This is a genomic window from Rhodococcus sp. IEGM1428 (assembly GCF_050321865.1).
Classification (GTDB): domain Bacteria; phylum Actinomycetota; class Actinomycetes; order Mycobacteriales; family Mycobacteriaceae; genus Rhodococcoides.
The window spans coordinates 1-730,537 of sequence record NZ_JBNQFW010000003.1 but is presented as its reverse complement, the minus strand read 5'-3'; the positions used below and the strand labels follow the sequence as shown (position 1 = coordinate 730,537).

Here is a 730,537-nt window from a genome sequence, read left to right as displayed (position 1 = left end):
GCGCTACCAAGGACAACTCCACCGCCCCGCAGCCTAGAATCGTGTCCCACATGTATCGAGACACCCGTGTCCCACATGCATCAAGACAGCACACGTAGCAGGCTACGAGTTTCTATGCACGTGCGCCGGAGGCGCTCACGATCCACGCGTACTCGAAAGCCGCTTCCTTCCACTTCTCGTAGCGTCCGCTCACTCCCCCGTGTCCGGCGCTCATTTCGGTCTTGAGCAGCAGATCCGAGTCCCCCGTCTTCGTGGCACGCAGGGCCGCAACCCATTTGGCGGGTTCGACGTAGAGGACGCGGGTGTCGTTGATGGACGTGATCGCCAGGATCGACGGGTAGTCCTTGGCCTCGACGTTCTCGTAGGGACTGTACGACTTCATGTATTCGTACACCTCCTTGTCCGCCAACGGGTTTCCCCACTCGTCCCATTCGATGACCGTCAGCGGCAGTGACGGGTCGAGGATGGAGGTGAGCGGATCGACGAACGGAACGTTGGCGAGGATGCCGTTGAACAGCTCGGGTGCCAGGTTGGCCACCGCACCCATCAACAGTCCACCTGCGCTACCGCCGTCGGCGACCAGATACTTCGGTGAGGTGCGGCCGGTATCGATGAGATGCTGTGCGGCAGCGACGAAGTCAGTGAAGGTGTTCTTCTTCTTCAGCGTCTTGCCGTCGTCGTACCAGTGGCGACCCATCTCGCCGCCGCCGCGCACGTGTGCGACGACGAACACGATGCCGCGGTCGAGCAGAGACAACCTCGCCACCGAGAACGACGGGTCCATCGACGCCTCGTAGGATCCGTAGCCGTACAGCAACGTGGGAGCCGGGCCCTCGGGGACGTCCTTGCGAGCGATGACCGACAGCGGAATCTGCGTTCCGTCCGCCGCGGTGACCCAATCTCTGTGCTGCACATAGTCACCGGCATCGAACTTGCCGAGAACCGGCTGCGATTTGCGGAGCAGCAATTCACCACTGGCGATGTCGAGGTCGTAGACCTGACCGGGGGTGATGAACGAGGTGTAGACCATCCGCAGCAGCGGCTGGTCCCACTCGGGGTTCGAGCCGGCTCCGACCGAATAGAGCTCCTCGTCGAACTCGAGCTCGCGGTATTCGCCGTATCCCTCGTCGGTCAGCGGCCAGATCGCCATGCGGGTCAACGCTTCTCGCCGGTAGGTGAAGATCAGGTGGCCGGCGAAGGCGTCGATGTCCTCGACTCGGACGTCGCCCTGATGCGGAACCAGAATGCGCTGATCGAGCGGGTCGGAGACCGGGGCCTCGGCGAGCAGGAAGTTCTCGGCCTTCTCCCCCTCGGTGCCCCAGCCGTTGACCGAACCGTTGTGGGTGATGAGGAAGCGATCCTCACCGGCCACGACGGCGTGTTCGATGCTGTACTCGATGCCGTCCGTGCGCGGCAGTACGACGCGGAACTCGCCCTCGGGATCGGTGGATTCCAGGACGAGGCACTCGGAGGTGATCTTGGAACCGACCCAGATCATCAGATACTTTTCGCTACGGGTGGAACCGAAACCTACCCAGTAGCTTTCGTCGGGCTCGTGGAAGACCTTGACGTCCTCGGTCTTACCGAGGGTGTGTCGCCACACGGTGTCGGGACGCCAGGATTCGTCGACCGTCAGGTAGAACACGTGCGTGGCGTCGGCGGTCCAGGTGGCTCCCGGCGCGACGTTCTCGATGGTGTCGGCCAGCAGTTCTCCGGTTTCGAGGTTCTTGAAACGCAGCGTGTACCGCTCGTCGCCCTCGGTATCGGTCGAGTACGCCAACAGCGTGCCGTCGAGGCTGATCGAGAACGCACCGAGGGAGAAGAAGTCATGCCCCTCCGCCTCGACGTTGGCGTCGAGCAGGACCTGCTCACCGGGAACGTCCACGTCGGACGACAGCGTCGGCGGTGTCCAGTCGTCGGGCGAGTCGACGGGGCAACGGCATTGGAGGCCGTACGACTTTCCCTCGACGGTGCGCGAGTAGTACCACCACTGGCCCATGCGCGTCGGGACGGACAGGTCGGTCTCCTGGGTTCGCGATTTGATCTCGTCGAAGATCTTGCCGCGGAGTGATTCCAGTCCGGCCGTCTGCTGCTCGGTGTAGGCGTTCTCGGCTTCGAGGTAGGCGATCACCTCGGGGTCTTCCTTGGCGCGCAACCACTCGTAATTGTCGATGAACGTGTCACCGTGATGGGTGCGCTCCAGCGGCACCTTCTTGGCAATGGGAGGGATGATCGTCATGGCGTGACCCAATCGTCGAAGTTCAGGCCCGAGATACGCTCGTAGGCCTCGATGTAGCGGCTGCGTGTCGCGGCGACGATGTCGTCCGGCAACGGTGGTGGCGGGGTATCGGACTTGCGGTCCCACCCGGATTCACCGGTCAACCAGTCGCGGACGAACTGCTTGTCGAAGCTCGGCTGGACGCGACCTTCCTGGTACGAATCGGCGGGCCAGTACCGTGAGGAGTCGGGAGTGAGCACCTCGTCGGCGAGCACGAGATTGCCGTCGGCGTCGGTACCGAACTCGAACTTGGTGTCCGCGAGAATGATTCCGCGTTCCAGAGCGAAGTTTGCTGCGCGCGAGTAGATCTCGATGGTGTCCTCGCGCAATTTGAAGGCAAGTTCGGCACCGACCTGCTCGACGGCCTGGTCGAAGGTGATGTTCTCGTCGTGATCGCCGAGTACCGCTTTTGCGGCGGGAGTGAAGATCACCTCGTCGAGTTTGCTCGATTCGATCAGGCCGGGCGGCAGCTCGACTCCGCAGACCGCTCCGGTGGCCTTGTAATCGGCCAGACCGGAGCCGGTGAGGTAGCCGCGAGCGACGCATTCGATCGGCACCATGTTCAGCTTCTTCACCACCAGGGCGCGGCCGAGCAGTTCGGCGGGAATGCGCTCGTCTCGCGGGTCGCCTGCCAGATGGTTCACGCCGCCGAGTTCTTCGAAGAAGAAGACGCTCATCGCCGTCAGCACCCGTCCCTTGTCCGGGATCGGGGTGTCGAGGATGTGGTCGTACGCAGAGATGCGGTCGCTCGCGACGAGCAGCAGATGCGCGTCGTCGATGGTGTAAAGATCGCGGACCTTGCCGCCGGCCAGATGCTCGTAGCTACTCAATGATGGTCGCACGGTGTTCAACACTATCTGGGCCGGTGCCGCCGCGTCGGCAGGCAGGGATCACAATGAGTAGCAATGGCAACGACCGAATCGACCCCGGACATCGGATTCCGCTCCGAACGCGGACCGATATTGATCGCGCTCATGCTCAGCTCGTCGCTGGTAGCGCTGGACGCGACGATCATCGCCACTGCGGTGCTCACCATCGTCGGCGACCTCGGCGGGTTCGCGCAGTTCCCGTGGTTGTTCTCGATCTACCTGCTGGCACAGGCAGTCTCGGTGCCGCTCTACGGCAAATTGTCCGATCTGTTCGGGCGCAAGAAGATCATGGTGTTCGGCATCGCGGTGTTCTGCCTGGGCTCGATTCTGTGCGGCCTGGCGTGGAGCATGCCTGCTCTGATTGCATTCCGCGCGATTCAGGGACTCGGCGCGGGTGCCGTCCAGCCGATGTCCATCACCATCGCAGGCGACATTTACACGCTGCCCGAGCGCGCCAAGGTGCAGGGCTACCTGGCCAGCGTGTGGGCGATCTCGTCGGTGCTCGGCCCCGCCCTCGGTGGCGTCTTCTCCGAGTATCTGTCGTGGCGGTGGATCTTCTTCGTCAACATTCCTCTGTGCGCGGTGGCGGCGTTCATGTTGCTGCGCAAATTCGAGGAGGGTGCCGTCGAACGCGCCAAGCCGAAGATCGATTACCTCGGTGCAGCTCTGCTCACCGTCGGCGCGACAATGGTGCTCCTCGGCCTACTCGAAGGCGGCCAGTCCTGGGCCTGGGGTTCGCCGATCAGCATCGCGATCTTCGTCGTGGGCTTCCTACTGCTGGCGGTGTTCGCGTGGGTCGAGTCCCGCGCCGAGGAGCCGATCCTGCCGCTGTGGGTGTTCACCCGGCGGGTGCTGGTGGTCAGCAGCTTCATCTCGTTGCTCGTCGGCGCATTGATCCTGGGACTGACGTCCTACGTCCCGACCTTCGTACAGGGCGTGTTCGGCACCGGAGCCATCGTCGCAGGCTTCTCGCTGTCCACACTGACTCTCGGTTGGCCGATCGCCGCATCCCAGTCCGGTCGGGTGTACCTCCGTTTCGGCTTCCGAACCACCGCGGTCGTCGGCGGCTCGATCGGCGTCGTCGGGGCGGCACTGACAACGCTGCTCGACGCCGAGTCGCAGATCTGGCATGTCGCGGCGATGTGCTTCGTCATCGGCCTCGGCATGGGGTTGATCGCGAGCCCCACGTTGATCGCAGCACAGTCGAGCGTCGATTGGGCCGAACGCGGCGTCGTCACCTCCACCAACATGTTCGCCCGCTCCCTCGGTAGCGCGGTCGGCGTCGCGGTGTTCGGGGCGATCGTCAACGCGCGAGTGTCCGGGGATCCCGAACCCGAACAACTGTCCGACGCCATCCATCTGGTCTTCATCGGAGTGTTGGTCGCCGCCGTCCTGATGACCGTCGCGGCTGTGCTGATGCCGAAGCGTGCGGCAAAGTAGCGTTCTCTGCATGTCCATCATTCATCGCGCCTCGCTCGTTCCCTCGAAGCTGGACGCGATTGCGGCCTGGATTCCGACGCAGGAGTGGGCAGCTCAAAGGGATATCACCGGCCTCGAGGCCGTCGGCGCATATCGTTTCGACGATCCGGCCGGAGAGGTCGGCGTCGAAACCCATCTCGTGCGGACGCCGTCGGGCACGGTGTTTCAGGTACCCCTGACCTATCGCAGTGCACCCCTGGCCTGCGCCGACGCGTATCTCGTCGCCACGATGGAACATTCGATACTGGGCACGCGTTGGGTCTACGACGGCGTCGGAGACCCGGTGTACGTGACAGTGACCACCGCGGCCATCGTCGACGGTGCTGAACAGGCGGAACTGGTGGTGCACTCGCCCGACGGTTCTCGAACGGTACGTGAATCCACTACGCGGGTCCGGGGTACCGGTGGGCACCCGTCGACGTCACCGCGCCTGTATGTCCGACGGGTGATCGACACTACTGCCACCGAGCTGCCGCACTTGTTCGGTACCTGGCCCGGCCAACAGGATCCGATCCCGCTCGTGGAACTGACTCCCTGAGCAGAACTCGTCCGGGTGATTGAACTACCACCCGCCCGGGCATGCCCGACCCATGACTTCTCGTGTGCTCGTCACCGGTGCCAGCATCGCCGGACCCACCGTGGCCTTCTGGCTCGACAAGGCCGGTTACGACGTCACCGTCGTCGAACGCGCTCCGCACTTGCGGCTCGGCGGCCAGAACATCGATGTTCGCGGATCGGGCCGCGAGGTGCTGCGGCGGATGGGCATGGACGCGACATTGCTCGCCAACGGCACCACCGAGAAGGGCACCCGATTCGTCGACGACAACGATGCCACCATCGCCGCTTTCCCGGCCGGCGACGGCTCCCACGACGGACCGACGGCGGAGTTGGAGATTCTGCGCGGCGAGTTCGCTCGGATCCTCGTCGAATCCGCCGGTCCGCGAACCGAATACCGGTACGGTGATCGTGTCGTCGGCGTGGTTCAGGATGCCGACGGCGTGGACGTCACGTTCGCGTCGTCGTCCGTGGAGAGGTTCGATCTCGTCCTGTTCGCAGACGGAGTTCGTTCCAGCAGTAGAGAACTGGTGTTCCCTGCCGAAGCTGAGACCACGCCGGTCGGCCTGTACACCGCCTACGGGGTGTTGCCGAAGGGACCGAGCGACGACGGCTGGTGGCGTTGGTGCAATGCCCCCGGATCCAGAGTCGCCAATCTTCGCCCGGACAACCTCGGCACGACGCGTTTCAGCCTGTCCTGGGTGTCCGACGACGGCGGGTACGAAGGCGCGTCCACCGAGCAGGTGATTGCCGCCTTACGGGCGAAGTTCGCCGACGTCGGCTGGGAAGTGCCCAGAATCCTGAATTCGCTGGGACCGGATTCGGAGCTCTACGTCGACTACCTCGCGCAGGTGAAGGCTCCACGCTGGTCGGACGGCAGAATCGGGGTGCTCGGCGACGCCGCCTGGTGCGCAACACCGCTGAGCGGCATGGGCACCACATTGTCGGTCACCGGTGCCTACGTCCTCGCCGGCGAACTCGCCCGGGCCGAGGACCATCGCGCCGGCTTCGAGGCCTTCGAGGCACGCATGCGGCCGTTCGTCGAGCAGGCTCAGAAGCTTCCGCCCGGCGTGCCTCGCGTTGCGCATCCGAAAACCGCTGCGGGAGTAGCCGCGTTCCGCGGGGTACTTCGTCTCGCCGGATCGAAACCCGTGCAAGCGGTCACCAGCAGATTCCTCGGTCCCGACGCGGCGACGCTGGAGTTGCCGAACTACGTATTCCGGAGTTAGAGCCCGACCCGCTCGAGCAGCGCATCGAATGCCTCACTGGCTTCCTGCTCGGTGCGGCCGGATTCGATGACGCCGTTGTACACCGCCAGCGCTTCCTCCTGGTACTGCTTGTACTTCTCGAGCCACTTCTCGGAATCTGCTCGCCAGTATCCGATGATGTCGAAATGCGCTATGTCGTAGCCCAATTCCTTTCGGAAATACTTACGCACCCGACGCGAGGACGACGCCTCTCCGGCGAACCACACGTAGCCGCGTCCCTCGGGTAACGGGTACGCCAACGCGGCGTCGTCGAGAACGCTTGCACTGTCTCCGTTTCCGGAACCGATACGCCAATCGAACGTGACGTCGGCCGGGGTTTCGAAGGATTGGATGTCGCCGCGCTCGAGCACCTCGACGATGGCGTGCGCCTGCGCTCCGGCCGGCAACTGTTCGACGAGCCGGCCGAGGGCAGGCAAACCGGTCATGTCGGCGACCAGCAGCAGCCATTCGACGTCGGCGGGAGGTGAGTACCACGATCGCGGACGCGTGAACAGCACCGTCTGCCCAGGGGCGGCCTGCTGCGCCCAGGTTGCCGCGACGCCGCCCTCGTGCGCGAAGAAGTCGACGGTCAATTCACCGCGCGCCTCGTCGAGGCGGCGGATGGTGTAGTTGCGGCCCTCCGGTGGGTTCTCCAGACCGTGGAACCACCACAGGCCGTCGACCTCGGTCATCGGCGGCGGCTTTATCTCCCCCGCCCGAGGAAAATAGACGCCGACACATTCGTCGGGTACCCCGAGGGTGCGGTAGGAAGCGACATGCTCGCCGCCGAACGTCACGCGCACCATGTGCACCGTGAGCTGTTCCACCGAAACCACGTCGGCGTAGTAGAAGCCACGCGATCCTTCACTCATCTTCGTCCTCGATACATATCTCGTCGTTTTCTCGAGAGAACCTTCAGGCTAGCTCGGCGGCCGTTGTGTTCGATTCTAAACTAAGCCTTGCCTAGCTTGTGACCGACCACCTTGGGAATCACCAACGGAGTGTGTGATTCCGGATCGTCGATGATGCGGCACGGCAGCCCGAACACCGACTCGACCAACTCTGCGGTGACGATCTCCGCAGGCAGACCTTGGGTGACCACGGCCCCCTCTTTCATCGCGATGATGTGATCGGCGTACCGGCACGCATGGTTGAGGTCGTGCAGCACCGCGACCAGAGTATTGCCGTTCTCGCGGGGCAGTGTGGCCAACAAGTCGAGAAGCTCGATCTGGTGGGCGATGTCGAGAAACGTCGTCGGCTCGTCCAAGAGCAACAGCGGTGTCTGTTGCGCGAGAACCATTGCCACCCACACTCGTTGCTGCTGACCACCGGACAGTTCGTCGACCGGCCGGGCCGACAGCGACGCCACGCCGGTGGCGTCCATGGCCTGGACCACCGCACCCTCGTCAGCCGTCGACCACTGCCGGATCAGCTTCTGATGCGGATACCGTCCTCGCGCAACGAGATCGGCCACCGAGATACCGTCGGGGGCGATCGAGGTCTGGGGCAACAGGCCCAGGCGTCGAGCCACATCCTTCGCCGGGTACGACGAAATGAGCTTGCCGTCCAGCAGAACGGCTCCGAGGGAGGGCTTCAGCAGCCGCGAGAGCGCCCGCAGCAGCGTCGATTTACCGCAGGCGTTGGGCCCGACGATGACGGTGAACTTGCCGTCGGGAATCGCAACGGTCAAGTTCTCGATGATCAGGCTCTTGTCGTACCCGACCGTGATCGCGTCTGCGTGCAACCGAGACTCGGTCATCGCTTGCTCCCTGTCATTGCTTTCTCCCTTCGCGAGCGAGCAACCACACGAAATATGCGCCTCCGACCGACACGGTCACGACACCGACCGGCAGCTGAGTCGGGGCGAAGACGCGCTGTGCGACAACGTCACTGACCACCAGAAGCAGCGCCCCCATACAGGCCGCGGGTACCATCGCCAGGGCCGATGTTCCGGTGAGCCTGCGCGCGAGTTGGGGCGCAGCGAGCGCGACGAACGAGATGGGTCCCGCGGCCGCAGTGACCAGTGCGATCAACGCGACGCCCAGAAAAACCAGCATCAGACGCGTCGGTTCGGCGCGCACTCCGAGCGCTCGTGCCGCGTCGTCCCCCATCTCCAACATCGGCAGCCGACGTGACAGCACTGCCAGGCACGGGGCGATGACGGCCATCACCACCAGTGCAGGCACCACCTGCGCCCACCCCAGTCCGTTGAGACTGCCCGCGCCCCAGACGGCGGCCGCGATCGCGTCGTCCAGATCGGCCTTCACGACCGACCAGGTGTTGATCGAGGCCAACATCGCGCTGACGCCGATCCCGACGATGATCAGCCGAAAGCCCTGCACCCCGCGCTTGTAGGCAAGCAGATACACCGCCGCGGCCGTGGCCAGTCCGCCCACGAGCGCCCCCGCTCCGGTCTGGTAGTAGCCGCCACCGAGAGTGAGGATGACGACGAGCGCGCCGGTGTACGCGCCGGTGGCGAATCCGATGATGTCCGGGCTACCCAACGGATTGCGCGTCAACGATTGAAAGACCGCACCGGATACACCGAGGGCGGCCCCGAACAGGAAAGCCAGGAGCACCCGAGGAAACCGCCACTCCATCACGATGATCTCGGTGATGCGCGACGAGTCGCCGAACACCGCGGCGAGCACCTCGTTCGGCGGAATGTAGAAGTCACCCGTGCCGACCGCAACGACGGCGACCGCGACGGTCACCAGCAGCAGTGCAGCGCAGACCGCCACCGTTCGGATGTCGATTCGGCCGTCCACCCGATCACGCAGTCGAACGATCCACAGTCGCCGTCCGAAGTCCACGTTGCCGCGCTGTACCTGAGTCACAGTCCGCTCGCCTTCTTCCGGCGGACCAACACGATCAGTACCGGAGCGCCGACGAACGCGGTGACTATCCCCACCTGGAGCTCACCCGGCCGAATCACGATGCGCCCCACCACGTCGGAGAGCAGCAGGAGTCCCGGTGCCGCGAATACCGTGTAGATCAGAATCCAGCGCTGATCCGGCCCGACGAACCACCGCACCATGTGCGGGATCATCAGTCCGACGAAAGCGATGGGCCCGGCCGCCGCGGTCGCGGCACCGGCGAGCAGAGTCACCGCGACGACACCGATGATGCGCGTACGAATCACTCGTGCCCCCAACGACTGCGCCAGATCGTCACCGAGGGCGATCGCGTTGAGCGGGCGCGCGACGAGGGCAGCCAGGAACAGCCCGAGTGCGATGAACGGACCGGTTGCCGTAGTGATGTCCAGGCCGCGTCCGGCCAATGATCCCGCGCTCCAGAACCGCATCCTGTCGAAGGCGTCCGGGTCGAGGAGCAGCATGCCCGAGGTGATGCCGCCCAGTACCGCACCGAGCGCAATTCCGGACAGCGTCAGGCGAATCGGCGTTGCGCCCGCTCGCCCCATCGAGCCCAGCGCGTACACCGCGACCGCAGCGAGCGCGGCACCGGCGAACGCGAACCAGAGGTAGGAGTCGATACCGGTGAAGCCCAGCACGCCGACTGCGATCGCAACGAAGAACGCCGCTCCGGCGTTGACACCCAGGATGCCCGGGTCGGCCAGAGGATTTCGCGTCATCGCCTGAATCAGTGCACCGGCAACCCCGAGCGCGGCTCCGACGAGAAGCCCGAGAACCGTTCTCGGAAGCCGTAGTTCGCGGACGATCACGGAGTCGGCCGACCCGTCGGGGAAGAACAGGCCGTGCCATACCGAACCGAGGGGGATGTACTCGGTACCCACCGCGATACTCACCAGGCACAGCGCGGTGAGAACGCCGATGACGACGAACAACCCCGCGGCCCGCCGCGCATTGGTGCGAGCGAGACCGACGACTTCGGCCGGAACGTCTCGCTGTTCCGGCTCGTCGCCCACGCTCGTCCGCACCCGATTCACACCACCGTTCGCACCCTCGTGCTCACGGCGGACTTCACGATCTCACCGCTGCGAACAGCGATGTTGGACAGCAACGACGAGGTCAGACCGTGCGTGTGCTCGGTCCCGCCCTGCAGATAGATCGACCCCGCGCTCGGTTCACGCATGACGAGCCGATAGTCCCGCGTCACGCGCGGACCGCGACTGTCGAACTCGACGCCGTCGAACAGTGGACCGAGGATCTCGGGGAGATCGAGGGACGTGAAGCCGGTGGCATAGACGACAGCGTCGCACAGTACGTCCTCGGTCAGCCCGGTAGGGCCGTGCTCGACGGCAGCCCGGACGCCGGACGGCTCCTCGACGGCGTCGACCAATCGAGATGCTCCGTGCACGAACAGCCGGCGCTCCCCGCTGACTCGTTCGGCGTACTCGCGCGCGTACAGCTCTTCGATCAGCGGTAGATCGACCGCGGAATAGTTCGTGCCGCGGTGATAGTGCAGCAGCTGGTCACGCAGCGTGTGCGACGACGAATAGAAGTCGTCGACGGCCGTCGGATCGAAGATGCGATTGGCGTAGGGGCTGTCGTCGGCCGGGCTGTACCCGTACTTGCGGAGCACCGCGTGCACCGAGGAATCGCGGTAGGTCGAGTGCAGGTAGTCCACCACCTCGGCAGCGCTCTGCCCGGCACCGACGACGACGAACGTGCGATGCGTCCGCGACGGCAGTCGGTCCAAGTGCCCGAGCAGGTCGTGATTGTGGAATTGCCGCGCCGACGCGGACACCCCGTCGGGCAGGGTCGCGGTCAAACCGCCGGCCAGCACGATGTTTCGGCCGCGCACGGTGCCGCTTCGTCGGCCCTCGGTGCGGACGCCGAAACCGTCACCGGTGTCGACGATATCGACCGCTCGGGTGCCGTAGTGCACGGTTGCGTCGACCTTGCCCGCGGCCCAGGTCAGGTAGTCGTGGAACTCGAGCCGGCTAGGGAAGAACGTCTGCAGATTGATGAAGTGGTTGAGTCGGCCTTGCTCGGACAGGTAGGCCAGGAACGTGTACTCGCTGCTGGCGTTGCGCTGGGTGGCCAGGTCCTTGAGGAACGAGATCTGCATCGTCGTCCCCGGCAACAGCATTCCGGGATGCCAGGCGAACTCGTCCTTGGACTCGATGAAGCACGAGGTCAGCCGCTCGGTCGGCGCGCACGTTCGGTTGTGTTCTTCGATTGCGATGGCCAGACCGAGATTGGACGGACCGAATCCGACTCCGACGATGTCGTAGTTCTCGTGCGACGTCATCGAACGCTCGCCCCCGACATCTGATCGAGTGCGCCCGGAACCGGCTCGGACGGATCGACTCCGAGGGCCACGATCTCGTTGGCAGAGTCGACGTGCACCACCGAGGGACTGTGCGCCGACAGCTCCGAATCTTCCACCTGCCGGAACGACATGATGATCACCAGGTCGCCCGGGGAAACCAGATGCGCTGCGGCACCGTTGATTCCGATGACGCCGGAACCGGGGTGTCCTTCGATCACATATGTCACCAGGCGCGCGCCGTTGGTGATGTCGACAACGTGGACCTGCTCGCCCTCGATCAGATCGGCGGCGTGCATCAGAGTGGAGTCGATGGTGATCGAGCCGACGTAGTGCAGATCGGCATGAGTGACTGTGGCGCGGTGGATCTTTCCACCCAACATGGTGCGATGCATCAGGCGTCTTCCTCCTTCTTGCGGACGAGATATGGGGCAACGCTGGCGAGCTTCTCGCAGGTTTCGTCGAATTCGCGATCGGGTGTCGACTGGCCGACGATTCCGGCGCCTGCACGCAACCATGCCGATCCGCGTTGCTCGTAGACTGCTCGAAGTACCAGCGCCGCTTCGAGTTCCCCTGAGGACGATGCCCTCACGACGGCACCCGAGTACAGACCGCGGGGCGGGTCGTCGAGCCTCCCGATTGCCTCGATGGCCTCCCGTTTGGGAATTCCCGACGCCGTGACAGCCGGGAACAGCGCCCCGAAGGCGTCCCAGCAGGACAGGTCCTCACGCAGGTGTGCACGCACGGTCGAGGCGAGGTGTTGGACGCTTCCACGCTCGCGCACGCTCATGAAGTCCGAGACCGCGGTCGACCCAGGGCGCGCAATGGATTCGAGCTCCTCGAACGAGGTACGAACGGACACAGCGTGTTCGGTGATCTCCTTGGGATCCTGCTCGAGATCGGTCTTCGCTGCGGAGTCGGCCTCGAAGCCGAGACCGAAGGCCCGCGTGCCCGCCAGCGGTTCGGTGGTGACCACGCCGTGCGCGTCGACGGAGGCCACCAACTCCGGGCTGAAGCCGGCTGCGCGCAGGTCGCCCAGGTGCAGTAGGAACGAGCGAGCCGGGGTGTTCGCCGCCCGCCCGGCCCGGTAGGTGCCCGGCATGTCCAGATCGAACGGAATGCGCACCGTGCGAGAGAGAATCACTTTGGCGTAGTCGCCGCGGTGAATTTCCGTGACGGCCTGTTGTACCCGAGCGCGATAGTCGTCGAGATCTCCGCCGACATCGAGCGAATGCACTGTCGGCGGCTCCTCGGCGGAGGCGTCTGCGAGTACGGCCAGCACCGCAGCGCGGTCCTCCTCGCTCCCGGTCACCTCGACGTCGTCGTGGTCGGCACCGAATCGGACCTCGACGCGGGGCACGACCAGATGGCCGAGCACCTCGTCTGAGTCGCTGGAGCCAGTCACACCGTGCAGGTGGGCCGCGAACCCGAATCCGACGAATCCGTACGCATTCCAGGATTCTCGGGTCAGACCGTCGCAGGCCTCCCGCAGCGCCGTCGACGGACTACCGGACCACCGACGCACCGTCGGCTCGCCGCTCCCCCACGTGGTCGTGACGACATCCGGTTGAAGGACGATGCGAGCGACCACGCCGCCCGCGAACACCCAGCGCCCTCTGTCCTCGTACACGACGTACTCGTCGAACAAGCCGGACTCGGCCAACGTGACCACCGTCTGCAGACCGTGCTGCAGAATGGTGGTCTCGGCCGTGCCCGACGCCGTCTCTTCGACAACGGTCATTGTGTGTGCACTCCTGACGGTGATTCGGTCCTGGACCGCGCATCGCGCGCAACCGACATGCCCTGGGCATTGCTGCGCGCCTTCGATAGGCAACGCTAACCTAACTAGCTCTGGCGCACAACGGCTTCGGGCGCACGCTGCAGATCGAGGACCGCGATACCCCAGCCGACGAGACGAGATGCGGTCACCACCAGGCCTGCTGCGGTTGCCACCGACTCGAACTCGGCTCTGGTTCGCACTCCACTGCCATGCATACAGAGCATCAACAGATCGAACTCGGCCTGATCCTCGTTGATCGCGCCGTCGTCCGACAGACGTTCCACCACAATCAGTTTCCCGCTCTCGGACAGGCCTGCCGCCGCGCTCGCCAGCAGCAACGTCAGATCGTCGTCGCGGTAGTGGCCGGTGACCTCGAGCAACAGATAGGCGTCGAACCCACCCGTCTCGTTCGTTCGCGGTGCAGACATGACACTCTGCGCGCTCTCGGTCACCCGCCGCTGTAGCTCCGGCCACTTCTGCAGATCTCGTCGGACGAGGTCGAGTTCACTGGGCAATCCGAGAACGGTCGCCGACATCGCGTCGTGGCCCGTCAGGATCGAGCCGAGCACCACCCCGGATGCGGCACCGGTCACCGCCAACGTGGACACGCCGTCGAACGAATAGTCCTGGACCAGAGCAGGACCCAGGAACGCTGCCTCGTCGGCGATGTGGTTGTGGTGCAATTCCGTCAGCCGAGGCGAGCCGGCGAGGTCCTCGCTCAACGTCTTGCCGGTCAGCAGGCTCGCGCTGGCAGCGCCGGTGCGCAGACTCTCGACGAGTCCGGTGATCGACAATTCCACTCGCGCCTCGATGCCGTCGAAATCCAGCCAGTGCGAAATCCAGTCGTCACCGAGCATGGCTTCACCGATATCGGCGAGAATCACACCGCCGTCCGAATCCTCGGTGAGCACGTCGACAGACCGCAGGTAGCGGACGAATTTCGCCAGGGCCCGCGCATCGGTGCCGGTAGCCGTGGCCAGTTCGTCGACGGTGCGTATGCCGCGGGAGACATGCAACGGGATACGCAACGTGTTGGCGGCCCTGATAGCAAAGGGGGAGAACATCTCCGCTCGTTCGGCGAGCCTGTCGAACGGTTCGGATTCGCGGGCGTTCAGATCGGGAACTTCCGGATCGTCCGCGCGGGTGAGAACCTCTGCGCGACGCCAGTAGCCGGTGACCTCGACCATCTCCGGCGGCATCGCCCGATCCTCGCGCAGGTATCGCCTGATGCCTTTGAGCGCTGTGGATTCGCCTGCTACCCAGGCGAACACAGTTCCCTCCCACCAAGGCGCATTGCGCACGGCTGTTTCCAGCAGGTCTCCGGTGCCTGCACCCGCGCCGTTGCGGTGGACCCAGGTGATCTCGGCGTCGGCGGCCGTCGGCAGCGGTAGTTCTCGCTCGGGGTCGGCCACCTCGACGAACACCCGGATTCGCTCGCCTGCGTCGGCTTCGTCGAGGTAGCGAGCAACAGCAGGCAACGCGGTCTCGTCGCCGACGAGCAAAACCCAATCTACGTCGGCGGGTGCGTGACCCGAGCGCACCGGACCCAGCAGTGGGATGGAATCGCCCACGGCGCAGCGACGCCCCCACGTCGACGCGATTCCGGTGTCGTGAGTGACGAAATCGAGAGTCACTTCGGCAGTCTCGGCATCGACGCTGCGCACGGTGTAGTTGCGGGTCAGTGGCCGCGGTTCCCGCGGCCACTCCACCGTGCGCTCGTGTTGCACCGGTAGAGCCATCGTGCCGTTGTCGTCGAGCGGGAAGAACAAGCGGACGAAGTCGTCGAACCCCTCGCTACGCAGCGCCGGAAAGTCGAAGCCGTCTCGCGAGAATTCCCGCAGCTGCGGCCCACCCAACACGATCCTGCGCATTCCCGAACTGAGTTGCTGCGTGTCGATCACGGTGGCCGTTCGGATGACTTCGGGAAAGACGACCTGAAGTCGATGAGACCTTGCCACTGTGAAACACGCTCCTTCGCGAAAATGCAGATGTGTGGTGCGTCGGGTGGGCCTGCGCTCGGATCAGCCCTGGACGTTCTCGGCGGCGGTGTTCAGCGCCGACGCCACGTCATCGAGGATGTACGGAATCGTCAGCACCGTCAGGCCGCCGAACGCAAAGTTCTTGTCCGCACTGAGGTTTTCGGTGGATGCGGTACGACCCTGCGCCAGCACTGGCTGCGAGGCCACAGCGGGTTCGGCCAGGAAGCCGGCGAGCGATTCTTTGTCGTAGGCGACGACGAACAGCACATCCGACTTCAGCAAAGAGGCCTGCTCGAGGCTGAGCTCGAAGTACACGGCATCGGGATCCTTGGTCGGGTCGACCTCCTGGATGGTGGGCTCGTTGACCAGTCCGAGCTGTTCGAGGAACTCGACGCGCACGTCGTCGTCCTTGCTGACGGCGAACGTGCCGGGAGCGTTGGGCAGCGCGATGGTGACCGTCTTGCCCTGCAGCGCCGGATACTTCGCGGCCGCGTCGGAGATGGAACCTTCGACGCCGGACACCAGATCGGCAGCCTCTTTGTCCTTGCCGAGCGCCTTGCCCGCGATGGTCAGCTGGTCCTCCCAGGAGGTCGTCCACTGCTCGTCCGGGTACGCGACGACCGGTGCGATGTCGGAGAGCTTGTCGAACTCTTCCTGGGTCAATCCCGAGTACGGGGCGAAGATCAGATCGGGGGCGGCGGCAGCGAACTGCTCGACCGGGACCGCTCCGGTTCCGTCACCGGTCAGCAGCGTTGGGGTCTCGCCACCCAGGTCGGCGAGCGCTTTCGCGTCCCACGGCAAGATGCCGCGGTCGTCCGCTCCGTACTGTGCGCCGTCGAACGTCGGCATGGCGACGGGCACGACTCCGAGGGCGAGAACGGCGTCCTGGTTGGACCAACCCCAGGTGGCGATGCGCGTCGGAGCCTCGGGGATCGTCGCGGATCCGAGTGCGGAATCGATGGTGACCGGAAATGCAGATTCCGACGCGGCGGTGGTGGACTCGGTTGCAGGCGCTTCCTCGGTACTGCTGCAGCCGGCGGCGGCGATGGTGAGCCCTCCGGCGAGCGCAATCGACGCGGCGCTCCTCATCCACTTCGTACGAACCTTCATCGTTGCTCGGCACCTCTCGACTCGACCACGCACTGCTGCGTCCCGCACCCGACCGGGTGAGGCGACTGACAAGGTAGCACTTATGAGGTAACCCTTGCCTCACTAGGCGCATCGGAAGCGAGAATTCGGCACGCTGCAGACACCGTGTCGTGCCACAGCGTCGCGAGCTTCTCGACGCCGTCGAGCGCCTCCTCGGGCCAGGTCATCGTCACCCCCAGTACCGACGAGCCGTGCTCGTCGTGGATGTAACTGTCCACGATCAGGGCATAGCTGCAGGGTGTCGCCACACCGGGGGTCGAGTCGAGACTGCTACGCAACCGGCTGGCACCGAACGGGCCGCCGGTCGACGCGTCGAAACGACCGAGGTAGTTGAATTCGATTGCTGCATCGGGAGTTCTACGCAGCACTTCTTCGGCATCGCCGCCCATCCACCGCAGCATTCCGTAGGTGGATCCATCCCCCGGCACGGACTCCCTCGACGCCCTGGCCGATTCCGCCAATTGACGCAGAACAACCTCCGCGGCAGCGGGATTCGTCTCGTGCGCGATCAGTGTGCGGTGATCCCCACCCTGCGCGGTGATGCGCAGCGGGAACACTGCCGTGAGCCAGCCGACCACCGACGAACCATCCACCCGATCCGACGCGACCCCCGTCCGTCCGTGGCCTTCGACGTCCACCAGGAACGACTGCGTCGTCGTGATCTCACTGTCGATCCACTCCGCCGTCGCAGCAGCGAATGTGGCCAACAACAGGTGTTCGACAGAGACGCCGAGGCGAACTGTGGCGGCCGACAACAGGTGCGCGCTCTCGTCCCCCCGCAGCGCGAAGTCGACGGTGCGCACACGGGCACCTGTATCGACCGCCGGGTCGAGCGGACGCATCAGGGGAATCGATGTCGCTCCGTCACCGACGCTCGACCAGTAGTCGAGATCGGCGAGAACCCGAGGTGCGGTTGTGAGAGCGAGCACCTCGTGCGCCCACTGCCGCATCGACGGACCGATCGGGCTTCGCTCGCTTGCTGTCTGCTTCCACAGTGCTTTCCACTGCGCGACCAGATCGGGCAACAGGATCCGCCAGCTCACCCCGTCGACGACGAGGTGGTGCAGCGTGATCAGCAGCTCTCCGGACGATTGGGGCTCGGTTCGGTGTCGCAGCCACACGATGTCGACCATCCTCGCGTCGGCCGGGTTCAATCGGGTACGCGCAGCTCGTGATTCGACACCGACACGGTCGGCCAGCTCGGACTCGGTCAGTCCGTCGACATCGACAATGCGTATCCACGGACGCACATCGGCACCGTCCGGCAGCACCGTGAAGATCGACTCGGCACCGTGGTGGCGTTCGAAGCACGAGTTCAGAATCGGATGCCGGTCGGTCAACAGCGAGACCAGCTCCGTCAGCGAGTCTTCGGTGAGCGACGCCGGAGCCTCCAGCAACACCGCCTGCGAGATCTCGTCGATGGGCCCGTCGAGTGCGTCCATCCACCGCACTATGGGTGTCAACGGCACGATTCCGTACGGATCGATCGTGACGACCTCGGGCTGCGACCCTGTCGAAAAAACCTCTCCTGCGATACTTTCCGGTGTCCGAAGTGACACGATGTGCCGCGGCGACACCGTGAGGCCTGCCGACCGGAGCCTCGCGGCCAGCTCCATCGCCATGATGCTGTCACCGCCCAGGTCGAAGAAGTCGTCGTCGGCACCGACCTCGGTCACGTGCAACACCGCGGCTACGGCCGCGGCGATCTGCCGCTCCGCATCGGTATTCGGGGGACGACCGGAGCGCGCCGCGAGCTCGGGTTCGGGCAATGCAGAAACATCGAGCTTTCCGTTCGGCAGGACGGGAAACGCATCGAGCACGGTCAGCGACGCCGGCACCATGTACGACGGCAGCAGACCGCGCAGGCGGGCACGAACGACATTGGGATCCAGCGAATTTCCTTGTTCTGCCACCACATAGCCGGCGAGCACGGCATTGCCGTTCTCGGCTCCTCGCACCGCCACCCGCGCGTCGGCCACGGCGTCGAACTCGCGCAGCCGGACCTCCACCTCGCCCACTTCGACGCGGTGACCGCGAATTTTCACCTGATCGTCCGAACGGCCCCCGTACCGCAGTGTGCCGTTCTCGGTCCACGCGACGAGATCCCCGGTCCGGTACAGCCGCGAGCCGCCTGCCGCGAAGGGGTCAGCAACGAATCGGTGTGCCGTGCGCCCCGGCGCATTCCGGTATCCCCGCACGACGCCGGGACCGGCGAGGTAGAGCTCGCCGAACACGCCCGGCGGCACCAGTCGAAGACTTCTGTCCAGCACATAGGCCTGCATGTTGGTCACCGGCCGGCCTATCACCGGATCACTCGACAGTTCGGTGGAGGTATACACCGCATCGACCGTCGCTTCGGTCGGCCCGTAGAAGTTGTACGCGACAAGGGTCTTCTTGCTACGCAACCGATTCCACAGCTCGGCGGACACCGCTTCTCCCCCGACCCCGACCGTCGAGAGCGAGTCGATCGAACCCGATCTCATCATCTGCTCGAGCAACGACGGCACGACCTCGATGAAGTCTGCCGACAGCGCAGTCAACCGTGCAGTCAGTTCCACCGGGTCGAGAACTGTCTCGGGATCGATCAAATGCACTGTGTGGCCGCCGAACAGCCACAGCTGCGGCTGCCAGGACGCGTCGAAGGCCATCGACCACGCGTGCGCCACGTTCAGAGTCGACTTACCCGCGCGTCGGGCAGCCGGCTCGTGCACGTTCTCGCGATGCGAGTGGTACAGGTTCGTCAGGCCACGGTGTGGCACCAGAACGCCCTTGGGCACCCCTGTCGTGCCCGAGGTGTAGATCGAATACACGGGGTGGTCGGGATGCAACGGTGCCCGCCGTTCGGCATCGGTGATGCCTACCGAATCGATGGACGAAGCAGCAAGCGATGCAACGGAATCCGTGGTCACCGTGACCACCGGCTGTGCGTCGTCGAGTATCTGGCTGGTGCGGTCGGCCGGCCAGTTCGGATCGATGGGCAGATATGCGGCCCCGGACTTCATCACGCCGAGGATCGCCGCCATCGTGATCACCGTGCGCGGGGCCACGACGGCCACGAGGTCCTCGGCACCCACGCCTGCACCGATGAGCCAGCGTGCGGTTCTGTTGGACACGCAGTCCAACTCGGCGAACGTCAATGCCGTGGTGGCGTCCTGAACGGCGATCGCATCGGGCTGCAGTGCCACCTGTTCGGCAAAGAGTCCGACCAACGTCTCGGCCGGATAGGTGCGCGCGATGCCGGCCTGCTCGGCGGTGAGCCGGTACGCCGTTGCCTCGTCCACGAGGGGCACCGACGCAATGAGTGGATCCCCCGCCTCGGCAAACGTCCGAAGCACTGCCGTCATGGCCGACGCCACCGCCCGAGCACGCTCGACCGATACTGCGTCGCTTCGATATTCCACCACCAACCGCAGTTCCTCGCCCGGAAACACCGTCAACGTCAACGGGTAGTGCGTCACCGTGTGGAACCCGGCGACCGATACCGAGAAGTCCTCGGTATCGACACCCGAGGTATCGGCGGCAGCGAAGTTCTCGAACACCACGAGGGTGTCGAACAGCGTTCCCCCTCCGAGAGCCTTCTGGATGTCTGCGAGACCGACGTGATGATGTGCGGCCACGGCGACGGAGAAAGCCCGGAGGTCCGCGAGAACCGACGACACGGTGGCGTCGGGCCCGATGTCGACGCGCACCGGGATGGTGTTGATGAACAACCCGACCATGTCGCCGACGCGGTCCAGGTCGGTCGGGCGTCCCGACACAATGGATCCGAACACCACCGATCCGGAATCGGTGAATGCCGAGAGCACCACGGCCCATGCCGCATTGATCAATTCGCTCGCCGTCACCGACCGACGACGAGCGGAGGCTGCCAGGCGGGCAGAGGCGTGCACATCCCACCGCATCTCGATCTCTCGCGCCTCGGATCGCTCCACGGACGGCGACGCGGTCGGGGCCAGGATTGTCGGCACAACGCCGGCACCGAGCGCTCGACGCCACACATCGATGGACGAGCCGTCCCGCCGAGACAGCCATCGAAGATAGTCGTCGAACGACGCCGGAGCCGGTAGATCCCGGCCACGGTAGAGCATGAACAACTCGGTGCCGACGGTCCCCATGGACCAACCGTCGACAAGAAGGTGATGCACGGTCAGCACCACCCGATGCAGCCGTTCTCCGCAGTCCAGCAGGAGAACTCGCGCCAGGGGGCCGTGCTCGATGTCGAAGGTACGTCGATCCTCGTCGATCAGAGCGCGCGCCGAGGGCGAATCCGGATCGTCGACCGTGTGCCTGCGCACATGCACTCGTTCCGTATCGCGGACCGCGACGGTCCCGGAATTCAGGGTGAGAAAACGTGAGCGCAGAGCCGGGTGGCGCTCGGACAATGCGTCGAACGCGTCTTCGAGTCTTCCGAGGTGCAGCTCGCCTCGTACTTCGAACTCGGTGGCGATGACGTAGATTTCCTCGAGTCCGTCTCCTGCAGCGACCGACTGGAATGCCAGCCCTTCCTGCAGCGGAGTTGCCGGACGTGCGAGCTCGGGATCGATACCGAGTGCGCGCAACTCGGTCAGGTCTCGTACGTCCAGTAGCGGCGCAGCGGTCTCGGGTTCTGTTGCAGTGCTGTCGGTTACGGCGCATCTGGCTCGTTCGACCAGTCCAGCAACTGTGCGGCACTCGAAGACGTCGGCGGTCGTGATGACCAATCCGGCACCCCGTGCGTGATGAACCATGGTGATGGCGGTGATGCTGTCGCCGCCCAGCGCGAAGAAGTCGTCGTCGACCCCGATCGACTCGGCACCCGCACGAGTCGCATCGGCGTACAGGTCGACGAGGCAACGCTCGTCGTCAGTGGCGGCTGCTCGTGACCGGCTCGGTCCGTTCTCGGGAATCCCGCACTGCGTCAGCGTCACCAGGTCCGTCTTGCCGTTGGGAGTACTCGGTAACCGGTCGATCGCCACCCAGAACGCCGGCACCAAATACTCGGGCACCCGGCGCCGCAGGACGCCGCGTAGTGCGGCGGCATCGACATCGCCGGGGGTCACGTAAGCAACGAGCACGGTTGCGCCCGCGTCGTCAGGCACCGCGACCACGGCGCACGCATCCACGGATTCGATATCGGCAGTGAGGTTTTCGATCTCCCCCAGCTCGACGCGATGGCCCCGGACCTTGACCTGCCGGTCGGCACGTCCGAGGAATTCGAGTGCACCGTCGTCGAGAATGCGGGCGCGGTCACCGGTGCGGTACATCCTGCCGCCGTCCCCGCCCGGGTCTGCGACGAACCGTGCGGCGGTCTCGGCCGGTTTACCGAAATATCCGCGGGCGAGCTGCACGCCCGAGACGTACAGTGCACCTCCGATCCCTGTTCTCAGCGGACGCAGTCGGTCGTCGAGCACGCCGAGGACCGTGTTGTCCACCGCCGTTCCGATGACGGCCGGGTCGCCTACGACCCTGTGCACGGCAACGTCGCCCGCCACCTCGGAGGAACCGTAGGAGTTGTGCACCGACGCTTCGGGGGTGGCGCGTCCGATCGCATCGATCGTGTTGCTGGTCAACGGCTCTCCGCTGAGGATCCAATTGGTGACCGAACCGCATTCCTGCGGCGCGGTCGTCGACAATGCTGCAGCGAGTGACCCGACGGCGGTGATCTGCTCTGCCCCGGATCGAGCGAGGAGCTCGACCAACGCACTCGCATCGGCATACTCGTGATCCTGCGCCATCACAAGGCGTTGACCCGCGAAAATTCCGGTCAGCAGTTCGGTTGCTCCGTCGATGAACGACAGCGAGCTCTTGGCAACCCGGCTCGTGGGACCGCCCCAAAGCAGTGCCGCCCAGTGCAGACGATTGGCCAGCGCGCTTCTGGTTCCCAGCACTCCCTTGGGCGTACCGGTCGAACCCGACGTGTACACCAGATAGGCCCCGCACTCGCCCGGGATGCTCCGAGCGAAGGGTTCTTCCACCACCTCGGTAGCCGAGCTCGAATCGATTCTCGTCGCGGTCTCGAGAGCGGTCAGCGCGGTAGGGGTGGCGTCGTCGACCAACAGAATGTCGTGGCGGGAATCTGCGAGCACGTAGTCGATGCGCTCACTCGGGTAGCGAATGTCGATGGGGACGAAGACCGCACCCACGTCGATGGTCGCCAGCAGTGCGGCCACCATATCGACGCCCCTGCCGAGAGCGATAGCGACGCGGCTCTCGGTCCCGACACCCCGGCTGCGTAGCCGGGTCGACACCTCGGCCACCCGGGATCGAAGGTCGGTGTAGGTGATCGCGTCCCCGCCGACCGTCAACGCGATGTCCTCGCTCGACTGCGCAAACCTGTCCGCAAGGGCCGTCTCCAGCGTCGACACCTGCCCAGACGCTCCAACGCTGCACCCCTGGCCGTCGGGGGCCGAGAGGAGCTGCGGCACATCGACGTCCGGACGGCTTGTCATCCGGTCGAGCATCTCGACGAAAGTCTCGGCGCACAACGTGGCCGATCGATGATCGACGGCTGCGTCGTCGTGCAGCACGAAAGCCCACAGAGCAGGGTCAGGACCGACGATCAGAGCCATCGGGAAACTCATCTGAGCGCCCAGTACCGTGACCCCATCGACGGCCGCACCCGCTTCGGAGGGCAGTGTCGGGTAGTTCTGATACACGACGATCGTGTCGAACAGCTCACCGCCGCCGACGGTTCCGGCGATCTCGGACAGTCCCAGAAATCGGTGCTCCTCCAGGTCGAGGTGATCTGCCTGCAGGCGATCGACCACATCGGCGACGGACCCGCTCGAACCGAATCGAATCCGAACGGGCACGGTGTTGAGCAACAGACCGACCATCGCATCCGCGCCGTCGAGATCGAACGGCCTCAGGGATGCCGCCATTCCGAACGCCACGTCGCCTGCTCCGGTCCGAGCCGCGAGCATCGACGCCCAGGCAACCTGCACCACCACGTTCATCGTCGCACCGCGGCTGCGCGCATAGTTCTCCACGCGTCGGGCCAGCGCCTCGTCGATGTCGAGATCGATGCGCGAGCACGAATTCGACTGCGGCGCAGCACCGGCGATCAACGTGGGGTGCTCGAAGCGGTCGAGGTGATCCGCCCAGTGTGCCCTGGCCGCGTTGCGGTCCTGACCTGCCGTCCAGGCAAGGTAATTGCGGTAGTCGGGAGCGGGGGCCAGTGCAGCCGACTCCCCCGATGTGTAGAGGGCGATCAACTCACGAACGAAGATGGCCTCCGACCATCCGTCCATCAGGGCGTGATGGTAGGTGATCAGCACCCGCGGCGACCGAGGATCGGTGGAGTACGCGAAGCGGATCAACGGCCCGTCGAAGAACGAGAATCCGGCGGACCTGTCGCGGCCGAGATGATCGTTCCAGTCATCTTCGACAGCTGTCAGTTCCGGTGTCGATGCGCGCGGAACCACCCACACCAGATCACCGTTGCGGCGTTGACGCAGTAACGCCTTGATGTTCGGATGGCGCTCGAGTAAGTGCTCGAGAGCTCGAGTGAGGCGGTCGACTCGAACCGGGGCGGTCAGGTCCACCACCGTCTGCGAGAGATACGGATCCTGTTTCGCTGCAGCAAGACTCGACTGCAGATACATACCGACCTGCAGCGCTGTGAGCGGCAGAACCGCAGCGATCTTGGATTGCGGCGATGCCGCGGTCTCGGCCGTCGTGTTCGTCACTCACATACTGCTTTCGAATTCGTCGAGCTCGTCCTGGGACAGATCCACGCTGGCCGCTTCGGCAGATACCGCAGGTCGGGCAGTGTCCTCGGTGACGAGCTCTGCCCCGAACATCCGCACCGTTCGCTTGCGCATCACCTCACGTGGTGCCAGCGGTATCGAGGCCTTGCGCGCCCGCGACGCCACGGCGAGTGAGGTGATGCTGTCGCCGCCGAGGGCAAAGAAATCGTCGTCGATACCCACCCGGCCGACCCCGAGAACCGCCTCGACGATCTCGCACAGCATCGTCTCCACCGGAGTGCGCGGCGGCACGAACGTACCGCCTCCTGCCGCATCGACAGCCGGGAGAGCCCGTACATCGAGCTTGCCGTTGATGGTCATCGGAATACGCTCCAACGCAGCGAACAACGTGGGAACCATGTACTCCGGCAACACTGCCGCCAGCTCGTCCCGGATCGATCCGAACAACTCGGAACGGTCCTCGGACGCTACGCCGTCTGTGGGGACCACGTACGCCGCGAGCGCGCGAGTACCCGCGCCGATCTCCACCGCCCGAACCACCGCGCCCGCAACCGCATCGCAGTTCGCTACTGCCCGTTCGACTTCTGCTGTTTCGACTCGATACCCACGGATCTTCACCTGGTCGTCGGCACGGCCGAGATAGTCGAACAGGCCGTCGGGCCTGATCCGAACCAGATCGCCGGTGCGGTACATCCGCTCACCCGGTGCCCACGGATCTGCGACGAATCTGGTTGCCGTCTGGCCGTATCGGTGTAGATAGCCGCGGGCCAGACCCACACCGGACAAGTGCAGCTCACCCACGGATCCCACCGGAACGGGTCGCAGCCACTGGTCCAGAACGTATGCGCGAGTACCGAGGATCGGCCCACCGATCGACGGACTGTTGCTCTGCCGCGTGCCGGCACCGAGCGCGTTGATGGTGTACTCGGTGGGGCCGTACAGGTTGTATCCGACGTCTCCCAGTTGCTGCCACAACGAATCGGGAACTGCCTCCCCGCCGAGGAGAACCAGCGGAATACGATGCCCGTCGTGCTCGTTCAGCAGTCCCAGATCCAGCAGATGCCCTGCATACGTGGGCGTCACGTTCACCACGTCGATCAGGTTCTGCTCGCAGTATCGCGCCAATGCCTCACCGTCGCGGCGCAATTCCTCATCACAGACATGCACCTCGTGGCCTTCGACGAGCCACAGCAACTCCTCCCATGACATGTCGAAGGAGAACGAGACGGTGTGCGCGATCCGCAGTGTTCGATCCCCGGCCGCGGCGATGGTGGGGACGAAGATCTCGTCTCGGTGGTTGATCTGCATGTTCGTCAATCCCCGATATGGGGTGACGACGCCTTTGGGCGTGCCGGTCGAGCCCGAGGTGTAGATGACGTAAGCCGGGTGCTCGAGGCGACCGGGTGTACCGGGTGCGAACGGACCGCAGGCGAACTGCGAGGGGTCGACGCGGATCGACAATTCCGTGACCACCGAAGGATCGTCGACGATCATCACGACGGCGTCGGTCGTCAGTTCACGCGACTGCGTTTCGGTGGTCGTCACCAGGATCGCTGGCTTCGCATCGGCCAACATGACGTCGAGTCGATCGTTCGGGTAGTCCAGTTCGAGGGGGAGGTAGGCCGAGCCGGTGCGCAGTACCGCGAACAACGCCACGACCATCTCTATCGAGCGTGGAAGCGCGAGGGCGACGATACGCTCCGGGCCTGCACCGCGGCGCAGCAGAGCAACCGCACACGCACTGACTTGAGAGTCCAGTTCTCCGAACGTCACTCGTTCGTCTCCGAACACCAGCGCCGTCCTCTCGGGGACGGCCGCGGCGCGGTCGGCGAGCAACTCGGCGATCGTGGAATCGCGCAGCCGCTCGAACCTGTCGCCGAAACCGTTGTCTGCAATGCTCGCCGACTCGGAGGCCGGTGCTGGCCACCGTGAGATCGGTAGATCGGATTGCTCGGCAACGGTATTCACGGCGTGCTCGAACGAATCGAGCAGGTAGTTCGCCCGCCCGTCGTCCACCGACGTCGGCAGGTAGGTCACCGACAGGTTCAGTTCCGTCCCGGGGTCGACGGCAATCGACACCGGGAACTCCGAGCCGTCGACGGTCGAGATGTGCCGCACCTGCCGCTTCGGCGCGCCGGCCGCATCGGCTGCGGGACCGGCTGCGTTGCGCAGCACCAGCAGGGTGTCGAACAGCGCACCCGCACCGATCGCCTTCTGGATACCGCCGAGGCCGAGCGTGTCGTGCGGCATCAGATCCAGTCGCTGATCCTGCACCCGCGCAGCGATGTTCGCGGCTGTGTCCGATCCCTGCGCCGTGACTCGAATCGGCACGGTGCTGATGAACGCTCCGATCGCGCGCTCGGATCCGGGCACCTCCATCGGGCGGCCCGCGACGGCGGTGCCGAAGACCACGTCGGATCGACCGGATACGCGCATCAGCACGCTTGCCCAGGCGGCAGCGAGCACCGTGAACAGTGTCGAGCCCGACTCGCGGGCAATGGAGTCGAGCCGGCCCGATGCCGCCGCCGAGAGCCTGCGTTCGATTCGCCGAGGAGGCTCGTCCTCGCCCTCGGCCGCGCCGGCCACGAGTGTTGGGGTGTCGACATCAGCGAACCAGCGTTGCCATGCCTGCTCGGATTCGGAGCGGTCGCGAGAGATCAACCAGCGCAGATACTCCCGATAGCCGTGATCGACGTGCGTGTCTGCGCCGTCGTGCAGCTCGAGAACACGAGAGACCAGCAACGCCGAGGATCCGCCGTCGAAACAGCCGAACCAGTAGGTCGTCAGGAGACGGTCGACGCCGCCGGGGAGGTGCACAAGAGTCAGCCTGAACAGTGGGGGTGCGTCGATGTCGAATGCCCGGTCACGGTCGCCTGCGAGTACCCGGTTCCACGCCGCGTCCACCTCGTTCGCGGAGCAGCCACCCAGGTCGATCACCGTCAGTGGTGCCTCGACGGACGACAAGACAACCTGGACCGGTGCCTCGCCCTCAGGGGTGACGAACGCAGTGCGCAGCGCCGCGGTGGTGTCGACCACCGATTGCAGAGCGTGCCTTACCTTGTCGCCGTCCAGAACCCGATCGACCTCGACGACGGTCCGAACGGTGTAGAGCCCGGCGGCGTGTGCGTCGACGCCGACCTGATAGACCAACCCGAGCTGCAGCGCAGACAGCGCCCACACATCGTCGATGGGTCCGAATCGTGCTTTCAGCACGTCGAATTCGGACAATTCGAGGTTCGCGAGAGGACCGCGCTCGACCTCGGCGGTCTCACCGCCCCTGGCGCGCCGCAGCCGATCCTGCAGCAGTCGACGCTTGACGTCGTCGAGATCCACCGGGTTCATCGGCTCGCCTGCCGCTCGGTGGACTGCCGGACGAGCAATGCCTTGTCCACTTTTCCGATTGCGGTGACCGGAAGCGACGTTCGTGCCACCACCCGGTCGGGTAGCTTGAACCCGGCGCAGCCTGCGTCGGTCAGGAATGCCCGCACCTCGGCAACGGTCGGAACGCTGTCGTTCCGAGCGCTGCCGTTCGGCACGATCACCGCGCAGATGCTCTCGCCCACAGCGGGATCGGGTACGCCTATCACCGCTACTCGGGCCACTCCGTGGTGTGTGAGCAACAGATCCTCCAGCTCGTCCGCCGCGACGTTCTCACCGTTTCGGGTGATGACGTCCTTGATCCGACCGGTGACGACCAGGTGTCCCGACGGCAACGCGCGAACCTGGTCTCCGCTGCGGTAGAAGCCGTCGGGGGTGATGGCCGTCGTATTGTGCTCTGCCGCAGCGTAGTACCCGTTGATGGTGTACGGACCGCGGGTGAGCAGCTCGCCTACGTCGCCTGCCGGGACGTCGTTCCCGTCGGCGTCGACGATTCTGATCTCGTCGAACTCGGACAACGGACGCCCTTGGGTGCCGATCACCACGTCCGGTCCGTCGCCTGCCCGCGTGTAGTTCAACAGCCCCTCGGCCATCCCGAACACCTGCTGCAACCGGCACCCGAGGGCCGGCTCGACCAGCTTGGCGACCTCGGGCGTCAATTTCGCGCCACCGACCTGCAACAACCGCAGACTGGACAAGTTCGCCTCCTCCCATTCGGTGGCCTCACACCACAGATGCGTCAACGTCGGCACGAGGGCGGTCACCGTGACTCGGTACTTCTCTATCAGCGCGAAGACCTGATCGGGGCTGGCGCTGCGGGAGAACACCACCGTCGCGCCGACGCCGAGCGCACCGAGCAGACCCGGACACGCCAGTGGAAAGTTGTGGGCGGCGGGGAGAACGGCGAGATACACGTCCTCGGCCGTCAATTCACAGACATCGGCGCTCGCCCGTGCGTTGAACTCGTAGTCGTTGTGGGTACGCGGAATCAACTTCGGCAGACCGGTCGTTCCGCCGGATACCAACAGCACTGCGACATCCGCGGCGGACGTACGTGGAAACTCCCGTGGCGTACCGACGACGGCAGCCAACGGACTGTGCGACCCGCTCGAACCATCGACGAAGACGTCCCGAATGCTCGGAACCGACTCCACTGTCTCGTCGGCGAGCGCTCGGTAGTCGAAATTTCCGTCCCGCTCCGCGATCACGTACGCGACGGCCTTCGATGTGGCTGCAAGATGAACGATTTCGCGGCGTCTGTGTGCGGGGAGAGTGAGCACGGGAATCGCGCCGCACTCGAGCAACGCGAACAACACAACTGCGAACGACACCGAATTGGGTAGTTGCACCACCACCCGATCACCCGGCTCGATACCGCGGTCGGCGAACCCTGCTGCGGTCGCACGTACACGCGAATACAGCTCGTCGTACGTCAGCTCCTCACTTTCGTCGACGACCGCGCGACGAGAGCCGAACCGGTGTGCCCATGACTCGAATACTTCGGGGAGCGTTGTTCCGCGCCACAGTCCGGCGTCGAGGTATGTCTCGGAACGGCCCGAGTCGAACGGTACGAAGTCGGCATCGTTCTCGATGACAGTGTGCACTGTGGGTTCCCGATCGTGGAAGGAGTAAGTGGTGTCGAGTCAGGGCGTGTGCTGCTGATCGAGGGCCGCCAGCAGTTGGTCCTCGGACATGGATTCGATCGACACGTAGATCTCTGCCGTCGCCTCGAGCAGCTCGTTACCGCCTGCCGCGACGATCATCGACTCCGCCAGCCCCGATACCGTCGGGGCAGCGAACAGCATCCTCACCGTGACGTACGTGATGTCGAAGGCCGCGCGGGTTCGGGCGACGATCGTGGTCGCGAGGACGGAGTCGCCGCCCAGCGCGAACAGGGTGTCGGTGACCCCTATCTCGTCGACACCGAGCACCGTCTGCCAGATCGAGGCGAGTGCGCGCTCGAGGTGGGTTCTGGGGGCCACTCGCGCCTGCACCCGCTCGGTATCGCCTGCAGCGCGGCACTGTTCGACGATGGCCGAGGAATCGATCTTGCCGTTCACGGTGAGCGGCAAGGCTCGCAGTGCCACTGTACGTTCCGGCACCATGTGTGCAGGCAGACGCTCGGCAGCCCTGGCGATGATGCCCGCAACGGTCTCGTCCGGGTCAGCGTCGCGATCGGTGAGCACCACTGCTGCCATCACCACTGCAGCTCCGACCCGGTCGACGACCGCTGCGGCAGAGGCGACTTCGGCGTCGTCGCCCAGGACGGACTCGATCTCGCCGAGCTCGATGCGGAATCCGTTGATCTTGATCTGATTGTCCACGCGGCCAACGAATTCGACCATGGACCCGGTCTCGACCATCGGGCCCGTGCCGTAGCGAACCAGATCACCGGTGCGGTACCAGCGGTAACCATCGGCGTCGACGAACCGCTCGTTCGTACGCTCGGGATCGCCCAGGTAGCCGTCGGCGAGACCCACGCCCGCGACCCACAGCTCACCGGGTACCCAGTCCGGCACCTGGTGCCCGCGCGCATCGACCACCCGAAGCGCCATGGACCCGAGCGCCACACCGAACGGGACTGTGCGCCAGTTCGGATCGACGTCCACGACCTCACAGATGCTGTTGTGGATCGCGGTTTCCGTAGCGCCACCGAGTCCGGCGAACCGACATCCAGGAACCGCAGCCGTCAGCCGACGGTAGAGGTCGATACCCACCTTGTCGCCGCCGAGCATGACGACCTCGAGCGAATCGCCGAGATCCTCACCGGTGGACAGGATCATGTCCAGCAGCGGCGGTACGCAGCTGATCACCGTGACTCGGTGCGCACGGATGAGAGTGGCCCAGCGCTGCGGATCCTTGCGCTCGTGTTCCTCGATGAGCACGGCCGTACCGCCGGCCGCGAACACCGAGAACAGGTCGAAGGTGCACAGGTCGAAGTCCAACTCGGACAGGCACAACGGACGGTAGCCCTCGTCCAGCTCGAATCGTCCGATCAGGTCGCTGATCGTGTTCATCGCGGCACGATGCGAGACCACGACACCCTTCGGTTCGCCTGTCGAACCGGACGTGAAGATCATGTACGCGGGAGCGGTGTCGGGTCCGAGATGCGGTGCGGGCAGAGGCTCCCCGAGGACGGCGTCGAGAATGGTCATTCCGCAGGCGCCACTCCCGGCCACAGCGAGACCGTTGTCACGCGATCCCCCGATCGTCACCGCGAAGCCGGCTTTTCCAGCGATCAGCGCAGCCCGACTCGCCGGTTGGTCGACGCCGATCGGCACGTACACCCCACCTGCGGCAAGCACACCGAGAACTGCGGTGACCTGGTCGGGCCCCTTCGGCAGCGTCACCCCTACGGTGTCCCCCACTGCAACCCCGCGATCTGTCAGTGTCGCAGCCACTCTCAGCGCACGGTCGCACAATTCGCCGTAGGTCATCGACTCGTTCTCGCCCCACTCGAGAGCGATCGCGTCCGGTCTTCTGGCCGCCCGGTCGAAGAAGGCGCGGTGCAGGGTGTCGGTCCCAGCTGCCGGCACCGCATCCGTGCGCGGGACATCGGTGGCCGGGGTCCGCAAGAGAAGTTGACGCGGCGGAGCCAGCTGGCCCACCGCCTTCCTCCAGACGGCATCCTCGTCGACGAGGCCGCGAACGAGCGACTCGAAGGCGTCGAACATCGCCTCGGGAACCCCTGGCAGGAATTCGTTCTCGCGAATGTCCCAATTGACCAGCACGCCGCCGTCGAGCTCGGTGATCTGTGCGTCCAGAACCACCTGCGGTCCCTGCGACATGATCCACACCGGGTCCCCGAACACCTCCCGCGCACGGCCGTCGAACAGCTCGCCCAATCCGAGCGCACTGGTGAAGACGACGGGCGCGAGTACCGGTTCCCCTCGGCGACGACCGAGGTCGCGAAGTACCTCCACTCCGGAGTAGTCGACGTGCGAGGCGTCCTCGTGCAAGCGTGCCCGCAGCTGCCGGGACCGCTCCGCGAACGAAAGGTCCTCGCTCAGATCGACATCCAACATGACCGAGGACGAGAAGTCGCCGATCAGTTCGCCGACGGCCGGGTGCGTCGGGGCACGGTCGAACATCGGAACGTTGAGCAGGAATCGCTGTTCACGTGACCACGCCCCGACCACCTCGGCGAAGGCCGCTGCCACCGCGACCGCCGGGGTGACGCCGTGCGCACGAGCCTGCGACTGCAACTGCGAATACGCATGCGAGTCGAGATGGAACGCCCGTCGTGTTGCCACGGGTGAGCCTGAATCACGTTCGAGCAGAGGCAGAGTGGGCGCTCCGGGTAGAGAATCGAGTCGGTCGGACCAGTACTTTTCGGCCTGCTCCCGAGCGTTGCGGCGATCGTCCGGTCGGTCGGTGAGGTAGCGCTCGTAGCTGTAGTCGATGCTGGGGAGTGCCCGACCGTCGTATGCCTGCGCCAGATCTGCGACCAGAATGCGAAAGCTGACGGCGTCGCCTGCGATCATGTCCATGTCGAGATGCAGACGAGTTCGACCGTCCGGCAGCAGCGACAGGTCTGCCGAGAACACCTCTCCCGCTTCGATATCGAGCATGTGGTGGGTCAATCGTTGTCGAGTTCGTTCCAGTTCGGCTGCTGCGTCGTCCGCGCTCCGCAGATCGTGGACCGTCAACCCTCGCCACCCCGGGGTGGACTCGATCACTTGCTGTCCGTTGTCAGTGATCCGAGCCCGCAGCATGTCGTGCCTGCGGGCCACGGCGTCGAGCGCGTTGCGCAGTCGATCGGGATCGACCCCTTCGCCGTCGAACTCGGTGTACAGATGCGGCGCGACGCCGCCGAACCGCTGCTCTGCGCTGCGGCCGATCCAGTAGGCATGCTGAAGCACGGCGAGGTCGAAGCTGCCGGTGTCGAGCCGGTTCGACTCCGACGTGCGGGCCGTGGGCACGGGTACAGGTTCGATTGCTGCACCGACCAGTTCGGACCAGGCCGAGATTGTGGGCCGCGCAGCAAGATCGGCGAATGTCACGGCCCTACCCTGTTTGCGGAATCTGCCGACCAACCGCATCAGCACGATCGATTCCAGTCCCAACTCGAACAGATTCGCCTCGAGCGACACAGCCTCGAGCTCGGTGCCGATCAGTTCTGCGACCTGCGCCCGCAGTTCTTCGGTCCCGATTCCGTGCGGATCCATCCGGTGTGTCCCTTCGATCGGCTGCACTCTGCGTCGTACTGGGCGTGACCAGGAGTTTCGCCACCTGACGTCCATAAGGAAAGGCTACCCTCGCTTAGTCGACCCTGAGGAGGCTAACATCTGTCGGCACGGAGAAGTGGACGGCACCTGCGCCACCGCACGCGGCTTCTGGCCGACAGACCAAGACGAAAGCGACACATGATCTCTCAGCGAATACGCAGCACCGGCCGGTTCGGGTCCCGCCCACGTGTCTTGACCGGGAGCATTGCCGTCCTCGTCTTTTTCACTGCGGCAGCATGCAGCAGTGACCCGGAAGACCGCGGCGCACAGATCGTCGACCTGAACGCGAACCCTGCCGCGTGCAGCGAGAACGACCGCGTCGATGCTGTCGACCGGGCGTCCGGACCGTTCACGTACACCGACGGCCGCGGACGGACCATTTCGCTCGATTCACAACCGACCAAGATCATCGCCGACGAGGAATCCGCCGCAGCGCTGATGTCGTACGGAATCAAGCCCATCGCCATCTGGTCCACCACTCCGATGAGCACCAGCCCCATTCTGAGTTGCTCCGATCTGACCGGCATCGAATCGGTCGGCGAGAGCTGGGGCACATTCGATTTCGAGAAAGCCGCCAGCCTCGAACCGGATCTTGTCATCGGTGAGTTCAACCCACGATTCGGTCAATTCGGCAAGCTGACCACCACGGCCGACTCGTCCAAGGCCGACACGATCGATCAGCTCGCTCCGACTCTCGGGGTCACCTTGGACACGACATCGACCGCGAAGACCATCGAGAACTACGCCGGACTCGCGTCCTCGCTCGGCGTCGACCTCGACACCCCGCAGCTGGCAGACATCAAGGCCGACTACGACGCTGCCGTCGACAACTTCAAAAAGGTTGCCTCCGAACGCCAGGACCTCACCGGAGTCGGAGTCTGGCCCCTCGATGTCGCGTACGTCCTCGATCCGTCTGCGGATCCGGACTTCAGCGACTACGAAAGCTGGGGCTTGAAGATGTACACCCCCGACGGCACCGACGACGGATACTGGAAGAAGGTGTCCTGGGAGAACGTGTCGAGTGGCGATGTCGATGTCGCATTCGTCTACCACGACGTTGCCAACGCAGCGGATGTGAAGCTTGCCGACATTCCGAGCCGCTACCCCGGTTTCGACACCATCGCCGCCGTCGACAAGCAACAGATGGTGCTGTGGGACTACGGCGCCAACAAGAGCTACAGCCGCTACACCAACACGATCGACGTCTACGCGGACGCACTGTCCAAGGCACAGAAGGTCACTGCCGAGTAGTCGTATCGGGCACGGGACCATCGGCGCACATCTGCCGGTGGTCCCGTTCCGTCCGGGCGTGATCACTACAGGGCAGCTGCGATCTCGGCCGCCAGTCGGTCGAGTTCGGATCGCTGCGGCGACGACGGGCGAGCACGGAGGCCGAAGCCGTCGCCGATCATGCGCGGGATGACGTGCAGGTGCACATGGAAGATTTCCTGGCCTGCCACCGTGCCGTCGGCGAGGAACAGGTTGACGCCGGCGACACGTGGATTGCTCGCGCGCACAGCGGCGGCCACTTTCTGCCCCACGACGAACAGGTGGGCGCCGACTTCCGGCGGCAACTCCGCCAGGGTCCGGAACTGCTCCCGGGGCACCACGAGTACGTGCCCGCTGGTGAGCGGCCGAATGTCCATGAACGCGACCACTGTCTCGTCCTCGTGGACGCGAGAGGACTCGGCCGTCCCGGCGATGATCTCGGCGAAAATTGTGTATGGGTTCACAGTTAACGACTCTAGGTTGCTCAGCCCCCATCGATCTCTGCCCTGGGGAACGGCGTCAGTTTGGTGTCGTCGACAAGGCTGCGATGAAAGGAATTCAGCACGGTTGTCGGGCGGATGTGACGATCGACGAATGCTTCGATTGCCGGCGACATGCCCTCGGGCCGCACTCCCCCGATCCAGCTCTGCGGTAAGGCATCGCGTTCGCGTTCACTGAATTTGTCTGCGATCAGGGTTCGGAGCAGCTGACCGGCCGTGTAGACACGGTCGTACGACAGGTGTCGGTAGAGAAACGTGGACTCGTGCGTGGACAGTTCGAAGGTCGAGCTCGAGGCGAGTCCGAAATCTGCAAAATAGAGTTGTCGCCCGTCGGTCAGGATGTTGGCGAAGTGGGCATCGAAATGCACGAAACCGTGCGCACTCGTGAATTCGGTGGTCCGCGCGAGTGCGTTCTCGGCCCACAGGTAGAGCGCATCGCCGTCGGAACCGTTGCGCTGCTGGGCAATCCAGTCACCCAAAGTGTGCGGTATGTGTTCGAGGCACACCACCACACTGTGCTTGCAGGTGCCGATGGCCTCCAACCGACTCCGTATTGCGGGCGACCCCTCCCAGTAGGTCACCGCGCGTTCCAAGCCCCCGAACTCGTCGACGAATCCTTCGGGGGCCGAGTCCGGGAGAATGCGCCAGTGGTACATCAACGGGAATCCAGGAAATTCCCCGTCGAGCACCCACTCGGTGGTCATCGTGTGAGCGGCGAGTTCGCGCCAGGCACCGAAACCAGATGACCCCACCCCGTACTGATAGAACGTCGGGAGCCCGAAAAGGTTCGCAGTCGAGAACCTGTTCTGCGGCATCATCTCGAAGTCGGTCAGCGGGATTCGTTTGACGAAGACCCGGTCGCCGTCGACGTCCATCTCCATCGAGCGACCGCCGATTCCTGTTCCGAGCGGAGTAGCCGTCGCCACCGCCCGAGCAAGTTCTCGGTCGCTCATCGACGACAGGAGTGCGCTCGCAGCCGTGTGGCGGGCACGACGCTCGGCATGTTGTGCATCCATCGGCCGGCTCCTCACTGCCTGCATCGGGCGCGCTCGACCCTACGTGGACGACATGACTGAGGCTGCAGGCGTTCGGTAACCCGACTACTGTTTGCCGATGGGTATCGGCGGGGTTCTTTTCGACATCGACGGCGTCCTGGTGACGTCGTGGCAGGCGGTGCCCGGGGCCGCGGAGACGTTGAAGTTTCTCGACAGCAGGGACATCGCCCGTGCGTTCTTGACCAATACGACATCGAAGACGCGTGAGCAGATCGCCGTTGCGTTGCGCGATGTCGGGCTGGACGTCCATTCCGACGAGATCGTCACGGCCGCGTCGCTCACCGCGGATCATCTACGCGAGAACTATCCGGACGCGCGGGTGGTGCTGATCAACAACGGTGAGATCGCCGGCGACATGCCGGGAATCGAATTCGTCGACGAGACGTCCGAGGATCCCGACGTCGTGGTTGTCGGCGGTGCCGGGCCGGAGTTCACCCACGAACGTCTCAGTCGCGTCTACGACTGGCTGTGCCGCGGCATACCCGTCGTCGCGATGCATCGGTCGTTGATGTGGAGCACGGGAGCCGGTCTGCGCATCGACACCGGCATGTATCTGGCCGGAATGGAACAAGCGTCGGGCCATACCGCGAAGGCCATCGGGAAGCCGGCTCCGCTGGGCTTCCGGACGGCATCCGACCGGATGGGCGTCGACCCGGACGATGTCGTGATGGTCGGCGACGACCTGGACAACGACGTTCTCGCCGCCCAGGTCGTCGGCATGACGGGGGTGCTGGTGCGCACCGGGAAGTTCCGTCAGGATGTGCTGGACCGCCGCATCACGGACGAGTTCGCGATGGAGCCCGACCACGTGATCGACTCCGTCGCCGACCTCCCCGACGTCCTGTCCTGACTAGAGAATCGGCGACGGGCTGTAGGACGCTCCGGCAGGGGATTTCGCGATCAGCCGCTCCACGGCCGAGACGACAGCACTGACCTGGGCGTCGGCTGCACCGATGAAGGCTGTCTTGTCTGCCAGTGCAGCATCGAGGGCAGCGCGGTCCAATGGGAGTCGATCGTCAGCGGCGAGGCGGTCGAGCAGGTCGGGTTCCTGCCCCTGCTCGCGCATTGCCAGTGCGACGGCGACGGCGTGTTCCTTGATCGCCTCGTGCGCGGTCTCGCGGCCGACGCCCGCGCGCACGGCGGCCATGAGCACCTTCGTCGTCGCGAGGAACGGCAGGTATCGGTCGAGTTCCTTGGCGATGACGGCCGGGTAGGCACCGAATTCGTCGAGCACCGTCAGGAAGGTCTCGATGAGACCGTCGATGGCGAAGAAAGCGTCGGGCAGGGCGACGCGGCGCACGACCGAACAGAAGACGTCACCCTCGTTCCACTGCGCGCCGGCGAGCTCGGCGGCCATCGATCCGTAGCCGCGCAGTACCACCTGCAGGCCGTTGACGCGCTCGCACGAGCGCGTGTTCATCTTGTGCGGCATCGCCGACGAGCCGACCTGCCCCGGCTGGAACCCCTCGGTCACGAGTTCGTGGCCTGCCATCAGTCGGACGGTATGCGCGAACGACGACGGCCCGGCACCGATCTGGACCAACGCGGAGACGACCTCGTGATCGAGCGAGCGGGGATAGACCTGGCCGACGCTGGTGAGCGTGTGCCGGAAACCGAGGTGATCGGCCACGATGCGCTCGAGTGCGACGAGCTTGGCGGAATCGCCGCCGAAGAGATCGAGCATGTCCTGCGAGGTGCCCATCGGGCCCTTGATCCCGCGCAGTGGGTAGCGAGCGATCAGTTCCTGAACCCGGGCCAGTGCCAGCAACAGCTCGTCGGCTGCGGAGGCGAAACGCTTGCCCAAAGTCGTGGCCTGAGCCGCAACATTGTGACTGCGACCGGCCATGACGAGCGAGGAGTACTCGGCAGCGCGTTCGGCCAGCCGCTTGGCAACCGCGACGCCGTGCGCGTGCACGTGTTCGAGCGAACGGAGGATCTGCAGCTGCTCGACGTTCTCGGTGAGGTCGCGACTGGTGAGTCCCTTGTGGATGTGCTCATGGCCGGCGAGGGCGTTGAACTCCTCGATTCGAGCCTTGACGTCGTGCCGGGTGACCCGCTCGCGCTCGGCGATCGACGCGAGATCCACCTGGTCCACGACGGCTTCGTAGTCGGCGATCGCAGCGTTGGGTACGTCGACTCCGAGGGAGGATTGCGCGCGCAGCACGGCGATCCACAACTGGCGTTCCAGGGCGATCTTGTGCTCCGGCGACCACAGCTCCACCAGTTCGGGACTCGCGTAACGGGTGGCCAGGACATTCGGGATGCTCACGAGCGTCCAGCTTACGTGGCGCAGTTGTCGGTCTCGGATGAGGTCGGACTCGGATTCGGCCGTCGGACCGAGCATCGAGACCATCGCCGCGGAGTGGAATAACCGCAGCGTGTTCCGAGGTTGGAGCCGACGTGAGCCGAACAGTGAAGGTCGACATCTGGTCCGACATCGCATGCCCGTGGTGCTTCGTCGGCAAGCGCCGCTTCGAGGCAGGCGCTGCGGCGTTCACCGCCGGGGGCGGAACGCTCGAGGTGGAGTTCCACTCGTTCGAGCTGGCACCCGACACACCGGTCGACTTCGACGGCAGCGAGGTCGACTTTCTCGTCTCGCACAAAGGCATGCCGGCCGCCCAGGTCACGCAGATGTTGGGGCAGATGACCGAGCTGGCCGCAGGCGAGGGGCTCGCGTACGACTTCGACGCCCTGCAGCACACCAACACCGTCAAGGCGCACGAGCTTCTGCACTTCGCCAAGTCGAAGGGCAAGCAGGTCGAGATGAAGGAACGGCTTCTGGCGGCCTACTTCGAGGAGGGCCGCCACGTCGGCCGAACCGATGACCTCGCCGACCTGGCCACGGAGGTCGGCCTCGACCGCGACGAGGTGGTCGAGGCGCTGAAATCCGAGGAGTTCCTGCCAGCAGTGCGCGCGGACAAGGAGCAGGCCATCGCGTACGGAATCAGCGGTGTGCCGTTCTTCGTGATCGACGGACGGCTCGGTGTCTCGGGCGCGCAGGAACCGTCGGTGTTCGCCGAGGTCCTGCAGAAGGCCGCTGCCGGCTCATGAGCAGTCCTTTGGAGATCATCGGCGACGACCACGGCCCCGTCTGCGAGGGCGGCGTGTGCGAGGTACTGCCAATCCACGACGCAGACCCTGACGAGACCGACTAGCAGTCAATCGGCCGGCACCTGTTCCGCCGGTGCCACGATGTCGATGACGGCCAACAGCATGCTTCGCGCCATTTCACGAGGATCGGGGTCCACTTCACTGAGCGCGCCCACCACTGCTCCGTCGACCACCGCCACGAGTCGTCGTAGCTGCTCTTCCTGCACGGTTCGGCCCGATCTACGCAGCACGTCGGTGAGCAGGTCGTCGATCTGGGCGCGCAGCCGCAGTTGCACTTCCCGCAGTTCGGGATGCCGGGCCGACGCGATGAAGCGCTCGTATCGTGCGATCAGTTGCTCGTGGCCGTCCTGTGGCCCGATGAGCAGGTCGACGATGAGGTCGACCGTCGATTCCATTTCGTTCGAGCACTTGCCCTCGTCCTCGATGCGACCGCGCATGACGTCGATCTCGCGGGTTCCGACGACGTCGACTGCCGCAGCAACAAGGTCTCCGAGGGACTCGAAATAGTAGGTGGTCGACGCCAGCGGAAGCCCGGCTCGCGCGGCCACGGATCGGTGCCGAACCAGGTCGAAGCCACCCTCGACGAGGAGGTCCGCAGCGGCCGACGCCAATGCCTGGCGGCGGCGCACCCCCTTCGGAGTCGCACCCGACACCTTGTGTTGCGACTCGGTCGGACCTGCGGACATTCAAGTCATCGTGCCAGCTCGAGGCCGTTCGTCGGACTGCTTTCGAGCTATGGAATTGTCGTTACTCGTGGCACACAGAACGATCGACCTCCGCTCCGACACCATCACCCGGCCCGATTCGGTCATGCGAAAAGCCATGGCAGACGCCGAAGTGGGCGACGACGTCCTCGATCACGACCCCACGATGGCGGCACTGGAAGAGGCCGTCGCAGGCATGCTCGGATTCGAGTCGGCACTGTGGGTCCCGTCCGGGTCGATGGGCAACATCATTGCGCTGATGCTGCATCTGCAGCGCGGCGATCGGTTCCTGGCCCCCGAACACGCGCACGTGCTGGGATCCGAGCTCGGCACCGCAGCGTGGTTGGCAGGCGGGATGCCGAACGCCCTCCCCCACGACGCAGGCCCCGGCCGTCCCCTCGCGTCGACCGTTCGCGCCGAGGCCGGTGGCGCAGGGCCGTACTTCGCGCTGCGGACCACGCTGCTCTCGCTCGAGAACACTCACAACTTCGCCGGCGGTGCCGTGTTCGGACCGGACGAGTGGTCCGAACTCGTCGGTGCCGCACGTGATTCGGGTCTGAAAATTCACCTGGACGGTGCGCGACTGTGGAATGCCGCTGTGGCCCTCGATGTTCCGATAGCGTCGTTGGCTGCAGGCGCCGACACGGTGCAGGTGTGCCTGAGCAAGGGCCTCGGAGCGCCCGTCGGCTCGATGTTGGTCTCCGACGCGGCGCGAATCCACGAGGCCCGACGCGTCCGAAAGATGTTGGGCGGCGGGGTTCGTCAGGGTGGCGTTCTGGCTGCGGCAGGGCTCGTTGCGCTGGATCGAATCGGTGATCTGGCCGAGGATCACGCCAACGCGGCGACCCTCGCCCGCGGACTGCGGGAGCGCGGCTGGGATGTGCCGGAACCGGAAACCAATATCGTGCTGGCCACCGTCGAAGATCCGGCGCAGAAGGTGACCGAGCTCGCCGGCCTGGGTATCGCCGCTGTGACCGTCGCAGGCAAGGTGCGCTTCGTGACGCATCGCGACGTCGACTCCGCAGACATCGACGAGGTGCTGGAGCGGCTGCGCCGCATGTGAGCGCAGCGCTTTCCTGTCGTTCCGCAGGCTCCACTCCTGCCTCGTAGCCTGCTACGAGGAAACGCTCACATGCGACGTAGTCGCTCCAACGCTTCTTGGACGTCCGCGGTGGTGCCTGCGAACGAGAATCGCACGGTGTGATTGCCGCGGACGGTATCGAAATCCACGCCCGGTGCCAGCGCAACCCCGGTCTCGGAAAGGACTCGCGCACACCAGCTCCGCGAGTCGTCGGTGAGGTGTGCGATATCGGCGTACACGTAGAAGGCACCGTCGGCCGGTGCGAGATCGGTGATGCCCAGGGCCGGCACACCGTCGAGCAGAATTCGGCGATTGACGGCGTAGCGCTCGACGTGCGAATCCAGCTCGATACGAGATTCCTCGGTGAACGCCGCAATGGCCGCAACCTGCGAGATCGCCGGCGGGCAGACCGTCATGTTCGACGCCAATCGTTCGACGGCCCTGCGCAATCGGGCCGGAAGCAGCATCCAGCCCAACCGCCAACCCGTCATCGAGAAGTACTTCGATACCGATCCGATCGCGACGGACTCCTTCGATGTCTCCCACGCGCTGGACGTGTGCGCATTGCCGTAGGAGATGCCGTGGTAGATCTCGTCCGAGATCAGCAGCGTTCCGTGCTCGTCGCACCAGCGCGCAATCGCGGCCAGCTCATCCGCGTCGATGATCGTGCCGGTGGGATTGGCTGGGCTCGCGATGATCAGCCCGGCAGGCGGCTCGGGCAGTTCCTCGAGCATCGCGACGGTCGGTTGGAACCGCGTCTCTTCGACGCAGTCCAGTTCGACAACCCGGCAGCCCAACGCCGCCAACGTGTTTCGATAGGCCGGATAACCGGGCCTGGCCATGACGACGGCATCCCCCGCATCGAACGCAGCGAGGAACAGCAACGTGAATGCGCCCGACGACCCGGTGGTGATCACCACGTCGTCGGCGTCGACCGTGATGTCGTACCGCGCACTGTGGTACTCGGCGATTGCCCGGCGCAGCGGCAGAATCCCGAGCGTCTCGGTGTACCCGAGCAGATGCGCGTCCAGGGCCTCCCGGGTGGCGCGCAACACGGGCCCGGGTGCCCGGGTGGACGGCTGACCTGCAGCGAGCGAGAGAACATCACCGTGAGTACGTGCCCGCTCGGCTGCTGCTGCGAACACATCCATCACATGAAACGGCTCAACCTTCGATCGCTGCGATTCACTGTGCATTCGATCGACACTACTGATCCCGGGACGCTCGGCGCAGGTGCGGTGAGTGTCCACTATTTCGTCCCTGGCACGGGATCGCGAGTGCGACGGCGAATTGTGGACACTCAGGTCAGTGCCTTCCGGCGACGCCGCACTGTGTCGACGATCTGCCGCACCACATAGTCCAAGTCGGTCAGCACCATCGCCGCCGAATAGCGCAACACCAGCCATCCGTCGAGTTGCAGTGCATTCTGGCGCACGCGGTCGTTGGTGAACATACCTGGCGCACTGTGGAATTCACGTCCATCGATTTCGACGATCACCCGTGCGCGGCGGTCCATCAGATCCGCGTAGTAGGGCCCTACCTCCGCGTTGATCTCGAGAAAAAAGCCCGCCGCCGTGAGCGCCCGGGCCACCATGCGTTCCGGTTCGGACAGTGTGCGCGGACAACACAGTCGCAGCTGCCTTCTCACTTCGGTGATGCCGGCCATCCCGGCCGACTTCTCGCATTGCCTCGCCACCCCGCGCCAGCTCACCGCGCGGCTCAGTGCGGAGTCGAAGAACTGTTCCAGCTCCGGCCGGGGCAGCAACACAGCGACGTCGACGATGGACTGCTCGATGGTCACCACCGGCAGACCGTCCGCGAAGCTCGACTCGGCGAGACTGCGCCGGTACGCCCGCAGCCACTTCGGACCGCGTGTTCTCGACGCGCGAGGCATTGTGATGTCCACGTGATCGGGTTCGTGCTCCAACAGGTTCCACCACCACGCCGCAGTGAGATGGCTGAGCACTGCGTGCGGTTGCCAGAGCGTGGCGGCGACGCAACGGTCACGGTACGTCGATTCGCCGGTGCAGTAGATGCTCGGAAGCAGCCGGGTCAGTGTGCCGACTCTCGTCCGATATGCGATTGCGCCCTCGCTGACGCCGGTGTCCAGCAGCTGCTGCCTCGTGTAAACCCCCATGGACTACAGCCTGGCGTCGGAAATCCACGTGTGGGTGAGCGATTCGAGAAATGTGGATAACGCTGCTAACTGTGGACAACTGACGTGAGTGTCCACTATTTCGGCCGGCACACGGGAAAGCGTGTGGTAGGCGAAATTGTGGACACTCAGCGCACCTACAGCGTGATGCGACCCTCCACTGCAGCCAGTCCGATGTCGGTGCGGAAGTGACTGCCCGGCAAGCGGATTCCCGCGATTCGGGAGTATGCGTCGTCTCGGGCGGCGGTGAGGTCGAATCCGGTGCCGACCACGCTCAACACGCGTCCGCCCGCAGAGACCACAACTCCGTCCTTGATCGCAGTGCCTGCGTGCAGGACGCCAGCGCCGTCGGAGCCGAGGATCTCGTCACCGATCCGGGGGCGACCGGGATAGTTCTCGGCGGCGATGACGACGGTGACGGCTGCTCCGTCCTTCCAGCGCAGCGGCGGCAGCGACGCGAGAGTGCCGGTTGCCGTCGCGTTCAGCACCTCACCGAGAGGTGAATCGAGCAGCGCCAGCACCGCCTGGGTCTCGGGATCACCGAAGCGGCAGTTGAATTCGACGACGGCCGGGCCGTCGGCTCCCATCGCCAGGCCGGCGTACAGCAGGCCGGAGAACGGCACGCCGCGCTTCACCATCTCGGCGGCAACGGGTTTCACCACATCGCGCACGATCTGCTCCACCGCGCCCTCGGGCAACCACGGCAACGGGGTGTACGCACCCATGCCGCCGGTGTTGGGCCCGGTGTCTCCGTCGCCGACGCGCTTGTGGTCCTGCGCGGGCAGCAGCGGCACCACGCTCTCGCCGTCGACGAGGCAGAAGAGGGAGACCTCGGGTCCGTCGAGGAACGATTCCAGCAGCACCGGGTGACCGTTCTCGAGGAGCTCGGCAGCGTGATCGCGGGCGATGAGGCGATCGGTGGTGACGACGACGCCTTTGCCCGCGGCCAGACCGTCGTCCTTGACCACCCAGTGCGGACCGAATCGGTCGAGAGCAGCGTCCAGCAAAGCAGGTGAGTCGACTATTTCGCTGTGCGCGGTGCGGACACCGGCTGCTGCCATCACGTCCTTGGCGAACGCCTTGGACCCCTCGATACGCGCGGCGTCGGCGGAGGGGCCGAACGCGGCGATGCCTGCCTCGCGGAGCGCGTCCGCGACCCCGAGAACCAAGGGCACCTCGGGTCCGATGACCACGAGATCGGCGTCGAGTTTCTTCGCCAGCGCGGTCACCGCCTCGCCGGAGGCCACATCGACCGCGTGCTGCTCGGCGAGCTTCGCGGTGCCTGCGTTGCCGGGAGCCACGAAGAGCTTCTCGACCGACGGATCGGCCTTCAACGCAAGTAGGAGGGCGTGCTCACGAGCACCGGAACCTATGACTAGTACGCGCACAGTGCATCAGACTATCTGCTCGACGCGAAAGCGCCCCGCACCTGTCAGGGTGCGGGGCTCTTTCGTGATGGTTCGGTGTTACTGCGTCAGGTCGTAGAACGTCACGTTGTCGACCGTGGTCGCGGTGAAGTTCTCGGTGACCCACGCCGAGATCTCGGCCGAGGTACCCGAGGCCATTCCCGGCATACCGCCGCCTCCGATGAAGTAGTGGATCTGTCCATCGGCGACGTACTGCTGGAACTGGGCGAGAGTCGGCGAGGGGTCGGTGCCGTTGAATCCGCCGACGGGCATGACCGGATCCTCGGTGGCCAGTTGATAGCCGGCCGCGGTGTTGGCTCCGATGGCCGCTGCCACCCAGGTGTACGAGTCGGCGTCCTGCTCGAGCATCTCGGTGATCGCCGCGGTCGGTGCACTGCCTTCGAGCAGACCACCCATACCGCCGCCCATGCCGCGGGCCGTGCCACCCATCTCCGAACCACCGTCGGCACCGGGCAACTGCCCGGCCTGACCCGGGAATCCCGCCGGCAACTGCATCCCGACCGGCAACTGCATCCCACCGGGCAGACCACCCTGCCCTCGGCGACCCTCACCCATTCCGCCGAATCCGCGCATACCGGTGTTCGGACCGGCCGAGACGATGGCTCCGGTATGCGGAGTGTTGACGGTATCGACCGCGTAGGCCGTCGGACCGGCAAGTCCGGCGAACATCACCGCCAGGATCGACGCCGCCGCCAGCCTGCCTCGGGTCAGCGCGGGAACGAGCAGCGCCACGGCCGCAAGAATTCCGACGACGAGAATCGCCCACTTCAGCCACGGCACGAAACTCTCACTGCGACTGAGCAACACCCATGCCATCGCCACGGTCGACGCCACCGCGACGGCCATCGCGACGCGTACCCAGTACGTATCGCGTCGCCGCCACAGCAGGACGCTGCCGATGCCGATCAGCGCGGCAACGGCGGGTGCGAGCGCAACGGTGTAGTACGCGTGGAGGATTCCGGCCATGAAGCTGAACGTCAGCCCGGTGACGAGCAGCCAGGAACCCCAGACGATCAGCGACGCACGTTGCCCGTCGGTTCGAGGTGTTGTGCCGCGCAACACGAGTCCCACAACCAGCAGAATCAGCGCAGCCGGGATGAGCCAGGCGATCTGGCCACCCTGGGAGGCGTCGAACATGCGGAAGATGCCGGTTTCTCCCCAGATTCCGCCGGGCATGCCCCCGGCCATGTCGCCGCCCATACCGCCGCGGCCGGGGGTGACACTTCCGGTCTCGTCACCACTGAGGCGACCGAATCCGTTGTAGCCGAGCGTGAGTTCGAGGATCGAATTGTTCTGCGAACCGCCGACCCACGGCCGGGACGACGCCGGCCAGAATTCCACGATCAGAATCCACCATCCGGCCGAGACGATCATCGCGCCCAGTGCACCGAACAGTTGCAGCAATCGGGTGAGGAACTTCGGCGGCCCGGCGATCAGGTAGGTCAACGCCAGCGGCGGCACGACAAGCATCACCTGGAGCTGCTTGGTGAGAAAGCCGAATCCGACGAACATGCCGGTGATCAACAGCCACTTGGTCTTTCCGGTCTCGACGCCTCGCAGCAGCGCCCAGACCGATGCGATCATCAGCAGCACGAGCAGTGCGTCGGGATTGTTGAAACGGAACATCAGTGCGGCAACCGGGGTCACGGCCAGCACCAAGCCGGCGAGCAGACCGGCCGCTCCGCCGAAGCGTCTCTTGACGGTGGCGCGGAGCAGTGCCACCGAGGCGACCCCGAGGAGAGCCTGCGGCACCAGCATCGCCCACGTGTTGAGCCCGAAGATGCGCACCGACAACGACATCAACCACAGCGACATCGGCGGCTTGTCGACGGTGATCGAGTTCGCGGCGTCGGAGGACCCGAAGAAGAAGGCCTTCCACGACACCGAACCCGCCTGAATCGCGGCCGAATAGAAGGAGTTGGCCCAACCCGAGGCACCGAGTCCCCAAATATAGGCGACGCCGGTGCCGAAGAGCAGTGCCACCAGCCCGATCAGTTCCCATCGCGGGGTGGCCGCGGGGGCGGACGATTCGGCCGCGGACGGCCGCTCGATCGTCGTCGTCACAGGCTCTTCTCCGAACGCACGGACTCCGAGCCTGCGTCCAACGAGCTACGGAAGACCCACCGCAGTGCGACGAATCGGCACACCGTGGCAACGAGATTGGCGACGATCAGGACGGCGAGTTCGACGTGCCGTGACACATCGGGAACCCAGGCGTGCAGCACCGCAAGCGATCCGCTGGTGACGAGGAGGGCGAAGCCGAAGATCGCCAGTCCTTGCAGTTGATGCTTGCCCGCACCGTCCGATCCGCGGACCCCGAAGGTGAACGCACGGTTGGCCGCAGTGTTGAGCACCGCGGTGATCAGCAGCCCGAAGAAGTTCGCTGCCTGTGCGCCGATCAACGAGTGCAGCATGAGGTACAGCAGTGCATAGGCGACGGTACTGGCAACGCCGATGATGCCGAATCTCACCATCTGGCTGATCATTCCGTGCGGTACACCGGGCACGAGCGGCTCCCGTCCCAGGCTTCTACGTAGTTCGGCGACAGGCAGTACTCCGGTGGCAAGGGCGCGGCCGACGCGCCAGCACCCCTGCAGGTCCTTGACGGCGGTGTCGACGATGTTGACGCTGCTGTTGGGGTCGTCGACCCAGTCGACCGGCACCTCGTGAATACGCAGGCCCACTTTTTCTGCGATGACCAGCAATTCGGTGTCGAAGAACCAGCCGGTGTCTTCGACCAGCGGGAGCAACTTTCGCGCGACATCGGTACGCATGGCCTTGAAGCCGCACTGCGCGTCCGAGAAGCGCGCGCGCAGCGAGGTGCGCAGAATGAGATTGTAACTGCGCGAGATGAATTCACGCTTGGCTCCGCGGACCACCCGAGACGATCGGTTCAGCCGTGACCCGATGGCGAGGTCCGAGTGACCGGACATCAGTGGTGCGATGAGCGGCATCAGGGCGTTGAGGTCGGTCGAGAGATCGACGTCCATGTAGGCCACGACATCGGCGTCCGAAGCCAGCCACACGGCTTTGAGTGCCCGGCCGCGTCCCTTCTCGTCCAGATGATGAACCTGGACACCGTCGATCTCGTCGGCGAGTCGATGCGCGACGGTGAGCGTTCCGTCGGTGCTGGCATTGTCGGCGATCGTGATCGAGGACCGGAACGGGATTCGGTCCTCGAGGTGCTCGTGCAGACGACGAATGCACTGTTCGAGATCGGCTTCTTCGTTGTAGACCGGAATGACCACCTCGAGAGTGGCAGTGGCGTTCGAGCCGGGCCGCTGGCCTGCTGCTCGTGCGAGGGAATTCGTTGTCATGTGGACCAGAATCGAGCCCGGACCTTGCATCGCCCTGCGATGGACCTGGCAATTGGCTGGGAGATGCAGGAGCGGAGCTCTACCCACCCGAACCCGGTAGTGCATCCTGTTCCCATGGCTTCCATTTTCAGCAAGATCATCGCCGGCGAGATTCCTGGACGTTTCGTCTGGCAGGACGACGACGTGGTTGCGTTTCTGACGATCGCGCCGCTCACGCAGGGCCACACATTGGTGGTTCCGCGTGCGGAGATCGACCAGTGGCAGGACGTCGACGGTGCCACGTTCGGCAAGATCACGGCCGTCGCGCAGATCATCGGCCAGGCCGTCAAGACGGCGTTCGACGCACCTCGCGCGGGTCTGCTGATCGCCGGACTGGAGGTACCGCACCTGCATCTGCACGTGTTTCCGGCCTACGAGATGGGCAACTTCGACATCTCGAGTGCCGATCCCAATCCCTCCGCGGAGTCCCAGGACGAGGCCGCAGCCAAGCTCCGAGCAGCGTTACGCCACCTCGGGCATGAAGCTCACGTCCCGAACTGACGCGTAGCGCTCAACGCAGCGGCACCAACAGTCGTCGACGCGTCCGCAGCTGCATCGACACCTCGTCCGATCGGGTGTCGGGGTCGTAGCCGGGGCCGACGTCGGTGTCGATGTCGTGTGGCCCGGGTGCAACTCCGCATTCGGGACACGTTCCCAGTGGTCCGAGGTCGGTGCCGCAGGGCGCGTGCAGAAATCGTCGACGCCTCCCTGCGGGTTTCGCGGTCTGTTCCTCACCCCAGTAGCTCAGGGCGAAGACGGCAGGCCACAGTCGCTCGAGGGCGGCCGTCGGGACGTAGTCGTCGTGTCCGCCTTCGAGGGCTCGGGCTTGCCGTTCGAGCAGCCCCGCGTCGACCAGCGCGCCGAGGCGTTGGGCGAGAACCGCCTTGGAAATGTCGAGGTGGACCTGGAAATCGCCGAAGCGTCGGACGCCGAAGAAACAGTCGCGCACGATGAGCATGGTCCAGCGCTCGCCGACCAGTTCCAGAGCACGGGCCAGGGAACAGTCCTGGCGGGCGTAGTCGATTCCGAGTGCCATGGGGCAATCGTACAGTCTGTTGACCGAACCAAGTTGGGCGTTTACAGTTCGATCACCAGACCAAAAGGACGACAATGACCGACAGTGCACTTTCGCCCACCGGCACGACGAACAGCACCCGAGCACTCTCCATCGCAGCCCTCGGCACCCTGCTGACCCTGATGGCGTTCACCGCCCCGCTTGCGACGATCAACAGCACCGCGGCAGATCTGATGTCCGACGCAGCGGGGCGTACCTGGATCCTCAGCTCGATGAGCATCGGTCTTGCCGCCGCACTGCTCACCACCGGGACCATCGCCGACGACTTCGGCCGTCGCCGCACCTTCGCACTCGGGGCCGCGGTATTGGCCGTCGGCACGCTGATCAGTGCCGTGTCTCCGAACACGTTGATCTTCGTTCTGGCACGCATTCTTCAAGGCCTCGGCGGTGCCGCGGTCATCGCATCGAGCCTGGGCATCATCGCCCACACACACCCCGCCGGCCCCGTGCGCGCCAAAGCGAGCGGAGTCTGGGGCGCGAGCGTCGGTGCAGGCATTGCACTCGGCCCGTTGCTGGCCGCCCTACTCGATCGCTGGGCGAGCTGGCGCGAGGCCTACGTGGTTCTCGCCGTCGCCACAGTCGCACTCGCCGTCGCCGCGCACCTACTCGTCGAAGAATCCAGGTCCGACGCCCCGCGCGGGCTCGATCCGGTCGGCGCGCTGCTGTTGGCAACCGGCATAGCCTCGTTGCTGGCCGCGTTGGTGGAGGGCAGGCAGGGCTGGACCGCCGTCACTCCCATCGTTCTCTTCGTCCTCGCCGCACTACTGCTGGCCGCCTTCACGTTCCTCGAATTACGCAGTGCGACGGCGATGCTGGATCTCACCCTCTTCCGGCACCCGCCCTTTCTCGCAGCGACGGTCGCGGCACTCGCCACCGGCGGCGGAATCATCGCTCTGATGTCGTACATGCCCGGATTCGTCGGCACCGCACTGGGAATCGATGCTCTCGGGGCGGCCCTGCTGCTGTTCGGGTGGTCCGGCACGTCGGTAGTCACCGCTCTGTTGGCCCGCAGGCTCCCCGCATCGGTGAGCGGTCGGACACAACTCGCGGCCGGCTTGGTGGGCGTAGCGATAGGAATGGTGATGGTGTCGGGGTTGTCGGACAACGCATCCTGGCCCCGATTGCTTCCCGGACTGCTCGTAGCGGGTATTGCCAGCGGGGTGCTCAATGCCGCTCTCGGTCGCGAGGCGGTGGCAAGCGTCCCCGCCGGCCGCGGCGGAATGGGCAGCGGAGCCAACAACACCGCGCGCTACGTCGGATCCGCAGTCGGCGTCACCGTGGTTGCGGTGGTGGCTGTTCCGGCCGGGAGTGGAGCCCGCGGAATGACCCAATCGATAAGCAATCACAGCGCAGCGGCATTGACGACGGGCTGGAACACAGCAGCGTTGGTGACTGCCGCGATTTCGGTTCTCGGGGCCGTGGTGGTGGCGTTCTCACGCACCCGGCGCTGACGAGTACTCCTGCTCCGGCCTCCCGGTCGACCCGTAGCGCAGCTGCATCCGCAACCGTCCTTTGGAGACCAGGGTGGCCAGATAGCGCTGCGCGGTCGCTCGCGAAATCCCGATTGCGGCCGCAACTTCGCCGGCCGACATCGGCTCGGCCGTACCGCGCACCGCGTCGAGCACCAGATCACGGGTGACCGACTGCGACGTCGGCAGCGGTGCCGCAGCACGAGGGCGCAGGGCGTCGAGTCCTCCGTCGATGTCCGCCTGAGTCAGTTCTTCCGAACGATCCAGCGCCCCGCGGTAATTCAAATATCCGGTGAGCCGGTCGACCAGCGCCGACCGCGGAAACGGTTTGATCAGATACGTCCACGCGCCCGCGGTCATGGCCGATCTGACTGTCTGCTGATCCGCCGCGGCCGACAGCACCACCGCGTCACACGGGAGTTCACGAACCAGGTCGATACCGGACCCGTCCGGCAGATAGACGTCCACGAGAGCGAGGTCGAACGACTGTGCCGTCAGCAGCTCACGCGCTTGGGCGATACTGGTGGCCACCGCGGCCACCTCGTAGTTGTCGAGCGAATTCACCAGTGCCGCATGCAGATCTGCAACCCTGAAGTCGTCGTCGACGACGAGAACTCTCATTGTGTCTCTTCCTGAATCAGTAGTGCGTCGGCAATCGTGGCGATGAACACCGCGCCCCCACGGTCGTTGTCTGCCGTGATCTGCCCACCGATATCGGCCAATGTCACATCGCCGCCACGGGTACGCGCGATCTGTCTGCTCAATGCCAGTCCCACACCTCGACCACCGGGGGTATCCGCCGTCGATTTGGTCGAGACGCCCTCGACGAACACCTGCTCGGGTGTCAACGAGACTCCGTCACCCGAATCGACGACCACGATATGCAGGGTCGAATCTTCCTGCACCAGTTCTACTTCCACCTCGGCGGGTCGACGTGCCCCGAGCCGGGCCGCGTCGATCGCATTGTCGATCAGATTGCCGAGCACGGTGGTGACATCCACCGGTCCGACCAGTTCGCCGCCGACCCAGGTGTTCTCCCCCAGCACCAGGCGCACACCACTCTCGCGGGCGTGCGCGGCCTTCGCGGTGAGGAACGAACGCAGATACGCATCGGACACGGCATCTATTCCCTCGACTGCTTCCGATCTCGGTCCAACGCCCAGAATCTCGTCGATGTACTCGGACGCGCGGTCCGGATGGCCCTCGTGCAGCAGTCCACTGACCAGATGCATTCGGTTCGCGAACTCGTGCCGCTGCGCGCGCAGCACGGCAGACATCGACTGCACCGCGTCGAGCTGACGGGTCAGCGCCTGCACATCGGTTCGGTCGCGCACGGTCAGCACCGTACCGAGATCTCGATTGTCGCGCAGCACCTTTCGAGCAGCCGCGATCACCACGACCTCGTTCACGGCCGCCAGTACCGGTTCCGCCGTCGGCGATTCGATGACCTCGAGCAATCTGGGCGTCAGGCCGATGTCCTCGACACGCATCCCGGGCTTGCCGTCGATCGAGAGCAGCGTGCGCGCCTCGTCGTTGACCACCGTGACGACACCGTCGGGGTCGATGGCCACCACGCCTTCGCCGATGCCGTGCAGCACCGCCTCCTGCTCGCGTACGAGCTCGGCCAGTTCTTCGGGTTCGAGCCCGAGGGTCAGCCGCTTCCATCTGCGCGCCAACAGAATCGAGCCGAGCACACCCAACAGGAGCACTGCCCCGGTCACCAACGCACCGTTGATCAGATCCTTCACCAGTTCGGTCCGCACGGCCGTCGTGGAGATGCCGACACTGACTTCGCCGATCACCACGTCACTCGAACCGAGTGCCAGCACAGGAACTTTGGCGCGAACGGAGTCACCCAGCGTGCCGCGCTCCTGCTCGACCACCTCATTGCCGGCCAAAGCACCCGACGGATCGGTGCTCACCCGTTGCCCCAGGACGGTCGGATCGGGGTGCGCCAGGCGCAGGCCCCGGTCGTCGGTGATCACCACGAACAGCGCATCGGTGCGTTCCCGAGCACTTTCGCCTGCCCGTTGCAGCGCGCCGCCGGCCAACACCCCGGCCGGCGCAGCATCGGTACCTGCGGTGTCCGCAGCCGAGAACTGCTCGACAAGCGAGCGGACTTCCGGATCCGAGGCCACTGTCCGCGCGACCGCGAGTGCCCGCTCGCCGTACTCCTCACTCGCCTGCTCACCGCTGCTGATCGCGAACACCCCGAAGGCCACTGCCAGCGCCACCGCAACCAACGCGGCCTGCAGCAACAGCACTTGAGTCCTCAATCGCACGTGCCAAGGCTAGAGCGCCAGCTGCTCGAGCACAATGCGCAAAAGGCTCTTTACGTTGCTTGCGCGGGTAGTGCGCACAACAGCGAACATGTGATGCCGGTTACGTAACTTCAGTCACAACACGTAGTCCAACCGGACCCACCTCACACATCTCGAGAAGGAGTGCACGATGTTGGTGATACTCGGCTTCCTCATGGTAGCCGCCTTCATGTTCTTGATCTTGACCAAGAGAGCCACGCCCGTCGTCGCGCTCACCCTCGTTCCCGTCATCTTCGGCCTGCTGGCCGGTGCGGGACTCGGCATCGGTGACATGATCACCGACGGCATCAAGTCTCTGGCCCCCACCGCGGCCCTGCTGTTCTTCGCGATCATCTTCTTCGGAATCATGATCGACGTCGGACTGTTCGACCCACTGGTGCGCGGCATCCTGCGTGTCGTGCGCAACGACCCGATGAAACTCGTTGTCGGAACAGCCATTCTGGCCATGGTCGTCTCACTCGACGGTGACGGCTCGACGACCTTCATCATCGTCACGTCCGCACTGCTGCCGCTCTACCTCAAACTCGGTGTCAGCCCGGTCATCCTGACGGTCGTCGCCGGCCTCGCCAACGGCACGATGAACATCATCCCGTGGGGCGGACCGACGGTTCGTGCTGCATCCGCTCTGGGCATCTCGCCGTCCGACGTGTTCGTTCCGATGGTTCCGTCGATGATCGTCGGCCTGATCATCGTGCTGCTCTTCGCCGTTCACCTCGGCATCATGGAGCGTCGACGCATCGGCAAGCTGATCTACGAACCCGAACTTGTTGCCTCGGGCGGCGGCAGAAGCGTCCGCAAGGGCGGTAAGGGCGGAAACGGATCGGGCACCGGCGGTTCGGACGGCTCCGGCGAATCGGGTCAGTTCTTCGACGGCCTCGACCCCAATCGCGACACGTTGCGCCCGAAGTTGCTCTGGTTCAACGCTGCTCTGACGGTCGTTCTCCTGGTCATCCTGGTCATGGACATTCTTCCCATCCCGGTGCTGTTCATGATCGCTGCCTCGATCGCGCTGACGGTCAACTTCCCCAAGGTCAAGGAGCAGGGCGACGCGATCGCACGGCATTCGTCCTCCATCGTCTCCGTGGTCGCCATGGTGCTCGCCGCGGCAATCCTCACCGGCGTCTTCCAGGGCACCGGCATGGTCGAGGCCATGGCCGAGTGGCTGCTCAACGTCATCCCGTCCGGCATGGGCCCGTACCTGGCCGTCATCACCGGAATCCTGAGCATCCCGCTGACGTTCTTCATGACCAACGACGCCTTCTACTTCGGTATCCTGCCGGTCCTCACCGAGACCGCGAGCAAGTACGGGATCGACCCGGTCGAGATGGCACGTGCCTCGATCACCGGCCAGCCCGTCCACCTGCAGAGTCCGCTGGTTCCGGCCATCCTGCTGCTGGTCACCCTCGCCGGAGTGTCGTTGGCCGATCACCACAAGAAGGTGCTGTGGCGAGCGGTGGTCGTCTCCCTCGCCATGCTGGCCGTCGGCATCGTTCTCGGCCAGATCCCCTTCGGCTGATCCTCCACCCCACCTTCCTGAAGGAGAAACCGTCATGACTGTTGGCGTACTGCACAACAATTCACCCGAAGGCCGCGCAGCGCTCGCGGCCGCAGTTCGAGAAGCGCGCATCCGGGAGACGGACCTCGTCGTCCTGCATGCACTGTCGGGATCGGCCGAGCCGTCCGCCGAGGCAGCCGAAACTGCTGCGGTCTCCACCGCAGTGGACACGGCCCTCACCGACATCGAGAACGCCGACTCCGTGTCCTGGACCGTGGCAGTGGGCAGGCCCGATCCCGACGCCGTCAACACCCTGCTGACACTGGTGGAAGAGCAGAAGTCCGAGATCCTGGTGGTCGGTTCCCGCCACCGCTCGGCGGTCGGAAAGTTCCTGATGGGACAGACGATTCAGCGTCTGCTGCTCGAGATCCCCGTTCCGGTTCTGCTGGTCAAGTCCGGAGCGTGAGAGCTCCATACCGCGTGACCCGGCCACTCGCGTGTTGAAAGTACTCGGTCACAGCCTCCGATGGATCGGCCTCGCGGCCGTATCCGTCGGGGGCTGGGCCCTTTTCGAAGCCTTGGGCCTGACGGCACCGTCGCTGTTCGCCGCTCTCGTCGTCGCGGTGATCTTCGCTCTGACCGGCCTGGGCCCTGCTGCGGTGCCCCGGCCCGCGTCCATGGCAGCGCAGGGCACGCTGGCGGTGACCATCGGCCTGATGCTCGACACCGACACGCTCGGGGCGTTGGGCGAGAACTGGATTCCTGCCGTTCTCGTCGGCGCGGGGACGCTCGTCGTCAGCGCCGGCTGCGGCGCACTGCTGGCATTGCACCGCGACGTCGACCCCGTCACCGGGGCGCTGTCCCTGATTGCTGGTGGTGCAACGGGTCTGGTGTCCATTGCCCGCGAACTCGGCGGTGACGAGCGGATCGTCGCCGTGGTCCAAGTACCTCCGCGTCGCACTCGTGGTCGTCACGATGCCCCTGATCGTCACCTTCGCCTTCCATACCGACACCGACGGCGGGGCAGGCGCCCAGGAACAGTCGACGACCACGTGGTTCGTCGGCACGGCCTTTCTGATCGGTGCCGTCGTCATCGGCATCGTGCTCGCGCGGTTGATCCGCCTGCCCGCGCCCGCCACCCTGGGGCCACTGATCGTCGCGGGTGCCTGCGAACTACTCGGGTGGCCCGTCGACATCTCCGTGCCCGCCGTGCTGCTGCCGGTGGCATTCATCGTCATCGGATGGCAAGCGGGCCTTGCCTTCACCGTCGCGAGCCTGCGCGCCATCGGACGGATCTTTCCGTGGGCTGCACTGCTGGTCGTGTCGATCGGGGTTGTCTGCGCACTCTTCGGCTGGGCGCTGTCCGCGATCACCGGAGTCAGCATGCTGACCGGTTATCTCGCGACCACACCCGGCGGTCTGGCGGCGGTGCTCGCCGTGTCTGCGACCACCGGGTCGGATGTCACCTTCGTCGCGTGCGTACAGGTGATCCGCCTGGTGTCGATGCTCGTTGCTGCGCCACTCGCTGCCGCGGCATATACCAAGCTCGCCCAGCGCAAGAAGGCGCGATCGAACGAGGAGCCATCTTGCGAGGATGACGAATCAGCCTGTCGGCCTCGGTAATTCGACGCGAAAGCTCGCGCCCGTTCCGGGAGTGCTCCGCACCGAGACGGTACCGTTGTGCGCCGCCACCAATGCCGCGACGATCGACAGTCCGAGCCCGCTGCCGCCGCTCTCGCGCGTCCGCGACGAGTCGGCTCGATAGAAGCGTTCGAAGACGTGCGCGGCCTCGTCCTCGGCCAGACCGGGCCCGGTGTCCTCGACCTCGAGTAGTACCGACGACCGAGTCGTCCCCACGCACACGGTGATCGACGCCGATTCGGGGGTGTGGCGCACCGCGTTTCCGACGAGGTTCGCGAGCACCTGACGCAGCCGTGCGTCGTCGCCGTCGACCTCGGGTATTCCCGGCCCCGCCAACACCTTCAGCGAGATGTCCCGCGCGGGAGATACCGCCTTGGCGTCGTGCACGGCATCGGCTGCGATGGTCAATACGTCCACGCGGCGCATGTCGAGGGGCCGCTGGGCGTCGAGGCGGGCGAGCATCAACAGGTCCTCGACGAGCAGGCCCATGCGCGCCGACTCACCTTCGATTCGCGTCATCAGCAACGAGATGTCGCTCATCGCGCCCTGCCGGTACAGCTCGGCGAACCCCCGAATCGTCGTCAGCGGAGTGCGCAACTCGTGGCTGGCATCGGCGACGAATCGGCGCATCCGGTCCTCGGACGCACGCGCCGCCTCCTCCGAGGCCGCGGTCGCCGCGAAGGCGCGCTGAATCTGCGAGAGCATCCCGTTCAGGGCGGCCGACAATCGGCCCACCTCGGTCTTCTCACTCCACTCGGGGACCCGGCGATGCAGGTCTCCTGCGGCGATGGCGGCGGCAGTCGTCTCCACCTCACGCAGTGGACGAAGGCTGCGCCGCACCACAAAATAGGCGATCACGGCGAGAGCCAGCAACACGGCCGCACCGATGTAGAACTGGAGCGCCACAAGCCTGCTGACGGTCTGCTGGTTGGCGCTGAGCGACATTCCCACGGTGGTGGAACCCTCGCTGTTGGTCACCGTGATCACCCGCCACTCCTTCGACGGGTCGCCCTCGGAACCGACGGTCTCCGGGGTTGCCGACGGCGCACCCGAGAGGTCCGGAACACTTTCGGCCACATCGTTGATCGGGCCGCGAACGGTGCCGTCGTTGGCCACGGAGCGAACGAAGAAGTTCGACGGTGGGCGACCGGGATTCGGCTCGTCCACGGGAGGCAGCGGGCGAGCGTCGGGTTGCGCCCAACCACGGGACGCTTCGACCAGTTGGCTGTCCAGGCGACGCATCAGCGACGTCTCGAGCGACGAGGTCACCGCCACACCCGACGCCAGCAGACCCAGTCCGACCAGGAGCAGCAACGCTGCGACCAGAGTGAAGCGCAGCGGCAGATTCCGAATGCGAGCTCGAATGCCGGTCACCGCGGCTGGCGCATGACGTAGCCGACTCCCCGCAGTGTGTGGATCAAGCGGGTGTCTCCGGTGTCGACCTTGCGACGCAGATACGACACGTACGACTCCACCACTCCCACTTCACCACCGAAGTCGTAGTGCCACACGTGATCGAGAATCCGCGGCTTGCTGAGGACAGTTCCCGCGTTGACCATGAAGTACCGCAACAGCGTGAACTCGGTGGGCGAGAGGGATACCGGTTCCCCCGCCTTCCACACCTCGTGGGTGTCGTCGTCGAGTTCGATGTCTGCGAACGCAACTCGCGACGGCTGCGCATCCTCGCTCTTGCCCGACCGGCGCAGGATCACCCGAAGTCGTGCCACGACCTCCTCGAGCGAGAACGGCTTGGTGACGTAGTCGTCCGCACCGAGGGTCAGCCCGGTCACCTTGTCGTCCACCGAATCGCGTGCCGTCAAGAACAGCGCGGGCGCATCGATTCCGTCGGCGCGCAGTCGGCGCAACAGACCGAACCCGTCCATGCCGGGCATCATCACGTCGAGAACGAGAGCCTCGGGCCGAAAGTTGCGCGCCTTGTCGAGGGCCTCGGGGCCGGACGACGCCGTCGCCACCTCGAATCCCTGAAACCTCAGACTGACCGACAGCAGTTCGACGATGGTCGGTTCGTCGTCGACGATCAGTACTCGGGCCTCGGGTGTCTCGCTCACGGTGTCCATCTTTGCGCGAGATGCTGCTCGTTCGCTGGACTCTCGCTGTGAGGTTCCTGTGAGCGGACGTGCGCACGCCGGCACCGACCGACATTTCGTGGCCATCACCCGCCAGAATTGGTACGATCGTACAAGTCACTTCCGACAATCGGACGAGCGCACCGTACCCGAACAGCGACAAGACGGTGCAAGGAGTGATTTCTCATGGCTTGGCTCATTCTCGTCGTCTCCGGTGTTCTCGAAGCGATCTGGGCAACCGCGCTCGGCAAGTCCGAGGGCTTCACCAAACTCGGACCGTCCGCCGTCTTCGGGGTCGCGGTGGTGCTCAGCATGATCGGTCTCGCAATCGCGATGCGGTCGTTGCCCACCGGAACCGCCTACGCCGTCTGGGTGGGAATCGGTGCCACCCTCACCGTCACCTACGCCATGATCACCGGCGAAGAAGCTGCATCACTGCTCAAGGTCGCGCTTCTGGTCGGCATCGTCGGATGTGTCGTGGGACTGAAGGTTCTTCACTGATTTTCCGAGCTACGAGCAGTTACAGTAAAACGATGAACTGGGTGTCAGCGATCACACTGCCTGCGCGCGCCGGAATTGCCATTGCCGAACAGGCGATCGGCGTCGCCGAGGTCGCGCTGGCAACCACCCGAATGGCGCTGGCCACCGGCGCGTCCGGCACCGCAGGAGTGGCCTCGCTCGCCAATCCGCGCGGCGGCACGATGCAACTGCTCGCCCAGCTCGGTCAGCTCACCTCCGACGACCGCGCCCTGGGCAATGCCCTCAAGGAAGGCGGGCCACTCGATCGCCTGCTCGCCCAGGGTGGCGTCGTCGATCGCCTCACGTCCGAGGACGGCACCCTCGAGCGCCTGTTGTCTCCGGGCGGACCCGTCGAACGCATTCTCGCTCCCGGCGGACCCCTGGATCGCCTGCTGGCCGAGGACGGGCCCCTCGAACGATTGCTGGCCGAAGGTGGTTTGCTCGACCGCATCACCGCCACCAACGGTCCGCTCGAACGACTGACGGCCACGGACGGTCCCCTCGAGGTGCTCACACGTCAGGACGGCCTGATCGAACGCGCCATTGCCGAAGACGGCATCCTCGAGACGCTGCTCGCCGAGGACGGTCCGATCGAGAGATTGACGGCCAAGGGCGGCCCACTCGACCAACTGGTCAAGCTCTCCGAGACATTGACGTCCGTGGCTCCCAACATCGAGCGCATGAGCATCTCGATCGATATCCTCCAGGATTCCGTCGAGATCCTGTCGGCGGCGGTGCACCCGCTCGGCGAGCTCGTCGGCCGGTTGCCGGGGCGTTGGCTCAAGAGCGGTAAGCAGTCGGTACACGAACTGCACTGACCTGTTCGACGGGTCCTCCCGCAGTTCTTCGAGGCATCGGATGTTAGCGCTCACACCGCACACGAGGGTGCAAAAAAGAAATCTTTGACAATGCCGATGTTATCGCTCACACTTTCGTTTTGATGTGATGCGAACCACACGGGACCACCCGACGGCCTCCGCTTCACGGTCTACCTCACAACACAGGGAGAAACGATGAAGTTTCGAAAGCTATCCATGGCTACGGCCGCGGTGGCCCTCACCCTCACGCTCGGTGCGTGCGGATCGAGTACCAAGACCGCAGACGAGGCTCCGGCCGAGGGCGGCAGCACCGCAGGTGCGTTGATCGGCGTCACCATGCCGACGAAGTCCTCCGCTCGCTGGATCGCCGACGGCGACAACCTCAAGAGCGCACTCGAAGGTCAGGGCTACAAAGTCGATCTGCAGTACGCCGAGAACGACATTCCCACTCAGGTGAATCAGATCGAGAACCAGATCACCCAGGGCGCAAAGCTTCTCATCGTGGCCTCCGTGGACGGCACTGCCATCACCACCCAGCTGCAAGAAGCCAAGGACAACGGCATCGGCGTCATCGCCTACGACCGCCTCATTCGTAACTCGCCCAATGTCGACTACTACGCGACGTTCGACAACTACAAGGTCGGCGTCGATCAGGCCACGTCGCTTCTCGTCGGTCTCGGTCTGAAGAACGAGGACGGCACCGACAAGGCCGACGCGCCCGCAGGCCCGTTGAACATCGAGGTCTTCGCCGGGTCGCCGGACGACAACAACGCCACCTTCTTCTTCGACGGTGCCATGGAAACCCTGAAGCCGTACCTGGACAAGGGAACTCTGAAGATCGGCAGTGGCGAGTCCGATTTCGAGACGGCTGCGACACTGCGCTGGGATCCGGCCACCGCCCAGAAGCGTATGGAGGACCTGCTCACCAAGACGTACTCCTCGGGCCAGAAGGTTCAGGGCGTGCTCTCGCCGTACGACGGCCTGTCCATCGGCATCCTCTCCGCACTCAAGAGCAACGGATACGGCACGGCAGGTCAGCCTTACCCGATCGTCACCGGGCAGGACGCCGAGGTGCCGTCCGTGAAGTCCATCATCGCCGACGAGCAGTACTCCACGATCTACAAGGACACCCGCCAACTGGCCGAGGTCACGATCCAGATGGCTCAGGCAATGCTCAACGGCCAGACTCCCGAGACCAACAACACCACCGATTACGACAACGGCGACAAGGTCGTTCCCGCGTACCTGCTGCAGCCCGAGATCGTCTACAAGGACAACTACGAGAAGCTGCTCGTCGAGGGCGGCTACTACACCGAGGATCAGTTGAAGTGAGTTCGGCGATGACGAGCCCGATTTTGGAGATGCGCGGCATCACCAAGACCTTTCCCGGCGTCAAGGCGCTGCAGGATGTTACTCTCTCGGTGAATCGCGGCGAAATCCACGCGATCTGCGGTGAGAACGGAGCAGGCAAGTCGACGCTCATGAAGGTGTTGTCGGGTGTGTACCCACACGACACGTTCGACGGCGACATCGTGTTCGACGGTCGGGCGTGCGAGTTTTCCGACATCCGAAGCAGCGAAGCCGAGGGCATCGTCATCATCCACCAGGAACTCGCACTGAGTCCGCATCTCTCGATAGCCGAGAACATCTTTCTCGGAAACGAGCGGTCGAAGCGCGGGTTCATCGACTGGAACCGAACCAATTCCGAGGCCGCAGCCCTACTGAAGAGGGTAGGGCTGCGGGAGAACCCCGTCAGTGTCGTGAGCGACCTCGGTGTCGGAAAGCAGCAGCTCGTCGAGATCGCCAAGGCATTGTCCAAGGACGTGACCCTGCTGATTCTCGACGAACCCACTGCGGCACTGAACGATTCCGATTCGGCTCATCTCCTCGACCTTCTCCGTGGTCTCCGAGACGAGGGCATCACGTGCGTGATCATCTCGCACAAGCTCAACGAGATCGCGGCCGTTGCCGACCGAACCACGATCATCCGTGACGGCCGGACCATCAAGACGCTGGATATGCGAGACCCGGATGTCACCGAGGATCGCATCATCTCGCTCATGGTCGGCCGCGATCTCGAGCACCGGTTTCCCCCTCACGAATCGACTGTGGGAGAGGAAGTTCTGCGCATCGAGGACTGGACCGTACACAGTCCGACCCAGCAGGGCCGAACCGTCGTCGACAAGGCGAACCTCACGCTGCGGCGAGGTGAGATCGTCGGTCTTGCCGGGTTGATGGGTGCCGGCCGCACCGAGTTGGCCATGAGCGTCTTCGGCCGGAGCTACGGTATCGACATCTCTGGTCGGCTGTACAAGTCGGGCAAGGAAATACACGTCAAGTCGGTCAACGATGCCATCCGTCACGGCATCGCCTACGCCACCGAGGACCGAAAACGGTACGGCCTCAATCTGATCGACGACATCAAACGCAACATTTCCACCGCGGCACTGGACAAACTGGTGACGGGAGGCTTCGTCGACGACAACCAGGAGTTCAAGGTCGCCGAGGGCTTCCGTAAGAGCATGAACATCAAGGCACCGAACGTCTCCGCCGTGGTCGGCAAACTCTCCGGTGGTAATCAGCAGAAAGTCGTGCTGAGCAAATGGATCTTCAGCGATCCGGACGTGCTCATTCTCGACGAGCCGACGCGAGGAATCGACGTCGGCGCAAAATTCGAAATCTATTCGATCATCAACGATCTCGCCGATGCCGGCAAGGCGGTGCTGGTGATCTCCTCCGAGCTCCCCGAACTGCTCGGGCTGTGCGATCGGATCTACGCACTGTCCGCAGGCCACATCACCGGTGAGGTCACTCGCGAGGACGCGACCCAGGAATCGCTCATGCATCTCATGACCCGTGGAACAGGAGTACTTCGATGAATCAGTTGTCGACCGTGCGGGGGTTGCTCACGCGCAACCTTCGCCAGAGCGGAATCTTCATCGCCTTCGCGCTGATCATCGTGCTGTTCACCGTGCTGACGGGCGGTCAGCTTCTGGTGCCGCAGAACATCAGCAACATGGTGGTGCAGAATTCGTACATTCTCATTCTGGCCATCGGCATGGTGGTGATCATCATCGCCGGCCATATCGACCTGTCCGTCGGATCGGTCGTTGCGGCCACCGGTGCCATCGCCGGTGTCCTCATGGTTCAACAGAACGTGCCGTGGCCACTGGCGGTGGTGATCACGTTGATCGTCGGCGGCTTGATCGGTGCCTGGCAGGGCTATTGGGTCGCATATTTCGGCATTCCTGCGTTCATCGTCACCCTCGCAGGCATGCTCGTCTTCCGCGCGGTCACTCTCATCGTTCTCGGCAACCAGGGCATCGGGCCGTTCCCCGGACCGGTGCGCACACTGTCCAACGGCTTCCTGCCCGGCTTCATGGGCAATGTGGGACTCGGACCCTTGGGTGGAGCAGATATCTTCACATTGCTCGTCGCGATTCTCGCGGTCGCCGGAATCGTGTTCAGCCAGTGGCGTTCTCGAACAGGCCGGCAGAAGTACGGCCAGACCGTGGACGCGATGCCGCTGTTCCTGATCAAGATGGCGTTCGCCGCCGCCCTGGTGCTGGCCATCGCAATCCAGTTGGCCCGCTTCAAGAACCTGCCCTACGTACTCATCCTCCTGGCCGTGCTGGTAATGGGGTACTCCACCCTCGCAGGCAAGACGGTCTTCGGTCGGCACGTCTACGCCATCGGCGGAAACATCCATGCCGCGTCCCTGTCCGGTATCAAGGTCAAGCCGGTGACGTTCTGGATTTTCGTCAACATGGGTGTCCTCTCGGCTCTGGCCGGAATCATCTTCGCCGGACGCCTCAACCAGGCCGGTCCCACTGCGGGCAACGGCTTCGAGCTCGACGCCATCGCGGCGGCGTTCATCGGTGGCGCAGCCGTCCAAGGCGGCGTCGGCCGCATCGTCGGCGCGCTGACCGGTGGACTCATCATCGCCGTGATCAACAGTGGAATGTCGCTCATCGGTTCGCCCAGCGAGCGGGTACAGCTGGTCAAGGGTCTGGTACTTCTCGCCGCCGTGGCCTTCGACATCTGGACCAAGCGCCGGGCGGCCAGCGGTAAGGGCAACAAGGGTGACTTGGCCAAGTCACCCACCAGTTATCTGGGCGTACCCGTGCCGGCCGAGATGTTCTCCCCCGGCCAACCGGGGGAGACCGCACCGCCGACGTCAGCGTCGATGACGAAGACGACGTGATCGGCACGCTCTCGAGCGGTGCGGGACCGGACGTGCTGTGATTGTCCTCCACGACGCCAGAGGAGCTGCGACAAGATGACACCGACCCGCGGACCGGCCATGACCGATGTCGCCCGGCTCGCCGGGGTGTCTCATCAGACCGTCTCTCGCGTCATCAACGGTCACCCCAACGTGACCGAGGCGACGAAAACACGGGTGCAACAAGCGATCACAGAGCTCGGGTATCGCCCCAACACCGCCGCTCGCGCGTTGGTCACCGGGCGAAGCAGCACCATCGGAATAGTCGGAACCGGTAACGCTCTCTACGGTCCGGTATCGACGCTCTACAGCGTCGAATCCGCAGCAAGACAGGCGGGCTACTCCGTCGTGGTCGGCGTTCCCACGTCGTTCGACGAGTCGGCGATCATCACCTGTGTGCGCCGGTTGCAGAAGCAGGGAGTGGACGGCGTCGTCGTCATTGCACCACTGCGAACCGATGGCGGCGACATCGCCGATCTGGCCCGTGAACTTCCACTGGTGGCCGTCGAAGGTTCTCCCGCAGGCGATCTGGCAGTGGTCTCGGTCGATCAGATTGCCGGGGCGCGGGCGGCCACCGCACATCTGCTCGGCCTCGGGCACAGTGCGGTCTGGCACGTTGCCGGACCGCTCGGGTGGTACGAGGCCGCCGACCGCGTGACCGGATGGCGGCTGGCCCACGAGGATGCGGGCATCGAACCGCCTCCCACCCTCAGCGGCGATTGGACTGCGAAATCGGGTTTCTCCGCCGGAAGCGATCTGGCCCGAACCGCAGGCGTGACAGCTGTGTTCGCGGGCAACGACTCCATGGCCCTCGGAATACTTCGTGCGCTCGAAGTACAGGGCAAACGAGTACCGCAGGACGTCAGCGTGATCGGATTCGACGACGTTCCCGACGCGGAATTCTTCTCCCCTCCGCTGACGACGATCCGCCAGGAATTCAGCGAGGTGGGCGTCCGAAGCGTCGAAATCCTGCTGAACCAGATCGATACCGGGAACCGAAGCACCCGACGCTCGAGCATCGAGCCGAGCCTGGTGATCAGGTCCAGCACCGGTCCCCCACGTGCATGAAACTTCGTAGCCTGCTACGAATTTCTATGCACGTGGGCCGCAGGCCCTCTCACATACGGAGCTGCATTTCCACCAACAGGCGCGCATCGGAATCGGTCAGATCGAGTTCCAGGATCTGCTCGACGCGGCGAATGCGGTAGCGCAGGGTATTCGGGTGGACATGCAAGCGATCGGCCGCGGACCGAACGTCACCGAAGCACGTCAGGTACGTCTCGAGGCTCTCGCGCATCCGGGAGTCGTTGGATGCGTCGTATCGGTCGAGCTCGGCAATACGCGGGTCACGGAGTTGTTCGTGATTGCCGATCAGTTCGAGAATTTCTCCCAGCAGTACCGAAGTTCTCGATTCCTCCAGCGTGGTGACGCGAACCTCGCCGGTGGTGCCGTCGAGCACCCGATCCACCTCGAATCTGGCGACGGCCACCGCTTCGAGGTCGGCGATCGGGGCCGCCACCGCCGCGCGCAATGCCAGCGAGGTTCGCCTCTCGATTCGCCCCACGGCATCGGCGGCCCACCCCGAAATCCCCGTGCCCGACGCCACCCCGGGAAACAGTGCGTAGATTCTCTCGCCGATGGTGGTGACCAGAGAATCGCGTCGAAACGCGCTGGCGTGCAACCTGATCGCTGGTGCCAGTGCGCCGATGTCGAATTCTCCGCACGACGCGAATCCGACGACCGCCGACGATCCGGTGGCAGGGATCGACAGCGCAGATGCCAGCGACGGCACGTCCACTCCGCCGCCTCTGGCCCCGAGCAGTCGTTGGATCTGCAGGGTCTCGTTGGTCGGGGCGTTCGCGATGCGGGTGATCAAGCGAGCCGCGACGGCCGAGGCACCCCGGAGCACCCCGTCGGCCTCGTCGGCGAGCGGAATGGCACCCTCCTGTACCCAGATCGTTCCGAGGGTTGTTGGGCTACCGGATATTCGGCGTATTCCCACGGCGAGGCGTCGTCGAATTCCGAGTTCGTGATCGGCGGGTACGTCGATGACGTCGTCGGTGCGCCGGAGACGATCGAACACGCCGCGCTCATGCAGCCCGCGCAGGTAGTCGGCCGGGCCTTCGCGCCCGAGGATCGACAGCGTTCTCAACTCGTCGGCCGCGTCGTCCGATGCCGAGTACGCCAACACGTGTGAGCGCTCGTCTTCGATACTCACCATGCCCTTCGTCAGCGACGCCACCGTCTGCGCGAGTTCGTACAGATCGGTATCGGCTCCGAAGGTCCCGTCGTCCGGACTGTGCGTCCGCACCTGGTCGAGAACTCCTCGGGTCATCGACAACAGCAGTTCCCAGCGCGTCTGTCGGTGTACGGCAACCAAGGCGATACCGGTCTCCCGCGCACCATGGGTAAGGGCAGCCGAGTCGGCCACCTTGGTCAACACCGCACGCGGTCTGTCGGCCGCGGCGCGCAGAGCAAGATCGTCGAACCACCGCACCACGTCGGCCTCGGTCACCCCCACCAGCAGCGTCAGATCAGCGGACGCCCCCGGCGGCAGACGCAGGTCGTCGGCGTCGAGCAACGCAACGGACTCGACGGTCATGTCGATCCCTGCGGGCGCGACCACGAGTTCGACGACAGCGCTGTGCAGAGATGTCAATAGCGATCGCAGCGAAACGGCATTGGCCATACGGACAAGTAGACCACAGATTCTTTGGCCGATGAGCTGATTGATCGGTCCCCGAATCGGACTTCAATGGCCATCACACAGCGACGAGAAGGAGCAGCTATGGACGCCGTCACATCAGTTCCCACCCCCATCAACGAGCCGGTCAACACCTACGCGCCGGGGAGCGCCGAACGTGCCCGACTGCGGACACGCCTGACCGAGCTCCGAACCTCGCCCGTCGAGATCAAGCAGGTCATCGGCGGGGTTCACCGCGTCGCCGACGGCGCTGTCGAGAATGTCGTCGAGCCGCACCGGCACTCGTCGATCATCGGCAGCTTCGCCGGTGCCGGCCATCAGGATGTTCGCGACGCCATCGATGCCGCGAGTGCCGCAGCCCCGATGTGGCGCGATCTCCCGTTCGACGAGCGCGCCGCCGTGTTCCTTCGAGCAGCCGATCTACTGTCCGGTCCCTGGCGCGAAAAGATTGCTGCCGCAACGATGCTCGGGCAGTCCAAGTCGGCGTATCAGGCCGAGATCGACGCGCCGTGCGAGCTGATCGACTTCTGGCGGTTCAACGTCGCGTTCGCTCGACAGATTCTCGCCGATCAGCCGGTCTCGGCCCCGGGAGTGTGGAATCGCGTCGAGTACCGCCCACTCGAGGGGTTCGTCTACGCGATCACCCCGTTCAACTTCACCGCCATTGCCGGCAACCTGCCCACCGCGCCTGCACTGATGGGCAATACCGTGCTGTGGAAGCCCTCCCCCACCCAGGCCGTCGCCGCGTATCTGACGCTGCAGCTCCTCGAAGCAGCCGGTCTGCCACCGGGCGTGATCAACCTGGTCCTCGGCGACGGACCGATGGTGTCCGAGGTGGCCCTGGCCGATCCACGATTGGCGGGCATCCACTTCACCGGGTCCACCGCAACCTTCCAGACGCTGTGGCGCGAGGTGGGCACCAACATCTCGAACTATCACTCGTACCCCAGGCTGGTCGGCGAGACCGGCGGCAAGGACTTCATCGTCGCGCACAGCTCCGCCGATCCGGAAGTGTTGACCACGGCCATGATTCGTGGCGCATTCGATTTCCAGGGACAGAAGTGCTCGGCAGCGTCTCGCGCCTTCGTTCCGAAATCGTTGTGGGCTTCGATGGGTGAGACGTTCATCGAACAGGTATCGGCGCTGAAGTACGGCGACGTGACCGATCTGTCGAACTACGGCGGAGCCGTCATCGACCGAAAGGCGTTCGACCGCAACGCAGCTGCACTCGATCGAGCGAAATCCGTGCCCAGCCTGACCATTGCCGCCGGCGGAACGTGCGACGATTCCGAGGGCTACTTCGTCTCTCCCACCGTTCTCCTCGGCGACGACCCGACCGACGAGGCCTTCACCACCGAGTACTTCGGGCCTATCCTGGCCGTGCACGTCTACGACGACAGTAAGCCCGACGCCTACGCCGACACACTGTGCGCCGTCGACAACGGATCCAAGTACGCGCTGACCGGTGCGGTCATCGCCACCGACCGCACTGCCGTCGAACAGGCCCATGCCGCACTACGATTCGCAGCCGGAAACTTCTACGTCAACGACAAGCCGACCGGCGCAGTGGTGGGCCAGCAACCGTTCGGCGGAGCCCGCGCGTCGGGAACGAACGACAAAGCCGGCTCGCCGCAGAATCTGCTCCGCTGGACCTCGGCCCGCACCGTGAAGGAAACGTTCGTCCCGCCGACCACCCACGGCTACCCGCATCAGGAAGGCGAGGGCACGCGATGACTACCCTGCTGAACAATCCCCTCCGGCCGGCGCTGCTGGCGGCCGCTCGATCGCCCAAACTGCAGGCGACGGTGACGCGAATGCGTGCCACTCGCGCTCTCGTCGACCGCTTCGTGGCGGGGGAATCGGAGCCCGCGGCCGTCACCGCTGTCGACGCCCTGCTGGACTCGGGTCGGTTCGTGTCCGTGGACTATCTCGGTGAGGACACCACCGACCGAGATCGGGCGAGCGCCACCGTCGAGTCGTATCTGTCTCTGATAGAGCGCTTTTCGTCCCGGAGGAGCAACACCAACGCGCTGGAGGTCTCACTCAAGCTCTCGGCTCTCGGTCAGGGAATCGATCGGACCCTGGCGCTGGAGAACGCCAGGACGATCTGCACGGCTGCCGCTGCGGCCGGGGTATGGGTGACGGTCGATGCCGAGGACCACACGACCACCGATTCGACACTGTCGATCGTGCGTGAGCTCCGCGTCGACTTTCCCGATCTGGGCACGGTGCTGCAGGCGTACCTGAGGCGAACCGAAGCGGACTGCGCGGAATTGTCCGGACCGAGATCACGGATACGACTCTGCAAGGGGGCGTACAACGAACCGTCGTCGGTAGCGTTTCAAGGTGCACGGGAGGTGTCCGACTCGTACCTCCGGTGCCTGAAGATCCTGATGGACGGCCGCGGCTATCCCATGGTCGCCTCGCACGACCCGGAGATGATCGAGGCTGCCGAATCATTCGCGTCGGCCGCGGGCAGGTCGTCCGAGGACTTCGAGTTCCAGATGCTCTACGGCATCCGCGATCAGGAGCAACGGCGGCTCGTCGACGCCGATCGACACGTTCGGGTGTACGTGCCGTACGGAGAGCAGTGGTACGGCTACTTCATGCGCAGGTTGGCCGAGCGCCCGGCCAACCTGATGTTCTTCGCGCGATCGTTGATCTCGCGCAAGTAGAGGGTTCACCGAAGTACTCGATCGCCTCCAACGTGGATTAGGTTGCGCGACATCGGGGCATCCCGACGTCATGGCAAACTACAGAGTTATCGATCCGCACGGAACCGTCGTCGACACCAAGGACATTTCCAGTTCCGAGGATGCGCATGCCTGGTTCAAGGACAGCCGCGCAGACAACGAAGAGCTGGGCTGGCGACTGGAAGTGGAGCACGACGGCGAGTGGGCGTTCTTCAGCGACTCCGAAGGAACCAAAGACTAGTTCGTTTGGGCTGAAACACATTCGGACGATCCTGCGCCTCGGCTGAGCCGTCGAGCAGGATCGTCCGTTCTGTGAATCGAGGTTGGGGCCGGAACGAACAGTGGGCAGCCCCTGTACAGGAGCTGCCCACCTCTTGTCGCGGCGATTATCGCCGGAGTACTTCTAGTCGCTCGAAGGACGAGACGTCGGGACAGTGGCCTCGAGGTCTGCGACCTGGAGCAAACGCGAGACCGAACGTCCTGCGACGACCGACCATGATGCGCCGATGCCGGCCGTGTAATCGCGGACCGCATCGAAAACTGTGAGACCTGCGATGCCGAAGAACTCGACATCGGACAGGTCGAGGGTGACGTGCCGTTTGCTGGACACGCGGCTGCAGACGAAATCGGAGAACATCGGCGCGCTGCGCATGTCGATGTCGCCGTGGACGGCGACGACGAGTGAGCCGTCGGGGCCGTCGTGCGCGGTGAAGATTGCTCCGGTTGCTGCGACGGACACGGACTTCTCCGCGACAGTCACCGGGGTGGTTCGAACTTTGTTGCCTGAAGATTCAACACTCATGGCAGATCCCATCGATCGGTCGAACTGAGGGGGAAACCGATTGACGCAGCGGGAGCAGAATAATGCCTGACCCGGACGCCGACTTCGCTGCGTTTCCCCGTGACCGGCTGTTAGCTCAACCTCGGCCAACCTTACGGCACTCGCAGGCTCGGAGTCCAGCATCGGCTCGAGCAGGCCGCCCACCAGCGGTTCGAACATCGCACCCGGGCACGCGCCCTACGCTCGACTGCTGTTACCCAGGTCGGCGTGGTGTTCACGCATGGCACCGATGAGCGATTCGAACACCCGATGCGCGGCGGCCAGATCGGCATCGGGAAGGTCTGCCAGTGCGGCGCTGGTCCGCATTCCGAGGGGTCCGAAGAAGCCGCGAGCGACCTCCATCCCGTGCTCGTCGTACCGCAGAATCACTTTGCGTCTGTCCGATGCATCCGATTCGCGTCGTATGTGACCCGAAGCGATCATGCGCTCGACGAGGTAGGTCATGGCCGCAGACGAGAGCCCCAACATCGTGCCGAGTTCACCGGCAGTGAGCGGTGCGCCCTCCACGTCCGCGACCATCACATGCAGCAGGGCACGAAAGTCGTTGGGCCGCAGGCTGTGTAGGGCTCCGAAAACCTGACCGATCTGCTCGGAGACCGAAGAAAGCGCTCGGAGATCCGCAGATATTGCGGATTCGAGGTGGTTTCGGTCGGTCATGTCGGTGGTAACTCCTTCGCTGCGGTCACCGTCAGACTACTGCCCGCAACAGATTCAGTTGCTTAATATCTAAGTAAATGAGATTGTTTTGAGCGTGGACCGCACACGAACCGAGAACAACGCCGCGTGGGATCGCATCGCCGCGGCGGTGACGCACCGTCGATCATGGGCAATTGCGCTCGCGATCTTCATTCTTTCGGCCGCCGTGATGGGGCTCGTCGGAAGCAACGATTCGGCCGGTCAGTCACCGAATTCGCTGCCGACCTCTGCCGAGTCCTACCAGGTGGACCAGCTTCTGGCCGAGTTTCCGGCCTCCGACACCGCCCCCGTGATCCTGGTTCTGAGCCGGACCGACGGCACAGACCTGACCCCGGCCGACATCGAGGCCGCTGCGGCCGCACAGACCCGACTGCTCGCCGTCGACCGCTCGGTGCCCGACGAGTCGGGACCCCCTCCGATCGTGGCACCCGACGGCAAGGCTGCGATCGCTCTCGTCCAGGTCGATTCCGAGCTGTCGGGCTTCACACTGAACGAACTGATCACCGAGCTGCGATCCGCCGCGACCGACGGCCTCCCACCGGACCTGCGCGCTCAGGTCACCGGCGGCCCCGCTTTCGGTGCCGACATTGCGAACTCGTTCTCCGGAGCCAACTTCACACTGCTCGCCGTCACCGCGCTCGTGGTGGCCGTCCTTCTGATCGTCACGTACCGGTCACCGATTCTGTGGTTGGTGCCGCTGCTGGTCATCGGTTTCGCAGACCGGTTCGCCACTACCGTCGGCACTGCCCTGGCCGAGGTCACCGGCCTCTCGTTCGACGGTTCGACCTCGGGAATCACCAGCGTGCTGGTGTTCGGTGCCGGAACGAACTATGCGCTGCTGTTGATCTCTCGCTACCGCGAGGAATTGCGTCGCGAGTCCGACCACCGCCTCGCCCTTCGTCAGGCCGTCCGGCAGGCCGGGCCCGCCATCATCGCCAGCAATGCCACCGTCGTGCTGGCACTGCTGACTTTGCTCCTCGCAATCCTGCCCAGCACCCGCAGCCTGGGAGCGCTGGCCGCAGCCGGACTCGTCGTCGCAGCGGTGTTCGTCCTGTTCGTGCTGCCGCCACTGCTGGCACTGTGCGGCCCGAAGCTGTTCTGGCCGTTCGTCCCCAAGCAATCGGATCGAGACACCACCACCGAAGGCGTGTGGCATTCGATCGCAGCAGGTGTCTCGCGACGGCCGGTGGCAACGGCCTCGGTCACCATCGTCGCGCTACTGGCGTGTTGTGCGGCACTGTTCGGCACTCAGATCGGCCTCTCGCAGACCGAGCAGTTCCGTGTCACCGCCGAATCCGTCGAAGGCTTCGATACTCTCTCGCAACACTTTCCGGCCGGTTCGGCCGATCCGACGACGATTCTCGCGCCCACCTCGAGCATCGATGAGGTCATCGGCATCGTGGAGGGCACTGATGGAATCGTCTCGGTCGATCGCGTCGCAGATTCCGGTACCGGACTGACCCGCCTGTCGGTGGTCACCGATGCGGCTCCCGCGTCCGAAAATTCCTTCACCGTGATCGAAAGCCTCCGCTCCGCACTCGCCGGAGTGGACGACGCTCGAGTAGGTGGCAGCGACGCCAAGGCACTCGACACCACCGACGCCGCAGCTCGTGACCGTCTCGTGGTCATCCCCGCGATCCTCGCGGTGGTGCTCGCCGTACTTCTGATACTTCTTCGAGCGGTTGTCGCACCGCTGATCCTGGTCGCGACAACGGTATTGAGTGCAGTGGCCGCCATCGGTATCGGTAGCTGGGTGAGCCTGCACATCTTCGGGTTCCCCGCGCTCGACGACAACACCCCGCTGTTCGCGTTCCTGTTCCTCGTTGCCCTGGGAGTGGACTACACGATCTTCCTCGTCACGCGTACCCGCGAGGAAACGCCGCGGCACGGTACAAGGGCTGCCATCGTACGGGCAGTGTCGGCCACCGGTGGTGTCATCACCAGCGCGGGAATCGTTCTGGCAGCGGTCTTCTGCGTACTCGGCGTCCTGCCGCTCATCACACTCACCCAATTGGGCATCATCGTCGGTCTCGGCATTCTGCTCGATACCTTCGTGGTGCGCACCGTCGTCATCCCCGCCCTGTTCACCCTCATCGGCCCGAGAATCTGGTGGCCGAACAGAATCGATTCCAGCGAGATCGCAACCACAACCGCAACACAAGGAGCGAATTGATGAATATCCGTACCGCACTGGGCCGCACCGCAATTGCCGGAGTAGTGGCCGCAGGTGCCCTGCTCGCCGCGGCCCCGGCGCAGGCACAACCGGTCGGCCCTCTGGGATCGGTCGGCCTCGAGCCACTGGCACCGATCCCGTCACTCGATGTCGAGCGTTACCTGGGCACCTGGAACCAGGTTGCCGCGGTGCCGCAGCCGTTCAACCTGATCTGCGCCCGCGACACCCAGGCGAACTACCAGATGATCGACGAATCCAACATTCGCGTCGAGAACACCTGCACCACCTGGACGGGCCAGGAAAACCGCATCGTCGGCAACGCGCGGGTCAACGACACGGTCACCAAAGCCCAACTGCACGTGAGCTTCCCGGGAGTTCCCACGCAGGAAAGCCAGGAAGGGCCGACCAACTACATCGTGGCCTACATCGCCGACGACTACTCGTGGGCATTCGTCGGAAGCCCCACCCGCACGTCCGGATTCGTGCTCAAGCGCACGCCCGACGTCAGCGTCGATCAGTTCCGCGAGATCCGCAGCGTCGTCGAATCGCTGGGGTACGACTCGAACTTCATCACCACGACGCCCACCCCGGGCGGCGCAACCACGATTCAGCAGCTCTCGACCGTGTAGTGCGGCGGAGCCGCAGTCAGCTCGCGGACAGGATCGAGATAGCGAAGATCAAGCTGTCTCCCGGCTCGATTCCTGCCTGCGGCTGGCCGCTCGGGTAACCGTCGGCCGACGTGACCGCCACGGCGACCGTCGAGCCGACGGTCTGCCCGGCGATTGCCTTCTGGAAGCCCGCCACCACACCGTTCAGCGGGAAATCGATCGGTGCGCCGCTCGCGAAGCTGCTGTCGAAGATCTCCCCGTCGCGTCCGTTGACACCCGTGTAGCAGACCGACACCGAGGCGTCGTCCGCAATGACCGGACCGTCACCGACCGTCAGTGTCTTCACCTGTGTCTCGGCGACGCTGAACGGGGCCTCGACCGTGACCGCCGGTGCCGCGGTGTCCGTGGATCCGACGACGGCGATGCTGCCGGTATCCCCGGCAAGCGTCCACTCGGGGGTTGCGGCCGAATCGGGGGCTGCCGTGGGGCAGGTGCCGGCCGATGCGGCCTCGGCCGAGGCGGACGTAGAGGCGGACGTCGTCGTCGCGGGGGACGAGCTGTCCGTATCCGAACTGCATGCACCCGTCAGGAGAACGAGCGATGCGGAGGCGGCCAGGAACAGGGTGCGGGTCTTCGTCTGATTCACCGCGCCAACGCTACAAGTAGCGGCGCAGTCCCTGGCACACCCGTCACACTGCGGCGCGAAGCACCTCGGCCACCGGAGTGGATGCCCGACCGATCAGGGCCTGCATATCACCGGAGTCGGTATCGAGTTCGCCTCGCGAGATGCCGGCGTCGGCACTGGCGAGCATGGTCGCCACGAAATCGGGCAGACCGGCACCCTCGAGAATTGCGGCGTACTCGGACTCCGGCACATCCTTGTAGACCACCGGCTTGCCGGAAACATCACCGATGACGGCGGCCAGATCGGCGTAGGTCAGACGCTCGTCGCCGCCGAGCTCGTAGATCTTGCCGCCTTGATCGTCGTGGGTCAGCACGGCGGCAGCAGCTTCGGCATAGTCCGCGCGCGATGCTGCCGCGATCTTGCCGTTCCCCGCTGCGCCGAGCAGAACCCCACCCTCGACGGTCTGGGCGAGCGAGCCGAGGTAGTTCTCCCAGTACCAACCGTTGCGCAGGAAGACCGCGGGGATCGCGGATGCGGTGAGTCGCTCCTCGGTCGCCTTGTGTTCGGGTGCCAGGCTCACTCCTGACGTGTCGGCGGCGAGCAAGCTGGTGTACGCGATCAGGCTCACCCCGGCCGCCTCTGCGGCGTCGATCACGTTGTTGTGCTGCGCGATTCGCTGCCCAACCTCGGATCCCGAGATCAGCAGCACCTTGTCCACGCCTGCGAATGCAGATGTCAGGGCGGCAGTGTCGCTGTAGTCGGCAACCCGAACGACGACGCCGCGTTCGGCCAGCTGCGCGGCCTTGTCTGCGTTACGGACGACGGCAACGATGTCGCCGGGTGCGACGCCGCGTGTGATGAGTGCGTCGACGACGAGTCCGCCGAGGTTGCCCGTTGCTCCGGTTACTGCTGTGGTCATGCCGACTCCTGCGTGTCTCGGGGTTGAGGTTTCAAGTTCCACCTCATCATGCACTTACTTTTAGTGCAGTGCAACTGCGATGGTAATCACTGATGTTTCGGCATGCGCTAGCATTGCCATATGCCCGATGCCGCCGACTCCCTCGAAGCGTCCGTCTTCGCGCGGGACTGCGCGTCGCGACAGACCCTGCAGAACGCCACGAGCAGGTGGGGAGTCCTGGCCCTGGCGGCACTCACCGAAGGCGACTATCGCTTCAACGCATTGCGCCGACGCGTCGACGGCGTCAGTGAACGCATGCTGTCGCAGACCCTGCAGACGCTCGAGCGTGACGGCCTCGTGGTGCGGACGGTGCTCGAGACCATCCCACCCAAGGTGGAGTACAGCCTCACCCCGCTGGGGCGCGACGTCGGCACCCGCTTGAGCGACCTCATCGAACTCATCGAGGGCAACATGCCGCTCGTTCTCGAATCACGCACCCAGCACGACGCTCGCTGATCAGCTGGGCGGAGTCACCAAGCACCACTCGTTGCCCTCGGGGTCGAGGAGCACCTGAAAGGATCCGGCCGCGTCGGAGTGCCGGTCGCCGAGCACTGTCGCGCCCAGCGCTACCGCCTGCTCGACGGCCCTGTCGATACTGGGTACGTCGACGTCGAGATGAAGCCGGTTCTTGCCGGACTTGCCCTCGGGAACTCGCTGAAACGCCAGCCGAGTGAACCCTGGGACATCGACGAAGTGCCACGAGTCGTCGCGCATGGCAGGCCGACCACCGAGTATGTCGGCCCAGAACTGTGCCAGCAACGCCGGCTCCGTGCAGTCGAAAACGACCTCGTCGATGCGTCCGATCATGAGGCAATCGTAGGTACAGACCGCGCTGCACGTCGCGTTATCTCGGCGTTATCCTACCGAGACGTTTTCGAGATGTCGACGAACCCGCACCGCGCTCGGACGGGTCGAGACTCGACGTCAGGGAGTCGGGTCCCAGCAACACCGGCCCAGCGACCATAACGCTCGGCGCACCGGTGCCGACGCATCGATCTCGGGAGGCATTCACCATGTTCCACACCAAGAGAATTCTCGGCGGAGCGGCAGCATTCGGATTCGCCTGCACCTTCGCAGCCCTGGTGCCCGGCACGGCATCGGCAGCGCCGGTCGCCTGCACCACAGCGCCCGGAGGTGCCGACATCGCTGCGCTCGTCGGAGAATCGCAGTGCGACAGCTCCGCAGACGGTGCCAGTGCGGCCGCAGGATTCGGCCTCGAGGGCTGGGGCTCGGCGGAGGCAGTGAACAATGCGGCGGCTCTGGCACTCGGTCTGAACGGCGGAACTGCCGTCAGCAACGGCAGTTTCGGCGGCGCGCCTGCGGCGATCGCCTTCGGCCCAGGGGCGGTCGCGCAGAACACCGCCGCCGGTCTCGGACTCTCCATCGCAGTGGCCGCACCGGGCTCGACCATCACGCTCACCCCCGAGGGCGCAGTGTGCAACGGTGCCGGAATCGCGGGCAGCTTCACCACGCTTCAGGGCTGCATCGGCTGACCCGTTCCGAGCAACGCACGCGAGTAGGCGATATGGATGCCACCGAAGGCCCGGTCATCTACAGTCTCAATGACCTACAAGTCTCGGTATGCGAGTCGGCAACGACCCGCTGAACAAGGAGTTCGACGGCAATGATGTCCTACCTGCTCTACGACGTGCTGCTCCCCCAACTCGGCCACGACGTCGCGTCGTACTGGGCACACCTGCTGGTCGTCGCCCCGGTCTGATTCGCTCGGACACGACGTATGGACAAGTCGTCCCCGATCGGCCGTGTAGGCCGGTCGGGGATGACTCGTTCGAATGCCGGAGTCGAATCAGACGGGTTCGGGCAGAAGCCGCGTCAGCACATCGGACAGCGTCACCACGCCGATCGTCCGCGCGGTGTCACCCACCCCGACCGAAGCATCCACCACCAGCGCCAGATGGTGCCGGGTCTCGCGCATCGACGCGAGCGCCACGTACACCGGAGTGGTGGATTCCAGGGTGTACGCCGGACGCGTGATCTCGGCCAGATTCTCGGGGTTGGTCAACGTGTCCCGCACGTGTACAACACCTTTCACCACGTCCTCGTCGCTGACGAGGATGCGCAGATGTCCACTGATCCGGGACGCCTCCCGCACGTCGTCGATCGAGGCCGACGACGACACCGAGGTCGGCGTGCCGCTCCCGGCAACCAGATCGCCGACGGTGAGATCCTGCAGTTCCAACGCCCCCGAAATCTGAGCCTGGTAGCTGGCGTCGAGTGCACCGACGTTGACCGAGTGCTCGACGAGCTGGCGGAGATCGTCTGCGTTCTGCCCGGACCCCACCTGGTCGGCCGGCTCCACGCCGACCTTGCGCAGGCACCAGTTGGCCATGTTGTTCAAAATCGTGAGCACCGGCCGAGTGACGAACATGAATCCACGCATGGGAAGCGCGAGCATCGTGGCCGACTTCTCCGGATGCGCGATGGCCCACGACTTGGGGGCCATCTCGCCGACGACCAAGTGCAGGAACGTGACGACGATCAGCGCGAGGACGAATCCCAGCACGTCGGCGAACCAATACGGCAGGCCGATGCCCTCGAAAAGCGGTGTGAGCCAGTAGTGCACCGCCGGTTTGGTCGTTGCACCGAGGGCGAGGGTGCACACAGTGATACCGAGCTGCGATCCGGCGAGCAGCACCGTCAGCTCCGAGGAACTGCGGAGCGCGGCCCGAGCGGATCGCGAGTTCGGTGCAGCATCTTCGAGGCGATGCCGCTTGGCCGCGAGTAGAGCGAACTCGACCGCGACGAAGAAGGCGCTCGCAGCGATCAGACCGATGGTGACGGCCAGAAAGACCCAGAGGTTGCTCATCGGTGTGCTCCTGCAATGTCGGACTCGGCCGAATTCTCGTCGTGCTCGGTTGCCCGCTCGTCGATGGTGAGGGTCAGTACTGACGGCACGTGACTGTCGATCTCCTGCACCTCGATCGTGACGAAACGAATCGGCGTCTCGTCGTCGTTGGCCAGATCTGCGTTGTCCGGCGGGAGATCCACCTCGATCCGGGTACCGACGTCGGGCAGCGAACCATGATGCGCGATGGCGAATCCGGCGATGGTTTCGTAGTCACCGTCGGGCAGATCCACCCCGATCGCGCGTTCTACCTCGTCGATGTGCACCTCCCCCGCCATCGTCCAGCTACCGTCGTCAGCGCTGACCGGGCTCGGGTCGAGCACGCCGTCGTCGTGCTCGTCGGTGATTTCACCGACGAGTTCCTCGGCCAGGTCCTCGATGGTGATGACGCCGGTGAGGCCGCCGTATTCGTCGATGACACAGGCCAATTGGTTCCGAGTTGCCCGCAGCTCGCGCATCGCGTCGGGCAGGCTCTGCAGTTCGGGCAGAATCAGTGCATCGCGGGTGAGTCCGGAGATCGGCGTCGAATCGGGCTCGACGGAGGCCAGCACGTCGTGCAGGTGCACGACGCCGACGATTCCGTCGTCCTCGTCGAGCACCGGATACCGGGAATGCTCCTGTCCCATCAGCGCTTTCACCTCACCGAGGGTGTCGGTGTCGCGCACGGTTGCAGCTCGTGAACGCGGAATCATCGCATGTTCGACGGTGCGCGTCGGGAAGTCGAGAATGCGATCCAGAAGAGTCGACAGTTCCTCGGGCAGGTCGCCGGTTTCGCGGGAATCCGAGACGATGTGCTCGAGGTCGCGCGGATTCGCCGAATGCTCCACGTCGTGCACGGGTTCGATCTTGAGCGCCTTGAGCAGCAGATTCGACGACTGATCGAAGATGGTGATCAACCAGCCGAAGAGCTTGAGGTAGATGGTCGTCGAGAGCGAGAGCCAGCGAGCCACCGGCTCCGGGCGGGCGATGGCGAAGTTCTTCGGGAACAGTTCGCCGAAGAGCATCTGCACGAACGTCGCGAAGGTGATCGCCAGAACTGCACCCAGTCCGACACCGACTGCCGTCGGAACACCGACGCCGCCCAGTATCGCGCCGAACGACTGACCGATCAGCGGTTCGGCGACGTAGCCGACCAGCAGGCCGGTGACGGTGATGCCCAGCTGCGCACCCGAGAGCATGAACGACGTGCGCTTGGTGACGGTCAACGTACGAGCTGCGACGGCGTCACCGGCCTCGGCACGCGCCTTGAGCCGGGACCGGTCGACGGTCATGTACGCGAATTCCTGAGCTACGAAGTAGCCGGTTGCGACGGTGATGAGAAAAACGACGAGCAGGCCGAGCAGAAGAGTGAGCAGAACGCTCATTCGCCGGACACCGCCTCGCACGTAGTAGCTGTGGTGCGGGGAGCCGTGTCCGGCCCGGGTTTATCGCTGTCCATGATTCCTCGGGGTGGTGTGTGTGAAGTTTGTCCGATACTACCGGGTCACGGCGCCTTCACGACGAGGACGGGAACCGGGCAGTCCAGCAACACTCGCTGCACGGTGCTTCCCATCAAGAACTTGCCGACTGCGGATCGGCGCTTGGAGCCGATGACGACCATGCCCGCACCGACGTCGGCCACGAGATCGACCAGTGCACCGGCCGGGTCGCCGCCGTCCGGCTCGACGCGCACGGTCGTCGCTGCTCCCGGCAGCGTCCGCTCCACCTCGGCCTGCGCCGCGCTTCGGTCCTCCGCCGACACGGAATCGCGATCCACCACGGACAACACGATCAGCTGGGCCTGACGGAGCTCGGCCTCGGCGGCACCACGTCGCAGCGCCTCCTGCCCCTCGGGGGTGTTGCTCATCGCCACTGCCACTGCACTTGCTACCGCTGTGTTCGCTGAAGACACGGTCTCTCCCGTTGCTCGAAATCACCGAGGATCGTCCTCGACATTGTGAACTGGACTAATCGGACAAACTGTATCTAACCTGACGCTGTGACACACCACACGAAAGGTCTCTGATGGCGATACCGCCCACGTTGCTTCGAACAGTCGGTGCCCTGGCGGTGGTGGGAGCGGTGACCGTGGCGGGTGTCGACGCCGCTCGCAGTGCCAGCGGCTCCGATGCCCGAGCCAAACTGACACTGATCGCTCCGGCTGCTGCGGGCGGCGGCTGGGATCTGGTCGCCCGCGAGTCGCAGCAAGCGCTGCGCAGCGACGGCATCGTCAACAACGCCCAGGTCGTCAACGTCCCCGGTGCAGGCGGCACCATCGGTCTGAGCCAACTCGAGAACCTCAGCGGTCAGCCCACCACCGTCATGATCACCGGCACCGTGATGCTGGGTGGTATCGCGATCAACAACTCCGAGACCACCCTCGCCGACACCGTTCCGATCGCCAAACTCGCCGAGGACTTCGAGGTGTTCGTCGTCCCGAAGGACTCGCCGATCCAGAATCTCGAGGACATGATCGAGGCCTGGCGAGCGAACCCCGGTGGCCTGCCGATCGGCGGCGGGTCGCTCGGCGGCATCGACCACATCGTGGCGGGCCAATTGGCCCAGGAAGCCGACATCGATCCGGCCGCAATCAATTACATCGCCTACTCCGGCGGCGGCGAGGTCCTGACGTCGCTGCTGTCGAACACCGTCGGCGTCGCGGTCAGCGGGTTCAACGACTTCCGCGACCAGATCGAGGCAGGCAACGTGCGTGCACTCGCCGTGGCCGCACCCGAGCCGCTCGAGGGATTCGATGTGGACACGTTCATCGAACAGGGCTACAACGTCGATCTCGTCAACTGGCGCGGAATCGTTGCGCCCCCGGGAATCTCGGACGAGGACCGACAGACGCTCGTCGACATCGTCACCGAGATGGTCGAGACCGAGCAGTGGGCAACGGCCGTCGAACGCAACCGGTGGAAGGAATCGGTCGTGACGGGAGACGAGTTCGGAGAGTTCCTCGACGTCGAACAGGCACGCATCACCGGAATTCTCGAAGAGTTGGGGCTGGTATGACAACAACAACGACCACCGACACCGGCACGTCCCGGTCTTTCTGGACCGGGCGCAGCGGATTGATCGTTCCGGTGCTCCTCGTCGCACTGGGACTGTTCCTGGTCTACGGAACCGTCACGATGCAGGTTCCGCCGACCGCCACTTCACCTGGCCCGCAGGTCTTTCCGGCCATCGTCGCCGGCGGCTGCTTCGTGGTGGCGCTGTTGATCACCATCCAACTGATGGTCAAGCCCGACGTGATCGACCGCGGAGTCGACGCCGACGGTAAGCCGCACACCGGCACCGTGAGCAATTGGCGCACCCTGTCGATCACCGTCGGATCGGTGGCCTTGTTCATCGCCCTGCTCGACCCGCTCGGCTGGGTTCTCGCCGGAGCGTTGCTGTTCTGGGGCGTCTCGATCGGGTTGGGTGGTCGCCGTTACGTGTTCGACGCGGCAGTCGCGCTGCTGGTCTCGAGCACCGTCCAGATCGTATTCTCCGCGGGCCTCGGCCTGACCTTGCCCGGCGGCGTTCTCGCCCAGATCTTCTGACGGAGCTGAATTTCCGATGGATTCATTGAGTAATCTTCTCGACGGGTTCGGCACCGCGCTGACTCCGATGAACCTGGTGTGGGTGTTCGTCGGCGCGTTGCTCGGCACCGCTGTGGGCGTGCTGCCCGGTCTCGGCTCTGCCATGGCGGTGGCCCTGCTGCTGCCGGTCACCTTCACTCTCGACCCCACCGCTGCCCTGATCATGTTCGCCGGAGTGTACTTCGGCGGCCTGTTCGGCGATTCCATCTCGGGCATCCTGATGAACACCCCCGGCAACAGCACCGCCATCGCCGGTACGTTCGAGGGACATCGAATGGCCAAGAACGGCCGCGCCCCACAGGCTTTGGCGACTTCGGCCATCGCGTCGTTCATCGGTGGCATGATCGCCACCACCCTGGTCGTGTTCTTCGCCCCGACGCTTGCGGCGCTGGCGACCAACTTCGGACCCGCCGAATATCTCGCACTCGCGGTGTTCGCGTTCATCGCCACCTCGGCGGTGGTCTCGGATTCCGCCCTCAAAGGTCTGACCGCCCTGCTCATCGGCCTCACCCTCGCGGTGATCGGTATCGACGGACCCTCGGGCGCTTCACGATTCACCTTCGAGGTGCCGGCCCTGTTCGACGGCATCCACATCGTCGTCATCACCGTGGCGATGCTCGCCCTCGGCGAGGTCATCCACATCGCGTCGAAGATCGGGCGGCCCGAGGATCGGTCGTTGATCAAGTCGCAGGGACGACCGTGGCTGAGCAGGGCGGAGTTCCGCGAAGCACTCCCGGCCTGGCTACGCGGGACGGCATTCGGTGTGCCGTTCGGCGTCATACCAGCGGGCGGTGCCGAGGTGCCGAGCTTCCTGGCCTACGGCACCGAGCGTCGACTCGATCGCAAACGCGAGAAGCCGATGTTCGGCAAAGGCGCCATTCGTGGCGTGGCAGGACCCGAGGCGGCCGGAAACTCCACGGCCGGAACGGCCATGGGCGCATTGCTGGCGTTGGGTCTACCGACGTCCGCCACAGCGGCGATCATGCTCGCAGCGTTCCAGCAGTACGGTATGCAACCCGGACCGCTCCTGTTCGAGCGCAGCGGCGACATCGTCTGGGCCCTGCTGGCCAGCCTCTTCCTGGCGATGATCGTGTTGCTGATCCTCAACCTGCCGTTCGCACCGTTGTGGGCCCAGCTGCTGAAGATCCCGAAGAACTACCTCTACGCCGGCATCTCGGTGTTCGCCGCCCTCGGCGTCTACGCGTCCAGTGCGTCGATCGTGGACCTGATGTTCATGCTCGGGCTCGGCATCGTCGGATTCATGATGCGGCGCTACGAGATTCCACTCGCACCGGTGCTGATCGCCGTGATCCTCGGCCCGCTTGCCGAGGAATCGCTTCGACGCGCGCTGGCCGTCAGCGAGGGCGACCCGTCGATCCTCGTCAGCAGCGGCATCACCATCGTGCTCTACGCACTGATGATCATCGCCGTGGTGTTCTCGATCGTCAGCAAGATCAGGGCCCGCAAGACCGCGGACTTCTAGTGCGCTCCGCGCAGTGGTGCGGCTCTGTTCTCGGGTCGTTCCGCAGGCTCCACTCCTGCGAGCCCCAGGGGCACTCAACCGCACCACTGCGCATCGGGTCGTTCCGCAGGCTCCACTCCTGCCGCTAGGCAGTGAAAGCCGGGTAATCCGTGTAGCCCTTGGCACCATCGGTGTAGAAGGTGCTCTGATCGGGCTCGTTCAGCGGTAGGTCCTCGCGCCAGCGGTAGGCGAGGTCGGGGTTGGCGATCGCCGGACGGCCGACGACGATGGCGTCGCCGATTCCGTTGTCCAGGAGCGAGAGCGCCTCGTCGCGGCTGGTGATCTCACCGAAACCGCTGTTGACCAGCACGGATCCGCCGAACGCCTGCCGCAGATCCTGAACCAGCTCACCGGCCGGATCCTTGTGCAGCACGCTGAGATACGCCAGACCCAACGGTGCGATTCGGTCCACCAACGCGCGGTAGGTGGCACGCACGTCGTCGGCGTCCGTCTCGAGGGCATCCTGAATGTTGTGCTCGGGTGAGATACGAATTCCAACCTTGCCGGCTCCCAGAGCGGCGACCACTGCCTCGACCACCTCGGCCACGAACCGCGCCCGGTTCTCCGGTGAGCCGCCGTATGCGTCGTCCCGCTGGTTCGAGGCGGGCGAGAGGAATTCGTGGAGCAGGTAACCGTTGGCGCCGTGAATCTCGACACCGTCCATCCCGGCGGCAATCGCGTTCTTCGACGCCTGGACGAAATCGGCAATCACCGAGGGCAGCTCGTCCTCGCGTAGCGCACGCGGGGTGGGGTACGCCTTCTTGCCCTCGTACGTGTGAGTCTCTCCCTCGATCGCCACAGCGCTGGGCCCGACGACCTCGCGGCCACCCGTCGTCGCCTCGTGGGTCACCCGACCGGCATGCATCACCTGAGCGACGATCAGTCCGCCGTCGGCGTGCACTGCGTCGGCAACGTTGCGCCAACCCTCGATCTGCTCGTCCGTCACCAGACCGGGCTGACCTGGGAAGCCCTGGCCCGCGTGGCTCGGGTAGGTGCCTTCACTGACGATGAGACCCAGGGATGCGCGTTGCTTGTAGTGCTCGACCACCAGCGGGCCCGGCACGCCGCCCTTCCCGGAGCGCACCCGCGTCAGCGGAGCCATCACCAACCGGTTGTCGAGCTTCAGGTCACCGAGCGCCAACGGGGAAAACAACTTCATGGATCTCTCTCCTCACGAGTGCGTGCACAGTCTTTGCCACTGCTCACTCCGAACCCGAAAGATCCACCGAGCTATTCCGCCTCGAGATATTGCTCACCCCGAAAACAACAGTGGTGTGGCTGAGTGCCACACACGGCACTCAGCCACACCACTGCTTATCCGGTCGTTCCGCAGGCTCAACTCCTGCCCCATCCGGTCGTTCCGCAGGCTCCACTCCTGCGTTGCGCACTCAGAGGATGTACAGCATCTCCTGATACGTCGGCAGCGGCCAGAGATCGTCGGCCACCATTGCCTCGAGTGTGTCCGACGCAGAACGGACGGCAGCCATGGCGGGCAGCAGTTCGTCCTTCGCATGCACGGCCTCGGCCAGAGCTTCGCCACCCGGGTCGGCTTCCAGCGCGCCCTTCAATGTCGCCAACGCTGCGCGCAGCTCCGACAGTGGAGCCGAGACTGCTTGCAGCGCAGTCATGTCCACGTCGTCGACGCCTGCACCCTTGAGAGCGCTGACGTTCTGCGCCAGTTCGGTCTGGTAGCGCACCGCTGCGGGCAGGATGGACGTCTGGCCCATTTCCAGCGTCAACCGCGCTTCGACGAACACTGTCAACGCGTACTGCTCGAGCCCGATCTCATAGCGCGAGTGCATCTCTCGGTGATTGAACACCTTGTACTTCTCGAACAGTTCCATTGCCGACTCGGAGATCAACTCCGGCAGTGCGTCGAGGGTGGTACGCAGATTCGGTAGTCCGCGTGCTTCGGCCTCGACCTGCCAGTTGTCCGAGTAACCATCGCCGTTGAACACCACAGCCCCGTGTTCGGTGATGATCTCCGTCAGCAGGTTCTGCACGGCGGTGTCGAAGTCGGTGCCGTCGGCGACGGCAGTTTCGAGGTTGGTCGCCATGTAGTCCAGCGCCTCGGCCATGATCGTGTTGATCGTGACCATCGGACCGTTGACGGTCTGCATCGAGCCGGGCGCGCGGAACTCGAACCTGTTGCCGGTGAACGCGAACGGGCTCGTCCGGTTGCGGTCGCCGGGATCGGTGGGCAGCACGGGCAGGGTGTCGGCACCGATCATCATGGTGCCCTTGCCCTTCGAGGACGTGGCTGCACCCTTGGCGATCTGATCGAACACGTCTGCCAGCTGATCACCGAGGAAGATCGAGATGATCGCGGGCGGAGCCTCGTTGGCCCCGAGACGGTGATCGTTGGTCGCCGACGCCACCGAGGCGCGCAGCAGACCACCGTACTTGTGTACCGCGCGAATGACGGCGGCGCAGAAGACCAGGAACTGCGCGTTGTCGTGCGGATTGTCGCCGGGAACGAGCAGTGATCCGAGCTCGGAGTTGCCGAGCGAGAAGTTGACGTGCTTGCCCGAGCCGTTGACGCCCTCGAACGGCTTCTCGTGGAACAGACACTCCATACCGTGCTTCTTGGCGATCGTCTTGAACGTCGTCATCAACAGCTGCTGGTGATCGGCTGCGATGTTGCCGCGCTCGAACATCGGCGCGATCTCGAACTGTCCGGGGGCGACTTCGTTGTGCCGAGTCTTGGCCGGGATACCGAGCTTGAACAGCTCACGCTCGGTGTCCATCATGAAGCCGAGTACGCGCTCGGGGATGGCTCCGAAGTAGTGGTCGTCGAATTCCTGGCCCTTGGGCGGCTTCGATCCGAACAGGGTGCGACCCGCATTGAGCAGGTCGGGACGGGCCAGGAAGAAGTGCCGGTCTACGAGGAAGTACTCCTGCTCAGGACCACAGAACGAGACGATGTTCTCGATGTTCTCGTGTCCGAACAGCTTCAGGATGCGCTCGGCATGTCCGCCCATCGCCTGCTGCGAACGCAACAACGGCGTCTTGTGGTCGAGGGCCTCACCGGTCATCGAGACGAACACCGTCGGGATGCACAGGGTGTTGCCGTTCGGGTTCTCGAGGACGTACGCCGGGCTGGTGACGTCCCAGCCGGTGTACCCACGAGCCTCGAACGTATTGCGCAGACCGCCGTTGGGGAAGCTCGACGCGTCGGGCTCGCCCTGGATCAGCGTCTTGCCTGCGAATTCGGCGAGTGCGCTGCCGTCGCCGACCGGGTCGAAGAAGCTGTCGTGCTTCTCGGCCGTCAACCCGGTGAGCGGGTAGAAGACGTGCGCGTAATGCGTCGCACCCTTCTCCAGGGCCCAGTCCTTCATCGCCGACGCCACGGCGTCGGCGACCATCGGATCGAGCTTCTTGCCCTTGTCGATCGTCGCCATCACGGACTTGAAGACCGATTTGGGCAGACGCTTCTGCATCACGACCTTGCTGAAGACGTTCTCACCGAAGATCTCGCCCGGCTTCTCGTCTCCGACGAAGCTGACCGCAGGCGGCACATACGCCTCGACGTCTTTGATCGCCTGCAGGCGTACGGTATTTCCACTCATGGCTACCCCTTGACAAGGTGCTGCTCCACAGCTGGATTTTGCGGAGTCCGACCCGGCGACTGTACGAATGGGACGTGGCGGTCGTGTTTCGTCGTTGTGTCCACTGCGATGCAAAACCGACGGGGAGGCCAAAAACGGCGATCGGAGTTTCTTTCCACGCAGACGGGGGTAACTCCGTAGCCAGCATGAACAACTGAAAGGCGTGTTCCATGACCGACGAGTTGACCGTCCGGCGCGTGATCGACGCTCCCCCCGCCTCCGTGTTCACTGCGCTCGCCAATCCCGAGGTCCAGGCCGCGGTCGACGGCTCGGAGATGCTGCGCGGCGCGATCGACCCGACGCCTCTGCGCGCGGTGGGCGACACCTTCGCGATGGATATGTACCAGCCGGAACTGGGCGAGTACGTCATGGAGAACACCTTGTTCGTGTTCGAGCAGGACCGACGCATCGGTTGGATTCCCAATCGCCAGGGCATGGAACCTCGTGGCACGCGGTGGTCCTGGGAACTCGAGGAGGTCGCCGACGACCGGACAGCGCTGACGCAGGTGTACGACTGGTCGCGCGTCACCGACCCGGAATTCCGCAAGATGGCCGGATTTCCGCGGGTGACCGAGGACCAGATCGTCGGCACCATGCGCCGGCTTGCCGACCACCTCGGCGTCCCGCTCGAAGACTGATCCCCAACGACAGGAAAGAACTCTCATGGTCGACGTCACCCGCACCTTCACCGCCGCTGTTCCGATCGAGAAGGCGGCCGCATTTCTTCGCGACTTTTCCAATGCGCCGTCGTGGGATCCCGGAACCCAGAGCTGCACGCAGATTTCGGACGGACCGGTCGCCGTCGGAACGCAGTGGCACAACGTCTCGAAGCTGTTCGGTATCACCACGGAGTTGACCTACACCTTGGTCACGGACGAGCCTGATCACATCGTGCTCGAAGGCGAGAACAAGACGGCCACCAGCGTCGACGACATCACGCTGACGGCAGAAGGTGACCGATCGACTCGGATCGACTACCACGCGCAGGTCGAGTTCAACGGTGCCGCAAAGGTTGCCGGTCCGTTCCTGAAGGCGGGTTTCGAAGCGAAAGTCGCGCCGGACACCGTAGAGAAGATGACCGAGGCGCTCGAGCGGCTGAGCTGACGGTTTACTTGCGCGCGACGATCGTGAAGTTGTCGGCCGAGCTCGTCTCGGTACCGGCCGCCACGATCGAACCGTCGTCGGCGAAGATCTCCACGATCGTGAACCCGGCACCCGTCACCAGCGACCGCACGTCCGACAAGGTGGTGAAGTGCATGAACGGCGCGAAATCGTGTGCGGCAAGCGGAGCGATGGCCCAGGATCCTCGATCGTCGACGCGGGATCTGGCCGACCACCAATTACGAACGCTGCGAACAACACCGGCAGGATCCAGCAGCCTCCGCCCGATTGCCGTCACTGCCCGTTTCGGTGAGAAACTGAAACGCTGTGTGGGCCTGCTCAGTTGAAACGGCTTCTCGCCGAACGACGGTCCGTTGCGGTTGAGGGTGGAGAACACCAACACTCCTGGATCGGCCAGTAGGCGACAGAATTCTGCGAGTACCCGGCCCCGCTCCTGGTGGGTGACGGTGTCTATTCCGTTGTTGCTGAACACGATCAGGCCGAACTCGCCGTCCGCGAAAGCAGTCAGACTGCGCGCATCGGCCACGTGCGCCTGCAGGTCCGGGAAATTCCGACGAAACGCATCGATCATATTGGGCGCGTAGTCGATCGCCACATAACGATCGCTCACGAGTCGGAGCAGAGCCGTGGTTCGCCCACTGCCGACACCGACGTCGAGCACCGGTGCTCCGCGCGCAACCGAGGCCGCAGCAACCAGCGCTGCTGCTTCCCCACGGTCGAGAAATCCATCGGTGGGGCCGGCGTACTCCACGTAGGCCGCGGCCACCCGAGCACTGTCGAACACATCCCGGTTGTGGTCTGTGGACACGCCGATCACCTCTTCTTCCCTGACCGCTGCCACATGCGTCTCGCCCCTGGGATCAGACGGTACCGGCGAACCCTGAGTTACGCCTGAGGTGGCACAGCTATGGCCTTCTCCCCGGCTGTGTGTGCATCATCGACGTATGACAAATTTGTACGACGCGTGGCCGGAACTTCCGATCGAGAGCTGGTCCGACACTCGCGACACGGTGCATCTATGGACCCAGATCGTCGGCAAGACCCGCATGGCACTGTCGCCGGCACTCAACCATTGGTGGGGAGTCGCGCTGTACGTCGATGCATCCGGACTGACGACATCGCTGATCCCACTGGGCGACCGCGGGCTCGAAATTCGTTTCGATTTCCTCGCCCACCGGTTGGTACTGGCCACCACCGATGGTCAGAGCCGGACCATGAAGCTCGAACCACGAAGCGTCGCAGACTTCTTCGCCGAATACACCGACCTGCTCACGCAACTCGGGGTCGACGCGACGATCGTGGGAAAGCCTGTCGAACTGCCGCACGCCACCCCGTTCGCGGAGGACGTCGAACACGCCTCCTACGACTCGGCCGCGATGGAGAGGTTCTGGCGTGCCCTCGTCAGCGCACATCGCGTGTTCTCCGAGTTTCGCGCCGACTTTCGCGGCAAGTCCAGCCCAGTCCATTTCTTCTGGGGCGCTTTCGATCTCGCCGTCACGCGCTTCTCGGGTAGGTCTGCCCCGCAGCATCCCGGTGGTGTTCCCAACTGCCCGGACTGGGTGATGCACGAGGCCTACAGCGACGAGGTCTCGAGCGCCGGCTTCTGGCCGGGCGGGGCAGCGGAGGGCGCGTTCTACGCCTACGCCTACCCGAATCCGGCCGGCTACGACAGTCATCCGGCCGTCACTGCTCCCGCGTACTTCGATCGCGATCTCGGCGAGTACGTCCTCCCCTACGAGGCCGTACGCACCGCCGACGACCCCGATGCGCTGCTGCTCGCCTTCCTCGACAGCACCTACCGCGCCGCCGTCGAGACTGCCCACTGGCAGTAGCTCGGAGAGAGGTGGTCTCCGCCCCCCCATCCGGGGGTATTCGGCGGGTGACCCGGATCACTACCGTTCGTCGCATTCGGTATCGCACATTCGCCCGATACCCGACAAAACGGAGGAACCATGACCGCTGTCTCGCCCGGAGATCCGGGCGTCTCCACGCCGACCGAACCGGCGGTGCAGACCAAGACCAGTGTTCGACGGGTCGCCGTCGCCAGTGGAATCGGTACGACGATCGAGTTCTACGACTTCTTCATCTATGGAACTGCTGCCGCATTGGTTTTCCCGACCATCTTCTTCCCAGCGCTCGGCAACACGGCCGGTACCGTGGCCTCGTTCGCGACGTTCGCAGTCGCATTCATCGCCAGGCCCGTCGGTGCCGTGCTGTTCGGACACTTCGGCGACCGCATCGGTCGCAAGAAGACGTTGATCTCGACGCTGCTGCTGATGGGAGTATCCACGTTCGCCATCGGCCTGCTGCCCGGTGCCGAAACGATCGGCGTGGCTGCTCCGATCATCTTGGTGCTGCTCCGGTTCGGGCAAGGGTTTGCCGTCGGCGGTGAATGGGCCGGCGCGACATTGCTCACGGCCGAGTACGCACCGCCGGGTAAGCGCGGCTTCTATGCGATGTTCCCCCAGCTGGGACCATCGGCCGCCTTCATCTTCTCGAGCGCGACGTTCCTGGCGACGGGACTGCTACTGGGCGATACCAACGAGACGTTTCTGAACTACGGTTGGCGAATCCCGTTCCTGCTCAGCGCCGTTCTGGTACTCATCGGCCTCTACATGCGGTTGGCCATCGAGGAGACCCCGGTCTTTCGGGCCAACAAGCTCGCCGAGGAGCAAGCTCCGGCGACCTCGACACCGACCAAGCTGCCGATCTTCGACGCGTGGCGTATCCAGAAGCGCGAAATCATCACCGCCGCGGGTGCATTGGCGTCACTCTTCGCCTTCTTCTACATGGGGACCGCGTACCTGACGAGCTACGGCACCAAGACCCTCGGGTTCGACCGTCCGTTCGTGTTGGTCACCGGGATAGGCGCTGCGGTGATATTCGGAGTCGCGATCGCGCTCTCGGCGACCTACTCCGATCGCGTCGGGCGGCGGCGAGTGATCATGGCGGCGTGCATCGTCGCGGTGCCGTGGTCGATAGCGCTGTTCCCGTTGCTCGACACGGGCTCACCGGAAGCTTTCGTGATCGGTATGTGCGTGACGCTCGCGATCTTCGGCGTTGCATACGGACCGACCGGCGCACTCCTCCCGGAACTGTTCCAGACTCGATTCCGTTATACCGGAGCAGGTTTGGGCTACAACCTCGCCGGAGTTCTCGGTGGCGCGATTCCACCGATGCTTGCCGCACCGCTCACGGCCGCGTTCGGCAGCATCTCGATCGGCGTGATGCTGGCTCTGCTGTCGGTGCTGAGTCTGGTCTGCACCAAGAGATTGCTCGAGACCAAGGATGTCGACATGGCGTGAGGGCCCACAACCCGACCCCCGACATCGAAGAACCGCGGCCACCCGGTAATAGGGTGGCCGCGGTTCTTGTCGGCTCTCTACGGACGAAACTCAGTCGTCGCCACGGGGCGGCGGCTGAACATCGACGCCGCCGGAGTTGTGCTCCGGTCCCGCCGCGGGATGCTCTGCCGGCACGCGACCGCGAGTCTTGGCGGCCTCGCTGTCCTTGGTGGCACCCTCGGCGAACTTCCGACGCCAGCTCTCCTCGGGACGGTAGGGGCCCGGCTTCGGCCGAACCTTGCCGCCCGGGAACGCCAGCCTTGCGATGGTCCGCTGGACCATGCCCCATTGCTGGAAGAACGGTCCGGTGTTGTACGGCAGCTCGTAACGCTCGCAGATGTCCTTGATCTTGGGCGCGACGTCCGAGTACCGGGTGCTGGGCATATCCGGGTACAGGTGGTGTTCCACCTGGTAGCTCAGGTTGCCGCTCATCAGGTGGAACAGTGGTCCGCCGTCGATGTTCGCGGCTCCGACCAACTGACGGACGTACCATCCGCCGCGGGTCTCGTTCTCGACCTCTTCCTGGCTGAAGGTGTAGGCCTGATCCGGGAAGTGACCGCAGAAGATGATTGCGTTCGACCAGACGTTGCGGATGATGTTGGCGGTGAAGTTGGCGGCCACCGTCGACAGGAACGTGCTCTCGACACCGCTGAGCCGGCTGTCCAGCAGCGCCGCGGTCCTACGATTCTTGCCGAATCGAGCCGACCCACGCAGCTTGGACGCCAGCCGAGACCTCTTGCTCTCCGGCACACGACCGCCCGACGCCAGCTGTGCCAACGCGAATGCACCTGCGCTGATCAGCGGCCAGCCCACGTAGTCCTTGACGAACTGCTTGCGTGCCTTGACGCCGATGCCCTTGAGGTCCTCGACGAGTTCCTTGACCGGCTTCTCACCGCGGCGAATCGCCTCGATGTCGAGGTCGTGCAGCGCGACGCCCCACTCGAAGAAGGCCATCAGCAGAACGTTGTAGAACGGCTGTGCCAGGTAGACGGGACTCCACTTCTGACGTGGGTCGATACGCATGATCTCGTAACCGAGATCCTTGTCCTTGCCACGAATGTTCGTGTACGTGTGGTGCACGTAGTTGTGCGAGTGCTTCCACGAGTTGGCGGTGGACGCGGTATCCCAATCCCAGACGGACGAGTGGATTTCCGGATCGTTCATCCAGTCCCACTGGCCGTGCATGACGTTGTGGCCGATCTCCATGTTCTCGAGGATCTTTGCGATTCCGAGGCATGCGGTACCGGCCAGCCACGCGGGCTTGCTGGTGGAACCGAGCAACAGCACGCGGCCGGCGACCAGCAGCTGACGCTGAGCTGCGATCACCGAGGTGATGTACTTCCGGTCCTTGTCACCGAGGCTGGCGTACACCTCGTCGTGAATGGCGTCGAACTCCTTGGCGAGTTCGGCGATCGTCTCGTCACTGAGGTGCGCCAGCGGGTTCACCGGCCCGTCGGTGTCGGTGACGCGCCTGGTGGTTTCGTCGATAGACATACATTCCCCTGTTCGAATGGAAGATCAGAGTTCGATTTCGATGTCGCCCTCAGCAGTGTTGACACAGATACGAACCGCTTGCCCCGTAGGTTCGGAGATATCCCCGTTACGTAGGTCACGTAAACGCCCCTTTTTCAGGGTACCTACGCACGTGTGGCAGATGCCGATTCGGCAGCCGAACGTCAGATCCAGTCCGGCTTCCTCACCTGCGGCGAGAATCGTTGTGGCACCGTCGCATTCGACGTCCTTCTTGCTGTTGAGGAACTTGACGGTGCCGCCCTCACCAGCGTCGTCTCCGCCGCCGATGACCGGCTGGAAACTTTCGTAATGGAATCGGTCCGACTCTCCTTGGTCTTTCCAATACGAGCGCAGATCGTCCAGATGTTCGCCCGGACCGGAGCAGAACGACTCCCGCTCACGCCAATCCGGGACCAGTTCGTCCAGTTCCGACGCCTTCATCCGACCTTCGTCGCTGGTGATGCGCAGCTTCACCGTCAGCCCGTCGTGCTTGGCTTCCAATTCCTCCAGCGTGTCCGCGAACATCAACTGTTCACGGTTGTGCACCGAGTGCACCACAACCACGTCACGGACCTGGTCGTGATGATCGAGGGCGCGCAGCATGCTGATGATCGGCGTGATGCCACTGCCTGCGCTGATGAACACCATCTTGTCCGGAACCGGACTCGGCAGGGTGAATTCACCCTCCACCTCGCTGAGGCGCACGATATCGCCGGTCCTGATGGTGCCCACCAGATACGGCGACACCGTGCCCGACGGCACCAGCTTGGGGCTGACGCTGACGAGACCGTCGACAGGGTCGGGATCGGACGTCAGCGAATACGCCCGCCAGTGGTACCGACCGTCGATCAGTACTCCGAGTCGGACGTACTGCCCGGGTGTGTGGCCCTGCCACTCGAAACCCGGACGGATGTACACCGAGACGGCCTCCGACCCCTCGGGAACCACCCGCTCGACCTTCCCCCGAAGTTCGCGAGTGGTCCACAACGGATTGATCATCGACAGGTAGTCGTCAGGCCGGAGCGGATTGAACAACGATCGGACTGCGCGCAGCATCGTCCGTCTTACAAAAGAAACCTGGGGCTTGGCCCCCCGTTCAGCCATACTCAACGGTAACTCCGAGAAGCTCGCCGTGCGTACGAATCGCGCAGACTCGAATCAGACTGCTACACAAAGTGAACAGAACACGGAGTCACCGCCGGTCAGCGCGCTCGCGAGACTCGATCACCGAGAGCGGCGCTCACTTTGCCGTACCAGCCGAGCGGACGAGCCGGGCCTCGTGTCGGGACGTCCGCGAGCAAGGCCTCGGCCGTTTCCTCTGCGTCGATCTTGTTGTCGCCGATGCCGCCCGTGGCACCCCGTTTGGCCCATCCGACCACATAGCTGCCCGGAACGGGTGTGCCGTCGGCAGCGGTGATCCGTCCGCCGTCGTTGCGAATGGTGCCGGTGATGTCGTCGAACGGGACGCCCGGCGACGGAGTTCCGCGATAACCGATCGCGAGCAGAACCAACTCCGTCGACAGAGTGACCGCGTGTTCACCCACCCCCACCTCGATGGACTCCACCGAGCCGTTTCCGTGCAGGGCGGATGGTGCCCGCCCGAACGCGAAGACGATGCGACGCCCTACGTTGTTTCTGGGTCGTTCCGCAGGCTCCACTCCTGGACGCGAGCCGAGATCGACGCGCTCGGCCCCGGCCAGCGCCGACGCCGAGGCAGACAGCGGCAATCGATCGATAGCCTCGACAATTCCGTCCGGTCCTGCCACCACGACGTCGACGTCCGGTCGATCGACCAACGCCTTGCACTCGGAACGCGTGAAGGCCGCGAACTCGGGGCCACGGCGCGCGAGAACAACGACCTCGGTGACGCGGTGTCGACGCAGTTCGGCCAATGCATGCGGGGCGATCTCGGTACCGTCGAGCCGGTCGGGGTCTGCGGTGAGGATGCGCGCGGCATCGAGTGCGACGTTCCCGTTTCCGATGACGGTCACCCGCTCGACGCCGGTGAGGTCGATCGCGTCGGCAGGGACGTCGGGATGCCCGGTGTACCAGCCGACCAGGGTGCGTGCGCTGACGGAATTGTCGAGATCGATACCGGGAATGTCGAGCGCTCGGTCCTTGTCGGCACCGACGGCATAGACGACGGAGTCGAACTTTCGAGCCAACTCCACGTGATCGACATCCTTACCGACCTCGACGCCGAGCTTCATCGTGACCCGAGGATGCGCGAAGATCCCCCGGAAGTGCTCGCTGATGCGTCGGGTGCCGAGGTGATCGGGAGCGACGCCGTAGCGCGCGAGACCACCCGCGGTGTGCAATCGGTCGTAGAACGTGATCCTGGTGCCCGGCACCCGCAACAGGGCTTGCGCCGTGTAGCAGGCGGCCGGTCCCGTCCCGACGATGGCGATGCTGACCGGCGGCAGTTCGTTGACCGTCGACACCGGAAACTTGGGCTCACCCCACTCCGCTACGGCAGGCTTGTCGCGGTAATAATCGGCATTGATGTCCGCGTAGATCTGCTGATCCGGCGTCAATCGGGACACGCGCGTGATCGCGTCCACCGGGCACGCGTCGGCGCAGGCCCCGCAGTCGATGCACGAGCGCGGATCGATGTAGAGCAGCTCGGTCTTGCCGAAATCCGGCTCGTCGGGCGTGGGATGAATGCAGTTGACCGGGCACACCGACAGGCAGGATGCGTCGTTGCAACAGTTCTGCGTGATCGCGAACGGCATGGGTTTCTCAGATGTCCTTCACGGCCTCGAAAAGAGTGGTCAGAGCATGTGCAGACGACGGTAGATCATCTCGGCCGGCTTGGTGACCAAACCGCAGTCGAGGAGAAACGCCATCAGGTGCTCGCTCGAGGTGCGCATCATCGTGTGGTGATGAGCGTTGTTCTTCGCTTCTTTCACGGCGCGGTCGACGTCGAGGCCCGCTGCTGCGTAGACCTCCTTGTTGACCATGTTGGACACGATCAGGCGCGCGGCGATCGCGACGACGAGCGCGCTGGCCTTGCGGCGGGCCGGGCTCTTTCCGGCGATATCTTCGCGCATCTGTGCGCGTGCGAACGTCATGTGTCGCGATTCTTCGACGACGTGGATCTTGCTGGTGGTGCGAACGAGCGGCAACACGTTCTCGCCGCGCATCCAGTCGCGCTGCATGACGTCGAGAACCTCTTCGGCGACGAGAATGCCGCCGTAGGCCACCTCGGCCGATGCAAGAGCCTTGAAGCCACGACCGAGCTCGATGCTCGATCGACGCGGCAGGTAGGCCTTGATGCCCATCTTCTGGCAGGCGCGGGCGAACATGATCGAGTGACGGCATTCGTCGGCGATCTCGGTGAGCGCGAACTGGAAGTCCGAGTTCGACGAGTCCTTGCAGTACTGGTCGCGCAGAACCATCTGCTGCAGGATCATCTCGAACCAGATGCCGGTGCTCATGATCGAGCAGACCTCGTGGCGAGTGAGCGTGATGCGCTGTTCCTCGCTCATCTCGTCCCACAACTTCGTGCCGTAGAGGGTGCTCCACTCCGGGTTGAGGCCGTAGAGGGAGGGATCGAGATCGGCCTCCCAGTCGACCTCCTCGGCCGGGTCGTACGAGAGTTGGGCGGCTGAATCGAGCAAACGCGCCGAAACATCCTCGGGCTCGAGAACGTCGTTCCTGGAGAGTGTGCTGGTCATCGCCGTCGTTCCTTTCATCGTCGAACAGGAGTGGTTAGCTGTTACGGAGATTACCAGGTACTTGCCGACACAGATAGTCGCTCGGGCAAAATCTCTCCGATTCTTTTTCCGGCCCCTAGAGTTCGAGCGACCACAGAACGGAGATTCACCGGTGACCGCAGCTCTACGCGCCGCCCTCGACCGCACCCCGATGCGGCTCTACGCAGCAGGCATGGTCTCGGCCAACGCCATCGGCGCAGTCATCGTGTTCGTGCTGGCCCGCTTCATCCTGCCGCTGCCGGTCGGCTCCGAGGAGATCCTGTCCGATCGCAACTACCTGGCGTTCTTCGTGTATCTGCCGGTCGCGATCGGCATCGGGATCGTGCTCGGACTCCGCGTCGCGAGGCCGCTCGTTCTGTGGCTGCACACCGGCGGTACGCCGTCGGAGGACACCGCGATCGCCATCGTGCGACTGCCGCTGCGTCAGCTCGGTGTCCACGTTCTGCTGTGGGCCCTCGGCGTCGCCGTGTTCGTAGCGGTCAATGCGTCGGCAGGCGCAGCGTTGTCGATCATCGTCGCCATCGCCGTCAGCTTCGGCGGGTTGGCGACCTGCTCGTTGGGCTACCTGGTTGCCGAAAGAACGCTCAGGCCGGTCACCGCCGCGGTGATGGACGTCAGCGAAGTCACCGACACGGTCGCGCTCGGGGTGAAGCTGCGTGTCGTCCTCATCTGGGTACTGAGCACGGCCATCCCCGTCCTCGGTCTCGGTCTCATCGGGCTCGGCAGACTGATCGACACCGTTATCCCACCCGAGGTCGACCTGTCTCCCGCGATGGTGTCGCTGTCCGCGGTCGCCCTGGTCGTCGGATTCGGCGGCATGTTTCTGGTCGGACGCTCCGTATCGGACCCGCTACAGCAGGTCAGCTCCGCCATGCAACGCGTCGAAGCCGGGGCGACGGACACCCGCGTCGACGTCTACGACGCGTCCGAGATCGGCCGCTTGCAGAACGGGTTCAACAAGATGGTGGTCGGTCTCGACGAGCGCGAGCGACTGCGTTCTCTGTTCGGCAGACACGTGGGCCACGATGTGGCGCAGCGGGCATTGGCGAGTGCTCCGCGCCTCGGTGGCGAGAACCGGACGGTCGCCGTACTGTTCATCGACCTGGTGGGTTCGACGGCGATGGCCGAGCGAGAGTCCGCGGAGGCAGTGGTCGATATTCTCAATCGGTTCTTCGCAGTGGTGGTCGAGCACGGCGAACGTAACGGCGGCTTCGTCAACAAGTTCGAGGGCGATGCCGCATTGCTGATCTTCGGCGCTCCGGTCGATCACCCCGATCCCGCCACGGCGGCACTGCGCACCGCACGCACCCTGGCCGTCGCCCTTGCCTCCGACGGCGGCTTCGAAATCGGCATCGGCGTGACGTACGGGCCGGTCATCGCAGGCAACATCGGAGCGGAATCCCGCTTCGAGTACACCGTCATCGGTGACACCGTGAATCAGGCGGCCCGGCTCACCGATCTCGCGAAGGACGACCCGAACACCGATGTGCTCACGTCGTCGGTCGTGCTCGATCACGCAACCGCGGGTGAGAGGGAGCACTGGACAACAGGTGAGTCCGTGACGCTGCGTGGACGCTCCACACCTACGGTATTGGCCGCACCCGTCCATCGACACGGACCGCCCACCACACCGTAGAAATTCGAAGGTTTCCCGTTCGGTGCCGATGGGGCATACCCCCCGAACCAACTCACCCATCGCGCATGCCGAGACATTGACTGGTACAACGTCTCTCGCTCCGAAAGGCACCCATGTCCGCAATTCTGTTCGGTTCGATCAGCACGCTCGTCGACACGTCCGAACTGCAACGTCGCTCGTTCAACGAGGCCTTCGCAGCCCACGATCTGAACTGGAACTGGTCCCGTGAGGACTACCGTTCCATGCTCGGGTCGAACGGTGGTGCCGACCGGATCAGCGAATACGCGTCCGATACGGGCACCGAGGTCGACGCGGCCGCAGTGCACGCCACCAAATCGGAGATCTTCCAACGGTTGATCAGCGAATCCGACGTGAAAACGCGTCCCGGCGTTGCCGATACGATCGACTCCGCCAAGGCGAACGGCATCAAGGTGGGCTTCGTGACCACCACGTCCCGCGACAACATCGATGCATTACTGGCGGCCCTGAGCCCGGAGCTCACCGCCGACTCGTTCGACGTCATCGTCGACGCATCCTCGGTGGACGCAGGAAAGCCCGATCCCGCGTCCTACGATTTTGCTTTGAAGACGTTGGGCGAGAACGCATCCGACAGTGTGGCCATCGAGGACAACGCCGGCGGCGCGGCGGCAGCGGCAGCCGCAGGCATCACGTGCGTCGCATTCCCGAACGAGAACACTGCAGGCACCGAGTTCGGCTCGGCCACCGACACCGTCGATGCACTCGATCCCGAGCGCGTGCGCGCTCTGATCTCAGCCTGACCCTTCATCCACCCCAGGAGTAATTGTGAGCAATCTTCAGGCCCAGGTCGTTGCCGGAGACAGGTCGTTTCGCGTCGAGGGATACGAGCGCATCGAGTACGACCTGATCTACGTCGACGGTGTCTTCGCCCTCGAGAACACCGAATTGGCCGACAGCTACCGTCCGTACGGACGCGCTCTGATGGTCGTCGACGAGTCGGTTCACGAGATCTACGGGGACCGAATCCGCGCGTACTTCGATCATCACGACATCGCATTGACGGTAGTCCCGGTACAGATCAGGGAAACCGCGAAGTCGCTGGAGACCTTCGAGCGCATCGTCGGTGAATTCGACGCTTTCGGCCTGGTCCGCACCGAGCCGGTCCTGGTGGTCGGTGGTGGATTGACGACGGACGTAGCAGGTTTCGCGTGCGCCAGCTACCGACGGAACACCCCGTACATCCGCATTCCCACCACGTTGATCGGCCTGATCGACGCGAGCGTGTCGATCAAGGTGGCCGTGAACTACGGCAAGCACAAGAACCGACTCGGTGCGTACCACGCATCGCAGAAGGTGCTGCTCGACTTCTCGTTCCTCGGCACGCTGCCCGAGGACCAGGTGCGCAACGGGATGGCAGAGCTGATCAAGATCTCCGTCGTCGGAAACCTGGAAATCTTCGAGATGCTGGAGCAGTACGGCCCGGAACTGCTACGCACTCGCTTCGGCCACCTCGACGGGACACCCGAATTACGTTCCGTGGCAGATCGATTGACGTACTCGGCCATTGCGACGATGCTCGAGCTCGAGGCTCCCAACCTGCACGAGATCGACCTCGATCGCGTCATCGCCTTCGGCCACACGTGGAGCCCGACGCTCGAGCTGACGCCGCCCGCTCCGTTCTTTCACGGTCATGCCATCAATATCGATATGGCTCTGTCGACGACCGTCGCCGAACAGCGAGGCCATCTGTCCAGTGCCGACCGTGATCGAGTGTTGGGCGTCATGAGCAGCATCGGACTGGCGCTCGACAGTCCCTACCTGACACCCGAGTTGCTCTCGGAGGCAACGGCATCGATCCTCAAGACCCGTGACGGAATTCTGCGCGCCGCAGTACCCGACCCGATCGGCACCTGCCGTTTCCTCAACGACCTGGATGCGAACGAGCTGGCCGATGTGCTGACCTTGCACAAGAAGATCTGCCTCGACTTTCCACGCGCCGGCGAAGGCCTCGACATGTTCACTGCACCGACGCCGTGACTGCGCAGCCGCGACCGGTCACCCCGACGACAATTCTGGCGCGCGAACTCGGCGAGATTGCCGCACTACTCGACGCCGGGGTGACCGACGAGCTGACCACCCGTGTGCATCGGGCCCGCGATCTCGCGGCGGGACTCGACCCGTATCTCGACACCTGCACCACCTCCGAATCTGCGGCTCTGGCTTCGTTGGCGTCGCGGACCCGCTCTGCGGACTGGAGATCACGTGACGTGGTCTCCGGTTCCGGGCCCCTGGAGATGGAAATGCTCTCCGGCCATGTGGAGGGACGCTTCCTGGCGTTCCTCGTACACATGACCCGGGCGACGCGGGTGCTCGAGATCGGCATGTTCACCGGTTACTCGGCGTTGGCGATGGCCGAGGCGCTGCCCGCAGGCGGCGAGGTCGTCGCCTGCGAGGTGGATCCGTACGTGGCCGAGTTCGCGCAGTCCTGCTTCGCGGAATCGACTGCAGGATCTGCCATCACGGTGCAGGTGGGGCCTGCGCTCGACACCCTGCGCGGGCTCGACGGGTCGTTCGACCTGGTGTTCATCGACGCCGACAAGACCGGATACCGCGGGTACGTGGAGTATCTGCTCGAGAGCGATCTGCTCTCCGACGGTGCCGTGATCGCCGTCGACAACACCCTGTTGCAGGGTCAGCCCTACGCTGCGCAGCCGAGCGAGAACGGCCGGGCCATCGCCGAATTCAACGACTACGTCGCCGACGACCCTCGCGTTGAACAGGTTCTGATTCCTCTGCGCGACGGCGTGACACTGATCCGGCGCACATGATCCGCACCGTTGCAGCACTGATAGGCCTCACGGCCACCCTTCCCCTCGATCTTGCGGTGGTGGGGGTGGCCGCGCTGCGCGGTACCCGGCCCTCCACCCATCGAACCCGTTCACCCAGAACGATTCTGATCAGCGGCGGAAAGATGACCAAGGCCCTGCAACTCGCCCGGTCCTTTCATCTCGCCGGGCATCGGGTGATCCTGGTGGAGTCGTCGAAGTACCGCTGGACCGGACATCGTTTTTCCCGCTCTGTCGACCGCTTCCATTGCATTCCCGATCCGGGTGATCCGGGATACGCGCAGGCCCTGCTGGACATCGTTCGCCGCGAGGGGGTCGACGTCTTCGTGCCCGTCGCAAGCCCGGCCGCGAGCATTCACGACGCGGACGCACGTACGCTCCTCGATGCGCACTGCGAGGTGATCCACGGCGACGCGGACATCGTGCGAATGGTGGACGACAAGTCCAGATTCTCCGAGCACGCAGCGTCATTGGGACTGCGTGTTCCCGACTTCCGACGCATCACCGACCCCGCCCAGATCGACGAGTTCGAGTTTGCGCCGGGTCGTGAGTACATCCTCAAGCGAATCTCGTACAACCCGGTCGGCCGAATGGATCTGACGCGGTTGTCGGCGCATACGCCCGAGCGCAACTCCTCGTTCGCCCGGAGCCTGCACATCACCGAGGACGACCCGTGGATCCTGCAGGAATTCATCGCCGGACAGGAGTACTGCACACACGGCACTGTGCGCGAAGGTCGCCTTCAGGTGTACGGCTGCTGCGTGTCGTCTGCCTTCCAGGTCAACTACGAGATGATCGACAAGCCCGAAATCCTCAGCTGGGTAAACACATTCGTCTCCTCGCTCGATACCACCGGGCAGCTGTCGTTCGACTTCATCGAGTCCGCTGCCGATGGCCGGGTCTACGCCATCGAATGCAACCCGCGCACCCACTCGGCCATCACGATGTTCTACGACCACCCCGATCTGGCCGCGGCGTACCTCGACGACGATCGTCCGATGATCGTGCCGCGTCCGACGGCCCGGCCGACGTACTGGATCTACCACGAGCTGTGGCGTCTGCTCACCGAAGGCAATCGAGTGTCCCGGCTCCGCACCATCTTTCGGGGCAAGGACGCAATCCTGACCGGCTGGGATCCGCTGCCGTACCTGCTGGTGCATCACCTACAGATTCCATCCCTGCTGTTGCGTAATCTCGCGGCGCGCCGCGGCTGGTCTCGCATCGACTTCAACATCGGCAAGCTCGTGGAGAACGGAGGCGACTGATGGCACTGTCGGTCCTGGTACTCGTCGGATCCTCGGTGGACGAGTTCCACTGCGATCTGTCTCGGGTGTACGCGGGGGGCTTCCTTGACGCGCTCGGAGGCGATCCCGCATACCGACTCGAGGTGGCTTTCGTCTCCCCGGGTGGGCTGTGGAGCTTTCCCGGCGGGATCGACTCCGCCAGTGTGGCTGCGGCACCGCAGATGTCCCTGGCTCAGGCAGTGGACGTCATGTCTGCGTGGCACTTCGACGTCATGGTGCCGCAGATGTTCTGCCTGCCCGGCATGACGACCTACCGCAGCCTGTTCGATCTGATGGATGTCCCGTACGTGGGCAACACCGCGGACGTCATGGCCATGACGGCGGACAAAGCGCTGGCCCGTGCCGTCGTCGCTGCTGCCGGAGTCGCCGTCCCGGCCGGCGTGGTGGTACGCAGTGGCGGCACAGTCGATCTCGAATTACCCGTCGTCGTCAAGCCTGTCGACTCGGACAACTCGATGGGAGTCACGCTCGTCGAGGACGACGACTCTCTGGCACCCGCGATCCACGACGCGCTGGCGTATTCGTCTGCCGCACTGGTGGAATCGTATATCCCGCTCGGACGGGAGGTTCGCTGCGGCATCATCGCGGTGGACGGCGAGCTGGTGTGTCTTCCCCTGGAGGAGTACGCCGTCGACTCCGTGCGCACGAGCGCCGACAAGTTGGATCGGACCGCGGACGGAGATCTGTTCCTGGTCGCGAAACAGGAGACCAAGGCGTGGATAGTCGACACCTCGGATCCGATCACCGAGAAGGTCTGGGCGGCAGCACGATCGTGCTATCGGTCGCTCGGCTGCCGGCACTACGGACTGTTCGATTTCCGCATCGATCCCGACGGAGAACCCTGGTTCCTCGAAGCCGGTCTCTACTGCTCGTACTCACCCTCGAGTGTGCTTGCGGTGATGGCCGCGGCAGCGGACATCACGATCGACCGCCTGTTCGCGCACTCGCTCCGGGAACTGTCGGTGAAGGAGTTGGCATCATGACGTTGGGAATGGAAATTCGCAGTCTGGATCTGGACTCGGCCTCGGTCGACGACATGCGAACGCAGCTGGCCGAATACGGTGTACTGATCCTGCGTGACCAACCGATGGACGACCGACGCTTCATCGAGTTCCTTCGCCGGTTCGGTGATCTCATGTTCACCGAGGGTGAGACTCCGGTCCCGGGATTTCCCGACCTGAACGTCGTCAGCAACATCGGCCGCACCACCCCGCCGAAGTCGACGTTCCACGTCGATACGACGTACGTGCCGAATCCTCCCGCGTACACGGCATTACGAGCTGTGTGCGTACCGACAGTCGGCGGCAGCACCCAGTTCAGCGACCAGTACTCGGCGTACGACACGCTTCCTGCGGCAGTGAAAGAGAACCTGGCGGGGCGTACGGTGACGCATCGGGTGACCGGGGTGGCGTCGGACAGCGATTCCTCTGCCGAGCATCCTTTGTTCGCAGTCCATCCGGTGTCCGGCCGCACTGCACTCGCGCTCTCGGCACCCGCCCGATGCGTCGCGATCAGCGGAATGAACTCCGAGGACACGCGCGAGACCATCCGGTACCTGTTCGAGCACTCCACTCGCGCAGACAACGTGGTGCAGCACGCGTGGGCTCCTGGCGATCTGGTGATGTGGGACAACCGATGTGTGATGCATAGGGCCGACCACAGCGGGGTGGTCGGAAACAGGGTGATGCACCGCGGAATGATCGCGAATGCGGAGAACACGTCGGTTATGTGACCGACGACTCAAAGAGTTGCTGGTTCGCCCCCCGCCCGGAGAATCGAGTCATGACTTCCCCTCTGTCGATCAGCCGCGAAACAGCCGTCGGCGCCGAAGCTCGCCTGTCCTGGATTCTTTCCGGACTCGCGGGGATGGTGGGCGCAGTGGCGTTCTTGCACTCCGCCGGTTATTTCGTGACCTTCATGACCGGCAACACCGAACGCGCCGTCGTCGGCCACTTCGGACACCCGGAGGGCAAAGAGGTTGCGCCAGGCGCTTCGCCGTGGGCTGCACTGGCCCTGATGGGGTCGTTTCTCGCGGGCGTGGTGATCTCGTCGATCTGCAGGCGGCGCTACTGGTCGAACCATCCGCACGGGGCCACTGTGTTGACCACCATCGCACTCGCCGCAGCCGGGACGATCGATATCGCCATCTCCGGTTGGTCGTCTGCAAACGTGAACTTCTACCCGATTCTGTTGGTGGCCTTCGCACTCGGCGCGCTCAATACCGCATTCACGAAGAAGGAAGAGACGTACATTCCGCTCAGCTACGTCACCGGAACGTTGGTCAAACTCGGCCAAGGTATCGAGCGACATCTGTTCGGGGGCGGGACGCACTACGACTGGCTCTGCTACACAGCCCTTCTCGGGTCGTTCGCACTGGGCGGGGTGGTCGGCGCATTCATCGGCGTCGTCATCACCGGACCGCAGGTACTGCTTCTCACCGCACTGATCAGCTTCGGCGCGACGATCTTCACGTTCACCCACACCGAGCGAAAGTCACTGCTGGGCTGATGACGCGTGCGGCGCTATTCCGCGATCAGCGGTGACGATCCGACGATCGTTCTCAGCATCTGCTCCACCAGCGACCGGGGCAGTCGTGATCCGATGAGCACCTGGCGCTGAATCAAGCCCTCGATCATCACGACGAGTGTCTCGGCTTCCGCCTGCGGGTCCTCGGAGTCCAGTGACGCAACGATCCACTGGGCGAACGTGACGAATGCGCCGCGCTGAGTATCGAACAACTCGCGCACCTCGCGATCGTGCTGAGCCTCGCCGAGCATGATGGCTCGCGCAATCACCCGCTTTGCGGCGTCGCCCGTCGTCATTGCTTGGATGAAATCCACGATTCGGGTCACCACAACGTCCACGGTCAGTGGTTTGACGTCGACCAGACTGCCGAACGTAGCCCCGGCAATCTCGAAGTCGCGGGCGAACAGTTGCCCCAGCGCCAAGTGCAGCAATCGACTTCTGGTGGGCGCGTGATAGTTCACCGAGCCCGGGCCGAGGCCTGCTGCTTCGTCCACCGCCCGATGCGTCAGCCCACGAAAGCCTTTGGTGGCCAGCACGTCGATCGCCGCTGTTGCGATCTCGTCGCGCCGCCGCACTCTGGATGCGTCGTCCTTGGGAGTGGCAGGACTCATACCGGGCAGTGTACTGACTGGTCGTTGACATGCCCTGAGCCCACGACCTACTCTCAACAAACGTTGAGCATGGGGGGGAAATGAACAGGAAACCGACACGGCGCCAGGTCGTCGTGGGTGCCGCAGCAGCGGTGACCGCAACCGTCCTGGGGTCTGCTTCGAAGGCGGCCGCAGCACCGACGCTGGGGTCTGCAGACGAATGCGGAGAGCGTTACCGGGGCTATCGAGACACCGACCGAGACCGGCCGTACGCCCACTACATGGCAGAGCACACGACTCCGGCACCGACCGCGGTGGCCGATACCTACGCAGGCCCCCCGCTCTCACCCGACGCGGTACCCGGATTCGACTCGATCACAAACGATCTCGCCTCCACCGGATACTCCAGGGTCGAGACCGGATACGGGCAGAGAGCCGACGGGGTGACGTTCGTGGCGGTACGCACCGTGATGCCTCGGGTGACAGCGGCGATGTGGGACTGGTGGTTCGGATGGCATTCCACCGAAGCTGCCCGTTACAAGCTGTGGCATCCCGATGCCCACCTGTACGCCGCTCTTGCAGAGGATCGGACGGCACTCGACATACCCGACAAGGCCAAGTACGTCGGCAACACGACCTTCGTGGACGAGTACGTCGGGCCGAAACTGCAGCAACTGGGCATCGGCTTTCGTGATCCGATCGCGCACGGCTTCGACGTTCCCTCGGATCAGACGATCGTCTTCGGTCGAGTGGGAAGCTCCATCGCACCGGTGGACCTGGGGTGGCTGGCCCATCAGGTCAGACCCGTCGACGGTGGTGCAGAGATGCGCAGCCGCTTGCACCTGAACCTGCGCGGGTTGCACGTACCGAACGTGAAGCAGGCTGCGTGCGCCGTCCGCCGGGGAGCGTCGGTGGATCCGACCGACCTCGTGCTCGGGCTCGATCTCGCCCGAGATCTGATGCTGCACTGCGGACAGGAGATGAACCACCTCGCCGGCTTCCTGCCCGAGTTGTACGCCGAGTTCGGGAGCTAGTGCCCCAGAAACACCTTCGCCAGCACGATCAGTGCCGCAACCGCTGCGGTGGCCAGCCCACCGAGAAATGCACGGAAGGTCAACCGGTTGCCGCGAATTCGTTCGGTGACCATCTGGATCGTGGCGATGCGCACCACTATGACACCACCGGCCAGCAGTTCCGACCACTGCGCAGGGAGCACCGACAACCAGCCGAGCGCCAGCATCAGCGCGGGGACGGTGCCGGAACTCAGGATGGGGACGGCATCGCGAAGCTCCTCGAAAGCCTTGAACTTGCGTTGCTCGTCGGTGGCGTCTCCGTGCGCCTCCGGTATTTGACTACCGGCCACGAAATCGGCGAACACGTGCGCCAGAAACGTCGTGCCTGCCGTCGCCAGCACCACCACCGCAGCTGTTCCGTGCTCGATCGAGCCGGGCGTCGATGCCACGACGGCCGCGAGGATGAGAATGTTTCCGTAGACGTAGGCGGACAGCCGTGCTGCTGCACGTGCGGGCGGCAGCGGACCGCCCGCACGGGTGACCAACCGGCGATACAACCGGGTTCTGCGAATACGGGTCTCGGCGTCGGTCATACCCCGAATCGTTGCACGGCTCCTGCGATCACTCGACAGGAACGCCCAGCCGTCCGGCCTGGTAGTCCTCGAAGGCCTGAACCACTTCGGACTTGGTGTTCATGACGAACGGGCCCGCCATGGCAACGGGTTCCCGAATCGGCTTGCCACCGAGAACGAACACCTCCAGCGACTCCCCCACTGCTGACGCGGAAATCTCGATGGTGTCGCCGCGGCCGAACAACGCCGTCTGCCCCATCCGGATCGGGCGCTTCTCCGCACCGACGGTGCCCTCGCCCGCGAGCACATAGACCAGAGCGTTGAAATCCTTGTTCCAGGGTAGGGTCAGCTGCGCCCCGGGAGCTATCGTGCTGTGCGAGAGCGCAATCGGAGTGTAGGTCGAGCCCGGACCCTGCATACCGGCGATCTCACCGGCGATGACGCGAACGAGCGCACCGCCGTCGGGACTCGACGCCAACGCCACCTTGCTACCGGTGATGTCCTGATAGCGCGGGTGCGCCATCTTGTTCTCCCGCGGCAGATTGACCCAGAGCTGAACACCGTGAAACAGCCCGCCCGACAGCACCAGATGCTCGGGCGGGGCCTCGATGTGCAGAATTCCCCCACCTGCCGTCATCCACTGGGTGTCGCCGCCGCTGATGATGCCGCCACCACCGTGAGAGTCCTTGTGCTCCATGATGCCGTCGATCATGTACGTGACGGTCTCGAATCCGCGGTGCGGATGCCACGGCGTGCCCTTCGGTTCACCGGGCGCGTAGTTCACCTCGCCCATCTGATCCATGTGGATGAACGGGTCGAGGGACGACATGTCCAGTCCGGCAAACGCGCGGCGGACCGGAAAACCCTCGCCTTCGTACCCCGTCGGAGCCGTCGTGACGGACCGGACCGGCCGGGGTACGGCGGTGGCGTCGGGCATGGGTATGCGGGGCAACGCGAGGATATTGTCGACCGTCACTGCGGGCATGGCTTCCCTTTCGGCAGGGTAGTTGACTCTGCAACTACTAATCGAGCTCAACCTACCGGTGCCCGACGGTATTCCCGCCGTCAGCCCTGCTGGTCGGCCAGCCACTGCCGAATCTCGTCGGTGGGCTGCTCGACGATGTCGTCGAATTCCGAGTGCTTGCCCACGAACGCCTCCACCAAGGGACAGATCGGGACGATGCGCTTGGCGTCGGCCCGGGTGGCGTCGAGTGCCTGCTGCAGGAGAATCGTTGCCAGACCACGCCCGCCGTACGCCGCGTCGACCTCGGTGTGGAAGAAGATGCGTCGCGCATCCTCGTCGTCGACGAACTCGGTGAAGCCGACCTGTGTGCCGTCGACCGAGACGGTGAAACGATCTGCTTGCTGGGTGATTTCGACCTGCACACCCGTTTTGTCGACCGTCATGTCGGGCTCCTCGCTTCGCCAGGCGCACACCGCGCCGAATCATCGTCGATCATTCTCGTCGAAATTGCAGCCGTTCGAAGAACTCGACCGTACGGATCACGGCTCACCTCGAAGGTCGGGTTCGTCGCCTCGAATCGGCTCGGTCTCGAGCATCGCCAGATCACCGAGCAGTTCCGATGCCGCAATCACCGACAATTCGAGTCCGCCGTGAAAGACGTGGACGATCTTCTGTTCGCCCCACATTCTCGGATTCGACACATTGAAGCCGGGAAACGCCATGATCACCGCCGTCGTGGAATCCAGACGCTTGTTCAGCGAGATCTGGGCACCCTTGTCTTGCGGATCCTCACGCTTCCATCCTCTTTCACCCAGCGCGAGCAGCTGATCGGTAGTCGTCTTGCGACCCTCGAGTGCTGCCATCTCGGCGGCGACATCCGTCCTGAAGACCTCCCGTCGGACCTGCTCGAAAGGCTGCTCCGGCATGAAGGTCCAGCTGCCGAGCGAGTCGCCCATCGTTGCCGGGTGGGCCACGACAACAAGATCGCCGTCTGCGACCTCGATATCGCGGCCGTCCGGGCCCACGGGGCGACGCAGCTCGGAAAATCGGAAGTATCGTCCGTCCGTCGTCGACCACACCAGAGCACTGCACAGATGCCAGGTCAACGGATGCCCGACGAGATGGGTCCGAACCTGCGACAGGGTCCAGCGCCGCTGGTTCACCATGGCTTTCTCGAACCGAGAAACGAGTTCGGTGCGCACCCCCTCGAGATCCTTCCTCAGGTCGGTGTACCGACGGTATTCCTCGCGCGCACCGTCGGAATCGGTGCGGCCGGGCCGCGGTACCCGGTCTCGGACCTTACCGTCGTTGTCTTCGACCACTATTCGAAGCTCGTGATCGAACGTGAGGGTGAAGGTTCGGTCTCCGTAATCGAAGGTCGTCGTACCGTCCGCGTCGAGCCCCAAGTTCGGCACCAATCGATCGGCAAGTTCGAGAGGCGTCAGATTCAGCTCGTCGGCGATTCGGTGAATCAGTTTGTCGGCCTTGGCGCGAAGAGCAGGAAACCGGAGCGACTGCGAGATCGACCACAGGTGTCCGAGCGCGGCGTCGCTCCCGATCATGGCGAGGGCCTCGAGTCCCATCGCCGCGCGTCGGTGCGCCGACTGAAGCGGCCAGGTCCTGATCAGCGGGGTCAATTGCCGCGCAGTGTCGTCGTCACCCACTATCCCGAGGGCGTCGAGAGTCCAGCTCTGCGCTTCCGGAGCGCCCGCCCGCAACCACCTCTCGAACATGTCCCAGACGAACTTCGCGAGTTCGGGATGGCCGACGAGTTCACGAACGATATCAACGCCGGCGTACACCTCGTCCATTCGTGACAGCGAGAACATGGTGCAGATCGTGCGGATCGCGTCGGACGGCAGCTGTGCGCGCTCTCCCTGCAACGTCAACGGGGGGAGCAACGCCGGGTCCAGCCAGTCCGGGATTACCGGAATATGCCGCGGCAGGGCCTGAAGTGGATCTGCGACGACGATATCTACTATCGCCGCACCAGCCGGCTCCCCGTACGACCGTCCGGCAGCGACCACGGCGTCTCGATGTCCGCGTCGCGCAAGAGTGCACAGTGCGCGTCGGGCAAGGGTTCGGCTCGGTCCGGTACGGCCGAGAGCAAGAGGAACCAGATCCGATGCTGCACTGTCGATGTGGCGATCGAACCATTCGAACGCGACCGGTCTGAGCGACTTCTTGCCGAGCCATTCGAGCATTGTCGTAGTCAGTTGTCCCCCGACGACGGGCAGCAACACCTGCGCCTGACCGGCCGGTGCAGCGAGGACGGCACGAAGCACGAAATCGAGTGCATCGCCTTCGAATCGGGCCAACAGTCGGCCCAACGAGATGGCACCTCGATACGCGTAACGCGGCGTCGGGGCGTACGACAGCACCGGACGCAGCAGATGCTCCGGAGCGTACGAGATCTCGTGCAACGACCAGAAACCTGTGCCTCGACCGAACGCGGCGACCACCTCCGGCCAATCCCGGCGCCCGAGATAGGGCACATAGACGTCGATGGCCTCGGCCCACTGTCGCTGCTCGTCTCCCCGCCATGCCACACGCAGCGGCGCTGGGGGGGCTTTCGAGACGAAATACCTGCTCTCGGACGTCTCCGCGATCCATGGATTCGGCGCGGTCGAGCCACGGTGGATCACGTAGCAGCGCAGGGACATCCGACGATTCGAGCGTTGTTCCGGATACTCGCTTGCGAGTCGCGGACTCCGGATGAACGTGCTCCAGATCCCGGCGCAGCCGCTCGGCATCCGGCCCGGAGGCGTCGGCCAGCAACCGCGCGGCTCGCTCGGGCGATCGTGCTATCGCCTCGATCACGGCGGGCTCGATGTACTTGCTACCCAGCCGAGACACCAAGTGCTCGAATCCCGAGTCCGTGTCTATCTCACCGAGAATCCCGGCACACCATTTCTTGTGCTGGGCAGACAGGTTGCCCTCGAACAACTCGGCTACGAAGGGCTCGACACCCGGTCCGATATTCGCACACAGTGCGTATACGAAGTTCATGCTCATCCCGGTGGACCAGATCGCATGATCTCGCGTTTCTTCGAGCGCGAGAATTTTCTCGACCGAATCGACCGAGTCGACGCTGGCCAAGAGGTAATAGCAGTAGCTTCGGTAGTAGCGGTGGACGGTCTGCGACCGCGCGATGTCCGCAGCAACCCACTCGTGCTGGGTAGGGAACAGGAACGACGTCAACAGATTGCACCCGATTCGCGCGCCACGCTGCGGTGCGAGCCTGTCCACCGCGTTCGCATAGTCGTCGGCGGGGAGGGCAGCCAACGCCGTGCGCACCCTGCTCGCCGAATCTCCGAACACGACATTGCGAAGGTCGTCGGGATCTCGCACGCCGAGTGAGTGCCGGGTACGCGATCGATCCGGTACGAGTTCGCGGGTCACCAACTCCACGCCTACAGCCTCGGCGAGCATCTCCGCAGCGAATACCGCGCCGAAGCGACCGATGACGAAGTCCACGAATGGAACTCGCATCTTGTGGTCCGGCTGATCGGTGACGACTGTAAGAGTCACAGCAGCACCGGTAGGGGTCACACCGGTGCCCGAGAACCGTCCGTCGACGAAGGCGTGCGCGGCCGCCGACAGCTCCGAATTCGACTCGGGATGGTCGACTGTTTCGCCAAAACGTCCGGCGGTTCGAACAAGCAGGTCGTCGATAGCGGCTTCCTTCGCAGCCACCGCTGTGACTGCCGCCTTCGCGCTGGCTCTCGGCCGGGTGGATCGAGGTTGCGGACTCCGCCCGTGGAACGCCTCGCCGCGTCGCCACCACAAAGCGGGGACCTGCCATCCGGTCTGTCGCGCACTCACCCGACGACCATAGAACAGAGCGCCTACGCCGGCGGGAAAGTCGGGAGGCTGATTCCGACACGATGTCGTCGCATAAGCCCAGTTCAACACCGCTCGGAATTGCCGACCAGCACCTCTGTACGGTGGAGCGAAGGACCTCGACCGATGAATCATCTAGGGAAAGGAACTTCATGGCTCAGCCAGACAGGCTGGAGAAAGACCCGAACAAGGGTTTCGTGGCCCTGCTGGGGTGGAGTTTGGCCGCGGTGGAAGCACTGGACAAGTTCGATCGGCGCTACGTCGTCGTCGCCCCGGAGTGGGCCGAGGCGTACTGCACCGAGCACGACATTCCGTACCTACCGTGGAACTTCGAGAGACTCAACGATCGCTCGCTCGAGATCGCCGAGACGCTGCAGAGCGAAGGCGTGGACGTCGCGATCCCCCTCTACGAGGAGACGGTCGAGTGGGCCGGTGCCATCAACTCGGTGCTGTTGGGTAACCCTCGACTGTTCGGTCAAGCCATGCTGCTGCGCGACAAGGCGCTGATGAAGCGTCGGGCACAGCTCGGTGGCATTCGCGTCGGCATCTTCGAGGAAGCACACGACCGCGAGGACGTCATCCGATTCCTCCGCCGAGTCAATCAGACACTGCTCAAGCTCGACGGCGACCCGAACGACCCCATTCACCTCAAGGCGTTCGACAAGGCAGGATGCCTGGGCCACCGCGTTATTCGCACTCCCGACGAGGTCGACTCCATCCCGGACGAAGAGTTTCCGGTGCTGATGGAATCCCACCTCGACGGGTGGGAGTTCGCCGTCGAGGCCTGGATTCACAACGGCAAGATCAAGTTTCTCAACATCTCCGAGTACGTCACGCTCGGTTACTCCGTATTCGTTCCTGCGACACCGGAGTTGGAGAAGTACCGCGAGCAGATCACCGTGCAGATCGAGAAGCTGATCAAGGCCTTCGACATCGAGTTCGGATTCATTCATCCCGAGTACTTCGTGACCAGCGACGGCGAGATGTACTTCGGTGAGGTTGCCTATCGCCCACCGGGTTTCAAGGTTTTCGAGCTACTGGAGCGGGCGTACGGCTTCAACGCCTACCAGGGCTTGGCGCTGGCGTTCGACCCGAAGACCACCGAAGAGGAGATCGACGCCTTCTTCCCGCGCGAGGTCGTCGATGCGACCGGCGTCGCCGGATGCTTCGGCGTCTATCCACGACGACGCGTCGTCAGCCATCTGGAAATTCCGGAGGAGACGTCCGGGCACGACTACTACGAGACCAACGATCTGTCGGCACCCGTCGAGGAAACCGTCACCAAGAGAACAGCGTTCGGCACCCACTGGGGACTGCTGTACTTCTTCGGCGAAGATACCTATGTCATGCGTGACTTGCTGAAACATCAGGAAGAACTGGACTTCTACGTGTGAGGCAACAACTCGGGGACGACACCAACCCTCCGTCGCAGACGATGCACGAGCCGGCACCGACGAACGCGACTACCGCTATGGACAGAGCGCTGGCATCACGGTTGGCCCAACTCGACCATGCGGTGCATGCCTTGGCCGATGCACCCGAGTTTAGTAAGAACACCAAGGTGCGGCGGGTTCTCGATGCGCTGCATCGAGTTCTGTTGCAGTCCGGTGGTTGTCATGCAATTCGTGAGCGCGCCGAGGTGCTCGAGAATGCGGGGCTCTTCGCGGGCACCGATTGGGCGCAGCCGGACATTCTCGTTCCAGGATTCGTGGGGCCCAGCCTGCGCAGCGGCAACGACGACACCTTTGTGCTCGAGGCGACCAGCGAACTGCGGATGGTCGCGATCGTTGCGGGCGAGTACGAGCATGCTGCGGTCACCGCCGAGGATGCCCGTCGGTTCCTTTCTCAGGTCCTCGCGGTCAATCTCGACGTTCTGTTCACACCCCCGTCCGAGTCGGAGCGAGTTCGCCTCGGTCGCACCGCGCATCTGATCCGTGATCTGTTCGGGTACGTGGCCGGGCAGATCGGCTACGACAGCGTGCTCGACGAGTTGGTCGACGAAATCTGGCGGATCCTGCGGCAGCGCCCGATTCAGGTGGACACCATCAAGGACATGGTCACCCGCATCGCGATCTATCGCGACGACCCGACCGTCGACCTCGGCACCTCCGGGCAGGGTTTGGACCGGTTGATCACGGCCCTGTTCGGCACCACCGATGCGTGCCGAGAGGATCCGGGCGTGGAGGTGTACCGGTCGCGGCTCGAGGCGATGGACGTCGAAGCGCTGCAGTTCGAGGCCCGCGGATTCGCGCGAGCGATGCACGACACCGGACTCGTCTCGCCGTACCACGCGACGCTGACGCAGTACCTCACCGATCACTACTCGTACGTTCTCCCCGAGGCGTTGGGCCTGTCCGATACCGGTCGCACGTGTCTGACGCGCTATCCGGAACTGGTCCATCGTCTCGTCGAGGAGACGGTGTACCCCGAGACCGCGCAGTGCCTCTACGGATTGGCATTGCTGCTCGATCGCGGAATTCTGCATCAACCGCCGATCGTGCCGTCGTTGTGGCGGCAGATGTCGCTGAAACTCGCACCCGCAGTGCAGGACAAGCTGAACACCACGTTCGGGCCGGTCCCGGCACCGGAGTCCCGCTTGCTGGGTGGACTGTTGTCGATGCTCGGGCAGCCGCTCGGCGTGGGCCAAGGCGACAATCCGACGTGCCAGTCGGCGCGGGCATTGTCGATGTGGGCCTACAACGATCCCGACTACCTCCTACAGATGGTGGTGTGGGCGGCGCGTGACGAGGAGATCGTCATGCACTTCGAGGGGCAATCGATCTCGTCGACCGAGAGCGTCAGTGGAGTCGCCACATCGGACCCGGTGGATCTCGATCCGGTGTCACTGCTGCTGGTTCCGCATCTCGATCGCATCTACGCCGAGATGGTCAGGCGCTGCGCCGATCGTCCCGGCGATCCGCACCGCTGGGTCAACCCGGAGTTCCACGGGTGGTGGTCGGCTCGCGAGTTCCACATCGACGTCGACGTGGCCACCGGAAATATCGTCGACCTCGACGCATTCCTGCGGCAGTTCTACGCGGCATATCACCCCGAGTACAACGGGCATCAGCCGCTGATTCATCCGCAGCCCGCCGGTGTGGCCGTAACCGACAGTGCTGCACGGTATGTGGGGTGGCACGCCATCACCATCCTGCGCGTGACCACCGACCCCGACGGCGTCATGCGGGTCTATTTCTTCAACCCGAACAACGACAGCGGGCAGGACTGGGGAGACGGCGTCGTGGTGGGAACGGCGGGCAACGGCGAACGCGCAGGCGAAGGTTCGCTGCCGTTCGACCAGTTCGCCTCACGCTTGTACATCTTCCATACCGATCCGCTCGAGAACGGCGAACCGGAGAGAATCCCCGCCGAGGACATCGATCGGATACGCGGCTACATCGAACGAAGTTGGGGCGCCGAACGATCGGTACCCCAGGCCTGAGAATTGCGCTGCGCCATCGAGATCCGCAAACGCGCGCGCGTTTGCCAAACGCGCGCGAAACAGGCCGCGCATCCGCGCGCACTTGACGAATGCGCGCGCGTTTGCGCCTCGTGGTCGCTCAGTTCTTCTTGTCGAGCGACTCCGGCTTGTGTACTGCGTCCTTGCCCGACTTGTCGCTCTCGACCCGGTATTGAGGTTCGTCCTTCGAGGCCTTCACGGTTCTGCCTGCGGCTTCGGTCTCGGAGGTGATCTTCTCCACCACCGTTCCCTCGGTAGTGGTTCCGTGGGTCTGCCATTCGACCTTGTCGCCCTTGTGGAAGTCGTCTTTCGCCATTTTCGGGTGGTCCCTTCGTCGGTGATGTCCATCGACGCGTACCCGCGGAAGTCTCGGCGCAATCACCTGGTTCCCAGAGCCGGCGCCAGCGTGGTGAACCAGGCTTCGCGTAGCTGATCCTCGAACAGCGGCCAGGTGTGTGCACCCTCGTCGCGCATGGAGACCGTGGCCGGCACATCGGCCCGGCGCAGTGCGTCGACGAAGATGGACGTGCAGTAGTTCACCATCGCCTCGACCGCCATTCCACCGAACGGTGGAATCGCACCCTCGGGGATCCGGTCCACCGGTCCGGGAAGTCCGCGAGACGAGCTGACGTACACCGCCGTTCCGCGCAGTCGTTCGACGTTGAGCGACGGATCGTGGTCGCGCCAGCCCTGGCTTCCCGGCAGCCCCCACATGTTGAACGGGTTGTTGAGCCCGCCGGCGATCATCGCCGAGATACCCGTGGTGGCAAGCGGATTCGACGGTGCCGGGCAGCCACTGAACGACGCGGCGGCGTCGAACACATCCGGGGCCTGGATCGCCAGATCCAGTGCGGGCCCACCGCTCATCGACAGTCCTGCCACACCGCGTCGACCGTTGGATCCATAGGCGGCGTCGACGGCTGCGGGCAGTTCGCGAGTCAGGTAGGTCTGCCACATGTTGCTGCCCAGTACCGGATCGGTTGTCTGCCAATCGGTATAGAAGCTGAAGCGACCTCCGATGGGCGCGACGACCGTGACGTTCTTGTCGAGAAAGAACTGTTCGACGCCGGAGTTGTTGAGCCAACCCACACCGTCTTCGTTGCCGAGTGCACCGTTGAGCAGGATCAGGCTCGGGGCAGGTCCGCCCTCCGGCGAATGCAGAATCTCGTTGGAGACGACGCGATTCATGGACGGGGAGAACACGTTCAGCACCGCACGGGTGGCCGACACCTGATGGATCCCGACGGCTCCGGCCGCCGCGTCGGCCGATCCCGAGTTGCCCGGCAGGGCCTGGGCCGACGTTCCGGTCAGCAGCATCGATCCCAGCACGGCGGCCGTCACCACCGCGGCGGATCGAGTTCGTTTCTTTCTCTTCAGTCCCATTGGCAACATCAGCACCATACGAGGGTCGCACGGATTCCGCTTTCTACCGCTAACGATCAGATTACGAAACCGATCGGTTCGTACGCTTGCTCGACGCCGTCACGGAGTCACAGCACGGATCCGTGCGGCCTGCAGAGTCAGATGGTTACGCTCGGCCAGCGAGGGAGCCGACTGCGCTGCGCGGGCGTACAACTGCGCGGCCTGCGTGAGGTCTCCCGCCTTCTCGTGCAGATGCGCGGCCGCCGCTGTGTGCCTCGGGACCGTGGAATCGACCTCGGCCAGGGCCGCGAGCCCGGCGGCGGGTCCGTCGGCTTCCCCGACGGCCACCGCGCGGTTGAGCTGCACGACGGGGCTGTCGGTGAGGGCGAGCAACTCGTCGTACCACTCGACGATCTGCACCCAGTCGGTCTCCTCCACCCGCATCGCGTCGGCGTGCAGGGCAGCGATCGCCGCCTGGGCCTGGAACTCACCCAACCGATCTCGGGCCAGCGCCGTCTGCAGAATCTGCACGCCCTCGGCGATCAGTGCTGTGTCCCAACGGGATCGGTCCTGTTCGGCCAAAGGTACGAGTTGACCGTCGGATCCGGTTCGCGCCGAACGGCGCGCGTGGTGCAGCACCATCAGCGCCAGCAGACCCGCCGTTTCCTCGTCGTCGGACAGCGTCGACAGCTGCCGAGTCAACCGGATGGCCTCCGCCGCGAGGTCGACATCTCCGGTGTACCCCTCGTTGAACACGAGATACAACACCCGTCGTACCGTGCTCAGGTCGCCCGGCGCATCGAATCGCACATCACGCACCGCACGTTTTGCTCGGCTGATCCGCTGCGCCATGGTCTTCTCCGGCACCAGATACGCCTGCGCGATCTGCCGTGTCGTCAGACCGCCGACGGCGCGCAGGGTCAGTGCCACCGCTGCCGCCGGAGTCAGCGCAGGATGCGCACACAGGAAGAACAACTGCAGTGTGTCGTCGACGCCCCCCACGCTCTCCGGTTCCGGCTGTGCCGCAAGGCGATCTTCCCGGTCTCGACGCGCCTTCTCCGAGCGCTGTCCATCGAGAAATTTTCGCCAGGCGACGGTGACGAGCCAGCCCTTCGGGTCGGTCGGCGCGTCACCTGTCCCGGTCGAGAGTGCCCACGTCGAGGTCGCCTGCACCAACGCCTCCTGCACGGCGTCCTCGGCCGACGCGAAGTCCGCTCCGCGGTGGACGAGGACGCCGATCACCGCGGGCGTCAGTGCCCGCAGCACTCCAGGATCCATGATGATCGTCAGTCGGCGATCGTGGGAGGAGCCTCCATGAACGGACGCAGCTCGAGCCACTCGTCGATCGGCTTCCCACCGGCACCGGGCGCTGCCGACAGCTGGCCGGCCAGCTCGAGCGCGCGATCGTAGGAGTCGACGTCGATCACCATCCAGCCTGCGATGAGGTCCTTGGTCTCCGCGAACGGACCGTCGGTGACCGGAGGTTTCCCTTCGCCGTCCGAGCGCACCCACGTTCCCTCGGGGGCCAGAGCCTGCGCGTCGACGAACTCGCCGGTCTTCTCGAGCTCGGCAGCGAAATCTCGCATGAACTGAATGTGGGCGTGCACTTCGGCCGGGGTCCACCGGTCCATCGGGATCCAGTCGGCAGGCTCGGGGGCTCCGCGGTAATGCTTGAGCATGAGGTACTTGGCCATGATGTCTCCTAGCGTCGGATGCAGCCATTCTTTCTGCATTCGACCCTGGGACGTAACCGGTCCGCAGAATTCGACATGTTCGAGAAGGAATTTTCTCAGCGCATCGTGCGACCTGCCGAGCCGAGCATTTGCGTAGCCTCGACCACTCTCGCCGCCATCGCCGTCTCGGCCGGCTTGCCCCACGATCTGGGGTCGTAGGCCTTCTTGTTGCCGTACTCGCCGTCGACCTTGAGGACCTGGTCGTACTTGCTCAACATGTGCCCTGCGATGGATCGGGTGAAGGCGTATTGGGTGTCGGTGTCGATGTTCATCTTGATCACCCCGCTCGCCACCGCGGAGGCGATGTCTTCGGCACTGGATCCCGATCCACCGTGGAACACCAGATCGAACGGGTTGTCCTTACCGGTCTCGGCTCCGACGACGGCCTGGATCTCGGCGAGAATCTCTGGGCGGAGGTGCACCGAGTCAGGGTTGTAGACGCCGTGCACATTGCCGAAGGTCAGGGCCGTCATGTATCGACCGCGCTCCCCTGCGCCGAGCGCGGCGATCGTGGCCCGAGCATCGTCGACAGTCGAGTACAACTGTTCGTTGATCTCGTGTGAGACGCCGTCCTCTTCGCCGCCGATGACGCCCACTTCGATTTCGAGGATCGTGTTGGCCTGCACCGACAGATCGAGCAATTCTCGAGCGACACGCAGGTTTTCGTCGAGCGGCACCGCCGAACCGTCCCACATGTGCGATTGGTACAGCGGGTCGAGTCCGCGTCCGCGTCGGTCGATGGCGTCGGCGAGCAGTGGCCGCACCCAGTCGTCCAGATTCTCGGCGGGGCAGTGATCGGTGTGCAGCGCGACCGAGATCGAATAGTGTTGCGCCACTTCGTGGGCGTACTGGGCGAGCGCCTTGGAACCGGCGAAACGGTTCTGAACGGCGTTGCCGGAGAGGTACAGCGCGGTGCCGACCGACACCTGGATGATGCCGTCGCTCTCGGCCTCGGCGAAGCCCTGCAGCGCTGCATTGAGCGTCTGCGAGCCGGTGACATTGATCGACGGGTAGGCGAACCCGCCCTCCTTCGCACGGTCGAGCATGGCCGCGTACTGATCCGGACTGGCAATGGGCATGAGCTGTCCTATCTATCGGGTGCGGCCGGTGTTCCGGCCGAGGTTTCGGCGCAGCCGCAGGAATTGCGATGGTTGAACGTGGTCGGCACTCGGATCGACCGAGGCTTCTCGTCCCGCCCCTCGATTCGATTGAGCAACAGGTCGGCTGCGGTTCTTCCTATCGTCTGTACGTCCTGAGCTGCGGCTGTCAGACGAGGCTCGAACAGATCGGACCATTCGAAATCGTCATAGCATACGAACGCAAGATCGTGCGGAATCGACAAGCCAAGGGCACGAACGGCTTTGAGTGAACCGATCGTCATCGAGTTGTTCATCGACACCAGTGCCGTCGGCCGGTGGGGACTCGACATCAGCTCGCGCACAGTGGCCTCGGCCACCTCCACGTTCGACCGACCGTCGAGGATCAGGCCAGGATCCAGTTCGATGCCCCGATCGGCAAGCGCACGAGCATAACCGTCGAATCGCTCTGTGGTGGAGGAGATTCCTTCGATTCCGCGGACGATCGCGATGCGACGATGGCCGGCATCGAGGAGGTGGGCGGTGAGCTCGTAGGCCGAGGAGTCGTTCTCCGGTCCCACCTGATCGCATGGAAGATCGAGCATCCGGTCGATCAACACCAGAGGGGTACCACTACGCACGATCTCCGGAATGGTCGTCGACTCCGATCCTGCTGCGGGAGCGAGGATCATCCCGTCGACCTGACGGTCCAGCAGGGAATCGGTCACTCGCCGCTCGGACAACGGCTCGTCGTGGGAATCACCGAGAATCAACACGTATCCGGCCTCGGACAGTCGTTGCTCGACGGCGTGTACGAGGCTGCCGAAATAGGGATTGGTCAAGGCGGCGATCGAGAGCCCTACAGTATTGGTCCGACCCGCGGCGAGTGAGCGGGCAACGACGTTGCGTCGGTAGCCGATCTCGACAATTGCCGCGTCGACGCGTTGGCGGGTGGTCGGGTTGACGTTACGGGTGCCGTTGAGAACATGCGAGACAGTCGACACCGACACTCCGGCGATGCGGGCGACATCGTCCATCGTGGGCACGTCAATCGGCCCAGCACTGTCTGGTCCGCGAAACCGTCATGTCAGACGCAGGATTCGATCGGCGCGTACTGCGGTCGACCCGATCAGTTCCGCATTGCGTTCGTCCGAGCCCAGCGCCCAGAACTCTGCATCCTCGTGCGATTTTCCGTATGCCTCGTGCCGAGCTACCAGGCGCTCGTGCCGAACCCGTGTGTGCGGAGCCAGAAACCAGACCTCGTCGATCATCGACCGCGCAGCAGGCCACGCGTCGGACTCCATCAGCAGATAGTTGCCTTCGGTGACCACCAACGGAACAGTCGACGGGACCGGAATGGCCGACCCGATCGACTCCTCGATCTCGCGCCTGAACCTCGGTGCGTACACGATGGGGTCGCCGGGTCGCTGGTCGTGAATCGCCGCGATCAGTCGCGCGTATCCACCGTCGTCGAACGTGTCGTGTGCACCTTTGCGGTCGAGCCGGCCCAGGTCGATCAACACCTCGTTGGCCAGGTGGAACCCGTCCATCGGAACCAGTACCGCGCGCTCCGGCCCGAGCGCATCGACGAGTTGCTGCGCTACGGTGGACTTTCCGGCACCGGGCGCGCCGGTCAGGCCGAGTATGTGCCGTTCTCCGGCGACGGCGAGTCGCCCGGCCAGCTCCACGAGCTCTCCGAGTGTCGCTCTCTGTACGTCCTGATCAGTGCTCACCGTTGTCGCTTTCGAGTCCGTCGGTAGTGAAGTGTGTCAGCGGAAGTTCGTGTAGCCATGCTCGGGGGCCGACCATCGAACAGCGCAGTGCCGCAACGCGAGCCGACCTGTCGATGTGCTCGGCCAGAGAGCCCGACTGCGTCGAGTAGTAGGCATAGGCGCCGTGGAAAGCATCTCCGGCACCCACGGTGTCGACCGCTGTCACCGGCTCCACATCGACCGAGCCGGACGACCCCTCGGTCCACCATTCGACGGGCTCGCTGCCGTGGGTGGTGACGACGGTATCCACGCCCGCTCCGACGAGTGCCGCTGCAGTGGTAGCCGTGTCGGAGGTGCCGGGGGTGCGAAAGTCCGCCGAGCACACCATGTCCGTGGCATGCGGGATCAGCTCGCTCATCACCGGCTTCCACCGGCCGGCGTCGACGACCAGGGTGGTAACCCGCGCCGCCGCATGTTCCGCGGCGGCGCGGGCGATCAGGGGGTGATGCCCGTCGACGAGGACGACATCGGCACCGGCCACTACCGTCTCGAGATCCTCGGGCGGTGGAACTTCGGAATGCACGGCGTCCGCCGAGACGACCGACCGGTCGCCGGTCGACTCGATCACCGTCACGGCCGAGACGGGCACCGACCTGCTGGTGCCGAGTGCCGCGTCGAGCACGCGGACGCCGAACGCAGCCAGATCGGCTTTGACCAGCTCGGCCACCGGGTCGTCGCCGAGTGCGGTGACGAGCACGGCCGTGCCGCCGAGCGCGGCGAAGGTGACGGCCGCGTTGGCGGCCGGCCCTCCTGCCGCGACGAACTGCGCACTGGACGTGATCTTTTCGTTCGGTGCCGGAGCGGCCGACACTCGATGGATGACGTCGAGTGTGGCCAGTCCGACGAAAACTCCTACTGGAGCTTCCCTTTCAGACGCCTGCGCGTTCATCGTCGGTCGGCTCCTCCGCACCGGTCATCAGCGCAACGACCTCGGACATGGTGCGATTCTTCGGATCGACGACGCCGGCGCGCTTGCCGAGGCGGTGAATGTGAATCCGATCGGCAACCTCGAACACGTGCGGCATGTCGTGACTGATGAGCACCACCGGTATGCCGCGGTCACGAATGGTTCGGATCAGATCGATCACCATGCCCGATTCCCGCACGCCGAGCGCGGCCGTCGGCTCGTCCATGATGATCACTCCGCGTCCGAACGCTGCTGCCCGGGCAACTGCCACGCCCTGACGCTGACCACCGGAAAGGGTCTCGACTGCCTGATTGACCGACTTGATACCGATCTTCAGATCCTGCAGATGCTTCGACGACTCTTCCCGCATCCTCGGCATGTCCAGACGCCGAAAGAGGCTGCCGCTGATGCCCTTACGCTTGATCTCGCGTCCCAGATAGACGTTCGAGGCGATGTCGAGCGCCGGAATGACGGCCAGGTCCTGATAGACCGTCTCGATGCCGGCCGCTCGCGCGTCACGCGTGTTCTTGAACGACACCGGCGATCCGTTCATCAGAATCTCACCCGAATCCGGAATGACAGCTCCGGCCAAAGCTTTGATGAGACTGGATTTTCCGGCACCGTTGTCGCCGATCACCGCCAACACCTCGCCGGCCCTTAGCTCGAAATCTGCACCGTTGATGGCCGTCACGCTGCCGTAGGTCTTGACCAGACCACGCGCTTCCAGAGCGAGGGGGGCATTCACTGTGACCTCCTACGTGCGAATTGATCGACGGCCACCGCGACGATGACGAGAATGCCGGTCGCGACGTTCTGGTACAGGCTGTCGACGCCGGCCTGGGTGAGCCCGTTGCGCAGCACACCGACGATCAGAGTTCCGATGAGAGTCCCGATGACGGTGCCGCGGCCACCGAACAGGCTGGTTCCACCGATGACAACCGCGGTGATCGTTTCGAGGTTGGCGTTCTGATAGGCGTTCGGATCGGCGTTGGGGATCCGTCCGAGCGCTGCCCATGCCGCGATCGCTGCGATGACACCGGTCACGATGTAGACCGAGAACAGCACACGTCCGGACTTGATGCCGGAGCGGTCCGAGGCCTGCGGGCTACCGCCGACTGCGTAAATGTGCCTACCCCAGGAGGTTTGGGACAACGCGTACCACATCACTGCGTACACCAGCAGCATCACCACTACGCCGTAGGTGGTGGAGAAGCTGCCGATCTTGAACGACGTCCCCAACAGGGTCAGCGGCCCGCTGGGTACCTGGTAGGTCTCGGAGCCGGCCAGTAGCCTCGTGGCCGCTTGGATTGCCGTGAACGTGCCGAGCGTGACGATGAACGGCGGCAGTCTGAGTACGGTCACCAACCCGCCGTTGATCGCGCCGAACGCGACACAGACTGCAAGCGTTGATCCCAGCGCCACGATCGGGCCGTCGGCACCTGCGGTCTGCGCCATGACGATGGTGCCCATCACGGCCACTGCACCGATCGACAGATCGATACCGGACGTGAGGATGATCAGGGTCTGGCCGACGGCGAGAATGCCGACGACCACAGACTGCTGCAGAATCAGAGAGACGTTCTGCGGGTTGAGGAACGAGCTCGAAATCGAGCTGAACACGATGATGGCAATGACGAGTGCAGCCAGTGGCCCGAGCAGCGGTTCACGCAGGATCGTGCCCACGTTGAACCGGCTCGGTGCCTTGGGAGGCGCAGCGGTATCGGTACTCACGAATCAGATCCCTGTGTTCGCCGGTACGTCGCGATCAGCCCCAGCAATTCGCTTCGCCCCACGCGGTGTCCTGGGATTCGATGCCGGCTACCGGCTTGTCGGTGACGAGCTGCGAACCGGTGTCGTTGAATCCACTGGGCTTGGTGCCGTCCTGAGCGAACTTCACGACCGCGTCGACGCCCTGCTCGGCCATCTTCGCCGGGAACTGCAGCACCGTTGCGCCGATGATGCCGGACTTGACGTTCGCGATGCCGGTGCAACTACCGTCGATGGAGCCGATGGTGATCTGATCGGCGCGGCCGGCGGACTGAATTGCCTGGTACGCACCAGCCGCGGCGGGCTCGTTGATCGTGTAGAGCGCGTTGACGCCGGGCGCACGCTGCAGCAGGTTCTCCATGGCGGTCTGCGCCTTGGTCTGGTCGCCGTTGGTGTTCTCCTGGCCGACGATCTCCGACGAGCCGTCGGTCAGGCCCATTCCTTCGAGGAAGCCGTCGTGACGGAACGTATCGACAGTGCCGCCTGCGGTGCCGTCGAGCATGATGACCTGGGGTGCAGTGGTTCCGAGCGTGCCCTTGACCCATTCGCCCTGGCTGACGCCTGCCGCCTTGTTGTCGGTCGCGAACGTGGCGTCCACCGCGTCCTCGGGGTCGGTGGCAGTGTCGAGGGCGATGACGACGACGCCGGCGTCACGAGCCTTCTTGATCGCGTCCAGCACTCCGGTCGAGGAGTTCGGGGTGATCAGAATTCCCTTCACGCCCTGTCCCACCAGGTTCTCGATGGCTGCGACCTGTCCTTCGTTGTCACCGTCGAATGCACCGGCCAGAGCCACCAACTCGGCTCCGCTGGAATCCGCCTTCGCCTGTGCGGCCTCGCGCAGCTTCACGAAGTACGGGTTGGAATCCGTCTTGGTGATGAGCCCGACCTTGACGCTGTCCGAGTCCGAGCTGCTGCAGGCGGTCAGGCCCAAGACCAGCGAACCGGCCATGAGCGCGGTGCCGATCGTCAGCGCAGACTTCCGACGGTTATTGAACATGTGGACTCCCTTGTCCCCTAGCCACGCGGTCGCGTCGCTCGATTGCAGGAGCTTAAGGCGCATACAAGCGCTTGCGCATGCGCTTTCGCGAAACAAACTAGGAGTCTTTTCCGACCGACCGGCTGACCGGTTCGTGACGGGGGTCACTCGTCACCGCCTCGGATCGCGCAGTCCAGTTTCGCCCGCCCTGGGTCCACGCAAACGCGCGCGCGTTTGCCGAACGCGCGCAGAGTCGTGTGGCGAGACCGCGCGCACCTGACGAATGCGCGCGCGTTTGCGGAATCGATCGATCGGAGCCCGCTCAGCGCGCGAGTGCGTTCCAGAAGTCGCAGTGATGCTCGGCATCGGCGTCGATCACCGCGATGTCGTCGGAGACGAACTGCAACACTGGGGTGGCAGTGTCCGTGGTGCGCGGCCAGGACGGTGCGCCGTCCGCAGTAGGGGTCCCGGTGTGCGCGAACGAGGTGAAGTACTCGATCATCGTGTGCGCCAGATCCTGCTGCGCCGGAGTTTTCAACAGATTCTCGCCGCCGAGGTCGAACAGGTATGGCATGTCGGTCGCATGCGCGGCGTCCTGCGAGACTCCCGACGCACCGACTCCGTTGACGTCGACCGTGTCGGTATCGGCGAATTCGTACGAGTACACCGGCGCATTCGTTCCCAGCGCGCGGTTGTTTCGGTAGGTGGGACAGGACCATCCAGCGTCGGTGGTGGCCGCTGCCCACGCGAGCGCAGCGGATGAATAGTTCTGCATTGGATACAGATCGGCGACGCGGGCAGCGTTCGACCCGAAGGCATCGAACAGCAACTTCGGGTAGGTGTCGGCGGTGATCGAGGTCGGGTCTGCCAGTACCGCACCACCCACGAATGATCTCTGCTCGGCCGCGGTACCGCCCGACAAGACGGGAATCGGTAGTGCACCGCCGCTTTCGACTACGGTTCGCGGATCCTCGGGCAGCAGTTCGGTACCGAAGGCGACGTCGAAGCCGAAGTTCTCCCCCTTGGCTACGAGTGCGTCGACGGGCAATGCACGCAAGCACGCCAACGCATCCGCGCCTGTGCACCCCAGTTGCTGCGCAACGTCCGAACCGACCGCCTCGTTGACTGCGAGCGGGATAAACGGACGCTGCGGCGGGACACCGGGAAAGACGGCATCCGCGGGGAAGTCCAGAGCGCACGATCCCGACATGATTGCTGCCTTGTCCACCAAGCCCTCCGCGGCAGGAGACGTCAGTAGAGCGCACGAGGACATGCCGCCCGCCGACTGTCCGAACACGGTGATACTGCTCGGATCACCGCCGAAAGCGGCTGCGTTGTCGTTCACCCAACGCAACGATTCGATCTGATCGGCCAGTCCGAAGTTGCCCGACCCGGCCAACCCCGGGAGCCCGAAATAGCCCAGCATTCCGAGGCGGTAATTGACGGTCACGACGATCACGTTGCCCTCGCTCGCCATTCGCTGGGGGTCGTAGGCGGAACCCGAGCCGGTAGTGAAGCCGCCGCCGTGCCACCACACCATCACGGGAAGTGGATCGTCCGACCGCTTCAGCGGAGTGGTGACATTGAGGAACAGACAATCCTCGCCCGAGGACGATGTAACACCCGGTAGGCCGGCAGCCTGCGGGCACTGAGAGCCAGGTGCGGTGGCGTCGACATCGGCATTGGATTCCGGAAGCGGTTGCGTCGAAGACCATCTCAGATCGCCGACCGGCGGCTCGGCATACCGTATTCCGAGAAACTGCCGGGTACTCTCGGTGGCCAGACCGTGCACCGTGGCCGTGGTCGTACCGACATCCAGAGGGGCATCATCGGATTCGACAGACGTCGATGCGCACCCCGCAATCATCAGAACAACGACGACGAGGGCAGTCGTGAACTTCTTCATCGGTCATCCGATCGTGTTGCAGCGTCGAATGTTCGGCGCAGTTCGTTCGCGAGCGTCGCCGCATCGTCGCCGGCAGCTACTCGCCACACTGCCGCGTCGAGAGCGGCGCGAATCGTCATGGTCATGATGCGCGCATCGAAGGATCGGTACTGACCACTCCGCTGCCCAGCCTCGAGCAGCGTGTGCACTTCGAGCATCTCGGCTCCGTGCTCGGAACGTTCGCTGCGCGCGGGGGCAGCAGCGAAGATGGCCGACAGTGCCTTCATGTGCAGAGGGTAGGCAGCGTAGAACATGATGCTTCCACTGACGAACTCCAGCAACGCTTCTCGACTCGAACCTGCCGCGCGAACGAGAGGACCGACTTCCTGTTCACCGAGCGCGTAGACGAGCTGGACAACACCATCGAGGAGTTCCTCGCGGGTACCGAAATGGTAGGAGATGACGCCGCGGCTGATTCCGGCACGCTCGGCGATGCGCACGAACGACGCCTTCTCCACCCCCGCTTCCGCGATGACGTCGACAGCGCATTCGATCAGCTGTTCGCGACGGGCGTTCTGAATGAACGTGGGTTCGGGGCGGTCCGCCTTGGGCGATGGCATGAACCGAACTCTAGCACTGCTGCACAATTTTTCCCAGGCATGTCAGACGTTCAGTGGTGCCGCCAGTGTCCACAATTTTCATCCGAACACGGGATCACGCTCGCGAACCCGAATAGTGGACGCTCAGGTCACTTACTCGGCGATTCCTCTCCCGGTACCGAATCCGGCTCGTCGTAGGTGACCGTGATGTCCTGGAATCCCTTGTTGCGCTGCGCTTCTGCCTGGCCGGTGTAGGAGTTCCTATCCCCTTCGGTGAGTTCGACGTTGTCGGTGAAGGGCGTCAACAACGCCCGGGGGTGCAGGTGATCGACTCGCACAGCATTGATTTCGATGCACAGCACGATCAGCACCGATGCGACGTACAGGAAGCCGAGCAGACCGAGGACGATCGCGAAGATTCCGTTACTGGCACTGGCATTGCCGACGACGTAGCGAATGTAGATTCCGCCGAAAGATTGCAGCGCCTGCCAGATCACTGCGGCGATCGCTGCACCGGGGAGCACCTCGCGAACACTCAGTGCACGCGCGGTGCCGATGCGAAACGCCGCCGTGAAGACCACGACGTTGACTATCACCGCACCGATCAGCGCCAACGCACCGCCCGCGAATCCGAACACACCCGAGGACGCGACTCCGTTGAGAACGGTCAATCCGATGATCGCCGTGCCGACGGTGCTCAGGAGTAACAGCCCGCGCAGGCGGCCCTTGATCGGATCGGGTTGCTCGTTTCGGGGCACCGACCACGCGGTGTTCATCGCGTACTGGGCAGCCAGGGAGACTCCGAGTCCGCCGTATAGCGACCCGACGACGCCGATGACGATGGCGGTGGTTCCGCCGCTCAGGCGATCGGGTTGACCGAGTTGGTCACCGATCACGGGGATTTGGCTCATCGCCGAATCGATGATTCGGGTCTGCAGTTCCGGATCGCCGGCCAGCACGATCCCCAACACCGTGGTGAACAGCAGCAGTAGCGGAAACAGCGAGAGGAACGAGTAGTACGCGATCAGAGCCGCGAGGTAGCCGCCTCGGTCGTCGAGAAACTTGTACAGCACTGCCAGCGGAAAACCCGCCGACGGGTGTTTGCGCTGATAACTGTCCACTTTCGCGACCATCATCGGACGAATGTATCCACAGCCGACGTCGCGGAAACGTCGACGGCACGTGTGACCTAGATCTCTTCACGCGCACGTGCGCTTCGGACGGCAGCACTCGACTAAGTAACCAGTACCAACCCAGGACGAGGAAAGGAACTCACATGAGCTTCATCGACAAGGCCAAGAACGCAGCAGAAGACGCCATCGGCAAGGCCAAGGAAGTTGTGGGCGACGCCACGAACAACAAGGACCTCGAGGCCGAGGGCAAGAAGGATCAGGGTTCGGCAGGCGTGAAGAAGGTCGGCGAGAACATCAAGGACACCTTCAAGTAAGTCTTTCCGCAGAGGGGACCGTCGATCGCACGATCGACGGTCCCCTCTGCTGTGCACCCGTATAAAATGCACAGAACCGGCTGTAGCGGCCGGAAGGGCGTCCAGCAGACGGCGCATGTTCATGGATCTGTCCGGTGAACGACGGCAGAGGTCCCATGCGAGAGGACAGTGTGAATGTCGCAACAGTCGACCGATAGGCACCCTGCCAGTACGTCCCATGCATCGTCGCTCGCCGAATTCGCGCGATCTCTACGCGATACCCGTCGTTCGATGCCCGAGACGATCAGCGAAATTCTGCGTACTGCGATTCGGCTCATCCCAGGAGCGACCGTCGGTTGCGTCACGACGGTGAGCAAGGGTGAGCGAACCGTCGTGGCGTCCACTGATCCTGTTGCCGAGGAGCTGTGTCGACTCCAGTACGAGCTCGACGAGGGCCCGATTCCCACCGAGGTCCGTCATTTCGACGTCGTCGTGTCCGACGACCTCACGTCCGAACCGCGATGGCCGGAATTCGCTGTCCTTGCCGTCGGCGAAGGTTTCAAGTCACTGGCCGCATTTCAGCTCTACAGCAACGCCGATGACCTCGGCGCACTGGTTTTCTACAGCGACGAGCCCGGGGCCTTCGACGCCGATGCCGTCGAGATCGGCGAAGCCCTGGCAGCGCATGCCGCCATCGCGATGCTGAGCGCCCGCGACAATGAGCAGTTCCGCACAGGCTTGGCCAGCCGCGACCTGATCGGTCAGGCCAAGGGGATGATCATGGAGCGATACGACCTCGACGCGGTCCAGGCGTTCGAGTTGCTCGCGAAGCTGTCGCAGCAACAGAATCAACCCTTGCGCACGGTGGCTCAGGACCTGGTGAACACCGATCACCCGACCAACTCGACCTTCTGACCTGCCCCCAGGTTTCGATTTCCGCGCACGAGGAAGCCTGTGGGTGGTACCGGCTCACAACACGCGGTATCCGCGGGCGGTTATGTCGTTGAGCCAACAGCGCTCGACCGCCCGTCGCTAATGCTCCGGTTGGCATCTCGGACACCACCATGTTCGACGCCGATCGGAGTTACCGGGAACCTCCGCGACCGCGCGAACGAGCGTCCCACATCGCAGGCACGGTTTGCCTGCTCGTCCGGCAACCCAGTGCGAGCGGCCCTTTCGAGTGTCCCCGGTGGTGACCTGCATCGCTCCCGGCACCGTCGCGGAGTGACGCATCGCCCGCTCGAGCAGCGAGACCAATTTCTCGGCATCCACGTCACTCGACCGAGTCCACGGCCACACTCCGCGTAGGAAACACAGTTCGTTCGCCCATAGATTGCCGGGCCCTGCTATCACCTTCTGATCGAGCAGAGTCGCGATGATCGGCCGATCCATCTGAGCGATCACGTTGGCCACCGCCGTGTCGGTATCGAACGTCGGCTGCAGCGGATCCGGACCCAGATGCGCAACCAGGGCATTCATGTCGGGTGTGAAGCCGTAGTCCACCACCGGCAACAGAATTCCGTAGGCGGTAGGCCCATCGACCACGGCCAATTGCACTCGAACGTCCGGACGCACACGCTGGGGAATCGATCGACCGGCCCGCACCACCGTCCACGAACCGCTCATCCGCAGATGTGTATGCAGCGTTGTGCCACCATCGAAATCGGTGAACAGATGCTTCCCATGGGTTCGATGCGCGACGACGGTTCGCCCGGCCAGATTCTCCACCGCATGTGCCGGCACGTTCAATCTGCCGGCCCGTAAGGTGGTGCCGTCCAAGGCTCGACGCAATCTCGCGGCCAGCGCGAACACGGTGTCACCTTCGGGCATGCCTGTGGTGTATCCCTACTTCCGGATATGCAATCCCGCGCTCCGCTAGGGCGTAACCGAGGATCGCAGGATGCCCGACGGCGTCGGCCGCAACACCGATGCGAGATCCGTCAACGGAACCGGAGCCTCGACGAGGGCTTCCCACGGATACTTCGCGCCGGTGTCGTGCAGGAACGCAACGGCCTGATCGAGATGCCGCGGTTCGTAGTTGTGGACGCCGGTGACCGTCAGCCAGTGTCGGACCACCGTTTCGGGATCGACGGTGATCGGTGGACCCGGCGCGACGGAACCGGCGAGCACCAGGCGGCCGCCGACATCGAGTCTGGCCAGCGCAGCCTGTACAGCGGGCGACGAACCGGAGAAGTCGATGGCCACATCTGTCGGTGCACCATCGTCCTCGCAGGCTCCGAATTCACGGGCTCTGTCCTGCCGTTCGGGGTCTCGATCGAGCACGCGGACCGTCGCACCTCGCTCGGTGGCCGCTGCCGCAGCAGTGATGCCCAGCATTCCGGCACCGACGATCAGTACCCTTCTGCTGTCGAGAGCACCCGCCGCCTCGAGAGCCGCCATGACGGTGGCAGTCGCACACGCAGCCGGTGCGGCGACGGCGTCGGGCATGGTCTCGGGAACACGAGCCACAGCGGTGCCGCGGGGAAGCACGATGTGCTGGGCGTAGGAGCCACTGAGAACCCATGCCCCTTCGGCAGATTCGTGCCCTACCTTGCGCACGGCCGAGCATTTGGCCGTGAACCCTCTGTCACATCGGCTGCACCGGCCGCACGGCACGGTGACCGACCACACGATTCGATCACCCACCTCCGCAGGGGATGTCACATCGCCGACGTTTACCACGTGGCCGACGGCCTCGTGCCCGAGTACCGACGGGCACGCACCGGTCCGGCGTCCCGACACCGTGTGCAGATCGCTCCCGCACACCGACGCAAGATCGATGCGGACCAGCAGGTCACCCGATTCGAGAGTGGGAATCTCGATGTCCCACAGATCGATCCCACTCCCCGTCCATACGGCGGCCTGTGTCAGACCAACAGTGACCTGATCCATCCGGAGATCCTTTCCACGATGTACACGACGACGAAGATGACGAGAACGATCGCACCGGCGACGTCGAAGTTCAGAGTACGAATCGACTCGAAGAGCAGGAAGCCGATACCGCCGGCACCGACGATCCCCAGGATGGTGGAGGTACGGATGTTCACGTCGAGCAGATACAGACTCGATCCGACCATCGACGGAATGGACTGTGGAACAACAGCACTCAATGTCCGATTCCACCAACCGCCACCGACCGACGCGACGGCCTCGAGGGGCCCGGGATCGATCTCCTCGATCGCGTCGGCGACGAGCTTGCCGAGGAACCCGACGGATCCGATGGCCAGTGCGCAGGTTCCCGCTACCGGACCCAGTCCGAGTGCCGCGACGAACACGACCGCAAGAATCAGCTCGGGAACAGCCCGCACCAACAGAATCCAGGACCGCGCGCACCAATACACCACGGGATGTGGAGTTGCGTTGCGCGCGGCCAGGACTCCGATGGGTATCGACAACACGATCCCGATTGCGGTGGCCACAACACCGATGGCGATGGTCTGGACGGCGGCGTCGAGCAGGTCCGATCCCAGGGACGAGAAGTCCGGTGGGACCATTCTTCCGAACACCTCGACCGACGGCCCGATCCACGTCAGCAGCGACCGCGGATCCAATTCGAGCACCACGAACGACGACACCACCGCGACGACGAGCACCGCCGACGCTCCGATCCGCATCAGTCGATCGCGCTGCGGACCGGCCGCGGACGGAACCAGCAGCATGCGGCGAAGAGCCATGGCCGCCAACTCCATTGCCGCGATGATCACCAGGATCACCAGCACGATTCCGAGAGCACGCGGGTAGATCAAACCACGCAGGGCGTCCTGCAGTGCGAAGCCGATACCGCCTGCCCCGACGAAGCCGAGGACCACCGACATGCGTAGGTTGATGTCAATCCGGTAGACGAACGCTCCGATCCAGGCCGGAACGACCTGCGGTACAACCGCATTGATCATCTCTCGAAAGTAGCCCGCCCCGGCGGCGCGCAGTGCCTCGCGCGGTCCCACGTCGGTCTCCTCGATGGCATCGGCGAACAGTTTGCCGAGCATGCCGATCGAGTGCAGCGCGAGGGCGAGGATGCCGGGCAGCACCCCGATTCCCAGTGCTCTGACGAACAGCACCGCGAACAGCAGGTCCGGCATCGCCCGGCAGAAGGTGATGATCGCACGAGCGACACTGTGCAGCATCGGATGCGGCGAGGTGTTCCGCGCGGCGAGAAAGGCCAACGGAACCGAGACGATCGCCGCGAGCACGGTGCCGAGCACCGCCATGAGCAATGTTTCGACGGCAAGTGAGACGATCCGGCCGGTGTCGTCGACGCGAGGCGGCAGCATCCGCTCGACAAGGTTGCCGACGTCGTCGAGGCCGTCGAGCAAGGTGGTGGGCGCGAAGTCGATGTACCCCGCCGAGAGCACTGTGACAACGAGCGCGACGACGCCCAGCGCCGGGAACAGCCATCGACGTCGCCGCGGATCGTTCTGTACTGCAGCGTTCGTGGGCTTCGGTTCGAAGGTGACGGTCACGTCGGTGCCACCGCAGAGATGTTCCCGGCGTCGGGGGCAATCCGCTGATAGATCGGCATGATGTCCCCGCGCTCGAGACCTGCTGCCGGGCGATCGAGCACCACCCGACCGTCTCGGAGACCCACGAGTCGGTGCGCCCAACCGAGCGCGAGATCGACCTGATGCAGGGTGCACACCACCGTCAGTTTCTCCTCGCTGCACACTCGCTGCAACAGGTCCATGACCACGCCCGCGTTCTCGGGGTCGAGGGAGGCAACGGGTTCGTCCGCGAGCACGATCCGCGGTCGCTGCATCAGAGTGCGTGCGATCGCCACCCGTTGCTGCTGTCCACCGGACAGGGTGTCGGCGCGGCGTTCCGCGAAGTCCGCCAATCCGACTCGGTCGAGACAGGCCCGAGCCTCTTCTCGCATCACCTTCGGGTAGGTGAGTGCTCCGTAGCGCGGAATCGACAGGCGGCCGATGCCTCCCACGAGTACGTTCTCGAGGCAACTCAACCGACCGACGAGATTGAAGTGTTGAAAGATGAAGCCGACATCTCGGCGTAGCTCGCGCACCCGGCGGCGGTTGGCCAGATCGACTCGAATGTCGAGTGCGGTGACACTGCCCGAGGTGATGGGATGCAGACCGTTGATGCATCGCAGTAGCGTCGACTTGCCGGAGCCCGAAAGCCCGAGCAGCACCAGCATTTCACTGCGGTGCACATCGAGGTTGACGTCCGCAAGCGCGGTGGTCGACCCGAACGTCTTGGTGACGTTGCGGACGCTGACGACCACGTCGGCCCTGTCCAAGGAAGTGGACATCGTCAGCCCTTGCACTTCTCGGAGCCGGTGATCTCGCAGACGTTGCGCACACCGTCGTAGTCGCTGTCCTGTGCCGGTACGACGCCCCAGGCATCCTCGTCGGTGATGCGGCATTCTTCGGCGCAGATGCCGTCGGCGACGAAGGCATCCGAGTTCATGCCTTCGCTGAACACGTCCTGAAGTTTCGCGATGGCGTCGGCACCCAGATCGTCGTTGGCGGCGAAGAGCGAACCGGCGATCGTATCGGACTTCCAGACGGTCTTCAGCTCGCCGGGTGCAATCTCGCCGTTGTCGATCATCGTCCGGTCGACCATGGTGTCGAACGCGAATCCGGCGTCGCAATCGCCCGCCCTCACAGCAAGTACCGATGCATCGTGCCCGCCGGCATAGATCGGGGTCATGGCGGCCGAGATGTCGGTCTCCGAACCTGAGGCGATCACGTTGTCCTCGATCAATCCTGCTGTCGGATAGAGGAATCCGGATGTCGAACTAGGGTCGACGAAGCAGACATTCTTGCCTGCGTAATCGGCAAGACCGTTCACCGATGCATTGTCGGACCGGGCGATCCCGTAGGACTGATAGCCGGGCTTGCCACCCTCGTCCTGGACGACGGCTCCCAGCGGCGTCATCTCGGCCCCGTTGATGCCGGCTACGACATAGGCGAACGGGCCGAAGAATGCGATGTCGACGTTGCCTGCGATGAGGCCCTCGACCACACCGGCGTAATCGGAGGCCTGGATGAACTCGACCTTCGCACCGGTCTCCTTCTCCAACCGTGTGATCACCGGATCGTAGCTGGCCTTCAGATCGGTCGAATTCTCGGCGGGAATCGCAGCGAGCGTGATGGTTTCGGGAAACCCTTGCTCGGTGGTGGCTCCGTCGGACGAACCGGAGCACCCGGCAGCGACGAGAGCTGCAGCAGACAGTACGGCCGCGGCGGTCACGGCACGACGGCGAGAGGTGGTGTTCATGGCAATAATTTCCGTTCGGTGAGGTTGGGTCGAGTGAGTGTTCACGGCAGAACGATGGGGGGAAGATCGGCGACGCTCTCGAGCACGTGGGTCGCGCCCGCCTCGCGCAGAAGGTCCTCGGAGTGAGCTCCGCTGAGCACACCGACGAGAACGGATGCGCCGGCGCGGCGACCGGACAAGATGTCGCTCGAGGTGTCGCCGACGACGGCGACGGCAGCGATGTCACTGACCTCGGCGCGCAACGCAGCAAACAGGACGAGATCGGGGTGCGGCCGGCCACGACCGGCATCACCGGGCGCGAGGAAGGCGTCGGGCAGGTCCTGCCAGCCGAGTGTGTCGATGATGCGCTTCTGTGTCGGTGCCGAGAACCCTGTTGTCAGCACGACACTGATGCCGGATTCACGAAGCTTCGTGATGGCCTGGGCTGCACCCGGAACGGGCGCGATGCCGTCGTCGATGCGGGCGTCGTAGGCAGACTCGAATTCCCGGTTGGCGGCCTGGGCGCGATCCTCGGATCCGAACAATGCCCGGAACACCTCGATCTTCGACTGCCCCATGGTTTCGAGTACGTAGCGTCGGGCGTCGTCACGTTCGGGTCCGTCTGTCGCGAGTCCGACGGCCGTCGCCGCGGCGTCGAATGCATCGAGTACGAGGCCGTCGTCGGTGACGGTCGTTCCTGCCATGTCGAGGACGACGAGTTCGATGTCGATGCTGGTGTTCGAGGTGGTGGAGTTCGGCATGGAGAAGAGACTGCCGTTTGGTATAGACCATTGCGTGGAACTCGGATGAACGACTCGTGAACGTCGCGCAACAATTAGGTCTAGACCAATTGATGCTATGGTCGGATCATGGTTGTGACCACCGAACCCCGGGTGCTCAAGCACCAGATCGTGCGCGGAAGTCTCGATGCGATGCTCGACGGCATGTCCGCAGGCGACGCTTTCCCTTCGGAACGTGATCTCGCCGATCGGTACGACGTCTCCCGCGAGACGCTGCGCCAGGCCATCCGAGAACTGTTGGTAGCCGGTCGAATCGAGCGTCGTGGTCGCGCGACGGTGGTGGCCGAGCCCAAGGTCGTACTGCCGCTCGCCATCGGCTCGTACACCGAGGCAGCGCGCGAGAAGGGCATGAGCGCAACCCGAATCCTGGTGGGCTGGGATACGTTCCGCGCCGACGACGCCCTGGCGGATCTGCTCGGAATCGACGTCGGTGCAGAGGTGGTGCAACTCGAGCGCGTCTTCACCACCGGCGACGTCCGAGTAGGCCTGGAAACGACTCGCATTCCCGCGTACCGAATTCCGGGGCTGCAGGGCAGCTTCGATCACCGAACGTCTCTGTATGCCGAATTACGCACGCGTGGAATCACGTTCGGACGGGTCGTCGATACCATCGAAACCGTCCTTCCCGACGCCCGAGAAGCCGCGCTCCTCACCGTAGACACGAGGACACCGATGTTCCTGCTCGGCCGCGTCTCCTACGACACCGACGGCATTCCCATCGAGCACAGACGTTCGCTCTATCGCGGAGACCGGATGACCTTCACCGCTGTCATGGATGCCTGAGATGACCACGAAATACGACGTTGTGATCGTCGGGGCCGGGATCGTCGGCCTCGCCCACGCGTACCACGCTCACCGACGTGGCCTGACCGTAGCAGTGGTCGATCATGCAGACCGGGTCGCGGGGGCGTCGGTACAGAACTTCGGACACGCCTGCATCACAGCGCAATCCGGTTACGCGCTCGAGTACGCCAGGGCCGGTCGCAGTCACTGGCTCGAGCTGGCCCGCACAGCAGGCTTCTGGGCTGCGGAATCTGGGACGCACTGCATCGCTCGCCACGAGGACGAGCTCGCAGTACTCGAGCAGTTCGCCGAGCTGCGCGGCCCCGACCACACGGTGTTGTTGGACCGACGCGAGGTGCTGGACCGGCTCCCGATTGCCGACACCGATGTGGTGGGTGGCCTGTACATGCCGACCGACGTGCAGGTGGACCCGCGTGCCGCCGCACCGGCCATCGCTCGCTGGCTCGCCGACTGCGGGGTGGACTTCCACTGGCGTACCGCTGCAACGTCGTTCGCTCCGGGCGTCGTCCACACTTCGCGCGGCGACCTGCACGCAGGCACCACGTTCGTCACCGTCAACCACGACATCGATCGACTGTTCCCCGAGTATGCGGAACGCGGCGGACTGGTGCGATGCCGTCTGCACATGATGCGAGCGACCCTCCCTGTGCGCGCACCACTCCCCTCGCCGCTGTTCACCGGTTGGTCGCTGCTCCGATACTCGGGCTTCGAAAACCTTCCCGCCGTCGCAGACGTCGCCGCCCGCCTGCAGGCCGACCACCCCGACTACGTCGAACTCGATCTGCACCAGATGTACACCCCGCAGCCCGATGGGTCGATTCTGTTGGGTGACACACATGTTCGCGAGATCACCACGTCCCCGTTTCAAAGCGAGGAAGGGTTCGAGGTGCTGCTCACCGAAGCGAAGTCACTGTTCGGAGTCGACCGCGTCGACGTCACCGAACGGTGGCAGGGCACGTACTGCTCGGCATCGGGTTCGGAGTTTCTGCTCGAAGAACCCGTCGATCGCGTGCACATCGTCACCGTCACCACCGGCATAGGAATGACCACCAGCATGGGCCTGGCGCTGTCGAGCGTCGACAACGCGCTGACGCCGGTCCAGCGCCCGGAATCCCGTTCTCGGCTCACCGCGCACAACTGAGCACATCTTCGTGTCAAGATGTAGTCATGCCGCCCGTCGTCCGTCCGTACCGAGGCGTCGCCGCCGACGAACGCCGACGTGAACGGCGTGAGAAGTTACTCGAGGCGTGCCTCGACGCGGTAGCGGAGTCCGGTGTCTCCACCGTCACGGTCGACGACATCTGCGCCCGTGCCGGCCTTTCCAAGCGCTACTTCTACGAGAGCTTCGGAGATCGCGACGCCATTCTCGTCTCCGCCCTCGACGACGTGATCGATGCCGTGGGAACCGCGCTGAACGAGCTCGAGCAGAAACATGGATCGGCGGAGGACCGCGTCGCGCAGACCGCCGCGGCCCTGGTACGCGCTCTCACCGCCGATCCACGGGCCTCCCTGCTGTACACCGCGGCATCGGCCAACCCCGCACTCGACGCCCGACGCCGACAGATGGTCGACAGGTTCACCCCGCTACTGATGCGAGAAGTACTCGACGCAGATCCCGGAGACCCACGCGCCGAAGCAGCCACCGTACTGATGGTCGCCGGCACGACCGAACTTCTCGACCGGTGGCTGCGCGGCACTCTGACATTCACCGAAGCCGAGTTCGTCGACACGTTGACCGCACTCGGCGTCGCCCTGGCGACAGCGTTCTGAAGCACAGGGCTCGCACCTGGTTGTTCACGATCGAACGCCATCGTCGGAATCCCGCGAATCGGCGACGATCGTGAACACTCAGGTGCGTCAGGCGGGTTCACTTTCATGTTGGGAGGCAGCGGAGTTGGCGGCTCTGGTCCGCGCGCGATGTACCGAGCCGAGTACGACGTCGACCACCAGGAAGGCCACCAGACTCAGCCCGAGGAGCGGGACGAACCAGCCGACCCCGATTGCGACGACCGCCAGTACGACGATGGACATCGGTGAGATGCGGCGAATACCGCCACGCAACGGCGGCCGTCCAGCGGTGAGACCGGTCGCTATGGTGGGGCGGCGTTTCCACCACATCATGTAGCCGCGGACGATGACCGATGCCAGTGCGAGCGCAAGGGCAAGCAGGGCAAGCTGATTGGCCACGCCGAACAGCGTCCCCATGTGCAACTGAATGCCCCACGCCGACAGCTTGGCCGCGAGGGGCCAGTCAGAGAAGTACTGGGTGTCGATCACCGTGCCGGTGCTGCCGTCGATCGAGATGGAGTTGTTCGACATCACCCAGGGCTGACGGGTTTCGGCGACGACGAACGCCACGTCGTCCGACGCCGGGATCGATGCCTCCACCGCTCCGTCGATTCCGTTGGCCTTCGCGGTGTCGAGAACCGAATCGATACGCCCGACGTTGTTGTCGGCCGTCGACGCGTCGGCCGACATGTCCATCGAATGACCACTGTGACCCGAGTGATCCCCCGTCGTCGCCGCGTCGGAGGAACCGATGGTCGTGGTGATGGCCGGGGTGGTCCAGCTCAGCGCCGTGCGTAGGTCGGTGACGTTCTCCCCCGCGTAGGTGGACCACGTGAGTCCGGTGGCGGAGAGGAAGATCAGACCGACGGCTATCCAGATCCCGGCTACGCCATGCCAGTTCAAGGACCTGTTGCGGCCCTTCGACTTACGATCGAAGGTGAGCAATCTTGCCTTGTCGCGGTTGCGTCGATAGCGCTCGAACCACAGGTAGAGGCCGCCGAGCGCGATCACCCACAACCACGACGCCGCGAGTTCGCTGTAGAGGCGACCCGGCTCTCCCAGGTGCAGATGGCGATGCAGTTCGGAGATCCAGGTGCGCACGGGTAAGGCGTTGGAGGAGCCGTAGACCGTCAGTTCGCCCACGGACGTCGCGGTCGCGGGATCGACGAAGACGGCCAGGCGCTTCGATTCACCGAGGGTGGGGTCGGTGAACAGCACGCGGGTGGTGTCGCCGGCCTCGGCGGCGGGGCGCACGGCGGCGACGGTGAGGTCGGGTCGTTCGGCTTGCGCTGCTCGGATCTGATCCGACACCGGAACGGCCGGGCCGGTGGCGTCGACGTGCAGGTAGTCCCGATACATCAGTTGTTCGATTGTCGGTGCGACGGCGTACAGCCCGCCGCTGATGGTGGCGATCAGGATGAACGGTGCGATGAGGATGCCCGCGTAGAAGTGCAGACGCAGGATCAGCGGACGCCAACTACGAGGGCTGTTCGGACGGGTGGGCGGGGAAGGATCGGCGACGCGTTCCATTTCCGGTGTGGACACGAGGACTCGTTTCGTGAAGGCATGAGTGGGCGCGCAGATATGCGCGAGGTGGCATCGCACGACGGATCGAGCCGTGCGCAGACGGCGTGAATCCACGACAGTGCGAGGTACAGGATCGAATGCGGCAACAACCCAATCACCCGACGCCTGACACGCAGGGCGGGTGACAATTTCGGGTTGCGCTCAGGCAGTACGAGCCGGTGGTCCGCGGTTCCCGCAGCCCGAGAGGTCGAGCAAAAGCGTCGATCCCGGGATCCGATACACCGGGAGCGGTGTGGCGATGCGATTGTCGTCGATGACGAGCGCTGCCAGTAGAGGTAAGGCTCTGCGGAGTGAAGTGACTGCACGCCGGATTCCGTGCTCGGCTCCGCGAATGGCGAGAGCGCCGACCAGGACAGCGACGGCGTGCGCGGCGAGCATCGGCGGGGTGAGCATCGAACCGTGATGGTGACCGTCGACGGCGGTGAGCAACAGATGCCCGATCGCCTGAGCCGTGGCCAGCACGACCAGGAGTTGCGTCCGCGGTGCCACCGCAGTCGGTACCGCCGACGCCGCGCAACCGACCGCCGCGCAGACGAGCACCAGCAGCACAACTGCCGCATCGGACGGGAACATCCCACCACCGAACGTGTGCGCAGTGGCTGTGACCAGCGCGGACAGAGTGCCCACGGATGCCCCGCGCAAGGGCGCGAATTCATCCGTGGCAGACATGGATGGGATCCTACTATCGACTACACCGCGTAGTACTCATGAGTTGCTCCAAACGCGCGGCCGAATCGCACTGTGCGATCAACCGAGCTTCGCCTGCGTGGACCGAAGCATCACGTCACCAGATGTTCGATCAACCACTGCACCGTCGCCTGACGAACTGCGTCGGCGTGATCGGTGAACAGCTCGAAATGCGATTCTGGATAGGACACGTATTCGACGCTCTCGACGTCGGCGAGTGCCTTACGCACTCTCGTGGGCGGAGTGATGGTGTCGGATTCCGCCAGAACCGCCAGGACCGGCACGGCGAGACGGCCCGCGGCCTTACGAGTCGACCACCGCAACATCGCCGGTAGCGAGGCAACGGTCACCTCGTTGCGGTAGTTCTCCGCGCCGCGCGCCATGCCTTCTGCCCATTCGTACGCTCCGTCCGAGTTCATCGCGGCAACCTCGCCCGGCCGTCCCGCAGCAGGGATGGTCAGACCCGGCCTACGGATCAGTCGACGAAGTGCGTCTCGCACAATGACCGGCGCGAGCTCCAGATTGCCCGTAGGAGTGAGGCAAATGAAGGGGATGATCGCTGCTACCGCCTTCACTCGTGGGTCCGCGGCGGCGACGGCGATTGCGTGCCCTCCGGACATACTCGTTCCCCACACCCCGATTCTTTCGGAATCGATGCGTGGGTCGGCGATCAGCACATCGAGCGCAGCGTGGAAAGCACGAAGTTGCTGGGGCAGATCGATGTGCTGCCGCATGGGCCCGGCGCTCGCTCCGAACCCGGGGTAGTCGAATGCGAGCGAGGCGACGCCGCCTGCAGCGAGTTCTCGACTGTAGTCTGGAATCAGCATTTCTTTGACTCCGGCAAATCCCGGGGCGGTGAACACTGCTGGCCAGAGCTCGACGCTCTCACCCGCGGGCAAGGTCAGCACGGCGGACACCTCGGTGCCGTCCACCTCGAACGTCATCTGCTCATCGGTCATCTCGCGCCCCTCGATCATGATCCCCCGCCGACCTCGGCGGCACGCTTACCTGCCTCGAACCCCGGCGTGTGGACGGTACTCGATCAAGGCCACAGTGCGGTCCATTCCAGCAGAACGATGGCCACAATCTCACATCCGAGCAATCGGTATGTTTACGATTGGTTATCCTGATCTTCGGTACTCGAACTTTTGAGTACTCCAGCGCCGATGCAGAGTGGAGACGCATAGTGGAGAGCTCGGACGAGGCACAGGCGCGGGTGTTTGCCGACATGCTGGTTGCCGAGATCGCGTCGACCTCGACTCGCGTGGAGGAGTCCGAGCACTGTGCCCGCAAAGCGTCCCGGGTCGGAGATTCCCGCAGTCAGGTGTGGCACAGCGAGGAAGCGCACACCCAGAGGCGGGCCCTGTACGAGTTGCATCGCCAGCTCGATGCGTTGCGTAACCGGTTCCCCATCATGAACGCGCCGACGACGCAGTAGACGCGGCCCGATTCACACTCCCATCCAGCCTGCCGCGTCAGGCCTTACCGACAATTGCGACGATCAACTCGGACAGCTCCCCGACCGCTTCCTCGGGAGTGAGCGAGCCCGAAACTGCCGCGTGTGACAATGCGTCCGCAGCACCGAAGATCGCGGTGATCGCGGGCGTCGAAATACTACCGCTTCCGAACGGCTCGAGAATAGCTCGGCAACGATCGGAGTACGCCCTCTCGGCAGCGCGCTTGACCTGTTCGAGTTCGGGTGAACCTTCCAGCGCGGCAAGCACTCCTGTCAGTTCACGCCCCTGAGCCAACGTGCAGCCCACGTACGAATTGGCAATAGCGCTCGCGCGTCCGTCCAACGTCGCGGGCGCTGTGTCGAGAGAAGCCTCGAGCATTGCTGCCTGTCGGTCGTCGAATTCCGTGAACAACGCAGCCAAGAGCTCCGCACGTGATCCGAAATGGCTGTACACCACCGGCTTTGCGACGCCGGCGTGTTCGGCGAGCCGGCCCAGCGTCAGGGCGTCGGCCCCCTCTGCCCGGACGAGAGCCCACGAGACCTCGACCAGTTGGTCGTACCTGTCCGATCGGGACAGTCTCGTACGTGCCATCGCGGACCTCCTTGCGCTATATACGAATAGTAACCTACTCTTGGTACATAGCCGTTGCCCCAACGAAAGGACCAGCCATGACCGCTCTTGTCGTAGTCTCCCATTCCGATCCCGACTCTCTCACCCACTCCGTCGCCAGATCCATTTCGGACGCGATCCGCACCACTGGCGGAGCTGTCGAGACGGCCGACCTCGCGGCGGAGAACTTCGACCCCCGCTTTGCCATCGCCGATCAGAACCTGTTCCGCGGCAACGGCACCACCCCCGCTGACGTCATCGCCGAACAGGAACGAATCGACCGGGCCGACCATCTGATTCTCGCCTTCCCGATGTACTGGTGGTCGATGCCCGCCCTGCTGAAAGGGTGGATCGATCGGGTCTTCGTCAGCGGATGGGCGTACGAGTACAACCCGGGAGTCGAGCTCGTCAAGAAGCTGGACCGACTCACCGTCCACCTGGTAGTTATCGCTGGCGACGACGCCGAGAGCTTCGAACGCCATCGCGTGCACGACGCGTTCCGCACGCAGATCGAGCGCGGCATCGTCGAATACTGCGGGGCGACAGTCGGATCGACAACATTTGTGTACGAGTCGGATTCCCGAACTCGCGAGGACCTCGGTGTCGAAATCAGCGAGGTCGGCATTGCCATGGCCGCGCGCGTGCAGGATCAGAGCCCGAGCGTCGACACCCGTCGCACACCCGCCCTGGTCGACTCGAATTCACATGCAGGGGTGTAGAAATCGCGTCGGGTAGTCGACTCCCACTCAGTCGAATCGCGCTGCCACCGCGGCGAGGTCGGCCACCGACCCATCGGAGATCGTGCGGATGTGTTCGGTGATCGAGTCGATGGGCCAGTTCCACCAGGCGATGTCCAGCAGAGTCCGAATCTCGTACGCTGTGAACCGTTCTCGGAGCACGCGGGCGGGGTTGCCACCGACGACGGCGTAGTCCGGAACATCCTTGGTGACAACGGCTTCGGTGGAGATCACTGCCCCGTTCCCGATCCGCACCCCCGGCATCACCGTGACGTTGCCGCCGATCCAGACGTCGTTGCCCACCACGGTGTCTCCCCGCGACGGCAGATCGGACACCAAATCCGAGTGCTCGGCCCAGGCACCACCCATGATGGGAAAGGGATACGTGGATACACCGCTCATTCGGTGGTTCGCCCCGTTCATGATGAACGTGACTCCGGTGGCCAAGGCGCAGAACTTCCCGATCACCAATCGATCGGGTCCGTAGTGATGCAGCACGTTTCGGGTCGCGAATTGCTCGGCGAATTCCGGATCGTCGTAGTACGTGTACTCGCCGATGTCGATGAGCGGGCTGGACACCAGCGGTTTCAACAGCACCACCCGCGGCTGCCCGGGAATGGGGTGCAGATTCGATGCGTCAGGAGCGGTCATGCTCCGACACTAGCCACGCATCGACCGGTCAGGCGGGAGTCAGCCGGAAGATCGGAAACCGTCGCCCTTCGGCTGTCTCGACGTACTTCGCGAAGCCCTCGGACGCGTCCAAGAATTTCTGCCAGTTCGCGTCCCACTCGTCGTCTGGGATTTCCGACACGGTCACGGCGACGGTCTCGACGGCACCGTCTCCGGGAATCTCGACGTCGATGGCGGGGTGTGCACGCAGATTGTGCACCCAGGCAGGATGTTTGGGCGAGCCCGCGGCCGACCCGACGATCAGCCAGCTTCCGTCTTCCGGGATCGCCATCAAGGGGTTCAACCGAACCTCGCCGCTCTTGGCACCGATGGAGTGCAGAACGACGAGCGCATCGCCGAAGCCCGCCGTGGACACATGCCCGCCGTTGCTGCGGAACTCGTCGATGATCATCTGGTTGAAGTCGGCCATACGACGAGTATGCCGCGCATCACGCTGTTCAGGACCCGATTCCATCGACGATTTCCGTCGATGCAAGCCAAAGGTTAGCCTGTGCTCATACGCATCTCGCTGCGTACCGCCGTCGGGCAATCCCCGGCGGCTCGTTGCTGTCTGAAACCGAAGGACATCTTCACGTGCTCAACGTTCGTCGCCGCGCCGGGACCCTCGCCGCCACGGTTGCCATGGTCGGATCACTCGTCGCCTGCGGGGCATCCGAAGAGGTGCCCGACGCGATCTCCGACACCACTGCGGGTGGGACGTCCTATCCACTGACGATCGAGAACTGTGGGGAGTCGGTGACCTTCGCCTCCGCCCCACAACGGGTGGTGTCACTCGATCAGAATTCCACCGAAATTCTTCTCTCGCTCGGCGTGCAGGATCGGATGGTCGGCACCGCTTCCTGGACAGATCCTGTGCGGGAGAATTTGGCCGAGGCGAACGCCGGGGTCCCCCGACTCGCCGACAACGCGCCCACCTACGAAGTCGTTCTCGACACCGAACCCGATTTCGTCACCGCATCGTTCGGACGTCATTTCGAGCAGGGCGGCGTTGCAGAACGCTCACGGTTCAGCGAAACCGGTGCAGCAACCTATCTTTCACCGACGGACTGCGACGCCGGTCGCAGCGTCAACGGCGGCAACACTCGCACGACACCGCTGACCATGGATTCGCTCTACCAGGAGATCACCGAACTCGCGGCGATCTTCGACGTCAACGAACGCGGTGTCGAATTCGTCGGAGAACTGAAGAACCGCATGGCCGACGCCACCACTCGGACTGCGAATGCCGATGTGTCCGCGGCGTTTTGGTTCGCAGACACCAAGAGCCCGTACATCGCAGGTGGACGGGGATCGGCAGATCTGCTCGCACGCACGGTCGGTATGTCGAACGTGTTCGCCGATACCGACGACGACTGGCCTGCCGTCGGCTGGGAAACCATGGTGGATCGGGATCCGACGGTGCTCGTACTCGGCGACCTCGCACGCAACCGTTTTCCCGGTGACCTGCTAGCGGACAAGATCGCTTTCCTCGAGTCCGACCCCGTCACCAGCACGATGGCCGCCGTCCGCGACAAGCGCTACATCTCACTGCACGGTGCGGAGATGAACCCGTCGATCCGGGCCGTCGACGGCATCGAAAAGGTGTCGGCTGGACTGCGCGACCTGGGACTGTCGTCCTGATCACCACCGCTGTCCGCCGCCCTGCAGCCGATCGCTCGCCCGCCTCCCGTCATCTGTGGCGGTGGGTTCTGGCGGCGGTCGCTGGAATCGCACTGTGTGTGGTGTCGGTTCTCGTCGCCATCACGCTCGGTCCGGCGAATATTTCGCTGGTCAACGTTCGCGATGTGGTGCTGAACCATCTCGGCGTCACCGATGTGCCGGTCAAGGTGTCGAAGAACGCGATCATTTGGGAGGAGCGGCTCCCACGAGCACTAGTCGCCGCGGCCAGTGGCGTCGGGCTCGGGATCTGCGGCGTCATCATGCAATCGCTACTCCGCAATCCGCTGGCGGATCCGTTCGTGCTCGGAGTCTCGTCTGGTGCCTCGACGGGTGCCGTTGTGGTCGGCGTTCTCGGCGTGGGCGGGGCCGCCCTCGGCCTGTCCGGCGGGGCGTTCATCGGCGCACTCGTCGCGTTCGGCCTGGTGCTGTTCCTCGCCCGCATGTCCGGCAGCGGAAACGACCGCGTCATCCTCGCCGGTGTCGCGACCACTCAATTGTTCTCGGCGCTCACATCTTTCGTGATCTTCGCGTTCGCGGACTCCGACGAGACCCGCGGCGTGATGTTCTGGCTCCTCGGATCGTTCGAAGGAGTGCGATGGAACGACGTCGTGCTGTGTGTGACCGTGGCCGCCATCGGAGCAGTGGTGTGCTGCTACTACGCGTATGTGCTCGACGCGTTCGCGTTCGGTGACTCCGTCGCGTCCTCGCTCGGCTTCGATGTCGCGAAAGTGCGCATGGCGCTGCTCGTCGGTACCGCCCTGATCACCGCGACGTTGGTCAGCGTCGCCGGCGCGATCGGATTCGTCGGGCTGATCCTCCCGCACGCCGCGCGACTACTCGTGGGACCCAACCACAGTCGACTCGTACCGGCGACAGCAATCATCGGTGCCGTCTTCATGGTGTGGGTCGACGCCGTGTCCCGAGTCGCGTTCGCTCCTACCCCACTTCCGGTAGGAGTCGGAACGGCATTGGTCGGCGTCCCCGCCTTCATCGCGATCATGGCTCGCAGGAGAGGAATTCGATGACACTCCATGCGTCGAACGTGTCGTGGAAGCGCGGCGGAGTCCTGGTGGTCGACGGCGTGACCGTGCATCCACGGCCCGAACGAATGGTAGGCCTGTTGGGCCCCAACGGTTCCGGCAAGTCCTCGCTGCTGCATCTGCTGTCCGGGGCCGCGACACCCACCTCGGGTGTCGTCGAGCTCGACGGTGCCGAACTCGGTTCGCTCAAACGCAAACACATCGCCCGCGCCGTCGCGGTTGTCGGTCAGCACGCCCACACCGACATCGACGTGACGGTTCGTGACGTCGTGCGACTCGGCCGAATTCCGCACCGCGGACCGTTCGGTGGAAGCGACCTGGACGACGACGCAGTGGACGATGCGTTGGCGCAGACCGGGCTCAGCGACAAGGCAGATCGATTGTGGCGCACTTTGTCCGGCGGCGAACAGCAGCGGGCGCACATCGCCCGGGCTCTCGCGCAGCAGCCCCGCGAGATGTTGCTGGACGAGCCCACAAACCACCTCGACATCCGTCACCAGCTCGAGCTGCTGGCGCTTGTTGCGCGCCTGCCGATCACCAGCATCGTCGCCCTCCACGACCTGAACCTGGCAGCGATGTTCTGCGACGAGGTGCTGGTACTCAAAGACGGGAAAGTGGTCGCAGGCGGTACACCTGCGGACGTGCTGACCGAGGACTTGATCGCCGCGGTCTACGAGGTGCGAGCGAGGGTGTCGGTCGACGACGGGCGAGTCCACATCCGATTCGACGCGGCGGCACGGCCCGAGGTTGTTCGTCGCTAACCTTGAACCATGAGTGGATCCTCGAACGACCCCGCAGTCGCGACCACGAACCTGCCTTCGTTCGGGTTCGAGACCACGTTGGCCGACGAGGTTCCCGGCGTCACGGTGCCGTGGCAGGGCACCCACGCACCGGACCCGCGGGTGCTGATCCTCAACGATGGCCTGGCCCGGTCACTCGCGCTCGACCCAGAGTCGCTGCGCACTCCGAACGGGGCAGGCGTGCTGTCCGGGTCGATTCCGCCGTCCGAGGTTGCCACCGTGGCGATGGCCTACGCGGGTCACCAGTTCGGCAATTTCCAGCCCCTGCTGGGCGACGGTCGAGCGCTGCTACTCGGTGAGCTTCGCGACGATCGGGGCCATCGAGTCGATCTGCATCTCAAAGGGTCCGGCGCCACACCGTTTTCGCGTGGCGGTGACGGGCGCGCGGTAGTGGGAGCGATGCTGCGCGAATACCTGATCAGCGAGGCCATGCACGCACTGAACATTCCCACCACGCGTGCACTCGCCGTCGTCACGACCGGTGAGCAGGTACTGCGAGAAGGAGGACCGCAACCCGGCGCGGTGCTCGCCAGGGTCGCGTCGAGCCATCTGCGGGTGGGCACCTTCGAGTTCGCCGCCCGACGGGAAGGACTCGCGCAAACCCTCGCGGACTACGCGATCGCCCGCCACTACCCTGCCTTCGTCGATCTTCCGGCCGAGGATCGCTACCTCGCCTTCTTCGAAGCCGTCGTGGACGCTCAGGCGTCCCTCGTAGCCCAGTGGATGTCGGTCGGATTCCTTCACGGTGTCATGAACACCGACAACACGACGATTTCCGGCGAGACCATCGACTACGGGCCGTGCGCCTTTCTGGACGCCTACGATCCGGCGACGGTGTTCAGCTCCATCGACCACGGCGGACGCTACGCCTACGGCAACCAACCCGCGGTTCTCGGTTGGAATCTGGCCCGATTCGGCGAAACTCTGCTGCCACTGGTGAATTCGATGCCGGACACCGCCATCACCGCTCTCACCGCGATCCTGGACACGTACGGGGATCGCTACCGACAGCACTACTCAGCCGCGATGGCCCTCAAGCTCGGCCTGGCCGACGATGGCGTGGACGCGGCATTCGTGGACGACCTGCACCGGTTGCTCACCGATCACCGTGCCGACTGGACCCTGACTTTCCGCGCCCTCGCCGAGAACCTGCGCGGGAACACGGCTCCGTTCGACTCCCTCGTTCCACCCGACGCGTCCGCGAACTGGCTCGAGCGTTGGCGCACAGCGGTTTCGGCACGGGAACAGAACTTGTCATCTGTCGCCGACGGCATGGATCGCGTCAACCCGGCATACATTCCCCGCAACCATCTGGTCGACGCTGCCCTGAATTCCGCGACCGAGGGCGATCTCGAACCCTTCGAGCGCCTGCTCGACGTCGTCACGTCGCCGTTCGATCGACGCGACGACCGGTCGGACTACGCCCTGCCTGCACCCGAGAACTTCAGCGCCGGATTCCAAACCTTCTGCGGGACCTGACTTCCTGGGTAATCGGATGTCGCTGCGGCGGCTCCATGAATTCGATCGTCTCTCCGTGTGGACCGACCGCGTACATCACGCGGGTGCCCACCTTTGCCCCGCCGGCAATAGGTTGAGGAGTTCCCTGCGCCGTCCACCCGAAGTCCGCGATTCGCGTCAGGACCGCGTCGATGTTGTCGACCTCGAAGGCAAGATGGGCGAAACCAGGATCGTGGGGTCGAGAGGATCCCGGCTCTCCCTGGACGTTGCGATATTCCAGCAGTTCGATCGTCTGACCCGCAACGGATACCACCGCCATCCGGACTGCAGCCCCGTGCGCTCCGGTGACCTCTCCGAGAAACTCTCCACCCATCTCACCGGTGCGTTCGAGGACCGCGCCGAGACCATCGATCCAGAACCGAAGGGCGTCATCGAGGGAACCGACGGCGAAGCCCACGTGGTCGGAACGAAGGATTCTGAACGACATGCCAGGAGCCTACGCCTGGCATGTTCACGAGTTGCGCTTCTGTTCGGCTCTGATCAGTCCGCCGCCGACGATCAACCGCTGGATCTCACTTGTCCCCTCGTACAGCCGCAGCAGTCGTACGTCCCGGTAGATGCGTTCGACCGGAACGTCACGCATGTATCCGGCACCGCCGTGAATCTGGACCGCGAGATCAGCTACCTTGCCGACCATTTCGGTACAGAACAGCTTCACCGCAGACGGAGCGATACGCCGGTCGGTCTCCAGCACCCACGCCCGCGCAGCCTCACGAACCATCGCCCGGCCCGCCATGACTCCCACCTGTTGATCGGCGATCATGGCCTGCACCAGCTGGAAGTTTCCGATCGGCTCACCGCCCTGAGTGGACGCCGCGGCATACGACACCGATTCGTCCAGCGCGCGCTGCGCCTGACCGACAGCCAGCGCAGCAATATGCACCCGCCCCCGCGCCAGAGACGTCATCGCCGCCTTGTACCCGATGTCGCCGTTCGCCCCGACCAACGCGTCGGCCTCGACCCGGACATCGGTGAAGTTCACATCAGCGGTTCCGGAGCCCTGCTGCCCCATCTTCGCGTCCTTGACGCCCACCTCGATTCCCGCGGTGTCGGTGGGAACCAGGAATACCGCAATACCGTTGCCGCGCTCGGGTTTCGGGTCCAGTTTGGCGAACACGACGAACATGTTCGCGATCGGCGCATTGGTGATGTATCGCTTGCTGCCGTTGATGACCCACCCAGTGCCATCGACTTTCGCCGTCGTCTTCAGGCCCGCCGGATTGGATCCGGCCCCGTCCTCGGTCAGCGCGAAGGAGGCGACGATGTCGCCGGTTGCCATGCCGGGCAACCATTTCGCCTTCTGCTCCTCGGTACCGAAGCCCACGAGCACCTGCCCGGCGATCCCGTTGTTGGTACCGAACATCGACCGCAGCGACAACGAGGTGTAACCGAGCTCCATCGCGAACTCGACGTCCTGAATCAGATTGAGACCGAGCCCGCCCCATTCCTGCGGAAGCGCGTAGCCGAACAGGCCCATCTCCGCAGCCTGCTTCCGCAGGTCCTCCGGAATCGAATCGGTGTTCATGATCTCGAGTTCACGCGGCACGACACGCGACCGCACGAACTGCGAGATCTGCTTCAACACGTCCGCGAAGACGTCATCCGGTACATCGGGGTTCAGCGTGTCCATAGGACCACTATCGAGTAAGGCGACACCTCAGTCCACTAGTCGATAGGAACGTCCTGTTCGACGAGGCGTAGTCCCTCACGTCGGCGGAGTCGCCGGACGTTGGCGGCTCCGGCACCGGGTAGGTCCTTCGCGGGATCGTTGGCCGAAACAAGTGCAGGACTTCTATCTCGCCGACATCGGTGTCGATCTCATCCGCTCCCCCAAGCTGTCCATGGTGTGCACCGCGCCCGAGGAGTACAGCTCGTCGATCTCGACTGCGTACTTCTCCGAGATCGGCTTGCGCCGCAGCTTCAGTGTCGGAGTGAGCTCGTCACCGCCCGCCTCCCAGACCGAATCCAGTATGCGGTGGCGTTTGATCTGCTCCACTCGCGAAAGAGTGTCGTTGGCCGCTGCGATCCCCTCGGCCACCACCGTCCGAATCCGTTCGTCCCCGGCCAGAGAATCGGCTGACGCGTCGTCGATCCCGAGGCGAGTGGCCAGCGCAACGGCGGCGTCGGGATCCAAGGTCACCAGAGCCACGTTGAACGGTCTCGCATCGCCGATGACGGCGACCGTTGCGATCAGCGGACACGCGGCCTTCACTGCGTTCTCGATGTTCGCCGGCGACATGTTCTTGCCCGCAGCGTTGATGAGAATTTCCTTCTTACGATCGACGATGCGTACGTACCCGTCGGCGTCGACGGTTGCGATGTCACCGGTCCGAACCCATCCGTCACCGTCGATGGCCGCCATGGTCAGTTCCGGCGCATGCCGGTAGCCACCGAAACAGACCGGCCCTCGAACGAGAAGCTCACCGTCCTCGGCCACCGAAATCTCGTTACCTGGAAACACTCGTCCGACCGTGCCGAGCCGAATGGCTCCCGGCGGGTTCATCGTGCCGATCCCGGTGGTCTCCGTCATTCCCCACACCTCGAGGACGGTGATGCCTATGGCCAGGAAGAACTCGAGGGTGGCGGGTGATATCGGGGCAGAACCACAGATCGACGCACGCGCCTGATCCAGGCCGATGGCGGCACGCAGCTGGGACAACACCTGACTGTCCAACGTGCGCCACTCTGCGGCATCCTCGGCGGACAGCTCGGGGCCGCCGAGCTGAGCACGCGAGCGCCGACGCCCCAATTCGATTGCACGACGCGTTGTTTCCCGAACACTGTCGTCCGATATCGCATCGACCTTGGCTTCGAGGGCCGCGCGGAACTTCTCCCACACCCGCGGAACCGCGAACCACACTGTGGGCCGCGTGTCGATCAACGCAGGCAGAATCGACTTGGCGTCCTCGACGTACGTGACCTGCATGCCGAGGATCGCCATCCAGTACAGACTCGACACCCGGTCTGCGATGTGCGCCGCGGGCATGAACGAGGTGATTCGGTCGCCGAATACGATCGGCATCACCTCGTTCAGACCGTGAGCCGCAGCCAGGACGTTCGCGTGTGAGATCTCCACGGCTTTGGGATCTCCAGTAGTGCCCGAGGTGTAGACGAGCGTGAGCGTGTCATCCGGTCTCGAGGCTCTCCAACTGCTGTCGAAATCGAACGAAGCGGACTGCTTCGCTTCCAGCTCCTCGAAGGTCAGGTCAGCGCCCTCAACGTGGCCGTCCATCGACACGACGTGATCGAGCGGAGCTCCGCTGGCCACGACCGTGGACACCATTGCGCTATCGCACAACATGATTCGGGCATCGGAATGCCCGAGCACGTACGCGAGCTGCGCAGGCGAGGAGGTGTTGTAGACCGACAGCGTCGTGGCACCCACATGCATGATGGCAGTGTCCGCGAGTGCAAACTCGGGCCGATTGCGCATCATCAGTGCGACGACGTCACCCCGGCGCACACCGAGAGCATGCAGCCCCGAGGCCACAGCGCGTACCCGCGAGTCGTACTGGGCCCACGTCACCGCAACAGCGCCGCCCGGAGTACGGAACGCCACCGCATCGGGATCGACCATCCTTGTCCGCTGAAACGCCTCGCACACCGTCAGCGGCAAGCCGATACCATTGCTGCTCAACGGTTTTCTCCTGTCGGACGGATGCTGCGTGCGACGGCCTTGCGGTGGCCGAGCGTCGGAATGTCCAGCGGCTTGGGATGACGCGTTCCGAAGTGATCGGACCAGGATCGATGGGGCCGGTGCGGCCGCGCACCCTGTAAAGCGAGGTAAGCACCGATCGCCGGCGGCACGACACGTCGATAGGCCCGGGACGGGTCGGGCAATCGATGTACCGCACGAAGATCCTCGGTCAACACCGACAGCAGAATGCCGTCGGCGAAGCGTTTCGTGTAACCGGGAAACCACCGCTCCTGCCAATCGAGGAACAGTTGATCGACGATCTTGCGTGCCCCGTCGGTGTGCTCGTAGCGGGCCTCGTAGTCGAAGGTCCAGCGCAAGAACCCTTCCCGCGTCTGCGGAACGTCGAGTCCCATGTATTCGCCGACCTGACGCCAGAAGTGAAAGCGCGCCTCGCGCTCGTTGTCGGTGAAGACGTTCAACCCGAGGTGTTCGACGATTCGATCCGGCTCGAAAGCCAGCGATCCCAGCGTGTACAGCTTGTCGTCGTCGGTGATGCCGAATCGTGAGTGGATCTGCTCCATCCGGTCGATGAACGATCGGCCGTATTCGCTCGAGTGACCTTGATGGAGCATCTCTCCGAAGAAGAGCAGCGTGTCGTCGTTGCGTCTGCGCACGTCGTGCATCATGTCCCCGGTACCGGTTCGGTAGAGAATTCGCGCGATCGACGGAATCGCCACCTGCCGGGCGAAGGCGACTGTGTATGCGGCATGAGCGAAAACGGCATCCCCGTAACGGACTTCGAGGCTCAGATGGGTGGCTTCCTCGTTTCCGACAACCGGGTCGAGTTCCTCGATCCGGCGGCCGACCGCCCGGCCCGTCACCCACTTCCGAGACATCAGTGCTGCGCTCGACGCCATGACTTTTCCTCCGCATTCCGTCATCGGCACCAAACAGGAACGGCACCGTTCTCAGTTCACCATCAACTAGGAACGCCTCCGTGTCAATATGTAGCCGAAGATTGGAGTTCGGGCTCCACATGGCCGAATACCGGCGGCGGCTTGCCGAGGAACTCGAACCGGCACTCCGTGAACGCCTTCTCGCCTACTCGACGCGACCTGCCCTGAGCCCACGTCGCATCGGCGAATGGAGGGCTCAGGATTCCGTGGCGAGGTCTCGATCATCGAGGAACACCGGTGACCGTTCGTGGCACGTTCGAGTTGACCCAGGCGCGCCTCCCGCACCTCGTCGACTCACCGAACCCCCACATTCTCACGGCGGCGTGAAAAATCTCCTCGGAGGCAAGATCAACGGACGAACACTGATCGACGTCTACGTCCTTGTCGAATCCGGGATCACCGATCTCGGCCCGTACGGCGGGGAAGAACCTCTCTCTCTCGACATCTTCGTCGATCCCATCGCGTGACATCCATTGCCCCGCTGCTGAATCAGCTCCCCAGATTCGGATATCCGACGCCGATCGGCGTCCGATATCCCAGAGCGAGGAGCCGATCCGATGATGTCGGGCAGGATCACGAGATCACGGGTGTGTGGTGCGGACTTTCTACGGACGGCCGCATGAGGCCCGGATGATCCGAACCACGAACGGCCGCAACAAAAGCGATCGGTCGATCGAGGTGCACGAGGTGACCCGCGCCGTGGACGACGACACTGTCGATATCGGGCTTTCGACGCACCACGCGGTCGTGGAGTCGATCGATCCAGCTCCCGCTTTCGCCGCAGAGCCCGTAGCCAGGTTCGGCTCCGACACAGCGCACGATCAGTGGGCACCCCAACACTTTCGCACTCATTGTCCTGCTCGAAGCGGCTGGACGTAGGCCGTGTTAGCGGCCACAGTGGAGTGGTGGATACATCCCCTCGCACGCCGGGCACACGCACGTATTCCGACATGGTCGCCTTGGGCAGCTCGTTCGCTGCCGGACCCGGAATCGAACCGGTGGTCGACGACAAGGCGATGCGGTCCGGGAGAAACTACGCACACCTCGTCGCCGAGGACCTGGGTGCCGCGCTCACGGATGCGACGGTGTCGGGTGCCACCACGGCCACGATCCTCGAGAAGAAGCAACGAGTCTCCACGACACGGTTCGCGCCACAGATCGACGCAGTCCGAACCTCCACCGATCTCGTGACGATCACCGTCGGTGGAAACGATCTGGGCTATCTCGGCGCGCTGCTCGGGTGCGCTGCGGCGAACCGGGTAGCTCACCGCTGGTACGGCCGTCCGGCGGGATGGTTGATCCGAAAGGTGCTGTCCAAGAAGGACATCACCGACGTTCTCGTATCGGACACCACCGACTCCGTCGTCAGGATCATCGACGAGGTACGACGGCGTGCACCACACGCGCGGGTTGTCATCGTCGACTACGTCCCGATCGTCGACGACACTACCGTTCCCAGCGACACCGTTCCTCTCACCGCCGAGGAGATTGCGTTCGCCCGCAACGTCTCGGCGACGTTGTCGGACATCTACCTCGCCGCCGGAGCGAAGACCGGGGCAGAGATCGTGTCCGCGTCGTCCTTCGAGTCCGGCCACGGTACCGGTGCCGCACAACCCTGGGTTCACGGCTTCCGACCCAACGGACTTCTCGCCGGGTCGTTCCATCCGACAGCAGAAGGTATGCGCGCTGCAGCAGATCTGGTGTTGGAACTTCTCCGACGCAGCGACGGGACCGGAAACGGATCGAGCTAGGAACCAGAAAAGACGGGCCGAACGACAGACGGCCGAGTTCCGCAGCACGCCAGGTCTACTCGGTCCATCGATAGTCGAGGAACTTCCCGTCGAACGTCACCACGACACGATCTCCGTCATCGTGCGGGCGACGTTCGATGTTCATCGTGAAGTTGATGGCACTCATGATGCCGTCGCCGAACTCCTCCGCGATCAGTTCTTTGAGCGCCGGGCCGTACACCTCCAGCGCCTCGTGGAATCGGTAGACCGTGGGGTCCGAGGAGATATCGAGCGACCCGCGATAGGGGGCAAGGGTCAGCTCGAACAACGAGCCTTCGGGCATGTTCAACTTCTCTGCGAGAACATCGGCCTGAGCGACGCTCAGCGGATGCTGGCCGTACAGTGCCGACACCGTCCATGCCACCGGCATGTCGATGGCCTCGGCCAAGCCGGCCCAACTGAATCCGGCACGTGCGCGTGCAAGTCGAATCTCCTTGATCAAAGGCTTGTCTTCGAAACCGGTCACGAGTTCTCTCCTACGTAGTCGTTCTGCACGCTCGGCCTCTCGAGACCACGCGCCTGGCTGCCCGACGTCCCAGTCTCAGCCGAGAACTTCTGGCACGCAACATGTGGTCTCGATATCTCCGGCGCTGTCCGATGTGTGTCGAGCCGCATCGAGACTTCGGTCGACATGCATGCTGGTATCCATATCCGTGGATCTTGTGCACCTTCACCGCTCGGACACAACGAAAGTACTGACGACATGACGCAACTCGGTCTCGGCCTTGCCGCACTCGGACGCCCCGAGTACCTGACGGTGGGGCACTCGGCTTCGATAGAGGGACGTTTCGATCCGGCCGCCCTCGAGCAGCTGTGCCACGCGGTACTGGACGCCGCATGGGACCGCGGAGTTCGACACTTCGACGTCGCGCGCTCCTACGGGTTGGCCGAACGGTTCCTCGGCAGCTGGTTGTCTCGACAGCCGAATCGGCGTGCCGACCTCGTGATCGGCTCCAAGTGGGGATACGCCTACGTTGCCGATTTCCAGCAGGGAGCCGAGATTCATGAGGTGAAGGAACACTCGGTTGCCCGTTTGGCAGAGCAGTGGCCGCAGACCCTCCACGAACTCGGCGGTGCGCCCGACCATTACTTGATCCACAGCGTCACCCCGGACAGCCCTGCTTTGAGCGACGGTGCACTGCTCGACGAGCTGCGGGCCGTGGCCGACAGCGGTACCCGAATCGGCATCAGCACGAGCGGGCCACACCAAGCCGACGTCGTTCACGCAGCGCTCGAGACAGGGGTCTTCAGCTCGGTGCAGTCGACGTGGAACCCACTCGAGCCGTCTGCCGGTCCCGCACTGGCACGCGCACACGACGCCGGCTGGTTCGTCGTCGTCAAAGAAGCAATGGCCAATGGCCGACTCGTGGCCGAAGATTCAGCACTCGGCCGGGTCACGGATTCGGCCGGCATCGGCCGCGATGCACTCGCGCTGGCGATCGCACTCGCGCAACCGTGGGCCGATGTGGTGCTGTCCGGCGCGGCCACCGTTACCCAACTCGAGCAGAATGTTGCCGCACTCTCCGTCGACCGCGAGCTGATCGTGGCGGCCGGCCTGAACAGCGCAGAGAATCCAGAGCGCTACTGGAACAACCGTTCTCACCTACCGTGGACGTGACCGCCGATTCCACCATGCTGCGTTGCCGGGCATGCTCGGGTCGATCTGGCGGGCCCTCTCATCGACGCGTCGCGGCGAACACGTCGACCGGATGTGGCACCCGGGGCCTGCCATCGGAACCGGGCACCGAAACCGCATCCAGGTAGGCCCGTACCGGCCCGCGCAGATCTGGCGTCAGCCGGGCCTGTACGGAGAAGTCGAGCACCTCGTCGCTCGCGGAAGAGAGGTCGATCTGCGCGTCCAGAGCGACCACGTCGTCGAGAAAGATCCCGGCGTCGACGAAGGCACTCTCGACGTCTGCGCTGAACCACTGTCGGTGGCCCTGCAGCGGCGGGGCGAGAACGCCGACCAACGCGTTGAGTGCAGCCGTCGGCGCAATGGCCACCCAGAGCTCGCCGCCGGGTCGCAGCAAGCCGAGCGCGGCACGCAGCGTCGCGCCCAGGTCGGGGACGTAATACATCGAGTGCACGAACATCACGACATCGAAGGTTTCGGCCACCGCGGAGTCACCGAACGACGCGACGTACGCGTCGGAGCTGAGCTCGTCCGCCTCGAGCGCGGACATTGTGGCGGAGAAGCGCTCCGCGCTTCCGACCCAGGGGTCGACGCCGACGTACCGCACCGGTCGGCCGGGTACCCCCTGTATCAGCCCCGCGGCGAGCCGGGCGTCCAGCGAGCCGTCACCGCACCCCACCGACAGCACCGAGACCGGTCCGTCCCCGATCGCTGCCAGCCGGTCGGCGAAGTGCTCGGCGATCAGGCCGCGCTGGTCGGAGAGGCGCTCGAAGGCGGCATGCTCGCGTGCGTAGGACTCGGGCTCGAGGCCGGCCAAGGCCGGAGCACCACGCCGTGCCGCTCGCACACCGTCCAGAAGGACGGCCGCGATGTCGGTCGGAAGATTCAGAGCTATGTTGGACGTCACAGTGAGTCCATCATGACGCACCCACCCGGTGCTTTGCGGTCGGCTTCCAGAAGGAGTGGCATGAGCAGCGGAGATACAGCCGAACGCAGTCTCGAGCATTGGAGCGAAGCCGGTCGCACGGGTATGGAGGCGTTCTATGCCCTGGCCACCGAGGACTACCACCAGCTGGCCCTGGCCGCCGACTGGCCCGCACTGCTCGCCGCCCACGCGCACGACGGCTGGTCGCTGCTCGACGTAGCCTGCGGCAGCGGCAAGTTCCCGACCGCATTGCGCCGATACACCGATCTGTCCGCGGTACCCGAGGTGGCCTACGACCTGCTCGACCCGTCTGCGTTCTCTGTCGCCGAGGCGCGTGGGGCGCTCGGTGCGCCGTTCGTGGCTCGACACGACCTGGTGATGACGCTGCAGGACCTGCCCGCCGACCACACCGGCTACGACGTCGTATGGGCCACCCACGCCCTCTACGCACTTCCTCCGGCCGAGCTCGACGCCGCCGCCGAGCGGTTCATGGCTGCGCTGGCCCCCGGCGGTCTCGGACTCGTCGCGCAAGCCACCGAAGCGTCCCACTACATCGCGTTCTACGACGCCTTCCGCGCAGGCGTCCGCGAAGCGACGCCGTACACAACGGCCGAGCAGGTGCGCGACGCGCTGATACGCGCCGGTGCGGACGTGCGCGACCAACGCGTCACCTACACAACCTCGACATCCGATCGCCTTGTCGCCGAGGGCTTTCTGCAGCGCTGCGCCTTCGACGACTCCGTGTCACTGGAGGAGATGGAGGCGGCACCGGTGTTGGGTGACTACCTTGCCTCCTGTCGCGACGCGTCCGGTGCCTACACCTTTTCGCACGAGGCGGCCCTGTTGTGGCTATGAACGAACCTGTTGTGGCTCTGAACCCGATGACCAATGAGCTTCTCCCAGAACAGAATCGCGACGGAGGTATCGATCAGGACTGGGCAGGTGACGATCAGGACTGGTGGGACTGGTACGTCACGCTGGCCGCCAACGACACGATGCCGACCGAGCTGGTCGACGGTCCCGGTCTACCGGACGTCGAGGCGGCGACGGACGCGCAGGTCGAACGTGAGCTTGCCGAGCCGTACAACCTCGACCCTGCTGCCGTCGAGTCCTTCGCGCGAGAAGCCTTCGTGCGGCTGCCCGCTGTATTCTCGCCGGCCGTCGTACGTCGCCTGGCGGAGCGCCTCGAGGAGCTGCTGCGAGCCGAGCACGGCGACGACGTCGCAGGCCGATTCACCGCGCTGGAACAGATGTGGCTCCATGACGACCTGATGCGCGCCGTGGCGCTGTCTCCCCGAATCGGGGGCGTGGCAGCGGCTTTGCTCGACGAACCGGCCGTCCGGCTCTATCACGACAACGCGCTGTCCAAGGAACCCGGTTGCGGACGCACACCGTGGCACCACGACGCGGAGCATTTTCCGCTGCAGACCACCCAGGCGGTCACTGCATGGATGCCGATGTCGGCGATCCCCGGCCGAATGGGTCCGCTGTCGTTCGCTCGCGGCCGAAAGGTACTGGACGAGGTTGCGGACTTGGAGTTCGACAAGGTCGGCACGTCGTACGACGAGGCCGTCGCGCAGCGCTTCGTCGAGCGTGACGTCGCGGTGCAGTCGGAGCCGTTCGCAGTGGGCGACGTGTCGTTTCATTCCGCGCTGTGCTTCCACACCGCGGGGCCCAACCTCACCACGCAGCCCCGCCGAGCGCTGGCCACCACCTACTTCGCCGACGGGGCTCGAGTCGTGGAGTCGCCGACGCTGATCAGCGGAACGTGGCGCGAATTCCTTCCCGGTGTCGAGCCCGGCGGCCTCGCGGCCTCCGAACTGAACCCTGTGGTCGGCCGCCGAGACTGAGCCGACGGTACTCGCGCCGAGACCCGGTCGTGCCCACCCCTATCGGCGCGTCACAGCGCCGGAGTCCGCGAACCGATCGACGAACGATACGCACCTCCCAGAATCACCGGAATGCAACAGGAACAACCGATCTCACTCAGCGTGGACATGTTGTCGGCACACACCCGGGCGGACAACCGAAGCGGGCCAACAATTCAGGACGACAGTCGGGCTCGCAGGTGAGCGAAGTGTGCAGTCCAGGTCAGAGCTTCTCGGCGAGTACATCGAGGTAGCTTATTTCGGGCGGCGAGGCGAAGAGTTCGTCCGCCCGTTCGCCGAGAGCCTGGCCGACCGGTCCGTTGAGATGCGTTTCACGGGCGGCGTCGTCCGGGAAAGCATCGACGATGCCGAACGTCGATGGGCCGAACCGTACCGCCAACCAGGGTCGAGTGCCGGGCTCCTGTTCGACGAGCGGTTGGGCCGACCGGAGAAACTCCTCGACTGCATCTTCCTTGCCGGGCTTGGCTTCGAGTCGGACCAGCAGTGCCTTGGTGACCATGACGATTCTCCTGTTCGAGGTGGTGGACACGGCCAAGCATCACACCTCGGACCGGCAAAGGGAAGGGCCTGCAGTCCGCGCGCAAGAGCGAATTTGGTTTTACCCCTGGTAATCTCGCAGCCGAGAGAGGAGACTCGACCGGTAGAGGGAATAGACACGCCAGGTGCAGCGCCGGCCGAATTTCGGTCACGTCGCGAAACATGTTGATGTGCCAACGTTTTGGGTTACCGGTCAGTTCAGCGTGCTGCTGCGAACTGCCCACACCGCGTATCGGCTCGAACATCACGATCTGTTTGCACGGATACAAATGTATCGAACGCCCGACACTCGCCGACGACGACAGTCGCGACCAAGGATTCATGCGGTCGACCTCCGTTGCACGGTGAATAATGCTGTCTAACAGCCACATTCGCTCTCATTCAATTATTTTGCGCTGCGGGTGCGTCGGCCACCTTCTCGACCTGCATTTCCCAACAGGCGTGCCGATCTCGACTCGTACCAGCCAGTACAACCACCTCACTACGAAGTCTTCGCCGATGTCGGGGTAACGGACGACGCTGTCCACATGCTCACCGGCCGGACCGATCGAAAGGAACGAGTCATGGCGACTGCTGTGGGTATAGACCTGGGCACCACCAACTCCGTCATCGCCAGCTGGCAAGGCGGCGAGCCGGTGGTGATCTCCAATATCGAGGGAGCGCGGACGACGCCGTCGGTGGTGGCCTTCACCGAGAGCGGAGAACGGCTGGTGGGTCAGCTTGCCCGACGGCAGGCGATCTTGAATCCGAAGGGCACGATCTACTCGGCGAAACGCTTCATCGGACGCCACTACGACGAGATCTCCGATGAGGCAAGAGCGGTCAGCTTCGACATCGTGTCCGGTGACAGCGGCGAGGCCCGAATCGATGTGCGGGGCAAGAAGTATGCACCGGAGGAGATCAGTGCCCTCGTACTGCGCAAGCTCGTCGACGACGCGAGCAAGTTTCTCGGCGAGAAGGTCAAGGAAGCGGTCATCACAGTTCCGGCGTACTTCAACGACGCGCAGCGCAACGCCACCAAGGACGCCGGCCGCATCGCGGGCCTCGAAGTCCTGCGGATCATCAACGAGCCGACCGCTGCGGCGCTGGCGTACGGCATGGACAAGCAGGTCCACGAAACCGTACTGGTCTTCGACCTCGGCGGCGGCACCTTCGATGTGAGCTTGCTCGACGTCGGCGAGGGTGTCGTCGAGGTTCGGTCGACGGCCGGCGACTCTCACCTGGGCGGGGACGACTTCGATCGACGCCTGGTGGACTACCTCGCCGACGACTTCCAGCAGGTGGAGAACATCGATCTGCGCAAGGACGCACAGGCGTTGCAGCGCCTTTTCGAGGCCGCAGAGAAGGCCAAGGTCGAGTTGTCCTCGGTGACCCAGGCCCAGGTCAACCTGCCGTTCGTCACCGCCGATTCGGACGGTCCCAAGCACCTCACGACCACCGTCATGCGATCGAAGTTCGAGGATCTGACGGCGGATCTCGTGGAGCGCTGCCTCGACCCGGTGAAGCAGGCAATGAGTGATGCCAAGGTCACCGCCAACGACATAGACGAAGTGATTCTGGTAGGTGGTTCGACGCGCATCCCGGCGGTGCAAGCCCTGGTTCGCCGGCTCACCGGCGGCAAGGACCCCCACATGGGCGTCAATCCGGACGAAGTCGTGGCTCTCGGCGCGGCGGTTCAAGCCGGCGTGCTCAAAGGCGAGGTCTCCGACGTGCTGCTGCTCGACGTCACCCCGTTGTCTCTCGGCGTCGAGACACAGGGCGGGGTGATGACCAAGATCATCGAGCGCAACACGACCATCCCGGCCCGCCGCAGCGAAGTGTTCTCCACCGCGGAGGACGAGCAGTCCGCCGTGGATGTCGTTGTGCTGCAGGGCGAACGCGAGCGGGCCGCCGACAACCGTTCGCTCGGACGTTTCCGTCTGGAAGACATCCGGCCCGCACCGCGCGGCGACGCCCAGGTCGAGGTCACGTTCGATATCGACGCCAACGGCATCCTCAATGTCACGGCCAGGGACAAGGACACCGGCAAGGAACAGAGCATCACGATCAGTGAGCAGAGCAATCTGGACCCGAGCGAGGTCGAACGCATGCTGGCCGAGGCCGAACGGAATCGGGGCGAGGACGAGGCGCTGCGCAAAGCTGTCGACGCGCGCAACGAACTCGATTCCGTTGCGTATCAGGTGGAACGGCGACTCGCCGAACTCGGCGACAGCGCGCCACCGCACGACAGGGCACGGGCCGAGATGCTGATCGCCGATGCCAGAAAGGCCGTGAAGGACGGCGCTTCGCCTGCAGATGTACAACCACTCGCCTCCGAGCTCCAACAGCTCCTCTACGGGCTCGTGCCGGTACAGGACGGCGGTGACGGACGTCAGGTCGGTGGTGCGGACGCGGCCTCGACCGATGACGACGACGTGATCGACGCCGAATTCGATCGAAGTTGAGGCACGAGATGGAAAGGGCTGCAGATCATTCGACACCCGAACCAGCGGCCGACGTCACGGAAGGAGATCGAACCGAGACGGTACCGCATCACGCCGCCACGAGTGCCGAGGAGGCTCGACTCGACGACCGCTGGCGCAGAGCCCTTGCCGATCTGGACAACTTGCGCAAGCGGTATGCCAAGGACCTGGAGCGAGAACGGGCCGCGGAGGTGACGAGGGTGTCCGCGGCGTGGCTGCCGGTACTGGACAATCTGGAACTTGCGTTGGCACATGCGGACAGCGATTCGCAGACCGTTGTCGACGGCGTCAAGGCGATCCGCGATCAGGCGGTGCAGGTGCTGTCACGGTTCGGTTTCGAGCGTCACGACGAGGTCGGAGTTCCGTTCTCCCCACAATTGCACGAAGTGGTCAGCGTGGTGGTCCGGCCCGACCTTCCGTCCGGGACCGTGATCGACGTCGTCCGTCCGGGTTACGGAGAGGCCGGACGGCAACTGCGGCCGGCGTCGGTGGTCGTCAGCCACCCCGAGGGGTGAGCACCGATGGCGCGTGACCACTACGAATCGCTCGGAGTCCCGCGGGGTGCGACCACCGACGAGATCCAGCAGGCCTACCGCAAGCTGGCTCGCAAGTATCACCCCGACGTGAACAAGGACCCCACTGCGGAAGACACGTTCAAGGAGATGAACGAGGCATACCAGGTGTTGTCCGACCCGGACACCCGGAAACGCTACGACCGGTTCGGTGCCGACTTTCGGCGTGTCCCCGAGGATTACGACGAACGGACCCGCACCAACTCGAGTGGGTACGGCGGTGGCGGGAACAGCGGCGGAGGATACGACCGCGGGAGCAGACGCGTGCACTTCGGTTCCGGTGGCGACGGTGGCGTCGATCTCGACGACCTCTTCGGGCAAATGTTCGGCGGCGGTGGCGGGTACGGGCCGATTCCCGGTGCCGATCAGGAAGCGGAACTGGCCTTGACGGTCGAGGAGGCGTACCGGGGCGGCACACGCACGCTCGGACTGGACGGACGGCAGTACGACGTCGACATTCCGGCCGGGGTCGTGGACGGCCAGCGAATTCGGTTGGCCGGGCAAGGCGGACGGAGCAACGGCGGCGCGCCGCCAGGGGATCTGTACCTCGTGGTACGGATCGAGCCACATTCCCGGTTCCGAGTACAGGGCCGAGACATTCACGTTGACCTCCCGGTATCGCCATGGGAGGCGGTCCTCGGGGCGACCGTCGCCGTTCCCACCCCGGGTGGCGAGGCGAAAGTCAAAGTGGCTCCGGGCTCGTCGACTGGAAGGAAGCTGCGACTGCGCGGCGAAGGAATGCCGAATCCACGTGGCACCAACGGCAACCTGTACGCCGAGATCAAGGTGATGGTGCCGTCGAAACCGACAGCACGCGAACGCGCACTGTTCGAGCAGTTGGCCGCAGAATCGAACTTCGATCCGAGGACAAGGATATGAGCGACCCGAACCCGGTGGTCCGGTACGTACTGGTTCGACGCACCGAATTGTCGACCGACGCCTTCGCCGAACGTACGGGGCTGCATCCGGAGCTTGCACGGAAGCTCGTGGCCCTCGGTCTGCTCGACGCCGACCGCGTCGTAGGTGGCGAAATGTTCTTCGCGCCAACCGAAGTGGCCCATGCTGCCCGCATTCGACGACTGCGGACCGGTCTCGGCCTGAACTACTCGGCAATTGGGCTCGTGCTCGACCTGCTGGAACGAATCGAGACACTCGAAGTATCTTCCCGCAGAAGGAGGACAACCACATGGACATCAGCAACCTGACCGAGAAGTCGCGCGAAGCGCTGCAGGAGGCCCAGAGCCTTGCGACCAGAATGGGTCACACCGAGGTCGACGGAGAGCACCTACTGCTCGCGTTGGTCGGTCAGCAGGATGGGTTGGTGCCCCGATTGCTCGAGCAGGCCGGTGCCGAGGTCGATGCCCTGCAATCCGATCTGGAACGTGAACTCTCGCGAAGGCCCAAGGTCAGCGGACCCGGTGCCGGGACCGGTCAGGTGGCGATCACCCGACGCTTGTCCGTGCTCCTCGACGCCGCCGAGCGAGAGGCGAAGCGGCTCAAGGATTCCTACGTGTCGGTGGAGCATCTCCTGATGGGCCTCGCCGAAGAGGGTTCGGCCACTGCGGCAGGGCGAGTACTCGCCCGTCATGGAATCACCAGGGACTCCTTCCTCACAGCGCTGACGAAGGTGCGCGGCAATCAACGCGTCACCTCGGCCAGCCCGGAAGGTGCGTACGACGCGCTGGAGAAGTACGGACGCGACCTGGTCGCCGAGGGGCGGGCGGGCAAACTCGATCCGGTGATCGGACGAGACGCCGAAATCCGCAGGGTCACGCAGATCCTGAGCCGCAAGACCAAGAACAATCCGGTTCTGATCGGCGACCCCGGCGTCGGGAAGACCGCGATCGTCGAGGGCCTTGCCCAGCGGATCGTCCGCGGCGACGTTCCGGAAGGCCTGCGCGACAGAACGATCTTCTCACTCGACATGGGTTCCCTGGTGGCCGGCGCGAAGTACCGCGGGGAATTCGAGGAGCGTCTGCAGGCGGTGCTGGCCGAGGTGAAGGCAGCCGACGGGCGGATTCTGTTGTTCGTCGACGAATTGCATACCGTGGTCGGTGCGGGATCAGTGGGCGGTGAGGGGTCTCTCGACGCCGGCAACATGCTCAAGCCGATGCTCGCCCGAGGCGAGCTGCACATGATCGGTGCCACCACGCTCGACGAGTATCGCAAGCACATCGAATCCGATGCGGCACTGGAGCGACGGTTCCAGACCGTCCTCGTCGACGAGCCGAGCGCCGAGGATGCCATCTCGATCCTGCGCGGACTCCGCGAACGCCTCGAGGTGTTTCACGGCGTCAAGATTCAGGACGGCGCTCTCGTCGCTGCCGTCACCCTCTCGCACCGCTACATCACCGACCGCTTTCTCCCGGACAAGGCCATCGATCTGGTCGACGAGGCGTGCGCTCGGTTGCGCACCGAAATCGATTCGATGCCGGCCGAACTCGACGAACTCACCCGGAAGGTGACCCGGCTCGAGATCGAAGATGCCGCGCTGTCCAAAGAGACCGACAGCGCGAGCAAGGCACGTCTCGACGAGCTGCGCAAGGAGCTGGCCGACCTGCGGGCCGAGGCCGATGCCCGGCACGCTCAGTGGGAGGCGGAGCGACAGGCGATCCGCCGGGTGCAAGAGCTACGGAGCGAGCTCGAGCGCTTGCGCCACGAGGCCGAGGAGGCGGAGCGCGCCTACGAGCTCAATCGGGCCGCCGAGTTGCGCTACGGCGAGATCGTCGAGCTCGAACGCAGGCTCGAGTCGGCAGAGGAGCAGCTGGTCACCAGACAAGGCCGGAGCCCGCTGTTGCGCGAAGTGGTCACCGAGGACGAGATCGCCGAAATCGTGGCTGCGTGGACTTCGATCCCGGTCGCCCGACTGCAGGAAGGCGAGCGACAGAAGTTGTTGCAGCTCGACGAGATTCTGCACGAGAGGGTCGTCGGTCAGGACGAGGCGGTGCAGCTGGTCGCGGACGCGGTGATCCGGGCGAGGTCCGGCATCCGTGATCCACGCCGGCCGATCGGGTCGTTCATCTTTCTGGGCCCGACGGGCGTGGGAAAGACCGAGCTCGCAAAAACATTGGCCGGTGCTCTCTTCGACAGCGAAGACAACATGGTGCGCCTGGACATGAGCGAGTACCAGGAGCGGCACACGGTGAGCCGGCTCATCGGGGCACCTCCCGGATACGTGGGGTACGACGAGGGCGGACAGCTCACCGAGGCGGTGCGCCGAAAGCCGTACTCGGTAGTGCTTTTCGACGAGATCGAGAAGGCGCACGCAGATGTGTTCAATACCCTGCTACAGGTGCTCGACGACGGGCGGATCACCGATTCACAAGGCAGGCAGGTCGATTTCAGGAACACGGTGATCATCATGACCTCCAACATCGGTTCCCAGCATCTTCTCGAAGGAGTCACACCCGACGGCGAGATCGAGCCGAACGCCCGCGAGCGGGTTCTCGCGGAACTGCGTGGGCATTTCCGTCCCGAGTTCCTCAACCGGGTCGACGACATCGTGCTGTTCACCCCACTCACCCTGCCCCAGATCGAGCACATCGTCGGGTTGCAGCTCGCCGATCTTCGAAACCGGTTGTCGGAGCGCAGGATCGATCTGGACATCACCCCGGACGCGCGCAGGCTCGTCGCCGAACGCGGATTCGACCCGGTCTACGGTGCACGGCCATTGCGTCGGTACATCGCCCACGAGGTCGAGACCAAGATCGGTCGCGCGCTACTGCGAGGGGACATCGAACCAGGCGGCACCATCGCCGTCACGGTGGTCGACGGAGAACTCGTCGTCGCGTATGCGGAACCCGCCGTCGCGGCGGCCTGAGAGGAGATGTCGCCATGGAATCGGACAAGGTGAAGTGCGCGCACTGCGGCAAGGTCAACAGGGTGCCTGCCGCAGCGGACGGGACACCCCGGTGCGGGAACTGCCACGAGCCGCTGCCGTGGATCGCCGCAGCACGGGACGAGGACTTCGCGGAGATCGCCGAACACCCCTCGGTGCCCGTACTCGTCGATCTCTGGGCGACCTGGTGCGGACCGTGCCGCATGGTCAGCCCGGCGCTCGAACAGCTCGCCGGAGAACGCGCGGGCCGGATCAAGCTGGTCAAGGTCGACGTGGATGCCGCACCCCTGACGTCCGAACGATTCACCGTCAGGGCCGTGCCGACCCTGCTGGTGATGGATCGGGGTGAGGTCCTCGCTCGGCAGGCCGGTGCAGCCCCGGTACCCCAGCTACGCGCATGGCTCGATCGAGCGCTTTCGGAGAATGCGGGCAAGGAGGCGACATCATGACTTTCGTGCCAGTGGACCCGCACGTCGATGCAATCCGGTCCGTGGTGCCCAGAACCCCGCAGGGCTGCGAAGAATGCCTCCGTCTCGGGACCCCGTGGGTGCACCTGAGGCTGTGCCTGACATGCGGGCACGTCGGGTGTTGCGACTCCTCGCCGGGCAAACACGCGAGCGCGCACGCACATGTCGTCGGCCATCCGATCGTTCGGTCGATGGAGCCCGGAGAAACTTGGAGGTGGTGTTATGTCGACCGAAATCTCGTCTGAGGACGCCGGTCCAGCCGTCGTCGACGAGACCACGGACGAGCAGGGCGCGTTCCCGCGGCTGACGGACGATCAGGTCGCAGTGCTCGAGGTCGGTGGCACACGTCGATCGGTTCGTACCGGAGAAGTGCTGATACGCGAGGGTGCGCCCAGCAACGACTTCTTCGTCGTTCTGTCCGGCAAGGTCGCCGTTCTCGACGAGGGTGACCGGGACGGTGAACGTCGGATACTTCGCGTGCACGGACCCGGCCGCTTCTTGGGTGAGCTCGGACTGCTCGAAGGTCAGGTGGCGTTCTACACCGCCGAAGCGATCGAAGACGGCGAGCTGCTCGTCACTCCCGCCGAGCGGGTGCGCGAACTGGTTGCCCATGATCCAGTGCTGAGCGATCTGATCCTGCGGGCTTACCTGCTGCGTCGGCACCTGCTGATCGGGCTCGGCTCGGGGTTCCGGATCATCGGGTCCTGCTATTCACCGGACACGTTGCGGCTTCGAGAGTTCGCAATGCGAAATCGATTGCCTCACAAATGGATCGATCTGGAGCGGGACGAGCGGGCGGAGCAGCTGTTGCGCAGCCTGGACATCGCCCCCGAAGACGTTCCCGTCGTCATCTGGCACGGCGAGAAGGTACTGCGCAATCCGACGAACACAGAGCTCGCACGCATCGTCGGACTCTCCGTGCCGAACGCGGCCCAGGACGTGTTCGATCTCGTCGTCGTGGGTGCAGGACCGGCCGGACTGGCCGCATCCGTATACGGAGCGTCGGACGGGTTGAACACGGTGACACTGGAGACGATCGCCGCAGGGGGACAGGCCAGCACCTCCTCCCGAATCGAGAACTATCTGGGATTCCCGGCCGGAATCTCCGGATCCGAATTGGCCGAGCGGGCTGTGATCCAGGCCGACAAGTTCGGTGCCCGCATCCTGGTCTCGGCAGAGGTGACCGGATTGACGTCCGAAGCCGGGTACCACGTGCTCCGGCTCTCTGACGGCGGCACGGTTCGCGGCCGGTCCATCGTGCTCGCCACCGGCGCGCGGTACCGCAAGTTGACCGTTCCCGGTATCGCGGAACTGGAAGGCACGAGTGTGTACTACGCCGCCACTCATCAGGAAGCCCGCATGTGCGGGACCGATCCGGTAGCCATCGTCGGCGGCGGCAACTCCGCAGGCCAGGCGACAGTGTTTCTCGCCGAACATGTTTCGGACGTCCACTTGCTCATCCGCAATGACGATCTCGGAAAGAGCATGTCCCGTTACCTGGTCGACCAGATCGAACACCACCCGCACGTGACCGTGCATCGCCACACCGAGGTTCGCGCGGTCCGCGGCAAGAAATACCTCGACGAAGTCGTGGTCGAGAACAACCGCACGGGCGAACAGGACACGATCAGGGCGCACGCCCTGTTCGTGTTCATCGGAGCGACGCCTTACACGGGGTGGCTTGCCGACGCCATCGCACTCGACGAACACGGGTTCGTCGTCACCGGTACAGACGCAGCTCTCGCTCGTGGAGACGGTGCCCTGCAGATCGGAGCAGCGCTGTGCGGGACGCTCGAAACGAGCCGACCCGGCCTGTTCGCCGCGGGCGACGTCCGCAGCGGCTCGGTGAAGCGAGTCGCATCCGCAGTCGGTGAAGGAGCGATGTCGGTACGCCAGGTCCACGAGTATTTCGAGCGACGGTGACGTGGGAAAACCGGAGCCATCCCAGCCCTGACGGATCCAGTGGACACACGTACACTGAAAAGAGTGGGGAAGAGAACTCAGCGCACACAGGAGTTGGGTGAACTCGCAGAAATCGCGCTTCGCGAGCTGGCGTCGGCCGCGGGTGGTGTTCGCGCAGTTCACTCGGCTATTGCACGACGCACATTTGCCGCCGTGAAACTCGGCGTCGGGCCGGCTGTCTTACCGACACAGCTGATGCACGACGCGATCGCCGCCGGCACCTACGCGACCATCACAGCCGCCTGCACCCGCGCAGCCACAACAGTCGGTGCGCTGACCGGCAGTTCCGACGTGACCGGCGACGAGGTCACCGAGGACGATTCGCGGCCGTCGCCGTCGCACACCACCCGCGGCGCTCAGACCATCGCTGTCCTGCACGGTCTCATCGGTGACGACATGGAGCGCAGTTCCCGGGTCCTTGCCTACCCGCTGTCGATACGTGTCGACGGACGCCCGGTAGTTCCGAAGTACCGTGCTCTGGCCACGGCGTTTCCCGACGCCGGAGCGCACCTCGTGGTGTTCCTGCACGGGCTCGTGGAGACCGAATCGGCATGGCGGCTAGGTGGGCGACCCACGTACGGGGAGCGCCTGGACTCAGAAGCCGGAACAACCTCGATCTTTCTGCGCTACAACACGGGTCGTCGAATTGCCACCAACGGTGCCGACCTGTCGGACCTGCTCGAACAGCTCGTGCCGGCCTGGCCCGTCAGGGTTCACCGCATCACCCTGGTCGGTCATTCCATGGGCGGGCTGGTCTCGCGCAGCGCCGCACACCACGCTGCGGAAAACGGCCGCCGGTGGGTGGAGCTGTTGACGGACGTATTCACCCTGGGGACACCACATCTGGGTGCGCCGCTTGCGCGCGGCGTTCACGTCGCCACAGCAGCGCTGGCACTCACGCCCGAGACCCGTCCGTTCGCGAACCTGTTGGCGCGTCGAAGCGCCGGAGTCCGCGACCTGATTCACGGAGCGATCACCGAAGACGAGGGACATGCCAGCTACGCCGACGGATTCGACGTCGGAGCAGCCATGGACATCTCGGTTCCGGACGGGGTGCGGCATCATCACGCGTCCGCCGTCGTCACCGGAAACCCGCGACACCCCGTCGGGATATTCGTGGGCGACGGCCTCGTCCGCACCGACAGCGCCGGAGGTCGGAACAAGCTGCGTGACATAGGACTTCGGCCGGACGATGGTCTGGCGATCAACAGCGCACACCATTTCACGCTCCTCAACGACCAGAGGGTGTACGGCTGGATGCGACGCGCACTGGCATATCGATAGCCGCAGCCAAGCTTGCCACCGCGGCGCAACTCGAGCAGAATGTTGCCGCGCTTTCGATCGACCGCGGCAAACGCCGTGGACGTGATGCACTTCGGCGGCGACTGCACCCTCGCTGTTTCCGGCACTGCGGTGGACAAAATCGCGGGGAGGTCCTGGACACTGCACGACCTGATCGGCACTGCCCCACTCGAAGAACTCGGCCCCTACAATCGTCCGTTATGCGTAGGTTTTTCGGTGCCCTGACCGCGGTTGTCGTCGTATCTCTGTTGGGTTGCTCGTCGAGCGAGTCACCCGACCCCGTGCCACCGACGGGCGCGAACACGTCTGCCGAGTTCCCGGTCACGATCGAGGGGGCACTCGGTACGTCCGTGGTCGGCTCGGAGCCCACCCGTGTGGTCGCGCTGTCGTGGACCGACGCCGACATTCTGCTGTCGCTGGGAGTGACGCCGGTGGCCACCGCCCGAGCAACCGCCGCGTCGGGGTTCCAACCGTGGGCCGAGGCCGAGCTGGGCGATCAAGATGCCCCAGCGTTCCTCCAAGGAGCCAATGCCGACCTGTCGATCGAAGACGTGCTCGCCTACGAGCCAGACCTGATCGTCGGGACGAAGGCATTCGGACTCGACACCCGCTACGAACAGCTGTCGGCGATAGCGCCTGTTGTGCACTACGACAGCACACCCTCGGCAGAAACGTGGCAGGACGCCACCAGGTCGATCGCGGCCGCGCTCGGGCGCAGCGACGACGGTGAACGGGTTATCGCGGAGACCGACTCGACGATCTCCGCTGCGGCAGAGGCCAACCCCGAGCTGTCCGGTAAGACGTTCACGTTCTTCGTCGGTCCCACCAACGGCAGTGTCTACGTGGTCAATTCGACCGACGACGCCGGTGCACAATTTCTCGACTCTCTCGGTATGCGGCCCACCGACTACGCGACCGGGTTGCCGACCAGCTCCATTCCGGGGCGAGCGCAGATCACCTACGAGTACCTGGCGGACAACGACGCCGATCTCGTGATCGCGACGGGGCAACCCGCCGATCTCGACGCTTTCCGAACGCTCCCGGGTATTGCATCCCTGTCCGCAGTCGCGCGCGGGAATTACGTTCCACTCTCTCCGACCGAGGCTCAGTCGATCGCATTCCCATCGCCACTCAGCCTCGAGTGGGCGACCGACAACATCGTGCCGAAGTTCTGACACATTTCCCTCGACGAAACCCTGAAACCGACAGAACCCCCGATTCCATGACGCGAATTGGTCCATTGGTACACACTCGATAGGAACAGGGTCGGTCGAGGGACGGAGTCGTATGGTCGGCACCCCACACTCGCCGTTCGGCGGGGAACCACTCGTCTCGAACATGGCACCGCACGCGGCGTCCATCGGGATCACCCGCTTTCATATCGGCACGCCATACCTGGAGTGGGATGCGCGCGCAGCCGCGATATTCGACGTCGGTCACGACGATCGGCCCGCCCTCGATATCTGGCGCAGCCGCGTACATCCGGACGATACCGCTGTGCTCCGAACCCTCTACGGTGATGCGCGCGCGTCCATTGGGGCAGAGTGCATCTATCGGATCATCGATCGAGGCAGCAACATTCGGCACATACTCACCCGGAGTGTGTCCATCGAACATGCCCCCGACGGTTCGCCATCGGTGCTCACCGGGGTCGTCTCGCTTGTCGAGCCACCGACGGGACTGCACGTAGACCTCATGCCGGACGTGCGGTGGAGTCGGATCCTCGATTGTGTCTCGCTCGGATTCGCCATCGTCGACGAAGCGATGGTGCTGCGGTACATCAACAATCAGACCGAGCGCCATCTGGGCGTCAGCCGAACGGAGGTGGTCGGACGGCACATCCACGAGGCGCTACCAGAGACGGAAGGCTCCTACTTCGACGATCTGCATCGCGACGCGATCGCCACTCGCGGCGAGGTCACCAGGGTAGTCCGAGCCCTCTTCCTTCCCGACAGAACACTCGAGGTGACCGCGAACTATGTGGACGGGGTCGTCGCGATCAGCTTCCGAGACGTCACCGATTTTGCGGCTACAACCAGCAGTCTGCTCGAGGCGTATCGCGAACTCCTGGTCAAGTCGCGGGTGGACGATCTCACCGGCGTGCTCAATCGCGCCGCCTTGCTCGAACGAATCGAGCGAACAACTGCGGAGACAGCTGCTCCAGCGGCAGTGATGTTCATCGATCTCGATGACTTCAAGGCCATCAACGATACGTACGGCCACTTGGTTGGAGACGAGGTTCTGCGCACAACAGCCGCGCGGCTGGTTGCGATCTGCGACTCCGGCACCGTGTTCGGAAGAATCGGCGGAGACGAGTTCGTCGCGGCCATCTTCGACGACACCTTGCTCGGTCGAACTCGATCCGCCGCGGACATCGAGCGCGAGATGGTCATCGCGACGTCCCCGCCGATCGATGTCGTCGACGGACATGTCTCGGTGTCGATCAGCATCGGCGTCGCGCACAACACTGGAGCCAGCACCCTCGAAGAGATGCTGACTCAGGCCGACACCGCTCTGTACAAGGCCAAACAGTCGGCCGCTTCGAATCGGACCGACAGAGCGCCCTGGTCACCGTAACTTCGATCAGGCTCCAATCAACGTTCTACCCGAGCACCGAGGTCAACTCGGGTCGTTTGGCCGTCCGACTGTCGCCCGAGGAACGTCTACGGACTCGGCGCGTCAACCACGGCGCGAGAAACATTCCGGCCCAGGTGAGGTCGGCACGAACTCGTGAGAACAGGTGCGGGCGTGCGAGTGGTGCCAGAGGACGATTCCATGCGTCCGTGGCACCCGGCAGATCCAGTGCGTAGGCGGCAGCCGCGGCGAGCCGTGCATGCCCGGTCTCGTTCAGATGCAGACGGTCCCAGCTCCACAGCCGCGGGTCCGAGGCAACATCGTGCCTCTCGAGGTCGATGAACACGACTCCGAATTCCTCTGCAGCCCTAGGAATCTCGACGTTCAGCTCGGTCATACGCTTCGCAATGACCGCCCGACCGGGGACCGGGTGAGCGAGACGAGGAAACGTCATGGTGACGACGGCGCAGTCGGCGGACCGCAGCGCGCCGAACATCGCGCCTAGTTCACCTGCCACGGTGCGGGCATCGAAACTCGGCCGCAAGATGTCGTTGACGCCGGCAGCAACGGACGCGACGGTCGGTCTCATCGCCAATGCAGCGGGCAACTGCTCGGCTCTGACCTGCGCGGCTTTGCGACCACGCACCGCGAGGTTGGCATAGGCAACCCCGTTTTCGCTCTCGGCCATGTGCTCGGCGAGCCGATCGGCCCAGCCACGAAAGCCCGTTTCCTCGTCGCCATCGTTCAGCCCCTCCGTCTGGCTGTCGCCGAGGGCGACGTAACGCAACTGGTCCATTTCGTTCACCACATCCACCGCCCTTTCATCGAGCGTCAATGTACAACAAGTTGACTATTAGAGCGTCCCACGGCATGAGCGACGGGTACTGTGCCGGATCATGTCGCTACGTGATGCCGTGCTCGCTGCGCTGGTCGACGGGGAGCTGTCGGGCTACGACCTGTCCAAGGCGTTCGATGCCACCGTCGCCAACTTCTGGACTGCCACTCCCCAACAGCTCTACCGCGAGCTCGATCGAATGGATCGAGACGACGTGATCGCGGCAAGGCTGGTCGAGCAGGACGGTCGCCCCAACAAGAAACTGTTCAGCCTGACCGACAAGGGTCGAGAATCGCTGCGCCAGGTCAGTCACAGGCGATCGAAACTTCCAGCTATTCGCGACGAGCACCTGGTCGCCGTCCACGCACTGGAGGCCGGCGACCTCGAGCCCATGACCGCCGCGATCCGTGAACGAATGCAGCTCTCGCGCGACAAGCTGGCCCGGTACGACAGGATGGCGCACCGCCTGCTCGACGGACGCACCGAGACCGACTTCCTGGCAACCGCTGATCGCATCGGCCCCTACCTCACCCTGATGCGAGGACGGATGTTCGAGGAGGAGTCACTCCGCTGGGGTGCCCGCGTCCTCGAAGTACTCGACGCCCGCGCTGGACTCGGATGAGGGCGGCAAAACCTCTATGATAGTCGCGAAGTTGTGTATGGTTCGCGGACAACAATCGGATCGTGGGCCGTCCCGGTCCTGGCCTCACTGAAGGAGATGACGCGTGCAACTGTTCCGAGAAGCCGTCGAGGCGAACGACCACGACGCCATGGCATCCGCCCTTGCTGAACACGTCGTCTTCAGCTCACCGGTTGCCTTCAAGCCATACCACGGCAAGCAGACAACCGCGCCGATACTGCGCGCCGTCACACGCGTGTTCCGCGACTTCCACTACGTCCGAACCGTCGACGACGTCGGCGGCCGCGACCACGTCATGTTCTTCGAGGCCCGCATCGACGACGTGACCGTGCACGGCTGCGACATCCTCCACCTCGATTCCGACGGCCTGATCGACGACTTCACCGTGATGGTCCGTCCACTGTCGGCGGCACAGGCACTCTCCCGCGCCATGGCCACGGAATTCGCCGCCGAGATGGCCCCGATCACTCCCACGGACGAGACCGGCTGACGCAGGCCCAGGTCGCGTCCTGAGATCTGGGTTCGACAGTCCGGATCTGTGCCCTGCTGCTGTAATCTACTTTTCGGCGAGACCCAGTGCAGCTGAGAGATATTCACGCGAATCTCGAAACGTCTGCGCCACGCCGCGTCCCGCGACGGCTCCGTACCGACTGATCTGATCGTCATCGAGAAGGTCGAGCACAGTGGTGGAATCGGCGTGCATCCAACCGCCGTCTCGCACCAGTTCGTGGGCGCGTTTGCCCTGCAGGGCTGCAATTCCCTCGACCCTGATTCCCTTCGGATCGGTCGAAACTGCGATGTAGTAAGCCTTCTTGCCGGGGTAACCGGCCTTGACCTTCGAGCGCAACCGCAAGACGGCGTCGACCGCGTCATCGACGGCAGAAGACTGCTCGTCGGAGCCCGATTCGGCGGCAGAGACGCGTGCAATCTCAGCATCCAGTCCAGCAAGCAAAGTGGCGAGGTACTCGAGATCGCTCATCAACTCATGATGCCCTACGACGGCGGACTCTCGAACCAGACCCGATGACGTCGCCGGCCAATGCACTCAGCTTGGGGAGCCAGCCGATACCGATCCCCAGATCGACGCCCCTAACCGAGATCGACACCTCGCAGGCAGGGCGGGGATTACTACGACGGGAGTCGATTCGACCGAATCGAGTGCATCGACTCCTCACCTTCGGATACCTGACTCCGATCGGCGTCGGGTATTCCAAACCGGGGAGCTGATCCACAGAGGCGCGGGCAGAGAAAACTCCGATCCCCAGCAGCGGGATCGGAGCGGTAGAGCCTCCTAACGGGATTGAACCGTTGACCGCTCGCTTACAAGTATGTTGCGAGACAACCAGATACGTCCGCATGGAACCACCACATCCACCCTGAACTGCGTCGATCGTCCAGGCGGGACCATCCGAATCCACCGGCGTCAGTACCGGCATGTGACACGCTCGTGACACCGAGACCTGCTCCGAAAGTCCGGGGGACGATAGTAAATCCTCCCGAACACGCACCAACTTGGAGCGCCCTCCGACGCCCGGACCACCGCTGGCGAGCCACGAAACACCCACGATCAGCCTGGAAGACAACCCGAGTGCACAGTCTTACGCAGTCCATACACCCCGACCCGCCCAGCGGGACCGCCTAGGACCGAGCGGACCTATGCAATCGCTTCGATGACGAGCGGGGAGGTCTAGCCGCGAAGCGGGCGGCTGGGCATATCGGCACGGTCACGGTGTCGGTCCTTTCATTTGTACGGCAGATTCACAGGGGTCAGGTCCGACTTCTCGATCGGATGGATCACACCACCCGCGGCGCCCCTTCCCTGCTGCCAGACATGCGCCAGACGACCTCCGAGTACGACCAGCCCTCCCTGCACGACGACGGCTACGGCGACGGCGACGACCACTCCCATCGAATTTCGATACAGCTATTTTTCAGCTATCATTGTTCACGCTGGCGTCGACCACGCAGACGGCGTCGGCTGCACCGGGTGCGGAGGAGCTCACCCCCGAGGGCTCGAGTCTCACACCCGGTGCATCTGCACTCGAATATCCTTCGGCAGAGCAAGAGACACGCATCAGGGAACCCTCATTGCATTGCCTGTAGCCTGCATTATCAGTAGCCGCCCTCGCCCATCGTAGCCACCAGAGTAGTTGGCACCCGAGTACCAACTCACATGCTTCGAATTTCGTAGCAAATATTCAGCATCCCAAAATCGAGGCCAGCAACGGGGCATCCCTCGGCACCCCCAGTGCCGACCCTGCGTCAGTCGCTCTCGGCCTCCCCGACCTCGAGATCACCGTCATCAACGAACACCAGCACACCGGACGCGAGCGCGATCGCCCAACGATGCGGATGCGCCCAAGTACGGCCGAGCCCCTTTCCGAGGCCCGAAAATTCCGCGTAGTCCTCGACGATGGTCCCGCTGACGAGGACCTTGTCGCGACGCACCTGGACGATGTCACCGACTTTGACCTCAACCTTTGTGTTACCTCGCGTATCAGACATGTGGGTATTCAAGCAGATCCACTTTCGCACCGCCACGGAGCGCATCTCGATGCCGCGCTTCGCGACGCAACTGCTGGACCGAATCACATTGTGTGGCAATGCCTCGCCGGCGAAGGACCCTTTCGGGCAACGCGAGGCACAGACGACGAGACCTGCACACACGCGACGGTCACAATCGCCGCGGATCACTCACCGGGTAGCCGCGTACCTGAGGAGACGTCTGTGCAGATCGGGTTCCAGGTCGAATGCGGACTTACGAGTCAAGATGCGGTGCAAGCGTGCTCGGAACTCGTCGACGGACAGGCCGAAGCACAGCAGAATCTCCGAGGCGTCCGCGCCACCGTAAGGCTCCCACTTGCGGGCGAAATCCAGGACAACGGCGTCCTCGGTTTGTCGTGGCATCATCGGGTCGACCTTCGATCGAGGGATATTGGCACATACAGCTAACATCAAGCTATCATTGAAACTAATCCTGCCGTCCAACTACCCCTGCAAACGAAGACCCCTGCTTCACGTCACACCGAGACCAATCGGAAGCACGAATAGCGCTCGCATCCAACCACTGTCAATGCTATGGACAATCCCGACACTCGATGGTTCTGCCGCCGCTCCACCATTCTCGCGGACATCCGTCACACATACATCGACCCGACTCCACCATCAGCAACCATGCAGCAAAGCAACGGACGGTCCAAACTGCGGCCTGTACACAGTCCCGTTCCACTCGAGCCGAGAACGATCACGGCAGTCCGCGAATCGGGGACCTGAAACTCCAGACTCTCCGACCGCCTGCGACCAACTTTATTAGCTACAATGTTGCTGAGTGAGCCTCAGGGTACGTACCAAGCCCCAAGATTGGAACAAAGACTGATCTTTACGCTCGTCAAGTGCTGTTTTAGTAGAGAAATCGGCACTCATCGACAGTAACGAAATCATAGCTGCACCGATATGCGGGGAGTGAGACAAGTGCCCAGCACGCTACGACCCACAGTTCATTTTCGGGAGGGTGGGCGGTGGATACTGCTGTCGGTGCTCGCTTTGTTGACCGTCGCGAACGGTGTCGGACTCACGTCGGTGGGGTTTGCAGGCGACGGTCGACATGCCACTGAGGGCACCTTCTGGTGGTTCTTTGCGGCCCTACTGGTCGCAGTCTTCGGGTTGGCATCGCTGGCTGTACCGAACGCCAGCGATGCCCGTCATTCGATCGCGCTTTTGTGTGCAGTCTCGCTGCCGCCGTGCACCCTCGTCGCGCAAGGACTTGCAATGCTGCAGATGTGGGGCCTTGTGTCGATCCTGTTCCTGGCCATCTACATTCGCGTCTTCTACCAGGCCCGAACTGCCCGACTTCTCGTCTGCGCGCTGGCCACGATGGCTATAACGTCGGCGGTCCTCTCCCCCACACCCTCACCGCTGGTATGGATCGGTTTCTATCTCGTGAGTGTGTCCGTGGCTGCCGAAGTCTTCGGCGCGATGGGAGCGACTCTGATCGATGGGGCATTACGCGACCCTTTGACCGGTGCGCTCAATCGAGCAGGTGCGGCTCATGCCGCCACCCATCTTCTCGCGCACAGCAGGAAGCGCGGCGAGAATCTGGTCGTCATCGCGCTCGATGTCGACGACTTCAAGGCGGTCAACGACTGCCACGGGCATGCGGAAGGCGATCGCATCCTCGTCGAGCTGGCACGGTCATGGATGGCCTCGCTGGCACCTTCGGACGTCTTGGTTCGCTTGGGCGGTGACGAATTTGCCGTCCTGACAACCGGTCGCAGTCGCTCCGAAGCAGAGGCACTCGCATCCTCGCTGGTCGGTGGCCAGCACGTCGAAGTGTCCTACGGAGTGGCTACGGCCGAGCCCGATACGGACCCGTTCGGAACTTTGATCTCGACTGCTGATTCAGAGCTTTACTGCAACAAACGCTTTCGACGCAACTTCCCGGACCTGGCCGGTGACACCGGCGAAACCTGTGCCACCGCTGATCCCCCGATCACCATCTGAAGTACCGAGTGTGGGAACGATGAATCGATGGACGTGGTGAACATTCGAGCAACAGAAACGTTCTTGAATTTCGCACTTCGCTGGGACCGACTCGGCGGTGCGGATGAAGAGACGATAAAGGAGACATTCGGAATTTCCGCGCACGAGTTCCGTCGCCGGCTGCGCCTGGCGCTCACGCTGCCCGATAGTCCGACCCTCTCTGCCGAGGAGCGACGACGTCTGGTGCGGTCGGTCTGTCGCGACGGCTGACGGTGGAGACATCCGAGTCGGCAATAGCATCACTCTGCCCTCCACGGTAGGACAATCCGGGGTAGGAGAGTGACTTCCGCCCCGCGAGGCGCGAACTGTCGGTCTCGAAAAGGTAACATCGTGACTCGGAGCTATCGGTCGGTTATCCCGAGGCTCACACCACCACCGAGGAGGGCTTGGGCAGTGCCGACGCAGGGGTCTTTCGCAGAACGTCTGAACAAACTGTTCGGATCGGTACATCCTGCGGGACGTAAGCCGTACACCAATGCCGATGTTGCCGAAGCCCTAGCGGCTGCAGGTCACTCGATCTCGAAGCCCTACATCTCCCAATTGAGATCCGGTCATCGAACCAATCCCTCGAACGAGACCGTCGCCGCGCTTGCGCGCTTCTTCAAAGTCAAGCCCGACTACTTCTTCGATCCCGTCTACGAGGCAACGGTGGATCGTGATCTCGAAGTGCTCTCGCAACTTCAGGGCTACGGCTTACGACGACTGTCCCAACGGGCGTTCGACCTGTCCGAGGAATCACAGAACCTGTTGGCCGCAATGGCGGAGAAGCTGAGAGCAAGCGAGGGATTGCCCGCAGTTCCGCCGGACGGCTCCGCCTGATTTCTCGTTCGACGAATTCTGTGTCAGCGCCCGAATTCGAAGGCGATCATCGTCACCCACCGAGCAAGTGAAACGCCGCTCGGCACGGCGATCCAGTGGCCGCCCATGATTGGGTCCGAAAGCGGATCCCGAACCGTCTGGGCTACACGCCCGGCGCGGGCACCGGAATCTGCTGGCGCCGCGACTCCATCGTCGAATTGCCCGGCACCGACCTGAAGGTACAACGCGTCCATGATCTCCGAGACGTGGTCCGATGCGCGTAACACCGTTGGTGCCCCCGACCGTTTTTCACCCAGTACTTCCGGGAACCTACGCGTGAGGGTGCGATGAAGGTTGTTGATGCGCCACAAAAGGATCCGCGCGCGAACCCAGCTCGTCGCGAGAACCCACACCGCGGCCGCAGCCATCAGCAACGCACCTGCAGTGAGAATGGAGTGTCGGGGGGTGGATCCGAAGACGACAGATACGGCGACGAAGCCCGGTGCACAGAAGCCGATACAGAACAGAGCGACAGCACGGCCCAACGGCGTTCGGTCGACCATTCCGACACCTGTGACGATGATCAGGGGCAGCGTGAGAAGGACGAAGGTCCACGCGACAGTGGGAAACGCGACGGAGGCGATACCGGCAGCCACCCCCGTGCACACGACCGCTGCGATCGCCCGACGCCGTTGTACCGCATCAAGCGTCGGCCGAGTAGTCAGGGTGATAGCCGCGGACGCTGCGGCGACGCCGATCCAACACAGACCGATCACGATCGGCACATCGACATATGGCTCCAGAAGCCGCGCAACGTCATCGACGAGCAGCGTCTGTGCCAACGCGAGGAAGCCGACGGCGAGCACGATGGACACGCGCACGGTACTGGCGCTTCGCACCACAGCTCGGCCGATGCGCGCACCGACTGCGATCCACACCAACAACGCTGCTAGCCAGTCCATGTCACCCCAGGGCCTGATCGAAACGCAGTACCGACAGCGGTGTACCGCGGGTATTCATACGCCGCAGGCGCTGCAGCAGTTGACCGGCAAAAGTCTCGGCCTCCCATTCGGCCAACTCGTCCGCCCCGTCCACGACCGTGGACGCCAAGCTGCGCTCGCTGAGCATGAAGGCGATCAGTTCCTCACTGACGACATGCAACGACCGCTCTACCGGCGTGCCCTCGTGCCGAAACACGATGTGTCCGAGCTCGTGTGCCAGCGTCCGTTCGTAGTTCGGTAAATCCGGGGCCAGAACTATGACGTCATGGTCGGGGTATGCACGTCGTTGTCCACACACACCTGGAGGCAACGCGGCCATCTCGACTTCGATCGACCGGCCTCGCTCTTCGGCGACGGCGGCGACGATATCCTCCAGGTCGAATTCGGTCGTGGCAGCAGCAATATCGAACACGACATCGACTGCGGCAGACACGCGGCGGTGCGATCGGATCATGGGAAGAACTCTGAACGTGCGGCCGACCGTCGCGCCTCGGTGGCACGAGCACCGCGAAGGGTGATAACGCCTGCCCCTGCCCCCGCCAAGGTGAGCCCTGCGACACCACCGACGACCGACAGAGGAGCTACCGAATCGAGATCGCTCGACGCGGAATACAACTCGGCATCCTGATCCCCGTCATCGGGTCCGCCGCCGCCGTCGATCGATCCCGGCCTCGGAGACGGAGAAGTAGTGGTTTCGGTCGATAGGAGACGGGGTCCCGGCGCCTCGTCTGCACGAGGCATGGGTGAGTTCGTAGCGGCAACGTCGGAGGTCGAAGTCTCCGCGGACCGCGGATCAGGCGAGGGCATCGTCGGCTCGACGACCGCGGGCACCGAGTCGGGGGGAGCAAGACGCGGCTCACCATCGACAAGCGGTGGCTCGACGTCGGCGGTCTTCCGCGGGTCGTCCGATGCCGGCTCCGAGGTGCCGGTCGCCGTGGCCGGCTCCACAGTGGTCGCCGTGGTCGGCTCGACAGTGGTCGTCGTCGGCTCGACAGTGGTCGTGGTCGGCTCGACAGTGGTCGTGGTCGGCTCGACAGTGGTCGTGGTCGGCTCGACAGTGGTCGTCGTCGGCTCCACAGTGGTCGTCGTCGGCTCCACAGTGGTCGTCGTCGGCTCCACAGTGGTCGTCGTCGGCTCCACAGTGGTCGTCGTCGGCTCCACAGTGGTCGCCGTGGTCGGCTCGACAGTGGTCGTGGTCGGCTCGACAGTGGTCGTCGTCGGCTCCACAGTGGTCGTCGTCGGTGCTGAGCCCCCACATGCTCCTGGCCGTCCGATGCATATTTCGATGGTGCTCGCCGCCGACGTCTGACCTGCCACAGCCATGGCGAAGACACCCGAGGTCAGGGCCGCACAGCACATCGCCAGGCCAACTTTTCGTCCCACCGAGGTCATGGCAAGCACCGACCCCATGCGGAGGTGGACCACGTGCCGATCTCGTTTACGCAGTACATGACCCCTCCATAAAATTGGTGGTAATTGAACCGAGATGTGACATCCGGCAATACAAAATGTGTCGCTGCTCGAAAATGTCGCGTTACTCGTCAGTGCTGTGATTCCAAACACCAACGCGCCCGAAATTCCTTCTCCCGGCAGGAATCCGAATCAGCAGCACTGCGCTGCAACATGATTCGGTGACGTGCAGTAGGCCCACTGCACGTGGCGCAGGCTGTCGACACATCGAACCAGAACGCGCAACGAGCGAGCATCGGAGGCTCGATTCGCGCAAACGCCGTGGGTCGATCGGGCCCGATCGCAAGCACCCGCGCCGCAGACTTACATGTTCAGTAGCAATTGTTCCACACGAATCAGCCCCTCAGAGGCCCCTCTAATGTGCGACAGACCACAACCCAGCTCGAGGGCTTGTCACACCCGGCAAGTCGCACCCCTCCGGAATCTAGTTACTTTCTAGCACCGATGGGCACTGAGACGTAAGACACTGCAGAACGGGACCGCACCGCGAGACAAGCGGGGATTCGCCTCTGATGCTGCCGCTTTACCGGTTCCCGGTAGAGACCGAAGGGGTGCGGTCCGTGAAATGGAGCAAATATCGACCGTCTCTTGAGGTTGCTGAAAGTTAGCCATTGTGTCTGAATACAGGGACCAAGCCGGTTTCCCGGGTTGGTTTCAATCTCTTCGATTCAGGAGCTCACATGAAGCGTTCGATCAAAACCGTCATCGGTGCCGCCGCCGTAGCAATCACAGCAGCAACTATTGCGTCGCCGCTCGCTTCGGCAGCACCTGCGACAACGACCGGACCCACGACGCAGGCCGCGCCGACCGGAAACGGCGTCTGGGCACCGAGCCATGACGAAGCTCTGGCACTGATTCCGGTGTGCAGCGGACCGACCGCAACCTTCAGTTGGTTGAACACGAATTTCAGAGACCACGGGAACGACATCAAGGCCACGATCAAGCGCAACACGGCTCTCGCCACGTCCATCCTCACGTTCTCCGCCTCCCCGTATCAGGTGCTCGAGGGATTGTTCGTCGACGTCCTGCAAGCACCCGTGTACGCCGTCAACGATGTTGCCTTCCACCAGCCCGCGACGGTGAAGGACATCATCACCTTCTGCTCCTCCACCCGGAAATGAGCCCGAAGCACTCGCGCCGAGCGACCGATAGCACTTTCGATCGCCGGTCTTTTCTCACTGGCACCGCCGCCGTGACGGGTCTACTGTTCGCCGGCTTCTCCGCGCCGGTACGGGCAGAGACCGTGCTTCCCGGCTTCCCCGCAGGACTGTCCCTGCGCAAGGCGCAGTTTCGCAATTGGGACGGTGTCATCCTCACCGAGGACCTGTGGACAGTAGCTATAAACTCGGCCGACGCTGCAGTGAAGGTAGCTGAGTGGGCTCGGATCAACTCGTATACGGTTCGCCCACATGGTTTCCGGCACAATTGGTCACCGTTGGTCGTCGATTCGGGTACGCCCTCGTCGGCGCGAGTGCTTCTTCTGGACATGACGGCCTTGAAATCGATGGCGATGGTGGACGACACCGTTGTCGACGTCGAGGCCGGCGCCTCCATGCAGGACCTACTCGCCTATCTCCATATACACGGTCGCGCAGTGCTTTCCGCACCGGCTCCGGGAGACGTGACCGTCGGAGGAGTCCTCGCGGTGGGTGGGCACGGCAGCGCCGTCGCTTCCACCGCCGAACAAGGTAACCGGTCGTTGCCGTTCGGTTCGATAAGCGACCTCGTCGAAACTGTCTCGGCCGTCGTATTCGACAGTCGCACCGGCACATACGCCGAAAAGAGCTTCACCCGTTCCGATCCCGAATGTTCCTCTTTGCTGGTGCACTTGGGACGCGCGTTGGTCACCCGAGTGCGTCTGTCCACAGTGCCGACACACAACCTGCGGTGTCGGACCTTCACGGACATCCCGACTCGGGAACTGTTCGCAGCACCCAACGCAGCAGGCCCGCGGTCGCTGGCCGCGATGCTCGACGACGCAGGTCGAGTCGGGATCATCTGGTACACCTTCACCGATCGACCATGGATTCAACAGTGGTCCATCTCTTCCACTCGGCCGGCCGAATCACGCCAGACCACAGGCCCATTCAATTTTCCCTTCGCCGACAACCTGCCCGATCCGATTCCGCAGATACTCGGCCGGATCATCGAAGGCCATACCGAACTCGCACCGGCATTCGGGAACGCCGTCATCGCTGCTACCGATGCAGGCCTGACCCTGACGGGTGCTCGCGACATGTGGGGTCCAGCAAAAGATTTCATTCACTTCGTCAGACCCACAACGCTACGCGTCACAGCGGCCAGCCATGCGGTGATCACCCGTCGAGACAATGTCCAGCATGTTGTTCACGAGTTCACCGAAGTGATCAGCACGATGCTTGACGAGTACGCCGCACGCGGCGAATACCCAATCAACAGCTGTGTGGAAATCAGGGTTACCGGGTTGGATTCTAGATACCCAGACGACAAAGCTCCCGCCCTGTCCCCCGCTACGCCCGTGCCCGGACGCACCGACTTCGATACAGCGGTGTGGCTCGACACGCTGACTTTGCCGGGCACCCCTGGGCAGGCGGACTTCTACGCCGATCTCGAGCAGCGCTTCTTTCGGTCTTTTCCAGCCGAACTCGGAATTGTTAGACCCGAATGGGCGAAGCGGTGGGGCCACGGAGACGGAGGTGCCTGGACCGACCCCAACGCGCTTCGCCACGAGATCCCTGACGTGTATCCGCAGTGGTCGACTGCGGCCAAAACCTTGGCCGATCTCGACCCGCACAACCTGTTCACCACGTCGCTCACCCGCCGGTTGGGTCTCTGAACTCGAACGTCCGGACCCGAGCGCCACATCACGTCCCATCGATCCGCGATGGGCGACTTCACAAGGAGAAGAACATGTTCAATCCCCTCACCACCACCCTGACTCTCGCTGGCGGCCTCGGAGCCCTCGTGATCGGTGTCATTCCCTACGCGATCAAGGGTCTGTTCTTCTGATCGGTTCGTAATCCGAGAGATCGGGCTGCACGATGATCGTTTCCCTCCCCGGACCTGATCATCGTGCAGTCCGCTTCCTCGTGCTCGACGACACGGTGCCAGCGACCACAACACCCCAACGAAAGGCAGCGATGATCCAGACAGGCGCACAGAACTCGTGCTTGGCCGACTTCATGGATGCCCACGGAATGCGAGACAGCACCGACTTGCTACCGCATCTGGCCGACCGCGGAGTCCATCTGAGCGAACCTCAGGTGCGCAGACTCGTCGCGCAGCGTCCGATGCTCGTGTCCCTGAAAGTGTTGACCGCACTGTGCGACATCTTCGGGTGTTCTCCTGTCGACTTCGCTGCACCCCCCGTGCGTGGTGACAGCTGCGCAAATCCCCTGTTGCAGGAAGCCAACGTCGTCGACATCAACAACATTCTCGACATTCGGCGCAGCATGGCCGATTCCTGATTGAGTCACCACGATCGAATGTGGAGCATCAGCACAGTTCCGTAGAAGTTCAGCAAAGCCTGCGCACCGTAGTTCGGAGTTCGTGATCGGGCCGAAGACGCCCATCGTCGCCTACACCGGGACCTACTATCCGGAACAACTGCACGGCAGTATCTTTCGCATCATCCCCACCGAGATGTCGAGTGCGAGAACAACCTGTCGTTCGCGAACATGGACTTCGAGTGCTTCGCCAATCGAATTGCCCAGAGAACGAAGCCAATTCATCGGGGTTCACCGCTGCTCCCCAACCGATCGCGCAACCGCATCAACGTCATTCGCATCTTCTGAGCCTCAGCGATCTCCCCCAGAACATCTGCGTCGCAACGTCTGTACAACTGCAGCACTGCAGGCCACACCGCATCCCTCGACGTCACCGAGCCTAGGGCGCTTCACCAGATCCAACACCGCCTGCTCCGCAGTAGCCACCAGCACCGCTCCCAACTCGGTATCGATGCGCTCCGCATCCAGACGTGCCGTGTCGCGCACGACGAACCGAACCACCGCCTGCCGATCCGCCAACCGAATCGGATCGTGGCGCGTCGGCACAGCCACCACAGCCGTCGCCAACGCCCGCGGAATCACGCCATGCGACCGGACCGCGCTGACACCCATCACGACGGCATCGTCGGCGCTGTAGGCCGCAACCGCGATACCTGTCGCCGCAGCCTCGAATCCAGGCATCCACTCGGTCCCAACCCGATCGTCTGGCACCGCCACGAAGAAGCCCGTCGCCACCCGATGCATCAGACCCAAGTCCGTCAGCCTCGAAAGCTCAGCGCGCGGGTGTGCGTAGACATCGGCCGCCGAGGCGGCTCGCACCGTCCGCATCGGAAGCGGAGCGAACTCCGGAGCTAACCCGGCCTGACGGCGTCGAACATCGCTTGTCGTCACAGACACCTCCATCAAGTGTCGAATACGTATGCTCCAGGCCTACAAAACCGACACTGCAATCCGGTCCGGCAACCTCCCGCCCAGTCCGTACGCATCCACCTACATCCACACGAATGCTCACCGATGAGTTAGCAACGAGTTGTGACATTCTGTGACACCGAACGCCGGATCGAGCCGCCGAACCGGCAAATCCCCAGGTCACAAACGACACATAAACCCAGGTGGACGAACCGGGCTCACCCAAGAAACGACCGGCCGAGATAGGCCAAAAAACGACGACCCCAACCGTTTTCGCTGGTCAGAGCCGTCCGAAAGAGCCTCCTAACGGGATTGAACCGTTGACCGCTCGCTTACAAGGCGAGTGCTCTACCGCTGAGCTAAGGAGGCAGTGAAGCGAGCCCAGCATATCCGTTCATCGGACGCTCAGTGTCAACAGGTACCTTGTCGGTGGATCACCCCAGCAACGTGTAAAGACGGTCATGACTTTCCTGCAAGACCTGACGGCTTCGCTGAGCCGTCTCACCGGTGAGCGTCGGGCCACCATCGATACGCCGACCGCAGCGCCGTCACCGCTACGCCCGATCGATCTGACCGACGATGCGTCGGTCGCGGAGGTTCTGGACCTCGCGGTTCGCGTCGGCGAGGTGTTGTTGGCCTCGGGTACTTCGGCGGTGGATACGGCGACGCAGGTGCAGTTCATCGCGGCGACGTACGGCCTCGCGCGGTGCGATGTCGACGTCACGTACAACTCGATCACTCTGAGCGCACATCGCGGCCCGACGCGTCCTCCGGCGTCGACGATGCGCATCGTGCATTACCGATCGATGGACTTCACGCGTCTGGCCGAGGTGGACCGGCTCATTCGCGCGGTCCGCGTCAAGATGGTCCCGCCCAGCGTGGCTCTCGACCGGCTCGACGACATCACCAAGGCCCCACACCCCTACAACCGCTGGATCGCGACCCTCGCCTGGTCCGGCATGGCCGCGGCCATCAGTGTGCTGCTCGGCGGTGGCCCCCTGGTGGCTGTGGTCAGCTTCCTGACGACGATGGTGATCGACCGCATCGGACGCGTCCTGAACCGCGCAGGCCTGCCGTTCTTCTTTCAGCAGGTGGTCGGCGGCTTCGTGGCCGCGACACCGGCGATCACGCTCTACAACTTTCAGGACCAGCTGAATATCAGCATTTCGCCGTCGCAGATCATCGCGGCCGGTGTGGTCGTGTTGCTGTCGGGTCTCTCGCTCGTCGGCTCGGTGCAAGACGCGATCACCGGTGCCCCGATCACGGCGTCGGCGAGGTTCTTCGAGGTGTTGATGATGACCGGCGGCATCATCGCCGGTGTAGCGACGTCGCTGCGGATTGCGGCGTTGATCGGTAGCGATCTGCCTCAGATCAGCAATCTGGCACCGCCGGACATCCTGCAGGTCCCCACGAAGGTGCTCGCAGGCGCGGCAGCGTCGTTGTTCTATGCCCTTGCCTGCTACGCCGAACGGCGTGCGTTGACGGCTGCCTTCATGGGCGGTTTCGCAGGCTCTCTCGTCTACCTGCTGTCGCAGACGCTCAACGTGGGTCCGATCATCGCCTCGGCAATCGCCGCTGTAGTCGTCGGATTCGCCGGCGGTCTGCTGGCCCGTCGTGCGCTCATTCCGCCGTTGATCGTTGCCGTTGCCGGCATCACGCCATTGCTGCCGGGTCTCTCTCTGTACCGCGGCCTGTACGCAATCCTGAACGACCAACTATTGCTGGGAATCAGCTCACTGTTCGCGGCGTTCGGCGTCGGTTGCGGCCTGGCCGCCGGCGTGACCCTGGGTGAGTGGGGTGCCCGCACCCTGCGCCGGCCGCGCATCCTGGCGCGCACCGAGGAACTACTGCGCCCGACGCTTCGCCGCAAAGAAGAACCGCGCCGACCGACGGTTCGTCGGCGGCGCGGCACGGGTACTTCGTAACGCGAAGATCAGGCCTCGGCGCTGGGGGTTCCCTCGGCAGAGGCGCGTGCAGCAGCGTCGGCTTCCATGGCCTCACGCAGGCTGCGCGGACGCATATCGGTCCAATTCTTCTCGACGTACTCCAAGCACGCAGCGCGGGTGTCTTCACCGAAGACGACACGCCATCCCTGAGGGACCTCGGAGAACGTCGGCCACAGCGAATGCTGGTCTTCGTCGTTGACCAGCACGAAGAAGCGTCCGTCTTCGTCATCGAACGGGTTGGTACTCATCTCGCCTCACTCGTCGCGAACGTTTGTTTGGTAAGTCTGCACCGTGAGGTGCCACACGACCCTAGCAACGCAGGTCGGGCTGTGGTGCCGTCAGGCCTTCAGAAAGCCGAGCAATTCCGCGTTGACTGCCTCGGGGCGCTCGAGATATCCGTAATGGCCGGCATCTGCGATTTCGACGTACCGGGCACCTGGAATGGCATCCGCCAGCTCCTTGCCCAGGTAGGCGGGGATCATCCGATCGTCGGCGAACCCCACCGACAGGCACGGCACCGAGACCCCCCGGTAAGCCGAAGTTCGATCGAAATCATCCTCCATCCCCAGCTGGGCGCGCACCCCAGCCGAGGGCGAGGATGCCGAGAACTCGAACAGATCCAGCCAGTCGCGGGCACTGCGCCCGTCCCGCAACGTCGCAGGCGACAGGTTCATCACCGCCGTCACCGCCGCCGAGTACGTGCCGGGGAGCTCGACCCGCTTGTCGTAGAGGGCCCGCTCACCGTGGGCGAGGGTCTTCTGAAACTCGTCCACTCTGGCGTGACCGGCGAGGAACACGGCCTTGCGCACCAGATCAGGCCTGGCCAGGGCCAGTTCCTGCGCAACGCGTGAACCCATCGACGTTCCGACGACGAAAGCCTTCTCCTCGCCGTTGCGGACGAGTTCGATCAGGCCCGCGGTATCGGCGACCATGGATTCGATCGTGATGCCGTGAGTGCTCTCCGACGACGGCGCGATGCCGCGATTGTCGAACGTGCACACCCGATACCCCGCTGCTGTGAGAGCCGGCACCTGATGCAGCTCCCACACGCGGCCGGGGCTACCGGTACCCATAACGAGAACCACCAGGTCTCCACTGCCTTTGACCTGGTAATTGATGTCGATGCCGTTGATCTTGGCGATAGGCATAGGTCTCCTCACTGCTGATGCGTTCGTCGGCGATCGTATCGTTCGGGACCGACACGGGGTTACTCGTACAGTCAGTGGGTACCTGCAGTTACATGACTGACGAGAACGTAGCGGGCGAAGCACGCAAGGGATTGCTCGACGGAATCAAGGGCAAAGCCAAAGAGGTCGTCGGCGCGGTGACCGGCAACGACTCGTTGACTGCAGAAGGTCAGTTGCAGGCCGCCCAAGCGCGCGAGCGCAAGGAGGCCCACGCCACCGAGCGGGTAGCGGAGGCTCAGGCCACCGATGCCGCCGAGGAATTGGCCGACGTGCGCACAGCTGCCGAGAGTCGCAGGGAGGCCGCGGAGGAAAATGCCGCGGTGACCGAGGCGCAGGCAGATCGAGTTCGCGAGACTCAGGTGCTCGCAGCCGAACAGAACAAGCGTGAGGCCGTGGCACAGGAGCGCGCAGCCGCGGAGGTCGACGCCACCGCCGAGCAGATCGAAGCCGACGAGGACAGGCGCATCGAGCAGGCCGCTGCGGACTCCGACGAGATGGTGGCCGCGCAGAAGCACCAAGAGGCACTTCGTCAGGCCGAGGCCGATCGCAAGAAGGCCGAAGAGCTCCGCAACCAAGCCTGAACCACTACCGCAAACAGGAGTTTCGTTTCATGAGTGTCCTAGCCATACCGATGACCATTCTTCGTATTCAGTACAAGATCGCTCGAATTCCGTTGCAACTCATCGAGACCAACGTGGTCGAGAAGATGAATGCAGAATCGCCCGCCCGCCTGGTGTACGAGCACACATTCGGATCACTGGACCGCGCCGTCGGAAACCTGTTGGGCGACAAGAGCCTTGCGGATCGCGGCGAAACGTTGGTCGACAGCACCGAGAACCGAGCAGAGGCAGCTCGGTTGGACGCCGAGGCCCGCGCCAAGAAGGCCGCTGCGGACGACGAGCTGAAGGTGGCTCGCGAGACTGCTGAGAAGGATCGCCGAGCCGCCGACGCCGCTGCCCAGGAAGCAGCACGTGACGCGCGCCAGGAAGCCGAGCAGCGGAAGCGTGAAGCTGCTGAGGATGCCGAGCGCAAGGCTGCTGCAGAAAAGAAGAAGGCAGACGAGCAGGCCGCTGCCACCGCAAAGGCCGCCGAGGACCGCAAGAAGGCTCAGCAGGCCCAGGTCGACAAGCAGGAGAAGCTGGCTGCAGCACCGTCCGAGGCGGAATTGGCCGAAGCTGCAAAGCGTTCCGACGAGGCCGCCGCCAAGAAGGACGAGGCGGAGCGCATCGAGAAGCTGTTCATCGCGGAGAAGAACAAGGACTGACCATCCTGATTCACTCGAATTGAGCTGATGGTCAACTTCTTCCAGCCCCGCACCGTGTTCTCGGTGCGGGGCTGGATTGTTTGTATGGGCTTATGTGATGTGGGGGGCCGGCTCGGGCGTGGGACTTTCGGGGTTCTCGATACGGGTCGACGGTCGCCGGCGGTACGAACCAGGGGTGATTGTCGGTGCCGATGAACACTTCCCAGTCACTGTGGTGGATGAGTCGGTGGTGGAATCCGCACAGTAGGACGAGGTTGTTCATGTCGGTGGGTCCACCATCGGTCCAGTGCCAGATGTGGTGACCTTCGGTCCAGGCGGCGGGTTTGCCGCAGCCGGGGAAGGCGCAGCCGTGGTCGCGGGCGGTGAGGGCGCGTTTCTGTTTTGCGGTGACAGTGCGGGCGGTGCGGGCGAGGTTGATCGGGGAGCCGTTCTCGTCCATGACGATGGCGGTGAGGATGCAGTCGCAGGCCAGTTGGCGGGACATCTCGCGGGAGAGTGGTCCCATCCAGGGCAGCCATCCGACGGTGGTGCCGTCGCCGAACAAGTCGCGATAGGCGCCACGATCGGCGGCCGGTCCGGTAGCACTGTCGCGACCGTCGCCGCTGCCACCGGCGCAATCACCGCCACCGCCGCTGCCGCTGCCGCCAGTGCCGTCGCCACCGCCGCTGCAGTCGGGTTCGTTTGCGGTGCTTCTGTTCTCGTTGCCGTCTACGTCTGTGCCTGCGCCTGCGCCTGCGCCTGCGCCTGCTGCAGTGTTGCGGAGGTCGGTGAGATCTTTCAGGCTGATGTGCAGGTTGAGGTGCGGGCGGTCACCGCCTTCGGTGGGGCGGTCTTTCGTTGCGAGGTAGTGGTCGAGTATCTGTCCGAATGCGTCGGCTCTGCGTTTGGCGGGGCTGCGTTCGTCTTGGGTGCCGTCGGCGGCGGGGCGGGGTTCGGTCAGGGGTGAGAGTGCAGTGAGCAGTTTTTCTCCGGTGACAGCGTCGAAGTCGGCTTTGAGCACCAATCGCCCGTTGAGGGTGGTGGAGGCGAAGAGTTCGTTGCGGTCGGTGTCCTCGGGGGGTGGTTTGTTGCCACCGTAGGTGTCTTTCAGTTTGGTGATGGCTTCGCGGATCCGGTCGGTGCGTGCGCCGGGTCCGGTGGCGGCGGTGATCATGGCTTTGCGCGCGATATCGCGACCCTCTTGCGGGAGGTTCTTGGGTGGGGTTTCGGCGAAGGCGAGGATCAAAGCAGCGTGGTCGACGGACACGACACCGATGTTGACGGCGTCGGCGATGTCGGGGAAGTTCTTCAGTCCGCGGGCGAGGGCGACGATCTTGGTCGCTTTGCTGGGGTGAGCAGGGTGGTGGAGGTGAGCCAGCCGGCGGGCCCGGGGAATCCGAGTTTCTCGCGACTCACGCGGGTGTCGATTTCGGCGACAAGGGCGATCCGTCGGGCTTCCATCAACTGCATTTGGTGGGAGACATCAGCAGCGTCGGCGAGGAGCTCGGCCTCGCTCAGTTGCCAGATCTCCGTTGCCATGGAGGAATTGTATCGAATGCGTGTTCGATACACAATGATGGTGCAATCGAAAACTATTGTCCTGCATAAGGATTCGGGAGGACAAACCTGTCGGTGAGCTGTGCTAGGCGGGTCAGCCGCCGACCCTGAACGTCGCGCGGTACGCACTGGGCGAAACACCTAGCTCCGCAGCAAGCTGGTTTCTCAACGATGTGGCGGTGCCGAATCCAGTGTCGTGCGCGATGCGTTCGATGGTCAGGTCTGTGTTCTCGAGTAACTCTCGCGCTCGCTGCACCCGCTGCGCCACGATCCAACGGGCCGGGGAGACACCGACCTCGGCCATGAATCGGCGGGAGAACGTCCGAACACTCATCGACTGCCGTCGCGCCAGGTCCTCCACCGACAGTGGCGCACCCAAATTACGCAGCGCCCACTCCTGCGCGTCCGCCGTCGATGTGCCGTGCGTCCGCGGTACCGGGGTGTCGATGTACTGCGATTGACCGCCGCTGCGATGGGGTGGCACGACGGTTCCTCGGGCCACCCGATTGGCCACCGCCGCACCGAAATCCTGACGAATCATGTGCAGACACAGATCGATTCCCGACGCCTCCCCTGCGGCCGTCAGTATGTTGCCGTCCTCGGTATAGAGCACGTTCGGATCGAGCAGAACCGTCGGATACAGCTCGGCGAATCGGGAGGCCGACTTCCAGTGCGTGGTAGCCCGTTTGCCGTCGAGCAGCCCGGCCGCGGCGAGAACGAACGCACCTGTGCAAATGGACGCCAATCTCTGATTCGTCACCACACGGAACAGGGACGAGACTGCTGCGACGTCGGTCTCATAGTCGGCGTCGGAGGCGGGAACGATCACGGTATCGGCCTCGGCCACGGCGTCGAGCCCGCGTTCGACGAGTATCCGGACATCCGAGTCGGTCCTGACAGGGCCCGCTGAGTCGGTACAGGTGATCACCTCGTACAGCGCATCGCCGGCGTCGGAGACCGCCTGCCCGAACAGGCGATGCACGATGCCCAATTCCATGGCGAGGAGGCCGTCGCGCACGTAGACAGCAATGCGATGCGTCATGGCCGGATCCTTCCACGTGCGATTTCGTCGTGCGCGTTTTGCGTAGGCCTGGATACGCAAAACGCGCACGAGGGAGCGCAGCGACGGGCATGGCCGAAATCTTGCACATGTTGTCATCTATGCCACTGTTGTCCGCAGGCCCACTACCTCAGGATCGAGTGCATGAACATCCTGTGGGTCTACGCCCATCCCGAAGCCCGCTCACTGAACGGCTCTCTGCGCGACGCAGCACTGAAGCAACTCCGCACCGACGGCCATACCGTCGAGCAGTCGGATCTGTATGCAATGCAGTGGAATCCGGTGGTCACCGCTGAGGACTACGCCCACGATCCGACCGAGCGATTCCAGGTGGCGACCGCATCCAGCACAGCCCTCGCAGCCGGCACCCTCGCCCCGGAGATCGTCGCCGAGCAACAGAAGCTACTGCGTGCCGACGCCGTTGTACTGCAGTTTCCGCTGTGGTGGTTCTCGATGCCCGCGATCATGAAGGGCTGGGTGGATCGCGTGTTCGTCGAGGGCTTCGGCTACGGCATCAGGACATCCGACGGCAGCACCCGGCGCTACGGCGACGGAATGCTCGCCGGAAAGCGTGCGATGGTCGTGGTCAGCATGGGCGGCAGCGAACATACGGTCTCCCCACGCGGTATCAACGGCGACCTGGACGAGATGCTGTACCCGATTCAGCACGGCATCCTGTTCTATACCGGCATGTCCGTATTGCCCCCGATGCTCGTGGCGAGCGCCGACCGGATGGCCGAGTCCGATTACGCCGCAGCGGAATCGGAACTCCTCCAGCGAGTGAAGAGTCTGCACACCGAAGAGACCATCCCCTACCGCACCCAGAACGGCGGCGACTACGACCGGCGATTCGTGCTGCGCGCCGACGTCGAGGCCGGGGACACCGGCATCCGAGTACACACCATCAGTTGATCAACCGAGAATGCGAGCGAGAAACGCACTGATGTTGTCTTCGACTGCAGCGGTACGGGTCTCGACATCGAAGTCTTCCTTGAACTGCCGACCCAACGCCGGGGTCTTCTTCTTTCGCGCATACAGCGAGCACGCGAGGTCCGAGCAGATGTAGGTACCCACCGTATTGCCACGCCTGCCGGATTCTCCGGCCTTCGCAGCAGCCATCAACGAGACTCCGCCGTTGGCGTGTGTGGTGAGGCAGATGCTGCACATCTGCGCCGTGCGCGGCCCTCCGGGCTTGTAGCGCAACGCGATTCCGCGCGGAGCGTCCCCGGAAGGCACGACGATGTAGCTTCGTCCGGCGAGCTTGGGATCCACCCAACCGAAGAAGTCGAGATCGTCCCACGGTACTGCGTCGAAAGCCTCGGGAAGGGTGACCCGCTTGGCGTCGCCCTTGGACGAATTGACGAACGACGACCTGATGTCGCGTTCGGAGATCGGTTCCATATCACTGCCTCCAGTGCTGTAAGAGTGTGTCGATTCCGTCGAGGATGCGTGTCCACGACTGCTGCGAGTCCGGTGCACTGTGAGCGAACGAGCCGGCCGCGTCGAGGCTGGCATAGCCGTGAAAGACACTGCCGAGCAATCGAACTGCATGAACCTGATCCTCTTCGCCCAGGTCGTACCCCCGGAGGATCGCCTTCATCATCGCCGAATGACGCACTCCCGCACTCGCAAGAGCGGTCTCGTGATCGAGCGGAAACTGCGTCGCCGCATAGCGACCGGGATGCTCACGCGAATAGTCGAGATACGCGTTCGCGACGGCCACCAACGCGTCTTTGCCCGCCCGGCCCGCGAGAGCCTCCGACACCCGGTCGGCCAGTTCATCCAACGCCAGCAGCGCGATGCCGACATTCAACTCGTGCGAGTTCTTCAGATGCGAATACAGACTCGCCACCTTGACGTCGAAGCGTCGCGCCAACTCGCTGGCAGTGACGCGATCGAAGCCGACCTCGTCGGCCAGATCCGCTCCTGCTGCCACGATGCGCTGCGCGGTCAATCCTGCGCGTGCCATGCCGGTCTCCTCCTCTGTTGAAGAAGACCGTAGCCGAAACTAATACCTATAGGCAAATAGCTAAATCAATCAGCGGCCCTGCCACGCCTCCCACAACTGTGCGTACCGTCCACCGGCCGCGACCAGCTCCTCGTGCGGACCCTGCTCCAGGATTTTTCCGTGTTCGAGCACCACTACGCGGTCGGCCGCAGCGGCCTGAGTCAGGCGATGCGCGACGATCAACGTACTGCGACCCTTCGTCGCGGCTTCGGCGGCAGCTTCGAGTTCTCGCGCACCGGAACTGCCGGCTTCCGCGGTGGCCTCGTCCAACACCGCGACGGCCGGGTCGGCGAGAACCAAACGCGCCAAGGCCAATTGCTGCGATTGTGCCGCGGTCAACTGGTGCCCGCCCTCGCCGACGGCGGTATCGAGTCCGTCTTCGAGCGCCTCGACCCACCCCCACGCTCCGACGGTCCGCAACGCGGCTTCGACGTCGGCGCGTTCTGCATCCGGCGCAGCCAACCGCACGTCGTCGATCAACCGGCCGGCGAAGACGTGCACTTCCTGACTGACGATTGCGACGTGACGGCGTAAGCCCTCACTGCCCAGCGCGTCCAGCGTTGCGCCGCCGACGCGAACCGACCCGGACGTCGACGCGATCGAGCCGGCCGCGATGGCCGCGATCGTCGATTTGCCGGCACCGGTGGACCCCACGAGCGCCACCGTCTCACCCGCAGCGACGCGCAGGTTCACTCCGTGCAACACATCGTGACCCTCCTCGTACGCGTGCCGTAGATCGGTGACGTCCAGGGTGGCATCGGCGGGCACGGAACCGTCGCCCACCGGCCGTTCGTCGGGAATGTCGACGACACCGACCAGCCGGGCCAACGATGCACCGGCAGACTGGATGTCGTCGAACGTGAACAGCAACGTACCGATCGGATTGAACAGGCGATGGAACAGCAAGGCTGCGGCCGTCGTCTCGCCGACGGTGACATAATCACCTCGTACGAGCAGGAAACCGGCCAGCAGGATCACCGACAGTCCCACGCATTCGGCACGGTTGCTGCGCGAACCGAAGCGGGTGAAGAGTCGAAAGACCTCGAGGCCGATGTCTCGGGCCTTGGCCGACGACCGGTCGATGTCACTCAGATGGGCAGACTCGAGTCCGTACGCGCGCACCGTCTTTGCGCCCTGCATGCTGCTGACGAACGACTGCGCACGCTCGCCCATCGCGACGCGTTCGGCCGCGTACAGCGGAGCCGACCGCGGCAGGTACCACCGCAGCGCCAGCACGTACATCGGCAATGCCACCAGTCCGGCGAGGCCGAGACGCCAGTCGATTCCGAGCATCGTGACCATGCTCAGGCACACGAGCAGGAATGCTCCGACGAGCTGCGGGATCACTTCACCGATCGACTTGGCCATCACTGCGACGTCGTCGCCCACGCGAGAGAGCAAGTCGCCCTTGCCTACTCGTTCCAACGTCGCCACCGGCAGATGCAGGGCGCGACGAACGACGGCTTCGCGCAGCGAGGCCAGGATTCCCTCGCCGAGGGTGCTGATCAGATAGCCGCTGAATCCGGTGACGATTCCGCCGATCACCGCAGCTACCGAGATCACCACGACGACGCCGATGATCGTCGACGTGTCGGCTCCGTCCCGGACGCGGTCGACCAGCACACCGAGCACGTACACCGGCACCAGCGACATCCCTGCTGCAATCGCGCCGAGGAGCAGCGTCACCGCCGTTCGCGCCTTGCGCAGTCGCAGCTGTTCCAGCAGCCACTTCCCGGACCGTGCCCCGGTCGCGATCGGAAGTAGTTCGGGGGTCGTCATCGCAGCACCGTGTCCTTGTACTGCGCGTCCGAGGACGCGAGATCGTGGTGCGTTCCCTCGGCGACGACGCATCCGCCGTCGACGACGAGAACGCGATGGGTCACCGACAACAGCGCAGGACTGGTGGTGATGAGGATCGTCGTCTGCGCCGTGCTACCTGCGTGCCGCAGCTCGGCGACACCGCGGGCTATGGCGTGTTCGGTGACGGCGTCGACGGCCGTCGTGGGGTCGTGCAGCACCAGCACCGGGGCATCGACCGACAGCGCCCGGGCCAAGGCGACTCGCTGACGTTGCCCGCCGGACAGGCTCGCTCCGCGGTCGGTGACGGCGTGGTCGAGGCCGGCTTCGTGAAGTTCGACGACGTCGGTGGCCGCGGATGCCTGCAGCACTCGGTCGAGCTCGGCCTCGGGCCGCTCACGCCCGGCGGTGACGTTGCTACGCACGGTGCCGGCGAAGAGGTCGGTCAGGTGCGGCTCGACGAGAACGGTCTCACGAGCGCGTCGGAGATCGATCCGGCCCGCCGGGATCCCGCCGATGCGTACCGTTCCGGTGTAATCGGACTCGGAGATCTGGCCGGACAGCAGTGCGGCGATCGCTTCGCCGTCCTGCGGCCGATAGGCCACCACTCCGAGCAACTCACCTGGTGCCGCCCGGAATGCGAGGCCGTCGAGCGATCGGAACCGAACGTCGTCGACGGTCAGTTCGGTACCGACCGGAACCGCGGACTCCGACTGCGGTAGAACGTGTTCCGCACCGAGTACCAGGGCGAGCCGATCGGCCGATCCACGCACCATGGCCAACACACCGGGGATCCTGGACAACCCGGTGAGAGGTTCGATGACGAATTGCGAGAGTCCGATGACGGTGATCAACTCACCGACCGAAATCCTGCCCTGCAACGCGAACCAGCCTGCGGTCCCGGCAATTCCGACGGCGAGCAGCGCGTTGACCGCCGCGGCGAGGCCCTGATAGACGTTGTTGGCGCGGGCCAGTTTCAGCGTCGCTGCCAATGCCGTTCTGCTCGACGTCACGAACCGCTGCGTTGCAGCGTTCTCGGCACCGATACCGCGCAGGGGCCGCACTCCGCTGACCAGATCGGTGGCCATCCCCGATACCCCGGCGATCTCGGCCTGCTGTGCGGTGGCCGCACGAGTGAGCAACGGGGCGAGACGCTGGAGCGCAATCAGAATCACCGGAGTTCCGATCACGACGGCCAGGCCGAGAGGAATGTCGATGATCAGCAATGCCACCGCCGACGCCACCACCGCGACGGCCGATGAGAAGACCCGGGCGATCAGATCGAGGATCCACGACTCCTTCTCGGCATCGGACGTCGACACCGTCAGCAGCTCCCCCGACGACAGCTCGGTCCGCAGTCCGCGGGGATCGAGGACGCGTCCGGCAACCTCGATACGCACCAGGTACGCCTCCCGCTCGATCGCGACGACGATGATGCGAGCACCGATGCGCCACGCGTACGACAGCGTGACGAACAGGGCCGCGAGCCCGATCAGCGAGACGATCATCGCCGTGACGTCACCGGTGTCGATGGCCCGCGAGACGATGAGACCGATGGCCACCGGGACCATCGTTTCGCACAGTTGATGTACCCCGAACAGCATCGACGAGCCGATCAAGCGAGCACGATGGCGTCTTACCGTGCGGCGCAGAATCGCGGAGCCGGTGGCCGGAGGAGGGCCCTCCACCACCGTTCGAGTAAGGAGGAGCGGCACAGAATCGGTCATTTGTTGCAGCCTAAGGGATCGGGAACTGGCGATGGGGTGCCACATTTACATAGAGTCGTGGCCAGGAACACCACGTAAGTCCAGTAGAGAGTACGGAGAACACCATGCCTGCCAAGACCTCCACCGACAACGACATCGCCGACGAAGACATCGTCCCACTCGAGTACGAGACGGCCAGCCAGGCTCAGCGCGTCGTCGCCGCCTACGCGACCGATGCCGACGAATGCCGCATGTTGTTGTCGATGCTGGGTATAGACCCCGTAGCGAAGACCGACTGACAGGTTTTCGCAGGGCTGTTTTCCCCAGAGATCTACAAGCGGATTGGACAGTTGTGGCTGACGCCTCGCAGGGTTCGGATTTTGTCGTCGTAGCCAACAGGTTGCCCGTCGATCTGGAAAAGCTTCCGGACGGAAGCACGCGATGGAAGCGAAGCCCCGGCGGGTTGGTTACCGCCCTCGAGCCGATCCTGCGCGCCAACAAGGGTGCCTGGGTGGGATGGGTCGGCGTGTCCGACGTCGACGTCGAGCCGTTCGTCGAGGACGACCTGCAGCTGCGACCGGTCCCGATCAGCGAGAAGGAGTACACCCAGTACTACGAGGGGTTCTCCAACGCCACCCTGTGGCCGCTCTACCACGACGTCATCGTCAAACCGGAGTACGACCGCGACTGGTGGAACGCCTACGTCGAGGTCAATCGCCGCTTTGCCGAAAAGACGTCCGAGGCGGCGGCACAGGGCGCGACGGTCTGGATCCAGGACTACCAGCTCCAGCTCGTCCCGAAGATGCTGCGCATGCTGCGCCCCGATCTGACCATCGGGTTCTTCCTGCACATCCCGTTTCCGCCGATCGAGCTGTTCATGCAGATGCCGTGGCGCACCGAGATCGTCGAAGGACTCCTCGGTGCCGACCTCATCGGGTTCCATCTGTCCGGCGGCGCACAGAACTTCCTCTACCTTGCCCGACGCCTCGCCGGGGGAACCACCTCTCGCGGAACCGTCGGAGTGCGGTCCAAGCTCGGCGTCGTGCAGGTCGGCTTCCGCACCGTGCGTGTCGGGGCCTTCCCGATCTCGATCGACTCGGGCGACCTCGACACCAAATCTCGCTCCAAGGCCGTCCGCGATCGCGCGAAGCAACTCCGCAAGGATCTGGGAAACCCGAAGCGCATCATGCTCGGCGTCGATCGCCTGGACTACACCAAGGGAATCGACGTCCGGCTCAACGCTTTCCGCGAGTTGCTCGAAGAGGGCCGCGTCGACCCCGCCGAGAACGTCATCGTGCAGTTGGCCACGCCCAGCCGTGAGCGCGTCGAAAGTTACGTCGCGATGCGCGGCGAGATCGAGCAGCAGGTGGGCCGCATCAACGGCGAGTACGGCCAGGTGGGTCATCCGGTGGTGCACTACCTGCACCGGCCGATCCCCCGCGACGATCTGCTGGCCTACTTCGTCGCCGCCGACGTCATGCTGGTCACCCCGTTGCGCGACGGCATGAATCTCGTTGCCAAGGAGTACGTGGCCTGCCGCAGCGATCTCGGAGGCGCGCTCGTGCTCAGCGAATTCACCGGTGCCGCAGCAGAACTGCGACAGGCGTACCTGTGCAATCCACACGACCTGGACAGCGTGAAGGACGCCATCATCGGCGCGCTCGAACAGGAACCCGAGGCAGGAAAGCGCCATATGCGTGCCATGCGTCGGCAGGTGCTCGCGCACGACGTCGACCGCTGGGCCCGCTCCTTCCTGACCGCACTCGCCCAACCTGCGGAGGGCTCGAACCCCACGCAGCGATAAATCGCTTTCCTTCCGACCGTCGACGGCTGTAACTTTGCCGTCGACGGTTTCTTTTCATGTATCGAGTTCATGCGTTTTCACGTGAGGAGGTGGGCATCGTGGCCACCCGGACGACAGCACCCCCGAACCCTCGTTCCTCCTCCCCGAAGGATCTCGCATGTCTCCACTCGACCATTACGGTCTCGATCAGCACTGGCTGACCGAATTCGAAAACCATTCTAGAAACACAATTCTCGCCCGCGTCGTACGCGTCGACCGCGGTGAGTTCGACGCCGTCACCGACAGCGGCATCGTCCGATGCACCGGCAGCAGTACCTGCACCGGGGATTGGGTGACACTGGACGAGAACTCGTTCCGGCTGAGCGCCATCCTCCCCCGCCGGACGGCCATCGAACGCGCCTCCGCCGGATCCGCCTCCGAGGCACAGGTTCTGGGAGCCAACGTCGATACCGTCGTGGTCACCGTCGCGTCGGACACGGCCCTCGACCTCGGTCGCGTCGAGCGCTACATCACCCTCGCCTGGGGCAGCGGCGGCGTCCCCGTTCTCGCGATCACCAAGAACGACAGCGGCAGCGTCGACGAGGAACGAATACTGGCAGCCGCACCGGGTGTCGCCGTCTGCAGCACGAGTGCTGTGTCGTCCGGCGGAATCGACTCACTGACAGGACATCTGCGAGGCACGGTCGCACTGATCGGGCCGTCGGGATCCGGCAAGTCGACGCTCGGAAACGCTCTTCTGGGTGGCTCGGCTTTCGCGACCGGTGCCACCCGCGACGCCGACGGCAAAGGCAGGCACACAACGGTGCATCGGGAGTTGGTGCCGATTCCGGCGTCCGGCCTCGTTCTGCTGGATACCCCGGGTCTGCGGTCGGTGGGGATCCAGGGATCGGAAGATGCTGTGGCGAGTGCCTTTTCCGACATCGAAGAGCTGGCCGCACTGTGCCGGTTCGGTGACTGTGCGCACGAACACGAGCCCGGATGCGCAGTGCTTGCCGCCGTCGACGCGGGCGAGCTCACCGGACGCAGACTCGGCAACTACCGAAAGCTGCTGCGGGAGAACGCCTGGGCCACCTCGAGGCACGATGCCCGAGCTCGCAGCGAGAAGCTGCGCGAGTACAAGCAGATCTCGAAGTCACTACGTCGGAAATACGCCGCCGACGGTAGAGGGAGGTAGGTCAACTCTCGTCGAACAGTGAGGGACTGTCGGTCTCCGCCTCGGCCTGCCGAGCCGAACCTTCACTGCTCGACGCCTTGCGTACCACCTCGACCGTGGTGGTGCGCACCGACAACCGATGCCCGTCGTGGTGTTCGAGCAACGCCAGACCCTGACGAATCTCGAGCACCTTCCACGGGCCGGCGTGTCCGGACGCCTGAACCAGGTCGCCTGGTGCGATCTCGGAAGCCACTGTTGTTCTCCATTCGGCGAGCGATCGGGTTCGAGCAAGTCTGTGACACACACCCTATCGGGCACGCACATGAGCACACTCACTTGCTCGGTGAACAAATTAGGAGTAGTCATGTAATAGTTATAGATATACAAGCATTATCGCGGAGGTGAACGTGGCCGAGTTGACTCGACGACACCGGTATCTCGTGCTCGGCATCTGCTGCCTGAGCCTGTTTCTCGTCAGCACCGACAACACGATCGTCAACGTTGCACTGCCGTCGATGCGCACCGACCTGAACGCATCGGTATCGGGCCTCCAGTGGATCATCGACGCATACACGCTGGTCGTCGCCTCGCTGCTGATGCTCGGCGGCTCGATGGCCGACAAGTTCGGACGCAAGCGTTTCTTCCTGATCGGCACCGGAACGTTCGTGGTCGGGTCCCTGCTGTGCAGCATTGCACCGTCACTGGGCTGGCTCGTCGCCTTCCGCATGCTGCAGGCCGTCGGCGGTTCGATGATGAATCCCGTCGCGATGTCGATCATCACCAATACCTTCACAGACCCGAAAGAGCGTGCCGGGGCCATCGGAATGTGGGGCGCTGTCGTCGGGATCTCGATGTCGGCGGGCCCCGCGCTCGGCGGCATCCTCGTCACCGGAGCCGGCTGGCAATCGATTTTCTGGATCAACGTTCCGGTCGGCATCTTCGCACTGGCGATGACGGTGAAGTTCGTCCCCGAATCCAAAGCCGAGCACGCGAGAAAGTTCGACCCGGCCGGTCAATTCCTCATCTTCGCGTTTCTCGCCTCGCTGGTGTTCACCATCATCGAAGGGCCGGCGAAGGGCTGGGGATCGCCGCTGATCGTGCTCACCGGTGCCATTGCAGTGGGTTCCCTCGTCGGCCTGCTGGTGGTCGAGTCGCGCATCGAGGAACCCCTGATCCAACTGAGGTTCTTCCGTAGCGCACCGTTCAGCGGAGCGACGGTGATCGCCGTGTGCGCGTTCGCTTCCCTGGGCGGATTTCTGTTCCTCAACACCCTGTACCTGCAGGACGTGCGCGGTTATTCCCCGCTGCATGCCGGTCTCTACACTCTGCCGATGGCCTTGATGACGCTGATCTTCGCGCCGATCTCCGGCCGCATCGTCGGCACCCTGGGTGCGCGCATTCCGCTGCTCGTTGCCGGAATCGGATTCGTGGCCTCGGCGCTGATGCTCACCCGACTGACTCCCACGACATCGTTCGCGTGGCTGGCGGTTGCCTACGTGATCTTCGGAATATCCTTCGGCATGGTCAATGCTCCGATCACCAATACCGCGGTGTCCGGAATGCCGCGCAGCCAGGCCGGAGTTGCGTCCGCCATCGCGTCGACCAGTAGGCAGGTGGGTCAGTCGCTCGGCGTGGCCGTCGTCGGCTCCATCGTCACCGCGAGCATCGTCGGTGAGATCTCCGACGGTTTCACCGCCGCCGCCGTGCCCGCGTGGTTCGTCATCGCAGGCGCAGGCGTGGTCGTCACCGTGCTCGCCTTGGTCACCACCGGCCGGTGGGCCCGCTCGACCGCCGAGAACATCGGCCGTCCGGTACTCGTATGACCGCCGACGCAGCACATGTCTGGCGCGAGATGCGCTCACTGATGCTAGAGAAACACGACACCCGACGGGCCGTCGCCGACGCCACCGGCATGAGCTTTCTGCGCGCCAAACTGCTCACCAAATTGCTCGCAGGTGATCGGACGGTGACCGAGCTGGCCGAGATTCTTGCGTCCGATGCGCCGTACGTCTCTCTCAACGTTCGCGAACTCGAGAAGCGAGAATTGGTGGTGCGCACCGAAGATCCCGACGATCGCCGACGCCGCATCATCGGGCTCACCGATTCCGGCCGTCGCCTTGCCGAGAAAGCCAGAACAATCGCCGACGCCCCGCCGCCGGAATTCACGACGGTATCCGCGGCGGATCTCGCACATCTGCGACGGATTCTGCAGCTGCCCTGATCTCTTGAGACAGCGCTTCAGCGGCGGATGGTCTCGGGCGGGGTACCGGCCTCGACCAGGGCGCGCACGGTCGCCGCTTCCATTCCCGGGGATCCGCACACCAGAATTTGGCTGTCCAGGAATGGCCCCTGGGTGGCGACGACGTCGGCCATACTGCCTTCCCAACAATGCTCGGGCTCGAAGAACGCGGTGGTGGAACCGATTTCGTCACGGATGCGGTCGTTCCATCGATCCGGAGCCCACGGCTCGTTCAGTTGATCGACGACGGGAACGACGGTCAACCACCGCAATTGTGACGCCATCAACCACAGCATGTCCCCGGCATACAGGTCGCGAGGCGATTTTCCGCCGACGAACAGCGTGACGTTGGGTGGCTGCTCGGCGCGCGTGAGATCGAGCAGAATTGCCCGCAACGGAGCGAGGCCGGTGCCGCCCGCGATCATCACGACGTCGCGACCCGAGTCATCGACGTGCAGACCGCCTTTCGGATCGCTGATCTGCCAGACGTCCCCTGGCCGCGTCTCGTTGACGATCGACCCGCTCACCCATCCAGCGGGAACGGCCCGGACGTGAAATTCCAGTTTGCCGTCGAGCGAGGGCGGCAGCGCGGGTGAGTATCGCCGCGTCAGAGCTGAGTTCTGGGGAACTGTCACCGATACCGACTGGCCTGCTGTGAACGGAACCACATCGCCCTCGAGTCTGATGACCGCGAGGTCGTTCCGAAGGCGGTGATACTGAACGACCGTCGAACTCCACGCCTGCATGCCGACCAGGATAGGGGTCGGGGGCGGCTGTCTCGCAAACGCGAGTGAGGTTCGGCACCGCTGCCCCGCTCGACGTCGCAAACGCGCGCGCGTTTGCGAGGACCTGAGCCCGCAAAGAGGCAGCGAACCTAGCGCTGGTGCTTCGGCTTCCAGACCACCAGGGCGTTGCGTTGAATCGGCACCAGGTCGCGGCGATAACTTGCGTGCACGGCTGCCAGCTCCTGAGCCAGTTCGCTGATGCGCGACTGCAGAGCCTCGACCTGATTGGTGAGCTCGATGATGCGTTTGATGCCGGCGAGATTGACGCCCTCGTCCTGCGAGAGTCGCTGCACTTCACGGAGCAGAGCGACGTCACGCGGGGAGTAGCGTCGCCCGCCGCCGGTGGTGCGGTGCGGGGTGACCAGTCCGAGCCTGTCGTAGGTGCGCAGCGTCTGCGCGTGCATACCGGCCAGCTGTGCCGCGACGGAGATCACGAAAATCTGCGCGTCGGGATCAGCTTGTGCTCCACCGCTTTTCGGGGAACCGCCCTCGGGAGGGACCGACATCACACACCTGCCCACCCGGCCCGCGGGTCGAATCCGCTGGCCTTCTCGGCTTCCAGATAGTTCTTCAGAGCGTCGGTAGCAGCATCGTCCAGTTTCTGCGGGACGGCAACTTTGACGGTCACCATCAGGTCGCCGGTACCGGACTTCTTCGGGATACCGCGTCCACGCACCCGCAGCACTCGGCCGTCGACGGTTCCCGGTGGCACCTTCACGCCGACGCGTCCCTCGAGGGTGGGCACCGACAGCGTCGTACCGAGCACCAGTTCGCCGTAGCTCACCGGGACGGTCACCGTCAGATCGTCGTTGTTGCGGCCGAACACCTTGTCGGGCTTGACCCGTACGGTCACGAACAAGTCGCCTGATGGTGCTCCGCGCAGACCCGCTTCGCCCTGACCGGCGAGCCGGACCTTCTGTCCGTCGCTGATGCCGGCCGGTACCCGCACGGTGATGGTGCGGGTGCGGTTCTGCACTCCGGTTCCACGGCAGTCGACGCACGGGTCGTCGATGATGGACCCGCTTCCACGGCAGTCGTCGCACGGCTCACTGAAGCCGAACGCGCCTTGGTTTCTGTTGACGACGCCTTGGCCGTTGCATTTGGGGCACACGCGCGGGCTGGTTCCGGGCTTCGCGCCGCTGCCGTGGCAGGTGGTGCACGAGGACGGGCTGGTCAACTTCAAGGGGACCGTAACGCCCTGAGCCGCTTCACGGAACTGCAGCGAGGTCTCGGTCTCGACGTCGCTGCCGCGTCGGGGCCGGTTGCTCTGCGGGCGCTGTTGCGCGCCACCGCGATTGAACAGACCACCGAAGAGGTCGCCGATTCCGCCGTCGCCGCCACCCTGACCGAAGATGTCGCCGACGTCGAAGGTCTGGCCGCCACCGCCGAATCCGCCTGCGCCGGGCGAGAATCCACCGCCGCCGCGGCTACCGAACCCGCCCGAGGCGAACAGCCGTCGTGCTTCGTCGTATTCCTTGCGCTTGGCCGGGTCGGCGAGCACGGCGTGCGCCTCGCTGACCGCCTTGAACTTGTTCTCGGCCGAGGCGTTGCCGGGATTGGCATCGGGATGGTTGTCCCGGGCCAACTTTCGGTACGCCTTCTTGATCTCTTCTGCAGTCGCGCTGGAGGAAACGCCCAGCTCCTTGTAGAAGTCCTTCTCGATCCACTCCCGCTGGCTCACCGGGCGTTTCCTCCTCTCGCGCTACTTCTGTTTACTGCTCGTCGGACGCAGGTGCATCCGATTCTTGTGTTGCCGTGTCCTGACCAGCGCTGTCCACCACTCCGACCATCGCGGTCCGCAGAACGCGTTCGCCGAGCTTGTAGCCCGGACGCATCAACGTCCCGACGACGGGACTGCTGCCGTCGCCCTCGTGGGAGACGGCCTCGTGAATGGCCGGGTCGAAGGCGTCGCCCTCGGCTCCGAAGGTGGTCAGGCCGATGTTCGAGAACACCCCTGCCAACTTGTCTGCCACTGCTTTGAGCGGTCCGGTTTCGAGATCGCCGTGCTGGCGAGCTCGCTCGAGGTCGTCGAGAACCGGGAGAAGCTGCGAGACGACGGACGCCTTCGCGTTCTCCGCTCCGGTCTGCTTCTCTCGGTCGGTGCGACGCCGGTAGTTGGCGTACTCCGCCGACACGCGCTGCAGATCTGCGGTGAGTTCGGCGACCTGCGTGTCACGCGGGTCTTCCACGACGTCACCGTCGACGGTCCCTTCGTCCACCGAGTCGGGCTGGGGCGCAGCCCCGGTGCCCACGAGGGGCTCCGGAACTGCGTCACCTTCCCGTACTTCACCGGTCTCGGGATCGATCTTTCGCTTGTCCACGAAAGTGACCGGTTCTTGCTCGGTGTTCTCCGACGTCACTTCTTGTCCGTGTCGTCGGCGGGCTCGTCGACAACCTCTGCGTCGACAACACCGTCGTCAGCGGCCTGCGCGCCACCCTCTGCGCCGCCCTGCTCCTTGGCCTGAGCCTCGTAGATGGCGGTGCCGAGAGCCTGCGACTCGGTCGAGAGCTTCTCCACGGCGGTCTTGACTGCCGAGATGTCGCTGCCCGCGAGCGCCGTCTTGGCGTCGGCGATAGCGGTTTCGACGCGTCCCTTGAGCTCGGCGTCGACCTTGTCCTCGTTGTCCTTGACGAACTTCTCCGTCTGGTGGACGAGGGACTCGGCCTGGTTGCGAACCTCGGCCTCTTCGCGACGAGCCTTGTCCTCGTCTGCGTGAGCTTCCGCGTCGGCGACCATGCGGTCGATCTCTTCCTTGGACAAGCCGGAGCCGTCCTGGATCTTGATCGTGTTTTCCTTGCCGGTGCCCTTGTCCTTGGCCGTGACGTGCACGATGCCGTTGGCGTCGATGTCGAAGGTGACCTCGATCTGCGGGACGCCACGAGGAGCCGGGGGCAGCTCGGTCAGCTCGAAGGAGCCGAGGAGCTTGTTGTGCGATGCGATCTCGCGCTCACCCTGGAAGACCTGGATCTGCACCGAGGGCTGATTGTCGTCAGCGGTGGTGAAGGTCTCGGAACGCTTCGTCGGGATGGTGGTGTTGCGCTCGATGAGCTTGGTCATCACGCCACCCTTGGTCTCGATGCCGAGGGACAGCGGCGTGACGTCGAGGAGCAGAACGTCCTTGACCTCACCCTTGAGCACACCGGCCTGCAATGCAGCACCGACGGCCACGACCTCGTCCGGGTTGACGCCCTTGTTGGGCTCGCGTCCACCGGAGAGTTCCTTGACCAGCTCGGAGACGGCGGGCATACGCGTCGAACCACCGACGAGCACAACGTGGTCGATGTCCTTGACGGCGATGCCGGAGTCCTTGACCACTGCCTGGAACGGCGCGCGAGTGCGGTCGAGCAGGTCGGAGGTGATCTTCTGGAACTCCGAGCGGCTGAGCTGCTCGTCGAGGAAGAGCGGGTTCTTGTCGCCGTCGACCGTGATGTACGGGAGGTTGATCGAGGTGCTCTGCCCGGAGGACAGTTCGATCTTCGCCTTCTCGGCGGCCTCACGCAGACGCTGCAGCGCCATCTTGTCCTTGGTCAGATCGATGCCGTTCTGAGCCTTGAACTTGTCGACGAGCCAGGTCACGATGCGCTCATCCCAGTCGTCGCCACCGAGGTGGTTGTCGCCGGACGTCGCACGAACCTCGACGACGCCGTCGCCGATTTCCAGCAGCGAGACGTCGAACGTGCCGCCACCGAGGTCGAACACGAGAATGGTCTGCTCGCTGTCGCCCTTGTCCAGGCCGTATGCGAGAGCTGCCGCGGTGGGCTCGTTGACGATGCGCAGGACGTTGAGGCCGGCGATCTGGCCGGCTTCCTTCGTGGCCTGACGCTGTGCGTCCTCGAAGTACGCGGGAACGGTAATGACCGCGTCGGTGATTTCCTCACCCAGGTAAGCCTCGGCGTCGCGCTTCAGCTTCTGCAGCGTGCGCGCGGAGATCTCCTGAGGGGTGTACTTCTTGCCGTCGATCTCCACGGTCCAGTCCGTGCCGACGTGGCGCTTCACGGAACGAATCGTGCGATCGACGTTGGTGACCGCCTGGTTCTTCGCGGGCTGGCCGACCAACACTTCACCGTTCTTGGCGAAAGCGACGATCGACGGGGTGGTGCGTGATCCCTCGGAGTTGGCGACGACAACCGGTTCGCCGCCCTCGAGGACGGACACGACCGAGTTGGTGGTCCCGAGGTCGATACCGACCGCACGAGCCATAATGTTTCCTCCTGTTGTTGCGTGGATTCAGTCCCTGGGTGAGCGAACTCCGCTCAAGTTTGCACAACGCGATCTATCGCGTCAACTTCCAACTTGAGCCTCATCCACTCAAGGCTGCTGACCTGCACAACGGAGGGTGTGGCGAATTTGTTCCCAGGGGAGCGGCTGCGCCGCATGTGCACGGGAGTGGAGCCTGCGAAACGACCCAGGTGAGCGGAAACTCGACCCCTGCTACGAGGTTCTGCGCACATGGGGCGAAGCCCCTCCACAGCAGTACGCCGCGACGATCAGCGGGGATCGTCGCGGCGCAGCGGGGAGAAAGTAGGGCGGAAGGAATTACTCGGCAGGCTCCTCGGCCGGCGCGGGGATGCAGCTGTGACTGAGCAGCCCGGCCGTGATGTTGTTCATGAAGTCGGCGTCGAGAGCGCTCGCGAAAGCCGCGGCACCGGCGGGACGAGCGACCCACTCACGATCGACGGACGGCACGGTGTACGTCGCCGACTCGCCTGCCTTGATGGTCGTCTCGGTGTTCTGACCCTGGACGCCCGGCAGTGCGCCGTAGTTGACGTTGACGTTCGAGGCGTCGTCCGCGCCGACGTTGTCGACCTTCACCTGCAATGCCACGACGCCACCCTCGGGGGCGTCCTTCACCGTGGTGTCGCAGACCGCGGACATGGCGACCACCAGGTCGGGGCTTTCGAGCACGACCGAGCCGAGCGGGCCCACCGGCTCTTCCGGTTCGGCCGAGGCCATGGGCACGAGGACGACCGCACCGATGCCGGCGGCCAGGGCGGCCGTCGAGGCCAGGATCGATGTGCGGGCAAGACGTCGCATGGACAACTCCTGTAGCTGAGGGGATGTGACCCGTGAGTCTGATGTGACTGGAGGGGCAGTTGGTACTTGACTCACTATGGCCTATCGGAATCAGACATTCCACACCAGGCGGTCTCGATTCGATGACGTTCGCATATCGAAGGAAACGCGCCCCGCCGAATGACATTCGTGTAGCTCGGCGTAGGTTTCACCGGTCGACCGGCAAGGTTTCGCCCGTCGAGGATCAGGGGAACCACAACCCTGCGGATCGGCCGCGCCCTACGTAGGGTTGAAGAAAAGCGAGGCTACGGAGGCACATGGATCCCGAAGTGCAGCACGAACCGAGCGAGATCACCTACGACGAGAAGTTCTACCCGGCTCGGCCGAAACCACTTCGCCCCTCGGTGCGCCGCGCCAACCGGAGCAACAGTCCCACTCCCGACAGCGAACCGGTTGCGTCGAACCCGGAGTACGTGGACTGGCTCACCGAACAGTCGATGCTGCGGGACGCCAAGCTGATTGCCGAGCAGCTCTCGGGCAAGGGCAGCATGTGGCAGAACCCGTATGCCGATCCCGATCCTCGCGCCGCCGTCGAGCGCGCACCGGTGTGGTTCACCGCTTACCCCATCTCGGTGATCAACGCTCCGCAGACGAGCTTTCTGAGCACTCTCGGCGACGAGAAACTGTGGCAGGCATTCTCCGAAATCGGTGTCACTGCAGTGCATACCGGCCCCGTCAAGGTGGCAGGCGGCATCCACGGCTGGCGACCGACCCCCTCGGTCGACGGCCACTTCGACCGCATCGGCATGCAGATCGACCCCGCATTCGGATCGGAAGAAGAGTTCCGACGCCTGTGCGTGGTGGCCTCGGCATACGACGGCATCGTCATCGACGACATCGTGCCCGGACACACCGGCAAGGGTGCAGACTTCCGGCTCGCCGAGATGGCCGTGGCCGATTACCCCGGCATCTATCACATGGTGGAGATCGAACCACAGGACTGGCACCTGCTGCCCCGAGTGCGCGCCGGAGCCGATTCGCAGAACATCGACGCCGAGGCCGAGGCCAATCTTGCTCGCGCCGGCTACATCATCGGCCAGCTGCAGCGAGTGATCTTCTACGAGCTCGGCGTGAAGGAAACCAACTGGAGCGCAACACCTCCCGTCGTCGGCATCGATGGCATCGAACGCCGCTGGGTGTACCTGCACTACTTCAAGGCCGGTCAGCCGTCGATCAACTGGCTCGACCCCTCTTTCGCCGGCATGCGACTGGTGATCGGTGACGCCTGCCACTCCATCGCCGACCTCGGCGCAGGCGCACTGCGCTTGGACGCCAACGGTTTTCTCGGCGTCGAGCGTCGAGCAGAAGGCCCGGGCTGGTCCGAGGGCCATCCCCTGTCCGAGGCCGCCAACCACCTGATCGCCAGCGTGGTGCGCAAGATGGGCGGGTTCACCTTCCAGGAGTTGAACCTCACGATCGACGACATCAAGGCCATGGGTACCAACGGTGCCGACCTGTCGTACGACTTCATCAACCGCCCCGCCTATCAGCATGCGCTGGTCATGGGGAACACCGAATTCCTTAGGCTCACCATGACTTTGGCGCGTGATCATGGCGTCGACACGGCATCTCTTGTGCACGCGCTGCAGAACCACGACGAGATGACGTTCGAGCTCATCCACTTCGCCACCCTGCATGCGGAGGACGAATTCTCTTACGGCGGCGAGACGGTCAAGGGCTGCGACCTGGGCGATCGCATTCGCGGCGAACTGACCGATCGGCTCACCGGACGCTGGGCACCGTACAACCGGACGTTCACCACCAACGGAATCGCCTGCACCACAGCAAGTGTCATCACCGCATCGCTCGGTATCCGTGATCTCGACCGAATGGACGAGGCCGACATCGAGACGGTCAAGCGTGCCCACCTGCTGTTGGCGATGTACAACGCGTGGCAGCCGGGCGTGTTCGCCCTGTCGGGCTGGGATCTGCTGGGCATCCTGCCCATCGATGCCGCAGAGGTCGACGATCTCATTCGAGAAGGCGACACCCGGTGGATCAACCGCGGCGCTCACGATCTGATGGGATATTTCCCCGAAGCCGTTCGCTCGGAGTCCGGCATTCCGCGCGGACGCAGCCTCTACGGCTCACTTCCCGAGCAGCTGGCCGACCCTCAGTCGTTCGCCCGCCAACTGGCGCGAATCATCGAGCTGCGCAAGCGGTTCGGTATCGCCACCGCCCAGCAGATCGACATTCCTACGGTCTCGCACAAGGGCTTGCTGGTGATGGTGCACGAACTCAGCCAGGGGACCATCCAGGCCACTGTGCTCAACTTCTCGTCCGAGGAGATCAGCGCAACCATTCAGTCCAAGCACCTGGTGCCCGGCACGTGCGCCATCGACGTGTACGACGACAACGAGATTGCAACGGTGGACGAGCTGAACAGCTTCCCGATGACACTGCGTCCGTACGAGGGCGTGGCGGTGGTGCTGCGCTGAGCGGAATCTCGCTCAGCTAGGGGGCGTCGGTCGGCGCGCCGAGGTTCTCGATCAAGTTCAACTGGGTCCCGTCCGGATCCACGAGAAACCCGACGCGTTGCCCCCAATGCTGAAGCCGCACAGGAGCTAGTCGAGGGCTACCGGACGGCCTCTCCACGACACCCGCAGCCTTGATCTTGCGATACAGCTCATCGACATCGTCCACACGGATACTGCACATGAACGAGCTGTCTTCGGGCTCGAGATCAGGAAACCGGAAGAACTCCAACCGAAGTGCGCCACGGCCGATAATCAGCCAACCATCGTCTCGGTAAGCCAGCTCGAACCCGAAACTGCCGTAGAACGCGAGCGTGTCATCGAAGTCGCGAGATGGCAGGTTCGGTACGGCATGGTCGGTCACGGCAGCCAAGCCTACGACCTCTCGGTCTACTTCGCAGCGGCCTTGCCGGTGCCTGTGCAGTTCCCCCGATAGACTGCTGCATCGTGGCCGAAGAACCTAACGATCCGACAGCGCACAGGCCCCGGCCTGCGCGTCCGCAACCGCCGCGGCCGGATGTAGTCGTCGAGCCTCTTCGGCCACGGCAGGAGCCCACTCACTCGGTTCTTCCGAAGATTGCGACCGGACTGTGGGTAGCGACGGCCGCAATCATCCTGCTGTTGGCGGCGGTCATCGCACTCAATTGGGAGTCCGTGCTGTCCGGTGTGGGAAATGCAGTCTCGCAGCAGGACTCGACGGCGAGTGCGGCCGACGTCCGCAGCACGGCCTCGGCCACGCTGTTGTCCAGCGGTGCTGCATCGGCGGTACTCGTTTTGCTCGGATTCGTCGCGCTGAACCTGCTGCGCGGCGCGGCCACGTCGTCCAAGGTCCTGATGGGCGCAGTCGGGATCTTGACCATCGGTACGGCCGTCACGTTCTCGACCTTCGTCTCCGACGCCCCCGCGCTGCTCGGCGGTGTTCTACAGTGGGGACCGTTCGTCGTCGCAGCAGCGGCAGCCGCTGCCACCGCTGTCGCGCTACTCCCCCGGCGGTCCTCAGCCCGAAAAGACACAGCCCGATAAGACTAGGCCCATAAGACTCAGGCCAGTGACGCGAGTATCCCCTCGGCGCTGCGCGCGGCGAGGGCGCACGAGCCAGAGGTGAACTGATCCAGCAGCGGGTGCTCGGACAACCCCCGCCATTTGTGTACTGCCGCCAACGCGACCTCGCGTTGCTGGGCGCGACCGGCATCGGCCGGCAGATTCAGGCGTTCGGTGGCGGAGATGCCGAACCCGCCGATGACGCGCTGCAGGTCCAGCAGGGCACCGTCCGGGAGTTTCGGTGTGGTGGAGCGTAATCGGCCGAGCAGGCGCAGTTCGGCAAAACCGTGCACGTCCGCCAGCATCCGCCCGGCCTCGGTACGCAGAGCATGGGATTCCGGCCGGAACTCCAGAATTCGCTGCAGTGCAACCAGAGCGGAGTGCAGTTTCAGTTGATCGGCCCGCTGACCGAACTGCACGTCGATCACCGAGCGCAGTTCGCTCAAGCCACTGCGTTCGACCAGATCGGCTGCAAGCGTCGGCGAATCGCGCACCCCCAGCCGAATCAGAGTGACCGCCATCCGAATTCCGAACAAACCGAAGCGGTCCACGATGCTGGCCCGCAGCGCCGCGTCGACGGGCAGCGTGCTCTCGGGTCGCACGAAGCGATCGGCCGAGAGCATCGCCAGCTGCAGATCCTCTGTCGGCACCGTCGCCAACGTCTCGAACGCAGCGAACTCGTTCTGCCGCAACGTTTCCGCACCGAGTGCGAGCAGACCCGCAACCGGGACCACCGCCTGGCACAAACCGGTGGCCTCGAGCTCGGACGCGAACCTCGCGGCGACCTCCTTGGCCGACATCATCGCGTCCATCCGTCCCGAGCCGACCTCGTCGGCCCGCGAGACCACCCCGATCACGCCGAGTGGCCCCGAATCACCGCCCACGTGCGCGCCGATCTGCCCGAGAAACGACACGTCCGACGCGTTGAGCGTGCGCAGCAGGTAGACGACGGCGTCGGCACCGGACGACGAGTTCTCGGGAGTGAGCATCGCGAGCGTGCGCGCCGAGACATCGCGCGAGAGCGACGACGTGCCCGGGGTGTCGATGATCGTCGTCTGTGCCAAAGTGCTGGCGGGCCATTCCACGTCCAGGCGATCGACCTGCGCGGCCGTCAACGACCCCAGATCGAAGGTCAGTCGGCCGTCCCGCCGCTGCACCGGCACGTTCGCCGCACGATCGCCGTCGTACCAGGCCGTGACAGCGGGCGTGACGCCGTTGCGATACCACGTGACGACCTTGGTGCATTCGGTGGCGTCGGTCGGAGCAATGTCTTGCCCCACAAGCGAATTCAGCAGTGTGGATTTGCCTGCCTTGAGCGATCCCGCCAACGCCACCCGCAGCGGCTCGTCCAGGCGGTACAGACATTCGTCGAGCATCCACGAGGCTTCGGCGTCCCCCGCGTACGTCGATCGAGCAGCCGAGATCAGATCACGTGCCCGGTTCAGAGCCGTCACGCTCATACCGCGGTGTCCTTGACGAGAGCGATTGCCCGAGTGTTCAAATCGGCTGCCACTCGCAGGTCCTGCTCCAGCTGAGCAATGCGGGCGGCGCGGTCCGTGTTGTCGGCCGCGGCAGCTTCCTGCGCCGAGCGCAGGGACTCGTTCAGCGACCGCAGAGTCTGTTCGGCGATCGAGGTGAAGTGATCGCGCAGTACCCGCTGGATCTGTCGCAGCCGGTCCTTCGACTCCTTGCCGACCTGAAAGCTGACGTCGTCGGTGAAGCGCCGGATCGCCATCTTGGCCTCGGAACGACGTGCCTTGACGCGGTTTTCCTTGTCCTCCTTGTAGGCCTTCGTGCCCAGCAGAACACCCGCGCCGATCGAGATCGGGTTGAGCAGACTCAACCCGACGAATGTGGTGATCAGACCGAACATGAGGACACCGCCGTAGGAGCCACGCATTCCCACGAGAACCTTCTGCGTGATACCGACACGACCGGATTCCAGCTCGGCCAACGACGAGACGGGTTCGAGAACGTTGTCCAGATCGCCGAGATCGAGATCCGGCAGCGCCGCCGCCCCGGAGGACGCGAAGTGCTCGGCCACCAACTCCGAGAGCCACAATGCACGCTCGTGTGCCCACACGAAGTTGTCGCCCACCGACGCGGCGATCTGCTCCTCGAGCCACTCGCCCAGTTGCGGCCAATCCTTGCCCGGATCCCCCTCGTCGACGGTCTCTTCCGCCTCCCGGGTGACGCGGCGCAACCGGTCGCGTAGATCGTGATCGATATCGGACGCCAGATCGGCAATGCCGTCACCGAGCGTCTGCTGCCATTGCGACGAGCGCTTGTGCAGTTCTTCGGCAGCGGATTTGGCCCGCTGCAGACCGGCGACGGCCGCGGCCGCCCGCTCCGGATCCTTCAGCGCCGCAAGCTCACTACCGAACGAGAGCGACAGGTGCTCGGTGACCGAGCGAACGTCGAGTGAGACCGACGCGCGAGCCAGTACGTCCGCGCGGGCCACCACGTCGTCGCGCAGAAACGCGTAGAGCTGCTGAAAACCGGACTCGGCGTTGAGCTCCTCGTCGTTCAAACGCAGTGCGTGAGAGCGCAACAGAGACGACACCGGGAGCATCTGCACCTCGAGGCCGCCGCGATCGAGGTGCCCGCGATTGGCCTCGACGATCTGCCGCCAGTGCGGGTACAGATCGATCTTGGTGATCAGCACGGCTACGGCCGGGCACAAACCTTGCACCTGCCGGAGAAAGGACAGTTCGGGCTCGGTGAATTCGCGGGAGGCGTCGGACACGACGAGCACTGCGTCGGCGGACGGAATGAGTCCCAATGTTCCTGCAGCGTGCGGATTTCCGTGCCCACCGACACCCGGTGTATCGACCAGCACCAGACCGTCGGCGAGCAGCGGACTCGGCACTCCGATGTCCAGCCGCAACACTTCACGACCCTGAGCTCGGGGACTCGCCGGGGTGACGGTCGTGACTTCTTCGGCCGGCACGTCGACGCGGATGGGCTCACTACCCGGATCTGCGAGAACGAGCTGCGCGGAGAAACTCTCGGCGTTGGACACCACTGTCGGGATGGCCGTGGTCTCGTCGTCGCCGACCGAGCACACCGTCAAATTGAGCAGCGAATTCACGAACTGACTCTTGCCCTGCTTGAGCGGTCCGACCACGATGATGCGTCGTCGTGGATCCAGGACTCTCGACCGCGCCGCCTCGACTCGATCCACCAGGTCGGATCTTCCCGCCGATGTCGCCACCGCCGCGGTGCGATTCAACAGCTCGGCCAGCTCCGTTGTGTGCCCGTCCATATCTCGCTTCACAACCCGTTCTCGTCGACGTCCCCGGACAGAACTCTAGCGACGACACGGCCCCGAGTGTGACGAACACACTCGGGGCCGTGCACTGGTGTCGCTGACCGAATCAGGGGTGCAGCGGATCGATGTCGTGATCGACCGTCACTGCGTGGCCGAGAGAATCGGCTGCCGAGTCCACCGAGCCGTGCAGGCTGCCATCGCTGAACAGACTCGAATCGCTCTCGGCCTGTCCGAAGACGTTGGAGTCGACGCTCGACCAGCCCGTGCCGGACGCGGTTGCGCCGCCGTCGAAGGAGCTGGAGTGCTCGAACGATCCCGACGCTGCACCGTTCGTGGCCGAGGAAAGGCTGCCGCCTGCATTCGCCAGTCCCTCCGCACCGGATTCCAGACCACCGGTGACGCTGCCCGCTGCCTGTCCACCGATGTCGGCAGCGGAATCAAACCCGCCGCCCACGGATGCCGCAGCGTCGGCACCAGCATCCAAACCCGTACCCACTCCTGCACTCACGGTGGAGGCGATGCCTCCACCGAGCGAAGCACCGGCGTCGAGTCCGCCGCCGACGTTCGACGCGATCTCGCCGCCCACCGATGTTCCCGCGTCGACCACTCCGCCTGCCGCACCTTCGAGGCCGCCGGCGACGGATCCTGCCGTATTCGCAGCTCCTTCGATGCCTGCGCCTGCGGATGCTGCCGCGTCGATTCCGGTGCTGATGCCACCGGTCACAGCTCCCTCGAGGCCTGCGCCTGCGGATGCTGCCGCATCGATTCCGGTGCTGATGCCACCGGTCACAGCTCCTTCGAGTCCGGCTCCGGCCTGAGCCGCAGCGTCGACGCTGCCGGAAACACCGCCGGCAACCCCGCCTGCCAGACCGCCACCGAGGCTGCCGAGTCCGGCGAGGCCACCCGACAAGCCGGCTCCCGCGTCGCCCAGGCCGGCAAGTCCGCCGGTCAGGCCCGCACCGGCATTCCCGACGGCTGCGAGGCCACCGGTGACATCCGCACCCACGTTTCCGACGGCTCCGAGGCCGCCGGTCACATCTGCGCCGACCTGGCCGAGTCCGGCCAGACCGCCGGTCAGGCCCGCGCCCACTCCGCCGAGTCCGGCGAGCCCGCCGGTCAGGCCGGCACCCACGCCGCCCACTCCGGCCAGACCGCCCGACAGATCTGCGCCGACTCCGCCCACTCCGGCGAGTGCTGCGTCGACGGTTCCCGTGAGATCGGCTCCGGCGGCTACTGCTGTGTCGATCGCTCCGGACAGTCCTGCGCTCAGGTCGGCTCCGGCACCGAGTACGGCTCCGAGATCGAGGGCTGCGCCGGTGTCGAGCACTGTGTCGAGTGCGGTGCCGAGCTGAGCTCCGGCGGTGCCGCCGACGCCGAATGCGGCCCCGAGGAGGCCCTCGAGGTTTCCGGCGACTCCACCTTCGATGCCGCCCGTGACACCACCTGCGATGCCTCCGCCTGCGCCGATGACTCCTTCCAGTGCGGTGTCGAGGGCCGCGGTCAGGCCGCCGATCGCGCTGGTGTCGAGGTCCAGTGCCGTTCCGAGTGCACCGCCGACGACCGCGCCGACGCTGCCGCCCGCGGCCACCAATGCGTCGAGGTCGAGGTCTGCGAGCGCACCGGCGTCGAGGACGGCTCCGAGTGCGGTTCCGATGGATCCCGCGATGGCACCGTCTGCTGCGAACAGCCCACCGAGGCTGGCACCGACGCCACCGGCGATGTCGCCGACCAGTGCGCCACCGGCACCGAGTGCTCCGTCCAGGGCTGCACCGACATCGGTCGTGAGATCTGCGCCGACGGTGCCGAGGCCTGCCAGTGCGCCGCCGAGGCCCGCGGTCAGAGCGGCACCGAGGTCACCTGCGATGTCGAGGCCGGCTCCGGCACCGAGGACGGCGTCGAAGACGCCACCGAGCGCCGTGCCGAGCTCGGCTCCGACGGTTCCGCCGACTCCGAAGATCGCGCCGAGCGCGCCGCTCAGTCCACCCTGGATGTCGGCCAGCGCGCCGAGGTCGACGGCACCGGTTGCGCCGAGGGCGGCGTCGAGGGCGGCCTGCAGTTGTGCGGTGATGTCGCCGCCGATCGCTCCCCCGATGCCCGCGCCCGCTCCGAGAAGACCGGTCAACGCAGCGCCGAGACCGACGGTTCCGCCGAGCAGACCGTCGAGGTCCAGATCCAGACCTCCACCGACACCGCCGCCGATGCCTGCACCTGCGCCGATCAAGGCGTCGAGGGCACCACCGAATGCAGCGCCGAGCTCCACGCCGATCTGGCCACCGACCGCCAGCGCGGCGGCGAGGGCTGCCTGCAGTGATGCGGCGATCTCACCGGTCACATCGATTCCGCCGGTCAGGCTGCCGCCTGCAGCGAGTCCGCCGCCGGCGACTGCGCCCGCAGCCAGTCCGAGCCCGGCCGACAATCCGCCGCCGAGGCTCGCGCCTCCGGCGAGTGCGCCCTCGAGGCCGGCCGATCCGCCTGCACCCAAGATGGCCGACAGCTGGCTGCCCGCTCCGGCGAACAGGCCCGACTCGGCGACCAGGGGTGCCACGGCGACGATGTCTGCGTGGGTCACGTCGCCGAGGCCGGCAGCGGCCAGCGTCGTCTCGGGGTTGGCGCAGTAGGCCGCTGCAGCCTGGTCGTCGCGCAGCAGGCTGAGAATGAAATCGAGTACGGCGTTGGTAGCCATCTGGGTCTCCTTGACGAGTGGTACTTCGTGGTTGATCACAAAGCTATGCATCGGAGAGCCCCCGCCCAACGGGGCCGATCCCCCTACTACCCCGGGGGTCGCCAGGGGGCTGTCGTTAGGGGATCTGGGCGCTTTAGGGGATTTCACTCGTTTCGCGCTCTAACCTGCTGTGAGACGTAACGAACAACGAACGCATTCCGACAGTGCGAGTGACGGCAGTACCACTGACGGCTGGGGCGAGATGAAGGCGGCGACACCACTATGAACGGCAAGAGTGCAGCCTGCGGAACGACAGGGACAGGGCTCGGCATACGTATCGGTTCGGTGACAGCGGCTGCTGCACTCGACACCGACCCCGTGACCTCGGTGGTCAAGCGTTCGGCACTCGATCTTCGTCCCGGTGCGGCCCCGAGCCTGGCCGAGCTGTGGGACCGATCGGCCCGCCACCTGATCAGCGGATTCGCCGACCGAGTGGGCGACCCGGTGGAACTCATCGACGACGACGGCCGCAGTCACCGCGCCGAGGATCTGTACGCCACAGCCGCTCGCGCACTCGTGGCCGAGGTGTCCGCCGGAGCCGATTCCGCCCCGACGGTCGTTGTCACCCACCCCACCCGCTGGACGGCGTACACAGCCGAGGCCCTCGGCGAGGCATTGGACCGCGCCGGCCTGGCCGATGTCACACTGGTACCCGAGTCCGTTGCCACGATGCGCTGGCTCGAGGTGACCCGCGGAACACAGTCCGACGGCCTCGCCGTGATCTACGACCTGGGTGCCAGCGCCCTCGACGTGACCCTGATCCGGACCGGTACCGACGCCGGAGTCGTCGGCAGTGGCGTCCATTCGCAGGAATTCGGCGGTGCGCAGTTCGATCACGCGATCATGCAGTACGTCCTCGATACCGTCTCGGGAAGTCAGTCGTTCGAGTTCGATCCGTTCGACCCCGACACCGTGGGTGCGCTGGTGGAATTGCGCTCCCGGTGTGGCCAGGCCAAGGAACAACTCTCCTACGACACGTCCACCTCGCTCACGGTCGACCTACCCGGCCTGCACACCGAGGTTCGCCTGGTGCGCTCCGAGATCGAAGAGCTGGTACGCACATCGCTGCTGGCGTCGGTCGGGGTCGTTCGGGACGCCGTGGCTGCCGCAGGACTCGAGGTCACCGACATCGACCAGGTGGTGCTCGTCGGCGGCAGCTCGGCCATCCCCCTCGTTGCCGAACTCATCTCGTCCGAACTGCGCGCCCCCGTCGTAGCCGGACCTCGTCCGGAACTGACCGTCGCGATCGGGGCCGCGATTCTCGGAAGCGACATCGCCGACGCCACCGCCGCAGAAGACGCAGCGTCCCTGGCTGCGGTCCCCACGGCCTCCGTGGCTACCGCTGCCGCCGCTCCGATGCCGCGCCCCACCCCGAGACCGGCACCGACGCCTACCGCCGTCGAATCCGACGCAGGCATGTCGGGCCGTAAGAAGGCCGGCCTCGTCGCCGGATCCGTTGTCGTCCTCGCGCTTCTCGCCGGCGGAGGCCTGTCGGTGGGTACAGCGTTGACCTCCGACAACACCGCCCCGGCCGAGTCCAACGCCGAGATCTCGAGCACCCAAACACCGGGAACCACCTCAGCTGTCGCGGACGCATCGACGACGACCACCGGCGAGAACGGCTCTGCTGCAGTCGGATCCGAGGGTGCTCCCACCACGGTCGTCAACGCCGACGGCACAGTGACGCAGATCGATCCGGCCACCGGAGCTCCCGTCGCCGGATCCCCGGCCACCGCCGCGGCCACTGCCGACAACGGCGCAGCAACCGTGCCGACCATCCCATCGGTCGCGGCCCCGACGGTGCCCAACTACCAACCACCTGCCGTGCAGGTGCCGAACGTGCAGGTTCCCAGCTACCAGCCACCTACGTACCAGGGCCCCACTCTCGGTGATGTCGGCCAAGGTGTGGGTCAGGGCCTCGGCGGCGTCGTGGGCGGAGTCGGTGACGGGCTCGGCGGTGCGGTCGGTGGCGTCGGCGACGGGCTCGGCGGAGTCGTCGGCGGCCTGACCGGCCGCTGAGTCGACCGTGATCAGCATCCGACCATCCCTCGTCGGCGTCGAACGCGCCGATCGTTTCGTTCGTGATGCCCTCGACATCACTGGTTTTCATGTTGTCGTCGGAGTGAACGGGTCCGGTCGTTCCGCTGTTCTCGACGCGATCGCGGCGTCGGTGGATCCGCATTCGGGCAGCATCGCCGATGCACCGTCCGGCTCGACGGTTCTCGTCGACGACGCGCATCTGCTGTCGGAGCAGAGGTTGGACGAGATCGCTGCGGCGGCGACTCGCTCGGATATCACGCTGGTCGTGGCGACGGCTCCGCGCGAGTTCGACTCTCGCATCGAGAAGTTGATAGCGTCGGCCGGTTCCGGTCGACTGACTCTGGTTCCGCTGGACAAGACGTCGATCGCCGCACGAGCAGCCGCCACTGCACGGCCCATCTCTGCGGCACTGGCCAATGCGATCGCGAAGTCCACCGGGGGAATTCTTGCCGCCGTCGACGCCGCTCTTGCCGCGCTCGGCGCAGAACTTTCCGACCCGGCTCCCCTGAGAGTGGTTTCCGAAGCCGTTGCTGCACAGCATCGTCGGATGTTGCTCGACACCGCCGACGACACTCGGGCACTGCTGCTCGCGGCTCGATTCGGTATCGCTCCCGAGCCCGCGACGGCCGCGCAGCTCGTCGCGCGCTCGAACGAGGTCGAATCTGTCGTCGACCACGCCTGCAGCTCCGGCTTGATCGACTCCACCGGCGCATTGGTTCCGGCCGCCGAGGTTCCCTTGACCGAGCTGATCGGCGATCGGCGCTGCGGCGTCCTGCTCCATTCCGTCGCCGACGTCGCAGCCCGATCCCACCTGCTCGATGCCACCGCCGCGCGTGCGCTGGCGCAGCGCGGCGTCGTTCACGCAGGTCTGGCCGATTTTCTTGTACAGCACGCAGATTCGGCGTCTGTCGAGACTGCAGGCGCGCTGTACGACGCCGCTGTCGATGCCGGTTTCGATCCGGCGGCGCTCGCCGCCCGGCGGGCCGAGGTCGCGGCCGCCGCCGGCGATCTGGACGAGGCTGGGCGCTACGCCGATGTGATCCTCGACAGCGCCGCCGTCTGCGACTCCTCGGATCTGCGGACAGCGGTTCGAGTTTCGGCCTCGATTGCCGCGCAGCGCGGAATGCTCTCCCGCAGCGCGCAATTGTTCATCTGGCTCGGCGAGGATCGACTCGGGCCCGATGGGGTGTGGGCCGCTCTGTCCGCTGCCGCAGCCGGTGATCGCGGCGGCGCGGACCGGTCGATGACCGCCGTGTCCGCGCTTGCGCCGACGTCGAGCACTGCATCCGGCACCTTCCTGGTGGCCGGTGTCCTCGGGTCCATCGATTCTCGCAGTGCAGCCGAGTCGAGCGCGGCCGCACACTCGTTGATGCGCGCAATGTCGTTGACCGGCAACGTCTCCGATCGTTCGTGTGCCACCGACACCGCCGCGGCCGTCGCGGCCCTTCATGCAGTGCACTGCGGCGACCTCGCTCGCGTCGATTCCATCCTGGCGCGGGCGCTGCCGGAGCGGCGTCCAGGATCCGAGGCACACACCCGACTGATCCTCCTGGGGGCTTGGGCGTCGATGCTGCGGGGCGATGCAGCCGAGGCGAGCTCTGCGCTCGATGCACTCCGGATTCCATTGTCCCACATGCGCAATCAACTCTTCCTGCACGCGATCAGGGTAGGCCTGGCACGCAGATCGGGTGACGCAGGATCGCTGATGACGGCATGGACCGGTGCACAGAACGTCATCGCCGAATACTCCGCAGATCTGTTCGCACTGCTACCTCTGGGCGAATTACTCTTGGCTGCAACCCGACTCGGCCAGGTCGACCGCGTCGAACATCTTGTGGGGCAGGCCTCCGATCTGCTCGCATCGCTCGGAGATCCGCCCGTCTGGGCGTCGGCGCTGCACTGGTATCAGGTGCAGGCGGCCATCGTGGCGCAGACTCCCGACGCGCTGGTGCCGCACGCCAAGGCTCTCGCGGCAGCCGCTCCCACCCACCCCTACAGCGCCGCCCTCGCCGCGGCCGGTCGCGCCTGGCTCGGCGTGTTGCAGGGCAGGCCCGATCCGACCGAGGTGGAGAATTCGGCACGAACGCTGACCGCGTTCGGACTGCCCTGGGACGGAGCCCGATTGGCCAGCGAGGCGGCGCTGACCGTCAGCGATACCGCGACCGCAACCGCACTGCTGCACATCGCCAGGTCGCTGCGTCAAACCGGATCGCAGCCGCCCAACTCGCACCGACGCGACAGTTCGGGAACCACGCCGACACCGACGGGTTCGCTGAGCGAACGCGAGGCCGAGGTCGCCGAGTTGCTCGTGCTCGGAGTCACGTACCGCGAGGTGGGCAGCCGCCTCTACATCTCCCCGAAGACCGTCGAACATCATGTGGCTCGAATACGGCGCAGGCTCGGGGCGGAGTCTCGTTCGGAGCTCATCTCGATGCTGCGGGCCATGGGATACGGAGGCTCCACCAGCGCAGCGAGCGGCACTGTAACTGTGTGAGGGCCCGAAGCGACATAACGACCGACCACCGGTAACCGATCAGAACAGGCAGCAACCCCCATGACCGAGCAGCCCGGCAGTGTGAGGATCGGCACGCCGGACGTCGGCCTCTATCTGGACGACGAACGCGCCGTCGCCGCGGTGTCGCATCCCATTGCGCCCGGCCCGTCGCTGCACCTGGCGTCGCTGCACTCGACCGTGCTCAACACTTATCCAGACGGCACCGTCTCGCTCGGTGACGCACCCGACGAGAAGTCGGAGGCGTACACACACTTCCTCGACTCTCTCGCCGACGGCGTCGGCGTCACCGGCAGCAAGGGCACCGTCTTTCCGGCCGAGCAGCTGACGTCGATGGCCCTGTTGTGCCTGCTCACCGAGGTGGCGTCGTCAATCGATCTGCAACCCGGCGACCTCGCCGCGGCCGCCACCTACCCGGCCCGCTGGACGGCCGATCAGGTCTTCGGATTGCGTTCGGCGATGAATGCGCACGGCCTCGCGCACGTGTCGCTGGTGGCCGAAGCGGAGGCGCTCGCTGTGTGGAATGCGTCGGTACGAGCGACCCTCGAGAGCATGGACACAGCGGTCGCCGCGGCGCGCGGTGCTGCGATTCTGGCCTCGGAATTCCCCGTCGACGCTGTGACCGAACGGATCGCGGTGCTGTCCCCCACACGATCCGACCGTCGCCCTCTGTTCGCGGCGGCGGCGTTCGCCTCGGCGTTGATCGTCGGCGCGTCCCTGATAGCGCTGCAACTGGGGACCTCCACCGACACGACGGTGCCCACCATCGGCAACGCCCAGCTGATACCGCCGACGACGTCGTCCGGGACCGGAGCCGGTGGCCCGATCGATTTCCCGACCGTCGTCGTGGAGCCGGCCGCCGAGATCGCCCCGGTCGCACCTCTTCCGCTGGAAACTACCGAAGACACGCGCCCGGCCGAAACCTCCGAGAACCCTCGAAGCAAGCCGGATCCGACCGAGATCGACACCCGCCCGGCGCTCGAAGCGCCCGGGACCAGAGACCGCGAAGAACCGCGTGAGACCACCGATCCGGTCGAACCCGAACCGGAGGTCCCGGTCGAGGGACCGGGCGACGACACCGGCGAGACGACCGAACCGGAGTCGACAGACACACAACCCGTGACCGAGCAGGCACGTGACGCAGCGACAGAGGGAACTCGATGAGCGGTGCGGGGCATCTCGGAATCACCGTCGGCAACACCAGGTCGGTGGCGGTCCACCGCGTCCGCGCCGACGACGAGCCGACGGTCGTCGTAGTACCGACAACTCTGAGATTCGACGAGGACGGCCGCGCCCATCTCGGCGAACCCGCCGACACAGCGCCCTTCACCCGGTTCGTCGACCTGGTCGGTCAGCAGGAGGACCTCGAACCCGACGCCGCCGCGTACCGCGCCGAGGACCTGATGGCCAACGCGGCCAATTGCCTCGTCACCATGATGTCCTCGGCAACCGAGTCGGCGGACGCACCCGTGACGACCATGACCTACCCGACGCGATGGCCGCGCGAGAGCGTAGCGCTGCTGCGTGATGCCCTCGATCACGCCGGCCTCACCGCAATCGCACTGGTGCCCGACGCGAAGGCCGCCAGCACCTTCGCGCAGCGCAACCCCGGCACGGCCGCCACGGTGATAGACATCGGTGCCACCGGCACCGACATCTCGACGTATCCCGGAGGCGGAACGGTTCGCACCACCGCCGTCAGCGGAGACGTGTTCACCGACGCACTGTTCGATCACGTGGTGACCGATCGCGAGCACATCGATCTGTCCGACGCCGCAGTCCTGGCCGCCCTCACCGGCGTCGTTGCCTCCTGCGAGGCAGCCAAACATGCGCTCAGCACGGACGAGCAGGCCACCATCTCGGTCGATCTGCCGGGCCTGTCGCAGACCACGACCGTGACGCGAGCCGAGTTCGCAAACCTGGTCGCGCCTTCGGTCCGCACCCTCGACGTGCCGCAGACCGGCACCGTGGTGCTCACCGGAGGCAGCGCCGAACTGGAGTCGGTGACGGCGGAGATTGCCGAACGGACGTCGGGCCGGCTGGTTGTCGAGCCACTCGCAGCGCCCCGAGGCGCACTGCTGCTGGCCGAGGTCGACGATGTCGACGGCAATTCTCTCGTCACCGGTGCCGCGCCGATCGTCACCCGCAACGACGGCACCGATTCGCTCGACACCGACGCCATTCCTGTTGTCCCGCCGGAGAAGTCCCTCGCCTTCTCCGAGGCCCTACCGGCGGTGGCACCGATGTTCGAGCCCTCGGAGTTCCGGTCCCACCCGGTCGAACCGGCCGAGGAGAACGCGTCGAACACCGGTGACGTGCCGGCTGTTCTTGCCCCGGCTGGCGCGTCGACCGAGGCGAAGAAGGAACGCAGCGAACAGTCGCGCACCATCACCACCGTCATTGCCGGTGCTGCGGCAGGCGTGGTGATCGTGCTGGCAATCGCGGCAGTCAGCGGCGTGTTCGGCAGTTCGCCGGCCCCGACGCCCCCGGCCGTCACCGACGCGGGCTCGCCGGTCGTCACCTCGACCCGCACGCCGTCGACCACTACCGTCACTCCCGCTCCAGCCGTCGTCGTGCCGGAGGAGGTCGACGAACCGACCTACGAGCCGTACACCCCGCCCCAACCCACACCGCTGCCTGCGCCGCCGCCGGCACCGATCCCCACGCCGCCGCCCGTAGTCGCCACCACCGTCCCGGTGCCGACCACGACCCCGGTGACGACAACCCCGGCCGCGACGACCACAACGGCAGCTACTACTACGACTGCAACAACACCGACATCTTCCGATACTGATACCCCCTGACCTGCGCAAACACTGGTTCAGCGGCTCATGCCCTAGGGTGGGGCGCTGATACCAAGCACCCGATGAAGGGATTTCATGCGTAACACCGGGGCTCTGCGTACTGCAGTGCTGTGCTCGACGGCTTTCGTTCTGTTCGCTTCGTTCTCCGGTACAGCGGCCGCCGAGCCCGTTGTCCAATCTCCCGCCGATCGGCTTCCCGCAGAGCTCGTCGAGGCTGTGCAGCGCGATCTGAAGATCTCCCCGCAGGAGTATCTCGATCGAGCCGCTCGTGCGCAGGAATTGTCCGCCTACGCATCGGACTTCCGCGCCAGCCGCCCCGCCGATTTCGCCGGCGCATGGATCGGACCCGACGGCAACGCCGTCGTCGCCGTCACCTCCCCCGCTGCAGCACAGGCAGTGGCCAAGGACGGATACGCCACAGCTCAGTCGCCGGTGTCGGCGGACGGGCTCGAGAAATCGCTCGCAGACCTCAACGGGTGGATCGCCGGCCTCCCCCGTGAGATCTCCGAGCAGATCAACGGAACGGCCATCGACTTCATCGACAACCAGGTCGTCATCGACCTGGTGAACAGCCCGATCGGTAGCGCGCTCAACCTGCCGACGCTGCTGGCCAACATCAAGGTCATCCTCTCCCCCGGCGGAAACAAGCCGGTCGACCCGACTCCCATGGGCGGCGACACCTATGTCACCAGCACCGGGCCCATCGCCGACGCTCCGACCACCGACATCAGCATCTGTTCGTTCGGATTCAACGCCGTCGACAAGTCCGGCAAAGCCGTCAATTTGACTGCCGGACACTGCAATCCGAACAAGGCTACCGGAGCCGGCGGCGCACCGGTGTACCTGCCCGATCCGGCGGACATTGCGCGGAGCACCCAGATCGGGTCGTTCGATCGGTCGAGCCTGGGCGCACAGGACGGCCTCGACTGGTCGGTGATCGCCCTGAACGACAGCGGCATTGCGTCCGGTCTCGACCGTCCCACCGTCCGCGGAGCCAACGGCAGCACCGTCACGATCACCGGAACCGCAGCACCCGTGATCGGAGCGCCGGTCTGCAAGTCCGGTCAGTCCTCGTCGTTCACGTGTGGCGTTGTTGCCGCCGACCGCGTCGAGACACAGCTCTACATGGAGGACGGCACCTCCCGCACGGTTCGTGGATTCGCCAGTACCGCGTGCACTCTGGCGGGCGACAGTGGCGGTGCCATCGTGACGGGAACACTCGCGCTCGGAATCACCAGCGGATCCAACAGCGGTGGCGCGCCCGATTGCAACGAGGCGAATCTGGCGTTGGCGCAGTACGGCGGCACCGCGAGCCTGGGCATTCCCATCGATCAGGTCGTCGACGCAACCGAAGCGACTCTGCGAACCGAATGAGCAGGTAGGTCGGCAGCTGCCCACCCCCTATAGTCAGTGAACGGCATCACATCGTGGATGCCTCGGGGGAGGGGTTCGATGCGTCGCCGTGCGCTGGGGTTGTCGATGGTTGCTGTGTCGTGCGTGGTGGCAATGGCAGTGTTCGCTCCTGTCGCCGCTGCCGCGCCGGCGGTAGGTGCAGATCCGGTCCTGCCACCCGAGCTGGCCGACGCCGTGGCCCGCGACCTCGGGCTCGATCCGCAACAGTTCCTCGACCGAGCCGACGCGGCTCGCCGGTTGGCGGAGTTCGCCTCCGCCGTCGGTTCCGAGGCTGTCACGGGTACCTGGCTCGATGCGGACGGTCGGCCTGTCGTCGCGGTCGCGGACGGCCCCACCTACGCCGAGGTGGCCGACGCCGCATCGGCCAACGGATTCGTAACGGTCGCGCCCGGGATAGAGATCCCGCAGGGAGTGCGCGACGCCGTCGACCCGCTGCTGGAGCTGCTTCCCTTCGACCTCGCGCCCACTGCCGGTCCGATTCGCGCCAGTTCCTATCTCGGCGGAGACAGCTTCCTCGCGGGCACCCCGGCCGGCCTCGGTCTGCGTTGCTCACTCGGATTCAATGCCGTCGACCCGACGCGTGGTTCGGTCAACATCACTGCGGGCCATTGCGATCCGGGCGCAGCCGACACCGGTTCCGCAGCGTCGACAGGCGCGTATCCGATGTACGGGAGCCTCGTCGGATCGAAGTTCGGCTCGTTCTATCGAACCAGCCAGTCCCACAACGATTACGCCTTGATCGACATCGACGACGCCAACGTCGGAGAATTCGAGAGCAATGCGGTGCGAGTGCCCGGCTCGGGACCGCTGCACGTCACCGGAACGGTGAATCCCATCGTGGGTGCACCGGTCTGCAAGTCCGGTTCCAGAACCGGATTCAGTTGCGGCACAATCCTGTCCACGGGCCGCAGCGTCGCCATGGGTGAGGCCGTCATGGACCGTAGCTTCTCAACTTCCATCTGCGCCCTCCGCGGCGACAGCGGTGGACCGATCGTCAGCGGCACCCTCGCCGTCGGCATCGCCAGCGCATCGAACGTGGGCGATCAACCGTCCTGCGAAATCGCGATGGTGTTCAGCATGCTGCAGGGCCAGCGACCCGAACTGTTCGCCACCCCCATCAACGATGTGTTGGCCGAGAACCCCGGTCTGACGGTTCGCACGTCGTAGCCGGCACGCGCTTCGAACGACGCAGGGCCCGCACTCTCGACGAGTGCGGGCCCTGCGTGAAGCTGGAGGCTACTTGGCCCACACAGTGGTGCCGGGTGCCGCATTCAGCGTGTTGATCAAGTCGATGCCCGCGACGACCAGAGTGGGTCCACCGGCGGTAATCGTGCCGATGATTCCACCAACTCCTGCTCCAGTCACCAATCCCGGAAGGCATCCCGCCGGAAGTGTGACTACACAACCGATTGCCGCACCGATCGCCGTTCCGGTCAAACCACCGATGGCGGTTGCAATACCGAGCTGCGAGGAGAAGTTCTGCTGTGCCGCGAGGTTTTCCTCGGGCGACGCGACGGTCGTGGCACCGATGCTGCGCGAGTTCGCCGAAGCCTTGGTGAAGTCGAGGTTCGGGATCAGGCGCAGGGTCTTGCCGTTGTCGTCCACGTTCTGCTCGTACGGGAAGTTCAGTCCACCCAGGTTGAACGACAGCGGGAGGGTGACGAGGGTCTTGTCGGCGGCGTCGAGGACGTCGACCGTCTTGCCGTCGTCGGCAACCTTGAAGACGCCCGCATCGATCGTGGTGACGATGGTGCGGTCTTCGAGCTCCACGGAGTAGTTCGTATCGGGGGTCGTGCTGGACTCGGGTTGCGCGTACGCAGTTCCGCTGGCCAGACCCATAGCTGTTGCTACGAGGGCCGAAGTGACGACCAGTTTGCTGAGTTTCATGTGGAGTTCTGTTCCGTTTCTGTGCAGGGAGTGCTTGGCAGTACCGCTAGGCAACCGTCAAACGCAAAGTCACCCCGATGACCCTTTTGCGACTTTTGGTGCGACCGAAGTGTAGCGCACGAATCGTACCGTTCGTTGTCCTTTTGCAACTGCTCCGACACCTAGCAGTTACCAACTGTCACAAACATTTTCGATTTCCGGTGCACACGGGGCCGTGGGGCCTCACCATGTCCCGAAAAATGTCGTTCGATCGGCCGAATACATCCCAGAAAGGAACGACGGCCCCACAGGCAATCGGGCCCACCGTAGCAACGATTCCGGCAGCGCAACGGGCAGGTTAGGACTGCCTTCTAGACAGCACCCGAGAGGCCTGCGCATAACGTGACCTACGAGACAACCTACTGACGAGTTCAGCCCGCCCGTCGGATGGCCTCACTTCGATGCCCACCAGCGTCGCTCGCCAGGACGATGCTAAGTTACCCATCAGTACAGTTATGTAGCTACCGACGAGTAACATTGGCTGTCATACAGTTCGACGGGCTTGAACCAGCGGTAGCTGTCCCAGCTGCCACCCCACAGCGAAAGGCCACGACATGAACGCCCTGACGATCACGTTGGGCACAGTCGGTGCTCTGCTCAGCCTCGTGTGTTGGTACGCCTTCATTCGTGGGGCCCTGCGCATGTTCAACATCGTGAGGCTGGGTCAGCCGGCACCCGACCGTTGGCGACCGATCGTCCCCCGCTTCAAGCAGATGATCATCGAGTTCGCCGCCCACACCAAGATGGTCAAGTTCCGTACCGTCGGCTGGGCGCACTGGCTGGTGATGATCGGCTTCATGGTCGGGTCCGTGTTCTGGTTCGAGGCCTACGGACAGACGTTCAACCCCGAGTTCCACTGGCCCATCGTCGGCGACACCGCGATCTACCACCTGATGGACGAGATTCTCGGGCTCGGCACGGTTATCGGCATCACCACGCTGATCATCATTCGCCAGCTCAACCACCCGCGGAAGCCCGAGCGTCAGTCGCGCTTCGCCGGCTCCGGGTTCAAGGCCGCCTACTTCGTCGAGGCCGTCGTGCTCATCGAGGGCCTGGGCATGGTGTTCGTCAAGGCGGGCAAGATCGCCACCTACGGACACTCGAACCCGTACACCGACTTCTTCACGATGCGCCTCGCCGAGCTGCTGCCGGCCAACTCCAACATGGTCTCGATCTTTGCGCTGATCAAGCTGATGTCCGGCATGATCTGGCTCTACATCGTGGGCACCCGCATCAACTGGGGCGTCGCGTGGCACCGCTTCACCGCGTTCCCGAACATCTACTTCAAGCGCATGGACGACGGCACCGTCGCCCTCGGACCGGCCAAGCCGATGATGTCCGGCGGCAAGGTCCTGGAAATGGAAGAGGCCGATCCCGACGTCGACGCGTTCGGCGCAGGCAAGATCGAGGACTTCAGCTGGAAGGGCTGGCTCGACTTCACCACGTGCACCGAGTGCGGCCGTTGCCAGTCGCAGTGCCCCGCGTGGAACACCGGCAAGCCCCTCTCCCCCAAGCTGCTGATCATGTCGCTGCGCGACCACAGCCACGCCAAGGCCCCGTACCTGCTGGCCGGCGGCAAGAAGGACATGGCCGGTGACGAGGTCGGACTCGTCGACTCCGAGGGCAACGTCGATCAGGCCAAGCTCGACGCCATCCCGCAAGCCGCCCGTGACGAAGCCGATCGCAAGCTCGTCGCCGACGCCATCGAGGGCGGCATCATCGATCCCGAGGTGCTGTGGAGCTGCACCACCTGTGGTGCCTGCGTCGAGCAGTGCCCGGTGGACATCGAGCACGTCGACCACATCATCGACATGCGCCGCTACCAGGTGCTCATCGAATCGGAGTTCCCGTCCGAGCTCGCAGGTCTGTTCAAGAACCTCGAGAACAAGGGCAACCCGTGGGGCCAGAACTCCAAGGACCGTCTCAACTGGATCAACGAGATGGACTTCGACATCCCGGTCTTCGGCCAGGACGCCGATTCGTTCCAGGACTACGAGTACCTCTTCTGGGTCGGCTGCGCCGGTGCCTACGAGGACCGCGCGAAGAAGACCACGAAGGCCGTCGCCGAGCTGCTCGCCACCGCAGGTGTGAAGTTCATGGTGCTCGGTGCCGATGAGACCTGCACCGGCGACTCCGCTCGCCGTGCGGGCAACGAGTTCCTGTTCCAGCAGCTCGCGATGCAGAACATCGAGACACTGAACAACGTGTTCGACGGCGTCGAGCAGACCAAGCGCAAGATCGTCGTCACCTGCGCCCACTGCTTCAACGCACTCGGCAACGAGTACCCGCAGGTCGGCGGCGACTACGACGTGGTGCACCACACGCAGCTGCTCAACCGCCTGGTGCGCCAGAAGAAGCTGATCCCGGTGGCCTCGGTCAGCCAGGACATCACGTATCACGATCCGTGCTACCTCGGCCGTCACAACAAGGTGTACGACGCTCCGCGTGAGCTCATGGCCGCGTCTGGCTCCAACCTCAAGGAGATGCCGCGTCACGGTGAGCGGTCCATGTGCTGTGGTGCCGGTGGCGCTCGCATGTGGATGGAAGAGAATATCGGCAAGCGCATCAACATCGACCGGGTCGACGAGGCACTCGCCACCAACCCCAAGAAGATCGCCACAGGTTGCCCGTTCTGCCGCGTGATGCTCACCGACGGTGTCACTGCCCGGCAGGAAGGCGGCGCGCACGAGGGCGTCGAGGTTGTCGATGTCGCGCAGCTGATGCTCGAGTCGATCACCCGCGTCGAGTCCTCGGTGTTGGCCGAGAACATCAAGGTCATCCCCCGCGAGCGCACCCCTCAGGAGGAGCTGGACACCGAGAACGCTGCCGAGGTCGAAGAGGCCGAGCGCATCGCACCCGTCGAGGAGCCTGCGGAAGCGAAGTCCGCTCCGGCAGCTCCGGCTCCGAAGGCCGGCGGCGGATTGAAGATGAAGGGTCTGGCCAAGGCACCAGGGGCGAAGGCACCCGGTTCCGCTGCCAAGACCGACACCGCCGAGCCTGACACCGAAGGGGCCGCTCCCGCCGACGCTGCTCCGAAGTCGAAGGGTCTCGGAATGGCCGGAGGCAAGGCACCCGGTGGCAAGGGTCTGCAGATGAAGGGCAAGGCTCCCGGTGCGAAGGCGTCGGCACCTGCACCTGCCGACGCTCCCGCGGCGTCCGACGCACCCGCCACAGCCGAGGCTTCCGAGTCGACCCCCACCGTCAAGCCCAAGGGCCTGGCCGTGAAGTCGGGCTTCAAGAAGCCGGGAGCCAAGGCACCGGGCAAGCCCGCCGAGGCTGCACCGGCGGCTACAGCTGCCCCCGAGGCCGCGAGCGAAGCCGCGGAATCAGGTGCTGTGGCAAGCGAATCCAAGCCGACCGTCCAGCCGAAGGGCCTGGCCGTGAAGTCCGGATTCAAGAAGCCGGGAGCCAAGACCGCGAGTGCCCCTGCGGCGAAAGCTCCGGCTGCCGAGGCACCTGCTGCTGAGGCATCGGCTTCCGAGGCACCAGCTGCTGAGGCCGCGACCTCGGAAGCACCCGCTGCCGCAGAGCCTGCTGCAACGAATTCCGCTGCAACAGAATCCAAGCCGACCGTCCAGCCCAAGGGCCTGGCCGTGAAGTCCGGATTCAAGAAGCCAGGCGCACGGACACCGGGTGCGGCGGCCGCTGCACCTGCCGCGCCGGAGAAGGCAGAGCCCCACAAGGCCGAGCCGACGCCGGAAGCCGAGGCACCGAAGGCAGAAGCAGCTGAAGCGTCGGCGACGGAAGCACCGGCCGCCGAGGCACCGAGGGCAGAGGCGTCGGACACCGAGTCCGATGCGACGTCCACCGGTTCGGATGATCGGACTCCACCCAAGCCGAAGGCCGGTGGACTCGGATTCGCTCCGGGGGCAAAGGTTCCGGGCCGCCGGAAGTAACGCCTCGACAGTCGCACAGCCGTCGAAAAACTGCACCCCCGCACTCGCGTGCGGGGGTGCAGTTGTCTGATCTGGTCCACAACCGTGATGAGGACCATGCTCGCCGAACCGCCGCGCTCTAGCGATTGGATCCGAAGCGGCGAGCCGCCAGCCTCTTCCGTCGATACAAGTCACCGTCTGCGTCCAAAAGCAGTTGGGCAAAAGTGTCCGGAACCGGTGGGCCGGTAGCTATTCCATAACCGATCGGAGTCGAACTTCTGCCGGCGAGCTCGGCGGCCAAATGCTCTGCATCAGCACCGATACCTCGCAGTACGGCGACGAATTCGCCTCTACTGATCCGCGCCAGCACCGCACTCGAAGGCAGGGCAGCACTCCAGACTTCGGTCAGCCGGCGAAGCGCACGATCACTCGTCACCTGTTCGTCGCCGGTGCCGGCGTGCTCGAGTTCGATCACGATAGCGGTGATCTGCTCGTCGCGCTCCTGTGCACGATCGATCAGCTCGGCTGCCGCGGCGACGGCACCGGTGCGATTCCACACCGAGGTCAGCGGGTCGCGTAGCACCCCGAAGAGAAGGGACGCCACGAGCGAGCCATAGATCTCGGCCGAGGCGAAAATGCATGCTGCCCAGAGGAAGTACCACAAGACCGGCGGGTTTGCAGGCGAGAGCGCCAGCACCAGGACGGCCGACAGTGCGATCGTCGCGCACACCAACCGTGCAGTGAATGCCACCGAGCACACACCGCGCACATACATAGCGATGAACATCAACGGGATCAGGGTCCACAGCAACGCAACCAGATGTTCGTGGAACAGGGCCGCACTCAACGGGGCACCGACAGCACACCCCAACGCGAAGGAATGCTGCCAAACCCGGACGCGACGCACAGACAGAGCGAATACTCCAGCTGCGCTCGCGCACATCGCAATCACGTCACCGGAGGCCGATAGCGAGTAGGAATCGAACACAACGGCTACGAACGTGGAACTGGCATAGAAGACGAACAGAACTGCAAGCAGTGGAAACAGAATGCGACGATAGCCGCTCACGAAGCTCTTGGCGCGCGTCTTGTTTCCGTATATGTTCGTCGTCCACTCCGGTCGAATACTCACAGTCACCAGTGTCCCAGCCGACTACAGAGTTCTCGCTCAGCGGCGGTATTACCCCATCGGCTTCACCCCCTAATTCACCCCGGCAGGGTGCGTTTCACCTTCGGGTTCACAACGATGTTGTCACTACGCAGTGATCTGTCACTGTTCAATAAGGGGTATGAGTTACTGGAGTGACAGAAGGGCCGAGCCTGATACCGCTACCCGCTCGCCGACGCGACGCCGCGGAGTTCTGGGTACCGCAGCCGTGGGAATTACGGTGGCCGTGACGGTAGTTTTCGGCGGCATTGCGCACGCTCAGAGCACCGACCTCGCAGCCGAAATAGACGTCGCCACCGATACCTTGAGGATCAATCTTGCGCCCGGAGAACCGTGGCCGAGTCCGAGTCTGTCGATCTTGTTCTCTCCCGGCATATCTGCAGGTGACGCGTCGAGCATCTGCCTCGACGCGTGGAACGTCGAAACGGTGGCCCTGACATCCCATGACCCCGACACCGGTACGAGCGAGAGCGATCTGGAATCCCAACGGTTCACGTGCCAAGTCGATGATGCCGCGCAGAACGACTCCCTGACCATGGAGGTACCTATCGTGGTCACGGAAGCTGCCGCGCTGCGACCGATGTCCGCCACGGTGGGCATCGAGTCCGCAGCGATGCTCCTGGAGACGACCGCGTTGCCCACCACCACTTCGGAATTCGTCGACGCGGTCTGCGACCCGAACGGGCTGACCGTGAACGGCTCCGAGGAGAAAGAAGCCAGTGACGCTCCGGCGAACGGGATTGTCGCCGGATACGTGGAACATGATCCAGCGAGCACGGCGCAGCCGGTACAACTCGTCGGGGTCGACTCATGCAACCAATGGATTTCACGCTCGGTGGCCCCCACCGGCGACGGAATGTTCTCCTTCTCCGGGCTTTTACCCGGCAAATACGCCCTCGGAATCCGGGGCTCGAAGCTGACCACCGCGGTTTCGTTGACCAGGGACCGTGCGCGCGTCTTCGGCATCACGCTGTGACGCCTCGGTAATCCCGTACGTTCCTCTGCCACAATCAGATTGTGAGTTCCGCCATGTCTGTCACCAACACCGATCTCCCGTTCGACATCCAACGCCGCGGGTACTCTCCCGACCAGGTGAAGGACTATCTTCATCGCTTGCACTTACGGTTCGAGCGAAACGTCGAGGCAATCGATCGTCAACAACAGCACATCGACAAGATCGAGGCCGAACTCGGCTCGGCCAGAAAGCAGTTGGCGTCGGTCAGCGAAGAACGCGATCGTGTCACAAGGAAATTCGGGGAAATGACGGCCGCGGCTGCTGAGCACCGCCGAGCAGCGGACGCCGCGCGTGAGGGACTCGCCGCCGCGTCGGCCGTAACACCGCCCGGGGAACAGATCAGTACGCGCCTGCAACAGATTCTAGCTCTCGCCGAGGAGGAAGCGAACCGAATCACCGAGGAGGCAGGCAATGCACTGCGCCTCGCCAACATCGAGGCAGACACGATCCGACGCGAAGCGGAGCAGGCCGCGACCGACGCACGAGCCGACGCGGAAGCCGATGTGCGCGAAATCTATTCGGACAGAAACGACATCATCACGGAACTTCTGAACACCAGCGAGCGTCTGCGTGAACTACTCGACCGAGCGGACATCCCCGATTTCGAGGAAGCCGTCGATTCCGTCGAAGCCCTGGATTCCGCGAAAGCCCTCGACTCCGGGAAAGACACGACACCCGACGAGGAGGACCGACCCGCTGGCGACTGACGCGTGGGCGATCACTCGAGTAGGCCGATCTCCCGCGCTGCGGACAACGCCTCGTCGCGAGTGTGCGCCCCCAGCTTCTTGTACGCAGAGCGCAATTGGCTTTTGACGGTGTTCGTCGACACGAACAGGTCCTTGGCGATGCGCGTGTGCCCCTGCCCGGCAGCGAGCGCCACGAGCACTATTCCCTCTCGCTCGGTCAGCTCCACGTAGCGAACCGATTCGGGGAACACCGAACCCGATCCACTCGAACAGACCCGCCGGAAGGACGTTGAGCGACCTGGAACCAACGACGTCAGGGCTTCGACATCCCTGCTCGCCAGGTAGGTCAAGCTGCGGGGAAGCTCGAGATGATCGATCAGAGTGATCGCACGGGTCCACGCGGCCGCTGCCGTTCGGAGTTCGCCGAGGTGTAGTGCGCTCGATGCCTCGATCAAGAGCGAATCGATCAACAGACGTGGACTGACGTCGGCCGACTGAGACAGTGAACGACTCAGCGACACCGCTTGCGAATCCCTTCCGGTCAGACTGTAGACACGAGCACGCAGGATCATCGCCCAGTCTTCGTCTCCAGCCCGCCCCGCGGCGGCGTCTGCTTGATTGCCCAGACCACACGCGAGTAGCAGTTCGATTTCGCTGGTGAGCAACAATCGTGTCGCCAAACCTGCGGGCTGTACGCTTCGGACATTGTTGGCCTTGGCACGGCGAAGCTGATCGAGGGCCAGTGCCGGTCGTGTGTTGAGGAGTTCGAATCCCGCTCGCACGTGGGCGATCACAGGCCACATCTCGGAACGCTCACTGAGCGTGTTCAGCTGCTCGACGATCCACCTGGCGTAGTCCAGATCGAGCGAATCGAGCGCCCCGAGACCCCGAGCTGCGAGACCGGCCGTACGCACGATTGGCTCCAGCCAGGAATCCGGAAGCCCCTGCTGCACTTTACGTTCCAGCCACTGATTGGCCCGCGCATGCTCCCCGATCAGCGCCCAGTTCAATGCTGAGGTGCCCGCCGAACCGCGTGCCACGAAACTCAGTTCGTCGACGCTGGACCCGCGATATGCCACCGCAGCCTCGATGCCGGACTCTTGCAGGCTTCCAGCAAGTTGATGACTCACGCTCCACTGGTAATGCAACAGTGCCACCGAATCGATCTGGACTTCGGGGGAGGTGTCGTGCATGAATCTGCGCAGTATTGCGAGCCTCCGACACAGCTCAGCCGATCCGGTGAAGTCCCCAGCCAGGCGTATCAATACGGCATGTACGGTTCCCGCCAGCAATGCCTCGGACCCCTGCGGCGACGACGCAAGCGCGCGCAGTGCATCCATCGTGGCAGGGATCAGCGATTCGGAGGTGGTGGATGCCGAGTCGGCACCGGTCAGCAGTTGTCTCGCCGCCAGCATCGCTGGACGTGCCGAGATGCGACTGCCAGGGATTGCGACGAGCGCTGCCCTGAACATCGAGACATCCTGGCTCAGCAGCGTGATCCAGTGCGAGTCGATGATGTCGATGACCAGTGGCCATTCCTGCGCCTGCACGGCGTGTAGAAGTGCATCGCGCTGATGGCCGTGGTCACGATGCCAGCGCGCGACGAAGATCAAACGCGGAGTTGGATCGTGTCCCTCGTCGCGCTGACGTTTGAGGATGGCCTCCCGCAACGCCGGCGGGAACAGCCATCTGCCCGGCCGGGTCGTGTTTCTGTCGACCAGAAGAAGCCCATGGTCGACGAGCTCGGCAACGGCCTGGTCGGTGCCCGCCCGACCGGTCAGCGCCCGAGCTAGTTCCGAGTCCACCGACTCGGCCGCAGCGATGGCGTCGATGAACTCGTGCAGGTGTCGAATTGCGTCGTCGCGGTAGATCCGTGCTTCGACATACACGTCCAAGGATCTCGACACGGTCCTGAGGTAGTGATCGCCGCGAGGTGCCGTAGGAAGCAGATTACGAAAAGCCGCCGTCGCATATTTCATCAAGCCGGGAAGGCCCGAGGTTACCGTGCGTGCAATCTCGGCGTCCCCGTGACTGTGCGCGATGTTCCGCTCGGACAACGCCTGCTCGGCGTCCTCCGTGGTGAACAGCAGATCCTGTTCGCCGATGACCTCGTGCGAAAACCGCAGAGACGCAATCGTGTCGAGCCAACGTCTGTCCGTCGTGAGTAGCACGATGTCGACGTGCTGACAGAGGTCCAGTAGTTGCTCGACCTCGCCCTCGAGGACCCCCGTCGTACCGGCGGAATCTCCAACGTCCTCGATGACGAGCACGATCGGCCGGTCCATTCGGTTGAGCAGTACGATCGTCGATTCGAAGGAACTGTACGTCCCGCCGGTGTCCTCGCGTGACACCCCGGCGACGAAGCCACGCATGTACAGCTGGCGGATCAGCTGGGACCACGGATCGGACCCGACGATGGAAGCGCTGCGGGACGGCACCCGCAGGGCCGTCCGAGCGCGGTCCGAATTCGATCTGGTCCAGGCATCGACCAAGGGAGACTTCCCGAAACCGACGGGAGCGCACACCAGGTGGAGCCGGACCGGGACGTCCAACCAGGAAAGCAGCTGGTGCCGCCCGTGGACGGCACCATCACCTGCAGGTCGCCCCGAACTCCGAGTGGACATCATGGTGTGTGGGACTGCCTTTTCAGAGTCTCGATGTGCCCGCGTAATTAAAATATCAAGCATTTCTATCCTGAAGCAGCGCGCGAACAAAGCCGGGACCACACGAGACACCCGAATTCACCATCGCATTCACCCACCCCGCACGTCATCACCCCGACGTTCACCCTCGACGCTCTCCGTGAGCGCGCTCGGTCGGTGGTTGGCTTCGGACCAACCGACGGTGAAGGGCACCCCCATGAAAACGTGTATCGGAATATCGACGTGCTGCGACAGTGCACTCCGAGGTGTGTTGATCGACGCAGACGTTCCCACGGCCGAACCCCTCGACAGACTGACGATCCCACGCCACACGCCCGACGACGACACCGTCGACGCGCTCGTCGACGCGCTCGTCGACGCCCTGCACAGTCGCGCCGAGTCGGAGGGCATCGAGGTCTTGGCAGTGGCAGTGGCGTCATCAGGGTGGTCGAACCGCAGTGTGCCGAAGACGGCACGAAGCGACGGAATCGACGTCCAGTCGGTCCGCACGGGCAAAGCTCTCGCCGCCTACCTTGCAACGCACGAGCTCTTACCGCACGCGCATCACCACATCGTGGTGGAATCGAACGACACCGGGTGCACAGCGCTCCTGATCGAGTCGTCGATCTCGCTGATGCTCGGTAAGGCACGCATGCCGAGCTCGGGACCGACCGTGTCCCAGTTGAGTTCCGCGATCCGGCAACTCTGCGCTCACAGCGACGTCGATGGTGTCGAATACATCGTGGCGTCGAACATGCCGACAGGGACAGTCCCGGTGGTGACGGCAGTGGCCGCTCGCGAGTCGTCTGAGCTGATCCTGCTCGACGACGCGATCGACGACCACCATGCAGTCGGTGCAGCGCTCTACGCAGCCACGCGTCCGCGGCACAACAACACCAGGCTCACGAAGAACATCGGCCCTGTGAACGTCGGGCCCGGAGCCGCCGAGCGCCTGTCCGGAATCGGTATGCCCCGCCGGCTTGCACTCGCGTGGGGCGCGGCCGTCGCGGCCCTGGTAGCAATCGGTGTTGTTGCGGCACTGGCGGGTGCCCAGGGCCAACGGACGTCGGTTCGCGCTCCCGCGACGTCACCGACGTCGGAAAACTGCGTTTCGTATCGAGTCGACAGTTCAGCTATCGCGAACCGTCGATCCGATCCCGATCGGTCGCCACCCTCGACACCGGCGGTACTGCCGAGCCTCGATGTCCAATCGACCGGATCCTGCTGAAGAGCGGCTACATCACTCCGCAATGCTGGACGAATCGGGCATCGTGGGTATGGTCGGAATCGCACGGCGTACCCGACGAGTAGGAGCAGGCATGACCGACGACGCGGACAAGCTGTTTCACCGCTACGACGAGTGGTGGACAACGCTGTCACCCGACGACCGAGCTCACGTCGAGAAGTGTTGCGAATCGGGCCGCACCGACGAGCGACTCTGCGCACTGATCCTCGAGAACGACGGCCCGTCGAAGGCTGCGTTCGAGGCAGGTAGCAAGTTGTCCGTGGGCAACAGCAAGTACTGCGCCATCCCCAGCGCGCTGCTCGAGTTTCTCGAGGCGAAGCGCGCACACCCGCCCCTCAGCTAGGGGGACGCCACAGCTCCAGCTCGGGGATTCCGGGCGGCGTGAATCCCATGACCTGGCCGTAGAAGGACAGTTCGGACTCTCGCGCGTTCACCTGGGTTTCAAGTTTGCGGAATCCGTGCGATTCGCCGGCGTAGGCCAGGTAGGCGTGCGGAATTCCCTTCTGCACCATGGCGTCTCGGAATCGTTCGGCCTGTGACGGTGGCACGATTGGATCGTCCAGTCCTTGCAGCAACAGCACCGGGCACGAGAGTCCGTCGACGTTGTTCACCGGCGCGCGGGTGCGGTACAGGTCGATGGCCTCGGGCAAGGGTCCGATGAGGCCGTCGATGTAGCGCGATTCGAAGTCGTGGGTCTCGGCGACGAACAGTTCGAGCTCGGCGACACCGAAATATGAAGCCCCACACGCGAATACATCCGAAGACGTCAGTGCCGCCAACACCGTCCAACCGCCTGCGGAGCCACCTTCGATGGCCAACCGGCGCGGGTCGGCGAGGCCGCTGTCGGCGAGCCCCTGCACGGCGGCGATGGTGTCTTCCACGTCGACGACGCCCCACTGTCCACGTAGTCGGTTGCGGTATTCGCGGCCGTACCCGCTCGACCCGCCGTAGTTCACGTCGACGACGCCGATGCCGCGGCTGGTGAAGTACGCGAACAGCGGGTTCAGTGCGGGTGCCACGTGAGCCGTCGGGCCACCGTGTACGAACGCGACGTACGGCGGGAGTTCGCCGTCCAGGCCCTCGTAGTCGGGGTTGCGAGGCGCATAGGCGATGGCGTGCACCTCACGATTCGGTCCATGGAACGTCACCTGACGCCCCTCCGGCAGATACGCAGCGTCGGGGACGGACTCGAAACCCGAACGCACAGGTGTGAGTTCACGGGTTCCGAGATCGAGTGCGAACAGCCCGCTCGCCACCTGCGCGCCACCGCCCTTGATCAACACGGTCGATCCACGGCTCCCACCGAGACCTACCGACGTCACACCCTCGAGCGCGATGTCGTCCAGAGTGCCGGATGCAGGGTCGAGCACGGCGAGGGTGTCGGTACCGACGGTCCGCACGGTCAGCAGCTTTCCGTCGCCCAGCACCTCGTACCAACTCGATCCGAGTCGCCACAGCGGGGCTCCGAAGTCGGCGTCGAGCGTCACCAGCGGGCTGAGCGAACCGTCGAGCGTGACCGAATACAGGTTCCACCAACCACTTCGGTCGCTGACGACATACAACCGTTCGTCGTCTATCCACTCCGGCTGCATCACCGACTCCTCGGTCGAACCCAGCAGCACCGTCCAGGACGACGGATCGGCCAGCGAAGCCACGCGCAGTTCCGTTCCGTCCCAGGGCATTTGCGGATGGTTCCACGCTATCCAAGCGATGCGGGTGCCGTCGGGCGACAAGCGCGGGAACGCAAGGAAGTCCGAGCCCGCCACCAACGAGCGCACCCCGCCGCCGCTCAGGTCGATCGCCACGATGTCTCGCGATACCGCACCGGCGTCGTGCATCTCGCGGACTGCGATGACGTCGTGACCGACCACCGACAGTTCGGCGTACCGGATGCTCGACGCCACAGCCGGTTTCGGAGTCAGCGGCACGGGTGCCCCGCCTGGGGTGAGTCGGTAGACACGTTGATCGGAGAACTCGGCGAACACCAGGTCCCCATCTGCTGTCGCAGTCCATGCCCCACCGCCGTATTCGTGGACTCGGGTGCGGGCGTTGAATGGTGCGGGCAGAATCGGCTGCACTTCTCCGTCGACGTGGCGACAGATCGCCGTCCGCCCTTGTTCGGCAGGTCGCAATTCCGACCACCAGATCTCGTCGCCGACGTAGCGACCGCCCTCGACGGGGTGGCCCGCGGACGACAGGTCCGCTGCAGTGATGGGCGAAGGCCAGGATCCGAAGGCGAGTGCAGTCACGAGCTCCACCCTAGTGAACTGACGTGGCCGTAACGCGTTGTTCACGAGCCCTTCAACAGTGACCCGGATGATGGAGGACAAGCAGCAATAGGGGGAACACCATGCGCCGGACCACTACCCAATCGGTGGACCACGAGATTCTGACATTCGGCCGAACCTGGCAGGGATACGGCGGCGGCAGCGACGAGGACATCTACGTCGCATTCGGCGTCGACGGGCGCACCTATTTCCAGCGCTTGCGTCGAATTCTCGATTCGCCGGTGGCCGGGGATCTGTCGCCGGACGAGCGGTCCGCGATTCTCGACATCTGCCGGACCAGACTGACCTGACCCACCGTCACACCGGCGTCAACAGTTCCGGGCTGTTGTTCTTCACGCTGTTCACTGCGGTACTCACCTCGTAGGGCGCGAGCCGGGGTTCCGGGATGGCAGCCAACATGTCCTGTACCGCCCCCAGATCGGTCACGGTGGGATCGAGCCAGCTCGCGCGGAGATCCGGTGGGAGCACGACCGGCGAGCGATCGTGAATGTGGCCGAGTGCATCGGCTGCCGGCGAGGTGAGCACCGTGACCGACCAGACCCACCTGTCCTCGTCGTCTTCTGCCTTGGTGGGATCTCGCCACAGTTCGTACAGGCCTGCCATCGCGAGCACGCCTTCCGTATGCAGGAAGTACGGCACCTTTCCCCCGTCGCGCTTCTCCCACTCGTAGTACCCGTCGGCGGGCACGATGCAGCGTCGACGGCTCGCGGCTTTCTTGAACGAGGGCTTCTCGGTGATGGTCTCCGACCTGGCGTTGATCAACCGAGAACCGATTTTCGCGTCCTTCGCCCACGAGGGGATCAGACCCCAGCGCACCGAACGCAGTTGCCGCACGGCGTCGGACTCCGGTTCGTCCTTGTGGGCGCGTTCGAGCACTGTCCGCACCGTCTGCGTCGGGGCGACGTTGTACGACGGCGGCACCTCCTCGCCCACTGTTTCGGCGATGTCGAACACCGCCTGCAGGTCGCTGTCACTCCGGGTACTGGCATACCGTCCGCACATGTGTCGATTGTTCCACTCGCCACCGACAACCCGGCCGAAACAACCTCTCGCGAAACAACCGCCCGAAACAACCTTGTGGAACCCGGCACCGCTCGCCTGGCACGATATGACGGGTGACCACTCCACAGATCAACTCCCAGCCGCGTTACCGCACGTTGCAGCAGTCGACCAAGCTGCAGAACGTGCTGTACGAGATCCGTGGACCGGTACACGCCCATGCCGCCCGACTCGAAGCCGAGGGGCACCGCATCCTCAAGCTGAACATCGGTAATCCGGCTCCGTTCGGCTTCGAAGCTCCCGATGTGATCGTGCGAGACATGATCGCCGCACTGCCCGTCGCCCAGGGCTACTCGGAGTCGAAGGGCATTCTGTCGGCGCGACGTGCCATCGTCACGCGCTACGAGCTCGAACCGGGCTTCCCCGAGCTCGACGTCGACGACATCTACCTCGGCAACGGGGTGTCCGAGCTCATCACGATGACGATGCAGGCGTTGCTCGACGACGGTGACGAGGTGCTGATCCCGGCCCCGGACTACCCGCTGTGGACGGCGATGACGACGCTGTCCGGTGGCAAGGCCGTGCACTACATGTGCGACGAGGAGAACGGGTGGAATCCCGATCTGGCCGACATCGAGTCGAAGATCACTCCGAAGACCGTCGCGCTGCTGGTGATCAACCCCAACAATCCGACCGGCGCGGTGTACTCGAAGGAAGTTCTGCAGGGCATCGTCGATCTGGCGCGCAAGCACCAGCTGCTGTTGCTCGCGGACGAGATCTACGACCGGATTCTCTACGACGACGCACAGCACACCTCGCTGGCGAGCCTGGCTCCCGATCTGCTGTGCCTGACCTACAACGGTCTGTCCAAGGCGTATCGCGTGGCCGGTTACCGCGCGGGGTGGCTTGCGATCACCGGGCCGAAGAAGCACGCAGCGGGGTTCATCGAGGGAATCGACCTTCTCGCGTCGACGCGACTGTGCCCCAATGTGCCTGCGCAGCATGCCATTCAGGTCGCACTCGGTGGTTACCAGAGCATCGAGGATCTGATCCTGCCCGGCGGACGCCTGCTCGAGCAGCGCGACGTCGCATGGGAGAAGCTCAACGCAATTCATGGCGTCTCGTGCGTCAAGCCGCGGGGAGCGCTGTACGCGTTTCCGCGACTCGATCCCGAGGTGCACGAAATCTACGACGACGAAAAGCTGGTGCAGGATCTGTTGCTACAGGAGAAAATCCTCGTGGTTCAGGGCACCGGCTTCAACTGGCCCGGCCACGATCACGTGCGCATTGTGACTCTGCCCTGGGCGCGAGATCTGGCCGTAGCGATCGAAAGGTTCGGCAACTTTCTCGCTTCCTACAAGCAGTGACGTCGAAAGTTACGCGCAAGTAGTTGAAAGTGACGCAAGAAACTTGGGTGGGAGCGCGCCCCGCGGCCGAATGATCTGTAGATTGGCGGACGGCACTTCGGTGCCCGCGAGCCCTGGTCGTCCCCTCCCCCCCCGGGGCGGTCAGGTGGTGGCGGGGGACGCCCCCCCTGCTCCCCGCCACCGAGCTCCTCGCATCGGCCACCGAGGTGGCCCCGTACTAGCCTTGCAGCGTGGAACCACACGGCAATCATCCCGACGGCACCAGGCCGGGCCTCGACTCCCATGTAGGCCACGGGCACGGACACAGCGACAGTCCGGTGCCGCTCGGCCCGGTAGCCGCCAAGGTCGTCGTCGGGCTGCTCGTGGTGATCGGCATAGCCGTCATCGCCGGTGCATTCGCGCTGTGGCCCAGCAAACAGAACATCGACATCCCACTGCCGTTCCAGACCTCGGGCGGAGGTGCGGTGTCCACCGAGGCGGGCACCATCACGTCGCAGAGCATCGGGCCCTGCGGGAGTCCCGACGCAGGCAGAGCGTTCACGGGCAACCCGACGCCTGCGGTCAACGACTCGTACGAATGTCAGCGCAGCATCGTCGACATCACATCGGGCCAGGACGCGGGCAAGCGGACGGTGCTCGAGATCGCGCCGGGTCCCGGCCAACCGACGCTGAGCGCCGGTGAGGACATCCGACTGGTTCTGCAGTCAGATCCTTCCGGTGGAATCCGGTACTCCTTCAACGACTATTCCCGCGGACTTCCGCTCGGGTTGATCGTCGGCGTGTTCGCCGTGGTCATCTGCGTCGTTGCCCGATGGCGGGGATTCCGCGCGCTGGTCGGCCTACTCATCGCGTTCGCCGTACTGGTGGTGTTCATGCTGCCGGCTCTGCTCGACGGCGCACCCGCCATTCCCGTCGCTCTTGTCGCCGGTGCGGTGATCCTCTACGCCGTGCTGTATCTGGCGCACGGGGTGAATCTGCGCACCAGCTCGGCGCTACTGGGCACACTGACCTCGATGGGCCTGGCCGCAGTCCTGTCGTACGTCGCGATTCGGATGACGCACCTGACCGGGTTGTCGGAGGAACAGAACACCGCGGTGCAGACGTACATCGGTACCGTCAGTGTCACGGGGCTGCTGTTGGCCGGCTTCATCATCGGCTCGCTCGGTGTGCTCAACGATGTGACGATCACTCAGGCCTCGGCGGCCTTCGAGCTGGCGTCGGTGGACGAGACCGCGTCGCGGCGCGAGATCTTCACCGCCGCGATGCGGGTGGGGCGCGATCACATCGCCAGTACCGTCTACACCCTCGTACTCGCCTACGCCGGTGGCGCGCTGCCGCTGCTGTTGCTCTTCAGCGTCGCCGACCGGTCGATCCAGGACGTGTTGACCGGCGACGCCGTGTCGATCGAAATAGTCAGATCCTCCGTGGGCGGTGTAGCCCTCGCACTGTCGGTGCCCCTCACCACCGCGATCGCCGTGCTGCTGGCCCGGCCGATCACCTCGTCCAAAAAAGGCGCGTCGTCGTCGCGGACGCCCAAGCCCGCTCGATCGCGGGGTTCGGGTCGTCACAGCGCTTAGAGCGGCTTCGCCGCATGTGACCGAAACATCGACCCCTGCTACGAGTTTCCGCTCACGTGCGGCGGAGCCGCTCCTCAGGCAAATGCAGCTGCGACGGTCTCCGACAACAGTGCACCGTTGTGCGTACTCAGTCCTGCCTTCAGACCCGCGTCTGCCTCGCAGGCAGCTTCCCAGCCCTTGTCGGCGAGTGCGACGACGTACGGCAGGGTGGCGTTGGTGAGCGCGTAGGTCGACGTGCGCGGAACGGCTCCGGGCATGTTGGCGACGCAGTAGAACACCGACTCGTGCACCTTGTACGTGGGATCGGCGTGGGTGGTGGCGTGCGAATCCTCGAAGCAACCGCCCTGATCGATGGCGATGTCGACCAGAACCGAACCCGGCTTCATACGCTGAACCAGGCTGTTGGATACCAGCTTCGGAGCTTTGGCTCCGGGCACCAGCACCGCACCGATGACGAGATCCGCGGCGAGAACGGCCTGTTCGAGTTCGTACGCATTCGACACCAGAGTCTTGACGGCACCGCGGTACTGATCGTCGATGGCACGCAGCGCCTTCACATCGAGATCGAGAACGGTGACGTCGGCGTGCATTCCGAAAGCGATTGCGGTGGCATTCTTTCCGGACACACCGGCTCCGATGACGACGACATTGGCGGGACGTACTCCGGGCACTCCGCCCATGAGAACTCCACGTCCTCCTTCGCTGGACATCAGGTGGTAGGCACCGGCCTGCGGCGCGAGGCGTCCGGCAACTTCACTCATCGGCGCGAGCAGCGGCAGCGAACCGTCTGCGGCAGTGACCGTTTCGTAGGCAATGGCCGTGGTACCCGAATCCAGTAGCGCATCGGTGCAGGCCTTCGACGCCGCGAGATGCAGGTAGGTGAACAGCACCTGTCCCTTGCGCAGGCGTGAATACTCTTCGGCGATAGGTTCTTTGACCTTCAGCAGCAGCTCGGCTGTTTCCCAGACCTCGGCGGCATCGGTGAGGATCTGTGCACCGGCGGCTTTGTAGTCGGTGTCGGTGAACGACGATCCGGCTCCTGCCTCGGTTTCGATGATCACTTCGTGTCCTCGCGAGACCAGTTCGTGCAGGCCTGCCGGGGTGATGGCCACCCGGTATTCGTGGTTCTTGATCTCGCGTGGAATTCCGATCTTCATGGCGGCCTCCTCGGTGGTGGGTGACGTGAAGCCGTGGCTCCATTCGTGTAGGCCAACTATGAATTATCTACGGAATACCCGCAACGGAAGTGAACATAATTCTGTATGCTCCTGGAATGGTGGGCAATAGTTCGTTCGAGACGGGCGGCACGGGGTCCCAGCCGAACGATGTTCGGCCCATCCCGTTGGACCGGATCGATCACATCCTGCTCGACGAACTCCGCCGCGACGCCCGTACCCCCAACAACGCACTCGCTGCCGCGGCCGGTGTGGCTCCGTCCACCGCACTGGCCCGGGTTCGTGCCCTCGTCGAACGCGGTGTCATCCGCGGCTTTCACGCAGACATCGATCCCGAGGCCCTCGGCCAAGGTATCCAGGCCATGATTTCGGTACGGCTCCAAGCAGATGCTCGACGGCGGATCAGCGAATTCGGATCGAAGATCGCCTCCCGAAAAGAGACGCTGAACATCTACTTCATTGCCGGTGCCGACGACTTCCTCGTGCACGTGGCAACCGTCGACACCGCCACGCTCCGCGATTTCGTCGTCGAGAATCTCAGCGCCGACCCTGCCGTCGCCGCTACCGAGACGATCCTGATCTTCGAACACATCAGACCGCGAAACACTCACGGAGAGAGGTGAATCGGGTCAGGGAGCGGCCGGAGCGATCGGCGGGAAGCCGGGCAGCGTGAAGTCCGGGAAGCCCGGAATCAGCGGCGGCGGCTGTTGCGTCGTCGGGGGGATGGACTCGACCGGCGGCGGCGGTGCGGGCTCGGCCGTGGTGGTCGTCGTCGGTTCCGGCGTCCACGGCTCCTGGTAGACCTCGGTCTCCGACGGCTCGGTGGTCGGTTCGACGGTGGTTTCCGGCGCGGGAGGCGGCAACACGGGAGCAGGTGTCTCCGACGTGGGCGCAACCGTCGTGACGGCCGGAGCCTGAGTTTGAGTGCGGCTCACCGAGGTGTCGACCACCTGCGGGGTGTTCTGATGGGTGAGCATGAACCCGGATACGCCTACCACTGCGGCGAGGCCGAGCGCGAGCACACCACCGGTGCGAAGCCTGCGCCGAGCGCGGGTTCGATCGTCCTCACCGTCGTCGTCGTCGTAGTCGGCATCGAGCCAGTAGATGTTCTTCAGCTGGAACGGAACCGGCCTACCGTCGTCGTCGACCGTCGCCTCGGTATCGACCTGCTTATCGGGTGCCTGCGTAACACTGTGCGCTACAGCAGTTTCGGCCACCTCCAAGTCGTCGACCGAGTCATCGACCGCGTCCTCGACGGTGCTCTCCCCGGCATTCGTGCTCAACGCAACGACCTCCCCGTCGACCCGCGCCCCCTGCACGTGGTCGTCGAAAACATCATCCGCTACCGCCGGTGACGACTCCGGCTCCACAGCAAGAGAATTGGGAGAATCGACAAAGGAATCGGTGAATCTCGAGGATTCGAACCCACCGACCGTACTCGTGGGGTCGACCGCGTCGGCGATCGTGGTGTCGACCGGGGCCGACGCAACCCAGGGACGCGCGGGAACCGGACGGGTTGCGATCGGAGCCGGAGCAGGCACCGGCGGTGCGGCGTGCATCGATTCGGTGCGAGCCGGAATCGGTCGGACCGGCGCTGCCGGCGGCGGAGTAGGTTGCGGGGGCCGTGGGCGCGCCACCCGCGACTGCGGCGGACGCGGCGGTGCCGGTCGGTGCTGCGGAACCGGCGCAGATGTGAGGGCCGAGTCGACGCGAGTCGCGGGGTCGATCCCATCCGAGGGTTGCGGTACCACCTGCCGGTTCGCGTCGGGGCTCCGTCGCGGATCGGTTCGAGTGCGCGAGTGAGGTCGCGCGGCCAGAGCCGCACCGCGCGCTGCGACGGTCTCGGGCTCGGTCGGCACGATCGACGGCAGTTCCAGCAGCGGCCCGACGCGATTCTGCACGATCGGCATGCGTGCGCCTCCACCGATCAGCACGACGGCGTCGATGGGCACGTTTGCGCCGATCAACACTCCGCGCGCAAATTCGATGGCTTCGTCGAGCAGGTCGGTGATCAACAGCTCGAAGTTCTCGCGCGAGAGCAGAATCATTCCGCTCGCATCGGGCAGGCACACCGCATCCTGGGTGGACAGGCGTTCCTTGGCGATTCGGCAGCGCTTCTCGAACAGTGCGATGTCGGGGTCCGTCGTCTTCTTGCCGAGACGCTGGAGCTGGTTGTTGCGTACGTAGGCGTCGAGCAGGTCGCCGCTGTACTCACCCGATCGCTGCGAGGCGGTGACGGTCCGCTGCACCAGGTCTACGACGCTGACCGTCAGTCCGGAACTGCCGAGATCGAACAACGCGACCGATCTGTGGTCACGGGCCTCGCCGGTTGCGGCGAGGTACTCGACGACGGCTTCCACCTCGTGCACCAGGTGGTAGTTGTGCAGGTGCGCACCGGCGAGCGCGGCATGCAACGCATCGGCCTGCCGAGGGTCGCGGTAGGCGACACCGGTGGCGAGTTCGGGCTCGGTTTCGACGGCCGCACCGATCGACTCGGCGGCCAGATGCGGGAGGTCGCCGCCCACGCTGTCGATCAGTTCGTTGCGGAAGAACAGTGGCCGCTCGATGTCGGTGACCAGGCCGGAAGCGTCGGCGACGGGAGCCTGGAACTGCTCGGCTCGGGGCTGCGCCGTGCGCACAGCCCGGGTCCCCATGGACACCCCAAGCAGCACAGTCACAGTTGTCGGCCTCACTTCGTTCGGCAGTTACGGCGGACGCGGTACACCTCGTCCAGAGCGCCAGGCTACCGCCTCGACCGAAACTACGGGGTGCGCGCCCCAGAGCAGCCACGACAGGACAGGTCTCGCTCCCCGTTCCAGCCACCCGTTCCCGCCCCGCGGTCTATTCCGGCAGTTCCGAACCGATATCCGGTCGGTAGAGCTCGCCGTCGTAGGTGAAAGCTCGCTCGTACAGATCTGCGTCCGACAGGCGAACCGGTCCCTGGACGGGCAGCTCGGCCGGCCCGGGAGCTGCATCTTCGGCCGGTCCGGCCGCGTCGGCGAGCGCGGCAGCGAAGCCGGCATCGACCGGAATCTGCTCGTCGATGAGCGGAGTGGGTGCCGGAGTGTTTCCTCGGGTGAACACCAGACCTGCCACCGCGACGATCACCAGGGCTACCGCCGCCAGCACGGATGCGTCGCGCACCGACCATCTCGTCGTGCGCCGCGCCGGCTGGGTGACGACATCGGGTTCGAGAACCTCAGGCTCTTCGACCGCAGGCTCTACAACCGCGGGCCCGATCACCGAAGAGTCGGCTGCAGCAGCGTCGAAGACGGTCGACGTGATCGCCAGTTCTTCGGTGGCGAGCTGATCGACGGTCAGGCCGTCGACCATCCACTCGTCGACCGCGCCGAAATCCGTGGTCCCGGGCGCATCGAGAAGCTCCGACGCGTCGTCCGGCACGGTGATGATTCCCACATCCGCGTCCAGAACATCGGCATCGAGAACACCTGCCTCGAGAACACCGGCATCCGGAACATCGGTGTCGACGACGGCTCCGAGAACGGGCCTCTCGTCGAGCGCTGCGCCCTTGGCGATGGCCATTGCCGGCGCGTCGGGCACATGGACCGGGACATTCCATTTGTCTTCGATGATGGTGCGCACCGCGGGAATGGCTGCGCCGCCGCCGATGAGCAGTACCGCGTCGGGAGCCTGCTTGGACGCCCAGTCCAGGGCGTCGGACACGAGTGGGGTGATCTCGCGCTCGAATTCCTTGCGGCTGAGCAACATCGGGCCGCGGTTCGGTGCCCGGACACCCGCCGACGAGCTGACGAGTTCCTTGAGTTCACGGAAGAAGGCTTGGTATTCCTCGTCGCCCTCCGGGCCGACCGGTGCAGGCAGGATGCCCTTGGCCATCACGATGCCCCGGACCACCTCGTCGAAGCGATCGCCGCTGATGTCGACGGTGCGTGCGGTCCACTCGATGTAGTCGCCTGCGACGTCGAGTGCGGTGGCCGACAGCCCCTTCTTGCCCAGGTCCACCACCAGCACGTAGTCCTTGTCGGCCAGTTCCGGAACCGTGCGCGCATAGGCCATCAGGGCCTGAGATTCCTCGACCATGCGGGCCTTGGGGACCGTTCGGTCGCCCAGAGTGTCGAGAAGGGCCGTGACGGCCGCGGTATCCCACCCGGCGAGCACGATGTCCTCGAACGGGCCGTGGTCGACGAGCTTGCCGGGCAGCAGGTCGTGTGCGCCCGCTGCGTCGATGGAGTCTTCGACGCGGCGCCCGTCCGCGATGTACGCGATGCGCACGGCACCGGTACCGACGGACACCCCGCAGACTCCACTCATCGACCAGACAGTCCTTTGCACATTGCGATTCGGCGCCCGATCCGGCGCCCTCACGAGCCCCCGCTCCACTCGAAGTGTACGGCGGTCCGAAGGACCGATGCGGGCATCGAACTAACGCTACTAAACAATCTAGGATATTGTTTGGGAGGGTCTGGGGAGACTTTGGGTCGAAAAGGCGCGCAGCCAGCGGACCTGGAGACGACTACGAGGCCGTCCGGTCTCGTGGTTAACGCGATCGGTGGAGGTTTTCGATGCAGACGCTCAATGCTCAGGACGTGGTTCGGGTGCGAACTGTTCTGGAGAAATTCGGAAAGCTGCCGGTCCCCGTGGAGGGCATCGACGAAGCCGCCGATCTGTACGACAGCGGCCTGACCTCGCACGCGAGCGTCAACGTGATGATCGCCCTCGAGGACGAGTTCGACGTCGAATTTCCCGACACCATGCTGCAGAAGTCGACCTTCGGCAGCATCAACGCCATCGCCGCGGCCATCGCCCAGCTGACGGACTGAAGCCATGACCACCGTCTACGAGAGCTCGATCGACCAGTCGATGACCGACGTGCTGGCCGTTCTGCGGACCTATGCCGACGACGTCGATCGCGATGCCCGATTCCCCACCGAATCGGTGGATGCGCTGCGCGACGCCGGGCTGCTCGGTGTCGGGATTCCGCGCGAGTTCGGCGGTGGCGGGGCAACCCTGACAGACATCGCCCGCATCTCGCGTGCCCTGGGCTCCGAGTGCGCATCGACGGCGATGATCTTCGTCATGCACCAGTCGCAGGTGCTCAGCATCGTGCGCCACGGCAAGTCCGACGCCATGGCAGACCTGCAGCGACGAATTGTGACCGATCGCATCCTGGTGGCCTCTGCCACTACCGAGATCAACATCGGCGGCGATGTCCGATCGAGCAGTTGTGCGGTGGAGTACGACGGTGAGCGGATCACCCTGAGCAAGAACGCACCTGTCATCTCGTACGGCGAGTACGCACAGATCGTGCTGGCGACGGCGCGACGCAGCGTCGACAGCCCGCCGAGCGACCAGGTCCTCGTGGTGTGCGAGAAGCCCGATGTGACGCTCGAGAAGACCGGCACCTGGGACACCCTCGGATTCCGCGGCACCTGCAGTCCCGGCTTCATGCTCGCCGCGCGCACGACGACGTCGAACATTCTGGGCGACAATTACGGCGACATCTCCGCGCAGACCATGCTTCCGGTGGCACACGTGCTGTGGGGCTCGGCCTGGCTCGGTATAGCCGACGCCGCCGTGACCAAGGCGCGCAAGTCCGTACAGAAGGCCGCGCGCAAGACACCGGGAACACCGCCGCCGAGCGCACTGCGTCTGGCGGAGTTGATGGTGGTTCACGAGCAGCTGGTGGACACGGTGTTCGGCGCAGCTGCGAAGTTCGAGGCCGTCGCAGACAGTCCGGCCGAGCTCGGAGCCATCGGTTTTGCGCTCAAGATCAACAATGTCAAGGTCACCGCGTCGACGCTCGTCATCGACATCGTCGGCAAAGCCCTGCAGATCTGCGGCATCTCGGGCTACCGACAGGACGGCGAGCTCAGCATCGGCCGGCACCTCCGAGATGCGCACGGGTCCGCAATCATGGTGAGCAACGAGCGCATTCTCGGCCACAACTCGCAGCTCTCCCTCGTCTACAAGGGAAAATGATGACAACCACACAGTCTGCACCGGAGACCGAACTCAGCGAACTCGACTCCGCCCGAGCAGCTTTCCGCGCCGAACTCATCGACGCGGGCCTGTTGGTGCCCAGCTCGATTCCCGGATTGTACGGGCGCAGCGGCGAATTCGAGGACATCATCGAATTCATCGATTCTCGCGTCGTCGCGGCCGGGGCCACCGAGCACGGCTATCGGGCCAAGCGATTCCGCTTCGCTCCGGTCTTCCCCCGAGAGGCCTTCGAGCGCACCGATTACATCGCGTCGTTCCCCAATCTCACCGGTGCCATCAATACGTTCGAGGGGGACAACAAGGAGCACGCAGCGTTGTTGGCGGAGAGATCCGACGGCAAGGACTGGGATCACTTTCTGCATTCCGCCGGAACCATGTTGGTCTCGGCGGCCTGCCACCCGTCGTACTCGATGCTCACCGGAACACTGCCGGCCGACGGTGCCCTGATGGACATCTACGGCTTCTGCTTCCGGCACGAGCCTGCGGTCGATCCGGCTCGGATGCAAGCATTTCGGATGCACGAGTTCGTCCGCGTCGGCACCCCCGACGAGGCGATCGAGCACCGCGAACGCTGGGTGCCGCGTGGCTTGCAGGTGCTGGCAGATCTGGGGCTCGAAGCCGAGGCGGTCATCGCCAACGATCCGTTCTTCGGTCGAGCCGGACGCATGCTCGCGGCAAACCAGCGCAACGAGAACCTCAAGACCGAACTGGTCGTCAAGCTCTACGGAGACCTGGACGACGGCACCGCGGTCGTCTCGTGCAACTGCCACCGCGATCACTTCGGCCACACCTTCGACATCTCCACCGTCGACGGCGAACCGGCTCACAGTGCATGCGTCGGGTTCGGTATGGAACGCATCGCGCTGGCGATGCTCCGCAACCACGGGCTCGATCGCTCCGCGTGGCCGGCTGCACTGCGCCCCTGATCGATTCCGCTTCACCCGTGTACGCAGAAGGACCATTTGAAGTGAACAGTTCCCGCACCGCTCCTCGGCGCATCGGCTCCGTTCCCGCCGAGTCCTCCTCGCGTACCCAGGGCGGCAAGTACCCGACGTGGTTCGGCCCGTCCGATTCACCACTGTTCGGTACCGTCCACGTGCCGTCCGACGGTCGGGCTCGCGGAGGCGTCGTCCTGTGCCCGCCGCTCGGCAAGGAGCAAGTGGACTCGTACCGGGGCATGACTCTGCTGGCGCAGAAGCTCTGTGCGCAGGGACTTCTGGTGTTGCGATTCGACTACCGCGGCACCGGAGATTCGTGGGGAGATCAGGACGGGCCCGGCGCGGTCGGCCACTGGCAGCGCAGCGTCGTCGAGGCCGTTTCCTACGTACGCAGTTGCGGTGTGGGCGAGGTCGGGCTGGTGGGCCTCCGCATGGGTGCACTCCTGGCCTGTTCTGTCGCCACCGAGTGTGGGCCACTGACCGCGTTGACGCTGTGGGATCCGGTCGTCCGCGGACGGTCGTATCTGCACGAGCAGCGCGCACTGTATTCGGTGAGCGTCACCACCGATTCCGACGCCGATCCCCGTGTGTCGATCATCGGCGCTGTGCTGCATCCCGATTCGGTCGCAGACTTCTCCGCACTCGACGCCGCGAAGACGTCGACCGACGCACCGGTACTGGTCGCCACCCGCGCCGAGCGAGGCGACTCGAAGCCGGTACGCCGACTGGTCGACGCACTCTCGGCCGACGAGCACACGCTGACCGGTCACGACGACTTTCTCGAGCCGAGCGACTTCGAGGTCATCATCCCGGCCGCGGACATCGCCACTCTCGCCACCTGGACGGCGTCGAAGTTCCCGAGCCGACCCGCCTACGACGTCGAGGTGCTGCTTCGAACGCGATCACTGGTCGATGGAATCCACGAGAGCATCGAATTCCTCGGTGCGCAGGAGCTTTTCGCGATTCGTTCCAGTTCGGATCGATGCCTACCCGGTGGGCCGACGGTGGTGTTCTACCCCACCGCGAACGAGCACCGCGTCGGTCCGGTGCGGATGTGGGTGGAATTGGCCCGGCTTCTCCCCTGGTTCGGAGTCTCCACGGTGCGCTTCGATCGGCGTGGCACCGGCGAGTCCGGTGCCGTCACCGACGGGGAGGTGACTCGGCTCTACAGTTCCGAAGGAAACGAGGACGCCCTCACCGCCGTCCAGCAGTCGGGTACCTCACCCGACAATGTGCTGGTGTCCGGAATGTGCTCGGGGTCATGGTATTCCAGCTTTGCAGCCCGAGAGATGGGAGTGCGGTCGGCAGTACTTCTCAACACGCTGGACTGGACCACCCGTCGACTCGAGTTCGTCAAACGCTCCTCGATGCACACCGAGGAGACAGGACTGCGGGCGCGCGTACTCGATCGACTGCACCACTGGGGTGTCGCGACCAAGAATGCATTGCAGCCGCGGATTCCCTATGCCCTCTGGATCTGGCTCGGACGGCGCGGACTGATTCAGGTTCCCGAGATCTCGTTGCGCCTTCTCAGCGATCGGGGCGTGCGGACGCAGGTACTGCTCTCTCCCTCCGACGCCACCTGGTTCGAGACCAACCGGGGGCCGGAAGGTATGCGCCGGTTGCAGCGTCGAGCATCCGTCCCCACTGTCACGTCTTTCGAGTCCGGTGATCATTCGCTCTACGGCCGCGATCTGCGAGAGAACGTGAGAGCCGAACTGATCGCGGCCACCTCCGCTGCGTTCGACATCGAGATCTCCGCGCCGTCGCCGCCTGTAGCAGTGGGGCGGGTCCGGCTGTGAAGCACCGCGCTCCCAGGATCGCGCCACCCAAACACGATCAGCTCGAACAACTTCGGTGGTATCCGGTCGAACCTGCGCGGTTCGACATGGGTTTGATGAACAGTCCGACGATGCCGGTTCCGACCGTGCCACGTCACACTTCGGTCCGCGTGTTGGATACGAACCCCGATCACCTCGCCGCAGCCGACGTGAAGTCGGTACCCGCATCGGGACCGGGTTCGAAGGCGTCCGATCGCAACCTCGCGCTCAATTCGCTGGCACTGATGCTCTCGACGGCCATCACCGGGGCGCTCGGATTGCTGTTCTGGGCTGCGGCCGGCCGCCTCTATCCCGTGGCAGAGGTCGGCAGCGCGTCTGCCGTCATCACGTCCGCGGTGATGCTCTCGACGCTCTCCAACCTGAGCCTCGGTTCTATGTACGAGCGATTCCTTCCGGTCTCGGGCCGGTTGGCGAAATCGTTCATCGTGCGCGGTTATCTCACCGTCACGGCGTTCGCATTCGTGCTCGGCGGCGGCTTCCTCCTGGTTGCTCCCAGGGACGAGATGTTCACCAACACCGCCGAAATCGTGACGTTCCCGTTCTTCGTCGCGGTGCTCGCGGTGTTCGCGCTCCAAGATCAGACCTCGTCCGGTCTCGGTGTCGCACGCTGGGCTGCCGGCAAGAACGTCTTCCACGCCGTCCTGAAGTTCATCCTGCTGTTGGCGCTCTTCACCACCGAGCGCAGTACCTCGATCATCTCTGCGTGGGCGGTCCCCGCGATCGTGGCATCGATCTTCGTTTTGCGCGCCATCATGAAGAACGTGCGCACCGAACAGCGGTACGCCGGCAAGCCGGATCTGCCGCCCAGACGCGAAATGTGGGCCTACTTCGGCTCGGCCTACGGCATCACCGCTCTCGGTTCGCTCGCTCCACTGCTCGTGCCGATGATCGTCGTCGCCACCCTCGGAGCCGAGCAGAACGCATACTTCTCCCTCACCTGGTCGATCGTGAGCGCCCTCTACATTCTGATCAGTGTTCTGATCGGGCCGTACGTCGCCGAGGTCGCCGCACATCCCGAACAGTTCCACCGCCTGACCAAACGGTTCATGACTCTCGTGTGCATCGTTGCTGTCGGAGGGTCGATCTTCCTGGCCTTCATCGCACCGTTCGGCCTCGGCTTGATCGGCCAGGGTTACCGCGACCAGGGCACCATCATCGTGCAGCTCGCCGCGCTCACCATTCCGCTCTCGGTGGTCGGTTCCCTCTACGACGGTTTGGCTCGGGTCCGCCGACGCATGCGATTGGCCGTGATCGTGCAGGTCGTGGCCACCTCGCTCATCATCGGCGGATCGATCGGGCTGTCGTCGTCGATGGGCATCGCGGCCGTGGGCTGGGCCTACCTCGCTGCCGAGGCATTCGGCGCGCTCGTGCTGATCGTGCCGTTGATTCGGTGGATCCGTGAGCTGTCGGCAGGCAGCAACGGCCAGTCCGGCAACGATGCAGGATCGTCCGGCCATCCCGGTCCACGCGGGCCGATCGACGATCGTGACGGCGGCTCCCCCCGCGAGAGTCGACGGGAACCCCGACACGGTGAAACAGGACTTCGCGGACCTCGTCACAGCGAGCCACAGGACGCACCGCGGCAGCACGACGAACCGTCGCCGCGTCGCATTCCGGTGCACGCTCAACACAGGACGGCGCCATGACCCAGATCTATCGAGCAAGTTCGTTGGACATGCTTCGGTCCGATTCACGAATCGTGACCGTGCTGGGGCCTGCGGATTTCGGCGATCTCGCACGTGTGCAGAGCCGCGTGCTCGCGTTGGCGTCCATCGGTCCGGCAACTCGACTGGGTCTGCGTGCCCAACAGTCGTCGGCAGCATGGACTTTCGAGCCGGATCGGGTTGTCGAGCACATCACCGAGGCACCGTCCGTGGATCACGAACAGTTGGCGAAGCAGTTGACCGAGTTCGCGCATGAGTCCGCTGCCGAGGTTCCCGTTCGGATCCGGCTGGCCGGTCGATACCTGTTTCTCGATCTCAATCACGGCCTCGGCGACGCTCTGTTGCCGGTAGACCTGTTCGCCTACTTGGCCGACGCCACCCCGAACGCTTCGCCTCCGGCCTGGGCCGGCAGTACAGTGGAGGGGCATCCTTTACGAAAGGCACTGCTGCACTGGGCTGTTCGCAATCCGCGGAAGGTTCTCGACACGATCTACGGCCGCGTTCGTCCCGGCATGAAGCAGGAATCGACCGAGGTATCCAGCACCGCATCGCCGACGGAATGTGTGCCCTGGACACCGTCCGCCGCGGTCGCCGTTGCCGTGACGCCGGCGGGCACCACCACCGCGATTCGTCGGTGGCGAGAATCCCATCTGCCCGGTGCGAGTGTCAGTGCCGTGATGTGCGCGGCCGTGTCCACGGCCTTCGTGCGTACGTCGTTTTCTGTCGCTCGATCCGCAGGGTTTCTCTTCGACTGCCGCCGCTACCTCCCGCCGTCGACCACGGTGCTCGGCAATTTCGCCGCCGGGATCGGTTTTACCGACATCGATCCCGCCTCGCCCGGTGAGGTGAACGACGCGTTGTCCGGTGCCATCGACAAGGGCCGTCCGATCGCGTCCGCGACGATCAGCACGATCAAGTACAAACGCGAGCACCGAGCTGTCTCCGGTGTGTTCGACGACCGCGTTCCGGTGCGGCCGAACGTCGAGCTCATGTTCTCGGATGTCGGTAGAGTCAGGCAGCTGGAGCCGGTTTCCTGGATTGCCGAACCTGCCGACCGAGCGTTCTTCGTGATCGCGGCTCCCGGTAGACCGGAGTCGGTGATGATCACGATGGAGACCATCGATTCGGTCGTGTTCGTCTCGGCATCGTTCCACGACAATGTTTTCGACAGTCAGACCGTGCAAGCAGCACTCGATCTCGTGGCAGCCGACCCCCTCGCCTTGCTCGCCCCTCAGGAGAAGACCGCATGACCACCGAAGCGAAATCCGAAGCGAACGCCGCGACGGCGCGGGCCGAGCCCACCGCAGCAGCGAAACGATCGCGCTTCGTTGCCCATGTCGCTCGGTGGGCAGGTCTGTCGGTGGTGCAGTTCGTCCTTGTCGAGTACATCGTCTCGGCCACGTGGCGTGGGCTCTACAGCTACCGGAACAATTACATCAGCGAACTCGGAATCCCCTTCTGCGGTCCTGTCGGCGATTGGCCGTGCAGCCAGCTCTACGTCCTGCTGAACGCCTCGATGGTGCTGTTCGGTGTGGCGATCGCGGCCGTGGGCGGATCGTGGTACATCGTTCGCCGGATCGATGGCAGGGCAGCCTCGTTCTTCGTTGTTGCCGGTGCGGGTGCGATCACGGCCGGCGTCGTCAACCAGGGCGTGAACTACCCGATCCACTCGTTCGGTGCCACCGTGTTCTTCATCTTCGGGAACTTCGGCCTCGTCGTCGCCGGTGGGCACCGGAGTCTGCGACGAACGATCCGCATCGTGGTCACTGCGCTGGGTGCCGTCGGTCTGGCCGGGTACTTCGCCTATATGGGTGGTCACGAATTCGGACTCGGCATCGGGTCCATGGAACGCGTCGCCACTTACTCCCTTCTGGTGGGCGTCCTGGTCCTCTCGGTCTCGCAGTTCAACGCGACGCGAGTGCCGAAAACCCTCGACGAGTCCGCGTGAGCCGTCACTCCGCATCGGGCGGGGAGTCCGGCACAGGGACCGTCGAGGTCTCGCGGCTCCCCGGCTCCGGTCTGCTCGTCGAGCGTCCGCGCCGCCGTTGGCCGTCGGTGCTGGCATTTCTCGTCGTGCTGGGTCTGGTCGTCACCGGCACCGTGTACGGAATTGCGCATCGCTCGGACGGATCCGAGTCCGATGGTCGATCCACTGCCGAGGGCGGCGTCGACGCCACCTCCACGACATCGGCGTCGAACACTGAGGCAGCCAAGCCCGGATACACCGTCTACGACGATTTCTCGGGAACGGCGGGCGACGCGTTGGCGGACGACCGATGGAGCCACGACGTCGGTCGGACCGGTTGGGGAAACAACGAGAAGCAGGACTACACCGATTCGACCGAGAACTCCTCCCTCGACGGCCAGGGCCACATGGTCATCAACGCCATGCGCAACGGTGACGGCTACACCTCGGCCCGAGTGACCACCAAGGACAAGTTCGAGTTCACCTACGGCCGCGTCGAGGCTCGGATCGAGATGCCTGCCGGAGCCGGACTGCACCCGGCGTTCTGGATGCTCGGTACCGATCTGGACTCCGTCGGCTGGCCCCTCTCCGGCGAAATCGACATCATGGAGACCCTGAACCAGGCAGACCAGTACCACACCGGAATCCATGCGCCCCAGCCAAATTCGCTCACCAGCCAGAAAGTGGACGCAGGCGGAATTCCACCGGAGCCGCTGTCGGAGGGCTTCCACACCTACTGGGTCGAACGCTCACCCGGCCGCGTGACTACCGGCATCGACGACACCACCTTGGCCACCGTCACCCCGGCCGACCTCGTCGGCGGAGACGACTACTGGGTTTTCGACAAGCCGTTCTTCCTGCTCTTCAACGTCGCCGTGGCCGGCGACTGGCCCGGGCCAACCGACAATTCGACGCCGTTCCCGGCGACCATGGCCGTCGACTGGGTGCGGTATCGCACCGATTGAGACCGCAGTACCTGCCCTATGTGTGTCACCCGAAAGGATCCCCTCCCGTGTTACCTCCCGCGCTCCCCAGACTCCAGTCTCCCGAATGGGACGGTGCCGTGTGGATCGGTGACATCGACCTGGAGCAGGAACTCCCGGATTCTCTCGCCCTCGACGATTCCGACGGCTACCGGCGTGCCCGGTTGTTGATCCGACGCGGACTGGACCCGCTCGGCTTCGTCGAACTCGATGTCGTCGACGGCGCGGTCGCGGCAGAAGACGCGCGACGAGCGGCCATGTCGCTCGCGCAGGTTCCGATGCCCGAGGCTCTGCCGGAACCCGGCCGGTCCCTGCCCCCGATCACTGTGGTGATCTGCACCCGGGATCGGGTCGATCACCTGAAGGGCGCGCTCGCATCGGTGTCCGCTCTGGAATACCCGGATTTCGAGGTGGTCGTCGTCGACAACGCCTCTCCGACCGATGCGACGCAGCAGTACGTCCACGGTCTGAGCGACAAGCGCATTCGCGTCGTATCCGAACCGACGGCAGGGCTGTCGAGGGCGAGGAACACGGGTTTGCGTGCGGCGCGGAACACCATCGTCGCGTTCACCGACGACGATGTCGCGGTGGATGCGAAGTGGTTGCAGAGCATCGCGCGCGGTTTCGCACGAGCCGACCGGGTGACCTGCGTGTCCGGGATCGTGCCGAGCGGGGAGATCAGAACCCAGGCGCAGGCGTACTTCGACCGCCGCGTCGGGTGGGCGAGTTCGGTCACGCCTCGGGTCTACGACCTGAAGAACCCCCCAGCCGATGTACCGCTGTTTCCGTTCCAGGTCGGCATGTACGGAACCGGGGCCAATTTCGCCGTGGACCGCGATCGAATGTTCGATCTGGGAGGATTCGACGAGGCGTTGGGAGTCGGCTCCCCGACCAACGGCGGTGAGGACCTCGACATGTTCTTTCGAGTACTGATGGCGGGCGACAAGCTGGTGTACGAGCCGGCGGCCATCGTGTGGCACCGGCACCGCGCCGACTCGGAGGCCTTGGCGGTGCAGGCCCGCGGTTACGGCCTCGGCCTCGGTGCCTGGCTGTACACCGTCGCCACGAACCGCAGATCTGCGACGCTCGCCGCCACGGTGGCGCTCCGCCGGCTCGGCAGCGCAATTCGGTTGTCGGCCAAGATGAGCAAGGTCGCGTCGCCTCCTGACGATCTCGCTGCCGACCTACCCGATGGCATCGGCCGAATGGAATTGCTGTCCATCGCCAAGGGCCCCGCGGCCATTCGGCGCAGCAGGCGCGAAGGTCGCGAGCGCACTCCGTTGGCGGGGGTGAGCCGTGAGCCGGTCCTCGACTGATTCCGGCCACCGGCCCCTCGGGGACCTGCGGCACAAGCTGTTCGTCCCGTCCGACTGGACCCTCGAATGGCCGGTCGGCACAACCGATACCGCGGCAGGCACGACGCGACGCGCGGGTAGTCGACTGCGCTACGCCGACATCGCCGTTCTGGCAGCGGGGTCCGGTCTGGCCTCGATGATCGCGCTGCCCACGCTCGTTCGCGTCGTGCTGCTCACGGTCCTGTTGTTCTTCGGGCCGGGTGCGGCAATTCTGTCGTGGGTTCGCATCCCTCGCACCGCGGTTCCGGCTGCGCTGCCGATTCTGAGCATCTCGGTGGTGACACTGATGGTGTCGGCGGCGATGTGGGGATACCGCTGGTCGCCCCGGATGTGGACGTTGTGGCTGTGTCTGGCCCTGATCGGCTCGTCGGTGCTGTGGTACCGCAAGCACGGTCGTCCCGACCTGCCCGAGTGGATCGCGCGCACACGTGCGGTCGTCTCACCGTCGTCCCGCGCCGCGGCCATCGCGTCGACCAAGTTCGTGCTGACCGACCGAGACACCCTGCGCCGCAACGTTGCCGGTCTGATTCTCGCATTGGCCTTCTTTCTGTGGCTGCCGATGCTGCCCGGTCTCGAACGAGCGACGTACTCGCAGTTCGGGTTGCTGACCGCCGGCACCGGCCCGGGGCTCGTGCTGTGCATGGTCCTGATCATCGCGGCGTTCCTGATCGCACTGCGGCGGAATCAGCTGCGCACCATGATGGTCGCGATCGGTCTGGCCATCGTGGTGCAACGATTCACCGTCACGCTGATCACGTCTGCGCCGATCTACGACTGGACGTACAAGCACGTCGCCGTCACCGAGTTCGTCCTCGACATGAACCGGCTGGCCCCGAGCGGGGTGGACATCTATAGCGAGTGGCCGAGCTTCTTCCTCGTCTCGGCGTGGTTCCAGCACGTCACCGGCTACGACACACTGTCGCTGGCGCACGTGTTCGCGCCGATGATCCACGTGGTGCTCGCCGCGTGCATCTACGGTCTGGCCCGAGTCATGAAGTTCACCGAGCGGGCCGCCGTCACCGCCGCGATGCTCGCCGAGGTCATCAACTGGGTGGGCCAGGACTATTACTCCCCGCAGGCCTGGGCGCTGCTGCTCGCCGTCGGCTTCCTGGCGCTGCTGATGTCCTCGCCGCTGACCCGATCCGCGGCGTTCCTGTCGATCGTTCCGTTCGCAGCGCTGGTGCCGACGCATCAGTTGACTCCGTACTGGTTGATGGCCGTCACCGGTGTACTGCTGGTGACCCGACGAGCCAAGCCGTGGTGGCTGATGATTCCGCTCGGCGTCATCCTGCTGGGGTATCTGTATCCACGGTTGCCGATCGTGGCACCGTACGGGCTCTTCCAGGGGTTCGACCCGGTTCAGAACGCGGCCAGCAACGTCCAGGAAGAGGGCGTGCTGGGCAAACAGATCACGTCCCTGGTCTGCCGGGCATTGTCCGGCGGGGTGTTCGGCCTCGCGTTCGTCTCGGCGATCTACGCCTGGCGCACCAAGAAGACGTTCTGGGCCCCGATGGTGATGGCATTCGGTTCGATCATGCTGCTCGCCGGGCAGAGCTACGGCGGCGAGGCGATCTTCCGGGTGTACCTCTATGCGATCCCCGGATGCGTTCTGTTGATCACGCCGATGTTTCTCGCCCTGTTCGACCGTCAGCCGTCCCAGGACCGGCCGTCGCGGGCCCGCAGGCTCACCGCCCGTACCTCGGTCGCGGTCGCCACAGCCGGCGCGATCGGTTCGGCTGTCCTCGGCCTGCAGGCGTACTTCGGACTGTGGCCGATCGTGCTCGAGCATCGTGATCAGATCGACGATGCCCGAGCGGTGGCCGCGCAGTCACCCTCCGGCACCGCCGTCACGATGCTCTATTCCTCGGGCTACCCGGCTCGATCGACATCGGACTACGGCCGTCTGACCGAGGCCAACGACTACTGGGACGTTCCTCTGTACGCTCTCGGCCCCGAGTACATGCAGGGGTTCCCGACGCCGGAGAAGCTCGGCCAGATCGATTACAACGCGTCGGTCAGCGAAACACCGACGTACATGGTGTTGACTCGGCAGTCGCTGGAAGCGATGCACTACTACGGGTTCGTTCCCGACGACGCCGTGAACCGTTTCCGGCAGTGGTTGCGGACCAACTCGGCGTGGTCGGTTCGGTACCAGGATGCCGACACGATCGTCTACCAGTACCGATCTCGGTAACCGGATCACAAACTATGACGAGCGTCTCCAAACAATCTTCCAGTTGGTTTGTTTGCGGCTTGACAATCTCGTCGCATCTTTTAAGCTTGCTATCAGTCAATGGAAACAGGTTCTAACGCTTCACAACAAGCGTCAAGACACTGTCTGTGGATGCGGCGGGGGTCGTTTCACGGAGCTCGGAGACATCTGCCCATCGCACTCGACCCCTGTGGAATGGATATGTTGAATCGTCAGAATCCCCGCGTCAGTGTCGTCATCCCGACGCTCAACGAGGCCGCGAACCTTCGCCATGTCCTCCCCCTGCTCTCCCATGACTACGAGCTCGTGCTCGTCGACGGTGGATCCGTCGACGGCACCATCGATGCCGCTCGCGAGATCCGCGGAGACATCCGCATCATCAAGCAGACTCGCAAAGGTAAGGGCAATGCGCTCGCCTGTGGCTTCGAGGCTGCCACCGGGGACATCATCGTCATGTTCGACGCCGACGGTTCGGCCGATGCTGCCGAGATCCCGCGCTTCGTCGAGGCCCTGATCGCCGGCGCAGACTTCGCCAAGGGCAGCCGGTTCTGCGAGGGTGGCGGCAGCCACGACATCACGCCGCTGCGTCGCGCCGGCAACGGCGGCCTGCACCTGGTGGCGAACACGCTGTTCGGAACCCGCTTCTCCGATCTCTGCTACGGCTACAACGCCTTCTGGCGCGACCTGGTGCCGGTGCTGGATCTGCCCGTCGTCGATCAGCCCGGAGCCGAGGGCATGATGCTCTGGGGCGACGGATTCGAGATCGAGACCATCATCAACTGCCGCTTCGCCGAGGCTTCCGTTCGTATCGAAGAGGTGCCGAGCGTCGAGCTGGCCCGGATCTACGGCCAGAGCAACCTGCGCACCTTCTCCGACGGCTTCCGAGTACTGCGCACACTGATGACCGAGCGCATGCGAGCTCGCCGCATCAAGCGCAAGTCCATCGTTCGTCCGTTGCGTGAGTCGATCGACGCTCGTACCGACATGGACCTCGAGTTCGAGGCCCTGGAGTCCTACAACGAGGTTCTCGAACTGCGCGAGAGGACGGCGTGAGTCTGCCGACTTCCTCGGTCGTCATCTGCGCGTACACGTTGGCTCGGTGGTCCGAACTTCGGACCGCCGTGCGTGCCGTCCTCGATCAGGCCGTACCGGCCGACGAGTTGATCGTCGTCATCGATCACAACGCACAGCTGGCCGAGCGCGCACGCGAGGAGTTCTTGCCGCTGCACAACACCGTGAACGTGGTGGAGAACAACCACCCGCGCGGCTTGTCCGGTGCGCGCAACACCTCTCTGGATCTCGCTACCGGTGACATTGTCGTCTTCTTGGACGACGACGCGTCACCGCGCACCACAGAATGGCTCGGAGCCATTCTGTCCCATTACTCGGACGATGCCGTGTACGCCGTTGGGGGCTCTGCATACCCGGTATGGCCGGACAAACGTCCGGCCTTCTTACCGGCCGAGGTAGTGGGTGAACCCGGCGAACTCGATTGGGTCGTCGGGTGCACCTACCGCGGACAGCCAACGGAAACCGCTCAGGTCCGCAACCTCATGGGCGCGAACATGTCGTTCCGCCGCGAACCGGTCGTCGCACTCGGTGGGTTCGTCTCCGGCATCGGCCGAATCGGTCGAGTTCCGCTCGGTTGCGAGGAAACGGAACTGTGCATCCGTCTGCGGCAGACGCATCCCGATGCACAGATCGTGTTCGATCCCTCGATCGTCGTCGATCACACGGTCAGCGCAGACCGCACTCGTCCGCGCTACCTCATCACTCGCAGCTACGCCGAGGGCGTCTCGAAGGCAGCTATCGCCCGCTTGATCGGGGCCGAGGACGCCCTGTCCTCGGAGCGCGCCTACACCGCCAAGATCCTGCCTCGCGCAGTCGGTCGCGAAACCAGTGCCGCTGCCCGCGGTAATCCGGTGCGCGCCTGGGGTGCCATGGCCGTGGTGGCAAGCGTCGGGGCGGCCGGAATCGGCTATGCCCGAGGCAAACTCAGCACGAGCCGCTAGCGGCACGTGCGCGGAACCTCGTAACCCACTACGAGTTTCTGCTCACGACCGAGGCCCGCTCCACGGAATTTAGCGCCCGGATGTGTCCACGGGGCGCGCCATCACCGACAAGAGTCACGGTGCGGGGTTCGTTCGGTGCCAGGTGGAACCACGAGTCGGACACCTGGAAATTCTCGATGTCGACACAGACGTACTGCGCCGCCCACTCGGATCTGACCGTCAATTCCCATGTTCCGGAATGTGTCTCGGTCACCTCGGCGGACAACCCCACAGTGTTCTGACGGGCCTGCGGGCCGACGAGGACGGTGGTTCGCGTCACCTCCACCCCACTGGCGTCAAGGAATGCGGCGGTGACGGCGGAGTAGGTTCGACGGCCGAAGCGGTAAGCATGATTGACGTCGGTGAACGTGCCGACGATGGAGTCCACCGTCAGCGCCACCGAGGAATTCGTGCCCACCTTCACCGACTGCTCGAATTCGTGACTGCCCCGAGACGCGTGCAGCACCACTCGTACCGTGCCCGTGCGCGCCGGGCCGTCGTTGACCACTTCCACCGAGTAACCGTCGAGTCCGTTGTCGGACAACAGTAGAGCTATAGGCGCGCTGGCCCGCGCCAAGGCGTAGAAGGGCGCTTTCGGTACACCGGCGCTATCGACTATGCCCCAGCCGGCACCGGGAACCGTATCCCGCAACGTGAGCACCAGGGCACCGGCGCACCCAGAGGATGCCCGACGCCAGTGGCCGAATGCTTCGGTGAACGCTTCGACCGTCGCGGCTCTGCCGTAGTCGAGGTACAGTTCGGCGTCGTCCCGGCGAATCAGATGCGGATCGACGCCGAAGATGCTGCGTACGTAGTGATCTCGCACATCCTCGAAATCCCAGGACGAGCCGCGATCGCGTGGAACGGCGGCTTTCCATTCCGGGTGGTGGCCGGCCACTGCGGCGGACCCGAAGAACCTCTCCACCGACGCTCGCTCCGGAGGAACGGCAAAAGCCAGACACTCTGCCGCGAAACGTACACCGGCGGTGCGGATATCGGACAACGGACGCAGGTAGCCGCCGACCCCGAAGTAGTGGGCGATACCGTCACCCACATGTGTGTGCAATTCTCCCTGCACACCGGACGGGCTCGATGTCACATACGCCACCGCGGGCAGGCGATCGGCCAGAAAGTCAGGAACAACGCTGTCCAGCATGTCCATTCGCTGATCGTCGGCGGCAAGCCCCAGCATCGTCGGTTGCTGCTGCGTCTCGCTTCCTCCACTGACGACCATCAGGGCGGGGTTCGCAGACACGGTATCGGCCAACGCATCGAGCTCACGGGCGACCGACGCCGTGAAAGTCTCGTCGGTGGGCAGATCGACGGTGCCGAACATGACGTCCTGCCACACCATGATGCCCAGTTCTGCACACAGCGACCAGAATTCGGGCTGCTCGTACACCAGGGTGCCGACCACCCGCACCATGTTCAGACCCGCGGATCGGAGCTGTTCGAGCGCGGCACGCAGTTCGGCCTCCGAGGACCACAACCGCACCGGATTCAGCGGCGTCCACGTTCCACCTCGGCAGAACACGTCCGCTCCGTTGACCACGAGTTGCGCGCCGCCCGCGGTGCGGTCCAGCTCCACCGTACGAAACCCGACAACCCCCATGCGATGAACGGTGCCGTCGATCTCGAGAGCCACCCGGTACGTTCGCGGTCGGCCGTGCGTGTGCGGCCACCAGAGTTCGACATCCGGCAACGTCAGAGTCGAATCGATGTGCTCGACCGTGCCGAGCTCGACTGTATGAACCGAAGACATGGTGTCGTAGATCATGATTCGAGCGTCTCGTGGCGAATCCACCTGGGCGCGCAGCACTACGATGCCGTCGGTACCGGACACAGCTGTAGACAGTTCGCTGCGACGAACATCGGGAATCGGCGTCATCGACACCGGACGCCATGGTCCGACGGCGATCGGAAGGGGCCCGTACACGGGTGCCCGGCCGAGCATCGTCGTGCGCTCGTGCCGAAGCCCTTGCGCTGCAATCAACGACGATCGCCATCGCCCTCGTGGACGTCGGGACTTCAGCTGCGCAGCAAGCGATTCGACGTGCAGGGCAATACGAACTGTGGGGCCGCATTCGGTCAGATCGACGATCTCGGGAACGAACATCGACGTCACCGTTCGACGGTGGTTGCCGTCGATCCAGATCTGGGCACGAGTTGCGATGCCGCCGAACGTCACTCGCACCCCACGGTGGTCGGCGGTGGAGACCTCCGCGACGAACCACCAGTCGTGATCGTCCGGGTTCACTCCGGAAAGCGACGCGCCGAGAACCGACGCCACCGTTCCTGGCACCTCCGCATCGATCCACTCGAGATCGGCGGGTAGATCACCGGGGTCGAGAACCGAGCCGGCGTCGGTTCTGGCCAGCTGCCACCGAGCGCCGTCGAGCAGATCGATCACGTGCCCACGGCGTCTGCAACGAGATCCATGGCTGCCGCCCAGTTCTTGCTCATCTCGATCAGCGGCTCGTCGAGCACGACGTCCCGGCCACGTGCCGCGCGTGCCATTCGAAATTGCACGGCCTTGGCACCGGAGGCGGCATCGCGGAAAAGTGGTGCTGCCGCGGCAGCACCGGGCGCGCCGCGGCCGTCGAGGTATTCCACGTAATTCGCCGCGAGCTCCGCGGTGGCTCCGAATTGGCGGAGCAGTCCGAACGACCACAGGTGGAATGCGTCGGGCCCGGCGGTTTGGACGAGCGGAATGTCGGCCACGATGCGCCGGGCAAGCGCATCGACCGGGTTTCCCTGTGCCCGCCGTGCCAGGTGCGCGCGAGCGACGTCGAGGTCTCGATCACCGAATCCGGCATCGAGTACCGCAGAGTCCACGCGGATCTGCTCGACGTAGGGCAGCAACACCTCGGCGTGCGGTTCGGGAGCGAGGTTGAATATCCCGTCGAAGTCGGCCCCGGTGAGATCGAAGTACCCGCGATTGTGGAAGTACCCCATCACCTTGTCCTCGCGGTTGACGAGGTTCGGCACGATGGTGGTCTTGGTGTGCTGGTTTCGGTAGCTGGTGCCTGCGGTGTCGGGCAGCCAGAAGCCGTCGACTTCGACGGTGACGTGGATGCCGTCGTCCAGACCCTCGACCACGTGCTCGAGCACGGGCCGCCACACGTTCATCTCGGCCACGTCGATGCCGTACAGGGTGCGCAGGTCCTCGGGCATGATCTTCACGAAGTCCCATTGCCTGCCGTCGCACCCGGCACTGAGCACGAACGCCAGAGCGGGAGTGGGATCCGCGCCGAGAGAGTGCAGAACCTCGATCCAGAGATCGACGTAACAGTTGGTTTCGGTCCAGATGCGGTCGTGATTGTGAATCGGGTGCGGTCGGTACGTGATGGGGTCCAGCTCGAGGACCCGTAATCCGGTTCCGAGCCTGTCCAGCACTGCATCGTTCGACATGAAGCCTCTCCTACCGGATCGAATGTCGGACGGTCCCCGAGCCGCATTTGTCCGTATTGCCTGTATCCAGGCCCCTAATCCTATCGACTGGATTTATTATTCGCACAGGATCGGACGGTAAGATTGTTTTTGCCCGGCGAACTATTTTCTGGGCCACCATCTCGACAGAACCGGTATCGGACCCCGAAAACGAGGGCAGTCACACAGCGAACAGTCGGTTCCACGCCGGTAATGCCGGTGCGCAGCTTGTTCGTGATGGCACTTGCATATCGGCTCTGAGCTGGGCACATGCCGAGTGTAGACAACACCAGACACATCCATGCCCAACTCGGGCACGCAACAGGAGGTACCGCGGCGATGCGCCGTTTCGTTCGCACCGCAGCGCAGGTCGTCGGCTGGGCTCTGGTCGCCGTGACCCTCGGAATGTTCGTCATCCGGCAAGTTGGAGTGACCGAGATCTCGTTTGTGGCGCTGGTAGTCGGAGCTCCGTATCTGGGCGTGGCCTCCCTCGCCGCAGTGATCCTCTTCGCCGCTGCCCGCGCCCGCGTCGGGTCGGCAGTCGCTGTGCTGCTCACCATCGCTGTCGTCGGAGTGCAGGTGCCGATGTTCCTGGCCGACGGGCCGGACAACTCCGGCCCCGAGCTGTCCCTGTTGACCGTCAACGTCGCGCACGGGGACGCCGACGCTGCAGCCATCGTCGACGCCGTCCGTGACCACGATGTCGACATCCTCGCCGTCCAGGAACTGACGCCCGAGGAAGTGACCGATCTGCAGGCGGCGGGTATCGACGAACTTCTCCCGTTCTCCTTCACCGCGGCTCTGCCGGTGGCCGACGGCACCGGCCTGTGGAGCCGCACCCCGCTGACCGAGGGCACCCGACTCGACAACTTCGGCTTCGTCCCGGTACAGGCACGAACCACCGTCGACGGGCAGGATCTGACTCTCGTCTCGTTCCATGCGATGTCGCCGGCCACGCCCAGGCACACCGCCGAATGGGATGCCGACCTGGCCAGGATGCGGTCGATCATGGAGACCTACCAGGACACCGCAATCGTTGCCGGAGACTTCAACGCCACCAACGACCACCGGCAGTTCCGAACGTTGGCGTCGTCTCCGTTCTCCGACGCGGCCGACGCAGCGGGCGCGGGACTGTTCCGCACGTTCCCCTCGGAGCGCCCACTGGCGCGCCTGGACCATGTCGTGACGAGCGAGACCGTACGGGCTCTGTCGGTCCAGCCGCTCGCGATCCCCGAAAGCGATCACCTGGCGGTTCTCGCCGAACTTCAGCTGCCCTGAACCGGGCCGAAGCCGAAGGTGGGCTAGAAGCGCGGCAACTGGATGACCGGTGGCGGCGGCAACTGGATCTGCGGCAGCTGAATCTGCGGAAGGCCCGGGATCAGCGGTGCCGGGGCGGGGGCGGGTGCGGGTGCAGCCGGCGGATCGTATTCCGGCTCGGAATACGTGCGCGCCGGAGCCTGCGCGGCCTCGGTCGTGGGCGGCACCGTGGTAGTGGTGGGTGGCGCAGTGGTGGGCGGAACCGTTGTTCTCGGCGTGGTGGGCACCGCCGTGATCGGAGCGGTCGTTTCCGCTGGAGCGCTCGTCGGCTGTGTCGAACCACCGCCGTACCCGAGAGACAAGCCGAGCGCGGCAACGGCAACAAGACCGCCCGCGACGAGCACCGCGCCGCGGACCTTGCGCTTGGAGTCGGCCGGCTTGTCGGTCGCGGGATCGGGGCTCAACCAATCCGGAGCTCCGGACAACGATGCGGGCTCGGACGACGACTGCCGAACGCCCGGGGCCGGAGTGGGCTGACGCGGCGCGTCGGCAACCGGAGTCGCCAGCAGTGCCGCTCCGCGGGCAGCGACGGATTCCGGATCTGCGGGGGTGATGACAGGAAGGCCGATCCACGCGCTGAGGATCGACTCCACCAGCGGAATACGCGCTCCGCCACCGATGAGGACAAGAGCGTCGACGTGCTTGGGTGACCGCCCGATGACGTCGCGCACCAACCGCGCCGAGTACTCGATCGGAACGGTGACCAGCGACTCGAACGCCTCGCGAGAGATCAGAATGACGCCGCCGTCACCGGGCAGGCACACCGCGCCACTGGTCGACAGCTGCTCCTTGGCCACGCGGCAACGCGCGGTGAACTGGCTCAGTTCCTGATTGTCGGCAATGTCGACGCCTTGCTTGGCGAGCTGGTTGTCCGAGATGAGCCGATCGAAGTCGTCCCCACTGATGTCGATGGTGCGCTCGGCGAGCAGCACCTGGCCGGTGCCGCGGTCGATGACGCTGATCGTCAACCCGGAGCTACCGAGGTCGTAGAGCCCGATCGTGCCGAAGTGGCCCAGTTCGCCCGATGCCTCCAGATACTGCAACGCGGCACGCGCCTCGGGCACCAGCCGGTAGTTGTACAGCCGCTGGCTCGCCATCGCCTGCTGGATCTCACCGAACTGCTGCTGGTCGCGGTACGCCACTCCGGTTGCCTGTACGGGGCTGCCGTCTCCCGATTGCGACAGCACTACCCCGATCGACTCGGCCGCCAACTCCTCGGCGCGATCCCAGTAGGCGTCGACGGTGTCGTGGTGAAAACCCAGACGACCCGAATTCTGCGGGCGCGCGTCAGGGCGAGCCATGCGCACCGCACTGGCTCCCACCGACACACCGAGAACTTCGGTCATTACCCGCCTCTTGTCGATTTCCCCGTGAACACACGCCGAGACCCGATGTCACGAACCAGTCTCGATCCCCCCGAAGGCACACTGTAGCGCGTCCCGCGACTGCGCCCCAGTGGACGCGACATCTCGCGTCGACCACACCATTACAGTTGCCGCATGCGCGTTCTGTTCGTCTGCACCGGGAACATCTGCCGATCTCCGACGGCCGAGCGACTCGCTGCCGCATTCGCCCACGAAGGCGGCTTCGACGTGACCGCGAGCAGCGCCGGAACCCAGGGTTTGACCGGTCACGCCATGGACCCGACGGCCGCGATGGTGCTCACTCAGCTCGGCGGCGATCCGGACGGTTTTGTTGCCCGACGCCTCACCCCGGCGATCGCTGCCGACGCAGACCTGGTCCTGACGATGACGTCCGCCCATCGCGACGCCGTTCTGGCCCTCGCACCGCGGCAGATGCGTCGGACATTCACCCTCCTCGAAGCATCCGGCCTCGCCGCTGCGTCGGGTGCACAGACGATTGCGGCTCTCGCGGATGCGCGGGCAGTACATCGGGTCGACACTCTGGACATCGGAGATCCGTACCGCCGCGAGCCCTCGGAGTACGAGCTGGCCGGAGAACTGATCGCGGAGGCGTTGCCCGCCGTGCTGCGGTTGATGCCGCAATGAACGTCCATCCCTCACCGCTTCGCTCGCTGAGGTAACGTTCTCGCATCATTGCCGACCATCCGGGTTCGGCCACGGCGTTAGGGTCTGTGCATGCGCGACAAGGTCATCGCGTTGGCAGCAGTGGCAAGCGCGGGAGTGGCCATCGCCGTCGGATTGACCATCGGTGCTCTGGGCGGTGCGTTCGACGACACGAATCAGACGGTGCGTCCACCCGCGCTGAAGTCGGACAACCTGAGCTCGGTCGTGTCGTCGCCGAGCTCGACCATCGTCGTCGTGCCTCCGTCCCCCACGTGGCAGGTCGCGGTGCCCACCACCGCTCGTCCCACGACGACCACTCCGGATCGTTCCGAGACGACGACGCGGAGCTCGCGTCGCACGACCGGTGCCGACCGAACGACCACCACGTCCGAGGACGAGTCGGACGACGAGACCACCACCACGGAATCCGGTTCCGGACGCTAGCCGGTCAACTCGGGGTCGGCAGCGCGGTGGCGTCGCCGATTCGCAACGCAGCCACCAGTTCTCGGTACAGCGAATCGGTATTCATCAGTTCCTCGTGAGTGCCGCGAGCGCGGACCACTCCGTCCTCCATCACCAGGATCGTGTCGGCATCGAGCACGGTGGACAGCCGGTGCGCGATGGTGACGACGGCGGCTTCCGACGCAATGGCTCGAATCACCTCGTGGATGGCCGCCTCGGTGCGACCGTCGACCTGTGCCGTTGCCTCGTCCAGCAGAAGAATCTCGGGCCGACGAACGATGGCTCGTGCCAACGCGATTCGCTGACGCTGACCGCCGGAGACGGTCGAGCCGATCAGATCGGTGTCCAACCCGTCGTCCAGCGCACGAATGGTCGAATCCAGGTGCACCGACTCGAGCGCCGCCCAGATGTCGGCCTCGCTGGCCTCGGGATGACTGAACAGCAGATTGTCTCGGATCGAACCGGGGATCACCGGGGTCTCCTGCTCCACGTAGGACAATCGGGATCGCACCTCGTCGATGGTCAAGTTGTCGTAGGGCGTGCCACCGAGCCGAATCTCACCGCTCTCGGGCGTGAGGAAACGCAGGATCAACGAGAACACGCTCGTCTTGCCTGCACCGGACGGGCCCACGATCGCCGTGTGTCCACGTGCCGGCACCTCGAGGTCGATGCCGTGCACGGCAGGCTCTCGACCGGGTGCGTATCGTGCTGTGACGCTGCGGAATTCGAGGGCGGGTGCAACCGAGTCGGTTCTCGTCGAGTTCGCGGCGCCTTCCACGCCCACCTCGGTCACCAGATCGTCTATCTGGCGGATACGCGCAGCCGCCGCCATTCCGGCCTGCAGCGCGGTGATGTTGGTGGCCAGGGTCTGGACCGGGCCCATCACTTGAAATGCGTACAGCAGGAACGCAATCAGACTCGACACCGCGAGCGCTCCGGTGCTGACTCGATAGCCGCCGAGACCGAGGATCCCGATGATGGCCAGTTGAACACCGCCACCGGCGAACGTCCACGCCAGTGCCGAGATCTTCACCGCTCGCACGCTGTGCTGAGCCGACGTGCGCGCCTCGGAGATCACCCGCTCCGATTCGCGGGTCTCGGCCCTGCTCGACTTGACGGTGCGGATCGCCCGCAAGGTGCCGTCCAGAATTCCGCCCAACCGACCCACTGCTTCCTGAGACTGACGCTGCGCCACGGCAATCGGCGGCATCAGACGCGAGAACAGAACCGCGATCGCGATAATGGCTGTCGCGATCGCACCGAGCAGAACCAGGTCGAGAACTGCCATCAGAATCAGTGCGCCCACCAAGCCCACCACACTGTTCACGATGCCCACCAACGCATTCGACGCCGCCTCACGCAGCAAAACGGTGTCGGAGGTGACTCTGGTGACGAGCTCGCCGGTGGGCCGCGTGCCGAGACTGCCGACAGTGGCTCCGAAGTACTTTCGGACGATGGACTTGCGGGCGTCGAGAACGATACGTTCGGCCAGCACTCCCAGGACGATCCACTGGAAGTACAGCACCACCGACCCCACTACGAGCAAACCCACGAGCAGCAGAATCGGCCCGATCAGCGAGGCATCGGTGCCGAGGCCGTCGAGCACTCCCTTCGCGACCATCGGCGTAGCCAGGGCGGCACCCGTTCCGACGAGACCGAGGGTCATTCCGAGCGCAAGGGTGCGGCTGTGCGGTCGAACGAACTGCCACAGCACACGAAGGTTGGGGAGAGTTATCTTCTTCTTCTCCGCTGTAGCGATCTGCATGTCGACCATGCCACCAGTGTGCCGGAGGAATCAGGTGCTACGGATCGCATCCCAGATCATGTGAACCGTCGTGCCGTTCTGATCCGAGGTGACCGCCGCACTGTCGGCCAGTGCTCGCATCAGCGGGACGCCACGCCCGCGATTGGGATCGGAGTTGTGCGACGCCCAACCCCCGCGGTCGACCACCTTCACGTCGATCCGACCGTCCGCCACCCACAGCACGCGGATATCGAGAGTCCCACGATCGGCATGATCCCGGTACGCGTGCTCGACGCTGTTCGCTATCGCCTCGTACGTTGCCAACACCACGTCGTAAGCCCGATCCGGATCGACGCCCACGCTGTCCAACCACTCACCGAGCTCACGACGAATAGCCGACGCTCGATCAGCGTCGGCAGGCTCGCCGGTGAACAGCAGTTCTTTCATTCGCGTGCCTGCCGTCGAGATCGAACTGTCGGAACGTGAGTCGTCACCTCCGGAGAGTGTCGCCATCATGAGTCCCGTCTACCCAAAAGTTCAGGATCTACCCTTACGAAGTGCAACGAAAGCTTCGTCAACCGTTGCATAGATTCCGAAGACCTCGTCCAGACCGACCAGGGTGAGTGGACGACCGGTGGCCGGACCCTCTGCGACCACCGCAAACCCGGCCTCGCTGCCGAGTTGCTGATGGGTGGACGCCAACAGCGACATTCCTGCGGACGCGAGAAATCCCACGTTGCTGAGATCGATCACCACCGCCGTCGGCGACTTCTCGAGCACGAGAGCAACCGACTCGGACAAGTCGGGAGCGGTCACCAGATCCAGTTCACCGGACACGGCCAGAACCACGTCCTGATCACGCCATTCCACGATCACATCGAAGTGCTGGGGCCCGAGGCCCATGTCGTCCACAGTCACACGGCGACTTTACCCTGGTCCGCCCTCGCCGACTTTCTTACGATCGGCCGAGTTGCTCGACTCCCATTAGGCTCGCTTCGGTGATCGAGGGACTGCAGGGAACGGACCGCCGTCGATCGATCGGTGAGTACCTCGCGGTCACTGTCGGCGGTGTAGTGGGTGCGGCGATGCGGTACGAGGTGTGGACGTGGCGCTTCACGCCGCGATGGCTGTTGATGAGCACGTTCGGCGTCGATGTGTTCGGCTGCCTCGTGGTCGGAGCCGCCCTGGGTTATCTGTCGGGACGATCGGCCCCCGTTGCCCGCGCCGGAGTGTTCGGGCTGGCATGCGGGTTCACCACCTTCAGCCTGTATGCGCTCCAGGCGGTGACGCACCGCGGTGCCTGGAACTCGGTGGTGTACCTCGTGTTCACTCCCGTGATCGCATTGATCGCCATGGCCATCGGCGCGGCTGTAACAAGACCGACCGCAAAACCGGGCAGCCGATGACGACCATCGTCCTCGTGGCAGTCGGGGGCGGACTGGCAGCACTCCTCCAATTCGTGTTCGCGTTCGCGATCACGTCTCGCCGCCGGTTGTCCGCGCTCAATCTGACGGCATGTGCAGCGCTGGGGCTCGTGTTCGCAATCGATCCACCGGACGCTCTCAGGTCTGTGGTCGGTATCGGCTTCCTGGCCTCGGTGGCTCCGATGGCGGCACTGGCATCGGTCACGATCGGACTCGCCCGACAGCGGCGGTATCGGAGCGCGGCAACCTTTTTCGCCGCCAATGTCGTGGGCGGTATCGCTGCGGCGATGTTCGGATTCCTGGCCTGGAAGTCGGGCGTCACGCTCTACTACAAGATCGTCTGAGCCCCACCGGGGTCAGTCGCTCGCCGAGTCCTGGCACGACCCCTGCACGCCGGCCTTGACGAACCCTGCAATTTGGTAGAGGTACGTGAACTCCCACTCGACGAGGGAGAAGTCGTAAGCGCGTGGCGTCGGACGCATCGTGACGGTGCCGTCGAAGCACTGGTCGAAGATGTACCGGGCGCGGGGCAGGTGGTAGCGCCAGGTGACGACGATGACGTGGTTCCACCCGCGCTCGCGGGCGAGCTCCTCGGTGAACATCGCCTCTCCGCGCGTGGTCGACGGAGTCGGCGGAATACACAACACCTCGAACTCGGCAGTGGACGCCGCGCAGGCCTTCTTCATGGTGGGGTCGCTGGATCCGTACGGGTCGGAGAGCACCACCGTCTTCGCCAGACCCTGCTGGGCAAGAGAAATGCCGTAGGCCTCGCGGCCGTCGTGCTCGCCGCCGAGTACCACGATGGCATCCGCGGTGGTCAGCGGATCGACGCGGGCTTTGGTGAACGCGACGTATCCGCCGACGCCCACCAGCGACACCAATACAACCGGGATCGCGAAGGCGAGAAGCAGCAACAAGCGTCCACGGAACACCTCACCAGGTTAGGGAAGGTGTTCCGTGTACGCGCGGTCAGAGACTCGAATCACTCACTCGGCTGCGGGACGGTGACGTTGCAATCGGTGACCTCGGGGTTGACGCCGAAGTAGTTGAGCGGTCCCGCGACAACGGTCAGAGCGATCGTGCCCGCGCCTGCGCAGTTGTCGGGTGCGCTCTCGAAATCTCCACGCTGGTACGACGCGAATGCGCCGATGATCAGCCAGACGAGAACGATCAACGTTACGAACCTCATGGTGCCCCCTTAGGCGGTCAGCCGCCGTTCGGCTGTCGAGAGTTACGTATGTCCGATTGTCGCAGTCTTCAAACCGCAGTCATTCGTTCTGTCTGGACAGCGTCTGCGACAGATAGTCGCTCAATGCCTGTTCCTGGACGCGATCGAGGGCGCGAGCCAGCTCTGCCTGCGCAGATTTCATCGCCAGGCTGCGCATCTTCTCGAACATCTCGGTCGTCTCGGCCACCTCTCCGGACTTGGGAAGCCAACCCGGACCGTGTCTCGCGGCCAGATGGTCGGTCACGCTCCCCACCATCGACTCCGCGATGGCGTTCATCTTCGACGCGGTCCGCTCGTGCTGGTCCAGCAGCTGTTCGAGGGTGAAGCCGTACTGGCTCAGATCGACGAACACCTCGAGGAGAGTGGGGTCGAGGATCTCGGCCTGATCCCCGTCGATCCTGATCAGTTTCGCGTCGATAAGTCGGGCAACGATGTCGTTGTTGTCCTCACCGAGAAACTGCGCAATCAGTTCGACGGGAATGATCGTGGTCTCGGCCGACGACCACTTACGAGTCACGATTTCCTGCAGGCCCAGGATCTCTTCCAGGTCCTTGCCCTGCTCCCAGCCGGCGAGAAAATCGGCAATGTGCGCCGAGGTGAAACCCCGCTGGAGCAGCGAGTCGATGACCTTGAGCCGCGTCAGGTGATCGTCACCGTAGATACCGACTCGTCCTCGGAGCGTGGGCGGCGGCAGGAGGCCCCGCTCTTGGTACGCCCGCACGTTGCGAGTGGTCGTCTTGGCCTCTCGAGCCAAGTCGTCGATTCGATATTCCACCGAGCTCCCTACCTCCGCCGCGCGTCGACTCACAGGATATACGTCGACCACGCGGCGGAAGGAACTTCCGAATCGGAGCCCGAACGTCATCGCAGCGACAAGCGTGCTCGCGAGCGATTCAGGAGTGGGCGACGGCCCGTGCCTGTTCCCGCGGCAGGTCGACGCGGCGCGGAACCATGGTGAAGTCGCCCTGTTCGACACCTTTGAGTTGGTTGACGTACTGGGTGGCGAAACCGGGGAACATGGTGGCGTTGAAGCCGTCCTCGGTGAGATACCAACTGCTGCAACCGGAATTCCAGGTCGTCTTGGCCAGTTTGCGCTGCATGTCCTCGTTGTAGGCATCCTGGACGTCCTGTCGCACATCGGCGCTGTGCAGATTTCCCTCGAGCACCAGGGAGATCGCCTCGACGATGTAGTCGATCTGAGCCTCCATGTACACCAGTGCCGAGCTGTGTCCCGGACCGGAATTCGGACCGAAGGTGAAATACATGTTCGGGTAACCCGAGACCGCAATACTCTTGTACGCCTTGGCCCCTGCGCTCCATTCGTCGGCCAGCACGCGGCTGTCGCGCCCGGTGATCGGTATGGGCGTCCCGGTGTTGGACACGTCGAATCCGGTGGCGAACACGATGGCGTCGAACTGATGCTCGATGCCTTCCACGGTTCGAATTCCCTTGGGCGAGAGCGTTGCAATCGGCCAGGTCACCAACGTGCAGTTCGGCTTCTGCAGTGCCGGGTAGTAGTCGCTGGTCATCAGCAGTCGCTTGCAGCCGGCTCGGAACCGGGGTGTCAGCTGCCGCCGCAGCCACGGATCGCGAACCTGAGAACGCAGATGGGCGCGACCGACCAGTTCGACGATGCGCGTCAACGGGGTCTTCCACACGACACCGAGGGCAACGGACTCGTGGCCCCAGAACCACAGCGCACGCGCCAGGGTCTGCGTCTGCGGGTAACGCGCATAACGACGCTTTGTGCCGGCCTGCGTCTTTCGATTGACTCGGGGCAGCGTCCAACCCGGGGTACGTTGGAAGACCTTGACCGTATCGGCGATCTTCACCAGTTCGGGAACGATCTGCACAGCGCTTGCCCCGGTTCCGACGACGGCGACCTTCTTACCCTCGAAGTCGTAGTCGTGATCCCAGCGAGCACTGTGAATCTTGTGCCCCTCGTAGGTGTCGATGCCGCGAATGTTCGGCAGGCTGGCGTTGGCGAGCGGACCCGACGCCATCACCACCGTGCGCGCCCGAACATCGGCGTGCCCGTCGATGCTCAGGTGCCAATGCCCGGAGGCCTCGTTCCAGATGATGTCGACGACGTTGTGACCGAATCGAATACGCGATTCGATGTCGAACTCGCCGACCATCGTGTGGATGTATTCGAGAATCTCACCGCTACCGGAGTAGGTGTGCGACCAGTTGGGATTGGGCGCGAAACTGTACGAGTACAACCTGGACGGTATGTCGCAGGCTGCGCCAGGATAGGTGTTGTCGCGCCAGGTTCCGCCGACTGCGCTGCCGCGTTCGAGGATGGCGAACTTCTCGATTCCACTGTTGCGCAGGCGGATAGCGGTACCGATTCCAGCGAATCCTGCACCGACGATCACGGCGTCGAGTACGCCTTCGCGCACGTCGAACTCGCTCATGCGACGGGCTCGTAGGTCAGTTCCTTGGCCCAGGTGGGCTCGGAATTGAGAGTCTTGGTCGGGTACCGGCGAGTGAGCTTCACCAGGCCGTCCGCAAGGCGGTGGTATGGATGCTTGCGGTTGATCACAATGCTGCCGTGCCACTGCACGATTCGATACATCGGCACGCGCAGCGCCTCCGGGCTTCGCTGCCCCACACTGCGGAATCGCTTCATCGCGGTGTACAGGCGCTCCTCGTCGACACCCATCTCCACGATGTTGTCACGCATCTTGTTCAGCAGCGGGATGTACCGCAGTGTGCCGACGATGAGGGCCGGGTTCATCCAGGCACCGACAGTGTCGACAAGGATCTTGCGCATCCGGGAATGGCCGAGCAGCTCGATCACAGCGAAATCGACGGCGAGATGGCGTGATTCGTCGGAGTTGATCTTCTTGAACACGGCCTGACACACCGGGTCGTCGATCTCGTCCATGATGAACTTCACCAGCGCACCGTCCAACGCGACCTCGAGCATCGGAATGACGGTGCCCAGTACGGCCAGGGACAGCCCGTCCGAGTGCTTGTCCAGCCAGTCGATCACGAGCTTGACGTTGATGTTCGGCTCGGGCATCTGATCGCCGTCGAGCATTCCCCAGCGCCGCATGAGAGCGAGCTCGGCGTTGGCGTGCTTCTGCTCCTCGGCGTGGAAGTAACGATAGATCTCTGCCAGCGTCTCGTTCGGAGCCTTGAGCGCCATCGCTGCGAATCCGCGAGCACCCACGTTCTCGATCCACATCAGATCGGACATGAAGGGCTTGAGCTTGGCGTGCAGTTCGGGGCTGATGGTCTCGGCTCCCGGGCCGTCCCAATCGATGTCGGCCAACGCCCACTGACGGTCCTTGATCTTGGTCAACATGTCTTCGAAATCCATTGCCATGTCAGGCTCCTGAGGTTGTCGAGGTGAGGGATTCGTTCTTCGCCGGCTCCTGCTCGGCGGGCATCACACGATTGAGCAGTCCGAGAAAACGCACATACACGGCGGGCAGCAGTCTCTTGAATCGCCAGACGGCTTTCGCGTCGAACTGGGGCACGACGTAGAGCCGACCCCGGTCGAAGGCGTCGAGCGTTCGGGCGGCGATCTTGTCCGGCGAGCGTCCGGTCCAGCGCATCGCGAACTCGGCCAGCCGGGACGAACTCGCCGTGATCCGGCCGTCGACGGCAACGTTGGTCTTGACGAAGGTGGGGCACAGAACCGACACCCGCACACCGGTACCCGACAGTTCCGCCGCCATCGTTTCCGACAGGCTCATCACTGCGGCCTTGCCGACGTTGTACGGACCCATCAGCGGTGCTGCAGCAAAGCCGGCAGCGGAGGCGACGTTGATGATTCCGCCCTCACCTGCAGCTCGAAGCGCAGGAGTGAACGCCTCACAGCCGTGGATCACGCCCCACAGGTTGATCCCCAGTGCCCAGTTCCAGTCCTCGAAGCCGATGTCTCCGACGGCCTTTCCGCCGATGCCGACGCCTGCGTTGTTGATGAGCACCGTGGTGGGTCCGTCGAATTCGATGCCGGCACGCAGCGCCAGTTCCTCGACGTTCTCGCGGATCGACACATCGCACTCGACGGCATATCCGGTGGCCCCGAGTGCGTTCACCATCGCGACGGTCTCCTGCGCCGGCGGCAACGAGATGTCGGCGCACATGACGGCTCCTCCGCGCCGAGCCAGCTCGAGTGCGAACGCACGGCCGATGCCGCTTCCTGCACCGGTCACTACCGCTCTCGACCCGTACGAGGGTTTTCCGGCCTTGGTTCTCATCAGCTCACCTGTTCCTTCGAATCATTTTGTACAACTTGACTGTCGAGCGCATGGGCGATGAACTGGGCGGCATGCCCGAGCGCATGCTCGGCCTCGGGTATCAACCTCGGGAGAGCTTGGAACACGTGCATCTGATCGGGCCAGATCTCGAGTTCGCTTCGTCCGCCGGCCGCGTCGATCATGGTGTGCAGGTGCCGCGCATCGCCCCGCAACATCTCGGCTCCACCCACCTGGATCAGGGTGGGTGGCAGTTCGCGCACCAGTGCGAGATCCAGCCGGAGACGCGGGAGATTCGCATCGTGGCCGTCGGTGTAGAGCGCCACGAGTCCTCGCGCTGCCATCGCCGAAATCATCGGGTCCTTGCGCGTGCGCTCCATCCGCGCCGAGAGCTCGAAGTCGAGGTCGATCAACGGCGAGAACAGCACCATAGCTCCGGGTTGTGGCGTCCCGGTTCGGTCGTTCTCGATGATCAGGTCGGCAGCCAGGTGTCCGCCGGCGGAGTCCCCGGCGAGGACGATGTTCGCTGCGTCGTACCCCTGGCCCCGTAGCCAGCGGTACGCGGCTTCGAGGTCGTCGGCCGCGGCAGGAAAGGGATGCTCGGGGGCCAGGCGGTAGTCCACCGTGAACACCGGCAGGCCCGTGGAACTGGACAATCTTGCGGTCAGACCGCGATGCGTACGCGCCGAGCAGATGACATATGCGCTGCCGTGGATGTAGAGAATCACGCGCGGCTCCGGAGTCAGTCCGGGCGCACGCACCCACTCGCCACGAACCGGGCCTTCCGCCACGAGGTCCACCGTCGTTCCCTTCGGAACCGGACCGAACAGGTTCATCGAGGTAGCGACCAGGCGTCGGGAGAACTCGATGCCGCCGCGGGACGTCGGAAGCAGGTTCGTCATCGGACGCAGAGTCAGCCGAGTCATCAAGGCAGCCAGACGAGTTCGTCGAGACCCGGCGCTGAATGCGCCGCGAGGCAGGTGGTCGGCGTCGTTGGTCGGAGTCACGTCATCACTGTCACCCGCTATTCGCCATTTGTCAATGGCCTATTAATTAGTGGCGGAGTATGTAACAGTGAAGACCGACACCGAAAGCGCAAGGGAGCGAGCACACGTGACGATGTTCAGGAGCGGACCATCGGCGGACCTCGATCCGTCTGCCATCGGTTCCGAGGACAGGATCTTCGAGTTGGAGATCGCCGAGGTGACCTGTGAAAACGAGGATGCGATCTCTCTCGGTTTCGCGGTTCCCGAGCACCGGGAAGACCAGTTTCGGTACGAGCCGGGGCAATTTCTCACCTTGGAGATCCCGTGCACCGACGGTGGCTCGGTAGCCCGTTGCTACTCCTTCTCCAGTTCCCCGGTCCGCGACCAGCTTCCTACCGTGACAGTCAAGCGCATCCAGGGCGGGCTGGCATCACACTGGTTGCACAACAACGCTGTTCGCGGGATGCGCCTCAGGGCACTGAAGCCGTCGGGCCTGTTCGGACCCGAGAGCTGGGACGCGGATTTTGTCCTCATGGCCGCCGGCAGCGGGATCACCCCGATCATATCGATCATCAAAACTGCCCTGTTCCGGCACGACAATCGGATCACCCTCGTCTACGCCAATCAGAACCGCGACTCGGTGATCTTCGGGGAGCAACTGACCGAACTACAGTCCCGCTTTCCCGATCGTCTCGAGGTGCACCACTGGTACACCTCGGATTCGGGGCTACCCACCGCTGCCGGACTGGCCTCGATGGATACGACAGTTCCGGCCGAATGCGAGGCCTTCCTGTGCGGCCCTGCGCAGTACATGAACGTCGCCGAGGAGTGGCTCACCCGCACCGGCACGACGGCGCGCAGAACACATCGAGAGGTGTTCTCCTCCTTCGACTCCAACCCGTTTCGCACCGCCGACACTGCGTCGCCTCACGAGACGGATGCGAACTCCGTCACCGCTCAGGTCGAAATCGACGGAATGGAGACCGAGTTCGCCTGGAATGCGGACACCAAGTTGCTCGACCGACTTCTCGAGTTGGGTCTCGACCCGCCGTACGTGTGCCGCGAAGGAACCTGCGGCGGTTGCGCGTATACCCTCACCGAGGGCACCGTGACCATGCTCGCGAACGAGACTCTCGACGAGCACGAACTCCAGCACGGCGTCCGATTGGCCTGCCAGTCCGTGCCCGATTCCACGAGCGTTCGCGCGGTGTTCGAACGCTGATGCTTCAGGAGGGCGCTCAGCCGTCGAGCGTCAACGAGTGAGGCTTCGAGGCAAAAGTCGCAGCCGATCCCGCGGCGCGCGCTATCCCCGCGATTCCGCCCCAGACCATCATGGTGAGGTAGTCGACGAGTTCGTCGGCCGTCATCGTTCTATCGAAGATCCACCAGTGTGACGCCAACCGGACCGCACCGATCATGGCGAACGCGATGGGCATCGAGCCGGCCGTGGAGAAATCGCGCTCTCGAAATCTCTCGGCGATGACCGTCGCCAGCAAGTCTGCGATCAGCTCCTCCGCCGCAGTGATGATGTCCTGATTGCCGCTGACTGCACTGTTGGCGTGGACGTAGATGTAGATATCGGGATCGGTGGCCACCGTCGTGACGTAGGCACAGATCACTGCGCGAGTGAGTTGGTACTCGTCGAGGTCCTCGGAGATCGCGTCCTGGATCCGAGGCACCAGTGCAGTCTCGACGTATCGAGCCATCGCAGCGTCGGCGAGACCCTTCTTGTCGGTGAAGTGTTTGTACAGAACGGTTTTCGAGACACCGTTCGCCGAGGCGATGGCATCCATACCCACGTCGTGTCCGTGCTCACGAATGGCTGCCAGGGTGCGATCGAGCAATTCACGCCGCCGGGTGATTCTGTGGTCGCGCCACCGGTGGCTTCGTCCGTCGACCTTGACCGCCACGCTCATGCCGACTGCGATACCGCTCGTGATCCCCGCAGCAGAATCGACGCAACCAGCTCGGGATCGTCCGACATCGGCACGTGCCCGAGACCCGGGTACGTCGTCACTTCGGCCTGCGGAAAGGTTCGACGCACCAGCGGTGCCTGATACACCGGCAGAACCAAGTCACGACGCCCCCACGCGACGGTGACGGGAACGGTCTCGTCGACCGGAATACTGAACCGCGGCACCGCATTTCCGGCCGCATCGATCGCGCGGTTGGTGGTGATGCTGAGCGCGTCGATCGTGGCCGTCTTCGCCGGAACTCGCCACGGCTTGGCGTAGAACACACCGTTGGCGACAGTGCGTCCGACGACCGAACGCATGATTGCGGGCGCGATGGGGCTGATGATTCGAGACAAGGCCCGCAGCAAACGAAACACCAGCAGCGCCCGCGTCTGATCCCAGTGGCCGCGGAAGAAGCCGGCCGGCGAGAGCGCTGTGGCCGAGGCAACCGACCCACGGGCGGCCAGTTCGAGTGCAAAGTACCCACCCAGCGAATTTCCGGCTACGTGTGGCTTCTCGCCGTCCACGGCCACGTGCTCGAGAAAGCGCTCCAGTTCGGCCACGATCCATGGACCGAGATCGAATGCCTCGGTGGGGAGTTCCGGTGAATCGCCGTGGCCGGGAAGATCCACCGTCACCACTCGCCGGTGCCGCGCCAGTGTCTCGATGACACTGTCCCACGCGTGTTGCCGGTGCACGATGCCGTGGATCAGCACCAGAGTGGGCCCCTCACCGCGGATGGTGTGCGCCAGTGCGGGACCGTCGATCTCGAAAGTCATTGCGATCCAATCTCTTCTCGTCTACCCGGTCCGAACGTCCACCGATGCGGGATCGGCCACCGTCGCAGGCACGGTTCGCCCGAACGTCATCGATTCCGTCAGGTCGTCGAACCGCGCGTCGATTCTGTCGAGAATATAGTTCTGCCGCACCGACCAGGGCCGTTCGGTCCCGGATTTCGGTAGCTCGTTGAGAGAGCGGGTGACGTATCCCGACGCGAGATCGACGACCGGCCGGGATTCCACCGGCTTGCCTGCCCGGTCCGGAATCGCATGGGTATATCCGTGAGAGCGCATGTACACGAGCAGTTTTGCCACTGCCTTGGCCGTCATGTCGGCCTTGAGCGTCCACGATGCATTCGTGTACCCGATGCACCAGGCAACGTTGGGCACGTCTTCGAGCATGTGGCCCTTGTAGACGAACTTGTCGTGCGCCTCGAACGGCTTTCCGTCCAGAGAGAGCTCGATGCCGCCGAATGCCTGCAGTTTCAAGCCCGTTGCGGTGACGATGATGTCGGCGGGGATCTCGTCACCCGATTCCAGTGCGATGCCGTCAGCGGTCACCCTGGCGATCCGGTCGGTCACCACGGTCGCTCGGCCGGAGCGAATGGACTTGAAGAGGTCGCCGTCCGGCACGACAGACAACCGCTGGTCCCACGGGGCATATGTCGGGTCGAAGTGCTTGTCGACGTCGTATCCCCGCGGTAGCTGCGCCTTCGTCATCGCCCGGAACACCCTGCGGGCCGTCTTCGGTGCGCGTCGGCACAGTTGATACGAGCCGACCATCAACAGTGCGTTTCGCCATCGCAACGCACTGTGCGCAAGCTCGTCCGGCAGTACGCGCCGAGTGATCGTGGTGAACGGATCGGTCATCGGTAGTGATGCGATATAGGTCGGTGAACGCTGCAGCATCGTCACCGACGCGGCGTCGGCCGCGAGCGAAGGCACCAATGTGATTGCGGTTGCACCGCTCCCGATCACGACGACCCTCTTGCCGGAGTGGTCGAGCCCTTCCGGCCATTGCTGGGGATGCACCACCTGCCCGGTGAACTCGTCGAGCCCGGGAAGGTCGGGGGTGTACCCACCCGAGTAGTCGAAGTATCCGGTGCACAGGAAGACGAATCGACTGCGGTAGGTCGTGGGAACGCCGTTCGTCAGGGCGTCGACCGTCCACAGGTCCGTCGACGAATCCCAGTTCGCGGCCGTGACCATGGTCGAGAAGTGTGTGTGCTCGTCGATACCGTTGGCGTAGGCGGTATCGACGATGTAGTTGCGGATGTCCTCGCCATGAGCGAGCAGAGTGTCCCCCTGCCACGGCGTATGCGGGAACGAGAACGTGAAGATGTCGCTGTCCGAACGAATTCCGGGATATCGGAACAGATCCCAGGTACCGCCTGCCCGCTCACGACCCTCGAGGATCGCGTAGCTGAGCTCGGGTGCCATCTGCTGCAGTCGATACGCGGCGCCGACGCCCGATATGCCGGCACCGATGATGAGGACGTCCATGAAGTTGTCGACAGAACTGTCGACCTCTGGCCATCGACCTGCATTTGTCGTCACGTCACGCCTCGCTGTCTCCCCGAGCACCTTCGCGATTAGACCGATCGAGCAAACAATCGCGACCTACATCACACAATGTGCCATTGACGAATGGCTATGTCAATGGCACCGTTCACAACACCCGAAGACAGGAACTCTCATGAATCACATGCCCTCCGTCAGAAGTGGAGCTCGCGGAACGACCCGTGGGCTCATCCGATGCGCCGCCATCGCACTCGGGACCAGTGCCCGATGACTCCTGTGGTGGTCGGGGTCGCAGGAGTCATCGCCCTGATCTTGCTCACCTCGCGCGGCTCCGGTTTGGACTTCGACCGACGTTCGGTCTCGATGGCCTACGCGTCGGGCACAGCGCGCGCGTCCCGCCGAACGCACTGGCTCCGCTCGAGGACATAGGCGTCTGTCGGCTACCCGAGATGCCCGCGGGACATAGGGGCGACGTCGGCCTCGAGCCTGCCCGCCGATAGTGACCCGAAACACGCCCCGTCGGACGTATGTTTCGGAGCGTCGATTTCGACTCATACCTATCGGCGTCGTCCGCGACGCCCCCAACTCCGGGTTTGCCGGAGATGACCTACACGAAAGAGGTACGCACCGATGGCCGACTTCATCGACAAGGCTCAGCACAAGGCAGAGGAACTGGCCGGGACTGCGAAGGAGAAGGTCGGCGAGGCCACCGGTGACGACAGCCTCCGCGCCGAGGGTGCAACGGATCAGGCCAAGGCCAACACCCACCAGGCCGCGGACTCCGTGTCCGACGCAGCCGAGAACATTGCCGACACCGCTGCCGATGCCGCCAAGGAGGCCAAGCACGCAGCCTCCGATGCGGCCGACAAGGCCGCCGACGTGGCAGAGGATGTCAAGAACACCGTCAAGGACAAGGTTCAGAACGTCGATGTCGACGACGTGAAGGAGAAGGCCTCCCAGGTCGCCGACAAGGCAGCCGACAAGGCCTCCGCCGTCGCAGACGACGTGAAGAACACGGTTCGCAACATCGACAGCGACGATGTGGCCCAGGCCGCGAAGGTCGGCACTCCGGTCATCGCCGCCATCGCAGCGGCAGCCGGAGCCGTCGCGTTCGTGCTCATTCGTCGCCGTAACCGCCGCCGCAGCGCCGCGCACCTGTTCGTTCCGTCGAAGCGCACCACTCGCAAGCTTGCCAAGAAGGCACGCAAGCACAGCTTCTGAAGGTGATTGCACGAAAGCCCCGCCTCGTGTTCGAGGCGGGGCTTTTGCGGCTCTAGAGCGGCTTGAGCGCCCGGCTGGGCACCCAATGCGTGACAGTTTCACTGCGATCGCGTGACATCAGCTCGTACGTGACTCGGCCCAGCCAGTCGCCGTCCACGGTGATCGACCATTCGACCAGATCGCCCGGCACCACGCGTCGAACATCGAATCCTTCGGGGTTGAACTTCGACGCGTGGTGTGGTGGTAGTGGGTAGAGAATGTTCAGGTCGATCCATACCTTCAGCGGTGGTCGGAGCAGCTTGAAGGGGCGCACGGCGGACGCCGGTCGAGGTTGCGCGCGCCGTGCCATCGTTCGATCATACGTTCGATTACCCACCTCGATCCACACACCCGGCAAACGAACAACGGCCCCTCGCACATGATGCGCGAGGGGCCGTTGACGTGTTCTACGGAGATCAGATACCGAGCGATCCCGCCAGGAACGGCCAGGACTTGTGCAGGTCGTCCTGCCAGTAGCCCCAGGAGTGGTTGCCGACCGGACGGAAGTCGACGGTGGCCGGAATTCCGAGCTGGTCGAGACGCTTCGCCAGGTTCGACGTGCAGAAGTTGGTGGCCACCTCGATACCGCCGCCGACGATGACCTGGTTGGCGAGAGTCGCCGGGTCGTTGTTCAAACGCGGGTTCGCATAGGTGTCGTTCGGAATACCGGGCAGGCCGCTGCCGGTGCTCATGTAGATCTGCGTGCCGCGGAGCTTCTCTGCGTTGAGCAGCGGGTCGTTCTCGCGCCACACGGGGCCGTCGAGCGGTCCCCACATGTTCTCGACGTTGCCGCCGCCGTACGTCTCGACGACGAGCTTGACGAACTGCTGTCCGATCGGGTCCGAGGTCTGTGCGCAACCGCTGTATGCCGCGACGCCGGTGAACTTGCCCGGGTACTTGATCGCGATATTGAGGACCGAGGTACCCGTCATGGACAGCGCTGCGAGCGACTGGCGACCGTTGGTGTCGAACTGAGCATCGATCAGCGGGGGAAGCTCTTCACCGAGGAAGGTGCTCCACTTGTTGCTGCCGAGCTTCGGATCGTCCTGCAGCCAATCGGTGTAGTACGACCACTTCCCCTTCTGCGGAGTCACGATCCAGGCGTTCTTGTCGGAGAGGAAAGCCTCGGCGTCGGTCTGCGACTGCCACGAAGCGGCATCCTCGCCGCCACCTGCACCGTTGAGCAGGTACAGCACCGGACGCGACACGCTCTCGTCGGCAGGCCGCTGCACCGTGACGGGAATGGTGCGGTTCATCGACGCGGAGAACACCTGCAACTGCACCTGGCGGTTGTCGAGAGTGCTCACCGACTCGATCCGGGATCCGTTGCTCGACTGGGTCGTCGAAGCGGGCAACTCGTCCGCGGACGCGACGGGCGTCATCAGCGCGGTCGGAAGAATCGCCACTGCGAGGGCGACGGCCGTAGCCGAACCGATTCGCCGGAAGCCGTGTCGTCGAGATCGTGGCACGCTGTTTCACCTTTTCGTCGAGTTACACCGGTCGAGTTTCTACATCGGCCGAAGATGAGGTGACGTTACCTCGAGCAAACGTGCCGAGCGTTATGGACCGGACGAATCCGAGACGCGATCGTGATGCTCGCGCTCGACCCTCGAACCGAGGACGAGACACACCAGGATGACGATCACCGCCACGACAACGCCGACGGGAAGTGGCGATTTCAACCAGACAATGGGCGGCACATAGTCGTCGGATGTCCCGTCCACCCAACCGAACACCCGCGGCGGCACGGGTGCCGACACCGAGAACAGCGTCAGCACGAACGGCACGAGCGGACCGATAGTCGACGCCACTACCCGCGTCGCTCGTGCCGATCCGATGAGCAATCCGACAGCGACGGGGTGCAGCACGCAATAGAACACAGTCCCAACGGCATTGATCGAGTCGTCTCCGATCGGCAGTAGACCGGCGGCCGTCACGACGGCCAGCAGACCACACGCGGCTAGGGTGAGGTCGCGTCGCAGGCCCACTCCCATCGCTCCGACGAACAACACCGCGGCCACGACGAATATCCACCACGACGCATCGCCCCACCCGAGCGCATTGACTCCTGATGCCGCTATCGCCAAGCCCGACATCATGTATCGACCGTCGCGGCCACCGAGGTCGAACGCGACACCGTATGCCACCAAGACGACGATGGCGACGGCGAACATCCACGTGGCCGCCGTCGACGTCGTATTGCCCAGATAGATGTAGACCACCAGACAGACGAATCCCAGCACGAGAGCGGCTACTGCGTCGGAGGTTTCGAATCGGCCCACGGATGCCCGCCGGACGGCAACGAGCAGCACGACAGTGGTTGCGAGAAGGAGGAGTAGCGGGACCGTGGATCCCACCAGATACGGTCCCGGCAGTACGTCCATCCATCGACCCTCTCGCGGTCCGCGTAGCTGGGAGATCGCGCTGTAGAACAACATCGAGCCCAGCAGTCCTCCAGCGATACCGCCCGACGGGAGCCTGCGTCCACCGGCGATGAATCCGCAGATGCCGACCAGAGCGCCGGCACCGAGCGCATTGGTCGTCACCGCTTGATTGGCCGCGATCGGCACGAAGGACGGCAGTGCCACCAGCAGCAAGCCAAGAACTGTTGCTAAGGCAGCGGATATCCGGGGGCGACGGCGATGGACCATCACGAGCACGAGCACCGCCGTCAGAACAGTGAGAGAACCTGCCCACTGCGCGGTGACGAACGCTCCGTACCACTTCCCCGTCGACTCAATGTGGAACACATCCTGGCCGAGCGATTCGCGAATCGAATATCCGGCCACGAATCCGCCGATGGCCGTGGCCACTACGGGCAAAACGCGATCCGCTGCAATCACGCGTTCAATCTAGAGGGCTTCCCAATCGACAGCCATCTGTGGTCTATTCAACGCGAACCCAACGTCAGGAGTGCGCCCATGTTTCGTCGTATCGCCGTCACGGTTGCTGTCGTGGCAGGTGCCGCCGCACTCGGAGTCGGTACCGCCAACGCCGACGAGTGGCCCACTCCGCCGCCGTATCCGAGCCCGACGGCTCCGCAGGACGTCGCCGGAGTGTTCCTCACGCCTCAGGACCCGGACTACTGGAATCCCTTCGTCAGCGAGAATCGACTGACCTCGCCCTACGGCAACAGCACCCGCATCGTGTGCACCGGATTCCACGGGGTGCTGCTCGAATGCTGGCAGGCCGATTCGAACGGCAACCCGCACAAGCTGATTCAGTTGAACATGGACTACCCGGGTTCGACGGGCCACCTGCTCCCCGGCGGCGGCCCAGGGCACTTCGTCTACCCCGGCTTCATCCCCGGCATCGGCTGACCCGGTCGACGCCAGCAGCAACTGACGTCAGTGTCCACTATTCGCGCCCGAAAGCGGGATTCCGTGTGAGGGTGCAAATAGTGGACGCTCAGGTCAGTTGTACGGCTTGCGCGCCGTTGCCGGGTCGCCGTAGGTGATGGCGCGTTCGCGTCGGGTTCCGGTGGCCAGGGTTGCGGCCCAGTTGATCAGCGTCCCGACGCGATTGCGGTTGCCGGCCAAGAACGCGATGTGGATGACGCCCCACGATACCCAGCCCAGGAATCCCGACATCTTCAGCGGCCCGGCCTGCACCAGTGCGTGTCCGCGCGCGATGTAGGCCGCGGTACCGAGGTCTCGATACTTGAAATCCGAACGCGCAGCACCGGATACGTCGGCCGCGATCGCCGCACCCGCAGCTTTACCGCCCTGCATCGCCACTTCTGCCACTCCGGCGAGCTTGTTCAGCGACATGATGTCTCCGACGACGAAGACGTTGCGGTGTCCCGGGATCGACAGGTCGGGCTGCACGGCGATACGTCCCGATCGGTCCTGCTCCACGCCCATCGCGTCGGCGAGTTGCTTCACGAACGGAACAGCTTCCACGCCTGCGGTCCACAGCACTGTGTGCGTGTCGTAGCGAGTGACCGTCTTCGGTTCGGCCTTGGCCGTCACTTCGACGTCGGTGGCCGTGACATCAGTGACGTGAACCCCGAGATGGGTTTCCACTCCGACGGTGTCGAGGGTGCGCTGCGCCTTCTTCGTCAACGAGTCGGGAAACGATTCGAGTACGCGGTCGCCGCCGTGAAAGAGGAGCACGCGAGCTTCCGACGGGTGAATCGAATCGAACTCCTTCGCCAACGCCCTGCTGGCGAGTTCCCGTATCTGGCCTGCAAGTTCGACGCCCGTCGGGCCTCCCCCGGCGACGGCGAAGGTGAGCCACGGCCGACGCTCCTCGGCGGTGGGCAGGGATTCGGCCATCTCGAAGGCGGAGATCAACTTTCGGCGAATCGCGAGGGCGTCGTCCAGGGTCTTCATGCCCGGTGCCCACTGCACGTATTCGTCGTGGCCGTGATAGGCCTGCTGCATTCCGACGGCGACGACGAGGTATTCGTAGGGCAGATCGAAGGTCGACCCGTCGAATCGACTGGCCGTCACCACTCCGCCGTCGCCGACGGCGGTAACGGACGTCGCTTCACCCAGTGCCACATACACGTTCTTCTGTTTGCGCAGCAGGTGACGTAGTGGGCTGGCGATCGAGCCCTCGGACACCAGACCGGTGGCGCACTGGTAGAGCAACGGCTGAAAGACGTGGGAGGTACCCCGCTCGAGCACGGTGACATCGACGTCCTCGTTGCGCAGACGTCGCGCAGCGTGAAGTCCGCCGAATCCGCCGCCGAGCACCAAAACCCGTGGACGTGCCATCTGAACGTGCTCCCTCGAACCGACCTGCGGAGATGGATTCCCCGAGTGTCGAGCGTACTCGCGGCCACGCCCGCCGAAGGCAGGGACTTCCGCTGCCATCGGAGGGACCTCCGCCTCTGGCTGCGATGGGTCCGATCCAGCCATGCTCGAGGCGTATCGGCACACGACAGTCAACGGACGGGAACACATCATGAATGCATCGAGCCGAGTCGTCGTCGGAGTCGACGGATCTGCCACATCGCTCGACGCGGTCCGCTGGGCAACACGCGAGGCGGTTCGACGCCACGCCCCGCTCGAGTTGGTCACGTCGTCACTGTTCGCACCGGGAACCTACGGCGATGCCATCAGCCTCCGCATCGGCGCGTTCGCAGATCCGGATGTCGAGGCCAAGCGGGTACTGACCGCCGCGGTCGACGTTGCGCACAAGACCGCGGCAGGCAATTCGCTGATTCTCGACACTCGTCTCGAACATGGCTCGGCTGCAGGTAATCTGACGCACTTCGACGTCGCGCCGACGCTGATCGTCGTCGGTTCGAGGGGACTCGGCGAGTTCACCGGTGGCCTGATCGGGTCGGTCGGTACCGCCGTCGTGTCGCACGCGGCATGCCCCGTTGCAGTGATCAAGTCGAACATCGTCAGCGACGGCCCGGTCGTCGTGGGTGTGGATTGCACGTCCAACAGCCAGCCCGCCATCGGGTTCGCGTTGCGGGAAGCGTCGATGCGAGGCGTCGACCTCGTTGCCGTGCATGCCTGGAGCGATCTCGAGCTCGGGAGTGTTCTGACGCGCGACGAGGAGGGGCCATGGGCCGATTCCGAACTCGCGGAGAAGACATCACTGGCCGAAAGCCTGGCCGGGTGGTCGGTGGACTACCCCGACGTCACCATCCACCGCGTGGTGGTTCGAGACAGGCCCGTTCGCGAACTGGTCCGCGCGTCCGAGAATGCGCAGCTGATCGTGGTCGGTAGCCGTGGCCGGGGCGGATTCGCCTCGATGCTGCTCGGATCGACCTCGCGCGCGGTGCTGCATTCGGTCGATGTTCCCGTCGTCGTCGTACCCACGAACCGATGAGCGCGCCCGCCACCGAAACCACCTACAGCTCCTACGAACTCGACGCGGACCTACGCTACTGGGCGGCGGCGACTACCTCAGGGGTTCCTCTCGGTGGTGCGCCGCTAGTTTCGGTACCTTCATCGAGAACGCTACGAGCGCACACCCACTCGACACAGCGGTGGGAGGTCATCGAAAGAGGTGACGAACGGCTGCACCCGTCAGGGCAGCGGCACCGACCAGCTCACTTCGGTGCCTCGGCCCGAAGCCCCTGGGCCTATCGTCATCGATCCACCGCATTCGACGGCCCGCGCCCCGAGGTTGGACAGCCCACTCGAGGTGGTGTCCTCGGGCATTCCGATGCCGTTGTCCGACACGACGATATGCAAGTCGTCCCCGACCGACAGGGTGACTGTCACCGTGTCGCAGTGCGCATGATGGACCACGTTGCTCACCGTCTCACGGACGACGGCAACGGCATGATCGGCGAGCTTGGTGTCGATGACCGACAGTGGCCCGAACATCCGCACGACGGCACGGATATCGACGTTCTCGGTGAGTTCGAGGACCGCGCTGTTTATACGCTGCCGCAACCGTGTTGCCGAGTGTGATGTGCTCTGCAAGTCGAAGATCGTCGTGCGGATGTCCTGCACCGTGTCCTGCAGATCGTCGATCGTTCGCGACAATCGCTGCCTGATGTCCTCGGATTCGGCGCGCTGCAGGGTGCTCTGTAAAGCCAAGCCGGCAGCGAAGATTCGTTGAATCACGTGGTCGTGCAGGTCGCGGGCGATGCGGTCACGGTCGGACAGCACTTCGAGTTCGTGCATCCGACGGGTGGCGTCGGCCATCTGCATCACCAACGCGGCCTGGTTCGCGAAGTTCGAGACCATGTCGAGCTGGGTATCGTCGAACAGACCTTTGCCTTCCTTGCGGAGCACCACCAGAACGCCGCTGACTCCGTCGGACACGCGAAACGGTGAAATCAGTGCGGGACCGAAGACAGCGTCCACACCGCTCACCTCGTATTCGAGGCGTCCCTTTCTCAATGCTGTTCTGCGTCGAAACGCCACTCCCGTACTCGACCCCTCGATCGGAATGACAGCACCCACCATTCGATCCGCTCCGGCTCCTTCGCTGACCGTCACGACGAGTTCGGTGACATCCTCGAACGGTTGGTCGGTGTCCTCGGGAACCGCAATGAACGCCGCATCGGAACCGGTCAGGTGCAAAGCCTTTCGAGACACCATCTGCAACACTTCGTCGAGATCGGTCCCGGCGAGGAGTTCGGTGCCGATGTCCCGAGTTGCTTCCATCCATGCCTGGCGTGTGCGTGAGTCCTCGTACAGCCGGGAATTCTCGATGGCGATGCCGGCGGCGGACGCCAACGCCTTGGTGACGACCTCGTCGTCCTCGGTGAACTGCTTGCCGTCCTTCTTCTCGGTGAGATAGAGATTGCCGAATATCTCGTCACGAACCCGAATCGGCACGCCGAGAAAGGTTTTCATCGGAGGATGGTTCGGCGGGAATCCCACCGACTCCGGGTGCGCACTGAGATCGTCCAGGCGCAACACGTTCGGCCGGTCGACGAGCAGTCCCAGCACCCCGCGGCCGGTGGGGAGCGGGCCGATCGCGACGCGGGTGTCCTCGTCCATACCGTGGTTGATGAACGCACTCAACCCGTGGCCTTCGCCCCGTACACCGAGGGCGCCGTATCGAGCGTCGACGAGTTCGACAGCCGATTCCACGATCGAGCGCAACGTCACCTCCAGATCGAGGCCGGAGGTGATGACGAGCATGGCGTCGAGCAGTCCGTCGGCTTGAACTCGGGCATCGGCGATCCGGCCGATCCGGTCCTGCACCTCGGCGAGCAGTTCCCCGAGTCGCAACTGCGGCAACGAGGATCCGGCATTGCCGTGGCGGTCATCCATCTCGCGACCCCGGTTGGCCGGTCACCGGAGCTACATCGGCAAGTTTGGACGCGTACACCGCAGCCTGGGTGCGTCGCTCCATCCCGAGTTTGGCGAGCAGCCGCGAGACGTAGTTCTTCACCGTCTTCTCCGCCAGGAACATTCGGGCGGCGATCTGCCTGTTGGTGAGGCCTTCTCCCAGGAGGTCCAGGAGTGTTCGTTCCTGGCTGGTCAGATGGTCGACCGGACCTGGGGTGGCCGTTCCGGCCCGCAGTTTGTCCATCAGGGCCGCTGCCGCGCGATTGTCGAGCAGCGACCGACCGGAACCGACGTCCTTGATCGCTCGGGTCAGTTCCATGCCGGTGATGTCCTTGACGACGTAGCCGCTCGCACCCGCGAGTATCGCGTCGAGCATGGCTTGGTCCTCGGTGAACGAGGTGAGCATCATGGTCTTGAGGTTCGGCAGACGATCGAGAAGTTCGCGGCACAGTTCGATGCCGTTGCCGTCGGGCAGTCGCACGTCGAGCACGGCAACGTCCGGCTGCAGGGCCGGAATACGAGCCAGGGCCTGAGCGCAACTGCCCGCCTCACCGATGACCTCGAGGTCGGGATCGGAATCGATCAGGTCGATCAGACCGCGTCGCACGATCTCGTGATCGTCTACCAAGAACACCGTGACCACCGCGGCACCTCTCAACTGCGTCCACAATGGACGCCTCGACCTCCGAGCCTACGGGTCGCGCGCAAGGGCAACCGGACCTTTCGTCACCGAAACAATGGACCAAAGTCCTCTGTGTCGGTGTTGTTCTCCTGCGGCGCCTGAGGGTGCGCGGGGCGTCTGATGGTTGTTCCGACACCACGACCGAGGAGGTCACTCGATGGGTTCATTCCCGACCGTCGTCGGAGTCGACGGATCAGCTGCAGCCCTGGATGCAGTGCGCTGGGCTGTGCTCGACGCACGGTTACACCTGTCCGACGTGCTACTGGTCTCGGCGATTTCGCTGCCAAAGGCTCTGACAGGGGTAGGAATTCTGCCCGAACCCGTTGTGCAGCAATCGAGATCGGAGATCAGGAGTATTCTGGACGAGGCCGTGGAACTCGCGACTCGCGAGAGCACGACGGTAAGCGTCGACACCGTCTCGTCCGAGAATCCTGCAGTTGCCACGCTTCTCGATCTGTCGGCTACCGCCCGCATGGTGGTCATCGCCACCCGGGGCATCGGCGGGGCCGAACAACGATCACTCGGGTCCATCGGTTTTGCCGTCACCACCCATGCTCGATGCGCTGTCACGGTCGTGCGTGGCTGGTCGGGCGACGGCGTGGACGCGACACACCCGGTGGTCGTCGGCGTGGACGGAACGAAGGCGAGCGCGGCCGCGGTGGCGCTGGCATTCGATGAGGCCTCAGCGCGGTCGGCTCCGCTCACGGCGGTGCACAGCTGGTCCGACGCGGATCTGTCGGTCGGGTTTCCGATTCGAGGATTGGAATGGCCGGAAAATCGGCCTGCTGCCGACGGCCAACTGGCCCGAATGCTCGAGCCACACACCCGTCGATATCCGACGGTGCAGGTGAGAACCGTGGTGGTCAAAGACCGCCCGGTGCATGCACTGCTCGATCACGCGCAGGGCGCTCAACTGGTTGTCGTGGGTAGTCACGGCCGCGGCGGCTACGCCGAGATGATGCTCGGGTCGACCAGCCGGTCGTTGCTGGCACGCGCGCATTGTCCGGTCACCGTCGTCCCGTCGCCCGGTCGCCGACTCGCGCGAATCACCGGCTCCGGATACCTCTATGGGAGCCTTCGCTAGCCGAAAGACCCAGGGAGCAGAGGCTTTCGCCTCTGGTACTCGTCGACGACCTGGACCACACTCGGCACCATGGACAGTGCGGCACACTCTCGATCGAAGACCTGCGAGCAATGAACCTGTGGAGAAGACACCCGGGAGTCCGAACCGGTGACGCACTGACCACCGGCGAACGAGCAGCGGACTACGTTCGGAACGGAATGGGCTCCTGGCCCTTCGTCTTCCTGTTTCTCGGTGTGATGGCGCTGTGGGCCGCCTACAACCAGAACGACGGATTCGACCCGTACCCCTTCATCCTGCTCAACCTGTTCCTCTCGATGATCGCAGGACTTCAGGGCGCAATCCTGTTGATCTCGGCGAAACGCGCGGATTCGGTGAGCAGTGAGGTTGCGGTACACACACTTTCGAACACCGCCCTCCTGCAGGACATGATCGAGGCAAATACCGTCCTCACCGAATCGGTGGCGCAGCTGGCCGCGGAGATACATACGCACGTTTGCCCGTCGGCACACCGTCCCGGCACAGGCACAACCCCGCCGGTCGCGGTCTCTGCTTCCGCATACTCGCAGTCCACAGCCCACGACGGATCGGGACCTTGTGCTCTTGCGCGGCCGCCGCTCCGAGTCGCAGACTCATAGTCGTCGAGATACACATCGGGCCGGACTAGGTGGCGGACATGATCGCAGAACTCGTGCACCGGTGGTGGCGGAGAAGTCCGTGGATCTCCAGTCCGCTGTTGCGGCTTTCCGACAGGATCGAACGGACGGCGGTGTCCGTCGGGGTCGCAATACTCCTGTTGCTCATTCCCGTGACAGCGACAGTCGGTTCGGTGACCTACAGCGCCCTGTCGCTGCGGTCGCAACAGCAACGCGCCCAGAATGTTCGAGTCGATGCCCATGTCATCGACGCCATGAAGTCCGCTCGGTCCGATACCGACGGCGTCACCACTGTGGCCGGTACCGCAACCGTCCAGTGGAGCGCGCCGGATGGCTCCCTGCGCTCGGGCTCGACCGACGTGCCCTCGGCCGTACGACTCGGTGACACGACTCCGATCTGGCTTGATGCAAACGGGGATCTCGTGCGTGCCCCCGGCACAGCGGCCGGGGCCGTCGTAATCGGTGCCGCCACGGCCGTGTTCGTCTGGTTTCTCGGTGCCGTCGTCATCGGCGGCCTCGTCTTTCTCATCACGCGTGCCGGTGACCGTTCCCGTATGCGGCACTGGGACAGGGACTGGCAACACTTCTTGCAGGCTCGTGACCATCCTTCGCGCTAGTGGTGTCGATCGTCCACCCAGACCCCAGCCTGACGTCGGCGCGGTCGCATGACCTTCGAGACGCTTGCCCTGTGTGCCGCGGTGGGATTGTTCGGCCCACTACTGGCGCTGCCGCGCGGGCTTCGGATACCCGTCGTCATCGGAGAACTCGCGGCCGGAATTGCCATCGGCCACACGGGCTTCGGCGTCATCGATCCGAGTGAACAGACACTCAGTTTCCTGGCGCAGGTGGGGTTTGCGCTCGTCATGTTCGTGGCCGGCAGCCACGTTCCCATTCGCGACCCGCGACTACGGGTCGGCCTCCGGGTAGGCGCTGCGCGGGCTGTGGCCGTCGGGCTGCTGGCCACCGCACTCGGCTGGGCCGTCTCCGCCGCATTCGATCCACCACACCTGGGTCTCTACGCGGTACTGATGGCATCGTCCTCGGCCGCGGTCATCATGCCGATCGTCGAGTCCAGCAAGACGGCCACACCCGGGCTGATGTCCCTTCTGCCTCAGATCGCGCTTGCCGACGCAGTCTGCATCGTCGCGCTGCCCCTCGTGATCGATCCACCGCTCGCCGTTCCCGCCGCGCTCGGATCGGCGGCGGTCATCGCAGCTGCCTGCCTGATCTTCGTTGTCCTGCGCCACTTCGACATCACGGGACTGCGCCGCCGAATCCAACACGTCTCTGCCCAGCGCAAGCTCGCGCTCGAATTGCGCCTCAACCTGGTTCTGTTGTTCGGCCTGGCGGCCCTTGCGGTCCACACTCACACGTCGGTGATGCTCGCCGGCTTCTGTTTCGGTCTGGCCGTCGCTGCAATCGGAGAACCGAGACGTCTGACGAAACAACTGTTCGCCATCACCGAAGGTTTTCTGGGGCCACTGTATTTCGTCTGGCTCGGAGCATCCCTCGATCTGCGTGCCCTGGGCAGTCATCCGGGCATGATCGTGCTGGGGCTCGCATTGGGAGGCGGTGCCGTGGCAGTGCACGTTGCCATGCGCCTGACCGGCCAACCTGCCGGACTGGGGATACTCGCGGCAGCCCAACTCGGCGTTCCTGTTTCGGCAGTGACACTCGGAGCGGAAAGCGGCGTCCTGGCTCCCGGTGAGGGCCCGGCCATCGTGCTCGGAGCCCTGGTGACCATCGCGGCAGCGGCCGCCGCATCTCGGCTGGCCGCTCGTCGTACTGCGTGACCCTGCGGGCCTGAGGGCGGCGCAAGGCATTTGAGTGTTTCGAGTTACCCGAGGTGGGGAATGTGGGTCGTGGAACGATCGGCACGACGCGAAACGGATCACCACGATGACAGATGACCAGGTCTGGCGCCTCAAGGGTGCGTGCATCGACGACATGGATGCCTACGACTCGCAGCAACTTCCCCGCCACGGACGCAAACGCGCAGAAAAGGCGTGGCGACTGTGCGCCGATTGCCCGGTGTTGCGTAACTGCGCCGAGCAAACGGCGCGAGATATCGAGTCGGGTCGCATTCCGGTCGGCGTTGTCGTCGCCGGGGCCGCGTACCACGACAATGCGAGCAACGGTCGCCGGACCGACGCGTACCGCACTCTCGAGTTCTTGATCGGTCGACCGCTGTCCAACCCTGCCGCCTGATCACCCAATCGGTCGATAACACTGCGGTCACGAAAAGCTACGAACTCGGTAACGCCAACAGCTCTGTTCGACGCGAATTCGGTGTGTCTTCTCGTCCCTGACCTGCGTCGCAGCAAGTTGCGCAACAATGCTTCCATGACCGCAGCGCACGCAACCCACTTCGGGCTGCCGAACGATGTTCAGAGGGCACTCTCGCAGCGGGCACCCATCGAACAGGCAAAAGGAATGCTGATGGCGATGCATCGCATTTCTGCCGATGCGGCATTTTCGATGCTGGTCGACAAGTCGCAGGACAGCAATCGCAAGCTTCGCGATATCGCGCAGGAATTGGTGGACAGGGCCTCGACAGAACGGTCGTAGCTGAGTCGACCCCGTACGCTGCTTTTTTCAACGTACGGGGCCTGAGCAATGCGGCAGTCCGGACTACTTCATCACCTGCTGACCGGTATGCCCTGCCGTGGCTGCCCGAAACATCCCTTCCGGCACCGCCATCACGGGTATGTCAGAAACGCGCGAGAATCGCACGCGCACAACGGACTACGGTCGCTCGGTCGTACGACATCACGTAGTCGAATTCACGGTCTGCGTCGGCTTCACCACGGTGCAGGTCGATTGCAGCGAGCACTCCGCAGAAGTGTGGTCCGAGCACCACCACGTTCCACTCCTCGACGAGCGAGTCCGTCGGATCGAGAGGTGCATGCACGATGCCACCCTCTTGCACGTATCCCATCCCCACCCCGTAGACGCCGGCATACGAGATCTGCTCGGCCATCGACACCCAGCGTGCACGGCTGGTGGGGGTGAAGTGTTCGGCCCTCTGAAAAGTGCCGAGTACCAACGTTTCCGGTCCAGCGGACGCAGCCTGCATCTCGAGCGACGTGCTCATCGCGACCAACAGGCGCTTGGTGCTTCGCGTGGCGTTCTTTCCTGCGGATGCGATGGCGTACGGCGATTCCAACGCTGTCGCCGGAGTGCTCCACGTCGGGAACGGAGGCATCACCTCGGCGGCGTCGGCCGGAAGCTCTTCGGTCGACTGCGCGGCCGGGTACAGCTCGCCCACCCCGTACGTCGCACCGAGTCCGAGTGCGCGGCTCCGATGCAGCGCCGTATCGACGCCGCTGGCGACGACAACCGCTCCCGTTCGTTCCACCTGAGCAGACACGGCGTGGGCGGTTCGCGCGGTGGACAGGTCGGGACGTGTGGACACCATCGTTCCCGCGAGGATGATCACGTCCGGTTCGATGAGCGGCAGGAGCGTCATCGACTGTGGCCGACGACCGACATCGTCGACGGCGACGACCTTGCCGTCGCGCCGGGCCTTGTCGATTGCCGCGAGAGTACGAGCCGGGCTGTCCACGAGCGCCGCTTCGGTGACGACGACGATGTCGCGGCGGAGTTGCTCCTCGGTGGCGGAGTCGATGGCGGCGAGCGAATCGACATCCATCGAGACGAGCATCGGAAGTCGCACCGACTGCTCGAGTCGAGCGACCCCCCAGGCCAGGGCGTCGAGCTCACGCTTGGCATCCATGGCCCTGGCAGCGCGCTTGAGTGCCTCGGCGGAGGCAAGTGGACCGTTCTCGGGCCCACGCAGCTGCACTTCGATCGCTGCGAGCGCGCCGTTGTCCAGCCGACAGACCGGGGCGAAATACGGCTGCACCGTCAACTCTCCCGTGTCCGTGTCGACTGCGGATCCTGCTTCGGCCAGCGCGAACGTCACAGCACAGTTTGACACGAAAAATCGACCCCCGTCCGGCGGGGGTGGATCCGTGTTTCAAACCTGACTTTCATCAGTTTCTTTTCGCTCTCACGATCGTGGATGACGGAGGTGTCGTGGACGACGTCGCGACTATCTCGTTTGGGTAACTTTGCATAACGTTCCGATAACGGACGCTGCGCCCGGTGGTCATGCCGCCCCGGACTCGTCAACGACAGGAAACCGGGCCGAAAACCCATGACGGAGTGGACTTTCGAAGTTCGAACCCAGTTTCATTACTATGGCGTACAACAAACGTACCGACCGTATTGTGACTTGTCACAGAGTTGAAATGAAACAATTCCGACATACGTTTCGTCGCCCTAACGTCCCTCCTGGCTACCGGAGCTCCGGTGCCACCGGCCGCCCCGAGAGGGCTCCGGAGCCGCTTCTGGACTTGGAGGATCGATCGATGACGCTCAACCCGCCGACCCGCTCTCGTACACTCGCCGCCGTATTCGCCGCCGTTGCCATCACCGGAGCGACGGTCGGTGCCGCCAGCGCCGGTGCCGCCACCATCTCGCCTGCCGGCACCGCCTTCACTGCACCCGGAACAATCGTCGTGAGCACACCGGCCTCGTTCGGAGTTCCGGTGAGTTGCTCCATCAACCTCATCGGTACCACCAGCGCCGACGGCTCCTCGGCATCGATCACCGACGCCAAGATCAGCGGTTCCAATCGTCTGTGCAACCTGCCGCAGCTCAAGAACCTGCCCTGGACACTCACCCCCACCAGCGCCACCACCGGCGAAGTGTCCAACGTGGGCTTCTCGCTGGTCGGGTACAACTGCGGACCGGCCACCCTGGCCGGTTCGTTCGACAACATGACCAACACTCTGACGTCGACCAACCAGCCGATGTCCGGTAACTGCACGGTCAACAGCCTGTCGGTCCAGCCGAATCCGGCCTTCACCCTGTCCTGACGCTCGACCTCGTCCGAAAAACCTATGACTGAAGGAAAACCACGTGAAGATCCGCAACAAGACCGTCGTCACAATGGCGGCACTGGCATCGTCCGTCGCACTGGCAACGATGGTGGCCGCCCCGGCCAACGCCGCCGACACGCTTCCCATCACCTTCCAGGCAGACACGACGACGGTCATCGCCAAGACCGGTCAGCCGGTGGTGTTCCCGACCACCGACCTGGTCACCGACGTAGACCTGGTCGGCGGCACCGTCACCGGCTCGCTCGCCCTCCCGCAAGCATCCGCCAACCTGAAACTCGGCCCGGCAACGCTGGCGAAGTTCACCATCTCCATCGTCGACGCGACCCCGGTGTCCGGCACCCTCGTCCAGGGCGGACCCGCCGAGGCACCCACTTTGGATCTCGATGTTCAGCAGAGCTTCAAGATCCGAATCGATTCGGTGAAGCCGCTGGGTATCGACACCGGATCGGCAGGGTCGGCCTCGCTCGATCTGATCCCCGCGGGTGCCAATTGCGTCACCGCCGAAACCACCGCCAACCTCACCGGTTCGCTCGATGCCATCGATCTGATCCAGAACAACCAGACCGACTCACATGTCAAGGGCACCTACACGATTCCGCAGTTCCAGAACTGTGGCGCGTTCACCTCGGTGCTCAACGCCATCATCGCCGGCCCCGGCAACACCCTCGACGTGCACCTGACCAACCCGGTCTTCGACGTCGGCACGCAGTCCGCGATCGCAGCCGAGGTTGCCCGCTAGAGTTAACAGCAGACACTCGCGGCGTCGATCGGTTCCGGATTCGGAATCGGTCGGCGCCGTCACTGCCGTTCGTCCACGGCTCCACTCGGCAGTGAATCGTCCACGTACAGCGCGACGCGATCGCCGCCCAGCCTTTTCGCCTGGTACATCGCCTGATCGGCACGGCTCAGCAGATCGTTGATGTCGGCCTCGATGTTCCGCGCCTCGGCAACCGCCTCCGCGACGCCCAACGAAGCGGTCAGCGGAGATCGATCCGTCTTGTCACACAGTCGGATTCGCAGCAATTCGGATCGTTCGATCACCGAATCGCGGTCGTCCACGCAGACGACCGCGAACTCTTCGCCACCGAGTCGAACGGTGATCGCAGGCGCGGGGAAGGCCTCGAGAATTCGGGTCGCGGTCGTTCGTATGACGGAATCTCCGTGCTCGTGCCCGTACCTGTCGTTGACTGCTTTGAAATTGTCGATGTCGATCACCACGGCGACCACGGATGTGTCCGAACCGGATCGAAACTCCAGGTTTCCGATCGCCGCATCGAATCCCCGCCGATTCCGCATTCCCGTGAGGGGGTCGTAGAACGCGCCGGTGGCGTCGCGGCGCAGCAGCATGAGGAACGAGTGGCAGATCAGAGGGGCCGAGAACATCACCAGGATCAGCATGATCAGGTAAAGGTTGGTCTGCAGACGCTGCTCCCGGCCGTCCATCAGGGCAGAGACGTACAGTGCGGCCGTAGTCACCAGCGCGAACACGTGATGTGTGGTGAACAGTTTCGGGCCGTGAAATCCCACGACGTAGCTGCCCATGACGGTGAACAAAGCCGCCATGGGCAGCGTCTCCGACGGCCCGTCCACGCTGAGCAGAACCGCGGCGAGCACGATATCGGCGTACAGCACGAATGCGATCGACATCTGCCATCTCGGCCAGCCGCCGATCAACCAGGCCGAACCCACCGGAAATGTCGTGATCACGGTGAACCACAGGGCCCAACGACCGAGAGTGCTGTCTCCGAGCCCCGGAATGGTCAGGGCGATCGCGGCGGCGGTGCCGTACAGCCAGCAGAAGAATCCGATGAGAACTCTGGTGATGGACAGTGCGCGTTGCGACCGCGCGTACGCGACGTTCCACCCGTAGTCGACCGGGAGCGACCACCATTGACGAAGACTGTTCACTGTGAAGAGCGGCTTTCCTCGTATCCCGACCTGGATCGACAAGTCAACCACAGACGAAACCACCTGGTCTGCGAAGTCGTGAACTTCCCGACGCAGGGGCTAACCGCGCATACCGTCGGCCAACTCGAGCACCCGGCCCGCGTACGTGACCACAAACGCGTCGAGCGCTTGCTGGGACAGTTCGGGGCACCCGGCTCTCCGGAAGAAGTGCTCGAGATCCACCAGCCGATCCCCCAGTCCGACGCGCCGATGATCCAACGCCTCGAGCTCGATGACCACCGCCTCGAGTTCCTTCGCTTTGCGCATTACGTCGTCCATCGGATCACCGTCCACTTCACGGGAGCTGTGCACAGATTGGGCGGCGGAGCCGGGCTTCCCTCCCAGCTCCGCCGACCGCAACACTACGCTTGATCGAACACGTGTGCGAATCGATTCGAGGTGACGGTTTTGTACCACGCATCCTGTGCACAATCCGAGAAGGTGGCCTACAGTCTGTGACATGCTCCAGATGAGGGGTCCGAACGGGGTTCGACCGCCAGGCTCGACGCATCCAATCTACGTGGCGCTCTTAGCGATCCTCACGATTGCTGTGGTCGTTCTGGTCATCCTGGCAATCCATGAGGGCCGCCTCTGATAGCGGACTTCGTTGTTCGCTATCGACGCCCTTCGGCGGGATCCCGCGTCCGACGGACGATCCTGAACACTCGGGTCCGTCACTCCGGCGTCATCACCACCCGCGCGCCCGGGTCCGCAGCGAGCACCGCCGTTCCCGATGCCGGGTTGCGATCACGAGCAGTCAGGGAAATCCACCTCGGTCGGTACCGGAACCGATTGCGGCTGAACCGGTGCCGAGGCCTTGCCGTCGACGTTCGGTTCGACGAGGTTGTACTCGATGGTCTTGGTACTACCCGGTTCGATGACGACCGGAACGTAGAACACCGGGTGGCCGCGTTCGGCGGCGGTCAGCAAGAACAGCGGCGTGCCGTTGATCGTCGCGTTCGTCAACGTTGCACCCTGAGTTGCGTACAGCGCTACCACCGAGCGGTTGGTTCCCGGCGGCCCGTCGTATCGAGTCGAATCGTTTTGTCTGCCTGCGATATACGTGGTGTAGTCCTGCAGGGGCGCATTGTTGGTGAGCTCGGCGACCACGTGGGTGGTCCGCGTCGCGCCGTCACAGGTCTGCGCGGAGTAGGTGACCTTGCGCTGCAAGTAGTAGTCCAGCTTGCCGCCCGCACCGTTGTTCACCACCAGTGCGGCGTACGGGTCGGGGCTGTCCGGTACTTCGTGGCCGATCTTGGTGGGACCCAGAATCGATTGCAGTGCCGCGTCCGCGCTCCATACGGCGATGTGGCCTTCGCCGGCGGCTTTTCCGAGTGCTTCGAGAAGAGCGCGCGGCGACGCGATGTTGCCCTGCATCTTCGCGACGACCCTGGCGGCGATGTCCTGGAGATACGCCTTGCGTGCGGAGTTGTCGTTCTCGAAGCGAAAGTAGGCGTCGGACTGCGTGACTCGTACGACGTTGGATCCATCGATCACTTCACCGTCGCTCATCGTGATCGGACCGACGACGTCGAGGATGTACCCGAGCGCAACCGGGTCGGTTGCCAGCGCCCCGTCGACACGCTCGCCGGTCTCCTGCTGCCACATCGACTGCCAGATCTGCCCGGCGTACGGGAAGTGCGGGCTGACGTTGCTGTTCTGCCAATTCTGTGTCGGTTGGAAGCGAGTCTCGTAGGCATCGAAGAAGTCCGGACCGAGATCGATCGGGTCGTAGGGAATCCGGAGTTCGGCATTGCTGGCGAGCGAATCGACCGTCACCGCGCCGTCGACGGCACGCACGATCCCGAATCCGCCGATCAGTCCGCCGGTTCCTCGGGACTCCGACAGTGTCTGAAAAGCCATGAAGTAACTGCGCGGGCCGTCCGCCCCGAGCATCGCCGGGAGTACCTTGGCCACGATGTCGGTGTTCGCCAACAGAGAGTTCAGCTCGTGCGTCCGATCCTGCAGCCGAGTCCGAGCGTCGGAGATTTGCGCGCTGAATGCCGGTTCCCCGATCGCCTGCGACTGCACATCGAGCTCGGCGGCCGCGGCGGCGGCCCGAGACAACGCCGGCGAGGCGTCGCGCAGAGCACCGATGTCGATAGCCCCGTCGGGTCCGCGCAGCTGACTCGGGTCGAGAGCGGTGCCCACCGCGACCGCCGGCGTCAGTACGTCGACTGTCAGACCGTTGACGACGTCGGCAATTCGAGAAACAACGTCCAGCGGTTGCCCCACATAGGGAATTGCCGCAGCAGCAGTCCAGATCAGTGAGTCGGTGGCGTCCTTCGCGCGGGTCGAGGTCCGCACCGCATCGTCGACGGAGTCCTCGGCCTTGCTTGTATCTCCTGACAGCAGTGCAGTTTTCGCTGCCTGGGCGTATTCGTTGGCCTGGTTCAAATTGGTGTACGCGGCGTTGACTGTGTATGCCAACCACGCACCGAACCCGAGAGCGACGACGACCAGCGGGCCGAAGCCCCCGAGGATGCGTCGACTCGTCCTCTTGGGCCGTCGGTGCCTGCTGCGCCCGCGAGAGCTACGGCTGTCACCGTGCGGGTCATCGTTGTCATTGCTCATGGCGCGGTGGCGGTCTCCCTGTCTCGCGGCCAAGAGTACAAACGAGTCCCCCTCACCGCGACTCGACTCCTGGGCAGGCTGCGCCGGTATCGCACCGGCGCAGCCCCCGTCGTCAGGAACCGAGGAAAGCGCTCACTGCTGTGCTGCCGCTCTCGGCGCTTCCGCTGCCGATGAGCCCGAGGATGACGTCGACGATGATCTTGGCGATGAATGCGTCCATAGCTACTCCTGTTGTGAAGTACCCCCGACGGGATACAGACGGACCTACGAATGTCATGGCCGACTGTTGCCGGCCACAACGAATCGGAAGGTAGCAGCTGGATCTGACCGAAAAGTGTCGCTGTGGGCGTGGCCACACCCACATCAGCTGTTTGTACAAATTTCGAGATTTGTCCATCAGACTGACAAATTCGGTGTATTGTCCAATCCATAGTGATCGGACTTACACGAGGAGTGACGATGACCGCATCGAACATCGACGACCAGGCACAGACGCCGGTCGACGAGTGGCACGACCGCAAGCGACATCTCTGGCTCATGGGCCTGATTCCGCCCACGGCAGTGTTCCTGGCCACCGGTCTGGTGTGGGCCTTCAACCAGCTCGGCTGGAATGCGGTGGCCCCGGTCTGGTGGTGGATCGGCGCGCTGCTCGTCTATGGATTGCTCCCGATTCTCGACCGCTTCTTCGGTCCCGACGGCGACAATCCACCCGACGAGGTGATGAAGGCGCTCGAGGAAGACAAGTACTACCGCTACTGCACCTATGCCTACATTCCGTTCCAGCTCGCGAGCCTGGTGTTCGCCTGCTACCTCTGGTCCACCGACAACCTCTCGTGGCTCGGCATCGACGGCGGATTGGGGCTGCTCTCGAAGATCGGCCTGGCCATCAGCATCGGCGTCATGGGCGGTGTGGGCATCAACACCGCTCACGAACTCGGGCACAAGAAGGACGAGCTCGAGCGCTGGCTGTCGAAAATCACTCTGGCACAGACGTTCTACGGCCACTTCTACATCGAACACAATCGCGGCCACCATGTTCGCGTCGCCACTCCCGAGGATCCGGCGAGCTCGAAGTTCGGTGAGAGCTTCTGGGCCTTCCTCCCCCGTAGCGTGTGGGGAAGTCTGCGGTCGTCCTGGGAGCTCGAGAAGACTCGCATGGAGCGTCTGGGCAAGAGCACGTGGAGTATTCACAACGATGTGCTCAACGCCTGGCTGATGTCCGTCGTCCTCTACGCAGTTCTCGTTGCCGTGTTCGGTCCGATCGTGCTGCCGTTCTTGGTCATTCAAGCAATCTATGGCTTCTCACTGCTGGAGACGGTCAACTACCTCGAACACTACGGCTTGCAGCGTCAGAAGAAGGACAACGGCCGATACGAACGATGCACCCCCGAGCACAGCTGGAACTCCGATCACATCGTGACCAACATCTTCCTGTATCACCTTCAGCGACACAGTGATCACCACGCCAACCCCACTCGGCGTTACCAGACGCTGCGCAGCATGGACGGAGCACCCAACTTGCCGAGCGGTTACGCGAGCATGATCTCTCTGGCCTATTTCCCACCCGTGTGGCGCAAGGTGATGGACCACCGCGTTCTCGATCACTACGACGGCGACATCACCCGCGTCAACATCCAGCCGTCCAAGCGGGAGAAGATCCTAGCTGCCTACGGAGCGAAGTGATGGCTGCCTTCGAGTGCCCGGTGTGCGAGTTCGTGTACGACGAGTCCAACGGCGCACCGCGTGAGGGCTTTCCGGCCGGCACCGCATGGTCCGAGGTACCGGACGACTGGCCGTGCCCCGACTGTGGTGTTCGCGAGAAAATCGACTTCAGGAGTATGGCATGAAGCTCTACCGCTGCGTTCAGTGTGGATTCGAGTACGACGAAGAACTGGGCTGGCCCGAGGACGGTATCGAGCCAGGCACGCGCTGGGACGATATTCCCGACGACTGGTCGTGCCCCGATTGTGGCGCCGCCAAGGCCGATTTCGAGATGGTCGAGGTCGAGCGCGGGTGAATACTCGGCAACCCGGCCGCGTCGTGATCGTCGGCACCGGTGCCACCGGGTACACCGCCGCCAAAGTGCTACGCGCCGAGGGTTTCACCGGGTCCGTCACGCTGATCGGCAACGAACAGGAGGCTACCTACCGTCGTCCGGCGGTCTCCAAGGAGCTGCTGCTGGGTACCAAGTCGGTCGATCAGGTTCAGCTGGGTGCCGCCATCGACGGTGTCGACGTTCGCACCGGCGTCACGGCTACCGCGGTCACCGATTCGGCCGTGCAACTGGACGACGGCGATCAGGTCCCGTACGACGCCCTGCTGCTGGCAACGGGTTCTCGGGCACGGCAACTCGATCGGCTGGGTTCGGGTCACGTGTTCACGCTCCGCAGCGCCGCCGACGTCGCCCCGCTGCACGCCGACATTCTCCGAACGGGATCACTGCTGGTGATCGGTGGTGGCCTGATCGGGTGCGAGGCGGCGGCAGCGGCCCGGTCACTCGGTGCCGAGGTCACGGTGTTGGAGGCCGCCTCGACTCCGCTGAGCCGGATCGCACCGGCCGCGATCTCGCGGATGTATCGAGACCTGCACGGCGACAACGGCATAACGATGCACACCGACGTCTCCGTGACCGAGCTGGAGAAGCTGCCCGACGGCACGCTCCGTGCCACCGCTCCGGACGGACGCTCATGGGCCGCCGGCACAGTGCTGGTGTCCGTCGGCTCCGTCGCCAACATCGAGCTCGGGGCGGATATGGGCCTCGAGACCGCGTCGGGAATCTTGGTGGATGCCGAGATGAGAACATCAGCGGCCGGCATATACGCGGCAGGTGACGTCGCCGAGGTACCCAACACGATCCTCGGCGGCACCTATCGGAGCGAGCACTGGAACGGGGCCGTCGATCAAGCGACCCGGGCCGCCCGGTCCATCCTCGGTCTCGACGTCGGCGATCTCGACGTTCCGTGGGGGTGGTCCACTCAACACGGCCTCAACCTGCAGTTCGCGGGGTGGACCGGTGCCGACGACGAGTACGTCGTGGTGCGCGGGTCCATCGAGGACCGCCGCTTCACCGCCTGTGCGCTGCGGGACGGGAAGCTCGTCGGGGCCATCGGCGTCGGCTTCCCGAAGGACATCAGGCAGGTCAGAGCCTCCATCGCGAGCGGAGACCCCATCGATCGGGAACTCCTCGGAGAAGAATGGCTGGACCGGCCGCATGCGGTCGTTCGATAGAGTCGTGTTCATGCCCGCAGCCGAACAGACGTCGACCCCCGGTCGATACCGTGAAGCCGCGTCCACTCTTGCGCGCGACACCGCGCTCGATGCGCTGCGTGAGTTGCTGCACGAGCGCAACTGGCGCAACGTGACGATGAGTCACATCGCCAAGGCTGCCGGCCTGAGCAGACAGAGCCTGTACAACGAGTTCGGTTCACGGCGCGGCGTCGCACAGGGGTACGCCATCAGATTGACGGACATTTTCGTCGACCTGTGCGACACCGCGCTGTACGAGCATCCCGACGATGCCGGCGCTGCCCTGCGCCAGGGTTTCTCGTCGTTCTTCCAGCTGAGTGCGCTGGATCCCCTCGTGCGATCACTGCACGGTGGCGACGCCCCCGAGGATCTGCTCCGCCTGATCACCACCGACAATGCCGTACTGATCGAGCGCGCGGGAGACCGACTCGCAAACACCTTCCAACGCGGCTGGGTAGGCGCGAGCCCACGGCAGGCAGACGTCATCAGCAGGGCAATCGTGCGTCTGGCATTGAGCTATATCCCCGAGCCCCCGCACGATATTGCTGCTGCAGCAGATGATTTCGCGCTGCTGCTGACTCCGTTCGTCGACTCGATCACTGCCGGTCGGTCGGTCGAACACTGACGCGTCAGGACTCGCCTACAGGTGCGAGCACGATGTCGAAGTCGGCCCTGGCCCACGTTCTGTCACCGACATCGCGACCGTCCGGAGTCGCTGTTCCCGACGGCTGCTCGACGAAGTCCTTGATCAGGGACTCTTTGACTCCGAACACGGTGTCGCTGTTCAGCAGGTCGTCGCCGCTGACGAAGATGTGCGTCACCAGCGTGCGCATTCCCGGTGCCGTCACCATGAAGTGCAGGTGCGATGCCCGCATCGGCGAGCGACCGGTCGCAGTGAGCATTCGTCCGACCGGCCCGTCGTGCGGAATCGGATACGGAGTCGGAGTCAGCGCCCAGAATCGATAGTGCCCGTCGTCGTCGCTGTAGAGATGCGCTCGACCGCCGACACGCGCGTCGTCGTACTGAACGTCGTAGAACCCGTCCTCGTCGGCTTCCCAGATTTCGATGCGTGCACCGGGAATCGGCGTGCCGGCGGTGTCTCGCACGGTTCCCTCGACCCAGCACGGTTGTCCTGCAGCACCTCCCGATGCATCACCACCGTTCTCGATATGCGGTGCGTCGTCGACGAAGAACGGACCGAACACGGTCGCTTCGGTCGCGTCCTCGTAGGCGGGGTTGTTGACGTTGATGGTCTGCATCGATGCCCCGAGGACGTCGGAGAGCAGAATGAACTCCTGCCGGCGGTCGTCGGTGATGTGACCGGTCTCGGTCAGAAATCCGATGGCGGCGTTCCACTCCGCTTCGGTCAATCGCACATCGCGAATGAATCCGTGCAGGTGTTGCACCAGCGAGGTCATCACCTGCTTCAACCGAGGGTCGGTGCAGTCGTCGAACGATCGAAGTACGTTCTCCACCAACCGCTCTTCGACGGCATCCTGTGCTTGTCCGGTCATGGTCTGCTCGGTCATGGTCTCTCTCACTGTCCGATCTCGGTCGGCGGGTCGCCGGCCCACGCTGCGTGCAGAATGGCTGTGGCGGCCTCACGGGTGACGGGCCGCGGGTTTCCGTACGACCTGCTCGTCACGTCCTCGACGATTCGGTCGATGTCCGTCTCCTTCATACCCAGTTCGGCCAGAGAACGTGGCGCTCCGAGTCTGCGACAGAGGTCCCACAGCCGCATTGCCGGGTCCCCGGAACCGGGAAGCGCACGCGAGAGCGCGGTCACTGCGCTGGGTGCAGCCGACTGATTGAAGGCCAACACGTGCGGCAACACCACCGTGTGGGTCGGAGCGTGCGGCAGGTTCAAGGTGCCGCCGAGCGAGTGACACAGCTTGTGGTGCAACGACATCGTGGTGGCACCGAGAGTGGCACCACACAACCAGGCACCGTAGAGCGCGTCGCTGCGCGCTTGCGGATCGAGGTGGTCTGCCACGATCGCCGGTAGCGCCGACGCGAGAGCGCGCACACCGTCCTCGGCCATCAGTGCAACGATCGGGCTGATGTCGGGTGCATACAGCGCTTCGACGGCGTGCGCCACGGCGTTGATTCCACTCGTGACGGAGATGTCGACCGGCAGGCCGGTCGTCAGCTCGGGGTCGTAGACGACGCTGCGTGGCAGCACCCTGATGTCGCGACCGGTTTCCTTGCGCCCGTCGGTCGTCAGACCCCACACCGGGGTCATCTCCGAACCGGCGTACGTGGTGGGAACGGCCACGATCGGGAGTCCGTGTACGAGGGCGATGGCCTTGCCGAGGCCGATCGAGGAGCCGCCGCCGACGGTGATGCAGCCGTCGGCCCCGAGGGAAAGGGCCTCGGCGCTGGATCTTTTCGCCACCTCCGACGGCACGTGCATCACGGCGTCGGCCCGCACCCCCACGCATCGGTCTCCGAGCATCGAGGCTATGCGTTCGGCTGTGCCTTTCTGGCTCGGCGAGCACAGAACCAGTACGCGCCGCAGGCCGAGGTGGTCGAGCTCGTCGGCCAGAGCCGACAGCGAACCCGCGCCGAATCGCACCCGCATCGGGTTCGCGTCATAGGCGAAATCGTAGGTCATCGCGACAGGACCGCGGTCAAGGCCTGCCGCAGGGCGTTCTCGGGGTCTGCTACGAGTTCATCTGCGCGCCAGCAGATGTGCTTGTCCGGACGTACCAACAGCGCACCGCTCTCGGTCACCTCACGCAGGCGAGACCAGTCGAAGTACAGGTCGGTGACGTCACGTCCGGGCCCGATCACAACCACCTCGACGGGCACACCCAGTTCGTGACCGATCTTGTCGGCCGCCGACTCCCAATCCGATCCGGCTACTCCCGTGATGAGCGTGAAGCGGTCGTAGGGCGCGAGATCCATCATCGCGAACTTGTGCATGTTGTTGCCCACCCAGGCGTGCGGCAGGTGCGATCCCGGCACGGTGGAGACCTGGTAGTACAGGTCCGGGTCTCGTACCGCCTCGGGCAGAACCCCGTCGGGCACAACGGCCGAGGACGTGTAGAACTGGCCCAATTCGACTCCGTGAGCGTTGAACTCGTAGTTCTTGATCTCCATCGCCTTCACCAGCGCGGCCCGCTTCGCCGCGCCCGCAGGCGTGTTGGCCTTACGCTCTTCGATGCGTTCGACCATCTCCTCCTCGGTCTTGGCGTCGGTGACCCCGAGGGCGTGGAACAGGTCTGCGAACTCACGACCGGACTGGTTGGCACGCTTGACGATTCGCTCGGCCACCGGGGCGCGTTCGGCGGAGTAGGTATCGAGCAACGCTTCGCCTGCCTGGCCCTTCAGCACTGCGGCGATCTTCCACGCGAGATTGTAGGAGTCCTGGATCGAGGTGTTCGAGCCGAGCCCGTTGCTCGGCGGATGCCGATGGATGGCGTCACCCGCACAGAACACCCGGCCCTTCTGCAGATGCGTGGCGTACATTTCGTTGTTGCCCCACAACGATGTTCCGGTGATCTCGACGTCGAGGTCCGGCATGCCCAGCAGGCTGCGAACGATCTCGACGGCGGCGGCCTCGTTCACCACCGGCGGTGGCTGTGCGATGTCGAATCCCCAGACCACGAGCCACTCGTTCCACGGCCGGACCATGCGAACCAACCCGGCACCGATGCCACCGACGTTGGATCCGGGCTGAATCACCCAGTACAGCACCGACGGTCGGTGTCCGACGTACTCGGCGATGTCGGCCTTGAAGGTGATGTTCATCGACCCGGCGATGTCCATCGCGCCCTCGAGCGGAAGGTCGATGTCCGCGGCCACCTTGGAGCGCGCTCCGTCCGCGCCGATCAGGTACTTGGCACGGATCGTGTAGCGATGTCCGGTGAGTCGATCGACCACCGAGACACTGACCCCGTCGGCGTCCTGCACATGTGAGAGGTATTCGGTGGAGAACTGGGCCTGAGTTCCCCGCATCGTCGCGTTCTTCACCAGGATGGGCTCGAGGTACGTCTGAGGAATGTCGACGGTCAGGCACGGTGATGCGAGCTGGTAGTCCGCTTCGCGGTCCGCCCCGGTACCCCATGTGCGGATACGGCCGATCTCCTCGCCCGTGATCGAGGTGCAGAACACGGTGTCGCCGACGAGCCCGTGCTCGGTGGCGTCGGCGAGCACCTGGTCTGCGATACCGACATCTCGGAAGACCTCCATGGTTCGCTGGTTGGTGATGTGAGCGCGCGGAGTGTTCGCCGTCCAGCGGTACTTGGTGATCATGATGTTGGGGATTCCGAGAGTGGACAGCAGCAATGCCGCGGATCCACCGGCGGGCCCCGAGCCGACGATGAGAACATCGGTCTCGACCACCGAGGAATCGGGCAACTCTGTGGCCTTCTGGCCGTCGTCGAACACCGGCATGGAAACACCCTTCGTCGTGCCCGACTCTCGTCACGGGCTCTACGATCGAGTGTCCTGCATCACTCTGCGGTGTTGTCATCAATCGTGCCGAGCTCGGCGCAAACCGACACACATGGCCGATTTCGTGAGTGTCACCCCGCCGATCGCATGATCACCGCGTCGCGTCGGACATCGGTTGCACGGTGGCCGAATCTGGCCACGAACGATTTCGAGAAGTATGTGGCGGACGAGAACCCGCACGATCGAGCGATGTCGGCAATGGTCACCGACGCATCGAGGGGTGCGGTGAGCTGCGCGTGGGCACGTGCGAGCCGCCGCTCGAGGATGTACTTGGGCACGCTGATGCCGTCGTCGGCGAACACCCGCGACAGGTGCCGGGCACTGATCCCTACTGCGCGTGCCACCTGTGCGGCAGACAGCGATGCGTCGGGCAGGCTTTGCTCGATGAACGAACGCGCCGCCGCTCGATGCGCCGAGTTCAGGTTCGCGCGGGCACCGGTGGTCAGCACCGAGACGAGTTCGAGGATCGCGTGCTCATCCGGCGAAGCCGCGTCGCGACCGGTTGCTCTTCCCACTTGCCGAGCGAGCGCCGCCGCGTACACATTGCCGCTCGGAGAGAAGTCGAACATCGTGGGGCCCACGAGAGACGCCGCACCCGAAACGTCCGCGAACAGCGAGCGGGGCATCTTCACCACCAGCTCCTCCAGTCCGTGGGAGAAGCCCCGCATGAAGGCTGTGTCGGCGTCGAGCAACAACCCTTGACCCGGCCCGACAGCACGAATGCCGCCCTCCGAGTAGAAGAATGCATCTCCCACGAGGCTGAAGTACAGCATGACGGAGTCCGACGGGTGTCGCCGAATCAACTCCGCGTCTCGTTCCACCACGTGCGAAGTTCCGACGACCCGCGCCAGGTCCATCGATTCGAGCCGAAGGTTCGTTCCGGTCGCTTCGAGCTGCTTCACCTCCAGCATGCGGCAGCGCAGCCCGATCAGAACGTCCGCATTGTGCCCCTCCCAGCGTTCGATCCGTTCCTCGAGCGGCAGATCGAGGGTGGAGAATTCGACGGGAGCAGGCATGGATTCGATTGTCCTCCGCGACCCCGGATTGCGTCTGCGATCCGTGGACAACTACATCAGTCTGCCTGCACCCGACTGCGCGGAGGCCCCGTGGGGGCACTTCTCCCACCGTCGCGCAATGCGACCACAGTCCACCCTGCTCCGATGACAGATAGGGCCACAACAGCTCCAATTGCGATCATGAGACAACAATGGACTGGTTTTGGGCCGAATATTGCAGTCCAGTGTGCAAGAGTGGCCTGTATGGATCCTTTCGACGCAACGGCGATCTCGGCCCCGGAGTTGGCAGCGCGCATCGGCCCGTCGACGCTGCGGAACAGATCCGGCGGTCCGCTCTACCTCGAGATCGCCGACGAGTTGCGGCGGTTGATCGAGAACGGCGAGGTGTCGGCTCAGACGCGGTTGCCCGCCGAGCGGGCTCTGTCGATCAGTCTCGATGTCAGTCGGGTCACGGTCGCGTCGGCCTACAAGCATCTTCGCGAGGGCGGGTGGATCAGTGCCCAACGCGGGTCGGGCACCTACGTTTCGCCTACCGGTTCGCTGCCGTCGTGGGGTTCGCTCGCGGGCGATCGGGAGACTGCGAACCTGGAGTTCGTCAACGCGTCCCCCTCTGCGTCGCCCATGCTGTCCGATGCGTACGGCGTTGCGGCGGAGAAGATTCGAGACCGTTTCACCTTGGGCGGCTATGCTCCGTCCGGTCTGTTCGAGCTCCGCGAATCCATTGCCGCGTACTACCGAGGGCGAGGGGTCCCGACCACCGCCGACAACATTCTCGTCACCGCCGGTGCCACCGACGCCATTCATGCAGTGCTGGCAACGTTCACAGAGCCCGGTGCCCGAGTGTTGGTCGAGCATCCGACGTATCCGGGTGTCGTCGAGCTCGTTCATTCGCTCGGCGGCCGATGCATCCCGGTACCCATCGACCCGGACGACACCGACGAATTCGTGGCATCAGCAGATCGGGCCGCTCGACAGAGCGCTCCCACGTTGGCGTATTTCATGCCCGACTTCTCCAATCCATCCGGTGCGCGACTCCCCCTCCGCACCCGCCGGCAGCTGTCCGCCACCATGCACCGCCACGCAATACTGACCATCGTCGACGAGGTAGCAGCGGACCTGTCCCTCGACGGGTCGCCCGACATCGAACCTTTCGGGGCGGCAACCCCGGATGTTGCGACGGTGACGATCGGGTCGACGAGCAAGACGGTGTGGGGAGGGCTGCGAGTCGGCTGGGTTCGAGCCGAAGCAGGCCTGTTGGCGAGAATCGCCGCAACCTATGCGCGACGCCAACTTTCGGTGTCCGTCATCGATCAGCTGGCTGCGGTCGAGTTGATGGGCAAGTACGACGAGGTTCGTCGGGTGCGCGCGGAGGCTTCGAGAGTTGCTCGTGACCACACCGTCGCATTGATGCGTGATCATCTGCCGGACTGGCACTTTCGAGTACCGGACGGAGGCCTGGCATTGTGGTGTTCCCTACCCGACGGCATCCGATCGAGTGCACTCGTCGCCGAAGCCCACTCTCACGGTGTGCTGCTGGCACCCGGACTACGATTCGGAACCGGATACGCCTTCGACGATCATCAGCGTATTCCGTTCACTCGCTCACTTCCCGACATCACTTCGGCTGTAGAAATTCTCGCTGGCCTGTCCTCGGGGATCGGCCCGGCGGCGGCCGTCGCGTCGAGCACGCCTGCTGCGGTAGTGTGAGCCCGTTGGCCCCCGCAAACGCGCGCGCGTTTGCGAAACGCTCGCGTATTGGTCACCTGTTCGCCAGCGGAATCGCGCGCACCTGACGAGTGCGCGCGCGTTTGTGACGCCGACACCCAACCACCGATGACCGACGAGTCAGCGCACCGACTTCTTCTCGTAGATTGCCATCGACCAGACGTATCCCGTCGCTGTGATCACCGCGCACCAGGCAAGTGCCAGTGGCAGATTCGTACCCAGCAGCTCCCCCGTCATCAGTCCACGCAGGGTTTCGACGAACGACGTGAACGGTTGGTAGTCGGCGAACCATCGCAGCCCCGACGGCATCGTGTCGGTCGGAACAAATCCGCTTCCCAGGAACGGCAGCAGCAGCAACAGCATCGGAAGATTGCTCGCGGTTTCCACCGACTTCGACGCCATACCCATCGCCACCGCGAGCCAACTGATCGCGAAGGCGATGAGCAGCACCATTCCCAGAATCGAGACCCATTGCAGAGGATTGGCATTCGGTCGAAAGCCGACGGCAATTCCCACTGCCAGCACAACCACCACTCCGAGAACGGCCTGCACCGTGTTGCCGAGTACGTGGCCTGCCAGAACCGCTGCACGCGAGATCGCCATCGTCCGGAACCGCGCGGTGATGCCCTCCGTCATATCCATGGCAACGGTGGTCGCCATTCCACCGGCGGTACCGGCAATCGTCATGGCGAGGATGCCCGGCATCACGTACGGCAGGTATGCAGACCGTCCGGCGTCTGGGTCCACACCGGGCAAACCTGCGCCCAGGGTTCCGCCGAATACGAAGACGAACAACATCAGGAACACCACTGGCGCGCCGATGACGAACATCGTCAAGCCCGGATATCGCCGAATGTGCAGAAGACTGCGGCGGAGCATGGTGATCGAATCACTCATCGCGAATGTCGTTGCAGTTGTCATGATTCGACCTTGCTGTCGGTCCGGCCGGTCAATGCCATGAACACGTCATCGAGGTCCGGAGTGTGGATACTGAGGTCGTCGGCCGCAACGCCTGCCGCATCCAGCCGGCTCAACACGGCCTGCAGGGTGCGGACGCTTCCGTCGGTCGGTACCGACAACGCCAGACCGTCGGCGTCGACGACCGCATCGCCGAATGCGCGGGTTGCGTCGTCGAGCGTCAGGATGTCGGCGAAGCGCAGTCGAATGTGACCGCCGGGCATGCGGCGTTTCAGCTCGTCCGGGGTACCGTCGGCGACGATCCGGCCGCCGTCGAGAACCGCGATACGGTCAGCGAGTTCGTCTGCCTCGTCGAGGTATTGAGTGGTGAGCAGCACGGTGGTGCCGTCGGCGACGAGTGATCGCACGATATCCCACATGGTGCGTCGGCTGCGGGGGTCGAGGCCGGTGGTCGGCTCGTCGAGGAAGATGACGCGCGGTGGGGCGACGAGGGTCATGGCAAGATCGAGACGTCGCCGCATGCCACCCGAGTACGTGGACAACGGCTTTCGAGCGGCCTCGACCAGATCGAACTGCTCGAGCAGGTCTGCGACACGTGGCTTCGATCGCTTAGGTCCCAGATGCCGGAGTCTGGCCATCAGCATCAGATTTTCCTCGCCGGTCAAGAGGTTGTCTACCGCCGAGAACTGACCGGTGAGACCGATTGCTGCACGAACGCCCTCGGGATTGCCGACGACGTCACAGCCTGCGACTGTTGCCGAACCACCATCCGGCCCAACGAGAGTGGACAGGATATGGACGGTCGTGGTCTTGCCTGCCCCGTTGGACCCGAGCAGCGCGGTGACGGTGCCGGCGTCGACGGTGAGGTCGACACCGTCGAGTACACATTTGTCGCCGTAGGACTTTCGCAGACCACGGGCGTGAATTGCGGGTGTTTTCATGTCCGGTCCTTGTCTGTCAGCTGTGCTGTGCATGCCGGACGGCAATGTCGCCGTATCGCGTTCGAGCGCGAATCGATACGCTCTCTTCTGTCTCGTCGGGTGCGCCTTCGGGCGTGAGTTCGTTGCGAACGTGTCCGTCCTTCGACGACAGATCGAGCCACGCGGGCACACCGCGCCGCACACCGACGGTAACCTGGCCGTATCCGCTCTCAACTTGGATTGCGCCACCGGTTACTTCGTGGAGAGTGATGCTGCCGTACGCGGTCTTCGCGCTCACTCCGCCTAGCGACTTCTCGACATCGAGATCGCCGTAGGACAGCTTGGCATCGAGTTCGGTGCCAGATTCCCGCACCATGATCGAGCCGTGCGACGCCTTGAGCACTGCATCACCGACGACCGTTCCGAGTCGAATCTGGCCGTGGTCCGCGGTGATATCGATATTGCCCAGTGCCGTACCCACGGTCGCGTTACCGTGCCCGGCGCGCACCCACAGGTCCTCTGCCGAATCCAATTCGACCGGACCCATCGAACTCTTGATGCGCACGGCAGCGAGATCGCCCACGGTGCGTAAGCTGCCGACTGCAATCTCCGCAGTGAGTCGAGACGCCTGCGGCACTTCGACTTTCACCTCCACGGACTCTGTCGGACCGAAGAAGCTGATGCGCGCCTTGGGACCGATGACGGTGAGGCGCTCGCCGTCGAAGTCGACCTTGGTGTTCTCGGCCCCCTTACGATCGACGGCTTTGGACGGGTTGGTGGGAGTGACGGTCACGACGGTGTCGGTGCGTTCTGTCGCAACGACGTCGATGCTCCCGACCTGCAGATCGATGGCCAGGTCGATCGGCGTCGGAGTAGCGAATTCGGGCATGGCGATGCCTCCTATGGGCATGGTTGTGACACTCTGCTCGGCGCAGAGTTACTGAAAAGCTTTGCTGGAGCCGACGATCAGCGCGCCCAGCCGGCGAAGTTGTCCCCGGTACGAACCGTTCGTTGCGCGGCACGGCGTTGTTTGGGTTGAAGAGCGGTGGCGACGGCTCGCACCAACCAGGTGTTCACCGACATACCGTCCGACGCCGCGGCCTCGTCCACTCGCGATTTGAGCGCGTCCGGCAGTCGAAGAGTGGTGCGGGATGTGCTCGTGTCGTCCAGTTCGATGCTGGGAGGGGTTTGTTCGTCGTCTTCCGGTTCCGAGACAGGTGCCGCCACGACGAATTCGATCTCACGTCCGCGGAGCCTGATGTCCACGGAACCAGGGGCAAGGTCGCGGCTGATGTCTCCTACCGCGGCCGACAGCACGTCGAGCATCACCAGACGCGTCGCCGCATCCATGCCGTCGACGAGTCGTTCAGCAGCGACACGAGTGTTCTCGTCTCCGGTTGCTGCCGACTCGACCAACCGACGTTGCAGGTCGTTGACGTACTGCCCAAGTTCCATGCATCAAGAGTGACACCACAATGGTGTCACGTCAAGCCCTAGTGGTGTCATGATGGGCTCGCACCGCTGCCTGTAGCGCTCTCCCGGCAGGCAACGCGTGGCATCAGGGCCGAAGGGACTGGACGATTGCCGTGATGCGCCGCTCACGGGTGTCGTCACGTTTCGCGTCGGCCACGGAGCGTGCGTGTTCTTTTCGTGTCGACGGTGCCAGCGCATCGAACGCTGCTCGGACGGCGGGATCCGCGTCCAGAGCTGTGGCCAGCGCCGGCGGTACCTCGATCACCTGCGGCTGGTCGTCCAATTCGATCGTCACGTCGACGGTGTCGCCGGCCTCTACGCCGAGTGTGGCGCGAACGCTCTTGTTCAGTCCGAGCAGATTTTCGCCTCCCATCCGCCCGATCCGACCGCGCACAGTTTGTCCACCGATCGTGAACCGGACCGGCGGAGTCTTGGTGGAGCCGAGGGACGCAACCTGTTCGTCACTGAGCACTATTGCTGCTGCAGAGCCCCGTGATTCGAGGACCGTAGACACACGCAGAACCGTTGCTGCCATGCGGACAGGCTATCCGTCGCGGGTGCGCTCAGTGTCCACAATTCGCGTCGACAGGCGGGATTCCGTCACCGGCCTCAAATTGTGGACAGTCAGCGCACCTGGCCGACGGCAGTCAGGCTTCGGCTTCTACGATTCGCTTGATTGCCGCCAGGGTGCGCGGGATGCCGTCGAGAGCGGCTCGGCTACGAGTGTCGATTTCCTGCTGCGCGTCGTCGCCGAACTTGCGGTGAAAGTGGGCGATGCCGCCGGGCAGAAAGTTCCAGTTCTCGGTCAGCCGTGTGCCACCGTCCACGGGCTCGAGCGTGTAGCCCCAGCGGACGAAGTTGTCGCCCACCACCCAAGCGAACTCGCGGCCGGGTTCGGCCGCCGCCACTGTCGAGACCGTTTCCCAGGTGCGACCCGGCACCACATTGCGGCCGGTGAACGTAGATCCGACGCCACCGCCACCGGGCTCGTTCCACCAGCACTCCTGGCAGATCGGGCTCCATTCACCCGTACGGGTGACGTCGGAGACGACGGCGTACACGTCGTCGACCGACGCAGCGACGGTGATGGATTCGGAGAACTCGAGTGCAGTCATCTCACCATTGTCCCTCCGCGGCCGACGCAGCTGTGAGCAGAGTCGCTGCCCACAGCAGAACACCTGGTGTGCAACCGAATTCGGATTCACACTCGACTCATGAGCGAATCGCCTCGAATGTTCCCGCCCGAACTCCGCAACCAACTCCTACGACACCGAGTCCTGGTACTCGACGGCCCCCTCGACGACGACAACGGCACCGTCCTCACCACTCACCTGCTGACGTTGGCCGCCGAGAATTCCTCGGCCGACATCGCCCTGTGGATTCACTCTCCAGGCGGATCGGTTCCCGCGATGCTCGCCATCCGCGATGTGATGCGCCTCGTCCCGTGCGACGTCTCGACCCTCGCGCTCGGATTGGCCTGCAGCGCTGGTCAATTCCTGCTGTCGTCGGGCACGCTAGGAAAGCGGTACGCCCTGCCGCATTCACGGATCCTCATGCACCAGGGCTCGGCGGGCATCGGAGGGTCGGCCGTCGAAGTGGAGGTGCAGGCCAACGATCTGCGTCATACCCGAGATACGGTGCTCGGCCTGATCGCCGACGACACGGGACAAACACGTGAGCAGATCTTCGACGACTCTCTGCACGATCGCTGGTTCACTGCGGAGGCTGCCCGTGAGTACGGGTTCGTCGATGCGATCGTCGACTCGTTCGATCAGGTCATGCCTGCGCGACGGGTGTCCTTCGGAATGGAGCTGGCACGATGAGCACGTACACGATTCCAAATGTGATCACGCGAGATTCGCGCGGAGAACGCGTCGTCGACGTGTATTCGCACTTGCTCAGTGAGCGCATCGTCTACCTCGGTACCGGAATCGATGCAGGTGTCGCGAACGCGATGATCGCGCAACTTCTTCACTTGGAGGCCGACTCTCCCGATCGGGAGATTTCGATGTACATCAACTGCGAGGGCGGTGACACGGCCGCCATGCTGGCCGTCTACGACACCATGCAGTTCATCGGATCACCTGTTGCCACAACATGTGTGGGCCAAGCCGTTGCAGCTGGTGCAGTACTCCTCGCCGCCGGGGCACCAGGGCGACGCTCTGCGCTGACCCACAGTCGGGTGGTGTTGCATCAACCTGCGGCGCAGGGACGCGGCACCATTCCCGACCTGATTCTGGCTGCAGACGAGGTGGTCCGAGTCCGGGCCGAGATGGAATCGATCCTTGCCAAACACACGGGACGCGACGTCGAGAAGCTTCGCCATGACACCGACCGCGATCTGGTGTTGACGGCATCTGCCGCCCGCGAGTACGGCGTCGTCGACCAGGTTCTCGAGGGGCGTCAGGCAGCCATCAACGTCGCATCTCCTCGCGACAGGTCGTGATGCGCTAGGCGTGAGATGTCCGCCATCGAAGTGCCCAACGCACCGACGACGGCCGCAAGGATTTCGCTCGACGGGTCCTTGCGGCCACGTTCGACCTCCGACAAGTACTGCGGCGCAATGCCTGCGCGGGCTGCGGTCTCGGCAAGAGTGTCGCCGCGGGCGTGCCTGCGCTCGCGTAGCCTCCGGCCGACCACTTCACGCCACAAGGGTTCCACTGCGCGTGCTGCTCGGCGCTCATCGATTCGTATGACCTCGCCCATGATCGGAGCCTAGGCCTCGATTCCATGAGGTGTCGGGGATTCTGCTCAGAGCAGAGAACCCGGTTTCACGAATGTCTTCGCAAAGCGCTTCTGCCAGGGCGTCTCGACTGCTCGACGCGCGTAGTTGTGTCGAACGTAGTCGACGGCTGCACTGCCGGGCATACCGTCGAGCGCGACGAGGCACGCGAGCGCTGTGCCAGTTCTCCCCACCCCACCGGTGCACGCGATCTCGACCCTCTCGGTTGCGCAGCGGCGCAGTACTTCTCGCAGTACAACCCCGAGTTCCTTCGAGTCGGACGGAAGCCAGAAGTCGGGCCAACGAACCCATCGGCTGTCCCAATCGAATCCACCAGGATCCCGGCCCTGCAGGTAGACCCCGAGATCCGGCCGTGGGCCGCCGGGCATCGGATCGCGCAAGGCGCGTCCACGAACGAGATTGCCCGACGGCAACTGGAGCACGCCCGCACTACGTGCATCCCACACTCAGCTCGTCCTCTCGCAGCATCCCAGTTCCTTACATACTGCATCGCTCGGCCTCGAAGGGGAAGGGATAGCAGCAGGGGCATACTCGGACGATGCACCCATTCCTCGAGCACCGTGAGCGTGTGTTGACCGGTAGCTGGACCCCACTGGACGGAGCCCGAGTCACATCGTCGACCTTGCCCGAACCGTGGCTGAGTGCGTTGGAACGACTCGGCCATGACCTGCAGGTGCGTCAATACGGTTTGCGCATCGAGCACATCGAATGGGCAGCCATGTACGACCCCGATGGGGGTGCGGTGTGGCTCGAGAGTGCCGTCACCGTGGAGGGGAGCGATCCAGGTGGCCTCGGCGGCAATGGTTACGGTGCGCAGGTCGACGCCAACGTCGACGAGGCGCTGGTGTCCATGGCAGATTTGGTTCAACTGCAAGTGGCCGAAGCGCACACCGCCTGGCCGTGGGGTGACGGGGGCGGATTCATGAGCCCTCGTCTCGCCGACGGCGTCGCGGTGTGGATCGACCGAACTGGAAGTTCGACACCGATCGGCACTCTCGCAGAACCGCACTAGCTGTCCGGGTATCGGCCTACCCGGAGGCCACTGACCTCAGCGTCCACTATTCGGCTCCGGAAGCGAATTTCCGTCGCTGGATGCGAATTGTGGGCGCTGAGGTCAGTCGATCCAGACACGTATCCGCATACAGAAGGATTCTCGTGGCGTGGACAGTTGGGGTACCGTTGCCGAATATCCATCCACGCACAACTCCTCGGCCCGCCTCCGATATGGCGCACACAGTGAAACTTTCGAACGAAAGGGCCACGACCCTTTCCTCTCGGTGAACCCCCACAGGCCGCGTACGGTGCGGACCGATGGTTGGGCACTCCAATATCTGGCGCAGTGGCGTCGACGAGTTGAGTATCTCGAAGAACGCGTCGATGGAAGACACAGGTCAACGCGCGACAATCGGGTGCCGATCTTGGCCGGGTTCACCGGCTGCCCCGCATGCGACGCCCACTTCTATGGCGATGGACCGCGCGATGCGTTGGAACGACTCATGCGACGCGACGGGCGTCGTGCCCACCGATTACGCGCGGCGGTAGCTCGATTGGATCAGCGGTACCGCGACGTGACCGTCGAGATCGACCGGTCCGGATCGATGCCGTGGTGGGAACGTCGAGCACCGTGGGTGTGACTACCCACCCGGCTTGGTCCACTCGATTGTGTGCCGAAACCCTATGCGGTGTCGCATGGTCGCGCCCGGGAGCCGCTTCTTCACTATGTGACCGATCTCGTCGAAGCTCAACACCGGGTCCTTCACCGGGAACGGTGGCGGCGGCGCGGTCACCGGGCTGGGCCACGGTCGGTGCAGAAATCCGATCAACGGATTGGTGACGATCGAGACCGCATCCCACAGCAGATCTTCCGCGCTTCGTGGCGGCGCGAGCCCGACGATGAGTGCGCGTCCGCCCGGCGCGAGAATTCGTTCGACATGGCGTAATGCGTCGTCCATGTCGAGGTGATGCAGGACGGCGACCATGGTCACAAGATCGATCGAATCGTCTGCCCAGGAGTCGAGTTGGCTGTCTGTGATCGACACATTGTTCAGATCGGCAGAGGTGATCTCTGCGATTCGGCGCATCTCCGAATCGCGGTCGGCCCCCGCGACCTGATCGAAATGGGGAGCCAACGCACGCACCAGTCCGCCTCGTCCACAGCCCATGTCGACTGCACGGCTACGTCGATCCGGCAGGTTCGCCAGAATCCAACTGTGAAAGTAGTCGTTGTGACTCCATGGATGTCGCTCGTTCAGCTCGCGAACCCACTGGGCCCCTCTACCTCCGATAAGGGACGTCCCCATTCGTCTCAGCACCACGGAACCCAGTATCCACGAGGCGCGGCAACTCCACCTCGGAGAACGGTGTCAACCCAACCATGTGTCCAAGGCTTGTTCCACGAGTGATGGAGCTTCCAGCGGCGCCAGGTGCCCCACACCCGGAAGAGCGACCACAGCCGATCGACCTGGCAACAGCTGCCGCAGTTGATATGCCTGGTCGACTGGAATCCAGGGGTCTTGTTGACCCCATCCGATGGACGTGTCGCAGTAGACCGAATCAGGAGGACTGAGCTTCCAACACCACCGCGAGTCTCTTCAGGTCTTCGGCGACCATGTCGAGATCGCGTTCGAACTCTTTGTCGCTGAGCTCGATCTGGCGGACCGTGAACAGAATCTCCGCGCCGTTCGGATGGCTCAATACTCGAACGGGATTGTTCACTACGGTCCCCGACGGCAACGTGACGTCATGATCGAGGACGCCGAGGTCGTTGTGAGGCACGAAGCGTACTGTCACCCGCCCCATCGGCGATTCAGCAATAAGTCGATCGCCGTCGATGGTCACGGGACTGTTCGCCAGTCCTGCTGCCCATCTGGGTAAGTTCGCGGGATTGGCGGCGAATTCGTACACCTCCTCGGGTGTGCGCCCTATGACTCGACTGACGTGTCGACTTGCTACAACGAGTTCTGGATTCATAGCAGCGACCCTACGACGACGGGCCGCGACGTTCTGCCGGAAATCGGACCTGTGCCGAAGTCGTGAGTGCACGAACCCAGCCACACACGTGTGACTTGAACATGTTCAAACTGCGGTCTATGGTCAAATTTGAACACGTTCAGAAATGAGGCGAATCGATGGCTCGCACGTCCGACACTCGCGACAAGGTGGTCGAGGTAGCTCTTCGCCTGTTTCGCGAGGAGGGATTTCAAGCAACCACCATGCGTCGCATTGCCGACGAAGCGGGCATCTCACTGGGTAATGCCTACTACTACTTCGCCGGCAAGGATGAGCTCGTCAACGAGTTGTACATGGTGATTCAACGCGATCATCGCGAGCGCGCGCTCAGCGTTCTCGTCGACGGCGGATCGCTCTCCGAAAATCTTGCCGCCGTATTGCATTCCGGCCTGGACGTGATGGAGCCCTATCACGCGTTCGGTGGATCCTTCCTGCACTTGGCGCTGCCGACGAGCACGAGTTCCAGCCCCTTCTCGGAGGAATCGTCCGACGCCAGATCCATGGCCATCGATCTCATGCGAATCACCCTGAACGCCTCGAAACAAAAGGTTCCGGCGCCACTGAAAGACGCTCTCCCGACACTGCTCTGGATGATCTACATGGGAGTCACTCTGCACTGGGTGACCGACTCCTCGGACAACCAGCGACGCACGCGCGTACTGGTCGACGGGCTAGTGCCCGTCGTATCCAAGGCCGTACGCCTTGCTCGCCTTCCCGTGGCGCGGGGGTTGGTCACCGACGTGGCAGGTCTCCTGAAACGAATGACCTCTTCGGAAGGGTTGGACCAGTGAACGATTCACCGTCGACTGTCGTCATCTGCGGTGCCTCCGGCTACATCGGCCGGTATCTGCGTCGCAACTACGAAGAACGCGATATCCAAGTCGAGACCATCGGGCGCGGAACATCCAGCGATGCAACGTGGTCCGACCACCGCAGCATTGTCGAGGTTCTCGATGGTGCCGATCTGGTCATCAATCTCGCAGGCCGCTCGGTGAGCTGTCGCTACAACAAGCGAAACGCAGACGAGATCATGTCGTCGCGCATCCAGACGACGGGCCAACTCGGCCGTGCCCTGGCCGACGTCAAGACCGCACCCGAGTTGTGGGTCAACGCCAGTACCGGAACCATCTATCGCGATTCCCGTGATCGGCCGATGGACGAACTGTCGGGTGAGCTGGGGTCGGGTTTCTCGGTCGAGGTCGCCCGTGCCTGGGAGCGTGAATTGTTCGACGCCGATGTGGCCATTCGGAAAGTAGCGCTTCGCATGTCGATCGTGTTGGGTGCAGGCGGAGGAGCTATCAATCCGATCATCGACCTGGCACGAGTCGGACTCGGCGGCACGATGGGCGACGGCGGTCAGATGTTCAGCTGGGTGCACGTCGCAGACGTTGCACAGGTTCTCGATCATCTCTACGACAACCGCGGAATTTCCGGCCCCGTCAACGTCGCCACTCCGTTTCCGGTGACCAACACAGAGCTGATGCATCAGGTCCGGAATGCACTGGGCCGCAGTCACGGTCTACCGACACCGGCATGGCTGCTTCAGTTCGGTGCACGGGTGATTCGCACCGAGGCCGAACTGGTCCTGAAGAGTCGCTGGGTGGATCCACAAGTGTTGACAGACACAGGTTTCGAGTTTCGATATCCGAGGCTGGACGACGCGCTGGCGAACATCGCGTCCGAGACGCCCCGAGGGTTGCTCCCCGTCGCCCTGGGATGACGGGGAGCTCCTCGATCTCTACACCAGCGACGCCGACAACCCGCCGTCCAGGATGTAGTGGCTTCCGGTGATCCACGTCGCCCGGTCGGATGCGAGGAACAATGTCACCTCGGCGATGTCCTCCGGTGTTCCCAGTCGTCCCTGCTTCGCTGCCACCAGGTCTCCGAACGGGATCTGGGTCGCAGCCTCGAAGTCCGGGACCAAGCGATCGACCATTGCGGTGTCGGCAAATCCGGGACACACGGCGTTCACGCGTACTCCCGATGCTCGCATCTCGATGGCCGCGACACGGGTGAGCTGAATGACCGCAGCCTTTGTGGCGCAGTAGGAACCGAGCAACGCTGTTCCGCCGACGCCGGCCAGCGACGCAATGTTGACGATGTTCCCCTTCGATTCGATCAGCGCGCCGATCGCGGCCTTCATCACCAAGAATGTGCCCTTGACGTTGACGGCGTAGATCTTGTCGAAGCTTTCCGTCGACTGCTGCAGCAGCGGTGACGATACTTCGATGCCGGCGTTGTTGATGACGATGTCGAGTCCACCCAGAATCTCGACGGCCTGTGCCACTGCGCTCTGTACCTGACCCTCGTCGGATACGTCGCAGTTGGCGATGCCTGCAGCTCCGATCTCCTCGGCCGTCTTCGCTGCTGCACCTTCGTCGATGTCGCTGACGACAACGCGTGCGCCGCGCTCGATGAACATTGTGGAGATGGCTTTTCCGATGCCGGCTCCGGATCCGGTGACGAACACTCGCTTGCCCTCGAACTCGGTCATGGTGTGCTTCCCTTCGATAGTGAGTGAGACATGGTGCTGCGCACTTCGGTCTTGAGGATCTTTCCCACTTTCGAGCGGGGAAGGTCGGTCCATATCTGAATCTGTTTGGGTGTCTTGATGCTTCCGATCTTCGCCTTCACATGGGCGATCAGCTCCTCGTCGGATGCATTCCGGCCAGGACGCAGAAGTACTGCGGCGGTGACGCGTTCGCCCCACTTGTCGTCGGGCAGCCCGACGACGGCGCATTCCTTCACCGCCGGATGCGACAGCAGAGCCTGTTCCACCTCGGCCGAGTAGACGTTGAACCCGCCCGTGATGATCATGTCCTTGGCACGATCGACGACGTACAAATAGCCGTCGTCGTCGAGATACCCGATGTCGCCGGTGTGGTGCCAGCCGTGTGCACCGACTTCGGCTGTCGCGTCCGGATTCTCGTGATAGCCCTGCATCACGAGGGGACCGCGAACGACGATCTCACCGCGCTCGCCGCGTTCGACCAGTCCACCGTCATCGTTCATGATCGCCACCGTTGTCAGGGGCGTCGGTTTGCCTGCCGAGCTGAGTCGTTCGATGGCGATGGAACCGTCGCTACGGAAATGGTCGGCCGGAGCAAGAGTGGCGATCATGTTCGGTGCCTCGGTCTGCCCGAAGAGCTGTCCGAGGACCGGGCCGATACGGGTCAGCGCCTCTTCCAGTCGAGTCGGCGACATCGGCGCGGCCCCGTACCAGAGGCACCGCAGCGACGACAGGTCGGTGATGTCCAGATCCGGATGATCGAGCACACCGTAGATCACCGTCGGCGGAAGAAACGCGTGGGTGATTCCGTGTTGCTCGATGAGGGAGAGGAACTTTCCGACGTCCGGAGCGACCATGACAACGACGTGTCCACCGAGACTGAGGATGGGGAACGTCAGTACTCCGGCAGAGTGCGTCAGTGGGGCGAGAGCCAGGTACCGAGGCCGGTCGCCGAAGGGGTAGCTCATGAGTGCGGTTGCCGTGGAGGTCATCATGTTCTCCTCGGTCAGTCTCACTCCCTTGGGTTTTCCGGTCGTGCCACCCGTGCCTGCGATCATGCACAGGCCGTCCGCCGGTCGTCTCTCGTCAACAGAATCGGAGCCGTGTTCGACGAGCCATCGCTCGTAGGAGAGTGCTCCCGGCACGTCGCCGTCCAGACAGACGAGCCATTCCAACCGAGGGAGCTGGTCGCGAATGCGACCGACCAGGTCTGCAAAGGCTTTCTGGAAGAACAGGAATCGACAACCGAACAGATCGAACAGTTGCCGATTCTCGTCGGCTTCGTTGCGTGGGTTGATCGGGCACCACACTGCCCCTGCTCGCGAGATCGCAAACACGCAGGTCAGCGCCAGCGGGTCGTTGGCGGAGAGCACCGCGACCCGATCGCCGGCTTCGATTCCGTTGTGCTGCAACGCAGCGGCGATGGTCACCGTGTCGTCGTACACCTGGCCGTAGTTTCGAGTGGAGTCACCGATGGTGAGACAGGGTGCATCTCGGCCCAGCGACACCCCTTTGTCGAGGTAGTCGGACAACCGCATCGGACCGATCCTCAGCTGTGCGCGGTGACGATGGGCTCGAGCACCAGTCCGAAGGCGCGGAGCACACCGAGCAGTTCCCGATGCCCGAATGCCTGGCAGCTGGACGCGAAGCCCACCTTCTTCGGCGGTCCCTGCAGCAGATGCGCCGCAGCGAAGGCGTTGAGCAGTGCGGTCTGCTTGTAGTTGCAGTTGCCGTGAATCACCGTGTGCACGCGCCCGAGGGGTCCCGACGCGTACACCGAGTCGAGTGAGGTGTTGATGCGCGGATTCTCGCGGGGAGGTGTATCACTTCGTACCGAGGCAGAGACCGTGTCGATGATCTGGTACTTCTCTGCATCCGATTTGCCCTCCATCTGAGCCATTGCGGCGGAGATGATTTGGGGTACCGCCAGCATGAGGGGCTTGTTGATCACGCCGCCGAGGGCGCGAGCGTTCGCTACTCGAGGGTCGTTCTTGAACCACACCGGATGGGATGTCCCGCCCCACGGAAGCGCCAGGCCCAGGTCGTGCTGGCCGGGCACCACTACCTGCATGACTCCGTCGTCCGGCCACTCCACGTACTCGTTCTGCTCGAGGTAGTAGGCCTTGGAGAACGCGGCGTTCGTGAGAATCGTGTTGGTCGACGCGACCGTCGGATGTCCTTTCCAGAACACCTCGATGTCGAGGGTGTCCAGACCCGGTGTCTCGAGGCAGATGTTCGCGGCGATCTCACCAATGCTGTACATCTGCGCCAAACCTGGCGTGAGCACCAGGTTTCGGGAGGCGAACTCGGCACCGTATTTGGTTTCGGCGTCGATCATCCAGTCCTGCTCACCGGTGGTGTCGGTGTAGTGCGCCCCGATCTCGAGGCAGGCCTGGGCCACCTCGTGACCGAATCGTGAGAACGGCCCGACCGTGTTGAGGACGATCTCGGCCCCACGAAATGCCTCGGCCAGGGCCGCGGCCGTGTGTTCGACCTCGACGACGTCGTGTTCGACGGTCTCGATACCGGGCACCGCGTCGAGAATGCCTTTGACGCGGCCTTCGTCGCGTCCGGCGGCGAGGAACGGAATGTTGTACTCGCGCAAGTACTCACAGATGAGTCGGCCGGTATATCCCGATGCACCGTAGACGACGACGCGCTTGTCCGTTGGCATGGAAAGTCCTCTCGTGGACGGCCCGTCCGCACGGCGGACCGAGTTGGGTGTCGAGTTCGAGCACCGGAGGGGACGCATCTGCATCCACCGTTTCCGGCATGTGCTGTGGGTCACAGTAAGCTAGAATTTGAACAGACGTCAAGCTTTTTCTTGACAACTGTCCAGGGCAGGCGAAATGCAGTGGTTCGCGAATTCGCCGTCGGGCATACACTGGGAGACCTACGCGCGGAAAGGACCCGGACCATGACACAGACGGTCGATCCGCGCGCGCGTATCGAAGAGCGCGCTCGCAACAAGTTCGAGTCCAAACGAACCGAACTGGCGCAGGCGACGCTGCACACGCTGGCCGAACTGGGTTATGCGCGCACCTCACTCCGCGAGATCGCGCAGAATTCCGAGTTCTCGCACGGCGTCCTGCACTATTACTTCACCGACAAACTCGACCTCATCACGCACGCAGTTCGCCAGTACGAGGCCATCTGTGTCACCCGCTATGACGAGGTGGTGGCCAACGCGGTCGACGCCACGGGCCTCTATGCGGACTTCGAGGCCAAGTACTTCGCCACTCTCGCTGCGGACGCCGGCATCCATCGACTCTGGTACGACCTGCGGAATCAAGCCCTGTTCGACGACTCGTTCCGTTCCGAGGTGCTCGAGATCGAAGAGCGTCGGGTGGACATGATCTGGCGCGTGGTTGCTCGCTACTGCGACCTTCGCGGAACCACGCCTTCGCTCGATCGGGCGTCGGCGTACGTCCTCCTCGACGGCATCTTTCAGCGGGCCCTTCTGCACCACCTCGCAGGAAAGCCTGCCGAGATCGCCGCCGCGCGAGCACAATTACGCGCCGCTTTCGCGATGGTGGATTGCTCGACGCCTCAGTAGGTCCCCGGGCGGGTCCCCGTGTAGATGCCCGGCACTCGAAAGCGTAGAGGTGCCTCCTCGTATTCTTCGAGCGCGTGTGCCGTCCATCCCACGATTCGGGCGAGTGCGAACACCATCTCCGGCGTATCCGCCCTGAGTCCGTAGGCAAGGGCGAACGTAGCGAGAGCAAAGTCCGAATTGGGAAAAGTATCGAACCGATCGCTCACCTCGTCGATGACGACATCCGCGGCAGCGATCACCGAGCAATCGGCACCGTGTGCGGGATCTCGGAGCAACCGAAGCAGTTCCTCGGCACGTGGATCTCGGTCGGTGTAGACGACGTGACCGAACCCTGAGATACGCGTTCCGGACCTCAATTGTGTTGCGAGAGCCGCTACCGGATCATCGATCGCCGTCGCCAAGAACCTGTACACGGGGTCGGCAGCAGACCCGTGCAGGGGGCCGTCGATGCACCCGAGACCTGCCGCGAGAACCGAATACAGATTGGCCCGGGTGCTCGCGGCTACCCGCACTCCGAGGGTCGAGGCCGCCAGACCGTGATCGGCCATCAACACCAGCGCTGCCTGCAGCGGGACTCGTCCACGTGGATCCGATCCATCGGACTTCACTGCGGCCCATACGGATTCCGTCACCGATACTTCCGGGGATTGCCCGCCGAGGGCCGCGCCCACCGTGGCCAGGAGCTGACCCGCTTCGCGCACCACGGAGGTGGAGCCGATATCGAATCGCAGCGGGCGGTAGGTGGCCGCTACATCGACGGCGATGCGTATCCGATCGATCGAGCGGCAGTCCGGTGCCATCGACGCCAGTGCTTGTCGACATCGTTGCACCACTGCGGAATCGGCTCGAAATTGCACGTCTTCCAGCAGCTCACCTGTCCAGACGAAGTGTGCAACCGACTCGAACGAAAGAGAACTGAGTTGAACGGCATCACGCCCCCGGTAGTACAGATGCCCGTCGTCGATCAGTGTGGTCTGGGTCCGAATACGTTCCACTGCACCGATATCGGTTCGACGGGCTGTGTCGCGACCGGCGAGCGCTTCCACCTCGTCGACGTCGAACACACTCCCCCGCACCCCGGGCAGTCGAGTGCTGGTCAGCAGCCCGCGGCTGACATAGGCGTACACCGTCTCAGGCTTGACGCCCAATCGCGCTGCGGCCTGGGCCGTGGTGAGCAGATTTCGGCCGTCGTTCGACGTCATGCTCGTCCTTCGTATTGACTGGATCAACATTGACAACAATCAACAGTAACGCGGATCGTAGGAGTTGACCAGGACAAAGGAGATCAGACATGACCGTTCTCGAAGCCCCACGCGGGCTGCACAACGTCGTCGTCACCACCACCTCGATCGGAGACGTGCGAGGTGACGAGGGGTTTTATCACTACCGCCAGTACTCGGCCATCGACCTGGCTGTGACAGGCACGTTCGAAGATGCCTGGTTCCTGATGGTCGAAGGCCGGTTGCCGAGCGAGACCGAGCGCGCCGAGTTCCTGCACGCGGTGGCACCTCTGCGAGTGCTGCCGGACGACGTCGCTACCGCCGTGAGAACGGTCGCGCAATCAGGACCCGTGCAGCCTCTCCTGGCGTTGCGGACGGTGCTGTCCGGTCTGGCGGGCGCGGTACCGCTGTACGAGTCGTCGGAGGCGGACAAGCGGACCACGGCTCTACGCCTGTGCGCGATGACGCCGACCATTTTGGCTGCCGTGCACAGGATTCGGTCCGGCGAGCAACCCGTCGAGCCGCGCGAAGAGCTGACGACGGCGCAGAACTGGCTGCTCACGATCACCGGAAATGTGCCCGACGCCGACCGTGCCCGAGCCGTCGACCGCTACCTCACTGCCACGATCGATCACGGATTCAACGCCTCGACGTTCACCGCACGAGTTGTCGCGTCGACAGGCTCGGACATCGCGTCCGCGGTGTGCGCAGCGATCGGGGCGTTCGCCGGTCCATTACACGGAGGCGCGCCGGATCGCGCCCTCGACGGGCTCGACGAGATTGCCGACATCGAATCCGCCGACGCGTGGGCACGCTCGAAAATCACGGCAGGCGAACGAATCATGGGATTCGGCCACCCGGTGTATCGAACCGATGACCCCCGATCGGTGATGCTGCGCGAGACTGCGCAGGAGATGGGCGGAGAGCTCATCGACAAGGCTGTGCAGGTCGAGAAGGTCATCGCCGCTGCGCTCGCAGATCTGAAGCCGGATCGAAAGCTGTACGCCAATGTGGAGTACTACGCCGGCGTTGTGATGGAACTGTGCGGAATTCCGCGATCGATGTTCACCCCCACGTTCGCGTGCAGCCGCATGGTCGGGTGGTGCGCCAACATCGTCGAACAGTCGCACGACAGCAAGATCATTCGCCCAATCGCCCGCTACGACGGTCCAGTGCCTTCGGCAAGGGTGCGGATAGGTGCCGCCCAGGGCACTTAACCGTGCCACTGCGGCGAAGCCGCACCGAGGTGTGCCATGATGGAAAACGCGCCTCGGTGCGCAGCGGCGGTGGGGCTCGCCGTAACCGAACCTCGGTCTTCGGACCGACAACAGTCCCTGTCTCGGCAGTCGCATGTCCGCAGATAGGGAGAAGTTCGATGAACGAATTCGACGAGATGCAGAGCGGTACCTCCGCCGACCGATCCATGCCGGTAGACCCCGACAGCCCGGGTTCGTCACGCCCACTGCACCTCCAACCACAAGCGATCGCGGCGGTAGCTCTCGGCGGCGTGGTGGGTACCGGTATTCGCTACAGCGCGGAGTCCGCGTACCCGGCCGTCGCCGGCTCGTTCCCGTTCACCACTCTCGTCATCAACCTCACCGGTGCGTTCATCCTCGGAATGCTGCTGGAGCGCCTCGCACTGTCCGGCCCCGACCAGGGATGGCGACGCCGAATCCGGCTGTGCATCGGCACCGGGGTGCTCGGCTCGTACACCACGTACAGCTCGTTCGCCCTCGAGACCGTGGAGCTGATACGAGATCATCGTGTGGTCGCTGCCGCGGTGTACATGACCGTCAGCCTGGTCATCGGAACGTTCGCGGCCGGAGCGGGCATCGTTCTCGCGCAACGGTGCACCCGGGCGGAGGAGAAGCGATGATTGCGCTGTGGGTCGTTCTCGCCGGAAGTGCAGGGGCAGTGAGCAGATTCGTGCTCGACGGCGTCATCCGATCACGGTGGAAAACCGAATTTCCCTACGCCACAGTGCTGATCAACGTCACCGGATCAGCTGTGCTCGGCGTCGTGGCGGGGTTGGTGGCGTTTCGCTCGGCTCCGGAACAGGTCCAGGCAATAGTCGGCGTCGGATTCTGTGGTGGCTACACCACTTTCAGCACCGCGAGTGTGGAGACCGTGCGCCTCCTCGAACGGCGGCGTTACGGCCTCGCGGCTTACAACGCTATCGGTACGGCACTCACTACCACCGCGGTAGTCGGCGTGGCCATGGTCGCGACGGCGTACATGTGATGACGGGTCGTTCGCTTTCCGCGTCCGATCACGCAGTGCACAAGGAGCGATGACATGGCGCAGTACTGGAGCACCTTCCAGACAGCGGACGCCGACGGTGAGATTCCCGATGGTCTGCCCGCCGGGCGATACGTTGCGGTCATTCCGAATGGACATGGCGCGCTGACTGCGTGGGTCGCCGGACCCAGACGGTGCTACCGAACTCCGTACCCCGCGGCCGCGCACCCTCCTATCAGGGTGACTCGCGGTCATCCCGGCAGAACGCCGACGGAAGTGTGGTTCGAGCCATACACCGAAGTCGACTTGAAGGAGGAGAACGACGACATCAATTCCTACCTGGCCGAGGCCGGTGTCCGCTTGCGACCCCATGGATACCGTTGGCACGTATTGGTTCCCGAACACATCGAGGACGGTGAGGCGCTGGAAAGCGCATTGCGTGAGAAGAACAAATACGTCGATCCAATGGAGGTGTACGCGGCCATCAAGGAGCTGTACGAAATGGTGCAGAAGGGGATACCCCCGGCTCTGTCACACTACGACCATGAGTAGCGACGGCGACAAGCACAACCGTGTGCAGAGACGACCGGCGAGCTTCCGGCGTGAGTCGGCGGTGTGGTTTCCGATCTCGCTGACTTTTGCACTCACCGTGACCTTCATCGATGTCGATCTTCGAGCGATCGTGTCGAATCCAGCCGTGGTTCTCTTCGGCGCGGTCTTCGTTGTTCTGTCCCTCATCCCGGGAGCGATCGTGAGCTTCTTCGCGATTGCCGCAACAAGAGTTGCCGATCGAATGACGAGGGAAGCGCACTCGATGGAAAACAAACACTCGGTTGCTTCCCTTCACGGCACCGTGGCCGCGCTCGTGTCCGGCCTTCTCACATGGTGTTGGCTGCTGTTGAACGACTCGAACGCTGATACAGCATCAGTCATCATCGCCGTAGCTATTGTCGTGTTGGTCGCGGCGATTTCCGCCGCTCGCGGTTTGATAGCGAGACGATCGAGTTTCTGATCATCTGCAGCAAGCCCCAACCATCGGCGGGACGGTCACAAGGTCTTGACCTTCTCCAACGGGTAGCCGCCGATTACTACGACGACGAAGACGTACGCTGCCAGCCCGGCCAACTCCCACGTCGTCCTGTCGCGATGCAGGTCTGAGAACAGCCATACCAGGGGAGCCAGAAGCAGAATGGCGGCGACGATGCCACAGATTGCGAACAGCTTGTTAGCCGCGGCGCGCAGGTGCGGCGAAGTTTTCACTCGATCCGGTACGTTGCGGCCGTAGAAGTCGGGATGCAGTGCCTTTCCTCGCAACCCGACTGACGAGGCGTAGCTGAACGCAACGACGCCCGCGATCAGCCCGAGCGCAAGGGCGGTATTCACAACTACCCCGCTGCCGGTGCTCGACAGGACAACGTGAACGACCGGTAGATCCGAACGGTGTTCACGCACGCCCACCCCGCGACTATCGGGGCCAAGATCCCGAGCCATGGGATGACACCGGTGAACGCAAGAGCGAGGACCGAGAAGGCGATCGCAGTCGCCCCGAACGAATCGACCTTTCGCCCAGGGGACGAACCTGGGGTTGCCACTATCCCGGGAAACCTCGAGGAGGCGGCGAGCATCGACACCGCCGACACGCACGCAGCGAGACCTGCAACAACCATGAACGAGAAGACGAGTGCCCCGCCCAACCCGATTTCGGCCCAGTTCATCCGAGGCTCGAATATTCCGTGCACAAGTGATGTGATCACAGTGCTCGAAGCGTAAAAGCCCAAGTACAGCAGCACAATCGGACCCGCAAGCCTTGCCGTATCCCGATTACCCATACCGAACGGTATCAAATCCTAGCAATCAATTGGATCGCAACGGCCGTCACTACCGCGGTGACCGGCTCGGTCAGGGTACGGACTGCCTACATTCCTCCGCGAACGGTCCGCACGTATTCTCGCAAACCGTCCAGATAGGGCTGTACATCATCGATTTCGTTCAGATGGACGGAGTGCACCGGGTAGTTTCGACCTTCTAGGAAGAGTGCCACATCGTCGACCACGCCTGCGGCCCACCATCGATCAACTCCACCCCACTGCGTGAATTCGCTACTCACTCCATCGGCAAGAATCGACACGGCGTCTCCTGGAGCGTCCTCGACTGCCTGGTGCAGATTCTCATAGTCGGGCTCCCCCGGTGAGATCCCGGTAGCGCGTTCGATAGCACGAACCACCTCCCGACGAGGATCTCCGACCACGGTGTTGATCTGCACAGACACGTCGCCGTGAGCAGTGCCGTGCACGAGTCCGGCGGACGACAACCGGTCGTCCACCCACTCCCAGTCCCCGATCATGATCGGTCCGACCCACTCTTTCAGCCCGAACACGCGCACCTGCCGAGCTCCCGAAAGAACACGGCCCTCGATCCGGTTCATCTGTTCCCAGAATTCCTCCGGGGACAGTCGACCTGACACTTGCATTGTGTGCCTTCCTCAGTTCGAGAGCATGGCCTCCGTTGTAACCACTGTCGCGAATTCACCATGCAGGTTTGTTGCCGTGATTACCGACAATGTCGCGGCAGGCACGGTGGTTCCATCGAGTGCGACGCGATCGAACGTGTGGGTCGCGTCGATGACGAAATAGGTGTCATAGCCGAGGTTGCCCGCCATCCGTGCGGTTGTCTCGCAGCAGTGATTGGTGGTGATACCGCAGATCACCACCTGATCGATGCCTTCATTGCGAAGCCAGGCGTCCAGATCCGGCGTGCCGTAGAAGCTCGAGTTGACTCGCTTGCTGACCAACAGATCCGGCGTCCCGTCGATGATCTCTTTGAAGGCATGCCCCGCACCCGCCGGCGACAGCGGCGACTGTGGGTTGTCGGAGTCGTGTCGAACGAACACGGTCGGCCACGACTCCGCCCTCCACTTGCGCACGAGTGCAGCAATATTGCTCTCACACGACGGGTTGTCCCGCGGGCCCCAAAACTCCGAATCGTCGAATCCGGCCTGCACGTCGACGACGATCAGCGCGGGCTTTTCGAGTGATATCGATGGGACCTTCATGCTGTCCACACTAGCCGCCAACAGCCTCGGAGACCATGGTGCCGGGTGGCCCCTTACCCACCCTCGTTTTCGTTCGATCAGCACACGGTAGTGCGTTGTGTTATGTGCGCCGTACTCCGTGAATTGTACTGAGCTGCACTGTGATCGGGCAATGCCCGTGACGCCGCTCATCACGCAGGAGAAGGGCCGGAAAACCGCCGGCCACGGCACGTGCTCGCCTCGAACGAAAACTACCTACTACCCGGCATGTGCTGCGCTATTCGATCAGGTCGAACTCCCAGTTGACGCGTTGGATCTCCAGGTCCACCAACCGAATCCGTTGGGCGATATCGTCTGCAGCAGAGCGCAATTCGGCAACCGGAAGAGCTGCAACGTAGACCAACTCCGATCGCAGTTGACGCGGGCCGTACCTGCGCTCCTGATCACGTCCCGACGCCGCGTCCGCCGCGGCGGAGATCGCCCTGTGCCGCATACGCAGCACGTCGCGGGACGCGAGCGCATCGGTGATGGTTCCGTCCCGCATCGTCGCGGTGCTGTTGGTCCGGTTGATCCTGCGGATGAGTACTTCGAGCCGATCGAGCGCAGATCCGTACTCCAACAACAGAATCGAAGCATCCTCGGCCGGTGATTCACCGTCCTGGTGGCGGGCATTCGCCAGAATCCGAATCTTCAGATGTTCGGAGCGCTTGATCAGTTCCCCTCGTTCAGCGAGGGCCTCGGCAAGCTTCATGATCTGCACCTCGGTGTACTGGAACCGGAGGTGGGATGACTACGGGCGCTCATGCGCCTTTCGACGTGTCGAATGTGTTCATAGAACAACAAGTACCACAGTTCGCCGCGATACGGAAGGTCCTGTGCGAGTGGCCGATCGCCGCACCTTCACCGAAGGTCCAGGAGAAGCTTTTTCAACAAGTCTGCAAGTTGGCTGCGCTCATCCGGATTCAATGACCTGAGCAGAGCTTCCTCGTTGGCCACGTGCGCGGGCAGCGCGGCATCCACTGCGGCAACTCCGTCCGGCGTCAATTGCACGATGACCACCCGACGGTTGGTGGGATCGATTTCTCGCTCGATCAGCCCTTTGTCGGTCAGCCGGTTCAGACGGTGCGTAACAGCGCCCGACGTCACCATCGCGCTGTCCAACAACTGTCCGACGGTAAGGCGATGCGGAGCCCCAGCGCGTCGGAGCGTCGCAATCAGGTCGAATTCACCTGGCTGCAAACCGAATTCGATCAACACAGCCTGCGTGCGCTTGTCCAGAACGGACGCTGCTCGGCTGATGCGGCCGATAACGGCCATAGGGCTGACATCCACATCGGGCCGCTCGGCCCGCCATTGCTCGACTATCCGGTCCACTGCGTCGAGTGCCTCGTTCGCCATCGACCAACCACCCTTCAAAACTTCAGCGCTCAATTGTTTGGCATTCTGCCACGGCAGTTCTACCGTTCAACACTAGATAGTTGAGCGTTAATATGTTGAACGACACGGTCCCGGAGATGAGCCAACAATGCGGACACCTCGCACGCAGACACAACCAACCGATGGTCGACGCCTCCCGCGTGACATCGCGCCCTCGACTCTCGGATTGACGGCCGCTGCCGCGCTCGCTCCCATCCTCTGGGGCACGACCTATCTGGTGACCACCGAACTTCTTCCTCCGGATCGGCCGATGACGGCCAGCGTCCTGCGTGCGGTGCCCGCCGGACTACTTCTACTGCTCGTCGCGCCAGGCATACCCAGCAAGGGTTGGCGACTGAAGACCGCAACCCTCGGCGTATTGAACATCGGCGTGTTCTTTCCGATGCTGTTCGTGGCGGCCTACCGACTACCCGGAGGGGTCGCCGCAGTCGTCGGGTCTGCGCAACCACTCATCATCATCGCGATATCCACGGGGTTCGGCTGGGGCCGCACACGCCCCGTGCAGATCGGATGGGCCCTCGTCGCCGTCGCCGGGGTCGCACTGACGGCCACATCGGGCACAATCCGACTCGACGCAATCGGTCTCGCCGCTGCAGTAGTCGGAACGGTCAGCATGGCCACCGGCGTCACTTTCACGAGACGCTGGGGCGTGCCACCCGACACCAACCCGCTCAATTCCACTGCGTGGCAATTACTCGTCGGCGGCATTGTCATTTCTCCGTTGATTCCGATCGTCGACGACGGTCCATGGGCAATCGATACCGAGGCTGTAGTCGGCTATGCCTGGCTCGCAGTGATAGGCGGCGCCTTGGCCTATTCACTGTGGTTTCGCGGTGCCCGCGCTCTTCCTCCCGCCAACGTCACGCTCCTCGGCGTGCTGAGCCCTCTGACTGCGGCAGTCGTCGGATGGATCGCACTGGGACAGAACATGACCGGACTTCAATGTCTGGGGTTCGGTATCGCACTCATCGGTTCGATAGCCGGGCAGTTCGTGCGACACGGACCCGAAGCCGATTCGGCTGGCAAGAAACACGGCTCATCGAACCATTCTCGATACCAACGGAATTCCTTGTTCACGTCCAGAAACAAGTAGCTCATCTGGATCGCGGCGTCGATTCAGGGACTGGACCCGGTGCGTTGTGAGGACTGCTCCATAAAACGACCGGTCAGTCCGTGTCGCGTCCCTGGTCACAGCCACAACGTTCTATCGTGTCTCTCATGACGTCGTCCAGCTACATGCCGTTACGAACCGAAACTGGATCGGGTACGCATGCTGGGCAAGAGTCGTTCATCGAAGGCACACGCACACAGTCCGTTCCGATTCAACCTGGACAGACCACGCCGAATCGCTTCGATCCTCGATGGCTGGCGGGATCGACCCTTGCAGCGTGCATCGCCATCGCAGCACATGCGTACTTCCTGGGATGGAAAGTGCCGTTCGGCCTCTTCGGCAATGGAATAGACACCATCGTCTACCGACACGGTGGCGAGGTGGTCGTGAATGGTCAGCCGCTGTACGAGTTCGCACTGTTCGATGTCGGATTGCCCTTCACCTACCCGCCGTTCGCGGCATTGGTCTTCACCCCGCTCGCGCTGCTCACCGTGACGACTGCCGTGACACTGCTGCAGGCGATCAATGTGCTGCTGGTCTACGCGACGGTAGTCCTGAGCTGGCGGGCGCTCGGATATCGAAGCGTCGGAATGTATCTCGTCAGCGCGCCGATGGCGATCGCGTTCACGTGGCTCGAGCCCGTGCGCATGACCATCTGGCTCGGGCAGGTCAACCTGCTGCTGCTCGTGTTGGTTCTGTTCGATCTCAGCCGAGGCGAGGGCAGTCGACTCCGCGGTGTCGGTGTGGGAATTGCTGTGGGGCTCAAGCTGACTCCCGCGTTCTTCGTCCTCTATCTGCTGGCCGTCAGACAGTGGCGTACGGCGCTCACCGCGGGTGCCGCCTTCATGGTCACCGTCGCAGCAGGATTTCTGATCATCCCTTCCGATTCGTGGAAGTTCTGGACCGCGACGATGGTCGACTCCGAACGGATCGGCGCACTCGCGTCACCGGCGAATCAGTCGATTCACGGAGCTCTGGCTCGACTGTGGCCGGGTCACACACCGCCGTTCATGGTCTGGTTTGTCATTGCTGCCGCCGTTGCCTTCCTCGCTCTCTGGACAGCTGCACGCGCGCACAAAGCAGGTAAGACGTTGCTGGCATTGGTGATCTGCGGCCTCGCGACGCCGATGGTGTCTCCATTCGCATGGGGTCACCACTGGGTGTGGTGCATACCGTTGGCCATCGTCGCCATCGACTACGCCATTCGCCGTCGCACCTGGTGGAGCTGGCTGGCACCGGTAGCGGTCACCGCACCCATGATCGCCTGGTACTTCACCGACTACCGCGGCATCAAGGCAATCGGAATCTTCATGTTCGAGGGATCCGCTGCATTCGAGGCCGCGGTTCAATTCACCTACCCAGCAGTATTTCTCGCAACCATCGTCGTCACCCTGCTCTCATCGTTTCGCCGTGCAGCAGCACGATGAGTAGGTGCCCAGTACCGAAGCGATGCTGAGTAGCCTGAGGTATGCGTAGATCTGCTCGGGCGATTCTGGTTGCCGCGCTGTGCGGACTGCTGACATCATGTGGCCACATTCTGCCTTTCGCCGAGCCCGACACCGAGTCCTACCGGCCGCCCACCGCCGGCACTACGCGGACGCCGGACTGTATGGCCAAGAACATCGTCACCGCACTGAGCGGCTCTGGGTCGTGGAATCCGAACATCACCGTCGACGCCCCCACCCCGGGATTCCCGCCGCGATACTTCGAACCGGTCGAGGTACTCAGATGCGAGCGGGCGCTCAGTGCCGACAACGTTCTGACGTTGGATTCGGTGCGTCTCCGCGGGGACGTCGACGCCGCGATGGGCGCGTTTGCAGTCCCCTCGAAACGTTTCGCGAGCGGCATCACAGCGAGCTGTGCATACGAGGTCCGAGCACCCGCCGGACTGTGGTTCGTCGACGCATCGGGTCGAGCGTTTCGCCCTGCCTGGCCTGCCGAACCGTGTGGACTCCAAGACGAACCCATGCATGCGTTGAACGAACTCGACGAAGTCTCTCGAACCGTCTACTCCACGGGTTACGACTACGACTACGCAACCGTGTGTGCCGGCCCAGCAACGACGACGGAATTCTACGACACCTCGGACAGTGACGTTTCCAGTGCTGTCGAACGTCAACGGGCCGGTGAAATTATGCTGCCGCCGGCGTTGGTGGCACCCATAGCCGACGTCGGCTTCCTGCAGATCTGCACGTACGCGGGATCCGAAGACACGGGCACCTCACCTGCCGGAGACGAAACGGCTATGGGAACGTCCTTCACCCTCGACCGACCGGACAGCATCGAACTGCTCGGCTACATCGCCGACGCACCAGTTGCGCAGCCGTGCTCGACTCCAGCGACGCGGTTTGCCTTCACCGACCTTCGTCGCCCCGACGGTTCCGGAACTGCTCGAATCACAGTCGAGTTGGACGGGTGTCGACGCGTCGCAGGATTGGGGATTCTTCGGGAGTTACCGATATCAGCACAAGACATCCTCACTGGAGATCGGCAATGACGTGAACCGATCGTGGAGGGGCACGCTTGCATTGCTGATCCTCCTCACTGCCTCGTGCAGCTCTTTCGAGCCCGGCAAGCCCATGTCCATGGACGAGGACAACGCGTCGAACAAGGTCGACGAGATTGCTTTCACGATTCCCGATGGCTTCGAGTTCGCTGAGGGCGTCGTATTCGCGGAGTTCGTGGGCCACCCCGCGTGGTCGGCGCGATTCGACGCATCGACAGAACTGGAGGGGCCGGCCGTCACTGCGGCCAACCCGTCGTATCCCCCGTTGTCACCGGTCTCGTGCGGTGCCCCAACGAGGACCAGCTGGACCTCACTGGGCTTCACCTGCGAAGCCGAGATGATGTCCACGTCGCGCCCAGCACCGAGATCGGGGGACCCCGTCTCTGTCACGTTCACCAGAGGTGCGGGCGGGTCGTCTCTGTTCATCTACTGCGAAGGGCACTGACCCATGTCCGACGACTGATCGGGTGCATATGACCGCGCTCACCGCGGTCGGATGCACCCGATCAACGCCCTGCCCAGGGAACGCCCTCTACTTCAGATGCCTATCGAAGAATCGGTTTCCATCGTCGCCCTCGAAATGTGGGACTCCGGTATGCCCACCCATGTTGGCGTGCAACGTCTTTTCTGCGGAGCCGAAGGCATCGAACAAATCCAACGCCATCTGCCTGTCGTTTCCTTCGTCGTCCCATTGCAGAAGAACCTGCAGCGGAATGCTCACCTGCTTCGCCTCGTCGAACGAGGCGCGGGGTACATAGCTACCGGCGAACAGCAGCGCAGCCGCGATGCGTGGCTCAACGGCGGCGAGTCGAACACCGATGGCCATCACACCTCCCGAATAGCCGACAGGTCCAATAACTTCCGGAACAGTGAGCAACGAATCGAGAGCAACCTGCAACTCAGGGACCGCCTTCTCGACCAGCGGAAGGACGAGTCGATCGATGATGTCGTCGGTGACCGGTTCGCCGGCTCCGACTGCTCGGCGCAGATCTGCTCGAGCCTGCTCGGCGACGACAGATCGCGGACGCATCCCGCTACCCGGTAGTTCGAGGGTTGCTGCGGCGTAACCTGCGGTCACCGCGTGTCGCGCCCGTGCGGCAAGACGCGAATACATCATATCGAGACCACCGGGATGGCCGACGAGAATCAAAGGTGTTGGAACAGTGTGGAATACCGGAGTCCACAGGACCCCGGGAATGTCGCCGAGCGTGAACTTGCGTTCGAGAACGTGATCATCGAGACGTTGTTCGGACGTGAAGTGCATGGTCGTGCCTTTCGGGAGAGCTGATCAACGGCGCTCCCGGACCGACCTGCTGTCAGATCGTGTCACTCCGAAGGAGCACCCATGTCGGTACTGCGTTCACGGTTACCGCCTCCTTCGTCTCGTACGTCGCACAGAAGGTAGCAGGGGGACAACGCACTCGGCCAGCGATTACTTTTCGGCCCGAGCCCGTGCTCTTCCACTGTCGAATTCACGATTCTCCCGCTACGATCCTCGATACAACAGACCGGATGGTCTCGAGCGTGGAGGATCGAATGCCGTACGTCGGTTTGCTGGTGATGCTGCTGTGGGTGTTCTGCCTGATCGACGTGATCACTGCCGATGACGGCGGGGTCCGGTATCTCCCCAAGATCGTCTGGCTACTGCTCGTGGTGTTTCTACCGTTTGCAGGATCGCTGGCCTGGCTGTTCGCGGGACGCCCGGTTGGGGGTGGAATCTGGGGAGGTCCAGGCGGCGGCTCCGGCTACCGGAGGGCAACCAACTCCGAGTTCCCGGAATACGAGACGCGGCCCGGCCGACAAGCTGCGCAGAACCCTGAAGCCGACGCCGAGTTTCTGCGTCGCTGCCGAGAACGGGCCGAAGAACAGCGTCGCATCGAGCGTGAGCGTCGCAACCGCGATCTCGGGTTCTGAGCCGTTTCCACACCCCACCCGAGCGATCAGCGAGTGTGAGGGGTCCGCAACCCGTCGAGAACGATTTCCAGTAGATGGCGCGCACGCTGGTCCCATTCACCGGCGTCGAGACGGGTGAGATACCCGATCAGCAGGATGACGTCGCGCGCGTCGACGTCGGGTCGGATGGACCTGTCGGCCTGACCGGCGTCGAGCAAGGCCGTGACCGCATCACCGATCGGCCCTAGACTGTGCGCCGACAAGCCCTGCCACACAGCATCTTCGACGGCAGCCAAGACCCCACGCTTGATCTCGGCATACTCGGCGACGCGGGCAAACCACAGACGAAGCGCGTCGATCGGCGGGTGGTCGGCAAGTAGACCCGGGGCGGCCGCGACCAACTGCTCGACGTCACTCCGATAGACCTCCGACAGCAATGCCTCTCGGGTGGGGAAGTGTCGATACAACGTTCCTTGCCCCACGCCCGCACTCTTGGCGACCGCATTGAGCTTGAAATCGTCGGACTCGGCAATGATCTTTCGGGCCGCCGCGATGAGCCGCGATCGATTGTCGACCGCGTCGGCGCGACGTACTTCCTCGCTGTTCACGAAACTCCATCCCCTAAGTGGACACCTGTCCGGTACGCTTGAGGGCAAGCGGACACGTGTCCACTTTAACCGAAAGGCCTCGACATGGGCGATCTCAGCGACAAGGTAGTAGCCATCACCGGCGCAAGCAGCGGCATCGGGGAAGCAACCGCACGACTGTTGGCCGAGCGCGGTGCTGCGGTGGTGCTCGGTGCCCGACGAACCGACCGGCTGAGCAACATCGTCGAGGACATTCGTGCACGCGGAGGACGCGCGAGCATGCTGGCGGTCGATGTTGTCCGCCGTGAAGATCTCGTCGGTCTCGTCGAACACAGTGTCGCCACGTTCGGCCGTCTCGATGTATTGGTCAGCAACGCCGGGGTGGCCAGAACCAGCCCGATGGCCGATCTCGATGTCGACGGGTGGACCACCATGATCGATGTGAACCTACGAGGAGTCCTGCATGGGATTGCCGCGGCACTACCCACCTTCCGCAAGCAGGGTAGTGGGCACCTGGTGACGACCATTTCGACGTCGGGTCTGAAAATTGTTCCGACCCAGGCGGTGTATGCGGGAACCAAGAATGCCGTCCGCACGCTCCTCGAAGGACTCCGGCAGGAGTCGACGGACGGGGTTCTGCGCACCACATCAATCTCACCCGGGTATGTCCGAACCGAATTGGCCGATCATATCGACGACGCCGAAGTCCGAGACCAGATCCACCGCAACATGTCCGAGTTCGCGATCGCTCCGGACGCCGTCGCCCGGGCCATCGCCTTTGCGATCGAACAACCGCAGGATGTCGAGATCGGCGACATCACTGTGCGACCCACGGTTCAGAACTGAAGTCGGGCCAGCTGGTCTCGCTCAGTGTTGCTGAATCGACGGCGAATCGATGGTTCCCCAGCGCGAGGGTGGCAACACGATCAGACGCGCCTTTCCGATGACATCGTCGGCCGGAACGGAGCCACCCAGTTCATCCCTGGCATGAGCTCTGGAATCTGCTGAGCCGCTTCGATTGTCGCCCATCACCCAGAGATTGCCAGACGGTACGGTCACCGGGCCGAAGCAGCGACCGGATTGCGGCGTGGTCTCGCACGTGAGCGTGTTCGCGACGAACGGGAAGTCCATGACGACGTACGGCTCGTCGAGTGGCTGACCGTCTACTTCGACGCGACCCTGGGAGTCGCAACACTGGACGGTTTGCCCGCCGGTTGCGATGACTCGTTTGACCAGATCGTTCTCGTCGGGCGCGACCAGTCCGGCCCACGAACCCGCGTCTTGCAATGCCTTGGCGATCGGGTTGGTCGATCGCGTCGAGGTGTAGCCGACGTTCCACGACGACGTCGGTGCCTTGAACACCACCACATCACCGGGCTGCGGATCACCGAAGAGAAAGATGATCTTGTCCACCCCGATTCGATCACCTGTACACCCCGGACACCCATGCAGGGTGGGCTCCATGGACTGGGACGGGATCGAGTACACCCGACCGACGAACGTTTGCAACAAGACACTCAGCACCAGCGCGACGACGACGAGTACGGCTGTCTCACGCAACCAGGGCGGGGCTTTACGTCGCTGACTGTCGGGTGCTTTCGTCATCCTGGAAGTCTAAAGCCCTCCGTCGCGTATCGTACCGAGCATGCTGTTTGTCGGTCTTCTGGTCGCTGTGCTCGGTGCGGCGATGATGACGGTCGCGACCAAGCAACTGGCGCACGCGAACGAAGGCCACTACTTGCCGGTGATCATCGGCAAATTCGCGGTTGCATCTCCTGTGAACGTCACAGCTCTTCGGGTGCGAGCGCAAGCCGTCGTCGTAGTCGCTACGTTGATAGTCCTCGAAACGACGTGGGATTACACTGCGCCCTGGCCGTCGATCATGGCCACCTGTGCGACCTTCGTTGTGCCAGTTGCAGTTCCAGTCATCGTCATCACCTCCGGACACAACAGTCGTCTACCGAATTCGCGTCGCCACACCTCGTGAGCACCTCGGTCGCACCAAAAGGAGAACAACCTCGATGAAGTGGTTCGTGTCGGCCCGCAGTGCCGAGACCATCAGCAGCACCATTCGTATTGGGGAATCAGCAGATTGGGACGAGGCCGTAGCGCAGGCGATACAAACCGGCCGCGAACTGACGCACGCGGACGACGGCACTCAGCTCGGCCCCGCAAGGAACTATCGAATCGGCGACGGCGAGGGGGTGTCGATCGCCGACGGCAGCCCTACTGCGAGCGAAGATGATCTACGACGACGAATACAGCAGCAAACCGAGTACGACGCCGGAGTCGTGAACCCCGCACCGCATCAACCCGCGTCCCCCACTCAGTCGGGGTCCGTCGCGGAACAATGGGACCGAATCTTCCAGTGGCTCAGAGGCAACCTCGCGTCCGTCTCGATCGCCGGTGCCACAGACGAACAGATTCAGGACGCAATGCGCTCAACCGGCGGCCTGTGGCCCGAGGAATTGACGTCGTTCTTCCGTCTGGTCAATGGCTTCCCCCGCGAAAACTGGGTTTCGATCTTTCCTATGCACGAGCTGTTCGATGTCGACCGCACCGTCAGCGAACGTCAGCTCGAGCTCGACATCTGGGGTGAGATCGACGCCGAGATGGGTGCCGAACCTCAGGTCGGGACGTCAGCTGGACAGTACGTCGGAACCTACTTGCCTGAATTCATTCCGTTCGCTGGAGCAGACGGCTACCTGCTGTTCGTCGACGCTCGGAGGGGCCCTCTCCATGGCTGCGTCACAGAGTTCCAGAAGGTCGACGCCGACGGCGCAGGCCCCAAGTGGCCATCGTTGAGCGCGATGTTGACGGACTTGGCCGATAGCCTCGAGACCGGCACAGCCTTCGATGGACATACTCATTTCGTTGTCGACGGCCAATTGCGTTGGCAATAAGCAGTGGTGGCACGACAATCGGTACATACTGAGCGGATGAGAAGCGCCGGAGTGTCTGCTATCGCTCTCGTGATGATGGTCTGTGCCTGCGCGCCTGCCGAAGTCGATGAACCCCGAGTTCCGGTGGCCTCGGTTCGTTCGACCCAGTTCTCCCCTCCCCCTCCACCGGTCACCGACACTGTTCCCACCGCACAGCAACTGACCGATCTTCTCGCCGCAAGCCTGAATTACGGTATACGGGAGGATGATCGGGCCCGCCTGTTCGACGGACCCGTCGAACACAACGTGTCACTCGCACGCGCATGGGGTGCCCAACCCGATCCACAACACATCGAATTCACGACGGTCGAACCCGCCGGTCCGGACGCCGTCCACGCGAGCGGGCAAGGGCATCTGGGAAGTATAGAGCCCTATCCGGTCGGTCCGATTCCCTTCGTCCGTTGGGAAAACGAATGGAAGGTTTCCCGCACTTTCGCTTGCGGATTCGTGGGCGCTTTCGACGGCCCCGACGCGTGCGCGTGAGTCGGAGTACCCGGCCCCGCGTCTATCGCTCACCCTCGAGATCGAGAACATTCCAGTCGCTCAGATCCCGACGCATCTGTCGATCGTGGGTGGAGACAACCACCGCCGCGTCGGTTGCGTGCAATGCCTGGGTCAATTCGTCCACCAAAGCGATGGACAGGTGATTCGTCGGCTCGTCGAGCAACAGGACGTGTGGGCGGCGAGCCAGTGCGAGCGCCAGATCGAGTCGACGCTGTTGACCCATCGAGAGCTCCCCGATTCGCTTGTTCGCCTCCCTCGATCGCAACAGACCGAGCGAAGACAACGAGACCGTCATGCCGGTACAGGACCGGAAGTACTGCCCTGCTGAACATTCTGGAGGCAGTGCGGACTCCTGCCGCAGCAGCACTACTCGCGCAGTACGAGAAGCCCGAACCTGCCCAGCCGTCGGATCCAGCTCACCCGCCAGCACGGACAGCAGTGTGGACTTCCCCGACCCGTTGGGGCCGGTCACCACCTGCTTGCCGCCCGCCTTCAGGTTCAACGCCACCGGCCCATTCAGCCGACCATCGACTGCGACATCATCCGCAATCAACAGGGAAGAACCGGATGCTGCAGCGATCTGCGGAAACCTCAACCGCTGCGGGGGTTCCGGAACGGGCAGCAGCTGAGATTTCAAATCTTGCTGCCGGCGTTGCACGTTCCGGACGAGACCCCCGGCGCGGGTGGCACGTTGATGCTTGTTCGTGCCCTTGTCGGGTCTCCAACTGCCGACGAGCCTGTTCTGCGCCTTGCTCAGATCCTCGCGCAGTCTCGCCGTCTCCGCCAACTGCTGTCGATGCTCCTGCTCCCACCTGACCAGCTCGGCAGCGCGCCCGGCGCGATAGCTGTCGTATCCGTCGCCGTAGATGCGTGGCCGGCCGTCCGGCGTCGGGTCGAGGTCCAGAATATGTTGCGCTACATCGGAGATCAGCGCACGGTCGTGGCTGACCACTACGACGCCGCCTGTACGAGCTCGAAGTCGGTCTGTCAGATAGTCGAGACCCGCTCGGTCGAGGTGATTGGTCGGCTCGTCGAGCAGCAAGAAATCATGATTCCCTCCGAGTAGGCACGCCAGTCTAACCCGATAACGTTGTCCAACAGAGAGTTCGGTCAGTAGCCGAGATCTCTCGCTCACTGCGCCGAGGCCATCGAGAGCGATATCCACCCGCCGCTCGGCGTCCCACGCATCGAGAGACTCGACTCGCTGCAATGCTGTGGAGTACCTCTGCTCGGCTCCTCCGACGCCAGTAGCGAGTTCCTCCGCGGCGGCATCGAGATTCGTCAAAGCCACAATCGAATCGGCGACGGATTCTCGAAGCACCTCGCCCACTGTTCGTTCATCGGTGGTCACCATTTCCTGCTCGGCCACTCCGACAGTTCCGACGCATGACGTGTAGCCGGAATCCGGCGTCAGCCTTTCGGCCAGGACGTTCAGGAGGGTTGACTTGCCGCGTCCGTTCTCGCCCACTATCGCCCACCGCGATGCGGCAGTCACCGCGATGTCGACACCGCTCAATACAGTCGATCCGCCAAAGGCGACAGTGATGTTCGAGGCAACGAGTTGAGCGTCGGAGCGCGCAGAAACAGCTGTTGAATGTTGCATTTGATCTCCAAAGAGCAGGCGCACCAATGTAAGTGCGAGCGAGTTGACGGGGCTGGACCACGACGGTCCGAGAACGACGGCACCGACCGACGCCGGCATCCCGGCGCTCGGTGGTGCTTACGTAGTCCGTCACTCGAAGATCAAATGCATGCCCCGACGGTAGCAAGCAGCGTCGCTGGCCTGCCACCCGTTTCCGGAAGCGAGTCGATGAAGCTATCGAATCGAGTGGAGAATTCAGGCTTGCGAGCTGAAAGTCCGGTTGCCTTTCGACACCCGGAGGTCACGCCTCAGTGCGATGGCCTCATGTCACCGAAGTGACCGGTTCGCCAGACGACACGGAGGTGCAGTGTCGAAATCCGCCAACCATTGGAAGTCCGGTCGAGGGCCGCGGTCACCACACCTCCCGCAGTGAATGCGCGATCGTCGAGCTTGCCCTTCGGTCGATCCTTCCAGATATGTATGGCCACCAAGTTCGCTCGAAACTGGGCACGATATTCATCGATCGTGATGGTGTGACCGGTGACGAGGTGCTGGGTGGCCTCGAACCGTGAGAAGTTGTGTGTGTGCGTCCGCCCGATCTTTTCGGGACCGATGGTGGTGGTGTCGTCCGGCCGAACGATCCGGCCATCGTCACCGAAAATACGACGGAGATGCTCGGCGTCGAGCTCACGATCGTCGAGACTACGAAAGTACTCGTTGACAACAGCCAGCACTTCCTGACTGTCCGACCACCGATTCGGTTCAGCCTCACCCTGCATTCCAAAAGTGTGCCTCGTGGAGATCCCGCTCGCAACGGGTACTACCGATCGAGTTGGGTGCATCTGACCGCGCTTAGCGCGGTCAGATGCACCCGATTTCATTCGGGGACTTCAGGATTCGAGCGATAGGTCCCGTCGAGTCGACTTCTGATGCGGCGGATGGCCCTCCAGCCCGCGGGTGTCGCGACCGTACTCACGATCGCTCCGAAAACGATGCCCTGCGACAGTGCCGACCAACACCAGAACTGTCTCCGAACAGCGGCCACTTGTACACAACGCCCAGTATTACCAGGAAGATCACCGCGCGCATTGCGTCCCCGTCTCTCAGTCGAATCGGACAAAGTCGACCGCTCGGTATGTTGTTACGGTACCGACTGCACCACAGAAGGATCGACGTGTCGAACCAGCGAACGTTTCGCGAGTACGTGATGACCGGCCCGATGAGCAAGAAGGGCGGGGCTACTCGCAGCGACTACATCAACGCTCTCGCATTGGTTCCCGCGGCGGCGGTCGGATTTCTCCTGGCTCGACTGGTAGCGAGTTTCGGATCGATTCCCCTCGACATCGCGGTCGGATGCATGGGCGGCGCGATCACCGGAGTTCTGTACCTCTATCTTGCGTATCGGGTCGACTGCCAGCGAACCTAGGTCGCCTCGACATCTGCACCGGCGTAGTCACCCGGCGCGAGTACGTAGGCGAACAAGTAGCTGACGGCCCCCAGCACTGCCAGCGCGATCAGCAATATCGGGAAGCCCGAGCCCCCGGACGATGCGGCTACTGCCCAGGCGAACAGTGTTGCGACCAGCAACACCACCGATGCCGCAGAGCACAGACCGAATCGATGACGCCATCGGTTGCGACTGCGAGGTGGCCAGAACACCGCGGTCCGCATCGCATAGCGCCCGCCGGCAACCGCGACGAGTCCGACCGGAACCCCGAAGAGCCCGCCGATGATGACGAAAGGTGTGAGATTCCACCACCGGCCGTCGACGATCACCGGCAGCATCATCACTGCGGCTGTACATGCGCCGCTTACGGCGGCCACACACAGCTCCTTCGCGATCCATTCCATGTGCTGACTCAAACATATGACGGACGGCCTTACCGTTCCAGAGCGGCACCGGCCTCTTAGGTGGCCGAAGCGGCATAGCCATCGACCGATCTAGACTCGCCTCGTGAATCCAGACGGCGAATCTTCGGGCGGCATCATTGCTCAGACGTTGCGTGAGGAGATTCTGTCCGGTCGTCGCGTCGGCGGTGAGCGGCTGGTCGAGGAGTCGATTGCCAAGGCTTTCGGCGTCTCTCGGGTACCGGTGCGAGAAGCGCTCGCCCAGCTCCAGGCCGAAGGTTTCGTCACGATCGTTCGCTATAGAGGTGCGACGGTCTCGACAACGCTGCACAAGGAGAACAAAGAACTCCTCGAAGTTCGGCACGGGCTGGAGGTGTTGGCCGCCCAGCTCGCCGCCAAGAACAGGGGCGGCTCGGTGGCGGACGAACTCACCGCAGTAGTCGAGCAGGCCCGGGCGCAGTCCCCCACCGCGGAGACGACCCGACCGTTTCACGACCTGGTCGCTATCGCGGCAGGCAACGATCAACTGCGCGAGATGCTGGCCGGGGTCAATCGCCGGGTGGCCTGGGGTCTCGGCCACGATCCGGGCGCGTCCGTCCACGATCACGCGGCCCTGGCCGCGGCAATCCTCAACGGTTCGCCCGTACAAGCCGGTTTCCTGATGGACGAACACCTCCGGCGCGACGAGGCCGACGCCCCACGCCAGGCCTGAACCGTCGGGTCGTATACTATTTGAGGGATATATCCAGTCCTTAACATGTTCGTAGCGGGAGATAACTGAAATGACACACTTTTTGTATACAAATTAGGCAGTCGTTTCGGAGAGTTACGAGAGGCGACTCACCGGAAAACATCCGTTGCCGGTGCCTGCCAGCCCGCTGGAGCACACCATGTCTGCCTCTACCTCGGAATCCGTCCCACCTACCCCCATCCCCCCGACCGAACCCACACCGCCACCCGCATCAGGACTGACCAATGCGCTCGATCGCATCGGCTTCACCCGAGTGCAAGGTGCAGTGATCCTGCTACTGATGGCCGGTCTGTTCTTCGACAGCCTGGAGCAGAACTCGACCGGCGCGATGGGACCGCTCATCAAGGAATCTCTCGGAATCGGTAACGCCCAATTGACACTCATCAACACAGCCACCGTGATCGGCGGTCTCGTGGGACGCCTCGTCGGCGGATACATCGCAGACCGCTGGGGTCGCCGAACTGCGCTGAGCCTCAACCTTCTCGTCTACACGCTCGGTGGCCTGATCAGCGCAGCGGCCGTGAGCTACGAGATGTTGCTCGCCAGCCGCTTCATCGTCGGCATCGGCCTCGGCGGCGAATTCACTGTCGGCTTGGCCATTCTCGCCGAACTCGTTGCAACCCGACACCGCGGCTCATTGCTGGCGACGCTCAACATCTCGTCCGGCGGCATCGGCAACATCGCCTCCTTCGGCTTCTTCATGCTGGTACTCGGCCCACTCGGTGGCATGCTCGGAGGCGACGACACCTCGTGGCGCTGGACCTACGTCATCCTCGCGTTGCCGGCAGTCTTGGTGGTCTTCTTCCGTCGCTATCTGCCCGAGTCTCCTCGGTTCCTGATGTCCAAGGGCAGGGTCGACGAGGCCAATCGCAGCCTGACTCGGCTGGCCAGCGGCTCCATCTCCGGCCTCCGAAACCCCGGACCGACAAAGCAATTCGTCACTGCCGAGGACATTCTGCCCAGCACCGAGAAGACGTCCTACGCCGAGGTCTTCAAGGGACAGAACTTGCGCCGCACAGCCGCCGTCGGAGCCGCGTCGTGGATGTCCTTCGGTGCTCAGGTCACGCTGCTGTTCCTGATGCCCATCCTGTTGGTCTCCCGCGGTTATTCCCTCACCGACTCACTGTTGTTCACGATGATCATGAACATCGGCAGCCTGTTCGGTGCCTGCGCAGCATGCTATTTGGCCGGACGCGTCCGTCGACGCCCCACCGTCATGACCGCTGCGACTCTCGGTTGCATCTCCGCCATCGCCTTCGCAACCCTGGCGAACAGCGTTGCCACCATCTTGATCCTCGGCGCAATCTTCCAGTTCTTCACGATGATGCTCAACACGATGCTCTCGGTATGGACACCCGAACTGTTCCCCACGTCCATCCGCGGCATGGGCACCTCGGTGGTCAACGGAATCGGCAATGTCGCGGGAGCCGTCATGCCGTTCGCGGCCCTCTTCTTCTTCGATATCGCCGGTGTTGCTGGGGTTTTCATGATGATCGCCGGCATGTACGTCCTCCTCGTCGTCGCCGCGAAGTTCGGCCCGGAGACCTTCGGCCGATCGTTGGAGGCGGTGAACGAAAAGGAACTCGTAGCAGCGTAATTCAGAGCCGTATTACGAAAGAAAGAAGAGAACACCATGACCGACTTCCTGTCCATCTCCGCTACCGCGCACGGACTGAACTACCTTCCCGAGTACTACGCCGATCACGCAGGACTTTTCGCAGACAACGGCCTGTCCGTCCACGCCAAGGCCTGCGATCCGTGGACCGGCGTGCTCGACGACCTCGCCAGCGGCGAAGCCGACATCGCTCTCGGCGGTCTGTGGGTCCCCGGAATGTACTGGGGCACATCACGACAGCTCACTGTCTTCGCGCAGCTCAATCACCAGTTCCCCAAAGCCCTCGTCATGCGGGAACCGACACCGGAGGGATTCGACTGGTCGATGCTGACCGGAAAGACCGTGCTGGCTCCGGGAATCGGCGGTAGTGCACCGTACGCAATCACCGCAGGCATGATGCGCGAGAGTGGAGTCGACTCGTCTCGCACCACCTTCTTGCGAGATTTGTCGACGCCGATGTTCGTCGAACTGTTCGAGGACGGCCTGGGCGATGCGATCATTCTCGACATCACGACCGCCCAGATCATGTCCGATCGCGGCACCGGGCACATCGTCGTCGAATACGCCGAGGTCGGCGGACTCGGACCGAACAGCGTGTACTACTGCCGCACCGACCGTTTCGAGGAACTCGAAGAGCGTCTGGTGAAGTTTGCGACGGGTCTCGACGCCGCTATGGCGACAGTCAAGGCCACCCCGGTGACCGAGCTGGAACCGCTGCTTGCCGAGCACTGGCCGAACATCGCAATGCCGACGCTCTCTGCGGCATGCACCAGAATTCAGCAGTCGCAGACCTGGGACACCGTCCGTATCGACGGCGATGCCAGTGACCGCTGGATGCGAATACTGCAGGAAGAAGGCATGGTTCGCTCGGCACCGGCGTTCGCAGACCTGGTCACTTCTCGCGTCGTCGACGCAGCCGAGCTCACGTCTGTCGGCTGACCATGACACTGGTACTGCGCCATTCGGAGATATCGGCGCTCCTCGACCGCAGTGAGGTCTTCACCGCGGTCGAGCGCGCCTTGGCCGACCTGTCCGCGGGTAGCTCTCAGAATCCGGCCCCACCGTCGATGAACGGCACCGATGACGGTCGGATCATCCCTATGGTGGCGCAGTCCGGCACCGCTGAACTTGCAGTGGTGAAGGTGTTGTCGGACCTGCCGGGGAACCGCGCACGCGGCCTTCCCCGGCAGCGCTCGACCATGTTGGTGACGTCGACTCGCACCGGCGAGTGCGTCGCGGTACTCGACGGCCGGGCGATCACGGCGATTCGTACGGCTGCCGCCAGTGCCGTGGCCACCGCGCACCTCGCACGTGCCGACAGTTCCGTCGTGGGCGTCGTCGGCGCCGGTAACTTGGCCGTCGAACACGTTCGTGCGCTGCACGGCGTACGGGATCTCGAGAGCGTCGTCGTCTGGTCTCGATCCGCCGATACCGTGGAACGGTTTCGTGACAGCATCGCGGACCTGGATCTGAAGATCGAACATGCCGTCTCGGTCGAAGATGTTGTGCAGCAATCCCATATCGTCTGCACGCTCACCCCGTCGATCACTCCGATCCTGCTCGGCGCGTGGTTGCATGCGGGCACTCACCTCAACGTCGTCGGAGCCGCGCCGCGTCCGAACGAACGCGAGGTCGACGGCGACGCCATGGCGCGGTCGAGGGTAGTGGTGGACAGCACCGCCACAGCCCTGACGAAGTCGGGCGACGCGGTGCTGGCGATCGCCGAGGGGGCCGTCGACGAGAGCCACTTCGATACCGAACTCGGCGACGTCATCACCGGCCGGAAGCCCGGACGATCGACCGACGCGGAGATCACGCTCTTCGACTCCACCGGGATCGGACTCGAGGATCTTGCGGTCGCAGAATTGGTGATCGGACGCGCCCGTGCCGCCGGAGTGGGGACCGAGATCGATCTGACGTCGTGATCGCCTCAGCAAACGCGCGCGCGTTTGCGAAAGACCCCACCCCACCCCGCACCCCGCCGCACCCCGCACCCCGCACCCCGCCGGCGGATGAATGCGACTCTGTTGCACTCTGACCGACTGGCACCCACATTGATCCGGATCTCAGGCGCGCTTGGACAAGTACATTCGTTCGTCTGCGATTCGCAGCAGTTGGTCCGGGTCGGTGGTCGGTTCCCAACTCCATCCGACGCTCACCGATACCGGGATGTCGGTGCCGTCGATGTCGTAGGGACCGGCGAGGAGGCCGCGGACTCGGTCGGCGAGGCGTTCGACTCCTTCGGCCGATCGGGCAGTGTGCAGCAGGGCGACGAATTCGTCTCCACCGATGCGGCAGGCCACATCATCCGCACGCACGTTGTCGAGGATGCGGCGTCCGATGGCGGCGAGCACGCGATCGCCCACTGCGTGCCCGAATTTATCGTTGATGGATTTGAACGCGTCGACGTCCACGAAGAGCATTCCGACCGGCCGATCGCTGAACATGTCTCTGAGACTGTTCAGCTCGGTCATCAATCGTCGGCGATTTCCCAGCGAGGTGAGGTCGTCGATCAGGACCTGACGTTCGAGTCGCGCTTCGGCGGCCTTGCGTGCGGTGATGTCCTGGATCTGCGCGATGATCACGTCGCCGGATTCGTCGTCGCGCACCACGGTCGCGTTGCGCTGCACCCAGATGGTGGCACCGTCCTTGCGGATGTACCGCTTCTCCGACGCCACGTTCGTCAGAGTCCCGTCGGCCAGTCCCTTCAGATGTTCGTCGGCGAGGGGGATGTCATCGGGATGGGTGATGTCACGAAACGTCTTGTGCTGCAGTTCTTCTGCGGTGTAGCCGAGTAGTTCACACAGGGCTTTGTTCACCTGGAGCCATCGTCCGTCGCGGGTCATCACAGCTTTGCCGATCGGGGCGTTCTCCATCGTGATTCGAAACAGCCGCATCGCGCGATCTCGCTCTCGTTCGATCTCGGCGCGGGCGCTGACGTCGACGACCAACGCGGTGAATCCGACGACGATACCGTCGACGATGTCGGGGACGTAGGTGGCCTGCGTAACGCGCACAGCACCGTTGACGTCGATGAGCGTCCGATCGAACTGCTGCTGTTCACCGCCGAGCGCAGCGGTGATGTACGGCAAGTTCAGTTGATACAGCGCCTCGCCGAGCAGTTCGCTGATGTGCTTACCGACCAGAACCGACGGCTCGATGCCGAAGTAGTTCGCATACACCTTGTTGGCGAAAACGTTCCGGAGGCCGGAGTCCCAATAGCCGATCATCGACGGCAACAGATCGACGGCGCGGCGCATCACCTCGTTCGATGAATTACGCGTGACGGTCATGACCCACCTCATTTACGACGCCGACTGCGCAACGGTACCGAAAGTTGTCGCACTTGGCCTGCAAGAAGCACGCATCCACCCCATGAGTGCGCAAGTGCGCACATATGTGTACGTTGAACCCATGCTTTTCGCCAATCTCGCCTTTCGACGCCTCTTCACGGCGCAGGTCGTCGCGCTGATCGGCACCGGACTGCTGACGGTGGCCCTGGGCCTACTCGCCTACGACATCGCCGGCAGCTCCGCCGGAGCGGTTCTCGGCACGGCGCTGGCGATCAAGATGATCGCGTATGTTTTTGTCGCACCCATCGTTTCGTCCCTGACGAACGCGCTCCCCCGCAAGCTCGTACTCGTCACGGCGGATGCCGTGCGGGCACTCACCGCGGTGGCATTGCCCTTCATCGATCAGGTGTGGCAGATCTATGTCCTGATCTTCGTTCTGCAGGCGGCGTCGGCGACCTTCACGCCCACCTTCCAAGCGGTCATCCCTGCAGTCGTTCCGGACACACGGCAGTACACCCGCGCATTGACGCTGTCCCGTCTCGCTTACGACCTCGAATCCCTGGTGAGCCCGTTGATCGCGGCGGCACTGTTGACGGTGATCAGCTTTCACACCCTGTTCGTCGGAACGGCACTGGGCTTTGTCGTCTCCGCGGTGATGGTGATCGGCACTCGTCTTCCAAAACACGTTGCGGCCGAAAGCAGCAGGCCGACCGACGGAATCAGGACGTTCGTGAAAAACCATGAGCTGCAAGGTTTGATGGCTCTGAACGCGGTGGTTGCCGCAGCTACGGCACTGGTGACCGTCAACTCCGTGGTCTACGTTCGCGATCTGTTCGGAGGTGGAAGCAGCTCACTGGCCATCGCGCTCGGTTTCTACGGTGCCGGCTCGATGGTTGCAGCACTGTTCATTCCGCGAGTCCTCAGATCCATCGACGACCACCGCCTCATGCTCACCGGTACCGCAGTAGCCGTCGCGGGAACCGCCGCAGCGACGGCAGTCTCGACCCTGAGCGGAGGACCGACGGCCTGGATTGCTCTCGCCACCACGTGGTCGATATTGGGCATCGGAACCTCGATGATCAACACGCCGTCGGCGAGAATTCTGCGTCGTGAATCCGACGAGAGAACTCGAACGTCGATCTTCACCGCGCAGTTCTCGCTGTCTCATGCGGCGTTTCTCATCACGTATCCGGTCGCGGGCTGGGTGGGAGCGCAATTCGGACAGTTCACCGCGGCGGCAGTGCTCACCGGCTTGGCTACACTTGCGGGACTGTCCGCAGCACGCCTGTGGAGCCGCTCCCGTGATCCGGTCGTCGTCTCCGCGTAGGGAGAAGACGTTCGATGCCACCGAAGAAGGAACCGCGCATCAGTCTCGACCATGCCGTCCAACCCGACTCCGCCCGCCTGGCGACTGCCAGTGACACCTTTCGGATGCTGTCCGATCCCACCCGACTCCACATCCTCTGGCTGCTCGATCGCGGTCCCGCGGACGTCAGCGCACTCACCACAGCCACCGGAACCTCGCGTACCGCCGTCAGCCAGCATCTGGCCAAACTCCGATTCACCGGACTCGTCGAGACCCGACGCGAGGGCCGCAACGTCATCTACCGCTTGGCCGACGGCCACCTCGCCCGTCTCGTGCGGGAGGGCCTCAATTTCGCCGACCACAAGGTAACCGGCGAACCTCCACACGAATAGCAAGGAAGCACTCGATGAAACGCCTGGCCGTTATTGCAGCCACAGTTCTCGCCGCGACGGCACTGTCGATCGCTCCCGCGTCCGCGCATGCAGCTCTGCAGTCGAGCAATCCTGCCGAGAACGCCGCGCTCGACGCCGCGCCGGACGAGGTGACCTTGACGTTCAATCAGGCGGTGCAGTCGAACTTCGCCACCGTCACCGTCATCTCGCCCGACGGGATCGATTGGGCAGCATCGGATCCCGCCGTCGACGGCAGCACGGTGACGGTCGATCTCGACGGCCTCGGCGCGGCAGGCGAGTACACCATCGGCTATCGAGTGGTCTCGGCCGACGGGCATCCGATCACCGGCAGTGTCCCGTTCCAGCTCACCCAGCCATCCCCGGCGGCGGCAACACCGCCGACCACGAACCTCGACTTCACCAACGAGGCCGCGCAGGCCGCGCCTCAGGACACCGAGGTGGTCGAGGACGACAGCGGCTTCCCGATCTGGATCATTGCGGTCGTCGTCGTCGCGGTCGGCGCATCGGGTGTGCTGTTCGCGCTGCGTAAACGCACCCACTGACAGCCTCGACCAGTGTGGACGTGAGAACATGCAGCATGAGCGACGGTGGGTCACGCCCCAAGTCCGACGGCCGCAAGCGGCGTTGGGAACAGCACAACACCGATCGTCGACGCCATATCATCGCGGCCGCCATGACGGTGCTGGCCCGCGATATCGCACCCGGTGAACGGCTCACCACCGCTCAGATTTCCGCGGAGGCCGGGGTCCATCGCACCGGGCTCTACCGTCATTTTCGAGATCGCACCGACCTGGACACCGCCATTCAGCGCGCCATCTGCGACCAGTTGACGGCCGCCCTGGTCACCTCGTTCGAGTTGACCGGCACCCCACGCGATGTGGTGCATCGCACGGTGAGCACCTACGTGCGATGGGTTGCCGAACACCCCGCGTGGACGCGTTTCGTCGAACAGGATGTCAGCGCCGAATCGCCCACTCCCCTCGAAGAAACCAACGCGATGCTGGCCGAGCAACTGGAAGTGAGCGTTGCCGCGTTCCTCGCGATCGTGCACGCGGATCTCTCGCCCGAGGACTGGTCGCTGGTACGGCCATGGGTGGCTGGACTGGTCTCCGGATGCATGGGCGCGGTACGCAGTTGGAGCGGTCAAACCGAATCACGTACCGGCCTGGACCATTTCGCCACGTTCCTGGCCGACACCATCTGGCTCCAGGTCAAGGGACTCGGTGCCTCCCGCGGTATCGCCATTCCCCAGGTTCCTCTCGAAACCGTCCCTCTCGACACCGTCCGAGAAGCTCAGCCGAACGACGGCTCACTGCGGTAGCGCGACGGCCGTCCGTCGATACCGAGAGCGCGCCATACTCGCTTCGAGACTCGGTTCATCAGTCCCAGTTCGCCGGCAAGCATGCGTACGTCACCGAAGGTGTCGCGCAATATCTTTCGTGATGAGTCACTGTTCCACCACACGGCGTCCACTACCTCGTCGGGGATGTCGAGGTCGCGTCGCATCTGCTTGCTCGGTTTCATGATGACGTCGCACAGCAGTCGCATGATGACCGGCGTCAGGATCGAGATCGATGCCTTCTCGAAGGGGCCGAGGCGAGGAGCCTTGTACTGCAGGAACTGATGCGCGAAGCCGATGTGGCGGGCTTCCTCGGCGATGTGAATCTGCATCACGCGCTGGACCAGTGGGTGTCCGACGCTCCCGGCACGCAGAACGCCCTTCTGCATGTGGTCGATCGGCTCTTCTCCCGCGAGGACGCCGACGAAGAATCCGAACGGCGCAGATCGGCTGGCGAACAGCGCGAGCACCGGCACGATCTTGCGGAACCATGCGGGCCCGCCCGGTACGTCGATGCCGATGCGATTCACCAGTTCCTGGAACATCTGGGTGTGGTGGCACTCTTCGGTGGCCTCGTGAGTCGAGTACCGGAATTCGGGTGAGTCGTTGGGCAGCGTCAGGGCGTAGTGCATGAGGCCGCTGATGAGGATCTGCTCGAACTGCAGGCCCACCTTGACCATGCTGGCCTGGCGATACATACCGATGTGGATCTGCCGGTCCAGGGGAAGTGACTTGTACCAGTCGGTGTGACCGAGCGGGTCCGCGTCGGGCAGCACCCAGCGCGGATCGTTGGGAACGATCGCGTACTCGGGCTCGTCCCACGGAATGTCGAGGAAGGCGTCGAAGTGCTGATGCACCGATGCCGTCGACAGCGCATGCAAGGTGTCTCGGTAGACCGTCCGAGAGTCGTCGACTGCAGTCATGGTGTTCCTTCCGCCTGCGTCCGAACAATATGTACGAAGAATGTGTACGCAACACAGCGTCACACATAAACCGAGTTAGTGCAACGGACCGTCGCAGATACTCCAGGAATTCGCTTCGAAACGACGAAACCGGCCGACCGCTGTGCGGTCGACCGGCCCGGAGGACTCTCCGCGCGCCGTCGTCGTGCATAGAAATTCATAGAGGGCTACGAAGTTCCGTGCACGTGCGACGAAGTCGCCCTACAACACCATTGCAAGGAAGCCCGCGCCGACGATGACGCCGATAACTCCGGTACCGACGGCGAGCGCCAGGTCCCAGCGTTCGGCAGGCTCGCCCTCGAGATCAGGGGTCCGGTCGGCCCACAGCGCCGCGGCGACGGCAATCAGGCCTGCGGCGATACCGAGCCCAGCGGCCCAGAACGAGACGATCGACAGGGCACCGAACATCACGGCGATTTCGGTCACCTGAGCGCGAGTACGGATGCGCCGATTCCACCACTTGAGCGGCATGTTTTCGTCCAACTCACTGGCTTTGAAGTTGGAAGAGGTGACGGTCACTGTCTACTCCTTTCGAGCAAGAATGTGCCTCCATTTTGGCACTCGGCAGCAGAGAGTGCCAAACCGCAGAGGGTCGACCAACGAGAAAAGACTATTCGGACCAGTTTCACTGGTCTAATCTGTGATGGTGAAGACGATCACCAGTACAGAAGCCAAGACGCGGCTCAACGCGATCTTGGCCGAGGTCGAGCAAACTGGCATCTCGGTCACGATCACCAACCACGGTCGACCGGTTGCTGTGCTGACGCCCGCTCGACCGACACCGCGCGTCTTCGGCCAACTGCGAGATCTCGTCGTGCCGGATTCTTTCGACGAACCTCTCCCCCCGTCGGAACTGGCCGCGTGGGGGTCGCCGGAGTGACGTCGTTCCTTCTCGACACCAATGCATTGCTGCGGCTCGTCACCGATCCGGAGAGGATGCCCGAGGACATTCGCAAGACCCTCGCCGATCAAGGAAACGAGTTGATGATCTCGGCCGCCTCGGCGTGGGAGATCGCGATCAAGACTCGGATCGGCCGACTCGACGGGGGCACCCTGCTGTCGACATGGACCGAGGTGTTGACGGGAATGAACGCGACCGACCTTGCTATCGACTCTGCAGATGCGTCGACGGCCGGGCGGCTCGACTGGGGCCACAAGGATCCGTTCGACAGAATGATCGTTGCCCAAGCCCTCCGTCGACACCTGACGATTGTCACGAGCGACCGAATCGTCATCGACGGGGCGTTGACGCCGACTCTCGACACCCGCGGGTGACCGCTTCAACCCCACAGAAGCTGCTGTCCCACAACAGCTTTCATCGGTCCGAGATCGAATGCCTTCGCATCGGAGATCACGTACGGGACGTGAATCTGCATCGCATACTCGCGATGTTCGAGCAGAATCTCGAGATGTGTGTCCGACGCCCCCTCGGCGGTCGCGTCGGACACGATGGCGTAAGACCGCACATCGTCGGCGACGGCACGCAACCGTCCGACGAGTTGTTCGTACACCGTCATGGTGGACGACGTATCCACCTCCACCGGAAGGATCCTCTGCCCGAGAGAGACGTGGTTGACGACAGCGACCGGGTCGAGTCCCCAGTTCTCGCCGATGCGTTCGGCGGCAATTTCGACGCAGACGTCGAGCAGATCGTCGAAATCTTCTTGGCACTCGGCGCTCGTCACTTCTCGCCACTTCGTCATCATCGAAAACCCCCATCGTCGGCCGGCTACCCACCTCTTCGACGGCACCCGACGGCGATCGGTTCCCGAAAATCGTACATTCGTACCAGTTTGTTATCTACCGTGGTACGTCGACGTGCGCGACAGCTCTGGGATCGACCCGGCCTCGACTAGACTCCCGTTGAAAGAAGGGGAGAAAGCAGGTCGTTGCGTCGTGGAGGAACACCGGTACAGGCGCATCTTCGCCTCGAGCCCCGTGGCGCAAGCTCTCTCCGACGCCGAAGGATTGTTCGTCGACGTCAACGCTGCCTACTGCGAACTCGTCGGCCTGTCCTCCTCTGAACTGATAGGTCGGTCCGCAACGGTTCACACTCACCCGGACGACCTTGCACTCCACGGCAACGTCGAGGATCTGATGGCCGCGGGCACGGCAGCTGGAAAGTCCGTGAAGCTCGAGGTGCGTTTCGTTCGACCGAACGACGAGATTCGCTGGGTTCTGCTCACCCTGGTTCCTTTTGTCGGCCCGTCCGACGCCGACTGGACACTCGCTGCCGTTCTGGACATCACCGAACGAAAAGAGATCGAGGACGGCATCCTGCGTGCGTCCCGAACAGATCAATTGACCGGGGCACTCAACCGTCGCGGCTGGTCGGACTACGTGGTGTCCGTCGTAGACGACCATTCGGTCGACACGGTCGTCGCGGTTCTCGATCTGGATCACTTCAAACAGTTCAACGACAACTTCGGCCACGCTGCCGGCGACGCGTTGCTTCGCGACTTCGTATCGACAGCTCGCAGCTGCATCGGCGACGATGGACTCCTGGCACGTTGGGGCGGAGAGGAATTCGTGATCACCCTGCGTAACTGCGATCGTCGAGACGCTCTTCGATCACTCGAAGCTCTCGCAGCCGCGATCGCATCTTCGGGGGTGACGTTCTCGGCCGGGTACACGCTTCAGCGACCGGACGAAGGTCTTCGCAACACTCTCGACAGAGCCGACGCACTGATGTTCCAGGCGAAGCGCGCCGGTCGTAACCGAATGGTCACCGACGCACCTCACTGAGCCTTGACTGATTTGCCAAAACAGCAATATTAATTGCCATTCTTCTTCCAGGCTGCCATTCTGACGTCACACACCGCGACGAAAGGCCATGACATGACGCACGCTTTCGACAAGAACTACTGGGAGCAGCACTGGGATGACAGAACATCCCACTTCGTCGCGGCCAATCCGTATCTCGTAGACGAAACAGCCGCCATGACACCCGGCACTGCCCTGGACGCCGGCTGCGGCGCTGGAGCAGAGGCAATCTGGCTTGCCGAGCAGGGTTGGCAGGTCACCGGTGCTGACATCTCCGCGGCCGCTCTCGCCACCGCCGCAAGGCAATCCGAGGCGGCGGGCGTCGACGTCACCTGGATCGAAGCCGACCTGACCACCTGGAATCCCGACGAGCGATGGGATCTGGTGATGACCCACTACGCGCATCCGTCGATTCCTCAACTGGACTTCTATCGACACATCGCGCAGTGGGTGGCACCGGGCGGTTCGTTGCTCATCGTGGGGCATTTACCTGATGGCGCGCACCATCATTCACACGAGGACACGCCGCCGCACGAGGCCACCGTGACCGCGAAAGACATCACTGCCCTGTTCGACGGCTCCTGGCGCATCGAGACGGCGACCGAACGTTCCAGGACCGTCGTTGGTACAGGCGTGCACTCGAAGATGTTGCGCGACGCGGTCGTTCGTGTGACCCGCCTGATCTGATCCATTGCCGCAACGACGTCCGTGGCCTCGAGGGTCAAGGTTCATTCAGCCCTCATTCAGATCTCCCCGAATGAGGCTGTGCACATGCATGTCATGCCACCCGTCTGCGTGACGTGCTGACCTACGACGAGTGCCCTCGAACTGGAATCCGGCTTTACCCGCCACCCGGCACGAAGCAGCATTGTCGACCGAGTGCTCGAGCTCGATGCGATTGAACGTCATGTCGTCGAAAGCCCATCGCGACACCGCTTTCACTGAGTTCGAGCACACTCCGCGCCCACGCGCCGAAACGGCCATCCAGTACACCAGTTCGGCTGTACCGTCGTATAAGTCGATAGCTTTCAACCCGATTCGCCCGAATAGAAGATTCGATGATGGATCGACAACAGCCCAATGAGCTCCGGATTCCTTGTGCCACTCGGACTGCCACCGTTCGATCCATCCCGCTGCTTCCTCGACGGAATCTGGGCGCCGAACGTGCCATTTTTGAATGAGTGGGTCCTGGAAAGCGTCCACTACCGCTGCTGCATCACCACCATCCCACGGCCGCAGCGACACTGACCGCGACACCTCGATGACGGGTTGATCAGCTCCGCCGAACGATCCCTCGGGAATTATGGGTTCGACCAGAATGGGCACGAGTCTCATTCTTACAGGACCGAACTGGCGATGCGCGATAACGCGGCCCCTGCGCGCCGACTCGCGGGATGCCCGCCTCGAACGCCGTCCGGCATCGAGCTGCCGGGTTGTGAACCTGAGACTGTGACGCTGCGTCTGACCGAGTAGGGGCAACACGTGCGGCCATGGTGCTGACTCCTCCTGTCGTCAGACACAACTGTCCCGATGTCAATTGTGCGACCTGCGGCCCGTGTGTTGCGCGACTCCCTGAAATCTGGGCAGAGTAGTCCAGTGAGCAACGAACGAGACGCCGGTCGTAACCGCCCGAGACAGCCGCCCTTTCGTGGTGTCCCAACCAACGAGATCCCCGAGCTAGTTCCACTCCACCTCGTTCTCGCCCGGAACGACACGATCGCGGTGTGGCTCACCGGTGCGCTTGTATACAGCACCTGCATGACGTTCACGGTCGAGGCCAGTGTGACTGCAACAGATCGATTCCTCGATCTGTTCGGCTTCGGGAGGCGTCAACCGGCGCACACCCCGCAGATGTTGATTGGCTTCGAGACCGCAGACGGTATCCGCGGAACCAATCTGCCGGGAAGGCGAAATGGGTTGAGCGGGAATGGAAGCAGCGGAAGTGCATTCCACGGCAAGGTCGGGCTCATTCTGTCCCCAGTCCCCCCATCCGGGCCGCTGGACGTGCATTTCTCGTGGCCTCATTTCGGTATCTCCGAAACGCGGCACACACTCGATGGCCACCAGTACGCGTCTGCAGCTGAGCGCGTTGTGACGTTATGGGACGACAGCGACCCGTCATCCAGTCCGATAGATATCGACGACAGAACAGTGCCTGAACTCGAAATCCCCTCCGGCGGCTGGTTTGCAACGGCGTTCGAGCTGCAGAAGCCTCCGCCTCCAGATCCGAACGCCCCGCAGCGGATCAACTTCGCGCACGTCCGAAAGGATACGTAACGCGAGCCATCGGGGCTCGACTCCGCACTGTGGCCAGTACGGCGCGAGGAAGCGGTACGACGACCACCGACGGCCGTGGACTTTCGCTGACAACCGAGGCTTGCGGAGCCGAGCCCCACCGCTGCAATGTTTGCAACCAACACTGGTCGTTGTGGACCGCAGGATGTTGGCCGATACGCTGACTCGATGGCGAGAATGGCATCGCTCGACACGTGGGTGTATCAGCAGCTCACGGGTGAGCAGACACGGTCGAAGCCACCCGGTCCGATACTGCTGACCATCGTGACGGCTGCCGTCGGGGTGTGGGTCTGCGTCAAACGAAATTGGTGGCCATCGCCGTTCGGCGCACACACCTGGGCCGACCCACTGCTGGGCCATCTCCTCGTCCTTCTGGTTCTGGCCGTCACTGGCTTGTTGTGGGCGATCCGAACCCTCTACGTGCTCGGCCGCGACCGACGTTGGTCCTGGTGGATACTCCCCGCGCCCGTCGTCGTCGCTGCCGCCTTCGCGTTCGTGGTGTGGGGGCCGAGCACTACCTTCCTCGACAAGCGCAGCGAGTTCGAGGCCATCGCCGCAGACATCCGAGAGAACCCGAACACGTCCCGCGAGGAATTCGAGATCGGTCCGTTCGACATCAGCCGCGCGCGAGGCGGTTCTTCGGGGGAGGTCTACTTCGTCGACAATTCGACCATCTTTTTGAGCTTTACGAGCGGGTGGGTGTACTCACCTGATCATGAACCGAGCGGCCGAGACGATGCCGATTTATCCTTTACGCACCTCGACGGCCCCTGGTACCGATACGAATCGGTGTACCGAGATTGATCTGCCGAACTCCCCACTAGTGAGAGGGTACGAAAAGAGTCCTCACGACCAGGTCCCGGCGTGGAACGCGTCCATCATGTCCTGCTCGATCGCGCCTCGCCGGGCGCGATTGTCCTTCCACGAATCGAACAGTCGCTTGGTGGTACCGATCATCGCAATACCGGGCACATCCGGCTGGTTCAGCGGCCCAGGAATTGGCCACCCGCATATCGAGTTCGCTGCGAGAACAGGATGAATCAGGCCTTCCACGGCCCGCGAGCTGATCACGCGGGTGAAAACGTTGATGGCCGCCTGCCATCGGTCTGTCGAAGGTGAGCCCAAGGGCATTAACATGTCCCAGCGAGCCTGCTCCCGGGACTCGCGCGTGACGGTCCGCCCGACGGCAATCATGTGCCGACCGACCCAGTCATCCATGTCTTTCGCCCAGACCGCGGGCTCGCGCTCGATGGCCGAACCGAACACCTGCAATTCCGCGAGTCCTGAGCCTGGCCCTGCCTCGCCGAGAGGATACGCACTGAGGTGGACGAGAAGGTCATCCCGTAAATCCCGAACCACCGAACTGTGCGGTGGATTGACCTGCAGCCGTTGAGCTTCCGCGATGGTTACGTACCCCGCAAGGATGTAATGACCGATATCGTCGCGCTCTCGTGGCATCATGGGACACCTGCAGAGGCCCTGTCGTGTGCTGGCATTCGTAAACACTCCCGGATACTCCGTTCGGGGACGAAGAGGTTCAGAGTACAGGTCGAACGGGGTGAGGTAATGTCGCAGTCATGACACTGCAGAAAGGCGCATGAGCGCCCCGTCGTCCGAGCGCAGACTCTTGCGCCCACGATACATTCGATTTGCTGCCGACCGGCTGTGGGTGATCGACGAAACCCAGCCTGTTGCAGCACTTCTCGAACCGAGATCCGGACAAGTCGATCGGTTCGTGTCCTGGCCCGAGATACCCTCACCGTCACCTGCACTGACGATTGCCTCCCACGAAGACCGTGTCTGGCTTCACTACCGCGGAACCGATGTTCTGGCCTGCGTGACCGTGGACGGCGTACATCACGCCGAGTACCTCGAGGGCACACATCTGCTGACCGCGGGATCGTCCGGAGCCTGGTGTTTTCGACCCACACGCATGCGTGACGACGTCGCTCGAACCGCGGAGGAGCCTCCGCTGCCCCGCCCGCGACCGCGACCACCTCTGCTCCTGGCCCACCCGGGCGGAGGCACCTCTACGATCGACGTCGACGGGGTTGTCGTCGCAGCCGACTTCGACGAACAGTCGGTCCGGCTGGGCGTCGAGCACACCCCATGGTCGCGCACCTATCGCGATACCCCGACTCCGGCAGGATATGTTCTCCAACAATCCAAGTCGTGGATTCGTCTACCGCTGGATGCAAGTAACAGTCGCATAGAACTCGACGACTACCCTCGATCCCGGGCCGACGGCGCATGGCACACCAGCGAGTATGCAGACATCACGTACAACGAACTGCACCGCCACAAGCGCGCGTTCGGAGACGGCGTCCGATGGCACTGGGGCGTGACAGACAGGCACGGCGGCGCTCTCCTCGTGAACGCATTCCGTGGCAATTCGTCGGTGCCGGTACGTGAGATCGAACTGCCCGGGGTCCGGGCCTACGAGGGCACCGCACACGGTGACCAGCTCCGGCTTCTTGTGAGGTCTGCAGACGAATTCAATTCGGAGCGCCACCTTGTTCGGCTCTCGATAGACACAGCAGAGTCCGAACTCGAAACCGCCATAGACGATCTGGACATCACGGGCTACTGCCGCCCCGTCGCTCACGAACCTCCTGAACATGTGTCGTACGTCCGGTACTGCGTTCGTCGACTCCACGGGCGACAGTTCTCGAAGAGAATGCACGACGTGCGGGCCGAATTCATCGGGGACTGGCCGCATGGCCGATTGCACATCAGTTTCACCCACGACGACTACGAGGGGCTCACCTTGGTAGCTCGACTCAACCTGTACGACGAACAGGGTCAACGTCTCGACGATATAACCTCCTATGTCCCGACGGAATTGATGGAGCAGGCAGACACCCGCGCCTACACGGATCGGTCGCGCGCCGTCGGAGGGGTGTTGTACGTATGACGCACTGGGTCGAAGTGCTGCTCGAGATCGTCGACGGTCCGCAGCGGCCGGTCATGGGTATCGCCCGCGCAATTCACGCCGACAACGGTCCGAGAAACGTCTACGACGGGCACTACGGCATCGTTCCGTCGTATGTGGGTTTCGGGCTCGGCGAAATCCGCCTGTTCCGTTTCGGTCGAAAGACACGCATGGAATCCCTCGACGGGAAACCGCTGTTCATCGCCGACGGCCAGACATGTTGGGTATTTCAAGCCGGTCACGAAGATCCGATCGAAACGAACGAGCTCAACACACGGATACCCGACCCGGGCCGGGATCTGATCGTGTCCCGCCCGGTCGAACACTGGGCGCGGCCGGGCCTCACCAGACCCATGCGTCCTATCGAAGAGGTCGAATTCCTCGGACGGCGATGCTGGAACGTGGAACTGCAGACCGGCAGCAAGAGCCCGCCGATGGTGCTGACGATCGACATCGAGACCGGGGCCGTGTTGAAGCAGACGTCCGAGGAGGGCAGTGCGGCGTACGTCGACTGCGATGTGTCGGACGAATTGCCGGACTCGACGTTCATATGGTCCGGCCCGGTCAGAATGCCTCGCAACGTGTTCGCCGAGGATCGGGCGCGAGAGGTGGAGCGATCGAAAAACAACATGCGATGGTTCCACGACAACGTCAGCGCGCAGCGCATACAGGCGGATGTCCTGGTCGACTTCACCCCGACCGAGGTGCGACGAGATCCAGACCATCCAGACGGCTTCGAAGCCCACTTCGAGAAGGGTGCCGGCAGATTGTGGCGGCGTGCGCGATCGAGCGAAGACTGGTTGCTCCCCGTGAACTGGACCGCTCACTACCCGACGCCGATCCGAGCATGGTCGACTGACGAGTTCGATTGGGCATGCGCACTAGGCCTGGGACCGGGCAGTTTGACCGACGCGACCTTGGCGCAACTCCAACACGCGCTTCACCCAGGCCAAGATGTGGTCGGTACACCCCCACTGAATCCGCAGCTCCATGAGAAAAGCGACTCGCCCTGACGGCAGCGTCACCACAAATGTGCTGCATACTGTTGCAGCACTTTAGTTTTCGTCGAACGTTCCGGGTAAAGGCGTAGGCGGGTGTTCCTGCGGGTTTCCCAGACGCATTCGCATCGACCATTTCGGGTCTTCGCTTGCCGCGATGAACGGCCCCGGCTCCTGGTCTCGACGGAATACGGAGTTTCGATCCTATGGTGACGGCGGTCAGGGGACGTCGTCTACGGTGAGTCCAATCCACCTCTCGTACTGATCCGCCGGGGCCAATTTCGGATAGAACGCATGTCGTAGGTCCGCGATGAGGCCCGCGTAATCAGAGCCTTGGGTTTTCAGCAAGGTCCACAGGACGTTGAACAAGGCTGGCAGTGGATCGGTCCAGCTGGCGTCGGTCAACGCGTTGACAGCGGCCAACGCGGCAGTGGGCGCGGTATCACCGCTCTCGGATGTGGTCCACAGTTGGATTCGTTTGTCGGCAGTGAAGGCATCGATGACGGCCGTGCTGTGTCGGTCGGTGAACGGGGGTGGCAACGGGCTTCCGTTGTCCAATGCGTCGAGCCCGTCCCGTATCCATTCGATATCGGCAATGCCGGCAATCGTGTAAGCACGTCGCGCTGCCCAAGCTGCTATCTTTCGGAGCTTGGGTGCGCGAGTGCGGACCAACGCGTCGACGAGCATTCTGTCGTGAGCAGCGAATTGCTTTGCGTAGGCAGTGTGTCGGAGTTTGTCGGTCGGAGGTCTGCCACCCCAGTCGATTGCTTCTTGTTTGGCCCAGATAGCCATCTGCTCGCGGCCGTATTTGAGGTACAGGGTTGCGTCCCCGGCCGGGTCGGGGTCCCACCAGTTACGTGTTCTGTGGGTGACGATGTCGTCGTCCCATGCTTTGTCGCGCTTGTGTATTCGACGCATCGGAGCGGGACGAGTGGTCTTCCAGATCTGTACGAGGTACTCCTCGGTCGGCTCGCTTACAGTCAGATCCCAGCGTGCATCGCGCCCTCTCGCGCTTACTCGAAAAGTATTCCAACCCTTGCGGATCGGTATGTTGGCGAAGTCGGGCGCGGCCTCGCCGTCCAGGCTGAGGACTCGGAACGATGCGGTGACCTTGATCGTGGCTTCTTCGATTACTTCCCATTCCGAGGGTGTGCTCGGTTCTCCGGGGTGTGCATCGAGCGTGTCGACGCTCACGGCTACCGGTCCGTACGCGACGCCGGTCATGATGGTGACGAAGTTGGGACCAACTTCGATGACGCTGCCGGTCGTTGAGGGTTCGTAGGTTTCAGCGCTCGGAGATCCCACGACGAATTGATGGTGATCGACCGACACGGTCCCGGTGCTCGACACGAAACTCACTCCTGACCAGATGTACGTCGAACTTGCTGAGGGTATTCGAAGCCGCCGAACCGGGCATCGAAGGAGATAGGCACAGAACAACCTAGCGAAGAGACACACGAGGGACTAGTGAGGACGGCCGGGCGGCCGCCCTGTTCGACGCCACCGCCTGGCGCGTCGACACCGAAGCCGAACGCTCGAGGACGGTCGGCGGACAAGACGGTCACTCGAAGACGCTGCGCGACGCGGTGGTTCGAGTCACCCGTCGGATCTGATCCGGCGTCGTTGCGGCCCGGGTGTACGGTCCGATGATGCAAGGCAAATCAGATGTCGACTTGTCCGGATTTATCCTCACCGACTTCGAGTCGTACCCGTGGTGACGTCGCAGCAGGACGACGCCGAAAGCCGCGTCGCTGACGCCGTTCTGGCGATCACCGGAGGGAGTCTGTCGTCGATGACGGAGATCCTGCGGGACCTGGGTGACGAGTTGGCCAACACGAAACCGGACCTGCCAGGTGCCAACAGTCCGTACGCCATCGTGTTCCACTGCGTAGCCGTGATCGAGTACTGGGCGGGCTCGGTGATCGCTGGCCTGAAGATCCCGCGGGACCGCGCCGCCGAGTTCACTGCCACAGGCCGGGTCGACGATGTGATCACCCGGGTCGACGAGGTTCGGGCGCGTCTACCCGAGTGGGTGGATGTCGCACTACGCGAAGGGATTCGCGATCGGACCGTCATGGGCACCACACGCCCTGAGCTCGCAACGGCCACCCCGGAATGGGTGTTGACCCACCTGGTGCGCGAGCTGGCCCAACACCTGGGCCAGCTCGAGCTCACACGCGACATCCTTCGTCGGGCGTGACCTACCTCTTCAACGATCGATGGTGACGTTCGGCCACGGTGGCCGTCTCACGACCGCCGCACATCCCAATGTCGCAGCAACGAGGCCGGTGAGTGCACCGATCAGATGGATACGGGCCGTGTCAGTTGTTCACGGCGGATGCGAGACCGTCGACCAGAGTCGGCAGGAAGTACGGAATCGACAGTGCCGTCGGGCCTACTGCAGCTCCGGCTTCCTGGCCGACGAATCCAGCGACTGCACCCGCGGCAACAGCCGGAATCTGGCGTGACACAGGCGAATCGACGAACTGCTGCAGGGCGTCGTCGGTGTCGACCTGAGTGAACACCACATCGGCGTCGATTTTCGAGATGTTTTCTGCCGAGACAGTGGTCGAGTAGGTGGCGTCGTCTGTCGCGAGGTCGGTCACCGATGCAGGCGAGATGAAGCCGAGATTCTCGAGCAGCTCCACGCGGGGGTCCGACGGCAGCAGTAGGTAGTACACGTCGGCGGCCTCGGACACGTATGCGATCGATCGGCCGTCGAATTCGGGATGCTGCTCACCTGCCTCGCTCACCTGCCGGTCCAGATCGGACACCAGATCGCGGGCCCGATCCGGAACGCCCAGAACATCTCCGGTGGTGGTGATGACATCGCGCCACGGCGTCGACCACAGCTCTTCGGGCGGGGCGATGACGGGGATTCCGGCATCGGTCACCGCGTCGTATTCGGCTTGCGTCAAGCCGGAGTGCGGGGCCAGCAGCACATCGGGATCGGCGGCGAGCACCTTCTCGACCGTCAAGGCGTTGGTGACGTTGTCGAGCAGAACCGGTGCCGTCTCGCCGCTCGCGTCGATCGCGTCGGAGATCCACGGGTAGATCAGATCGTCGCCGCCGCCATATTCGGCCGCGGGCATGGCCACCGGCACGACGCCGAGCGCGAGTACCGCGTCCGTGGTGCCGAAGCCCCAGGTCGCAACCCGTTGAGGCACGGCGTCGAGGGTGGTCTCGCCGTACATGTGTTGCACGGTCAGCGGAAACGAGCCGGTGGATGACGCTGCGGTCGGAGTCTCGGCGGTATCGGACGAGCTGCAGCCCGCGAGTGCGATGGACCCGGCCAACGCGGCGGTGAGCACGGCAGCGAATCGAGTAGTTGCGCGATGAGTCATGAATGTCCTGTATGTCGGTGATCGGACTTATAGGTTAGCCTTAGCTATCCCCGATGGTAAAACCGACCGCCCGGGGCTCACAGGAACCTCGCAGCGAGAGTCCAGGGTTCTCACCGGATCATCCCAGAGTATTGGCATTACCGAAAAGAACCGATGCCATCTCAGGAGATCAGACGATGCCCCCAATTCCAGAGCCCACCAACATTTCTGCCGGACCGACCTACGAGGGACGGCTGCTCGATCGCCCCACCGAAGAGGTGGTCGATCAGGGTGCCGGGTTCGACATCACCACCCTGATCACTCGCCGCCGCGTGCTCAGCATCGTCGGCGCGGGGGCTGGAGCGGTGGCACTCGCCGCCTGCTCCTCGACCTCGAACGGCGCAAGTGTCACCAGCACAACCACTTCCACGACGACGACTACCGGCACCGCGAGCGCGACAAGCGAAATCCCCCAGGAGACCAACGGCCCCTACCCGGCCGACGGCACCAACGGCGTCAATGTTCTCGAAGAATCAGGGATCGTGCGTAACGACATCACCTCCAGCCTCGACGGCGGAACCACAGTCGAGGGAACGCCACTCTCGTTCACCTTCACACTCACCGACATGGCGAACGACAATCGACCGTTCGAGGGTGCGGCCGTGTACGTGTGGCAGTGCGATGCCGCCGGCCTGTATTCGATGTACTCCGAGGGCGTAGAAGACGAGACGTACCTGCGCGGCATTCAAGCTGCCGGTGCCGACGGTACGGTGACGTTCGAGACCATCGTCCCCGGCTGCTATTCCGGTCGATGGACCCACATGCACTTCGAGGTCTATCCCGACGCGGCATCGGCAACCAACGCGGACAACGCTATTGCCACCTCGCAGGTCGCGTTCCCTCAGGACATGCTCGACGCGATCTACCAGCTCGACACCTACCCGAGCTCCGCGAAGAACCTGGCCCAGCTCGGCAGCCTCGACAACGACAACGTTTTCGGCGACGGCTACGACCTCGAGATGGGGACGTTCTCGGGCGACCCCACATCCGGTTACGTCGGATCCTTGGCCGTGGCCATCGACACCACCACCGAACCCGCCGCAGGCGGCGGAGCACCTGCCGGAGGTGGCGGTCAGCCTCCGATGGGCGGCGGCACTCCCCCTGCAGGCGGCCCACCGGCTGACGGCACCGCACCCACCAACTGATCCACTCTCCCCACACCCCGAAGGAAACATCATGTTGCACAACCTCACCGGATGGCATGCTCTCATCGTTCTCGCCATCCTGTTGCTCGTGTTCGGCTCCACCAAACTCCCGTCACTCGCCAAGGGCGTCGGCCAATCGCTGCGCATCCTCAAAGACGAAGTGCGCGAGGACAAGAACGCAGCACCTCGCGATAACGCGGTTGCCGACGCTTCGTCCGCCACAGTTCCGTACCGACACGCGTCGTGATCACGGCCACCGCCGCGCGGGCTACCGCTCCGCGGGGCACCATGCCCCTGGCCGGACATATGCGCGAGGCACGTCGCCGCGCGATCCGCGCGGCGGTGTCCCTGCTCGTCGGCATATCAATCGGGTTCGCCCTCTCCGACCAGATTCTCGACATCCTCCGCGCACCCGTCGAGGAACTCGCTCTCTCGCGCGAAGCCAGTCTCAACTTCGAAACTGTCACGGGCGCTTTCGATCTCGAACTGAGAATCGCTCTTTTCGCCGGCGTGATCGTGTCGAGTCCAGTCTGGTTGCGTGAGCTGTTCGCCTACCTCACTCCAGGTTTGACGCGTCGCGAGAAGAAGTACGTGTACGGATTCTCCGCCGCCGCGGCCCCACTGTTCGTGGCCGGGTGCATGTTCGGGTTCACCATCTTCCCGCGCATGGTCAGCGTCCTTGCCGGCTTCTCCTCCGACGAGGACAGCACCATCCTCAACGCCTCGTACTACGTGGATTTCGTCATGAAGATCGTGTTGGCGACCGGTATCGCCTTCGTCCTTCCGGCAGTGCTGGTGATGCTCAACTGCCTCGGCATCCTCTCCGCACACAGGCTGCGCAGCAGCTGGCGGCTCAGTGTCGTCGCCATTGCGTTGTTCAGCGCGCTGGTCACGCCTGCTGCCGACGTCCTGTCCATGTTCCTGGTCGCGTTACCTATGGCGACCCTGTTCGGTGCGGCCATCGTGATCACCGAGGTACACGACAGGCGAGCTGCCAGGCGCGCCCTCACACCCTCGAAACCGGAGCTCACATCATGTTCGGATTGACCTTCGAAAAACTGTTCCTGGTCGCGATCATCGCCGGGTTCGTTCTCGGTCCCTCGCGCCTCCCCGGTTACGCCCAACAACTCGGACGGGCCGTGCGCTCTGTTCGACAGTTCGTCGACACCACTCGCAGTGCAGCGGAGGACGAGATGGGCGTTCCGCTGCGCCGCAGCCAATGGGAAACAATGGACGTGCGCCAGTACGACCCGCGACGCATCGTCGCCGACGCACTACGCGAGACCGACGTCGCCCCGAATACCGAGTGGCCCGACGACGTCCTCGCAGAGGCCGGCCGAGTGCGACCCGGGCAGAAATATCTGATCACCGGTCCGTCGTCGCATCCACGCCGAGTCCTCATCGATTCGCTGCCCGAAAACGACCCACGCCGCATTGCCGCGCAGGTCATCGGCGAATGTCGCACTGCAGGTTAGAACGGCGAAAGAAGGACGTTGAGTAACACAATCCGGCATGATGTAGCGATGACTACCAGCGTCTTGGCTGCTTCGGAGTCGGGTGTGTCCGCAATTGCGTTGTGGACCTTGATCGTCGTGGTGATCGCCGCTGTCGGTGCCGCGTGGGCTGCATTGAGCGTGCGCCGGGTCGGCGCGAACGAGGACGTCATCTCCCGCGAGGTGGCGGCACTGCACAATGCTGTCGATCGTCAGGTGCGCCAGTCGAGTGACAACGACTCGTGGAATCGCGATCAGGTGACCGCGCGCTATCAAGAGCTGCTCTTCGCCCTCTCCAATGTCGATCGTGTTGTGGCCGAGGAGATTTCCGCAGCGGTGATCTCGACGCCGGTAGGCGATCTCGCTGCGGCGACTCGGGCGCTGAACAAGGCCTACGACCAGTTGAACCTCGCACTCAGCGCAGCACTGGTGGTTGCTCGCCGACGCGTTCATCCATTGGCGCTGGAGTTGTCGACGGGCATCGATCGCCGAGTGTTGACCCCGCTGGCACCCGAGACAGGAATTGCCGGGCCCGCCTACGAACGGCTGCAGAGCGAGCACGCGTACATCATCAGAATGCACTCGTTGTTGCTCAAGGCGATGCGCGCCGATCTGGGTCTACTCGATCCCAGCGCCGAGGCCACACTGATCTTCACCACGAAGGAAGTGGAAACGGGTGTGCTGTCGGATCGGTCGACGGCAGCCGGACGCAGTGGGGTGCAGCTGATCAACCTGCTCGAGGATTTCGGTGTGACGCCGCTGCTGGGCGCGGCGGACGACTACGTGATGTCCGGCGCCCTGGTGGCCCAATGCGAAGAGCTCTACAGTGCAGTGAGCCCGACGTTCCAGGCAGTGATGCGGCACATCGGTGACGACATCGATCTTGCGGTTCGACCCGACCTCACCGATGAACGTCTCGACGAGATCTACGACATCGCAGTGCGTTTGGTCGAAGCCGGACTGCGCGGAAACATCCACCGCAGAGACGGATTGGACGGCAGCAGCCTGTTCCTCATCGACCCGACACATCAGGCGGGGATGGATCGGGTGTAGTTCTGTCCTACTGCGCGGGCCTGTTCGACCGACGCCGGATGAGCACCAACGCAACACCGAGCAGCAATCCCACTACAGCACCGATCGTGAGATATTCCGCAGTGTTCGGCCGGATCGGAGTAGACGAGGCCTCGGCCTGGTTGCGCATCCGTAGAGCCACCGCGGGAGCCTCACCGCTCTCGGGAGCCTCCAGCTCTGCAACCACCGCACTCAGTTCGACAGCCATGGTGTTCGCGATGTCTCGTGCGAGTTCCGGAGAGGTGTCGGTAGAGACGATGTCGAACACGACACTCTCCACCGAGTACGACATCGTCACCTTCTGGGCCAGCTCCGCCGGACTGAGATCGAGTGCGAGCTCGTCAACGACTCTCGACGCGAGCGGATTGCCTTTCACCAATTCCGCATACGCCGCGAGCAGCTGCTGCGAGAACGAGTCCGGCTCGTACACATCGTTTCTGAAGGTCTGACCTTGCATGGAGACCAACATCTGAGCCCGCGATTCGTACACCGGCGTAACCAACAAGCTGATCCCGAATGCCGTGGCCACGAACACGACGACGGACACGGCGACGATTCGCCAGCCCGCCCTGATGATGTCTCCGAAGCGTTGCTCGCTCACCTCACGCCGTCCGGGTGTATCAGCTTCCCACCGGCCGGAAGCCCGCACCCGGAGCACCCGATGCACTCAGCAAGCGCAGCGATTCTGGTGCCGACGCGTAAGCGGTGGGACTGAGCAACGGCGCCCCCGAGGCATGGCTGGCGATTCCGATCAGCGTGGTTCCGGCCACGAGCGGAGCTCCGGAGTCGGCCCAGATTGTGACGGCATCGGACATCAGATCACTTCCCCGAGTGTCGACGATGGAGCCGCACGTCAGTCCGCTGCCTAGCCCGCTCTTGCAGACCGGCTGCCCCACCGACCCGATGCCGATGTCCGTCACAGTGACTCCGCCCAGACTCGACACCGGGGTGACCTTGGTGGGATCGAGGACGATGACGCCGTAATCGGGTCCCCAATGCCCGACGGCCGTAGTGCCGACCGGGGCGGCAGGCGATCCGACGAGCGTGACGGGCAGACCCGTGCGCAGAATGCAGTGCCCAGCGGTGAGCGCTACGAGTCGGCCTGCGTCGTCGTATCCGACGGCCGCGATGGAGCAGGCGGTGAGGTCGTCGATGCCTCCGGTGGTGACGAAACCGCTGCCGGGCCCGACGACCGGAAGAGGTGCTGCGGCAGCGGTTCCGGGGGCCATCGCGCTGACGGCCATTACGGCGGCGAACAGTCCACTGACAACACTGAGCCGGGCCTTCTTCATTGTGGGCATTCCTTGTCAGTTCGATGGTATGTCTGCAGCGGCCAGCGTGAATTGCACAACGTCGATGCGTGAACTCTTGAATCGCGCCGACGAGCCGGTGAGGTACTGCACGTACTTGTCGTAGGTCGCCTCCGAGGACACGGCGATGGCCTCGTCCCGGGACGCGATCAACTTCTCGGCCCACGTGTCGAGGGTCCTCGCGTAGTGCAGCCTCAGGGGGTGTTCCCGCAGCAAATCGAAACCGGCGTCGGCTGCCTTGGACTTGACCACCTTGACGAGCGTCAGCTGTCCGCCGGGGAAGATGTCGCGGAGGATGAAGCGCGAGAAGTGCGCGTCCTCGCGGGTGAGTCCGCCCGCACCGGACGTCGGATCGGGCGGCGTGATGACGATGGTGTGCAACAGCATTCGTCCATCGTTCGCCAGTACCGAGCGGCACTTGGCGAAGAACGCCGAGTATCGGTTGCGCCGAAAATGCTCGAACGCGCCGATACTGACGATCCGGTCCACGGGCTCGTCGAATTCCTCCCACCCCTGCAACCGGATGTCGACGGTGCGGTCGGTCGACAGATCGGCAACAACGGTGCGTCCGTGCTCGTACTGGTTTCGGCTCAACGTCAGACCGATGACGTTGACGTCGTACTTCTCGACGGCCCGCTTGGCAAGAGCTCCCCAACCGCAGCCGATGTCGAGCAGCGTCATCCCCGGCTTCAGGTCGAGCTTGCCGAGGGCAAGGTCGATCTTGGCCGTCTGCGCCTCCTCCAGCGTCATGTCCTCACGCTCGAAGTAGGCGCAGCTGTACGTCATACTCGGATCGAGGAACAGAGCGAAGAACTCGTCCGATAGGTCGTAGTGTGCTCGCACATCATCGACGTACGGCTCCAATTGTTCGCTCATCACGCCACACCTTTCCCCACAGCATCGGTGCCGATCACTCGGCCTAGTGCACGGGCACCGAACTCGCCCAGCATGTCTTCGTGTTCCACATCCACCCGGTGTACCGAAATCCGGCCGTCCACGAACTCCGTCCAGTGCTCCGCACCGTGCGAGCCGCGGGCGGCGAAGTAGTGCACCGGACCCGCGAACACCGCCGGCGCGTACGACGCCACCCAGGTGGGAGCCGCCGCGACGGGACGATACATTCGCCGCAGATGATCGACGGTCAGAAAAGACAGTTCGTTTCTGTTCTCGCGCAATCGATCCACGATGGTCTCGAACGAGTCGCCCTCGACCCCGAGCTGACGAGCGAGATCGTCGATGCCGAACTCCGTGGCACCTTCAGGTGCCCAGAGCTGCGCGTCGACGAGCGCGAGCAAGGCGACGTCCTCACCCTCCGACTGCAGTTGCGTGGCAACAGCATGCGCGATCACGCCGCCGAGCGACCACCCGAGCAGGTGATAGGGACCGTGCGCCTGAACACCTCGGATCTCGCGCACGTACCTCTCGGCGAACTCCTCGATCGAAGTCGGCGCAGCCTCCCCGTCGGCGATACCGGGCACCTGCAAGCCGTACAGCGGGCGGTCGGTCTCCCCGAGCAGCGAGAAGTAGCTCCAGGCGATTCCGATGGCCGGGTGCACACAGAACAGCGGCGCGCCCATGCCCTCGGTTCGCAGTGGAAGCACCACATCGAAAGCACTGTCTACACCGTGCTCGCCTGCGTCGAGTTGCGTTGCCAGAGCCGAGATCGTCGGGTGTACCAATAGCAGGCTGATGGGCAGCCGACGGTCCAGCCGGTCCCCCAGTGCATCCATCACCTGCACCGCCGAGAGTGAGTGCCCGCCGAGATCGAAGAAGTTGTCGTCCACACCGATGTCCTCGCCGGCCACCTGCAGTACGTCGGAGAACACGGTGTGCACCAACACTTCGTTCGCGGAGACCGGGGCACGTCGTTCGGTCGACATGACCGAGGGTTCGGGCAGCGCGCTCACATCGACTTTGCCGGACAACGTCATCGGCAGTGCATCGACGACGGTCACAGTACCGGGCACCATGTACGCCGGGAGTGTCCTGGCCAGGAACTCGCGAGCCTCCCGCGGTTCGACGCCTCCCACCACGTAGGCAGCGAGCGAGTGCGCATGTCCGATCACGCTGGCCTGACGCACATTCCGGTGACGCAGCAGCGCCGCTTCGACCTCGGACAGTTCGACGCGGTGGCCGCGAACCTTGACCTGCGAATCCACTCGGCCCAGGTATTCCAGTTCGCGATCGCTGCCCCGAACCACGCTGCTCTGAACAACCCAGCGCACAAGATCGCCGGTTCGGTAGAGCCGACCGTCGCCGAACGGATTGGCAACGAAGCTACTTGCCGTCGTTCCGCTCTGCCCCACATATCCTTCGGCAAGACCGGCCCCGCCGAGGTAGAGCTCCCCGACGACGTTGTTTCCCACCGGGCGGAGACGGGCATCGAGGACCACGGCGTCGTAGCCGCGAATCGGTCCGCCGATGGTCACCGGACCCGCTGCCTCTGCCGAGCCCCACTCACGCTGATCGGTGGTGCAGGTGCTCATGACGGTCCCCTCGGTGGGGCCGTACGCATTGAAGACCGTACGATGACGTGACCATCGCTGCAGCAGAGCAGAATTGGCGGCTTCACCCGCCATGACGACCACCCGAAGTGACGGCACAGCCTCGGCGTCGGTCACTTGCAGCACGGTCGGCGTGAGGCAGGCGTGGGTCACCTGATGTCGATCGATGAGAGCTTCGAGCTCGCGCCCTCCGTGTACCTCGGACGGAACGATCACCACGCTGGCTCCCGCACCGACGGCCATCAGTGTCTCGAAGATCGACGCATCGAAACTCGGCGACGCGAACTGAAGCACCCGAGATTCCGGCTCCACTCCGAAGAGGTCTCGTTGGCTCTGAACCAAATTCGCGATGCCGCGGTGCGTCACCCGCACGCCCTTGGGCACCCCGGTCGAACCGGAGGTGTAGACGACGTAGGCCACGCTGTCCAGCGGTGCTGCACGAACATCGACACGGTCGAGCTCGTCGCCGGTGACGCTCACCCAGTCGGCACCGACCGAATGGAAGTCGGCAGCCGAAATCCCCGTGACCGGAGCTGCGCGATCGAGGATCTCCTGCACCCGGGCCACTGGTTGCGACGGATCGATGGACAGGAAGCCGGCCCCGGTCTTGGCCACGGCCCAGATCGCGACGAGGTACTCGACGGATCGAGGATAGGCGATGGCCACCAGAGCGCCGGGACGAGCTCCTGCACGTATCAGGCTGTGTGCCAGTGCATTCGACTGTCGATCCACATCACGGTAAGTCAAAAATCGCGCGCCGTCGATCACCGCGGCATTGTCCGGCCAGCTCGTCACTGCCTGCTCGAACACCGCCGCCAATGTGCATTCGGATGCGCTGCCGCGGTGGGATGCAACGGCCGACGGGGCGTGCCCGAATTCTGCACTGCCGAGCCGGAAGTTCGGCTGCGTCGAGACCATGGTCAACACCTCGGCCAGGCGCTCGGCGAGTCCGAGAATCACCGATCGCGAGAACCGTGCAGGCGAGTACCCGAGGTGGCCGATCAATCCGGCCTCGGACTCGTCGATCAAGACCTCCAGGTCGAACTGTGTGGCCGTGATGTCCACCCGACGCGGGGTGATGGACGACGACCCCAGTTCGATTGTTGGAGTTGCCGTATCACCGAAGGCGAGGAGCACCTGGAACAGCGGATGGGTATCGACGGCGCGAGTGGGTTGCACCGCGTCCACCACCCACTCGAACGGGACGTCCGAGTGTGCGAAGGCATCGAGATCCCGGTCGCGGACCACGGTCACGAAGTCTTCGAACGTCGTCGACGGATCGACCTGCGTCCTGAGTACAACGGTCCCGACGAACATGCCGACGAGGTGGTCGAGCTCCGGGTCGGATCGGCCCGCCACCGGGGTTCCGATGGCGATGTCCTGGGTGCCACTGGATTCGGCGAGCACGGCGGCCAGCGCTGCGTGGACCACGACGAACACCGTTGCGCCCAACCGATGCGCGAGCGACCGCAGACGAGTGAGCGTGTCCGGGCCGACCGAGAACTCCACGGCGGTGTCGGCCGAACGATCAGGGGTTCCGGTCGGCAGGTCGAGGAACTCCGGCACGCCGGCCAGGGTGCCACGCCAGAACTCGAGCTGATCCGACGCCACGGCGTCGAGCACATCCCGCTGCCACACTCGATAATCCGAATAGTCGATTGCGAGAGGGCCGAATTCCGGCACAGATCCCGAAGTTCGGGCCAACAGAGCGATCTCGACGTCTCGGGCCAGTGGACGGAGCGAGAGGCCGTCGATCGCGATGTGGTGCGCAACAACGGACAGCACACGCTCGCCGCCCCGATCCACCAAGCCCAATCGCAGCGGCGCTTCGAGAGTCAGGTCGAAGCCGTGCAGGGCCAGAGCATCCTGCCCTGCATGAGCATCGTCCAACGTCGACAGCACGATCTGCGGGTCGAGAACAACGGTGACGGGGCCATCCGCGGCCGACGGGTACACAGTCCGGAGCGGTGTATGCCGTTCCAGCACATCCGCTATCGCGGCGCGCAGAACATCGAGATCCAGGTCCGGCGGAAGCGGCACCTCGAAGGCGATGTTGTAGGCTGCCGATGTCGGGTCGTATCGATTCTGCAGCCAGATTCGTCGCTCGGCCGGGGCAAGGCCGGGGTAGGACCGCGCGTCGGGATCGTGGACCAGAGCCGGTAGCGGAGTGTAGTTCTCGGACAACAACTCGATCGCGGGCGCGAGCTGTTCCGCAGTGGGCGATTCGAAGATGGTCCGCACCGGTACGTGGGTGCCGAGCGCCGCACTGATGCGGGTGGCAGCACGCGTCGCGACGAGAGAGTCCCCGCCGAGGACAAAGAAATTGGCGTCGACGGCAGGATCGTCGATGCCCAGCAGGTCGGCGAAGATTCCGAGCACCACCTCCTGCGCCAAGGTGCGCACCGCCGCCGGATCGCCCCCATTCAGCGTGTCCGAGTGCAGCGTCTCCGAGTACAAGGCGGCGAGATCCACTTTGCCGTTGCCGGTCAGCGGAATACCGTCGATCCGGGTTATGGCGGCCGGTTGCATCGACAACGGCAGCCTGTCCAGTAGCCACTGGGCAGCGTCCTGCGGACCGAGACCCACGACCCAGGCGTGAATTCTGTTCTCACGCACAGCGGTGACTACTCCGCTGACGTCGGGGTGCGCCGTCAGTGCACTCTCGATCTCCCCCAGTTCGATGCGCACACCGTTGATCTGGACCTGATCGTCCCGGCGCCCGCGGTAGTCGAACATGCCCGAGGGTTGCTGCCGGACGAGGTCACCGGTCCGGTACATCCGCGTGCCGCCCTGTGCCGCGACCAAGCGCGCGGCGGTCGACGCCGGGTCCGCGTGATAACCGCGAGCCACACCCGAGCCCGCGAGGTACAGCTCCCCGACGCCACCGAGCGGCACCGAGTGCAACCGGTCGTCGAGTACGAACGCTCCCACATGCGCCAACGGCCGACCGATGGTGACCGGCTCACCGGCGCGCAGCGACTCGGCCAGCGTGGCCACCACCGTCGCCTCACTGGGACCGTAGGCGTTCAGCATCGACCGCCCTGCCGACCAGTCGTCCACAACACCGGTGCCCAGCACATCTCCGCCGACGGCGACGGTCTCGATCCCAGGGGTCGGCGGCACGGTGGCCAGCACCGCGGGTGTGGACAGGTATTGGGTGACGCGATGCGCTGCGAGGAAGGCCGACATCTCGTCCCCGCCGAGTAGGTCGGGTGGCGCGATCACCATGGTGGCCCCGGCCCCGAAAGCAAGGACGAGCTCGAGTACCGCGGCGTCGAAGTTCACCGAATATCCATGCAGCACTCGCGAACTCGATGTCACGCCGTACCGCGGGATCACCTGCTGCGCAAGCGCGTACACACCCTGATGCGTCACCATCACGGGCTTGGGTGTTCCCGTCGAACCCGACGTGTGGATCACGTAGGCGGGGTGCGCAGGTTCGATCGCCGCCAGGCGGTCCGCGTCGGTCAGGGGCAGGTCGCTGAAGCTCTGGGCTTGAGTCTCGTCGAGCCAGTGCACTGTCGGCTCGACGCCGCCGAACCCGATCTCGATGTGCTCCAACATCTTTTCTCGGCGAACCGCCGGGTAGCGCGGGTCCACGGGCACGAACGCTCCGCCCGCCTTTACGACGCCCCACAGCGCAACGATGTACTCGGCCGAGCGTTCCAGGGACAGAGCGACAAGAGTTTCCGGTCCGACGCCGTGTGCGACGAGCATCTGCGCGATCCGATTCGAGCGACGATCGAGCTCGGCGTACGTCACCGATTCCAGGCCGTCGATAGCAACAGTATCGCCGGAAACAGCTGTGTCACAACCCAACACGTCAAGCAGCGTTCCGTCGGCCAGCGAGGAAGGCAGTGCCGGCACGTCGGCAAGGGCCAGGTCTCCGACGACCACCGCGGGGTTCGCCACGGCCGCGTTCAGGATGTTCAGAATCACCGAGGCGAATTGTTCGACGGTAGCCCGCTCGTACAGGTCCAACGCGTACTCGATCTGGCCGGTGAGGACCGCCGAGTCACCGTATTCCTCGGCCAGCACGAGCGTGAGATCGAATTCCGAGGTGCGGGTGGGTATCTCCAGCACCGAGACGGGCAGGTCCTCGACCGATCGGTGCGGCGCATTGTCGAATGCCAGCATCACCTGGAACAGCGGATGCCGGTCGAGGGATCGATCGGTCGTCAGGGCGTCGACGATGCGCTCGAACGGGACGTCGGAATGCGAGAAGGCATCGAGGTCTGCAGTGCGGACTGCATCGAGCAAGGACGCGAAACTTCCCGACGGGTCCACAGTGACTGCGAGAGGCAGGGTTCCGACGAACATCCCCACCATCTCGTCGAGTGCCTCGTGACCTCGCCCAGCGGTCGGAGACCCGACCACCACCCGGTTCGAGGTACCGAATCGGCTCAGGGCGGCAGCCACGGCGGCATGGACAACCATGAACGTGGTCGAGTTGGTCGATCGGGCCAGCTCACGAATACCCGCGTACAGTTCCGATCCGATCTCGAAGGGGACCGCGTCTGTCATCATCGATTGCACCGAGGGCCTGGGGAAGTCCGCCGGTAGCTCTGCCGATGCGGTGTCGGTATCACCCAGAACCGAATCACTCAAGAATGAAGCCCAGAACGAGAGCTGTTCGTCGGCAACCGAATCCACCATGGCCCGGTTCCACACCGCGTACTCGCCGTACTGCGCGCGCAGACGTGGCCAGGTGGGCGCGTGACCTGCTCCACGAGAGGCGTGGGCGAAGGCGAAGTCGCGCACGAGTGGGTCGACCGACCACCCGTCCATCGAGATGTGGTGCACCACCACGACGACGACGGTGTCGCCGGATTCTTCCACACTCAGATGTGTTGCGCGGATGGGTACCTCGGCCGACACATCGAAACCCTCGGCCGCGGCCGCTGCGACAGCAGAATCCAGATCCCGCTCGGACACAGTGCGCTCGGGTACCTCGACGAGGACGGTATCGGTGGGCCGCACCACCTGCCGCGGCCCGTCGTCGTCGGACGGGTAGTACGTGCGCAGGGCTTCGTGTCGCTCGATGACGTCGCGCAGAGCCGTCAGAACCATCGAGGGATCGTCCCCGGCTCCCACTCGAACGGCGACCGGCATGTTGTACGCGGGTGATGCGGGATCGAACTGATTGAGGAACCACAGCCGCTGTTGCGCGTACGACAGCGGGACACGCTCGGGCAGCACGGTATCGAGTAGCTCGAGCGACACCTCGCGCGTCACGGACGAGTCGATGGCCGCCGCGACTGAGCGAACCGTGGGGTCGGAGAACAACACGGTCAACGAGATCGAGGAACCGAGCCGGGCGAGAACTCGAGTGGCGCTGAGCGAATCACCGCCGAGCTCGAAGAAGGAGTGCTCACGCCCCACATCCTCGACACCGAGGACGTCAGCGAACGCTTTCGCGACGGTACGTTCTGTGTCGGTCTGCGGCGCAACGTAGTCGGTGGTGACCGATGCGACGGGTGCCGGCAACGCACGACGGTTTACCTTACCGCTCGAAGTGATGGGTAGTGCGTCCAGAACAACGACGGTGCTGGGAAACATCCAGGCGGGCAGACGGTTTCGGAGATGACCGTCCAGTCCCGCCGAGACTCCGGTGACGTACAGGACGAGTCGGTTGTCGCGAATGGTGGCCACGGCGGCAGTCACTCCCGCACACGTCGTGGCCGCGGCCTCCACTTCGCCGAGTTCGAGACGACGCCCGTGCAGCTGGATCTGCTGATCGCCGCGGCCCAGGTACTCCATCGTGGAACCGTCGTACGAGCGGCGGACGATATCTCCGGTGCGGTACAACCGAGCTCCGGGTACCCCCGGGTCTGCGACGAAGCGCGTCGAGGTCACGCCCGCCTGCCCGCTGTACCCGCGGGCGAGTCCGTCGCCGCCGAGATAGAGCTCGCCGACGCCTCCACACGGCGTGGGCCGCAGGTGCGCGTCGAGCACCAGCCCGCGGACACCCGGCAGCGGCGCGCCGATGGTCACCCGTTCGGCGGCCTGCATCGGGTCGGACAGCGTGGCCAAGACTGTCGTCTCGGTCGGCCCATAGGCGTTGAGCATCGCCGCATCGGCAGCGACGAACCTGTCGCGCAACGCAGGAGGGCACTCCTCTCCCCCGACGTCGAACACATCGATGGAGCTGAGGTCATCGGCATCGAGAGTGGCCAGCACCGTCGGCGAGGTGATCAGGTGCGTGATCTTCTCGCGGTCCAGCACGTGGGCGAGGGCAGGACCGGCGTAGACGTCAGCCGGGGCGATCACCAGGGTGGCACCCGCAGCGAACGCGGCAAGGATTTCCTGAATGGACGCGTCGAAGACGGGCGAGGCCACGTGCAGCACCCGCGAGTCGGGAGTGACGGCATACCGGTCGACGACGTTGGCCGCGAGTTGCGCGAGTCCGCGGTGAGTGACGCTGACGGCCTTGGGTTTACCTGTCGAACCCGAGGTGTGGATGACGTACGCCTCGTTGTCGACGTGCAGGGTGGGCGGGGTGAACGCAATCGGGTCTGCGTCGAGCAGGTCCTCGATGACGAACCATCGGACCGTGCTCGGAAGGTGGTGCACACCAGCACGAGTCGTGATGCCGAACCCCACGTGCGCATCGGCGAGTACTGCAGCCAGCCGCTCGGCGGGCTCGGTGGGGTCGAGTGGAACGAACGATGCACCAGCGATCGAGACCGACCACGACGCCAGCACCGATTCATAGGAGCGATCGATGGCCACGGCAATGCGTGTCTCCGGGCCTGCACCGATCGAGACAAGCTGCGCAGCAATATGTTCCGCGACCCTGGTGAAGTCGTCGCTGGATTGATCGACTCCAGTGGCACGCACCACCGCACCGGCCGTCAGCAGCGAGGGCAGCAGTGCGGGGGTTGCGGTTGCAGATGCACCGATCACCTCTTCCTCGGAGTCGATCACCTCGAACTCGGACACGGCGAGTCCCTCGGGTGCACGGACCACCTCGCCGAGCAGTGCCAGGAAGCGTCGATGGTGGGCTGCGAGCTCATCGGTGGTGTAGAGCGCCGGGTTGCCGAGGAAGTCGACGCGGGTACTGGTGCCGGCGACACCGGGGTAGACGTTGACCATCATGTCGTCGATGGGGCCGCTCGAGAGCACGCGGTATTCGCCGATGACGTCGCCGAGCCGAATTGTGCTGTTGTACATCATGATGTTGACCGTGGGACCGAACACTCCGCGTCCCGCGGCGGCACTGCCGGTGCCGTCGCCGGTCGCCCGCTGCATGTCCTCGACGCGGAACCGCTGATGGCGCAGTGCGCCGGTGAGTTCCACCTGAATCCGTCGAAGGAGTTCTTCGACGGTGACTCCTGGTTCGACACCGATGCGCAGCGGCACGACGTTGGACATCATGCCCGACGATTCCCGCAGCTTGGTGGTCGCTCGGCCCGATACCGGCAGGCTGAGCAAGACGTCTTCGGTGTCGGTCATGCGCGCGAGATAGAGCGCGAACGTGGCGAGCACAACGGGAACGTCGGAGGAGTTGTACCGATGTGCCACTGCTGCAACGGCTTCGGTGAGATCCGCGTCCAACACGGCACCGACACTCACCGTCACTCCGCTGGGAGCGGCCGGTTCACTCGGGCTACCGGCCAGCCTGGGGGCCTCGAGGTGGCCGTCGAGTCGGCCCAGCCAGTACTGGCGATCGGTCTCGTAGCGGGAGGAGTCGGGGTACGCGGCCTCGTAGTCGTAGATCTCCCGCACACCGATGGCTCGGGTCTTCGGGATCTCGGTGCCCTCGATCAATGCGGTGTACACCGCAGCGGTGCGCTCCTGCACCGAGATTGCGCCGAGGCCGTCCATCACGATGTGGTGAGCCCGGCTGTACCAGTAGTAGTGGCACGGGCCCACTTGGATGATGTCGGAGGCGATCAGTTGGTCACGAACCAGGTCCACGGGCTGCCGGTACTGCTCGTCCATGTAGCGCTGGGCATCCTCGATGGGATGGTCGCGGTCGGTGAAGTCGCGGTAGATCATGGCGTACGGCACCCGCAGGTCGGACCATTGGTACGGGTGACCGTCGTCCACGCCGATTCGTACTGCAGGCGATTCGAGCCGTCGGCAGGCGATGTCGGTCGCACGAATCAACACGGCCGGATCGATATCGCCGCGGATCTCGACGTATTGCGCGATGGTGAACGGCACGTCCGGTGCCAGCTGCTGAGCGAGGTAGATATTCATCTGAGCAGCCGACAGGGGGAAGCGGCCATCCTCGAACCGCTCGTCCGCCTCTGGCGACACTCCCCGACCTCCTCAACGGACGCGCCCTGACGGCTTCGATTCGGCCGGCGCGCCGCTCATCGACGTCGATCTTTCATCGCCCATTACAAACTAGTCGACGGGGTGTGAATGCTCTACCTGGATCGAACGACAGGTACGCCAGATTGTCCACTCCCCTTTAGGCTGTGCACGCTAATACATTTCCTCGACCGAGAGGCCACCGACGATGGCAACCAGTTCCACTGATACCCGAGGTCGGAAATCGGGTAGAAAGCGGCCGATTCTCATCACGGTGGGCGTACTTCTGGTCATTGTCATTGCTTTTGTGGTGTGGCTTGGTTACGAGTCCTATTCCGCGCAGTCGAGTCTGACGGCCACGCGCGACGCGGCAACCCAAGCCAAGGACGCGTTGCTCGACGGCGATTCGGCCGGAGCCGAGGCAGCAGCGGCTCGTGCCTCCAAATCTGCGAACGATGCGGTCTCGGCGACAACGTCCATCCCGTTTTCCATCGCCAAAGCCGTTCCCTACCTCGGTAGCCCCTTGAAATCGGTAGCGCAGATCAGCGATGTGGTGCAGGGATTGGCCGTGGATGTGCTGGCCCCCGCGTCGGCAGCGGGTGCCAGCCTGAACCCGAGCAGCCTCGTCGAGGGCGGCGGCAAGGTGGATACCGCGGCCCTGCGGGACGCGCAACCGGTGCTGCAGCAGACCTCCGCCGCGGCCGACGAGCTCAGTGAGCGTGCCCAGCAGGTGGACGAGCCCGCCTTCCTCGGCGTGGTGGACGAGGCTCGCACGTCATTGATCGATCAGACGCACGAACTCGCGAATCTGCTCACCAACACCCGGATCGCCAGTGAACTGTTGCCGTCGATGCTCGGCGACAACGGCCCGCGCAGTTACTTTCTCGCATTCCAGACCAACGCGGAGGCTCGGGGCACCGGCGGATTGCTCGGTGGCTACGGCATCATTCGGGCCGAGAACGGTACGGCCCGCGTCGACACTCTCGGTGCCAACAACGAACTCGAATTCGCGAAACAGCCCATCGATCTGGGGCCCGAATACACCGCACTGTGGGCTCCGCGAAACACCACCACCGACTTCCGCAACTCGAATGCGAGCCCGCACTTTCCGTATGCCGGCCAGATCTGGTCGTCCATGTGGACGGAACAGACGGGTGAAGTGCTGAATGGCGCCATCGCAACCGACCCGATTGCGTTGAGCTACATCCTCGGTGCCACCGGCCCGGTCACGTTGGCCGACGGCGAGCAGATCACTGCAGACAACGTCGTCGACATCACCCTCAGCACTGCGTATTCCAGGTTCGGCGACGACCAGCTGGCCCGCAAGGCCTACCTGCAGGAGATCGCCGCGGCAGTGGTGCAGAAGATGACCACGGGCGCGGCACCCACCAGGTCTCTGCTCGACGCGGTGGGCCGCGCCGGCAGCGAGGGCCGTATCTCGGTGTGGAGTGCAGACCCGGCCGAGCAGGCAATTCTGGCCGGCACCAAAGTGGGTCACGTGTTGCCGGACAGCCCCGCCCCGTTCGCCGACGTGGTGGTCAACAACGCCGGCGGCAACAAACTCGATTACTACCTCACTCGCGACATCAAGTATTCGGCTGAATCCTGCACAGCCGGTACCCGCAAGTCGACGGTGACGGCCACACTCACCAACAACGTGGATCCGACGGGCCTAACGTCCTACGTGGCGAGCACATTCCAGCCGACGGTGGAGTACGGAACCAACGAATCGATCGTCTACCTTTACGGCACTCAGGGCGCGAAGATCACGTCGATGAAGGTCAACGGCATCACGGGATTCTCCATTCAGGCCGGTACCGAGCTGGGCCGGCCGGTGCAGGCTGCGTACCTCACCATTCCGCCGGGTAAGTCGCAGACGGTGACGTGGGAACTCGAAGAGCCCTCGGCTTCGGGCGAGGCGACGGTGCCCCTGCAGCCTTTGGTGGATCAACCCACGGTGAGCATCGACGTTCCGGAGTGCTGATTGCGTCCTAGCTCGCCCGCTCTGTCTCGTCGGCCGCGAAAACAGTGCGTCAAGAGTCGACCTTCACACCATTCACAGCGTACGAACGATATTCAGTGCTGGGCGGGGAGCGAGATGTGGAAGTTCGACCCATCCGCGCTGTGATCGGTCACGAATATGCGACGTGATCGCAGTGATCCGTCGCGTCCTCGCCTCCCTTACAGGTCAGGGCAGACGCACCCATGAGTGCACCTGCGCCGCCTGCCGCTGGACCCGAGACTGAACCTACGTGGTCGCGTAGCGCGGTGTTGCTGACGTAATACCTTGATTACCAATCGGCACCAGCCGACGGCCGAAGACCAACTCGTTGCGATCGAGTTGAGTCCGGTCCTCAAGGCCGCCATCAAATCAGACGAGCGCAAGACCGGACCTTAACCCTTACGATCAGCGGGTGACCGACCCATCGTTTCTCATGTTGGCAGCGTTCGGGCTGGCCGCTCTTGCAGCGGTCGGCGTATTGGTGCTCTGCGCTGAACCGAAGGCGCGCGACCGGGTCGTCGCTATCGGTATCGGTGCCGCAGCGATGAGCGTCGATCTGCAGGTCGGCGGTGCCCATGCCTTCACTGTGCTCGTCTTCGTGTGGGTCTTCTTTCATCTACGCCGTCGGCCGTCCCTGCCAGGGATGGCAGTGTGGCTGTTGATCTCGGCTGGGTTCATTGCGTCAACGGTTCTCGCTGGCGATCTGGTGGGTAACCCCCAGCTTGCTGTTCAACTGCTAGCCCTTACTATGTCGGCAATCCTGTTGGCTGCCTACAGCAACCAGCAAGACCGCCTCCAAATGATGTACGGCGCGCTGGCCGCGATCTGCTTCGGCTGCGTATACGGTCTCGGCCAACTGGCGGGGATCTTTCCGTCTCGGGCAGGACTGGTCCATATCGATGTCAGCGCCATCGGTCGACCTAGTGGTATTTGGCCAGAGCCGGACTGGCTCGGGATGTTCGCAGGGGTCGGCATCCTGCTCGCGTTCCACCTCCCATTGAAGCGGTGGGTTCGAGTGGGCGCGATGTCCCTTTGCACAACGCTATGGGTGTTGTCGTTTGCGCGTGCAGGATGGCTTGCGCTGGTTGGGGTTTCAGTGCTTGGGCTCGTCGCACACTTCATTGCCCGTCGTACGTCAGTGGCAAGGATGCATCGTAAGGGGCGCGTCGCGGCAGTTGCAGGCAGCGTGGCAGTCCTCGCCGTGCCCATTTGGTACTTCCAGGATATCGCCTCTGACCTGACAGTCCGACTCTCACGTACCTTCTCTGCGCAGAGCGACGATATTTCCGGTCAGGCGAGGATCCAACAGACCGAAGGGCTACTTCACCTCGCAGACATTGCACCGTGGTACGGCCACGGCCTAAGCGCGGCGGGTAGGGTTGGCGTGTCAGGAAAGCTCTACTTCAGCGGATCCGACCATGGCAACAATGTTGCGAGCAACTGGCTGCTAGGGCTGTGGGTCGACGCCCAGTATCTAGCGATCCCCTTCGTGTTGGTCATCGCCGCACTCGTACTACTGACCTGCAACGGTTTGCCTGGTCAAATGGTAGTGCTCGTAGCGATCAACAGCTTGTTCACGAACGCAACTTTCATGCCGGTCTTCTGGTTCGCCATCGCACTGGCCCTTTCCACGATCAACTATCGTCACGTTCTCGACCATCGCCCGGCTCCGGATACCTTCGATACCAGTACAGGAGACCACCGCAGATCGCCACGCAGGCTAGCGCGAAATTGACGATCATCCGCGCACCTTCCAGGTCGCCGAATCCAGCGCGATAGCGGTAGCTCCGGTGACGCCTGCAGTAACAGCCACAGACCTCATCTGCAACATCATGCCGTTCCGCAGTTCACAGTCTGCGGACGAACTTCGCAGGGCTCCCAACTACAAACTCCCCGGATCGCAATCGTTCAGAACCAGTGAGCCAGCGCCGGTAGCAGCACCGTCGCCGATGGTGACAACAGGACAGATCCTGCTGCCGGCTCCAATCCAGACACCTGCACGATGGACACGGGCGCGAACGTCCCGTTCCCTGCGCGTCTCTCTGGGAGGGTCCGATGTCGTGATTACGCAAACGTCCATCCCGCACGCAGTCTGCATCCCGATGGTGACGGGCGTTATGCGCCCGTTTTCCAACCTTGACGCCCTACCTCGTGGGCGCTCGCGGTGCTCATTGGTTTACATATCCCGGTGTTCACGCTTACGGCCGAAAACTAGAAATTGCGGGCCGTTGTCAAGGAGCAACCGGAGCCCGCGAAAGATCCTGCGAGCTGACCCGCTTCAGCTTCAGGGCCGGTTTCTCAATGAGTCTCCAGGACACTTCGGCAATCAGCCAAGTGATGAGCAATACGATCGGCACCAGCCAGGCGTTCGACACCCAGCCCCAGTAGATGAATAGGTTCACCACGAGAACGTGCCAGATATAGGTTCCGAACGACAGGTCTCCGATTCGCTTGGTGAGCGTGGCAAGAAATCGGGGGCCGTAGTTGCCGAAGAACACTACGGCATACGCGAGCGGGAGCGCGAGTAGTGCGGGCTGCAATGCCTCATAGACCTCGTAGCCGGGACCGAACCCCTTGATCAGCAGGTAGACGGAGGACGCGGCGGCGAACAGCCACCATTTCTGCGGCAGTCGCTTCCAGTAATGGGCGAAAAAAACGCCTGCGGTGAAGAACCCGGCTCGTTCGATGAATGTGTGGTGCAGGATGTTTGGAATTGGGCCGGGTGCGAAGTGCACGGCCAGTGGTCCTGCGATGGAGATGGCGATCATCGCGGCAAGCATGACTTTGAAGCCCCACTTGTGCGCTGCCCACACCAGGATTGGCACCACCAGGTAGAAGCTGATCTCAGCGGGGATCGTGTACAGGTGCCCGTTCAGGACGCCGGTTCCGACGTGGTCCCAGATGCTGGGGTGGTAGTTAGGAAGCAAGGCCAGCGCGCCACCGGCCCAGACGACGATGTCGAACGAAAACAGCGATTTCCAGACCATCGCACCGGTCACGACCAGGATGATTGGCAGCAGGATCGCAAAGGCATAGATGCCGGGTGCGATCCTCAGGTATCGGTTGAGGAAGTAGTCCTGCCAACTCCCGGTCGTCGCATGCGTCTTCACACCGGACGCGTAGACCATCATCCCGGACATGATGAAAAACATGCCGATGCCGTCGATCAGCTCCCATGAGTTCCACAGAATCGGGGAGGTACCGAGGTCGGTCTGCGCGTGCGCGATGACGACGACGCTGGCGGCCACGAGCCGCAGAAAGTCGAACGTGTTGTCTCGCCGCGCGCGCGCAGACTTTTTGTGTCGGTTCACGCGCGTCATCATGCCGTACCGCATGGTCTGCCCGCGCGCTGAACGGGCGCATAACGCGAGGACTCGCTATCAAACTACCGCCGATAACACCAAAGACCAATCATGCCACCGCGTCACACGCATAGACGCGCGGCAGATCGGGGAGCTGCTTCAGATCGGAGACCAGTCGGCGTGCAATTCCGGCATGCCCCGACGAATTCGGCGCAAACCCATCGTTCGAATACTCGTTCTGGCCGAGCCATACTCCGGCTATCGGGTCGAGCGGGTCGAGGAACGTCAACCCGGCCGATTCGGTAGCAACTCGGAGTATGGAGCGAAGAGACTCGGTGGTCCCGTCGTCGATGACTGGTGGGTCAAGGGGCCCGACGACCACGATCAGTGCGTCGGGCGCGCGTTCGCGCAGACCTGCGAAGACCACTGCGGCCTGCTCTGCCGTTTGTTCGGTCGCTGGATCGGCCGCACTAGATTGCACGATGATCAGTTCTGGATCGCCGGTTGTCACGGCGTCCAGGCGTGCAGGGTCCGAGTAGGGAGCTCCGCCTGGGCCGCGGTTCATGAATCCAGTTCCAACCTCCGCGCTGACGTTGATCTTCCAGCACTGTTGTCGCGCCAGGACCTCGGTGTACTTGTCACGAGGCTGAGCACCGGAGCCGTAGGCGTAGTCGTCACCCATGATCGACACGCGGAGCCACTCGTACCGCGGCGGCGTGATCGTGCTTTCCGTCGTGGCTGTGTCGACCGGAGGCCTGCTCTGATGGACCAAAAAGGCCGCGACAGCTGCGATTGCCGCAATAGCCACGATCACGACCGCAACTATGCGATCACGGTTCGGCCGGGGTTCTCTCAGCTTGGTATTCACAAGGTCGAATCATGCCGTACTACCGGGTCTCACCGCTCCTCAAGGACTCCCGCTACCCGGCCGTAAAACCATTTATGTCCAACTTTGCAGAATGCCACCTCAGGATTCGACAATTTGCAAGTTGTTCGAGACCTTCGCGAAATATGAACCCGGCATCAGCGACAAGGTCATCGCGGTCGTCCGGCCTCTGTTCGCCTTCGACATTTCCGCACAAGTTTGCCTACACAACGACGCGGCCCATTGTCAGGTTCTGCACTACTCGGGAATTGCAATCGGTGCGAGTGGGCGACCGACGCATACATCCGGACGATCCTGACGAGTCACGACCTCCCAGCGTCTACTCGCGGAACTGCTCAGCGTCTATTTACGCAAACGAGGGTTGTTGGAACCGTTCCTGGGTGGATCGGTTGGCAGCGTCTCCGGCCGCTGGGATCGAGGGTAGGTCTCTGGTTCCCGAGTTGCCTCTGCTGTACGCGGACCGGCAGCAGGCGATGCAGAAGCAGCACGAGGGGAAGACTGTCGCGTCGGCGGCGCATGCACCGGTGCAGGAGTGGGTGGGGACACCGGCGTCAATGAGGCAACGGGTGCCTGAGGTGCCGGCGCGGGCACTGGCGGTGTGACCTGCTTGGGCAAGTTGGTGTCGGCGGTGTAGTTGTACGAGTAGCTATACATGTCGCCCTTCTTCGAGGGCGTCAATGCCAGCACCACACCGAGAACGTGGGCTCCGATTGTCTCCAAATTGCCGATAGCCCTGGACAATTCGTTGCTCTTGGTGTGCCCGTAGCGGGTCACCAGGAGGGCACCGTCGGCGTGTGTGGTGAGAACGGCCGAGTCGGTGACCGGCAACAACGGAGCGCCATCGACAATGACGTAGTCGAACTTGGAGCGCAGTTCCACCAGCAGGGCGCGGGACGCTTCCGAGCCCAGCAGCTCGGAGGGGTTCGGCGGTATCGGACCGGACGCCATGGCTTGCAGGCCCTCGTACTTGGTCGGCTGAAGCACCTCGTCCACTTTCGCCTGCCCCGCAAGAACGGTGCTCAGACCCACTGCACCGATGAGGCCCATGTACTTCGAGATACGAGGACGGCGCAGATCGCCCTCGACGAGAACGACGTGGTGGCCGGCCTCGGCAAGCGAGATTGCCAAGTTGACCGCTGTGGTCGTCTTGCCCTCGCTCGGGATCGCACTGGTGACGACGATGACGCGCGGCGGATGATCGACTTCGAGGAACTGCAGGTTGGTGCGGAGCTCGCGGAAGGCCTCGGCGCTGGACGACTGACCGAGGTCTTGGAAGTCGACGGCCGGATGCGCCTTGCGTTCCTTGTCGAATGGGATGGTGCCGACGAGCGCTTTGCCGGAGATCGACTCGATCTCCCGACGATTCTTAATCGTGTTGTCCAGACGGTCACGCAAGACCGCCAATGCAATGCCGAGGAGCAGACCCACGGCGGCACCCAGGGCGAGGTTGCGCTTGGTCTTGGGGCTGACGGGCGTCGACGATGCATCGGCCTGCTGGAAGGTCTTCACTCCGGCCGACGGGGTTCCGCCGTCCTCGGGCGTCTCCAAGTCACGAACCTGAGTCGTCAGCTCCGAAGCCATCGCATTGGCAATGTCACGAGCAATCGCCGGCGATGCATCGGTGACGGTGATGTCGAACAGAACGGTATCGGGGGTCGAAGACGCCTTGACCTTCGCGGCCAGCTGCGACGGCGTCAGACCGAGCGGGAGTACATCGAGAACCCGAGCGGCCAGCGCTTCACTGGTCACCAATTCGGAGTAGGACGCCACACGTTGCTGCGAGAACAAGTTGCCTTGGTAGGTCTCGCTCACCGATGTTCCGCCGGACGTAGAGACGAACATTCTGGCGCTCGACTCGTACATCGGTGTGGTCAGGAGGGATGCACCCAGAGCCCCGAGGATCGCTACGACCACGGTGACGGCGATGATGATCCATCGCGCCTTCAGGATTTTCAGGTAATCCTGTATCTCCATGCTTCGAGCTCCTCGTCCGTTCGTACAACTCGCAACGTGTCACTGCGTGGCTCAATCGTTACATAGGTATTTGGTTTCTGTGCAACGGATGAGAAGGCCCACCGTGTCGGTCAATTCATTAGTTCGATTCACGAGCACTATCAAGTAAATGTCCCGTTGTGAGGATTCACGGCCCTCACACAGCCCGATTCACATGAATTGGATCCACGCCCCCGCAAGGGGTGGATGCACAGATCACACGCGTGTGCGCCGGAACGTTAGACGGCAGCCCGGTGCCCGGGAAAGCCGAGGTGATTCTCGACACTCGGGGGCCGATCCTCGCGCTCCTCGGCAGTCCGGGCCACACTGCAATCAGTCGACGAGTGCAGTCCGCTCTGGAGTGACGGTGCTACTTCAAAGCCTGTTCGACCGCCGCCGCGATGGCGGCGTGTCCCTTGTCGTCGACGTGCACTCCATCGGCATCGAGCATGCTCTCGTCCACTACGTCCGGGTCGGTCAGAGATACGAACTCTCCACCGATCGCGTTCACCGCATCGCGCACCACGCCCTCGTAGGCAGTGACGAACGGTGGCACAGTGCCTGCCGAGGAAGGCCCGACGGCGATGATCCTCGCGGTGGGTAACCCGGTGCGAAGTGTGCCCATGGTGTTGTAGATCGCGTTGACGATGGCGGTGGGGTCCCGGACGAACTGATCGAAGTCGTTGGTACCACCGGCCACCACGACGACGGGCGGGTTCAGGGTCACCGCGTAGCCGGCCATCTCTTCGAAACTGCCACATCGTTCGGCTCCGCACCCCGGCGCTGCGAGTGCGTAACCCGTCGAACCGATTCCGATGTTCTCCTCCGTCCAGAGTTTGTACATCGACACGATCGATGTCCACCGACGACCGAGATCGCTTGCACCTGCTCCTGATACGTACGAATCACCGATGAAGACGGCAGTCGGCCCACCGTTGGCAGGCGGAGCGAACGGCGTAGCGGATGTGTCGGACGGTCCTTGTTCGGTGCGCGTCGCGTCGTATCGCAGGCCGACAACCACAACACCGACCACGACGATGATCGCCAACAAGGTCGCCAGGAGCGCTTTAGCTCGAAACATGCTGCGCCGCTTTCCGATAGTGCTCGTCGAGTTCCTCAGCCACTGAGTCGGTGCCGAACTCGCTGCGCGCCGCTACCCGACCCCGCCTGCCCATCTCGGTTCGTAGCTCCACATCGTCGAGCAAACAGCGAACGGCGTCGACCAGGGGCTTCAGCGCACCACCGGGCACCACGATCCCGCAGCCGATGCGCATGATGTCGGGCGCGAGACCGCAACTGTCGGTGACCACCACGGGCAGCCCCACTGCCATGGCTTCGAGCACGGACATCGGGTACGGCTCGTCGACCGAAGGCAGTACGTAGACACTGGCCGCCCGCATGCGTTCTGCGGTCTTCGCGGGGGGACACGGTCCTTCCCAGCGAATCCTGGGCCCGGTCCGCTGCGCTACCGCGTCTCCGGCCCCTGCGTCCGGACCGACAATCGCAAATATCACCGAATCATTCTCGTGAACAAGGATTTCCGCCATCTCCACGAAGAGGTCGACGCGCTTGCGTGGATGCAAGCGCGCCAGGAACAGTACTTCGAGATCGACGCTCGGAGCCTTCTCCGTCAGCGGGGGGACGCCATTGATCAGTTTCGACAACGTCATCTCCGGGCCCGCGACCGAGATCAGATCAGCACGCTCGCGGTCGGTGAGATAGAGGACGGCGGCCGCTCGGCGCAACGCCGACCGAGTGACCAGCGCGTCGAGCGGGACGGCAAGAAGCTTGTCGCTTGCATCGATCATCCCGTGGGTCTGTACCACTGTCGCCACTCCCCGTATTCGGCACAGCCGAGCGGCAGGAAGCGTCACCAGATCACGGGCGAGGTGTAGGTGGGCGACATCGAACGTTCCAGCTCTCTCGGCAATCCAACGAAGCATGCCAGGTGCGGCAAGGCCGGCAAATCCACTGCGCGGAAGCACTCTTCGCGGTCGGAAGAGCTCGATGCCCACAGCACCCGACTTCGGAGGGGGGCCGGTTCCCGCCGCGACGACGGTGACGTCGTGGCCCAGACCGACGAGCGCTTCGGCTTGGTTGAGGGCGACCCGTGCGGGCCCGCCGTAAGCACCGTCCTCGGAGATCAGTGTTACCACGTGCAGGATTCGCATCGCTCACTCCGATCTACGAGCGGCGGGTGCGAGCACTGTCACGCCGTCGTCGACGTCGGCGTTCACCAGCGCCGTTGCGCCGATCGTCACGTCGTTTCCGATGGTGACACCGCGCAGCACGGTCGACCGGGCCGCGATCCACGTTCTGTCACCGATACGGATGGGTGCGTTGTCGAACTCGAAGGTCCCGGAGCGTCGGTCGTGACTGCCGGCGCAGAGCAGGACGGATTGGGAGATGCAGGTGTTCGCGCCGATGGACACCGGCTCGAGATTGAGAATCCACGCGTCCTCACCGACCCACGAATAGTCGCCGACGGTCAACTTCCACGGCCAGTGGATACGTACGCGATGCCGAATCAGGACACCGACGCCGATCTGCGCGCCGAACATTCGGAGAATCCGCAACCGAACCGAATTCGGGCACCACCAGTGCGAGACCACGAGACTCGACGCGAGCATCCACAGCACTTGAACGTGGAACGGTCTGCCTTTGTCGTATCCCGCTCCGGTGAAACCTGCGAGCGACCGATCGGTCACGTCCGTTTCCTGAGTGGCTGCGCCAGCGGCGCAGCCATAATGGTGCCTGGGGGCACGTCCTTGACCACGACAGCGTTGGCACCGATGGTCACACCGTCACCGAGCACGATCGGCCCCGCGACGACGGCTCCAGCCGCCACCATGACGTCGTCCCCGATCGTGGGTCGACCTTTCGGTGAATAGCCGACCGACGCGTGTTGGTTCACCCAGAAGTTCCTACCGATCGAGGTGGCCGAGACCATGATTCCGTTGCCATGATGCAGGAAGATCCCGGGGCCGATGGAATTCGATTCGAGAAGGATCGTCCGGTCCGGTCGGTAGATCTTTTTCAGAACGATCCGTACCACCAATGGACTCTGCCGCATCCGAAAATGAACGACGTTTCGGAATTCATGTAGGGCACCCGCGAGGTACGCAAATCGCGAATACGCATCCAGCGGGACTAGCGCGTCGTTTCCGATGCATTCGATCCACCGATCCACATCTGCGCGCATCAACTGCTCGTTTCCCGATGTCTGAACGCCCCACCACAGCGGCCGCGCCCAGATGCGAGCCAACCGGATCAGAACGGACTTCTTCGCGGTGTACGGCATGCGTGCAAATCTATGGTCGCGCAGCCGTGGTGTCCACCCGTCATACTGCATCGTATGGCCGTGCGACGCAGATGGGTTCCGCTGGCATTCGTGCTGATCCTCGCCGCGTCGTGCACCGCGACAAACGTTGAGGCCGAACGAAGCCCAGAACCGGGCCCCAGTCCCGTTTCGTCGTGGGATGCAGTTCACGTTGCCAGTAACGTTGCCAGCATCGGAATGCCCGGGTCCGATGTTCGGCGTGACATCGACTCCGTTGCCGACGCCGGTTTCACGGGAATCAGGTTGCTGGTCAAGTGGTCCGATATCGAGAGCGTCGAGGGCACGATGGATTGGAGTCGATCCGATGCGGAGGTCGAGTGGGCCACCGAACGCAACCTGGCAGTGCTCGGCGTTCTGACCTGGGCACCCACGTGGGCAGTGCCGACCGAATACGCACTGGTCTCACATCCAGCGCCGAAATCAGCCGAGCGGTTTGCCGAGTTCGCCTCTGCTGCAGCAGCTCGCTATCGCGTCAAAATTACGGCCTGGGAGGTGTGGAACGAGCCGAACGTCGCAGCCAGCTACGGCCCGAGCGTGAACCCCGAGCAGTATTGCGCCGTTCTCACCTCGAGCTCCAGAGCCATTCGAGCAGCAGCACCTGGAGCCCTGGTGATCACCGGACCAACCTCGCCCGCAATCGATTCCACCAACGATCTGTCTCCCGCGACGTTTGTCGATGCCCTCTACCGATGTGCGGGGGCCGCGACCTTCGATGCAGTCTCGATGCATCCCTACAGCAGCCCGCACCTCTTGAGTGAGCCCACCGCAGCTTGGTCCTCGGCCAACGAGATCGCCGCCGTCCGCGCCGTCATGGAACGTCATGGGGACACGGGAAAGCGGATCTGGTTCACCGAGTTCGGCGCGCCCACAGTCAGTTCCGGTCCAGGGGTAGACGAGCAGCGGCAGGCCGACATCCTGGTCGACGGCATCTCCACGCTCTCGCAGCTACCCTACGCGGGGCCGGTGTTCGTCTTCGACTTCCGAGATTCGATGACGGGAAGTGCTGTGCCGGATTACAACTACGGCCTGGTGCGGTCGGATTACACCCCCAAGCGAGCACTCGATGCGGTCCGCGCCCTCGCGGGGTGAGCGGTGGCCAGCATATGCACCCATTTCTCGAACCTGTCCATCGCAACGGCACGAGACATGTTGTGCTGCAGATATCTATTCCCCGACCGGACCAACTGCGCGGACTTCTCGGGGTCAGCGGCCAGGGCCATCACGCCCTCCACCAGACCCGCCGGATCCGCAGGGTCCACGCGTATCCCGGCACCGGCCGATCGCACCTCCTGATCGGTGACGCTACCGGATGCTGTGGCCGCCAGAACGGGGCTGCCGCTTCCGAAGTACGCGGTGAGTTTGCTCGGGACTGCCATTTCGGACACCTCGGGCCGCTCGTTGACGAGCAGGGCGTCCGCGGCATCCAGTGCCGCGCGGAACTCTTTCTCCGGCAGCGACCTCACGAACGTCAGGCAGTCGATGCCCGCGCCCAGTTCTTCGAGCATCTCTCGCTGATTTCCGTCGCCCATCAGGACGAACTTCACCGGTCCACCTCTACGGTCCGACTCCCGCGCTGCTTCGACGACGTTTTCGAGGCCCTGCTTGAGTCCCATGTTTCCGGAGTGCAGCGCGATCACCGAGTCTCGTGACCACCCCAACAGATCACGCGCATGGTCGCGGCTCATCGGGGCCTGATATGGCATGTGCGTCCAGTTCGGGATGACGCTGAGCTTGCTCTCCGGCACCCGCAGAACATCGTGGGCGTAGTCAGCGAAACGCCGATGGATCACCGCTACCCCATCGGCCGCACGAAGAATTCCGGATTCGAGATTGGTTGTCGCACTGGCACTCGACCCGTGCATCGTGCCTGTCTCTATGACACCGCGGCTGTAGAGATCCTGCACCCACACCCCCAGTGCCGGGCGGAACGGCTGTGCCTTGAGTCGGGCCATCACCAGGCCGGTGGACACCAGCGCTGGTGATACGCATACCACCACATCCGAGGCCGGGATTCGGCTTCGTGCTACCCGGCTACCGAAGGACAGTTCGAGATGCGCGCGCTGTGTGACGGTCATACTGCCCGGGACGTAATGGCGGTGCCGAGTGACGTCCACACCGTCGACCATCTCCTCGATGGTCGGGCCGGCATAGCGCGGATCGGGAGCCCATTGCGGATAGTGCGGGAAGCCGGTGACGACGTGGACGTCGTAGCCACGTTCCGACAGACCTTCCGCGACATCGGCGGTGTAGGGCGCGATCCCGGTGACTTCGGGCTTGTAGTTGAGGCCGATCAGAGTGATACGCATCAGCGTCTCCGTTTCCGTACTTCGAATTCCGACCGCCTCTTGTCCCACAGCTCGTCGGTCGTACAGATCCGGCGAGCAGGATTGCCTGCCACCACATCTCCCGGTGCGATCGACTGCGTCACCACGGACCCGGCACCGATGATGGCATCGTCGCCGACAACAACACCGGGCATGATGACCGTTCCCAGTCCGACAAATGCTCGAGCACCGATCGACACCGGTGCGCGGCGGTACAACTCCTCGTCGGAGGGAAGTTCTCCACGCGCTTCTGCCACTCGGTCGAGAGAGAAGTCGTGCGTGAGTATCTTGACGGCGTCCGACACAACACAGCGGTCACCGAAGGTAATCGAGCCCGGGCCGGAATTGTCGAGAAACACCGAGGACGAGATCCACAGAGGCCTACCCTCGATCGTCACGCCCGCGCGCTCGAGCAGCTTGACCACAACGGTCATATAGGCGTCCTGGTCGATCCTGTTGAGGGTGCGCAACAGCGGGAGGAACTTCGCGACGTCGATCATGAGATCCTCGATGCGGCTTCGAGTTCGATCGTTGCGGGGGAAGCACTCTCGTCGTTGCCACGTTGCCGTACCAGCCTGGGGACCCAGGCGAGGTCGGGGATGAACTGGCACAAGACCACAGCCCCTGCGGTGACCAGGACAACTCCGGCGGCGCCCGTTTCCGGTGCTACCGCAATTGCCCCGACGGTGGTGACCACAGCCATCGCGGCGAGGCATCCGGCCTGCCAACGTGCCTCCGTCGGCTTGGTCAGCAACATGCCAGAGGGCAGGTGAAGGCACTGCGCCACGAGCAGGACCGCGAACGCCCCGGCGAGCACCGACGGTATGTCGATCGTGTCGTCCGAGAGCACATCGGCGAGCCATGGACTGAGTAGGACCAAGGGGATGGCCGCAACCACAGCAACCAGTCCGAACCCCAGGGTCGACGTCATCCAGAGGCTGACGGTTTGTTCTGCAGCAGCACGGCGTTTGACGAATATCGGCCAGAATGCCAGCGCGGCGGTCGAGAACACCGACCAGCACAGCCCGTACAGCTGCGCCATCAGCGCGTACCGGCTCAGCTCGAGAGGAGTGGACAGGTGCGAGAGCACGATTCGCTGGGCTTGCAGTCCGAAGGGTATGCCGACGCTGACGACGAACAGCCACAGCGATCCCTCGAGCAAACCCTTGGTCGGTATCGCCACTACCGCTCTTCGGAAAACCGAGACCCCGAGACCTGAAACCCTCAGCGCCAGAACGGTACCCATGAGATTGCCGAGCAAGGCACCGATGAGTGGCGGCAAGACGTACCAGATGCCGCGTACTCCGCCTGCATACATTCCTGCGGTGACCAGCAATGCGAATAGCGAATTACTCACCATCACAACGACGATCAGCTGTGCGCGGTCGACTCCGATCAGAATGCGTAAACCCAGGCCCGCCGGAATTGTCACGCCGAACAGGGCTACCGCGACCGTGATGGCAAGCCTGTCTTCGGGGCCGGTAGTGGTTCCTATCAGTGCGCCCCAGCCGTCGAACACCATCACCGCGACGGCGACAGCTGCCACGACGAAGGACACCCGCACCAGGATTCGGTATGCACGGCGGATCACCGCGAGCGCGTAGTCGTCGTTGATGGGGTCCCGCGACCTCGCGGTAGCACTCGTCACCACAGCTCCGATCCCGAGATCGGCGAAGGGCAGCAGCAGTCCGACTGTGGCCACCAACGCAACCACGCCGTAGGCCGAGGGGCCGGTGGCCCGGATGACTAGCCCCGCGCTCACGAGTCCGGCTACCGCGACGACGGGCGTGCCGATGATTCGGAACAGGGTACTGAGGATCACGGCCCTGCGTTCGACGGTGTCCAGGCCCGCGCCCGAGGCGACGACATCATCATCGTCATCGTCCATCTCGCTCGGTCTGCGGTGGCGGCCGGACATCACCGACCACCTACCCGTGTCCGACGCGAGAGCACCGAACGTGCGAGCTGCTTCGATCGCGCCGAATACTCGACCATGCGGGAAGCCAGATCCGTGACGTCTCTGCGCCCCCATGGGTAGTAACCGGCTGCATCCCAGGCGCGCCTGATGTCGGCGAAGTGATCGCGTTGTGAGCGAACGCTTCCGGCCCCTCCCGCATCGAAGTTGCACAGCACGGCGTCGATGACGATGGGCAGTTCTGCTTGTGCTGCCTTAAGCATGAACAGGTGGTCTGCCGCCAGTCCGAAGTTCACGTCGTAATTCCCGATGCGTCGGAGCAGGTCCATACCGAACAGCACCGCCTGATGTGGGATCGGGCGAATACCGAGGGCGAAGTTTCGCATCTCGAACGGGCTGTACCCCCATTCGATGCCCTCGCGTACCGGGTCGCCGACAATGCGGGCCCGGCCGTATCCCCACCGGTCTCGCACGGACCCGGATGCCTGAAGAGCGGTCATTCCGATCGCCGCGGAATCCGGCTCGGCGAAGCAATCGCCGGAATGCATCAGCCACACCACATCTCCGGTGGCACGGTCGATCCCCTGGTTCATGGCGTCGTAGCGTCCACCATCTGCTCGAGACTGCCAGTACGACGGCTGTGCGTCGCCAAGCATCTTTTCGACGATGGGGCCCGATCCGCCGTCGATGATGATGTGTTCGAGCGGCGCGTACGTCTGCGCGGCGACGCTGTTCAGCGTGCGGGCCAACCCGGCCGGATCGTGGTAGCTGATGGTGATCACGCTCAGGGTGGCGTCAATGGGCATGGGACCGCACCTGCCCCACGAGAGTTCTGCCGAACTTCGCCGCGGCGTACACCATCGCATGCACCCCGGGCCGGCCTTCGGAGAAGCCACTGACGACCGAACGACGGATGCCGTACAACGACTGCGCGGACGCTGCCGCGGTGACCGCACTGAACAAGAAGTAGTCACCGCGAACACGCGCACTCGCGTCTCGGAGGTGTTCTCGACCCCATTGGATGTACTTCTCCGACACGTCCACCGAACTGCGCGATACCGAGTTCTCGCTGACGTTGTAGATCGAGAAGCACTCCGGCACGTGGCGAATGGTCAGATCGGGAACCCGGTGCTGCAGTTCCATCAACCATCCCGGTTCGTCGTGGATGGAGTCCGGCGCGAAATTGAGAGGCACCTCGAGCGCGAGCGATCGGGGGAAACACAACGTACTGCTTTGCAGCATCGCATCACCCAGGGTGAAGCGATGGAGGGTGAACAGGTAGTCGGCTACCGATTGCCGCTCACCGATAAGGGTTCTGGGCCAGATCTTCTCACGGTGACCGGGCTCTCGGACGGCGCATTTGCAGGTGACCACCCAGCGGCTACCGTCGGCTTCCGAGACCTCGGCCAGCTGTCGTTCGAGTTTGTAGGGATGCCACAGGTCGTCGTCGTCGAGGAGCGCAATGACGTCGCCAGTTGCTTCCTGGACTCCGTATTGACGTGCGTTGGCTCCACCCGATCGGGGGCCGGTACGCACAACGCGGATTCTTTTGTCCGCCGGCAGAGTCAAGGGCTCGGCAGTGTCGGCAACCACGATGATCTCGTGGACGCCGACGGATTGGCTCAGAGCGCTGTCGACAGCACTACCGAGGCTCGGCCGACCGATCGTGGGAATTACCACGCTGATACTCGAGTGAGTCTTCATCGTTTCGCCTCCGATGCGTGGCGACTCCGCGGTGCACGGTTGTCTCGTAGAAGACGCATCAGCAGATGTGCGTCCTTGGCGTCTCCGTCATGATGTCGACCGTCCGAACTTACTGCGACGCAACAACATGCGAGGCAAGCGAGGACCGCGGGGAGGTTGTACGACCATGGCGAAAACAGCAGATCCCAGATGGTCTGCATGCCGAGGTACATCATCAGCGGAGTCCACGGTCCGGCGGAATCTGCCACGAAGACCAAGCGGTAACAGGCCCACAGGAGCCACAGCGGCAGTAGGACGGCCAGCACCCCTGCCTCCGCCCATGACCCGAGCAGAATCGAGTGCAGAGAAATCGATCCGTTGCTGAGCTTCCACGCGTACTCGAAGGGGAAGGATCTGTCGAAACCCACCGCCATCGCGGCGTGCTGCGCCTGCACGTACACCTCGTGGGAGACGTTGTCGGCTTCACCCCACCCGAGAAACGGCCTGTTCACGATGGCGGTGAGGGAGAGTGGCGGCTCGGTGCGGCCGGCGAGCAACATGGGCACCGAACCGTCCGACTGCATCAGCACTTTCTCACGCAGCGAACCGCCGAGCAATCCCTCGCGAGCCGCATATTCGAGCGCCCACGTGAACCCCACTGCGAAAGCACCGAGAGTCACCACACGACTACCGAGAGAGAGCGCGCCCCTCCGGTACTTCGACAGCAGGAGCAGCAAAGCGACAGCGCAACAGATCACGGCGTGAGATCGGAAGTTCAGCACGAGACTCAGAGCAGCGAGAGACAGCAAAGCAGCGACGACTGCTGAGGTGCGCATTCGGCAGAAGGCCATCAGGTAGAGCACGGCGATGGTTGCCGAGGGCGCTACCCCGTACTTCCAGAGGTCGATCACGCTACCTGCAGAGGTGAGGAAGGTGCCGATCATGGCATAGAAGAACACCGAGCCGAAGGCGATGCCGAGCAGCACCGTGGCTATGCGCTCGATATCGCCTGCCAGCACGGTGATACCGCAGAAGTACAACGCGAACGAGCCGAAGGCGAAGACGTCGGGCGAGAGGTAGCTGGTGTCGTTGACCCACGCCGAGGCGAGATAGGCGCCGGTTCCTATCAAGGCAAACACCAGCGGAGTCGCAGTTCTACGTCTCGGGCCCGGCAATAGATAGGCCAACCCGATTGCAACGCACACGACGGAGAATCCAGTGACCGTGAAGTTCATCAGCGGCAGCGCAGACGTGCCACCCAACATGAAGAGCCAGACCCGCTCGGGGGCTCGGAGAACTGCACCGTCTCGGTGTGCTTTGCGGCCGGCCCTCGGGGCAGCGGCCACGCGGGGCGGTGCGACACTCACTGCACGCTTGGGGGCGGGCGCTTCCCGCAAAAACTCAGCCTCGGGAAACACCGTCGCATGCAACCGATCGGAACGAATTCGATGGTATGCAACGCTCATCGGCACATATCCCATCCAATCCCCCCGAAGTGCCCTAGAGCAGTATTTCGGCAGCTTAGCGCGAGATTTACTCGTACGCAGAACATATCGCGATAGAGCAGAAATTATCGGTTGAATTCGCGACCAAATCGCGAACTCGCTCGAATAGTCCATATTCATGGCCAAAATTCCCGACAAAACCGGTCGCCCTATGCGCCGCCGGGAGTCAAAAGCGACATACGCCCTGTTTCAGATTCGTTCGGTATCCAAATCAGTTGGCAGGCAGCGCTTGCGGACAGCCGGGACGCCCGCATAGAAACCATTCGGCACGCAGTCGGCGGCAACCACGCTCCCCGATGCGATCACACAACCGTCACCAATGCTGACACCGGGCAGAACAGTCACTCGTGCACCGATCCAGCAACCCGCACCGATCACGATCGGCAAGTTCTCCGTTTTGCCCGCGCGGTCGAATTCACCACCGATTTCGTGTCCACAAGTAATGAACATCGATTGATAACCGATCCGAGTGTCTCGTCCGATCGTCACTTCCGACCCTAGGTCGAAAAAGCAGCCGTAATTGACGAATGCACGCTCGCCTAGGTCCAGCCCCCGCCAGGCACCGAGAAACACCCCGGCATTGATCAGAGATGTCGGGTGAATGTGATGTCCGGCTCTGCGTAGCAACATGTTTCGGAGCTTTCGGGGCACAGCGCCACTTGCAACGAATCGATTCAGGACAACATCACGAAGCACTTGATCGATCTCACCGAACAGAATGTTCCGCTGCAGGCTCATTGCGACAGACTATCCTCAGCCAACCGCTCTCGGCCGTACGACGAAACATCAAGGGACAGGACTGATAACGGCCGGGATAGCAGCGTGCCAACACAACATTCGTAGGTGTACTCGGCACCAGGATTGTTTCCCGTGCACGGAGGCCGGAACACGGCCTCGCAATCAGCAACGGCGGGCTACGATTCGCCGAACAACCGACCTGTCTGTTTCGACTGTGCAGACTCACCGTGAGGACCCGCGGATGACCACGACCCAGCCGTCGACCAGCCCGCGCCGACGCAGACGCAGACGCAGAATCACGGCTTCCGCTACCCGTGCGGACATCCAAGGTCTTCGTATGGTGGCGGTGCTGCTGGTGATCGTCGACCATCTCTTCGGGTGGCCACGAGGGGGTTTCATCGGTGTAGACGTGTTCTTCGTTGTGTCCGGCTTCCTCATCACCGGACTGTTGCTGCGGGAGTTCGACAGAACGGGCTCGATCTCGTTTGCCGGGTTCTATCGTCGCCGAATCCGTCGTATCGTGCCGATTGCAACCCTCGTACTCGTACTGACCTCTGCCGCAGGCGTATTGGTGTACGCATCGAGTCGTGCGGCATCGATAGGGATGGATGCCGTGTGGGCGTTCTTCTTCGCGTCGAACTGGAGATTCGCGATCGAGGGAACCGACTACTTCAATGCAGACGCGGCAATTTCACCCTTGCAGCACTATTGGTCGCTGTCGGTCGAGGAGCAGTTCTACTTCGTCTGGCCCGCACTGATGTTCGCTATCGGGTTGCTGGTGGCGCGCCGCTCCTGGACAGGCAACGTCAAGCGTGTGCTCTCGGCCGCGGTGATGGGTTCGATCGTCGCGGCATCGTTCGTCTGGGCACTCTACGACACTGCGACCGATCAGTCCTGGGCATACTTCTCCACGTTCACGCGCGTGTGGGAGCTCGGGGTCGGCGCGCTATTGGCCATCGGGGCCGGTTGGATTTCGCACCTCCCGCGAACTGCACGCGCGCCGTTGGCCTGGTTGGGGCTCGGCACCATCGGGGCAGGTGCGTTCATCATCGACGAGTCCGGGGCGTTTCCCGCGCCCTTGGCTGCGATCCCTGTTGCCGGCGCGGCGATGGTGATCGCCGCGGGCATCGGAATGGCCACTCCCTTGATCGCTCCGCTGACCAGCAAGGTCAGTGTGTACATCGGCGACATCTCGTACTCGCTGTACCTGTGGCACTGGCCCATCATCGTGATACTCGGATCGATCATGGACGTGAACGCGTACTACTACGTCACCGTCTTGTTCGCGACGTTCGGCCTATCCGTCGCCTCCTATCACTTCCTGGAGGACCCGATTCGACGATCGAACTTCCTCGAGCCGAGGGCCGTACGAGCCGAGGCGAGGAGGAAACGAAAGAATCGACTCGGCAGCAAGGACTATCCGCCGGCTGTTCGGTATGCAGGGCTCGGTGCCTTGACGTTGCTGACGGTCGCCGTGGCGGCTTTCTCCCTCAAACCTCTCGAGCCGCCGGCCACCCCGCCGGCCAGAGCTGCCACCGACCCTGCGATCGCCTCGGACGAGGTCGCGATACCTATGGGCCCCGCGCAGTCTGCGTTGGCCGCCGAGATCGATGCTGCGGTGAACGCAACCGAGTGGCCAGCGTTGAGTCCGACCATGGACGAAGCCATCACCGGCGCTCAAGCTCCGGGTGGGATCGCCGAATGTGGACTGGTCGACCGTCCCGACGCGGCGCAGTGCACCTGGGGTGCACCCGATGCGCCCAAGACCATCATGGTTCTCGGCGATTCGATGGCAATGAGCTTCGTACAACCGATCAAGAATTTCGCGGAAGCGAGCGGCGGGCAGTGGAAGGCACGCTCGGAGGGCATGTTCGGCTGCACCTTCGTAGACATGGACGTGAGCACGCAAGATGCCGACACATCCGCAGCGTGCCCATCGCGCAAAGCTGCTGCGATCGCCGCCGTGAACGAGGTGAGGCCCGACGTCGTCGTCATCACCAACCTGCACACCGATATCGCAGCGGAGCTGTGGATCCCCGGGGTGAAGCGGCTGACGGATCAATTCGCGGCGAACGTCGGAAGGATCCTGATCCTGTCAGCTCCCCCGAACGACAAGAAGCCCGCGGACTGCTACACCCGCACAAGCAAGCCCGCCGACTGTCTGAGCAGGGTGACGGATACATGGAAGGCGCGATCGCATGCGGACCGCAACCTGGCCTACCGGGTGGGTGGAACCTACGTCGACACCCGGAGTCTGTTCTGTACCCCGGACAACTACTGCCCCAGCTTTGTCGGAACCACTCCCATGAAATCCGATTCTGCGCACATGACAATCGATTACGGGGCGAAGGTCGCTCCGGCGCTCGCCGAACTACTCCGAACGAATGGCGTGTGAAACCGAGCAGCAAGAGCGGCCGACCTTTCGTCGCATGCCTACTGACGTATACGGTCGATGTTCTCTCGATACCATCGAACTGTCGAACCGATACCCTCGCGTAGCGAGATTGCTGGTTTCCATCCAGAGTTCTTCAACGTCGATACGTCGAGCAGTTTACGAGGAGTCCCGTCGGGCTTCGATGTGTCCCAGTCGATTCGACCCGAGTAGCCGACTTCGTCGGCGACCATCTCTGCAACTTCCTTGATGGTCTGATCCTCACCTGTACCGACGTTGACCTGACGGGGACCGTCGTAGTGGTCCAGCAGATGCAAGCACGCAGAGGCCATGTCGTCCACATGAAGAAACTCTCGCTTGGGAGAACCGCTGCCCCAGTTGGTGACTGCCGCTGTTCCGTCCCGGGCAGCTTGGTCGTATCGGCGTATGAGTGCGGGTAGGACATGCGAACTTTGGGGTGAGAAATTGTCACCTGGGCCGTACAGGTTGGTCGGCATCGCGGATATCCACGGTAGTCCGTACTGCTTTCGAACCGACTGGATCTGAAGAATTCCGGCAATCTTCGCGATTGCGTAGGCATCATTGGTCGGCTCGAGAGGACCGGTGAGGAGGTATTCCTCTTTGATCGGTTGCGCTGCGTGCTTGGGGTAGATGCAGGACGACCCGAGGAACAGGACCCGCTCGACACCGAACTGTAGCGCGGCGTCAAGTACGTTGACTTGCACTTGCAGGTTCGAGGAGATGAAGTCGACTGGATAGGTGCTGTTCGCCAGGATTCCGCCCACTTTGGCTGCGGCAAGTACGAGATTGGTCGGCTTGTTCTGCTCGATGTAGTCGAACACCGCAGCGCGGTCGCGAAGGTCGAGATCGGTCGAGGTTTCGCCGATCAGGTTGGTGAAGCCACGGCCTTCGAGGTGCCGCCACACTGCCGAGCCGACCAACCCTTTGTGGCCGGCAACGTAGAACGTTGCCTCGCGGTCGATCGTTCTCGCTCTCTGCGTGGACTCCAGTGTGCTCATGGCCAGTCCGTCAACGCAGGTGTGTCGATCCACGGCCGTCCTTCGTGGGCGAGAGCCTCGCAATCCGCATCGACCATGATTCGCGCGAGTTCGGGCGCGTGGACCGATGCTTTCCAGCCCAGTTCCCTTTCTGCTTTGCTTGCGTCACCGACCAATGCGTCCACTTCGGTGGGACGGAGATAGCGGTCGTCGAATTCGACGTACTGCCGCCAGTCGAGGCCCGCGTGCTCGAATGCGACCGTCAGGAAGTCTTTCACCGTATAGCTACCGCCGGTGGCGAGCACGTAGTCCTGTGGCCGATCTGCTTGCAGCATCCGCCACATCCCCTCGACGTATTCAGGTGCGTACCCCCAATCTCGGATGGCATCGAGGTTGCCCATGTAGAGCCGGCTCTCGGCTCCTGCTTTGATTCGCGCAACCGCTCGAGTGATCTTGCGCGTCACGAATGTTTCACCACGCCGGGGTGATTCATGATTGAACAGGATCCCGTTGACCGCGAAGAGTCCATACGCTTCGCGATAGTTCCGGGTCACCCAGTAGGAGTACACCTTCGCTGCTCCGTACGGAGAACGTGGGTAGAACAGAGTGTCTTCGTTCTGCGGTGGCGGACTGGCACCGAACATCTCGGAACTCGATGCCTGGTAGAAGCGGCATTTCACTCCAGCCAGTCTCACTGCTTCGAGAAGTCGTATGGATCCGATTCCTGTTGTGTCACCGGTGTGCTCAGGCTCGTCGAAGCTGACCCGCACGTGCGACTGCGCAGCGAGGTTGTACACCTCGTCGGGCCGAATATCGGCCATCAGCATCAACATTCGTGTGCCATCGCTGAGGTCCCCGTAATGAAGGAACAACTTTGCTGCGGACACGTGGGGGTCCACGTACAGATGCTCGATTCGCAAGGTATTGAAAGTTGACGCACGGCGGATCAATCCGTGCACTTCGTATCCCTTGGCCAACAGTAGCTCCGCCAGGTATGAGCCATCCTGACCGGTGATCCCCGTTATGAACGCTTTTTTCATACCTGCTCCGTTCGGACACGCCGAGCATGCTGGGGACAGCGTACAAGGGGACCGACTTTGATGCAGAGGATCAAGGCCCTGCGAAACACACTGCGCAAGTGGCTTTTTCAGTTAACTACGGACTCAACGCCCGCCGCATCCACACAATCCAGGGTTCGGACTGTTAGGCACCACGCATTTCGAAGACCGTTCGGTTTACGGACACCCAGCGGTGTGAAAGGTGGGCAGGCTCCCGTTGTCGAGGGCCTGGGCGAGGGTGGGGGCGGCTGTGTCCTTGTCGGAGAGCTCGTAGGTCAGGGGAGTGCCGTCGCGTCCGGTGGTGGGCCAGTCGATGCCCAGGGCGGGGTCGAGAGGGTTGATGTCGCGGTCCAGTGACGGGGTGTACTCAAGGCTGCACAGGTACATGACGGTGGAATTGTCTTCCAACGACAAGATGGCGTGGCCGAGTCCTTCGGAGAGAAACACTGCTTTGCGGTCGATGTCGTCGATCAGCACCGAGTCCCATTGCCCGAACGTCGGGGAGCCGACACGCAGGTCGACGATGACGTCGAGGAACGCTCCGCGGGCGCAGGTGACGTATTTGGCTTGCCCGGGTGGGTTGGTGGTGAAGTGGATTCCGCGCAGGACGCCTGCGGCGGAGACCGAGCAGTTCGCCTGCTTCAGCTCCAATGCTCGGCCGGTGGTCTTCTCGAAGAGGCCGGCTTTGAACCATTCGAAGAACACGCCGCGGTCGTCGCCGAACTGGCGTGGGGTGTATTCGTAGGCACCGGCGATGCTCAGCTCACGAAAGGTCATCGGTTCCCTCGGTCGATCAGATCGAGCAGGTAGGTGCCGTAGCCGGATTTGACGAGTTTCTCGGCCCGCACGCGCAGTTCGTCGTCGGTGATGAATCCGCGTCGCCAGGCCACTTCTTCGGGGGATCCGATTTTCAGGCCTTGGCGTTGTTCGATGGTGCGCACGTAGTTCGAGGCGTCGAGGAGGGAGTCGAAGGTGCCGGTGTCGAGCCAGGCGGTGCCGCGGGGCAGGACCTCGACCTGGAGGCGGCCGGCCTCCAGGTAGTGGCGGTTGACGTCGGTGATCTCGTATTCCCCACGCGCGGACGGGGTGAGGTCGCGGGCGATGGCGATGACGTCGTTGTCGTAGAAGTACAGGCCGGGGACGGCGTAGTTCGATTTCGGGGCGGCCGGCTTTTCTTCCAACGAGATGGCCTTGCGGTTGTCGTCGAATTCGATGACGCCGTAGGCGGTGGGGTCGGAGACTTCGTAGGCGAAGACGGCTCCGCCGTCGATGGTCTCGAAGCGGGACAGTTGGGTGCCCAGGCCGGGGCCGTAGAAGATGTTGTCGCCCAACACCAATGCCGCGGAGTCGGTGCCGATGTGCTCGGCTCCGAGGACGAATGCTTGGGCGAGGCCGTTCGGCTCGTGCTGGACCTTGTAGGTCAGGGAGATTCCGAATTGGGAGCCGTCACCGAGGAGGCGGGTGAATTGGTCGGCGTCCTGGGGTGTGGTGATGATGAGGATCTCGCGGATCCCGGCGAGGATCAGGGTCGAGAGCGGGTAGTAGATCATCGGTTTGTCGTAGACCGGGACCAGCTGTTTGCTGACGCCCATCGTGATCGGATGAAGACGCGAGCCCGTGCCGCCCGCCAGAATGATTCCCCGCATGAGAGCGCAGTCTTCCAGAGATACCGCGAGCCCGCGCGGTGCAGCCAGACGAGTCAATTGTGACATCGACCGCCGTGGAGGTGTTACCGCATGCCCGACTAGTAGCGTGCTGGTTCATGAGAATTCTTGTCACGGGTGGGGCCGGGTTCATCGGCGCGAACTTCGTACATCAGACCCTCGCGCAGCGCCCCGACTCGCAGGTCACCGTGCTCGACAAGCTCACCTACGCAGGCAACAAGGCATCCCTCGAGCCAGTCGCCGACCGGATCGAGTTCGTGCACGGCGACATCGCCGACGCCGACCTCGTCGACCGCCTCGTCCGCGAGACGGATCTCGTCGTCCACTTCGCCGCAGAATCCCACAACGACAACTCTTTGACCGACCCGTGGCCGTTCGTGCACACCAACGTCATCGGCACCACCACGTTGCTCAATGCGGTCCGCGAACACGACGTCCGCTACCACCACATCTCCACCGACGAGGTGTACGGCGACCTCGAACTCGACGATCCGGCACGCTTCACCGAATCGACCCCGTACAACCCGTCGAGCCCGTACTCGTCCACCAAAGCATCGAGCGATCTGCTGGTGCGCGCCTGGACCCGCTCGTTCGGGGTCCGCTCCACCATCTCCAACTGCTCCAACAACTACGGCCCCTACCAGCACGTGGAGAAGTTCATCCCGCGCCAGATCACCAACATCCTCAGCGGCTCACGCCCCAAGCTCTACGGTGCCGGGCAGAACGTGCGCGACTGGATCCACGTGGACGATCACAACAGCGCCGTCTGGGCCATCATCGACGGCGGCCGCATCGGCGAGACCTACCTCATCGGAGCCGACGGCGAAGCGAACAACCGCACCGTCCTCGAAGCGATCCTCGAAGAAACCGGCAACGCACCCGACGCCTTCGACTTCGTCACCGACCGCCCCGGTCACGATCTGCGCTACGCCATCGATTCGACCAAGCTACGCACCGAATTGGGCTGGACGCCAACCTATATCGACTTCCGGGCCGGCTTGAAGGCAACCGTCGACTGGTACCGCGACAACAAACAGTGGTGGCGACCGCAGAAAGACGCCACCGAAGCGGTCTACGCGCAGAAGGAATCCGTGGTCGCGAAGTAGGTGGCGGGCGAAGGTCTGCCGGCCGCGTCTTCCAGAAGCAGAATCGGATGCGGGCGGCAGCATTGGCTGCTCGTGTTGTCCATACGTCGAACGGCAGCCATAGTTGGAAGGTGACATCGATCGTAAAACCGAAAGCGCGGCAGCATCTCGCTCTGCTTCGTGGACCGATCCTGTCCCTCGCGTCCCAAGGAACCGGGGTTGTTCAACTAGCGCTTTTGATTTGGCAAAACGGTGCCAACACCTCGACTGACGCGTACTTCTATCTCTGGAACCTCGGGTTACTGCCTACCTCGACTCTCCTCGTCGGGGTGTTGTACCCGATGCTGCTCAGCGAGCGTCGGATTTCCAGGGGAGGGGTGAATATCCTTCGTTGGTCAACGCCGGTCTTAGGTCTTGCCTTCGTAGGGGTAGGGGCCATCTGGCTCGAGTGGAACGGGAAGCTCGGCAGTGCACTCCTGCCAATCGTTGTCTGCAGTGCCGCGAACGCGTTCGTGCAAGCGTTGGTCTGGTCTCGTGCAGTGCTTTCCGAGGCTGAGGGTGACCCTCGTTGGATGTCCGGCATTGCGCTTCCCGCCAACATCTTGGCGGTCGCGACGCTGATCGCACCATGGAGCGACCCCGTTCATGCAGTCACTGCCATGCTCTGCGCGCTGATCGTAGGCAATGTTGGACTTCTGATGGTTATGCGCATGATGGGAGTCGGACAACACATCCTCGACACGGTCCCCAACCAGACATCTGGGTCGAAGTCAGGTGCTGGGTGGTTCTTCGCACGTTCGAGTGTTGGGCAGGTAGCCCTAGTCCTGATCCAGTCGACGGCGGTACTACTTCCAGCATCTAGCCTGACGATCTTGAGTGTCGCTACAAAAATTGTTGGTGCCGCGTCGGCCACCCTCGTGAACGCAGTAGTGCCGACCCTAGTCCATCAGTCCACTGACTCGCCCAAGGCCGGACACAAATTCCTGACTGTCCTATGGATCGGATTAGCACCGATCGGAATTGTCGGCGGTGTCATTGCCGCTGTCTGGTTCCGGGAATTTTTGATACCGGTCGTCATCGTCGGCGTTTGGCTCGTCAGTGCCACCACTGCCGCGGTGGCTCAGCGAATGACATTTCGCTTCCTACCTCCGAGCGCTTCCCGCCTGACCATGGTGTCAGTCTCGGCTGTTGCCCTGGCCGTCATTGCTTCATCCCGCATGACAACTTTCGACCTCAATGTCCTACTCGCCGCATATGCAGCGGTGGATGCCGCCGGTGCCGTGCTTCTCTTGCTTGCTCTGAAGAACAATTGGATTGGGCTTTGGACTTTGTTGTGTACCGCCTTCTTGGCTGGTACATGGATCGGCAGCCTTACTTCTTAAGACGACAAAATGGCTACGCCGCCCCGGCGGTGCGCTGTCGTGCGTTTGAATACAATTCGGTCCCCATTCCGCAAAATCCGAGCAAAACGGGGTAGCCTCCTGCTTTGGCAGAGATCAGTGGATCCTAGGACTGAAATTCGGGAGTCGACATGCTTGCAAACCGGTATGCCCATCAAACACGCCAAGATCGGGCAGACCGGCATTCTCGCATAACGGACAAAGTTCCCAATTTTTCCGTTCTCAGGATCTACGAATCCATCCGCAGTACCCACCTATCGGATCTTCGAACGATGACCACCGGCCATCTCTTGTATCGCGAGCGGATGTACGACTTCGAGGAGCAACTCACCGAGAACATCAGCCTCCAGCGGTCGAGCCGCCTTCAGACGGTCTGGCGCATACTGACCGCAAACGAGCAGTTCATCGAGATCAACGAGCCGTTCATGGTGAGGGCTTGGCCATCACTTGTTCTCTACACGACTGCCGCAAGGATTTCTCGCAGCGTCCTTCGCAGGCGGTTTCAACTGACTACATACGCAATCGAAAACAACTCACCGATACTGCCGATCCGAGATCTTCTTCCAATTCCTCCAAGTTGGGTGAAATTCTTCGTTCGATCGATCTGCGCGTACCTCATAAAACCAGTGGACCGAATCGCATTCGGCACCCCCGGTGCCGCAAGCAATTACCGACTGCTGGTACCGAAAATACTGTCTCACATGGATGTCACTGAAGCTCTGGAGTTACCTACGCCATGCACCTGCCACGGTCCCGCAAAGAAAGCGAACCTACTCTTTGTGGGTGAGTTTTCGGATCGTAAAGGAATCAGACAAGCGATGCGTCTCTGGGACGAAGTATGGGATCGCGCGGACATCACATTCACAATAATCGGTCAGGGACCGCTTCTTGACTTTGTAGTTGCCTGGAGCAAATCTCACTCCAACGTCCAAGTGGTCGTCGACCCTCCACGTGACGAAATACATACCCATCTGCGTCGCGCATCAACGCTCGTTCTACTCTCCCAATCGACTCCGCGGTGGCGCGAACAGATCGGTCTGCCGATAATGGAGGGGCTGGCACATGGCTGCGAGATAATTGCCACCGATCAAACTGGCTACGCCGAATGGCTCAGCGAAAACGGTCACACGGTTGTCCCTCAAGACGTCGACTACAGACGACTTGCCGAGGTGATGCTGGTTAAGACTCGAACACCACGACCAGCAGCCCAGATCGTGGGTACGCTTCCACTCACCAGCTCGAGACACGACTTCGATCGATGGATGAACTCAGCTCGCCCTCACAACGACCCCGAAGCGACGGCTGCTGGACGTTGACCTACCGACCTGTCAGATGGTCCACGGCCGTCAGCACCCGTCCGATGTACGCGTCCAGGCTGAAGTTTTCCGTCCAGTATGCCCTGACCTGCTCGCTATCCAGCGGCCCATCAGCGCACGCGATTAATTGATCGAGAATCGACGCCTCCGGATCCAAGTGTGTCACGAATTTTCCGTCGACGTACCCGTCCATTCCAGTGCATTCCGATGACACCACCGGCAGCCCGCACTCCAATGCGCCGACACACACCATGTGCCCCGAAGCTCTGGGCTTGTTCAAGATCGGCAAAAACACAACGTCACTCGTACTCATGATTCTGCCGAACTCTTCCGAACTCACCCGTCCGAAGTGTTCGATCTCGGCGCGTTCTCCCTGCCACATTCTTGAACCCGAGCCGTCGGCGATGATGAGTCGCACGCTCCGGGTGTCGGCCCGGACTTCGTCGACGAGGGAGCCGATCAGTTCGGTATCGCGATCGGAGGTACCACCGATGAAAATCGTCGGAACCGTCGTTGAGGTCGACGCTGCGGGGTACCCGAATGTGTTGCCGTACAGAACTGCGGTCGCTTTACCGCCCTCATTCACCCACTGTTCGGCTTCGATTTCTGCGGTCGTCACAATCGGGATGTCTTTCAACGACCGCTGAAGAAGCTTCCAGCTGTTGGTGCCAGGCACCGCATAGAGGCCGGTCACCGCAAAAGCGGACACACCAACGGCTTTGAGGGCCACAGCAATCCACGGATTGGCACACAGAAAGCTCTCGCTACCGTGTTGGAGCCTCGCCTTGGCCGCGAGAACAAAGGAGTCCACAGCGATTCCGAAGACCCGTTTGCCGAAGCGCACTCCAGAGGGTGCCGCATGCTCGAAACGAACTACCGACGTCACGCGCCCGGAACGGGCCCATGCCTCGTCCACACGATCTGTACGTCGGCCCAGGGCAAGCATTGTCAACTCGCTGCTCATGACACCGACCCCAGCCAATGGTTCCAGCCGGCCAGGCTGGCCATCCGTACTGCGTTCGACTCTGGCTGATCGCCGAGTTCTTTGCGTTCGAGCGCATACTTCACGGCCTCGGACCATGTTGACGAATACGACGGACCGACGAGAAGTTCGCGGTCAACGCCGACCAACTCGTCGAGGCTGGTTCCGCCTACACCGACGACCGGTGTCCCGCGCTCGAAGCACCTTATGGCCACACCGCTTTGGAAGAACTTCCGATAGGGAATCACGACTACGCTCGCTGAGTCCACGGCATCGTCGAAGTCCTGCTCTGACAAGAATTCGTCAGTGACGGTCCAACCCTTCACTTCAGGCCACCCTCGGCCCAGTATCTCCAGTTCGACGTCCTTGTCGCAGATCGAGACCGCAATCTCCTCGAGCGCCACCAAATCCCTGTCTGGCTTGTATTGCCCGAGCACCCGAACAACGCGCCGGCCGGGCGAGTCCCCTTGGCGTTGTATCGGCGCGAGCACTGGATGTGGCAGCACAGTGCTTTCGATGTTCGAAGACTTGGTGACTCTTTCCGCCGCTTCACTGTGGATGATAAATCTATCGCCAGCGAGTACCCTAGCGAGCCGAATCGAGACTCCGTCGTATCCGACGGACCGCACGAGTGGACTTGGATCATGAAGTACGACAAAAGCTCTGGATCCAGCGAGAAGGCGAACCAGCACAGCGTCGAGATAGCCCAAGGCCGGCCACACCACTACCGTGGTATGGCGTTTCTTGGTCAACCGAGACCGGATCAAGAGACGGAAGTAGGCCGAGAGCCATCCCAACCGCGACCCGCCACTATGGGAGGGCTCGAACGCCGACAACGTAATAGTGCTGTGACCCACTTCTTGAATCACGTCTGTCAATTCGCGTTCGTAATGAGCAAGTGCTCCGCCGAGTGGATTGACGATGACGACCGGGCCGCCTGCTAGGTCGCGCACTCCTCGGGCATCTTTCCAGCCCCTGATCATTGCAGATACGCTGTTCAGGCCCTTCCTGTGCCGTACGTCGGACAATGCTCGATGCGCGATCGACCATGGTGTGGCAGCTATGCGACTTATCGGTGTCCCGTTCCATCTTTGAAACAGCTGCATGTTGCGCCCGAGGTAGTAGGGCGGAATTCCGCCGGACGACTGCCACACACGCGCTGACGGTATCCACAGGATCTTCCATCCGCGATTTCTGAGTGCGACATGGTGATCGACTTCCTCCATGTACATGAAGAACCGCTCGTCCACCGCCCGGTCTCGCAATGCGGATCGCCTGGTGACCAGGAACGCGCCGTCGAGCCATTCCCTGCCCACCTCAGCATCTGCCTGAGGAGGAACCTCTGCGGCTCGGTGGAAGTAGTGCCGAGGCAGCCGGAGCCTCGGAGTGAGCAACCCACCCGCGGACCAGATGAATTCGTCTCCTTCCCCTGAAGTCAGCGTCGGGCCTACGATTGCAGCCTCAGGGTTTCGGTCCAGCGCCGCAACGAGCGTTTCGACCGCGCCCGTCTCGACGCGACACTCATGCGTGGACACTAGGAGATAGTCGTAAGGCACGCCGAGCGAATCTGCATACTCGACACCTTTGTTGACCGCGGCACCGTAGCCACGGTTCTCCTCGAACAAGAGATGCACTCCGTCCGGCAGCAACGCCGCAAGTTCGGCACGTCGGTCGGGTTCTTGTCCGTTGTCTACTACGACCACACGCGTGTTATCGATTCCGTCATCGATCAACAGCCCTACGGTCGACCCAACTGAGTCATAGCTCTTGTGGTGCACCACTACCGCCACCACACGATCGACGCGAGGTCTTGTCGGGCTGGTCATGGGTTCTCATTCCTACTCTGATCCCCGGTCGAGTCATCGAAGCGTAAGTGCTGAGCTTGACTCATCCACTTGTCCGCCGACACACGTCCTGATACCTCCGGCAGTGATGCGATAACTTCGTCGGTGGGCAACGGCATTTTCAAGCGATCGACAATTTCGCCAGCCAGGCTCCTGGACAAATCGTGCACAGGTATCACCGAATGCCCCTGTGCTGAAAGCCAAGTCGCCAATGCTGTCTCATCACTGGTCACCACAGTCGCGCCCACTGTCAGCGCCTCGAGAATGGGCAGACCGATCTGCTCCCTCCACCGACCGTCTCGGACCGACGGAGCTACGAGCAGAGCACTCCGACCGACAATGCTCGAAACCTGGGAATGTGGGAGACGGCCACAGAATTTACGATTCTTGGGGTTCTCTGCGCTCCACTGCTCGACTTGGCGGCTCATCGGCCCGTCTCCCACAATGGTGAGGACTGCTTCCGAACAACATTGTTCCACCGAAGGCCACGACTGCATCAACACGTCAATACCCTTGCGGGCCGCCAAGACACCCACGAAAGACACACGATTGCTCCGAGTCTCATCGACGGGCACGGACGCAGCCACGGAGGCCGGCCTGGCGGGCAGGTTGACCACAACTGCGTGATCGATGCCTCTCACTAGGGGAATCGACTGATAGGTCTCGCGCGATCCCTCGCTTCCAAAACACACACGATCGACGCTGCTTCGGATGGCTACTCCGAGAAGCAATACCAGGGGCCACGCGAAGCCTCTTGCCACCCTTCGATTTCCGAACAACAGAGCGATCGGGTCATTGTTCTCGATTGCATAGACGACGGTCGATCCAGGGGTCCGCCTGACTAATCTGGACGCTTTCCATGCCAGAGCCGCCGAGATCGTCCGCGGAAGGAACCGCACCCACAGGGGCTCAGGAAGCTCCAACACTGTTGCACGCGAGAGGATTACATGCTTGAGCAAGCCCAGCATGGACACTCGCCGGAAATCCCCGGGGATGTGCGTGCCGGGCAGATCCGGGTTCGTTTCGAGGTACAGCGTGTCCGCTGCCGTCAGGTTCTGGCTTCTCTTGACATGATCTGCTCGGAGCTCCGGAATTATGCGAAGAACCGGGGGCGTCTTACCCATCTCGAGGCTAGCTGCCCGCGACACGATTCACGAGCTTGTCGCGATGTACCGTACCGGGTGTGGTGACTTCATCCAGCAATGACTCGTAACTGCTGCACACACCCTCCCAGGTGTAGAGCTCTTGCGACCGCTGAAAAGACAGCGCCGCGGACGAGTCTTGCCACATCCTGTCGGTCATCGCGCGACCCACGGCAGCCGTGATGCTGGGAGGGTCCGGCTGCACGAAAGTGGCAGCCTCGGAAAGCACCTCTCTGTTGTACACAGTGTCGCGGGCAACGACCGGTGCACCGCACGCCATTGCTTGGACCAGCGCGGGATTCGTTCCGCCGACGCTGTGACCGTGAAAATAAGCTCCGGCATGCTGCCAGAGCGAAAACAACTTGTTGTCGTCGCTGACATGACCGAGCCACCTCACGCGAGGGGACTCTTCAGCCAACTTTGCAGCCGCAAGATCCAACTCACCGCCGTAGCCCGTCGAACCGACGATCACCACATTCCACTTCTTACTGAGCTCTTTGGCGGCTTCCAAGAATTCAGGCACTGTGTTCTCGGGTACGAATCGGGCCACGACCAGCACGTACTCCCTGGACTTCAAGCCGTCCACGACCGGAAGTTGATCGGGAGCGTCTCCGCCGTACGGAATGAATACTCCTTCTCGACCGAAATCGCGCTGCCAACGCCGTCGAATCTCGTGTGAGTCGCAGACCAATTCGGAGGCATACTTCGCCGTCAAGCGTGCTCCGCCGCGAAACACGCGCTTGGCGTTGGTCCCCCACTTTGCTCGCTCCCACTCGATCCCATCGACGTTGACCACCGTGGGAATCCCGCGTGAGCGGAGCAGAGGGAGCCAATAACCGTTGGCCACGTTCATGATCAATGCGACATCGGGCTTGCGACGAGCCGCACTGAGTGACGAAGTGAAGCCGTAGCTCAGCGTACTGAGCGACTTGGTTTCGAGTCCTTTGGTCATGACGGATTCCACCCGGGGGTCCAGGAGCCGGTCGTCGGCCTTTACTGCGCCGGGACGCCCGTAGACCGTCACGTCCCAGCCCGATTCGACCAAGTACGGAGCCAGACGCCTGATTAGCGTCTCGAATCCGCCGTAATAGCTCGGGTATCCCCGCGTACCGATGATTGCAACTGACTTGCTCATTGAATTCCTGACTCTCCCGACATGAGAACAGCGCGACGAACACCCGACTTGGGCAAGCTCAATACGCCCCGTCGCTTCCAGCCACGGCCTTCATGGTCTTGGCGATGATGAGCAGATCCCCCACCATCGACCAGTTCTCTACATACGAAAGATCAAGCCGGACAGTCTCTTCCCACGACAGATCGGATCTACCGCTGACCTGCCATAGGCCAGTGACTCCCGGCTTGACCAGTAGTCGTCGACGAACCTCACCGTTGTAGGTCTCGACCTCGCGGCGCAGCGGTGGCCTCGGCCCCACCACACTCATTTCGCGCTTGAGAACGTTGATGAACTGCGGAAGCTCGTCGAGACTGAAGCGCCGCAGAATTTTGCCCACGGGTGTCACGCGCGGATCGTCACGCATCTTGAACAGAACCCCGCCGGCACCTTCGTTTTGATCCAAGAGATGCGCAACTTGCTTGTCGGCGTCGGCGGTCATGCTGCGGAACTTGATCATCGAGAACGGTGTGCCGTCGATGCCCATTCGCTCGGACTTGTAGAACACAGGTCCGCGACTGGTGGTCTTTACTGCGATGGCGACCGCGAGCAGGATCGGCGAGATCAGCACCAGCACCAGGGCCGCGAATGTGAGGTCGAAGGCGGTCTTGCTGAACCGGGTCGCGCCGTTGTACTGAGGCTTCTCGACGTGGATCAGCGGAAAGCCGGCCACGGGACGCATCACCAGACGCGGCCCGGCAACATCGACCACACCCGGCGCGACCACCAAGTCGACGTCCTTCTTCTCGAGGTCCCAGATCATCTTGCGAATGCCCTTGTTTCCGAGGTGCTCGGTTGCGGTGACGGCAACCGTATCGGCACCGCACTCCCCGATTGCGTCGAGAACGTCGTGCTCATCCCCCAGCACCGGGATGTCCGTACCTTCCACATGAACCAGCCCGTCCCGCGGAGCCTCATAGCCGGGCATGCAGATTCCCACCACCGCGTAACCCGAGGACGGAGATTTCTCGAACGACTGTGCCATCGATACCGCGGCCGATCTGCTACCCACGATCAACACCGACGTCTTGTACTCGCCCTTACTGCGCATTCGTGTGACCACCTTGCGCCACACCCAGCGACTCAGCAGCAGTGCGAGCAGTCCGACAGGCAACGCGATGGCCAAATACAGGCGAGCGAAGTCGATGCGGAACAGCAGCGACACGATCGCAATGACACCGAACAGGCGGAAGGTTGCCGAGACGATACGTCGGTACTCCTCCGCGCCGTTTCCGATGACGCGAGGGGATCTGGTGCGGAAGATAGCGAGGAAGGCGATCCATAGCGCAGCAAGGGCAATGGATACCCCGGTGTACGTCGCCGTCGGGAGCAAACCCGTGGTCGCCACATCGCCGTCTCCGAACCGCACGACCTGAGCCAGTGCAACCGACAGAACCACGGCAACGACGTCGGTTACACGCAGCCGCCTGATGTACTGCTCTTCCCACACATGACGCGAAGTGAGGGTGCGTGTTGCCACTGCGCCCTGCCGACGCGGATATCCCCACAGAGAGCGTTGTGCAGCCCCGACAGATGCCAACGTGCTCCCCTCCTCTGCACTTCTGCGTCCACCGGAGGTGAACGCGTGAGTTCGGTTCGAACCAATCCGGAGAGCAACTGGTATCGAATTGAAATAGTCCCATGCTGCTATCCGAAGCACCATCCGAGCGGCGCAGATCACAAACAAATAACAGCAGGTAATCGGTTTACCACACCCTCGCTGACTAGGCGATACGTGTGACAGGAACCCACCGGGTGTAACCGCGCCAGGGCCGAAAAACGTTACACATGAACACAATCCATACGGCAATGTGAGGCTTCACAGGTTGCAGCGCCGTTTATCGTGAGATCGAAAGCCGCACTCCTGCCAATAGCACGCCGAACAAACCACTACACCGCCCCACCAGGGGTGAAACAAGCATTTTGCCGTTATCGACGGTCGCAAGAAGTCGAACAGCCGAGAAGCTGCAACCAAAAGAATGAGCGTGATAATTCATTCCAACGAATGAATTATCGCGCGGATGGTCTGTCGTAGTCAGGGACGGCCGAGCCCGCGGTAGTTCCACCCCGCCGCCCGCCACTGCTCCGGGTCCAGGCAGTTGCGGCCGTCGATGAGGGTCTTGATGCGCACTGCGTCCTCCAGGTCCTTTGGAGTGAGTGCTTTGAACTCTTTCCATTCAGTCAACACCAGCACCACGTCAGCGCCCTCGCAGGCTTCGAGCGCGGAGTTGCTGTAGGTCAGCGTGGGGAACAGTGCCCGCGAGTTCTCCATCGCCTTGGGGTCGTACACGTTGACCGCGGCACCCTGCAGCTGGATCTGCCCGGCCACGTTCAGAGCTGGTGAATCACGCACGTCGTCCGAATCGGGCTTGAAGGCCGCACCGAGCACGGCGACTCGAGCGCCGAGGAGAGATCCACATGCCTCGCGGGCCAGCTCGACCATGCGGGTACGGCGTCGCATGTTGATGTTGTCGACCTCGCGCAGGAACGTCAGAGCCTGGTCGGCACCGAGTTCGCCCGCCCTGGCCATGAACGCCCGGATGTCCTTGGGCAGGCAGCCACCGCCGAAGCCGATGCCGGCATTGAGGAACTTGCGGCCGATGCGCTCGTCGTGGCCGATGGCGTCGGCAAGGACGGTGACGTCTGCACCGGCTGCCTCACACACCTCGGCGATGGCGTTGATGAACGAGATCTTGGTGGCCAGGAACGCGTTGGCCGATGCCTTGACCAGCTCGGCGGTCGCCAGATCGGTGACCAGGAATGGGATCTTCTCGTCGAGCAGCTGCGCGTAGACCTCGCGGGCGAGGGCCTCCGCGCGGCCCGGACGGGAACGGTCGACACCCAGCACCAGGCGATCGGGGTGAAGGGTGTCTTTCACGGCGTAGCCCTCGCGAAGGAACTCCGGGTTCCACGCGACCTCGACGCCGTCCCCAGCGGGTGCGAGTTCGCGGGCCATACTGCCGAGCCGCTCGGCGGTACCCACCGGAACGGTCGACTTGCCGAAAATGACGGCCGGCTTCGTCAGCAGTGGTGCCAGCGTCTCGATGACCGAGTCGACGAACTTCATGTCGGCCGCGAACTCCCCCTTCTTCTGAGGAGTACCGACACCGAGGAAGTGCACCTCCGCGAAGTCTGCGGCTTCCTGGTACGACGCGGTGAAACGCAGCCGGCCGGCTGCGATGTTGCGCTGCAGCACCTCTTCGAGACCGGGCTCCCAGAACGGGACCTCACCGGCTTCGAGCTTGGCGAGCTTGGCCGGGTCCACATCGACACCGAGCACCTCGTGGCCGAGTTCGGCCATGCACGCGGCGTGAGTGGCACCGAGATAGCCGGTACCGAAGACAGTGATTCGCATTTGTTCCATTCCCCGTCGGTCGATCTGAACAATGGCGTACTCGACAAGAGCCCGTGACGACGCGTCACAGTAAGCGCCTGGAGGACACCGCCTTCAGGTCATGCACACACAGGGGAATAGTAAACACAGGCGATCACCGCCGTCACCCGGGAGACCGCAGTCACAGAACTCGCTGAACGACCAGCAACGCGAAGGTTTCTCAGCGGCGAACGGGGAACTGCGGGTTCTCGGGCTCCTCGACGGCCTCGGCACAGCGGTGGATGAAGTCGCTCAGCTCGGTGCGAACCTCGGGGGCAAGCAGATCCAACGGGGCTTCGGTGCCGTGATACTCGGCGAACGCCGATGTATAGGCGTCCACGCTGTCGGAGATCACCGCGTGCAGCGAGGTCGACCGATTCAGATGCACCCGCGCGATCCGGTCTACTCGATCGGACAAGAAATCATGAAAAGAACTCTGCGCCATGGTAATACCGGATCCGTTCTCCGAAATAGTCGACATCTCAATATGATACGAACAAAACCGACCGACTGCACGGTGAACGAGATCGAAAAGAGACCGGCGTCAGTACGCGCCTTCACTCTTGAACACGGCCACCGCGGTCTTGGCGATGATGAGCAGATCCCCCGTCATCGACCAGTTCTCGACGTACGACAAATCGAGGCGCACGCTCTCCTCCCACGACAGATCGGAGCGGCCACTCACCTGCCACAACCCGGTGATACCCGGCTTGACGAGCAGCCGGCGTCGCACCTCGCCGTCGTAGGTTTCCACTTCACTGCGCAGTGGCGGCCGCGGACCGACCACACTCATCTCGCGCTTGAGCACGTTGACGAACTGCGGTAGCTCGTCGAGGCTGAACTTGCGCATCACCTTACCGACGCGGGTCACCCGTGGATCGTCACGCATCTTGAACAACACGCCGCCCGCGCCCTCGTTGAGGGCAGCCAACTCCTGCACACGCCTGTCTGCGTCCTGCACCATGCTGCGAAACTTGATCATCTGGAAAGGCGTGCCGTCGATGCCCATTCGCTCGGACTTGTAGAAAATCGAACCCTTGCTGGTGAGCTTGATGATCACCGCGAGCGCAATGAGGATCGGCGAGATCAGCAGCAGCACCGATGCGGCGAACACGAAGTCGAAGGCCGTCTTGCTGAACCGCTTCGCGCCGTTGTACTGCGGCTTCTCCACATGGATCAGAGGGAAGTTCGCCACCGGCCGCATCACCAGCCGCGGGCCGGCCACGTCCACCACGCCCGGCGAGACGACAAGATCCACCTTCTTCTTCTCCAAGTCCCACACCATCTTTCGTAGGCCGCGATGGCCGATGTGCTCGGTTGCCGTCACCGCGACGGTATCGGCTCCGGAGGTCTCGATGGCCTCGACCACACTGTGCTCGTCTCCCAACACGGGGATCTCGACGCCGTCGATGGTGAAAGACGTGTCGTTGCTGGGCTCGTAGTTAGGGAGGCAGATTCCGACTACGCTGTAGCCCGCTTGGGGGGAACGCTCGAACGATTTGGCCATCGACAGCGCCGAACTACGGCTGCCGACGATGAGCACCGACGTCTGATAACCGCCGCCTGCGCGCTTGCGGGCGACCACCTTGCGCCAAATCCACCGACTCAGTAACAGGCCGATCATGCCGACAGGTAGTGCGATGGCGAGATACAGACGAGCAATGTCGAACCGGAAGAGCAGCGACAGAATGGCAATGGTGCCGAACAAGCGGAACGTGGCCGAGACGATGCGTCCGTACTCCTCCGACCCGTTGCCGATCACCCGCGGGGAACGAGTGCGGAAAATGGCGAGGAACGCCAACCACAACACCGCGAGTACAGACGAGACGCCGAAATAGCTCACGATGGCCCACGGTTGACCGAAGTCGATATCGCCGAAACGGATGATCTGAGCAACCGTCACGGCACCGAGAACAACAAGAGTGTCGGTCACTCGCAGACCCTCGGTGTAGTGCGCTTCCCACTCGCGCCGCGACGTCACCTTCCGCATCCTCCTCGCGTCGCGCCGCGAAACTACCGGATTCTGCGTATTCAGATCGCTGACCGACACTGATGTTCCCCCTCGGTACGTGTGCTCTGTCGAACTTCCGTGATCGACACAGCACCGTGCCTCCCAGTCCTATTATCTGCCTTCGTCGTGCTGAACGTGACTTGTGATAACGATATGTTGATCGACGCGAAGCCGCAGGTCGTTACATGTTTCGAGTGCATTAACCACAGGCGTCCACTGTGTTTCTGGCACTGCCGAATTCCTTGATCTGCTCCCCTCCCGGGGACCAGTGAGCAACAGATTCTCGCGCTATGTCAAGCATTGTCGGTCGATTGCACGACGCGCGGTTCCATTCCTGCGAAGGCCGTCCACATTCGGTGGCCCAGTTCCCGTTGCCCCGCACCGCTGTAGTGAATTTTCTCGGTTTCGCTGTTGTAGAGCCCCTTAGGGCCCGGCACGTACGCAACGTGTGTCCGTCGACGCGGAGTATCGGCATGTACCGCGTCGATGACGGCGTAATTGGGCTCCCCCGCTTCGATTTCGTCCGGCACCATCTGACCCAGAACGAACGGTGCATCACCGAATTCTTCACGCAAGGCATCGATGAGACTGTCGAGTTTCTCGGCGTACACCGGCCCGGTCAGCAACGGCACATCGCTCTCGCCCTGATGCCACAGCACCGCGGCGAGCTCGTTTCCGGGCTTGGTGGCCAGACCTGTTCGGATGCGCTGCACAGCAGCCCAGAACAGATTGACGCGGGCCTCGGTGTCGGCCGGATCCCACGAGATGCCATGGATGCGAGCAAACCCCGAGTCTCCGCGCGCGTAAGGAACGAGCAACACCGGCTTACCCGTCGTATCTGCAAGGTGTGCTGCAAACGTGGGAGCGAATCCGACTGCCTTGGAGGGGACCTCGTGAAACAGTGGATTGCTGCCCGCCACGATGGTGTTCTTCGACCGACCCGACGCCGCCCACTGATGCACCCGTGGATGCGGAGCATCGAGACCGGATCGATCCAACCCACGGCCCCCGCCATGCGCGTTCGATTGCCCCAACACTGCGACCACCAGGTACGGCTCGTCGAACTCCTCCACCGGAATGCCTCGTCCCAGACGCCTCTTGACGACGTCCTTCGCACGCACCTTCAGGTCTTCACGAAATCCCATTTCAATCCCCCTCATCGACTGCAATCGTTCTGCGCCGGTACCCCGGCGAATCGATCACCTATCCACTGATTGACGGCGTCGCCGTTCACGTCCCCGTGCCCCCGCCCGGCCTGTCGATCGATGGTGATGACGTCTCCGAACGCACAAGCCTGCTCGAGTGCCGCATCGGTCCACGACGCGTCGATGAAGGTGTCGGCGTCGCCGTAGGCCACCAGCATCGGTGCCGATGCCGGCCCCGTGGGCACGGCCATCGCCGTCAGTGCCTCGCGCAGTGATGCCGCAGCCTCGTCGGACTTGGGCGCAAAGTCTTTGTCGCCGAGCCGTTTCACCGCATCGTCGCGGGCACCGGCCTTGTCCGGAGTACACCCGGTGAGCGCAGCCCAGTCCTGCGCGGCGTTGCCGCTGCGATAGTCGTCGAGATTCAGGGCAGGATCACGTCGCGACAACGACTCGAGTACCCACTGCAGCAGCGGGCCTTGGTCTTCGGTCAGTGTCCCCGCAATCGCCTTGTCCACCAACCCGACCATGTTCGCACCCGGTGCCAGCGCCACCGAACCGACCAGATCCAACTCGGGGGCGTAGGAGCCGGCGAGTTCGTTCGCGGCCCACGCAGCGCCGCCGCCCTGCGAGCCACCGAACGCGGCCCACCGAGTACCTGCGTCGGGGAAGACTGTGCGCAAAGCCCGCACGGCATCGATGACGTCGTAGCCGGCCGCGATGTTGTCCAGGTACGCGTGACTTCCGGGGTGACCCAGGCCCTCGTAGTCGGTGATGGCCACGGCGAATCCCGCTGTGGTGTAGCCCTGTACGAGCGCCGAAGCACCGAGCAACGAGCTGGATTCCGACGGCGCACAGTCCTGCTCGATGCCCGTTGTGCCATGGGCGTAGGAGATGATCGGCCAACCGCCCTCGGGGGCATCACCGGACGGGGTGAACACCGTGCCCGATACTTCTCGTTCCCCCGCTCCCGGCTGTACCGAGCGATACACCACCTTCGCTGCGTTCACTCCCGAAAGCCGCACCTGGATCGGCAGATTGGGCATGGTCTCGGCACTGACTATCGACCCGCTGCCAGTCCCAGGGTCCGCGATCACCATCGGCTCGGGATCCGAGCCTCCTACCGCCGCCGCGACGCCGCGCTGCACCCCCGCACCGATCGGCACGACGGCGGCGCATCCTGCCAGGACAGGCAGCAGCAGCAATGCGGTGAGCGCTCGATGTGTTCGACGCATGAAACTATTTGCTGGCCTTGAACCTACGGGCGTAGGTCAACGCCGGCTTCTCGATGAAACGGTAGGTCAACGTTCCGAACCCGATGCTGACCGCGCTGACCAGAACGAAATTGCGAAGCATGCCCAACGGGCTGTCGCCGGCCATCCAACCGAAGCGACCCACCATGATCAGGATGGGAAAGTGCCACAGGTACACGCTGAGCGAGATCGTTCCCACATAGCTCAGCGGTGCCCAATCGGCACGTTCGGCGAGCGAGGACTTCTCCCCTCGGGCCAGTGGAACGATGATGAACAGGATGAGCAGGGCCGAGCCGAGCGCGACTGTGGAACTCTGCCAGCGAGAGTTGTCGTCGATCAGCTTCAGTGAGATCGCGGCGGTGGGGATCATCGCGATTCCCGTCCACCACCGCATCTTGGTTGCGATGGCACCCTTCATGATTCCGTTGTCTATCGCGACGAACACCACGGCTGCGAGCATCCCGTACGTGAAATTGTCGGCCAACGACCAGAAGCTACGGCTGAGTACCGCGACCTCGTTGGGTCCCCAATCCAACAACTTCGGATCGGTGATGCCCGATGGCCCCACGAGCGAGGCGGTGTAGAGCTTTCCGGTCACCCCGATGACGAACATGATCACCACTGGAATCATCGCCAGCAGCGGGGCCGAGATGGACGTTCGCTTACGCAGATAGAACGCGATGCCCGTCAGCAGCGGAAGCGCGAGATAGAACGCGAACTCCAACGAGAGCGACCACGACGGGTTGATCCCGGTTTGGAGCATGCTCGGAATGTAGGAGTGCACCAGAGTCAGATTGGCCAGCAGCGTCAGCGGATCGGTGAGCACGCCCAGTCCGTTGTCGGTGAAATGCCGCTCGGCGACGGCCGCGTTCTCCACGAACACCGCGCGCATGACGAAGTTCGCGAACAGGAAGATGAACAGGTACGCGGGGAACACGCGCAGCAGTCGGTGCATCGCGTAGCTGACGTTGTTCGGCATCGGTTTGCCCGCGAACAACTTTCGCACCATCGGCAGGAAGATGAGGAAGCCCGACAGGGCGAAGAAGAAGATCAGACCCTGGCCGAGCAGCCCGAGCTTGTACGTGAGCACGGTCTGCGGCGAGTAGTGACCACCGACGTGCACGGCGAGCACACACAGACACGCAAAGCCACGCGGCCCGTCGAGGCCGAGAATACGAGCGGGTCGCTTCGACTCGCTGCTCACCGGAGACGCAGGATCGGTTGCTGCGGCCGCGGTGCTGTCTGGAGTTGCTGTCATGGCTGCCTTCTGAAGGTCACGGAGCCGGAGCGGGAGCCGGCGGTGGGCAGAAGCTGACGGCCTCGGTGCCGGCGAACCGGTCCGCCAGCCATCCGAACGCAGCAGCACCGTCGATGTCTGCGTGACCGGAATTCGGTTGGAGCACATACTGAATGCTGTCGCCGTTGCCGCAGCCGGCGGCGATCGCCGCATCCGTCCACGGTTGTGAGATCAACGTGTCCTTGCCGCCGTAGATCACCAACATCGGAGCCGACGCAGGCGACTTGGGCAGGCTCATCTCCTTCAGATAACCCTCGAGCGTGGCGGTTGCCTCCGGAGTTGCCGGGCGGAGATCGTCGTCGCCGATCTGAGCCGCCAAGGATGTACGGTCGGCAGCGAGGACGCCGCCACAGGCCGACAGCTCGTCCCACCGCTCGGCCACGATGCCCCTGCGGTAGTCGTCGAGATTCAGCTCGGGGTGAGCCTGAGCCAAGCCCACCAGAACCCACTGCAGCAGCGGCTTCTGGTCCTCAGTGAGGGTGCCGCTCGCCGCCGCCGCGGCCAACCCGGTGATGTCTGCTGCAGGAACCAGGCTGACCGATCCGACCATGTCGAGACCCGCGCCGTAACTCTTCGCCAATTCGTTTGCAGCCCAGGAGGCTTGACCACCCTGAGAACCACCGAACGAAGCCCATCGGGTCGAGGTGTTCGGCACCAACTTGCGGGCGGCACGTACCGAATCGATGAGGTTGTTCCCGACGGTACGTGCATCGAGATACGGGTGATAGGTGCCGTCGAGACCGAGCCCCTGGTAGTCCGAGACCGCAACCACGTGTCCGGAGCGCACCAGCGCCGCAACGATCTGGGAACTGCCGAGCAGCTCCGGGTCGGTCGACGGGCCACAATCCTCGAGCACCCCCGTGGTGCCGTGGCCGTAGGCGATGATCGGCCAACCACCCTCCGGCGCTGTGCCTTCCGGGGCGAAGATGGTGCCCGATACCCGTTGCTCGGATCCGTCCACTCCGGACGTCGAGGTGTACACCACCCGCGCTGCGATGGAGGAGATCCCACTGAGCCGGCGATCGACGGTGAGCAACTCCTCCGCACTCTCCAGAGAGCCCGGGCCGTCGTTGCCGTAATCGGCGGGCAGCGTGGCCCCGACCGCCACGGATTGCGGATCCACCACCGCGTCGTCCGAAGAACACCCCGCCGATATCAAGACCAGCGCCACTGCGCCGGCCGTTGCCGCTCTGCGCAGCATCGTCGTTCCTGTGTAGTTCATCGCTTCTCCCCCATGACTTGCCCCAGCAATTGTTCGACCTGATCGCGATGGTCGATCGAATCTCGCGAAATCCCCCTCGCGAGCACAAGCACACTGCCGAGAACGATCCCCATGACGCCGCCCAGCATCGCGTTGCTCGTGCGTTTGGGGCTGGTTGCCGAGTTCGGAGTGGTGGCCGCGTCCACCAGAGTGAGTTGAGACACCGGCCCGTCGGCCCCCAGATCGATCTCCGCGGCCAGCTTCACCAGTTGCACCGCAACGGAATTGGCGATATCACGGGCGCGGTCGGCGTCGGCGTTCACCACCGAGATCTCGATCAGCGCAGAGCCTGGACTCGGCAGCACTGTGATGTCCTTCTTCAGCTCGGCGGGTTCGATCGGCAGATCCTCGGATGCGATGACCCGTCGGAGCACCTGCTCGCCGGTGGCAAGCTGAACATACGACTCGACGCGAACCAGAGATCCGCGGTTCCCGTCCAACGAATTCTTGGGCGACGGCGGACCGGGCGCAGTGACGAACACTCGTGAGGCTGCCGTGTACGACGGCTCCACGAACGATGTCGCCAACCACGCGACGCCCGCCGACAGTACGGCGGCGGCCACGATCAAAACCCAGCCGGACAACAGAATACGGCCGTAGTCCTTGAGGGTCGGCACACCGGCCGGCGCGATCATCGCTTCTGCTCACACGTGTTGACGGGTCGCTGGCCGGCGAACATGCCCTTGACCCACGGCAACGACCGACTGCTGTCCAGGTTGCCGTGACCTTCACCCTGATGCAGCTCGTATTCCACGACGTCTCCGGAATCGCACGCGCGCTGCAACGCCTTCTCGGTCCACGGTTCGAGTATCAGATCGTCTTCGCTGCCGTACATGACCAGCAGTGGTGTTGTCGAACGCTGTTGCGGCAGAGCCATTGCCGAGAGGTAGCCGCGCAGACGATCCGTCGCCTCCTGGCTCACCGGCTTCAGATCCGAGGGCTCGAGCTGTGTCTGCAACTCGGGAACGTCCAACGATCCCGGCGGGACGCACTCGAGCAGATCGTTCCATCGCTCCCGCGCGAAGCCGGACCGGTAGTCGTCGAGATTCATCTCGGGATGCGAGATCGCCAGCGTATCCAACGCGTACATCAGCAAGGGATACTGCGCTCGGGTGAGCGTCTCGTTCGCAGCCGCGTCGGCCAGACCGGCCATATCCGACACCGGCACCATCGCGGCCGTACCGACCAGCTCCAGTCCGCCGCCGTATTCGGCGTTGCGGTCACTTGCGGCCCACGCCGCCATCCCGCCGAGCGAGACCCCGTATGCCGACCACCGAGAGCTCAGCGTGGGCATGAAGTTCCTGGCCGCACGCACGGCGTCGATCATGTTGTAGCCGAACGTCTTCGAGTCGAGGTAGGGATGGTAGGACCCCTCGAGCCCGAGACCCTGATAGTCGGTCATCGCCACCGCGAATCCGTTCAGAGCGAGAGCGGCCACGATAGGAGCGTTACCGAGCAGGTTCGCGTACAGCGAGGGGCCGCAGGCGTTCAGCACTCCCGTGGTTCCGTGTCCGAACGACACGATCGGCCAGCCACCCTCGGGCGCGGTGCCGGCGGGAACGATGACGGTTCCCGAGACCTCCGTCGGTTGACCGGTGACACCCGAGGTCGACCGATACACCACCCGGGTAGCGGAGGCACCGAGCTCGGTGATGTCGACGGCGATGTCGTCTATCGGTTCGGCCGAGATCAGCGAACCCGGGGCCGTACCACCGAAATTCGACGGAGGAGGCGGCTCCGACGCCGTCGCGGACGCCGTGACCGGAGCGGTCGGCGCGCCGGGAGGGATGACCACGGGTGCCTCCTGCGAACAGGAGACCAGCACCGCCGCGACGGTCAGCACCACGCCGACCTTGGCCGCGCACCTACCTGCCATCGAAGCTATCCTCTGCTCGCCGAGGAGCTCGCAGTGTCGCTCGTCGCCGGCGTAGGCCGGGGTGCTGCGGACTGGGCCGGTGCCGACGGAGCCGGAGTGGAAGGTTCTGCAGCAGAGGGCTTTACCGAGGACTCGCCGGACGACGAAGAGTTTCCACCGAGCAGGCGTCGGGCGGAGGGCTCGAACGTGGTGACGACGCCCAGCACGGTGCCGCTGACACCGTCGAGCACCTTGATCGCACGTCGCAGCTTCTCCCGTGTCGTTCGACCGGTACGCGCGAGAACCAGTGTGCCGTCTGCCAATGCAGTGAGAATCGCACCGTCGGTGACCTCGAGCAGAGGCGGGGTGTCGACAATGACGTAGCGGTAGTCGCCACGCAGTTCCTCGAGCACCTCGTGGGCACGGTCCGATCCGAGCAGCTCGCTCGGATTGGGCGGCACCGGGCCCGAGGGCAGTACCGACACACCGTCGAACACATCGTGCACAACCGCGTCCTCGATGCCGTGCTCACCGGAGAGCACCGTCGACAGTCCGCTGTGCTGACCGATGCCCAGGCGAGTTCCCAGGGCTGCGCTGCGAAGATCGCCGCCGACGAGCAGCACCCGGTGCCCTGCTTCGGCAAGAATTGCCGCCAGATCGATGGCGGTGCTGGTGCGGCCTTCGGCCGCGGACGGGCTCGTGACGGTGATGATGCGCGGCGGCGAGCCACCGCCGAGGAAGCGAATGTTGGTGCGCAGCGCGCGCAGTGGCTCGCCCATCTTGATCATCGACGCCACTGCTGCCTTCGGCCGTGTGGCATCGACCGGGAGTCCGCCGAGAACGGTGCGGCCCGAGATCTCCTCCGCGCGCGACCGATCCCGAACAGAACGGTCCAGCAATCCGCGAAGCAACGCGAGTGCAAGACCGACGACGAGGCCGATGGCAGCACCGAGTCCGAGGACGGTGGTCAACCCCATGCCGATCGGTGCGGCCGGAACATCGCCCTGATCGACGATGGTGGCACCGGCGGCCGGGCTACCACCGCGCTGGGAGGTTTCGAGCTCCTGCACCAACTGGGTCAGCTGACCGGCGACCGCGTTGGTCAAGACCTGAGCGACCGCAGGGTCGGCGTCGGTGGCGCAGAGATCGAGCAACACCGTCTTGTCGATCGGAGTGGCGGTGACGCGTGAACGCAGCTCGTCCGGAGACATGTCCAACTGCAACTGGTTTATCGCCCGCTGGGCAACCTGTGTGCTGGTTGCCAATCCGGCATAGGAGGTGACGCGTTCCTGCGAGAACAGGTTGTTCTGGTAGGCCTCGCCGACCGAGCTGCCACCTTCGGTGGTGACGAACAGACGGGCGCACGCCTGGTACTGCGGCGTCGTGAAGAATGTGTAGGCCCAACCTCCGACGATGCCGACGACCATCGCGAGCGCGACGATCCACCATCCCGCGCGAAGAATGCGCCCGTACTCTCGAATCTCCACGAGTGCTCCAATCGAATGACGTCGGTCAAGGGGAAAGAATAAAGCGCAGCGAACGATTCGGCACGGCGTACATGTTGCGAGCGGGTGAAAGCGTGACAACATCAGTGCCTATGAGCATCACGCAACGAGTCGGTGCGGCGGCCATCGTGGTCGTCCCCGTGTTCGTTACATTCGCAATGATTCTCGGCGGAACTCCAGCGAAACTGGGCGCGTTCGCCCTCGTCGTGCTGACTGTGGGAGCGTACATCGGCCTACGTCATCCGCTGTATCTGACTCGCGCTCTTGCTTTTTCACTCGGCGCATTGCCGTTCGGATATGTGCCCGGCGTTCACGCCCCGTTAATTTTCGCTTTGGGAATCGCGGTCATCCTTGCTACTGTGATCCACCGCACAGCGGTGAGCCGCATCACATGGCCGGAAATGCCGATGATCGCGTTGCTCATTCTCTCGGCATTGTCGTTGTTCGCAACCAGTGGCGCACTCGTCGACTATGTGGAATTCGGCCAATGGGTCGTTTCCACATTGGTCGTCGTCTGCCTGTTGCGTATGCAGCGTGACGAGCTGGCTCTTTTCGGCAGAATCTATGTCTACGCCGCCTCGGCCGCAGCCGCTTTCGCCGTGCTGATCTTCGTCGCGGATCCGGCCGGGAAACTGATTCGCTACCTGTCGATCTTCGGCTACGGCAGCGAAGAAGAAAGCACTCGTTTCGTCTACAGCCCCACCGGAGCCACCACCGTTCGCCTGGCCGGGACGTACATCGACCCCAATGCGGCCGGCATCGGATTCGTCCTGGCCCTGATGCTGTGTGTGCTGCTTCTGCGCGGCTATCTGCGCACAATGCTTGCCGCACTGCTGTTCCTGTCGATCGTCATGACGCTCTCTCGCGCAGCGCTGTTCTCCGTGGTGTTCGGCGTACTGCTGATGTTGGCGTTCCAGCAACTGCGCACTCGTGAGCGGCTCGCCATCGTCGGCTCCTTCGCAGCAGCATTCGTCGGGGCTCTCGCAGTACCGAGTGTGCGCAATCGCGTCTTCTCGTCGTTCGGTAGCGGGGACGCAGGCTCGAGTGCACGCGGCGACGCTCTGGTGGAGTTCCCCGGCCACATGCAGGGCCACTGGATGTTCGGACTGGGCTGGGGCCGTGCCGAATTCAAAGACCCCACGGTCGCTTTCGAAGTGAACTACGTGGCCAACACCCCGCTGCTGACCATCTACCGCGGAGGGTTGGTGGCCGGCATCGCCTTCGTCGCGATACTCGTCGTCATCGCCGTGGTCGGATACAAACTGCTGCGCGCCCGGCAGTGGGAGTACGGGTTCTACGGCGGCGGAATGATCGGCTTCGCCGTCGTCGCGCTGCAACTCGACTTCCCCGTTGTCACGATCCCAGCGACCACGATGGCGTTTTCGGTGATGTACGCCTTTCTCGTCTACGCATGGGAAAAGTCGTCGGAAACCGATCCACTTGCCGACAACGCCCACGCTCTCGAAACGAAAAGCTTGGTTTCACCGAGAGAAGCTCGACCAGCAGTTTCATAACGATCGAGACGGTATTTGGGAATTGCACAAAACCCAGTTTGTAGTGCAATGATTCTCCGCACCGGCCCGTCGAACGTTGGCACAGGCCCCCTGGTGGAGAGAATTGAAGATGGTTCACTTTCGCGGTGGCTTTCGCACATTGATTTCAGCGACAACAGCGATGATCGTCGCTGCCGGTCTTGCATTCGGAGCGCAAGCGCCTGCCCAAGCAGCCCCGACACCTCCCGGTGTCGGCATCTCGGACGGCGGCGGCCTGCTCTGGTCCACGGACGCCGAATTGGACACCACCGTCCAATTCGTCACCGCCATGGGTGTGAAGTCGATGCGCATCGCCATCCCGTGGTCGACCGTCGAACCCACCCAGGGGCAGCTCAACTGGGCACCCGTCGACCGCATTGTGAACAAGCTGCGAGCAGCCAATATCTCGATGCTGGGCATCATCGCCTACACCCCATCGTGGGCCACCTCGCCGGTGAACCAACCCATCAACACCCGCCCTGCCTCGCCGGCCGCATTCGGTGATTTCGCCGGCAAAGTCGCCGCCAGGTACAAGGGCAAAGTGGCCGACTACGAGATCTGGAACGAACCGAACGGGGCGATGTTCTACGCACCGCAACCCGACGCGTCGGGATACACAGCCCTGCTCAAGGCCGCATATCCCAAGATCAAAGCAGCCGATTCGGCCGCGACAGTCGTCGGCGGCGTGCTGGGTGCAGCCGAGCAGGCATACGGAGTGGTCAACCCCGTCGACTTCACCAATCAGATGTACACGGCAGGCGCGAAGGGCTACTTCGACGCGCTCTCCTACCACCCGTATCAGTACTCGCTGAAGTTCTCCGAGGGCCCGTACGTCGATCACTCCCCGGCCCGGCAGGTCATGGACATGCGCGCGACGATGGTGGCGAACGGCGACAGCGCCAAGAAGATCTGGGGAACCGAGTACGGCGTGCCGACCTCGGTGGCCTCGGAAGATCAGCAGAGCGCGATGATCACCGACTTCGTCACCAAGTGGCGTGAGCTGCCGTACACCGGCCCGATCTTCCTGTATCAGCTGCGTGACCAGCAGACCGGCAGCAACGATCCGGAGATGACCTTCGGGCTGTTGCACACCGATTGGTCGGCCAAGCCCGCGCTATGGGCGCTGATGAGCCTGCTGCAGAACAACATTCCGAGGACCCCGGAGTACAACCGCTTCGCTGCCGCTCCCAACAACTTCGGAGCCGTCCTCGGCCCGGTGTTCCCCGTTCGCGACACGTGGGCCCAGTATCGGCAGGACGCCGTGGTGTACGAGATGCCCAACGGATTCGTCGGCGTACCCCGCGCTGTGGCCGAGGCCATCCGGTACACCGGATTCCTACCCACCACACCGTTCAACGGCACCTACCAGGACTTCGACAGCCCCTACGGCCTCCGTGTCTTCTCCACCGCCGTCGGCGGTACCCACAACATCGGTGGTGGCATCTTCAGCGCCTGGGATCCAACCCTGGGCCCTGCCACGAGCGACGAGGTCCCTCAGTACGGCGGCGGCGTGCGCGTGACGTTCCAGTACGGCGCCATCACCTGGGCTCCCTTCGTGGGGACAACCGTCACCCGTTGAATTCGGCACTATCTGCTTGGGAATTCACATACCGATAGGCCCTTTTATTCGCGTTCTGAGTGGACTTTCTCGGCGTCTTCATTGCGGTCAAGTTAACTCTGGGCGAAGGCAGGGTTTCGGCGGCTCGCTGGATTAATTTGCGTTGTGAAGAACCTCACTCAGAGCTATCTATTTGTCGTGGAAACGGATATTCATATACAGCGAACGAATGACTCTTCGTGGCAGGATTACGTCCATTGTTCGTATGTCTCGTCGGGGGACGCCGATTTGTCCACGGTTCCGTCGTGCAGTGCCGCACGCTCGAACCCGGTCGGTGCTCGAGATGTTCTCGCTCCATTCGAGTACGGTTCGACACGATGGGTAACTGATGGATACGAGTATTGTTGTGTCGCATGCTATTTCACGTAAGCGCTGCCAGGTGGAACCATGACCGACGGCACTGGGCTTCGCGTTGCGATTGCCCATGACTACCTGACCCAACGCGGCGGTGCCGAGAAGGTGGTGCTGGCGATGGCTCGCGCGTTCCCGGACGCGCCCATCTACACCACACTCTTCGAGCCGTCGACGACGTTCCCCGAATTTTCCGACCTCGACGTGCGGCCTTCCAAGTTGAACCGAGTCGGGTTCCTTCGCAAGAACCACCGCGCCGCCCTCCCACTGCTCCCGTTCGCGTCCTCGTCGATCGAGATCGACGCCGACGTGGTGCTGACCAGTACCAGCGGTTGGGCCCACGGCTTCCACACCTCCGGTCGCAAGCTCGTCTACTGCTACTCCCCGGCACGCTGGCTGTACGAATCACAGATGTACCTGGGTGAGGCGCGGAGTCCGCTCAAACGTGCTGCGCTCAAGACACTTTCAGCGCCGCTGCGCACCTGGGACCAACGAGCGGCCCTCTCGGCCGACCGATATCTCGCCATCTCCACCGTGGTGAAGCAACGCATCACCGACGCATACGGCATCGAGTCGACGGTGCTACCCGCGCCGTTCACCGTCGAGACAGCGACGCCGGAGTCGATCCCCGAGGCGGAGGCCTTTCTGAGCGGCTCGGGCTACTACCTGTGCATCTCACGGCTGCTGCCGTACAAGAACGTCGACAAGGTCATGGCCGCGTTCGCCGGCACCGACCGCAAGCTGATCGTCGTCGGCCGCGGCCCCGAGGCAGACCGATTGCGAAAGCTCAAGTCCGACAACGTACTGATGCTCAGCGATCTGACCTCGGGACAGATGACCTGGCTCTACCAAGGCTGTAACGGTTTGATCGCCGCGAGCTATGAAGATTACGGATTGACCCCCATCGAAGCGGGCTTCCACGGCAAGCCCAGCGCAGTGCTGCACTGGGGCGGGTTCCTCGACACCGTCGAGGAAGGCGTATCCGGTGTGTACTTCGATCAGCCCCAACCCGATTCGATCCGTGACGCGGTGACAATCCTCGAACGAACCACGTGGGAACCCTTGAAGATCAAAGCGCACGTCGAGCAATTCAACGAAGAACGCTTCGCCGCCGAACTGCACGCGGCAGTGTCCGAGATGTACACAGAAAACATGGAGAGGGCGGCATCGTGATGACCAAGCGCGCACTGATCACCGGCATCACCGGCCAGGACGGCCTCTACCTCGCCGAACTGCTGTTGAACAAGGGATACAAAGTCTTCGGTTTGATTCGCGGACAGAACAACCCGAAGGCCGCCATGGTCGAACGGGAGCTACCTCAGGTCCAGATCCTGCACGGCGATCTTCTGGATCTCTCGGCCTTGATGCGCGCATTTGCCGTCGCCGACCCCGACGAGGTCTACAACCTCGGAGCCGTCTCGTTCGTGGCGTACTCGTGGGAGAACGCGCGCCTCACCACCGATGTCACCGGCGGCGGTGTGCTGAACATGCTCGAGTCCACCCGGCTCTACGAGCAGGTATCGGGCAAGCAGGTCCGCTTCTACCAGGCGTCCAGTTCGGAGATGTTCGGCAAGGTCCAGCAGGTACCGCAGCGCGAGGAAACGCTCCTGTGGCCCCGGTCCCCGTACGGCGTGGCCAAGGTCTACGGGCACTACATGACCATCAACTACCGCGAGTCCTACGGCATGCACGCCAGCTCCGGCATTCTGTTCAACCACGAATCACCCCGTCGCGGGCCGGAATTCGTCACTCGCAAGGTCTCCCAGGCCGTCGCCCGCATCGCCCTCGGATTGCAGACCGAGATCTCGCTGGGAAACCTCGACGCCAAGCGCGACTGGGGATTTGCCGGCGACTACGTCGAGGCCATGTATCTGATGCTGCAGCAGGACGAGGCCGACGACTACGTGATCTCCACCGGCGAGACACATTCCATCCGAGAACTCCTGGACCATGCGTTCGCCGCAGTGGACATCACGGACTGGGAGCGCTACGTCAAGATCGACCCACAGTTCTTCCGTCCCGCTGAGGTCGATCTACTCGTCGGTGACTCCGCCAAAGCCCATGCAGCACTGGGCTGGAAGCCGAAGGTTGCCTTCCCCGAACTGGTTGCGATGATGGTGCACAACGACCTTGCCGAGCAGTCGCCCGACACGGCCGCAATCGCGTGAACACCGGGCACCGCCCGACCGCGCTGATCACCGGAGTGGCAGGCCAGGACGGCAGCTACCTCGCCGAGCTTCTGCTCGAACGCGGTTGGGCCCTCCACGGTGTAGCCAAGCCAGGTGGTAACGACGGCACAGTCAACCCGCACGTCGCGCAACACCACGTCGATATCAGCAAGCCCGGGGTTGCCCAGGTTCTGATTCGCGACATCGAACCCGATTATGTGTTCCACCTCGCCGGCATCTCGTCGGTGTGGCGCTCGTGGAACGACCCGGTTCTCACGACCCGGGTGAACGGAGTATCGGCGGCTGCCCTGCTCGATGCCTGCTTCACGCAGCAGGAGGCGTCGGGCAAGCGCATCATGGTGGTGAATGCATCCAGTGCCGAGATCTTCGCCGGATCCGGAGTATCCCTGCAGAACGAGGGAACCCCAATTGCCCCGACTTCTCCGTACGGCGCATCGAAGGCTTTGAGCCACAACATGGTTCAGGTCTACCGATCCCGCGGTCTCGAAGCAACCAATGCCATCCTGTTCAACCACGAATCGCCGCGGCGACCGGAAACCTTCGTGACCCGCAAGATCACCAAGGCGGCCGCCGCCATCTCCCGCGGCACTCGTGACACGCTCGAGCTCGGCAACCTCACCTCGGAGCGAGATTGGGGCTGGGCACCCGACTACGTCGACGCGATGGCAGCGATGGCCGACTACGGCAAGGGAGACGATTTTGTTGTCGCCACCGGCGAGGCGCACAGCGTGGCGGACTTCGTCACCGCCGCGTTCGAGGCGGTGGGGATCGACAACTGGCGCGATTACGTCCGCAGTGACTCCGAGATGCTCAGACCCGCCGACTCGGCAAGAATGGTGGGCGACGCCACCAAAGCCCGGGACCTGTTGGGCTGGGCACCGACCAAGGACTTCGATCAGATCGTCAAGGCGATGGTCGAGTTCGACATGACCGAGGAGATGGCAGCATGACAGCGGTGGAACGGCCTGTGGGCGACGCGGAACCCGAGATCTACGACGTGTCGAACTACAAGATGCAGGACATCACGTTCAAGCGGAAGCTGCGCAATCGCATCGGCACGCTCGGCTTCAACATGTTCGTGACCTTCATTCCGTCACACTGGATTCGGCAGAACTTCCTGCGCGCGTTCGGAGCGACGATCGGCAAGGACGTCTCGATCTTCCGCGGCACCACCATCCTCGATCCCGAGGGCCTCACCATCGGCGACGCGTGCTCCATCGGATTCCGCTGCATGCTCGACGCCCGCGGCGGCATCACGATCGGCAGCAACGTCGTCATCGCCAGTGACACCCACATCATCGCCGGCTACCACGACCACAACTCGCCGGAGTTCACCCCGATCCTCGAGCCCTGCGTCATCAACGATTACGTGTGGATTGCCAGTCGCAGCACGCTTCTCAGCGGTGTGACCCTGGGCCGCGGCGCGGTCGTCGGCGGTTGCTCCATGGTGCGCGGAGACGTGGGCGAACTCGAAGTGGTCGCCGGAGTGCCTGCCAAGGTGCGCGCGATGCGCGATCCCAAGGCCCTCGCCTACCGTCCGAAGTATCGGCCGCTGTTCTACTGATGATTCTGCGCGACTGCCGACTCGTCTACCTCGCCCCTCGATCCGGAGTGGGCGGGGTAGGCGACTATGCCGATGATTTCGCCGACGCTGTGCGCCACCACTTCGGCGAAGTGATCGAGTATCGCCACGACGGACCCGGGTCGCATTCGGTACGAGACATTCTGCGGCACCGCAAAGCAATACAGGAGCTCGTCGACGCCGATCCGGAGCGCGTCATCGTGCACTGCGAACTCAGCGGCGGCTCGGTGATGCCGTTCTGGGCTACCGCTCGTCTCACCGGCAACCCACTGGTGACCGCGACCGTGCACGATCCACCCGGCATCGTCTGGTGGCCCGCCCGTACCAAATTCCTGGCCGGCAAGAAGGTGCTCAACCACGGCCTGCACTACCCACTTCGGGCAGCGTGGCGCAGGCTGGAACGCGCCGTCGTCGGCCGTCGAACGCTGTTCGCACTCACCCGTTCCGGTGCCGACTCCCTGGAACGCAGCTACCCCGCCGTGACGGCAGAAGCTGTGATGCACTTCGTCCCCGAACGGCCCGACATCACCCCGGCCGAAGATCGCCCACTTGCCGTCGGCCTGTTCGGATTCGTCTACCGCGGTAAAGGATTCGATCAGCTCCAGCAGCTGCGAGATCGTCTGCCGAGCGAGATTGCCATTCGCATCGCCGGACGCGGAACCGAACTGCTCGACCCCGTGGACGGCGTCGAGATTCTCGGAGAGGTGAACGGACCCGACGAGGACGCCTTCTTCGAATCCATCCGTGCACTCGTGGTGCCCTACGGCAAACGATCCATCTACGGCGACGCGTTCCCTGCCTCCGGCTCGGTGAGCCGTGCCATCGCCTACCAAACCCCGGTCGTCTGCCTCGAGGAAGGCGCGCTCTCCGAAACCGACGGCGGTGCATTGGTTGTCGCCGGCGGAACCGTCGAGATCGCCGACGCCACCGCTCGCCTAGTTACCGATCGAGAAGCGCTGACCCGACTCCGCCACGAAGTGGAGACACTGCGCAGCGCCAACGCTCCCCACCTGGTGGCCGAGAACTTCGTGGCTGTGTGGTCGAAATGATGCGGTGGTCGAAATGAACGGCAATCTGATCAAGGCCGGGGTCGCCGCCCTGTGGACCTACGGCGGGCGCGGAATCGGCCTGCTGTGGACCGTCGCGCTGATCGCCAAACTGGGGATCAGCGACTACGGCCAATACGCCATGGCGTTCGCACTGGCCGCGATTCTCGCCGCACCCCTGGATCACCCGTTCACCGTGCGCTCCATCCGCGTGAGCGAACGAGAGTTCCTGGGCGAGCGCACCACTCGTGTGCTGGCCGGTGCCGTATTGATCGTCGGCGGACTGTGCCTGGTGCAGGTGAGCTACATCGCCTGGTTCGCCCTCGTCATCGGCGGCGGCGAGTTGGTCTTCAATGCCTACAAGAGCAGGGCATTGCGTGACGGCCGTCCTGATCTGACACAGCGCCTGGACACCACTCGCCAAGCGACCTCCATCGCGCTCGCAACGGCGTACCTGTTCGCCGTTCCCGACCCGTCGCTGACGGAGGCCAGCCTGCTCTACGCTGCGCCGTACTTCGTCATCGCGCTGCTGGCCGCGCTGCAGACCCGGGTCGCGGCACCGCGCATCCCCGGATCGTGGCGCGAGATGTCGATGCTGTTCTCGGAGAACCTCGCCAACGCGGTCTACATCCAGGGCGACGTGCTGCTGCTCGGCTTCCTCACGGACTCGACGATCGCCGGGTACTACTCCGTCGCTGCGGTGACGGCCTGGGCCGTGGCCTTCATCGGCCAGGCCTTCGGCAACACCTTCCACGAAAAGCTGCGCGCAGCAGATGGATTGGTCAGTGCCGGTCCGGCGTTGAGGCACACGGCGATTCTCGGCGGTGCCGCTGGATCTCTGCTGTTGGCGGCCGGAATCGTACTGTTCTTCACTCCGGCATCCCCGCAGATTGCCGGCGCTCTGGTGGTGATGTCCCTGTTCGTGGTGATGCGGGTGATGAACCATGTGTTCACCACCGTGCTGTACCTCCAGCATCGCGACCGCACGCGGGTGCTGGCTGCCGCAACACTCGCGCCGCTGAAGATGGTGCTCGTGTTGTGCCTGTTCCCCTTCGGTGCCGTCGGCGCAGCCGTGGCGTCGGTGATCACCGATGCCGTGCTCCTCGTCTGGTTCATGCGCGCCCTGTACCGAGATCCGGTGAAAGAAGAAGTGACGCAATGAGACGCGCAACCTTCCTGCTGTCCAAGGACCCCGTCACCGAACACGGTGGCGACATCGCATTGTCTCGCTTGATGATGCAGCTGGCCCGCGAGGCCTTCGAGGTGCGCTCGATCTGCCTGTCCAAGGAGACCGATGTAGCTCCCGATGTCGTCCGCGTTCCCAAGCCGAAGGTCGATGTCGGTTTGCTGGCGAAGTCCCTGAGGCCGACCCGCTCGGTGGTACACGGGCGCTACGACGTCGACGCCTTCCGTGATGCCATCGACGCATCGAGCTCGGATGTGTATGTGGCCGAACACAGTTACATGGCCGAGTCGTTCCTCCGCTCGGCCAAACTGGGGTCACCGTTCGCGATCAACACCGTCAACACCGAATCGCAGGTGTGGAAGGTGACGCGCGGGTTGATCGGCCGCATCGAGGCGCCGCGCATCCTGCGCGACGAGATTCGCGTAGCCCGCGCAGCGGATGCCGTCGGGACGTACGACGCCGACGAGGCACAGATGTACCGAGACAAAGGTGTGCGTGACGCCCGCTGGATCGACCTCACCCTCGAACCCGCGCCGCAGCTGAATCTGGCCGAGACCGCACAACGTCTGGTGTTCATGGGCACTCGCGACTGGCCGCCCAACCAGGAGGCCTTCAAGATCGCTCTGGAGTACTGGCCGGCCATCTCTGCGGGCATCGACGGTGCCGAGCTGTGCATCATCGGCGCGAAGGCCCCGGGTGCCAAGGATCCCGTCTATCCGGCCGGAGTTCGCGACCTCGGTTTCGTCGACGACCTGCAGGACTTCCTCGGCACCTGCCGCGCTCTGATCGCACCCGTCGCCACCGGCGGCGGCGTACGCGTCAAGATCCTCGACGCCGCGAGCAAAGGCCTACCCGTCGTCGGAACCTCCGCGGCCGTCGGATCCCTCGACTCGATCTTCGAGCTGCCCACCTTCGACGACAAAGAGCAGTTCGTCGCCGAATGCCGCCGCTACCTGCTCGATCGCACCGCCGCCGTCAAAGCGGGCGAGCGCATCTACGAACTGAACTCCGCACGTTGGCACGATCGCATCCCCCACTCCACCGTGGAGTCACTGATCGGTGCTCCGCTGACACGCACCCTAGGATGATCGCCATGACCCTCCGCTCACGTCTGCTCACCGTTGCGGCAGCCGCCGCGATCGCCGTCGGTCTCTCGTCACCCATGGCGCATGCGGCACCGGCCGACCTCGGATTCACCGGCGGAGCTCCGTTCCTGACGCTCGACGACGCCACTCTGAACAACGAGCTCGGGGCCGGACGCGAGATCGGTGCCTCGTGGGTGCGGGTGGTAGTGAACTGGGCGGCCATCGAGACAGCACCCGGAGTGTTCGACTGGGGCAACACCGATCGCGTGATCAATGCCGCGACGGCGCAGGGCTACTCGGTACTGGCCGTGCTGGGCGGAACCCCCGCATGGGCACAGGGTGGCGTCGCCTCCCCGCTGCCGGGCGCAGTTCCGTTGGATCCCAACACCTTCGGTGCATTCGCCGGTGCCGCAGCGGCGCACCTCGGCGATCGCGTCGACAGCTACGAGGTGTGGAACGAGCCCAACATCCCCACCTTCTTCGCGCCCGTCGACGCCGCCCGCTACACCGGTCTGCTGCGCGCCGCCTACCCCGCGATCCACAACGCCGACGCCGGAGCCACCGTGCTCAGCGCCGGATTGGCCACCACCGTGAACTTCGGTGCCTGGACCGTTGCGCCGGTGACCTTCCTCCAGCAGATGTACGCAGCAGGAGCAGGCGGATTCATGGATGCCGTTGCGCTGCATCCCTATACGTTCCCCTTCACCGTCGAGAACGATCCCAACGGCCAATGGGCGCAGGTGGATCAGGCCTACGGCACCATGGCGGCCAACGGCGACGGCGGCAAGAAGATCTGGATCACCGAACTGGGCGCACCCACCGGCAACGGTCCGATGGCCGTCACCGAGGACGCACAGGCCGCAATCATCGGCTCGAGCCTGGCCAAGGCGTCGTCACTGCCCTACGTGGGACCGGTGTTCGTGCACTCGCTGCGTGACTCGGGAACCGACCCCGCCGATTCGGAACAGAACTACGGACTGCTGCGCTCGGACTTCAGCCACAAGCCGGCATTCGACGTAGTACGGGGTTCGTGAATCGCTGAAGGGTTCGGGTTCAGGACCTCACACCCTTTTTCCCGACCGCGCGCCCGAGTTCAACTCATAGAAAGGTCGCGCACCGTGCAGCAGGGGTGTGAGGTTACTCAGCCGCAGGGGCGGTCCGGTGAGCGCACCTCACGGTTCACGATCGCCCTTCATACGCGGCATCCCGCTCATTCGACTCGATACTGAACCCTCAGGTTCGGTGTCGTCACGTGCATCGTCAGCACGGTCATACGTCGCGCTGCGGTAATCTTCGTGTCCGGGGCCGCAGAGAATCGACAGGGCAGGAACATACGTGAGGCAGACGCAGTGCGTGTTTCGGTCGCTGCTGGGGGCAGATACGCCTGTTCAGCGCTCACTGAACGACCCTGTTGCCGCGCGAATTGTCGACGAGGCAATCGAGGCCGTGACAGTTCTCGGTTGGCGTCGCATGACGATGAGCGATGTAGCCAAACGTGGTCGCATCGGCCGAGCGACGCTGTACCGCTATTTCGCCTCCAAAGACGAACTGCGTGACGCCATCTTTCTGCGTGAACTCAACCGGTTCATGGAAGAATCCAACGTCGCCAGGACCAGCGCGGCGTCCGTGGAAGATGCGCTGACCTCCTCGCTTGCGATCACACTGGAGTTCGTCCATGACAACAGAATGCTGGAGCGACTGCGCGAAACCGATCGCGAAATGCTTCTCGAGACCTTGTTCGACGACGATCTCATCGCGACGGTGCGTGAATTCTCTGCCCAGCTGTGGAAGACCCAGCTGTACGGCGAGGCTCCCGTGGACGAATCCGTGATGACACATCTCCGTACCGTCAGTGAGATCACTGGTCGACTGTCGCTGTCCCTGATCGCCAACCCACGAACCACAGCCGACTTCGCTACCCCCGATGCGTCTCGTGCCTACGTTCGGCGGTACATCTTGCCCCTTCTCGGCCCACCCTCTGACCCTCACCAAGGGTAGTTCTCGTACGTGCCACCCTTTCTTCACGTCGCCATTCATCTTGTGCCAGTCTTGAGTGGCTGATAGCCTCGGCCATCACTGAGACAGTTTAGATGCCATTGTCTCACTATGGAAGGCGTCACATGGCTCGTCGATCAGTGGGTAGAAGTCCCTTTCGTGCGGTGGCCGCATTCGCCGCACATCATTCCTGGTGGGTCGTCGGCATCTGGCTGATCGCGGTCGCTGCCCTCAATGTTGTTGCGCCGCAGCTGGAACAGACAGCGACCGAGAAGTCTGCGGCAATTGTTCCGTCGGACATGCCGTCCACGCAGGCACTGGTCGATATGTCCAACGACTTCGGTACACCGGCCTCGACAGCGGTGGGGGCCGTCGTCCTGGCCAGCGATGGCGGGTTCGGCGAGCAAGAGCAGAAGTACTACTCCGAACTCATTGCCCGCCTGTTGGCCGACCGCGACCACGTGGCTTTCGTTCTCGACATGTACGGCAACCCAGCTACCCGGGACTTCGCGCTGAGCCCCGACGGCAACGCCGTCACCGTCACGGTCGGTGAGCAGGGCGAAATCGGCACCTCCGACGCGCACCGATCCACCCAGGCCATCCGTTCGACAATCGAAGACGTTGCGATGCCCGAGGGATTGGACGTGCACTTCTCGGGTCCCGCACCGACTTTGGTCGACGAGTTCACTGCCGTGGACACGTCGATGGTCCTGATCACCGTGGTGTCTGTCCTGCTCATCACGTTGATGCTCGTCATCGCGTTCCGATCAGTGGTCGCCGCGCTGATCCCGTTGCTGACCATCGGTATCGCGCTGGCAGCGTCACGCGCGGTTGTATCCGCCTTGGGATGGAATGCGGTGCTCCCGGTCTCGACTCTGACGGTCACCTTGATGACAGCGCTCGTCCTCGCATCCGGTACGGACTACGCCATCTTCCAGACGGCGGCCTTCCACGACGCGCGGCGACGCGGAGAGAGTCCGCTGCGGTCGGTCATCGCTGCGGGATCGAACGTGGGAGCTGTTCTGACAGCATCGGCATTGACCGTCGCCGCCGCAGCGACGTCGATGATCTTCGCCAAGAACGGCATGTTCACCACCTCCGGCCCTGCGATCGCCATCGGGGTGATGGTCACCCTCACGGTGTCTGTAACCCTCACCCCCGCACTGCTGTCGATCTTCGGACGCCGCGGATGGATCGAGCCCCGCGTTTCACGCGAACGTCGATGGCGCAAGCGAGGCACCCGAATCCTCCGCCGCGCAGGCACACTCACCGCAGTGTCGGTTCTCGCGCTGATAGCGTTGGCTGCCCCAGCGCTGGGCATCGTCCCCAACGGTGACGACAGTGCCATGATCATGGGCGACGCCGACTCCACGGCGGGATACGACACGGTGTATCAACACTTTCCGGCCAACGAAATCGTGCCCGAGTATTTGATCGTTCGCGCAGACCACGACCTGCGAAACTCGACGGATCTCGCAGCATTGGACCGCGCCGCCGCCGCCGTTGCCGACCTACCGAACGTTGCGTACGTACGGTCGTTGACTCGACCTGACGGCGAACCGCTCCCCGAGTCGGCAATCGGTTATCAAACCGGTCTGATCGGCAGCCGCCTGGGCGCGGCGCAGGGTCAGATCGCCAACGCACAACCCGACCTCGAGCGATTGGCGTCCGGCATCACCGAACTGCGAGACGGCGCTCTCGACGCTCAGAAGCAACTTCCCCAACTAATCGACGGGACCAACCAGGTTGTTGCGCTGTCCAATTCGGTGATCGACCTCTTACCCACTGCCACGGCTCTGACCTCTGCCACCACTTCCGACGGCCGGACCCTCGATCAAGTACTCGGCCAAGTACAGTCGCTGACCGGCACACTCGGCACCCTGGTCTCCGCTGTCCAGGCGAACCAGAGCGCGGTGAACGATTTCCAGACTGCGTTGGCACCGTTCGCTTCTCCCGACCCGTCGCCGCAGTGCGCTGTGAACCCGGGTTGTTCGGCCGGGCGCGCACTGTTCGATCAGCTCGACGCCGCAACCTCCGGCGCACTGACCGCCGCCCTGTCCGCAGCCGACGCTGTCTCCGCGCTCCCACCCGACACCGTCGACACCATCGAGGGAGTCCTCCCGGCCCTTCGTAACGGACTCGGCGAGATCGATTCACTCGTAGCATCTCTCGACGGCCGCACACCGCAATCGATCCGATCCGATCTCGAGCGACTCCAAGACGGGATGTCCTCACTGGCAACAGGAATGGACCAGATTGCCGGCGGGCTCTCCCAGGCCACAGACGGGACCGACACCACCGTAGCGCTGACCGGGCAACTCTCCGACGGTCTCGGCGAGGCTGCGAACTATCTGGCGTCCATGAGTCACGACACCACTACCGGGCCGGGCTCCGGCTTCTACCTCCCCCCGAGCGCATTGCAGGACCAACGGTTCGTCACCGGAGCGAAGCTGCTGATGTCGCCGGACGGCCACGTCGCGCGTATGTTGGTGATGCAGAAGGGCAACCCATACAGTTCCGACAACATCGCCGCTGTTGGTGGAATTGCCCAGGCTGCACGAAACTCGTTGCAGGGCAGCACTCTTGCGGACTCCGAAGTCAGCTCCACCGGCCTCACCTCGATCACGGCCGACATCATCGATCAAGCAGAACGCGACTTCCTGCTGATCGCGATCGTCGCAGCCGTTGCCGTCTTCGCCATCCTCGCCGGTTTGCTTCGCAGCCTCGTCGCACCCGCTCTGCTCGTGACAACCGTGTTGCTGTCCTTCGCTTCGGCCGCCGGTATCAGCGTCCTCCTGTGGCAGCACCTGATCGGTATCGGCCTGCACTGGTCGGTTCTTCCGGTCTCGTTCATGTGCCTGGTCGCCGTCGGAGCCGACTACAGCATGCTGTTCGCGTCCCGAGTCCGCGAGGCCAGCGGCAGCGGCACCACCAGTGGAATACTACGAACGTTCGGAACCACCGGCAGCGTGATCACCACTGCCGGAGTGGTATTCGCAGTCACCATGTTCGCCCTGATGTCAGGATCGGTAGTCCTGCTGTTGCAGACCGGCTTCACCATCGGTGTCGGACTACTGCTCGACATCGCCGTGGTGCGCACCATCATCGTCCCTGCGGCGCTGCACCTACTCGGCAACCGAATCTGGTGGCCCTCGGCACCAGCAGCGCAGCGTGCGCGCACCCACACAACACAGGCCCGACACGGCATTTGACGCCTGACGTGGATATCGACCCATTCGACGCGAAGGTGGCCGCAGCGATCGAATGGGCACCTCACGGCGGCGGAACTGCACTCGAAATCGATGCCGCCTTCTCTATGACCGAGGTCGCGTTCTACCGCCACGTTCTGGCTCTGATTCGAACGGACGAATACCGTCGCAGACTCCCCGATGTCGTGCTCGAACGACTGACAGACATAGCTCGGTACCGAATACAGTCAGAGAATTAGCCTCGGTCACCTCACGGCAGACTGGGCACGAACTCCGTTCCAGCGCTGCGTGATCGACACCCCTAGGCGTACTCGGCTCATCGCGAAGTGGAGTATCTCAACAGTCGCCGATACAGGCCTGGGTCGAGCTCTAGCGCGCCCTGCCGACTGAGAATTCGATGCAGACGTGCTCGAAAAGCACCGACGGAAAGTCCGAACTTCAGCAAGATCTCGGACGCGTCCGCGCCGCCGTAGGGCTCCCATGCGCAGGCAAAGTCCAGGAGTATCTGCTCCTCGGTCTGCCGTGATGCGGCCATGTCTACCTCCGATCGGAACTGCACAGGTGGGTCTCGGTGGCGGCACGTCTCACCGTCGACGATGCACACGTAGACAAACCGACACAATCTGTCTTACTGTCTCTCAAGAGTATTGGATCGGATCCGACGCGGTCAAGCACAAAGGGCGACAAGCCAATTCCATCCACAGACCTAGTGCTTCCCGCGGCTCGGACGTCAACAAGACAGGGGCTGTACACAATGACCAAGATCGCCGTAGTGACAGGCGCAGGCCGAGGGATAGGACGCGCAATCACCGACAGGTTGAGCCGCGATGATTGGACGGTCTACGCCACGGTTCGCTCCCATGCCCACCTGGACGAACTGTCCGGACTGGACCGCGTCGTGCCAGTGATGCTCGATATCACCGACGACGACGCAGGAGAAGTTCTGACGAAGCAGATACCCGGCCGAATCGACGCACTGATCAACAATGCCGGCTACGCCGTGACCGGCCCGCTCGAGACCATCTCCCCCGAGCAGATGACCATGCAGTTGGCAACGAACGTCGTTGGCCACCAACGCATCACGCGTACACTACTACCGAACCTACGCGCAGACGACGGCGACACGGCCGGCCGAATCCTCTTCGTGTCGTCACTGGCAGGATTGTTCGCCGTACCGGGCAGCGGCGCCTACACGGCCTCGAAGTATGCACTCGAGGGGCTTGCGGATACCTATCGCCTCGAATTGAGACGCTGGGGCATCGGTGTCAGCCTCATCGAGCCGGGCACGACGAGGACCGACATCTGGACCGGCATGATGGACAACTTCGAGGAGACGGTCTCGCAATGGTCCGTCGACGAGAAGGATCTGTACGGCCCGTACATCCGAAAGATGCGCCGGCTCGTTCCCCTGACAGCGAGAAGTGCCGTCCCGCCTGATCGTGTCGCAGACACCGTCATACGCGCACTGAACGCCAGACGTCCTCGCCGACGCTACCGATGCGATCTGGCCAGCCGTGTGCAGGTCTGTGCAATGGCTCTGACACCTACCTTCATCACCGACCGAGCGATGGTCGGAGCGCTGGCCTGATCAGCATGGGGATGCGGACCATGCGCGCGGGCGGTGTCAGCGGAGAGTGACCTGCGTTCCTCGGAGTGCGGGAGCGCCCAATGTGGTCGTCCAGGAGGGGACGGCGTCGGGTGCAATTCCGGTGGCCCCACCGTAAATGACGGCCAAGGTCTGCTGCTCGGTGACCGAGCCTGCGTACGAGGCGGGCACCGGGGAGAGCTGTGGGGCCGGAAGCGCTGGAAGATTCTGCTCACCGGGGTTTCGTGTGGGCACCTGGTAGGAGCCGTCATTGGGTGAGCCGCCCGGATACTGCGGTAGGTACTTGCCTGTACTGCGGTCGAGGGGGGTGTAGCAGTTCGGGGCCCGATCATCGAACAGTCGTGGCTCGTCCTGATTCGGCAGATAGCGCCCCTTCGGGTTGACCAACGGCATCGAAACGTTGATTCCAGGGAAGTCGTCGCGACCACCGAGGGCCGTCTCCGCAAGCCGCGGGCCGTCGGCGAACTCTTCGGCAGTGCAGCCCAGAGCAGGCGAGAACTCGGCGAACACCTCGAGCGCCTCACGTGAGTTCGCGGCCAGGCCGATGATGTCGGCGGAGTTGGCGTCGAGGAAATCTGCGGTCGTGTTCGAGGCCGATGCGAGTGAGGCATACAGCGGTTCGAGGGCCGGACGCTTCTCGACGACGGTCCTGCCGGTGGTCCGCAGATTGTCCAGAGCATTGATCAACTCGGGAGCCGCATCGGAGTAGGTCTGCGAGAAGTCCGCCAGGCCACGTAGATCCTGCTGGATCGCGGGAAGTTCGGTGTCGAGCCCGGCGAAGATGTTCTCCAGCCGGTCGATGGTGAGGCCGAGTTCCTCGCCGCGACCGCTCAGACCCTGCGCCAGAGCGCCGAGCGTGTTCGCAAGGTCCTGCGGGGGCACGGCTTGGAGCAACGGCAACAGGCCGTCGAGCAGCTGTCCCACCTCGATGGCATTGCCGCTGCGATCCTGCTTCAGCACGGTGCCGTCACCGATGGGTGAGGCGGGCATGCCGTCCGGGAGTATCAGCGAGACGTACCGCTCGCCGAACAGTGTCTTCGGCAAGAGCCGTGCGGTGGCGTTCGAGGGGATCATCTCGGCCATGTCCGGCTGGATCGCCAACTCGGAGGTCACGACGCCATCTGTCGTCGTCGCCGATCGGACTTCTCCGACGATCATGCCGCGCACCTTGACATCGGCATTGCGGGGCAGCGCGTTGCCCACGCTGTCGGTCTCGAGGAAAACAGTCACCACGTCCTGAAACGTCTTGTTGTACGAGGTGACGCTCCACCCGACGAACACGACGATGAGTACCACGAGGGCAATTCCGAGAAGCCGATTCTGCAACGGCGACGGGGTGCCGGTCATGAGACGGACTGTGCGGCAACGGCTGTCATGTCGCGAACTTTAGTGCGACACGACGTCACATAAACCGCCCTTGTGAGCCACACCGATATTTCAGCCATTGGTGATCTGTGCCACTTTTCTCCACCGAAGGAAGCCTCCCAAAAGCCGGGTTGACACCATTGGCTAATCGGATTAGCTGTGAGCTACACCAGTTAGCCACCCCAGCTTTGGAGCCCATCATGACCGACCTACTCGCCATCGGAAACAACACCCTCGCGTACGACCTGACCGGCGACGGTCCCCTCGTCGTCCTGGCCCACGGCATCGGTGACAGCCGGCATGCGTACCGATTTCTCGCCCCGGCGCTGGTCGAGGCCGGATACCGGGTAGCGAACCTCGACATTCGTGGTTGCGGAGAGTCCAGCCTCGGATGGGACGGCTACCGCCGGACCGACATCGCCGGCGACTTGGTCGCCCTCGTTCGTCACCTCGGTGGGCCGGCGGTGATCATCGGCCATTCGATCAGCGGTGGTGCCGCGACCATCGCTGCCGCCACCGCCCCCGAATTGATCGTGGGCCTCGTCGAGCTCGCACCCTTCACTCGCGCCGTCACCTATTCCTTCGGCGCTTTGCTGACGAACAATCAGTACCGCAGCGCCACCGTACTGCTGGGTCGAACCGTGATGACCGGAAGCCTGACCGCCTGGCAGAAGTACCTCGATCGCGCCTACCCGATCAAGCCCGCCGACTGGGACGATGAGCTGGCTCGCATCGGAACCGTCCTGCGCGAGCCCGGCCGAATGAAAGCCCTTCAGTCCATGTGCAATTCCGCGCCCACCGACGCCGGTGCTCAACTCGGCAACGTGCACTGCCCAGTACTCGTCGTCGAAGGCAGTGCCGATCCCGATTTCGCCGACCCCCGCGCCGAGGCCGACCGCATCGTCGCCGATCTCCCCACCGGCATCGGCGAGGTAGCCGTCCTCGACGGCGTCGGGCATTACCCACACGCCCAGGCACCGAATGAACCTCTTGCCGTTGCTTTTCCGTTCCTCGAAAGGACGCTCAACCATGCCTAGGGCCGGCCTCGCTCCCGCATCGGTCACCGAAGCCGCTGCCGATCTGGCCGACGAGATCGGGATCGACCGCATGTCCATGGGACTGGTGGCCGAACGACTCGGCGTCAAGACACCCTCGCTCTACAAGCACGTCGACAATTTGGCCGATCTGGTGCATCGCGTTGGCGTGCTGGCCATGAACGAACTGGGCGACACCATCCGCGACGCCACCCAGGGCCGTGCAGGTCGCGACGCGCTCGTCGCCGGAACTCGTGCCATGCGCGATTACGTCGTCGCTCATCCCGGCAGATATGCCGCAGGCAACGCCGCCCAGATCACCGGACCCGACGACCCCCTGATGGCCGCAGCCAACCGCGTCATGGATTCCTGGGCCGCTATGTTGCACGGCTACCGCATCGACCCGGCACAGCAGACACATGCGCTACGGATGCTGCGCAGCCTGCTGCACGGATTCACCACACTCGAAACCGCACATAGCTTTCAACTCGGCACCGACCTCGACGACAGCTTCGACTGGATGATCGACTTCGTCGACCAATCCCTCACCCGCGCAGCACAACCGCCCCACACCGAGCGTGGCTGAGCTAGCCCTGCGTTCGATCGAGGGAAGACCGGAGATCAGGCCACCGTCAGGTAGATCAGTGCGACATTGAGTGCCACGATGACCGCTGCGATGAACCAGGCCGCGTACGCGGTCACCCGGCGATTGACGTCCTCACCCATCAGCGTTCGATCGGAGGTGAACCGCACCAGGGGGATCAACGCGAACGGAATTCCGAAGGACAGCACTACTTGCGAGACGACGAGAGCCCGACTGGGGTCGACCCCCGCGGCGAGAATTGCGAGTGCAGGAATCAGGGTCACAAGCCGCCGCACCACAATCGGGATGCGTTTGCGCAGCAGACCGTCCATGATCATCGCGCCGGCGTACGCCCCCACCGATGTCGATGCCAAACCGGACGCAAGCAGTCCCAACGCGAACAACAGCGCGACGACCGGACCTAGTGTCTCGCCCACCGCGGCGTGCGCACCCTCGATCGAATCCACGCCCTCTTTGCCCCCGAGAGTCGAGGCGGCCAGCAACAACATCGACATGTTCACCGCGCCGGCCAACAACATCGCCAGTCCGACGTCGACCCGGGTGATCCGCAACAGTCGCCGGCGAACCGGACCTGCGTCGGGATGCCCATGTCGATCACGAGCCAGGCCGGAATGCAGGTAGACCGCGTGCGGCATGATCGTCGCACCGAGCATTGCGGCTGCGATCAGCACGCTTTCCGCGCCGTCGAACCGCGGAACCAAACCCGCCGCGGCCGCGCTGAAGGACGGCGGCTCCACGACGACACTGGCGAGGAATCCGACCGCAATGACACCGAGCAAACCCAGGATCACGAACTCGAACGGGCGCTGACCGCGTCGATCCTGCACCAACAGCAACAGCATCGATACGGTCCCGGTGATCAACCCGCCGACCAGAAGCGGCAGATCGAACAACAGATACAACGCAATCGCGCCGCCGACGACCTCGGCGAGGTCGGTCGCCATGGCGACCACCTCCGCCTGCCCCCAATAAGCAAGTCGCACAGGCCTGCTCGATTTGTCACGAACAACTTCTGGGAGCGTCATCCCGGTGACGATGCCGAGCTTGGCGGACAAAAACTGAACCAGACCCGCCATGACGTTGGCGGCAACGATCACCCACACCAGAAGGTATCCGAATTGAGCACCGGCGCTGACATTGGAGGCGACATTTCCCGGATCCACGTACGCGATCGCGGCGACGAAAGCGGGACCGAGCAGAACGACACTCGAGCGCAACCGCGACGGGGACCCGGAAGATCGGCGCAGCAGGACAGCCATCGACATCACGCTCCAACGCCGCTCGGATTTTGAGGACCCGGACAATATAGTTCGGCAACCCAAACATTGCAACGGTCAACCACGGCCTCTTACGAACGATCGCATGGTTGTTAGATTGTCTCCATGGCTTTCGAACCACTGGATTCCTGCGATCTGCTATGCATGGATCTCCCCCACGCCGAAGACGTCCGCGCTGCCCTGCCCGCACTCGTCGACGTCGAACCACTCGCCGACGCTGCACGAGCATTCGGCGACCCCACCCGCCTGACCATCGCCCTCGCCTTGAACGCCGGCGGACAGATGTGCGGCTGCGACATCGCATGGATCGTGGGGCAGAGCCAGAAACTGGTTTCCCACCACCTCCGCAAGCTCAAAACGGCGAACAACGTGACCTCGACCCGGCAAGGGAAGCTCGTCATGTACTCACTCACAGACCGCGGAGCGCACCTGCTGTCGGTCCTGACCGAGCCACTTTCCGCCGCCTCGGCCAGGCCCAGGGTCGCCACCCCCGCTGATGTCGACCATGTCTGACGCATGCTGCGGACCGACCCCTACACCGCCGCCGATAGACGACAGGCCTCGGAGATTGTGGCAGGTACACGAACTGCAACTAGCCGCTGCAGCCGCGATCATCCTCATCGCGTCGTGGGCGCTCGGCCGAACAGGTGTCGACACGGTAGCGACCCTCGGCGGACTGGTAGCCGCCTCGCTCGCCGGGATCACCTTCTTACCTGCGACGATGAGAAATCTTCGGCACGGCCGTATCGGTGTCGGCACGCTGATGACGATCGCATTGGTCGGAGCCATCGCATTGCGACAAATCCCCGAAGCTGCGATGCTCGGCATCTTGTTCTCCATCGCCGAAGGGCTCGAAGAACACGCGGTCACCAAGACTCGCCGCGGACTTCGTGCCCTCCTGTCGTTGGTGCCGCCGACGGTGTCGGTCATACGCAGTGGAATCGAGTCGACGCTGTCCCCCGACGACATCGTCGTCGGAGACACCATGGTGCTGCGACCCGGCGAGCGGGCTGCCACAGACGGAACCATCACCCGCGGATCGACCAACCTGGACCTGTCCGCGATCACCGGTGAATCCGTCCCCATCGAAGCCGGTGTCGGCGACGACGTGTTTGCCGGTGCCATCAACGGCGGCGGGGCCATCGACGTCACCGTGACCACGAAGGCGTCGGAGAGCTCACTCGCTCGCATCGTGCACATCGTCGAGCAAGCCCAGGACCGCAAAGGGTCCGGCCAGCGGCTCGCAGACCGGATTGCACGCCCCCTCGTGCCCTCGATCATGGTTCTCGCCGTCCTCGTCGCCGGCGTGGGCGCGATGCTCGGCGACCCCATGCTATGGCTCGAACGAGCACTGGTGGTCCTGGTCGCGGCATCACCGTGCGCGCTGGCGATCTCCGTTCCCTTGTCGGTGGTTGCAGCAATCGGCGCAGCAAGTCGCAACGGGGCATTGATCAAAGGCGGCGCAGCCGTTGAGGAACTCGGCCTCATCCGTGTCGTAGCGCTGGACAAGACCGGCACCCTCACCGCAGGAAAACCGGAAGTCGTCGACGTCGTCACCGCAGACGGCATCAACCGTGCAGACGCGCTGGCCACGGCAGCTGCTCTCGAAGCGCGCAGTGAGCACCCACTGGCCAGCGCCATACTCGCGTCCGTGTCGACCGTTGCGGCAGCCGACGACGTCACCGCAATCCCCGGGCACGGTGTGACCGGCACCCTCGACGGAACCCCGATCAGGCTCGGAAAACCGAGCTGGTTCGACACCGACATGTTCCGGGAGGACGTACACCGCTTGCAAAGCGCCGGTGCCACAGTCGTTCTGGTCGAACGCGCAGGATTTCTGATTGCCGCGATCGCCGTCCGCGACGAGCTTCGGCCCGAGGCCGCCGATGCCGTCCGCCAACTCACTGCTCTCGGGATAGACACCGCGATGCTCACCGGAGACAACGCGCTCACCGCGCAGGCTTTGGCGGCGGAAGCAGGCATCACTACCGTTCACGCGGACCTACTGCCCGAGGAGAAAGCCTCCCTGCTGGCCGACATTGCGGCCGGAAGGAAGATTGCCATGGTGGGCGACGGGATCAACGACGCTCCTGCCTTGGCGACCGCAGATATCGGGATCGCCATGGGCGCGATGGGAACCGATGTCGCCATCGAGACCGCCGACGTTGCCCTCATGGGTGAGGACCTGCGCCACCTACCCCAGGTGCTGGCCCACGCCCGGCGTGCCCGCGGCATCATCGTCCAGAACATCGCCCTGTCGATTGCCATCATCGGCATCCTCGTGCCATTGGCTGCCACCGGAATTTTGAGCCTCACCACCGTGGTCCTGGTCCACGAGCTCGCCGAAGTTCTGGTGATCGCCAACGCAATTCGTGCCGCCCGCACCAGACCGTTGGATGGGTTCGTCCCGCCGCCGTCAGGCTCGGGCACCGTCAACCTCACCGTCGCTCCTGCGCCGGAATTCCAGGATGCATGCTGTGCTCCCGCACCAAATCCTGGAAACACAGCCGTCGACAAGATGCCTTCGGACCTACTGGTGCCTGCTATCACGGTGCCGCTGGCTTCGACCGGATCCGACCAAGAAAATCCCGGTTGCTCAAGTCAATGTTTCTGTTGCACAGACAAATCGGCGTACGGGGAAAGCTGAACCCTTCTTGCCTGACGATCGAATCCGCACTGTCTCACGGAGTGAGCACAATTCGGCCGAATACCTGCCCGTCGTCCATTCGCTGATGAGCCTCGGCAGCACGATCGAGTGGTAGAACCTCGTCGACGACGGCGTGGAGTCGGCCGGGCGTGAAGAGGTCTGCTCGCACTCGGTCTCGTTCGGCGGTGGGGATGGTGTCGAGGCTCAGCATGCTGATCGTCAACGATCGCCGGAAATTGCGCATCAAGGTGGGGCCGATCTCGGCCGGGGGACCTGCGACGACACCGACGACAACGAGGCGTCCATTATCCGCGAGCCGTTCTACGAAGTCTGGAAAGTTCGGCCCAGCAACGATGTCCACGATCACATCGAACGTATCGGGCGCGCCGCCGCGGCCATCGCGATCCAACACATCGGTAGCTCCGAACGAGCGGAGCTTCGTACCGCGCTCGTCCGAGGACGTCGTGACCGACACCGACGACGCCCCCGCGATCGCGGCCAATTCCACCGCGGCGATGCCAATGCTCCCACCTGCGCCGCGCACGAGCACCGACTCTCCGGCCACCAGCCGGGCACGATCGAGCGCGAAATGCGCTACCGGACCGGCCGATCCGAGCGTGACGGCATCGATACCGGATAGGTGCTCGGGCAGTGCCACCACGTCGGCCAGATCGACGACCGCCTGCTCGGCGTAGCCACCGCCCATGCCGGTGAACGCCCACACCCGTCTCCCCATCCAGCTCGCGTCCACACCGTCGCCGACATCGGTGACAACACCTGCTACCTCGCTGCCCGGAACATGTCCGGCACTCAGCCCGAGGGTGCCGAGGGTGCCGCGGCGGACGATGGCGTCGACGCCGCCGACTCCGATTGCCTCCGTGCGAATCTGGACCTGCCCTGCCGACGGAACGGGCGTCGGCACCTCCACCACCTGCATGCCATCGGAACTTCCGAACGTCTGTATCGCTATTGCCTTCACATCTGCCTCCGGTCGATTCGAGTTCCGCCGACGTTAGTGGACACCCCCGTCCGTTTACGTAAAGTGAGAGCCATGGTCCAAGAATTGACTCGCCTACGTTCCGATGCCGAGAACAACCGGGACCGCATACTCGAGGTTGCGCGCGAAGTGTTCGCCTCGGACGGGCTCGCGGTGTCCATGCGCGAGGTTGCGCGCCGGGCGGACGTAGGGCCCGCCACGCTGTATCGCCGCTTCCCGACCAAGAAGGACTTGATCCTCGAAGCGTTCCTTGCCGAGTTCCGCCTGTGCCGCAACATCGTTGCGAGCGGGTGTGCCGATCCTGACGCGTGGCGCGGGTTGTGCAGCGTGATCGAACAACTCAGTGAACTCAACGCCAGGAATCAGGGATTCACTGAGGCGTTCATGGCCGAGTACCCCGGCACCGTCGATCTCTCGACGCATCGCAACGACGCCCTACGCGGGTTCACCGGGCTCGCGGCCCGCGCGCAGCGGCAAGGTAAACTGCGATCCGACTTCGTCGTCGACGATCTCGTTCTCTTCCTCAGCGCCAACCGGGGACTCTCGACTCTCTCGACCGAGGACCGCGTCCACGCCGCCCGACGATTCGCGGCCCTGATGATCGACGGGTTGCACGCGTCGCCGACCAACCAGACGTTGCCGATCTCGCCCCGACTCGGGGTGAGGTCCTTGCTGCGGGGTTGACACGATTGGCTAATCCGATTAGCTTTTAGCTACATCAGTTAGCCGCATCGATCCCGGAGCCCATCATGACCGACCTACTCGCCATCGGCGACAACACACTCGCATACGACCTGATCGGTGACGGTCCCCTCGTCGTCCTGGCCCACGGCATCGGAGACAGTCGGCATGCGTACCGCTTTCTCGCCCCGGCGCTGGTCGAGGCCGGATACCGGGTAGCGAACCTCGACATCCGTGGTTGCGGTGAGTCCAGCCTCGAATGGGACGGCTACCGCCGGACCGACATCGCCGGCGACTTGGTCGCCCTCGTTCGTCACCTCGGTGGGCCGGCGGTGATCATCGGCCATTCGATCAGCGGTGGTGCCGCGACCATCGCTGCCGCCACCGCCCCCGAATTGATCGTGGGCCTCGTCGAGCTCGCACCCTTCACTCGCGCCGTCACCTATTCCTTCGGCGCTTTGCTGACGAACAATCAGTACCGCAGCGCCACCGTACTGCTGGGTCGAACCGTGATGACCGGAAGCCTGACCGCCTGGCAGAAGTACCTCGATCGCGCCTACCCGATCAAGCCCGCCGACTGGGACGATGAGCTGGCTCGCATCGGAACCGTCCTGCGCGAGCCCGGCCGAATGAAAGCCCTTCAGTCCATGTGCAATTCCGCGCCCACCGACGCCGGTGCCCAACTCGGCAACGTGCACTGCCCAGTACTCGTCGTCGAAGGCAGTGCCGATCCCGATTTCGCCGACCCCCGCGCCGAGGCCGACCGCATCGTCGCCGATCTCCCCACCGGCATCGGCGAGGTAGCCGTCCTCGACGGCGTCGGGCATTACCCACACGCCCAGGCACCGAATGAACCTCTTGCCGTTGCTTTTCCGTTCCTCGAAAGGACGCTCAACCATGCCTAGGGCCGGCCTCGCTCCCGCATCGGTCACCGAAGCCGCTGCCGATCTGGCCGACGAGATCGGGATCGACCGCATGTCCATGGGACTGGTGGCCGAACGACTCGGCGTCAAGACACCCTCGCTCTACAAGCACGTCGACAATTTGGCCGATCTGGTGCATCGCGTTGGCGTGCTGGCCATGAACGAACTATGCGACACCATCCGCGACGCCACCCAAGGCCGTGCAGGTCGCGACGCGCTCGTCGCCGGAACTCGTGCCATGCGCGATTACGTCGTCGCTCATCCCGGCAGATATGCCGCAGGCAACGCCGCCCAGATCACCGGACCCGACGACCCCCTCATGGCCGCAGCCAACCGCGTCATGGATTCCTGGGCCGCCATGTTGCACGGCTACCGCATCGACCCGGCACAGCAGACACATGCGCTACGGATGCTGCGCAGCCTGCTGCACGGATTCACCACACTCGAAACCGCACATAGCTTTCAACTCGGCACCGACCTCGACGACAGCTTCGACTGGATGATCGACTTCGTCGACCAGTCCTTGACTCGAGCTGCGAAACCGACGCCTTCAGAACGGGACTGAGCCGTCGGCGGAGTCGGTCGATCTCAACGACGTTCTCGGCGAGCACGTTTGACGCTGTACAGACCTGCGTCGGCGCGGGCAAGGATGTCCGAGACCGACTCTTGCGGATCGGTGGACTCGGCTGTTCCGACACTTGCGTAGGGCAGCGACTCGGCGGTGACACGAACGAAGTCGTCGACCACGTCATGGCCGTGCCCGGTCAGGAGCGCCGCGAACTCGTCGCCTCCCAGTCGCGCGATCACTGCGCCGGGTGGTGCTGCTCGTGTCCAGGACTGCGCCAGATCGATCAGCAATTCGTCACCCGCCCGGTGTCCGGCCGAATCGTTGACGGCTTTGAAATCGTCGACGTCCACGATCACCACCGCTACCGGGACCCCCGCAGTTCTGCTGCCCGCCACCTGCGCCGTGGCCATTTCCCATCCCGCCCGGTTGAACACTCCGGTCAGAGGATCGGTGCACGACGCCGCGATGAGAGCCTTGGTCACCACGCCGAACGCCTCGCCTGCGGCAATCACCGCCACACCGAAGATCAGGTACGAAATCGGGTACATCGGAGCAGGAGACACCCACACCGCCGACAGCACAGCCGCCACGAGCGCGCCGATCAGCACTCTGCCGATTCCATCTCGGTGGAAGGCCCGTATGTACATCGCCAGAAACATCGCCGCGATCAAGCACTGACTCTGCGCCGCTGCGAGCCGATGGAACGCCATCACGGCGGGTGTCGCGACCATCGCCGCGGCCAACCCGAGCCGAAACGCCACCGCAGTACCGGGGCGAACCCACAACACCACGATGCCGACTGCGCCCACACAGATCGCCACGACACCGCCGGTGACATCGGACGTCACCCGGCCACCGTGAGGCAGCAGTGTCAGGATCACCCCGACTGCATACAAACCGGTCGTGGCCAGCAAAAAGTACTTCAACAGCCGCGTCCGAAGACCCGCCGTCCCATGCACCGAACTCGGATGCAGAACGAGAGGGAACGACCGCATGGCCAATACCCTGCCAGGGCGTGGGACACCTGTCTCGGCCAGGACCCCGCCATTCCTTCACTGCGACGACTTCCACACATGGACGGGTTCAGCATTGACGGTAAATGCCGCCCACACGGGTGCTGAGCGCGACTGCGAGACCGAGACCACAGAACGCTGCTCCGATGGCCATCGGAGCAGTCGGTCCGACCACGTCGACACCCACTGCACCGATCGCCGCGCCGCCGGCGATCGAGACATTGAAGACCAACACGTACAGCGACGTCGCCGGCTCACGGCTGTTCGGTGCAGCCTCGAACACCGCCGTCTGCAACAGCACCGGCAACGCCGAATAAGACAGTCCCCACACACCGACCAACACAAGCACACCTACGGTGCCGACCGGAGCTGTCAGAACGAGCAGGGTGACGGCCAGGATGCACACGCCCACCACCAGCGTCTTCGACGATCGTGCGGACGCGAACCCGGCTACCGCGTTCCCATGCCACCCCGGCAATTCCATAGAGCAACAGATTCCCGCTGACGGCATCAGTGGAGGCACCCACACCATCGAGGAGATAGGGCGCGATATAGGTGTAGGCGGCGTAGTTTCCGATCACCGCCGCCGCGGCCACCAGCAGTATTGCCGCGATTCCTTTGGAGCGTAAAGCATCTCGAAATCCTGGGGACCGTGCTGGACGAAGCGCAGGCAAGGACGGCAGCAGCACGCGAACCGCAATACCCACCACCGCCGTCAGACCCGCGAGGGCCCCGAATGCCCCCTTCCATCCCAACCAATCCCCCAGCCAGGTCCCAGCAGGAACACCGAGGACAAGGCCGAGCGAGATACCGGAGAAGGCCACCGCGGTTGCTCGCACCCGCTGGCTCGGTAGAACCAGGCGTACGGCCACTGTCGCGACAATCGACCACATCAACCCATGTGCAACACCGACGAAGAACCGCGCCGCCATGAGTTGCGCATATGTGGTGACAAGAGCGGTCGCAGTGTTACCGAGCACGAACACGGCAATGATGATCAGCACCACCGTGCGGCGGTCGACAGGACGCGTCCAGCGGGTCGCCACAGGAGCGAGGAGGCCCGCCACGATGCCGTACAGGGTGACGGACAGACCTGCGGTGCCCACACTGATTCCCAGGTCGCCTGCTATCGCAGGAAGTAGCCCGATCGGCAACATCTCCGTTGCCGTCACCGAGAACACGGCCACTGCCAGGACAGTGACGCACGCCCACGCTCGCGGCGGTGTCATTGCAGCAGTAGCAAATTCACTGACGGGGTCGCGTACGGGCACGGTGTGGTCGGTCACGGGACTCCTGATCGTCGTTCAGCGGGACACTCGGCATCCGCTACTCTGACCCACCAGGGCACCATTCGGAAGTAGGTACCCAGAAGTGCCCTAGTCCGATACGAGACGGGAATCCACATGAGAGCTGCGCACGACGACTCAATGGCAGTCAACACAGCTGCTGTACAACATGATTCGTTCTTGGTCACATGCAGCAGTCGACAGCTTCTGTCTCGGTTGGCCGACAAGTGGGTGACGCTCGTCTTGTGCGCATTGATGGACGGCCGAGCGCGCCACTCCGTATTGGCCCGACGGATCACCGGCGTCAGCCAGAAGATGCTCACTCAAACTCTGCGCAACTTGGAGCGCGACGGGTTGGTCGAGCGCACCGTCACGCCGACGGTCCCACTCACAGTCGAGTACGAATTGACCGCTCTCGGAGCGTCATTGGTGAACGTCTTTCTGCAACTGAAGAACTGGGCCGACGAGAACATGGACGACGTCGCTCGCGCCCGTGAGGACTTCGATGCCCGCGTTGCGCACAGCGCTACTGGGGCCGGGAACTGAACCGACAACAAATGTCGGCTGACGCCCACGCCCAGGCATGGAACGCCGTTCCAGTTGTGGCAGGATCTGCCCATGACGAACACGAAGCCGGCATCAGCTCGACGTTCCGATGCTCTGTCGAAAAAGCGCATCGTGCAGGCAGCGATCGAGATGCTCGATGAGGGTGGCACCGACGCTCTGACGTTTCGGACCCTTGCCGCACGCCTGTCCACGGGCCCCGGAGCGCTCTATCACCATGTCGGCAACAGGGACGATCTGCTCGCGGCAACGGCAACAGCTGTCATGGCATCGGCGTTCGAGCCGATCCCCGAGAACGAGGCGGAAGGACGGGGTGTTCGCGGCCTGATAATGAGAGTGTTCGACGTGATCACCACGAGGCCCTGGGTGGCAACACAACTCGCCGCCGCGCCGTGGCAGCCGGCCGTCATGCATCTCTTCGACCGCATCGGAACCGAACTCGACGCACACGGAGTTCCCGAAAGTGCGCAATTCGACGCCGCATCCGTCCTTCTATACCACGTTCTCGGGGTTGCGAGTCAACGCGATGCCGGGATGCAACTGCCCGCGACGGTGACGGACCGCACGGCATTTCTCGACGCCACGCGCACAGCGGTGACGGACTCCGGCGACTATCCGTTCCTGACCCGCATCGCGTCGCAGTTCGCAGGCCACGACGACCGAGAGCAGTTCCAGGCCGGAGTCGACATCATCCTGGCCGGCATCGACCGAGGTTGAACCGAACGACACTCACCACGCCCGCTCCTGCTTCACTTGACAGCGTTGGAACACTGTTCCATCCTTTGTTGGAACAGTGTTCCAACAACGGGCGGAGACAGCCATGAATACATCCATCTCGATCATCGGTGCAGGGCTCGGCGGCTTGGTGCTGGCACGGGTACTGCACGTGCATGGAATCGCCGCCACGGTGTACGAGGCCGACTCCGCGGCCGAAGCTCGCACACAAGGCGGACAGCTCGACATCCACGGTAACGACGGGCAAGTCGCCCTCGCCGCGGCCTGGCTGACAGAGCAGTTCCGCGCCATCATTCACGAGGGAGGCGAAGCGACTCGCGTCCTACGCCCGAACGGCGAGGCTCTGCTCGACGAACCCGACGACGGCACCGGAGGCCGACCGGAGGTGTTGCGCGGCGACCTGCGACGCATTCTGCTCGACTCACTGCCGGCCGACACCGTTCAATGGGGCCACAAGCTCACCTCCGTCCACCCACTGGGCAATGGGCAACACGAAATCGAGTTCGAGAACGGAACCACCACGGTCAGTGATCTGCTCGTCGGTGCCGACGGCGCGTGGTCACGAGTCCGATCCCTGCTCTCCGCCGCCGTGCCCGAGTATGTGGGCACGGTCTTCATCGAGACCTACCTCCACGACGTCGACGTACGCCACCCCGCCACCGCCCGCGCAGTCGGCGGTGGCGCGATGTTCGCCCTCACACCGGGTAAGGGAATCACCGTGCATCGCGAGGCAGGCAACATCCTGCACACCTACGTTCAGCTCAACCGCAGCGCCGACTGGATCGACTCGATCGACTTCTCCGACGCGGTCTCCGCCAAAGCAACGGTCGCAGCCGAGTTCGACGGGTGGGCACCGGAATTGACGGAATTGATCACCGGCGGGAAAACCGCGCTGGTTCCCCGCAGGATCTTCACGCTACCCAACGACCACCACTGGGATCACACATCGGGAGTGACACTCTTGGGCGACGCCGCACACCTGATGCCGCCATCCGGAGACGGCGCGAATCTGGCAATGTTCGACGGTGCAGAACTCGCTCGCGCGATTTCCGATCACCGCGGCAACATCGATGCAGCCGTGTCGGCCTTCGAGAAGGCCATGTTCACACGAAGTGAAGCGGTGGCAATCCAGGCACATGAGACGCTCGACATGTGCCTCGGGGAACGATCCCCGTTCGGGATGATCGACCTGCTCACCGGCGTCACCAACGGAGTGTGATCACTCGTCGCCGAGCGCATTTCTGCGCTGGCAATGATTGGCCACGTTGATTCGTTTGCCGCACAGATCCGTCGAGCAGGGTCCGAGGCTCGGGGCGCTATGCGTGGATGGTGAATCACATTGGGACACAGCGATACCGACTGCGGATGCAATGGGGTGCTACATGCCGTTGTCCACGATCGACCACGGATCCGACGATTCCCGCCGTGCCAGGATGTATCCCCATGATGTTGCCCCTTCCGGCATGGACCCGTCTCCGCCGGTGAGATCGAACCGTACCGCCACCCAGGCCGCGAATCGATATCCTTCGGCGGCGGTACCCGTGGTCTGGTCATCCTCTGCGACTCCGACGATCTCGAGGTTGTCCAGGTGCCTGCGAGGTTCGCCGAACCAGGACCTCAGCATCAGCCACCGATCATCGGCGACCAAGGACTCACCCGTCGACGAATCGCCGGCGTTGACCGCATCGACCCAACCTCGGACCACCGCTGCCGGGTCCTGCCGATCGACCGTTTCAACCGACTCGCCAGCGGTGGCGCTGTGGGTGCACCCTGCGAGCAACAACACCACGAGCACCAACACGGCACCGAGGCTGGACACTGCCGACCACCGACTCTTCATCGCACCTACTACACACCAAGATTCGCACAGCCACAACGACAACGGGCACCGTTGCAGTGGGCGACCCACCACGTGGCACTCGCCCAGGCTCCGGCGGCAGAGGGCGTGATGATTCGTACCTTCGAGTACGTTCTGCTCATGGCTCCGAAGTGGGAACAGGTCCGCGCGAGTAATTACGGCACGATGGGCCGCACCGTCAGCGGTGTCGTGCATCGAAACGATGGATCGCGTCAGCTGGTTCGCCACGAACCGGACACGACGTCGTGGCGTATGGATGACGAGTCGGGCGACCCAACGTTCATCGAGAACGCGGACAACAGGTGGTCGCGTGGCGCGGACGGCGTCATGGTCCATGCGGTGAAGAACGCGAACACGTTTTACTTGGACATGGGATCGCCGGCTCCACTGCTGCGCGCGTACGACATGTTCCCGCAGAGAAGCAATCACGGGTTCGGCGACTCGCGTTTCACCGATCCGACAGCGCCGCAACAGGTCACAGTGCGCGGGCGCGACGGGTGGGAAGTAGAAGCCACCGATCCACTCTCGACCGAACGGATCACGTATGTGATCGATGCCGAACTGGGAGTCGCCCTGCGATGGCAGTGCGGCGACCAGTGGATGGAACTCGAGAACCCTGTCCTGGGCGAGGATTTCGACGCTGACGTGTTCCGATGGTCGGGCCCGTCACGCCCGTCGGACGACGACATGGCCCGAGTGCAGCGCGAACAGCAAGAACGAGAACAAGCCCTGGCGAGTATCGCCCGAGCGGTGCCCACCTGGTTGCCGACGACCATCACCACCACACCCCAGTCGGGAGATCCTCGTACAGGAGAACTCGTACTGGCAGTCGAAGGTCATACTGATTACTTCACGCTTCGCCGCTGGGTCACCGCTATCGGCGAACCCGAGGTGACCTGGCCGAACGATCAGACTCCGGCCCGCCACCGTCAGAGTATCGGTGAGTGGACCTACGAGATCCGCTGCTATCAGGAGATGCGTCCGGAGGACTGCGAGCGCATCATTGACTCGATTGAGCCCGTCGACCCACCGGAACGCAGTGCAGCAGACATCGCTGCGGAAATTGCTGCGGACGAACGAGATCGGCGCGAGGCCGAAATCACCGACATGCTCGGAACGGGACGTGTGTTGGCCGATCACCTCACGGGGGAATCATTGCTGATCCGCACGGACTTCTCCGACGACTCGGCCTGGCGTGAGATCGCGCTCGCCGCCATGGCGCCTGTCGACCAGGGCAACGACATGGAGTTCGAGGCCGTACTGACGTGCATCGACAATAACGATCACGACGGCTGGTCCGTCGAACAACTCCTTCAAGCGTTGGGTGACTCACCGCCGTATTACGTCTTCGTGGTCGACACCGACACGGTGCAGAACCCCGAGCACCCGATAGCCGTCGTCGACACGGGAGCCGACGACCCGGAGCGTCACGGCAAGACGTTTCGAACCGTCCCGTCGGAGATGTGGAGCATCGAGAACAATCTGTCGATCGCCAACATGGATTTCGACGACTTCGCAGACAGCGCCGACAAAGACGGCGTCTTCCGCGGCTTCCCGGAACCTGCACAACCCGTCGAACAGGTGACGACACAGGATGTGGCCGGGTGGATCGCCGATGATCTGCACACCGACACGCTTCGTCGGTTCCACCGTGAGATCGACGGGTGGAAGTACCCGTACCCGGTCGCGCTGTTCGAGGCGGAGATGACCGAAGTGCACACCCAGTTGCTGGCCGCAGACTACGACAGCCGTACCGACACCGAGCTCATCGGTCACGACGAGTTCCGTGAAGTCGCAGCCCGAGGAGGGCCGGCACTGCACGGAGGGATTCCCGTGAACGGCGCGTACTGGTCGTTTCTGCTCGACTTGGAGTCCCGCCGCCCACTGGCTGCCTACCGGCTCGAGTTCCTCCCGCCGACCGATCAACCGGTCCAGGACAGTCACGCATCGTCCTCCGCGGTAGTGGAGGTTCCCTTCATTTCGAACGAGATGGTGTCACTGTCATCGCTCACCGACGACGATGACCTCGTCGATCGCGACGCCGTCCGGCGGGCCGTCACCGCAGAGGCTGTGCGACTGCACGGCCCGGACATGGTCGGCAGCGTGGAACCCGCCCTGATGCGAATCCCGCGGCTCGAAGGATTCAGCATCGGATGCTCAGTCCAGATCGGCGGCAACCACATGTTCTACGTGGCTGTTGTGACCGCTGTCGACAACGAGTTCATCATCAGGGAAGTACCACCGGAAGGGCTGCGGGTGGTTGCCACACGTCACGATCAGAAATAATCGAACTACGCAATTCAGCAGTGGATCAAAAGATTTGGGGAATACAACCATTTTTGGCATGCAGGGTGACCATCAGATTACTGCTTATTGTTGCAGCGCAACTTATTTCGCACGAACTAGAGAGTCCAGCCCTCGCCCGGAACCGCTGCCCGCTAAGGCCACACCCGCCGCTAGAGAATCCCCGCGTGGCAAAGCTGTCACTGATCGTTCGACGCAACCGACCCGCACCGTGTGGTACGAAATACGCCAGAACCAGACATGCACCCCATACAGGGCATCGGGCTAGACAAAGGAGTGAGCAATCAACGACGTCCGGATCGACAAGAACAGCGACTTGCGATTGGGGCTTGTCGGCCTCATCGCTGTCGTATTGGCCGTCGCTGGTTGCACAGTCGACGACACCGCAGTTCCGACAGTGGCCGGCCCGGACGCCGCGATGGTCGCCACCGTCGATTGCGGTGATGACGGCGCAGCTACGGTCCGCGCCACTTTCGGGTCACGCGACACGGAGGAGGTGTCGGTGGCACAGGCTCCCGACATTGCGCCGGCCGAAACAGTCCCGATCTATTCCGATGAGTTCAGAGCTGAGGACGGCGCAAACGAATCCACATTGACCATCTGGACATCACCTACCCGCGGAGTGTGCACCACCGCGCTCACTGACCGAGCGACGGGCAATGTACTGGTCCAGGTAACAGGACCAGCAGCAGAGACAGTCGATGGACTGGTGAAATCTGACGGCTAGATGGTGGAGCGTGTCTCCGAATGCCGATGTGATGAAAACTGGCCCGCTCGTCAGCTTGGTCGACGGGTAGCGACCGGTGCGGCCGCGGCCGTGCTGCAAGAGGCCGAGTTCTGATATTCAGGGCTACCAGTACAGCTGGCATTGCATCAGATGCACGATCCCTGAGGCTGCCCGTGCACCCAACCACCTGTTCAATGGACCTAGTTCGCCTCGAGTACTTCGGCCAACTTGCCTGACAAAACCTGGTCCCACCCCCGGGTGAATGCGTTGCGCGCCATCATTTGACGCTTGTCGTCGACATCGAATCCAGTATGTGTGACGACCAGTCGGCTCCCGCGCCCATGCGCATATACGTCCCACCTCACGAACCAGTGCGCAGGTGGCGATGCCCGCAAATCCATCCAACTCCACGTCATCGAACCGGGCAGCGTTACGTCTACAACCTCACAGGCGATCTCGGCCGAAGGACTCGACGGGTGAACCGAGAGGAGGAAATGCGTTCCGAGCACCGCCCCGACGAACCCGGTCGACGGCATGAGCCATCGCTCGATCAGCGCCGGCTCGGTAAGGGCTTGCCAGACGTTCTCGGGCGAACAGCGGTAGAACCGACTTACCTCGACCCTGGAACGATCAGGCTCCAAATCAGGTTCGAAATCCACAGCACTCCACACCCCTTCCCTCTGCCGTCGACCCTCGGTGCCGACAACGGCCACGGCCCTCGCCGCTGCAGAAATCCTTCCTCGGCACGGAGAACCTGCGACGCTCCAGACGATGAGCGATCACTGGGTGCAGCGGTACCAGAATCGCATTGATATCTCTCTGTCGCAACACTTTTCGTGCAGAATTTGTGCAGATCGGAGACTTCACGTCTCGGCGCTCAGGCCGATGATGTGTTCCGCGTGTTCTTCGCCCCAATCGCCAAGGGTTCGTAGCGCTTCGTTGAGACTTTGCCCCAGTGTGGTCAGTGAGTATTCGACTCGAGGTGGTACCTCTGCGAACACTTCACGGTGAACGATGCCATGAGACTGAAGTTCTCGAAGCTGCTGGGTCAACACTTTTTCGCTCACACCAGCGATCGACCGGCGGAGTTCGCCGTGGCGCTTCGCACCATCGTGAAGCTGCCACAAAATCAGTGGCTTCCATTTTCCGCCGACCACGGAGACGGCCGCATCCAAGCCGCATGAGTATTTGCTCCCCGCGAAAGTTGCTGCCATAGCGCAATACTGCCATCGAGGTGGCTACCGCACTTCAAAGTGGGTACTTGTGGGCACGGTTGCAAGAACCCACTCTGACGGTATGAAAATTTCAGTCCTCGGACTCGGTCACATGGGCACCGCAATCGCAACTCACCTGATCGACGAGGGCCACCAGGTAACCGTCTGGAACCGCACACCCTCGCGGGCAACGCCCTTCGCCGACCGTGCACTTCTCGCCGCCGACCCTGCAAAAGCTGCGGCCAGCGCGGACCTGGTCATCGTCTCGACCCTCGACAACACCGCAGCACGAAGCATTCTCGTCTCGGCAGGGGAAGTAATCCGTGCGTCCCTAGTGGTGAACCTCAGCTCGGACACACCCGCCAGTAGCCGGGCTCTGAGTCAGTGGGCTCACGTTCACGGAGTTCGCTATCTGGCCGGTGTCATGGTGACGCCGTCGACGATCATTGGTCAAAGCGGATCGACGATGCTCGTCGCCGGAGACGAAACCGACCTCCATACGGCGATGGCAGTGTTGACCACCATCGCCCCCACCCTGACCGTGCTCGGAAATCGACACGAGCTTCCCGCATCATTCGACACAGCACTGCTCGGCGTGTTCTGGACCACGCTCGCAGCGTGGGCACATGGCACTGCACTGGCAAGAGCGCACGGAATCGACGGCAAATCGATCGCCGCCCAGCTGACAGCAATGGTGCACCTCGCCGCAGACATCGGCCCTGGCTTCGCACGAGACGCCGACAACCGGACATATCCAGCCGAGACCTCGACAATCATGTCGGCCGTGACGACCATGCAGCACGTGACCACCGCGTCCAAGGACGCCGGCGTGGACTCCTCTCTCCCGGCGGCCGTGACAGCTCTCTACGAACACGCGGCGAGCGGACATCAAACGGAGTCACCTTCTCGAGTGAGCGAGGCAATGTGACCCGTGTAGCGGGAAGAACTCGCCGACACGGCCAGGAAATGCGTGAGCATCCTTGACCTCGACAGGGCTTCAGGTTGTGAACTGTCGTCATGAATACATCCACCACGAGCACTGGCGACATCGATGTACTGGTTTCCCTTGTTGCGGAACTCGAACGCGCGCAACGCACAGAGGATGTCGTTGCATTCCTGTCATTGTTCGACGATGACGCAGTGTGGGTGACGTCCGGTGGAGTCCGGCTCATCGGCAAAGCGACCATCGCAGCATTCACGAGAAAGGTCCTGCCTGGCGCGTTTGCCGACGGCAGTGTCCGATACGACGTCGAGCACGTCAGATTCATCACCAGCGATGTTGCTTTGACAGGAGTGAGCCAGGAATATCTGAACGCCGATGGGGACGCACTATCCCCGCCTCGAAAGGGGAAGCCGAGCTATCTCTGGCATCGACAAGATGGTCGGTGGCTCATTGCAAGCGGACAAAACACAACCGTCCCGATCCCCTGAGTACCTGCCGCACGCCTTTCCGGCAGCAGTAAATCGCGTTGCCGAACAATGCCCTTGTCCATCGCCGACATCGCTTCGGCGATTCAACTGATGACGCCTGAAGATTGCGTTGATGTCGTCAAAGAGGTTCGGTTTCTTCGAGGGCAAGGAAGTGGCGTGGCATGGGCCCTGAATGTGCGGTACCTGTGCAGATTCCTCTTCGGTGATCGTCGAGGCTATCTCGCCCGAAGTATATGGCGCTCCAACGGGTGATCACTTATTAGCTTCTGCTGCAGCACTTTTCGCCAAATCCACAAAGCGTGACGTCTTTGAACAGCACGAGTCGTCACGGTTGCCCAAGCGACGGCTCCCGGTCAGGTCGGGCGATCAGCCGTGCGAGGCAACGCTGGGCCACGTCCTCGATTGCCGGCAGTTGCGCGACCATCACCGGCGTCGGCCACTACGCCGAACTCGGAGATTTCGACAACACATGGACGGTGACCTTCGAGGGCGGTCTGTGCAGCCGGTTCGACATGATCAACACCGAACGCGCCCGATGAAGCCGGCCCGACGCCACCGTCGCGTAGGCAGTAGCGTCGAGTGATGACAGAGGACAACCGCTTGGGCGATTACCTTCGTGCCCAGCGCGCGCGGGTCACCCCGGCGGAGGTCGGGCTCCCCGACGTTACAACACCAACCCGGCCGCCGCGCAGGCCGTCGTCGCCGGCATCACCGAAACCGGGGGAACTGCAGTCGCGATGAAGCTCGACGTTTCCGACAGCGCGTCCTTCTCCGCCTTCCACGACTCCCTGCACACCGCACTGGAGACCACCTGGGACCGCACGACGTTCGACTACCTGGTCAACAACGCCGGCTACGGTCTCTACCATCCGATCGGAACCGTGACCGAGCAGCAATTCGACGACCTGTTCAAGGTTCATCTGCGCGGCCCGTTCTTCCTCACCCAGACACTCCTGCCTCTCATTGCCGACGGCGGCCACATCGTGAATCTGGTCAGCGCCACCTCGAGGGTCGCCACCGCCGGGGTCGCGCCGTACGCCAGCTTCAAAGGCGGCCTGGAAGTATTGACGCGGTATCTCGCCAAGGAACTCGGACCCCGTCGTATCCGGGCCAATTCCGTTGCGCCGGGACCGATCCGAACGGAACTCGGCGGCGGCTTGAACGACGAGTTCGAGACCTTGCTGGCGTCGCAGACCGCTCTGGGGCGCGTCGGCGAACCCGAGGACGTGGCCGTAGACGTCGCCGGCCTGCTCTCGGACGACAGTCGGTGGATCAACGCGCAGTCGATCGAACTCGCGGGCGGCTACATGATCTGACCCTGGCCCCCGCCGACGCCGCACCCCGCGGTGCTTCGGCGATCGTTCGGACACGCGACGGTAAGATGGTACACCTGAATTATGTTCAACAGCAATGTAATTGACACAGCCGCTGTGGGGTCTAGCCTCGACCGCATGGCGAAGACATGGATCTGCAGCGGTTGCGGACTCGAACACCCCGCATCACCGGATGCGCCGCCCTTGGACGGCTGCGTCCTCGATCTCGGGCCGGTGTCCGATGAGGAACTCGGTGATCTGGGTCCGCACACCCGCCGATGGCTGACATTCGACGACCTCGCGGGGCAACCACACACCCTCGACTATCGCGATCATGGGCAGGGCGTGCACAGCTTTCGGCGCGCGCCCCGCCTGGGCATCGGGCAGTGGTCGTTCCTGGTGACGACTGCGCAGGGCAACCTGTTGTGGGATCCGCCTGCGTATATCGACGACGAAATCGAGACCCTGGTGTCGGGGCTCGGCGGCGTGGCCGTCATCGCCACCAGTCATCCACACATGTTTGCAGCTCAAGTCAGTTGGAGTCACGCGTTCGGGCGGGCACCGGTGTTGGTCAACGAACAAGGCAAACAGTGGCTGCCTCGAACCGACGATGTCATCGAAACCTGGGACGGTGAGGTACAAATCCTACCCGGAGTCCGCATCATTCGACTCGGCGGCCACATGCCCTCGAGCGCAGTCGCTCTCACCGCCGGAGGTAGTCTGCTCGTCGGAGATACCGTGGCCGGGAGCCTCGACCCCGAGTGGCTCTCCTTCCAACGCAACTATCCTCGGCACGTGCCCCTGTCGGCCGGCACCGTACAGCGGCTCGTCGACTACCTCGAAGCCCTCGACTTCGATCGGCTGTACACACTCGGTGGCGACGCCATCGAACGTGACGCCCACACCGTGTTCAGGAATTCGGCGCGACGCCACATCCGATGGGTCAGTGGCGAATTCGACCACCTGACCTGACGTAAATAGCCCCATCCCGGCGGGACGCGAACGAACAGATCTCAAGAATTCAGACGGCAGTAGCCGCAATCGTTGTCTGCAGCCCAGCATCGATGCGGTCCATGGTCGACGCGAAGGCGTGCGTCATGTCGATATCGAGTCGATCGGACAGGACGAAGATCCACCACAGGCACTCAGCGAGCTTGTGTTTCAGTTGGTCGTCGACGTCACCGTCGATATCCCAGGTGCCGTCGTGTGCGAGTATCAGCCGACCGATGGTGCCGACGTCGTTGGTGAATCCGAGCATCAGTTCGCGCAACGACCACACCTTGCCGTTGAAGCGCTGTTCGAGAATTTCGTAAAGTGCCCGGACTTCGAGGGCGCGGTCTTGCGCGGAGTCGAGATCGACCGGACTTGTCGAGTCTGCAGTAGATGCCATGCCGGCGACGATATAGCCGATCATCTCTCTGGAAGAAGGGTGTAACGCACCCTCCTCGACCTTCGGTCATGATGTACCGGTGCCGATTACCGATCCCTTCCATGCCCTCGTTCTGATGAACGCAGTGTTCGCTTCGGCCGCATGGTGTCTCGCCAAGCCTTCGTGGCCCGCGGCGATATCGCTGGGTGTTACCTCCATTCTGTGGCTGTTCTTCAACGCCCCCATCGAAGGTGCTGTGTTGTACGTGGTCGACGCAGACAGAGGGTTGACCGAATCCGACTTCCTCACGGTTGCTGGGGTGATCCTGGCTGGGGTGACTATCGCCAGAGTCCGACGCAACCAGAGACCGGACGTCGACTCCTGAGCAACTGGTGCTCCACTCCTCGACGACATCGGGGGATTCCCTCCCGTCGGGGTCGCGAGTGGAGCGTCCCGTGCAACCGATGCGGCTCGTCCGCGATGTAGTACTTCAGATGGATGCGCTCTCGACTACCCGGTGATTGACTCTCTCCCGTGAGTCGTCCGATGAGTGTGTCCGTCACCCGAAGCCACTGGCCGATCGTTGTATTGGCATGCGGCGGGGCGGCGTTGGTGGCCGCGTTCGTTCTGGGCCCGGCCGCGTTGCTGCGCGGACGCTATCCCCAGTTCCAGGATCAATCCGTCATGGGTGAGCTGCTCGGCCGCGGCCTGGTCGAATACTGGGGCAGCGGCGTCCGCACCTACCCTCCCGGCTTGGCGGAGATGGTAGATTACTGGTTCGAGTGGCACGCGATCAAGATCGTCATCTCGGTGCTGCTGACCGTGGTTCTGGGTCTGCCCGCGGCTACTCTGTGGCGGCGATCGCTGACAGCCGGCGTAGGCTACGTGGTCGCTGCGGCCACTACGACTGTGCTGTCGTTGTTTTCGGTGTTCGTGGCTGTACTCAACATTCAGTCGACGGTCGCACCCGTAGTCGCATTGCTTCCGATGCTCTCCGCTGACAACGCGGACGGGCAGACTGCGCAGTCACTGATCGAGAACGGTGTGCAGAGCGGAGACACCAGGCCGCCTCTGCTCGAGCTGCTCACACAGGTCGAGCACTACAACTGGGCGGTGATCGGCGCTACCGCCGTGGTGATCGCTGTAGTCGCTACCGGAGCCGTGATCGCATTCCGACGCTACAGGTCGGCGGACGGTGCTCACCGTCGGATGATCGTCGTCCTCGGTTCGCTCGGTGCAGTGATGACGATCGTGATGGCGCTGCTGTTCGTCGCGGCCGTCGTTGCGGTCGTCGATCCTGGAGCAGCCCTGCTCGGCGCGGTCGGTCTCTGACTCTATTGTCGGCTGCGTTCGCGGGCACGCGCCCGGAATTGGCCGAGCGCGAGGACGATCAACGCGACTCCCAACAGGGTGAGGGGAACTTGAGCGCGGGGAGCATGGATGTCGAGTACGACGATCTGCCACACCACCCACCCGATGGTCACCAGACCTTCGCACGTGACATACACCGCAGCTTCGGAGGCGTCGACGAGTACGGCCGCCACGCAGATCAACGGTCCGAGTCCGAGAAAGAACAACACGAACAACCCGGATATACGGTAATCCCAGGTATGCCACGACGGGAGCATCCCGACATTCAAGCCCAACGACCGCCCGGTGGGATCCGAGGTCAACGACACTCCGTTGAACATCCCGGCTGCACCCAACAGGATCAGCAGTGCCACCGTCGAGAGCTTGTTCACGGTGACGTCATGTGTTGGTCGTCCTTCGGTTCGTGGCCGCCGCACCCCGGCGTAGCTGTTGATCCTGCCAGAACGAGGCCGCTCGGTCTTGTTCTATCCGAGAAAGCACTATGCGACACTCAGCGTATGAGCATCAAGCTCGAAAATGTCGGCATCGCCGTCCGCGATATCGAAGCCACGATCGACTTCTTCACCGAGCTCGGCCTCACGGTCCTCGGCCGCGACACGGTCAAAGGTGAGTGGGCAGACACCGCCGTCGGTCTCGACGGCAACCACGCCAAGATCGCAGTGCTGCAAACCCCGGACGGCCTCGGGCGTATCGAGCTGTTCGAGTACATCCATCCCGACGCCATCGAGACGACGCCGACGCTGCCCAACGAGATCGGCATGCACCGCATCGCCTTCTCGGTCGACGACATCGACGCCGCTCTGGCGATTGCAGCCCGCCACGGTTATTTTCCCCTGCGAGGCGTGGCCAATTACGAGGGCGTCTACAAGCTCACCTACCTCCGCGGGCCGAGCGACATTCTTCTGATGTTCGCCCAATCGGTTGCCGCACCCGAAAGCTAGGTCACCGCACTGGCTGCTCGAACAACCGCGTCGAGGGTGGCAGACAGGACGGAGCGATCGATCCCGGCCGCCCATCCGGAGCCTGCGGCAGTGCGATATTCGAGCATCGTGACGGCATCACTGTCGTTGCCGGCTCGCACACTGGTCTGCGTCAAGCCGAGAATCTCCACGTGACGGCCGTGGGCGGCCAACGCTTCGACGAGTGCCTCGACCGGGCCCACTCCTCCGTGTGACGTGCTGAAGGACCTGCCGTCGATCTTCAGTGTGACGCAGGTGTCGGCGGAACCGTTGTCATCGTGAGAGTCGAAGCCGATCAGCGTCACATCGGAGTCGTCGATATCGATGTATTCCGCCCTGAAGATGTCCCAGAGCTGCTCGGCCGACAGTTCGGTACCGATCGAATCGGTACGGGCCTGCACGTGCCGGGCGAGGTCGATCTGAAGGCGGCGCGGGAGTTCGATGCCGTAGCCGGTTTCCAGAAGGTAGGCGATTCCTCCCTTTCCCGATTGCGAATTCACTCGAATGACAGCGTCGTACGAGCGACCGATGTCGTTGGGGTCGATCGGCAGATACGGCACCCGCCATTCGATCTCGCCCTCGGAGCGACCTTCGCTCAGCGCCCGCGTGCGGTGCTCGGAGAAACCCTTCTTGATGGCGTCCTGGTGCGTACCACTGAAGGCGGTGTGCACCAGATCGCCCACATACGGATGCCGAGGATGGATCTCGAGCTGGTTGCAGTACTCGACGGTGCGGCGAATCTGGTCGATGTCGGAGAAGTCGATCATGGGATCGATACCCTGTGCATGCAAATTGAGTGCGAGAGTGGCGATATCGACGTTTCCGGTGCGTTCGCCGTTGCCGAACACACAACCCTCCACCCGTTGAGCACCGGCCAGGACTGCCAACTCGGCGCAGGCAATGCCCGTGCCGCGGTCGTTGTGCGGATGCACCGAGAGGACCACGCTGTCTCGGCGCGCAAGATTGTCGTTCATGTACTCGATCTGGTCCGCATAGACATTCGGTGTCGCCACTTCCACGGTGGCAGGCAAATTCAGGATGACCGGCCGCTGCTGCGTCGCGTCCCACAGAGTCGTGACTGCATCGCAGACGTCGAGAACATAGTCGGGTTCGGTGAGATTGAAGACCTCGGGTGAGAACTCGAACCGCACATTGGGCAGGTCGCCGGCAAGTTCGAGAACGTCGGCCGCACCCGAAAGTATCAGTGAGCGAAGCTCGTTGGCCCCGCGGCCGAGTACCACCTCACGCCACGTCGGAGCGGTGGCGGTGTACATGTGGATCACGACGTCGTTGGTGATGCCGCGAATCGATTCCACCGTTCGCTCGATCAGGTCACGTCGAGCCGGGGTGAAGACCACCACGGTGACGTCGTCGGGTGCGAGGTCGGTGTGGACAAGCAGTCGCACGAAATCGAAATCGGTCTGCGACGCCGACGGATAGCCGACTTCGATTTCCTTGTAGCCCATGGCAACCATCAACTCGAAGAACTGCTTCTTGCGGACAGGATCCATCGGCTCGGGAAGGGCTTGGTTACCGTCGCGGAGATCGACAGGCACCCACAGCGGTGCCTCGGTTAGCCGTCGATCCGGCCAACGACGTTCCGTCAGTGGAATGTCGACCTTCGAGTAGACGTCACGGTAACGATGTGACGGCATCTGGGAGTGCCGCTGCCGATTCCAGGTTGGCGCATCGGACGGCACGGGACCAGCGGGAATGGACAGGGTGGGAAATGCAGACATGGTGGAGGTACCTGTTCTGATCGGACGGTGAGGCGAACCGGCAGGCATCGGGCTCCACGACGGGGTTGCCGGTCCTGGCTATGCCCCGTCGTGGCCGATAAGGAGAAGGCCCGTGAATGTGCGCATGCGAGCAATGTAGCACCACTCCTCAGACAAGCTGAGGAGTAGGGTTCCGGTGTGACCGCGATACGCCGAACATCCTTGGCCGATCAGGCCGCCGAACTGCTGCTTGCCCGAATTCAGTCCGGCGAGTGGCCGATCGGCACCAAACTGCCAGGTGAAACCACCCTTGCCCCGATGTTCGACGTCGGTCGATCGACGATGCGCGAGGCCATCAGGCAACTGGCGGGCCGCGGAATTCTCGTCACCCGGCAGGGCTCCGGAGTCTTCGTCGAATCACTCGACGAAGCACGGACGGAATGGGACCGAGTTCTGCAGCGGGTTCACATCACCGCAGTCCTCGAAGCCCGCCTCGCGATCGAAGGTGAGGCCGCCGCCCTCGCCGCAACCAGACGTACCCCCACCGATCTCGACACCATTCGCAGCTCACTCGACTTGCGCAACACCGCTCGCAGCGATGCAGTCGATTTGGTGAACGCGGACATGGCTTTTCACCGCTTTATCGTGGTCGCGTCACACAACGACATTCTGCTCGGACTCTTCGACTCCATGGCACCACGTCTCCGCGACGCCATGATCGACATGTTGCGAATCGCCGGATCGTTCGGCGACGATGCAGACCACGACACGCACGCAGACGTCGTCGAGGCAATCGCGGCCCGAGATTCACAACGAGCTCACGCCCTCACACGCGCGCACCTGCTGGAGTTGTCGGCCTCGATGAACCCGTCGACGTAACGGGCCGCGGAACGTAGCGCAGCACAAACCAGTGAGGGTGGTTTAGATTAGGGCATCCAAACTACGCTCGAAGGAGACTCGATGAATCCAGTGGTGAATCGGCGGACTGCGTTGTCGATGACGTTCGTGTCGGTCGCCGGTCTCGTCGTCGCCGGGTGCGCCAACGGCTCGACGGCACCTGCGGACACTTCGGATTCCGGGTCGCATGCCGAGAACGGCGCGTTCCCCGTGACGGTCGAGCACAAGCTCGGATCGACAACCATCGAGGCTGCCCCAACTCGTATCGCCGCGGTGGGCATCGGCGACTCCGACGTCCTGCTGTCGTTGGGTCTGACGCCCGTGCTGGTGCCGGTGTGGAAGGGCTCGACCGACGACGGCATCGGTATCTGGGCCGAACCCACTGTGAAGGGCGACGAACCGGTCGCACTGGCGAATGCGACGACCGAGTTCGACGTGGAGACGATCGCCGCTGCTTCCCCCGATCTGATCATTGCCGTCAACAACGCCATCGACGAGGACGTCTACGCGCAGCTCAGTGCAATCGCGCCGACGGTGCTGCACGCTGCCGACCAGACCGACTGGGTGCTTCCCTGGCAGGAAGTCACCACCAGAATCGGACGCGCGGTGGGCTTGCCGAGCGCCGCTCAGGCCGAGGTCGATCGCGTCGAAACCCTTGTGGCGCAGGCTAGAACAGACAATCCACAGTACGTCGGCAAGACGGCGGCCTTGGTGATCAGGTGGAGCGACGGCAAGCTGCGCGCATTCAGTCCGAACTCGGCGCGGGCCCAGCTGTTGACCGCACTCGGTTTCGAGCCTCCCGCCGCCTTGGCGTCCCGATTCGAAGGCAAGCTGAACACCGAACTGTCGGCAGAAAGCTACAGCCTTCTCGAATGCGACTACCTGTTCTTCGACAATTACGAACTGGCTCGCGAATCGATGCAGTCGCAGGAGACGTTCACCAATCTCGGAGTCGTGCGCAGTGGTGGTTTGATTGCGCTGGATCCCATTGTCTCCGATGCAGTTTCGATGCCCAATCCATTGACCATCCCCTTCGTGTTGTCGGCGTTCATCGACGACATCAAGACAGTCGACGCGGCCAGATAGCGTCCGACATCAACGACCACACACCGAGCACGAGCGCAGGCGCGGCGATGCAGCCGGCGACCACCAACCATGGGGTGGCCGCTGCGACGCTGCCGTCGTCGAGGCGATCGTAGAGATACCCGACGCCGATAGTGCCGATCAGTGACAGACATCCACCGATGGTGTTGAGAAGTCCGAAATGTGCACCCAGATATTGCTCCCCAGCGATTCGGGCCAATGTGTCTCGCATCGAGGGCACCATCAACATCTGACCCAGATGCAGGAGGGCAATCCATCCTGCGATCTGCAGATACGGCCACACCGATGTGGCTACGTTCGCTGGACCGAGGGCGGGAATCACGAAAGAGGCTGCCATCACAGCCAATCCGACGGTCGTTGCCGCCCGCGATCCCATCCATGCCGCAACCGCCACCATCGGTCGCTGGCCAACTATCACCAGTACCGCCGCCCCCACGTAGAACCACCCGAGCAGATCCTGCGAACCGACGCGTAGCGAGAGTTGCTCGGGCAGCATCAGATACAACTGAGCGAGTGCGACGAACTGCGCGCTGCACAGAGTGGCCAGAACGACGTAGCGTCGGTTGCTCAACACCACGCGCCAGACTCGAGTGATGGATGTACCGACGACGCCGCCGGTTGCGGTAGCCGCAGGAAACAGGAAGTAGAAGCCGATCCACATACCCGCGAACAGGATTGCGGCCACGCCGGCGGAAGCCGAGAACGGAAACACCAGCAGCACCGCTCCCAATGCGGGACCGAGGACGGTGCCGAGCCGACTGCTCATCTGTTCGTAGCCGAACAGTTCGGTGCGTTTGATGACGCCTGCGTCTTCGAGCTGCCGGCCGATATCGGCGTTGGCCGACTCCACTGCCGGGGCAAACAATGCTGCGGCGAAACCGATCAGCAGAATTCCGACGATCACCGCGGCCAGACTGCTCGCGAGCGCCAACACACCGAAGCCGACGATGCGTATTGCGATGCCCCACAGAATGACCGGGCGTCTGCCGAATCGATCGGCAATGCTGCCGCCGAGGAAGAACATGCCTTGCTGACTGAACGTGCGAAGTCCCAACACGAGGCCGACGATCCAGCTCGCGAATCCGAGCTCCTCGGACAGATGGACCGCAAGAAACGGAACCACCAGATAGAAGCCGACATTGAACAACACCATTGATACCAACACGAGCTTGACCACCGGCGGTAGGTCTCGCAGTCGACCTCGCGCCGACGCAGCACCGAATCCAGGGTTGATCGTCACGAGCGTCGACACTACTGGCGCGGCGGCCCCCGTGGTCCCCTCAGCCTCGGCAGCTCGGCCCGCCGCGAACTGGCTCCGTCGGCCGCCGATCTTTGATCGGGGGGGGTGTTCAGCCGAATGCACGCGCTCGAGTGATCACGTGTTCTCCGTGAGGTCTCCCATGCGTGTGGTGCCGCCGTTCCTATCGCGCCACACCGCTGCCTCGTCAACGAGCTGGGGCTCATGAACCCGCCGGCATCACCCCACGGCCACGCGGTGTGCGCCTCGGCCACTGCGTTCTGGACGAGATCAGCCATCGACCACAACGCAGCATCTTCATGGGCATCGATATACGCACCGGTGCCGTTGCCGTTCAGGCCGTTAGCTCGCTGACCCGCGATGGTGACCGCGCTCGCAAGCCACACCGCACCGCCGTCGGGGTCGTACTCGGCTACCCAATCGATGTGTTCGATGACGCCGCTGTACTGGCGCACATGCAGATCACGGCCGAGTCGTTGGATAGCACGCATCCACGGGTCAGGCAGGTCGGCATGCGTTATCTCGACTCCCTGTGACGGCGTCCATGTCCCGGTCAACACTTGCTCTCGGTCTGGGAAGAAGTGGTGCACGGCGTGAGTATCTCAGCTGCACATAAGCGACTACTTGGGTGCCGCTGCTCCCTGTTAGGTTTGCCGGCATGAGGTGGTCGATCATCCCGATTGCGGCAGTGGTCGTCGCAACCGCATGCGGCACACCGTCCGAGGACCCGCCCAGCACCGCGTCGCCGACGTCCGAGCGCTATTTCACCACCGCTCCTGACAACGCTCCCGTCGACGAAACAGCTGTATGCGTGGACTCCAACCAGCCGAACATCACCGAGGGCGACTACGTCACGTACTGGCAGACCGTCTTCGACGACCAGCGTGCCACCTACCCGGATCAATCGTTCCCATCACCTGAACAACTTGCCGAAGACAAGCGCACGGAGTGGCGGCAAGGGCCGAACGACGAAGTTCCGAGTGGCGCAGACGCAGCCTTCTCACGTGCAGTGTGCGGCATGTCCATCAACGACGGGACGCTTCACTCGGGAGTCGAATTCCGCGCTCTACGAGGCCAGGTTGCGCAATACGGACGAGCGGTGTGCAGCTCGATCGCCGGTTCCGGAGTCCGTCAGATGTGGGAGCAACTGCATCCGACCGACCGGGCGGCCCCGTCGATTCCTGGCGATCAGGCAGCCCAATTCGAGCTTCTCGTTTATTCGGCACTGGCACAGGTATGTCCGCAACTAGCTGACTATCAGGGCCTGCCCGTGATGCAGAACTGTGCCGACATCACGCCCGACCCGTTGGCAGATCCCGAAGCGCGTGTTTTCTGTCGCGGTGAACGCTGAGCTCAGGTCTGCCGGGGACAGCACTCGCATTGTCGCTGGCGGTCGTTCACCACATCCGCGCCTCGTGGACGAAGCCGACCTCCGTTCATACCTGAGGTTTCACACAGGACTGAGTCGTGTTCGCAGCAAACAGAATTCGTTCCCTTCGGGGTCTGCGAGCACGTGCCACGACTCCTGGCCGGTCTGACCGATCTCCACTCGTCGTGCGCCGAGCGTAAGAAGTCGTTCCAGTTCGGCGTCCTGATCCTGATCGGTTGCGCTCACGTCGATGTGCAAGCGAGGCTTCGCCTTTTCGGGGTTCTCGTTGCGACTGAGGATGATGGTCGGCTGCGACCCTCCGAACCCGTCGCGCGCACCGATCTCCACGGAACCGTCGTCCTCCCTATCCAATACGACGAAGTCCAACACCTCACACCAGAACGTGGCCAAGGCCTCGGGATCGCGACAATCGAGCACGAGTTCACTGATTCGACATGCCATGCGCGCGAAGCTACACCACCCGAGCGCCTTTACGGACACTGATTCCACAACCCAGAAGGATGTCCGCGCAGATGGAGGGATTCAGGTGAAGCGGAGCGAGTGACTCGGTAGTCCCGCCACACCCTGTGCGGCGAACGCCGTCCAGATCTGCTGCATCTCAGCGGCCAAGCGAGCAGGTGGTCTTTGCCCGTTCAGCATCGGCGCGTCCGACCAATCCCCACCGAACAGAAACGGAAGTTCGAGACAATGACTGGCACCGAGGGATGAACTCTCGGGCGCCCAATCGAATCGGTACGTCGCGACCTCGCCTCCGCTCTCACGCCAGATCCGTGCGACAGCATCGATATCGAACATTGTGGACGTTGCTCGCGAAACGATGCGCGAGAACAACATTCGCCCTAGTGGCCCCCATCTGCGCAGTCGTGCTCCTCGGGGATCCATCGCAACGAACGGAGCGGCGTCGTCTTTCGTATTGCCGATGAGCAGCTCCACACCCGCGGCGCGGGCTTCGAGAGCAGACGCCAGATCGCCCGGCAGTGGATCGTCTCCGGCAACGGGGTGAAAGGGCATGCGCCCGGTCGCCGGAGCGTCGACCATCGCCGACGCCACCGTCTTCTCTCCGGCCAGCACCTCAGCAGCGGGTGCCGTCGCGGCGTCGAGGTCCCTGGATGTGAAGTGGGCTGTGAATGCGCGCTGCGCGATCGTGTGTTGCGCTGCTCGTTCGGTGACGCCGTTGGGGGCACTTTGGACGATCGCTCGATGGAACAACCCTCGGGCGGAGTCTGCTGCGATCATCGACAGAACCGAGTCGGCACCGGCGGACTGACCGAAGATCGTGACGTTGGCAGGGTCGCCTCCGAATGCCGCGATGTTCGACGCCACCCACCGCATGGCCTCGATCTGATCCTTCAGTCCCAGGTTGGTTCGTCCGTTACCCGTGGGATCGAGGTAGCCGAAGCCGCCGAGTCGATAAGTCACGCAGACCACGATCACTCCGTTGCGCACCAACGGATCTGGATCGTACTTCGAGGCTTCCCCACCTCCGGACACGTACGCGCCGCCGTGAAACCACACCATCACGGGCAGTTCCGGCGCTGCACTCGGAGCTGTCACGCTCAGTACCTGACAATTTTCGCTCTGTCGTAATTCGTTCCCGATGGGGCCGTTCACACCCTCGAGACGCGAAGGATTCTGACAGCACATCGGACCTCTGGTGGTTGCATCCAACTCGGCGTCCGGGCTCAGGATCGGTTCGGGATCCTCATACCGCTGCGCGACGGCGTAGGCAATACCGCGAGCGTGAACGATGCCGTCGACCTCGTCGACAGTCAGGTGGCCACTGGTGGTGGAAATCGCACTCATGTCAGATCCTTCAATATCAAAGTGTTTGATACTGATAGAGTCCGCTTCGGAGGTGGAAATGTCAACAGACCCGCTCGAAGAGCCGCTCGCGCACTGGCGCCGAGAGTTCCCGACGGCAAACTTGCGAGGGCTCGAGCTCAGTGGACGGCTCCGAGCGCTCGAACACGACATGGAGCGGTTACGCGCCGAGCAACTGGCCCCGTTCGATCTCGACGCCAGGGAGTGGGATGTATTGTCCGCGCTGTGGCGTCGACGTGATGCGTCGGTGTCGATGAGCGACCTCGCCACCGAGCTTCTGGTGGTCGCAGGCTCGGTCACCCACCGGGTGTCCGGGCTGGAGCGACGCGGATACGTGCAGCGATCAATGGACCCACACAGTCGCCGTCGCGTGCTCGTCACCCTGACCCCAGCCGGCATCGACCGAGTGCAGGCGGCCTTGCCCACGGTGCTCGGCACCCCGGGCCATGCGAAAACCGACCTGACCGACGACGACCTGGACCAGCTGAACACGCTCCTGCGAAGGCTGCACCAAGGACTGCTCCCGTGAACGGTGCAAACGAAAAGGGGTGGCCCGGGTATCGCACCCCGACCACCCCTGATCGCAAAGCGTCTACACGACTACAATTCCCGCGAACACTGCGACGCCGACAAGCACAGCTCCCGTGAACGCCTGAACCCGACGGTCGACGACGCACATGAGCGAGAGGAAGCCGGGCATCGATCCGCCCCGGCGGGTGTGCACGATAGCCAGCGCACTCGGCATGCAGCGGCCGAGCGAGACCGTCACGAAGAGTGCCGCACCCAGCGCGGGCGAGCCCATCGCTGCCACACCCAGTGCCATCAGGTAGTACGCACTCGACCGGATGTAGATCAAGAAGCCCGGTCCGATGACGGCACCGAACAGCAGGGATACCTTCCACGGTTCCATACTCCGCCGCAGATGACGCGGTAGCTGCTGCCGACGCATCGGAGTCGGCATCGAGATCAGGCCCAGTTCGTGCAATCCGTATGCGAGAGCGAGGGCGGCCCACACACCGAGCAGCGCGGCCATCGGCACAGCACCCGAGAAGACTCCCCCGACGGCACCGATCGCGGCACCCGTGACCGAACCGGTGACGACGGAACCCAGTGCGTGCCAACCGAGTCGACGGACCGGGGTAGATGACCCCTTACGCCCGGGTTGCTTGGGTGCTACGACAACTCCCGCGACGGACATTCCGCACGTCGACCAGTTGGCCGCCAGTGCCGTGACGGCTCCCGCGGCGACGACGACACCGGTCAGCCCGGTCGCGGCAGTCGGAGTGGACGCGAGTGCAGCACCCGCGCCGATCGCAGCGGCAGCCGAAATGAGCACGGTGCGTGTGCCGAGACCCACCGAGCTCTGCAGGGTCGGTCTGATCTGGGGCATATCCTGTTGCAGTGCAGTGTGATCGATGATCGTGGTCATGGATACCTCCTCGATTTCTGTGGTGGTGCACATCAGCCGACGTGAACCGTTCCGGACATGTACGGGTGAATCGAGCAGTGGTACTCCACGTCACCCGGCGTGTCGAACGTGAACCGAAACGTGCTGTCTCCGTTGACACCGCTGTCGAACACGCCGTCGGCGTGAACTTCGTGGAGCAGTCCGCCATCGTCGAACTGCCACTCGACGGTGCCGCCGACCGGAATGCTCACCTCTTGCGGATCGAACCGGACGTTGCTGATGAGCACGGTGGCGTCGATGTCGGGTTCGGACGAGCACCCGGCGGCGATCGCCAGGATGGAGACCGCCACCACCGTTCTCACTCCTCGACGACGACCGTGCCGAGCATCATCGGGTGCGGGGTGCAGTGATAGTCGAATGTGCCTGCCTCCTCGAAGGTGTAGGAGTAGCTACCTTCGGTCAGCAGCTCGCTCTTGAAGGTCTCGTCGGCCGTCTCGACCACATCGTGCGGCAGACCGTTGTCGTCGAAGATCCACTCGACGGTCTCGCCCTTCTTGATGGTCACCGAGGCCGGGCTGTAGCTCATGTTCTCGACTCGGACGGTCGCCGCGGGGGCATCGCTTCCCGAGTCGCTACTGCATGCTGTCAGGCCCAGCAGCGCCACCAGCGCAGCGAGCAGGACAAGAATCTTCTTCATGGGTTACCTCTCATCTGATGTACATCAAGTTCGCCGTCATACCGGCTTCGAAGTGGTAGGCGTTGTGGCAGTGGAACATCCACTCGCCGGGGTTGTCCGCGTCGAAGTCGATCGCCAACGAGGTTCCGGGCAGGACGTTGACGGTGTCTCGGCGCAGCCCGCCGTAGTCCGGAACGGCGAACGTGTGTCCGTGCGTGTGCATCGGGTGCCACATGGTCGACGTGTTGTTCATGGTGATGCGAATTCGCTCGCCCTGCTTCATGACGAGCTTGCCCGCATCGGATCCGGCCATCGCCCACACGTACCGATCACCGGCCTGCAGCAGATCCACCGAGAACTCGCGGTCGGGAGTTCTGTCGGCCAACTTCGACTTCTCTGCCGGCCGGAGCTCACTCTCGAGAACCAGCTCACGCCCCAGCTCCGGAATAGGTCCTCCGACATCAGGATTCGACATGGGTGCGGCGTCCGTGCTGCGCAGTACCGTCGACGCGTATCCCGGTCGGCCCTCCACTGCGGCCACCATCGGCCATGCTCCGGAAGCGACCGTCACCAGTACGTCGTATCGCTGCGCCATACCGATGAGAATCGCATCGGTCTCGACCGGCACCACGTCGAAGCCGTCGACGGCAACGATCGTCATGCGGTGTCCGGCGACCGCGAACCGATACGGAGTCTCCGCTCCCGCGTTGATGATTCGCAGCCGTAGTCGAGATCCGGCAGCAGCCTCGACGACAGCAGGGTCATTGGGAGGTCGGCCGTTGATCAGGTGGAGCGGATAGGCGATGTGCTGCGTCATGCCCCCGAGCACCTGAGACTCCCCGTGTCCCGACGAGGTCAACGACGCTGCAACCGTGGCTTCGTCTGCGCCGATCGGAGCCGGAGCCGCTGCCCCGCCGTGACCGGCGTGACCGCCGCCGTGCAGTTCCGGATTCAGCGCTGCCATGATCGCGTCGGGTGTGGTTCCCAGGCCGTCGACCCAGTCGTCGAGTACCAGAACGGCATCGGCGTCGGCACCGGAATTGTCGTTGGGGTCTTCCACGATCAGCGCCCCGAACAGGCCACGGTCGGCCTGCAAGCCGGAATGCGAGTGGTACCAGTACGTCCCGGGATCGGGGGCGATGAACGAGTAGTCGAATGTACTGCCCGGAACTATTGCCTCCTGTGTCACGGGTGGTACGCCGTCCATGTCGTTGCGAATCCGGATGCCGTGCCAATGGATACTCGTGTCGCTCGACAGGGAGTTGGTGACCGATGCGCGCATCGTGTCGCCGGCCGTGAGCCGTAGCTCCGGCGCTACCGCACCGTTTCCGTAGGTCCACGTGTTCACCAGACGCCCGCCCAGGTCCACTGCTGCCATGCCGGCGCCGAGAGCGTACGTTGCCGTCTTTCCGGAGGATGCGCGTGCCGCCTCGGCAGCAGCGACCTCTGGGTCGGTCGGCTTGATGTAGTTCAACTTGTCCGTGGATCCGGATGTCCCCTCGGTGGAGGTGCTGCATCCGGCGACACCGAGTGCACCGATTCCCGCCAGGCCGACGCCTGCTGTCGCGAGGGACAGAAAGCGGCGTCGGCCCAGCATCGACCGGGTGTCGGGCGAAGTCACTCGATTTCCTCGGGCGTGATCAGATTCGTGACGGGGTTGACTGCGCCGTCGATGTCGACGGAGCTGACCTGCTGACCTGTCGCGGCGTCGAAACCGACGAGCTTCTGCGGCGCTTCGCCGTCGACCTCGGCACCGTCGCCCAGCACGTAGAACGTCTTACCGTCCAGACTGAACGCCATCGAGGAGAAGCTCTCGATGCCGATGTCCGCCAACGTCAACGAGCGAACGGGTGCAAGATTCGCAGCGTCGGACAGTACTATCTTCGCCACCGAGCCACCGCGCACAGAGTCCGGATGGATGATGCTGTCGGTGTAGGTGATGGCCATGCGGGTCGCGTCGGCGTTGATGACGTTCTCCGAGAAACGCCCGGACGGGTCGCCGGCGTTTCCGATCGGCTTCACTGCCTCGGTGGGAAGTCCGTTCGAGAAGTCGAAGACGAACACGTCGCCGTTCTCACTGACGAGCAGAGCCTTCTTCGCGTCCTCAGCGAATGTCGTCTTGCGAGTACTGACGAAGTCGTCCGGGAGGACCTTCTCGCGGCCCACCTCGGTGGGCACACCGTCGTCACCGATGTTGACGTGCAGCAACTCTCGGGTGTCCTCGCACACGCTGTACAGATCATGGCCGACCATCCAGGTGAACGGCCCACAGCCGATCATGCGGAGTGCACCCGATTCCTTGCCGGCCTCGAGATCCACGACGCGAATTCCGTAGAGTCCGTCGTCCCAGCTGACGAAGTACTTGCCGTCGGAGGTGACGGCGTTCGACCCTTCCCGCGAGTGCACGCGTGCCACATCGGGGAGTTCGGCCTCTTTGGGTTCGAGTAGGTTTCCCGAATAGGTGCTGACGGTGAAGTCCGCGGCTCCGCGCGATCCGCGCGGCCGCCATACCTCGGCTGCGATGATGGCCGGGTCGCTGCTGGTCTCGCCGACGAACCCGTGCACCACCGGATCCCAGATTCCCGCCCCGACGGTCACTCGGGTGGTGACCTTGCCGGTCGCGGGATCGAGTGCGTTGACGGTCATTTCCAGCTTCCCGAAGCCGCCCTCGATACCGAGGATCTGATTCGCACCGATCGGGGTGATCTCTCCGACGTGGAGCGGCTCGGGGATCTGGCCCGTGATCTCCTGATCCTCCTCACCGAGACCGATTCCCTCACCGGGCGCGGTGAATTCGACCGACGGGTAGGTGACCTCGGTCGAGGAGGCCGAGTCCTCGGTGTCGTCGCTCGACGAGCTGCACGACGTCATCGCCAGTAGGGCGGCCAACGGTGCGGCAGTGAGTACCGCGGTCCGGCGTAGACCTCTCACGAGCCGGCACCTACCTTCGGGCGAGCAGCGGGACGGGCCTGGCAGTCCGCGCCGACGATCGGAGCCATGGTGCACGTGTACGCCTGGGACTCGTCGGAGACGCACCAGATGATCTCCTGGTCGTAGCTGCCGCTGACCGGGTTGTACATCGTTGCTTGCATGTCGGGTTCACCACAGAACGAATTGGAACAGCTCGGTGCACCGCAGCAGTCGTAGTAGGCGATGAGGTACGTCTTGCCGTCGGCGGGGTTGGTACAGCAGCCGACCCAGAATTCGGCTCCGGGCTTGGATCCTGGTGCACAGGTGGTCAAGCCACCGCCTTCACATGCGGCACAGGACGTTCCGTCCATGCTGCACCACCGCCAGTAGTCGCACTCGGCGGGATTGCTGCCGTCGTACTCCGGAACCTGCGGCTCGGGTGCCGAAGCTGCCGGTGTTTCCTGCGCGTAGGCGCGGGACACGGGTAGCGCGCTGACGACGGCCACTCCCGAGGCACCCAGCGTCCACCTGCCGATCTTCGAGATCATGGATCGACGCGAAACACGTTCGGACAGTTTACGTCCTGACCTGCTCGCGAAGCTGCCTCCGCGTCCTGCCATCCATTCGGCCTGCTCGGCCACGGTGTTCTCGTCGACCGGATACCGCTGCTCGCTACTACCCGACTCCGAGTGGTGGGGATGTTCGTGATTGTCCATGTGCGCTCCGATGTGTGAAGGGATCCGAGTGGGACTAGGCTGCGCCTGCGTGATTCCGGGCGGCCTGGGTGTGCAAGTGCTGCAGCGACGGTGTGCCGGATTCGAGTGCGTTGAGCAAACTTTCGACCTGAGCCATGTGGTTGCAGAGGCCCTTCGCCTTGATCTTGCCGTGTTCGTCGAGAATGACGCCGAACGGAGTGGTACCGATCTGGTACGCGATTCCCACGTCGCGGCCGTCGACGTAGCTCAGCTCCGATCCCAGGCCTGCGCCGGCGAGGAACTCCGCATGCTCGGCCGGAGTGCCGTCGGAGATCATGACGATGTCGAGGTCGGATTCGCCCTTGGCCATCGACTTCATCCCCGGCAAAAGGGATTTGCACGTCGAGCAGCCCGGAGCGGTGAAGAGAAGCAACTGTGGGCGCTCGCGATGTCCGCCGACGCTGACCGTGCGTCCGACGTGGTCGGTCAGACCGTGGAAGCTCGGTCCTGCTTGTTCGATCTTCGGGCCGGTATCCATCATCCGCGCACCGAGTGGTCCCAAACGCACTTGCACTCGGCCGATTTCGCGGGCCAAGCCGAGAATCATGAGCAACAGCCCTGCTACGGCCACGGTGAGGACGAGAACCATGGTCACGAGAAATACAGTCATCGACGTGCCTTTCGGAATGAGAGAGATCAGTAGCGGCTGACGGACGAGATTGCGCGGAGCTCGATTGCCGCGTTGGTGAGGTAGTCGTCGATCGGGCGGCGGCCGAAGGACATGACCGAGCGCGCGTAGACCCCGACGCACACGAGTGCGACGACGAACAGACCGACTCCCGTTCCGGTGAGGCGGTCGAACACACCGATGTCAGGAGTCAGAATCACTGCCGCCGCGAGGATCGCGAACGACGCTGCGCGAGCGGAGTGCCACCATCCGATGTGGGCGATCTCCTCACCCCCAGCCGAGAACGCGAAGCATCCGCAATCGAGATCACGGCGTCCACGCAGCAGGTTGATCGTCAGTCCGGCGAAGAAGGCGACGAACATCGCCGACGCGACCGCGCCGGTCACCACCGGAGCGATGCCGAGAATCAAGCCGGCCCCGAGCACGATCTCCAGCCAGGGAAGCACTCGACCGACAACGACGGCCAGTTGATCGGGCAGCAGTCGATACCCACGAACAGCACGGATCATCCGCTGGCTGTCCGTGACCTTCGGTATGCCTGCCACCAACAGAACTGCGCCGACAACGCACGATAGGGCTGCCCAGAGCATCGCCAACTCCTCACCTCGCTCGCCTCACACCGCCCGTCGCTCGGTCGGTTGACACGAATCATGCGAGGTCGATGCGTCGGAGGCGCTTCTCCCGAGTTACATGCGCGACGACGCCAAGTGGCGGTCCAATCGCCCGATCGACGCTGGTCAGAGAGTTCTCACACGCAGTGCTATGGCGTGGATCACTGTTCGCCTGACGTCCGGTTCGATTTTGGGTCGCCGATTCTCACTTGAAGTTCCAACCGTTGAAATCGTTGAAACATGGAAGAAACCACCGCGTCGTACCTTGTGCTTCTCGACCGGCTTCATTCCCACTCAGGACGATATGAACACCAGTGCACTGCGTGCCGCCCTCGAACAGGCCGCTCTGACCGAGCGGCCTCTCAATCCTGTGTACTCCCCGTTGAGCGCGCTCGGGCGTAAGCAGCTGACTCCGTTCGACCTGCTCGGTCAATCGATGTCGACGATGGCACCTGCGACGTGCATGGTGTTCATCGCTCTGTGGATGTCCACGTTCACCGTCGGCGGCGCCGGGCTCGTTGCCATCGTCGGTGCCACGTTCGTCATGACCCTCGTCGCCTTCTGCATACGTCAGTTCACGCGCAGGCTCGCGGCATCGGGCTCGCTCTACAGCTTCGTCGCCCACGGTCTCGGGAAACGCGCCACCTTGACCGCTGCCGCCGTGTTGCTCGTCGGCTATGTGGGCGTATCGATTTCGGTGCTCTCGAATGCAGGCGCAAACCTCGTCAAGGTGGCCGATGTATCGGGGCTGCATCTCGGTACCGGGTCTGTGACGATCGCCAGTGTCCTTGTCGCAGTTGTCGTCGTGTCCATCGCGATCAGGGGCGTGCGCTTCGCGAGCCGGACCATTCTCGTCATCGAGATCTGCACCCTCGTCCTCATCACGACGCTGCTGATGCGCGCGCCGGTCGAGTTGGACATGGCGAACACCTCCACGAATGCACCGATCGGATTCGTTCTCTTCCTTGCGATGCAGACCGTACTCAGCCTGGCAGGCTTCGAGAGCGCCGCGTTCTTCGGACCTGAGGCACGTACGCCGCTGCGCTCGGTGACCAGGACGCTACTGGTGTCTCCGCTTCTGGTCGGAGCGCTGTACGTGTTCGCCGGATGGGCCGGAATGACCGGGCACGCCGGCACACTCCTCAACGCCTACTTCGGCGGCGTCGATTCGGGAGCAAGCCTTCTTCTCGTGATGGCGGTGAACATCGGCGTGTGCTCGTCCTGGATCGCCTCCACGCTGGGCTTCGCGCAGGCCGGTTCGCGGTTGTTGTTCTCGATGAGCATCGAGAAGATCGTCCCGAGCTTTCTCGATCGTGTGCATCCTCGGTTCCGGACACCCTGGGCCGCAGTCACGCTCTTCGTCGGTGTGTCGTTGTTCGGTTCGTTGTGGCACAACCCCGACCACGCGCCGGACAACTACGACGTCGTCATCGAGATAGCGCTCGTGCTCGGTTACACGATGGTGTCGATCGCCGCGTTGCGATTCCTCGGTCGAATATCCGAGCACACCCTATGGACGCGGATGTGCGGATTGTGCGCCGCTGCAGCCGGATCCGGACTGTTGGTGTTCGCCGTGGTCGACACGGCCAGATCGGGAGCCTGGGCGTACATCGCGTGGTTCGTGGCGCTCGGGGCGTCGGGCACGATCTGGCATTTGTTCCTGCGGTGGTTCAGACCTGAGAGCATCGACGCTATCGGGGTGTTCGACAGCGTCGAGACAGCCGATCTGTTACCGGGATCTGCCGAACTGGAGATGAGCGCAGCAGGCAAACCTGTGCTGGCTCCTCCTCGACACGGGAGATAGCCGTGGTGACCGAACGACACGATGCGCGCGGGGGTGGATCGGGAACAGGGTTCGGGGGGCAACAACCAAAAGCTGTACAGAAGGCTCTTGCCATGCTGGAAGCGGTGGCATATCTGGGCGCTGGCGCAACCGCGAAACAGATTGCAGCGCATACACACGTACCACCGGCTACCGCCTACCGCATGTTGAACTACTTGGTAGCCGACGGCTTCCTGGTGCGAGTGCCGGACCTGTCGGGTTTCGCGTTGGGACGACGTACTTCCGAACTAGCCTATGCAGCAACGGGATCAGAACCGGTCCGCACTGTCGCGGATATTCTCGGTGACATGCGCGAGCAGACGCGGCATGGCCTCTACGTCGCCACGATCCGAGGAGGCGCAGTGCGCATGGTCGACGTGGATCCCGACCACGAGGTTGTCTCCGCACCCACGATCATGCGAAATCCGCATGCGCACGCGGTGGGGAAGCTCATGCTCGCGTTCGCACCGCGGGCCGTCGACAACCTGGAACTGCGGGCGGTCACCGCGCACACCCTCGTCGACGAGCCGTCCCTCCACCGCGATCTGGCCCACATCCTCGCCACGGGACTGTCGTTCGAGAACGAGGAATCACGAATCGGCCGAGCCGCTCTCGCGGTACCGGTACGAACGCGCGGTTCCGATGTCGTCGGCGCTCTGTGTCTGCAAGGGATCGCGGGCAGAGTCACGCCTACCAATTCCGAATTGGTCGAGTTCCTCGTACAGGGGTCCAAGGATTTGGACGGACTGATCTGATCCTGTGCATCACGCCACCGACATGCGAGAATTGTCCGGTCCTGAGCGCGCGAGCTCGATGCCCACTCCAAGAACGGACCCGATGACCACCCTCCATCATGCCCCGCTCTCGCGAGTCGACCCCGGCACCCTGTACCGCATCATGGCGCTTCGGGTTGCGGTGTTCGTGCACGAGCAGAAGATCGTCGACGAGGCCGAACTCGATGGCGCGGACCTACTTCCGACAACTGAGCTGTTCTGGATCCAGGACGAGGACGGCGAGGTGTCGGCCACGCTCCGTGTCCTCGTCGAGGACACGGTCCACATCGGCCGCGTCGCGACCGCGGTCGAGGGTCGTGGACGCGGCTACGCCGGAGAACTCGTCGAGGCGGCACTGAAGGCATACCCCGGGGTGGTCGAAATCTCGGCGCAAGCGCACCTCGAAAAGTGGTACGGACGCTTCGGATTCACTCGGGTAGGAGAGCAATACCTGGAAGCGGGAATCCCGCACGTGAAGATGTCCACCCATCCCAGTTGAGTCACGGCCGACTTCTCGGGTGCGAGGCAGCGACGATGGATCCCCCGAGTACCAGTGCATTACCGACCAGAATGCCCGTCACTCCGAACGGCCCGGCGATGGCACCGACCGTCAGCGGGATGAGAATCTGGGCCGATCTGTTGGCCGACATCCGCAATCCCAACGCCTCCCCCTGCGTGGATTTCGGCACGATCGACACCACCCACGACATGGTCAGTGGCTGCGGAATACCCAACGCGATGCCGAGTGCAATCATGACTCCGATAGCTCCGACAGCCTGCACGAACGGCAGCACTGCGAGAGCGATCGCGCCCGCCGCCAGCGAAACGTTGAGCAGCACAGTACGCCCGAACTTCTCGTCGAGTCTGCCGAGCCCCACTCGGCTGACCACCGACACCCCGGCACGCAACGCCAGCAGCCACCCCACCGTCGTCACCGATACCCCACGCTCGACGGCCCACGCCGGTACGAAGGCATAGAGCAGATCGACCGTCACCAGCACCGCGCCGCTGACCGTCAACGACTGCCACATGCCCGGCAGCTTCAGCAATTTCAGCCCCGACGCTTCGCCCTCGACAGGTCTCTGCGCGCGAATATGGTTGCGGCCGAGCATCAAGAACAGTGCGGTGGGGAGCGCCACCGCGGTGAACGCACCGGCAGTGAGGATGCCTGCCGTCGTGTTCGGACTCTCGACGCTCGCACCGCCGAATCTCGACGCGACGGCCGTCACCGCGAGCGGCCCCACCAACTGCCCCATCGACGCGGCGGCAGTCAGTGCGCCGAAGGCACTTTCGTTCTTGCCGTCTACGTGGACGTGTGCGACGAACGCCTGCTGCCCGATCATGATCAGAAGATTGCCCAGACCGAACGCAGCCGTACACGCGAGCAACGCCCACATTGCCGAAAACGCAACGAGTACACCGGTTGCGATCGAGCACAGAACGATTCCCGATACGATCACCACCGGACCGCCGAACCTGTCTGCGATGCGCCCGATCGGCAGAGCCGCCAATACCGCGGGCGCAGCGAACAGTGCCGCGATCACCGCAAGCGTTCGAGTGTCGGCACCCTCGGCGATAGCCCGATAACCGATCATCAACCGCACCCCGACCCACCCGGCCTGCGCAGTCGTCGCCTGAACAGTCAGAGCAATGGAATCACGAGAAGCCATCAGCGCAAAGGAATTTCGTCGGTTCCTCCGACCAACCTCGATACGTCGTTGATGTCGTCGCGCACCGCCCCGTACCGATCGGGATCGAGGTGGAAGATTGCCAACTGCAGTGCGTACGCAATGGCGATGGGAATGATGAGAGTGTTGTACTCGGAATCGTTTCCGCGTTGCGCGACAAGGAGATGCGTCGGAGCGGGCCTGAAGTGATATCCCGGCGCATCGCTGATCAGAATCGACGTGCCGCCGCGTCGTTCCGCTTCACGGACCAACGCGGGCAGCTGAGACGGTGCCTCGCGCAGTGCGAACGCAATAAGGATGGAGTCCTCGGTGAAGCTGACGAACCGCTCGGCGAGGTCCTTTCCCCCGAGGCCGAGCTCGACGACGACGAGCCCGAGTCTGCGAAGACGGCGGGCCAGCATATCCAGGGCCGGTCGTTCGTCGGCCTTGGAGAACAGGTAGACCACCCGCGACCGATGAATGGAGGTCGCCACGTCCACCAGCTGCTCTTGCGGAATGAAGCTCGACAACCGCTCCAGTGCACGCGCCTCGTCGCGCGCGAAGACAGCCAGTTCGTGACCGGTATCGCTGCGCATCAGAGCCGACGCGGTCACGGGTTCGGGGTTGTCGCGTTCGAGATCTGCGCGCAAGTCCGGGAATCCGCTGTACCCGAGCTTCTGCGCCAACCGCACGACGGTCGACTCATGAGTTTGTGCGCGGGCCGCAACTGGAGCCGCGCGCAAACTCGACGGCTCGGGCTCGCCGAGAAGCACCGCAATGACCCGCTTTTCGGACGCGCTCAACGACTTTCCGCTGCTCGCCACCACTGTTCGGAAGCTCATACCCTCCACTTTCCACTGTGTCTGTTGACACACTCAACCACAATCCTGTAAACCTGTGCAAGATTGCAAGTGATCCACAGCACAGCAATCCGGCCGACCCTCTCAGGCCGCATCCGAACATATGTCAGAAAGGCGGCAGGCCGTGAAGGTACTGCTCGGCACACAACACACGATCGAATGGATCGTGCTCGGCGCGACCCTCGTCGTCGGCCTGGCGACGGTCACCATGGCAACCGGGTACGGCGTCACGGCCGACCCTGGCGTTGGGGCGGGTTTCCTGCCTCTGGTGGGTGGACTCGGCATGATCCTCGGCGGTGCGATGTGGGCAATTCAGCTCGTCCGAGCACCGCGGACGAGCGCGCCCGAACCGGATCCCGAACTCGAGCCCGCTACCTCCGCGGCCGTCGCGTTCCTCTCCAGTGACAACGAGGAAGACGCCGACGAGGCCGAACTGCCCGATCGCGCCGGTTGGATCAGAATCGGAGTGGTCGTTGCCGCGATCGCCGGAGCCGCACTGGTGCTCCCCACACTCGGCTACACGCTGTCCATGGCGCTGATGCTCGCCGTCGTGTTGACGTTCGTCGGCAAGCGCACCCCGGTGGTCGCCGTCGGCGTCGCAGTGGCCACCACCTTGGCCACCCGGCTGGTGTTCGACGTCTGGCTCGGCACCGCCCTGCCGGCGTCCTCCATTCCGTTCCTCGCTGATTGGGGGTTGTGAGTCATGGGACTTCCCGATCTGATGGCAGGCTTCGTCAACGTCCTGACTCCGACGCATCTGCTGTTCGCACTCCTCGGCTGCGTGCTCGGGATGCTCGTCGGTGTTCTCCCCGGGTTCGGTCCCGCCGCCGCGGTATCACTGCTGATCCCGATCACCTTCGGACTCGACGCCACCACAGCACTGATCATGCTCGCCGCCATCCTGTACGGCGCTGCGTTCGGCGGCACCGTCACCGCTGTACTGCTGCGCATTCCGGGTGAGGCGTCGTCCATCGCCACCACGCTCGACGGCTACGAGATGGCCAAGAGTGGACGCGGCGGACCCGCTCTCGTCGTCGCCGCACTCGCGTCGTTCGTCGGCGGACTGGTCGGCGTCATCGGATTCGTGGTCGTCGCTCCGTTCAGCCGACTCGCACTCGAATTCGGTGCTCCCGAACTGTTTCTCGTCGCACTGCTCGGCATGGCACTGATCACCAGCTTCTCGGGCAACAACCCCGCGAAGGCACTGATCAGCGTCGGTCTCGGCCTGGCGATCGCGTCGGTGGGCATCGATTCCGGCCAAGGCGTCCAGCGATTCACGTTCGGCATGCCGGAACTGTTCGACGGCGTCGCACTCGTGGCCGTCGTGATGGGCTGCTTCGGCCTCACCGAAATCCTCATCCAGGCCCGCTCGGCGGGAGGTGCCGGCCGACGACCACTCGCCGTCGGCAAGCTGCTGCCCACCAAGACCGACATCACCAGGTCTGCAGGCCCGACGATGCGCGGATCGGTCATCGGCTTCTTCATGGGCCTGCTCCCCGGATCTCCTGGTGCCGCAACCTCATTGGCGTCCTACGCGATGGAAAAGAAGCTCACCAAGCGTCCCGGGCAATTCGGCAAGGGTGCCGTCGAGGGTGTCGCCGGACCGGAATCGGCCAACAACGCGCTCGCGCTGTCGTCGATGATTCCGCTGTTCACCCTCGGTATCCCTACCTCCGCCACCGTCGCCATCATGGCCAGCGCCTTCACCATCAACGGTCTGATCCCCGGCCCACTGTTGTTCCGCGACAACCCCGAGGTCGCCTGGACCATCATCGCGAGCTTCCTCGTCGGCAACATCATCCTGCTGATTCTCAACGTGCCACTGGTTCGCCTGTGGATTGCTGTACTGAAGATCCCGTTCCACTACCTGATGGCGATGATCCTGGCCTTCATGTTCCTGGGCGTCTACAGCATCAACGGCAGCGTCTTCGACATCTTCATCATGCTCGGCGCAGGCATCATCGGATACCTGTTCCACCTCACCAAGATTCCGCTCACCCCTCTCGTCCTCGCGCTGATCCTCGGACCACTGCTGGAAGAGAACTTTCAACGCTCGCTGTCACTGTCCCGCGGTGATTACGGAGTCTTCGTCGAAGGCCCCATCAACAAGGTTCTCCTGCTCGTCTTCATCGCAGCCGTTCTGTTCGGAATGCTGCGCCCCGTCCTGGCTCGCATCCTCTCCCGCCGCGCCACCGCGAACCACCCCATCAAGGAGCCCGTCTCATGAAAAAACTGCCCATCCTCGTCGCGGCCATCTCCACCGCCGCGCTGATTGCCGGATGCAGCGGGGGCACAACCGATTCGGGAGCACCGTTCCCACGCAACGGTGCCACTGTCGAATGGGTCGTCCCGTCCGCCGCAGGAGCAGGCAACGACATCCTGGCCCGCATCATGGCACCGGCCATGGAAGCCGAACTGGGAGTCCCGGTCAAAGTGGTCAACAAAGAAGGCGGCAGCCAGGTCGTCGGACTGAACTACCTGGCAAACGCCAAGCCGGACGGCGAGACCATCGGCTTCACCAACATCCCGTCGATCCTCGGGCGATACCTGGACCCGAGCAAGAAGGCCGGCTTCGATCGTGAAAGCTTCTCGCCCATCGGGTCGTTCGCGTCCAACGACATCGTGATCGGGGTCAACAAGTCCAGCCCGTACGCGAACATCGGCGAACTGTTCGATGCAGTGAAGGCCAACCCGGGCACCATCACGGTGGGCACCGATTCCCGTGCGGGCGACGACCACGTCAACCTGCGCACCCTCGAAGACACTCTGGGCCTGGACTTCAACATCGTTCACTACAACAGCGGTGCAGACAAGATCTCGGCACTGGTCTCCGGCGAAACAGACTTCGCCCTCGGTGGAGTGTCCAGCTTCTACGGCCAGTTCGCGTCGGGTGAGGTGAGCATCCTCTCGGTACTCACCGAGGAGCGAAACAAGCTCATCCCCGACGTACCGACGCTTGCGAGCGAAGGATTCGACGCCCCGTTCATGACCAACAACTTCGCCATCAGTGCCCCCGCAGGCACCCCGGACGCGACGATGACCACGCTGCAGAACGCCCTCGAGACCGCGCTGGCCGACCCGACCGTGGCCGAGAAGCTGACCGGCGCAGCGACACAACCCGATTGGGTCTCCGGCGCCGACGTCGAAACCCTGTGGGAACAGCGCGAAACCGAGATCGAGCCGATCATCGCCGAACTGCTCGCCGACCAGCAATAAGACACCCGAAAGGCATTGATCTCATGAGTACCGAAACCTATTCCGCCACTGCCGTATCCGACGACATGATCGAACGCTTCTCTCGAGTGCCCACGGCCAACGTAGGCGATGCCCAGGAACGTTTCGGCATCATCGCCGGCCTCCGTCCGATTTGGGCCGGAGCAGCAGTCACCGGCCGGGCCTACACCGTGTGGACCCGATCAGGCGACAACCTCTACATCCACAAGGCTCTCGACGACGCCCGCCCCGGTGACGTCATCGTCGTCAACGGCTCGGGCGACGACACCCGCGCCCTCATCGGCGATCTCATCGGGATCCGCGCCAAATCACTGGGCATTGCGGGCTTCGTCATCGACGGTGCCGTACGCGACGCCGACGCATTGGCCGAGTTGGGTCTGCCCGTGTTCGCCCGCAGTGTCACCCCGGCAGGACCGTACAAGAACGGACCGGGACGGCTCAACGAGCCGGTGGCGCTCGGAGGCGTCGTCGTATCTCCCGGCGATGTCATCGTCGCCGACGCCGACGGCGTGGTCGTCGTGAAGAGCTCCGATGTGGACGTCGTCATCGTCGCTGCCGAGGAAGTGGTAGCGCGTGAGGCGTCGAAACGAGAGAGCTTCTCGGCCCGCAGCCACTGAACACCGACTCACACAAGCTGATCCAACGCTGCAGGGCGGCCGATTCGGTAGCCCTGCAGCAAATCGGCCCCGATTCCGGTGGCCGCCTCGAGATCCTCGTCGGTCTCGACGCCCTCGAACACGCACCTCGCGTCGGTCTTTCGCGCGAACTCGAGTACCAGTTCGGCCAAGGCCGACTTCGCTCGGTTGTCCCGCATGCCGTGGACGACAAACGCGTCGAGTTTGATGATCTGCGGCTCGAGCACGACGAGATGCCGCATACCTGCATAACCGGACCCCACATCGTCGACCGCTACGGTTACACCGCCGCGCCGTAGTTCCGCCAGCACAGCCACCACCGCGGCCTCGTCGTCGATGGCGGCATGCTCGGTGATCTCGACAACCAACGGCCGATGTCTACGGTGATCGAGCAGCACGTCCACCAGAGCAGAATCCACCAGTAACGTTGCCGCACAGAGGTTGACCGCAACGAAGCACCCACCCGGCAGACGGGCCGATTCTGCCAGGGCCTTCACAGCTGCCGACCTGTCCAGAGCAGGCCCTAAACCGCACTGCGCTGCATCGGCGAACCACTCTTCGGTGTCACCGCCGCCGGCCGGAAAGCGCGACAGGGCCTCGTATCCCTCGATCGCACCATCGCGTGCACGGACGATCGGCTGAAACACGATGTCCGGACCACCGCTGGCGACGACAGCCTCCACTCGCCGCCTCGACCGCAGCAGCGTCGAGCGCAGCGGAGTCGAGGCGGCCCTAGTAGACGGCACGGTTCCACACCCGAACCACCGGGTGAAGCCGAATCGGAGCAACAACGCGCTGCATCGAGGCGACGACTGCATCAGGATCCGGATCGTCGAAACTACTGAGCAGAGCACGATTTCGCTGATCGTCGCCGGACCAGAAGACCCCGAACGCGTCGGCTATCGCGACGTAGTCTGCGGCGCGTTGCGGGGCGCTCATTGCTGCCGGGCAGCGACTTCGGAGTACGAATCTCCGTACCATCCGCCAGCGCCTGCGGTCACTCAGTCGACGGAGCATGGTGCCATCGGAGCGTCTGCGAACCGGTCCATCAGAAACGACGCAGCTTCGCCGCCGTACCCGTCGATCAGCTGCGGCCCGAAATGGTTGGGCAACACCGCACCCTGCAGGATCGGCGGCAACGGATTCGTCCTGAACTCGACCGAGGCACCTCGCCCACACCAATCCTGGGCCAACTGCCGGGCCTGACCGTACGGAACCGTATCGTCGTTGAGTCCGCTGGTGATCATCACCGGTGCGTTCGGAGTACTGCGACCGATCCGTTGAGCGTCGAGGACGGACCCCGCTTGCGGAATGGTGCGCAGATTCTCGAGCATCGACTTACCGTCCACGGTCAGCGAATCGGTGCGTAGGAACGGGTATTTCAGGATGGTGTCGCCGATGCACTGCGTCGACAGATCGGTCAGTACCGCCTTGCCGTGATCGGTGAGTCGTTCTTCGACAAGCGGCAGCAGGCTCGGATCTCGCTCGACGAAACCGTTGAGTGCGTAGCCGATCACACCTCCGATGAGCGTCCCGTCGACCGTCTTCAACACTTCGAGCAGGTCCGCGGTGGGCGCTCCGGCCCAGGTGCCCTTCAGATTCAGCTCCGGCGCGTAGTCCGAGGCGAGTTCGGCCGCCGCGGCCGCCGCTCCACCGCCCTGGGAATAGCCCCAGATGCCGATCGGTGCATTCGCGTCACCGGTGAGCTCGTTCGCTGCGCGAGCACCGTCGAGTACCGCATGAGCCTGCTCGACTCTATTGACGTAGGTATGCACACCAGGAGTTCCCAAACCGATGTAGTCGGTGACGAAGACGTTGGCACCCATCGAACCCCACAGCGTGGACGACAACAATTCCTGGTTGAACGAGATCGACAGTGGTTGCGTCGCAGCGTTGATCGACGTCGGGAATGCGCGTGAGGGCGCGCACTGATCGGCCTGCCCCACCGTGCCCGGTGCGACAACGACGGTCGGCCGAGGGCCGGCTCCACGCCAGGGCACCTCGGTCTCGATGAACGTGCCCGACACGCTCACCGGCGTATCGTCCTGCGTCCGTGACGTGTACAGCACCCGCTGCGCCTGGACGGGGTAGCCCCCGTCCGCGCCGGGTAGCGCAGCGAACAGCGACATCGGCTGCGTTCGCAACACGGCACCTGGGTCGTCGACGACCTGGGCCGGAGGGACGTAGAAGTCGTCCACGGGATCGGCGCGGGCTGCCGTGGCTCCGAGCACGGTGGCCGAGGACGCGAGCACGGCGGTGACGGCGACGCCGATCATGGTGCGGTACAGATGCATCGGTCTCTTTCTGCGGAGGGGGTCATATATAGGAGCCGACATCGTCGGCAACGATGTTGTCCATCGCACGTTCTGCCAGTGCCGCGATGGTCATGGATGGATTGCACGCTGCTGTGGTGCCGGGCATGAGTGCGCCGTCGAGGACGTACAGACCCCGCTGGCCGTGGACGCGTCCGTCGAGGTCACACACCGAGCCCATGTTCGCCCCACCCAACGCATGCCACGTGGACGGGAACAAGGCATTGGTGTCGGTCAGAAAACTGCCCGAGCCGGCGATGCGACGTACCGTCGGATCGATGGAGCCGTCCTGAATGACGCTGTCGCCATTGGCCGGCCAGTGCAACCGCGCCTGGTCCGACGCGGAGTCGTAGCCGAAGTGGCCGCGTCCACGGCTCACTCCGTACCCCACCAGCATGGTGCTGTGCGCGTCGAACGACAATGGTGGTATCGACGCCTGGATGACGGTGTGCGCGGTGTTCGGGTCGTCCCAATTGAGGCTGCCGAACACCACCGGGCCCCCTTGCGGTGCGCCGAATTGCTGCTCGATGCTCGACCATACGTAGATGCGATCGGCATTGGTACCCCAGCCCTGCCCGAGCTCGTCCGGCAGATCGGGAACGGCTCCGGTGGCTCCGGCGCGGACGAGCAGCTTGGTGGTGTTGAGGCTTCCGGCGGCCATGATCAGTGCCCCGGTGGTGAGGATCTTGTTCTCCAGAACCGTTCCGTCGGAGTCGATTCGGTCTACGTGGACAACCCAGCGACCGTCTGCGGCACGTTCGATGTGGGTGACGTCGTGTTGAGTTGCCACGGTGGCCAGACCCGTCGCCTCGGCGGCTGCGATGTAGGTGACGTCGACAGAATGCTTGCCGCCGTTGTTGACTCCGAATGCACCGGAGCCGTCGGTGTACGACGGCTTCATCACCCCGCGCGTCTCGTCGAGTGCGAAGTTCCAGTCGATCGGCATCGGGATCTTCGATACCGGCAGGCCCGCTCGCCGCGCATTGGCCGCGAACACTCGGGCTGCTTGGTAATTGGGCGTATCGATCAACTCGTCGGGAGCCTGTTCGAGCTGCAACATCCGCGCCACGCGTGGGTAGTGCACTCTGTTCAACGTCGTCCAGTCGAGGCCGACCGGAAAATGCTCCTCGAACACCGACTGCGACGGCTGCAGCGTCATCCCCTGATAGATGAGGGATCCGCCGCCGACTCCGGCTGCACACAGCGCGGTCATGTTGTCCCCGGAAACAGCCTCGAGCAGGCCGACATACGGATCGAACGGAACCGGAGTGCCGAACAGGTTGGGACTCGAGCCGTGCCAGAGCATGCGCTTGTCCGGCGACGTGGCGTTGGGGAACGTATCAGCATTCGGCCCTGTGTCCCAACGTCTTCCGCGCTCGAGTACCAGTACCGGCACCCCGGCTTCGGCCAGGCGCAATGCGCTGACGCCGCCGCCGAACCCCGATCCGATGATCACGACGCGATGGTCCTCGCGCGTCAGCGGGATCTGGGAGCGTCGCCCCTCTGCCGCGTGCGCCACCCTTGTGCCCGACAGTGCGGCCAAGCCTGCAACAGCGCTTGCCCCGAGAAACGATCGGCGATTCAAGTTCGACACGTACCCCCCATAGGTGCTGCAGCGCCCGCGAGACCTGTGTCACGTGTACGCGCGTTGCAAAACTAGACAGAAGGGGATAGAAGTGTCAAGTTTTACCGGGTCAGTCCAGAGCCAGCAGCGGCACCAACCACCGTCGGAGGTACGCCCGTAGACCGTCGTCGTCGTGAACAGTCGGGTCATCGAACAGAATGACCGACAGTGCGTTCCGCGCGAACATGGCCTCGACCCCGTCGAACTTCGTCGAATCGAAATCGGGATTGCGTTCGATGTAGCCGTCGAGGAACTGACGCACCACCGGTGCTGCTCGATCCATCATGTCCGGATCGAACAAGGGATTCGCATTGCCCGAACGCAGCAAAGAGTTCAGCACGGGTTCTCGACGAATGAGATCGCGTGCAGCCACAACGGTCTCGACGACGAACTCGGTCGGAGTTTCGGCTTGATCGGCCTTCTCCCGGATAGCACCCAACACATCGACGACCAGACCCACCATCGCCTCGGAGATCATGTCCTCACGGGTGGTGAAAATCGAATACACCGTCTGCCTCGTCACGCCTGCAGCCCGTGCCACCGCCGCGATGGTGACGTCCTCGAAGCCGGACTCGGCGATCAGCCCGAGCGTCGCGTCCAGGATCTTGCGTTTCGACCGCATGGTCCGATTATGACTCTCGCGGGGACGTCAGGCCCGCCGGTGCCGTGATGGTGCATGCACCGGCACCTTCGCAGGCGATGCCTTCACCTTGGCCTCGGCGTGCCGATCCCCGCCACCGGTATCGACGTCGAGAAACTTCTGCAGTGCGTCGTGGATAGGTGTGTCGGTCATGAGACTCGACCTTCTCGACCTCGAGTACTGCAGGTCGGTTCGGCTTCGCTGAACCATGGTTTGCGCCGAGTCGACGGCGCAGACCCAACCCTACGGCCTTCCCTCCCCTCGTCGCACGTTCACCCAGTGCGACCGGGGCGGTCATCCGATGATGGGCCGTCGATTCTTCGTCAGATCGTCGAGCTCGGCTTGCATCGCCGAATGAACCCGCCCCGCGAACTGCTCTGCCGTCTCGTCGGCATCGGGCCGCATGGGAGCGAGCACCGACGTCTGGAGCTTGGTGGGCAGCGGCAGGTACGGAAGCAGGCCGACCATACCGAGATTGACGCCCCAGGGAATGGACACGGACAGCGGCAGTGTCTTGAGCCTCAGTGCCTTGTCCAACCTCAGTGCCTTCGCAAATCGCTTGCCGCTCCCGAGTACGAGCAGCGACTCTCCGGCACCGGCCGTGACCACGGGGACGATCGGCACCTCCGCCTCCATCGCCAACCGGGCGTACCCGGTGCGCCCGTCGAAGAGGATCTCGTTGCGGTGCTTCCAGGCCTTGAGCGCATCGATATCGCCACCCGGAAACACCAGGACGTTGTTCCCCTCCTCGAACGCATCGAGCGCCGTCTGTTTGGATGCGGGCCGGGCACCGAACGGCTCGATCAATTTCTCGGCGTGCAGCGTCCAGGCGATCTGGTGCGTCAGCGTGATCAGTTCACGGTCGACACCCAGTTCGTCGTACGCGGCCGCGAATGCGAACACGTTGAGATCGATGACTCCACCGAACCCATGGTTGGCAACGAACAACACGGGAGTATCCGGAACCGGCTGCGCCACCGTCACTTCCAGTCTATTGTAGAAGCGCACGGCATCGATGCTCGCGGCTCGCAAGATACGCGCGATGTTGTCCATCGTCGACTACCCGTCCAGCTGCAGATCTGCGAGCGCGCCGGCGATCACGAAGCCTCCTGCGATTGCGCATCCGGCTGTTCTCGTACGTTGTGGCAGGTGAGCGGTGAGCGCGAACGCCGCGGTATCCCAGACGTCGACAGCCACGCCCGCGCGCAGCAGTGTCCGCACTGCCTTCGGGGCAAACCGAGTTGCGGCGAAGAGTCCGCCGCCGATGTAGATCTCGCGAATTCCGAAGGTACGGGCCGCAGCTCGTGTGGTCGCCACCGCCGCGTCGGGTCCGGCGAGGAGTTCGTTGGCGCGGGTGGGCGCAACCATGTGGGCGATGCCGATCGCCGCGCGGGCGAGTCCGACCGCCTCGGGGAGACGTCGAACCAGACCGGAAGATGCACCGAATGCCATGAGTGAATTCCTTACGTAGTGGGGACAGCGGAGTCGCGGGCAAGCCGCCGGAGCAGCCCGACCGCCTTCTTGATGCCATAGGCGACGATGGTTGTGCGGCCGTCCTCGTGATTCCACTGCAACAGGGCCGATCCGTCGTCGACCGAACCTTCGAGGACGGTTGGTTCTCCCTGCAGTGGGAGTGGACCGACGACTTTGATGGACAGTCCCAGAATCTCGGACCAGAAGTAGTCGTCGGTGGGGGCGCACGTGGGTTCGAGACCGAGTGCGGAGGCCGCGGCAACTTTGCCCTGCGCGACGGCATTGGACCAGAACGGGGCTCGACCAGAGCCGCTGCCTGAGTAGGCGACGTCGCCTGCAGCGAACACGTCGGGAAGTGCTGTGGCGCAGCGCTCGTCGATGGCGACCCCGCGAGTATCCGCGACGCCGGTGCCGTCCAGCCATTCCGTCTCGGGCACATCGCCGGCACAGGTGACCACCAGATCGGCATCGAGGGTGCGATCTGCAACATCGATTCCGGTGACGGGGTTGCCCGCCAACAGAACCGGACTCTCCGCTCGAAGAAACTCGACCGACGCGGCCTCGGCACGGGCGGCGATCGCACCGGACAGGTAGGTACCCAGCAGCCGCTTCAACGGTGGATCGACATCGACGACGGTGACGGCGATGCCGCGAGCAACGCAGGCGCTGGCGACCTCCATTCCGAGGAAGCCGGCACCGACGACGATGGCTGTATGCGCCGCGTCCAGCTTCGGGCGTAGGGCACGCACGTCGTCGAATGTCCGCAACACCGTCTCGCCCGCCTGATCCGGGGCGGCGATGCGACGTGCGGCCGCTCCGGTGGCCGCGATCAACGAGTCGTAGGGGACGTCGATACCGGCAGCGATGGCGACGGTGCGCGCCTCGGTATCCACCGACACCGCACGATCGGCGATCGTGGTGATGTCGAGATCCGACAGGTCCCACGTTTCCGCCTCGGCTGCTTCGCCTTTGAGCACGTGCTTGGACAACGGCGGCCGAGCGTAGCAACCGTCCGCGTCAGCACCGATCATGGTGAGCGGGCCGTCGTGACCGCGGGCGCGTAGTTCACGGGCGGCAGTGCACCCGGCTATCGAGTCTCCGACGATGACGATCCTTCGGCCCGAGGAGCTCACGCCTGTTCTCGCAGTGCCGCGACCGGACACACACCGATCGCAGACCGCGCCGAGGCCGCCAGGTCGTCGGGAATGTCGTTGTCGTCGAACGCATGATGCAGTTCGCCCTCGTCATCGAGGCTGAACACCCTGGGTGCCTGCTCGGCACAGATGCCATGGCCCTCGCACCGATCCCAGTCGACGTCGACTCTCATTGCCGTGTCCCTTCTGCCGCCACCAATTCCAGTGGCAACTGTTCGTATCGATGAATGACGTTGTTGACGGCCCGTTTCGGGGCTCCGGTAGCGACGATTCGGTCGACTCTCCGCGCGAGTACTCGCAACATGGTCTGCGTTTCCAGGCGCGCGAGACCCTGCCCGGCACATCCGTGTACGCCGGAACCGAAGCCGAGTTGGCGTGCAGCGTCGCGGGTGATGTCGAAATCGTCGGGACGATCCCATTCGCGCTCATCGCGGTTCGCCGATGCGTAGACCACCAACACTCGGGCGCCCTTCGGCACGCGCGATCCGTCGAGCTCGACGTCACGCACGGCTCGACGCGAGAACGCCCTGATCGGCGACTCGTATCGAACGACCTCGTTGACGGCATTGGGGATCAGGTCCGGGTCCTGCCGAATCGCCTGCCACTGATCGGGATGTCGCGCAAACAGTTCCAGGGCACCGGAGATCACTCCGATGGTGGTGTCGAGAGAGGGCCCGAGGTAGTCGATCATCAGCGCAGGGCACGCGGACTTCGCGATCTTGTTCTCGTCGGCGGCTCTGAGGACGTCGTCGCCCATGCTCCCCGGAACGACCGAACGTTCGCGTACCACCCGCCGGGAGAAGGCCAGCATCTCCGCGGCCCCCTTCGTGGCCGTGATCGAGTGCCTATTGATGGGACCGAGAGAATCGAATGTCGCTCCCGCCCAACGAAGCAGATCCTCGCGGCCCTCCTCCGGCCACCCGACCAGATCCGGGACGATCGACATCGGTAGCGCCGTCGCAAGATCGTCGACACCGTCGACCGACTGTTTGCGCAGAGCCGCGTCGACGATGCTCTCCGCCTTCGCCTCCACTGCGGCCTTCATCTTTCGCACGGCCTTCGGAGTGAGCCGATGCGCCAGCACCGAGCGCTTGGTTGCATGCTCGTCGCCGTCGCTGTTGAGCGTCGTCCCGCGACCCAACCGATTGGCGACGGGATTGAGCGCCACACCGTCGCCCGAGATGAAGGTTTCGTCGTCGAGCAGTACTGCCTTGCACTCCGCGTAGCGCGAGATGGCGAACACCTGCTGCCGTGGTAGCCACACCACCGGGCCGAGCGCGCGCAGCCTCGCGTAGTGCGGATACGGATCGAGGATCGCATCGGTGGAGTAGATGTCGGTGCGGTACTGCGGGATGGTCGCGCTCGTTGTCATGAGGTCCTTCGGTGCCGCTGTGGAGGCGTACGGCGTTGCTCGCCCACTCGATTAATGACGATATCGTCACCCATGATGCGGTCGCCAGTCAAGCTTTTTGACGAATTCGTCATCATTGGTTCGCGATAGGCTGACCTCACGAACTCGTCGAGCAGGAGCAGACCGTGGCCGAAGGCAACCGTGTGGAGCGCCGTAAGGCGCGCACCAGAGCCGCCCTTGTCAAGGCCGCGCAAGGTTTCCTGGCCAGCGGTAACACCAACGCACCAGTTCTGGAGATCACCCAAGCCGCCGACGTGAGCAACGGATCCTTCTACAACTACTTCGAGACCAAGGAAGAGTTGTGGCAGGCAGCCATCGACTCGGCCCTCGAATCCGCCGGAGACTACCTCGACTCGCTCACCCTCGGCCTGGACGACTCAGTCGAGAAATTCACCCAGTCGTTTCGATTGTCCGGACGTCTCTTCCGCCTCGAGCCGCAACTCAGTCGCGTCCTGCTGAACTCCGAGGCCGCAGCCTTCGCGGCAGCGGGGGGCCTGGCACCGCGATCACGCCGCGACATCGAGTCGGCGGCCGCCGAGGGACGATTCGATGTGGGCGATGCAGATGTTGCACTCGCAATCGTGGCCGGTTCTCTGCTGTCACTCGGACGCCTATTGCTCGCCCAACCCGAGCGGGACGAGGCGACCACCGTGGACGACACGACGCGACGGGTCCTCCGGGCACTCGGAATCTCCGCCGACGAAGCCGAAACACTCTGCAGCCGAGCACTTCCGACGTCCTACAGCGGTGGAGTACACGCAGCTATCGACCCCACGGCCCAGCCGCTCGACTAGTCGGTCGGAATCGGTCCGGCATCTTCCCTCGACGCTACCGGGGCTCGGGGTCTACTGTCGCTGATGACGGACAAGGTCGCTCACGATGCAGCGGCAGTAGACGGCTGGCCCTCCGGTCACACCGTGGGCAACCAGCGACTCGAACCTCGGCCGACCTTCGCGCCGAGGACACATGCTGCTCCGCCGGGCGACGCCCGACTGCGGCATTCGACGTACAGGATCGAGTCCGAGTGCTCACCTATAGCTTCAACCTCGAATACCGGGGCGTCTGCCCACTCTGCGATCGAATCACATTGGGCGAGAACGTCGTAGATTCACCGAACCGGGGACCCATCAGGAGCCGCATATACGCCTTCTGCGAAGCCTGCGGGTGGGAGGGGCCGGGTTGATCACTGACCGGTGACATCCAAGGCAGCGCCGACGATCGAATCGGTATCGATCCGATGGTGCTTGTACACCTCGTCCAGAGAACCCACCTGACCGAAATTGCTGACGCCCAACGACGTCGACGCCACGCGGTTCACATTGGCCAGGAACGCCAGGGTGTGCGGATGGCCGTCGAGCACCGTCACCATCGGCGTCGCCCGATCGGCCGGCAGGAGCTGATCGAGGATCCACGATTCGGCGTCGCCATGCCCCTGCCGCGCTTGGACGGCACGATAGAGCTGGCCGGGGCTCGTGATGCACAATACGTCCGCCAGAATTCCTATCTGCTCCAAACGTGCTGCGGCATTCAGGGCTTCGGGCATGAGAGCACCCATCGCCGCGATCGTGACGGAGGCACCGTCGCGTCGAACGAGGGGGTAGCCACCGGCCACCACCTGCTTGCGCCTGCGTTCGCGGGCCGCCGGATCGCTGGGCACGTCGGCCAACGTCTGATCGACCGGCCGGGTCGACAGGCGCAGGTACGCCGACGTGCCGTCGGGGCGGCCCAGCTTGGCGATACTGGCGAGCAATGTCCACTCCACGTCGATAGCGAAGGCGGGTTCGTAGGAGATGCACCCCGGCTGCTCCAGACCGATCGACGGAGTCTTGATCGATTGATGCGCACCACCTTCCGCGGCCAGGGTCACCCCGGACGGTGTGCCGACGAGGATGGATTGGCCGCCGGCGTAGATGCCGTACGACCACGGTTCGAGGGCACGTTCGACGAACGGGTCGTACATCACCCCGATCGGGAACAACGGCTCACCCCACCGGCTCCACGTCGCGCCCAGTTCGCCCATCAGACCGACCAAATTGGTCTCTGCGATACCGAGTTCCATGTGTTGACCGGTGGGTCCCTCGCGCCAATGCATGATCGTCTCGGCGTCGTCACCGAACCAATCGTGGCGTTCGGCCGAAGACCAGACACCGACCTTGTTGACCCAGCCACCGAGGTTGGTGGTCGAACTGACATCGGGGCTGACCGTGACGACGCGTCGAGCCGCATCGGGTGCCTCACGCGTGAGGTCGATCAGGGTGCGGCCGAGCGCGGCCTGCGTCGTTGCCGTGCCCTTGGGAGTACGGCCGATGTCGGTGGGAACTGCGGGCGGCCGGCTGATGGAGACCGGCTCGCGGCGCAGACGTTCCGCGACCTCGGTGCACAAACGCCCGGCGGCACCGGCGTCGTCGAAGCGGCCCCAGGGCGAACCGGCATCCGTGCCGAGAGTCTCCGCGAGTGAAGCATATTCATCGATCGTCAACAGAGAGGAATGGTTCTGGGGATGCCCCTGAGTGGGAAGCCCGAAGCCTTTGACGGTGTAGGCGATGATGACCGTGGGACGGGTGTCGTCGATCTGCGCGTAGGCCTCGCGCAGCGCGTCTAGATCGTGGCCACCGAGATTGCGAATCGACTCGGTGAGCATCACGTCGTCGAGGTCGCCGATGAGATCGGTGATCGCCGCGGCATCGGACCCGTTGCCGGGCAGCCGATCTCGCAACTCGGACGCCGAGCAACGCAACAACCGCTGGTACTCGGGATTGGGCATGTCGAGGATGCGTCGACGCAGAGCGTCCCCGCCGGTGCGGGCGAAGAGATTCTCGAGCAACCGCCCGAACCTGACGGTGATGACCTGCCATCCTGCGGCGTCGAACATCTTCTCGAGGCGACGCGCGGCAATGTTCGGCACCACTCGGTCGAGCGACTGACGATTGAGGTCGACGATCCAGACGATCTCGCCCAGCTCACCGATGCCGGGGTCGATGACGGCCTCCCAGACGGCCCCCTCGTCGAGCTCGGCATCTCCGACGAGGGAGTACTGCCGTCCTTGGAACGGACGCGTCGCGCTGGACGCTTCGCCGAAGGCCGAGTCGACGAAACGACGCGACATCGCACCCCAAATAGGTGCCGTCGCACCGATACCCACCGACCCGGTCGAGTAGTCGACGGTATCGGGATCCTTGGCGCGCGAGGGGTAGGACTGCAGACCGCCGTACGAACGCAGCGTGGTCAGGTATTTCTCGTCGAGCTCACCGAGAAGGTAGTTGATGGCGTGCAGCACCGGCGAGGCGTGCGGCTTGACCGACACCCGATCGCCTGCGCGGAGCTGCTCGAACCACAGCGAGGTCATGATGGTGACCAGCGACGCGCACGAAGCCTGGTGACCGCCCACCTTGAGCCCCGTCGGATTGGGCCGGATTCGGTTGGCGTGGTGAATCATCGATGTCGACAGCCACAGCACCCGCTCGGAAACGTCGTGCAGCGTCTCGCGCCCACCGCCGGCCGAATCCCCGTCGGTCGAATTGCCGGTGGTCGGACTGAGACTGGTCATGGCGGACACTCCTGAAATAGGCGACGAAAGATTGCATCGAATGAGAGAGACGGGACCGGATGGGGTCCCGCCCTTCCCTGAGGCAAGCGTTCGGATTACGAAGCGCCGAATCAGTCGCGTCGGTGATGCAACCGGCGTCAGTCGACCAGAGCCTGACCGGCTGCGCAATAGAAGTCGATCAGTTTGAGCATTCTGCGCAGTTTCGCAGGTAAGCGGCCACGGTTTCTGGTCGCCCTGATCACCGAGGTGGTTTGCTTCGTCGAGTCGCAGAATTGGTGACCACCTCGAACGCGTCGACGATCAACGCAACCAATTCGTCCAGGTCGACGTCCGGGTTGTCGAAGAAAGCGTCAGCTGTTCGGTCGAGAAATCCGGTCCACCCGGAAATCGCAGCACCGACCAGCGGCGGCAACGGATCCTGGAGCTCGGCCAGGGCTGCAACCTGCCGCTCTCCCTCGGCGCGAGCCTGTCGGAGTGCGCTCTCGACACCGGCCTGGCCGAATTCCTCCTCGCGCACCACCCGCACATAGAGCGCACGGTGATCCCGCAAGAATTCGATGTGTCGTCGGACGAAACCCTCGAGCCGCGTCCGGACGGTCTGCTCCTCGGGCTGCGGGTCCTGCGCATCGGACAACTTGCCGAGGACGTCGGCCAGAGCGGCCTCCACCAGACCCTGCTTGTCGGTGAAGTAGTAGAAGAGCAACCCGTGTGCCACACCGGCTCTGCGCGAGATCGCCGCCGCGCTGATGTCTGCACTGGCACCTTCGGCGATCAACTCGATCGCGGCGTCGATCAACGCCTGACGCCGGTCGCGACGCGGGCGAGCGCGGCGTGACTGCTCTGCATCGTCGACGTCATTCGAAGGCACCGTTCGAGAGTAATGCAGATCGAGTCCCGCCTTTCTTCCACCCCTTGCGTTATGTGCAGTTGATATGCAATATTCGCAAACGAGCCGGTGTCAGCCGTGCTCACTCGCCAAGGAGGTCCGATGATCACTGTCACCAGCGCTGCGGGCGGAGTCGGACGACTGCTCGTGCGACAACTGGCCACCCAGAACGTGCCCGTTCGCGCGGTCGTGAAGAACGAGAGCCAGGCCACGACCACTCGCCGGGACGGAGCAACCGAGGTCGTGGTGGGCGATCTACGTTCGCCCACAACGCTCGATACCGCCCTGGCCGGGGCCGACGTGCTCTATCACGCGGCACCGACCCAGGTCATAGACGAAAGACCGATCATCGAACATCTGATCGCATCCGGACCGGCAAAGGGACTGCAGCACATCGTGTTTCACTCCGTCATCCATCCGAGCCTGCATCAGCTGACGCACCATCGTCAGAAAGACATCGCCGAGGGGCTGTTGCGTGACAGCGGAATCCCCACCACAGTGCTCAGGCCGTCGCACTACATGCAGAACTACCTCGAAGTGTGGGAATTTCTGCAGGCCGGAGTCATGCCGTACCCGGTCTCGCCGGACAGCGTCATGGGCGTCGTCGATCTTGCCGACGTCGCCGAGGCCGCGGCGAACGTGCTGATCGACCCGTCACCGCACACCGGTCGCACCTACGACCTGTCGGCGGTCGAACTCACCCGTCACCAGATGGCACAGATCTGGTCACGCGTGTTGGGCCATCCTGTGACCGCCATTCGGATCTCACCGTCGTCCCTGACGAACTCACTGCACGTGCTCCCTTCGCTCGCCTCGGTCGTCGGACATGCAGTGCGATCGACGAAACTGAACTCGATCGGGCACCTCGTTCGCGGTGCACAGGCCGCGTCGAACCCTCGCGACATGAAGAACTGGCCGGACGACGCACGTGAGGCCTATCGCACGATGATGACCCACTACGACGGGCACGGCCTGCCGGCAGGAGACCTGACCACGCTGCCTGCTCTGCTCGGACACGCACCCACCCCGTACGAGGAGTTCGCCCGACGCTCCAGCGCGGAACTCGGACGCATACCTGCGGACTCCGAACGATGAGCCGCAGCGCTTCTCGCTATCGGCCGGGCCGCTCACTTGTGACAGGCGCGAGTTCCGGAATCGGTGCCGAGTTCGCACGAGCGCTGGCCGGCCGTGGGTCCGATCTGGTCCTCGTCGCACGACGAGAAGACCGACTGGCGGAACTGGCAGGCGAACTCGAATCGACCCACGGTGTGCGTTGCCGAACGGTGCCATGGGACCTGTCCGAGGTGGCGAGCGGCCGAAAGTTACGTGACATGGTCCCCGAGCGCATCGACCTCGTCGTCAACAACGCGGGATTTGCCGTCCAAGGACCGTTCGCCGACGGCGACGCCGACGACTTCGAGCGTCTCGTCGCCGTCGACATCAGAGCCGTGGTGGACATCTGCTCGGCATTCCTTCCCGACATGATCGCCCGCCGAGCCGGCACCATCGTCAATGTCGCCAGCACGACGGCGTTCCAACCTGTTCCGACTCTCGCGGTGTATGCGGCCGCCAAAGCGTTCGTACTGAGCTTCAGCCAGTCGCTGTGGTACGAATCAGCCAAACACGGAGTCAGGGTGTTCGCACTCAACCCCGGCCCCACCCACACCGAATTCTTCGACGTCATCGGCGACGCGGCCACAGCCGCGGGTACCTACCAGACACCCGCCGGCGTCGTCGTGACCGCCATGCACGCACTCGATGCCAAAAGATCTCGCCCACACGTGATTTCGGGACGCCGCAACACGGTCCAAGCAGCGGCGGCAGGTATCGTCCCCGCACAAGTCCTACTGCCGGTCCTCGCGCGAATGCTCCACTAGACTGTCACGATCATGGCCAGAGTCTCCCGGTTCACACTCGCCGATCGCCGCGAAGCAGTGGCGCGGGCGTTCGGGGGCTCGGAAAGCCCAACGGCCGTCGCGGAATCGCTGGGCATCCACATCACCACGCTGTATCGCTGGGCTGGTTCGTCGACGACAGAGGACCCCGGACCCGCACCGGCACGATTGGTCGAGGCCACGCAAGAATTGCTCAGACACGCCGACTACGCGGACATCACGATCGAAAGTGTTGCTGCCCGATGCGGTCTCGCACCACGAACAGCGTTCCACCATTTCCCGACCAAGCGTGAACTCTTCCAAGCCGCAGTGGACGATGCCGCCGCCGTGTTGATCGAACGAATCCACGAGCGATCGACGGACGCCACCTGGCCGGAAACCCCACTGCAGCAACTGCAGACATTTCTCCGAATCGCCGCGGAGAGCATCTACGAAACACCGCGCACGCACGTGCTGTTCCGTAATCTCGGAGTCCCGAAATCGGAAGGTACGGCCGAGCATTGGCACGACAGCTTCGTTGCCGCCATCACCGAACTGCTTCGCTCCGCCGCCGAAGCAGGTCAGATCGACGCCGCCACCGACCTGTCCGCCGCAGCCCGACTACTCACCGGGGCTATGCGCGGCATCCACACCGCAGTATTCGACGGAGCTGACAGCGACACCGCGCTGACGCTCGTCGGGCGTGTTCACCTCCTGATCCCACCCGCCTGATCCCACCCTTCTGTTCCCCACACACGGCTGAGGTGTGGGTGGTGGCACTGACTGTCGGTCAAATTATTGACTGACAGTCAAACTGTGCTTAATCTGGATCACAATCCGCGATCACGACGAAAGGTCGATTCATGAGCGCAACGGAAGATGCACCGACAGTCACAACGCCACGGATCGCGCCCGACTACATCGCGCACTGGGTCGTCAAATCCGCTCGCACCGACGAGATGGTGCGCTGGTACGGCACGGTGTTCGGCGCAGAAATCGCCTACCAGGACAACGAGATCACGTTCTTGACCTGGGACGACGAGTCGCATCGGCTCGCGATCATCGCCGTGCCCAAGCCGGTGAAGTTCCTGTTCCCCTTCGCCAAGCTGCGGCGCAAGGCCTACGGCATCGACCACATCGCACTGACCTTCGTCTCGCTCGAACGACTGCTGGAGAACTACGTCCGACTCAAGCGCCAGGGCATCCTTCCGGTGTGGTCCATCAACCACGGACCCACGATCTCGCTCTACTACGAGGACCCCGACGGTGTTCGGCTCGAGTTCCAGGTGGAGAACTTCGACCCGGAGAACACCGCAGCCTTCTTCTTCACCGAGGAATTCGCGCGCAATCCCATCGGCGTCAACATCGACCCCGACTACCTCCTCAGCAGGCTGCGCAACGGAGCGACCCACGAGGAGCTACGCCGGCGTGAAGCCGGAACCAGGCCGGGCCGGCCGGTGATCGCCAACAAGAAGACCATCACACCGAAGACTCTGTAGGGGGGATCGAAAAGTATGTCTGTCAACATCATTCGAACTGCGGACAACTGGTGGCGTCTCGACGGCGACCAGGCTGTTCGGATCGACACTGCCGCCCAGACCACCGGTGAACTACTGGCCGATCGTACGGCCGTCGACGCCGCGTCGGGGACCGGGACGAACGTCTCCGAGCTCGAGCTGATCTCGCCCATCACCGCACCGTGCCGGGTGGTGGCGCAGTTGCTCAACTACCGTTCGCACGCGATCGACACCGGTGCAGATCCGAACACCCTGCAGCCGACGTTCTTCCGCAAGTCCTCCGCGTCGATCAGTGGACCGAACGACCCCATCCGGCAACCGCCGGAGGTCGCTCTGCTCGACTACGAGATCGAACTGGGTGTGGTGGTCGGTGCCGACATTCCCATCGGGACGACCGTGACCGACGACAACCTCGCGTCGTACGTTGCGGGGTTCGTCGTCGCCAACGACGTCTCGGCTCGCGAAATCCAGCTGACGAAAGTGCAGGTGTACGAGAGCAAGTCGTATCCCACCTTCACCCCACTGGGTCCTCGGTTGGTTCTGCTCGACAACGACGAACTGCGTCGACTGCCGGAGCTACGAATGACGTTGGCGGTCAACGGCGAAATTCGCCAGGACCAGACCATCGGGGATGATCTCATCACCCCTCCCGCCGAGGCCTTCAGCAGGCTGGCGCGTTTTCAGAACATGACCGCAGGCGACGTCTTGCTGACCGGGACGCCGATCGGGACCGCAATCTCGGCCCCGCCCAAGGTAGTCCAGAAGATCGGCGAGCTCGTTCCGCCGGCGCTGAAATGGAAGTTCTTCTTCGCGCGCCAGGCCAAGAACCCGAAGTACCTCTCGGTCGACGACGTGGTCACTGCCACCATCCGCACGCCGGACGGATCGATAGATCTGGGGACCCAGGAAACCGTCGTCCGATGAGCAGCCCGATCGTCATCATCGGTGCCGGCCCGGCCGGCACCACTGCGGCGCTTCTGCTGGCGCGCAGGGGCATTCGCACGGTGCTGCTCGAACGTCGAACCAGCCCGCTGTTCCATCCGGCGGCGCACGTCATCAATGCTCGAACATTGGAAATCTGGAACGAGTACAGCACCGAGTTGGCCGAGTCGATAGCAGCGATGTCGCCTCCACACGAACAGGTCAACTTGATCAGCTGGTACGGCGGCCTGGCCGATGGGGCCATCGGCTCGATCGACCTACTGTCAGATCCCGAACGCAAAGCCGTTGTGGAAAGCCAGAGCCCCTACATGGTTTCGCACATCGGCCAGCACATTCTGATGCCCGCGCTGTGGGCCGCAGTCGACGGTGAACCTCTGATCGAATTCCGCCGCGGAGTGACCGTGGAATCGGTCGAATCGAATTCCAGTGACGCGCGCGTCGCCTTCCGAACCGTGACGGGCGACGTCTCCGAGGTACGTGCGCCGTACGTCCTAGCCTGCGACGGTGCGAACAGCGCCACCCGTGATGCGGCCGGCATCTCGCTGACGGGTCCCGTGCTCGCCAATATGGGCAGTGCGTTCTTCACCTCGACGACACTGTTTCCGGACGACGCGCGGCCGCTGCTGAGTTGGATCTACACCCCGGACCTGTGCGGAGTGCTCATCTCGCACGCGGACCACCGCTACATTCTGATGACCGCCTATCTGCATCCCGAGCAAGAGATCGCCAGAGACGGTCGCCGGTTCTGGGATAAGACACTGCCGAAGGTGTTGGGCACAAACGACTTCGAGCTCGAATCGACCGGAACGTGGGTGATGACCTCACAGACTGCCGACAGCTTCCGCCGCGATCGTCTGCTGTTGCTGGGCGATGCCGCCCACCGCTTTCCGCACACGGGCGGCTTCGGGCTCAATTCCGGAGTGCAGGATGCCCACAACCTGGCGTGGAAACTGGACGCCGTCCTCTCCGGCGCAGCCGCTCCGGCACTGCTGGACACCTACGACACCGAGCGTCGGCCGGTGGTGGAGAAATTCGCGGAGCAGAGCGTCGCCAACCATTTCCGCATGGACGACATCGGCAAGCGGGTGGGAATCACCAACGCCATGCTCGCCAAGGCAACTCAGGCCATGGGGCGGGTGCCACTGAACAAGATTCCCGGCCGACTGATCGCGCCCGTCGCGGCGGCGGCAACTCGTCAGCAGATGAGGCGATCACGAAGCCTGCGCCCGGACGTCACGGGATCGGCGCAACTGCGCGCCGAGATCGCAGCGGCGATTCCGCTGCAGGTGGAGCATTTCGTCTCCACCGGTCTGCAGTTCGGCTATCTCTACGACAGCGCACTGATTGCCCAGGACGCGTCGGCAAAGCCCGTAGAGGACGTCGTCGACTACGTGCCCACCACCTACCCCGGTGCGCGGATGCCGCATGCCCTCCTGTGCGTCGACGGTCGCCTCGTGTCGCCGCACGAGGTGTTGGACCCGAACATGCTGTCGCTGTTCACCTTTGCCGGCTCCGATTGGGCACCGGTCCTGAAGGAGCTCGGTGGCATACGCCCCGGCATCGCGCTCGTCGGGGTGGACGCACCCGTCGGCGTCGATCGAAACGAGCTGACATCGCTGTACGAGGTGGGTGAGGCTGGAGCGATTCTCGTCCGACCCGACGGCCATGTTGCCTGGCGTACCGCCGATTCGGCTGCGAGCTCGGGTGCGAAGCTCGCCGACTTCTTCCAGCGGCAATGGGGTAGTTACTTCACCTGACACAGACACGATGCAAAATCGCCGACTAGCGTGAGCCCATGACCTGGAGATGGCCGGTGGGAGCGCTGCTCGTCGCGATCACTGCAGTCACCTGCGGCTCACCGACCTCGCTTGGACCCGCACGCCCAGTCGCCGAAATCGGTTCCGCAGAGGCGTTTCGGTGTGACCGTGGCCCACACATCGATGAGCCGCGACCGAAGTTCCCTCGCCCCAACCCAGGGACGGTCCCTGACGGCTTCGTTCCAGTTGCCGCAATCGTCTGCGACCAGGCAGACGAGGAGGTCGAGCCCAACACCGTGCCGTACCGCGAGCACAGATACGAAGGCGATCTCGCCGAGGTGGTCCGCCTCCTGAATGCACCGTCCGAGAGCTCGCTGAGTTGGAGTCCCTGCCCGACGTACAGCGTCGTCGAACCGTCGCAGATCTGGCTGGTCGACGATCGCGGACGCGCGGTGGAACCGACTCTGCCCATTGGAGAGTGCGGGATGCCGAATTCCAGCGCTGTCGCCGAAATCCGGAAGCTCGATATGGTTGCCGAATTCGATCACGACGTAGCAGTGATCAGCTATGACCGATTGCGAGTGTCGAGCTGCTCTCCCCATTACTCGGACCCAGTCGTGGGTACTGATCCAGCCGCCGGTCTGACCATCGGCTACACGTACTGCCTGTTCGACGGCACGGTCAACGTCGGTGTCACCGACGAGATCGGGATATCGATCGAGGACTTGCCACCCGCCGGGCCTTGCTCCATCTCGGCAACGCGGACGGCGACGACGACATATGTGGCTGCCTGGCCGTCGAACATCCGAAATTTGACCGTCGAACTCGACGGATGTCACCGGGTCATTCCCGACGGCTACGCGCCGCGTCAGGCGTCGGAGGAAATTCTGTCTGAATTTCGGTAAGGGCGGTGATGTGAAACCCCAGGCATCGGCCGAACGAGGCTCCTTTCTGGTAGACACGCCGTGTGCTCTCCTTTTCCCGTTCGATGTCCGCTGTCGTCTGCTGCCTCGCGGTAGCAGCGACAGCGGGGTGTGGCCCCGCCAACGACCCCGACACCACGCTCGGCGAACCTACGACCACCACCGCCACCCAGGCCCCGCAGTACGACCTGACGGGCGTGCCGGGCACTGTTCTCGAATACGAGGACTTCGGTGAGCGATCCGCCGAACTCTCGAACACAGGCGCAACGCTGTATCGCTTCGTGTACGAGTCGACGTCGGGGGTCGACGGTTCCCCGACGGCGGTGTCCGGCGTAGCGGCCGTTCCGGCAGGCACCGCACCCGCCGGCGGCTGGCCGATCGTCGTCTACGGGCACGGCACCACCGGCGTGCAGGCCGACTGCGGACCTACCCTGTATCCCGATCTGATCGGGTACCAATTCGCGGTGCAGGACTTCACCGCACTCGGGTACGTCACTGTGCTCCCCGACTACCAGGGCCTGGGCACCGGCGGTGGAACGCACCCGTACTTGGAACCGCGAACCACCGGCAACAACATGATCGACGCCGCCCGCGCAGTCCACAATGCGCTGCCCGAGACGTCCGCACGCTGGGCCGCAGTCGGCCTTTCGCAGGGTGGCCAAGCAGCTTGGGCTGCAAACGAACTCGCTGCCTCGTACGGCCAGGGACTCGACCTCGTCGGATCGGTATCGCTCTCACCACCGACCGACCTGACGCCCCTCGTTCGATCCGGCATGGACGGAACTCTCACCACACCGCAGAAGGAACTGTTGCCGTACTTGCTCTACGGCGCACAGCAAGTGGACCCCGCCGTCGATCCGAAGGACTACAGCGGTAGCGTCGCCGAGGCCAACAACGAGCTGCTGCTCACCTGCCAGGGCGGAGACACAGAAGGTAAGGCTCGGGCAGTCCAGGCGATGACGCCGGACGAGTTCGCCGCCGACTCGGCAGAATCGGAGCAGAAGCTCCTCGACGTCGTCGGACGCTACACATTGCCGCAAGTGAGGAGTGAGGTGCCGATGTTCGTGGCCTACGGCGCGAAGGACGATATCGTGTTACCCCAGTGGACTGCCGAAGGAGTCGAAAGGGCATGTGCCCTAGGCGATTCGGTCGTAGCGCAGGAACAGCCCGAGCAAGGTCACGACGTCAGCGACGAGGCGGCCATGCAATTCCTGGCCGCCGTGTTCGCCGGCCAGTCGGTACCCAGCACATGCTGACGAGCGGCTCCACGGTGGAGCGAATCACCGAGTACACCCACGACGGTCTGGTGTTCGACGTCATCGATCAGGGACCGCTGGACGGCCCGGTTGTGTTGCTGCTGCACGGTTTCCCGAGCGAGCGTCGTCGTGGTCCGCGGTGATGGCGATCCTGAACGATGCCGGTTTCCGGACTGTCGCACCGGATCAGCGCGGATACTCACCGCGCGCCCGGCCGACGCGGCGTCGCGACTATCGTGTCGGAGCACTGGTGGGCGATGTCGTCGCTCTCATCGACAGGATCGGGACTCCGGTACATCTGGCAGGGCACGACTGGGGAGCGAACATCGCGTGGGTCACCGCAGGCCGACGACCCGACCTGGTGTTGTCGCTGACGGCATTCTCGGTTCCCCACCCCGGTGCGTTCATGACCGGCTTCTTCAACTCGAAGCAGATACTGCACTCCTGGTACTTCGCGTTCTTCCAGTTGCCGATACTTCCCGAGAAGTGGATGATGCGGCCCGGCGAGAGAGCCGAAAAGTGGTACAGGGCAAGCGGCATGAGCGAAGAGGACCTCGAACGCACGAAGACGGACATCGTCGACTACGGCGCGCTGCCCTTCGCCGTCACCTGGTACCGCGGACTGCCGTTCTCGAGCCCGGGCATCGGTCGACTGCGCATCACCGTGCCGACCTCGATGGTGTGGAGTGACGGCGACACCTTCATCGGCCGTGCTGCCATCGACACCACCCAGAGGTATGTCGATGCTGCGTACACGCTGACAGTGCTGCCCGGCATCTCGCATTGGATTCCGACGAAGGCCCCCGATGCCGCTGCCGCCGCGGTGATGCGGTTGAGTGCTCCCCATGGCACTTGACCGCACCACTGCCGCAGGCCTGCTCGCTGAGCTGGTCACGCAACGCACCTTGTCCGGAGACCCGGTGCCTCAGCGTTCCTCCATGGACGCCGTCGTCTCCGTACTCTCGGCACGCTCGACCGGCATCGCGGTCGAGGGAGATCGCGACGGCCCGCACCCGTGGCTGTTGATCACCAACGATGCGCCTCCAACGGCGGCGAGGCTGATGTTCGCCTGCCACGTCGATACCGTTCCGGCGGGCGATCTCTCGAACTGGCAGTTCGACCCGTTCGCCGCCGATATCGAGAACGGCGTGTTGCGTGGCCGAGGTACGTCCGACATGAAGGCCGGCCTGGTGGCCGCCACGGCGGCCGTGCTCGAGGCCTTCGAAAACGGTGTTCCCGCAGCGCTGTTGCTCACCAGCGACGAGGAAATCGGATCGCTCGGCGCACTTGCCGCTCGTCACGCCGTGGCCGAATGTTCGGTGGGTGCGGTGGTGGTGCCCGAGGCGACAGGAAACCAGGTACATCTGGGCCATCGCGGTGCCTTGTGGGTCGATGTCACAACCAAAGGTATTGCTGCACATGGCAGTACACCGCAGCGGGGCGAGAGCGCAATTATGAAGCTCGTCGACGTCCTGGCACGGGCTCGCGACGAACTCCCGTTGTCGACGGATGCGTTCCTGGGCGCAGAGACGTTCAACGTCGGGATGATCGACGGCGGATCGGCCCCCAACATCGTTCCCGACACCGCACACGTCGTCGTCGATCATCGCACCGTCGGTGACGGCTCGACACTGCTGTCGTGGTGGCGCGATCAACCCGAGGTCGACCGTGTCGAGGCGCGAATCGACCTGCCCGGTGTGCGGACGCCCGGCGGCAACAGGTGGATCGACGAGCTGCCGCAATCCGTTGCGCCAGAACCGGTCACGTACTTCACCGACGCATCCATCATCGCCGCGGCGGCTCCCGGTGCGCCGATCGTGGTGTGGGGACCGGGGACGCCGGCCCTGATGCATGCCGCCGACGAAACCGTCGCACTCGAGGAACTCGACGCCGCCATCACCGCCTACACCGCAGTGACGCGCGCCTGGCCTACCGTCGACTGACGGACCACCAACTCCGGCTGCAGAGCGATGTGCGCAGTACCCGTCTCGTCGCTGTTCATCGCCTTATCCAACAGCCGAGTGGCCTCCGCTGCGATGCGTTCCTGCGGCTGCCGGACGGTCGTCAGAGGTGGATTGCTCAACGCCGAGAACGGAATGTCGTCGAACCCGGTCACCATGACATCAGCGGGAACCGACAAGCCCAGCGCCTGGCAACTCTGCAGCACGCCGAGTGCAATCAGATCGTCTGCACACACCACCGCGTCGGGACGTGAAGATGCTCCGAGCATCGACCGTGATGACTCACGTCCCCAGTCGATCGAGTAGTCGCCCAGCAGCGTCCACTCCTCTCGCGTCTCGATTCCCACTCTCTGCGCGTGACGGAAGAAGCCGGCCCGACGTAGCTCGGTCGACGAGTTGGTGAGCTCGGAACTGATGAAGGCTGCACTCCGAACACCCAGCGCAGCAAGATGATCCATGACCAGCGCCTGCGCAGCATCGTCGTCGACGCCGACCCAGTCGGTGTGGGTTTCGAGCGCGAAACGGTCGAGTTGAACGACAGGAATGGCGCGGGCCGTGGTGCGCACTGCCTCTGCGGACCGCTCCCCGTGGCACGGGCTGATGATGATGCCGTCGACCTGACGCGAGACCAAGCTACGCAACCTCTGCGCTTCGACCTCCGGATCGGATCGGGAGTCGCACAGGAAGAGTTGCAGGCCACGCTGTGACAGCACGTGCTCGACGTTGACGACGAGCGAGGTGAAGAAGGGGTTGGCGATGCTCGGCACCACCATGCCGACCGTGTCCGTTCTGTTGCGTCGCAGCGAACTGGCAATGATGTTGCCCGAATATCCCAGATCCTCGGCCGCCTGCCGGATGGTGGCAGCAATGTCCTCCGAGACCGGACGTGAGCCCGACAGTGCTCGAGACACCGTGGCCGTCGAGACACCTGCGCGCTCGGCAACGTCGCGAATGGTTGCTTTACGCATCCAACTCCTACTCTCACGTGAGGACCCGAGGTTATCGAACCGCGCAGTCGCTTGCGTTGCTGTTTACACAGTAGAGGTAATCGTTTACATAAACGACTCCGGAATTCCTTGACACGAATGGGTGTCGATCCCTTACGGTGCATACATGCGAGGTAATCGATTACATCGCCTCGCCCGACGATCACCCGAGGAGTTCCCTACGTGAGTACGTCCCTGTCGGACCAGCACCCCGAGCAATCGCTGGGAGTCTTCCCGACCAAGCCGTCGGCTCTGGCCGAGATCTTCACCTCGGCACCGGCGCTCATCGGTGCCATTCACCTGCCCGCTCTACCCGGCAGCCCGCATTACAAGGGTCAACCCGTCTCCGAGATCTCGGCATTCGCCCTGGCCGAGGCACACGCGTACATCGACAACGGCTTCGACGGTGTCATCGTCGAGAACCATTGGGACATACCGTTCCTCAAGCCGGGTGAACACGGCTACGAAACCGCGGCCAGCATGGGCGTCGTCACGGCCTGCGTCGTCGGCGACTTCGGCAACCGCGTCGGCGTGAGCATCCTGTCCAATGCCGGCGAATGCGGTGTGGCCGCAGCCTGGGCCGCAGGCGCGACCTTCGTACGCGTCAACCAGTGGGCCAACGCCTACATCGCCAATGAGGGATTCATCGAGGGCCAGGCCGCCAAGACCACCCGCTTCCGTCACCGCATCGGTGCCGATCCGGTCAAGATCTTCGCCGACGTGCACGTCAAGCATGGCGCGCATGCCATCGTCGCGGACCGCACCATTGCCGAGCAGACCGAGGATGCCGAGTTCTTCGACGCCGACGTCCTCATCGCCACCGGCTCACGAACCGGAGATGCCGCCTCGGTCGACGAGGTCTCGGTGATCAAGAACAACACGACGCTCCCGGTCATCATCGGCTCCGGCATCACCGCCGCCAACGTGGGCGACCTCATGAAGGAATGCGACGGTGCCATCATCGCCTCCTCGGTGAAGGAGAACGCTCGTTGGTGGGGACGCGTCGCAGGCGAGAAGGTTCGCGCCGTGGCCCGCGCGGCAGGGAAATAGCGATGATCGTCTTCTTCGGTTACGCCAACATCGATGTGACGGTGCATGTTCCGCATGTTCCTGTCCTGGGCGAGCGAGTGCAGGCAACGGCCATCGACTCGATCGACGGCGGCATGAACGCAAACGCCGCGGTAGCCGCAGCCCGTATGGGTGCCCGCGTAGCCTTCGCTGGCGCAGTGGGCCCCGACGCCCGATCCACCGAGTTTCTCGCCGGGCTCGAGCACGACGGAGTCGACACCAGCTGGGCACCGCGTGACGCATTCCTCTCTACCGCAGTCGTTCTCATCGCCGACGGGGGCGACCGCTCTATCATCAGCCAAGACGACGCCAACGACGCACAACGACTGGCGACCGTCCTCGACACCCTTTCCATCGATGGCGGACGACTGTTCGTCGACGGCTACCGAGCAGAGATGCTCCCACCCGAACTACCCGACAACGTCAGCCTGGCCATCGACCTCGACGGCTGCGACGATCTCGACGCCGCACTGCGCGCTTTTGCCCTCGCCGATCACGTCATCGTCGGACGCAGTCTGTGGCAGAACAACTTCGGCATCGATGCCGAACGGTGGTCGATGCTGACCGCCCAGCACGACACCCACCTCGTCGTCACCGACGGCGAACACGGATGGACCCTGGTGACACCCTCGGGTGAGACGATCACCGAACCCGCAGTATCGGTCGACGTCGTCGATGCCGTCGGCGCCGGAGACTGCTTCTGCGGCACCTACATCGCCTTCGTCGACGCAGGCGAACCTCCCGCTCGCGCAGCCCGACTCGCCGGAGCTTCGGCAGCTCTCGCCTGCGCGACGGCCGGACCACGCGGATGCCCCAGCATCACCGAACTCAACGAATTCACCGCCACCCTCGCTACTGTCGATCTTCAGGAGATCCGATGATCAAACGCGCACTTCCCCTCGTCCTCGGCGCAGCACTCGCCCTCGGTCTCACCTCGTGCGATTCCGCCTCCACCACCGACACGGCGGGCGGCACCGACGCATCCGCGTCGTCCATCCCGGATCCGTCCCGAGTCGCCGACACGTGCGACGGCAAGAACGGCAGCCTGAAGGTCGGTCTGGTCACGATCAACCTGCAGGCACTGTTCTTCAACCAGATCAACAACGCCGCCCAGAAGGTGGCCGACGAAGCCGGCGTCGATCTCCAGATCATCAGCGGAAACGATGACTCCGTCACGCAGGCCAACGCGTTCGACAACCTCATCGCCTCCGGTGTCGACGCCATCATCGTCGACGCCATCGACACCGACGGCATCAAGCCATCCGTCGCCAAGGCCGCCGCAGCCGGTATCCCGGTGGTCGCCGTCGACGCCACCGTCGACGCCCCGGGCGTCTCCACCCAGGTCGGCACCGCGAACGCCGAGGGTGGCGCTCAGATCGGCAACACCCTCACCGAACTCGCGAACAACACCGGGACCGTCGGCATCGTCGGTGCGCTCAACAGCACCATCCAGCTCGAGCGTCAGAAGGGATTCACCGACACCGTCTCCGCTGCAGGCATGACCGTCGGAACCGTTGTCGACGGTCGCAACATCCAGGAGAACGCGCAGACCGCCGCGGAGAATCTGCTCACCGGCAACCCGGACATGGAGTACGTCTATGCCACCGGTGAACCGGCACTCATCGGGCTGGTTGCCGCAGTAAACAGCCAGAGCGCACAGGACCGCATCAAGGCCGTCGGCTGGGACCTGTCGGATCAGGCAGTCTCGGCACTGCAGGCCGGCTGGCTCGAAGGCGTCGTGCAGCAGAACACCTTCGAGTTCGGTTACGAAGCAATGAATGCCGCCATCGACCTCGGCTGCGGACGCACCGCACCTGCGGACATCCCGGTCCCCACGCAGATCGTCACCCCCGCCAACGTGGGCGACTACATGTACTACCTGGAGAAGTAGGGCCATGGCACAACAAGATCCGACTGCGCCACTGATCGAACTGTCGGGAATCACCAAATCGTACGGCCCGGTGAAATCGCTTCGCGGAGTCGATCTTCGGCTCGCGCGCGGCGAGGTACTCGGGGTCGTCGGAGACAACGGCGCCGGCAAGTCGACGCTGATGAAAATCCTTGCCGGCGCCGTTCAACACGACGGTGGTGAGATGCGAGTCAACGGAGAACCGGTTCGCTTCTCGACGCCACTCGATGCACAACAGCAGAAGATCGGCATCGTCTATCAGGACCTGGCACTGTGCGACACCCTCGACGTCGCCAGCAACCTGTTCCTCGGGCGCGAACCCCGCAAGGGACCGTTTCTGGACCGGCACGGCATGCACGAGCGCGCTGCCGAAATCCTGGCGGACCTGCATGTGAAAGTGAAGTCGACGTACCAGGAGATCGGGCAGCTCTCGGGCGGGCAGCGGCAGACCGTCGCGATCGCCCGCGCCGTGTCGTTCCGCCCCGACGTGTTGATCCTCGACGAGCCAACGGCTGCACTGGCCGTCGCCGAGGTGGAGTCGGTGTTGAAACTCATCACCGACGTGGCGGCACAGGGCGTCGGAGTCATCCTGGTGACGCACCGGCTGCAGGATCTGTTCCGGGTGTGCGACCGCATCACCGTCATGTACGAGGGGCAGAGCGTGGACGACGTACCGATCGGTGACCTCAACATCGAATCGCTCGTCGGACTGATCACACGCACTCCGGTTCCCCAGCGTTCACCGTCCTCGCCGGAAGGCCGACCATGATCACACTCGACAAGAACGCGCAGCCCAGCGTCGCCAAACTCGCTGCGCGCCCATCACTGTGGCAACAGACCAACAAGCCGACACTGGCCATGCTGGCTGTCACCGTCGCGGTGGCCATCGTCTTCTCGGTCACCACGTCCTCGTTCCTGACGTTCACCAACATCTCCAACCTCGCGACGCAGATCGCACCGGTCCTGATCATCGCCGTCGCCATGACATTCGTGATCACCACCGGCCAGATCGATCTCTCGGTGGGAGCAACCGTCGCCTTTGTCGCCGCGATGAGTGCAGAGCTCATCCAGGCAGGCGTGGACTCCTCGGTGGTGTTCATCGCGGCCCCGCTGATGGGAGCGGCTTGGGGCCTGGTCAACGGTTGGCTCGCTGCCTACCAGGGCATTCCACCGTTCATCGTCACCCTCGCCACGCTGTCCATCATCCGCGGAATTGCGCTGTACCGCACCGAAGGGTTCTCCGTCCCCATCACCCCGGGCACCGCGTTCGCGAAGCTCGGTACTGCGTCCTGGTTGGGATTCTCGGCAAGTGCGTGGATCGCGTTGGCCGTGGTGATCATCGGTGCAATTGCCCTCAACCGCACCCGCTTCGGCCGCTACGTCACCGGAATCGGTTCCAACGTGGAGTCCGTTCGACGCTCCGGCGTCAACACTCGCCGCGTGCTGATGATGACGCTGGTGTTCACCGGCCTGGCCGCCGGCATCGCCGGCCTACTCATCGCTGCACGGCTCGGCTCGGGATCGGCCAACTCCGCCAACGGTTTCGAGCTGACCGTGATCACCGCGGTGGTGCTCGGCGGTACCAATCTGTTCGGTGGACGAGGCACGGTGGTCGGCACCGTGATCGGTGCGGTCCTCACCGGCATCATTGCCAACGGCCTGACCCTGCTGGGCGTCAGCCCGTTCCTCACCCCGATCATCACCGGAATCGTTCTGCTCGTCGCCATCTGGATCAACATGCGTGGGCATTCACTGGCGTCGCTGTTCAAGCACTTGCAGAGCGCTCCGGGCAAGCAGTGATCGTCAGGACGGTCACGGGGCCGGTCGACTCCAGCGAACTGGGGCTGGTGCTGCCACACGAGCACCTGCACAACGACGCCTCCGTGGCGTACTCGGAGTCGCCCAACGCCGCTGTGGCACAGGTTCTCTCCGGACCGATCTCGGCCCGAGATGCCTGGCTGCTGCACGACAATCCCTATCACAGCGCCGACAACTGTCGGATCGACGACGCGACAGCCGTGTTGGCAGACCTGAAAGCCTTCGCCGATCACGGTGGGACGACCGTCGTCGATCTGACGCCGCCCGGAATCGGTCGTCGGCCCGAGATTCTGGAACGGTACTCCCGCGAATCGGGCGTCCGCGTCGTCATGGGCTCGGGCTGGTACCTCGAGGCCACGCACCCGGCCGAGGTCGCGTCGCTCGGCGTCGACCAGCTCGCGTCGGGACTCATTGCCGAGTTCACCGCGGACGACGGACCGCGGCCCGGGGTGATCGGCGAGATCGGCGTCTCGCCGTCGTTCACCGCCGCCGAGCAGAAAGCGCTGCGCGCCGCATGCGTTGCCCAACGAGAAGTCGATGTACCACTGTTCGTTCATCTTCCGGGCTGGCAGCGGCGTGGGCACGAAGTGCTCGACATCGTCATCGAGGAGATGGGTGTCGACCCGAGTGCTGTGGTTCTCTGCCACATGGATCCGTCGGGCAACGATCCCGATTACCAATGCGCTCTGGGTGATCGCGGGGTGTATCTCGAATTCGACATGATCGGCATGCCCTTCGAGTTCCCGGGCGAGGGACAGTCTCCGTCGCCCGCCGAAACCGCTTTCGCGGTCGCCGGTCTCATCGGCGGAGGATACCGACAGCAACTGCTCCTCAGTCACGACCTGTTCCTCAAGTCGATGCTCCGCGCATTCGGCGGCAACGGTTTGGCCTACGTACCAATCGCTTTCGCAGCCCGACTCGTGCGCAGCGGAATCGATCCACAGCACGTTTCCTCGCTGATGCGAGACAACCCCAGGTCGCTCTTCGAGAGCGCCGGAAAAGGATAGAGAACCACCATGGGTAAGAAAGTTCTGATCGCCGGTGAAAGCTGGATGACCACCTCGACCCACGTCAAAGGCGTCGACGAATTCACTGTGCACTCCTACGTCGAAGGCGTCGGACCGCTCAAGGATGCCCTGATCTCCCGCGGACACGACGTGGTGCACATGCCGGCGCACCTGGTGCCGACCCAGTTTCCCGGCAGCGCAGACGCCCTGTCCGCCTACGACGTCATCGTGCTCTCCGACATCGGTGCCAACTCGATTCAGCTCGCGCCCAGCGTCTTCGACCGGTTTCAGGCGGGCGAGGATCGATTGGTCGAGCTCCGGAACTGGGTGCACGACGGCGGTGCACTGCTGATGATCGGCGGGTACCTCTCGTTCTCCGGATTCCAGGCCCGAGCAGCGTTTCGGCAGACGGCACTCGCAGACGCGCTGCCGGTGACGATGCTCGCCGAAGACGATCGCGTGGAGACACCCGGCGGCATGATCCCCGTGGTCGTCGACGGCACGCACCCCACCGTGAGCGCCAGCGGCACCGAGTGGCCGGCCCTACTCGGCTACAACCGCGTGATCGCCAAGGACGGAGTCGCTGTACCCGCCACCATCAACGGCGATCCGCTCGTCGCCGCGGGCACCTACGGCAAAGGCCGCTCGGCGGTCTTCACCTCCGACTGCTCGCCGCACTGGGCACCGCCGGAATTCTGCGAGCAATGGCTCGGATACACCGATCTGTTCGACGGCCTGATCACCTGGCTGTCCGAAGAATGAGTCGATCCACCGAACTGACTGCGCGGCAACATCGCAACCTCGTTGCCGCGCAGCAGGCCAGTTTCATCACCGACTCGATCGGCGGCACACTGCGCGACGACGACTTTCGGCGTTACCTGGTGATCGAGGAAGCGTTCGTGCTCACGGCCGTACGCATCCTGGGACTCGTGGTTGCAGAGTCCGAGTCCCTGGACGACGCAACCGATCACGTGATGTCGCTGTCCAACCTCGTCGGTGAACAGCGCGAATACTTCGCGGGACTGCGCGAGCAGTTTCCCTACGACGGCGATGTGCGCGAGTTGATCGAGAGCTCGTCGATTCTGTCCGACTACGCACTGGGGCTCGCCCGTCGAGACGGAAGGGCTGCGGCTCTGGTGGCCATGTTCGCCGCCGAGACCCTGTACCTGTCCTGGTGTCGCGCAGCACTTGATACGTCGGTCGATCGCGAACCGGCGCTGCAGGAGTGGATAGAAATGCACACCCGCCCCGCCTTCGTGGCACAGGTCGACGCATTGGCCCGCGAGGTCGACGCCATGGACGGTGTGGACGACGCAACGCTGGACGCGTGGTTCGCCGGCATGCTCGCCGCCGAGACCGAGTTCCACAACGCGGCGATGCACTAGTGCCTGCGGCAGTGGTGCGATTGAGCGCCGTCTGGGGCACATAACCACACCACTGCCGTAGGCACTCAGGCTGCGTCGTTGAGTCTGACGAGATCGCGACCCTTGGTTTCCGGTGCCAGGTAGGACGAGACCAGGGTGATCGCGGAGTAGATCACTAGCATCGCCGCGATGGGCCACCAGCTACCCGTCCATGCGGTGAGGCTGGCGGCGAGCAACGGTCCGATCGCGGTGGCGAGGATGCCGCCGATTTCCTTGGCCAGTGCGAGTTGCGTGAAGCGGGTTCGCGCACCGAACAGTTCCGCCATCGTCACGCTCTCGAGTGAGAACAGGCCGAGCACACCGAGATTGAGGGCCAGCACCATTGCGACGACGAGGGCCACTGTGTTGCCGCTCGTGACCATCAGCATCAGTGGGAAAGCCAGAATCATCGTCAGCGCGCTGAGCACCATATAGATCGGACGACGACCGAATCGGTCGCCCAGGATGCCGACGATCGGAATGGTGGCGAAGCCGATGAGGGAACCGTAGACGATCGCACTGGTGGCAATGGAACGATCGATCAGCAGCGTCGACGCGATGTAGCCAACCAGGAATGTCTGGATCAGCCCGGAGTTGCCGGCCTGACCGAACCGCAGACCCAGCGCGATGAAGAACGCGCGGCCCTTCTTCTGCTTGAGGCCGGACTCGAGAACGCTGACCTTCAGTTCGTCGTCGGTCTTCTCGATCTCGTCGCGTGAGAGGGCCACACCGTCGACCACATCGGCACGCTCCTCGAAGACCGGGCTCTCCCTCAGGTTGGAGCGCAACCACACCGCGAAGATCATCAGGAAGAAGCTCGCGAGGAACGGTACGCGCCAGCCCCAGCTGAGCAACTGATCCTCGGACAATACAGCGAGCAGCAAGGCCCAGATGGCGGACGCAGCAAGGGTTCCGGAGTTGGTGCCCAGGGAGACGAGTGAGGCGATGAGGCCTCGACGCTTGTCCGGTGCGTACTCGACCAACATGACCGTGGCACCGGCGATTTCGGCTCCGGCGCCGAATCCCTGGATGAGGCGAAGGGCGACGAGCAGGATCGGGGCCATGATGCCGATCGCGTCGTACGTCGGGAGCGCACCGATGAGGGTGGTGGAGGCACCCATCATCGCGATGGTGATGAACAGGACCTTCTTTCGACCGATTCGATCGCCCATCCGGCCGAAGTAGATGGCACCGACCAGGCGCGCGACATAGCCGACGCCGTACGTGGCCATGGCGGCGATCAATCCGATCGCCGGGCTGACGTCGGGGAAGAAGATGCGATTGAAGACGATCGCGGCGGCGAGCGAATACAGCTGGAAGTCCATGAACTCCATTGCCGTACCCAGCCAACCGGACATCGCCGCCTTGGTGAGGTCTTTCGTGCTGCGAGTCGGGACGGCGGTGTTACCGCGATCGTCCGTCGATTCGTTGGTGTCCTGTGACATCCGAAGCTCCATTGCTGGTGATGATCGATGAGTTCATGATGCGAGTTCGCCGCGGGCCTACGTGAGACCGGTGCCTCATCGAGGGAGGTTGGTGGCGCTCGCCACAGTGATATACAAGCACTGTTATACCAATCCGTCAATGACCCTTCGCGAACCGAACTACGCGCTGGACAACGCACTCGCAGAACGGGCCAGTTCCTCGATCGAGGCCCAGTCCCCCGCCTGCACGAGCGAGCGAGGCGTGAGCCAGCTACCGCCGACGCACACCACGTTGGGCAGCGCCAAGTAGTCGACGGCGTTCTGCGGAGTGATCCCACCGGTGGGGCAGAACGTCAAGTGCGGCAAAGGACCCGCCAGAGCCCCCAGCGCCGATGCCCCTCCCGACGACTCGGCCGGAAAGAACTTCATCTCGGTCGATCCGCTCTCGCCAACTGTCATCGCTTCGGTCGCCGTCGACACGCCCGCCAGAAGCGGAACCGGCAGCGCGCGGGCCGCGTCGAGCAGCCCCCTCGGGGATCCGGGCGAGACCAGGAATCGCGAGCCGGCATCCACCGATCTCAGCGCGTCCTCGCGGGTCAGCACCGTTCCCGCCCCGATGACTACCTCCGGCACGTTCGCAGCGATTGCTGCGATGGCACCGAGAGCGGCCTCGGATCGCAGCGTCATCTCGATGATGCCGATACCGCCGGCATACAGAGCCCGAGCCAGCGGAACCGCATCCTCGACCCGATCGATGACGACAACCGGAATAACAGGGCTTACGCGCAATACATAACGGGCAGTCAGGTTTTCGAGCAATTCTTTGTGTTCGGAGGTCATGTCAACACTCGTTTCCACTCGCTCAGCGAGTCGGTCCGTAGGAAGTCGGTCCACGCAACGACCTGCGTGCCGAACGGTGAAGTGGCCCCGAGATCGGGCCCGAAGATGGAGTCGATACCGAGCAGGTCCGACGCCGATCCGGCACGGGACAGCTGTATCGACAACGGATCATCCAGCACACGTCCGGCTTTCGCTTCCTCCAGCACGAAAGCGCACCAGGCCCCGACGGCGAGAGCGAGCATGCCCGTCGAGCCACCGGCGGACGTTGCATCACGCACAGTCCCCAACAGGCGCGGACCGAGCTTCTGTGATCCGTCCATCGCCACCTGCCGGGTGGTGTGTTTCAGCGCCGGGTTGGCGAATCGCACCCGGACCTCGTCGCCGTACCCGACAGCATCCATTCCAGCCGCCATCGTCGGTGCGACGTCTCGGAGAACCATTGTCCGGCAGATCTCGTCGAGCACCGGATCCCCGACCGCCTCGGCGATGGTGCTGTGACCACGGAGGATGCCGAGGTACGCCAGCACCGAGTGGGTGCCATTGAGCACCCGCAGCTTCATCGTCTCCCAGGGCTCCACGTCGTCGACGAACTGCACGCCCACTCGCTCCCACGCCGGCCGTGGACCCGCGAAATCGTCCTCGATCACCCACTGCCGAAACGGTTCGCACACCACCAGAGCATCGTCGCGTAGGCCGGTTCTTCGCTCGTTGTCCGCCCTGTCGTCGTCAGTGGTAGCGGGCACGATTCGATCGACCATGCTGCTGGGGAACGTCACTCGACGCGTGATCCATTCGGCCAGGCCGTCGTTGCGGTCACGGGCAGCGACGAAAGCGTGGACCAGCTCGGACAGAATTCGACCGTTCGACGGCAGGTTGTCGCAGCACAGCACCGTCAGAGGCGAATCGCCTGCCATGCGCCGAGCCAACCCCGCCACCAACTGCCCGACCACCGTACGCGGCGGCCTACCGCTCAGATCGGCCACGATCTCCGGATCGTCCAGACGCAGTCGGCCCGACGCAGGGTCGAGCCGGTATCCCTTCTCGGTGACCGTCAGAGTGACGATGTGCGTTCCCGGATCGGCGATGGCCTCGACAACTGCGTCGGGGTTCGCGGTTGCGTTCCGTACGTCGAGCATCGAGCCGACGACGGTGGCCGTAGTCTCCTCGATCCCCTTCTGCACCAGGGTGAACAACCCGTCCTGTGGGGCGAGCTGCTCCACCACGGTATTGCTTCGCTGAGTGAAACCCGTGATGCCCCAGTTCGTTTCCCCGGTCAACAGTGCGGCCTCGTAAGTGAACGCTGCCTGATGCGCCCGGTGGAACGCTCCGACGCCGAGATGCACGATTCCACTGGAGGTGGGACGGGCGACCGAGGCCGTCGCGTCGGACAACCGTGTGGACGCCGTCATGTCGCTACTCGCTCGCTGAGGTATCGCTCACTGTGGCGGCGGATCTCGTCGAGCGGTGCGATGAGACCGGTGCCGCCGCGTCCACCGACGCTCAGCGATGCCGCTGCTGCAGCCATGGCCGCGGCCTCGCGAAGATCGTCGCCGAGAGCGAGACGCGCAGTCAGGGTGCCGGCGAACACATCACCGGCACCGGTCTGATCGATCACTTGGAGGGCGGGAATCACCGGCTGATGGGACCGTCCCTCCTCGGCGAAGATGCTCGACCCTTCGGAACCCTGGGTGACCACCACAGAGCGCGCACCCCAGCCCATCAGGGACGCCGCAGCACTCGCAGGATCGTCTGTGCCGAGAAGCAATTCGATCTCACTCGGTGCCGACGGCACCATCACCTCGCAGTAGGGGGCGATGTTCTGCAGGAAGTCGCGCGCCTGATCGGCCGTCGTCAACCTGGGGCGGAAGTTGGGGTCGTAGACAAATCTGCCCGAATGCTGCGCCACGTGCAGCATCGTGCGGGCGAGGGTCGGCGACAGTGCCGCAGCGATCCCGCCGCCCAAGACGGCACCCGCATGCTCGATCACGCCCACGGGCAGGTCCGCCACGTCGAGCTGGCTGCCCACCGAACCGGCTCGGGCATAGGAGAACTGGCGATTACCCTCAGGATCGATGTGCAGGAAGTAGACACCCTGCTGGCCGGGGACCCGACGAATGTAGGTGTCGTCGATGCCGAGCTCACGAATTCGCCGACAGACAGCGTCGCCGAGCTCGTCGTCGGATACCCGCGCGACGAGGGCTACCGAAGCCCCCGCAGCAGCAGCCGCGGCACCTGCGTTGACGACATCGCCCGATACTCCGAGCACACCGTCTGCTCCGTGCCGAAAGACCTCGGTGGTCGAGACCTCGACGAGCGGCTCGCCGAGCAGGACTACATCGAACTGCGTTGTGGTCATGTGGCGCTTCACCAATCGTGCATACTGCCGTCGAGACGGCGATTGACGGGCAGGTACTTGGGGTTGTACGGGTACTTCGCGGCAGCCTCTTCGTTCACCTCGACGCCGATGCCCGGCTGGTTTCCCGGATGCATGAAGCCGTCGGTGAAGGTGTAACTCGTCTGGAACACATCGCCCGTCGGGTCGACGTGCCCCATGTACTCCTGCACTCCGAAGTTGGGAATCGACAGATCCACGTGCAACGCGGCAGCGAGGGAAACCGGCGAAAGATCGCCCGCACCATGAGATCCCGATCGAACGCCGTACAGATCGGCCAGCGAGAAGATTCTGCGCAGATGGGTGATACCGCCGGCGTGCGAGACCGACGCGCGGATGTAGTCGATCCACCGGTTGGTGATCAGATCCTGGCAGTCCCAGATCGAGTTGAAGATCTCGCCGACGGCAATCGGGGTGGTGGTGTGCTGACGAATGACGGCGAAAGCGCTCTGATCCTCGGCGGGGGTGGGATCTTCGATCCAGAACATGCGCATCTCTTCGAGGTCTCGCCCGAGTCGTCCCGCTTCGATCGGGCTCAGACGGTGATGTACGTCGTGGAGCAGGTGGAAGTCGAACCCGTGACGTTCACGCACGGCACCGAGCATCTGCGGTGCGAACCGCATGTACGGGGCGGTATCCCACGAGTCCTCCTGCGGCGCAGCGCCGGATGCAGGTTCGTAGAAGCCGTCGACCGGAATTCCGTAGGTCTTCTTCAGGCCGGGAATGGCCGACTGGGCACGAATTGCTTTGTAGCCCTTGTCGAGATGCGCTTGGACGTCGTCGAGCATCTCTTCGATGCTGCCGCCGCTGGCGTGCCCGTAGACCATGATCCCGTCTCGTGCAGCACCACCGAGGAGCTGGTAGACCGGCATATCGGCGGCCTTGCCCTTGATGTCCCACAGTGCGACGTCGACCGCTGCGATGGCTGTCATCGTCACCGGACCACGCCGCCAGTAGGCACCCTTGTACAGGTACTGCCAGATGTCTTCGATCCGGTGGGGATCGCGTCCGATCAGGAGCGGCGCAATGTGGTCCTTCAGGTACGACTCGACCGCGAGCTCGCGTCCGTTCAGAGTCGCATCACCCCACCCGACGATGCCCTCGTCGGTGGTGATCTTGAGCGTGACGTAGTTGCGGCCCGGAGCCGTCACGATGACGGTGGCGTCGATGATTTTCATTGCGGTCCTTGCGAAGTGGTGTCGATGACGATCTTGAGCTGGGTGGGGTCGGTGAGCGCGGCCTCGAGCGCTGCAGCCGATTCGGCCAACGGGTACGTCGATGTGACGAGTGCGGCGAGGTCCACTCGCGCCGATCCGGCGAGTGCGATCGCGTCGGCGAATGCCGAAGGGCCATAGCGGAAGCACCCGCGGATATCGAGCTCCCAGCGTTGCACTGCTCCGATGGGGAATTCGGCGACCGCGCGTCCCGGCACGCCGACGAGCGCCAGGATGCCTGCCGGGCCGAGGGAGCGTGCTGCATCGGCAATGGCTCCGGGATGGCCCGAGCAGTCGAACGCGATGTCGAAGGTGCCCTCGGGCAGTGCATCTTCGCCCGAGCGCAACGTCGTGGTGGCACCGAGCGCTGCCGCGACCTCGAGCCGCGCGGGTGCGACGTCGGTGATGGTCGTCTCCGATGCGCCCAGGGCAATGACCGTCTGCAGAACCAGCAGTCCGATGGGCCCGGCACCGGTGATCGCGATGCGCTTGCCCAACACCGACCCGACCCTGGCTGCGGCCCACGCTGCGACGGCCAAGGGCTCGATCAGCGCAGCGACGCCGTCGTCGATCGAATCCGGGAGCGGGTGCGCGAATTCGGCTGTCAGGACAACGGATTGCCGCAGCAGTCCATGGTTCGGTGGGGATCCGAAGCAGACGACACTGGGGCAGACGTTGTAGTGACCGCTCAGACTCAGCGGCGAGGTGCCGTTCGGAACCGCGGGCTCGATGGCCACTCGCTGGCCGATTCGGTCCTGAGACACGCCCGCGCCGACCTCGGTGATGACCCCGAATCCCTCGTGCCCCAATACGGTGGGCTGCGTCAGCGAGTTGGAGCCGTTGCGGCCGTCGGCGTAGTAGTGCAGGTCGGAGCCACACAGGCTCACGCCGTGTACCTCCACCCTGACCTGGCCGTCGCCGACCTGCATACGGTCGATCTTCTCGATCCTCAGGTCACGTGGACCGTGCAGAACGGCCGCCTCGTCGTTGCCGCTGATCACTGCCATCGCTGTAGAGCCTCCGCCGTAGTGCCTTGAATATCAGTACTACCATACTAGTGACCGAGGGCACTTCGTCAAGGGTTCGGCGCTGCGGGTCACCCGGCACCCCGCGTTAGTCTTGACCGGTGAGCACACAGAGCAGCAGGAAAGTCACCGCACGAGAGCGGGCGTACAGAGAATTACGCCTACGCATCGTGTCCTTGACGCTCCCCCCGGGTAGCCCGCTGTCGGAGAACGAACTCGCCGAGCAGATGTCCGTGAGCCGCACACCCGTCCGTGAGAGCTTGATCCTGCTGGCCGAAGAGGGCCTGGTTCAGGTCTTTCCGCAACTCGGTACATTCGTCTCACGCGTCGACACCGAGCGTGTTGCCGATGCCCAATTCGTCCGGGAGGCAATAGAAACCGCGTCGCTCAGCGATGCGGTCACGGCTCGGTCAGACGACGATCTGGCCGCGTTGCGGGCAAATCTCGCTGCGCAGGCCGAGCCCGGAATCGACATGGACCAGTTCTTCGAGCTGGACGAGCAATTCCACCAGTTACTCCTTGCGGCCGGTGGACATTCCGCCGCATGGCGATCCGTCGAATCGGCGAAGGCTCATCTGGACCGAGCACGACGACTGGGGCTTCGTGACACTCGGCCCATTCCCGACCTGATCGAACAACACACCGCAATAGTCGACGGCCTCGAAGCACGAGACTTCGAGGCCGCCGCTCGGTCGATGCGCGAGCATCTGCGTGCCGTGTTCGCCGATGTCGAATACATCAAGAACAAGAGCCCACACCTGTTCTCCAACAGCAACGAACGACCGACACGCAAAGTCGTCTCCAGCTGGGAGTAGGTGCGGCTCCGCCGCAGTGGTGCGATTAAGTGCCGCAGGGGGCACTCAACCGCACCACTGCTTCGGCATTACAGGCGCTCGACGATGGTGGCGTTCGAAAGACCACCCGCCTCGCACATCACCTGTAGCCCGAATCGCTGCTCGCGCTCGGCGAGGGCATGAACCATCGTGGTCATGATGCGTGCACCACTGCCGCCCAGGGGATGACCGATGGCGATGGCTCCGCCGTTGACGTTGACCTTGTTCAGGTCCGCGCCGGTCTCCTTGGCCCATGCGAGCACCACGGATGCGAAGGCCTCGTTCACCTCGAACAGGTCGATGTCGTTCATGGTCAGCCCCGCTTTGGCGAGCACCTTCTTCGTCGCCGGGATGACTGCGGTGAGCATCATCAGCGGATCGTCGCCGACCACCGCGAAGCTGTGCAGCCTGGCCATCGGGGTGAGGCCGAGCTGTCGAGCCTTGTCGCTGGTGGTGATCATGACCGCTGCGCTACCGTCGTTGACCTGACTTGCGTTGCCCGCGGTGATGTTCCACCCGATTTCCGGGAATCGCTGCGCCATGGCGTCGCTGTAGTAGGCCGGTCGCAGTCCGGCCAGGGTCTCCAGCGTGGATCCGGTGCGAATTCCCTCGTCGCGGTCGAGCCCACGAATAGCGCTGATCTCCCGCTTGAAACGTCCCTCTTCGGTGGCTGCGGCTGCCTTCGCATGACTCGACAAGGCGAACTCGTCCATCTCGGTGCGGCTGATACCCCACTTCGCCGCGATCAGTTCGGCGCTGATTCCCTGCGGCACCAGACCTTCCGGGTACCTCTCGGTGAAACCGACTCCTGACGGATCCTCGGTTCCTACCAGGTTCGAGCCCATCGGAATGCGGCTCATCGACTCCGAACCGGTAGCCACGGCCAGGTCGTAAGCACCGGAGATGACACCCTGCGCAGCGAAATGTATTGCCTGCTGGCTACTTCCACACTGCCGGTCGACGGTGGTTGCGGGTACCGATTCCGGATAGCCCGCCGCCAGCGCCGCACGCCGAGTCATGTTCGACGCCTGATCCCCTACCGCGGTGACAACTCCGCCGATGACGTCGTCGATCTGGTTCGGGTCTATCCCGCTGCGCTGCACTACTTCCCGCAGGCTGTGGGCCATCAGGTCGACTGGATGCTCGGGATGCAACGTGCCGTTCGCTTTGCCCCGCCCGACCGGGGTTCTCACTGCCTCGACGATGACTGCGTCTCTCATGACGGCTCCTTGTCAGATCGATCCGTTCCTATCGGATCGCTGACACCACGGTACGAGCTGGCTTTAGTTTTGTAAAGCCAGTAGGATCGTGACATGCCACTCCACATGGACGGCCCACTGTCCGACCTCGACACCTGGACAGCCGGCGACCGATGCTCCATTGCACGCGCCTTGTCCGTGGTCGGCACGCGATCGACCATGCTCATCCTGCGCGAGGCCTTCTACGGAACCACCCGCTTCGACGACTTCAGCCGACGCGTCGGCATCACCGACGCCAGCAGTGCGGCCCGCCTCAAAGAGCTGGTGGAGGTTGGGATCTTCGTCAAACAGCCCTACCGACCGGACAAGGGCAGAACGCGCTACGAATACGTTCTGACGAGGATGGGCGAGGATCTGCTGCCCGTCATCCTCGGGCTCATGCAGTGGGGCGACCAGTACCTGCAAGACGACGACGGGCCACTCGACGTCGTCGATTCACACGGCGAGCCCGTGCGCGTACGGGTCACCGACGACCGCGGTTCCGAACTGCCGATGAACGAGTTGCGAATACGGATACGCTGAGCCCGTGGTGAAGTCGCGGTGGATCGGCGCAGCTCTCGGACTGACCCTGGCCGTCGCCTTCTCACTGCTGTGGCAGTTCGCCGCACCTCTCTCAGCGTTCGATGCGACGGCCCTTCCCGGCGAAACAGGAAGCGTGACCATCGTCGGCTACTCGATTGCGTTCGTGGAGACGGGCCCACACTGGCTTGCCCCCTCACTGATCATCAGCGCCGTAACACTGTGCGCCTCAGCTGCGGCCGCCCAGGCGCGAAACCGGCTCGGCCACAACGACACCGATGCATCGAATTTCCGCTGCACGTGGTGGCCGTTGCCGACCTCGGCGCTGCTTGCGATCACCGTGTGGACAGTCGCCACAGTCGATCCGCCGGCGAGCGCCGGCGTCGACATGGTTCATCCCGACTCGATCGCTGCTCAGATGTCTCGGTCGCCACTGTTCCGCGATTCGAGCACGGTCTTCCTGATCGAATGCCTGACCATCTCGATCGCGATCGGTGCCGTCTTCACAGCTGGCCAGCGCGCCGCAGACGGCTGCAGGCGATCATGAAGGGAGCGGCTTCACCCGTTCCGCTCGGTATCGGTACCAGTCCTGCTCGGCCTCGGGCCCGTATTCCGCAACCAAATCCACGTACTCGACCGTCACGTGCTGACCCGGGTACAGCATGCGAAACGCCGATCCCTCGATGCTGGAGTAGAACACCCAACAGCCACCAGGAAGTTCGGGCGCGTCGAGCACACCCCAGCCTTCCTCACCGTTGAATTCGCGAACCACCGCTCGTGTCGTCGAGGTCGGTACCGGCTCGGGCATGAACGGCTGAGCGTCGTCCGACGCGACAAAATCAGTGATGCTGCCGTCTGGGCTGTACGTCCACGACGCTCCACGGAACGTCGGCTCGCCAGCGCTTCTGAAGAAGACCAAGATACCTGCGCCGGCGACGGCCAACGCCGCCAGGACATAGCCCCTCTGCCTCGAATACCCGATACCCACCGCCTGACGGTACCTGCACAGGCTCCTCGGCAACGAGTGCGTCGCAACCGCTCTCACACCGCCTCGACGGCGAGTGCGACTCCGATACCGATGAACAACACCCCGATCGCTCGGCTCCAGGACGCCGAGTTCGACGAACCGCTGGCCAGGCGGCCCACAGCGGCGGTGACCACTGCCCAGACCGCCAATCCTATTGCCACATCGACGATTCCGAGTAGACCGATCTGCAGGGGAAGTGCCCCATCGGCATCGACGAACTGCGGCAGAAGCGCGACGAAGAACAGAACTGCTTTGGGATTGAGCAAGTTCGTCACCAGTCCCATGCGAAACCATCGCACGTCGGACGTCGCACTGCCTTCGGACGACGACTGCCGCAGCGCCGAGATGCCCAGCCACACCAGGTACAGACCTCCGAGGACCTGAATGATGTTCAGCGCGGTCGGCGATCGAGAGATGAGCAGCGACAGCCCCACCACCGCTGCAACCATGTGCACACACAGTCCGGTCTGCGCGCCGAGGCCCGCTCGCCACCCCGCGGCGCGGCTGCTCGCTGCCGCTCGGGCCACCACCGCGAAGTCAGGACCGGGTATCGCGTAGGCCAGGAGCACCACGCCGAGGAACGGTAACCATCGGATATCCGTCATTGTCTCGACGGCATCTGATGCTTTTCGATACGTAAACCGTTAGAGTCCGGTTATGGATTGGAACTGGCTCGGCGACCACTTCGCACTCGACGTGGTCAACACCGTGCAGTTGCAGCGCGGCATCTACGCCGAATTGATCGACTCGGTCGCCGACCTCCAGGACTGGGCCGAACTGCAAGGCGCGCGAGTGCCCGAGGTCATCCCCGACGGTGCCGACATCGTCACGTTCAAGGTGACGCGCGATCACATGCTGTCGCTACTGCGGGCGGTGGCGTCGAACATGGATGTTCCGCGGGAAAGCGTCGAACACATCGATGAGATTGCCCGACGCCATCCGGTGACCCGACGGCTCGATCTCGGCGACGGCGGTGGCGTCGGAGATGTTGTGGGAACCGATGATCCGATCGAATCACTGTGCGCGCGTGGGGCGTCCGCAGTCATCGATCTAGTCAACGGGCCGGATCGCGCACGGTTGGCCTTGTGCGACGCTCCGCGATGCGGTCAACTGTTTCTGCAGGATCGGCCCAATCAGCAATGGTGTTGCAGCGCATGCGGGAATCGCGCGCGTGCGGCACGACACCACGCAAAGGAGAAGCGCGGATCATGAACATTTCGGTACGCCAGGTGGTACTCGACTGCACCGACGCCCGCCAACTCGCCGAGTTCTATCGGCAACTCCTGGGATTCGAATACGTCCCCGGCGACGCCGAAACGATCGACCCGGACTGGCTCGCCATCAACGCACCCGACGGCTCGTGGCGCATCACGTTCCAGCAGATCGAGGCTCTTCCCGAAGCAACGTGGCCGGACGGCGAACACCCGCAGATGGCGCACCTCGATTTCATGGTGAGCACCGTGGAAGAACTCGACGAAGAACACTCGCGTGCAATGGAACTGGGCGCGCGCCTGCTGCGGGACCTACACGACGATCCGGAAGAACCGATCCGTATCTACGCCGATCCGGCCGGCCACCCCTTCTGCATCTTCGTAGGGGCCTGAACCTGGCGCACATTTACGCCCCTCGCTGGAATCCGCACCCCCCGCACGGGGCGTGGATTCCCAAACGGGGCGTCAATCCCGACACCAACACATCAGCTCCCCACATTCGGATAACCGACGCCGATCGGAGTCAGAAATCCAAAACTGGGGAGCCGATACGCGGCAAAGGGCAGGCACTCAGCCCAATTGCACCGTTGCCGTAGCGCGGTGACCGAAGATTCGCTTGCCCTCGAATGTCGCACCGATGGACACCACAGCGGTTCGAGTCGCCTCGTCCTTCGACTTGATCTTGCCGCTGAAGACGATTTCGGCCGGCTTGTGCGTGTCCACCGGGATCGGGGTGGTGAAGCGAACGGTGTAATCCTTGACGGCACCCGGATCGCCGAGCCACTCGCTGATGTATCCGCCGCCGACGCCCATGGTGAGCATGCCGTGCGCCAGGACGTTCTCGAGGTCGATCATCTTGGCGAACTTCTCGTCCCAGTGAATCGGATTCGCATCACCCGCGACGCCGGCGTAGTTCACCAGATCTCCGCGAGTCAATCGCACAGTGCGCGTGGGCAACTCGTCGCCGACGCTCACCTCGTCGAACGTCCGCGTCGGCTGTCCCCGGTATTCCTCGACGATGAGCGGCTCGTGCTCCTGAGGGGTGGACAGGGTGTCGTGCTCGCTCGCGTTGGCGACTGCTGCGTCCATCGACGCGCCGAACATCACCAGGTTGCGGGCGGCGTCGGCGATGGCCGGGTCGATTTCACCGGACCGTCCGACGAGCAGGGTGGTGTAGGTGGTCTGCACCAGTTCGTTCTTCTGGTTGGACACGACGTTCTTGGTGACCATCATGTCTCTGCCCATGACCGTCTTGAAGGAGTCGAGCGAGACGTCGCACGTCAGCTGGTCGCCGGCCAGGATGGGCTTCTGGAAGATCAGCACCTGGTCGGTCTGCAGAATCTGGCTCAGGTCGTAGCCCTCGGCGATGGACTCGAGGAGCTTCTTCTGCGCGAGCGTGCCGACCAAGGACATGAATGTCAGAGGTGCAACCAGAGCGCTGTGCCCCAGCGCGGCCGCGGCATCGCCGTCCCAGTGCGCGGGGTGGAAGTCCTGGACCGCGCGGGCGTACTCACGAATCTTCTCGCGACCCACCTCGTAGTAGTCCTCGGTGCGGTAGTGATAACCGACCATGCTCCGCGCGTGCTCCGCCGGGTCGAATGCCTGTTCGTCGGCTGCTACCGCGCCGGACTCCGCTACCTGCTCTGCCACTGTTGTCCCACCGTCTCGTCCCCTGCTGTTCATCATTACCCGAGCAACCTACCCAACAACGGCGCAGGTTGGCCAGGCTGGGGCATTCAAGCAGAACGGTGTCGCGGTGCGTCGCGATAGCCCACCATGCCCACCATGGCGCCCTGCTGAGACAACCCACCGGCTCGGCTCATCGCCCCACGCGGATGGTGCTGACGCGACGCAACGACGTCGACGGCCATCAGCGCAGCGCCGTGAGCAGTGAGTGACTCGGGATTTGCGGGCGCGATGACCGGCAACATCAGATCGCGGCGAAACAGCCGGCGAAGCGACGGAAGGTTGGCGCAGCCGCCGACCATCACCAACGCGTTCACGGCACAGGGCGCATCGACGATGACACTGGCCACCCAATCCTCGAGCGAACCGATGCTGCGCTCGAGCACATCGTCGAAGGTGTTGCGCCACAATCGGACCGGTCCACCGACGAACGGGCCATCGACCTCGGCCACCCGCAACCTGGACAATTGTTCCCGAGCCGTGCGAATGGCGACCATCAGGTCGGCTCGCGCGCGATCGGACGTCAGCTCGTGAGCTCCGAACGTAGAGAGCAAGTAGCGCGAAATCTGCTCATCACAACCGATGCCGCCGAACAGCGTGGTACGCACCGAACTGAACACTCTGCCGGTGGCCGGGTCCGCGATGGACATCGTGGTGCCGGACGCCCCGATGTCGCAGATCGCAACGGTACGTGCGCCCTCGAGCTGACCTGTACCTCGCAGATACCGCAGCTGAGCACCGAGCTCCGACGCGACCAACAGACGATCGGCCTCGTACGTGGAGTACGCCGACGTCCGGCCACGGGCACCGGGATCGTCGGGGACGGCCAAGACGATGTCTGCTCGCTCGACCATCTGATCGCGCGACATCGACTCGACCAGATCGAGGGCGACCTGGAGATGGTCGCCGGGGTCGAACGAGTGCACGATGTGGGCCGACCGCACGGATTCGTCGAACGCATCGACGGCGACCCCTCGGGCAGTGGCTGAACCCACCGAGACACCAAGGACTGTTCTCATGTTCCCTCGACTCGAATAGCTACTCCGACCAGCCGATAGTAGCCCTCGAACCGCCCTCTGGACAGTAAAACAGCGAACTATGTGAACTTCCGGTTTGTTTCGGCCGATTCTTCACGCCACCGCGCGGAATTCGACAGCGTCAGGCGACATGATCGAAGGGATCACGGCGGTCGGCCAACAACGGTCCCCAGTCTTCCTGCGCCGACATCATGGCCGCGCCGGCGACACCGTTGGCCGAGTCCATACCGCGGGCCGCGGCCACGATGGAACGGGCCGACTGCACCAGAGACACATCGAAACGAAAGCTGTGCGCCGCCAACTCCGCGAACGCATCCTCGGGACTACAGCCACGCAGCGCGATGAGAACACCCACTGCCCTGTCGATCGTCGTGCGGGTCACCACTTCTACTGCGGCACTGTCGGTCATCGGATACTCACCGTCTACTGGTCGATCACCCGATGGTAGCGAGGCTCGAGCAGAAGTTCAGGTGTCGAAGTGGAATTCACACACCCGTCATAAGAAGGACTTGTCCGAGTATCAAACCCGCTCGCTCACAAGGGAACAGCACGTTTCGGATCACTCGATCCGTTCCACCGTCGGTTCCGCGGAAGGCTCCTCCGGGGTGGACGTGGGCTCGGTTGTCACCGGAACCTCTTCGGTGGTCGTGGGCGGACTCGTGTCCGGAACCTCGGGCTCGGGTTCCGGTTCCGGCTCGGGCTGCGGCTTCGGATCCTTGGTCGGAGTTCGCCCGCCGCCCGGCTCGTCACCGTCGGAGGCGTCGGACGAGTGGCCGCCTCCACCGACGATCGCTCGGTCGGGTTGTCCGCCGCCCGAACCACCGGTGCCCGACGCCGCGTCCGCTGCCGAAGTCGGAACAAGGCCCGCCGGTGGTGGTTCGCTCCACACGCCGACCGGCACCGGTCCGAACGTCGGTGCCTCGAGGGCCTGCGTACTCGAGGGAGCAACAGTCGACGAACCGAGAGGTGCGCCAGTGGAATCGGCCACCACTGTCGCCGACGACGGCGTCTCGGCGACGACGACGGCGTCTGCGGTACCGACCGCGGGACTCCGCTCCGGGCCGGTCGCCGCCAGTGCCCAGACCGTCGCACCGCTGAGCGCGGCCAGTATTGCGATACCCAAGCCGATCATCGTCAGCCGAGCACCGCGCGGGGTGCCCGTCCGATCACCACCGGAAGGACCCCCGACGTCCTCGCCCGCGTCGAGCTCGTCCGCCGACAGCTCGCCCCGCCACGAGGCAGGGCCGGTCGCAGTACCGAAGAGTGCGGCTGTGACTGAGAACGGAACCTCGGCGTCCAACCGCGGATCTCCGGCATCCACCACCCCGACGTCGCGAACAGCATGGGCGACCAAGGCGGCGCGAACGATTCCGCAGAGCGCGATGCTGTCGCAGACCACCGCGGAACCGACGATGTGCAGATCGTTCTGGGCTGCCTGCACCCTCATGATTCCGAGCATCGTGGTGACGGCGTCACCGACACCGCCGGGAGCTGCGGCAACAGAAACAGTGCGGGTGGAAATTGGCCCGAGTTCGGGCAGATCGGCCTCGACCAGGACAGCCGACACTTCTTCGATACCGACATGTACGCCGAGCGCTATGGACATGATCGTCGACTCCCCCGAATCCAATTCCGACTCAGAGTACCCTTCGGAACGCAAAACGGGGAATTCAATTGTTTTACGCCACGATCAGAACTCCAGCTTGCTCGCCTCGTCTCGGGCCGATTCTGCCGCGCGGCGCTCGCGCTCGAAGAGCAGACCGAACGTGAAACCGTTCTCCCCTGCCGTCGTCCCGGCTCGCGCACCCAGCGTCCGCAGAATGCCCGCCGCGATCACCGCGTCCTGATGCTCACCGAGCACTTCCTGAATCATCTTGAAACGCTTGATGTTTGCTTTCGATACCTTCTTGTCCACCACCGGCGCGACCAGCTCGGCCGCATACCGAGCTCGCTTCGACGCCTTGCGAGCGCGGTGCAACGCCTCGTCGTCGGTACCGAGCACCGCACTCTTCGTACGATCGATCGCCTTCTTCCCTGCCTTGCGTGCAAGCTTGACCAGCAGGCGATCGTTGACCTCTCCGTCGATCGGCAGCCCGCGCGACCATGCCGACAACTGCGTCAACAGCGCGCGATAGCGGTCGCCGTCGAGTTCGGCCATCGCCGTTTCACGATGCCGAATCTGCTCTGCCAACAGATCGTTCTCGATACGCGAGGCCACCGGCCCCAGCACCAATTCGGACGGCAGTTCTCGCAGCGCCGCCGCGAACCGGGCGCGCTGCACCTGCCGGTCTCGAACCTCACCCAGAAGGCTTGCGTACCAGGATAGTTCGGCCTCCAGATGAGCTGCGGCCTCGTCCTCGAACACACTCCCGAACACCCGAAGAGTGCTGCGATACCGTCTGATTGCCACCCGGGTGGAATGGATCGGGTCCAACCCGCGACGCAGATACACATCACCCGCGACGATTGCTTGCACCTGCTCGTCGAGGTAATCCGTCAGCAGCCGAACTCCGGAGTCGGCCGGCACCTCGCGCACCACGGACAGCGCCCGATCCAACTTCGACGGATGCGCCGACGGGCGAGCACCCGCACCGCGCAGCAGCTTTCCGGCCTTCTTCAGAAACGACTCGGAGCCGGCCGGGCCGAGTTCGACCTCGACCTCCCGCCACCGCGGCCCCGTCGCGCCGCCGATCAAGACCACCGACACCTCGTCGTCGGCGATCTCCGCAACCACCGCCCCGTCGGCGTCGGACACCGAATGCACCGTCCGACGCGTCGTCAAGGTCGCGACCGCGGACAATTGCCCGCCCATCACGGCACCGCGAAGGACGTCGACCAACTCGTCGGGCACCACGTCGTCGGCACCGCTGCCGAGAGGAAGTCGAATCTCCGTTCGCGCCTTCTCGGCCGGAACCTTCGCGTGCCAGCCGTTGTCCGAATCTCCGGTGCGCCGCCGCAGCGTGATTCCCCGTCGCAACAGATCGTGCCCGGCAGTGTCGAAGTACTCGCTGATCAGATCGGTCTCACTCGACGCCAGAACCCCATCGGTGGGCACCAGCGAAGCGAGAGTGGGCAACTCGAAATGTGCGTCGACGTCGAACTTGTCTTCGCGCTCGGTCTGAATCGACTCCATACGACCATCCTGCCTCGAGTACCGGGTCCGACGGCGGCGGAAAGTGCAGACCCGTCAGCCTCGCGGCATGTCCAGCTTCGGGAACGGAAAATCGAACGTCCGAGTCGAGCGGGTGGTGGTCGTCGGACGCGTGCTGGTGGTCGTCGGGCGCGTGCTGGTGGTCGCCGGAGCCTGTGTTGTGGTGGGCGGTGAAGCCGTCGTCGTCGGAGCCGCCGTCGACTGCTCCGACGTGGGCCTGACGGGAGCCGTCGACCCGTCGTCATCGGGAGTCGCACCGGTCGAGGCCGTTGTTCGCCGCGGCGCGGTTGCTCGTGCCGCATCGGAGGTCGTGGATGCGTCCGACGAGGATGTCGTGGGCGCCGGGGAGGAGGCGTCCCCGGACGGGGACATCGACGTCGTCGTGGTCGCGAGCGGCACCGATGACCGATCCGGATCTGCAGGGGAACCGGCCGATGCAGGCTCCACGGACTGGGAGCGGACCGTCTGCGACGAATCCTGCGAGCTGCCGACCGACGGGGCCGGATCGTCGGTGCTGGTCCGTGCCGCTGCGGCGACGACGGTCCCGGCCGCACAGACCGCAACCAGTGCGGCGACTGCGCGTCCGAGATGCCGGGACTTGTTGGCTCTGGTCATCCGCTTTGAGGAGGTGTCGCTGTGGCGCGGGCGTTTGGAGACCACCGCACCCACCGGGACAACTGCGGCCACCTCGCGATCGGCGGACTCACCACCGACGGCCGCGAATTGCTCGGTGATGGCGTCGTGCTCAATCGGCGCAGGCCGCACGCCTACCGTCCGAGCAATCCCTGCAGCACCGCGGGCCGCCAACAGTTCCGGTTCTTCGGGAACGAACACCGGCATCGAGACCGCGTCGAGCAAGACCTGTCGGACGATCTGCATGTTGGCACCGCCACCCACCGCGACGACGGCGTCGACGCGGATGCCTTGCGCACCGACGGCGTCGAGCACATCGACTGCCATCGAGACGGCTCGGTGCACCGAGTCGCCGATGAGCTCGTCGAGAGTGCCGCGCCACAATGTCGCACGACCGCCGACGAAAGGTCCGAGAACCGAGACGCTGCGCAAGAGCGACAGTTGGTGTTTACCGACTCGAACGTCGTGGACGAGCCGACGCCGGGCCTCGACCGTCAGTGCCTCCGCTGCCCCGAACGTTGCGATGAGGTGATCGCACAGGACACGATCGCAGGCGTCACCACCCAATTCGTCGGTCCGAGACGCGGCGAGTACCCGGCCGCTGTGGACATCCACCACGGATACCGACGTGCCGGACGCACCGACGTCGAACAGCGCGACGCAGCTTTCCCCGGCCAGCACACCCGTTTCCCGGAGCGCACCCAACTGCGCACCGAGCTCCGAGACGAGCACAACGTCGTCGGAGAAATCCTGGCCGAAGGCCGTTCTGGGGTCGCTTTCGCGAAGCGCGAGCACCGGGTAGAAGTCAGCGGACGCATGCTCGGCTGCCAGATTGTGCACCGAGGCGATGACGGCATCCCAGGGATCGGGCGCAAGACCGTTGGGTGCCGGCCCTGACGCCACTGGTTCGTGTACTTCCAGGACGGAACCGGGAGGAGTGTTGCTGCTGATCACGCTGCGAACACCGCTCGACCCCAGTGATGCACCGAGTACAGACGCACCGACAACCGCGGACACAAGAAACCTCGTTCTGGTAGGCCCCAACCCACGTTAGGTCACCAGAGTACCGCTACAACCGGCCATTCGTCATGTTTCGCCGGCCGAAAACAAACTCGGGGGTCAGTCCACGCTCGACTGATTGAAGTTCAGGTACGCCTTGGACGGGGTGGGACCGCGCTGGCCCTGGTACTTCGACCCGACGGCGGCGCTGCCGTAGGGGTTCTCGGCCGGCGACGACAGCCGGAAGAGGCACAGCTGCCCGATCTTCATTCCCGGCCACAGCGTGATCGGAAGATTGGCGACGTTGGACAACTCCAGTGTGATGTGGCCGCTGAAGCCCGGGTCGATGAACCCTGCCGTCGAATGAGTGAGCAGACCGAGCCGTCCGAGTGAGCTCTTACCTTCGAGTCGACCGGCCAGATAGTCCGGCAGCGTCGTCAGTTCCAGGGTGGAGCCGAGCACGAACTCGCCCGGGTGCAGAACGAAGGGTTCGCCGGCCTCGGGCTCGACCAGCGTCGTCAATTCGTCCTGCTGCATGGCCGGATCGATGTGCGTGTAGCGCGTGTTGTTGAACACACGAAACAGCTTGTCGAGCCGTACATCGACGCTCGACGGCTGAACCATCGACGGGTCGAACGGCTCGATGGCCAGGTTGCCGAGGGTCACTTCGGCACGGATGTCACGGTCGGAGAGCAGCACCTCTGCAGGCTACTGGTCCACTACTGCCTCTCGCGACACACCCGAGCCCCGGTCAGGGCGAGTAGCTGGGCAAAAGAAAATCCGGACAATCGAGCGGCACCAACTTTCACACTCGGGCAACTCCTATCAGGAAGAGTGAAATGAGAATTCCATTCGACGTTCCGTCGTACCAGGACGATCGATCTCGATGCCGCATTGTCGCCGCAACACCCGGAAACAATCCGGTGCTGTGGGAACAATTCCTCGACGGCGCAGAAGAAAGTTATATGAGACACGGTGTTGCTTCTGCGCTCGAAATGTCGACCATTCGAGACGGTGAAACCACCACCCTGTTCTTCGCAGCACTCGATCACGCCGAGGTGATGGTCGGCGGGGTTCGCGTGCAAGGCCCATATTCCTCGGTGGATCAATCGCACGCACTCGTCGAATTCGCCGGACACCCCACCGGCCGCCGCCGCGTTCACGCCATGCTCGACGAGCGCATCGCGCACGGGGTGGTCGAACTGAAGTCGGCATGGGTCGCGCGGGACGCACACCGCGGCCGCGCCGTCACGGCAGTGATCGCGGAATCGCCCGCGTACAGCACCGCGCTGCTCGGCGCGCGGTACGCACTGGCCACCGCCGCCTCCCATGTCCGCAGCGCATGGCTCGACACCGGCGCGATCATCGCCACCCAGATCGAACCGATCCCCTATCCCGACGAGCGATACCGAACAGAGGTGTTCTGGTGGGACAGGAGAACTCTCGCGTTCGACGCCGAGCTGTCCACCTGGCGGCGGATGCGTCGCAACACAGTCACCTTGCTCGCCCACCGTCGACCGTCCATCGAACTTCCGGAAGCAGTGGCATCATGAGCGAGGTATGGCAGCCTGTGATATTCGACAAGACGGATGCCGCACAGCGCGCCGCCCTGACGGAACTCGAACAGGATACGAGCCTGACATTTCTCGACGAGCGAGAGACGCAGAGAAAAGGCTTGCATACTCTCCTTCCCAGCCCTGAGCAGAGCCTTCTCGAAGAGAACGACCGGTGGGTGTACTTCCCGTGGAGAAAGACGGTGGTCGCGGTTCTCGGACCCGCGGCATTTCGACACCTGAGACTCGACAGAAACCGGAACAAGATAACCCGTTCCGAACAGAATTCATTGGGAGATCTCACCATCGGAATTATCGGCCTCAGCGTCGGGCACGCCATTGCCCACACATTGGCACTCGAAGGAATCTGCGGAACGCTGCGCCTGGCAGACTTCGACGCCATCGAGCTCTCCAATCTCAACAGAATTCCGGCATCCATCCTCGATCTCGGTATCAACAAAGCGGTCGTCGCGGCGAGACGCATTGCGGAGATCGATCCGTATCTGCGGATAGAAATAGTCGAGGACGGAATCACGGAGGACACCATCGACGGGTTCTTCGACGGACTGGACCTGCTCGTCGAGGAATGCGACTCACTCGACGTCAAGGTCCTCGCCCGCGAAGCAGCCAGATCGCGCCGTATCCCGGTGTTGATGGAGACATCCGACCGTGGATTGCTCGACGTCGAACGCTTCGACCTCGAACCCGAGCGCCCGGTGTTCCACGGCGTACTAGGAGAGATCGACTCGACGGGCCTGCGGGGTCTGGGCACCCGGGACAAGATTCCGATCGTGCTCGACCAGCTGGACGCCGCGCTCCTCTCGGCGCGCATGGCCGCCTCGATGGTGGAGGTGAGCGAGACGATCGAGACGTGGCCGCAGCTGGGCGGAGACGTCCAGCTCGGTGGTGCCACCGTCGCGGCCGCTGTTCGACGCTTCGGCACCGGAGCCCACCTGCCGTCCGGACGAATCCGGATCGACCTCGACACTCATCTCGATGCGCTCGCCTCTCCGCATCCGACTCGGAAGGAGGAACTGTCCCCGGACGAGGGTGCAGACGGTTCGCCGACGAGCTCCGTCGATCCCGACGAAGCCGTTCTCGACGCTGCCCGACGCGCACCGTCCGGCGGCAACAGTCAGCCGTGGACGCTGTCGACCGACGGACGCACGGTGACGATAGGCATCGACCGATCCCGCACCTCGACACTCGACATCGCTTTCCGCGGCAGCTGTGTAGCAGTGGGTGCCGCGGCCTTCAACGCTCGCGTGGCCGCCGCCGCTCAGGGCAGATTCGACGGTGAGCTCATCACCGACCAGGGAGTCGAGATCTCGTTGAGTGACCGTGACCCCGAACCGATCACCGATCGACGCCTCCTCGACGGCGTAGTCGGACGCTGCACCAACCGGGAGTTGGGCACCGCCGAGCCTCTCGACGCGAGCGTTGCAGCAGACGTCGTTTCTGCGGCCGCGGCGGAAGGTGGGCGAGCCGTGCTGCTGACGACACGCGAATCCATTTCCGATGCTGCGGACATCCTCGCCGACGCCGACCGTATTCGGTATCTCACACCACATCTGCACCGAGAGATGTTCTCCGAGTTGAGATGGCCGGGAGATCCCGATCCGGACCGAGGCATCGAGGTATCGAGCCTGGGGATCGACGACGCGGATCTGTCCAAGCTCGAGATCGTCAAGCGGCCGGACGTCATGGCGCTCGTCGATACCTGGGACGCCGGCGCGGCGTTGGGGTCCGACATGCGTGATCGGGTGCTGTCGAGCTCGGCGATCGTGGTGATCGTCGTACCCGGATCGACCGCAGACCATTACATTCGGGGAGGATATGCAACGGAGAACGTTTGGGTAACTGCGCATTTGCACGGTCTGGCCGTACAGCCGGTTTCCCCCGCGTTCCTGTACGCACGCACCCCGGAAGAACATCAGCAGCTGTCGATGCATCGCGGAGAAGCCTTGCAGGAGTTGAACTCGAGGTTTCGCGCACTCCTCGACATCACCGACATCGAATCGGTGGCGCTGGTGTTGCGGCTCAGTTGCGCCCCGAAAAGCAGGATATACAGTCGCAGAGTGCCTGTTTCGGCTCTCGGATCGGGGTAGAGTCCGGCAAAGACCAGGGGGAACAGTCCTGCACTGTGTCTGGGAAGAGGCGGGAGCGGGGCACTGGCGCACACACAGACGCTCGAGGTTCTCGTCACCGGAGTCGCAACCGAACTCATGGGAGTCGATGCGGCGACGGTGCACGAGGCGTACGAATCCGTGCTGCGGCGACTCGTGGACCACCTCGGCATCGACTTCGGTTTCCTCAGGCACAACGATTTCGAGGCCAGAGCCACTGTGCTCAGCGCGGAATGGCCCCGACGACTGAGTAGGCCCGATCCGGATCCGTTGGCAGTCGTGAAATTCGAAGACGCCGATTCGGTGTTCGCACTGGCCGAAACACTGACCGAACCGGCAGTGTTTCGGCCGGACCAGCAACAGGATGGCTATCGCCGACGCGTCGAGCAGGGATCGGGATTCTCCGCGACGTCGATGGCCGTGGTGCCGCTGTTGCACGCGGAACGAACCATCGGCATCCTCGGCCTGATCAAGATCGGCGACCGCTCCTGGTCCGAGATAGAACTCAACGCTCTCAAAGCAATTGCGGCGCTGCTCTCCCAACTACAAGCACGAGTGATCGCCGAGGAACAACTGCGATTCGCGGCCCTGCACGACCACTTGACCTCACTGCCGAACCGCACGGCCCTCGCGCAGCACCTCCGCGAACGACTCGACCCGTCCATGCCCGGTCCCGTCGCGGTGATGCACATCGACCTCGATCGACTCAAAGCACTGAACGACTTTCTCGGGCATCTCGCTGGAGACCACTTCCTCCAAACCATCGCCAACCGACTGCAGAGCTTCGTCGGCGATTCGGCCGGCATCGCCGCGCGTCTGGGCGGCGACGAATTTGTCGTCGTACTCGCCGGACCGTGCTCGGCCCGCGTCGCGAAACACCACGCCGAACTCATCGCCGACGCCATGAACGCACCCGTCACCCTCGGTGTCGAACGTATAAGCCGCAGCGCGAGTATCGGCATCGCCTTCGGCCAACCCGGCCGGCACACCGCGGAATCGTTGCTGCGACAGGCAGATCGAGCAGCATTGGTTGCCAAACGTGCAGGCGGTCATGACATCGCTCTGTTCACCGACGAAATGCATGCCGATTCCGAACTACGCAACGACGTCGAGATCCACCTGCGCGACGCCATCGCAGGCGACTCGTTGATCCTGCATTTTCAGCCCGAGGTGGACCTCGTCTCGGGACGGATCACCGCAGTCGAAGCATTGGTTCGATGGCAGCACCCCACCCGTGGACTGCTACCCCCGTCCGCGTTCATCCCGGTCGCCGAGGAGACGAACCTCGCCGGCGAACTCGGTCGCTGGGTTCTCGACCACGCCTGCCGCACCCTGGCCGACTGGCAGCGGGACATCCCCGAGCTCGACATCTCGATGCGCGTGAACATATCGCCTGTCCAACTCGTCACCAACGGTTTCGTCGGTGCCGTCGCCAGAGCACTGGAAGAGTTCTCGATAGCAGGCCCCAACCTCTGCCTGGAGATCACCGAAGTAGCAGTGGTACAGGATCTTTCACGCACTCGCGTGACGCTCCGTGAACTTCGTGAACTCGGTGTGCAAGTAGCGATCGACGATTTCGGTACCGGATACAGCTCACTGTCGCACTTGAAGGAATTGCCCGTCGACGCACTCAAGATCGATCGCGCCTTCGTCACCGAGCTCGGCAACGGAACCACCGGCGACCTCGCCATCGTCCAGTCCATCATCGGACTGGCCGACGCGTTCGGGCTCAGCATCATCGCCGAAGGCGTCGAAACGCAGAGCGCCAGAAACACCCTCATCGAACTGGGCTGCACGCGCGCGCAGGGATACCTCTTCTCCAAACCGGTAGCCGCCGCAGACGCCCTGATCCTGCTGCACGGTGTGCGAATCGACGTCTGAGTGCCCTGCTAACCTGAACAGCGCAACACCACGCCGGTGTAGTTCATTGGTAGAACGCGACCTTCCCAAGGTTGAGAGGCGGGTTCGATTCCCGTCACCGGCTCCACGGACCGACCCCTCGGCTTCCCCTCCGACTCGTGAGCATCCCTGAACTCACCGACCATCCTGAGTCACTACATTCACTCCTGAAACAAACCGACCAACGGGTCGATCGGTCGGTACCCTCGCAAAAGACCGATAGCGTATGCGAATTCATTCATTGTATTCGCAAGAATTCCTGCATTTCAAAAGAATCTTCTTCCGCCTTCTTCGGCGTGCTAGAAATCGGATGTCGACGTTCTTTCACACGACATCTGACCTGACAGGAATCCCCTCATGCGTTCACTATCGACCCTTGCTGCGGTCACCCTGACGACATTGGCCGTTGCCGTCTCGTCGGCCACCGCAGCCCCCGCGCTCGCTGCGCCCCCGAGAACCCAAGGCGGAGCAGGAACCCTCCTGTGGGAAGATCAATTCAACGGCTACGGCGGACCGGACCCCTCCAAGTGGGGCTTCCAAACCGGCCGGTGGGGTGCGAGTTCTGGTGAGCAGCAGTATTATACGAACTCTTGGAACAACGCGAACCAGTTCAATGGAACTTTGAACATCACCGCGCGTCGCGAAACCCCGCCGGACGGCAAAGGGGCACCGAACAACTTCACCAGCGCTCGAGTGGTCAGCATGGGGAAGCAGTCGGCGACCCCACCGGTACGCATCGAGGCGTCGATCAAGATGCCGAGCGCGCAGGGTTTGTTGCCTGCATTCTGGACACTGGGACTTCAGCCCGGTGGTGAGTATTCGTGGCCCAGTCAAGGCGAGATAGATGCGGTCGAAATTCCCGGATTGAACGGGCCTTCGTTCAATCTGCATGGTCCCTCGAAAAGGAATTCGAGCCAGGACGTGAAAACAGGCGGAGGAATGGGTCCCGTCGGAAACGGGTTTCACACCTACCGAATCGACTGGCTACCGACCAGTATCACCTGGTTCGTCGACGGAGTTGCGAGATATTCACTGACCAAGGCTCAGTACGAGGCGAAAGGCGGCAACTGGAAGGCATTCTCGGGTGCCTGGCCGCATTACATCCTGCTCAACGTGGCAGTGGGCAACAACTGGGTCGGCAAGACACCCACGAGCACGCCGTACCCGCAGACCATGAGCGTCGACTGGCTCCGCGTGAGCCGTCTCTGACCTGCAGATAAGCTTGATCGATCGAGGGGCCCAGCCACACCGGCTGGGCCCCTCGTCGCGCGTCGATCATGTCTCCTCTTTTTGCTCGGTTCTTTGTAGCAGAACAATTCTTAGGACTTTTACCGGTCGAACGCGTTGGTCGTAGGGACATCTCACAAATTCAGGAATACCGTCTGTACATGCGCGGACCACGCCAGAGTCTGATCACCCTCGTCATCGCCGCTGCCGCTGTCGCCATCGCTGCACCGACTGCACAAGCAACTCCATTGATGCCCATTGCGGCTGCGCCCGAGCAACCCGATCATGCCGAGGCCATCCGCTACGCGGCAACCAACCGTGACGCCGCCCCACCCGGGTCCAACGACATGAGCTGCACACCCACCGCAGAGCACCCCGACCCCGTCGTCCTGGTGCACGGCACCGACTCCACTGCGTACTCCGATTGGGCCGCCTTCTCCCCGATACTCCGAGCAGCCGGATTCTGCGTGTTCGCCATCAACTACGGTGCATCTCCTGACGGCACGAGCAACGGCTACGGTGCCATCGAAGACAGTGCGGCACAACTGAAATCGATGGCCCAGTCCATCCTGGACGCGACCGGGGCTGCAGCGGTCGATGTGGTCGGTTACTCACAGGGTGCGGCGGTGGCACGGTACTTCGTCAATCGGCTCGGCGGTAACGCCATGGTGCGTCGCTGGGTGGGAATTGCATCCCCGACCTACGGCGGCACCATGTACGGAGCCACCCCCGTCGTGCAGGCTGTGCCCGGTGCAACCAGTCTGGTGGCAGGCGAATTCGGACCCGGGCTGGCGCAACTGATGGCCGGATCCGACTTTCTCGATCGCCTCAATGCAGGCGGCGACACCGTGCCCGGCGTCGAGTACACGTCCATCGCAACCAGAGTCGACGAAGTGATTCAGCCGTACACCAATGCGCTACTTCGGGATCCCGGAGCCCAGAACATCGTGGTGCAGGACGTGTGCCCCGACACCGAGGTAGCGCACTTCACGTTCACCTACGATCCCACGGCACTGCGCTTGGCGCTCAATGCACTGGATCCGGCGAACGCACGCCCACCGACGTGCGTCCCGGTACCCCTGGGATCCGGAATCCTCGACGTCGTCCTGGCCAGCAATTGACGTCTCAGGTGAGCAGTTGATGCGCTCTGAGTCCGACGTACAGTTCTGCGGCCTGAACGGGATCACGAAAATCGCGGCCGGTCAGCTCGGCAATTCGACGTAGCCGATACAACACCGTATTGCGGTGATAGTGCAGCGATTCGGCGGCACCCTTGGTGGATCCACCGCACGAGAACCACGCGTCGAGTGTGGCCAGCAGACTCTGCCGCTCGTCGCGCGGCAACGCCAGTAGATCGCCGAGGATCTGACGCGAGGCGATGCGACCCGACTTCGGATCGCGGACCAACAACAGCGGCACCGGTACCGAGTCGTATCGAATCGGCGTCGACTCGGCAGTGCAACAGGATCTCGCCAACCGCGCTTGAACCACGGCGTCACCGATACCCGACGGGGACCGAAAGACCGAACTCACCCCTACCCGCCCCGCACACAATTCACTCAGCGTCACCAACGCAGAGTCGATCTCCGATTCGGTTGCCGCGCACATCAACCCGACGCTTCCGTCCACTTCCGCATCCCACACGGACTCGGCGCCCGTCGAACGAAGTCGCGCGATCAACCCGTCGACCCCCACCGCCGTGGTCAGCGGCTCCTGCGAGACCACCACGAAGTAACCGTGGTCGGGAATGCGAAATGCTCGCAGCGCGTCGGCAGCCGCGGACGGATTCGCCGTGTGATCGGCGAAGAGAACCCGAATGAGTCGGCCACGGGCCTCGGCACTCTCGCGGGCACGCATGTCTGCGCTCTGCCGATAGGCCTCCGCGGCCTCGTCGGAATACACGTCGACCAGAGCCCACACCTGTGCTGCCATGTCGAGAAGTGCGTGACTCGCCCGGCCGTCCGAGCGCAGCATCAACTCGTCCCAGACCAACCTGCCGCCGAGCCGGAACGCGTGCAGCAGTGCAGCCAGCGGTACCCCCTGCTCGGCCTTGAGTCGGCCTGCGGCCTGTGCCGACTCGAGCTGCATGGGCGCGCGACCTGACAGCTTGCCCAGCATCGACGCCAGATTGCTCCGCGCCGCCTCGTGCAGCTGCTCGGGCGTGAGCAGCGTCGATTCGAGGTATGCATGCTCGGCCCCGAGAATTCGACGCACCAGTTCGCTCGCCAGATCATCGACGCCGTCGAGCATCGTCGCGGCCAGATCGGTCGGTGACGGATGCAGATCCAATTCGGTCGCGGTCATGACAGAACTCTAACCGCACCCATGTAAGCCACGCCACACCCGAACTGTGCGACGGCACAAACGGTAGGACTCGATTGACAGCGGTGGCCCATAGCGTCCGCGCCACGAATGCGACGACAATCACACTCGAAGCCGTGTATCCGAACAACGATCTGGAGCCGAGAAGTTGACCAGCGAAGCCACCCCGTACCTGCATCCCGTCCCGACCACTGGCTCCGACTCCCAGCCAGCCGTCGATGCCGCTCTCACCGATCTGTCTCAGGGTGAGAAGAACTGGGGACAACTCACCCTGGCCGATCGGCGGGCACTGCTCGAACGCATGCACGCGCTGACCTCCACTCACGCCCAGGAATGGGTGACCGCGGCCTCGGCGATCAAGGGCCTCGACAGCTCGTCCAGCCTCGTCGGTGAGGAATGGCTGTCCGGCCCCTACTCCTTCCTCGGTGCGCTCGGTGCCCTCTCCCACACGCTCACGGCGCTGGAAGCGGGCACCAGTCCGCTGGCCGATGTGAAGTTCGGGACGGCGCCCGGCGGGCGGACGACCGTGTCGGTGCTGCCGCTCAACATCTTCGACCGCCTGCTACTCAACGGGTTCACCGGCGAGGTATGGCTGAAGCCCGGAATCGATCGTGCGACTGCACAGCGCACCGCGGGGCTCGCCCAACTCGATCCGGCGCACACCGCAGGCATCGGAGTGGTACTCGGAGCAGGCAACATCACCTCGATCGCCCCGCTCGACGCCCTGTACGAACTGCTCGCGTTCAACCGGGTGGTCGCACTCAAGCTGAACCCCATCATGGATCCATTGCTACCGGTGTTCGAGAAGGTGCTCGCACCCCTCGTCGACATCGGCGCACTTCGCCTGCTCACCGGCGGTGCCGATGTGGGCACCTACCTGGTTCGGCACGATCTCGTCGACCACGTTCACATGACCGGAAGCTCCCTCACCCACGACGCGATCGTGTTCGGCACGGGCAACGACGGAGCCGCCCGCAAGGCCGCGAACGACCCGATTCTCACCAAGGACATCTCCAGCGAGCTCGGCGGCGTCTCGCCCACCATCGTGCTGCCAGGTGAGTGGAGCCGCGCCGACATCTTGTTCCAGGCCGAACACGTTGCCACCCAACGACTGCACAACAGTGGGTACAACTGTGTCGCATCGCAGGTCGTCGTGCTGTCCTCCGAATGGAAGCAGCGCGACGAATTCATCGCTGCTCTGCGCGCGGCACTCGATCGCGCACCGGCACGCACTCCCTACTACCCGGGCAGCGACAAGAGGGTATCCGACGCCACCGCCACCTACCCGGCCGCGGAACGACTCGGCGACGGTGGGGGCCGCGTGCTCATCACCGATCTGAACCCCGGTGAATACGCACCCCTGCTGCAAACCGAATACTTCGCTCCGGTTATGGGTGTCATCGAATTGCCCTACAGCGGTGCAGCATTCGCAGCCAAGGCCGTCCAGGCCGCGAACGAGGAATTCACCGGCACCCTCGGTATCAACATCATCGGCTCCCCTGCCACCATCAAGGGACTCGGCGAGAAGTTCGACACCATGCTCGCCGAACTGCGGTACGGCACCATCGCCGTGAACGCATGGACAGCACTCGGTTTCCTCACCGCATCGGCCACCTGGGGTGCCTACCCAGGTCACACCGTCGACGACGTGCAGAGTGGAATCGGCATCGTGCACAACGCATTGCTGATCGACGGGGCCGAAAGAACAGTGGTCCGTGGCCCCTTCCGTCCCCTGTCGCGTTCACTGATCAACGGGGAACTCTCCATCTCCCCGAAGCCGCCGTGGTTCGTCACCAACAAGACCGCAGCATCGACCGGCAAATTGCTCACTGCATTCGCCGGTGCACCGTCCTGGGCCAAACTGCCCGCGATATTCGCCTCCGCCCTGCGCGGCTGACACCCCTGCGCCCACCACGACTTCAAGGACAAAGATGAGCTCACAGCACAAGACTGCCGACTACATCGTGGTGGGCGCAGGTTCCGCAGGCGCAGTGGTGGCCAATCGCCTCAGCGCCGACCCTCGCAACGAGGTGATACTGCTCGAAGCAGGTCCCGAGGACAAGAACAAGTTCGCCCACATCCCGGCTGCGTTCTCCAAACTCTTTCGTAGCGAGGTCGATTGGGATTACCTGACCGAACCGCAGCCGGAGCTCCGAGATCGCAGCATCTACTGGCCGCGCGGCAAGATGCTCGGTGGCTCGTCGTCGATGAACGCCATGATGTGGGTGCGCGGATTCGCCGCCGACTACGACGAGTGGGCGGCAGTCTCCGACGACTCCTGGTCGTTCCGTAACCTCGTCGGATACTTCCGCAAGATCGAGAACATCGAGGGCACAACAGCACTCGACGCGGGCACCGACGGCCCACTCATCGTCTCGCACCAGCGCAGCCCTCGCGACCTGACGTCGTCGTTCCTCGACGGCGTCGAAGAAGCGGGCTATCCGCTGGAAACCGCCAACCTGCCCGAGCCCAAGGGCTTCACCCGCACGATGGTCAACCAGAAGCGCGGAGCACGGTGGAGCACCGCGGATGGATACCTGCGACCGGCGAAGAAGCGCAGGAACCTCACCATCCTCACCGAGGCACACGCCACTCGCGTGCTGTTCGAGGGCACTGCGGCCGTGGGCGTCGAATACATCTCCGGCGGCGAGACACACACCGTGCGCGCACACAAGGAAGTGATCCTCTCCGGTGGAGCGATCAACACCCCACAGCTGCTCATGCTCTCGGGCATCGGCGACCAGGAACAACTGAAATCGCACGGCATCGCCGTTCAGCATCACTCACCGGGCGTCGGACAGAATCTCCTCGACCACTTGGCCGCCCTCATCGGCTGGAAAACCGAACGAGACTCCCTCTTCCATGCCGAGAAGATCCCCGAGCTGGTCAACTACCTCACGCGCCGACGCGGCATGCTCACCTCCAACGTCGCCGAGGCGTACGGATTCATCAAGAGCCGAGAAGACCTTGCCCTGCCCGACGTCGAACTCATCTTCGGACCGGCACCGTTCTTCGACGAGGGACTCGTCGGCCAGGACTCACACGCCGCCGTCATCGGCGCGGTACTCGTCAAACCCGAGAGCCACGGCGAGATCACCCTGCGCTCTGCCGACCCCTTGGCGAAGCCCATCGTGGAGCCGCGCTATCTCAGCGACCCCGGCGGACTCGACCGCCGCGCCATGATCGAAGGGCTACGGGCCTGCGTCGCGATTTCGGAAACCCCCTCGCTGAAGGGCGAGCTCGGCGACATCCTCCGCCCCAGGGTGGCGTCGAACATCTCCCCGGCGGACCTGCTCACCGAAGCCCTCGAGCAGAATGCGCACACTCTGTACCACCCCGTGGGCACCGCCCGGATGGGTAACGACGCCGACAGTGTCGTCGATTCCGAGCTCCGGGTAAGGGGAGTCGACCGCCTTCGCGTGGCCGATGCGTCGATCATGCCCAGCATCATTCGCGGGCACACCCATGCGCCGTCGGTGGTGATCGGAGAACGGGCAGCGGATTTGATACTTCGCTGAGTCCGCACCGAACATCAGGAACCTTTCCGGTTTGACGGTCCGGTTTGTCGGGTAACAGGTTGTCACGCTCCCAGCAGGGATCGAGATGTAACCCATCCGCTCGGCAAGCAGCGCCGAATGACCCACAACGCTCGAGAGACGAGCACGGAAGGTTGACCGACATGTTCACTGTTCGTAAAGCTTTGGCCGCCACCGCAATCGGTGCAATGACGATCGTCCCGCTTGCCGCATGCTCCAGCGACGACGCTTCCAGCACAGTCGATGCAGCCACGTCCTCGGCCGCATCGGCCATGGAAACCACCGAGAGCACCCCCGAGCCCGCTGCCGAGGTCGCCGACCTCAGCAACGGCGTCGACACCGCGGTTGCACTCGATCCCGGCTTCCTGGGCGCACTGACCACCCTGGGCCTGACGCCCGGCGTAGTCGGAACCGCCACTCTCGCAGACGGTTCCATCCGCTTCCCGATCACCGGCGGAGACGTCAAGTACTGGGAGCCCGGCACCGTTGACCCCTACGTCCAGGGCGAGATCATGCACGACGGCAGCGGCCTGTCGCTGACCGCCGGCGAAACCGTCGTCGAGCTCACCAACTTCGACATCGACCCGGGCACTTCACTTCTCACCGGTGACGTCACCGTCAACGGTGCAGAGGCTGCTGCGGACGCAGTGCTGTTCGATCTCGACGGCCGCACCCTGCAGCCGCTGGCGACCGGACCCGACAACACCGCAATCCTGCAGGGCACCCAGGTGAAGATCTCGGAGACCGCTGCCGGACTGCTGAACGACACGTTCAAGACCGATGCTGTGACCCCGGGCCTGCTCGTGGGCGTTGCGACCATCACGGTCAAGACCGCCGCATAACCATTGCCTGACCCCGTGCGCGAGAGCACACCGTGACAGACGGTGGCTCTCGCGCACGGGTCTTTTTGCATCGCAAGGTCAGGAGCCTCGGATGAGAGCGTTCACGAAGATCTACGGTGGGCACCCACTGCACGCAGTCGGTCTGCTGCTTTCGTTCGCCCTCGTCGGCTACGTCATTGCGATTGCCGGACCCGAAACATTGTGGAACAACGACGTGTGGTGGAAGTCCATCATCGTGTGGTTCTTCGGTTCGGTACTGCTGCACGACGCGGTGCTGTATCCGCTCTACTCGCTCGCCGACCGACTTCTCACCGGATCGACGCACCGTCCCTGGACGCTGTCTCCGGTCAACTATGTTCGCCTTCCCGCTCTCGGAGCCGGATTGACGTTTCTCATGTTCTTTCCCGGGATACTCACCCAGGGTGCGGAGTCGTACCGGGCCGCAACCGGTTTGACGCAGGAGCCCTTCCTCGGTCGTTGGCTCGCGCTCACCGCCGCGCTGTTCACCGTGAGCGCAGCCGCTTACTTCATTCGATTGATCCTCGTACGGAGCCGAGCATGAGCGTCACCGCCGATACACTCTTCCACCGTGCAGCAGCCGGATTGCCCTGTTGGATAGGCGATTCCGACGGCTCACGGGAACGTCTACCCACTGCCCGCTGGATGGGCGGGGATGCCTCGTCCGCGGAGGATCGCCGTGCGGACCACGCGATGATCAGTCGATGTACCGGCCCCACTCTCGACCTCGGCTGCGGGCCCGGGCGCCTCACCGAAGCACTTGCTCGACGGGGAGTGTCGGCCCTCGGCGTCGACACCTCGAAGGCAGCCGTCGACCTGACCATCGGCCGCGGCGGAAACGCCGTCCTGAAGGACATCTTCGAGCCACTGCCCGACACCGGCGAGTGGTCCTGCGTGCTGCTAGCGGACGGAAACATCGGCATCGGCGGCGACCCGGTTCGGCTGCTGCGTCGCGCTGCCGACCTACTGGCACCGCACGGAGCCGTCATCGCCGAGGTGGATGCGCCGAGCAACTACGGAGTGCGGCACCGCACCGTGCGCTGGGAAACCGACACCATGGTCGGAGATTGGTTCGCGTGGTCGAGTGTCAGCGCCGACGCCACCGCGGATCTCGCCCGGGCAGCAGGCCTTCGGATGATCGACGTGGCACCGATCGACGGGCGTTGGTTCGCCCAGATGACGCCGGCACCGCTCACCAATTCGTGAACAGCAGATGATTGACCGCCAATGCGCCGATCACCTGCAGGGCCAACCAGAATCGGTGCGAGCGCATCGGCAAGACCGCGGGCGCAATGAGCATCCACATCGCGAACGGCAACCAGATTCGCTCGGTCTCGGCCTTGCTCAACTGACTCAGATCTGCCATCACCACCGCCGCCACGCCGCCGATCACCAGCAGGTTGATCGGCTGCACTCGCGTGAGAATTCGCGGGAATGCCGCTGGCACAGCCACACCCAGCGCACAGAACAACGCCGCGAAGTTGGCCCAACCCCAGTACTCGAACGGACGATCCTTGGCGATGCCCTGGTAGTAACGCTCTTGCACCAGCTCGTAACCGTCGTACCACCAGAATCCGTACGCCGTGAAGATTCCCGCGACGATCAGCGCTCCGACGAGCGCGCCCACCAACGGGAGAATCTTTCGACCGGCAATCAGTACCGCCACCGCGGGCAAGCCCATCAGCACCAGCCCGTAGTTCAGATAGATCCCGAAACCGAGCAGCACTCCTGCACCGATCGACGCGGGCCACAGGTACCGCTTCGTGGAGACCGACAGCAGCGCGACACCCCACGCGGCGACCCCGGCATAGAACGCATCGGCCGACACGGCGATCCAGATCGCGGCCGGCGCAATGGCCACGAACGGCGCTGCGCGCCTGGCCATCTTCTCGTCGCCCAACACCCGCAGCGTGAGGACGACCGCGACTGCGGCACTCGTCCCGACCGACACGCAGAGCGTCGCCGCCCACGCACCGCCGCCGAGGCCGAGTCGGTCCAGCCAGACGAACGTCAACAACGCGCCCGGCGGGTGTCCCGAGACATGCGTGGTCCACGAATCTGCTTGGTAATCCAGGATTCTCTCGGAGAATCCGCGCAGAGTTGCGGGAATGTCGGTGATCCCCGGTACCTCGTGCAAGTACTCGTCCGTCGACGCCAGCCGGTCTACGAAGCCGCGCTTCCACCCATCGACCATCGCCAACGACATCGTCCATGCTGCGGACGCGCCCCACACGACGAACAGCAAGCGCGTCCAGGACAACCGGCGGGCCACCGTAGGCCCCCACAGCACGGTGGCCACGGCGATGAGTACGGCGAACGGAGTTCCCCACCCGAAGTGAATCTCACGGAACCCGAACAGCGGTGCCGCGTCTGCGAAATCGCGCACCTGCTGCGGGGTTCTGTTGATGATGGGCGTGACGAGTTCGTTTCCCAGATACGGCACGATGAACGCGACCACGACGAGCGCGACGGCGAGCGCACCGGCGACGGCTTCTCTCCAGTAACGGATAGTGTTTTCTCCCTGCGGACCTCGAGACGAACACGACTTCCGAACAGCATATCGACCGACGGTGATGGAGGATGAACAGATGAACAAGGACGCGCAGGGACGGGCCGAGATCGCCGTCATCGGCGGCAGCGGCTTCTACTCGTTCTTCGCCGACGACGCCGAGGAGATCGTGCTCGATACGCCCTACGGAGTCCCGAGCGCTCCGATCACGTTGGGCGAGGTGGAGGGTAGAGATGTTGCCTTCCTCCCTCGGCACGGGCGGAATCACGAGTACTCCCCGCACACGTTGCCGTACCGCGCGAACATGTGGGCGCTGCGAATGCTCGGGGTGAGTCGAGTGTTCGCGCCGTGCGCCGTCGGATCATTGGTGCCCGAGTACGGCCCCGGCACCGTCGTGATTCCCGATCAGCTCGTCGATCGAACCTCAGGGCGCGTACAGACCTACTTCGACCAGGGCGGCATCCACGTCGAGTTCGCCGATCCCTATTGCGGGGAGTTGCGCAGGGCGGCCCTCCAGGACACTGCGATCGACGGCGGCGTCATGGTGGTCGTCGAGGGTCCGCGATTCTCCACTCGCGCGGAAAGCCAGTGGTTCGCCCGCCAGGGTTGGACACTGGTGAACATGACCGGTCACCCCGAAGCCGTTCTCGCTCGCGAGCTCGAACTCTGTTATGCACCGATCGCATTGGTGACCGACCTCGATGCCGGCATCGAATCCGGTCAGGGCGTCAAGGCCGTGGACGTGTTCGCGGAATTCCAGAAGAACATCGAACCACTCAAGACCCTCGTGCGATCGGCCGTTCGTGACGCTCCGACCGGTGAGTGCCCCACGTGCCGCGTGCACACCGGGATCACCCTGCCGATCGAGCTGCCATGACACGGGTACTTCTCACCGGCGCAGCCGGATTCATCGGTGGCCACATTCTCGACGCCGCGCGAACCGCCGACCTCGACGTGGTCGGCGTCGACGCGATGCTGGAATCGGCGCACGGCCCCGACGCGCGTGCCGACGGGATCATCGACCTCGATGTGCGAGACAAGGACGCACTCGTCGAGACACTGCGCGGAGTGGACGTCGTGTGTCATCAGGCCGCAGTCGTCGGAGCGGGCGTCGACGCCGCAGATGCCCCGGCCTATGCAAGCCACAACGATTACGGGACGGCAGTCCTGCTCGCAGCCATGTACGAGGCGGGCTGCACCCGACTGGTTCTCGCCTCGTCGATGGTCGTGTACGGCGAGGGGCGGTACCTCAATTCGTCGGGCGAGACCGTCGTTCCACGGCCCCGCTCCCGCGCCGACCTCGACGCAGGCATGTTCGACAACCGTGATCCCACGTCTGGTGAGCCTCTCGATTGGCTTCTGGTCGAGGAGGATTCGAGACTCGAGCCCAGGAGTACCTACGCCGCCAGCAAGCTTGCTCAGGAGAATTACGCCTCCGCCTGGGCAATTGCTACCGGCGGATCGGTGGTGGCGCTGCGCTACCACAACGTGTACGGCCCGCACATGCCACGTAACACCCCGTATTCCGGTGTGGCAGCGATGTTTCGATCGTCCCTCGAACGCGGCCAGGCTCCGACGGTCTACGAGGACGGCAAGCAGGCCCGTGATTTCGTCCACGTTCACGACGTAGCGGCGGCCAACATGGCGTCGATCTCGGCCGCGCTGAACGGATTCACCGCGCTCAACGTGTGCTCGGGACAACCGATCACCATCGGTGAAGTCGCAGGCATCCTCGCGGACGCACGCGGCGGACCGGCACCCGAGATCACCGGACAGTACCGAGCGGGCGATGTGCGGCACATCGTCGCCAGTTCGGAACTCGCCGAACGGACTCTGGGATTCCGCGCGAAGGTCATGCCCCGCGAGGGCCTCACCGCATTCGCCGACGCACCGTTGCGCGACGCCGAGGGTACGGGTCCCCCTCGTGTCTGACCCGGGCTCGGTCACCGTCGTCGTTCCCTGCATGAACGAAGCCGAATCGCTTCCTGCAGTTCTCGATTCGATGCCGCCCGGGTATCGGACGATCGTGGTGGACAACAACTCCACCGACGACACCGCCGCCGTCGCCGCGGCCCACGGAGCCACCGTGGTGTCGGAATCGGTGCCCGGTTACGGTGCAGCCGTACACGCGGGCGTCCTCGCCGCCGACACCGAGATCGTCTGCGTCCTCGACGGAGACGGCTCGATGGACCCGGGTGACCTGCCGACGCTCGTGGCCGCATTGGATCACGCCGACCTCGCCGTCGGCCGTCGACGACCGGCCAAGGGAAGCTCACCCCTGCACGCGAGAATCGGCAATGCCGTTCTGTCCCTTCGGCTCCGGACCAAGTACAAGCTTCCGGTGCACGATCTCGGTGCCATCCGCGCGGTCCGCCGCCAGGCCCTGCTCGACCTCGGCGTCACCGATCGTCGCTCGGGCTACCCGCTGCAGCTGCTCGTGTTGGCCGCCGAAGCCGGGTGGACCGTTGCCGAACACGACGTGGACTACCGCCCGAGAACGGCTGGTACATCCAAGGTTTCGGGCTCGATGAAGGGAACGATCGTCGCCGTACGAGATTTCTGGAAGGTTCTTTCGTGATCGTCACCGCTCTCGTCGTTGCCAAAGCTCCCGTTCCCGGCCTGGCCAAGACACGCCTTGCCGCCACGATCGGGGATGCCGCTGCGGCCGAGCTGGCCGCCGCCTCACTGCTGGACACCCTCGATGCCGTCTCCGCGGCCGACGTCGATCACCGCGTCGTGGCCCTCACCGGCACTCTTGCCGACGCGGCCCGCTCCGACGAACTGGCTCGGGCTCTGGCGTCGTTCACGGTGATCACGCAACGCGGAGACGGACTGGGGGAACGGCTGGCGAACGCACACGCAGACGCGGCCACCGACGGAGCCGTCTTGCAGATCGGTATGGACACACCCCAGGTGACCGCGCAGATACTGTCCGACGCGGCCGCGCGGCTGGACAGTGGCGACGTGCTCGGATCGGCCGAGGACGGCGGCTGGTGGGCGCTGGGCCTGCGCGACCCGGCCATGGCACGGACCCTGCTCGACGTGCCCATGTCGGCATCGTCGACGGGCACCGATACACACGCCGCGCTGACGGCCGCGGGGGCGTCGCTGACCATGCTCGAAGAATTGCGGGATGTCGATTTCGAATCGGATCTGGACCCGGTCTCCCGCAAGTGCGCACCGGAGAGTCGATTCCGCATTGCCGTCGACCGAATTCGATCGAAACAGGATTTCGAGTCCGTTACGTGAGGTTTGTTTTGCCCGAATTGGTTCCGTAAGGCCCGAAAACTCCACATCTGTTGTGGAACAGCGCCTTCGATATGTCCTGATTGTCGAACCACCGACGACCAATATCGAATCGCAACAAAGCCGAATCACCGTTTCACGGCGATTTCACAGACACGGGTGCTAGAAAGTGTGTCATGACCGGGTTGTGGATAGTCGTTACCGTATGGATGGTGTGCGCGGCAGTCGTCGCCACCGTCCTCGGTCGCGTCGCGCGCCGGGGCGATTCGGAAGAATTGGGCTCGACTCTCGAGTGGGACATCGACACCCTCGATCACGAAGTACGGAACGACAACTGACGAAGCTCAGTCGACCTGTTCGACGATCTCGGTGAGAATGCCGGCGGCGGCGGCCAATGTCTCCCGCTCCTGTGCCGTCAGGTTCTCCAACTGCTCGGCCAGCGCAATTTCCCGGGACGCGACCTCTTCCCGCGCGGCCGCAGTCCCGGTATCGGTCAGCTGCAGAACCACTTGCCTGCCATCCGTCGGGTGCGGCGCCCGAGAGATCAAACCCGATTCCACCAACGTGTGCGAGGACCTCGACACCGACGGTGGCTTTATTCGCTCCCGCGCCGCCAACTCACCCGTCGTCATCGGCCCCTCTCGCAGCAGTGTCGTCAGAATCGACAGTTGAGCGACGGGCAATCTGTCGCTGGAATGGCGCAGACGCAGCCTACGATTCAGCCTCATCGCACTGACGGACAGATCCCTGGCCAGCCCGGAATCGGGTAGATCACTCACGTGTCCAGATTACGACATCGAGGTGCATTCGCCCGATTCCTCCGAAACAGCGGATCACTCAATGTATTACCCCTCGAACAAACCGCTGATATGGTTCCTGAGGTTATCGGGGTGTGAAGTCGAAATCGGGGGGACGTCTTGAGTCGCGTAGGTTCCAGAGCATTGACCATCGCTACCGTGACCTTGGCGGCGTCGCTACTGGTCACCGGCCCCAATGCCCTGGCTGATCCCAATGCGGTCAATCCCATCGCCGGGCTCAACGGCACGTTCGGGCTGCCGCAGCTGCACGGCCGAGCCCAGGCCGTCGCCCAGGTGACCGGCATGTCGAGCCCCAACAACACCCAGAACGTGAACATGATCGGCACTGATCTCGGCATCATGTGGGACAACGGCCGCGGAGAGGTGTTGACGGCATTCGGCGACACCGCCGGATTCGGGATACCCAACCTGCTGCAGGGCAGCCTGTGGTCGTGGCGCAGCAATGCCATCGTCCGAAGCACCGACCGCAACCTCGCCGACGGCATGAACTTCGACAGCATCGTGAGAGACCCGCTGGGCCAGACGAAAGAGGTCGTTCCCAGTCCCAAGATCCCGTTCGTAGAGATCAGTCGGATCCCGACGGCCGGTGTGGCCGTCGGCGACACCCAGTATCTGAACCTGATGTCGGTGAAGAACTGGGGCCCGGCCGGAACCTGGGAGACCAACTTCTCCGGGCTGGCGGTCTCGAACGACAACGGGGAGAACTGGGCACCGCTGCCGGAGACCCAGCGCCCCAGCGTCGGCGGCGACCGTAACTTCCAGCAGAGCGCTTACCTGAAGGACGGCGGTTACGTCTACCAATACGGCACCCCGCCCGGCCGGTTCAACCTCGGCCACGTTGCCCGCGTGAAAGAGCAGGACATCGCGAAGCTCGGCGAATACGAGTACTGGACCGGCCAGGACTGGAAGAAGGGCGACCCGGCCGCGGCGGCACCCATCGTCGGCGGAGTGGGAGAACTCTCGGTCGCGTACAACGCTACGCTCGGGCAGTACCTGATGATGACGACCGACAATGCCAACTCGATCGTGTTGCGGCGCTCACCGTCGCCGGTCGGTCCGTGGAGCGAGCCGGAGGTTCTGGTCGACACCCGCGACGTCAGCTCCATCTATGCGCCGTACATCCACCCGTTCTCGACCGGCCGAGACCTGTACTTCCTGGCCACCGTCTACCAGAACTACAACGTTCTGCTGCTGCGCGCCACGTTGTAGTAGCCCCCACTAGGCTTCCGAAGGTGGACGCCACAGACTGGGATCGCAAGTACGACGGCCGAGAACTCGTGTACGGCGAGGCACCGAATGCAACATTGGTCGAGGTCGCGACAACGCTGAAGCGTGGGCGCGCACTGGATCTCGCGTCGGGCCAGGGTCGGAACGCCATCTGGTTGGCAACCCGCGGCTGGACCGTCGACGCGGTCGATTTCTCCTCGGTGGGGTTGACGAGGGCGAGTCGTATCGCCGCCACTGCACCCACGTCCGTTCGCGAGCGTCTCACCTGGATTCATGCCGATGTGACGCAATTGGCAACGGAACCCAACTATGACCTGGTTCTCATGTTCTACCTGCACTTGCCCCCGGAAGGACGACGAAAGGCCGTCTCGGCCGCAGTTTCGGCGCTGAAACCTGATGGAATCCTCATGATTCTCGGGCACCACACATCGAACATCGAGTCCGGCATCGGCGGCCCGCAGGAGATCGAAATCCTGTACACGCCAGAGGATTTGGTGTCCGACATCGACTCCCGCCTGACCATTGTGACCGCCGAAAATCGGTATCGCGACGTGAGCGACGGCACTGCGATCGATGCACTGCTACTGGCGAGTAGGTCTGCCCTTGGCAGCGAAACGGATCGGGGGTAATATCCCTTAAGTTACCGACGAGTAGCTAACTTGGGCGGTACTCACGAGACCGCACCACCGACTGGAGAGCGAACGAGCAATGGGCCATTACAAGAGCAACCTTCGGGACCTCGAGTTCAACCTCTTCGAGCTGTTCGGCCTCGACGAGACACTCGAAGGCGACAACTTCGGCGACATGGACGGCGAAGTCGCCCGCGACATGCTGCGCGAGGTCGTGCGCCTGGCCGAGGGTCCGCTGGCCGAGTCCTTCGCAGACGCGGACCGCAACCCGCCCGTCTTCGATCCCGACACCCACAGCGTCACGCTGCCGGAATCCTTCAAGAAGTCGTTCAAGGCGCTCTTCGACGGTGAGTGGTGGCGCGTCGGCCTCGACGAGGAAATCGGCGGCACCCCGGCTCCCCGCAACCTCCTGTGGGGCATGAACGAGATGCTCCTCGGCTCACAGCCCGCAGCGTTCATGTACTCGGCAGGCCCCGGCTTCGCAAACATCCTGTACCACAACGGAACCGATGAGCAGAAGGAATGGGCCAAGGTCATCGTCGACCGCGGCTGGGGTGCCACGATGGTGCTCACCGAGCCCGACGCAGGCTCCGACGTCGGTGCAGGCCGCACCAAGGCCATCAAGCAGGACGACGGCTCGTGGCACATCGAAGGCGTCAAGCGCTTCATCACCTCTGCCGTCTCGGACGACCTGTTCGAGAACATCTTCCACCTCGTTCTCGCTCGCCCCGAAGGTGCCGGACCGGGCACCAAGGGCCTGAGCCTGTTCTTCGTTCCGTCCGTACTCTTCGACTTCGAAAAGGGTGAACTGGGCGAGCGCAACGGTGCTTTCGTGACCGGCGTCGAGCACAAGATGGGCCTCAAAGCCTCCACCACCTGTGAGCTGACCTTCGGTGGCCACGGCGTCCCGGCCAAGGGCTGGCTCGTCGGCGAGGTCCACAAGGGCATCGCGCAGATGTTCGACGTCATCGAGCACGCTCGAATGATGGTCGGCACCAAGGCAATCGGCACCCTCTCCACCGGCTACCTCAACGCACTCGACTACGCCAAGGAGCGCGTCCAGGGCGCCGACCTGACGCAGATGACCGACAAGACCGCGCCTCGCGTCACGATCACGCACCACCCCGATGTCCGCCGCAGTCTCATGCTGCAGAAGGCGTACTCCGAAGGCCTACGCGCGGTGTACCTCTACACCGCCGCACACCAGGATCCGATCACCGCCAAGCAGGTCTCGGACGCCGACGCAGACATCGCGTACCGCGTCAACGACCTCCTGCTCCCCATCGTCAAGGGCGTCGGTTCGGAAATCGCCTACCAGGTGCTGGCCGAGTCGCTGCAGACCTTCGGTGGCTCCGGCTTCCTGCAGGACTACCCCCTCGAGCAGTACATCCGTGACGCCAAGATCGACTCGCTGTACGAAGGAACCACCGCCATCCAGGCGCAGGACTTCTTCTTCCGCAAGATCGCCCGCGACCGCGGCGTTGCTCTGGCTCACGTTGCCGGACAGATCAAGTCGTTCATCGACAGCGAAGCAGGCAACGGCCGTCTCAAGGCCGAGCGCGCACTGCTCGCCACCGCACTCGAAGACGTGCAGGCCATCGTCACCTCGATGACCCAGCACCTCATGGGTGCACAGGACCAGCCCACCGAGCTGTACAAGGTCGGCCTGGCATCGGTGCGCTTCCTGATGGGCTTCGGCGACCTGCTCATCGGCTGGCTGCTGCTGCGTCAGTCCGAAATCGCCATCGCCGCACTCGACAACGGTGCAGAGGGCAAGGAGAAGGCGTTCTACGAGGGCAAGATCGCAGTGGCCTCGTTCTTCGCCAAGAACATCCTGCCGCAGCTCACCTCGACGCGAGCAATCCTGACAAACATCGACAACGACATCATGGAACTGGACGAAGCAGCGTTCTGATCCACTGACATTGCAACGGCCGCACCTGTTCACGGGTGCGGCCGTTGTCGTGTTTCGGGCTGGGCGGGGTCGGTGGGCCAGTCGTCCAGTGCTCGTCCAGTGCGGCCGCAAACGCGCGCGCGTTTGTCAGAATTGCGTGGATTCTCGAGCGATTTCGCTCGCGTTCAGCAAATGCGCGCGCGTTTGCGGTCCACAGGAGGTGCTTCGTACGCTCCCTTGCGGCGGAGGGAGGGCAGCACCCCGCTTCAGGGCACGAGCTATTCTGGCCGTCAATTCCTTCGGATGGGCCAGATCTGCCCACGTCCAGCGCACCACCGGATAGCCGAGATCGCGAACCGCGTCCTCCCGTATCTTCTCCTTGAACACCACGTCGCCGGGGCTCTCGTTCGGTTGCAGATGCTCGGTGTACTTGACCTTGCCGTCGAACTCCGCGACGAGAATTCCGTTGATCAGCCAGTCGATGCGAGCCACGAAGTTCCCGTTGGCGTCGTAGATCTCCACCTGAGGCTCTGGGTCGAAACCGGCCTCACGCAGCATGATTCGGCTCTGCGTCTCACCGGGGCTGCCACTGCGGCCATCCATCAGGCGCACAGCCCGCCGCGCCTGCGCCACACCCTTCCACCCGCGAGCGCGGTTCAACTCCGCGTCGACCTCGTATGGGTCACAATTCCTCATGGCTGCGTCTCCGGCGATCACCGCCGACAGAAATGTTTCGGTGCGACCGAGATCGACCACCGTCCGGGCCAAGGACGTCACCGAGATACCGTCGAGAATCACCCTTGGCACCGATGGTGCACAGTGCACGATGATCGCCGAATTCTTTCGACCTCCGCCGCGGCGGTGCCGGGTGACGTGGACTTTGTCGAAACCTCCTCGGGGCAGAGGCAATCCGTGAAGTAGGGCAGCCGAGCGATGACTCACGACGTGGTCTCCGGAAATGGTCGGCAGGATCGCATCGATCAACAGTCGATGCCGCTCGTGCTCGGACAATTCGGCCAACCTCGACGACGGAACGTAGACGCCGTTCACCAGACGCACCCATCCCCCTCGCTCGTACAGAGCACGCAACTCGTGATCGGCAAACCCGTTTGCCAGCGCCTCCGCTCGTCGCACCATTCGGTCGTCGTTCATTCTCCGAGTCTCGACCACACGCAGTCCGATTCGGACCGGTAAAGGGCCGTCTGTGCACAACTCAGGACCTGTGGATGAATACCGGTACCGGCGTACCAGTTCGATCGGCCTGGGCTTCGGCGTCGCAAACGCGCGCGCGTTTGTCAGATTTGAGCGGATTCGCCAACAATTCTGTGCGCGTTCAGCAAGTGCGCGCGCGTTTGCGAAAATTCGAGGGCCGGCAACCGAGCGACATCACGATCAGCGACTATTGCTGCAGTTTGCGGAACTTGCTGCCGTGGAACACGATTGGGTTCACTTCGCTCTGTACGTCCAGGGAATGGATGCGCAGCAACACGATTGCATGGTCGCCCGCGGGGATCTGCTGGTCGATGGTGGTGTCGAGCCACGCTGTTGCACCCACGATGAAGGCGGCTCCCCCGTCCGTGACGGTGAGATCGAGACCGGCGAATCGGTCTCCGGTCTTGGCCGCCAGCGTGCGAACCGCATCGTTGTGCGCCTCACCCAGAACGCTGACGCCGATGTTCGGTGCCAATTCGAGTTTGGGCCACGTCGTCGACGTGTTCTGAATGCAGACAGCCACCAGAGGCGGATCGATGGACACCGGAACGAAGCTGCTCGCTGCCAGCCCCACCAGCACGCCGTCGATCTTCGCGGCGATTGCCACAACGCCGCTGGGGAACTGCGCGTACGCCTCACGCAGCGTCTGCTGATCGAGGACGGTACGTGTGAGCGTCATCGGCAATGCTCCCTTTCGGTGGTCGAGTGCAGCGAAGCACCTGTGCAGTGCAACCCCCGCACGGACACATTCATTTCGAGCAGTTTCCTGTAACCAGCAAACACCCGATCGAGCGTCGACGCCACAGTCCGACTCGAGGTGATTCGAACTGTGTCCTCGCAGCCCGAACGTCACTCATCCGGTTCCGGTTCCGGCTCCGGCGCGGGGTCTGGTCGAGGTGCAGGCGAAGGATCCGGGCGATCGGGCTGGACGCATTTCACGATCGGAATCGGGTCGTACTTCACTGTTCTCGTGTTCCGCGACAATTCCCTGCCCGACGCGGCATCGCTGATCACCTTGGTGTCGCTGGCCGTGAATCCCGGTCCTCCACCCGATGCGACACAGCCTGCGCCGGCGGGCAGCGTCACCGTATTGGGTGAAGTGGGGTTGGTTCGCGACCCGGTGATGGATTCGACGTCGACGGTTTTTGTGCCCCACAGTCGAACGGTAACGCTGGACGAATCGGCGAACGACTCGATGACCACGCCGGTGTCGTTGGGGTTGGTGAACTTCAGATCGATGGCACCCTCGAAGACCGTCGCCTCGCGGGCTTCTGGGTACCGGCTGATGTAGTAGCTGTGCTCGGTGTGATCGGTGTCTTCCATGCCGGCGAAGTAGGACGCGTTGTACAGAGTCGTCGCGAATTGGCTGATACCACCGCCGACAGCGCGATCGGGTCTGCCGTTGTCGATGATCCCCGACTCGACGAAGCCCTGCGCCGTACCTCGCGGACCGGTGTATCCGTTGAGCGAGAACGTCTCCTTCGGCTTCACGAGTGCACCGTTGACGATCTGCGCGGTGAGCCCGATGTTGACGCCGGACGCGTACTCGAACCCGCCGGTGGTGTACTCGGCGATCACCTCTCGCACACCGAGATTCTGCGCGGCCTCGGTGGTGAGTGCGGGCGGAGCCGGTTCGTAGATCGCCTCGGTGGTGCGGGGGCCGTCCGCAGACAACAGTGCGGGCAGCTGCTCGAGAGTCTTCCGCCACTCCACGAGCTCGCCCATCACCCCGGGCACGACGGTCGGCGCACCGCCGGAGAACGTGAACGACGCGTCCTTCGGTGGTACCTCGGTGCGTACGAGTTGCGGAGCGAGAATGCCGGCGGCGACATCGGTGTCGTAGATCGGAGTCAAGCCGCCCTGACCGTCCGGATCGAAGCGCAGAATCTCGCCCACTCGGTCGGTCGGCAGCGTCGCATCGACGTTCTCGCGACCGGCGATCATCACCGGTGCCTCGACAGCGGGAACAGCGATCTCGGCGAAGGCTCGATCCACAGCTTCCTGGGTCACCGTGACGGGGGTGGACTGGTAGGCCACTTCCGTTGCCCCCGAAGCCCATTCGGTCTGCAGATTGCGACGCGTCCCGTCGGCATCCAACACTCGACCCTCGAGTGGTGCAACAGCAACAGGAGTGACACCGTCGAACACGACGTCGCCTTCGACGGGAGCACGATCGGTCTCGGCGCGGAGTCCGTCGATGGCGACGGTCAATGCCTGCTCGTCCGTGGTCGATACGACGCCGATCTCGCGGCTACCGAAAAACGACGTCAGCCGGGTGATCGGATTGATCGGCTGAGACCCCGCGCGGTCCAGCGTCGCGTTCCAATCCACCCCGAGACCGGCAGCGGCAGGAAGCACGTCGACCTGCCGATCGCCGACGTCGACCTGAACGGGTTGCTCGGCGCGAGGGCCGAGTTCGGAGCGCAACGTGGCCTCGGCGTCGGAGTGAGCTTTGCCGCCGACGTCGATTCCGGCAACGGTAACGCCGCGGGGCACACGGTCACTCGACGTGAACCAATCCGCGGCATACAGCAGTGCGAAGACGGCGAACACTGCACCGGTGCCGATGGCAATCTTCCGCCACGGCGGCGTGACGCCTGCTCCATCTGTCTGCGCGCTACCGTCGCCGGGAGGAATCGAGGGTGGTTCCGCAGGAGACTCGGGTTGCTCCGCGACTACCGGCTGCTGAGGGACGACGGGTTGCTCAGGGACGACGGGCTGTGCCACGGTCGGAGACTCGTCCGCGACCGGCGTCTGCTGCGGGGTCGGGGTCGACGAATCGGACTCGACTCCGTCCGTGGGACCGGCAGATTCGACCACCTCCGTGGTGGCGGAATCAGTAGTGACGGAATCTGTGGTCGAGGCGTCGTGAACAGGTGATTCTGTAGCGTCCGTGCGCTCGACATCGGCCGGGGAGTCGACCGTCACGTCGTCGGACAGGCGATCGGCTTCGGACGTTGGCTCCGGCACGGCATCACCGACAGCCCCGAATGCCTCGGTGGGAGCGTCGTACGGCGGTGTGTCGGGATGGGTGTCGTCGCCCTTCGGCGCGTCGCCCGACCTACTCTTGCCCTCGCTCACGTTCGACCCTTCCAGGACCACCGTTCGATGAAAGTTCCACCCGTGGGCACGGAGTACCCCTCGCACGAGCTTACGCAAACCGAAAGGCGACGCTCACTCGGCGATGTTCGGTATCCGAACGAAGAAAGGCTCCGTGCTGCTGCCGGGTCGGGGGTCAGGCAGCAGCACGGAGCCACCTGGAATATATGCACTCTTCGACCGCGCGTTACACCGAGTAAAAAATTGTCTCGTCAATTCATTCGATTGAATGATCCACGGGGCGTCGAGCTGTCGCCTTGCCCGACGGCACGGGTCCAGTGCCCCGTCCTGACCAGGGCGAGCGTGAGCAGAAGCCGATCTCGCGGATCGGTCAGGTCGTGCCCGGTCAACTCCTCGATCCGACGAACCCGGTAGATCACCGTGTTTCGGTGGCAGTAGAGCGCCTTCGCGGCATTGGTCGGCGAACCGTCGGAGGCAAGCATGTGCGCCAGAGTGTCGAGCAGCGTTCCGCGATGCGGCTCCGGGTGCGTCCACAAACTGCCGAGAGCGTGGCGCACGAGCAACTCCGACGATTGATGGTCGGCAGCCATGATCACGCGAGGCAGACGCTCCGTCGCCAACGCCACGCCGCTGCCCTCGGTGATGGTCTCGGCCGTCAACGCCGCCAACCGGTAGGCCGCCGCGAACGAAGACACACCCTCGGGTGAATGCGCGACGCCGACCGGCCCCACGGCCTGCGCCGCGAGGGAATCGACGACGGAATTCCACGACCCGGTTCCGAGAGCCACGAGCGCGAACTGATGGCCGTCCCTGGTGTTCCAGTGCGATACCGCGCCTATCTGATCCAACGCATCCTCGGGCGCAGGCAGCGGGGGCGATCCCTGATCGTCGAGTGGACCGACAACACACGCAATCTGCTGTGACGCCGAAAGCCCAAGTGTGGCACGAGCTTCGATGACGAATGCTGGATCACCACCACGCCCCGATCGAAGACCGTCGAGAATTTCAAGGACGTTGGCGAGGTCCCGCTGCTGCATTCGGGCACTCTCCTGCCGGTACGCCTCGACGAGAGTTTCGTACTGACTGTCCAGCGCACGCCACAACTGCTGACCCGCCACCAGAAGCAGATGCTCGTCGATGCTGGATCGGCATTGTTCTCGCTCGAGCATCAACTCCTCCCAGAGCGTTCGGCTACCGAGTGTGTACGCCTTGAGTACCAACTCCATCGGAATGCCTTGGCGAGCGCGTTCCCTCCCGGTACGACGCCACACCTCACGGGTGTTGTCGTTCGCGGCCGGCAGCCCGGACAGCGTGCGAAGACCCTGACCGATGTGCTCGCGAGTACTGCGCCTGATCTCGCCGGCGATGTCCGGAGCGGAGCTGGCCAGGTAGGCGGGTTCCTGCTCGATGAGCGCCAACGTGATGGAGTCGGCGATCGTATCGGCCCGTGGCGTCAAGGCCGCCCATGCGCTTCGGATCTTCTCCTGATCCGCCGCCGTCACCGCGCCGCGGGCAGCGGATCGCGTCGATGCGTGTCGACCACCAGGAGCACCCACCCTCACAGTTTTGCGCACAGAGCCCACATCACAGGGCGATTTGACCGGTACTGGTGCCCAGCGACCCAAAGATTCTGTGCGCAGCGCCCATATCGCCCGTTGTGCGCGACGCACCATAGTGAACGCAACAGATTGTGAGGTGCGTCACTTGAACTCTCTCGACACGATGGACCCGGTTCTCACCATGAAGGACGTCGACGTGTCGTTCGGCGGAATCGTCGCGCTCTCCGGAGTCAGTCTCGACGTACGCCCCGGCGAAGTCCTCGGCGTCATCGGACCCAACGGGGCCGGCAAGACGACCCTGTTCAACGTTGCGTGCGGACTCGTCCGACCGCAATCGGGAACACTCGGCCGACACGGCAAAACGCTGCCCGGACTACGACCGCACGACCTCCCCCGACTCGGCATGAGCAGAACCCTGCAGGGACTCGGGTTGTTCGATCGAATGACCGTTCTGGACAACGTCATGATCGGTGCCGACCGAACGGCTCGGACCGGAATCCTGGCCGGCCTCCTCGGGCTGCCGTCGAGCGCCTCCGACGACGCCGCGGTCCGCTCGACCGCGATGGCCATGCTGCAGCGATTGCGCATCGACGACCACGCCCACCGCTTGCCGCCGAGCCTGCCGTACGCGGTGCGCAAGAGAGTCGCGCTGGCGCGGGCTCTCGTCAGCGAACCGACACTGCTTCTGCTCGACGAACCCGCCTCGGGCCTGTCCAGCGACGAAATGAGCGAGCTCGGCGACGAGATTCGTTCTTTGGCAGCAGTTTCCACCGATTCCGATCCGGAAAGACCTGCAACATCGGTCATGCTCGTCGAGCATCACATGGACCTCGTGATGAGTGTGTGCGACCGGATCTACGTACTCGATTTCGGCAAGGTCATCGCCCAGGGGACGCCCGATCAGATCCGCGAGGACCCCGCCGTGCTCGCTGCATACCTCGGAAACGAAGTGGCACATGACGACTGACGCGGCACACCTGAAGATCACCGACCTCACGGTGCGTTACGGGCCGGTCACCGCCCTCGATTCGGTGTCGATGACCGTCGCGGCCGGGGCGATCACCGCCGTACTCGGAGCCAACGGAGCCGGAAAGACGACACTGCTTCGCACCGTTTCCGGCCTCATTCGGCCGGTATCGGGACGCATCGATCTCGCAGGTGTCGACGTTGTCGGCGTGGCACCGGATCGCATGTCTCGCAAAGGACTTGCGCATGTCCCCGAGGGTCGTGGAGTGATCGCCGAACTCACCGTCGACGAAAATCTTCGACTGGGTGCGTTGGGACGCAACAGAAGCCACGACGCCGTCACTCTCGACCGGATCTACGAGATGTTCCCGCCCCTGACCAACCGCCGAGCGTCTTCTGCGCACACCCTGTCCGGCGGGGAACGGCAGATGCTGGTGATCGGCCGAGCTCTGATGGCGACACCGTCGGTCCTCCTTCTCGACGAACCGTCTCTCGGGCTCGCTCCGAAAGTCGTCGCGCAGATCTTCGAGACGCTCCGTGCACTCGTCGATTCCGAATCGATGACCGTCGTGCTCGTGGAACAGAACGCGCGGAGCGCGCTGTCGATCGCCGAACACGCCGTAGTCCTGGATCTGGGCAAGGTCGCGATGGAAGGCCCCGCCGACACCCTGGCCGGGGACGACGCCCTCCGACACGCCTACCTCGGGTTCTAGAGCAAGCCGAAAGGACGCCTGCCACAGTGCAACAACTGCTGACCATCCTCATCAACGGCGTGACGACCGGCATGATCTATGCCGCCTTCGCGCTCGCTCTCGTCCTCATCTGGCGATCGACACGCATCGTCAACTTCGCCCAGGCTCCGATGGCCATGATCACCACCTACGTCGCACTCGTCGTCATCGACGCCGGGTACTCGTACTGGATCGGGTTCGGAGTCGCACTCCTCAGCGGCCTGCTGCTGGGAGCGTTGATCGAACGACTCGTCATCCGGTTCGTCGACAGCTCCTCGCACATCAACCCGGTGATTCTGACGCTGGGACTGTTCATCATCATCCACGCGGTGGCAGCCATCATCTTCGGCAACCAATTTCGTTCCTTCCCAGCTCCGTTCGGACTCACAGGCCAGCGAATCGGGGAGATCAACGTAGCGCTGACCGGGTACGACATCTTCAAGATCATCGCCGTCCTGGTGGTACTGGCCCTGCTCATCCTGCTGTTCCGCTTCACCGATCTGGGTCTGAAGATGCGGGCGAGCGCCTTCGAGCAGGAGGTTGCCAAACTCCTGGGAGTACGCGTGAGCCGAATGCTCACCCTCGGTTGGGCTCTCGCCGCAGTCGTCGGATCATTGGCAGGCCTGCTCATCGCGGGAGGTTCGTTGGTGCATCCGGGATACATGGACTCGATCGTCGTATTCGGTTTCGTCGCAGCAGTTCTCGGTGGCCTGGACAGCCCGGCGGGTGCAGTGGTCGGCGGCTTGCTGATGGGCATCGGACTCAGCTTCGTCAGCGGCTACCTCGGCCAGGATCTCGTGTCCAGTGCGGCATTGGTGATCCTGATCGTCGTACTTCTGGTCCGCCCGAGCGGACTGTTCGCCAGCGCAGCAGCCAGGAGGGTGTGACATGAACGCGACTCTCACTCGTCTCGCTGCAACTCCGGTTCGACGTCACTTCCTCTGCGCTGTCATCGGACTCGTCGTCATCGTGCTCGCACTCGAATCACTGAGCACCTTCCGCCAGAGCCAGCTCACCTCGGTTGCCTACCTGGCGATCGCGGCCGGCGGCCTGACCGTGCTGACCGGGTTGAGCGGCCAGCTCTCCCTGGGACACGGTGCGTTCATGGCCGTCGGCGCATACACCGCAGCGTTGATGCTGCGGGCCAACGATTCGGGATGGTCGGTGCCCCTGGTTCTGCTTGCCGCCACCGTGATCTCGGCCGTGGTGGGTGTCGTGGTGGGAGTGGCCGCCGCCCGGCTGCACGGGCCGTACCTGGCCGGTGCCACGCTGGCACTCGCCGTCGCCGTACCGGGCCTGGCCCTGTACTTCTCGGACTACCTCGGCGGAGAACAAGGCCTCGTCGTCCCGGCACCGAAAGTGCCGGAGCTGATCGACGACGTGATGTTCTTCGTCACCGGAAACGAGCTCAGCGGAACGAAATTCGTCGCCTACGTCAGCTGGATACTGCTCGTCCTCGTGTTCTTCCTCTTGGCGAACATCTCGTCGAGCCGAATCGGACGCCGCTGGCGGGCCGTCCGGGACGACGAAGTGGCCGCCGAACTGGCCGGCATCGACCTCGGGCGCGCACGCATTCTGGCGTTCGTCGTCAGCGCGGCCTGTGCGGGCGCGGGCGGTGCTGTTCTGGCGATGTCGGCCCGCATCGCGGCACCGAGCGGATTCACGCTGACACTCTCATTGACGCTGCTCTCGGCCGTCGTCATCGGCGGGCTCGGAACTCTGTCCGGGGCATTGATCGGGGCAATACTGCTGACCTACATCCCGCCGGTGGTCACCAACCTCGGACTCGATCTGGGGCTGAGCAGTCTGCAATCCGCCGAACTCGCACCACTGGTGACCGGAATCTTCACCGTCCTGGTCATCCTGTTCGCCCCACTGGGTCTGGTGGGCACGTATCGAAGGTTGCGTTCAACCAGAAAAGAGATGAAATGAAGAAGTTCGGATCGGTGGCGGTCAGAACGACCGCACTCGTCGCCGTCGTCTCGTTGGCCGCAGCGTGCGGTGCAGGCGGTAGAGACGAGGCGACGGAATCCTCGGAAGGCTCGACGGTCGGCATCACCGACACCTCGGTGAAGATCGGTGCCCACTTTCCGCTGACCGGGGTCGCAGCACCCGGCTACAGCGAAATCCCCACGGGCGCACAGGCGTACTTCGACTACGTCAACGCCGCGGGTGGCATCAACGGTCGGCAGATCGAGTACGTGGTTCGAGACGACTCGTACGATCCGACCACCACCACCCAGGTCGTCAACGAACTGGTGTTGCAGGACGAGGTGTTCGCCGTCGTGGGCGGACTCGGCACGGCGACCCACAGCGCGGTCATCGACTTTCTGAACGAAGAGGGAGTGCCGGATCTGTTCGTCTCCTCCGGCGCGATCATGTGGGGCAACGATCCGGAGAAGTACCCGAATACCTTTGGTTGGCAGCCCGATTACCAGGTCGAGGGCAAGATCATCGGCGACTGGGTGACGAAGAACCGGCCCGACGCCAAGGTGGGCCTGTTCCTCCAGGACGACGACCTCGGCCGAGACAGCGAGGAGGCGGTGCGCCAGTATCTCGACGACCAGATCGTCGAGGTCGTGCGCTACACCTCGGGCAACACCGACGTCGCACCTCAGATCGCGGCCCTGCAGGGTGCCGGAGCCGATCTGATTCTCGGCTTCAACGTGCCCTCGTACACCGCACTGAGCCAACTGACCGCGATGCGGCTCAACTACGACCCCGAGTGGTTCTACAGTTCGATCGGTTCCGACGTGGACCTCGTCGGCTCCCTGCTCGGACGCTTCTCCCAGGGTGCCGTCACCGACGGCGCGCAGTCGCTCGAAGGCATGATCTCGCTGGAGTACATCCCGGGCGTCGACTCCCCGGAGAATCCGTGGACGCAACTGTGGCAAAAGGTCTGGGCGGAGAACGGAACCGGTGACCCACTGACCAACTACCGCATCTACGGTCTGAGCCAGGCATACGCATTCGTGCAGGCGCTGGAGGCGGCGGGCGAGAATCCCACTCGTGAGGGCATCGTCGCAGCAATTCAGGACGGCGGAATGGACTTCGAGGGACCGCAGCTGGCTCCGTTCCGGTACTCGGATTCGAGTCACCTCGGAATCTCCGGTGCCAGTGTCTTCCAGATTCGCGGCGGAGTTCCCGAGTACCTGACTCCGGTGCTGCAGACCGACATCGGCGACTCGGCCGTCGAGGAATACACCGGGGCCGAATCGACCCCGCCGGAAAGTGGCATACCCGGCTGATCCGACGAGAAAGGGCACGCAGAGAAAACTCTGCGTGCCCTTTTTCACGTAGCGGTCGGCAGATCCGAGAACCCCTCGATTACCGGATCCACCGACCCTATGACCCCCGGTCGGAGAGCAGCCGAAGCTGCAGTGATCAGCGCTCGATGATGGCCGTGACGCCCTGGCCACCGGCCGCGCAGATCGAGATCAGGCCACGGCCCGAGCCCTTCTCGGCCAGCATCTTCGCCAACGACGCCACGATGCGTCCGCCGGTTGCGGCGAACGGGTGGCCCGCGGCGAGCGAGGATCCGTTGACGTTGAGCTTGCTGCGATCGATGGAGCCGAGTGCGGAGTCGAGACCCAGACGCTCCTTGCAGTACTCGTCGCTCTCGAATGCCTGCAGAGTTGCGAGTACAACCGACGCGAACGCCTCGTGGATCTCGTAGTAGTCGAAATCCTGCAACGTCAGGCCGTTGCGTGCGAGCAGACGCGGGATCGCGTAGGTCGGAGCCATCAGCAGACCGTCCTTGAACGAGCCGTTGCCGTGAACGTAATCGACCGCTGCGGTCTCGGAATCGACCAGGTGCGCGAGCACCGGGAGGTTGCGCTCGGCAGCCCACTCGTCGCTCGACAGCAGTGCAGCCGACGCACCGTCGGTGAGCGGCGTCGAGTTACCGGCCGTCATGGTGGCGTCGCCCAGCTTGGTGCCGAAGACCGGCTTGAGCGTGGCCAGCTTCTCGACGGTCGATCCCGGACGCAGGTTGTCGTCGCGCGTGAGACCGAGGAACGGCGTCACCAGATCGTCGAAGAATCCGCGATCGTAGGCGGCTGCCATGTTCTTGTGGCTCGCTGCGGCCAGTTCGTCCTGGTCCTCGCGGCGGACGCCGAATTCCTTGGCGGTGATGGCGGCGTGGTCACCCATGGACAAGCCGGTGCGCGGCTCGCCGTTGCGCGGGATCTCGATGCCGAGCATGCCGGGACGGACGTTGCCGAGGAGCTTGATGCGATCGCCGGTGCTCTTGGCCCGGTTCAGGGAGAGCAGGAACTCGCGCAGTTCGTCGTTGACGCCGATCGGGGCGTCGGACGTGGTGTCGACACCGCCGCCGATACCGGCATCGATACGGCCCGACGCGATGGCGTCGCCGACCGCGATGATCGACTGCAGGCCGGTGCCGCAGGCCTGCTGGATGTCGAAGGCCGGGGTGTACGGGCTCAGCGCGCTGCCGAGCACGACCTCGCGGGTGAGGTTGAAATCGCGCGAATGCTTGAGCACGGCACCGGCGGCGACGAGGCCGAGGCGCTCGCCCTGCAGACCGAATCGCGACACGAGACCGTCGATGGTGGCAGTGAGCATGTCCTGGTTGGACGCCAGCGCGTACTTCTTGTCCGAACGCGCGAACGGAATGCGGTTGCCACCGACGATTGCGACCGGTCGTAGCTGCTTGCTTGTCACTGACGTCTCCAAACATCGTGGAAAAAGGCCCTGGTGGAGTTTCATCTTACTGGCGAGTAAGTTGGTTGTCGACACCCGGTCGTGCGCCTCGCTCCTCGAGCGAGCAGCGCTGAATGAAAGGTACGACAGTGGCAGCCTCCAAGGGAGCCCCAGATCTCTACTCAACGTTCCTCGCGTCCGCGCCGGGAGCCTTCATCGCCAAGCAGGCAGGCCTGCCGCAGCCAGAGAAGCTGCGCCGCTACAAGGCAGGCGAGCCCGCACTGGCCGGCCCGGTCCTGATCGGTGGCAGCGGCCGCCTCGTCGAACCCCTGCGTGAGCTGCTCTCGGACTACCCGCAGTCGCAGCCGCACGACGACAAGCACGGCGGCCTAGTGTTCGACGCCACCGGCATCAGCAATGTCGCTGAGCTCGAGCAGCTCTTCAAGTTCTTCCAGCCGGTCATCCGCAACCTGGCACCGTCGGCTCGCGTCGTCGTCATCGGCACCACCCCCGAAGAGACCTCCAGCGTCGACGAGCACATCGCTCAGCGCGCCCTCGAAGGCTTCACGCGCAGTGTCGGCAAAGAGGTCAAGCGCGGTGCCACGGCGCAACTCGTCTACATCTCCCCCAACGCGTCGACCGGCCTGTCCGGCCTCGAATCCACTCTCCGCTTCCTCCTGTCGGCCAAGTCCGCATTCGTCGACGGCCAGGTGATCGCCGTAGGTGACGCCGATTCACAGGCACCTGCCTCGTGGGACAAGCCGCTGGCCGGCAAGGTAGCCGTCGTCACCGGAGCCGCCCGCGGCATCGGTGCCACCATTGCCGAGGTCCTCGCCCGCGACGGAGCCACCGTCATCGCAGCCGACATTCCTGCTGCAGGAGAAGCACTCTCGCAGACGGCCAACAAGGTCGGTGGCACCTCGCTCGCACTCGACGTCACCTCGCCCGACGCCGGAGAGGTCCTCTCGAAGCACCTCCTCGAGCGTCACGGCGGGGCCGACATCATCGTGCACAACGCAGGCATCACCCGTGACAAGACTCTCGCCAACATGGACGACGCCCGCTGGAACTCGGTCATCGGCGTCAACCTTGCTGCGCCGCAGCGCATCACCGACGAGCTCGTTGCCTCCGGCGCACTCAAGGACGGCGGCCGCGTCGTCGACGTCTCCTCGATCGCCGGCATCGCGGGCAACCGCGGCCAGACCAACTACGGCACCTCCAAGGCCGGCGTCATCGGATTGGTGCACGCTTCCGCGCCGGTATTGGCGAAGAAGAACATCACGATCAACGCCGTCGCCCCGGGCTTCATCGAGACCGCGATGACCGCAGCGATCCCGTTCGCCACCCGCGAAGCCGGACGACGCATGAGCTCGCTGCTACAGGGCGGCGAGACCGTCGACGTCGCAGAGTTGGTCTCGTACTTCGCTTCTCCCGCATCCAATGCCGTCACCGGCCAGGTCGTGCGCGTGTGCGGCCAGAGCCTGCTCGGCGCATGAGCACCGTCACGCTCACCGCGCAGCCGAAGACATCCGACATCTACACCTCGGCTGCGCTCGGTGCGCTGCCGTTCTTCGGATCCAGGTCGTCTTCGGTACCCAGCACGGTGTACGAGCTCAAGGGTCTGCGAGTGGACCCCGACAACCTCGCCGGGTACTGCCGCGCGACGGGGCTGCGATTCGGCGATCAGCTGCCGGTGACCTACCCGTTCACGCTGGTGTTCCCGACGGTGATGAAACTGATGGTCTCCAAAGGCTTTCCGTTTGCCGCCATCGGTTCGGTACACGCCGAGAACGTCATCGAGCAGTTTCGCGGCATCTCGGCATCGGAGCCGCTGGACATCCGAGTGCACGCGGAGAACCTGCGCGAGCACCGCAAGGGCTTGCTGGTGGACCTGATCAGTGAGGTCAAGGTAGGACGCGAGCTGGTCTGGAAGCAGACCTCCAGCTTCCTGAGCCTGCAGAAGACCTCACTGTCGGGTGGACCTCGTGAAACACCGCCTGCCGACGAGGTTCCGCCGCCCCCGACCCGCACCCTGCGCGTCGATCAGCGGATCATCAGCCGGTATGCGGCCATCTCCGGAGACCGCAATCCGATCCACGTATCCTCGCTCGGCGCAAAGGCATTCGGATTCCCGAAGACCATTGCGCACGGAATGTGGAGTGCGGCAGCCGTACTGCAGACCGTCGAAGGCCGAATCCCGGAGGCCGTGAACTACAGCATCCGCTTCGGCAAGCCGATCATTCTGCCCGCGACGATCAACGCCTACGCCGATGCCGTCGGTACCGGCTGGGACCTGTCGCTGAAGAACCCGAAGAAGGGCTACCCGCATCTGACGGGAACCCTGCGCTGACTGCTCGAACTCGAAGTTATGGACGGATTTCCCAGGATTTCCGTCCATAACTTCGAGTTCGGCAGCAGGAGTGGAGCCTAGGTTGCGGCGGTCTTCTTGCCGGCCAGGCCGCGCCACGCCAGATTTTCCAGAAGGTCGGCTGCAGCGTCGACCTCGATTTCTCCGCCCGCCACCCTGTCGGCCACCGCCTCGCCTGCACCGACCAACGCGACGGCCATCAGCCCGAAATTCTGTGACTGCTCCGGGTCCCTGGTGCTCATCGCCAGCAAACCCGCCGTCAATTCGATCAACCGATCACGGCTGCTCTGCACCTGTGAGGCAAATGCCTGCTGGCCGATCGCCTGACGGTAGAGCACCATCCACGACTTCCGGTTCTCACCGACGAATCCGAGGAAGCCGATCAGCGCTTTGCGCAACTGCTCGCGCGGCGTCAGAGTCGGGTCTGCGGCCGGCGTCAACGCTTCGACGAATTTGACGCCCTCACGATGGATGCACGCGGCGAACAACTCGTCCTTGGACCCGTAGTACAGGTACAGCATCGGTTTGGAGATGGCCGCCTTCTTGGCGATCGAATCCATCGATGTCTCGTGAAAACCGTTGTCGGAGAACACATCCACCGCCGCGTCGAGCATCTGCTGCTCGCGGACGGCGCGGGGCAATCTCTTGGTGCCGCCAGCCATGGACCCTCCAATACGTACGAAGTACTAGACGTTACTCCACAGTAAGGTCGAGTACCGCGCAATCAGGCCCCGCACGCCCCCTTGAACCGAGCAACCGTCGCCGCGGCCTCGTCCACCTGCGCCGCCACAAGGCGTCCCGTTGCCACTGCATCTTCGAGATTGTCCAACACCGCGGGCACCTGATCGGTGGTGAGCCACAACGCCACATCGGCACCCGCAACCAGTGCCGCCTCCACCGCGTCGACGATTCCGAGCCGCGCAGTGATCGCCGCCATGCCGCTCAGATCGTCGGTGAAGATCGGACCGTCGAACGGAGCCGCCCCGTATCCGACGCCGTCGCGCAGCAACGCCATTGCCGCCGGACTGATGCTCGCCGGCACCCCGGGCTCGGTGAGTCCGGGCACGTCGAGGTGCCCCACCATGACGCCGACGCCGCTGTTGTTCAACGCTGCGAACGGCAGCAGATCCTTGGTCTTCAGCTCGTCGAGCGACGGAGTGGTGACGGCACCGGTGTGCGAATCGCCCGAACCCGAACCGTGCCCGGGAAAGTGCTTGATGACGGGCTTGATTCCCGCGTCTTCCAGACCTCGCGCATACGCCCCCGCGTACTCGATGACGACCTGCGGATCATCGGAGAACGACCGATCGCCGATGACGGAATCATCGGGTTGTGCACTCACATCGACCACCGGAGCGAAGTCGACGGTGACCCCGAGATCCCTCAGACCCCGGCCGCGCGTCAACGCCTCCTGATACGCCTCGTCCACCGTCATCGTCTGTGCCAACACCCGCGCCGACGGTGCCTCCCCCAACAGGTCCGCGACCCGCGAAACCCGTCCACCCTCCTCGTCGATCGTGATCATCGGGGCCACCGCGGACGCGTCGAGCACCTGCGGTACCTCCCGATTGCCGAGCATCGACTCGTCGGTCCAACTGCCGACGAAGAGGCCACCGACCTGCTCGGTGGACATGATCTGCACCGCGTCCGCAGTGCCGGTGACTCCGACGGTGAGCAACTGAGCGAGTCGCTGCCGCTCCGACAATCCGCCGACGAACGCCGCGCAGTCGTCGACCGGCGGCACAGGTTGCGGGACGGTCGTGTCGGCTGCTGTCGTCGTGGAAGCAGGGGGCGCTGCCTGCGTCGACGCGACCTGGGTGGACTCGCTCGAGCACGAGACCAACAACCCCACACCGACCGTCATCACCGCAGCGGACCGAACCGAGTACCGAAATCGCATGGACACGACGGTAGTCGAGATCGTGGGTGTCGCTGCCGCCCCTCCGGTTGGGATCAATGCGCCTTTGTTGCATTCTGAGCGACTGAAACCCACATTGATCCCGAAGGGGGTGGGGGTAATCTGGACGAACGCGACATGAGGAGGAGCTCGACCATGACCGCAGACCTCATCCTGATTGCCTACGACGGCTCCGACAACGCCAAACGAGCAATCGACTACGCCGGCCGGTTTCTGACCACCTCCCGCGCGATCGTTGTCACGGCATGGGAGCCGATGGTGCGTCAGGCAGCTCGAATGTCCGGCCTGTCCGGCGTCATGCAGCCCGAATGGGTGCCCGACGACGAGGCCGAGGACGTTGCGCTCACCGACGCGAAAGTGACCAACAGCGAAGGCGTCGCCCTGGCCGAGGCCGCAGGCCTGAAGGTGGAAGGTCAGTGCACCGAATGCACCACCGCCATCTGGAGCGCCATCGTGGAGAAGGCCGACGAGATGGACGTCGACATCATCGTCACCGGCACCCGAGGCACCACCGGTCTGCGTGCACTACTGCAGAGTTCGGTGGCCGAGCACGTGCTGCGACACAGTCACCGCCCTGTCCTGATCGTTCCCCCCGGCAAGTAAAGCGTCCGACGACTGTTTTCAGAGGCGCAAGTGATACCGTGATGCCCGCGTGGGGGTCCACCTCACCCTTTTTATCTGTGAGCCGACTGACTGGAGAACCGAGATGAAGTTCGCTGTCCCGGGTGTCATTGCCGCCGTCGTCGGAGCCGTACTGGGTGCAGGCGTCGTGTTCGGAGTCACCGCCGCTGCAGCCGACAACTCTCGTCCGGATATCGATCGCACCGGAAACGCCGACTCGTCCTTGCTGAACCAGGTTGAGTACGGCAGCCGCTGACGCTGGTCGCATTCGTGGATCGATGATCTCGGCCGAGCCGCTCGGCCGTAAATGGCTTCTCGGCGTCTCGGCTCTGGCATTTCTTCTCACTTTTCTGCAGGTCCCCGGCTTCACCGTCGCCGACACCAAATACGACCTGGCGCAGAACCCCCTCGGATTTCTCGAACGTGCCTCGCATCAGTGGAACAGCGCGGCACCGTTGGGCCAGGTGCAGAACCAGGCCTACGGCTATTTCTTCCCGCACGGAGCGTTCTTCGCCGGCGGTGACCTCCTCTCCATCCCACCCTGGATCACGCAGCGCATCTGGTGGGCACTGCTGCTCATCGCCGGGTTCTGGGGAATCATCCGACTCGCCGAGGCCCTCGGAATCGGCAGCCGCAGTTCTCGCCTGATCGCGGCAACGGCCTTCGTTCTGTCTCCGCGAGTGATCACCACCCTTGCGTCGATCTCCTCGGAGACGATGCCGATGATGCTCGCTCCGTGGGTGCTGATCCCGATCGTGCGATGTCTCACCGGCGACAACGCGAAGCAGACGGCTCGCCGGGCCGCGGCGCAGTCTGCGCTCGCAGTGGCGTTGATGGGCGCGGTCAATGCCGTCGCGACGGCTGCAGCGGTAGCGGTCGCCGTGATCTGGATGCTGTCGCATCGACCGAACAGGCGTTGGCTCGTGTTCAGCGCCTGGTGGGCCGGCTTCCTCGTGCTCGCAACACTGTGGTGGATTGTGCCATTGCTGTTGTTGGGCAAAGTCTCTCCACCATTTCTCGATTACATCGAATCGTCCGGCACCACCACCCAGTGGACGTCGTTGACGGAGGTGCTGCGCGGCACCGGCAGTTGGACGCCGTTCGTCTCACCCGAGCGAGTAGCAGGCGCCGTTCTGGTGACCCAGCCCGCCGCCGTCATCGCAACGGGCTTGATCGCGGCTGCCGGAATTGCAGGCTTGGCGATGCGATCGATGCCGGCCCGAGGCCGGCTGACGATCATGTTGTTCGTCGGTCTAGTCGGGCTCGGTGCCGGGTTCGTCGGCGATCTGGACGGTCCGTTCGCAGCAACGGTGCGAGTGTTCCTCGATTCTGCGGGCGCGCCGCTGCGCAACATTCACAAACTCGAGCCGGTCATTCGAGTCCCGTTGGTACTGGGCCTGGCTCACCTGTTGGGCCGTGTTCCGCTGCCCGGGTCGGTGCCGCGGCCGCAGTGGCGATCGGCCGTCGCGCATCCGGAGAAAAATCCGATGATGGCGGTGACCGCACTGGTGTTGGTGGCGTTGGCGCTGTCCACCTCGCTGGCGTGGACGGGCAAACTCGCGCCACGAGGTGCGTACGAGGCCGTTCCGCAATACTGGCACGACGCCGCGGACTGGCTCACCGCCCACGCGTCCGGGTCGAGTCCCGACGGTTCCGACGCGCAGCGGGCGCTGATCGTGCCCGGTGCCCCGTTCGCTCTGCAGACGTGGGGACTGACCCGCGACGAGCCGTTGCAGGCTCTCGCCACGACGCCCTGGGCCGTTCGCGACGCCGTGCCGCTCACCCCGCCCGGGGCCATCCGCGCGTTGGACTCGGTGCAGCGACTCTTCGCCGACGGGCGTCCGTCCAGCGGACTGGCCGACACCCTCGAAGGACAGGGCATCAGCTACGTCGTCGTCCGCAACGACCTCGATCCGGAGAATTCTCGGTCCACCCGTCCGGCATCGGTGCACCAGGTGCTCGACGGTTCGCCGGGGTTGGCCCGGGTGGCCGAATTCGGTGAGGACGTTGCTCCCGGTCAGGTGGACGGCGTTGTGCTCGACGGTGATCTGCGGCCGCCGTATCCCGCTGTCGAGATCTATTCGGTGAACGGCTCGGCCGATACTCCCGCGTCCGGTCCCTACACGGTCGATCTCGATCGGGTCCCGGTGGTACAGGGCGGACCGGAGTCGATCCTACGCTCGAACGAATTGCGCAACAACGGGATTCGTACTCCCGTGCCGGCCGGACCGACACTGCTGGCGTCGGATGCAGCTGCCGCCGGCATACCCGTCGACTCGGTGACGGTGACGGACACCCCGATGAACCGTGAGACCGACTTCGGCCAGGTCGACAATCACAACTCTGCACTGCGGGCCGCGGACGAACCCCGGCGATCGCTCAACGAGGTTCCCGACTACCCGGTGTACGGGGCAGAGACCGTGGACGCCGAGTGGGAAGGTGCGACGCTGACGGCGTCGAGTTCGGCATCGGACGCAACGCAGATCGGTGGCAGCGCACCCGGCAGCGGTGTCGCGGCCGCAGTGGACGGCGACCTGGCTACCAGTTGGATCAGCAACGGTATCGAACGCGCTGTGGGGCAATGGCTTCAGTTGGATTTCGATACCCCGGTTCGCGGCGGTCTGCTGCACCTGCGTACCAGTCCCGGAACGATCGGCGACCCGGTGAAATGGGTCGAGGTCACCACCCCGAACGGTTCGACCGCGGCGCGGGTGGACAAGCCAGGGGACCCGATGACGGTGTCCTTGCCGGGTGGCGAAACGCCGTGGCTGCGGATCACCGCGAAGTCGACGGTCGATGGAACCCGCGGAAGCCAATTCGGCATCAGCGAGGTCTCGGTGGACGACTACTCCGATCGAGACAACCCGAAGCCGGTGCCGATCGTGCACCGTGCAGTGTTGCCCGATACTCCGGCCGGGGCGAGCGTCGACGCGTGGGAACTCGGCCAGGAATTTCCCGGGCGCTCCGGATGCCTCGACACCGAGGATCGAATCCGTTGCAGCAGTGGATTGTCCAAATCTCCCGAGGAACTGGGGCGTTTCTCGCGCACGATCGAGGTGCCGATGGGTACCGCGGTCATCCCCGATCTGACGGTGCGCACACGGCAGTCGCCCGAACTCGAGGCACTGTTGGCGCAGCCGGGTCGACCGCTGGCGAGCGGGGCGTCGGACGTCGCAGATCTGGAGGGTTCCGCCTTCGCCGCCACCGACGGTGACCCGCGCACTTCCTGGACCGCACCGGAGAAGTCGATCACCGACCGAGCCGGTACCAACCCCACTCTGACCATCCAATTGCCCGCTCCCACACTGGTGGACGGACTCGAGCTCAGCCCGAGCCTCGGCGCACTTCCGGCCCATCCGACCCGGGTCGCGGTCAATCTCGGCAACGGCCCGATGGTCCGCGACGTCGACACCGACGGTTCGACGACAGTCCAGCTGGCACCGTACGTGACCGACAAGATCGTGCTGTCCATCGTGGACTGGGACGGCGTCTTGGATCGAAACTCGTTGGGCTTCGTCCAGTCTCAACCACCGGGTTTTGCCGAAGTGACGCCGCTGTCCGCGGGCGAGCCGATCGGTGCCCCGTACGACGGTGACCGTCAGATCACGGTGGACTGCTTCAACGGTCCCATCGTCTCCATCGCCGGGCAGACGGTGCGCACGTCGGTGACCGCTACCGCCGACCAATTCCGTTCCGGCGAACCGTTGAAGGCGTCGGTGTGCGACGCCGACACCCCGGTGAACGAGAACTTCGTCAACCCGGTGTCGTTGCCCGAGGGCCGTCAGGACGTGGTGGTGGAGCCTGGAGCGTCGTTCTTCGTCGACGGTATTCGACTGCGCACCATGCCTATTCCGGCCGACTGGCCGACGAGCTCGGCACCGCAGGCGGCAAGGACCACGACCTGGAGCCCCGATCACCGCGAGGTGACGCTCACCTCCGCAACGGAGGATCGACTACTGGTGATCCCGGAGAGCAACAACATCGGTTGGCACGCAACGATGCCCGGAGGTGTGGAGCTGTCCCCTGTGGTCGTCGACGGGTGGCAGCAGGCCTGGATGGTTCCGGCGGGGGCGTCGGGCACGATCTCGTTGGATTTCACCACCGATCGCTGGTACCGACTGGGCATCTTCGGTGGGCTACTGCTCTTGATTCCGTTGCTGTTCTCGGCGATCCGCGCGCCCCGCACGGTACCGAATCCGGGCCCGCCGCCGCGCCCGTGGCGCAGCAGCACGGCCGCATTCGTGGCACTGTTCGCAGCGACCATCGTCCTGGCCGGGATTGCCGGCGCGGTCACTGTTGCCATGATCGGAGTCGGTGCGGTGTATCTGGATCGCCGTTTCGATCACGCGTTGTCCTCGCGTGTATTGGTCTGCATCGCAGGCGGATTCGCCATGCTCGGCCCCGCGCTGCTGTCGCTCGGTCCGTGGCGATCGTCCGACGGGTACGTGGGCGGATCCTACGTAGTTCAGCTGGCAGCATTGATCGGGATCGTCGCGCTGGCGATCAGTGCGATACGGCGTCCGTGAGAGGTGTCTTCTTCGGCGCGAATCGCCGTCGAGCAGGTTCTTCGACCAGCGCGTAACTGGCCGCGGCCACCGGGATCGACAGCGCAAGAGTCACGGTCAACACGAACCACATTCCGCCCGAGAACGGGATGATGCCGAACACCGGGAACACCACGGCAAGAACGGCCAAGTGCCAGATGAAGATTCCGTACGACCACCGACCCAGCGTGAGCATCACCGGATGCTCGAACACTCGGTGTCTGCGGCCGGTGTCGGCGAGTACCAGGGGCGAGAGCATCGCGAATGCGAGAACCGCACCGAAAACGATCTTGAGCTCGAACTGCCACGGCTCGGGCCGAACCAATCCCTGCGGGCCTGCCAGTGGAGTCGCCGACAGCACGAAGGCGGTCACGGCGATCGACGGCATCACCCAACTGCGCCGAGCCCACCGATGGACCCAGGTCTGCGGTCCGACGGACACCTCGGCCAACACCATCCCCGCCGCGAACCAGGGAAGGTAACCGGGTAGCCAGTTGTCGTGGTGAATGGCGTCGGCAGTCGTGATCGGCAGAAACCCCCAGGACAGCGTCACCGCGGATGCACCGAGCAGCACCGAGATTCGGTATCGGGCCGAGGCTCCGCGCAATCGGACCATCAGCCACGCGAAGACAGGCAGCAGTAGATAGAAGGCCACTTCCACCGACAGCGACCACATCTGAGTCATGCCCTCGGTCAGCGTCAACGGCACGAACACCTGCGTCAGCGAGAGATTGGCCAACCACACCCGGTAGTCGCCGCCCGCATGCGGCAGAAACAGCAGCACCAGCACGACGACGACCCAGTACGCGGGCAGGATGCGCACCGCGCGCGACCAGAAGTAGCGGCGAGCGGACTGCGCCTGCGTGAGCCCCCTGGCCTGCGCGGCATGGGGACGCCACAGCAGAAACCCCGAGAGCGCGAAGAAGATCGCCACGGTGAGATCGAACCTGCCCCAGATCCGACCCATGAGCGGGGATTCGGCGGCACCGGTCTGGAAGGCCACGTGGGTGACCACGATGCCGATCGCGGCCAGCGCGCGCATTCCCTCGAGTGCCGGGACGAACGCACGCAGCGGTACGACGGATGCCGAATCGACTCGAGTACTCATGGTGGCTCAAGTGTGCCGTGTCGAACCGGCTCGGACGAGACCGGCACCACTGTCGACTGTTACTGTCACCTGCGACGTGTCGTAAGAAATCGGGCATCTGGTCGGGGGCGAACGTTGGTCCCGCCTGCGGTGTCTTCCAGTGAAGCGGTCGAACAAGGAGAATCAGCATGGCGGAGCGCTCAGGGCCGAGCCGGATCTTGGCTCTTGTACTCATCGGCTTGGGTGCATTTCTGGTGGTCGCCGCCATCCTCATTCCTACCTATACGGTCTCGGCGCTCGAGAAGACGCCGCTGGACCTCGAGGTCACCACCGTCTCCACCGGCGAAGGCAGTGTGCTGAACGCGAGCTCCCTCGCCGCCGGTCGCGCGGTCGTCGACCAGAACGTTCCGCTCGTCTCACAGCGATTCGTCACCGTCGAGGATCCCTCCGACGCCGACATCATGACGCTGCAGGCCGGTCAGACCCTGCGACGTAGCGACAAGCAGGCCGACACCGGACTGCTGACCGCCAGCGTCGACCGCGTCACCATCGACCGCAAGACCTCGATGCCCGTCGAGAGCCCGATCGGCACCATCCAGGTGGCCGGCGACAAGCCCGCCGAGGAAGTTGCCCACACGGGTCTGCAGTACAAGTTCCCGTTCAACTCCGAGCAGAAGAGCTACCCGTACTTCGACGTCAACGCTCGCGCGTCCAAGGACATCGACTTCGTCGAGGCCACCGAGATCAACGGCACGCCGGTGTACCAGTACCAGCAGACCGTCGGCCCGGTGGACCTGTCGACGGTGGTCAACCTGCCGACCAACAAGGTGACCCTGCCCGCCGACACTTGGGGTGTCGAAGGCGGAACCGCACCGGTGACGATGACCCGCTGGTACGAGAACACCCGCACCCTGTGGGTCGAGCCCGAGACCGGTGTCGTCGTCAAGGGTGAAGAGCAGATTCACCAGTACTACGGACGTGAGGCAGGCAAGCCCGAGGTCGACGTGCTCAACGCACCGATCACGTTCGACGAGAACACCGTCGAATACCAGATCCAGCAGGCCAAGGACGGCCAGGACAAGCTCTCGCTCTTCGGCCGCACGGTTCCGATCGTCGCCGGCATCCTGGGCGTCATCTCGCTGATCGCCGGAGCGTTCCTGCTCCTGCGAGGCGGAAACGGTGGACACAGTCAGCCTGCCCGTACCGACGCTGCTCCGCGCCCGACCCCGAGTGGCGGAACCGCACCGAACCGCGACTGGACGACGGATCGCACGGAAGAAATTCCGAGGACGAACCTCAACAAGGAGTAAGTGCTGTGCAGTGGCGTGGTTGAGTGCCCTCGCGGGCACCTGACCACGCCACTGGCGTTTTCTCAGGCGGTCGAGAGAATCTCGTAGTGGTGGGGTTGCCGCATCAGGACGAGGTCTTTACGTCGCACCACGTTGGTGGGGTACGCCCCGCCGAGGTTGGTGGTATCGACGACACTCGTTGCGATGCCCGGTGCGTCGCCGTCGACGAGAGCTTCGGTGCGCGGGAACGCGAACGTGTCCGGCCCGAACACTCCGCTGTGTCCAGCGATACCGCGGCTGGAGTCGACGGCGTTGGCGAACGCGAAGTAGACGTTGTTCTCGCCGGCGCGCACGCGCATGTGATGCCAGTGGGTGGCGTCGGGCCCGGTGAGAACCTCGGCGGCGAGCGGAATCTCGGTTCCTGGGTGCGATCCGACAAAAACACCCGCGAGTGCGGATGGGCAGACGATGAGGTCGCAGCCGCGCAGTGCGAGCACCCGGCCCGATTCCGGGAGCAGGGCATCGTTGCCGACGAGGAGACCGACTCGTCCCAGAGGCAGGTCGACGACCATCCATCGATCACCCGCATCGAACAGCGACGTGTGTTCCGCGGACAGATGGATCTGGCGGTATGCCGTGCACTTTCCGTCCTGCTCGATCAGCACCGCCGAGTTGTACACCCGATCGGTATCGGCGTCGCGCTCGGCGATGCCGACGACGATCGACACACCGTGCCGGACCGCGAGGTCGGCGATCCGCGTGAGCGAGGGCCCGTCGACGGTTTCGGCACCGTCACGAGGTGGTCGATCCTCGGAGACCGGACCGGTGATCGACAGTTCGGGAAAGACGACGAGATCGGCTGTGCCGGAGACCTGTTGGACCCAGGCCTCGATGTCGGCGAGGTTGCTCTCGATCGACGTACCCGGAGTGCACTGGACCACGCTCACTGCAGACGTGGCACCGGACGGCAGCGGCGAACGTCCGTACAGGGTGAAGAAGTCGAGAGGATTCCAGGTGTACGTGTTCGTCTGCAGCTCCCGATACAGCTCGGGTCGACGCGTCGGCCCCTCCTCGCGGGTGCGCCGAATGTCGATCTCTGCTGCGACGATCCCGTTGCCGACGTCGATCCGGCCGGAGACCGTGCCGTCGGGCTCGATGATGCATGTGCCGCCGCTGAATTGGACCGTCCGTTCGAGTCCCCATCGGTTGCTCTCGATGACGTAGCAGTTGTTCTCGAAGGCTCGACTGATCCAGTAGGGAGCCGGCGTTCGTTCGGCGAGCCAGTTGCTGATGTGGCAGATCACGTCCGCGCCCTGTAGCGCGACCACTCGAGCGGTCTCCACGAAGTGCAGATCCATGCAGATCAGCAACGCGATTCGGCCGAGCCTGGTCTCGAACACCTGATGGCCACGGTTCCCCGACGCTGCCCACTTGGGCTCGGCGATGTACGGGTGCGTCTTGCGATGGGTACCGATGATTCCCTGGGGTCCGATGAGAATCGCACTGTTGTAGAACAATCCGCTTGTCGGGTCGACTTCCGGCATGCCCAGGACGATGTAGCAGTCGCGACGGGACGCGATCTCGACGAACGTATCGGTGGTGGGTCCGGGGATCTGCTCGACGACGGTCGACGCTTCCTCGGGATCATGGAAACAGTAACCCGTGGTGGCCATTTCGGGTGTGGTGATCAACTCGGCCCCGTCGGATGCGGCCTTGTCGACCAGCTCTGCCAACGCGGCGACATTCGCATCCTTGGCGAACAGTGCGGGCTCGAACTGGATGGCCGCTGCGGTGAATGTCATGACGCCACAGTCCTTTCGATTGTCGGGGCTTCGGTGGTGACCGGCGGTTCGTAGAACTTCCCCCGTGTTGCCATCGTCAGCGGGATGTAGATGATCGGTCCGAGGAGCATCGCAATGAACGAGGCGTAGTACGACGGGTAGAGACCGAACACGCCGAGTCCGCCCACGGCCACACCCGCTGCCATGGCAACGATGCCGCAGGGATTCCAATTACGCACTCGCCCTTCGCGAAACTCGATGTTGTTCCGCGGTGCAAGGCCGAGCATCCGCCTGCACACGAAGTAGTCGGCGAGCAGAATGAAGATCCAGGTGTTGGTCATGATCCCGGTGACGGCCAGGAACTTGTCGGTGTACTGCAGGATGTTGACCGGGTAGCAGAGCACGCCGACGACGAGTAGGGCGACCATCCACCACTGGCGACCGACCTTGCGGGGCGAGAGCACGTCCCAGGCGTTGGAGAGCGCCAGCGACCCGGAGTACAGGTTCATCACGTTGATGCGCACCTGGGTGACGACGGCGAAGATCACGCCGAGCAGACCCATGATGATCGCGAAATACAGTCCCGGGTCGGTGGCCGAAAGTTCGGGTGTTGCAGTGCTTCCGGTGAAGTGGCGCAGCATGGTGAAGCCGAGGAACACACCGAGAATCATCACGACGACGATCATCAGGAGCTCGGCCAGCATCAGTCCGGCCGTTCCGACGTAGCTCACGCTCTTCTTGACGAACCGCCCGTAGTCGGTGGCGATGAGCGCTTGGAACACCACCTGCCCGTTGGCGAGACTGAAGGCCTGCCACATCGCAGTGGCGGTGAATCCACCGGTTGCTTCCCATTCGCCGGGTCCGACGAGCACGTAGCCGCTGGCCAACATGTACATGCCGACGGCGAACAGGACCAGGAAGATGGGCATCCCGAATCGCTGCAGGATGTTCATCGAGTGCATTCCGCGCCAGGAGAAGAACAGCGCGACGAGCGCGACCAATGCGAACACGACTGTGGCCCAGGCAGAGTTGATATCTATCCCGGCGAGCTCGCTGAGGCCGTGCGAGACGATGCTGCCCTCGAAGATGAAGTAGAAGACGTAGTTCACGGCGTAGACGAGCGAGGCCACGGCCGAGCCTTTGGTGCCGAATCCGAGTCCGCGGGTGAGCAGCGGCAGCGACAGGCCCTCCTGGCTGGCGATGCGCATGATCAGGCTGCCGACGAGCGTCGCACCGATGACCATGTAGGCGACGGGAATCAGGAACATCGGCCATCCCACCAGGAACCCGATCTGGCCGCCGAGGGCGAACCAGAACATCGCTGTCACGTTGCCGGTGAGGACCAGCAGGATCGCCGGCCGTCGCCACCGTTGGTCGTCGGGCACGCGGGAGGTTGCGTAGCTTTCGATCTGGTCGTCGAGGCTCGTTGCCGGCCCCTCGAAGTACTTCTTCATGTTCATGAACGGGTGTCCACTTCGGTTCGAAGTTGTAGCGCTGATTGCGCTGCAACGGAACAATACTTTCCGTGGACACTATTGCAACGTGAAATATGTTAAATGGAGATCACGAAAATTCCCGACCTGGAAGGAAGCCGGGAAAACGGGCTTGCCGGACACCGGCGGTGATCAGAGCGAGACCGAGGACGCCTTCGCGTTGGTCTCGAGAGCGCGCAGCAGCGTTTGCAACAGCTCACGATCGGACGCCGACGGAAACACTGCAGCCGCGGCGGCGTCCATGACCGGGGACGCCTCGTCGTACTTGGCCTGCCCACGCACCGTGGATCGAATGAGCACCTGTCGACGATCGACGGTGCCGGTACGACGGTGCACAAGATTGTTGGACACCAGCCGGTTGACCGCCTTGGTCAACGTCGGTGGAGCCAGGAGCGCGAACTCGGCCGTCTCGGCCATCGTGTGTCCCTCGCCGTCGGACAGCAACGACAGCACTCGCCATTCTTCGAGGTCGAGCTCCCAGGGAACGAGTGCAGCACGCAACCGATCCGACACAGCCCGCTCGACCACGGTGAGCAAACGCGCTGCCGACGCAGCCTCGTCGTGATCCATGCGATCGTCCCCCTGCTCGGTTCCGCCGTCGGCGCTACAGTCTGCTGTCAGCGATTCTATGGCGAAGCGAACGACGAATCGACACGGATCGGACGGACGGCACTATGAACAACGATCGGTTCGGCACATTTCGCGTCGGCCTGATCTTCCCGATGTCCGGACCATTCGGCATCGTGGGTCCGTCCAGCGAGCTGTCCGCCCAGCTGGCCAGGGACGAACTGAACGCCTCGGACGGAGTGCTGGGCCGCCGGGTGGAGCTGATCTCGATCGACGGCGGCCGCGACCCCGCACACGTGGCCCGTGAAGTGGCCACGCTGCTCGATGCCGGTGCCCTGGACGCGGTTGCCGGCATGCACACCTCCGCGGTGCGTCGAGCCGTCATTCCGGTGACACTGAACCGCATTCCCTACGTCTACACGTCCCTGTACGAGGGCGGCGATCGCTACCCGGGACTCTTCATCACCGGGGAGACGCCCGCCAACCAACTCGTTCCGGCCCTGGAGTTTCTCGTACGCGAATTCGGTCGGCGACGCTGGGCCATCGTCGGCAACGACTACGTCTGGCCACGAAAGAGCGCGGCCATCACCGCGACTCGGCTGCGTGGGCTCGGCGCGTCGGTAGTGCACGCCGAGTTCGCGCCGGTCGGCACCATCGATTTCGCCACGACCGTGACCGAACTCGAACGATCAGGAGCCGACGCAACCGTGGTGCTCCTCATCGGCGACGACGCGGTCTACTTCCACCAGCAGTTCGCGGCAGCAGGACTCGACGTCCACTGCATCCGTCTCAGCCCACTGATGGACGAGAACATGCTGCTCGCTGCCGGTGGCGAGAACACACATGGCCTGTACGTCGCGTCCGGATACTTCGAGACACTGGCCACCGAAGCAAGTTTGGGATTCTCGGCTCGATTCGCCCGCGCCTTCGGGGTCGACGCGCCGATCGTCGGTGCCCTCGGACAGTCGTGCTACGAGGGCATCAAACTGTTGGGAGCGTTGGTGAACAGGGCGGGCACCGTCGATGTCCGCATCATCGAGGCCGTATCGGATTCGGTCTCGTTCACCGGAGCTCGCGGGCACTTGTTTCTCTCCGACGGCCATGTCTCGCAACCGATCTACCTGGCGCTGGCCGGGGCAGTCGATTTCGAGATTCTCAGCGAGATCCGTCCCTCTGCCGACTGACGCCTCCGCCCCACAACACCAGCGCACACACCGCCACCATCGTCACTGCGGCAGTGGCCGCAGCGACAACGACGAACTGCGCCAGCGTCGAGGCCACGAACAGCAGCAGAACTACCTCGGCGGCGAGGGCGAACCAGGCGACGAAGGCAAGATGGGTGCGCTCACCCGCGATGGCCCACAGCAACGCGCTCTGCAGCACGGCCAGGCACGCGCCCTGCAACACGAACAGCCAGACATAGTTCTGCACACCGGAATACGTATCGCCCACCACCAACGGCAGCAACGGCGACGCCAGTGCCCCGCCGATCACCAGCACCGTGCCCAGACCGGCGACGACGGCCAGAGCCGAGCGCACCGCGGCAGCAGAATGCAGGGGATTCGCCATCCGCGGGTACAGCACCACCCCCACGGCCTGCGGCAACCAGAACGCCGCCTTGGACGCGACGGCACCGACGGCGTACAGCCCGGCCTCGTTGCTACTGAGCAGCGTGCGCGCAAGAACCAGATCCAGCGCCGACATCGCGATCAGCACCAATTGCACCTGCGATGCCTGCAGTACGGCCAGGACGGTGACCTTGGTTTCCGACACCGAGCTCACCGGCGCGCCTGCGGTCCATCGCGCACCGACGGCCACTGCGCCGATTCCGACAGCCGTGGCCAGCAGAACCGAACCGGGTCCGCCGCCGAGCGCGAGCACCACCACTGCCGGCGCCACCTTGCCGAAACCGGCCGCAGCCAGCACGAGGCTCAGAGCCCCGAAGCGCCCCCGCCCCTGCAGCAAACCTTGTTCCGCAGCGAGCAATACCAACACGGGAGCGGCGATGACCGCCGACACGGTTGCGGCCATCGAGATGTCCATGGCGGCGGACAGTGCGGGAGCGAGCGCCACCGCCAGTACACCCACGACCGCTGCACACCGATACCCGACGGTCCGCAACTCCCTCGAACTGCGCCCGCGCACCACCTCACGCGCGACGACGGACTGCAGCGCCAACGCCGGAACTGCGAGAACCAGTTGCGCAGCAAGCAGACTCGCGAACTCGCCGTAACCCTCGACGCCGAGCATCCGACTCGCAAGCACCTGCAGCAGATACGCCGCCACGTTCGCGAACATCGAACCGGCCGTCACCATCCCCATCCCGGCGACCGACGCACCCGGCGTGTGGTCTGCCTCGGACGAGGCGCGGAAAGACATGAGCCCACGGTATAGGGTGCCGATCATGGCGCGGTCGAGGTCGAGGTGGACGCCACCGCTCTACACTCTGCTGCTGGCGCTGGTGATTCTCGGACCACTCCTGGGCCCCGGCTACCTCCTACTGCGCGACGCCGTCAGTACTCCCCGTTCCTACTTCACCGACTCCGCCTGGGGAATCGCCGACGCGGCCGCGCGAGCCGTCCCGCAGGACGCCGCAATCGCAGCGCTGACGACGGTGTTGGACGGTGGCCTCGTCGTCAAGACCATCCTGCTGCTGGCGCTGTGGCTGGCCGGTTGGGGCGCGGCCGTCATGGCTCGTGCGGTGTTACCGACTGCTCCCCTGCCCGCGCTGCTCGTCGCCTCGACCGTGGCGATATGGAACCCGTACGTCGCCGAGCGCCTCCTACAAGGACATTGGAGTCTGCTCGTCGGCTACGCCGCCCTCCCCTGGACAGTGGTTGCCGCACTCGCAGTCAGACAGGGTCGTTCCTGGTGGGCCCTTGCCGTCTGTCTCGCTGCCGCCGGCCTCACCCCCACCGGCGCACTGCTTGCCGCCACTCTCGCGCTGGTGATTCTCGCCCTCCCCGGGGGTGCCCGACGCGGCCTGCGCGTGGTCATCACCCTGGTGATCGCGGCGGTGGCGTCGGCGCCGTGGCTGGTGGCGACAGCCGTGTCCGGCAGTGGCGTCGAGCAGGCGGATCCGGCGGGGTGGGCGGCGTTCGCGGCTCGGGCCGAGCCGGGCCTCGGCACGCTCGGCTCCCTGGCCGGCCTCGGCGGAATCTGGAACTCCGATGCCGTACCCGCTTCTCGGACAGGGCTTTTCGCATTCGTGGGCACGGCGCTGCTGCTGACCGTGGTTGCATTCGGTGTGCGGCCGCTCATCAGGCGTCGAAAAAATCCGGTGATCCTGGGACTCGCTGTCGTTGCGTTGCTTGCCATTGCAGCCCCTGCGCTGGCAGCAACGGGACCGGGTCTGGCAGTCGCCCGAGCCGTGGGCGAGACGGTGCCCGGTGCCGGGTTGCTTCGGGACTCTCAGAAATGGGTCGCGCTGGCGATGCCGATCTATGCGTTGGCCGCCGCGGCTGCGTTCACTCCCCGGCGTCGACCGAATCCGGTGCAACCAACCGCGCTGAGCGCGGTCCAGCGCACCCGATTCGGCAGCGCCGTTGCAGTGCTGGCCCTGCTGATCGCACTACCCGACCTGGGCTGGGGCGTCGGGAACTCGATGCGGCCTGTGGTGTACCCGGCGTCCTGGCAGGCGGTCGCAGCCCAATTGCAGGGCAGCGCAGGCGATGTCGCGGTACTACCGGCCGGGATGTTCCGCCGTTTTCCCTACAGCGGCAGTGCTCCCGTCCTCGATCCTGCGCCGCGGATGCTGCCACTGGACGTGTTGCAGACCGGCGAACTCATCGTCGCGGGCGGCACGGTGCGGGGCGAGGGCACTCGCGCCACCAACGTCCAGAACGCTCTGCTCGCAGGCGAATCCGCCGAGACACTCGCAGAATTGGGCGTCGGGTGGGTGTTGGTGGAGAACACCACCCCCGGCGAGCTCGGCGACTCCGTGCAGACGCTGAATCGGTTGGACGCCGTGTACGAGGACGAGCAGCTCACGCTCTACCGGGTACCCGATCCCGTGATCACCGAGAGCCGCTCGAACACGGCCGTCGTCGTCGCCCACCTGGCCTGGGCACTGCTGCTTCTCGGAGGCCTAGCGACAGGACTCGGACGCCTTCAACGCGCTAGCCGAATCACCTTGCGACACAACGTCGGACGCTCCAACGAGACCTGACGACCACGTTCCGCGCGTCGTCGCGTCGAGCACCGAGTACACACCCTGCGCGCACTGCTCCCAGGAGAACTCCCCTGCGCGCACTCGCGCCTTCTCGCCCAGGCGAGTGCGGGCTTCGGCGTCCTGCAGCAACTCCGAGACAGCCTGGGTGAGGCCGGAAACGTCCCGGTCCTCGACCGACTGTCCGCCCACCAGAATGCCGGTCACGCCGTCGATGACCGAATCGGTGAGCCCTTTGGAGCTGCGATAGCCGACCGTGGGAACGCCGTGCTGAGCGGCTTCGACGACCGCGAGGCCCCAACCCTCCTTGCGCGAGGGCATGACATGGACCCACGAACGGCCGAGCAACTCGTGCTTGCGCTCCTCGTCGACGTGGCCGTGGAAGGTGACGTACTGCTCGATCCCCAGTTCGCCCACGTAGTCGCGGAGATTCTGCTCCCACCAGCCGCCACCGATGACATCGAGGTGGATGTCGGGGATCCGGCCACGCAGCGCCGCGACGACGTCGAGAGCGTCCTCGATCTGCTTGTGCGGAACCAACCGGGACAGCACGGTCAGCGACGGGTACGCGGTGCGGGTGCTGTCGTCACCCTCGGCTACCGACTGCGGGATCTCGTCGGCGCCGTTGCGGACCACGGCGATGCGCTCGCGGTCGACGCCGAGGGCGATCAGCTCGTCCGCGGACGGCAGCGACACCGTCAAGTACTGATTACGACGGTGCACACGGGGAGACACCGTCGATTCGAGCCACCAGCCGAGCTTGGCCATCATCGGCCCGGCGACCGGCCACTGCTCGCGATGGCAGTGGTGCACCAGCAACGTGACGGGGACGCCGAGCGCGGCACGTGAGAAGAAGGGAATGCCGTTCTGGGTATCGATCACCGCGTCGGGTGCGATGCCCTTGAGCGGGCCGAAGCCGAGTCGCCCGGCTGCGATGGCGGCCAATGCGCGGGGATACACCGACAGGCGACCACCGCCGCGACTGATGCGGATACCGTCGACGATCTCCTCGGCGGGAGCTCCGGGGTACGACGCCGTCCTCAGCGTGACGCGGACACCGCGTCGAGCCAGACCTGCGCCTACCTGCTCGAGGTAACGCTCGCTGCCGCCGCCCTGCGGGTGCCCGGTATCGCGCCAGCACAGCAACAGAACCTCGCGCACAGCTCGCTTCACCCAATTTCCGCATGCTCGTCTCGACCGCCGTCGATTACCGCTGCCACAGTAACCGCTAGGGTTCGTTTTCGTGACTTCCGCCGTGACACGTCTGTTCGCCTCCCGCGCGACACTGCGCCGCTCGGTGAAGCTGCTGAAGGACTTCGGCCACGAGCAGAGCGCCCCGGACATCTTCTACGGGGCCCTGGCGCGCGATTCCGTCGAGCTGATCGGTGATTTGTATCGGGGCCTGACCGGCACCGACATGTCGGCGGCAACGGTGTTGGACGTCGGCGGCGGACCCGGTTACTTCGCCGAGGTGTTCGGTGCGAGTTGCGCGCGCTACCTGCCCGTCGAACCCGATGCCTCCGAGATGCACGCGGCGGGTCTGCAGATTCCCGGTTCGGTGCGCGGCTCCGGCATGGCACTGCCCTTTCGCGACGACAGCGTCGACATCTGCTTCTCCTCCAACGTGGCCGAACACGTGCGCGAGCCCTGGACCATGGCCGAGGAAATGCTCCGTGTCACCAAACCCGGCGGACTCACGGTGCTCTCGTACACCATCTGGTTCGGCCCGTTCGGCGGTCACGAGACCCGGCCCTGGCATTACCTCGGCGGCGAATACGCGGCCCGCCGCTACGCCCGCACCACCGGACACGAACCGAAGAATCGCTTCGGCGAATCACTGTTCGACATCAGCGCTTCGGACGGATTGCGTTGGGCACGTAGCACTCCCAACGCAACGCTACTTGCCGCTTTTCCGCGCTACCACCCGCGCTGGGCATGGTGGATGATGCGCGTACCTGTACTTCGCGAGTTCTTCGGCAGCAACCTGGTGCTTGTCATGCGGCCCACCGCTTAGCCTGGATCGATGACGGCACTCGCGCTCGACATCGGCGGCACCAAGATGACAGCGGCACTCGTCGGCGAGGACGGTCGGCCGCAGAACCCGGCGACGGTGCCGACTCCCGACTCCGGGGTGTGGCCTGCATGCGCGTCGTTGCTTCGGAAGATCGCTCCTGGACAGCACATCGACCGCATCGGCGTCGCCTGCTCCGGGCCGGTGAACCTCGAGACCGGATCGGTCGCACCGATCAACATAGACGAGTGGAAGAACGGATTCGGCCTGGGCGAGCACATCTCCGCCGTGCTTCCGGATGCCGAAATACGTCTGGCGATGGACGGCAGCGCAGCGGCACTGGGTGAGTATCGCTTCGGTGCCGCCGTCGGTGTACCCGACGTACTGAGCCTGGTCGTCTCGACCGGCATCGGCGGTGGGTTGGTGCTGGGCGGAAATATCGTCGCCGGGGCCAGCGGCAATGCCGGTCACATCGGCCACATCGTCGTTCCCGGTTCGACGACGCCCTGCGCGTGCGGCGGAATCGGGTGCGTGGAAACGGTGTCGAGTGGGCCCTCGGCGGTGCGGTGGGCACGTGAGCAGGGGTGGCCGGGAAGTACCGGTGTCGAACTGGCCGCAGACGCCGCCGCAGGCGAACCGCGCGCCATCACCGCACTGCAACGCGCCGGAGTGGCGCTGGGCCAGGCGATTGCCTCGGCCGTCGCGCTGACGGACGTTCGCATGGTGGTGATCGGCGGCGGCTTCGCTCAGGCCGGCCCGCCGCTGTGGGACCCGATTCGCGAGTCGATCGGATTGCACGCCCGGTTGACATTCCTCGACGGCCTGCAGGTGGTACCCGCGGCACTCGGTGGCATGGGAACCCTGGCCGGGGCAGCCGCGCTCACTGCCTGACCGGGCATACCCAAACGACGACTCCGCACTCGAGTCACGCGACCGGAAGCCACTCCGGCTTGTCGAAAACGAACTGCTCGCATCGACCAGTAAGGCTCAGCAACAGGCGCAGATGTGGGTGCGTTTCAGGCGGGTTAGCGCGGACAACTTTCAATTCGAAAGCACCGTAACGCATCACGGAATGCACATGATCCAGAAGCGGATCGGGCACGTAGCCGAGATGCCTACCTGCACCTGTGATTCGGACAGCCTGGGGGTTTGTCTCGTTGCCGGGTTCCGTCTCCAACATGAGTTGTGCACCCGACTCGAGTGTAGAAATGTATGCACCTGCCGTCGCGTCGCAGTGGCGAACACCATGCGTGAGAAAATGCGCCGTGGTCTCGCGCGTTTCCGAATCCCATGTCGGCAAAGAAATCAACTCGATGGCGTCGCCTTCGCGGTGGCCTCCCGATGCGGCGAGGATCTCCCAAGCGTCCGCATCCGATTCGAGGTCGAGACCGGCGAGATAGACGGGTCGATCTGGGCGTTTTGCACTCATCACCCGATCGGCGAACGATGGAAAAAGTCGGCTCGAACGGTACTGGCGATGCACATCACCGAATCCGACGATCGGCAAGAAATGCGCGTCGTGCAACGCGGCCTCGAGATACCTGAATTCGTAGAACGACTGGCCGTCGTCGATGACCTTGTCGAGGTATCCGACCGCTCGATAGGTGCTGTCCGCCACTCCACGACGCGTCACGATGAGCCTCGATCTGCGCACACCGATGGCTGCATCGGCACCTATAGGCGCAAATTCAATGGAGAGCATCGATGAGTCGCTTTCGGTTCGTTGCTACCGCTATCTGCACGAATGTACGGGTCTGGTCCGACAAGTTGGGAGCAGCGTTGATCACATCGTCGCACAGGTCGAGGTTCAGACCCACGATTCGATCGCGCCAAAAGCGTCGAGCATCTGTGCTCGCCAGCGACAGTGCCTGCATAGCGATATCTACGAGTCCGACAGCTACGCCGCCGTCGAACCGCTTCGTCACACCCCGTGAGCACCATTGCTCGACGGCTCCCGATCGCACACGGTCTGCCCGGAACACGTCTCCGTTCCCGCTGGCCAACGCAGAACCGTGGTCGAAGGACGGACTCAGGCACACCGCGCCAGTGGTCGGATTCTGCAGGACTCCCCAGTTATGAGCGTGCCGATCGGTGTTGGCGATCAACGCGTCGAACACGAGATAGCCGGCAAAGACGTCGAACGCAGGCCAGCTGTGGAACTCGGTGTCGACTGGGCCATTCATTCCAGCTAGGACGGTCAGGACAGCAGAAAGCGAATGCCCGCGACTGAGTTCCGAATCGAAATCGTCGTCATGCTCAGCGAGGAGTGCGGCACCTGGAGTCCAGCCCCAACGCTCCGGCCGCATGTCTCGACTCATGGATCCCAGGACCGATTCTTCGGTTCCGCGACGGACGACTGTGGCCAATTCCGTCTCGGCTGCCGGCACGCTGACCAGACGGGCGAGTTCGTAGGAAATCTTTTCGGCCCAATCCTCGCCCCGCACCAAAAGATCCGGTGCATCACCACGCGCCCGGCGTTCGCGCGAGAGCTTCAGTTCCTTGATTCGGCGCGGCTTGAACAACCAGCGCCCCGACTGAGAAGACCCGTCCGGTGCAGTGAACCACCGCTTTTCTTCGGCACCGCCCGGCTCGCTCTCCCCGCGGGTCCAATCCGCAAGGTCGACAACACGGAACTGTTCCACCACGCCCGACACATTAGGTCGTCAGCCACTAGAACAACGTCACGGCTCGCCAGACCCCTGCGGTGTGACTGGCATACCCCGGAAAGCCAGAACGGGGCCCACCCCTCGGTGAGCCCCGTTCCGTGTCGTGAATACTACGCGCCCAAACGCTGCTTCAGGGAGTCGAATTCGTCCTGAATTCCGGTGGGCAGTTTCTCGCCGACGAAGTCGAACCACTCCTGGATCAGCGGGATCTCGGCCTTCCACTCCTCGGTGTTCACCGCGAGTGCCTCGGCCACATCCTCGACGGTGGTGTCGAGACCGTCGATGTCGAGTGCCTCGGCGGTGGGGACCACGCCGATCGGAGTCTCGACGCCTGCTGCCTTGTGCTCGATGCGCTCGACGATCCACTTGAGCACGCGCGAGTTCTCACCGAATCCGGGCCACAGGAAGCGCTTGTCGTCGCCGCGGCGGAACCAGTTGACGTAGAACACCTTCGGCAGCTTCGACTCGTCGGCGTTCTTGCCGAGGTCGATCCAGTGCTGGAAGTAATCGCCCACGTTGTAGCCGAGGAACGGCAGCATCGCCATCGGGTCGCGTCGGACGGTACCGACGGTGCCCTCGGCGGCCGCGGTCTGCTCGGAGCCGACGGTGGCTCCCATGAACACGCCGTGCTGCCAGTCGCGGGCCTCGGTCACCAGCGGAACTGTGGTCTTGCGACGTCCGCCGAACAGAATTGCCGAGATCGGCACGCCCTGCGGGTCGTCCCACTCGGGAGCCATGGACGGGCACTGGGCCATCGGTACGCAGTAACGCGAATTGGGATGTGCGGCATCGGTTCCGGACTCGGGGGTCCAGTCGTTGCCCTTCCAGTCGATGAGGTGATCGGGCTTGCCTTCGAGGCCTTCCCACCACACGTCGCCGTCATCGGTGAGGCCGACATTGGTGAACACCGAGTTGCCCTGATCGATGGTCTTCATCGCGTTCGGGTTCGAGTCCCAGTTGGTGCCGGGCGCGACGCCGAAGAAACCGAACTCGGGGTTCACGGCGTAGAGACGACCGTCCTCACCGAAGCGCATCCACGCGATGTCGTCGCCGATGGTCTCGGCGCGCCAGCCCGGAATGGTCGGCTGAATCATCGCGAGGTTGGTCTTGCCGCACGCGGACGGGAATGCCGCCGCGATGTAGTAGGCCTTGTCCTCGGGCGAGATCAGCTTGAGGATCAGCATGTGCTCGGCGAGCCAGCCCTCGTCGTGGGCCATCGCCGAGGCGATACGCAGCGAGTAGCACTTCTTGCCCAGCAGAGCGTTTCCGCCGTAACCGGATCCGTAGCTCCAGATCTCGCGATCCTCGGGGAAGTGCGTGATGTATTTGGTGTCGTTGCACGGCCACGGCACGTCGGCCTGGCCCTCGGCGAGCGGTGCGCCGAGCGAGTGCAGCGCCTTGACGTAGAACCCGTCCTCGCCGATCTTGTCCAACGCAGCCTGGCCCATGCGGGTCATCACGCGCATGGAGATGACGACGTATTCGGAATCGGTGAGCTCGACGCCCAGCTTCGGATCGGCGGCATCGAGCGGGCCCATGCAGAACGGAACGACGTACATGGTGCGTCCGCGCATGCAGCCGCGGTAGAGATCGGTCATCAGCGTCCGCATCTCGGACGGGTCCATCCAGTTGTTGGTGGGACCGGCGTCGATCTCTTCCTTGGAACAGATGTACGTGCGCGATTCGACACGGGCGACGTCCGACGGATCGGAGTTGCCGAGGAACGAATTGGGCTTCTTCTCGTCGTTGAGACGAGTGAAGGTGCCTGCCTCGACCAGCTTGTCGGTGAGGCGCTCCCATTCGGCGTCGGATCCGTCAGCGAACACCACGGAGTCCGGTTCGGTCAGTTCGGCTACCTGAGCAACCCAGGCAAGCAGTTCTTTGTGTCGAGTCGGCACGCTGTCGGTGCCGCTCAAACCGGGAATGGTCGCTGAGGTCATCTAACTCTCCTGGGGTTAGCCGGAACCGGGAAGAATTCGCACGATCGCTGTGGGCAAGCACGCACGAATAGATCTCGGTTTTCCCCTCTCGGCGGGGCGCTGCTCGGCCTTTCGAGCTGCAGTACACCATGTTACTGGGTACGGCAAGCCGAGGACCGAGCGCCGGATGTCCTGCTCATCAGGTTAACGCCGAGCGACGTGAATCCAGAAACAGGGTGTTGTCCGATTGGTCACAAGACCGATTCAGATTGGGAAAGATCGGCGCAAGAAGCCCTCCACCAGGGGCGATACGGTGTCCGTGCCGTGGCGTTACAGCTCGCCCGATTCGGACATTTCACCCCTACCGATACCGTTCGCCTCGCGAAAAATCTCCCAGCTTCGGTATTGGCCATCACGTCCGAAGGCGGTGAACTTGTCTGTCACACCATCCCCGTCGACGTCGGTCGCCACCGTGATCCCGGCATCGGTATGCCGCACGGTGGTCTCGTAGTGACCGTCACCGTCGAGATCGAGAAGGTCGGCCGAGACGACGGGCGCACCCGCGTCGAACTCGTGTTGCGCCACGTCATCCGTGGGAAAACCCTCCGCTGCGAAGCCATCCACCGCGATCATCGACGCCCCTCACCCAGTTCGACCGACACTGCACCTACTGACTCCGACGCACGGACAGATCGAACGGTTCCACCGGGCCGCGGAATCGCTCCAGCCCCCGTTCGAGTGCAGAGAGATCCCGATCGCACGCCGACAGCAACGCCGATCGGTGGTCGGCAAGCCTGCGCAGTTCGGCATCCACCTCGGCGAGCGCGACGTCGATACGGGCCGCGGCTTCCCGGTCCGCCACCGCGAGGGCGGCCGCGAGAGCGGACTCGGCTTCGAGGATGCGCGAGAGCAGCCGCTGCTCCACCGCGGACTTCACTCGGGCCAGACATTCCTGCGTCCAGCTCCGCATGTGCGACCGATCCGACACCAACGCCCGCGACCGCGCCAACCACCACGCGAGCGCGCCGCCGAGAACGAGAGTGATCACGGTGTTGGCCACCGCCCACGCCTGCACCAGCGCCATCGGAGAGACGATCAGGCGTCCGAGGCCGACTCCCGCCGACGCCCCGACCACGATCATGATGGCGTCCTCGATACCGCGACGCCGAGACGGTGACCCGATGTCGAGCGCCGCGTCCTCTGCGCTCGCCTGGGCCACCGTCTGGCCGAGCCCCAGATCGGACTCCACCGCTCGCAGTCCCGCGGTGAGCGCAGCGTCGGCTCGACTCTGCGCACCTCGCGCCGACTCGGCGACGTGCGCGGGCAAGTGCTTCAGCTCGGCCCGTCGGGCCCCGTCGATCGACCGCCTCACCTCGACGCCCAGTTCGCGAAGATCCTCGGCGGCCTCATGGAGCGACTCCACCCGAAGCCGCTGAATCCGATTGTGCAACAGCGCACGTCGATCACCACCGAGGCTCTCTCGTTCGCCGACGAGTGCGGCTCGTCGCGCGCGAAGTGGAACGGAGTCGCTACCCCCGGTCACTGCGCGAGCTCTCGCTACGATCGACGCTTTGGCTCCGGCGGCGCAGTCATGCACCGCCGCAGCGTATTTGCGCTGCGCTCCGAGAGCTGTGGCGTCCAGCAGCAGCATACCAAGCCGATCCGTCACAGCCCCGAGGCCGGATTCGACGCACACCGCCGCGTCGCCACTGTCCCTCCCCGCCCGTGCCAATCGGACCGAGACCGGATGAAAGGTGCACTCCACCGCTCGCGGAACACACTCGGCCACCAGGTCACCGTCGGCGATCACCACCTCACGCCAGTGCCTGTGCACGTCGATCTTGTTCACCACGAACACGACCGGCGTGGATTCGAGCGCCCCTCGCCATCGCTCGATCTCGACACGATCGACCGGAGCCGACGCGTCGACCACGATCAGCACGACGGCTGCATCGGCTACCGAATCCGAGAATTCGATGCCACCGAGCCGGGACAGCTCGCGGCGCAGCTCCGACTTCCCCGATCCGGCCGTGCCGGTGAGGTGAACCCCGGCGGGTCGGCTCTCCCGCGCCCGGGCGATTCGGTCGAGTGCATCCGAGTTCCAGCGCCGAAGAACGCTTTTCATGTCCTCCGACAACGGCGTCATCGCCGCAGCATCCGCACGTAGCCCCGACACAGCGCGAGCGCCGACCGACGCACTCCCGAGTCTTCGGACGCGGCCGCGCGGTGCTTCCACCTGGCTGCCTGCTCCACTACGACCTGCTCGGAACCGGTCTCGATCGGCACCCCCAAATGCAGAGCAGCGCAGCGCATTTCCGCCGCGACGGCCTCGTCCGACGCCAGATACGACTCGACGGCACCGCGCACCTGCCGATGCCGAGCCGAGATCTGCTGCAAGCTCCGGTGCAGGTGGGCGTCGCGGTTCGCTGCGGAAACCGACACCGCCGTCGACACCGCGGCCAGCACCGCGTCGACACCGGTGGCATTGGCCAGCTCACGCAGCGCATCACCGTCGGAAACAGCGGTTCTCTGCCGCAGCACGTCGATCAGCAGGGCGACGCCGCGCAGTTCGATGCACTCGATCAGTGCCTCTCGGCGACGCGTCGAGACGGTGATGTCGGCGGCGAGGAAGCGATCCACGGTCAACAGGTCTGCTGGGCTCACCTCGCTCGCAGCGACGGCGCGAACGTCGGCCATGACGAGCGAAACCCCGGACCGACCCGTGCCGCCCAGTCCCGCTGCGGTCGCACCCATCACCGGCAGCACCGTCCGCGCGAGCTGGTGGGAGGCCGCCGCAGCCGCTGCCGTTGGATCGTCGAGGGTGTCCGCCTTGGTGAGCACAACGACGGTCCCGTCGGGCGCGCCGCCGGGAGACGAACTCAGGAACGCAGTGTCGACCGGTGACACCGCGCCTGCGATGACGTAGACGAGAACGTCGAAGTCCGTGTTGTCGGTGCCGCTGTCTTCGCGCACCCGCACATCGAGGCCGTCCGCGTCGAGGCGCACCGACTCGAGGATGGCGAGGATCGCAGATTTGCCCACTCCGGTTCGACCCGTCACCCGCACGGTCAGCGGCCGTAGTCGATCCTGCAGCGCGATGTCGACGGCCTCCCGAGCACCGTCGTCGGCAGTCACCCCGATCGAACTCACGGCGGTGCGGTCACGCAGTCGGCCGAAACTCGCCACGCTCATATTCGATCCCCCCAGAACGACCGCAGTCTGCCCCCGGACGCGGCGCGCAGCCCCCTGCTGCGGGACCGATTCTGGCACATCGGTGAGCTGCACGACCCGCCCCGAAGAATTGCACCGTTGTAATTAGTCCCGCCCTTCCTGCCCCTGATCAGCGGCAGGACGCCAAGTCTCAACTTCAACTCGAGACCCACGTGTCACACGCCCCGTCGATGCGCGACAATGGACCCGTGAACGAGTCTCAGGACACCTCTGTCGACACCGAGGAGAACGCAGCGCGCACCCACGAACGGGGCTCACGGCTGTACCCACGAGTGACGAGTTTCCGCTCTCGGCGTGGAGCGCTGACCGAGGCTCAACAGACCACCTGGGACAGCCTGTGGCCGCGCATCGGCCGAGATGTCGCCGACGAGCAGATCGACATCGACGCCTGGTTCGGCCGCAGCGGACCGGCGATTCTCGAGATCGGGTCGGGTACCGGCACGGCCACCACGGCGATGGCCTCGGCCGAGCCGCACGTCAACCTCATGGCCGTCGAGGTCTACCGCCCCGGCCTGGCGCAGACGCTGCAGCAGATCGAACGAGAAGGCATCGAGAACATCCGATTGCTTCGCGGTGACGCCATGGACGTGCTCGAGAACATGCTGTCGTCGGAGTCGTTGACCGGCGTCCGGGTCTTCTTTCCCGATCCCTGGCCCAAGGTTCGCCACCACAAGCGTCGCCTACTCCAGGGGCCGACCTTCGCGATGATCGCGGATCGACTGAAGCCGGGCGGCGTTCTGCACGTGGCCACCGATCATGCCGAATACGCTGAGTGGATTGCCGAGGCCGGGAACGCCGAACCCGGTTTGACCGTTCTCGATTGGGAATCGCCCATGACGCACGAGCGGCCGGTGACCAAGTTCGAGGGCAAGGCACAGCTGGTCGGCAGCTCGGTGACGGAATTGATCTGGGGAAAGAAGACAGCATGAGCGTCAGTACGGACATGCCCGACACCGTGATCGACCCGTCCGAACTCGGCGCGATCGGTGAATCGCGCCACAGCAAGCGCGTCCTGCTGGTCTGGGACGCCCCCAACCTGGACATGGGACTGGGTGCAATTCTCGGTGGCAGACCCACCGCCGCCTACCGCCCACGGTTCGATGCACTGGGCCGTTGGCTGCTCAGCCGCACCGCCGAACTCTCCACCTCGGGCACCGCGACGCTCGAACCCGAGGCGACGGTGTTCACCAATATTGCTCCCGGTAGCGCCGATGTCGTCCGACCCTGGGTCGAAGCATTGCGTAACGTGGGCTTCGCGGTGTTCGCCAAGCCCAAGGTCGACGAAGACAGCGATGTCGACGCCGACATGCTCGACCACATCGATTTCCGCAACCGTGACGGCGGCCTCGCCGGGGTCATGGTCGCGTCCGCCGACGGTCAAGCGTTCAAGGGCCCATTGGAGGCCATCGCAGCAACCGGAGTGCCGGTCCAGGTACTGGGTTTCCGGGAGCACGCAAGCTGGGCTGTCACGTCGGACATCCTGGAATTTCTCGATCTCGAGGACATTCCCGGCGTCTTCCGTGAGCCACTGCCACGGGTGAGTCTCGACTCCCTCCCCGACGAGGGCGCGTGGCTGCAGCCCTTCCGACCGCTGTCCGCCCTGCTCGTCGGGCGCCAAGGAGTTTCTTAAGTGTTCGCCAGATGGGGAGACATCGTCTACCGGCTGCGGTACACCGTTATCGGTGTCATGGTGGCCGGGCTGTTGGGCTTCGCAGCCTACGGTCTCGATCTCAACAGCCATCTCAGTCAGAGCGGTTGGGACGATCCGACCTCGGAATCGGCCCAGGCTGCCCGTCTGGCGGACAACACGTTCGGTCGCGACAAGCAGGGTGACGTCATCCTGCTCTACACAGCCCCTGCGGGATCGACCATCGACGACCCGGATTTCCAGTCCAAGATCGTCGCCAATCTCGACTCCCTCGCCGCCGACCACCCCGATCAGATCGAGAAGGTCAACGGCAGCTACTTCCGGACGGCGACTGCTCCGAACCTCGCCGCGCTCGGCACCACCGACAAGCAACACGCCATTGCCAGCGTGGCCATCGCCGGTGCCAACGACACCGAGCTGACCAACAACTTCCAAGCCGTCAAGGACGTCTTCTACATCGACGGTGTCAACGTGCAGGTGACCGGACTGCAAGCCGTGGCAGGCGCACTGCAGTCGACGATGGCCGGCGACATCCACCGCATGGAGCTACTGGCGATCCCCGCCGTCGCGGTGCTGCTGTTCTTCATCTTCGGTGGCGTGGTCGCAGCCGCGCTTCCGCTGATCATCGGTGGCCTGACGGTCGTCGGAGCCAACGGCATCGTGAAGGTGTTCACCAACTTCACCGAGGTCAACTCCTTCGTTGCGCCCGTGGTCTCACTGGTCGGCCTCGGCCTGGCCATCGACTACGGGCTGTTCATCGTGTCGAGATTCCGAGAAGAACTCGGCGACGGCTATACGACGCCACAGGCCGTGCGCCGGACCGTCATGACGGCCGGTCGCACCGTGGTGTTCTCGGCGACGATGATCGTCGCGTCCCTCGGTGGACTGCTGCTGTTCCCGCAGGGCTTCCTGAAGTCGGTGGCCTACGGCTCCATCGCCACTGTCGCGCTCGCGGCCTTGACGGCCATCACGATTCTGCCCGCCATGCTGGCGATCCTCGGCCCCCGCGTGGACGCGCTCGGTCTGAAGTTCATGCGCAAGACCAAGTCGAGCGAGGAAATCGAGAACGGCATGTGGGGCCGCCTCACCCGCTGGGTGATGCGCAACCCCGTCAAGGTCACCGTGCCCATCGTGCTCGGTCTGGTGTTGCTGACCCTGCCCGTCGGCAACATCAAGTTCGGCGGCATCAACGAGACCTACCTGCCTCCCGACAACGTCACCCGCGTCGCGCAGGGCGAGTTCGACACGCTGTTTCCCGGTCAGCGCACCGAGCCGATCAAACTCGTGATCAGCAATGCGCAGGGTGCCAACCTCGCCGCGATCACCAACCAGGCGAACAACGCTCCCGGGTTGGTCGAACAGTTCTCCCCGGTGGGTGCCAGCAAGGACGGCATCATCGTCTTCAAGGCCGGTCTGGTCGATCGCAACGATTCCAAACCCGCCATCGACTTCCTCCGCAGCATCGACGTGCCGGACGGAGCGTCGGTTCTCGTCGGCGGCACACCTGCCATCGAGCAGGACTCGATCAGCGCGCTCATCGACAAACTGCCACTGATGGCCGTCCTCGTGGTGTTCATCGTGACGCTGCTGATGTTCCTGACGTTCGGATCGTTGGTGTTGCCGATCAAGGCGGTGCTCATGACCGTCCTCGGTCTCGGTGCCACCATGGGCATTCTGACGTGGATATTCATCGACGGCAACGGTGCGGGGCTGATGAATTTCACCCCTGGTCCGATCATGGCTCCGGTGTTGGTGCTGATCATCTCGATTGTGTTCGGCTTGTCCACCGACTACGAGGTGTTCCTACTCTCCCGCATGGTGGAGGCTCGCGAAAAGGGTGCCAGCACAAGCGAAGCCATCCGAATCGGAACCTCGCACACCGGTCGCATCATCACCGCCGCGGCCCTGATCCTCATCGTCGTGACCGGAGCGTTCGCATTCTCCGATCTGGTGATGATGAAGTACATCGCGTACGGCATGATCGCCGCACTCATCATCGACGCCACCCTCATCCGCATGTTCCTCGTGCCCGCCACGATGAAACTGCTCGGCGACGATTGCTGGTGGGCCCCGCAGTGGATGAAGCGAATTCAGCGCAAGCTCGGACTCGGCGAGACCATCCTCGAGGACGAGCTCCTCCCCATCGCCGATGTGCCAGAGCTCGCCCTCGCCGGAGGTGCGCCGTCCACCACGGTCGCACCGCCGCTACGTCCGGCACCACGCCGCAGCGAACCGCTCACCGAGCCCATTCCTGTTGTCGCGCCCCATGGTTCGGGCCCCATCCGGGCGACCCACGCCGCGAAGGAAGAGTCGAGGCGCACCGTGACGGGACGGCCGGCAACACCACCCGAGCCGACCCGCGAAACTCCGGCCGCTCCCCCGGCACAGCACGCACCGCGCTCTGCCCCGAGTCAGCCGACACCACCACGTCCACGTCCGACCGTGGAGCCGCATCCGAACGCAGGGCCGCGTCCTACTGCAGGGCCGCGTCCGACTGCAGGGCAACGTCCTACTGCAGGGCCACGCCCGGCCGTCGAGCCGGAACCGACCCAGGCCGCAGAGGTAGTTCGACCTGCGCCCTCGGTCGATCCGGTTGCGGATTCTCCGTCGGTCGAGCCGGCGCGCGCACCGAGCACGCCGCGTCCGCCGGTCGCACCGCCCAACCGACCCCGCCCTGCTCGAGCACCTCGATCCGAGGAACCGGATTCACGGTCCATCGAGAGTTGGCTCGCCGATCTGCGAGCACCCAGTGCGTCGCCGCCGAGTCGACCGAACGCGACCGTCAACGGATCCGATCGAAACGGTCACGGCGAGAACGGCTCTACTCGAAACAGCTCTGCTGACAACGGCTCTGCATCGAACGGGTCTGCCGGAAGCAGCTCGAATCGAAACGGCAACAGCAGCAACGGATCCGGCCACAACGCCAGCAATGGCAGCAATGGCACCGAGCATCGCGCCGACAACGACACCGAGCACAACGGCAGCAACGGCTCCGAACACCGTGGGTCCGAACACCGTGGGTCCGAGCACCGTGGCTCCGAACACAACGGGTCCGAACGCACCGGGTCCGAGCGCAACGGCACCAACGGATCCGAGTCGGACAGGCCGTCGGGCCGTCGTGCGGCACCGGCAACCGAGGGTGGCGACAGTGGCCGTCATCGCGGCGGTGAGAACGGGCAGGTACTCAGTGTCAGCGAATTGCTTGCGAGGGAACGCAACCGTTCACGTTGACGGAGCGCTGCCGCGCAGGTGAGCGGCTCACCTGCATAGGTCGTTGCGCAGGCTACACTCCTGCCTCGTAGTGGGGGTCGAAGTTTCATTCACGAGGCGGTGACGCCGCGTGCACCGAGGGGGAGTTACACACACGTGTTCGTTCGATGGGGAAACTTCGTCCACCGTCTTCGGTACAGCGTTCTCGGGGTGATGGTGGCCGGGCTGGCGATCTTGGCGGCGTACGGCTGGGATCTACCGGACCACTTGAGCCAGAGCGGATTCGACGATCCGACGTCGCAGTCGGCCGCGGCCAGCAATCTTGCGGACGAGACGTTCGGGCGTGACACCGAGGGCGATGTCATCGTGCTCTACACCGCTCCCGAGGGCTCGAACATCGATGATCCGTCGTTCGATGCCGCGATCATCCAGAATCTCGATTCGCTGGTCGCCGACCACCCGGACCGCATCGCGAAGATCAACGGCAGCTACTTCAGAACTGCGGGAGCCCCCGTGCTCGCGGCGCTCGGCGCCGCCGACAAGCAACATGCCATCGCCAGCATCGCGATCGTCGGAAGCAACGACACCGAACTGACCGAGAACTTCGAGGCCGTGCAGAACGCCTTCTACATCGACGGTGTCGATGTGCAGGTCGCCGGACAGCAAGCGGTGGCGGCCTCTCTGCAGTCGACGATGACCGACGACATCCATCGCATGGAGGTCCTCGCCATTCCCGCCGTCGCGGTGCTGCTGTTCTTCGTGTTCGGAGGCGTTGTTGCTGCCGCGCTTCCCCTCATCGTCGGCGCGCTGACGGTCATCGGAGCCAACGGCATCGTAAAACTGTTCACTCACGTCACCGAGGTCAACACCTTCGTCGCACCGGTGGTGTCGCTGGTGGGGCTCGGCCTGGCCATCGACTACGGCCTGTTCATCGTCTCCCGTTTCCGAGAGGAGCTGGGAGACGGCAGATCGACGCCCGATGCGGTCCGTCGAACAGTCATGACTGCCGGTCGCACGGTGGCGTTCTCGGCGACGATCATCGTCGCGTGCCTCGGTGGCCTGTTGCTGTTTCCGCACGGGTTTCTGCGATCGGTCGCCCTGGGTTCGATTGCGACGGTTGCTCTCGCGGCATTGAACGCGATCACCATCCTGCCCGCCATTCTGTCGATTCTCGGCCCACGCGTCGATGCCCTCGGCCTCGCGTTCATGCGCAAGACGAAGTCCTCGGAAGAGATCGAGAACGGCAGGTGGGGCAAGCTCACGCACTGGGTGATGCGCAACCCCATCAAAGTGGTCGTCACCATCGTTCTCGGACTGCTCGCCCTGACGCTGCCCATCGGCAATCTCGCGTTCGGCGGAATCAACGAAACGTATCTACCACCGGACAATCCGACGCGAGTGGCTCAGGAACAGTTCGACGAGTTGTTCCCCGGCCAACGCACCGAGCCCATCAAGCTGGTCATCCAGAACGCGCAGGGTCCCACGCTCGCAGCCATCACCACCCAGGCGAACAACGCACCCGGCCTGATCGAGCAATTCACCCCGGTCGGTGCCAGCAAGGACGGCATCATCGTCTTCAAGGCCGGGTTGATCGATAGGAACGACAGCGCGCCCGCCATCGAATTCCTCCGCAGCATCGACACTCCGGACGGCACGACGATGCAGGTGACGGGAACACCTGCGATCGAACGGGATTCGATCGATGCGATGGTGGACCGCCTACCTCTGATGGCGGCACTGGTCGTCATCGTCGTCACGGTACTGATGTTCCTGACGTTCGGATCGCTGGTGCTGCCCATCAAGGCGGTACTGATGACGACGCTCGGGCTCGGTTCCACGATGGGAATTCTGACGTGGATCTTCATCGACGGCCACGGAGCCGGTTGGATGAATTTCACCCCCGGACCGATCATGGCGATGATTCTGTTGCTGATCGCGGCTATCGTCTTCGGACTCTCCACCGACTACGAGGTATTCCTCCTGTCCCGGATGGTGGAGGCTCGCGAAAAGGGCTCCAGTACAAGCGAAGCCATCCATATCGGCTCCTCTCACACCGGACGCATCATCACCGCCGCGGCCTTGATCCTCATCGTCGTCACGGGGGCGTTCGCGTTCTCCGATCTGGTGATGATGAAGTACATCGCCTACGGCATGATCGCCGCTCTGATCATCGACGCGACCGTCATCCGCATGTTCCTGGTGCCCGCGACGATGAAACTGCTCGGTGACGCCAGCTGGTGGGCACCGGCTGGAATGAAACGAATGCAGCGCAAGCTCGGACTCGGCGAGACCGTCCCGAAAGACGACTGACGCGCCTGCCGCAACGCGTGAATGGACCATTGCACACCGCCGAGACGTATGCAATGGTCCATCGACGCAGCAGGGGATCAGGAAGAAACTGCCGCACTCTCGCGATCGGCGAACACCTTGGCGTATCGGGTGCCCGCGATCAGCAGCAGCAGACCTACTGCGATGAAGGCGATGACGCGGAACAGTCCGTCCAGCGCGACGAGGTCGAAGAGGAACAGTTTCGCGATGGCCGCCGCCGTCAGGGCCAGTCCGGCCACGAGTGCCACATGAGCGTGCGTGACGCTACGCAGCCCGAAGGCCAGGAGCGCGAAGGCTGCGATCATCCACTCGATGGTCGCGGCAGTGTGACCTGCCGTGAATCCTGTTGATTCGCCGCCGATTCCGATGCCGAGCATGACCGTCGACGCCGTCAGTCCGTAGAGCGCGAGTACACCGCAGACGATTGCGAGGGTCTGCATTCCGTCGTCGACCAGGTCCAACTCGGCCAGTACATAGGCGAAGGCGAAGGCCGTTGCCGCCAGCAGGACTCCACCGATCACGATGCCTGCACTGCCGACGGCGAAATTGGAGTCCACCAGCGCCCGGGGCGGGCAGACCGAGACGAACATCAGTGCACCGACCACGCCGAATCCGCTGCCGATCAGGTACGCAAGTGTCGAGCGAGTGCTGTGCGCCACTGCGAGCAGAGCGAGGGCGACAGCGAACAGCACGACCGGACGGATTTCGAGGGTCGTCGACTCGACTGCAGCCTGCAACGTGGCCAGGGCACCGATCACCGCGACCGTGATGCGAGCATGTCCCGGCAACCAGCTCACCACAGCCACGATCGCCACTGCGGCAGCAGCGAGAACCAGTTGAAGGGTGACGGCAACACCGCGGTCGAAGATGTCGACGGAGAGCAGGACCGGCAGCGCCGGCAGGGCCATCATCACGGTCGCAACCACATCGGAGACGTTGCGGCGCAACAGCTCCAGCGACATTCCGATACCGAGTACAGCCGTGAGCACGATGGCCAGGAGCAGCCAGTAGTTATCGGTCGAGCCGTTCATGTCGGCAGTGGCGACCGCAGCCAACACCGCGCCGACGAGGGGAACGGTCCGAACAACCTGCAGGATCTGCCAATTCCGACCGATCTGGGCGGGGAAGCCGGCGACATACGTGGCGATGAAGAATGCGATCAACGCCAGGGTGAGGCCCTCGGTCAGTACCGGGCCGCACACCGCGACGCCGACCAGAATCAACACTGCCATCGGCTGCGACTTCCACTGCACCGCCAGAGCTGTTCCGGCAGCTGCAATTCCGAATGCGACGATCAGACCGATCACGGGATCGAGCCAGCCGTACAGAACGGACGTCGCAAGCACGTCGAGGTACAGGCCCGCGATGCCGGTGGCAGCGAGAGCAATTCCGCCGACCCGTCCACCGGAGCGCCCGAACACCCGAACGCCCGCACCGATCAGCGCGAGGGAGAAGACGGCTCCGGCCGCGACCCGCAGCGGTGGGCCGAACCACCCGGCCTGCGCCGCGAGCACCAACAGCATCACGACACCGACGAGGGTGACGCCGGCCCCGGCGACGGCCAGCAGACGACTGATGACCCCGTCGCGCTGCCACCAGGGCTCCCTCGGCGGAGCGGACGGACGCGGCGCGACCACAGGCCCACGTGGCGCTGCAACCGGACCAGGGGGGGCCGGCTGAGTGCGACCCACCGGCTGGCCCACCGGCTGACCCGCAGGCTGACCCGCGGGTTGCCCCATGGTCCGATACATCGGCTGACCGTGGTTCTGCGGTGGGAGCTGCTGCGGCACGAAAGGCGGCGCATAGGACAGCGCAACGGGAGCAGGCGGCACCGGGGCAGGGGCCTGAGGAGCAGGAGCCTGGGGAGCGGCACCGAGTTGCGACTGCAAGGTCTGCAGATCGACGGCCACCTGACGCATGTGGTCGCCCAGGGAATCGAAGCGACTGGACAGTCGCGCGACGAGTTGCGGATCCAGCCCGGAGTTCTGGGAAGAAGTCATGGGTTAGATACTGCGAGCATTGCCGCCGAAAAGCGTGAGTAGTGCTACTCGGTTCTCTCGAGTAGAACAGCCGAATCTCTAGCCGAACATCCTTCGGATCGAGCTGCCGAAGGGATGTTTTGCGGTCACCGAGCCCAACCGAACCTTGCCCGACACCACAAGATGCAGCGGCCCATAGGGCGGTCCGGTACGGACCTTGTTGGTGGCGCTGCCCGCCACCGTGTCGACACCGTTGAGGTCGACGGTCGCTTCGGTAGGCACGATCAGTGTCACGGTGCTGCAGTAGTCGTCGACGTGTATCTCGACCACCTGCGTCGACATGACTGCCTGGGTGAAGTCGAGCGTCACCGTGGACATGCGGGTGGAGACGCGCAGGCTCGGCGGCACGTTCCAAGGTCCCTTGCGGGTGACGGTGGACATGGTGCCGCGCAGTGTGTCCGACGCGCCGCCGCCGTGCCCCCAATGTTCCTGAACAACACGGCGTGGAGGCTGTTGTGGGGTCGGCGCAGCGAAGGGTTTCGGTGCCGGGCCATGCTCCTCGGCCAGGTGCATACCGGGCAGGTCGACGAGAACCGAGTTCAGCTCACCGCGCGTCTTCGACGCCAGGGCGGTGTCCATTCGCTCGGTGAACTCACCGAGCGAGAGCATGCCCTGCCCCACGGCGCGTTGCAGCAATTGCCCGACGTGTTCACGTTCGGCATCGGACACTCGCAGATCCCTTGCCTCCATGCACTCAGGGTAGCGAAGATCTCAGGCTGCGCGACCGCCGAGAACCGACAGCATTCCGGACACCGATGCGGGCCAGCCGAACTCCTCGGCACGCAACCTGGCGGCGATACGACGGCCGTCCACCGGCAGTTCGAGTACTCGCTCGATCTCCGCAGCGAACCCGTCGGCAGTGTTCTTCGAGGATCCTCCGCAGTGCGGGGTGACGATCTGCGCCAGCGCCGAGGTCTCGGAGACGACGACGGGTGTACCTGCTGCCAGTGATTCCAGCGCGGCGAGTCCGAACGTCTCGTGTGGGCCGGGGGCAAGAGCGATGTCGGCCGAGGCCAACAGCGCGGCGACGGTCGACCGGCCGGTGACGAAGCCCAGGAAGTCCACCGGGAGGCCTCGGGCGCGTCGTTCCAGGCCGGCCCGGCGGGGACCGTCGCCGGCAATGACCAATCGAGCACGTATGCCCGAATCATTGAGTGCAGCAAGCGAATCGATACTTCGCTCGACGTGCTTCTCCACCGACAACCGGCCGCAGTGCACCAGCAGACGATCCGCGTTGCCCAACCATGCCGACCGATCACCCACGTGCCGACGCCGCGGATGAAACAGGTCGAGATCCACCCCGAGTGGCACCCGATGCACGTTCTGAACCCCGATGCGCTCGAACTCCTGTTGCGCGAACTCGGTGGTGCACACAACGGCGTCGTACTGCTCGGCGGTGCGGCGGTTGGCCAGATCGGCAATGGGACGCGCACAACGCATCGGCATCGTCTGTGCCAGCAGCCGGTCGAGGCGTTCGTGCGAAATCATCACGCTGCGTACATCCCGCCGCGCGGCCCAGCTACCCATGCCGCGCAGCGTCAGCCGGTCCGATACTTCGATCACGTCCGGCCGCAGCCCGGACGCCACCGCCGACACTCGGCGTGGGTCGGCAACCCGGTAGCCGCCGGTGCACGGGATCTGCGGGGCGGGCACCTCGATGCGCACCACCCCCGAGGGCAGCAGTTCCTCGCTCCACTGCGCTCCCGGCACGATCAGCGTCACCTCGTGGCCGCCGGCGACGTAGCCCGATCCCAGCTGGTCGACGGCCGTCCGCAAACCCCCGGACCGCGGTCCGTAGAAATTGGCCACCTGCACGATGCGCACCCGACCAGTCTTCTCATCCGCGCGTCCACCGGGCACCGCAGCGATGGACAGTGGCCTAACCCTCGCGAAATTTCTGTGTGGGGATCGCTACCAGCGGGTAGGTGGAACAGATGCGAGTGACACTGCAATCCACCGGAAACGCCGCAGCGCCCGAGGTCTGGGAGCGCTACATGGAGCCGACGGCATGGAAAACCTGGGCTCCCCAGATCATCGGCGTCGAATATCGTGGCGAGCGACTCACCGCGGACAGCACCGGCCGAGTGCTGGGGCCGCTGGGATTACCGATCGACTTTCGGGTGCATTCGGTCGACGAGCGCTCGTGGACCTGGGCATGGTCGGCATGGTTCCAGAACCAAGCCATCGGAGTCGACCTGACGCACGGCGTCGTCTCACGCCCCAACGGGACCAGGGCCTGGCTGACGATCGACGGTCCTATGCCCCTCGTCCTGCCGTACGTACCGGTCGCCAAGTTCGCGCTCGGCAAACTGTGTGCGCAGTAGCGCTACTCGGAGCGCGTGACGGTCTTCTCGTCGAATTTGTCGGCCACATGGGTCGGCTCGGGCGTCGGTAGAGAAGGCTCGTCACCCGATCCGTCGAGATGGCCGTCGAACTCGTCGACCGCCTCGTCGCGCTCGGCACCGGTCTGATCGAGATCGGCGTCGACGCCCTTCGAGTGCTGTGCCGGGTCGACGGTGGTGTCCACTGCTTTGTTGTCGGTCATGGGGTCAAGAGTGCCCGTCGGCCAGGGACGCAAACCCCTACAGGCCCTTCTCGATGGCGTAGCGAGTCAGTTCGACACGGTTGGCCAGCTGCAATTTCCGCAATGTCGCCTGCACATGGTTCTCGACGGTGCGGTGACTGAGCGTCAATCGCGTCGCAATCTGCTTGGCGCTCAAACCCTTTGCCACCAGTCGCAATACCTCGGTTTCCCGGTCGGTCAGCGTGGGGCGCGTATCGGATTCCGGTTCGGGCGACGACGACATCCGCCGGAACTCCCCGAGTACCAGGCCCGCGAGACCGGGAGTGAACACCGCTTGCCCGGCTGCGGTGGCGCGGACGGCGTCGAACAGCTCCTCCGCCGATGCACTCTTGACCAGGTAACCCGTCGCGCCCGCCTTGATCGCGTCGAGCACATCGCTGCGTTCGGCAGAGGCCGAGAGCACCAGGATCTTGGTCTCGGGCGACGCCTCCAGGACGGCCACGGTGGCGTCGGCCCCGTTGCCGTCGGGCAGATGCATGTCCATCAGCACGACGTCGGGAGTGGTGGCTCGGGCGCGGCGTCCGGCAGCGGCGACGCCGTCCGCGGTGGCGACGACCTTGAATCCGGCGGCCTCGAGATCTCGCGCGACGCCGTCACGCCACATCGGGTGATCGTCGACGACCATCACCGCGATCTCGGAATTCGTTTCCTCTGTCATCGAAGTCCCTTCGTTCTCGGAAGACGAATCTCCCATTCGGTCCCCTCGCCGTCGGCGGTGTCGAGTACTGCAGTGCCACCGAGGGATTCGACGCGGCCCAGAATGGATTTCGACACACCCATCCGGCCCTCGGCCTCGGCGGCGGCGAGCCGTCCGTCCGGGATTCCGTGGCCGTCGTCGCGGATACTGACGATCAGCTCTCCGTCGACGTCCTCGAGCAACACGTACGCCTTGGCCTCGGAACCTGCGTGGAGTTCGACGTTGGACAGCGCCGTCGCCACCACCGCGGCGAGTTCCTCGGCCACTTCGGATTCGACGAGCACCGGATCGGCCGGAGTGGAGACGGAGACAGCAGTACCGGCCTGCGTGCGCAGCAACGCGCGCACGTCCACGATCGAACCGGTGTGATCATCGCGCGGAGCGGCCTGTTCCGAGATCAACACGCGCAGCGCGACTTCCTGCTCACCGGCAAGATTCGCGAGTTCTGCAGCAGGCCCGCCTATTTCGAGCCCTCGGCGGCGCACGAGGGCCAGTACCTGCAGTACCCCGTCGTGCACCTGCCGGGCGAGTCGTTCACGTTCCTCGGTGATCGCGGCCGATCGGGCTGCGCGTTGCAGCTCCTCGTGAGCGCGCCGGGCAGTGTTCGACGCCATTCCCAGCGCCAGCCCGGCCGAGAGCAATACCGGGGCGGTGGCATCGGACCAGAGGTCGGAGTCGAAGCGATCGCGAACGAGCGCGCTGACCACCGACATCACGACACCGGATGCAATCCCTCCCTTGGGGCCCAACAGGATTGCCGCGGAGATGACGGCATTGGTGGCCCACAACGTGGTGGGCAGGGTTTGGCGGGTGCTGTACCAGTCGTAATCGGCCACCAGCCGCGTCGAGGCCATCAGTGCGATGACGATCACCTGATCGGCGAGCACCACCTGCCACCGTGGCAGCGATGCGCGCGCGAGCATCAACGCCGATGCCCCGGACCACACGGCCATCAGGGAAACGAACACCCAGCTCAAGCGAGGATTGGTGTAGTTGTCGACGGTGGCGACCTGGTAGCTGACGGCGTAGACGAGGGTGATCAGGCGAAAGGCCTGCGAGGCCCGCCACAGCGGGGTGTCGGGATCGGACGAGGTGAGCGTGGTCCGCACCCGATCAGCCGTCCGCATCGGTGTTCTGGTCCGGAATCTTCAGTTCTCCCTTGGCAAGTCGATCGGGCTCGTCGGCACCGGGAGGTGTGTGCGGATCACTCGCTTCGGCCGCGTACAGCGGGTCGGTCGGTTCGAGTTCCTCGTAGACCTCCTCCGGATCGTCGGCGAGCAGCGACCGCACAGCGGTGTTGAGCACTGCGACGATCGGAACTGCGAGCAGGCCACCGACGATGCCGGCGAGCAGAATTCCGACGGTGATGGACAGCACCACCGCCAGTGGATGCAGCCGTACCGCGCGTCCGAGCAGAAGTGGTTGCAGCACATGCCCTTCGAGCTGCATGACGGCGACCACGATGCCGAGGGTGATGACGGCGGTGATCAGGCCCTTCGTCACCAGGGCGATGAACACGGCGACGAATCCGGTCAGCACGGCACCGATGATCGGGATGAACGCGCCGATGAACACCAACGAGGCCAGTGGGAGAGCCAGCGGTACACCGAGAATGGCGAGACCGGCGCCGATGCCGATGGCATCCGCGGCCGCCACGGCAACCGTCGCGCGGACGTATCCCACCAGAGACCCGAAACCTTGAATGCCCGCGGTGCGGATCTTCCTGCGGGCTCCGGTCGGCGCGAGCCGGGTGACGAACTGCCAGATCTGATCGCCGCCGTACAGGAAGAAGATGAGCGTGAACAGTGTCAACAGTGCGCCGGTGAGAATCTCACCGATCACCGCGGCGGTCGTCAGGGCTCCGCTGGTGACGGCTTCCTGATTGTCCTGAATGACCTTGACCAGGTTGTCGGTGGCCTGCCGAATCTGGTCCTCGCTGATGTGCAGCGGTCCGTTGCTGAGCCATTCCTCGACGCCGTTGATCGATTGGGTGAACTGATCGCCCACCTGCGGCAGACCTTCGATGAACTGCTCGACGATGAAGGTCATGATCCCGGCGACGACGCCGATGCTGGCAATGATCACGATGATCACCGCGACGGCCCGCGGCACTCCGCGTCGATGCATCCAGTCGACGACCGGCACGAGCATCGCCGACGCCAACAGTGCAAGACCCAACGGAATGACGACCGTGCTCAGCTTCGCCACGACGTACGCGAAGGTGATGAATCCGGCGAACAGGACAAGTATTCGCCACGTCCATTCCGCCCCGACCCGCACCAGCGGGTGCACCGAATCTGCCGCCGAAGTGGGGCCCGGGGACGCCCCCGTACCTTGCGCCCGCAACTCGTCGGTGCTCACCCGCTAAATTTAACCTGTGCTGGCATCTTTCCGAGCGGTCTCGCTCACTCTGAAGAGTCGCTGGCCGCTCTATATGTTCTCGATGCTCATCGCCAATGTCTTCGGGGCCGTGCTCGTGTTCGCGTTCGTGCGCTACGGCCTGCCCATCCCCGAATCACAATCGATCGTCGCCGATCGTGTCCGCAATGTGTACATCTTCGGGGCCTACCTGGGTGTCGCCCTGGTGGTCAGCCTGATCTACGCGTACACACTGCTGCGCTCGGTCATCAGGTGGCAGCTCCGCGGTGGTCCGCCCACCCGCAAGGAACAGATGACGACGCTGCACGCGCCGTTGCGTCAGGCGATCGTGCACCTGATTCTGTGGATCATCGGCGGCATCATCTTCGTGTTGCTGACCATCGCGGAGATGCCGTCACTGTCGATCGCAGTCATCGTCACCGTCGGAATGGCCGCGACGGTCACCTTCGGATTCACCTACATGCTCGGCGAGCGCATTCTGCGGCCGGTCGCGGCGATGGCTCTGAGCGAGGGCCGCTTCGATCGCACGATGACGCCCGGCGTCGGTACCCGCATGGCCATGACGTGGGGACTGGGAACGCTGATGCCCGTCATCGGCATCATCCTGCTGTGCGCCACCCAGCTGACCACCGATCTGGTGTTCTCCCCCAACGCCCTCGCCGTCGCCATCATCCTGCTCAGTGTTCTCGCCATCGTGCAGGCATTCGTCCTGTCGATGCTCACCGCGAGCCAGATCTCGGACCCGATCAGCCAGCTGCACAGCGCTATCGAACGCGTTCAGCGCGGCGAGACCGACGTCGAGGTCGACGTGTTCGACGGCAGCGAGATCGGGCGCCTGCAGGTCGGCTTCAACCGCATGATGGAGGAATCCGCCGAACGACGCGTCCTGCGGGAGCTGTTCGGCCAGCACGTCGGCGAGGACGTGGCGCGTCGCGCATTGCAGTTCGGAACCGAACTCGGCGGCGAGACACGATTCGTCGCGGTGCTGTTCGTGGACATGGTGGGCTCCACCGCCACCGCCTCCGAGCGCCCACCGAGCGAGGTCGTGGTGTTGCTCAACGAGTTCTTCCGCGTCGTCGTCGATGTCGTCGGGCGTCATCACGGCTTCGTCAACAAATTCATGGGCGACGCGGCCCTCGCGATATTCGGAGCCCCACTCGATCGTCCGGACGCCCCCACCGCCGCGCTCGCCGCCGCCCGTGAACTGCGATTCGCACTGAACGAGATCACCGGCCTCGACATCGGCATCGGCGTCTCGGCGGGTCTTGCCGTCGCCGGCAACATCGGAGCCTCGGAACGCTTCGAGTACACCGTCATCGGAGACCCGGTCAACGAGGCATCGCGACTCACCGAGCTGGCGAAACTGCGCCCTGGACGTGTCCTGGCGTCGACCTCGGCCCTGTACTTCGCCGACGACGAGGAACAGGAACAGTGGGAGTTGGGAGACCAGGTTCAACTGCGTGGTCGACGACGGGCCACCCACCTGGCCTGGCCGGTCGAGTATCCCGACGCCACACCCGGCGACGGTTAGTCTGACAAGGTGCCCGACCCCAGCTCCACCCGCGGACCCGGAGTGCGGCGTCCGCGAAACCGGCTCCGGTGGCTCAAGTGGATCGCTGGAATCGCCCTGGTTGCGCTGCTGGTGGGCGAGGCGATCTACCTGTGGCCGCGGCTGCACGAATCCTGGACCGCCGTTCGCGAAATCCACTGGGGTTGGCTGGCGGCCTGCATCCTCGCGCAGGCAGTGTCGCTGAGCGCATTCGGCCGAGTACAGAAACAACTACTCGACGCAGGCGGCGTGAAAGTACGTCAGCGAAAGTCCGTGGCGGTCATCTACGGCAGTACCGCGATGGCGCTCACCCTCCCCGCCGGGCAGGTCTTCTCGACGGCGTTCACCTATCGCGAGACCCGTCGCTGGGGCGCGAGCCCGGTGGTGGCGTCGTGGCAGTTGGCCATCTCCGGCGTGATCGCCGCGGCGGGACTGGCCGTGCTCGGGGTGGCCGGAGGATTGGTCGTCGGCAGCTCGTTCAACACGTTCACCGTGGTGCTGCCGATCGCCGGAGTCATCGCGATCGTCGTCGCCGTCCGCTACATCTCGAATCACCCGCAGTCGATCAAGACCGTCGCGCGCTGGGGACTGCGTCGCTACAACGCGTTCCGAAACCACGAGCTCGATGCCGGGGCCGAGGGCATCGACAAGATCATCGGTCAGATTCAGTCCGTCCAGCTCGGCAAACGCGACGGGGCGCTCACGCTGTCGTGGTCGGCGGTACATCGACTCGGCGACGTGGCGTGCCTGGCGTTCGCGTGCTTCGCCGTCGGCGCGGATCCACGACTGTCCGGTTTGCTCATCGCCTTCGCAGCGGGCAAAGCCGTCGGATCCGTTCCACTCGCGCCGGGCGGCCTGGTTGTCGTCGACGCCACCCTCATCGCGTTCTTGACCAGCGCTGCATCGATCACCGCGTCGCAGGCGGTCGCATCGGCGCTGGTCTATCGCGGGGTCAGTTTCATCCTTGTCGCCATCGTCGGGTGGATCGTGTTTCTGGTGCTCTTTCGTAAGCATCAGCACGCCGATCTCGAATTCGACATTGCGCTCGAACAGCAGGAGACCGCCGAGCTGCGACGCACCGAGAACAGCCGGGACGGGAAGGGCGATCCGGAGCCGGCATAAACGCAGACGTTCAGTGGCGTTCGTCACTTTCCGTTCACCCGGAATATATACGGACCCCGGTCCGCTTGTGTACTATGAGCATTGAAACTTCAACCCACTAGGAGACACCATGACCACCGCCATTGCACTTCCCGAGCTCACCGCAGGCACCTGGGCCATCGACGCAACCCACTCCACCGTCGGATTCACCGTCCGCCACCTGGTGGTCAGCAAGGTCCGCGGCCGTTTCCAGGCCTTCACCGGCACCATCACCGTCGCTGCCGACGGCACCCCGTCCGTCGACGCCGAGATCGACGTCACCTCGATCACGACCGACAACGCCCAGCGCGACGGCCACCTCAAGACCGCCGACTTCTTCGAGGTCGAGAAGTTCCCCACCGCAACGTTCAAGTCCACCTCGGTCAAGGCCGACGGCGGAGACTTCATCGTCACCGGTGACTTCACCCTCCACGGCGTCACCAACTCCATCGATCTCAAGCTCGAGTTCAACGGCGTCAACGCCGGTATGGGCAACGGACCGGTCGCCGGCTTCGAGGCCAGCACCGTCATCAACCGCAAGGACTTCGGCATCAGCATCGACATGCCCCTCGAAGGCGGCGGCGCAGTCGTCGGCGACAAGATCACGCTGAACCTGGAAATCGAAGCCGGACTGCAGGCGTAATCCTCCCCCGCTTCACCCCTCCCCCCTTCGGATCAATGCGGCTTTGTTGCAGTCCAAGCGACTGAAACCCACATTGATCCGCGGCGGGAGGCCCACTGAACGGCCCGTATCGCATTCGCGGTACGGGCCGTTCGCTGTCGGTGTCTACAGTGGGGCGCGTGAAGTTTCGATCCCCCGTAGTTGCTGCCGTCCTCGACCTGCTGATGGTCTTGCTCTTCGCCGCGATCGGCCGTCGCAGCCATGCCGAGGCCAACGCGCTGTCCGGCCTGTTCCACACCGCCTGGCCGTTCGTCGTCGGTGCGGCCATCGGCTGGATCGTCACATTCGCGCTGTACCGCAACAAGTTCGACGCGTTCCTCATCGTCCCGACGGGCATCGTCGTGTGGGTGATGACGGTCGCTCTCGGCATGGTCCTGCGTGCGGTGACCGGGCAGGGAACAGCTGGGTCGTTCATCGTCGTGGCAACCCTGTCCACCGCGGTTCTGCTGCTCGGCTGGCGCGCGCTGGCGAAGTTCGTGCCCAGCGTCCGCTGACTGAAGAGTTCGTCGAGATCGGCCTCGGCGCGATAGGATCATCCACGGTGCGCCGGGAAGTCTGGTCGGCAACTGTTCTGTGCTGCGCACATGCCCTTCGACTCGACGGGTTCGCACGGCACGACGTTGCTACCGAAAGGCTTTGCCACTGTGTCTGATTCACCGAGTCCGACTGGTTCATCCACACCGAAAGCGCGATTGCCGCTGTTCTCTCGCGGCTCCTGGTCCGAGGCCGACCGCGTCGCGCAAATTCTCCGCAAGGAAACCGTCGGTGGCGCATTGCTCCTCGTCGCCACTCTCGTCGCGTTGATCTGGGCCAACTCACCCTGGTCCGCGGCATACGACTCGCTGATGAGCACCCGCGTCGGGCCCTCGGCACTGCATCTCGATCTGACGCTCTCGACGTGGGCCGCCGACGGGTTGCTGGCCATCTTCTTCTTCGTCGTCGGACTCGAGCTCAAACGCGAATTCGTTGCCGGTGATCTGCGCGATCCGGCACGCGCCGCATTGCCGGTGGCCGCGGCCGTCGGCGGAATGATCGTTCCCGCAGTCATTTTCGTCTTGTTCAATCTCGGTACCGGGGACGGCGCTCTGCTCGGCTGGGCGATCCCGACGGCAACCGACATCGCGTTCGCCGTCGCCGTTCTCGCGGTGATCAGCACGCATCTTCCGACCGCGTTGCGCACCTTTCTGCTGACCCTGGCTGTAGTTGACGACCTCCTGGCCGTCAGTGTCATCGCGATCTTCTACACCGACGACATCAACTTCGTCGCGCTCGGACTGACGCTGATTCCGCTTGCCTTGTTCGCCGTTGCCGTGCAGATGCGCGTCCGCTCGTGGTGGGTTCTCATCCCGTTGGCCGTGGTGACGTGGGTGCTCATGCACGAGTCCGGCGTCCACGCCACCGTCGCGGGCGTTCTGCTCGGCTTCGCCGTCCCGGTGATCCGCAGCAAGGCCAACGGCGGCCCCGAAGCGGGCCCCGGTCTCGCCGAACACTTCGAGCACAAGATTCGGCCCATCTCCGCGGGAATCGCGGTGCCGCTCTTCGCCTTCTGCGCTGCCGGCGTCACAGTCGGTGGATTCTCCGGTCTTCGCAGTGCACTGACCGATCCGATTGCCATCGGCATCATCGCCGGCCTCGTCATCGGCAAGGCCATCGGCATCTTCGGCACTACATATCTCGTATCCCGTTTCACCAGGGCGACGTTGGACGCCGGTCTGAAATGGCTCGACGTCTTCGGTGTCGCGATGCTCGCGGGTATCGGCTTCACCGTGTCGCTGCTGATCGGCGACCTCGCTTTCGGCGAAGGAACTCAGCGCGACGATCATGTCAAGGTCGGGGTGCTGACCGGTTCGATCATTGCGGCCACCATCGCATCGATCATTCTGCGAACCCGCAACAAGGCGTACCGGGACTTCTACATCGAAGAGACACGCGACGACGACCACGACGGCATCCCGGACGTGTATCAGAACAAGAAGTAGCGATCGGTGGTATCCGGACCGATACGATGACACGATGAGTCCGTGAGCGGAACCGTGCGCGAACTGTTGACCCGGCACATCGATGCCGGACTGATGCCGGGGGCGGTAGCACTCCTGGGCGGCCCTGATGCGGAACCCATCGCGGTCGGATCATCGGCGGTCGGCGGTCAACCGATGTCAATCGACGCCATCGTCCGGATTCAGTCGATGACCAAGATCGTCACCAGCGTGGCCGCCCTGCGGCTCGTGGAGGCGGGCCGGCTGACGCTGGACGACGACGTCGTGCCCTGGCTTCCCGAACTCGCGGGCCGCCCCGTGCTCACCCGTCCCGATGCCGCACTCGACGACACTGTTCCTCAGGACCGACCGATCACGTTGCGGCACTTGCTCACCAACACCAGTGGGTACGGAATTCAGATGGGAGACACCCCGCTGGCCCGGGCGATGAGGGACAACGACACGGAAGCAGGATCCGCGCCGTCTCCGCTCGGCGCGGACGCGTGGTTGGCACGCATGGCGGATCTTCCGCTGGCTTTTCAGCCCGGTGCTGGGTGGCGCTACCACCACGGCTTCGCGATCCTCGGCGTCCTCGTCTCCCGCATCGTCGGCCGGTCTCTGCAGGATCACCTCCGCGACGACCTGTTCGGGCCACTCGACATGCCCGACACCGGACTGTGGGTACCGACCGACCGGTGCCATCGCTTGACGGCGGCCTACCGGTTCGAGGACGGGTCGTTGATCGAAACCGAACCCGCCGCAGGCGGGCCCTACGCGGGACCGCCCCCTGTCGACGTGAGTCACGGCGAGTTGGTGTCCACGGTGACCGACTTTCACCGCTTCCTTCGCGCGATCGCGACGTCGGTGTCGACCGAGCACCTGGAGCTGATGACACACGACCAGGTGCCTGCGTCGATCAAGACCGACGAGAGTTTCTACCCCGGCTTCTGGCCGGGTACGGGGTGGGGTTTCGGCGTCTCGGTCGTCACCGAAGGACATCACCTCGGTCGGTACGGCTGGTCTGGCGGGCAAGGCACCGATTTCTTCGTCGACCCGGACGGGACCATCGGCATCTTGCTGACGCAGACCGAACTGAGCGAGGCCACCTTCGCACTGCTGTCGGAGTTCCAGGAACTGAGCTGAGTCTGACGACGGCACCTACAGTGGTCGCCGTGATCGAGAACCTGTTTCGGCCGTGACGCAGCCGTTGGCCCGTCGACTCGGGCTGTTCGACGCCATCGTCATCGGTGTCGGTTCGATGGTCGGGGCCGGAGTGTTCGCGTCGTTCGCCCCCGCTGCGGCCGTTGCAGGTGCGGGCCTGCTGATCGGTCTTGCCATTGCCGCGGTCGTGGCGTTCTGCAACGCCACCTCGTCCGCGCAGCTGGCCGCCCAGTACCCGACCTCGGGTGGCACGTACATCTACGGTCGTGAACGACTCGGCGAGTGGCCGGGGTTCTTGGCCGGGTGGAGCTTCGTCATCGGCAAGACCTCGAGTTCGGCGGCCATGGCTCTGGTATTCGCGGCGTATGTTGCACCTGCCGGATACGCCGAACTCGTTGCGGTGCTTGCCATTATCGCGTTGACCGCGGTGAACTACTTCGGCATCACCCGCACGGCCATGCTGACGAAGATCCTCGTCGCTGCCGTGCTGACCGTCCTTGTCGTGGGAGTGGTCCTGGGCCTGCAAGGCTCTTCCGCGGCGGCCGTCGGCGGGTTCGGCTCGTTCACCGAGAACGGGTGGTACGGCATTCTGCAGTCGGCGGGGCTGCTGTTCTTCGCCTTCGCGGGCTATGCGCGTATAGCCACGCTCGGCGAGGAGGTCGTCCGACCCGAACGCACCATTCCGCGTGCCATCGTGTCCGCCCTCGGTATCGCATTGCTGGTCTACGCGGTGGTTGCGTTGACACTGCTGTCGGTTCTCGGCCCCGATCTCCTGGCCTCGTCGTCTGCCCCATTGATCGATCTCGTTGTCGCTTCGGGTCATTCGTGGGCGTCGCCACTGATGCGGATCGGTGCCGGCCTGGCCGCGCTGGGGGCTTTGCTGGCACTGATCGCCGGCATCGGACGCACGTCGCTGGCAATGGCCCGCCACGGCGATCTGCCGTCGTATCTGACCGCGGTCCATCCGCGCTATTCGGTTCCGCACCGGGCCGAGATCACGCTCGCCGTGATCGTCGTCGTGCTGGTCCTGGTGGTCGATCTGCGTGACGCCATCGGCTTCTCGTCGTTCGGGGTCTTGCTCTACTACCTGGTGGCCAATCTCAGCGCGTATACCCAGGATGCGCAGCATCGCCGCTACCCACGTGTCCTGCCGGTGATCGGCAGCATCGGATGCGTTGTTCTGATCGCCACGTTGCCGGTGTCGTCCGTCGTCGTCGTCGTCGGAACCATCGTGGTCGTGCTCGGTGTCCTCTACCGAATAGGCCGACGACTGTTCACTTGACCGCTGATTCGACAAACGTCAATATAGACGAATGTCGAATCAAGAACGGTCGTCCCCCGATGGTGACTGCTGCTCGCCGCTGATCCGCGAACCCCTGAACGCCGATTGGGCCGGAGATCTGGCTCGAATGTTCAAGGCACTGGGAGATCCCGTGCGGCTTCGCCTACTCAGCCTCGTCGCCAGCCACGCCGGCGGCGAAGCATGTGTCTGCGACATTTCCCCCGCATTCGACCTCTCCCAACCCACCATCTCCCACCACCTCAAGGTCTTGCGCGAAGCCGGGCTGCTCGACTGCGAGCGCCGCGGCACCTGGGTCTACTATTGGGTGGTTCCTACTGCGCTGCAACAACTGTCGTCGGTTCTCAGTTCGGCCGACCCGACGGCGGCGATGGCATGAGCACATCGACCGAAACTGCCGTAGTCGGCAAGCTCTCCACCCTCGACCGGTTCCTGCCCGTGTGGATCGGCGTGGCCATGGTCGTGGGGCTGCTCCTGGGACGCATGATCCCTGGGCTGAACGACGCCTTGTCGTCCATCTCGATCGACGGCGTCTCGCTCCCCATCGCCATCGGCCTGCTGATCATGATGTACCCGGTACTGGCCAAGGTGCGCTACGACCGTCTCGACACCGTCACCGGCGACAAGCGACTGCTGATCGGCTCACTGCTCCTCAACTGGATCCTCGGCCCGGCCCTGATGTTCGCTCTCGCTTGGCTTTTTCTCCCGGACCTGCCCGAGTACCGGACCGGGCTGATCATCGTCGGTCTGGCTCGATGCATCGCGATGGTCATCATCTGGAACGACCTCGCCTGCGGAGACCGCGAAGCCGCCGCCGTGCTGGTGGCGATCAACTCGGTGTTCCAGGTGTTCATGTTCGCCGTTCTCGGGTGGTTCTACCTCTCGGTCCTTCCCGGCTGGCTCGGACTCGAGCAAACCGCCATCGAGGCGTCGCCCTGGCAGATCGCGAAATCAGTACTCATCTTCCTCGGGATCCCGCTGATTGCGGGATTCGCGTCGCGCTTCTTCGGTGAACGCGCCAAGGGCCGTGCGTGGTACGAGGAGAAGTTCATCCCCAGGATCGCCCCGTGGGCGCTGCACGGTCTGCTGTTCACCATTGTCATTCTCTTTGCGTTGCAGGGTGATCGGATCACATCGCAGCCGCTCGACGTAGTGCGCATTGCGCTGCCACTGCTGGTGTACTTCGCGGTGATGTGGGGCGGCGGCTACGCCCTCGGTGCCGCGATGGGTCTGGGCTACGAGCGCACCACCACCCTCGCGTTCACCGCTGCAGGCAACAACTTCGAGTTGGCGATCGCCGTCGCCATCGCGACCTACGGCGCGACATCCGGGCAAGCGCTCGCCGGAGTCGTCGGACCACTCATCGAGGTGCCGGTACTGGTGGGCCTCGTCTACGTCTCACTGGCACTGCGTAAACGCTTCTCCCCCAGCCTTTCCACGACCACGTCATCCAAGGAATCCTGATGTCCGATACACCCAGTGTGCTGTTCGTTTGCGTCAAGAACGGCGGCAAGTCTCAGATGGCGGCCGGCCTGATGCGCAAGGCCGTCGGCGATTCGGTAGAAGTTCACTCGGCGGGAACGAAGCCGAGTGGAACGGTCAACGCACTCTCGGCCGAGGCCCTCCTCGAAGTCGGCGTCGACATCTCCGGTGAACAACCGAAGCCGATCGACCCGGAGTTGTTGTCTCGCATCGACTACGTGATCACCCTCGGCGGCGAGGTGAAGGTCGATCCCATCGACGGCCCGACCTTCGAGAACTGGAACACCGACGAGCCGTCCGAGCGCGGTATCGACGGGATCGAACGAATGCGCCTGGTGCGCGACGACATCGCCGCTAGGGTCGAGGAGCTCGCGTCCCGATTGCGCGGCACCAACGGTTGACTCGAATGACTCCGGAGGTGGTGGTGATCGGCAAGATGAAGCCCTCGACTACATCTCCTGGGAGAGAAAGAGTTCGGTGAGCCGGCGTTGTGATTCGTCGAGCCACTGACGGTAATGCCCCATTGCGCAGTGATCGTCGTCGGGATACAGGATCACTGCGCCGTTCGGAGCGGCGTCGGCGAGGTCGACGCTGTCCTGGGTGCTCATCAGGGTGTCGTTGTCGCCGTTGATCACCAGCAGCGGCATCGGAATGTCGGAGTAACGGTCCTGGATGGACATAGCGGACAGTTTGCGCTCGAGGTCCAGTAGATGTCGAGCGCCGAGTGTTTCGGCGAGTGCGTGGAGAATGATCTGCGGCGTCCCCAGCGCCCCACCGGTGAATGAGCGGTGCGTAGGTGCTCCGCACGCGATGGCACCGGCGATGCGGTGGTCGGTGGCGGCCAGGCGGGCGGTCCAATATCCACCGAAGCTGACCCCCACCATGGCGATCCGCTGGGGGTCCAGTCGATCGTCGGCCACGAGGTGGTCGATGACCTCGTGATAAATCGCTTCGGACTGCGGGCCCATGGGCTTGGTGTACGCGTAGCTGCCGGGCATCTCCATCAGGAACATCGCCATGTCCGAGTTGCGATATCGCAGCTGCGGTATCGCCAGTTCCTGGGCGGTGCCCTCGAGCCCGTTGGTGGTCAGCACAACTGGGTGGGGTCCCGGTCCGGGCGGCAGAACTAGATAGCCGGCGACGGTTTCGCCGCCGGAGACTGCGATCTCGACGAGCTCGACGGTGAGGTTCAGCAGTGGGGCCACGGCGCTGATGAGGACGTCGAACAGCTCTCGTGAGCGCCGATAGGCTTGCATACGCTGCTCACTGTGACCGGGAAAGGCACTGACCTGGTAAAAGGTCATCGCCTTCGCCCAGGCGTCGAGTGCCCGGAAGGCTGTCGTGGCACGGAGTCGATCGACCGCGGGTGCGTGGGTGGTCACCAGGTCGGTGATTGCGCTCGAGCTCGGTTGTGGACCGTGGTCGGCAAACAGTGCCGCTGCGGGGGCAATCAGATCGGCGAGATCGGCGAGGGCCTCACCGTCTGCGACGGTCGCGGGTGTGCCGATATCCGGGACGGTTCCGGAGGTGTCGGCGGCGAGGTCGCGGAGCAGTCCGGTGGCATGGTCGGCATGACTGGACGCGATGCTGTTCCAGTAACCACACCAGCGGTCATCTCGGAACGATCGAATGCCACTCAACTGGTGGGCAAATTCGGTGCGGTCGAGCCCGCCCATGTTGGCGTAGCGCAGGGCGAACAGCGCGGGCAGAAACGGTGCCACGCCGGTCGCGCGCGCCGCAAAATCGGTGGTGCGCGTGATGGCGCAGGCGGTGACGAACATCTTCTGCAACACATTGGCCCCGGTCATCGTGGTCTTTCCGTCAGATCCTGTTGGTGATGCTCGTATTACGACGGGCGAATCGAACTGCGGCGGTGAGGGCTCCCACTTCCTGCATTCGGACCCTCCACTCTTTCGGAACGATCGTTCCGAGGCTAGCATCGAACCGCCCTACACGGAACACTCGTTCCGTCATCGAAAGGAATGGTGTGGTGAAACTGCGACGGATACGGACCGCGGACGGACTGCAGCTGCAGAGTTCGCCCACAGGTGAGTCCTGGCAGCCGACACTCGACCGGTCGGCCTTGGGCGGGAGCGTTTTCGATTCCGAGTGGGAACTGGCCCGCGCCGATGAACACCTCGAGCACAGTGCGCTGGTATTACCGTTCCAACCGGCGTCGTTCCGAGATTTCATGCTCTACGAACAGCATGTTCTCGACGCAAGTCGGGGCTTGCTCCGGCGTTTCCATCCGAAGCAGAGCCGGGCAGTTGCCGCCGCCGAAGCGCTGACCCGACGGCCCTTTCCGCTGCTGCGCCCCAAGCCGCTGTTCTACACCCAACCCATCTACTACATGTCCAATGCGCTCACTTTCGTCCCCTCGGGGACGGCGCTCGCCGCCCCGTCCTATGCGAAAGCCCTGGACTACGAACTCGAGATCGGCTTCGTCCTGGCACGGAGTTTGTTCGACGCCACCGCGGACCAGGCTCTCGACGCCATCGGAGCGTTCGTCGTCCTGAACGATTTCAGTGCCCGTGATGTCCAGCGCTCCGAGATGAGCAGCGGATTCGGGCCACAGAAGTCCAAACACTTCGCGACCTCGCTCTCGGAAGTGGCCGTCACCGCCGACGAAATCCTGCCCACCATCGACTCCTTGCAGGGAACGGTCACCATCGACGGCACCACAGTGTCCACCGTCTCGAGCGCCGGGATGCAGCACACCATCGGGGAAGTCCTGGCGCATGCATCCCGCAGCGAGATACTCCGGCCCGGTGAATTGTTCGCCACCGGCACCCTGCCCGGCGGCAGCGGGATGGAAACCGGACACTGGCTCACACCCGGGTCCACCGTCGAACTCAGCATCGACGGGATCGGCAGCATCAGCCACGTCATACTCGATTCGTGACGTTCTCCGCCCCCGAAGACCCGCCTGCTCGCTCGAAACGGGACGCCAATCGCGCCGAACTCAAGACCCGGTTGCTCGACTCAGCCGAGGAACTCTTCGCCGACCGCGGCTACTTCGGTGTCGGTGTCCGCGATATCACCGACCGCGCACACACCCGATTGGCCTCGGTCAGTGAGCAATTCGGCGGTAAAGAAGCACTCTTTCAGGCCGTGCTGGCTCGACGCATCCGCCCTCTCAACGACGATCGGCGCGCCCACCTGTCGGCGCTGCCGACGCGTGGAACCCAGCCCGCACGTCTTCGTGCACTGATCGACGCGTTCACCGAACCGATGCGTCGCCGTGCCGGTGATCGCGGATGGGACAACTACTTTCGGCTCATCGCCCAACTCTCGAACTCGGGCAACCCGATCGGACGCCTGATCGTCGACGACTTCAACGCCATCGCCACCGATTTCATGACCCAGATGCACGCACTGTTCCCAGATGCGAACGAGGTGGCAATCCACGACGCGTACCTGCATCTGGTCGCCGCCGCGATGCACACCTACTCCAACAATCTCCGGCTCGACAGTCTCACCGAGGGTCGCATGCATGCGCGCGACATGGATGAACGCCACCGGGCGTTGCTGCGCTTCGCCGAGGGGGGCATCACCGCGACGGTGACTCGTTCTGCATCCGACTCACCGTCGTACCGTCGCCGAGGAGTCACTCAGCCGAACGCCTGATACCCCAGCCATCCCGCGAGTCCGACACCCAGAATTCCGACACCGATGCGCAGAATGATCGGCGAGATCACCTTGACCGTCGGTGGCCCGCAGGCTCCGCCGACGAAGCATCCGATCGCGAGTGCGAGCGCGGCCAGCCAGTGCACCTGGCCGGAGAACGAAAAGATGATCGCAGCAATGAGATTGGCGATGCCGAGAAAGAAGCTCTTCAGAACGCTTGCGCGCCAGAAGGTATCCGACGTGCAGATCAGCGCCAGCGCGAGGAAGATGACGCCGGCTCCGGCACCGAAGTAGCCACCGTAGATCGCGACGGCGAACAGCGCCAAGGGGTAGAGCGTCGGAAACTGTTTGCCTCCGGACAACTTTCGGATGCTCGGTTGCAGCAGCAGTGCAACGGCCGCCATCGCCACCAGGAACGGCACCACTACCTCGAACGAACCGTCAGGCGTGTTGAGCAACAGGATCGCGCCAGTGGTGCCGCCGAGCGCGGAGTAGATCGCGTAGCGAACAAGCTGCTTGCCGTCCTTGGCCAGCTCGGCCGACGAACTCGCCGTCGCTCCGACGCCGGCAGCGACGAGCGCCACCGTGTTCGTCACGTTGGCCGACACCGCGGGCAAGCCCACCGCCAGCAGCGCGGGATAGGAGACGAGCGAGGCGAGCCCGGTGACGAACCCGATGAGGCCGGCGAAGAACCCGGCCACCACCAGTAATCCGAAATCGAGCACAGTCACCGAACAAAACTACCGTGACTAACGATCCTGACTACTCGACGGGGTTCGCCATCTCCTGCAGCAATCGACTCGTCATGCGCACTGCCTGATCTCCGCCGTCCGCGTCCTCGATGTATACCGCGAACGCGACATCACCACTGGTGGCGAGGACGAAGCGATCGTCTCCACTTTCCCCGGCGAATCCCTGCACACCATCGAACGTATCGAGGCCACTACTGTTCGACGAGTCGGCAAGTATGCCGCGCAACCGGTTTGTCGCGTCCGTTCCGATCGGCTCGGCTTCGCGATCGGCGACCGCAGTCTGTCCGGCGACGATCATCGGGGTCGGTGCGCTGCCCCGAGAGATCGCGGCTGCCATCTGCGCGAGTCCGAACGGCGTCACGGTCGCCTCGTCCCCGGAGGCCGTGGACACGGTGCGGATGCCGTCGATTGCACTACGACTTCCAGAGGGAGTTCCGGTGTAGGCGTCGAGCCCGGGCATGGAGTAGTGAATTCCCAGGCCGAGCCGCGCGGCTGCATCCTCGCCGCTGTCGTCACCACGATCGGACTGCACAGCCTTGACCAGATCCGACGCGGTGCCGGCCGGGTAGGAACCGCCGAAGGCCACGTCTCCTTGCTCGTTGGCGTAACTGTTCTGTGCCGCACCGATGATCGCGCCGGTCGAGGTGGACAACGCCACGATCGACGCGGACGTCCCCGCCATTACCACAGCGTTCTCGGCCGCGAGTTGCACGCGCGGATCGAGCGTCGAGTGCAGATCCGGCCCACCCGGTCCCTGGAATCCGACGCGTCGCTCGCCGGTTCCGTCGACGGTGTAGGTGTCGACGGCCCAGCCCGCGGTGGCGTCGCGCCCGGCCTGCCATGCGGTGCGCAGAGAATCGAGCACCGGTGAGGTGATGCGCCGGTCGTCGACGATGAGCTTCGGTTGCGGGGAGACCACCACACCCGGCACGGCGCGCAGATCGTCCTCGAGAACGGCGAAGTCGTCGTCGCGCAGAGTCACCGCGGTGATCGGTGCACCGCCGGCCGAATTCAGCTCTGCCAGCATCGATTCGGAGGTGATGAGCGGCGCGACGACATCGATGATGTCGGCGAGTTGCGTCGTGGACGCAACCGGATCACTCGTCTGCGCCGGGTCGAGGGAGATGGCGTTGATGGTCCGCTCACTCATCAGCACGTTGTTCGCGGCGTCGAAGATCAACGGCGGCGCGGCGTCGGTGCGGGTGTAGCGGACCGAGCCACCTGAGGTGAGGTCGGGCACGAGGGTGGCCGGATCCCACGCGATGCGCCAGCCGACGCTGAGTTTCTTGGTCGAGCCCTGAGCGCTGTACTTCCAATCCTTGCCCTCGCCGAAGTTCCACGCCGACGCCAGAGTGAAGAAGCCGCTCTCGTCGGAGAGGTCCATGTACTGGGTCAGGTCGAAATCGCCGGTGGACGTGCCGTCGGCCGACAAGCCGTCGAACATCTGGTTCAGAGCTGCTGTAGCGGCGTTCGGGTAGGTCGTGAGCGCGGCGGCGGCCGCGACATCGCGGTTGTCCAGCGCATCGACGAACTTCGAGACCAACACTTCGGCTTCGCTCGGTGGCCGATCGACCATCCAGAACGCGGCCGAGACCGTCAATGTCGCCGAGGCTGCCACAGCGACGAGGTAGCGACCGCGAACCTTGCGCGGGCCACGACGGACACGACTCATAGAACTCATGAGTCACAATATTCACTGTAGTCACACGAGTAACAAGCACGGTATTCATACGAGCCGGTCACGATTGAGATACGTCCTGGCCGGTCTACCTCAGAAAGCGACCCGCAGCTTCGATGGCAGGCGTCGAGCTGCCCGCGTTGTTCACGAAGACCGCAAACGCAAGATCGCCGGAAATTCCGACGAACCAACCGTGAGCGCCTTCGTTGTTGGCACCGAACTCGGCGGTGCCGGTCTTACCGAGCAATCCGGGGATGTCATTCAACGCCGTGGCCGTTCCGCCGGTGATGGTCTCGCGCATCATGGTCTTGATTTGCTCGGTGACCTGCGGGTTCACTGCTGCCGGCTGCATGTTGCCCACGCCGGGCTTACCTGCGACGACCGTCGGTGGGAGCAAGCCGTTGTTGGCGATGGACGACGCGACCAGCGCCATCCCGAACGGTGACGCGGTCACCTGCCCCTGGCCGATGGCGGATTCGACGCGCTGCGCCGGGGTGTCGGCCGACGGCACCGAGCCGGTGACGGTCGTCAGGCCCGGGGTGACGTAGTCGACGCCGAGGCCGTACTGGGCGGCCGCGTCGGTCAGACCGTTCGGCGGGAGTGCGACGCCGAGCCGGCCCATCGTCGTATTGCACGATTTTGCGAACGCGGTGTGCAGCGGCACGTCACCGAGCTCGAAGTTGTCGTCGTTCGGGATCTGCCTGCCCTCGATGTTCTCGGTCGCCGGGCACGGCAGCACGGTATCGGGGGTGACGGCTCCGGACTGTAGAGCAGCCGAGGTGGTGACCGTCTTGAATGTCGACCCCGGTGGGTACAGGCCGGTCAAGGCGATCGGGCCCTCGGCGTCCGCGGCGGCGTTCTGGGCAACAGCCAGGACATTTCCCGTCGACGGCCGAAGCGCGACGATCGCAGCCTGCTGCGGCAACGACGCCAGGGCGTTCTCGGCTTTGAGTTGCAGCGCCGAGTCGACGGTGGTCGCGATGTCCTCGCCGGTGCTTGCATCGCGTCCGGCGAGCTGGGTGACGGTGCCATCGGCTGCGACTGCTTGAATCGCCCAGCCACGATTGGCGGCCTGCTCCTGCTCCCACAGCGTCGTCAGATCACTGAGCACCGGCGAGACGAGGTTGCGATCGGTGGCCAGAAGCCGCGTCTGCGGGGCCAGTGTGACTCCGGGGATGGTAGCGAGCTGGGCACCGATGGGGTCGATATCCGACTGGCGGAGGGAGACTATCGTGGCTGAATTACCCTGTGCAGCAGCAACACTCGATGTTACGGACTCGGCCGTGATACCCGGAACGACGGATCCGACGAGATTCGCGACAGCTACGGGATCGGCCGTCGCATCGACGTCGACGAGGGTGACCACCTGCTGCGACATCAGCTCGACGCCGTTGCCGTCGAAGATACGAGGTGCAACCAGAGCATCCGTCGGAGTGAAGCGAACCGATGAGTCGGCCGTCAGGCCCGGCACCAACATCGCCGGATCCCAGGTGATCTTCCACCCCTGCTGGGTCTCCGCCGCGGTCGCAGAGGTCGTGTAGTTCCACTCCTTCGGTTCACCGTCCGGTTCGGCGGTGCCGTCGCTGGTCGTCGAGAAACGCCAGCCGGCGTTCAACGTGAACGTGCCGGCATCCTCGTTGGCGTCGACAGCCTCGAAATCCGGAGTGGCCGTCACCGTTCCGCCGCCAGAGAGCCCGTCGTACAACGCGGTGAGCGCTGCCGTCGCTCCGGCCGGATCGGTGGTCAGCGCGGCCGCCTGCTCGATGTTGGAGCTGTTGACCGCGGCCGCGAACTGCTCGGCGACCGTCTGCGGCTGATCGGGACCACTCTGACCGCAGGCGGCGAGCACCAATGCCAGTACGGACACGATCGCGGCCAGAGTCGTCGGTCTTGTCGTTGTGCGCACGGAGTCGATCATGCCCCAGGCCACCGACGAACCAATGGTGGCGCGATCCCGAAAATGCGAGTAATCATGTAATCAGTATTACTTCGCATAGAGGAGACCTCATGAAACCCAACGGACGCTCGTTCGGACGCCCCGGCGGCTGGCAGCACGCAGACATCCCGAATGCCACCGATGCAGCCGAGTGGTTCGGCGGCAGACTCCCCGAAAGCTGGTTCGACGGGGACGCCTCGATCGAGGTCGATCGCGAGGAGATCCTCGTCGTCGGCACCCTGCCCGCCGAACAGGACAGTTCACCCGCCGCCGTCGAGGGCCGCATCGCTCGCTTTCGGGAAACGACCCGTGGTGACCGCATCCAGATCGCAGCCGAGGCCGAGAAGCGATACGGCCGCAAGGTCGCGTGGGGAGTTCGGACCGAATCTGAGGTCGTCCTGTTCACCCATCTCGCCGTTCCGGTCATGACGCGCCTACGTCAGCCCGAGCGTCGCGTCCTCGACACCCTCGTCGATGCCGGGGTCGCTCGCTCCCGCGCGGACGCCTTGGCCTGGGCCGTCAAGCTGGTCGGCGAACACACCCAGGAATGGCTGGACGAGCTCCGCGGCGCGATGGAGACGGTCGACGAGCTACGCAAGAAGGGGCCGTCGGTCTAATTCGATTGCACGAACGTCAGGCTCGGGGTTACCGTGATCCTTGCCTTGTTGCCCACAGATTCGGAGAGGCCATTGCTCTTCCAGAGGTTCTAGACGCCTGCAGATCGTCCGCATGCACACCTTTGGAGCGCCCATGCCTCATTCATCTTCCCTTTCTGTCTCGAACCTGACGTTCTCCTGGCCCGACGGCGACCCCGTGTTCGACGCCTTGTCGGCCATCTTTCCCAGCGGCACAACAGGTCTCATCGGCTCCAATGGTGCCGGTAAGTCGACACTGCTGAAGTTGCTCGCCGGAGATTTGACGCCGCAACACGGTTCGATCTCGATTCCCGGCGTACTCGGCTATCTGCGCCAGGACGTCGCACTCGATCCCGATCTCCCAGTGGACTCGGTGCTGGCCATCGACCATATCCGAGAAGCATTGCACCGCATCGAATCCGGGATGTCGACCGAGGACGACTTCACCGTCGTCGGATCTGCGTGGGATATCGAGGAGCGCGCACTGGCGTTGCTGGACAAGCTCGGACTCGGCAATATCGTCGGCTCGATCGATGACCTCGATCGACGAGTCGGCACCCTGTCTGGCGGCGAAGCCATGTTGTTGGCTCTCACCGCGCAGTTGTTGATCGAACCCGATGTCCTGCTGTTGGACGAGCCGACGAACAACCTCGATCGGGTTGCGCGAGAACGCTTGTACACAGCTGTCGACGGCTACTCGGGTGTGCTGATCGTCTGCACCCACGACCTGGAACTGCTCGAGCGGGTCGACTCCATCGCCGAGGTGCGGGCCGAGCGTAGCGGAGTCTCGCGGCTGCGCATGTTCGGCGGCGACTATCGGCACTATCGGTCGGTCATCGACGCCGAGCAGGGTGCGGCACGCGCAACCGTCCGTGATGCCAAGAACGACGTCCGCAAACAGGAACGCGAATTGATCGACACCCGAATCAAACTCGACCGACGTCTGCGCTACGGCAAGAAGATGGAAGAGCAGAAACGCGAACCCAAGATCATCATGGGTGCGCGAAAACGCGCCGCCCAGGAATCGGCCGGAAAGCTCCGCGGTACCCACACCGATCGCGTCGACGATGCCCGGTCGTCCCTGTCCGCGGCCGAGGACCTGCTCCGCGACGACCGCGAGATCCGCGTCGACCTCCCGGCAACGAGAGTTCATCCCGGGCAGGTGGTGCTGACGCACGAGGACGTGCACATCGTGGGCCCTGAGCGCATCGCATTGATCGGGCCGAACGGCAGTGGCAAGACCACCCTGTTGCGCAGTCTGGATGCGGCCGGCGCAGAAGTGCCGTGGAAGTACCTACCGCAGCGACTCGACGTCTTCGACGAATCCCGCACCGTTGCCGAGAACGTCGCCGACGTGGCACCGCACGCCACGGCCGAAAAGATCCGGGGACAACTCGCCCGATTCCTGTTCCGCGGATCCGACGCCGATGCCGTCGTCGCCACGCTCTCAGGCGGAGAACGACTGCGGGCTGCACTGGCGCGAATTCTGCTGGCAGAGCCTGCTCCGAAACTACTGATGCTCGACGAGCCCACCAACAACCTCGACATCACCAGCCGCCAACACCTCATCGAAGCCTTGGAGACATTCGAGGGTGCGCTGATCATCGCGAGCCACGATCGGCCGTTCCTCGATGCCATAGCCCCGACCCGCACCATCGACCTCACCCCCACCGCCGAATCCGCCGCGTCCGCCGAATCCGCCGCAGATGCGCCCACCCGTAGGGACTCAATGTGACATTTGGTGGCCTTTTCGGGGGTCAATGTCACGTTGAGTGGACTCGAAGGACGAGAATCGCGGGGTGGAGTACGCCTCGAATGCAGATGATGGAACACGGATTGCGTACACGGTGACGGGGTCCGGCCCACCGTTGTTGATGGTGCACGGCAGTTTTCTGACGCACACGATTTGGCGGACGTTCGGGTATGTGAAGGCGTTGCGCGGAAGTCGGCAACTGATTCTCATCGACAGTCGCGGGCATGGCCGCAGCGAGAAGCCGCATACTCCCGACGCCTATGCGATGGGCAACATCGTCGGCGATCTGACGGCGGTACTCGATGCGGTAGGCGCGCCGACCGTCGACTACCTCGGCTATTCGTTCGGGGCACGGGCCGGGTTGGCGTTGACGGCGGCAGCGCCCGAGCGAGTGCGATCACTGGCCGTCGGCGGCGGTAGTCACGGCGCTCAGGCAGGCGCGTTCGATCGCCTGTTCTTCCCCGGGTGCGCCGATGTGTTGGAGCTGCGCGGCATGGACGGGTTTCTCGAAGTCTGGAACAACCACCGCATGTTCCCGATCGATGCCGGTACGCGAGCGGTGTTCTTCGCCAACGATGCTCAGGCCTTGGCCGCGTACATCCGAGCGTGCGACGCCGATCCCGGCCTTCCCGACGAGGTCTTGCGGCAGTTCAGCCTGCCGTCGCTGTTCTACGTCGGCTCTCAGGACGGCACCCGGCTCGACGACACCCGTGCCGCCGCAGCGCTGGTTCCGAACTCCGAATTGCACGTCATCCGCGGATTCGATCATGCGACGACGATGGCGGCCTCCGCAGAAGTGCTCGGCGTCCTCGAACGGTTCTGGTGCAGGTGACCTGAGCGTCCACAATTTGCCTCGAGAACCGGGATCCCGCTCCCGACAGCAAATAGTGGACAGTCACATCACCTACGGCAACCGAACCCTGCGCGCCCGTACCAACTGACCTCAGCGCCCACTATTCGACTCCAGAATCGGGATCCCGCCTCCCCAGACAAAAAGTGGACAGTCACATCACCTCTTCAGTGCAGGAAACTGGTCGTCACGCCACTCGGTCTCCAGTGGTCCGACGGCCGCGTCCTCGCGGGCACGCAATTCCACTCGGCGGATCTTGCCCGAGATGGTTTTCGGCAGCTCGAAGAACTCGATACGCCGGACACGCAGGAACGGGGCAAGGTGCTCCCGGGCATACTTCAAGATCTCGAATGCCGTGTCCTCGTTGGGTTCCCAGCCCGACGCCAATGCCACATACGCCTTGGGGACGGCCAGTCGCGTCTCGTCGGGAGCGGGCACCACAGCAGCCTCGGCCACTGCGGGGTGTTCGATGAGAACGCTTTCGAGCTCGAACGGGGAGATCTTGTAATCGGAGGCCTTGAACACGTCGTCGGTGCGGCCGACGTAGGTGATGTACCCCTCGGAGTCTCGCGATGCGACGTCGCCGGTGTGGTAGTAACCGTCGGCCATGACGGCGGCGTTGCGCTCGGGGTCACCGAGGTAGCCGGTCATCAGGTTGAACGGATTCTGCGCCAGGTCGAGGCAGATCTCACCCTCGTCGGCGAGTTCACCGGTGGTGGGGTCGACGATCACCACCGGTACGCCGGGCAGTGGCCGGCCCATGGAACCGGACTTGAGCACCGCGCCGGGTGTATTGGCCACCAGCGCAGTGGTTTCCGTCTGACCGAATCCGTCGCGAATGTTCAGGCCCCACTCCCGCTGCACCGTGGAGATCACCTCGGGATTGAGTGGCTCACCGGCACCGATTGCCTCACGGAGCGAACCCCCGCCGCCGGTGAGGTCAGCTTGAATGAGCATGCGCCACACGGTCGGTGGCGCACAGAAGGTCGTCACTTCGACGCGTCGGATCTGCTCGAGCAATGCCGACGCGTCGAACTTGCCGTAGTTGTAGATGAAGATGGTCGCCTCGGCGATCCACGGCGCGAAGAAGCAACTCCACGCATGTTTGGCCCAACCGGGCGAGCTGATGTTCAGGTGCACATCGCCCGGACGAAGCCCGAGGAAGTACATGGTGCTCAGATGTCCGACGGGATAGGAGATCTGAGTGTGCTCGACGAGCTTGGGCTTGCTGGTGGTGCCGGAGGTGAAGTACATCAGCAGGCGGTCGTCGGGTGCAGTGACGGACTCGAACGGCCGCGCCTCCGCGGATCGAGCATCGGCGTAATCGAGCCAGCCGTCGTGTGCGGAGGTCGCGATGCGCAGGTAGTCACCGGGAACGTCGTCGAATTTGCCGGTGTCCGAGGGGTTCACGATCACGGCGCGGGCATTGCCGCGCACCACCCGATCGGTCAGATCGTTGGAGCCGATGGCCGTGGTGGTCGGCATCAGCACCGCACCCAGCTTCATCACCGCGAGCATCGACTCCCAGAGTTCGACCTGGTTGCCCAGCATCAGGATCACCGAATCGCCGCGACCGATCCCCTGCTGCTCGAGCCACCGGGCAACCTGGTCCGAGCGCCGCGCGATGTCGTCGAAGCTGTACTTGGCCTCGCTGCCGTCCTCCTCGACGATCCACAGCGCGGTGCCGTCGTTGCCGCGGGCGATCGCGTCGAACCAGTCGATCGCCCAGTTGAACGTCTCACCGAACGACGGCCACTCGAAAGTGTCGACGGCTCGGTCGTACTCGCCGTATGCGTCGAGCAGTAGATCGCGAGCGTTCCTGAATGCCGTGTACGCCGATTCGGCCATGTTTCCTCCTGCGCCTGTGATGCCCATCACCGCCACGGTAAGGGAGATGAACAATCCCTCGCTACCCCTGAACGGGGGTGGCAACTCGGCTAGCCTCGATCACCGTGACCATCAGATACTTCGCTATCGCATGTGCACTGGGGATAGTCCACGCCGCGTTTTCCGCATATTGGGCTGCAGGTGGCCGATGGATGCTCGACACCGTGGGTGCCTTCGCGACGGAGTGGGTCGACTCCGAACCGGCAACGGCACGAACGGCACTGCTGGTGGTTGCACTCGTCAAACTCGCAGCGGCAATTCTTCCGGCCCTCGCGTACATGAACCGGCCTCGCCTGGCCGCACAGAACCGGACCTGGGTGCCGTCAGTGATCCTCGGCATATCCTGGCCCGGCTCTGTACTGCTGATTCTCTGGGGCGGAGCATCGTTCGTCGGCGCGGTGATCGGCCTGATCGCCTCGGACGAGAACCGAAGCGTCAAGTACGGTCACCTGTTCTTCGACGGGATCTTCCTGCTGTGGGGTGCCGCGCTTCTGACGGCACTGATCCTGTCCAGAAAAGCCGCGTACCAACCGCGCTAGATCCGCTCCCCCGTCTCCGGGTGGAAGAGGTGGATCGCGCCGTCGAGTCGCGTCAGTCCGATGCTTTCGCCGATCTTGGCCGGTGCACGCACTGCCGAACGCGCGACCAACGACACGGGTCCCCCGTCGAGACCCTTGACCTTCGGGTCGTCCAGGTGCGCGTAGAGGTAGGACTCGCTGCCGAGTTCCTCGATCAGATCCACCTTGCCCTCGAAGCCTTCACCGCCGCCGTGCACGATGCCGAGCTGCTCCGGGCGTAGCCCGACGGTGACGTTGTCGAGACCCAGTCTCGCGAGCTTGGTGAGCTCGTCGCGTTCGAGGGGCAGCAGGAAGCTACCGATCTGCACGCCACCCGAGCCGATGGGCACCGTCATCAGGTTCATTGCAGGCGAACCGATGAAGCCGGCAACGAATGCGTTGACGGGGTTGTCGTACAGGTCTGTGGGAGAGGCGAACTGCTGCAATTTGCCGCCGCGCAACACGGCAACTCGATCGCCCATCGTCATGGCCTCGACCTGGTCGTGGGTGACGTAGACGGTCGTGGTGCCGAGCCGGCGCTGCAACGCCGCGATCTGCGTACGCGTCTGGACTCGCAGTTTTGCGTCGAGGTTGGACAGCGGCTCGTCCATGCAGAACACCTGCGGCTCACGAACGATGGCGCGCCCCATGGCAACTCGCTGACGCTGTCCACCCGAGAGCTTGCCGGGCTTGCGGTCCAGGTACTCGGTGAGGTCGAGGATCTTTGCGGCCTCGGCCACCTTCTTCGTGCGCTCCTCGAGAGAGACACCGCGCATCTTGAGGGCGAAGCCCATGTTCTCCCCGACGGTCTTGTTCGGGTACAGGGCGTAGTTCTGGAACACCATCGCGATGTCGCGGTCCTTCGACGGCACACCCACCATGTTCTTGCCACCGATCTCGATGGCACCACCGTCGATCTCCTCGAGGCCGGCGAGCATGCGCAGAGCAGTGGACTTGCCGGAGCCGGAAGGTCCGACCAGAACGACGAATTCGCCGTCCTGGATGTCGAGGTCGAGTGAATCGACGGCGAGCTTGTCGGCACCTTCGTAGACACAGGATGCCTTCTTGTACGTGATTGCAGCCATGAGACTTTCTCCTACTTGATTGCGCCGAAGGACAGACCGCGCACGAGCTTGTTCTGCGCGAACCATCCGGCAAGGACGACGGGAAGTGCTGCGAACGTCGCAGCAGCGGAAAGCTGGGCCCAGTACAGGCCCTGGCCGGTGATGAATCCGACGAGGTACACCGGAATCGTCTGGGCCTGAACGGCAGTGAGGTTGACCGCGAAGAAGAACTCGTTCCACGAGAAGATGACGCAGATGAGCGACGTCGCCGCGATACCGGGCGAGACGAGCGGAAGGATCACCTCGCGCACCGAGGTCCACAGCGATGCCCCGTCCATACTCGCGGCCTCGAGCAGTTCGCTCGGCACCTCGAGGAAGAACGAGCGCATCATCCACACGGCGATGGGAAGATTCATCGCGGTGTACAGCACGACCAAGGTCCAGATGTTGTCCAACATTCCGATGTCGCCGACGATGACGTACAGCGGGACGATCGCCGCGACGACCGGGAGCATCTTGGTGGAGATGAAGAAGAACAGCACGTCCTTCGTCTTCTTGACCGGGCGAAGTGACAGTGCGAAGGCAGCCGGAACACCCAGCAGCAGAACGAAGATCGTCGAGACGACCGTCGCGAACGCCGAGTTCAGCAAGGTGGTGCCGATGCCGCTCTCGAGCACGCCGCGGTACTGATCCAGGGTCGGCGTGAAGAACAGCTTGGGCGGATCGGAGTAGGCGTCGGCCTCCTGCTTGAAGCCGGTGAGGACCATCCACAGCACCGGGAAGAAGAACGCGATACCCGCGACCCAGGCCACGAAGGACCAGATCGAGCCCGGCCCCCACTTGCTCTTGCGCTTGATCGGCGCGGCGTCGGTCGACTTTTCTACGGTTGCGGTACTCATCACGCTGCCTCCTCGGTTCCGCTGAAGCTCTTGAAGATCAGTCTCAGCGCCAGGGTGCTGACGATGATGGTGGCCACCACGGTGACGACGCCCATGGCCGCGGCCTGCCCGATGTCGAAGCCGAGGAACGCACGCTGATAGATGTAGAACGGCAGGTTCGCGCTGGCGACACCCGGTCCGCCCGAGGTCATCATGTAGACGGCGTCGAAGGTGTTGACGAGATAGATGGCTCCGAGAACCGCACCGAGCTCGATGAATCGGCGCAGATGCGGGAGGGTGAGCTCACGGAAGAGCTTGACCGGGCCCGCACCGTCGACCCGTGCCGCCTCGGCGATGTCCTTGGGCATGGACTGCAGGCCGGCGAGGATGAGCAACATCATGAACGGGGTCCACTGCCAGATCAGGTTCGCCATGACGGCGGGCAAGGGGTAACGCGAGACCCAGTCGATCTGATCCACTCCGAACGGGCTCAGGACGAAGTTGATCAGGCCGAAGACAGGATCGAACATCGTGGTCTTCCAGATCAACGCGCCTGCCACCGGGGTGATCAGGAACGGCGTGATCAACAGCGTGCGGATCAGACTGCGGCCGATGAACTTCCGGTCCAGCAGCAGCGCCAGGAACAACCCGAGAACCACCGAGATGATGACGGTTCCGACGATCATGATCACCGTGTTGAGGGCGACCTCACGGAACTGGCTGTCCTGGAAGACCGCCACGTAGTTGTTGAGCCAGTTGAACTTCTGCGAACCCGGTCGAACGAGGTTCCACGACTGCGTCGAGTAGTACAGCGTGAACAGGAACGGAACCTGGGTGACCAGAATGGCGAACACCATGGCCGGCAGCAGCGGGCCGCGGCGACGCCACCCTTCCGCCTTCGAGATCGTCCTGGGTCTCGGTACGAATTCCTCGGAATCGGCGTGCGCCGATCGTGTTTCGGTGGTGGTCATCCCTGGCCCTCCTGGTACGTCTTGCCGACCACTTCGGCGTACTGCTGCGCTTGTTCGAGCGCGTCGTGGACGCTGATTCGTCCTGCCACTGCGGCGCTGATCTGTTGGCTGACACGGGTTCCCAGGTCCTGGAACTCGGGGATGGTCAGGAACTGCACACCGGTGTACGGCACCGGATCCACCGTGGGGTTGTTCGGGTCGGCACCGTTGATCGAATCCAGGGTGACCTGGCCGTAAGCCGCGGATGCTTCCTCGTACTCGGGGATCTCGTAGGTGGACAGGCGGCTACCGGGTGGTACCCGTTCCCAACCCAACTCGTTGCCCACCTTGTTCAGGTACTCCTTGCTGGTCATCCACGAGACGAATTTCCAGGCGTCGTCCGGATTCTCGGATGTCTTCGGGATACCGAGTGCCCAGGAGTACAGCCACCCGTTGTCGCCCTTGGCTGCCGACGGCGCCTTGGCATAGCCGATCTTGCCGACGACGTTGCTCGAGGTGGGATCCTCCAACACCGACACTGCGGACGTTGCGTCGTACCACATCGCGGTGTTTCCCTGCGAGAGCTGCGTTCCGCACTCGCTGAAACCACTTGTCGCTGCACCGGCTTGACCGTGCTCACGGACCAGGTCGACGTAGAACTGAACGGCCTGTTCCACCTCTGGGCTGTTGAGCTGGGCGTTCCAGTTCTCGTCGAACCACCGTCCACCGAAGGCGTTGATGACGGTGTCGAGTGGTGCCAAAACCTCACCCCAACCGGGCTTTCCGCGCAGGCAGATGCCCGAGACATCGGGGCTGTCGAGCTTCGCTGCAGCATCGGCAACCTGCTGCCAGGTGGGCTCCTCGGGCATCGTGATGCCGGCGGCCTCCATCAGGTCCTTGCGATACATCAGGAACGACGACTCACCGTAGAACGGTACCGAGTACATGCTGCCCTCGTAGGACAGTGATTCCTTCAGTGTGGGAATGAAGTCATCCTCGTCGTAACCCGGTGTGGCGTCGGCATACTCGGACAGATTGGTCAGCCACCCGTTCTCCGCCCACTGCGGGGTCTCGAAGTTGCTGATCATCACCACATCGAACTCACCGCCGCCGGTGGCCACCGAGGCGGTGATCTTCGCGCGCGCCTCGTTCTCGGACAGCGACACGAACTTCAGATTGATGCCCGGGTTCTCCGCCTCGAACTCCGGAGCAAGGGAAATGGCATCGGACATCTGTGAATTCGAGACGATCGCAACGGTGATCGTCTTGCCATCACCGTCACCACCGAACGAGCCGGCTCCGGCACATCCGGACAGCACCAAGGTTGTCGCGAGCGAGGCCGCGACAGCCACTTTCGGTAAAACCCTCACTGAAATACCCTTCCATTGGAGGTTGCCGTTGCAGGAGCTTGCGCAACGAGCCAACGTGCACTTTCGATGTCGGTCACCAGGATCGAGGCCAGTCCGCCGCGCAGAGCACCGAGCAGCGCCTCGTGTTTACGTTGTCCGCCGGTGACGAGCACAGCCCGATCACACGCCCTGATGGCGTCGAGCCCCACCGACACGGTTCGGCCGGGGAGCGATCCTCCGGTGTCCTGTCCGTCGGCGTCGTAGAACCGCCCGCCGATCTCGCCCACCGCGCCGAGGCGGCGCAGTTCGTCGAGAACCTCGAGGTCGATGAAGCTGCCCTCGAACAACGTGGTGGAGGTGGAAACGGGACCGATGCCGTACATCATCACATCGGCATCGGCCCCGGCTTTGAGGGCGCGAGAGATCACGGAATCCTGCTCCAGCGCAACCACTGTCGCCTGGTCGGCGTACAACGGAGCGCTGAGCCGGATGGGCGTCGCCTGTAGATAGGCAGCGCACCGCCCGAGTGTGTACTCGACACCGGTCTGATAGTCGGCCGAGGTGATGGAACCGTCGAGTTGCACCACCGCAGCACATTTGGTGGACCTCGTCTTGAGTGAACTCGCGACGGCCACCGTTTCGGGACCCCAGGTGAAACCGAGAACGTCCTGATCCTTGAGTCGACGGGAGAGCAACGTCGCTGCCGCACGGCCCAGAGACCCGTAGCCGGCGTCCGTTCCGTCGATGACGTCCGAGACGACCAGTACCTCGGTGAGTCCGTACTGCGCCTCGAGCTCACGCTCGACGTCCGCGTGCACGGTGCCCTGCAAATCGTCGGGGACGTTGATCTCGATCGTCACGAGCCCTTGGGAACGGGCCCGTGCGACCAACCGTCCTGCGGTCGGGCGCGAGACACCCAGCTTCACGGCGATCTCGGCCTGCGTCGCACCCTCGAGGTGGTACATGGTGGCGGCGCGCAGAGCCAGCCGGAGGTCTTCTCCGGACCGCGCGGACTTCGCCCCGCCGGGCTCCGATCCGTCCATGACGCCTCCCTAACCAGTGAGCAAATGCTCAGCTCGTGTTCATCTGCTCACTAAGCTAACATTAAGGTGTGATCTACACAACACCCCCTCGCGATCAGCGATCCGTGCCACAGTCCATGCAGGCCAGCGTGCTCACCGGCGTGCACGAGATCCGACTCGAAGAACGGCCCGTCCCCACACCCGCGCCCGATGAGGTCCTCGTGCAGGTCACGGCCGTGGGGGTGTGCGGATCCGATGCGCACTACTACCGGGAGGGACGCATCGGCGACTACGTGGTCGACGGCCCCCTCGTGCTCGGACACGAGGCTGCGGGCGTGATCGTGGCCGTGGGGTCCGACGTCCCCGACACCCGCGTCGGGCAGCGCGTGTCCATCGAGCCGCAACGACCGGATCCCACCAGCGCCCAATCCCGCGCCGGCCGATACAACCTGTGCCCGGCCATGGAATTCTTCGCGACCCCGCCCATCGACGGCGCACTGGCGGAATACGTGCTGATCCAATCGACGTTCGCGCACGCCGTTCCGGACACCATCTCCGACGAGGCCGCAGCTCTCTTCGAGCCGCTGTCGGTCGGCATCGCATCGGTACAGAAGGCGAAGATCTCGGCCGGATCGAGTGTGCTCATCGCGGGCGCAGGCCCCGTCGGGATCGTCACAGCACAGGTGGCCCGGGCCTTCGGAGCCACCGAGGTGATCGTCACCGATCTCGATGCCTCCCGCCGCGCCAACGCCGCAACTTTCGGCGCAACACGAGTCCTCGACCCCACCACCGAGGACGTGCGTGCGTTGTCGGTCGATGCCTTCATCGACGCCTCCGGTGCGGCGCGGGCGGTGTTCGACGGCATTCATGCGGTCCGACCGGCCGGCACCGTCGTGCTCGTCGGCATGGGCGGATCCGACTATCCGCTACCGATCTCGGTCATTCAGAACCGGGAGTTGGTGCTCACCGGAGTCTTCAGATACGCCAACACGTGGCCCATCGCACGCGACCTGGTGGCGTCGGGCATGGTGGATCTCGACGCTATGGTGACGGCGCGGTTCGGACTCGACGGCGTCGAAGATGCCTTGAACGCGGACAAGCTGGCCGGAAGCATCAAAGCTGTTGTGATACCTGGTTTTCGAGGAGAAGGAAAGAACGCATGAAGCTTCGGGCAAGCACTCTGGCAGAAATCCACACCGACGTCGAGGTACCGACCTACGACCGAGCCGCAGTCACCACGGGGATCGTGCACTTCGGCGTCGGCGGCTTTCACCGCGCCCACCAGGCGATGTATGTCGACCGTTTGCTCGAGCGCGGAGAGGCGTCGGACTGGGGGATCTGCGGTGTGGGTGTACTGCCGCACGACAAGAAGATGAAAGAGGTTATGGATCAGCAGGACTGCCTCTACACCCTCGCCCTCAAGCACGCCGACGGCACCTGGGAAACTCGCGTCATCGGGTCGATCGTCGAGTATCTGTTCGCCCCCGAGGATCCCGAGGCCGTCATCGAGAAGATGGCGTCCGAGGCGGTGAAGATCGTCTCGCTCACCATCACCGAAGGTGGCTACAACTTCTCCGCCACCACCGGGGAGTTCGACGAGAAGAACCCGGCGATCGTGGCCGATCTCGTCGACAGTGCCGTGCCGTCGACAACTTTCGGACTCGTCGTCGAAGCATTGGCGCGTCGGAAGGATCGTGGCATGAAGCCGTTCACGATCATGTCCTGCGACAACATCGAGGGCAACGGCCACATGGCGCAATCGACGTTCACAACGTTCGCGCGCCTGAAGGACCCGACGTTGGCCGAATGGATCACGGCGGAAGGCGCGTTCCCCAACTCGATGGTGGATCGCATCACGCCGGTGACGACACCGGAAGTGATCGAACAACTTTCGTCGCGATACGCCATCGAAGACCAGTGGCCTGTCGCCGGTGAGCCGTTCACGCAGTGGGTACTCGAAGACAACTTCACCCTCGGCCGTCCACCCCTGGAGGATGTGGGCGTGCAGGTTGTCGAGGACGTCACTCCCTACGAGCTGATGAAGCTGCGGCTGCTCAATGCCAGCCATCAGGCCCTCGCATATTTCGGCTACCTCAGCGGTTACCGCCTGGTGCACGAAGTCTGCCAGGATCCGCAGTTCGCTGCGTTCTTGCTGGCCTACATGGACGAGGAGGCAACGCCCACACTGCAGCCCGTGCCCGGCATCGATCTGACCGAGTACAAGCACACGCTCATCGAGCGGTTCTCCAACCCCGAGATTCGTGACACCGTAGCCCGCCTGTGCGCCGAGTCCTCGGATCGAATTCCCAAGTGGCTCTTGCCCGTCATTCGCAAGAACCTCGAGACCGGCGGTGAGATCGTCCGGTCCACCGCGGTCGTCGCCAGCTGGGCCCGCTACGCCGAGGCGGTCGACGAATCCGGTGATCCGATCGACATCGTCGACCAGCTGAAGGATTCACTCGTTCCGATCGCACAGAGTCAGCGGGAGAATCCGACGGCCTTCATCGCCAACCGCGCGGTGTTCGGGGATCTGATCGACAACGAACGCTTCGTTGCCGAATACACGAAACAGCTGACATCACTGCAGGAGAACGGTGCGCGCGCAACCCTGGAGGCGCTCAGGTCGACTCACTGAATTTCTCGGTGTCTCGGACCTGACCGGATACGATGACGGTATCGCCCGCACCGATCACCGTGTCCGCTGTTGCGTAGGTGAACCCTTCACCCAGACGCTTGACCGCGACGACGGTTACTCCGTGCTTGGTGCGGATTCCACTCTCGCCCAGAGTCTTTCCTATCAGTGAGGCCGGCGGCGAGGTCTTCGCCATGTCGTAACCGTCGTCGAACTCGATGTAGTCCATCATCCGACCACGTACCAGGTGAGCTACTCGCTTACCCATGTCGTGCTCGGGCCTGACGACGTGGTGGACGCCGATCTGGCTGAGAATCTTGGCGTGTGCGTTGCTCAGAGCCTTGGCCCAGATGGTCGACATCGACAGATTCACCAGTGCCGACGCGGTGAGCAGGCTCGCTTGGAGATTGGACCCGATACCCACGACGGCACGGTCGTACTCGTGCACCGACAATTGCCGAAGAGACTCCTCGTCGGTGGTATCGGCCACCACAGCATGCGTCAAACGGTCTGCCACGCGTTGCACCACGGCCTCGTCGCTATCGACGCCGAGCACCTCGACCCCCTGGTCCATCAGTTCCAGTGCGAGAGACTTACCGAAGCGGCCGAGACCGAGAACGACGACGACATCGGAGGATGGTTTCCTAGCCAATGAACGGCCTTTCCGTGGGAAGCGTGTAGCGCCGTCCGCGGTCGCGGGCGGCGAGGGCACTGACCAGAGTGATGGAACCGATGCGGCCCAGATACATCAGGATTATCAGGACCACCTGACCCCAGCCGGGTAGTTGTGCGGTGATTCCGGTGGACAGGCCTACCGTCGCGAACGCCGAGACGACCTCGAAGAGAAGCACGTCGAGATCGAAATTCGTGCCGGCCAACAGCGCCACGACCGGCAGCATGACCAACGCGACCCCGATCAACGCGACGGTCAGCGCCTGACGTTGCACGCGCGCGTCGATTCGACGACCGAACACCGACACCTCACGGTCACCGCGGATCTCGGCCAGGATGACGAACAGTAATAGGGCGAACGTGGTGACCTTGATGCCACCCGCCGTGCCGCCGCTGCCACCACCGATGAACATCAGGACGTCGGTGACGAGCAGGGTCGCGTTGTCCACATCCGCATAGTCGACGCTGTTGAATCCTGCGGTTCGGGGCATGACGCCTTGGAACGTCGCCACGAGCATCTTGTCCCAGAAGTCGAATCCACCCAGCGTTCTCGACCACTCGAAGAGCAGCACCACCGTCGGCCCGAGAATCAACAGAACCCCGGTGACAGACAGCGTCATTCGAGTGTGCAGTGACCATCGCTTGCGTGCCCGAACACCGCCGGCACGTGCGCGGAGGTGACGGGCGATCTCGAAGAGAACCGGAAATCCGATGCCTCCCAACACAACCGCGATCAACAGCGGCACACAGATCCACGGGTCGGTGGCGAACCCGATCATGTTGTCGCTGAAGAGGGCGAATCCGGCGTTGTTGAACGCCGAGACGGCATGGAAGATCCCCAGCCACAGTGCGCGACCCGGTGGCTCGTCGTAGCCGATGACGAAGCGCACCGCCAGGACGATCGCGACGACACTCTCGATGATCAGGCTGGTGCGGAACACACCGACGACGACACTCCTGACGTCGCCCAGCCCGGATGTGCGGACCTCGGCGGCCGCGTTGAGCCTGCTTCGCAACCCGATTCGATCGGCCAGCACCAAGCCGACCAACGACGCGATCGTCATGATCCCGAATCCGCCGATCTGGATCAGGCCGAGGATCACCCCCTGCCCGAAACCCGACCAGTACACCGGCGTGTCCACCACGATCAGGCCGGTCAAACTGACCGCTGAGGTCGATGTGAACAACGCCTGCAGAAACCCGGACGCGATCCCGGACTGGGTGGCCGTCGGAAGCATCAGCACCGCTGCACCGAGCAAGATGGCCAGTGCAAATCCCGACGCCATGAGCCGAACCGGCGTGAGCCGGAAGACCGTGGACCATCGCGATGCCGGGCGATCGTCTGTCACTCGGCAGACAGTACCGGTGGGACGAGCCGCTTCGCGGCACGTGCACGAAACTTCGTAGCAGGGGTCGAGTTTCCGCTCACATGCGCGTCAGCGCTCCACTAGTCGACCAAGCGCTCCCCGGTCACCGTGGAGAACAGGTGGGTGCGCTCGGCGGCGTAGGAGAGCGTGATCTTCGATCCGCGTTCCGGTGGGATGCGGCCGTCGGCGCGGACCACGATGGGCTGACGCGTGCCGTTGATATCGGCCTGGCCGTAGACGTAGGCGTCGGCTCCGAGTTCTTCGACGACGTCGATGGTCACTTCGAGGCCTGCGCCGGTGGTGATCTGCAGGTCCTCGGGCCGCACGCCGAGTGTCACGGAACTCTCCCCGATTCCGGCGATGGCGGAGCGGGGAACCGGAACCACTTCGCCGCCGAAGCGGACGCCGCCGTCGACGAGGGGAAGCTCGAGCAGATTCATTGCAGGCGATCCGATGAAGCCGGCGACGAACACGTTGTTCGGGTGCTCGTACATGCGCCTGGGCGAGTCGCACTGCTGCAGCACACCGTCTTTGAGGACGGCGACGCGATCACCCATCGTCATGGCCTCGACCTGATCGTGAGTGACGTAGACGGTTGTCGTGGCGAGCCTGCGTTGCAGTGCAGAGATCTGCGCGCGGGTCTGCACTCGGAGCTTGGCGTCGAGGTTGGACAGCGGCTCGTCCATGAGGAACACCTGTGGCTTGCGAACGATGGCGCGGCCCATGGCTACTCGCTGACGTTGGCCGCCGGAGAGCGCTTTGGGTTTGCGGTCGAGAAACTTGGTGAGATCGAGGATCTTGGCAGCGTCCTCGACGCGGCGCTTGATCTCGGCCTTGTCCTCGCCGGCGATGCGCAGTCCGAATCCCATGTTCTCGCCGACCGTCATGTGTGGGTACAGGGCGTAGTTCTGGAAGACCATCGCGATGTCGCGATCCTTGGGCTGATGGTCGGTGACGTCCTTGCCGCCGATGGTGATGGCTCCCCTGTCGACTTCTTCGAGACCGGCGAGCATGCGCAGCGACGTCGACTTCCCGCAGCCGGACGGGCCGACGAGGACGAGGAATTCACCGTCCTGGATGTCGAGATCGAGCTGGTCGACGGCGGCCTTGTCGCCGCCGGGGAACAGTTTGGTGACGCCCTGAAATGCAACGGTGGCCATGATGGTGGTCCCTTCACCGGCAGGAACGTGCCGGACGATCCGAGTGAGGTTCATATATGTGAATGGATGCCAGAATGCTGACTTCGTTTAGAAGTATGTATTACTGTGATGCCCATTACAAGGTTTCCATCGAAGGAGTTCGAGAAGAATGACCGACATCGTTTCACGAGTGCTCATCACCGGGGCCGCGGGCAACATGGGTGCGATGCTCAGGCCTCTGCTGGCGGCACCCGGCCGCACGCTGCGCCTGTTCGATATCGCCGAGATCACCGACATCGATTCGGCCACCGAGGAATTCGTACAGGGTTCGGTCACCGATCGCGCTGCCGTGGCCGCCGCGGTGGACGGTGTCGATGCAATCCTGCACCTCGGGGGATTGAGCACCGAGGACTCGTGGGCCAACATTCTGTCGGTGAACGTCGACGGCACTCAGGCAGTCTTCGAAGCCGCAGTTGCGCAGGGTGTTTCTCGGATAGTGGTGGCGTCGAGCAATCACGCAGTCGGATTCTGGACGCACGACGAGGCAGGCGACTCGCCACTTCCGGGCGACGCCGCTCCGCGACCCGACGGCTTCTACGGGTGGAGCAAGGCCGCGGTCGAAGCCCTGGGCAGGATGTACCACGACCGCTTCGGCATCGACGTCATCAATCTGCGTATCGGTTCGAGCTTCGCCGCGCCGCCCAACTACCGCGGCCTGGCCACCTGGATGTCGCCCGCCGACACTGCGCGACTGATCGAGGCGTCACTGTCGGACAGCGCCAAAGGTTTTCACACCGTGTGGGGCATCTCGAAGAACTCGCGCGCGTGGTGGTCCGGCAACGAGGGCGCGGAGATCGGGTACCTACCTCGCGACGACGCGGAACAGTTCGCCGAGCAGTTCCTCGCCGAACACGAGTGGACGTTCAGCGATCCGATCCTGCAACGAGTCGGCGGCGCATTCTGCGATCACCCGCTCGGCCAGCGGATGCGCTGACGCACCCTCTGCTCCACTCGACGTCCTCGGGCGGGGGATTCCCCGCCGCGGACGGACGAGTGGAGCGCCTGTTGCAGTCCGCCTTACGAATACGTTGTGACGATCGACCCCAACGCGTCGAGCTGGGGGCGGTTGACGAGACCGAGGTGATAGAGGTGCAGCTCGTTCGCCCCGGCGTCGACGGTCGCGGCCACATGCGCGGCCACCTCGTCGAGCTTCTTCGGCGGCAGTACCGACACGTAGGCACCCACATCGACCCCGTCGCCGACGGTCGCCCGGGTTGCCTGCACCACCGAGACCGTCTCGGCCGTTCCCGGCCAGGCCGACACCAGCACCGCATCCACATCGGCTGGCACGGTGGCGGTCAGCGCAGGCGAAGGCCCGGTCTTCCACGGATCCGGGTGACCGTGCAGCGTCACGCGTGCCGACGGAGCCTGTTCACGCACGGCGGCAAGCACTTCCGCACGAAGGTGATCGGCGTCGGCGTGTCGGACGGCGAGCACCGCGTCGATCTCGTCGGCGGCCAACACGTCCGTGATCGCCGCACCTGCAGGCAAGGTTCCGGCCGACAGGGCGTCGACACCGTCGCGCAGCTTCTGCGTCACCTTCCCCGAGTCGACTCCTCGTTCGCTCCAGGCGTCGAGCTCGCGCTGTGTGCAGCTGATCGACATCAGCGTGTCGCCGATGCCCGGGAACGCGCCGTCCGTCTTCTCGTGTGGTCCGACATGAGCGAAGCCCATCTGCCCGCATGCCTCGACAGACACCCCGTGTACCTCGACGCCGCGGATCGCTTCGGCCGCGAGCGTGGCGCTGTACCGCACGATGTCGGGATGCCCTGGTGCGAGGGCATACCGATAGGCATCTCCGAAACAGTTGACGACCGACGCGTCGGGATGGGCGTGGCCGAGAATTGTGCTGTGTGTCAGCACGATCCACGCGTTCACCAGGAATCCGGCCTCCCGCAGCACACCCGCTGCCTCGCCGAACGCGTCCTCGGCACCGCCCCAGGCGGCCGTCCGCGCAGTGATCGTGTGCCCGGCCCAAGCGTCGGGACGAACCGGTCGATACAGCGCTGCGTGGTGGGCGTCGACCACTTTGTGCTGCGGATGCAGCGGGGTTGCCGCCCTGGTGGAGTGGTACGTCCCGGCGAGCGAGATCTCGTGCACCCCGAGTCTGTTGGCGCGTTCGACGAAATGCGGATCGCCCAGGACGTCCCAGGGGTAGGCGTGCGCGACGATGCGGTCGACGGTCATGAAGATCATCCTTCGATGGCTGATTTGTTCGATAGAGAGAACTGAGTTCACACATGGGAACACAATTCGAGCCCAACTGTCCACGATTCACGCGACGAGCAGAGATCCGGCGAGCCCTGGGGGCATTCGACGATCCTCCACGTCCGCACGTGACCCGCGGTCGGACCTGGACACGCGATGACATCTCCGGCGTGGAGCTGAACTGGGACAACACGGCCGCATGGCTGCTGACGCCCCCGGACGCAAAGACTCCACTGCCCGCGATCCTGCTCATGCACGGTCACGACGGGATGAAGTTCTACGGCAAGGAGAAGGTGGCAGACGGCCCTGACGGCATGGCACCCGACCTCGAGGAGTTGCGCAGGCGCGGATACGGCGGCAGCGCGCCCGCCGCCCGTCTGGTTGCAGCGGGTTTCGCAGTCCTGGTCCACGACGTGTTCCCGTGGGGCAGTCGCCGGGTGCCGTGGGAGGACCTCCCCGAGCGGGCTCGACGTGCAGGTGCCCAGCTGGAAGGGCTGCCGAGATACGAGGCGGCCGCCCGCGAGCACGAGCACGGACTCGTAAAAGTGGCAGCGCTGCAGGGCAGTTCATTGGCCGGGCAGGTGCTGAGCGAGGACCTGATCGCGCTGCAGGCACTGGCGGAGTGCCCCGAGGTGGACGCACACCGCATCGCCACTGCCGGCTTCTCCGGTGGCGGAGTGCGCGTCGCACATCTACTGGCGTGCAGCGATCGCCTACGGGCAGGGGTGATCACGGCATCGATGAGCACGTTCGCCGATATCGCGAACGGTCACGCGGACGACACCACCTGGTTGATGATCACCCCGGGCCTGCCTGCGGTGTGCGATTGGCCGGAGATCGCCGGTGCCGCAGCCCCGACCCCATTGTTGGTCCAATTCGCTGAGCTGGATTCCCATTTCGGCCTCCCCGGCATGCGCGACGCCGAGGCGGCGCTCCGCCTCGACTACGGAGAATCGGAAACACTGTTCACACAATGGTTTTCGGAACCGCATCGATTCACGACGACCATGCAGGACGCGACGGCCGGCTGGTTGAGCATGCACGTGTGACGGGGAATGCTTGACAGCGCTTGTGACTGCCGTCATAGTTGGTCCAGAAATTCACATAGAAGACGACCGTTCATATATGTGAACATACAAAACTTGCACGGCCCGGCTCACTCAGGGTCGGAAGACATCCCGCCAGACCCGCTCGCCGGCTTTCCATCCGGCCCCGAACGCTTCGGAGCGTCCCCATGGTCACCACCACACCACCCCGGTCGGGGGGTACCCGCGCGCCGAGCGCGGCCGTCCCTCCCGTTCGACCGAAACGCAAGCGCCGCATCTCGGCCCCGTACATCCTGATCGCGCCCGTCGTCATCCTGCTGGCAGTGTTCATCTTCTACCCGGTCGGCAGCGTCTTCTACTACAGCCTGCAGTTCTACAACCCGACGACGCCGTGGGACAACGGCTTTGCGGGCCTGGAGAACTTCAAGCTGATGTTCGCCGACGACCTGTTCTGGAACAGCCTCGTCGTCACCGCCAAGTGGGTGGGCGTGCAGGTCGTGTTCCAGCTGATCCTCGGCCTCGGACTGGCCCTGCTGGTCAACGAGGTATTCCGCGGACGCGGCCTGGCCCGTGCCCTGGTGTTCTCTCCCTGGGCCGTCTCCGGCGTGCTCACCACCGGCATCTGGCTGCTCATCTACAACCCGTCGACCGGATTGTTCAAACTGCTGGGCAACATGGGCATCGGCGACGGTACCGCCGCGCCGATCGCCGATCCGGACACCGCGTTCTGGGCCACCAGCGTTGCCGAGCTCTGGCGCGGAGTTCCGTTCTTCGCCATTCTCATTCTCGCCGAACTGCAGAGTGCGCCCAAGGATCTGTACGAGGCCGCGAACGTCGACGGCGCGAACCGCTGGCAACGCTTCCGGTTCGTGACGCTGCCGCATCTCAAAGCCGTGATCATTCTGTCCACCCTGCTGCGCGGGGTCTGGGAGTTCAACAACGTCGATCTTCTCTACACCCTCACCGCAGGCGGACCGGCCGACGTGACAACCACGTTGCCGCTCTATGTCTCTCAGCTCGCAACCACCGCGCAGGACTTCGGATACGGCTCGGCTCTGACCACCGTGGCCTTCGTCATCCTGCTGTTCTGCTCGATCCTCTACTTGCGCCTCAGCAAATTCAACAGCGATAAGGCCTGACGCACATGACCACTACCGCAGACCGTCCCGTCGTGACCACTCCGCCGCAGGACCACTCCGAGAAGGTGCGCGTGCATCGCACCAGGCCCCGCGTGTTCAGCGTCGGCCTTCCGTTGGCTGTCTACCTGCTCTTCACCCTCGTCCCGTTCTACTGGATGATCGTCTTCGCGTTCCGGCCTGCCGGGTCCAATTCGATGCTCCCCTGGCCCATCACGCTCGACCATTTCGACACCGTCTGGAACACCCTCGGCTTCAGCTTCTTCTTCAAGAACAGCCTCATCGTCGCCGGTCTCTCGCTGGTACTCACCACCTTCGTCGCACTGGCGACCGGCTATGCGTTGGCACGCTTCAAGTTCCGCGCCAAGATACCCCTGGTGATGGCCCTGCTGTGCAGCCAGTTCGTCCCCGGTGCGATGCTGCTCATTCCACTGTTCCAGGTGTTCCGCGAGATGGGACTGGTGAACAACCTGTTCGGACTCATCGTCGCCGATACCGTCTTCCAATTACCGTTGGCGGCAATGCTGATGGCAGGGTTCATCTCTCAGATCCCGGTGGAACTGGAGGAGGCAGCCATGGTCGACGGCTGCTCGCGTCTGAAGGCCTTCCGCATCATCATGTTGCCTCTGCTGCGCCCCGGCCTGATCGCCGTCGGCTCCTTCGCGTTCATCGGCAGCTGGAACAACTTCCTGTTCGGCCTGATGTTCATCAGTAGCCAGGACAAGTTCACCCTCCCAGTCGGATTGAGCTACACGATCGGCTCGTACAACGTCGACTTCGGCGTGCTCGCGGCGGGCGGCCTGATCGCCGCCGTGCCGGTGGTCGCCGTATTCGCCGTCATCCAGAAGTATCTCGTCCAGGGCCTCAGCGCCGGCGCGGTCAAGGGCTGATCATGACGTACGGAAAGAGAATCGACATGAATCGACGCACCCTGCTGCGCACCACCCTCGTCGGTGCGGTGGCCACGCTCGTGCTGGCATCCTGCAGTTCCGAAACCTCCCTGCCCGACGGTGCCCTCGGAGATCCGAACAGCGGCACCCTCACCTTCTGGGACAACAATGCCGGGCCGGATCGAACCCCGTTGTACGAGGAGCTGATTCGACGTTTCGAGGAGATCAATCCCGGCATCGACATTCAGTACGTCGGCCTACCGTCCGACAGTGCGCAGCAGAAATATCAGACGGCTCTCGCGGGTGGGTCCGCACCCGACCTGGGCATCGTCTCCACCGCATATCTCGCGCCCCTCGTCGCGCAGAATGCCGTGATCCCGCTCGACGACTTCATGGCATCCTCTCCGCAGAAGGACCAATACGATCCCAAGATCATCGAATCGGCAATGGAGTCCGGCGGCGGCGAGAACCTGTACGGTCTGCCCTTCACCAGCAACAACGCCACCCTGTGGTATCGAGCGGACTGGTTCGACGAGGCCGGAATCGAGCCACCCGATACCTGGGACGAGTTCTACGACGCCGCAGACGAACTGACCGACAAGTCCGCCGGAAGATACGGGTTCACCATCCGAGGCGGTGCCGGCTCGATCTATCCACTGCTGCAACACATGTTCGCCGTCACCGGCATCGACAATTTCTTCGACGGCAGCGAATCCACCGTCAACCGGCCCGAGATGGTCAGAGCCATCGAACGTTTCGCGGCCCTCTACGACGTCGACACACCTACCGCCGATGTCAACAACGGTTTCCCACAGATGGTCGCCAGCTTCGGTGGCGGTTCGGTGGCGATGATGCAGCACAACCTCGGATCACTGAGCAATCACCGCAAGGCGCTCGGCGACAAGGTCGGTGCCGTCGCCCTGCCTCTCGCGGACAACGGCGTCCGCACCGTGATGACGGACCCGTTCCCGTCGTACACGGTGTTCAAGAGCAGCCAGCACCAGGCAGCGGCCTGGAAGTTCCTAGAGTTCATGACCTCGCCGGAGTCGCAGGCCTACTGGAACGAGAACGTGGGGCAGATCCCGGTCAACGCCGACGCCCGCTCCGCGCCCGCCTTCGAGGCGATGCCGTCCGTGCAAGCCGCCCAGGCCGCCCTCGACGATCCGAAGACCGTGTTGGTGACCCCGCCGGACTATCTGCCCGATTTCGGCAAGATCGTGCAGGTCCAGATGCTGGGTCAGTGGCAGAAGGTCCTCATCGGACAGCTCAGCGCCCAGGATTTCGCCGACGACTTCGCCGAGAAGCTCAACCGCTCCAAGGCCAAATACGATGCCCGACAGGGTAAATAGGGGACTCATCACCATGTCCAGCGTCATCACCGAGGTTGCCGTCCAGGTCTTCAAGACCGAGGCTCGCACCGCCGTCGATTCCTACGGGCATCGACACCCCGGACCGTCGATACCCACCACTCAGGCACTGCTGCGCATCACAGATTCCGACGGCGTCAGCGGTTACGTCCTGGGTAAGACCAACTACCTGCGTGAAGATCAAGTGGAGCAACACTTTCGACCGGTCCTCATCGGCACCGATCCGCTGCACCGCGAGGAAATGGACCGCAAATTCGCAATTCGGCAACGCACGCGAGCCGTCGAACTTCCCGAACACACCTGTAGCTACCTCGATCAGGCACTGTGGGACCTGGCGGGCAACCGATTCGATACCCCCGTGTGGAAGCTGCTGGGCGGAGCGCGCAGCGAGGTCAAGGCCTACGCGAGCACCATGTGCGGCGATACCATCGAAGGTGGCCTGTCCACTCCACAGGAGTATGCGAATTTCACTGTTGCGCTGAAGAATCAGGGCTACCAGGGAATCAAACTGCACACCTGGATGCCGCCGCTCGAAGGAGCACCGAGCCTCACGCGGGACATCGAGGCCTGCGCGGCGGTGCGAGATGCCGTCGGACCAGGGTTCTCGTTGATGCTCGACGGCTATCACTGGTACTCACGTACCGACGCCCTCAAGCTCGGCCGGGAACTCGACGCACTGAAGTTCGACTGGTTCGAGGAGCCCATGGACGAATTCTCGATGCGCTCGTACAAGTGGTTGGCGGATCAGATCGATACTCCCGTCATCGGCCCGGAGACCACTCCCGGTCGGCATCGTTCGCGAGCGGACTGGATCGCCGACGATGCATGCGACATCCTGCGCGTCGGTGCGATGAACGGCGGCGGCATCACCCCGGCATTGAAGACCGTGCACATGGCCGACGGCTTCGGGCTCGAGTGCGAGATCCACGGCAACGGTGCCCCCAATCTCGCACTGGTGGGCGGCGCTCCGAACATCCAGTGGTACGAACGTGGCCTGCTGCATCCACTGGTCGACTACGACTGGGTGCCGCCGCATCTGAAGTCCATCGTCGATCCGATAGACGCGAACGGGATGGTGCAGATGCCATCGCGACCAGGCCTGGGTGAGGACATCGACCTGGAGTACATCTCGAACAATCTGATTGCCGAGTACTAGTGTCCGTCGGCGACATCCGTGTCCGCGTATGAAGCATCGTTCATCATGAGGGACACTGTCTCCATGGTGAACGATGTCACGGCCGCTGCGGTGTCCGAGAGCCAGCCGGTGAAATCCGCGGAGCGCACGATCCACATCCTCGAGACGCTTGCTGCATCCCCCACGCGCATGAGCCTCGGCGAATTGCAGGAGGCGTGCGGGTATCCCCGATCGAGTCTGCACGCCTTGCTGAGGACGCTCAAGGACCTGCGCTGGATCGAGGCCGACGAGTCCGGCTCGCGGTACGGCATCGGCACCCATGCCTTGCTCACCGGCACGTCCTACCTCGACAAGGATTCCGTCGTCGGTCGAGCGGCGGCAGTACTGGAAACGCTGCGCTCGGACGTCCGGCACACCGTCCACTTCGCCCGACGCGACGAGGACTGCGTCATCTACCTCGCCAGCCGCGGTTCCAAGCTCGAGGTGCGGCGCATGCACCGCGTCGGACGCAAGTTGCCGTGCCACGTCACCGCCCTCGGTCAGGCACTGCTCGCCGAACTCACGACCGACGAGGTGACACAGCTGCTGCCGAAGAAACTCGAGCGGTACACCGAGAACACCATCGTCGATCGTGACGCCCTCATCGCCGAACTCGCGCAGGTTCGCCGTCGCGGTTGGTCGTTGGAACAGGAGCAGGGCACCGCCGGCGTGGTCTGCATAGCGACCGTCGTGCCCTATCGAATCCCGGCCACCGATGCGCTCAGTGTTTCGATGCCCGCGGAAGTCGCCTCCTACCCGGGCGAACTGGAACGTATCGCCGGGGTGCTCACCGACCACGCCGCCGCCTGGGCCCGAGAGCTACGGGCCGAGGGAGTGCGGTAGAGCCGCTTCGCGGCACGTGAGCGGAAACTCGTAGCAGGGGTCGAGTTTCCGCTCACCTGCGCGTCAGCGCACCAGGTCAGCGCACCACCGCAGTCGCGACGGTCCACGCCCGCCCCTGCTCGCTCAATGTGAAGCCCAATCCCGGGCGAGCGGACAGATGCATGCGTCCGTCTCGTGTCTCGAGGTGCTCGTCGAACAATGGGTCGAGCCAGTCGAAGTGCTCCACCCACGTCTGCAAGGGATACACCGCCGCGAGGTGCAGGTGGATCTCCATCGCGAAATGCGGGGCGAGCTGCAGATTGTGATGCTCGGCCAACGTCGCCAATTTCAGGAACTGCGTGATTCCGCCGATGCGCGGAGCATCGGGCTGCAGGATGTCCACCGCGCCTGCCTCGATGAGGCGGACGTGCTCGCCGACGCTGGCCAACATCTCCCCCGTCGCGATGGAGGTGTCGAGGCTGCGAGCGAGCTGCGCATGCCCCTCGGCGTCATAGGCGTCGAGGGGCTCCTCGATCCACACGAGATCGAATTGTTCGAGTATGCGGCCCATACGCTGCGCCGTCGGCCGATCCCATTGCTGGTTGGCGTCGACCATCAGTGGGACGTCGTCGCCGAGAAACTCTCGCACCGCGGTGACGCGGGCGATGTCGGTGCGCCAATCCGGCTGACCCACCTTCAGTTTGATGCCACCGATTCCGTTTGCGAGGGAAATGGCGGCGTTCTCCATGACCTCCTCGATCGGAGTGTGCAGAAATCCGCCGGAGGTGTTGTACGTCTGCACCGAATCACGCGCGGAGCCGATCAGCTTGGCCAGCGGCAACCCGGCACGCTTGGCCTTGAGATCCCACAGTGCGATGTCGATTGCGGCAATCGCCTGCGTCGCAACACCACTGCGGCCCACCGAGGCTCCGGCCCACACCAGCTTGGTCCAGATCTTGCCGATGTCGTTCGGGTCCTCGCCGATGAGTACCGGAGCGATTTCCTGGGCATGCGCAAATTGGGCCGGCCCGCCCGCCCGCTTGGAGTACCCGAATCCGATTCCCTCATGGCCCTGTTCGGTTCGAATTTCGGCGAACAGGAACACCACCTCGGTCATCGCCTTCTGCCGACCGGTGAGCACCTTGGCATCGCTGATCGGATTCTTCAGCGGCAACACGATCGAGGACAGTGTCACCTCGACGATGCGGTCGATGGTCGCCGCACCGGGAGCAAGCGCCGTGATCGCAGCATCCGGGGCAGAGAGTCCGCTGGTCGGTGTGTCAGTGCCGATGGTCATCTGTGACTCCTTGAGTCGTCGATTATGTTGCTTCACAGCCTATTTCGACGAACAATGCACGTCCAACACCATTTATCGACCGATCGATGCGGCCAGTGCATCGATGTTGGATGCAATATCGGCAACCCTGCCCACGAACGTGTGATGCGTGACGCCGGACGAGTGCGGTGTCATCAGCACATTGTCGAGATCGCGAAACGGCAACACACTCGGCTCTCCCACGCCGTCCGGCCCGGGGTAGCGGTACCAGACATCGATCGCGGCCGCGGCAATCTCGTTGCGAGACAACGCGTCGAACAGTGGCTGCTCCTGTACCAATGGCCCACGACCGACGTTGACGAGTACCCCGTCGTTACCGAGCCTGCGCAGTTCCTCGGCACCGATCATGCCGCACGTCCGCTCGTTCAGGGGTGCGGAGATCACCAGGACGTCGGCGAAATCGACCAGTGATCCCAGATCATCTGTTCCCGAAACCCATTCGAGCCCCTCATCCGGGGCCCGCCCGCTTCCGGTGACCGCAGCACCCACGGCGCCGTATGCCCGAAACAGCTGCCACGTTCGCCTGCCGATGTGCCCGAAGCCGACGAATCCGATGCGGGCACCGCTCAGCGACAACGGTTGCGCGATGGTCGGGTCGTAGACGGCGGTGGCGAACACTCCGGAGCGGAGTGCGCGGTCCTGCTCCAGAAACTTACGGCGCAACATCACGGTCGCGGCCACAACGTATTCCGCGATCGACTGCTCGTGATGAAAGGTGTTGCACACCTGCACATCGGGGCCCAGTCCGGAGCGATCGACGTTGTCCGTTCCGGCACCCGCGACGTGCACCATCCGCAATTTCGGCGCTGCGGCACCCATGGCCGCACTGAACTTGCCACCGACGTAGACGTCTGCGTCGGCAAGTTCGGCGATGACCCGAGTCTCGTCGAACGGCACGCACCAGATCACCTCGGCGTCGGAGGGCAGGCCCGCCTCGAACTGCTCCCGATGGGGCAGCACGTTTCGGTCGCCGACGACGATCTTCATCAGCGCACCAGAACTCATCGAACCAGGGCCGGCCGCTTGCTGTCGAATGTCCAACCCTCGATCAGGTACTGCATGCCGATGGCGTCGTCGCGCGCACCGAGACCTTCCTTCTGGTACAGCTCGTGCGCCGCATCGATCTGCTCGAAGTCGAGTTCGATACCCAGACCCGGCTTGTCGGGCACGGTGAGGTAGCCATCCTCGATCGTGAACGGCTCCTTGGTCACTCGCTGTCCGTCCTGCCAGATCCAGTGCGTATCGATGGCAGTGATCGTCCCGGGAGCGGCCGCGGCGACGTGGGTGAACATGGCCAGTGAAACGTCGAAGTGGTTGTTGGAGTGCGAACCCCACGTCAGACCCCACGCATCGCACAGTTGCGCTACGCGGACAGAACCGGCCATCGTCCAGAAGTGCGGGTCGGCGAGTGGGATGTCCACCGCACCGGATCGGATGGTGTGGCCCATCTCGCGCCAGTCGGTGGCGATCATGTTCGTGGCGGTCTGCAATCCGGTGGCGCGCTTGAATTCGGTCATCACTTCGCGGCCCGAGAATCCACCCTCCGGTCCGACCGGGTCCTCGGCATAGGCCAGCACGTCACGCAGGCCACGGCAGGTGTCGATCGCATCCTTCAGAAGCCAGCCACCGTTGGGATCCAACGTGATTCGAGCCTCGGGGAATCGCTCGGCCAGCGCGCGCACCGCGGCAGCCTCCTCGGCCGCGGGCAGCGCACCACCCTTGAGCTTGAAGTCCTGGAACCCGTACCGCGCCTGGGCAGCCTCGGCGAGGCGCACGATCGACTCGGGATCCATCGCTTCCTCGTGCCTGATGCGCATCCAGTCGTCGGCTCCGGCGGCCTCGTCGGCTGCGCTGCGGTACGCGAGATCGGTCTTGTTCCGATCGGCCACGAAGAACAGATAGCCCAGAGCTTGGACCTTCTCACGCTGCTGGCCTTCTCCCAACAGCGCTGCGACGCTGACGCCGAGGTGTTGGCCCAACAGATCGAGCAATGCCGATTCCACCGCGGTCACCGCATGGATCGCGACCCGCAGATCGAAGGTCTGCGCTCCGCGTCCCCCGGCATCACGATCGGCGAACGCGCGACGCATCTCGGCCAGCACAGCGTTGTAGCGGCCGATACCCTGACCCTCGACGAGCGAACGAGCGTCCTCGAGAGTCTGCCGAATCGCCTCTCCGCCCGGCACTTCACCGACGCCGGTGCGCCCGTCCGAGTCGGTGAGCACCACCAGATTGCGGGTGAAGTACGGGGCGTGGGCTCCGCTGAGGTTGAGCAGCATGTCGTCGTGGCCCGCAATCGGAATCACGCGCATCTCGGCGACTACGGGGGTGCTGTTCTGGGAGTTCATGATCGGACCCTCTCGGCCGGTGATATCGGATGCTATTTGGTCAGGGTGACGGGTTCGACGCTGCCCTCGATGTCGGCCACCACCCCGCGCGGCTTCTTGATGAGTAGGACCGACAGCGCAGCCAGTGCGGATGCACCGGCCAGCGCATACAGTCCCCAGGTCACCGAACCGGTGGCCTCCTGGATCAATCCGAATCCGAACGGTGCGACGAAGCCGCCGAGGTTGCCCACCGAGTTGATGACGGCGATGGCGGCGGCAAGCACCATCGGATGCAGGGTGGACTGCGGGAAGGACCAGAACAGCGGGCTTGCGCTCTTGAATCCCATGGCAGCGATGCACAGGAAGATCAGCGCGATCCACGGCGTCGCGACGGCGGCCAACAGTGTGCCGACCGCAGCGGTCAGCAACGCGATGATCAACAGTGGTCGACGGTTTCCGGTGCGGTCGCCGATCTTGGACATGTAGTACATGGCGAACACGGCACAGATCCATGGCAGCGACGAGAGCAAGCCGACGGTGATGTCGTTGGTTCCGTCGATCCGTCGGACGATGGACGGGAGCCAGAAAGTGTTGGCGTAGATCGAGAGCTGGATTGCGAAGTAGATCCAGATGAACAGCAGCAGCTTGGGATCGAGCAACATCTTCCAGCGCGACCTGCCGTCGCCCATGCCGGAGGTACGTGCCTTCTCTGCTTCCTCGACGGCGATGGCAGCGTTCAGATCGTGCTTCTCCTCGGCGGTCAGCCACTTCGCATCCTTGACGTGCGAGTCGATGAGGAAGTAGGCGATGATGCCGACGACGACGGACAGCAGGCCCTCGATGCCGAACAGGTATTGCCAGCCTCGGGCCCCGAAGAGTCCGTCGAGAGAAAGCAGCGGACCCGACAGTGGGCCGGAGATCGCCGCGGCCACCGAGGACCCTGCGACGAACAACGCGGTGGCACGGCCACGGTGGCTGTTGGGCAACCACTTGGCGAAGTAGAAGATGATCGCCGGGAAGAATCCGGCCTCGGCCGCTCCGAGCAGGAATCGCAGGATGTAGAACATCTCGGGACCGTTGACGAAGGCCATGGCGAACGAGATGGTGCCCCAGCTGACCATGATGCGGGTCAGCCAGATCTTGGCACCGAACTTCTCCATCATCACGTTGCTCGGAAGCTCGAAGAGCGCGTAGGCGATGAAGAACACGCCGGCTCCGAATCCGTATGCCGCAGCCCCGATACCGACGTCGGCTTCGAGGTATTCGCGGGCGTAGCCGATGTTCGATCGGTTCAGCTGATTGCAGATCAGCATGATGATGAACAAGGGCACGACTCGCCGGAATATCTTCGCGACGGCAGAATCGACTGCCGGCGTCGGCGGGAGAGTGATCGACATCGATCGCTCCGTTCTGTAGCTCGAGCGGTTTCCCGCGACCGATGCGCGAGTGTGACCGGCACAGGCATGGATCGACCCAGTGATTGGGCTCACATGAGACAGTAGGGCTCCAGATCGATGCATGTCCAAGTCCATCTACGCATCGACCGATGCAGTAGAGGTATCGGCAACGGCAGCCAGTGCTCATCGCGCCTGGCAGCAAGATCGATACCGAGACTGAATCAAATACGACTTTTTTAGACTTGGACATGTATCGATCAGCCTTCTAGCGTGGTGACCTATGAGCCAGGTCACGCCCTGGCGTCAGCGCACGCACCGCACCACAGCCTTAGGAGTCACCCCATGACAGCGTCGACGACACAGTCCACCCACCTCACCGGCCGGATGATCATCGCCGGCGTCCCGGTCTTCGGTGGCGGCACGCAGATTCACGGAATCGACCCCAGCACCGGCGAGAACCTCGATCCCGCCTACGGTCACGGCGACAATACCGACGTCGACAAGGCCTGTGCCGCAGCGGCCGAAGCATTCGCCGATTACCGTGCCACCTCCTCGGAGACCCGCGCACAGTTTCTCGACACCATCGCCGACAACATCGCAGCTCTCGGCGACACGCTGATCGAGCGCACCGTCGCCGAGTCCGGACTTCCGTTGGCCCGCATCACCGGCGAGGTCGGCCGTACCACCGGGCAGCTCCGCCTGTTCGCTTCCGTTCTGCGCGAGGGCAGCTGGAACGGTGCCCGCATCGATCCGGCCCAGCCCGATCGCACGCCACTCCCCCGCGCCGACATCCGCCAGCGGCAGATTCCGCTGGGCCCGGTTGCCGTGTTCGGAGCCAGCAACTTCCCACTCGCTTTTTCCGTCGCCGGCGGCGACACCGCCTCCGCTCTCGCAGCCGGATGCCCCGTTGTGGTCAAAGCGCACGATGCACATCCGGGAACGTCCGAACTGGTCGGTCGCGCGATCGCCGACGCCGTCGCCTCCACCGGAATGCCCTCGGGCACATTCTCTCTGCTCTTCGGCTCCGGCCGTGGACTCGGCACCGCTCTGGTGACCGACCCTCGCATCAAGGCCGTCGGCTTCACCGGATCACGTTCGGGTGGAACTGCTCTCGTCGCCGCCGCAGCCGGTCGGCGTGAGCCGATCCCGGTGTACGCCGAGATGAGTTCCATCAACCCGGTGTTCGTCATGGACGGCGCACTCGCCACCCGCGGAGCCGAGCTCGGCCGCGCCTTCGTCGCATCACTGACGATGGGCTCGGGCCAGTTCTGCACCAACCCCGGTCTCGTCATCGCCGTGGACGGCCCTGGACTGCAGTCCTTCACCGAGGCAGCAACGACGGCGGTACAGGAATCCGCCCCCACCACGATGCTCACCCCGAACATCGCCGCGAGCTACGGCGAGGGCGTCGACGCCCTGAGCGGCGTCGTGACCGAACTTGCCCGCGGTTCCGACACCCAGGCCCCGAACGCCTGCCGCGCAGCATTGTTCGATACCGATGCCGATACGTTCCTGACCTCCGAGGCAGCACAGGCCGAGGTGTTCGGCGCATCGAGTCTCATCGTTCGATGCACCGACGCGCAGCAGGTTCGCGACGTCGCCGCGTTACTCGAAGGTCAGCTCACCGCCACGATTCACGCCGACGAGTCGGATCACACCGAGGCAGGCAAGCTCCTCCCGGTTGTCGAACTCAAGGCCGGCCGCATCCTGTTCGACGGATGGCCCACCGGCGTGGAGGTGGGCCACGCAATGGTCCACGGCGGCCCCTTCCCCGCCACCTCCAACTCTCGCACCACCTCGGTCGGATCTCTCGCCATCGAGCGGTTCTTGCGTCCCGTTTCTTACCAGGACGTTCCGAAATCATTGCTGCCCACTGCAATTGCCGATGGTAACCCGGACGGCATCTTCCGCCGCATCGACGGCCAGCTCACCCAAGACTGACTCACCCCACCTAGTTCTCGAGGAGACCACCATGCTCGACGGAGTCCTGTTCTTCCCCGTCACCCCGTTCACCGCCTCCGGTGAGGTCGATTACGACCTGCTGGCTGCTCACATCGCGAAGGGTGTCGACGCCGGACCCGGTGGAGTGTTCATCGCCTGCGGCACCGGTGAATTCCATGCTCTCGAAGGCGAGGAGTTCGGCAAGATCGTGCGCACGGCAGTCGACGTCGTCGCAGGCCGTGTTCCGGTGTACGCCGGCGCAGGCGGATCCGTAGCCCAGGCAAAGGCGTTCGCGGCGAGCGCGAAGAGCAACGGAGCCGATGGCATCCTGCTGCTGCCTCCGTACCTGGTGACGATGCCGCAGGCCGGCCTGGTCAACTACACCAAGGCCGTTGCCGCCGCGTCGGATCTGCCGTTGATCGTCTACAACCGCGGCAATGCGCGCTTCACCGAGGACTCGGCCGTCGAGGTTGCACAGCTGCCCACCGTCGTCGGATTCAAGGACGGCACAGGCGATCTCGATCAGGTCGGCCGCATCGTCCGCGCGGTGCTGGATGCACTCGAGCCGTCGGGCAAGCCCTTCCAGTTCTTCAACGGCCTGCCCACCGCCGAGGTCTCCCAGCAGGCGTACCGAGCGATCGGTGTCACGCTGTACTCCTCTGCGACATTCGCCTTCGCACCCGAACTGGCGCTGGCGTTCTACCGGTCACTCGACAGTGGTAACGAGAAGCTCACTGCCGCACTGCTTCGCGAGTTCTTCCACCCGCTCGTACGCTTGCGCGACAAGGTGCCCGGTTACGCCGTCTCCCTCATCAAGGCCGGCGTGACGATGGAGGGCATCGAGGCAGGGCCCGTTCGCCCGCCTCTGGTGGACATCAGCGCACCGCACCTCGAGGAACTCACCGCAATCGTTGCCGCCGGCCGGGCCGTGCTGGCAGACGAGCTCGCGGTGCACTGATGCAGGATCCGGTCCTGATCACCGGCGCTCGAATCACTCCGATCGCCTTTGTCGACCCTCCGTTGCTCAACACCGTCGGCGTGCATCAGCCCTACGCACTGCGCGCGATCATTCAGCTGGACACCGAGGCCGGCGTCGTCGGCCTCGGTGAGACCTACGCCGACACCGCTCATCTGGCTCGTCTCGACGCGGCCGCTCAGGCCATCACCGGCTTGGACGTGTTCGCACTCAACGAGATTCGAGATGCCATCGACTCCGTGCTGGGAACACTGTCGATCACCGGCGGCGACGGTGTCGCCGGAATGATCACCACGGCCAGTACCACCGACCGCGTGTTCTCGCCGTTCGAGATCGCCTGCCTGGACGTGCAGGGTAAGGTGCTCGGTCGACCGGTGTCCGATCTGCTCGGCGGCAAGGTTCGGGACTCGGTTCCGTTCAGCGCGTACCTGTTCTACAAGTGGGCAGCGCATCCCGGTGCACAGCCGGACGAGTGGGGCGAGGCAGTCGACCCGGCCGGTCTGGTACGGCAGGCCCGAAAGATGATCGACGAGTACGGCTTCGAGGCCATCAAGGTCAAGGGCGGAGTCTTTCCACCCGATGAGGAGATCGCCGGAATCAAGGCACTGCGGGAAGCATTCCCCGAGCTGCCCTTGCGGCTCGACCCCAACGCCGCGTGGACTGTCGACACGTCCATCCGAGTCGCCGCCGAGCTCGACGGCATCGTGGAATACCTCGAAGACCCGACACCCGGACTCGACGGGATGGCCGAGGTGGCGCGCGAGGCGAAGATGCCTCTGGCGACCAACATGTGCGTCGTCGCGTTCGATCATCTGAAGCCGGCCGTGGTGAAGGACTCGGTGCAGGTGGTGTTGTCGGATCACCACTACTGGGGTGGCCTGCAGCGCTCGAGGTTGCTCGCAGGTATCTGTGAGACATTCGAGCTGGGACTGTCGATGCACTCGAACAGCCACCTCGGTATCAGCCTGGCCGCCATGGTTCACCTTGCCGCAGCAACACCGAACCTGACCTACGCCTGCGATACGCACTGGCCGTGGAAGCACGAGGACGTCGTCGTTCCAGGAGTGTTGAACTTCGTCGACGGCGCGGTGGCAGTCCCCACCGGGCCCGGCCTCGGCGTCGAGATCGACGAGGACGCGCTCGCGGCGCTGCATCAGCAGTACCTCGACTGCGGTATCCGCGACCGCGACGACACCGGATACATGCAGAGCATCGATTCGAGCTTCGAAAACACCTGCCCGCGCTGGTAGCGGCTAAGCTCGCTTCGGGTCGTGGGGATCCGTGCGAGAGGTCTGTCGTGTGAACACCGGTTGGCAGTATTCCCCAGCGCCGGTCGCGCGAACGTCAGGGGTCAACTGCCTCGTCAGTGGGTTGGTCGGTGTCGTCACCGTCGTCGGCGCATCGCCTCGCGCCGGGACTGTGCTGCTCGTGTTGGCGGTGTCGTGGTGTGCCCTCGGCATCTACATGATCGCGGCCGCGCCGGTCCTTTCTCGACGCCTCTACCTGGCGATGCACCTGTCGGGTCTGACGAGCATCGCCCTGTTCTGCACCGCGGCGGGCGGTGAGATTCCGGCCATGTCCGGCATCTTCCTCCAGCTACTTCTGGTGACGCCGGCGTTCATCGTGCTGCCCAACCGCATCGCCCGGCGGACGACGGTTCTCAATGCCGTGTACATCGCGTACTTGGGTGCCGTCGTCGGCGATATCCATCCCGTCCTGGTGATCAACGCCCAACTCGTGCTCGTCGCCATCGCGATCTCTGCAGCCTGGGTCCAGAGCGTGGCCTCGACCTCCGAAATCGACCATCTCACCCAACTCGCGAACCTACGACGCCTCACCCGAGAGTTGGACGCTCGCCCGGGAACGGTGGCGAGCGGAAAAATCGACGCCATCGCGGTGGTGGACATCGATCGATTCAAGGTGATCAACGACGACCACGGTCATGCGGCCGGTGATCGCGCGCTCGAGATCGTCTCGTCCGCATTGCGCAACTGCCTGCCTCCGCAGTATCTGCTCAGTCGCTCGGGCGGCGACGAGTTCACGGTGCTGTGCATCACTGGCACAGCCGCAGAACTGCGCGACGCCGTCGATCGCGTTCGGACGCAGCTACCGAAGGACCTGACGATTTCGGTGGGTGTGGCCAGCAGGCAGGACGGCGAAGCCGCCCGTGTCACCCTCGCGCGCGCCGACCGAGCGCTGTACGAGTCCAAGAATCTCGGGCGAAACCGAACCACCGTCCACGAGTAGGGCAACGCGAGACGCCGACCTCGCGAAACAGCAAGTCGCAGCCGTGCGCGCGACCGGACTTCGGCGCACCGTTCGAGTTGCTCCATCTGCCGTGGTCGACCAGGTTCGTGCACTGCTCGGACGCTCCCCTCGCTACGTCGAATCAGTGGTTTCCCCAGGGGATGTCGCAGTCATGTCCACCCCCGACGCCGCGCCCGGTCGCGACCTGCTCCTCGCCGGGCAAGACCGCGTCGGCCATCGCATGCCCGGTCCTGATGCAGATCATGTCCAAAGGACGCCGTCACTCCGGCGGCGGTGGCAGAGAAAGTCGCGCGCACGATCTCCGACGTGACCGTGCACATCCACAAGGGTGGTCACTTCGACCCGTACGTGCAGCCGTTGTTCCCAGTCAGCGGCGCAACGATATTGGCGAGCATGGTGGCGATGGTGGCCACGACCACGCGGCGCTCGGCCGCATAGCCGCTCTGGTACCACGTCATTGCGGTGTGGCTGATGCCGCCGATGGCGGCGGTCGCGAGCAGGTCGACATCCATATCGGGGCCCGACGGTACATCTCCCGCGAACGTGCGGAGGTAGCCGAGCAACAGCGTCCCGAATTGCTGCATCACCGTCAGGTAGGTCTGCTCCACGCGAGGGCTGACCCCGAGCACCTCCATCCACACCACCCGGGCGAGGCGCGGGTCCTCGACCACCCGAAAGAACGGTTCGAGCAACTGCTGCGCGACAGCACTGAGCCCACTCTCCGGATCCACCTCCGCGATGGCCTCGGACACCGAGTCGGTCAGCTGTGCAATACATTCCGCGTACACCGCGAGCAGTAGATCCTCGGTCTTGTCGAAGTACTGGTAGAAGTGCCGATCGGCGATCTTGGCCTCGCGGCACAGTCCGCGCACGGTCGCGGCTCGATACCCGATACTGCCGAACACCCGCAGTCCCGCATCCAGCAGCTGCCGCCGTCTGCGGTCGTCGCGGTCGGCCGCGCTCTCACCGCCGTAGGCGCGGCCGGCTGCTTCGGACACTGCGCTCATGACCGGCGGGCGTCGAGTTCGGCAGTGAGCCGGATCAATTCGGCATCCCGCTCCATCGTGGCATCCATGATCGGGTTGACGATGCCGCGCAATATCGAGATCGGAATCCAGCGACCGGGCACGGCGATGCGCGGAGCTCGCCGTCCGATACCTCGAACAGCCACGCGGGCGAGCTTGTCGGGGGTGATCGGGCGGAGCAGCGGCGCGGGGAAGGCGCGGGCTGTCATGGCCGTCGCGACGTCGTCGCCGCCGAACGCGACCTCGGCGATCGGCGTTGCGACCCATCCCGGATACAGCACTCCCGCGGTCGCTTTCGTGCCGGCCAGCTCTGTACGCAGAGCACGGCCGAGTTGTTCGACCGCCGCCTTCGACGCCGCATAGGGCGCATTCGCCAGGCCGTTGAGGTACGCGTATGTAGAGGAGGTGAGCAGCACGTAGCCCCCGGACTCGACGATATGGGGAAGGGCGGCACGCACCGTGTTCCACACGCCGATCAGGTTGACGCCGATGACCCGCTCGAACACTCCGTCCTCGATCGATCGAACGGTCGACGCCTTCGCGCCGCTGGAGATTCCAGCGTTGGCCATCACGACGTCGAGCTTGCCGAAGGTGTCGATCGCGGTCGCGACGGCCGCGTCGAGCTGCTCCCGCACGGTGACGTCGGCATAGGCGATTGCCACGCGTTGGTTGCCCAGCTTCGCTGCTACCGACTCGAGATCGGTCGACGCCATGTCGACCAGAACGATCGAGGCACCGCGTCGATGCAGTGCGGTCGCCACGGCGGAACCGATACCGCCTGCCGCTCCGGTGATCAGCGCTACCTGTCCGGTGTGCTTGCTCATGCCGAAACCTCGTCCCGTGTGGTGGTCACCGTCGGTGCCATGTGAAGGTGGTGCTCTTGCGGGCGGAAACGCTTGGCCCACCGGCGGAACGTGAAGCTGAATCCCGGGAACATGGCAACCACGTGTCCGGATTTGGACTGGTACCAGCTGTGGCAGCCGCCGTCCTTCCAGACGGTTCCTTCCATCTCGCGGTGAATCGTGTCGGTGTACTCCTGCTCGGCGGCGGCAGTGACCTCGATGGCCGTTGCACCCGCCTGCTCGACGGCGTCGACGGCCCGCACGATGTACTCCATCTGCGCCTCGATGAGGAAGATCGCGGAGGTGTGCCCGATTCCGGTGTTCGGTCCGGTGACGACGAACAGGTTGGGGAAGCCAGGAATCGTGGTGCCGAGGTAGGCGCGCGGGTACGGATCCCAGACGTCGGACAGGGCCCGGCCGTCGCGTCCGATCACCGGGTACGAGATGACGCCGTCGGTGGCGTCGTATCCCGTGGACCACACCAGCAGATCGACATCGACGTGTTCGCCGGTGGTGGTGACGATTCCGGTTTCGGTGATCTCCGAGATACCGTCGTTCTTGTCGTGCAGAGTGACGTTCGCCTGCCCCAGCGCGGGATAGAGCGTGTTGGACAGCAGAACCCGCTTGCACCCGATGACGTAGTCCGGGGTGACCTTCGCACGAAGCTCGGAATCCGGAACCTGAGATTCGATGTGCTTCAACGCAGTTCGTTGCGCCACCGCCTTCAACATCGTCCGTGAATACTTGAAGCCGAGGATGCGAGTTTCGAGACTCCAGTAGATCCCGGCGCGGACCAGCCTGCGGATCGGTTCCAGCTTCAGCAGCCTGCGCTGCAACGGCGTGAATTCGCGATCGTGACGTGGCATCACCCAGTGCGGAGTGCGCTGGAAGACGTGCAGCTGCGCCACGTCGGGTTGGATCGCGGGAATCACCTGCGCCGCACTGGCACCACTGCCGACGATGGCTACTCGCTTGCCTGCGTGGTCGTACTCGGTGTGCCAGTCGTTGGTGTGGAACTGGGTGCCCTGGAACTTCTCACGGCCGGGGAACGGCGGTATGACGGGTGTACTGAGTGGTCCCGACGCGTTGACGACGAACTTCGCCGCGTAGTCGCCCCGCGAGGTGGAGATGGTCCAGTGGTCTCCCGCCCATTCGATCTTCTGGACGTTTGTGTCGACATGCGTTCGCGCCGGCAGACCGTTCGATTCGAGCACGTGGTCGGTGTACCGCTCGAGCTCCTCGCGTTCGGCGAACATGCGCGACCACTCGAACGGTTCGGACGCGATCGAGTACAGCGGACTCTGCACGTCGACGGCCGCCCCGGGGTAGCGATTCTGCTTCCAGGTGCCACCCAGGAAGGATCGTCTCTCCAGAATGACGAGGTCGTCGATGCCTCGATCGAGCAATGCCTTCGCTGCGCACTGGCCACCGAAGCCACTGCCGATGATCACCACGGTGTGAATATGCATGCTGACGAACCCCTCTTGCACGAAACGCAATCCGATGATGCGTGTCATCACTTTAAAGTGATGACGCGTGATTCCGCAATGGTTTCGGCAGTCGATGTCCCCTTCGGCGGACGTCCACGTGAGAGGGCCACAATGGGTGAGTGCCTCTTGCGATCACGTACGACGACGTCGTCGACGCCCAATCACGTATTGCCGGCACCGTCAGACCGGTCACGATGATCGCGGCCGAGCCCCCGAACCTGCTGTTCGCGGCCGAGTTCATGCAGCACACGGGAACGTTCAAGGCACGCGGAGCCGTCAACTTCGTCACCGCGCACCGGCAGGCGGGAACGATGCCCGACGCGGGGATCGTGATCGCCTCGGGAGGAAACGCAGGGTTGGCCTGTGCGTGGGCGGCGACGAAGTGCCGCGTGCCTGCGACCGTGTTCGTGCCCGTCACGGTGCCCGAGTTCAAGAAAGCGAAACTGATCGCCCTCGGCGCAGACGTTCGAGCCGTAGGGACCGAGTACGCGCAGGCGCTCGAGGCCTCGATGGACTACGCCGCGCACACCGGCGCTGTGGTCTCCCATGCCTACGACAACCCGCTGATCGCTGCGGGGGCCGGAACGCTCCTGCTCGACATGCTGACCGCCGATGCGTTCGACACGGTCGTGGTCTCGGTCGGTGGAGGCGGACTGTTCGCCGGCATCGCGACTGTCGCGGCGCAACGAGGTGTTCGAGTGGTGGCCGTCGAACCCGAGAAGTGTCGAGCCTTCGCAGCGGGGCTGGAGGCAGGTTTCCCTGTCGACGTACCGGTGGACTCGATTGCCGCAGATTCCCTGGGCGCGCGCCGGGTCACGCCACTCGCACTGACTGCGGCCGCGGCGTCGGACACCATCTCCGTCCTCGTCGACGACGACGCCATCATCGAAGCGCGACAACACCTGTGGGATTCGCGGCGCCTCGTCGTCGAGCATGCGGCTGCGACAGCGGTCGCTGCGATCAGAGCGAAAAGATACGAGCCGAAACCTGGCGAAAAGGTCGCAATCATCCTCTGCGGAGCGAACTCCGATCCCTCCGACCTGGGTTGACACCGGCCGAAAAGCCGGGTCCGGTAGGCACCGGGCAGCACACCCCCGACGGGGAAGAATTTGCAGATCTTCGGACCGGGGTCGAGACCGGGACGAGAACCCCCCGTAGCGTTGGACGCATGTCGCGATCACCACGTAACCGGAAATCCCCCGCCGCTCCGAGAAAGCGAGCCTCTTCCGCACTCCAGGCCGGGCACCTTCGCGTGATCGCAACCGGCGGTCTCGGCGAGATCGGCCGGAACATGACTGTGTTCGAGTACGACGGAAAACTGCTCATCGTCGACTGTGGCGTGCTCTTCCCCGAGGAGCACCAGCCCGGCGTCGACGTCATCCTCCCCGACTGGAGTTGCATCCGCGACCGTCTCGACGACGTCGTTGCGATCGTCCTCACCCACGGACACGAGGACCACATCGGCGGCGTCCCGTACCTGCTGCGTGAACGTGGCGACATTCCCGTCATTTCGGCGCGGCTGACACTGCATTTCCTGGCGGCCAAATTCGAGGAGTTCAAGGTCTCGACCACGCTGATCGAGGTCGAGGCAGGGCAAACGCGTCAGGAAGGCCCGTTCGAGCTCGAGTTCATTGCCGTCAACCACTCGATTCCGGACGGTCTGGCCATCGCCATTCGTACCGATGCCGGGCTGGTGCTGCACACCGGCGACTTCAAGATGGACCAGTTCCCGCTCGATGGCCGGATCACCGACCTCCGAAGCTTCGCACGCCTCGGTGAGGAAGGGCTCGATCTCCTCCTCGTCGACTCGACCAACGCCGAGGTTCCCGGGTTCATGGTCTCGGAACGCGATCTGGTCCCGGCCATCGAGAAGGTGTTCCGCGAAACAACTGGACGCGTGATCGTGTCGAGCTTCGCCAGTCACGTTCACCGCATCCAACAGGTATTGGACGCCGCGCATGCGCAAGGCCGCAAGGTTGCGTTCGTGGGGCGATCGATGGTGCGCAACATGAAGATTGCGACAGATCTGAGCTACCTCGATGTACCCGACGGGCTCGTCGTGGACCTACCGAAGCTCAACAGGCTTCCGGCGAACAAGATCACGCTGATCTGCACCGGTTCGCAGGGCGAGCCCCTCGCAGCGCTGTCGCGGATGGCCTCGGGTGAGCATCAGATCAAGGTGGGCGACGGCGACACCGTGCTGATGGCCAGCAGCCTGATCCCCGGAAACGAGAACGCGATCTACCGCGTCATCAACGGTCTCGTCGACAAGGGTGCCCGCGTGGTGCACAAGGGCAATGCGAAGGTGCACGTCTCCGGTCACGCCAGCGCAGGCGAGCTCGTCTACTGCTACAACATCCTCGAACCCGCCAATGTGCTTCCCGTACACGGTGAGTCGCGACACCTGCGCGCCAACGCCGATCTCGCGATCAGGACCGGCGTGCCTCGCGATCGTGTGCTGATCGCCGAGAACGGAAGCGTCATCGACCTGTTCGACGGCGTCGCGCAGATCACCGGCTCCGTCCCCATCGAATTGATCTACGTCGACGGTAGTGCCGTCGGCGGTGTGACCGAGGATTCGCTGGCCGAACGTCGTCTGCTTGCGAACGAGGGCGTCCTGACCGTCATTGCGATCGTGGATCCCGACACCGGCCTGCTGGTCGACGACGTCGACTTCATCGGACGCGGGTTCGCGCACGAGGCCAACGCTTTCGACTCGTTGGCCAAGGCGATCGGTAAGACTCTGACCCGCGAGAGCGACGTCAACGTTGCCTCGCGAGAGCACATCGAGAAGCGCATCGTCCAGGAATCGGCGCGCTGGGCCAAGCAGACCCTGGGCCGTCAGCCCCTCATCGTCCCGGTGGTCGTCGACGGCTAGAGCACGTCTTCTCAGTGGCGAGGTGACGTGACCACAAGAAAGCCGCGTGTAGAACGGCTCCTACCCGGTACGCCAAGGCCAGCTTGTCGTACCGGGTCGCCGGTCCCCGCCGCATCCGAGCAAATTTTGCGTTCGGCCCCTGTAGATGGTTCCGGCCCCTAGAGTCGTTTGGAAAGCTCCGGTAACGATCCGGAACTTAGACCGGGGGGTCTCGATGGGGAAGTACACGAAGTTCGGCCGTCGATTTGCAGCGGTGGTCGCTGCGGTTTCATTGGTGGTGTCGGGCGGGCAGGGGTCGGCGGGGGCCGATCCACTCGGCGATTTCCAGAATCCGCCGCGCACCGCCGAATCGATCGCCGCGACACCGCTCGACGATCCGTGGGTCGTTCCGCCGCCCGGATACGAAATGGCCGCCCCCGGAACAGTTCTGCGGACCCGCAGCGTTACCGTCGGACCACTTGTCACCCCGGTCACCACCACCCAGCTGCTGGTCGCCTCGACCGACGCGAAGGGCCGCCCCGCTGCCATCGTCACCAGCGTCATCGTCCCCACTGCGCCGTGGACCTCGCCCGGTCCGCGCCCTGTTGTTGCCTACAACATGGCCATCGATTCGCTCGGCGCCACGTGTGAGCCATCGTGGACCATGCAACGCGGCATCGCTCCGGAATTGGCACCCGTGCAGCTGCTTCTGGCGAGGGGCTACGCCGTCGTCGTCACCGACCATCAGGGGCCACGCCATGCGTACGCCGTCGGACCGATGGCGGCGCACGCCGTACTGGACGGTCTGCGCGGCGCGGTCACGACCGCCGCTGTCGGCCTCGATCCGACTGCGCCCCTGGGTCTTACGGGCTACTCGGGTGGGGCGATCGCATCGGGCTGGGCCGTGCAGGAGGCCCCGGCCTACGCCCCCGAACTGAACATTGTCGGCGCAGCGTTCGGCGGAACGCCTACCGACTTCGCGCTGCTACGTCAGTCCATGAACGGCAACTTGGCGTCGGCGGTGTTCCTCGCCGCAGCGATGGGCGTTGCGCGCGAGTACCCGGAGATGCTGTCGCTCTACAACGACGACGGGTGGCGGCTCGCACAGGCGTCGAAGGACCTGTGCATCGTCGGGATTGCACCGTTCGGACTCGTTGCTCCGATCCGCATCGAGTCACTGTCCATCACTCCCGATGCGTTCAATTCGCCGCTGGCGCTCGCGGTTGCCGATCAGAATCGATTGGGAGACGGCGGAACCCCGACGGCACCGGTGTTCATGTATCACGGACAGCAGGAGTTCTGGATTCCGAAGGAAGGTCCCGAGGCCGTGTTCGACAAGTGGTGTTCACGCGGAGCCGACGTCCGCCTCGAGGAATACCTGGGTGAGCACAGCATCGTTGCCGGCAGCGGAGCTCCCGCTGCGTTCGCGTGGTTGGACGACCGCCTCGCGGGAATTCCGGTTCGACCCGGATGCAGTAGCTTCGGCCGCTAGAGCCGAACCTACTCGCTCTGGGCTGCGGCTCCGCGAGTCGACAACACCTCGGTGAGCTCTTCTGCGTAGGCGAGCTGCCGCCGCAACGTGCGGCAGCTGTCCTCGGCCTTGGTATGACAGTCACGAACGAAAGCCGCGGCCGACGACCTCGCGTCGTCGGTCGCGTTCTCGTCGCCCAGAATGTCGAGGGATTCCAGTAGCTGCTTCATCTCGGCCAACGTGAAGTCGAGCGGCTTCATTCTGCGAATGACGAGCAGGCGTTCGACGTCGGTCTCGGTGTACAACCGAAATCCACCTGCGGAGCGGGCAGAGGGCGTGACCAGGCCTACGTCGTCGTAATGACGAACGGTGCGGATGGACAGCTCGGTCTTCTGAGCTACCTGCCCGATCTGCATGTGTACGCCGTCGTCTGCCATGTGCCGCCTCTCCTCGCCCGAGCGTCCACCCTAGTCAGTGCTCGCCGCCCAGGTTTCCACTGAGACGTTCGTGCCGCTCGGTCGACGGCGCGTTCAAACCGACGATCTCCACCGTCTTTCCCTTGGCCGCGTACTTGGTGGTGATGGCGTCGAGGGTCGCCACGGTGGATGCGTCCCAGATGTGCGACTCGGACATGTCGATGACGACGTTCTTCGGATCTCCGACGTAGTCGAATTGATAGATCAGATCGTTGCTCGACGCGAAGAACAACTCGCCCTTCACCGCGTAGACGCGGGTGTCCTCGTCGGGATGAGCCACGTCGACCACCTCGGTCAGATGGGCGACCCGTCGGGCGAACAGCACCATCGCGGTGATCACGCCGACGAGCACGCCGTACGCGAGGTTGTGGGTGACGACGGTGACCGCCACGGTCGCGACCATCACGAGGGTCTCGCTCTTGGGCATGCGGCGCAACGTCTTCGGGTTGATGCTGTGCCAGTCGAAGGTGCCGACGGAGACCATGATCATCACCGCGACCAACGCGGCCATCGGAATCAGCGCGACGATGTCGCCGAGGCCGACCACCAGAATCAGCAGGAAGACGCCGGCGAGGAACGTCGAGATCCGAGTGCGCGCACCGGAGACCTTGACGTTGATCATGGTCTGGCCGATCATCGCGCAGCCGCCCATGCCACCGGTGAACCCGGTGACAAGGTTGGCCACACCCTGGCCCCAGCCCTCGCGGGTCTTGTTGGAATGCGAATCGGTGATGTCGTCGACGAGCTTGGCCGTCATCAGCGATTCGAGTAGACCGACCAGAGCAATGGCCAGTGCGAACGGAGCGATGGTCGACAGGGTGTCGACCGTGAACGGCACGTTCGGGATCAGGAACGACGGCAGCGAGGACGGCAGTTCGCCTTCGTCACCCACATCCGGCACCGCCAGCGCGAAGACGAGCGTGACGGCGGTGAGTATCACGATGGCGATCAGTGGTGCCGGCACGACGGTGGTGAGCTTGGGTAGGAAGAACATGATGGCCAGGCCCACGGCGACCATCGGGTAGACCAGCCACGGCACACCGATCAGGTACGGGATCTGCGAGGAGAAGATCAGAATCGCCAGCGCGTTGACGAATCCGACCATGACGCTGCGTGGGATGAACCGCATCAGTTTGGCGACGCCGAGGACGCTGAGCAGGACCTGCAGGATTCCGCCGAGGATGACCGCTGCGATGAGGTAGTCGAGGCCGTACTCCCGGGCCAACGGGGCTACGACGAGCGCAATGGCACCGGTCGCAGCGGAGATCATCGCCGGTCGTCCACCGACGATGGAGATGGTGACGGCCATGGTGAACGACGCGAACAGCCCGACACGCGGGTCGACCCCGGCGATGATCGAGAACGAAATGGCTTCCGGAATCAACGCCAATGCCACCACCAGGCCCGCGAGGACCTCGGTCTTGAGCCGCCTCGGCGAGCGCAACGCACCCAGCACCGAGACGTCTTCGACGGCGGTGACAGACACCTGGGCAGCTCGAGACACGACAACTCCGTTCGATGGGTGCGAGGGACTGCGACAGGTACGGCGTCCACTCCGCGGGCAACTCTACTCTTACCGGAGAGAAGGTTGTCAATCGTCGGGTTGCGGCTTGTGAGCTAGATTCATATACAGAGGCACAACAGAACTCACTCCGCGATGCAAGGAATGAATCGATGTTCTCGCTCAACAGGCTCTCCTGCTTCATCGCCGTCGCCGAGGAATTGCACTTCGGCCGCGCGGCCGAGCGGCTGCACATGACGCAGCCGCCCCTGAGCAGGCAGATCCAACAGCTCGAGAGCGAGGTCGGTGTGCAGCTGATCGACCGCACGAGCCGGTCGGTGACCCTGACGGCCGCGGGGTTGGCCTTCCTACCCGAGGCCCGACGCATTCTCGACCTCGCCGAGGGCGCACTGCTCACTGTCCGACGGGTCCCTACCGGCGACCTGGGGACGGTCGTCGTCGGATTCACCGGCGCATCGGCGCATGCAGTGCTCCCGCAGCTGCTCGACTCCGCGCGCGAGAAGCTGCCGGACGTGAAACTCGTGCTGCGCGAGATGGTCTCGGCGGTACAGATGGAGTCCTTGGCCGTCGGCGATCTGGATCTCGGGTTGGCCAGGCCACCACTCAAGCGACCGGGCATCGCGTCCCGCCCGGTGCTGCACGAATCGTTGATCGCAGCGATGCCCGAGCATCACCCGCTGGCCGCGAAAGACGAACTGTCGGTGGAGGACTTCGACGAGCAGCCGATCATCATGTACTCACCCGTCGATGCGCGGTACTTCCACGAACTGCTGATCAGCACCTTCACCATCGTCGGGGTGTCCCCGCGCTACGTGCAGTACGTGACCCAGGTGCACACGATGCTGGTGCTCGTTCGCTCCGGCATCGGATTGGCATTGGTACCGGAGTCGGCGTCGACCATGCGACCGGAAGGTGTTGTGTTCCGACCGGTTCGGACCGTGAAGGAGCGCCCCGTCGAACTCGACGCGGCCTGGCGCGTGGACAACGACAACCCGGCACTGCACCGCTTCATGACCGATGTGCTGCCGACGCGGGAGTGGTCATGATGCGACGCTGATCGAGTTGCGTGCGGGATGGTGGCCGCGCGAGTGCCGTACTGCGTGGGTTCGTCGGTTGATCAGTCTCTGGGCGGCTTGGTGTCTTTGCCAGCGGCGACGTCACGGAGCCATTGAGGGACCGGCTTGTTGTCATATTCGCGTAGTTTGATGGAGGCTTCGGCGGCTGCGGATCGGACTTTCAACGAGCGTCCGCGGCCTGTGGCGCGATTCTCGGTGGTGGTCATCGAGGGCCCTCCGTCTCTCTGTCAATCTCCATTGTCGCCGGTTTGGGTCGTTTCCGCCAGGTCGTCCGGTGTCACCACGGCTCGAAACCGCTACGCCAAGATTCTTGGCGAGATGGATCAGCGGTTACCCACCGGACGTTTCCTGCCGCCGCCGACCTCACTACCGAATGCACGAACGCAGGCCGCCCGACCGAACTACCGCGGCGTCCCCACCGGCGGCTTGACGGCCGTCACCGGGCAGTGCGCCTCGAGGAGAACGCGCTGAGAGATGCTGCCCATGAACAACTTTCCCACGGGCGATCGGCGGCGGATACCGATGACGACCAGTTGTGTCTGTTCGTCGAACGACAGGTCGATCAAATTGTCGGCGTGCGAGCGACCGGCCTCGTTGTCGTGAATTTTCGTCGTGACACCGAGCGCCGAGCTCTCTTCGCGAGCCGATTCGACGGTGGCACCGAACTCGGCGTCGGCTGCGCTGTTGTCCTCGGCGACGATGATCAGATCCGTTCCACGCATGTGCGCCTCGCGAAAAGCGAAGGGCAGCGCGCCTTTTCCTTCGATGGTCGGCGAGTAGCCGACGACGACGGTCACTTCGTCACCGGCGTGACGAGGGTGCCGTCGGCCAGGAAGCGATCGAGGTTCTCGAGCGTGAGGGCTTCCATCGCGGCCCGCGTCTCCACCGTCCCACTGCCCACGTGCGGCAACAGCACCACGTTGTCCATCGTCAGCAGGGCGTCGGGCACGTTCGGTTCGTGGGCGAACACGTCCAGGCCGGCACCGGCCAACTGCCCGGCGGCAAGCAACTCGATCAACGCCTCCTCGTCGACGACGCTGCCGCGCGCCACGTTGATCAAATAGCCCTGCGGTCCCAGCGCTTCGAGCACGGCGCGGTCGACCAGGTGCGCAGTTCCCGAGCCGCCCGATGCGGCGATGATCAGGACGTCGACTTTTTCGGCGAGCGCTGCTGGGCTGGCCGCGTAGACGTAAGGCGAACCGTCGATCTCGTTGCGATTGTGGTACGAGATCTCGCAGCGAAACCCGTTGAGCCGATCGGCAATTGCCGAGCCGATGCGCCCGAGGCCGATGATTCCGACGCGTTTGCCAGTGACCTGGCGCGTCAGCGGCGTGTTGCCCTCGGCGGGCCATCGGCCGGCACGCACGAACCTCTCGGCGGAGGACAGCCCACGCATGGTGTCGATCACGAGACCGACGGCGAGGTCCGCCACACAGTCGGTCAACACGTCGGGAGTGTTGCTGACGGCGATGCCGCGGTCTGCTGCCGCGTCGACGTCGGTGGTGTCGTATCCGACGCCGAAGTTCACCACAGCTCCGAGCTGCGGCAATCGCTCCATCAACGCGGCATCGACGCCGGTGCGGCCGGAGGTCACCACCGCGGTGATCGATTCGCCGTGCGCATCGAGGAATTCGTCGCGACCATTCCCTTCGGGCAGTTCCAGCGCGTCGTACTCGGTGACCAACGTGTCCATCAGCGACGGCTTGAGCGGTCCGACTCGGAGCACTCGACCGCCCTGTTGCGAATCCGGTTGAGACACAGAGGAACTCTGCGAGCTGACGGTGACCATTGTTCTCCTCGCGAGATGGTGGAACGTGCGCGTTTCCTGTACGGTATGCCGCTTCTCGAATACCTGTCCAACACGGAAATAACATGGACCGATACCCAAACGGCATGAACGACGCATTGCCGATGCAGGCTTGCCCAGTCTTCCCCATATCCGGCCTGGTCAGCCCCCTCTAGATGTGATTCAAGCCTCATCAAAACTGTCTTTGTGACCCACAAAACTGGCCGGAAAGGGCATTTCGTCCGGTTGACGATGAAGACAGCCCGCTCATACCGTGTGTCTACCGTCACAGATTCGGCTGCAACTCGCAGACGCGGATCCTTTTCCCACTGGAGGCCACCATGAGCCCTGCACTCCTCGTGCAGCAGGGACGGACCCACCGCGTCGCCGCAATTGCTGTTGGCGCACTGTCACTTTCACTGATCGCCAGCGGCTGCACTGTCGCCAATTCCAACAACGGTGGAGCCGCCCGCGCAGATACTCTGCGCATCGTCCTGCCCCAGGAACCTCCGACCCTCGAAGCCTGCGACGTCTCGCTCACGTCGGTCGGAGTCGTCACTCGCTCGAACATCACCGAGCCGCTCATGGAACGCAACCCCAGCACCGGCGATCTCGAACCCAAGCTCGCCGACTCCTGGGAACAAACCTCCGATACCGAATGGACGTTCGCCATCCACCCCGGCGTGACGTTCAGCGACGGCAGTCCCTTCGAGGCCGAGGACGCCGCGTTCTCCATCGACCGCACGGTCAATTCGGAACTGGGCTGCAACGTCGAGGGGTACGTGTTCGGCGACGCGAACCTGGTGGTGAGAGCAGTCGACCCGATGACGCTGACCGTGCAGTCGCCGGAACCCGACCCCATCCTGCCGCTGCGCCTCTCGTTCGTGGAGATGGTTCCGCGCACAGCCAGCTACACCGAGCGCGTGCGTGAACCGATCGGAACGGGACCGTTCGCGATCGAGCGCTGGGACTACGGCCAGAAGCTCTCCCTGGTACGGAACGAGACCTACTGGGGCCCGGAACCCGAGTACGCCAGGGCCGAGTACCAGTGGCGCAGTGAGGGCAGCGTCCGCGCATCGATGGTGACCAACGGCGAGGCCGAGATCGCCACGTCGGTCGGACCGGAGGACGGTGCGGGCGACCTCGGCGTGGCCTACCCCAACAACGAGACAACGGCGCTGCGCATCCAGGCCGCTCAACCGCCACTCGACGATATCCGGGTGCGGCAGGCGATCAACTACGCGATCAACCGCGACGGCATCGTCAAAGCACTCTTCCGCGGACTCGGCTCGCCTGCAGCGCAACTCATCTCCGAGGGTGTCGTGGGATTCAACGACGACCTGACGCCGTGGCCCTACGACATGGACCAGGCCCGCACGCTGATCGACGAGGCACGGGCAGACGGGGTACCGGTGGACACCGAGATCCGTCTGATCGGACGCACCGGACAGTTCCCCAAGATCAACGAGACAGTGGAGGTCATCCAGAACTCGCTGTCCAAGATCGGCATGAACGTCAAGATCGAGATGATGGACGCCGCCGGTACCGCCGAATACCAGGAACGCCCGTTCCCGGACGTCGGGCCGTATCTACTGGTGATTCAGCACGGCAATCAGGCCGGCGACTCGGCCTTCACCGTCGACCAGTACTTCACCAGTGACGGATTCCAGAGTGCCTACGGCACAGCGGACTTCGACAAGGAGATCGCTGCTGCCGGCGCTCTCACCGGAGAAGACAGGCAGGCCGCGTACGCGCAGGTGTTCGCGGACGAACCGAAAGACATCATGCAGATGGCCTACATCGCACACATGAACGGGGTGCTCGCCAAGGCCGCCTCGGTCGACTACACGCCGGACTCGGCCACGGTCGACGAAATGCACCTGGCCGCGATGACGCGCGCCGATACCGAGAGGCCCTGACATGTTCAGATTTCTGCGCCGACGGATCTACACCAGCCTGATCCCACTGTTCGTCGTCCTGCTGGGCGTGTTCTTCCTCGCTCGTCTCACCGGCGACCCCACCAGCCTGTACCTGCCCGAGTCGGCCACCCAGGCACAGCGCGAGGCGTTTCGCGCCACCAACGGCTTCGATCAGCCGGTGCTGACGCAGCTGCTGGACTACTTCAAGGGCGTCGTGCAACTCGACTTCGGGCAGTCGCTCCGTACCGGTGAGGACGCGTCGGCAATGGCATTGCGCGCCTTCCCCGCAACGCTGCAGCTGGCCTTCGCGACGATGTTCCTCGCCATCCTCGGTGCCGTGATCATCGGCTGCTGGGCTGCGTACCGACCGAACTCGCTGGCCGATCGCATCTCGAGCCTGCTGTCGATGACGGCCGCGTCCATCCCCGACTTCTGGTTCGCCATCATGGGCGTCTACGTCTTCGCCATCGTCTTCGGCTGGCTGCCCACCTCCGGCGTGGACAGCGGAATACTCTCGTGGGTGTTGCCGATCGCCACGCTGCTCATTCGCCCGCTCGGAGTACTGACACAGGTGGTGCGGGGTGCGATGGTCTCGGCACTGTCTGCACCGTACGTTCGACTCGCGAGAAGCAAAGGGGCGGGCGACCTTCGGGTCGTCACCCACCACGCTCTGCGCAACGCTGCCGCACCGGCGCTGACCGTCGCAGGCGACCTGATGGTCGGGCTCGTCAACGGCGCGGTGGTTGTCGAGGCCATCTTCGGCTGGCCCGGCATCGGAAAACTGATGATCGACGCCATCCTGCAGCGCGACTTCGCCGTTCTGCAGGCGGCTGTGCTGTTGACGGCGGTGAGCATCTTCGTGCTCAACATCGTCATCGATGCCTGCTATGCACTGCTCGACGCCCGGGTTCGCGACAAGGTGAAGGTCTAGGTAAGAACATGTCACTCGACTTCGAAGCACCGAAAACATCCGAGCCCGAGGATGTTCCGCCGCCGGCTCCGGTGGAAGCCCGCAAGGCGTCGGCTCCGCTGTGGAAGCTGCTGCTGCGAGACAGGGTCGCCACCCTGGCCGCCGCGATCCTGGTGCTGGTCTTCCTCACCGCGATCTTCGGCCCGATGTTGGTCGGTGACGCCGCCACCGATCAGGATCTCGACCGCTCGAACCTGCCGCCGTTCACCCTCGACACCGGCTGGATGAACATCCTCGGCACAGATCCGCTGGGACGCAGCATGCTGGCCCGGTTGATCGTGGCCAGCAGAACCACACTCTCGGTGGCCATTCCGGCCGTGATCCTCTCGGCGATCATCGGCTCGTTCATCGGTATGTGGGCCGGTTTCCATCGCGGCTGGCGCGAGACCGCGGCGATGCGCGTCGCCGATGTCATCCTCAGCTTCCCGTCGCTGCTGATGGCCGTCGTGGTGCTCTACGTCTTCTCGCCCAGTGCGGCGAACATCGTTCTGGTCCTGACGGTCACGCGTATCCCGATCTACCTGCGTACCGCCCGTGCCGAGTCCGCAGAACTGCAGAGCCGGCTGTTCGTCGACGCCGCCCGCACGTTCGGCGCGAAGAGCGGATCGGTGATCAGACGCCACGTGGCCCCTATCCTGCTACCGACCCTACTCACCGTCGCGACCCTGGACTTCTGCTTCGTCATCCTCGCCGAGTCGTCACTGAGCTTCCTGGGCATCGGCATTCAGCCGCCGGACGTCTCGTGGGGCCTGATGGTCTCGCAGGGCCGCACTTATTTGCAGACCGCGTGGTGGCTCTCGTTCTTCCCCGGCCTGGCCATCGTGTTGACGACCGTCTCGGCCACCGTGCTCGCCGCCTGGGCGCGCATCGCCACCGACCCGGCGCAGCGCTGGCGACTCAATGTCCCCCGCTCCAAGCGGTCCCGCCTGCTCCCCGTACGAAAGGTCGTCTCATGAGCGCACCGGCAACTGCACCACAGCGACCGGACACCGGCAGCGTCGCCCTGGACGTACGCGGACTGACCGTCGATCTGCGGACGCCGTCGGGTGTCATTCGTGCCGTCGACAACGTCACCTTCAGCGCCCGCCGCGGTGAAACCCTTGCTCTGCTGGGTGAATCGGGCTGCGGCAAGTCGATGACGGCACAGGCCATCGTGGGGTTGCTCGAGCCGATCGCCGACATCACGGGCGGCTCGGTCGAGATGGGTGAGGTGGACCTGGTGACGGCCAAGACCAAGGTTCGACGCACCATCGCGGCCACCGAACTGGCCATCGTCTTCCAGGACGCGTTGACGGCACTCAATCCGGTCTACACCGTGGGAACTCAACTGGCCGAACCGTTTCGGATTCACCGCGGCATGTCGGCCAAAGAGGCTCGCGTGGAAGCGATCGCACTCATGGCCCGCGTGGGCATCCCCGAGCCCGAATCACGCGCCGACTCGTACCCGCACCAGTTCTCCGGCGGAATGCGTCAACGCCTGCTGATCGCAATGGCCGTGGCCCTGAGCCCGTCGGTACTGCTCGCCGACGAACCCACCACCGCCCTCGACGTCACCGTGCAGGCCCAGATCATGGCTCTGCTCAAGGAATTGCGTACCGAACACGACATGGCCGTCGTACTGATCACCCACGACCTCGCCCTGGTGGCCGAGGAGGCCGACCGGGTCGCGATCATGTACGCGGGCAACGTTGTCGAAACCGGGCCGGTGTCCGAGGTGTTCGGCGAACCGCGCCACCCGTACACCAAGGGCTTGCTGGACTCGGTACCCGTCCACGCCGTGCGCGGTGAGGATCTGAAGTCGATCGGCGGCACCCCGCCGGATCTCCATTCCATCCCCGACGGGTGCGTCTATCAGGCCCGCTGCCCCCTAGCTCGCGACATCTGCATCAGCACTCGCCCGCCGCTCGAATCCGTCGGCAACGGCCGGATGTCGGCCTGCCACTTCCCGAACGAGGTAACCAGCCATGTCTGAGCAACTGCTGACCGTGCGCGGCCTGAACAAGACCTTCGATGTCGGCCGCGGCAAGCTCCGTGCGCTCGACGCCATCGACCTGGATCTGCGGCGCGGTGAAACCCTCGGCCTGGTCGGCGAATCCGGCTGCGGCAAGTCCACTCTCGCACGCACCCTGATGATGCTCGAACGACCCGACTCGGGCACCGTCGCCTTCGACGGCATCGATCCCTTCGCTCTGCGCGGCAAGGAACTCCTCGCGTGGCGTCGACGAGTGCAGATGGTGTTTCAGGACCCGTACGGTTCACTGAACTCGCGGATGACGGCAGGGGACATCATCGGCGAGCCGTGGCGAACTCACAAAGGCCTGTACAAGACTCGGCGTGATCGTTCGGCACGAGTGCGTGAGCTGCTGCATCTGGTGGGCCTTCGACCGAGCGACGAGAACCGATTCCCGCAGGAATTCTCCGGCGGTCAACGCCAGCGCCTCGGCATCGCCCGCGCTCTGGCGTTGAATCCCGACGTGATCATCTGCGACGAACCGGTGTCGGCACTCGATCTCTCGGTCCAGGCGCAGGTGCTGAACCTGCTCAACGACCTGCAGAAGCAACTCGGCATCTCCTACGTGTTCATCTCGCACGATCTGTCGGTCGTCCGGCACGTCGCCGACCGCGTCGCGGTGATGTACCTGGGCCGTATCGTCGAATCCGGTGCTACCGAGGCAGTATTCGAGCGTCCTGCGCACCCGTACACAGCGGCGTTGATGTCGGCGGCACCCACCCTCGACGCGTCGACCCGTGGGACGAAGATCCTGTTGAAGGGCGAGGTACCGTCACCGCTGAATCCACCGTCGGGATGCCGGTTCCGCACGCGCTGCTGGAAGGCAACCGACCTGTGTGCCAGCGAGGCACCCCCGGTGGCGCTCGACGCCGACGAGGCCGATCACATCGCCGAATGCCACTATCCGCTCGTCGCAGGCAATCTCGGCCTCGTCGCTGCCGGGACGTGATGGCGACGCACCTGAGCGTCACCGGATTTGTCGTCGTCGCCCTGGCCATCTTCTTCGCATCGGCGATGCAGGCGTCCATCGGATTCGGCATGGGCATGCTCGCTGCACCCATCGTGGCCATCGTGGACCCCGGCCTCATCCCAGCGACACTGATCATGCTCGCCGTCGTCGTCAGTGTGCTCGTTCTGGTTCGTGATCGCACTGCCCTCGACCTCTCGGGCGCGGGGTGGGCGCTGGCCGGTCGCCTACCCGGTTCGGCGGTGGGAGCACTGCTGCTCGTCCTGTTGCCCGAGCGTGGACTGGCCATCCTGCTCGCACTCGTGGTGTTGGGCGGCGTCGCCCTGACCTCCTTCGGCTGGATCCCGTTGCCGCACAGACGAAATCTAGTGGTGGCCGGGGCCGCGTCGGGAATTCTGGGAACGGCCACCTCCATCGGCGGACCCCCGATGGCACTGGTGTGGCAACGCAACACCGGAGCGGAACTGCGCAGCACCATGAGCTGCTTCTTCCTCGTCGGCTCGCTGATCTCGCTGGCGGTACTGGCTGTGGCAGGCGCAGTGGACACACACACCGCGACGCTGTTCGTGTTCCTCGCCCCAGCGACCGTTCTCGGTTTCCTGCTCTCTCGAGTGGTCAATCGTGTTCTCGACCGTCGACGACTGCGCATCACCGCAATCAGCGTCTCCACCGCCGGCGCGCTCGTTCTCGTCGGACAACAGGTACTCGCCCTGATGTGAGGGCCGTGTCACGTGTTGCATCGGCCCCGTTGGGTAACCGGTGACGATGACTACGAACACCACGCGCGCGCTGATCGTCGGTGCCACCGGAATCTCCGGGCAGGCCCTGTGCCACGCCGCACTCGATGCAGGCTGGACCACCTATGGACTGAGTCGCAGCGGAAGTACCCCCGTCGACGGCGTTGTGCCGGTGGCTGCGGATCTGCTCGACGTCACCTCGCTCGAGGAGGCACTGAAGGACGTACGACCCGAGATCGTGCTCTTCACGGCGTGGATGAAGAAGGACTCCGAGCAGGAGAACATCGAGGTCAACTCGGCGACCCTACGCAACGTGCTGAACGTTCTCGGACCACTCGATTCGGTGAAGCACGTCGCACTGATGACCGGACTCAAGCACTACCTCGGACCGTTCGATGCCTACGGTGAGGCAGTGATGGCCGAGACGCCGTTCCACGAGACCGAGGACCGCCTCGACACCCCGAACTTCTACTACGCGCAGGAAGACGAACTGTTCGCCGGTGCCGAGAAGTTCGGATTCGGCTGGAGCGTGCACCGCGCGCACACCATCTCCGGATTCGCGGTCGGCAATGCGATGAACATGATGCTGACGCTGTCCGTGTACGCATCGATCTGCAAGGAACTCGGTGAGAAGTTCGTCTTCCCCGGCTCCGAAACCCAGTGGAACGGACTCACCGACCTCACCGACGCCGACCTGCTCGCCGAGCAGATGGTGTGGGCTGCAACCGATGACAACGCCCACAACGAGGCGTTCAACATCGCCAACGGTGACGTCTTCCGCTGGCGTTGGCTGTGGCCGCAGTTCGCCGCGCAGTTCGGCGTCGAGCCCGAGGGCTTCGACACCGAACCGCGTCCCCTCGAACCCCGCATGTCCGAGGCGGCTGCCGCGTGGAAGCGCATCGCGGAGAAGCACGATCTGGTGGAGAGCGATGTCGCCCGGCTCGCATCGTGGTGGCATACCGACGGTGACCTCGGCCGCGACATGGAATGCCTGACCGACATGAACAAGTCCAAGAAGGCCGGCTTCCTCGGCTTCCGATCCACGCCCGATGCCATCGCCTCGGTGATCCAGCGCTACCGAGACGCGCGCCTGATTCCTTAGAGCGGCTCCGCCGCATGTGCGCGACTGAGCACTGGGTCGTTCCGCAGGCTCCACTCCTGGCTCGTCGCCGACTACGAAGTTCCGCTCACATGGGGGCGGTGCCCTCGGTCAGATCCCGCACCTCGGCGTAGCGTTCGCGCACCGCCGGGGTGGGGTCGGCCTCGTATGTCTTCGACGCTGCCTGCGCCCAGGTCGGCGGCTCGCTGGTCCCGGCCAGGGTCCACGCCGCCTGGCGCGCGGCTCCGTCGGCGACATATTCACCCGGCTCGGGCACGATCACCGGAACTCCGAGAATGGCCGGGGCAAGCGCGCGCAACGCAGCTGATTTTGCGCCGCCGCCGATCAGCAGCACCCGCTTCGTTTCCACACCCTGGACACGCAGATGGTCGATACCGTCGGCCAAACCACACAGCAACCCCTCGACGGCCGCGCGCGCCAGATGGCCTGGCGTCGAATTACCAAGCCGCAGTCCGTGAATCGCACCGGAAGCATCGGGACGGTTGGGGGTGCGCTCACCTTCGAGGTAGGGCACCAACACCAGGCCCTCGCTTTCCGTCGACAGTGCCAACCGAGACAACTCGTCGTGGTCGACGCCCAGCAGACGCGCCATCGCATCGAGGACGCGAGCAGCGTTGAGGGTGCACACCAACGGCAGTTGCCGGCCGGTGGCGTCGGCGAATCCGGCGACCAGACCCGAACCGTCCGCTGCAGCAGCCGATGTCACCGCCGATACGACGCCGGAGGTGCCCACCGACACGATCACGTCACCGGGCTGCGCATCGAGAGCCAGCGCTGCCGCGGCGTTGTCCCCGGTCCCCGGTCCGATCAGTGCCCCGGCCGGTGTTCGGCCGATCGCCTCGTTCGGCGCAGCCACGCGGGGCAACAAGGGATTACGACCACGAAAGCCCAACTGCAACAGATCTGTTCGATACTCGCCGGACGCCGCCGAGAAGTAGCCGGTGCCGCTGGCGTCGCCACGGTCGGTGGCCAGGGCGTCGAACCCCGATGCACCACCGAGCTGCCAACTAAGCCAATCGTGCGGAAGGCACACTGCCGCAGTGCGATCGGCGTTTTCCGGCTCGTTGTCGGCGAGCCACCGCAATTTGGCAATCGTGATCGAGGCCAACGGAACCACTCCGACGGCGTCGGCCCAGGCTTGTCCGCCGTCGCCGCCCGCCTGCTCGCCCAACTCCGCGATCAAATCGTCTGCCGCCTGAGCCGACCGAGTATTGTTCCACAGCAAGGCCTTACGGACCACTGCGCCCGCGTCGTCGAGGCAGACCATGCCGTGCTGCTGCGCACCGACCGACACCGCGTCCACGTCGTCGAGCCCGCCTGCCTCGGCGACCGCCTCGTCCAGCGCGTCTTTCCATCGCTGCGGATCGATCTCGGTGCCGTCGGGATGACCGGCTCGGCCCTGGCGGACCAACTCCCCCGACTCGGCATCACGAACGAAAACTTTGCACGATTGGGTGGAGGAGTCGATTCCGGCAACAAGAGCCACGGTGAGCTGGTCCTTTCCTACGCAAGTGTGATCTACGACCCTACCCGCGAGGAGTGGTTGCCTCGGTCACCAGCGTGCGCGCGTAGGCGATGGCCTGCGGAGTGGTGTCGAAGACGCGTCGAGCATCGTCGTCCTTGGTGGTGAACACGCCCAGCGCCGTCAGAGGACGTAGATGCTCGGTCTTCGCTCCGGACATCAGGACTGTGATGTGGCGGTGTTCGAGCTCGGTGATCGTGTCCTTGAGGACGATGGCCCCGGTGGCATCGATTGTGGTCACCCGTGACATGCGCAGGATCACCACCTTCACGTCCGAGACGTCGGCAAGTTCGAGCAGAAAGCTGTGGGCGGCACCGAAGAGCAACGCGCCGTCGATTCGATACGCGACGATGTGTTCGCGCAGCAGGTCGCCTTCTTCCTCCGAGACCGCGTCGAGTGCGTCCAGGGGAACCTGCTCCACCGTGGCGGATCGCGCGACAGCGCGCAGGGCCAGGACGGCAGCGAACCCGACCCCGACGGCCACTGCCGTCACCAAATCGAAGACGACCGTGACGAGGAAGGTCGACAACATCACCACGGTATCGCCGCGCCCGGCGCGGCTGATCGCTCGGATGGATGCGGTTTCGACCATGCGCACCGTGGTCGCCAGCAGTACCCCGGCCAGGGCCGCGAGTGGGATGTGGGCCACCAGCCCGGCGGCGGAGTACATGATCGCGGCGAGAATCACCGCATGGGTGAGCGCTGCGAGCCTGGTACGGGCCCCGGATCGAACGTTGACCGCAGTCCGGGCGATGGCACCGGTAGCGGGAATCCCACCGAACATCGGTGCGGCGATGTTCGCAAGGCCCTGTCCGAACAACTCCCGGTCGGGGTTGTGTCGTGCGCCGACGCCCATCGAGTCCGCAGCAGTGGCGGAGAGCAACGATTCCAAGGCCGCCAGCGCTGCGACGGCACACGCTGGAGCCAGCAGGGCCGTGACGTCGCCGACGTGGAAGAAGCTCAGGCTCGGAGCGGACAACGACGACGGAACGGTGCCGATGCGGGCGATGTCGAGGTCGAACAGTTGGGTGACCACGGTCGCCCCGGCGACGGCGACCAACGAGAACGGAATCTTCGGTGCCAGACGACCACCCACGAGCATGACGACGGCGACGGCGATCGCGACTGCCGGGGTCAGGACGCTCGCGTGCGAGACGAACGAACGGGCGGCGTCGAACGCGGACTGCCACACTTTGTCGCCTTCGGCGTCGGATATGCCGAGAGCGGACGGAATCTGTTGCAGTGCAATGACAGCGGCGATTCCTGCGGTAAAGCCCTCGATGACGGGCGCCGGCAGGTACCGCACTGCTCGTCCGACGCCTGCGCCCGCGAGTGCCAGCAGCATGACTCCGGCCATGAGCCCGACGGCGAGCACACCGGTTGGCCCGTACTCGGCGACGATCGGTACCAGTACCACCGTCATGGCGCCGGTGGGCCCCGAGACCTGAAAGCGGGAGCCACCGAATACCGCGGCGACGACGCCGGCGACGATCGCTGTCGTCAGGCCGGCCGCGGCGCCCAGCCCCGTGCTGACGCCGAATCCGAGGGCCAGGGGCAACGCGACCAGTGCCACGATCAGGCCTGCCAACAGATCCGCGCCGGGTGCGCGGAACGCGGGCTTCCACTCGCTCCACCGGGGCAGGAGCGCGGATACGGCCGTCAGTGCGTCGTATCCGCGGGTGTGTTTCGTCGGTTCGGACATGCGACGCTTCCTGAGAACTCATCGAACCCGATCTAGCTGATTGCTAAGTTTAGCAAGTAATGAATCAGCGCGACAGAGAGACGCTCGACACCGTGTCGGACCGTCGAGTCAGGCGCGCGATCCGGACTCGCCGTCCAACTGTTCGACCTGGTTGGCCACCACCCCGGACAGGATCTCCCGGGCCACCACCAGCAGGTCTGCCACTTTCGGCGACGTCAGCGTGTACGTCACGGACAGCCCCTCGCGAGTTCCCTCGATGAGACCCGCACGTCGCAGAATCGACAACTGCTGCGACAGATTCGCCGGCTCGATGCCCACCTCGAGCAGCATCTCGGACACCGCGTGTTCGCGTTCGCTCAACAACTCCAGCACTCGAATGCGTGCGGGATGCGCCAACGTCTTGAAGAAGTCGGCCTTCATTCGGTACAGCGGTCGACTCGAATCCGTGGCCATGACGTCCCTCCGTGCCACCCACCGCCGCGCGGCAGGCTACTTGCGAACACTAGCAATCAGCCGACGCGACGAGTGCCATCCCTGCCCTTACCGAAACTCCGCTACCTTCACTGACATGCGCGGAGAACCCGACGAATCCACCGACTTCAGGCTGACCGTGGCCACGGCGGCTCTCGACCTCTTCTCGGTCAAGGGCTACGAGTCGACGACGGTGGACGACATAGCCGGAGCCGCCGGAATCTCGCGACGGACGTTCTTTCGTCAGTTCCGTGCCAAGGAAGACGTCGTATTCGCCGATCACGAAATACTGCTCGAGCAGGCAGGCGCATTTCTCGACTCGAACGAAGGCGATCCCTGGCAGGCGGTGTGCGACGCCGCGCAGCAGGTGTACGAGCGATTCTCCGACTGGCTGGAGATGTCGCGCCTGCGCTATCAGGTGGTGCACCGCAACCCTGCGCTGCGCGATCGAGAGATCGTCACCGTGTTTCGCTACGACCGACTGTTCGTCGAATATCTGCAGCGAGTGCGGCCGGATCATTCGCACCTGGAGATTCTGCAGTTCTCGGCTTCGGTGACCGCAACACACAACTACATCCTCCGACGGATGATTCGCGACGGGCTGCCCACGTCGGTCAGCGACCTGCGGTCCGCGCTGGCGCAGGTACGCGCGCAATTCCTCGGCGAGATCGTCGTCGCGTCGTTCCCGCGGGGCATGTCCGTCGCGAAAGTCGTCGACGCGTTGGCCGATCACACAACAGACTGACTCACCCGACAGTGTGGCACTCAGTGCCGCATAACGTGGACCCACCCTTGAAACGAGCGAGCTGCAGACGTACGATGGGTGCATCCTTGGCACTGAGTGCCCTGATCGGTCAGTGCTGATCCCCCTACATTCAAGGAGCGTGGCCGATATGGCCGGAAATCCCGACTTCGATCTGTATCAATCGCCCGAGGAGCACGACGAACTGCGTGCGGCCATTCGGGCACTGTCGGAGAAGGAGATCGCTCCGTACGCCAAAGAGGTGGACGAGGACTCACGCTTCCCGGAAGAGGCATTGAAGGCCCTCAACGCCTCCGGCTTCAACGCCATCCACGTTCCCGAGGAATACGACGGTCAGGGTGCCGACTCGGTCGCAGCCTGCATCGTCATCGAAGAGGTCGCTCGCGTCTGCGGCTCGTCCTCGCTGATCCCCGCCGTCAACAAGCTCGGCACGATGGGACTGATCCTCAAGGGCTCCGAGGAGCTCAAGAAGCAGGTCCTGCCCTCCCTCGCCGGCGGCGCGATGGCGTCGTACGCCCTCTCCGAGCGGGAAGCGGGCTCTGACGCAGCGGGAATGCGTACTCGCGCCAAGGCCGACGGTGACGACTGGATCCTCAACGGCTCCAAGTGCTGGATCACCAACGGCGGCAAGTCCGATTGGTACACCGTCATGGCGGTGACCGACCCCGACAAGGGTGCCAACGGCATCTCCGCGTTCATCGTGCACAAGGACGACGAGGGATTCGTCGTCGGCCCCAAGGAGAAGAAGCTCGGCATCAAGGGCTCCCCGACGGCCGAGCTGTACTTCGAGAACTGCAAGGTCCCCGGCGATCGCATCATCGGCGAGCCCGGCACCGGCTTCAAGACCGCTCTCGAAACCCTCGATCACACCCGTCCGACCATCGGCGCGCAGGCCGTCGGCCTGGCACAGGGTGCCCTCGATGCAGCCATCGCGTACACCAAGGACCGCAAGCAGTTCGGCACCGCGATCTCGAGCTTCCAGGCCGTGCAGTTCATGCTCGCCGACATGGCGATGAAGGTCGAAGCCGCACGCCTGATGGTCTACAGCTCTGCAGCCCGCGCCGAGCGCGGCGAGAAGAACCTCGGGTTCATCTCCGCAGCAGCGAAGTGCTTCGCCTCCGATGTGGCCATGGAGGTCACCACCGACGCCGTGCAGCTCTTCGGCGGTGCCGGATACACCACCGACTTCCCGGTCGAGCGCATGATGCGCGACGCCAAGATCACCCAGATCTACGAGGGCACCAACCAGATTCAGCGTGTCGTCATGTCGCGGGCGCTGCTCAAATGAGCAACATCAACCTCGTCGGCGTCATCGGTGGCGGCACCATGGGTGCCGGTATCGCCGAAATGTGTGCTCGCTCCGGCAGTTCCGTGCTGATCCTCGAGACGAGCCAGGCGACGGCCGACGCCGCAGAAGCTCGCCTGGACAAGTCCTTCGCTCGCGCCGTCAAGTCCGGCCGTATCGAAGCCGATGCGGCCGAGAAGGCCCGTGCTGCCATCACGTTGACGCTCGACATCAACGAATTCGCAGACCGCGACCTCGTGATCGAGGCGGCGCCCGAGATCGAATCGCTCAAACTCGATCTGTTCGGCAAGCTCGATTCCATCGTCAAGCCCGAGGGAATTCTGGCCACGAACACCTCGTCGATCCCGGTCATCAAGATGGCCAACGCGACGAAGCGTCCCGACAAGGTGGTCGGAGTGCACTTCTTCAACCCGGTGCCGGTGCTTCCGTTGGTCGAGATCGTCGTCAGCTTGCTCACCAGCGAAGAGACAGTGTCCGCGGTGACGGATTACGCGGGTAACACGTTGGGCAAGAAGACGATTCGCGCCGGAGATCGCGCCGGATTCATCGTCAACGCATTGCTCATCCCGTACATGGTCTCGGCCATCCGCATGCTCGAGTCCGGCTTCGCCAGTGCCGAGGACATCGACGAGGGCATGGTCAACGGCTGCGCTCACCCCATGGGTCCGCTGCGTCTGACCGACACCGTCGGCCTCGACGTCACCCTCGCGGTGGCCGAGTCGCTCTACGCAGAATTCCGTGAACCGCACTACGCTCCGCCGCCGCTGCTGCAGCGCATGGTGGACGCGGGAATGCTGGGACGCAAAACCGGTAAGGGTTTCTACACGTATTCGTAGTAGTCCCCCAAGTCTGCGTGAATGGTCCATTCACCCCCGTCAGGGCCGGTGAATGGACCATTCAGGTCTTCGGGGAGGCGCACACTGGAGTCGTTCCACAACACTGGGAGGCTCCATGAACATCGATCTCGACGGCCGAACCGCCTTGATCTCCGGCTCCAGCCAGGGCATCGGACTGGCCATTGCCACCGAATTGGCCCGTGCCGGTGCGCGCGTAGTTCTCAACGGTCGTAGCCCTTCCGCGCTCGATTCGGCCGAGGAACAACTGCTCACCGAGGTACCCGGCGCACGAGTGATCGTCGTGGCAGCTGATCTCGCGACGGCCGAAGGGGTCGAGACGCTGCTTGCCACGGTCCCGGTGGTCGACATTCTGGTGAACAACCTCGGAATCTTCGGAGCCAAGCCGGCCCTCGATATCGACGACGACGAGTGGCGTCGCTACTTCGAGGTGAACGTGCTCTCGGCCATCAGACTCATCCGGACGTATTTGCCGGCGATGACCGAAGCCGGCTGGGGCAGAATCCAGAACATCTGCAGCGATTCCGCGGTGGCGATTCCCGAGGAAATGATCCACTACGGAATGACGAAAACCGCACTGCTGGCGGTGACCCGCGGATTCGCGAAAGCTGCTGCAGGAACTGGCGTTACGGTCAACTCCGTGATCGTCGGGCCCACTCACACCGAGGGCGTCGAGAAGTTCGTCGCAGAACTCGTCGGCGACAAACTGCCGTGGGACGAGGCTCAGGCGACATTCATGAAGGAACACCGTCCGCAATCGCTCATCGGACGGTTGATCGAGCCGAAGGAAATCGGCAACATGATCGTGTACCTGAGTTCGGAGCAAGCCTCCGCGACCACCGGGGGCGCACTACGAGTCGACGGCGGCTACGTCGACTCGATTCTGCCCTGACTTCCGGGCCCGTCGCGTGCGATGTCTGCGGCACCGCAGAGCTTGTCCGGTCGGTCACAGTTTGTGGCCGACCGGTTCGGGGCATGCGTGAAGAACACGGAATCGAGCAGAGGTTCTTCACGTATTTCACCGTATTCGGAGACGATTCGACAGTGAGCGATCAGTACACCTTCACCAACCCCGTCACGCAGTATCGTCAGAACGGCTTCCCTGAGCAACACCAGGATCCGCCCGGTCTGGCCGCAGACCTTCAGCCCCTCGCCGACCACGGTGAGGACAGCTATCGCGGGTCCGGCCGCCTGACCGGCCGTAAGGCCTTGATCACCGGTGCCGATTCCGGAATTGGCCGGGCAGCAGCGATTGCCGTCGCCCGCGAGGGTGCCGACGTGGTTCTCAATTACCTGCCGTCAGAGGAAAAAGACGCTCAGGACGTTGCTCAGCTGGTACGCGACGCCGGACGCACCGCAGTCTTGGCTCCGGCAGATATCACCGACGAGCAGGCCGCGCGTGGAATCGTGCGCACCGCCGTCGACGAACTCGGTGGCCTCGACCTGCTGATCAACGTTGCCGGTAAGCAGCAGTTCGTAGAGGATCTGGCCGACCTGTCGTCCGAGCAGTTCGATCAGACGTTCAAAACCAACGTCTACGCACTGTTCTGGATCATCCAGGAAGCGGTGCCGCACATGCCCGCCGGTTCCACCATCGTCAACACCAGTTCGATCCAGGCATACACACCCTCACCCGGTCTGGTGGATTACGCAACTACGAAGATGGCCATCAACACCATCAGCAAGGCGCTTGCGCAGCAGTTGGCACCCAAGGGAATTCGTGTCAATGTTGTTGCCCCGGGACCGTTCTGGACACCGCTGCAGGCAGCCGGCGGGCAGCCGACCTCGGCGCTACCGGAGTTCGGTAAAGAGACACCGCTCGGACGCGCGGGGCAACCCGCCGAGATCGCCGGTGCCTACGTCTACCTGTCGTCGGCCGAATCCGGTTACGTCTCCGGCGAGACACTGAACGTCAACGGCGGCATGCCGACGCCGTAGTCGACATCCGTTCTGCGTGAGTGGACCATTCACACCCGTCTGGGCGCGTGAATGGTCCATTCACGTATCTGGAGACGTCAGTCCTTCGGCCCACCAGCGGCGTAGACGACCTGGCCCGAGATGAAGCCCGCTCCCTCGCTGACGAAGAACGAGGCCAAGTGCGCGATGTCGTCGGGGTGTCCGACGCGATTGACCGGAATCTGTGACGCCGCAGCAGCTTTGAAGTCCTCGAACGGCATTCCGACGCGCTCTGCAGTCGCTGCTGTCATCTCCGTCTCGATGAATCCCGGGGCGATGGCATTGGCTGTGACGCCGAACTTGCCGAGTTCGATGGCGAGGGTCTTGGTGAATCCCTGCATGCCGGCCTTGGCGGCGGAGTAGTTGGCCTGGCCACGGTTACCGAGGGCGGACGTGCTCGACAAGTTGACGATTCGGCCCCACTTGGCGTCGATCATGTGCTTCTGGACCGCGCGGGTCATCAGGAACGATCCACGCAGGTGCACGCCGAGTACGGAATCCCAGTCCTGCACCGTCATCTTGAACAGCAGATTGTCGCGAGTGATGCCGGCGTTGTTGATCAGTACGGTCGGCGCACCGAACTCGCTCGCGATGCGATCGACTGCGGTCTGGACCGATTCCTCGTCGGCGACGTTGGCACCGATGGCCACTGCCTGCCCACCAGCGGCCTGGATCGCACCGACGGTGTCGCTGCACGCGGCCTCGTCGAGGTCCACTACCGCAACTCCGAAACCGTCCTTGGCCAGCCGCTTCGCCACCGCAGCGCCGATTCCACGTGCACTGCCGGTGACGATGGCCGTCTTGATCTGATCGCTCACGAATATCTCCTAGGAACACGCCGAATCGAATTACCTGTCATCTGTTTCTACCAACCCCGCTGTCGCGGTCAGTACGCAGCCACCGCTCCGTCCAGCGCCTTCTGCATTCCCTGCGCCACCACACGCGTGATGTCGATCGGCTTCTCGGGCAGTTCGGTGATGGGGGTATCGATGTACACGCTCGCCTGCTTGACCTTCGTCGTAGGGCCGTAGCTCAACCCGATACAGATCAGCACCGGCTCGACGCCGAGCTTGCGTGCGCGCAGCGCGATGTGGCCGATTCCGCTGCCCACGTGCTGCACCGTCGTCGGATCCTCCAGGTTGCAGGTGCCCTCGGGGAACACTGCGAGGTCGTCGCCCCGCTTCATACGCTCGGCACTGACGTCCATCATGCGGCTGCCCGCAGCGCTGACCGCGCGCATTCCGTGATTCTTGCCCCGGAAGACGGGGATGCCGCCCATCATGTCGATTCGCTTGCGCTGCTTGGGTTCCTGGAACAGCTCGTCCTTCGCCAGCACCCTCGTGCGTCCGATCACCGGACGCAGCGGCGACGCCCAGGCTGCCGCTGCGAGGGTGTAGGGATCGTTCTCGGTCAGATGATTGACCGCGATGAGCAGACGGGTGTTGTCGTACACCAGACGACGCAGTTCCTCACGCGCACCGTCGGGATACGACACCCGCGGACGGAAGCGCCTGGCCAAGGTGGCGTACGCCAGCCTCGCGACCTGACGATTCTGCTGGTGACGCAGGTAGAAGTCGTACACCGTCACATTGTTCTCGAGAATTACCGCTGGCCGATCCATGAACCGAGCTTAGTGGTTCGAACTGTGCCGCCGGGGCCGAAGCCTCCTTCGTATCGACTACCCGATGATCGCCTTGTATTCGGTGAAGATCGGCGCGTACTCGGGACCGCAGTTCGCGATCGACCAATCGGTGAGGAGGGTGAGGTTCTCGAACACACCATCCATCGCGCTGAAGTCGCCGGCCGCACCCTTGGCGTCGGCCTCTTCCATGGCCTGTAGCCACGCCAACGGCTCCGGTGGAGCGACGGCCTGCAGCTCTGACTGTGTCACCGGGGCCTTCGTCGCGAGTTCTGCGGCAATGGATTCGGCCGCCTCGATACCACCCGCCTCTGCTTCCCGCAGGTTGGCCAGACCCTGTGCCACCTGGGTGGCGTACAGCGTGCAGAAGTCCGACTCACCCGAATCCGCTTCCACCGATTGCACGGATTCCACCGATGTTGCGGCCGGCTGCTCAGCCGTGGTGGACGGGTTCTCTTCTGTGGACGAACACCCCGCGAGAGCAAGGAGAACTACCGCGCATCCTATGGTCGATCGACTGTTCATCGGCGTTGCACTCCTCGTGAACCCTGCCTGGACGACTGCCAGTCTGCGCTCGAGTGCTCAGTTGTGCAGCGCTGTGAGCAGCGCGAACGGTTCGAGCCGGCCTCACACCCGCGAGGAACCCATGGCCCGGATCCCGACGGCAAGTCCGACCGCCGCAGTGGCGGCGGCTGCGACGACACCTGCCATCACCGTCGAACTCGCGAAGTCACCGGCGAACAGTGCACGTTCGGCATCGACCAGATATCCGAGTGGGTTGATGTCGACCAAGAACTGCATCCATCCCGGGGCCGCGGTCAGTGGAAGCATGGTGCCCGAGAGGATGAGCAGGGGGAACATCAATGTCTGTTGAATGGACCAGAACACCCAATCCTGTCCGCGCACAGCCAAAGCCAGCGTGTAGGACAACGCGCCGAGACCGACACCGAACACACCTAGCAGCACGATCCCCACGACCGCGCCGACGGGATTCACCGACAACCCGAGCGGCAATGCCACCAGGACGATCAGCACGGCCTGAGCGGCCAACGGCACCATTTCCTTGAACGCGCGGCCGACGAGCAGAGACGACCTCGGCAGCGGCGTCACCAACATCCGTTCGTGTGAACCCTGCTGCAATTCGGCCAGCAGGTTCGAGCCCGTCATCGACGTCCCGAAGATGGTGATCATTGCGAGCACCCCTGGAACGAACCAGTCCCACACACTCCCGCTGCCGAGACCTGGGACCTCGGTGAGAAGCGGGCCGAACAGCGCCAGCAGGATCAGCGGTTGGATGAGACTGAAGATCACCGTGAACGGATCGCGCACCATCGGCCGCAGTTCGCGGCCCATCACCAAGGCGCTTCCCGAGAGTACATTCATCGGAGTTCTCCTGCCGTGCTTGCGGTTTCGAGGGAAGAGCTGCCCGCTGCGGCGCTCTCCCGAAGGCTGCGCCCGGTGAGGCCGAGGAACACATCGTCGAGGGTAGGTCGCGTCATGTCCGCCGTGTGCACTGTGATCCCGTGAGACTCGCTGAGCCGCAGGAGATCCGGAAGAACCACCTCGGCTCGCTCGACCCGAATGTTCAACCGCGAACCCGCAACCGTCACGTCTCTGACTCCGGCGACACCGCCCAGGAGCGCACCCAGCGCCGACGCGTCGGACGCGGTGAGGACGATCAGATCACCGGCCAGTTCCGATTTGAGGGCCGTGGCGGTGTCGTCGGCGATGACGGTGCCGCGATCGACGACGATCACCCGCTCGGCCATCGAATCGGCCTCGTCGAGGTAGTGCGTGGTGAGCACGATGGTGGTGCCCATCTCCCGTCTGAGCCGCAGAATGTGATCCCAGAGATTCGCTCGGCTCTGCGGGTCCATCCCGGTGGTCGGTTCGTCGAGAAACAGCAACGGTGGCCGGTGCACCAACCCCAACGCGATGTCGAGTCGACGCCGCTGCCCACCGGACAGCGTGGACACGGTGCGGGCCGCGAGCTCGCCGAGTTCGAGTGCCTCGATCAATTCGTCTGCGCGAGTGCGTGATCGGCCACGAGTCATGCCGTAGCACAACCCCTGCACCACCAGTTCGTCTCGGACTCGCTGATTGTGCCCCGCACCGTTGCCCTGGCCGACGTAGCCGAGACTGCGTCGAACACGGTCCCGATCCTTCGCCACATCGAATCCGGCGATCCGCGCCGAGCCCGACGTCGGTTCGAGCAACGTCGTCAACATGCGCAGAGTGGTCGACTTGCCTGCCCCGTTCGGGCCGAGCAGAGCCACCAGCTCTCCCTCACCGATCGTCAGATCGATACCGCGCACCGCCTCCACGGTCTTCTTGCCCTGCCGAAAAGTCTTGGTCAGTCCCGAAGTTTCGATCATCTGTCACGCCCCTCGTCGCACTGAATGAATCCGTACGAGAAAGACGTTAGGAACGATCGCGGTCAGCTTCGGTCCGCGTTGCCAGGACAGCCGACATCAACCGAAAACGGGGAACTTTCGCTTGCGGGCCAGGGCATCCATCCCGGATTGGATGCTCGAGCGCACCTCCTCGTACTTCGCGTCGACGTAGGCCTCGTCGTCGCACCGTGCCGGGTCGTGGTCGAGTTCGATCGGCGGCATGAATCGGGTACGGATCTTCGCGGGCAACGGAATCTGCGGGAGCGCCGCGGGCGCAATGATCCAGGGAAGCGAGATCGCGATCGGAAAGACTTTCAACCGCGCAATCTTGTCCAGCTTCAACGCTTTCGACAGCTTGTCGCCGCGAATGAGTACCGGCATGGCGTCGGCGCCGCCCACTGTTGCCACCGGAACGATGGGTACGCCCATCCGAATGGCGAGCTTGATGAAGCCGGTTCGGCCACCGAGCGTCGCCTCGTCACGCTTGCTCCATGGCCGCAGCGAATCGACCTCACCGCCCGGCCACACGATGACGTCCCGACCCTCGGCCAGTGCCGTCGACATCGAGTCCGGCGCAGCAGGGAGCACACCCATGGATCGAAAGACTTTGCCGATCAACGGGAACGCCATCAGTGCATCGTGCGCGGTTCCGTGCAGAATGCGCTTCTCGCCGAAGTGTCGCCACCACTGCGCGCCGACGGTCCACGCATCCCACACGAACGGCGCACCCGAATGCACCCCGACGACGAGAACCGGCGACTCGGGAATGGTCTCCCACCCGTCGATCTCCATCCGGAAATAGCGGTCCATCACCCCGTTCCAGAGCTTTTGCTGACGGTCCATCGCCACGGTGTTCTGATCGTCGAGGTCCCAGCCGCCCGCGCGATCGGCAACCACCGCTCCGAGACCACCGGACGCCTTCTCTCGACGCTCCTTCATCTTCAGCCGGGCCGCCGCCGCGTAGCGCTGTGCCTGCTCGCGCAACTGCTCCTTCGTCGACTCCTCCGTCGATGCTCCGGCACCGTCCCCACCCATTACGTGATCCCCATCACTCATACCCGCACGGTACTCCACCCGCCCACCGCCGACCGACAACCAGCGCTCGTTACCCCACGCGACGTCCCACCTGTCCGTTATGGTCGAAATTCGAGCCGAACGAACGAGGTACACCGATGGATCCGATCGAACCGGCCTACGGCACGACGGCGCTGCTGCTGATCGCCGCTGCAGCCGTGGCGATCCTGCTCTTCCTCATCATGAAGGTGAAACTGCACGCCTTCGTCTCCCTGGTCCTGGTCAGCGCGGTCACCGCCGTCGCCGCGGGAATCCCACTTGCAGACGTCCCCGATGCGTTGCTCTCCGGTTTCAGTTCCACCCTCGGTTCGGTTGCGCTACTGGTGGCACTGGGTGTGATGGTCGGGCGTCTGCTCGAAATCACCGGTGGCGCACAAGTATTGGCCGACACTCTGATCAACCGGTTCGGAGCCAAACGGGCACCACTCGCACTCGGTGTCGCCGCGCTCATCTTCGGCTTCCCCATCTTCTTCGACGCCGGTCTCGTCGTCTTTCTGCCGATCATCTTCACCGTTGCCAAACGATTCGGCGGATCGGTTCTGCTGTACGCCCTCCCCACCGCGGGGGCCTTTGCCGCGATGCACGCCATCGTCCCGCCGCACCCCGGCCCGGTCGCTGCCACCGAACTGCTCGGCGGAGACATCGGTTCGGTACTGCTCATCGGCGTTCCCGTCGCCGTCGTCTCCTGGTTCGTCGGCTCGTACCTCGTCGGTACCCAGCTCGGCAAACGATTCGTCACCATGCCTGCAGACCTCTTCGCAGACGGATCGCAGAACACCGAGGAGCACGACAAGGAGATGGCCGCGCTCCGCGACCCGGCCCCGAAGTTCGCCGCAGTGTTGTTCATTCTCTTGACGCCACTGGTGCTCATCTCGCTCAACACCGTCGTCAACACTCTGACCACCTCCGGTGTGCTGACCGGAGACGAAACCTGGGCTGCTGCCCTGACTCTCATCGGCCAGACGCCCATCGCGCTGCTGATCACCTTGCTGCTGGCGCTGTTCATCCTCGCGCCCGGACGCTTCCCGGTGGCCGAGGGTGCCAAGTACATGGACCAGGCCCTCGGACCGATCTGCTCGATCATCCTGATCACCGGTGCAGGCGGCATGTTCGGTGGAGTGCTGCGAGCCAGCGGCATCGGGCAGTCCCTGACGGCCTCGTTGTCCGACATCGGGCTGCCGATTCTGCTGCAGGCCTTCCTGATCGCCACCGCGCTACGCGTCGCACAGGGTTCGGCCACCGTCGCTCTCACCACCACCGCTGGGTTGATCTCGGTGCAGGTCGCCGAGCTGGATCTGAGCAACTTCAAGATCGCTCTGCTGGTGTTCGCACTGGCCGCCGGAGCCACCGTGCTCTCCCACGTCAACGATTCCGGCTTCTGGCTCGTCAGCCGCTTCTTCGGCATGGACGAGAAGACGACCCTCAAGACATGGACCGTCATGGAAACGACACTGGGACTGGCAATCTTCGCCGTCGCATCACTGCTGTGGGTGGTGTTCTAGCGTTGGATACGCCCTGAATTCACTGCACCGGAACGAGAATGCGCCACGCCCCCAACGCCAATGAGCCGACGGTGACGAGCAGGAACAATCCGACCCAGACGATGCCGGGCAGGAAGGTCAGTCGGGCGAGTTGATCGGCGTCGGAGTCCCGTGCCCGTCCGGCGCTGCGCGATTTCTGCAGTTCGAGAACGGGCCGCGGGCCGGCGATCAACAGGAAGAACGTGATGAAATACGCCGCCGCGACCTGCTGTTCGCCGGTGCCCCACCAGGAGACGACGAACAGGGCAGCGCCCACAACGACGAGCGACAGCAAGCCGTAGATGTTGCGAATCATCAACAGCATCAATGCAATCGAGATGACGCCGATCCACAGCACCGCCACCGCATGCTGGGTGCCGAGCACGAACGCAGCACCGAGTCCGAGCAGCGACGGCCCCACATAACCTGCGAAGGTCATCGCGATGACGCCGAGGCCGGTGGGCTTGCCCTTCGAGATCGCGACGCCGGAGGTATCGGAGTGCAGTCGCAGCCCCATCAGCTGTCGGCCGGTGATCAGCGCGACGAACAAGTGCGCGCCCTCGTGGGCAATGGTGACCACGTTGCGCGCGATCCGCCACGTCTGCGGCAACACGACGATGACGAGTGCAACCAGAGCAGCAACTTGGACGATCCACACCGGTGGATCAGGACTCACCGCGGAGATGCGGTCCCAGAATTCGTTCACACCCAAGTATGCGGCTTCGCCGCAGTGGTGCGGCTAGGTGCCGCCGGTGGCGCTCAACCGCACCACTGCCGCAGGCACTACGACGCGCGTGCTTCGGCCTTGGCGCGTTCGCGGGCGAGGGAGCGGTCTCGCATTTCCTCGAACTTGGTGGCTTGGCGTTCGAGGTCTTCGAGGAACGCGGCGAGTTCTTCGCGCTTGTTCTCTCCGCGTGCGGTGAAGTCGTTGCGCTCGAAGACGTTCCACTTGCGCAGCACCGGCCAGACGACGTCTTCGAGGTGCTGACGCAGGTCGTAGATGCCGTGCTTGGCC

At 63.9% G+C, this 730,537-nt stretch carries 689 protein-coding genes, 2 tRNA genes, 2 pseudogenes and 1 riboswitch; of the genes and pseudogenes, 348 read left to right on the top strand and 345 right to left on the bottom strand.

The genetic code is table 11. The features are described from left to right. Window positions 1-112: 112 nt before the first annotated feature. Both ACQR3T_RS18240 and ACQR3T_RS18235 read right to left on the bottom strand, forming a co-directional pair. The gene (locus tag ACQR3T_RS18240; RefSeq protein ID WP_428694391.1) at window positions 113-2,239 is read right to left on the bottom strand and encodes a S9 family peptidase; all 2,127 of its coding nucleotides are present in this window, start codon (window positions 2,237-2,239) and stop codon (window positions 113-115) included. Further along, entirely contained in the window at window positions 2,236-3,120 is an 885-nt protein-coding gene (locus ACQR3T_RS18235) for a phosphoribosylaminoimidazolesuccinocarboxamide synthase (RefSeq protein WP_428694390.1), read from the bottom strand. The genes ACQR3T_RS18240 and ACQR3T_RS18235 overlap by 4 nt, the downstream gene beginning before the upstream one ends. 63 nt (window positions 3,121-3,183) lie before the next feature. On the opposite strand from ACQR3T_RS18235, the gene ACQR3T_RS18230 reads away from it, so the two are divergent. Genes ACQR3T_RS18230 through ACQR3T_RS18220 form a run of 3 tightly spaced genes read left to right on the top strand, consistent with a single transcriptional unit; the run spans window position 3,184 to window position 6,410 of the window. Further along, window positions 3,184-4,587 carry an MDR family MFS transporter gene (locus tag ACQR3T_RS18230; RefSeq protein ID WP_428694389.1) on the top strand — a complete coding sequence of 468 codons (1,404 nt, stop codon included), beginning with the start codon at window positions 3,184-3,186 and terminating at the stop codon, window positions 4,585-4,587. 10 nt (window positions 4,588-4,597) lie between these two features. Next, window positions 4,598-5,164 carry a CG0192-related protein gene (locus tag ACQR3T_RS18225; protein WP_428694388.1) on the top strand — a complete coding sequence of 189 codons (567 nt, stop codon included), beginning with the start codon at window positions 4,598-4,600 and terminating at the stop codon, window positions 5,162-5,164. 52 nt (window positions 5,165-5,216) lie between these two features. After that, on the top strand, window positions 5,217-6,410 hold the full coding sequence (locus tag ACQR3T_RS18220) for an FAD-dependent monooxygenase (RefSeq protein WP_428694387.1): 1,194 nt from the start codon (window positions 5,217-5,219) through the stop codon (window positions 6,408-6,410). Here ACQR3T_RS18220 and ACQR3T_RS18215 read toward each other — a convergent pair. From ACQR3T_RS18215 to ACQR3T_RS18155, 13 genes are all read right to left on the bottom strand, one after another. Continuing rightward, window positions 6,407-7,300, bottom strand: coding sequence for a siderophore-interacting protein (locus tag ACQR3T_RS18215; RefSeq protein WP_032376356.1), 894 nt, complete (start codon window positions 7,298-7,300; stop codon window positions 6,407-6,409). The genes ACQR3T_RS18220 and ACQR3T_RS18215 overlap by 4 nt on opposite strands. An 80-nt stretch (window positions 7,301-7,380) precedes the next feature. Next, a complete protein-coding gene (locus ACQR3T_RS18210) occupies window positions 7,381-8,187 on the bottom strand; it encodes an ABC transporter ATP-binding protein (protein WP_032376355.1) in 807 nt (268 codons plus the stop codon). A gap of 13 nt (window positions 8,188-8,200) precedes the next feature. Continuing rightward, window positions 8,201-9,265, bottom strand: a complete 1,065-nt coding sequence (locus ACQR3T_RS18205; RefSeq protein ID WP_428694386.1) for a FecCD family ABC transporter permease — start codon at window positions 9,263-9,265, stop codon at window positions 8,201-8,203. Further along, window positions 9,262-10,326, bottom strand: coding sequence for an iron chelate uptake ABC transporter family permease subunit (locus ACQR3T_RS18200; protein ID WP_032376532.1), 1,065 nt, complete (start codon window positions 10,324-10,326; stop codon window positions 9,262-9,264). Before ACQR3T_RS18200 ends, ACQR3T_RS18205 begins: the two co-directional genes overlap by 4 nt. A gap of 5 nt (window positions 10,327-10,331) precedes the next feature. Then, the gene (locus ACQR3T_RS18195; RefSeq protein WP_428694385.1) at window positions 10,332-11,603 is read right to left on the bottom strand and encodes a lysine N(6)-hydroxylase/L-ornithine N(5)-oxygenase family protein; all 1,272 of its coding nucleotides are present in this window, start codon (window positions 11,601-11,603) and stop codon (window positions 10,332-10,334) included. Beyond that, the gene (gene panD, locus ACQR3T_RS18190) at window positions 11,600-12,016 is read right to left on the bottom strand and encodes an aspartate 1-decarboxylase (protein WP_032376352.1); all 417 of its coding nucleotides are present in this window, start codon (window positions 12,014-12,016) and stop codon (window positions 11,600-11,602) included. Before panD ends, ACQR3T_RS18195 begins: the two co-directional genes overlap by 4 nt. Then, window positions 12,016-13,362 carry a salicylate synthase gene (locus tag ACQR3T_RS18185; protein ID WP_428694384.1) on the bottom strand — a complete coding sequence of 449 codons (1,347 nt, stop codon included), beginning with the start codon at window positions 13,360-13,362 and terminating at the stop codon, window positions 12,016-12,018. Before ACQR3T_RS18185 ends, panD begins: the two co-directional genes overlap by 1 nt. Window positions 13,363-13,466: 104 nt before the next feature. Continuing rightward, window positions 13,467-15,359 (bottom strand): siderophore-interacting protein, encoded by a 1,893-nt coding sequence (locus ACQR3T_RS18180; RefSeq protein WP_052070002.1) that lies wholly within the window; start codon window positions 15,357-15,359, stop codon window positions 13,467-13,469. A 63-nt stretch (window positions 15,360-15,422) separates the two neighbouring features. Next, window positions 15,423-16,490, bottom strand: coding sequence for an ABC transporter substrate-binding protein (locus tag ACQR3T_RS18175; protein WP_428694383.1), 1,068 nt, complete (start codon window positions 16,488-16,490; stop codon window positions 15,423-15,425). Between the two features lie 80 nt (window positions 16,491-16,570). Further along, window positions 16,571-24,196, bottom strand: a complete 7,626-nt coding sequence (locus ACQR3T_RS18170) for an amino acid adenylation domain-containing protein (RefSeq protein WP_428694382.1) — start codon at window positions 24,194-24,196, stop codon at window positions 16,571-16,573. Further along, window positions 24,197-27,559, bottom strand: a complete 3,363-nt coding sequence (locus ACQR3T_RS18165) for a non-ribosomal peptide synthetase (protein ID WP_428694381.1) — start codon at window positions 27,557-27,559, stop codon at window positions 24,197-24,199. Then, complete coding sequence (locus tag ACQR3T_RS18160) at window positions 27,556-29,199, bottom strand: (2,3-dihydroxybenzoyl)adenylate synthase (protein ID WP_428694380.1); 1,644 nt, start codon at window positions 29,197-29,199, stop codon at window positions 27,556-27,558. Before ACQR3T_RS18160 ends, ACQR3T_RS18165 begins: the two co-directional genes overlap by 4 nt. Window positions 29,200-29,238: 39 nt before the next feature. Further along, the gene (locus tag ACQR3T_RS18155) at window positions 29,239-32,763 is read right to left on the bottom strand and encodes an amino acid adenylation domain-containing protein (RefSeq protein WP_428694379.1); all 3,525 of its coding nucleotides are present in this window, start codon (window positions 32,761-32,763) and stop codon (window positions 29,239-29,241) included. A 198-nt stretch (window positions 32,764-32,961) separates the two neighbouring features. Here ACQR3T_RS18155 and ACQR3T_RS18150 point away from each other — a divergent pair, with 198 nt between their 5' ends. Further along, complete coding sequence (locus ACQR3T_RS18150) at window positions 32,962-34,074, top strand: ABC transporter substrate-binding protein (protein ID WP_428694378.1); 1,113 nt, start codon at window positions 32,962-32,964, stop codon at window positions 34,072-34,074. A 65-nt stretch (window positions 34,075-34,139) separates the two neighbouring features. On the opposite strand, the gene ACQR3T_RS18145 is transcribed toward ACQR3T_RS18150, so the two are convergent. Both ACQR3T_RS18145 and ACQR3T_RS18140 read right to left on the bottom strand, forming a co-directional pair. Next, on the bottom strand, window positions 34,140-34,556 hold the full coding sequence (locus ACQR3T_RS18145) for an HIT family protein (RefSeq protein WP_032376344.1): 417 nt from the start codon (window positions 34,554-34,556) through the stop codon (window positions 34,140-34,142). A gap of 20 nt (window positions 34,557-34,576) precedes the next feature. Then, complete coding sequence (locus tag ACQR3T_RS18140; RefSeq protein WP_428694377.1) at window positions 34,577-35,608, bottom strand: protein kinase family protein; 1,032 nt, start codon at window positions 35,606-35,608, stop codon at window positions 34,577-34,579. A 97-nt stretch (window positions 35,609-35,705) separates the two neighbouring features. Between ACQR3T_RS18140 and ACQR3T_RS18135 the strand changes: the two genes are divergently transcribed. Next, window positions 35,706-36,497 (top strand): HAD-IIA family hydrolase, encoded by a 792-nt coding sequence (locus ACQR3T_RS18135; RefSeq protein WP_428694376.1) that lies wholly within the window; start codon window positions 35,706-35,708, stop codon window positions 36,495-36,497. On the opposite strand, the gene purB is transcribed toward ACQR3T_RS18135, so the two are convergent. Continuing rightward, complete coding sequence (gene purB / locus ACQR3T_RS18130) at window positions 36,498-37,916, bottom strand: adenylosuccinate lyase (RefSeq protein ID WP_428694375.1); 1,419 nt, start codon at window positions 37,914-37,916, stop codon at window positions 36,498-36,500. Window positions 37,917-38,047: 131 nt separating this feature from the next. Here purB and ACQR3T_RS18125 point away from each other — a divergent pair, with 131 nt between their 5' ends. Beyond that, window positions 38,048-38,698: a DsbA family oxidoreductase gene (locus ACQR3T_RS18125; protein WP_037173282.1), complete on the top strand. Its 651-nt coding sequence runs from the start codon at window positions 38,048-38,050 to the stop codon at window positions 38,696-38,698. Between the two features lie 107 nt (window positions 38,699-38,805). Here ACQR3T_RS18125 and ACQR3T_RS18120 read toward each other — a convergent pair whose 3' ends face one another. Then, window positions 38,806-39,444: a TetR/AcrR family transcriptional regulator gene (locus tag ACQR3T_RS18120; protein WP_428694374.1), complete on the bottom strand. Its 639-nt coding sequence runs from the start codon at window positions 39,442-39,444 to the stop codon at window positions 38,806-38,808. Window positions 39,445-39,511: 67 nt separating this feature from the next. Here ACQR3T_RS18120 and ACQR3T_RS18115 point away from each other — a divergent pair, with 67 nt between their 5' ends. Next, on the top strand, window positions 39,512-40,525 hold the full coding sequence (locus ACQR3T_RS18115; RefSeq protein WP_428694373.1) for a threonine aldolase family protein: 1,014 nt from the start codon (window positions 39,512-39,514) through the stop codon (window positions 40,523-40,525). Window positions 40,526-40,590: 65 nt separating this feature from the next. On the opposite strand, the gene ACQR3T_RS18110 is transcribed toward ACQR3T_RS18115, so the two are convergent. The 5 genes from ACQR3T_RS18110 to ACQR3T_RS18090 form a co-directional block, all read right to left on the bottom strand. Beyond that, window positions 40,591-41,739, bottom strand: a complete 1,149-nt coding sequence (locus ACQR3T_RS18110; protein WP_428694372.1) for a pyridoxal phosphate-dependent aminotransferase — start codon at window positions 41,737-41,739, stop codon at window positions 40,591-40,593. A gap of 104 nt (window positions 41,740-41,843) precedes the next feature. Then, window positions 41,844-42,680, bottom strand: a complete 837-nt coding sequence (locus tag ACQR3T_RS18105; protein WP_428694371.1) for a DUF559 domain-containing protein — start codon at window positions 42,678-42,680, stop codon at window positions 41,844-41,846. A gap of 155 nt (window positions 42,681-42,835) precedes the next feature. Then, window positions 42,836-44,086 carry a phosphoribosylamine--glycine ligase gene (gene purD, locus ACQR3T_RS18100; protein WP_032376337.1) on the bottom strand — a complete coding sequence of 417 codons (1,251 nt, stop codon included), beginning with the start codon at window positions 44,084-44,086 and terminating at the stop codon, window positions 42,836-42,838. A gap of 78 nt (window positions 44,087-44,164) precedes the next feature. Next, complete coding sequence (locus tag ACQR3T_RS18095; protein WP_428694370.1) at window positions 44,165-46,189, bottom strand: glycosyltransferase family 39 protein; 2,025 nt, start codon at window positions 46,187-46,189, stop codon at window positions 44,165-44,167. Next, window positions 46,186-47,442: a glycosyltransferase gene (locus ACQR3T_RS18090; protein ID WP_428694369.1), complete on the bottom strand. Its 1,257-nt coding sequence runs from the start codon at window positions 47,440-47,442 to the stop codon at window positions 46,186-46,188. Before ACQR3T_RS18090 ends, ACQR3T_RS18095 begins: the two co-directional genes overlap by 4 nt. 114 nt (window positions 47,443-47,556) lie before the next feature. On the opposite strand from ACQR3T_RS18090, the gene ACQR3T_RS18085 reads away from it, so the two are divergent. Continuing rightward, complete coding sequence (locus tag ACQR3T_RS18085; RefSeq protein WP_428694368.1) at window positions 47,557-47,982, top strand: HIT family protein; 426 nt, start codon at window positions 47,557-47,559, stop codon at window positions 47,980-47,982. Between the two features lie 10 nt (window positions 47,983-47,992). Here the strand turns inward: ACQR3T_RS18085 and ACQR3T_RS18080 are convergent, their stop codons facing one another. After that, window positions 47,993-48,517 (bottom strand): winged helix-turn-helix transcriptional regulator, encoded by a 525-nt coding sequence (locus tag ACQR3T_RS18080; RefSeq protein ID WP_428694367.1) that lies wholly within the window; start codon window positions 48,515-48,517, stop codon window positions 47,993-47,995. A gap of 74 nt (window positions 48,518-48,591) precedes the next feature. Between ACQR3T_RS18080 and ACQR3T_RS18075 the strand changes: the two genes are divergently transcribed. Further along, on the top strand, window positions 48,592-50,007 hold the full coding sequence (locus ACQR3T_RS18075) for an MFS transporter (RefSeq protein WP_428694366.1): 1,416 nt from the start codon (window positions 48,592-48,594) through the stop codon (window positions 50,005-50,007). Here the strand turns inward: ACQR3T_RS18075 and ACQR3T_RS18070 are convergent. Then, window positions 49,990-50,646: a response regulator gene (locus tag ACQR3T_RS18070; protein WP_032376332.1), complete on the bottom strand. Its 657-nt coding sequence runs from the start codon at window positions 50,644-50,646 to the stop codon at window positions 49,990-49,992. The genes ACQR3T_RS18075 and ACQR3T_RS18070 overlap by 18 nt on opposite strands. After that, window positions 50,643-52,307 carry an ATP-binding protein gene (locus ACQR3T_RS18065; RefSeq protein WP_428694365.1) on the bottom strand — a complete coding sequence of 555 codons (1,665 nt, stop codon included), beginning with the start codon at window positions 52,305-52,307 and terminating at the stop codon, window positions 50,643-50,645. Before ACQR3T_RS18065 ends, ACQR3T_RS18070 begins: the two co-directional genes overlap by 4 nt. Window positions 52,308-52,476: 169 nt before the next feature. Between ACQR3T_RS18065 and ACQR3T_RS18060 the strand changes: the two genes are divergently transcribed. The 3 genes and pseudogenes from ACQR3T_RS18060 to ACQR3T_RS18050 all read left to right on the top strand — a co-directional run bounded on the left by ACQR3T_RS18060 (window position 52,477) and on the right by ACQR3T_RS18050 (window position 55,464). After that, a complete protein-coding gene (locus ACQR3T_RS18060; protein ID WP_428694364.1) occupies window positions 52,477-53,862 on the top strand; it encodes a CitMHS family transporter in 1,386 nt (461 codons plus the stop codon). Between the two features lie 34 nt (window positions 53,863-53,896). Continuing rightward, entirely contained in the window at window positions 53,897-54,307 is a 411-nt protein-coding gene (locus ACQR3T_RS18055) for a universal stress protein (RefSeq protein ID WP_032376329.1), read from the top strand. 34 nt (window positions 54,308-54,341) lie between these two features. Then, a pseudogene (locus ACQR3T_RS18050) lies at window positions 54,342-55,464 on the top strand (AbrB family transcriptional regulator). On the opposite strand, the gene ACQR3T_RS18045 reads toward ACQR3T_RS18050, so the two are convergent. Both ACQR3T_RS18045 and ACQR3T_RS18040 read right to left on the bottom strand, forming a co-directional pair. Next, on the bottom strand, window positions 55,444-56,856 hold the full coding sequence (locus tag ACQR3T_RS18045; protein ID WP_032376328.1) for a sensor histidine kinase: 1,413 nt from the start codon (window positions 56,854-56,856) through the stop codon (window positions 55,444-55,446). The pseudogene ACQR3T_RS18050 and the gene ACQR3T_RS18045 sit on opposite strands and share 21 nt — an antisense overlap. After that, complete coding sequence (locus tag ACQR3T_RS18040; RefSeq protein WP_032376327.1) at window positions 56,853-57,560, bottom strand: response regulator transcription factor; 708 nt, start codon at window positions 57,558-57,560, stop codon at window positions 56,853-56,855. Before ACQR3T_RS18040 ends, ACQR3T_RS18045 begins: the two co-directional genes overlap by 4 nt. A 120-nt stretch (window positions 57,561-57,680) precedes the next feature. Next, window positions 57,681-57,743, top strand: a riboswitch (guanidine-III (ykkC-III) riboswitch). A 12-nt stretch (window positions 57,744-57,755) separates the two neighbouring features. Between ACQR3T_RS18040 and ACQR3T_RS18035 the strand changes: the two genes are divergently transcribed. From ACQR3T_RS18035 to ACQR3T_RS18010, 6 genes are all read left to right on the top strand, one after another. Continuing rightward, complete coding sequence (locus tag ACQR3T_RS18035; protein WP_032376326.1) at window positions 57,756-58,070, top strand: DMT family transporter; 315 nt, start codon at window positions 57,756-57,758, stop codon at window positions 58,068-58,070. Window positions 58,071-58,102: 32 nt separating this feature from the next. Beyond that, entirely contained in the window at window positions 58,103-58,906 is an 804-nt protein-coding gene (locus ACQR3T_RS18030; RefSeq protein WP_032376325.1) for a hypothetical protein, read from the top strand. Between the two features lie 195 nt (window positions 58,907-59,101). Continuing rightward, window positions 59,102-60,238, top strand: coding sequence for a multiple monosaccharide ABC transporter substrate-binding protein (chvE, locus tag ACQR3T_RS18025; protein WP_032376324.1), 1,137 nt, complete (start codon window positions 59,102-59,104; stop codon window positions 60,236-60,238). Between the two features lie 8 nt (window positions 60,239-60,246). Next, the gene (gene mmsA / locus ACQR3T_RS18020) at window positions 60,247-61,785 is read left to right on the top strand and encodes a multiple monosaccharide ABC transporter ATP-binding protein (RefSeq protein WP_428694363.1); all 1,539 of its coding nucleotides are present in this window, start codon (window positions 60,247-60,249) and stop codon (window positions 61,783-61,785) included. Beyond that, the gene (gene mmsB, locus ACQR3T_RS18015) at window positions 61,782-63,110 is read left to right on the top strand and encodes a multiple monosaccharide ABC transporter permease (RefSeq protein WP_428694362.1); all 1,329 of its coding nucleotides are present in this window, start codon (window positions 61,782-61,784) and stop codon (window positions 63,108-63,110) included. Before mmsA ends, mmsB begins: the two co-directional genes overlap by 4 nt. A 75-nt stretch (window positions 63,111-63,185) precedes the next feature. Continuing rightward, complete coding sequence (locus ACQR3T_RS18010; RefSeq protein WP_428694361.1) at window positions 63,186-64,196, top strand: LacI family DNA-binding transcriptional regulator; 1,011 nt, start codon at window positions 63,186-63,188, stop codon at window positions 64,194-64,196. Between the two features lie 49 nt (window positions 64,197-64,245). Here ACQR3T_RS18010 and ACQR3T_RS18005 read toward each other — a convergent pair whose 3' ends face one another. Then, window positions 64,246-65,817 carry a PucR family transcriptional regulator gene (locus ACQR3T_RS18005; protein ID WP_428694360.1) on the bottom strand — a complete coding sequence of 524 codons (1,572 nt, stop codon included), beginning with the start codon at window positions 65,815-65,817 and terminating at the stop codon, window positions 64,246-64,248. A 99-nt stretch (window positions 65,818-65,916) separates the two neighbouring features. On the opposite strand from ACQR3T_RS18005, the gene pruA reads away from it, so the two are divergent. The 3 genes from pruA (at window position 65,917) to ACQR3T_RS17990 (ending at window position 68,766) form a co-directional block, all read left to right on the top strand. After that, window positions 65,917-67,566 carry an L-glutamate gamma-semialdehyde dehydrogenase gene (gene pruA, locus ACQR3T_RS18000; RefSeq protein WP_428694359.1) on the top strand — a complete coding sequence of 550 codons (1,650 nt, stop codon included), beginning with the start codon at window positions 65,917-65,919 and terminating at the stop codon, window positions 67,564-67,566. After that, a complete protein-coding gene (locus ACQR3T_RS17995; protein ID WP_428694358.1) occupies window positions 67,563-68,507 on the top strand; it encodes a proline dehydrogenase family protein in 945 nt (314 codons plus the stop codon). Before pruA ends, ACQR3T_RS17995 begins: the two co-directional genes overlap by 4 nt. 70 nt (window positions 68,508-68,577) lie before the next feature. After that, on the top strand, window positions 68,578-68,766 hold the full coding sequence (locus ACQR3T_RS17990; protein ID WP_032405716.1) for a hypothetical protein: 189 nt from the start codon (window positions 68,578-68,580) through the stop codon (window positions 68,764-68,766). Window positions 68,767-68,928: 162 nt separating this feature from the next. Here ACQR3T_RS17990 and ACQR3T_RS17985 read toward each other — a convergent pair whose 3' ends face one another. Both ACQR3T_RS17985 and ACQR3T_RS17980 read right to left on the bottom strand, forming a co-directional pair. Continuing rightward, complete coding sequence (locus ACQR3T_RS17985; RefSeq protein ID WP_428694357.1) at window positions 68,929-69,327, bottom strand: STAS domain-containing protein; 399 nt, start codon at window positions 69,325-69,327, stop codon at window positions 68,929-68,931. 216 nt (window positions 69,328-69,543) lie between these two features. Further along, window positions 69,544-70,023, bottom strand: coding sequence for a MarR family winged helix-turn-helix transcriptional regulator (locus ACQR3T_RS17980; RefSeq protein WP_037154039.1), 480 nt, complete (start codon window positions 70,021-70,023; stop codon window positions 69,544-69,546). A gap of 148 nt (window positions 70,024-70,171) precedes the next feature. Between ACQR3T_RS17980 and ACQR3T_RS17975 the strand changes: the two genes are divergently transcribed. Both ACQR3T_RS17975 and ACQR3T_RS17970 read left to right on the top strand, forming a co-directional pair. Beyond that, on the top strand, window positions 70,172-72,235 hold the full coding sequence (locus tag ACQR3T_RS17975) for an MMPL family transporter (RefSeq protein ID WP_428694415.1): 2,064 nt from the start codon (window positions 70,172-70,174) through the stop codon (window positions 72,233-72,235). Beyond that, complete coding sequence (locus ACQR3T_RS17970) at window positions 72,235-72,864, top strand: lipocalin family protein (protein ID WP_052069996.1); 630 nt, start codon at window positions 72,235-72,237, stop codon at window positions 72,862-72,864. The genes ACQR3T_RS17975 and ACQR3T_RS17970 overlap by 1 nt, the downstream gene beginning before the upstream one ends. Before the next feature lie 16 nt (window positions 72,865-72,880). On the opposite strand, the gene ACQR3T_RS17965 is transcribed toward ACQR3T_RS17970, so the two are convergent. Further along, window positions 72,881-73,489, bottom strand: coding sequence for an FKBP-type peptidyl-prolyl cis-trans isomerase (locus ACQR3T_RS17965; RefSeq protein WP_428694356.1), 609 nt, complete (start codon window positions 73,487-73,489; stop codon window positions 72,881-72,883). Window positions 73,490-73,532: 43 nt separating this feature from the next. Beyond that, window positions 73,533-74,387 carry an SDR family oxidoreductase gene (locus ACQR3T_RS17960; protein ID WP_428694355.1) on the bottom strand — a complete coding sequence of 285 codons (855 nt, stop codon included), beginning with the start codon at window positions 74,385-74,387 and terminating at the stop codon, window positions 73,533-73,535. Between the two features lie 120 nt (window positions 74,388-74,507). Between ACQR3T_RS17960 and ACQR3T_RS17955 the strand changes: the two genes are divergently transcribed. Next, complete coding sequence (locus ACQR3T_RS17955; protein ID WP_032376312.1) at window positions 74,508-74,882, top strand: winged helix-turn-helix transcriptional regulator; 375 nt, start codon at window positions 74,508-74,510, stop codon at window positions 74,880-74,882. Here the strand turns inward: ACQR3T_RS17955 and ACQR3T_RS17950 are convergent, their stop codons facing one another. Beyond that, window positions 74,883-75,233: a VOC family protein gene (locus ACQR3T_RS17950; protein ID WP_032376311.1), complete on the bottom strand. Its 351-nt coding sequence runs from the start codon at window positions 75,231-75,233 to the stop codon at window positions 74,883-74,885. A 206-nt stretch (window positions 75,234-75,439) separates the two neighbouring features. Here ACQR3T_RS17950 and ACQR3T_RS17945 point away from each other — a divergent pair, with 206 nt between their 5' ends. Continuing rightward, the gene (locus ACQR3T_RS17945; protein ID WP_032376310.1) at window positions 75,440-75,919 is read left to right on the top strand and encodes a DUF6764 family protein; all 480 of its coding nucleotides are present in this window, start codon (window positions 75,440-75,442) and stop codon (window positions 75,917-75,919) included. A 314-nt stretch (window positions 75,920-76,233) separates the two neighbouring features. On the opposite strand, the gene ACQR3T_RS17940 is transcribed toward ACQR3T_RS17945, so the two are convergent. The 3 genes from ACQR3T_RS17940 to ACQR3T_RS17930 form a co-directional block, all read right to left on the bottom strand. Next, the gene (locus tag ACQR3T_RS17940; protein ID WP_428694354.1) at window positions 76,234-77,253 is read right to left on the bottom strand and encodes a hemolysin family protein; all 1,020 of its coding nucleotides are present in this window, start codon (window positions 77,251-77,253) and stop codon (window positions 76,234-76,236) included. Further along, the gene (locus ACQR3T_RS17935; RefSeq protein WP_428694353.1) at window positions 77,250-78,656 is read right to left on the bottom strand and encodes a hemolysin family protein; all 1,407 of its coding nucleotides are present in this window, start codon (window positions 78,654-78,656) and stop codon (window positions 77,250-77,252) included. The genes ACQR3T_RS17940 and ACQR3T_RS17935 overlap by 4 nt, the downstream gene beginning before the upstream one ends. A 119-nt stretch (window positions 78,657-78,775) precedes the next feature. Then, window positions 78,776-79,183 carry a universal stress protein gene (locus ACQR3T_RS17930; RefSeq protein WP_269602388.1) on the bottom strand — a complete coding sequence of 136 codons (408 nt, stop codon included), beginning with the start codon at window positions 79,181-79,183 and terminating at the stop codon, window positions 78,776-78,778. 113 nt (window positions 79,184-79,296) lie between these two features. Here ACQR3T_RS17930 and ACQR3T_RS17925 point away from each other — a divergent pair, with 113 nt between their 5' ends. From ACQR3T_RS17925 to ACQR3T_RS17915, 3 genes are read left to right on the top strand one after another with little or no spacing between them, the layout of a single operon-like run. Continuing rightward, window positions 79,297-80,286, top strand: coding sequence for a Bug family tripartite tricarboxylate transporter substrate binding protein (locus ACQR3T_RS17925; protein WP_428694352.1), 990 nt, complete (start codon window positions 79,297-79,299; stop codon window positions 80,284-80,286). Next, on the top strand, window positions 80,283-80,816 hold the full coding sequence (locus ACQR3T_RS17920; RefSeq protein WP_428694351.1) for a tripartite tricarboxylate transporter TctB family protein: 534 nt from the start codon (window positions 80,283-80,285) through the stop codon (window positions 80,814-80,816). The genes ACQR3T_RS17925 and ACQR3T_RS17920 overlap by 4 nt, the downstream gene beginning before the upstream one ends. Window positions 80,817-80,832: 16 nt before the next feature. Then, a complete protein-coding gene (locus tag ACQR3T_RS17915) occupies window positions 80,833-82,338 on the top strand; it encodes a tripartite tricarboxylate transporter permease (protein WP_428694350.1) in 1,506 nt (501 codons plus the stop codon). A 124-nt stretch (window positions 82,339-82,462) separates the two neighbouring features. Here ACQR3T_RS17915 and ACQR3T_RS17910 read toward each other — a convergent pair whose 3' ends face one another. After that, the gene (locus tag ACQR3T_RS17910) at window positions 82,463-83,536 is read right to left on the bottom strand and encodes an alkene reductase (RefSeq protein ID WP_428694348.1); all 1,074 of its coding nucleotides are present in this window, start codon (window positions 83,534-83,536) and stop codon (window positions 82,463-82,465) included. A gap of 229 nt (window positions 83,537-83,765) precedes the next feature. Further along, window positions 83,766-85,946: a glutamine synthetase III gene (locus ACQR3T_RS17905; RefSeq protein WP_032376302.1), complete on the bottom strand. Its 2,181-nt coding sequence runs from the start codon at window positions 85,944-85,946 to the stop codon at window positions 83,766-83,768. Window positions 85,947-86,155: 209 nt separating this feature from the next. On the opposite strand from ACQR3T_RS17905, the gene ACQR3T_RS17900 reads away from it, so the two are divergent. Then, window positions 86,156-86,623, top strand: coding sequence for an SRPBCC domain-containing protein (locus tag ACQR3T_RS17900; protein WP_032376301.1), 468 nt, complete (start codon window positions 86,156-86,158; stop codon window positions 86,621-86,623). A gap of 25 nt (window positions 86,624-86,648) precedes the next feature. After that, window positions 86,649-87,089 (top strand): SRPBCC family protein, encoded by a 441-nt coding sequence (locus ACQR3T_RS17895; protein ID WP_032376300.1) that lies wholly within the window; start codon window positions 86,649-86,651, stop codon window positions 87,087-87,089. 4 nt (window positions 87,090-87,093) lie between these two features. On the opposite strand, the gene ACQR3T_RS17890 is transcribed toward ACQR3T_RS17895, so the two are convergent. After that, the gene (locus ACQR3T_RS17890) at window positions 87,094-87,915 is read right to left on the bottom strand and encodes a class I SAM-dependent methyltransferase (protein WP_428694347.1); all 822 of its coding nucleotides are present in this window, start codon (window positions 87,913-87,915) and stop codon (window positions 87,094-87,096) included. Between the two features lie 136 nt (window positions 87,916-88,051). On the opposite strand from ACQR3T_RS17890, the gene ACQR3T_RS17885 reads away from it, so the two are divergent. Continuing rightward, on the top strand, window positions 88,052-88,939 hold the full coding sequence (locus ACQR3T_RS17885; protein ID WP_428694346.1) for a DUF5996 family protein: 888 nt from the start codon (window positions 88,052-88,054) through the stop codon (window positions 88,937-88,939). Window positions 88,940-89,059: 120 nt separating this feature from the next. After that, window positions 89,060-90,412 carry an MFS transporter gene (locus ACQR3T_RS17880; protein WP_428694345.1) on the top strand — a complete coding sequence of 451 codons (1,353 nt, stop codon included), beginning with the start codon at window positions 89,060-89,062 and terminating at the stop codon, window positions 90,410-90,412. 90 nt (window positions 90,413-90,502) lie between these two features. Here the strand turns inward: ACQR3T_RS17880 and ACQR3T_RS17875 are convergent, their stop codons facing one another. The 4 genes from ACQR3T_RS17875 to ACQR3T_RS17860 form a co-directional block, all read right to left on the bottom strand. Then, window positions 90,503-91,945: a fatty acid desaturase family protein gene (locus ACQR3T_RS17875; RefSeq protein WP_032376297.1), complete on the bottom strand. Its 1,443-nt coding sequence runs from the start codon at window positions 91,943-91,945 to the stop codon at window positions 90,503-90,505. Window positions 91,946-91,969: 24 nt separating this feature from the next. Next, on the bottom strand, window positions 91,970-93,067 hold the full coding sequence (locus ACQR3T_RS17870) for a ferredoxin reductase (protein ID WP_032376296.1): 1,098 nt from the start codon (window positions 93,065-93,067) through the stop codon (window positions 91,970-91,972). A gap of 98 nt (window positions 93,068-93,165) precedes the next feature. Continuing rightward, window positions 93,166-94,695, bottom strand: coding sequence for an FAD-dependent oxidoreductase (locus tag ACQR3T_RS17865; protein ID WP_428694344.1), 1,530 nt, complete (start codon window positions 94,693-94,695; stop codon window positions 93,166-93,168). A gap of 39 nt (window positions 94,696-94,734) precedes the next feature. Next, window positions 94,735-95,640 (bottom strand): AurF N-oxygenase family protein, encoded by a 906-nt coding sequence (locus ACQR3T_RS17860; protein WP_080730416.1) that lies wholly within the window; start codon window positions 95,638-95,640, stop codon window positions 94,735-94,737. Between the two features lie 151 nt (window positions 95,641-95,791). Here ACQR3T_RS17860 and ACQR3T_RS17855 point away from each other — a divergent pair, with 151 nt between their 5' ends. The 8 genes from ACQR3T_RS17855 to ACQR3T_RS17820 all read left to right on the top strand — a co-directional run bounded on the left by ACQR3T_RS17855 (window position 95,792) and on the right by ACQR3T_RS17820 (window position 103,952). Beyond that, complete coding sequence (locus ACQR3T_RS17855; RefSeq protein ID WP_428694343.1) at window positions 95,792-97,315, top strand: adenylate/guanylate cyclase domain-containing protein; 1,524 nt, start codon at window positions 95,792-95,794, stop codon at window positions 97,313-97,315. 113 nt (window positions 97,316-97,428) lie between these two features. Further along, complete coding sequence (locus ACQR3T_RS17850) at window positions 97,429-98,094, top strand: HAD-IA family hydrolase (RefSeq protein WP_428694342.1); 666 nt, start codon at window positions 97,429-97,431, stop codon at window positions 98,092-98,094. Window positions 98,095-98,119: 25 nt separating this feature from the next. After that, complete coding sequence (locus ACQR3T_RS17845; protein ID WP_032405697.1) at window positions 98,120-99,331, top strand: sedoheptulose 7-phosphate cyclase; 1,212 nt, start codon at window positions 98,120-98,122, stop codon at window positions 99,329-99,331. Then, a complete protein-coding gene (locus ACQR3T_RS17840; RefSeq protein ID WP_428694341.1) occupies window positions 99,328-100,122 on the top strand; it encodes an O-methyltransferase in 795 nt (264 codons plus the stop codon). Before ACQR3T_RS17845 ends, ACQR3T_RS17840 begins: the two co-directional genes overlap by 4 nt. Further along, window positions 100,119-101,405, top strand: coding sequence for an ATP-grasp enzyme (locus tag ACQR3T_RS17835; RefSeq protein ID WP_428694340.1), 1,287 nt, complete (start codon window positions 100,119-100,121; stop codon window positions 101,403-101,405). Before ACQR3T_RS17840 ends, ACQR3T_RS17835 begins: the two co-directional genes overlap by 4 nt. Next, window positions 101,405-102,427, top strand: a complete 1,023-nt coding sequence (locus tag ACQR3T_RS17830; RefSeq protein WP_428694339.1) for a D-alanine--D-alanine ligase family protein — start codon at window positions 101,405-101,407, stop codon at window positions 102,425-102,427. Before ACQR3T_RS17835 ends, ACQR3T_RS17830 begins: the two co-directional genes overlap by 1 nt. Next, window positions 102,424-103,176, top strand: a complete 753-nt coding sequence (locus ACQR3T_RS17825; RefSeq protein WP_428694338.1) for a TauD/TfdA dioxygenase family protein — start codon at window positions 102,424-102,426, stop codon at window positions 103,174-103,176. Before ACQR3T_RS17830 ends, ACQR3T_RS17825 begins: the two co-directional genes overlap by 4 nt. Before the next feature lie 50 nt (window positions 103,177-103,226). After that, window positions 103,227-103,952 carry a YoaK family protein gene (locus ACQR3T_RS17820; protein WP_052058707.1) on the top strand — a complete coding sequence of 242 codons (726 nt, stop codon included), beginning with the start codon at window positions 103,227-103,229 and terminating at the stop codon, window positions 103,950-103,952. Window positions 103,953-103,966: 14 nt separating this feature from the next. Here the strand turns inward: ACQR3T_RS17820 and ACQR3T_RS17815 are convergent, their stop codons facing one another. Next, window positions 103,967-104,581, bottom strand: a complete 615-nt coding sequence (locus ACQR3T_RS17815) for a TetR/AcrR family transcriptional regulator (RefSeq protein WP_052069990.1) — start codon at window positions 104,579-104,581, stop codon at window positions 103,967-103,969. 80 nt (window positions 104,582-104,661) lie between these two features. Here ACQR3T_RS17815 and ACQR3T_RS17810 point away from each other — a divergent pair, with 80 nt between their 5' ends. After that, complete coding sequence (locus ACQR3T_RS17810; protein ID WP_428694337.1) at window positions 104,662-105,594, top strand: DAPG hydrolase family protein; 933 nt, start codon at window positions 104,662-104,664, stop codon at window positions 105,592-105,594. On the opposite strand, the gene ACQR3T_RS17805 is transcribed toward ACQR3T_RS17810, so the two are convergent. The 4 genes from ACQR3T_RS17805 to ACQR3T_RS17790 all read right to left on the bottom strand — a co-directional run bounded on the left by ACQR3T_RS17805 (window position 105,591) and on the right by ACQR3T_RS17790 (window position 109,772). Then, window positions 105,591-106,166, bottom strand: coding sequence for a hypothetical protein (locus tag ACQR3T_RS17805; protein ID WP_428694336.1), 576 nt, complete (start codon window positions 106,164-106,166; stop codon window positions 105,591-105,593). The two genes, ACQR3T_RS17810 and ACQR3T_RS17805, sit on opposite strands and share 4 nt — an antisense overlap. 28 nt (window positions 106,167-106,194) lie before the next feature. Then, the gene (locus tag ACQR3T_RS17800; protein WP_428694335.1) at window positions 106,195-107,130 is read right to left on the bottom strand and encodes a pirin family protein; all 936 of its coding nucleotides are present in this window, start codon (window positions 107,128-107,130) and stop codon (window positions 106,195-106,197) included. Window positions 107,131-107,210: 80 nt separating this feature from the next. Further along, window positions 107,211-107,552, bottom strand: coding sequence for a GNAT family N-acetyltransferase (locus tag ACQR3T_RS17795; protein WP_428694334.1), 342 nt, complete (start codon window positions 107,550-107,552; stop codon window positions 107,211-107,213). A 96-nt stretch (window positions 107,553-107,648) separates the two neighbouring features. Continuing rightward, on the bottom strand, window positions 107,649-109,772 hold the full coding sequence (locus tag ACQR3T_RS17790; protein WP_428694333.1) for a DUF4132 domain-containing protein: 2,124 nt from the start codon (window positions 109,770-109,772) through the stop codon (window positions 107,649-107,651). A gap of 52 nt (window positions 109,773-109,824) precedes the next feature. Here ACQR3T_RS17790 and ACQR3T_RS17785 point away from each other — a divergent pair, with 52 nt between their 5' ends. The 3 genes from ACQR3T_RS17785 to ACQR3T_RS17775 all read left to right on the top strand — a co-directional run bounded on the left by ACQR3T_RS17785 (window position 109,825) and on the right by ACQR3T_RS17775 (window position 114,394). Beyond that, window positions 109,825-110,469, top strand: coding sequence for a hypothetical protein (locus tag ACQR3T_RS17785; protein ID WP_428694332.1), 645 nt, complete (start codon window positions 109,825-109,827; stop codon window positions 110,467-110,469). 635 nt (window positions 110,470-111,104) lie between these two features. Beyond that, on the top strand, window positions 111,105-112,346 hold the full coding sequence (locus ACQR3T_RS17780) for an ATP-grasp domain-containing protein (protein WP_094619372.1): 1,242 nt from the start codon (window positions 111,105-111,107) through the stop codon (window positions 112,344-112,346). A gap of 41 nt (window positions 112,347-112,387) precedes the next feature. Continuing rightward, window positions 112,388-114,394, top strand: a complete 2,007-nt coding sequence (locus ACQR3T_RS17775) for a hypothetical protein (RefSeq protein ID WP_428694414.1) — start codon at window positions 112,388-112,390, stop codon at window positions 114,392-114,394. A 118-nt stretch (window positions 114,395-114,512) separates the two neighbouring features. Here ACQR3T_RS17775 and ACQR3T_RS17770 read toward each other — a convergent pair whose 3' ends face one another. The 14 genes from ACQR3T_RS17770 to ACQR3T_RS17705 all read right to left on the bottom strand — a co-directional run bounded on the left by ACQR3T_RS17770 (window position 114,513) and on the right by ACQR3T_RS17705 (window position 127,625). Next, window positions 114,513-114,728 (bottom strand): DUF2945 domain-containing protein, encoded by a 216-nt coding sequence (locus ACQR3T_RS17770; RefSeq protein WP_032376283.1) that lies wholly within the window; start codon window positions 114,726-114,728, stop codon window positions 114,513-114,515. A gap of 62 nt (window positions 114,729-114,790) precedes the next feature. Continuing rightward, window positions 114,791-115,795: an alpha/beta hydrolase gene (locus ACQR3T_RS17765; RefSeq protein WP_428694331.1), complete on the bottom strand. Its 1,005-nt coding sequence runs from the start codon at window positions 115,793-115,795 to the stop codon at window positions 114,791-114,793. A gap of 99 nt (window positions 115,796-115,894) precedes the next feature. Beyond that, entirely contained in the window at window positions 115,895-117,052 is a 1,158-nt protein-coding gene (locus ACQR3T_RS17760; protein WP_428694330.1) for an RNA polymerase sigma factor, read from the bottom strand. Window positions 117,053-117,060: 8 nt separating this feature from the next. Further along, window positions 117,061-117,468: a YciI family protein gene (locus ACQR3T_RS17755; RefSeq protein WP_428694329.1), complete on the bottom strand. Its 408-nt coding sequence runs from the start codon at window positions 117,466-117,468 to the stop codon at window positions 117,061-117,063. Between the two features lie 95 nt (window positions 117,469-117,563). Continuing rightward, window positions 117,564-118,586, bottom strand: coding sequence for a class II fructose-bisphosphate aldolase (gene fbaA / locus ACQR3T_RS17750; RefSeq protein WP_032405687.1), 1,023 nt, complete (start codon window positions 118,584-118,586; stop codon window positions 117,564-117,566). A gap of 8 nt (window positions 118,587-118,594) precedes the next feature. After that, window positions 118,595-119,620 (bottom strand): LacI family DNA-binding transcriptional regulator, encoded by a 1,026-nt coding sequence (locus ACQR3T_RS17745; protein ID WP_428694328.1) that lies wholly within the window; start codon window positions 119,618-119,620, stop codon window positions 118,595-118,597. 45 nt (window positions 119,621-119,665) lie between these two features. Beyond that, window positions 119,666-120,316, bottom strand: a complete 651-nt coding sequence (locus ACQR3T_RS17740) for a nucleoside/nucleotide kinase family protein (protein ID WP_428694327.1) — start codon at window positions 120,314-120,316, stop codon at window positions 119,666-119,668. Then, window positions 120,306-121,244 carry a PfkB family carbohydrate kinase gene (locus tag ACQR3T_RS17735; RefSeq protein WP_428694326.1) on the bottom strand — a complete coding sequence of 313 codons (939 nt, stop codon included), beginning with the start codon at window positions 121,242-121,244 and terminating at the stop codon, window positions 120,306-120,308. The genes ACQR3T_RS17740 and ACQR3T_RS17735 overlap by 11 nt, the downstream gene beginning before the upstream one ends. Further along, window positions 121,225-122,007 (bottom strand): ATP-binding cassette domain-containing protein, encoded by a 783-nt coding sequence (locus tag ACQR3T_RS17730; protein WP_032376277.1) that lies wholly within the window; start codon window positions 122,005-122,007, stop codon window positions 121,225-121,227. The genes ACQR3T_RS17735 and ACQR3T_RS17730 overlap by 20 nt, the downstream gene beginning before the upstream one ends. After that, window positions 122,004-122,993, bottom strand: a complete 990-nt coding sequence (locus ACQR3T_RS17725; protein WP_428694325.1) for an ABC transporter permease — start codon at window positions 122,991-122,993, stop codon at window positions 122,004-122,006. The genes ACQR3T_RS17730 and ACQR3T_RS17725 overlap by 4 nt, the downstream gene beginning before the upstream one ends. A gap of 34 nt (window positions 122,994-123,027) precedes the next feature. Then, window positions 123,028-124,026 (bottom strand): substrate-binding domain-containing protein, encoded by a 999-nt coding sequence (locus ACQR3T_RS17720; RefSeq protein ID WP_428694324.1) that lies wholly within the window; start codon window positions 124,024-124,026, stop codon window positions 123,028-123,030. 301 nt (window positions 124,027-124,327) lie between these two features. Beyond that, the gene (locus ACQR3T_RS17715) at window positions 124,328-125,911 is read right to left on the bottom strand and encodes a carboxylesterase/lipase family protein (protein ID WP_428694323.1); all 1,584 of its coding nucleotides are present in this window, start codon (window positions 125,909-125,911) and stop codon (window positions 124,328-124,330) included. After that, window positions 125,908-126,510, bottom strand: a complete 603-nt coding sequence (locus ACQR3T_RS17710) for a TetR/AcrR family transcriptional regulator (protein ID WP_428694322.1) — start codon at window positions 126,508-126,510, stop codon at window positions 125,908-125,910. The genes ACQR3T_RS17715 and ACQR3T_RS17710 overlap by 4 nt, the downstream gene beginning before the upstream one ends. 128 nt (window positions 126,511-126,638) lie before the next feature. Beyond that, window positions 126,639-127,625 carry a YihY/virulence factor BrkB family protein gene (locus ACQR3T_RS17705; RefSeq protein WP_428694321.1) on the bottom strand — a complete coding sequence of 329 codons (987 nt, stop codon included), beginning with the start codon at window positions 127,623-127,625 and terminating at the stop codon, window positions 126,639-126,641. A gap of 140 nt (window positions 127,626-127,765) precedes the next feature. Here ACQR3T_RS17705 and ACQR3T_RS17700 point away from each other — a divergent pair, with 140 nt between their 5' ends. Together ACQR3T_RS17700 and ACQR3T_RS17695 are read left to right on the top strand one after the other, a co-directional pair. Then, window positions 127,766-127,936: a CsbD family protein gene (locus tag ACQR3T_RS17700; RefSeq protein ID WP_027495724.1), complete on the top strand. Its 171-nt coding sequence runs from the start codon at window positions 127,766-127,768 to the stop codon at window positions 127,934-127,936. Window positions 127,937-128,206: 270 nt separating this feature from the next. Beyond that, window positions 128,207-128,830 (top strand): GAF and ANTAR domain-containing protein, encoded by a 624-nt coding sequence (locus ACQR3T_RS17695; protein ID WP_230594440.1) that lies wholly within the window; start codon window positions 128,207-128,209, stop codon window positions 128,828-128,830. 117 nt (window positions 128,831-128,947) lie between these two features. Here ACQR3T_RS17695 and ACQR3T_RS17690 read toward each other — a convergent pair whose 3' ends face one another. The 6 genes and pseudogenes from ACQR3T_RS17690 to ACQR3T_RS17665 all read right to left on the bottom strand — a co-directional run bounded on the left by ACQR3T_RS17690 (window position 128,948) and on the right by ACQR3T_RS17665 (window position 134,886). Next, window positions 128,948-129,745, bottom strand: coding sequence for a DNA-formamidopyrimidine glycosylase family protein (locus tag ACQR3T_RS17690; protein WP_032376272.1), 798 nt, complete (start codon window positions 129,743-129,745; stop codon window positions 128,948-128,950). A 45-nt stretch (window positions 129,746-129,790) separates the two neighbouring features. Next, window positions 129,791-130,807: a zinc-binding dehydrogenase gene (locus tag ACQR3T_RS17685; protein WP_428694320.1), complete on the bottom strand. Its 1,017-nt coding sequence runs from the start codon at window positions 130,805-130,807 to the stop codon at window positions 129,791-129,793. After that, a pseudogene (gene phnE, locus ACQR3T_RS17680) lies at window positions 130,783-132,270 on the bottom strand (phosphonate ABC transporter, permease protein PhnE); the annotation flags it as partial. The pseudogene phnE and the gene ACQR3T_RS17685, both read right to left, overlap by 25 nt. A gap of 101 nt (window positions 132,271-132,371) precedes the next feature. Beyond that, a complete protein-coding gene (gene phnC, locus ACQR3T_RS17675) occupies window positions 132,372-133,175 on the bottom strand; it encodes a phosphonate ABC transporter ATP-binding protein (protein WP_032376269.1) in 804 nt (267 codons plus the stop codon). 2 nt (window positions 133,176-133,177) lie between these two features. Continuing rightward, entirely contained in the window at window positions 133,178-134,146 is a 969-nt protein-coding gene (locus ACQR3T_RS17670; protein ID WP_428694319.1) for a phosphate/phosphite/phosphonate ABC transporter substrate-binding protein, read from the bottom strand. Window positions 134,147-134,187: 41 nt separating this feature from the next. Continuing rightward, the gene (locus tag ACQR3T_RS17665) at window positions 134,188-134,886 is read right to left on the bottom strand and encodes a phosphonatase-like hydrolase (RefSeq protein ID WP_428694318.1); all 699 of its coding nucleotides are present in this window, start codon (window positions 134,884-134,886) and stop codon (window positions 134,188-134,190) included. A gap of 108 nt (window positions 134,887-134,994) precedes the next feature. On the opposite strand from ACQR3T_RS17665, the gene ACQR3T_RS17660 reads away from it, so the two are divergent. Genes ACQR3T_RS17660 through ACQR3T_RS17650 form a run of 3 tightly spaced genes read left to right on the top strand, consistent with a single transcriptional unit; the run spans window position 134,995 to window position 137,499 of the window. Then, on the top strand, window positions 134,995-135,708 hold the full coding sequence (locus ACQR3T_RS17660) for a GntR family transcriptional regulator (RefSeq protein ID WP_196249057.1): 714 nt from the start codon (window positions 134,995-134,997) through the stop codon (window positions 135,706-135,708). A gap of 1 nt (window position 135,709) precedes the next feature. Continuing rightward, window positions 135,710-136,870: a TIGR03364 family FAD-dependent oxidoreductase gene (locus ACQR3T_RS17655; RefSeq protein ID WP_428694317.1), complete on the top strand. Its 1,161-nt coding sequence runs from the start codon at window positions 135,710-135,712 to the stop codon at window positions 136,868-136,870. Between the two features lie 26 nt (window positions 136,871-136,896). Continuing rightward, window positions 136,897-137,499, top strand: coding sequence for a TetR/AcrR family transcriptional regulator (locus ACQR3T_RS17650; protein WP_428694316.1), 603 nt, complete (start codon window positions 136,897-136,899; stop codon window positions 137,497-137,499). Between the two features lie 87 nt (window positions 137,500-137,586). On the opposite strand, the gene ACQR3T_RS17645 is transcribed toward ACQR3T_RS17650, so the two are convergent. From ACQR3T_RS17645 to ACQR3T_RS17635, 3 genes are all read right to left on the bottom strand, one after another. Next, a complete protein-coding gene (locus ACQR3T_RS17645) occupies window positions 137,587-139,062 on the bottom strand; it encodes a PepSY-associated TM helix domain-containing protein (protein ID WP_428694315.1) in 1,476 nt (491 codons plus the stop codon). A gap of 183 nt (window positions 139,063-139,245) precedes the next feature. After that, on the bottom strand, window positions 139,246-139,773 hold the full coding sequence (locus tag ACQR3T_RS17640; RefSeq protein WP_428694314.1) for a hypothetical protein: 528 nt from the start codon (window positions 139,771-139,773) through the stop codon (window positions 139,246-139,248). Between the two features lie 110 nt (window positions 139,774-139,883). Beyond that, window positions 139,884-140,750: an alpha/beta hydrolase gene (locus ACQR3T_RS17635; protein WP_428694313.1), complete on the bottom strand. Its 867-nt coding sequence runs from the start codon at window positions 140,748-140,750 to the stop codon at window positions 139,884-139,886. Window positions 140,751-140,977: 227 nt separating this feature from the next. Here ACQR3T_RS17635 and ACQR3T_RS17630 point away from each other — a divergent pair, with 227 nt between their 5' ends. After that, window positions 140,978-141,229: a hypothetical protein gene (locus tag ACQR3T_RS17630; RefSeq protein ID WP_155290896.1), complete on the top strand. Its 252-nt coding sequence runs from the start codon at window positions 140,978-140,980 to the stop codon at window positions 141,227-141,229. Window positions 141,230-141,266: 37 nt separating this feature from the next. On the opposite strand, the gene ACQR3T_RS17625 is transcribed toward ACQR3T_RS17630, so the two are convergent. Then, window positions 141,267-141,839 carry a TetR/AcrR family transcriptional regulator gene (locus tag ACQR3T_RS17625; protein WP_428694312.1) on the bottom strand — a complete coding sequence of 191 codons (573 nt, stop codon included), beginning with the start codon at window positions 141,837-141,839 and terminating at the stop codon, window positions 141,267-141,269. A gap of 77 nt (window positions 141,840-141,916) precedes the next feature. Between ACQR3T_RS17625 and ACQR3T_RS17620 the strand changes: the two genes are divergently transcribed. Continuing rightward, window positions 141,917-142,576 carry an NAD(P)H-dependent oxidoreductase gene (locus ACQR3T_RS17620; RefSeq protein ID WP_052069979.1) on the top strand — a complete coding sequence of 220 codons (660 nt, stop codon included), beginning with the start codon at window positions 141,917-141,919 and terminating at the stop codon, window positions 142,574-142,576. A gap of 27 nt (window positions 142,577-142,603) precedes the next feature. Here ACQR3T_RS17620 and ACQR3T_RS17615 read toward each other — a convergent pair whose 3' ends face one another. After that, complete coding sequence (locus tag ACQR3T_RS17615; protein WP_032376260.1) at window positions 142,604-143,245, bottom strand: CatB-related O-acetyltransferase; 642 nt, start codon at window positions 143,243-143,245, stop codon at window positions 142,604-142,606. Window positions 143,246-143,273: 28 nt separating this feature from the next. Next, on the bottom strand, window positions 143,274-143,693 hold the full coding sequence (locus ACQR3T_RS17610; protein ID WP_032376259.1) for a nitroreductase/quinone reductase family protein: 420 nt from the start codon (window positions 143,691-143,693) through the stop codon (window positions 143,274-143,276). A gap of 212 nt (window positions 143,694-143,905) precedes the next feature. Between ACQR3T_RS17610 and ACQR3T_RS17605 the strand changes: the two genes are divergently transcribed. The 4 genes from ACQR3T_RS17605 (at window position 143,906) to ACQR3T_RS17590 (ending at window position 148,262) form a co-directional block, all read left to right on the top strand. Then, on the top strand, window positions 143,906-144,904 hold the full coding sequence (locus ACQR3T_RS17605; protein WP_428694413.1) for an ABC transporter substrate-binding protein: 999 nt from the start codon (window positions 143,906-143,908) through the stop codon (window positions 144,902-144,904). Window positions 144,905-145,002: 98 nt separating this feature from the next. Further along, window positions 145,003-145,968 carry a FecCD family ABC transporter permease gene (locus ACQR3T_RS17600; RefSeq protein WP_032376257.1) on the top strand — a complete coding sequence of 322 codons (966 nt, stop codon included), beginning with the start codon at window positions 145,003-145,005 and terminating at the stop codon, window positions 145,966-145,968. Then, a complete protein-coding gene (locus tag ACQR3T_RS17595) occupies window positions 145,965-146,744 on the top strand; it encodes an ABC transporter ATP-binding protein (protein WP_032376256.1) in 780 nt (259 codons plus the stop codon). Before ACQR3T_RS17600 ends, ACQR3T_RS17595 begins: the two co-directional genes overlap by 4 nt. Window positions 146,745-146,753: 9 nt before the next feature. Then, on the top strand, window positions 146,754-148,262 hold the full coding sequence (locus ACQR3T_RS17590) for a protein adenylyltransferase SelO (RefSeq protein WP_428694311.1): 1,509 nt from the start codon (window positions 146,754-146,756) through the stop codon (window positions 148,260-148,262). Here the strand turns inward: ACQR3T_RS17590 and ACQR3T_RS17585 are convergent. The 4 genes from ACQR3T_RS17585 to ACQR3T_RS17570 form a co-directional block, all read right to left on the bottom strand. After that, window positions 148,228-148,728, bottom strand: coding sequence for a VOC family protein (locus ACQR3T_RS17585; protein ID WP_428694310.1), 501 nt, complete (start codon window positions 148,726-148,728; stop codon window positions 148,228-148,230). The genes ACQR3T_RS17590 and ACQR3T_RS17585 overlap by 35 nt on opposite strands. Window positions 148,729-148,752: 24 nt before the next feature. Continuing rightward, window positions 148,753-149,931: an acyl-CoA dehydrogenase family protein gene (locus ACQR3T_RS17580; protein WP_428694309.1), complete on the bottom strand. Its 1,179-nt coding sequence runs from the start codon at window positions 149,929-149,931 to the stop codon at window positions 148,753-148,755. Window positions 149,932-150,093: 162 nt separating this feature from the next. Continuing rightward, on the bottom strand, window positions 150,094-151,878 hold the full coding sequence (locus tag ACQR3T_RS17575; RefSeq protein WP_428694412.1) for an AMP-dependent synthetase/ligase: 1,785 nt from the start codon (window positions 151,876-151,878) through the stop codon (window positions 150,094-150,096). Between the two features lie 56 nt (window positions 151,879-151,934). Further along, on the bottom strand, window positions 151,935-152,855 hold the full coding sequence (locus ACQR3T_RS17570; protein WP_428694308.1) for an oxygenase MpaB family protein: 921 nt from the start codon (window positions 152,853-152,855) through the stop codon (window positions 151,935-151,937). Between the two features lie 362 nt (window positions 152,856-153,217). Between ACQR3T_RS17570 and ACQR3T_RS17565 the strand changes: the two genes are divergently transcribed. Beyond that, window positions 153,218-153,361 (top strand): hypothetical protein, encoded by a 144-nt coding sequence (locus tag ACQR3T_RS17565; RefSeq protein WP_428694307.1) that lies wholly within the window; start codon window positions 153,218-153,220, stop codon window positions 153,359-153,361. A gap of 106 nt (window positions 153,362-153,467) precedes the next feature. Here the strand turns inward: ACQR3T_RS17565 and ACQR3T_RS17560 are convergent, their stop codons facing one another. Beyond that, window positions 153,468-153,746 carry an alpha/beta fold hydrolase gene (locus ACQR3T_RS17560; protein WP_428694306.1) on the bottom strand — a complete coding sequence of 93 codons (279 nt, stop codon included), beginning with the start codon at window positions 153,744-153,746 and terminating at the stop codon, window positions 153,468-153,470. Between the two features lie 53 nt (window positions 153,747-153,799). Here ACQR3T_RS17560 and ACQR3T_RS17555 point away from each other — a divergent pair, with 53 nt between their 5' ends. Beyond that, window positions 153,800-154,645, top strand: a complete 846-nt coding sequence (locus ACQR3T_RS17555; protein WP_428694305.1) for an SGNH/GDSL hydrolase family protein — start codon at window positions 153,800-153,802, stop codon at window positions 154,643-154,645. Between the two features lie 55 nt (window positions 154,646-154,700). On the opposite strand, the gene cynS is transcribed toward ACQR3T_RS17555, so the two are convergent. Continuing rightward, complete coding sequence (gene cynS / locus ACQR3T_RS17550; protein ID WP_428694304.1) at window positions 154,701-155,150, bottom strand: cyanase; 450 nt, start codon at window positions 155,148-155,150, stop codon at window positions 154,701-154,703. Window positions 155,151-155,387: 237 nt separating this feature from the next. On the opposite strand from cynS, the gene ACQR3T_RS17545 reads away from it, so the two are divergent. Continuing rightward, on the top strand, window positions 155,388-156,302 hold the full coding sequence (locus ACQR3T_RS17545; RefSeq protein ID WP_428694303.1) for an aldo/keto reductase: 915 nt from the start codon (window positions 155,388-155,390) through the stop codon (window positions 156,300-156,302). A 58-nt stretch (window positions 156,303-156,360) separates the two neighbouring features. On the opposite strand, the gene ACQR3T_RS17540 is transcribed toward ACQR3T_RS17545, so the two are convergent. After that, entirely contained in the window at window positions 156,361-157,224 is an 864-nt protein-coding gene (locus ACQR3T_RS17540) for a class I SAM-dependent methyltransferase (RefSeq protein WP_428694302.1), read from the bottom strand. 60 nt (window positions 157,225-157,284) lie between these two features. Here ACQR3T_RS17540 and ACQR3T_RS17535 point away from each other — a divergent pair, with 60 nt between their 5' ends. Next, window positions 157,285-158,097, top strand: coding sequence for a class I SAM-dependent methyltransferase (locus ACQR3T_RS17535; protein WP_428694301.1), 813 nt, complete (start codon window positions 157,285-157,287; stop codon window positions 158,095-158,097). Continuing rightward, on the top strand, window positions 158,094-159,092 hold the full coding sequence (locus ACQR3T_RS17530) for a phytanoyl-CoA dioxygenase family protein (RefSeq protein WP_428694300.1): 999 nt from the start codon (window positions 158,094-158,096) through the stop codon (window positions 159,090-159,092). The genes ACQR3T_RS17535 and ACQR3T_RS17530 overlap by 4 nt, the downstream gene beginning before the upstream one ends. A 241-nt stretch (window positions 159,093-159,333) precedes the next feature. On the opposite strand, the gene ACQR3T_RS17525 is transcribed toward ACQR3T_RS17530, so the two are convergent. Next, on the bottom strand, window positions 159,334-159,630 hold the full coding sequence (locus tag ACQR3T_RS17525; protein WP_032376247.1) for a putative quinol monooxygenase: 297 nt from the start codon (window positions 159,628-159,630) through the stop codon (window positions 159,334-159,336). A gap of 601 nt (window positions 159,631-160,231) precedes the next feature. Between ACQR3T_RS17525 and dnaK (ACQR3T_RS17520) the strand changes: the two genes are divergently transcribed. The 11 genes from dnaK (ACQR3T_RS17520) to ACQR3T_RS17470 all read left to right on the top strand — a co-directional run bounded on the left by dnaK (ACQR3T_RS17520) (window position 160,232) and on the right by ACQR3T_RS17470 (window position 172,848). Beyond that, window positions 160,232-162,112, top strand: coding sequence for a molecular chaperone DnaK (dnaK, locus tag ACQR3T_RS17520; RefSeq protein WP_428694299.1), 1,881 nt, complete (start codon window positions 160,232-160,234; stop codon window positions 162,110-162,112). A gap of 8 nt (window positions 162,113-162,120) precedes the next feature. Next, on the top strand, window positions 162,121-162,645 hold the full coding sequence (locus ACQR3T_RS17515; protein WP_428694298.1) for a nucleotide exchange factor GrpE: 525 nt from the start codon (window positions 162,121-162,123) through the stop codon (window positions 162,643-162,645). Window positions 162,646-162,651: 6 nt separating this feature from the next. Beyond that, on the top strand, window positions 162,652-163,581 hold the full coding sequence (locus tag ACQR3T_RS17510) for a DnaJ C-terminal domain-containing protein (RefSeq protein ID WP_428694297.1): 930 nt from the start codon (window positions 162,652-162,654) through the stop codon (window positions 163,579-163,581). Further along, window positions 163,578-163,907 carry a chaperone modulator CbpM gene (locus ACQR3T_RS17505; protein WP_428694296.1) on the top strand — a complete coding sequence of 110 codons (330 nt, stop codon included), beginning with the start codon at window positions 163,578-163,580 and terminating at the stop codon, window positions 163,905-163,907. Before ACQR3T_RS17510 ends, ACQR3T_RS17505 begins: the two co-directional genes overlap by 4 nt. Next, window positions 163,889-166,522: an ATP-dependent chaperone ClpB gene (clpB, locus tag ACQR3T_RS17500; protein WP_428694295.1), complete on the top strand. Its 2,634-nt coding sequence runs from the start codon at window positions 163,889-163,891 to the stop codon at window positions 166,520-166,522. Before ACQR3T_RS17505 ends, clpB begins: the two co-directional genes overlap by 19 nt. Window positions 166,523-166,536: 14 nt before the next feature. Next, complete coding sequence (gene trxA / locus ACQR3T_RS17495; protein WP_045196849.1) at window positions 166,537-166,989, top strand: thioredoxin; 453 nt, start codon at window positions 166,537-166,539, stop codon at window positions 166,987-166,989. After that, window positions 166,986-167,252, top strand: a complete 267-nt coding sequence (locus ACQR3T_RS17490) for a ubiquitin carboxyl-terminal hydrolase 14 (protein ID WP_080730410.1) — start codon at window positions 166,986-166,988, stop codon at window positions 167,250-167,252. The genes trxA and ACQR3T_RS17490 overlap by 4 nt, the downstream gene beginning before the upstream one ends. Further along, window positions 167,230-168,930, top strand: coding sequence for an FAD-dependent oxidoreductase (locus ACQR3T_RS17485; protein WP_428694294.1), 1,701 nt, complete (start codon window positions 167,230-167,232; stop codon window positions 168,928-168,930). The genes ACQR3T_RS17490 and ACQR3T_RS17485 overlap by 23 nt, the downstream gene beginning before the upstream one ends. A 63-nt stretch (window positions 168,931-168,993) precedes the next feature. Then, window positions 168,994-170,253, top strand: coding sequence for an esterase/lipase family protein (locus tag ACQR3T_RS17480; RefSeq protein ID WP_428694293.1), 1,260 nt, complete (start codon window positions 168,994-168,996; stop codon window positions 170,251-170,253). A gap of 218 nt (window positions 170,254-170,471) precedes the next feature. Continuing rightward, window positions 170,472-171,446 carry an iron-siderophore ABC transporter substrate-binding protein gene (locus ACQR3T_RS17475; protein ID WP_428694292.1) on the top strand — a complete coding sequence of 325 codons (975 nt, stop codon included), beginning with the start codon at window positions 170,472-170,474 and terminating at the stop codon, window positions 171,444-171,446. A gap of 112 nt (window positions 171,447-171,558) precedes the next feature. Next, entirely contained in the window at window positions 171,559-172,848 is a 1,290-nt protein-coding gene (locus ACQR3T_RS17470) for a diguanylate cyclase domain-containing protein (protein ID WP_428694291.1), read from the top strand. Between the two features lie 25 nt (window positions 172,849-172,873). On the opposite strand, the gene ACQR3T_RS17465 is transcribed toward ACQR3T_RS17470, so the two are convergent. Continuing rightward, window positions 172,874-173,641, bottom strand: coding sequence for an SGNH/GDSL hydrolase family protein (locus ACQR3T_RS17465; RefSeq protein ID WP_428694290.1), 768 nt, complete (start codon window positions 173,639-173,641; stop codon window positions 172,874-172,876). Between the two features lie 100 nt (window positions 173,642-173,741). Between ACQR3T_RS17465 and ACQR3T_RS17460 the strand changes: the two genes are divergently transcribed. Both ACQR3T_RS17460 and ACQR3T_RS17455 read left to right on the top strand, forming a co-directional pair. Next, window positions 173,742-174,302: a PadR family transcriptional regulator gene (locus ACQR3T_RS17460; RefSeq protein WP_428694289.1), complete on the top strand. Its 561-nt coding sequence runs from the start codon at window positions 173,742-173,744 to the stop codon at window positions 174,300-174,302. A 103-nt stretch (window positions 174,303-174,405) separates the two neighbouring features. Continuing rightward, window positions 174,406-174,810: a nuclear transport factor 2 family protein gene (locus ACQR3T_RS17455; protein WP_428694288.1), complete on the top strand. Its 405-nt coding sequence runs from the start codon at window positions 174,406-174,408 to the stop codon at window positions 174,808-174,810. A gap of 66 nt (window positions 174,811-174,876) precedes the next feature. Here the strand turns inward: ACQR3T_RS17455 and ACQR3T_RS17450 are convergent, their stop codons facing one another. From ACQR3T_RS17450 to ACQR3T_RS17435, 4 genes are all read right to left on the bottom strand, one after another. Beyond that, the gene (locus tag ACQR3T_RS17450; protein ID WP_037172685.1) at window positions 174,877-175,299 is read right to left on the bottom strand and encodes a hypothetical protein; all 423 of its coding nucleotides are present in this window, start codon (window positions 175,297-175,299) and stop codon (window positions 174,877-174,879) included. A gap of 762 nt (window positions 175,300-176,061) precedes the next feature. After that, the gene (locus ACQR3T_RS17445) at window positions 176,062-176,229 is read right to left on the bottom strand and encodes a hypothetical protein (RefSeq protein ID WP_155292999.1); all 168 of its coding nucleotides are present in this window, start codon (window positions 176,227-176,229) and stop codon (window positions 176,062-176,064) included. Window positions 176,230-176,582: 353 nt separating this feature from the next. Beyond that, entirely contained in the window at window positions 176,583-176,825 is a 243-nt protein-coding gene (locus tag ACQR3T_RS17440; protein ID WP_428694287.1) for a hypothetical protein, read from the bottom strand. Window positions 176,826-177,014: 189 nt separating this feature from the next. After that, complete coding sequence (locus ACQR3T_RS17435; protein WP_032376235.1) at window positions 177,015-177,230, bottom strand: DUF3263 domain-containing protein; 216 nt, start codon at window positions 177,228-177,230, stop codon at window positions 177,015-177,017. Between the two features lie 624 nt (window positions 177,231-177,854). Here ACQR3T_RS17435 and ACQR3T_RS17430 point away from each other — a divergent pair. The 3 genes from ACQR3T_RS17430 (at window position 177,855) to ACQR3T_RS17420 (ending at window position 179,678) form a co-directional block, all read left to right on the top strand. Then, window positions 177,855-178,820 (top strand): GGDEF domain-containing protein, encoded by a 966-nt coding sequence (locus ACQR3T_RS17430; protein ID WP_052053437.1) that lies wholly within the window; start codon window positions 177,855-177,857, stop codon window positions 178,818-178,820. A gap of 27 nt (window positions 178,821-178,847) precedes the next feature. Next, window positions 178,848-179,069: a hypothetical protein gene (locus ACQR3T_RS17425; RefSeq protein WP_032376234.1), complete on the top strand. Its 222-nt coding sequence runs from the start codon at window positions 178,848-178,850 to the stop codon at window positions 179,067-179,069. Between the two features lie 183 nt (window positions 179,070-179,252). Continuing rightward, on the top strand, window positions 179,253-179,678 hold the full coding sequence (locus ACQR3T_RS17420; RefSeq protein ID WP_032376233.1) for a helix-turn-helix domain-containing protein: 426 nt from the start codon (window positions 179,253-179,255) through the stop codon (window positions 179,676-179,678). Between the two features lie 23 nt (window positions 179,679-179,701). Here ACQR3T_RS17420 and ACQR3T_RS17415 read toward each other — a convergent pair whose 3' ends face one another. Together ACQR3T_RS17415 and ACQR3T_RS17410 are read right to left on the bottom strand one after the other, a co-directional pair. Continuing rightward, a complete protein-coding gene (locus tag ACQR3T_RS17415) occupies window positions 179,702-180,619 on the bottom strand; it encodes a hypothetical protein (protein WP_052053436.1) in 918 nt (305 codons plus the stop codon). 1 nt (window position 180,620) lies between these two features. Next, on the bottom strand, window positions 180,621-181,112 hold the full coding sequence (locus ACQR3T_RS17410) for an ImmA/IrrE family metallo-endopeptidase (protein WP_032376232.1): 492 nt from the start codon (window positions 181,110-181,112) through the stop codon (window positions 180,621-180,623). Window positions 181,113-181,397: 285 nt separating this feature from the next. Here ACQR3T_RS17410 and ACQR3T_RS17405 point away from each other — a divergent pair, with 285 nt between their 5' ends. The 4 genes from ACQR3T_RS17405 (at window position 181,398) to ACQR3T_RS17390 (ending at window position 185,574) form a co-directional block, all read left to right on the top strand. Then, a complete protein-coding gene (locus ACQR3T_RS17405; protein ID WP_428694286.1) occupies window positions 181,398-181,967 on the top strand; it encodes a hypothetical protein in 570 nt (189 codons plus the stop codon). An 841-nt stretch (window positions 181,968-182,808) separates the two neighbouring features. After that, window positions 182,809-183,249 (top strand): hypothetical protein, encoded by a 441-nt coding sequence (locus ACQR3T_RS17400; RefSeq protein WP_032376229.1) that lies wholly within the window; start codon window positions 182,809-182,811, stop codon window positions 183,247-183,249. 71 nt (window positions 183,250-183,320) lie between these two features. Further along, window positions 183,321-184,943: a cholesterol oxidase substrate-binding domain-containing protein gene (locus ACQR3T_RS17395; protein WP_052053435.1), complete on the top strand. Its 1,623-nt coding sequence runs from the start codon at window positions 183,321-183,323 to the stop codon at window positions 184,941-184,943. A 304-nt stretch (window positions 184,944-185,247) separates the two neighbouring features. Then, on the top strand, window positions 185,248-185,574 hold the full coding sequence (locus ACQR3T_RS17390; RefSeq protein WP_032391935.1) for a helix-turn-helix domain-containing protein: 327 nt from the start codon (window positions 185,248-185,250) through the stop codon (window positions 185,572-185,574). Window positions 185,575-185,904: 330 nt separating this feature from the next. Here the strand turns inward: ACQR3T_RS17390 and ACQR3T_RS17385 are convergent, their stop codons facing one another. Together ACQR3T_RS17385 and ACQR3T_RS17380 are read right to left on the bottom strand one after the other, a co-directional pair. Then, window positions 185,905-186,504, bottom strand: coding sequence for a type IV toxin-antitoxin system AbiEi family antitoxin (locus ACQR3T_RS17385; protein ID WP_428694285.1), 600 nt, complete (start codon window positions 186,502-186,504; stop codon window positions 185,905-185,907). Window positions 186,505-186,819: 315 nt separating this feature from the next. Then, window positions 186,820-186,891, bottom strand: a tRNA-Thr gene (locus tag ACQR3T_RS17380). Between the two features lie 92 nt (window positions 186,892-186,983). On the opposite strand from ACQR3T_RS17380, the gene ACQR3T_RS17375 reads away from it, so the two are divergent. Beyond that, a complete protein-coding gene (locus ACQR3T_RS17375; RefSeq protein ID WP_032376227.1) occupies window positions 186,984-188,447 on the top strand; it encodes a threonine/serine ThrE exporter family protein in 1,464 nt (487 codons plus the stop codon). Between the two features lie 8 nt (window positions 188,448-188,455). On the opposite strand, the gene ACQR3T_RS17370 is transcribed toward ACQR3T_RS17375, so the two are convergent. Further along, on the bottom strand, window positions 188,456-188,716 hold the full coding sequence (locus ACQR3T_RS17370) for an MbtH family protein (RefSeq protein WP_032376226.1): 261 nt from the start codon (window positions 188,714-188,716) through the stop codon (window positions 188,456-188,458). Between the two features lie 90 nt (window positions 188,717-188,806). After that, entirely contained in the window at window positions 188,807-189,616 is an 810-nt protein-coding gene (locus ACQR3T_RS17365) for an alpha/beta fold hydrolase (protein ID WP_032376225.1), read from the bottom strand. A 92-nt stretch (window positions 189,617-189,708) separates the two neighbouring features. On the opposite strand from ACQR3T_RS17365, the gene ACQR3T_RS17360 reads away from it, so the two are divergent. Together ACQR3T_RS17360 and ACQR3T_RS17355 are read left to right on the top strand one after the other, a co-directional pair. Then, window positions 189,709-190,236, top strand: a complete 528-nt coding sequence (locus tag ACQR3T_RS17360) for a hypothetical protein (protein WP_032376493.1) — start codon at window positions 189,709-189,711, stop codon at window positions 190,234-190,236. Window positions 190,237-190,265: 29 nt separating this feature from the next. Beyond that, window positions 190,266-190,919: a hypothetical protein gene (locus ACQR3T_RS17355; protein WP_428694284.1), complete on the top strand. Its 654-nt coding sequence runs from the start codon at window positions 190,266-190,268 to the stop codon at window positions 190,917-190,919. Window positions 190,920-190,950: 31 nt separating this feature from the next. On the opposite strand, the gene ACQR3T_RS17350 is transcribed toward ACQR3T_RS17355, so the two are convergent. The 3 genes from ACQR3T_RS17350 to ACQR3T_RS17340 form a co-directional block, all read right to left on the bottom strand. Then, complete coding sequence (locus ACQR3T_RS17350) at window positions 190,951-192,192, bottom strand: DUF222 domain-containing protein (RefSeq protein ID WP_428694411.1); 1,242 nt, start codon at window positions 192,190-192,192, stop codon at window positions 190,951-190,953. A gap of 14 nt (window positions 192,193-192,206) precedes the next feature. Then, window positions 192,207-192,437, bottom strand: coding sequence for a hypothetical protein (locus tag ACQR3T_RS17345; protein ID WP_428694283.1), 231 nt, complete (start codon window positions 192,435-192,437; stop codon window positions 192,207-192,209). A gap of 112 nt (window positions 192,438-192,549) precedes the next feature. Beyond that, a complete protein-coding gene (locus tag ACQR3T_RS17340) occupies window positions 192,550-193,497 on the bottom strand; it encodes a GlxA family transcriptional regulator (RefSeq protein WP_428694282.1) in 948 nt (315 codons plus the stop codon). Between the two features lie 162 nt (window positions 193,498-193,659). Between ACQR3T_RS17340 and ACQR3T_RS17335 the strand changes: the two genes are divergently transcribed. Beyond that, complete coding sequence (locus ACQR3T_RS17335) at window positions 193,660-194,427, top strand: NAD(P)H-dependent oxidoreductase (RefSeq protein WP_428694281.1); 768 nt, start codon at window positions 193,660-193,662, stop codon at window positions 194,425-194,427. Here the strand turns inward: ACQR3T_RS17335 and ACQR3T_RS17330 are convergent, their stop codons facing one another. The 4 genes from ACQR3T_RS17330 to ACQR3T_RS17315 all read right to left on the bottom strand — a co-directional run bounded on the left by ACQR3T_RS17330 (window position 194,428) and on the right by ACQR3T_RS17315 (window position 199,047). Further along, window positions 194,428-194,916 carry an FBP domain-containing protein gene (locus tag ACQR3T_RS17330; RefSeq protein WP_428694280.1) on the bottom strand — a complete coding sequence of 163 codons (489 nt, stop codon included), beginning with the start codon at window positions 194,914-194,916 and terminating at the stop codon, window positions 194,428-194,430. A 1-nt stretch (window position 194,917) separates the two neighbouring features. Continuing rightward, window positions 194,918-195,484: a TetR/AcrR family transcriptional regulator gene (locus ACQR3T_RS17325; protein ID WP_428694279.1), complete on the bottom strand. Its 567-nt coding sequence runs from the start codon at window positions 195,482-195,484 to the stop codon at window positions 194,918-194,920. A gap of 69 nt (window positions 195,485-195,553) precedes the next feature. Beyond that, the gene (locus ACQR3T_RS17320; protein ID WP_032376220.1) at window positions 195,554-197,302 is read right to left on the bottom strand and encodes an ABC transporter ATP-binding protein; all 1,749 of its coding nucleotides are present in this window, start codon (window positions 197,300-197,302) and stop codon (window positions 195,554-195,556) included. Beyond that, the gene (locus ACQR3T_RS17315) at window positions 197,299-199,047 is read right to left on the bottom strand and encodes an ABC transporter ATP-binding protein (RefSeq protein WP_428694278.1); all 1,749 of its coding nucleotides are present in this window, start codon (window positions 199,045-199,047) and stop codon (window positions 197,299-197,301) included. Before ACQR3T_RS17315 ends, ACQR3T_RS17320 begins: the two co-directional genes overlap by 4 nt. A gap of 104 nt (window positions 199,048-199,151) precedes the next feature. On the opposite strand from ACQR3T_RS17315, the gene ACQR3T_RS17310 reads away from it, so the two are divergent. The 3 genes from ACQR3T_RS17310 to rsgA all read left to right on the top strand — a co-directional run bounded on the left by ACQR3T_RS17310 (window position 199,152) and on the right by rsgA (window position 202,004). After that, entirely contained in the window at window positions 199,152-199,325 is a 174-nt protein-coding gene (locus ACQR3T_RS17310; protein WP_008710019.1) for a hypothetical protein, read from the top strand. Window positions 199,326-199,378: 53 nt separating this feature from the next. Next, a complete protein-coding gene (locus ACQR3T_RS17305; protein ID WP_032376219.1) occupies window positions 199,379-200,830 on the top strand; it encodes an alpha,alpha-trehalose-phosphate synthase (UDP-forming) in 1,452 nt (483 codons plus the stop codon). Between the two features lie 157 nt (window positions 200,831-200,987). Continuing rightward, window positions 200,988-202,004, top strand: coding sequence for a ribosome small subunit-dependent GTPase A (gene rsgA / locus ACQR3T_RS17300; RefSeq protein WP_428694277.1), 1,017 nt, complete (start codon window positions 200,988-200,990; stop codon window positions 202,002-202,004). 1 nt (window position 202,005) lies between these two features. Here rsgA and ACQR3T_RS17295 read toward each other — a convergent pair whose 3' ends face one another. Then, window positions 202,006-202,236, bottom strand: coding sequence for a hypothetical protein (locus ACQR3T_RS17295; protein WP_032376217.1), 231 nt, complete (start codon window positions 202,234-202,236; stop codon window positions 202,006-202,008). Between the two features lie 154 nt (window positions 202,237-202,390). Between ACQR3T_RS17295 and ACQR3T_RS17290 the strand changes: the two genes are divergently transcribed. Beyond that, on the top strand, window positions 202,391-203,806 hold the full coding sequence (locus ACQR3T_RS17290; RefSeq protein WP_037147449.1) for an MFS transporter: 1,416 nt from the start codon (window positions 202,391-202,393) through the stop codon (window positions 203,804-203,806). Then, window positions 203,803-204,204: a MarR family winged helix-turn-helix transcriptional regulator gene (locus ACQR3T_RS17285; RefSeq protein ID WP_032376216.1), complete on the top strand. Its 402-nt coding sequence runs from the start codon at window positions 203,803-203,805 to the stop codon at window positions 204,202-204,204. The genes ACQR3T_RS17290 and ACQR3T_RS17285 overlap by 4 nt, the downstream gene beginning before the upstream one ends. A 17-nt stretch (window positions 204,205-204,221) precedes the next feature. On the opposite strand, the gene ACQR3T_RS17280 is transcribed toward ACQR3T_RS17285, so the two are convergent. From ACQR3T_RS17280 to ACQR3T_RS17255, 6 genes are all read right to left on the bottom strand, one after another. Next, entirely contained in the window at window positions 204,222-204,968 is a 747-nt protein-coding gene (locus ACQR3T_RS17280) for an FAD-binding oxidoreductase (protein ID WP_032376215.1), read from the bottom strand. A 128-nt stretch (window positions 204,969-205,096) separates the two neighbouring features. After that, window positions 205,097-205,513 (bottom strand): heat shock protein transcriptional repressor HspR, encoded by a 417-nt coding sequence (locus ACQR3T_RS17275; protein WP_052069961.1) that lies wholly within the window; start codon window positions 205,511-205,513, stop codon window positions 205,097-205,099. Continuing rightward, window positions 205,513-206,688, bottom strand: coding sequence for a molecular chaperone DnaJ (dnaJ, locus tag ACQR3T_RS17270; RefSeq protein ID WP_032376214.1), 1,176 nt, complete (start codon window positions 206,686-206,688; stop codon window positions 205,513-205,515). Before dnaJ ends, ACQR3T_RS17275 begins: the two co-directional genes overlap by 1 nt. A 31-nt stretch (window positions 206,689-206,719) precedes the next feature. Beyond that, entirely contained in the window at window positions 206,720-207,367 is a 648-nt protein-coding gene (gene grpE / locus ACQR3T_RS17265; RefSeq protein WP_032376213.1) for a nucleotide exchange factor GrpE, read from the bottom strand. Then, window positions 207,364-209,208, bottom strand: a complete 1,845-nt coding sequence (gene dnaK, locus ACQR3T_RS17260) for a molecular chaperone DnaK (RefSeq protein WP_032376212.1) — start codon at window positions 209,206-209,208, stop codon at window positions 207,364-207,366. Before dnaK (ACQR3T_RS17260) ends, grpE begins: the two co-directional genes overlap by 4 nt. Before the next feature lie 336 nt (window positions 209,209-209,544). Beyond that, window positions 209,545-210,042 carry a Pro-kumamolisin, activation domain family protein gene (locus tag ACQR3T_RS17255; RefSeq protein ID WP_032376211.1) on the bottom strand — a complete coding sequence of 166 codons (498 nt, stop codon included), beginning with the start codon at window positions 210,040-210,042 and terminating at the stop codon, window positions 209,545-209,547. A gap of 296 nt (window positions 210,043-210,338) precedes the next feature. On the opposite strand from ACQR3T_RS17255, the gene treS reads away from it, so the two are divergent. Then, a complete protein-coding gene (treS, locus tag ACQR3T_RS17250; protein WP_032376210.1) occupies window positions 210,339-212,519 on the top strand; it encodes a maltose alpha-D-glucosyltransferase in 2,181 nt (726 codons plus the stop codon). Between the two features lie 16 nt (window positions 212,520-212,535). On the opposite strand, the gene ACQR3T_RS17245 is transcribed toward treS, so the two are convergent. Next, on the bottom strand, window positions 212,536-212,919 hold the full coding sequence (locus tag ACQR3T_RS17245; RefSeq protein ID WP_037172847.1) for a bleomycin resistance protein: 384 nt from the start codon (window positions 212,917-212,919) through the stop codon (window positions 212,536-212,538). Between the two features lie 83 nt (window positions 212,920-213,002). On the opposite strand from ACQR3T_RS17245, the gene ACQR3T_RS17240 reads away from it, so the two are divergent. Beyond that, complete coding sequence (locus tag ACQR3T_RS17240; RefSeq protein ID WP_428694276.1) at window positions 213,003-213,578, top strand: hypothetical protein; 576 nt, start codon at window positions 213,003-213,005, stop codon at window positions 213,576-213,578. Window positions 213,579-213,595: 17 nt separating this feature from the next. Here the strand turns inward: ACQR3T_RS17240 and ACQR3T_RS17235 are convergent, their stop codons facing one another. From ACQR3T_RS17235 to ACQR3T_RS17225, 3 genes are all read right to left on the bottom strand, one after another. Beyond that, window positions 213,596-215,056, bottom strand: a complete 1,461-nt coding sequence (locus tag ACQR3T_RS17235; protein WP_428694275.1) for a dynamin family protein — start codon at window positions 215,054-215,056, stop codon at window positions 213,596-213,598. Further along, window positions 215,053-216,861 carry a dynamin family protein gene (locus ACQR3T_RS17230; protein ID WP_428694410.1) on the bottom strand — a complete coding sequence of 603 codons (1,809 nt, stop codon included), beginning with the start codon at window positions 216,859-216,861 and terminating at the stop codon, window positions 215,053-215,055. The genes ACQR3T_RS17235 and ACQR3T_RS17230 overlap by 4 nt, the downstream gene beginning before the upstream one ends. Before the next feature lie 112 nt (window positions 216,862-216,973). Then, on the bottom strand, window positions 216,974-219,550 hold the full coding sequence (locus ACQR3T_RS17225) for an IniB N-terminal domain-containing protein (protein WP_428694274.1): 2,577 nt from the start codon (window positions 219,548-219,550) through the stop codon (window positions 216,974-216,976). A gap of 261 nt (window positions 219,551-219,811) precedes the next feature. On the opposite strand from ACQR3T_RS17225, the gene ACQR3T_RS17220 reads away from it, so the two are divergent. From ACQR3T_RS17220 to ACQR3T_RS17195, 6 genes are all read left to right on the top strand, one after another. Beyond that, on the top strand, window positions 219,812-221,608 hold the full coding sequence (locus tag ACQR3T_RS17220) for an Hsp70 family protein (RefSeq protein ID WP_428694273.1): 1,797 nt from the start codon (window positions 219,812-219,814) through the stop codon (window positions 221,606-221,608). A gap of 7 nt (window positions 221,609-221,615) precedes the next feature. Further along, complete coding sequence (locus ACQR3T_RS17215) at window positions 221,616-224,123, top strand: LuxR C-terminal-related transcriptional regulator (RefSeq protein ID WP_428694272.1); 2,508 nt, start codon at window positions 221,616-221,618, stop codon at window positions 224,121-224,123. 60 nt (window positions 224,124-224,183) lie between these two features. Continuing rightward, the gene (locus ACQR3T_RS17210; protein WP_428694271.1) at window positions 224,184-225,305 is read left to right on the top strand and encodes a hypothetical protein; all 1,122 of its coding nucleotides are present in this window, start codon (window positions 224,184-224,186) and stop codon (window positions 225,303-225,305) included. Beyond that, the gene (locus ACQR3T_RS17205; RefSeq protein WP_428694270.1) at window positions 225,302-226,945 is read left to right on the top strand and encodes an Hsp70 family protein; all 1,644 of its coding nucleotides are present in this window, start codon (window positions 225,302-225,304) and stop codon (window positions 226,943-226,945) included. The genes ACQR3T_RS17210 and ACQR3T_RS17205 overlap by 4 nt, the downstream gene beginning before the upstream one ends. Before the next feature lie 75 nt (window positions 226,946-227,020). Beyond that, on the top strand, window positions 227,021-228,319 hold the full coding sequence (locus ACQR3T_RS17200) for a S1 family peptidase (protein WP_032376204.1): 1,299 nt from the start codon (window positions 227,021-227,023) through the stop codon (window positions 228,317-228,319). A gap of 78 nt (window positions 228,320-228,397) precedes the next feature. Further along, complete coding sequence (locus ACQR3T_RS17195; RefSeq protein ID WP_428694269.1) at window positions 228,398-229,525, top strand: S1 family peptidase; 1,128 nt, start codon at window positions 228,398-228,400, stop codon at window positions 229,523-229,525. 69 nt (window positions 229,526-229,594) lie between these two features. Here the strand turns inward: ACQR3T_RS17195 and ACQR3T_RS17190 are convergent, their stop codons facing one another. Further along, on the bottom strand, window positions 229,595-230,245 hold the full coding sequence (locus ACQR3T_RS17190; protein WP_428694268.1) for an ammonium transporter: 651 nt from the start codon (window positions 230,243-230,245) through the stop codon (window positions 229,595-229,597). A 593-nt stretch (window positions 230,246-230,838) separates the two neighbouring features. On the opposite strand from ACQR3T_RS17190, the gene ACQR3T_RS17185 reads away from it, so the two are divergent. Further along, window positions 230,839-234,180 carry a (Fe-S)-binding protein gene (locus ACQR3T_RS17185; RefSeq protein WP_428694267.1) on the top strand — a complete coding sequence of 1,114 codons (3,342 nt, stop codon included), beginning with the start codon at window positions 230,839-230,841 and terminating at the stop codon, window positions 234,178-234,180. Between the two features lie 118 nt (window positions 234,181-234,298). On the opposite strand, the gene ACQR3T_RS17180 is transcribed toward ACQR3T_RS17185, so the two are convergent. After that, window positions 234,299-235,291 (bottom strand): diguanylate cyclase domain-containing protein, encoded by a 993-nt coding sequence (locus ACQR3T_RS17180; protein WP_269602546.1) that lies wholly within the window; start codon window positions 235,289-235,291, stop codon window positions 234,299-234,301. A gap of 157 nt (window positions 235,292-235,448) precedes the next feature. Here ACQR3T_RS17180 and ACQR3T_RS17175 point away from each other — a divergent pair, with 157 nt between their 5' ends. Both ACQR3T_RS17175 and ACQR3T_RS17170 read left to right on the top strand, forming a co-directional pair. After that, entirely contained in the window at window positions 235,449-236,303 is an 855-nt protein-coding gene (locus tag ACQR3T_RS17175; RefSeq protein WP_269602547.1) for a hypothetical protein, read from the top strand. Between the two features lie 41 nt (window positions 236,304-236,344). Continuing rightward, entirely contained in the window at window positions 236,345-237,049 is a 705-nt protein-coding gene (locus ACQR3T_RS17170) for a hypothetical protein (RefSeq protein WP_269602548.1), read from the top strand. Window positions 237,050-237,060: 11 nt separating this feature from the next. On the opposite strand, the gene ACQR3T_RS17165 is transcribed toward ACQR3T_RS17170, so the two are convergent. After that, on the bottom strand, window positions 237,061-239,466 hold the full coding sequence (locus tag ACQR3T_RS17165; RefSeq protein ID WP_428694266.1) for a LuxR C-terminal-related transcriptional regulator: 2,406 nt from the start codon (window positions 239,464-239,466) through the stop codon (window positions 237,061-237,063). 472 nt (window positions 239,467-239,938) lie between these two features. On the opposite strand from ACQR3T_RS17165, the gene ACQR3T_RS17160 reads away from it, so the two are divergent. Both ACQR3T_RS17160 and ACQR3T_RS17155 read left to right on the top strand, forming a co-directional pair. Further along, window positions 239,939-240,898: a hypothetical protein gene (locus tag ACQR3T_RS17160; protein WP_269602550.1), complete on the top strand. Its 960-nt coding sequence runs from the start codon at window positions 239,939-239,941 to the stop codon at window positions 240,896-240,898. 91 nt (window positions 240,899-240,989) lie between these two features. Next, a complete protein-coding gene (locus ACQR3T_RS17155; protein WP_428694265.1) occupies window positions 240,990-241,259 on the top strand; it encodes a hypothetical protein in 270 nt (89 codons plus the stop codon). Here the strand turns inward: ACQR3T_RS17155 and ACQR3T_RS17150 are convergent. Further along, a complete protein-coding gene (locus tag ACQR3T_RS17150; protein WP_428694264.1) occupies window positions 241,252-243,165 on the bottom strand; it encodes a prolyl oligopeptidase family serine peptidase in 1,914 nt (637 codons plus the stop codon). The genes ACQR3T_RS17155 and ACQR3T_RS17150 overlap by 8 nt on opposite strands. A 101-nt stretch (window positions 243,166-243,266) precedes the next feature. Here ACQR3T_RS17150 and ACQR3T_RS17145 point away from each other — a divergent pair, with 101 nt between their 5' ends. Beyond that, the gene (locus ACQR3T_RS17145) at window positions 243,267-243,494 is read left to right on the top strand and encodes a DUF3263 domain-containing protein (RefSeq protein ID WP_269602553.1); all 228 of its coding nucleotides are present in this window, start codon (window positions 243,267-243,269) and stop codon (window positions 243,492-243,494) included. A 7-nt stretch (window positions 243,495-243,501) separates the two neighbouring features. On the opposite strand, the gene ACQR3T_RS17140 is transcribed toward ACQR3T_RS17145, so the two are convergent. Beyond that, on the bottom strand, window positions 243,502-244,206 hold the full coding sequence (locus ACQR3T_RS17140; protein WP_428694263.1) for an SOS response-associated peptidase: 705 nt from the start codon (window positions 244,204-244,206) through the stop codon (window positions 243,502-243,504). A 113-nt stretch (window positions 244,207-244,319) separates the two neighbouring features. On the opposite strand from ACQR3T_RS17140, the gene ACQR3T_RS17135 reads away from it, so the two are divergent. Together ACQR3T_RS17135 and ACQR3T_RS17130 are read left to right on the top strand one after the other, a co-directional pair. Continuing rightward, window positions 244,320-245,570 (top strand): pyridoxal phosphate-dependent aminotransferase, encoded by a 1,251-nt coding sequence (locus tag ACQR3T_RS17135; RefSeq protein ID WP_032376196.1) that lies wholly within the window; start codon window positions 244,320-244,322, stop codon window positions 245,568-245,570. 230 nt (window positions 245,571-245,800) lie between these two features. Further along, entirely contained in the window at window positions 245,801-247,147 is a 1,347-nt protein-coding gene (locus ACQR3T_RS17130) for a YibE/F family protein (RefSeq protein ID WP_428694262.1), read from the top strand. Window positions 247,148-247,221: 74 nt separating this feature from the next. On the opposite strand, the gene ald is transcribed toward ACQR3T_RS17130, so the two are convergent. Further along, window positions 247,222-248,304: an alanine dehydrogenase gene (ald, locus tag ACQR3T_RS17125; RefSeq protein WP_428694261.1), complete on the bottom strand. Its 1,083-nt coding sequence runs from the start codon at window positions 248,302-248,304 to the stop codon at window positions 247,222-247,224. A gap of 116 nt (window positions 248,305-248,420) precedes the next feature. Between ald and ACQR3T_RS17120 the strand changes: the two genes are divergently transcribed. Continuing rightward, entirely contained in the window at window positions 248,421-248,945 is a 525-nt protein-coding gene (locus ACQR3T_RS17120) for an Lrp/AsnC family transcriptional regulator (protein WP_428694260.1), read from the top strand. A gap of 6 nt (window positions 248,946-248,951) precedes the next feature. Here the strand turns inward: ACQR3T_RS17120 and ACQR3T_RS17115 are convergent, their stop codons facing one another. After that, a complete protein-coding gene (locus ACQR3T_RS17115; RefSeq protein ID WP_428694259.1) occupies window positions 248,952-251,000 on the bottom strand; it encodes an Hsp70 family protein in 2,049 nt (682 codons plus the stop codon). Window positions 251,001-251,163: 163 nt separating this feature from the next. After that, the gene (locus tag ACQR3T_RS17110) at window positions 251,164-252,612 is read right to left on the bottom strand and encodes a hypothetical protein (protein WP_428694258.1); all 1,449 of its coding nucleotides are present in this window, start codon (window positions 252,610-252,612) and stop codon (window positions 251,164-251,166) included. Window positions 252,613-252,863: 251 nt separating this feature from the next. Between ACQR3T_RS17110 and ACQR3T_RS17105 the strand changes: the two genes are divergently transcribed. From ACQR3T_RS17105 to ACQR3T_RS17050, 12 genes are all read left to right on the top strand, one after another. Next, window positions 252,864-253,121 (top strand): acyl carrier protein, encoded by a 258-nt coding sequence (locus ACQR3T_RS17105; protein ID WP_032376192.1) that lies wholly within the window; start codon window positions 252,864-252,866, stop codon window positions 253,119-253,121. Window positions 253,122-253,125: 4 nt separating this feature from the next. After that, window positions 253,126-254,280, top strand: coding sequence for an acyl-CoA dehydrogenase family protein (locus ACQR3T_RS17100; protein WP_032376191.1), 1,155 nt, complete (start codon window positions 253,126-253,128; stop codon window positions 254,278-254,280). Continuing rightward, complete coding sequence (locus tag ACQR3T_RS17095) at window positions 254,280-255,227, top strand: amino acid--[acyl-carrier-protein] ligase (RefSeq protein WP_032376190.1); 948 nt, start codon at window positions 254,280-254,282, stop codon at window positions 255,225-255,227. Before ACQR3T_RS17100 ends, ACQR3T_RS17095 begins: the two co-directional genes overlap by 1 nt. Before the next feature lie 41 nt (window positions 255,228-255,268). Then, on the top strand, window positions 255,269-257,041 hold the full coding sequence (locus tag ACQR3T_RS17090) for a hypothetical protein (protein ID WP_428694257.1): 1,773 nt from the start codon (window positions 255,269-255,271) through the stop codon (window positions 257,039-257,041). A gap of 110 nt (window positions 257,042-257,151) precedes the next feature. Continuing rightward, window positions 257,152-258,726: a lipopolysaccharide biosynthesis protein gene (locus ACQR3T_RS17085; RefSeq protein WP_428694256.1), complete on the top strand. Its 1,575-nt coding sequence runs from the start codon at window positions 257,152-257,154 to the stop codon at window positions 258,724-258,726. After that, window positions 258,723-259,994, top strand: coding sequence for a hypothetical protein (locus tag ACQR3T_RS17080; RefSeq protein WP_428694255.1), 1,272 nt, complete (start codon window positions 258,723-258,725; stop codon window positions 259,992-259,994). The genes ACQR3T_RS17085 and ACQR3T_RS17080 overlap by 4 nt, the downstream gene beginning before the upstream one ends. After that, on the top strand, window positions 259,991-260,692 hold the full coding sequence (locus ACQR3T_RS17075) for a DUF998 domain-containing protein (protein ID WP_428694254.1): 702 nt from the start codon (window positions 259,991-259,993) through the stop codon (window positions 260,690-260,692). Before ACQR3T_RS17080 ends, ACQR3T_RS17075 begins: the two co-directional genes overlap by 4 nt. Next, complete coding sequence (locus tag ACQR3T_RS17070; RefSeq protein ID WP_428694253.1) at window positions 260,689-261,675, top strand: glycoside hydrolase family 16 protein; 987 nt, start codon at window positions 260,689-260,691, stop codon at window positions 261,673-261,675. The genes ACQR3T_RS17075 and ACQR3T_RS17070 overlap by 4 nt, the downstream gene beginning before the upstream one ends. Before the next feature lie 47 nt (window positions 261,676-261,722). Then, entirely contained in the window at window positions 261,723-263,009 is a 1,287-nt protein-coding gene (locus tag ACQR3T_RS17065) for a glycosyltransferase family 2 protein (protein WP_428694252.1), read from the top strand. Then, window positions 262,990-265,242 carry a hypothetical protein gene (locus tag ACQR3T_RS17060; RefSeq protein ID WP_428694251.1) on the top strand — a complete coding sequence of 751 codons (2,253 nt, stop codon included), beginning with the start codon at window positions 262,990-262,992 and terminating at the stop codon, window positions 265,240-265,242. The genes ACQR3T_RS17065 and ACQR3T_RS17060 overlap by 20 nt, the downstream gene beginning before the upstream one ends. Before the next feature lie 213 nt (window positions 265,243-265,455). Next, window positions 265,456-266,313, top strand: a complete 858-nt coding sequence (locus tag ACQR3T_RS17055) for a glycosyltransferase family 2 protein (protein ID WP_080734185.1) — start codon at window positions 265,456-265,458, stop codon at window positions 266,311-266,313. Continuing rightward, window positions 266,310-267,272 (top strand): glycosyltransferase family 2 protein, encoded by a 963-nt coding sequence (locus tag ACQR3T_RS17050; protein WP_428694250.1) that lies wholly within the window; start codon window positions 266,310-266,312, stop codon window positions 267,270-267,272. The genes ACQR3T_RS17055 and ACQR3T_RS17050 overlap by 4 nt, the downstream gene beginning before the upstream one ends. Window positions 267,273-267,300: 28 nt before the next feature. Here ACQR3T_RS17050 and ACQR3T_RS17045 read toward each other — a convergent pair whose 3' ends face one another. Together ACQR3T_RS17045 and ACQR3T_RS17040 are read right to left on the bottom strand one after the other, a co-directional pair. Next, on the bottom strand, window positions 267,301-269,721 hold the full coding sequence (locus ACQR3T_RS17045) for a glycoside hydrolase family 2 protein (protein ID WP_428694249.1): 2,421 nt from the start codon (window positions 269,719-269,721) through the stop codon (window positions 267,301-267,303). Continuing rightward, a complete protein-coding gene (locus ACQR3T_RS17040) occupies window positions 269,718-270,722 on the bottom strand; it encodes a DUF1839 family protein (RefSeq protein ID WP_428694248.1) in 1,005 nt (334 codons plus the stop codon). The genes ACQR3T_RS17045 and ACQR3T_RS17040 overlap by 4 nt, the downstream gene beginning before the upstream one ends. Window positions 270,723-271,079: 357 nt before the next feature. Between ACQR3T_RS17040 and ACQR3T_RS17035 the strand changes: the two genes are divergently transcribed. Then, on the top strand, window positions 271,080-272,018 hold the full coding sequence (locus ACQR3T_RS17035; protein WP_032376473.1) for an endonuclease/exonuclease/phosphatase family protein: 939 nt from the start codon (window positions 271,080-271,082) through the stop codon (window positions 272,016-272,018). A gap of 23 nt (window positions 272,019-272,041) precedes the next feature. On the opposite strand, the gene ACQR3T_RS17030 is transcribed toward ACQR3T_RS17035, so the two are convergent. Next, on the bottom strand, window positions 272,042-273,403 hold the full coding sequence (locus ACQR3T_RS17030) for an Hsp70 family protein (protein WP_428694247.1): 1,362 nt from the start codon (window positions 273,401-273,403) through the stop codon (window positions 272,042-272,044). A 153-nt stretch (window positions 273,404-273,556) separates the two neighbouring features. On the opposite strand from ACQR3T_RS17030, the gene ACQR3T_RS17025 reads away from it, so the two are divergent. Further along, a complete protein-coding gene (locus ACQR3T_RS17025) occupies window positions 273,557-274,066 on the top strand; it encodes a low molecular weight phosphatase family protein (RefSeq protein ID WP_428694246.1) in 510 nt (169 codons plus the stop codon). Window positions 274,067-274,156: 90 nt separating this feature from the next. Then, a complete protein-coding gene (locus ACQR3T_RS17020) occupies window positions 274,157-274,528 on the top strand; it encodes a hypothetical protein (RefSeq protein ID WP_428694245.1) in 372 nt (123 codons plus the stop codon). A gap of 4 nt (window positions 274,529-274,532) precedes the next feature. Here the strand turns inward: ACQR3T_RS17020 and ACQR3T_RS17015 are convergent, their stop codons facing one another. From ACQR3T_RS17015 to ACQR3T_RS17005, 3 genes are read right to left on the bottom strand one after another with little or no spacing between them, the layout of a single operon-like run. Beyond that, a complete protein-coding gene (locus ACQR3T_RS17015) occupies window positions 274,533-276,320 on the bottom strand; it encodes an ABC transporter ATP-binding protein (RefSeq protein ID WP_428694244.1) in 1,788 nt (595 codons plus the stop codon). Window positions 276,321-276,341: 21 nt separating this feature from the next. After that, on the bottom strand, window positions 276,342-276,806 hold the full coding sequence (locus tag ACQR3T_RS17010; protein ID WP_428694243.1) for an ATP-binding protein: 465 nt from the start codon (window positions 276,804-276,806) through the stop codon (window positions 276,342-276,344). Between the two features lie 21 nt (window positions 276,807-276,827). Continuing rightward, window positions 276,828-277,163, bottom strand: coding sequence for an STAS domain-containing protein (locus tag ACQR3T_RS17005; RefSeq protein WP_371829134.1), 336 nt, complete (start codon window positions 277,161-277,163; stop codon window positions 276,828-276,830). A 125-nt stretch (window positions 277,164-277,288) separates the two neighbouring features. On the opposite strand from ACQR3T_RS17005, the gene ACQR3T_RS17000 reads away from it, so the two are divergent. After that, window positions 277,289-277,696, top strand: coding sequence for a fluoride efflux transporter FluC (locus tag ACQR3T_RS17000; RefSeq protein ID WP_428694242.1), 408 nt, complete (start codon window positions 277,289-277,291; stop codon window positions 277,694-277,696). After that, on the top strand, window positions 277,693-278,058 hold the full coding sequence (locus ACQR3T_RS16995; RefSeq protein WP_428694241.1) for a CrcB family protein: 366 nt from the start codon (window positions 277,693-277,695) through the stop codon (window positions 278,056-278,058). Before ACQR3T_RS17000 ends, ACQR3T_RS16995 begins: the two co-directional genes overlap by 4 nt. A gap of 12 nt (window positions 278,059-278,070) precedes the next feature. Here ACQR3T_RS16995 and ACQR3T_RS16990 read toward each other — a convergent pair whose 3' ends face one another. The 7 genes from ACQR3T_RS16990 to ACQR3T_RS16960 form a co-directional block, all read right to left on the bottom strand. Further along, window positions 278,071-278,646, bottom strand: a complete 576-nt coding sequence (locus ACQR3T_RS16990) for a YdcF family protein (RefSeq protein WP_032376183.1) — start codon at window positions 278,644-278,646, stop codon at window positions 278,071-278,073. A 50-nt stretch (window positions 278,647-278,696) separates the two neighbouring features. After that, window positions 278,697-278,903 (bottom strand): hypothetical protein, encoded by a 207-nt coding sequence (locus ACQR3T_RS16985; RefSeq protein ID WP_032376182.1) that lies wholly within the window; start codon window positions 278,901-278,903, stop codon window positions 278,697-278,699. A 79-nt stretch (window positions 278,904-278,982) separates the two neighbouring features. Further along, on the bottom strand, window positions 278,983-279,717 hold the full coding sequence (locus ACQR3T_RS16980; protein ID WP_032376181.1) for a MerR family transcriptional regulator: 735 nt from the start codon (window positions 279,715-279,717) through the stop codon (window positions 278,983-278,985). Between the two features lie 118 nt (window positions 279,718-279,835). After that, window positions 279,836-281,359, bottom strand: a complete 1,524-nt coding sequence (locus ACQR3T_RS16975; protein ID WP_428694240.1) for a flavin-containing monooxygenase — start codon at window positions 281,357-281,359, stop codon at window positions 279,836-279,838. Next, entirely contained in the window at window positions 281,356-282,276 is a 921-nt protein-coding gene (locus ACQR3T_RS16970) for a hypothetical protein (RefSeq protein WP_032376179.1), read from the bottom strand. The genes ACQR3T_RS16975 and ACQR3T_RS16970 overlap by 4 nt, the downstream gene beginning before the upstream one ends. A gap of 1 nt (window position 282,277) precedes the next feature. After that, a complete protein-coding gene (locus ACQR3T_RS16965; RefSeq protein ID WP_428694239.1) occupies window positions 282,278-283,156 on the bottom strand; it encodes an SDR family NAD(P)-dependent oxidoreductase in 879 nt (292 codons plus the stop codon). Next, the gene (locus tag ACQR3T_RS16960) at window positions 283,156-284,160 is read right to left on the bottom strand and encodes an alpha/beta hydrolase (protein ID WP_428694238.1); all 1,005 of its coding nucleotides are present in this window, start codon (window positions 284,158-284,160) and stop codon (window positions 283,156-283,158) included. Before ACQR3T_RS16960 ends, ACQR3T_RS16965 begins: the two co-directional genes overlap by 1 nt. A gap of 112 nt (window positions 284,161-284,272) precedes the next feature. On the opposite strand from ACQR3T_RS16960, the gene ACQR3T_RS16955 reads away from it, so the two are divergent. Beyond that, window positions 284,273-285,361, top strand: a complete 1,089-nt coding sequence (locus tag ACQR3T_RS16955) for a 2Fe-2S iron-sulfur cluster-binding protein (RefSeq protein WP_428694409.1) — start codon at window positions 284,273-284,275, stop codon at window positions 285,359-285,361. 16 nt (window positions 285,362-285,377) lie between these two features. Here the strand turns inward: ACQR3T_RS16955 and ACQR3T_RS16950 are convergent, their stop codons facing one another. The 3 genes from ACQR3T_RS16950 to ACQR3T_RS16940 are packed head-to-tail and all read right to left on the bottom strand — an operon-like array spanning window position 285,378 to window position 288,430. Further along, window positions 285,378-286,055, bottom strand: a complete 678-nt coding sequence (locus ACQR3T_RS16950) for a TetR/AcrR family transcriptional regulator (RefSeq protein ID WP_428694237.1) — start codon at window positions 286,053-286,055, stop codon at window positions 285,378-285,380. Continuing rightward, window positions 286,052-286,873 (bottom strand): alpha/beta fold hydrolase, encoded by an 822-nt coding sequence (locus ACQR3T_RS16945; RefSeq protein WP_032376176.1) that lies wholly within the window; start codon window positions 286,871-286,873, stop codon window positions 286,052-286,054. The genes ACQR3T_RS16950 and ACQR3T_RS16945 overlap by 4 nt, the downstream gene beginning before the upstream one ends. Window positions 286,874-286,894: 21 nt before the next feature. Continuing rightward, window positions 286,895-288,430, bottom strand: coding sequence for a flavin-containing monooxygenase (locus ACQR3T_RS16940; RefSeq protein ID WP_428694236.1), 1,536 nt, complete (start codon window positions 288,428-288,430; stop codon window positions 286,895-286,897). A gap of 231 nt (window positions 288,431-288,661) precedes the next feature. On the opposite strand from ACQR3T_RS16940, the gene ACQR3T_RS16935 reads away from it, so the two are divergent. Together ACQR3T_RS16935 and ACQR3T_RS16930 are read left to right on the top strand one after the other, a co-directional pair. After that, the gene (locus tag ACQR3T_RS16935) at window positions 288,662-288,823 is read left to right on the top strand and encodes a hypothetical protein (protein WP_155292992.1); all 162 of its coding nucleotides are present in this window, start codon (window positions 288,662-288,664) and stop codon (window positions 288,821-288,823) included. A gap of 201 nt (window positions 288,824-289,024) precedes the next feature. Next, window positions 289,025-289,615 (top strand): CsbD family protein, encoded by a 591-nt coding sequence (locus tag ACQR3T_RS16930; protein ID WP_428694235.1) that lies wholly within the window; start codon window positions 289,025-289,027, stop codon window positions 289,613-289,615. Window positions 289,616-289,667: 52 nt separating this feature from the next. On the opposite strand, the gene ACQR3T_RS16925 is transcribed toward ACQR3T_RS16930, so the two are convergent. The 3 genes from ACQR3T_RS16925 to ACQR3T_RS16915 all read right to left on the bottom strand — a co-directional run bounded on the left by ACQR3T_RS16925 (window position 289,668) and on the right by ACQR3T_RS16915 (window position 292,497). After that, the gene (locus ACQR3T_RS16925; protein ID WP_032376174.1) at window positions 289,668-289,964 is read right to left on the bottom strand and encodes a hypothetical protein; all 297 of its coding nucleotides are present in this window, start codon (window positions 289,962-289,964) and stop codon (window positions 289,668-289,670) included. Between the two features lie 106 nt (window positions 289,965-290,070). Further along, a complete protein-coding gene (locus ACQR3T_RS16920) occupies window positions 290,071-291,036 on the bottom strand; it encodes an alpha/beta hydrolase (protein WP_371828295.1) in 966 nt (321 codons plus the stop codon). A gap of 177 nt (window positions 291,037-291,213) precedes the next feature. Further along, window positions 291,214-292,497 carry a hypothetical protein gene (locus tag ACQR3T_RS16915; protein WP_428694234.1) on the bottom strand — a complete coding sequence of 428 codons (1,284 nt, stop codon included), beginning with the start codon at window positions 292,495-292,497 and terminating at the stop codon, window positions 291,214-291,216. Window positions 292,498-292,575: 78 nt separating this feature from the next. On the opposite strand from ACQR3T_RS16915, the gene ACQR3T_RS16910 reads away from it, so the two are divergent. Further along, window positions 292,576-292,974 carry a hypothetical protein gene (locus tag ACQR3T_RS16910; RefSeq protein ID WP_032376171.1) on the top strand — a complete coding sequence of 133 codons (399 nt, stop codon included), beginning with the start codon at window positions 292,576-292,578 and terminating at the stop codon, window positions 292,972-292,974. A 93-nt stretch (window positions 292,975-293,067) separates the two neighbouring features. Here ACQR3T_RS16910 and ACQR3T_RS16905 read toward each other — a convergent pair whose 3' ends face one another. Further along, a complete protein-coding gene (locus ACQR3T_RS16905) occupies window positions 293,068-294,375 on the bottom strand; it encodes an NAD(P)/FAD-dependent oxidoreductase (RefSeq protein ID WP_032376170.1) in 1,308 nt (435 codons plus the stop codon). Window positions 294,376-294,565: 190 nt separating this feature from the next. On the opposite strand from ACQR3T_RS16905, the gene ACQR3T_RS16900 reads away from it, so the two are divergent. Then, window positions 294,566-295,444, top strand: coding sequence for a universal stress protein (locus ACQR3T_RS16900; RefSeq protein ID WP_428694233.1), 879 nt, complete (start codon window positions 294,566-294,568; stop codon window positions 295,442-295,444). 200 nt (window positions 295,445-295,644) lie between these two features. Here the strand turns inward: ACQR3T_RS16900 and ACQR3T_RS16895 are convergent, their stop codons facing one another. Next, window positions 295,645-297,351, bottom strand: coding sequence for a sensor histidine kinase (locus ACQR3T_RS16895; RefSeq protein WP_032376169.1), 1,707 nt, complete (start codon window positions 297,349-297,351; stop codon window positions 295,645-295,647). Beyond that, complete coding sequence (locus tag ACQR3T_RS16890; RefSeq protein ID WP_032376168.1) at window positions 297,344-298,012, bottom strand: response regulator; 669 nt, start codon at window positions 298,010-298,012, stop codon at window positions 297,344-297,346. The genes ACQR3T_RS16895 and ACQR3T_RS16890 overlap by 8 nt, the downstream gene beginning before the upstream one ends. Before the next feature lie 196 nt (window positions 298,013-298,208). On the opposite strand from ACQR3T_RS16890, the gene ACQR3T_RS16885 reads away from it, so the two are divergent. The 6 genes from ACQR3T_RS16885 to ACQR3T_RS16860 all read left to right on the top strand — a co-directional run bounded on the left by ACQR3T_RS16885 (window position 298,209) and on the right by ACQR3T_RS16860 (window position 302,356). After that, complete coding sequence (locus tag ACQR3T_RS16885; RefSeq protein WP_428694232.1) at window positions 298,209-299,135, top strand: universal stress protein; 927 nt, start codon at window positions 298,209-298,211, stop codon at window positions 299,133-299,135. A 110-nt stretch (window positions 299,136-299,245) separates the two neighbouring features. Then, window positions 299,246-299,770, top strand: a complete 525-nt coding sequence (locus ACQR3T_RS16880) for a DUF1003 domain-containing protein (RefSeq protein WP_230594428.1) — start codon at window positions 299,246-299,248, stop codon at window positions 299,768-299,770. 38 nt (window positions 299,771-299,808) lie between these two features. Continuing rightward, entirely contained in the window at window positions 299,809-300,405 is a 597-nt protein-coding gene (locus ACQR3T_RS16875) for an Rv1733c family protein (protein ID WP_428694231.1), read from the top strand. Window positions 300,406-300,453: 48 nt separating this feature from the next. Then, window positions 300,454-301,581, top strand: a complete 1,128-nt coding sequence (locus ACQR3T_RS16870; protein ID WP_428694230.1) for a cation:proton antiporter — start codon at window positions 300,454-300,456, stop codon at window positions 301,579-301,581. A gap of 106 nt (window positions 301,582-301,687) precedes the next feature. Further along, window positions 301,688-301,996, top strand: a complete 309-nt coding sequence (locus ACQR3T_RS16865; protein ID WP_032405493.1) for a WhiB family transcriptional regulator — start codon at window positions 301,688-301,690, stop codon at window positions 301,994-301,996. A 135-nt stretch (window positions 301,997-302,131) separates the two neighbouring features. Continuing rightward, the gene (locus ACQR3T_RS16860) at window positions 302,132-302,356 is read left to right on the top strand and encodes an ANTAR domain-containing protein (RefSeq protein ID WP_428694229.1); all 225 of its coding nucleotides are present in this window, start codon (window positions 302,132-302,134) and stop codon (window positions 302,354-302,356) included. Window positions 302,357-302,498: 142 nt separating this feature from the next. On the opposite strand, the gene ACQR3T_RS16855 is transcribed toward ACQR3T_RS16860, so the two are convergent. Continuing rightward, entirely contained in the window at window positions 302,499-303,713 is a 1,215-nt protein-coding gene (locus ACQR3T_RS16855) for an EAL domain-containing protein (protein ID WP_428694228.1), read from the bottom strand. 448 nt (window positions 303,714-304,161) lie between these two features. Between ACQR3T_RS16855 and praA the strand changes: the two genes are divergently transcribed. Both praA and ACQR3T_RS16845 read left to right on the top strand, forming a co-directional pair. Further along, window positions 304,162-304,671 (top strand): alkane oxidation protein activator PraA, encoded by a 510-nt coding sequence (gene praA / locus ACQR3T_RS16850; protein WP_032376162.1) that lies wholly within the window; start codon window positions 304,162-304,164, stop codon window positions 304,669-304,671. 43 nt (window positions 304,672-304,714) lie between these two features. Then, window positions 304,715-305,434, top strand: coding sequence for a hypothetical protein (locus ACQR3T_RS16845; protein WP_032376161.1), 720 nt, complete (start codon window positions 304,715-304,717; stop codon window positions 305,432-305,434). Between the two features lie 59 nt (window positions 305,435-305,493). Here ACQR3T_RS16845 and ACQR3T_RS16840 read toward each other — a convergent pair whose 3' ends face one another. The 3 genes from ACQR3T_RS16840 to ACQR3T_RS16830 all read right to left on the bottom strand — a co-directional run bounded on the left by ACQR3T_RS16840 (window position 305,494) and on the right by ACQR3T_RS16830 (window position 309,216). Then, on the bottom strand, window positions 305,494-306,603 hold the full coding sequence (locus ACQR3T_RS16840) for a GGDEF domain-containing protein (RefSeq protein ID WP_428694227.1): 1,110 nt from the start codon (window positions 306,601-306,603) through the stop codon (window positions 305,494-305,496). Between the two features lie 99 nt (window positions 306,604-306,702). Beyond that, the gene (locus tag ACQR3T_RS16835) at window positions 306,703-306,921 is read right to left on the bottom strand and encodes a hypothetical protein (protein ID WP_032376460.1); all 219 of its coding nucleotides are present in this window, start codon (window positions 306,919-306,921) and stop codon (window positions 306,703-306,705) included. A 468-nt stretch (window positions 306,922-307,389) separates the two neighbouring features. After that, on the bottom strand, window positions 307,390-309,216 hold the full coding sequence (locus ACQR3T_RS16830; protein ID WP_428694226.1) for a DUF4012 domain-containing protein: 1,827 nt from the start codon (window positions 309,214-309,216) through the stop codon (window positions 307,390-307,392). A 459-nt stretch (window positions 309,217-309,675) separates the two neighbouring features. Between ACQR3T_RS16830 and ACQR3T_RS16825 the strand changes: the two genes are divergently transcribed. From ACQR3T_RS16825 to ACQR3T_RS16805, 5 genes are read left to right on the top strand one after another with little or no spacing between them, the layout of a single operon-like run. Next, entirely contained in the window at window positions 309,676-310,899 is a 1,224-nt protein-coding gene (locus tag ACQR3T_RS16825) for an alkane 1-monooxygenase (protein WP_037173439.1), read from the top strand. Further along, window positions 310,899-311,063, top strand: coding sequence for a rubredoxin (locus ACQR3T_RS16820; RefSeq protein WP_428694225.1), 165 nt, complete (start codon window positions 310,899-310,901; stop codon window positions 311,061-311,063). Before ACQR3T_RS16825 ends, ACQR3T_RS16820 begins: the two co-directional genes overlap by 1 nt. Further along, on the top strand, window positions 311,060-311,233 hold the full coding sequence (locus ACQR3T_RS16815; RefSeq protein WP_027495558.1) for a rubredoxin: 174 nt from the start codon (window positions 311,060-311,062) through the stop codon (window positions 311,231-311,233). Before ACQR3T_RS16820 ends, ACQR3T_RS16815 begins: the two co-directional genes overlap by 4 nt. Continuing rightward, a complete protein-coding gene (locus ACQR3T_RS16810) occupies window positions 311,230-312,444 on the top strand; it encodes an NAD(P)/FAD-dependent oxidoreductase (protein ID WP_428694224.1) in 1,215 nt (404 codons plus the stop codon). Before ACQR3T_RS16815 ends, ACQR3T_RS16810 begins: the two co-directional genes overlap by 4 nt. 10 nt (window positions 312,445-312,454) lie before the next feature. After that, the gene (locus ACQR3T_RS16805; protein ID WP_428694223.1) at window positions 312,455-313,087 is read left to right on the top strand and encodes a TetR/AcrR family transcriptional regulator; all 633 of its coding nucleotides are present in this window, start codon (window positions 312,455-312,457) and stop codon (window positions 313,085-313,087) included. A 4-nt stretch (window positions 313,088-313,091) separates the two neighbouring features. Here the strand turns inward: ACQR3T_RS16805 and ACQR3T_RS16800 are convergent, their stop codons facing one another. The 4 genes from ACQR3T_RS16800 to ACQR3T_RS16785 form a co-directional block, all read right to left on the bottom strand. Further along, a complete protein-coding gene (locus ACQR3T_RS16800; RefSeq protein WP_428694222.1) occupies window positions 313,092-313,991 on the bottom strand; it encodes a dioxygenase in 900 nt (299 codons plus the stop codon). 8 nt (window positions 313,992-313,999) lie between these two features. Beyond that, window positions 314,000-315,076 carry a maleylacetate reductase gene (locus ACQR3T_RS16795; protein ID WP_032376155.1) on the bottom strand — a complete coding sequence of 359 codons (1,077 nt, stop codon included), beginning with the start codon at window positions 315,074-315,076 and terminating at the stop codon, window positions 314,000-314,002. Beyond that, window positions 315,073-316,860 carry an FAD-dependent oxidoreductase gene (locus ACQR3T_RS16790; RefSeq protein ID WP_428694221.1) on the bottom strand — a complete coding sequence of 596 codons (1,788 nt, stop codon included), beginning with the start codon at window positions 316,858-316,860 and terminating at the stop codon, window positions 315,073-315,075. Before ACQR3T_RS16790 ends, ACQR3T_RS16795 begins: the two co-directional genes overlap by 4 nt. A 131-nt stretch (window positions 316,861-316,991) precedes the next feature. Continuing rightward, window positions 316,992-317,936: a helix-turn-helix domain-containing protein gene (locus tag ACQR3T_RS16785; RefSeq protein WP_428694220.1), complete on the bottom strand. Its 945-nt coding sequence runs from the start codon at window positions 317,934-317,936 to the stop codon at window positions 316,992-316,994. Here ACQR3T_RS16785 and ACQR3T_RS16780 point away from each other — a divergent pair. Together ACQR3T_RS16780 and ACQR3T_RS16775 are read left to right on the top strand one after the other, a co-directional pair. After that, window positions 317,935-318,084 (top strand): hypothetical protein, encoded by a 150-nt coding sequence (locus tag ACQR3T_RS16780; protein WP_155290909.1) that lies wholly within the window; start codon window positions 317,935-317,937, stop codon window positions 318,082-318,084. The genes ACQR3T_RS16785 and ACQR3T_RS16780 overlap by 2 nt on opposite strands. A 95-nt stretch (window positions 318,085-318,179) precedes the next feature. Further along, window positions 318,180-319,643 (top strand): PLP-dependent aminotransferase family protein, encoded by a 1,464-nt coding sequence (locus tag ACQR3T_RS16775; protein ID WP_428694219.1) that lies wholly within the window; start codon window positions 318,180-318,182, stop codon window positions 319,641-319,643. Window positions 319,644-319,781: 138 nt separating this feature from the next. Here the strand turns inward: ACQR3T_RS16775 and ACQR3T_RS16770 are convergent, their stop codons facing one another. From ACQR3T_RS16770 to ACQR3T_RS16745, 6 genes are all read right to left on the bottom strand, one after another. Then, window positions 319,782-320,582, bottom strand: a complete 801-nt coding sequence (locus ACQR3T_RS16770) for an ABC transporter permease (RefSeq protein ID WP_428694218.1) — start codon at window positions 320,580-320,582, stop codon at window positions 319,782-319,784. Continuing rightward, on the bottom strand, window positions 320,579-321,520 hold the full coding sequence (locus tag ACQR3T_RS16765) for an ATP-binding cassette domain-containing protein (protein ID WP_428694217.1): 942 nt from the start codon (window positions 321,518-321,520) through the stop codon (window positions 320,579-320,581). The genes ACQR3T_RS16770 and ACQR3T_RS16765 overlap by 4 nt, the downstream gene beginning before the upstream one ends. A 16-nt stretch (window positions 321,521-321,536) precedes the next feature. Beyond that, on the bottom strand, window positions 321,537-322,388 hold the full coding sequence (locus ACQR3T_RS16760) for a DUF4097 family beta strand repeat-containing protein (protein WP_428694216.1): 852 nt from the start codon (window positions 322,386-322,388) through the stop codon (window positions 321,537-321,539). 77 nt (window positions 322,389-322,465) lie between these two features. After that, window positions 322,466-322,954, bottom strand: coding sequence for a histidine kinase (locus tag ACQR3T_RS16755; protein ID WP_428694215.1), 489 nt, complete (start codon window positions 322,952-322,954; stop codon window positions 322,466-322,468). Between the two features lie 103 nt (window positions 322,955-323,057). Then, window positions 323,058-323,507 (bottom strand): YdeI/OmpD-associated family protein, encoded by a 450-nt coding sequence (locus ACQR3T_RS16750; RefSeq protein WP_428694214.1) that lies wholly within the window; start codon window positions 323,505-323,507, stop codon window positions 323,058-323,060. 112 nt (window positions 323,508-323,619) lie between these two features. After that, complete coding sequence (locus ACQR3T_RS16745) at window positions 323,620-324,087, bottom strand: SRPBCC family protein (protein ID WP_037172930.1); 468 nt, start codon at window positions 324,085-324,087, stop codon at window positions 323,620-323,622. A gap of 99 nt (window positions 324,088-324,186) precedes the next feature. Here ACQR3T_RS16745 and ACQR3T_RS16740 point away from each other — a divergent pair, with 99 nt between their 5' ends. Further along, complete coding sequence (locus ACQR3T_RS16740) at window positions 324,187-324,795, top strand: ClpP family protease (protein WP_428694213.1); 609 nt, start codon at window positions 324,187-324,189, stop codon at window positions 324,793-324,795. Next, on the top strand, window positions 324,792-325,418 hold the full coding sequence (locus ACQR3T_RS16735) for a ClpP family protease (RefSeq protein WP_428694212.1): 627 nt from the start codon (window positions 324,792-324,794) through the stop codon (window positions 325,416-325,418). The genes ACQR3T_RS16740 and ACQR3T_RS16735 overlap by 4 nt, the downstream gene beginning before the upstream one ends. Here ACQR3T_RS16735 and ACQR3T_RS16730 read toward each other — a convergent pair. Further along, window positions 325,376-325,678, bottom strand: coding sequence for a helix-turn-helix domain-containing protein (locus ACQR3T_RS16730; RefSeq protein WP_032376144.1), 303 nt, complete (start codon window positions 325,676-325,678; stop codon window positions 325,376-325,378). The genes ACQR3T_RS16735 and ACQR3T_RS16730 overlap by 43 nt on opposite strands. A gap of 45 nt (window positions 325,679-325,723) precedes the next feature. Beyond that, window positions 325,724-326,083 carry a protein-tyrosine phosphatase family protein gene (locus ACQR3T_RS16725; protein WP_428694408.1) on the bottom strand — a complete coding sequence of 120 codons (360 nt, stop codon included), beginning with the start codon at window positions 326,081-326,083 and terminating at the stop codon, window positions 325,724-325,726. 170 nt (window positions 326,084-326,253) lie between these two features. On the opposite strand from ACQR3T_RS16725, the gene ACQR3T_RS16720 reads away from it, so the two are divergent. After that, the gene (locus ACQR3T_RS16720; protein ID WP_428694211.1) at window positions 326,254-326,727 is read left to right on the top strand and encodes a hypothetical protein; all 474 of its coding nucleotides are present in this window, start codon (window positions 326,254-326,256) and stop codon (window positions 326,725-326,727) included. Window positions 326,728-327,349: 622 nt separating this feature from the next. On the opposite strand, the gene ACQR3T_RS16715 is transcribed toward ACQR3T_RS16720, so the two are convergent. Both ACQR3T_RS16715 and ACQR3T_RS16710 read right to left on the bottom strand, forming a co-directional pair. Further along, complete coding sequence (locus ACQR3T_RS16715) at window positions 327,350-328,015, bottom strand: class I SAM-dependent methyltransferase (protein WP_428694210.1); 666 nt, start codon at window positions 328,013-328,015, stop codon at window positions 327,350-327,352. Between the two features lie 253 nt (window positions 328,016-328,268). After that, window positions 328,269-328,685, bottom strand: coding sequence for an SRPBCC family protein (locus ACQR3T_RS16710; RefSeq protein WP_428694209.1), 417 nt, complete (start codon window positions 328,683-328,685; stop codon window positions 328,269-328,271). A gap of 158 nt (window positions 328,686-328,843) precedes the next feature. Between ACQR3T_RS16710 and ACQR3T_RS16705 the strand changes: the two genes are divergently transcribed. Next, a complete protein-coding gene (locus tag ACQR3T_RS16705; protein WP_428694208.1) occupies window positions 328,844-329,515 on the top strand; it encodes a TetR/AcrR family transcriptional regulator in 672 nt (223 codons plus the stop codon). Next, entirely contained in the window at window positions 329,512-330,444 is a 933-nt protein-coding gene (locus ACQR3T_RS16700; protein ID WP_428694207.1) for a TIGR01777 family oxidoreductase, read from the top strand. Before ACQR3T_RS16705 ends, ACQR3T_RS16700 begins: the two co-directional genes overlap by 4 nt. An 18-nt stretch (window positions 330,445-330,462) precedes the next feature. On the opposite strand, the gene ACQR3T_RS16695 is transcribed toward ACQR3T_RS16700, so the two are convergent. Genes ACQR3T_RS16695 through ACQR3T_RS16685 form a run of 3 tightly spaced genes read right to left on the bottom strand, consistent with a single transcriptional unit; the run spans window position 330,463 to window position 333,907 of the window. After that, window positions 330,463-331,218: an SDR family NAD(P)-dependent oxidoreductase gene (locus ACQR3T_RS16695; protein ID WP_032376134.1), complete on the bottom strand. Its 756-nt coding sequence runs from the start codon at window positions 331,216-331,218 to the stop codon at window positions 330,463-330,465. Beyond that, complete coding sequence (locus ACQR3T_RS16690) at window positions 331,215-332,771, bottom strand: acyl-CoA synthetase (RefSeq protein WP_428694206.1); 1,557 nt, start codon at window positions 332,769-332,771, stop codon at window positions 331,215-331,217. Before ACQR3T_RS16690 ends, ACQR3T_RS16695 begins: the two co-directional genes overlap by 4 nt. An 11-nt stretch (window positions 332,772-332,782) precedes the next feature. Beyond that, the gene (locus ACQR3T_RS16685) at window positions 332,783-333,907 is read right to left on the bottom strand and encodes a DUF5938 domain-containing protein (protein ID WP_428694205.1); all 1,125 of its coding nucleotides are present in this window, start codon (window positions 333,905-333,907) and stop codon (window positions 332,783-332,785) included. A gap of 243 nt (window positions 333,908-334,150) precedes the next feature. On the opposite strand from ACQR3T_RS16685, the gene ACQR3T_RS16680 reads away from it, so the two are divergent. Then, window positions 334,151-334,789 (top strand): TetR/AcrR family transcriptional regulator, encoded by a 639-nt coding sequence (locus tag ACQR3T_RS16680; protein WP_428694204.1) that lies wholly within the window; start codon window positions 334,151-334,153, stop codon window positions 334,787-334,789. On the opposite strand, the gene ACQR3T_RS16675 is transcribed toward ACQR3T_RS16680, so the two are convergent. Continuing rightward, the gene (locus ACQR3T_RS16675; RefSeq protein ID WP_428694203.1) at window positions 334,783-335,991 is read right to left on the bottom strand and encodes a citrate/2-methylcitrate synthase; all 1,209 of its coding nucleotides are present in this window, start codon (window positions 335,989-335,991) and stop codon (window positions 334,783-334,785) included. The two genes, ACQR3T_RS16680 and ACQR3T_RS16675, sit on opposite strands and share 7 nt — an antisense overlap. An 89-nt stretch (window positions 335,992-336,080) precedes the next feature. On the opposite strand from ACQR3T_RS16675, the gene ACQR3T_RS16670 reads away from it, so the two are divergent. From ACQR3T_RS16670 to ACQR3T_RS16650, 5 genes are all read left to right on the top strand, one after another. Beyond that, window positions 336,081-337,226 (top strand): citrate/2-methylcitrate synthase, encoded by a 1,146-nt coding sequence (locus ACQR3T_RS16670; RefSeq protein ID WP_428694202.1) that lies wholly within the window; start codon window positions 336,081-336,083, stop codon window positions 337,224-337,226. A gap of 158 nt (window positions 337,227-337,384) precedes the next feature. Further along, entirely contained in the window at window positions 337,385-337,885 is a 501-nt protein-coding gene (gene crcB / locus ACQR3T_RS16665) for a fluoride efflux transporter CrcB (protein ID WP_428694201.1), read from the top strand. Beyond that, window positions 337,882-338,250: a fluoride efflux transporter CrcB gene (gene crcB, locus ACQR3T_RS16660; RefSeq protein ID WP_428694200.1), complete on the top strand. Its 369-nt coding sequence runs from the start codon at window positions 337,882-337,884 to the stop codon at window positions 338,248-338,250. Before crcB (ACQR3T_RS16665) ends, crcB (ACQR3T_RS16660) begins: the two co-directional genes overlap by 4 nt. 54 nt (window positions 338,251-338,304) lie before the next feature. Then, window positions 338,305-338,799: a DUF5956 family protein gene (locus ACQR3T_RS16655; protein ID WP_428694199.1), complete on the top strand. Its 495-nt coding sequence runs from the start codon at window positions 338,305-338,307 to the stop codon at window positions 338,797-338,799. Next, window positions 338,792-339,259 carry a hypothetical protein gene (locus ACQR3T_RS16650; protein ID WP_428694198.1) on the top strand — a complete coding sequence of 156 codons (468 nt, stop codon included), beginning with the start codon at window positions 338,792-338,794 and terminating at the stop codon, window positions 339,257-339,259. Before ACQR3T_RS16655 ends, ACQR3T_RS16650 begins: the two co-directional genes overlap by 8 nt. A gap of 35 nt (window positions 339,260-339,294) precedes the next feature. Here the strand turns inward: ACQR3T_RS16650 and ACQR3T_RS16645 are convergent, their stop codons facing one another. The 6 genes from ACQR3T_RS16645 to ACQR3T_RS16620 form a co-directional block, all read right to left on the bottom strand. Next, window positions 339,295-339,630: a hypothetical protein gene (locus tag ACQR3T_RS16645; protein ID WP_428694197.1), complete on the bottom strand. Its 336-nt coding sequence runs from the start codon at window positions 339,628-339,630 to the stop codon at window positions 339,295-339,297. A gap of 2 nt (window positions 339,631-339,632) precedes the next feature. Then, window positions 339,633-340,001, bottom strand: coding sequence for a hypothetical protein (locus ACQR3T_RS16640; protein WP_428694196.1), 369 nt, complete (start codon window positions 339,999-340,001; stop codon window positions 339,633-339,635). A 161-nt stretch (window positions 340,002-340,162) separates the two neighbouring features. Further along, complete coding sequence (locus ACQR3T_RS16635) at window positions 340,163-340,717, bottom strand: hypothetical protein (protein ID WP_428694195.1); 555 nt, start codon at window positions 340,715-340,717, stop codon at window positions 340,163-340,165. A gap of 12 nt (window positions 340,718-340,729) precedes the next feature. Next, the gene (locus ACQR3T_RS16630; protein ID WP_428694194.1) at window positions 340,730-341,299 is read right to left on the bottom strand and encodes a cysteine hydrolase family protein; all 570 of its coding nucleotides are present in this window, start codon (window positions 341,297-341,299) and stop codon (window positions 340,730-340,732) included. A 256-nt stretch (window positions 341,300-341,555) separates the two neighbouring features. Further along, entirely contained in the window at window positions 341,556-342,029 is a 474-nt protein-coding gene (locus ACQR3T_RS16625) for a DIP1984 family protein (RefSeq protein ID WP_037173462.1), read from the bottom strand. Between the two features lie 149 nt (window positions 342,030-342,178). Continuing rightward, window positions 342,179-342,676, bottom strand: a complete 498-nt coding sequence (locus ACQR3T_RS16620) for a MarR family winged helix-turn-helix transcriptional regulator (protein WP_037172974.1) — start codon at window positions 342,674-342,676, stop codon at window positions 342,179-342,181. Between the two features lie 127 nt (window positions 342,677-342,803). Here ACQR3T_RS16620 and ACQR3T_RS16615 point away from each other — a divergent pair, with 127 nt between their 5' ends. The 4 genes from ACQR3T_RS16615 (at window position 342,804) to ACQR3T_RS16600 (ending at window position 346,777) form a co-directional block, all read left to right on the top strand. Then, window positions 342,804-343,808 carry an EamA family transporter gene (locus tag ACQR3T_RS16615; RefSeq protein WP_428694193.1) on the top strand — a complete coding sequence of 335 codons (1,005 nt, stop codon included), beginning with the start codon at window positions 342,804-342,806 and terminating at the stop codon, window positions 343,806-343,808. A 125-nt stretch (window positions 343,809-343,933) separates the two neighbouring features. Further along, window positions 343,934-345,253 (top strand): glycosyltransferase 87 family protein, encoded by a 1,320-nt coding sequence (locus ACQR3T_RS16610; protein ID WP_428694192.1) that lies wholly within the window; start codon window positions 343,934-343,936, stop codon window positions 345,251-345,253. A 41-nt stretch (window positions 345,254-345,294) separates the two neighbouring features. Further along, entirely contained in the window at window positions 345,295-346,323 is a 1,029-nt protein-coding gene (locus ACQR3T_RS16605) for a hypothetical protein (protein ID WP_428694191.1), read from the top strand. A gap of 1 nt (window position 346,324) precedes the next feature. Beyond that, window positions 346,325-346,777: a hypothetical protein gene (locus ACQR3T_RS16600; RefSeq protein WP_428694190.1), complete on the top strand. Its 453-nt coding sequence runs from the start codon at window positions 346,325-346,327 to the stop codon at window positions 346,775-346,777. Window positions 346,778-346,864: 87 nt separating this feature from the next. Here ACQR3T_RS16600 and ACQR3T_RS16595 read toward each other — a convergent pair whose 3' ends face one another. Continuing rightward, on the bottom strand, window positions 346,865-347,596 hold the full coding sequence (locus ACQR3T_RS16595) for a dienelactone hydrolase family protein (RefSeq protein ID WP_428694189.1): 732 nt from the start codon (window positions 347,594-347,596) through the stop codon (window positions 346,865-346,867). Window positions 347,597-347,868: 272 nt separating this feature from the next. On the opposite strand from ACQR3T_RS16595, the gene ACQR3T_RS16590 reads away from it, so the two are divergent. Then, window positions 347,869-348,246, top strand: a complete 378-nt coding sequence (locus tag ACQR3T_RS16590) for a PLD nuclease N-terminal domain-containing protein (RefSeq protein WP_032376442.1) — start codon at window positions 347,869-347,871, stop codon at window positions 348,244-348,246. Window positions 348,247-348,272: 26 nt separating this feature from the next. On the opposite strand, the gene ACQR3T_RS16585 is transcribed toward ACQR3T_RS16590, so the two are convergent. Beyond that, a complete protein-coding gene (locus ACQR3T_RS16585) occupies window positions 348,273-348,833 on the bottom strand; it encodes a TetR/AcrR family transcriptional regulator (protein WP_428694188.1) in 561 nt (186 codons plus the stop codon). An 84-nt stretch (window positions 348,834-348,917) separates the two neighbouring features. Here ACQR3T_RS16585 and ACQR3T_RS16580 point away from each other — a divergent pair, with 84 nt between their 5' ends. Further along, complete coding sequence (locus tag ACQR3T_RS16580; protein WP_428694187.1) at window positions 348,918-349,658, top strand: SDR family oxidoreductase; 741 nt, start codon at window positions 348,918-348,920, stop codon at window positions 349,656-349,658. A 21-nt stretch (window positions 349,659-349,679) separates the two neighbouring features. Here ACQR3T_RS16580 and lepB read toward each other — a convergent pair whose 3' ends face one another. Next, window positions 349,680-350,417, bottom strand: coding sequence for a signal peptidase I (gene lepB, locus ACQR3T_RS16575; protein ID WP_428694186.1), 738 nt, complete (start codon window positions 350,415-350,417; stop codon window positions 349,680-349,682). 40 nt (window positions 350,418-350,457) lie between these two features. Here lepB and ACQR3T_RS16570 point away from each other — a divergent pair, with 40 nt between their 5' ends. Genes ACQR3T_RS16570 through ACQR3T_RS16560 form a run of 3 tightly spaced genes read left to right on the top strand, consistent with a single transcriptional unit; the run spans window position 350,458 to window position 352,237 of the window. Continuing rightward, window positions 350,458-350,799, top strand: coding sequence for a hypothetical protein (locus tag ACQR3T_RS16570; protein ID WP_428694185.1), 342 nt, complete (start codon window positions 350,458-350,460; stop codon window positions 350,797-350,799). 34 nt (window positions 350,800-350,833) lie between these two features. Beyond that, window positions 350,834-351,715: an SMI1/KNR4 family protein gene (locus ACQR3T_RS16565; protein WP_428694184.1), complete on the top strand. Its 882-nt coding sequence runs from the start codon at window positions 350,834-350,836 to the stop codon at window positions 351,713-351,715. A gap of 36 nt (window positions 351,716-351,751) precedes the next feature. Next, window positions 351,752-352,237 (top strand): hypothetical protein, encoded by a 486-nt coding sequence (locus ACQR3T_RS16560; protein WP_428694183.1) that lies wholly within the window; start codon window positions 351,752-351,754, stop codon window positions 352,235-352,237. Between the two features lie 22 nt (window positions 352,238-352,259). Here ACQR3T_RS16560 and ACQR3T_RS16555 read toward each other — a convergent pair whose 3' ends face one another. Together ACQR3T_RS16555 and ACQR3T_RS16550 are read right to left on the bottom strand one after the other, a co-directional pair. Further along, the gene (locus ACQR3T_RS16555) at window positions 352,260-353,861 is read right to left on the bottom strand and encodes an ABC-F family ATP-binding cassette domain-containing protein (RefSeq protein ID WP_428694182.1); all 1,602 of its coding nucleotides are present in this window, start codon (window positions 353,859-353,861) and stop codon (window positions 352,260-352,262) included. Between the two features lie 287 nt (window positions 353,862-354,148). Next, window positions 354,149-354,619 carry a nuclear transport factor 2 family protein gene (locus ACQR3T_RS16550; protein WP_428694181.1) on the bottom strand — a complete coding sequence of 157 codons (471 nt, stop codon included), beginning with the start codon at window positions 354,617-354,619 and terminating at the stop codon, window positions 354,149-354,151. Window positions 354,620-355,014: 395 nt separating this feature from the next. Between ACQR3T_RS16550 and ACQR3T_RS16545 the strand changes: the two genes are divergently transcribed. Beyond that, window positions 355,015-355,266, top strand: a complete 252-nt coding sequence (locus ACQR3T_RS16545) for a hypothetical protein (RefSeq protein WP_428694180.1) — start codon at window positions 355,015-355,017, stop codon at window positions 355,264-355,266. Here ACQR3T_RS16545 and ACQR3T_RS16540 read toward each other — a convergent pair. Further along, a complete protein-coding gene (locus tag ACQR3T_RS16540; RefSeq protein WP_428694179.1) occupies window positions 355,263-355,664 on the bottom strand; it encodes a hypothetical protein in 402 nt (133 codons plus the stop codon). The genes ACQR3T_RS16545 and ACQR3T_RS16540 overlap by 4 nt on opposite strands. Window positions 355,665-355,794: 130 nt before the next feature. Between ACQR3T_RS16540 and ACQR3T_RS16535 the strand changes: the two genes are divergently transcribed. From ACQR3T_RS16535 to ACQR3T_RS16520, 4 genes are all read left to right on the top strand, one after another. Next, the gene (locus ACQR3T_RS16535) at window positions 355,795-356,400 is read left to right on the top strand and encodes a GntR family transcriptional regulator (protein WP_428694178.1); all 606 of its coding nucleotides are present in this window, start codon (window positions 355,795-355,797) and stop codon (window positions 356,398-356,400) included. A 178-nt stretch (window positions 356,401-356,578) separates the two neighbouring features. Further along, complete coding sequence (locus ACQR3T_RS16530) at window positions 356,579-358,036, top strand: MFS transporter (protein WP_230594415.1); 1,458 nt, start codon at window positions 356,579-356,581, stop codon at window positions 358,034-358,036. Between the two features lie 36 nt (window positions 358,037-358,072). Continuing rightward, window positions 358,073-358,993 (top strand): ABC transporter substrate-binding protein, encoded by a 921-nt coding sequence (locus tag ACQR3T_RS16525; RefSeq protein WP_428694177.1) that lies wholly within the window; start codon window positions 358,073-358,075, stop codon window positions 358,991-358,993. A gap of 2 nt (window positions 358,994-358,995) precedes the next feature. Then, on the top strand, window positions 358,996-359,979 hold the full coding sequence (locus tag ACQR3T_RS16520; RefSeq protein ID WP_428694176.1) for an ornithine cyclodeaminase family protein: 984 nt from the start codon (window positions 358,996-358,998) through the stop codon (window positions 359,977-359,979). Window positions 359,980-360,120: 141 nt separating this feature from the next. On the opposite strand, the gene ACQR3T_RS16515 is transcribed toward ACQR3T_RS16520, so the two are convergent. After that, the gene (locus ACQR3T_RS16515; RefSeq protein ID WP_032376111.1) at window positions 360,121-361,347 is read right to left on the bottom strand and encodes a sensor domain-containing protein; all 1,227 of its coding nucleotides are present in this window, start codon (window positions 361,345-361,347) and stop codon (window positions 360,121-360,123) included. 121 nt (window positions 361,348-361,468) lie between these two features. On the opposite strand from ACQR3T_RS16515, the gene ACQR3T_RS16510 reads away from it, so the two are divergent. The 4 genes from ACQR3T_RS16510 to ACQR3T_RS16495 are packed head-to-tail and all read left to right on the top strand — an operon-like array spanning window position 361,469 to window position 364,387. Beyond that, window positions 361,469-362,674 (top strand): MFS transporter, encoded by a 1,206-nt coding sequence (locus ACQR3T_RS16510; protein WP_428694175.1) that lies wholly within the window; start codon window positions 361,469-361,471, stop codon window positions 362,672-362,674. A 14-nt stretch (window positions 362,675-362,688) separates the two neighbouring features. Continuing rightward, window positions 362,689-363,045 carry an ArsR/SmtB family transcription factor gene (locus ACQR3T_RS16505; protein ID WP_032376110.1) on the top strand — a complete coding sequence of 119 codons (357 nt, stop codon included), beginning with the start codon at window positions 362,689-362,691 and terminating at the stop codon, window positions 363,043-363,045. Window positions 363,046-363,059: 14 nt separating this feature from the next. Beyond that, complete coding sequence (locus ACQR3T_RS16500) at window positions 363,060-363,608, top strand: copper resistance CopC family protein (protein WP_428694174.1); 549 nt, start codon at window positions 363,060-363,062, stop codon at window positions 363,606-363,608. Window positions 363,609-363,643: 35 nt separating this feature from the next. Then, window positions 363,644-364,387 carry a TetR/AcrR family transcriptional regulator gene (locus ACQR3T_RS16495; RefSeq protein ID WP_052057791.1) on the top strand — a complete coding sequence of 248 codons (744 nt, stop codon included), beginning with the start codon at window positions 363,644-363,646 and terminating at the stop codon, window positions 364,385-364,387. On the opposite strand, the gene ACQR3T_RS16490 is transcribed toward ACQR3T_RS16495, so the two are convergent. After that, window positions 364,360-365,328 (bottom strand): AurF N-oxygenase family protein, encoded by a 969-nt coding sequence (locus tag ACQR3T_RS16490; protein WP_032376108.1) that lies wholly within the window; start codon window positions 365,326-365,328, stop codon window positions 364,360-364,362. The genes ACQR3T_RS16495 and ACQR3T_RS16490 overlap by 28 nt on opposite strands. A 240-nt stretch (window positions 365,329-365,568) precedes the next feature. Next, complete coding sequence (locus ACQR3T_RS16485) at window positions 365,569-365,886, bottom strand: hypothetical protein (RefSeq protein WP_428694173.1); 318 nt, start codon at window positions 365,884-365,886, stop codon at window positions 365,569-365,571. Window positions 365,887-366,013: 127 nt separating this feature from the next. Here ACQR3T_RS16485 and ACQR3T_RS16480 point away from each other — a divergent pair, with 127 nt between their 5' ends. Together ACQR3T_RS16480 and ACQR3T_RS16475 are read left to right on the top strand one after the other, a co-directional pair. Then, window positions 366,014-366,247: a type II toxin-antitoxin system Phd/YefM family antitoxin gene (locus ACQR3T_RS16480; protein ID WP_428694172.1), complete on the top strand. Its 234-nt coding sequence runs from the start codon at window positions 366,014-366,016 to the stop codon at window positions 366,245-366,247. Continuing rightward, complete coding sequence (locus tag ACQR3T_RS16475; RefSeq protein WP_428694171.1) at window positions 366,229-366,642, top strand: type II toxin-antitoxin system VapC family toxin; 414 nt, start codon at window positions 366,229-366,231, stop codon at window positions 366,640-366,642. Before ACQR3T_RS16480 ends, ACQR3T_RS16475 begins: the two co-directional genes overlap by 19 nt. Window positions 366,643-366,647: 5 nt before the next feature. Here the strand turns inward: ACQR3T_RS16475 and ACQR3T_RS16470 are convergent, their stop codons facing one another. After that, window positions 366,648-367,073, bottom strand: coding sequence for a hypothetical protein (locus ACQR3T_RS16470; RefSeq protein WP_428694416.1), 426 nt, complete (start codon window positions 367,071-367,073; stop codon window positions 366,648-366,650). Here ACQR3T_RS16470 and ACQR3T_RS16465 point away from each other — a divergent pair. Both ACQR3T_RS16465 and ACQR3T_RS16460 read left to right on the top strand, forming a co-directional pair. Then, window positions 366,979-368,112: a GGDEF domain-containing protein gene (locus tag ACQR3T_RS16465; protein ID WP_428694407.1), complete on the top strand. Its 1,134-nt coding sequence runs from the start codon at window positions 366,979-366,981 to the stop codon at window positions 368,110-368,112. The genes ACQR3T_RS16470 and ACQR3T_RS16465 overlap by 95 nt on opposite strands. Before the next feature lie 93 nt (window positions 368,113-368,205). Next, window positions 368,206-368,817, top strand: coding sequence for a class I SAM-dependent methyltransferase (locus tag ACQR3T_RS16460; protein WP_428694170.1), 612 nt, complete (start codon window positions 368,206-368,208; stop codon window positions 368,815-368,817). A gap of 45 nt (window positions 368,818-368,862) precedes the next feature. On the opposite strand, the gene ACQR3T_RS16455 is transcribed toward ACQR3T_RS16460, so the two are convergent. Next, a complete protein-coding gene (locus tag ACQR3T_RS16455; protein ID WP_428694169.1) occupies window positions 368,863-369,465 on the bottom strand; it encodes a GNAT family N-acetyltransferase in 603 nt (200 codons plus the stop codon). Between the two features lie 423 nt (window positions 369,466-369,888). Between ACQR3T_RS16455 and ACQR3T_RS16450 the strand changes: the two genes are divergently transcribed. Together ACQR3T_RS16450 and ACQR3T_RS16445 are read left to right on the top strand one after the other, a co-directional pair. Continuing rightward, complete coding sequence (locus tag ACQR3T_RS16450) at window positions 369,889-370,407, top strand: hypothetical protein (RefSeq protein WP_428694168.1); 519 nt, start codon at window positions 369,889-369,891, stop codon at window positions 370,405-370,407. Between the two features lie 186 nt (window positions 370,408-370,593). After that, the gene (locus tag ACQR3T_RS16445; protein ID WP_428694167.1) at window positions 370,594-371,229 is read left to right on the top strand and encodes a DUF1109 domain-containing protein; all 636 of its coding nucleotides are present in this window, start codon (window positions 370,594-370,596) and stop codon (window positions 371,227-371,229) included. Between the two features lie 42 nt (window positions 371,230-371,271). Here ACQR3T_RS16445 and ACQR3T_RS16440 read toward each other — a convergent pair whose 3' ends face one another. Continuing rightward, entirely contained in the window at window positions 371,272-371,886 is a 615-nt protein-coding gene (locus tag ACQR3T_RS16440) for a hypothetical protein (protein ID WP_428694166.1), read from the bottom strand. Window positions 371,887-372,022: 136 nt separating this feature from the next. Here ACQR3T_RS16440 and ACQR3T_RS16435 point away from each other — a divergent pair, with 136 nt between their 5' ends. Both ACQR3T_RS16435 and ACQR3T_RS16430 read left to right on the top strand, forming a co-directional pair. After that, the gene (locus ACQR3T_RS16435; protein ID WP_428694165.1) at window positions 372,023-373,339 is read left to right on the top strand and encodes a hypothetical protein; all 1,317 of its coding nucleotides are present in this window, start codon (window positions 372,023-372,025) and stop codon (window positions 373,337-373,339) included. Then, window positions 373,336-374,370, top strand: coding sequence for a hypothetical protein (locus ACQR3T_RS16430; protein ID WP_428694164.1), 1,035 nt, complete (start codon window positions 373,336-373,338; stop codon window positions 374,368-374,370). Before ACQR3T_RS16435 ends, ACQR3T_RS16430 begins: the two co-directional genes overlap by 4 nt. 204 nt (window positions 374,371-374,574) lie before the next feature. On the opposite strand, the gene ACQR3T_RS16425 is transcribed toward ACQR3T_RS16430, so the two are convergent. Further along, entirely contained in the window at window positions 374,575-375,705 is a 1,131-nt protein-coding gene (locus tag ACQR3T_RS16425; protein WP_428694163.1) for a transposase, read from the bottom strand. A gap of 361 nt (window positions 375,706-376,066) precedes the next feature. On the opposite strand from ACQR3T_RS16425, the gene ACQR3T_RS16420 reads away from it, so the two are divergent. After that, on the top strand, window positions 376,067-376,555 hold the full coding sequence (locus ACQR3T_RS16420; RefSeq protein WP_428694162.1) for a DinB family protein: 489 nt from the start codon (window positions 376,067-376,069) through the stop codon (window positions 376,553-376,555). A 121-nt stretch (window positions 376,556-376,676) separates the two neighbouring features. Here the strand turns inward: ACQR3T_RS16420 and ACQR3T_RS16415 are convergent, their stop codons facing one another. After that, window positions 376,677-377,699 carry an ABC transporter substrate-binding protein gene (locus tag ACQR3T_RS16415; RefSeq protein ID WP_428694161.1) on the bottom strand — a complete coding sequence of 341 codons (1,023 nt, stop codon included), beginning with the start codon at window positions 377,697-377,699 and terminating at the stop codon, window positions 376,677-376,679. 176 nt (window positions 377,700-377,875) lie between these two features. Here ACQR3T_RS16415 and ACQR3T_RS16410 point away from each other — a divergent pair, with 176 nt between their 5' ends. From ACQR3T_RS16410 to ACQR3T_RS16390, 5 genes are read left to right on the top strand one after another with little or no spacing between them, the layout of a single operon-like run. Continuing rightward, window positions 377,876-378,883 carry a 3,4-dioxygenase subunit beta gene (locus ACQR3T_RS16410; RefSeq protein ID WP_428694160.1) on the top strand — a complete coding sequence of 336 codons (1,008 nt, stop codon included), beginning with the start codon at window positions 377,876-377,878 and terminating at the stop codon, window positions 378,881-378,883. A 31-nt stretch (window positions 378,884-378,914) separates the two neighbouring features. Then, entirely contained in the window at window positions 378,915-379,130 is a 216-nt protein-coding gene (locus ACQR3T_RS16405) for a twin-arginine translocase TatA/TatE family subunit (protein WP_428694159.1), read from the top strand. Then, complete coding sequence (tatC, locus tag ACQR3T_RS16400) at window positions 379,127-379,930, top strand: twin-arginine translocase subunit TatC (protein ID WP_428694158.1); 804 nt, start codon at window positions 379,127-379,129, stop codon at window positions 379,928-379,930. Before ACQR3T_RS16405 ends, tatC begins: the two co-directional genes overlap by 4 nt. Next, window positions 379,918-380,358 (top strand): preprotein translocase, encoded by a 441-nt coding sequence (locus ACQR3T_RS16395; RefSeq protein WP_428694157.1) that lies wholly within the window; start codon window positions 379,918-379,920, stop codon window positions 380,356-380,358. The genes tatC and ACQR3T_RS16395 overlap by 13 nt, the downstream gene beginning before the upstream one ends. 48 nt (window positions 380,359-380,406) lie before the next feature. Next, window positions 380,407-381,429 (top strand): hypothetical protein, encoded by a 1,023-nt coding sequence (locus tag ACQR3T_RS16390; protein WP_428694156.1) that lies wholly within the window; start codon window positions 380,407-380,409, stop codon window positions 381,427-381,429. Between the two features lie 7 nt (window positions 381,430-381,436). On the opposite strand, the gene ACQR3T_RS16385 is transcribed toward ACQR3T_RS16390, so the two are convergent. The 4 genes from ACQR3T_RS16385 to ACQR3T_RS16370 are packed head-to-tail and all read right to left on the bottom strand — an operon-like array spanning window position 381,437 to window position 393,526. Next, window positions 381,437-382,048, bottom strand: coding sequence for a YveK family protein (locus ACQR3T_RS16385; RefSeq protein ID WP_428694155.1), 612 nt, complete (start codon window positions 382,046-382,048; stop codon window positions 381,437-381,439). Between the two features lie 19 nt (window positions 382,049-382,067). Beyond that, window positions 382,068-382,739, bottom strand: coding sequence for a hypothetical protein (locus tag ACQR3T_RS16380; RefSeq protein ID WP_428694154.1), 672 nt, complete (start codon window positions 382,737-382,739; stop codon window positions 382,068-382,070). Between the two features lie 15 nt (window positions 382,740-382,754). Further along, on the bottom strand, window positions 382,755-383,633 hold the full coding sequence (locus tag ACQR3T_RS16375; RefSeq protein WP_428694153.1) for a cyclopropane mycolic acid synthase family methyltransferase: 879 nt from the start codon (window positions 383,631-383,633) through the stop codon (window positions 382,755-382,757). Further along, window positions 383,633-393,526 carry an amino acid adenylation domain-containing protein gene (locus ACQR3T_RS16370; RefSeq protein ID WP_428694152.1) on the bottom strand — a complete coding sequence of 3,298 codons (9,894 nt, stop codon included), beginning with the start codon at window positions 393,524-393,526 and terminating at the stop codon, window positions 383,633-383,635. The genes ACQR3T_RS16375 and ACQR3T_RS16370 overlap by 1 nt, the downstream gene beginning before the upstream one ends. Before the next feature lie 271 nt (window positions 393,527-393,797). On the opposite strand from ACQR3T_RS16370, the gene ACQR3T_RS16365 reads away from it, so the two are divergent. Continuing rightward, complete coding sequence (locus ACQR3T_RS16365) at window positions 393,798-395,507, top strand: DUF4012 domain-containing protein (RefSeq protein WP_428694151.1); 1,710 nt, start codon at window positions 393,798-393,800, stop codon at window positions 395,505-395,507. A gap of 430 nt (window positions 395,508-395,937) precedes the next feature. Beyond that, on the top strand, window positions 395,938-397,260 hold the full coding sequence (locus ACQR3T_RS16360) for an O-antigen ligase family protein (protein WP_428694150.1): 1,323 nt from the start codon (window positions 395,938-395,940) through the stop codon (window positions 397,258-397,260). Window positions 397,261-397,756: 496 nt separating this feature from the next. Here ACQR3T_RS16360 and ACQR3T_RS16355 read toward each other — a convergent pair whose 3' ends face one another. The 7 genes from ACQR3T_RS16355 to ACQR3T_RS16325 form a co-directional block, all read right to left on the bottom strand. Beyond that, entirely contained in the window at window positions 397,757-398,848 is a 1,092-nt protein-coding gene (locus tag ACQR3T_RS16355; protein ID WP_428694149.1) for an acyltransferase family protein, read from the bottom strand. An 88-nt stretch (window positions 398,849-398,936) separates the two neighbouring features. After that, window positions 398,937-399,641, bottom strand: coding sequence for an SGNH/GDSL hydrolase family protein (locus ACQR3T_RS16350; RefSeq protein ID WP_428694148.1), 705 nt, complete (start codon window positions 399,639-399,641; stop codon window positions 398,937-398,939). A 414-nt stretch (window positions 399,642-400,055) separates the two neighbouring features. Beyond that, on the bottom strand, window positions 400,056-401,687 hold the full coding sequence (locus tag ACQR3T_RS16345) for a polysaccharide biosynthesis tyrosine autokinase (protein ID WP_428694147.1): 1,632 nt from the start codon (window positions 401,685-401,687) through the stop codon (window positions 400,056-400,058). Between the two features lie 388 nt (window positions 401,688-402,075). After that, window positions 402,076-402,786, bottom strand: coding sequence for an SGNH/GDSL hydrolase family protein (locus ACQR3T_RS16340; protein ID WP_428694146.1), 711 nt, complete (start codon window positions 402,784-402,786; stop codon window positions 402,076-402,078). Beyond that, a complete protein-coding gene (locus ACQR3T_RS16335) occupies window positions 402,773-403,876 on the bottom strand; it encodes a glycosyltransferase (RefSeq protein ID WP_428694145.1) in 1,104 nt (367 codons plus the stop codon). The genes ACQR3T_RS16340 and ACQR3T_RS16335 overlap by 14 nt, the downstream gene beginning before the upstream one ends. A 3-nt stretch (window positions 403,877-403,879) precedes the next feature. Then, the gene (locus ACQR3T_RS16330) at window positions 403,880-404,413 is read right to left on the bottom strand and encodes a DapH/DapD/GlmU-related protein (protein ID WP_428694144.1); all 534 of its coding nucleotides are present in this window, start codon (window positions 404,411-404,413) and stop codon (window positions 403,880-403,882) included. Further along, entirely contained in the window at window positions 404,410-405,006 is a 597-nt protein-coding gene (locus ACQR3T_RS16325; protein WP_428694143.1) for a serine acetyltransferase, read from the bottom strand. The genes ACQR3T_RS16330 and ACQR3T_RS16325 overlap by 4 nt, the downstream gene beginning before the upstream one ends. A 60-nt stretch (window positions 405,007-405,066) precedes the next feature. Here ACQR3T_RS16325 and ACQR3T_RS16320 point away from each other — a divergent pair, with 60 nt between their 5' ends. Then, window positions 405,067-406,134 (top strand): cellulase family glycosylhydrolase, encoded by a 1,068-nt coding sequence (locus ACQR3T_RS16320; protein ID WP_428694142.1) that lies wholly within the window; start codon window positions 405,067-405,069, stop codon window positions 406,132-406,134. On the opposite strand, the gene ACQR3T_RS16315 is transcribed toward ACQR3T_RS16320, so the two are convergent. The 7 genes from ACQR3T_RS16315 to ACQR3T_RS16285 form a co-directional block, all read right to left on the bottom strand. Further along, the gene (locus tag ACQR3T_RS16315) at window positions 406,086-407,351 is read right to left on the bottom strand and encodes a glycosyltransferase family 4 protein (protein WP_428694141.1); all 1,266 of its coding nucleotides are present in this window, start codon (window positions 407,349-407,351) and stop codon (window positions 406,086-406,088) included. The genes ACQR3T_RS16320 and ACQR3T_RS16315 overlap by 49 nt on opposite strands. Beyond that, window positions 407,351-407,869, bottom strand: coding sequence for an acyltransferase (locus tag ACQR3T_RS16310; RefSeq protein WP_032376074.1), 519 nt, complete (start codon window positions 407,867-407,869; stop codon window positions 407,351-407,353). Before ACQR3T_RS16310 ends, ACQR3T_RS16315 begins: the two co-directional genes overlap by 1 nt. Further along, window positions 407,866-409,257 carry a lipopolysaccharide biosynthesis protein gene (locus ACQR3T_RS16305; RefSeq protein WP_428694140.1) on the bottom strand — a complete coding sequence of 464 codons (1,392 nt, stop codon included), beginning with the start codon at window positions 409,255-409,257 and terminating at the stop codon, window positions 407,866-407,868. Before ACQR3T_RS16305 ends, ACQR3T_RS16310 begins: the two co-directional genes overlap by 4 nt. A gap of 29 nt (window positions 409,258-409,286) precedes the next feature. Further along, the gene (locus ACQR3T_RS16300) at window positions 409,287-410,090 is read right to left on the bottom strand and encodes a glycosyltransferase (protein WP_428694139.1); all 804 of its coding nucleotides are present in this window, start codon (window positions 410,088-410,090) and stop codon (window positions 409,287-409,289) included. After that, window positions 410,080-410,988: a glycosyltransferase family 2 protein gene (locus tag ACQR3T_RS16295; protein WP_428694138.1), complete on the bottom strand. Its 909-nt coding sequence runs from the start codon at window positions 410,986-410,988 to the stop codon at window positions 410,080-410,082. The genes ACQR3T_RS16300 and ACQR3T_RS16295 overlap by 11 nt, the downstream gene beginning before the upstream one ends. Next, window positions 410,985-412,433 carry a hypothetical protein gene (locus tag ACQR3T_RS16290; protein ID WP_428694137.1) on the bottom strand — a complete coding sequence of 483 codons (1,449 nt, stop codon included), beginning with the start codon at window positions 412,431-412,433 and terminating at the stop codon, window positions 410,985-410,987. Before ACQR3T_RS16290 ends, ACQR3T_RS16295 begins: the two co-directional genes overlap by 4 nt. Before the next feature lie 228 nt (window positions 412,434-412,661). After that, the gene (locus tag ACQR3T_RS16285; RefSeq protein WP_428694136.1) at window positions 412,662-413,210 is read right to left on the bottom strand and encodes an acyltransferase; all 549 of its coding nucleotides are present in this window, start codon (window positions 413,208-413,210) and stop codon (window positions 412,662-412,664) included. Window positions 413,211-413,451: 241 nt separating this feature from the next. On the opposite strand from ACQR3T_RS16285, the gene ACQR3T_RS16280 reads away from it, so the two are divergent. Further along, window positions 413,452-415,605: an acyltransferase family protein gene (locus tag ACQR3T_RS16280; protein ID WP_428694135.1), complete on the top strand. Its 2,154-nt coding sequence runs from the start codon at window positions 413,452-413,454 to the stop codon at window positions 415,603-415,605. 38 nt (window positions 415,606-415,643) lie between these two features. On the opposite strand, the gene ACQR3T_RS16275 is transcribed toward ACQR3T_RS16280, so the two are convergent. From ACQR3T_RS16275 to rfbA, 4 genes are all read right to left on the bottom strand, one after another. Next, the gene (locus tag ACQR3T_RS16275; RefSeq protein ID WP_428694134.1) at window positions 415,644-416,621 is read right to left on the bottom strand and encodes a GDP-L-fucose synthase family protein; all 978 of its coding nucleotides are present in this window, start codon (window positions 416,619-416,621) and stop codon (window positions 415,644-415,646) included. Beyond that, on the bottom strand, window positions 416,618-417,640 hold the full coding sequence (gene gmd / locus ACQR3T_RS16270) for a GDP-mannose 4,6-dehydratase (RefSeq protein WP_032405419.1): 1,023 nt from the start codon (window positions 417,638-417,640) through the stop codon (window positions 416,618-416,620). Before gmd ends, ACQR3T_RS16275 begins: the two co-directional genes overlap by 4 nt. Before the next feature lie 195 nt (window positions 417,641-417,835). Next, window positions 417,836-418,435, bottom strand: coding sequence for a dTDP-4-dehydrorhamnose 3,5-epimerase family protein (locus tag ACQR3T_RS16265; RefSeq protein ID WP_428694133.1), 600 nt, complete (start codon window positions 418,433-418,435; stop codon window positions 417,836-417,838). Continuing rightward, complete coding sequence (gene rfbA, locus ACQR3T_RS16260; RefSeq protein ID WP_032381096.1) at window positions 418,432-419,304, bottom strand: glucose-1-phosphate thymidylyltransferase RfbA; 873 nt, start codon at window positions 419,302-419,304, stop codon at window positions 418,432-418,434. The genes ACQR3T_RS16265 and rfbA overlap by 4 nt, the downstream gene beginning before the upstream one ends. A gap of 116 nt (window positions 419,305-419,420) precedes the next feature. On the opposite strand from rfbA, the gene rfbB reads away from it, so the two are divergent. The 3 genes from rfbB (at window position 419,421) to ACQR3T_RS16245 (ending at window position 423,123) form a co-directional block, all read left to right on the top strand. Beyond that, window positions 419,421-420,428 carry a dTDP-glucose 4,6-dehydratase gene (rfbB, locus tag ACQR3T_RS16255; protein ID WP_428694132.1) on the top strand — a complete coding sequence of 336 codons (1,008 nt, stop codon included), beginning with the start codon at window positions 419,421-419,423 and terminating at the stop codon, window positions 420,426-420,428. Window positions 420,429-420,538: 110 nt separating this feature from the next. Then, window positions 420,539-421,789: a hypothetical protein gene (locus ACQR3T_RS16250; protein ID WP_428694131.1), complete on the top strand. Its 1,251-nt coding sequence runs from the start codon at window positions 420,539-420,541 to the stop codon at window positions 421,787-421,789. A gap of 290 nt (window positions 421,790-422,079) precedes the next feature. Further along, window positions 422,080-423,123, top strand: coding sequence for a glycosyltransferase (locus ACQR3T_RS16245; protein WP_428694130.1), 1,044 nt, complete (start codon window positions 422,080-422,082; stop codon window positions 423,121-423,123). Between the two features lies 1 nt (window position 423,124). Here the strand turns inward: ACQR3T_RS16245 and ACQR3T_RS16240 are convergent, their stop codons facing one another. From ACQR3T_RS16240 to ACQR3T_RS16170, 15 genes are all read right to left on the bottom strand, one after another. Further along, window positions 423,125-424,087: a glycosyltransferase gene (locus ACQR3T_RS16240; RefSeq protein WP_428694129.1), complete on the bottom strand. Its 963-nt coding sequence runs from the start codon at window positions 424,085-424,087 to the stop codon at window positions 423,125-423,127. Next, window positions 424,084-425,931, bottom strand: a complete 1,848-nt coding sequence (locus ACQR3T_RS16235) for a glycosyltransferase (RefSeq protein WP_428694128.1) — start codon at window positions 425,929-425,931, stop codon at window positions 424,084-424,086. Before ACQR3T_RS16235 ends, ACQR3T_RS16240 begins: the two co-directional genes overlap by 4 nt. Then, on the bottom strand, window positions 425,928-427,097 hold the full coding sequence (locus ACQR3T_RS16230) for a glycosyltransferase family 4 protein (RefSeq protein WP_428694127.1): 1,170 nt from the start codon (window positions 427,095-427,097) through the stop codon (window positions 425,928-425,930). Before ACQR3T_RS16230 ends, ACQR3T_RS16235 begins: the two co-directional genes overlap by 4 nt. After that, complete coding sequence (locus tag ACQR3T_RS16225) at window positions 427,081-428,226, bottom strand: glycosyltransferase (RefSeq protein ID WP_428694126.1); 1,146 nt, start codon at window positions 428,224-428,226, stop codon at window positions 427,081-427,083. Before ACQR3T_RS16225 ends, ACQR3T_RS16230 begins: the two co-directional genes overlap by 17 nt. A gap of 58 nt (window positions 428,227-428,284) precedes the next feature. Then, window positions 428,285-429,772 carry a sugar transferase gene (locus ACQR3T_RS16220; protein ID WP_428694406.1) on the bottom strand — a complete coding sequence of 496 codons (1,488 nt, stop codon included), beginning with the start codon at window positions 429,770-429,772 and terminating at the stop codon, window positions 428,285-428,287. 525 nt (window positions 429,773-430,297) lie between these two features. Beyond that, a complete protein-coding gene (locus tag ACQR3T_RS16215; RefSeq protein WP_428694125.1) occupies window positions 430,298-431,617 on the bottom strand; it encodes a UDP-glucose dehydrogenase family protein in 1,320 nt (439 codons plus the stop codon). A 199-nt stretch (window positions 431,618-431,816) separates the two neighbouring features. Continuing rightward, window positions 431,817-432,116 carry a hypothetical protein gene (locus ACQR3T_RS16210; RefSeq protein ID WP_141215806.1) on the bottom strand — a complete coding sequence of 100 codons (300 nt, stop codon included), beginning with the start codon at window positions 432,114-432,116 and terminating at the stop codon, window positions 431,817-431,819. A 63-nt stretch (window positions 432,117-432,179) separates the two neighbouring features. Beyond that, window positions 432,180-433,625, bottom strand: coding sequence for a sugar transferase (locus ACQR3T_RS16205; RefSeq protein ID WP_428694124.1), 1,446 nt, complete (start codon window positions 433,623-433,625; stop codon window positions 432,180-432,182). 314 nt (window positions 433,626-433,939) lie between these two features. After that, window positions 433,940-434,791, bottom strand: coding sequence for a sialate O-acetylesterase (locus ACQR3T_RS16200; protein WP_428694123.1), 852 nt, complete (start codon window positions 434,789-434,791; stop codon window positions 433,940-433,942). Window positions 434,792-434,802: 11 nt separating this feature from the next. Next, complete coding sequence (locus ACQR3T_RS16195; RefSeq protein WP_428694122.1) at window positions 434,803-436,023, bottom strand: lipase family protein; 1,221 nt, start codon at window positions 436,021-436,023, stop codon at window positions 434,803-434,805. A 4-nt stretch (window positions 436,024-436,027) separates the two neighbouring features. Next, window positions 436,028-437,299, bottom strand: a complete 1,272-nt coding sequence (locus tag ACQR3T_RS16190; RefSeq protein WP_428694121.1) for an acyltransferase family protein — start codon at window positions 437,297-437,299, stop codon at window positions 436,028-436,030. A 16-nt stretch (window positions 437,300-437,315) separates the two neighbouring features. Then, window positions 437,316-438,560 (bottom strand): lipase family protein, encoded by a 1,245-nt coding sequence (locus tag ACQR3T_RS16185; protein WP_428694120.1) that lies wholly within the window; start codon window positions 438,558-438,560, stop codon window positions 437,316-437,318. Next, entirely contained in the window at window positions 438,557-439,234 is a 678-nt protein-coding gene (locus ACQR3T_RS16180; RefSeq protein ID WP_428694119.1) for a YveK family protein, read from the bottom strand. Before ACQR3T_RS16180 ends, ACQR3T_RS16185 begins: the two co-directional genes overlap by 4 nt. Next, a complete protein-coding gene (locus ACQR3T_RS16175; protein WP_094619002.1) occupies window positions 439,231-440,475 on the bottom strand; it encodes an alpha/beta hydrolase family protein in 1,245 nt (414 codons plus the stop codon). The genes ACQR3T_RS16180 and ACQR3T_RS16175 overlap by 4 nt, the downstream gene beginning before the upstream one ends. 5 nt (window positions 440,476-440,480) lie before the next feature. Then, window positions 440,481-441,941, bottom strand: a complete 1,461-nt coding sequence (locus ACQR3T_RS16170) for a polysaccharide biosynthesis tyrosine autokinase (protein ID WP_428694118.1) — start codon at window positions 441,939-441,941, stop codon at window positions 440,481-440,483. A 110-nt stretch (window positions 441,942-442,051) separates the two neighbouring features. Here ACQR3T_RS16170 and ACQR3T_RS16165 point away from each other — a divergent pair, with 110 nt between their 5' ends. The 13 genes from ACQR3T_RS16165 (at window position 442,052) to ACQR3T_RS16105 (ending at window position 457,991) form a co-directional block, all read left to right on the top strand. After that, window positions 442,052-443,473: an O-antigen ligase domain-containing protein gene (locus ACQR3T_RS16165; protein WP_428694117.1), complete on the top strand. Its 1,422-nt coding sequence runs from the start codon at window positions 442,052-442,054 to the stop codon at window positions 443,471-443,473. A 160-nt stretch (window positions 443,474-443,633) separates the two neighbouring features. After that, complete coding sequence (locus tag ACQR3T_RS16160) at window positions 443,634-445,070, top strand: cellulase family glycosylhydrolase (RefSeq protein WP_428694116.1); 1,437 nt, start codon at window positions 443,634-443,636, stop codon at window positions 445,068-445,070. 426 nt (window positions 445,071-445,496) lie between these two features. Further along, window positions 445,497-446,633, top strand: a complete 1,137-nt coding sequence (locus tag ACQR3T_RS16155; RefSeq protein WP_428694115.1) for a glycosyltransferase — start codon at window positions 445,497-445,499, stop codon at window positions 446,631-446,633. Beyond that, window positions 446,633-447,628: a GDP-mannose 4,6-dehydratase gene (locus ACQR3T_RS16150; RefSeq protein WP_428694405.1), complete on the top strand. Its 996-nt coding sequence runs from the start codon at window positions 446,633-446,635 to the stop codon at window positions 447,626-447,628. The genes ACQR3T_RS16155 and ACQR3T_RS16150 overlap by 1 nt, the downstream gene beginning before the upstream one ends. Beyond that, window positions 447,625-448,599 carry a GDP-mannose 4,6-dehydratase gene (locus ACQR3T_RS16145; protein ID WP_428694114.1) on the top strand — a complete coding sequence of 325 codons (975 nt, stop codon included), beginning with the start codon at window positions 447,625-447,627 and terminating at the stop codon, window positions 448,597-448,599. Before ACQR3T_RS16150 ends, ACQR3T_RS16145 begins: the two co-directional genes overlap by 4 nt. After that, window positions 448,596-449,213 (top strand): acyltransferase, encoded by a 618-nt coding sequence (locus tag ACQR3T_RS16140; RefSeq protein WP_032376055.1) that lies wholly within the window; start codon window positions 448,596-448,598, stop codon window positions 449,211-449,213. The genes ACQR3T_RS16145 and ACQR3T_RS16140 overlap by 4 nt, the downstream gene beginning before the upstream one ends. Continuing rightward, complete coding sequence (locus tag ACQR3T_RS16135) at window positions 449,213-450,280, top strand: glycosyltransferase (RefSeq protein ID WP_230592657.1); 1,068 nt, start codon at window positions 449,213-449,215, stop codon at window positions 450,278-450,280. Before ACQR3T_RS16140 ends, ACQR3T_RS16135 begins: the two co-directional genes overlap by 1 nt. Before the next feature lie 13 nt (window positions 450,281-450,293). After that, window positions 450,294-451,439 (top strand): lipopolysaccharide biosynthesis protein, encoded by a 1,146-nt coding sequence (locus tag ACQR3T_RS16130; RefSeq protein WP_428694113.1) that lies wholly within the window; start codon window positions 450,294-450,296, stop codon window positions 451,437-451,439. After that, window positions 451,436-452,551: a glycosyltransferase gene (locus tag ACQR3T_RS16125; protein ID WP_428694112.1), complete on the top strand. Its 1,116-nt coding sequence runs from the start codon at window positions 451,436-451,438 to the stop codon at window positions 452,549-452,551. Before ACQR3T_RS16130 ends, ACQR3T_RS16125 begins: the two co-directional genes overlap by 4 nt. A 5-nt stretch (window positions 452,552-452,556) precedes the next feature. Beyond that, window positions 452,557-453,582, top strand: a complete 1,026-nt coding sequence (locus tag ACQR3T_RS16120; protein ID WP_428694111.1) for a hypothetical protein — start codon at window positions 452,557-452,559, stop codon at window positions 453,580-453,582. A 301-nt stretch (window positions 453,583-453,883) separates the two neighbouring features. Next, window positions 453,884-454,546, top strand: a complete 663-nt coding sequence (locus ACQR3T_RS16115; RefSeq protein ID WP_428694110.1) for a TetR/AcrR family transcriptional regulator — start codon at window positions 453,884-453,886, stop codon at window positions 454,544-454,546. Window positions 454,547-454,668: 122 nt separating this feature from the next. Continuing rightward, window positions 454,669-457,755, top strand: coding sequence for an MMPL family transporter (locus ACQR3T_RS16110; RefSeq protein ID WP_428694109.1), 3,087 nt, complete (start codon window positions 454,669-454,671; stop codon window positions 457,753-457,755). A gap of 8 nt (window positions 457,756-457,763) precedes the next feature. Further along, complete coding sequence (locus ACQR3T_RS16105) at window positions 457,764-457,991, top strand: hypothetical protein (protein WP_428694108.1); 228 nt, start codon at window positions 457,764-457,766, stop codon at window positions 457,989-457,991. 77 nt (window positions 457,992-458,068) lie between these two features. Here the strand turns inward: ACQR3T_RS16105 and ACQR3T_RS16100 are convergent, their stop codons facing one another. Beyond that, window positions 458,069-458,287 carry a DUF3263 domain-containing protein gene (locus ACQR3T_RS16100; protein WP_032376050.1) on the bottom strand — a complete coding sequence of 73 codons (219 nt, stop codon included), beginning with the start codon at window positions 458,285-458,287 and terminating at the stop codon, window positions 458,069-458,071. A 219-nt stretch (window positions 458,288-458,506) separates the two neighbouring features. Here ACQR3T_RS16100 and ACQR3T_RS16095 point away from each other — a divergent pair, with 219 nt between their 5' ends. Beyond that, the gene (locus ACQR3T_RS16095; protein ID WP_428694107.1) at window positions 458,507-459,340 is read left to right on the top strand and encodes an SDR family NAD(P)-dependent oxidoreductase; all 834 of its coding nucleotides are present in this window, start codon (window positions 458,507-458,509) and stop codon (window positions 459,338-459,340) included. A 36-nt stretch (window positions 459,341-459,376) separates the two neighbouring features. Here ACQR3T_RS16095 and ACQR3T_RS16090 read toward each other — a convergent pair whose 3' ends face one another. After that, window positions 459,377-460,705, bottom strand: a complete 1,329-nt coding sequence (locus ACQR3T_RS16090; protein WP_428694106.1) for an MCE family protein — start codon at window positions 460,703-460,705, stop codon at window positions 459,377-459,379. A 218-nt stretch (window positions 460,706-460,923) separates the two neighbouring features. On the opposite strand from ACQR3T_RS16090, the gene ACQR3T_RS16085 reads away from it, so the two are divergent. Together ACQR3T_RS16085 and ACQR3T_RS16080 are read left to right on the top strand one after the other, a co-directional pair. Further along, the gene (locus ACQR3T_RS16085; RefSeq protein WP_428694105.1) at window positions 460,924-461,760 is read left to right on the top strand and encodes an alpha/beta fold hydrolase; all 837 of its coding nucleotides are present in this window, start codon (window positions 460,924-460,926) and stop codon (window positions 461,758-461,760) included. Then, complete coding sequence (locus ACQR3T_RS16080) at window positions 461,753-462,343, top strand: TetR/AcrR family transcriptional regulator (RefSeq protein WP_428694104.1); 591 nt, start codon at window positions 461,753-461,755, stop codon at window positions 462,341-462,343. The genes ACQR3T_RS16085 and ACQR3T_RS16080 overlap by 8 nt, the downstream gene beginning before the upstream one ends. Window positions 462,344-462,378: 35 nt before the next feature. Here ACQR3T_RS16080 and ACQR3T_RS16075 read toward each other — a convergent pair whose 3' ends face one another. Next, a complete protein-coding gene (locus tag ACQR3T_RS16075; protein ID WP_428694103.1) occupies window positions 462,379-463,620 on the bottom strand; it encodes an Nramp family divalent metal transporter in 1,242 nt (413 codons plus the stop codon). Between the two features lie 123 nt (window positions 463,621-463,743). Here ACQR3T_RS16075 and ACQR3T_RS16070 point away from each other — a divergent pair, with 123 nt between their 5' ends. Beyond that, entirely contained in the window at window positions 463,744-464,151 is a 408-nt protein-coding gene (locus ACQR3T_RS16070) for an ArsR/SmtB family transcription factor (RefSeq protein WP_428694102.1), read from the top strand. Next, window positions 464,144-466,285 (top strand): heavy metal translocating P-type ATPase, encoded by a 2,142-nt coding sequence (locus ACQR3T_RS16065; RefSeq protein ID WP_428694101.1) that lies wholly within the window; start codon window positions 464,144-464,146, stop codon window positions 466,283-466,285. Before ACQR3T_RS16070 ends, ACQR3T_RS16065 begins: the two co-directional genes overlap by 8 nt. A gap of 34 nt (window positions 466,286-466,319) precedes the next feature. On the opposite strand, the gene ACQR3T_RS16060 is transcribed toward ACQR3T_RS16065, so the two are convergent. Next, entirely contained in the window at window positions 466,320-467,264 is a 945-nt protein-coding gene (locus tag ACQR3T_RS16060; RefSeq protein ID WP_428694100.1) for a zinc-binding dehydrogenase, read from the bottom strand. Between the two features lie 72 nt (window positions 467,265-467,336). Here ACQR3T_RS16060 and ACQR3T_RS16055 point away from each other — a divergent pair, with 72 nt between their 5' ends. The 3 genes from ACQR3T_RS16055 to ACQR3T_RS16045 all read left to right on the top strand — a co-directional run bounded on the left by ACQR3T_RS16055 (window position 467,337) and on the right by ACQR3T_RS16045 (window position 469,451). Next, window positions 467,337-467,966, top strand: coding sequence for a TetR/AcrR family transcriptional regulator (locus ACQR3T_RS16055; RefSeq protein WP_428694099.1), 630 nt, complete (start codon window positions 467,337-467,339; stop codon window positions 467,964-467,966). 65 nt (window positions 467,967-468,031) lie between these two features. Then, window positions 468,032-468,868: an alpha/beta fold hydrolase gene (locus ACQR3T_RS16050; RefSeq protein ID WP_428694098.1), complete on the top strand. Its 837-nt coding sequence runs from the start codon at window positions 468,032-468,034 to the stop codon at window positions 468,866-468,868. Continuing rightward, complete coding sequence (locus ACQR3T_RS16045) at window positions 468,861-469,451, top strand: TetR/AcrR family transcriptional regulator (protein WP_428694097.1); 591 nt, start codon at window positions 468,861-468,863, stop codon at window positions 469,449-469,451. Before ACQR3T_RS16050 ends, ACQR3T_RS16045 begins: the two co-directional genes overlap by 8 nt. 23 nt (window positions 469,452-469,474) lie before the next feature. Here ACQR3T_RS16045 and ACQR3T_RS16040 read toward each other — a convergent pair whose 3' ends face one another. From ACQR3T_RS16040 to ACQR3T_RS16030, 3 genes are all read right to left on the bottom strand, one after another. Next, window positions 469,475-470,449, bottom strand: a complete 975-nt coding sequence (locus ACQR3T_RS16040; protein WP_052070376.1) for a GGDEF domain-containing protein — start codon at window positions 470,447-470,449, stop codon at window positions 469,475-469,477. A gap of 88 nt (window positions 470,450-470,537) precedes the next feature. Then, entirely contained in the window at window positions 470,538-470,768 is a 231-nt protein-coding gene (locus ACQR3T_RS16035) for a hypothetical protein (RefSeq protein WP_428694096.1), read from the bottom strand. Next, window positions 470,722-471,753 (bottom strand): MFS transporter, encoded by a 1,032-nt coding sequence (locus ACQR3T_RS16030; RefSeq protein ID WP_428694095.1) that lies wholly within the window; start codon window positions 471,751-471,753, stop codon window positions 470,722-470,724. Before ACQR3T_RS16030 ends, ACQR3T_RS16035 begins: the two co-directional genes overlap by 47 nt. Before the next feature lie 141 nt (window positions 471,754-471,894). Between ACQR3T_RS16030 and ACQR3T_RS16025 the strand changes: the two genes are divergently transcribed. From ACQR3T_RS16025 to ACQR3T_RS16015, 3 genes are all read left to right on the top strand, one after another. Next, window positions 471,895-472,299 carry a winged helix-turn-helix transcriptional regulator gene (locus tag ACQR3T_RS16025; RefSeq protein ID WP_428694094.1) on the top strand — a complete coding sequence of 135 codons (405 nt, stop codon included), beginning with the start codon at window positions 471,895-471,897 and terminating at the stop codon, window positions 472,297-472,299. 72 nt (window positions 472,300-472,371) lie between these two features. Then, the gene (locus tag ACQR3T_RS16020; RefSeq protein ID WP_428694093.1) at window positions 472,372-473,034 is read left to right on the top strand and encodes a TetR/AcrR family transcriptional regulator; all 663 of its coding nucleotides are present in this window, start codon (window positions 472,372-472,374) and stop codon (window positions 473,032-473,034) included. A gap of 103 nt (window positions 473,035-473,137) precedes the next feature. After that, on the top strand, window positions 473,138-474,271 hold the full coding sequence (locus ACQR3T_RS16015) for an FAD-dependent oxidoreductase (RefSeq protein ID WP_428694092.1): 1,134 nt from the start codon (window positions 473,138-473,140) through the stop codon (window positions 474,269-474,271). Between the two features lie 159 nt (window positions 474,272-474,430). Here the strand turns inward: ACQR3T_RS16015 and ACQR3T_RS16010 are convergent, their stop codons facing one another. Continuing rightward, window positions 474,431-474,892: a hypothetical protein gene (locus ACQR3T_RS16010; RefSeq protein ID WP_428694091.1), complete on the bottom strand. Its 462-nt coding sequence runs from the start codon at window positions 474,890-474,892 to the stop codon at window positions 474,431-474,433. Between the two features lie 72 nt (window positions 474,893-474,964). Between ACQR3T_RS16010 and ACQR3T_RS16005 the strand changes: the two genes are divergently transcribed. Together ACQR3T_RS16005 and ACQR3T_RS16000 are read left to right on the top strand one after the other, a co-directional pair. Continuing rightward, window positions 474,965-477,196, top strand: coding sequence for a DUF6924 domain-containing protein (locus ACQR3T_RS16005; protein WP_428694090.1), 2,232 nt, complete (start codon window positions 474,965-474,967; stop codon window positions 477,194-477,196). Between the two features lie 334 nt (window positions 477,197-477,530). Beyond that, complete coding sequence (locus tag ACQR3T_RS16000) at window positions 477,531-477,941, top strand: hypothetical protein (RefSeq protein WP_428694089.1); 411 nt, start codon at window positions 477,531-477,533, stop codon at window positions 477,939-477,941. Between the two features lie 200 nt (window positions 477,942-478,141). Here the strand turns inward: ACQR3T_RS16000 and ACQR3T_RS15995 are convergent, their stop codons facing one another. Further along, window positions 478,142-478,600 carry an SRPBCC family protein gene (locus ACQR3T_RS15995; protein ID WP_428694088.1) on the bottom strand — a complete coding sequence of 153 codons (459 nt, stop codon included), beginning with the start codon at window positions 478,598-478,600 and terminating at the stop codon, window positions 478,142-478,144. Window positions 478,601-478,804: 204 nt separating this feature from the next. Next, window positions 478,805-479,155: a winged helix-turn-helix transcriptional regulator gene (locus tag ACQR3T_RS15990; RefSeq protein ID WP_428694087.1), complete on the bottom strand. Its 351-nt coding sequence runs from the start codon at window positions 479,153-479,155 to the stop codon at window positions 478,805-478,807. Here ACQR3T_RS15990 and ACQR3T_RS15985 point away from each other — a divergent pair. From ACQR3T_RS15985 to ACQR3T_RS15965, 5 genes are all read left to right on the top strand, one after another. After that, entirely contained in the window at window positions 479,130-480,083 is a 954-nt protein-coding gene (locus tag ACQR3T_RS15985) for an NAD(P)-dependent oxidoreductase (RefSeq protein WP_428694086.1), read from the top strand. The genes ACQR3T_RS15990 and ACQR3T_RS15985 overlap by 26 nt on opposite strands. Window positions 480,084-480,172: 89 nt before the next feature. Continuing rightward, complete coding sequence (locus tag ACQR3T_RS15980; protein ID WP_428694085.1) at window positions 480,173-480,586, top strand: SgcJ/EcaC family oxidoreductase; 414 nt, start codon at window positions 480,173-480,175, stop codon at window positions 480,584-480,586. Between the two features lie 308 nt (window positions 480,587-480,894). Beyond that, the gene (locus ACQR3T_RS15975; protein ID WP_428694084.1) at window positions 480,895-481,125 is read left to right on the top strand and encodes a hypothetical protein; all 231 of its coding nucleotides are present in this window, start codon (window positions 480,895-480,897) and stop codon (window positions 481,123-481,125) included. A 168-nt stretch (window positions 481,126-481,293) separates the two neighbouring features. Continuing rightward, on the top strand, window positions 481,294-481,902 hold the full coding sequence (locus tag ACQR3T_RS15970) for an SDR family NAD(P)-dependent oxidoreductase (RefSeq protein ID WP_428694404.1): 609 nt from the start codon (window positions 481,294-481,296) through the stop codon (window positions 481,900-481,902). Window positions 481,903-482,037: 135 nt separating this feature from the next. After that, window positions 482,038-482,871, top strand: a complete 834-nt coding sequence (locus ACQR3T_RS15965) for a hydrolase (RefSeq protein ID WP_428694083.1) — start codon at window positions 482,038-482,040, stop codon at window positions 482,869-482,871. A gap of 49 nt (window positions 482,872-482,920) precedes the next feature. Here ACQR3T_RS15965 and ACQR3T_RS15960 read toward each other — a convergent pair whose 3' ends face one another. Further along, window positions 482,921-483,289, bottom strand: coding sequence for a hypothetical protein (locus ACQR3T_RS15960; protein WP_428694082.1), 369 nt, complete (start codon window positions 483,287-483,289; stop codon window positions 482,921-482,923). Window positions 483,290-483,368: 79 nt separating this feature from the next. Here ACQR3T_RS15960 and ACQR3T_RS15955 point away from each other — a divergent pair, with 79 nt between their 5' ends. Together ACQR3T_RS15955 and ACQR3T_RS15950 are read left to right on the top strand one after the other, a co-directional pair. Beyond that, window positions 483,369-483,653: a hypothetical protein gene (locus tag ACQR3T_RS15955; RefSeq protein WP_428694081.1), complete on the top strand. Its 285-nt coding sequence runs from the start codon at window positions 483,369-483,371 to the stop codon at window positions 483,651-483,653. A gap of 161 nt (window positions 483,654-483,814) precedes the next feature. Beyond that, entirely contained in the window at window positions 483,815-484,600 is a 786-nt protein-coding gene (locus ACQR3T_RS15950; RefSeq protein WP_428694080.1) for a hypothetical protein, read from the top strand. Between the two features lie 2 nt (window positions 484,601-484,602). Here ACQR3T_RS15950 and ACQR3T_RS15945 read toward each other — a convergent pair whose 3' ends face one another. Beyond that, the gene (locus ACQR3T_RS15945) at window positions 484,603-485,010 is read right to left on the bottom strand and encodes a hypothetical protein (protein WP_428694079.1); all 408 of its coding nucleotides are present in this window, start codon (window positions 485,008-485,010) and stop codon (window positions 484,603-484,605) included. A gap of 126 nt (window positions 485,011-485,136) precedes the next feature. Between ACQR3T_RS15945 and ACQR3T_RS15940 the strand changes: the two genes are divergently transcribed. Beyond that, window positions 485,137-485,580 (top strand): VOC family protein, encoded by a 444-nt coding sequence (locus ACQR3T_RS15940; protein ID WP_032377643.1) that lies wholly within the window; start codon window positions 485,137-485,139, stop codon window positions 485,578-485,580. Here the strand turns inward: ACQR3T_RS15940 and ACQR3T_RS15935 are convergent. Beyond that, a complete protein-coding gene (locus ACQR3T_RS15935) occupies window positions 485,577-487,337 on the bottom strand; it encodes a 2-isopropylmalate synthase (protein ID WP_428694078.1) in 1,761 nt (586 codons plus the stop codon). The genes ACQR3T_RS15940 and ACQR3T_RS15935 overlap by 4 nt on opposite strands. Window positions 487,338-487,514: 177 nt before the next feature. Between ACQR3T_RS15935 and ACQR3T_RS15930 the strand changes: the two genes are divergently transcribed. Both ACQR3T_RS15930 and ACQR3T_RS15925 read left to right on the top strand, forming a co-directional pair. Then, window positions 487,515-488,195, top strand: coding sequence for a FadR/GntR family transcriptional regulator (locus ACQR3T_RS15930; RefSeq protein ID WP_428694077.1), 681 nt, complete (start codon window positions 487,515-487,517; stop codon window positions 488,193-488,195). 81 nt (window positions 488,196-488,276) lie between these two features. Further along, complete coding sequence (locus ACQR3T_RS15925; RefSeq protein ID WP_428694076.1) at window positions 488,277-489,299, top strand: ABC transporter substrate-binding protein; 1,023 nt, start codon at window positions 488,277-488,279, stop codon at window positions 489,297-489,299. On the opposite strand, the gene ACQR3T_RS15920 is transcribed toward ACQR3T_RS15925, so the two are convergent. Both ACQR3T_RS15920 and ACQR3T_RS15915 read right to left on the bottom strand, forming a co-directional pair. Next, window positions 489,274-490,557, bottom strand: coding sequence for an MFS transporter (locus ACQR3T_RS15920; protein ID WP_428694075.1), 1,284 nt, complete (start codon window positions 490,555-490,557; stop codon window positions 489,274-489,276). The two genes, ACQR3T_RS15925 and ACQR3T_RS15920, sit on opposite strands and share 26 nt — an antisense overlap. An 11-nt stretch (window positions 490,558-490,568) precedes the next feature. Next, entirely contained in the window at window positions 490,569-491,066 is a 498-nt protein-coding gene (locus ACQR3T_RS15915; protein ID WP_428694074.1) for a hypothetical protein, read from the bottom strand. Between the two features lie 167 nt (window positions 491,067-491,233). Between ACQR3T_RS15915 and ACQR3T_RS15910 the strand changes: the two genes are divergently transcribed. After that, complete coding sequence (locus ACQR3T_RS15910) at window positions 491,234-491,926, top strand: hypothetical protein (protein WP_428694073.1); 693 nt, start codon at window positions 491,234-491,236, stop codon at window positions 491,924-491,926. Window positions 491,927-492,025: 99 nt separating this feature from the next. On the opposite strand, the gene ACQR3T_RS15905 is transcribed toward ACQR3T_RS15910, so the two are convergent. Further along, window positions 492,026-492,406 (bottom strand): VOC family protein, encoded by a 381-nt coding sequence (locus ACQR3T_RS15905; RefSeq protein WP_037173111.1) that lies wholly within the window; start codon window positions 492,404-492,406, stop codon window positions 492,026-492,028. Window positions 492,407-492,487: 81 nt separating this feature from the next. Further along, entirely contained in the window at window positions 492,488-493,768 is a 1,281-nt protein-coding gene (locus ACQR3T_RS15900) for a carboxylesterase family protein (protein ID WP_428694072.1), read from the bottom strand. A 58-nt stretch (window positions 493,769-493,826) separates the two neighbouring features. Here ACQR3T_RS15900 and ACQR3T_RS15895 point away from each other — a divergent pair, with 58 nt between their 5' ends. After that, entirely contained in the window at window positions 493,827-494,315 is a 489-nt protein-coding gene (locus ACQR3T_RS15895) for a MarR family winged helix-turn-helix transcriptional regulator (RefSeq protein ID WP_052070370.1), read from the top strand. A gap of 63 nt (window positions 494,316-494,378) precedes the next feature. Here the strand turns inward: ACQR3T_RS15895 and ACQR3T_RS15890 are convergent, their stop codons facing one another. The 8 genes from ACQR3T_RS15890 to ACQR3T_RS15855 are packed head-to-tail and all read right to left on the bottom strand — an operon-like array spanning window position 494,379 to window position 500,753. Next, entirely contained in the window at window positions 494,379-495,215 is an 837-nt protein-coding gene (locus ACQR3T_RS15890; RefSeq protein ID WP_428694071.1) for a methylamine utilization protein, read from the bottom strand. Between the two features lie 32 nt (window positions 495,216-495,247). Continuing rightward, complete coding sequence (locus ACQR3T_RS15885; RefSeq protein WP_230591269.1) at window positions 495,248-495,544, bottom strand: biphenyl 2,3-dioxygenase; 297 nt, start codon at window positions 495,542-495,544, stop codon at window positions 495,248-495,250. Between the two features lie 8 nt (window positions 495,545-495,552). Next, window positions 495,553-495,891, bottom strand: a complete 339-nt coding sequence (locus ACQR3T_RS15880) for a plastocyanin/azurin family copper-binding protein (RefSeq protein WP_032377638.1) — start codon at window positions 495,889-495,891, stop codon at window positions 495,553-495,555. Between the two features lie 10 nt (window positions 495,892-495,901). Further along, complete coding sequence (locus tag ACQR3T_RS15875; RefSeq protein WP_428694403.1) at window positions 495,902-497,467, bottom strand: multicopper oxidase family protein; 1,566 nt, start codon at window positions 497,465-497,467, stop codon at window positions 495,902-495,904. Window positions 497,468-497,487: 20 nt separating this feature from the next. Beyond that, on the bottom strand, window positions 497,488-498,741 hold the full coding sequence (locus ACQR3T_RS15870; RefSeq protein ID WP_428694402.1) for a hypothetical protein: 1,254 nt from the start codon (window positions 498,739-498,741) through the stop codon (window positions 497,488-497,490). Between the two features lie 56 nt (window positions 498,742-498,797). Continuing rightward, entirely contained in the window at window positions 498,798-499,496 is a 699-nt protein-coding gene (locus ACQR3T_RS15865; RefSeq protein ID WP_032377636.1) for a methylamine dehydrogenase light chain, read from the bottom strand. Between the two features lie 34 nt (window positions 499,497-499,530). Further along, window positions 499,531-500,145, bottom strand: coding sequence for a redoxin domain-containing protein (locus ACQR3T_RS15860; protein WP_032374910.1), 615 nt, complete (start codon window positions 500,143-500,145; stop codon window positions 499,531-499,533). A gap of 26 nt (window positions 500,146-500,171) precedes the next feature. After that, on the bottom strand, window positions 500,172-500,753 hold the full coding sequence (locus ACQR3T_RS15855; protein WP_196249107.1) for a MauE/DoxX family redox-associated membrane protein: 582 nt from the start codon (window positions 500,751-500,753) through the stop codon (window positions 500,172-500,174). A gap of 325 nt (window positions 500,754-501,078) precedes the next feature. Here ACQR3T_RS15855 and ACQR3T_RS15850 point away from each other — a divergent pair, with 325 nt between their 5' ends. The 3 genes from ACQR3T_RS15850 (at window position 501,079) to ACQR3T_RS15840 (ending at window position 503,868) form a co-directional block, all read left to right on the top strand. Further along, window positions 501,079-502,578 carry an APC family permease gene (locus tag ACQR3T_RS15850; RefSeq protein WP_428694070.1) on the top strand — a complete coding sequence of 500 codons (1,500 nt, stop codon included), beginning with the start codon at window positions 501,079-501,081 and terminating at the stop codon, window positions 502,576-502,578. Beyond that, window positions 502,575-503,351, top strand: a complete 777-nt coding sequence (locus tag ACQR3T_RS15845; protein ID WP_428694401.1) for an IclR family transcriptional regulator — start codon at window positions 502,575-502,577, stop codon at window positions 503,349-503,351. The genes ACQR3T_RS15850 and ACQR3T_RS15845 overlap by 4 nt, the downstream gene beginning before the upstream one ends. A gap of 82 nt (window positions 503,352-503,433) precedes the next feature. After that, window positions 503,434-503,868: a GNAT family N-acetyltransferase gene (locus ACQR3T_RS15840; RefSeq protein WP_428694069.1), complete on the top strand. Its 435-nt coding sequence runs from the start codon at window positions 503,434-503,436 to the stop codon at window positions 503,866-503,868. Between the two features lies 1 nt (window position 503,869). On the opposite strand, the gene ACQR3T_RS15835 is transcribed toward ACQR3T_RS15840, so the two are convergent. After that, window positions 503,870-505,039 (bottom strand): MFS transporter, encoded by a 1,170-nt coding sequence (locus tag ACQR3T_RS15835; RefSeq protein ID WP_428694068.1) that lies wholly within the window; start codon window positions 505,037-505,039, stop codon window positions 503,870-503,872. Beyond that, window positions 505,039-505,878: a MurR/RpiR family transcriptional regulator gene (locus tag ACQR3T_RS15830; RefSeq protein ID WP_428694067.1), complete on the bottom strand. Its 840-nt coding sequence runs from the start codon at window positions 505,876-505,878 to the stop codon at window positions 505,039-505,041. Before ACQR3T_RS15830 ends, ACQR3T_RS15835 begins: the two co-directional genes overlap by 1 nt. Before the next feature lie 142 nt (window positions 505,879-506,020). Between ACQR3T_RS15830 and ACQR3T_RS15825 the strand changes: the two genes are divergently transcribed. From ACQR3T_RS15825 to ACQR3T_RS15810, 4 genes are read left to right on the top strand one after another with little or no spacing between them, the layout of a single operon-like run. Beyond that, entirely contained in the window at window positions 506,021-506,596 is a 576-nt protein-coding gene (locus ACQR3T_RS15825; RefSeq protein WP_032377631.1) for a tripartite tricarboxylate transporter TctB family protein, read from the top strand. A 3-nt stretch (window positions 506,597-506,599) separates the two neighbouring features. Beyond that, window positions 506,600-508,123: a tripartite tricarboxylate transporter permease gene (locus ACQR3T_RS15820; RefSeq protein WP_428694066.1), complete on the top strand. Its 1,524-nt coding sequence runs from the start codon at window positions 506,600-506,602 to the stop codon at window positions 508,121-508,123. After that, a complete protein-coding gene (locus tag ACQR3T_RS15815; protein WP_428694065.1) occupies window positions 508,120-509,112 on the top strand; it encodes a Bug family tripartite tricarboxylate transporter substrate binding protein in 993 nt (330 codons plus the stop codon). Before ACQR3T_RS15820 ends, ACQR3T_RS15815 begins: the two co-directional genes overlap by 4 nt. A 23-nt stretch (window positions 509,113-509,135) precedes the next feature. Then, window positions 509,136-509,747 (top strand): methyltransferase, encoded by a 612-nt coding sequence (locus ACQR3T_RS15810; protein WP_428694064.1) that lies wholly within the window; start codon window positions 509,136-509,138, stop codon window positions 509,745-509,747. Between the two features lie 8 nt (window positions 509,748-509,755). On the opposite strand, the gene ACQR3T_RS15805 is transcribed toward ACQR3T_RS15810, so the two are convergent. The 11 genes from ACQR3T_RS15805 to ACQR3T_RS15755 all read right to left on the bottom strand — a co-directional run bounded on the left by ACQR3T_RS15805 (window position 509,756) and on the right by ACQR3T_RS15755 (window position 518,340). Beyond that, complete coding sequence (locus ACQR3T_RS15805; RefSeq protein WP_196249106.1) at window positions 509,756-510,511, bottom strand: EAL domain-containing protein; 756 nt, start codon at window positions 510,509-510,511, stop codon at window positions 509,756-509,758. After that, on the bottom strand, window positions 510,498-510,704 hold the full coding sequence (locus ACQR3T_RS15800; protein ID WP_428694063.1) for a hypothetical protein: 207 nt from the start codon (window positions 510,702-510,704) through the stop codon (window positions 510,498-510,500). The genes ACQR3T_RS15805 and ACQR3T_RS15800 overlap by 14 nt, the downstream gene beginning before the upstream one ends. A 62-nt stretch (window positions 510,705-510,766) precedes the next feature. After that, entirely contained in the window at window positions 510,767-512,059 is a 1,293-nt protein-coding gene (locus ACQR3T_RS15795) for a lipase family protein (RefSeq protein WP_428694062.1), read from the bottom strand. A 22-nt stretch (window positions 512,060-512,081) separates the two neighbouring features. Further along, window positions 512,082-513,671 (bottom strand): GMC oxidoreductase, encoded by a 1,590-nt coding sequence (locus ACQR3T_RS15790; protein ID WP_428694061.1) that lies wholly within the window; start codon window positions 513,669-513,671, stop codon window positions 512,082-512,084. Between the two features lie 100 nt (window positions 513,672-513,771). Continuing rightward, complete coding sequence (locus ACQR3T_RS15785; protein ID WP_428694060.1) at window positions 513,772-514,323, bottom strand: TetR/AcrR family transcriptional regulator; 552 nt, start codon at window positions 514,321-514,323, stop codon at window positions 513,772-513,774. A 27-nt stretch (window positions 514,324-514,350) separates the two neighbouring features. Then, window positions 514,351-514,494, bottom strand: coding sequence for a hypothetical protein (locus ACQR3T_RS15780; RefSeq protein ID WP_155293095.1), 144 nt, complete (start codon window positions 514,492-514,494; stop codon window positions 514,351-514,353). 141 nt (window positions 514,495-514,635) lie between these two features. Then, the gene (locus ACQR3T_RS15775; protein ID WP_428694059.1) at window positions 514,636-515,349 is read right to left on the bottom strand and encodes a 1-acyl-sn-glycerol-3-phosphate acyltransferase; all 714 of its coding nucleotides are present in this window, start codon (window positions 515,347-515,349) and stop codon (window positions 514,636-514,638) included. 51 nt (window positions 515,350-515,400) lie between these two features. Further along, on the bottom strand, window positions 515,401-515,793 hold the full coding sequence (locus ACQR3T_RS15770) for a hypothetical protein (protein ID WP_428694058.1): 393 nt from the start codon (window positions 515,791-515,793) through the stop codon (window positions 515,401-515,403). An 11-nt stretch (window positions 515,794-515,804) separates the two neighbouring features. Then, entirely contained in the window at window positions 515,805-516,947 is a 1,143-nt protein-coding gene (locus ACQR3T_RS15765) for an NAD(P)/FAD-dependent oxidoreductase (RefSeq protein ID WP_428694057.1), read from the bottom strand. After that, a complete protein-coding gene (locus tag ACQR3T_RS15760) occupies window positions 516,944-517,141 on the bottom strand; it encodes a ferredoxin (protein ID WP_428694056.1) in 198 nt (65 codons plus the stop codon). Before ACQR3T_RS15760 ends, ACQR3T_RS15765 begins: the two co-directional genes overlap by 4 nt. Beyond that, complete coding sequence (locus ACQR3T_RS15755) at window positions 517,138-518,340, bottom strand: cytochrome P450 (protein WP_428694055.1); 1,203 nt, start codon at window positions 518,338-518,340, stop codon at window positions 517,138-517,140. Before ACQR3T_RS15755 ends, ACQR3T_RS15760 begins: the two co-directional genes overlap by 4 nt. A 164-nt stretch (window positions 518,341-518,504) precedes the next feature. On the opposite strand from ACQR3T_RS15755, the gene ACQR3T_RS15750 reads away from it, so the two are divergent. Further along, a complete protein-coding gene (locus ACQR3T_RS15750) occupies window positions 518,505-519,173 on the top strand; it encodes a TetR/AcrR family transcriptional regulator (RefSeq protein ID WP_032377619.1) in 669 nt (222 codons plus the stop codon). Window positions 519,174-519,562: 389 nt separating this feature from the next. Here ACQR3T_RS15750 and ACQR3T_RS15745 read toward each other — a convergent pair whose 3' ends face one another. Together ACQR3T_RS15745 and ACQR3T_RS15740 are read right to left on the bottom strand one after the other, a co-directional pair. Beyond that, the gene (locus tag ACQR3T_RS15745) at window positions 519,563-521,926 is read right to left on the bottom strand and encodes a transketolase-like TK C-terminal-containing protein (protein ID WP_428694054.1); all 2,364 of its coding nucleotides are present in this window, start codon (window positions 521,924-521,926) and stop codon (window positions 519,563-519,565) included. A gap of 238 nt (window positions 521,927-522,164) precedes the next feature. Next, window positions 522,165-522,794 carry a TetR/AcrR family transcriptional regulator gene (locus ACQR3T_RS15740; protein ID WP_428694053.1) on the bottom strand — a complete coding sequence of 210 codons (630 nt, stop codon included), beginning with the start codon at window positions 522,792-522,794 and terminating at the stop codon, window positions 522,165-522,167. Window positions 522,795-522,914: 120 nt separating this feature from the next. On the opposite strand from ACQR3T_RS15740, the gene ACQR3T_RS15735 reads away from it, so the two are divergent. The 11 genes from ACQR3T_RS15735 to ACQR3T_RS15685 all read left to right on the top strand — a co-directional run bounded on the left by ACQR3T_RS15735 (window position 522,915) and on the right by ACQR3T_RS15685 (window position 533,024). Continuing rightward, on the top strand, window positions 522,915-523,907 hold the full coding sequence (locus ACQR3T_RS15735; RefSeq protein ID WP_428694052.1) for an SDR family oxidoreductase: 993 nt from the start codon (window positions 522,915-522,917) through the stop codon (window positions 523,905-523,907). Next, window positions 523,904-524,689 (top strand): SDR family NAD(P)-dependent oxidoreductase, encoded by a 786-nt coding sequence (locus ACQR3T_RS15730; RefSeq protein WP_428694051.1) that lies wholly within the window; start codon window positions 523,904-523,906, stop codon window positions 524,687-524,689. Before ACQR3T_RS15735 ends, ACQR3T_RS15730 begins: the two co-directional genes overlap by 4 nt. Window positions 524,690-524,701: 12 nt before the next feature. Beyond that, window positions 524,702-525,418, top strand: a complete 717-nt coding sequence (locus tag ACQR3T_RS15725) for a TetR family transcriptional regulator (protein WP_428694050.1) — start codon at window positions 524,702-524,704, stop codon at window positions 525,416-525,418. 131 nt (window positions 525,419-525,549) lie between these two features. After that, window positions 525,550-526,185 (top strand): VOC family protein, encoded by a 636-nt coding sequence (locus ACQR3T_RS15720; RefSeq protein WP_428694049.1) that lies wholly within the window; start codon window positions 525,550-525,552, stop codon window positions 526,183-526,185. Window positions 526,186-526,200: 15 nt separating this feature from the next. Beyond that, window positions 526,201-527,127: a fumarylacetoacetate hydrolase family protein gene (locus tag ACQR3T_RS15715; protein WP_428694048.1), complete on the top strand. Its 927-nt coding sequence runs from the start codon at window positions 526,201-526,203 to the stop codon at window positions 527,125-527,127. Then, on the top strand, window positions 527,124-528,902 hold the full coding sequence (locus tag ACQR3T_RS15710; protein ID WP_428694047.1) for an FAD-dependent monooxygenase: 1,779 nt from the start codon (window positions 527,124-527,126) through the stop codon (window positions 528,900-528,902). Before ACQR3T_RS15715 ends, ACQR3T_RS15710 begins: the two co-directional genes overlap by 4 nt. A 38-nt stretch (window positions 528,903-528,940) precedes the next feature. Continuing rightward, window positions 528,941-529,807: a hypothetical protein gene (locus ACQR3T_RS15705; protein ID WP_428694046.1), complete on the top strand. Its 867-nt coding sequence runs from the start codon at window positions 528,941-528,943 to the stop codon at window positions 529,805-529,807. A 62-nt stretch (window positions 529,808-529,869) separates the two neighbouring features. Continuing rightward, window positions 529,870-531,081 carry a lipase family protein gene (locus tag ACQR3T_RS15700; protein WP_428694045.1) on the top strand — a complete coding sequence of 404 codons (1,212 nt, stop codon included), beginning with the start codon at window positions 529,870-529,872 and terminating at the stop codon, window positions 531,079-531,081. Next, complete coding sequence (locus tag ACQR3T_RS15695; protein ID WP_428694044.1) at window positions 531,075-531,224, top strand: hypothetical protein; 150 nt, start codon at window positions 531,075-531,077, stop codon at window positions 531,222-531,224. Before ACQR3T_RS15700 ends, ACQR3T_RS15695 begins: the two co-directional genes overlap by 7 nt. Then, complete coding sequence (locus ACQR3T_RS15690) at window positions 531,224-531,937, top strand: alpha/beta fold hydrolase (protein WP_428694043.1); 714 nt, start codon at window positions 531,224-531,226, stop codon at window positions 531,935-531,937. The genes ACQR3T_RS15695 and ACQR3T_RS15690 overlap by 1 nt, the downstream gene beginning before the upstream one ends. Then, entirely contained in the window at window positions 531,927-533,024 is a 1,098-nt protein-coding gene (locus ACQR3T_RS15685; protein WP_428694042.1) for a M20 family metallopeptidase, read from the top strand. The genes ACQR3T_RS15690 and ACQR3T_RS15685 overlap by 11 nt, the downstream gene beginning before the upstream one ends. On the opposite strand, the gene ACQR3T_RS15680 is transcribed toward ACQR3T_RS15685, so the two are convergent. After that, a complete protein-coding gene (locus ACQR3T_RS15680; RefSeq protein ID WP_428694041.1) occupies window positions 532,985-534,010 on the bottom strand; it encodes a LacI family DNA-binding transcriptional regulator in 1,026 nt (341 codons plus the stop codon). The two genes, ACQR3T_RS15685 and ACQR3T_RS15680, sit on opposite strands and share 40 nt — an antisense overlap. Before the next feature lie 201 nt (window positions 534,011-534,211). Between ACQR3T_RS15680 and ACQR3T_RS15675 the strand changes: the two genes are divergently transcribed. Genes ACQR3T_RS15675 through ACQR3T_RS15640 form a run of 8 tightly spaced genes read left to right on the top strand, consistent with a single transcriptional unit; the run spans window position 534,212 to window position 541,215 of the window. Then, on the top strand, window positions 534,212-535,078 hold the full coding sequence (locus tag ACQR3T_RS15675) for a BtpA/SgcQ family protein (protein ID WP_428694040.1): 867 nt from the start codon (window positions 534,212-534,214) through the stop codon (window positions 535,076-535,078). Window positions 535,079-535,080: 2 nt separating this feature from the next. Beyond that, entirely contained in the window at window positions 535,081-535,977 is an 897-nt protein-coding gene (locus ACQR3T_RS15670) for a carbohydrate kinase family protein (RefSeq protein ID WP_428694039.1), read from the top strand. Next, entirely contained in the window at window positions 535,974-536,987 is a 1,014-nt protein-coding gene (locus tag ACQR3T_RS15665) for a substrate-binding domain-containing protein (protein WP_428694038.1), read from the top strand. The genes ACQR3T_RS15670 and ACQR3T_RS15665 overlap by 4 nt, the downstream gene beginning before the upstream one ends. Window positions 536,988-536,991: 4 nt before the next feature. Further along, the gene (locus ACQR3T_RS15660; protein WP_037147221.1) at window positions 536,992-537,774 is read left to right on the top strand and encodes an ATP-binding cassette domain-containing protein; all 783 of its coding nucleotides are present in this window, start codon (window positions 536,992-536,994) and stop codon (window positions 537,772-537,774) included. After that, window positions 537,771-538,805, top strand: coding sequence for an ABC transporter permease (locus ACQR3T_RS15655; protein ID WP_032405316.1), 1,035 nt, complete (start codon window positions 537,771-537,773; stop codon window positions 538,803-538,805). Before ACQR3T_RS15660 ends, ACQR3T_RS15655 begins: the two co-directional genes overlap by 4 nt. Further along, window positions 538,802-539,830: a phosphotriesterase family protein gene (locus ACQR3T_RS15650; protein WP_428694037.1), complete on the top strand. Its 1,029-nt coding sequence runs from the start codon at window positions 538,802-538,804 to the stop codon at window positions 539,828-539,830. The genes ACQR3T_RS15655 and ACQR3T_RS15650 overlap by 4 nt, the downstream gene beginning before the upstream one ends. 9 nt (window positions 539,831-539,839) lie before the next feature. Further along, window positions 539,840-540,592 (top strand): glutamine amidotransferase, encoded by a 753-nt coding sequence (locus ACQR3T_RS15645; RefSeq protein ID WP_094618939.1) that lies wholly within the window; start codon window positions 539,840-539,842, stop codon window positions 540,590-540,592. Next, a complete protein-coding gene (locus ACQR3T_RS15640; RefSeq protein WP_428694036.1) occupies window positions 540,589-541,215 on the top strand; it encodes a TenA family protein in 627 nt (208 codons plus the stop codon). Before ACQR3T_RS15645 ends, ACQR3T_RS15640 begins: the two co-directional genes overlap by 4 nt. Window positions 541,216-541,280: 65 nt before the next feature. Here the strand turns inward: ACQR3T_RS15640 and ACQR3T_RS15635 are convergent, their stop codons facing one another. From ACQR3T_RS15635 to ACQR3T_RS15610, 6 genes are all read right to left on the bottom strand, one after another. Continuing rightward, window positions 541,281-542,678, bottom strand: coding sequence for an MFS transporter (locus ACQR3T_RS15635; RefSeq protein ID WP_428694035.1), 1,398 nt, complete (start codon window positions 542,676-542,678; stop codon window positions 541,281-541,283). Between the two features lie 159 nt (window positions 542,679-542,837). Next, on the bottom strand, window positions 542,838-543,497 hold the full coding sequence (gene eda, locus ACQR3T_RS15630; RefSeq protein WP_428694034.1) for a bifunctional 4-hydroxy-2-oxoglutarate aldolase/2-dehydro-3-deoxy-phosphogluconate aldolase: 660 nt from the start codon (window positions 543,495-543,497) through the stop codon (window positions 542,838-542,840). Further along, the gene (locus tag ACQR3T_RS15625) at window positions 543,494-544,906 is read right to left on the bottom strand and encodes a mannitol dehydrogenase family protein (protein WP_428694033.1); all 1,413 of its coding nucleotides are present in this window, start codon (window positions 544,904-544,906) and stop codon (window positions 543,494-543,496) included. Before ACQR3T_RS15625 ends, eda begins: the two co-directional genes overlap by 4 nt. After that, the gene (locus tag ACQR3T_RS15620) at window positions 544,903-545,853 is read right to left on the bottom strand and encodes a PfkB family carbohydrate kinase (protein WP_428694032.1); all 951 of its coding nucleotides are present in this window, start codon (window positions 545,851-545,853) and stop codon (window positions 544,903-544,905) included. The genes ACQR3T_RS15625 and ACQR3T_RS15620 overlap by 4 nt, the downstream gene beginning before the upstream one ends. A gap of 8 nt (window positions 545,854-545,861) precedes the next feature. Beyond that, window positions 545,862-547,067, bottom strand: a complete 1,206-nt coding sequence (gene manD / locus ACQR3T_RS15615) for a D-mannonate dehydratase ManD (RefSeq protein ID WP_428694031.1) — start codon at window positions 547,065-547,067, stop codon at window positions 545,862-545,864. Beyond that, complete coding sequence (locus tag ACQR3T_RS15610) at window positions 547,064-548,110, bottom strand: alcohol dehydrogenase catalytic domain-containing protein (RefSeq protein WP_428694030.1); 1,047 nt, start codon at window positions 548,108-548,110, stop codon at window positions 547,064-547,066. The genes manD and ACQR3T_RS15610 overlap by 4 nt, the downstream gene beginning before the upstream one ends. A 119-nt stretch (window positions 548,111-548,229) precedes the next feature. Between ACQR3T_RS15610 and ACQR3T_RS15605 the strand changes: the two genes are divergently transcribed. Continuing rightward, entirely contained in the window at window positions 548,230-548,943 is a 714-nt protein-coding gene (locus tag ACQR3T_RS15605) for a GntR family transcriptional regulator (RefSeq protein ID WP_428694029.1), read from the top strand. 68 nt (window positions 548,944-549,011) lie between these two features. Here ACQR3T_RS15605 and ACQR3T_RS15600 read toward each other — a convergent pair whose 3' ends face one another. Beyond that, complete coding sequence (locus ACQR3T_RS15600) at window positions 549,012-550,181, bottom strand: thiolase family protein (protein WP_428694028.1); 1,170 nt, start codon at window positions 550,179-550,181, stop codon at window positions 549,012-549,014. Window positions 550,182-550,274: 93 nt separating this feature from the next. On the opposite strand from ACQR3T_RS15600, the gene ACQR3T_RS15595 reads away from it, so the two are divergent. Both ACQR3T_RS15595 and ACQR3T_RS15590 read left to right on the top strand, forming a co-directional pair. Next, window positions 550,275-550,742: a winged helix-turn-helix transcriptional regulator gene (locus ACQR3T_RS15595; RefSeq protein ID WP_428694027.1), complete on the top strand. Its 468-nt coding sequence runs from the start codon at window positions 550,275-550,277 to the stop codon at window positions 550,740-550,742. A 4-nt stretch (window positions 550,743-550,746) separates the two neighbouring features. After that, window positions 550,747-551,286 (top strand): hypothetical protein, encoded by a 540-nt coding sequence (locus ACQR3T_RS15590; RefSeq protein ID WP_428694026.1) that lies wholly within the window; start codon window positions 550,747-550,749, stop codon window positions 551,284-551,286. On the opposite strand, the gene ACQR3T_RS15585 is transcribed toward ACQR3T_RS15590, so the two are convergent. Then, window positions 551,281-551,727 (bottom strand): hypothetical protein, encoded by a 447-nt coding sequence (locus ACQR3T_RS15585; RefSeq protein WP_428694025.1) that lies wholly within the window; start codon window positions 551,725-551,727, stop codon window positions 551,281-551,283. The genes ACQR3T_RS15590 and ACQR3T_RS15585 overlap by 6 nt on opposite strands. A 53-nt stretch (window positions 551,728-551,780) precedes the next feature. Beyond that, on the bottom strand, window positions 551,781-552,371 hold the full coding sequence (locus ACQR3T_RS15580) for a LysE family translocator (RefSeq protein ID WP_428694024.1): 591 nt from the start codon (window positions 552,369-552,371) through the stop codon (window positions 551,781-551,783). A gap of 52 nt (window positions 552,372-552,423) precedes the next feature. Between ACQR3T_RS15580 and ACQR3T_RS15575 the strand changes: the two genes are divergently transcribed. Both ACQR3T_RS15575 and ACQR3T_RS15570 read left to right on the top strand, forming a co-directional pair. Next, the gene (locus ACQR3T_RS15575) at window positions 552,424-552,978 is read left to right on the top strand and encodes a CGNR zinc finger domain-containing protein (RefSeq protein WP_428694023.1); all 555 of its coding nucleotides are present in this window, start codon (window positions 552,424-552,426) and stop codon (window positions 552,976-552,978) included. Next, window positions 552,975-553,370 (top strand): VOC family protein, encoded by a 396-nt coding sequence (locus tag ACQR3T_RS15570; RefSeq protein ID WP_428694022.1) that lies wholly within the window; start codon window positions 552,975-552,977, stop codon window positions 553,368-553,370. The genes ACQR3T_RS15575 and ACQR3T_RS15570 overlap by 4 nt, the downstream gene beginning before the upstream one ends. A 177-nt stretch (window positions 553,371-553,547) precedes the next feature. Here the strand turns inward: ACQR3T_RS15570 and ACQR3T_RS15565 are convergent, their stop codons facing one another. From ACQR3T_RS15565 to dcd, 7 genes are all read right to left on the bottom strand, one after another. Beyond that, complete coding sequence (locus ACQR3T_RS15565; RefSeq protein ID WP_080730506.1) at window positions 553,548-554,663, bottom strand: fused (3R)-hydroxyacyl-ACP dehydratase subunits HadA/HadB; 1,116 nt, start codon at window positions 554,661-554,663, stop codon at window positions 553,548-553,550. A gap of 50 nt (window positions 554,664-554,713) precedes the next feature. After that, on the bottom strand, window positions 554,714-555,682 hold the full coding sequence (locus ACQR3T_RS15560; RefSeq protein ID WP_037173203.1) for an Hsp70 family protein: 969 nt from the start codon (window positions 555,680-555,682) through the stop codon (window positions 554,714-554,716). Between the two features lie 139 nt (window positions 555,683-555,821). Beyond that, complete coding sequence (locus tag ACQR3T_RS15555) at window positions 555,822-556,109, bottom strand: ANTAR domain-containing protein (RefSeq protein WP_032377596.1); 288 nt, start codon at window positions 556,107-556,109, stop codon at window positions 555,822-555,824. Window positions 556,110-556,259: 150 nt separating this feature from the next. Continuing rightward, window positions 556,260-557,306, bottom strand: coding sequence for a hypothetical protein (locus ACQR3T_RS15550; protein ID WP_428694021.1), 1,047 nt, complete (start codon window positions 557,304-557,306; stop codon window positions 556,260-556,262). Window positions 557,307-557,390: 84 nt separating this feature from the next. Further along, the gene (locus tag ACQR3T_RS15545; RefSeq protein ID WP_428694020.1) at window positions 557,391-558,833 is read right to left on the bottom strand and encodes a CHAD domain-containing protein; all 1,443 of its coding nucleotides are present in this window, start codon (window positions 558,831-558,833) and stop codon (window positions 557,391-557,393) included. 54 nt (window positions 558,834-558,887) lie between these two features. Further along, window positions 558,888-560,438, bottom strand: coding sequence for an Hsp70 family protein (locus ACQR3T_RS15540; RefSeq protein WP_428694019.1), 1,551 nt, complete (start codon window positions 560,436-560,438; stop codon window positions 558,888-558,890). Between the two features lie 165 nt (window positions 560,439-560,603). Further along, window positions 560,604-561,182, bottom strand: coding sequence for a dCTP deaminase (dcd, locus tag ACQR3T_RS15535; protein ID WP_094618922.1), 579 nt, complete (start codon window positions 561,180-561,182; stop codon window positions 560,604-560,606). Between the two features lie 140 nt (window positions 561,183-561,322). On the opposite strand from dcd, the gene ACQR3T_RS15530 reads away from it, so the two are divergent. The 6 genes from ACQR3T_RS15530 to ACQR3T_RS15505 all read left to right on the top strand — a co-directional run bounded on the left by ACQR3T_RS15530 (window position 561,323) and on the right by ACQR3T_RS15505 (window position 568,409). After that, window positions 561,323-562,036, top strand: a complete 714-nt coding sequence (locus ACQR3T_RS15530) for a hypothetical protein (RefSeq protein WP_428694018.1) — start codon at window positions 561,323-561,325, stop codon at window positions 562,034-562,036. Next, a complete protein-coding gene (locus tag ACQR3T_RS15525; protein WP_428694017.1) occupies window positions 562,033-564,144 on the top strand; it encodes an Rv1355c family protein in 2,112 nt (703 codons plus the stop codon). Before ACQR3T_RS15530 ends, ACQR3T_RS15525 begins: the two co-directional genes overlap by 4 nt. Before the next feature lie 117 nt (window positions 564,145-564,261). Next, window positions 564,262-566,043 (top strand): putative bifunctional diguanylate cyclase/phosphodiesterase, encoded by a 1,782-nt coding sequence (locus ACQR3T_RS15520; RefSeq protein WP_428694016.1) that lies wholly within the window; start codon window positions 564,262-564,264, stop codon window positions 566,041-566,043. 32 nt (window positions 566,044-566,075) lie between these two features. After that, window positions 566,076-566,149, top strand: a tRNA-Gly gene (locus tag ACQR3T_RS15515). Window positions 566,150-566,418: 269 nt separating this feature from the next. After that, on the top strand, window positions 566,419-567,270 hold the full coding sequence (locus ACQR3T_RS15510; RefSeq protein ID WP_428694015.1) for a glycoside hydrolase family 16 protein: 852 nt from the start codon (window positions 566,419-566,421) through the stop codon (window positions 567,268-567,270). Between the two features lie 179 nt (window positions 567,271-567,449). After that, window positions 567,450-568,409 (top strand): esterase/lipase family protein, encoded by a 960-nt coding sequence (locus tag ACQR3T_RS15505; RefSeq protein ID WP_428694014.1) that lies wholly within the window; start codon window positions 567,450-567,452, stop codon window positions 568,407-568,409. A gap of 4 nt (window positions 568,410-568,413) precedes the next feature. Here the strand turns inward: ACQR3T_RS15505 and ACQR3T_RS15500 are convergent, their stop codons facing one another. Beyond that, window positions 568,414-569,592: a PucR family transcriptional regulator gene (locus ACQR3T_RS15500; protein WP_428694013.1), complete on the bottom strand. Its 1,179-nt coding sequence runs from the start codon at window positions 569,590-569,592 to the stop codon at window positions 568,414-568,416. 190 nt (window positions 569,593-569,782) lie between these two features. Between ACQR3T_RS15500 and ACQR3T_RS15495 the strand changes: the two genes are divergently transcribed. The 5 genes from ACQR3T_RS15495 (at window position 569,783) to ACQR3T_RS15475 (ending at window position 575,212) form a co-directional block, all read left to right on the top strand. After that, window positions 569,783-571,507: an aldehyde dehydrogenase family protein gene (locus ACQR3T_RS15495; RefSeq protein ID WP_428694400.1), complete on the top strand. Its 1,725-nt coding sequence runs from the start codon at window positions 569,783-569,785 to the stop codon at window positions 571,505-571,507. Between the two features lie 34 nt (window positions 571,508-571,541). Next, window positions 571,542-573,128: a GMC family oxidoreductase gene (locus ACQR3T_RS15490; RefSeq protein ID WP_428694012.1), complete on the top strand. Its 1,587-nt coding sequence runs from the start codon at window positions 571,542-571,544 to the stop codon at window positions 573,126-573,128. 161 nt (window positions 573,129-573,289) lie between these two features. Further along, on the top strand, window positions 573,290-573,988 hold the full coding sequence (locus ACQR3T_RS15485) for a hypothetical protein (RefSeq protein ID WP_032377585.1): 699 nt from the start codon (window positions 573,290-573,292) through the stop codon (window positions 573,986-573,988). A gap of 91 nt (window positions 573,989-574,079) precedes the next feature. Beyond that, complete coding sequence (locus ACQR3T_RS15480; protein WP_032377584.1) at window positions 574,080-574,550, top strand: hypothetical protein; 471 nt, start codon at window positions 574,080-574,082, stop codon at window positions 574,548-574,550. Next, complete coding sequence (locus ACQR3T_RS15475; RefSeq protein WP_080730505.1) at window positions 574,547-575,212, top strand: methyltransferase domain-containing protein; 666 nt, start codon at window positions 574,547-574,549, stop codon at window positions 575,210-575,212. Before ACQR3T_RS15480 ends, ACQR3T_RS15475 begins: the two co-directional genes overlap by 4 nt. On the opposite strand, the gene ACQR3T_RS15470 is transcribed toward ACQR3T_RS15475, so the two are convergent. Then, window positions 575,199-576,626: a hypothetical protein gene (locus ACQR3T_RS15470; RefSeq protein WP_428694399.1), complete on the bottom strand. Its 1,428-nt coding sequence runs from the start codon at window positions 576,624-576,626 to the stop codon at window positions 575,199-575,201. The genes ACQR3T_RS15475 and ACQR3T_RS15470 overlap by 14 nt on opposite strands. On the opposite strand from ACQR3T_RS15470, the gene ACQR3T_RS15465 reads away from it, so the two are divergent. The 5 genes from ACQR3T_RS15465 to ACQR3T_RS15445 all read left to right on the top strand — a co-directional run bounded on the left by ACQR3T_RS15465 (window position 576,595) and on the right by ACQR3T_RS15445 (window position 580,099). Beyond that, window positions 576,595-577,392: an S-methyl-5'-thioadenosine phosphorylase gene (locus ACQR3T_RS15465; protein ID WP_032377583.1), complete on the top strand. Its 798-nt coding sequence runs from the start codon at window positions 576,595-576,597 to the stop codon at window positions 577,390-577,392. The two genes, ACQR3T_RS15470 and ACQR3T_RS15465, sit on opposite strands and share 32 nt — an antisense overlap. Then, window positions 577,389-578,447 (top strand): NAD-dependent epimerase/dehydratase family protein, encoded by a 1,059-nt coding sequence (locus ACQR3T_RS15460; protein WP_428694011.1) that lies wholly within the window; start codon window positions 577,389-577,391, stop codon window positions 578,445-578,447. Before ACQR3T_RS15465 ends, ACQR3T_RS15460 begins: the two co-directional genes overlap by 4 nt. Next, complete coding sequence (locus ACQR3T_RS15455) at window positions 578,440-579,093, top strand: glycosyltransferase family 2 protein (protein WP_032377581.1); 654 nt, start codon at window positions 578,440-578,442, stop codon at window positions 579,091-579,093. Before ACQR3T_RS15460 ends, ACQR3T_RS15455 begins: the two co-directional genes overlap by 8 nt. Further along, window positions 579,093-579,764: a TIGR04282 family arsenosugar biosynthesis glycosyltransferase gene (locus ACQR3T_RS15450; RefSeq protein WP_428694398.1), complete on the top strand. Its 672-nt coding sequence runs from the start codon at window positions 579,093-579,095 to the stop codon at window positions 579,762-579,764. Before ACQR3T_RS15455 ends, ACQR3T_RS15450 begins: the two co-directional genes overlap by 1 nt. A gap of 173 nt (window positions 579,765-579,937) precedes the next feature. Further along, entirely contained in the window at window positions 579,938-580,099 is a 162-nt protein-coding gene (locus ACQR3T_RS15445) for a hypothetical protein (protein WP_165712864.1), read from the top strand. A gap of 6 nt (window positions 580,100-580,105) precedes the next feature. Here the strand turns inward: ACQR3T_RS15445 and ACQR3T_RS15440 are convergent, their stop codons facing one another. After that, a complete protein-coding gene (locus ACQR3T_RS15440; protein ID WP_032377579.1) occupies window positions 580,106-580,540 on the bottom strand; it encodes a MarR family winged helix-turn-helix transcriptional regulator in 435 nt (144 codons plus the stop codon). A 138-nt stretch (window positions 580,541-580,678) separates the two neighbouring features. On the opposite strand from ACQR3T_RS15440, the gene ACQR3T_RS15435 reads away from it, so the two are divergent. The 3 genes from ACQR3T_RS15435 to ACQR3T_RS15425 all read left to right on the top strand — a co-directional run bounded on the left by ACQR3T_RS15435 (window position 580,679) and on the right by ACQR3T_RS15425 (window position 584,350). Further along, window positions 580,679-581,788, top strand: coding sequence for a DUF4185 domain-containing protein (locus ACQR3T_RS15435; RefSeq protein ID WP_428694010.1), 1,110 nt, complete (start codon window positions 580,679-580,681; stop codon window positions 581,786-581,788). A 23-nt stretch (window positions 581,789-581,811) separates the two neighbouring features. After that, window positions 581,812-582,435 (top strand): class I SAM-dependent methyltransferase, encoded by a 624-nt coding sequence (locus ACQR3T_RS15430; protein ID WP_428694009.1) that lies wholly within the window; start codon window positions 581,812-581,814, stop codon window positions 582,433-582,435. A gap of 79 nt (window positions 582,436-582,514) precedes the next feature. Continuing rightward, window positions 582,515-584,350, top strand: a complete 1,836-nt coding sequence (locus ACQR3T_RS15425) for an acyl-CoA dehydrogenase (RefSeq protein ID WP_032377576.1) — start codon at window positions 582,515-582,517, stop codon at window positions 584,348-584,350. A 126-nt stretch (window positions 584,351-584,476) separates the two neighbouring features. On the opposite strand, the gene ACQR3T_RS15420 is transcribed toward ACQR3T_RS15425, so the two are convergent. The 4 genes from ACQR3T_RS15420 to ACQR3T_RS15405 all read right to left on the bottom strand — a co-directional run bounded on the left by ACQR3T_RS15420 (window position 584,477) and on the right by ACQR3T_RS15405 (window position 590,157). Then, entirely contained in the window at window positions 584,477-585,481 is a 1,005-nt protein-coding gene (locus ACQR3T_RS15420; RefSeq protein ID WP_428694008.1) for a hypothetical protein, read from the bottom strand. Window positions 585,482-585,728: 247 nt separating this feature from the next. Continuing rightward, complete coding sequence (locus ACQR3T_RS15415; RefSeq protein WP_032378376.1) at window positions 585,729-586,220, bottom strand: flavin reductase family protein; 492 nt, start codon at window positions 586,218-586,220, stop codon at window positions 585,729-585,731. A gap of 170 nt (window positions 586,221-586,390) precedes the next feature. Continuing rightward, window positions 586,391-588,622, bottom strand: coding sequence for a VanW family protein (locus ACQR3T_RS15410; protein ID WP_428694007.1), 2,232 nt, complete (start codon window positions 588,620-588,622; stop codon window positions 586,391-586,393). Between the two features lie 230 nt (window positions 588,623-588,852). Then, a complete protein-coding gene (locus ACQR3T_RS15405) occupies window positions 588,853-590,157 on the bottom strand; it encodes a PucR family transcriptional regulator (RefSeq protein ID WP_230594564.1) in 1,305 nt (434 codons plus the stop codon). Between the two features lie 148 nt (window positions 590,158-590,305). Here ACQR3T_RS15405 and ACQR3T_RS15400 point away from each other — a divergent pair, with 148 nt between their 5' ends. From ACQR3T_RS15400 to ACQR3T_RS15380, 5 genes are read left to right on the top strand one after another with little or no spacing between them, the layout of a single operon-like run. Then, window positions 590,306-591,127: an ABC transporter ATP-binding protein gene (locus ACQR3T_RS15400; RefSeq protein WP_428694006.1), complete on the top strand. Its 822-nt coding sequence runs from the start codon at window positions 590,306-590,308 to the stop codon at window positions 591,125-591,127. Beyond that, window positions 591,117-591,839: an ABC transporter ATP-binding protein gene (locus tag ACQR3T_RS15395; RefSeq protein WP_052057854.1), complete on the top strand. Its 723-nt coding sequence runs from the start codon at window positions 591,117-591,119 to the stop codon at window positions 591,837-591,839. The genes ACQR3T_RS15400 and ACQR3T_RS15395 overlap by 11 nt, the downstream gene beginning before the upstream one ends. Before the next feature lie 26 nt (window positions 591,840-591,865). Beyond that, window positions 591,866-592,744, top strand: coding sequence for a branched-chain amino acid ABC transporter permease (locus ACQR3T_RS15390; RefSeq protein WP_032405283.1), 879 nt, complete (start codon window positions 591,866-591,868; stop codon window positions 592,742-592,744). 1 nt (window position 592,745) lies between these two features. Further along, window positions 592,746-593,789: a branched-chain amino acid ABC transporter permease gene (locus ACQR3T_RS15385; protein ID WP_428694005.1), complete on the top strand. Its 1,044-nt coding sequence runs from the start codon at window positions 592,746-592,748 to the stop codon at window positions 593,787-593,789. Then, window positions 593,786-595,105, top strand: coding sequence for an ABC transporter substrate-binding protein (locus ACQR3T_RS15380; protein ID WP_032377571.1), 1,320 nt, complete (start codon window positions 593,786-593,788; stop codon window positions 595,103-595,105). Before ACQR3T_RS15385 ends, ACQR3T_RS15380 begins: the two co-directional genes overlap by 4 nt. A gap of 136 nt (window positions 595,106-595,241) precedes the next feature. Here ACQR3T_RS15380 and ACQR3T_RS15375 read toward each other — a convergent pair whose 3' ends face one another. Then, window positions 595,242-596,585: an acetyl-CoA C-acetyltransferase gene (locus tag ACQR3T_RS15375; RefSeq protein ID WP_052065035.1), complete on the bottom strand. Its 1,344-nt coding sequence runs from the start codon at window positions 596,583-596,585 to the stop codon at window positions 595,242-595,244. A gap of 83 nt (window positions 596,586-596,668) precedes the next feature. Between ACQR3T_RS15375 and ACQR3T_RS15370 the strand changes: the two genes are divergently transcribed. Together ACQR3T_RS15370 and ACQR3T_RS15365 are read left to right on the top strand one after the other, a co-directional pair. Then, complete coding sequence (locus ACQR3T_RS15370; protein WP_032378373.1) at window positions 596,669-598,015, top strand: 3-oxoacyl-ACP reductase; 1,347 nt, start codon at window positions 596,669-596,671, stop codon at window positions 598,013-598,015. Continuing rightward, window positions 598,012-598,869: a MaoC/PaaZ C-terminal domain-containing protein gene (locus ACQR3T_RS15365; protein ID WP_032405280.1), complete on the top strand. Its 858-nt coding sequence runs from the start codon at window positions 598,012-598,014 to the stop codon at window positions 598,867-598,869. The genes ACQR3T_RS15370 and ACQR3T_RS15365 overlap by 4 nt, the downstream gene beginning before the upstream one ends. A gap of 77 nt (window positions 598,870-598,946) precedes the next feature. On the opposite strand, the gene ACQR3T_RS15360 is transcribed toward ACQR3T_RS15365, so the two are convergent. Both ACQR3T_RS15360 and ACQR3T_RS15355 read right to left on the bottom strand, forming a co-directional pair. Beyond that, window positions 598,947-599,549, bottom strand: a complete 603-nt coding sequence (locus ACQR3T_RS15360; protein ID WP_032377568.1) for a TetR/AcrR family transcriptional regulator — start codon at window positions 599,547-599,549, stop codon at window positions 598,947-598,949. 62 nt (window positions 599,550-599,611) lie between these two features. Further along, on the bottom strand, window positions 599,612-600,787 hold the full coding sequence (locus tag ACQR3T_RS15355; RefSeq protein ID WP_428694004.1) for a glycoside hydrolase family 3 N-terminal domain-containing protein: 1,176 nt from the start codon (window positions 600,785-600,787) through the stop codon (window positions 599,612-599,614). 153 nt (window positions 600,788-600,940) lie between these two features. On the opposite strand from ACQR3T_RS15355, the gene ACQR3T_RS15350 reads away from it, so the two are divergent. The 3 genes from ACQR3T_RS15350 (at window position 600,941) to ACQR3T_RS15340 (ending at window position 605,952) form a co-directional block, all read left to right on the top strand. After that, the gene (locus ACQR3T_RS15350) at window positions 600,941-601,408 is read left to right on the top strand and encodes a universal stress protein (protein ID WP_032377566.1); all 468 of its coding nucleotides are present in this window, start codon (window positions 600,941-600,943) and stop codon (window positions 601,406-601,408) included. A 103-nt stretch (window positions 601,409-601,511) separates the two neighbouring features. Further along, on the top strand, window positions 601,512-601,682 hold the full coding sequence (locus ACQR3T_RS15345; protein ID WP_080730504.1) for a DUF2613 domain-containing protein: 171 nt from the start codon (window positions 601,512-601,514) through the stop codon (window positions 601,680-601,682). Between the two features lie 22 nt (window positions 601,683-601,704). Further along, window positions 601,705-605,952 (top strand): alpha-(1->3)-arabinofuranosyltransferase domain-containing protein, encoded by a 4,248-nt coding sequence (locus tag ACQR3T_RS15340; RefSeq protein ID WP_428694003.1) that lies wholly within the window; start codon window positions 601,705-601,707, stop codon window positions 605,950-605,952. Here ACQR3T_RS15340 and ACQR3T_RS15335 read toward each other — a convergent pair. Then, window positions 605,930-607,078: an acyltransferase family protein gene (locus tag ACQR3T_RS15335; RefSeq protein ID WP_428694002.1), complete on the bottom strand. Its 1,149-nt coding sequence runs from the start codon at window positions 607,076-607,078 to the stop codon at window positions 605,930-605,932. The genes ACQR3T_RS15340 and ACQR3T_RS15335 overlap by 23 nt on opposite strands. Before the next feature lie 167 nt (window positions 607,079-607,245). Here ACQR3T_RS15335 and ACQR3T_RS15330 point away from each other — a divergent pair, with 167 nt between their 5' ends. Continuing rightward, window positions 607,246-608,367, top strand: a complete 1,122-nt coding sequence (locus ACQR3T_RS15330) for a DUF3068 domain-containing protein (protein ID WP_428694001.1) — start codon at window positions 607,246-607,248, stop codon at window positions 608,365-608,367. Between the two features lie 62 nt (window positions 608,368-608,429). Here the strand turns inward: ACQR3T_RS15330 and ACQR3T_RS15325 are convergent, their stop codons facing one another. The 3 genes from ACQR3T_RS15325 to ACQR3T_RS15315 all read right to left on the bottom strand — a co-directional run bounded on the left by ACQR3T_RS15325 (window position 608,430) and on the right by ACQR3T_RS15315 (window position 612,190). Next, a complete protein-coding gene (locus ACQR3T_RS15325; protein WP_428694000.1) occupies window positions 608,430-610,148 on the bottom strand; it encodes a nitrilase-related carbon-nitrogen hydrolase in 1,719 nt (572 codons plus the stop codon). Next, a complete protein-coding gene (locus tag ACQR3T_RS15320; protein ID WP_428693999.1) occupies window positions 610,145-611,587 on the bottom strand; it encodes a purine-cytosine permease family protein in 1,443 nt (480 codons plus the stop codon). The genes ACQR3T_RS15325 and ACQR3T_RS15320 overlap by 4 nt, the downstream gene beginning before the upstream one ends. 165 nt (window positions 611,588-611,752) lie before the next feature. Then, window positions 611,753-612,190 (bottom strand): MarR family winged helix-turn-helix transcriptional regulator, encoded by a 438-nt coding sequence (locus ACQR3T_RS15315; protein ID WP_032377561.1) that lies wholly within the window; start codon window positions 612,188-612,190, stop codon window positions 611,753-611,755. 104 nt (window positions 612,191-612,294) lie between these two features. On the opposite strand from ACQR3T_RS15315, the gene ACQR3T_RS15310 reads away from it, so the two are divergent. After that, window positions 612,295-613,371 (top strand): substrate-binding domain-containing protein, encoded by a 1,077-nt coding sequence (locus tag ACQR3T_RS15310; protein ID WP_428693998.1) that lies wholly within the window; start codon window positions 612,295-612,297, stop codon window positions 613,369-613,371. Here ACQR3T_RS15310 and ACQR3T_RS15305 read toward each other — a convergent pair. Continuing rightward, complete coding sequence (locus tag ACQR3T_RS15305; protein WP_428693997.1) at window positions 613,343-614,566, bottom strand: lipopolysaccharide biosynthesis protein; 1,224 nt, start codon at window positions 614,564-614,566, stop codon at window positions 613,343-613,345. The genes ACQR3T_RS15310 and ACQR3T_RS15305 overlap by 29 nt on opposite strands. Before the next feature lie 25 nt (window positions 614,567-614,591). Between ACQR3T_RS15305 and ACQR3T_RS15300 the strand changes: the two genes are divergently transcribed. Continuing rightward, window positions 614,592-616,355: a hypothetical protein gene (locus ACQR3T_RS15300; RefSeq protein WP_428693996.1), complete on the top strand. Its 1,764-nt coding sequence runs from the start codon at window positions 614,592-614,594 to the stop codon at window positions 616,353-616,355. On the opposite strand, the gene ACQR3T_RS15295 is transcribed toward ACQR3T_RS15300, so the two are convergent. Then, entirely contained in the window at window positions 616,275-617,516 is a 1,242-nt protein-coding gene (locus ACQR3T_RS15295) for a glycosyltransferase family 4 protein (RefSeq protein ID WP_428694397.1), read from the bottom strand. The two genes, ACQR3T_RS15300 and ACQR3T_RS15295, sit on opposite strands and share 81 nt — an antisense overlap. Before the next feature lie 94 nt (window positions 617,517-617,610). Between ACQR3T_RS15295 and ACQR3T_RS15290 the strand changes: the two genes are divergently transcribed. Both ACQR3T_RS15290 and ACQR3T_RS15285 read left to right on the top strand, forming a co-directional pair. Beyond that, on the top strand, window positions 617,611-618,369 hold the full coding sequence (locus ACQR3T_RS15290; RefSeq protein WP_032377559.1) for a class I SAM-dependent methyltransferase: 759 nt from the start codon (window positions 617,611-617,613) through the stop codon (window positions 618,367-618,369). Window positions 618,370-618,378: 9 nt separating this feature from the next. Next, on the top strand, window positions 618,379-619,257 hold the full coding sequence (locus ACQR3T_RS15285) for an ROK family protein (protein ID WP_428693995.1): 879 nt from the start codon (window positions 618,379-618,381) through the stop codon (window positions 619,255-619,257). Window positions 619,258-619,291: 34 nt separating this feature from the next. On the opposite strand, the gene ACQR3T_RS15280 is transcribed toward ACQR3T_RS15285, so the two are convergent. The 6 genes from ACQR3T_RS15280 to ACQR3T_RS15255 all read right to left on the bottom strand — a co-directional run bounded on the left by ACQR3T_RS15280 (window position 619,292) and on the right by ACQR3T_RS15255 (window position 626,143). Continuing rightward, on the bottom strand, window positions 619,292-619,984 hold the full coding sequence (locus tag ACQR3T_RS15280) for an HIRAN domain-containing protein (protein ID WP_428693994.1): 693 nt from the start codon (window positions 619,982-619,984) through the stop codon (window positions 619,292-619,294). Window positions 619,985-620,054: 70 nt separating this feature from the next. Further along, window positions 620,055-621,011, bottom strand: a complete 957-nt coding sequence (locus ACQR3T_RS15275; RefSeq protein ID WP_428693993.1) for a HipA domain-containing protein — start codon at window positions 621,009-621,011, stop codon at window positions 620,055-620,057. A gap of 131 nt (window positions 621,012-621,142) precedes the next feature. Continuing rightward, window positions 621,143-622,972: a phosphoenolpyruvate carboxykinase (GTP) gene (locus ACQR3T_RS15270; protein WP_428693992.1), complete on the bottom strand. Its 1,830-nt coding sequence runs from the start codon at window positions 622,970-622,972 to the stop codon at window positions 621,143-621,145. Between the two features lie 309 nt (window positions 622,973-623,281). Beyond that, window positions 623,282-623,584 carry a DUF6802 family protein gene (locus tag ACQR3T_RS15265; RefSeq protein WP_052070345.1) on the bottom strand — a complete coding sequence of 101 codons (303 nt, stop codon included), beginning with the start codon at window positions 623,582-623,584 and terminating at the stop codon, window positions 623,282-623,284. A 34-nt stretch (window positions 623,585-623,618) separates the two neighbouring features. Continuing rightward, a complete protein-coding gene (locus ACQR3T_RS15260) occupies window positions 623,619-625,097 on the bottom strand; it encodes a hypothetical protein (RefSeq protein WP_428693991.1) in 1,479 nt (492 codons plus the stop codon). Next, window positions 625,094-626,143 (bottom strand): hypothetical protein, encoded by a 1,050-nt coding sequence (locus tag ACQR3T_RS15255; RefSeq protein ID WP_428693990.1) that lies wholly within the window; start codon window positions 626,141-626,143, stop codon window positions 625,094-625,096. Before ACQR3T_RS15255 ends, ACQR3T_RS15260 begins: the two co-directional genes overlap by 4 nt. Window positions 626,144-626,352: 209 nt before the next feature. Between ACQR3T_RS15255 and trmB the strand changes: the two genes are divergently transcribed. The 4 genes from trmB to ACQR3T_RS15235 all read left to right on the top strand — a co-directional run bounded on the left by trmB (window position 626,353) and on the right by ACQR3T_RS15235 (window position 633,350). Continuing rightward, entirely contained in the window at window positions 626,353-627,111 is a 759-nt protein-coding gene (gene trmB / locus ACQR3T_RS15250) for a tRNA (guanosine(46)-N7)-methyltransferase TrmB (RefSeq protein WP_032377552.1), read from the top strand. A 14-nt stretch (window positions 627,112-627,125) separates the two neighbouring features. Further along, window positions 627,126-627,812: an NYN domain-containing protein gene (locus tag ACQR3T_RS15245; RefSeq protein WP_230592732.1), complete on the top strand. Its 687-nt coding sequence runs from the start codon at window positions 627,126-627,128 to the stop codon at window positions 627,810-627,812. Further along, the gene (locus ACQR3T_RS15240) at window positions 627,813-631,061 is read left to right on the top strand and encodes an MMPL family transporter (RefSeq protein WP_428693989.1); all 3,249 of its coding nucleotides are present in this window, start codon (window positions 627,813-627,815) and stop codon (window positions 631,059-631,061) included. Window positions 631,062-631,196: 135 nt separating this feature from the next. Beyond that, the gene (locus ACQR3T_RS15235) at window positions 631,197-633,350 is read left to right on the top strand and encodes an MMPL family transporter (protein ID WP_428693988.1); all 2,154 of its coding nucleotides are present in this window, start codon (window positions 631,197-631,199) and stop codon (window positions 633,348-633,350) included. Between the two features lie 77 nt (window positions 633,351-633,427). On the opposite strand, the gene ACQR3T_RS15230 is transcribed toward ACQR3T_RS15235, so the two are convergent. The 3 genes from ACQR3T_RS15230 to ACQR3T_RS15220 form a co-directional block, all read right to left on the bottom strand. Beyond that, window positions 633,428-635,368, bottom strand: coding sequence for a DUF2339 domain-containing protein (locus ACQR3T_RS15230; RefSeq protein ID WP_428693987.1), 1,941 nt, complete (start codon window positions 635,366-635,368; stop codon window positions 633,428-633,430). A gap of 78 nt (window positions 635,369-635,446) precedes the next feature. Further along, window positions 635,447-636,097, bottom strand: coding sequence for a DUF1707 SHOCT-like domain-containing protein (locus tag ACQR3T_RS15225; RefSeq protein ID WP_428693986.1), 651 nt, complete (start codon window positions 636,095-636,097; stop codon window positions 635,447-635,449). Between the two features lie 21 nt (window positions 636,098-636,118). After that, window positions 636,119-637,231, bottom strand: coding sequence for a glycosyltransferase (locus ACQR3T_RS15220; RefSeq protein ID WP_037171171.1), 1,113 nt, complete (start codon window positions 637,229-637,231; stop codon window positions 636,119-636,121). Between the two features lie 110 nt (window positions 637,232-637,341). Here ACQR3T_RS15220 and ACQR3T_RS15215 point away from each other — a divergent pair, with 110 nt between their 5' ends. Continuing rightward, the gene (locus tag ACQR3T_RS15215) at window positions 637,342-637,731 is read left to right on the top strand and encodes a hypothetical protein (protein ID WP_032405807.1); all 390 of its coding nucleotides are present in this window, start codon (window positions 637,342-637,344) and stop codon (window positions 637,729-637,731) included. A gap of 2 nt (window positions 637,732-637,733) precedes the next feature. Here the strand turns inward: ACQR3T_RS15215 and ACQR3T_RS15210 are convergent, their stop codons facing one another. The 4 genes from ACQR3T_RS15210 to ACQR3T_RS15195 are packed head-to-tail and all read right to left on the bottom strand — an operon-like array spanning window position 637,734 to window position 641,049. Continuing rightward, complete coding sequence (locus ACQR3T_RS15210; RefSeq protein ID WP_428693985.1) at window positions 637,734-637,952, bottom strand: autophagy-related protein 2; 219 nt, start codon at window positions 637,950-637,952, stop codon at window positions 637,734-637,736. 37 nt (window positions 637,953-637,989) lie between these two features. Then, on the bottom strand, window positions 637,990-638,616 hold the full coding sequence (locus tag ACQR3T_RS15205) for a response regulator (RefSeq protein WP_428694396.1): 627 nt from the start codon (window positions 638,614-638,616) through the stop codon (window positions 637,990-637,992). A gap of 29 nt (window positions 638,617-638,645) precedes the next feature. Then, window positions 638,646-639,815: a MacS family sensor histidine kinase gene (gene macS, locus ACQR3T_RS15200; protein WP_428693984.1), complete on the bottom strand. Its 1,170-nt coding sequence runs from the start codon at window positions 639,813-639,815 to the stop codon at window positions 638,646-638,648. Then, on the bottom strand, window positions 639,802-641,049 hold the full coding sequence (locus ACQR3T_RS15195) for an AI-2E family transporter (RefSeq protein ID WP_428693983.1): 1,248 nt from the start codon (window positions 641,047-641,049) through the stop codon (window positions 639,802-639,804). Before ACQR3T_RS15195 ends, macS begins: the two co-directional genes overlap by 14 nt. A gap of 73 nt (window positions 641,050-641,122) precedes the next feature. Here ACQR3T_RS15195 and ACQR3T_RS15190 point away from each other — a divergent pair, with 73 nt between their 5' ends. The 10 genes from ACQR3T_RS15190 (at window position 641,123) to ACQR3T_RS15145 (ending at window position 650,758) form a co-directional block, all read left to right on the top strand. Beyond that, complete coding sequence (locus ACQR3T_RS15190) at window positions 641,123-642,598, top strand: adenylate/guanylate cyclase domain-containing protein (protein WP_032378364.1); 1,476 nt, start codon at window positions 641,123-641,125, stop codon at window positions 642,596-642,598. Window positions 642,599-642,607: 9 nt separating this feature from the next. After that, window positions 642,608-643,738, top strand: coding sequence for a lysylphosphatidylglycerol synthase transmembrane domain-containing protein (locus ACQR3T_RS15185; RefSeq protein ID WP_032377543.1), 1,131 nt, complete (start codon window positions 642,608-642,610; stop codon window positions 643,736-643,738). A gap of 109 nt (window positions 643,739-643,847) precedes the next feature. Further along, on the top strand, window positions 643,848-644,399 hold the full coding sequence (locus ACQR3T_RS15180) for a YceI family protein (protein WP_037171099.1): 552 nt from the start codon (window positions 643,848-643,850) through the stop codon (window positions 644,397-644,399). Window positions 644,400-644,557: 158 nt separating this feature from the next. Further along, window positions 644,558-644,932 (top strand): DUF3054 domain-containing protein, encoded by a 375-nt coding sequence (locus ACQR3T_RS15175; RefSeq protein ID WP_428693982.1) that lies wholly within the window; start codon window positions 644,558-644,560, stop codon window positions 644,930-644,932. Window positions 644,933-645,082: 150 nt separating this feature from the next. Then, window positions 645,083-646,417 carry a Na+/H+ antiporter NhaA gene (gene nhaA / locus ACQR3T_RS15170; protein WP_428693981.1) on the top strand — a complete coding sequence of 445 codons (1,335 nt, stop codon included), beginning with the start codon at window positions 645,083-645,085 and terminating at the stop codon, window positions 646,415-646,417. A gap of 42 nt (window positions 646,418-646,459) precedes the next feature. Then, on the top strand, window positions 646,460-647,557 hold the full coding sequence (locus ACQR3T_RS15165) for a serine hydrolase domain-containing protein (RefSeq protein WP_428693980.1): 1,098 nt from the start codon (window positions 646,460-646,462) through the stop codon (window positions 647,555-647,557). Between the two features lie 52 nt (window positions 647,558-647,609). After that, window positions 647,610-648,857: an APC family permease gene (locus ACQR3T_RS15160; protein ID WP_428693979.1), complete on the top strand. Its 1,248-nt coding sequence runs from the start codon at window positions 647,610-647,612 to the stop codon at window positions 648,855-648,857. A 31-nt stretch (window positions 648,858-648,888) separates the two neighbouring features. Beyond that, window positions 648,889-649,254, top strand: coding sequence for an ArsR/SmtB family transcription factor (locus ACQR3T_RS15155; protein WP_428693978.1), 366 nt, complete (start codon window positions 648,889-648,891; stop codon window positions 649,252-649,254). After that, window positions 649,251-650,339, top strand: a complete 1,089-nt coding sequence (gene arsB, locus ACQR3T_RS15150) for an ACR3 family arsenite efflux transporter (protein ID WP_428693977.1) — start codon at window positions 649,251-649,253, stop codon at window positions 650,337-650,339. Before ACQR3T_RS15155 ends, arsB begins: the two co-directional genes overlap by 4 nt. Beyond that, entirely contained in the window at window positions 650,339-650,758 is a 420-nt protein-coding gene (locus ACQR3T_RS15145; RefSeq protein WP_428693976.1) for a low molecular weight phosphatase family protein, read from the top strand. The genes arsB and ACQR3T_RS15145 overlap by 1 nt, the downstream gene beginning before the upstream one ends. 48 nt (window positions 650,759-650,806) lie before the next feature. Here ACQR3T_RS15145 and ACQR3T_RS15140 read toward each other — a convergent pair whose 3' ends face one another. Next, a complete protein-coding gene (locus ACQR3T_RS15140; protein WP_428693975.1) occupies window positions 650,807-652,165 on the bottom strand; it encodes an alpha/beta hydrolase family protein in 1,359 nt (452 codons plus the stop codon). Between the two features lie 182 nt (window positions 652,166-652,347). Between ACQR3T_RS15140 and ACQR3T_RS15135 the strand changes: the two genes are divergently transcribed. Both ACQR3T_RS15135 and ACQR3T_RS15130 read left to right on the top strand, forming a co-directional pair. Beyond that, on the top strand, window positions 652,348-653,259 hold the full coding sequence (locus ACQR3T_RS15135; protein ID WP_428693974.1) for a fumarylacetoacetate hydrolase family protein: 912 nt from the start codon (window positions 652,348-652,350) through the stop codon (window positions 653,257-653,259). Beyond that, window positions 653,256-653,984: a TetR/AcrR family transcriptional regulator gene (locus tag ACQR3T_RS15130; RefSeq protein ID WP_428693973.1), complete on the top strand. Its 729-nt coding sequence runs from the start codon at window positions 653,256-653,258 to the stop codon at window positions 653,982-653,984. Before ACQR3T_RS15135 ends, ACQR3T_RS15130 begins: the two co-directional genes overlap by 4 nt. Here ACQR3T_RS15130 and ACQR3T_RS15125 read toward each other — a convergent pair. From ACQR3T_RS15125 to ACQR3T_RS15115, 3 genes are all read right to left on the bottom strand, one after another. Then, window positions 653,969-654,715, bottom strand: a complete 747-nt coding sequence (locus ACQR3T_RS15125; protein ID WP_428693972.1) for a sulfite exporter TauE/SafE family protein — start codon at window positions 654,713-654,715, stop codon at window positions 653,969-653,971. The two genes, ACQR3T_RS15130 and ACQR3T_RS15125, sit on opposite strands and share 16 nt — an antisense overlap. Window positions 654,716-654,746: 31 nt before the next feature. Further along, complete coding sequence (locus ACQR3T_RS15120; protein WP_428694395.1) at window positions 654,747-656,408, bottom strand: NTF2-like N-terminal transpeptidase domain-containing protein; 1,662 nt, start codon at window positions 656,406-656,408, stop codon at window positions 654,747-654,749. A 94-nt stretch (window positions 656,409-656,502) separates the two neighbouring features. Further along, window positions 656,503-658,332, bottom strand: a complete 1,830-nt coding sequence (locus tag ACQR3T_RS15115; protein WP_428693971.1) for a penicillin-binding transpeptidase domain-containing protein — start codon at window positions 658,330-658,332, stop codon at window positions 656,503-656,505. A gap of 89 nt (window positions 658,333-658,421) precedes the next feature. On the opposite strand from ACQR3T_RS15115, the gene ACQR3T_RS15110 reads away from it, so the two are divergent. From ACQR3T_RS15110 to ACQR3T_RS15100, 3 genes are all read left to right on the top strand, one after another. Beyond that, a complete protein-coding gene (locus tag ACQR3T_RS15110) occupies window positions 658,422-658,967 on the top strand; it encodes a hypothetical protein (protein ID WP_037147341.1) in 546 nt (181 codons plus the stop codon). A gap of 133 nt (window positions 658,968-659,100) precedes the next feature. Continuing rightward, window positions 659,101-660,720, top strand: a complete 1,620-nt coding sequence (locus tag ACQR3T_RS15105) for an ABC-F family ATP-binding cassette domain-containing protein (RefSeq protein WP_428693970.1) — start codon at window positions 659,101-659,103, stop codon at window positions 660,718-660,720. Between the two features lie 64 nt (window positions 660,721-660,784). After that, complete coding sequence (locus ACQR3T_RS15100) at window positions 660,785-661,570, top strand: alpha/beta fold hydrolase (protein ID WP_428694394.1); 786 nt, start codon at window positions 660,785-660,787, stop codon at window positions 661,568-661,570. Window positions 661,571-661,747: 177 nt separating this feature from the next. Here ACQR3T_RS15100 and ACQR3T_RS15095 read toward each other — a convergent pair whose 3' ends face one another. Further along, entirely contained in the window at window positions 661,748-663,436 is a 1,689-nt protein-coding gene (locus tag ACQR3T_RS15095; protein WP_428694393.1) for an AMP-binding protein, read from the bottom strand. A 104-nt stretch (window positions 663,437-663,540) separates the two neighbouring features. Between ACQR3T_RS15095 and ACQR3T_RS15090 the strand changes: the two genes are divergently transcribed. Next, window positions 663,541-664,014, top strand: a complete 474-nt coding sequence (locus ACQR3T_RS15090) for a DUF3995 domain-containing protein (protein WP_428693969.1) — start codon at window positions 663,541-663,543, stop codon at window positions 664,012-664,014. On the opposite strand, the gene ACQR3T_RS15085 is transcribed toward ACQR3T_RS15090, so the two are convergent. From ACQR3T_RS15085 to ACQR3T_RS15065, 5 genes are read right to left on the bottom strand one after another with little or no spacing between them, the layout of a single operon-like run. Further along, window positions 664,011-665,117, bottom strand: a complete 1,107-nt coding sequence (locus tag ACQR3T_RS15085; RefSeq protein WP_032377531.1) for an ABC transporter ATP-binding protein — start codon at window positions 665,115-665,117, stop codon at window positions 664,011-664,013. The genes ACQR3T_RS15090 and ACQR3T_RS15085 overlap by 4 nt on opposite strands. An 11-nt stretch (window positions 665,118-665,128) precedes the next feature. After that, window positions 665,129-665,995: a carbohydrate ABC transporter permease gene (locus ACQR3T_RS15080; RefSeq protein WP_032377530.1), complete on the bottom strand. Its 867-nt coding sequence runs from the start codon at window positions 665,993-665,995 to the stop codon at window positions 665,129-665,131. Next, window positions 665,995-666,945: a carbohydrate ABC transporter permease gene (locus ACQR3T_RS15075; protein ID WP_032377529.1), complete on the bottom strand. Its 951-nt coding sequence runs from the start codon at window positions 666,943-666,945 to the stop codon at window positions 665,995-665,997. Before ACQR3T_RS15075 ends, ACQR3T_RS15080 begins: the two co-directional genes overlap by 1 nt. Then, a complete protein-coding gene (locus ACQR3T_RS15070; RefSeq protein WP_032405241.1) occupies window positions 666,942-668,276 on the bottom strand; it encodes an ABC transporter substrate-binding protein in 1,335 nt (444 codons plus the stop codon). The genes ACQR3T_RS15075 and ACQR3T_RS15070 overlap by 4 nt, the downstream gene beginning before the upstream one ends. A gap of 14 nt (window positions 668,277-668,290) precedes the next feature. Beyond that, on the bottom strand, window positions 668,291-669,316 hold the full coding sequence (locus tag ACQR3T_RS15065) for a sugar-binding transcriptional regulator (protein ID WP_428693968.1): 1,026 nt from the start codon (window positions 669,314-669,316) through the stop codon (window positions 668,291-668,293). A 116-nt stretch (window positions 669,317-669,432) separates the two neighbouring features. Between ACQR3T_RS15065 and ACQR3T_RS15060 the strand changes: the two genes are divergently transcribed. Together ACQR3T_RS15060 and ACQR3T_RS15055 are read left to right on the top strand one after the other, a co-directional pair. Next, complete coding sequence (locus ACQR3T_RS15060; RefSeq protein ID WP_428694392.1) at window positions 669,433-670,458, top strand: NAD(P)-dependent alcohol dehydrogenase; 1,026 nt, start codon at window positions 669,433-669,435, stop codon at window positions 670,456-670,458. Beyond that, window positions 670,455-671,930, top strand: coding sequence for a mannitol dehydrogenase family protein (locus ACQR3T_RS15055; RefSeq protein WP_428693967.1), 1,476 nt, complete (start codon window positions 670,455-670,457; stop codon window positions 671,928-671,930). The genes ACQR3T_RS15060 and ACQR3T_RS15055 overlap by 4 nt, the downstream gene beginning before the upstream one ends. Here the strand turns inward: ACQR3T_RS15055 and ACQR3T_RS15050 are convergent. The 3 genes from ACQR3T_RS15050 to ACQR3T_RS15040 form a co-directional block, all read right to left on the bottom strand. Next, window positions 671,914-672,579 carry a potassium channel family protein gene (locus tag ACQR3T_RS15050; RefSeq protein WP_428693966.1) on the bottom strand — a complete coding sequence of 222 codons (666 nt, stop codon included), beginning with the start codon at window positions 672,577-672,579 and terminating at the stop codon, window positions 671,914-671,916. The two genes, ACQR3T_RS15055 and ACQR3T_RS15050, sit on opposite strands and share 17 nt — an antisense overlap. Then, window positions 672,572-673,885, bottom strand: coding sequence for a TrkH family potassium uptake protein (locus ACQR3T_RS15045; protein ID WP_052070528.1), 1,314 nt, complete (start codon window positions 673,883-673,885; stop codon window positions 672,572-672,574). The genes ACQR3T_RS15050 and ACQR3T_RS15045 overlap by 8 nt, the downstream gene beginning before the upstream one ends. A gap of 161 nt (window positions 673,886-674,046) precedes the next feature. After that, window positions 674,047-675,126, bottom strand: coding sequence for an ABC transporter ATP-binding protein (locus ACQR3T_RS15040; RefSeq protein ID WP_032378355.1), 1,080 nt, complete (start codon window positions 675,124-675,126; stop codon window positions 674,047-674,049). A 148-nt stretch (window positions 675,127-675,274) separates the two neighbouring features. Between ACQR3T_RS15040 and ACQR3T_RS15035 the strand changes: the two genes are divergently transcribed. Then, on the top strand, window positions 675,275-676,099 hold the full coding sequence (locus tag ACQR3T_RS15035) for an NAD-dependent epimerase/dehydratase family protein (RefSeq protein ID WP_428693965.1): 825 nt from the start codon (window positions 675,275-675,277) through the stop codon (window positions 676,097-676,099). An 83-nt stretch (window positions 676,100-676,182) separates the two neighbouring features. Here ACQR3T_RS15035 and ACQR3T_RS15030 read toward each other — a convergent pair whose 3' ends face one another. Then, window positions 676,183-677,352: a hypothetical protein gene (locus ACQR3T_RS15030; protein WP_428693964.1), complete on the bottom strand. Its 1,170-nt coding sequence runs from the start codon at window positions 677,350-677,352 to the stop codon at window positions 676,183-676,185. 53 nt (window positions 677,353-677,405) lie between these two features. On the opposite strand from ACQR3T_RS15030, the gene ACQR3T_RS15025 reads away from it, so the two are divergent. The 6 genes from ACQR3T_RS15025 to ACQR3T_RS15000 all read left to right on the top strand — a co-directional run bounded on the left by ACQR3T_RS15025 (window position 677,406) and on the right by ACQR3T_RS15000 (window position 683,829). Next, window positions 677,406-678,422 carry a dienelactone hydrolase family protein gene (locus ACQR3T_RS15025; protein WP_428693963.1) on the top strand — a complete coding sequence of 339 codons (1,017 nt, stop codon included), beginning with the start codon at window positions 677,406-677,408 and terminating at the stop codon, window positions 678,420-678,422. Window positions 678,423-678,607: 185 nt separating this feature from the next. Beyond that, the gene (locus tag ACQR3T_RS15020; protein WP_032377519.1) at window positions 678,608-679,558 is read left to right on the top strand and encodes a carbohydrate ABC transporter permease; all 951 of its coding nucleotides are present in this window, start codon (window positions 678,608-678,610) and stop codon (window positions 679,556-679,558) included. A 5-nt stretch (window positions 679,559-679,563) separates the two neighbouring features. Beyond that, window positions 679,564-680,445 (top strand): carbohydrate ABC transporter permease, encoded by an 882-nt coding sequence (locus ACQR3T_RS15015; protein WP_428693962.1) that lies wholly within the window; start codon window positions 679,564-679,566, stop codon window positions 680,443-680,445. A 26-nt stretch (window positions 680,446-680,471) separates the two neighbouring features. After that, window positions 680,472-681,794, top strand: a complete 1,323-nt coding sequence (locus ACQR3T_RS15010) for an ABC transporter substrate-binding protein (RefSeq protein ID WP_428693961.1) — start codon at window positions 680,472-680,474, stop codon at window positions 681,792-681,794. A 13-nt stretch (window positions 681,795-681,807) separates the two neighbouring features. Then, entirely contained in the window at window positions 681,808-682,968 is a 1,161-nt protein-coding gene (locus ACQR3T_RS15005) for an enolase C-terminal domain-like protein (RefSeq protein WP_428693960.1), read from the top strand. A gap of 45 nt (window positions 682,969-683,013) precedes the next feature. Then, entirely contained in the window at window positions 683,014-683,829 is an 816-nt protein-coding gene (locus tag ACQR3T_RS15000) for an IclR family transcriptional regulator (RefSeq protein ID WP_230594557.1), read from the top strand. Window positions 683,830-683,905: 76 nt separating this feature from the next. On the opposite strand, the gene ACQR3T_RS14995 is transcribed toward ACQR3T_RS15000, so the two are convergent. The 4 genes from ACQR3T_RS14995 to ACQR3T_RS14980 all read right to left on the bottom strand — a co-directional run bounded on the left by ACQR3T_RS14995 (window position 683,906) and on the right by ACQR3T_RS14980 (window position 688,868). Further along, window positions 683,906-685,105 carry an L-talarate/galactarate dehydratase gene (locus ACQR3T_RS14995; protein WP_428693959.1) on the bottom strand — a complete coding sequence of 400 codons (1,200 nt, stop codon included), beginning with the start codon at window positions 685,103-685,105 and terminating at the stop codon, window positions 683,906-683,908. 72 nt (window positions 685,106-685,177) lie between these two features. Then, the gene (locus ACQR3T_RS14990) at window positions 685,178-686,131 is read right to left on the bottom strand and encodes a 2-hydroxyacid dehydrogenase (RefSeq protein ID WP_032377514.1); all 954 of its coding nucleotides are present in this window, start codon (window positions 686,129-686,131) and stop codon (window positions 685,178-685,180) included. Between the two features lie 14 nt (window positions 686,132-686,145). Beyond that, window positions 686,146-687,492 carry an enolase C-terminal domain-like protein gene (locus ACQR3T_RS14985; RefSeq protein WP_428693958.1) on the bottom strand — a complete coding sequence of 449 codons (1,347 nt, stop codon included), beginning with the start codon at window positions 687,490-687,492 and terminating at the stop codon, window positions 686,146-686,148. 32 nt (window positions 687,493-687,524) lie between these two features. Next, window positions 687,525-688,868, bottom strand: a complete 1,344-nt coding sequence (locus tag ACQR3T_RS14980) for an MFS transporter (protein ID WP_032378353.1) — start codon at window positions 688,866-688,868, stop codon at window positions 687,525-687,527. A gap of 342 nt (window positions 688,869-689,210) precedes the next feature. On the opposite strand from ACQR3T_RS14980, the gene ACQR3T_RS14975 reads away from it, so the two are divergent. From ACQR3T_RS14975 to ACQR3T_RS14960, 4 genes are read left to right on the top strand one after another with little or no spacing between them, the layout of a single operon-like run. Beyond that, complete coding sequence (locus ACQR3T_RS14975) at window positions 689,211-690,809, top strand: aldehyde dehydrogenase (NADP(+)) (RefSeq protein WP_428693957.1); 1,599 nt, start codon at window positions 689,211-689,213, stop codon at window positions 690,807-690,809. A 31-nt stretch (window positions 690,810-690,840) separates the two neighbouring features. Further along, window positions 690,841-691,767, top strand: a complete 927-nt coding sequence (locus tag ACQR3T_RS14970) for a 5-dehydro-4-deoxyglucarate dehydratase (RefSeq protein WP_032405225.1) — start codon at window positions 690,841-690,843, stop codon at window positions 691,765-691,767. Beyond that, window positions 691,767-693,035 (top strand): glucarate dehydratase family protein, encoded by a 1,269-nt coding sequence (locus ACQR3T_RS14965; protein ID WP_428693956.1) that lies wholly within the window; start codon window positions 691,767-691,769, stop codon window positions 693,033-693,035. Before ACQR3T_RS14970 ends, ACQR3T_RS14965 begins: the two co-directional genes overlap by 1 nt. A gap of 49 nt (window positions 693,036-693,084) precedes the next feature. Beyond that, window positions 693,085-694,032, top strand: a complete 948-nt coding sequence (locus ACQR3T_RS14960) for a GGDEF domain-containing protein (protein ID WP_428693955.1) — start codon at window positions 693,085-693,087, stop codon at window positions 694,030-694,032. 353 nt (window positions 694,033-694,385) lie between these two features. Here the strand turns inward: ACQR3T_RS14960 and ACQR3T_RS14955 are convergent, their stop codons facing one another. The 3 genes from ACQR3T_RS14955 to ACQR3T_RS14945 are packed head-to-tail and all read right to left on the bottom strand — an operon-like array spanning window position 694,386 to window position 697,437. Then, window positions 694,386-695,060: a TetR/AcrR family transcriptional regulator gene (locus ACQR3T_RS14955; RefSeq protein WP_052070332.1), complete on the bottom strand. Its 675-nt coding sequence runs from the start codon at window positions 695,058-695,060 to the stop codon at window positions 694,386-694,388. Next, on the bottom strand, window positions 695,057-695,902 hold the full coding sequence (locus ACQR3T_RS14950; protein ID WP_032377508.1) for an SDR family NAD(P)-dependent oxidoreductase: 846 nt from the start codon (window positions 695,900-695,902) through the stop codon (window positions 695,057-695,059). The genes ACQR3T_RS14955 and ACQR3T_RS14950 overlap by 4 nt, the downstream gene beginning before the upstream one ends. Then, a complete protein-coding gene (locus ACQR3T_RS14945; protein WP_428693954.1) occupies window positions 695,899-697,437 on the bottom strand; it encodes a flavin-containing monooxygenase in 1,539 nt (512 codons plus the stop codon). The genes ACQR3T_RS14950 and ACQR3T_RS14945 overlap by 4 nt, the downstream gene beginning before the upstream one ends. A gap of 92 nt (window positions 697,438-697,529) precedes the next feature. Between ACQR3T_RS14945 and ACQR3T_RS14940 the strand changes: the two genes are divergently transcribed. The 3 genes from ACQR3T_RS14940 (at window position 697,530) to ACQR3T_RS14930 (ending at window position 701,759) form a co-directional block, all read left to right on the top strand. Next, window positions 697,530-698,459 carry a serine/threonine dehydratase gene (locus ACQR3T_RS14940; protein ID WP_428693953.1) on the top strand — a complete coding sequence of 310 codons (930 nt, stop codon included), beginning with the start codon at window positions 697,530-697,532 and terminating at the stop codon, window positions 698,457-698,459. Between the two features lie 119 nt (window positions 698,460-698,578). Then, window positions 698,579-700,288, top strand: coding sequence for a ribonuclease J (locus tag ACQR3T_RS14935; RefSeq protein ID WP_428693952.1), 1,710 nt, complete (start codon window positions 698,579-698,581; stop codon window positions 700,286-700,288). A 214-nt stretch (window positions 700,289-700,502) separates the two neighbouring features. After that, window positions 700,503-701,759: a lipase family protein gene (locus ACQR3T_RS14930; RefSeq protein ID WP_428693951.1), complete on the top strand. Its 1,257-nt coding sequence runs from the start codon at window positions 700,503-700,505 to the stop codon at window positions 701,757-701,759. Window positions 701,760-701,767: 8 nt separating this feature from the next. Here ACQR3T_RS14930 and ACQR3T_RS14925 read toward each other — a convergent pair whose 3' ends face one another. After that, a complete protein-coding gene (locus tag ACQR3T_RS14925; protein WP_428693950.1) occupies window positions 701,768-702,175 on the bottom strand; it encodes a MerR family transcriptional regulator in 408 nt (135 codons plus the stop codon). Between the two features lie 34 nt (window positions 702,176-702,209). Further along, entirely contained in the window at window positions 702,210-703,718 is a 1,509-nt protein-coding gene (locus ACQR3T_RS14920; RefSeq protein WP_428693949.1) for a SulP family inorganic anion transporter, read from the bottom strand. Window positions 703,719-703,888: 170 nt separating this feature from the next. Between ACQR3T_RS14920 and ACQR3T_RS14915 the strand changes: the two genes are divergently transcribed. Then, window positions 703,889-704,782 carry a LysR substrate-binding domain-containing protein gene (locus ACQR3T_RS14915; RefSeq protein WP_428693948.1) on the top strand — a complete coding sequence of 298 codons (894 nt, stop codon included), beginning with the start codon at window positions 703,889-703,891 and terminating at the stop codon, window positions 704,780-704,782. A gap of 71 nt (window positions 704,783-704,853) precedes the next feature. Here the strand turns inward: ACQR3T_RS14915 and ACQR3T_RS14910 are convergent, their stop codons facing one another. From ACQR3T_RS14910 to ACQR3T_RS14900, 3 genes are all read right to left on the bottom strand, one after another. Continuing rightward, a complete protein-coding gene (locus ACQR3T_RS14910; RefSeq protein ID WP_155290821.1) occupies window positions 704,854-705,018 on the bottom strand; it encodes a hypothetical protein in 165 nt (54 codons plus the stop codon). Window positions 705,019-705,213: 195 nt separating this feature from the next. Continuing rightward, entirely contained in the window at window positions 705,214-705,609 is a 396-nt protein-coding gene (locus ACQR3T_RS14905; protein WP_032377501.1) for a universal stress protein, read from the bottom strand. Continuing rightward, the gene (locus tag ACQR3T_RS14900; protein WP_080730503.1) at window positions 705,606-706,601 is read right to left on the bottom strand and encodes a 2-hydroxyacid dehydrogenase; all 996 of its coding nucleotides are present in this window, start codon (window positions 706,599-706,601) and stop codon (window positions 705,606-705,608) included. Before ACQR3T_RS14900 ends, ACQR3T_RS14905 begins: the two co-directional genes overlap by 4 nt. A 338-nt stretch (window positions 706,602-706,939) precedes the next feature. Between ACQR3T_RS14900 and ACQR3T_RS14895 the strand changes: the two genes are divergently transcribed. Genes ACQR3T_RS14895 through ACQR3T_RS14865 form a run of 7 tightly spaced genes read left to right on the top strand, consistent with a single transcriptional unit; the run spans window position 706,940 to window position 714,304 of the window. After that, window positions 706,940-708,517 carry an ABC transporter substrate-binding protein gene (locus ACQR3T_RS14895; RefSeq protein WP_032377500.1) on the top strand — a complete coding sequence of 526 codons (1,578 nt, stop codon included), beginning with the start codon at window positions 706,940-706,942 and terminating at the stop codon, window positions 708,515-708,517. A gap of 1 nt (window position 708,518) precedes the next feature. After that, window positions 708,519-709,448 carry an ABC transporter permease gene (locus tag ACQR3T_RS14890; protein ID WP_428693947.1) on the top strand — a complete coding sequence of 310 codons (930 nt, stop codon included), beginning with the start codon at window positions 708,519-708,521 and terminating at the stop codon, window positions 709,446-709,448. A gap of 8 nt (window positions 709,449-709,456) precedes the next feature. After that, window positions 709,457-710,443, top strand: a complete 987-nt coding sequence (locus ACQR3T_RS14885; RefSeq protein WP_428693946.1) for an ABC transporter permease — start codon at window positions 709,457-709,459, stop codon at window positions 710,441-710,443. Then, the gene (locus ACQR3T_RS14880) at window positions 710,440-711,459 is read left to right on the top strand and encodes an ABC transporter ATP-binding protein (protein WP_428693945.1); all 1,020 of its coding nucleotides are present in this window, start codon (window positions 710,440-710,442) and stop codon (window positions 711,457-711,459) included. Before ACQR3T_RS14885 ends, ACQR3T_RS14880 begins: the two co-directional genes overlap by 4 nt. Further along, entirely contained in the window at window positions 711,452-712,447 is a 996-nt protein-coding gene (locus ACQR3T_RS14875; protein WP_428693944.1) for an ABC transporter ATP-binding protein, read from the top strand. Before ACQR3T_RS14880 ends, ACQR3T_RS14875 begins: the two co-directional genes overlap by 8 nt. Beyond that, window positions 712,447-713,184, top strand: a complete 738-nt coding sequence (locus ACQR3T_RS14870; protein ID WP_428693943.1) for a sulfite exporter TauE/SafE family protein — start codon at window positions 712,447-712,449, stop codon at window positions 713,182-713,184. The genes ACQR3T_RS14875 and ACQR3T_RS14870 overlap by 1 nt, the downstream gene beginning before the upstream one ends. A 46-nt stretch (window positions 713,185-713,230) precedes the next feature. Beyond that, complete coding sequence (locus ACQR3T_RS14865) at window positions 713,231-714,304, top strand: SDR family oxidoreductase (RefSeq protein WP_428693942.1); 1,074 nt, start codon at window positions 713,231-713,233, stop codon at window positions 714,302-714,304. Between the two features lie 85 nt (window positions 714,305-714,389). Here ACQR3T_RS14865 and ACQR3T_RS14860 read toward each other — a convergent pair whose 3' ends face one another. The 3 genes from ACQR3T_RS14860 to ACQR3T_RS14850 form a co-directional block, all read right to left on the bottom strand. Then, window positions 714,390-715,808, bottom strand: a complete 1,419-nt coding sequence (locus tag ACQR3T_RS14860) for a xylulokinase (RefSeq protein ID WP_428693941.1) — start codon at window positions 715,806-715,808, stop codon at window positions 714,390-714,392. Between the two features lie 40 nt (window positions 715,809-715,848). After that, the gene (locus tag ACQR3T_RS14855) at window positions 715,849-717,546 is read right to left on the bottom strand and encodes a SulP family inorganic anion transporter (RefSeq protein ID WP_428693940.1); all 1,698 of its coding nucleotides are present in this window, start codon (window positions 717,544-717,546) and stop codon (window positions 715,849-715,851) included. Between the two features lie 108 nt (window positions 717,547-717,654). Then, on the bottom strand, window positions 717,655-717,999 hold the full coding sequence (locus ACQR3T_RS14850; protein WP_032377492.1) for an ArsR/SmtB family transcription factor: 345 nt from the start codon (window positions 717,997-717,999) through the stop codon (window positions 717,655-717,657). A 115-nt stretch (window positions 718,000-718,114) separates the two neighbouring features. On the opposite strand from ACQR3T_RS14850, the gene ACQR3T_RS14845 reads away from it, so the two are divergent. The 5 genes from ACQR3T_RS14845 to ACQR3T_RS14825 all read left to right on the top strand — a co-directional run bounded on the left by ACQR3T_RS14845 (window position 718,115) and on the right by ACQR3T_RS14825 (window position 722,878). Next, window positions 718,115-718,762, top strand: a complete 648-nt coding sequence (locus ACQR3T_RS14845; RefSeq protein ID WP_032377491.1) for a TetR family transcriptional regulator — start codon at window positions 718,115-718,117, stop codon at window positions 718,760-718,762. Between the two features lie 148 nt (window positions 718,763-718,910). Beyond that, window positions 718,911-720,068: an acyl-CoA dehydrogenase gene (locus ACQR3T_RS14840; protein ID WP_032378347.1), complete on the top strand. Its 1,158-nt coding sequence runs from the start codon at window positions 718,911-718,913 to the stop codon at window positions 720,066-720,068. Window positions 720,069-720,073: 5 nt separating this feature from the next. Next, window positions 720,074-720,922 (top strand): 3-hydroxybutyryl-CoA dehydrogenase, encoded by an 849-nt coding sequence (locus ACQR3T_RS14835; RefSeq protein ID WP_329956465.1) that lies wholly within the window; start codon window positions 720,074-720,076, stop codon window positions 720,920-720,922. A 115-nt stretch (window positions 720,923-721,037) separates the two neighbouring features. Further along, on the top strand, window positions 721,038-721,832 hold the full coding sequence (locus ACQR3T_RS14830) for an SDR family NAD(P)-dependent oxidoreductase (protein WP_428693939.1): 795 nt from the start codon (window positions 721,038-721,040) through the stop codon (window positions 721,830-721,832). An 83-nt stretch (window positions 721,833-721,915) separates the two neighbouring features. Further along, window positions 721,916-722,878 (top strand): SDR family oxidoreductase, encoded by a 963-nt coding sequence (locus ACQR3T_RS14825; protein ID WP_428693938.1) that lies wholly within the window; start codon window positions 721,916-721,918, stop codon window positions 722,876-722,878. Between the two features lie 77 nt (window positions 722,879-722,955). Here ACQR3T_RS14825 and ACQR3T_RS14820 read toward each other — a convergent pair whose 3' ends face one another. The 6 genes from ACQR3T_RS14820 to ACQR3T_RS14795 form a co-directional block, all read right to left on the bottom strand. Further along, window positions 722,956-723,714, bottom strand: coding sequence for an SDR family oxidoreductase (locus ACQR3T_RS14820; protein WP_032396725.1), 759 nt, complete (start codon window positions 723,712-723,714; stop codon window positions 722,956-722,958). 68 nt (window positions 723,715-723,782) lie between these two features. Next, complete coding sequence (locus tag ACQR3T_RS14815) at window positions 723,783-724,517, bottom strand: 1-acyl-sn-glycerol-3-phosphate acyltransferase (protein WP_428693937.1); 735 nt, start codon at window positions 724,515-724,517, stop codon at window positions 723,783-723,785. A 57-nt stretch (window positions 724,518-724,574) separates the two neighbouring features. Beyond that, window positions 724,575-725,060: a hypothetical protein gene (locus ACQR3T_RS14810; RefSeq protein WP_037171032.1), complete on the bottom strand. Its 486-nt coding sequence runs from the start codon at window positions 725,058-725,060 to the stop codon at window positions 724,575-724,577. A 102-nt stretch (window positions 725,061-725,162) separates the two neighbouring features. Further along, window positions 725,163-725,918 carry an ABC transporter permease gene (locus ACQR3T_RS14805; protein ID WP_428693936.1) on the bottom strand — a complete coding sequence of 252 codons (756 nt, stop codon included), beginning with the start codon at window positions 725,916-725,918 and terminating at the stop codon, window positions 725,163-725,165. Next, on the bottom strand, window positions 725,915-726,910 hold the full coding sequence (locus ACQR3T_RS14800) for an ABC transporter ATP-binding protein (protein WP_037171030.1): 996 nt from the start codon (window positions 726,908-726,910) through the stop codon (window positions 725,915-725,917). The genes ACQR3T_RS14805 and ACQR3T_RS14800 overlap by 4 nt, the downstream gene beginning before the upstream one ends. A 96-nt stretch (window positions 726,911-727,006) precedes the next feature. Beyond that, a complete protein-coding gene (locus ACQR3T_RS14795; protein WP_094617202.1) occupies window positions 727,007-727,963 on the bottom strand; it encodes a lysophospholipid acyltransferase family protein in 957 nt (318 codons plus the stop codon). Between the two features lie 137 nt (window positions 727,964-728,100). Between ACQR3T_RS14795 and ACQR3T_RS14790 the strand changes: the two genes are divergently transcribed. Continuing rightward, the gene (locus tag ACQR3T_RS14790) at window positions 728,101-729,504 is read left to right on the top strand and encodes a GntP family permease (protein WP_428693935.1); all 1,404 of its coding nucleotides are present in this window, start codon (window positions 728,101-728,103) and stop codon (window positions 729,502-729,504) included. A gap of 19 nt (window positions 729,505-729,523) precedes the next feature. Here ACQR3T_RS14790 and ACQR3T_RS14785 read toward each other — a convergent pair whose 3' ends face one another. Together ACQR3T_RS14785 and ACQR3T_RS14780 are read right to left on the bottom strand one after the other, a co-directional pair. Beyond that, window positions 729,524-730,228, bottom strand: a complete 705-nt coding sequence (locus ACQR3T_RS14785; protein ID WP_032405193.1) for a M50 family metallopeptidase — start codon at window positions 730,226-730,228, stop codon at window positions 729,524-729,526. A 77-nt stretch (window positions 730,229-730,305) separates the two neighbouring features. Then, window positions 730,306-730,537, bottom strand: a 232-nt coding sequence (locus tag ACQR3T_RS14780) for an acyl-ACP desaturase (RefSeq protein WP_428693934.1), incomplete at its 5' end; no start/stop codon positions are given.

Bases quoted from the DNA above. Each gene is read 5' to 3' on its own strand.
- ACQR3T_RS18070 (WP_032376332.1), bottom strand. From the start codon at position 50,646: ATGAGAGTTCTCGTCGTCGACGACGACTTCAGGGTTGCAGATCTGCAT.
- ACQR3T_RS15550 (WP_428694021.1), bottom strand. From the start codon at position 557,306: ATGTCCATAGCGCTCGGCGTACATGTCGGTATCGAAGAAGTGTCGGCT.
- ACQR3T_RS17700 (WP_027495724.1), top strand. From the start codon at position 127,766: ATGAGCTTCATCGACAAGGCCAAGAACGCAGCAGAAGACGCCATCGGC.
- ACQR3T_RS15315 (WP_032377561.1), bottom strand. From the start codon at position 612,190: ATGGATCACGACGAGGCTGCGTCGGCAGCGCGTTTGCTCACCGTGGTC.
- ACQR3T_RS16815 (WP_027495558.1), top strand. From the start codon at position 311,060: ATGAAGCTCTACCGCTGCGTTCAGTGTGGATTCGAGTACGACGAAGAA.
- ACQR3T_RS15555 (WP_032377596.1), bottom strand. From the start codon at position 556,109: ATGACCGACAGTGCCGCAGTAGAAGTGGTGACCCGCACGACGATCGAC.
- ACQR3T_RS16235 (WP_428694128.1), bottom strand. From the start codon at position 425,931: ATGACCAGCCCGACAAGACCTCGCGTCGATCGTGTGGTGGCGGTAGTG.
- ACQR3T_RS16215 (WP_428694125.1), bottom strand. From the start codon at position 431,617: ATGCGAATCACTGTCTTCGGTACCGGCTATCTCGGTGCCACTCACGCC.
- trmB (WP_032377552.1), top strand. From the start codon at position 626,353: ATGCGCGACAATGGACCCGTGAACGAGTCTCAGGACACCTCTGTCGAC.
- ACQR3T_RS16340 (WP_428694146.1), bottom strand. From the start codon at position 402,786: ATGTTTCGAGCTAAAGCGCTCCTGGCGACCTTGTTGGCGATCATCGTC.
- ACQR3T_RS17940 (WP_428694354.1), bottom strand. From the start codon at position 77,253: ATGAGCAACCTCTGGGTCTTTCTGGCCGTCACCATCGGTCTGATCGCT.
- ACQR3T_RS17880 (WP_428694345.1), top strand. From the start codon at position 89,060: ATGACCGCTGTCTCGCCCGGAGATCCGGGCGTCTCCACGCCGACCGAA.
- ACQR3T_RS17400 (WP_032376229.1), top strand. From the start codon at position 182,809: ATGAAGCGTTCGATCAAAACCGTCATCGGTGCCGCCGCCGTAGCAATC.
- dnaK (WP_428694299.1), top strand. From the start codon at position 160,232: ATGGCGACTGCTGTGGGTATAGACCTGGGCACCACCAACTCCGTCATC.
- ACQR3T_RS15745 (WP_428694054.1), bottom strand. From the start codon at position 521,926: ATGACCAGTCTCAGTCCGACCACCGGCAATTCGACCGACGGGGATTCG.
- ACQR3T_RS15855 (WP_196249107.1), bottom strand. From the start codon at position 500,753: ATGCTCTGGGCAGCCCTATCGTGCGTTGTCGGCGCAGTTCTGTTGGTG.
- ACQR3T_RS14910 (WP_155290821.1), bottom strand. From the start codon at position 705,018: ATGACCACCACCGAGAATCGCGCCACAGGCCGCGGACGCTCGTTGAAA.
- ACQR3T_RS17310 (WP_008710019.1), top strand. From the start codon at position 199,152: ATGCCTGCCAAGACCTCCACCGACAACGACATCGCCGACGAAGACATC.
- ACQR3T_RS15395 (WP_052057854.1), top strand. From the start codon at position 591,117: ATGACGACTGACGCGGCACACCTGAAGATCACCGACCTCACGGTGCGT.
- ACQR3T_RS15260 (WP_428693991.1), bottom strand. From the start codon at position 625,097: ATGACGCCGTTGTCGGAGGACATGAAAAGCGTTCTTCGGCGCTGGAAC.
- ACQR3T_RS16285 (WP_428694136.1), bottom strand. From the start codon at position 413,210: ATGAGCCTGCAGCGGAACATTCTGTTCGGTGAGATCGATCAAGTGCTT.
- ACQR3T_RS17340 (WP_428694282.1), bottom strand. From the start codon at position 193,497: ATGACGCATCGCATTGCTGTCTACGTGCGCGACGGCCTCCTCGCCATG.
- ACQR3T_RS15715 (WP_428694048.1), top strand. From the start codon at position 526,201: ATGTCTGTCAACATCATTCGAACTGCGGACAACTGGTGGCGTCTCGAC.
- ACQR3T_RS15870 (WP_428694402.1), bottom strand. From the start codon at position 498,741: ATGACGTCGTGCAGCTCGTCGAGCGACGACACCGAGGACTCGGCCTCC.
- ACQR3T_RS16040 (WP_052070376.1), bottom strand. From the start codon at position 470,449: ATGCGGTCGTTCCCTCTCGTTCTGCATCCGAGTTCGGTGCATGGGACG.
- macS (WP_428693984.1), bottom strand. From the start codon at position 639,815: ATGCGGACGGCTGATCGGGTGCGGACCACGCTCACCTCGTCCGATCCC.
- ACQR3T_RS15635 (WP_428694035.1), bottom strand. From the start codon at position 542,678: ATGTCACAGGACACCAACGAATCGACGGACGATCGCGGTAACACCGCC.
- ACQR3T_RS16715 (WP_428694210.1), bottom strand. From the start codon at position 328,015: ATGGGGACGTCCCTTATCGGAGGTAGAGGGGCCCAGTGGGTTCGCGAG.
- ACQR3T_RS16965 (WP_428694239.1), bottom strand. From the start codon at position 283,156: ATGAGAACCAAGGCCGGAAAACCCTCGTACGGGTCGAGAGCGGTAGTG.
- ACQR3T_RS17465 (WP_428694290.1), bottom strand. From the start codon at position 173,641: ATGGACCAGTTGCGTTACGTCGCCCTCGGCGACAGCCAGACGGAGGGG.
- ACQR3T_RS15095 (WP_428694393.1), bottom strand. From the start codon at position 663,436: ATGGCCGAATCGGCGTACACGGCATTCAGGAACGCTCGCGATCTACTG.
- ACQR3T_RS15685 (WP_428694042.1), top strand. From the start codon at position 531,927: ATGGCACTTGACCGCACCACTGCCGCAGGCCTGCTCGCTGAGCTGGTC.
- ACQR3T_RS17205 (WP_428694270.1), top strand. From the start codon at position 225,302: ATGAGCGGTGCGGGGCATCTCGGAATCACCGTCGGCAACACCAGGTCG.
- ACQR3T_RS18140 (WP_428694377.1), bottom strand. From the start codon at position 35,608: ATGGATGCACAACATGCCGAGCGTCGTGCCCGCCACACGGCTGCGAGC.
- ACQR3T_RS16825 (WP_037173439.1), top strand. From the start codon at position 309,676: ATGACCGCATCGAACATCGACGACCAGGCACAGACGCCGGTCGACGAG.
- ACQR3T_RS15665 (WP_428694038.1), top strand. From the start codon at position 535,974: ATGATCAAACGCGCACTTCCCCTCGTCCTCGGCGCAGCACTCGCCCTC.
- ACQR3T_RS17585 (WP_428694310.1), bottom strand. From the start codon at position 148,728: ATGTCGTTCAGAATCCTTCGTTCCGACCACGTGGGCTTCGCCGTCGGT.
- ACQR3T_RS17325 (WP_428694279.1), bottom strand. From the start codon at position 195,484: ATGGCACGCGCAGGATTGACCGCGCAGCGCATCGTGGCAGCAGGAGCG.
- ACQR3T_RS17035 (WP_032376473.1), top strand. From the start codon at position 271,080: ATGCGCCGTTTCGTTCGCACCGCAGCGCAGGTCGTCGGCTGGGCTCTG.
- ACQR3T_RS16345 (WP_428694147.1), bottom strand. From the start codon at position 401,687: ATGGAGATACAGGATTACCTGAAAATCCTGAAGGCGCGATGGATCATC.
- ACQR3T_RS15820 (WP_428694066.1), top strand. From the start codon at position 506,600: ATGGGACTTCCCGATCTGATGGCAGGCTTCGTCAACGTCCTGACTCCG.
- trxA (WP_045196849.1), top strand. From the start codon at position 166,537: ATGGAATCGGACAAGGTGAAGTGCGCGCACTGCGGCAAGGTCAACAGG.
- ACQR3T_RS16055 (WP_428694099.1), top strand. From the start codon at position 467,337: ATGGTCCAAGAATTGACTCGCCTACGTTCCGATGCCGAGAACAACCGG.
- ACQR3T_RS16180 (WP_428694119.1), bottom strand. From the start codon at position 439,234: ATGATCGCGCCGGCCGGTGTGCCGACCCTCAAGGACTACGGCCGTATT.
- ACQR3T_RS15500 (WP_428694013.1), bottom strand. From the start codon at position 569,592: ATGACCGCGACCGAATTGGATCTGCATCCGTCACCGACCGATCTGGCC.
- ACQR3T_RS15485 (WP_032377585.1), top strand. From the start codon at position 573,290: ATGTTCACTGTTCGTAAAGCTTTGGCCGCCACCGCAATCGGTGCAATG.
- ACQR3T_RS16635 (WP_428694195.1), bottom strand. From the start codon at position 340,717: ATGCAAGTGTCAGGTCGACTGTCCCCGGAGGAATTCTGGGAACAGATG.
- ACQR3T_RS16690 (WP_428694206.1), bottom strand. From the start codon at position 332,771: ATGCGGTTGTCCGACTACCTCGACAAAGGGGTGTCGCTGGGCCGAGAT.
- ACQR3T_RS14945 (WP_428693954.1), bottom strand. From the start codon at position 697,437: ATGACACGCATCATCGGATTGCGTTTCGTGCAAGAGGGGTTCGTCAGC.
- ACQR3T_RS14950 (WP_032377508.1), bottom strand. From the start codon at position 695,902: ATGAGCAAGCACACCGGACAGGTAGCGCTGATCACCGGAGCGGCAGGC.
- ACQR3T_RS15690 (WP_428694043.1), top strand. From the start codon at position 531,224: ATGGCGATCCTGAACGATGCCGGTTTCCGGACTGTCGCACCGGATCAG.
- ACQR3T_RS15980 (WP_428694085.1), top strand. From the start codon at position 480,173: ATGAATACATCCACCACGAGCACTGGCGACATCGATGTACTGGTTTCC.
- ACQR3T_RS14825 (WP_428693938.1), top strand. From the start codon at position 721,916: ATGCGTGAAGAACACGGAATCGAGCAGAGGTTCTTCACGTATTTCACC.
- ACQR3T_RS17775 (WP_428694414.1), top strand. From the start codon at position 112,388: ATGCACGAGCCGGCACCGACGAACGCGACTACCGCTATGGACAGAGCG.
- ACQR3T_RS15725 (WP_428694050.1), top strand. From the start codon at position 524,702: ATGGCCAGAGTCTCCCGGTTCACACTCGCCGATCGCCGCGAAGCAGTG.
- ACQR3T_RS14880 (WP_428693945.1), top strand. From the start codon at position 710,440: ATGAGCGCACCGGCAACTGCACCACAGCGACCGGACACCGGCAGCGTC.
- ACQR3T_RS15085 (WP_032377531.1), bottom strand. From the start codon at position 665,117: ATGGCTGCAATCACGTACAAGAAGGCATCCTGTGTCTACGAAGGTGCC.
- ACQR3T_RS15960 (WP_428694082.1), bottom strand. From the start codon at position 483,289: ATGGCATCTACTGCAGACTCGACAAGTCCGGTCGATCTCGACTCCGCG.
- ACQR3T_RS17685 (WP_428694320.1), bottom strand. From the start codon at position 130,807: ATGGATCAGGTCACTGTTGGTCTGACACAGGCCGCCGTATGGACGGGG.
- ACQR3T_RS16355 (WP_428694149.1), bottom strand. From the start codon at position 398,848: ATGATGACGCGCGTGAACCGACACAAAAAGTCTGCGCGCGCGCGGCGA.
- ACQR3T_RS16910 (WP_032376171.1), top strand. From the start codon at position 292,576: ATGTTTCGTCGTATCGCCGTCACGGTTGCTGTCGTGGCAGGTGCCGCC.
- ACQR3T_RS18240 (WP_428694391.1), bottom strand. From the start codon at position 2,239: ATGACGATCATCCCTCCCATTGCCAAGAAGGTGCCGCTGGAGCGCACC.
- ACQR3T_RS16740 (WP_428694213.1), top strand. From the start codon at position 324,187: ATGAGCGAATCGCCTCGAATGTTCCCGCCCGAACTCCGCAACCAACTC.
- ACQR3T_RS18035 (WP_032376326.1), top strand. From the start codon at position 57,756: ATGGCTTGGCTCATTCTCGTCGTCTCCGGTGTTCTCGAAGCGATCTGG.
- ACQR3T_RS18110 (WP_428694372.1), bottom strand. From the start codon at position 41,739: ATGCACAGTGAATCGCAGCGATCGAAGGTTGAGCCGTTTCATGTGATG.
- ACQR3T_RS16380 (WP_428694154.1), bottom strand. From the start codon at position 382,739: ATGAAGAAGGCCCGGCTCAGTGTTGTCAGTGGACTGTTCGCCGCCGTA.
- ACQR3T_RS17510 (WP_428694297.1), top strand. From the start codon at position 162,652: ATGGCGCGTGACCACTACGAATCGCTCGGAGTCCCGCGGGGTGCGACC.
- ACQR3T_RS17425 (WP_032376234.1), top strand. From the start codon at position 178,848: ATGGACGTGGTGAACATTCGAGCAACAGAAACGTTCTTGAATTTCGCA.
- ACQR3T_RS15875 (WP_428694403.1), bottom strand. From the start codon at position 497,467: ATGCTGGGCCGACGCCGCTTTCTGTCCCTCGCGACAGCAGGCGTCGGC.
- ACQR3T_RS14935 (WP_428693952.1), top strand. From the start codon at position 698,579: ATGTCGCGATCACCACGTAACCGGAAATCCCCCGCCGCTCCGAGAAAG.
- ACQR3T_RS15850 (WP_428694070.1), top strand. From the start codon at position 501,079: ATGAACACCAGTGCACTGCGTGCCGCCCTCGAACAGGCCGCTCTGACC.
- ACQR3T_RS17335 (WP_428694281.1), top strand. From the start codon at position 193,660: ATGAACATCCTGTGGGTCTACGCCCATCCCGAAGCCCGCTCACTGAAC.
- ACQR3T_RS15625 (WP_428694033.1), bottom strand. From the start codon at position 544,906: ATGACGGCGTCCACACGGTTGTCCGACGCGACGGCCTCGGTCGCCCGT.
- ACQR3T_RS17790 (WP_428694333.1), bottom strand. From the start codon at position 109,772: ATGTCCCTGCGCTGCTACGTGATCCACCGTGGCTCGACCGCGCCGAAT.
- ACQR3T_RS16125 (WP_428694112.1), top strand. From the start codon at position 451,436: ATGAGACGCGCAACCTTCCTGCTGTCCAAGGACCCCGTCACCGAACAC.
- dnaK (WP_032376212.1), bottom strand. From the start codon at position 209,208: ATGGCTCGTGCGGTCGGTATCGACCTCGGGACCACCAACTCGGTCGTG.
- ACQR3T_RS16710 (WP_428694209.1), bottom strand. From the start codon at position 328,685: ATGAATCCAGAACTCGTTGTAGCAAGTCGACACGTCAGTCGAGTCATA.
- ACQR3T_RS14970 (WP_032405225.1), top strand. From the start codon at position 690,841: ATGCTCGACGGAGTCCTGTTCTTCCCCGTCACCCCGTTCACCGCCTCC.
- ACQR3T_RS15950 (WP_428694080.1), top strand. From the start codon at position 483,815: ATGAGTGTGTCCGTCACCCGAAGCCACTGGCCGATCGTTGTATTGGCA.
- ACQR3T_RS15060 (WP_428694392.1), top strand. From the start codon at position 669,433: ATGCAGGCCAGCGTGCTCACCGGCGTGCACGAGATCCGACTCGAAGAA.
- ACQR3T_RS15325 (WP_428694000.1), bottom strand. From the start codon at position 610,148: ATGACATTCACCGCAGCGGCCATCCAGTTCGAGCCCGCACTGTTCGCC.
- ACQR3T_RS15180 (WP_037171099.1), top strand. From the start codon at position 643,848: ATGACCACCGCCATTGCACTTCCCGAGCTCACCGCAGGCACCTGGGCC.
- ACQR3T_RS16390 (WP_428694156.1), top strand. From the start codon at position 380,407: ATGACTACCAGCGTCTTGGCTGCTTCGGAGTCGGGTGTGTCCGCAATT.
- ACQR3T_RS15335 (WP_428694002.1), bottom strand. From the start codon at position 607,078: ATGAGTACTCGAGTCGATTCGGCATCCGTCGTACCGCTGCGTGCGTTC.
- ACQR3T_RS17470 (WP_428694291.1), top strand. From the start codon at position 171,559: ATGGTCGGCACCCCACACTCGCCGTTCGGCGGGGAACCACTCGTCTCG.
- ACQR3T_RS17275 (WP_052069961.1), bottom strand. From the start codon at position 205,513: ATGTCGGTCCCTCCCGAGGGCGGTTCCCCGAAAAGCGGTGGAGCACAA.
- ACQR3T_RS14925 (WP_428693950.1), bottom strand. From the start codon at position 702,175: ATGGCAGACGACGGCGTACACATGCAGATCGGGCAGGTAGCTCAGAAG.
- ACQR3T_RS14995 (WP_428693959.1), bottom strand. From the start codon at position 685,105: ATGACCATCGGCACTGACACACCGACCAGCGGACTCTCTGCCCCGGAT.
- ACQR3T_RS15245 (WP_230592732.1), top strand. From the start codon at position 627,126: ATGCCCGACACCGTGATCGACCCGTCCGAACTCGGCGCGATCGGTGAA.
- ACQR3T_RS16560 (WP_428694183.1), top strand. From the start codon at position 351,752: ATGAGAAGCGCCGGAGTGTCTGCTATCGCTCTCGTGATGATGGTCTGT.
- ACQR3T_RS17185 (WP_428694267.1), top strand. From the start codon at position 230,839: ATGAACGCCCTGACGATCACGTTGGGCACAGTCGGTGCTCTGCTCAGC.
- ACQR3T_RS17705 (WP_428694321.1), bottom strand. From the start codon at position 127,625: ATGATGGTCGCGAAAGTGGACAGTTATCAGCGCAAACACCCGTCGGCG.
- ACQR3T_RS16405 (WP_428694159.1), top strand. From the start codon at position 378,915: ATGTTGCACAACCTCACCGGATGGCATGCTCTCATCGTTCTCGCCATC.
- ACQR3T_RS16765 (WP_428694217.1), bottom strand. From the start codon at position 321,520: ATGAAAACACCCGCAATTCACGCCCGTGGTCTGCGAAAGTCCTACGGC.
- ACQR3T_RS15480 (WP_032377584.1), top strand. From the start codon at position 574,080: ATGAGAGCGTTCACGAAGATCTACGGTGGGCACCCACTGCACGCAGTC.
- ACQR3T_RS18090 (WP_428694369.1), bottom strand. From the start codon at position 47,442: ATGACAACGAATTCCCTCGCACGAGCAGCAGGCCAGCGGCCCGGCTCG.
- ACQR3T_RS16630 (WP_428694194.1), bottom strand. From the start codon at position 341,299: ATGAAGGTCCCATCGATATCACTCGAAAAGCCCGCGCTGATCGTCGTC.
- ACQR3T_RS15645 (WP_094618939.1), top strand. From the start codon at position 539,840: ATGGGTAAGAAAGTTCTGATCGCCGGTGAAAGCTGGATGACCACCTCG.
- ACQR3T_RS15570 (WP_428694022.1), top strand. From the start codon at position 552,975: ATGAACATTTCGGTACGCCAGGTGGTACTCGACTGCACCGACGCCCGC.
- ACQR3T_RS16865 (WP_032405493.1), top strand. From the start codon at position 301,688: ATGACAGATGACCAGGTCTGGCGCCTCAAGGGTGCGTGCATCGACGAC.
- ACQR3T_RS17665 (WP_428694318.1), bottom strand. From the start codon at position 134,886: ATGCCGAACTCCACCACCTCGAACACCAGCATCGACATCGAACTCGTC.
- ACQR3T_RS15030 (WP_428693964.1), bottom strand. From the start codon at position 677,352: ATGACCGTCGACCGCATCGTCGCGCACGCCTACCCCTGGGACGTCCTG.
- ACQR3T_RS15705 (WP_428694046.1), top strand. From the start codon at position 528,941: ATGACCTGGAGATGGCCGGTGGGAGCGCTGCTCGTCGCGATCACTGCA.
- ACQR3T_RS17255 (WP_032376211.1), bottom strand. From the start codon at position 210,042: ATGCGACGTCTTGCCCGCACATCGATCCTGGCCTCGACGGCCGCCCTG.
- ACQR3T_RS17475 (WP_428694292.1), top strand. From the start codon at position 170,472: ATGCGTAGGTTTTTCGGTGCCCTGACCGCGGTTGTCGTCGTATCTCTG.
- ACQR3T_RS16685 (WP_428694205.1), bottom strand. From the start codon at position 333,907: ATGCCAACGGACAAGCGCGTCGTCGTCTACGGTGCATCGGGATATACC.
- ACQR3T_RS17485 (WP_428694294.1), top strand. From the start codon at position 167,230: ATGTCGACCGAAATCTCGTCTGAGGACGCCGGTCCAGCCGTCGTCGAC.
- ACQR3T_RS16860 (WP_428694229.1), top strand. From the start codon at position 302,132: ATGACCGCAGCGCACGCAACCCACTTCGGGCTGCCGAACGATGTTCAG.
- ACQR3T_RS16755 (WP_428694215.1), bottom strand. From the start codon at position 322,954: ATGGAACTTGGGCAGTACGTCAACGACCTGCAACGTCGGTTGGTCGAG.
- ACQR3T_RS17370 (WP_032376226.1), bottom strand. From the start codon at position 188,716: ATGAGTACCAACCCGTTCGATGACGAAGACGGACGCTTCTTCGTGCTG.
- ACQR3T_RS16185 (WP_428694120.1), bottom strand. From the start codon at position 438,560: ATGAACTACACAGGAACGACGATGCTGCGCAGAGCGGCAACGGCCGGC.
- phnC (WP_032376269.1), bottom strand. From the start codon at position 133,175: ATGTCCACTTCCTTGGACAGGGCCGACGTGGTCGTCAGCGTCCGCAAC.
- ACQR3T_RS17635 (WP_428694313.1), bottom strand. From the start codon at position 140,750: ATGACCGATGAGCAGATGACGTTCGAGGTGGACGGCACCGAGGTGTCC.
- ACQR3T_RS17985 (WP_428694357.1), bottom strand. From the start codon at position 69,327: ATGAGTGTTGAATCTTCAGGCAACAAAGTTCGAACCACCCCGGTGACT.
- ACQR3T_RS16310 (WP_032376074.1), bottom strand. From the start codon at position 407,869: ATGATCGACGTCGCGAAGTTCCTCCCGCTGTTGCGCACCCTCAACAGG.
- ACQR3T_RS16280 (WP_428694135.1), top strand. From the start codon at position 413,452: ATGACCACGACCCAGCCGTCGACCAGCCCGCGCCGACGCAGACGCAGA.
- ACQR3T_RS16085 (WP_428694105.1), top strand. From the start codon at position 460,924: ATGACCGACCTACTCGCCATCGGAAACAACACCCTCGCGTACGACCTG.
- ACQR3T_RS16760 (WP_428694216.1), bottom strand. From the start codon at position 322,388: ATGCCCGAATTCGCTACTCCGACGCCGATCGACCTGGCCATCGATCTG.
- ACQR3T_RS15270 (WP_428693992.1), bottom strand. From the start codon at position 622,972: ATGACCTCAGCGACCATTCCCGGTTTGAGCGGCACCGACAGCGTGCCG.
- ACQR3T_RS14900 (WP_080730503.1), bottom strand. From the start codon at position 706,601: ATGGTCACCGTCAGCTCGCAGAGTTCCTCTGTGTCTCAACCGGATTCG.
- treS (WP_032376210.1), top strand. From the start codon at position 210,339: ATGGATCCCGAAGTGCAGCACGAACCGAGCGAGATCACCTACGACGAG.
- ACQR3T_RS18080 (WP_428694367.1), bottom strand. From the start codon at position 48,517: ATGGCACTCGGAATCGACTACGCCCGCCAGGACTGTTCCCTGGCCCGT.
- ACQR3T_RS16955 (WP_428694409.1), top strand. From the start codon at position 284,273: ATGTTCAGGAGCGGACCATCGGCGGACCTCGATCCGTCTGCCATCGGT.
- ACQR3T_RS16070 (WP_428694102.1), top strand. From the start codon at position 463,744: ATGGCTTTCGAACCACTGGATTCCTGCGATCTGCTATGCATGGATCTC.
- ACQR3T_RS17735 (WP_428694326.1), bottom strand. From the start codon at position 121,244: ATGAACGCGCAGGCGTCTGAAAGGGAAGCTCCAGTAGGAGTTTTCGTC.
- ACQR3T_RS15330 (WP_428694001.1), top strand. From the start codon at position 607,246: ATGGCGGAGCGCTCAGGGCCGAGCCGGATCTTGGCTCTTGTACTCATC.
- ACQR3T_RS18135 (WP_428694376.1), top strand. From the start codon at position 35,706: ATGGGTATCGGCGGGGTTCTTTTCGACATCGACGGCGTCCTGGTGACG.
- ACQR3T_RS16550 (WP_428694181.1), bottom strand. From the start codon at position 354,619: ATGCAGGGTGAGGCTGAACCGAATCGGTGGTCGGACAGTCAGGAAGTG.
- ACQR3T_RS17570 (WP_428694308.1), bottom strand. From the start codon at position 152,855: ATGGCGTCGAGCGCAGCACTGATGTCTCGGAAGTGGGTGACGGGCCGG.
- ACQR3T_RS18010 (WP_428694361.1), top strand. From the start codon at position 63,186: ATGACACCGACCCGCGGACCGGCCATGACCGATGTCGCCCGGCTCGCC.
- ACQR3T_RS15010 (WP_428693961.1), top strand. From the start codon at position 680,472: ATGAATCGACGCACCCTGCTGCGCACCACCCTCGTCGGTGCGGTGGCC.
- clpB (WP_428694295.1), top strand. From the start codon at position 163,889: ATGGACATCAGCAACCTGACCGAGAAGTCGCGCGAAGCGCTGCAGGAG.
- ACQR3T_RS16935 (WP_155292992.1), top strand. From the start codon at position 288,662: ATGACTCCTGTGGTGGTCGGGGTCGCAGGAGTCATCGCCCTGATCTTG.
- ACQR3T_RS18185 (WP_428694384.1), bottom strand. From the start codon at position 13,362: ATGACCGTTGTCGAAGAGACGGCGTCGGGCACGGCCGAGACCACCATT.
- ACQR3T_RS15575 (WP_428694023.1), top strand. From the start codon at position 552,424: ATGGATTGGAACTGGCTCGGCGACCACTTCGCACTCGACGTGGTCAAC.
- ACQR3T_RS17435 (WP_032376235.1), bottom strand. From the start codon at position 177,230: ATGATGCCACGACAAACCGAGGACGCCGTTGTCCTGGATTTCGCCCGC.
- ACQR3T_RS15910 (WP_428694073.1), top strand. From the start codon at position 491,234: ATGAGGTGGTCGATCATCCCGATTGCGGCAGTGGTCGTCGCAACCGCA.
- ACQR3T_RS15020 (WP_032377519.1), top strand. From the start codon at position 678,608: ATGGTCACCACCACACCACCCCGGTCGGGGGGTACCCGCGCGCCGAGC.
- ACQR3T_RS15860 (WP_032374910.1), bottom strand. From the start codon at position 500,145: ATGACTGTATTTCTCGTGACCATGGTTCTCGTCCTCACCGTGGCCGTA.
- ACQR3T_RS15815 (WP_428694065.1), top strand. From the start codon at position 508,120: ATGAAAAAACTGCCCATCCTCGTCGCGGCCATCTCCACCGCCGCGCTG.
- ACQR3T_RS17905 (WP_032376302.1), bottom strand. From the start codon at position 85,946: ATGAGTGGAAATACCGTACGCCTGCAGGCGATCAAAGACGTCGAGGCG.
- ACQR3T_RS17835 (WP_428694340.1), top strand. From the start codon at position 100,119: ATGATCCGCACCGTTGCAGCACTGATAGGCCTCACGGCCACCCTTCCC.
- ACQR3T_RS15110 (WP_037147341.1), top strand. From the start codon at position 658,422: ATGAAACCCAACGGACGCTCGTTCGGACGCCCCGGCGGCTGGCAGCAC.
- ACQR3T_RS16530 (WP_230594415.1), top strand. From the start codon at position 356,579: ATGTCTGCCTCTACCTCGGAATCCGTCCCACCTACCCCCATCCCCCCG.
- ACQR3T_RS17140 (WP_428694263.1), bottom strand. From the start codon at position 244,206: ATGTGCGGACGGTATGCCAGTACCCGGAGTGACAGCGACCTGCAGGCG.
- ACQR3T_RS16100 (WP_032376050.1), bottom strand. From the start codon at position 458,287: ATGGCCGCATCACGGCAGACCGAGGAGCAGATACTCCTGGACTTTGCC.
- ACQR3T_RS15545 (WP_428694020.1), bottom strand. From the start codon at position 558,833: ATGGAGTCGATTCAGACCGAGCGCGAAGACAAGTTCGACGTCGACGCA.
- ACQR3T_RS15210 (WP_428693985.1), bottom strand. From the start codon at position 637,952: ATGACCGACAACAAAGCAGTGGACACCACCGTCGACCCGGCACAGCAC.
- ACQR3T_RS17280 (WP_032376215.1), bottom strand. From the start codon at position 204,968: ATGCAGGCGTGGAGTTCGACGGTCGTTCAGTATCACCGCCTTCGGAAC.
- ACQR3T_RS16835 (WP_032376460.1), bottom strand. From the start codon at position 306,921: ATGGACGACGTAATGCGCAAAGCGAAGGAACTCGAGGCGGTGGTCATC.
- ACQR3T_RS17815 (WP_052069990.1), bottom strand. From the start codon at position 104,581: ATGAGTCCTGCCACTCCCAAGGACGACGCATCCAGAGTGCGGCGGCGC.
- ACQR3T_RS14870 (WP_428693943.1), top strand. From the start codon at position 712,447: ATGGCGACGCACCTGAGCGTCACCGGATTTGTCGTCGTCGCCCTGGCC.
- ACQR3T_RS14885 (WP_428693946.1), top strand. From the start codon at position 709,457: ATGTCACTCGACTTCGAAGCACCGAAAACATCCGAGCCCGAGGATGTT.
- ACQR3T_RS17110 (WP_428694258.1), bottom strand. From the start codon at position 252,612: ATGAGTGGAGTCTGCGGGGTGTCCGTCGGTACCGGTGCCGTGCGCATC.
- ACQR3T_RS17155 (WP_428694265.1), top strand. From the start codon at position 240,990: ATGACCGACGACGCGGACAAGCTGTTTCACCGCTACGACGAGTGGTGG.
- ACQR3T_RS15660 (WP_037147221.1), top strand. From the start codon at position 536,992: ATGGCACAACAAGATCCGACTGCGCCACTGATCGAACTGTCGGGAATC.
- ACQR3T_RS14915 (WP_428693948.1), top strand. From the start codon at position 703,889: ATGTTCTCGCTCAACAGGCTCTCCTGCTTCATCGCCGTCGCCGAGGAA.
- ACQR3T_RS16790 (WP_428694221.1), bottom strand. From the start codon at position 316,860: ATGCCGGTGTTCGACGACGGCCAGAAGGCCACAGAGTTGCCCGATTCC.
- ACQR3T_RS16050 (WP_428694098.1), top strand. From the start codon at position 468,032: ATGACCGACCTACTCGCCATCGGCGACAACACACTCGCATACGACCTG.
- ACQR3T_RS15025 (WP_428693963.1), top strand. From the start codon at position 677,406: ATGGGAACACAATTCGAGCCCAACTGTCCACGATTCACGCGACGAGCA.
- ACQR3T_RS16895 (WP_032376169.1), bottom strand. From the start codon at position 297,351: ATGGATGACCGCCACGGCAATGCCGGATCCTCGTTGCCGCAGTTGCGA.
- ACQR3T_RS16245 (WP_428694130.1), top strand. From the start codon at position 422,080: ATGACCACCGGCCATCTCTTGTATCGCGAGCGGATGTACGACTTCGAG.
- ACQR3T_RS15225 (WP_428693986.1), bottom strand. From the start codon at position 636,097: ATGGAGGCAAGGGATCTGCGAGTGTCCGATGCCGAACGTGAACACGTC.
- ACQR3T_RS17695 (WP_230594440.1), top strand. From the start codon at position 128,207: ATGCCCGAGACGATCAGCGAAATTCTGCGTACTGCGATTCGGCTCATC.
- ACQR3T_RS17805 (WP_428694336.1), bottom strand. From the start codon at position 106,166: ATGACCGACGCCGAGACCCGTATTCGCAGAACCCGGTTGTATCGCCGG.
- ACQR3T_RS17660 (WP_196249057.1), top strand. From the start codon at position 134,995: ATGGTTGTGACCACCGAACCCCGGGTGCTCAAGCACCAGATCGTGCGC.
- ACQR3T_RS17990 (WP_032405716.1), top strand. From the start codon at position 68,578: ATGGCAAACTACAGAGTTATCGATCCGCACGGAACCGTCGTCGACACC.
- ACQR3T_RS16300 (WP_428694139.1), bottom strand. From the start codon at position 410,090: ATGCCCATTGACGCCACCCTGAGCGTGATCACCATCAGCTACCACGAT.
- ACQR3T_RS14890 (WP_428693947.1), top strand. From the start codon at position 708,519: ATGTTCAGATTTCTGCGCCGACGGATCTACACCAGCCTGATCCCACTG.
- ACQR3T_RS17345 (WP_428694283.1), bottom strand. From the start codon at position 192,437: ATGGCAACGGAGATCTGGCAACTGAGCGAGGCCGAGCTCCTCGCCGAC.
- ACQR3T_RS16155 (WP_428694115.1), top strand. From the start codon at position 445,497: ATGACCGACGGCACTGGGCTTCGCGTTGCGATTGCCCATGACTACCTG.
- ACQR3T_RS16830 (WP_428694226.1), bottom strand. From the start codon at position 309,216: ATGAGCAATGACAACGATGACCCGCACGGTGACAGCCGTAGCTCTCGC.
- ACQR3T_RS18230 (WP_428694389.1), top strand. From the start codon at position 3,184: ATGGCAACGACCGAATCGACCCCGGACATCGGATTCCGCTCCGAACGC.
- ACQR3T_RS17690 (WP_032376272.1), bottom strand. From the start codon at position 129,745: ATGCCCGAAGGTGACACCGTGTTCGCGCTGGCCGCGAGATTGCGTCGA.
- ACQR3T_RS14815 (WP_428693937.1), bottom strand. From the start codon at position 724,517: ATGGATCGGCCAGCGGTAATTCTCGAGAACAATGTGACGGTGTACGAC.
- ACQR3T_RS16465 (WP_428694407.1), top strand. From the start codon at position 366,979: ATGCGTTCGGCGGCAATTTCGACGCAGACGTCGAGCAGATCGTCGAAA.
- ACQR3T_RS17100 (WP_032376191.1), top strand. From the start codon at position 253,126: ATGACCACCGTCTACGAGAGCTCGATCGACCAGTCGATGACCGACGTG.
- ACQR3T_RS16820 (WP_428694225.1), top strand. From the start codon at position 310,899: ATGGCTGCCTTCGAGTGCCCGGTGTGCGAGTTCGTGTACGACGAGTCC.
- ACQR3T_RS15935 (WP_428694078.1), bottom strand. From the start codon at position 487,337: ATGTCTGCATTTCCCACCCTGTCCATTCCCGCTGGTCCCGTGCCGTCC.
- ACQR3T_RS16415 (WP_428694161.1), bottom strand. From the start codon at position 377,699: ATGACTCATCGCGCAACTACTCGATTCGCTGCCGTGCTCACCGCCGCG.
- ACQR3T_RS15640 (WP_428694036.1), top strand. From the start codon at position 540,589: ATGAGTCGATCCACCGAACTGACTGCGCGGCAACATCGCAACCTCGTT.
- ACQR3T_RS17605 (WP_428694413.1), top strand. From the start codon at position 143,906: ATGGTCGGATCACTCGTCGCCTGCGGGGCATCCGAAGAGGTGCCCGAC.
- ACQR3T_RS17925 (WP_428694352.1), top strand. From the start codon at position 79,297: ATGGCGATACCGCCCACGTTGCTTCGAACAGTCGGTGCCCTGGCGGTG.
- ACQR3T_RS16625 (WP_037173462.1), bottom strand. From the start codon at position 342,029: ATGAAGCTTGCCGAGGCCCTCGCTGAACGAGGGGAACTGATCAAGCGC.
- ACQR3T_RS17770 (WP_032376283.1), bottom strand. From the start codon at position 114,728: ATGGCGAAAGACGACTTCCACAAGGGCGACAAGGTCGAATGGCAGACC.
- ACQR3T_RS15415 (WP_032378376.1), bottom strand. From the start codon at position 586,220: ATGACGCTCACACGTACCGTCCTCGATCAGCAGACGCTGCGTGAGGCG.
- ACQR3T_RS16200 (WP_428694123.1), bottom strand. From the start codon at position 434,791: ATGGGATTTCGTGAAGACCTGAAGGTGCGTGCGAAGGACGTCGTCAAG.
- ACQR3T_RS17145 (WP_269602553.1), top strand. From the start codon at position 243,267: ATGCGCCGGACCACTACCCAATCGGTGGACCACGAGATTCTGACATTC.
- ACQR3T_RS17710 (WP_428694322.1), bottom strand. From the start codon at position 126,510: ATGCCATCGCCCAAGGCGGACCGCCCCGAACCCACGTTCATTCAGAAC.
- ACQR3T_RS15925 (WP_428694076.1), top strand. From the start codon at position 488,277: ATGAATCCAGTGGTGAATCGGCGGACTGCGTTGTCGATGACGTTCGTG.
- ACQR3T_RS16110 (WP_428694109.1), top strand. From the start codon at position 454,669: ATGGCTCGTCGATCAGTGGGTAGAAGTCCCTTTCGTGCGGTGGCCGCA.
- ACQR3T_RS17610 (WP_032376259.1), bottom strand. From the start codon at position 143,693: ATGGCCGACTTCAACCAGATGATCATCGACGAGTTCCGCAGCAACGGC.
- ACQR3T_RS16315 (WP_428694141.1), bottom strand. From the start codon at position 407,351: ATGCGTATCACTCTGATCGGCCTCAACTACAAGCCCGAAGTCACCGGG.
- ACQR3T_RS16430 (WP_428694164.1), top strand. From the start codon at position 373,336: ATGACGCACTGGGTCGAAGTGCTGCTCGAGATCGTCGACGGTCCGCAG.
- ACQR3T_RS17870 (WP_032376296.1), bottom strand. From the start codon at position 93,067: ATGGCTGAACGGGGGGCCAAGCCCCAGGTTTCTTTTGTAAGACGGACG.
- ACQR3T_RS17285 (WP_032376216.1), top strand. From the start codon at position 203,803: ATGACCGCCGACGCAGCACATGTCTGGCGCGAGATGCGCTCACTGATG.
- ACQR3T_RS16020 (WP_428694093.1), top strand. From the start codon at position 472,372: ATGACGAACACGAAGCCGGCATCAGCTCGACGTTCCGATGCTCTGTCG.
- ACQR3T_RS16555 (WP_428694182.1), bottom strand. From the start codon at position 353,861: ATGCAACATTCAACAGCTGTTTCTGCGCGCTCCGACGCTCAACTCGTT.
- ACQR3T_RS16590 (WP_032376442.1), top strand. From the start codon at position 347,869: ATGCCGTACGTCGGTTTGCTGGTGATGCTGCTGTGGGTGTTCTGCCTG.
- ACQR3T_RS15730 (WP_428694051.1), top strand. From the start codon at position 523,904: ATGAGCCGCAGCGCTTCTCGCTATCGGCCGGGCCGCTCACTTGTGACA.
- ACQR3T_RS15425 (WP_032377576.1), top strand. From the start codon at position 582,515: ATGGGCCATTACAAGAGCAACCTTCGGGACCTCGAGTTCAACCTCTTC.
- ACQR3T_RS17755 (WP_428694329.1), bottom strand. From the start codon at position 117,468: ATGGCCAAGTACCTCATGCTCAAGCATTACCGCGGAGCCCCCGAGCCT.
- ACQR3T_RS16805 (WP_428694223.1), top strand. From the start codon at position 312,455: ATGCCCGCAGCCGAACAGACGTCGACCCCCGGTCGATACCGTGAAGCC.
- ACQR3T_RS17580 (WP_428694309.1), bottom strand. From the start codon at position 149,931: ATGGACACGCTGAACCCCGATGTACCGGATGACGTCTTCGCGGACGTG.
- ACQR3T_RS17810 (WP_428694337.1), top strand. From the start codon at position 104,662: ATGAACAGGAAACCGACACGGCGCCAGGTCGTCGTGGGTGCCGCAGCA.
- ACQR3T_RS15670 (WP_428694039.1), top strand. From the start codon at position 535,081: ATGATCGTCTTCTTCGGTTACGCCAACATCGATGTGACGGTGCATGTT.
- ACQR3T_RS14845 (WP_032377491.1), top strand. From the start codon at position 718,115: ATGCGCGGAGAACCCGACGAATCCACCGACTTCAGGCTGACCGTGGCC.
- ACQR3T_RS18030 (WP_032376325.1), top strand. From the start codon at position 58,103: ATGAACTGGGTGTCAGCGATCACACTGCCTGCGCGCGCCGGAATTGCC.
- ACQR3T_RS15890 (WP_428694071.1), bottom strand. From the start codon at position 495,215: ATGACCACGATCATCGATCACACTGCACTGCAACAGGATATGCCCCAG.
- ACQR3T_RS16995 (WP_428694241.1), top strand. From the start codon at position 277,693: ATGACGACCATCGTCCTCGTGGCAGTCGGGGGCGGACTGGCAGCACTC.
- eda (WP_428694034.1), bottom strand. From the start codon at position 543,497: ATGACCTCCGAACACAAAGAATTGCTCGAAAACCTGACTGCCCGTTAT.
- ACQR3T_RS17955 (WP_032376312.1), top strand. From the start codon at position 74,508: ATGCCCGATGCCGCCGACTCCCTCGAAGCGTCCGTCTTCGCGCGGGAC.
- ACQR3T_RS18195 (WP_428694385.1), bottom strand. From the start codon at position 11,603: ATGACGTCGCACGAGAACTACGACATCGTCGGAGTCGGATTCGGTCCG.
- ACQR3T_RS15560 (WP_037173203.1), bottom strand. From the start codon at position 555,682: ATGAGAACAGTCCTTGGTGTCTCGGTGGGTTCAGCCACTGCCCGAGGG.
- ACQR3T_RS17560 (WP_428694306.1), bottom strand. From the start codon at position 153,746: ATGAGTGCGAAAGTGTTGGGGTGCCCACTGATCGTGCGCTGTGTCGGA.
- ACQR3T_RS15120 (WP_428694395.1), bottom strand. From the start codon at position 656,408: ATGAGTCGTGTCCGTCGTGGCCCGCGCAAGGTTCGCGGTCGCTACCTC.
- ACQR3T_RS16455 (WP_428694169.1), bottom strand. From the start codon at position 369,465: ATGAGACTCGTGCCCATTCTGGTCGAACCCATAATTCCCGAGGGATCG.
- ACQR3T_RS15065 (WP_428693968.1), bottom strand. From the start codon at position 669,316: ATGGACGGATCGGAGCCCGGCGGGGCGAAGTCCGCGCGGTCCGGAGAA.
- ACQR3T_RS15915 (WP_428694074.1), bottom strand. From the start codon at position 491,066: ATGCGTGCTATCCAACGACTCGGCCGTGATCTGCATGTGCGCCAGTAC.
- ACQR3T_RS15345 (WP_080730504.1), top strand. From the start codon at position 601,512: ATGAAGTTCGCTGTCCCGGGTGTCATTGCCGCCGTCGTCGGAGCCGTA.
- ACQR3T_RS17800 (WP_428694335.1), bottom strand. From the start codon at position 107,130: ATGCCCGCAGTGACGGTCGACAATATCCTCGCGTTGCCCCGCATACCC.
- crcB (WP_428694201.1), top strand. From the start codon at position 337,385: ATGAACGAATTCGACGAGATGCAGAGCGGTACCTCCGCCGACCGATCC.
- ACQR3T_RS16325 (WP_428694143.1), bottom strand. From the start codon at position 405,006: ATGCCGTACACCGCGAAGAAGTCCGTTCTGATCCGGTTGGCTCGCATC.
- ACQR3T_RS15900 (WP_428694072.1), bottom strand. From the start codon at position 493,768: ATGAGTGCGATTTCCACCACCAGTGGCCACCTGACTGTCGACGAGGTC.
- ACQR3T_RS15840 (WP_428694069.1), top strand. From the start codon at position 503,434: ATGACCACCCTCCATCATGCCCCGCTCTCGCGAGTCGACCCCGGCACC.
- ACQR3T_RS17625 (WP_428694312.1), bottom strand. From the start codon at position 141,839: ATGGCACGTACGAGACTGTCCCGATCGGACAGGTACGACCAACTGGTC.
- ACQR3T_RS15490 (WP_428694012.1), top strand. From the start codon at position 571,542: ATGAGCTCACAGCACAAGACTGCCGACTACATCGTGGTGGGCGCAGGT.
- ACQR3T_RS17970 (WP_052069996.1), top strand. From the start codon at position 72,235: ATGAATATCCGTACCGCACTGGGCCGCACCGCAATTGCCGGAGTAGTG.
- ACQR3T_RS17590 (WP_428694311.1), top strand. From the start codon at position 146,754: ATGAGTGGATCCTCGAACGACCCCGCAGTCGCGACCACGAACCTGCCT.
- ACQR3T_RS16140 (WP_032376055.1), top strand. From the start codon at position 448,596: ATGACAGCGGTGGAACGGCCTGTGGGCGACGCGGAACCCGAGATCTAC.
- ACQR3T_RS15600 (WP_428694028.1), bottom strand. From the start codon at position 550,181: ATGAGAGACGCAGTCATCGTCGAGGCAGTGAGAACCCCGGTCGGGCGG.
- ACQR3T_RS15620 (WP_428694032.1), bottom strand. From the start codon at position 545,853: ATGACCACAACGCAGTTCGATGTAGTCCTGCTCGGCGAGCCGCTCGTC.
- ACQR3T_RS18040 (WP_032376327.1), bottom strand. From the start codon at position 57,560: ATGGACACCGTGAGCGAGACACCCGAGGCCCGAGTACTGATCGTCGAC.
- ACQR3T_RS18150 (WP_428694378.1), top strand. From the start codon at position 32,962: ATGATCTCTCAGCGAATACGCAGCACCGGCCGGTTCGGGTCCCGCCCA.
- ACQR3T_RS17615 (WP_032376260.1), bottom strand. From the start codon at position 143,245: ATGACCGCTCCTGACGCATCGAATCTGCACCCCATTCCCGGGCAGCCG.
- ACQR3T_RS16090 (WP_428694106.1), bottom strand. From the start codon at position 460,705: ATGACCGGCACCCCGTCGCCGTTGCAGAATCGGCTTCTCGGAATTGCC.
- ACQR3T_RS16210 (WP_141215806.1), bottom strand. From the start codon at position 432,116: ATGTCGACTATTTCGGAGAACGGATCCGGTATTACCATGGCGCAGAGT.
- ACQR3T_RS15800 (WP_428694063.1), bottom strand. From the start codon at position 510,704: ATGAGCGCCCCGCAACGCGCCGCAGACTACGTCGCGATAGCCGACGCG.
- ACQR3T_RS14965 (WP_428693956.1), top strand. From the start codon at position 691,767: ATGCAGGATCCGGTCCTGATCACCGGCGCTCGAATCACTCCGATCGCC.
- ACQR3T_RS18085 (WP_428694368.1), top strand. From the start codon at position 47,557: ATGGCTTCCATTTTCAGCAAGATCATCGCCGGCGAGATTCCTGGACGT.
- ACQR3T_RS16785 (WP_428694220.1), bottom strand. From the start codon at position 317,936: ATGCCTGCTCCCGTCGAATTCTCCACCCTCGATCTGCCGCTCGAGGAA.
- ACQR3T_RS17235 (WP_428694275.1), bottom strand. From the start codon at position 215,056: ATGAGCGTGACGGCTCTGAACCGGGCACGTGATCTGATCTCGGCTGCT.
- ACQR3T_RS15835 (WP_428694068.1), bottom strand. From the start codon at position 505,039: ATGGCTTCTCGTGATTCCATTGCTCTGACTGTTCAGGCGACGACTGCG.
- ACQR3T_RS15510 (WP_428694015.1), top strand. From the start codon at position 566,419: ATGCGTTCACTATCGACCCTTGCTGCGGTCACCCTGACGACATTGGCC.
- ACQR3T_RS17515 (WP_428694298.1), top strand. From the start codon at position 162,121: ATGGAAAGGGCTGCAGATCATTCGACACCCGAACCAGCGGCCGACGTC.
- ACQR3T_RS16290 (WP_428694137.1), bottom strand. From the start codon at position 412,433: ATGAGCGTTGCATACCATCGAATTCGTTCCGATCGGTTGCATGCGACG.
- ACQR3T_RS17715 (WP_428694323.1), bottom strand. From the start codon at position 125,911: ATGAAGAAGTTCACGACTGCCCTCGTCGTCGTTGTTCTGATGATTGCG.
- ACQR3T_RS15380 (WP_032377571.1), top strand. From the start codon at position 593,786: ATGAAGAAGTTCGGATCGGTGGCGGTCAGAACGACCGCACTCGTCGCC.
- ACQR3T_RS16520 (WP_428694176.1), top strand. From the start codon at position 358,996: ATGACACTGGTACTGCGCCATTCGGAGATATCGGCGCTCCTCGACCGC.
- ACQR3T_RS16160 (WP_428694116.1), top strand. From the start codon at position 443,634: ATGATCGTCGCTGCCGGTCTTGCATTCGGAGCGCAAGCGCCTGCCCAA.
- ACQR3T_RS15770 (WP_428694058.1), bottom strand. From the start codon at position 515,793: ATGGCATTCGGTGCATCTTCCGGTCTGGTTCGACGTCTCCCCGAGGCG.
- ACQR3T_RS14790 (WP_428693935.1), top strand. From the start codon at position 728,101: ATGGATCCGATCGAACCGGCCTACGGCACGACGGCGCTGCTGCTGATC.
- ACQR3T_RS18105 (WP_428694371.1), bottom strand. From the start codon at position 42,680: ATGGGGGTTTACACGAGGCAGCAGCTGCTGGACACCGGCGTCAGCGAG.
- ACQR3T_RS15475 (WP_080730505.1), top strand. From the start codon at position 574,547: ATGAGCGTCACCGCCGATACACTCTTCCACCGTGCAGCAGCCGGATTG.
- ACQR3T_RS16395 (WP_428694157.1), top strand. From the start codon at position 379,918: ATGTTCGGATTGACCTTCGAAAAACTGTTCCTGGTCGCGATCATCGCC.
- ACQR3T_RS15785 (WP_428694060.1), bottom strand. From the start codon at position 514,323: ATGCGGTCGAAACGCAAGATCCTGGACGCGACGCTCGGGCTGATCGCC.
- ACQR3T_RS17390 (WP_032391935.1), top strand. From the start codon at position 185,248: ATGATCCAGACAGGCGCACAGAACTCGTGCTTGGCCGACTTCATGGAT.
- ACQR3T_RS16985 (WP_032376182.1), bottom strand. From the start codon at position 278,903: ATGAGGTTCGTAACGTTGATCGTTCTCGTCTGGCTGATCATCGGCGCA.
- ACQR3T_RS16525 (WP_428694177.1), top strand. From the start codon at position 358,073: ATGACCGACTTCCTGTCCATCTCCGCTACCGCGCACGGACTGAACTAC.
- ACQR3T_RS17220 (WP_428694273.1), top strand. From the start codon at position 219,812: ATGAACGGCAAGAGTGCAGCCTGCGGAACGACAGGGACAGGGCTCGGC.
- ACQR3T_RS16510 (WP_428694175.1), top strand. From the start codon at position 361,469: ATGCTTTTCGCCAATCTCGCCTTTCGACGCCTCTTCACGGCGCAGGTC.
- ACQR3T_RS17175 (WP_269602547.1), top strand. From the start codon at position 235,449: ATGAGTTACTGGAGTGACAGAAGGGCCGAGCCTGATACCGCTACCCGC.
- ACQR3T_RS15375 (WP_052065035.1), bottom strand. From the start codon at position 596,585: ATGAAACTCCACCAGGGCCTTTTTCCACGATGTTTGGAGACGTCAGTG.
- ACQR3T_RS17875 (WP_032376297.1), bottom strand. From the start codon at position 91,945: ATGTCTATCGACGAAACCACCAGGCGCGTCACCGACACCGACGGGCCG.
- ACQR3T_RS16490 (WP_032376108.1), bottom strand. From the start codon at position 365,328: ATGACTGCAGTCGACGACTCTCGGACGGTCTACCGAGACACCTTGCAT.
- ACQR3T_RS17085 (WP_428694256.1), top strand. From the start codon at position 257,152: ATGCCGGTTCCGACCGTGCCACGTCACACTTCGGTCCGCGTGTTGGAT.
- ACQR3T_RS14990 (WP_032377514.1), bottom strand. From the start codon at position 686,131: ATGAAGATCGTCGTCGGCGACCGAAACGTGCTGCCCCATCGGGAGCAG.
- ACQR3T_RS15565 (WP_080730506.1), bottom strand. From the start codon at position 554,663: ATGATGAACAGCAGGGGACGAGACGGTGGGACAACAGTGGCAGAGCAG.
- ACQR3T_RS16445 (WP_428694167.1), top strand. From the start codon at position 370,594: ATGGCGAGAATGGCATCGCTCGACACGTGGGTGTATCAGCAGCTCACG.
- ACQR3T_RS16615 (WP_428694193.1), top strand. From the start codon at position 342,804: ATGCGGACACCTCGCACGCAGACACAACCAACCGATGGTCGACGCCTC.
- ACQR3T_RS15720 (WP_428694049.1), top strand. From the start codon at position 525,550: ATGAGCGCAACGGAAGATGCACCGACAGTCACAACGCCACGGATCGCG.
- ACQR3T_RS15895 (WP_052070370.1), top strand. From the start codon at position 493,827: ATGTCAACAGACCCGCTCGAAGAGCCGCTCGCGCACTGGCGCCGAGAG.
- ACQR3T_RS16435 (WP_428694165.1), top strand. From the start codon at position 372,023: ATGAGCGCCCCGTCGTCCGAGCGCAGACTCTTGCGCCCACGATACATT.
- ACQR3T_RS15580 (WP_428694024.1), bottom strand. From the start codon at position 552,371: ATGACGGATATCCGATGGTTACCGTTCCTCGGCGTGGTGCTCCTGGCC.
- ACQR3T_RS17505 (WP_428694296.1), top strand. From the start codon at position 163,578: ATGAGCGACCCGAACCCGGTGGTCCGGTACGTACTGGTTCGACGCACC.
- ACQR3T_RS16205 (WP_428694124.1), bottom strand. From the start codon at position 433,625: ATGCGGAAGGTGACGTCGCGGCGCGAGTGGGAAGCGCACTACACCGAG.
- ACQR3T_RS16795 (WP_032376155.1), bottom strand. From the start codon at position 315,076: ATGACCTACGATTTCGCCTATGACGCGAACCCGATGCGGGTGCGATTC.
- ald (WP_428694261.1), bottom strand. From the start codon at position 248,304: ATGAAGATCGGAATTCCACGCGAGATCAAGAACCACGAATACCGGGTG.
- ACQR3T_RS17530 (WP_428694300.1), top strand. From the start codon at position 158,094: ATGAACGAACCTGTTGTGGCTCTGAACCCGATGACCAATGAGCTTCTC.
- ACQR3T_RS14810 (WP_037171032.1), bottom strand. From the start codon at position 725,060: ATGAACAGTCGATCGACCATAGGATGCGCGGTAGTTCTCCTTGCTCTC.
- ACQR3T_RS17080 (WP_428694255.1), top strand. From the start codon at position 258,723: ATGACCCAGATCTATCGAGCAAGTTCGTTGGACATGCTTCGGTCCGAT.
- ACQR3T_RS15000 (WP_230594557.1), top strand. From the start codon at position 683,014: ATGAGGGACACTGTCTCCATGGTGAACGATGTCACGGCCGCTGCGGTG.
- ACQR3T_RS15320 (WP_428693999.1), bottom strand. From the start codon at position 611,587: ATGAACATGAAGAAGTACTTCGAGGGGCCGGCAACGAGCCTCGACGAC.
- ACQR3T_RS17795 (WP_428694334.1), bottom strand. From the start codon at position 107,552: ATGACGGTCGACAAAACGGGTGTGCAGGTCGAAATCACCCAGCAAGCA.
- ACQR3T_RS17405 (WP_428694286.1), top strand. From the start codon at position 181,398: ATGGGTGAGTTCGTAGCGGCAACGTCGGAGGTCGAAGTCTCCGCGGAC.
- ACQR3T_RS15365 (WP_032405280.1), top strand. From the start codon at position 598,012: ATGAGCACCGTCACGCTCACCGCGCAGCCGAAGACATCCGACATCTAC.
- ACQR3T_RS16930 (WP_428694235.1), top strand. From the start codon at position 289,025: ATGGCCGACTTCATCGACAAGGCTCAGCACAAGGCAGAGGAACTGGCC.
- ACQR3T_RS16725 (WP_428694408.1), bottom strand. From the start codon at position 326,083: ATGCCCGGCGGCCCACGGCCGGATCTCGGGGTCTACCTGCAGGGCCGG.
- ACQR3T_RS16130 (WP_428694113.1), top strand. From the start codon at position 450,294: ATGAACGGCAATCTGATCAAGGCCGGGGTCGCCGCCCTGTGGACCTAC.
- ACQR3T_RS16500 (WP_428694174.1), top strand. From the start codon at position 363,060: ATGAAACGCCTGGCCGTTATTGCAGCCACAGTTCTCGCCGCGACGGCA.
- ACQR3T_RS17915 (WP_428694350.1), top strand. From the start codon at position 80,833: ATGGATTCATTGAGTAATCTTCTCGACGGGTTCGGCACCGCGCTGACT.
- ACQR3T_RS16970 (WP_032376179.1), bottom strand. From the start codon at position 282,276: ATGGCAATGGATTTCGAAGACATGTTGACCAAGATCAAGGACCGTCAG.
- ACQR3T_RS16335 (WP_428694145.1), bottom strand. From the start codon at position 403,876: ATGCGAATCCTGCACGTGGTAACACTGATCTCCGAGGACGGTGCTTAC.
- ACQR3T_RS15350 (WP_032377566.1), top strand. From the start codon at position 600,941: ATGACCGCAGACCTCATCCTGATTGCCTACGACGGCTCCGACAACGCC.
- ACQR3T_RS14865 (WP_428693942.1), top strand. From the start codon at position 713,231: ATGACTACGAACACCACGCGCGCGCTGATCGTCGGTGCCACCGGAATC.
- ACQR3T_RS15505 (WP_428694014.1), top strand. From the start codon at position 567,450: ATGCGCGGACCACGCCAGAGTCTGATCACCCTCGTCATCGCCGCTGCC.
- ACQR3T_RS17230 (WP_428694410.1), bottom strand. From the start codon at position 216,861: ATGGACGGGCACACAACGGAGCTGGCCGAGCTGTTGAATCGCACCGCG.
- ACQR3T_RS17120 (WP_428694260.1), top strand. From the start codon at position 248,421: ATGGTGGGCAATAGTTCGTTCGAGACGGGCGGCACGGGGTCCCAGCCG.
- ACQR3T_RS15155 (WP_428693978.1), top strand. From the start codon at position 648,889: ATGTCGAATCAAGAACGGTCGTCCCCCGATGGTGACTGCTGCTCGCCG.
- ACQR3T_RS14875 (WP_428693944.1), top strand. From the start codon at position 711,452: ATGTCTGAGCAACTGCTGACCGTGCGCGGCCTGAACAAGACCTTCGAT.
- ACQR3T_RS17620 (WP_052069979.1), top strand. From the start codon at position 141,917: ATGACCGCTCTTGTCGTAGTCTCCCATTCCGATCCCGACTCTCTCACC.
- ACQR3T_RS16735 (WP_428694212.1), top strand. From the start codon at position 324,792: ATGAGCACGTACACGATTCCAAATGTGATCACGCGAGATTCGCGCGGA.
- ACQR3T_RS17960 (WP_428694355.1), bottom strand. From the start codon at position 74,387: ATGACCACAGCAGTAACCGGAGCAACGGGCAACCTCGGCGGACTCGTC.
- ACQR3T_RS15940 (WP_032377643.1), top strand. From the start codon at position 485,137: ATGAGCATCAAGCTCGAAAATGTCGGCATCGCCGTCCGCGATATCGAA.
- ACQR3T_RS16875 (WP_428694231.1), top strand. From the start codon at position 299,809: ATGATCGCAGAACTCGTGCACCGGTGGTGGCGGAGAAGTCCGTGGATC.
- ACQR3T_RS18220 (WP_428694387.1), top strand. From the start codon at position 5,217: ATGACTTCTCGTGTGCTCGTCACCGGTGCCAGCATCGCCGGACCCACC.
- ACQR3T_RS15710 (WP_428694047.1), top strand. From the start codon at position 527,124: ATGAGCAGCCCGATCGTCATCATCGGTGCCGGCCCGGCCGGCACCACT.
- ACQR3T_RS15255 (WP_428693990.1), bottom strand. From the start codon at position 626,143: ATGAGCGTGGCGAGTTTCGGCCGACTGCGTGACCGCACCGCCGTGAGT.
- ACQR3T_RS17095 (WP_032376190.1), top strand. From the start codon at position 254,280: ATGACAACCACACAGTCTGCACCGGAGACCGAACTCAGCGAACTCGAC.
- ACQR3T_RS14850 (WP_032377492.1), bottom strand. From the start codon at position 717,999: ATGGCCACGGATTCGAGTCGACCGCTGTACCGAATGAAGGCCGACTTC.
- ACQR3T_RS17825 (WP_428694338.1), top strand. From the start codon at position 102,424: ATGACGTTGGGAATGGAAATTCGCAGTCTGGATCTGGACTCGGCCTCG.
- ACQR3T_RS17995 (WP_428694358.1), top strand. From the start codon at position 67,563: ATGACTACCCTGCTGAACAATCCCCTCCGGCCGGCGCTGCTGGCGGCC.
- ACQR3T_RS17075 (WP_428694254.1), top strand. From the start codon at position 259,991: ATGACCACCGAAGCGAAATCCGAAGCGAACGCCGCGACGGCGCGGGCC.
- ACQR3T_RS16950 (WP_428694237.1), bottom strand. From the start codon at position 286,055: ATGAGCGTGGCGGTCAAGGTCGACGGACGAAGCCACCGGTGGCGCGAC.
- manD (WP_428694031.1), bottom strand. From the start codon at position 547,067: ATGAAAATCATCGACGCCACCGTCATCGTGACGGCTCCGGGCCGCAAC.
- ACQR3T_RS17410 (WP_032376232.1), bottom strand. From the start codon at position 181,112: ATGATCCGATCGCACCGCCGCGTGTCTGCCGCAGTCGATGTCGTGTTC.
- crcB (WP_428694200.1), top strand. From the start codon at position 337,882: ATGATTGCGCTGTGGGTCGTTCTCGCCGGAAGTGCAGGGGCAGTGAGC.
- ACQR3T_RS16775 (WP_428694219.1), top strand. From the start codon at position 318,180: ATGGATCCTTTCGACGCAACGGCGATCTCGGCCCCGGAGTTGGCAGCG.
- ACQR3T_RS17980 (WP_037154039.1), bottom strand. From the start codon at position 70,023: ATGACCGACCGAAACCACCTCGAATCCGCAATATCTGCGGATCTCCGA.
- ACQR3T_RS18005 (WP_428694360.1), bottom strand. From the start codon at position 65,817: ATGGCCAATGCCGTTTCGCTGCGATCGCTATTGACATCTCTGCACAGC.
- ACQR3T_RS15880 (WP_032377638.1), bottom strand. From the start codon at position 495,891: ATGAAGAAGATTCTTGTCCTGCTCGCTGCGCTGGTGGCGCTGCTGGGC.
- ACQR3T_RS17785 (WP_428694332.1), top strand. From the start codon at position 109,825: ATGAACGTGCTCCAGATCCCGGCGCAGCCGCTCGGCATCCGGCCCGGA.
- ACQR3T_RS16595 (WP_428694189.1), bottom strand. From the start codon at position 347,596: ATGCACTTCACGTCCGAACAACGTCTCGATGATCACGTTCTCGAACGC.
- praA (WP_032376162.1), top strand. From the start codon at position 304,162: ATGACGCTCAACCCGCCGACCCGCTCTCGTACACTCGCCGCCGTATTC.
- ACQR3T_RS16580 (WP_428694187.1), top strand. From the start codon at position 348,918: ATGGGCGATCTCAGCGACAAGGTAGTAGCCATCACCGGCGCAAGCAGC.
- ACQR3T_RS17595 (WP_032376256.1), top strand. From the start codon at position 145,965: ATGACACTCCATGCGTCGAACGTGTCGTGGAAGCGCGGCGGAGTCCTG.
- ACQR3T_RS16450 (WP_428694168.1), top strand. From the start codon at position 369,889: ATGACGTTCACGGTCGAGGCCAGTGTGACTGCAACAGATCGATTCCTC.
- ACQR3T_RS15680 (WP_428694041.1), bottom strand. From the start codon at position 534,010: ATGCGTAAAGCAACCATTCGCGACGTTGCCGAGCGCGCAGGTGTCTCG.
- ACQR3T_RS18075 (WP_428694366.1), top strand. From the start codon at position 48,592: ATGACCGACAGTGCACTTTCGCCCACCGGCACGACGAACAGCACCCGA.
- ACQR3T_RS15300 (WP_428693996.1), top strand. From the start codon at position 614,592: ATGGCGCGGTCGAGGTCGAGGTGGACGCCACCGCTCTACACTCTGCTG.
- ACQR3T_RS15055 (WP_428693967.1), top strand. From the start codon at position 670,455: ATGAAGCTTCGGGCAAGCACTCTGGCAGAAATCCACACCGACGTCGAG.
- ACQR3T_RS17225 (WP_428694274.1), bottom strand. From the start codon at position 219,550: ATGGCTACCAACGCCGTACTCGATTTCATTCTCAGCCTGCTGCGCGAC.
- lepB (WP_428694186.1), bottom strand. From the start codon at position 350,417: ATGACGAAAGCACCCGACAGTCAGCGACGTAAAGCCCCGCCCTGGTTG.
- arsB (WP_428693977.1), top strand. From the start codon at position 649,251: ATGAGCACATCGACCGAAACTGCCGTAGTCGGCAAGCTCTCCACCCTC.
- ACQR3T_RS15310 (WP_428693998.1), top strand. From the start codon at position 612,295: ATGAACAACGATCGGTTCGGCACATTTCGCGTCGGCCTGATCTTCCCG.
- ACQR3T_RS15340 (WP_428694003.1), top strand. From the start codon at position 601,705: ATGATCTCGGCCGAGCCGCTCGGCCGTAAATGGCTTCTCGGCGTCTCG.
- ACQR3T_RS16705 (WP_428694208.1), top strand. From the start codon at position 328,844: ATGGCTCGCACGTCCGACACTCGCGACAAGGTGGTCGAGGTAGCTCTT.
- ACQR3T_RS16565 (WP_428694184.1), top strand. From the start codon at position 350,834: ATGAAGTGGTTCGTGTCGGCCCGCAGTGCCGAGACCATCAGCAGCACC.
- ACQR3T_RS15360 (WP_032377568.1), bottom strand. From the start codon at position 599,549: ATGGCTGGCGGCACCAAGAGATTGCCCCGCGCCGTCCGCGAGCAGCAG.
- ACQR3T_RS15145 (WP_428693976.1), top strand. From the start codon at position 650,339: ATGTCCGATACACCCAGTGTGCTGTTCGTTTGCGTCAAGAACGGCGGC.
- ACQR3T_RS17055 (WP_080734185.1), top strand. From the start codon at position 265,456: ATGGATATGTTGAATCGTCAGAATCCCCGCGTCAGTGTCGTCATCCCG.
- ACQR3T_RS15735 (WP_428694052.1), top strand. From the start codon at position 522,915: ATGATCACTGTCACCAGCGCTGCGGGCGGAGTCGGACGACTGCTCGTG.
- ACQR3T_RS17720 (WP_428694324.1), bottom strand. From the start codon at position 124,026: ATGTTCAATAACCGTCGGAAGTCTGCGCTGACGATCGGCACCGCGCTC.
- ACQR3T_RS15005 (WP_428693960.1), top strand. From the start codon at position 681,808: ATGTCCAGCGTCATCACCGAGGTTGCCGTCCAGGTCTTCAAGACCGAG.
- ACQR3T_RS14840 (WP_032378347.1), top strand. From the start codon at position 718,911: ATGGCCGGAAATCCCGACTTCGATCTGTATCAATCGCCCGAGGAGCAC.
- rsgA (WP_428694277.1), top strand. From the start codon at position 200,988: ATGTCTCCACTCGACCATTACGGTCTCGATCAGCACTGGCTGACCGAA.
- ACQR3T_RS17315 (WP_428694278.1), bottom strand. From the start codon at position 199,047: ATGACCGATTCTGTGCCGCTCCTCCTTACTCGAACGGTGGTGGAGGGC.
- ACQR3T_RS16650 (WP_428694198.1), top strand. From the start codon at position 338,792: ATGAGTAGCGACGGCGACAAGCACAACCGTGTGCAGAGACGACCGGCG.
- ACQR3T_RS16620 (WP_037172974.1), bottom strand. From the start codon at position 342,676: ATGGCGAACGAGGCACTCGACGCAGTGGACCGGATAGTCGAGCAATGG.
- ACQR3T_RS16720 (WP_428694211.1), top strand. From the start codon at position 326,254: ATGCACCCATTCCTCGAGCACCGTGAGCGTGTGTTGACCGGTAGCTGG.
- ACQR3T_RS17650 (WP_428694316.1), top strand. From the start codon at position 136,897: ATGCCGCCCGTCGTCCGTCCGTACCGAGGCGTCGCCGCCGACGAACGC.
- ACQR3T_RS16870 (WP_428694230.1), top strand. From the start codon at position 300,454: ATGACCTTCGAGACGCTTGCCCTGTGTGCCGCGGTGGGATTGTTCGGC.
- ACQR3T_RS16610 (WP_428694192.1), top strand. From the start codon at position 343,934: ATGACGTCGTCCAGCTACATGCCGTTACGAACCGAAACTGGATCGGGT.
- ACQR3T_RS17910 (WP_428694348.1), bottom strand. From the start codon at position 83,536: ATGAAGTTGTTTTCCCCGTTGGCGCTCGGTGACCTGAAGCTCGACAAC.
- ACQR3T_RS17105 (WP_032376192.1), top strand. From the start codon at position 252,864: ATGCAGACGCTCAATGCTCAGGACGTGGTTCGGGTGCGAACTGTTCTG.
- ACQR3T_RS17830 (WP_428694339.1), top strand. From the start codon at position 101,405: ATGGCACTGTCGGTCCTGGTACTCGTCGGATCCTCGGTGGACGAGTTC.
- ACQR3T_RS16195 (WP_428694122.1), bottom strand. From the start codon at position 436,023: ATGCGTCGAACACATCGAGCGCTCACCGCATTGCTGCTGCTGCCTGTC.
- ACQR3T_RS17010 (WP_428694243.1), bottom strand. From the start codon at position 276,806: ATGATGGCGACACTCTCCGGAGGTGACGACTCACGTTCCGACAGTTCG.
- ACQR3T_RS15015 (WP_428693962.1), top strand. From the start codon at position 679,564: ATGACCACTACCGCAGACCGTCCCGTCGTGACCACTCCGCCGCAGGAC.
- ACQR3T_RS17945 (WP_032376310.1), top strand. From the start codon at position 75,440: ATGTTCCACACCAAGAGAATTCTCGGCGGAGCGGCAGCATTCGGATTC.
- ACQR3T_RS16730 (WP_032376144.1), bottom strand. From the start codon at position 325,678: ATGGGCGAGGTCATACGAATCGATGAGCGCCGAGCAGCACGCGCAGTG.
- gmd (WP_032405419.1), bottom strand. From the start codon at position 417,640: ATGAAAAAAGCGTTCATAACGGGGATCACCGGTCAGGATGGCTCATAC.
- ACQR3T_RS17450 (WP_037172685.1), bottom strand. From the start codon at position 175,299: ATGAGCGATCTCGAGTACCTCGCCACTTTGCTTGCTGGACTGGATGCT.
- panD (WP_032376352.1), bottom strand. From the start codon at position 12,016: ATGCATCGCACCATGTTGGGTGGAAAGATCCACCGCGCCACAGTCACT.
- ACQR3T_RS16440 (WP_428694166.1), bottom strand. From the start codon at position 371,886: ATGATGCCACGAGAGCGCGACGATATCGGTCATTACATCCTTGCGGGG.
- ACQR3T_RS15655 (WP_032405316.1), top strand. From the start codon at position 537,771: ATGATCACACTCGACAAGAACGCGCAGCCCAGCGTCGCCAAACTCGCT.
- ACQR3T_RS15205 (WP_428694396.1), bottom strand. From the start codon at position 638,616: ATGGTCGTCGACGATCACCCGATGTGGCGTGACGGCGTCGCGCGAGAT.
- ACQR3T_RS15905 (WP_037173111.1), bottom strand. From the start codon at position 492,406: ATGGCATGTCGAATCAGTGAACTCGTGCTCGATTGTCGCGATCCCGAG.
- ACQR3T_RS16240 (WP_428694129.1), bottom strand. From the start codon at position 424,087: ATGAGCAGCGAGTTGACAATGCTTGCCCTGGGCCGACGTACAGATCGT.
- ACQR3T_RS17320 (WP_032376220.1), bottom strand. From the start codon at position 197,302: ATGACGACCCCCGAACTACTTCCGATCGCGACCGGGGCACGGTCCGGG.
- ACQR3T_RS17440 (WP_428694287.1), bottom strand. From the start codon at position 176,825: ATGTCTGATACGCGAGGTAACACAAAGGTTGAGGTCAAAGTCGGTGAC.
- ACQR3T_RS18120 (WP_428694374.1), bottom strand. From the start codon at position 39,444: ATGTCCGCAGGTCCGACCGAGTCGCAACACAAGGTGTCGGGTGCGACT.
- ACQR3T_RS17670 (WP_428694319.1), bottom strand. From the start codon at position 134,146: ATGAACACCACCTCTCGCCGTCGTGCCGTGACCGCCGCGGCCGTACTG.
- ACQR3T_RS16065 (WP_428694101.1), top strand. From the start codon at position 464,144: ATGTCTGACGCATGCTGCGGACCGACCCCTACACCGCCGCCGATAGAC.
- ACQR3T_RS18060 (WP_428694364.1), top strand. From the start codon at position 52,477: ATGTTGGTGATACTCGGCTTCCTCATGGTAGCCGCCTTCATGTTCTTG.
- ACQR3T_RS17895 (WP_032376300.1), top strand. From the start codon at position 86,649: ATGGTCGACGTCACCCGCACCTTCACCGCCGCTGTTCCGATCGAGAAG.
- ACQR3T_RS15465 (WP_032377583.1), top strand. From the start codon at position 576,595: ATGAACAAGGACGCGCAGGGACGGGCCGAGATCGCCGTCATCGGCGGC.
- ACQR3T_RS14985 (WP_428693958.1), bottom strand. From the start codon at position 687,492: ATGAACTCCCAGAACAGCACCCCCGTAGTCGCCGAGATGCGCGTGATT.
- ACQR3T_RS16150 (WP_428694405.1), top strand. From the start codon at position 446,633: ATGACCAAGCGCGCACTGATCACCGGCATCACCGGCCAGGACGGCCTC.
- ACQR3T_RS16515 (WP_032376111.1), bottom strand. From the start codon at position 361,347: ATGACCGTCACGCGTAATTCATCGAACGAGGTGATGCGCCGCGCCGTC.
- ACQR3T_RS15445 (WP_165712864.1), top strand. From the start codon at position 579,938: ATGACCGGGTTGTGGATAGTCGTTACCGTATGGATGGTGTGCGCGGCA.
- ACQR3T_RS18210 (WP_032376355.1), bottom strand. From the start codon at position 8,187: ATGACCGAGTCTCGGTTGCACGCAGACGCGATCACGGTCGGGTACGAC.
- ACQR3T_RS16745 (WP_037172930.1), bottom strand. From the start codon at position 324,087: ATGACTGCACTCGAGTTCTCCGAATCCATCACCGTCGCTGCGTCGGTC.
- fbaA (WP_032405687.1), bottom strand. From the start codon at position 118,586: ATGCCCATTGCCAGTCCGGATCAGTACGCGGCCATGCTCGACCGTGCG.
- ACQR3T_RS15695 (WP_428694044.1), top strand. From the start codon at position 531,075: ATGCTGACGAGCGGCTCCACGGTGGAGCGAATCACCGAGTACACCCAC.
- ACQR3T_RS16190 (WP_428694121.1), bottom strand. From the start codon at position 437,299: ATGACAGCAACTCCAGACAGCACCGCGGCCGCAGCAACCGATCCTGCG.
- ACQR3T_RS17025 (WP_428694246.1), top strand. From the start codon at position 273,557: ATGCGCGTTCTGTTCGTCTGCACCGGGAACATCTGCCGATCTCCGACG.
- ACQR3T_RS15075 (WP_032377529.1), bottom strand. From the start codon at position 666,945: ATGACCACCACCGAAACACGATCGGCGCACGCCGATTCCGAGGAATTC.
- ACQR3T_RS16605 (WP_428694191.1), top strand. From the start codon at position 345,295: ATGCGTAGATCTGCTCGGGCGATTCTGGTTGCCGCGCTGTGCGGACTG.
- ACQR3T_RS17780 (WP_094619372.1), top strand. From the start codon at position 111,105: ATGGCTCAGCCAGACAGGCTGGAGAAAGACCCGAACAAGGGTTTCGTG.
- ACQR3T_RS15040 (WP_032378355.1), bottom strand. From the start codon at position 675,126: ATGGCCACCGTTGCATTTCAGGGCGTCACCAAACTGTTCCCCGGCGGC.
- ACQR3T_RS15610 (WP_428694030.1), bottom strand. From the start codon at position 548,110: ATGGCAGTGATCAGCGGCAACGACGAGGCGGCCGTTCTGCACGGTCCA.
- ACQR3T_RS17330 (WP_428694280.1), bottom strand. From the start codon at position 194,916: ATGGAACCGATCTCCGAACGCGACATCAGGTCGTCGTTCGTCAATTCG.
- ACQR3T_RS15830 (WP_428694067.1), bottom strand. From the start codon at position 505,878: ATGAGCTTCCGAACAGTGGTGGCGAGCAGCGGAAAGTCGTTGAGCGCG.
- ACQR3T_RS14795 (WP_094617202.1), bottom strand. From the start codon at position 727,963: ATGGGTGGGGACGGTGCCGGAGCATCGACGGAGGAGTCGACGAAGGAG.
- ACQR3T_RS14955 (WP_052070332.1), bottom strand. From the start codon at position 695,060: ATGAGCGCAGTGTCCGAAGCAGCCGGCCGCGCCTACGGCGGTGAGAGC.
- ACQR3T_RS18215 (WP_032376356.1), bottom strand. From the start codon at position 7,300: ATGAGTGAAGGATCGCGTGGCTTCTACTACGCCGACGTGGTTTCGGTG.
- ACQR3T_RS18155 (WP_428694379.1), bottom strand. From the start codon at position 32,763: ATGGATCCGCACGGAATCGGGACCGAAGAACTGCGGGCGCAGGTCGCA.
- ACQR3T_RS16120 (WP_428694111.1), top strand. From the start codon at position 452,557: ATGACCCTCCGCTCACGTCTGCTCACCGTTGCGGCAGCCGCCGCGATC.
- ACQR3T_RS17760 (WP_428694330.1), bottom strand. From the start codon at position 117,052: ATGGATCCTGGAGTGCTGCGGGCACTGACGCCCGCGGTGATCGGCGTC.
- ACQR3T_RS15755 (WP_428694055.1), bottom strand. From the start codon at position 518,340: ATGACAACGAGCGCGACCATCCCGCAGTACCGCACCGACATCTACTCC.
- ACQR3T_RS17745 (WP_428694328.1), bottom strand. From the start codon at position 119,620: ATGGACGATGTCGCCCGCATCGCCGGAGTGTCGGTGTCGACTGTCTCG.
- ACQR3T_RS17535 (WP_428694301.1), top strand. From the start codon at position 157,285: ATGAGCAGCGGAGATACAGCCGAACGCAGTCTCGAGCATTGGAGCGAA.
- ACQR3T_RS17360 (WP_032376493.1), top strand. From the start codon at position 189,709: ATGACTGACGAGAACGTAGCGGGCGAAGCACGCAAGGGATTGCTCGAC.
- ACQR3T_RS14805 (WP_428693936.1), bottom strand. From the start codon at position 725,918: ATGAATGTACTCTCGGGAAGCGCCTTGGTGATGGGCCGCGAACTGCGG.
- ACQR3T_RS14930 (WP_428693951.1), top strand. From the start codon at position 700,503: ATGGGGAAGTACACGAAGTTCGGCCGTCGATTTGCAGCGGTGGTCGCT.
- ACQR3T_RS16225 (WP_428694126.1), bottom strand. From the start codon at position 428,226: ATGAGCAAGTCAGTTGCAATCATCGGTACGCGGGGATACCCGAGCTAT.
- ACQR3T_RS16095 (WP_428694107.1), top strand. From the start codon at position 458,507: ATGACCAAGATCGCCGTAGTGACAGGCGCAGGCCGAGGGATAGGACGC.
- ACQR3T_RS17765 (WP_428694331.1), bottom strand. From the start codon at position 115,795: ATGGGACTGAAGAGAAAGAAACGAACTCGATCCGCCGCGGTGGTGACG.
- ACQR3T_RS16025 (WP_428694094.1), top strand. From the start codon at position 471,895: ATGGCAGTCAACACAGCTGCTGTACAACATGATTCGTTCTTGGTCACA.
- ACQR3T_RS14855 (WP_428693940.1), bottom strand. From the start codon at position 717,546: ATGTCCGAACCGACGAAACACACCCGCGGATACGACGCACTGACGGCC.
- ACQR3T_RS15105 (WP_428693970.1), top strand. From the start codon at position 659,101: ATGCCTCATTCATCTTCCCTTTCTGTCTCGAACCTGACGTTCTCCTGG.
- ACQR3T_RS18175 (WP_428694383.1), bottom strand. From the start codon at position 16,490: ATGAAGGTTCGTACGAAGTGGATGAGGAGCGCCGCGTCGATTGCGCTC.
- ACQR3T_RS15795 (WP_428694062.1), bottom strand. From the start codon at position 512,059: ATGCATCTGTACCGCACCATGATCGGCGTCGCCGTCACCGCCGTGCTC.
- ACQR3T_RS16680 (WP_428694204.1), top strand. From the start codon at position 334,151: ATGACACAGACGGTCGATCCGCGCGCGCGTATCGAAGAGCGCGCTCGC.
- ACQR3T_RS17190 (WP_428694268.1), bottom strand. From the start codon at position 230,245: ATGAAACTCAGCAAACTGGTCGTCACTTCGGCCCTCGTAGCAACAGCT.
- ACQR3T_RS17860 (WP_080730416.1), bottom strand. From the start codon at position 95,640: ATGACCAGCACACTCTCCAGGAACGACGTTCTCGAGCCCGAGGATGTT.
- ACQR3T_RS16750 (WP_428694214.1), bottom strand. From the start codon at position 323,507: ATGGCAGCAACGGTTCTGCGTGTGTCTACGGTCCTCGAATCACGGGGC.
- ACQR3T_RS15460 (WP_428694011.1), top strand. From the start codon at position 577,389: ATGACACGGGTACTTCTCACCGGCGCAGCCGGATTCATCGGTGGCCAC.
- ACQR3T_RS15530 (WP_428694018.1), top strand. From the start codon at position 561,323: ATGAGAATTCCATTCGACGTTCCGTCGTACCAGGACGATCGATCTCGA.
- ACQR3T_RS17040 (WP_428694248.1), bottom strand. From the start codon at position 270,722: ATGTCGAACGATGCAGTGCTGGACAGGCTCGGAACCGGATTACGGGTC.
- ACQR3T_RS17655 (WP_428694317.1), top strand. From the start codon at position 135,710: ATGACCACGAAATACGACGTTGTGATCGTCGGGGCCGGGATCGTCGGC.
- ACQR3T_RS16460 (WP_428694170.1), top strand. From the start codon at position 368,206: ATGACGCACGCTTTCGACAAGAACTACTGGGAGCAGCACTGGGATGAC.
- ACQR3T_RS16080 (WP_428694104.1), top strand. From the start codon at position 461,753: ATGCCTAGGGCCGGCCTCGCTCCCGCATCGGTCACCGAAGCCGCTGCC.
- ACQR3T_RS14830 (WP_428693939.1), top strand. From the start codon at position 721,038: ATGAACATCGATCTCGACGGCCGAACCGCCTTGATCTCCGGCTCCAGC.
- ACQR3T_RS17885 (WP_428694346.1), top strand. From the start codon at position 88,052: ATGACAAATTTGTACGACGCGTGGCCGGAACTTCCGATCGAGAGCTGG.
- ACQR3T_RS17210 (WP_428694271.1), top strand. From the start codon at position 224,184: ATGACCGAGCAGCCCGGCAGTGTGAGGATCGGCACGCCGGACGTCGGC.
- ACQR3T_RS15760 (WP_428694056.1), bottom strand. From the start codon at position 517,141: ATGAGAGTCGACGTCGACTGGGATCGGTGCGAGGGCCATGGCATCTGT.
- ACQR3T_RS16305 (WP_428694140.1), bottom strand. From the start codon at position 409,257: ATGGACGATGACGATGATGATGTCGTCGCCTCGGGCGCGGGCCTGGAC.
- ACQR3T_RS17950 (WP_032376311.1), bottom strand. From the start codon at position 75,233: ATGATCGGACGCATCGACGAGGTCGTTTTCGACTGCACGGAGCCGGCG.
- ACQR3T_RS16265 (WP_428694133.1), bottom strand. From the start codon at position 418,435: ATGACCTTTCGTGAGCTGAGCATCGCCGGTGCCTACGAATACACCCCA.
- ACQR3T_RS17545 (WP_428694303.1), top strand. From the start codon at position 155,388: ATGACGCAACTCGGTCTCGGCCTTGCCGCACTCGGACGCCCCGAGTAC.
- ACQR3T_RS16165 (WP_428694117.1), top strand. From the start codon at position 442,052: ATGAGCATCACGCAACGAGTCGGTGCGGCGGCCATCGTGGTCGTCCCC.
- pruA (WP_428694359.1), top strand. From the start codon at position 65,917: ATGGACGCCGTCACATCAGTTCCCACCCCCATCAACGAGCCGGTCAAC.
- ACQR3T_RS16655 (WP_428694199.1), top strand. From the start codon at position 338,305: ATGGCGCAGTACTGGAGCACCTTCCAGACAGCGGACGCCGACGGTGAG.
- ACQR3T_RS16920 (WP_371828295.1), bottom strand. From the start codon at position 291,036: ATGACGCCCGTCGCGTCCGCGGACGAGTTGCCCGCTTCGACGACCCAG.
- ACQR3T_RS17375 (WP_032376227.1), top strand. From the start codon at position 186,984: ATGACTTTCCTGCAAGACCTGACGGCTTCGCTGAGCCGTCTCACCGGT.
- ACQR3T_RS17850 (WP_428694342.1), top strand. From the start codon at position 97,429: ATGTCCGCAATTCTGTTCGGTTCGATCAGCACGCTCGTCGACACGTCC.
- ACQR3T_RS16010 (WP_428694091.1), bottom strand. From the start codon at position 474,892: ATGAAGAGTCGGTGGTCGGCAGTGTCCAGCCTCGGTGCCGTGTTGGTG.
- ACQR3T_RS17900 (WP_032376301.1), top strand. From the start codon at position 86,156: ATGACCGACGAGTTGACCGTCCGGCGCGTGATCGACGCTCCCCCCGCC.
- ACQR3T_RS16175 (WP_094619002.1), bottom strand. From the start codon at position 440,475: ATGGCAGGTAGGTGCGCGGCCAAGGTCGGCGTGGTGCTGACCGTCGCG.
- ACQR3T_RS16670 (WP_428694202.1), top strand. From the start codon at position 336,081: ATGACCGTTCTCGAAGCCCCACGCGGGCTGCACAACGTCGTCGTCACC.
- ACQR3T_RS17355 (WP_428694284.1), top strand. From the start codon at position 190,266: ATGAGTGTCCTAGCCATACCGATGACCATTCTTCGTATTCAGTACAAG.
- ACQR3T_RS17200 (WP_032376204.1), top strand. From the start codon at position 227,021: ATGCGTAACACCGGGGCTCTGCGTACTGCAGTGCTGTGCTCGACGGCT.
- ACQR3T_RS18055 (WP_032376329.1), top strand. From the start codon at position 53,897: ATGACTGTTGGCGTACTGCACAACAATTCACCCGAAGGCCGCGCAGCG.
- ACQR3T_RS17575 (WP_428694412.1), bottom strand. From the start codon at position 151,878: ATGGTCGATCCCGATGCGGTGGCGTTCCGTACTCCGGGCGGCGCTGTT.
- ACQR3T_RS14895 (WP_032377500.1), top strand. From the start codon at position 706,940: ATGAGCCCTGCACTCCTCGTGCAGCAGGGACGGACCCACCGCGTCGCC.
- ACQR3T_RS16410 (WP_428694160.1), top strand. From the start codon at position 377,876: ATGCCCCCAATTCCAGAGCCCACCAACATTTCTGCCGGACCGACCTAC.
- mmsB (WP_428694362.1), top strand. From the start codon at position 61,782: ATGAATCAGTTGTCGACCGTGCGGGGGTTGCTCACGCGCAACCTTCGC.
- ACQR3T_RS17525 (WP_032376247.1), bottom strand. From the start codon at position 159,630: ATGGTCACCAAGGCACTGCTGGTCCGACTCGAAGCCAAGCCCGGCAAG.
- ACQR3T_RS17415 (WP_052053436.1), bottom strand. From the start codon at position 180,619: ATGGACTGGCTAGCAGCGTTGTTGGTGTGGATCGCAGTCGGTGCGCGC.
- ACQR3T_RS17490 (WP_080730410.1), top strand. From the start codon at position 166,986: ATGACTTTCGTGCCAGTGGACCCGCACGTCGATGCAATCCGGTCCGTG.
- ACQR3T_RS15595 (WP_428694027.1), top strand. From the start codon at position 550,275: ATGCCACTCCACATGGACGGCCCACTGTCCGACCTCGACACCTGGACA.
- ACQR3T_RS16495 (WP_052057791.1), top strand. From the start codon at position 363,644: ATGAGCGACGGTGGGTCACGCCCCAAGTCCGACGGCCGCAAGCGGCGT.
- ACQR3T_RS17935 (WP_428694353.1), bottom strand. From the start codon at position 78,656: ATGAGCGTTCTGCTCACTCTTCTGCTCGGCCTGCTCGTCGTTTTTCTC.
- ACQR3T_RS15420 (WP_428694008.1), bottom strand. From the start codon at position 585,481: ATGAACGACGACCGAATGGTGCGACGAGCGGAGGCGCTGGCAAACGGG.
- ACQR3T_RS15265 (WP_052070345.1), bottom strand. From the start codon at position 623,584: ATGATCGCGGTGGATGGCTTCGCAGCGGAGGGTTTTCCCACGGATGAC.
- ACQR3T_RS14980 (WP_032378353.1), bottom strand. From the start codon at position 688,868: ATGTCGATCACTCTCCCGCCGACGCCGGCAGTCGATTCTGCCGTCGCG.
- ACQR3T_RS16295 (WP_428694138.1), bottom strand. From the start codon at position 410,988: ATGAAGACTCACTCGAGTATCAGCGTGGTAATTCCCACGATCGGTCGG.
- ACQR3T_RS15115 (WP_428693971.1), bottom strand. From the start codon at position 658,332: ATGATCGACTCCGTGCGCACAACGACAAGACCGACGACTCTGGCCGCG.
- ACQR3T_RS15865 (WP_032377636.1), bottom strand. From the start codon at position 499,496: ATGGACAATCACGAACATCCCCACCACTCGGAGTCGGGTAGTAGCGAG.
- ACQR3T_RS16505 (WP_032376110.1), top strand. From the start codon at position 362,689: ATGCCACCGAAGAAGGAACCGCGCATCAGTCTCGACCATGCCGTCCAA.
- ACQR3T_RS14800 (WP_037171030.1), bottom strand. From the start codon at position 726,910: ATGATCGAAACTTCGGGACTGACCAAGACTTTTCGGCAGGGCAAGAAG.
- ACQR3T_RS18225 (WP_428694388.1), top strand. From the start codon at position 4,598: ATGTCCATCATTCATCGCGCCTCGCTCGTTCCCTCGAAGCTGGACGCG.
- ACQR3T_RS16900 (WP_428694233.1), top strand. From the start codon at position 294,566: ATGAATGCATCGAGCCGAGTCGTCGTCGGAGTCGACGGATCTGCCACA.
- ACQR3T_RS15045 (WP_052070528.1), bottom strand. From the start codon at position 673,885: ATGGCGTCGGGATTTGCACTGGCCATCTTGCTCGGTGCAGCGGTGCTG.
- ACQR3T_RS16925 (WP_032376174.1), bottom strand. From the start codon at position 289,964: ATGGCACGGCGCGCGCAACCTCGACCGGCGTCCGCCGTGCGCCCCTTC.
- ACQR3T_RS18165 (WP_428694381.1), bottom strand. From the start codon at position 27,559: ATGAACCCGGTGGATCTCGACGACGTCAAGCGTCGACTGCTGCAGGAT.
- ACQR3T_RS15990 (WP_428694087.1), bottom strand. From the start codon at position 479,155: ATGGCAGCAACTTTCGCGGGGAGCAAATACTCATGCGGCTTGGATGCG.
- ACQR3T_RS17015 (WP_428694244.1), bottom strand. From the start codon at position 276,320: ATGGTCGACATGCAGATCGCTACAGCGGAGAAGAAGAAGATAACTCTC.
- ACQR3T_RS15355 (WP_428694004.1), bottom strand. From the start codon at position 600,787: ATGCGATTTCGGTACTCGGTTCGGTCCGCTGCGGTGATGACGGTCGGT.
- ACQR3T_RS17195 (WP_428694269.1), top strand. From the start codon at position 228,398: ATGCGTCGCCGTGCGCTGGGGTTGTCGATGGTTGCTGTGTCGTGCGTG.
- ACQR3T_RS16375 (WP_428694153.1), bottom strand. From the start codon at position 383,633: ATGAGCGAACAATTGGAGCCGTACGTCGATGATGTGCGAGCACACTAC.
- ACQR3T_RS17865 (WP_428694344.1), bottom strand. From the start codon at position 94,695: ATGCCGTTCGCGATCACGCAGAACTGTTGCAACGACGCATCCTGCCTG.
- ACQR3T_RS16275 (WP_428694134.1), bottom strand. From the start codon at position 416,621: ATGAGCACACTGGAGTCCACGCAGAGAGCGAGAACGATCGACCGCGAG.
- ACQR3T_RS17020 (WP_428694245.1), top strand. From the start codon at position 274,157: ATGCGCGACAAGGTCATCGCGTTGGCAGCAGTGGCAAGCGCGGGAGTG.
- ACQR3T_RS17460 (WP_428694289.1), top strand. From the start codon at position 173,742: ATGTCGCTACGTGATGCCGTGCTCGCTGCGCTGGTCGACGGGGAGCTG.
- ACQR3T_RS14975 (WP_428693957.1), top strand. From the start codon at position 689,211: ATGACAGCGTCGACGACACAGTCCACCCACCTCACCGGCCGGATGATC.
- ACQR3T_RS16015 (WP_428694092.1), top strand. From the start codon at position 473,138: ATGAATACATCCATCTCGATCATCGGTGCAGGGCTCGGCGGCTTGGTG.
- ACQR3T_RS15305 (WP_428693997.1), bottom strand. From the start codon at position 614,566: ATGTCTTTCCGCGCCTCGTCCGAGGCAGACCACACGCCGGGTGCGTCG.
- ACQR3T_RS16770 (WP_428694218.1), bottom strand. From the start codon at position 320,582: ATGACAACTGCAACGACATTCGCGATGAGTGATTCGATCACCATGCTC.
- ACQR3T_RS15965 (WP_428694083.1), top strand. From the start codon at position 482,038: ATGGCGAAGACATGGATCTGCAGCGGTTGCGGACTCGAACACCCCGCA.
- rfbA (WP_032381096.1), bottom strand. From the start codon at position 419,304: ATGCGGGGAATCATTCTGGCGGGCGGCACGGGCTCGCGTCTTCATCCG.
- ACQR3T_RS17920 (WP_428694351.1), top strand. From the start codon at position 80,283: ATGACAACAACAACGACCACCGACACCGGCACGTCCCGGTCTTTCTGG.
- ACQR3T_RS15035 (WP_428693965.1), top strand. From the start codon at position 675,275: ATGACCGACATCGTTTCACGAGTGCTCATCACCGGGGCCGCGGGCAAC.
- ACQR3T_RS16780 (WP_155290909.1), top strand. From the start codon at position 317,935: ATGGATTCGATTGTCCTCCGCGACCCCGGATTGCGTCTGCGATCCGTG.
- ACQR3T_RS15080 (WP_032377530.1), bottom strand. From the start codon at position 665,995: ATGAGTACCGCAACCGTAGAAAAGTCGACCGACGCCGCGCCGATCAAG.
- ACQR3T_RS17445 (WP_155292999.1), bottom strand. From the start codon at position 176,229: ATGGGAGTGGTCGTCGCCGTCGCCGTAGCCGTCGTCGTGCAGGGAGGG.
- ACQR3T_RS15215 (WP_032405807.1), top strand. From the start codon at position 637,342: ATGCGAGTGACACTGCAATCCACCGGAAACGCCGCAGCGCCCGAGGTC.
- ACQR3T_RS15810 (WP_428694064.1), top strand. From the start codon at position 509,136: ATGAGTACCGAAACCTATTCCGCCACTGCCGTATCCGACGACATGATC.
- ACQR3T_RS15520 (WP_428694016.1), top strand. From the start codon at position 564,262: ATGGGAGTCGATGCGGCGACGGTGCACGAGGCGTACGAATCCGTGCTG.
- ACQR3T_RS17640 (WP_428694314.1), bottom strand. From the start codon at position 139,773: ATGTCTGCCACGGATGAATTCGCGCCCTTGCGCGGGGCATCCGTGGGC.
- ACQR3T_RS15190 (WP_032378364.1), top strand. From the start codon at position 641,123: ATGTTCTCGATGCTCATCGCCAATGTCTTCGGGGCCGTGCTCGTGTTC.
- mmsA (WP_428694363.1), top strand. From the start codon at position 60,247: ATGACGAGCCCGATTTTGGAGATGCGCGGCATCACCAAGACCTTTCCC.
- ACQR3T_RS15780 (WP_155293095.1), bottom strand. From the start codon at position 514,494: ATGACCGACACACCTATCCACGACGCACTGCAGAAGTTTCTCGACGTC.
- ACQR3T_RS16975 (WP_428694240.1), bottom strand. From the start codon at position 281,359: ATGAGCGAGTTCGACGTGCGCGAAGGCGTACTCGACGCCGTGATCGTC.
- ACQR3T_RS16135 (WP_230592657.1), top strand. From the start codon at position 449,213: ATGATTCTGCGCGACTGCCGACTCGTCTACCTCGCCCCTCGATCCGGA.
- rfbB (WP_428694132.1), top strand. From the start codon at position 419,421: ATGAGAATTCTTGTCACGGGTGGGGCCGGGTTCATCGGCGCGAACTTC.
- ACQR3T_RS16880 (WP_230594428.1), top strand. From the start codon at position 299,246: ATGAACCTGTGGAGAAGACACCCGGGAGTCCGAACCGGTGACGCACTG.
- ACQR3T_RS17030 (WP_428694247.1), bottom strand. From the start codon at position 273,403: ATGACCGAAGTTCTCGGTGTGTCGGTGGGAGCCAGTGCGGTGCGCATG.
- ACQR3T_RS16945 (WP_032376176.1), bottom strand. From the start codon at position 286,873: ATGACTTTCGAGATCGACGGTCCCGCACTGGCGCACACCATCCGCGGT.
- ACQR3T_RS16675 (WP_428694203.1), bottom strand. From the start codon at position 335,991: ATGACGTCGAACGACGGCCGAAATCTGCTCACCACGGCCCAGGCCGCA.
- chvE (WP_032376324.1), top strand. From the start codon at position 59,102: ATGAAGTTTCGAAAGCTATCCATGGCTACGGCCGCGGTGGCCCTCACC.
- ACQR3T_RS17365 (WP_032376225.1), bottom strand. From the start codon at position 189,616: ATGCCTATCGCCAAGATCAACGGCATCGACATCAATTACCAGGTCAAA.
- ACQR3T_RS15230 (WP_428693987.1), bottom strand. From the start codon at position 635,368: ATGACTTCTTCCCAGAACTCCGGGCTGGATCCGCAACTCGTCGCGCGA.
- ACQR3T_RS16905 (WP_032376170.1), bottom strand. From the start codon at position 294,375: ATGGCACGTCCACGGGTTTTGGTGCTCGGCGGCGGATTCGGCGGACTT.
- ACQR3T_RS16885 (WP_428694232.1), top strand. From the start codon at position 298,209: ATGGGTTCATTCCCGACCGTCGTCGGAGTCGACGGATCAGCTGCAGCC.
- ACQR3T_RS17820 (WP_052058707.1), top strand. From the start codon at position 103,227: ATGACTTCCCCTCTGTCGATCAGCCGCGAAACAGCCGTCGGCGCCGAA.
- ACQR3T_RS16800 (WP_428694222.1), bottom strand. From the start codon at position 313,991: ATGACCGAGCAGACCATGACCGGACAAGCACAGGATGCCGTCGAAGAG.
- ACQR3T_RS15285 (WP_428693995.1), top strand. From the start codon at position 618,379: ATGACGGCACTCGCGCTCGACATCGGCGGCACCAAGATGACAGCGGCA.
- ACQR3T_RS15385 (WP_428694005.1), top strand. From the start codon at position 592,746: ATGAACGCGACTCTCACTCGTCTCGCTGCAACTCCGGTTCGACGTCAC.
- ACQR3T_RS16470 (WP_428694416.1), bottom strand. From the start codon at position 367,073: ATGATGACGAAGTGGCGAGAAGTGACGAGCGCCGAGTGCCAAGAAGAT.
- ACQR3T_RS16075 (WP_428694103.1), bottom strand. From the start codon at position 463,620: ATGGCTGTCCTGCTGCGCCGATCTTCCGGGTCCCCGTCGCGGTTGCGC.
- ACQR3T_RS15140 (WP_428693975.1), bottom strand. From the start codon at position 652,165: ATGACCGGGGCCAATGTGTTGCAGAAGATGTTCGTCACCGCCTGCGCC.
- ACQR3T_RS16695 (WP_032376134.1), bottom strand. From the start codon at position 331,218: ATGACCGAGTTCGAGGGCAAGCGAGTGTTCGTCACCGGATCCGGAGCC.
- ACQR3T_RS15525 (WP_428694017.1), top strand. From the start codon at position 562,033: ATGAGCGAGGTATGGCAGCCTGTGATATTCGACAAGACGGATGCCGCA.
- ACQR3T_RS16045 (WP_428694097.1), top strand. From the start codon at position 468,861: ATGCCTAGGGCCGGCCTCGCTCCCGCATCGGTCACCGAAGCCGCTGCC.
- ACQR3T_RS16570 (WP_428694185.1), top strand. From the start codon at position 350,458: ATGCTGTTTGTCGGTCTTCTGGTCGCTGTGCTCGGTGCGGCGATGATG.